At 42.7% G+C, this 743,986-nt stretch carries 623 protein-coding genes, 2 tRNA genes and 2 pseudogenes (1 of these 627 running past the window's edge); 287 read left to right on the top strand and 340 right to left on the bottom strand.

Annotated elements, in window-relative coordinates:
• Positions 1-173: 173 nt before the first annotated feature.
• Both recG and gldD read right to left on the bottom strand, forming a co-directional pair.
• On the bottom strand, positions 174-2,267 hold the full coding sequence (gene recG / locus OKW21_RS25450; RefSeq protein ID WP_277485114.1) for an ATP-dependent DNA helicase RecG: 2,094 nt from the start codon (positions 2,265-2,267) through the stop codon (positions 174-176).
• A 4-nt stretch (positions 2,268-2,271) separates the two neighbouring features.
• On the bottom strand, positions 2,272-2,868 hold the full coding sequence (gldD, locus tag OKW21_RS25455) for a gliding motility lipoprotein GldD (protein ID WP_277485115.1): 597 nt from the start codon (positions 2,866-2,868) through the stop codon (positions 2,272-2,274).
• 237 nt (positions 2,869-3,105) lie between these two features.
• Between gldD and rfbB the strand changes: the two genes are divergently transcribed.
• The 7 genes from rfbB (at position 3,106) to OKW21_RS25490 (ending at position 14,282) form a co-directional block, all read left to right on the top strand.
• On the top strand, positions 3,106-4,161 hold the full coding sequence (rfbB, locus tag OKW21_RS25460; protein ID WP_277485118.1) for a dTDP-glucose 4,6-dehydratase: 1,056 nt from the start codon (positions 3,106-3,108) through the stop codon (positions 4,159-4,161).
• Positions 4,162-4,450: 289 nt separating this feature from the next.
• Positions 4,451-4,576 carry a hypothetical protein gene (locus OKW21_RS25465; protein WP_277485120.1) on the top strand — a complete coding sequence of 42 codons (126 nt, stop codon included), beginning with the start codon at positions 4,451-4,453 and terminating at the stop codon, positions 4,574-4,576.
• Positions 4,577-4,959: 383 nt separating this feature from the next.
• Complete coding sequence (locus OKW21_RS25470; RefSeq protein ID WP_277485123.1) at positions 4,960-6,471, top strand: glycine--tRNA ligase; 1,512 nt, start codon at positions 4,960-4,962, stop codon at positions 6,469-6,471.
• 101 nt (positions 6,472-6,572) lie between these two features.
• Complete coding sequence (locus tag OKW21_RS25475; protein ID WP_277485126.1) at positions 6,573-7,295, top strand: zinc-dependent peptidase; 723 nt, start codon at positions 6,573-6,575, stop codon at positions 7,293-7,295.
• Between the two features lie 200 nt (positions 7,296-7,495).
• Positions 7,496-10,003, top strand: coding sequence for an efflux RND transporter permease subunit (locus OKW21_RS25480; protein ID WP_277485129.1), 2,508 nt, complete (start codon positions 7,496-7,498; stop codon positions 10,001-10,003).
• A gap of 255 nt (positions 10,004-10,258) precedes the next feature.
• Positions 10,259-13,600 carry an isoleucine--tRNA ligase gene (gene ileS / locus OKW21_RS25485; RefSeq protein WP_277485131.1) on the top strand — a complete coding sequence of 1,114 codons (3,342 nt, stop codon included), beginning with the start codon at positions 10,259-10,261 and terminating at the stop codon, positions 13,598-13,600.
• A gap of 43 nt (positions 13,601-13,643) precedes the next feature.
• Positions 13,644-14,282 carry a lipoprotein signal peptidase gene (locus OKW21_RS25490; protein ID WP_277485136.1) on the top strand — a complete coding sequence of 213 codons (639 nt, stop codon included), beginning with the start codon at positions 13,644-13,646 and terminating at the stop codon, positions 14,280-14,282.
• Positions 14,283-14,340: 58 nt separating this feature from the next.
• Here OKW21_RS25490 and OKW21_RS25495 read toward each other — a convergent pair whose 3' ends face one another.
• The 6 genes from OKW21_RS25495 to OKW21_RS25520 form a co-directional block, all read right to left on the bottom strand.
• Entirely contained in the window at positions 14,341-14,739 is a 399-nt protein-coding gene (locus OKW21_RS25495) for a hypothetical protein (protein WP_277485139.1), read from the bottom strand.
• Between the two features lie 105 nt (positions 14,740-14,844).
• Positions 14,845-14,979: a hypothetical protein gene (locus OKW21_RS25500; RefSeq protein WP_277485141.1), complete on the bottom strand. Its 135-nt coding sequence runs from the start codon at positions 14,977-14,979 to the stop codon at positions 14,845-14,847.
• 115 nt (positions 14,980-15,094) lie between these two features.
• The gene (locus OKW21_RS25505; protein ID WP_277485142.1) at positions 15,095-15,880 is read right to left on the bottom strand and encodes a DNA-formamidopyrimidine glycosylase family protein; all 786 of its coding nucleotides are present in this window, start codon (positions 15,878-15,880) and stop codon (positions 15,095-15,097) included.
• Positions 15,881-15,955: 75 nt separating this feature from the next.
• Entirely contained in the window at positions 15,956-17,836 is a 1,881-nt protein-coding gene (locus tag OKW21_RS25510) for a M1 family metallopeptidase (protein ID WP_420870124.1), read from the bottom strand.
• A 114-nt stretch (positions 17,837-17,950) separates the two neighbouring features.
• Positions 17,951-18,553, bottom strand: coding sequence for a hypothetical protein (locus tag OKW21_RS25515; protein WP_277485145.1), 603 nt, complete (start codon positions 18,551-18,553; stop codon positions 17,951-17,953).
• A 135-nt stretch (positions 18,554-18,688) separates the two neighbouring features.
• A complete protein-coding gene (locus OKW21_RS25520) occupies positions 18,689-19,663 on the bottom strand; it encodes a polyprenyl synthetase family protein (RefSeq protein ID WP_277485147.1) in 975 nt (324 codons plus the stop codon).
• 533 nt (positions 19,664-20,196) lie between these two features.
• Here OKW21_RS25520 and OKW21_RS25525 point away from each other — a divergent pair.
• Positions 20,197-21,678 (top strand): PAS domain-containing sensor histidine kinase, encoded by a 1,482-nt coding sequence (locus OKW21_RS25525; protein WP_277485150.1) that lies wholly within the window; start codon positions 20,197-20,199, stop codon positions 21,676-21,678.
• Between the two features lie 75 nt (positions 21,679-21,753).
• Positions 21,754-22,548, top strand: a complete 795-nt coding sequence (locus tag OKW21_RS25530; RefSeq protein WP_277485152.1) for a DUF6503 family protein — start codon at positions 21,754-21,756, stop codon at positions 22,546-22,548.
• A gap of 5 nt (positions 22,549-22,553) precedes the next feature.
• Here the strand turns inward: OKW21_RS25530 and porU2 are convergent, their stop codons facing one another.
• The 6 genes from porU2 to OKW21_RS25560 all read right to left on the bottom strand — a co-directional run bounded on the left by porU2 (position 22,554) and on the right by OKW21_RS25560 (position 33,166).
• Positions 22,554-27,692, bottom strand: coding sequence for a putative type IX secretion system sortase PorU2 (porU2, locus tag OKW21_RS25535; protein WP_277485154.1), 5,139 nt, complete (start codon positions 27,690-27,692; stop codon positions 22,554-22,556).
• Positions 27,685-28,773, bottom strand: coding sequence for a putative type IX sorting system protein PorV2 (locus OKW21_RS25540; RefSeq protein ID WP_277485155.1), 1,089 nt, complete (start codon positions 28,771-28,773; stop codon positions 27,685-27,687). The genes porU2 and OKW21_RS25540 overlap by 8 nt, the downstream gene beginning before the upstream one ends.
• Positions 28,774-28,946: 173 nt before the next feature.
• The gene (locus OKW21_RS25545) at positions 28,947-29,432 is read right to left on the bottom strand and encodes a toxin-antitoxin system YwqK family antitoxin (protein WP_277485157.1); all 486 of its coding nucleotides are present in this window, start codon (positions 29,430-29,432) and stop codon (positions 28,947-28,949) included.
• 7 nt (positions 29,433-29,439) lie between these two features.
• Entirely contained in the window at positions 29,440-30,363 is a 924-nt protein-coding gene (locus OKW21_RS25550; RefSeq protein WP_277485158.1) for an SMP-30/gluconolactonase/LRE family protein, read from the bottom strand.
• 67 nt (positions 30,364-30,430) lie between these two features.
• Entirely contained in the window at positions 30,431-31,807 is a 1,377-nt protein-coding gene (locus OKW21_RS25555; protein WP_277485159.1) for a DUF2254 domain-containing protein, read from the bottom strand.
• 60 nt (positions 31,808-31,867) lie between these two features.
• The gene (locus OKW21_RS25560; protein WP_277485161.1) at positions 31,868-33,166 is read right to left on the bottom strand and encodes a hypothetical protein; all 1,299 of its coding nucleotides are present in this window, start codon (positions 33,164-33,166) and stop codon (positions 31,868-31,870) included.
• A 277-nt stretch (positions 33,167-33,443) separates the two neighbouring features.
• On the opposite strand from OKW21_RS25560, the gene OKW21_RS25565 reads away from it, so the two are divergent.
• A complete protein-coding gene (locus OKW21_RS25565; RefSeq protein WP_277485163.1) occupies positions 33,444-33,707 on the top strand; it encodes a hypothetical protein in 264 nt (87 codons plus the stop codon).
• Positions 33,708-33,968: 261 nt separating this feature from the next.
• Positions 33,969-34,157 carry a PIN domain-containing protein gene (locus tag OKW21_RS25570; protein WP_277485165.1) on the top strand — a complete coding sequence of 63 codons (189 nt, stop codon included), beginning with the start codon at positions 33,969-33,971 and terminating at the stop codon, positions 34,155-34,157.
• A gap of 9 nt (positions 34,158-34,166) precedes the next feature.
• Here the strand turns inward: OKW21_RS25570 and OKW21_RS25575 are convergent, their stop codons facing one another.
• The 4 genes from OKW21_RS25575 to OKW21_RS25590 form a co-directional block, all read right to left on the bottom strand.
• Complete coding sequence (locus OKW21_RS25575; protein WP_338130086.1) at positions 34,167-36,587, bottom strand: penicillin acylase family protein; 2,421 nt, start codon at positions 36,585-36,587, stop codon at positions 34,167-34,169.
• Between the two features lie 88 nt (positions 36,588-36,675).
• Positions 36,676-37,527 carry a glycerophosphodiester phosphodiesterase family protein gene (locus OKW21_RS25580; protein WP_277485168.1) on the bottom strand — a complete coding sequence of 284 codons (852 nt, stop codon included), beginning with the start codon at positions 37,525-37,527 and terminating at the stop codon, positions 36,676-36,678.
• A 256-nt stretch (positions 37,528-37,783) separates the two neighbouring features.
• Complete coding sequence (locus tag OKW21_RS25585; RefSeq protein WP_277485170.1) at positions 37,784-40,507, bottom strand: DEAD/DEAH box helicase family protein; 2,724 nt, start codon at positions 40,505-40,507, stop codon at positions 37,784-37,786.
• Between the two features lie 394 nt (positions 40,508-40,901).
• Positions 40,902-41,390 (bottom strand): DUF4385 domain-containing protein, encoded by a 489-nt coding sequence (locus OKW21_RS25590; RefSeq protein WP_420870125.1) that lies wholly within the window; start codon positions 41,388-41,390, stop codon positions 40,902-40,904.
• Between the two features lie 157 nt (positions 41,391-41,547).
• Between OKW21_RS25590 and OKW21_RS25595 the strand changes: the two genes are divergently transcribed.
• The gene (locus OKW21_RS25595; protein WP_277485175.1) at positions 41,548-42,285 is read left to right on the top strand and encodes an oxygen-binding di-iron domain-containing protein; all 738 of its coding nucleotides are present in this window, start codon (positions 41,548-41,550) and stop codon (positions 42,283-42,285) included.
• A 59-nt stretch (positions 42,286-42,344) separates the two neighbouring features.
• On the top strand, positions 42,345-43,190 hold the full coding sequence (locus OKW21_RS25600) for a helix-turn-helix transcriptional regulator (RefSeq protein WP_277485177.1): 846 nt from the start codon (positions 42,345-42,347) through the stop codon (positions 43,188-43,190).
• 284 nt (positions 43,191-43,474) lie between these two features.
• Here the strand turns inward: OKW21_RS25600 and OKW21_RS25605 are convergent, their stop codons facing one another.
• Positions 43,475-45,955, bottom strand: coding sequence for a zinc-dependent metalloprotease (locus tag OKW21_RS25605; protein WP_277485180.1), 2,481 nt, complete (start codon positions 45,953-45,955; stop codon positions 43,475-43,477).
• A 158-nt stretch (positions 45,956-46,113) separates the two neighbouring features.
• On the opposite strand from OKW21_RS25605, the gene OKW21_RS25610 reads away from it, so the two are divergent.
• From OKW21_RS25610 to OKW21_RS25620, 3 genes are all read left to right on the top strand, one after another.
• Positions 46,114-47,235, top strand: a complete 1,122-nt coding sequence (locus OKW21_RS25610; protein WP_277485182.1) for a T9SS type A sorting domain-containing protein — start codon at positions 46,114-46,116, stop codon at positions 47,233-47,235.
• Between the two features lie 52 nt (positions 47,236-47,287).
• Positions 47,288-47,704, top strand: a complete 417-nt coding sequence (locus OKW21_RS25615; RefSeq protein ID WP_277485185.1) for a DUF427 domain-containing protein — start codon at positions 47,288-47,290, stop codon at positions 47,702-47,704.
• A 68-nt stretch (positions 47,705-47,772) separates the two neighbouring features.
• Positions 47,773-49,200, top strand: coding sequence for a M14 family zinc carboxypeptidase (locus OKW21_RS25620; RefSeq protein ID WP_277485188.1), 1,428 nt, complete (start codon positions 47,773-47,775; stop codon positions 49,198-49,200).
• Between the two features lie 142 nt (positions 49,201-49,342).
• Here OKW21_RS25620 and OKW21_RS25625 read toward each other — a convergent pair whose 3' ends face one another.
• Together OKW21_RS25625 and OKW21_RS25630 are read right to left on the bottom strand one after the other, a co-directional pair.
• Positions 49,343-49,726, bottom strand: a complete 384-nt coding sequence (locus tag OKW21_RS25625; protein WP_277485193.1) for a VOC family protein — start codon at positions 49,724-49,726, stop codon at positions 49,343-49,345.
• 76 nt (positions 49,727-49,802) lie between these two features.
• Positions 49,803-50,750: a helix-turn-helix transcriptional regulator gene (locus tag OKW21_RS25630; RefSeq protein WP_277485195.1), complete on the bottom strand. Its 948-nt coding sequence runs from the start codon at positions 50,748-50,750 to the stop codon at positions 49,803-49,805.
• 147 nt (positions 50,751-50,897) lie between these two features.
• Between OKW21_RS25630 and OKW21_RS25635 the strand changes: the two genes are divergently transcribed.
• From OKW21_RS25635 to OKW21_RS25645, 3 genes are all read left to right on the top strand, one after another.
• The gene (locus OKW21_RS25635) at positions 50,898-51,764 is read left to right on the top strand and encodes a TraB/GumN family protein (protein WP_277485197.1); all 867 of its coding nucleotides are present in this window, start codon (positions 50,898-50,900) and stop codon (positions 51,762-51,764) included.
• Positions 51,765-51,883: 119 nt separating this feature from the next.
• Complete coding sequence (locus tag OKW21_RS25640) at positions 51,884-52,399, top strand: RNA polymerase sigma factor (RefSeq protein ID WP_277485201.1); 516 nt, start codon at positions 51,884-51,886, stop codon at positions 52,397-52,399.
• Entirely contained in the window at positions 52,386-52,943 is a 558-nt protein-coding gene (locus OKW21_RS25645) for a hypothetical protein (RefSeq protein WP_277485202.1), read from the top strand. Before OKW21_RS25640 ends, OKW21_RS25645 begins: the two co-directional genes overlap by 14 nt.
• Positions 52,944-52,994: 51 nt before the next feature.
• On the opposite strand, the gene OKW21_RS25650 is transcribed toward OKW21_RS25645, so the two are convergent.
• The 3 genes from OKW21_RS25650 to OKW21_RS25660 all read right to left on the bottom strand — a co-directional run bounded on the left by OKW21_RS25650 (position 52,995) and on the right by OKW21_RS25660 (position 55,621).
• A complete protein-coding gene (locus tag OKW21_RS25650) occupies positions 52,995-53,465 on the bottom strand; it encodes a hypothetical protein (protein ID WP_277485203.1) in 471 nt (156 codons plus the stop codon).
• Positions 53,466-53,669: 204 nt separating this feature from the next.
• Positions 53,670-54,815 (bottom strand): OmpA family protein, encoded by a 1,146-nt coding sequence (locus OKW21_RS25655; protein ID WP_277485205.1) that lies wholly within the window; start codon positions 54,813-54,815, stop codon positions 53,670-53,672.
• 26 nt (positions 54,816-54,841) lie between these two features.
• A complete protein-coding gene (locus OKW21_RS25660) occupies positions 54,842-55,621 on the bottom strand; it encodes a M15 family metallopeptidase (protein WP_277485206.1) in 780 nt (259 codons plus the stop codon).
• 129 nt (positions 55,622-55,750) lie between these two features.
• Between OKW21_RS25660 and OKW21_RS25665 the strand changes: the two genes are divergently transcribed.
• The 5 genes from OKW21_RS25665 to OKW21_RS25685 all read left to right on the top strand — a co-directional run bounded on the left by OKW21_RS25665 (position 55,751) and on the right by OKW21_RS25685 (position 61,682).
• Positions 55,751-56,020: an N-acetyltransferase DgcN family protein gene (locus OKW21_RS25665; RefSeq protein WP_277485207.1), complete on the top strand. Its 270-nt coding sequence runs from the start codon at positions 55,751-55,753 to the stop codon at positions 56,018-56,020.
• Positions 55,986-56,819 (top strand): N-acetyltransferase DgcN family protein, encoded by an 834-nt coding sequence (locus tag OKW21_RS25670; protein WP_277485208.1) that lies wholly within the window; start codon positions 55,986-55,988, stop codon positions 56,817-56,819. Before OKW21_RS25665 ends, OKW21_RS25670 begins: the two co-directional genes overlap by 35 nt.
• Positions 56,809-57,876: a mandelate racemase/muconate lactonizing enzyme family protein gene (locus OKW21_RS25675; protein ID WP_277485210.1), complete on the top strand. Its 1,068-nt coding sequence runs from the start codon at positions 56,809-56,811 to the stop codon at positions 57,874-57,876. Before OKW21_RS25670 ends, OKW21_RS25675 begins: the two co-directional genes overlap by 11 nt.
• 76 nt (positions 57,877-57,952) lie before the next feature.
• The gene (locus tag OKW21_RS25680; RefSeq protein ID WP_277485212.1) at positions 57,953-58,261 is read left to right on the top strand and encodes a hypothetical protein; all 309 of its coding nucleotides are present in this window, start codon (positions 57,953-57,955) and stop codon (positions 58,259-58,261) included.
• A gap of 451 nt (positions 58,262-58,712) precedes the next feature.
• On the top strand, positions 58,713-61,682 hold the full coding sequence (locus OKW21_RS25685; RefSeq protein WP_277485213.1) for a serine hydrolase domain-containing protein: 2,970 nt from the start codon (positions 58,713-58,715) through the stop codon (positions 61,680-61,682).
• Positions 61,683-62,085: 403 nt separating this feature from the next.
• Here OKW21_RS25685 and OKW21_RS25690 read toward each other — a convergent pair whose 3' ends face one another.
• Both OKW21_RS25690 and OKW21_RS25695 read right to left on the bottom strand, forming a co-directional pair.
• Positions 62,086-64,167, bottom strand: coding sequence for a hypothetical protein (locus OKW21_RS25690; RefSeq protein WP_277485214.1), 2,082 nt, complete (start codon positions 64,165-64,167; stop codon positions 62,086-62,088).
• A 129-nt stretch (positions 64,168-64,296) separates the two neighbouring features.
• Positions 64,297-66,270: an aconitate hydratase gene (locus OKW21_RS25695; protein WP_277485216.1), complete on the bottom strand. Its 1,974-nt coding sequence runs from the start codon at positions 66,268-66,270 to the stop codon at positions 64,297-64,299.
• 214 nt (positions 66,271-66,484) lie between these two features.
• Between OKW21_RS25695 and OKW21_RS25700 the strand changes: the two genes are divergently transcribed.
• Together OKW21_RS25700 and OKW21_RS25705 are read left to right on the top strand one after the other, a co-directional pair.
• Positions 66,485-68,245: a 1-acyl-sn-glycerol-3-phosphate acyltransferase gene (locus OKW21_RS25700; RefSeq protein ID WP_277485218.1), complete on the top strand. Its 1,761-nt coding sequence runs from the start codon at positions 66,485-66,487 to the stop codon at positions 68,243-68,245.
• Positions 68,242-69,264, top strand: a complete 1,023-nt coding sequence (locus tag OKW21_RS25705; RefSeq protein WP_277485219.1) for an NAD(P)H-dependent glycerol-3-phosphate dehydrogenase — start codon at positions 68,242-68,244, stop codon at positions 69,262-69,264. Before OKW21_RS25700 ends, OKW21_RS25705 begins: the two co-directional genes overlap by 4 nt.
• Before the next feature lie 60 nt (positions 69,265-69,324).
• Here OKW21_RS25705 and OKW21_RS25710 read toward each other — a convergent pair whose 3' ends face one another.
• The 3 genes from OKW21_RS25710 to OKW21_RS25720 form a co-directional block, all read right to left on the bottom strand.
• The gene (locus OKW21_RS25710) at positions 69,325-71,727 is read right to left on the bottom strand and encodes an OmpA family protein (protein ID WP_277485222.1); all 2,403 of its coding nucleotides are present in this window, start codon (positions 71,725-71,727) and stop codon (positions 69,325-69,327) included.
• Positions 71,728-71,900: 173 nt separating this feature from the next.
• Entirely contained in the window at positions 71,901-73,151 is a 1,251-nt protein-coding gene (locus tag OKW21_RS25715) for a M48 family metallopeptidase (protein WP_277485223.1), read from the bottom strand.
• Positions 73,152-73,235: 84 nt separating this feature from the next.
• Positions 73,236-74,270 carry a PorP/SprF family type IX secretion system membrane protein gene (locus OKW21_RS25720; RefSeq protein WP_277485224.1) on the bottom strand — a complete coding sequence of 345 codons (1,035 nt, stop codon included), beginning with the start codon at positions 74,268-74,270 and terminating at the stop codon, positions 73,236-73,238.
• A gap of 430 nt (positions 74,271-74,700) precedes the next feature.
• Here OKW21_RS25720 and OKW21_RS25725 point away from each other — a divergent pair, with 430 nt between their 5' ends.
• The gene (locus OKW21_RS25725; RefSeq protein WP_277485226.1) at positions 74,701-80,013 is read left to right on the top strand and encodes a T9SS type B sorting domain-containing protein; all 5,313 of its coding nucleotides are present in this window, start codon (positions 74,701-74,703) and stop codon (positions 80,011-80,013) included.
• Between the two features lie 54 nt (positions 80,014-80,067).
• Here the strand turns inward: OKW21_RS25725 and OKW21_RS25730 are convergent, their stop codons facing one another.
• A complete protein-coding gene (locus OKW21_RS25730) occupies positions 80,068-80,595 on the bottom strand; it encodes a DUF2062 domain-containing protein (protein WP_277485227.1) in 528 nt (175 codons plus the stop codon).
• Between the two features lie 240 nt (positions 80,596-80,835).
• On the opposite strand from OKW21_RS25730, the gene yaaA reads away from it, so the two are divergent.
• Both yaaA and OKW21_RS25740 read left to right on the top strand, forming a co-directional pair.
• The gene (yaaA, locus tag OKW21_RS25735; RefSeq protein WP_277485228.1) at positions 80,836-81,609 is read left to right on the top strand and encodes a peroxide stress protein YaaA; all 774 of its coding nucleotides are present in this window, start codon (positions 80,836-80,838) and stop codon (positions 81,607-81,609) included.
• A 115-nt stretch (positions 81,610-81,724) separates the two neighbouring features.
• Positions 81,725-82,324 (top strand): hypothetical protein, encoded by a 600-nt coding sequence (locus OKW21_RS25740; protein WP_277485232.1) that lies wholly within the window; start codon positions 81,725-81,727, stop codon positions 82,322-82,324.
• On the opposite strand, the gene OKW21_RS25745 is transcribed toward OKW21_RS25740, so the two are convergent.
• Positions 82,318-83,646 (bottom strand): N-acetylmuramoyl-L-alanine amidase, encoded by a 1,329-nt coding sequence (locus OKW21_RS25745; protein ID WP_277485234.1) that lies wholly within the window; start codon positions 83,644-83,646, stop codon positions 82,318-82,320. The two genes, OKW21_RS25740 and OKW21_RS25745, sit on opposite strands and share 7 nt — an antisense overlap.
• A gap of 98 nt (positions 83,647-83,744) precedes the next feature.
• On the opposite strand from OKW21_RS25745, the gene OKW21_RS25750 reads away from it, so the two are divergent.
• The 3 genes from OKW21_RS25750 to OKW21_RS25760 are packed head-to-tail and all read left to right on the top strand — an operon-like array spanning position 83,745 to position 85,028.
• A complete protein-coding gene (locus OKW21_RS25750; RefSeq protein ID WP_277485236.1) occupies positions 83,745-84,134 on the top strand; it encodes a carboxypeptidase regulatory-like domain-containing protein in 390 nt (129 codons plus the stop codon).
• Positions 84,134-84,571, top strand: a complete 438-nt coding sequence (locus OKW21_RS25755; RefSeq protein WP_277485238.1) for an acyl-CoA thioesterase — start codon at positions 84,134-84,136, stop codon at positions 84,569-84,571. The genes OKW21_RS25750 and OKW21_RS25755 overlap by 1 nt, the downstream gene beginning before the upstream one ends.
• Complete coding sequence (locus tag OKW21_RS25760) at positions 84,546-85,028, top strand: LEA type 2 family protein (protein ID WP_277485239.1); 483 nt, start codon at positions 84,546-84,548, stop codon at positions 85,026-85,028. The genes OKW21_RS25755 and OKW21_RS25760 overlap by 26 nt, the downstream gene beginning before the upstream one ends.
• Here OKW21_RS25760 and OKW21_RS25765 read toward each other — a convergent pair.
• The 5 genes from OKW21_RS25765 to OKW21_RS25785 are packed head-to-tail and all read right to left on the bottom strand — an operon-like array spanning position 85,025 to position 89,355.
• Positions 85,025-85,918: a hypothetical protein gene (locus OKW21_RS25765; protein WP_277485241.1), complete on the bottom strand. Its 894-nt coding sequence runs from the start codon at positions 85,916-85,918 to the stop codon at positions 85,025-85,027. The genes OKW21_RS25760 and OKW21_RS25765 overlap by 4 nt on opposite strands.
• On the bottom strand, positions 85,915-86,448 hold the full coding sequence (locus OKW21_RS25770; protein ID WP_277485243.1) for a macro domain-containing protein: 534 nt from the start codon (positions 86,446-86,448) through the stop codon (positions 85,915-85,917). Before OKW21_RS25770 ends, OKW21_RS25765 begins: the two co-directional genes overlap by 4 nt.
• A gap of 13 nt (positions 86,449-86,461) precedes the next feature.
• Positions 86,462-87,061 (bottom strand): TIGR04282 family arsenosugar biosynthesis glycosyltransferase, encoded by a 600-nt coding sequence (locus tag OKW21_RS25775; RefSeq protein ID WP_277485246.1) that lies wholly within the window; start codon positions 87,059-87,061, stop codon positions 86,462-86,464.
• On the bottom strand, positions 87,054-87,485 hold the full coding sequence (locus OKW21_RS25780; protein ID WP_277485248.1) for a rhodanese-like domain-containing protein: 432 nt from the start codon (positions 87,483-87,485) through the stop codon (positions 87,054-87,056). Before OKW21_RS25780 ends, OKW21_RS25775 begins: the two co-directional genes overlap by 8 nt.
• A gap of 16 nt (positions 87,486-87,501) precedes the next feature.
• Positions 87,502-89,355: a DUF5060 domain-containing protein gene (locus tag OKW21_RS25785; RefSeq protein WP_277485250.1), complete on the bottom strand. Its 1,854-nt coding sequence runs from the start codon at positions 89,353-89,355 to the stop codon at positions 87,502-87,504.
• 272 nt (positions 89,356-89,627) lie between these two features.
• On the opposite strand from OKW21_RS25785, the gene fbaA reads away from it, so the two are divergent.
• Positions 89,628-90,698, top strand: a complete 1,071-nt coding sequence (gene fbaA, locus OKW21_RS25790; RefSeq protein ID WP_277485253.1) for a class II fructose-bisphosphate aldolase — start codon at positions 89,628-89,630, stop codon at positions 90,696-90,698.
• 106 nt (positions 90,699-90,804) lie between these two features.
• Here fbaA and OKW21_RS25795 read toward each other — a convergent pair whose 3' ends face one another.
• The gene (locus OKW21_RS25795) at positions 90,805-91,047 is read right to left on the bottom strand and encodes a T9SS type B sorting domain-containing protein (protein WP_277485255.1); all 243 of its coding nucleotides are present in this window, start codon (positions 91,045-91,047) and stop codon (positions 90,805-90,807) included.
• Positions 91,044-91,781, bottom strand: coding sequence for a hypothetical protein (locus tag OKW21_RS25800; RefSeq protein WP_277485259.1), 738 nt, complete (start codon positions 91,779-91,781; stop codon positions 91,044-91,046). Before OKW21_RS25800 ends, OKW21_RS25795 begins: the two co-directional genes overlap by 4 nt.
• 547 nt (positions 91,782-92,328) lie before the next feature.
• Between OKW21_RS25800 and OKW21_RS25805 the strand changes: the two genes are divergently transcribed.
• Together OKW21_RS25805 and OKW21_RS25810 are read left to right on the top strand one after the other, a co-directional pair.
• On the top strand, positions 92,329-93,093 hold the full coding sequence (locus OKW21_RS25805; RefSeq protein ID WP_277485262.1) for a hypothetical protein: 765 nt from the start codon (positions 92,329-92,331) through the stop codon (positions 93,091-93,093).
• Positions 93,081-93,290, top strand: a complete 210-nt coding sequence (locus OKW21_RS25810; RefSeq protein ID WP_277485266.1) for a hypothetical protein — start codon at positions 93,081-93,083, stop codon at positions 93,288-93,290. The genes OKW21_RS25805 and OKW21_RS25810 overlap by 13 nt, the downstream gene beginning before the upstream one ends.
• Here OKW21_RS25810 and OKW21_RS25815 read toward each other — a convergent pair.
• The 3 genes from OKW21_RS25815 to OKW21_RS25825 form a co-directional block, all read right to left on the bottom strand.
• Entirely contained in the window at positions 93,251-94,591 is a 1,341-nt protein-coding gene (locus tag OKW21_RS25815; RefSeq protein ID WP_277485268.1) for an MptA/MptB family glycosyltransferase, read from the bottom strand. The two genes, OKW21_RS25810 and OKW21_RS25815, sit on opposite strands and share 40 nt — an antisense overlap.
• Positions 94,584-96,056: a cellulose synthase family protein gene (locus OKW21_RS25820; RefSeq protein ID WP_277485269.1), complete on the bottom strand. Its 1,473-nt coding sequence runs from the start codon at positions 96,054-96,056 to the stop codon at positions 94,584-94,586. The genes OKW21_RS25815 and OKW21_RS25820 overlap by 8 nt, the downstream gene beginning before the upstream one ends.
• Positions 96,057-96,130: 74 nt before the next feature.
• Entirely contained in the window at positions 96,131-96,823 is a 693-nt protein-coding gene (locus OKW21_RS25825) for a glycosyltransferase family 2 protein (protein WP_277485272.1), read from the bottom strand.
• 577 nt (positions 96,824-97,400) lie between these two features.
• Here OKW21_RS25825 and OKW21_RS25830 point away from each other — a divergent pair.
• Positions 97,401-99,797 carry an endonuclease MutS2 gene (locus OKW21_RS25830; protein WP_277485274.1) on the top strand — a complete coding sequence of 799 codons (2,397 nt, stop codon included), beginning with the start codon at positions 97,401-97,403 and terminating at the stop codon, positions 99,795-99,797.
• A 125-nt stretch (positions 99,798-99,922) separates the two neighbouring features.
• Here the strand turns inward: OKW21_RS25830 and OKW21_RS25835 are convergent, their stop codons facing one another.
• From OKW21_RS25835 to OKW21_RS25860, 6 genes are all read right to left on the bottom strand, one after another.
• Positions 99,923-100,399, bottom strand: coding sequence for a hypothetical protein (locus OKW21_RS25835; protein ID WP_277485275.1), 477 nt, complete (start codon positions 100,397-100,399; stop codon positions 99,923-99,925).
• 113 nt (positions 100,400-100,512) lie between these two features.
• Positions 100,513-101,133 carry an ABC transporter ATP-binding protein gene (locus tag OKW21_RS25840; protein ID WP_277485276.1) on the bottom strand — a complete coding sequence of 207 codons (621 nt, stop codon included), beginning with the start codon at positions 101,131-101,133 and terminating at the stop codon, positions 100,513-100,515.
• A gap of 63 nt (positions 101,134-101,196) precedes the next feature.
• A complete protein-coding gene (gene lpxA, locus OKW21_RS25845; protein WP_277485278.1) occupies positions 101,197-101,976 on the bottom strand; it encodes an acyl-ACP--UDP-N-acetylglucosamine O-acyltransferase in 780 nt (259 codons plus the stop codon).
• Entirely contained in the window at positions 101,973-103,367 is a 1,395-nt protein-coding gene (locus OKW21_RS25850; protein WP_277485280.1) for a bifunctional UDP-3-O-[3-hydroxymyristoyl] N-acetylglucosamine deacetylase/3-hydroxyacyl-ACP dehydratase, read from the bottom strand. The genes lpxA and OKW21_RS25850 overlap by 4 nt, the downstream gene beginning before the upstream one ends.
• Before the next feature lie 6 nt (positions 103,368-103,373).
• On the bottom strand, positions 103,374-104,417 hold the full coding sequence (lpxD, locus tag OKW21_RS25855; RefSeq protein ID WP_277487800.1) for a UDP-3-O-(3-hydroxymyristoyl)glucosamine N-acyltransferase: 1,044 nt from the start codon (positions 104,415-104,417) through the stop codon (positions 103,374-103,376).
• Positions 104,418-104,434: 17 nt separating this feature from the next.
• Positions 104,435-105,688 (bottom strand): HD domain-containing protein, encoded by a 1,254-nt coding sequence (locus tag OKW21_RS25860; protein ID WP_277485282.1) that lies wholly within the window; start codon positions 105,686-105,688, stop codon positions 104,435-104,437.
• A gap of 146 nt (positions 105,689-105,834) precedes the next feature.
• Between OKW21_RS25860 and porX the strand changes: the two genes are divergently transcribed.
• The 4 genes from porX to OKW21_RS25880 are packed head-to-tail and all read left to right on the top strand — an operon-like array spanning position 105,835 to position 110,219.
• Positions 105,835-107,394 carry a T9SS response regulator signal transducer PorX gene (gene porX, locus OKW21_RS25865; protein ID WP_277485285.1) on the top strand — a complete coding sequence of 520 codons (1,560 nt, stop codon included), beginning with the start codon at positions 105,835-105,837 and terminating at the stop codon, positions 107,392-107,394.
• Positions 107,387-107,824, top strand: a complete 438-nt coding sequence (gene tsaE, locus OKW21_RS25870; RefSeq protein WP_277485289.1) for a tRNA (adenosine(37)-N6)-threonylcarbamoyltransferase complex ATPase subunit type 1 TsaE — start codon at positions 107,387-107,389, stop codon at positions 107,822-107,824. The genes porX and tsaE overlap by 8 nt, the downstream gene beginning before the upstream one ends.
• Positions 107,817-109,043: an alanine dehydrogenase gene (locus OKW21_RS25875; protein WP_277485291.1), complete on the top strand. Its 1,227-nt coding sequence runs from the start codon at positions 107,817-107,819 to the stop codon at positions 109,041-109,043. The genes tsaE and OKW21_RS25875 overlap by 8 nt, the downstream gene beginning before the upstream one ends.
• A gap of 15 nt (positions 109,044-109,058) precedes the next feature.
• Entirely contained in the window at positions 109,059-110,219 is a 1,161-nt protein-coding gene (locus tag OKW21_RS25880; RefSeq protein ID WP_277485296.1) for a serine hydrolase domain-containing protein, read from the top strand.
• Positions 110,220-110,276: 57 nt separating this feature from the next.
• Here OKW21_RS25880 and OKW21_RS25885 read toward each other — a convergent pair whose 3' ends face one another.
• The 5 genes from OKW21_RS25885 to OKW21_RS25905 all read right to left on the bottom strand — a co-directional run bounded on the left by OKW21_RS25885 (position 110,277) and on the right by OKW21_RS25905 (position 114,362).
• A complete protein-coding gene (locus OKW21_RS25885; protein WP_277485298.1) occupies positions 110,277-110,945 on the bottom strand; it encodes a phosphatidylserine decarboxylase family protein in 669 nt (222 codons plus the stop codon).
• 95 nt (positions 110,946-111,040) lie between these two features.
• On the bottom strand, positions 111,041-112,315 hold the full coding sequence (locus OKW21_RS25890) for a Glu/Leu/Phe/Val family dehydrogenase (RefSeq protein WP_277485300.1): 1,275 nt from the start codon (positions 112,313-112,315) through the stop codon (positions 111,041-111,043).
• A gap of 86 nt (positions 112,316-112,401) precedes the next feature.
• Complete coding sequence (locus OKW21_RS25895) at positions 112,402-113,232, bottom strand: phosphatidate cytidylyltransferase (protein ID WP_277485302.1); 831 nt, start codon at positions 113,230-113,232, stop codon at positions 112,402-112,404.
• Positions 113,213-113,422: a putative signal transducing protein gene (locus OKW21_RS25900; protein ID WP_277485304.1), complete on the bottom strand. Its 210-nt coding sequence runs from the start codon at positions 113,420-113,422 to the stop codon at positions 113,213-113,215. Before OKW21_RS25900 ends, OKW21_RS25895 begins: the two co-directional genes overlap by 20 nt.
• Positions 113,412-114,362: a CPBP family intramembrane glutamic endopeptidase gene (locus tag OKW21_RS25905; protein WP_277485306.1), complete on the bottom strand. Its 951-nt coding sequence runs from the start codon at positions 114,360-114,362 to the stop codon at positions 113,412-113,414. The genes OKW21_RS25900 and OKW21_RS25905 overlap by 11 nt, the downstream gene beginning before the upstream one ends.
• Before the next feature lie 241 nt (positions 114,363-114,603).
• Between OKW21_RS25905 and dusB the strand changes: the two genes are divergently transcribed.
• Positions 114,604-115,614, top strand: coding sequence for a tRNA dihydrouridine synthase DusB (gene dusB, locus OKW21_RS25910; RefSeq protein WP_277485309.1), 1,011 nt, complete (start codon positions 114,604-114,606; stop codon positions 115,612-115,614).
• Positions 115,611-116,516 carry a DMT family transporter gene (locus OKW21_RS25915; protein WP_277485311.1) on the top strand — a complete coding sequence of 302 codons (906 nt, stop codon included), beginning with the start codon at positions 115,611-115,613 and terminating at the stop codon, positions 116,514-116,516. Before dusB ends, OKW21_RS25915 begins: the two co-directional genes overlap by 4 nt.
• Before the next feature lie 36 nt (positions 116,517-116,552).
• Here OKW21_RS25915 and OKW21_RS25920 read toward each other — a convergent pair whose 3' ends face one another.
• Positions 116,553-116,993 carry a peptidylprolyl isomerase gene (locus OKW21_RS25920; protein WP_277485313.1) on the bottom strand — a complete coding sequence of 147 codons (441 nt, stop codon included), beginning with the start codon at positions 116,991-116,993 and terminating at the stop codon, positions 116,553-116,555.
• 147 nt (positions 116,994-117,140) lie between these two features.
• On the opposite strand from OKW21_RS25920, the gene OKW21_RS25925 reads away from it, so the two are divergent.
• Positions 117,141-117,323 carry a hypothetical protein gene (locus OKW21_RS25925; RefSeq protein ID WP_277485317.1) on the top strand — a complete coding sequence of 61 codons (183 nt, stop codon included), beginning with the start codon at positions 117,141-117,143 and terminating at the stop codon, positions 117,321-117,323.
• Between the two features lie 70 nt (positions 117,324-117,393).
• On the opposite strand, the gene OKW21_RS25930 is transcribed toward OKW21_RS25925, so the two are convergent.
• Entirely contained in the window at positions 117,394-119,763 is a 2,370-nt protein-coding gene (locus tag OKW21_RS25930; RefSeq protein ID WP_277485319.1) for a S9 family peptidase, read from the bottom strand.
• Between the two features lie 133 nt (positions 119,764-119,896).
• Positions 119,897-121,303 carry an NfeD family protein gene (locus OKW21_RS25935; protein WP_277485320.1) on the bottom strand — a complete coding sequence of 469 codons (1,407 nt, stop codon included), beginning with the start codon at positions 121,301-121,303 and terminating at the stop codon, positions 119,897-119,899.
• Positions 121,304-121,360: 57 nt separating this feature from the next.
• Between OKW21_RS25935 and OKW21_RS25940 the strand changes: the two genes are divergently transcribed.
• From OKW21_RS25940 to OKW21_RS25960, 5 genes are read left to right on the top strand one after another with little or no spacing between them, the layout of a single operon-like run.
• Entirely contained in the window at positions 121,361-122,167 is an 807-nt protein-coding gene (locus OKW21_RS25940; protein ID WP_277485322.1) for a DUF4905 domain-containing protein, read from the top strand.
• Complete coding sequence (locus tag OKW21_RS25945) at positions 122,157-123,311, top strand: LysM peptidoglycan-binding domain-containing protein (protein ID WP_277485324.1); 1,155 nt, start codon at positions 122,157-122,159, stop codon at positions 123,309-123,311. The genes OKW21_RS25940 and OKW21_RS25945 overlap by 11 nt, the downstream gene beginning before the upstream one ends.
• Positions 123,312-123,370: 59 nt before the next feature.
• The gene (locus OKW21_RS25950; RefSeq protein ID WP_277485327.1) at positions 123,371-123,979 is read left to right on the top strand and encodes a hypothetical protein; all 609 of its coding nucleotides are present in this window, start codon (positions 123,371-123,373) and stop codon (positions 123,977-123,979) included.
• A 9-nt stretch (positions 123,980-123,988) separates the two neighbouring features.
• Positions 123,989-124,762, top strand: a complete 774-nt coding sequence (locus tag OKW21_RS25955; RefSeq protein WP_277485330.1) for a TIGR02757 family protein — start codon at positions 123,989-123,991, stop codon at positions 124,760-124,762.
• Positions 124,763-124,801: 39 nt separating this feature from the next.
• Positions 124,802-125,416: an HAD family hydrolase gene (locus OKW21_RS25960; protein ID WP_277485332.1), complete on the top strand. Its 615-nt coding sequence runs from the start codon at positions 124,802-124,804 to the stop codon at positions 125,414-125,416.
• Between the two features lie 50 nt (positions 125,417-125,466).
• Here OKW21_RS25960 and OKW21_RS25965 read toward each other — a convergent pair whose 3' ends face one another.
• A complete protein-coding gene (locus OKW21_RS25965; protein WP_277485336.1) occupies positions 125,467-126,057 on the bottom strand; it encodes a carbonic anhydrase in 591 nt (196 codons plus the stop codon).
• Between the two features lie 315 nt (positions 126,058-126,372).
• Here OKW21_RS25965 and OKW21_RS25970 point away from each other — a divergent pair, with 315 nt between their 5' ends.
• From OKW21_RS25970 to OKW21_RS25980, 3 genes are all read left to right on the top strand, one after another.
• The gene (locus tag OKW21_RS25970; RefSeq protein ID WP_277485339.1) at positions 126,373-126,681 is read left to right on the top strand and encodes a PepSY-like domain-containing protein; all 309 of its coding nucleotides are present in this window, start codon (positions 126,373-126,375) and stop codon (positions 126,679-126,681) included.
• A gap of 804 nt (positions 126,682-127,485) precedes the next feature.
• Positions 127,486-127,938 carry a DUF2383 domain-containing protein gene (locus OKW21_RS25975; RefSeq protein ID WP_277485341.1) on the top strand — a complete coding sequence of 151 codons (453 nt, stop codon included), beginning with the start codon at positions 127,486-127,488 and terminating at the stop codon, positions 127,936-127,938.
• A 247-nt stretch (positions 127,939-128,185) separates the two neighbouring features.
• Positions 128,186-128,584, top strand: a complete 399-nt coding sequence (locus OKW21_RS25980; protein WP_277485342.1) for a YccF domain-containing protein — start codon at positions 128,186-128,188, stop codon at positions 128,582-128,584.
• Positions 128,585-128,589: 5 nt separating this feature from the next.
• Here the strand turns inward: OKW21_RS25980 and OKW21_RS25985 are convergent, their stop codons facing one another.
• The 3 genes from OKW21_RS25985 to OKW21_RS25995 all read right to left on the bottom strand — a co-directional run bounded on the left by OKW21_RS25985 (position 128,590) and on the right by OKW21_RS25995 (position 132,573).
• Positions 128,590-129,567 (bottom strand): ROK family protein, encoded by a 978-nt coding sequence (locus tag OKW21_RS25985; RefSeq protein WP_277485345.1) that lies wholly within the window; start codon positions 129,565-129,567, stop codon positions 128,590-128,592.
• Positions 129,568-129,656: 89 nt separating this feature from the next.
• Positions 129,657-130,988: a xylose isomerase gene (gene xylA, locus OKW21_RS25990; protein WP_277485346.1), complete on the bottom strand. Its 1,332-nt coding sequence runs from the start codon at positions 130,986-130,988 to the stop codon at positions 129,657-129,659.
• 64 nt (positions 130,989-131,052) lie between these two features.
• Entirely contained in the window at positions 131,053-132,573 is a 1,521-nt protein-coding gene (locus tag OKW21_RS25995; protein ID WP_277485348.1) for a xylulokinase, read from the bottom strand.
• 139 nt (positions 132,574-132,712) lie between these two features.
• Here OKW21_RS25995 and OKW21_RS26000 point away from each other — a divergent pair, with 139 nt between their 5' ends.
• A complete protein-coding gene (locus OKW21_RS26000) occupies positions 132,713-134,953 on the top strand; it encodes a metallophosphoesterase family protein (protein ID WP_277485352.1) in 2,241 nt (746 codons plus the stop codon).
• A 47-nt stretch (positions 134,954-135,000) separates the two neighbouring features.
• On the opposite strand, the gene OKW21_RS26005 is transcribed toward OKW21_RS26000, so the two are convergent.
• Positions 135,001-137,469: an ABC transporter permease gene (locus OKW21_RS26005; RefSeq protein ID WP_277485354.1), complete on the bottom strand. Its 2,469-nt coding sequence runs from the start codon at positions 137,467-137,469 to the stop codon at positions 135,001-135,003.
• A 155-nt stretch (positions 137,470-137,624) separates the two neighbouring features.
• Here OKW21_RS26005 and OKW21_RS26010 point away from each other — a divergent pair, with 155 nt between their 5' ends.
• The gene (locus OKW21_RS26010; protein ID WP_277485356.1) at positions 137,625-137,969 is read left to right on the top strand and encodes an ArsR family transcriptional regulator; all 345 of its coding nucleotides are present in this window, start codon (positions 137,625-137,627) and stop codon (positions 137,967-137,969) included.
• Between the two features lie 284 nt (positions 137,970-138,253).
• Here OKW21_RS26010 and OKW21_RS26015 read toward each other — a convergent pair whose 3' ends face one another.
• The gene (locus tag OKW21_RS26015; protein ID WP_277485359.1) at positions 138,254-139,936 is read right to left on the bottom strand and encodes a hypothetical protein; all 1,683 of its coding nucleotides are present in this window, start codon (positions 139,934-139,936) and stop codon (positions 138,254-138,256) included.
• Between the two features lie 214 nt (positions 139,937-140,150).
• Between OKW21_RS26015 and OKW21_RS26020 the strand changes: the two genes are divergently transcribed.
• Positions 140,151-140,744: a TetR/AcrR family transcriptional regulator gene (locus OKW21_RS26020; RefSeq protein ID WP_277485362.1), complete on the top strand. Its 594-nt coding sequence runs from the start codon at positions 140,151-140,153 to the stop codon at positions 140,742-140,744.
• A gap of 20 nt (positions 140,745-140,764) precedes the next feature.
• On the opposite strand, the gene OKW21_RS26025 is transcribed toward OKW21_RS26020, so the two are convergent.
• Both OKW21_RS26025 and OKW21_RS26030 read right to left on the bottom strand, forming a co-directional pair.
• Positions 140,765-141,214, bottom strand: a complete 450-nt coding sequence (locus tag OKW21_RS26025) for a universal stress protein (protein ID WP_277485364.1) — start codon at positions 141,212-141,214, stop codon at positions 140,765-140,767.
• A 39-nt stretch (positions 141,215-141,253) separates the two neighbouring features.
• On the bottom strand, positions 141,254-142,312 hold the full coding sequence (locus OKW21_RS26030) for an SMP-30/gluconolactonase/LRE family protein (RefSeq protein WP_277485366.1): 1,059 nt from the start codon (positions 142,310-142,312) through the stop codon (positions 141,254-141,256).
• A 238-nt stretch (positions 142,313-142,550) separates the two neighbouring features.
• On the opposite strand from OKW21_RS26030, the gene OKW21_RS26035 reads away from it, so the two are divergent.
• The 5 genes from OKW21_RS26035 (at position 142,551) to OKW21_RS26050 (ending at position 147,804) form a co-directional block, all read left to right on the top strand.
• On the top strand, positions 142,551-143,441 hold the full coding sequence (locus tag OKW21_RS26035) for an NmrA family NAD(P)-binding protein (RefSeq protein WP_277485368.1): 891 nt from the start codon (positions 142,551-142,553) through the stop codon (positions 143,439-143,441).
• A gap of 114 nt (positions 143,442-143,555) precedes the next feature.
• Positions 143,556-144,488 carry an NAD(P)H-binding protein gene (locus OKW21_RS32630; protein ID WP_338130087.1) on the top strand — a complete coding sequence of 311 codons (933 nt, stop codon included), beginning with the start codon at positions 143,556-143,558 and terminating at the stop codon, positions 144,486-144,488.
• A gap of 25 nt (positions 144,489-144,513) precedes the next feature.
• Positions 144,514-145,053 (top strand): DUF2867 domain-containing protein, encoded by a 540-nt coding sequence (locus tag OKW21_RS32635; protein WP_338130088.1) that lies wholly within the window; start codon positions 144,514-144,516, stop codon positions 145,051-145,053.
• Positions 145,054-145,334: 281 nt separating this feature from the next.
• Positions 145,335-146,450 (top strand): NAD(P)/FAD-dependent oxidoreductase, encoded by a 1,116-nt coding sequence (locus tag OKW21_RS26045; RefSeq protein ID WP_277485370.1) that lies wholly within the window; start codon positions 145,335-145,337, stop codon positions 146,448-146,450.
• Between the two features lie 115 nt (positions 146,451-146,565).
• Positions 146,566-147,804, top strand: coding sequence for a M16 family metallopeptidase (locus OKW21_RS26050; RefSeq protein ID WP_277485372.1), 1,239 nt, complete (start codon positions 146,566-146,568; stop codon positions 147,802-147,804).
• Positions 147,805-147,971: 167 nt separating this feature from the next.
• Here OKW21_RS26050 and OKW21_RS26055 read toward each other — a convergent pair whose 3' ends face one another.
• The 4 genes from OKW21_RS26055 to OKW21_RS26070 form a co-directional block, all read right to left on the bottom strand.
• Positions 147,972-148,427 carry a RidA family protein gene (locus OKW21_RS26055; protein ID WP_277485374.1) on the bottom strand — a complete coding sequence of 152 codons (456 nt, stop codon included), beginning with the start codon at positions 148,425-148,427 and terminating at the stop codon, positions 147,972-147,974.
• Positions 148,424-149,170: a methanethiol S-methyltransferase gene (mddA, locus tag OKW21_RS26060; RefSeq protein WP_277485376.1), complete on the bottom strand. Its 747-nt coding sequence runs from the start codon at positions 149,168-149,170 to the stop codon at positions 148,424-148,426. The genes OKW21_RS26055 and mddA overlap by 4 nt, the downstream gene beginning before the upstream one ends.
• Positions 149,171-149,180: 10 nt before the next feature.
• Positions 149,181-149,762, bottom strand: coding sequence for an OsmC family protein (locus OKW21_RS26065; RefSeq protein ID WP_277485378.1), 582 nt, complete (start codon positions 149,760-149,762; stop codon positions 149,181-149,183).
• Between the two features lie 103 nt (positions 149,763-149,865).
• On the bottom strand, positions 149,866-150,732 hold the full coding sequence (locus tag OKW21_RS26070) for a helix-turn-helix domain-containing protein (RefSeq protein WP_277485381.1): 867 nt from the start codon (positions 150,730-150,732) through the stop codon (positions 149,866-149,868).
• A gap of 540 nt (positions 150,733-151,272) precedes the next feature.
• Here OKW21_RS26070 and OKW21_RS26075 point away from each other — a divergent pair.
• On the top strand, positions 151,273-151,449 hold the full coding sequence (locus OKW21_RS26075) for a hypothetical protein (RefSeq protein WP_277485383.1): 177 nt from the start codon (positions 151,273-151,275) through the stop codon (positions 151,447-151,449).
• A 103-nt stretch (positions 151,450-151,552) separates the two neighbouring features.
• Here the strand turns inward: OKW21_RS26075 and OKW21_RS26080 are convergent, their stop codons facing one another.
• The 3 genes from OKW21_RS26080 to OKW21_RS26090 form a co-directional block, all read right to left on the bottom strand.
• The gene (locus OKW21_RS26080) at positions 151,553-152,266 is read right to left on the bottom strand and encodes a porin family protein (RefSeq protein WP_277485384.1); all 714 of its coding nucleotides are present in this window, start codon (positions 152,264-152,266) and stop codon (positions 151,553-151,555) included.
• Complete coding sequence (locus OKW21_RS26085; protein WP_277485386.1) at positions 152,247-153,332, bottom strand: anhydro-N-acetylmuramic acid kinase; 1,086 nt, start codon at positions 153,330-153,332, stop codon at positions 152,247-152,249. Before OKW21_RS26085 ends, OKW21_RS26080 begins: the two co-directional genes overlap by 20 nt.
• 162 nt (positions 153,333-153,494) lie before the next feature.
• Positions 153,495-154,538 (bottom strand): FAD:protein FMN transferase, encoded by a 1,044-nt coding sequence (locus tag OKW21_RS26090; RefSeq protein WP_277485388.1) that lies wholly within the window; start codon positions 154,536-154,538, stop codon positions 153,495-153,497.
• Between the two features lie 225 nt (positions 154,539-154,763).
• On the opposite strand from OKW21_RS26090, the gene ruvB reads away from it, so the two are divergent.
• Complete coding sequence (gene ruvB / locus OKW21_RS26095) at positions 154,764-155,795, top strand: Holliday junction branch migration DNA helicase RuvB (protein WP_277485390.1); 1,032 nt, start codon at positions 154,764-154,766, stop codon at positions 155,793-155,795.
• 61 nt (positions 155,796-155,856) lie between these two features.
• Here the strand turns inward: ruvB and OKW21_RS26100 are convergent, their stop codons facing one another.
• A complete protein-coding gene (locus OKW21_RS26100) occupies positions 155,857-156,426 on the bottom strand; it encodes a DUF4136 domain-containing protein (protein WP_277485393.1) in 570 nt (189 codons plus the stop codon).
• 169 nt (positions 156,427-156,595) lie between these two features.
• A complete protein-coding gene (locus OKW21_RS26105; RefSeq protein WP_277485395.1) occupies positions 156,596-157,021 on the bottom strand; it encodes a hypothetical protein in 426 nt (141 codons plus the stop codon).
• Between the two features lie 180 nt (positions 157,022-157,201).
• Here OKW21_RS26105 and queG point away from each other — a divergent pair, with 180 nt between their 5' ends.
• On the top strand, positions 157,202-158,149 hold the full coding sequence (queG, locus tag OKW21_RS26110) for a tRNA epoxyqueuosine(34) reductase QueG (RefSeq protein ID WP_277485399.1): 948 nt from the start codon (positions 157,202-157,204) through the stop codon (positions 158,147-158,149).
• A gap of 41 nt (positions 158,150-158,190) precedes the next feature.
• Here the strand turns inward: queG and OKW21_RS26115 are convergent, their stop codons facing one another.
• Positions 158,191-158,445 carry a hypothetical protein gene (locus tag OKW21_RS26115; protein WP_338130089.1) on the bottom strand — a complete coding sequence of 85 codons (255 nt, stop codon included), beginning with the start codon at positions 158,443-158,445 and terminating at the stop codon, positions 158,191-158,193.
• Between the two features lie 178 nt (positions 158,446-158,623).
• Here OKW21_RS26115 and OKW21_RS26120 point away from each other — a divergent pair, with 178 nt between their 5' ends.
• The 4 genes from OKW21_RS26120 to OKW21_RS26135 all read left to right on the top strand — a co-directional run bounded on the left by OKW21_RS26120 (position 158,624) and on the right by OKW21_RS26135 (position 162,440).
• Positions 158,624-160,069 (top strand): BatD family protein, encoded by a 1,446-nt coding sequence (locus tag OKW21_RS26120; RefSeq protein ID WP_277485400.1) that lies wholly within the window; start codon positions 158,624-158,626, stop codon positions 160,067-160,069.
• A 66-nt stretch (positions 160,070-160,135) separates the two neighbouring features.
• Positions 160,136-161,212 carry a chorismate synthase gene (gene aroC / locus OKW21_RS26125; RefSeq protein ID WP_277485402.1) on the top strand — a complete coding sequence of 359 codons (1,077 nt, stop codon included), beginning with the start codon at positions 160,136-160,138 and terminating at the stop codon, positions 161,210-161,212.
• An 859-nt stretch (positions 161,213-162,071) separates the two neighbouring features.
• Positions 162,072-162,227: a hypothetical protein gene (locus tag OKW21_RS26130; protein WP_277485405.1), complete on the top strand. Its 156-nt coding sequence runs from the start codon at positions 162,072-162,074 to the stop codon at positions 162,225-162,227.
• Positions 162,228-162,284: 57 nt separating this feature from the next.
• Positions 162,285-162,440 (top strand): hypothetical protein, encoded by a 156-nt coding sequence (locus tag OKW21_RS26135; RefSeq protein WP_277485409.1) that lies wholly within the window; start codon positions 162,285-162,287, stop codon positions 162,438-162,440.
• Between the two features lie 116 nt (positions 162,441-162,556).
• On the opposite strand, the gene OKW21_RS26140 is transcribed toward OKW21_RS26135, so the two are convergent.
• Together OKW21_RS26140 and pckA are read right to left on the bottom strand one after the other, a co-directional pair.
• A complete protein-coding gene (locus tag OKW21_RS26140; protein ID WP_277485411.1) occupies positions 162,557-163,876 on the bottom strand; it encodes an amidohydrolase in 1,320 nt (439 codons plus the stop codon).
• 122 nt (positions 163,877-163,998) lie between these two features.
• On the bottom strand, positions 163,999-165,609 hold the full coding sequence (pckA, locus tag OKW21_RS26145; RefSeq protein WP_277485413.1) for a phosphoenolpyruvate carboxykinase (ATP): 1,611 nt from the start codon (positions 165,607-165,609) through the stop codon (positions 163,999-164,001).
• Positions 165,610-165,826: 217 nt separating this feature from the next.
• Between pckA and OKW21_RS26150 the strand changes: the two genes are divergently transcribed.
• Both OKW21_RS26150 and OKW21_RS26155 read left to right on the top strand, forming a co-directional pair.
• The gene (locus OKW21_RS26150; protein WP_277485415.1) at positions 165,827-166,843 is read left to right on the top strand and encodes a sodium:calcium antiporter; all 1,017 of its coding nucleotides are present in this window, start codon (positions 165,827-165,829) and stop codon (positions 166,841-166,843) included.
• A gap of 91 nt (positions 166,844-166,934) precedes the next feature.
• Positions 166,935-168,419, top strand: a complete 1,485-nt coding sequence (locus tag OKW21_RS26155) for an SLC13 family permease (protein WP_277485418.1) — start codon at positions 166,935-166,937, stop codon at positions 168,417-168,419.
• Between the two features lie 417 nt (positions 168,420-168,836).
• Here OKW21_RS26155 and OKW21_RS26160 read toward each other — a convergent pair whose 3' ends face one another.
• From OKW21_RS26160 to OKW21_RS26170, 3 genes are all read right to left on the bottom strand, one after another.
• On the bottom strand, positions 168,837-169,169 hold the full coding sequence (locus OKW21_RS26160; protein ID WP_277485422.1) for a type II toxin-antitoxin system PemK/MazF family toxin: 333 nt from the start codon (positions 169,167-169,169) through the stop codon (positions 168,837-168,839).
• Complete coding sequence (locus tag OKW21_RS26165) at positions 169,154-169,495, bottom strand: hypothetical protein (protein ID WP_277485424.1); 342 nt, start codon at positions 169,493-169,495, stop codon at positions 169,154-169,156. The genes OKW21_RS26160 and OKW21_RS26165 overlap by 16 nt, the downstream gene beginning before the upstream one ends.
• Before the next feature lie 436 nt (positions 169,496-169,931).
• Complete coding sequence (locus OKW21_RS26170; RefSeq protein ID WP_277485426.1) at positions 169,932-170,381, bottom strand: hypothetical protein; 450 nt, start codon at positions 170,379-170,381, stop codon at positions 169,932-169,934.
• Between the two features lie 48 nt (positions 170,382-170,429).
• Between OKW21_RS26170 and OKW21_RS26175 the strand changes: the two genes are divergently transcribed.
• Positions 170,430-171,422, top strand: coding sequence for an IS4 family transposase (locus OKW21_RS26175; RefSeq protein WP_277476649.1), 993 nt, complete (start codon positions 170,430-170,432; stop codon positions 171,420-171,422).
• Between the two features lie 164 nt (positions 171,423-171,586).
• On the opposite strand, the gene OKW21_RS26180 is transcribed toward OKW21_RS26175, so the two are convergent.
• Together OKW21_RS26180 and OKW21_RS26185 are read right to left on the bottom strand one after the other, a co-directional pair.
• A complete protein-coding gene (locus OKW21_RS26180; RefSeq protein ID WP_277487804.1) occupies positions 171,587-172,360 on the bottom strand; it encodes an RHS repeat-associated core domain-containing protein in 774 nt (257 codons plus the stop codon).
• Between the two features lie 120 nt (positions 172,361-172,480).
• Positions 172,481-173,437, bottom strand: a complete 957-nt coding sequence (locus OKW21_RS26185; RefSeq protein ID WP_277485428.1) for a calcium/sodium antiporter — start codon at positions 173,435-173,437, stop codon at positions 172,481-172,483.
• A 469-nt stretch (positions 173,438-173,906) separates the two neighbouring features.
• On the opposite strand from OKW21_RS26185, the gene OKW21_RS26190 reads away from it, so the two are divergent.
• The 7 genes from OKW21_RS26190 to OKW21_RS26220 all read left to right on the top strand — a co-directional run bounded on the left by OKW21_RS26190 (position 173,907) and on the right by OKW21_RS26220 (position 183,444).
• A complete protein-coding gene (locus OKW21_RS26190; protein ID WP_277485430.1) occupies positions 173,907-176,672 on the top strand; it encodes a DUF1553 domain-containing protein in 2,766 nt (921 codons plus the stop codon).
• A 47-nt stretch (positions 176,673-176,719) separates the two neighbouring features.
• Positions 176,720-178,222, top strand: a complete 1,503-nt coding sequence (locus tag OKW21_RS26195; protein WP_277485433.1) for a DUF1501 domain-containing protein — start codon at positions 176,720-176,722, stop codon at positions 178,220-178,222.
• A gap of 78 nt (positions 178,223-178,300) precedes the next feature.
• Entirely contained in the window at positions 178,301-179,746 is a 1,446-nt protein-coding gene (locus OKW21_RS26200) for a c-type cytochrome domain-containing protein (protein WP_277485436.1), read from the top strand.
• Between the two features lie 65 nt (positions 179,747-179,811).
• Positions 179,812-180,813: a GRP family sugar transporter gene (locus tag OKW21_RS26205; RefSeq protein ID WP_277485439.1), complete on the top strand. Its 1,002-nt coding sequence runs from the start codon at positions 179,812-179,814 to the stop codon at positions 180,811-180,813.
• A gap of 77 nt (positions 180,814-180,890) precedes the next feature.
• Positions 180,891-181,475 (top strand): pseudouridine synthase, encoded by a 585-nt coding sequence (locus OKW21_RS26210; RefSeq protein ID WP_277485442.1) that lies wholly within the window; start codon positions 180,891-180,893, stop codon positions 181,473-181,475.
• Between the two features lie 166 nt (positions 181,476-181,641).
• Complete coding sequence (locus OKW21_RS26215; RefSeq protein ID WP_277485445.1) at positions 181,642-183,081, top strand: amidohydrolase; 1,440 nt, start codon at positions 181,642-181,644, stop codon at positions 183,079-183,081.
• Between the two features lie 24 nt (positions 183,082-183,105).
• Positions 183,106-183,444 (top strand): hypothetical protein, encoded by a 339-nt coding sequence (locus OKW21_RS26220; protein WP_277485448.1) that lies wholly within the window; start codon positions 183,106-183,108, stop codon positions 183,442-183,444.
• A 236-nt stretch (positions 183,445-183,680) separates the two neighbouring features.
• Here OKW21_RS26220 and OKW21_RS26225 read toward each other — a convergent pair whose 3' ends face one another.
• Positions 183,681-184,283 carry a hypothetical protein gene (locus tag OKW21_RS26225; RefSeq protein WP_277485451.1) on the bottom strand — a complete coding sequence of 201 codons (603 nt, stop codon included), beginning with the start codon at positions 184,281-184,283 and terminating at the stop codon, positions 183,681-183,683.
• A gap of 224 nt (positions 184,284-184,507) precedes the next feature.
• On the bottom strand, positions 184,508-186,925 hold the full coding sequence (locus OKW21_RS26230) for an ABC transporter permease (RefSeq protein ID WP_277485454.1): 2,418 nt from the start codon (positions 186,923-186,925) through the stop codon (positions 184,508-184,510).
• Between the two features lie 501 nt (positions 186,926-187,426).
• Between OKW21_RS26230 and OKW21_RS26235 the strand changes: the two genes are divergently transcribed.
• Positions 187,427-189,925, top strand: coding sequence for a hypothetical protein (locus OKW21_RS26235; protein ID WP_277485456.1), 2,499 nt, complete (start codon positions 187,427-187,429; stop codon positions 189,923-189,925).
• 30 nt (positions 189,926-189,955) lie between these two features.
• Complete coding sequence (locus tag OKW21_RS26240; protein ID WP_277485458.1) at positions 189,956-191,032, top strand: hypothetical protein; 1,077 nt, start codon at positions 189,956-189,958, stop codon at positions 191,030-191,032.
• Between the two features lie 381 nt (positions 191,033-191,413).
• On the opposite strand, the gene OKW21_RS26245 is transcribed toward OKW21_RS26240, so the two are convergent.
• From OKW21_RS26245 to OKW21_RS26270, 6 genes are all read right to left on the bottom strand, one after another.
• Entirely contained in the window at positions 191,414-193,861 is a 2,448-nt protein-coding gene (locus OKW21_RS26245) for an ABC transporter permease (RefSeq protein ID WP_277485461.1), read from the bottom strand.
• Positions 193,862-193,959: 98 nt separating this feature from the next.
• Positions 193,960-196,644, bottom strand: coding sequence for an FtsX-like permease family protein (locus OKW21_RS26250; RefSeq protein ID WP_277485463.1), 2,685 nt, complete (start codon positions 196,642-196,644; stop codon positions 193,960-193,962).
• The gene (locus OKW21_RS26255) at positions 196,637-199,231 is read right to left on the bottom strand and encodes an ABC transporter permease (RefSeq protein ID WP_277485465.1); all 2,595 of its coding nucleotides are present in this window, start codon (positions 199,229-199,231) and stop codon (positions 196,637-196,639) included. The genes OKW21_RS26250 and OKW21_RS26255 overlap by 8 nt, the downstream gene beginning before the upstream one ends.
• Before the next feature lie 10 nt (positions 199,232-199,241).
• Complete coding sequence (locus tag OKW21_RS26260; protein ID WP_277485467.1) at positions 199,242-199,574, bottom strand: PadR family transcriptional regulator; 333 nt, start codon at positions 199,572-199,574, stop codon at positions 199,242-199,244.
• 171 nt (positions 199,575-199,745) lie between these two features.
• On the bottom strand, positions 199,746-200,213 hold the full coding sequence (locus OKW21_RS26265; RefSeq protein ID WP_277485469.1) for a hypothetical protein: 468 nt from the start codon (positions 200,211-200,213) through the stop codon (positions 199,746-199,748).
• 119 nt (positions 200,214-200,332) lie between these two features.
• Entirely contained in the window at positions 200,333-200,767 is a 435-nt protein-coding gene (locus tag OKW21_RS26270; protein ID WP_277485471.1) for a MarR family winged helix-turn-helix transcriptional regulator, read from the bottom strand.
• Between the two features lie 264 nt (positions 200,768-201,031).
• On the opposite strand from OKW21_RS26270, the gene OKW21_RS26275 reads away from it, so the two are divergent.
• The 6 genes from OKW21_RS26275 to OKW21_RS26300 all read left to right on the top strand — a co-directional run bounded on the left by OKW21_RS26275 (position 201,032) and on the right by OKW21_RS26300 (position 212,998).
• Positions 201,032-203,836 (top strand): substrate-binding domain-containing protein, encoded by a 2,805-nt coding sequence (locus OKW21_RS26275; protein ID WP_277485473.1) that lies wholly within the window; start codon positions 201,032-201,034, stop codon positions 203,834-203,836.
• Between the two features lie 220 nt (positions 203,837-204,056).
• Positions 204,057-205,394 (top strand): sugar porter family MFS transporter, encoded by a 1,338-nt coding sequence (locus OKW21_RS26280; protein ID WP_277485475.1) that lies wholly within the window; start codon positions 204,057-204,059, stop codon positions 205,392-205,394.
• Positions 205,381-206,283: a carbohydrate kinase family protein gene (locus OKW21_RS26285; protein WP_277485477.1), complete on the top strand. Its 903-nt coding sequence runs from the start codon at positions 205,381-205,383 to the stop codon at positions 206,281-206,283. The genes OKW21_RS26280 and OKW21_RS26285 overlap by 14 nt, the downstream gene beginning before the upstream one ends.
• A gap of 112 nt (positions 206,284-206,395) precedes the next feature.
• Positions 206,396-209,590, top strand: a complete 3,195-nt coding sequence (locus OKW21_RS26290; protein WP_277485479.1) for a SusC/RagA family TonB-linked outer membrane protein — start codon at positions 206,396-206,398, stop codon at positions 209,588-209,590.
• A gap of 29 nt (positions 209,591-209,619) precedes the next feature.
• Positions 209,620-211,350, top strand: coding sequence for a RagB/SusD family nutrient uptake outer membrane protein (locus tag OKW21_RS26295; RefSeq protein ID WP_277485481.1), 1,731 nt, complete (start codon positions 209,620-209,622; stop codon positions 211,348-211,350).
• A 67-nt stretch (positions 211,351-211,417) separates the two neighbouring features.
• A complete protein-coding gene (locus tag OKW21_RS26300) occupies positions 211,418-212,998 on the top strand; it encodes a glycoside hydrolase family 32 protein (protein ID WP_277485485.1) in 1,581 nt (526 codons plus the stop codon).
• 170 nt (positions 212,999-213,168) lie between these two features.
• Here OKW21_RS26300 and OKW21_RS26305 read toward each other — a convergent pair whose 3' ends face one another.
• The 3 genes from OKW21_RS26305 to OKW21_RS26315 form a co-directional block, all read right to left on the bottom strand.
• Positions 213,169-214,428 (bottom strand): hypothetical protein, encoded by a 1,260-nt coding sequence (locus tag OKW21_RS26305; protein ID WP_277485487.1) that lies wholly within the window; start codon positions 214,426-214,428, stop codon positions 213,169-213,171.
• A 224-nt stretch (positions 214,429-214,652) separates the two neighbouring features.
• Positions 214,653-214,937 carry a GIY-YIG nuclease family protein gene (locus tag OKW21_RS26310; RefSeq protein ID WP_277485490.1) on the bottom strand — a complete coding sequence of 95 codons (285 nt, stop codon included), beginning with the start codon at positions 214,935-214,937 and terminating at the stop codon, positions 214,653-214,655.
• 5 nt (positions 214,938-214,942) lie between these two features.
• Entirely contained in the window at positions 214,943-217,267 is a 2,325-nt protein-coding gene (locus tag OKW21_RS26315) for a GH92 family glycosyl hydrolase (RefSeq protein ID WP_277485493.1), read from the bottom strand.
• A gap of 93 nt (positions 217,268-217,360) precedes the next feature.
• On the opposite strand from OKW21_RS26315, the gene OKW21_RS26320 reads away from it, so the two are divergent.
• On the top strand, positions 217,361-218,563 hold the full coding sequence (locus tag OKW21_RS26320; protein ID WP_277485497.1) for a CehA/McbA family metallohydrolase domain-containing protein: 1,203 nt from the start codon (positions 217,361-217,363) through the stop codon (positions 218,561-218,563).
• Here OKW21_RS26320 and OKW21_RS26325 read toward each other — a convergent pair.
• The 3 genes from OKW21_RS26325 to porV all read right to left on the bottom strand — a co-directional run bounded on the left by OKW21_RS26325 (position 218,560) and on the right by porV (position 223,050).
• Positions 218,560-219,900, bottom strand: a complete 1,341-nt coding sequence (locus OKW21_RS26325; RefSeq protein ID WP_277485499.1) for an amidohydrolase family protein — start codon at positions 219,898-219,900, stop codon at positions 218,560-218,562. The two genes, OKW21_RS26320 and OKW21_RS26325, sit on opposite strands and share 4 nt — an antisense overlap.
• A 160-nt stretch (positions 219,901-220,060) precedes the next feature.
• Complete coding sequence (locus tag OKW21_RS26330; RefSeq protein ID WP_277485501.1) at positions 220,061-221,782, bottom strand: hypothetical protein; 1,722 nt, start codon at positions 221,780-221,782, stop codon at positions 220,061-220,063.
• A gap of 122 nt (positions 221,783-221,904) precedes the next feature.
• Positions 221,905-223,050: a type IX secretion system outer membrane channel protein PorV gene (gene porV, locus OKW21_RS26335; RefSeq protein WP_277485503.1), complete on the bottom strand. Its 1,146-nt coding sequence runs from the start codon at positions 223,048-223,050 to the stop codon at positions 221,905-221,907.
• Positions 223,051-223,290: 240 nt separating this feature from the next.
• Between porV and OKW21_RS26340 the strand changes: the two genes are divergently transcribed.
• Positions 223,291-224,664 carry a Gfo/Idh/MocA family protein gene (locus tag OKW21_RS26340; RefSeq protein WP_277485506.1) on the top strand — a complete coding sequence of 458 codons (1,374 nt, stop codon included), beginning with the start codon at positions 223,291-223,293 and terminating at the stop codon, positions 224,662-224,664.
• Positions 224,665-224,755: 91 nt separating this feature from the next.
• On the opposite strand, the gene OKW21_RS26345 is transcribed toward OKW21_RS26340, so the two are convergent.
• Together OKW21_RS26345 and OKW21_RS26350 are read right to left on the bottom strand one after the other, a co-directional pair.
• On the bottom strand, positions 224,756-225,604 hold the full coding sequence (locus tag OKW21_RS26345) for a glycerophosphodiester phosphodiesterase family protein (RefSeq protein WP_277485509.1): 849 nt from the start codon (positions 225,602-225,604) through the stop codon (positions 224,756-224,758).
• 88 nt (positions 225,605-225,692) lie between these two features.
• A complete protein-coding gene (locus tag OKW21_RS26350) occupies positions 225,693-226,199 on the bottom strand; it encodes a hypothetical protein (protein WP_277485511.1) in 507 nt (168 codons plus the stop codon).
• A gap of 141 nt (positions 226,200-226,340) precedes the next feature.
• Between OKW21_RS26350 and OKW21_RS26355 the strand changes: the two genes are divergently transcribed.
• Both OKW21_RS26355 and OKW21_RS26360 read left to right on the top strand, forming a co-directional pair.
• On the top strand, positions 226,341-226,913 hold the full coding sequence (locus OKW21_RS26355; RefSeq protein WP_277485513.1) for a hypothetical protein: 573 nt from the start codon (positions 226,341-226,343) through the stop codon (positions 226,911-226,913).
• A 2-nt stretch (positions 226,914-226,915) separates the two neighbouring features.
• Positions 226,916-227,374, top strand: coding sequence for a nucleoside deaminase (locus OKW21_RS26360; RefSeq protein WP_277485515.1), 459 nt, complete (start codon positions 226,916-226,918; stop codon positions 227,372-227,374).
• A gap of 75 nt (positions 227,375-227,449) precedes the next feature.
• Here OKW21_RS26360 and OKW21_RS26365 read toward each other — a convergent pair whose 3' ends face one another.
• From OKW21_RS26365 to OKW21_RS26390, 6 genes are all read right to left on the bottom strand, one after another.
• Positions 227,450-227,866, bottom strand: a complete 417-nt coding sequence (locus OKW21_RS26365; protein ID WP_277485517.1) for a hypothetical protein — start codon at positions 227,864-227,866, stop codon at positions 227,450-227,452.
• Positions 227,867-227,896: 30 nt separating this feature from the next.
• Positions 227,897-229,921, bottom strand: coding sequence for an excinuclease ABC subunit UvrB (uvrB, locus tag OKW21_RS26370; RefSeq protein WP_277485519.1), 2,025 nt, complete (start codon positions 229,919-229,921; stop codon positions 227,897-227,899).
• A gap of 94 nt (positions 229,922-230,015) precedes the next feature.
• The gene (locus OKW21_RS26375) at positions 230,016-230,759 is read right to left on the bottom strand and encodes a shikimate dehydrogenase family protein (RefSeq protein WP_277485521.1); all 744 of its coding nucleotides are present in this window, start codon (positions 230,757-230,759) and stop codon (positions 230,016-230,018) included.
• Positions 230,760-230,863: 104 nt separating this feature from the next.
• Complete coding sequence (locus tag OKW21_RS26380; RefSeq protein ID WP_277485524.1) at positions 230,864-231,625, bottom strand: 1-(5-phosphoribosyl)-5-[(5-phosphoribosylamino)methylideneamino]imidazole-4-carboxamide isomerase; 762 nt, start codon at positions 231,623-231,625, stop codon at positions 230,864-230,866.
• Positions 231,626-231,906: 281 nt separating this feature from the next.
• The gene (locus tag OKW21_RS26385; protein ID WP_277485526.1) at positions 231,907-232,980 is read right to left on the bottom strand and encodes a WD40/YVTN/BNR-like repeat-containing protein; all 1,074 of its coding nucleotides are present in this window, start codon (positions 232,978-232,980) and stop codon (positions 231,907-231,909) included.
• 71 nt (positions 232,981-233,051) lie between these two features.
• Positions 233,052-233,930: a geranylgeranylglycerol-phosphate geranylgeranyltransferase gene (locus OKW21_RS26390; RefSeq protein WP_277485529.1), complete on the bottom strand. Its 879-nt coding sequence runs from the start codon at positions 233,928-233,930 to the stop codon at positions 233,052-233,054.
• 236 nt (positions 233,931-234,166) lie between these two features.
• On the opposite strand from OKW21_RS26390, the gene OKW21_RS26395 reads away from it, so the two are divergent.
• The 5 genes from OKW21_RS26395 to OKW21_RS26410 all read left to right on the top strand — a co-directional run bounded on the left by OKW21_RS26395 (position 234,167) and on the right by OKW21_RS26410 (position 239,401).
• A complete protein-coding gene (locus OKW21_RS26395; protein WP_277485532.1) occupies positions 234,167-235,192 on the top strand; it encodes a homocysteine S-methyltransferase family protein in 1,026 nt (341 codons plus the stop codon).
• A 42-nt stretch (positions 235,193-235,234) separates the two neighbouring features.
• A complete protein-coding gene (gene metH, locus OKW21_RS26400; protein WP_338130090.1) occupies positions 235,235-238,000 on the top strand; it encodes a methionine synthase in 2,766 nt (921 codons plus the stop codon).
• Positions 238,001-238,063: 63 nt separating this feature from the next.
• Positions 238,064-238,426: an ISAon1 family transposase N-terminal region protein gene (locus OKW21_RS26405; protein WP_277476278.1), complete on the top strand. Its 363-nt coding sequence runs from the start codon at positions 238,064-238,066 to the stop codon at positions 238,424-238,426.
• Positions 238,427-238,487: 61 nt separating this feature from the next.
• Entirely contained in the window at positions 238,488-238,796 is a 309-nt protein-coding gene (locus tag OKW21_RS32820; protein ID WP_420870092.1) for a transposase, read from the top strand.
• Positions 238,769-239,401: an ISAon1 family transposase gene (locus tag OKW21_RS26410; protein ID WP_420870093.1), complete on the top strand. Its 633-nt coding sequence runs from the start codon at positions 238,769-238,771 to the stop codon at positions 239,399-239,401. Before OKW21_RS32820 ends, OKW21_RS26410 begins: the two co-directional genes overlap by 28 nt.
• Before the next feature lie 474 nt (positions 239,402-239,875).
• Here the strand turns inward: OKW21_RS26410 and OKW21_RS26415 are convergent, their stop codons facing one another.
• From OKW21_RS26415 to OKW21_RS26445, 7 genes are all read right to left on the bottom strand, one after another.
• On the bottom strand, positions 239,876-245,236 hold the full coding sequence (locus OKW21_RS26415) for a CheR family methyltransferase (RefSeq protein WP_277485534.1): 5,361 nt from the start codon (positions 245,234-245,236) through the stop codon (positions 239,876-239,878).
• Positions 245,237-245,471: 235 nt separating this feature from the next.
• Positions 245,472-246,164 (bottom strand): potassium channel family protein, encoded by a 693-nt coding sequence (locus OKW21_RS26420; RefSeq protein WP_277485541.1) that lies wholly within the window; start codon positions 246,162-246,164, stop codon positions 245,472-245,474.
• Complete coding sequence (locus OKW21_RS26425; RefSeq protein ID WP_277485544.1) at positions 246,161-246,793, bottom strand: uridine kinase family protein; 633 nt, start codon at positions 246,791-246,793, stop codon at positions 246,161-246,163. Before OKW21_RS26425 ends, OKW21_RS26420 begins: the two co-directional genes overlap by 4 nt.
• A 5-nt stretch (positions 246,794-246,798) precedes the next feature.
• Positions 246,799-247,374 (bottom strand): non-canonical purine NTP diphosphatase, encoded by a 576-nt coding sequence (locus OKW21_RS26430; RefSeq protein ID WP_277485546.1) that lies wholly within the window; start codon positions 247,372-247,374, stop codon positions 246,799-246,801.
• Between the two features lie 6 nt (positions 247,375-247,380).
• Positions 247,381-248,364, bottom strand: a complete 984-nt coding sequence (locus OKW21_RS26435; protein WP_277485549.1) for an FKBP-type peptidyl-prolyl cis-trans isomerase — start codon at positions 248,362-248,364, stop codon at positions 247,381-247,383.
• A gap of 66 nt (positions 248,365-248,430) precedes the next feature.
• A complete protein-coding gene (locus OKW21_RS26440; protein WP_277485551.1) occupies positions 248,431-249,387 on the bottom strand; it encodes an FKBP-type peptidyl-prolyl cis-trans isomerase in 957 nt (318 codons plus the stop codon).
• The gene (locus tag OKW21_RS26445) at positions 249,384-250,424 is read right to left on the bottom strand and encodes a DHH family phosphoesterase (protein WP_277485553.1); all 1,041 of its coding nucleotides are present in this window, start codon (positions 250,422-250,424) and stop codon (positions 249,384-249,386) included. Before OKW21_RS26445 ends, OKW21_RS26440 begins: the two co-directional genes overlap by 4 nt.
• A 293-nt stretch (positions 250,425-250,717) precedes the next feature.
• Here OKW21_RS26445 and OKW21_RS26450 point away from each other — a divergent pair, with 293 nt between their 5' ends.
• On the top strand, positions 250,718-251,320 hold the full coding sequence (locus OKW21_RS26450; protein WP_277485556.1) for a NifU family protein: 603 nt from the start codon (positions 250,718-250,720) through the stop codon (positions 251,318-251,320).
• Between the two features lie 55 nt (positions 251,321-251,375).
• Here OKW21_RS26450 and OKW21_RS26455 read toward each other — a convergent pair whose 3' ends face one another.
• From OKW21_RS26455 to rimP, 4 genes are all read right to left on the bottom strand, one after another.
• The gene (locus OKW21_RS26455) at positions 251,376-251,555 is read right to left on the bottom strand and encodes a hypothetical protein (RefSeq protein WP_277485559.1); all 180 of its coding nucleotides are present in this window, start codon (positions 251,553-251,555) and stop codon (positions 251,376-251,378) included.
• 134 nt (positions 251,556-251,689) lie between these two features.
• On the bottom strand, positions 251,690-254,824 hold the full coding sequence (gene infB, locus OKW21_RS26460) for a translation initiation factor IF-2 (protein ID WP_277485562.1): 3,135 nt from the start codon (positions 254,822-254,824) through the stop codon (positions 251,690-251,692).
• 38 nt (positions 254,825-254,862) lie between these two features.
• Positions 254,863-256,107 carry a transcription termination factor NusA gene (gene nusA, locus OKW21_RS26465; RefSeq protein ID WP_277487806.1) on the bottom strand — a complete coding sequence of 415 codons (1,245 nt, stop codon included), beginning with the start codon at positions 256,105-256,107 and terminating at the stop codon, positions 254,863-254,865.
• Between the two features lie 4 nt (positions 256,108-256,111).
• On the bottom strand, positions 256,112-256,603 hold the full coding sequence (rimP, locus tag OKW21_RS26470) for a ribosome assembly cofactor RimP (RefSeq protein WP_277485565.1): 492 nt from the start codon (positions 256,601-256,603) through the stop codon (positions 256,112-256,114).
• A 300-nt stretch (positions 256,604-256,903) separates the two neighbouring features.
• On the opposite strand from rimP, the gene OKW21_RS26475 reads away from it, so the two are divergent.
• A complete protein-coding gene (locus OKW21_RS26475; protein WP_277485569.1) occupies positions 256,904-257,908 on the top strand; it encodes a M28 family peptidase in 1,005 nt (334 codons plus the stop codon).
• 49 nt (positions 257,909-257,957) lie between these two features.
• Here OKW21_RS26475 and rfbA read toward each other — a convergent pair whose 3' ends face one another.
• Positions 257,958-258,830, bottom strand: coding sequence for a glucose-1-phosphate thymidylyltransferase RfbA (gene rfbA, locus OKW21_RS26480; RefSeq protein ID WP_277485571.1), 873 nt, complete (start codon positions 258,828-258,830; stop codon positions 257,958-257,960).
• 168 nt (positions 258,831-258,998) lie between these two features.
• Between rfbA and OKW21_RS26485 the strand changes: the two genes are divergently transcribed.
• From OKW21_RS26485 to OKW21_RS26515, 7 genes are all read left to right on the top strand, one after another.
• Positions 258,999-259,667 (top strand): heme exporter protein CcmB, encoded by a 669-nt coding sequence (locus OKW21_RS26485; protein ID WP_277485572.1) that lies wholly within the window; start codon positions 258,999-259,001, stop codon positions 259,665-259,667.
• Positions 259,668-259,844: 177 nt separating this feature from the next.
• Positions 259,845-260,558 carry a cytochrome c biogenesis protein CcsA gene (gene ccsA, locus OKW21_RS26490; RefSeq protein WP_420870145.1) on the top strand — a complete coding sequence of 238 codons (714 nt, stop codon included), beginning with the start codon at positions 259,845-259,847 and terminating at the stop codon, positions 260,556-260,558.
• On the top strand, positions 260,536-260,763 hold the full coding sequence (locus tag OKW21_RS26495; protein WP_277485576.1) for a CcmD family protein: 228 nt from the start codon (positions 260,536-260,538) through the stop codon (positions 260,761-260,763). The genes ccsA and OKW21_RS26495 overlap by 23 nt, the downstream gene beginning before the upstream one ends.
• Positions 260,764-260,878: 115 nt before the next feature.
• Entirely contained in the window at positions 260,879-261,280 is a 402-nt protein-coding gene (locus OKW21_RS26500; protein ID WP_277485578.1) for a cytochrome c maturation protein CcmE domain-containing protein, read from the top strand.
• Positions 261,281-261,283: 3 nt separating this feature from the next.
• Positions 261,284-263,878 (top strand): heme lyase CcmF/NrfE family subunit, encoded by a 2,595-nt coding sequence (locus OKW21_RS26505; RefSeq protein WP_277485581.1) that lies wholly within the window; start codon positions 261,284-261,286, stop codon positions 263,876-263,878.
• A gap of 225 nt (positions 263,879-264,103) precedes the next feature.
• Positions 264,104-264,451, top strand: a complete 348-nt coding sequence (locus tag OKW21_RS26510; RefSeq protein ID WP_338130091.1) for a prolipoprotein diacylglyceryl transferase family protein — start codon at positions 264,104-264,106, stop codon at positions 264,449-264,451.
• Positions 264,452-264,561: 110 nt separating this feature from the next.
• Complete coding sequence (locus OKW21_RS26515) at positions 264,562-264,798, top strand: prolipoprotein diacylglyceryl transferase family protein (RefSeq protein ID WP_277485584.1); 237 nt, start codon at positions 264,562-264,564, stop codon at positions 264,796-264,798.
• A gap of 259 nt (positions 264,799-265,057) precedes the next feature.
• Here OKW21_RS26515 and OKW21_RS26520 read toward each other — a convergent pair whose 3' ends face one another.
• From OKW21_RS26520 to OKW21_RS26545, 6 genes are all read right to left on the bottom strand, one after another.
• Positions 265,058-266,422: a vanadium-dependent haloperoxidase gene (locus OKW21_RS26520; protein ID WP_277485585.1), complete on the bottom strand. Its 1,365-nt coding sequence runs from the start codon at positions 266,420-266,422 to the stop codon at positions 265,058-265,060.
• Positions 266,423-266,587: 165 nt separating this feature from the next.
• Positions 266,588-266,992: a hypothetical protein gene (locus OKW21_RS26525; RefSeq protein WP_277485587.1), complete on the bottom strand. Its 405-nt coding sequence runs from the start codon at positions 266,990-266,992 to the stop codon at positions 266,588-266,590.
• Positions 266,955-270,341: a VCBS repeat-containing protein gene (locus tag OKW21_RS26530; protein WP_277485589.1), complete on the bottom strand. Its 3,387-nt coding sequence runs from the start codon at positions 270,339-270,341 to the stop codon at positions 266,955-266,957. Before OKW21_RS26530 ends, OKW21_RS26525 begins: the two co-directional genes overlap by 38 nt.
• Positions 270,286-273,672, bottom strand: coding sequence for a VCBS repeat-containing protein (locus OKW21_RS26535; RefSeq protein WP_277485591.1), 3,387 nt, complete (start codon positions 273,670-273,672; stop codon positions 270,286-270,288). The genes OKW21_RS26530 and OKW21_RS26535 overlap by 56 nt, the downstream gene beginning before the upstream one ends.
• Positions 273,673-273,848: 176 nt before the next feature.
• A complete protein-coding gene (locus tag OKW21_RS26540) occupies positions 273,849-275,366 on the bottom strand; it encodes a RagB/SusD family nutrient uptake outer membrane protein (protein ID WP_277485593.1) in 1,518 nt (505 codons plus the stop codon).
• A 19-nt stretch (positions 275,367-275,385) separates the two neighbouring features.
• Positions 275,386-278,400: a SusC/RagA family TonB-linked outer membrane protein gene (locus OKW21_RS26545; protein WP_277485595.1), complete on the bottom strand. Its 3,015-nt coding sequence runs from the start codon at positions 278,398-278,400 to the stop codon at positions 275,386-275,388.
• A 575-nt stretch (positions 278,401-278,975) separates the two neighbouring features.
• Here OKW21_RS26545 and OKW21_RS26550 point away from each other — a divergent pair.
• From OKW21_RS26550 to atpC, 3 genes are all read left to right on the top strand, one after another.
• On the top strand, positions 278,976-281,090 hold the full coding sequence (locus OKW21_RS26550; protein ID WP_277485597.1) for a hypothetical protein: 2,115 nt from the start codon (positions 278,976-278,978) through the stop codon (positions 281,088-281,090).
• Positions 281,091-281,195: 105 nt separating this feature from the next.
• The gene (gene atpD / locus OKW21_RS26555; protein ID WP_277485600.1) at positions 281,196-282,701 is read left to right on the top strand and encodes a F0F1 ATP synthase subunit beta; all 1,506 of its coding nucleotides are present in this window, start codon (positions 281,196-281,198) and stop codon (positions 282,699-282,701) included.
• Positions 282,702-282,774: 73 nt separating this feature from the next.
• Positions 282,775-283,017: an ATP synthase F1 subunit epsilon gene (gene atpC / locus OKW21_RS26560; protein ID WP_277485602.1), complete on the top strand. Its 243-nt coding sequence runs from the start codon at positions 282,775-282,777 to the stop codon at positions 283,015-283,017.
• A gap of 54 nt (positions 283,018-283,071) precedes the next feature.
• Here atpC and OKW21_RS26565 read toward each other — a convergent pair whose 3' ends face one another.
• The 10 genes from OKW21_RS26565 to OKW21_RS26610 form a co-directional block, all read right to left on the bottom strand.
• The gene (locus OKW21_RS26565; protein WP_277485604.1) at positions 283,072-283,392 is read right to left on the bottom strand and encodes a DUF6787 family protein; all 321 of its coding nucleotides are present in this window, start codon (positions 283,390-283,392) and stop codon (positions 283,072-283,074) included.
• A gap of 85 nt (positions 283,393-283,477) precedes the next feature.
• On the bottom strand, positions 283,478-284,161 hold the full coding sequence (locus tag OKW21_RS26570; protein ID WP_277485606.1) for an RluA family pseudouridine synthase: 684 nt from the start codon (positions 284,159-284,161) through the stop codon (positions 283,478-283,480).
• 49 nt (positions 284,162-284,210) lie between these two features.
• Positions 284,211-284,720: a hypothetical protein gene (locus tag OKW21_RS26575; protein ID WP_277485607.1), complete on the bottom strand. Its 510-nt coding sequence runs from the start codon at positions 284,718-284,720 to the stop codon at positions 284,211-284,213.
• Entirely contained in the window at positions 284,720-285,256 is a 537-nt protein-coding gene (locus OKW21_RS26580) for a DUF1579 family protein (RefSeq protein ID WP_277485608.1), read from the bottom strand. The genes OKW21_RS26575 and OKW21_RS26580 overlap by 1 nt, the downstream gene beginning before the upstream one ends.
• A 163-nt stretch (positions 285,257-285,419) precedes the next feature.
• Complete coding sequence (locus OKW21_RS26585; RefSeq protein ID WP_277485609.1) at positions 285,420-286,562, bottom strand: helix-turn-helix domain-containing protein; 1,143 nt, start codon at positions 286,560-286,562, stop codon at positions 285,420-285,422.
• A 175-nt stretch (positions 286,563-286,737) separates the two neighbouring features.
• Complete coding sequence (locus tag OKW21_RS26590; RefSeq protein ID WP_277485610.1) at positions 286,738-287,238, bottom strand: DUF4168 domain-containing protein; 501 nt, start codon at positions 287,236-287,238, stop codon at positions 286,738-286,740.
• Between the two features lie 177 nt (positions 287,239-287,415).
• On the bottom strand, positions 287,416-289,014 hold the full coding sequence (locus OKW21_RS26595; protein ID WP_277485612.1) for a peptide chain release factor 3: 1,599 nt from the start codon (positions 289,012-289,014) through the stop codon (positions 287,416-287,418).
• Between the two features lie 455 nt (positions 289,015-289,469).
• Positions 289,470-290,315: a DUF2971 domain-containing protein gene (locus OKW21_RS26600; protein WP_277485614.1), complete on the bottom strand. Its 846-nt coding sequence runs from the start codon at positions 290,313-290,315 to the stop codon at positions 289,470-289,472.
• Positions 290,316-290,353: 38 nt separating this feature from the next.
• The gene (locus OKW21_RS26605) at positions 290,354-290,641 is read right to left on the bottom strand and encodes a YciI family protein (protein ID WP_277485616.1); all 288 of its coding nucleotides are present in this window, start codon (positions 290,639-290,641) and stop codon (positions 290,354-290,356) included.
• A 210-nt stretch (positions 290,642-290,851) separates the two neighbouring features.
• Entirely contained in the window at positions 290,852-291,991 is a 1,140-nt protein-coding gene (locus OKW21_RS26610) for a cystathionine gamma-synthase (RefSeq protein ID WP_277485618.1), read from the bottom strand.
• Positions 291,992-292,087: 96 nt separating this feature from the next.
• Here OKW21_RS26610 and OKW21_RS26615 point away from each other — a divergent pair, with 96 nt between their 5' ends.
• Positions 292,088-292,798: a TVP38/TMEM64 family protein gene (locus OKW21_RS26615; protein WP_277485620.1), complete on the top strand. Its 711-nt coding sequence runs from the start codon at positions 292,088-292,090 to the stop codon at positions 292,796-292,798.
• Positions 292,799-292,840: 42 nt separating this feature from the next.
• Here the strand turns inward: OKW21_RS26615 and OKW21_RS26620 are convergent, their stop codons facing one another.
• Complete coding sequence (locus tag OKW21_RS26620; RefSeq protein WP_277485622.1) at positions 292,841-294,157, bottom strand: M20/M25/M40 family metallo-hydrolase; 1,317 nt, start codon at positions 294,155-294,157, stop codon at positions 292,841-292,843.
• 357 nt (positions 294,158-294,514) lie between these two features.
• The gene (lpdA, locus tag OKW21_RS26625; protein ID WP_277485624.1) at positions 294,515-295,918 is read right to left on the bottom strand and encodes a dihydrolipoyl dehydrogenase; all 1,404 of its coding nucleotides are present in this window, start codon (positions 295,916-295,918) and stop codon (positions 294,515-294,517) included.
• A 283-nt stretch (positions 295,919-296,201) separates the two neighbouring features.
• Here lpdA (OKW21_RS26625) and OKW21_RS26630 point away from each other — a divergent pair, with 283 nt between their 5' ends.
• From OKW21_RS26630 to OKW21_RS26645, 4 genes are all read left to right on the top strand, one after another.
• Positions 296,202-296,897, top strand: coding sequence for a YjjG family noncanonical pyrimidine nucleotidase (locus OKW21_RS26630; protein WP_277485626.1), 696 nt, complete (start codon positions 296,202-296,204; stop codon positions 296,895-296,897).
• A 127-nt stretch (positions 296,898-297,024) separates the two neighbouring features.
• Positions 297,025-298,731: a GMC oxidoreductase gene (locus tag OKW21_RS26635; protein ID WP_277485627.1), complete on the top strand. Its 1,707-nt coding sequence runs from the start codon at positions 297,025-297,027 to the stop codon at positions 298,729-298,731.
• A 26-nt stretch (positions 298,732-298,757) separates the two neighbouring features.
• Positions 298,758-299,330, top strand: coding sequence for a gluconate 2-dehydrogenase subunit 3 family protein (locus tag OKW21_RS26640; protein WP_277485629.1), 573 nt, complete (start codon positions 298,758-298,760; stop codon positions 299,328-299,330).
• A gap of 514 nt (positions 299,331-299,844) precedes the next feature.
• On the top strand, positions 299,845-304,155 hold the full coding sequence (locus OKW21_RS26645; RefSeq protein WP_277485632.1) for a fibronectin type III domain-containing protein: 4,311 nt from the start codon (positions 299,845-299,847) through the stop codon (positions 304,153-304,155).
• A 52-nt stretch (positions 304,156-304,207) separates the two neighbouring features.
• Here OKW21_RS26645 and OKW21_RS26650 read toward each other — a convergent pair whose 3' ends face one another.
• The 3 genes from OKW21_RS26650 to OKW21_RS26660 are packed head-to-tail and all read right to left on the bottom strand — an operon-like array spanning position 304,208 to position 310,274.
• Positions 304,208-306,526, bottom strand: a complete 2,319-nt coding sequence (locus tag OKW21_RS26650) for a hypothetical protein (protein ID WP_277485635.1) — start codon at positions 306,524-306,526, stop codon at positions 304,208-304,210.
• Entirely contained in the window at positions 306,523-307,584 is a 1,062-nt protein-coding gene (locus OKW21_RS26655) for a DUF4249 domain-containing protein (protein ID WP_277485636.1), read from the bottom strand. The genes OKW21_RS26650 and OKW21_RS26655 overlap by 4 nt, the downstream gene beginning before the upstream one ends.
• Positions 307,584-310,274, bottom strand: coding sequence for a TonB-dependent receptor (locus OKW21_RS26660; protein ID WP_277485639.1), 2,691 nt, complete (start codon positions 310,272-310,274; stop codon positions 307,584-307,586). Before OKW21_RS26660 ends, OKW21_RS26655 begins: the two co-directional genes overlap by 1 nt.
• A gap of 279 nt (positions 310,275-310,553) precedes the next feature.
• Here OKW21_RS26660 and OKW21_RS26665 point away from each other — a divergent pair, with 279 nt between their 5' ends.
• The 4 genes from OKW21_RS26665 to pruA all read left to right on the top strand — a co-directional run bounded on the left by OKW21_RS26665 (position 310,554) and on the right by pruA (position 315,307).
• Complete coding sequence (locus tag OKW21_RS26665) at positions 310,554-311,537, top strand: succinylglutamate desuccinylase/aspartoacylase family protein (RefSeq protein WP_277485642.1); 984 nt, start codon at positions 310,554-310,556, stop codon at positions 311,535-311,537.
• Positions 311,538-311,617: 80 nt separating this feature from the next.
• Entirely contained in the window at positions 311,618-312,850 is a 1,233-nt protein-coding gene (locus OKW21_RS26670) for an AAA family ATPase (protein ID WP_277485645.1), read from the top strand.
• A 3-nt stretch (positions 312,851-312,853) separates the two neighbouring features.
• A complete protein-coding gene (locus OKW21_RS26675; RefSeq protein ID WP_277485648.1) occupies positions 312,854-313,507 on the top strand; it encodes an HNH endonuclease in 654 nt (217 codons plus the stop codon).
• Between the two features lie 162 nt (positions 313,508-313,669).
• Entirely contained in the window at positions 313,670-315,307 is a 1,638-nt protein-coding gene (pruA, locus tag OKW21_RS26680; RefSeq protein ID WP_277485651.1) for an L-glutamate gamma-semialdehyde dehydrogenase, read from the top strand.
• A gap of 127 nt (positions 315,308-315,434) precedes the next feature.
• Here pruA and OKW21_RS26685 read toward each other — a convergent pair whose 3' ends face one another.
• The 6 genes from OKW21_RS26685 to OKW21_RS26710 all read right to left on the bottom strand — a co-directional run bounded on the left by OKW21_RS26685 (position 315,435) and on the right by OKW21_RS26710 (position 320,480).
• A complete protein-coding gene (locus OKW21_RS26685; RefSeq protein ID WP_277485653.1) occupies positions 315,435-316,838 on the bottom strand; it encodes a trypsin-like serine protease in 1,404 nt (467 codons plus the stop codon).
• Between the two features lie 105 nt (positions 316,839-316,943).
• Positions 316,944-318,800 carry a transthyretin-like family protein gene (locus OKW21_RS26690; RefSeq protein WP_277485655.1) on the bottom strand — a complete coding sequence of 619 codons (1,857 nt, stop codon included), beginning with the start codon at positions 318,798-318,800 and terminating at the stop codon, positions 316,944-316,946.
• Between the two features lie 177 nt (positions 318,801-318,977).
• The gene (locus OKW21_RS26695; protein WP_277485657.1) at positions 318,978-319,298 is read right to left on the bottom strand and encodes a transposase; all 321 of its coding nucleotides are present in this window, start codon (positions 319,296-319,298) and stop codon (positions 318,978-318,980) included.
• The gene (locus OKW21_RS26700; RefSeq protein ID WP_277485659.1) at positions 319,295-319,549 is read right to left on the bottom strand and encodes a hypothetical protein; all 255 of its coding nucleotides are present in this window, start codon (positions 319,547-319,549) and stop codon (positions 319,295-319,297) included. The genes OKW21_RS26695 and OKW21_RS26700 overlap by 4 nt, the downstream gene beginning before the upstream one ends.
• A gap of 249 nt (positions 319,550-319,798) precedes the next feature.
• The gene (locus OKW21_RS26705; protein WP_277485660.1) at positions 319,799-320,194 is read right to left on the bottom strand and encodes a PIN domain-containing protein; all 396 of its coding nucleotides are present in this window, start codon (positions 320,192-320,194) and stop codon (positions 319,799-319,801) included.
• A gap of 43 nt (positions 320,195-320,237) precedes the next feature.
• Complete coding sequence (locus OKW21_RS26710) at positions 320,238-320,480, bottom strand: UPF0175 family protein (RefSeq protein ID WP_277485661.1); 243 nt, start codon at positions 320,478-320,480, stop codon at positions 320,238-320,240.
• 102 nt (positions 320,481-320,582) lie between these two features.
• Between OKW21_RS26710 and OKW21_RS26715 the strand changes: the two genes are divergently transcribed.
• The 3 genes from OKW21_RS26715 (at position 320,583) to OKW21_RS26725 (ending at position 325,179) form a co-directional block, all read left to right on the top strand.
• On the top strand, positions 320,583-320,798 hold the full coding sequence (locus tag OKW21_RS26715) for a nucleotidyltransferase family protein (protein ID WP_277485664.1): 216 nt from the start codon (positions 320,583-320,585) through the stop codon (positions 320,796-320,798).
• 234 nt (positions 320,799-321,032) lie between these two features.
• Complete coding sequence (locus OKW21_RS26720; protein WP_277485666.1) at positions 321,033-321,503, top strand: hypothetical protein; 471 nt, start codon at positions 321,033-321,035, stop codon at positions 321,501-321,503.
• A 142-nt stretch (positions 321,504-321,645) separates the two neighbouring features.
• A complete protein-coding gene (locus OKW21_RS26725) occupies positions 321,646-325,179 on the top strand; it encodes an NACHT domain-containing protein (protein ID WP_277485667.1) in 3,534 nt (1,177 codons plus the stop codon).
• 355 nt (positions 325,180-325,534) lie between these two features.
• Here the strand turns inward: OKW21_RS26725 and OKW21_RS26730 are convergent, their stop codons facing one another.
• The gene (locus OKW21_RS26730; RefSeq protein ID WP_277485669.1) at positions 325,535-326,251 is read right to left on the bottom strand and encodes an HU family DNA-binding protein; all 717 of its coding nucleotides are present in this window, start codon (positions 326,249-326,251) and stop codon (positions 325,535-325,537) included.
• Between the two features lie 197 nt (positions 326,252-326,448).
• Here OKW21_RS26730 and OKW21_RS26735 point away from each other — a divergent pair, with 197 nt between their 5' ends.
• Complete coding sequence (locus tag OKW21_RS26735; RefSeq protein ID WP_277485672.1) at positions 326,449-326,631, top strand: hypothetical protein; 183 nt, start codon at positions 326,449-326,451, stop codon at positions 326,629-326,631.
• A gap of 632 nt (positions 326,632-327,263) precedes the next feature.
• Here OKW21_RS26735 and OKW21_RS26740 read toward each other — a convergent pair.
• Positions 327,264-328,418: a Gfo/Idh/MocA family protein gene (locus OKW21_RS26740; protein WP_277485675.1), complete on the bottom strand. Its 1,155-nt coding sequence runs from the start codon at positions 328,416-328,418 to the stop codon at positions 327,264-327,266.
• A 127-nt stretch (positions 328,419-328,545) separates the two neighbouring features.
• On the bottom strand, positions 328,546-329,421 hold the full coding sequence (locus OKW21_RS26745; protein WP_277485677.1) for a winged helix-turn-helix domain-containing protein: 876 nt from the start codon (positions 329,419-329,421) through the stop codon (positions 328,546-328,548).
• Between the two features lie 179 nt (positions 329,422-329,600).
• Between OKW21_RS26745 and OKW21_RS26750 the strand changes: the two genes are divergently transcribed.
• The 3 genes from OKW21_RS26750 (at position 329,601) to OKW21_RS26760 (ending at position 332,169) form a co-directional block, all read left to right on the top strand.
• Positions 329,601-330,596: a hypothetical protein gene (locus tag OKW21_RS26750; RefSeq protein ID WP_277485680.1), complete on the top strand. Its 996-nt coding sequence runs from the start codon at positions 329,601-329,603 to the stop codon at positions 330,594-330,596.
• Positions 330,597-330,677: 81 nt separating this feature from the next.
• Complete coding sequence (locus OKW21_RS26755; RefSeq protein WP_277485683.1) at positions 330,678-331,184, top strand: hypothetical protein; 507 nt, start codon at positions 330,678-330,680, stop codon at positions 331,182-331,184.
• 181 nt (positions 331,185-331,365) lie between these two features.
• Positions 331,366-332,169: a hypothetical protein gene (locus OKW21_RS26760; protein WP_277485685.1), complete on the top strand. Its 804-nt coding sequence runs from the start codon at positions 331,366-331,368 to the stop codon at positions 332,167-332,169.
• Positions 332,170-332,414: 245 nt separating this feature from the next.
• Here OKW21_RS26760 and OKW21_RS26765 read toward each other — a convergent pair whose 3' ends face one another.
• The 3 genes from OKW21_RS26765 to OKW21_RS26775 form a co-directional block, all read right to left on the bottom strand.
• Positions 332,415-332,636 carry a type II toxin-antitoxin system HicB family antitoxin gene (locus OKW21_RS26765; protein WP_277485689.1) on the bottom strand — a complete coding sequence of 74 codons (222 nt, stop codon included), beginning with the start codon at positions 332,634-332,636 and terminating at the stop codon, positions 332,415-332,417.
• A 96-nt stretch (positions 332,637-332,732) separates the two neighbouring features.
• On the bottom strand, positions 332,733-333,227 hold the full coding sequence (locus OKW21_RS26770) for a hypothetical protein (protein ID WP_277485691.1): 495 nt from the start codon (positions 333,225-333,227) through the stop codon (positions 332,733-332,735).
• A 147-nt stretch (positions 333,228-333,374) separates the two neighbouring features.
• A complete protein-coding gene (locus OKW21_RS26775) occupies positions 333,375-334,445 on the bottom strand; it encodes a 6-bladed beta-propeller (protein WP_277485693.1) in 1,071 nt (356 codons plus the stop codon).
• Positions 334,446-334,838: 393 nt separating this feature from the next.
• On the opposite strand from OKW21_RS26775, the gene OKW21_RS26780 reads away from it, so the two are divergent.
• Entirely contained in the window at positions 334,839-335,201 is a 363-nt protein-coding gene (locus OKW21_RS26780) for a hypothetical protein (protein WP_277485696.1), read from the top strand.
• Positions 335,202-335,336: 135 nt separating this feature from the next.
• Here the strand turns inward: OKW21_RS26780 and OKW21_RS26785 are convergent, their stop codons facing one another.
• The 7 genes from OKW21_RS26785 to OKW21_RS26815 form a co-directional block, all read right to left on the bottom strand.
• Positions 335,337-336,785: a DUF1501 domain-containing protein gene (locus OKW21_RS26785; RefSeq protein WP_277485698.1), complete on the bottom strand. Its 1,449-nt coding sequence runs from the start codon at positions 336,783-336,785 to the stop codon at positions 335,337-335,339.
• A gap of 5 nt (positions 336,786-336,790) precedes the next feature.
• Entirely contained in the window at positions 336,791-338,479 is a 1,689-nt protein-coding gene (locus OKW21_RS26790; RefSeq protein ID WP_277485701.1) for a DUF1553 domain-containing protein, read from the bottom strand.
• Positions 338,476-340,005 carry a DUF1549 domain-containing protein gene (locus tag OKW21_RS26795; RefSeq protein ID WP_277485704.1) on the bottom strand — a complete coding sequence of 510 codons (1,530 nt, stop codon included), beginning with the start codon at positions 340,003-340,005 and terminating at the stop codon, positions 338,476-338,478. Before OKW21_RS26795 ends, OKW21_RS26790 begins: the two co-directional genes overlap by 4 nt.
• A 99-nt stretch (positions 340,006-340,104) precedes the next feature.
• A complete protein-coding gene (locus OKW21_RS26800) occupies positions 340,105-341,565 on the bottom strand; it encodes a DUF1501 domain-containing protein (RefSeq protein WP_277485706.1) in 1,461 nt (486 codons plus the stop codon).
• Between the two features lie 10 nt (positions 341,566-341,575).
• On the bottom strand, positions 341,576-344,773 hold the full coding sequence (locus OKW21_RS26805) for a DUF1553 domain-containing protein (protein ID WP_277485708.1): 3,198 nt from the start codon (positions 344,771-344,773) through the stop codon (positions 341,576-341,578).
• A 16-nt stretch (positions 344,774-344,789) separates the two neighbouring features.
• Entirely contained in the window at positions 344,790-346,247 is a 1,458-nt protein-coding gene (locus tag OKW21_RS26810; protein ID WP_277485710.1) for a DUF1501 domain-containing protein, read from the bottom strand.
• Between the two features lie 118 nt (positions 346,248-346,365).
• The gene (locus OKW21_RS26815; protein WP_277485712.1) at positions 346,366-349,557 is read right to left on the bottom strand and encodes a DUF1553 domain-containing protein; all 3,192 of its coding nucleotides are present in this window, start codon (positions 349,555-349,557) and stop codon (positions 346,366-346,368) included.
• 181 nt (positions 349,558-349,738) lie between these two features.
• Between OKW21_RS26815 and OKW21_RS26820 the strand changes: the two genes are divergently transcribed.
• From OKW21_RS26820 to OKW21_RS26835, 4 genes are read left to right on the top strand one after another with little or no spacing between them, the layout of a single operon-like run.
• Positions 349,739-350,419: a TaqI family restriction endonuclease gene (locus tag OKW21_RS26820; RefSeq protein ID WP_277485715.1), complete on the top strand. Its 681-nt coding sequence runs from the start codon at positions 349,739-349,741 to the stop codon at positions 350,417-350,419.
• 27 nt (positions 350,420-350,446) lie between these two features.
• Entirely contained in the window at positions 350,447-351,415 is a 969-nt protein-coding gene (locus OKW21_RS26825; RefSeq protein WP_277485718.1) for a DNA-methyltransferase, read from the top strand.
• Between the two features lie 60 nt (positions 351,416-351,475).
• Positions 351,476-351,913 carry a hypothetical protein gene (locus OKW21_RS26830; RefSeq protein WP_277485721.1) on the top strand — a complete coding sequence of 146 codons (438 nt, stop codon included), beginning with the start codon at positions 351,476-351,478 and terminating at the stop codon, positions 351,911-351,913.
• Entirely contained in the window at positions 351,906-352,337 is a 432-nt protein-coding gene (locus tag OKW21_RS26835) for a phage tail protein (protein ID WP_277485724.1), read from the top strand. The genes OKW21_RS26830 and OKW21_RS26835 overlap by 8 nt, the downstream gene beginning before the upstream one ends.
• A 41-nt stretch (positions 352,338-352,378) precedes the next feature.
• On the opposite strand, the gene OKW21_RS26840 is transcribed toward OKW21_RS26835, so the two are convergent.
• The 9 genes from OKW21_RS26840 to OKW21_RS26880 all read right to left on the bottom strand — a co-directional run bounded on the left by OKW21_RS26840 (position 352,379) and on the right by OKW21_RS26880 (position 364,570).
• Positions 352,379-354,373, bottom strand: a complete 1,995-nt coding sequence (locus OKW21_RS26840; RefSeq protein ID WP_277485727.1) for a PAS domain-containing hybrid sensor histidine kinase/response regulator — start codon at positions 354,371-354,373, stop codon at positions 352,379-352,381.
• A gap of 7 nt (positions 354,374-354,380) precedes the next feature.
• Positions 354,381-355,172, bottom strand: a complete 792-nt coding sequence (locus OKW21_RS26845) for an alpha/beta fold hydrolase (RefSeq protein WP_277485730.1) — start codon at positions 355,170-355,172, stop codon at positions 354,381-354,383.
• A 104-nt stretch (positions 355,173-355,276) separates the two neighbouring features.
• A complete protein-coding gene (locus OKW21_RS26850) occupies positions 355,277-356,962 on the bottom strand; it encodes a dipeptidyl-peptidase 3 family protein (RefSeq protein WP_277485732.1) in 1,686 nt (561 codons plus the stop codon).
• Positions 356,963-357,144: 182 nt separating this feature from the next.
• Positions 357,145-358,482 (bottom strand): MBL fold metallo-hydrolase, encoded by a 1,338-nt coding sequence (locus tag OKW21_RS26855; RefSeq protein WP_277485734.1) that lies wholly within the window; start codon positions 358,480-358,482, stop codon positions 357,145-357,147.
• A gap of 223 nt (positions 358,483-358,705) precedes the next feature.
• Positions 358,706-360,070, bottom strand: a complete 1,365-nt coding sequence (gene thrC, locus OKW21_RS26860; protein WP_277485736.1) for a threonine synthase — start codon at positions 360,068-360,070, stop codon at positions 358,706-358,708.
• Between the two features lie 58 nt (positions 360,071-360,128).
• Entirely contained in the window at positions 360,129-361,082 is a 954-nt protein-coding gene (locus OKW21_RS26865) for a homoserine kinase (RefSeq protein WP_277485739.1), read from the bottom strand.
• Between the two features lie 162 nt (positions 361,083-361,244).
• On the bottom strand, positions 361,245-361,493 hold the full coding sequence (locus tag OKW21_RS26870; protein WP_277485741.1) for a Uma2 family endonuclease: 249 nt from the start codon (positions 361,491-361,493) through the stop codon (positions 361,245-361,247).
• A gap of 225 nt (positions 361,494-361,718) precedes the next feature.
• On the bottom strand, positions 361,719-364,124 hold the full coding sequence (locus OKW21_RS26875; protein WP_277485743.1) for a 3-hydroxyacyl-CoA dehydrogenase/enoyl-CoA hydratase family protein: 2,406 nt from the start codon (positions 364,122-364,124) through the stop codon (positions 361,719-361,721).
• Positions 364,121-364,570 carry a MarR family winged helix-turn-helix transcriptional regulator gene (locus tag OKW21_RS26880; protein WP_277485746.1) on the bottom strand — a complete coding sequence of 150 codons (450 nt, stop codon included), beginning with the start codon at positions 364,568-364,570 and terminating at the stop codon, positions 364,121-364,123. Before OKW21_RS26880 ends, OKW21_RS26875 begins: the two co-directional genes overlap by 4 nt.
• 125 nt (positions 364,571-364,695) lie before the next feature.
• On the opposite strand from OKW21_RS26880, the gene OKW21_RS26885 reads away from it, so the two are divergent.
• The 4 genes from OKW21_RS26885 to OKW21_RS26900 all read left to right on the top strand — a co-directional run bounded on the left by OKW21_RS26885 (position 364,696) and on the right by OKW21_RS26900 (position 368,859).
• Complete coding sequence (locus tag OKW21_RS26885) at positions 364,696-365,334, top strand: O-methyltransferase (RefSeq protein WP_277485749.1); 639 nt, start codon at positions 364,696-364,698, stop codon at positions 365,332-365,334.
• A 3-nt stretch (positions 365,335-365,337) separates the two neighbouring features.
• Complete coding sequence (locus OKW21_RS26890; protein ID WP_277485753.1) at positions 365,338-367,332, top strand: LysM peptidoglycan-binding domain-containing protein; 1,995 nt, start codon at positions 365,338-365,340, stop codon at positions 367,330-367,332.
• A 133-nt stretch (positions 367,333-367,465) separates the two neighbouring features.
• On the top strand, positions 367,466-367,855 hold the full coding sequence (locus OKW21_RS26895) for a response regulator (RefSeq protein WP_277485758.1): 390 nt from the start codon (positions 367,466-367,468) through the stop codon (positions 367,853-367,855).
• 50 nt (positions 367,856-367,905) lie between these two features.
• Entirely contained in the window at positions 367,906-368,859 is a 954-nt protein-coding gene (locus OKW21_RS26900) for a DUF3078 domain-containing protein (RefSeq protein WP_277485760.1), read from the top strand.
• A gap of 1 nt (position 368,860) precedes the next feature.
• Here OKW21_RS26900 and OKW21_RS26905 read toward each other — a convergent pair whose 3' ends face one another.
• On the bottom strand, positions 368,861-369,469 hold the full coding sequence (locus tag OKW21_RS26905; RefSeq protein ID WP_277485763.1) for a hypothetical protein: 609 nt from the start codon (positions 369,467-369,469) through the stop codon (positions 368,861-368,863).
• A gap of 34 nt (positions 369,470-369,503) precedes the next feature.
• A complete protein-coding gene (gene dnaX, locus OKW21_RS26910; RefSeq protein WP_277485767.1) occupies positions 369,504-371,198 on the bottom strand; it encodes a DNA polymerase III subunit gamma/tau in 1,695 nt (564 codons plus the stop codon).
• A gap of 159 nt (positions 371,199-371,357) precedes the next feature.
• On the opposite strand from dnaX, the pseudogene nhaC reads away from it, so the two are divergent.
• Both nhaC and OKW21_RS26920 read left to right on the top strand, forming a co-directional pair.
• Positions 371,358-372,834: pseudogene (gene nhaC / locus OKW21_RS26915) on the top strand (Na+/H+ antiporter NhaC).
• A gap of 51 nt (positions 372,835-372,885) precedes the next feature.
• Complete coding sequence (locus OKW21_RS26920) at positions 372,886-373,482, top strand: 3'-5' exonuclease (RefSeq protein WP_277485770.1); 597 nt, start codon at positions 372,886-372,888, stop codon at positions 373,480-373,482.
• Here the strand turns inward: OKW21_RS26920 and accC are convergent.
• From accC to OKW21_RS26955, 7 genes are read right to left on the bottom strand one after another with little or no spacing between them, the layout of a single operon-like run.
• A complete protein-coding gene (gene accC, locus OKW21_RS26925; protein ID WP_277485775.1) occupies positions 373,473-374,834 on the bottom strand; it encodes an acetyl-CoA carboxylase biotin carboxylase subunit in 1,362 nt (453 codons plus the stop codon). The genes OKW21_RS26920 and accC overlap by 10 nt on opposite strands.
• 57 nt (positions 374,835-374,891) lie before the next feature.
• The gene (accB, locus tag OKW21_RS26930; RefSeq protein WP_277485776.1) at positions 374,892-375,410 is read right to left on the bottom strand and encodes an acetyl-CoA carboxylase biotin carboxyl carrier protein; all 519 of its coding nucleotides are present in this window, start codon (positions 375,408-375,410) and stop codon (positions 374,892-374,894) included.
• Positions 375,411-375,419: 9 nt separating this feature from the next.
• Positions 375,420-375,983: an elongation factor P gene (gene efp, locus OKW21_RS26935; protein ID WP_277485777.1), complete on the bottom strand. Its 564-nt coding sequence runs from the start codon at positions 375,981-375,983 to the stop codon at positions 375,420-375,422.
• A gap of 28 nt (positions 375,984-376,011) precedes the next feature.
• Positions 376,012-377,010: a beta-ketoacyl-ACP synthase III gene (locus OKW21_RS26940; protein ID WP_277485778.1), complete on the bottom strand. Its 999-nt coding sequence runs from the start codon at positions 377,008-377,010 to the stop codon at positions 376,012-376,014.
• 33 nt (positions 377,011-377,043) lie between these two features.
• Positions 377,044-377,985, bottom strand: coding sequence for a phosphate acyltransferase PlsX (plsX, locus tag OKW21_RS26945; RefSeq protein WP_277485781.1), 942 nt, complete (start codon positions 377,983-377,985; stop codon positions 377,044-377,046).
• Between the two features lie 3 nt (positions 377,986-377,988).
• Positions 377,989-378,180, bottom strand: coding sequence for a 50S ribosomal protein L32 (rpmF, locus tag OKW21_RS26950; RefSeq protein ID WP_277485782.1), 192 nt, complete (start codon positions 378,178-378,180; stop codon positions 377,989-377,991).
• Positions 378,181-378,186: 6 nt separating this feature from the next.
• Positions 378,187-378,732 carry a YceD family protein gene (locus OKW21_RS26955; RefSeq protein ID WP_277485783.1) on the bottom strand — a complete coding sequence of 182 codons (546 nt, stop codon included), beginning with the start codon at positions 378,730-378,732 and terminating at the stop codon, positions 378,187-378,189.
• A gap of 229 nt (positions 378,733-378,961) precedes the next feature.
• Between OKW21_RS26955 and OKW21_RS26960 the strand changes: the two genes are divergently transcribed.
• Complete coding sequence (locus OKW21_RS26960; RefSeq protein ID WP_277485785.1) at positions 378,962-380,173, top strand: tetratricopeptide repeat protein; 1,212 nt, start codon at positions 378,962-378,964, stop codon at positions 380,171-380,173.
• Positions 380,174-380,176: 3 nt separating this feature from the next.
• On the opposite strand, the gene OKW21_RS26965 is transcribed toward OKW21_RS26960, so the two are convergent.
• Genes OKW21_RS26965 through OKW21_RS26975 form a run of 3 tightly spaced genes read right to left on the bottom strand, consistent with a single transcriptional unit; the run spans position 380,177 to position 383,407 of the window.
• Complete coding sequence (locus OKW21_RS26965) at positions 380,177-380,935, bottom strand: rhamnogalacturonan acetylesterase (RefSeq protein ID WP_277485787.1); 759 nt, start codon at positions 380,933-380,935, stop codon at positions 380,177-380,179.
• 6 nt (positions 380,936-380,941) lie between these two features.
• Complete coding sequence (locus tag OKW21_RS26970; protein ID WP_277485789.1) at positions 380,942-382,018, bottom strand: SGNH/GDSL hydrolase family protein; 1,077 nt, start codon at positions 382,016-382,018, stop codon at positions 380,942-380,944.
• Positions 382,019-382,033: 15 nt separating this feature from the next.
• Complete coding sequence (locus OKW21_RS26975) at positions 382,034-383,407, bottom strand: MBOAT family O-acyltransferase (protein ID WP_277485791.1); 1,374 nt, start codon at positions 383,405-383,407, stop codon at positions 382,034-382,036.
• A gap of 337 nt (positions 383,408-383,744) precedes the next feature.
• Here OKW21_RS26975 and OKW21_RS26980 point away from each other — a divergent pair, with 337 nt between their 5' ends.
• Positions 383,745-384,116, top strand: coding sequence for a peptidylprolyl isomerase (locus OKW21_RS26980; RefSeq protein ID WP_277485797.1), 372 nt, complete (start codon positions 383,745-383,747; stop codon positions 384,114-384,116).
• A gap of 3 nt (positions 384,117-384,119) precedes the next feature.
• Here the strand turns inward: OKW21_RS26980 and OKW21_RS26985 are convergent, their stop codons facing one another.
• From OKW21_RS26985 to OKW21_RS27020, 8 genes are all read right to left on the bottom strand, one after another.
• The gene (locus OKW21_RS26985) at positions 384,120-385,721 is read right to left on the bottom strand and encodes an N-acyl-D-amino-acid deacylase family protein (protein WP_277485799.1); all 1,602 of its coding nucleotides are present in this window, start codon (positions 385,719-385,721) and stop codon (positions 384,120-384,122) included.
• Positions 385,722-385,725: 4 nt separating this feature from the next.
• Positions 385,726-386,118 carry a DoxX family protein gene (locus OKW21_RS26990; protein WP_277485800.1) on the bottom strand — a complete coding sequence of 131 codons (393 nt, stop codon included), beginning with the start codon at positions 386,116-386,118 and terminating at the stop codon, positions 385,726-385,728.
• A gap of 77 nt (positions 386,119-386,195) precedes the next feature.
• Positions 386,196-386,405 (bottom strand): PLD nuclease N-terminal domain-containing protein, encoded by a 210-nt coding sequence (locus OKW21_RS26995; protein WP_277485802.1) that lies wholly within the window; start codon positions 386,403-386,405, stop codon positions 386,196-386,198.
• Positions 386,406-386,434: 29 nt separating this feature from the next.
• Positions 386,435-387,811 (bottom strand): TolC family protein, encoded by a 1,377-nt coding sequence (locus OKW21_RS27000; protein WP_277485805.1) that lies wholly within the window; start codon positions 387,809-387,811, stop codon positions 386,435-386,437.
• Between the two features lie 63 nt (positions 387,812-387,874).
• Entirely contained in the window at positions 387,875-391,102 is a 3,228-nt protein-coding gene (locus tag OKW21_RS27005; protein WP_277485807.1) for an efflux RND transporter permease subunit, read from the bottom strand.
• Entirely contained in the window at positions 391,099-392,349 is a 1,251-nt protein-coding gene (locus OKW21_RS27010; RefSeq protein WP_277485809.1) for an efflux RND transporter periplasmic adaptor subunit, read from the bottom strand. The genes OKW21_RS27005 and OKW21_RS27010 overlap by 4 nt, the downstream gene beginning before the upstream one ends.
• Before the next feature lie 220 nt (positions 392,350-392,569).
• Positions 392,570-394,477 (bottom strand): DUF294 nucleotidyltransferase-like domain-containing protein, encoded by a 1,908-nt coding sequence (locus OKW21_RS27015; protein ID WP_277485811.1) that lies wholly within the window; start codon positions 394,475-394,477, stop codon positions 392,570-392,572.
• Positions 394,474-395,172: a 3'-5' exonuclease gene (locus OKW21_RS27020; RefSeq protein WP_277485813.1), complete on the bottom strand. Its 699-nt coding sequence runs from the start codon at positions 395,170-395,172 to the stop codon at positions 394,474-394,476. The genes OKW21_RS27015 and OKW21_RS27020 overlap by 4 nt, the downstream gene beginning before the upstream one ends.
• 182 nt (positions 395,173-395,354) lie before the next feature.
• Here OKW21_RS27020 and OKW21_RS27025 point away from each other — a divergent pair, with 182 nt between their 5' ends.
• The gene (locus tag OKW21_RS27025) at positions 395,355-396,605 is read left to right on the top strand and encodes an amidohydrolase/deacetylase family metallohydrolase (protein ID WP_277485816.1); all 1,251 of its coding nucleotides are present in this window, start codon (positions 395,355-395,357) and stop codon (positions 396,603-396,605) included.
• A 127-nt stretch (positions 396,606-396,732) separates the two neighbouring features.
• Positions 396,733-397,641, top strand: a complete 909-nt coding sequence (locus tag OKW21_RS27030) for a serine hydrolase (protein WP_277485818.1) — start codon at positions 396,733-396,735, stop codon at positions 397,639-397,641.
• A 6-nt stretch (positions 397,642-397,647) separates the two neighbouring features.
• On the opposite strand, the gene OKW21_RS27035 is transcribed toward OKW21_RS27030, so the two are convergent.
• From OKW21_RS27035 to OKW21_RS27045, 3 genes are all read right to left on the bottom strand, one after another.
• The gene (locus OKW21_RS27035) at positions 397,648-398,049 is read right to left on the bottom strand and encodes an ACT domain-containing protein (RefSeq protein ID WP_277485820.1); all 402 of its coding nucleotides are present in this window, start codon (positions 398,047-398,049) and stop codon (positions 397,648-397,650) included.
• Between the two features lie 27 nt (positions 398,050-398,076).
• Entirely contained in the window at positions 398,077-399,558 is a 1,482-nt protein-coding gene (locus tag OKW21_RS27040) for a M28 family peptidase (RefSeq protein ID WP_277485823.1), read from the bottom strand.
• Between the two features lie 136 nt (positions 399,559-399,694).
• Complete coding sequence (locus OKW21_RS27045; RefSeq protein ID WP_277485825.1) at positions 399,695-400,786, bottom strand: mechanosensitive ion channel family protein; 1,092 nt, start codon at positions 400,784-400,786, stop codon at positions 399,695-399,697.
• 149 nt (positions 400,787-400,935) lie between these two features.
• On the opposite strand from OKW21_RS27045, the gene OKW21_RS27050 reads away from it, so the two are divergent.
• Both OKW21_RS27050 and OKW21_RS27055 read left to right on the top strand, forming a co-directional pair.
• Positions 400,936-402,630 carry an N-acyl-D-amino-acid deacylase family protein gene (locus tag OKW21_RS27050; RefSeq protein WP_277485827.1) on the top strand — a complete coding sequence of 565 codons (1,695 nt, stop codon included), beginning with the start codon at positions 400,936-400,938 and terminating at the stop codon, positions 402,628-402,630.
• A 64-nt stretch (positions 402,631-402,694) separates the two neighbouring features.
• Entirely contained in the window at positions 402,695-403,264 is a 570-nt protein-coding gene (locus OKW21_RS27055; RefSeq protein ID WP_277485828.1) for a DUF3109 family protein, read from the top strand.
• A 14-nt stretch (positions 403,265-403,278) separates the two neighbouring features.
• Here the strand turns inward: OKW21_RS27055 and OKW21_RS27060 are convergent, their stop codons facing one another.
• The 4 genes from OKW21_RS27060 to OKW21_RS27075 all read right to left on the bottom strand — a co-directional run bounded on the left by OKW21_RS27060 (position 403,279) and on the right by OKW21_RS27075 (position 405,923).
• Positions 403,279-403,638, bottom strand: coding sequence for a type II toxin-antitoxin system VapC family toxin (locus OKW21_RS27060; RefSeq protein WP_277485830.1), 360 nt, complete (start codon positions 403,636-403,638; stop codon positions 403,279-403,281).
• A gap of 10 nt (positions 403,639-403,648) precedes the next feature.
• A complete protein-coding gene (locus tag OKW21_RS27065) occupies positions 403,649-403,897 on the bottom strand; it encodes a hypothetical protein (protein WP_277485832.1) in 249 nt (82 codons plus the stop codon).
• A gap of 150 nt (positions 403,898-404,047) precedes the next feature.
• Positions 404,048-405,517 (bottom strand): SLC13 family permease, encoded by a 1,470-nt coding sequence (locus OKW21_RS27070; protein ID WP_277485833.1) that lies wholly within the window; start codon positions 405,515-405,517, stop codon positions 404,048-404,050.
• Between the two features lie 160 nt (positions 405,518-405,677).
• The gene (locus OKW21_RS27075) at positions 405,678-405,923 is read right to left on the bottom strand and encodes a hypothetical protein (RefSeq protein ID WP_277485835.1); all 246 of its coding nucleotides are present in this window, start codon (positions 405,921-405,923) and stop codon (positions 405,678-405,680) included.
• Between the two features lie 755 nt (positions 405,924-406,678).
• On the opposite strand from OKW21_RS27075, the gene OKW21_RS27080 reads away from it, so the two are divergent.
• From OKW21_RS27080 to OKW21_RS27105, 6 genes are all read left to right on the top strand, one after another.
• Positions 406,679-409,957 (top strand): SusC/RagA family TonB-linked outer membrane protein, encoded by a 3,279-nt coding sequence (locus OKW21_RS27080; RefSeq protein WP_277485836.1) that lies wholly within the window; start codon positions 406,679-406,681, stop codon positions 409,955-409,957.
• A gap of 21 nt (positions 409,958-409,978) precedes the next feature.
• The gene (locus tag OKW21_RS27085) at positions 409,979-411,772 is read left to right on the top strand and encodes a RagB/SusD family nutrient uptake outer membrane protein (protein ID WP_277485839.1); all 1,794 of its coding nucleotides are present in this window, start codon (positions 409,979-409,981) and stop codon (positions 411,770-411,772) included.
• 251 nt (positions 411,773-412,023) lie between these two features.
• Positions 412,024-414,306 (top strand): polysaccharide lyase family 8 super-sandwich domain-containing protein, encoded by a 2,283-nt coding sequence (locus tag OKW21_RS27090; protein WP_277485840.1) that lies wholly within the window; start codon positions 412,024-412,026, stop codon positions 414,304-414,306.
• Between the two features lie 76 nt (positions 414,307-414,382).
• On the top strand, positions 414,383-416,275 hold the full coding sequence (locus OKW21_RS27095) for a heparinase II/III domain-containing protein (protein ID WP_277485842.1): 1,893 nt from the start codon (positions 414,383-414,385) through the stop codon (positions 416,273-416,275).
• A 105-nt stretch (positions 416,276-416,380) separates the two neighbouring features.
• Positions 416,381-417,256, top strand: a complete 876-nt coding sequence (sucD, locus tag OKW21_RS27100; RefSeq protein ID WP_277485844.1) for a succinate--CoA ligase subunit alpha — start codon at positions 416,381-416,383, stop codon at positions 417,254-417,256.
• 606 nt (positions 417,257-417,862) lie between these two features.
• Complete coding sequence (locus tag OKW21_RS27105) at positions 417,863-419,386, top strand: choice-of-anchor I family protein (RefSeq protein WP_277485847.1); 1,524 nt, start codon at positions 417,863-417,865, stop codon at positions 419,384-419,386.
• Positions 419,387-419,439: 53 nt separating this feature from the next.
• Here OKW21_RS27105 and OKW21_RS27110 read toward each other — a convergent pair whose 3' ends face one another.
• The 3 genes from OKW21_RS27110 to OKW21_RS27120 form a co-directional block, all read right to left on the bottom strand.
• The gene (locus OKW21_RS27110; protein ID WP_277485850.1) at positions 419,440-421,917 is read right to left on the bottom strand and encodes a TonB-dependent receptor; all 2,478 of its coding nucleotides are present in this window, start codon (positions 421,915-421,917) and stop codon (positions 419,440-419,442) included.
• 99 nt (positions 421,918-422,016) lie between these two features.
• On the bottom strand, positions 422,017-422,820 hold the full coding sequence (locus OKW21_RS27115) for a helix-turn-helix domain-containing protein (RefSeq protein ID WP_277485852.1): 804 nt from the start codon (positions 422,818-422,820) through the stop codon (positions 422,017-422,019).
• Positions 422,821-422,916: 96 nt separating this feature from the next.
• The gene (locus tag OKW21_RS27120; RefSeq protein WP_277485854.1) at positions 422,917-423,654 is read right to left on the bottom strand and encodes a DUF547 domain-containing protein; all 738 of its coding nucleotides are present in this window, start codon (positions 423,652-423,654) and stop codon (positions 422,917-422,919) included.
• A 222-nt stretch (positions 423,655-423,876) separates the two neighbouring features.
• Between OKW21_RS27120 and purU the strand changes: the two genes are divergently transcribed.
• From purU to OKW21_RS27135, 3 genes are all read left to right on the top strand, one after another.
• Entirely contained in the window at positions 423,877-424,740 is an 864-nt protein-coding gene (purU, locus tag OKW21_RS27125) for a formyltetrahydrofolate deformylase (RefSeq protein ID WP_277485856.1), read from the top strand.
• A gap of 533 nt (positions 424,741-425,273) precedes the next feature.
• Positions 425,274-427,553, top strand: a complete 2,280-nt coding sequence (locus OKW21_RS27130; protein ID WP_277487809.1) for a SusC/RagA family TonB-linked outer membrane protein — start codon at positions 425,274-425,276, stop codon at positions 427,551-427,553.
• A gap of 47 nt (positions 427,554-427,600) precedes the next feature.
• Positions 427,601-428,305 (top strand): RagB/SusD family nutrient uptake outer membrane protein, encoded by a 705-nt coding sequence (locus OKW21_RS27135; RefSeq protein ID WP_277485859.1) that lies wholly within the window; start codon positions 427,601-427,603, stop codon positions 428,303-428,305.
• Between the two features lie 88 nt (positions 428,306-428,393).
• Here the strand turns inward: OKW21_RS27135 and OKW21_RS27140 are convergent, their stop codons facing one another.
• The 3 genes from OKW21_RS27140 to OKW21_RS27150 all read right to left on the bottom strand — a co-directional run bounded on the left by OKW21_RS27140 (position 428,394) and on the right by OKW21_RS27150 (position 429,891).
• On the bottom strand, positions 428,394-428,564 hold the full coding sequence (locus OKW21_RS27140; protein WP_277485861.1) for a hypothetical protein: 171 nt from the start codon (positions 428,562-428,564) through the stop codon (positions 428,394-428,396).
• A gap of 133 nt (positions 428,565-428,697) precedes the next feature.
• On the bottom strand, positions 428,698-428,883 hold the full coding sequence (locus OKW21_RS27145) for a CsbD family protein (protein ID WP_277485863.1): 186 nt from the start codon (positions 428,881-428,883) through the stop codon (positions 428,698-428,700).
• Positions 428,884-429,006: 123 nt separating this feature from the next.
• Positions 429,007-429,891 (bottom strand): zinc-dependent peptidase, encoded by an 885-nt coding sequence (locus tag OKW21_RS27150; protein ID WP_277485865.1) that lies wholly within the window; start codon positions 429,889-429,891, stop codon positions 429,007-429,009.
• A gap of 633 nt (positions 429,892-430,524) precedes the next feature.
• Between OKW21_RS27150 and OKW21_RS27155 the strand changes: the two genes are divergently transcribed.
• Complete coding sequence (locus OKW21_RS27155) at positions 430,525-433,104, top strand: phosphoenolpyruvate carboxylase (RefSeq protein WP_277485868.1); 2,580 nt, start codon at positions 430,525-430,527, stop codon at positions 433,102-433,104.
• A 111-nt stretch (positions 433,105-433,215) separates the two neighbouring features.
• Here the strand turns inward: OKW21_RS27155 and OKW21_RS27160 are convergent, their stop codons facing one another.
• Positions 433,216-434,391 (bottom strand): PAS domain-containing sensor histidine kinase, encoded by a 1,176-nt coding sequence (locus OKW21_RS27160; RefSeq protein WP_277485871.1) that lies wholly within the window; start codon positions 434,389-434,391, stop codon positions 433,216-433,218.
• Positions 434,392-434,523: 132 nt separating this feature from the next.
• Between OKW21_RS27160 and OKW21_RS27165 the strand changes: the two genes are divergently transcribed.
• The gene (locus OKW21_RS27165; RefSeq protein WP_277485873.1) at positions 434,524-435,333 is read left to right on the top strand and encodes an XRE family transcriptional regulator; all 810 of its coding nucleotides are present in this window, start codon (positions 434,524-434,526) and stop codon (positions 435,331-435,333) included.
• Between the two features lie 68 nt (positions 435,334-435,401).
• Here OKW21_RS27165 and rny read toward each other — a convergent pair whose 3' ends face one another.
• From rny to OKW21_RS27190, 5 genes are all read right to left on the bottom strand, one after another.
• Positions 435,402-437,012 carry a ribonuclease Y gene (rny, locus tag OKW21_RS27170; protein ID WP_277485877.1) on the bottom strand — a complete coding sequence of 537 codons (1,611 nt, stop codon included), beginning with the start codon at positions 437,010-437,012 and terminating at the stop codon, positions 435,402-435,404.
• Positions 437,013-437,139: 127 nt separating this feature from the next.
• Positions 437,140-437,442 (bottom strand): cell division protein ZapA, encoded by a 303-nt coding sequence (locus OKW21_RS27175; protein WP_277485880.1) that lies wholly within the window; start codon positions 437,440-437,442, stop codon positions 437,140-437,142.
• 15 nt (positions 437,443-437,457) lie between these two features.
• Entirely contained in the window at positions 437,458-437,754 is a 297-nt protein-coding gene (locus tag OKW21_RS27180) for a hypothetical protein (protein ID WP_277485882.1), read from the bottom strand.
• A gap of 123 nt (positions 437,755-437,877) precedes the next feature.
• Positions 437,878-440,301 carry a phenylalanine--tRNA ligase subunit beta gene (gene pheT / locus OKW21_RS27185; protein ID WP_277485883.1) on the bottom strand — a complete coding sequence of 808 codons (2,424 nt, stop codon included), beginning with the start codon at positions 440,299-440,301 and terminating at the stop codon, positions 437,878-437,880.
• A 277-nt stretch (positions 440,302-440,578) separates the two neighbouring features.
• Entirely contained in the window at positions 440,579-441,181 is a 603-nt protein-coding gene (locus tag OKW21_RS27190; RefSeq protein WP_277485885.1) for a hypothetical protein, read from the bottom strand.
• 550 nt (positions 441,182-441,731) lie between these two features.
• On the opposite strand from OKW21_RS27190, the gene OKW21_RS27195 reads away from it, so the two are divergent.
• From OKW21_RS27195 to OKW21_RS27215, 5 genes are all read left to right on the top strand, one after another.
• Positions 441,732-441,998, top strand: a complete 267-nt coding sequence (locus OKW21_RS27195; RefSeq protein ID WP_277485887.1) for a DUF493 family protein — start codon at positions 441,732-441,734, stop codon at positions 441,996-441,998.
• A gap of 135 nt (positions 441,999-442,133) precedes the next feature.
• Positions 442,134-442,364: a 4a-hydroxytetrahydrobiopterin dehydratase gene (locus tag OKW21_RS27200; protein WP_277485889.1), complete on the top strand. Its 231-nt coding sequence runs from the start codon at positions 442,134-442,136 to the stop codon at positions 442,362-442,364.
• Positions 442,365-442,449: 85 nt separating this feature from the next.
• The gene (gene rsmI / locus OKW21_RS27205; RefSeq protein ID WP_277485891.1) at positions 442,450-443,130 is read left to right on the top strand and encodes a 16S rRNA (cytidine(1402)-2'-O)-methyltransferase; all 681 of its coding nucleotides are present in this window, start codon (positions 442,450-442,452) and stop codon (positions 443,128-443,130) included.
• Complete coding sequence (gene lnt, locus OKW21_RS27210) at positions 443,114-444,754, top strand: apolipoprotein N-acyltransferase (protein WP_277485893.1); 1,641 nt, start codon at positions 443,114-443,116, stop codon at positions 444,752-444,754. The genes rsmI and lnt overlap by 17 nt, the downstream gene beginning before the upstream one ends.
• A gap of 9 nt (positions 444,755-444,763) precedes the next feature.
• Positions 444,764-445,564: an inositol monophosphatase family protein gene (locus OKW21_RS27215; RefSeq protein WP_277485896.1), complete on the top strand. Its 801-nt coding sequence runs from the start codon at positions 444,764-444,766 to the stop codon at positions 445,562-445,564.
• 20 nt (positions 445,565-445,584) lie between these two features.
• On the opposite strand, the gene OKW21_RS27220 is transcribed toward OKW21_RS27215, so the two are convergent.
• Together OKW21_RS27220 and OKW21_RS27225 are read right to left on the bottom strand one after the other, a co-directional pair.
• Complete coding sequence (locus tag OKW21_RS27220; protein ID WP_277485899.1) at positions 445,585-446,997, bottom strand: GAF domain-containing protein; 1,413 nt, start codon at positions 446,995-446,997, stop codon at positions 445,585-445,587.
• A 2-nt stretch (positions 446,998-446,999) separates the two neighbouring features.
• Positions 447,000-447,632: a peroxiredoxin family protein gene (locus OKW21_RS27225; protein ID WP_277485901.1), complete on the bottom strand. Its 633-nt coding sequence runs from the start codon at positions 447,630-447,632 to the stop codon at positions 447,000-447,002.
• A 308-nt stretch (positions 447,633-447,940) separates the two neighbouring features.
• Here OKW21_RS27225 and OKW21_RS27230 point away from each other — a divergent pair, with 308 nt between their 5' ends.
• A complete protein-coding gene (locus OKW21_RS27230; protein ID WP_277485903.1) occupies positions 447,941-448,825 on the top strand; it encodes a DMT family transporter in 885 nt (294 codons plus the stop codon).
• Positions 448,826-449,401: 576 nt separating this feature from the next.
• On the opposite strand, the gene OKW21_RS27235 is transcribed toward OKW21_RS27230, so the two are convergent.
• Positions 449,402-449,695 carry a DUF4834 family protein gene (locus tag OKW21_RS27235; RefSeq protein ID WP_277485906.1) on the bottom strand — a complete coding sequence of 98 codons (294 nt, stop codon included), beginning with the start codon at positions 449,693-449,695 and terminating at the stop codon, positions 449,402-449,404.
• A 190-nt stretch (positions 449,696-449,885) separates the two neighbouring features.
• Positions 449,886-452,699, bottom strand: coding sequence for a carbamoyl-phosphate synthase large subunit (carB, locus tag OKW21_RS27240; protein ID WP_277485909.1), 2,814 nt, complete (start codon positions 452,697-452,699; stop codon positions 449,886-449,888).
• Between the two features lie 288 nt (positions 452,700-452,987).
• Here carB and OKW21_RS27245 point away from each other — a divergent pair, with 288 nt between their 5' ends.
• On the top strand, positions 452,988-455,228 hold the full coding sequence (locus tag OKW21_RS27245) for a DUF5916 domain-containing protein (RefSeq protein WP_277485911.1): 2,241 nt from the start codon (positions 452,988-452,990) through the stop codon (positions 455,226-455,228).
• Here OKW21_RS27245 and OKW21_RS27250 read toward each other — a convergent pair whose 3' ends face one another.
• From OKW21_RS27250 to OKW21_RS27260, 3 genes are all read right to left on the bottom strand, one after another.
• The gene (locus OKW21_RS27250; RefSeq protein ID WP_277485914.1) at positions 455,229-456,296 is read right to left on the bottom strand and encodes an aminotransferase class I/II-fold pyridoxal phosphate-dependent enzyme; all 1,068 of its coding nucleotides are present in this window, start codon (positions 456,294-456,296) and stop codon (positions 455,229-455,231) included.
• Positions 456,297-456,335: 39 nt separating this feature from the next.
• On the bottom strand, positions 456,336-457,415 hold the full coding sequence (locus tag OKW21_RS27255; RefSeq protein ID WP_277485916.1) for a dipeptide epimerase: 1,080 nt from the start codon (positions 457,413-457,415) through the stop codon (positions 456,336-456,338).
• A gap of 111 nt (positions 457,416-457,526) precedes the next feature.
• Positions 457,527-458,615 (bottom strand): S66 peptidase family protein, encoded by a 1,089-nt coding sequence (locus OKW21_RS27260; protein ID WP_277485918.1) that lies wholly within the window; start codon positions 458,613-458,615, stop codon positions 457,527-457,529.
• A 149-nt stretch (positions 458,616-458,764) separates the two neighbouring features.
• Here OKW21_RS27260 and OKW21_RS27265 point away from each other — a divergent pair, with 149 nt between their 5' ends.
• On the top strand, positions 458,765-459,184 hold the full coding sequence (locus tag OKW21_RS27265) for a nucleoside-diphosphate kinase (RefSeq protein ID WP_277485919.1): 420 nt from the start codon (positions 458,765-458,767) through the stop codon (positions 459,182-459,184).
• A gap of 65 nt (positions 459,185-459,249) precedes the next feature.
• Here the strand turns inward: OKW21_RS27265 and OKW21_RS27270 are convergent, their stop codons facing one another.
• Both OKW21_RS27270 and OKW21_RS27275 read right to left on the bottom strand, forming a co-directional pair.
• A complete protein-coding gene (locus OKW21_RS27270) occupies positions 459,250-460,320 on the bottom strand; it encodes a lysylphosphatidylglycerol synthase transmembrane domain-containing protein (protein WP_277485920.1) in 1,071 nt (356 codons plus the stop codon).
• Positions 460,320-461,075 (bottom strand): segregation and condensation protein A, encoded by a 756-nt coding sequence (locus OKW21_RS27275; RefSeq protein WP_277485921.1) that lies wholly within the window; start codon positions 461,073-461,075, stop codon positions 460,320-460,322. Before OKW21_RS27275 ends, OKW21_RS27270 begins: the two co-directional genes overlap by 1 nt.
• Positions 461,076-461,275: 200 nt before the next feature.
• Between OKW21_RS27275 and dxs the strand changes: the two genes are divergently transcribed.
• Positions 461,276-463,195, top strand: a complete 1,920-nt coding sequence (gene dxs / locus OKW21_RS27280) for a 1-deoxy-D-xylulose-5-phosphate synthase (RefSeq protein WP_277485922.1) — start codon at positions 461,276-461,278, stop codon at positions 463,193-463,195.
• Positions 463,196-463,283: 88 nt separating this feature from the next.
• On the opposite strand, the gene OKW21_RS27285 is transcribed toward dxs, so the two are convergent.
• The 5 genes from OKW21_RS27285 to cysQ form a co-directional block, all read right to left on the bottom strand.
• Complete coding sequence (locus tag OKW21_RS27285; protein ID WP_277485923.1) at positions 463,284-463,466, bottom strand: PspC domain-containing protein; 183 nt, start codon at positions 463,464-463,466, stop codon at positions 463,284-463,286.
• Between the two features lie 15 nt (positions 463,467-463,481).
• Positions 463,482-464,414, bottom strand: a complete 933-nt coding sequence (gene fcl / locus OKW21_RS27290) for a GDP-L-fucose synthase (protein ID WP_277485924.1) — start codon at positions 464,412-464,414, stop codon at positions 463,482-463,484.
• Between the two features lie 4 nt (positions 464,415-464,418).
• Positions 464,419-465,531, bottom strand: coding sequence for a GDP-mannose 4,6-dehydratase (gmd, locus tag OKW21_RS27295; RefSeq protein WP_277485925.1), 1,113 nt, complete (start codon positions 465,529-465,531; stop codon positions 464,419-464,421).
• Between the two features lie 26 nt (positions 465,532-465,557).
• Positions 465,558-466,643 (bottom strand): mannose-1-phosphate guanylyltransferase, encoded by a 1,086-nt coding sequence (locus tag OKW21_RS27300; protein ID WP_338130092.1) that lies wholly within the window; start codon positions 466,641-466,643, stop codon positions 465,558-465,560.
• Positions 466,644-466,717: 74 nt separating this feature from the next.
• Positions 466,718-467,521: a 3'(2'),5'-bisphosphate nucleotidase CysQ gene (gene cysQ, locus OKW21_RS27305; protein WP_277485926.1), complete on the bottom strand. Its 804-nt coding sequence runs from the start codon at positions 467,519-467,521 to the stop codon at positions 466,718-466,720.
• A gap of 155 nt (positions 467,522-467,676) precedes the next feature.
• On the opposite strand from cysQ, the gene OKW21_RS27310 reads away from it, so the two are divergent.
• On the top strand, positions 467,677-468,189 hold the full coding sequence (locus OKW21_RS27310) for a hypothetical protein (RefSeq protein WP_277485928.1): 513 nt from the start codon (positions 467,677-467,679) through the stop codon (positions 468,187-468,189).
• Here OKW21_RS27310 and OKW21_RS27315 read toward each other — a convergent pair.
• Complete coding sequence (locus OKW21_RS27315) at positions 468,186-468,698, bottom strand: D-glycero-alpha-D-manno-heptose-1,7-bisphosphate 7-phosphatase (protein ID WP_277485931.1); 513 nt, start codon at positions 468,696-468,698, stop codon at positions 468,186-468,188. The two genes, OKW21_RS27310 and OKW21_RS27315, sit on opposite strands and share 4 nt — an antisense overlap.
• A gap of 196 nt (positions 468,699-468,894) precedes the next feature.
• Between OKW21_RS27315 and OKW21_RS27320 the strand changes: the two genes are divergently transcribed.
• Entirely contained in the window at positions 468,895-469,626 is a 732-nt protein-coding gene (locus tag OKW21_RS27320) for a polyprenol monophosphomannose synthase (RefSeq protein WP_277485933.1), read from the top strand.
• On the opposite strand, the gene OKW21_RS27325 is transcribed toward OKW21_RS27320, so the two are convergent.
• Entirely contained in the window at positions 469,627-470,859 is a 1,233-nt protein-coding gene (locus OKW21_RS27325; protein WP_277485939.1) for an ABC transporter permease, read from the bottom strand.
• A 119-nt stretch (positions 470,860-470,978) separates the two neighbouring features.
• On the opposite strand from OKW21_RS27325, the gene OKW21_RS27330 reads away from it, so the two are divergent.
• From OKW21_RS27330 to OKW21_RS27340, 3 genes are read left to right on the top strand one after another with little or no spacing between them, the layout of a single operon-like run.
• Complete coding sequence (locus tag OKW21_RS27330; RefSeq protein ID WP_277485941.1) at positions 470,979-472,202, top strand: exo-beta-N-acetylmuramidase NamZ family protein; 1,224 nt, start codon at positions 470,979-470,981, stop codon at positions 472,200-472,202.
• Between the two features lie 42 nt (positions 472,203-472,244).
• Entirely contained in the window at positions 472,245-473,183 is a 939-nt protein-coding gene (gene fmt / locus OKW21_RS27335; RefSeq protein WP_277485943.1) for a methionyl-tRNA formyltransferase, read from the top strand.
• A complete protein-coding gene (locus tag OKW21_RS27340; RefSeq protein ID WP_277485946.1) occupies positions 473,180-473,671 on the top strand; it encodes a dihydrofolate reductase in 492 nt (163 codons plus the stop codon). Before fmt ends, OKW21_RS27340 begins: the two co-directional genes overlap by 4 nt.
• 1 nt (position 473,672) lies before the next feature.
• On the opposite strand, the gene OKW21_RS27345 is transcribed toward OKW21_RS27340, so the two are convergent.
• On the bottom strand, positions 473,673-473,915 hold the full coding sequence (locus OKW21_RS27345; protein WP_277485948.1) for a hypothetical protein: 243 nt from the start codon (positions 473,913-473,915) through the stop codon (positions 473,673-473,675).
• A 216-nt stretch (positions 473,916-474,131) separates the two neighbouring features.
• On the opposite strand from OKW21_RS27345, the gene OKW21_RS27350 reads away from it, so the two are divergent.
• The 6 genes from OKW21_RS27350 to OKW21_RS27375 all read left to right on the top strand — a co-directional run bounded on the left by OKW21_RS27350 (position 474,132) and on the right by OKW21_RS27375 (position 479,044).
• Positions 474,132-474,503, top strand: coding sequence for a hypothetical protein (locus tag OKW21_RS27350; protein ID WP_277485951.1), 372 nt, complete (start codon positions 474,132-474,134; stop codon positions 474,501-474,503).
• A 12-nt stretch (positions 474,504-474,515) separates the two neighbouring features.
• A complete protein-coding gene (locus tag OKW21_RS27355; RefSeq protein ID WP_277485953.1) occupies positions 474,516-474,890 on the top strand; it encodes a response regulator in 375 nt (124 codons plus the stop codon).
• On the top strand, positions 474,887-476,107 hold the full coding sequence (locus tag OKW21_RS27360) for a YaiO family outer membrane beta-barrel protein (RefSeq protein WP_277485954.1): 1,221 nt from the start codon (positions 474,887-474,889) through the stop codon (positions 476,105-476,107). Before OKW21_RS27355 ends, OKW21_RS27360 begins: the two co-directional genes overlap by 4 nt.
• Positions 476,108-476,372: 265 nt before the next feature.
• Positions 476,373-477,224 carry a HEAT repeat domain-containing protein gene (locus OKW21_RS27365; protein ID WP_277485956.1) on the top strand — a complete coding sequence of 284 codons (852 nt, stop codon included), beginning with the start codon at positions 476,373-476,375 and terminating at the stop codon, positions 477,222-477,224.
• Positions 477,221-478,672 (top strand): glycosyltransferase family 2 protein, encoded by a 1,452-nt coding sequence (locus OKW21_RS27370; protein ID WP_277485959.1) that lies wholly within the window; start codon positions 477,221-477,223, stop codon positions 478,670-478,672. Before OKW21_RS27365 ends, OKW21_RS27370 begins: the two co-directional genes overlap by 4 nt.
• A gap of 9 nt (positions 478,673-478,681) precedes the next feature.
• A complete protein-coding gene (locus OKW21_RS27375) occupies positions 478,682-479,044 on the top strand; it encodes a hypothetical protein (RefSeq protein WP_277485960.1) in 363 nt (120 codons plus the stop codon).
• 50 nt (positions 479,045-479,094) lie between these two features.
• Here OKW21_RS27375 and serS read toward each other — a convergent pair.
• Positions 479,095-480,370: pseudogene (gene serS, locus OKW21_RS27380) on the bottom strand (serine--tRNA ligase).
• A 302-nt stretch (positions 480,371-480,672) separates the two neighbouring features.
• Between serS and rho the strand changes: the two are divergent.
• A complete protein-coding gene (rho, locus tag OKW21_RS27385; protein ID WP_277485963.1) occupies positions 480,673-482,421 on the top strand; it encodes a transcription termination factor Rho in 1,749 nt (582 codons plus the stop codon).
• A 59-nt stretch (positions 482,422-482,480) separates the two neighbouring features.
• Here rho and OKW21_RS27390 read toward each other — a convergent pair whose 3' ends face one another.
• Positions 482,481-483,698, bottom strand: coding sequence for an NAD(P)-dependent oxidoreductase (locus OKW21_RS27390; RefSeq protein ID WP_277485964.1), 1,218 nt, complete (start codon positions 483,696-483,698; stop codon positions 482,481-482,483).
• A gap of 95 nt (positions 483,699-483,793) precedes the next feature.
• On the opposite strand from OKW21_RS27390, the gene creD reads away from it, so the two are divergent.
• From creD to OKW21_RS27405, 3 genes are all read left to right on the top strand, one after another.
• Positions 483,794-485,215, top strand: a complete 1,422-nt coding sequence (gene creD, locus OKW21_RS27395; RefSeq protein WP_277485966.1) for a cell envelope integrity protein CreD — start codon at positions 483,794-483,796, stop codon at positions 485,213-485,215.
• A gap of 76 nt (positions 485,216-485,291) precedes the next feature.
• Complete coding sequence (locus tag OKW21_RS27400) at positions 485,292-486,644, top strand: saccharopine dehydrogenase C-terminal domain-containing protein (protein ID WP_277485967.1); 1,353 nt, start codon at positions 485,292-485,294, stop codon at positions 486,642-486,644.
• Between the two features lie 37 nt (positions 486,645-486,681).
• Positions 486,682-487,491, top strand: coding sequence for a DUF1338 domain-containing protein (locus tag OKW21_RS27405; protein WP_277485969.1), 810 nt, complete (start codon positions 486,682-486,684; stop codon positions 487,489-487,491).
• A gap of 60 nt (positions 487,492-487,551) precedes the next feature.
• Here the strand turns inward: OKW21_RS27405 and OKW21_RS27410 are convergent, their stop codons facing one another.
• The 5 genes from OKW21_RS27410 to amaB form a co-directional block, all read right to left on the bottom strand.
• On the bottom strand, positions 487,552-490,773 hold the full coding sequence (locus tag OKW21_RS27410; RefSeq protein ID WP_277485971.1) for a S41 family peptidase: 3,222 nt from the start codon (positions 490,771-490,773) through the stop codon (positions 487,552-487,554).
• 190 nt (positions 490,774-490,963) lie between these two features.
• Positions 490,964-491,566, bottom strand: a complete 603-nt coding sequence (locus OKW21_RS27415; RefSeq protein ID WP_277485972.1) for a GNAT family N-acetyltransferase — start codon at positions 491,564-491,566, stop codon at positions 490,964-490,966.
• Positions 491,563-492,093 (bottom strand): SRPBCC family protein, encoded by a 531-nt coding sequence (locus OKW21_RS27420; protein ID WP_277485973.1) that lies wholly within the window; start codon positions 492,091-492,093, stop codon positions 491,563-491,565. Before OKW21_RS27420 ends, OKW21_RS27415 begins: the two co-directional genes overlap by 4 nt.
• A gap of 90 nt (positions 492,094-492,183) precedes the next feature.
• A complete protein-coding gene (locus OKW21_RS27425) occupies positions 492,184-492,534 on the bottom strand; it encodes a bleomycin resistance protein (protein ID WP_277485976.1) in 351 nt (116 codons plus the stop codon).
• A 136-nt stretch (positions 492,535-492,670) separates the two neighbouring features.
• The gene (gene amaB, locus OKW21_RS27430) at positions 492,671-494,236 is read right to left on the bottom strand and encodes an L-piperidine-6-carboxylate dehydrogenase (RefSeq protein WP_277485977.1); all 1,566 of its coding nucleotides are present in this window, start codon (positions 494,234-494,236) and stop codon (positions 492,671-492,673) included.
• An 87-nt stretch (positions 494,237-494,323) separates the two neighbouring features.
• Between amaB and OKW21_RS27435 the strand changes: the two genes are divergently transcribed.
• Positions 494,324-494,941, top strand: a complete 618-nt coding sequence (locus tag OKW21_RS27435; RefSeq protein ID WP_277485980.1) for a methyltransferase family protein — start codon at positions 494,324-494,326, stop codon at positions 494,939-494,941.
• On the opposite strand, the gene OKW21_RS27440 is transcribed toward OKW21_RS27435, so the two are convergent.
• The 9 genes from OKW21_RS27440 to OKW21_RS27480 form a co-directional block, all read right to left on the bottom strand.
• Positions 494,942-495,502 (bottom strand): DUF3267 domain-containing protein, encoded by a 561-nt coding sequence (locus OKW21_RS27440; protein WP_277485982.1) that lies wholly within the window; start codon positions 495,500-495,502, stop codon positions 494,942-494,944.
• 51 nt (positions 495,503-495,553) lie between these two features.
• Positions 495,554-496,159, bottom strand: a complete 606-nt coding sequence (locus tag OKW21_RS27445) for a hypothetical protein (protein WP_277485984.1) — start codon at positions 496,157-496,159, stop codon at positions 495,554-495,556.
• Entirely contained in the window at positions 496,143-496,640 is a 498-nt protein-coding gene (locus tag OKW21_RS27450; protein WP_277485986.1) for an RNA polymerase sigma factor, read from the bottom strand. The genes OKW21_RS27445 and OKW21_RS27450 overlap by 17 nt, the downstream gene beginning before the upstream one ends.
• Before the next feature lie 148 nt (positions 496,641-496,788).
• Complete coding sequence (locus OKW21_RS27455; RefSeq protein ID WP_277485987.1) at positions 496,789-497,562, bottom strand: TIGR00266 family protein; 774 nt, start codon at positions 497,560-497,562, stop codon at positions 496,789-496,791.
• A 221-nt stretch (positions 497,563-497,783) separates the two neighbouring features.
• Positions 497,784-498,422: a 2OG-Fe(II) oxygenase gene (locus OKW21_RS27460; protein WP_277485989.1), complete on the bottom strand. Its 639-nt coding sequence runs from the start codon at positions 498,420-498,422 to the stop codon at positions 497,784-497,786.
• 76 nt (positions 498,423-498,498) lie between these two features.
• Complete coding sequence (locus tag OKW21_RS27465) at positions 498,499-498,720, bottom strand: hypothetical protein (protein ID WP_277485991.1); 222 nt, start codon at positions 498,718-498,720, stop codon at positions 498,499-498,501.
• Positions 498,721-498,727: 7 nt separating this feature from the next.
• On the bottom strand, positions 498,728-500,269 hold the full coding sequence (gene gltX, locus OKW21_RS27470) for a glutamate--tRNA ligase (protein ID WP_277485992.1): 1,542 nt from the start codon (positions 500,267-500,269) through the stop codon (positions 498,728-498,730).
• 73 nt (positions 500,270-500,342) lie between these two features.
• Entirely contained in the window at positions 500,343-500,819 is a 477-nt protein-coding gene (locus tag OKW21_RS27475) for a hypothetical protein (RefSeq protein ID WP_277485994.1), read from the bottom strand.
• A 12-nt stretch (positions 500,820-500,831) separates the two neighbouring features.
• The gene (locus OKW21_RS27480) at positions 500,832-501,215 is read right to left on the bottom strand and encodes a RidA family protein (protein WP_277485995.1); all 384 of its coding nucleotides are present in this window, start codon (positions 501,213-501,215) and stop codon (positions 500,832-500,834) included.
• A 218-nt stretch (positions 501,216-501,433) separates the two neighbouring features.
• Here OKW21_RS27480 and OKW21_RS27485 point away from each other — a divergent pair, with 218 nt between their 5' ends.
• The 3 genes from OKW21_RS27485 to OKW21_RS27495 all read left to right on the top strand — a co-directional run bounded on the left by OKW21_RS27485 (position 501,434) and on the right by OKW21_RS27495 (position 504,141).
• Positions 501,434-502,975, top strand: a complete 1,542-nt coding sequence (locus OKW21_RS27485) for an NAD(P)H-hydrate dehydratase (RefSeq protein ID WP_277485996.1) — start codon at positions 501,434-501,436, stop codon at positions 502,973-502,975.
• 8 nt (positions 502,976-502,983) lie between these two features.
• Positions 502,984-503,592: an IMPACT family protein gene (locus OKW21_RS27490; protein WP_277485997.1), complete on the top strand. Its 609-nt coding sequence runs from the start codon at positions 502,984-502,986 to the stop codon at positions 503,590-503,592.
• Positions 503,593-503,688: 96 nt separating this feature from the next.
• Positions 503,689-504,141, top strand: coding sequence for a methylglyoxal synthase (locus tag OKW21_RS27495; protein ID WP_277485999.1), 453 nt, complete (start codon positions 503,689-503,691; stop codon positions 504,139-504,141).
• Between the two features lie 52 nt (positions 504,142-504,193).
• On the opposite strand, the gene OKW21_RS27500 is transcribed toward OKW21_RS27495, so the two are convergent.
• The 6 genes from OKW21_RS27500 to panC all read right to left on the bottom strand — a co-directional run bounded on the left by OKW21_RS27500 (position 504,194) and on the right by panC (position 509,733).
• Positions 504,194-505,117, bottom strand: coding sequence for a helix-turn-helix domain-containing protein (locus OKW21_RS27500; protein ID WP_277486001.1), 924 nt, complete (start codon positions 505,115-505,117; stop codon positions 504,194-504,196).
• A gap of 164 nt (positions 505,118-505,281) precedes the next feature.
• Positions 505,282-506,421, bottom strand: coding sequence for an acyl-CoA dehydrogenase (locus tag OKW21_RS27505; RefSeq protein WP_277486003.1), 1,140 nt, complete (start codon positions 506,419-506,421; stop codon positions 505,282-505,284).
• A gap of 137 nt (positions 506,422-506,558) precedes the next feature.
• The gene (locus OKW21_RS27510) at positions 506,559-507,251 is read right to left on the bottom strand and encodes a zinc metallopeptidase (RefSeq protein WP_277486005.1); all 693 of its coding nucleotides are present in this window, start codon (positions 507,249-507,251) and stop codon (positions 506,559-506,561) included.
• 117 nt (positions 507,252-507,368) lie between these two features.
• On the bottom strand, positions 507,369-508,403 hold the full coding sequence (locus OKW21_RS27515) for a lysylphosphatidylglycerol synthase transmembrane domain-containing protein (RefSeq protein WP_277486006.1): 1,035 nt from the start codon (positions 508,401-508,403) through the stop codon (positions 507,369-507,371).
• 4 nt (positions 508,404-508,407) lie between these two features.
• Entirely contained in the window at positions 508,408-508,755 is a 348-nt protein-coding gene (gene panD / locus OKW21_RS27520) for an aspartate 1-decarboxylase (RefSeq protein WP_277486008.1), read from the bottom strand.
• Positions 508,756-508,878: 123 nt separating this feature from the next.
• On the bottom strand, positions 508,879-509,733 hold the full coding sequence (gene panC / locus OKW21_RS27525) for a pantoate--beta-alanine ligase (protein WP_277486010.1): 855 nt from the start codon (positions 509,731-509,733) through the stop codon (positions 508,879-508,881).
• Between the two features lie 127 nt (positions 509,734-509,860).
• On the opposite strand from panC, the gene OKW21_RS27530 reads away from it, so the two are divergent.
• The 6 genes from OKW21_RS27530 to coaD all read left to right on the top strand — a co-directional run bounded on the left by OKW21_RS27530 (position 509,861) and on the right by coaD (position 514,848).
• On the top strand, positions 509,861-510,673 hold the full coding sequence (locus OKW21_RS27530) for a glycogen/starch synthase (protein WP_277486012.1): 813 nt from the start codon (positions 509,861-509,863) through the stop codon (positions 510,671-510,673).
• A complete protein-coding gene (locus OKW21_RS27535) occupies positions 510,657-511,979 on the top strand; it encodes a DUF4270 family protein (protein ID WP_277486013.1) in 1,323 nt (440 codons plus the stop codon). The genes OKW21_RS27530 and OKW21_RS27535 overlap by 17 nt, the downstream gene beginning before the upstream one ends.
• Before the next feature lie 342 nt (positions 511,980-512,321).
• Positions 512,322-512,822 carry an NUDIX domain-containing protein gene (locus OKW21_RS27540; protein ID WP_277486016.1) on the top strand — a complete coding sequence of 167 codons (501 nt, stop codon included), beginning with the start codon at positions 512,322-512,324 and terminating at the stop codon, positions 512,820-512,822.
• 63 nt (positions 512,823-512,885) lie between these two features.
• Entirely contained in the window at positions 512,886-513,467 is a 582-nt protein-coding gene (locus tag OKW21_RS27545) for a hypothetical protein (RefSeq protein WP_277486018.1), read from the top strand.
• A 43-nt stretch (positions 513,468-513,510) separates the two neighbouring features.
• Positions 513,511-514,398: a DUF3822 family protein gene (locus OKW21_RS27550; RefSeq protein ID WP_277486019.1), complete on the top strand. Its 888-nt coding sequence runs from the start codon at positions 513,511-513,513 to the stop codon at positions 514,396-514,398.
• A complete protein-coding gene (gene coaD / locus OKW21_RS27555) occupies positions 514,399-514,848 on the top strand; it encodes a pantetheine-phosphate adenylyltransferase (RefSeq protein WP_277486020.1) in 450 nt (149 codons plus the stop codon).
• Here coaD and OKW21_RS27560 read toward each other — a convergent pair.
• The gene (locus OKW21_RS27560; RefSeq protein ID WP_277486021.1) at positions 514,845-515,519 is read right to left on the bottom strand and encodes an NUDIX hydrolase; all 675 of its coding nucleotides are present in this window, start codon (positions 515,517-515,519) and stop codon (positions 514,845-514,847) included. The genes coaD and OKW21_RS27560 overlap by 4 nt on opposite strands.
• Positions 515,520-515,627: 108 nt before the next feature.
• On the opposite strand from OKW21_RS27560, the gene OKW21_RS27565 reads away from it, so the two are divergent.
• From OKW21_RS27565 to OKW21_RS27575, 3 genes are read left to right on the top strand one after another with little or no spacing between them, the layout of a single operon-like run.
• Positions 515,628-516,020, top strand: a complete 393-nt coding sequence (locus OKW21_RS27565; protein ID WP_277486022.1) for a YbjN domain-containing protein — start codon at positions 515,628-515,630, stop codon at positions 516,018-516,020.
• 27 nt (positions 516,021-516,047) lie between these two features.
• The gene (locus tag OKW21_RS27570; protein WP_277486025.1) at positions 516,048-516,758 is read left to right on the top strand and encodes a PspA/IM30 family protein; all 711 of its coding nucleotides are present in this window, start codon (positions 516,048-516,050) and stop codon (positions 516,756-516,758) included.
• Positions 516,759-516,806: 48 nt separating this feature from the next.
• Entirely contained in the window at positions 516,807-517,448 is a 642-nt protein-coding gene (locus OKW21_RS27575; RefSeq protein WP_277486027.1) for a DUF4178 domain-containing protein, read from the top strand.
• Here the strand turns inward: OKW21_RS27575 and OKW21_RS27580 are convergent.
• The 3 genes from OKW21_RS27580 to OKW21_RS27590 are packed head-to-tail and all read right to left on the bottom strand — an operon-like array spanning position 517,445 to position 520,150.
• On the bottom strand, positions 517,445-518,083 hold the full coding sequence (locus OKW21_RS27580) for a TVP38/TMEM64 family protein (RefSeq protein WP_277486029.1): 639 nt from the start codon (positions 518,081-518,083) through the stop codon (positions 517,445-517,447). The genes OKW21_RS27575 and OKW21_RS27580 overlap by 4 nt on opposite strands.
• Before the next feature lie 20 nt (positions 518,084-518,103).
• On the bottom strand, positions 518,104-518,976 hold the full coding sequence (locus OKW21_RS27585) for an SDR family oxidoreductase (protein ID WP_277487812.1): 873 nt from the start codon (positions 518,974-518,976) through the stop codon (positions 518,104-518,106).
• Positions 518,977-519,013: 37 nt separating this feature from the next.
• Positions 519,014-520,150: a type III polyketide synthase gene (locus OKW21_RS27590; RefSeq protein ID WP_277486031.1), complete on the bottom strand. Its 1,137-nt coding sequence runs from the start codon at positions 520,148-520,150 to the stop codon at positions 519,014-519,016.
• A gap of 190 nt (positions 520,151-520,340) precedes the next feature.
• Between OKW21_RS27590 and radA the strand changes: the two genes are divergently transcribed.
• Positions 520,341-521,732 carry a DNA repair protein RadA gene (radA, locus tag OKW21_RS27595; protein WP_277486034.1) on the top strand — a complete coding sequence of 464 codons (1,392 nt, stop codon included), beginning with the start codon at positions 520,341-520,343 and terminating at the stop codon, positions 521,730-521,732.
• A 101-nt stretch (positions 521,733-521,833) separates the two neighbouring features.
• Positions 521,834-522,436 (top strand): DUF2179 domain-containing protein, encoded by a 603-nt coding sequence (locus OKW21_RS27600; protein ID WP_277486035.1) that lies wholly within the window; start codon positions 521,834-521,836, stop codon positions 522,434-522,436.
• Positions 522,437-522,473: 37 nt separating this feature from the next.
• Here the strand turns inward: OKW21_RS27600 and OKW21_RS27605 are convergent, their stop codons facing one another.
• The gene (locus tag OKW21_RS27605; RefSeq protein ID WP_277486037.1) at positions 522,474-523,187 is read right to left on the bottom strand and encodes a TapB family protein; all 714 of its coding nucleotides are present in this window, start codon (positions 523,185-523,187) and stop codon (positions 522,474-522,476) included.
• A 42-nt stretch (positions 523,188-523,229) separates the two neighbouring features.
• Positions 523,230-524,162, bottom strand: a complete 933-nt coding sequence (locus OKW21_RS27610) for a 1-aminocyclopropane-1-carboxylate deaminase/D-cysteine desulfhydrase (protein ID WP_277486039.1) — start codon at positions 524,160-524,162, stop codon at positions 523,230-523,232.
• Between the two features lie 158 nt (positions 524,163-524,320).
• On the opposite strand from OKW21_RS27610, the gene OKW21_RS27615 reads away from it, so the two are divergent.
• The 5 genes from OKW21_RS27615 (at position 524,321) to OKW21_RS27635 (ending at position 531,149) form a co-directional block, all read left to right on the top strand.
• The gene (locus tag OKW21_RS27615; RefSeq protein WP_277486044.1) at positions 524,321-525,358 is read left to right on the top strand and encodes an RluA family pseudouridine synthase; all 1,038 of its coding nucleotides are present in this window, start codon (positions 524,321-524,323) and stop codon (positions 525,356-525,358) included.
• 84 nt (positions 525,359-525,442) lie between these two features.
• A complete protein-coding gene (locus tag OKW21_RS27620) occupies positions 525,443-526,315 on the top strand; it encodes an aldose 1-epimerase family protein (protein WP_277486046.1) in 873 nt (290 codons plus the stop codon).
• 101 nt (positions 526,316-526,416) lie between these two features.
• Positions 526,417-527,649 (top strand): serpin family protein, encoded by a 1,233-nt coding sequence (locus tag OKW21_RS27625; protein ID WP_277486049.1) that lies wholly within the window; start codon positions 526,417-526,419, stop codon positions 527,647-527,649.
• Between the two features lie 278 nt (positions 527,650-527,927).
• Positions 527,928-529,580, top strand: a complete 1,653-nt coding sequence (locus OKW21_RS27630) for a UxaA family hydrolase (protein WP_277486051.1) — start codon at positions 527,928-527,930, stop codon at positions 529,578-529,580.
• Positions 529,581-529,610: 30 nt separating this feature from the next.
• A complete protein-coding gene (locus tag OKW21_RS27635) occupies positions 529,611-531,149 on the top strand; it encodes a tagaturonate reductase (protein ID WP_277486058.1) in 1,539 nt (512 codons plus the stop codon).
• A 19-nt stretch (positions 531,150-531,168) separates the two neighbouring features.
• Here OKW21_RS27635 and OKW21_RS27640 read toward each other — a convergent pair whose 3' ends face one another.
• Both OKW21_RS27640 and OKW21_RS27645 read right to left on the bottom strand, forming a co-directional pair.
• A complete protein-coding gene (locus OKW21_RS27640) occupies positions 531,169-531,387 on the bottom strand; it encodes a hypothetical protein (RefSeq protein ID WP_277486061.1) in 219 nt (72 codons plus the stop codon).
• A gap of 10 nt (positions 531,388-531,397) precedes the next feature.
• The gene (locus OKW21_RS27645; RefSeq protein WP_277486063.1) at positions 531,398-532,213 is read right to left on the bottom strand and encodes a carbon-nitrogen hydrolase family protein; all 816 of its coding nucleotides are present in this window, start codon (positions 532,211-532,213) and stop codon (positions 531,398-531,400) included.
• 94 nt (positions 532,214-532,307) lie between these two features.
• Here OKW21_RS27645 and OKW21_RS27650 point away from each other — a divergent pair, with 94 nt between their 5' ends.
• Positions 532,308-533,276: a sugar phosphate isomerase/epimerase family protein gene (locus tag OKW21_RS27650; RefSeq protein WP_277486066.1), complete on the top strand. Its 969-nt coding sequence runs from the start codon at positions 532,308-532,310 to the stop codon at positions 533,274-533,276.
• Between the two features lie 67 nt (positions 533,277-533,343).
• Here OKW21_RS27650 and OKW21_RS27655 read toward each other — a convergent pair whose 3' ends face one another.
• Both OKW21_RS27655 and OKW21_RS27660 read right to left on the bottom strand, forming a co-directional pair.
• On the bottom strand, positions 533,344-533,673 hold the full coding sequence (locus OKW21_RS27655) for a hypothetical protein (RefSeq protein ID WP_277486070.1): 330 nt from the start codon (positions 533,671-533,673) through the stop codon (positions 533,344-533,346).
• 299 nt (positions 533,674-533,972) lie between these two features.
• Positions 533,973-535,118 (bottom strand): sialidase family protein, encoded by a 1,146-nt coding sequence (locus OKW21_RS27660; protein ID WP_277486073.1) that lies wholly within the window; start codon positions 535,116-535,118, stop codon positions 533,973-533,975.
• Positions 535,119-535,225: 107 nt separating this feature from the next.
• Between OKW21_RS27660 and OKW21_RS27665 the strand changes: the two genes are divergently transcribed.
• The 8 genes from OKW21_RS27665 (at position 535,226) to OKW21_RS27700 (ending at position 554,311) form a co-directional block, all read left to right on the top strand.
• The gene (locus OKW21_RS27665; protein ID WP_277486075.1) at positions 535,226-535,894 is read left to right on the top strand and encodes a haloacid dehalogenase type II; all 669 of its coding nucleotides are present in this window, start codon (positions 535,226-535,228) and stop codon (positions 535,892-535,894) included.
• 687 nt (positions 535,895-536,581) lie between these two features.
• The gene (locus OKW21_RS27670; protein ID WP_277486078.1) at positions 536,582-537,550 is read left to right on the top strand and encodes a hypothetical protein; all 969 of its coding nucleotides are present in this window, start codon (positions 536,582-536,584) and stop codon (positions 537,548-537,550) included.
• A 163-nt stretch (positions 537,551-537,713) separates the two neighbouring features.
• Positions 537,714-538,151: a hypothetical protein gene (locus OKW21_RS27675; protein WP_277486080.1), complete on the top strand. Its 438-nt coding sequence runs from the start codon at positions 537,714-537,716 to the stop codon at positions 538,149-538,151.
• 98 nt (positions 538,152-538,249) lie between these two features.
• Positions 538,250-538,996, top strand: a complete 747-nt coding sequence (locus tag OKW21_RS27680) for a hypothetical protein (protein WP_277486082.1) — start codon at positions 538,250-538,252, stop codon at positions 538,994-538,996.
• Positions 538,997-539,144: 148 nt separating this feature from the next.
• Positions 539,145-542,564: a hypothetical protein gene (locus tag OKW21_RS27685; protein ID WP_277486084.1), complete on the top strand. Its 3,420-nt coding sequence runs from the start codon at positions 539,145-539,147 to the stop codon at positions 542,562-542,564.
• Positions 542,558-544,639, top strand: a complete 2,082-nt coding sequence (locus OKW21_RS27690) for a hypothetical protein (protein ID WP_277486086.1) — start codon at positions 542,558-542,560, stop codon at positions 544,637-544,639. The genes OKW21_RS27685 and OKW21_RS27690 overlap by 7 nt, the downstream gene beginning before the upstream one ends.
• Before the next feature lie 38 nt (positions 544,640-544,677).
• The gene (locus OKW21_RS27695) at positions 544,678-550,761 is read left to right on the top strand and encodes a T9SS type A sorting domain-containing protein (protein ID WP_277486088.1); all 6,084 of its coding nucleotides are present in this window, start codon (positions 544,678-544,680) and stop codon (positions 550,759-550,761) included.
• Positions 550,762-550,780: 19 nt separating this feature from the next.
• Entirely contained in the window at positions 550,781-554,311 is a 3,531-nt protein-coding gene (locus OKW21_RS27700; RefSeq protein ID WP_277486090.1) for a fibronectin type III domain-containing protein, read from the top strand.
• Here the strand turns inward: OKW21_RS27700 and OKW21_RS27705 are convergent.
• Positions 554,296-555,645 (bottom strand): IS4 family transposase, encoded by a 1,350-nt coding sequence (locus OKW21_RS27705; RefSeq protein ID WP_277478160.1) that lies wholly within the window; start codon positions 555,643-555,645, stop codon positions 554,296-554,298. The two genes, OKW21_RS27700 and OKW21_RS27705, sit on opposite strands and share 16 nt — an antisense overlap.
• A gap of 370 nt (positions 555,646-556,015) precedes the next feature.
• On the opposite strand from OKW21_RS27705, the gene OKW21_RS27710 reads away from it, so the two are divergent.
• The 9 genes from OKW21_RS27710 to OKW21_RS27750 all read left to right on the top strand — a co-directional run bounded on the left by OKW21_RS27710 (position 556,016) and on the right by OKW21_RS27750 (position 563,952).
• Complete coding sequence (locus tag OKW21_RS27710; RefSeq protein WP_277486092.1) at positions 556,016-556,462, top strand: hypothetical protein; 447 nt, start codon at positions 556,016-556,018, stop codon at positions 556,460-556,462.
• A gap of 182 nt (positions 556,463-556,644) precedes the next feature.
• Positions 556,645-556,884 carry a hypothetical protein gene (locus OKW21_RS27715; protein ID WP_277486094.1) on the top strand — a complete coding sequence of 80 codons (240 nt, stop codon included), beginning with the start codon at positions 556,645-556,647 and terminating at the stop codon, positions 556,882-556,884.
• A gap of 112 nt (positions 556,885-556,996) precedes the next feature.
• The gene (locus OKW21_RS27720; protein ID WP_277486095.1) at positions 556,997-558,076 is read left to right on the top strand and encodes an AI-2E family transporter; all 1,080 of its coding nucleotides are present in this window, start codon (positions 556,997-556,999) and stop codon (positions 558,074-558,076) included.
• Positions 558,077-558,407: 331 nt separating this feature from the next.
• Positions 558,408-560,597, top strand: a complete 2,190-nt coding sequence (locus tag OKW21_RS27725; RefSeq protein WP_277486097.1) for a glutamine synthetase III family protein — start codon at positions 558,408-558,410, stop codon at positions 560,595-560,597.
• Positions 560,598-560,818: 221 nt separating this feature from the next.
• Positions 560,819-561,244, top strand: a complete 426-nt coding sequence (locus tag OKW21_RS27730) for a hypothetical protein (protein ID WP_277486099.1) — start codon at positions 560,819-560,821, stop codon at positions 561,242-561,244.
• A 100-nt stretch (positions 561,245-561,344) separates the two neighbouring features.
• On the top strand, positions 561,345-561,467 hold the full coding sequence (locus tag OKW21_RS27735) for a hypothetical protein (protein ID WP_277486101.1): 123 nt from the start codon (positions 561,345-561,347) through the stop codon (positions 561,465-561,467).
• Between the two features lie 85 nt (positions 561,468-561,552).
• Positions 561,553-561,834 carry an Rdx family protein gene (locus tag OKW21_RS27740; RefSeq protein WP_277486102.1) on the top strand — a complete coding sequence of 94 codons (282 nt, stop codon included), beginning with the start codon at positions 561,553-561,555 and terminating at the stop codon, positions 561,832-561,834.
• 21 nt (positions 561,835-561,855) lie between these two features.
• Entirely contained in the window at positions 561,856-562,815 is a 960-nt protein-coding gene (locus OKW21_RS27745; RefSeq protein WP_277486104.1) for a hypothetical protein, read from the top strand.
• Positions 562,816-563,034: 219 nt separating this feature from the next.
• Entirely contained in the window at positions 563,035-563,952 is a 918-nt protein-coding gene (locus OKW21_RS27750) for a spore photoproduct lyase family protein (RefSeq protein ID WP_277487814.1), read from the top strand.
• Between the two features lie 109 nt (positions 563,953-564,061).
• Here OKW21_RS27750 and OKW21_RS27755 read toward each other — a convergent pair whose 3' ends face one another.
• From OKW21_RS27755 to OKW21_RS27765, 3 genes are all read right to left on the bottom strand, one after another.
• Entirely contained in the window at positions 564,062-566,347 is a 2,286-nt protein-coding gene (locus tag OKW21_RS27755; protein ID WP_277486106.1) for a PAS domain-containing sensor histidine kinase, read from the bottom strand.
• Between the two features lie 279 nt (positions 566,348-566,626).
• Positions 566,627-566,794: a hypothetical protein gene (locus OKW21_RS27760; protein ID WP_277486108.1), complete on the bottom strand. Its 168-nt coding sequence runs from the start codon at positions 566,792-566,794 to the stop codon at positions 566,627-566,629.
• Between the two features lie 356 nt (positions 566,795-567,150).
• On the bottom strand, positions 567,151-568,026 hold the full coding sequence (locus tag OKW21_RS27765) for an alpha/beta hydrolase (protein WP_277486109.1): 876 nt from the start codon (positions 568,024-568,026) through the stop codon (positions 567,151-567,153).
• A gap of 294 nt (positions 568,027-568,320) precedes the next feature.
• Here OKW21_RS27765 and OKW21_RS27770 point away from each other — a divergent pair, with 294 nt between their 5' ends.
• The 3 genes from OKW21_RS27770 (at position 568,321) to OKW21_RS27775 (ending at position 569,658) form a co-directional block, all read left to right on the top strand.
• Complete coding sequence (locus OKW21_RS27770; RefSeq protein ID WP_277476278.1) at positions 568,321-568,683, top strand: ISAon1 family transposase N-terminal region protein; 363 nt, start codon at positions 568,321-568,323, stop codon at positions 568,681-568,683.
• Between the two features lie 61 nt (positions 568,684-568,744).
• Entirely contained in the window at positions 568,745-569,053 is a 309-nt protein-coding gene (locus tag OKW21_RS32825) for a transposase (protein WP_420870092.1), read from the top strand.
• Positions 569,026-569,658, top strand: coding sequence for an ISAon1 family transposase (locus tag OKW21_RS27775; protein ID WP_420870093.1), 633 nt, complete (start codon positions 569,026-569,028; stop codon positions 569,656-569,658). The genes OKW21_RS32825 and OKW21_RS27775 overlap by 28 nt, the downstream gene beginning before the upstream one ends.
• A 114-nt stretch (positions 569,659-569,772) precedes the next feature.
• Here the strand turns inward: OKW21_RS27775 and OKW21_RS27780 are convergent.
• A tRNA-Val gene (locus OKW21_RS27780) sits at positions 569,773-569,850 on the bottom strand.
• Positions 569,851-570,072: 222 nt separating this feature from the next.
• Between OKW21_RS27780 and OKW21_RS27785 the strand changes: the two genes are divergently transcribed.
• Both OKW21_RS27785 and OKW21_RS27790 read left to right on the top strand, forming a co-directional pair.
• On the top strand, positions 570,073-572,664 hold the full coding sequence (locus OKW21_RS27785; protein ID WP_277486110.1) for an AsmA-like C-terminal region-containing protein: 2,592 nt from the start codon (positions 570,073-570,075) through the stop codon (positions 572,662-572,664).
• A 28-nt stretch (positions 572,665-572,692) separates the two neighbouring features.
• Complete coding sequence (locus OKW21_RS27790; protein ID WP_277486113.1) at positions 572,693-573,829, top strand: BamA/TamA family outer membrane protein; 1,137 nt, start codon at positions 572,693-572,695, stop codon at positions 573,827-573,829.
• Between the two features lie 5 nt (positions 573,830-573,834).
• Here OKW21_RS27790 and OKW21_RS27795 read toward each other — a convergent pair whose 3' ends face one another.
• The gene (locus OKW21_RS27795) at positions 573,835-574,230 is read right to left on the bottom strand and encodes a BT0820 family HAD-type phosphatase (RefSeq protein WP_277486115.1); all 396 of its coding nucleotides are present in this window, start codon (positions 574,228-574,230) and stop codon (positions 573,835-573,837) included.
• A 290-nt stretch (positions 574,231-574,520) separates the two neighbouring features.
• The gene (locus OKW21_RS27800) at positions 574,521-575,579 is read right to left on the bottom strand and encodes a class I fructose-bisphosphate aldolase (protein ID WP_277486119.1); all 1,059 of its coding nucleotides are present in this window, start codon (positions 575,577-575,579) and stop codon (positions 574,521-574,523) included.
• Positions 575,580-575,700: 121 nt separating this feature from the next.
• Between OKW21_RS27800 and OKW21_RS27805 the strand changes: the two genes are divergently transcribed.
• Positions 575,701-576,243, top strand: a complete 543-nt coding sequence (locus OKW21_RS27805; protein ID WP_277486121.1) for a TetR/AcrR family transcriptional regulator — start codon at positions 575,701-575,703, stop codon at positions 576,241-576,243.
• Positions 576,233-577,093: an alpha/beta fold hydrolase gene (locus tag OKW21_RS27810; RefSeq protein ID WP_277486123.1), complete on the top strand. Its 861-nt coding sequence runs from the start codon at positions 576,233-576,235 to the stop codon at positions 577,091-577,093. The genes OKW21_RS27805 and OKW21_RS27810 overlap by 11 nt, the downstream gene beginning before the upstream one ends.
• A 38-nt stretch (positions 577,094-577,131) precedes the next feature.
• On the opposite strand, the gene OKW21_RS27815 is transcribed toward OKW21_RS27810, so the two are convergent.
• From OKW21_RS27815 to OKW21_RS27840, 6 genes are all read right to left on the bottom strand, one after another.
• Positions 577,132-578,375, bottom strand: a protein-coding gene (locus OKW21_RS27815; RefSeq protein WP_420870126.1) for an IS3 family transposase whose coding sequence is annotated in 2 segments (ribosomal slippage) — positions 577,132-578,012 and positions 578,012-578,375 — 1,245 coding nt in all. Because the reading frame shifts where the segments join, the coding sequence is not laid out codon by codon here.
• Between the two features lie 169 nt (positions 578,376-578,544).
• Positions 578,545-580,176: an alkaline phosphatase PafA gene (gene pafA / locus OKW21_RS27820; RefSeq protein ID WP_277486126.1), complete on the bottom strand. Its 1,632-nt coding sequence runs from the start codon at positions 580,174-580,176 to the stop codon at positions 578,545-578,547.
• A gap of 174 nt (positions 580,177-580,350) precedes the next feature.
• A complete protein-coding gene (locus OKW21_RS27825; RefSeq protein WP_277486129.1) occupies positions 580,351-582,027 on the bottom strand; it encodes an arylsulfatase in 1,677 nt (558 codons plus the stop codon).
• Between the two features lie 63 nt (positions 582,028-582,090).
• Positions 582,091-583,191: a CPBP family intramembrane glutamic endopeptidase gene (locus tag OKW21_RS27830; protein WP_277486130.1), complete on the bottom strand. Its 1,101-nt coding sequence runs from the start codon at positions 583,189-583,191 to the stop codon at positions 582,091-582,093.
• Positions 583,176-583,529, bottom strand: coding sequence for a PadR family transcriptional regulator (locus OKW21_RS27835; RefSeq protein WP_277486135.1), 354 nt, complete (start codon positions 583,527-583,529; stop codon positions 583,176-583,178). The genes OKW21_RS27830 and OKW21_RS27835 overlap by 16 nt, the downstream gene beginning before the upstream one ends.
• Before the next feature lie 383 nt (positions 583,530-583,912).
• Complete coding sequence (locus tag OKW21_RS27840; RefSeq protein ID WP_277486139.1) at positions 583,913-584,830, bottom strand: response regulator transcription factor; 918 nt, start codon at positions 584,828-584,830, stop codon at positions 583,913-583,915.
• 158 nt (positions 584,831-584,988) lie between these two features.
• Between OKW21_RS27840 and OKW21_RS27845 the strand changes: the two genes are divergently transcribed.
• A complete protein-coding gene (locus OKW21_RS27845; protein WP_277486141.1) occupies positions 584,989-585,705 on the top strand; it encodes a hypothetical protein in 717 nt (238 codons plus the stop codon).
• A 14-nt stretch (positions 585,706-585,719) separates the two neighbouring features.
• Here OKW21_RS27845 and OKW21_RS27850 read toward each other — a convergent pair whose 3' ends face one another.
• The 6 genes from OKW21_RS27850 to OKW21_RS27875 form a co-directional block, all read right to left on the bottom strand.
• A complete protein-coding gene (locus tag OKW21_RS27850; RefSeq protein WP_277486143.1) occupies positions 585,720-586,442 on the bottom strand; it encodes a DUF72 domain-containing protein in 723 nt (240 codons plus the stop codon).
• Between the two features lie 107 nt (positions 586,443-586,549).
• A complete protein-coding gene (locus tag OKW21_RS27855; RefSeq protein WP_277486145.1) occupies positions 586,550-587,191 on the bottom strand; it encodes a hypothetical protein in 642 nt (213 codons plus the stop codon).
• Positions 587,192-587,522: 331 nt separating this feature from the next.
• Positions 587,523-588,299, bottom strand: a complete 777-nt coding sequence (locus tag OKW21_RS27860) for a TMEM175 family protein (RefSeq protein WP_277486147.1) — start codon at positions 588,297-588,299, stop codon at positions 587,523-587,525.
• 31 nt (positions 588,300-588,330) lie between these two features.
• Positions 588,331-588,831, bottom strand: a complete 501-nt coding sequence (locus tag OKW21_RS27865; RefSeq protein ID WP_277486149.1) for a DUF2306 domain-containing protein — start codon at positions 588,829-588,831, stop codon at positions 588,331-588,333.
• A 3-nt stretch (positions 588,832-588,834) separates the two neighbouring features.
• Entirely contained in the window at positions 588,835-589,140 is a 306-nt protein-coding gene (locus tag OKW21_RS27870) for a winged helix-turn-helix domain-containing protein (RefSeq protein WP_277486152.1), read from the bottom strand.
• A gap of 6 nt (positions 589,141-589,146) precedes the next feature.
• A complete protein-coding gene (locus OKW21_RS27875; RefSeq protein WP_277486153.1) occupies positions 589,147-589,710 on the bottom strand; it encodes a hypothetical protein in 564 nt (187 codons plus the stop codon).
• Between the two features lie 207 nt (positions 589,711-589,917).
• Here OKW21_RS27875 and OKW21_RS27880 point away from each other — a divergent pair, with 207 nt between their 5' ends.
• A complete protein-coding gene (locus OKW21_RS27880) occupies positions 589,918-590,493 on the top strand; it encodes an RNA polymerase sigma factor (RefSeq protein ID WP_277486154.1) in 576 nt (191 codons plus the stop codon).
• 2 nt (positions 590,494-590,495) lie between these two features.
• On the top strand, positions 590,496-590,840 hold the full coding sequence (locus OKW21_RS27885; protein ID WP_277486155.1) for a hypothetical protein: 345 nt from the start codon (positions 590,496-590,498) through the stop codon (positions 590,838-590,840).
• 102 nt (positions 590,841-590,942) lie between these two features.
• Here the strand turns inward: OKW21_RS27885 and OKW21_RS27890 are convergent, their stop codons facing one another.
• Positions 590,943-591,593 carry a DUF2306 domain-containing protein gene (locus OKW21_RS27890; protein WP_277486156.1) on the bottom strand — a complete coding sequence of 217 codons (651 nt, stop codon included), beginning with the start codon at positions 591,591-591,593 and terminating at the stop codon, positions 590,943-590,945.
• Positions 591,594-591,611: 18 nt separating this feature from the next.
• The gene (locus OKW21_RS27895; RefSeq protein ID WP_277486158.1) at positions 591,612-592,028 is read right to left on the bottom strand and encodes a hypothetical protein; all 417 of its coding nucleotides are present in this window, start codon (positions 592,026-592,028) and stop codon (positions 591,612-591,614) included.
• Positions 592,029-592,194: 166 nt separating this feature from the next.
• Between OKW21_RS27895 and OKW21_RS27900 the strand changes: the two genes are divergently transcribed.
• Both OKW21_RS27900 and OKW21_RS27905 read left to right on the top strand, forming a co-directional pair.
• On the top strand, positions 592,195-593,064 hold the full coding sequence (locus OKW21_RS27900; protein WP_277486161.1) for an alpha/beta fold hydrolase: 870 nt from the start codon (positions 592,195-592,197) through the stop codon (positions 593,062-593,064).
• Positions 593,065-593,243: 179 nt separating this feature from the next.
• Entirely contained in the window at positions 593,244-593,780 is a 537-nt protein-coding gene (locus tag OKW21_RS27905; RefSeq protein WP_277486165.1) for a DUF421 domain-containing protein, read from the top strand.
• Here OKW21_RS27905 and rsgA read toward each other — a convergent pair whose 3' ends face one another.
• The 4 genes from rsgA to OKW21_RS27925 form a co-directional block, all read right to left on the bottom strand.
• Entirely contained in the window at positions 593,781-594,725 is a 945-nt protein-coding gene (gene rsgA, locus OKW21_RS27910; protein WP_277486167.1) for a ribosome small subunit-dependent GTPase A, read from the bottom strand. It abuts the gene before it with no gap.
• A complete protein-coding gene (locus OKW21_RS27915; protein ID WP_277486169.1) occupies positions 594,706-595,917 on the bottom strand; it encodes a 3-deoxy-D-manno-octulosonic acid transferase in 1,212 nt (403 codons plus the stop codon). Before OKW21_RS27915 ends, rsgA begins: the two co-directional genes overlap by 20 nt.
• 219 nt (positions 595,918-596,136) lie before the next feature.
• Positions 596,137-596,766 carry a peroxiredoxin gene (locus OKW21_RS27920; protein ID WP_277486171.1) on the bottom strand — a complete coding sequence of 210 codons (630 nt, stop codon included), beginning with the start codon at positions 596,764-596,766 and terminating at the stop codon, positions 596,137-596,139.
• Between the two features lie 48 nt (positions 596,767-596,814).
• Positions 596,815-597,267 (bottom strand): Fur family transcriptional regulator, encoded by a 453-nt coding sequence (locus tag OKW21_RS27925; protein ID WP_277486174.1) that lies wholly within the window; start codon positions 597,265-597,267, stop codon positions 596,815-596,817.
• 268 nt (positions 597,268-597,535) lie between these two features.
• Here OKW21_RS27925 and OKW21_RS27930 point away from each other — a divergent pair, with 268 nt between their 5' ends.
• A complete protein-coding gene (locus tag OKW21_RS27930) occupies positions 597,536-597,937 on the top strand; it encodes a BlaI/MecI/CopY family transcriptional regulator (RefSeq protein WP_277486176.1) in 402 nt (133 codons plus the stop codon).
• The gene (locus tag OKW21_RS27935; protein WP_277486179.1) at positions 597,934-599,148 is read left to right on the top strand and encodes a M56 family metallopeptidase; all 1,215 of its coding nucleotides are present in this window, start codon (positions 597,934-597,936) and stop codon (positions 599,146-599,148) included. The genes OKW21_RS27930 and OKW21_RS27935 overlap by 4 nt, the downstream gene beginning before the upstream one ends.
• A 388-nt stretch (positions 599,149-599,536) precedes the next feature.
• Here the strand turns inward: OKW21_RS27935 and OKW21_RS27940 are convergent, their stop codons facing one another.
• The 3 genes from OKW21_RS27940 to OKW21_RS27950 all read right to left on the bottom strand — a co-directional run bounded on the left by OKW21_RS27940 (position 599,537) and on the right by OKW21_RS27950 (position 603,467).
• Entirely contained in the window at positions 599,537-600,574 is a 1,038-nt protein-coding gene (locus OKW21_RS27940; RefSeq protein ID WP_277486182.1) for a UDP-glucose--hexose-1-phosphate uridylyltransferase, read from the bottom strand.
• A gap of 84 nt (positions 600,575-600,658) precedes the next feature.
• Positions 600,659-601,816, bottom strand: coding sequence for a galactokinase (locus tag OKW21_RS27945; RefSeq protein ID WP_277486185.1), 1,158 nt, complete (start codon positions 601,814-601,816; stop codon positions 600,659-600,661).
• A gap of 10 nt (positions 601,817-601,826) precedes the next feature.
• Positions 601,827-603,467 carry a sodium/sugar symporter gene (locus tag OKW21_RS27950; protein ID WP_277486187.1) on the bottom strand — a complete coding sequence of 547 codons (1,641 nt, stop codon included), beginning with the start codon at positions 603,465-603,467 and terminating at the stop codon, positions 601,827-601,829.
• A 314-nt stretch (positions 603,468-603,781) separates the two neighbouring features.
• On the opposite strand from OKW21_RS27950, the gene OKW21_RS27955 reads away from it, so the two are divergent.
• Positions 603,782-604,408, top strand: coding sequence for a toxin-antitoxin system YwqK family antitoxin (locus OKW21_RS27955; RefSeq protein ID WP_277486188.1), 627 nt, complete (start codon positions 603,782-603,784; stop codon positions 604,406-604,408).
• Positions 604,409-604,418: 10 nt separating this feature from the next.
• Here OKW21_RS27955 and OKW21_RS27960 read toward each other — a convergent pair whose 3' ends face one another.
• Positions 604,419-604,796: a hypothetical protein gene (locus OKW21_RS27960; protein ID WP_277486191.1), complete on the bottom strand. Its 378-nt coding sequence runs from the start codon at positions 604,794-604,796 to the stop codon at positions 604,419-604,421.
• Positions 604,797-605,190: 394 nt separating this feature from the next.
• Between OKW21_RS27960 and OKW21_RS27965 the strand changes: the two genes are divergently transcribed.
• Entirely contained in the window at positions 605,191-605,343 is a 153-nt protein-coding gene (locus OKW21_RS27965; RefSeq protein ID WP_277486193.1) for a hypothetical protein, read from the top strand.
• Positions 605,344-605,431: 88 nt separating this feature from the next.
• Here the strand turns inward: OKW21_RS27965 and OKW21_RS27970 are convergent, their stop codons facing one another.
• Entirely contained in the window at positions 605,432-606,301 is an 870-nt protein-coding gene (locus OKW21_RS27970; protein WP_277486195.1) for a UbiA family prenyltransferase, read from the bottom strand.
• A 76-nt stretch (positions 606,302-606,377) separates the two neighbouring features.
• Between OKW21_RS27970 and OKW21_RS27975 the strand changes: the two genes are divergently transcribed.
• Positions 606,378-606,530, top strand: a complete 153-nt coding sequence (locus tag OKW21_RS27975; RefSeq protein WP_277486198.1) for a lmo0937 family membrane protein — start codon at positions 606,378-606,380, stop codon at positions 606,528-606,530.
• A 32-nt stretch (positions 606,531-606,562) separates the two neighbouring features.
• Here OKW21_RS27975 and mazG read toward each other — a convergent pair whose 3' ends face one another.
• Positions 606,563-607,351 carry a nucleoside triphosphate pyrophosphohydrolase gene (gene mazG / locus OKW21_RS27980; RefSeq protein ID WP_277486200.1) on the bottom strand — a complete coding sequence of 263 codons (789 nt, stop codon included), beginning with the start codon at positions 607,349-607,351 and terminating at the stop codon, positions 606,563-606,565.
• Positions 607,352-607,484: 133 nt separating this feature from the next.
• On the opposite strand from mazG, the gene OKW21_RS27985 reads away from it, so the two are divergent.
• The 4 genes from OKW21_RS27985 to OKW21_RS28000 all read left to right on the top strand — a co-directional run bounded on the left by OKW21_RS27985 (position 607,485) and on the right by OKW21_RS28000 (position 610,895).
• Positions 607,485-607,715 carry a hypothetical protein gene (locus OKW21_RS27985; RefSeq protein WP_277486201.1) on the top strand — a complete coding sequence of 77 codons (231 nt, stop codon included), beginning with the start codon at positions 607,485-607,487 and terminating at the stop codon, positions 607,713-607,715.
• 54 nt (positions 607,716-607,769) lie between these two features.
• Entirely contained in the window at positions 607,770-609,164 is a 1,395-nt protein-coding gene (gene glmM / locus OKW21_RS27990) for a phosphoglucosamine mutase (protein WP_277486203.1), read from the top strand.
• Positions 609,165-609,227: 63 nt separating this feature from the next.
• The gene (locus OKW21_RS27995; RefSeq protein WP_277486206.1) at positions 609,228-610,370 is read left to right on the top strand and encodes a cysteine desulfurase family protein; all 1,143 of its coding nucleotides are present in this window, start codon (positions 609,228-609,230) and stop codon (positions 610,368-610,370) included.
• A 60-nt stretch (positions 610,371-610,430) separates the two neighbouring features.
• Complete coding sequence (locus tag OKW21_RS28000; RefSeq protein WP_277486209.1) at positions 610,431-610,895, top strand: hypothetical protein; 465 nt, start codon at positions 610,431-610,433, stop codon at positions 610,893-610,895.
• A gap of 78 nt (positions 610,896-610,973) precedes the next feature.
• Here OKW21_RS28000 and OKW21_RS28005 read toward each other — a convergent pair whose 3' ends face one another.
• The gene (locus OKW21_RS28005; protein ID WP_277486211.1) at positions 610,974-611,624 is read right to left on the bottom strand and encodes a porin family protein; all 651 of its coding nucleotides are present in this window, start codon (positions 611,622-611,624) and stop codon (positions 610,974-610,976) included.
• A 164-nt stretch (positions 611,625-611,788) separates the two neighbouring features.
• On the opposite strand from OKW21_RS28005, the gene deoC (OKW21_RS28010) reads away from it, so the two are divergent.
• Both deoC (OKW21_RS28010) and OKW21_RS28015 read left to right on the top strand, forming a co-directional pair.
• Entirely contained in the window at positions 611,789-612,451 is a 663-nt protein-coding gene (deoC, locus tag OKW21_RS28010; protein ID WP_277486213.1) for a deoxyribose-phosphate aldolase, read from the top strand.
• Positions 612,452-612,721, top strand: coding sequence for an acylphosphatase (locus OKW21_RS28015; RefSeq protein WP_338130093.1), 270 nt, complete (start codon positions 612,452-612,454; stop codon positions 612,719-612,721).
• Positions 612,722-612,758: 37 nt separating this feature from the next.
• Here OKW21_RS28015 and OKW21_RS28020 read toward each other — a convergent pair whose 3' ends face one another.
• The gene (locus tag OKW21_RS28020; RefSeq protein WP_277486215.1) at positions 612,759-617,792 is read right to left on the bottom strand and encodes a translocation/assembly module TamB domain-containing protein; all 5,034 of its coding nucleotides are present in this window, start codon (positions 617,790-617,792) and stop codon (positions 612,759-612,761) included.
• Positions 617,793-618,016: 224 nt separating this feature from the next.
• Here OKW21_RS28020 and OKW21_RS28025 point away from each other — a divergent pair, with 224 nt between their 5' ends.
• From OKW21_RS28025 to OKW21_RS28045, 5 genes are all read left to right on the top strand, one after another.
• Positions 618,017-618,913: a DUF58 domain-containing protein gene (locus OKW21_RS28025; protein ID WP_277486217.1), complete on the top strand. Its 897-nt coding sequence runs from the start codon at positions 618,017-618,019 to the stop codon at positions 618,911-618,913.
• A gap of 13 nt (positions 618,914-618,926) precedes the next feature.
• Positions 618,927-619,838, top strand: coding sequence for a hypothetical protein (locus OKW21_RS28030; protein WP_277486219.1), 912 nt, complete (start codon positions 618,927-618,929; stop codon positions 619,836-619,838).
• Entirely contained in the window at positions 619,828-620,901 is a 1,074-nt protein-coding gene (locus OKW21_RS28035; protein WP_277486221.1) for a VWA domain-containing protein, read from the top strand. Before OKW21_RS28030 ends, OKW21_RS28035 begins: the two co-directional genes overlap by 11 nt.
• Before the next feature lie 175 nt (positions 620,902-621,076).
• Positions 621,077-621,316 (top strand): DUF4160 domain-containing protein, encoded by a 240-nt coding sequence (locus OKW21_RS28040; RefSeq protein ID WP_277486222.1) that lies wholly within the window; start codon positions 621,077-621,079, stop codon positions 621,314-621,316.
• Positions 621,297-621,617 carry a DUF2442 domain-containing protein gene (locus tag OKW21_RS28045; RefSeq protein WP_277486227.1) on the top strand — a complete coding sequence of 107 codons (321 nt, stop codon included), beginning with the start codon at positions 621,297-621,299 and terminating at the stop codon, positions 621,615-621,617. Before OKW21_RS28040 ends, OKW21_RS28045 begins: the two co-directional genes overlap by 20 nt.
• 124 nt (positions 621,618-621,741) lie before the next feature.
• Here the strand turns inward: OKW21_RS28045 and OKW21_RS28050 are convergent, their stop codons facing one another.
• The 4 genes from OKW21_RS28050 to OKW21_RS28065 are packed head-to-tail and all read right to left on the bottom strand — an operon-like array spanning position 621,742 to position 625,162.
• Complete coding sequence (locus tag OKW21_RS28050) at positions 621,742-622,665, bottom strand: bile acid:sodium symporter family protein (protein WP_277486229.1); 924 nt, start codon at positions 622,663-622,665, stop codon at positions 621,742-621,744.
• Between the two features lie 14 nt (positions 622,666-622,679).
• Entirely contained in the window at positions 622,680-623,468 is a 789-nt protein-coding gene (locus tag OKW21_RS28055; protein ID WP_277486230.1) for a DUF429 domain-containing protein, read from the bottom strand.
• A 24-nt stretch (positions 623,469-623,492) separates the two neighbouring features.
• The gene (purE, locus tag OKW21_RS28060; RefSeq protein WP_277486233.1) at positions 623,493-624,023 is read right to left on the bottom strand and encodes a 5-(carboxyamino)imidazole ribonucleotide mutase; all 531 of its coding nucleotides are present in this window, start codon (positions 624,021-624,023) and stop codon (positions 623,493-623,495) included.
• Entirely contained in the window at positions 624,020-625,162 is a 1,143-nt protein-coding gene (locus tag OKW21_RS28065; protein ID WP_277486235.1) for a 5-(carboxyamino)imidazole ribonucleotide synthase, read from the bottom strand. The genes purE and OKW21_RS28065 overlap by 4 nt, the downstream gene beginning before the upstream one ends.
• Positions 625,163-625,251: 89 nt before the next feature.
• On the opposite strand from OKW21_RS28065, the gene OKW21_RS28070 reads away from it, so the two are divergent.
• Positions 625,252-626,694: a sulfatase gene (locus OKW21_RS28070; RefSeq protein ID WP_277486238.1), complete on the top strand. Its 1,443-nt coding sequence runs from the start codon at positions 625,252-625,254 to the stop codon at positions 626,692-626,694.
• Between the two features lie 65 nt (positions 626,695-626,759).
• On the opposite strand, the gene OKW21_RS28075 is transcribed toward OKW21_RS28070, so the two are convergent.
• Positions 626,760-628,574 carry a MutS-related protein gene (locus OKW21_RS28075; protein ID WP_277486239.1) on the bottom strand — a complete coding sequence of 605 codons (1,815 nt, stop codon included), beginning with the start codon at positions 628,572-628,574 and terminating at the stop codon, positions 626,760-626,762.
• 112 nt (positions 628,575-628,686) lie between these two features.
• On the opposite strand from OKW21_RS28075, the gene lysA reads away from it, so the two are divergent.
• The 10 genes from lysA to OKW21_RS28125 all read left to right on the top strand — a co-directional run bounded on the left by lysA (position 628,687) and on the right by OKW21_RS28125 (position 639,339).
• A complete protein-coding gene (gene lysA, locus OKW21_RS28080; RefSeq protein WP_277486242.1) occupies positions 628,687-629,946 on the top strand; it encodes a diaminopimelate decarboxylase in 1,260 nt (419 codons plus the stop codon).
• 1 nt (position 629,947) lies between these two features.
• The gene (locus OKW21_RS28085; protein ID WP_277486247.1) at positions 629,948-630,757 is read left to right on the top strand and encodes a hypothetical protein; all 810 of its coding nucleotides are present in this window, start codon (positions 629,948-629,950) and stop codon (positions 630,755-630,757) included.
• A 22-nt stretch (positions 630,758-630,779) separates the two neighbouring features.
• Positions 630,780-631,892, top strand: coding sequence for a S41 family peptidase (locus tag OKW21_RS28090; RefSeq protein WP_277486249.1), 1,113 nt, complete (start codon positions 630,780-630,782; stop codon positions 631,890-631,892).
• Positions 631,893-631,908: 16 nt separating this feature from the next.
• A tRNA-Val gene (locus OKW21_RS28095) sits at positions 631,909-631,983 on the top strand.
• Between the two features lie 523 nt (positions 631,984-632,506).
• Positions 632,507-633,184, top strand: a complete 678-nt coding sequence (locus tag OKW21_RS28100) for a vWA domain-containing protein (protein ID WP_277486252.1) — start codon at positions 632,507-632,509, stop codon at positions 633,182-633,184.
• A 100-nt stretch (positions 633,185-633,284) separates the two neighbouring features.
• Positions 633,285-634,412 (top strand): PP2C family serine/threonine-protein phosphatase, encoded by a 1,128-nt coding sequence (locus tag OKW21_RS28105; protein ID WP_277486255.1) that lies wholly within the window; start codon positions 633,285-633,287, stop codon positions 634,410-634,412.
• Between the two features lie 7 nt (positions 634,413-634,419).
• Positions 634,420-635,781, top strand: coding sequence for a protein kinase domain-containing protein (locus OKW21_RS28110; RefSeq protein WP_277486258.1), 1,362 nt, complete (start codon positions 634,420-634,422; stop codon positions 635,779-635,781).
• A 10-nt stretch (positions 635,782-635,791) separates the two neighbouring features.
• A complete protein-coding gene (locus OKW21_RS28115) occupies positions 635,792-637,552 on the top strand; it encodes a protein kinase domain-containing protein (protein WP_277486261.1) in 1,761 nt (586 codons plus the stop codon).
• A 6-nt stretch (positions 637,553-637,558) separates the two neighbouring features.
• The gene (locus OKW21_RS28120) at positions 637,559-638,959 is read left to right on the top strand and encodes a hypothetical protein (protein ID WP_277486264.1); all 1,401 of its coding nucleotides are present in this window, start codon (positions 637,559-637,561) and stop codon (positions 638,957-638,959) included.
• A gap of 5 nt (positions 638,960-638,964) precedes the next feature.
• Entirely contained in the window at positions 638,965-639,339 is a 375-nt protein-coding gene (locus OKW21_RS28125) for a hypothetical protein (protein WP_277486268.1), read from the top strand.
• Between the two features lie 510 nt (positions 639,340-639,849).
• On the opposite strand, the gene OKW21_RS28130 is transcribed toward OKW21_RS28125, so the two are convergent.
• The 5 genes from OKW21_RS28130 to OKW21_RS28150 all read right to left on the bottom strand — a co-directional run bounded on the left by OKW21_RS28130 (position 639,850) and on the right by OKW21_RS28150 (position 643,815).
• A complete protein-coding gene (locus OKW21_RS28130) occupies positions 639,850-640,692 on the bottom strand; it encodes a hypothetical protein (RefSeq protein ID WP_277486271.1) in 843 nt (280 codons plus the stop codon).
• Positions 640,689-641,033: a hypothetical protein gene (locus OKW21_RS28135; RefSeq protein ID WP_277486274.1), complete on the bottom strand. Its 345-nt coding sequence runs from the start codon at positions 641,031-641,033 to the stop codon at positions 640,689-640,691. The genes OKW21_RS28130 and OKW21_RS28135 overlap by 4 nt, the downstream gene beginning before the upstream one ends.
• Positions 641,034-641,358: 325 nt before the next feature.
• Entirely contained in the window at positions 641,359-641,577 is a 219-nt protein-coding gene (locus OKW21_RS28140) for a helix-turn-helix domain-containing protein (protein ID WP_277486275.1), read from the bottom strand.
• Between the two features lie 261 nt (positions 641,578-641,838).
• Complete coding sequence (locus OKW21_RS28145) at positions 641,839-642,972, bottom strand: SIR2 family protein (protein ID WP_277486276.1); 1,134 nt, start codon at positions 642,970-642,972, stop codon at positions 641,839-641,841.
• Between the two features lie 24 nt (positions 642,973-642,996).
• A complete protein-coding gene (locus tag OKW21_RS28150) occupies positions 642,997-643,815 on the bottom strand; it encodes a hypothetical protein (protein WP_277486278.1) in 819 nt (272 codons plus the stop codon).
• Positions 643,816-643,881: 66 nt separating this feature from the next.
• Between OKW21_RS28150 and OKW21_RS28155 the strand changes: the two genes are divergently transcribed.
• Both OKW21_RS28155 and OKW21_RS28160 read left to right on the top strand, forming a co-directional pair.
• Entirely contained in the window at positions 643,882-644,601 is a 720-nt protein-coding gene (locus OKW21_RS28155; RefSeq protein ID WP_277486281.1) for a hypothetical protein, read from the top strand.
• 39 nt (positions 644,602-644,640) lie between these two features.
• Complete coding sequence (locus tag OKW21_RS28160; protein ID WP_277486283.1) at positions 644,641-644,895, top strand: hypothetical protein; 255 nt, start codon at positions 644,641-644,643, stop codon at positions 644,893-644,895.
• A gap of 3 nt (positions 644,896-644,898) precedes the next feature.
• Here OKW21_RS28160 and OKW21_RS28165 read toward each other — a convergent pair whose 3' ends face one another.
• The gene (locus tag OKW21_RS28165) at positions 644,899-646,152 is read right to left on the bottom strand and encodes a tyrosine-type recombinase/integrase (protein WP_277486284.1); all 1,254 of its coding nucleotides are present in this window, start codon (positions 646,150-646,152) and stop codon (positions 644,899-644,901) included.
• A gap of 245 nt (positions 646,153-646,397) precedes the next feature.
• On the opposite strand from OKW21_RS28165, the gene OKW21_RS28170 reads away from it, so the two are divergent.
• On the top strand, positions 646,398-647,237 hold the full coding sequence (locus tag OKW21_RS28170) for a hypothetical protein (RefSeq protein WP_277486287.1): 840 nt from the start codon (positions 646,398-646,400) through the stop codon (positions 647,235-647,237).
• A gap of 62 nt (positions 647,238-647,299) precedes the next feature.
• Positions 647,300-648,316: a sodium:calcium antiporter gene (locus OKW21_RS28175; RefSeq protein ID WP_277486289.1), complete on the top strand. Its 1,017-nt coding sequence runs from the start codon at positions 647,300-647,302 to the stop codon at positions 648,314-648,316.
• A 153-nt stretch (positions 648,317-648,469) separates the two neighbouring features.
• Here the strand turns inward: OKW21_RS28175 and OKW21_RS28180 are convergent, their stop codons facing one another.
• From OKW21_RS28180 to OKW21_RS28215, 8 genes are all read right to left on the bottom strand, one after another.
• Positions 648,470-650,314, bottom strand: coding sequence for a tetratricopeptide repeat protein (locus OKW21_RS28180; RefSeq protein WP_277486291.1), 1,845 nt, complete (start codon positions 650,312-650,314; stop codon positions 648,470-648,472).
• A gap of 416 nt (positions 650,315-650,730) precedes the next feature.
• The gene (locus OKW21_RS28185; RefSeq protein WP_277486293.1) at positions 650,731-652,785 is read right to left on the bottom strand and encodes an Ig-like domain-containing domain; all 2,055 of its coding nucleotides are present in this window, start codon (positions 652,783-652,785) and stop codon (positions 650,731-650,733) included.
• 84 nt (positions 652,786-652,869) lie between these two features.
• Positions 652,870-654,732: a tRNA uridine-5-carboxymethylaminomethyl(34) synthesis enzyme MnmG gene (gene mnmG / locus OKW21_RS28190; protein WP_277486295.1), complete on the bottom strand. Its 1,863-nt coding sequence runs from the start codon at positions 654,730-654,732 to the stop codon at positions 652,870-652,872.
• Between the two features lie 36 nt (positions 654,733-654,768).
• On the bottom strand, positions 654,769-655,206 hold the full coding sequence (ybeY, locus tag OKW21_RS28195) for an rRNA maturation RNase YbeY (protein ID WP_277486297.1): 438 nt from the start codon (positions 655,204-655,206) through the stop codon (positions 654,769-654,771).
• Between the two features lie 16 nt (positions 655,207-655,222).
• Positions 655,223-655,624, bottom strand: coding sequence for an ATP-binding protein (locus OKW21_RS28200; protein WP_277486300.1), 402 nt, complete (start codon positions 655,622-655,624; stop codon positions 655,223-655,225).
• Between the two features lie 3 nt (positions 655,625-655,627).
• Positions 655,628-658,942 (bottom strand): DUF4175 family protein, encoded by a 3,315-nt coding sequence (locus tag OKW21_RS28205; RefSeq protein ID WP_277486303.1) that lies wholly within the window; start codon positions 658,940-658,942, stop codon positions 655,628-655,630.
• Positions 658,943-659,045: 103 nt separating this feature from the next.
• Positions 659,046-659,813 carry an exodeoxyribonuclease III gene (locus OKW21_RS28210; protein WP_277486306.1) on the bottom strand — a complete coding sequence of 256 codons (768 nt, stop codon included), beginning with the start codon at positions 659,811-659,813 and terminating at the stop codon, positions 659,046-659,048.
• A gap of 3 nt (positions 659,814-659,816) precedes the next feature.
• Entirely contained in the window at positions 659,817-660,176 is a 360-nt protein-coding gene (locus OKW21_RS28215; RefSeq protein ID WP_277486307.1) for a hypothetical protein, read from the bottom strand.
• Positions 660,177-660,290: 114 nt separating this feature from the next.
• Here OKW21_RS28215 and OKW21_RS28220 point away from each other — a divergent pair, with 114 nt between their 5' ends.
• Positions 660,291-660,968 (top strand): ComF family protein, encoded by a 678-nt coding sequence (locus OKW21_RS28220; protein WP_277486309.1) that lies wholly within the window; start codon positions 660,291-660,293, stop codon positions 660,966-660,968.
• A gap of 51 nt (positions 660,969-661,019) precedes the next feature.
• On the opposite strand, the gene gldJ is transcribed toward OKW21_RS28220, so the two are convergent.
• Positions 661,020-662,234 (bottom strand): gliding motility lipoprotein GldJ, encoded by a 1,215-nt coding sequence (gene gldJ / locus OKW21_RS28225; RefSeq protein ID WP_277486312.1) that lies wholly within the window; start codon positions 662,232-662,234, stop codon positions 661,020-661,022.
• Positions 662,235-662,490: 256 nt separating this feature from the next.
• Positions 662,491-665,841 carry a transcription-repair coupling factor gene (gene mfd / locus OKW21_RS28230; protein WP_277486314.1) on the bottom strand — a complete coding sequence of 1,117 codons (3,351 nt, stop codon included), beginning with the start codon at positions 665,839-665,841 and terminating at the stop codon, positions 662,491-662,493.
• A 135-nt stretch (positions 665,842-665,976) separates the two neighbouring features.
• Between mfd and OKW21_RS28235 the strand changes: the two genes are divergently transcribed.
• On the top strand, positions 665,977-666,609 hold the full coding sequence (locus OKW21_RS28235) for a cytochrome c oxidase subunit 3 (protein ID WP_277486315.1): 633 nt from the start codon (positions 665,977-665,979) through the stop codon (positions 666,607-666,609).
• Here the strand turns inward: OKW21_RS28235 and OKW21_RS28240 are convergent.
• A complete protein-coding gene (locus OKW21_RS28240; protein WP_277486317.1) occupies positions 666,599-667,606 on the bottom strand; it encodes a bifunctional diaminohydroxyphosphoribosylaminopyrimidine deaminase/5-amino-6-(5-phosphoribosylamino)uracil reductase in 1,008 nt (335 codons plus the stop codon). The two genes, OKW21_RS28235 and OKW21_RS28240, sit on opposite strands and share 11 nt — an antisense overlap.
• Positions 667,607-667,634: 28 nt before the next feature.
• Between OKW21_RS28240 and prmC the strand changes: the two genes are divergently transcribed.
• The 4 genes from prmC (at position 667,635) to cysN (ending at position 671,464) form a co-directional block, all read left to right on the top strand.
• Positions 667,635-668,516 (top strand): peptide chain release factor N(5)-glutamine methyltransferase, encoded by an 882-nt coding sequence (prmC, locus tag OKW21_RS28245; RefSeq protein ID WP_277486320.1) that lies wholly within the window; start codon positions 667,635-667,637, stop codon positions 668,514-668,516.
• A gap of 96 nt (positions 668,517-668,612) precedes the next feature.
• Positions 668,613-669,212, top strand: a complete 600-nt coding sequence (gene cysC, locus OKW21_RS28250; protein WP_277486321.1) for an adenylyl-sulfate kinase — start codon at positions 668,613-668,615, stop codon at positions 669,210-669,212.
• Positions 669,213-669,236: 24 nt separating this feature from the next.
• A complete protein-coding gene (gene cysD / locus OKW21_RS28255; protein WP_277486323.1) occupies positions 669,237-670,142 on the top strand; it encodes a sulfate adenylyltransferase subunit CysD in 906 nt (301 codons plus the stop codon).
• Positions 670,143-670,177: 35 nt separating this feature from the next.
• Complete coding sequence (cysN, locus tag OKW21_RS28260; RefSeq protein ID WP_277486324.1) at positions 670,178-671,464, top strand: sulfate adenylyltransferase subunit CysN; 1,287 nt, start codon at positions 670,178-670,180, stop codon at positions 671,462-671,464.
• Positions 671,465-671,538: 74 nt separating this feature from the next.
• Here the strand turns inward: cysN and OKW21_RS28265 are convergent, their stop codons facing one another.
• The 4 genes from OKW21_RS28265 to OKW21_RS28280 all read right to left on the bottom strand — a co-directional run bounded on the left by OKW21_RS28265 (position 671,539) and on the right by OKW21_RS28280 (position 678,464).
• Entirely contained in the window at positions 671,539-674,784 is a 3,246-nt protein-coding gene (locus tag OKW21_RS28265) for a PQQ-dependent sugar dehydrogenase (RefSeq protein WP_277486327.1), read from the bottom strand.
• 234 nt (positions 674,785-675,018) lie between these two features.
• The gene (locus tag OKW21_RS28270) at positions 675,019-675,744 is read right to left on the bottom strand and encodes a 3-keto-disaccharide hydrolase (RefSeq protein WP_277486331.1); all 726 of its coding nucleotides are present in this window, start codon (positions 675,742-675,744) and stop codon (positions 675,019-675,021) included.
• A 24-nt stretch (positions 675,745-675,768) separates the two neighbouring features.
• Positions 675,769-676,824 (bottom strand): sugar phosphate isomerase/epimerase family protein, encoded by a 1,056-nt coding sequence (locus OKW21_RS28275; protein ID WP_277486333.1) that lies wholly within the window; start codon positions 676,822-676,824, stop codon positions 675,769-675,771.
• Positions 676,825-677,420: 596 nt separating this feature from the next.
• Complete coding sequence (locus OKW21_RS28280; RefSeq protein ID WP_277486337.1) at positions 677,421-678,464, bottom strand: methyltransferase; 1,044 nt, start codon at positions 678,462-678,464, stop codon at positions 677,421-677,423.
• A 37-nt stretch (positions 678,465-678,501) separates the two neighbouring features.
• Here OKW21_RS28280 and OKW21_RS28285 point away from each other — a divergent pair, with 37 nt between their 5' ends.
• On the top strand, positions 678,502-679,155 hold the full coding sequence (locus tag OKW21_RS28285) for a phosphoribosylanthranilate isomerase (protein ID WP_277486339.1): 654 nt from the start codon (positions 678,502-678,504) through the stop codon (positions 679,153-679,155).
• A gap of 106 nt (positions 679,156-679,261) precedes the next feature.
• Here OKW21_RS28285 and OKW21_RS28290 read toward each other — a convergent pair whose 3' ends face one another.
• From OKW21_RS28290 to OKW21_RS28325, 8 genes are all read right to left on the bottom strand, one after another.
• A complete protein-coding gene (locus tag OKW21_RS28290; RefSeq protein WP_277486341.1) occupies positions 679,262-680,143 on the bottom strand; it encodes an arsenite methyltransferase in 882 nt (293 codons plus the stop codon).
• Positions 680,144-680,191: 48 nt separating this feature from the next.
• The gene (locus tag OKW21_RS28295; RefSeq protein ID WP_277486342.1) at positions 680,192-680,518 is read right to left on the bottom strand and encodes an ArsR/SmtB family transcription factor; all 327 of its coding nucleotides are present in this window, start codon (positions 680,516-680,518) and stop codon (positions 680,192-680,194) included.
• Between the two features lie 165 nt (positions 680,519-680,683).
• A complete protein-coding gene (locus tag OKW21_RS28300) occupies positions 680,684-681,805 on the bottom strand; it encodes an AraC family transcriptional regulator (protein ID WP_277486343.1) in 1,122 nt (373 codons plus the stop codon).
• 113 nt (positions 681,806-681,918) lie between these two features.
• Positions 681,919-683,031 carry an SO2930 family diheme c-type cytochrome gene (locus OKW21_RS28305; RefSeq protein WP_277486345.1) on the bottom strand — a complete coding sequence of 371 codons (1,113 nt, stop codon included), beginning with the start codon at positions 683,029-683,031 and terminating at the stop codon, positions 681,919-681,921.
• A 4-nt stretch (positions 683,032-683,035) separates the two neighbouring features.
• Positions 683,036-684,292, bottom strand: a complete 1,257-nt coding sequence (locus OKW21_RS28310) for a parallel beta-helix domain-containing protein (RefSeq protein WP_277486346.1) — start codon at positions 684,290-684,292, stop codon at positions 683,036-683,038.
• 213 nt (positions 684,293-684,505) lie between these two features.
• Positions 684,506-685,603, bottom strand: a complete 1,098-nt coding sequence (locus OKW21_RS28315; RefSeq protein WP_277486351.1) for an alginate lyase family protein — start codon at positions 685,601-685,603, stop codon at positions 684,506-684,508.
• 468 nt (positions 685,604-686,071) lie between these two features.
• A complete protein-coding gene (locus tag OKW21_RS28320; RefSeq protein ID WP_277486355.1) occupies positions 686,072-686,647 on the bottom strand; it encodes a Uma2 family endonuclease in 576 nt (191 codons plus the stop codon).
• 98 nt (positions 686,648-686,745) lie between these two features.
• Complete coding sequence (locus OKW21_RS28325) at positions 686,746-687,444, bottom strand: RDD family protein (RefSeq protein WP_277486357.1); 699 nt, start codon at positions 687,442-687,444, stop codon at positions 686,746-686,748.
• A gap of 89 nt (positions 687,445-687,533) precedes the next feature.
• Between OKW21_RS28325 and OKW21_RS28330 the strand changes: the two genes are divergently transcribed.
• Complete coding sequence (locus OKW21_RS28330; protein WP_338130094.1) at positions 687,534-688,532, top strand: stage II sporulation protein M; 999 nt, start codon at positions 687,534-687,536, stop codon at positions 688,530-688,532.
• Positions 688,519-689,412, top strand: coding sequence for a DUF7847 domain-containing protein (locus tag OKW21_RS28335; protein WP_277486364.1), 894 nt, complete (start codon positions 688,519-688,521; stop codon positions 689,410-689,412). The genes OKW21_RS28330 and OKW21_RS28335 overlap by 14 nt, the downstream gene beginning before the upstream one ends.
• A 66-nt stretch (positions 689,413-689,478) precedes the next feature.
• Here the strand turns inward: OKW21_RS28335 and OKW21_RS28340 are convergent, their stop codons facing one another.
• Genes OKW21_RS28340 through OKW21_RS28355 form a run of 4 tightly spaced genes read right to left on the bottom strand, consistent with a single transcriptional unit; the run spans position 689,479 to position 693,323 of the window.
• Entirely contained in the window at positions 689,479-690,624 is a 1,146-nt protein-coding gene (locus tag OKW21_RS28340) for a Gfo/Idh/MocA family protein (protein ID WP_277486366.1), read from the bottom strand.
• Positions 690,625-690,682: 58 nt separating this feature from the next.
• Positions 690,683-691,816 (bottom strand): carbohydrate kinase family protein, encoded by a 1,134-nt coding sequence (locus OKW21_RS28345; protein ID WP_277486368.1) that lies wholly within the window; start codon positions 691,814-691,816, stop codon positions 690,683-690,685.
• 6 nt (positions 691,817-691,822) lie between these two features.
• A complete protein-coding gene (deoC, locus tag OKW21_RS28350; RefSeq protein WP_277486369.1) occupies positions 691,823-692,584 on the bottom strand; it encodes a deoxyribose-phosphate aldolase in 762 nt (253 codons plus the stop codon).
• Between the two features lie 28 nt (positions 692,585-692,612).
• Positions 692,613-693,323, bottom strand: a complete 711-nt coding sequence (locus tag OKW21_RS28355; protein ID WP_277486371.1) for a GntR family transcriptional regulator — start codon at positions 693,321-693,323, stop codon at positions 692,613-692,615.
• Positions 693,324-693,495: 172 nt separating this feature from the next.
• Between OKW21_RS28355 and OKW21_RS28360 the strand changes: the two genes are divergently transcribed.
• The 4 genes from OKW21_RS28360 to OKW21_RS28375 are packed head-to-tail and all read left to right on the top strand — an operon-like array spanning position 693,496 to position 697,694.
• Entirely contained in the window at positions 693,496-694,236 is a 741-nt protein-coding gene (locus tag OKW21_RS28360; protein ID WP_277486373.1) for a DUF4129 domain-containing protein, read from the top strand.
• The gene (locus OKW21_RS28365) at positions 694,233-695,372 is read left to right on the top strand and encodes a hypothetical protein (RefSeq protein ID WP_277486375.1); all 1,140 of its coding nucleotides are present in this window, start codon (positions 694,233-694,235) and stop codon (positions 695,370-695,372) included. Before OKW21_RS28360 ends, OKW21_RS28365 begins: the two co-directional genes overlap by 4 nt.
• A gap of 4 nt (positions 695,373-695,376) precedes the next feature.
• Positions 695,377-696,363, top strand: a complete 987-nt coding sequence (locus tag OKW21_RS28370; protein ID WP_277486377.1) for an AAA family ATPase — start codon at positions 695,377-695,379, stop codon at positions 696,361-696,363.
• On the top strand, positions 696,363-697,694 hold the full coding sequence (locus tag OKW21_RS28375; protein WP_277486378.1) for a DUF58 domain-containing protein: 1,332 nt from the start codon (positions 696,363-696,365) through the stop codon (positions 697,692-697,694). The genes OKW21_RS28370 and OKW21_RS28375 overlap by 1 nt, the downstream gene beginning before the upstream one ends.
• 42 nt (positions 697,695-697,736) lie before the next feature.
• Here the strand turns inward: OKW21_RS28375 and OKW21_RS28380 are convergent, their stop codons facing one another.
• A complete protein-coding gene (locus tag OKW21_RS28380; RefSeq protein WP_277486380.1) occupies positions 697,737-698,159 on the bottom strand; it encodes a high-potential iron-sulfur protein in 423 nt (140 codons plus the stop codon).
• 175 nt (positions 698,160-698,334) lie between these two features.
• Here OKW21_RS28380 and corA point away from each other — a divergent pair, with 175 nt between their 5' ends.
• Both corA and OKW21_RS28390 read left to right on the top strand, forming a co-directional pair.
• Positions 698,335-699,501 carry a magnesium/cobalt transporter CorA gene (gene corA / locus OKW21_RS28385; protein WP_277486383.1) on the top strand — a complete coding sequence of 389 codons (1,167 nt, stop codon included), beginning with the start codon at positions 698,335-698,337 and terminating at the stop codon, positions 699,499-699,501.
• 114 nt (positions 699,502-699,615) lie between these two features.
• Positions 699,616-699,864 (top strand): hypothetical protein, encoded by a 249-nt coding sequence (locus OKW21_RS28390; protein ID WP_277486385.1) that lies wholly within the window; start codon positions 699,616-699,618, stop codon positions 699,862-699,864.
• Between the two features lie 62 nt (positions 699,865-699,926).
• Here OKW21_RS28390 and OKW21_RS28395 read toward each other — a convergent pair whose 3' ends face one another.
• Both OKW21_RS28395 and OKW21_RS28400 read right to left on the bottom strand, forming a co-directional pair.
• Positions 699,927-700,667: a head GIN domain-containing protein gene (locus OKW21_RS28395; RefSeq protein ID WP_277486387.1), complete on the bottom strand. Its 741-nt coding sequence runs from the start codon at positions 700,665-700,667 to the stop codon at positions 699,927-699,929.
• A 217-nt stretch (positions 700,668-700,884) separates the two neighbouring features.
• A complete protein-coding gene (locus tag OKW21_RS28400; protein WP_277487817.1) occupies positions 700,885-702,030 on the bottom strand; it encodes a Gfo/Idh/MocA family protein in 1,146 nt (381 codons plus the stop codon).
• A 357-nt stretch (positions 702,031-702,387) separates the two neighbouring features.
• On the opposite strand from OKW21_RS28400, the gene OKW21_RS28405 reads away from it, so the two are divergent.
• The 4 genes from OKW21_RS28405 (at position 702,388) to crtD (ending at position 706,080) form a co-directional block, all read left to right on the top strand.
• Positions 702,388-703,164 carry a 3-keto-disaccharide hydrolase gene (locus OKW21_RS28405; RefSeq protein ID WP_277486389.1) on the top strand — a complete coding sequence of 259 codons (777 nt, stop codon included), beginning with the start codon at positions 702,388-702,390 and terminating at the stop codon, positions 703,162-703,164.
• A gap of 53 nt (positions 703,165-703,217) precedes the next feature.
• Entirely contained in the window at positions 703,218-704,144 is a 927-nt protein-coding gene (locus OKW21_RS28410) for a sugar phosphate isomerase/epimerase family protein (RefSeq protein WP_277486392.1), read from the top strand.
• A 96-nt stretch (positions 704,145-704,240) separates the two neighbouring features.
• On the top strand, positions 704,241-704,612 hold the full coding sequence (locus OKW21_RS28415) for a transmembrane 220 family protein (RefSeq protein WP_277486394.1): 372 nt from the start codon (positions 704,241-704,243) through the stop codon (positions 704,610-704,612).
• On the top strand, positions 704,605-706,080 hold the full coding sequence (gene crtD, locus OKW21_RS28420) for a 1-hydroxycarotenoid 3,4-desaturase CrtD (protein ID WP_277486395.1): 1,476 nt from the start codon (positions 704,605-704,607) through the stop codon (positions 706,078-706,080). The genes OKW21_RS28415 and crtD overlap by 8 nt, the downstream gene beginning before the upstream one ends.
• Here crtD and OKW21_RS28425 read toward each other — a convergent pair.
• Positions 706,077-707,582 carry an MltF family protein gene (locus OKW21_RS28425; RefSeq protein WP_277486397.1) on the bottom strand — a complete coding sequence of 502 codons (1,506 nt, stop codon included), beginning with the start codon at positions 707,580-707,582 and terminating at the stop codon, positions 706,077-706,079. The two genes, crtD and OKW21_RS28425, sit on opposite strands and share 4 nt — an antisense overlap.
• Positions 707,583-707,889: 307 nt before the next feature.
• Between OKW21_RS28425 and OKW21_RS28430 the strand changes: the two genes are divergently transcribed.
• Positions 707,890-708,525: a hypothetical protein gene (locus tag OKW21_RS28430; RefSeq protein WP_277486399.1), complete on the top strand. Its 636-nt coding sequence runs from the start codon at positions 707,890-707,892 to the stop codon at positions 708,523-708,525.
• Here OKW21_RS28430 and trmD read toward each other — a convergent pair.
• On the bottom strand, positions 708,522-709,199 hold the full coding sequence (trmD, locus tag OKW21_RS28435) for a tRNA (guanosine(37)-N1)-methyltransferase TrmD (RefSeq protein WP_277486401.1): 678 nt from the start codon (positions 709,197-709,199) through the stop codon (positions 708,522-708,524). The two genes, OKW21_RS28430 and trmD, sit on opposite strands and share 4 nt — an antisense overlap.
• 133 nt (positions 709,200-709,332) lie before the next feature.
• Between trmD and tpiA the strand changes: the two genes are divergently transcribed.
• From tpiA to OKW21_RS28465, 6 genes are all read left to right on the top strand, one after another.
• On the top strand, positions 709,333-710,091 hold the full coding sequence (gene tpiA, locus OKW21_RS28440; protein WP_277486403.1) for a triose-phosphate isomerase: 759 nt from the start codon (positions 709,333-709,335) through the stop codon (positions 710,089-710,091).
• 3 nt (positions 710,092-710,094) lie between these two features.
• Complete coding sequence (gene prmA / locus OKW21_RS28445; RefSeq protein ID WP_277486405.1) at positions 710,095-710,931, top strand: 50S ribosomal protein L11 methyltransferase; 837 nt, start codon at positions 710,095-710,097, stop codon at positions 710,929-710,931.
• Positions 710,932-711,080: 149 nt separating this feature from the next.
• Complete coding sequence (locus OKW21_RS28450) at positions 711,081-715,970, top strand: hypothetical protein (protein WP_277486408.1); 4,890 nt, start codon at positions 711,081-711,083, stop codon at positions 715,968-715,970.
• 133 nt (positions 715,971-716,103) lie between these two features.
• Complete coding sequence (plsY, locus tag OKW21_RS28455; protein WP_277486411.1) at positions 716,104-716,745, top strand: glycerol-3-phosphate 1-O-acyltransferase PlsY; 642 nt, start codon at positions 716,104-716,106, stop codon at positions 716,743-716,745.
• Between the two features lie 73 nt (positions 716,746-716,818).
• Entirely contained in the window at positions 716,819-718,186 is a 1,368-nt protein-coding gene (locus OKW21_RS28460; RefSeq protein ID WP_277486415.1) for a dipeptidase, read from the top strand.
• A gap of 191 nt (positions 718,187-718,377) precedes the next feature.
• Entirely contained in the window at positions 718,378-718,920 is a 543-nt protein-coding gene (locus OKW21_RS28465) for an NUDIX hydrolase (RefSeq protein ID WP_277486416.1), read from the top strand.
• A 63-nt stretch (positions 718,921-718,983) separates the two neighbouring features.
• Here OKW21_RS28465 and OKW21_RS28470 read toward each other — a convergent pair whose 3' ends face one another.
• From OKW21_RS28470 to OKW21_RS28495, 6 genes are all read right to left on the bottom strand, one after another.
• Entirely contained in the window at positions 718,984-720,183 is a 1,200-nt protein-coding gene (locus tag OKW21_RS28470; RefSeq protein WP_277486418.1) for a C40 family peptidase, read from the bottom strand.
• Entirely contained in the window at positions 720,161-721,459 is a 1,299-nt protein-coding gene (locus tag OKW21_RS28475) for a serine hydrolase (RefSeq protein WP_277486420.1), read from the bottom strand. Before OKW21_RS28475 ends, OKW21_RS28470 begins: the two co-directional genes overlap by 23 nt.
• A gap of 86 nt (positions 721,460-721,545) precedes the next feature.
• Positions 721,546-722,949: a dihydrolipoyl dehydrogenase gene (lpdA, locus tag OKW21_RS28480; protein ID WP_277486423.1), complete on the bottom strand. Its 1,404-nt coding sequence runs from the start codon at positions 722,947-722,949 to the stop codon at positions 721,546-721,548.
• 172 nt (positions 722,950-723,121) lie between these two features.
• Positions 723,122-723,535 (bottom strand): hypothetical protein, encoded by a 414-nt coding sequence (locus OKW21_RS28485; protein WP_277486425.1) that lies wholly within the window; start codon positions 723,533-723,535, stop codon positions 723,122-723,124.
• Between the two features lie 94 nt (positions 723,536-723,629).
• Positions 723,630-725,249 (bottom strand): 2-oxoglutarate dehydrogenase complex dihydrolipoyllysine-residue succinyltransferase, encoded by a 1,620-nt coding sequence (gene odhB, locus OKW21_RS28490; RefSeq protein ID WP_277486427.1) that lies wholly within the window; start codon positions 725,247-725,249, stop codon positions 723,630-723,632.
• Positions 725,250-725,293: 44 nt separating this feature from the next.
• On the bottom strand, positions 725,294-728,041 hold the full coding sequence (locus OKW21_RS28495) for a 2-oxoglutarate dehydrogenase E1 component (protein ID WP_277486429.1): 2,748 nt from the start codon (positions 728,039-728,041) through the stop codon (positions 725,294-725,296).
• Positions 728,042-728,555: 514 nt separating this feature from the next.
• Between OKW21_RS28495 and OKW21_RS28500 the strand changes: the two genes are divergently transcribed.
• Positions 728,556-729,911 (top strand): peptidoglycan DD-metalloendopeptidase family protein, encoded by a 1,356-nt coding sequence (locus OKW21_RS28500; protein WP_277486431.1) that lies wholly within the window; start codon positions 728,556-728,558, stop codon positions 729,909-729,911.
• A 400-nt stretch (positions 729,912-730,311) separates the two neighbouring features.
• Here the strand turns inward: OKW21_RS28500 and OKW21_RS28505 are convergent, their stop codons facing one another.
• Both OKW21_RS28505 and thrA read right to left on the bottom strand, forming a co-directional pair.
• Positions 730,312-731,487: a thiolase family protein gene (locus OKW21_RS28505; RefSeq protein ID WP_277486432.1), complete on the bottom strand. Its 1,176-nt coding sequence runs from the start codon at positions 731,485-731,487 to the stop codon at positions 730,312-730,314.
• Positions 731,488-731,604: 117 nt separating this feature from the next.
• Positions 731,605-734,091 (bottom strand): bifunctional aspartate kinase/homoserine dehydrogenase I, encoded by a 2,487-nt coding sequence (gene thrA, locus OKW21_RS28510; protein ID WP_277486434.1) that lies wholly within the window; start codon positions 734,089-734,091, stop codon positions 731,605-731,607.
• 205 nt (positions 734,092-734,296) lie between these two features.
• Here thrA and rpmH point away from each other — a divergent pair, with 205 nt between their 5' ends.
• The 5 genes from rpmH to OKW21_RS28535 all read left to right on the top strand — a co-directional run bounded on the left by rpmH (position 734,297) and on the right by OKW21_RS28535 (position 739,465).
• Complete coding sequence (rpmH, locus tag OKW21_RS28515; RefSeq protein ID WP_277486436.1) at positions 734,297-734,455, top strand: 50S ribosomal protein L34; 159 nt, start codon at positions 734,297-734,299, stop codon at positions 734,453-734,455.
• Between the two features lie 127 nt (positions 734,456-734,582).
• Positions 734,583-734,945 carry a ribonuclease P protein component gene (gene rnpA / locus OKW21_RS28520; RefSeq protein ID WP_277486438.1) on the top strand — a complete coding sequence of 121 codons (363 nt, stop codon included), beginning with the start codon at positions 734,583-734,585 and terminating at the stop codon, positions 734,943-734,945.
• Positions 734,946-734,975: 30 nt separating this feature from the next.
• Positions 734,976-736,637 carry a S41 family peptidase gene (locus tag OKW21_RS28525; protein WP_277486440.1) on the top strand — a complete coding sequence of 554 codons (1,662 nt, stop codon included), beginning with the start codon at positions 734,976-734,978 and terminating at the stop codon, positions 736,635-736,637.
• A 168-nt stretch (positions 736,638-736,805) separates the two neighbouring features.
• Positions 736,806-739,073, top strand: coding sequence for a T9SS type A sorting domain-containing protein (locus OKW21_RS28530; protein WP_277486442.1), 2,268 nt, complete (start codon positions 736,806-736,808; stop codon positions 739,071-739,073).
• Positions 739,070-739,465 carry a hypothetical protein gene (locus tag OKW21_RS28535; protein WP_277486444.1) on the top strand — a complete coding sequence of 132 codons (396 nt, stop codon included), beginning with the start codon at positions 739,070-739,072 and terminating at the stop codon, positions 739,463-739,465. Before OKW21_RS28530 ends, OKW21_RS28535 begins: the two co-directional genes overlap by 4 nt.
• Here the strand turns inward: OKW21_RS28535 and OKW21_RS28540 are convergent.
• The 5 genes from OKW21_RS28540 to OKW21_RS28560 are packed head-to-tail and all read right to left on the bottom strand — an operon-like array spanning position 739,454 to position 743,190.
• Complete coding sequence (locus OKW21_RS28540; RefSeq protein ID WP_277486446.1) at positions 739,454-740,260, bottom strand: amidohydrolase; 807 nt, start codon at positions 740,258-740,260, stop codon at positions 739,454-739,456. The two genes, OKW21_RS28535 and OKW21_RS28540, sit on opposite strands and share 12 nt — an antisense overlap.
• Positions 740,257-741,420 carry a methionine aminotransferase gene (locus OKW21_RS28545; RefSeq protein WP_338130095.1) on the bottom strand — a complete coding sequence of 388 codons (1,164 nt, stop codon included), beginning with the start codon at positions 741,418-741,420 and terminating at the stop codon, positions 740,257-740,259. The genes OKW21_RS28540 and OKW21_RS28545 overlap by 4 nt, the downstream gene beginning before the upstream one ends.
• A gap of 4 nt (positions 741,421-741,424) precedes the next feature.
• Positions 741,425-742,000 carry a peptide deformylase gene (def, locus tag OKW21_RS28550; protein WP_277486448.1) on the bottom strand — a complete coding sequence of 192 codons (576 nt, stop codon included), beginning with the start codon at positions 741,998-742,000 and terminating at the stop codon, positions 741,425-741,427.
• A 3-nt stretch (positions 742,001-742,003) separates the two neighbouring features.
• The gene (gene ruvX, locus OKW21_RS28555; protein ID WP_277486449.1) at positions 742,004-742,420 is read right to left on the bottom strand and encodes a Holliday junction resolvase RuvX; all 417 of its coding nucleotides are present in this window, start codon (positions 742,418-742,420) and stop codon (positions 742,004-742,006) included.
• On the bottom strand, positions 742,420-743,190 hold the full coding sequence (locus OKW21_RS28560; RefSeq protein WP_277486450.1) for an iron-sulfur cluster repair di-iron protein: 771 nt from the start codon (positions 743,188-743,190) through the stop codon (positions 742,420-742,422). Before OKW21_RS28560 ends, ruvX begins: the two co-directional genes overlap by 1 nt.
• Before the next feature lie 216 nt (positions 743,191-743,406).
• Here OKW21_RS28560 and OKW21_RS28565 point away from each other — a divergent pair, with 216 nt between their 5' ends.
• Positions 743,407-743,986, top strand: partial view of a S41 family peptidase gene (locus OKW21_RS28565; RefSeq protein WP_277486452.1) — the beginning only. The gene runs 1,049 nt beyond the window's last position; only the first 580 of its 1,629 coding nucleotides appear in the window; the start codon lies at positions 743,407-743,409; the stop codon falls past the right edge of the window.

Here is a 743,986-nt window from a genome sequence, read left to right on the forward strand (position 1 = left end):
TACATCTATTTGAATATTTTTTTGAGAAGTTTTAAAAAAAATCTAGATTTTTACTTAAAAGATAAGCATACCACCTTTTTCTTAGTGAACTTTCACTAAAGCATCTCTTTTGTTAGATTATATTTAATAAATAAAGATTTAAAGGAAAATCCTACCAATCAACCCATCTGCCATTAGCTGATTTTGCTCCAGTTGGTTGAGTCCTGCCTGAGAGAATAAATATGATTTCTGATAGGCTGATGATCGGTGAGTATAAGTTCTGGATCTTTTTCCAGCACGAGCATGGCTGACAAGCGAGCCTCCTGTAAAATTTTACCATCTTTGGTAATATCAGCGACCAGCAGATCCAACACTCCACTTTGTTGTGTACCCTCAATATCTCCAGGCCCCCGTAGTTTCAGATCTACTTCGGAAACCTCAAAGCCATCATTGGTGCGCACCATCGTATTCAACCTGACCTTACTTTCCTTACTGAGTTTGTATTCAGTCATCAGTATACAATAAGACTGCTCAGCGCCACGCCCTACTCTTCCTCTCAACTGATGAAGTTGGGCCAGGCCAAAGCGCTCCGCGTTTTCAATAATCATCACTGAGGCATTAGGCACATTTACGCCTACTTCTATGACAGTAGTTGCTACCATAATTTTTGTTTTCCCTGCGGCAAAGCGCTGCATCTCAAAGTCTTTGTCCGCAGCTTTCATACGGCCATGCACCACACTTACGGGGAGGTCAGGAAAGGCGCGACGTATTGATTCATAGCCATCTTCCAGGTGTTTGAGGTCCAGCTTTTCAGACTCTTCAATCAGAGGGTAAACAATATAAATCTGCCTGCCCAGGTTTACCTGCTCACGAATGAAGCCAAAAACTGTCAGACGATTTTTCTCATAACGGTGTACTGTTTTGATTGGCTTTCTCCCGGCAGGAAGCTCATCTATTACAGATACGTCCAGGTCACCGTAAAGTGTCATGGCCAGGGTACGGGGGATGGGAGTAGCTGTCATGACCAAAACGTGTGGAACAAAACGATCATTTTTCTGCCACAGTCTGGCCCGCTGCGCTACGCCAAAACGGTGTTGTTCGTCTACGATAGACAGACCAAGGTTGTTAAACTGTACATGCTCCTCCAGCAATGCGTGCGTCCCTACCAAAATGTGCAGGTCGCCATCCCTGAGCATGCGGTCAATGATACGACGCTCTTTGGTTTTGGTAGAACCGGTAAGTAGGGCAATATGCAGCCCCAGTTGTTTGGCAAAGTCTTTCAGGCCACGAAAATGCTGCTCAGCAAGAATCTCCGTAGGAGCCATCATGGCTACTTGTGCTCCGCTACCTATGGCGATAAGCATGCAGATAAAAGCCACAATAGTTTTGCCGCTGCCTACATCTCCCTGAAGCAGGCGGTTCATTTGCTTACCGGAACGTAAATCTTCAAAAATCTCCCGGATTACTTTTTTTTGCGCTTCCGTAAGCTCGAAAGGCAAGTGTTTTTCATAAAAGGCATGTACCAACTGGGTATCTCCCAACAACTGGCCAGGAGACTTTTCCATTTTTGAGAGCTTTAGCTTAAGGATACGTAGCTGTACATAAAACAGCTCTTCAAACTTAAGTCGGAAGCGGGCTTTCTCCAGCCACTCTATGCTCTCAGGAAAATGAATGTGGCGCATTGCATCCTTCTTGGAAATAAGGCCGTACTGCTCAATGAGGTATGCAGGAAGGGTTTCGGGAATCCGCTCATAAGCTCTTTCTATCAGCCGCTTCTGTAATTTAGCAATGGCTTTACTATCAACGCGGCCGCGCTTTAATTTTTCAGTAGTTGCATATACCGGTTGCAGCGGTTTCGCTTCCTGCTGACCGGGAACATAAACCTCCATCTCAGGATGGGCAATGCTAAACTTGCTACCAAAGCGATTGGGTTTTCCAAACACTACATAATCTGTCTGCATCTTAAGATTAGAGGCTATCCACCTAGCCCCCTGAAACCATACCAGTTCCAACACACCGGTACCGTCACTAAAGTAGGCCACCAAACGTTTCTTGTTACCCACACCTACGGTTTCTACCCGCTGTACCTTTCCTACCAGTTGAATATAGGGCATATTTTCATGTACCTCACTGATCTGGTGGAATTGCGACCGGTCCTCATGCCGGAAGGGATAGTGCTGTAAAAGATCGCCGAAGGTAGAAATTTGCAACTCTTCTCTTAGCAGTTTGGCAATGCGTTCTCCTACGCCTTTAAGAAATTCTATTTTGGTATCAAAATAATTAGCCATGCGCCTATCCGCTAATCTGCTCTCCTTCCCATTGTAAAGTATTCAACATATGGATCATGTCTACTTTGATATACTCAATCACCGGAGCGAGAGAGTCATTTTGGGTAGCCGTGCGAAAATACAAGGCCCCACGTAAGAAGTGCTTGGTAGAATCGGTTATATAAAATTGAAACTGACTAGGCACTTCTCCTCTCAGTTCTGCTACCAAGGCGCGCTTGCCACTGGGCGTGCCCAGCACCCTCTCTTCTATAGCTGCTGCTTTGATTTGATGATTGGCAGTGAGACGGTAAGAGTCTTCCAACAGGGTTTCCAGTTTCTCTTCACTATTATTAATAGCTTTATAAGTAAGCTGTATGTTGGCCTGATGCTCAGGATAATACACATTAAGCCAGTAAGGTTCAGCATTGTAGCTTGTATCTTCATGCACTTCTGCATACCTGGAAAACTCAAACTGATAAGGTAAAGTATCAGCTAAACTAACATACTCATGGGATGGAAGGTCAATCCTGTTATAACCTTTAGGCTTAGGGACATAATCTGAACTGCATGCGGTAAATACCAATGTTATGAGAGTAAAAAATATAAGAGCCTTAATTTTCATTAAACTAATTGTTAGTTCTACCTCTTTAACTTATGTAAAGCGCAACGTATAATAAGAAGCAATATTACCAATTTGCACGATGATTGTACCAAGTACAAGAGATGAATCTGAAGCTTGCACTTCAGAAAATAGAAAAATCTTTTTACTAAACCTTACAATATAAGCAAGCATTGTATTTAAATATGAAATAATAGGAAAAAAGGATACATTTGCTCTTTCTTAATTATCGCAAAAATTATGAATACCACAAAAAAAATACTTATTACTGGTGGCGCGGGTTTCATCGGTTCCCATGTCGTCAGGTTGTTTGTCAACAAATATCCTGAATATAGAATTTATAATCTGGATAAACTTACTTACGCAGGTAACCTGGAAAACCTGATGGATATAGAAGATAAGCCTAATTATACTTTTGTACGTGGCGATATCAGCGATGCAGGTTTTATCAATAATTTTTTTGAAGAGACCAAATTTGATGCGGTAATCCACCTGGCAGCGGAATCGCATGTAGACCGCTCCATCAAAGACCCGATGGCTTTTATTACCACTAATGTAGTAGGAACTGTCAATCTGCTCAATGCTGCTAAAAACATCTGGAAAGATGATCTGGATAAGCACCTTTTCTATCATATCTCAACAGATGAGGTATATGGTTCATTGGATAATGGAGGTTTTTTCGTAGAAGACACTTCTTATGACCCCAAGTCGCCTTACTCAGCCTCCAAAGCCAGTTCTGATCACTTCGTAAGAGCTTACCATAATACTTATAACATGCCAGTTATTGTAAGTAACTGCTCTAACAACTACGGCCCTTACCATTTTCCTGAAAAGCTGATCCCGCTGTGTATCAATAATATTCAGAATAAGAAGCCCCTTCCTATTTATGGAAAAGGAGAAAACGTGCGTGACTGGCTGTATGTGGAAGACCATGCCCGCGCTATTGATGTTATCTTTCATCAAGGAAAAGTGGGCGACACCTATAATATAGGAGGTTTCAATGAGTGGAAAAACATTGACATCGTTCGCCTGCTCTGCAAAATCATGGACAAGAAACTAGGTAGAGAAGAAGGCGAATCTGAAAAGCTGATCACCTTTGTGAAAGACCGGGCCGGTCATGATTTGCGTTATGCCATTGATGCCAGTAAACTGATGAACGAACTGGGCTGGGAGCCTTCCCTTCAGTTTGAAGAAGGGCTGGAAAAAACAGTAGACTGGTATCTGGCCAATGAAAAATGGCTTCAGCATATCACATCCGGCGACTATAAACAATACTACGAAGAGCAGTATAAATAGCCGCCTGATTTACTTCCCTAAAACACGAGCTGTTCTGCCGGTTCGGCGTGCGATCACGTTTTTTATATTGATCAGAACAGTTCGTGTTTTGTCTTATGGAAACAGAAATACGGGATTACCTGGCTGCAGCACGTGAAAGTGAGGCTAAGCATAAGTGCATAGACGGAATCATTCTTTGTTACGAGCCAGCATATCCCTCCCCACCATTTGATCGCAATGATCTCAAATCTTGTCAGAACCTGTGCTTTCACTGCTCATTCCAATGACATCAAAGTTTGCCACAAAAAAAATGAAAGCTATTTCTATCCTGATGTGGTGGTTATTAAGAGAGACTAAGGCAACAAATAAGCATCAGGACGTAATGCCCCATCCTCACCTTACCGTAGAAGTTCTTTCAGACAGCACCGAAGGCTAGGACCGCCAGGCTACACTTCGGAGCGATAAATTGCAAGCCCGTCCCACCAATGAACACCTACAGTGCTATGTAATAGGCAATGTTTGATAAATAACTTTTAATGGAGAAGATCTGCCAAATTTTAGGAATTTGGTATATGACATAGCCTAGTTTCGCAAGACAAACCATGGGTAGAAGTCTTTGCAAAAAACCCCGAATCTCAACTGTGGAGGTTAAGTGAAACTCAGGGACTTGAAAGCAACCTCAAACTGTCTGCTTTACATGCAGAACCTGCCCTTCCAGATAATTTGCCAATTAAAATTTCCTCGAAAGAAGTAATCATTCATAAAAAGCTTTTCCTTTAGTCTTGTAATTCCGCTGCATACTGCCCTATCTTTGCGCTTATGGCAAAAGATAGCGCAGATAAAAGCAATGTAACACCGCAGGGCAGGGAAGCGGAAAGCTCCCTTAAGAAAGTAATTGCTCATGCGAAAGAATATGGATTTGTTTATCCTTCCAGTGAGATTTATGACGGTTTACAGGCTGTATACGATTATGGTCCATTTGGGGTAGAGTTAAAAAATAACCTCAAGCAAGCCTGGTGGCAGGCCATGACCCGCCTTAACGATAATATTGTAGGTCTGGATGCTGCCATCTTCATGCAGCCTCAGACCTGGAAGGCTTCAGGTCATGTAGACAGCTTTAACGATCCGATGATTGATAATAAAGATTCCAAGAAGCGTTATCGTGCTGATAATCTGATTGAAGATTATGCGGCTCGCCTGGAAGCCGAAGGAGAGATCAAGACAGCCTATCTCTTGCTCAAAAAAATGAACAGCCTGCTGGAGGCTGAGGATTTAGTGGGGCTTCGCGAACTGATCGTAGAATATGATATCCGCTGTCCTCTGTCCGATACGGCCAACTGGACTGATGTGCGCCAGTTCAACCTGATGTTTTCTACCAAAGTAGGCTCAGTAACTGAAGACTCCAATACCATTTACCTACGGCCGGAAACTGCCCAGGGGATCTTTGTTAATTTTCTGAATGTGCAGAAAACTGCCCGGCAAAAAGTACCTTTCGGTATCGCACAGATTGGTAAGGCCTTCCGTAATGAGATTGTAGCCCGTCAGTTCATTTTCCGTATGCGGGAGTTTGAACAGATGGAAATGCAATTTTTTGTACGTCCCGGCGAAGAAATGCAGTGGTTTGACCACTGGAAGTCTATCCGTATCAAATGGCATGAAGCACTGGGGCTTGAGCCTGAAAAGCTGCGCATACATGAGCATGAGAAACTTGCCCATTATGCTAATGCGGCTATAGATATTGAATACCTCTTTCCTTTCGGTTTTAAAGAAGTAGAAGGGATCCATTCCCGTACGGATTTTGACCTGAAAAGTCATCAGGAGGTTTCTGGTAAAAAGATGCAGTACTTTGATCCGGAAGTAGGCAAAAACTACATTCCTTACGTGATAGAAACCTCTATCGGTGCCGATCGCCTCTTCCTGATGATGATGTGTGAAGCTTATACCGAGGATACCGGTGTAGACGCCAAAGGCAATGAAAAAACCAGAATCTATCTTAAAATACACCCTGCCTTAGCGCCGGTAAAAGCAGCCATACTTCCACTGGTTAAGAAAGATGGCCTGCCGGAAATCGCAACTTCTATCTACGAAGACCTGAAAATGGACCTCAAGGTTACCTATGACGAAAGTGCGGCCATTGGCAAGCGTTATACCCGTCAGGACCTGATTGGTACGCCATTCTGTATCGCTGTAGACCATCAAAGCAAGGAAGACAATACGGTAACTATTCGTCACAGAGACAGTACCGAGCAGGAGCGTATTGCCATTCCTGAACTTAAAAGCAGGCTGCTGGAGGCGACCTCTATGAAACACATCTTTGAGAAACTAGCTTAGTTGTGAATGAACAGCAGCAAGAATTGATAGATCTTAATGCGTTTTTTATAGGTATGATCATAGCGCTCATTTTGGTGAGCGTTTACTTTTTGTACCAGTACATGAAATTTCGTAGAGCTGCATCATCCCAGGTGCCGGAAGATGAAATTCATAAGATACTCCTTCAAAACTTCGCCTATTACCAGGCCTTGGATGAGCAGAGTAAGCATAAATTTGTCCAAAGGGTACAGCTTTTTATTGCCCGCAAGACTTTCATTCCCCGGATGTTCAAAATTGTGACCTCAGAGATGAAAGTGTTGATCGCAGCATCAGCCGTACAGCTTACTTTTGGCTTACCGGATATCTGCCTGCAATTCTTCAAAAGAATTATCATTTATCCGGATTATTACTTTTCCACTGTCAACAACATGATGCATAAAGGAGAAGTTAACCCCAAAGCGCAGGCAATCGTGTTCTCCTGGAAAAGTTTTCTGAAGGGCTATCAGGATCCGGACGATTCTTATAACCTAGGCTTACACGAAATGGCACATGCACTGGAACTGGAGAACCTGATTGAGAATGAAGAGTATGATTTTCTGCATAAAGAAACCTGGGAAGCGTTTCAGGAGGAAGCCGCTAAGCTCAGTGAGCTCATCCGTGAAAATAAGCATGACTTTCTAAGAAGCTATGCGGCTACCAATGAAAAAGAATTTTTTGCCGTAGCCGTGGAAAATTTCTTTGAGCGCCCCCTAACATTCAAGCACAAAATTCCGCGATTATACAGTATATTGGTACTATTGTTGAACCAAGACCCTCTAAAAATAGTAGCTTATTCAGGTGAGTGAATGCTTTGTCTGCCAACTGGTACAAATATATTTACTCAAATCAATAGAACTATTTGAAAATCAATAACATTTGCTTTACATATTCTATTTATTTGTATAGAAACAGAGCTTATTGGATTTTCTCTATTAATTGCATTTTTTCTTAGTTGTTTTTTGCATTCTTCTATTAAATACAGATTTACCCGCTTAGTATTGCTTTCATGTGGATTAAACTAGCCCATACAATCATCAGATATCGCTTTTGGCTGATGATTATTCTGGCCATTATTACAGCATTTATGGCCTATAAAGCCCAGGAACTGGAAGTGAGTTATGATTATGTAGAAGCCGTACCTTCTTCTGATCCTGATATGGTTTACTACGATCAGTTCAAAGAACAATTCGGAGAAGACGCCAACGTATTGGCAATTGGCCTCAGAGATAGCGCCCTTTATCAGGTAGAAAATTTCCAGAAGTATAAATATTTCAGCGAAGAAGTTACCAAGCTGGAGGGAGTAAAATATGCACTCTCACTCCCCAGCATGCAAAAGCTGGTAAAAAATACCGAAAGCAAGCAGTTTGAATTAGCCCCGGTCTTTGTGGAAATTCCCAATGATCAGGCTGGCCTGGATACGCTCTTACAACAGGCGAACGACCAAAAGTTTTATAGTGGTCAGCTCATCAATGAAGAGAATGGCGCTACTTTCATGTTGATCGCTATAGAAAAAAAAACGCTCAACTCAGACAAGCGGCAACAACTTATACTGGACATCCAACAATTAGGGGAAAGCTTTTCAGAAATTACAGGCATTGAACTCCACTATGCAGGGATTCCTTTTGTACGCACCATTATGAATGCCAAGGTACAGTCTGAGTTACAGATTTTCTTAATTCTTTCGGTCCTCGTAACCGCATGTATACTCTTGCTTTTCTTTCGCTCATGGGATGCGGTAATTTTTCCGCTGATCATCATCGGCATTATGGTAGTCTGGTCTATGGGTACGCTAGCCCTTTTTAATTACGATATTACAGTACTTTCCGGCCTTCTGCCGCCTATCATTGTAGTCATCGGGATACCGAATAGTGTCTACCTGCTCAACAAGTACCATCAGGAATACAACCGGCATGGCGATAAGATCAAAGCCCTCACCAATATCATAGAAAAGATTGGCTTGGCAACCCTCATTACCAATGTGACTACTGCTATCGGTTTTCTGGTGTTGATCTTTACCGAAATTGCCATTCTTGAGGAATTCGGCCTGGTAGCGGGGCTTAATATTCTGGCTACTTTTATTGTCAGCATCATTCTCATTCCTGCTGTATTCTCATACTTGCCTCCACCGAGTTCCCGGCAGCTAAAGCACTTACGCTTCAGAATGATAGATAGAGTACTTACCCTTCTGGACTTACTGGTGCACCGACATAAATACCGTGTGATGATGGGCGCAATAGCTGTAGTCGCTGTTTTTGCATTTGGCATGTTTAAGATAGAAGCGGTTTCTTTTCTGGTAGATGATGTTCCCAATGACAGTGAACTCAAACGCGACCTGGCATTTTTTGAAGATAACTTCACCGGCATCATGCCCCTGGAAGTAGTCATAGACACCCAGCAGAAAAGAGCCATTACCCGGGTCCCTACCCTCCAAAAAGTAGATAATTTCCAGCAATACCTGGCAGAGCAGCCTGAGATCTCAGAGCCTATCTCAATAGTGGGCTTTATCAAAGCGGCCCGACAGGCATTCTATAACAACAGCCCGGCCTTTTATGCTTTGCCAGACAATCGGGATAAGGCCTTTGTTTTCCGTTATTTACAAAATTCGCAGGCCCAAGGGCTCATTTCCGATGAAGAAACAGACGAAAATAATGAAGCAGCTCAGATGGACCTGCTTAGTAACTTCAGCGACAGCACCGGGCAGCAAATTCGCATCTCACTTAAAATTGCCGATATAGGCTCCAATGAGATCAAAACGCTGATTAATGAGAAAATACGCCCCAAGGCAGAGGAGATCTTTGACAGTGAAGAAACAAAGATCAACATCACCGGAGCAAGTCTGCTGTTTACCAAAGGGAATGAGTTCTTGATTGACAACCTGCTGGTCAGTCTCTTGCTGGCATTCTGCCTGATTGCGCTGATCATGGCCATGCTCTTTGGCAGTTTCCGTATGATACTTATTTCATTAGTACCTAATCTTATCCCGCTCATTATCACAGCGGGCATTATGGGCTTTGTAGGCATACCACTCAAGCCCAGCACAGCCATTATTTTCAGTATAGTATTCGGGATATCAGTAGATGATTCTATTCACTTTCTGGCCAAATACCGGCAGGAGCTTAAGCTGCACAAAGCTTTTGTGCCTATTGCCATCAGCAAAAGTTTGCGCGAAACCGGCACCAGTATGATTTATACTTCTACGATTCTTTTCTTTGGTTTTATCATTTTTGCTGGTTCTAGTTTTGGCGGTACTATGTATCTGGGAATCCTTACGTCGCTCACCCTACTCATTGCTATGTTTACCAACCTTACCATACTTCCTGCCCTACTGATGGCTTTTGATAATGGCAAAGGTCTGGTGAAAAAGCATGATCAGGAGATTTTCCATTTGATTGAACACTATGATGAGTTTTACCAAGAAGATGAAGATGAGGAAATAGATCTGGAGAAAATAGAGCGTCCTAATGGTAGCGGGCAAAATGAAGAGGTGAGCAACGAAAACCGAAGAGAGAATTGACCAAAAACTAATAAGTTCACCCTGATAGCTATTCAGTAAAGTGTAATCAATACCTGTGCTCAGCACTATGTATCATCTTCACTCAATCTTTTGGCATCAGGCCAACGCATAACCGCTGTCTTCCGTAAATCTTTTCGATAAAATGCTTGTTATATCAATTCATATTGCATAAAAAAGGAATCAAATGATAACTTTGCGGAATGCCGCCCAGCGGAATTATTCGAAAAAGAAAGGAATACAGTGAATGCACAGCGTGTGAAATATCCAGAATATAAGAATCCTGATTACGCTCAGATAGCAGAAGAAGCACTTGCCTACTGGCAGGAACAGAAGGTTTTTCAGCAATCCATAGATAGCCGTGAGGGCAAACCTACCTTCACTTTTTATGAAGGACCACCCTCGGCCAATGGTACACCCGGCATACACCATGTGATGGCCCGTACCATTAAAGATATTTTCTGCCGCTTCAAGACTTTACAGGGATTTCAGGTAAAACGTAAGGGAGGATGGGATACCCACGGTCTGCCGGTAGAGTTGCAGGTAGAAAAGGAACTGGGCATCACCAAAGATGATATCGGTCGGAAGATTTCTGTAGAAGAATACAATCAGCGCTGCCGTGAGGCGGTAATGAAGTACAAAAGCCAGTGGGATGACCTTACCCAGAAAATGGGCTATTGGGTAGACCTGGATGAGCCATATATCACTTTTGAGAAGGATTATATGGAAACGCTCTGGCACCTGCTCAAAAAGTTTTATGACAAAGGGCTGCTGTACAAAGGTTATACCATACAACCTTACTCTCCCGCAGCGGGAACAGGACTGAGCTCACACGAGCTTAACCAGCCTGGTTGCTATCGGGATATAAAAGATACTTCTCTTACTGGTCAGTTTAAGATCAAAGGTACAGAGAATGATTATCTGCTGGCCTGGACGACCACGCCCTGGACACTTCCGGCTAACTCAGGCATTGCCGTAGGAGAAAAGATTGAGTATGTAAAAGTAAAAACATTCAATCCCTATACCTTTCTTCCGGTCAATGTGATACTGGCCAAAGACAGGATCAGTACTTATTTCAACCCTAAAGCCAAGGACCTCAAAGTCGAGGACTATAAGCCGGGAAATAAATTAATCCCTTATGAGATTATAGATACTTTTCCCGGGAAAAAACTGGTAGGCATTCAATATGAGCAGTTGATGCCTTATGTCCCGCTGCCCGACCCTGCTTTTACCGTGATTGCCGGAGATTTTGTCACTACCGAAGATGGTTCCGGGCTGGTGCACCTTGCCAAGACTTTTGGTGCGGACGACTTCCGGACGCTGGAGCAGCATGGCATACCCGGTGTGATGGTGAAAGATGACAATGGTAATGATGTGCCTATCGTCAACAAAAAAGGACGTTTTGTGGCCGAAATCACCGACTTTGCCGATATGCCGGTAAAGAATTATGATGACGAGGACGAGGATGATCCTGACTACAAATCTACTGATGTCAAAATCGCCATCAAGCTGAAGGAAGAGAATAAGGCTTTCAAGGTGGAGAAATACGTTCACTCCTACCCGCACTGCTGGCGTACGGATAAGCCGGTGCTTTACTATCCACTGGACTCATGGTTTATCAGAACCACTGAGTTGAAAGATCAGCTCATTGCCCTGAACAAAACAATCAATTGGAAGCCGGAATCTACCGGCACAGGACGTTTCGGTAACTGGCTGGAAAACCTGGTAGACTGGAACCTGAGTCGCTCACGTTACTGGGGGACACCTCTACCCATTTGGCGTAGCGAAGATGGAACAGAAGAAAAGTGCATAGGCTCAGTAGTTGAATTGAAGGAAGAAGTGGAAAAAGCCAATGCTGCTTTTGCTGATGATATAAAACTGGTAGAGAAAAATAATGAGGCACTGATCAAAGAAGATCTGCACCGTCCTTATGTGGACCATATAGTGTTGGTGAGCGAAAAAGGAGCAAAGTTGTACCGTGAAGCAGACCTGATAGATGTCTGGTTTGACTCCGGAGCCATGCCGTACGCGCAGTGGCACTACCCTTTTGAGAATCAGGAGGTGTATAAAGCTAACTATCCGGCTGATTTCATCTCTGAAGGTGTAGACCAAACCCGTGGCTGGTTTTTTACCCTACATGCCATTGCCGGGATGCTCTTTGACAGTGTGGCTTTCAAAAATGTAGTCTCTACCGGGCTGGTGCTAGACAAGAACGGCAACAAAATGTCTAAGCGACTGGGCAATGCCATAGACCCCTTCATGACGCTGAAAACTTATGGACCGGATGCCACACGCTGGTACATGATTGCCAATGCTAACCCCTGGGACAATCTGCGCTTTGACCTGGAAGGCGTAAAGGAAGTACAACGCCGTTTCTTCGGTACTTTGCAGAATACTTACTCTTTCTTTGCATTATACGCTAACCTGGATGGTTTTACTTATGCTGAAGAAGATGTTCCGCTTATAGAGAGAACTGAAAGTGACCGCTGGATACTTTCCAAGCTCAACAGCATGGTGAAACAGGTAGAAGCAGCTTATGATGAGTACGAACCGACTCGTGCCACCCGCATGATCCAGGACTTTACTATTGATGATCTGAGTAACTGGTATGTGAGGCTTAACCGTAAGCGTTTCTGGCAGGGAGAGTATGGCAGAGACAAGCAAGCGGCCTACCAGACACTTTACACCTGTCTGATAACGATCGCTAAACTTGCTTCGCCTGTAGCGCCTTTTTATACTGAAAGGTTATTTAAAGACTTAAATAATATCACTAAGAAAGAAGCGGTAGATTCTATTCATCTGACGGATTTTCCTCAAGTAGATGAAAAATACGTAGATACTGAACTGGAAGCCAGAATGCAGATGGCCCAGACCACTTCTTCATTGGTGCATTCATTACGCAAGCAGCATACGATCAAGGTACGTCAGCCGTTATCTAAAATACTGGTTCCGGTATTGAGCAAAGAGTTCCAGGACAGGCTAAGTTCTATGGAAAAATTGATCCTGTCTGAGGTAAATGTAAAAGACATAGAGTATATTGATGATGCCTCAGGTGTGTTGGTCAAGAAAATAAAACCAAATTTTCGTAAACTGGGTAAACAATACGGGCCTAAGATGAAGGAGATCAGTGCTGCGGTAGCTCAAATGGGACAGGAGGAAATTAATCAGCTAGAAAGAGAAAATTATTACGAGCTGGCTCTTTCTGACCAGGCTATTGCCCTGACCGTAGAAGATGTGGAGATCACTTCTGAGGATATTCCAGGCTGGTCGGTGGCCAGAGAAGGAAATATTACTGTAGCTTTAGACATTACGGTTACTGACGAGTTAAAGAAAGAAGGCCTGGCCCGTGATCTGGTTAATCGTATCCAGAATTTACGTAAAGATATGGGGCTGGAAGTCCAGGATAAGATCAAGATTAGTATTGAAAACGGTGACGGTAGCTTAATGAGTGAAGCTATCCAACTGCATAAAGATTATATCTGTACTGAAACTCAGGCCCTGAGCCTGAACATTGTTGATCAGGGGGATACTGCTCAGTTAGCTGATGCTAGTTTGCTAGACTTGGATGATCAGCAAGTACGTATAAAAATAGAAGCATAACACCGGAAAGGCCCTACTGCCTTTCCATAAAACCACGCAAACAGTGAAGTATTATAAGTATTATCTGTTGAGTTTAGGTATCATTTTGCTTGATCAGGCGGTCAAGCTGCTGGTACATTTCAATATGGACATGGGGGTTGTAGGGCAGATTCCGGTCTTTGGAGATTGGTTCAAACTTCATTATACCCTAAATCCCGGTATGGCCTTCGGTATGCAGATTGGCTCTGAATATGGCAAGCTGATCCTTACCCTCTTCCGCCTGCTCGCAATGATAGGTATCGGTTATTATCTGTTTATGCTAGCCAAGAAAGGTGTACATCAGGGACTATTGTGGTCAGTTGCTTTGATCCTGGGAGGAGCCATAGGTAATGTCGTCGATAGTGCCTTTTACGGTGTATTGTTAGATAATGCCCCTTATGATGCCTCTACACCCTGGTTTCATGGCCAGGTCATTGATATGTTTTATGTAGATATCTGGGAAGGCCGCGTGGCTGAGTGGGTCCCGGTATGGGGGGGTGAGTATATGGCGCTCTGGCCTATCTTCAACATTGCTGATGCCTCTATTTTTGTAGGCGTAGCCGTTATCTTGGTAATGCAAAATAAATTCTTTGGCGAGGAGCACGACTCTGAAGAGGTAGGAGAAGTGCAGACTTCTTCTCAACAGCATTACGAAAATCAGTAAAATATCATCTGAAAGTAAGAACGTGATTAATTACGTTCTTACAATAACATGCAACAGTCTATCTGCCTCCGGTAGAAGCTCGGTAGGCAGTCATGGGAAAAGTATCATAACTACCTGCAGCTACCTCCCCGGTAAAGGTATCTTCTTCAAAAGCACCTTCCAGCGATAAACTGTTTCCGTCCATCATAAAGGTGGAAGTGAGCTGTCCTTCATTAATCTGAACATTATTTAAAGTGAGATTACCCTGACTGGAACGAATTTCACCGGCATAGCCATCACCATCCTGTTCTATAATCATCTGCCCCTCTACATTTCCATAAGGGGTATTTTTTACCACATAATCCCAGGTACCTACCGGGCTGTTTGCTGCCTGCCGGGATGAGGCACAGGCCGATACAAGAGCGATTGCGAATACTAATAATACAGCTTGTTGCATTCTGTGAGTTGTTGTTTTCATAAAGAGAATAGTTTAGGTTTCTTACTAAATCTAGCATTTTTCCTGAAAGCAAAAAAGGACTTCCTGCGTAGAAGTCCTTACCCTTTAGCTGTTTCTTTCTATATTCTAGCTTTCTATTTTTCTGTCGTCTCCACGGGGGCAGTCGTCGGTTTTGGGTTCGTGGCAAGGCTCTACCGCATTGGCATCACAAATTGGGCAATGGGCTACGTCTTTATTGTTTAATTTCTCAATCGTCTTCATAGCTTTCTTATTTTTAGTTTAAAAAAATACAATTCATTTTAAGAACTGCCCGTAACGCATTTCGTTGAGAAAAAAGCTTATTTAACATAAGTCTAATTAAGTCCTAAATACCATTTCATTTGAGCACCTGTCCTGCCGGACAGATATAAGTTCCTCTTCCCCCTACTACCATTCTTTCGATGTGACCATCGTATAAATTGCTTTTGGCACCTTCATTCCGATGTGTAATTAAAAAATGCGCGGGGAAATCATCGTAGCGAGCTTCATTATCAATAGCAGTCTTGATGATGTACTGCATCTTGTCAAATAAGAGGCTGACTTGTGCTTCACCAAGCTGAGAAGCAACGGTTTCAGGATGGATGCCTGCCTGATATAGCATATCGTCAACGATCCAGTTTCCCAGGCCCGCTACGGTCCGCTGGTTCATTAATATGGGTTTGATCAAACCTTTTTTACCACTTATTTTCTTTACAAAATCCTCCCGGCTGATTTTCAGTGCGTCCTGGCCCAGCTTTTTTTTCTTACCAAAAGCTTGGGGTTCATCCGTTATGCCTACTCTGCCCAGAATGCGAGGACATACAAAAGCCAGATGAAAGCCATCATCCAGGAAAAAAAGCACCTTGGTGAAGCGAGGCGTATCTTCTTTATCCTTAAAGTATATGAGTCGACCGGTCATGCCAAAGTGCATACTAAGGTATTGGTTATTACTAAGCCTGATAAAGAGGTACTTTCCGATACGATCAGTACTTTCAAAAGTATTTCCTTTTAATGATGCTCGTAACTTATCAACAGCCAACAGAATTACTCTCTCATCCTCTACTTCCACATCTGTCACTTTTTTGTGCAGAGCGGTGTGATGAAAGTATTTCTGATACATAGCTACTTCTGGTAATTCAGGCATAATCAAATATTTATGGATTAAAAAAGGGCTGCATCACTACAACCCTCTGTTAATATTTTGTGTGACTAAAATGTTTTATTCAGCAACTTCATTAAAACGGGTATTTTTGGTATCAGGATAACTATTGTTAGATCGGTCTATATCGGCCATCTTATAGGATGGGTCTATCTGTATCTGACTGATTTCGCCAAGAGGGCGAGAGATCTCTAACAGATAGGTAGGAAAAACCCAGGGCCAGTCTTGCATCTCAGTGCGCTCATAGCTGGAGTCGTTTTCTTTTTCTCCGCGCATGATACGGAGAGGGATGTAGAATAACTCCTGTTCACCACCTTCATAGGTTACCAGTACATCCAGTGGCATAGGCATTTTATCTACTCTTTCTAAAGTGACATGGGTGGTTGCTCCTCGGTCTTCCACCGACTTTACGCCATAGTTAATGGTGTGCGTGGTATTAACAAAATATTCAAAGTACCAATCCAGCTCTATATCAGACTCTTTCTCCATAATTCTCTTTAGGTTAGTAGGGTTAGGATGTTTGAATTTCCACTCCTCAAAGTAACGCTTCATCCCCTTTGCAAAGGCATTATCACCAATAATATAGCTCAACTGTGCCAGAAATACCGCTCCTTTGGAGTATGCCGCTCTTCCGTAGGCAAAATTGGTGCTGTAATGATCAGAGTGAGTGGTCATGGGTTCCTCTCTACCAGATTCTGCCAGGTTAAAATAACCCGCGTATGAGTTGGCATGTACCTGAGGATCATCCGCATTTCCTCCAAAGATATGCGCCATGGTACGGCTGGAAGCATAAGAGGTAAAGCCTTCATCCATCCAGGAATATAAGCTTTCATTGGTACCCAATACGCCCTGATACCAGCTATGAATCAGTTCATGAACCGTTACCCCTACCAAACTGCGTAATGAGCGATGGCCGGTAATCAGGGTAGCCATAGGGTATTCCATACCGCCATCTCCGCCTTGTACTACAGAATACTTATCGTAAGGGTATTTACCAAAATGCTCATTCATATACTGAAAAGCCTTCACGGTATATTCAGGCAGGTCGTTCCAGTTTTGGGTAAGCGAGTCTTGCTGATAAAAGAAGTGCAAAGTAGGTCCATTAGGCACTTGCGCAATGGTATGCATATAGTCCGGGTCAGCTGCCCACATAAAATCATGTACATGGTCAGCAGTAAAGTGATAAGTGATTTTGTCACCGTTGGGCCGTTTTAAGCGCTTTCCTTCCTCAAGATAGCCGTGTCCTACCTCCTGGGGGTTTTGTAAATAACCAGTAGCCGCCATCACATAAGACGAGTCTATGGAGATTTTTACATCATAGCTTCCCCATACACCGTGAAACTCTCTTCCAATATAAGGATTGGCATGCCAGCCCTCGTAATCGTACTCCGCCATTTTGGGATACCACTGTGACATAGAATAATCAATGCCTTCCTCATTATCTCTTCCTGTACGACGAATCTGAAGCGGCACCTGTCCTTCGAAGGTCATATCAAAAGTGGCTTCACTGTTAGGCATGATGGGCTCATTGAGCGTAACTTCCAGAATTGTACCAACCATCTGATAATCTACTGCCTCACCATTCTGCTCAAGTGACTCTATACGCTGAAAACCTATCTCATCATCTCCCAGATAAAATATACGATCTCCTACCCGACGGTCGGGATCTTCAATGGTGCGAGAACGTACGTCCATCATACTTCCGGGTTGGAAAGCATTAAAGTACAGGTGATAAAAAACCTGATGAAGTGTGTCCGGAGAGTTATTATAGTACACCAGATTTTGTGTACCTGCAAACTGATGCGTATCTACATCCATATCTACTTCCATGGTGTATTCTACGCCTTGTTGCCAGTAGCCACTCTGGGCCTGTACAAACATATTATTTCCCGACAATAAAAAGCTTATGATTCCGAATAAGATTGTGTGTGTATGTCTCATAAAAACTTAACTCATAATTTCTTAAAAAGAGTTCACTCTCCTGAAAAACGTTAAAAATGCCAAATATAAGCACTTATTCCGAGGAAAAGCTTATCTCTAATTCAGAAAGAATGGTTAATAAGAGAATAGATCGCTGCTTTCGCTTTCCTGTCGGAGGAAAGAGAGCACATACTCACCAGAGGTAAGATCTCCGTCCAATGCGAAAGCTAAGGTCAGTTTATTACCCTTTTCAGATAATATCATGTTAAAGTCTACACTATCAGTCTGACGTACCGCCCGGAAGACTCTGCCTTCCACCAGGTTTTCTGTTTGCTGTAATTGCAACACCAAAGAAGCCGGTATTACTGCGGAAGAAGGCTTAGCGTAAATAATCACTTTATCACTGCTCAGTGGTCTGATGTTAATTTTGAGGTTACTCAGATGAGGTAATGCTTTACAGTTTTTAGTCATCCGCTCAGGTTCAGCATACCAGTTATCATGTAACTTTGACAAGAGAGCGGGACCCGACTCGTAAGGTGATTTAGGAAAGCTTGTCAACAGCCCTAAGGAAAATATAGCCACAAGAAAAACTACCAGACGCACACCATTACTTGTTCTCTTCTTTAGCTGCGCTAACTTTCTGCGACAACTGAAATGTGAGTGGTTTCCGGGATATGCTCCTGCTTTAATAAGCAGATGAATGATGTATTTCTTCAGAGACTGTATGGGACTGTTCATAAGCACAACCCAAACTTATCATGCTTTTGCTCCTTTCACAATGCTTATTTTCCTATATTTTTATAGGTATAAAAACCCTACTTAGTCATTGGGATATTCCGCTTTATACAATAAGGGAAAATAAATATTGATTTATTACTTTTTTCGCTCAATGGTGTATTCTACCAAGCGGGTTAATGACTGCTTATAATCGGAATCTGGAAAGGCACTAAGAATCTCCTGCGCCTCCCGGTGGTAGGCATGCATGGCCTCAGTAGCGTACTCTATTCCTCCTGATGCCTTCACAAAGTTTATCACCTCATGCACTTTACGAGCTTTTTCGCTCTGGTTTTTTATGATATAGACAATTCTTTTTTTCTCCAGCCAGGAAGCATGCTGAAGCGCATAGATCAGCGGCAATGTCATCTTTTTTTCTTTGATGTCTATGCCTACCGGTTTACCGATTTCCGCACTTCCGTAGTCAAAAAGGTCGTCTTTGATCTGAAACGCAATACCTACTTTTTCACCAAATTGCTGCATTTTACTGATAACTTCAGGGGCAGACCCTGTAGAGCTCGCCCCGACTCCGCAGCATGAGCTAATCAGTGAAGCAGTTTTCTGACGGATTATCTCGTAGTATACATCTTCAGTAATGTCAAGATTACGGGCTTTTTCTATTTGTAATAACTCCCCTTCACTCATCTCCTTCACTGCATTGGATACAATTTCCAGCAGGTGAAAATCCTTATGTTCTACAGAAAGTAACAACCCTCTTGACAGGAGATAATCTCCTACTAATACAGCTATCTTATTCTTCCACAATGCATTAATAGAGAAAAAGCCCCGACGATAGTTAGAGTCATCTACTACATCATCGTGTACCAGGGTAGCGGTATGCAGGAGCTCAATCAGAGCAGCTCCTCTATGGGTAGCTTCACTAATCTGCCCGGTAAGCCCGGCGGAGAGAAAGACAAACATAGGACGCAGTTGCTTTCCTTTACGCCTGACGATAAAGCTCATGATCTTATCAAGCAGTAAAACTTTGCTCTTCATAAAATCACGAAACTTATTTTCAAATATGCCCATCTCACTCTCAATGGGCGAGCGAATTTCCTGGATAATGCTACTCATAGGTAAGGGCACAATATTACCACCTAATCGTACCAATGCAAAGGACTGAAGAGGATTTGCTTGTTTTTTGTGAGATGATGACTGTAAACATACAGGCTGAAGGTGTTAAAGTTCGCTTACTGAGGTATTATTTTAATACTAAGTTTTAACTTATATGTTTGACTTTCGTCAGAATAAACTATTGTATTGAAGCTTACTTAATATTTCATTTAAGGTTTGTCTTCGGATAACTCTCATGGTACCAATTTCGTTGGTCTACTTCAGGCACATCAGCAAAATACAGACTGAAAATTTAGCCTGCGCTAGCCTACATTTTATCGCCAATGAATACCCGTAACAAAAATACGGCTCATTTTCAGCAATAAATGAAGGTGTTTGGTACTTAATATTCGAGATAAAGTTTTAATAAATTCCCTTTAATCAATTTTTAATGCAGATATTTATAAATTCCAATATTAGTACTCATGTTTTATTATTTATCTTCTGAAAATACACTAAAGCTAAAAAATAATATTTAGACTCTCTGATGAACTATGGCCGAACAGCAAAAAGAAGCTTTAGGTAGAATATTAGACCACTCTATTAACGAGTTTTACATTCTCGATATCAATACCTTTCAATTCCAATATGTCAATAAGGCTGCCATTACCCGCTTGGGGTATACTCGGGAGGAGTTATTGAGGTTTACCCCTATTGATATCACTCCAAAATTTTCTAAGAAATCTTTTCCTCTGCTTATTGCTCCGCTTATAGCGCAGGAGGTTCAGGAAATCAATCTGCGCGCCACTCACTTTAGAAAAGATTGTACTACCTATCCCGTAAAAATACAGCTACATCTCTCAGACTATATGAGCAAACAGGTAATTGTAGCTAATGTAACGGATATTACTGAAGAGCAAAACTCTGCTACAGAAATCATTGAGAGTAAGCGTTTTATAGAAAGTATAGCCGACACCTCTCCGGAACTTTTGTACGTTTTTGACTTTGCCAAAGGTGACTATATCTATTTTAGTAATCACATCAAAGACATGCTCGGCTATGAGGTAGATGATGTACTGAACGGAAAAGAGAAACTTTTTACAAAACTACATCCTGAGGATTTTCAAAAAGTCGCCTACAATTTTCAGGAAAAAATCAGACAAGTCGGTGATGATGAAGTTGTAGAAACTGAGTACAGGGTGCAGCACCGTGATGGCCACTGGGTATGGTTATCCAGCCGTGATAAGCCTTTCAAAAGAGACGAAAATGGCCATGTAACGCAGACCGTAGGAACTGCCCAGGATATTACCCACAGGATACAGTACGAGCAGCGGCTCAAAAGACAAAATGAAGAGCTAAAAAAAACCAATGCAGAGTTGGATCGCTTTGTATACAGTTCCTCTCATGATCTGAGAGCTCCGCTTGCCTCTGTACTGGGGCTTATCAACATTGCTTTGCTTGAGAACACGCCTGAAGAAAAAGATGTATACATCAAGCTGATGGAAACCAGCATTAACCGTCTTGACCGCTTTATTCAAGACATCATCAACTACTCGCGTAACTCCAGAATGGAGGTAGCCCGGGAGGCCATCGATTTTGAGAAGTTAGTAGATGATACCATCAGTAACCTTAACTATATGGAGGGGCTGGATGTCATAAATTTCACTACCTCATATGATGTTTCGGTCCCTTTCGTCTCAGATGAGCGACGCCTTTCTGTCATCCTCAGTAACCTGATAGGGAATGCTATTCGCTACAGAAGCTCCAGTGTAGACCAACCCTATATCCATATAAAAGTGAGTACTTCTCCTGAATTCGCTACCATAGTAGTTGAAGATAATGGTATTGGCATCGCTCCTGAGCACCAGACCAAGATTTTTGATATGTTCTTTAAGGCCAGTAATGAAAGGCATGGTTCCGGCATAGGCCTTTATATCGTAAAAGAAACAATCAGCGTGCTGAAAGGGAGCATTGCTGTAGAGTCCAAGACCAGGGTAGGGACTATCTTTACATTGCGTATTCCTAATCTTGCTTAAGTACATAGTAAATAAACTCCTTAGCCATATTTCCGTAAGCACTTAAGAACTCCCTATATTTTAATGGCTGATCCTATGAAAAAAAGTATGTATGTTGCCTTATTGTTATTCCTATTTGCTTTTGCCTGCCAAACACAGAGTGATAAGCAACAAAATGATGCCCAGCATAGCAATGCCCGGCATATCATAGATCAGGCCATAGCTGTACATGGTGGAGAGCAGCTCGAGAATACGCATATCAGCTTTGACTTTAGAAAAAGGCATTATGAAGTGGATATGAATGGGGGGCAGTACCTTTACGAAAGTTTTTTTGAAGATTCTATTGGCAGGGTCCACGATGCGCTGAACAACAAGCAATTTACCAGAGAAGTAAATGGAGAAAAAATCAGTCTTTCTGATAAAGACAGTCTTGCTTACAAAAACTCACTAAACTCTGTAGTGTATTTTGCGCTCCTGCCTTACTTTCTTAATGACCCGGCAGTAAACAAAAAACTGCTTGGTGAAACGACTATCAAAGGAGAGCCTTATGATGAAATCCAGGTTACTTTTGATCAGGAGGGAGGGGGAACTGATCATGAAGACGTTTATATCTACTGGATACATCAGCAAGACAAAACTATGGACTATCTGGCTTATTCATTTCATGTTGAGGGGGGCGGCACCCGCTTCCGTGAGGCATATAATGTCAGGGAGATTGAAGGGATTCGTTTTGCTGACTACATCAATTATGAAAGTACTGTAGCGAACTTTGCCTTAGAAAACTACGAAACACTTTTTGAAGAAGGAAAAGTAGAAGAGCTGTCCAGAATAGACCTGGAGAATATTAGGGTTACCGAAAGTACTGGAGATCCTGCTATCTCTATGGAGTAAGCTTTCTATCTAAGGATATACATTTTTCCAAAGCCATTTTTGAAGCCCTTATCACCAGCAGTTTCTCTCAGGTCTATGGACTTTCCGTTACTTCGCACAATTACACGATACAAGTAAACGCCATTAGCCAGTTCATCCCCAAACTCATCTCTGCCATCCCAGGCATAATCAGTAATATTATTACCAATTCGTATGATTCCTAACTCATCCTGTGTAATCTCCCGCACTACCTTACCACTCACCGTCATAATTTGTACTTTGACCTGATCGGGTATTTCCTGACCAGTTAGTGTAAATACAAAGCGGGTACTGGTTGAGAAAGGATTGGGATAGGGATAAAAATTAGTGATGGTGGATTCATTGATAATCTCAAAGTTTATTTCGTAGGGCTGCGTTCCTGAGGCGTTTCCACTGGCATCCTCAGCCTGTACCCTAAGCGTATATAGTCCATCTTCCAGTTGACTGGGTTGAAAATTCACCTTAAATGGCTCATCCCCCTCAGCGGGTGACCAGCTTACTCCTTCATTGCTTAGCGGAATACGCTTCATATGGGTATCTGTAGTACGTGCATTACTGGCAGAAGCTTCTACCGCCTCATTTTTGCCTAACAGGATATCAATCCCTGTAGTATCCTGTTTCTGTAAGTAAGGGTTCTCATCTCGTATCTCTATAGTAATCATAGGATTAGGCGATACAATATCACCATCCAAAATGTAAGTACCATCAAAAGCCACATCAATAATGGGATTAAGCTCATCGCCCTTCACTTCTATATAAGAGGGAAGGGTAAGCGAATTATTATCGTATGTCTGTTCCGCTTGAATACGAGGATTGACCTTCACTGAGAAGTCGCTGGTGCCTACAAGATCTATGGTATTTACTGGTACCTCAAAGCTCAAAGTATCACCAGCGTTAGCTGCCTCAATTTTTAATGTGTCACTAAGCAATTTTCTACTATCCTGATTGAATAAACTGTAGACCACTTCCAGGGAATCTGAGAAGTCCCGCTCTGATAAGTTATAAAACAGAAAAGGTACAGAAAAGGTCTCACCTTCCTGCTTGCTAATTTTTTCTGAAAGAGCATTTTCGGATAACAGCACTCCTTCGGGCACCTCTGAATAATGAATCAGCCATTGCCGAAGCTGGACCGGACTCAGGTTAGTTTCATCTTCCAAGAGCATGTTAAGCCGCAGAAAAGGATATTGAGTTGCATCAATGCCCGATAAATCTATAGCAGTGTTTACGGCTACACTCGAGAATAATACTTTTTGAATACCCTCCTTAGTTTCACCAATAATATCCACCTGAATGATATCAGAAGGCTCATATTCATTTGCCACTATCTTCAGGTCTTGCCAGCTGTTTGACGGTCCTATTCTTTTGGATACAATGCTACCACTCTTGTTATTACTGGTCAGTCTTTCTTCCAGCTCAACACTTTGTTCTCTTAACGATAAGCCATTGGTAGTATCGGCCCTCACCAGTTGAGCACTCCCCGGGCTGGCATTTTTTCTGCCTAAAATAATTAATGGTTCTCCGGCACTTAAATCCGCTATACTGGTTTCATCTACTCCAATCTCTTTCAATTTAGCAAGTGTGGAAGCAGGCCATTTGGTATAGTCCATAAATCCCAGAGAAAATAACAATACAGGATCACCTTCACCAATAGCATCTATATATTGTTCCAATATCAAACTTGCGTTAATTACCTGATTATTATCAAAGCTATTGATCGTTTGGGGTACGAAGCCACAGCTATTTCTGTCGGGCCAATCAAACCCATCTTTTTTCAAACCCAGATAAGGCAGCAGGCTGTTTTTCTCAAATGCTAAGGCATTAATTGAGTTTGACCTACAGGAAGACCTGTCAATGTTCCATACTAAGTATGACTTTCCGTTAACAACAAGCTGGGCCGAAGTAGCGGGCACATCTCCTCCATGCGTGGTAACCTTAACATCAACTCCTGTCTCTGTAAACTCCCACTGACCGTCATAAGACATATTGCTTACCTGGTTTTCCAGCAACTGGGAAGCATTAGACTGACGCCAACCTTCCTGACTGTCGTTGATGTAGGTAAAAGAACTTTGCGTCCACTGATCTATCTCACCTTCTCTAAGCTCAGCATACTTACTGCGCCAATAGTAAACCGTACTATCTGTTTTATGTGGCAGCTCAATTTCCTGTGCTGCTAAACCTTTAGCCGAAATGTTAAATGTTTGTTTTAAACCACTATTTAATGTATAGGAGGTATCTATCTCTACCAGGTATTGCCTTACATCACTTTTTTTAATAGCAGTTTGATAATCACCTGCCTGCATATGCAAGCGTACAGTATCATCGGAGACTATCGCATAATTGTGGGGTGAAAGGTGTACTGTACCTCCCAGAGGCACAAAATACTCAAAACTAGCCCGGTTATTCCCCTCATTCAATTCGGAAATGGAGTCCTGGCTGTCAATAACGATTTCAAAACGGTTGGTACCCAGTTCTTCGCTGGCAGTCACAGTTGAATCTTCAGCATTGATGACAAACTGAAGGGTATCCTGATAGTGTACCGGAGGGTAATTTACCGGCCCATAAGATAGTATACTGCCATTACTTAAGGTACGGTTCACAGATACTGAAATAGAATCCCGGCTGGTCCTCCCAAAATTTCTAACCACCATATTCACTGCGAAGGAGTCTGAAAATACCGTTACAGGGCCGTCCTGCAGGGGGGAAATAGATATAACGTTATCATTTACCTCCAGATCAGGCTGCCCTCTTCCAAACAGACTTACCGCCGGGTCTCCTTGCATCACTGCCTGCCTTACCTGTGCTGTATGGACTTCCCATTTGTTTTCTCCCAAAGCTTCTATAAAACGTCGGCTAGCCTCCTGCTTAATTTTACCCATTGAGCTTCCAATGTAGGTTGAGTCAGCGAAGCCGGTATTATAAATAGCATCAGAAAAGCGTTTGAGCACACTGGAAATACCTTCGGCACTGTGAGCAATCACATGTATAGCCCCTCTGTCAGGAGTTTTAATCCAGTCTTCACCAAAGGTTTCAGCATTGCTAAAAATGTTTCCCGCATTACACCCATTGATCAAAATAGCCGGATACTTCCCTTTATTTTTATATCCGTATTCGTCATTGGATACATAACCAATTTCAATGTCTGAATTGGTGGTACCTGAATGCCCAAAGAAAGTAATCAAGGAAAGCCCTTTATTCACTTCATCAGCAATGTTGACCAACTCGGTAGCGTTGTTCGACTTTTTGGACTGATTAGCTACCTCGCCTCCCAGGTAATCTCTTTCTGCGACCGCCTTAAAATCATCTACATAGCGAGAAAATAATATAAGCTCAGCCAGGCTCAAACCACCGCTTAAGTGGACCAAATGCTTCTTCCAGAGCGCTTCTCGGGTAGTGGTTTCCTGATAGTCAGCCGACAAGTCTCTACTTTCTGTTTCCTTCACTTTATCCAGATATGCCGCCACGTCCGCAGCACTTTGCGCATTGATACGTCCTGTAGGAATCGCAGCATGATAACCATCGCTACCCGCAAGGCCAGCGGTAAGCACCTCATCAGAGCCCGGCATTCCTCCGGTAGGCACAAGGTCTCTTAAGGTAGTGGTCGCAGGGTCCTTTCTGTGGTAATTATAATTGACTGTCAGGCCTTTTCCGATAAGTAGCAGATATTCAGGCTTGCCATTGCTCAACATAAAATCTGCCAGCCGACGTATCGCTAAAGGAGTAACTTCTCCGTAGCTGAACTGATCATATACCTGCCCAATGTCCATTAGCAGCGTATTAAAGTTTCCTCCCTCAGCGGAAGCACGGTACTCCTGATAGGCACGTACCGGATCACTATAATTGCCTGCAGGCTGATGGAGCAGTTCGTGAGAGATCATCAGGTAATTGGCAGTGGTACTGATATTTTGGAAACTTACTTTTCGTATAGAAGGAATAGCCTGTGCACTTCCGATTAACAGGTGGCGGGCAAGCTGGGTATTGGGGATTACTGCGCTAGTATTCCCTCCTATCTGGTTATAACCGATCCTCAACACATTATCCTCATCAGTTACATCCAGAAGGTATGGAGAAGCCGGGGGATTAGTAATCTCTATATAGCTTTTACCAGCAGGGTTGGCTACTAACTCTAATTGCTTTGTCGTTTGGCTTTCGGCAGTAGTTTGCTGTGGATACCTTAGCCGGATATAAGATACGGAAACATTATCAGCCTCTCCGTTTACACCATTCACTGCAACGCTAACCACCAGATTACCACCCGCAAGATCACTCCACTGCAGATCTTCTGTTAGCAGGCTATGATCATAGTAATCAAAATTAACTGTGCTGAGGGTCCTCAATGAAGCTGTTGTGCTACCTACCTGCACCGTTACATCATGCTGGCGGTTATTCCTACCGGCCAAAAGTATTTCCAGTTGGGGTACCGGTCCGGCAGTGTACTGTGCGGGAGCCTGTAAAGTAAAGCTTCTGCTCTCCCCCCTCGCAATTCGAGAACTCGTCCAACCTTCTCCATAATCAAAGGTGCTTAGGTGCGCAATTACTCCGGAAAGTGAGCCAAGGGGGTATTGTCTGCCCATGGAAAACTCACCTGTATAAAATGATATTTTTTCCTCCCAATGATACTCTTCAGCAGGTATGTTATTGATATTATTTTCAGCAAAGCTATTCATCCGCTTTCCGTTGACTGCAGCGAGTGACCAGGTCAAAAAGTAAGCCGTGGAGTCTGAGTACAGATTACGAAAAGGATTAGCCTGGGCTTCATTGGGCACGTACAGTTCCCTGTCCTGAGTACCATCATTACGCTGTCCATAAAACAGCATGAAGTCAGCGGGGTCAAAGCTGGCATCCTGCTGCCCCTGAATAAATATAGCCTGCTCCTGCCCACGAAAAAAAAGCTGCATACGTCGGGGATCTACATTATCTACCGGAAAACCGGCATCCAACAGGTCCTGATAGTTGACCTGATAAACCCCATCTTGTGCTACTGAAATTTTATAGTACGATTGTGTAGTATTAATCCACTCATTCCCAAAGCGCTGGGCGGCTGATAAAGCTGGCAAAGAAATTAGCATTATCAGGAAAAATATTCTCCTCACGATGGTGCCTTCGGCAAAAATATATATGCTACTCATTCTCCTTCTTGCGGTCAATACTGAATTTGAGAGAAAATACATGAGAGTACAGCGACTCTGAACGATCGCCAATGTCGGTCAGTGCGTAGTCTACACTAATGCTGCCCGCTGTAAAGCCAGCGCCAAAATCCGGCTGAAATGTACGATAAGTACTACCATCAAAATCTTTGATCTGCTGTACATTACCCCCTCCAAAGCGAACGAAAGCCAGGTTCTTATAATCAAGCTCCAAGCCTACTGAAGGGTCAATGGATGTAAAGCTTGACTTGAGCAATACGTTTCTCTGCCCATCAAAAGTAAAGTGCAGGTCTGTAGCTGCCAATAATCCAAACTTGCTATCCAGAAACCGCCAATTCCGAGCAATACCCAGTGAAGCTTTGGGTAGTGTCACTTCCAAAGTATTGGCCGGGATCACATTGCCGGTCTGGGTATATATATCGGTTAGCAGTTCTGAGTTATGGGTCCAGGCATTGAATGTACCACTGATATCATGCAGCATCAGACCAAAACGCCATGCTTTCATCCGGTAAGTGGCAGCGGCGTCCAGTCCAAAGCCCCAGGCATTGGCAAAGCTGCCTACAGTACGATGAATCACTTTAAAATTTGCTCCAACACTTAAACCTTTTACCTTAGGAATCTGGCGGGCATAGGAAAACAGGAAAGCATAATCAGCAGCAGAGAAGAAACGGATGTTGTCATAATTGATGCGACCATTGGCATCATACAAAAAGCGCGTATCGGGAATATCGTCTACGGCAAAGCGCACTACGGAGATCGCCAGGGTACTCAGCGAATCCAGAGGTGTGGCGAAGCTTCCGTAATCATAGTTGGCAATACCCGCAAAGTACTCAGCATGCATCAAGGAAACTTCGTAGGCATGAGATAAGTCTGTGAGGCTGGCAGGATTCCAGAAACCGGCGGTGACGTCATCAGCTACAGCAGTTTGAGTAGCCGCCATACCTAGAGCACGCGCTCCCGCTCCTATGGCGAGGAATTCATTACTGTATTTGGGTGTATTGAGCTGCGCATGTGCACTCTCCCAGAGAAACACAAAACCCAGCACTACAAAAAGCCAACGCATGACGCTTAAACTTGTGGTTTGAAATTCCTGCAACCTACTCATTCACAAGCTTTTAAACAAGTCATTATTGACCGCTTAAATACACATTATCTTACATGGTAAAAAAAGAAAACAGATGTGAAAGATCGGGGTCCGAAAAACCTTATCTCCGGTTCCCAGGTTCTGCTATCTGATCAGTCTATCAGCTTGCCGCGGCGATATCTTTCTGCCTTCACTACATTGCCTTCTTCATCATAATACACCCAGGTACCGTGCTTTTTACCTCTTTTCCACTCTCCTTCCATGCGCGGGTTACCATTTTCATAGCTCATTCTTCGTGCGTAAAGTATTTCTCCTTCATCAATCTCTTTCACATTCACTGCTTCCAGCTTCAGTTCAGAATCTATGTCCAAGCTCATTTGGTGGCGCGTAGGAAACTCTTCCAGCATAAGCTGATTATCTTCGACCTCAAAAGTACCCCGTGAAATTTCCTTACTGCTTACTGAGCGGGTACGACGGGCATACTCCATCGCGAAGAGGGTGTAATTATTAGGAGGACTGAGCGTTAACGTAATCTTGTCATCTTCATAAAGATAACTACCGAAGATTTTTTCACTTTCCTGAGAAAAGCCGGGAATGCACATCCCGGCTAGAATGATTGTGACTAAATATCTAAGCATATCATGATCAGGAGTTTCCTTTATTGATCTTGTAAGCCACTACCCGATTATCAAAGAAGGTCGGCACAAGGACCATTTCCTGTGCGGGAATGTAGCCTATATCTGCTGAGTTGATTTCCTGTGCTTTAGTATCCAGCAGTTTCTGGGTTTCATTATTATCCGGGTCTACATAATGTACTTCTCCTGACCAGGTAGACACAATGTAGTTCCCATCATTTGTCTTGATGATACCGTCAGCAGAAGGAATATTGTCCAGCCAATATTCTCCAATTTCCTTGTTGTCTTTGCTAATAGGTGCCAGATAGCCACCATTTAAAGATGCCAGTAAAATCTGATTTCCTTCTGCATATAAGCCATTGGGACGTTGAAGTGTAGAGTCGCTCATCCAGGTGCTTACCTGCCCATCAGCCAGCATATGTATTTTGTCGGTATTAGAATCAGAAATATACACAGCACCATTTTCATCTATCGTAATATCATTAAGAAACACTGCTCCTTCCACTGGATAAGTCTCGCTAATCTCACCACCTGCCAGGTCAATCACGGCTACTTCACTAAGGTCAGCGACGTAGAGCTTACCATCTCGTATACCCATACCTTTGGGATCGTTCAGCCCGGTAACCCATTGGAGTTCTACCACTTCCCCACCGGTGCTTAGCTTGGAAATAAAACCATCTCCATCTGTGCCTTCCGCGTTCACAGTACCAATATTCGCCACATAGATAACATCGTTGGTCTCGTCATAAATAACGGACTCAGGCGTCATCATGACGGTATCTGTTGCCCAGACTTGCTCCAAAGTTACACTGGTCATTGCTGCAGTAGTATCCGCGCTGGTGGTTTCCTGGCTGGCTTCTTGCTCTCCACCGCTACCGCAGGCAAAGAGGAACACAGAAAAAATAACTGTGAGATAAGAAAAAATAAGTTTCATAGTCGGTTTGTTTTAGTTGAGATTGAATTCTATAAAAGATAGAAGGCTGAGAGGAAAAATAAAAGCTTTACCAGGCAGTATTTAATGGTAATACTTCAGCTATTTTATTTTGTATTACCCCGGTTGTCGGGTGTTTGGGATACCGCCTGATCATCTGCTGTACCCGTATACTCAATGAACGTTGATCCGAAAGCGTGACGAACTTGCGCATATAATGGGTTACCATATCGTCCAGCATAGATAAAATAATGTCAGTGTGCTGCTCTTTGTCATCATTGCGTGCTATAGCATCCAGGCTTTGTACCAACTTATGGTTCACTGGCAGATCATTATCCGCATAGTTGATAATTGTACCAATACTGTAGTATAACAGATCCTGAAAATGTACCGGCTCATAAATTATACGAAGATTTCCCTGCTTGTCAGTTTTGATTTTAAACCCTGTTACTTTCAGCCTTTCTACAAAAAGAGCGGTCAGGCGATCCAACGCCTGTATGGCTGTACCGGGATCATTGATACCCGGACTTAATGCTTTGGTTGCTACTTCGCTAAGCTGTTTAAACCCATATATATAATTCTGACTTACATTTTCCTGATGTCTAAATACCAGGCTATGAAATATATCAGCACATTCTTTTTTACTGATTGAGCGGCTGCTAAGCAATATCGGATCCAGATGGTTAACAAACTGTCCTAGGGGAACACATATTTTCAGCCTAATATCCAGTTTGGAGGCTAAACTGAGAAGAGAGGCATGGTCAATACTATCCATATAGCCTGAAACCGGACTGTAGGTAAGCTGCCAGGCCTCTATGTCAGGCAGTTCATTCGGGGGAATGTATACTTCTTCATTGATTTCATGCCTTATGCCTTCAAGCGTATTCATATACAGGTCACTGATGATATTGCCTATTTGAATAATCTGAGAAATACTGTTGATAAAATAGATGAACAGCCCCAGGCAAATCAGGCCAAGCAGGGCATTGATGGTTACCGATAAAGTAGGAACCCCGAAAGTAAACATTTCAGATTGGATACTGGAAAGCACTACAAAGGTATAAGCAATTGTCCCCAGGTAAACCCCCAATACTACCTGATGATGTTTCTTTTCTATCATATTGGGCAGTAAGCGAGGGGAATAATTTGAGGCCGCCTGGTTCAGGATCACCATCACCATAGAAAAGCTGAATACCATCAGAGAAATCATCCCTCCGCCGATAGCTCCCAGTAATGACCTGACACTATTTGGCGCAAGGATATTTTTTATTGGTACTTCATTTCCGAATATTCTGCTTGGTGTTCTTTCATCTAGGTATAAGGTCAGTATGGATAGTAAAAAAAGCCCAAAAGCAATTAGGGTAGGATAAAAAGCCACACTTGAGATCACTCCTATATAGAGCTTGCTGAGTTTGTTAGTAGTGATTCTGGTAGCTTTCTTTGACATATGAAGGACAGATAAATACGAAACCTCATACTTCATCAATTGTTATTGGTAAACCTTGCTTTACTGCCCCACCTGAAGGTTAATTGGTATTTCCATATTCAACTCAAGCGGACCATAACCCAGATCTACCCGGGTATTCCCTTTCAAGGTAGGCTGAAGTAACTCTCCGTTAAGCAGCCATCCTAAGCCGGGATTTTTCTCGTCACTCCAGTTCAGCGACATTCGTATTTTCATCAGTTGACCTTCTCCCGCGGCAATACTACCCGTACTACCTACCGGACTGGCTCCGAATACTACCGGCTGAAAAGAGGCCAAATCCGTACTACCAACCAAAGTCGGAGCCTCAATACTAAACTGGTTAGGGTTTTCAATGATGAAAGGAATTTCTACGAAGAGGCCCGTAATTCTATGCCCCGGATACTCAAGTTTGTCAGGGATATTAGCATAAAAATCACTCCATTTACTATTAAAAGTATTCCACTGACTGGCAGCATTGGTATTGATATGTTTGAGGAAAGTAGTAACCATCTGATCCATAACCGATACTGAATCTTCAATGTACAACTTGTCTTTTAGTGCATTCCATTGATTTCTGGCTCTAATTTTCGCAGTATTATTCGCTGCAAAGAAAGTATTGATTACCTGGTCAATCACTTTAATATTGGTACCGGGTACTTTAGAATCAGCTAACAACTTGACAAATGGGTCCTGCTCTTTAAAATTGCTATTGAGCAGATTCACAAAAGGTTGGGCCGCATTTTTATAAGGTAGTAAATCCAATTCTTCCATTTGTCCCAGTAATCTTACTTTGGCTAGCTGATTGGCCGCTTTGACCGTCGGTAAAAGGGGCAGGCGAATGGTGTCCCCAAAAACCACCTCAAAAGTATATTTGCTAAAGCGATCGGGCAGGTCAATACCAAAGTCTGCCAGGTCTACTTTAAACTCAGAGACCAACTCAAAATAATTGTCTTTGCCTAACACGTCCAGGTCTTTGAGTACCCCTTCCGGGCTCAAATCAAAAGTGAAATGATAGGCTACCAGCTCTTCGCTCTTGCCATGAAGCGTAAAAGAAGGCTGCTGACTGATGTCTCCTGATACTTCCTGTTCGTTTAGCTTGAAGGTTAAATCATGGGCAGGAATTACAATATCCTGATTGAGGGGATTTTTGAACCGGAAGCGCATCGCCAGCTTTAGCTTTAGGTTTGCCTGTTCTAATTCCGGTTGTATCTGCTCTACCCTAAGATTTTGATAGCGTACTGTAGGAATATTGTCAGAAATACGAGGGCTACAGGCAGATGACAATAGCGATAGCAGAAGAAGGAAAAGCACATAGCTTTCCACCAATCGGGAAGTAAACATAAGGCATAGGTTTAAGGTGATGTATTAACACTCCCTCCACTTGCGTATGAATATTTGTTTTGACAACAAAACCGAAAGCTAGAAAAGAGATATCTATTTATAATGTGAGTTAAGCCTTAGTTTCTATGTAAACCTCAACCTCAGGAACCTTGAGTACTAAGCTGGTATATAAACTGTGTACGTATAAATTTTCGTCTTAAGCTCCTATTACTACTCTCCAAATGTTTATTGAGTAAGAGTTACGTTATCTATCTATATTTGGATAAAAGCTATAGATATGGACTTCAAGGAACTCTATCAAATTGCAAAGAAAGCAATAGTGTCAACCTTAGGTGAAGACGAACCTACTGATATTCGTTTAGAACAGGCTGAATTTTCAGAAGATTCAGGCTATTGGGAAGTAGTAGTCTCGTTTCTCGTTGAAAATAAAAATTTGTCTCCACTTAATATTGGAGCTTTAAGATACGAACGTATCTATAAATTAGTCAAAATCAATGATGAAAAAGAAGTCAAGGGTATTTATATGTTTAGTCATGTATGAAGATTCTCATTGATAGCAATGCTCTTGTACTGCTGATAATAGGTTTGATAGATCAAAACCTAATACCAAAACATAAGCGGACTTCTATCTATAGAAAAAAAGATTTCGAGCGCCTTCTAAATGTAATCAAGGATTTCAACCATCTGATCGTACTTCCAAATATCTGGACGGAAGTAGACAATCTCTTCACTCTCAGGAAATTATAAATGGCCTTACATTGAAACGATAAAAGCATTAGTAGGCCAAACTACAGAGAATTATTTGAAATCCGAGCTAGGTGTAAAAAGTGATTATTTCATTCAAGTTGGATTGACAGATGCTTTAATTCTGGAATTAGGTAAAAAATGTGATTTGTTAATTTCAGCGGATTCTACACTGTCTGACATCGCTATTGCAAATGGCATAAAAGTTTTTGACTTAGTCCAAAAGAGGAACGAAGATTTTAAGTGATACTTTAATCTAAGGTTGTAACCTCAGCACCTCCTGCGCTGCCTGTTCCACCTTCTCTTTACTGTAATAGACCGGGAAATAGCGGTCCTGCGCCCACTGCTCAAACAGGTTACGATAGTAAGGACTATCCGGGTCACCCGACTGACCGGGGGTATTGCTGCCCAAAGCCCTGTCCCAGTCACCGGTATCTACAATAAGACGAAAAGATGCCCCGGAAGATTGGTTGTCATTCCCACCGGTGCTGCCCACCGTATAGCTGTTACCTCCCCGAGGGTACGGCCCTACATCCAGTTGAGCTCTGGTTTGTGCATTGACAGCCGCGCTCAGCGGATGACGAAGCAAGATATGTTTGTAGTCTTCCTGCCCGTACTGCCAGTCGTTCATATCATTACCTAAGCGATTATTAAGATCATTTACCGCCTCTTCCAGGCTGCTAATCAACAAGCGATCACGTACTTCTACCGGGTCTCTCCAGACTGGGCTTTCTCCCATCTCCGGCAGCGGACTGACCAGCCAGTTGAGCACATTGGTCATGGGAAGGGAAGTGATGACCTTCTGAGCTTTTTCGGGAACCATCAGCGCATGCATATTATCTTTGAGCTGATCTTCCCAGCGATCATAGATGGCGGCGGCCACTGAATTTGCCTCTAATCTGTAATCCCAATCCAGCAGAAGAGCTCTGGCTTGTGCTGTTTGTCTGTCATTCACTTCCAAACCTTTGAGTAAAGGCACCAGATTACGGGCGGGAATGGACAGATAGTCGGTCTGCAACTGAGCCATGTCCATCAGGCTGTGTTTTTTGCCGGTATTCAGCACTTCCGCAAGACGGTCGGCACGATAGGAGTCGGACCAGCTATAGCCCACGGCATTACGGTAAGGGTAACCATCGGGCACCTGCTTCTCATTGGCAGTCGCTTTGATGCCACTTTCGGGATTGTACACATGAGGCTTGGCTTTGATCGGCAAATAACCATCCCACTCATAACGGCCATCACCGGAAACCGGTACCAAACCGCTCCAGTGCGGACGAATAGGCGCAATTCCCACTGCCTGCCAGCCGATATTGCCGTCCTTATCCGCCCACACCATATTTTCACCGGGTATATTACTATAGCTGCAGGCTTCTCTGAATTCTTCCCAGCTTTTGGCCTGATCCATGCGCAGGCTGGCCAGGTAAGGAGAGCCTCCTACTTCCAGCCATGCGCAGCGAATGGCATAAGCTTTATGGTTTACAGTATCTTCATAAACCACCGGCCCGTGCCGGGTATATTTAAGGGCTACACTTACATCTTCCTGTCCTTTCACTGCGATGCTTTCCTCTATCACCCGCATATCTTCCCAGCGCTCCTGGTAGCGGTACTGAGAAGGATCGTCAGGATTCGTGTCATACACATATAAGTCTTCTCCATCGGTACGGAAAACGGTTAACCCCCAGGCACCGTATTCATTATGCCCGATGGAAATGCCCGGAATCTCCGGTTCCCCTCCTCCGATCACGTTCCAGCCAGGTGCATTAAGGTGTACCCAGTAACGCAATGAAGGCACTGCCTGTGTACGATGTGGATCATTGGCCATTATGGGAAAGCCACTCTGCGTATGTTCCCCGCTCACTACCCAGTTGTTACTGCCAATACTTTCTCTTTCCTCTTCCAGATTTGCCAAAGCCATTTGCCGTTCTTCCATAAGCTGCTCCGACATATCAGCCTCGGCTCTCCATTTAGCATTTACAATATCCTCGGGGCGAAAAGTTACCGACTGCCGATAAGCGTTGTACAACTCAAGTATATCATCAAACAGCAATTCCACATTGATGGCAGTATCCAGTGCCAGATCAGGGGTGTCGGGATGAAAGTTCATCAGTTGGTTTACTTTATCCGGTCCCAGCAATGCTACTGCTCTCCCGATTTGCATTTCCTGTCCGATATTGCCCAACAAACCCTGATGGCGGGAGATGACATTTTCCGGCGTCCAGTAGCCGGGCCTGATGCCCAGCAGCTCAAACTCCATCGGCAGCAGATCTGCATTCTTCTCAGTCTCTCCGATATAGGCGTTCACCCCTTCCACAAAAGCTTTGATAATCGCTTCTCCATGCGGGTGATAATGATTCATCTCCTGCCGCATATTGCCTCTGAACTTAAAGAGCCTGGTACCTATGTCACGCTTAAGCTCACGTTCGCCCAGTATTTCGGCAACAGTACCTTCGGTTTGTCGGCGCCAGACCTCAAACTGGAAAAGACGATCACGGGCGGCGCAATAACCCTGGGCAAAGAAGAGGTCATGCTCGTTCTCCGCATAGATATGGTTGATGCCCCAGGGGTCACGATAGACTTCTACCGGGGCTTGCAGACCCTCCAGCTTTAAAGTATCGTTGGCAAAAGAAGAAAAAGTAAAAAAGACAAAAGATAAGGTCAGCAGCAGTTTGTGCATCATGCTTAGGTCAGGTAAAGTATGGGTTGTACATAGGAGCGGAATCGCTCATAGCTGCCTAATTTAAAAAATCTTTGCTTAATTCTACGATCTACTCTTCTGAAGATAGGTGCTGCATCCATTCTAGCGGATAATCGGTCTGAATGATGTTGGCCCCATATTCCAGCAACTTCTCTAAGGCTTCTTCTGCCTTTCCTGCCTGCATAGCCTCGTCAGGATCACCCAGGGCGTTGATCCAAACCCTTGCTTCATGCGACTTGATCAGGTCTACGGTTTTGTCATCATAAAAAGAGAAGTCAATATGCACCACTTCGGGAGAGAAAAGCTGTATGGCAGAATCCGCCATAGCCAAAGAATAAGCCCGGGGCATGATCATAAAGTCTGGATTGGCCGCCTGCACCTTTTCCAACACCTCAAAGTCACTGTCAAAAAAGAAGACGTTGTCTTGCGTCCCGGTCTGCTCCACGATTTCCATCACTTTTTCAATCTCGCTGGTTTTGAGGTCCAGGTCTACCAGGATTTTGCCCTTGCTGAGCAGCAGAATTTCTTCCAGGGTTGGGATTTTGTATGGCGTCACTTCTCCATCGTGCACCAGCGAAAGCTTTTGCAATTCCTTCCAACTCATTTTTTCGGGATCACCTTTGCCGCTAGTGGTTCTGTCTATGGTGCGATCGTGCATCAGGAAGGCCATACCGTCCTCGCTTACTTTTACGTCTATTTCTATGATGTCCACACCCTGCTCAATGGCCTGCTGCACGGCAGGAATGGAATTTTCGGGATATTTATGATGCATTGCCCGATGCGAGGCTACCAAAACACGGGATGAATAAGGATTTAAAAAGTCAGCTTTGAGCTGTTCAAAATCATTCTGCGTAGCGACTTCCTGTCCGAAGGATGTCAGTACAAGGATATACGTCAGCAGGGATAAGAAAGCTTTTTTCATGTAGGTGGATAGGTTTAGGATGAAGCAGAAATGTAAGGCTTTTATGACAGATCAGCCGCTTTTTGCTGTTGTTTTAATGTTAAGAAGCGAAGCAGGCAGGCTCTTCAACGTGCGCAAGGGTATGGTAGGGGCTGTTACCAATAACCAGAGAAGTCCCCAGCCAGAGGCTCCGCCAGGGTGGAAGATGTAAATAGGGATATTAGTCACAGCTACGGCAGCTCGGTCGCAAGGCTCAAGCGACTGGAATCGTTTATTGTTATCTCCATTTATTTATTCTTTCTGCTTTTTCTTCAAATTCTGAAGCAAGCGAATTGATTCTTGCTTTCAGGAGTAATTTTCTCCCTTCAATCGTTCTGGTGTATATCAAATCACATTTCCCAACAAATCCAGACCATTGAGTTTGGAAAAACTCCGCAAACTGTTTTTTCCCCCCAATGACTTCCGGTACTGCATGGTAGTCTTTTTGAGCTATGATTTTAAGAAAATAGTTTTTTCTGATGATGAGATACCTGGGATTGTCAACGATACTGATGGTTTCCTGCAAAGCCTTTATAAAAACAGACTTTTCATAAGTTGTTCCACCTTCCAGATGGCAATAAACTGTACCAAAATCATCTAGTGACGATATTATCCTCAATTTTGAATAATCTGTATGTATTGCTCCTACTTTAATTAAGGATACTAAAAGTGCTTCCCCAATCTGATGTACATCTTTAGCAATATCCCGATATTTGATATACAGTCTTAAGGTTTTAAAGGCAAGACCTCCAAAAGTTATCATGCCTACACTACCAAATACTGCTAAGCAGATGTATACTGCTTCTCGTGATCTCAGATGTCTTGCAATTCTGCTTAGCACTTGTAAAGCCTCTAATCCATACCCAATAAAACCCGAAACGAGGATGCCTATAAGAGACTTGATGGTTCTGGTATAGTAAAGTGATTTGATTTTTCTGTATTCCTCATCTTCAGGGAAAGGAATCAAGATCTCTTCAACCAGGCTGGTTCCAGAAGACAATGCCTGCTGCCACTTTTCTCTCAGTTGGTCTCGCTGTCCAGCACCCAAAAGCATGGCCGCATTTGCATGACGTACTTGTTGTTCTGTGGTAAACTGATGAGGTAAATTCAAACGTCCATATCCATTTTCAATATTTATTTCGTCTCTAAATGAAACGCCCACAAATGCCCTGAAACGTCTTTTCAGTATTTTTATATCATCTCCTCCATCTAAAGCTTCAGGGTTTGCACATACCAAGTGCCAAATGTTAGCAGTTTTGTCATAGTTATGCCTTTCGGTACGTATAGCTCGCCCTCTCATCTGGTTTGATAATACGTAGGAACCTACAAAACTTGCTAGAATCAATGCATTCACTGCTGGAGCATCCCAACCTTCGCCAAGTAAAGATTTAGTACCCACAAGTACTTCAATATTTCCTTGTTGAAAAATCTGTGTAATGATATGGACAACATCAAGCTTCAATTGCTCTGTTAGATTAACCATCAGATACATATCATCGTAAGGAAGCGGAGTAGTGACTAAGTTGTCTACTTTGTATTTATAAGCAACCTCTCTTAATGCTCTTTCTGCTATTTTAGGAATGATAATTAAAGAGCCAGTTAATACACCGAGCTTGATATTTTCTTTATGTGTTCTTCGCAGTTTTTCAAAAATAGGAAGTACTCCAATCTTATTTAATTCCAGGTTATTTTGCGCTTGATGCGTTAGAAATTCTTTTCTTATATAATCTGTGAGGATAACCATTCTCAAATTCTGACCCAGATGTTGGTGCTCAAACGTCACAATATTCTCAATGCTATCCAGTTTACTGATGCTAGAGCTTAATAGCCTATTAATTTTATGATTGTATCTAAAATTGATCGTTCGCCTCTCTATTGCACCATTCCGTATTAGTTTATGCATCATTTTATGTTGATGCTCTTTGTACTGGCTAAAATTGATAGGATCTTTATAAAAATAAAATGTTAACAGTATCTCCATCCACTCATAGTTCAGCGGAGGAATGCTAAACTCTTTATCACCAATAATCTCTGTATGTTCATCGTTAATTTCTTTGCCTAGCGCATGCAGATATATTAATGTGGCTGAATAGTACTCCAGATTATTATATATCCAATCAAGGTGGGCAGCAGGTTGACAATAAATAGGGTGTTGTTCAATTGCTGAAACGAGCACCTCATCAACTTTAATTTCTTCATACAGTGTCCGAATTTTCTGGAAAAACGCTCTGATCTTTTCGTTTTCTTCATTTGTGGGACGTGAGAAATACACATAATCCTGATGAGGGCATAAATCTCCCTCAACAACCAACTCAGGCACAGAAATTTCAGCATCTACAGGTCCATTAAGTGCTGTGTATCTTTGCCATTCTGCATAAGAAACGTCATAAGGCGGGGTAGCTGTTAACCCTACAATGGTAGGCTTAAGTACGTCTTTGACTTTGGTCAAAGATTTCCACCAGGCACTTTTCAAATGGTGCGCTTCATCTACTACAATGGTTCCTACTTGCTGAGCTTGAAAAAGCCGGATAATTTTATTCGTATTATTCCTTCCTTTTTTTACCTTGTCATCTTCATCAATAAATCTTTCCTGAATATCGCCTTCTTCTTCAATTTCTTTGTTGGAGCAAGCAGTATGAAGCGCCTGGTAGGTAACTACGGTTAAAAATTTTGGATTTCTGATATCCCGTGAAATCCAATCCGGTGTATAATCTACTTGTAAGAACAGTTCACAAAATCTATGAACCCATTGGTTACGTATGGCAACAGTAGGAGCAAAAATCAGTGTGGGTTTATTAAGCCTTAAGGCCACTTCTAAACCTAAAACGGTTTTACCGGAACCAGGGGGGGCTATGATATGTAAATGATCATCTTTTAGGTGTTCTTCTAGTTCATCCAGAACTCTTTTTTGATACTTTCGCCAATTGTATTTAAATCTTATCTCAGAAGGAAATGCTTTCAAGTTAATTTATCTTAAAGTCAAAATTAAGCTTTAAGGTGCATACAATCATTATGCTATTTAGTATCGGGCGTACTGTTATATGCTTGCTTTTCCTACTAGCTTCATTTATCAAATGCTGTATAAACCTTACCTCTTCTTCTGAGTATTTTTACAAAAGAAAGGTTGAGGTTATGAAATTGGCAACAGACACTCCATTTCATGGCTGATGATACTCTTAAATTTTATCCGAATGCCATTTGATCAATGAAATGCTTTGTCAAAAACTTTTTTAGGACCAACGAACGGAGCAAACCCTAACGCCAAAAAGGAAAGCTTACATCTCCCCCTAAACCTCAAGAAAAGCAGGCACATCATATCTTCCTGAATATGAAAGGTAGTGTAGCAAATGCTTCGCTTAGCCATACTTTTCCTTATGTACCTTCAGCATCCGCTGATACTCAGGATGCGCCTTGGCTTCCTCCCACTTCGCTTTGAAGATAGCGGCTGACTGGGCTTTTACTGGATCTTCTTCGCGGGGAAGGACTTCTTTGCGGGCTTCTTTCTCCGCTGCTTTGTCAGTCGCCTTCTGAGGATTGCTTTTGTACTTGCGACCACTTTTGTGATTGGCATAACGGCGGGAGCGGGTATAGCCCATCTGCAAAAACTTGCGTGCCATGTCGGCTCCTACAAAGTCCCCGGCTTCCAGGTAATCCAGAAATAGCTGGTAAATCTTCTCAGAAGAAGTGCGGGCAATGTCGGGTGTCTTAAAGCGCCAGTGAGGCAGTATTTCCGACTTATACGGCTCTACCAGCAATACGCCCTGCTCACCCTTGCCCACCAGGTATAGTTCAGGCTGCTTGCGGAAGTCTATCTTGTCAAAATCAAGCTCATAATTAAAAGCCATAGGCATAAAATCTTCCTGTGATAACCCCAGTTTTGCATACTTGTTATCCCCAGCCGCTGTGTTATTGATAGCGCATAAAGGAGAATGTCGTTTTTTTACAATCAGGGGCTTTTAACACCACTTACTTTTGGTGTATGTCTTATAAAAACCCTCAGTCATGAAAATTTCAGAAATCGCCCCCGATGTGTATCGTATCTCTGTATTTGTTCCGGAAATGAACTTACAGTTTAATCACTTTCTTATCAAAGACGATGAGCCTATGCTGTATCATGCGGGCATGAAGCAGATGTTTCCACTTTTGCTTGAAGCAGTAAGCCGACTGATTTCCCCTTCGGAACTAAGATGGATAGGCTTCAGCCATTTTGAGGTAGATGAGTGCGGCGCGCTCAACGAGTGGCTTAAGGTAGCTCCTAATGCCCTGCCTGTCTGCAGTGAGGTGGGAGCACTGGTCAATATGAGCGACTTCTCCAATAAGCCTGCCCATGCTATGGCGAGTAATGCTACCTTGTCTACCGGAAAGTATCGCTACCGTTTCATCAGGACACCGCACCTTCCTCACGGATGGGATGCAGGAGTACTGTTTGAAGAAACGAACAAAACACTTCTCTGCTCTGACCTCTTCCACCAGAACGGTGACGTAACTGAGCTTACCGAGCACGATATCTTATCCCTGCACAAACAATCTCTCCTGGAGTTTGAACAGGGGCCGTTAATGGGATACACACCTTATACCAAGCAGACCGCCGGAATCCTGCATTCCCTGGCAGCCTTAAATCCTTCTACCCTGGCTACGATGCATGGTTCTTCATTCAATGGTAACTGCCAGCAGGCTCTTTACGATCTGGATATTGTATTGAGAGAGCTTTGGGAAGATGTTTCTTATTCCCCGCAATAAATGGTTATATTGAATAATTAATAGCGAGTAAATTTCCCTCATTAGCTGACCCTCTGAGTATGAATTTTTCCCTTCAGGAATACCCACCCTCGGCACTTTTAAGTCCTTTTGTAGAATGCTACTGGAAAGGAGCCTTTAATCTAAATGCTGAGGGGGCGGTTTCCTTTCAGATGGTTCCTAATGCCTGCCTGGAGCTCATTATTCATCTTGATGACCTGCGTTGTAATTTCCCCGGCACAGAAGACTGGGTACAAACGCCCGATTATATGATCATCGGTTTGATTACCCAGCCTCATGAGATTCGCTTTCCCAGCACCGTTCCGGTATTTACGATTCGTTTTAAGCCCGAAGCCTTATATCATCTGTTTCGTTTCAATGGCTCAGAAATCATAGAGACCTACGAAGATATGACGCTATTGCTGGGTAATGATATACGAGATTTTTGCCACCAGATCAGAGAGGAAAGTCAGGTGGAAAGGATGATTCAGCGTGCTGAGAACTATCTTTTGAAAAAGCTGGAAAAACGAAAAGGGGAGCCCGGCTATGTAAATCAGGCGGCTGAACTTATACGTAACTCCCAGCATATCAATATCCGTGATATTTCTGATCATGTATGCGTCAGTCAGCGTCAGCTAGAACGCAAATTCCGCGAAGTGGTAGGAGTCAGTCCTAAACATTACCTGCGGCTTACCCGCATGAACCGGGTGATGCGCGTGCTGGAGCAAAACAGATCACTGAGCCTGAGCAGTGTGGCCTATTATTGTGGGTATTTTGACCAGGCCCATTTTATCAAGGATTTCAAACGCATTACTGGACTCAATCCTACGTTCTTTCACAAAGAAAGGCAAAAGTTCATAGTCTTGCCCGGACAGGTATATATAGATGAGCCACTTTACGGGACTTAAAAAAGCCCTGCCAGATTTTAGATATCTGGCAGGGCTGCTTCAATCAATAATATCCTTCTTTTAAATAAAGATTGTTTTGATTTTTTGCCGATTGTACGATTAAAAGAAATGTAAACAAAGTCATCCCGCAGTGCAACGAAGGGATCTTAGCCGCTATGAAAGTAATAGAATTGGAGAGTTGGTAAAGATTTCTCCGTCGCTCCACGATGGATGCACTCCGAAATGACAATTACTAACGTACTACAAGTTCTTTTTGCTTCCATAAAAGAAAATCAGAATAACCTCTAATGCGTAAAGCCGCACCAGTCTTCCATGCTACTGCCGATAGCATTCAGGGCATCCTGACCGATAGGAGAACCATCGGGAGCCGCCAGCGGATCGGTTACCTTCACATCTTCAGGATCATTCTCAAAGCGACGAACCTGTGCAAGGCCAAAGGTATAGTGTGCTTTCCATTTTTCGTCTACTTCTCCTGCCATATTACTTTCCATAATCTGCTTGATATCGTTTACCTTGAGCGTAGCCAGCGCCCGGGCCTGACCGGAAGCACTGGTGTTGGAGGCAAGCTTGATAAAGTGATCCAGCACCAACCTATCTACCAAACGTTGCAGTTCTCCCGCATAGCCCTGCTGTTTTCTGGCAGCCACAGTCGCCTGAATCAGATCATTGGACATTTCGGTAAAGCCGGGCACATCATCGTAACGGGAAGACAGGTCTATCATTCTCGTTACGCGCTGATGATTGAGCATCAGGTCCAGTGTAAAATTGGCGGCTGACTCCGCCGCGCCTATGGGATCAAAGGTAAGGCCGGTACGTGACTTGAATACTTCCCGATCGTTTTCATAATAACCCAGAGGATAAGGAGGAATAAGCGCCAGCACCTGCTCAGGAATGGCCAAGGCCTCCGGGCTGATGGTTTTCAGCATCGCTTCTATCGCATCACGCTGTTTGTCACCCTCTACCACTGCAAGAGGCGTTTGTCCATCTCCCCGCACTGCGTAGGTATAATTCAGTCCGCCGATAAGCTTGGAAGTAGCTTCTACCTGATAGCGGTGAAACATATACATGGGCACCAGCACTTCTTCCAGAGTTGCTATGGGCTGTCCGAAAGGCACTTTCTTTTCAGAAATATTGTTCAGCGCGATTTCTCTTACCTGCATTACTCTTTCCAGTTCTTCATCAGCATCCGTACCATTGTCCCAGAGGTGGGCGTAAGGATGCGCACCGCTTTCAGCCCTGGCATCACGATCAGAAATAAATAAAAGCTCATCGCTGATAGACTGCTGGATGATATCGTTCAAGCCTTCTTCCTCGTCCACACCTTCGGGAAAATCCTGATAGCCATAAGCGATAGCTACTTTATCCCAGGCACCGATCTCATTGGTATAGGCGTCGAAAAGATCCAGCTCATTTCTGTTTTTGATCTTCACCAAAGGGTGTGGATAGTCCATCACTGAATGCCGACCCTCATAAGTAGAAGCATAATTATGTGAAAGGCCCAGCGTATGCCCTACTTCATGGGCACCTAACTGGCGGATGCGCTGCAAAGCCATCTCCATCATCTCTTCAGAGACTTCTTCGCCTTCTTCATAAGCCGCTACCAGACCAGAAGCGATCAGGAAGTCCTGACGAACACGCAAAGAACCGAGCGTCACCTTGCCTTTGATGATTTCTCCGGTACGGGGGTCATAAATACTGCTTCCATAAGACCAGCCGCGGGTAGAACGATGTACCCACTGCACATAGTTGTAGCGGATATCCATAGGATCGGCATCTTCGGGCAGCAGTTTTACCTGAAAAGCATCCTTATAACCGGCTGCTTCAAAAGCCTGGTTCCACCAGCGGATACCATCCATGAGGGCCGAACGTATCGGCTCGGGTGCGCCAGGATCCAGATAGTAAATGATAGGCTCTACAGCTTCGCTGACCTCCGCACTGGGGTCCTTCTTCTTTAGACGATGGCGGCGGATAAAGCGCTGCATGATAGGTTGGTCCACATCAGTAGCATAATCCATATACTGGATAGAGCCATAGCCCGCCCGCGGATCAAACTTACGCGGCTCGTAATCATCATCGGGCAGTTCTACAAAAGAATGGTGCTGGCGTACTGTAAAAGCATCCGGGTTGGGGCTCACCGAACGCAGATAAGCGCCCGCATCAGAACCCGTGAAGGTCAATGTAACTTCAAATTCCGTATTTTGAGGGAAATTTTTGGTCAATGGCAGGTAAAAAGCCGAGCGGGATTTGTCCAGGCTAAAGCTTCCCTGCTTGGTGCGCTTGATCATGTCTTTCACGCCTACCGCATCATTGAGAAAGAAGTCGCTGGCATCTACCAGCACGCTGCCCTCTTCTTCCGCTTCTACTTTGAAGCCATACATCACCGCTTCGGCAAAGGATTCTTTCACCGCCCGCTTCTCGTCGGGATTATCGGTAATGGCCCGATAGTCCTGATTAGGCTCTACAAACAGGATTTTGGGTCCGCTACGTCGGAACTGCATCACCTGAGAGCGGTTGAGGCGTCCCCGGTCCAGACCGATGTCATTGGACCCCGCTCCGGCGGACAGTGAATTATAATAAAGAAAGTCGGTATCAAACTTATCGATCTCCAGCCAGATTTTGCCCTCTTCCTCATCCCAGTAGAAGGTAAAATAGCCTTCGTACTTTTCCATGTCTTTGGTTTTCTCGCTGATGGTTTCATCATCGGCAGCAAAGGAGGTGAGCACAAGGCCGCAAAGCGCCATGTACAATAGTAAGTATTGTTTCATAGGTTAGGTAAATTTAGGCTTAGCATTCGGTTAAAATATCTCAAATACCCTTTAAACCCTTTTTCGCTTTGTTGTGTCTAAATATATAGAGGAAGAAAGGGAAGATTGTAAATATAGAATTCTAAGGGAAGGAATGTCAAACGCAAAGAGGAAATTTCATGAAGCAAGTATACAAAATATTTTATTCTGCAATATTCATGTTCATCTTACTGAATATTCCGGAAGACATAAAGGCTACTCACCTTATCGGAGGAGAGATTAGCGCTACTGCTACTAACTGCCAGAGCTATGCTTATGAGATTGAGATTAATCTTTATGAACGTACTGGTTCTGATGTAGAATTTGGACCGGGTGAGTTGTATGTGGGTCATGGAGAACCTATCACGTTTGATTATCCAGGGATAGAAGCAAGTACATATCAAGTGGATGGTCAACTCTACAGAAAAAGTACGTTTTCTGTAAGTCATACATTTCCCGGCCCGGGAGAATACACTCTTTATTTAAAGGAATCCAACCGTAATGCTGATGTGGCGAACATGCGAAATTCGGTATTAACTCCTTTTTATATTGAAACTCTGATCAATATAGATGCGCTTCAGGGCTGCAACAGTTCACCACAGTTGGTTGGTCCGATCAGCCCTTTGGCATATGCCAAATCTATTTACAGCATGCCCTTAGCCCCTACGGATGCTGATGGCGACAGCCTGAGTTTTGAACTGATTACGCCTATGCAAAACATAGATGAAAATGTCAGCGGCTACCGCCTGCCTCATGAGTTTGACCTCCGCTTCGCTCCTCAGCCGGTTTCTGCTGATGGAAATACCCCCAGGATGTATTTTGATAAAGACGCTTTGGTATGGGATGCCCCTAACCTGGGAGGCGAATTTGCGGTGGCGTTGCGTGTCAACGAATGGCGTGAAGTAGATGGGGAATGGACAAAAATAGGCTATGTTACCCGAGACTTTACTTTGCATGTGATGGATACGCTGAATAATACGCAGGCACAGAACTATATCACCTCTACCCGGGAAGAAATAAGCAAATCTAAGGTCAATATCTTTCCTAATCCTACTCCCGGCGAGTTTACCCTGGAGGTTAACGATGACCAATGGCTGGGAGGCACAGTAGGTATCTATAACATTCTGGGACAAGAGATCATGCAGGAAGCTGTGGTATCAGGTGAAACCCAATATGATATTAGCGCTGCCAGTCAGGGGGTGTACTTCCTCACGCTGCAAAATGGCAACCTCAAAAAGACAATTCGTTTCATGAAGCGGTGAAAGTTTAAAACAATTTACCTCGCTTTGCCTGTTGCTCTAATAAAACAAAAAGATGAGCGATACAGAAAAAGTAACTTTGGTAAAGAACGCTATTCATGACCCTAATGATGCGCGTCATTTTATGCGTGTGAAGTCGGTTGATAAGACGGTTACAGCTACAATTGATGGTAAAGAAATTGCCAAATCCAACAAAGTGCTGAAGGTGCAGGAAGTGGGTTTTGACCTCTACGATCCGGTATACTACTTTCCCAAAGATGATGTGCAGATGGATGCCTTACACAGAACTGAAAAGTCTACCCACTGTCCGCTGAAAGGCGATACCGAATATTTTGATGTCAACTTTTCTGGCACCCAACTGGAAAATGTGGCCTGGCACTACAGCCAACCGCTGGACAGAAGTAAAATGCTAAAAGAACACATTGCTTTTGATCAGTCGCAGGTACAGATCATAGAACATACTGATGTCTAAACCAGCTGAAATCTGAAGTACTTGTCCTTTTCAGCATTTAAAGCTAGGTTTGGCAGAAATTTTCGCATATGAAGTACCTGATTTTGCTCGTTTTCTCCCTAATCTTTTGCCAGGTAGGGTGTGCCCAGAAGCCTGTTTACCAGCAGGTATATGATGCCTACAATAAATATAAAGAAGAAGCTATCCAGACAAGGCGCTTCACACACAGTGAGCTTGAACCTATCTTGCTCAAACTAAAAGAACAGCCAGGATTCAACGTGACAAAGCTGGGTGAATCTATTGAAGGGAGGGCGATTTATGATGTTTCTTTCGGGCAAGGAGAAACACAGGTACTGCTATGGTCACAGATGCATGGCGATGAGTCTACTGCCACCATGGCCGGGCTGGACCTGTTCAGCTTTTTCACTTCCGACGATAATAGGTTTGAGGAGGTACGGAATACAATTTTGCAAAATGTAAGCGTACATTTCATCCCCATGCTCAATCCCGATGGAGCGGAAGAGTTTGAGCGTCGTAATGCGCTGGGCGTTGATATGAATCGTGATGCCCTCCGCCTGCAATCCCCCGAGTCGCAAATCCTTAAAAATATTAGAGACAGCCTGGATGCAGATTTTGGCTTCAACCTGCACGATCAGAGCACTTACTATACTGCCGGAGTCAATGAGGAAGCGGCTACCATTTCTTTCCTGCCCCCGGCTTATAATTATGCCAAAGACATCAATCCGGTACGGGAGCGGGCTATGCAGATGATCGTACAACTGAATGAAGCCTTACAGCATTATGTAGAAGGGCATGTGGCCCGCTATAATGATGATTTTGAACCCCGTGCCTTCGGTGATAATATTCAGAAGTGGGGCACCAGCACCGTACTGATAGAGTCAGGGGGTTATCCGGATGATCCTGAAAAGCAACAGATCCGCAGACTCAACTTTATGCTGCTCGTCACAGCCTTGCATTCTATCGCTACTGAAAGCTACAAAAAGCTTGACAGAGAGAAATACTGGGAAATTCCTGAAAACGAACGTTATCTCTACGACCTTATCGTCCGAAATGTACAGAAAGAGGTGAATGATAAACTATATACCATAGATGTAGGTGTCAATCACATTGAGATTGAATTTGAAAACATCAACGACTTTTTTCCGATTGGAAGCATACAGGAGTTAGGCGACATGTCTACTTTTTATGGCTATGAAGAATTTGACGCGGAAGGCATGGTGGCTGTACCCGGTAAGGTATATGAAAAAGTGCAACCCGACTTGACTGCGGTACAAAAACTAAATGCGAAGAAATTGATGAGAGAAGGCTACACCACAGTAAGAGTATCGGATTTATCGGGGCAGGAAGATATCCGCAAGCAGCTTATTCTGGATGTCACCAGCCGCTACTCTGAGCCCGACCATAGCCTAAAAATGCGGAATCGCCCCAACTTCATTCTGGAAAAAGACGGTGAGCCTCAGTATGCTGTGGTGAATGGTTTTCTGCGGAAGCTTTAAAAAAAAAGCAAAACCCTTTACGCACTCTGCGTGATCATTTCTTTGCGCCCTTTGCGTGAAACCTAATGGAGCTTTTGTTCACGCTGAGAACGCAAAGGTTTGGGACGCGAAGGGCGCAAAAGGTTTTTTCTGAGCACCTTCTTTAGATTTCCTGCCCTACCTCCACTGGCAGGCGCATGTATACATCCACGCCCATGCCGTTAGGGTCTTCAATCACAAAATGGCGATCGCCCCATTTTTCGTTCTTAGGCTCGGTGATGAGCGGGGCTTTAGCTTCCAGCAGGCGATGGTATTCAGCATCCACATCTTCTACTTCCATTGCTAACCAGGTCCCCTGCGTATAAGAGGGATTAAATAAACGATGTTGTCCGGGAATTTCCGGCTGCATAAAGGCCAACTCATAAGGGCCTCTTTTTAGCAAGACAAACCACTCAGCTTCATAGATGGTCTCAAAGCCAAAATACTGTTCGTAAAAGGCTTTACTCTCCTGGATTTTGTGGGTAATGATTCCGGTGTACATTTGCATAAGTCTGTGAATTTTGGTGATAGCACAAACTTATGAGCGCAGGGTGACAACCCTATGTCAGTAGGGTTCGCAATATTTACAAAAAATGCTGCTGAAGCTCTTCTATCAGCTCTTGCATCTTGTGCTTCAGGCTCTCCGGTTCAATGATGCAGACATGATTTGTATAGGTCAGGAGCCAGCGGGCAAAATACTGTTCTGAACCTACCATAAACCACATTTCACTGCCGTTTTCATCTTTTTCTTCCTGTATAAAACCCTGGGCATAACGGGTTTGCATAGTATAACGAGCTACTTTCTGGTCAAAATACACTTTCATTAACCTGGCATCAGTGGTCTGGCTCTGCTCTTTGAGATATTGTTCCAATGAGATACGGTCGCGCAAATGATAGTGCTGACTCAGCACATTGACCTTGCTCATCCGGTCCAGCCGGAAATCGCGATAGTCCTGACGTAACTGACAGAAAGCGATAACATGCCAGGCGTCACCGTAGTAAACCAGCCCGATTGGTTCAATACTGCGCTTGGTAAATACGCCACTGGCGGGAGAGAAATACTCCATTTCTATTACCTGCCTTTGCATCAGTGCCTGCTGTAGCTTGCTCAGGTGGATATCATCGGGATGATCTGTGCGGGCCAGCGGAGCCATCACTTTTACCTTATCCTGAAGATCTTCCAGCATGTCCTGCTCCTGAGTAGACAGTACCGATTTAATTTTGAAGAGCGCACTTTCGTAGGCCTGTTGTACACCTATGTCGGTGAAAGAATTGATAAAATGATGGGCAGTGAGCAGTGCCCGGGCCTCTTCCGGACTAAACATGACCGGTGGTAGCCGATAACCATCTGCCAGAAAATATCCGATACCAGCCTCAGAACCTATTGGAACACCGGCTTCCTCCAGTGCACGCACATCCCGGTACACTGTACGAAGGCTGATGTCAAAACGATCGGCCATTTCCTGGGCTTTAGTGACTCGTTGACTTTGTAGCTGAATAAGCATGGCAGTGAGGCGGTCAATACGGTTCATAAGCAAGTTTGGATGACATTTGCATAAAATTAAAAATCCTGATCAAGGATATAGTAAGTTTTTCACCATATTTTCGCAGCTCGAATGCAATCATCCCATAGTTTTGTATACTAACCAGTCAGCACATTACATAACCTTCAAATGAATATGAAAAAGTTAGTCTGGATAATATCTATTTTAGCAGTAAGGCTTACCCTTCCCTTAGACGCTGCTGCCCAAACTGATAAATCTTTGCTCTGGAAAATCAGTGGCAAAGGGCTGAAAGCCCCTTCTTATCTCTATGGTACTATTCACTTAATGTGCCCCGGTGACATCAAAATTACACCTGCCATGCAGAAAGCCCTGGATGAAACTGAGCAACTGGTGCTGGAACTGGATATGGATGAGCCAGGAGTGATGCAGAAAATGGTCGCGGCTTCTATGATGCAGGATGGTACTACGCTTCAGAGCCTCCTGAGTGAAGATGATTACGAGATGGTAGCAAAATATCTGCAAGACTCGGTAGGTGTGCCTATGCAGGCAATGAGTAAGATGAAACCCATGCTACTTAGCTCAGTAATTATGATTCCTATACTAGACTGTCAGCCGGGATCTTACGAAATGAAGCTGGTAGAGGCTGCCAAGCAGCAGGCAATGGAAGTGCATGGCCTGGAAACTATAGCTGATCAGATCGCGGTATTTGATGCTATTCCACTGGATGAGCAATCTGACTATCTGGTAAAAACCATCCGGGAGTATGACCAGAGTGTGGATGAAATAGAATCTTTACTGGAAAAGTATCAGCAGCAGGATATTCAAAGTCTTTATCAACTGGTACATGAGAGTATGACGGACATGGAGGGTGCGGAGAAAGCTTTGCTGGATGATCGCAATCAAAAATGGCTGCCACTGATAGAAGAAATGGCAATAGAAAGAGCCAGTTTTTTTGCAGTTGGTGCAGGCCACCTGGGTGGATCTAAAGGCGTGATCAACTTACTGAAAGAAGCAGGATATGCAGTCAAAGCTGTTCAGTAAAGATTATTGATTCTCATAGTACAAAACCAGCTTCTTCAGGCTGGTTTTTCTTTTTTAGAACACCCACAAAAGTGCTTTGGCTAATTTTTTTTAACCTGCTGTAAGAAAAAAGGGCCTTTTTGCTACTTACTCAGCAAAAATCAGTATTGAAAGAAGATTTTACCCATATCATCAGTCAGCATCAGGGCATCGTTCATAAGGTTTGCCGCATCTACCGGGATACGCCTGAGGATAGGGAAGACCTGTTTCAGGATATTCTCTATCAGCTATGGAAATCCTGGCCTTCCTTCAGGGGTGAAGCTCAGGTGTCAAGCTGGATGTATAAGGTAGCACTGAGTACGGCCATCGCCCGTTATCGCAAACCTTCTGTGTTCCAAAACACCATCCCTCTTACCGCTCAGGAAGGGGAAGAACGGCAGCAAGCCGAGCACCCTGAGAAGGAAAAATTGTACCGTGCTATTGCCCTGCTCAATGATGCTGACAAGGCTATCATCACCCTTTATCTGGATGATTACGCTTATGAAGAGATAGCTGAGATTATAGGTATATCGGTCAATTATGTAGGCGTAAAAATCAACCGTATCAAAGCAAAATTAAGTCAATTACTAAATCCCAAATCACATGAACCTGGATGATTTGAAAAACCAATGGCAGTCAGAACAAGCTGAAAAAAGTGCCGAGCAGATTCAGCAGATGGTAAAGCATCGCGCTGCCTCTGTTTCAGCAAAGGCTCAGAAGAAAACACTTATTGAATCTGCCGCCTTTGTGGTAGTACTTATCGTTTTCTTTACCGGCCTGGACCCGGAAAAAAATTCTTTGTGGGTCAATTTGCTTTTTCTGGCAACAGTGAGCATAGGCATTGCTAATAACCTCTGGCTTTACCGAAGCCTAAGCCTTAACCGGAAAGCTCAGGATTTGCAAAAATCTTTACAGAAGATCGTGAGGCGACTTTGGGTACAGATACAGTTTTCGGTTGTTTTTTCCGTGCTGTTTTTCAGTAGTATGCTTGCTTTCCTAATGCTGAGAGTTTCTTTGACTTCAGAAAAGCTCATTTTTATCCTTTTACTGCTCGGACTAAGTATAATGGTCAGAAGCGGCGTGGAAATCAGAAAGTGGATGCTGAGTATCAGGAAAATTAATCTTTCGCTTGAGTCACTTGCTGCATCAGAGCAGCTATAAAAAAACCACGCCTTTGCGGGCGTGGATTCTTTCATTCTGAAATGTTATTTTTTATTTTGTTAATGTAAGCATGGTTTTAATAGTAAAATTTCCATACACTCCAGTGGGGTCTTCATAAGAAAGCACAGCTTTAGTATCCGATAAAGATTTCACTTTATATTCTACAGTATGATCACCTTCAGTAACTGTAAGTGTCTGCTTTTCTGCCGACCAGGATCCGTTTGTATCACTTCCACTCTCCTGAATCACCAATAATCCTTGCTCCTGAAAGTTGAGTCTGGCTGCAAGCTCGAACCCACTCAAGTTAATTTCTTCCAGGTACTCGCGTTCCTCTTCATTAGCTCCAGTTTCCTCGACATATTCCTGCAGAGTTTTTCCACCAAAGGTAGTTTCAGCAGACTCCAGTGTCCACTCACCAATAATCCCTACCTGTACATCAAAATCCTCTTCATCTTTGCTACAGGAGAAGAGAGACACTACCATCATTGACAACAGCATCAGAGATAAAACATTCTTTTTCATAGATCGAATAAATTTGGTTTATAATGCACCAAAGTTCACTCAAACAGGTCATTAGAAAAATTACATTTCCCCTAGCCTTTGCCATAGGTAATATTCAAAGGTTTTACTTATAAATTCACAAAAAAATAGTCAAAATAAAAGAAAAATAAATAAGTGTATATACTCATAAAAATACATATACAGAGTATTTACCATATATTTTCTTCAATTTTCCACCCATACCTCTACACGGCGATTTTGAGAGCGACCCGATTCTTCAGTATTGGAAGCAACGGGTTCATCTTCACCTTTACTCTGTCGATACAAACTTACTTTTCCCCTTAATCCCAAGCTTGCCAGATAATTTACGACTGCCTGTACTCTCTTTCTGGCCAGCTTTTCGTTGTAATTGCTTGTGCCTAGCGCATCGGTATGACCAATTACCCGGATGGCCCGGGGAGAGTACGTCAATACTTGTTTTGCAAATGTCTGCAATTGTCTTCGTGCCTCTTCTGTGAGCTCACTGCTGTCCCAGTCAAAAAGGATAATACTGTGGGGTATGGCAGAAGTACTATCTTTTAAATCTGCTTCTGCCTGAAGAGGTTGATCAAAGCTGCGGAATGACTTTTCTTTCAGCATGACGCTGGAGTCCAGCATGGCATCATCTACATCAGCTATGGCTAATTTGATGCGATAATAGCGGCCGGGCACTACCCTGGCCTGGGCAGTTAATAGTTTTGTCATACCATCATATTCCAGTATGTCATGCCAGGGCGCGGTTCTGCGATCTGTATTGTCAATAAACCACTCAGCATTGCGCCGGGCATTGATATTATCTATATGTACCGGCAATTGGGTGTTGGGAACAATGGCTAAATTTTGTTCCTTCTGTGTACTGATATCGGTAAGGATGAAGGCAAATACATCATTAAAGCCTTTCCCTACATATTCAGGGTATTCATCGGAAGCAAAGATATAGTCAAAGGCGATGGTATTGTGCTCTGGTAGAAATGTAAACTCCAGTACCGTAGCGTCATAGGTTGTTCTGCCGCTAAGCTTATCCAGGTGCTCATCCCCCTCTTTATAAAATGCAGTACTCCGATTTGGAGAGCTATTAGGACCAATAGTATTCTTTGCTTTTCCGGTAGAAAGGATAATCCCTTTTTCCAAAGGAAAGCCCGGATATTCGGTTTCGAGAAGCCCGATGGACTGATAAGAACCACGATAGCTGATCGTGCGCAGCACTGTTTTTCCTCCTACAAATACTTGACGCACCAGGCTTTCTGCTGTATAGGATGTATCAACGCTGATCTGAGCCAGACAGGATAAGGAAGAAAACAGCGACAGCCCTATGATACCGCATCTGAACATAACTTATTAACGAGCCATACATAAGTTTATTCCACAATGCCATAACGCTGATCTGCTTCTGCCCTGGACATAGCATTGAAATGCCACCATTCGCTGGTGATGGTGGAGAAACCGGCCCGGGTCATCACCTCGCGTAGCAGTCGGCGATTAGCTACCTGTGCTTTGCTAAGCTCACCTTTTTCTAACATTTCTTCTTCATGTATAGGGTAGGCTTTCACGCCAAAATAGTCGAAGTCAGTTCCCATATCAATGGGCTGGCCATCAGCATCGGCAATGGTCAGGTCTACTGCTGCTCCGTAATTGTGGATAGAGCCTTCCTGAGGGTTGGCGACATATTTATGTTTATCTTCTATCGGCCTGTCCAATGTATCCCATAAGATTTGCTGTACGGAACGTGGGCGTACCGCATCATAAATGTATAAATTATAGTCAGGGTTAGTTTCTTTAAGGTACTGATTTGCCTGTGCCAACATTTTTGCAGGTTCGGGCTGCATATAGGCTTCGTCAAAATCTCCATACACATCCACGCCCACAAAATTATTGGTAGTGCTATAACGCAGAAATACTACGATGCTGGAATCTACTTCCTTGACCTTAACCAGGCCCTGTGCTATTAAGCTCTCTTCTAAACTGTTTAAAGATGCTTTTTCCATACTCTCTGTAGTATCTGTTTTTATCATCGTTTCTGCCCGGGCCTCCAGACTATCCGGCTTCTGATTACCAGATTCCTCCTTTGTGGATGGCTGGCAGGCGGTGAGTATGCTCATACAAAACCCTATTCCCAAATGATAGTTAAGTATTCTCATTTTGCTACTGCATAAGATTAAAGTCTCAAAGCTACTAAAGTGCACCAAAGCACAAAATAAACATTTCCTCACATCTGAATTTTAAGCATATTTTATTATCTATGCTTCTCATACACTACTCAAGCATTTATGGAAGGAAACGCAATCATCATTACCCAGGGTTACCTGGATACTCCCCGTGCAAAAACAGCTCACGGACTGATCAGAGATACCTCTAAATATAAAATTCTGGCGGTGGTTGACCATCTGCATGCCGGTAAAGACGCCGGAGAAGTAGTAGATGGCAAAGGCCGCGGCATACCCGTTTTTGAAAACCTCCAGACCTTCCTGAATACTTCTGCCGAAGAAGCACAGTTCTGTCTGGGTGGGTGTAGCCGGAAAGGGGGGACTCATTCCTGAAGGAATGCTGGACACGGTCAAAGAAGCGATTCGTGCCGGGATGTCTATCATCAGCGGGCTGCATGAGTTTATGAGCGATATTCCGGAGATGATTACCATGGCAGAAAAGCATAAGGTCACGATCACTGATATTCGCAAACCCAAACCCCGCCATGAGCTGAAGTTCTGGACCGGACGTGTCAAAAATGTCAAATGCCCCAAAATCGCTATACTAGGCACAGACTGCAATCTGGGTAAGCGTACTACCACCCGTATGCTGATGCATGCTTTACAGCAGGCCGGGATTAAGTCAGAAATGATATATACCGGACAAACCGGCTGGATGCAGGGCAGCCAGTTTGGATTTATCTTCGATTCTACTTTTAATGACTTTATCTCTGGCGAGTTGGAAGATGCCATCGTCCGCTGCTGGGAGGCGGTAAAGCCTGATGTAATTTTGCTGGAAGGTCAAAGCTCGCTCTGCAATCCCAGTGGCCCGGGTGGCTCAGAATTTTTATTGTCAGGAGAAGCCAAGCAGGTGATATTACAGCATGCCCCCGGTAGAAAGTATTTTCACCATTTTGATGATGAACAACTGGAGATACCTGCGATAGAAAAAGAAATCCAACTGATAGAAATGTACGGTTCTAAGGTTTTTGCCATTACCATCAACGAACAAAACCTGACGCCGGAACAAGCCAGGCAATACAAACAGCAATACGAGGAACAGTTTGGCATACCTGTGATCATTCCTTTACAGGAAGGATTGGAAGCCACAGTTCCTCTCATCCAGAAAATAACTGAAAGCTATGAAGATTAAAGACATCAAAATAAGCAAAGAGAATCTCGAGCTGACTCGTCCCTACAGCATTTCTTATAAGTCAGTTGATTCGGTAGACAATTGTATTGTAGAGATTGTACTAGAAAATGGCATGAGTGGTCTGGGTGCGGCCAACCCCAGCAAATATGTGGTAGGAGAAGATGTGAATGACACCGTGAATCTGCTGGAAGAACATGACTTCGACTGGCTCGTCGGGCGCGATGTACGCGAAATGCAACAACTCTGCTATGAAGTCAATCAGCATTTTCCGAAATATCCCGGTGTGCAGGCCACCTTGGATATTGCCCTTCATGACTTATTTACCAAATATCTGGATATTCCACTGGTAAAATATTTGGGGCAGAAACATACTTCCCTACCTACCTCCATTACCATTGGCATCAAAGGCGTTGAAGAAACTTTGGCAGAAGCCAAGGAGTATGTAGGCAGAGGCTTTACACATATCAAGGTTAAAACCGGTGTCTCTCTGGAGGAAGACATTGCCCGCCTGCAAAAGCTGAAGGAGCATTTCAAAAAAGATATTGTGCTTCGGGTAGATGCCAACCAGGGTTATACCAAAATGCAGCTGGAAGACTTTTACTACAAAACGCTTTCTATGGACTTGGAATTGATAGAACAGCCGCTGCCCGCTGATGCCATAGAAGAATACAAGAAGCTCCCTTCTGCGGTAAAACAAATGGTTGCCTTGGATGAAACCGTCAAGAACTCACATGATGCGTTGCAACTGGCCTCCAAGCCTACTGCCGGAGGGATTTTCAACATCAAGCTGATGAAATGTGGAGGAATCAGTTGTGCCAAAGAGATCGCTGCCATCGCTGGTGGAGCTGATATAGACCTGATGTGGGGCTGCAATGACGAAAGCATCATCAGTATCTCGGCGGCCCTGCATGCTGCTTTTTCTTCTGCCAATACCAAGTACATTGACCTGGATGGCAGCTTTGACCTGGCCCGTGATGTAGTCAAAGGTGGTTTTGTGCTAAAGGATGGTGTGATGTCGGTTACCGACAAGCCCGGCCTTGGGGTAGAAAGGGTGTAGACATTTTTTTAACAAAGCACTGGTGTAGCAGGTTACTTTTTTCGCATCATTTTTACCAATAGGTAAATCTGATCACATGAAATCTTTCAAGTTCATCCCAAGTCTGGCACTATTTATCTTTTTAGCCTGTAGCTGTAGTAATATTTTTTATGCAGATTTTGAAGAGGATGTAGTCGTAAGCCTCAATAACGCTAGTCCTTTGGTCAGGAACAAGCAGGGGCAGCAATGGTCAAACATTCTTCATCCGGCAGATGGCTTTAATATTATTACTAAGGGGACGCTGATTGCCCAAAGGTATACACTGGACAATGCTGATAAGGCAAATGAGACCGCGTCAGCACAAGAAATCTCATGGCATTTCCTACTTATGAGGGTTACAAAATAGCCCTTTTCACCATGTTTAAGCACCAGCAACCCACGCCGGGAATTACCATTCCGGGAATTACCATTCCGGGAATCGCCATTCCGGGAATCGCCATTCTGGGGGCTATTTTATTCCGAACCTAAAACTCTGCACCTCGCCCTTTTACAGCAAAAAAACACCTTATTGTTTATGCTCAGCTACTTATCAGCTTTGCTTGGCAGGCATGACACGCTGGAATATATGTTGCAAGCCGGGATTGGTCTTCTCTAAAAACTCTTTGAGAGGTGAACTGGAGCACATGTACAAAAGCCAAACAGGAGTAAATAAGCGAGCTTAAGCATGAAGTATATTCTCTGAGTTTTTCCAGATGAACAGTATGGGCTTCTACTAAGCTTTTTTTAATAAAGCCATCTTTTATTCGTTATTTTAGCGGAAAATTTTATTAGCCACAAGAACCCTGATTTTATAGCGCATGAATTTGAAAAGATTTTTACTATTTGGATGTCTAGCTACTCTCGCTGCCATGGCTTCGGTACAGGCACAGAAAGCTCCGCAATCCACACCTCCATTCTTACAATATACCCACAGCCCCTGGGTAGACTCTGTATTTAACTCCCTTTCTCAGGAAGAACGTATCGCCCAGTTAATCGTAGCTGCTGCTTATTCTAATCGCGATGCTGCCCACATGCAGGAGTTACAAACGCTGGTGAGAGAACAGAAGATTGGCGGCTTTATCTTCTTCCAGGGCGGACCGGGAAGACAGGCTCGTATGATTAATAACTTACAGGCCGCTTCTGATGTACCTTTACTCATTGCTATGGATGCAGAGTGGGGCATCGGTATGCGTCTGGACAGCACCATTAACTACCCTTTCCAGATGACATTGGGAGCCATTCAGGATGATAACATGCTCTATCAAATGGGCAAGGACATCGCCCGTCAGTTTAAGCGCAGCGGTATGCATGTGAATTTCGCTCCGGTAGTGGATGTCAACAACAACCCTCAAAATCCGGTCATTAACTTCCGCTCATTCGGGGAAGATAAGTATAATGTGGCTGACAAAGGAATTGCCTATATGAAGGGAATGCAGGATGAACATATTCTGACCACTGCCAAGCACTTTCCCGGCCATGGCGATACCGATACCGACTCTCATTATGCTCTACCCCAGATTAACCACAACCGTGAAAGACTTGATTCGCTGGAACTTTATCCTTTTCGCAAAATCATTGAAAGCGGTGTAGGAGGTATTATGGTCGCTCACCTGAATATTCCTTCGCTTGATCCTACGCCGGGGTTGCCTTCCACACTTTCTAAACCTATCGTCACCAACTTACTCAAAGAGGAACTTGGCTTTGAAGGACTGATCGTGACTGATGCCATGAACATGAAAGGCGTAACTGCCGGAAATGAGCAGGGCGTAGTTGATAAAGACGCTATCCTGGCTGGAAATGATGTGCTAGAGTTCACCGAAAATGTGCCTAAAGCCATTGCTGAGATCAAAAAGGCCATTGATCAGGGACTGATTTCTCAGGAAGAAATTGACCTTCGCTGCCGTAAAATGCTGGCGGTCAAACAGTGGGTAGGTTTGGATAATTATGAGCCGGTAGTAGTTGAGAATATTGCTACCGAAATGAATACACCCACCAGCAAACTGCTCAACCGTAAGTTGATGGAAGCAGCACTCACCGTGCTAAGTAATGAAAATGAGCTCATGCCCATTCGTCGTCTGGATACTTTAAAAATTGCTTCTATATCTCTTGGTACTGGTCGTGTCACTCCTTTTCAGAAGATGCTGAATAACTACACCAAGGTGCGCAGCTTCATACTGGATGATAAAGCCAGCAGCCAGCAGGTAAATGAAGTAAAAGCCAGTTTGAAGAATTACGACCTCATTATTGCCGGAGTCCATGATGATTCTAAATACCCAAGGAACAGCATCAAATTTTCTGCTCCTGTCATGCAGCTGATCAGTGATGTGGCTAAGATGGATAATGCTATTGTCTCTGTATTTAAAAACCCTTATGTGCTATCTAAACTCAATAACATTGAGCAGGCGGATGGCCTCATCATGACTTATCAGGACAATACCAATGCGCAGGAACTGGCTGCCCAGTTGATTTTCGGCGGAGTAAGTGCCAGTGGTCGCCTGCCGGTCAGTGTGAGTGACAAATTTAAGTTAGGAGCAGGAATAGAGGTTAGTGGTAACATTCGTTTTAATTATACGCTGCCCGAAGATGCAGGCTTGAACTCGGAGGTTTTACGTGCCGGTATAGATTCCTTAATGTGGGAAGCGATTGATGCCAAAGCCATCCCCGGAGGACAGGTGCTGGTGGCAAAAGATAAGAAAGTGGTTTTCTACAAAGCTTATGGGTTACACTCCTACTTTGATACCATTAAAGTGGAGAAAACCGACCTGTATGACCTGGCATCCATTTCCAAAATATCTTCTGCCCTGCCCGCCATTATGAAACTGCATGATGAAGGCAAATTTGATATAGATGCTAGCATAGATGACTACTTACCTTACTTTAAAGGTTCTAACAAGGCCGATGTTCCATTCCGGGATATTCTGGCTCATCAGGCTCGCTTCAAGCCCTGGATCCCTTACTGGCAAAATACTCTGCGTAATAATGACAGCTATAAATGGTTCACTTTTAAGGAAGATTCTTCCCGTCGATTTCCAGTCAAGGTGACGGACAACCTATGGTTGCATCGTAACTATAAAAAGAAAATCTTCAAAGCCATTAAAAAATCTCCGCTGGAAGAAAAGAAAGAATACCTGTACTCAGGACTTTTATTTTACCTGCTTCCTACCATGGTAGAAGCGCTAAGCGGTGAAGATTACCTCACTTATATCAACGAAAATTTTTATGAGCCGCTGGGCGCTACTACCTTGACTTATAATCCTATGGAGGAATTTCCAAAGAAAAGCATAGTACCCACTGAGCACGATTTTCTTTTTCGTCATGAAGCCATACACGGCAGTGTGCACGATGAGGGAGCCATAATGATGGGGGGCGTATCTGCGAATGCGGGCCTTTTCTCTAATGCCAATGACCTGGCTAAGCTGATGCAGATGTATATGGATAAAGGGGAGTACGGTGGTAAGCGCTATATCAGCGAAGCAACTCTTGAAGAATTTACCCGCTATCAATTTCCCGAAAATGATAACCGAAGAGGCTTAGGCTTTGACAAGCCCAACCTGGAATACAAAGGAGAAAATAATAATGTAGCAGAAGATGCCAGCCCATCCAGCTTTGGCCACTCAGGCTTTACCGGCACTTTCACCTGGGCTGACCCTGAATCGAACCTGCTATATGTCTTTATGTCTAATCGCGTGCACCCCACCCGCGAAAATACCCGTCTTTATCAGCTGAATACCCGCACTAACATCCAACAAGTGCTGTATGATGCTATGGAAAAGCCTCCTCTGAAATAGTCGTGTAAGTTTTTTCATGTTATGTATACCTTTGGCCTCTTATGAGGCTTTTTATTTTGCGTAACTACCTATTATTTTTTTAAGTATTACTAATTAAATTATTTAGTGATCAATATTTAAATAGTTAAAAAAAATATACAAATATTTATTTAAATTAATTTTTCTATTATATTCGTGTAAGGTTTTTACATAAAACGAACACGAGCTATGATTTACCTATTCAGAAAGTCGAAGAGAAACAATTTTAATTTAGTGACAATTGATGCAATGCCAAAAGGAATTCATCACACCGTTTCTTATGCTACATCTTATAATGATACCTGGAATCACATCCGGACAGAACTAAGAAAAATGACACTTTCTTCCGAAAGATAATTTGCCATTAATAAAGGGAGCTAGGCTTCTATATGATTTCTAGCTTGAGTTTGCATAATGTTGAAGGAGGTAATCCAAAGGAGATATCGGTACTTCTGCTATTTCTTTTGATTACCTTTTCTTCTATGACTTCACTCTCATCATTAGATAAAACAAAGCGATAGTTGCCTTCTTTGAGAAGAAAGATACGGACCTTCATATGACGTTCTGAACTTCCGAAATGATAGAGACTGGCAGTAAGTGAAGATTCATGCCAACCTTCCACCAAAGCAGCCAATGATCTGGGATTTGTAAGCCAGCGGACTACATTCATAGGAAAATAAAGAGCGCCCCCCATGTCGCCGGTGAGCATACTGTACATAAAATCGGCGTCAAAGCGGGGAATGTGCCGGGCTGAAGTGTAATGAAGGTAATTGGTGGAAAAATTAAGTATCCTATCTGTCCAGCGTACTTCTGAAGTATAGGCAGGATAGTTCCAGCGAAATGCCTCGGTATTCTTTTTCAACTCATGAAGCAGCGGATTAGCTTCTCCAGTAACTCTGTATTTTACATAACCATTGCCCTCTTGTTTTAGCAGGGCCTCAAACTGTGGATCATGGGTGAGCTGGCTGTACTTTGCCAGCGTTTCGGGCAAGAACTTATTCATCTGGCTCGTGCACCAAGCCAGTGAACCTGCCGGGCTCTCTGATAATTCAGCATTACCATTCTCCATATACAAGGATGCCATAGCTTTGATAGGCGCAAGATACTTAGCCTCTCTGCTCATATAATAAGTCAGCAGCATGGTATTGCACATCATGCTCATACTGCTGGGCCATACATACAGAGGGTTATCTGTATAATTTTCCGGTTTCCACCAGTTTTTGCCAACACCTCCCACAAAGCCTTCCGGCCAATGAATAGCTGAAGGAATGATGCCTGAAGGTTTACCTCGCTCTTCACGCATACTGGCCTCTACCCAGGTATGCATCCAGGCTGAAAACAGCTTACCTAATTTTTTGTCGCCACTTCTTTGCCAATACAACAAGGCAGGTTGCACCGCCCGAGGATGATAGACTGTATCACAGGCTCGCCTGGCAGAAGAATCTACTTCATTCGCTGAAAAATAAGTACTCTTAAACTGGAGCTGTCCCCTTTCATTAATACCCGTCCACTTCTCCTGCATCAGTTCTGCTAATCTTACTGCTCTTGTTTTCCATACAGGATCATCCGGATTGATGTGCATCATGGCAGTGATGGTATCCGCTGAATCTTCAGCAGTGTGTTCCACATCATCCACACGGTTAGTATAGCCTCCTTCCATCCTGGATAGATCAAATAGTCCGTTGGATAGTTTCTGCTGCGCAGCAATGATCTTTTCATCTTCAAAACCTACCAGAACGGGAGTCCACCATCGCCACATTTCCACATCATCTCCCCATCCTCCTCCATACTGACCGTCGGGGAGCTGGCGATTGTCTATCCACCAATGTATAATATCAGTGAGTTTCTCCAGACATTCCCGTTGCAGACTGGCCCACTCAGGAGCTTTAGGATCAGGAGAAAAGCTAGCGTTCCAGGGCATAGGCTTTCCCAGGTACATCTCAATAATTTTGTTCTGAGGAAAAGCCTGGGATGCTATTTCCAGTAAGCGCTGCGCTTCCTCATAATTGGCTTCTCTTCGCTCCTCCACATGCAAAAGGCTTCCATGCTGTATGGTAACCCAAACCAATAGGCGACCTCTATACAGGCACCAGAACGGAAAAAGAGGCGCTTCTTGTGGGATAGGATCAGGAAACATGCCTTCTCGGATAGGCTTGTTGAAGAAATCAAACAAGTAAGAGCTTTCTTCTCCTGCTTCATGCAGGGCCTGCCCTCTGCCTTCTGCCCAACGTACTGCTATAGGCAGTATTTTTTTCAGGTCATTCCGCAACTCAGCAGTAGCCTGAGGATGATCCTCTAAAGATTGTAATAAGCGGTAACGCTCTTTTTCGTCATCTGTGTTTCCTGCAGCAAGGAGTATAGCATTGATTTCACGATTGAAACGCGGCCATGCCAGTACACTCATACCTGCGGTAGTGGTGACTTTTATGAAAGTTCGTCGGGAGATATGAGCAGAGGAACGCGACATTATCTGGAGATTTAAGGAAACAAACTAAACTACGAATGATATTGAAAAACAACAGGGTTTGTATATCTTAAAATAAAAAAGCTTCGCCATTACTTAAATAGCGAAGCTTGTAAATAAAAGATCAGTTGCCTAGGCTTCCTGCTCTACATTTTTCATACGGAAGTAGTTGATTACGCCTCCGGCCAAAATCACCTTCACCTGCCTGTCACTGAGCTGATAAGTTAGTTCTATTTCTTCCTCTTTAGTCTCATTGATTAACTTGACGTGCTCACCGGATTCCAGAGCATCTCTCAATCCTTTTAATTTCAGTACATCCCCCTGCTCGATTTTATCATAATCTTTCTCATTGACAAACTCTAAGGGTACAATACCAAAATTGACCAGATTTTGCCAGCCGATACGGGCATAGCTTTTAGCAATAGCAGCTACCTGTCCCAGATAACGAGGTGCTAAGGCAGCATGCTCGCGGCTGGAGCCCTGGGCATAGTTTTCTCCTGCCACCACTATATGTCCACCATGTTCTTTTTGTGCTTCCTTAGCCCTGTCATAGAAAGAGTCATCTATGATAGAGAATGACCATTTACTGATCTCAGGAATGTTACTACGGAAGGGTAACACCTCCGCACCTGCTCGTAGGATTTCATCCGTACTAATATTATCCTCCATTTTAAGCAGCACAGGGACTTTATACTCATTTTGCAATTCCTCAAAGTCTGGCAGGGATTTAACGTTAGGCCCTTTTTCCAGCTCTACCACATGGCCATTTTCAGTCGGCTCCACCAGCAAATCAGTGTTGATAATTTCTTTTTCGGCAGGCACATATTTCGGATATTTCATATCGTAGATTTTCTCCAGATCACGAGGGTCAGTGATTTTTCCGGTCAGGGCCGCAGCCGCAGCAGTTTCAGGGCTACAGAGATATACCTGATCATCTAAGGTGCCAGAACGTCCGGGAAAATTACGGGGCATTGTCCGTAAGCTGATTTTTCCGGTAGCCGGAGCCTGCCCCATGCCAATACAACCCATACACCCGGCCTGATGAAAGCGTGCTCCGGCATGTATAAGGTTTTTGAAAGCATCATTGGCAGAAAGATTTTCAATCATCTGACGAGAGGTAGGGTTTACGTCAAAAGAAACATCTGCATGTGTAGTCTTGCCCTTGACCATTTCGCTAACCACCCAGAAATCACGGAAGCCAGGATTGGCCGATGATCCTATCACCACCTGGTGCACCGGTTTCCCCTCTACCTCTCTCACTTCTACCACATTACCAGGACTGCTAGGACAGGCAATCAGCGGAACCAGATCATCCAGTACAATCTCTTCATGCTCATCATATTTCGCTCCCTCATCAGGCTTTAACTCGGTCCATACATCTTCTCGTCCCTGAGATTTCAGGAAGCTCTTCACTTCTTCATCCGAGGGAAAGACAGTGGTGGTGGCTCCTAGTTCCGTACCCATATTGGCAATCACATGCCGATCCATAGCTCTCAAAGAATCCAAGCCTGGACCATAGTATTCTACGATCATTCCTCTGCAACCTTTTACATCATAACGGCGGAGCATCTCTAATACCACGTCTTTAGCACTTACCCAGTCAGGTAGCTTTCCGGTTAATTTAACCCCTAAAACTGTGGGCATCTTAAAATAAAGAGGTTCTCCAGCGATGGAAAAGGCTACATCCAGGCCTCCAGCTCCAAGAGCTAACATACCCAAAGCCCCGCCGGCAGGCGTGTGGCTGTCTGAACCTACCATCGTTTTGCCAGGCACGCCAAAGCGCTCCATATGTACCGGATGGCTCACTCCATTGCCCGGCCTGCTATACCATATACCAAATTTGGAGGCGGCAGATTTTAGGAATACATGATCATCGGCATTCTTAAAATCAGTCTGCAGGAGATTGTGGTCTACATATTGAACGGATACATCAGTCTGGGCACGATCTACACCCATAGATTCCAGTTCCAGCATTACCAATGTACCGGTTGCATCCTGAGTTAAGGTCTGGTCTATTTTAATACCTATCTCTTTTCCCGGCTTCATTTCGCCTTCTACCAGATGAGAATCAATCAGTTTTTGTGCTACATTAAGAGGGGAAGACATAATCTTTAGGTTTAAAAAATTGAAAATCTGACTGTCTAAGTCAAAAAAGAAATACTATTTCTATTAAAACCCCGTCTTAGCCCAAGTGTTTTGATATCAATATGTATGAATAAGATGACACGAGCTAAGATTCATAGCTATACCGTGAGGATTAATGGCATTTTCTTATATTAAGTAAAGATTTCTAGCGCTTAATTTTTTTATCTTTCGCTACATGATGAGATTATTTTCCAGAAGTAAAAGAACGATCAGTGGATATGAGCCTATCCTGCCTACCCGCAAGCACTGGCCGGTAGTACAATTAAGTCGCCAGCAGGATAAGTTTGTTGAAGAGGTTATTCAAAGCAGTATGGAGCGTTTGGCAGAAGAAGCGCCCAAGCTGGAAGAGCTGGTAGATGAACTGGAAACTACACTATACCGAGAACGTTTACGCATACGACAAAACCCCTGGGCAGTTGACCCGCAGGATGAGGAGACTTTTTGGAAAAAAATTAAAAATAAGCTGGTCGGTATTTCGGTACAACACACCAATGGGAACAGCTTACATAAAAAACAGATTGAGCAGGCTAAAGAAATCCTTAGAGATATTGTCTCCCGTTATGCCCATGAGATCTCCAGTACCTTTAAGCCTTCATCTTACCGGCTAGCCCGTAATATTGTTACTTTCGGTTTTGCCCGTTTATTAAATGCCTCCCGCGTGAAGGGCTTTCGTTCATTTTACAGCACCCAATATTCCCTCAGAGATAAAATCAATATTGTAGGAGAAGTAGAGTTGCTCAGAGAACTTGCGCAGAAAGGAACGATCATCATGGTGCCTACTCACTTTAGTAACCTGGATTCTATTCTGATTGGCTGGGTTATTCATGAGTTAGGGCTCCCTCCCTTTATTTATGGCGCAGGTCTCAATTTATTCAATATCAAGATTTTCGCTTACTTTATGAACAGCCTGGGAGCTTATAAAGTAGATCGCAGAAAGAAGAATAAGATTTATGTTGAGACCCTCAAAGCTTACTCTCGTCAAGCCATACGGTGGGGCTGTCACAGCCTTTTTTTTCCGGGAGGCACACGCTCACGTTCTGGTAAGGTAGAAGATAAACTCAAGCTCGGTTTACTGGGTACAGCCATGGAAGCTCAGCGACTCAACTACGAGCAGAGTGAAAAGAAGGGAGAAGAGGCTGAAAAAATATTCATTGTACCGGTAGTCCTTAATTATCATTTCGTGCTGGAAGCTCCCAGTCTTATCCGTGATCATTTAAAGATAGAAGGACAAGAAAGATACTATGTGGAAACAGATGAGTATTCTACTTCTTCCAAAATCATTAAATTCCTTTTCCAATTTTTTACTGAAGGCTCAGATATTTCGGTTAGCTTTGGCAAGCCTATGGACCTAATGGGGAATCTGGTTGATGAAGAAGGTCGGAGCCTGGATAAACATGGCAGAAAAATCAGCATGCGTGAGTATTTTTGCAGTGGTGGAAAGATCACGCGTGACATACAGAGAGAAAATGAATATACACGAATGCTGGGCGAAGCCATTTTAAAATCTTATCATATCAACAATCGAGTATTTTCCAGCCACCTGGTTGCCTTTACGGCTTTTCAAATGATCAAACAAAAATATCCTTACCTGGACCTGTATAACTTATTACGAATTCCTGAAGAAGAGCAGGTAATTGAGTATAAAGAATATAAGCAGACATTTGGTAAGCTCAGAGAGGAAATATTTCGGCTCCATAAAGCAGGCAAAGTGGATATAGCTCCCCATCTAAAGCAGGAAGTTGATCTTGTCATAGCGCATGGCATTGACAATGTAGGTTTGTATCATTCGCGAAGGCCATTGCTCAAAAACAAAGAAGGGAACATCATTACCAATGACCTGAATACACTTTTTTATTATCACAACCGCATGGAAGGCTATGGGCTAGAGCAGTTCTTTACACAGCCACATTCCAGAAAGCAATTTATTGAAGAATGAGTAAGCAATATGTAGGCGTAGTGGGAGCAGGTAGCTTTGGAACAGTAATCGCCAATATTCTGGCAGAAAATGCTCCCGTACTGCTGTATGCCCGGAGAAATGAAGTAGTGGATGAAATGCGTACTATGAAAAGAAGCGGAAGCTATTTGCTTCATCAGAATATACACCCCACAAATGATCTTGAACAGTTAGCAAAAGAATGTCAGGTCATTTTTCCTATTGTGTCTTCCTCAGGATTCAGAGATTCTATCAGCGACTTATCGCCTTTTTTGAAACCTTATCATATACTCATTCATGGTACTAAGGGGCTGGATGTAGACCATAAGGCGCCCAAACCTTTGAGTAGGGAAAGTGTAAGGACAATGAGTGAGGTCATTCAGGAAGAAAGTGTGGTGGTGAGGGTAGGTTGTCTGGCTGGACCGAACTTGGCTAAAGAACTGGCTGAAGGTCAGCCGGGAGCTACTGTCGTGGCCAGTCACTTTGATGAAGTGATACAGATTGGTCAGCAGCTTCTGCGCAACCCCCGCTTTCAGGTATATGGTAACAACGACCTGATCGGTATTGAGCTATGTGGCATCCTGAAAAATGTCATTGCCATTGCCTCCGGAGCATTAAGCGGACTGGGCTTAGGTGAAAACTCAAGAGCATTACTGATCAGCCGGGGTATGGTTGAAATGATTTATCTGGGCAAGGCGTTAGGCGGAAATGTAGAAGCATTTATTGGTTTAGCAGGAGTCGGTGACCTGGTGGCAACCTGTTTTAGCAAACATAGTCGTAACTTCACAGTGGGTTATCGCTTAGCCCAAGGCGAAACCCTAAGTGAGATTATGCAGACCATGGAAGAACTGGCCGAAGGTGTCAATACCACTAAAATTGTGAAACAGCTAGCCGATTATTATGATGTAGGAGCACCAATTACGCGTATGCTATATAAGGTCCTTTTTGAAGACCTGCCCGTGGAAAAGGCCTTGGATAGCCTTATGAAAATCTCTTTTACTGAGGATGTAGGCTTCCTGTAAATAAAAAAATCCGGGTGATCTCACCCGGACTGATGAGTAAGTCAACACTCTATATTCTTCTTACTGCTGGTATTGCTGTATATCTACCAGGCGTACTTCTACCCTCCTGCTTTCTTCAGGACTGGATTTTTCATTAGCAGTAGCGCCATACCCTTTGGCGATAATTCTCCTCCTTACTACTCCTCTCTGATTAAAGAAATTCAACACATCTATGGCTCGTTCGTTAGAAAGCTTGTGATTGGTTTCTTCATCCCCTTCAGGAGAGGCATAGCCAGAAATTTCAACGCCTAATTCAGGATGCTTTTTCAATGCTTCCATCACTGCCACTAGTTGCTGCCTGTCTTTTTCAGCCACTTTACTTTCTCCTACACCGAAATAAATTTTATGCACCTCTGCCAAAAGACTTTTATCATAATTTGAGAAGACCTTCTCTGCATTCTTTTGTTTTACAGCCTCTTCCGTGACATAGAAAGTAGGCAGAGAATAGATTGTCTCATTACCTACCTTTTTGGCAATCAGGTTATCTTCTCCGGTTTCATCGTAATAGTATGCTACTCCGGCAGATTCTATGTTCTCATTTTTCACCACATCAAAGTTTACATCTTCAATAGGGTTTTGTTTATACATGAGATCCAGTAAATAGTTATAAGCAGCAGTATCACTCGCTGCCATGATAGACTCCATCATATCATACAGATCCAGGCTGTCGTTTTGCACCAGCATGGCCTCATTTGCCTGACGTACAGAGGTCTTGCTCTTTCCATTTACATCATAGAAAGCATTCTTTACTGTTACTTCCTGCCCTACTACTACATCAAACTGCTTGATAGGCTTTAGGTGAATTTCCTGATACAATTCATAAAAGTATGTCTGATTAGGAATGTTCACATTGACTGTGTAAGGGAGGTAACCTTCTGACTCAATGATTAAATCATAATTGCGGCCGGGAGGTAAAATAATCAGATAATTACCTGTCTGTTTATCCGGGTTATACACATAATCAATTTTTTGATTAGCCTCTACATCCACTACCTTAATCTGTGTTGGTACTGCTTTTAGCTCTTCCCCTGCCAAAATTCTTCCTTTGATCAGTGTCAGAGGAATATTGGCTTCGCTATCAGGCATCTCAAAGAAATAAATATCCTGCCCCCCTTTACCTCCTTTTCTCTCTGAAGAAAAGTAGCCCATTTTACCATTCGCGGTCAAAGTAAAGTAATTATCATTGGTAGGGGTATTAATTGGATAACCCAGGTTTTCTGGCTTTCTCCATTTACTCCCAATATTATAGCTCTTGAAAATATCCGTACCTCCCATGGTATTATGCCCATCAGAAGTAAAAAACAAAGTCTTGCTGTCCGGATGGATAAAAGGAGCGTCTTCATTATAAATGGTATTAATTTCAGGGCCAAGATTTTCCGCTTTACCCCAGCTTCCATCAGATTGACGTTCGGATTTGTAAATATCCATACCTCCCAAACCATCGGGCCTGTTGCTGGCAAAATACAACACTTTACCATCAGGTGTGATACTAGCAGTAGACTCCAGATACCTTGAGTTTACACGATTACCAATATCTACGGGAGAAGTCCACCCTTTGCCATCTTTAGATATCGTATAGATGCTCCCGGTATTATTTTCGCCTCCTACGAAGATCAGCATTTCCTGCCCATCCACCGAGATTCCGGCAGTACCTACATTATGTTTGGTATTGACATCCAATACTTCTGGTACAGACCATTTTCCTCCATGCTTATACGAAGTGTATATCTTCTCAACTATTTTACCTCTTTCTTCACGTACTCCGGTATATGCCAACATACTTTCATCAGCAGTAACCAGGGGGTTGTACTCCGTATGCATGGAATTAACATCCTCAAAGCTATGAATCACAATCCCTTTGTTTTCACTGATCAGAAATAAAGCATTTTTACATATTTCAAGTTGTCGGTCAACTTCATTAAGTTTACTCTTGTCACTTGCGGCAATTGACTTTTTGTATTTCTCGTAGTGAGAAATGGCTTTGTTGATCTGGATATCCTTATGATACATCTGTCCCAGATAAAAGTGAATCTCTTCCGGAATTTGAGTTCCACTTTTCCTGCTCAATGCATTTTCCAGATAAGGCAGGCCTTTGTACTGCTCATTTAGTTGAGGAGCATAGGCGTAGCAAACCCCTAAACGATAATATACCATAGGTTCATTTATGCCATTATCTACTGCTTGTTGATAGAGAGGAAGGGCTGCCTCATAATTTTTAGCCAGTTCAAAAAACTTATTGGCTCTATCCACCAGTGCACCATCCGAACCCTGGGCAATTACCAATTGTGGAAAGCACGTAATGCTCCAAACAAATAACAATAAAACACCAATGTTAGGGTGATTCCAGACTTTTTTTCTACTTCCAATTTGGTAATATGGCACACCAAACTTAGCCTCATCATTGCGGTAATACACTTCTTTCATGTGTAATGGTTAATGTTTATTATTGTAAATGTGCCCTATCAGGCACAGAAAACACTAACGAAAGCTAGAGATTTTACCTACCCACCTAAAACGGAAATAATACCAAACCTGTAATGTGTAAGTTTTATGGTTTAATCCTGTGCAAGCTGCACTGCATTTTAGCGCATGCTCAATTAAGATTTTACTACTGACAAGCGTGTAATGGCCTTCAAACGGGCTAGTAAAGGAGGATGTGAGTAATAAAAAAATACATACCAGGGATGGGGCAGCAGATTACTCATATTGTGTACGGATAGTTTCTTAAGGGCAGTAGCCAAAGCGCTCCCTTCAAAAGTATTGGTAGCATAAGCGTCTGCTTCATATTCATTTTTCCTGCTCCATATATTCATCAACAGCCCTGTAATAGTACTGATGGGCGAAAAGAGTATGCCAAAAGCAATTAAGTTCAGGTGAATTGCTAACTCGTTACCCCCCAAAGCATAAGAAAGCTGTTCATTAAAAATAAGTAAGGATAATACGAAGAGCGTAAAACCAATCTGCAACACAGAAAGTAGCATACCAGATAAAATGTGCTTTCTCTTATAATGCCCTACTTCATGTGCTATAACAGCCACTAACTCTTTTACGCTGTGATTTTCAATCAAAGTATCATAGAGAACGACCTTCTTCTGCTTACCCATTCCTGAAAAGAAGGCATTGGACTTGGAAGAACGCTTGGAGCCATCTATCACATATACGTTTTTAATGGGAAAGTCTACTTTGCGTCCATAGGCTTCAATCGCTTCTCTCAAATCTCCTTCTTCCAGTGGTTTTAGCTTATTGAACATGGGGACAAAAATGCTGGTATAAAACATATTGAGCAGCGCCATAATGCCAGCGGCTATCACCCAGAAATACCACCAAAAGTCTCTTCCGATATTCATTACCAAATAAAGAAACACTCCTGCCAGTAGACCTCCTAATATTATGGTAAGCAGATAGCCTTTCAGCTTATCCTGCCAGAAAGTTTTGAGATTCATCTTATTGAAGCCAAACTTTTCCTCAATGACAAAAGTCCCGTACAGCTGAAAAGGAAGGTTGATGATGTCAGATGCCAGAAATAAGATACCGAAATATGCCAGGGCTCTCCAGAGAGGATCTGCTATATAGGGCTGTAGCTGGATATCCACCCAGCCAAAAAAGCCAGTAGCTAAAAGAATAACTGAAAGGATAAAACTAAATGAAGTAGTAAGGGTATGAAAACGATCATTTGCCCGCTGATAGGCTAAAGATCGACGATATTTCTCTTCATCATAAATTCCCTTGAGCTCTTCGGGCAGCGTATGTTTTTTGTTTTTGCGATTCAGTGCATCCAGTACTTGCTCCAACACAAAGTTGAGCACAACTATCGCGATAATAAGGATGAGTAAGGTAGAAGCTTGCATATTCTGCTAACAAACATGCAAGCTTAAAAATTTTTATGAGAAAAGGAAAAAACGTTTTCTTAACCGGCTATAGATAATATTGTATCAGAAACGTGGACAAGGTAAGCTCATAATACTTCTGGGTGGCTTGCTGGGATCACGCAGAGAGAAGTGATAAACCAGAGAAATTTCATGAGCACCACCACTTTGTATGCCTAAGCCAGACACTGTGTAATCAAAGCTATAACCTATATTCAGATCACCAACCATCAGCCCCACCAAAGCAATGATAGATTCATTGTTAGGGAAATCCTCCAGTTGTCTGACAGGTAAACCACGGTACCACAATCCAAATACAACCGGTTCGTAAGTCAGGTACATGCCTAAGTCCAACTGGTCAAAGTTACCTTGTCTTTTATACTGAAAAGCTGGTGTCAGACTTCTTTCAAGCCCCTTATCATTGAACCCATATTTACGAAAACCGGCAGGCAGCAAGAACCGGTAACCTCCATGGAAAGTACTTTTCATCTGCAGACGGCTCTCTTCTTCTACCAATGACTGATTGGGAGTGTTTATATGGTGAGCTGCATACCCGAAATAAAAGTTTTCACTAAAAATAAGCCCTCCCAGTGTTAAGTCTACAAAAAACTTACTTGTACCAGTGTTGAACTGTTCGGCGCTCACATCAGAAATAAGTCCGTTTTCATCCAGTTGATCTCCAAAAACCAAGCGGTCAAAATTGACATCACGGTTATAAAATGCGACTTCTACTCCGGGACGAAAGGTAAGTTCACGAGTAATTCTGAGCTGATAGGCATACTGCAAACCCAGATCAATAGACTGCAAACCCGCCAAACCTTCACGGTCAGCGTTTAATATTACTCCAACTCCACTATTATAGTCTTCAAAGAAATGGTCAAAATATAAAGAGGCCGTAGTAAAATTAGCCTGAAGAGAAGGCCACTGACTTCTAAAATTAAGTCCTAGCCTGCTCAACTCAGTAGAGCCGGCAAAAGCAGGGTTTATATATAAAGGGGCCGCATAAAATTGGGAAAATTGCGGATCCTGGGCATATATATTGCTGACGCTTATTAAAATAAAACTAACAGCAATGAGCAGCTTCGTAACAGTCTTTTGCATCCAAACTTATTTGTTTACAGCATGTAGCTTTTTGTAAAAGCGTTGAAAATTAACAATTATTGTGAGAAAAGCCTCAATTAATCTCCTAAACCCTTACGGCCAAAGATAGTTTTTGCCTGTACACACTATTCGGGTGAACGCTTGAATAAATTACAGGTATTGGAATTCAATGTTTTTGACATAAAAAAGAACATACCGCTAGCTCAGCGAGCCGAAGTATTAGAGTGACTATAAAAGAATATATTTTTTAAATGTTATACCATGAGTAATATTTTAATGCATCTAAAATGCTTACATGGCACATGAAAGCCATAGTTTTTTCGTTATCATGCATACACGTATTTTCGCATATATATTAAGATAAGGCTAAATGTTGAACAGAACCTTCCTGATAAGAGTAAGTCTTTGCTGTTTTTTTTGCTGCATAAACTTGCTCTCACATAAAATTTATGCGCAGGGAAGAGCGGATAATAACTGGGTTTTCGGTAGTAACGGAGGTATCCGCTTCAATTTCTCTAATGACTCACTGGCAACTGACCCTCAAGCTTCGGAAGCTCTGGGACAAGGCAGCAGCGCTGTAGCAACGGACCCGCAGAGTGGGGAAATTCTTTTTTATACTGATGGTAGTGTAGCTTATGATGCTCAAGGAAACTCCTTTCCAATGGTGGGAGATGCCAATGGTGATCAGCATGTAGCGATCTCTCCTATTCCCGGCAGCTCCGGTGAATATTATATTTTTGTCAAAAATGCCGGTGGTGATGTAGTATACTACTCTGTTACGGTGAGTACCGCTGGTCCGGGTTATCCTCAGATTACAAACTTTGATGGCCCTACTCCTGCTACCGGCTTTACTGACGCAGAAGCAGTCACACTTATACCTAGTCCTGGCGGAGATAGTTACTGGCTGGTCTCAAAGATTAGCGGAACTTCTACTTACCAGTATGCTGAAGTAACAGCTACGGGAATTGGACCGGTTAATAACTATCAGGCAGGCACGAATGGAGCTCCAAATATTGGGACCAGCACAGGACTAGATTTTAATGCCGCAACCAATCAGCTTGCAGTGGCTGGGCAAAATGGTTTTCATATTCTAAGCTTTGACCCTGCGAGCGGATCATTTGGCTTTGTAAATAGTGGAAATATTCCCGCTTATGATGTAGCCTGGTCTGCTGATGGCAGCAATCTATATATTACTGATGGTGCGGGAGGCAATGTATATCAGTACACAGGCGGTACTCCTCCTATTCAAACCCTCACCAATGCTTTGGGCCTAGGTGGATCGCCGGTTTACGGAATACAGCGGGGGCCGGACGGTAGCGTATATTTTCTGTATGAAGAAGGTGGAGATTCCCTCCTGGGAGGCATCAACTTCGCTGATAGCGCTTTTAACCTATTGACTTACGAAACCGCTCTGCTGGATGGCACTGACTTCGGCGGCAGACGCTTTTCTCAAACTTCCCCTGCTGCCACACCTGATTATAATTTCGGTGTAACCCAGGCAGGTCAATGCGCTAATAATCCGGTACAACTGATACCCCAGTTTCCTGATGGTACTCCCCAACCAGATAGCATCATCTGGAATATAGATGGACAACCTTATAATGGATTTTCACCCACTTTTACACCCGAACAGGCAGCTTCTTATACCGCTACAGCTTATTGGCCAGATACTTCAGTAGCGGTTTCCGGAGGAGCTAATGTACAGCAGTTTGACTTGCAAATCCCCTTAGTGCAGGATACTACTATCTGTCCCGGTGAAACGGCTATTCTGAAAGCTGAACCAGAAAGTGGTGGACAAGGCGGCCAGGGTGGCGGTGGAGGTATTGGTGGCGGTACTGGCGGTGGCACCGGAGGTGGCAACTACCAATATTACTGGAGCACAGGAGAGACTACTTCCGAAATTGAAGTCAATGAAGCAGGCGTATACTGGGTGCTGGTTTCCGATGGTTCAGGCTGTACTGCCTATGCTGAGTCTAATGTCAAAGAATATCAGATTGAAAACCAGACTTATAATGTCTGGTACTTCGGTAATGGTGCGGGTATTGATTTTAATACACTATATGACGATCCTGATAATCCTGACGACAACGGTGATGGACAGGATAATGACGGCCAAATCACTCCCATAGCTGATGGCGCACAAAGCGCTCCCGAAGGGGTCTCTGCCGTATCCGATGGTAATGGCGATATTCTTTTCTATACTGATGGACAAACCGTTTTCTTTAAAGACCGTATTACCGGTGATCATGTAGCTTTAACTGACCTTAATGGGCAGCCCGCCCAAATCAGTCCTAGCAATGAATCTACCATGGTGGGTATGGTACAGGTGCCGGGAGCAGATGGTGTTTACTACGTTTTTACCGCTACTCCGGTGGAAAGTGGAGCCTATGAGCTACGTTACTCAATCGTAGACCTGAAACAAAGGGCAGTAGTTTCTGCCAACAATCTGCTCTTTGCCAAAAGTACAGAACGAGTAGTCATTTATGGCGGTAATGGCAGCAGTGCTATGCTGGTAGCTCACGAGTACGGTAATAATACTTTCCGCTCCTATCCAATCACCGATCAAGGGATTGGTAACCCGGTACTATCTTCAGTAGGTTCTGTACACGATTTGGACGATCCTGAAGAATCGCGTGGCTATATGAAAATAGGAGGTGATTCCAGCGGAACCGTGCTTGCGGTAGCTTTACCTGACCGCGTTGAGCTTTTTAACATTGACTTACAAACAGGTCAAATCACTGATCCGGTGGAAGTAGACTTTAGTGGTCAGAATGCTCAGCCCTACGGCATAGAGTTCTTTACGGACACTTTAGATAACACAGTATTACTAGTCTCTACTGACAATGGATTATTTACTGCTACGATTGACCGTCCGGTGACAGAGGGCTCTATTTCCATTACGCGTGATCCTGACTTCTCGGGTAATTATGGAGCCATTCAGCGAGGGCCTGACGGGCAGCTTTATCTGGCAGAAGAGGGTTCTTCCACCCTCATTGCTGTAAGCGTGGACCCTAATACCGGCGATGTAAGTGAAGGCAATACAGTACAGCTCCCCAATGGGGCAACCAGCGGCTTAGGTTTACCTGATAATATACAATCCGGAGGCAACTCCTTCCCTGAACCTAATATTACGGTAGACAATGCCTGCGTAGGAAATGATATCAACTTTAGCGCACAAGGCAGGGATGATGTGATAGAAACTTATTCCTGGCGGATTTTGCTCAGCGATGGTACTGCCTTTGGCCTGCCGGATTCGTTGAGAACCGCACAAAATTTCACTTTTGTGATAGATAGCCTTGGCACCTATACTGCTGAAGTCACGCTTTCCAACCCCTGTGACGCAGATACCGTGATGACCCAGAGTTTTGATGTGGGACAGGCTGCGGAAGTAACCTTGCCCGAAAGTATCAATCTGTGTAATGGAGATGTTGAAGTGAGTGCTATTGACCCCAACACGCCTGATATCGCTAACTATACTTTTAGCTGGGTGCAGGTAGGCGCTGCCGGTGGTGGTAATCTACCTAACCAGAATACAGTGAGCCTTTCGGAAGGAGGCGATTATACCGTCACGGTAACCAATGCCGATGGCTGCGAAAGTGAAGGGACGATCTTTGTGGTAGATAACCGACCGGAAATTAGCTTACCTGAGGACTTTACCCTCTGTCAGAATGAAACCCGCGAGCTGGACGTGGAAATCCCCAGCCCTGGTGATCCCGGTTATGAGTGGGTAATTCTGGATGCCAACGACCAAACTGTAGCTACCAGCAATGAGCCGGTGATAGAAGTCAGCGAGCTTACGCCTGACCCTGGTGTATTCCGCTATACAGTTACGGTTACCGACGATGCTCCCGAAGGCTGCTTTATCCAGGATACTGTAGTAGTGACCATTGAGCAGGCTCCCACCTTAGGAGAACCTACAACTGTTGAGCCTACTTGTGGAAATGCAGACGGATCAATTACTCTAGACTTGGGTGGAACTGACCCTTCTACTCTGTCTTTTAGTTGGGTTGATCCTAACGGAAGTTCATTTGTAGCACAAGAGTCTGCGACCGGTCTTACTTCAGGTAATTATCAAGTTACTGTTACCAATGCGACAGGCTGTAGCTTCACACAAACTATTGGCCTTGATGATAATAATGCACCATTCACAATTACACCGACAGGAGTTCCTGGTTGTGATGATACTGGGTTTATAGACCTAGCCATAGATGTTTCCAGCCTTACTGGTACAGGAAACTTTGAGGTTAATATAAGTGGTATTTCAGGTAACTTTAGTTTTTCATATAATGCCACTAATAGCACCGAAAACTATTTAGTGCCCGCTGTACCTTCACTTTCACCGGGAACATACGATATTCAGGTGACAGAGCTTGCAAGTGGTTGTAGAAGAACATCTGAGGTTGAAATTACCGAACCTGATTCTGTACAGTTTGAGTTTGTGGAAAGTCCGGTAAGTGTTTGCGGAACTCAGGCTCAGATTGAAGTAGATTATAACCCTGCTTCCGGCGAAACATGGCAATTCAGATGGTTCCGTCCGGATGGCACAGAAATTCCAGTATCTAATAATCAGTCTAATATACTGACTCTGAACAGCGGAGTGTTTGAATCCGGTGTATATACTGCCGAAGTGACTAATCTGAATCAACCCAATCTTTGCCCGGGGACTCAGGAAGTACAAGTCAACTTTGGTGAGCCATTTGATTTTGACATCGTAGAGATAGAACCGGACAACAGCTGCCAGACCGGAGAGAAGCAGTTGACCGTTAACTTTATACCTGAGGAAGCTGCCAACCGGGACCTGATTTATAACTGGACGCTCAACGGACAGAGCGTAGGTGCATTGCGCACCATTACGGTTACAGAAAGTGGTAGTTATAACCTTACAGTAAGAGAGCGCAATAACTCAGCATGTTTGTACAACGATGAACTTCCGGTACAGGTCAGCCAACCTATCGCTGTCAATATTCTCTATGGCAATGCCTGTGCGGATGGTTCTGCGATACCAGTTTTTGCCTCTGTACGTACAGATGGTACAGACAGCCTCACGTATCGCTGGTACCGTCCGGATGGTACGCGCATACAAGCCAGTAACCCCAGTCCTACCGGCGCAGGAGACTCATTACTTATTCTTTCGGATATGCCGGAAGGTGAATACAGAGTAGAAGTAGAAACTGCCGGAGGTTGTTTCGCTGAGGCTGCTGCCAGCATCACCCGTAACCCTCTGCCTGAAGCTGAGTTAGGATCTACCCGTACGATTTGTCCACAGGATCCAGATCCTGAAATCAGCAGCGTATTACTTGAAGTAGGCTTCGCCCCTGAGATCTACTGGACTACACCTAAAGGAGACTTCATCAATACTACTAACATCGTAGCTGATGTGGGAGGAACTTATATCGTGGAGATGATCAATGAGTTTGGCTGCTCCATCACTGATTCGGTAGAAGTAGTAGAAGACTGTCGCCCCAGAATTGTGGTTCCTAATGCATTCCGTCCAGATGGTGTGAACAATACTTTCTTCGTGTATCCCAAATATGTTTCTGCCGAAGATTTTGAAGTGAAGATTTACAACCGCTGGGGAGAGCTCGTGTTCCAGTCTGATAATCCTAACTTTGAGTGGGATGGTACTTACAATGGAAAAGAAGCGCCTCTGGGTACTTATCCATATATTATCCACTACAAATCCAGTACAGATGAAACGGGCGGACTTCTGGAAGAACGGGGAGGGGTAACGATTATAAGATAAAGCAATTTTAACCCAAATTGCACAGCCGCCGGCTGGGCCGCTTTAAGGAAAATCCTAAAGCGGCTTTTTCTTTTTAAAGCGCAGTATCAAAACCAGAGATAAGAAATACAGGCCACAGCCTAAGAAGGCTGAAACCAAAGCCCAGGCGCCTAAAGCTCCCAGAACTGAATGCCATATCTGAAGCATATAGCCTATGGTATCCACCTGCAGATCTTCAATAATTTTAGTGGGGGCCAGAGGGAGCTTTTCAATCCTGAATAGCAGCTCTCCCAGTCGGATAAATGGAACAAAGAGAATGATCTGTAAAGGCATAACCGCATAAAGTACCGCCAAGGCTAAAGGAATATTGAGCCGCCACCAGGCCGCGATGGCCGCACATACGGCTGTAATAAAACCAAATACAGGAATGACACCTAACACTACTCCCAGGCTAATGGTAAGCGAAAGCTTTTTTGCTGACATTCCTTGCCGCAGTAAACCCAAAACCATCTTGCCAATACGGCTTTGCCTAAATTTTGTAATCATATTAGTTCCCTGCTTGTCTATTCCCTGCAAATGTAAAGAAGCTTTTGATCTGCTCATAAAGGCTTATCTTTTCCTTAAAGGCAAATAAGTAGTTGTGCAATGGCATTCTTTAGCTGTAAAAGTCTATTTATTAGCATTTTAGGCCTGGAAAATAAAGAAGCTGGTGCTCAATGGGTTTGTGCATTAAAACTTTGCCGCTTAGATTTGTTATTCATGTAAAATGTGAACATTGTTCAGGATACACCTGAGCTTGCTAACACATGCTGTAACTTCATATTTGTTAACCATTATTTATTCATGATAAGTATACTTTCACCCTCCAAAACACAGGACTTTGCTGATGATAGTGTAGATGTTTCAAAAATTGGGCATACTGAACCCTCACTTCTCAAAGATTCCAGTGTATTGGTAAGGGAGCTTCGCAAAAAATCTGTGAAAGACCTTGAAAAACTAATGTCGGTTAGTGAGAATATCGCTACGCTTAACCAAGAACGTTTCCAGCATTTTTCTACCCCCTTTTCTCCGGAAAACGCTCGCCAAGCATTACTGGCCTTTAAAGGAGACGTTTACACCGGCATAGATATCCATGAATACAAAAAAGCTGACTTTAAATTTGCGCAGGAACATGTGTGCATAATTTCCGGACTGTACGGCCTGCTAAGACCTCTGGACCTGATTCAGCCTTATCGCCTGGAAATGAAAACCAAACTTAGCAACCCTAAGGGTAAAGACCTGTACCAGTTCTGGGGACATAAAATAACAGAACAACTCAATGAACGCTTTAAAGCTCAGAAAAAGAAGGTACTGGTTAACCTGGCTTCTAATGAATACTTTAAAGCAATTAAGCCTGCCGACCTAGATGCCGAAATCATTACGCCAGTATTCAAAGAGCACAAAGACGGTAAGTATAAAACCGTTGCCATCTATGCAAAAAAGGCACGAGGCATGATGACCAATTTTATCATACAGCAGCGTATAGATTCTCCTAAAAAACTTAAGACTTTTGCAGAAGACAACTATGAATACAGCGAAAACCTTTCTTCAGATAAGGAATGGATATTTGTTCGGTAAATTTTAATACAGCAAGTAGAATGGCTTTTATTCGCCGGACCATTCTGCTTGTTATTTTTTTTCAATACTTTTCCTTACTTTTTCGTTATTAATAATATCATCCAAATTTTAACCTATGTCCTACTTTGACAAACTGTTTAGCAAGTTGTTTCCGGCCAAAGACTCGGACAAGGTGACTGCCGTCCATGAGGTGCTAAAGCGCAACCAACCTACGCAGCAGGCTTACGGGGACTGGAAAGACAGTGATGACCGTAGTGAGCTTATCAAGGAGATTGCCCAGGCCTACTACTATAAAAAGACAAATATCACTTCAGAAATTGATGTACATCTATTCAATACTGCCTACGCCAATGGCTTTGCCATTAGCTATCACGAAAAAATTGGCAGCAAAGTCTTTCAACATCTGACTGATTATTTCAGAGATAAAGTATTGGAGATGGGCTATCGCCTGGTGAATGCTGACCGGCGTATTCTTGATCGGGAAAACTATGTAGAAACTATTGAGAAATACTACCTTAAGCCTCCCCTCAGTGCCGAGGATTTAACACAGGATACCATACAAGTCAACCAGATGTTTGGAAATATTGCTATTGAGCATGTACAGATAAACAGCCAGCCCAGCTACCTGAAAGTGCTGGCCAGCATTTACTCCGATCGACAGTTTCAGGAGGCTGACAGCTATGATGATTTTATCTCTGCTCTTTTTCATCAATAAATCAGCAGCTTACGCTTTTGCTCAAAGTTGCTCCCGTTGATTTGCAGCACATAAATTCCTGCTGCCAGTAGCCTGGTATCTACCACCCAGCTTTCTCCCTCCTGATCCAGATACGCACTTACCGAAAACTTTTTCCCGCCAGCGTCTATCATCCATATCTCTTCCGGTACTTGCTCCGAAGGCAAAGTAAAGTTGACTTTCTCTTCTGCCGGGACCGGATAAACATTAAAGGCCAGCGCCTCCGCTTCTTCTTCACACCCAGCTTTCAGATAAGCCTCTACCTCCAGGCGGATATCGTTCAGCATAGCGTATAGATTATCTCCCGGACATTCGGTAGCACAGCCATTCCGATGACCGGCAATCACGCTTAGATTATTGTTCGCCGGATGGCTACTGCCTGCCAGAGGGTCGAGCGATTCTTTATGCAGCTTCCAGCCCGTCAACCGAACGAGCGCGCTCACAGAAGTATCGGTAGGTAGGACGGTATTGTAGTTTCCTAACATACATATCCCCATGGTTCCGGAATTTTGCCCACAGAAATGCGCCCCGCGGATATCGTCATTTTCTACTTCATCATTGCTAAAGCTTCTTCCCTGAAAGATGGTACCGTCCTGTGCGATCAGATAGTTATAGCCGATATCTGACCACCCTCTTACTTGCGTATGGAATAAGTATATGTTACGTACAGTATTAACGTAATCGGTACTGGTATTTGAACCGGCAGAATGATGAACAATCACATGCCCTACATCGGTCTCTACCCTGTTATATGAAGGTTCAGGTAAGCCCTCCCGCCAGATAGAAGTACGGATCAAAGAAGGCAAATGGCAAGTTCCATCCTGATTGGTATCCAGCTGTTTTTTTTGCTTCTGTGTTCGTGTATTAGCTTTTTTCCTGCCTTCTTCCGCATTCAGCAGAGAAAAAGAAACATTACCTCTGATGTCTGCCGGGTAAAAGATAAAACTATGCTGAGCTTTATCAATTATTAGTAAAACCGACTGTCTGAGATTATCATCTTCAGGCTGGTGCTCATCCTCTTGCAGGAATAATGTATCTTGGCTTACAATTACATAAGCTCCTTTAAAATCAAATTTTTGCTCTATACTAATGGCCAAGGCAGTAAAACTGAAGTCGGGCTTAATCGTATATTGCCGGGCAGCATCTATATAAGCTTCATGACGGCTATAGTAAGGTGCATTCGCTGAGGTTTGTCTGGTGTGAAGACTCTTAGTATTTTGGGCAAAGACTGATAAAGAAATGCTACAAAAGCATAATATTTGTACCGTAGCGAACCGTAAGTAGCCTGAAGCAGTTGATGCCATGCAGTAAGGTGATTATGTTGAAAAAAGTTACAGCTAAATTAAACCAACGTTATATTTAAAATATTATTCCAATACTAATTAAATTAAACACTTTTACAATGATGATCTCCAAGACATATTTATTGGTAGTTTTCTTCTTAATGAGTTGCCAGACAGTTCCCTCCGCAGGAGTCCCCGCAGCCGATGACAAACCTATCCAGATTTTTAAGACTTCTTTACAAATCACGGTAAGAGATAACCTTGGCAATAGTGTAGAGGGGGCGGAAGTGCAGATTTTTACCAACAAAGAAGATTATCAGAAAGAAGAGAACCCGGTACAGGGCATCAAATATACCGATGATAAGGGGCGCGTAAAATTTTCTGAGCTGGATACCCAGGAATATTATATCAATGTAGAAAAGGGCGACATGAACAATTATGGGGCAGGGATTAAGACTGACCAGCTAACCGAAAAAAGAAATAACAAAGTAACTATCATCATTGAGTAATGATTTCGTTATCAGATTTAGACAAATATAGGTTCCAGTTTGAAATACAGGTACGATACTCTGATATGGACATGCTTGGACATGCCAACAATGCGGTGTATCTAACTTATCTGGAGCTCGCTCGCTTAGGATATTTTAAAGAAGTAATCCGACAAGAATGGAAAGAGGTAGCCTTGGTACTGGCTCATGCCAGCATGGACTACAAAATTCCTGTGACGCCCAAAGTGACGCCTGTAGCACATATTAGAACGACCAAGCTGGGTAACTCCAGCATGCATGTGGAAAATATGATTACCAATAAAGAGGGGAACATATTGTTTTTCTCTTCTACTATGATACTGGTAGCCATCGACACTAAAACCGGAAAGTCTACGCCTATTCCCGAATCGGAAAAACAAAAAGTAATTGCCTATGAACCAGCTTTGGAAGCAGTATAGTAATAAGGTTACCCTATGGATGATGGTATTAGTGATTGGTACTGCCGCCTGCTCCACACCAGAAGCTCCCGATTTTAATGGGGTGAAAAACTTTAAAATTGATGTACAAGGCCTTAGCAAGGCCCAGATCAATGGAGATGCTGTATTTTTTAATCCCAACAAACAAAAAATTAAAATCCGGCAGGTAGATGTCAGTGTATTTGTGGAAGGTGAGAAAGTGAAGGATATTAGTCAGGAATTTGATATTACTGCTATGCCCAATAGCGAGTTTGTAGTACCCATTGATGTTACGCTTTCCCTGGGGGACCTGAATATGAATTTACTCAATACCGCCCTAAGCATGCTCAACGGTGCTACAAAAAAGGTACGTTATGAGGGAAGGGCTCGAGTGACAGTCAATGGGCTTCCCTTCAGAGTCCCTTTTGAACATGAGGATGATGTCAAAATAGACCTCTAACTGTTCCAGTAGGCGTCCATGTAAGTTTCCTTCAAGGCTAACTTTCGGCCATCCCAGCTTTCCTGCTTGAGCAGAATGTTGGGATAGCTTCCGCTAAACCAGTAGGTATTTGTCTTTTCTTCATCCAATTGGACCTCTACTTTCCAAACATCAGCAACCTGGCTCATATCATAGGCAGTATTCAGTTGTAGCCCCTCCGCTTTACTTACGTCAAAAGTCGCTTCATAAATCTTAGGCTCAGTAGCTTTGCTATTGACTTGTGACTCTGCTACAGCCTGCTGAAAGCTAAGCCCGTCTTGGAAGTTCAGTGCCCGCAGTGAATGTGAGAGCTGATCTTCAAACATAATATTACCATCCACAGTCATTTGGCCAATGCCTTGTCCGTCCCAGTAGCTGTTATAGCCATACTCGTAATTTCTGCCCTGATCCAGAAAATATTTTGCAGTATTGCCACACCACTCCTGAGAAGTATTGGTGAGCTTATAAACGGTAGAAGGCTGTTCTCTCTTATAAAAAATACTGGTAAGGTAATGATAAGGGTAATTGTCCGTGGGGATACGACAAAACTTGTTGATTTTCATCACATCAAATAAATCGTTACGGTCATAATCATCAGTTTTGACCTTAAATTCTTCATTAAAAGTTTCTTTAACAAGGATATAGACATACTCAAAATTCCGTGGCTCGCCATATACCACTCTTTGTGCTTCATATTTAGCCACTTCAGCTACCCCCTTATCCCATTTGGCATCCATAGCCCACTCCTGATTGAAGTATTCGGCTGCATCTACTGTATTCTTGGCGTTGCTTCCGGTACAGGCGTACAGACCGGTCATGGCAGCCAAAAAAAGCAGCAGCATGCCTATGTTTTCATCTAATACTCTTTTCATGATAGCATTTGTTTTAGCGTTTGCTCTACTTGCTGGCGGTCACTGTCCCCATACAAGACAATACGGATATGCCGCACTGAGGATAGATGCTCGGTTCTTTTTTGAATGGTCTGCAACATCACCTGAGCAGCCTCTTTCAGCGGGTAGCCGAATATTCCGGTAGAAATAGCAGGAAAAGCAATAGACTTCAATTGATAATCGTCTGCTAGCTGAAGAGCCTTTTCATAGCAACTGCCCAACAATTGATCTTCGGGTTTGTCCCTCCCATATACCGGCCCGAGACAATGAACAACTTTCCTGTTAGGTAATTGAAAGGCATCAGTGATTACTGCTTCTCCGGGAGCAATAGGAGCTAGCGGTCTGCAGGCGTCTGCCAGTTCCGGCCCAGCGGCACGATGGATAGCTCCGGCTACTCCACCGCCGCTCATGAGTTGAGCATTGGCAGCATTCACTACTGCATCCATATCTGACTGTTTACTGATATCACCTTGTACAACTTCTAGCTTTATTTCTGAAAATTGCGCTTCCATGACCCTCAAAATTTTACAGTTCTGCTAAACGCATGTTTTCCAAATCCTTTTCCTCGTCCACATCGGTTAAGGTTGGCAGGATATAGCAACTCAATCCTCTTTTTTTAATTGTCTCTACGGTTTGTTCCAGCACCTGAGAGGTGCTCCAGTTTTTATCGTGAAAAAGACTGGAGTGTAGCTTTTTCATACCTAATAAATAATAGCCTCCATCAGTAGAGGGTCCTATGACTACATCGTGCTGATCCAACTCCGCAAAAGCCTGTTCAATAATTTCGGTAGTGAGCTCGTAGCAATCACTGCCGATGATGCAAGCTTTTTTGTAGCTGGCGTCAAATCTTTCTTCAAAAGCATTAAGCATACGCTTACCTAAATCTCCTTCAGACTGCAAGGCTTTAAAGTAGCGTTCTTCATCCCAAATATCATGATAGACAACCTCAGGGGTATAGTACACTATTTTATCATAGCCTAAAACCTGGGTGATCGCATAAGTACGCTCAAGTAGTTTGTGGTACACTTCCAGCGCTTTTTTAGCCCCGATACCCTTGGCCAGCCGTGTTTTAACTTTGCCTAATTCAGGTTTCTTAACAAAAATGATTAATGATTCTTCAGTCATAAAAAACAGGAAAGCCTTTCTCTTTCCAGCTACGCATACCACCCTCGAGGTTATGCACATTTGTAAAGCCTGCCTCTAAAAGCTGTATGCCTACCTGGTTGCTTCGCCCACCGGAAAGGCAGTAAACTATAATTTCTTTGTCTTTAGAAATATCTTCAACATCTTTTAGTTGAAAAGTCTCAAAGTTGACAAAACGCGCACCTTTAAGGTGTCCCGTATTATATTCATCTACTGATCGGGTATCCAGAAGAACAAATTCATCTTCCTTCTGCAAGCGTTGCTTTAAATTTTCAGCTTTGATTGTTGGTGCTTTGTTAACCTGCTGTTCAAGAATTTGTTTCTTAGGCGTTGCCAAAACAAAGAGCACTGCCACAATCAATCCCAGTCCTGTGCTAAGACTGAAAAGCAAATTTTTTTTACTCATGGTATGTTTGTTATTATTATTCAGATAGTTTTACAAGTATTACCCAATCTTCATCGGGGGCAGAGGGAGGAGTACCTAAAGAAACCTTTCCGGGGCCACTTACCTCAGGTACTGATCCATCCAATAATCCATCTCCGGTTTTCGGATTGTACCATTGTACACTGTAGTCAGCCTCATGATCCTTCAGATCAAGCTGAACTTCCGCACCATATCGGGTATATACCGCATACACATCTCCGGCTTTAGCAAAGCAGTATGCGCCTTCGGCATCTACCAGTGTATCAGCAGACTGCATTTCCCAGAAAGGCAAGTGCTCATGAAAAAAGTCCAGCGCGTAGCGTGTCTGGTCCCAGATATTACTTCTCGTACGAAAGGTTTCGGTATTCAGGTCATCGTTAGGAAACTTATAGCCAAAATACCACTCCGCACCGCCGCCGCCGGCCATTAGATTTCCCCACAAAGATTCGTAGCGAACCGTATCATGCTCAGGGTCAATGTCATCGGGCAGCACTCCATGGTAGTGAGGGCCGATTTCATCCAGGTTAACCACCCACTGCTTCCCGGCTTCGCCTGAGGCTTTTATCCAATGCCTGGTTTCTTCGTGCACATCACTGGTAGGGCTAATTTGCAAAGAAGGCCCATCCAGATACGCAAAACCAAGTAATGGGTTTAGCACATCATAGCGAGGGCTACGAGCGGCATGGGTGTGTAACACCACAAAGTTTTTGTATGGATCAGTTTGCTTGATATAGGAAATCATAGATTTCCGCTGCGCATCATTCTGAGCCTCAGGGGTAAAGTTCGCATAACCGTTCTCTTCACCCATATTCCAGGTGACTGCCAGATGATGGGCAAAGCGGGCAATGAGTTCACGGTAATAAAGTTTGCGTTGCGTACCGGTATCGCCACCGTCCAGCAACAATTCATTCTCTGTTTCCTGTGTCACAATATGTAGCATGATACCCAGACTGTCAGCGTGAGCAAACACTTTATCCCATTGTGCCAGCTTACTACAGTCAAAGCGATAGCGTTCTTCATAAGCGGTATAAGGCCAAACATCTTTACCATCCCCTCCAATATTAAGGGTAAGAAAGTAAGAAGAGTTCATCCCTTTTTCTGCCAGATAATTATATGCTCCTATAATTCCTTTGCCCTTCCCCCCCTGCCAGTTGGGGTCACCTTCATTCCAGTCCTGTATATGATCTTCATAACGATGCAGATCTTTATCAGCGGCAGCTTCTCCTTCCCGCTGTTCTTCCTCATCGCCGAAGTAGGTGCCATCAAAATCTTCGTAGCCCAGCAGGTTTTCCGGACTGTCGGTGCCGCCTTTGAGATAATATTCTCCGTTTTCGGCAAACTGAAGGTAGCGTTCTCCGATATATCGCAACCTGCCTTTAGCACGGAAGTCTCTTCCGCTTTTATCGGATGGAACGACCTCAAAGCTGCCGTTATTTCCATCAAAAGCCACTGCCTCTCCTGCCTGAGGATCATCACTTACTGCGATGCTATCACCTTTACGAAAAGATACTTCATACTCCCACGCACCTTCGGCATCAGGTGTAAAATGTACCAGCCAGACATTACCACTGTCGGCACTGCTCTCGGCAGCATTTCCATCGGCAGCGTAGTAGCCGGGAACTTCATAGGTTTTATCCTCATGACTGAAAGTTACCATCAGCCGATAGTTGAGAAATGGGTTATCCTCTGCCTGTTCGCTGGTTTGCGGACCTTCAAAACTGAGGGTTAGAGGGTGCCATTTTTGGTACGTAGGAATGCCCTTTGCTGTATCCGTCTGGCTTTGACATGAAAGCAGTATCGAGCTACAAATCAGAAAAAGAATATTCAGAGGTGTAAGTAGGTTGTGTTTCATCAATAATAAAAATCATTCAAGTATTGGCGAAAAAATAAGCATTTTTCTCTGTTTCTGACTGGTATTTCTGCAAAAATACCATTTACTCCCATGTATCGCAGTTGGGAATTCTCTATATTGCCAACTCATAAATCAATTAAAAGAACTATAAAATAAACGGAGGAAATTGCTTAACGCAAAGCACTTTTTTTCATAAGTTCCAATATGCGTGTTAAAGCTATTTAATCAAAGATAAGCATATGGCACGTCCACGTTAAACAAACACTAAACACATGAAAGAAACTTTTAAACCTGGTGTATTATACGGTGACGATCTGAAACGTTTTTACAGATATGCAAATGAGAAGGGCTTCGCACTTCCTGCTGTCAACGTAACTGGTACCAACACGATCAATGCCGTACTGGAAACCGCTCGTGAGGTCAATTCAGCAGTAATCATACAGTTTTCTAATTCCGGAGCTGCTTTTGTCTCTGGGAAAGGACTAAGTAACGAAGGGCAGCAGTCTTCTATCGCCGGAGCCATTTCCGGTGCCATGCACGTGCACAATATGGCCGAAAAATACGGTGTCACTGTGATCCTGCATACCGACCATGCTGCCAAGAAATTGTTACCCTGGATTGATGGCTTACTGGATGCCGGAGAGCAGTATTATAAAGAAAATGGCAAGCCACTTTTCAGCTCTCATATGCTGGATCTTTCGGAGGAGCCGTTGGATGATAATGTGGCCATTAGCAAACAGTATTACCACCGCATGAATGAGATCGGTATGTCTATTGAGATTGAGCTAGGCGTAACCGGTGGCGAGGAAGATGGGGTAGACAATACCGATGTGGACGCCTCCAAACTGTACACTCAGCCTGAAGAAGTGGCTTATTCCTACAAAGAGTTATCTACCGTGGGCGATAATTTTACCATTGCGGCTGCTTTTGGTAATGTACATGGCGTGTACAAGCCCGGAAATGTGAAGCTAACGCCAAAAATTCTTCATAACTCTCAGGAGTACATCCAGAAAGAATTCTCTACCGGAGCTAAGCCAGTAAACTTTGTATTCCACGGAGGCTCAGGTTCTACCCAGGCGGAGATTCGTGAGGCCATTACTTATGGGGTCATCAAGATGAACATTGACACTGATGTACAGTGGGCTTTCTGGGAAGGGATCAAAGATTACTATCAGAGCAAAGAAGCTTATCTGCAAGCACAGATCGGTAATCCTGAAGGAGAAGATTCTCCCAACAAAAAATTCTACGATCCCCGCGTGTGGTTACGCAAGGGAGAAGAATCCATTGTAAAAAGGCTAAAGCAGGCTTTTGACGACCTGAACGCGGTCAATTCTATGGAATAGGCTTTTTTTAGGCATTTTAGAGAAGCGCATGTGGATCACCAGCATGCGCTTTTTCTATGCTTATTTCTTTTCTTTCTCAATCAGTCTGGGGAGGATATATTATAAGTTAATAGTAATTGTGGTTACGAGGGCTCTCCATCGTTTCAGTCAAAATGCTCACCCTACCCTTATACTCATAAGGAAAGCGCAAGTGCCGTAACTCATAGAAATACACTCCCGGAGCCAGATCACCACCATCCCAATCATTTTCGTAAGTCCAAGAGAAATATACCTGCTTTCCCCAACGATTGTACACCTTCAGGCTCCAGCTATCCTTTCCAAGATTAGGAATGACAAAAGTATCGTTCACTCCATCATTGTTGGGAGTGAATACGTTTGGAATAAAAAAGTCGTCGGGCAGAGGTTCAACAAATACGTCAAACGAAAAGTACCTACAGTATCTCTTACTCGCTGTACAGTAGTGTTTTCATTTTCAAAAAAGTTTCCAATCAATAGGTGAGTTGCATCATAATCAAGGCGAAATGTATCACTGACTAGCACCCAGCCATTTCGTTCAGTGATGACCGTATTGTTATTGATAGAAGGAATAGCTTGAATAACTCTGGTGGTATCAAGATCAATGGCCGTTTGGCTAAAGAACATACCGAGATTGTTAGAAGCTAGCTGTACGCTATCAGCCAGGGAAACGTACATTCCGGCAATATAGCGTTGACCTTGTTCAATAGGTTGGTCTAGCTTTACCTGAAGGTACTCCCGGTAAGAAATGTCGTTATAAGTAAAGATTCCTGCCATTAAATCACCACTACGGGGCGACTGCGTGCCAAGAGCAAAACGGTCATCGGGAGTAGGATGCATGCGACAAGTAATCCTGTAATTGTTGTTCAAAATATCAGCAGTGCCATCAGTTGGCATCGTCCAGTTTTCCATGATGCTAATAAACTCTTTCTTACTGGATACAATCAGGCAGTTGGTATCACTTTTATACTCTTCAAAGCTTGGGTTAGGTACCAGATTCTGGGCTCCCAGTAGAGTGGGCATCATCCATATCAGCAGACCTATGTAAATTAATTTAATATTGTTCATAGGTAGAACTGTAGAAGATTTTGTTCATAAAGTATTAAATATATGTTTACAGCATCTTAAAGTAAGTGAATATCACAAAAAAATTACAAGAATACACTTAAAGAATTGTTTTTAATTGGCGCAAAGAAGAAAAACCAATTTCTTTAACATAAAAGAATAAAAATCATTTTCTTTAAATACACAGTGTAAATACTTAACCCGCTTTCTATATGAAAGCAGGGCATTGAAAAGCATGTGCCGGCATTTGATAAAAACTAAAGTCCATTAAATTAATAGACAACAAGGGGGTTGTAATCCTTTGCCCTTAAAGGAAAGTCAGCAGAGTCTCAAATATTTAAGCATAGTGCATCAGAGAGTATATTTTCATCCTCATCACATCTGCTCATTTTTCATAGTATATACCTCCTGAGCGTACTTTTATCAACTCCTAGCATCCTGCTTATCAGAAGGTTATAGCAATATTTATCGCTCCTACTATTTCCTTATACAAAAAATAATCCCTAAATTATTAGAAGGAAAAATCTTGTTATACCTAATTTTTTGCGCTATGAACCTTCAAGATGAATTGATCTACGCTGATCGCAAACGCCAGCAGCATTATTTGAATGACAACTCCATTGCTGAATTACAAGAGATACTTCGTCAGGAACACAAGCAGGAAAAGCAGGCACTGCAACACCTGGGGCTTTCCAACAATACGATTGAAACCGAGAAGCAGCACTGGCTACAGCAAGCGCTGCTCAAGCAGGAATACCAGGGTGAAGTATTTCATGTAGATGATGTACGCCAGGTCTGTATGGCATATAATATGCGTATGCTACCCAGTCATTTGTATCGTGGACCTGTAGACACGCAATTTGCCCCCAAGCTTAAGAACTTTCAGCGGACTTATCATCTCACTGATGAAGAGGTATCAAGGGACTTTTTTATCGTAGCTCCCGGCGAGACTTTTGAGTTGGAAGAGCGCCAGCGCCCCCTTGCTGACCTTGACCCTCTCCTGCTCTATCGTATAGATGACCATTTCTATAAGCTGGTACACCAGTGGGGTGGTGAGTTGAATGTGTTCCGCTACATTTCTTCCTGGAAGAAACGTGACCTCTGCCATATGACCTGTCACTGGTTTGTCATGAGCTTTATGGTTACCATGCTTTTACTAGGTTTTTTGGTAGATGGTCTTAGCAATGCAGTAACCCTTTCACTGCTCATCTCCGGCCTCATTGCCTGGATGTACTATTCTTCTTTCAGAGACAGCCCTGATGAGCTGAGACATCGCTTCTCGCGTTACAACTGGAACCAAAAATGGACATATTGAGAAAAGTACTGCTAATCGCTTTTTATGTATGTATTATTGCCGCAGGGGTTGTGGGTTTTCTTACTTTAAGATCCATGCGGCAAATTCCTGCTCCAGTGCAGGACTCACTTCAACAACAAAATATAGCCCCTTCCTCAGATTCCACCATTTCTACAATTTATCCAGTGGTGGAGGAAGATACGGCCTTAGTAGAATAGTGCTTCCACAGTTCATAGGCCAGCATTAGCAATACCAAGCTGTATTCTAAAACAGTGATCGGTAAGATCTCTTTAAAGCCTTCAACTGAATAACCCGCATAGGAAAAAAAGATCAGCCAGGACCAGACGATCATAAAACGGTAGTGCGTAAACAGGCTGAAAGCTATCAGGGGAGCAATGTACCAGGGGTGTACAGTGGTAGCCAGTGCCAGATAAATTACCCACACCCATAGCCAGGCCGCAGGTAATTTTTCTTTGCGTTCCAGTATAGAAAAAAGAACAATGCCCAGAAAAGTGCTGACTGCCAGCCATTTTCCTGCCATGCCAATGATGTTATAACCCTTTAGCACATAGCCAATCTCACGCACGATATAGTAGATACTGGCGTTAAACTCAAATTTCTGAAAGTATAGCCCTACACTTTCCCCTATTCCTCTGAGCAACTCCATATTGAGCAGAGGTATAAACAAAAGCAGTGTAAAAACTCCGGTCGCTATATAAAACCAAAGAGATTTTTTAATTCCTAGCCTACGTATATAAAGGGGTAATAAAACCAGCGGTAGCAGTTTGGTCGCTATGGCCAAAGCAAAGCTAAACGCACTGGGTAGCCAGTGTACTCTTCTCAGAAAGAAATAGCTCAGCAGCAGGAAAAAAATCATCAGGGCTTCAAAGTGCAAGTTGCCACTCAGTTCAAGAATGATGAGAGGGTTAAGGGCATACAGCAAAGTTCTTTTGATGGGAAAACCCTGCCTACGGGCAAACTGAAAGAGTAAGCTAATACTTCCTGCTTCGGCCAGCAGTATGCATATCCTGATCAAAACGATGCTTCCCAAAATAGAATCCGGGTAAACCCAGGCTGCCAGGGCAAAGACTGCCTGATTTACGGGGGGATAAATAGAAAAATAGTTTGGCGAATTGAGCCGTTGAAAGAGGCTTTCATCAATACCCTGTAATTGTTTATGCAAGCCCTGCTCTATAATTTCAGAAGGCAGATAAGCAAAAGGATGTATGCCCTGTACCAACAATCTGCCATCCCAGATGAAACGGTAAATATCATCCGACAGATTAGGAATAGCCGGAAGTAAAACAATACGTACCAGGCCGCTCAGTCCCAGCAATACCCAAAGCTGTTTATCATGCACTGTCAGTTTGTATATGCCCGCATAGGCAGCAAAAGCCAGGGTATATGTCAACAGCAATGGATAGGTTTGAAAGCGCTCTATACCGTAAGTGATGTAAAGAACGCAGGTAAGTAGCACCACTGCCAGCAATGCAAGAAAAAGACTGCGATTCTTAGGCATGTCTAGGTGCTGTAAATGAGTAGAGAGCTACTGCGGCAAAACCAATAGCCAGCATAGCATGAAACAGTAGCATGCCATAATCCGCTACAAAAAAAGCTGAGACAATCCCAAAAACAAAATACAATGCCAGTAGTACTTCCAGCCAGGTAAGCGGACTTACCTTGTAATGCAGGTAAATGTTTTTCTTCCACTGCTCTTTCACATTGGTTACATTGAATTTAGGTGTTCTCAGAAAAGGAGATTTAAAGCCCAGTAAACCTTCGGCTACTGCCAACGCATTATGCAGAGAAAGGCCCATGGTAATGGTCAGGAAAAGTGGATAGTGCTTTAGAAAGTACCATAGCTTACGTTCTTTGATAACTCGGCTGGTAGCGATCCAATAGAAAAGTCCGATAGAAAAAAAGCCCAACACAAACACTGCTCCCAGTTTAAAAAAAGTATTCATATAAGGGTGCTGCTGTTTAATAAACAGCATAGGCACACTTAATACGGCTCCTATTAACAAAAACAAAAATACTGATGAGTTAAAAAGGTGCATGATGGCATGAATACGGTTAACCCACCCTATTTTTCGCTTTGGATGCTCTTCAAAAATATGGATTAAATGCTTACGAGCACATTCTGCGGCCCCTTTATTCCAGCGAAACTGTTGCGATTTGATAGCAGGCATAAGGATAGGGAGCTCAGCCGGAGCCTCTACTTCTTCCAGATAAGTAAACTCCCAGCCTTTCATCTGTGCTCTATAGCTTAGGTCAAGGTCCTCTGTCAAGGTATCATCTGACCAGCCCCCGGCGTCTTCAATACAGGCCTTTCTCCACACACCTCCGGTACCATTGAAATTGATAAAGCTACCGGCGTGGCTTCTGCCCCCCTGCTCTATGGTAAAATGGCCATCCAGGCCAAAAGCCTGCAGGCGGGTGAGCAAAGAATAATCTTTGTTAACATGTCCCCAACGGGTCTGCACTACGCCTACCTTTTCATTGATGAAGTGAGGGATGGTTTTCTTGAGAAAATCCGGAGAAGGCAAGAAATCAGCGTCAAAGATGGCAATAAATGCTCCTTTTGCTTTTTCCAGACCGTAGGCCAGGGCTCCTGCTTTAAAGCCTTTACGCTCAGGCCGCCTGATATGCTTAACATCGATATTCTGCTCTTGATAGGCTCTCACTTTATTTGCGATGAGATCAACAGTTTCATCCGTTGAGTCATCCAAAACCTGTATTTCTAACTTATCTCTGGGGTAGCTGATTTTTACGACCGCATCAATCAATCGTTCTATTACATAAAGTTCGTTATAGACAGGCAGCTGAATAGTGACCATGGGCCACTCTTCCATTGCCATATCAGGAGCAGTCTTTTTCTCTTTCAGGCGGCGCAGATAATGCCATGTCAGATGCAACTGTCCTATGCTGAATAGAAAAATAAATAGTAAGCAGAGTAAATATCCTACCGCAATTAGGATTTCCATATAAAAAATAAATTATGCTATGCTGATCAGGCAACCTTTTCTATACAACCGCAAGAAGGCTGTCTTAGTTACATTTACCTATATTTGAAGATTGTCCAGATGATTTTATAACCAGCTCCCAGCGTACCTTTGAGTGTGCCGGATACCTTGGAGACACCTTCCCTTCTCTTCCTGTATTTTACCGGCACTTCCGTACTGCGCAAGCCCAGCTTAGCCGCTTTCAATTGCATTTCAACCGTCCAGCCATAGGTTTGGTCCTGCATATCGATACGCTGCAAGGCTTCCCATGTGACAGCCCGAAAAGGCCCCAAGTCGGTAAAATTAGCGCCATACAACAATCTTAGCAAGCGAGTGGCCAGCCAATTACCAAAGACCTGCTGGGGTGTCATCGCTCCTTTCTCCTTTTTGCCCAAAGCTCTTGAGCCAATCACCAGATCCATCCCCTCTTCCAGTATGGGCTTTACCACTTCCGGTAGTTGCTCAGGATAGTCAGCATAGTCAGCATCCATAAAAACTATGATATCGGGTTGAGAATCCTGAGCCTTTGTATATGCTATTCCCCTCAAACAGGCGTACCCATAGCCCTGACGTTCTTCCTTAAGCACCGTAACGCCTGTCTCACGCGCCACATCCTCTGTACTATCTTTTGAATTATTATTTACTACAATGATTTCACTTACCCAATCTTTGGGAATATCCCCGATCACTTTACCGATGGAGTTTTGCTCATTAAAAGCCGGGATAATCACTTTAATATCTTTATTCATATTGAAGTATGTACAATAAACTTATTAGGCTCCTGAATAATTGTCATCAGCCCGACGATTGCAAATTTGTCAAGGTAAAGATTACGATTGTCAACCTTTACTACCTCTGCCAGAAACGCTGAATTGTTATAAATGAAAAAATCCTCAGGGTAAAAGTAAAAGAGCCTGTCCGGACTTACTATCGGGCAGGCTTTTTTTATGCATAAAGGTAAAAAACGGTGCTTACCTTTTGAAAATTATCCCTTTCCATCTAAAATACTCAGTGCTATTTTGAAAACGCCTCTTAATATTCGTAAAAATGCTTAGCAAGGCTGGTTTAAAAGTACAGCAGGATGTCGGATATCATACTTCATTATTTTTTCTTGTCTCAGGTAATTTTCAGTCTTAAACCCCTGAAAGCATTTTTTAAGGACATTGCGCTCTCCCCTCTCTACCTCATCATTTCGCTGAAAAAAGCTTTATCTTTGTGGGGGTTGAAGATTTTAGCCAGCAGCCTTCCCTAAGACGAACTAAAACTTCTACCTTAGGTTTATTTAATAATTGATCCACACTAAGAAGAAATAAAGAAAAGAAGCATTTGTTATATCCCAAGAATCTTGAAGATAAAATAGGCTTTGACAGCGTACGTGAGTTGGTAAAAGGCCATTGTAGCAGCAGTCTGGGTACTGCTTATGTAGACAAAATGAATTTCTCTGATGACTTTGTCATGATCACCAAATTACTGGCACAGACTGAGGAGTTTAGAAAAATACTAGTACAGGAAGAACCTTTTCCTGCTTCCAATTATATAGATGTAAACGCTCATCTGGATAAAGCTAAAACGCCGGGTACCTTTTTAATTGAAGAAGAGTTTCATGACCTGCAACTCTCGCTGGATACCATATTCCGTTGCCTGAAGTTTTTTGAAGAAGACGAAGAAAACGAGTTTCCCGAGCTGAAGAAGCTGGGCGGCTTCATCTCACTGGACAGTAGTATGCTCAACAGTATTCGCCGTATCATAGATGAGAAGGGACAGATGCGGAACAATGCCAGCAAAGAGCTACAGGACATTCGCCGTATGTTACAGAGCGAGCAGGTGCGCCTGCGTAAGGTGCTTGACCAAATACTGAGGCAGGCTAGGCAGCAGGGCTTTACCCCTGACGATGCTACACTTACCGTTCGTGGAGGCAGGATGGTGATTCCTGTATTGGCTGAATATAAACGTCGCATCAAAGGGTTTGTGCATGACGAATCAGCGACCGGGCAAACTGTCTTTCTGGAACCGGCAGAAGTACTGGAAATCAATAATGAAATTCGTGACCTGGAATACAGGGAGCGACGCGAGATTGTAAGAATACTGATCAGCCTTACCGATGAGCTGCGCCCACATATTCGGGCGCTAAAAAGTGCCTACAATTTCCTGGGCATGATAGATTTTATCCGTGCCAAAGCTCGTTTCGGACTTCGTTTTGACTCTAGCTGCCCGGTAGTAGAAAAAAAGAACAAGCTGGATTGGTACAATGCCCGCCATCCCCTTCTGCAAATCACGCTGGAGCAGCAAGGGAGGAATATCGTTCCGTTAAATATTCGCTTAGATCAAGATCAGCGTATCCTGATTATCTCCGGACCCAATGCGGGAGGTAAGTCTGTTTGCCTTAAGACAGTAGCGCTGCTCCAATATATGCTACAATGTGGTATGCTGGTCCCTATGGATGATCATTCAAAAGTCGGTATTTTCAACAATATCTTCATTGACATCGGTGACGAGCAATCTCTGGAAAATGATTTGAGTACCTACAGCTCTCATCTGACCAATATGGAGCACTTCCTGAAATTTACTGACAAGCGCACGCTAATATTAATTGATGAGTTTGGTACAGGTACTGAGCCACAATTTGGCGGCGCTATCGCTGAAGCCATCCTTGAGCAGCTAAATGCTTTACAAACCTTCGGCATTATTACTACGCACTACACCAACCTGAAGCAGTTTGCCGATGAAGCCCAAGGTATAGTCAACGGCGCCATGCGTTTCGACTCAGAAAAGCTGGAACCACTCTTTAAATTAGAGATCGGTAAACCGGGGAGCTCTTTCGCATTAGAAATTGCTCAGAAAATAGGTTTGCCCCAGAGCGTACTCAAGCGGGCTAAAGAACATATAGGGGTGGAGAAAGTAGAGTTTGACAAGATGCTTAGTGAGCTGGAAAGTGAGAAGAACAAGTTTAACACCCTCAATCAGGAACTCAACGCTAAAGAAAAACGGCTTAATATTCTATCTAAGGAATACGAAGAGTTGAAATCTTATATTGATACGCAGAAAAAACAAATTATCAATGAAGCCAAACGGGAAGCGCAAACCCTCCTCCGTGACACCAACCAACGCATAGAGGCAACGATACGTTCTATCAAAGAGAATAAAGCGGAGAAAGAGGCTACCAAACAGGCACGTAAGGAGCTGGAAGAATTGAAAGAGCAGGTACAGCCCACTAAATCCTCCCCTAAAAGAGCAGAACCTCTGGAACGGGAAGAAGGAGAAATCAGGCAAGGTGATGCTATCCGCGTCAAAGATAATGGTGCGTTAGGTGAAGTACTTCAGATCAAGGGTAAGCAAGCTGAAATACTGATTGGCTCTCTTAAATCTAATATTAAGCTGAAGCGATTAGAAAAAGTATCAAAAAAATCTTTAAAGAAAGTACTTCCTGATCATAAGAGCTTCACTACATCCAGCCTGGATATCAATAAAAAACAAGTTGAATTCAGCACTAATCTGGATATCCGGGGAAAACGTGCTGAAGAGGCTTTACCCTCTTTGGAGAACTTTGTCGACGATGCCAGTATGTTTGGTATGCAGGAGTTGCGTATCATTCATGGTAAAGGCAATGGTATTCTCAGGGAAGTAGTGAGAGACTATCTGCACAGACATGAGCGTGTAACTCAGGTACATGATGAGCATGTAGAAAGAGGTGGCGCAGGCGTAACTATTGTGAAGCTGAGATGATAAAACGTTCATGATTTAAAAATCCTTAACAGTCATGAAAGTGAGGCTTTTGTCCAAAAGTCTGCGATAAAAAAAAGCCGCTCTTGCAGAGTGGCTTTCTTATACTGTACTGTAGTACAAATACACTATTGTTGTTTCTGGAGCACAAAGGTATAATCTCCATTGATACTTGCTACTCGTCCATTGACAGCATTGATGTTTATATCGATTGTAAAGTCCATTGTAAGAACATTACCTTCTTCAGTGAGTATAATGCGGGTATCAACATTATCCGGCCCACGAACTACGGTGGCACCATTTTCAAAATCATCACTTTCCTCTACTGCAAATGTACCCTGATCAGGAAAAACCAATGCATCACCATTACCATTGGTAGTATAGCTCACCTGTGACGAGGTGGCTGTGATATTTATAGAGAAATCAGAAAACTGATCAGCGGCTGGTCCACTTACATCGCCTGGCTCAGCTACTACCCAGGTTCCACTTATTTCTTCGCCGGGAACAGGGTCAGCAGTAGGATCAGGCGTATCTTCGCCACAGGCGCTGTTCAAGAGAAGACCGAGTATAGCAGCAAATACGAAAAGTTTATGTGTGTATTTCATAATTATTGTTTTTCCTGAAGTATGCACGTTTAAATACTTAACTTATTGCAATATGCACAAACTAGCTAATGATTATCATAAATAATGCATATGAAACTTACAAACTAAGCACATCACTTATACTGCTCAATATTAATTTGCTGATCAACAAATTCATACTCATAAGGCTGGTTAGAGCAGATCACTACGAGGCGTTCCTGTAGCACCTTTTTCACTTCTCGCTGATACCAATCAATCCCTCGTGCATCCAGGTTTGAGCAGGGCTCATCTAAAAACAACACTTTACTTTTTGAGTAAAAGGCTAATCCCAGTTTCAACCTTTGCTTCATTCCTGAAGAAAATTGTTTGATATATTTATCCCGTGCTTGTGTCAGGTACAAGGCTTCCATGATTTCCATATTGGACATATTATTCAGCGGAGGCTTGAAGGCAAAATGAAACTCCAGTAATTCGGTAAGTGTAAATTCCTCTACCACTTCTTCATAGGGAGCGACAATGCTTTGGTGATGATAAAATTCTTCTTCAGGAATATTCTTTTTATTCCCTTTCTCATACTTTACTGTTCCTTCAGAAGCAGACAAGAGGCCACTCAGGATTAACATAAGGGTAGACTTACCACTCCCGTTAGGACCAATCAACACATAAGACTGACCTTGCTTTAAGGTGAGATCAACATTTCTAAATATCCATTCTCGCTGAAACTTTTTTCCCACTTTGCTAAGCTTGATCTGCATCAGAAATGTTTTGGCATCGTCAAAATAGTGGCTTACAGCTTAAGCAGATGATTGTTATCTTTTTTACTCGGTAGGTCCTTTCATAATGCCCCGGGTGGACGTCTGGATGAACTGGATAATCTCATCCCGTTCTTTGGAGGGAGCCATTTGCATCTCTATTTCCGAAAGGGCAGAAGAGTTATTTAAGCCGCTCAAATAAATAATACGGTAAATATTTTGAATTTCACTGATTGCATCGGTAGTAAAACCTCTTCTACGTAATCCTATGGAGTTGATCCCCACATAACTAACCGGCTCGCGAGCGGCTTTGGTAAATGGAGGGATGTCTTTCCTTACCAGTGATCCTCCTCCAATATAGGTGTGTGCTCCAATTTTAGTGAACTGTTGCACGGCACATGCGCCTCCAAAAATAGCATAATCATCTATCTGTACATGCCCGGCAAGTTGGGTAGTGTTGCCTAAAATACAGTAGTCTCCAATGGTACAATCATGCCCCAAATGTACATAAGCCATGATCAGGCAGTTTTTACCTACCTCTGTCTTATATTTATCTACGGTACCTCTGTTGATAGTAGCACACTCACGTACGGTTGTATTATCACCAATAATGGCCACCGTCTTCTCCCCCGCAAACTTTAAGTCCTGAGGAACGGCTGCGATTACTGCTCCGGGAAAAATCTTGCAGTTCTTGCCAATTCTGGCACCTTCCATAATGGTAACATTGGAGCCAATCCAGGTCCCTTCCTCTATCTCAACGTCTTTATGGATAGTGCTAAATGGCTCTATCACGACATTATTAGCTATTTTAGCTTCAGGGTGAATATATGCTAAAGGCTGATTCATGAGTCTTTTCTTACTATACTTGCTGACATTGTTGCTTCACATACAAGGGTGCTACCCACATAGGCTTCCCCACGCATTTTAGCAATCCCTCTTTTAATAGGTGCCAGTAATTCACACTTAATTGTAAGTACATCACCGGGCAATACCATCTTCCTAAACCTACAGCTTTCAATAGCCAGGAAGTATGTCCAATAATTTTCGGGATCTGGAACAGTACTCAACACCAATATACCACCTGTCTGTACCATAGCCTCTACCTGAAGTACACCCGGCATTACGGGGTTACCGGGAAAATGTCCCTCAAAGAAGGGCTCATTCATAGTCACATTCTTGATACCACATACGACCGTATCATCGAGATAATAGATTTTATCTATCATCAGGAAGGGATACCGGTGAGGTAACATTTGGCTTACCTGGTTAATATTCAACACAGGAGGTAGCTTGGGATCGTACTGAGGAACCGCATTATTACTGCTTTCCTTCATAGCTTTTTTCAACTTCTTGGCAAAAGCTACATTAGCAGCATGTCCGGGACGAGCTGCCAGGATTTGCGCTTTGATAGGTCTTCCCACAAGCGCAAGATCACCTACCATATCCAATAGTTTGTGCCTGGCAGGCTCATTCTTATAGCGAAGCTCTACATTATTGAGTATTCCCTCACTCTTCACTTCCACTCTGGGCTTATTAAAGAGACCGGCCAAGTGATCCAGCTCTCCTTCCTCAACTTTACGGTCTACCACCACTATAGCGTTGTTGAGGTCTCCACCTTTGATCAGATTATTCTGATAGAGCATCTCCAGTTCATGCAGGAAGCAAAAAGTACGGCAAGCTGATATTTCTTTTGCAAACTGACTAATGTCATTTAACGAAGCATGCTGACTCCCTAATACTGGTGAATTATAATCTATCATTACCGTTAGGCGGTAGTCATCCAGAGGAAGGGCAGCAATTTCTACATTTCGGGCGGGCTCGCGATGAAAAATTCCCTCCTTAACTTCAAAGAAGTTTCGCAAAGCACTTTGCTCCTCGGTACCTGCTTCCATTAATGCATCTACAAACATTTTGGAGCTACCATCCATGATAGGAGGCTCTGGTCCATCAAGTTGGATAAGCACATTATCTATCTCCATCCCTACCAGTGCGGCCAGGGTATGTTCTACAGTATTGATACGGGCTCCACTCTGCTCTATCGTAGTACCTCGGGAAAGATCTACTACATTGTCGACATCCGCATCTACAATAGGATGCCCTTCAATGTCAATTCGTTGAAACTTGATACCATGGTTAGGCTTGGCAGGTAGAAAAGTCATATTGGCTCTTACGCCGGTATGTAAACCTACGCCAGATACTGTAATAGACTTCTTAATTGTGTGTTGTCTGATATTCATTATTAATTATTCCTCGCTTCCGGACAAAGTTAATACTTTTTTCTCTAGTTGTTGAATACGGGCGGCTAAATCCGGGAGGTTCTTGAAGGAAGCATATACCCTTAAGTATTTATTACGGTCAAAGCTGGGACTCCCTAGCTCTATACTACCGGGAGTCATAGACTTTCCTACTCCTGCCTGTGCCCCTACTTTACTGTTGTCACCAATTTTGAGATGTCCTACCACCCCAACCTGTCCTGCCAGCACGCAGTTTTTGCCAATTTTGGTAGAGCCGGAAACTCCTGTCTGGGCGGCGATCACCGTATTTTCTCCTATTTCAACATTATGAGCAATCTGGATTAAATTATCAAGCTTCACTCCATTGCCTATCTTTGTAGACTCCAAAGTAGCGCAATCTATTGTGGTGTTAGCGCCAATATCTACATGATGCCCTACAATAACATTACCTACCTGAGGAATTGTTTTATAAGTACCGTCAGCCTGAGGAGCGAAACCAAAGCCGTCACTTCCTATTACCGCTCCTGCATGCACCACACAATGAGAGCCTATTACGCAACCAGGATAGATCTTAACTCCGCTATGGATGATAGTATGATCGCCTATCTGCACATTATCACCAATATAAGCATGAGGATAAATTTTGACGTGATCACCAATCTTACAATTGGCTCCTATATACGAAAAAGCCCCTCGGTAAATATCCTGACCAACTTCTGCGGTACTATTAATATAGGCAGGTTGCTCTACCCCTTTTTTTTGAAAATTGACCAGTTTATGATACTCTTCAAGAAGAGCAGTAAAGGCCAGGTACGGATCTTCTACACGTATCAGGGTGGTATGCAGTTCTTTCTTGGGGTGAAAATCTTTTTTAACTATTACAGCGCTCGCATTCGTAGAGTAGATAGAGGCTTCGTATTTAGGGTTGGAGAGAAAGGAAATCGCTCCTTTACCAGCATCTTCTATTTTTCCCAGCTGACTGATCTTGATAGAACCATCTCCCTCCAATTCACCATCGAGTAGGTTAGCAATGTATTCAATACTAAATTCTATCATTTATGTAGGTTTTATTAGGAATATGCTATGCTGTTGTGGCGCAAATTTACATCTTTGGGCCAGCATAGGTAATATTTTTTGACAATTCTGCTCATAGCCTTAATATTAGGCAAGTCCGATGCCTGTGCTATGTCAAAAATCTTGCCCTCTTTGGTGATTATGTTGATTTTTTGACCGCTCGAGACATAAGCAGCATTACTGATACTACCATGTACCATAAAATACTTTAGTTCCTGTTCTGTGATCTTTAATTTGCTTAATATTTTTTTTTCTAACGCTTCTAATTTTTCCTCAGGGGTCACTTCATTGCTCAGCTTTATTCTAAATAGTCTTCGCTCCAGCAAGCGGCTGCTAAGATCAGACAAAACCCGGTCAGGATGGTATACCCACTGTTTGATAGCTGCCCAGATATCAATATCATCCAGCGACACAAAATGCTTAAGACAATTCTGATCCTGCTCAAGCTCATCTAGTGTTACTTTCTGATTAAGGAAAAATGCCAAACTGGGACTGGCTTGAACATCTACCCCCTGCGCTGCCAAATCAATGCTTCTGTTCATAGTAGAGATCATCATTTTCTCAGCACTTACACTGGTCTTATGCAGATATACCTGCCAGTACATAAGCCGACGTGCATTTAGAAAATTTTCTATGCTATAGATTCCCTTTTCTTCTACAACGATCTTATCATTTCGCACATCCAACATTTTGATAATACGGTCAGCACCAATCTCTCCTTCAGAAACCCCGGTATAGAAACAGTCTCGTTTGAGATAATCCAGCCGGTCGATGTCTAACTGGCTGGAGACAAGCTGATGAAAAAATTTACGCGCATATTGATCCGTAAATATCTGATAAGCCAGATGCATATTTCCTCCAAATGTATCGCATAATCGCCTGATGATCAGCTCCGACATTTGTTCATGTCCTACTCCGGGGATGAGCACATACTCCAAAGCGTGAGAGAAAGGCCCGTGTCCGATATCATGCAATAAAATGGCTATTAGCGTAGCTTCAAATTCGTCTTCAGAGATCTCCTGCCCTTTGTTACGCAGGCTGCTTAAAGTGCTTTGCATCAGGTGCATGGCTCCCAGTGCATGATGAAAGCGCGTATGCAACGCCCCCGGATAAACAAAATCAGCTAAACCCATTTGTCTGATCCTTCGTAATCTTTGAAGGTACGGATGTTCTATAACATCAAAAATCAAATCAGAGGGAATATTGATGAAGCCGTATACCGGGTCGTTAAATACTTTTCTCTTGTTCAATTTTTATATGTTTTTTTTAAATATTCTCAACATGATTTTTTGCTACTTTATCGTTCCTTCACTTAAGTAAGTAGCTAATATTATTTTATCTCAAAACTTCACTACCTTAGATTAAGTTTAAAAAGCTAAGTAAACAGGATATTTTTATGCAAAGATATAGCATTTTGTGGGCGGATGACGAAATTGACCTGCTTAAACCTCATACTCTTTTTCTGGAGAATAAAGGATACGAAGTCGTCACAGTAAATAGTGGTGCAGATGCCATTGACGCATTTGAGAAGCGTCATTTTGATATTGTTTTTCTGGATGAGAACATGCCCGGGATGACCGGATTGGAAGTACTGGATTACATCAAATCCTCTAAGCCCAGCATTCCGGTGGTGATGATCACCAAGAGCGAAGAAGAAATGATTATGGAGCAGGCCATAGGAGCTAAGATCAGTGATTATCTTATCAAGCCGCTTAACCCCAACCAGATTTTACTCTCTGTCAAGAAAATTCTGGATAATAAGCGTCTGGTTACTGAAAAAACCAACCTGAGCTATCAGCAGGAATTTCGTAACCTCAGCATGGCCTTTGGCGAGGATATGAATCATGAGGAATGGGTAGAGGTTTATAAAAAGCTGGTGTACTGGGAACTGGAAATTGACAATACAGAAGAAAAAAGTATGTCAGAAGTTTTAGACATGCAGAAGGAAGAAGCCAATAACAACTTCGCCCGCTTCGTAATTGACAATTATGAGTCATGGCTTAATGACGTGAATGCAGAAAAGCCAATGCTCTCCCATCAGTTAATGCAGAAAAAGGTTTTTCCCCATATTAACGATGAAAGGCCCGTATTTTTCATTGTTATTGACAACCTCCGTTATGATCAGTGGAAAGTCATAGAGTCAACGGTGCTTAATCATTTCACTATGGAAGAGGAGGATACTTTCTACTCTATACTTCCTACTACTACTGCTTACTCACGGAATGCTATTTTTTCGGGCATGTTACCGTCAGATATGGAAAAGTACCATGGCGATATCTGGGTGGGAGATGATAAGGAGGAAGGAAAAAACAACCATGAGCATGAATTTCTAAAGCGTCATCTGAAAAAACGGCATCTAAATGTCAAAAGCAGTTATCATAAGATTACCCAAACACAGCAGGGAAGACAACTGGTAGACACGGTACCCAACCTGCTGAACAATGATCTTAATGTGATCGTGTACAACTTTGTGGATATGCTCTCTCACGCTCGTACTGACCTGGAAATGATCCGCGAACTGGCCCCGGATGAGTCTGCTTATCGTTCTATTACCCGTTCATGGTTCATGCACTCTCCTTTGCTGGATCTTTTTAAGCGCATCGCCCGGGAGAAAGCAAAGATTGTAGTTGCGACCGACCACGGCACCATAAGGGTAAAACACCCCGCCAAGATCATTGGTGACCGTAATACCAATACCAATCTACGGTATAAGCAGGGCAAAAACCTTAACTTTGACAATAACAAAATTTACGCTGTTAAGAAACCTGAAAGCCTGTTTCTTCCTCGTTTAAATGTATCTACTACTTATGCATTCGCTACGCAGGACTATTTCTTTGCCTATCCTAACAATTATAATTATTATGTAAATTACTACCGTGATACTTTTCAGCACGGTGGAGTTTCACTGGAAGAAATGATTGTGCCGGTAATCACGCTCAATAGTAAAAATGCCTGAAGTATTAGGAGAAATAGTGCTTAAGCGACCAGAAGAGGCACTTGAAGCAGCAAGGAGGCTGAGAAAATTAGCTGAAAGCGTAGATGTTTGGTTGTTTTATGGGGAGATGGGGGTAGGCAAAACTACCCTGATCAAAGCGGTTTGCGAAGACTGGCAGGTAATGGATACCGTATCAAGCCCCACTTTTGGGCTGGTGAACGAATATCAGAACACCGACCATCAAACATTCTATCACTTTGACTTTTATAGAATAAAAGATGAAGCAGAAGCCTGGGATATCGGTACAGAAGACTATTTTTACTCGGGAAATTACTGCTTCGTAGAATGGCCTGAACGCATTGAAGGTTTGCTTCCTGAAGAATTTATTCGTATAGATATACAGGCGGAGGCTGATCAAAGCAGAAGAATCTATTTATCTAAACATGGGTGACCAATACAAATCGGGTTTCAAAGAGTTGGCCAAAGAACAGGCCTTGTATCCACAGGAGCAACTCCTCAAGGTAAAAGAAGGGAGTAAATCACTAAATATGGGAATTCCCTGCGAAATTTCCATGCAGGAAAATCGCCTGATGCTTACACCGGAAGCTATTGCAGTGCTCAGCAGTAACGGACATGAGATTGTAGTAGAAGCTAAAGCAGGCGCTTCCTCAAAATTTACCGATAATGAGTTTAGTGAAGCCGGGGCTAAAATTGTGTACTCTGCCAAAGAAGCGCTGGAAGCCAATATCATTCTTAAAGTAGAACCCCCTACCCTGGATGAGATTGAAATGATTAAGCCAGGATCCACACTTATTTCTGCTTTACAGCTCGGTAACCAAACACCCGAATATATCCAGGCGCTTAACAAGAAAAAGATCACCGCCATCGCTTTTGAGTTTCTAGAAGATAAAGTTGGAGGTATGCCGGTAGTACGTGCCATGAGTGAAATTGCCGGCAATACTGTTATGTCTATCGCCTCTCACTATCTGAGCAGCGTAGCCAATGGAAAAGGAATGATCATAGGTGGGATTACCGGCGTACCGCCTACCAAGGTGGTCATACTGGGTGCCGGAACAGTCGGAGAATATGCTGCTCGTGCCGCTATTGGGCTGGGCGCGCAGGTACAAGTGTTTGATAACCAACTCTATAAACTTCGCCGTATCAAACATGCACTGGGACACCAGGTGTACACTTCTACCATGGACATTTCTACGCTGGGGGAGTCACTTGAAAACGCTGACGTAGTGATTGGAGCCGTAAGGGCTGAAAAAGGCACTAATCGTATGATCGTCACAGAGGAGATGGTCGCCAATATGAAAGAAGAGTCAATAATTATAGATGTAAGCATTGACCAGGGGGGCTGTATAGAAACTTCAGAGCTTACTTCTTTAAAAAATCCGGTTTTCCGCAAGTACAATGTGATTCACTACTGTGTGCCTAACATTGCCTCCCGGGTAGCGCGCACCGCAACAACTGCATTTAGCAACATATTTACTCCCATATTACTACAAACAGCAGATGTGGGGGGGATTAATGAGATGATATTTCACCATCGTTGGTTTATGCGCGGGGTCTATACCTATCATGGTAGCCTGACTAATGCCGCAATCGGAAAGAAATTTAACCTCAAGTTCCGCGATCTTAATCTCTTGATGGCGGCCCGCTTCTAAACCCATTTACACTACATGATTAACACTATACCTAATCAAGCAGTACTAATGCTGCTTTCGCTATTTCTATGGGCTGGGGATCTACAGGCTCAGCATGTTTACTATCCTGAGAAAAATAAGTGGGAAGAAAGAGTTCCGGAAGAAGCAGGGCTAAATGCCAGTAAACTTAATGAAGCGATAACATTTGCCCGGGAACACGAATACGAAGGTGCCCGCGACCTGCGTATTGCTATCCTCAAAGGTTTTGAAAGAGAACCGTATCACAAACTGGCAGGCCCGGTAAAAGAAAGAGGAGGGCCGGCAGGTCTGATCATCAAAGATGGCTATATCGTAGCGAAGTGGGGTGATGTAGAACGAGTGGATATGACCTTTAGTGTCACCAAAAGTTATCTTTCTACCATAGCTGGCTTAGCGGTTGATGATGGCTTGATTGGAAATGTTGATGATCCTGTACAAGCTTATGTATGGGATGGCACATTTGAAAGTGAACATAATAGTAAAATTCAATGGAAGCACCTGCTGCATCAGTCTTCTGACTGGTCAGGCAGCTTATTTGGCATGTACGATTGGGCTGACCGTCCGCCAAATGGGGGAGGGATTGATGACTGGAAGAGCCGTACATTACTTGAGCCGGGAACAAATTTCGAATATAATGACGTACGGGTAAATGTACTGGCCTACTCTCTACTACAAGTCTGGAGAAAACCGCTACCTATGGTGCTTAAGGAAAAAATTATGGACCCGATCGGGGCTTCTTCTACCTGGCGGTGGTATGGATATGAGAACTCTTTTGTCAATGTAGATGGTATTAAAATGCAGTCAGTGAGTGGTGGTGGCCATTCGGGAGGAGGACTATTCATCAACACCCTTGACCATGCACGCTTTGGCCTGCTTTTCTTAAGAAATGGTAAATGGAGAGACCAGCAGCTTGTTTCTGAACGCTGGATAAAAGGTTTACAGCAATCCTCTCCTGGCAATGAGAGCTACGGCTATATGTGGTGGCTGAACAAAGGAAACCAACAGTGGGAAGGTGTTAGCAGCTCAGTATACTATGCAGCTGGCTTCGGCGGAAACTTCATTGTAGTAGATCAAGAAAATGACCTGATAGTAGTCACCCGTTGGCTCAATCCACCTCAGATCGGTGAAATGATGAGACTGGTGACAAGAGCACTATAAACAAAAAAGTGGAGCTTATGGCTCCACTTTTATTATCCTATTAATTTATCTCAGCGGTTAACCTTCCGGAAGCTCTGCAATTACGGTACGTCCAGCCTTGGTTTTGTCACCGATATTCACCTTTACCAATGAGCCTATTGGCAGAAACACATCTACCCTTGACCCAAATTTGATAAAGCCAAACTCTTCGCCCTGTTTAATCTTATCTCCTTCGTCCACATACCATTTTATTCTCCTGGCCATAGCTCCGGCAATTTGACGTACCATTACCTCTATGCCATTCTGTAATTCTACTACCACTGTCGTCCTCTCATTGTCAGTACTTGACTTAGGGTGCCAGGCTACCAGGTACTGCCCCGCATGATACTTAAAGTATTTGATCACCCCTGAGACCGGATTGCGGTTGATATGCACATTGATGGGAGACATAAAAATAGAAATCTGCAGGCGCCTAGCGCCCTGAAAGTATTCGTGCTCGTCTACCTCTTCAATTACTACCACTTTACCATCGGCGGGGGCAAGCACCTGCTCCTCACTACCCTGTACAATCACCCTGGGGTTTCTGAAAAACTGGAGAATGAGCAGATAAAATATAGTGCTGGCAATCATGGTAGCCCTGTGTAACTCCTGTCTGCCCGGCAGTAGGTTAATAAGCAACAGGTTAGCTACTACCAAAATGATTAGCAGTACTATCAATAGTGTACGTCCTTCTTTATGAATCTTCATAGAGACTTATAAAAAGTATCTTAAGTGAATTACAACAAATGATACTGCTAAATAAGAGGATTTGTTCATCAAACCAATGCCTAAATTATAAAATGCTAGAAGCCTCCGCGATATTTGTAGGTATTGGCAACTTTATCTATAGCTACAATATAGGCAGCAATCCGCATAGACACACCATATTTGACCGCAGCCTGATATACCCGCTCAAAAGCATCTTTCATGATACGGTCAGAACGCCGATTTACTCTATCACGCGTCCATTTGTACCCTAATCGGTTTTGTACCCATTCAAAATAAGATACCGTTACCCCCCCCGCATTGGCCATGATATCAGGTACTACAAGTACGCCCTTGCTATTGATAATATCATCTGCTCTGGCAGAAGTAGGGCCATTTGCGCCTTCTACAATCAATTTGGCCTGGATACGTTCTGCATTTCTGACAGTAATTACATCTTCCATCGCGGCTGGCACCAAAATATCTACTTCCAGTGTTAACAGTTCCCCTCCGTCTATTTTATCCCCTCCTCTAAAGCCTTCTAATGTACCATTATTGGCAGTGCGATAGTTGAGAGCTTCTTTGATATCAATACCATCTGCATTATAGTAAGCTCCTGTGACATCACTGATTGCTACTACTGTACAACCACGTTCTTCCATCAGCAAAGCAGCAAATGACCCCACATTACCAAAGCCCTGTACTGCTACTGTAGCCTTATATGGATTGATTTTCAGCCTTTCCATCGCTGCGAAAGCAGATACCATCACTCCACGACCAGTGGCTTCTGTACGACCCAGAGAGCCTCCTAATACCAAAGGCTTTCCTGTGACTACCGAATTGACCGTCATACCATGAGCCCGAGAGTATTCATCCATCAGCCAGGCCATTTCATTAGGTCCGGTTCCCATATCAGGAGCAGGGATGTCACGATCAGGCCCAAAGATATTAATCATCTCCTGGGTATATGCGCGCGTCAGTCTTTCGATTTCGCCGGAAGACATTTGTCGTGGATTGCAACGGATGCCCCCTTTAGCCCCTCCATAAGGAATATCTACTACGGCACACTTCCAGGTCATCCAGGCTGCCAGCGCCTTTACCTCATCCAGATTCACCCCCATATCGTAGCGCACACCTCCCTTAGAAGGACCTAAAATATTGGAATGGATCACCCTGTAACCTTCAAAAACCCTGATAGACCCATCATCCATCGTGATGGGTAAGGAAACGATTACCTGCTTTACCGGAGTTTTTAATACATTATACACTTCATCATTCAGTCCCAATGCTTGAGAAGCAATGTGAAATCTCGACATCATAGACTCAAAAGGATTCTCTTTATCCTTTATGGGAGCCGGTTCAACGTAAGTCATATAAATAGCTACTAATTAAATATTTTGTAAAATAACGAAACATTATTTGATGACAGTTTTCATAACCTTCAAAAAACATACTAACATTAAAAAATTTTTAAAAAAAGCATTATAAAGTGAGATGAAATTAACAAACCATCAAAACGGTCAAGAAAACCACCATGTCCTGGTAGCTTAGAGCCCGAATCCTTGATCGCAATACTTCTTTTGAAAAGCGATTCTACCAGGTCACCATAGGTACCTGCCACAACAATAATAGCACCAACTATTAGCCATTGCCAGGAACTCAGGTCCTGATAAAACAAGGAAAGCAAACTTGCTGTAATCAAGGCAGTTACTGCGCCCCCTATACTTCCTTCCCACGATTTTTTGGGTGAAACTCTGGCAAAAAGCTGCGTTTTTCCATACTTAACTCCTGCAAAATATGCACCTGAGTCACTAGCCCAAAAGAGGGAGAGAATGCCTAATACGATCTGAAAACTGTAACCTCCGCGGGAGAAAGCAATCACGTTGAGAAGCGCAAAGGGCACGGCAACATAAAATATCCCACATAGGGTATAAGCAATATTGGTAAAAGGTTTTTTGTCTGATTTTTTATACAATTTGATAAAAAAAACACTCGCCGTTACCGGAAAGATCACCAAATAATATTTGGGTTCTAAAAACCCACTTTCTACGAAAAAGCTAAGGCAGAAAATTAAGGCTCCGGCAAAAGTGCCGGTAGATTTGAGCGGAAGCATACCGTCCAAGCCGGTGAGTTTGTAGAATTCTAACTGCGTGAGCACACATATGCCAAAAAAAAGTACAAAGTAGCTCCACATGCTGAAGTACACCGAAAAAATAATGATCAGAATACCTACTACGGCCGTGACTATCCTCTGGGTAATGTTGTTGTATTTATTTAAAACTGATATCATCTTCAATGATTTTCATAGCATTTATCACTTCATCAGGAGCTACATACAGCTCTATGGTACCAAAATGATAAGAAGTATCCTGCTTATCAACCAGTACCGGGTTTAAATGGTGATCTTCCAGTACCGCTTTGACAATCTCAGCCCGGTACATCATATGCGTAGTATACACTTTCTGCCACTTACTGTTCATCCTGTGTTAGGCTTAACTGAGAAATTCTTTTTCTAAAGTAATAGAGCAAACCTATAGTAACTAAAAGGGCAAGGAGCGCAGTAACTATTGGGACTGATTCAGTGGCTTCAACATTCAGATCAGTAGCATCCTGCTGATATAAGTATAACATAATGAGGGTAAAACCATTATTGACAAAGTGCGCAAAAATAGGATACCATAGATTACCCGACCAGTAATAAATGTACCCAAACAAAGCTCCCAGCAGAAAGCGCGGAAAAAAGCCGTAAAACTGAAGGTGAATAAAGCTAAACAGAAAAGCGGCAATCCAGATACCTGCGTGAGGGTTTTTGGTCAAAGACTGAAACATGCGCTGACCCATGCCCCGAAAGACCACCTCTTCTCCTATGGCAGGTAATACTGCGATTACTATCAAGCCTACCAATAAACCCGCAATAGATTCAAAACGGGTAAGATATTCCGTTAGCTCCTTGAGTTGTTCTTCTTTAGCGCTAGCCCACTCCTCAAAAGCTCCTGAAAACTGGCTGAAGTCCAGGTTCATGTTCCACTCAATTACGATAGAATTTGCCAGCATAAAGCTGATTACGATAAGTCCTACCATCAAGACGAGTGTAATTTCCAAGTAATGATCATCAAAGAGGGATGATAAGCTTCTCTTCTCTACCAGTTTCCAAAACACCAGAGGGGATAATATAAAGCCAAATAGTGAACTACATGCCTGAACTATTAATAAGGCTTTTCTAGAATTAGGTGAAGAGGTAGGGTCTAAAAATGCCGAAGCCATGCTTTGATAATCAGCATCAAAAAGTGGCAGGGAAATCAACATCCCTAATATGTTTCCCAGTATAAGGCCCAGCATAATAAAGCCTATCAGGAGAAAAACAGAGGCGATAACGCTCCGCTTAGGCTCTGCATAGTATACTTCCGATTCTTTTCTCATTCAGTCAATCAGTCTTAGCACAGGTGATAATAGGTTAATCATCCGGTCTACCATAATAAAACCAGCTTGTATTGCCCTAAAGTTACGTGATTTCCTCTTAGGGGTTCTTATTTAAGCATTTAATGGCAAAAAGAAACATTAACAAGCTAAATTTTGTACTTACTAAGACAATTTTGAGAAAATATAGCGAATACTTCTTATTATCTTTGTCTTCAATTTGTAATTCCAAAAAAACAGAAACTTGGTACGGATCGGTGATTTAGAACTCGGAGAATTTCCCTTACTACTCGCTCCTATGGAAGACGTAAGCGACCCTCCTTTCAGGGCAGTCTGTAAAGAAAATGGAGCAGATATGATGTATACTGAGTTTATCTCTGCCGACGGATTAATCCGTGACGCTGAGAAAAGCGTAGAAAAGCTTGATATCTATGACTATGAGCGTCCTATCGGCATACAGATTTTTGGGGATAAGATAGACCCTATGCGCCAGGCAGCAGCGATTGCCGAAGAAGCAAACCCGGAAGTGGTAGACATTAACTATGGCTGTCCGGTGAAAAAAGTAGCCTGTAAAGGCGCCGGGGCAGGAATACTGCTTGACCTTCCTAAAATGCAGGCAATGACCGCTGAAATCGTAAAACAGGTTAACCTGCCCGTTACTGTCAAGACTCGACTGGGCTGGGATGATAACTCTATCAAAATCCTGGAAGCCGCTAAGCGTCTGCAGGATGTGGGCATACAAGCGCTTACCATTCATGGACGCACCCGCAAGCAGATGTACAAAGGGGTAGCCAATTGGGACTATATTGCGGAAGTAAAAAACCACCCTGATATCCATATACCGATCTTTGGAAATGGTGATATTGACTCTCCTGAGAAGGCGCTGGAATATAAAAATAAATATGGTGTGGATGGCATCATGATTGGCAGAGCGGCTATCGGTTATCCCTGGATTTTTCGGGAAATCAAGTACTTTTTACAGACAGGAGAGAAATTAGCTCCACCTACGATGAAAGAAAGAGTAGCCACCGCCAAAAAACATCTGGAGTTTTCTGTAGAATGGAAGGGCGAGCGCAAAGGAATTTTTGAAATGCGTCGCCACTATACCAATTATTTCAAGGGAATTCATGGCTTTAAACAATATCGCATGCAGTTGGTAGAGTCAGATTCTGCTGCGGAGATCAGTGATCTGCTGGAGCATGTGGCGGAAGCATACGACGGCTATTTCCGTCAGGAGGCGATCGCAGCCGGATGAAACAGGCCCTACGATATAAAAAATCACTAAAAGTATCTTCTCAGTGGCTACCCTGGATGATCCTGGGCGTATTGGCCCTGGTATGGGGGAGTTCGTTTATTCTTATTAAAAAGGGATTAAATGCCTTTTCTGCCGGTGAAGTTGGCGCCTTACGTATTGTGTCGGCTGCACTTTTTTTGCTTCCAATAGCCGCACCCAAAATACGGACGCTAGCCACAAGGCAAAAATGGATCTTACTTATTATTGGTTTTGTAGGCAGCTTTATACCGGCTTTTTTATTTGCCACAGCCCAGACATCTATCAGCAGTTCGCTTACTGGTATCCTTAATGCTTTAACGCCACTCTGTACTTTACTATTAGGAGCAGCTTTCTTTGGGCAGGTAATTACTTCAAAGAATGGTACGGGGCTGGGCATAGGTTTTATTGGCTCTCTTATCCTGATCCTGGGAGGCACGGGGAACAATCTCGGTGAAATCAATCTTTACGCATTATTGGTGATAGGAGCTACCATCTGCTATGGACTGAATCTGAATATCATCAAAAATTACACGCCCGAGATCCATCCGGTGGTGATCACTAGTGTTTCTTTGCTCTTTGTAGGCCCCCTGGCACTGGTTTATTTGCTAAGCTTTACTCAGTTTACCACGCATGTACAGGCATCTGCGGCACTCTGGCCCCTTTTAGCCATAGTCGCGCTTGGGGTAATAGGAACTGCTTTAGCACTAACCCTTTTTAACAAACTGGTACAAATGCAAACAGCTGTCTTTGCCAGTTCTGTTACTTACCTTATTCCCATCGTGGCAGTAATATGGGGCGTATGGGATGGAGAAGTTTTGTCAGCATATCACTTCCTGGGAATGGGTGCTATTCTGTGCGGAGTGTATGTAGCCAACCGGCTGTAGCGATCAAGTCTGACCCAAAAAAAGAAAAGCAGGTTTTTAAGCCTGCTCGTTGACTACAATTTTTTCAATCGTATCGTCTTTTCGGATTTTATCTATCACATCCAGACCTTCTACTACTTTGCCAAAAGCGGTATGTTGTCTGTCCAGGTGCTTAGTATTTTCGCGATTGTGACAGATGAAGAACTGCGAGCCCCCGGTATCACGTCCGGCATGGGCCATAGAGAGCACGCCTTTATCATGGTACTGATTATCTCCACTCAGTTCGCACTTAATGGTATAACCTGGCCCACCGGCACCTGTACCCTGAGGGCAACCTCCCTGGATAACAAAATTAGGGATTACCCGATGAAAAGTGAGGCCATCATAAAAGCCTTCTTTGCTCAGTTTGATAAAATTTTCTACGGTCTTGGGTGCGTCTTTGTCGTAGAACTCCACCTTCATGACTCCCTTATTGGTGTGAATTTCTGCTGTTTTCATAGTTGTATAACTTGCTTATTGGACAGCAAGTTTAAACATTCCTTACGGGCTATTGAAATCAATTTTCTTTTTTGTGTACAGTTTGAATTGATAATTCATCGAAACCTTTATAGCTTCAACTCGTTAGCTCAACAAAAACCGTTAATTATGGAAAGTACCCAAACCACAAAAGAAACGCTGGAACAGGAAATTGCCGCTCTGGAATCCCAGTTAACTGGTGACATGTTCAAGGACATGGAAATCCGCGATAAGATTCACAATCTGAAAATGAAGATCAATGGCACCAAGCCTATGGATTCTTCTATTGATTGTGTAGGCTGCGGAAGCTGATTTTTCTGCAAAAGCTTTAGAGATATTACATGAATTTAACACCAGTAGCGTATAGTTTTGCTGGTGTTTTTTATTTCCCCAGTTCTCCTATCGTCTCTTCAAACAGTTTAAAAATACGTTTATACTCATCCGTCCAGCTGCTGGCTTCTTTAAAGCCGTGAGGCTCCATAGGAAATACCGCCAGGTCCCAATTGTCTTTGCCCAACTCAATTAGTCGCTGAGACAGGCGTACCACATCCTGGTAATGCACATTATCATCTACCATGCCATGGAGCATCAGCAAATGGTCTTCCAGACCCTCGGCAAAATAAATGGGCGAAGAACGGGCATAAGCGATACTATCTTCCACCGGAGTGTTCAATATATTGGAAGTGTAAGTATGGTTATAATGCGCCCAGTCAGTCACTGAGCGTAAGGCTGCTCCACTGGCAAAAACGCCCGGATGCTTAAAGAGCGCAGCAATGGTAATAAAACCACCGTATGAACCTCCGTAAATCCCCAGCCGGTCTTCATCCACGCCCAGGCTTTCTACCATATAAGCTGCTCCATCAACCTGATCGGTCAGGTCTTTACCGCTCATATGACGGTAAATTGCAGTACGCCAGTCACGTCCATACCCACTGCTTCCCCGGTAATCAATGTCCATCACAGTATAGCCCAGATCGGTCAGAAAGTTATGAAACATATACTCACGGAAGTAGCTGCTCCACCACCGATGCACATTTTGCAGATAGCCCGCTCCGTGTACAAAAATTACCCCCGCTCCATTGGGATGCTCCGGCCTGTAAACCCGGGCAGGGACTTCTACCCCATCACGGGCTGTAAACCGGATAATTTCTGGTTCCCGCCAGTCATAGGCCTCAAACGCTTCGGAGGTTGAGTTGGTAATGCGGCTCATCTCAGCACCGGGCTTATTCTCCATCAGATACAGCTCCCAGGGCTGATTGCTATAGGAATAGCGGATAGCCCAATACTTCTCATCAGGTGAAAGGTGAACCTCATGATTCCCTGACTGACTAGTCAACTGTGTCATTTTACCGCCTCTGGCATGCATCCGGTACAGGTGACGTACAAAGGGGCTTTCCTCACTGGTGACGAGGTAAAAGTATTTTTTGTCTTTGGACAGTTTTACATCCGTTATTTCAAACTCACCGCTGGTCAGAGCTTTCTTTTCTCCGCTCTTAACATTGAGGCTATAGAGGTGAGAATAGCCACTCTCTTCGGACTGGAACCAGATATTTTCATTGTCAAGCCATCCCAGATTATGCTCACCAAAAATATACCAGGGAATACCCGGTCCGGCTATCCAGGCTTCGTCATGCTGTCGATCCAGCAGACTTAGAGAGGCATCAGCCGGATTGAGGCGCATGACCCAGCGGTCTTTATTGTCCAATGCACGCACAACCACTACAGCCTTACCATCTTCGGCATAGAAAGGTCCATGGATGATCACCTCTCTCGCTTCATCGTATTGATCATTGTAGACAGAATCTCCCTGATGATACTCTCTACGGAATGTCGGTTTGTCGTAGATGCCAGGAATTTGTTTGGTATCCACCACATAGCTGGTATCCTCTTTAATATCGTAAATACCCATTTCGTAAGTATCCTGCGGAGCGCCCACTTTATTGCGGGCTGAGATATTTTGCACAAAACCGGATTGAGTAACATAATCTGGAACATCAGTGCTTTCGTCATCCACAGCTTTGGTTAGGCGGTAGGTCACAAAACGCATATCCGGACTTAGCTGCAAATCAGACACATTTTTTTCTCCGGTAAAAATTTCCAATGGACGCTCCGGCTTAAGTTTATCCTCTCTTTCTTCTTCCAGTTTTTCTGTGGCTTTGCGCTCTGCCAGAATATCAAAATGCTCTAACTGATCTTTTTCCAACCACTTTTTATAGGCCCACGCTTCTTTATCTTCTTCCTTCTTGCCTTTCATGATGTTGGTAAGCTGCTGCACACTCCCATTTTCCACATCCCAGGCAAACAGATTGCTACTTCGGGTGAAGATAATTTGGTCCTCATCACCAGAAAACTGCGGATTGTATTCTCGCTCTATAGTATTGGTAATTTGCCGAACAGATTGCTCTTTCATGTCCAGCAAAAAAATATCGCCATTTTTTTCGTAAAGGCTGAGACTTCTGTTTTCATTATATGGTCCACCAAAAGCGGGCATGCTTTTTTGCTCTTCCAGGCTTACCAGCTGTGGATTTCTGTCGGACAGCATGACCTTATATTGACTGCGAAGCGTATTCTGTTCGGGATTCCAGGAGAAATAAACAGTACGGCTATCAGCTCCCCAATGGATCTCTTCAGGTAGGTAGCCCACAAAATCTTCGCCCTGCATGATCTGGGGAATGGAGAGAGAAGAACTATTTTCCTGGGCATAGGTATACAGAGATACTACACAGAAAAGTAGCGTAAACAACTTTTTCATAAGAGGTCAGGTTTACAATAAAATGGGAAAATTACGCCAATAGTAGCGTGAAAGCAAAGTGTCCCTCTTTGAGCAATAACTCGAAGCTTAAGCTAAGAGGTCAAAACCAGTTGTAATACAATTTGCCAATACATCAACTGAGTCCTTCTGCAGGGACGTCTTTTGCCAGCTTTACCCGTAAGGAAGTGCCTTCTTCACTTACCACTACAATTTTCTCACCACGATCAATATAGTCGCCACGGGTATAAGCATCGTAGAGTTCATCTTCTATCATGATTTTTCCACTGGGGCGTAACACCGTATACGCTTCTCCTTCTTTACCAATAAATGACCCTTCTCTTGTGCTGGAAGTGTAGCCTTCACTCCGTGACTGTGTGGTTTCCAGGGCAATCCGTCTAAAAGCTGCCGAGTCTGTCAGGCGCACTCCACCGAAAAACATCAGTATAATTCCTCCCAGCATTCCCGCCAATGTGGTAGCTACTGCACTAAGCACCTCACTGGAATCTACAAAAAAGAAGTCAAAATCATTATTATTGAGCATCACCAGGATGAGAGACCCGATGGTCAGCGTAAGCCCCGCAATACCTGCTACGCCAAAGCCAGGAATCACTAATACCTCCAGGACAATAAGCACCGCTCCTACAAAAAAGGCCGCTATTTCCCAGTTTTCAGCCAGACCATTGAGGTAATGAGGAATAAGATAAAGCACCAAAGCCACTACTGCGGCCAATATGGGAAAACCTACGCCCGGTGTCTGCAACTCAAAGTATACCCCTCCCAGCATGATTAAAATCAATATTCCACTAATAAACGGATTGAGAAAAAAAGCAATGACCTCTTCGGTAACTCCCTTTTCAAAAACGGTAAGGGTGTATTCACCTTCCTCCAATCCGCTTCGCTCCAATATTTCTTCTATGCTTGTTACCTGGGCCTCACAGTAATCATATTTGATCGCCTCAGAGGTAGAGAAGGTAATAACTTCTCCCGCATCTGAAATACTATCTACTTCAAGTTCCTGATCTACCATGGCCTCTGCAATTTGTGGATCACGCCCGGTAGCTTCAGCGGTTGCCCGCATGATAGAGCGCATATACGACTGATACTTGTCGGGAGCGGCTTCACCCGTACCGCCATTTACCACTGTTGCCGCTCCTATGCTGGCCCCGGGAGCCATGTAAATACTATCGCAGGCAATGGAAATAAGAGCACCGGCGGAGGCAGCATCTTTGTTGATAAATACATATACAGGCACTTCAGCCTCCAGAACGCGGGTACGGATATCATCGGCATCGTACAGTGCCCCTCCATAAGTATCCATGTCAATCACAATATAGTCTGCCTCAATTTCCTCTGCTTTTCCAAAGGCAAGTTCTACATAGCGATTGGTGCGGGCGTCTATTTCAGAGCGCAGCTCCAACACCAGTACCTGGGGCTTTTCTTGTGCGGTAGTATCTGGCTGTGCGTAAGCGTTTAAGCTTAGCAGGGTAAGTAAGCCCAATAAAAAAGCGACAGGCCACTTGCGATTGCTTTTGAGTATCATAAATTTGAATTGTCCTTGACCTTATAAGAATCTAATTATAACTAAAAAACCACCACCTTGCCAAAAAAGTTGATTTCTGTATTTTCTATTTCTTTTTCGGCCAAGATCTGGAACCTACTGACTGACCATGACGCGCATTATCTTTATCTGGAATTAAGGGATGAGGAAGCACATCAGGTTAGCTTTGCGGCTTATCAGCTTACAAAAAAAGAGATGGTCTGGCAAGATCTGAGATTTAAGGAAAGCTGGTGGATAGGAATGAGCGTTGCCGACCAGGATATACTTGTGCTGCACACTTTTGAAAATTCCGATAACCCTGACGAAAAATCCTTCCTCGCTTTTGATGTAAACACCCAGCAGATCATTTGGGAAAGTGAAAATTTGCAGGTCATTGATGTAAAAAACCGAAAAATTTATGGCTACGAGAAAGTAGAAGGAGATACTGTGTATAAGTGTATCTCTCTGGAGGATGAAGCAGAAAAGGAAATTTCAAAAGAAGAGGCTTTCGCAGCGCTACAAAATTTCTCAGTTGAAAATAAATATATTCGTCATCCGTTTCATTACACAGAGGAGGATGCTTACTTTGAGACGGTCCGTAAATTTGTACTGGAATACCTGAACCTACAGCCCATTAAAGGCTGCGAGTACCTTGAACACCAGCAATTTATTTATATAAGCTATTATATCCAGGAGAATAAGGCTTTGGCTAATTATTTGTTGGTAATAGATAAAGAGGGGACACTACAACTGCACGAAAAAATGGATGATCAGCTATCTCAATTAGGTCTGGGAACTTTTATGATCATCCGCAATCAATTGATGTTTATTAAGCGAAAAAGAGAGCTGGTTAGTTATGCAATTTAAGATCTGGGTAGTATTCACTTTGGTAAGTATGTTTGGTATCTCTTACGGAGGGTGGAGCAATTCCCTTTACTTACCCAATATTCCCACAAATGTTCTCGAGGATTCTGTGGGCATTGATCGTATTGAAGGTGAAGTATACATCATTCATAAAGTCAGCCCCGGAGAGACTTTGTTTGCCTTATCCCGTAAGTATAATACTGAAGCTGAGACCATCCGAAAAATTAATACAGGCATAAATATAGATAACTTGGATATCGGTGACAGCTTACGTGTACCTCTCTTTCCCCAGCTTAGCCGGGGGCAAAAAAATATTCATACTGTCAAAGAAGGAGAAACCCTTTTCCGCATCTCCCGAAATTACGATGTGTCGGTAGATGAAATTCAGCGCTGGAATGCACTCGGCAACCAGACCCTATCTATCGGCCAGGATATAGTAATCTATAAGATTAATGATAGTGAGCCAGCAGAGCTTCAGAACAGTATAGATGAGAAAAAATATGTCACTCACACTGTTCAGCCGGGAGAGACTTTGTTTGCAATCTCTCGTTCTTATGGTGTATCTGTGGATGAACTTAAGCAGCGCAACAAACTTTCAAACGAAGGCATTGATTTCGGGCAGAAGCTAATCATTCGGGATAGAGAGGTTTTGGATGCTCCTGAACTTACAGTTTCTGCTTCCAGGGTGAATACCGCCACTATTCCAGATCCTATTCCTGATAATAATATGAGCAATGTAGACGAGCGAGAGGAGGAAGACGATGAGGAGGAGGAAGAAGTATATGATCGTAGGCTCACCCGGACCGAAGCATTGGCACTGGAAAAAGAACGGATTCAGGCTATTAAGGCTTCTGAGAAGAAAGCGCTTTCTGAATACGAAAAGAAAAATGAGATGGGCTTTGCCGCCGCTATTGAAGGCGGCATTGAGACTAAAAAATTCCTCGCCCTGCATCGCTCCGCACCGGTAGGCACCATCATGCAGATACGCAATGAGATGAATAATCTATCGGTTTTTGTGCGTGTGGTGGGTAAATTGCCCAACACTGGCGTCAACAATAAGGTTGCCATACGCATTTCACAAGCCGCATATGAAAAGTTGGGAGGTATAAATGAACGCTTTCCGGTAGAAATCACTTATATCCAATAAGCACAATACGAACTAAACCGCTTAATTTGGGTTTATTTGTATTATCATAAATATTGAATATGCCAACAAACAAACCAACTTCCGAGAAAAAATCCATTCTGAGTATTATCTGGACCGGGCTTTTTACGCTTATGTATCCTTTCATTCTGCTGTTTTCATTCGCTTGCATAGGAGTGATACATTTGTTTTCGTTACTCTCCCGACTTATTTCCATGCTTCCAATCTGGAAAGATAATCCCCAACACAATGAGGACAAACAATCCACAGAAGAAGTCTCTAGCTGGAGTCCATTTGCACATATCGGCCCTCTGAAGATCGAAAGTAAGTTTGAAGATGAAATTATGTTCGGTCCGGCTTATTATAAGCTGAAAGCGAATAAAGCTATCAAGGAGCTTTCTGAGCATTACTTTGGAAGCTTTCAGGTGCCTTGCTTTGATGGCGTGCTTCTTCAAAAATGGAATACACTGACTCCCAAACAATTACCGGACTTTGACCTGGTATTTCTGAATGCCAAGACCGGCACTCTGCATCACCTCAAAACCATCAAATCTTTTACCTGGAAGGTCGAGCAGGAGGCCGATAAGATTGTCCTTTGGTTTGACGAGAAAAAAGAAGAAGGTAAATTAATTATTCAGGCAGCAGACCTTCAGTTTAAAGCCGCACTCTAAAATTTGATTTTGGATCAAAGTCTTTTGGAACTGCTTGAAACCAAAGCAGAGGAATTCAACTGTCCGGCTTTTATAGAAGACGACCCCATCAGTATTCCGCACACCTATCAAAAAAAGCAGGATATTGAAATCAGCGGGCTAGTAGCAGCGGTACTGGCCTGGGGTCAACGGAAAACGATCATCCGCAAATGCCAGGAGTTTTTTGCGTTGATGGATCATGTGCCACATGATTTTATTTTGCACCACCAGGAGCATGACCTCAAACGTTTTCTGGATTTTAAACACCGTACTTTTAACGCTACTGACGCTTTGTATTTCATTGCGTTTTTACAGCATTACTATCAGCAGCACGATTCTCTGGAAGATGCTTTTGCAACAGCAATTAAGCCTTCGGATTCTGATGTAGAAAATGGACTCATCCATTTTCATGAGCATTTCTTCAGTCTACCCGATTTTCCCCAAAGAACTCGTAAACATATCGCTACTCCGGCGAGAAACTCAGCCTGTAAGCGACTAAACATGTATCTTCGCTGGATGGTACGTCAGGACGACAAGGGGGTTGACTTCGGTTTATGGCATAAGATCAAACCCTCTCAACTTATCTGCCCCTGTGATCTGCATGTTGACCGGGTAGCCCGGAGGTTGGGCCTGATCAGAAGAACACAAACGGATTGGAAAACCGCACTGGAGCTAACACAAAACCTTCGTCAATTTGACCCTGAAGATCCGGTCAGATATGACTTTGCGCTTTTCGGACTGGGGATAGAAGAACGAATGAAATAATGCCTTCATCAAATATTAATTTTTATTAAGCACTCTATTATGGCTCATGTTGATACTGTGATTTTTGACCTGGGTGGAGTATTAATTGACTGGAACCCCAGATACCTTTATGGCAAAATTTTCGGAAATGAGAAGGAAATAGATTTTTTCCTGAGAGAGGTTTGCCATGCCGACTGGAATCGTAGACAGGATGGAGGACGTACCTTCGCAGAAGCCACTGAAGAAAGGGCTGCTGTCTATCCGGCATATGAAGAAGTGATTCGCTGTTACTTTGCTCGCTGGGAAGAGATGCTGGGAGGCACCCTTGATAATAATGTAAGGGTTTTGGAAAAACTACATCAGGATAAGCAAGTGGGTCTCTATGCTATTACCAATTGGTCACACGAGACTTTTCCTATCGCTTTAAGAAAGTATAATTTCCTGCATTACTTTAAGGATATTGTCGTGTCAGGAACGGAGAAACTACTTAAACCAGAAGCAGCAATTTATAAGGTATTACTGGAGCGTAATGCTTTGTGTCCGGAAAAGTGTGTATTTATTGATGATGTTGAAGAAAATGTCGAGGGTGCACGTCGGCTCGGCATAAGAGGGATTCACCTAAAACCTGACACAGACCTTTCAGCTGAGCTTAAGAAAGCAGGTATTACACTATAAAAAAAAGCCAAGTCTCCTTGGCTTTTGTCTTAGCATATGCGTGTGAGATATTATAGTAACTCTACTTCTCCTGTCTCGAGTTTGTAGTAAGCAGGTACTATTTTCAGTCCTTCATTTTCTACAGCTGGATAAAGCGTGGGTTGTGATTCGCTAAGTTTTGCGGCTACCAATTGAGCATTATACCGTACTGCAGTATTCAACACATCTTTTTCTCCGCTCTTTTCTGCCATATGCACAGCAGGTTTAATCTCATTGACCAGAGCTTGCAGGTTTTTAGAGAGCTCTGCTACCCCCATACTGGCCCCCACAGCCCCACAGTTCTGATGTCCCAAAACCATTACCAGGCGTACACCTAAGTGGGCAACTGCATATTCAATACTGCCGGTTACTTTTTCTTTAGCTACATTTCCTGCCACTCTGATTACAAAAAGATCACCCAATCCCTGGTCAAATAGAATTTCGGGCGTGACACGAGAATCAGCGCAAGCCAAAATTACCGCAAAAGGATCCTGCCCTTTGGATAAAGACACACGATATTCATTGTCCTCATGAGCATGGTTTCTTTTTTCCGCAACAAATCGCTGATTTCCTTCCTGAAGTCGTTTGAGTGCCTCTTCGGCAGGTACAATAGTAGGTTTCATAAGGTTAAATGTTTCTTATTATAAAATTAAAAAATTGTGAGGTGTTGAATATAAAGCAATTTTATTAAATCTGGAATTTTCATTTGGTTGAGTCCAGATTGTAGGACCAAATTATAGTGTTCACATCACTAACTAGTTGTGGAGTATTTACACAGTTTGAGTACTGAGTGTTCGAAAAATACTATCTCACGAATGGGGAAAAATATAATATATACTCATAATTAACTGTTAATCAATTTATTACGATTATTGGCACTGTTATTTAACATATGCAATTGTCTTTTTAATCTTATTTTAATCATTAATTTTTTTGATATGAAACGTACAATCATCGCTTTAGCTGCACTAGGAGCTTTTTCCTTTGCAAATATGGAAACCACCGCACAGCCATTGTCAAAGAGTAATGAGATCGTTCTTTTGCAAGATCAACGTACCGAAATCAAATATGAAGCACTACCTGAGGCAGTAAGAACTGCTTTTGAAAATTCACAGTATGGCCAGTGGGAAGTTTCAAAGGTATATGAAATAACCACAGAAGAAGGTGCACAATATGAGTTAACAATTAGTGACGGAACACAGAACGGAACACTTATATTTGATGCTGAAGGAAATATTATCCAGTAGTTTATTTGTTTAATACATATGCGCAAACTTCCGGATGCTGACGACCGGAAGTCTTGAACCTGTCTTCTTAGAAGGCAGGTTTTTCTTTTGTAGCAGAATCATGCGCATCAAATACAAAGAAAAAGTATTGAAAAATAATATGAGCATGGTGAATACCCGTATTATCAGATCCTCCAAGCCAATTGCATCCTCTACCCAAAACAACTAAAGATGAAGCGCCGAACCTCTAAAGAGGTATTTTCTATGTACTTTTTCCTAAAGAATAATTAACTTTTTCTTAATCTGGGCAATGTATCTACTTTCTATCCCAACCGTTGAGTTAATGTATTGAGATAATAGCCGTAATCCCGATTTGGTCAATAAACCCACAGCTGGGCAATACTTTCCACAAGAGAGGTTACAAATTATTACCTGGCACTTACTAATATATATCTCTAAAGTTAAGCAATTTTAGATATGTATGTTTTGATTTAAACAAAATTTTCAAAATATTGTATATATAAATAAGTTTATATTCAAAATAAAATACTGTAAGTTGAGAAGTTTTTAGTATATAGGATATATTACCATATTCTATTGCACAATACTTGATGCTTTCAGCATAAAATGTTGAAATAGAAAAGGGAAACGATTTTATTTTTGTTATATAATCACTTGCAATAATATTATTTTAACACCTTGTTAGAAAGAACAAAAAAATTTATTATTTTTTTAAAAATAGTTGCACTAAAGGTATTAACTTTGCGTATATAATAACGAATTAAATTTTTTAGACTATTAATAAACTTGAATATCTCCGTAGTGATGAGCAAAAAATTAGAAGTATTAAGCCAATTAAACAGCTTGCTTACCAAAAGCATTGATGCAAAAAAAGGATATCATAAAGCTGCAGAAGAAATTGATGACCCTTCAATAAAAGGGTTGTTTATGTGCCTGGCAGAGCAAAGAGAAAATTTCCGCAAATCTACCCGTGAAGAAATTCGTTTTCTGGGAGGAGAACCTAATACTGGACCTATGGATCCAGACTATATTCAGGAAGCTTTTGCCCAGCCCGATTTACTCATCTTACTTAATACTGTCGATCAGACCTTAGAAAACTGCTTAAGACATGAGCTAAATTCTTTGGCGCAATATGCAGAAGGTATGGCAGATGCTGATGAGTCAACCAGAAATTTGATCGTAGGTCAGCGCGAATCAGTAAAGCTAGCGTTACACGATCTTAAGAGCTTACGAACCTCAGCCAAGCTGACATTATAAATTATTCAAGAAAGCCAGCACAACCCAAATTGAGCTGGCTTTTTGTTTATCTATTTTCTCTGTATTACTTATCTTGAAAGTAATCCTGATACGTCTGGGAAATTTTCAACCTTCTCAAGTCAGTATATTTTTTCCTACTTTTCTTGCCAAGAAAACTGTTACCAACACTTTTCTCCAATAAGCTGTTTTAGAAATGCATTGCTATTTCAGCTTGTTCTTAACAATTCATTAACGATTTCTTCTTCACATGAATCTAATTGGCAATATATTATGGATTATCCTGGGTGGTTTTGCTATTGCTCTTGAATACCTGATTGCCGGTATACTGATGTGTATCACCATCATTGGTATTCCTTTTGGCATTCAATCCTTCAAACTGGCCGGCGCAAGCCTCTGGCCATTTGGGAATGAAATACAAAACACACCCAATACAGGATCGGGTGTGTCTACTATTTTAAATGTGTTATGGATTTTGCTGGGAGGGATATGGATCACACTTACCCATCTTGTACTAGGCATAGGCTTGTGTATTACGATTGTTGGTATTCCTTTCGGCTTACAACATTTTAAGCTGATGAAGCTAAGTTTCACTCCATTCGGTTATGAGTTCGGGGGAGTACGTCCTGCCGATGGACTGACCCAATAATAATATTAATCTACGTTTATCCCCATTTCCTTCCAGGCAAGGGCGCTAGCGCCTAATACGGCCGCGTTTCTATGTTCAAGAGCAGAAGGAAAAAGCTCTACCTTATTTTTGAATACCTGGAACATGTAGTGCTCCATATATTTTTTTGTAGGATCAAAGAGCAGTTCCTTGCCCGCTTTGGCCAATCCCCCTAACAGAAAGATCGCCTCAGGGCTAAAGATAGCGGTAGCATCAGCCAGTTTTTGACCCAGTAAGTCACAGGTTTGATCAAAAGCAGCAAGTGCAATTGGATCACCCTCTTTTGCCAGATCAGTAATCATGCTGGCGGTCAACTGATTGAAAGTCACGTCACGCAAAGGACTATCCTCAATCATCTCTCCCAAAAGTGTGAATACTGTTCTTTTGATACCCGTAGCAGACACATAACCTTCCAGACACCCTCTACGACCCAGACCGCACACCCTGCCTTTAGGATCTTGCAGTAGATGTCCCATTTCACCCGCAAAACCATCATTACCGTATATAAGCTCGCCATTAGCTACGAAACCACTTCCTAAGCCAGTGCCCAGGGTAATCATGATAAAGTTTTTCATCCCTTTGGCACCACCATAAATCATCTCACCGATCGCAGCAGCATTGGCATCATTGGTCATGACCATGGGGACATTATAGTATTTCTGAAAAAGCTTTACCAGTGGCACAATACCCCGAAAAGAAAGATTAGGCGCATACTCTATGGTACCTGTAAAATAATTACCATTGGGTGCACCTATGCCTACCCCTACAATATTCAACTGTTCTGGTATCTGTCCACGAAGCGCTTCTACTTCTTCATGGATATATTTAAGATAAGCATCTACATCACCGGGAGGTGTTTTGACTGTAGAAATGGATGTTTCACCATACATATTACCATCTCTATCCACGAAACCAAACTTGGTATTGGTTCCACCTATATCTATACCGAGGGCTACTTCTTTCATATCATTACGCGTTGAAACAAAATAAGCCTGAAGCCTGCTACTCCAGGAATATTCTGCCGTGTTAATTACATTATTGCTTGGCCTTTATATCATTTGATATAATTATTGATAATAGTTTCGTAAAGCTCAATTTTTCCACTGGTTTTCTTAGGTTCTCCCTGCTGTTCTGCCAGATTGCGTAAGTCTTCCAGTTTAAGCTTACCTGCTTCATATTCTGCCCCTTTGCCTGAGTCAAAAGAGGCATAGCGATCTTCTTTCATTTTCAGGAAGTTTGAATTTTCCATAATGTCATGGGCGATCAACAAACCACGGGCAAAAGTATCCATTCCGGCAATATGTGCAATGAATAGATCTTCTAAATCTGAGGAAGTACGTCGTACTTTGGCGTCAAAGTTAAGTCCTCCGGGAGCGATTCCCCCTTGTTGCAGAACAATCATCATGGCATGAATGCTGTCGTAAAGGTCGGTAGGAAAGTAATCGGTATCCCAGCCATTCTGTACGTCTCCCATGTTAGCATCAATACTACCCAGCATCCCAGCATCAGAAGCAGTTTGCAGATCATGAGCGAAAGAGTGTCCTGCTAAGATTGCGTGGTTCTGCTCTACGTTGATCTTAAAGTCATCTGCCAACCCCTGACTTCTTAAAAATCCTATTACGGTAGCAGAATCAAAATCATACTGATGCTTAGAAGGCTCAGCTGGTTTGGGCTCAATGAGATAATTTCCCTTAAAGCCAATTTTACGACCATAGTCGCGTGCCATACGCAGAAAATGCCCCATATGGTCCAGTTCACGCTTCATATTGGTGTTGATCAGCGCAGCATAGCCTTCACGCCCCCCCCAGAACACGTAGTTTTCGCCACCCAGTTCTACGGTAGCTTCCAGTGCCGCTTTTACCTGTGCTCCGGCATGGCACACCACTTCAAAGTCAGGGTTGGTAGAAGCACCATTCATGTAACGAGGGTTGGAGAACAGGTTAGCTGTACCCCAAAGGAGCTTCACCCCGGTAGATTTTTGGTAGCTCTTCGCCATCTCCACTATCTCCTGAAGATTCTTCTCAGATTTAGATACGGTATCTCCCTCCGGAGCAATGTCTACATCATGAAAGCAATAATAGGGAACCCCCAGCTTGGTAAAAAACTCAAAGGCAGCTTCCAGCTTATATTTGGCATTATCCATTGGATCTTTGCTCGTATTCCAGGGAAAATCACGAGTGCCTGAGCCAAAAGGGTCACTGTTCTCGTTGCAGAAGCTATGCCAGTACGCCACTGCAAAACGCAAATGCTCCTTCATGGTTTTGTTGCCTACCACTCGGTCTTCATCATAAAATTTATACGAAAAAATATGATCGGACTCTCTGCCTTCATAGTTAATTTTACCAATCTCTGGAAAAAATTCGGATGTCTGTACTCCCTTTGTCATGGTTGGTTATATAGTTTAAAGTTATTTGTTAAATGTTGAAAGTTAAAAGTTAGGGACAAAAGCTTTAGCTCTTACCCTCTAGTTCTAGCTTTTGTTGTAATACGCCGTGCCAACATTTATAGGCTTCCTGATAGGCTTCCTGTTTTTTTGGCTCAGGAATAGCCTCTCCTACCTGTTTTAAACCGGCAAATGCCTCTTTAAAATCAGTGTATACGCCAGCTCCCATGCCAGCACCTCTTGCCGCACCGGCGGCACCATCTGTATTGTACAGTTCTACCTTTGCTCCGGTAATATTGGCAAAAGCCTCACGGAAGATTGGGCTAAGAAACATATTAGCACGCCCGGCCTTCACTTTTTTGATCTGCATGCCCATCCCCTGCATAATGTCAAAACTATACTTCAGGGCAAAGACAATACCCTCCTGAGCAGCTCTTAGAATATGTCCCTGACTGTGAGTATTAAATTTTATACCGTGGATGTGCGCATCTATATCCGCATTGGCCAGTGTACGTTCCGCACCATTTCCGAAAGGCAAAACCATTACTCCGGATGAGCCAATGGGTACCTGGGCCGCCAATAAGTTCATAGACTCATAATCAGCGTCGCTTCCCATCATATTGTTCTTAAGCCAGCTATTCTGAATTCCGGTTCCGTTTACGCAGGCCAATATTCCGTAGCGAGGATGCTCCTTACTATAATTCACATGAGCAAAAGTATTTACTCTGGACTGCGGATCATAATCCAGTTGATCACTTACACCGTAGATTACGCCTGATGTTCCGGCGGTAGTCGCTACCTCTCCCGGCTCCAGCACATTAAGCGATAAAGCATTATTCGGCTGATCTCCCGCTCTGTAAGCCACCGGTATACCTACTGGCAAACCTAATAAGTCAGCTACTTCAGCAGTCACCTTGCCCTGCTCAGCAAAAGTAGGTACTACAGCAGGGATAAAATCAGCGTTGATGCCGTAATGCGCAAGTAACTTTGCTGCTATGGATTGCTCACGAAAATCCCACATGATACCTTCGGAAAGCCCTGACACTGTTGTACAAATTTCTCCGGTCAATTTCATGGCGGCATAGTCTCCGGGTAGCATCATCTTATAGATACGAGCGTAAATAGCTGGCTCATTCTCTTTTACCCACTTAATTTTAGAAGCAGTAAAATTACCGGGACTGTTAAGCAGGTGGCCCAGACTGTATGCTTCTCCCAAAGCCTCAAATGCCTGACGGCCAATTGACACTGCTCTGCTATCACACCAGATAATGGAAGGGCGAAGCACCTTATGCGCTTTGTCTACCAGCACCAGACCATGCATCTGGTAAGAAATACCAATGGCTTTTACCTGCGCTAGTGCGGCTCCGTGTTGGGCTTTTAAAGCTTGCGTAGCTTTGATAATGTGCTCCCACCACATTTCCGGATCTTGCTCAGCCCAGCCCTCCTGAGGAGCAGCCATAGCCATCTCCTGTTGAGGCGAAGTAGCACTCGCCAGTACTTCTCCATCCGCTACGCTCACCAAACTTGCCTTGATGGAAGAGCTTCCTAAATCATACCCTAGCAAAAAGCCTTCGGAACTGTCGGTCATAAACTCAAAAAGTAAGGTCAGTTGTCTAAATTACAATCTTTACAAGATTATTAAAAAAATCTGAGAATTATGTAGTTTAGGGGAATAAGCTTCCCTGTGTTTTACGAACATAGGTGAATTCAGCAACTTACCTCACGCAATGAAAAGAAGAAAGTTTATAAAGAACCTTGGAGCGCGCAGTTCTACTTTTTTGTTGGCTCACGAAAGCTTATATAAAGATAACGCCTCACCTTCTCCCTACCATTACCCATCAGTACGCACGCTGAAAGACGCGATGACAAAAGAAGGGGAGATCGCTGTACGACTTGCTTTTAGTGCAAAGAGCGAAGATAAGCTGGGCACTATTGAGGGCAGCATAAAAGTAATAGGAGCCGAAGTTGACAGAATCAAAGCTTACTTTTTTGAGCCGGAAGAAGATGACTTTTCCTCTGAAAATCAAAGCTTTATATCATCTGCCAGCATAATGCAAACCGACGTATTAGTATTGTGGCTCAAAGGCGCACAGGAAAAGACCACTATCCGGCTGGAAGAAATACAGGCTTTCAGCTTTACGCTGGCAGAGCTTGTCGAGCAAGAAGAAATTAGCACCAACATCGATGACAGTAAAATTACGGCTAACCTACTACTGGACAAAGAAATAGGAAGCATCAACCTGAAAGATGTAGGTGGTGAAGAAGCGGGCAGTAATTTCAGCTTTGTCATTATGGCGGACCCTCAGGGCGGAGATCCTGAGGAGGAAGGAAACTGGCCTACCCGAATGAAAATCCATAATGCCTGGGTGGAAGATTGTGTGCAGCGGGTCAATGAGCTGAGCAGCCAACCGCAGTTTACTCTGGTGCTGGGCGACATCGTAGACAGCCAGGGGCAGATGGCTAATTTTGTGCAGATGCAAACCTTCTTTAGCAAGCTAAAAACACCTGTTCTCTACGCTATTGGCAACCATGAAACTCGCTACCAAGCTGTATTTACACCAGGCTATAACATGCAAGCTTTCAACAACTATTTTGCCGCGCAAAAGGCGATGAACGGAATGGAGTTGATGCTCTACGCCTTTGACCTGGGGGCATGGCACTTTATCGTATGGCCTGATCCGCTCCGCCTAAACTTCTGGGAAACACATCCTCATTATTTTGACTGGCTGGAAAGAGACCTGGCAAGAAATAAGGACCGTCCTACTTTTTTCTTCCAGCACGTTCCCAGCCATCCTATTGGTATTGATCCGCTAATCAATTATGCCGAATCTGTAACTGTTAAACGCACTTTGCTGGATATATTAGCTAAGCATGGAAATGTACGCTACATCTTCAGTGGACATGTACATATACCTATCAAAACTTCTTTTAAAACAGCGGTGACCTATAAGGGGATGAAGATGATCAATTTGCCAGCGGCGGGCTATCGCCCCCGGGCTTTTGGAGAGGAAGATTTTGCCGGAGGACCTTGTCAGGGCGTAGCTATTGTAGACGTTAAAGGCAAAGAAGCTGCAGTGAAATTTAAGACGGTAACCGAAGAAGAATTTCCTTATCCGGAAGCTTTGCCTGAGTTTGACGAAGAAAAATATGCCCTCTGGCTCACAAACAAATGGCAGCTTCCTGCCCAATCCAGGCTCCTCAATGGAGGATTTGAACAGGGCCTCACAGGCTGGACACCCCGCTTTGTATATACCGAAGATCAAAATCCTTCCAATATCTGTGAAGTTCGCCCTGTTTATGACCACAATGGTTTCCATGCCCTCTATCTGCATAGCCATAAGCGGGGCTACGATATCCCTGGCCAGGATCGCCTGCCTCAGACGATCAACCGGCTTTGTCAGGCAGTACGATGGCAGGCTGATCAACCTCCTCTACTCAAACTAAAATATAGCGTGGATGGAAAAAACAGTGATTTACAGGGTTGGTGTGGTGCATTTGTCTGGGTAGAAGCTTTTGCCAGGTCCTTTAAACGAATGAGCTTACTTTACTGGACAGGGACTGCTTATACTGGTATAGAAACCAAAGAAGAAAAAGAGCTGACCGATCCCATCCATCTTAGCCTGGATAGCGCTCCTGACCAATGGCATCAGGCTACCCTCAACATAGGTCGGGATTTTGAGCAGCATAGCGGCCAGAAGTTTGCAAATCTACAAGCTGACCGGCTCGTGATTAACCTGGGAGTATGGACGATCAATGACGGGCATGATTATCCATTTAGCATCTATTTTGACGACCTCCAACTTGAAAAAAGTGCTTCACCTGGGCTGATTAGCAAAGCCGGAAGCAAAACCGTAAACCAAATGCCAAACGATAGCGTATGGTGGCTTGGCAAATATACCCCCTTCACGCACATTGCCGGAGAACACAGATATATCTTCACTACCAAACAAACAGGACCGCAGAACTGAACATCTTAAGTGCTGTACAACTGCCTCAGGCTTAAGTACGCGCTACATTACTCATCCTTCAGTGCATGCACAGGGTTAGCTACTGCTGCTTTGATGGTTTGGAAACTGATGGTGAAGGCTGCTAATATCAGTACCATCAGGACCGGGATTCCGAACAGCCACCAGCTCATTTCGGTACGGTAAGCAAAGTTTTCCAGCCATAGTGCCATGCCCCAGTAGGCTAAAGGTACGGCCAGGAGACTTGCCAGTAATATCAATGTGAAATACCCCCGGGTCAGCATTCCCAAAATATGGGCGATCTCCGCTCCCAATACTTTGCGGATGCTGATCTCTTTTTCTTTCTGCTTGGCCAGCAGTAAAGCCAGCCCGTAAGAACCCAGGCAGGATACAAATATGGCCAGGAGCGCAAAGGTGGCGATGATATCTCCTAAACGACCTTCTGCCTGATAGGCCTGCTCCAACTGCTCATCCAGAAAATCATACGCAAAAGCTTTGTGGGGAAAAAATTCCTGCCACTGCTCTTCTACATAGGCTACCGTTTCACTCAGATTTTCACTATTTACTTTGATGGTAAAGGTGTTGAAAAGCGGAACGTCCACCCCCAGGATCAATGAACCAATTGGGCTATGCAATGAGGTATAATGAAAGTCTTTGACCACACCTATTACATTGCCCTGCTTTCCTTCCAGTTCTATTTGCTTACCCAAAGCTTCTTCAGGGCTGCCCCATTCAAAGTTTCTGACTGTAGTTTCATTGATAATAAATGCATCAATATGGTCAGAACCGGCTTCTATATCAAAGTCCCGACCGGCCACTATTTCCAGCCCATAGGTTTCACTGAAATCATAATCTACTGCCAGGGTAGGCACAAACAAACGCCCCTCGGTATTTACACCTTCCGGTTCTACCCGGCGGGCAACCACACTGGTGCCCAGGGCTCCGGATGAAAGAGTTACTTCTTCAATATTTGCATCGCTCAGCAGCCTTTCTTCAAAGGAGTTCATTTTCTGCCGCATATCTACATCTCCTGCTCCAAAAACATTGTTCATATTGGTACTGTATAAAGGAACGGTAAGCATAGCCTCTTTCTGAAATCCCATGGACTGGTTTTGCAGGTAGCGTAATTGCTGAAAGATAATCACCGTTCCGGCAATCAAAGCAATAGACATCGTAAATTGGATAAACACCAGCACCTGTCTCAGAGAAAAACGCTGCAAACCAGCTCTCAGGGGAGTTTTGTTTTTCAGTACAGTTGCCAGCTTGATGTTGGTAGTGTAGAAAGCAGGGTAAGATCCTCCCAGCAAGCCGGTTAGCAGAAATACGCCGATAAAAGTAAGCAGCACCGGCGTATGGGTCAGATCAGCAAAAGTAAAGCTTTTCTGAGTTAAACTGTTAAACTCAGGCAGCGTATTGCCAATAAGCAAGATGGCTAGCAATAAGGCAAAAAAGCTGATTAGCAGAGACTCACCTAAAAACTGCAAAAACAATTGCGGCTTGCGGGCGCCCAGCACTTTGCGCATCCCTACCTCCTTGCTCCGTTTGAGCGATTGTGCTGTGGAGAGGTTGATAAAGTTAAAGCAGGCAATGAGCAAAGTGATCAATGCAATAGCTATAAAAGTGTAAATATTGCTGATATCACTGACCGGCCCGGGATTGAGATAAATATCCGGATTGAGGTAAATATCCGGTACAGCCTGCAAGCTGAAGCTCTGTCCTACCCGCAAGGGTTCAGGGGCATAGGTTTCCAGGAGTTGTGCCATCCCCTGGCTGACTTCTTCCGGCTCTGCTCCTTCCTCCAGGAGTACATAAGAATGAGAATGGGAGATCACCCAGTTTTTAGACAGGTTATCTCGCATGTATTCTCTCCGCTCATCATCCATTAGGGCGAACATATCATCATAAGGCAGCAGCATGCTGAATTCCAGGTGAGCGTTATCGGGAAAATCACTAACTACAGCAGCAATCTGATAGGGATGAATCCCTTCTACCATAATTGTGCGTCCGATAGGCGGGTTCTGCCGCCATTGCTCACCAAAATATTTATCTGCTAAAGTTTCTGTTAGTATAAGGCGCTGCGCCCGGGCAAGGTTCTCCTGCTCACTGCCTGCTATAAATTTTAAATCAAAAAGTCGGAAGAAGGTAGAGTCTACCATAAACACATTGGTTTCCTCAAAATCCTGAGGTTCACTCATTCCGCTAGGGTCAGGCACGCTCACACTCATGTCTCGACCGTAAGCTCGGGCAGTAGCCTCTACCCCCGAAAGATTCTCCTGCACCAGTGGCGCTAAGGGAGGAGGAACGCGGGCATAATCATAGTCATTGCTGGCACGGTAGATAATCCGGTAAAGCCGATCCTTTTTAGGATGAAAAGTATCATAACTCAGCTCGTGCTGTACAAACAGATAAATGAAAAGACAGCAACTCATACCGATGCCTAAGCCCAGTATATTGATCAGTGTAAATACCTTATGATTTACCAAATGGCGGTAAGCGATCTTCAGATAATTCCAGAACATATTAAGCTAGATTTTTACGCTCTAAAATTGCTCATTTTTTAACAATCTTCTGCTCACCCATTTTGGGGGAATATGTTTACTTTAAACTTTAAGAAAAGTTTGGTCATATCAATTATGATTCATATATTTGAATATACACATATTCATACTTATATATGAAATCACTTGAAAAAATAGATTATGCTGAAGCTTTCTTTAAGCTTTTTACAACGAAGGGTAGAATTAGGGTAGCCAATATCCTAGTCAAAGTCAATGAAATTTCAGTCAACGAAATTGCAGACATTGCTGAGATCGAACAGAGCATGTGTTCACGATACCTGGATAGTTTAAAGAAAAATAGGCTTGCTTCTTATAGAAGAGATGCTCAAACAAATTATTACTCCTATTATCCAGAAGCTAAAGAGTTACTTGCACATGTTTTGGCTGTTGTTCAAGACTTGGAAGAGATCCAAAAAGATAATCAGGAATTAAAGAGAAGGGGGTATTTATTAAATGGCTAAAGCATTAAGTAGAATAAATTATGAAAACAAAAATAAAGCTGTCTATCAAACTTCAAAAGGATGAAATAAATGCTTTGAAAAAACTATTGCTAGAAATACTAGTACTTTTATCGATTCTCAGCTATTTGATATAGTTGTCATGCCGTAGACGCTCCACGCTGGACGTCTTTACCGACAAGAAAATCAAAAAACCCTTACTTGCTTCATGGCAAAGATTCCTCCGCGTAGCTACGTACGGAATGACCTTGTTCAAACTTAGTATATGCTGCAACACATAAGTTAGCTTATTGCACTACCATCAAATACTTTTTCTCACCAGCCGGCAAGCTGACAGGCACTCCCTCCAGAAGACTTTCCCCTCCTATCATCTCAGAAGTTTCCGCCTGCCCATCTATCCACTGATACGTTTGCTCCGGGTCAACCGTAAACCATTCGGGAAACTGATTGATCCGCGGCCAGTCTACCGGCAAATTCATGGAATTATTATGCCTGGCCTGATCAAAATAAAGTTTACCTTCCCAGGGAGAAGACGAGCGCAAAACAATAAACAGTGTATCACCTCGCTGCTCCGCACCCAATCGTATGGCATCATTCCAGGGCTGCACATAAGTTCCCTGCGATTTCCAGAGGTTGTGCATGATGGTAGTACGGGCAAAATTACCATCTCCATGCCAGCCTTCAATGATGCCTGAACCTTTCCACTGCTCGCTCCCCTCCCGATGACTGGAATCCTGCATCGCCCACATCACTTTGATCTCACTATCTATCCAACGGGCAGCACGTTCATCAGGGATTCTGTTGTAGAGATTCAGGGCGCTTTCTATGGCATCGGCATAACCATCAGCACTGCCTCTTTCCCAGTCAAAATTCTGATACTTGCTCAGATTAGCAAAAACTTTATCTACCGCTTCTTTGTAGGCTTCTACACTGTCTACCATATAAACCGCATAATACCCGTTTAGCGTATAGCCCCAGGTGTCGGCAGCTTGCTCATCCACCACTTCATTAGTTTGAGGGTTAATCGCATTATAAAACAGGCCATCTTCATTTCTGCCATGCATTAAAATATAATCTAGAAGACCATGCAACCTCTCCTGATATTCGTTTTTCTTCCCCTGATCAGCAAAATGCAGCGTGACATACAACTCACACAAGCCGGAAATCAGTTCGCAGCCGTGGTCACGCAGCCGGAGATAATCAAAATCTGTCAGAGGATATTTTTCTTCTAACAAGTAATAGTCGCCAATCTGTATGGCCCAGTCCAGAAACTTCTGCTCCCCTGTCATCCAGTATATGCGAGACAAAATCTGTAGCAGCTCTCCATTTACCTCAGCTTCGGGTGCGCTTCCGAAATATTCATCACCGAAGCCTCCGGCAACGTCTATGTATTCATCCATATCCCTGAGCATATTGACCATACGCTCCGACCAGGGACTCTTACCCAGCCACTCGCTAAGGGGGAGCAAACCATCTTTGATATACTCTGAAGTACCGAAAAGCACTCTTTCCATCGCTACTTCTTCGTCTTCAAAGTCCTGTTTCACGAATGAGTAGGTATCTGGCATGGATTTTACCCTTGAAGTAAGTTGGGTTTCGTTTTCCAGCATTTCACGCATCACCCCCTGGTATAAATCCTGATCGGTAAAAAAGCTGGTGAGTACCATAAAAGGGTAATTGTCTGCCGCAGCATCTTTGCCATTCCAGATTGTACTGTCGTCATAGAGGTTACGGGGAATAAGTTTAGTACGGGAGTCAGCATACTCAAGCCAGGCCCGCATGTATGCATCACTGCGCACAAAACCTTCATGGGCTTGCTCTGCGTTCAAAGCAGCTTTTTCAAATAGCCGCGGATCATAAGTAGTTTCTTCTTCGTCCGGTTGGCAGGCATCAAAAATCAAGATAGCCAAGCCACCCATGAGGATTTTATGTACTGAAAAACAGCGTGCAAGTGGGGCTTTGGTGCTCATTTCTAAGAGAAGAGATTTAGGTTGTTGTTTTGCGATCATTCAATTTACAAAATGATACCGCTCTGCCAACCGAAGCTTCGCCTAATCTTAGCATTGGCATTGTCGCTGAATCTGGCAGGTGTATGTTAGCGGGTAGAATTGTAGTAAAAGTAAAAGCTTTATTATCTATTTTCCGCCTCTTATTACCTTCTAGATCATCACAATACTATTGCTTATGTCTGATTCCGTTTTTCAAACAGGTCCGGAAAAATCTTTGGCCGAGATTAGCAAAGAGAAAATTATGCTCACCGCCATGCAGTTATTTGCCAAAAACGGATTTCACACCACTACAGCGGCCACCATTGCCCGGGCATGCAATATTTCTCATGGCCTGTTATTTTATCACTTTGGAAGCAAAGAAGGCTTGTTGCAGGCCATTGTAGATTTTAGCACCCACAAGATCAAAGGAATACTAAGTACTGATGACCTTCAACTGCAAAACAGCCTGACGGCCTCCAAAAAACTGGAACAAATTGTCCGAAAATTTCGCCAGTCTTTAGTAGAGGAACGGGAATTTTGGGAGCTGTACCATTCTTTAATTTTTCAGCCTGGCCTCAAAGAGGAGACTGCCCGGCAACTGATCAGTGCTTTTGACGATCATCGCAAATTCCTGATTCACTTCTTTGAGCAGCTTGGATACCTCAGTGCTACGGATACGATGCAGCAGTTTGAAGCCATGCGTAGTGGCATTACGATGACTTACCTGATGCATGGACCTTCTTATCCTATTAACAGGCTTTTTCAAAACCTGATAGATCGTTTTAGTTAAAAAGCGCTTCCTTGTATTTATCATTCATCATCCCCCCCTAAAGGTACCGTTAAGAGTGGAATCTTAGACTTCTTAAAAAGCGCTAAAGAAACACTTCCCACAAAAGCATTATAAAGGAAGCTATGCGCATGCGAGCCGGTAATGATCAGGTCGGCTTGCAGCTTTTTGGCTTCATCTAATATCATTTGTACAGTAGGACCAGAGATGAGCAGCGCATCAGCCTCTATGCTTTGCTGGTGCAATTTATCAGTAAGTAACTTCAGGCTTTTATGTTCGCCTTTCAAAGTATCGGCCCTGCTATCCCTGATGTATTGGGGACCGACATCATAGCCTACAAAATCCGGCTCCGGTGCCGCAATGTGTACAATCCATATCTTGGCATCAAACTTTTTGGCCAGTTCTGCAGCATAGTCTACCAGGAAAAAAGTTCTCTCGTCAAAATCTACAGCTACCAGTATATTTTTCATCATGTTAAGTAGAATAGTAATTTCCTCAATTGCTTCTTTTGTTTAAGAAGCTTCTCCCTTCAGCACAATACGCATCAGGTACATGTCGGCAGTAATATAAAGCACGGATTCATCCGCATTGAAGATACAGTTGGCGGTAGCCTGTCCGGTCTTGAGCGTACCTAAATGCTCTCCTTCAGGAGAAAATATCCATACACCACCCGGCCCGGTAGCAAAGAGGTAGCCTCCGCTATGTACCACAAAACCATCGGGAAGACCTTTTTCGGTGGCAGTCTTTTCAGTCGCATCATAGAATACCCTCCCGTTTTCTATATCGCCGGTCTCTGTCAGGTCGTAGGCCATCCAGATGGCTCGCTCCGGATCGGAATTGGCGACATACAAAGTCTCTCCATTAGGTGAAAAACCTATGCCGTTGGGACGGCTAAGCTCATCCGTAAGTAAAATTAGTTCATCATTCTCTTCAGAATAGCGGTATACTCCCTGAAAATCAAGCTCCTTGGCTTCGCTGTCTGCCCCTCCGGGTAAGCCATAGGGTGGGTCGGTAAAATACAAATCTCCATTGCTCAGGTAAGCCAGATCGTTAGGACTGTTCAAGCGCTTGCCCTGATAGCTATCTACTATGGTCTCAAATTCTGGCGACGGATTGTCCAAAGGGGCAGTCATGCGGGCAATACGGCGGTCGCCATGCTGGCAAAGAACGAGCCTTCCCTGATCATCCAGGATAAGACCATTGGAACCCGGTTCTCTTCCGTCAAAATTTTCGCCGGTAAAACCCGATGGTTTTAGAAAAAGAGAAGCCCCCTCCCCTTCTTTCCACTTAAAAATACTGTTGGGAGGAATATCAGAATACAGCAGATAGTTCCCCTGAGGAATCCAGACCGGCCCCTCTGTCCATTCATAGCCTTCTGCCAATATTTCCAATTGGGCATCAGGAGGGACGATGTCATTCAATTTTTCTGAAATACGCTCAATAGAACCAGCAGTCTGATAGGTAGTTGCTTCTGCTTGAGCTTCATCTTGGGTGGCAGATTGCTCCTGCGTAGAAGAGTTACAGGCGGCAAAAAGCATAAGTCCGAATAGTAGGTTGGTGTATTTGTGCATAGCATTAAAGTTATTAGTTAGTAAAACTACATTTAATTCGGTTTTAGGCAAACAATAGTTCTTAGTGTTATGGCTCCTGGCCGCCACGGGGTGGTGGTACAGTTTTTTCCACTATTCTCACACTATAACACGCTGGCACTAAGAGCTAAAATAGCAAGTATTAGCACACTTTAAACAGATTGGCATTCAGCGGGTTACTCAATAGTATAGTATACTAAGAAAACCCAACCCTTATTAAATGAAGATATTACTGACAGGAGCTAATGGTTATATCGGTATGTGGCTGCTGCCCGTACTGGTGCGTGATGGACATGAAGTAGTCTGTCTGATGAGAGACAAAGGGCGTATGAAGGTAGATAAATCCCTGAAAGAAAATATTTCATTCTATGAGGCCGACCTGCTGAAAGAGGAAACCCTCCAGAACCTGCCAGAAGACCTGGATGCAGCTTATTACCTGGTCCATTCTATCGGTGCCTCTCCCGATTATGAAAAACTGGAAGCCAAGGCAGCCCACAATTTTGTAGACAATATCAAAAAAACCAACTGTAAGCAAATCATCTATCTATCCGGTATCGTCAACGACCAGGACCTGTCTAAGCACCTGCGTTCCCGTAAGAATGTAGAGGACATACTGATGAAAAGTGGGGTTCCTACTACTGTGCTAAGGGCAGGCATCATCATAGGATCAGGAGGGGCTTCTTTTGAGATGATCCGCGATCTAATAGAAAAATTACCAGTGATGGTGGCGCCTAAATGGGTGAGCACCAAAAGCCAGCCCATAGCGCTTCACAATGTATTGCAGTACCTCACCGGGGTACTGTTGAGAAACAAAGCCTACAACCGGGTATTTGATATTGGCGGACCTGAAGTGCTTACCTACAAACAGATGTTATTGCATTATGCAGAGGTCAGGAAACTGAAACGCTACATCATCTCGGTACCTGCCCTTTCTCCCCGAGTATCATCTTTGTGGCTCTATTTTGTCACCAGCACCTCATTCGATCTGGCCAGAGGTTTGGTTGACAGTATGAAAAACCAGGTGATCGTCCAGCACAAAGGAATCGAGGAAATTGTGCAAATAGAGCTCATCCCCTATAAAGAAGCTGTTCAAAAAGCTTGTGGCCATTGAGGATAAGGGAAGCTCTTCTCTGAAAACTTTCTCACCCTGTCTTCATTTGCTATGAACAGATTAGCATACAGTGGGTTAATTGTGTAAACATTCACGAACACAAACCCTTATAAAATGAAAATATTATTGACAGGAGCAAACGGCTACGTGGGCATGCGCCTGCTACCGGCATTGGTCCGCAATGGACATGACGTAGTGTGCCTCGTGCGGGATAAGCGCCGAATGAAAGCAGACAAATCCCTACAGGAAAATATTTCTTATTACGAGGCGGACCTATTGAAAGAAGAAACGCTTACAGATCTTCCTCAAGACCTTGATGCAGCTTACTATCTCGTACATTCAATTGGTGCCTCTGCCGACTATGAAAAACTGGAAGCAAAAGCTGCGCATAACTTTGTAGATAACATCAAAAAAACCAATTGTCGGCAAATCATATACCTTTCCGGTATTGTGAATGATGAAAATTTATCCAAGCATCTACGGTCACGAAAAAATGTGGAAGATATCCTGATGCAGAGCCAGATTCCTACCACTGTGCTTCGGGCAGGGATTATCATCGGCTCGGGAGGAGCATCATTTGAGATTATCCGTGACCTGGTAGAGAAACTCCCGGTCATGATCGCTCCTAAGTGGGTAAGCACCAAAAGCCAGCCTATCGCACTTCGCAACGTCTTACAATACCTCAATGGTGTACTGCTGAGAAATGAGGCTTATAACAGAGTTTTTGACATCGGAGGGCCTGAAGTACTTACCTACAAGCAAATGCTATTGCAGTTTGCTGAGGTCAGAAAGCTAAAGCGCTACATCATTTCTGTGCCTGTACTTTCTCCCCGCCTTTCGTCTTTATGGCTTTACTTCGTTACCAGCACCTCCTTTAAGCTGGCCCGCGGACTGGTAGACAGTATGAAGAACCAGGTGACTGTACAGCATAAAGGCATAGAAGATATTGTGCAGATAGAACTTCTCACCTACAGAGAAGCAGTGGAAAGAGCCTTTAACCGCATCGCCCAAAACGAAGTAATTTCCAGTTGGAAAGACTCTTATTAATAGTTCCAAGATAAAAATTAACCTCATGGACCATGTAAAAGTACCGGAATATGGGGTGTACCGTGATATACGCAAAATTCCTTTTGACAAACCCAGAGAACAGGTCATTAACAATATCTGGAGCATAGGAGGGGAAAGGGGTTGGTACTACCTGGGCTTTCTCTGGAAGATTAGAGGTTTTATGGACCAGATGGTCGGAGGTGTGGGGCTAAGAAGAGGGCGTCGTAGCCCTAGTCATCTTGTAGCCGGAGATGCGCTGGACTTTTGGCGGGTGCTGGTAGCCGATAGAGGGGAAGGCAGGTTATTACTGTATGCTGAGATGAAGCTGCCCGGTGACGCCTGGCTGGAGTTTAATGTTATCGAGGAAGAGGGACAATCCTATCTGCTCCAGACAGCTACCTATCGTCCTCACGGACTGGCAGGAAGAGGATACTGGTGGGCTGTTTATCCTTTTCATGGGTTTGTCTTTCCGGGTATGGCCAAGCGAATCATTAACTTTGAAGAGAAACAAAGGAAGATAGAGCAGAAAGAACAAGAAAAGAAAAAAGAAGAAGTTTCTGCATAACATACAATTTTGCAACTCTGGGAGGTATAGGTTATAGTTAGAAACAGAAACTCAACTATATTATAATAAGTAAGGTGACACTATTAGTTTAAATCATTGCTTTGTAGCAAGATACTCGCTTCAGTTTCTAACTGAAGTGGACAAATGAAGCAAAGTCTCAGACTTTGCCCTCATTCATGATTTCAGTCTTTAAGACTGAAACCAGTTTTTAGTTTAATGTAAATAAGTCTTCATACTTAATACAAAGAACCCAATACTAAGAATCATAACACTACTAAAACTTGAATGATGTAACGGTTATTGGAGGAGGTTTGGCAGGGTTGGTCAATGCCATTCTGCTGGCCCGCTCAGGGCTACAAGTACAACTTATTGAGAAGAAGCATTATCCTTTCCATAAAGTTTGTGGCGAATATATATCCAATGAAGTGCTGCCTTTTCTTAAGTTTCACGACCTTTATCCTACTGCTTTGCAGCCGGTAGCTATCCGCAACTTTATGCTTACCGCAGTTTCGGGAAAAAGCAGCAGCATGTCTTTAGATCTGGGAGGCTTTGGTATCAGCCGTTATGCACTGGATCATTTTCTTTATCAAAAAGCTGTGGACGCTGGTGTCGCTTGCCTGTCAGGTACAGCCGTGCAGGAAGTAGCTTATGAAGAGAGTCATTTCATTATTACACTCCCGCATGCACAACAATTACAAAGCCGGCTTGTCATTGGCGCTTATGGCAAACGTTCACGGCTGGATAAGCAGCTGAATCGTAAATTTACTACCCAAAGTTCCCCTTATATTGGGGTAAAATACCATCTACATGCAGATTTTCCTGAAGATATGATCGCGCTGCACAATTTCAGGGGAGGCTACTGTGGTATCAGCGGGGTGGAAGATGGCAAATACAATATGTGTTATCTGGGCAGCCGCCAGGATTTGAGAAAGTACGGCAGCATAGAGGCTATGGAAAAGGCCATATTGTATGAAAATCCGCATCTCAAAAAGCTTTTTACCGAATCAGACTTTCTGTTTGATAAACCTGAGGTGATTAATGCAGTCTCCTTTGCCCCTAAACTTCCGGTAGAAAACCATATCCTGATGTCGGGCGATACTGCCGGGCTGATTACTCCGCTCTGTGGCAATGGTATGGCAATGGCCATTCACTCCGCCAAACTACTTTCAGCCCTCATCATTCAGCATTACAAAAGCAGTCACTTCAAACAAGAAAGGTTAGAAAAAGCCTACAGCAGCGCCTGGACTAAACTTTTTGCCCAACGCTTATGGGTAGGAAGGAATGTGCAACGCCTCTTTGGCAGCGTACTGGTCTCAGAAGTTGGCGTTGGAATGATTTCAAATGTAAAGCCGCTCGCCCGTAAGATCATGCGTGCTACGCACGGAACACCCTTTTAATATTTATTCTGAAATAAGACTTCAGAAACTAAACTAACATTAGCCTCATTTCTGTTATTTTAGCGTCCTTCTTTGAATACAAAGTATCTTAGGCAGCTAGGATCTTAAATTATTTATGACAGAATACGAATTATATACCCTTCCTAACGGGATCAGAATAGCACATAAACAGATTACGCATAGTAAAGTGGTTCACTGTGGCTTTATCCTGGACATCGGTAGCCGGGATGAAAAGCCTGCACAGCATGGTATTGCCCACTTTTGGGAGCATATGGCCTTTAAAGGCACCAAAAAACGCAAGGCTTTCCACATTATCAACCGCCTGGATTCGGTGGGTGGAGAGCTCAATGCCTATACGACCAAAGAGAAAATCTGCTTCTATGCTTCCGTGCTGGACCGCCACTTTGATAATGCTTTTGAGCTACTCACCGACATTACCTTTGACTCCGTTTTTCCGGAAAAGCAGATTGAGCGCGAGCGCAATGTGATTCTGGAAGAGATGTCCATGTACTACGACTCCCCCGAAGATGCCATACAGGATGATTTTGATGAGGTAGTCTTTGGCAAGCACCCGCTGGGCATGAACATTCTGGGTACCAGTGAGAGCATCCGCCGCTTCCATCGGGAAGATTTTAAAAATTTTGTGCAGGAAAATCTGGATACGGGCAAGTTGGTCTTTTCCTGTGTAGGCAATTTGCCTATGAAAAAGGTAATCCGTCTGGCCGAGAAATACCTAAAAGACATACCGGCCCAGCATTCCAACAGAAAAAGAAAGTCTTTCAACAAATATGTCCCCAAGCAAGTCAAAGTAGAGCGCACGCTTACACAGGCGCAGTGCGCCATCGGACGCGATGCTTATCCCGTGCAGCACCATGATAGCCTTACTTTTTTTATGCTGACCAATTTGTTGGGCGGCCCCAGCATGAACACCCGCCTCAATATGGCTTTGCGTGAGAAGCATGGGCTGGTCTATGCCGTAGATGCCGAATACCAGTCATATACTGATACGGGAATGTTTTCCATCTACTTTGGCACCGAGCCCCGGCAATTGGAAAAAGCGACAGCTTATGTGATGAAAGAGCTCAAAAGGCTGCGCGAAGTTCCACTGGGCAGCATGCAGTTGCACCGCACCAAAGAACAGTTGATGGGACAGTTGGCTATGAACAGTGAGAATAACCAAAGCCTGATGCTGGCGATGGCCCGCAGCATTCTGGATGATTACGAGATGGAGCCCCTGGAAAGGCTCTATGAAAAGATAGGCGCTACCGATGCTAAAAAAATACAGGCAGTAGCCCGGGAAATGTTGCAGGAAAAAGATCTTTCTGTGCTGAGCTTTGTGCCTAAAGCTGGTTAACAGCAGTAACTGCTTTGTTTCTATATATTGGGTGACGTCTCGGCTACGAGTTGTTGCGAGTTTAAGCACTCAATTTAGTCAATAAATACTGAATGGTTGAACCGTTAGAATTTTTTGTAAGTAAGCTAGAATAAGCAATTGCTTATAGCCATTGTTAAGCACAGTTTTTAGTCGTTTATTTCGACTACCATATAAACAGAAGCGGCAATATTATGTGGAACACTAACTCCAACTGCTGTTCGAGTATGCTTGCCAATTTCTCCAAAAACTTGCACAATAAGATCTGAAGCACCATTCATGGCATCTGCTTGTTCTGTATTGTCAGAGGTAGAATTCACTAACCCGTGCATCGCAACAATGCTAGTTACTTTGTCAAGTGGGCAAATTGTTTTTATAGCAGCTAAACATCCAATGGCGCATAATTTTGTCGCATTTTTGCTTTCTTCTAATGTAATATCCTTTCCAAGTTTCCCTTTTTGAATAACTCCATTTTTTATGGGAATTTGACCTGCAATATAGATTAGGTTTCCCGTTCGTTTCGCTGGAATATAATTTGCAACGGGTTTTGGTGCTTCTGGTAATTCAATACCCAATTCAATTAATTTTGACTCTATTTTACTCATCTGCCCTTGAATTTGTTTTTTGTAAAAGGGACAATCATAGGCACCTCTTTTTGGTACGTTTCATATTTTTCTCCAATAAATTTACGAAGGTCTTTTTCTTCTAAATATTTTACTGCAATTAGAATATATATAGTGGTAACTGTGGTAAATAATAAATGTCCACCGGTCATAGTAGGTGTTGCCCAAAAGGCGATTATAAAACCAAGCATAATAGGATGTCTAATTACTTTATATAAATAGTTGGTTTGAAATTTTGGATTAGGAGTTTGTCTGTTTTTTAGATTATCAAAAATCTGTGCCAGACCAAAAAGCTCAAAATGATTAATCATGAACGTGGAGAGTAGAACAATAAGCCAACCTGTAAAGAAGATGCCTGTTAGAATATTTGCGGCAATATCACCTTCGATCTCCCATATAATAGTTGTGATGGGTCTCCATTGCCAATAGATCAGAAGAAGAGCTAAGCTTGATAGAAGTATGTATGTACTTCGCTCCATTGCGGGACTGACAATAGTCAGAAACCATTTCTTAAATGCTGGTCTGGCCATTATGCTATGTTGTAAAGCAAATACGCTTAATAAAACCGCATTGATAAATAGGGAAGAAAACCATGTCGTTTCTGCACCTGAATCTATTGATTTTGGAACAAAAATATTACCTACAAAACCTATCGCATATAAAAAGGCTATTAGAAAAATAAAATAGGCTAAAATACCGTAAAGTAAGATGATTGATTTTTTCATGATGTATGTTTTAGTTTTTAATTTTGATGTCTGCATTTAAAGTAATTGGAACACCTTTACATATAGTTTGATGCACTATACAACTATGTTTTGCTCCTTTTATTAATGTATTCAGGAGCTTTTCATTTGTGTTTTTAGCAGTAATTATTACCTCTATGTGCATAGATTGAAACCCTACTGGAACAGATTTATCAATCATTAATGTACCTCGTACATCTATTCGATCAGTTGTTCTTATTTTCGTTTGAAGGAGTTTTATTCCTAATTTGTTGGAGATTATTCTAATTGTGCTTTCAAAACAAGAAGCCAAGGAGGCACAGAGCATATCACCTGGATTTGGAAAATCGTGATCACCACCAACAGCTTCATGAACTCCAATTCTGAATGGAACTTTCATTTTATCATTAATAAGGACCGTAGTTCTAAATGGGTCTTGAAGGTCTGTACCAATAACTTCCGAAGCATCTGTGATCCATGCTGAGGAAGGAACACTGCAATATTTATCATTAAGAAGTGTATGCCTTTGGCGAACTACAGAAGCACCTCTAGTGGAGAGTGAACCTTTGCTTGTATTCTCTTTTCTAGGCATCATATTTAATATGGGATTAAGTAATGATGCAAAGATTAGCCGAAGAATCTTCTCCGTGCTTTCTTAAAAGTCCAAATGATGTTCTTTAAGGGTCAAGAAACGTATGCTATACCTCTATATGGAGAGCCTTGTAGCGGTTGGGGCTGAGGTTCAACTTCTTCTTGAATGATCGGCTAAAGTGAGAGCTGTTCTTGAATCCACTTTCATAGCCTATCTGACTGACCGTCATATCTGTTCCAAGAAGCAGGTTTGTCGCATGTTCTATTCTCTTATCCATCAACCACTTGCCCGGTGTGGTATTGAAATACTCCTTGAACTCTCGTTTGAATGAAGACAAGCTTTTACCACAAAGCTTAGCATAGTCTATGATGGCCAAGTCATGGAGAAAATTCTCTGTCATAGTATTTTCAATGGTCAACTTTGCGTCCAGAGTAATTGAATTGAAATAATTCAGCACAGCTTTGTTCTTAGTGTTAAGCACAATATTGAATAAAAGTTCTTTGAATTTTATCTCCACAAGGGACTTTGGAATGGGCACACTTTGCTTGAGATAATTGAAGATGCTTTCTATTAAGGTCCTAAACGAATCATCGGTGTCGATATTGAAGATTTGATCGTACTTGATATGATCGTTCTGTTGTTTGATCAAAGAAGGGGTCTCTTCCAGAAATTTCTTTATGAATCTGTCATTGATAAAGAATAGCATCACACAGTAGTCGTTTTCCAGATACTGCTTCGTAGTGTAGACGCCTTTTCTTACAAAAAGTGCATCCCCTGCTGTGAGTCTGTGTGTTTGCTTAGGGGTTATCCAATCCTTTTTACCACTAATGACAAAGGTGATCAAATGACTCTCTATCCATAATTGATACTCCTCAATATTAATTGGACATTTATATTCTACGAATAAAAAATCATTTCCAACAAGCTTGTTGAATGTAGGATGATTTTTGAAGTATTCGTATACGTTGATCACGTTGCTGTTTTTGGTTTTATAAAAATTCTGGCTAACGTCAGTTAAAGTACAATAAATTTATTAGTTAATTTCTATTTATTGCTTCACCTTTAGATCTCATAATTCGGTTTGGGATGTTAACTTAAGAAATTAATTGAGTTTCTTAATATGGGGAATTCTGACTAACGGTGATGTACAACTATACGGGCTGCTTTAAACACCGCTCTTTTTATAATTTTACTCAACTTCTAAATTTAAAGTTCTTACTCTAGCCCCCCACACCTACCAGCCTGTAAGCTGAACTTTGTTGGTTGCAGGCTAACTTTTACAGACCGCGAAGCGGATCTAAACGCTTGTAGCCAACTACTGTATAGCTGCAATACAAATTGCAACTACTCGCTCATAACAGTAATATAGGGAATGCTTATAAGTCTTTGAAGATACTTTTGATAAAATAAGCGTTTACTCTTATCTGACTGTTAAACGTTTATAAACGCATGTTGCCCTGCTACGCTGTATTTAGAAGATTATTGCTTTATAAGCCTGCTTAAATTTATGGGTATGCAATATGGCTTTTTTATCATATTCAGCGGGGAAATCCAAGAGATACAAAAAGCCGATGCAGGCATTAAGATGGAATATAGCCTTCTTAGTGGATCAAGCGCCTGCACTGCTTACCGACTCCCCTACCAATTGAATAATCATAATCTTGAAGGGGCAACTATCGGTAACATATAAGTTTACCCCATACTTTCTTCAACTTCATTGAAGCAATAAAGAGCCAACTTATAAAAGATACTTACTGAATGAAGGACATTGGAGAAGAGGTGTTTGTCATCTCCTAAAACTGCACATAGTACCCCAGCGTGATCATGACGGAGTTCATGAGGAGGGGGTTGGGAACCTGGGTAATGTTTTTGTTTAGGACGGAGGTAAAGCCCAGGCTGTAGCGTCCGCCCAGTTGAAACATGCCTACCGCGGTCACCACTTCAAAACCCGCTCCTCCGCCTATGCCAATGTTAAAGCGATTATCTCTCCCCTCCTGAAACTGATAAGTGATTTGCTCATCGGTGATGCTGGCCTCTCTCTCGGAGCTGTGAGAAAGCAGATAGCTGAGAAAAATTCCCGCTTCCAGATAAATACGCACATTTCTTTGGCCTATATAGCCATGTGCCATGATTGGAACATCAATGTAGTTGAGCGTTTGACGAAAAAACAGGCTATCGGTAAATTCGCTTTTTAGGGTGTCCAGAAAATATTGCTCCCAGCCTTTCTCTGTATAATTTATCCCAACCTGCAAACTAAAATTGGGCTGTGCGTAGTACTGCACTGACAAGCCTCCGGTATAGCCTAAGGTCGGATTCAGATTTGGATTGGATATGGTTAGCACATCATTAGGCTCAAAAATAAAAGAGAATCCGCCACCATGCCGGGTACCGATACTCAGCTTAGACCATGTTTCGGATTTCACCTCCAATGAATCCTGGGCCTGAGCCTGCAGGCTCAAACACAACAGCAGACTAAAAAAGACGAGTTTATACCTGTATGTTACCATAAATAGTTCCCGCACTGTGGTCATGAGAGGCACCCGTTACCGAGCTTAAACAATTGATTTCGTTACGCATGCGCAAGACTCCCAAGAAAGCAAAAATCAGCGCTTCTTTAAAAGAAATAATCAATTCATTAGGTAAAACGACCGTAAACCTTTCTTCACTATATTTTCTGATACATTCAATCAGGTAATCATTAAAAGCACCACCTCCGCTAGCCATCAGACTCACTTCATGAGCAGGCTTTTGCGGCTGAGCATCCTGCCGGGCATCCATTAATAAATGTACATTGGCTGCGATCTGTTGCGCTATATGGTGCGTAAGGGTAGCCAGCATATCTTCTGTAGCAATATTTTCATTCTCTATCGGCTGGATAACATTTTCCAGCACCCACTCATAGCCCAGAGATTTGGGATAGGGAGCCTTGTAGTATGCCAGCTCGTTTAGTTTTTTGAGGATAGCCTTATTCACTTTACCTGCGCGGGCCAGTTCCCCACCTTTGTCATAGGCATGTCCAAGCTTTTGGGCAAAATGATTAAGTATCATGTTGGCCGGACTGATGTCATAGGCCAGGCGCTTTCCATTGACTTCAGCTGATACATTAGCGATACCGCCAATATTGAGACAGAAGTCATGCTGGGGAAATAATAAGCGGTCGCCAATGGGAACCAGCGGAGCTCCCTGTCCTCCCAGGGCCAGATCCATATCCCTGAAATTACTGATCACCGGCTTGCCAATCTGCGCATGCATGGCATAGCTACTCCCGATCTGTAAGGTAAACCCTTTCTCCGGCTGATGGAAAACCGTGTGGCCGTGCGATGCAATTAATTCAGGATCTACTTCATGCTTCTTCATAAAGCGCCTCACGGCTTTTCCCATCCATTCGCCCAACTCCTGATGCGTTTGTGTAAGGGCTTCTCCACTTAATTGTGTGACCTCCTGTAGCCGCTTCTTCCAGGCTTCTTCATATTCAAAAGTATTGGCAGCGATCACCTCAAACTGCCACACTCCATCAACGCACCCAAAATGACAGAAAGCAATGTCCAGTCCATCCAGTGATGTCCCTGACATTAGCCCTATTACTTTATATTTTCTTGCTTTCAATACATTTAATTTTTTACACAAGCCGCATTTATCATTTCCAGCCTGTACTTTGATCTTTTGCTACTTTATTATGTTACTACAGTTAAATTTGCTTGGAGCTGGGGACAAAAGCTTGAAACTACAAACCACTTATAGTTCTAGCAAATTTTCTTCAACTCCCTGAGTCTGAAAAGTTTTTGTGGTACCCATATCATCGTAAATGATCAAGGCATCCAGAGAAGGGTGAGCTGCCAGCACCTTTTTACTTGCTTCCAGCCCCATCACCATAAAAGCCGTGGCATAGGCATCAGCAGTAACACAATTGTCCGCGACCACCGATACACTCAGTACCGAATGATCTACCTGATAGCCTGTTTTGGGGTTGATGGTATGGGAATATTTTTTTCCATCGCGCATATAAAAATTACGATAATCACCGGAGGTAGCAATCGCCTGGTTGTCAATAACAAGTGCGTGCGTCATGTTTCCGCTTTGGGCAGGATCATCGATACCAATACGCCATGTCTCACCCCGGCTATTTACCCCTTTGCATACGATTTCTCCTCCTATATCCACCATCATGTTTTCAATCCCTTTACTGCTCAGGAAGTCCGCTATTATGTCTACTCCATAGCCTTTGGCTACCGCACTGAAGTTGAGCTGCACTTCAGGCTCAGTTTTGGTTACATACTCCTGGGTAAACTGTATTTTATCAAAGCCTACCAGATTCAGCAGTGAGTCTACCTGCGCACTGTCAGGCAGGTCTCCCCGCTCCGGTCCAAAGCCCCAGGCGTTGACCAGCGGGGCTACGGTAGGATCAAACGCCCCATCCGTCGCCTCTACGATCTCCTGACTTTTTTGGAGCACCGGGTAAAAGTAAGGCAGTTCAAAATACAATGTATCCATAGAAATAGAGTCCGCACGATTGAAGCGGGAAATTTCAGACTCGGGTAAATAGTGGTTGAGCGAAGCATTGAATATTTCCAGCAAAGAATCTACTTCACTTTTAAAACTTCTTTGCTCTTCGTCAAGGTACTTGATATTGTACACTGTGCCCATGGTTTGTCCACTGAAGGATATCTGAGGGCTCGCCTCTGCGCTGCCATCACCTGACTGACGAAAAAGCCATACGATACCTACCAGCCCCAGAAGCACGATAGAATAGATAATATTTTTTTTCTGATAAGAATTCATGTGAAAGAATGAGTTATTCTGCTCATCAAAACGTTATTCAGTAGCTTAGCGTTTTTAAACGCCGCAAAATTAGATTTAATTTGTGGATTCCCCACAAATGACTGGAAAAAGCCTAAGACTTTGCTGATTTGGTTTTGGCGTAATGCATTAAATTGGTTTATTCCGATAAAAGCTGTTCGAATAGACCATGAATAATTATTGTAGAATAATATCACGCTACTGAAGATGAGAGAAGACTATTTAAAAGGTGATGCCGATCATCTGAGTCCCGGCGAACGCGATCTGGAAAAGGCACTACGTCCGCTGAGTTTTGAAGACTTTACGGGCCAGCATAAGATTATTGAGAACCTCAAAGTCTTTGTGATGGCTGCAAAAAGACGAGGAGACCAGTTAGATCATGTACTTTTGCATGGCCCTCCTGGCCTGGGAAAAACCACCTTGTCCCATATCATTGCTCAGGAGCTTGGCTCACAGATTAAAATCACCTCCGGCCCTGTACTGGACAAACCCAGCGACCTGGCAGGGCTGCTAACCAACCTGGAGGAGGGTAATGTGCTGTTTATTGATGAGATCCACCGCCTCAACCCTATCGTAGAGGAGTATCTTTATTCGGCCATGGAAGATTTTAAGATTGATATCATGCTGGACTCGGGGCCCAATGCCCGAACCGTGCAAATTAGCCTGAGTCCTTTCACCCTGGTGGGTGCTACTACACGCTCAGGGCTGCTTACTTCTCCTTTGAGAGCACGTTTTGGTATCAATGCCCGCCTGGAGTATTATGACGCAGAACTATTGCTCAGCATAGTAAAGCGCTCGGCTGGCATTTTAAATACCCCTGTGCATGATGAGGCTGCCTTTGAGATTGCACGAAGGAGTAGAGGGACGCCTCGTATCGCCAACACATTGCTGCGCCGTACGCGGGACTTTGCCGAGATTAAGGGCGAAGGCATCATCACCAAACCTATCGCGGAAATGGCGCTCTCTGCCCTGGATGTAGATCAAAACGGACTGGATGATATGGACAACCGCATTTTGTCTACCATTATTGAGAAATTCAAAGGTGGACCGGTGGGCATCAGTACTATTGCCACAGCCTGCGGTGAAGAAGCGGAAACCATTGAGGAAGTGTATGAGCCATTTTTGATTAAAGAAGGCTATATTAAACGCACTTCACGGGGAAGGGAAGCTACTGAACTCGCTTATAAACACCTCAAACTTATACCCCCCGGCAGAACAAAAACTTTGTTTGACCAATAAAAAAGCCAGCTTGTATAAGCTGGCCTTCTATTGCACTTAAATTTGTTCTAATCTTTTCAAATTAGTATGAAGCTGCGGTGTCATCAAAATTAGAGGCAGCGATAAATGATTCCAGAATGTTAGCTACAGAATTTCTAATATCTATTTGTTGTTTTCTGAGACTATCACCTGGCTCTACCGCATCGGGGACATAACCAACCCACAGCGCTTTACCGTTATTCGGATCAACTACACTTACTACCAGACTACCATCTTCCAGTTGTGCAAGAATGTTTTCCTGACCTACATTCTGATCAACAGTATATGGGTCTTTATAATAACCATATTTCTCATTATACTTTTGGTCAAAAATCATGTAATTGATCAATAACTCAGGGTTTTCAGTATCATAATCATATCCGTAAGTATCAAATTCATGCACGATCGCATTTTGTACCATACTGGTATGTAATGTACTGAATGTATACCACTGCTCGTCTTCCAGATTCATGAAATTGTTACCGAAATTATAAGCTTCTTTACCGTCTAATTCAGCGCCTTCGTTCTGCTTTGAAATTACCTCATCGTTTTGTTGGGCAAAAGCAACTGACGATACAAAAACACATGTTAACAATATTGATAAATACTTCATTGTGAGTTTTTTTTAGTTTAAAAAATTTGTTTAATACACAATATTTTAACATACAATATCACCAATTGTTTATCAAATAGTTGTTTTTTTTAATAAAAAAGGATGTATACTCTTTTTTAAAACCGTTTTAAAATATAGAAATTTACCTATTAATAAACTACGTAATTATTTATTGATCGATAGCCTCCTGTAAATCATCAAAGTAGCGTATATCCATCTCACTTAAGCGTAGCCCGGGATACTTTTCATTGATTTTGAGCTTACCTAGTTCTACACTTTTTTTGAATACTTCGTCATCAGGCAAAAGTTTTCTGTGTGTTTTCATTTCCAAAGCCAAGAGTTCTTCCTTCCAATCTTTATAGTACCATTCCATAGAGGGCTGGTGAAAAACTTTCATTCTCCTCTTATCAAAAATTACTTTTCTAACCTGGTGCTCTCTGATCAACTCTGTCGCTTTAGAAAATACCTGTTTAAATTCTTCAATAGGGATATAAGTATCCGTTGCTTTGATAATGAGGATAGGTTTGTTTTCTACCAGATATAGGTCGCAGTGCTTAAATTCTTCCTGTAGGTCAAGTCGGTCTTGTGTTTCCATACGGGCTTATGTCTAAAAAATACTGATGTGTTTGATTATATAAATTACTCTAAATTACAGCTAGACGTCAATTTTCAAAGAAATTATCTAAATCAGCCTATTTTATCTCCCTGAACCTTCATTTTTCTATCGTGGAACTATCTATTCGTGAATTACATTGCTCCGCTAAACAAGTATCACATGTCATCTCAGCTAGCTGAAAAAAGAGCGGAAATCGTAAAAAACAAAGCAAAAGCCTTGGGTTTTGACTTCTGTGGCATCGCCAGGGCTGAGTTTCTGGAAGAGGAAGCCCCTCGCCTGGAAGCCTGGTTGAAGCAGGGGATGCAAGGGCAGATGCGATACATGGAAAACCACTTTGACAAAAGACTAGACCCTACTAAACTGGTAGAAGGAGCCCGCTCTGTGGTTACTCTGCTGTATAATTACTATCCTCCACATGACTTAAGCCAAAGCGACAATTACAAAATTTCCAAATACGCTTATGGTAAAGACTACCACTTTGTTATCAAAGATAAGCTGAAGACGTTGGTACAGCAACTACAGGAAGAGATTGGAGAAATCAACGGGCGTGTATTTGTAGACTCAGCACCGGTAATGGAAAGAGCATGGGCTAAGCGAAGTGGTGTAGGCTGGGTGGGTAAAAACAGTTTGCTGCTCACCAAACAAAGAGGGAGTTTCTTCTTTCTGGCTGAGTTGATCACAGATTTGGATCTGGCTTCTGATGGACCTGTCAAAGATTACTGCGGCACCTGTACCCGTTGTATAGATGCCTGCCCCACCGATGCTATTGCTACGCCCTATGTGGTGGATGGCAGCAAATGTATTTCTTACTATACCATTGAATTGAAAGAAGAAATCCCTCAGGAAGCTCAGGGCAAATTTGATAACTGGATATTTGGCTGCGACATTTGTCAGGATGTGTGCCCCTGGAACAGGCATGCAAGACCTCACCATGAACCTGAATTCTTGCCCCATCCCGAGCTGGAAAATATGAATAAAAATGACTGGGAAGAGCTTACAGAAGAAGTGTTTCACAAAATCTTTAAGAAGTCGGCAGTGAAACGAACAAAATTCAAAGGCTTACAGAGAAATATCAATTTCGCAGCTCACAAAAAAAAGCCACGGTGAGCGCGGCTTTTACACAATATTTATGAGCAATAACAAATTTATCAACCGGCGTATCCCACTGTAAAACATTCGTTTAACACTGAAGCATACATACGCCCGAAACGCTGATAACACCATTCTTTGAGACTTCCTACCTCATGGGGTAGTAAAATTCCTATCGCTTTTTTGAGTTCTTTTTTGAACAAGGCCTGATCAAAGCTTACCTTAGCAAGTATGAGCTTTACATAATCCAGTTCGGCGTGAATGCGCTGGGCATGTGTTCTCTTGGAATTTACCTGCTTGTTTTTGATTTGCATATCCGATTCAGTTTGGGTTAAAAAAATAAAATAAGTTTAAAAAACCATTTCACTTATAAAATTTTTGGCAAGTTGTGTATACGTATTATTCTATAAAAAGTGTTATAAATATATATACCATATTCTTAATTTGCAAGTTGGTTATTAAACGGATCTGGAACTCAAATTATTTTAACTCATGGGATATAAATATGTGCTAATATTTGCTGTAGCTACATTTATTGCTGTCTTACAGACTGAGGCTCAGGAGGTTTCCGTAGAGTTAGGCCCCAATGAAATCGGGGTAAATGAGCAGTTTACTATTACCGTAAAAATACAAGATGACCGTCTGCGTCGCTACGACGATTTCCCTGATATTCCAGGCTTTGAAAAGGCAGGAATTTCTACCTCATCATCTACCAATATCGTTAACGGACAGGTGTCATCCTCTCAGAGTGTCACCCAAACCTACCTGCCTACGCGCGAAGGCACTTTTAAACTTTCACCCTTTCGGATGAATGTAAATGATACCCAGGTGAGTTCTTCAGGCACCAGCATTACGGTGGGTCCTGCCAAACAAAATAGCAGAAGCAACAACCCCTTTGATTTCAACGACCCTTTTGATAATTTTTTTGATAGAGATAATAATGCTCAGGAGTTTGTAGACATAAAGGATGATGCCTTCCTGGCACTTTCTAATGACAAAGATACTGTATATCTAGGCGAAGGCTTCACGACTACCCTAGCCTTCTATGTATCTGAAAAAAACCAGGCCCCTCTGCAGTTTTATGACCTGGGCAAGCAGCTTACTGATATTCTAAAGGAAATCAGACCTTCTAACGCCTGGGAGGAGAACTTTAACATTGAAAATATCAACGGCAAGCCGGTTTCTATAGGGGGCGAAAATTATACGCAGTACAAAATTTATCAGGCTACCTTCTATCCACTCAACAGAGATCCTATTACTTTTCCTGAGGTGGGCTTGCAGATGATCAAATACCGGGTGGCTAAAAACCCCTCTTTCTTTGGCAGGCGCCGGCAGGAAGACTTCAAAACTTTCTACAGTCAGCCTAAGAAGGTAATTGTAAAAGCGCTTCCTTCTCACCCTCTTATGGAAAGTGTAGCAGTTGGCGATTATCGGCTGGAAGAAGAAATCAGCGGACGAGAACTCACTACCGGCAATAGCTTCAACTATACTTTCAAAATTGTGGGAGAGGGCAACATATCGGCGATTGAGAAGCCTGCTATCTGGGAAAGTGATAATTTTGATGTGTACGCGCCCAGTATAGAGCAGAATATCAGCCGCAGAAACAACCGGGTAGCGGGATCCAAGGCTTTTTCTTATTATGCTGTGCCCAATGAGCCGGGAGATTATCAGCTGGGCAATTATTTCAACTGGGTGTTTTTCAACACTACTACCGAACGCTATGATACGCTTCGCTCCGAAATAGCTATACAGGTAAGCGGAAAGAGCCGTAAGAATGACTATATCAGCTCCCAGGATGTAGGCACCTTTTACGATTCTGCCTCACGTGCTGATAACCGCCTGAGAAGCCTTGACAATGACGGCTGGCTGCAACTTTTAGCCAATATGCTCATATTGGGCATGCTTGTACTGACCGTAGTAGTAGTCTTTAAAAAATAGCTTTGGGCTTTAGAAGCTTAGCTACTACATTTGCCATTATATTTCATATCTACTTAGCATTGCGGCATGGGAAATTCTTTCGGTAATTTATTTAAGATCACAACTTTTGGTGAGTCACACGGGAAATCCATCGGCGTGATTATAGACGGCTGCCCCGCTGGCATGCCACTAGACGAAGTTTTGATACAGAAGGACATGGACCGCCGTAAGCCAGGGCAATCTAAAATTACCACCCAACGTAAAGAGAGCGATACTTTTCATATTCAGTCCGGGGTGTTTGATGGTAAAACTACCGGCACTCCCATCATGATTCTTATTCCCAATGAAGATCAGCGAAGCAAGGACTATTCTCATATTGCCGATAAATATCGCCCCTCACATGCCGACTTTACTTACCAGAGCAAATATGGCATTCGTGATTACAGAGGAGGTGGACGAAGTTCAGCCCGCGAAACTGCTGCCCGGGTAGCAGCGGGTGCGGTAGCAAAGCAATTTTTGCGACATAAAGGGATTGAGATCAACGCCTATGTTTCACAGGTAGGCACCCTCCGGCTGGAAAAGAGCTACCACGAACTGGACCTCAGTCGTAGTGAAGAAAACATCGTACGTTGCCCTGATCCTGCCACAGCAGAGCAGATGATTGAGTTAATAGATACGACCCGCAAAAATCGTGATACCATAGGAGGTATTGTGAGTTGTGTGATTGCAGACGTGCCTGTGGGTTTAGGAGAGCCCGTCTTTGACAAATTACACGCGGAATTGGGTAAGGCTATGCTGGGCATTAATGCTGTTAAAGGTTTTGAGTACGGTAGTGGCTTTGAAGGCGTAGCGCTGAACGGCTCTCAACATAATGATGCGTACTACAAAGAGGACGATAAGGTTCGTACGCGCACTAACCACTCAGGTGGCATACAGGGGGGTATTTCCAATGGTGAAGATATATATTTCAGAGTAGCTTTTAAGCCAGTGGCTACCTTGATGCAGGACCAGGAAAGCCTGAATGAAGCGGGAGAAACAGTGACTGTTTCCGGTAAGGGGCGCCATGATCCCTGTGTAGTACCTCGAGCAGTACCTATTGTTGAAGCTATGGCCGCATTGGTCATCGCCGACTATTACCTTCTAAATCAAACTACCAGGTTTTAGGTTTTTTTCACAAATATTTGTTAAATATCTAAGCTGAACCTTGCCTGATCTATATTGGTGAGTAGGTTGCATGCACACAAGGTAGTTATGTGCAATTTTTTGAATATTTACTACTATTTCACAGTAGAATTCTTTTAACCAAGCCTGCGCAAAACTCGTCCTTCAACGGTTTTCTAAGTCCAGTTAATTAGTAAATACACGCTACTATTCTTCAGAAGTAAAAAATTCAGATCCTTCTCTAGGCTCAGCAGGGTGACTTTAAGAGCAATTTTTACAAATAACTTTCAAATCGCCCCTCAATATTACGGGTAAGAGCTTACTCAGAGGGGAAAATTTCATATTCAAATCTCTTAAATACTCACTTAGGTAAATAAAAAAAACAAAACTGGCAAAGGAATGTTAATTTTGGGTATTTGATTACAATGGTTTTACCTTTTCGGTTAAAATTTGGTAAACGTAACTCAGGCTCCCCAACCGATGTAATATTATTAATGATAAGAAAAATATAACTATTCAAATACCATACTTTTTAAAGTTCTTAAATTCCCATAACGTATATTATTATACATTTTTTTTGTAAACAGGCTACTGCTTTTCAGCTGCTGATATAAGCATAAACACTTCAGGTGTGATAAGATAAATACATGTGCAGAGTAGTCATAAAAAACTACTCCCCTTAGTATAATACTACTTCAAAGACAGTGATTTCTGGGGCAAATTAGCTCGGGATAAAGCCCGAACCTGACAACCCATTGTATTCCCAGGCCCCCTATTCTACCTTTGAAATGTTGTCTTCGGAAGCTCTTCAGAGGGCACAGCATTGAGAAAAATTAATTTAAAAAACCAATACCACGAAGTTATGAAAAAGCTTATCAACAAATTCAGCCTGTTCACCTTAGCACTTTTAACCTCTTTCGCTTTCTCTATGAGTAGCTGTAGCGAAGACCTCGTCAACCCTGATCATAGTGCTATGCCTCCTAAAAATCTGATCAAAACCCCTCCCAGAAAAAACTAGTCAATTTCCACTATCAGTAATCCAGCAAGTACAATCGAATACAAACCACATATCATTATGAAAAAGCTTATCAACAAATTCAGCCTGTTCACCTTAGCACTTTTGACCTCTTTCGCTTTCTCTATGAGTAGCTGCAGCGAAGATGTCATCAATCCTGATCATAGTGCTATGCCTCCCAAAAACCTGATCAAAACCCCTCCCAGAAAGAACTAAGCGCTACGACAATGACCAGTAAAACAGAAAAGGCTATTGTCTACACTGTAATCGCAGTGCAAACAATAGCCATACTAGCGCTCTTTCAAAAGTTTGTAGCCGTGATTTTATAAACCTTACTTACCCATGCTGGCTTTATGCTCCTGCATGTACGCAATGGTAAGGTTGCTTAGGGTTCTTACACCCAGTTTCAGTCCGCTGTCATCAATAAAGAAATCAGGGGTATGGTGAGGTGCAACTTCCTCTGCTTCCTTATCAGCAGACATACCTCCCAGAAAGAAGAAGAAGCCAGGTACTTCCTCCGCGAAGTAGGAAAAATCTTCAGCTCCCGTTACCGGGTAACGTAGAAAGACATTATCCTGCCCGGCAGTTTCATTTAGCGTCTCTACTGCCCAGGCCGTAAGCTCAGGATCGTTGTAGGTAACCGGATAGCCACGGGAGATATTCACTTCTACTTCCGCTCCGGCACTTTCCCCAATATTGATAGCAACCTCCCGAATACGCGCATGAATTTTATCCTGCATCTCAGGGTCCAGAGAACGGATGGTTCCGATCATAGTCACCTCTTCAGGGATGATGTTGCTGCGTACTCCTCCCTCAATTTTGCCTATCGTAACTACCGCAGGAGCTTTGATTAACTCAAGGTTACGGCTCACTATAGTCTGTAGCCCCATCACAATCTGTGAAGCCGTAACGATAGGGTCTACGCCAGACCAGGGATAAGCGCCGTGTGTCTGAGCCCCTTTTACCTTGATTTCCAGCCCATCTACGCCCGCCATAGTACCTTCGGGACGATAGCCTATCTGATTAACTTTGGTTTGGGAATTGATGTGCAAGCCAAATATCACATCCACATCCGGGTTTTTTAAAGCGCCTTCTTTGATCATCAGGTCGGCACCACCTTCTTCGCCATCCGGCGCTCCTTCTTCGGCGGGCTGAAAAATAAACTTAACGGTTCCCTGTAAATCATCCTGCATGCTGCTCAGCGTCTCAGCTACCCCCATCAAAATGGCAACGTGGGTATCATGGCCGCAGGCATGCATCACGCCTACCTCTTCGCCATTGTACTCGGCAGTCACTTTAGAGGCAAAAGGAATATCTACCCGCTCAGTAACCGGCAGGGCATCCATATCAGCTCTTAGCGCTACTACCGGGCCGGGCTTGCCTCCCCTGAGGACACCTACCACTCCGGTATGGGCCACTTTGGTCTGCACCTCTATTCCCAAAGATTTCAGGTGCTCCGCCACCATTTCTGCGGTACGAAACTCCCGGTTGGATAGCTCAGGATGCGCATGGATATCGCGGCGCCAGGCGATCACTTTCTCATCAATCTGATCAGCCATTTGATCTACCTGTGTTTTCAGGTCCTGGGCAAAAGCTATATCAACAGCAAAAAAAGCTGTCAATAGGATGAACAGCAGTATTTTTTTATACATCGTAAAAAAGGTTAGGTTTTAATAGAAACTATATGAAAATATAGGCGCTTTGTTGATAACTATCAAATAAAAAGAGCGTACCTTTGATCAACACGCTCTCTCTAACTTACCTTTCTTTATCCTCATGTCACTTGTAGCTGCGGGCCCCCTGCCTTAATATCTTCACTGGCATTTTCAGCAAACTTCTCAAAGTTATCGGCAAACTGTGCTGCCAGATGCTTGGCTTTCGTATCGTAGGCATCCTTATCACTCCATGTATTGCGGGGATTCAATATCCCAGCAGGCACCTCAGGGCAAGAAGTTGGCATATTTACACCAAATACAGGGTGTTCTTCATACTCGACATTACTCAGTTTACCTTCCAGAGCAGCAGTAATCATCGCCCTGGTATATTTAAGCTTGATGCGCTTGCCCACGCCATAAGGCCCACCAGACCAACCGGTATTGATCAGCCATACATTCACCTGCTGCTGCTCCATTTTTTTGCCTAATATTTCTGCATACTTGGTGGGGTGCAGGGGCATAAAGGGCGAGCCAAAACAAGCTGAGAAAGTAGCCTTAGGCTCATTGATTCCCGCTTCTGTGCCGGCAACTTTAGCAGTATAGCCGGAAATAAAGTGGTACATCGCCTGGCCTACGGTTAGCTTGGATACCGGTGGTAGTACGCCATAAGCATCGGCGGTAAGAAAGAAGATATTGTCCGGCCTTCCTCCGATAGAAGGAGATTTGGCATTTTCTATATGGTAAATAGGATAAGAAACCCTTGTATTTTCAGTTACCTCTTTGCTCGCATAATCCACCGTACGCGTGCCGGGAAGAAAACGGGTGTTCTCCAGGATAGCCCCAAACTTTATCGCATTCCAGATTTCAGGCTCTGTCTCCTTAGTCAGGTCAATCACTTTGGCATAGCAGCCTCCCTCAAAATTAAAGACACTGTCTTCTGTCCATCCGTGCTCATCATCACCAATCAGGTAGCGGTTGGGATCAGCGGAGAGAGTGGTTTTACCGGTACCAGACAACCCAAAAAAGATAGCGGTATCTCCTTCTTTACCCATATTAGCACTGCAGTGCATAGATAATACGTTTTCCTGGTCGGGCAAGAGGAAATTAAGCACACTGAATACGCCTTTCTTGGTTTCGCCGGTATAGCCGGTGCCCCCGACCAGGATCATCCTGCGTTTAAAATTGATGATGGCAAAGTTCTCGTTGCGAGTACCATCTACTTCAGGATCGGCCTTAAATTCAGGTATCGCCAGTATGGTAAAATCGGGATGAAACTCAGCCGCTTCACCTTCATCCAACCTCAAAAACATATTGTAGCAAAACAGATTATGCCAAGCCTGAGTGTCTATCACCCTTACCTTCATACGATACTTAGGGTCGGCTCCGGCGGCGGCATCGCGCACATAGATCTTCCTTCCATCCAGAAACTTCACCATCTTATCGTATAGCTGATCAAACTTTTCAGGGGCAAAAGGAACATTCACATCACCCCACCATACTTTATTTTCAGTCAGCTCATCTTTTACAATAAATCGGTCTTTAGGTGAGCGACCGGTAAATTTTCCGGTATCACACATCAGGGCGCCATTATCGGCCAGTACGCCTTCTCCCCGTTTTACAGCTTCTTCTACCAACTCGGCAGGATGAAGATTCCAGAATACGCCTTTGGTATGGTAAATCCTCATATCTTCCAGGCTTTTGAGCACAGATGAAAGATTAGTTCTTTTCATGGCTTTATAGGTTTGAGATAATTTATTTACAATCATTGTTAACGACACCCAAACTTCATCATATTAAGGAAGTTCTTTTATGACAAAAGTTAGTCATAAAGCTGATAATTATCATATCTTCCGCTTCATATCCCTCTTAATTCGTCTGCATGAGGGCCACACCCCAAACACATCGGGGAGATAGCTGTTAAGCCTGTAGTTTTTTAAATACCATATTTTGGATTCTTTACTTTTTTACATTGTAGCAGCAGTAGGAGGTACAGCGGTAGTTTGGTGGGGAGGCGACATGCTGGAATCTTCTTCTGAGAAATTAGCCCTCTATTATCGTCTGCCCAAAATTTTTCGCGGGGCTATACTGGCCGCCGTAGGTTCCAGCTTTCCTGAGCTTTCCAGTTCAGTCATTTCTACCCTCATCCACGGGGAGTTTGACCTGGGGGTATCCGCCATTGTAGGCTCGGCGATTTTTAATATTCTGGTCATTCCTGCTATCTCAGGTTTGGCAGCAGGTAAGCTAAAAGCCAATCATACATTAGTATATAAGGATGCTCAGTTTTACATTACCTCGGTAGCAGTGTTGTTACTTGCTTTTTCTTTTGCGGTGATTTATAATCCGGTAGAAGGCGAAACCCTCAGCGGAGAGGTGAATCGTGCTATTGCGCTGGTGCCTTTTCTACTCTATGGGCTGTATATCTTCTTGCAGTTTCAGGATGTAAAAGACGAACGGGCTGATCAAGATGAGCCCCGCCCCAAGGATATCTCTCCGCAAAAAAGCTGGCTCAGACTTGTGCTAAGCTTAGTGTTGATCGTAGGCGGAGTAGAAGGTTTGGTTAGAGCTGCCCTCGGTTTTGGTGAGTACTTTGATACGCCCAGTTTCCTCTGGGGCCTGACCATCATCGCCGCCGGTACTAGCATTCCCGACGCTTACGTAAGTGTTAAGGTAGCCCGAAGAGGGGAAGGTGTAGTGAGTCTTGCCAATGTGCTGGGCAGTAATATTTTTGACCTGCTGGTAGCGGTACCTGTAGGCATACTGATTGCCGGTACGGCACCCATAGATTTTAAGGCCGCCGCGCCTATGATGGGCTTTCTCACGCTGGCTACCATTGTGCTGTTTACCATGATGCGGACCAAGCTCTCCCTCAACAAAGCCGAATGCTGGAGTTTGTTAGTGCTTTATATTGTGTTTGTAGGGTGGATGGTGCTTGAAACCATAGGCATCACCTCTATCGTCCGCTAATGTATTGTGGATAAAAATGATAATATGCTTAGCGAGCGGTTGAAGTCTCATGCGCTAGTTTCTATCTTTATCAGCATAAATCTTTTATGCCTTGAAAATCCGATTCAGAGAAATCTTCCCCCGCTTTACTGAAGAATTAAAACGCCTGAGGCACCTTGAAAGATTGGCTGAGGTCAGGCCTCCTATACCTTCCCGGCGGGTGCAGCTTTTCATCCTGGCTATTCTGCTTGATGTCATACTCGTAAGCCTTCTGTTTGAGCATAGTGAACTTCAGCGTCAGGCTATTTTCATGACCGGAATTTTTGTGCTGGCAGCTCTGCTCTGGGTCACTGAGTCACTACCACTTTTTGCTACCGCTATTCTTATCATCGGCCTGGAAATTATTTTATTAGCCAACCCCGGAAACTGGGCAGGCCTGGGTTTTGAAGGAGGCTTTTCTCCTGATTACCGTGAGTTTCTGGCTCCTCTCTCCGATCCGGTAATTGTACTCTTTTTTGGAGGCTTTATACTGGCGCATGCTGTTCTCAAAGAAGGGGTAGACAAAGCGATGGCCAGCGGTATATTGAAAGCTTTTGGGAGTAAGCCGTTCTACGTCATGTTGGGCCTGATGCTTATCACTGCGCTTTTTTCCATGTGGATGAGCAATACCGCTACTACCGCCATGATGATTACGCTGGTATACCCCATGCTGGAGCAGATACCCAAAGGAGACCCGCTGCGCAAAGGGCTGCTGCTGGCCATTCCTTTTGCTGCCAATATCGGAGGTATGGGTACGCCTATCGCTTCCCCGCCCAATGCGGTAGCTGTATCTTTTTTGCAACAGGCGGGTTATGAAATAAACTTTCTGGAGTGGGTACTGATTGCCGCTCCTCTTATGGCTTTCCTTCTTGTATTTGCCTGGTTGCTGCTTTATAATTTCTTCAAGCCCATAGACCCATCGCTTGAACTCAAACCTACCCCTCGGAAGATTGACGGAAGAGGCTGGTACGTGATCATTGTCATGCTTATCACAGTTCTGCTTTGGCTCTCTGACCAGTGGCACGGATTATCTACTGCCGTAGTAGCCCTGTTTCCTGCCATTGCCTTTACAGCTACCGGCCTGCTCGGCAGAAGTGATGTCAATTCTTTAGAATGGCATATTCTGATCCTTATTATGGGAGGTATTGCTTTGGGCGTGGGAATGCAGCTTACTGGCCTGGATGAAGTCTTTGTATCTTATATTCCCGGAGAGGGAAGCGTAGTACTGGCAGCCATGGTGATCGCTACCATATTGTTCAGCACTTTCATTTCTAACACCGCAGCCGCTAATCTTCTGCTACCCATCGGAATATCTTTTGCCCTGCAAAATACCGAGATTGGTATGCCCGGGCCGGTACAACTGGCAGTGAGCATTGCGCTGTCTGCTTCTCTGGCAATGGCTTTGCCCATCAGTACGCCACCCAATACCATTGCCTACAGCAAAGGTGATCTGGTGACCGGCGACTTCACAAAATCCGGAATTATCATCGGAGGTTTAGCGGCCATGCTGATCATTGCCCTGGGCAACACCATCATCAGCTTCTGGACGACGTATTGATGCGCTACGGGCCAAGCAAGAAGCGGAAGTTTAACTTTGACTTCATTTATTTTAATAATAAGCATCATAAACGCTATAAATCTAATTACCTTGAGTATTAGCTTTGAGTTAAAAGTAAGCCCGAAGGGGTAATAGTTTCAGCACCTTTTGAAGATGATTTTGCAGCGATAAAGGGCTTTTTCAAAGAACGGGGCCGCCTAGGCATTTCCTGTTTGGAAGATTCTATTTTTTCAGTGGCCGCCACCCGGTTGAAAAAAGAAGATAGTATACATTGGCTAAGCTTATCACAAGCCTTTGTACTGTTTTTGAAGTTCACTGTACTCCTAATAGTTTTTGCATGGGATGCCCGGATGCTCTATAGACCTACGGCGTGTCCCGAACCGCTTGACTTGCTTTGTGTGGGATTGGTGGGTTGGATTATTGATCTAATATTTCTATGATCTTATTTCTAACCTCCTGGGATTTTGCTGATGCAATACTCCCTATCTTGTAAAGAATAATATTTTTATCAGCTGTAAATATTCTGTTTGGGCGGATGTTGCTGGCCTTTTTTAGACTGCCATTGATCATATCACTATCCGTTAAACTGATAGCATAAGCATCTTTTGTGTGCTGACTGGTGATTTGACATAAAATAATATCACTTCCCATTAGATCAGCCAATACGAGTGCTGGCCGTCTCTTGCTGGCTGATAGGTCTGAAAAAGGGAATGGTAATACGATTACATCACCTTTTATAAATCTTGCCATGCCTGATCTTCTTCGGGACTGTTCCAATCTTTTCCTAGTACTGTTTCACTGGCATAGGCTGTTTCCATAGAAGCCGTATCCACGGGGGAACTTGCTTGATTCTTTTTATACTGAAGATACTTCATATACTCATGCAATTCTCCCAACAGATCATCTGGAATATGCTGTAATTCTTGTTTAAGCTTTTCTCGTGTTGATGTTTTAGCCATATACTTGTATACTTTTCTTTCTCTAAAGATAACGATTTTAGGTAGATATAGATTTTTCTGCCTGAAGAAATATTCTGTCTTGTGAGATTGGCAACTGATAAGTTGAAGATTATCCATAATAATCCCCAATATTTTTATTTTTCACTATAAGCACTTTTCTGGGTCACGGGTCACCAGGGGTATAGAGACTGACTGTCAGTAAGTTAAGTGACCCATCTGGTGAACCAACACTTTGGGCCGCCACGGAGTGGCCACCATGGAATGGTCGCCAGGAATCAATTTTGGAATGGATTTACAGTGAGTAGAACTGGAGGAAAGTTAAAATAAAGGTTTTGGCGTTGATTTCCACTGAAAGAAAGAATTATCAACGCATATTTATGTTCAAAGTAGCAGATATGAATGAACAAAACAAGTTCTTTTGTAAAGATGGCTGCTAAACTGGTGGAGGCTTTGGGTGTATCTCTGGATTATCTGGTAGGGGACGAACACGTTACGCTAAAGCTAAATACGCCCGAGTAAGGGAATAATAATTTCCTTCTGATAAGTTTAACATTTAGAACTCTTTTATAACTAGCATTCCTGTCTCGTCATCCTTGTAGGTGAGGTATCCCTTATTGTAAAGTTGCTTTATAATAATCTTTTCATTTTCAATTTGCGTATGCTGAACACCGCCACTGAAATAATCATCAATGTTGATTTCGTTTAATGTCCTGTTCGGTTGAATAAAGAAAGGTTTCAGCTTATTATAAGTATCTTCTGAGACCTCTAATAATTTATCTTTTACTAAAATTGGATAAATCAAATTAATGTACGACTTGATAGGAATTGTGCCTGTTTTTTCGGAATTAATTATGTAATAAAGTACTCTACCCGATGATTTTGAGTAAGAAAAAGAAAAGCTGAATTTTGAGGTTACCATACACTCTAAACTCAGCTTTACCATGAAATATTTATTAGAATCAAAGATAAAAAAACTTTGAATGCCTTTCCTGTTGTCCGCCATTTGTCACGACAGAAATTTGTCTGGCAGTTTGTAAAAACAGTTATCAAAATGCGCACTGTGCAATTCTGTGAGTTAGCTACGGAACTGAATGATGAAGTACGAGAGACTTCAAATGAACGGCGCATCCAAGCTTTTTTCAAAGATGCTCTTCTTGATTATCAACAAGTAGCGGCCCTTCTATCTAGGTTTCTACCCCCCGGAGAAGTGAGTCTGAGTCTTGACCGTACGGAATGGGATTTTGGCCAGTGCCAGGTTAATATTTTATGTATCACCGCTTGTGTAGGTAAAGTGGGCTTGCCTTTATACTTTGAGATGTTGGATAATAAAAGTGGGAATAGCAACTATCAAGATCGGATCGATCTACTGAAGCAGTGTGTAAGGCTGCTAGGTAAAGCACGCATCGCTTCAGTCATTATGGATAGAGAATTTATCGGCCATCAGTGGCTGACTTGGCTTCAGAAGGCTGAAATTCCCTTCTGTGTCCGCGTTCCTAAACATCATACTATCACCTTGCGTAACGGTGAAACCTACCAAGCCGAAGAATTAATGGCTCACCAGTCTACACGGTACTTTCAAAATGCTATTGTGGATGGAGTAAGAGTTAATGTAGCTATTAGAAGACTGGCTAACCGAGAAATGTTGTATGTCATCGGTACTCACTTTGCTAAGCAGCTTCCGCACATATATCGCAAACGCTGGACCATAGAGGTTTTCTTTCAAAGTTTGAAAGGACGCGGTTTCAAATTGGAAGGTTCACATTTACGAAGTCTAGACAAGTGGAAAAAACTATTTGCTTTAGTGTGTATTGCTTTTGCTATTTGCCTGTCCTTAGGCAGAGAGTTCTTGGATAAAACACAAAAAGTAGCGATCAAAAAGCACGGCTATCCAGCCAAGAGTACTTTCCGCAGAGGGTTAGATTGGTTCCGGCAGTATTTAAAAGGCAAGCATCAAGCTGACTTTGATAGGCTGCTTAAACTATTTCTGCGAAGAGTAGAGCGAACTGGGGCCTGCGATTATCAACTGATAAATATCATCGGGTAGAGTAGTAATAAAGTTTATTGTTAGGAATAACAATATCTTGAACACTATTTTCATGCCTCACCCTTAAACATATATAATATGCATTCGAAGATACATCTGTTAATATATCTTTCATCGTATTCTTATCATTACACGAAGATAATACCCCGATAAAAAAGAATAATTTAATAATCCAATAGATACGATGGGATTTTTTTTCCTCCATATGTAGTCCTTTTTTTATCACCTGTTACTTTTCTAACCTTATTCTCGAGCCTAACTGCATTTATTTCACGCAAAGGCACTCCAGCTACTTCAATTTTTTCTGGTGTTATGTCAATATCAGTGTCATAAGAATGCTGTAATTCATGAGCTAATGACGCTCTCGGAGTTCTTTTATCTCCTCTAACTGACTTTTCATTATTTGGATCATAGCCAATATTAGTGCCCTGAGATTCCCCCTTATCAAGTTTTTCTGTATTGTACGTAACTCTATTACCTTTACCATCATCTTCTGGTATTTCTATTTTATGCGTATTTGGACTGTTTTCAAGCTCGGTTATCACCTTAGCAACTTCTGAATCATCTTTTTTCAGCTGATCTAAATCAGCTTCTACTTGCCTTTTATAGGCCATTGCATCAGTTTCATAACCGACAAAATCTAAAGCCTTGTCTATCCATGAAATATTTCCAACTACAACTGTATCACCTAAAAAGTCAGAATATAAAATTGGATTATTCCCAAATCCCACGTATGGACTTTCCCTTTCAGATGTTTTAGGGTCGATCTGTCCCCACCTCCCGATAGCAGGATCATAACTTCTGTATTCAGCAAGATAATTATCCCAACCTAAGTCAGTCTGTAATTCAATCCCATTATAGAGGTACTTATTATTGAGTTCCCTCCCTGGTTTTTGGTTGTGTGTTAATCCGAATGGGTAGTAGTGATCATCTCCAATTGTATGAGCACTGGCAAAGCGTTAAGCAGAAGAAGGCGTATGCCCATCAATTGGAATAAATGGTCAACCCTATTCCGGCAAACACATTCCTCTAGCTTGAAACTTTAAACCTTTAACCACTTACCCTCTCTGCAGCAAGAAGACGATGTAGGCGATGTAGCACAGCAGAAACAAAACGCCACTGAATCGTCCTACCGCTTTCTTCTTTTCCAGGCTCACCGATAGTATCAGCAAAGTACTGGCAAAGATGATCATCAGGATGTCAAAGTTGCTGAGCACATTGAAAGGCAAGGGGTGGATCAGGGCACTAATACCCAGTATCCAGAGAATATTGAAGATGTTGGAACCTACGGCATTACCCACCGCGATGTCGGTATTTCGCCTTTTGGCCGCTACCGCTGAAGTGACCAGTTCGGGCAGGGAGGTACCGATTGCCACGACTGTCAGTCCAATGAAGCTTTCGCTCATACCCAGTTGGGTAGCGATATGGATAGCTCCGTCTACAGTCCACTTTCCGCCCAGAAACAGAGCGACTATTCCGAGTAATATCAAGCCCCCAGCTTTAAGCATAGGTTTCTCTTCATAACTTTCCACAGTTTCTTCCCCTCCCTCACGGGAGACCTTAAATACATACAGCATGAACAGGACGAAGAAAAACAACAAAATAGCTCCATCGGCACGACTAATACTCAGTCCCAGCGGTTTGTCAAAGAGCGCGGCATTGGCCAGAAAACCCACCAGTAAGGCCGCCATTAATGAGAAGGGAATCTCTGACATCACCGTACCTCTCTGCAAAGGAAGAGGGTAAATCAGAGCAGCCACTCCGAGAATAAGGAGGATATTGGCAATATTACTTCCAAAGACATTCCCCACCGCCAGTTCCGCGCTTCCATTCAGACTGGCCAGTATGTTCACGATCAGTTCCGGCATTGAAGTACCAAAAGAGACAATGGTTAAACCAATCACAATATCAGAAACCCGGTATTTTTTCGCGATAGAAGAGGCCCCATCCACCAGCCAGTCGGCACCTTTGATCAACAACACAAAACCAACAACGAAGAGTATGTAAGTGAGCATAAATGTATTAAGATATCAATCCGCTGCTATATTACGAAAGAAGTAGAAAAAAGTAATATATAGGATATAAGTATGATCTGATCAACGATAAAAAAGCCGTGCAAGTAGCTGAGCATCAATAACAAGATATTTTTTTTGCTGTAAAAGCTTGATGTACAAAATTATAGGCTCGTAATATAATAGCACCCGGAATGGTGATTCCCGGAATGGCCATTCCCTGCGAGGGTGGCTGGTGCTTAAAATTATGGATAATAAACCTCCTTTTCATTCATAGAAGACAAAAAAATATTACGACTCTGATACACTTTTATCATTTTGTGCTATAAAATTATCTTAGGAGCAGCTATTCGTTTCTAAGGTTTTCTATGGAATTTATATTTTTATTAAATTGTTAGTCAATGTGTTGCGAGTTGCTAAAAAGTATCTCGCTTTTTTCTTTTTTTATTGTCAATAACTTAACACGACCTTTATGCCCGGCACGCCTGCTACACGCTGGAAAAATAAATTTTTTATCATTTCTGCCGTAGCCCTGCTTCTTCTGACTTCTTATCTGGCATGGGAAGAAGGCGTTTTTTCAGATCAGGCGGTTGACTTCAATGCCGAGATTCGTCCTATTATCAATAAAAAGTGTATTACCTGCCATGGTGGTGTAAAGCGTTCGGGAGAGTTTAGTCTCCTTTTCCGCACTGATGCGCTTAGCCCTAACGAATCCGGTAAGCGTGCTATTGTACCCGGTAATGTGGAAGAGAGCGAGATGATTCGTCGTATCAAACACCATGACCCTGAAGAGCGCATGCCCCCGGAAGGGGATCCTTTGCCTAAGGAAGAAATTGAGCTGCTTAGCCGCTGGATAGCGCAGGGCGCTCATTGGGAAGATCACTGGGCGTATGTAAAGCCTGAACCTATAGATCTGCCAGCAGTGCAAACGGATTGGGTAGAAAATAACATCGATAAATTCATATACCAACGCCTGCAAGATGAGGCGTTGCAACCCTCAGGTCGGGCAGAAAAAGCCAGCTTACTCAGGCGTGTAAGCCTTGACCTGACCGGCCTCCCCCCTACCCCTACCGAGCTACGTGCTTTTCTGGCTGACTCCACCGCTCATGCTTACGAAAAGGCAGTAGACCGCCTCTTAGCGTCACCCCGCTATGGCGAACGTTGGGCAGCGATGTGGATGGATCTTGCCCGCTACGCCGACTCCAAGGGTTATGAGAAAGACGATCATCGTAATATCTGGAAGTATCGTGATTGGCTGATCAAATCATTCAACGAAGATAAGCCTTTTGACCAGTTTACCCTTGAACAACTGGCCGGTGACCTGCTTCCCGGCCCCAGCGATGAGCAGATAATCGCCACGGCTTTTCACCGCAACACCATGAACAATGACGAAGGAGGGACTGATGATGAAGAGTTCCGCGTAGCGGCGGTAATTGACCGGGTCAACACTACCTGGGATGTGTGGCAGGCTACTACCATGGCGTGCGTGCAATGCCACAGCCACCCTTATGATCCTATCCGCCATGAGGAATATTATAAGTTTTACGCTTATCTCAATAATACCGCCGATGCCGACGTACCCAGTGAAGCGCCTAACCTGAAACAGTTTAAAAGGAAAGAAGACCGTAAAGATCTGGAAAAGATCAAAAACTGGGTGATTGAGCATACCGCTTCCGCCGATGACAAACTGGAAAGAGGCCAGGAGCTTGTTAAGCTGGTGAAGTTTACGGAGCCCAAAATACACCCTAAGAACTATAAGAATATCACCGACGGGGCGCTGGCAGACGGCAAATACCTGGAGGCAGATAACGGGGGGTATGCCATGATTCCCGACCTTGCCCTTGAAGGTAAAGATCAAATTATCCTCAGCTACTCAGCAAGTAAGTCATTAGGTACTATAGAATTCAGACTAGATAGTGTTCGCGGTGAACTACTGGCGAGCTGGCCGATTCAGAAAATAGAAAGTGAAAGCCGCTTTACCCAAACCATTATTCCTATCAAACCGGCCAGTGGTCGTCATGATGTTTATATGGTATTCAAAAGCCCTTCCGGAGCAGGACGGACCTGCCGGATAGAATGGGTATTGTTCAATCAGGCTTTACCGGGTAAAAATGAGCCGCATTACGCTCAGATCAAACGTACTTTTCTCAGCTTACTCAACACCAGCGAAGTAGAAAAAACACCGGTGATGATAGAGCGTCCTGAAGATTTTCGCAGAAAGACGCATGTATTTGTCAGAGGGAACTGGCTGGTGGATGGTGAGGAAGTACAGCCCGACGTTCCCCAAGCCTGGCCTGCCTTACCGGAAGGGGCTCCCAACAACCGGCTGGGCATGGCGCAGTGGATGGTAAGTACTGAAAACCCTCTTACGGCCAGAGTGGCTGTCAACCGCTTCTGGGCACAGCTTTTTGGAAGAGGTATCGTTGAAACGGTGGAAGACTTCGGCACACAAGGCGCCAAGCCTAGCCATCCTGAATTGCTGGACTGGCTGGCCCTGGAGTTTATGCACGAATATGACTGGAGCATCAAAAAGTTACTGAAGCAGATTGTGATGTCTGCCACATACCAGCAGTCTTCAAAAGTTAGTCCTGAACTACAGGAAATAGACCCGGCTAATCAGTTACTCGCCAGAGGCCCCAGGGTACGCCTTTCCGCCGAACAAATCCGTGATCAGGCGCTGGCGGTAAGTGGCCTGCTGAGTGACAAAATGTATGGCCCCAGTGTAATGCCTCCCCAGCCGGAGGGGATCTGGCAGGTCATCTACAGCGGAAGGCAGTGGGAAACCAGTAAAGAAGAAGACCGCCACCGCCGGGGGCTTTATACTTACTGGCGGCGTACCAGCCCTTATCCTTCCATGATTGCGTTTGACAGCCCCAGCCGGGAGTTCTGTGTCACCCGCCGCATTCGTACCAACACACCTTTACAGGCTTTGGTCACACTCAACGATCCTGTATATATGGAAGCTGCCCGTTCGCTGGCACTCAGGATGATCAATGAGGGGGGAGAAACGGCTGAAGAACGCATCGCCCGAGGTTATGAACTTGCCCTGGTTAAGCCAATTGACGATGAAAAAAAATCAGCTCTGCTAGATTTGTACCAGGAAGCGATTACCTACTACCAGGAGAACCCTGAGGAGACGCCTAAGATGACGGCCGGAAAAGAGGATCAGCAACTGGCAGCGCTGGCAGTAGTGGCCAATGCCATGATGAATTTAGATGAATTTATTACCAAAGGTTGATCGCAGAAATGCTGTAGCCTCGGTGTATGAAATAATGAAAAAGAGATATGAAACTTTTTGAGGAAGCACATCTGGAAGCCCAAAAACGAGCCGCAGAACTTGAAACCCGTCGCCACTTTTTGAAGAAATGTACTTCAGGCCTGGGCGGTATTGCTCTGGGTTCTCTGATAGGTTGCAATCCTTTTAATAGTTCTAACCCTCAGGCTAATGCCACTCCCCCTATTAACCGTAACCCCTTAGCACCGGCGGCCCCGCATTTTGCCCCCAAAGCCAAGCGGGTGATTTATCTGCACATGGCCGGTGCTCCCTCCCAGCTGGAGCTGTTTGACTATAAACCTGAACTGGCAAAGCTTCACGGTTTGGACTGTCCCCAATCTTTGTTGGAAGGCAAGCGTTTTGCATTTATTCAGGGGGTACCCAAGATGCTGGGACCGCAGGCAAAGTTCGCTCCCCGGGGAGAATCAGGAACCATGGTTTCCGACCTTCTACCCTATTTTCATGAGGTAGTAGATGAGGCGGCCATCATCAAGACCCTGCACACTGACGAATTTAATCACGCTCCGGCACAGCTATTGGTACAAACCGGCAGTTCACGCCTTGGACGCCCCAGCATGGGCTCCTGGGTCACTTATGGCTTAGGCTCAGAGAATGATAACCTGCCCGGCTTCATCGTACTGGTTTCCGGAGGAAATACCCCAAGTGCCGGCAAGAGTGTGTGGGGCAGTGGTTTTCTGCCTACTGTTTATCAGGGCGTACAATGTCGCTCCGAAGGCGACCCTGTACTCTATGTCTCTAATCCCGAAGGCATGAACCGGGACCTGAGAAGAAAATCGCTGGATGCGATCAACCGTATCAATGAGCAGGAATACCAGGAAATGGGCGACCCGGAAACTTTGACCCGTATCTCTCAGTACGAAATGGCCTTTCGCATGCAGATTTCGGTGCCTGAAATTATGGATATCTCTAAAGAACCGGACTATATTCACCAAATGTATGGAACTGAACCGGGCAAGGCATCATTTGCAAATAATTGTCTGCTGGCCCGCAGACTGAGTGAGCAGGGAGTACGCTTCATCCAGCTCTACGATTGGGGCTGGGATACCCACGGCAGCAGTAAAGACGGTGCTATTGAACATGGGTTCCGCGAGAAATGCAAACAGGTAGATCAGCCTGTCGCTGCACTGATTAAAGACTTGAAACAACGGGGTTTGCTGGAAGAAACGTTAGTCGTTTGGGGTGGAGAATTTGGCCGCACGCCCATGCAGGAAAATAGAAACGGGAGAGAGATGCCCTTCATGGGCCGTGACCACCATACCGAAGCTTTCAGCATGTGGATGGCAGGAGGAGGAATAAAAGGCGGCATCAGCTATGGAGAGACTGATGAAATCGGCTATTATGGAATCAAAGACCGTGTCCACATCCATGATTTACAAGCTACCATTTTACATCAGATGGGTATGAACCATGAGCAGCTCACTTACCACTTTCAGGGAAGGGATTTTAGACTTACCGATGTGGCGGGTAAAGTTGTGAAAGATATTTTAGCATAGATTCCTTATATTGGAAAGATAGAAAAAAAATAGAAAGCCGGTTTATTATACAGACAGATTATAAAGAGAACAATAATTATGGAGCAAACAACCTCAGACTTGGTATTATTTTTCGGGCGGTTTCACCCGCTCATTCTGCACTTACCTATTGGCTTTTTATTGATCGCCTTTGTGCTGGAAATCCTCTCTCGCTTCAAAAAATTTGAAGCATACAAACCCGCCGTAGGCTTTGTGCTTTTACTGGGTGCTTTCTCAGCAGTTGTCGCTGCTGCCCTGGGGCTCATGCTGGCACAGGGTGGAGGCTATGGAGAAGAACTGCTGAGCCTGCATCAATGGCTGGGAATTGCTGCTGCTGTTACTGCTATCGTGGCCTGGCTACTCAACTGGCAGGCAGCTAAACAAGCCTCTCCCGGCCTGGACAAAGCCTATGTCTCGGTACTCTCAGTCATGGTAGTCGTGCTGATGGCTGCCGGCCACTATGGAGGCTCTCTGACCCACGGTTCTGATTACCTGACCCAGCACATGCCTAACCCACTGCGTGCAGTAGCCGGACTGGAACCCAAAATAGAAAAGAAAGCCGTGGTCATCACCGACCTGCCGGAAGCTCAGGTCTATCATGATATCATTTATCCCATCCTTGATGCTCGCTGCGTATCCTGCCACAATCCCGATAAAAAGAAAGGCGAACTGATGATGCATACGGTTGAGGCTTTGCAGGAGGGGGGAGAGAACGGGGCTATCTTCGTGGCAGGAAACACCGAAGAAAGCGACATGATCAAGCGTGTTCTCCTTCCTGAAGATCATGACGACCACATGCCTCCCGAAGGAAAAAGCCAGCTTACCGATGAGCAGGTAGAACTGCTGAACTGGTGGGTAGCCGAAGGCGCTCCTTTTGATAAAAAAGTAGCCCAGGTCAATGTCAATGATGACATACAAAAAGTGTTGAATACCCTGGTAGACCCCAATGCCAACAAAACAGAGGTAGAGATACTGCTGGCTTCTGAGGTAAAAGCTGCCGAAGAACAGACTTTAAGTCAGCTGCAGCAGGAAGGCGTGCAGGTGATGCCACTGGCAGCTGAGGTCAACTGGTTGCAGGTACGCATCCCACTGAGCAAGTCAGGAGATTCTTTAGTACAGACCTTACAACCCGTGGCTGAGCAGTTGACCTGGCTGGACATGGGCGACACCAAAACTACCGATCAGGCATTGACAGCGATTCCCAAGTTTACCAAACTCACCCGCCTTCATCTGGAAAACACCCAGGTAACCGATGCCGGATTGCAACATCTGAAGGATATGCCTTATCTGGAATACCTTAACCTCTACGGCACCCAGGTAAGTGATGAAGGCATTCAGCAGCTCAAAGGGTTAAAAAATCTACGCAAGCTCTATCTCTGGCAAACTCAGGCTACCAAAGAAGGCGTAGCCCAGCTTCAGCAGGCTTTACCTCAACTGGAAGTGAATATGGGGATAGAAAACTGGGGAACAGTAGCAGCAGATAGCTCAGTAGCGATGAAAGAATAATGTCTTAGAAAGACTTGAACATATAAGAGGTCAGTAATTTTGGCTTTTTCCACAACCTAAAACTTATGCTCATTATTGATGCTTACCCCCTAGCCGTGGTGATGCTTTTCATCACCATGCTATGCTGGGGTTCCTGGGCCAATACGCAAAAATTAGCGACAAAAAAATGGCCCTTTCAGCTGTTCTATTGGGATTATACTATTGGCATTGTCTTACTTGCTTTGATTTTTGGGCTTACGCTGGGCAACAATGGAGGAGAAGGCCGGGGCTTTTTTGAGGATTTATCTCAGGCTAATACTGAAGCCCTGCAATCTGCTTTTATTGGAGGTGTAGTTTTCAACATTGCCAATCTACTGCTGGTAGCCGCGATTGATCTGGCGGGCATGGCAGTAGCTTTTCCTATCGGAATCGGGCTGGCTTTGGTATTGGGAGTCATTGTCAACTATGTAGCGGTCCCTGTTGGAGACCCTGTTTTACTTTTTATAGGTGTAGCCCTGGTCACGGTGGCTATCGTATTGGATGCCCTTGCCTATCGGCAAAAATCCGGAGGGGTAGGCGTTACGACCAAAGGAATAATGATTTCATTGATTGCCGGCATCCTGATGGGCTTCTTTTTCCGTTTTGTGGCAGCAGCAACTATTCAGAACTTTGCCAATCCTGAGCCGGGTCTGATGACGCCTTTCAGCTCCGTTTTTATCTTTTCCATTGGTATTTTTATTTCCAACTTCCTCTGGAATACCATCTTTATGTATCGCCCGATATCGGGGGAAAAGGTAAGCTATCAACAGTATTTTTCGCAAGGGAATACACGTTTACACCTGATTGGTATTTTAGGCGGAGTGATCTGGTGTGTGGGTATGTCTTTCAGTATGCTGGCTTCCGAGCAGGCAGGCTTTGCCATCAGCTACGGTTTGGGGCAGGGAGCTACCATGATCGCTGCCATCTGGGGCGTATTCATCTGGAAAGAATTTGCCGGCACCTCTTCCAAAACCAAACGCCTGCTCGCTACTATGTTTGTCTTCTTTACCATCGGTCTGGCCCTCATCATCCTCGCAAGATTGAATTAATGATTGATGACTAATGATGAATGAGTTAACTTCGTTCATTAACCAAATCGTTAATCATCATTCATTGACCATCAAATATGTCTCGTCTTATCTTATTCAATAAACCCTTCCAGGTACTTTGCCAGTTTTCTCCCGAAGGAGATAAGCAAACACTCAAGGACTATATATCCATCCCCAAAGTATATCCTGCCGGCAGACTGGATTATGATAGCGAAGGATTGTTACTACTAACCGATGCGGGTTATCTGCAACACCTGATCAGCGATCCTAAACATAAAATGAGCAAGACCTATTGGGCGCAGGTAGAACGAGTTCCTGACGATCAGGCGCTACAGCAGCTTTCTGAAGGAGTGATGATGAAGGATGGACTGACCAAACCCGCCCAGGCAAAATTGATTGATGAGCCCGAGTTATGGCCTCGTAATCCCCCAATCAGGGAACGTAAAAATATTCCAACCGCCTGGGTAGAACTTGAAATCAGCGAAGGTAAAAACCGGCAGGTACGCCGTATGACGGCCGCAGTGGGCTTTCCAACCCTTAGATTGATTCGTCAGTCAGTGGGTCCCTGGGCTTTACAAAACTTACAGCCGGGAGAGTGGGTAGAGGTCCCCTGCCCCAAAAACAAGCAGGAATTGGATAAGTTGATGAAAAGATCCACCTAACTTCATCATCGTATTTTTTTTGTCCTACAAAATTCATAACTAAAATACTGGTTTAAGCAATGCCACATTCCTCATTAACCTAATAAAATAGCGAATGGTGAGTACTCAGTATTTGAATATTTTGAAGCATTATATATCTTCAAAACTTATCCTAACCTAACCGACCATGAAAAAAGTAACCATCACTTGTCTGATGCTTCTTTGTGTGCTCACTACCTACGCACAGAAGAAGCCAAAAATTAACGCCAAAAAGAAAGCAGTTATCGCTTCGGTAGAAAGTAAGAAGGACCAGCTTACCGAGCTGAGCGATAAAATATGGGCTTATGAAGAAGTTGCTTTTCAGGAAACCCAATCGGCTAAAGCACTGGCCGACTTCGCCGAAGCTCAGGGCTTTAAAGTCACCCGTGGCGTCGCGGGAATTCCTACTGGTTTCACTGCTGAGTTTGGCTCTGGAGAACCAGTCATTGGCATACTGGGGGAGTTTGACGCGCTTCCTGGTTTATCCCAAAAAACAGTTCCCTACAAAGATCCTCGTAATGTAGGCGCTCCCGGTCATGGCTGCGGACATAATTTGTTTGGTGTAGCTTCTCTGGGAGCAGCTACCGCCATCAAAGAACTGATTGAGGCGGGAGAACTGGAAGGCACGGTGCGTTTTTATGGCACACCTGCCGAAGAGAAGTTTTTTGGTAAGCTTTGGATGGTACGCGAAGGCCTCTTTGATGATGTGGATGTGGTGATGGACTGGCACCCGGGTGCTGAGACCAAAGCCAATGTGCAGAAAGGACTGGCGCTGGTAGACTTTATCGTTGAGTTTGAAGGACAGGCAGCACACGCTTCCGGTGACCCCTGGAACGGGCGCAGTGCTTCTGATGCGCTGGAGTTGTATACCACTGGGATCAATTATTATCGCGAGCATATCAAACCTACCGTGCGTATCCACTACCACATACAGGATGGCGGACAGGTCGTCAATGTAGTACCGGATTACGCTAAAATCTGGACCAGAGTAAGAGACACCAATCGTGAGGGGATGGAAAAAGTATGGAAGCATGTGGAACGTATCGCTGAGGGTGCCTCCATCATGGCTGATGTAGATTATAAAATCAATTTGGTGTCCGGTGTGCATGAAGTGCTGGTGAACCGTACTGGCGCAGGCGCTTTACAGGCGAACCTGGAATATCTGGGCGCCATTGAGTATACTGATGAAGAGCAGGACTTTGCCAAAAAGATACAGGAAGCTACCGGCTCAGAAGTGGTTGGCATAGAATCAGTCATTGAGCCTATGGAAGAGACTTTGGAGAATCCTATGGGCGGCTCTACCGATGTGGGTGATGTAAGCTATGTGGTGCCAACGATTCGCCTGAGCGCGACGACTGCACCCAAAGGGACACCCTGGCATTCCTGGGCAGTAGTAGCCTGCGGAGGAATGTCTATCGGGCACAAAGGGATGGAATACGCTGCCAAAGCCCTTTCCATGACCATGGTAGATTTGTTTGAAGAAGAAAAATTAAGAGAAGACATCAAAGCTGAATTTAAGGAGCGCAAAGGAGATTACGAATACAAAGGCATCGTACCTGATGGACCACCCCCAATTGGTGCGAATTGAAATTTATAGTTTTACTAGGAGTTTATGAAAAAACAAAGCAAGGCCTCATGGAATCAACTCTATGTTCTTTTAACCTTTGTAGCTATTATCATAACTTTAGCTATCTATTTTAACAAAGATTTTAAGCAGAAACTATCTGAAAATAGTGCCTATACAACAGCAAAAGTAATTGATATAGAAGAAAGATTTCAAAAAGGGCTTTTTATTAAATACCAATATTATGTTAATGGACAACATTATACTTCATATATACACTTGCCTAAAAAAGTCCATAACATACAGGTAGGAGATGAACTTGAACTACATTATGCAGTAGAAAAACCGGAATATAATGAGGTTGTATTTGATAATATGAGTTACTAAAGTACTAAGCCTCCTATCGGAACTAACTAACGATGAATAGAAGAGGCGTTGAAAATTCTGCGCCTCTTACTAGCACATTTAGTTTCTGTATAGGGTTACTCTCTGATCTTTTTACGCTGGCTGGTCAGCGACCGCATGTTTGACAACATCATCATAAGCCAGCTCGAGTTCAAATACTTCTGAAATAAAAAAAGTGCAGCCCCTGACTGCACTTTCTTTGTTTTATACTACTTTGATTAGCGGATGCTAATACTTTTTGAGTATGCAAGCTTACTGTTTCTTATGCTTAATTTGTATTGCGTATTGTTTATGCGGGATACATCTAATCCTCTTGCAAATACCTCCTGGGAAGACACATCGGTTTGATAGATCACATGGCCATATCTATTGTAAAGCTTAAGTGTGAGAGCAGACTCCATAGGGTTTTTGAATACCACTCTGATCATACCGGGCTCAGTTCTGATCACCGGCTTAAAATACACACTCTTTTTTTCTTCTTGTATTGTGAATTTCTGAGAAGTGGTGCCTTCTTTGGTTTTCACCTCAACAGTATATTCCCCGCTGGCTACCTGAGAAAAATCATACGCTCTTGCAAAAAATGAGCTTTTATGAATCGTCTCTGCATGCAATAACCGCCCTTTTTTATCCTTGATTTTTAGGAAAGACTTCTTTCCCTCAACAAGATTATCAACTTTGATAAAAGCTTTTTTCTGATTGCCTGAAGAAGCATTGACAGTAACACTAAGTTGTGTGCCTGATTTGTACGGATTTTTGGGGGTTGCCATACTTGTGTGGATCATTGCGCTCAGCAATAAAGCCACTAATACTAATTTTTTCATGATTGTCTATTTGAGTTAATGTTGTATCCATACTTAGACACATCCTTTGCCAAAAGTAAAAACAGCCAAATTATTGAAAATAAGCATGTTACACCCAAATCTCCTGTACATAAACGGACAATTCGCTGTACACTTTTGGAAAGCCGTTACTGAAAAAATAGGCTTGAGAGGGCAAAAAAAAAGCCAACAGTATTTGCGTACCCTTGGCCCAAGTTATTAAATATTTATTCACTCCGTAGCGAACGCACCGGATTGGCGGACGCTGCTCTTGCTGACTGCCAGCTTACGGTTAGCCAGGCGATCAACAAAGCTGTCAAACCAGCTAAAATAAATATCCATGGCCCTATGCTAATGCGGAAAGCAAAGCCCTCCAGCCACCAGTCCATGATAAAATAAGCCAGGGGAATAGATAGCACGAAAGCCACAACCACCAGCCTGGTGAAATCTTTGGAAAGGAGGAGGATCACACTGGATACCGAGGCTCCCATCACTTTGCGGATACCAATCTCTTTGGTGCGCTGCTCAGCCATAAAGGAAGCCAGCCCCAGGAGGCCCAAACAGGCTACTAAGATCGCCAAAACCGTAAAGACGGAGAAGACTACGCCCAGACGCTGCTCAGCACGAAAAAGTGCGTCATAGTCTTCATCCAGGAAGGAGTACTGAAAAGGTTCGTCCGCAGCGTACTGATCCCAGCTTTTTTCTATCATATCCAGCGTAGCGCGTACATCTCCGGGAGCTATGCGCAGCGCGATATTTGAACCGTTGGTGGTAAGCATTAGGGCCAACGGACGAATTGCGTGGCGCAGACTTTCATAGTTAAAATCTTTAATGACACCCACAACCTTGTAGGGCTGCATCTCCGCGTTCTGTCCACCAAAATAAAGTACCTCCTCGTTCAGAGGATCTTCAAAACCAAACTCCCGAACGGCCGCTTCATTGAGTAGTATTGCCGCGGTATCTGTAGGAAAGTTACGGGAGAAGTTACGACCTTCTAACAACTCAATCTGCATGGTAGACAAATGCTCATAATCTATGCTGTAGGTAGAAATCATAATATCATCCTCTGTTCCCTTTCTCCTGAATATGGTGGTATTGTTAACTCCGGGAGGCACATTGTTGGAGATGGATACATCCACTACCTGAGCCTTATTTTTCAGTTCTTCTTTTAACACCTCTTGAGTTCCATCCGGCAGACGCCAGGCCCCCTTGATCACTACCACATTCTCTTTTTCAAACCCCAGGTTTTTACTACTGGTATATTCCAGTTGCTGATAAACCAGCAGGGTACAGATGATCAGGGTAATGGAAATAAAAAACTGAAAAACTACCAGCACATTACGGATACCGCTACTTTTCATGCCCGCTTTAAGCTTCCCTTTCAGCACTTCTACCGGACGAAAAGAAGAAAGGTAGAAAGCAGGATAACTTCCTGCCACTATTCCCACCAGAAGCATCAGCGCCAGTAAACTCAGCATAAACCAGGGTTCAGCAAAAAGCGCAGTAGAAATCTCTTTGCCCGACAGATTATTGAAGGGCTGTAATAAAAGGATAGCTGCCACTAACGCCAATACAGTAGCAATCAGACTGAGCAAGACAGACTCGGTCAGAAACTGCCTTACCAGATTGGAACGCATGGAGCCTAAAGTTTTGCGCACCCCTACTTCTTTGGCACGATTGGCCGAACGAGCAGTAGCCAGGTTCATAAAATTGATACAGGCCAGCAGAATGATGAAGAAAGCGATGGCCGCGAAAATATAAACGTAGGTAATATCTCCATTAGGCTCCACCTCATCACTCAGATTGGAATGTAAATGAATATCCAGCAGAGGCTGTAAAAAGTACCCATACTTGTTTCCCTGCTTTTTAAATTCATCCAGAGAAACACCCATAAACTGCTGAATCTCAGGACCTACATATTTCTCTACCAAACCTGCCAGTTTATCTTCCAAAGCCTGAGCAGATGCCCCTTCATGCACTAGCAGATAGGTCATAAAACTATTGTTGAACCAGCCTTCTGACCGGCTGTAGTCCAGCGTGCTCATGGAGCGCAGCATACTGAAATGGAAGTGCGACTGATCAGGAACCTCTTCCAGTATACCGGTAACAGTATTGGGTGTCTTGTCATTGCCCAACAGCAGCGTTTTACCTAAAGCAGGCTCTCTGCCAAAGTATTTTCGTGCTACATCTTCAGGGATGACCAGCGAATTAGGCTCAGTAAGAGCGGTTGCAGCCTCACCTTCCAGCAACTTAAAGCTAAACACATCAAAAAAGGTAGAATCAGCGAAGAAAATATCATCTTCAGAAATTACCTTTTCTCCGTAGCGGATTACCTGCTGATCCTGATAAACATAAACCCTAACCGCATTTTGTACTTCCGGCAACTCCTCTACTGCCGTAAAAGCCAGCGGAGGGGTTGTATTCGTAGTAAATATTTCCTGATCAGCAATCTTACCATTTAAGCCCACACGATAGATTCTGTCTGCTTTGGCATGAAAAGCATCATAACTCAACTCATGATAAACGTATAACAGAATGAGCAAACAACTGGCTACGCCGATACTTAAGCCCAGAATGTTAAGGGTAGTGTATAGTTTGTAGTTGGCCAGATTGCGAAAGGCAATTTTTAAATAGTTTCTGATCATCTCTCAGGCATTTAGGTGGGTAGAATCAATATTCTATTGAGTAGATGCGATTTTGCTGAAAAGGTTGCAGCAGATGCTATATTTTTTGGTAATAATGGGTAAGCTCATGACGGTCGCTGCCGATTAATTACGTTATAACGCTCAAGGATTATTTCTATCCAATTTACTCTGGTAGCTTTAAAGTCATAAACCTACGGTAAATCAGCGATGTACAGTGCTGCAAAATCATACCATGCTACGGCGTCAAATAACATAGCCAAAAGAACATGTTAATGACTATCATCCTTGTGTAACTCGACGTCCCACTAGAAGCCAGGCGCAGTGGTTAATTTATCCATAGATAAATCACTGACAATAAATAATTTAACACTCTTTATTGAGTAATAATTTTTCTTTACTAAATCCAGTTTATTTACTTCCTACGTAAATCAAATTGCCATTCTGGAAGAATGCGTATTTCAGAAATAATATTGATTCCTCAAACCACAAAACTCAAAAGTTATGAGCACCTATGCAGGACGACTCTTCCAACTTAACAAAAGCCAAGGAAGTTCTGGCGACACCATTACTGTTTCAATAATCAAAAGCTCCTCGGCTACCTTTAAGGTCACCTCTAACCATCGGGCTTTTTTTGAGCCTATTCCGCCCCAAGCAGGAACTACCTTCTTCGGATATGAGGCTCAGTTTAGCCGTATTGACGACAAGACTGCTCAGGTAGTGGTTCCACCCATCGGCCCGAATCAACCGTTCGAAATGCCGGCGGGAAAGTACCGATTCATTATTGTAACGGGTCGTGATTTTGCGGATAGCGAAGATATCTTTACGGCTATTAAGCCAGCCAATACCAGTGTAAGTGGCGGAGCATTATCTCCTTATAGTCCGGTTGGTCAACCGCCGATACTAAGCAGTATCGGAAATATCAAAAAAATGTTAACAAATCCTCCGAGCTTTTTCCCAACCAAAACCCTCATTGGCCAAACTATCCAACTGCCCACCTCTAAAACCAAGATTACCCCCATCAAAAATCCTGGCACCCAGCCTAGAGTTCCGAGCGGTTTGATAAAAGACTTTAAAGAAACGATTAATGTCTCCGATTTGAAATACAAAAAAAATCCTGCACTACCATCAGAAGAATCGGAACAGGAAACCATACAAGAAACGGTACGCTGGGTAGTGGTCGTAACCAGTCCGGTACGGGAGGGACCAGGGCCAGATTTGCGTCCGATGGATTATCAAAGCGAGCCCATTCCGGTAGAGCGGGAGAAAGGCAGCATGCCAGTGCAGCAATTTGACTTTATCGTGAGAGCCGATCTGACCCTTCAGGCCGAGATACCGATTGCCAACCGAAAGGTCAGCTGGAGTTTTGATGACCGGCTTGCCGTACCCAATGATGATTCTCGTATCATTGAGGTCAGCAACGATTTGGATGCGCTACGTACCAAACTCGAAGCCAACCAAGTGGACGCAGGTCCTGATTACGCTTACACCGGTGATGAAGGGGAAGTATACTGCTGGATGCGGATTCGCCTGTACGACGAGTCAGAACTTAGCAACGAAGATTTGTATGTGAAGCCCTTCAGGATCACCCTGGGAGAGGATACGGAACCGGTAGAAGAGTTTGAACCAATCAAAAAAGAAGTCCTGCTGGCGAGTACTCCCCGCTTACCAATCAAAAACGACTTCCTGCTTTCTCAACCCCTTGAAGTCGTAAATTTTGACTTAGAAGATTTCTTTGATTTTCCGGATGTGCTGGTAGATCCTTTTCAACCGGCCATTACTACGGCGGTCAGGAAAGTGGGGGGATTTCTGCTTGCGAGTTCCGCAGGCATCACGCGCACCAAACAACAGGCCATCGGATTTTTTCTGAAGCGCATAGCCGATGAAGTCATTCGAGAGTTTGATCTTGAAACCACCATTGCCGTACAGTTTACGAGCTTCCTGAACGATCAGAAAAATAATGACAAATTGCAGGCTTTTGACCAGGAAACGCTTCGGGCACTGGTAATCGGTATGATGCTCGGTATTCCGCGAGGGAACTGGGTGATGGCGAAGGATCAGGTAGAGGACTTAAAAGCGATTGCCATTGACCTCCCCCGGGCACTGATCAACTTCATCGAGCAAAATCCAATGAAAGCAATGATAATTGCCGGTGATATAGCACTCAATGGCGTTATTTATACAGCGAACGTTAGCCTGCTTAAGGCTATCAAAAAGGCTTTTCTCAGGATTTACGATAAGAAAGACGAGCTTGTGAAGCTGATCGCTAAACTCTATCTCGAGGTCAGCCTGCTGAGTAACCTGGAAATACTCATTGCGCTGGCGAAAGGCCAGCAGATAGCCGCGGGAGTAGTCAAAACTCTGGGTGAAGCGTTCTACACGGGTTTTGAAAAGTTTGTCGGCTATATTCCTACCGATTACCTGAATTATCCGAAAAATTCCAATCCTTATCATTACTTCATCGGCGCCTTCATTGCGGGCGACTTTCTGGGGTATATCGTCGGTACAGTAGGCGTAGAGGTATTACTGGCCGTGTTGACCGACGGCATTGCCACCTATCTGAAGGTCGTAGCCAAGCTAGGCCGACTGGGTAAGGTAGGCATTAAAGCGCTCAAAGCCATTGAGGATTTGGTAGATACCTTTAACCGCCTCAGCAAGGTGCTGAGCAAGCTCGTGGATGCCGCCCAGGGAAAACTCAAAGACCGCGTCGTAAAGACCATCCTCTATGCTGTACGCTTCATTGATGAATTGAAACCCCGCTTTATCAAGAGTTTTATTGAGGCACTTACCGAAGGAGCAGAAGAAGTACGCGACCGGGTGCTGAAATGGGTCTATCGCTACGGCAAAGATGGTGATGGGGTAGGAATGCGCGGAGTTGCCGAGGCCTTAGATGGAGAATTTCCCATTGATCAGCCTGAACAGGCTAAGGAGGTAATTGAACTTCTTGCTTATACCGCTGAACCTAAGAAAGACAGGCCTGGATTTATACCCTCCTGTAAATAAAAATATCATTAACTCGCTAACAAGAAGAAAATGAAAAACCTAAAAGATTGCCAGAAAGAAATTCAGTCATTAGCAAAAAAACAATCCGAATTATTATCAACCTTACTCGATGTATTTGACGATTCCTCTGAGGCTAAAGTATTCTATGACACATTGCGGAAAAAAGTTACTTCTTCTGAATTTGATGAAATTCTGAAGAGTTCTTTCTTCACAAACTGGCCTCGAGACCATCCGAACTCAAAAGAGGGAATGCGAGGTATTAAAACTATAGCAGATAATATTGATAAAATTAAAGTCGCAAGTGATAAACCTGATGCTCTAACATTTAAATTTCTTTTGACAGAGGTATTTGGTAGCGATCAATATTTTGAAAGTATTGATGATGCACTAATGAAGGGTGTAGAGTTCTTTTCTTTGGTTCAGGAGGGTTTCGATATCATGAGTAGCAGAAAGCCAAAGGAGTTTGAAGGATTTCTCAGTAATTTAAAAATTTTAAATAACGCAAATGGATTAAGAGGAGCGCACTTTGAGCTGTATCTTGCAAAGAAGTATAATTGGGATGTACAAATTCGTTATAAGCCAAATAAGGAAGAATATGATATTTTTCTTTTTTCCAAAAAAGAAAAAGATAAGAATGGCAGGCCGTTACAATTCCTTTCGGCTAAAAACTGCTCAAATATCCGTTTAAAAGAATTTGGTCAGTTTTTGAAACAACTTGTCGCATTGAAAGACGACGGTCAACGTCTCCGTTATCGAGTGGTGGTTCACTTAGAAAATAACTGTAATTTCTCGAGAGCAGCGGGAGGATTCTTAGATAAATTTATTCAGGAAACAAAACAAGGGGGGAATTACCCGAAACTTAAACCGTTCCTGGACAGCATTATTGAGGAAGTTAAAAAAAATGAAAAAAGCATTAACAATTTTAATCCTAATAGATTCGTAGGAAAACCTGGCAACAGTAGCAATGGCTTTTTTAAAAGAATTGCATCCTTGGCCACCCCCAAAGGAGAAGATAAAATTGCAGAAGACTTTCTTGAAGGGTTTAAAAAGCTTTTCTTTATACAAGAAAGTAATGTAATTCCCTCTTACCGTAAAAAAAGTAGTTAATGTCTTTCAAGTTGATCAATAAGGTTTTCAAATTTAACATTCACAGTCTATTTTCATTCGAATTTTGTAACATTGAATATTGAAAAGGCAAAGGCGAAGTCTAGTAAACAGTGTCAAGCTATAGAATACCCCAACCGAAGGGGGATCAGGATAGAGGCCAATACCATTTTGGTAAAATCACCTGATAAAAGGCAAACGCTGACAAAAACACCAGCTCTCAATACTTTTCGGGTATCAATTTCTTTAAATCTTTGTATAAAGTTGAGAAGAAGTATATTTCCTTAGAAGATGCACTTTTGACAAAAAGGCTGCAGCCCAGATTGTATTTCTTATCTACCATAAAGTAAGAACATGATGAATCATGTTCTTACAATCCTATACTTACTCACTTCTCAAGCTGTCTACTGGATTGGCATGAGCCGCCTGGATAGCCTTGGAGCTTACCGTTACAAATGCGACAATAAGGGCCACAAGGATGACCATTGCGAAGGGCAAAATTGACATGTCCATCGCATAAGCGAAATTCGCCAGCCACTGATCGGCCAGCCAGAAGGCAATGGGTGCGGCTACAAGCCCGGCAATAAGGACCAGCTTTAGGAAGTCTTTACCCATCAACACTACAATTTGCCGGACTGAGGCTCCCAGCACTTTGCGCAAACCAATTTCCTTGATCCGTTGCTCTGCCATATAAGAGGCCAGGGCAAACAAGCCCATGCTGGCAATCAGCAGGGTGAGCAGCGTGGCATATAGCAAAGTTTTACCGAGTCTTTCCTGTTCCGCATAGAGTTTGGAGAAGTCATCATCCAAAAAGGTATAGCGCATCGGATGGGCGGGTTCTACCTGCTTCCAGTATTGCTCAATATCAGCGATTGTGGCACGAATATTCTCGGAAGAAAGACGAATGGCTACATTATTTATCCAACCGTCTCTCACACTCTTAATCGCTCCAGAGATGACCAGCGGCTTGATGTCATTTTGTAAATGCTGATAATGAAAGTCTTCTACTATTCCAATGATGGTTCCCGGCTCCTCTTCCCAGGAAAACCTTATCGCATGCCCAATTGGGTCTTCCAAATCATATTCTTTGACAAATTCTTCATTAACTACAAAGGTCTTACTACTAGTATCTGAAGGAGATAAAAACCTTCCTGCTATTATCTTCAGGCCCAGCACATCAGCATAAGCGGCATCGGCGAAGTAGATATCCACAAATGCGTCAGACTCCCGCCCATCAATCTGGAAAGAAAAATCGGACTCAAACTGACCAGGCACAGTACTGTTTGCCGATACACTTTGTATATTGGGATTACGCAACAGTTCCTGCTTAGTTGCTTCTACTTTTTCGTAAGTCTGCTGGGTATTGGCCTTGACCACTACCACCTGTTCTGCCTGAAATCCCAGCTCCTGCGTCTGCATATACTGCACCTGCTGATAGATGAAAAACATGACAATAGCAGCCACCATGGCTCCGGTAAACTGAGCCACCACCATACCATTGCGCAGCACCCTGCTTTTATCTTTGCGCAGCCACTGACCTTTGAGCACATCGGCAGGACGATAAGCGGCGAGAAAGAAAGCAGGATAACTACCAGACAACAGCCCCAGCACCAAAACGATAGCTAATAAATAAGGGCTGATGCTTTGCCACACCGCCCAGTCCAGCGCCAGGTTCCGATCAACGATAGTCTCAAAAGCCGGGAGGATAAAGCCTGTAAGCAGCATGGCTGCGGGTAGCGCGATCAACGCCTGCAGGGTAGCTTCCGCCAGAAACTGAGTGATCAGCTGCTGATTACTGGCTCCCGTAACTTTACGCACACCTACTTCTCGCGCTCTGCGGGTAGCCTGAGCAGTAGCCAGGTTCATGTAGTTGATGCCGGCAATCATTAGAATCAGTAAAGCTACGATACCGATGATGTACAGTGTTTCCATATTCCCTTCACCACTAAAAGACCCCCACAGCTCTACCCCATCACTGTCCAGTTGACTGGCCGTAAGCTGCTGAAGCCGCCAGTCGGGAAACTGATCCCAGCTATCGCCTACCTCGGCTTTGAGACGAGGCGTTAAGTCCTCAGTGATTTTTTGCTCCAGATTGGCTACATCTACTCCATCGTGCAAGGCTACAAAAGTAGCCGGCCAGTTGCCTGTCCAGCTGCCCCCCTGCGTGGTATCCTGCAAGACGATGTCAATGTCAAAGTGCGTATTTCCCTGAAATTCCGCTATCACGCCTGTCACCTCAAAGTCTGTCTCATCATTAAAAACCACAATTTTTCCCAGCGGATCTTCATTTCCAAACAGCGCCTGTGCCAACTCCTCACTGAGGAGTACTGCCGAAGGACTATGCATGGCAGTAGCCGCATCACCATATCTGAGCGGAAAAGGAAAGACCTGTAAAAAGCTACTATCCGCCTGAACGGTATGCTCTACATACAAAGACTTTTGCTGATCATCAGTCGCCACCAGCACATTGTCCTGTTCTTTCATGCGGGTAGCATGAGTGATTTCAGGAAAGCTGTGTCTCAAAGCCTCTGCCAGTGGCTGTGGTGTAAAAGCCGTACCCTGTCCCGGATCCCACTGCCGGTACACCTGATATATATTTTTGGAATTAGGAATCCAGTGATCGTAACTTAGTTCATGACGGATGAAGAGAATTGCCAGAATAGCCACAGAAATAGCCAGTGTAAGCCCGCTAAGGTTGACGATTGAATAGACTTTCTGTCTTTGGAAACTTCTGAGGGCGATGCGCAGGTAGTTTTTCAGCATTTCGTAGGCATAGTTTAATCGCAATTTTTCTATCCATTGAAAAAAGTATGCCACCGCACTATTTGGCATTTCAGACCACTTGTAGCTGTTTTTTTATGTCCACTAAAGAACAGTTTTGTGCGATAGTGGACAGTAGTTTTAGAAAGTATTAGCGGTCATTTTTTACATCACTCACTCCGCAAGCTATCCACTGGGTTGGCCTTGGCGGCTTTCATGGATTGATAAGCGATGGTAAGGCTGGCAATCAGCACAATGATACCTCCCGCCAGCAGGAATATCGGCGCTCCCAAATCAATCTGATAGGCAAAATCCGCCAGCCACCGCTTCATCATCAGGTAAGAAACAGGTACTGCCACCAGAAAAGCAAGGGCAATCAGCAGCATAAATTCTTTGTAAGAAAGAGCCATCACCTGCCATACCGAAGCGCCTAATACCTTCCTGATACCAATTTCTTTGGTCTTTTTGTTCATGGAAAGTGTGACCAGTCCAAACAAGCCCAGGCAGGAGATAAAGATGCCCAATGCTGTAGTAACATTTAGTATGGTACTCAGACGCTGTTCTGCCCGGTATTGAGCATCTAACCTCTCATCTACAAAAGAAAATTCAAACTGCTGCTCGGGAGCTACTTCCTTCCAAACCTCTTTAAGCTCATCTACCATCTCTGCCAAAGCCTCCGACTGAACTTTTACAGATATCTTAGGTGTGGCGTTGGCTTCAAACATCACATTCTCACTGCCTTTGAAGATGCCATAGGGGTTCATCACCAGCAGTGCGGGTTCTATGGCAGCGTGCAAAGACTGGTAGTGAAAGTCGCTGAGGACACCAACTACCTGGTACTCCTGAAAAGGAGGAGGCAGTGTACTGCCTACTGCTTCTCCCAAATTAAATGCCCGGGCAAAAGTCTTATTGATCAATACCCCCGAGCGGGCATCGGCTCCGCTTTCCACATCAAAATCCCTACCCTGAAGCATTTCTAATCCATAGGTTTTTACAAAGTCCTGATCCACGGTATTCATGTTGAATTCGCGGTATGTCCCTTCTTCAGTGGTAAAACCTACTTCTATCCAACCCGACTGTCCAAAAGTGAAGAAAGAGGTGGTGACTTCTTTGACTTCCGGCAGGCGGTCAAGCGCATTTTTGATCAGCTGCTTTCTCTGGAAATTTTCTTTCATAAACTGATCCATTGTGCTGCCCGACATACGGGTTTGCATATTTTGAGGAATTACTATGATCTGTTCTTTGTCAAAACCAAGGTTTTTATTTTGCAGATAGGTCATTTGCTGCTTCATCACCAGTGTGCCTATGATCAGTATGGCCGCCAGTACAAACTGAAAAGAGACCATGATTTTGCGGAGGGTCTCACGACTATAGCCCATGCTCATGCTGCCACGGAGGATCATCAGAGGAGAGAAACCGGAGAGGATAAGCGCGGGATAAACGCCAGCCAGAAAGCCCACCACCACTGTCAGCAGAAATAAAAACAGAATATTCTGCATGCTGAAGGAGAATACAAGCGCTTTGTCAGCCAGTTGATTGAAATAAGGCAGTAAAAGAACGACTAACAGTATGCCTAATCCTGTGGCAATGAAGGTAGTCATGAAAGCTTCGCTCCAGAACTGTGACATCAGTTGGCGGCGCACTGCACCTATTACTTTTCTCACCCCTACTTCTTTAGCTCGGCTCAACGAACGGCCTACGGCCAGGGTCACGAAGTTAATGCAGGCTACCACCAGGATCAGCAGCGCAACTGCTGAAAGTATGTATACATATTTCCAGTCGCTGACAGCCACTCCTCCCTTGGGAAAGTCCGTATTGAGGCGAATGTCGGTCAGGGGTTGCAGGCCGACAGTATATTCTCCCGGCTTATAGTTCTCGCCCAGCACCTGCTTTACCATGGCATCCAGCTTGCCTTCCAGTGCCTGTGCATTGGTCTGTTCATCCAGCAATGCATAGGTTTCCACACTGACATTGTACCAGCTCGCACGGCTTCTTTCACCGGAAAAAGCCTTGTTGTTATCATAAGGAATCAGCATGTTGTACTGCAGACTTACGTTAGAAGGCAGGTCAGCTACTACAGCACTTATACTGAATTCCTGATACTGATCACCTAATTTGATGGATAAGGATTGACCGATAGGGTCAGCATCCCCAAAATATTTGACAGCGTGGGATTCAGTAAGCACCAGGTCCTGTAGTTGGCTTAGTGACACATCTCCACTCAGCACTTCATTGTTAAATAATTTGAAGAACTGCGGATCAGCATAAAAGACTTCTTCATTTTGCGAATCCTCCCCCTTCTTTACCAAAGACGAAATCTTGCCCACCCGTACCGTAGCTTTCACTTCCGAAAAATTAGAGTCCAGAGCCGGGCCCAGCGGCATAGGGGTATGGGTATTGAAAAATATTTCATCAGGCCCGTAATCTTCCAGCACCCAGGCCCGGTAAATCTGATCGGCATAGGTATAAGAACGGTCAAATGAAAGCTCATCCTGTACATAGAGCCAGATGAGGATGCAAAAGGTAAAGCTCACCATCAACCCGGATATGTTGATGATGGAATACAATTTCTGTTTAAGCAGGTTTCTGTAAGCGACTTTGAAATAATTTTTAAACATAGCGCTTGAATTAGCAGGTTGTGAAAATTGTCTTTTAGCAATGAAATAGGGTCTGAAAAAAGTAAGCACATTCATCCAGTAGCGAAAATTGGCCCTTCTGTCTCCATCTTCACTCACCCAGTCCAGATAGGATTCATGCAAATCTCCTTCAATCTCCGGCAGTAAATCGGGATCGCAAAACCAGCGGAGAAACTGCTGCGCACGCTGCGGAGGCTGATATTTTTGAATATTACTCATCCCTCAAGCTGTCTACCGGATTAGCCTGTGCGGCCTTGATGGACTGGAAGCTGATCGTCAGCCAGGCAATGAACAGGGCAACACTTCCTACCCCCGCCAGGAGTAGCACATTCACCTCAATACGGTAAGCAAAGTCCTGTAGCCATTCATGAAGCAGCCAGTAGGTAAAAGGCACGGCGATAAGCAGAGACAATAGAATCAACAAAGTAAAGTCTCTGCCTACCATCAGCAATATTTTGCCTACCGATGCGCCCAGCACTTTGCGAATGCCAATCTCCTTCCTTCGCTTTTGCAGGGTATATTGCGACAGGCCTAATAATCCCATACAGGCGATAGCAATCGCTACTCCCGAAAATGCGGTGACAATGCCCAGCAGGCGGTCTTCCGCTTCGTACATCCGGGCTACCTGCTCATCCATAAAAGAAAAATCAAAAGGACGACCAGTATTTAATGCCTCCCATTGTGCTTCCAGAAAGTTGAGCATTCCACGGTAATCCTTGGTTTGAATACGGGCAGTCACATAATTGTGCACCCCATTATCTGGCGCCCGGTAAAAATGTAGAATAGGCGCTACTTCATTCCGCAGGCTTTCAAAGTGATAGTCCTCGGCCAGCCCTACTAGCTGGTACTCACTTCTGCCCATATCAATGACTTTGTTTTCAATGTTTTCCCAACCGAAAGCCTGCATGGCTGCTTCGTTGAGAATCACGGCTTCGTTTCTATCGTTTTGAGAGTCTTCATGAAACATGCGGCCTTCCTGTATTTCAATGCCCAAAGTCTGAAAATAAGCCGCATCCGCAAAAGTGTAGCGCATGCGCATAGGATCGCCTTCCCAGCCCTTGGGCTGCACGAAAGTAAACCAGCCAGCCCAGTCGCTGGGGATATGCGAGGATGAACTTACTGAAACTATATCAGGATGCGCTAACAATTGAGTTTTAAAAACCTCAAGGCGAGCACTATCCTGCGCGCTACCCTCAAAACTACCTAAGCCAAGTGGCATCAGAATGATGTTTTCTTTGTCAAACGCCATATCCGCATTTTGCATAAAAGAAAGTTGTTGCCAGACGGTAAGCGCACTCCCTATCAAAAAAATAGAGACGGTAAACTGAAGCACTACCAGCGCATTGCGTAAACCTATGCCCCCCTGCTTACTTCTCAGCTTACCCCTGAGTGATTGAATGATTTTGAAACGAGACAGAAAAAAGGCCGGATAGCTGCCAGAAAAGAAGCCAAGAAGCAGTCCAAATGATATCAAGAGGATTAGCACTCTGATATCCGATAAAGGAAATACCAATGCGGTGCCAAATTGCTGGTTGAAGTAGGGTAGAATAATCATTGTCAGCATAATGCCAATCAATACACTGGCCAGGCACAGCAATACGGCTTCGCTGATGAACTGATAAATCAACTGGCTGCGCCGGGCACCAAAAGTCTTACGCATACCGATCTCCCGCATTCTCTCCAGCGAACGGGCAGTAGACAAGTTCATGAAGTTGACCGAAGCAATCAGGATAATGCCTATGGCAATGACCAGCAGGACATAAATGTTATGACTATCTCCTACGAAAGTATCATAAGCATCTGTAAGGGGGAGGAGTTTGAAGTTAGTCTTTTGCGGCTCATCTTCTCCCCAAACCTGTGCAATAAAATCAGGAAATTTAGCCTCCAGCCTTTCTGCCGAGGAGGCATCTGGCAATAGAACATAAGAGGAAAGAAAGGATGATCCCCAGTTCTCGCTGAGTTCCTGATAGTCAGGCGTACTTTTGATAGGCACAACCAGATCAAACTGAAGGGATGAGTTTTGAGGGATATCAGCCAGCACTCCGCTAACCGTATATTGTAATGCAAAGTCCAGGGTGATGGTCTTCCCAAGGGGATCTTCATCTCCAAAAAACTTCTGGGCAGTCTCTTCGGTGATCACCGCTTCATTTAGTGAGGAAAATACATGATCAACATTTCCCTCTACCTGAGGGAAGTTAAACATTTTCAGAATTTCAGGATCAGCAAACATGGCTTCGGCCTCAAACTGCTTATCATCTAAACTAACCCTAACATTATCTACAAAGCTGTGGGCGGTCATCTCTATCTCCGGATACTCACTTTCCAGTCGCGCTGTCAGGGGCAGCCAGGTATCATAGGTAGGCTGCACCCCATTGGGCGTAATTCGCTCCTTGTATACCATAAAGATACGATCGGCCAAGGGGTGGAAGCGGTCATAAGTCAGTTCATTGAAAGCATAAAGAGCAATGATCAGCGCGGCTGTTACCCCTATCGCTAAGCCACTGATATTGATTAGCGTAAATGACTTGTGCTTGCTCAGGTTGCGGTAAGCGATAAAAAAATAATTCTTTATCATGAGACTATGGTTAGGGTGTAGTGTGACTTTTCTTTTAGCGATAAAGTAAGGCCGGAAAAAGGAGAGCACGTGCAGCCAGTACAAAAAGTCAGCTTTTCTGCATCCTTTATGTAATACCCACCCTCTGTACATTTCGTACAAATCTCCTTCTATTTCAGAAACCAGATCAGGGTCACAAAACCCACGAAGGAATTGCTGAGCGTGGCGGGGTGGTTGCTTAGGTGGCTGCATGGACAAAGCATTAAATATTTCTCCAGGCAATACGGGGAATCAGATCCCACATGCGGTTACGCATCTGTCTGCTTTCTTCTAATACCTGCTTGCCATAAGCAGTCACTCTGAACAGCCGCTTGGGCCTGCCTCCTCTTTCTTCACTTGCTCCACCCATACGAGAGTTTAAGTAACCCTTATCCTCCAGGCGGTTCAGCGCTGCATGTATCGTGCTTAGCGTTACTCTTCTTCCCGACTGTTTTTCTATCTCATCCTTGATGCTGACCCCATAGGCATCATCATATAACATGCCTACCGTAAGCATGACCAGTTCCTGAAGCTCTCCAAGGTTTGTTCCTTTCATATGTAAAGATCATATTACTTTCGTATATGACGATCAAATACGATACCAACGCCCATAGCCACCTCAGATAGGCATTTTTGGAGTTTTATTCTGTCCGTATTCGGGCAAAACTGTAAAGAAATGAACACATAGCATCCACGCTACACTGGAGTGAGTAGCGAATTAGCAGGCCTATGTAGTCATTTTGGCTACGCCTGTTTTTTTTCCGCGGGAAAGTTTTAACCCATCTCTGATCATCAGGCTCATCAGATAAATATTCATTCCTCCCAGCAATAGCTCAGTAAGCTGAAGCGCCTGAAAAATATCATCTATGTTTGCATTACTTGCTCTTATATACAGAAGGATGGCCAGGCTTACTAACACTATTCCGTTGAGTACGATCAGCTTCACTCGTCTCATTTTTTGTTGGATGAGCAAGTGATGTGATTTTCCTGCCAGTAGCTTACCGCTTAACCCCAGGGCGGGCATGAAAATAATCATCAGAAGCAGCGCATAGAATATATAGGTTTTCACTTTTATGATGATGGCTTCATTGCCTGATAGTTCTGCAACCAATGAAGAGGCAAAAAAAGAAACGATAGTCAACATAGCCAATACTGCCATGATGCAGTGAATTTGTTTGAGCGTTTTTCTTTTCATCGCTGTAGCATTTTAATTACTTGATATATCAAGTAATTGTATATATAAAAAAGGCTTCAAAGCTGCCTATCTCTAAAATCGTTAATTTATTTGATATATCAAATAATTAGCTTATAAACTTATTTGAGGTTTTGAATAATCTGCCGGGAAAGCTCATTGAGCAAACCGATCTCACGGGCTGAGATATTCGCTGTCGCCCTTTTCAGTACCGCTTCCGCGCATTGGATAAGTGGTTTTTTGAGTTTTTTACCTGCATCAGTGAGGTAAATACGGCGGTTGCGCCTGTCATCAGGATCTACCTGTCGCCTTATAAGTCCTTTCTTATCCATCAGCTCCAGGGTGCGGGTAACACTCGCATTATCTTTCAGGGTGATGCCCGCGATTTCCAGCTGGTTGATCCCATCTTTTTCCCACAGCCGGTTCAAAATAGACCATTGTTCGGAAGTGATATCATAGCCGGCTGACTTAAAAGCCTGGTTAAGATGTTTTTTCAGAAAGTTAGCGGCAATATTAATGTTGTAGCCTATGGAGTCATCCAGCGTAAAATCGCTCATATCAGAATATAGCGTATTGCATCAAAAAGTAAAATATTAATACTGACTTACAAAAATTAATTTTCAATAATACTTTCATTCCATAGCCTCTTATCAGATCATACAAGGCCAACTTACCACCTGACTTATGAAAAGCTGTTTGTTAAAAGACAGATATTGACCTATTTTTTTACAGACCATCAAAAAATTATGCTGATTAAAGCTTCTACCTATCAAATAAATAATATATTATCTTTTCAGTAAATTTGTCTTAATCAGCAAATAATGTGTATTGAGTTCCATAGCCCACCTAAGATCAACTATCTGTTGAGGATAGCAGGGCTACTCATATTTACTCCACTGCTCCTTTTCTCTTGCCAGCCTTCTTCTGAGGATAAAATTGTTATTGGTTTCTCTCAATGCGTTGACGATGATGACTGGCGGCAGACCATGTATTTTGAAATGCAGAAGGAGCTGGCTTTTTATGATCACGTTGAACTTATTTATAAAAACGCAGACGCCAGCAACGAACAGCAGATTGAAGATATCAAAGCACTCCGGGATCAGGCTATTGATATCCTGATCGTCTCTCCTAACGAAGCCTGGCCCATTACCCCCATCGTGGAAGAGATTTATCATTCAGGCATCCCCGTGATTGTCGTTGACCGTAAGATTGCTTCAGACAATTATACGGCTTATGTAGGCGCTGACAATTATGAGATCGGCAATATTGCCGGAGCTTATGCCGCCAATTTGCTTCCCGAAGGTGGTAAAATTCTGGAGGTCACGGGCCTTCCGGGCTCTACACCTGCCCAGGGCCGGCATCAGGGCTTCTTAGATGCATTAAAAGACCATCCCGGCTTAGTGCTCATGGACTCTATCAATGGTCAGTGGGAGGAAGAAGTGGCCCGAAAAGAGATTAGAAATCAGCTGGACAAAGCACAGCAGGCTGACCTGATCTTCGCTTTTAATGACATGATGGCCAGGGCTACGCATCAGGTACTGGATTCGGCACAGACAGAAGACATGCCGGTACTGCTGGGCATTGATGGGCTTTTCGGCCCCCGGCTGGGCATTGAAATGGTAAACAATGGGATATTGGATGCGACTTTTCTCTACCCTACCGGAGGTGATAAGGCGATAGAGCTGGCGGTCAATATTGTGGAAGAACAACCCTATGAGAAAGAAAATATTCTTCAGACCACAGTCATTGATCAGTCTAATGTCAAAATTATTAAATCACAGGCGGAAAAAATCTACGAGCAGCAGCAGGATATTGTAGCTCAGCAGATGGCTATTAAAAATCAGCTGGCTGTTTATAAGAACCAGCGCACCTTGCTGTATGTCGTTATCGGGAGTCTGGTAGCTGCTATTGTGCTGGGGGCCTATGCCCTCTACTCGCTAAAAGAAAAGCTGGAAACCAATCGCAAGCTGAAAAGCAAGAATGAGGAGATTTTGAAGCAGCGCAACCAGATCATGCAACTGGCACAGGAAACCGAAGAAGCCAATCAGGCGAAATTCCGTTTCTTCACGGATATATCTCATGAGTTTCGTACACCTATCACACTTATCCTCACCTCTATTGAAGACATCCTGGAAAGTGAGTCACCAAGCAAAGAATCTTTCCATAAAGACATCCAACTGATAAAAAAGAATGCAGCCCGATTACTGAGATTGGTCAGTCAGCTATTGGACTTCCGCCGGATAGAGCATGGGAAAATGGAGCTCAAAGCTTCGCATGGTAATCTGGTAACTTTTATACAGGAAATATTTGCCGCCTTTGAAGGTACTGCCAACAAAAGAAAAATTGATTACCAGCTAATCACCATTGATCCTCAACTTGCGCTTTGGTTTGATGACTCTATGCTGGATAAAGTATTCTTCAACCTGCTTTCCAACGCTTTTAAGTATACTGATGATGGCGGTAAGATACTGGTGATGATAGAGCAGGATACGGATAAGAAGCAAGCCCGGATACTAATCAAAGACAATGGCAGGGGCATGTCAAAGGAACACATGGCGCATGCTTTTGAAAGGTTTTACCGGGGAGAACAAAACAACAGTATGGGTACAGGTTTGGGGCTTTCCCTTTCCCGTGAATTGATACAGATGCACCACGGCTCTATCAAAATTGACAGTGAAAAGGATAAGGGCACCAGCTTTGAAATCAAGCTTCCCTTAGGTAAAGATCATCTGAAAAAAGAAGAATGTATTGAGAGCGTGAGTAATACAATGCGCAGTCCTTTAAGAGGTATTTACGAAGAAGATATCTATGACAAAGATGAGGTGATTGTGAGTGAAGTGACCACCTCCCATGACAACAGCGTTCTGGTCATTGAAGATAATACTGACCTCAACAAGTTTCTGGTGAACAAGCTAACGTCTCATTATCAGGTGCTAAGTGCAGAGGATGGAGATCAGGGCCTGGCTTTGGCCTTTGATGAAGTACCTGACCTGATCATCAGCGACATTATGATGCCGGGGACCGATGGTATCAGCATCGCCCGAAAGCTCAAATCTGACGTCAGAACGTCGCACATTCCTATCATTCTACTTACTGCCCGCGATACCACAGAACAACAGGTAGAAGGCTTACAGACAGGCGCTGATGCCTACATTGTCAAGCCTTTTCACACCAAATACCTGATGGCACGTGTCAGTCAGCTCTTGCAAAGCCGGCAAATGCTGCGCCAGCATTATCTGGGCAAGGCTTCTGTAGCGGAGCCCCTGGAAATGCCCGAAGGCGTCAACAAGCTGGACAAGAACTTTCTTGATAATTTCAGAGCTATCGTAGATCAAAAGCTCAGTGATCCTGAACTGAGCGTCAATGAGATTGCCAAAGAAGCGGGCCTTTCCCGCGTACAACTGTATCGCAAGGTAAAGGCTTTACTCGGTTTAGGGGTAAACGATTACATCAAACAGTTACGCCTGACTAAAGCCAAAACGCTACTCATGCGGCAGGAGCTGAGTATCTCTGAAATCGCCTATGAAGTGGGGTTCTCTTCCCCCGCCTATTTTTCCACAGTCTTTAAGAATGAGTACCAGCTCTCCCCCTCTGAATACATTCGCAGCACCCCCTCTGCTACCTGATGTATCAAATTTAGAAATGCATGTAACGATTCTGAAAGGCAGTCAAAGGCAGGCTTTATCAAATTATCATTATTTTATAAATAACTGTTTTAAAAACACTGATTATATCATTTTGGTAAATAATAATGCTTCATGTATCAAAATTGAAACAGGTTGATACAGAATCGAATCCCCTTGGCTTGAGGTATGTCTACATTTGAGTACACACAACAACCTACTCATGATAAAAAATGGACATATCCTTTTCTGGTCAGTCACAGTTGCCTTAGGAGGGTTTCTTTTCGGTTTTGACACCGCCGTAATTTCCGGAGCCGAACAAACCATACAGACAGTCTGGCAGCTTAGTAGTGTACAACATGGCCTAACCGTATCCATTGCCCTCATCGGCACAGTGATCGGGGCCCTGTTCGGTGGTATCCCTTCAGATGCATTGGGAAGAAAGAAAACCTTATTCTGGATTGCTGTGCTTTATCTGGTATCCGCTTTAGGTTCGGCCCTGGCTACGGATTGGTTCCTATTCCTGTTTTTCAGATTTATCGGTGGTTTAGGCGTTGGAGCGTCTTCGGTAGCCGCGCCCATGTATATCTCTGAAATCTCTCCTCCCAAGTCAAGGGGTAGGCTGGTAGCACTTTTTCAGTTTAATGTAGTGTTTGGCATCCTGATCGCCTACTTCTCCAATTACTTGATAGGAACCATATGGGATCTATCCTGGCGGTGGATGCTGGGAGTGGAAGCCTTCCCTGCACTGATCTTCCTCATCCTGGTATTATTTGTTCCGGAGAGTCCCCGCTGGCTGATTACCAAAACAGGAAATCTGGCCGACGCGCTAAAAACGCTTAAGATTAGTAATCCCGAAGGTGCGGTCGCGGAAATGAAAGCGATACAAAACGCCGCAGAGATAGACAGCGCTGCTACCAGAGTACCTTTCTTCTCTAAGAAGTACAGCTTCCCCATTACGCTGGCAATACTCTTTGCCATGTTCAATCAGTTGTCGGGGATCAATGCTATCATCTACTACGCTCCTCGAATTTTTGTGATGACAGGTTTGGGTACGGAAGCTTCCTTACTTTCCACCGCAGGGATCGGCATCACCAACTTTGCCGCTACCTTATTAGCCATGAATTTCATTGACCGGGTGGGCAGACGTAAACTCATGCTCATTGGATCTTTCGGGCTCATCATCACCCTGGGTTTAGTTTCTTACTCTTTTTTCACTGAATCTTTTGGAGGCATGTGGGTGCCCATCTATCTCTTCCTGTATATCGCCTTCTTCGCCTTTTCCCAGGGTGCAGTGATTTGGGTATTTATTTCCGAGATCTTCCCCAACCGCGTAAGGGCCTATGGCCAGTGTCTGGGTAGCTTCACCCACTGGCTGATGGCTGCGATCATTGCTTTCATCTTTCCGATCATCGCCGAAGCGCTGGGAGGGGGCGTAACCTTTCTGCTGTTCAGTGGCATGATGGTATTACAGCTTCTTTTTGTCATTAAAATGATGCCCGAAACAAACGGAATGTCTTTAGAAGAAATGGAAACCAGCCTACATTATGAAAAAGTATAATCACAAAAAATCTGTACTCTGCTTTGGAGAAATGCTCTTTGACATCTTTCCAGATGGCAGACTGCCCGGCGGGGCTCCCATGAATGTAGCCCTTCACCTGCAGCAACACCAGATCCCTACCCACTTCGTCTCCCGGCTAGGAGAGGATGAAGAAGGGGAAGCTCTGCTCAGATATCTGGATGAAAGGGGGCTCTCTACCCAATGGATACAAAAAGACGAGAAATACCCCAGCGGGAAAGTGTATGCCGATGTCAGCAAATCGGAGGATGTGAGTTATGAGATCGTTTATCCTTCCGCCTGGGATTTTATAGAGACAACCGATGCGCTGAAGGATGCTGCTAAATCTTCAGAGGTATTCCTGTACGGTAGTCTGGCAGCACGCGGAGAAACCTCAAGAGCTACTTTGCTGGAACTCCTCTCTCTGGCCAGGACCAAAGTGTTTGATGTCAACCTTCGCAAACCTTTTTATGATGCCGAGCTTATCCAACTTCTTCTAGAGCAAGCCAATATCGTCAAACTCAACGATGAGGAACTGTCCCTGCTTGTTCAATGGTATTTGGGCAAAGAAGCATCAGAAATGCATGATGATGACATTTTTCATCTGGCAGAAAAGTTCAGCCTGGAAACAGTCTGTGTAACCCAGGGCAGCAAGGGCGCCAGTTTGCTTAGCGATGGTATACTCCATTTCCAGAAAGGCTACCAGGTAAGCGTAGCGGATACGGTAGGCAGCGGAGATGCTTTTCTTGGCGCTTTTCTAAGCCAGATGCTCAATAATAAAAGTGCACAGGAATGCCTGCAATATGGTTGTGCCGCAGGTGCATATGTGGCTTCTCAAAAAGGAGCGACACCCAAGGTCAACACCCAGATTGTCAGAGATTATTTCAAATAATATCGCTAAGCTATTATGAGAGCAAGCATCACAAGCGGATGAAATGACATTCAAAGAATGTTGCTCATCATTAACCTTAATTCTTATCAACAACTTATAAACTACACTTATTATGAAAAAGCAAGCTTTACACAAAATGCTGCAAAAGTACGGTGGCCTGCTGGTCATTTGTCTACTTTTTAGCTTCAACCAAAGCTGGGCACAAACCACTACAGTTTCCGGCACTGTGACCGATGAAAACAATGAAGGCCTCCCCGGAGTCAACGTACTGATTAAAGGGACCAGTCAGGGTACGGTTACTGATATCATGGGACAATACAGCCTGGGGGGAGTTTCCGCCAGTGACACGCTTCTTTTTACCTCGGTAGGTTATGCTTCTCAGACTATCCTGGTAGGTAACCAAACTACCATTGATGTCAACCTGCAGGAAGACGTGCAGTCGCTACAGGAAGTGGTGGTGGTAGGTTATACCGCCGAAAGAAAAGTAGACCTTACAGGTGCTGTGGCTGTGGTAGAATTAGAGCCGCTGAAAGGGCAAAGCATGAGCTCCGGCAATCCGGCCCAGGCCTTGCAGGGAAGAGTACCCGGCCTGTACATTGAACGCTCAGGCGATCCTACCGGTACCAATCAGCAGATTCTGATCCGGGGAGCCAATACCCTGGGTGATAATAATCCCTTGTATATCATTGATGGTGTGCCTACCACCCGTCCTGAAGTGTTTGCCAGCCTCAACCCCAGCGTCATTGAATCAGTGCAGGTATTGAAGGATGCTTCCGCTGCTTCCATTTATGGTTCACGAGCCTCTAATGGCGTGCTGATCGTTTCTACCCGAAACAGTGTAAAAGGTGGTGACAAAAAGTTCAGTGTACAGTTTAACTCTAATGTTTCCGCACTTTCAGAAAGACAGCAGCGCTTTGATATGCTGGATGCGGTAGGGAGAGGCAGAGCACTGTGGCAGGCTTCTGTGAATGACCGTACTGACCCCGCCGGGGGTTATGGTGAAATCTATGATTTTGACTGGAACGGAGATTATGATAACCCTGTGCTTAACAATGTATCGGTAAGGCCATATGTAGGAGGTGACGAAAATGTACCTGCCGGAGATACCGACTGGCAGGATGTGATGTACGGAACCGGCTATGTATACAATAACGACCTGACTGTATCGGGAGGAACAGAAAACGCTTTTCTACTGGCTAACATTGGCTACCTGAAAAATACCGGAACACTGGCCTATACCAATTACGATCGTTATACCGCCAAGCTCAATTCTAATTTCAATTTGTTTGATAATGTATTGAATTTTGGCGTAAATACGCAGTTTGCTTCTTCCAATGAGACGCTGGCCTCTCCCGATGTGGGTTCTGCTCCCACTCCCGGCCTGGCAGTAACGCTGGCCCCTACCATTCCTATCTATACGGCTGACGGAGATTTTGCCGGACCATTGGGTTCAGGCTATTCTGACCGTAACAACCCCTTGCTGATGCAATACATCAACCGCTGGGACAACACACATCGGAATTCTTTCCTGGGAAATGTATTTGCTCAGATTGGCATAGCCGAGGGCCTGAACTTCAGAACGAGCCTGGGCGTAGATTACAACCAGATTAGTGTCAAAAACATAGAGCCCCGCGTATCCAATGGCTTTATTTCCAGAACTATAAACAGCTTAAACCAGATAGAAGATGATTACCTCAGCCTGACTTTTTCTAATACACTTACCTATAATCTGGAGCTAGGCGACCACAACTTTGATTTTCTGGTGGGTACGGAAGCTGTGAAAACCGACCTGACGTTTCTCTCATCCAGCGCGCAGGAGTTTGCTATTGAAACCGAAGATTTCTTTGTGCTCAATGCCGCTACCGGGCTAAGAAACAATACAGGAGACGCTACCGGTAGCCGCCTCTTATCGCAATTTGGTAAGATCAACTATCGCTTTCAGGATAAATACCTGGCTTCCGTTACCCTCCGGAGAGATGGCTCTTCAAGATTTGGCGCCAACAAGCGGTACGGAATTTTTCCGGCAGCGACAGTGGGTTGGAGAATTGACCAGGAAGGCTTCATGAGCGATCAGGAAATCTTCACCCAACTTAAGTTGAGAGCCGGTTATGGCGAAGTAGGTAACCAGTCTATCGGTGACCTGTCCCGCTTCGGCCTATTTGCGCCCCGCTACGGACTGACCCAGGAGCAGGTACGCCGCACGGGCTTCTTCTTTGACCAGTTCTACAATGTAGGAACCGCTTACGATCTGGCAGGAAACAATACCGGGACACTGCCTTCCGGCTTCGTGTCCATACAGGGAGCTAATCCCGATCTACAGTGGGAAACCACCACTGAAGTTAACGTAGGTATTGATTTTGGCTTATTCACCCAAAAGTTGCAGGGTTCATTTGATTACTACACCCGGGAAACTACCAACATATTGATTACACCCCCGGTAGCCTCAGCGGCAGGTGAAGGGGTGCTGCGTACGCTCAACGGAGCGACTGTAGAAAATCAGGGATGGGAATTTGCCCTGGGCTATACTGATGAATTGGAGAGTGGCCTTACATACACCATTTCTACCAATTTCAGCAGCTTCCGCGATGAAATTACTGTATTGCCGGAAGAGGTAAGGACTGGCTTTGCCGGAAATGCCGAGCAGGATATATTGGGAGAATCTCAGTTTAGCATATTCGGTTTCAGAACGGATGGATTGTTCCAGAACGAGGAAGAAGTCAACGCGCATGCTACACAGGTAGGTGCCGCTCCCGGCAGAATCCGTTATGTGGACCTGAACGAAGATGGTGTGGTTAACGCGCTGGATCAGGAGTATTTTGGTACCACCCTGCCCAAACTGGAATATGCGCTGAGCATCAATATGGCTTACCGTGGCTTTGACCTATCCCTCTTTGGTTCAGGGGTTTCTGGCAGAAGAGGTTTTGACAACTATATTTTCCTCAATGAATTTATCCGGGGAAGAGACAATGTAGGGCCGGGTACGCTTGATGCCTGGACACCTCAAAATACAGGCTCTTCCATTCCCGCACTGACACTTTCTGATGGAAATAATGAGACCAGGACTTCCGATTATCTGTTTGTCAACAACTCTTACTTTAAGCTCAGGAATTTATCAATAGGTTACAGCTTATCGGATGGTGTTTTGGAAAACCTTGGACCGGTCAGTAACCTCAGACTGTATTTGCAGGCTGAAAACCTGTTCTGGTTTAAGAGCAGCGAATTTGGCGGCCCTGACCCTGAGCGTCGGGATATCAATGCCATTCCTGTGCCTTCTGTATATTCTATTGGACTCAATGTGAGCTTGTAAAATCCATTCAACCAAGAAAATTTTCAATTATGAAACTCAATATTATATATATTTTCATGTTAGCGTCTACGCTACTCTTGTCCTGTAATGACGATTTTCTGGAGTACGAACCCAAAGGCGTATTGTCTGATGAAAATGTGGCTGCGCCCGAAAATATAGAAGGCTTGGTCACCGCCGCCTACGCGGGTATCGCCAATGACGAGATGATTGGGCCTATCACCAGCAGTTGGGTCTATGGCAGTGTACGCTCCGACGATGCCTACAAAGCCGGAGGGGGAGTATCCGATGTAATCGACATCCATTTCCTGGAGCAGTACAATCTGGTGCAGCCCCAGACCGGGGATAACTGGATGGGGCCATTGACTTTTACTAATCATTATAAGGCCATTTCCAGGACAAACTTTGCCCTTCGGGCCATTAATGAAACGGAAGATTTTGAGCTAAAAGCTACTCGTAGCGGAGAGTTACGCTTCCTTAGAGGTCATTCATATTTCATGCTCAAACAGCTCTTCAAGTATATTCCCTATATAGACGAGACCAAGTCACCTGAAGAAATTCTTGAAATATCTAATCGGGAATTTACCAATGATGAACTGTGGAATAAAATCGCTGAAGACTTTCAGTTTGCCATAGACAACCTGCCGGAGACGCAGCCGGAAGTAGGCAGAGCCAACCAACTGGCTGCTAAGGCTTACCTGGCAAAAGTTCGTCTGTATCAGGCATATGAGCAGGATGAAAACCATCAGGTCACCAACATCAACACTTCCCGTCTGGAAGAAGTGGTGCAGTTGACGCAGGATGTAATTAATTCAGGCCAGTACAGTCTACAGTCTGACTTTGCTGAAAACTTCCTGAATGGCTTTGACAATGGTCCTGAGTCTATTTTCGCGGCGCAGTTTTCCATTGCTGACGGTACGACCACCGGGCGGGTATCTTTTGTAACCGGCCTGAACTCTCCGCATGGCGCTCCGGAATATGGCTGCTGTGGTTTCCACTATGCCAGTCAGAACATGGTGAATGCTTTCAAAACCAATGAAGAGGGTCTGCCTATGTTTGATACCTTCAATGAGGAGGACATGATTGAACCGGAAGACTTTCAGACCAATGGGGTAGATCCACGCTTGGACCATACCGTAGGCGTGCCGGGCCATCCCTTTAAGTATAACCCTGATTTTCTCTATCAGGAAAGCTGGGCCAGAGATCCGGGCGTATATGGTTTCTTTGGCAACATGAAAGAGCAGCAGTTGTCCGACTGTTCATGCTTCCTCAAACAGGGTCCCTTCATTGGTACTTCTAAAAACATAGACTTTATCCGTTATGCCGATGTACTGCTGATGCAGGCCGAAGCATTGATAGAATTAGGTCGTCAGAATGAAGCCTTGCCACTCATCAACCAGCTGCGTGCCAGAGCGGCAGCCAGCACAGAAAGGCTACAACATGCTGATGGCAGCAACCCTTCCAACTACCGTATTGAAGAATATGTGGATGGTGTCAACATCAACTGGACGCAGGAGAATGCCAGAGAAGCCCTGCGTTGGGAGCGTCGTCTTGAATTTGCGATGGAAAGCCCTCGTTTCTTTGACCTGGTGCGTTGGGGCATCGCGGAAGAAACTCTCAATGCCTATCTGTCTGAAGAAAGAAGCAAACGGGATTACCTGACCAACGCGGAATTTACCGCTGGCCGGGATGAATATCTACCCATTCCGCAGCGGGAGATAGATTTTACTAAAGGCTTGTATGTACAAAATCCTGGTTATTAAATTCATTAGATATGCCAAATTTTGAAAATTTGGCATATCTTCTTTACTCAAGATTTAAAAGACTAATATGAGACACCTATTATTTCTTACTCCTTTTCTTCTTTTCATGGCCTGCCAGCCCGAAACTACTGAACATACTGCGCAAGTTGCTTCGGATACACTGACGGGTGAACAACATCGCCCACGCTACCATTTTACCCCTCCCGAGCAATGGATGAACGATCCCAATGGTATGGTGTATTACGATGGAGAATACCATCTGTTTTACCAGCATTATCCCGACAGTAATGTATGGGGACCTATGCACTGGGGACATGCTGTCAGCGAGGATCTGGTCCATTGGGAGCACCTGCCCATCGCCTTGTATCCCGATAGCCTGGGCATGATTTTTTCAGGAAGCGCTGTCGCTGATCTGGAGAATACTTCCGGTTTTGGTACTGCTGAAGACTCTCCGCTGATTGCTATTTTTACATATCATGATGCGGAAGCGGCTGAAGCCGGAGCCAATGATCATCAGACACAGGGTATAGCCTTTAGCACCGACCGGGGGCGAAGCTGGGAAAAGTATGAAGGGAATCCGGTGGTAGAAAATCCGGGAATTAAAGACTTCCGCGATCCTAAAGTGTTCTGGTATGCGCCTGACCAAAAGTGGGTCATGATTTTTGCGGCAGCCGACCGGGTACGTATTTACAATTCACCAGACCTGAAAAACTGGGAGTTCCAGTCTGAGTTTGGCGAAAACAGTGGTGATCATGGCGGAGTGTGGGAATGTCCTGACCTATTTCCTTTGATGGTAAATGGAGAAGAAAAGTGGGTCATGCTGCTGAGTATCAATCCCGGAGGGCCTAACGGAGGCTCAGCTACACAGTACTTTGTTGGTGATTTTGATGGAGAAACTTTTGCCAATGACAATCCCGAAGAGACTACGCTGTGGGTAGATTATGGCAAAGACAATTACGCTGGCGTAAGCTGGTCTAACGTACCGGAAAACGATGGGCGGCGTATCTTCCTCGGCTGGATGAGCAACTGGCAATATGCCAATGTAGTACCTACCTATAGCTGGCGCTCTGCCATGACAGTAGCCCGTAAGCTGGAGCTGGCAGATACTCCTGAAGGTATTCGTCTTATCTCATTGCCGGTAGAAGAATTACATCAGTTGAGAGCTGATTCCTATAGCCTGGAGCCCAGAAGTATTCCCAATGAATTATCACTTACAGAGTTTACCGAATGGCAAACTCCCGCCAAAGAAGTAATGCTGGAGTTTGTGATTCCTGAAGGTGCAGAAGGTTTGGATTTTGGCATAGTCATTTCCAATAGTCTGGGAGAAGAAGTCCGCATAGGCTATGATCAGGCACAGCAGCAATACTATTTTGACCGAACCAAAGCCGGTAAAATGGATTTCTCTGAAGACTTTGCCGGAAGATTCCCCGCGCCCCGGATCGCTGGCTCAGATACCATCAAAATGCACCTTTATGTTGATGTTGCCTCTGCCGAGCTGTTTGCCGACGACGGCAAAACGGTGATGACCAACATCTTTTTTCCCAATGAAAACTTCCAGCAGCTAGGTTTGTATTCAGAAAATGGAGAGGTACAACTCGTGTCCGGTACCCTCTATAATCTCAGCCCTGCGACTATAGCTATGGAATAAAGACAAACGGATTTTGATCAGAAAAGCACAGGATTCTTGGGTCTTGTGCTTTTTTATTGTCTATACCCAGTCGCTTATTTCCAAGCAAGTGACTACTAGCTTTAGGGCTTCCAGCCCGAGCTTCCTTGCGTACAATCAGGCCAGAGACAAGCGACTGAGTACGGAAAATATTATAGACTGTTTTTCCTCTCTTTTTCAATTAAGCTGATTACCGACTTTTTTGATGCCAATTCAGATGGACTTAAAGTTCTCATTTGATAATACTCTTCTAATTGTCTTTCCGTATTTAATTCTTTATTCATTGAGAGCAACCACCTTAGAGTACATTTTGCTACAATGAGCAATATATTTATTTCTTCATCTTCTACTTTAGTAAAGCCCCTATGGACAATCTCATTTCTTTTTTTACTTATTGCAATTAATGCTTCATTCCAACCAGACCCACTTAAACTTAACCTTTCAGAATGCCAACCTAATCGCTTAACTACATCTTTTGTGCTACCATTCATATTGCCTGCACAGGTCATTCTTTCACACATTTGCCAGAGGTTAATAAGACAATCATAGCTATAAATACTATCCATAGCCTGAGAATAAAGTCTAAAAGCATCTGCTAAAAGAGAAGTGAAGCTTTTTGGCTTGAGTCCTTTTTTACTGAAAATATTTATAATATTAAATAACACACGATTTTGTTCTTCGCCGAATTTAATGTTGAAACATTGGTGGTGCGTGTCGGAAATAGGTTCGAAATAATGCCATTCATTATTACTGTTTGACCCTATGATGATTTCCGGGTCGCCAATTTTGGCTCTTTTTTTAAATGGTGGGATAAGTTGATAAGTGGGTGAGACTACAAACTCAAAGATTCCTCTGATTAAGTCATAGTATGGTTCAGCTGCTTTCCAAGCTTCGTAGATATCGCTACCTGAACATTTTATTGATAAGCAATATTTTGAGAGGGAATCCAGTACATGTGAAGATGTTAATTTTTTAATTCTTTCTTCTCCAAAATCCGACCGTACATTTAAAAAGTCTCTGCCACTTATATTCTTTTTTATAGTGCTTTTTGCATAAAATAGTATTTCAACATCTTCAAATAAAATTTTCTTCTTACGAGGCTTAATATTTATAGGGATAAAAATCTCCCATTTTTGAGTCAAAGAAGCTTTTAACTTTTTATATTCTTTTTCTTTCATATCATGTTGTTCAACAAATGCCTGAATGTTTGACTCATTAGATCTTTTCATTTCTTGTAAAATTGAAACGATAAACCCAGGTCTTATTTTGTTCTCAAAAGAGCATTGCAATTCATATAAACAAACTGCATTTTTTTCCGAAAGTGTAATTCCTACTTCATTAATCTCATCTATTAGTACCCTAATGGTATCCTCAGTACTCTTGGGATTCTTTCCTTTTTTATGCTTTATCATTAAACAGACAATTTGTATATTATTATATTCCTAATGAGAATATGATGTAAATAATAGGCTAGAGGCCTTGCTGGATACTGGTCACTTGCCTGTGCAGTTCAGCCAGAGGTAAGCGATAGTTTCTAAAGCTCATTTTAAATTGAAATTGCATACAAGCAAAGTATAGACCCTGAAATAAATTCAGGGTGACTTCAAAACGCAGAGAGAGGGCAAAACATAACATCTCAAATGTTATTCCTCAGATCTCTTAGTTTGGGATTAGTTTCCCGAATGAGGTTGAGTTTCCATTCACGTTTCCAGTTTTTCAATTGCTTCTCACTGGCTATAGCTTCTGTGATCTTGTCAAACCACTCGTAATACAATAGATATTTGCAGCGGTATTTTTTGGTAAGCGCAGAACCAATTCCCTCTTGATGCTCAGAGTTTCTCCTTCGGATATCATCAGTCACTCCGACATACAATGCTGTTCTGGTTACATTGCGCATTACATACGTATAGCCTCCTTTCATTTTTATTACATTTTCTCCCCCATAGAAGGAGGCAGCTGCTCGCTAGCCCATTCCTTATTAGGTTCATCACCCATTTCCAGTACCAGCTCGCCGCCTTGCATGATCTCCTCATGCAGTAGATAGCTGCGCTCCAGAGGCTCGCCATTCAGCGTAGCGGACTGGATATAGCGGTTTTCATCGGAATTGTTGTTGGCCGTGATGGTAAAAGCACTACCATTGCTCATATTGATAGCGGTTGTCTCAAAGACAGGGCTACCTATCACATAGTAGGGCATGCCCGGTGCTACCGGATAAAAGCCCATCATGCTACAGACCAGCCAGGCCGACATCTGTCCGGCATCTTCATTCCCGCTCAAGCCTCCCGGCTCAGCACTGTACTCTTCCCGGATGATGTCACGGACCCACTTTTGGGTTTTCCAGGGAGCTCCCGCATAGGCATAGAGGTAAACCGTCTGGTGACCGGGTTCATTGCCATGCCAATAGTAACGCTGCTCAAAGAGCGTATCCAGCTTCTGCACGAACTTTTCCTTTCCTCCCATCAACTCCATCAGACCAGCTACATCATGGGGGACGTACCAGGTATACTGATAAGGTGAGCCTTCGGTAATGAAGCTGGCACGGGAGGCGAAGGGATCAAAAGGTTCTACCCAGCTACCATCAGCATATCGCCCGCGTACATAGCCGGTGGTAGTATCAAATACGTACTGATAGTTTTTGGCTCTCTCTTTCAATATTTCATAATCTTCCTGCCTCCCTAACCTTTGGGCTACCTGCGAAAGCACAAAGTCATCAAAAGCATACTCCAGCGTACGCGACACCTGCTCTCTCTGATGAAAGGAATCGGGTACTGAGTCTTCCAGCGGAATATAACCGTACTCCAGATAAGACTCCATCGCCCTTCTGCCCTGCCCATTGAGGTAGCTTTCCCGGTCGGTGTTGGTCTGGAAAGCATTTTTACGCATCAGGGAGTAAGCCAGCTCCTGGTCAAAATCATCTATACCTTTCATCCAGGCATCTCCGATCATGGCGGTCACATGGTCGCCAATCATGGCGGAGGTGTAGCTGTTCCAGGCCGGAAAAATAGGCAGCCACGCTCCCCCCTGTACCCCTTTGTCAATTAGTGAGCGAATCATATCATTGGTTTTCTCGGGGTTAAGAATGGTGTGCAAAGGATGGAGTGCGCGGAAAGTATCCCACATGGAGAAATCCGCATAATAGTCAAAGCCTTCTGCCTGGAAAACATTTTTAGATTCACCGAAAGCCACATAAGCTCCATCTTCATCGCTGAACAGCCTGGGCAATAACATCGCATGGTAGAGGGCTGTGTAGAACATGCTTTTTTCTTCATCACTGCCTCCGCTTACCTGCACTTTGTTGAGCTGCTGTCGCCAGGCATCCTCTGAAGCTTGTCTCACCTGCTCAAAATCCCAGCCGATGATTTCCGCCTGCATGTTTTTGCGAGCCTGGTCCAGGCTGGTGTGTGACATGCCTACTCTCACCATCAAAGACGTTCCTTCTGCCGCAGGCATCTCCACATAGGCACCTACCGCCTGTCCTTCTCCTTCTGTTCGGTCAGTATCTTCCATAATTACACCTCCTCTCCAGACGCCATAGCTTTCCATAGGCTGCTCAAACTGAATGACAAAGTAGCCGCTGAAACCCGCGCTTTCGCCCCAGCCCTGATAGATACGGTGCACCGGGTTATAGCCAACAATCTCGTTACTTTCCGGTATCACCCGCACATAGCCTTCCCCTTCATCACTGTTGGGTTCTATGAGGAGGTAGGTAGATTCATCTGTTTGGGGTGTAAAGCGCAGCATGGCTGCCCGGGAGACCGCCGTTACTTCTGCCTGTATCTGGTAGTCGGCTAATCCCACCGAATAATAAGAGGGAGTAGCTATTTCGGTGTCATGCGAAAAAGAAGAAGCTCTTTCATGAGGTTTTACCTTGAGCTCGCCATTCAGCGCCATAATGGTCACGCTGCCGTAATCCTGCGTGCAGGATCCGCTCATCCAGCGGCTGCCGCGAAAACCCTGTATGCTGCCGTCTTTGTAGTAATAGGGAGAGAGACACTTCTCTTCAGTATCCTGGGTCTGTGGTGTCCACTGTGCCATGCCAAAGGGCACGCCTACTGCCGGGAAAGTTTGTCCTCTCAGTTCCGAACCCGCTTCGCTATGCAGTTGTGCACTCTCAGTGGTGCTGGCCGCTGTGCCAATCAGCGGATTGACATAGCTTAAAGGATCATCAGGCGAATACGTAGTAGTCCGACTATCGGAAGAGCAGGCGGCTGCAAAAACAACAGCCAGCAGGCAAAGTGCGATATTTTTCATAGATTGGATGCGTAACATAAATTTCATCTCGGTAATTTCTCTCATTCAATAGATTTATTCAAATTTAAGAGCATAAACCAGTCTACCTAAACCATGCGTACACTTATCCTTCTTGTTTTTTTAGTCTCTTTCAGCATTTCTTCCCAGGCCCAGCAGTGGTATAAAGGCAACCTGCATACGCACTCTTACTGGAGCGATGGTGATGATTTTCCGGAAATGATCATGGGTTGGTACAAATCTCAGGGCTACCACTTTATTGGCTTATCTGATCATAATACGCTGGCAGAAGGCGAAAAGTGGAAGCTTATTCCTGACTCTCATGCCCATCGGCAGGGCTTTCAGAAGTACCTGGACAAATACGGTGAAGAGTGGGTAGAATACAAAAAAGAAAGAAATGATCGTATACGGGTAAAGCTCAAAACTTTGGCAGAATATCGCCCGCTCTTTGAGGAAGAAGGAGAGTTTCTCATCATTCAGTCGGAAGAAGTGACCGATGCCTACGAAGATAAGCCCATCCACATGAATGTGACCAATGTGCAGGAGTTAATTGAGCCCGAGCATGGCAATAGCGTGACGGAAGTGATGCAGAATAATATCAATGCTGTCAACCGGCAACGGCAAAAAACGGGAGTACCGATGTTTCCGCACATCAACCACCCTAATTTTGGCTGGGCCATCACCGTAGACGATATGATTCCGCTGACCGGAGAGCGATTTTTTGAAGTGTACAACGGTCATCCGCTGGTGCATAATTATGGCGACTCTACCCACATGGGCATGGAAAAGCTGTGGGATATCCTGATTACCAGCTATATCCAGGCGGGCAAACCTATCATGTACGGTTTAGCCACCGATGATGCCCACAGTTATCATGTATATAATACCGAACAAAGTAATCCCGGTCGTGGCTGGGTGATGGTAAGGTCTGAAGCGCTCACCCCCGAGGCGCTCATTGCCGCTATGGAAGTGGGAGACTTTTACAGCACTACTGGCGTGGAACTTGAAGAAGTAACTTATGGCAATGACTCGCTGGCCGTAAAAGTAAAAGAAGAGGGCGGCATAGACTACCGCATACAGTTCTGGGGCACCAAAAAAGGGGGCGCGGAAAGTGCTGAAATCAGCCGTGATGCTATGGGCGTACTGCTCAAGGAAGTAAAAGGGACAGAAGCTCACTACAAGCTACAGGAAGATGAGCTCTATGTACGGGCCAAGATTATCTCCACCAAACCCAAAATTAACCCTTTTCAGGAAGGGGATGTAGAGGAGGCCTGGACACAGCCGGTGGTGTTTGATTAATCCCGTATCTCTTCCTCCAAAGGAGGCACCCAACTGCCATTCAGCATCACTTTTTCTATCTGGTACATGGCTTGGATGTCTTCATAGGGATTGCCTCTCACGAGAATCAGGTCGGCCTGCTTCCCAGCTTCTATGCTGCCCAGACGGTCTTCTATGCGAAGGAAACGGGCGTTTTCCATGGTAGCCGCCTGTATGACCTCGGCATTACTCAGACCGCTTTCTATCAACAGCTCCATTTCTCTTTGGTAAGCCCAGCCAAAATCAGAGTAGGGCACGATAGCATGTGAGCCTACCACTACCAGGGCTCCTGCCGCTTTGGCTTTGCCTACAAAAGCCATCATCTTTTCAAAACCTTTTGCCTTTACGCTATCGGTGTTTTCCCCTTCCAGTTGGTACTCAAATATGCCCAGCGTAGGGCTTACGACTGTCTGATTTTCCACAATGAGCTGAATTAATGAATCGGCCTGGGAACTGTTCAGGTCAATGCTGTTCCATACCTCATATCTACCATTTCTGCGGGCATTATTATCTGCCAGTACCGCCTGACGGTAACGTTCAGCATCACGATAAGGCAGCATATCAATGCCAAAAGAAGTAACATGCTCAATACCATCTATGCCCGCATGAATGGCATCGGTAGCAGAAGTAATTTCCAGATGGGCAACGGCAGGAATGCCATGCTGATGGGCTTCTTCACAAATGGCCTGCATAATTTCTGGTGGAATGCGAAAGTACACTTTGATAGCCGAAGCGCCCTGCGCTACAAACTTTTTTACCTGCCCTCTTGCTTCTATTTCATCCCGCACGATAGAAGAGTTTTTGGGATAGGCAGGGGGAAACATATCCAGGTGCGGCCCGGTGAGGAAAAGGCGGGGAGTTGGTTCTCCGGATGCTCTTACATTGGCATAACTTTCTATCCAGGCACCCGGATCTCTAACCGAGGTAACGCCATTACGCAAAAAATGGGTAGGCAAAGCCTGGTTACCCAGATGAAAATGCGCGTCTATCAATCCAGGCATCAGTGTTAAACCTTCGGCTTCCAATACTCCAGCATCCTGTGGTACTTCTATGCTATCGCTTTGCCCTGCTTTCCAGATTTCACCATTTCTGACGATCACCGTAGCATTCTCCACAGGCTCACCTCCATGTCCGTCAATAAGCGTAGCGCCTACGATAGCAATGGTCTGCTCACCGATAGGAATTACATCTTCATTGACGGCTTTGATCTCTATGGTAATACTTTGATCCGAAGCAGGGACTTCCTTTTCATTTTCAGCCTGTTGGCTACAGCCAGATAATAAAAGGACAAAGAAGCTTAGTTTGATAATATGATTCATGGTATTGATAAGTCAAAAAAGAAATATATGTATTGAGATCTGCCAGGTTTTGTAGTGCCGAACATAGAAATTTCCAGAAAGTTTGTGAGACACAAACCTCGGCGGAGAATGAATTCTCAACGCGCTAGACTAGAAAACCTGGCAGATCCGGCAAGAGAATCTAGGAAATCTCTATCTGATGCTCAAAAGGTGTGATGCCGGTGATGTAAACGCATTGGCCTTCCAGTTTAGGCAGCGCTCCTCTGAGCTGTGTCCAGCGATGCTCTGCTTTTCCGGGTCCAAACCGGATTTCACTATCACCTTCCTTGAGGGTAGCATAACCGTCTTCCAGCAGGTAAGCCTCTTCTGTATCTTCCACTTTGGTTACGCCGCTCAGCTTACTGCCTTTACGAAAGGCCATTTCCAACGCTACCGGCACCCGGTCGGTACCCGTTACGCTGATGTCCAGCATAAAGCCCGTATTGGTTTCACGAATCCGTATTTCGGAGAGAAATTTCTGCACTTCACTTTGGGTGCGCTCATCACGAGGCAGCTTTTCCCAGTCGCCATCCGTAGTAGGCAACTGGTCTTCCGCAAAGGGTTGATAGTAGGGACCTTCCAGCCACTGGCGCAGCACAAATTCATCGCCCTCCCGCTCCAGTGACTCTCCTTCAAACTGCCCTTTGCCAAAAAAAGCAGAAGCCAGCCTTATGCCTTCCAGGGCCGCATTATTTTTGAAGAAAGTAAAAAAGATGGGGTTCTTGGCCAGAATGGTTGCATCCCTTTCTCCCCGGCGAATACGTACCAGATCAGAACCATTGAATATTTTGAGGTAATTTGTAGGCAGCGCAGAAGCTTGCGGCAAAGTTTTTTTCAGCTCAGGAGCTTCCAGCAAGTAAGCCAGCGCATTGCTGATGGCATCAGTTTCGTATTCTTCCAGATAGCCAGCCATCGCAGCAAACTGACTATCTTGATCATGCAGCGCCATATAACGGTAAGGGTAATAATAACGCTCCACCGTACCTCGCTGGTATTTATCCTGCCTCCCTGAGCCTTCCGACACTACCTCACCATTGGCGTGCAGGTAGTAAAGTGTCATCTCCAGGTTTTTTCGGACGGGTTCCAGCAGTTCCGGCTTATCCATCAGGCGGGCCACCGTAATCAGACTTTTATTCACAACCGGGCTGTAGATCAGCGTGCTTTGCTCGGTATACTGCCCATCTTCATCTATGTCTATATTTTCTTTCAGCCATTCATCTGCTCTCTCAACATAGAGGGGATCGGGAAACAGATGATGGATGCGGGCCAATGCCATGCATACCACCCAGCGGTGATTGGGGGTGTGTATCCCCCCTACCGACAAAGCTTTTCCTGCTCTTTCCAGATAGATTTTGAGATTATCTCTTACCGGCTGGGTAGCGGTTGAAGCATCCTGCTCCAGCAGCGTATAGCCCAGACTTACAGGTTCTACGGTGAAGGCCGTATCGGGGGTAGAATGAAAATTTGTTGAATGCAGATCAATGGTGCCATCAGGATGCTGCGCTTTGAGCATGTATTCGCTGGCACGGATCAGCGGTTGAATCAGGGCTTCATCATGATAGTATTTAGAGTCTTCCGAGACATAACCGCAGCCCAATGTCTGGAAGAAGCCGGCGGTTTGCTGAGGATTATGGATACCGTAATTATTTTTTACTCCCCCAAACCAAAGGTGTGAGGGATCATTCTCCTGCATTTTCAGGATACGGGAGATATACTCATCATAGTTTTTGACAAATTTTTTAAGTAGTTCATCGGTGGTATTCGCAGAAGAGGCGGATGAAAAATTGCTGCTAAGCGGGTTTGTCCATAGGGGGAGTATACAGGCAGTGCTTCCCACTTGCCGTAAGAACAGTCTTCTTTCCATAAATTAGCTTGTTGTATCGTAGTGTATGGTTGCAAGCTATCAAAATAGAGAAAGTCGTCCTGACTCGCAAATGAATTAGAGCAACCAGCTATCAGTTCGCTCCAAACAAGCTCATTTTACCATTACTCCACCTCTCCAAATCTGACCTGTAAGCTCAATCTAAGCGTACTTTGAAGTGGGTGTGTGCGCCCGGGCTGTGTAGCAGAGGGGTGCAAATATGCCAGATCCAGGCTTAAGATTTGATAACGTACTCCTAAGCCGGTGGTAAAATATTGTCTATCCCCTTTGTCTTCTGCTTCGTAATAATAACCTCCTCTCAGCCATACAGTTTCTTTGAATCCATATTCCAGCCCTGTACCTATCATGATTTCGCGCAGTTCTTCAGCAATACCACCCGGGGCGTCAGCAAACGAACCGAAAGTACCGCTGAACCAGCCTTTCTCAGATCCAAAGAATGTATTATAAGGAGTAGGAACCATAAGCTTCCTTAGGTTTAATGACCAGCTCAAACTATGATCATCATTGATTTGTGAACTCAGAGATGAGCCCAAACTTACATTGGCGGGTAAAAACTGTTTATCATTAAAGTAGGTCATTTTAGGTCCCAGATTGGCCATACTTCCCCCTAAGGTCAGTACACTTTCTTTTTGGAAAAGATTGAAATCTGTCTGGTACAATGCTCCCAGATCTACCGCAAAGCCGGAAGCTCTTTGAGGAATACCGCTTGCTGAGAAACTACCACTGTGATTACTGCCGATGAATTTGGCATTTCCTCCCAGGCTCCACTGCTTGCTGAGTTGATGTGCATAGGAAAGTGAAACGGAGAGGTCATGCGGATTTTCCACCGTAGCAATACCTCCTGATGGGGTGGGGAACTGAACGTCTCCCAAATCAAAATAGGTGGCGGATAGTCCCCAGGCTCCTTTTTCATTTACGCGCTGGGCAGCAGCAAAATGATAGAGATCCATATCGCTCACCACTTTGCGCAGCCAGGGTGTGTAAGAAAAGGACATATTACTTTTTTCGGGAAGCAGAGCAAGTTTAGCAGGGTTCCAGTACGCGGCATTGGCATCGGCTGAGAGGGCTACTCCCGCCTCACCCAGGCCAGCGGTACGGGCATCGGGCGTGATCAGTAAGAAAGGGGCTGAGGTAATAGGTATTTTTTCTCCGTTTTGACCGAGAACAGGAAGTGATTGCGCTAAAGAGATATTCGCGAGAAAGCTAAACAACGCGAAGGCAATCAGGCAGTTTTTCAGTTTTGACATCATATGAAATTTGGTTTGAATTGATCAAACACAAACTACCTATTCATAAATCGTCTTACGAGATATTCACACCTTGTTTTCAGTGTAAACGCTCAAGGAAATGGATCATTGTAACGAGAACAAATAAAAACTTCAGGAAGGATTTTATGAGCAGAAATACAAATAAGTTGTTATTATTCAGCATCTGTTTTAATTTACTGAGCGTGCTTAACCAGCGTGTACAATTTGAATCTACAACAGCCTATGATGAAAAATAACAGCAGAAGAAAATTTATCAAAAAAGCAGGAGCAGCGATATCTACAGCTTTTGCTTTTCCCACCATTATCCCTGCCTCTGCCCTGGGGAGAAACGGCTATGTTCCTCCCTCCGACAGGATTAACCTGGCTTTTATTGGTGCCGGAAACCAGGCCGGGAACGATGTAAAGAGTTTTTTAGAGGATGAAAGGGTACAGATCACTACCATTTGCGACGTGAATAAACAAAGCGCCGGCTACTGGGATGGTAAAGTTGCCGGGCGGGAGTTTATCATGAAAATGGTAGACGATGCCTATGGTGAAAAGTATGGAAAAAAATACAAATCCTGTCGCGGCTACGAAGATTTTAGAGATGTGATTGGCCGTAAAGATATAGATGCTGTGGAGATCGTTACACCTGACCACTGGCATGCCATACCTGTACTGATGGCTGCCGAAGCCAAAAAAGATATTTACTGTCAGAAGCCTCTGGCCCTCACGGTGGCCGAAGGCAGAGCCATGAGCGATGCGGTCAAAAAACATGAGGTAGTTTTTCAGACGGGCAGCCAGCAACGTTCCAACACGCATTTTCGCAGGGTATGTGAGCTGGTGAGAAATGGTAAGATTGGTGAATTGCAAACGGCCACCTGCAGCTTACCTGCGGGTACGCCTGATTTTGGGAAGACGGGGCACCTGACTGAAACGGTGCCTGTACCCAAAGGCTTCAATTATGACATGTGGCTGGGACCTGCTCCTGAAGCGCCTTATTGTCCGGCACGTACCCACGTAAATTTTCGCTGGATACTGGACTATTCCGGCGGTATGGTCACTGACTGGGGGGGGCACCATCCTGACATTGCGCAATGGGGCATGGATACCGAATATACCGGACCTGTCAAGATACAGAATGCAAAAGCTACGTGGGCGGATCATCCTATCTGGAATACTGCTACCGAGTTCTATTTTGAGTGTATCTATGAAAACGGATTAAAACTGATTGTGACCAGCAGTGAAAGCAATGGGGTAAAGTTCAGCGGCACAGAAGGCAGCGTATGGGCCAGTCGGGGCGAACATGATGCCGACCCTAAAAGTATACTTGGGGCAGAAATTGGACCTGATGGAACGCACCTTTACAAAAGTGACAATCATTTCCGTAATTTTATTGACTGTGTATTGTCCAGAGAAGAAACCATCGCTCCTGCGGAAGTAGCCCATCGCTCAATCACCATTGCACATCTGGGTAATATAGCGATGATGTTAGAGCAGGATCTGGAGTGGGACCCGCAGCAGGAAAGGTTTACAAATAACGAAGAAGCCAACAAAATGCTTTCCCGAAAAATGCGTGAGCCCTGGGACAAAGTATATCAGAAATATATGGTGTAATTGTCTTGTTCTGCAAAAAAACACTTCTAAAAAGAATGTAACCCTCCTTTTCAAAAATGGAGGGTTAAAATTTCTGCAACAGTGATATTGCTTATAAGCCTTGCATTGCTTGCAGTACTTCCAGATACAGACCGGGTTTATCCAGATTGACCAGATCGGCCTCAGACTTAATTACAGTTTTAAATTCCTCCGCAGTATTACTACTGGCATAGGCCATGATCTGTATGCCTAAAGAGTCGCAGAGCTGTACCATCTCGGGGGTGATCTCCTGCACATTACACTCTATGATATCAGCATCATATTTCTCTTTGGCTTCCATGACTTCCTCTACGGAGTGTGCATTGATCTTAACTCTAAGCTCAGGCGCCAGCACACTAAATTCTTCAAGCATGCTATCACTCCAGAACCAAAAAAAGGTTTCATCCTCCATATTATACTTACGCACTAGCCTGACCACTTCTTCCAGGTCGGCAGTTTTTACATCCAGATAAGCCTTAGCTTTTCCTTTGATCCAGCGCAAGTACTCTTCCAGGCGCGGAACTTTTTCACCTGCATATGCTTCACCAAACCAGCTTCCGGCATCCAATTTGTCTATATATTCTGAAGTTCTCAGGCGTATTGGACCCCAGCCATCTGTAGTGCGGCCTAGTCCCAGGTCGTGCATGATGTAGTGCACGCCATCCAGGCTGCGATGCACATCTATTTCCACATAGTCAACACCCAGTTCAATAGCTTTGGCAGCAGCGGCAAAAGTATTTTCAGGAGCCAGATGATTAGCGCCTCTATGCACAACTATTTCAATGGGATGCTTTTTAAGCAGGCTGGCGACAGCTTTTTCCTGTAAAGAATAATCCGGTATATACTCTTCATACACCACCTCTGAGGGAGAGCAGGCCAGGCAAGCCAGCAATAGAAATAATGAGTATTTAAAACTCCTCATAGTTTTATTTAGCGCGTAAAAAAGGTCTGACAAATTTGCCAGACCTCAATATAATATCTTACAATATCAACACTTTTTATTCCAACATCTAGTTGATGCGCATATCCCTTGTATTGATCAGGGCGCCAGCTCCTTTGATGGCTGCCTGCGCACTGGGGACTACCTCACTGAAGTTTTCTTCATCAGCTGCATTCACCTGTGCTATCTCCCTATCCAGTTTTTCCAGATAGGTCTTATACTTTTCAATATTGCCTTCAATGACACTTTCATCACTTTGATCTCCCGGCTTTGCTTCCAGCGCTCTCACCTGGTTTTCCAGTTCTGTTTTGTGAAGGTTCAGGGTAGACAATAGCTTCTGCTTATCTAGCCTAAAAACGCCTGTATTGAGATCCACCGGCTGACCATCAGCCAGATTTGTGCTATCCATCACTTTTTCTTCAGGGTACATGGCTGAGTCTTCATCGTATTCTGCTTCACCTAAGCTGTTGTCTTCCGCATTATTATCCGGATTGGAGTCACAGGCGGCTCCCATCAGCATTACCGAAAACAGCAAAACAGAAATAGATAAAAATTTGAATATATTCTTATTTTTCATTGTTACCTCCATTAGTTAAAAAAATCGGTCTAACTTGATTATTAAACAAGCAAGCAAGCATACTGTTTAAGTGTGGCAATAATGATTTTTGGCTATACTTTTGCTACACCGATATGCGTTAAGCACAAAGATGACTATCCTATGAAACAGCATACCATTTTTATAGCCTGTATGGGCTTATCCATTATTTTACTCAGCAGTAGTTATCAGATTCCTAATATTGAATTGGTAAAAACCAAAATCACGGAGAATATATCACTTGGTGTACCTAAATCTTTTCAGTCGATGACGGAAGAACTGATGAATCAGCGCTACCTTACGGCGCGTAAACCTATCGCTGCTTACACCAATGATAAGCGGATGGTAGACCTGACAGTGAATACCTCTAACACCCGCTGGCAACCTTCTGACCTTCCTATGCTCAAAGATTTTTACAAAGCCAGCCTGCTGGAACTGTATGATGAGGTGAGTTTCTCCCGCGAAGAGATTGAAGAAATCAACGGAAAGAATTTTGTGGTTTTTGAATTTACATCCATCGTAAGACCGGAAGAAAACGCCCTTAACCCACAACAACCCGTGCGAAAGTATACCAGAATACAGTACACGGTGCACGGAGGTAAGACGCTGGTATTTAACTTCACTTGCCCTCAGGCACTACAGCAGCAGTGGGAAAGTACTGCCGGAAAAATTATGCAAAGTATCCAAATTAAGTAAGCGTGGGCATACTTAAACCTGACGATGAATATTATATGCAGCAGGCCCTTCGGCTGGCTGAGCAGGCTTATGAAGAGGGCGAGATCCCGGTGGGAGCTATCGTCGTTTCCAACGAACGTATCATTGCCAAAGCTTATAACCAGACTGAGAAGCTACAGGATGTAACGGCACATGCTGAGATGCTGGCCCTTACTTCTGCTTTCAACTATTTTGGCGCCAAGTATCTGCCCGAATGTACGCTCTATGTTACCTTAGAACCCTGCGTGATGTGTGCGGGAGCGCTCCACTGGGCACAGCTAGGAGGATTAGTATATGCCGCACCTGATGAGAAAAAAGGGTTTACCCAATACAATGACCGCATACTTCATCCGCGTACGCAGGTGAGACAAGGGGCCCTTGCTCAGGAAAGCACTGAGCTGATACAGACTTTTTTTCGCCGAATGCGGGGTAAAGAAGACTGAGCAGCGCTTACTCATGTTAATGACAGAAAGCTGCCAGACTTCGGGAACTTTGCAAATTGATAAATCCGCTTATTGTTAGTATAAGGTATAGCCTACCCCGAAGCGGATAGCGAGATTACTCCTTTCAAAGTAATAATCCAGCATACCCTCCAGACGCCAGTTGTCGGTAATCTTGCGGGCATAGCCTGTCCCAAACGCATAATCTACTTCTTTGCCTAAGAGAGGGCGGAAACGCAGGAAGACCGGATTGATAGGATAAAAACGTATGCCCGGCACAAAGCGTACACTTTCTGTCCAAACCTCCAGCCCGGCAGTAGCTGCCAGTTGTTCATAAAGAAAATAGTTGAACTCAAGACCAAACTGAGCCTTATCCACAAACTCAAAAGGATCGCGGTTGTCTGTCTTGTAAGCGTCTAGCTGGGCAGTGAATAAATATTGCGCATCAACTTCTAGCGCTACAAAAAATAATGCAAGTAATAAGAATTTCTTCATAGAGACCGATAGTTTCGGTAAAGGTAACAGCTATTCCTTTTGTTCGTAAAGTTTTTTTAGTTCATTTAACTCATCCCGCATACGGGCGGCCTCCATAAAATCAAGTTCTTTGGCAGCCTTTTCCATATTCTTCTGAGTTTTGCCGATTAGCTTTTCCAGATCTACTTTGTTCATATAGGCTACTACAGGGTCAGCGGCAATGCTGAACTCCTCCGGACCGGCATAGGCCTTTTTGACCGCTTTCTTAGAATCAGCGACACGGGTAGAGAACATAATAGCCTCTTTGGACTTAAGCACTGTTTTGGGGGTAATGCCATGCTCTTCGTTATATTCCATTTGCTTGCTACGGCGACGGTTAGTTTCGTCAATCGCTACCTGCATGGAGCCGGTAACCCTATCTGCGTACATGATCACCATACCGTTTTCGTTACGCGCTGCACGGCCGATGGTCTGAATAAGCGAGCGCTCATTCCTTAAGAAGCCTTCTTTGTCTGCATCCAGAATAGCTACCAGAGAGACTTCCGGCAAGTCCAGACCTTCACGCAGCAGGTTTACGCCTACCAGTACGTCAAACTCGCCCAGGCGCAGTTGCCGTAAGATCTCTACCCTGTCCAGAGACTTGACTTCGGAGTGAATATAGCGGCTGCGCACGCCTGCCCTTTCCAAAAACTTCTGAAGTTCTTCAGCCATACGTTTGGTCAGGGTAGTCACTAACACTCTCTCCTGTAATTTCACCCTTTCGTCAATCTCGCCCAGTAAATCATCTATCTGATTAAGGCTGGGGCGCACTTCTATTACGGGATCTAGCAGTCCGGTGGGACGGATTACCTGCTCTACTACGACACCTTCAGAGTTACGCAGCTCATATTCGCTGGGCGTAGCACTTACATAGATAACCTGGCTGGTCATATCCTCAAACTCGTTGAAGGTCAATGGCCGATTGTCCAAAGCAGATGGCAGGCGGAAGCCATAATCTACCAGGCTGGTTTTTCGGGCCCGGTCACCACCCCACATCCCTCTCACCTGCGGTATGGTTACGTGGCTTTCGTCTATCATCATCAGGTAATCTTCGGGAAAGTAATCCAGCAGGCAGAAAGGGCGCTGCCCGGGCTGACGGCGGTCAAAGTAGCGGGAGTAATTTTCTATGCCTGAACAATACCCTAACTCCCGGATCATCTCCAGGTCAAATTCCGTACGTTCTTCTATCCGCTTGGCTTCCAGAAAGCGCTTTTCATCTTTAAAATTCTGTACCTGCTCCACCAGATCATCCTGTATTTCGTAAACAGCTTTCTGGGTAGTATCCTTTGCAGTCACGAAGAGGTTGGCGGGATAAATGGTAATCAGGCGTTCATCCGCTATTTTTTTTCCGCTGTGGGGATCAATACGGTGGATGGCTTCAATCTCATCTCCCCAGAAGTAAATGCGGTAGGCAAAGTCTGCGTAGGCGGCAAAAATATCTACTGTATCCCCTTTCACCCTGAAGTTACCCCGCTTGAACTCAGCTTCCGTACGGCTGTATAAAATATCTACCAACGAATACAATAACCGCTGACGTGACAATACGTCTCCCTCCTGCAAGCGGATCACGTTTTTGCCAAACTCCTCAGGATTTCCCAGACCATAGATACAAGAAACTGATGCGACTACCAATACATCACGCCTGCCGGAGAGAAGTGCAGAGGTAGCACTTAAGCGAAGCTTTTCTATCTCCTCATTGATAGACATATCTTTTTCTATGTAGAGATTGGTCGTAGGGATATAAGCTTCCGGCTGATAGTAATCGTAATAAGAAATGAAGTACTCCACCGCGTTTTCGGGAAAAAACTGCTTAAACTCACCAAAAAGCTGCGCTGCCAGAGTTTTGTTATGACTGATCACCAAGGTGGGGCGGTTGAGGTTGGCAACTACATTAGCCATGGTAAAGGTTTTACCAGAGCCGGTTACTCCCAGCAGGGTCTGTGCGCGTTCTCCACTCTCTATGCCTTCAGTGAGCTGGCGTATAGCCTCCGGTTGGTCGCCGGTAGGCTCATATTCAGAAATTAGTTTAAAATCCATGTTATAATGATCAATGAGTAATGAACAATGAATAGTATGGCGATTGTTTTACAAAACATTTTTTGTAAAGCATTCATCACCAATCATCCGCTCATTAGCCGTTATTCCAGATTTCCCAGCTCTTTTCTGCTTGCAGGTGTAGCATCTCCAGGCCGTTTTTTACTGCGGCTCCTCTTTCCTCACTTTTCTTCATGAAAAGGGTTATCTCAGGATTGTATACAAGGTCGTAGCAGTAGTTTGCTGAACTCAACTGCTCATAAGCTATATCCGGACAGGTTTCTATATTGGGAGACATGCCCAGCGGGGTAGTATTGATGATAAGAGGGAATTCCTTCAGCTGATGTTTTTGTTTTAACTCCTCATAGCTTATCGCATGCTCAGAAGATTCTCTGGAGATCATCATAAAATCTATCTCTAGGGCATGAAGGGTACATTTCACCGCCCTTGAGGCTCCACCGGTCCCCAGAACAAGGGCTTTTTTAACTTGCTTAGCCCCTAGCCAGTTTTCCAAGGACTCTTTGAAGCCATAGTAGTCAGTATTGAATCCCATACGTTTGTTATTCTCAAACTTAATGGTATTCACCGCACCCACCAGCTTGGCACTTCCATCCAGGCCATCCAGGTAACGCATCACCTGCTGCTTATAAGGAATGGTCACATTCATCCCCTTGATATTGGGATGCTGCTCAATCAGTTGGGGAAACTCCTGAATATCTTTCAGTTCAAACAATTCATAACTTGAGTCTTCAATATGCTCCTGCTCAAACTTATTGCTGAAATATTGCTTGGAAAAAGAATGACTCAAACGGTAGCCAATAAGGCCGTATAGGTTTTTCATATCTTAAAAATGTAACAGGCGCTACTGATTTTGTATACGCTGACTAATCTCTAAAAAATAAAAGTCTTTGACAACTCGGCAGAAAGTTGGGGGCCAAAAGATAATCAGGCAGGCTGTTTGGCAATAAAATGCTCTATTTCTTTAAGTTTAATTTTACCTTCATAATAAGCACGCCCAAACACTACGCCATATAGACCAAGGTCCCTCAGATGCTCTATGTCCTCCAGCCGCTGAACACCTCCGCTGGCAATCAGCTTAATTCCGGGAAATTTGTCCATCAGGTCACGATATAGCTCAAATGAGGGGCTTTCTATATTTCCTTCTTTAGAAATATCGCTTGTCTTGAGGAATTTAAGGCTACGGCTATAGAAATACTCCACATGATCAAATAAATTGATTCCCGTATCCTGTTGCCAGCCCTGAATCGCTATTTTTCTACCTTCACGAACTCCAGTGAGGGCATCCCCTCCCAGTACGATTTTCTCTCTACCGTAGGAAATAATCCAGGAAGCAAACTCTTCAGGGTTTTTGACCGCTAGCGTGGCTGCTGTAATACGGCGTGCCCCGGACTCAAGAGCTGTATTCACATCTCCATCCGTATTAATACCTCCTGCAAAATCCACTTCCAAATTGGTATGGCCGGCGATAGCTTCCAGCACATGAAAATGTATGGGTTTACCCTTGCGGGTGCCATCCAGGTCTACCAGTTGTAATTTTGTGACGCCATGATCCTCAAATTTTTTAGCCAAATCAATCGGACTCTCTTCATATACCTGCTCACGAGAAAAATTACCCTGATGCAAGCGTGTGATCTTGTTATTCAGGATAGAAATTGAGGGGATGATTTGAATTTTCCTTAGTTGCATAACCTTTGTATAGTAACTATTCCGGTCAAGAAATGGAATTGAAATATACTATATAAATTCTTTTTTTATAAAGTGCTAACACAATATATTCCTAATTTCTTGTATAGGTTTCAAATATACTGCTAAAAAACTAATAAAATAGCAAAGTTATGCTTTAAGAAAAGGTGATTTTTCTGTATAAGAATTTTCCTCTTCTCCTATACAGAAAACCACCTTTATTTTCCTTTATACCTATCCTGACAGGTCATATATACTTAGGGCAAATCCCCAAAGTAATATGATTATGGCTTATAAATAAACACTCCATGATTGGTGGCTACATACATAGCCTCTTCAGTGGTTCCGGAGAATAAGCCCAGGTCCAGCGCGGCATATTGTTTTTCTTGCTGGCCACCATACTGAACAGTGTTCCAGCTCTGCCCAAAATCGGTAGTTGTATAGATAATAATATCCCCCAAATCAGTTCCGCCATCGGTACCCGCAGCATATACTTTGTCACCATCTTCCCTGCTATTTTGCATGTCATGAAAATAACTATAATTATCCGGGCTTAGCACAATCTCCCAGTTCTCTCCTGCATCCGCTGAGTAGATAATACGCCCTTCCATTCCTACAAGCAACTGATCTGAGTTTTCTGACTTGATCACCATAGAGTAGACAGCGTTGTCGCCATCAGCAGGGACCCTTATAGGCAGCCAGTTCTGTCCTCCATCGGTAGATTTTACCATATAAGGAGAGAAAATGCTCGTTTCACCCCCTGCCCAGATGACGTCAGGGTTTTCATCGCTTACCCGGATCAAGTCAGCCTGGTAACCCGCATTATCCCAGTCAGCAAATACGCTGGTCCAGCTCTGACCGCCATCAGTAGATTTAGCCACATTATATGCACCTCTTCCGAAGACGATATCAGCATTAACAGGGTTTACATCCAGAGCCTGACAAGTGATGGCTCCCTGCTGCCCACCGAAATCTGACTGTAATGCAGTCCAGCTGTTTCCAGCGTTATTAGTTTCGTACAAGGTGGCGGAAGGGTTTTCCGCACTTAGCGCTACACTAGCCAGCAAATGCTCATTGGTTAGTATGGCAAAGTCAGTGACCTCCATGCCAGACAATCCGGCATCTGACCATACCGTATCTTCGCTGCCCAACATTTTTTTGAACATCCCCTCCTGGGTAGCTGCATACACCCAGTCACCGGATACCTCTACTTCATTTACATAATAATCTCCCAGGCCGGTGTAGGTCCAGGTTTGAGAAGGAATTTGCTCATTTCCGTCTCCCATAGGATCGTTTTCATCACAAGCAGTAGCCAGGAATAGTATGCCTACTACCCAAAAAATAGCTTTGATATTCATAGCTTAAAAAGTTTTTGAGGTTAAAAAATAGAACTACTATACTAAAACTACAGGTATCAGCCGCTATTAGTTCAGAAAAATGACATACTGATAATTCCGCTGAGCATCAGCAGCTTACAGAAATTACTCAAAAAATTAAACTCCTTTTTGGTATCCGCATATACAAGTCGCACAATGAAGTAGGTAATAGGAATGATGAGGATCAAAAAATAAGCGATCAGAGTCTTATTACCCAGCATACCGGACATAAAGAAGAGCAAAAAGATAAATAAGGCGGAGAGAAAATATAAAAACAACTTGGTGTAGCGTACACCTAAAAGTATGGGTAGCGTTTTGCAGCCAAAGGACTCATCGCCCTGCATATCTTCTATGTCCTTGATAATTTCTCTCAACAAGGAGATAGCAAAGGCAAAAACAGCATAGGTATATACCAGAAGTTGATTTTGCGGAAAATAAATGGACACTACCCAAACCGCAAGCCCTGACAAACCTGCAATAACCAGGTTTCCTACCAGCGGAAGGCGCTTGAGCTGATTGGAATACAGCCAGAGTAAAAAAGCTGCAATAAAATTAACCAGTCCGACTTTAGGCGAAAGGTAAAAGCCAATGCCAATACCTAATATATTGAGTATGGTATGGGCGATCATTACATATCTGCGTTTGATCAGCCTGCCTACAATCACTCTGTTGGGCTTGTTAATATAGTCAATCTTTATATCGTAGTAGTCGTTAATCAGATAACCGCCTGCCGCGATAATGCTTGTAGAGAAAATCAGAAGAAATAGCTCATGATCTTTGGCATAACCTTTCCAGGTAGTATGTATATCAGCCAGAAAAATAGCGGTAAAGTACTGGGTCAAAGCGAGGATCACAAGGTTGTGCACACGGGTCACCTTGGCAAAACCAGTGAGGATAGACTTTCCACGATATGCGATTCTGGCAGATTTCATCTTTTTATTTAATAAAAACGCTACTCTGTTATAAAATTACCAATAATAAAAGACTAGTATTCAACCACTCAAAATAATTAGCTGTTTTCTTTAATGGCTCAAAAGAAACAATATAATAAGCATCATTGTATCGATACAGGGATTGCTTAGTTGGCTAGCTTCTCTTACTTACTGAGCTTGCTTTATTAAGTTACATGAATCTTCTTTAACTTCGCATTCGGAAAGAATATTGTATTATGAATATTACAAAAGAAAAACTGCATCAATTATTAAGCGAAAAAGTATTAATTCTGGATGGTGCCATGGGTACCATGATACAGGGCTATCAGCTTGAGGAGGAAGACTTTCGTAATGAGGCGCTGAAAGATCACGATAAACCCCTAAAGGGTAATAACGATCTGCTTTCTGTCACCCGACCGGATGTAATCAAAGAGATACATGCCATTTATTATGAGGCTGGGGCAGACATTGCGGAAACCAATACGTTCAGTTCTACATCTATTGCCCAGGCTGACTATGGGCTGGAGCATCTGGTATATGAACTGAACTACCAGTCGGCTAAAATCGCCAAAGAGGTGGCTGAAGAGTTTACTGCCCGTGAGCCGGATAAGCCCAGGTTTGTGGCAGGCTCCTTAGGCCCAACCAACCGTACAGCCTCTCTATCTCCAGATGTTAATGATCCTGGCTACCGGGCCATCACTTTTGATCAGTTGGTAGAAGCGTATCGTGAGCAGGCTGTGGGCCTGATTGATGGTGGTGTTGATCTGTTGCTCGTTGAGACTGTGTTTGATACACTCAATGCCAAAGCTGCCTTATTTGCCCTCAACTCACTTATGGAAGAAAAAGAGCTGGACATTCCTATTATGGTATCTGGCACTATTACCGATGCGAGCGGACGTACCCTCTCCGGGCAAACCACCGAAGCTTTCTGGAGCTCAGTGATGCATGGGAACCTATTCACTATAGGACTCAACTGTGCGCTGGGAGCAAAGGATTTACTGCCTTATATCAAAGAACTGGACAAACATGCTACCTGCCACGTTTCAGCACACCCTAATGCCGGGCTACCCAACGAGTTTGGTGAATATGACCAAACGCCTGAGCAAATGGCTGCGGAGCTGGAGCCTTTTGTTAAAAACGGCCACCTGAATATTCTGGGAGGCTGCTGTGGTACAACTCCTGAGCATATACGCAAAATTGCTGAAATGGCAGCCAAGTATTCGCCGCGGACAACAAAAAACTCAAGCTTGTCAGAAGCCTGAACTTTGAAGCTTGAATTGAATAATTAATGTACCTAATTTAAAATGAGTAATACTACAAACATAGAAGATTCACTAGTTGCCAAAGTAACTAAAGACCCGAATATTCCAGACATGCGCCTTAGCGGCCTGGAGCCACTGCTGGTCAATGAAACTACCGGCTTCGTGAATGTGGGAGAGAGAACCAATGTAACTGGTTCACGCAAGTTCGCTCGCCTGATTACGGAAGAGAAGTATGAAGAGGCCATTGAGGTAGCCCGCGACCAGGTAGAAGGAGGTGCGCAGGTGATTGATATCAACATGGATGAGGGCATGCTGGACAGTGAAGCCTGCATGGTCAAATATATTAATCTAATCTCTGCTGAGCCGGACATCGCTCGCGTTCCACTGATGATAGACTCTTCTAAATGGAATGTGATAGAAGCGGGGCTTAAGTGTGCTCAGGGAAAAAGTATTGTCAACTCAATTAGTTTAAAAGAAGGAGAAGAAAACTTCATTCAACAGGCCAAAAAAATCAAGTTATACGGCGCAGCGGTGATCGTCATGGCTTTTGACGAAACCGGCCAGGCCGATAATTACGAGCGGCGCATAGAAATCGCTCAGCGCTCCTACGATGTACTGGTCAAGAAAGTGAAATTCCCTCCCCAGGATATCATTTTTGACCTGAATATTTTTCCGGTAGCTACCGGTATGGAAGAGCATCGGCGCAACGCCATAGACTTTTTCCGCGCTACCAAATGGGTAAGAGAAAATCTACCCGGCGTACACGTGAGCGGAGGAGTGAGTAACGTATCCTTCTCCTTTCGGGGCAACAATCCTGTTCGGGAAGCCATGCACTCTGCCTTCCTTTATCATGGTCGCCGGGCGGGTATGGATATGGGCATTGTAAACCCCAGCATGCTGGAAGTGTATGATGACATTCCTAAAGACCTGCTGGACCTGGTGGAAGATGTACTGCTGGACAGGAAAGAGGATTCTACCGAGCGCCTTTTGGATTTTGCCGAACAGATCAAAGACAAAGGTAAAACCAAAAAGAAAGACGATAAAGAATGGCGTAAGCTGCCTTTAGCCAAGCGGATAGAGCATGCTCTGGTCAAAGGTATTGTAGAATTTATTGAGGAGGATGCGGAAGAAGCCCGTCAGCAGTACGATAAGCCTATAGAAGTAATTGAAGGCCCGCTGATGGACGGTATGAATGTGGTAGGCGACCTCTTTGGCTCCGGTAAGATGTTTCTTCCCCAGGTAGTAAAAAGCGCCCGTGTAATGAAAAAAGGCGTGGCCTACCTTATTCCTTATATAGAAAAAGAGAAAGAAAGATCTGGCACCGCTCACGAAGCCAAAGGCAAAGTGCTGATGGCCACCGTAAAAGGTGACGTACACGATATCGGTAAAAATATTGTGAGTGTGGTACTGGGCTGTAATAACTACGATGTGGTGGACATGGGCGTAATGGTCCCTGCAGAAGATATACTCGCTAAAGCGAAAGAAGAGCAGGCCGATGTTATCGGATTGAGCGGATTGATCACCCCTTCGCTGGATGAAATGGTAAATGTTGCCGAGATGATGGAGAAAGAAGGGTTTACCATTCCCCTGTTGATCGGTGGGGCTACTACGTCCAAAATTCATACGGCTGTAAAGATAGAGCCCAACTATAGTGGCCCGGTGATTCATGTATTGGATGCATCACGCTCAGTGCCGGTAGTGAGCAATCTGCTCAATAAGAAAAACCGGGAAGCTTTTGCGCAGGAGATCCGGGAAGATTACCAGCAAATGCGTGACAGGCATTCCAAAAAGAAAAAGACTAAGAATTTTGTACCCATAGCAGAAGCTCGGGAGAATAAATTTCAGACCGATTGGTCGTCTCGTGAGGTAGTTAAGCCTCGCTTTCTGGGTTTCCGCACTTTTGATGATTACTCTCTGGAGGAAATCAGCCACTATATAGACTGGACGCCCTTCTTCATGACCTGGGAGCTCGCTGGTAAATTTCCCAAAATACTGGATGATGAGGTGGTAGGAGAGCAGGCACGTATTCTATACCGCGATGCGCAGCAAATGCTCAAAAAGGTGATAGATGAGAAACTCCTCACCGCTAAAGCCGTGGTAGGTTTCTTTCCTGCCAATGCCATAGGAGATGATGATACTGAGCTTTACCAGTTTGATAGTCACGGCAATGAGGATCGCACTCAGGTACTGACCACTTTACATCACCTGAGGCAACAAACGAAAAAGGCTAAAGGGAAAGATTATATGAGCCTGGCAGACTTTGTGGCTCCCAAAGATAGCGGCATTGAGGATTATGTAGGTGGTTTTGCCGTAACGGCTGGGCTGGGTTCTGATGAAGTCGCAAAAAAATACGAAGAGGATCATGATGATTATAATTCTATTATGATCAAAGCGATTGCCGACAGGTTGGCGGAAGCTTTTGCAGAGCTGATGCATGAACGTGTGCGTAAAGAGTTCTGGGCTTATGTTCCTGATGAGCAGCTTAATAGTGAGTCCTTGATCCGCGAGCAGTATCAGGGGATAAGACCAGCACCAGGTTATCCTGCCTGCCCCGACCATACGGAGAAAGAGACGCTCTTTAAGCTATTAGATGTGACCAAAAGCACTGGGATCTCCCTTACAGAAAGCTACGCTATGTTTCCGGCATCTTCAGTTAGTGGCTGGTACTTTTCTCACCCGGACTCAAAATACTTCGGTATATCTAAGGTGGATAAGGATCAGGTGGAAGATTATGCCAAGCGTAAAGGAATGGACCTTTCTGCTATGGAAAAGTGGCTCAGTTCTAATCTGGGATATGATCCTAAATAAGGATCAAGCTTAAAAGTTGTGGGGTAAGTTGTTAGGGTATAATTTAGCCGTCAAAAAGAATCATTGGATAAAGCTATCATTTCTTTGTTTCTACCGGATGGGATGCTTGACTATTTTGAAGTTACTTCAGTAGAAAAGACAGAAGAGAGCTACACTATTAGTTTAGCAGAGAAGAACCAGCATCCGGAGGAATATGCAGGTGAGAACCTCATCTCCAAAGGCTATTTTGCAGAAATTACTGTAAAAGATTTTCCCATACGCGGTAAAGCCTGCTATCTGAAAGTAAAACGCAGAAGGTGGTGGAATGAAGATACAGGAAAGGTAGTTTTTAGAAACTGGGAATTGGTGGCTCAGGGCACGCGAATGACTATGGAATTCGCGTCTTTTTTAAAAGCATTGCATCGATACCACACCGGTAAGCTGTAAAAGCTTAGGCAACTACTTCCATATAAACGGCAAGTTATTAGAAGAGCAATATGCTGCTCATTTGAGTGACTACAGGCATTGGGATCAGTTAGAGCATGCCGAGGATTATGTTGTTTTTCCTGAGAATGTTGGTGAATATATCACTATTGATGAAACAGCAGTTTCACAGGGTGAACTTTACACAGTGATCACCAACAAAGCGGCCAGGGGGAATAAAGGCTGCCTTATTGCAATGATCAAGGGTACTAACAGTGAACGAGTAAAGTCTATCCTGCTTAGAAAGATCCCATTAGAAAAAAGGAGGCTGGTCAAAGAAGTCACCTTAGACATGGCGGCCATTCCATGGGGGCCAGTATGGAACAGATCGTGACTAAGACATTTACCAAAGCTGTTTTAGTCACCGATCGTTTTCATGTGCAAAAACTGGCTTATGAAGCAGTTCAGGAAATGAGGATAGCTTATCGCTGGGAAGCTATTGAGCAAGAGAACCAAGAAATGGAATTGAGCAAAGAAGTAGGCAGAACCTTCGTTGCCAACAGGTTAGAAAATGGTGATACTCCTAAACAACTACTGGTCAGGAGCAGGTACCTGCTCTTCAAGGACAAAAGCAAATGGACGTCTTCCCAAGTCCACAGGGCAGAAATCCTGTTCAAACTCTATCCACAGCTTGAGCAAGCTTATGAATTAGCTCAAAAGCTAGGACATATATACCAAAACACTAAAGAGAAAGGTGTCGCTTTCACCAGACTGGCCAGATGGTATGATCAGGTAGAAAAAGCTGGCTTTAAATCTTTCAATACAGTCTCTAGAACCATTCAGCAACACTATAAAACTATCTTAAACTTCTTTGATAGAAGAAGTACTAATGCTGCTGCTGAATCTTTCAATGCCAAAATCAAAGCTTTCAGGTCACAGTTCAGAGGGGTGAGAAACATTAGCTTCTTCCTCTACAGACTTTCCAAAATCTATGCTTAGTACTACTGTCCCCCAGATTTGTTGCTTGATCCCTAAATAACACCATTCAGGATTTCAAATCGCATATTGAAAATCAGAATTACGGTTTTTATAAGCCTTTGTCCGCAACTTATAAGTGGGCAAAGCTTTTTATATTTCAGCAAAATCATTCTGAAGAGTTTTCGGTAAAAGCTGAGGGTGCATACGTTTGAGTAGGTGAAAAAACTATAGGCACTTGACCGGTTCAGGTCGGATAATGTAAAAAAATCTTCTGTATGCACCCCACAGCTACCAACTAATTGTAGATGACCAACGCTTGAATAAATAGCGTATAATTAATTAGTTGAAAAGTAGTTATTGATATTAATCAATTATGTCCATATTCTAAGCTTCTCCTGTATAAATTAGTATGTTTTCACTATTAATTTCGACATTGATAACTAGTACGGAAAATAAAACCCTCTATTTATAGCCTACCTATTTTCAGGTATTTCCCTACAAATCTTCTCTACAGGCTCTCAATCTCGCCCGAATATCATCCATAATACGATCAATAGACTTACTTATATCCTCTGCTTCCTTCTGTATCGTTTGTTCGCCTATTCCTTTTTCCATTTTTTTCCTGGTACCGTACATCTTTTCATAGAAATGCTCCAGCCCTAGCATATCAATGAGCACTTTTGCTTTATGCATAGAGGCGCTGATCAGCTTATGATCATTGGTCTCGAGAGCTTTAAGGTAGTTCTCCCGATAGGTTTCAAGAGAGCGTAAGGCCATTTCGTAAAACTTTACAATTTTGTCAGGCATCTCACGGAAAGGCTCTTCTGCTTTTTCAAAGTCAGGGGACAATATATCCTCCTTAGCGTCTCGCTTATGCTCGGCTTTTGCCGATCTTTTCTGTAGACTATTGCTTTTCAGTGAAGCATATTTTGAAATTTTATTGTATAAATCCTGTGGGTTAAAAGGCTTGGTGATTATGTCATTCATGTATTTTGCCCGTTCATCCCTGTTAAATTCCGCAATAGTATCCGCGGTAAGGGCAATGATGGGCGTAGTGGCGTATTTTCCCAGCTTACGAATGGCTTCGGAGGCAGCGTATCCATCCATTTCCGGCATACGTATGTCCATAAGGATAATATCATAATGATTTTTTCTGGCCAACGCCACTGCCTCCCGCCCATTGGTAGCTTCATCAGCAACTGAATTATTCCACCATTCCTCAAAATATTGCTGTACTACCATTCTGTTTATTGCCACATCTTCTACCAGTAATATTCGGAGGTCTATGTCATTCTGCAACGTTTCTTTAGCCTTACCATTATCATTTGCTTTTAAGGTAGATTGAGGTTGTATTTCGGCTTTTTCTTGTTTGAGTGTAAAAGAAAATACTGAGCCTTCTCCAACTTTACTTGCTACTTTTATCTCACTCCCTTGCATTTCCAGCAGGGCTTTGGTAATGGTAAGCCCCAAACCTGTACCTCCATAATGACGGACGGTGGAACTGTCTGCCTGGGTAAATTTGTCAAATATTTTGTTCAGGTTTTCCTGAGAGATGCCTATGCCAGTATCCCTTACCGCAAAGTGCAGGTACACAGCATCCTTATCTTCTTTTTCCTGGTACACCTCTAATACTATCCTTCCTCCCTGAGTAAACTTGTTGGCATTGCTCATCAGGTTGTTTAATATCTGAGCCAGCTTCACCTGATCTCCTTTGACTACTTCAGGAACTTTATCCCCAATTTTAGTTACCAATTTGTTATTACGCTCTTTTGCATAAAGAGAATGAGCTTGACGTATGCTATAGAGCAGGTTTTTAATGTTATAGCCTGAAGTTTCTAACTTTACCTTACCAGCTTCCATTTTACTGTAATCCAGTATATCATTGATCAGGTTCATAAGGTTTTCAGATGAAAACTTTAAAGCCTTGAAGTTTTCCAGCTGATCCTGACGGGGGTTTTTCTTAATTAACAAACTGCTTAGCCCAATAATGGCATTGAGAGGAGTACGTATCTCATGACTCATGGTGGCTAAGAAATCCTCTTTTGCTCTGGCAGCTTTTTCGGCCTCGTTTTTTGCTTCATTTAAAGCCGCCTGGGTCTCTTTTATTTGAGTGATATCATCAATAAAGCCATACCATAAAACCTCCTCTTGTTCTCTTTGTATGCTGTTTGCATTTATTTTTATCCATTTAAGTTGCCTTGTCTTCCGAGTAAAAATCCTTCCTTCAAAGCGGAAGAAATCCTGCGCGGCCAGGGCTCTTTGTTGCTCATTGATAAGCTTCTGCACATCTTCTTTGTGTAAGAGTGAAGCAATCACGTCACCTTCGTTCTTTAATACTTCTTCTTCAGTGACTTCAAAAAACCTTTCACACATTTTGCTAATGTAGGTGAACTCAACTGAACCATTAACTCCCTGCTTAAACTCATATAATATGCCTGGTACGTTGCTGCTGATCTTAGTCAGTTGTTCACTTTTTTCTTTAACCTTTTGCTCTGCGCTGATACGCTCTAATTCGGCACCTGCCCTTATGCTTAATAATGTAAGGAGATAATCAGTGTAAGCGTTCTCTTTCCAGGGCTCTTCATCCATCATCACCAGTATTCCGATAGACTTCTCTGTGTGAGGAGAAGTGATAGGCACTCCTATATAGCTTTCTGCACCCCACTCTTGAAGCTTTTTATCATGAGGAAATTTCTCCTGTACCTTTTCCATGTGATAGCTTTTGTTGTTATTGGTTACCAGCGCACAGGGGGTATCTTCAAGATAGTATTCAAAATTTTCTGCCAGCACACCATTAACTCTGAAAGCCAGGGATTTTAAGACCTTTTTGTCCTTCTGAAAAACGCCAACGTACACATATCTCATCCGGAAAATAGTAGATAGCTGGTCAGTGAGGTCTTTAAAAAACTCATCCCCTGTCAGGTTAGCACTTCGCTTGGTAATGTCCTGAATCTGCCTTTCCAACTGTACTTTTTGCGTGATTTCACGATTTATATTTGCGCCACCTATTATCTCTCCCAATTGATTGGTGATGGGGAATAATATCCCTTCAAAATAATGTTCTTTAGTGCCATCATAGCTTGTGGTCCGGAAAGCATCTAACGCTACTTTTTCCCCTTTAAAAACTCTTTCATAGTACTCTCGAACTATTTTTTGCCGCTCAGGTAAGACTTCCAGCTTTTCTATTAAATTATCATTTAGCCGCAGATCAAGCTTCAGGCGATTGTAATAGTCCTCTCTGGTACTTTCATTGATGGCTATGATTTTATAGCCTTTATTCACTGCAATGATATTATCCGTTCCCTGATTGATGATACTACTTAAGATGCTCTGGTTCCGATCAATAATATCAGCTGCCGTTTTTCGGTCAGTTACATCTATTCCTATTCCGTGGATACCGCTTACTTTTCCATTTTTTACAGAAGGCTTGATCTTAAGGTCATACCACTTTTTTTCTATCTGGATTTCTATCTGGATTTCTTGTTCTGTGTGCAGGACTTCTTCTTTGATCTGGTGTAAGCGCAGTGCATCTTCTTGAGAAAATTCTTCAATTTCCAGATCAGTATGCCCTATGATATCTTCTAGAGGAATTTTTTTAAATGCATTATATATCCAATGGTAGCGCAGCTGGACGTCCTGATGAAAAAGCATCACATTGGAGTTATCCAGCGATAGATGAAATTTCTCCCGGCTCATCTCCAGGTCTTCTTTGATCCGGATAAGTTCGCTCTCTTTTTGCTCAAGCTTATTGTTACTATAAGCTAGCTCGGCATTGGCCGTCTGTAGTTCCTCATTGCTGGTTTCCAGTTCTTCATTAGAAGACTTAAGCTCTTGATTAGCCGACTGTAGTTCTCCGTTTAGCGACTGTAGTTCAGCATTAGAAGTTTCCAGCTCTTCTGTAAAGGTGTGCAGGTGCTCTTTTGTGGCCGAAAGCTCCTGCTCTAACTCCATTATTCTAAGCGTTTTCCAGTCTTCATCTACCCCTGCAGTCTCGGAAGGGAAAGCTAATGGCAGACGCTGGTCAAATTGCTCAAAGATCACCATAAAAAACCGGTTATTATTTTTGGCATATAATAGTGATCTGATGGATAGCTGCACATAAACCTTTCTGTCTTCACGCTCAAACTTTATGAATGCCCCTTTGAAAATTTCATCTTGTTTTTTGGCTTTCGCCAATAAGGTCCTTAGCTCCATATGAAAGGCAGGATGAATAATTTTGAGCGCGTTTGCATTTACCTCCCCCCCTGCCAGTTCTACAAAGGGCTGTAGCCTGCCCTTAATATGCATCACTTCCAAGTTTTCATCCAAAACTATATAAGGATGTTCAAATGTACTGACCAGGGTTTCGTCAGCTATCTCTTCTAATGACATTTCAGGTCTCAGCGGTGACTTATTATATTTTTCAGCAGCCTTAATCTTGCGGAATTTACTATACTTCAATGTATTGTGTATACCTTCTTTTCTGCAAAAGATTTTATGCTCCACTTCTACCCTGCTAAAAAGGTCAGTCATATCCGAGATGTTTTCTGACTTACCCAACATGAGGCCACCCCCACTTGATAAGGCATAATGAAATACCGGAATAATTTCCTTTTGTAACTCATGCTCAAAATAAATCAGCAGGTTACGGCAGCTTACTAAATCAAGACGGACAAAGGGAGGGTCGACGCAGACATCATGCTTAGAGAAAAGTACCTTCTGCCGCATGTGTTTCTTGATTTCATAACCATTAGAGACCTGAATGAAATACTTCCTGCGTATTTCATCCGATAAACTACCCATCTGCTCTTCACTATAGTAAGCCTTACGCCCCTTACTCAGCGCGTACTCATCAATATCGGTAGCAAATATCTGTATTGTGTACTCTTTCGCTCTATCCCCCAGAAGTTCATCCAGAAGGATAGCGATAGAGTAAGGCTCCTCTCCGGTAGCACAGCCTACGGACCATATTCGGATATGGTCACCAGGTTTCTTTTTTTCAATAAGCTCGGACAGGGATTTTTTGAGCGACTCAAAAGCCTCCTGATCACGAAAGAATTCGGTAACTCCGATTAATACGGTTTGGAATAATTCATCAATCTCCGCAGGGTATTCTTTGAGATAATCGTAATACTCGTCAGTTGAGCTAAGCTCAAGTTCTTCCAAACGTTTTTTTATCCGCCGGTCAATAGTGGCTGGCTTATAGCGGGAAAAGTCTGTACCGGTTTTTTTTTCCAGGATTTTAATAATCAGTTGCTTACTGCTTTCTTTTTTTTCCTCGGCTACCGGATAATTGCTTATGTAGTGTTGAATTTCCTGCCCCATATTCTCTGCCAGAAGTATTTTGTCATAGTACCCGGAGGTGATGACTGCCCGAGGCATACTATTCTGCCGCGCTTCCCGGGGGTCTTGCACCAGTACGTAGCCATTATTTTTTTTAATTTCCTCAGCTCCTTCTGTACCATCTTTTCCTGCACCTGAAAGCACGACCCCTATACCACATCCCATTGCGCTTTGGGCTATTGATCGGAAAAGCTTATCTACAGAAGGTACTGATTTTATCTCACGGACATGTCTGGTCAGATGGATGGCACTATTTTCTACTGTAATATCATGCCCTGGGGGAGCAATGAATACCTGTTTTGCCCTGATTTTTGTACCGGCTTTTGCCTGCTCTATTTCCCATTGAGATGATTTTCTTAAAAGTTCTACTAAATGGCTTTTATAAACAGGGCTAAGATGCTGAGCAATGATTACCGAAAACCCAGCGGATTTATGTGGCAAATTGGCGACAAACTTCGTCAAAGCATCTAAACCTCCGGCAGAAACACCTATACCTACTACAAATAATTGTTTACTCCCTTCAGAAGAACTCATTAGAATTTTTCAAATTATATGAGGAAAATGATGTTTTTTATTCTGCTTTTTTGCCTGATGGTAAGATGCAGATGGCCAAATTCATCTGGCTTAGCGTGAAAGCCGGTAATTGCCCATTCAATCTAATTTATTTAAGTTATTCGCCCATAATAAACCAGTACAGGTTAAAAAATTTAGCTTTTATTTCCAAGAGTTATGGTTTAAATGGAAAATAAATATAATACTTAAAACCGCTTTACTGACTACACTCAATAAAACGTTCAATGTCTTTTGTTTTGCCCAGAATGATCATCTTGTCTGTCTCACGTAGCATAGTATCAGGCCTGGGCACACCAATAATGTGAGCTACTTCGGTTTTTTCTCTTTCCTTTTCTTCGGTATATACTCTTTTTACGGTAATCAGGTTAAGGTCAAATTCCTGACGTAGCTTTATATTGGCGACAGTCTGTTCTATCACTCTCTTGGGGGTATCTATTTCTACAATTTCATACTCATCAGGCAGCGATAGAAAGGAGCGTATGCTTGGCTGAAGGAGTGTCTCCGCTACACTTTTCCCTACTGTATCTTCGGGTGATAATATCTCTTCAACACCCAGCTTTTCCAGTATGATCCGCTGCTGCTTATTGGCGGCACGGGCGATAATGCGCTTTACCTTTAGTTCCTGCAAAATAACGGTAGTCAATACGAGACTTTCAAAGTCTTCGCCTATGGCAATTACTGCCGCGTCTACTTCCTGAACATTTTGTGCTTTGAGTGCTTTTGCATCGGTAGAGTCCAGGGCTACTGCTACGGCCACTTCCTCTTTAACACGCTCTACCTTATCAAGCTCGTTATCAATAGCGATTACCTCCGCACCACGTCCGGCAAGCGTAAGTGCTATCGACATTCCGAACTGTCCTAACCCAATGACTGTAAAACGGTTATTCATTTAATCTTTGATTTTAAAAAAGTACCCAGTAACTGAACTGCTGTAGGGCATGCCTGCTTACTATAAGCTTGATTGTTGGGAATAATTACATCTGCCAGATGACGATAAGGCTCAATATATTGCTCATATGCAGGCACCACCTGCTTAGTGTACTTATAAAGTATATCATCCAGATGGTATCCTCTTTCTTTCATATCACGATTAATGCGCCTCTGAAATTTCAAGTGCTCCTTAACTTCTACAAATACTTTCAGGTCCAGTTGCTCCCATATTTCGGAATAATGAAAAATAAATATCCCCTCTACCACGATGATCGGAGCGGGAGAAAACGCCAAAAGCTCACCCTCTTTATCAAGCTCATTAAACACATAATCCCTACGATAAACTGTTCTGCCCTCTTTTAGCAGGCCCAGGTCGCGGGCAAACTGCTGGACATCTATCACCTCGGGATCATCAAAATTAAATGCCTTGGCTTCTTTCGGAGATGAGATAAGCTTTTCGTAATAATAATTATCCTGTGAGAACATACAAATGTTCTCTTCTTCTACCTCTCCCTGTAACCAGCTCAATACCTGGGTCTTGCCGGAACCACTTCCTCCCGATATACCTACTACGTATGGTCGCTCCATCACTGTTAAATCTGCTTTAGGAAAGCTACCAGTTTTTTCGTCGCCAGCCCCCTGTGGCTGATTTTATTTTTGGTGGCCATATCCATTTCAGCAAAGCTTTGGGTGTAGCCGTCCGGCACAAATATGGGATCGTAACCAAAACCTTCGCTTCCTGACTTACCCTCACTGATACGTCCGCTAACTATACCTTCAAACTGATGCTGCTCTCCCGAAAGTATCAGCGTAATGACCGTACGAAACTGCGCTGTACGGTCATCCTTATCTTTTAAGGCTTCCAAAAGCCGCTGCATATTGTCTTCACTACTTCTTTGGGGACCGGCATAGCGGGCCGAGTATACTCCTGGCTCCCCATTGAGTGCCTTTACTTCCAGCCCGGTATCATCGGCAAAACAGTCAATACCGTAATCATCATATACAAAGCGGGCTTTCTCGGCTGAGTTCCCTTCCAGTGTATCCTGATTTTCGGGTAGTTCCTGCTCACAGCCAATGTCCTTCAGGCTCTGGACCTCAAAATGACTACCCAACAGTTGACGAATCTCCTTGAGCTTATTAGCGTTATTGGTAGCAAAACAAATCTTCATACGATATTAATTAATACCTTCTACTTCCAGGTCAAATCTAAGGATAGAATAGGGCTTAATTTCAATGAAAGTAGGGTCATTGACATATCCCTGATTATATAAGTCTTCTATCAGTTCGTAGGGCATTGCAAACAATCCACTTCCATAGGCCTCATGAGAAGGAATAATTGCGGTCCCTTCTTCATTCAGGCTCATCTCACTGATCGCAGTTTTAAAGCCTGAAATCACCCTGTTCTCACTCATGTTTACCGCAAATGCCTGGGCAGCATCGGTATTACTATCAAACTCTGTCCCATCCAGAAAACTACCCGTATAGCGGAGTTGTACTGTACTGCTGGCATCTACTTCCGGAGATTCACCTGCCTGCGTTTCTGCATAATACACTCCTCCCTCCAAACTATCGGCTGAACTAAATCCGTTTTCAGCTAAATAAGTTTTAATTCTGGCATCTTCAGCCATTCTCTGCTCTTCTTCATTTAGCACTTCCGCCAGTTTCACTTTCATGATAACCGCACTGAAAGCAGGTAGTTTGTTTTCTATACTGAAACCTCCATAGGCAGTATTGAAAGGTAAATAAGTACGTACTTCTTCTCCCTCCCTCATATTGGAAATAACTTCATATAATACGCCGGGTAGAAAGACACGGCTGGGGTCAAAAAGAAGTTTTTCCGGTTCACTCTTCTGAGTTTCTTCTAATTTTTCTATTAATTGGCCATCAAGGGTTAGCAATTCGTAGTAGATGCCTACTACATCATTCGTGCCCGGGGCTTCTCCATCTTCGTTTTCAACGATTGATTCTAAATAGTAACCGTTTACGTTATTTTTAGCGATCCCATTATCCGCCAGATAATTTTCGATCTCAAGGATTTGAGCCTCAAGCCTTTCCTCCACTTCCGTATTGGGATCTTCTTCTTCACTACAGCCGAAAAATAGTAGTCCGGTAGCTACCAACAAAAGGGTGTTTAATGTATTTTTTAGTAATTTTCTCATATTCGTTTAACGTAAAAAATCCGGTAGTTCGTACCGGATTTTATTATTTAATCTATGTTCAAAAGCTTAGTTAGACACCTGCTTTACGTCTACCAGTTCTACATCAAATACCAGGATAGAGTTTTCCGGAATTACGCTTCCGTTACCTCGTGGCCCATAACCTAATGGAGAAGGAATGTAAAAAGTAGCTTTTGCTCCTTCGTTTAAGAGAGAGATGCCTTCATCCCATCCGGGGATAACAAATTGCTGTCCGATAGGAAATACCAGGGGTTCATAGTCTCTCTGCTCATTGTACAAGCCTTCTTCTTTGGCTAGTGATTCAATGCTGGTGTCAAAATAAGGCCCATCCAGCAGCTTACCGCTGTAATGTACATATACTGAGTCACCGGCAGAAGGCTGTACGCCTGTACCTTTTTCATTGATCACATAGCGTAAGCCGGATTCGGTAGCCTGGGCGTCTATATTATTCTCTTCCAGGTACTGCTCAATTTTTGCGCTGTCAATCTCCATCTGCTCTGACTGCTGCGCCAGCATATCTTCCTGTTGCTTGCGCATCATTTCCATGCGATAAGCCTGAAAATCTTCTTCGTTCATTACTCTATCCACGCCAACATTAAAAATAATATTAGACAGAGAGTCAATAAAGTCAGGGATAGGAGCATTGAATGTATTGACAAATACCTCCTCAGCACCGATTTTGAAAACGACACTATCTCCTTCCTTTAGCATGCTGAAGCCTTCGTATATCTGCCCTTGCGCTGAAGAGTCTATCTTGATAGGTACAGGCCCTCCCTGCTCTTCGGTACTAAAAAGCAATGAGTCATTTTCAGTAGAGTAGGTCATATTGATCAGCATGATCTCTCCCAACTGTGGATTAGCTCCCTCGCCTTCTTCCACATACATGTACTGTAGTCCTGAGTCAGTAGTCTCATAAGAACCGCCGCCTACCTGATCACAGCCTGACAAGAGTGTAGTCGCAGCCAGCCCTACCAGGCCTAAAATGTTTATAATCTTGAATTTCATGTTAAATATATTTCTTGTTTTTTCTGATTTGAATGTAATTGTTTTTCGTACTCAGGAAGTAACTTCAAAAACTTCTCAACAGTTTCCTTCATGCCAACTCTTGAGATGCCTCCTGCGGCGTTTTTATGCCCTCCTCCTTCAAAGTGCTTGGCAGCGAGCTCATTTACGGCAAAGTCTCCGATTGAGCGAAATGATAATTTTACCGCATCCTCCCGTTCAATGATGATGGCTGCCATCGTAATCCCCTGAATGGAAAGCGCGTAGTTTACCAGTCCTTCCGTATCACCGGTCCGTGAGTTGAACTTGGATAGATCTTCTGCGGAAATAGCAAAATAGGCGGTATTGTACTCTTCCAGAATCTCCAGCCGCTCACTCAATGCAAAACCTATGAAACGAAGTCGGTTTAAAGAGTTATTATCATACACCAGCTTACTTACTTTGGAGGCATCCGCACCGAGGCCAATAAGTTCTGCCACTACCTCGTGCACATGCTTAGTGGTATTGGGGTGGCGAAAAGAACCGGTATCAGTCATGATACCTGCATATAGGGCTTCAGCAGTGTGTTTATCTATCAGCTGCTGCTCTCCCATATCTACTACCAGCTGATATATGAGCTCACAGGTTGCCGCAGCCTTAGTATTCCAGCATTCAAAGTCGGCAAAATCTTCTTTGCCATGATGATGGTCAATAAGTACTTTGACCGCTTTTGCTTCTCGTATGGGCTGTTCCATCTTGTCTATTCTGTTAAGTGAACAGAAATCCAGACAGAAAATCACCTCAGCGTCACTGATTATATCGTTAGCAGCACTTTCATTACCATCATTATATACCATCACTTCGTCATTTCCTTTCATCCAGTTAAGGAAAGCTGGGTAATCGGTAGGCGAGATGACTTTGACTTCGTGCCCTTTTTTCTTTAAAAAGGAAGCCATCCCAAGTGATGAGCCCAAAGCATCCGCATCAGGATTGACATGGGGGACAATCACAATGCGCTTGGGTTTATCTAATAATTTCTTGAACGAATTAATATCTTGCATTACTTATCCAAATCTACCGGAGGCAGTATTTGCTCAGTGTTAAACCACAAAAGTGAAAATAAAAACGATAAAAACAAAAGAGTAGTTTGCATGCCTATGGCATGCCATTTCTAAAAATCAGCCTATTGATTTCTTCTATTCTCTGATAAATGTATAATACAAGGAGTCCATTATTAAAGTTCAGGCAGCTTTGTTAATTTTGCCGATACATTAAGCTCCTCCCGGGGGCTTGAAAGATTGAACTTATCATTTTAACTATCGTTCTTCATATAACGAACAATAATTTGCTTAACATGGAAACTACGGATAAAACTAAAGCCCCCAAGTATAACGTTCATATCTACCTTGAGTCAAACCCTAATCCGAATTCACTGAAATTTGTAACCAATCTGGTGTTGATTCCTGAAGGGGAAAGCTTTGATTTTCCTGACGCTGAGAGCGCTGCTCATGCCCCTCTCGCCCAGGAATTATTTGAGCTTGCGCATGTAGAAAGGGTTTTTTACATGAGTAACTTTATTACTGTAACGAAGAGTCAGGAAGTAGAGTGGGTAGAAATACAAGATAAGGTTAAAAATCACATCAAATCTTTTCTGGAAGAGGGCAAGGCTATATTGGTAAATGAGGCGGTAGCCAACGGTACTGCCATTAACGAGGAGGACAGCGAAACTGTAAAGAAGATTAAAGGAATATTGGATGAATACATTCGTCCGGCCGTTGAGCAGGACGGAGGAGCCATCAGCTTTCACTCTTACGATGAAGGCGTGGTTAAGGTACTGCTACAAGGCTCTTGCAGCGGGTGCCCTTCTTCTACTGTTACTTTAAAAGCTGGTATTGAAAACCTGCTTAAGACAATGCTGCCTGGTGAGGTGAATGAAGTAGAAGCAGAGAGTGTCTAGAAATAAAAACATTTTGATTAATGAAAGCTGCCTCAAATTTATGAGGCAGCTTTTTTTAGGTCAGAATACTTAAAAGTGCGTATATGACGCTCAGCGCTAAGGTAATACTGCCATAGACTTTCAACACTTTGATACGGGGGCAATAGTCACTCCACCACAATGCTAGCCAGGGTCGGTACAGCCCAAACAAGGTGAGCAGGAAAAATAAAGCTGTCAATATTGATAGTATTTTCAAGGGCTATTATTTTGAGTGGAATGCCTTAAAACACATATAATTTTATTGGTCAGCATCTCTTCCGGAGAGGATATCAATCATAAAAAAAGCCTCCCAGAATGGAAGGCTGATTCATACATCTATTATTTTTGACTTTACAGCGATCTTTTGACTTCTTTTTCCTCAAAGCCTTCAATGATATCGCCTTCTTTGATATCGTTATAGTTCTTGATACTGATACCACACTCATAACCGGACCTCACTTCATTGACATCATCTTTCTCGCGTTTTAGCTGATTAATTTCACCGGTATAGGCAACAATACCATCACGGATCAATCGGATCTGGTTATTTCTTTTCACTACACCATCGGTCACATAACATCCGGCTACCGTACCTACTTTAGAGATTTTAAAGATTCTACGGACTTCAATGTTACCGGTGATAATTTCCTCAACCGTAGGCGCCAGCATACCTTCCATCGCATCTTTGATCTCATTGATGGCATCGTAGATGATAGAGTAAAGGCGAATTTCAATTTCTTCTTTCTCAGCCAGGTTTCTGGCACTGGCAGATGGCCTCACCTGGAAACCAACGATAATAGCATCTGAGGCTGAAGCCAGCAATACATCTGATTCTGAAATCTGACCTACTGCTTTGTGAATGATATTAACCTGTACCTCTTCAGTAGATAGTTTCAACATAGAATCAGAAAGGGCCTCTACTGATCCGTCCACGTCACCTTTCACGATGATATTCAGCTCTTTGAAAGAACCGATAGCTAATCTACGACCAATCTCATCCAGTGTAATGTGCTTCTTGGTTCTGAGCGATTGTTCACGGTGAATTTGCTCACGCTTGTTAGCAATTTCTCTCGCCTCCCGGTCAGACTCCATCACATTGAATTTATCGCCTGCCTGAGGCGCTCCATCCAGCCCCAGCATCTGTACCGGTGTAGAAGGGCCTGCCTTCGTAAGCTTGTTTCCACGGTGGTCAAACATGGCTTTTACCTTACCATAATGCGCACCAGCCAGTATTACATCTCCTATTTTCAGATCACCTGCCTGAACCAGCAGGGTGGTTACGTAACCTCTACCTCTATCAAGAGTAGCTTCAATCACTGTACCTACCGCCCGCTTATCAGGGTTAGCTTTCAGTTCAAGTAACTCTGCTTCCAGCAATACTTTTTCAAGGAGGTCATCAATGCCCTGTCCTGTCTTGGCAGAAATCTCCTGGCACTGGTATTTACCTCCCCAGTCTTCTACCAATATATTGATATTTGCCAGTTCTTCACGAACCTTATCAGGATTGGCATTAGGCTTATCTATCTTGTTAATGGCAATTACGATGGGTACACCCGCTACCTGCGCGTGATTGATCGCTTCTTTGGTTTGGGGCATCACATTATCGTCAGCCGCTACGACTACGATGACTACGTCTGTGACTGAAGCTCCCCTGGCACGCATGGCTGTAAAAGCTTCGTGACCGGGTGTATCCAAGAAGGCTACCCGCTTGCCGCTTTCGGTAGTTACATCATATGCGCCTATGTGCTGTGTGATACCTCCTGCTTCGCCTTCGGTAACTTTTGCACTTCGGATATAATCCAGCAGTGAGGTTTTACCGTGGTCAACGTGACCCATGATGGTTACGATAGGGGCCCTGTCTTTCATATCCACATCTTCGTCCTCTTCCACTTCCACTGAGATTTCATCTTCAGTATCGGTGAAGTCTACATCATAACCAAACTCATCGGCGATTACGGTAATGGTTTCCGCATCCAATCGCTGGTTGATAGAGACAAACATACCTAAGGACATACAGGTAGAAATCACCTCATTGACACTAACATCCATCATAGATGCCAGGTCATTGGCAGAGATAAACTCAGTAACTTTGAGCTTCATATCCTGCTCCTGCTCGGCAGCCTGTTGCTCACGTTCACGACGATCAGCACGACGACGTTCCTGACGATTACGTGAAGCTTTACCTTTTTTGCCTCCCCCGCTTAGCTTAGCCAGGGTTTCTTTAATTTGCTCTTGGATTTCTTTTTCGGAAGGTTCCTCCTTCTTCGGTCTCTTTTTGCCACCACGACCTCTCTTGTCGCCACCTTTACCGCCAGGAGCAGAACCTTTTCCTGAAGCAGGTGCTCTACCTCCTCTCTCTCTGTTATCCGCCCCACTTTTTTCATCCTGACTTTTGATTCTGCGGCGACGCTTCCTTTTCTTCTTATTACCTCCTTCATCAGAAGAGGCTACAGGCTTGGCTTTTTTCTTACGTTCTTCAGGCAAATCAATTTTACCTACCACAGTCAGTCCTTTTAACTGATCGGCTCTGGTATTGACACGGTCGGTTTTTGAATCTTCGCCCTTATCTGCCTTACCTTTTTCTTCGGGTTTCTTTGCTTCGGTCTTTTGAATCTCTTTTTGGGTTTCTTTTTCTGATGAGTCAGCAGCGCTGCTTTCTTCCTGAGGCTCTTTTTCTTTGGCCTCAGCAGCAGGCTTCGCGGTCTCTTCTTTTTCTTTAGGTTCTTCTTTTTGAGTATCTTTAACCTCAGGCTTTTCTTCTGCTTCTGCCTGTTCTGCTTCCGCCTGAATCTCTTTTTTCACTTCTTTAGGCTCTTCTTTTTTAAGCTCTTCTTTTTTAGCTTGAGGGGTAGAGGTCTCTTTTTCTTCTTGAGCTTGAGGAGTATGGGTAGTATCTTCTGCCTTAGGCTGAGGGGCAGGTTTTTTTTCAGCCTCTTTCTTTTCTGCTTCAGGCTGAGTAGGCTTTCTGTCTTCTGCTTTTTTGTCTTCTGCTTTCTTCTCTTCTTCCTTCTTTGCAGCAGGCTTTTTGCGGTTAAGGCTATCCAGGTCAATCTTACCTACAACTTTAATCCCTTGTAAGCGATTGGACACCTTTTCCGGCTCGTCTTCTTTTTTAGCCGTTTCTTGCTTCTTATTGTCAACCTTAGGCTCATCTTCCTTGGCATCACCTTCTTCCTGTGACTCGGAAAGCCCTTTGATAAATAATTCTTCTTCGTCCTGATCCTTTTGCTTCTCCTTCTTAGAAGAATCAATGATCATATTTTCTGAATGTTTATTACCAATGGTGAGGCCAGAGGCTTCTTCCTTATCCAACGCAGAAGACGCAAATTCCTTGGCAAGCATGTTGAACTGCTCAATGGGAATCTTCGCATTTGGTTTATTGTCGACCTCAAAGCCTTTGTTAGCAAGATGCTCAGTAATTGTAGACAAACCTACATTGAGCTTTCTTGCCACCTGGCTGAGCCTCATCATTTTTTCCTCTACCATACTCAAATATCTATTATTTTCTATTCTAAATAAAAATATTATTCAAATTCTTGTTTAAGAACCCTAATTATGTCCTCAATAGTTTCCTCTTCAAGGTCAGTTCTTCTTACAAGTTCATCTTTTGTAAGCGACAAAACACTTTTAGCAGTATCTAAACCAATTCTCTTTAGCTCATCTATTACCCAACTTTCTATTTCATCAGAAAACTCTTCCAGATCGACATCCTCATCATCTTCAATGCCGGCTGTTTCTCTGAAAACATCTATTTCATAACCCACCAGACGGCTGGCAAGCTTAATGTTTTGCCCACCTTTGCCAATCGCTAATGATACCTGATCGGGCTTCAGGAATACTGATACGCGTCCATTTTCAGGATCTATTTTGATCGTACTGATCTTGGCAGGACTTAGGGCACGTGTAATGAACAGCTCGAGGTTATCGGTATAGTTGATAACGTCAATGTTTTCGTTTTGTAACTCACGGACAATACTGTGAATTCGTGAGCCCTTCATTCCTACACAGGCTCCTACCGGATCTATGCGATCGTCATACGACTCTACAGCTACCTTGGCACGCTCGCCTGGCTCGCGTACAGTTTTACGGATCATGATCAGGCCATCGTAAACTTCAGGCACTTCGCTCTCAAATAACCTCTCCAAAAATTTCGGAGCAGTGCGGGATAAGATAATTCTAGGGTTACCGTTGACCATTTCCACCCGGTGGACAATAGAGCGGACGGTGTCTCCCTTTCTAAATTTATCCTTATGAATCTGCTCTGATTTAGGAAGAATCAGCTCATTACCTTCTGCGTCAATCAGGAGAATTTCTCGTCCAAGAATTTGATATACTTCACCAACGATAATTTCGCCTACCAGATCTTTATATTTATGAAAAAGAATATCTTTTTCCAGGTCTTTCACTTTCTGTATAAGCGTTTGGCGAGCAGTCATTACGGCACGACGCCCAAAATCTTCCAGCTTAATTTCTTCTGCTACTTCTTCTCCAATCTCAAAATCGGGCTCTATTTCCTGCGCTTCAGAAAGACTTATTTTGTCATGATCCCAAATGTCTTCGGAATTATCATCTACAATTTCTCTGAATCGCCAGATTTCCAGGTCTCCCTTGTCGGCATTGATGATGACGTCAAAGTTATCATCCACACCATATCTTTTGCGAATCATCGTACGGAAAACGTCCTCCAATATACGGATCATCGTTGGGCGGTCAATATTTTTGCCTTTGGCAAATTCCGCAAATGACTCAATTAATGTTGTAGTATCCATCATTTTATTTAAATGAAGCTAAGACGTTTGTTTTTTTAATGTCCTGAAAAGGGATTACTACTTCCTTAGTTTCTCCCCGCTTTTTTGATTTATCCTTACTTTTAACTTTAAGCTCTTCCTTGAGCACTATCTGTTGCTCGTCCACCTGCATCAGTACTCCTTTTTTAGTGGTATTATCCTGCAGAAGTACCTTTACATTCCTACCCACATTCTTCTTGTACTGCCTGTGCATCTTCAGGGGTAAGTCAAGTCCGGGAGAAGATACTTCCAGCGTAAAACTTTCGCTAATTAAATTTTCTTCTTCCATCCTGGCGCCTAACTTACGGCTGATTTCTGCGCAGGTATCAATGGATATACCTTCGTCTCCATCCAGATGAACCACTACTTTCTGGCTGTTTTTAGCATTTGATATACTAACCTCCACTAAAAACAGCGATGGGTCTTGCCCTTCCAGCATTTCCTGAACCCATCCTTCTATCTGCACCTCTAAACTCATATCATCTTTTCAATAATAAAAAAGAGGGGACTTTTGCCCCCTCTGTATTAGTTTTGAAACCACGATACAAAGGTAGTGAAAATTCTGCCTAAATCAAACAGAAAGCAAGATTTGACTTGCTCATCCATAGACATTTATTCATCTACAATGGTAAACAAGTCTCTGGCTAAATAGATTCACATCTTCTTGGTTTTATGCTTAGCGTAAATTTTCTTGCTCAGCCATGAACTTATCTGCCGCCAAATACAATTAATAAGCCACTAAATCTGTTGAGTTTTGGATCATTTAGCTAGTCTAATCATGCGTAATCAACTGTTAATTGTCCTTAGTGCCCTAACACTATTGCTTAGCGCCTGTCAGCAGGATGCTGAGCAGTCCCTTGCTGAGAAAACTACGGATACTGCCCCGCAGGAAGAAATAGTAGTGCCTGCATTCAATGCTGACTCTGCCTATCATTTTGTGCAGCGGCAGGTTGACTTTGGCCCTCGCGTACCCAACACTTCCGCTCACCTTGCCACGGCTAATTTTCTAAGAGAAACGCTGGAAAACTATGGTGCTGAAGTACAAATACAATCATTTGATGCACCCGCTTTTGATGGTACTTCCCTGGCCCTGCAAAATATCATCGCTTCTTTTAATCCTGATGTGAGCAAACGAATACTTCTGGCTGCCCATTGGGATTCCCGCCCTTTTGCTGATAAGGATGATGAGCGCAAGCATGAACCCATAGACGGGGCTAATGATGGTGCCAGCGGTGTAGGGGTACTTTTAGAGCTGGGCCGTATGTTTCAAGTGCAGCCCCCAGAAGTTGGTGTGGATATCATTCTTTTTGATGGAGAGGATTATGGAGAGCCAGAAGACTATCAGGAAAGCAGTGAAAGCAGCAATCAGGTATGGTGGTGCTTAGGCTCACAGTATTGGGCAGAAAATAAGCACAAAAATAACTATATGGCTTATTATGGCATATTGCTGGATATGGTAGGCGCTGAAGGAGCGCAGTTTTACCGTGAGGGCGTCTCAATGCGAGCTGCACCGAGCATTGTGAAAAAGGTCTGGGGCAAAGCACAGGAGTTAGACCATGGGCGGCATTTTGTATATAAAAACAGCCCGGAAATAGTAGATGATCACATTTATGTAAACTACAATGCCAAGATTCCGATGATTGATATTATAGACTATGCAGCGGGGAGCGAAGCCTATTTCCCTGCTTACCATCATACCCATGATGATAATATGGACATCATTAGTAAGGAAACGCTAAAGGCAGTAGGAGAAACTGTAGCCGGTGTAGTTTACCATGAATAAGCAAAAGCCCTGCGGTTACAGGGCTTTGCTATGTTTTTTAAAAAGATCTTTACTTGATGTTTTGCGTAAGCAGACCCATGAGATATTCTCCGTAGCCACTTTTAAGCTGCTTTTGCGCTAGTTTTTCAATTTGCGCTTTACCAATAAACTTCATCCGGTAAGCAATTTCCTCTATACAACCAATCTTCAGTCCCTGCCTTTTCTCAATCACCTGCACAAAAGTGCCTGCCTGCATCAGAGAGTCAAATGTACCCGTATCCAGCCAGGCAGTGCCTCTGCTCAGAATACTTACATTCAGCTTACCCTGCCTCAGATATTCCTTATTTACATCCGTAATTTCGTATTCCCCTCGCGCACTGGGCTTAAGGCGGCGGGCAATTTCAATCACTTCGTTGTCATAGAAGTAGATACCGGGAATGGCGAAGTTCGACTTAGGCTCTTTTGGTTTTTCTTCAATAGAAATCACTTTTTCATTTTCATCAAACTCTACCACACCATAGCGCTCAGGATCATGAACATGATACGCATATACGATGCCGCCATCCGGGTCTGCATTGCTTTGAAGCAGACGGGCGAGATCACTACCATAAAAAATATTATCTCCCAAGATCAGTGCTACCTTATCATTTCCGATAAAGTCCGCTCCGATCGTAAATGCCTGGGCTAAGCCTTCGGGCTTCTCTTGCACAGCATAAGAGAAACTACAACCCAGCTCACTTCCATCTCCCAACAGCCTCTTAAAGTTTGGCATATCGTGCGGTGTGGAAATGATGAGTATCTCCTTGATGCCCGCCATCATCAGGTTAGACAATGGATAATAAATCATAGGTTTGTCATATACCGGCATAAGCTGCTTGCTCACCGACAAAGTAAGTGGGTGTAAGCGTGTCCCTGAGCCGCCTGCAAGAATGATCCCTTTCATAAAATTATATTTTGGTTAAAATCTGTAAAAAAATAGAAAATCAGAATCCAGTCATGCTATTTTCTACGATTTCCTAAGTTCTTAATTTATATACAAATAAGTATAGCAAAAGTATACGGAAGCACGATTTATCAATATCTTTGCCTCCCCCAAAGCAACACAAAAACTATGCTCTGGAAGGAAATAAAGTTATTAGTTCGTAAAGAAATTGTACTGGAGTGGCGACAGCGCTATGCCTTTAATGGTATTCTGCTCTATGTAGTGAGTGCTGTTTTTGTCTGTTATCTCAGCTTTAACCTGCAAAGAGGGGGGCTTCAGGTAGTAACCTGGAATGCCTTGTTCTGGATCATTATGCTGTTTGCTGCCATCAATGCCATTTCCAAAAGTTTTATGCAGGAAAATTACGGGAGGCAGATTTACTACTACACGCTCAGTAGTCCGCAGGGAATTATTCTCTCCAAAATGCTGTACAATGTAGTCTTAATGCTCATTCTCGCATTTACCTGCCTACTGGTGTATGCTTTGGTACTGGGGAATCCTATTCAGCACTGGGGATTATTTATCGCAAATTTATTTCTGGGGGCAGCAGGGTTCTCTACCACACTGACGATGGTGTCAGGGATAGCATCCAAGACGGGCAACAGCAGTACTTTGATGGCTATTCTGGGTTTTCCGGTGATGATCCCGATGTTGCTCATGGTGATCAGGGTTTCCAAAAATGCGATTGATGGACTGGATGTGAGTGTGAGCTACGATGATCTGATCATATTGGTAGCTATTAATGGGATTGTAGGCACAGTTTCTTATATCCTGTTTCCCTATTTGTGGCGAAGCTGAGATATCGGAGGAATAATAGTGAGAAAATTCAACTATTTTTCTTCCGTGTATTATACTCAAAATCAATACTTTACATTTTCATAAAATTTTGCAAAGCAATGATTTTGAGTATAATTTGCAAAAGATTTTGTTGCTGTAACGAAATGGATTTTAACGCTTAATACTATGAGCTCTCTGTTGAAAAAAAGCTGGTGGAAAATACTGGCTGTAGTCTTAATGGTCTATACCATCGTTGCCGGCTTGCTCTTTGAAGTACCCCGTCTGGCTATTCTTAATGAAACCATAAGAGTACTTTATTTTCACGTTCCTATGTGGTTTGGGATGCTGATACTGCTGACTGTATCAGTAGTCTATTCCATCAAATATCTTAACACCCCTTCTCAAAAAATTGATAATTACGCTATTGAATTTGCCAATGCAGGGATTCTCTTTGGCGTACTTGGCATACTGTCGGGTGCATTGTGGGCCAACTTTACCTGGGGCTCTCCCTGGAGTAGTGATCCTAAGCAAAATGCAGCCGCCATTGCCTTACTCATTTACTTTGCCTATCTGGTATTGCGCAACGCATTACAAGATGAGCAGCAGCGTGCCAAGATCGGTGCGATCTACAATATATTTGCTTTCTCAGCGCTGATTCCACTATTATTTATTCTTCCTCGCCTAACCGATTCTTTACACCCTGGCAATGGTGGTAACCCGGGCTTCAATGCCTATGACCTGGACAGCAAATTGCGGCTGGTATTTTACCCCGCAGTACTGGGGTGGACATTATTGGGTGTGTGGCTTACCAGCCTTCGTATTCGTATCAGAGAAATAAATCAAAAAATAGATGAAAAAACTGAAGAACAATATATCCCGACTTCGGAGAGTGCTGCTGAACACTCTGTTTAGCTTTGGCATATTCCTGCTTACCAGCTTTTCGGCAATTGCCCAAAGTGCTCAGGTGGAGGAAATAGCTATGGCGGATACCTTCCGTGCTGAGGGCAAAATTTATGTGGTAGTGGCTGTTATTCTTCTTCTCTTTGCAGGCTTGGTATTCTATGCCGTTAGAATAGAGCGTAAAGTCAATCGTCTGGAGAAAGAACTGGAAAAGTAAAGTAAAGACATGCTAAAGATTTAGTGGGCTCAAAGGGAAATTAAAAACTAGTTACTACTGTTAGCTTACTAAGGTTTTGGTATTTAAATTCGTAACCTAACGTATTTCGTTCATCATGAAAAAGACTCACATATTTGGCATTATTATCATCGCCGTTTGTGTTATGATCATCATGTCTACTGCCGGCGATGCCAGCACTTACGTTTCTTTTAAAGAAGCTAAGGTATTGGCAACGGGTGGTGAAGATAAAAAAATCCATGTGGTTGGACAGCTTGCTAAAGACGAGCAGGGAAATATTGTAGGCATTCAACCTTCTGAGGATAAACTCTCTTTCTCTTTTGTGATGGTTGATGACAACCAGCAGGAACAAAGGGTTTTTTATAACGAGCCAATGCCCGCTGACTTTACCCGCTCTGAGCAGGTAGTAGTCATCGGCTCCTATCATAATGATGTTTTTGTAGCAGATCAGATCCTCATGAAGTGTCCGTCTAAGTATCAGGAAAAAGAAATCAGCTAACTTATGTTCAACGCCTTTCTCGGAGATGCAGGTCATCTTTTTGTCATTATCTCTTTCGTTTCCTCACTTGTTGCTGCCTTGGCTTACATCAAAGCAAGTAATGCACATGAGCTGGAACAAAAACAATGGAGAACCTACGCGCGTGGCGCGTTTTATCTGCACGGCATCAGCGTATTGGGAGTTGTAGCCACGCTCTTTTATATCATTTTCAATAATCATTACGAATATCACTATGCCTGGAGTCATGCTTCTCGCAGCCTTCCTGCATATTATGTGATTTCCAGCTTCTGGGAAGGGCAGGAAGGAAGCTTCCTGCTCTGGATATTCTGGCATGTACTTTTGGGAGTGGTGGTTATCAATACCAATAAGCGTTGGGAAGCGCCCGTCATGGCGGTTTTCGCTTTTGTACAGGCTTTTCTGGCTTCTATGATCTTAGGTGTAGTCATTGGTGATGTAAAAATCGGTAGTTCTCCTTTTATCCTGCTGAGGGATGTTATGGAAGCCCCGGTATTTGCCACCAATCCGGAATTTGTGCCTGAGGATGGTACCGGCCTTAACCCATTGCTCCAAAACTACTGGATGGTGATCCACCCTCCTACTTTATTCCTGGGCTTTGCGATTACCATCATCCCTTTTGCCTACTGTATCGCCGGACTCTGGAAGAAAGACTACGAAAACTGGGTGAAGCCTGCTTTGCCATGGATGATCTTCGGCGGCGCAGTCCTTGGCTTAGGAATTATGATGGGTGCCTATTGGGCGTATGAAACACTTAATTTCGGCGGATACTGGAACTGGGATCCCGTAGAAAACGCGGTCTATATTCCCTGGCTCATCATGATCGCCAGTATACATACCCTGATCATCTTCAAAAATAATGGCACTGCGCTCAAGACTTCTATCGTGCTGATTATCGCCAGCTTCGTACTGATTCTGTATAGCACATTCCTTACAAGAAGCGGTATTTTGGGTGAGGCCTCCGTGCATAGTTTTACCGACCTGGGCCTTTCAGGCCAGCTTCTGGTTTACCTGCTTTTCTTTACCCTAGGCGCCATCATACTGGCAGCGATCCGCTGGAAACATATTCCTACTTCGGAGAAAGAAGCTTCAGCCTACAGCCGTGAGTTCTGGATTTTTATCGGAGTGACCACCCTTTGCCTGATGAGTTTCCAGGTGCTGATCCCTACCTCTATTCCGGTATGGAACGCTATTGTGGAATTATTCGGAGGCATATCTAATGTGGCCCCTCCTGCTGATCAGGTGGCCTTTTACACTAAATTCCAGCTTTGGTTTGGAATTGCCATCGCCCTCCTATCCGGTACCGGGCAGTTTTTCTTCTGGAAGAAGATGGATAAAGAAAAGCTTAAAAGTGAACTCACCATTCCCGTAGTTACAGCCCTGCTCATCAGCTCATTAGCTATATTGGTAGGTAAGGTAAGTGATCCGGTATACATTCTACTCCTTACTGCCTCTATTTATTCGGTGGTAGCTAATGCTAAAATACTGATCAAATTTGTCCGCAGTAAAAACTACCGTCTGTCCGGTGGTTCTGTATCTCATATCGGTATCGCGATGATTCTTATCGGAATCCTTTTCTCTTCCGGTTATTCTAATGTGGTGTCTATCAATAACTCAGGCTTACTTCTTTTCAAAGATGCTCCTGATGATGCCAATGTGGAGAACATGTTGCTTTGGATTAATGAGCCCCGTGAGATGGGACAATATGAGCTTACCTATAAGGGATCCCGTGTTGAGATTAAGGATATGCCCGGCTATATAGAGAAAAGCGCATTGATCCGTACCAATGATGATTACACTGCCATCGCCAGGAAAGACCTGGCAAGCGATGGAGAAGTTTACTTTGAGAAAGGAGATACAGTAAGTGTATACGCTGAAAACACCTTTCATGAGGTAGTTTACAAACATAAAGAGACCGGAAAGGAGTTCTCATTGTTTCCACGCTCTCAGGTAAACCCCAATATGGGGCTGATCGCCTCTCCCGACATTCGTCGTACCTTTGGAAAAGACCTTTATACGCACGTTTCTGCCATCCCTAATGATGAAGAAGAGAAAGAATGGAGCGAGCGTGAAGAAACAGAAGTACAAATCGGCAAGCAGTTTTTTATCAATGACTATGTGGCTGTACTGGAGAATATTGAGCGTGTAGATCAAGTTGAAGGATCGTCTATAGAGGATGGAGACCTGGCCGTGAAAGCAAACATCAGGGTGTATGGTGAGAACGAGGAATATATGCTTACTCCCTATTACCTTATCCGTGATCGCATGGTGGGCCGCGTACCTTTTACTTCTAATGAACTTGGGGTAAGGCTAACATTACTCAACATCAATCCTGAGCAAAACTCATTTGAAATCGGTGTGGAGACCACCCAGAAGGATTACATCGTGCTGAAAGCCATTGAAAAACCTCTTATCAACGTACTTTGGGCGGGTACTATCCTGCTGATGGTCGGTTTTGGTATAGCGATCAATCGCCGTTATAAGGAATTTGTAAAGCAACGTGAACAGGAAAGTGCTTCTACTCCTAAAAAGAAAAGGAGTAAAACTGAGCCTAAAAAAACCAAGGGTACGGTTTCTGTATAAATTAGTCTCAATATTTCTTTTTACATCAAAAAATTAAAAGGCCCGCTACCCGGGTCTTTTTTTGTGTGCTTCAGTGTAATACATAGAGGACCTAGCCTTTTCACCCATGTTAAATTATATTGTTTGGAATCCTGACGGAATCATCTTTGACCTGGGCTTTATTTTATTGCGCTTCGCTGGTACTCCTTGCTTTTTGCACTAGGTTTTATTCTCAGTTGTCAGATTTTGAGCTCTTACTTTAAAAAAGAGGGAGTAGCCCAGGAAAAATTAGATAAGCTTACGATTTACGTAGTGCTGGCATCAGTGATAGGAGCCCGGCTGGGACATTGCTTATTCTATGATTTTGATTATGACTTCCAGCATATCGCAGAAATTTTCCTGCCAGTAAAATTCAACCCAGCGTTTGAATTTACCGGTTATCAGGGCCTGGCCAGTCATGGAGGAATTTTAGGAGTGTTTATAGCTACTATTTTATTCTGCAGGAAGTATAAGGTGAAACTACTCTGGTTATTAGACAGGCTTAGTGTGATGGGTGCGCTGGTCGGTTGTTGTATACAACTGGCAACCTCATGAACTCCGAGATTATCGGAAAACCGGCTCCTGTTAGCTGGGCTTTCATTTTTTTTAAGGGTTGATAATACCCCCCGGCCCCCAGGCAGTTATATGAAGCGATTGCCTACTTTATGATTTTCCTGATCCTTAACACTTTATACAGAAAGCTTCATCAGCCATCGGGCTTCCTTTTTGGGCTTTTTCTCGTTCTGCTGTTTACTATCAGGTTCTTTATGGAGTTTTTCAAAGCTGATCAGGTAGCCTTTGAAGCTGAAATGGCATTGAACATGGGGCAATGGCTCAGCATCCCTTTTATTCTTTTTGGTTCGGCTTTGTTGTTACTGAAAAGAAAGCCTTTGCCTCTTTAGGATGAAGAAAACACATCAGGTATAAAAAAGCCAAACCTCTGTATCATGAAGACAGAGGCTTTAATGTTCCATAGAACCATATCTAAGACGAAACCTGGTTCCGAAACAGGCAGGGATGCTACGCTTTGTTTCTGTTTCTTACCTTGATCTTCTACCGGCATTTTTTTTTTACTGAATGATAAGGGAAGGTTACTTCCATACGAAAGCCTCTAGCGTTACTATGACGCTAGAGGCTTTTTTCAAAATAAAGACTTCCTTTTTATTCTCTAATATTTACGTCTTCTTCTGTAACCATAGCAACTGGACGTCCTTTTTTAGTAGTCAGGTTACTAACGACAAAATTACCTACTTTTCTCCCTTGCTGCACGCCTACTTCGCAGGCGGGCATATAATGGATTCCTCCGTATAAACGGCTGATCGCGGCTTCCTCAGAGGCTTTGATAAATGAATCAAACTCGCGGGGGGGTAAGCCATAAGCTACTTCCGTAGTATCTTTGAAATGAAAAGGTTCTCCAAATAAGTGAGTTAATGCTACTGCCGCAGAAGAAGAGATTACACTATGTCCACTGGTGTACTCAGGGAAAGGAGGCGTCTGTAGCAGGGGTGTCCAATCAGGGTCCACATGCTGATTAATCACTGTTTCCGGGCGGATTAAATTGCTACGATATTTTTCGTCCCAGCAGCTGATAAAGCCGTCCATCAGTGCAATGGAAGTTACCGTATAAGCTTCTACAGCCTGCATAAGATCTGCTTCTGCCTGACGAGAGGCTATGGCAGTGATGCCTATCCAATGACCACCAGGCGTAATTTTCTTGGTCGCAAACATCACATGCCCCTGATGGTGCGAAACATAGGGATTACAATCCCAAAACTTAGCGATTTCTTCCTGCTCGTCTGTTAGGTTTTTGCCGGTGTTATATACCTCCATCATTTCCTTATAAAACTGGCTATCCTCATCCATGCTAAAGGTGGTAGGAGGCACAGGCTTGAACTGCTGTGCTGAATCAATAACCAAAGCACGAATAGAAGCCCAGTGAGGTTCAATGCCATCCATATAATCGGGAGGAGTAGGCTGCCACCGTCCGGGATCATCTTTTACTGTAAACTTCGGAAAAGTACGGGTCTGCTTGTAATTGTCTTTGTCTGCCCAGGCCATTATATGATCGGCTACCTGCTGTCCATAAGCAATTGAGTTCTCATATACATCTGATGAAAGCGCAGATTCATATTTACTGTACACCTGCTCCTGATATTCATCCATCTTCTCCTCTGAGAAGATGAGGGTTTTACCTACAGTAGTAAACGCGTGAATGCTGGCTAAGGAGAAGTTATATGCTTTCCCTTCTTCTGGCTGAGGCGTTTTTTCCAGGCCGCTGATTTGTCCGGCAAGGCTTTGGTACTCCGAATGCTCATGGATAAGTGTCTCATAAGCTGCCATGCTGGCATAAGAGTAGATACGACTGGCTACCGGAGGTGAGAAAATATCATATACAATGATATCGGTAAGCTTCTGCATGGCACTATGGATCAGCTCACCATCATCAAAATTCATCTCGGTTTTAGGTTGACACGCCCCTATCCAAATCAGGGTAAGTACAATTAGTAAGGATTTAAAAGACTTCATAATACGAGATCGGTTCACTCTAAGTAATAGTAAATCAATGGTTGTTTGCAAAATTACGCTTTTGGGGCAAACTTTCTACTTATGTATTATTGTTGGTAACAACATGCCCTTTGCTGATAGTTTCCATTAGGCAACTTTTCTCTATTGTGTAAAAGCACACTCAATTTATGAGCTAATAATGCTGATTTGCTTCTCTGCTAATACCTGCTCCTTTTCATCTTCAAAACGGATAATAAAATTACCCAAGGCTGCCATTCCAAACTCATGAAAAGGAAGGTCCTGGATAACATAATAATCTTCCGCTTTCAACTCAAATTTTTTATCTCCTAATACGATGGTATCGTTCTCAGCAATCCTGCAGATTTTACCACTGATCTCTTTTCCATCAAAAGCTTCTCCAAACTCAAACCTGACATAAATTTCCTGCCCTACGGCAAACTGGCTTTTATCTCCTTCACACTGGTCCTGCTGATCCAGAGAATCACAAAATTTAATAGAAAATTCAGGTGGAGTAGAGCACCCTATCATCAGGCTAATGACTCCCCAGTACAGTAGCAATCTTCTGCTCATTGGTAAGTGGTTGTTTATTTAAGCTTTTGTATACAAATTCTATAGGCGCATTATTCCTGACAATGCTGAAAATATCTTCTCCCTGAAAATTAATTTTTTGGATATCACGCACCTGTCCATCAATGTAGAGTCCGGTCTGCTTGTTGGGAATCCATTGGAATGTGCCATTCTCCTTATTTTTGAGTACTGTTCCGTAGCTGGCGTCGTACCTTCCTCTTTCAATGGTTACTTCGTAGAAGTTTCCTGCCATCAGTAAGTCATCCAGTCCATCTTCATCCATATCCTGTATGTAAATCGCCTGTATGGGAGAAAGCTGAGCCTGTAGGGGGAAAGGCTGAAAGCGAAACTCCATATTTCCTTCGTTGATGAAAACGCCGGAGCGAAACTCATAAGCCTGTAATTTTTCTGCTCCTTCCAGCATATCGCCCGGAAAGATTTCATCCACATCTGCTTCCGCAAAATCAATGTATTTTACAAAGCGGTTTTTAATGTCTATCAATTGTGAGCCTATCTCATCTTTGGTAGCAAATAAATATTCCTTACCATCCACATAGTAGGTCATGATCTGCTCCAAACTTCCGTTGTCATCTATGTCCTTCACATAGAGCGTCAAGGGCTCCTCAGGAGAACTTTTCAGCTTGGAGTTGAGCCCCAGATTACCGCAAATTAAATCCTGATCGCCATCACCATCAATATCAGTGATTTTTATGGTGTTCCACCAGCCATGCGTCTGCTCAAGTGAGGCCGATTCTACTTTTGCTAAACGACCAGCTTCATTTTTAAAAATGCTAATGGGCATCCACTCACCTACCACCAGCAAATCAGTCTGTCCATCGCCATCCACATCTGCCCAGGCTGCATCTTTGACCATACCTACTTCTGAAAGCGCATGCGCTTTGTTTTCGGTGACATTGGCAAAATTCCCCTGTCCGTCATTTTCCAACAGATAGCTCTGGGGCATCTTTCCATAATTACGGGATACTACCCGGCCACCGATAAACAGGTCAGTATCCCCATCCTGGTCATAGTCAGCGCTTTTCACTACGGAGCCATTGACATAAATCTGCGGTAGCGCAGCGCTATCTCTGGTAAAATTCCCCTGTCCATCATTTTTATACAGGCGAGGCAGTAAAGCTTCTTCCTCCCCCTGAAATTCATTTCCTCCACTCACTACGATCAGGTCAAGGTCCTGATCACCATCCACATCCACCAGGGCCGCACCCACATCTTCTGCCACACTATCTGCTTTTAACGCTGCCTGTTCCACTTTCTGAAAACCTTGCTCTACCTGCACATAAATCTCTCCGGGCTGCCATTTGCCTCCTCCCACAAAGAAGTCCTCCTTCTGATCGCCATTGATATCTCCCACCGCCATTTTAGGTCCTTCGGTAGAAGACATGTGAGGGATGAGCAATTCGCGATTGAACTCTATAAAAGTATTTTCCTCATGTTTATAACCTACTTTCAGCTCGTCAGAAACATTTTTAAAGAGAGTTTGCTGAGATTTTGAAAAATCATACCTGCCAGTAGCATTACTTTGCTGAAGGGCTAAAGTTGTATCGGTCTGTACATGATAAAGCACTTCATATTGAAGGTTAGGCCATATCACCACCAAAGAATCAAGCTGCTCTCTGTTGCCCAGGCCGACGATCAGGTCCGTAGGGACAGATGACTGGTAACCCCGCGTAGCGTATACTTCCTGTATGATGGTTTGGGAGTCTAGTGGAATGATAACTCTGGCTCCAATTCCTTTTGTGTTAGGCGCTTTACCATCAAACTTGAGCTTGAGATAATGATGAGCATTTATTTTTTTAGCACTATCAACACTCCGGTTCTTATAAATAAAAGCTTCCTGATCAATATTATTAGTCACCAGGTCAAGGTCACCATCATTATCCAGATCTACGTAAGCCGCACCGTTAGAGAAAGACTCCTGCCCCAGGCCCCATCCTTTTGACATATTTTCAAAAGCCAAGCCTCCTTTATTCTGATACACTACATTGGGAATTTTGACGATAGGCATTTTTTCTACCAGCGCCATATCTTCGCTCGTCAGGTCTCCCTCCAGCCGATGCTGAAGCGCATCATTAGAGATGTACCTGATGTAATCCAGATCGTTTGAGCGCCTCTTGATGCCATTGGCAATGTAGATATCTTTATGCCCGTCCAGGTCCAGGTCAGCCATGAGGCCAGACCAGCTCCAGTCGGTAGCGCTCATGCCTGTCATCAGGCCAATTTCGCTAAAATGCCCTTCTCCCATGTTGAGCTGAAGTGTGTTGCGGGCAAACTGATGGTTATAGCCGTATTTCAGTTTATAATTGTACACATCATAAGCATCCTCTCCGGCGGAGGTTTTCAGCTTCACCGGATCAGAGGGGAGCATATCCAAGGAAACAATATCGGGCAGGCCATCATTGTTGATATCGCCAATATCATTGCCCATAGAGAAACGGCTGGTATGCCTGATATACTCCTGCAGCTTTTCGCTGAACGTGCCATCGGTATTGTTGATGTAGAGATAGTCATTTTCATGAAAGTCATTGCCAATATAAATATCCGGATAGCCATCCCAGTTGACGTCCCCTATTGTTATTCCAAGGCCATAGCCTAAAGCACTGCTGTAAATACCACTACTGTCGGTAACATCTGTAAACTTTCCATTGTCATTTCTGAGCAGCTTGTCGCCGGCAAGCGGATGGGTTTTATCTCTGAGGCTGGCTTTGCCAAAAGTACCGTTGGAGTGTACTGAGTGGTTGAGCATGTACATATCCAGGTCGCCATCCAGATCATAGTCAAAAAATGCTGCCTGGGTGCTGAAACCTTTCAGATCAAGTCCATATTCTGCTGCTTTTTCCTCAAAAACGGGCGTCCCCTCACCATCATTACCCATGTTGATATACAGTTGATTTTTACCCCGGATGTTTTGGTAATCGCCTAGCTGACTTACATAAATATCCAGCCTGCCATCCCCATTCACATCGGCCATGGTCACGCCGGTGGTCCAGCTTCCTTTGCCCTGTACTTTGGCACTTGCTGTGATATCCTGAAATTTGAAATTGCCTTTGTTTAAGTAAAGCTTATTGTTCTCCAGATTGGAGGTAAAATAAAGATCGGGCAGATCATCTCCGTTGAGATCACCGGCAGCCACGCCTCCGCCATTGTAAAAATAGAGGTAGTTGAAAATATTCATCCGGGGCGTTTCTGTCAGTGTGTTCTGAAAGTCCACCCCGGTATATGAGGAAGGTAACAGCTCAAATAACTTCTCTGAGTCTGACTTTACTCCACAAGCTGCACTAACGATCAGAAATAGTAAGGGCAGTATTTGCTTTTGGGTTGCCTTGGTATTCATATATCTCAGGTAAGTCATCATTTTTTGCCACGATAAGCAGCTTTTTATTTCCAATTGTTCTTGCCACTTCCATTTTGCGTACTTCTCCATCAATGCGTAATCCGGTTTTATTCCCTTTTACCACAAATAGCTGATCACCCGCTGCTTTTAGCATCAAGCCTGTATTGGCATCATAGCGTCCTTCTTCCGGCTTTACGCCTGAAAAGTTTCCGGCCATCACATAATCTGTTTTCATGTCCTGATCAAAATCATCGGCAGCAATGGCGTAAATGGGCGAAAACTGTACTTCTTCCGGCAGTTTATGAAGGCTGTATGAACCATCCCCATTGTTGATCACTACAGATGATTGTAAATGGTGTACTCTATTGACTATTGCGTTTTCCAGCTGTTCTTTGCTGAACACCTGGGAGAGTGTTTTTCCGGCATAGTCTTCGTAATAAGTGAAATCTTTCTTCAGAAAATTTAACTGCATGACAATTTCATGTCGTAATGCCATTGGGTATAAGCTGTCTCCTTTGTAGCAGGCGTACACATGATCAATGGTCTGGTTGTTATCAAAATCGCTTATGTAAAGCTCCAGAGGCTTTTCTTCACTTGCCTTAAACATACTATTACTTCCCCAATTGCCTACAATAAAGTCCATCTCTCCATCTTTATTGACATCGCTTACTTCAATGCTTCTCCACCATCCGTTGGATTTGGTGAGGCCGGGCACATTATTAAGCCGTTCCAGATTAGCTCCATTGTTCTTGAACAAAGTGATAGGCATCCAGTCCCCGACTACTACCAGGTCTAAATCATCGTCATTGTCAAAATCTGTCCACTGTGCATCGGTCACCATACCGAAGGAAGCCAGCCGGGGAGAGACAGTAGCGGTAACCTCCGTAAACCTTCCTGAACCATCATTTTCTAAGATGTGGCTGGTAGCTGCCAGGCCATACTGGAGTGAAACACCACGGCTTCCTACAAAGAGATCCTGATCTCCATCATTATCATAATCAGCATTGCGTACACAGGCCCCCATTTCATTCAAAAGAGGCAAAGCATTCTCGCTCCGCTCATAAACTGGTCTATGATTGTTTATTGAGGTCAACAGGTAAAGCCTGTCCTGATAATTGCGGTCATTTTCTCTAAACCGATTTCCTCCACTCACTACATAGAGGTCTAGATCTCCATCATTGTCCGCATCAAAGAATCTGGCGTCTACGTCTTCATAGATACTGTCCCGGGCTATCTCCCACTGCTCACTGACTTCAAAACTTCCATTCCTGTTTTGCAGGTAGATTTTACCGGATTTTCCGTGTGCCCCACCAATGTAAAAATCATCCAGCCCGTCTTGATTGATATCGCTTACCGTCAGGGCAGGGCCTTCCCTGGATAGCATGTGATAGACCAGGCGTTCATAATCAAAATCAACAAAAGGATCTTCCTGATGGGTAAAGGGAGGACTGAGCATATTATTCTGTTGCTGAAAAATAGCTGGCTGACGCCCATCATCCGGCAGTATTTTTTTATCAGCATCCTGGATATCTAAGGTCAGCTGCTGATTTGCTTTTATATCATATAATTTCTGCACCTTATCATCGTAGCCCCAGTGTATGATCAAGCTATCAATAGTTTGTAGGCTATCTGTTCCGATGATCATAGCGTAATCCATAGAAGACTGAAAGCCTTTGGTAGGCACATTTTCCTGCATAATGTGCTGGTCTTTTACATAAGCATGCACTCTGGCTCCCACTCCAAAACGATTTTTATCCGGCCCTATGAATGAAAGTTTCAGATAATTATTTTTTAAGCGCTTCTCGCTATTATTCCTGTAAACAAAAACTTCCTGATTCACATTATTGACAACCAGATCCAGGTCTCCATCATTGTCCAGATCGCCATAGGCAGCCCCATTGGAGAAAGAAGGTTCATCCAGCCCCCAGCTTGAAGATACATTTTCATAGGTAAGGCTGCTGTCCTTTTTGAAGAGGTAGTTGCTGAGCTTATTGGAAGGCATCCGGTCTACCAACTCCTGAAAATCCACGGTTTCTTTGCGCATGGCTTCCAGCATGGCCTCGTCACTTCCTATGAAGCGGATAAAGTCCTGATTGGTAACATCTTTATATATACCGTTGCTGACAAAAATCTCTTTGTTAAAATCGTTATCAAAATCAGCGATCAGGGCGCCCCAGCTCCAGTCGGTAGCATGAACACCGGCCAGTTGTCCAATCTCTTTGAATGTTCCGTCCTGGCTATTGAGCTGTAAGGTATTACGCATGTACTGCTCGTAATAGTCATTTTTCAGCTTGGTCTGGTGTACATCGTAGGACTCAAAATTGGTCATGGTTTTGAGCCGTTCATCGGTCTCGGGAAGCATATCGGTGACAAAGACTTCAGGATAGCCGTCATTGTTAAGGTCGGCGGCATCAGCACCCATAGAGAAATGGCTTATATGGCCCATACGCTGCGGTAGTTCGTCTTTGAAGGTGGGATGTCCATCCGGGCCGTTTTTCTGGTTGATATAGAGGTAGTCTCTTTCAAAAAAATCATTGGACACATAAATATCCAGCCAGTTATCCTGATTGACATCGGTAATGGTAACCCCCAGCCCGAAGCCGATCACACTGCCGTAAATGCCTGCTTCCCGGCTTACATCCACAAAGGTGTTGTCATCATTGCGGTACAGCTTATCACCTCCGGTACTATCTCTTACGTGCCTGATATTTTCCAGTCCCAGCGTAGACACCGGACGAAAAGAGTTGTTGAGTACATAAGCATCCAGGTCACCATCTTTGTCATAGTCAAAAAATACGGCGTGGGTACTGAAGCCCTTGTCATCCAGCCCGTAAGCTTCGGCCTGCTCGCTAAATGTAGGTAGTCCATCGGAGTCATTGCCTTCGTTGATGAAAAGCTCATTCTCCCGCTTACCTCCCTCTATATCCCCTGAGTTACATACATAGATATCCAGCCGTCCGTCTCCATTCACATCAGCCATGCTTACTCCGGTAGACCATATTTTGTTGCCCTCTACACCGGCTGCTTCCGTAATATCTTCAAATTCAAAAGTCTCCCCTTTAGCATTACCTTTATTTAAATAAAGGCGGTTGCTCCGCATATTGGCAGTGAGGTAGACATCCGAAAAACCATCGTTATTGATATCACCTATGGCTACTCCTCCACCATTATAGTAATTGCGATACCTGAATACGTCAAAGTCTTTGCTGAGGATAAGTTCGTTGGTAAAATCAATGCCTACTTCACTATCTGACAGGCGGGTAAAAAGGTGGTCATCGGCATCCGAACAGCCCCAAACTAGCAGTGCTATCAACCAAAAGCTATGTTTCATGATACCTTTATCAATTGTTGTTTTCTTTCTATCCTTCCAATCGCTGGCCAGGACTTGTAGTTCCCTGAAAGGAGGAAACTTGTGAATTTATCTGCAGTGGACAATTAAGGCAAAAAGAAAATAGAGCAAGCAGCATTCAGCTACCTGCTCTATCAGCAATAAAAATTTATTAAGAATTAATATCCGGGATTCTGAACAAGATTAGGGTTTGAATCCAGCGCCTGCTGAGGTATAGGATACAGTACTCTGTAAGCATCTGTCACTTCCTTGTCGTGCCAGGTATCATCAAAAGTTCCGAACCTGATCTGGTCAGTTCTTCTGATCCCTTCCCAGTACAATTCCCTTCCTCTTTCGTCAAGAAGGGCCGCATCATCCAGACTGCTTAGCGGGCTTGCTCCTCTCAGCGCTCTTAGTTCGTTCACCATGGCCAATGCTTCGCCAGTTTGTCCGCTTCTAAACATTGCTTCCGCTTTCATTAAGAAAACATCGCCATAACGCAACTGGATATATCTTCCTTTATCAGCGGGGTGGTACTTGATAGCACGATAGCCATCGTCAGTATCTGCACCTATCAGCGGCACATCAGGCTCAAAGGCTAAAGGCTGATTGTTTCTGCTATTAATAATTACTGTACCGCTATCGCTGTACTGTTGCCCATCTAAAAATCCACGACCGATACCGGAGAAAGGAGTTCCGTCAGGAGTCGCATCAATTCCTTTTCTAACGTCACTATCTTCAAACTTCGCGTAGAAGTCGGCAAGGGTAGTAAAGCCATTCCATCCGCTAGGATTGTTGTCATAGTGCAGTGTCATGTAGTACCTGTTTTCAGGATTACCAGCACCTGCACGGTTTACGAAAATGAGTTCGTTTTGGGCATTCACCGTAAAATTCTGATAAAATTCTTCTTCTAGCGCATAACCTTCGGCTTCTACCATATCGGCGTACTCAATCACCTTAGCCATATCGGCCTGTTCAAAAGTAGGGTTAAGCGCACCCTGCTCATTTACTGCTGCCATATATACACCTTTATTAAGATAAAGCCTGGCGAGTAAAGTAGCCGCTGCTGCTTTTGATGCCTGATCGTTGGTAGGTGACGGAGCCAATGAAGGAAGATTAGGTAAGGCTGCCTCAAGGTCTTCCAAAATAAAATTGAAAGCTTCCTGCCGACTAAATACCCTGGGGTCAACTTCTACTCCCTCGTTTACTTCTCTGAAAGGCACCTGACCGTACATATCCATTACGTGCCACATATAGAATGCTCTCAAAAACCTGGCTTCCGCCTCCTGCTGCGCAGTAGGGGCCGGATTATCCGAAGCCAGTACCTGATTGGTCAGGAATACACGGCTGTTTAGTAAGTTCCATGATCCGAGTACATATTGGTGAGTAGGATCCCAGTTGTGGGCGTGTAGTAAGCGCCAGACCCCATTATCTCCCCAGTCCGTACCTCGGGTGGGGGGTATCATTTCATCTGAGGAGTGTACCTGAAGGGCATAAATATTCGCCTGATCAGCAAAAGTTCCTAACTGATTATAGGCAGATTCCAACAGCGCACCAGCATCTCCCGTAAACTCACCACTCTCGGTTTCTGTCACCACAGATTCCAGTTCCTCCACTTCCAGATCTGTACAGCCTACATAGAATAAGCTGAAACAGAGAAGCACTGATAAACTTTTTATAGATTTATGATAATACATATCTAAGATTATTTAATCATTAAAATGAGACATTGAGCCCGAACAAGAAAGTTCTTGCTCTGGGGTAAGCGGTATAGTCAATTCCAAAAGAAGGCACATCATCTATCGCTTTATTCACATTCACTTCCGGGTCTTGTCCGCTATAGTCTGTGATTACAAATAGGTTCTGTCCGGTAAAATAAAGTCTTAAACTAGATAAGAATTCAACACTCTCCATGTTGAAATTATACCCTAGTGTTAAATTTTGTAACCTTACAAAAGATGCATCTTCCAGGAAACGGGTAGAAACTTCAGGAGCGTTAACCCTAGACTCACCATTCCCGACCACATTTTGAGTCACATTATTTCCTCCTGCCAGTGCTCCGGCAGTGAAATATGCGTTTTCGGTATTGTTATACACATACTGACCAAACTGCCCATTAAAGAATATGCTTAAATCCAATCTTTGGTAGTTGAAATTATTTGTGAAGCCCACATTGTATTTGGGCAATGGACTTCGGCCTACAAACTGCTGTACATCACCTTCAGGATAAATAGTTTGTCCATCTTCAGCAAAGCCTCCGAAAGGGCGTAAATAGTAAGCAAATAGTGGTTGGTTATTTGCGATACGCTGAGCAAAAGCACCTGATAGCCCCTGACCACTGATAGCACCGGTATTTACCAGACCATCATAGTTTTCTATGCGGTTATCATTGTATGATGCATTGGCTGAAATTGACCAGCCAAAAACTTCAGTATCTACCGGATCAGCATCGACTACCACCTCAAACCCTTCGTTGATCACATCCATATTCAGATTTTCCCACACGAAGTCAGTAGGTGCGGGCTGCGCACTCTGGGTTACGAAGAGAAGATCCTGAGTAGTCTTGTTATAATAATCAAGTGAGCCTCTCAAACGGTTGTTGAAAAAACCCCAGTCCACGCCAATGTTGATCTGCGTAGTAGATTCCCATCTCAAATCCGGGTTTTCAAATGCAACCGGAAGCCTGCTACTTGGAACGATTGTTACTCCGGTGGGAGACACATCAAAATCTTCTCCGCTATAGCGCTGGCGGCTGGTGTAACGATTACTGGGGAACTCCTGGTTACCGGTAACACCATAACCTGCTCTTAATTTCAGGTCAGTAAATGCCTCAGGTATGAAATCTTCGTCGCCCAATCTCCATGCAGCAGCAAAAGAAGGAAAGACTCCGTATCTGTTTTCACTACCAAAGCGGGTAGATCCGTCTGCTCTTACTGTTGCTGTTAAGAGGTATTTATCAGCAATGTCAAAATTCACACGACCAAAGAATGACTGAAGTTCGTCTACTCTAAAAGTAGAGTTACCGACAATGCCACCCAAGCCTGATGTATAGTTCACTGATGCCAGGTTGTTGAGAATAAGGTCAAGATCTGTAACTCTGAAGCCTGCAGCCTGTGTAAACTTAGTTTCTCTCTGGAATCGTTGATAAGAGTAACCTAGCACTGCATCTAGCCGCAGGTTATCAGATAAGTCATTATTATAGGTGAAGTAGTTTTCCATCAGTGTATTGATGGCGGAGACATCTTCAAATGCAGCACGCCCCTGACCTACAATACCTTGTACAACCAGATCTGGCGAATAGCCGGCCTTACGGGTTGAAGATGCACGATCACCTCCTAGAACAGTCTTAAAGTTAAGTCCGTCAGCGATTTTAAAATCAAAGGTAACATTACCCAAGGCTCTTACAGTATTGGTATAATCATTACTTAGCTCTAAGAATGCAACAGGATTTAGCTCAGTTACACTTCTTTGAAACAGCTCACCATCCTGATATACAGGATAAGTAGGATTGAGCTTCAAGGCCGCACCTAAAAGGTCCCCGGTAGCACCGGCATTGTCAGAAATAGGCACATTATTATCACGAATATCCGATACCGTTACCTGGGTACTTATGGTCAGACGATCATCAATAAAAGTACTTGATCCATTGAAACGGGCAGACAGCCTTCTTAGTCCACTTCTTTCTACAATACCTTCCTGGTCGGTATAACCCAGAGACAGCCTATAGCTTCCGTTGTCATTCCCTCCACTATAAGATAAATCGTGATTGTGTGAGATTGCTGTTCTTAAAATTTCATCCTGCCAGTCTGTATCAGCTCCAAGATCCAGCGTTTCTAATGCCTCATCTCCCGGAGAAAGGCCGTTGATTTCAGCATAAGCCGACACGAACTCGTCAGCATTTAACAGATCGTACTTTTTGGTAATGTTGCTGATCCCTACATTGTAGGAATAATTTAAAGTACTTTTTCCAGATTCTCCGGTTTTGGTGGTGATAAGTACAACTCCATTGGCACCACGAGAACCATAAATAGCCGTAGCAGAAGCATCCTTCAGAATATCTATACTGGCAATGTCATTAGGGTTCAAAAAGTTGAGTGGATTTCTGGCAGAAGAACTACCGGCACCTACATCTGTTCCTCCTCCACTTACATCATCACCTGCCAGAGGCACGCCATCTACTACAAACAGAGGGTTGTTACCACCACGCACCGAAGAAGTACCCCGAATTCTGATATTCACCCCTGCACCGGGTTCTCCACTGGCCTGGGTTATCTGCACCCCTGCAGCGCGCCCCTGAATTAATTGTTCAGGAGAAGCAATTACCCCTGCATTGAAATTTTCAGAACTTACAGAGGATACAGCACCTGTTACATCTCTTTTTTCCTGGGTACCATATCCGATTACTACTACTTCGCTAAGGGATTGAACATCGGCCTCAAGCACTACGTCAATGGTAGAGCGACCGTTGATGGTGATTTCCTGGGTGACATAGCCTATGGAAGAAAACACCAATACATCACTTCCTTCAGGTACCGAAACGCTATAGTTTCCATCCATGTCAGTAACTGTACCCGTTGAAGTTCCCTGTACCAAGACGTTTACCCCGGGCAGCGATCCTTCTTCAGGCGCAGTAACCTGTCCTGATACTGTGGTTTGCGCATACGCCACGCTGGCTATACAAAATGCGGCGAGCAGCGTTAGGACACACCTAAGCTGTGTAAAAATTCTCATAAGCAGTTAGTTAAACGTGTAAATAAATCTATCAGATAACGATTTATCCGAATAGCTGTTTAAAAAAATCTAATATAAATTTATCAAAATCTGGACAAAATTAAACATAAAAAATAAGACGTCAACAAAATAAGGTCTGAATATTATGAACAACGAAAAATGCTGAACTTATAACAAAACCCTTCTTTTACTGCGTCTTACGAGATTATTTTTTGATTTACTAAAAAAATAAAAATATGCAATCGGTTTTCGTTGCGCTTTTCTCAATTCCGCTGCTTTAAATTTCTCCATTGGATGATCACAGGGGGGTTGCCCGGCTCGGGACAAAAGCAAATTTCTACAGCTTTTGCGTAATATTTCATCAAAAAATTACCATATTAGAGGTTAAAAAAAGTATTTTTGTTCAGGAAAAGATATGATCCTTCAGCCTTGCATCATTTGGATAGTTGTTGCAATGCATTTTTTGAAGTGGCAATACCTAAAGAGCAAGATTACTTACATGCATAAGAACATAGGGCTGTTTTTTGGCTAAAAAATCGACAAGCGCTGTGTTCCGAACTAATTAAACTAGAACTATGAGAAGCATACGATTTTTTCTGTTGGCAGCCTGGCTTTGTTTAAGTCTCGGTGCTTTCGCGCAAACAACTTATTATGTAGCACCAGAAGGCACTGATGAACCTACCTCCGGAACAGATGCTACTCCTTTTAAAACTATTGGTTATGCAATAAGTCAACAAAAGGTTGTAAATGGAGATATCCTTCAAATAGCTGCTGGAAATTATACAGAAGGAAATATTCTGGTTAATAAGTCTCTTACAATTACTGGTTTAGGGCAAAACGTGACCATTACAGGAATAAGCCCTGTGTTGCGAGTTCGTGCCAATGGTGTAAATATTCAAGGGTTAAACATTTCTCCTGAAACTCCGGAAAATAGTGTTGGAATTTTATTTGAAAGCACAGGTTCGGAAGGTATAGATAATGCGATTATCCAACAAAATACTATTTCTGGCTTTACATCAGGAATTGTATTTCAAAATGCCGCACTGGTCAATAATCTGAACGTTGTAAACAATATTATCACGGATAATACCAATGGCATATTAGCCAATCAGGGAGTACAGTTTTTGGGCACCTCCGCCATCACCGAGAACAATCTGGCAGGCAACGGAACAGCGATCGTCAATAATTCTACTGTGCCTAACAATAATAACCTTATCAATGCCACTGCCAACTGGTGGGGGGCTGCCGGCGCACCGAGTGTCACTTTAGAAATCAACGATGTCAACAGGGTAATCTACTCTCCCTGGCTTCGTGATGGTGCAGATGACAGTGATGAGAATGAAGGGTTTCAATCCTCTTTTGCAGACCTGGGGGTTCGGAGAACAGCCACTAATCTGGATGCGCTCACCGAGGCCAATGATCTTATTGCAGCCGAGGGTAGTATTACATTATATCCCTCGCAGGTAAACGCTGACCAGACGTATGAAGGTATCACCATCGATAAAAATATTACGTTTGAAACTACCACTAATGATCCTTTGCCTATAGAAAGCATTTCTACAGGCAGTGGTTCTATAGAGATAGAAGGCCCCCTGAAAGTGAATGCGCTGGTGTTGGGAGATGGAAACATCGTGGTCAGCGGAAGTAACGTACTTACATTGAATGAGGGTGCAAGCATTACAGAAAATGGCTCAGGGCAATTCCTAGGAGAGATAAAAACTGAAGATTTTACCCTCGAAGCAGGAAATGATTTGAACCTGTTGGGAGTAAGCATCTCATCAGGAGCGGAGGACCTGAGTAACATCACCATTTCAAGAAAAACTGGAGATAATGCTGTTGCAGAAGTAGATAACGCTCGCTCAATACAGGTAATGTGGGATATTAATGTCCCTAACCAGGAGAACATCAGCCCCAGGACACTGACTTTTTCGTGGGAGAATACTTATGATGGGACTATGGATTTTTCCAACAATAAGGCGGTTGTCTGGAAAAGAACTGCTTCGGGTGAGCCTTGGCAGTTAGTCGAGGAGACTTCAGTTTCCACAACAGATAACATAAGAACGGTGGAAGTGAACAACATAAGCTCTTTTTCAGAGTGGGTCATCACTGATGAAGATAACCCCCTCCCCGTAGAGCTTACTTATTTCTCTGCTTCTTTGCTGGAGCCTCATGTGGAGCTAAACTGGGAGACGGCTTCTGAAATCAATTCTGACTTCTTCGCTATTGAGCGTAGCGAAAACGGTAAGGACTTTAAAGAAATTGGCCAGCTCAAAGCTGCCGGTGACTCAGACATTCCTCTTCAGTATAGCTATATAGATGAGCAAGCCAGTAAGCGGTTTAGTGGCTCCGTATTTTATCGTCTGCGTACCGTAGACTTTGATGGTTCCTTTGAATATTCTGACATCACTACAGTCACGCTCTCCGATGATGATATTCCTATGATTACCGCCTTTGCCCGCGAAGGGCAGCAAAGCCTCAAACTCTTTACCCGTGCTATTGAGCCCGGCGATTATCGCGTATGGGTCACTGACCTCAGCGGACGCAAAATTTTTGAGCAGGATTTACAGCTTTTGCCTAAAGAATCATACGAAGTGAGCGTAGGAAATCTGTCGCAATCTATCTACCTCATTCGCTGCGAAGGCAGGCAACTAGCATTGTCCAACAAATTCAGGGTAGAAGAAATAGATTAAACACATTTCCCGCTGATTTTGAGGTGATAAAGATTGGAATCCAAATGCTAATCTTCTATTTTTGCGACCTTGAATCAGAAAGTTCATCTAACCTTATATTGAATAATGGCAAATAAAGGAAAAGTCGTACAGGTGATCGGGCCTGTAGTAGACATTAGCTTTGAAGGAGAAAACTCTAAGCTGCCTAATATCCTGGATGCGCTCATCATCAACCGTCCGGATGGCTCTAAGCTGGTACTGGAAACGCAGCAGCATCTGGGCGAAGACAGAGTACGTACAATCTCCATGGAAGGTACCGAAGGATTGGTAAGAGGTATGGAAGTAATAGATACCGGAGAGCCTATCAAAATGCCTACCAGCGATGAAATACCCGGAAGACTTTTTAATGTAGTAGGTGAAGCCATTGACGGCCTTCCCCAACCTGCATTCGGCACAGGCCGCTCTATCCACAACACGCCTCCCCGCTTTGAAGATCTTACTACTTCGGAAGAAATTCTTTTTACCGGAATCAAAGTGATTGACCTTTTGGAGCCTTATTCTAAAGGAGGTAAAGTAGGTCTCTTTGGAGGTGCGGGAGTAGGTAAAACCGTACTGATCCAGGAACTGATCAACAATATCGCTAAAGCGTATTCAGGCTTCTCAGTATTCGCGGGCGTGGGAGAAAGAACCCGTGAAGGAAATGACCTGCTGCGTGAATTTATTGAAGCTGACATTATTAAGTATGGCCACGACTTCAAAGAATCTATGGAAGCCGGCGGTTGGGACCTGAGCAAAGTAAACCTTGAAGAACTTAAAAGCTCTCAGGCAACACTGATCTTCGGTCAGATGAATGAGCCTCCCGGCGCACGTGCCCGCGTGGCGCTTTCCGGATTATCCGTTGCTGAATACTTCCGTGATGGTGCCGGTTCCGATCAGGGAAATGATATTCTTTTCTTTATTGACAATATTTTCCGCTTTACCCAGGCCGGTTCTGAGGTATCAGCCCTTTTGGGACGTATGCCTTCCGCGGTAGGTTACCAGCCTACCCTGGCCACTGAAATGGGAGCGATGCAGGAAAGGATTGCTTCCACCAAGCGTGGTTCCATTACATCTGTACAGGCCGTATATGTACCTGCGGATGACCTTACCGACCCTGCCCCGGCTACTACTTTTGCCCACCTTGATGCGCAAACAGTACTTTCAAGAAAAATATCGGAGCTAGGTATCTATCCTGCAGTGGACCCTCTGGACTCTACCTCTCGTATCCTGACGGCTAATATCGTTGGTGAAGAACATTATAATACTGCGCAACGTGTGAAAGAGCTTCTGCAACGTTATCAGGAGCTACAGGATATCATCGCTATCCTGGGTATGGATGAACTTTCTGAAGAAGATAAAGAGGTTGTACACCGTGCGCGTCGTGTACAGCGTTTCCTTTCTCAGCCATTCTTCGTAGCGACACAGTTTACCGGCATCCCCGGAGAGTTGGTCGATATCAAAGATACCATCAAAGGATTTAACATGATCATGGATGGTGAGCTTGACCACCTGCCTGAGCCTGCTTTTAACCTGAAAGGGACCATTGAGCAGGTGATTGAAGCCGGTGAGAGAATGGTAGCAGAGGCAAAATAAATTAGGTATCAGAGATTAGGTTTTAGGGATTGACTACTAAAACCCAATCTCTAAGCCCCAAAACCCAGAATTTATGCATTTGACGATCATTACTCCTGATAAGCAAATTTTTAACGGTGAGGTAGAGATGGCTACATTTCCCGGAAGCGATGGCTCTTTTCAGGTATTGAAAGACCACGCCCCCTTAGTAAGCTCATTGGGAAAAGGGGATGTTAGTTATCGTACAAAGGAGACCACTTCTAATATTTATGTAGAAGGTGGCGTTGTAGAAGTGCTCAACAATAACATTACTGTATTGGCTGAGAAAGCATCCTGATACAAAGATTACTGATTTAGATTGGAAGCGGGCTCTGGAGAGGGTTCGCTTTTTTTATGATACCTGCTTGTTTTTCACAAAGAGTCTGCCGATATGATTCAGCATCCTTTTTTCAAATGCCCAGAAAAAACGAAACTGACCAAATATAAAACCATAGGCCAACAAGACTAACTGATAAACAGGTAGAATAGTGAGCAGATAATAAGGTACTTTAACCCAGGGTGATGTATTCTCTGTTATGCCCGCCAAATCATACAAAGGCTGCTTCAGGAACATGACGGTAAAACCGGTACAGGCAAACACTATCAGGATGATAATCACCTGCCAGATGCTTTTTACTTCCCAGCGATCCTGTAATTTTTTGAGCCAGCTCATATCATTTAGTTTTTGAGTAGTAATTTTTGTACAAACAAGAATTATCACAATATCATTCTGTGCTGAAAAGATACCCAATAATTATTTAAACCAGATGTTGAAAGGGTTGCCAGTAGGCTGTATCCGGGAGCGGTGCGTCAAAATGTACTTTTTCTTTTTTGACCGGATGTACGAAGCTTAGGCTACGGGCATGCAGGGCAATATTCTGATCAGAATTAGGTTCCGGATAGCCGTATTTGAGATCTCCTTTGATAGCACAACCCATTGCTGCCAGCTGTACCCTGATCTGGTGGGACCTGCCGGTTAATGGCTTCACTTCCAGCAAATAATCATCTTTTTGCTGCGCCTTCAGCGCATAGTCAAGTTCTGCTTTTTTACTTTCGGCCACTTCTTTATTAAAGGGCTTAGTTACATTACGACTACTGTCTTTCCTTAGCCAATGAACCAATTTACCTTCAGGAGATTCAGGCCTACGAGAAACCACTGCCCAGTATATTTTTTGAACTTCTTTCTTCTGGAAAAGCTGGTTCATGCGGGTAAGTGCTTTGGAAGTACGAGCCATTACCACCACACCGCTTACTGGCCTATCCAGGCGATGAACTACGCCCAGAAAGACCGCACCGGGCTTATTATACTTTTTTTTGAGATAGTTTTTACCCGCTTCTACCAATGGCTTATCTCCGGTAATATCACCCTGCACCAGACTGCCAGCCCGCTTATTAACGACCAGCAGATGGTTATCTTCGTACAAAATATCCAGTTTCAGCATCAGGTGTGAAACTACAAAAAAAATAAGCCTACAGGGAATACTAATTACGCTATTTCAGCTTTTTGCACTCCACCTTTGCCGCATTCTTCCAGCAGCATTTTTCTGTGTCGTATATTAACAAATGGCAAAGCTCCGGACGGGCTATCATGCTATTGAAATACAAGCGCTGGGAAATTTTTTCGCCACAACTATTGGTAATTGAGGTTTCAAAAGATTCTCCATCAGGAGTGAATGAGCCAATAAAGTCAAAATATCCGCCCTGTTTATCTGTCCACATGTGATGCCAGGTATCAGTGCGAGTCTGATACTTGCTTAGCCCTCTCCCTTTAACTCCCAGTTCTTTGATATTTAGCTCTTCCTGCAATAAGTTTTTCCCTTCCATTATTTTCACCTCACTTTTCATAGTCACCGCCTCATACCGGCTGTGATATTTGATGAGCCACTTACCTGTTTTAAGGCTGAACAGCCTATCAGCCAAGTTTTCGTAAGACCGGTGCTCAGCAAGAGAAAACAGATGAGGACCTGCGATAGCGGAGAAAATCAGGCTGGTCAAGGTCATCACTCACTAACTATTCGCCTCTCATAATGAATCTGCCACCTTTGTTTCCAGCTATCTCCTCCATCGTCTGAAGCCTCCCAGGTCCAGAGCAGGCTATCCTCTTCAATGTTAGAGAAAACCATCCTGAGAATCATTTTTCCCCCTTCCGGAGTAGAGGTTTCCATTGAGAAAATGCGCGTATCGCCTTCCACTTCACCTATGAAATTAAAATAACTCCCCTGATTGTCCGTCCAGGCCTGATGCCATTGCTGAGAACGGGGGTTGTACACCGAAAGGCTCATCCCCTTGAGCGGGACTTCTTCTTTTTCACTGTATGACTCAAAGTTTTCCTGTATCACTTTTCCGTCCAGAATTTTGACAATACGATTGTAGCCTGTGCTTACACTGCCATCTTCATGATACCATTTGAGGTTCCACTCACCCAGCCAGAAATCAAAATAATTCTCAGGAGCGAGTGCTTGGTCAATGGCAAACGAGCTATGGCTAATAAGAGAAAAGAAGAAGATTAGTTGAAACAGTAGGGGTGACTTTTTCATAGCAACAAAAATTCATTTACTCCAAAATGCCATGAAAAGAGTAATTTTAAGTACTTCCCGATAGGATTAGACTCTTTTTTCATTCCAAGTTTGTGGCGCCGACGCTCGCTGTGGCAATACCACAGCCCTCTTTCAGGAGTTGTACCCTAGTACAAGCCCCACGCTAGTTAAGCTGGCGTTGAAGTTTCAGTTGCTGTTTACGGTAACGCTTAGGTGAAGTGCCTGTCATTTTCCTGAACGCATTGTAGAAAGATGCTTTGGTATTGAAGCCTGCTTCAAAGGCCACTGCTAAAATCTTGAGTTCACGGTAATCAGCATCTGCCAGTATTCGCTGCGCTTCCTCTACCCGATAGCGATTCACAAAGTCTGAAAAAGTAAGTCCCAATTGCCCATTGATTATTTGAGAAAGGTGGTGGCGGGAAACCTCTAACTTACCAGCCAGATCGCCCAGCTTGAGCTCAGGGGACAAATAGGGTCTCTCAAGCTTCATGTATTGCAGTAACTGTTCAGTATAAACTTCCGCTTCTTCCGTACTTAGCCCGGATTTAACATACTTCTGAGCAGCTTCTTCCGCATAACCGGTAATGACCTCAGGCTGGCGATAACCCATATAGCCTACCATGTAAATAAATATCGTCATGGAAGCCGAAATGGCGTAGTCATATACGATACTAAAATCAATGGTATAGACGAGCAGGTAATAGCTCAGGAAGCTAAGGGTAAAGCCCAGATAGCAAAATGCTGATTTACGCATCCACCCTATTCTTCTATCGGTAAATTTATCTCCGCTAAGCCTCACTTGTTGCTGCTTACTGAGGTAGATAAAGAGGTAAATGCAGTACGCTAACACATGCGCATTTAGCAATATTACCCTAAAAAACATTGTCTGTCTGCTGTATAATATATCGGTTACGGCCTGGTTTAGTACCGAGGTATCTGCATTAAAGTAGATAGGGGCATACCATATCAGTACCAAGGTAAAGGGCAGGTAGTGGAGCCAGTCTTTTCGTTCAAACTTTCTTCCGTTGAGTCTGTGGAAGTATCCTAAAAACAATGGACCAATTAACATAGGGAAAAGTAAAACGATACCAAATGCCCTGTGTATAAGGTTTATGTACTGTGTCCAGTAGGCTACGTAATACACCAAAGAAATGGCAAATAGTAGCATGATTGCTGCCAGTAAGCGATTGGCCGACTGACGGCCTTTCTTATGGAAATAAATTACCCACGAAAGAAACAGCCCGTGTGCTGCCGCAAACAGAAAGATGATTGTCCAGTGGTCTAATGAGGGGGATGAGGGGTTCATTTCACATAAGCTTAAAACTTAATGTAATCAATCTCCCACAGAAAATAAAGATTTCTCCTTCTCCGGTATGCTTGGTAAAAAGAGGGCCGCCAGAAGTTTACAGCATTTCTATTTTGACAAAAAAAACTGCTTCCCTGAGAGAAGCAGTTTGGTGTTTCTTAATAAAAACTGATAATTAGTTTTGACTTTGCTCTTCCTCTATCAGTTTGGTAATCTGCTCCTGCACTTTAGGGCTGTTCTGATAAGCCATCATAATTTGACGGTACTCATTAAATTCCATGCCCTCTTCCTCTACAGCGGCGGCGATTTCCGATTGTGTTTCTCTTTGTACAGCCATCACCTTTTGTGCTGCTTCATTGAAAGTGGCCATCTCCTCAGCAGAAGCTTCCGCATCAGCTTGTGGGTCTTGCTGAGCAGTAGCAATCTCATTGAAGCGGTTCACATCCATATCCGTTTCCTCTATGGCCTGCATCATTTTCTGTTCAGCGGCCTGCTGCACCTGCACCACGCTTTTGTTAGCCTGTATAAAAGTTTTTAATTCTTCATCGGTAAAATCTTCTTTCACCGGCTGTTGTTGGGCAGCACCAGGCAAGCCCTGTGCATGCACAAGATCTGCCGAACTAATCATCAAGACAGAAAGGGTCGCGCATAAGCATGCAAAAAATTTACTCTTCATAGTTTTCATACGATAGTATTATTTATTCCAAAAATTTGTACCTGAAAGTACTAAAGATTAACCTGACACTTGCCAATTGTTTTCAAAAAAATTGTATTTCTCTCATATTATTTGAAATTTTCAAATAATATGCTTGAATTCTACAATTAACTTTCAGCGCAAAGACTAACTATAAATTTAATATTCAGAGGTGAAGTGGAAGTCAATATCAGGGAAATTATCCTGTACCATTTGCAGCCAGGCCTTGGTTTCAGCCATAAACACATACTTACCTTCTTTATCTTTGGCAATGTAGCGTTCTTTGGAACGGATAAACTCTCTCAGCTTTTTTGGGTCTTTACTACTGATCCAGCAGGCTTTGTAAAGGTTGATAGGCTGAAACGTACATTTTGCACCATACTCATGCAAAAGACGATACTGGATCACATCAAACTGCAGCACTCCTACGGTGCCCACTACTCTTCTGGAGCCCATCTCGTAAGTAAATAGCTGTGCCACACCTTCGTCCATCAGCTGGTTCAGTCCTTTATCCAACTGCTTGGTTTTCATGGCATCCTGATTAATCACTTCTTTGAAAATCTCGGGAGAAAAACTTGGAATCCCTTTAAAAGTACCTTTTTCCCCTTCAGTAAGGGTATCTCCTATTTTCAGGTTACCGGTATCATAAAGGCCCACGATATCACCGGGAAAGGCTTCCTCTATGATTTCCTTGTCCTGTGCCATAAAGGCAGTTACGTTAGAAAACTTAAAATTCTTATTCAGACGTGTATGGTAGTAATTCTTGTTCCGCTCAAACTTACCGGAACACACCCTTACAAAAGCGATACGGTTGCGGTGACGCGGATCCATATTGGCATGAATCTTAAAGACAAAGCCGGTGAACTTTTCTTCCTCAGGGTCTACATCTCTTTCTTCAGTGGCACGGCTCTTCGGAAAAGGAGCGATATTGATGAAGGTATCCAGCAGCTCTTTTACCCCAAAATTATTGACCGCACTGCCAAAAAAGACAGGTGCCACCTCACCACGACGGTAAGACTCTATGTCAAACTCAGGATATACGCCATTGATCAGCTCTTCATCTTCACGAAGCTGGGCGGCAAAGTCTTCACCAATCTGTTTTTCAAGGGCGGGATCATTGATATCTTTAATGCTTACTCCCTCATTTTGCAGTTTTTGCTTACTGGGCTGAAAGAGGAAAAGGCTTTTGTTGTACAGGCTGTATACACCTTTGAAGCGTTTTCCCATACCAATAGGCCAGCTCAAAGGACGAACATTGATATTCAGCTTGCTCTCAATCTCATCCAGCAGATCGTAAGGGTCCTGCCCTTCGCGGTCCAGTTTGTTAATGAAGGCAATCACCGGCGTATTTCGCATGCGACATACTTCCATCAGTTTCTCTGTTTGCGTCTCCACTCCTTTCACACAATCAATCACCATAATTACACTATCTACTGCGGTGAGGGTGCGGTAAGTATCTTCGGCAAAGTCCTGGTGACCCGGCGTATCCAGCAGGTTAATTTTGATGGGCTCGGCATGACCGTTTTGATATTCAAACCCCATCACTGAAGTAGCCACAGAAATACCTCTTTGCTTCTCTATCTCCATAAAGTCGGAGGTAGCATGCTGCTTGATTTTATTGGACTTTACCGCACCGGCAGTCTGTATCGCCCCTCCAAAGAGGAGTAATTTCTCTGTAAGGGTAGTTTTTCCTGCATCAGGGTGACTGATGATTCCGAAAGTTCTTCTTTTCGCTATTTCTTGTGTCAGATTGGCCATGTAAACGCGCTCGCTTTCTTTATATGTGTATTGTTCTTAATGCTGTTTGAATCCGCTGAAATTTCACTTTATTTCAAAAAACAAATCTTCTTTAACGGTTTCAATAAGCAAGAACAAATTTTGAGTCCGCAAAATTACGGAAAAGAAAAGATTTTTTGAAGTAGGGCTGAATTTAGGATAAAATTGCCCTTCGGTACTTAGGAGCTTGTGGTAGAATGGTAAGTTTTATTAAACTTTCTCTCTATCTGATAGCTTCAATTAAATTTATTTTTATGTATTACTATTAGCTCTTTTACTTTTTGTCATTGCCACAAAAAGTAACCGCAGCGGCGGACCGTCAAAAAAGTCTAGAATCTCCGAACGCTTCTACACACATGCCAACACTCGCCCGCCGGATATTCAGGCCTACGCTCTTTATTAAAACAAGCTCTTCAATAATCAAAAAATCATTTATGTTAAAACTGTATTTTGTTAAACTCTAACTCGTAACTATTAGTCTTTTGTTGTACTTTAAGTAATTCAATTTGGTACCCACTAGCTTCTCCTATTTTACTAACAGTCTCAGCCATTTCTAATAAGTGTATTTCTGGCATTCTCATTCCAGCTATTATCATCTTTAAAGTACTTACTCTGATTTTACGTACTCTTTCTTCTTCTTTAATATGATAGTGGGCTAAACGTATCTCTTCTTCATGATGCCTCTCCCTCGATTTTGTATGTAATTGTCTGAAAATATCAAAACTTCTATCTGTACTTGGCTTTAGAAGCGGAAAATCTTTTTGATAAATTACATTTCCTAAACTTGCATTTGTGTCATAATAGAGACCAATCGTATCAAAGCCAATACAAAAGCCTTTGTGAGAATCAGCGTAATAAGACCACATTAAATTGCTTTTAGGGTTACTCGAGGCGCAAAAAACACCTGCATTCTTTCTTAATCTCATCAATTGCATTTCTCCACTCTTTCTAAGGTACTCTTTATCATTCATGTAGGGAGTAGCTGCTAGCTCCCTAGCTTTTTTTCTCCTATATTTTCTATTCCCCTCATTTGCGCCCTTTAAAGTTCTTTCAGCAAGACCAATCTTTTCTATGCTGTTCATTGATTCATACCTGTAAGCCAGATTACAGTCATAGGGATCATTTAAATTTTCTGGGGATGAAAAAAAAATTTCAAAGTTAGTTAATATTCTCTTGTGGAAATCATTATCCCACGCTCTATATTTATAAATAGTATCAGGAAAAGCATTCGCTATTTCTTCCTTATCATCGTACCTTATGTATTTGGAAGAGAAAAGTGCCATATACAGTTAATTCCAAGACAAGAACATATTTTGCAATATTAAAACTTCACCAGCCTGATGGGCTTGACTTCAACCTTCACCCATACATTGCCCAGCCAGTAGGGATCATTGGCAATCCATTGGTTTAGATGCGCGCGGGAATCAAAGCGGCAGTAGAGCGTAGAACCAATCATTTGTCCATCATCATTAAGAATCGCTCCTCCTTCAATCAAGTGACCTTTTTCTTTCATCAGGGCTGCCTGTTTAAGATGCGCTTCTCGTACTTTTAGCCTACGTGCCAGCGCGTTTTCATCATCGGCATCATAAGCAATGATCATAAATTCCATAGAGTCATTTTGAGAAAAGACAATCCTGTCCGGGACAATCTTACAAAGATCAGTTATTTAGATTATGTCACCAAAGCCAAGGTTATAAAATACCGATAAGGAGTAAGTAATTATCCTTAATTTCTTATGAAGTATATTACTAAATTCTCTTTGTCATCAAAAAAGCCTGCTGATCAGCAGGCTTCGTTTATCAAATAAGCGATCATATTATTAGCCGATAGCCTGTTCCAGGTCGGCAATCAGGTCTTCCGCATCTTCAATGCCTACGCTTAATCTGATTAATGAATCACTCAGGCCGGTTTTCAAGCGTTCATCTCTGGGGATGCTGGCGTGCGTCATGCTGGCGGGATGTCCAGCCAGAGATTCTACGCCCCCTAAAGACTCTGCCAGAGAAAACATGCTTAGCTTCTCCAGCGCACGAAAAGCATCATCCATACTATCGCCCTTGAGCACGAAAGAGATCATCCCCCCAAAATCACGCATCTGCTTCTTTGCGATTTCATGCCCGGCCAGAGATGGCAGGCCCGGCCAGTAGACGCGGTCCACATTTTCGTGAGCATTCAGATATTCAGCTATCATACGTCCGTTCTCGCAATGGCGCTGCATGCGAACGTGCAGCGTCTTGATTCCTCTCAGTACCAGGAAGCAATCCTGCGGACCAGGTACTGCTCCACAGCTATTTTGCAAAAACCCCAGTTGCTCATCCAATTCAGCGTCTTTCACAATGGTACAGCCCATCACGGTATCAGAATGGCCTCCCAGGTATTTGGTGATAGAATGCACCACAATATCAGCCCCCAGGTCCAGCGGGTTTTGCAGATAAGGTGTAGCAAAAGTATTGTCTACTACCACTTTGGCCTGATGATCTTGGGCTAAGTCGACCACCGCTTTGATGTCAATGATGTTCATCATAGGGTTGGTAGGCGTCTCTACCCAAAGCATTTTAGTATTGCTGTTCATCTTCGCTTTGATCTGCTCCAGATCATTCATAGGCACAAAATGAAATTTGATGCCATAGTTGGCGAAGACTTTGGTAAAGATACGATAGGTACCTCCGTACAGATCATTGGTACTGATCACTTCATCTCCGGGCTTTAAAAGCTTGATCACCGCATCGGTGGCGGCCATGCCTGAAGCAAAGCAGCGGGCATGGGAACCATTCTCCAATGCAGCCAGACTATTTTCCAGCGCTAGTCGGGTAGGGTTCTGGCTACGTGCATATTCAAAGCCTTTGTGCTTGCCGGGAGAGCTCTGCACATAGGTGGAAGTCTGATAAATAGGCGTCATTATCGCACCGGTTGTAGGATCGGGTTCTACACCAGCATGAATTGTTTTTGTTCCGAACTTCATATTAAAAAATTGTTATTGTTTAAAATTTGGCTGCTTGAGCGCTATGAACAATATTAGCCAATATCTGATTCTTATTCTTTAATGTGAGAAATAATTTTGACACTATTCACTCAAATTCTGCGTACTAACCGTCGCTCAGCAATGCTTACGCTGTGGATGGCTGTAGTTCCGCTTACCATTAGTTCTCTTATTACCTTTTATGCCCTAAGTCACGAAAATCTGATTCAGCAGTTTGGTCAATTTATGTGGGCGCTATTTTTTATAGCATCCTGCCTGACGATGGCATTAGCAATCACCCCCACTACTTTCATTGCTTTACTTAGCGGGTATTTTTTGGGGATAACTGCTGCTCCTTTTGTCATTATTGCCTACATATTAGCTTCCTATCTGGGCTACCAGCTTACCCACGTGGTGGATAATGGTCATTTTATACAAACCATCAAAGCGTTGCCCGGAGGAAGAGGAGAAAAGGCCCTGCGCTTTCTGGATGGCATACAGCATAATCAGTTTGGTCTCATCGTTATGGCCCGCATCTCTCCTGTCCTGCCTTTTGCTATCATGAATGTGCTGCTGCCCATCGCTGGAGTACGGCTTAAGGCATTTTTGCTGGCCGGCACAGTGGGCATGCTCCCGCGTACTTTACTCTTCATCTGGCTGGGGAGCCAGGCGCAGGAACTGAGATCATTGATAGAAGAAGGTCGCTCCGACTTTACAGCGCAGCTGATGTTTGTGGTGTTGCTGGCTATTTCAGTCTTTGGACTGTTATATTATGGCAAGCGAATTTTGAATAAGTATGTGGAGCATTGACAGCTCTGTCAGATTTCAGAAACCTGACAGAGCTTTTCATGTCTACTTAGCCAAACCTGACTCAGCAAGCAGCAATAGCAGGGTACGCTGCGCTGCCAGATAATCGTCTTTAGGAATATACCACTCTTCCAGAGAGTGGGCTTTTCCACCTTCACCCCCTGCTCCAATCGTGACGGCAGGGACTCCTTTACTGATTGGCGTATTGGAATTGGTAGACCCAATTCTGAGCATAGGCTCCTGATCAAAAAATTGCGTAGCTGCGATAGTGCGCTGAACCAATGGCAGGTCTGCAGGTAGTTTACCGGAAGGGCGATCACCGATCATCTCAATATCTACCTCCAGATCAGGCCCTCTCCTTTTGACAGCATTTTCCTCTTCCAGCGCCTTCTGAATTGCTCTCTGAAAGATTTCGTCTATACCTTCCAGTTTTTCAGGACTCTCAGAGCGCATATCCACCTGCATCCAGGATTCAAAAGGAATAGCATTCACGGATGTTCCACCACCGATCATACCTACATTGTAACTAGTTCTGGGGCCTTCCTGCGTATACCGGTCTGCCTCCTCTGTAAAATAAGCGATAGCTTTGCCCAAAGCATGGTGCGGGTTGACCAGGCCAAAAGCACCCCAGGAATGCCCGCCCGGCCCTTTAAAGGTTACTTTGTAACGATGGGAGCCCAGCCCCTCATGCGTAATTCTGCCCAGCCCGCTACCATCTACTGCAATGTAAGCGTCTATTTTAGGAGCTCCTTCTCTGAATAAATATTTGACGCCTCTTAGATCTCCTAAGCCCTCTTCTCCTACCGTACCGATGAATAGTACATCAGCTTCGGTTTCTATCTTGTGTTTTTCCATCGCCTGAAGCACGGTGAGAAGCATCGCCAAACCACGGGTGTCGTCCATAATGCCCGGGGCAAAGAGGGTATCTCCTCTTTGCTTAACCCTAACATCGGTTTCTTCAGGAAAGACGGTATCTATATGGGCCTCCAACACTACGGTTTTATCTTGCTTAGTCCCTTTTCGCAGACCAATAGCATTCCCCTCTCCATCAATCCATACCGAGTCCGCGCCATATTCTTTCAGCATCTCCGCGTATTTGGCTGCTCGCTTTTCTTCTTTGAAAGGCGGAGCCGGTAACTCGGTGAGCAGTATCAGGTTTTCCAAGGCTTGTGCGCTAAACTCCTCTATCGACTGAAAAGCATCCTGTACACTGTTATTTTTGGACAGGGCTGAGATCTCCCGTGTATATTTTTTATCTATCCGGGCTGTTCCCTGGGCATATACTTTTGAACTTAGTATTTCCGCCAGACAAATACCTCCTGCCAGAAATGCTATTACTACATACTTATAATTTGTTCTCATGGAAAAACTGATAAGGGATATCTTATAAATTCTGATGCGCAAAACTTTTCAGGATGAGAAATAGTCCTATGAGAAAAAAACAGTTTCCTTTTACTGACCATTTGTTTGTCTAAAAATATTTTTGGATGCTACTCAACTGAAGCTTTTGGTGTAAAAATACTTCCGAATATTCACGAAGTGAAATTTAATGCTAAAATATATAAATTTGCAGAATATTATTTTGCAAATAACACCTGACTATTTGCTTGCGCTAAAAAAAGTATAGGGGAGAAAGCTTTGCAATAAAAAAAGCAGCCTGTTTCCAGACTGCTTTCATTACTGAAATCTTCCTTTTTTTTACAATATAGATGTCTATTTCTACAAATGGATTACCTCATCATAAGCAGCGGCGGCGGCTTCCATCACGGCTTCTGACATGGTGGGATGAGGATGTACCGACTTGATAATCTCATGTCCGGTAGTTTCCAGCTTACGGGCAGCTACCACCTCAGCGATCATCTCCGTTACGTTTGCGCCCAGCATATGAGCGCCCAGCCACTCGCCGTATTTTTTATCAAAGATCAGCTTAACAAAGCCTTCGTTAGCTCCGGCAGCACTGGCTTTACCTGAGGCTGAGAAAGGGAATTTACCTACACGGATATCATAACCGGCATCACGAGCCCCTTGCTCGGTATAGCCTACTGAAGCTACTTCAGGCCAGCAGTAAGTACAGCCAGGCAGGTTATTGTAGTCAAGAGGCTCTACATCCATACCAGCGATTTTCTCTACGCAGATGATCCCTTCGGCAGAAGCTACGTGTGCCAAAGCAGGGCCTTTTACAATATCACCAATGGCATAGATACCATCTACATTGGTACGGTAGTATTCATCTACCTGCACCTGGTTTTTCTTATCATTTAATTTGATGCCTGCCTGTTCAATGCCCAGGTTTTCCAGGTTGGTAGCGATACCTACTGCCGAAAGTACCACATCGCAGTCGATAGACTCTTCGCCTTTCTGAGTCTTTACTTTCACTTTGCAACCCTTGCCCTTGGTGTCTACGCTGGTTACTTCGGAGCTGGTCATGATCTTGATGCCAGACTTCTTATATATTTTCTCCAGTTGCTTGGATACTTCTTCATCCTCTACCGGCAGGATACGGGGCATAAACTCTACTACGGTTACTTCAGTACCAATGGTATGATAGAAATAAGCGAATTCCATACCGATGGCGCCTGAACCTACTACTACCATTCTCTTGGGCTGCTTCTCCATCACCATTGCCTTGCGGTAACCGACAATTTTCTCATTGTCAATCGGTAAGCTAGGTAGCTCGCGGGAACGCCCTCCGGTAGCCAGGATAATATGCTTCGCCTTATAAATTTCTGACTTCTTATCTTCTCCGCTTACTTCTACAGAACCCTTGCTGATGACCTTACCATGGCCTACCAGTGTATCTATTTTGTTTTTCCGAAAAAGGAACTGAATCCCTTTGCTCATCTTAGCGGCAGTGTTACGGCTGCGCTTCACCATGGTAGGAAAATCTACCGAATGGTCTTTGATATCTATACCATAGTCTTTAGCGTGTTTGATATAGTCGTATACCTGGGCACTCTTGAGCAGGGCTTTGGTAGGGATGCAGCCCCAGTTCAGGCATATGCCCCCCAGTTCCGCCTTCTCTACTACGGCCACTTTCATGCCCAGTTGTGAGGCTCTTATTGCTGCTACATAGCCGCCCGGGCCACTCCCGATGACGATGAGATCATAACTTTTATCAGCCATAATTTTTCTGTATTGGATAGGTTTGATGCAAAAATAATTGATTTAAACTCTTAACAAAATATGCCCTTTGATCAATTAAGAGCACAAAAAAAGGCAAGGCACTGTAAATAACGGGATTATGTGCAATTGGTTGAGTATTCTAAAAGCGCATAGCTATACCAAAGCGGAATGTCCTAAAAGGTAAAATGCGAGATTAATTGATTAATGTACCAACATTTTTCTTTATAAATGCTTACTTTTTATAGACCTATACCATACGTTTAGGTGGAAGCGTTAAGCCTATATGCCAAAATATAAACACATTTTGTTTGACCTGGACCATACGCTCTGGGATTTTGAGAAAAATGCTACGGAAACCCTGCACGAGTTGTATATTTCTTTTCAACTGACCAGTCTGGGTAATTTCAGTGTACAGGAGTTTTGCCAGACTTTCCATAAGGTGAACTATCACCTGTGGAAATTACACCAGCAGGGCACTTATGAGCAGGCTAAGCTAAGGGCAGACCGTTTCGTAAAAATCTTCTCAGAACTTGGAGTAGCTGAATCGCTGGTGCCTCATAGCATTCAGGATGAATACCTCAGAATCTGCCCTTCCAAACCTCATGTATTCCCTTTTACCCACGATACTCTTGCCTATCTGAAAGATCGCTACCAACTACATATTGTAACCAATGGCTTTTCGGATGTACAACATATCAAACTGAAAAGCGCGGCACTCACCGATTACTTTACCCACATTGTTACTTCTGATGGTGCTGACTTTCGTAAACCCAGACCTAGAATTTTCAAACATTTGTTAGAGCTTATCGGTGCAGATGCTTCGGAATGTATCATGATTGGTGACAACCTGCTCACTGACATTGCCGGAGCACATAATGCCAATATAGATTGCATCTACTTTAACCCCAATAAAGTACCTCATAGAACCCGTACAACTTATGAGATCTATTGTCTTAGTGAGCTGAAAGGTATTTTATAGTCCTGATTTGTATTATTATAGTGTAAACTTTCCGGTTCAGTTATTACATTTCTTTCAAAATCAGACTCTAACTACTATATTGAAATTCTATTTTTGTAATCTTACTTTACCAAATTAACTTTCATTAATGTATATTAACGCAAAAGCAAAACAGGCTAATACCTATGATGCCATTGTTATTGGCTCTGGTATCAGCGGAGGCTGGGCAGCTAAAGAGCTCACCGAAAAAGGTCTCAAAACCCTGGTACTGGAGAGAGGTAGAAATGTGGAGCACGTCAAAGACTACCCTACCGCTACTAAAGCTCCCTGGGAACTACCTCACCGCGACCGGGTGTCTCCTGAAGAGATTGCTGAACACTACCCCAAGCAAAGCCGTACCGGCTATACCGTCCGAGAGTCCTCCAAGCACTGGTTTGTCAAAGATAGTGAACACCCTTATCAGGAAGACAAGCGCTTTGACTGGATGCGTGGTTATCATGTAGGAGGAAGGTCCATTATGTGGGGGCGCCATAGCTATCGTTTTAGTGATCTTGACTTTGAAGCTAACGCCCGAGACGGTTATGGCGTGGATTGGCCTATCCGTTACAAAGACATCGCACCCTGGTATGATTATGCCGAGAGCTTCGCCGGTATTCAGGGACAAAAAGAAGGCCTGTCGCAACTGCCTGACGGAAACTTTCTTCCTCCCATTCCTATGAACTGCCTGGAAGATCATTTCCGCAAAAGTGTAAAAGATAAGCTGGGGCATGTGGTGACAATCGGCCGTACTGCTAATCTTACACAAAACCATAATGGTCGTACCAAATGCCAGTTTCGTAACAAATGTATCCGTGGATGTCCTTACGGCGCCTACTTCAGTAGTAATGCCGCTACCCTGCCCGCCGCTGCCGCCACCGGTAACTTAACCGTAAGACCTTTTTCTATCGCCACTTCTCTCATCTATGATCCTGAAAAAAAGAGGGCTACCGGAGTTCGCGTGGTAGACCAGGAGACGATGGAAGATATGGAATTCCATGCAAAAGTAATCTTCCTGTGTGCTTCTGCGATTCCATCCACTTCCATTTTGATGAACTCTAAATCTGATGCCTTCCCTGAGGGGATGGGCAACAGCAGTGGTGAACTGGGACACAACCTGATGGACCACCATTTCCGTGTAGGTGCCAGAGGTACTTATGATGGTTTTGGTGACAAATATTATTATGGACGCCGCCCTACCGGATTTTATATCCCTCGCTTCCGCAATGTGGATAAAAAGAGCGAGCAAAAAGATTATCTCCGTGGCTACGGATATCAGGGAGGAGGAAGCCGTGAAAACTGGACTGCCGCAGTCAGTGAATTAAACTTTGGTGCGGGAATGAAAGACGCCATTGTACAGCCCGGCCCATGGTCTTTGGGGATGACTGCTTTTGGCGAGACCTTGCCCTATCATGAAAACAAGATGATGCTGGACTACGATAACCTTGACAAGTGGGGACAGCCTACCGTACGTTTTGATGCTGAATTTAAAGAAAATGAGAAGGCCATGCGTAAGGATATGGAAGTTGCTGCTGCTGAGATGCTGGAAGCTGCCGGGATGAAAGACATCAACACCTATGATGCCGGAAGCTGGCCAGGATTGGGAATCCACGAAATGGGAACCGCCCGTATGGGTAAAGACCCTAAAACTTCGGTACTCAACAAGCACAATCAGCTGCACGAAGTACCCAATGTATATGTGACTGACGGGGCCTGTATGACTTCCGCTGCCTGTGTTAACCCTTCATTGACCTATATGGCTTTGACTGCCAGGGCAGCCGACCATGCCGTGAATGAGTTGAAAAAAATGAATGTTTAATTCTGACCTAATAACGATCTATAGATATGATGGATAGAAGAACCGCATTAAAAAGAACTGCCCTGATGATGGGAGGGGCCCTCTCCTCCTCTGCCATTGCCGGTGTGCTGAACGGCTGTACTGCTGAAAAGCAGGTAGACTGGAAGCCGGTATTCCTCACTGACGACCAGGCGGTAGCTACTGCCGAGCTGGCGGAGCGCATCATTCCGGCAACTGACACACCCGGTGCCAAAGATGTAGGCATACCCGAATTTATGGACATGATGCTCAATGATGTGTATACTGAAGAAGAGCAGCAACACTTTGTAGATGGCATTGCCAAGCTTAATCAGGATAGCCAGAGCGAATACGGTGAAGACTTCGCTAATCTGGAGCCTGAGCAGATGGACGCAGTGATCCAGATGCAGGCTGATGCTGTACAAGGTTATGAAGGTCAGGGGAAACCCTTCTTCCTGATGGCCAAAGAGCTGGTGATGCTCGGTTTCTTTACTTCTGAAATTGGCGCTACCCAGGTATTACAATACTCTCAAGTACCCGGCCGCTACGAAGGCTGTATCTCGGTAGAAGAAGCAGGCGGCAAGACCTGGGCGACTGGCTAATAGTAAATTTTGTACGTACAATCAATTCTAAAGAACCGGAGGTTAAAAGCTTTCGGTTTTTTTTGTTTTAGGCTTGTGATAAGCTCACAATGCTACACGAGTACTCTTCCATGTAATTTTTCAGGAGAAGTTCTATTATTTAATTACAAGTATTCACTCATTTGTTCTCATGTTGGTAAATTTTATTTCAAGTAGCTCATATTAGTTAAGGTTTGAGTTATACTAATCAAACGCATCCTTTTGACCCCCTTAGCTTGGTTTTATTCCTTTCTTAAATCATCCTTTTAACCCTAAAAAAGAATTATTCATTAAGCATTTTTTCTCTTTTTTAGCTCTACTACTCTTGTCATGCCCTTTCTATACTCACATTTCTTATGAATAATAATTTCTGAAGTTACAGGGGTTATCATGTATGATAACAGCAGGGTAAACTCATTTATACCTAACTATTTATTGTACTTTTGTGATTATTTCATAAAAATAATAATATATATTATATGTATAACATCATAAAATGAGTATGCACAAAATTTTATTAAGTACAATAATATTCACGCTTTCCACACTATCAGCTTTTTCGCAATGTTACCCTTCACAGGGTGGCTCACCTGCTTTTGAATTTGATGTTCCAAGTGGTGTAACAATAACCTCTGTGGTAGTCAAAGTGGAGAACTTTGAAAGTAGGGGTTTAATAAGATCAAGAATAAGGTCATTTCAGGATTTGGGCTATACATATTTTGAAGCAGATGGAGAATATGAAGTTCTGGAAACTCCTATAACTGGCCCCAGCACGCAAGACTTACAGATTCAGAGTGGTATAGATTTTTATTGTGGATATCTGGAAGACTCTGTGGGTTTTGACTGGCAAGTGATCATTACCGCTACCGGGGCTGAAGGGACAAACCTTAATTATTCAGGTTCGCTTACTGATAACCTGGCAATTCCTACCTACATAGGGGAAGTGTATAGTGGAACTAATAAGGTATCAGGTTCCATCGACATGAAACAGGAGGGTCCGGGTATTGCCGTATATCCCGACAACGACCGTGATGGTTTTGGGAATGCTTCATCACAGCCTGTCTATGTTTGTTCAGAATATTGTGACCCTTGGTATGTAACCAACAATCTGGACTGTAATGATTGGGATAAAGATATTAATCCAGATCAGGCAGAAATTCCTGACAATGGAACAGATGATGATTGCGATGGGGTTGTTGACTGTCTTAACAATAGCTTTAGTTATAGCTCAGTTTCTTATTGTCATACTGGTCCCAACCCTCTGCCTACAATAATAAATCCCGGAGGAGTTTTCTCTGCTTCTTCAGGACTGCAAATTGACCCAAATACCGGAGAGATTGACCTTGCTGCGAGTACGCCCGGTGCTTATACCATTACCTACGCGCTCAATGAAGCCTGTACCCATGAGAGCAGCTACGAAGTAAGCATTCATACAGCAGATGACCCTTCATTCTCTTATGCGCAGTCTAGCTATTGTAAGAGTGAAGCCAATCCAGTAGCAGATATCTTAGGAAGCCCCGGAGGTACATTTTCTTCTACCTCTGGGTTGGTATTCGTAGATACAATTACTGGAGAAATTGACCTTGCCAGCAGTGTGCCCGGTACCTATGCAGTGACTTACACTACTTCAGGGAGTTGCCCGACAAGTTCTACTTTTGATATTACGATTCATGAAGCTCCTGCCATTTCCTCAACTGATGCATATTTCGTCAAGTGTGATGGATTTACAGTACACTGGAATGATAATAATTATAATATAGATGGATATAGCGTGCAGATAGCAGAAGAAGCAGCCTTTACTAACTTCATTCTGGACTCTCTTACAACAGTAAAAGAAGACATAGTCATTACCGGACTTAATGCGGGAGACACTTACTATTTTAGAGTGGGGACAACCTCTGATTGCGGCATCAATTATTCGGAAACAAATGAAGTTACTTTAATGGGTTTACCCCTAAGCTTTCCCCATACTTATGTTACTCAGGTCAGCGAAAGTAGCATTAGTCTGAATTGGGATTCTGTACAATATGCAGAGAACTACTACATAGAACTAGATGATAACGATCAGTTTTCCAGTGTTGATGAGTCGCTGAGTACCTGGAGTGAAGAAATAACATTCACCTCACTTCGTGCGGATACTGACTACTTTATACGCTTGCAAGCGCTAAACCAATGCGGCGCTGGCCCTGATACCCTTTTACATATCACTACCTCCGCTGACCCTCTCGTCTCGGACTCTTTAGCTCTGGTAGCGCTTTATCATGCTACCGATGGTGACCACTGGAAAAGAAAAGACAACTGGCTTAACGGGCCGCTAGATAGCTGGTATGGAGTAGGAATTTCAGATAAAAGGGTACATAGTTTAGACCTATCTAAAAATAACCTTATTGGTCAGCTACCTCAAGAGGTAAATCAATTGACTAAACTTTGGTCTTTTAATTTCAGTAATAATGGTATTTATGATATTCCTGATTCATTATTCTATTACGCTGACTCAGGAGGAGGTCTTATGCATTTTAATCATCTTACTTTTGAAGATATAGTGGGCCAACCTAAAATTGTTGCCAAATTGTATGCTCAAAAATATGTTGGAAAGGAGACTACTGTCTACTTAAAGGAAGGAGACTCTTATACCATAGACTTAAGCATTGATGAATCTGTACATGATAATGAATATGTGTGGATGAAAGATAGTGTAGTCGTGGCTACTACTCATGCTAACTATCTTACATTATCTGATCTTGAAGCTACTGATGCAGGCACTTATACCTGCCGGATCACCAATCCAAGAAATATCATGGACTTGGTACTTCATAGCCACCCTGTTACAATTCATGTAAGTCCCGAAGATCAGGAGCCACATCTATCTATTTCAGGATTTCCGGTTCGCAATTCCCAAGCATGTATGGATGAGGCCATCACATTTACAGCCACTGGCAGAAACATTTACGATACTTATCGCTGGGAAATTATCCGTATGACAGGAAACGCCAGTATGGGTTTGCCTGATTCTATCCGTTCTGCACAGGCTTTTGATTTTAGTTTGCAGCAGAGTGGAAGCTATGAGATACGTCTTACCCTAAGTAATCCTTATACAGCAGATACTGTATTAGTAGATTATGTAGGTATCAACCTACCCCCTGAACTAAACTTAGCAACCTCCACCAACCTGAATACGGACTCTCTCATGCTCACTGCCATAGAGGAGTATGCTGCTGATACTTTGACTTTTGAATGGTATAAAATTGAAGGCCAGAAGCCTATCAGCATGAGCAGTGAAAATACAGTCTGGGTGAAGGAAGAAGGGACGTATGGTGTAAGGGTTACCAATCCTACCGGATGTCAGACTGAAGCTGAAATTTTTGTGATAGACACTCGTCCGCAGGCACAAACTATCACTTTTGATACTATCCCTAATAAGGTATATGGCGAAAGCTTTGAACTAAGTGCTACGGCTTCTTCAGGATTGGCAGTTACTTATGAAGTGATTACAGGGCAGGAACTAGTCAGCTTAAATGATCAGATAGTCAATATATTGGGTGTGGGAATAGTAACCATTGAAGCCAGCCAAAATGGTAATGGAGAATATCTCGCGGCTGAGCCGGTAAGCCAGAGCTTTAGCATCAGTAAAGCATCGCAGCAAATCAACTTTACTGCTATCCCGGATATGCTGCTGGAAGAAGGAAGCTTTAGCCTGGAGGCCAGCAGTAACGCGGGGCTGCCTCTGACTTTCTCTTTTGAAGGACCAATTGCGCTAAGTGGAAAAACCGTAACTTTATTAGATAGCGGGCTTGTTTCCATCACAGCCTCGCAAGAGGGCAATAAAAATTATCTGCCTGCCGACCCGGTCACCCATAGTTTTAGTATCACTGAAGAAATAGTGATTGAAAAGGATAGTATTCATCAGTTGAGCATCCGTATAGATGCTGAAGCCAGCAATGTTTTCCCGCTCACGCTAAGTTTACTTAAAGAGCAAAACGGTGCTTATAAAATCATTAAGCAAGAGCATATGCTCTCTAATCAGCTTTCATTTGACACTTTACCTGAAGGTAAATATACGCTGAAGATAAAACCCGAAAAGGGAGCATACCTGCCTACCTATTTAGGTCAACACCTGCTATTATCTGAAGCGGAGAGCATAAGCCTCACCCAAGACACGGAAGTTAGTCTCAACCCTATTTCAATCCCTGAGGTACTGGAAGAAACAGGTATTACACTACGAGGCGTATTTATCCAGAATGCTCAGGCCAGCAATGGCCGGCTGATGGTCACTGAGGAGACTCTGGATGGCATCCCGGTAGTGGGACTTAGCATTTACCTTATCAATAGCCGGGATCAGAGCTTGGTGGCTGGCACAATCACTGACGGTGATGGCAAGTTTGAATTTACCAATCTCCCTCCCGGAAATTATAGCATTAAGGCTGATTATAAGGCATTGCAAATGGATGCTTCTACCAGCTTTGAAGTGAATCAGGAGTCGCTGGAGCTTACTGTAGTAGCGGGAGAAGAGATCAGCATTGTGGCTAAAGAAGTAGTAGAAAAAGAAGTAACCGCTATTGAGGATGAGATCAGGCAGCAGCTTAAATTCTACCCTAATCCGGTAGAAGAGGAACTGTACTTACAGCTACCGGCAAAGCTGTTGGGTGGACAGTTGGAGATCTTTGACACGCAGGGAAAACTGGTATTTACTTCAAAGATCAGCGATACTAAGGTGAGCTGTTCGTTATCGCACCTCAGCGAAGGACATTACCAATTACAGATCGCTCATCAGGGAACAACATATGCATTAAAGATCCTGAAGCGATAAATTAGAAAAGTAGAAGTTTGAATAACCGGAGGCTTTAGGTCTCCGGTTTTTTTTATGGTAAACTCTTAAGAGAAACAGTATAGGTTTTTCTTCCATAAACAGGCTTTCCACCTTCTGTCATCCCTTCTACAATAATCTCAAATTCACCCAATTCATCGGCATTGCTGAAAGTCAAAATATATGGTTCTTCACCAAGTTTCAGAGCAGGCTCCCAATGCAGTAATGTCCTGAAGTCAGGCTCATGCGCCTGTAATGAATCTGTTCGGGAAAAAGCCAGAGAGGGTGTGTACAAAGTAACTTTTTCTTGTTTGGCCGAAGACGAAAGCGCAGCTAGATAGGCCCCTCCTTCCTTAGTATAAATGGCAATGGTACCATCAAAACGATATTCACCATAGTAGGTACGCCGGTTTACCGTTTCTATCAATTCCATCTTAGCAGGAGGAAGATTTACCAGATAATTTAAATCATGAATTAACACGCCATCAAGAAATACTGAAGGCTCACCGGGGAGAAAAGTACGGGAAGGAATATCAAACACATCCAGCGTATATACCCCTCTGCTTTCTCTGAGGCGAATACCAGGCATCAGCTCACGGTTGACTTCCACAAAATTGGGCAACTCTATATAATTTTCCAGCCTGATCTCAAAGTTAGGGGCCCCATAGAAGCGAAAGTCTTGTTTATCCTGAGCTCCCTGCAAGTCCTGCGTATGAAAAAGTCCATACTGAGAATGGATTTGAGCACGGCCTGTATAGGACTGACGTACTTCGTTCAGTATATCTTCCTCCACAAACGGAAATGTCTCACGCTCATAAGTATTTTCATGCATAAATTTCTCATCCAGTGTCCATGCTACCTGCAAACTCGTATCTGCCATTTGCAGAACAATATCTTTTTTACCCACTACATTTTCTTGGATAGGAATCTGGAAACTACCATCGCTATCGATAAAAGCGTACTCAAAATAGGGTGAGTTACCAGGTACTGATAATACTGCCACACGCCCTCCTACATTTTTCTCATTCAGGCTTTTTACCTTACCGCTCACTGTCAGGCTTTCCTCCTCTCTGCCATAAGTTATGGCGGATGCATTAGTCATAGGCAGGAAAGGACTTTCTCTGCTTATTAACTTCTGATTGATCCAGGCAGACCTTTCCGCACTGTTTAAGTCTTCCGGAATTACATTCGGGTTTATCATTCCAGATATCTGCTGGTACTCCTGAAGAAAGTTGGTCAGCGGGTTTACCTTTCTCACTGTGATGGCAACTATCGCCGGCATTTCAACACCCTGCACACTTAGCTTTGCACTAAGCTCTTCCCGAGGCCGATAGGCATTTTTGTTTAGATCTACTTCTACGCTTTCCTCACTTGCTGCATGATACACCATACGCTGTGCTACTACTTGCTGTGCTTTGTCCAGAACAGACAGCTCCAGCACTCCGGAAGGGAAGGGCTGGGTATTTAACTGGCTGGTAAACGTATCGCCATCGTACTGCTGTGTGTAGAGTATAGCGTTACGGTCTCTGAGCCTAAGCGTATACTCTGCTCTTTTACTATGATGTATCTCTACCTTAAAACCATCAGCTTCAGACTGAGCTTGTAAGGTAGTGCCCTGAACTTGTGGCTTTGGTAGCATTTCCCGAACTGTATCGCGAGCATTCAGACCTCCACCGGAAAGGTATACTTCCAGCATATACGCTTTATCAGGTTCAGGGCTGATCATAAATTCTCCCTGTCCGGACTCAAGCGCTACTTCAGCAATAGTGAGGCTGTCCTGTAGACTGATAATTCGCGCGGAAGCAATAGAATCCATCATTACCTCTTCCGGCAACTGCAGCACCATACGGTTAGGTAACCCTTCAACATAATGCCCTCCTTCTGGGAAAAAAGCTATGTCACGAAAGAGAGAAGTGGATTTGGGCTGCTGTACAGAGAGCTGATCTTCATAAGGGTTAATAATCATGATCTGTTGAGATGCGTAGTCTCCAAAATTCCTCATCCACTGGGTATATGCCCTGAGCTGATACCAACCTCCGGTCAGGGTATCGGGAACCTGGATTTGTCCCTTAGCAATTCCATTTTTAATGCTATATATACTTTGCAAGACCGTACGGCTGCTATTCAGCAATTCTACATATACCACCTTGCTCTCTGGTCCTGCCTCGGTCTGCCTGCCACTACTATCTGTTGATAATAATGCCTGAAACCAGAGATCCTCTCCTGCGGCAATCACTGTTTCCGAAAGCTGTAGCTGTAAGCTTTCACGAGGCTGGCTTTCCTGCTGAGCTTTAGGGCTTAGGCTTTTGAGTTGTGCGTCAGCGGGAAGCATAGTAGCCGACACTAGTGTAAATAGAATCAAAATTGTATTCACCAGAATGAGGGGGTTTCAGTAGTAGTTCCAATCAGCAAGCTGCAATCATAACAATAGTCAGCGGCTTCTTCATCGCCCGCAATACATTCGCTAAACCCTCCGGGAGAGCCTCCCGGTCCTGCTGGCACCTCTGAACGCTTCACAAATTTCCGCTGCTCAGTGACCGAAGAAACCTGGAAATACCCCAGGACTACTTCTCTGTCATCATTCACATTGTACATATTGCCGGGAATAGGAGAAGGAGGGGGAGCAAACACAGAGCCTGAGTTTTCCTGTTGGACCTGTACATTTTTCCAGAAGGTATATGCTCTTTCTGTCAATGCGTACTGCTTTACCAGCAGGCTGTAACGGCGCTGTAGTTTTCTACCGCTCTTAGCTACAAAACTGATTTTCTGCCGCTCTATCCTGTCCCGGCTTAGCCCCTGTGTGGAGGCGATATTCAGATAGCGGGTCTGCGTACCTGATTGGTAGCAGACAGGAATATTGAGCTGCATAGGAGTGGTAAGCGGGGCAATAAACTCATAAGTCTCCATCCAGCTCCAGCGATAATAGCCTGTCTGATTATCGCCACTGCCGGTGTTCAGATAAAATTGCAGTCCCCATTCATCCAGGATGGTACCTATTGAACTTTCATAAGGGCGACTTTCCAGTTCAAAATATATGCTGTCAATGGCCGGCACCTCCGGCATGCTTTCCGGTAATGAAGCATAGGTCCTGCCGTCAGGGGTAATGATATACAGCGTATAGGTTTTTCCTACCTCACCACAAAAAAAGTCAGGGTCTGTAGCGTACTCTCCGGCATCTACTTCACTCATATCCGCTCTGTTGTTTTCCTCATCAGTAATAAATACTTCCGCACCCCTTAGTTCTTCCCCTTCATAAGTTTGTAAGCTGGATGAGGTATAAGAAAGCTTAACCGTATAAGGCTCATCAGCATTCGTGATTACAGCATCCACCACCAACAAAGGCTCTCCTGAAAGAGATTCGTCAAGCTCTATGCGGTCTATGCATGTGGTCAGCAGCATCATGCACCCTATCCATATCGTAAGTCGCTTCATCAAAACTTGAAATTATAGGTAACCGAAGGAAAAGGACGTCCCAGAATTGAAAGCTGATAGGCATTCAATGAGCCGCCTGCATCATTCCTGAAAAACACGGAATATGGATTATTCCGTCCGTATACATTATAGAGGGCGAAGGTCCAGCTGGAATCCCACTTCTTCTTTTTCTTAAGATTACCATCTACCGAAAACGAGATGTCCAGGCGATGGTAATCTGCCACCCGGTACTGATTACGGGCTGAGAAATGAGCGATATCCTGATTACCTACCCGGTAAGTCCCTTCGGGCAAGGAGATCGGGCGGCCGGTGCTGTAGGTAAAGTTAAAGCCCAGGCGGATACGGCGGGTAAACTGATAATTGCCGACCACCGTAAAATCATGTGGCTTGTCAAAATTGGATGGATACCAATCGCCCAGATTGATGCGCTCATCAGTATGCTCCCCTTCTACTTTGCGCAAGCTGCGCGAGTAGGTATAGGACAGCCAGCCGGTAAGCCGCCCCAGATTTTTAGCTACGTACAATTCTACCCCATAGGCTTTGCCAATGCCGGTAAGCAGATCCGTTTCCAGCTGTTCGTTCATTAATATCTCTGCTCCATCCTTATATTCCACCAGGTTGCTGATGTCTTTATAATAAACCTCTACCGACGATTCTATCACATTACTGATGGCATTGCGAAAGTAACCCAGCGCATACTGATCGCCGATCTGGGGGCGGACATAAGTATCGCTCAGCTTCCAGATATCGGTAGGCATAATGGAAGTGGTGTTAGAAATGAGGTGCGTATTCTGTCGCATACGGTTATAGCTCAGCTTCACACTGCTTCTACTGTCCAGGCCAATACGCAGCGCTACCCTGGGTTCAAAGCCCTGGTACTGGGCAATGGTTTCCCCTGAGCCATACTGCATAGAGTCTACTACCGAGCCCGGGCTGATGGGGATGCCTTCCTCATAGACCGCTACATCCTTAGGACCTACTGCCCGGTAGTGGTTATAGCGCAAGCCCAGGTTCAGGGTCAGGTCGGGAGTAATGCTAAACTCATCGTTAAGATAAACCGACATATCCCAGGCCTGTTCCTGTGCTAAAGTTTCAGGAACTATCAGTGAGAAATCACCCTCAGGACGAAGCGTTCCCGCTGCAAACGCATAGCGTGCCAGGTTAACCCCTGCGTCTACCTGATGTCTTTCTCCCCAGAAGCGGCTCAGGTTCCAGCGCCCTTCTGAGATGGCAAAGCCCGCATCCAGCATAGAAGCCCGGGTACTGTCCTGCAAGTCGCCTACCTGATAGTTATAGCGAGAGTGTGTCAGTGTAAAGGTTGAAAGCCACTCCTGAGAGATCAGAAAGTCCCAGTTGAGAGCTGCTCCCATGTTCTGATAGCCATAAGAAGTATTACCGGCATAGAGAAAGTCATCATTACTGATGTAGCCGGTCAGTCCCACCTTATGTGCTTCGTTGAGGCGGTAGGTCCACTTGGCGTTGGCATCGTAGAAAGAGGCTTCGCTCTGACGAATGTCCAGATCATCCACCCTGTTCAGTATCCAGTCGGAATAAGAAGCCCTGCCCCCAATCATCAGTGCGCTTTTCTCTTCTACCAGCGGGATTTCCAGCGCCAGGCGGCTGGCTACCAGCCCGATTCCTCCACTGCCGCTAACCTTCTTCAGATTTCCTTCTTTGAGCGATACATCCAGCACAGAAGCGATACGACCACCGTAGCGGGAAGGAATGCCCCCCTTATAAAGCGTAGCGTCTTTGAGCAGATCCGCATTAAAAGCCGAGAAGAAGCCAAAGAGGTGAGAGGGGTTAAAGATTGAGATGCCGTCCAGCAAGATCAGATTTTGCCCTACGTCCCCTCCCCTTACATTGAAACCTGCTGCACCTTCCCCGGCTACGCTCACTCCCGGTAGCATTTCTATGGAGTTGATCAGGTCTACTTCTCCCAGAAAAGCGGGCATCTTTTTCACCTTCTGTATGTCCATGCGGGTAGCACTCATCTGCGGGCTGCTCACATTATAGTCTTCTGCCCTGTCAGTGATGGTAATTTCTTCCAGGCGGGCGGTTCCTTCGTACAGATCTACCGACAGTGTGCCGTCGGAGATCACTCTTATATTCCTGTTTTCTTCTTCAAAGCCCAGCGAGTTGATGGTCAGTTGGTGTATGTCTATCGGCAGACTTAAAGTAAAGTAGCCATTCAGATTGGTGGAAGTTCCCTGTTGAATATCCTGGGCGAATACCGTTGCGCCGGCTACGCCCTGTCCGGTGGCACCATCCCGCACGTATCCGCTGACTTCAGCCATCTTCTGTCCATTATTGTTGAGCGAGTCACCGATAATGATCAAGCCTTCTTCCCCGCCCCGGCGGCTTGCTCCACTCAGGACATTAGGGTTCTTGAGTAAAAGCATGATATACTGCTCCTGATAGGGCTGGTAGCTGAGCTCGGTATTGGCAAGCAACTGACTGACCACCTGCTTCAGTGGAGTCTGGTTGAAATTTCCACTAAAAGTCAGCCCCTCAACCCACTCCTGCCGAAAAAAGAAACGTACTGTCTCCTGTCTTTGGATTTCCTCAAAAATAGCGGTCAGGCTTTGGTCGGTGTAGCTGCCCGTCCAGCGAATACCTTCCAGGCTTTGAGCTAGTAATGGCGTATAAATACTCCACAAAAGACATGAGACCAGCAGTAGTTTTCTCATAGGTTGTTTAGAGGCAATAGAAAGAAATTTAGTGGGAATTATTTCCTTTTACAAGCAGACATCTCCTATCCTCGACAGATTCCTCTATTTATAAGACCAATTTACATATTTAACCTTCTATCATTACTGCGTTGTGAACCTTCAATGCGTAGGGGCTGGTAATACATATCATGTTTTTGTAAAATGGAATGAGGATTCTGCTGATAAAAAGCTCTTTTCCTATTGTTTTCCTTTAGGATAGCATGCGTATTTATGATCAAAATTTCCCAAATTTACCCTATGCCTGATAGAATCAACCGTCCACATGAAGATACAGCCTCTAGCCTTACCATTGCCGGCCAAACGATAGAACCCGGACAGGAGCTGCTCATTGACCTCAACTTTGCCCGCCTGCCTTCCCGTACCGAGATTGTTATTCCCATTTCGGTAAGCCGGGCGCTTAAGCCTGGTCCTATCCTACTGCTCATGGCAGGCCTGCATGGCGATGAGATCAATGGCATTGAGATCGTCCGGCGCATCCGCGATCAGGGCTTCCATCGTCCTGCTAAAGGAACGGTCATCTGTATCCCCCTGCTGAATATCTTCGGCTTTGTACATTTTTCCCGCACCGTACCCGATGGAAAGGATGTAAATCGCTCATTTCCAGGCTCTAAGAATGGATCACTAGCCAGCAGGGTAGCCTATGTCCTGATGAAGGAGATTATCCCCCTGATTGACTATGGCATTGATTTCCATACCGGAGGTGCCAGCCGGGCCAATATCCCGCAGGTGCGCTGTAATTTTGAGAACCCGCTGAGCAAAGAGCTTGCCCTTGCTTTTGATGCTCCCTATACCCTCCATTCCAAACTGATCAAAGGCTCCCTGCGCCATGCGGCCGACAAGAAAGGCAAGAGCATCATTATTTATGAAGGAGGGGAGTCACTGCGCCTGAACGAAAGGGCGATACAGGCGGGCATCAATGGCACACGCAGGCTGATGAAACATGTGGGGATGCTCAGGACACATCCTAAAAGTGTCAACAAAAGCATTGTCATCCACAAGCGGAAATGGATCAGGGCCCGGCATGCCGGACTTTTCCACTCCCTGATCAAGCTGGGAGCTATTGTGAAGAAAGGAGAAAACATCGGCTTTATCACCGACCCTATTGGCGATTTCCAGATGTATGTAAAGTCTCCCGAACATGCGCATGTCATTGGGTTGAACAATAATCCGGTAATCAACCAGGGCGATGCCCTGCTCCATCTGGGGATTATTACGAAGTAGCTTTTAACCTCCCCTTTCTGAACCTATATCGCTTAGGTTAATAAAATAAATGCCACGTAAATTATTTTTATATTGCAAACATGAGAATACAATCTCTTGACATAAAAAACATTGGCCCCTTCAGAGAAGGGCACATAGAGTTTATCACTGAGAACGATAAACAGGAAAAACCTCCTGTGACCATTGTTACCGGAGAAAATGGTACAGGCAAAACTATCATTCTGGATGCTATCAGAGGTTTATTTCTCGGATATTACTCCCGTATAGAACGTGATATTGTAAGTAATGAAAATGATTTTGTTGTTGATGCCCAATTAATAATTGATCATAAAACTAAAGCACTTAAATCAGATAGTTTAAATAAAGATCGTAATAATGGATTTATTACTGATGATCTCAATTTTAATTTTTTACTTACTCATGGTGTAAATGATAAATCTAAATATCCAGGGTGGGTTATTGACTATTGGACTTCTAAACTAGCAACAGATGGGTTCGATCTTAAAAGCCTGACCGCTCCGAAACCTGAAAATTATCTTCTCAATGCTCTATCTGGGATTCACCAAAATGTAGAAGTCACTCAGCTCATTACATATTTTGATTATCTCAAGTCAAGCGACAATGATAATGAGAAGAAGATGGGTGAAGCCCTTTTTGAAGTATTAAAAAAAGTTATCAAGCTTAGCCTGAATAATGGAGAGTTTAAATACGTAGCACGTAAAACACTTACTCCTATCATAGAACAAAACGGTAAGGAAATCTCTTTAGACAAACTGAGCAGCGGAAATCTCTATCTGATACAGCACATGGTCTCTATGCTGGGAAAAATGTATTCGGCTAATGTATTAAGTGGTAAACCATTGAAAGAGCTTTGCCATACTCCGGGTCTTTTACTCATAGATGAAGCGGAAAACCATCTCCATCCCAAATGGCAGAAAACTTTCGTGAACAATATTCTGGAGGTATTTCCCAATCTTCAGATTATCCTTACTACCCACTCACCCTTTATTGTCGCTTCCGTTGAGAATTCCCGCATATATGTTTGTGAATCCAGGGAAGATCATGCAGAAATCGTAGATGAAACCGATGTTTATTCTAACAAACCAATTGATGAAATACTGCTTACCCCTCTCTTCAATACCCAACCATTCAACGAGAAAATCAGTGAACTGATTGATATGCGGAAGAAAGCTATTGAAGAGGGAGACAACAAAAAGAGGGATGAAATTGAGAAAAAGCTTAAAAGTATCAACCCACAATACTTCTCTTATTTTGATGTAGAGGATCTATTAAGTAACCTATCGGGCAAGTAACTCATGCGTTTTATTCAAAGACTTCCTAAACCTGAAATTCTGGAAAGAAAAGAAGATAGCTGGCGGGAACGCTTTGTAAATAGTGATAACCCAAGGCCTAGCAACAAGCAATATGCACATCAGCAAATCAGAGACACACTAAATACCATGAGCTTCCACAAGTGCTTCTATTGTGAAAGAAAGCTAAAAGATATCCCACAGGAAGTAGATCACTTTATTGAAGTAGCCGAAATAAGAGACCTAGCTTTTGACTGGGATAATCTTTATTTGTCCTGCGACAACTGTAACAATAAAATTGAAAATCTTCGTATTCCTGTTACTCAAGCCCTAGACCCTTGCCGAGATACTGATGAAATAATTCAAGAGCACATATCTTTTGAAGATGAAATTATAAGAACCAAAAATGGATCTCAATTAGGGTTAAGAACTATTCAAAAGTTCAAATTAAATAGCGATCAATTGGATAAAGTAAGACTAACCCAGATAAAGTATTTTGAACAACTTCTGAGTAAGATTTTAATAGCAATGCATCAGGAAGATAGAGGAATACATGAGCACGAAAAAGAAGCTCTACTAAGTTTTAAAAATCCAGATCGTCCTTTCTCTCTAATGTTTAAAGTTATGTTAGATAAATATTCTAACCTCTTAGCTTCGTAGCTGCAAATAGATCTCCCTCCCCTTTCTGAACCTATATCGCTTAGGGCTTCGTTAGTAGAAGTACACGTGTCGGAAAAAAATAGTGCTATTGTTATCATCTGTTTTTTATCCGCTATACCTTTACAAGCAAATTTTTTTATCGCATCAAAACAACATTCAGATATGTCAACAGGATTTTATAAAGTTCCTACCCCTACTAATGAGCCGGTATATGACTATGCCCCCGGCACTCCTGAAAGAGAAGCGCTACAGGCTACCCTCAAGGCCATAAAAGAGCAGCCGGTAGAGGTCCCACTATACATCGGCAGCGAACAGATCACTACCGGCAACAAAAAGAGACTTAGCTCTCCTCACAACCACCAGTTTACCCTTGGCCATTACCATGAAGGTGATGCCTCTCACGTGCAACAGGCCATTGACTCTGCCCTGAATGTGAAAGAAAGCTGGGAAAACATGCCCTGGGAGCATCGTGCCAGCATCTTTCTTAAAGCAGCGGAACTGATCTCCGGCCCTTACCGCTACCAGATGAATGCCGCCACCATGCTGGGACAGTCCAAAACCGCGCATCAGTCAGAGATTGATGCCGTATGTGAGTTGATAGACTTCCTCCGTTTTAATGTGCATTATATGACGGAAGTGTATGAGCAGCAGCCTCCTATCTCTTCCAAAGGACTATGGAACCGCCTGGAACATCGTCCGCTGGAAGGTTTTATCCTGGCGATTACGCCTTTTAACTTTACAGCCATCTCAGGTAATCTGCCTACCGCTCCTGCTATGATGGGGAATGTAGTGCTCTGGAAGCCTGCCGAAACGCAGGTCTATGCCGCTAACCTTCTCATGAAAATCTTCAGAGAAGCCGGCCTGCCTGATGGTGTCATCAACCTGATCAATATAGATGGTCCGGTAGTCGGAGATGTGGTATTTAAGCATAAAGACTTTGCCGGACTGCATTTTACCGGCAGCACCAAAGTATTCAAGCAGCTCTGGAAGACCATTGGTAACAATATTGACCTCTACCGCTCATACCCGCGCATTGTAGGAGAAACGGGGGGAAAAGATTTCATCATAGCTCATAAGACTGCCGATGCCAAAGCACTGGCTACCGCCATCACCCGCGGTGCTTTTGAGTTTCAGGGACAGAAGTGCTCTGCCGCATCTCGTGTCTATATCCCTAATAACCTGTGGGAGGAAGTAAAAGGCTATATACTGGAAGACCACAAAAACCTGAAGATGGGTGATGTGGAAGACTTCAGCAACTTTATGGGAGCAGTGATCAGCGAGACTGCCTTTGACAAAATCGCAGGTTACATTGATCACGCCCGCAAGGATGAGATGGCGGAGATCATCGCCGGAGGTGAATATGATAAGTCCAAAGGCTATTTCGTACAGCCTACCATCATACAGGCGCATGATCCTAAGTTCAAAACCATGGAAGAGGAGATCTTCGGCCCGGTAGTCACTATTTACGTATATCAGGCGGAACGCTTTGAAGAGACACTGGAACTGCTGGACCAGACTTCTCCTTACGCGCTGACAGGAGCGGTTTTCTCTCAGGACAGAATGGCGGTAGAGCTGGCAATACGCAAACTACGCCAGGCTGCGGGTAACTTCTATATCAACGATAAGCCTACCGGAGCGGTGGTCGGACAGCAACCTTTCGGAGGAGCCAGAGGTTCGGGTACCAACGATAAAGCAGGCGCTATGATCAACCTGCTGCGCTGGGTATCCCCTCGTACGATCAAAGAGAACTTCGTACCGCCTAAAGACTTCCGCTACCCTTATATGGGTAAAGACAAGTAATTACAGCGTGCTTTTACAGAGGTCTGGCAGGTTTGGAATCCTGCCAGACCTTTTTTTAGCTCAAAAAAATCCTGAGCACCTACATGATGCTCAGGATTAACACTACTAACTACCGATTATGAATTTGTTAAGAATAGTTATCCCTGGAATAGGTGATGAGCACAGATAAAGCCTCGCCCCCGCCTGCTTCATTGTCTCCACTGGTACTAAAGCCGGGACTGCTGGACTCTGCACTTACTACACCTACCACTCTTGGCCAGGGTTCATCTCCCCACCAGCCCCAGACCGGGCCACCGGAGTTGCCGGGAGTGATGTCAATGAAGGTTCCCATCACCAAACCTTCTTTGCCACTGGTAGAGAAGGAAGCGGTATTCCAGATGGAGCCGCCACCGGAGAAAGTAGGGCGCTGCGTACCGGTCAGGCTGGCTGGGTAACCGATCACCTGCCAGTAGTTACCGTTGTTCCAGGAAGATGAATATTTGCGATAACCGGTATAGCCGGTCAGGTCGCCCATATTACGGTCCAGAACTACTACTACATAGTCAAAAGCAGTTTCAAAGTCGGACAAGCCGCCAAGGGCTTTGTTCCAGTACACCACTCTGGTCCCCCAGGCAATGCCAAAAGGTGCAGAACCATTGTAGTAAGAAGGGGTAAATTTGATCCAGCCTACCGAATCGTCCTGCCAGTCTATGCAGTGTGAAGCGGTGAGCATCAGGTTTCTGCCGATCATCGTACCCGAGCACACGCCTGCCGGGGTTTCTACCCTGCCGGTAGTACACCAGGGAAAAGAGGTGTCATTAAACTCATAGCGCGTATCCGGAGGAAAAACATTGACGGGACGGTCTTCGCCATCTTTAGTATCAAAGCCAATCCGTCGGATTTCCTGCGGGGCAAATTTAATCCCCAGGTGTCCGGGGATAAAACCCTGGATTTCATCCTGTACATTGTCACCGAGCTTGTCTTTATTTAAGCCATCAAAAGCGATGGAAGGGGGCTGCACACTTTGCAGGTCAAAGTTTTTGGTAATGACAATATTGCCATTCTCCAACCGCTCAATATCTGCCTGGTTTTGCCCATTTTGCCAGATGCGATCAAGCTCAATTTTGACACCACCGGGCAAGCCTGTTTTAGCCTCTATGGCTTTGCGTTGGGTCACATCTTCATTCAAAGCAGGAAAGCCTTCCGGACTTACCGGAGCCAGCGCCCCTAACTTTTCTCGGGGAATCACGAATTCAATTTGTGTATATCCATCATCCCCCTTTTTAGCTTTTAAGGCTTCCAGTGTGTATTTGCCAATGAGACTTCTGGGTCCCGACAAAAGGTTAAGATAAACTTCCGGTGCATCTCCCTCAAATATCTCTTTGAAATCCTTGTCCTCATATTGCATAGCAAATTTGCCCTCTTTGTCTGTAATGCTACTGCCCAAAAGATCGTCATAAATCAGATCTTTGTCATAAGCCCGCACATAGATGCCCACTACTGGTAAGCCGGATTCTTTCTCGCTTACCTTTCCTGAAATTAAATACTGCATAATGATACACTGTTTAGGTTAAAAATGAATAATATGTAGAGGCAGGTAAGCGCTAAGTAGCTGAATTATACACTCCTGGAGCGCGTTTATAATGCACTCTTTAATTTAACGGCAGAACAGCACCCTGTCCCAGATGTTGTCATGCTGGGTTTCACCATTGGTAAGGTTCAGCTCCGCACTCAGGCGTATTTCGTAGGCACAGTTTTCCAGGTCACCAAAGCTGCCTAGGTAATGAGAAGTGCCGTGGGCCTCCTCTCCTGGCGTAGTAAATACGATAGGATCAAAGTTATTGGTAGCCCCTGGTCCACTGAAAGCCAGGCTCACATTGCCCAGATTAGGATTGGTTGCTGTATACTTCACCGTAATGGAGTCAGTGATATTACTACAACCGCCTCCGCTCACCAGCTCATCCAAATCCAAAGAGGCTATTCCCAATTCGCTCTGGGTGAGGCCGGGGGCCCATGAGCCGCCGTGAGGCACGTTCTGGTAAATGGTATTGAAGGTAGCAAGGGGTCGGGAAGTACCGGCCACCGCTTCGCTGGCGGCATTGCCTGCCTGCCGCTTGATCATGCGGATACTGAAGTAGCGGTTCTTTTGCAGGGGCGCTACCGTGGTGCTACTGTCTCCCGGCGTCAGCGTACTCATATTCACATTGCCCGAAGCCAGCTTACCGGAAATCAGGTTGATCAGGCGGCCAGTAAGGAACTGGGCGGTCTGGGGTACTACAATCCAGTTGCCATTAAAAGCCACATCTATCTGCCCTGCCTGTGCGTTAATGGCATAGATATCGGGATCATAATGAGGCGGTGGTGGTGAGGTCACAAACTTGGGCGTAAAGCCGATGATGGTGCCATTGGCAATATCGGTTTTAAGTACATCTTTCCAGGCAGCAGGGTTGGCAGGTATAGGATCAGTGGGGCTGGCCAGTTCGGTATACTGAAACTTATACTCCATCGGCTGACCGTTGAGCGTTTTCTCCAGTGTACCCAGCAGTCCCAGGGTGCTGAAGAAAGCCTGCTCATTCCAACTGGCAGCAGCTTTGTTGGCGGTACGTCCATCTGCCGGATTGATATTCAGTACGATATGGTATCTCCTCGCGTCGCCAATATGGAAGAATGATGAGACAGGCTCCCGCTGCCCTCCTTCTATACACAGGCGTACACACAGGCAGTTATCCACGTTCTCCCGGCCAGGCTTGCGGGCTACGGAAGGATCTTCTTCGTGGAAGATGGAGCCGCCCAGGGCAAACTTAAAGTAAATGTCCGGCCCGTTGCCCAGCGGAAAGATGGGCGTCTCTATATTAATAAAAGGAGATAAGAAAGTCTTTTTGAAATCTTTGGAGCGGTAGAAGATGCAGAACTTGCCCGAGGCATCGGTGATGGCGCTGCCTAAAGTATCATCGCTGATCACATCATCGTCCATGGCGATCACCTCCACTCCTGCCTGTGGCTGCCCGGATTCACAATCCAGCAGTGTACCGCAGATCACCCAGATATCCAGGCGGCGCAATAGGGCACACCACCATTTGCGGGAGAGGGTATAGTTCCACTGGCCCAGCAGGCCTTCATTGGTTTCTTTCCAGCGGGCTTGTATCACATCCAGAGTAGCCTGAAAGGCTTTGTAGTTGCGGGGCTTGTCGGTATCCTCCTGTCCGTAGTCGGGGATTTCGGGATAGTAGACATCCACTTCTACCGCTTCGCCTTTGTACTTTTTTTTGTCACCGTCAATCTCAAAGCTATAGTTGCCCTGCGCATCGGTAGTAGTCTCGGCCAGCAGTCGTTTCTGCTTGGCTTTGATGTCTTTCTCTTCCAGAAACTGAAAAACCTCTTTGGCCTGGGCGGCAACCAGGCGGGTAGCGTCTTTGGCCTCAAAACGATACAGTCTTACAACGCTGCGGCTGAGGGGCAGCTTTCGGTCGTCGCATATTGTGGCATAGATGCGACCTCTCAATACATACTTCATGGTCGTTAGGGTTAATCTCCGAAGCCATCCCGGCCTTTTGCCAGGACAGCCTTCCGGAGTTTGGGTTAATGATGTTGTGCGTATTAGTATGAGAGGAAGGAAGAATGTAACCTCAAGAGAGAACTAATCGCTCGCATTCGTTTGTAGGGGGGAGAAATTATAAACGGAAGGTGAGGATTACAGCCCTGAGCTAGGATGAAACATACCCTCCTCCCATTGTAGAGGATTATGCTGAATATACTGCCTGATTCTCTCCAATGACCGATCATCACGAATGATATGGTCATGAAACCGGGATTGCCAGGAAAATTCATATCCCTGTCTTCTGCATTGGTAGGAAACCTTCCCTTTGTACCACCGCATCATTTTCCCAATGGTATCCACTGGCATTTCCATAGGGTTATTGAGGATGCCGGATTTTGTAGGAACGTGATTAATCGCGCGGCGAACCGTCACGTTCCTACGGATTTCCGTTTCACCATTAATCACCAAAATCATATGAATATGATTTGGCCCGGCATGGAATGCATGACCACCCACGAACCCAAAACCGTATTCTGAAATTGTTCAGGAATCATCAACAGATTGTCTTTGGCAATCGTACCTGCCTCTGACAAATGCATGTTACCTTCATATATATGACCAAAATAATGTATCCGATCTTTGGTGCAGATGGTAATAAAATATTTCCCCACCTGCGAATAATCGTAGCCCGGAAGGCGGTATTGTTTGTGTTGTTTGTAGGTCATGCGCAGGAATTTAACGGTTCGCCTGGTCAGCCACGCCGTGCGATAAATTAAATTCTTACAGAAATCATGCGATAGGCATTAGCCTGGGCTTAGCTGTATCTTCTTTGAGGGTTTATCTTTTTCTTGCTTAGCGGAATTAAAGTCTATGACAGTTGCAGACTTTCATTTACCTGTGAGTTTCAGTGGCAATGCGCCAGGTAATTACCCCCGATACGGAACTGAAACCAGAGAGAAGAGTGTATCAGAAGGCTAATGATTCTGTTCTCCTGCTTTGACCAGAAATTTTTGTATAAGAGTATCTGAGAGCCTGAAATTAGTTTGCTTTATTTTTTCTATTATAGGCAATACTGTAGGAATCAAACCTTTGTTTTTTGCGGCTAATATTACTCCCAAAGAACCTGTAATTTCAATACCAAGAGCTTTAGCTACTCTTCTTCCTTTTAGTTCATCAATAATAAGTAGACTATTAGGATACTCTTTTGTTAAAGCTATAGCACTCGCTTCTCCTGGATCAAGTGCATTTTTAAGACTAGCAGGTAAGCTTGTCTTAAGTGAATATATATCAATCCACTCAGGAATAGGACGATTAAACTCCTTAGCTACAACTTCGGTTATTCCTATCTTGCCATATACTTTTTCTAACAAATCTAGTTCTCCTAGTTTGTAAAATAGAATCAAGCAACTAGCATCAGAGACTATGATCTTCTGCATTCTTTACATCTTCATCCAGATCTTCAGGATCGTAATTAAATAAAGACACACCATAATCCCCTAAAAGCTCCATAAAGTGCTCTTTGCTATGATTGGTCATATCGGCAGCCTGACCCAAAGTAAGTTTACCCATTTCATACAGTTTAGCAGCCAAGGCTATTTTGACCTCTTTCTCTTCCATATCCATCGTATCCGGCAAATCTATGATAAGCTGTTTCATGTGTTTAATTTATATCTTTTTTAACGTAATTGAAACGCGGTAGATGTGTATAATATAAATAAGCAAATCAATATCCCTCAATCCATATTAAACAATAATACCATGAACAAAGAGGATATCTTACAAAAGTTGAGGGATAGCAAGCCTTTCTTAACCCAACAGTTTGGTATTGAAAGCCTGGGCTTATTTGGTAGTTATGCTACTGAGCAGGCTACTACCGAAAGTGATATAGACCTTTTTTATATACCCCAGGAAGGTATTAGCGTAGGTTACACCCAAAGGGTTTTACTAGAAGAATACCTGACTCAATTACTGTAAAACCCTAAAATTGATTTGATCAATTTTAGGTATATGAATCCTATTTTAAAGAGAAGTAGGGAGAAGAGTGTGATTTATGTTTAATGCTTTTCGCTTATTAATATAAATTCTTAACGAGGCAAAAAGCTTCTGCTGCATTCTGACAGTTGCAAACTTAAGCTAGAGGGATATGACAAGAACAAGCACATTACCCTTATAATTTTTATTAAATTTGTGTTATAAAATATTAATAATATGCTTGAAGACATTGATTTAGGAAGCTTAATTGCTAAAGTTTTAATTAATCATGGTCTAAAAAATGTTTTTACGTTATCAGAGAATGAAAAGGAAGATCAGCTATTTGAAAAAGTATTGCTAAATACATCTAAGCAATTAGACAGATATTATAATTCTTCCGTTTTTGGTGGAAATGCTTATGATTTTTTAAAAATTCCCGATGTCAAAAATGAATTAAAGCAGATACTATTACCTCTTTCTGATCTAGATACTATAATATTAGAAGATCATATTGACTTTACTTCTTTACCTGATGACTTTATTGAAAAACTTAGAGAACTTTTAATTCATGAATTATTAAAAGAACCTTTATTCCGTAATAAACTTATACAAGTATTTCAGGCTTACCAACTTGATAACCTACAGCAAGACACTGAAAAGATTGGAATTACTTCATCAGAAGGTTTAAAAAATTTTAAAAAAGATTGAAGAACAAATAACTCCTAAAACCAATCATCCTTCTAAAAAAAGTTACCCGAAAGTAGAAAACTACATTCACAGAAGTGTAGCTAGTATAGATGAAATAGAAAAGCCTCCATACGCAAGACAAATACATTCACTTTATGAAGCATTGATCCAAAGTAAAAAGATTACACTTCTAGGGTTTGCTGGAAGTGGTAAGAGTATTGAGCTTGAACATTTAGCACATACAACTTCATCTAAAGACTCTTATTTTTACCCCTTAAAGATCTCGCTAAATACTTATAAAGGTGAAAAAATTGAGGAATTACTTGATAAGGAATATGATGGTTGGAGTAATATACCACCTAATCAAACCCTATTGATTTTTGATGGACTTGATGAAGTCAATAGTAAATATTTTGACGATGCTGTTCTAAGCTTGAATAGTTTTGTCAAATACTTTCCCGATACCTATATTCTGATATCATGTCGCAATAATTTCTACACGACAGAAAAAGAAAATTTTAGTGCTAAGTTAAGTGATTTCAAAACTTTCTACATTCTAAACTTGTCTGCATCAGACATTGACTTACACCTTACAACTTATTACGCTCAAATAAAAAAATCCTTTTTAAAGGAAATTACAAGACAGAAACTAGGTGAGATTATACTCAACCCTTTTTTCTTTAAGTTATTGATAGAGATATACTTATATCAAACAATTCTTCCTGCAAACAAAACCGAAATTTTTGAACTAGCTATTGAAGCGTGCTTTAAGTTAGATAAAGCTAAGTATGAAAATACAGGTGTCTCAATAAAAGAAAATGAAGTTGTATTAACAAAGACAATTCAGAAGATAGCACTGATTATGGACTATTTAGGAAGGAGCTATCTTGAAGAAAAAGAGTTGCAACAACTAATTACTGATAAAAGCCTCCGTGATTTATTAAAATATAGTTTTCTATTCAATAAAAAAGATAGCGAAATTGTTAAGTGGGAATTTGAGCATAATAACTTCAGAGAGTATTTAGCTGCCAAAGAGTTAATAAAATTAACTTTTCAAAATATTAAAGCACTGACATCTTATGATTCAAATTACGAAAAAATAAAACCTTTTTGGCTAAATACACTTTCCTTTACTTTTCAACTGTTGGATGCTTCTTCAGAGAAATTCAAAATGCTTCTTGAATGGATGTGTAATAGTGAACCATCTGTATTGGTTAGGTTTGAAAAAGATAAGATAGACTTAAGTAGAAGGGAGCAAATTATCAAATTAATATATCAAGAAAGCGAAGTAAAGGGAGTTATCCTTCCATATATCAACTTTGAATATTCGGATTTAATAACCTTCGTGGATGAAAGCCATGAAATCTTAAAGTATTTACTTAGTAAGCTCAGGATGTCCTCTACTAATGTAGATTTAAACAGAGCAGTACGTCTTCTCTCAGAATTTAAAGTATCAAAAATCCAAGATTATGTAGATGAGATAGAAAACCTATTAGTAGAAAAATTGCTTAGTGGTCATTTCAGTCATGCAACTTATTTAACAGTATTCTATTCATTGTCAAAAATTAATACGAGAGATGAAAAGATTACTTACAAACTCATTAAAGAGTTTGATTTTAAATCTAGCAAATACACAAGAGCTGGTATGTATAAGTATTTAACCTCTACTAATTACCATGAGCTATACATTAATGTATATTTAGAAGGCATTGAAATTTTAAATATGGAAAGCAATAATAATTCACTTAGTACAATTGAGGATGAAAATGTTACATTAGCCGATGAATCTTTTCAACTATTAAGGGGGCTTGAACAATCCACTTCATTTGATGCTGTCAATAGACTAATTGATTATATCTCCAAATTTAAGGAAGTATATCTTTCTGAAGTCAGATTAAATGATCTCCTTAGAATTGCACTTAAAAATGCAACTACTTTACACCAAAAAGGTCAAGAACTTTATTCAAAAGTAATTCAGCTTTTGGAGACTATAGAAGAAAGAGCTAGTAAGGAGAACATAGAACCATTTAATTGCTTTTTTAAGAACACTAATACAACTATTGATGCATTTCTTCACTTTTACAGACAGTATATAATAGACTCAGATAATGATTTTGAGCATGTCCAGATGATGTCTTTATTAGCCAATGATGAATGTTGTGACTATGTAGTTGAACAATATATAAAAGGGGTCTTGAAGGATACTCTTATTACTGACTTTAGACATCTGCTTAGTTATATGAATAAACCTATGCATGATTATTTCTATAAGGAAATTAATGCAGCTTCAGGAAATAAATTTGTTTACGTGCAGAAACCTTCATTTGAAGAGATAAAGAGAGAAAAAAGTTATCATGACTTAGATTTAATTCTTGATCATTCATCTTTTCAAGCAGAAGTTAATCAGGTCTTTTTAAAGTTGAAGAAAGATGAATTAAACCAAAGAGATCTCACCAATTATCAACATAATAGATTGGGATTAGGAGAGATTCACCATGAAATCATAATTCGCTTTTTAATGAATGAAGCTGGAAAAGCTACTATTACAAAAGAAAGAACAGATAAAATCCTCAATGATCATGAAAGATGGACATGGTTACAAATTCATACTCTGATTAGATATGATATTGACAATGGATATGTTTCTTTAAGAGATAAAGATATTTCTATTATTCAGCAGTGGTGTGAAATAAATTTAACTTTAGCCAACTTTGATGATGCGATTGTTGAAAACCCGGAGGGTGGCGTAAGCTACAGATATAGAGAGGTATTTTTAGCTTATTGTGCTCAAAGGTTTGACTTCCCCTTTTTAGAGGATTCTTTGTTAGATATGCTAAAAATATATTGCAATCTGATTCCATCTAGAAATAAAACTGATGAACGTGAAAACCTTTCGTTAGTTAAATACTTAGTTGATAAATTTGGAGTTGAAAAAGTTAAAGAGAGAGTTTTAGCTAATCTGAAAGCTGGTATTGGCGTGAAAGCTGTTCTTCAAAGACATTTTAAGATTTGTGACAACTACAATTTTTCCGAGGCTTTACCTTATATGAAAAAAGAGATATTTTCTAAATTTTTAAAAGATTACCAAAAGAAAGAATTACTTAGATACTATTTCTCTTTAGGAGGTGATCCCTATGAATTTGAAGGGGCTATTGGTTTAATTGATAGTGAAATTAAACAGAACCTAATAGATCACCTTATCAAATTAAAGGTTCCTTTTGTTGAGGACTATTTAATTCAAAATATCACATCTGCTTCAGAAGAAGCATCACTATATTACTCTAAAAAGCTTCTTGAAATCGGAAACTTTACTGGGTTAGATTACCTTAACAGATGGGTTTTCACTCACAGAAAATATCCATCACTTCATATCTCCAATGAAATGCTATTGAAAATTAAAGACAACAGATTGCTTCCTACTCTGATTACTATGTATGAAGCACCTTATAAACTTAGTTTTGAAGTGGATGATTTATATAGGGTAGATTCTGCACTATTGGAAGTAATAAAGGAGTTAGGCTCTCAAAATGAAGCTAACTATGGCAAAGTTAAGTCTACGATGTTAAGGTTTATTCAGGACTATGATCTAAGATTTTTCTACTACCAAATGGACGAACTTGAACAGAGGTTTTATTCAAAACTTGGTAGCAATAAAGATTTCAGCGATGCTTTACTTTATTATGAAATGTTAGATTAATAGGAAATAATATTTTCTCAGTCTCTCGGCTAGGGCGCCCCCGGCCCCCGCCGAGTGATCAGTTCATCTGGCCGGAGGCAGATTAAGTTTAACCATACAGAAATAGATTTGATAGATATTCCACACTGCTCCGGCAGCCCGGTCGCAAGATGCGAGCGTGTGGTACGGCGTAATTTGGGAGTTTTGCAGTGTATGATGCTTTTGCCTAACTGGTTTGTACACCCCGCATAAGCCACATGCAGGTCCATGCATTGGTAATCGTATAGGGTTGCACTAAGCGTATTTTAACTATTGCGCAGGCTGCGAAATGAAAAAGCGGAAGCTACGAAATCAGATTGCGGACTGTGCGAAATGCTTATTCGGAAGCTGCGGATGGGGAGCAACTAAGAGGGTGAATGTAAGTGTCTGAGCGAAGCTCGGTGCTGTTGCCTACCCGGCAGCGCACTTCCACCAGGTAAGTACCGGCGGGCATATCCTCAGGCATCATGAAGAGTAGCTCGCCGGGGAAGTTGGTCACCAGCTGGCTTACCTTCCATACTGTATTGTTTGCTGCTTTCAGAAAGATGCCTTCATCCTCCTGCTCAGGATTGATTTTCAGATGGCTGCCTGTAAGGCGAACCGGTATGCCGGGCAGAAAGCTATGTGCTGGAAGCTGGGAGTCAAAGTGCTTAAAGTCCTCTATGTAAGGTTGGGGGCAGGAACGCTCCTGCCGATAGGCTTTTTCTCCCTGGAGCAGCTTGCGGAGGCGCTTACCGGGGCTGGCATTCAGGCAGACCTTATGGCGCTTAGGGTCAAAACGATCGTCCGCACCCCTGAACTTCCCTTTGATGCTGGCCTCCAGCTTTACCAAAGAAGTGTGTATGCTATAGCCATCTCTGAGCAGGTATTCCAGCGCTACCGTATATTCTTCCAGTACCGCCATCACCTCCGAGCGGGTGAGCCCGTTATTGCGCAACATCATCATGTCCAGCACCTCCTTATCACCGGCACAGCTATGATGCACCACCCGGGCTACCAGTTCTTCTTGGTGCTTCCTGAAAGGATTGCGATAGAGCGCAAAACGAATGGGCATGGCTTTTCTTTTTCTACTAAAATAGCCAGCAGCAGCTCACTAAACCCGCTCTAATTCAGGTATTTATTACTTGAGGAAGAGTTTATTAGAAAAGTATCCTGTTCAGATTACTACCTTAACTTTAAAAGATAGCTCAGGACGATAAAAGAATCTATATGTTTTAAAATTCGTTATCTTGAAGCATAAATGAATGGCTTATGAGTACTAAAGAAAAAATCAAGCAGGCGCTGGACACTTTAAGTGAAAAAGACCTGGAAAAGGTAGAGCAACTGGTAGAAGCGCTAAAGAGCAAAAAAGGCCGCCGGACAAAGTATTTAAAGTTAAGAGATTTCGGAGGAAAATTTGATCATGTCAACATCAGAGACATTGCCTATGAGTAAAGCTATCCTATTTGATACCAATGTGCTGGTTTATGCGAAAGATCAACCTTCCTCTTTTCATGATACAGCAGTGCAATTTTTAGATAATAACGAGGGAGAGATATATACTATTTCAAAAAATTTATCACTTTTGGCCCAACCCTAAACCTCAAGCAGGTCTAAACAAGATTCCTTTCGCGGCCGGCTAGGCTGAAGGACAATGGAGAGAACTGTCATCCAACACTGCGTGTCGCGAATGGAACTTTTAAGTGAAGTGCACTAAGTTTAGGTATTAAAACGACACTTCGTTAGAAGCAAACCCCTCAACCTATCTCTTCTCGAACTTATCTCAAGCTTAATGCAGGGCCAAGCAAGATTCCTTCGCGACGTGCAACGTGCGGCCAGCTAGGCTGAAGGACAAAAACTGAAAAAGGGGAAAGAACAGAAAAACGAACACTGTCATCCAACGCCCTTGCCAACAATATCAAACAGATTGCTACTTTCAATGAAAAAGATTTTAGTGGAATAGCAGGAGTACAAGTGATCAACCCTGCTCATTACACATTTTGACTCAACTCCTCACGCTTAAGTTGATTTAACTTAAGCGTACAGATAAAAACAAGTTTGTAACTTGCTACTCTCCACTCCTTCGGTTAAACCTGCAAGCGAAAAGCGTTATCCTGGGCTTTGATGGCCAGTTCGGTAGCCAGGAAGCAGTGGTGCTGCGTCATGGCGGTTTCAGTACGATTCACCACATCACTTACCAGTTGCTCCCCATAAGGCATATGGATGCCGGTACAGTCGTAATACTTGGTCTCTTTCTGGTCTACCAGGAATAAGTGGTTCCCTCCTTCTCTACCGGCAATGTCAATATATTTACGACACTCAATATAACCTTCGGTACCCAGTATGAACAACCTGCCATCACCCCAGGTGTCCAGCCCCTCGGGGGTAAACCAGTCAATGCGGATATAGCCGGTGGCTTTGGGGCTGCGTACATTCATATCTCCAAAATCAGCAAGCTTAGGATATTCCGGATTACCAAAGTTACCTATCTGTGAAGTCGTTACTTCGGCCTCGCTGGAGTCGGTATAGTAAAGAAACTGATCACACTGGTGGGAGCCGATATCACAGAGGATGCCGCCTGCTTTGGCCGGATCAAAAAACCATTCGGGTCGGCTTTCAGGGCGCATCCGGTGTGGCCCCATACCGATGGTCTGTACTACCTTGCCAATGGCACCTGACTGCACCAGCTCAGTCGCCTGTACCGAGGCAGGATTACGCAAACGCTCACTGTACATGATGGAGTAGATGCGCCGGGTTTCTTTCTGCACTTTTTTTACTTCCTCAAACTGCTCCGAGGTGACAATACCCGGCTTGTCTGCCATAAAATCTTTGCCATGCTGCATCACCCTGATGCCCAGCGGAGCCCGCTCTACCGGAATGGAGGCGCTGGCCACCAGTTGTATGGAATCGTCTTCCAGGATTTCCTGCTCCGACCGGGCAACTTTAGCTTCAGGATAACGCTTCGTAAAGTTTTGAAGTAAATCAGGCTCTTTGGCATATACTGCTACCAGCTCACCACCCCCTTCTTTCAGTGCTTCTACCTGCCCGTAGATATGCCCGTGGTTGAGCCCTATGACGGAGAAACGAATAGATTCCTTGGGTTGTGCAGGTTTCCCGGCTTTTGCTTTTACTTCAACAATACGGGAGCCGCCGGAAAAAGTATTAGCCAAAGCCCCGGCAGGGAGAGCAAAGGCAGCAGAAGCCAATGAGTTCTTGAGGAAATTACGTCTATCAGATTGCATGAAGTTCAGATTTAGCTTGTTACACAATAATACGTTCTCCACCCCACTGATTCAACTCATTATATAAAAAAGGACTATGGAAAGGATATGGAAAGCGAAGGAAATAGCATCTGCACAAATTGATGTATCAGGTATCTACCTCCAGCCTATAGCCTTTGCCGTGTACATTAGCCAGGCGAACTGAAGGGTCATCCTGAAGTTTTTTTCTTAGCCTGGAGATAAATACATCCAGGCTGCGCCCCGTAAAGACTCCTTCATCTTCCCATACCTCCTTCAGCAAACGATCCCGCTCAATCAGCTCATTCTGCTGAAGCGCAAAAATTGTCATTAGCCTGCTTTCTTTATCTGAAAGCGAAATACTCTGGTGCCTATTCATAAGCTTCCCCTGTCGCTGATCAAAAGTATAGCTACCGAGGGGGATGAAAGCCCTAGCTTCCCGCTCAGTTAACTGCTGTCTGTTTTTTATCCATACTTTACCTATAAACCCAATTACCACCAGACTGCTAAGGGCGAGTGTGAACAAAAAGTAATGCTTATTTTTGGTGCCGGATACTGCAAAGTCGTCAAATGTAATTTGGACAGCATAACAACCCTCAGGCTGTACCCTTCCTTCGCAGGGAACGATATCTCTGTACTCTTCTCCCATAGCAAAACCATATACCACTTCATGAGCATAACACTCCAGCACATTGACCACATATTCCATTGGCAAATTATTTTCCGCCAGGTTTACACGGACGACCTCCACCAGACTGTCCGGCACAAAGGAGAAAGTGCGCTGAAACTCAAGCTGAAAAGTGGTCTCATCTATTTGCTTTACAGGTAACACCCTGGAAGATGAATCCCCGGCATGCAGCAGCAGCTTATGCCCTATCTTTCTGATCACCAGCGGAGCTCTTTTCTTCAGAAAGACAGTATGCTCATCTGTACCATACAGTGCCACGGCAGAGAGCAGGAGAGTAAGCAGGGAGAAAAGACCGGCAAAGCGAAGTGTGGATTTCATAACAGTAAGAAAAAACGGAAACATCAGACACACAAGTATTTACATTCAATTTACACTTTTTTTACAGTCATTTTACAAATACCTTCTTCCCTAAGTAATAAGTTTGTATCCGACCATTGGTAATTCTTTTCATTGACATGATGCAACCACAAAATCTCACTCTCATATTATTTTTGGCTATGCTATGTTCCTGCAAGGGGCAAACCAAAAGTACAGCCAAAAAAGAGAAAGGGGATGATACCTCCGCTAGTACGCTTGAGTACCCTGTTGCAACGAATCAGGGAATCATTTTTTTTTCAAGTGATAATGGTTTGAGCTGGAAAAATATGAGTGACGGCTTACCGGATACGGCTGAATTAGGACTGGGAGCGATAGCTGTTTCCCATGAGGACCTTGGAGTCGTTACCAGAGAACATGGGGTATATATTTTTGATGTACAGCAAGATCTTTGGGTGAGTATTCCCTCCGATCAGCGAATTATTGAAAGCAATCCGGGGGCTTTGACTTTTTACAATGGCCAAATCTATGTGGGCACACAATTAGATGGCGTTTTTTATTTAGCGAAGCAGGGAAAAAGCTGGACAAACATTAAGACCGGTCTCGACAATCTCACGATTCGTAAACTTGTTCAGCTTGACGGCAAACTGTATGCGGGAACAAATGCGGGTATTTATTCTTTCAATGAATTTCAAAATACATGGGAACTGGAATACAGTAACCCTACCCTACAGGTAAATGGTATTACAGCCTTTGCCGGAAGTATTTATATAGGTACCAATCAGGGAGTTTTTACATCTCCGAAAGGGCAGCGGAATTGGATAAATCTTTTAAACAATCGTTCTGTCCATAATATCAGTTCAGACGATGAGACCATTTATGCCATGGTTTACAATGAGCTGCTTTCATCTACTGACGAAGGTCAAAGCTGGCAAAACATACAAAAGGGTTTGCCCGCCCAGCTTTATACATTCAATGTGATTAAACAAGGCAATTCAGTTTTTGCCGGACAATGGGACGGTGTTTACAGAAAAGATAATGCCCATGGAGCCTGGAAGTCTTACAGTGAAGGTTTACCGGAAAAATTTGCCCTTACCAATATGACGTCATACATGGAAATGATTATCGTAAGTGGTAATGAAAGAAGACTAAGCCCGGGAATAAGTACGAATAAGTAAGACGTGCCTTACTATCAGGCTTCAGCAAGCTGCCCCTGGCGGCTTATTGAAATATTTAAACCATAAAAATCAATGCTTAGCATGAAATATTGTATTACAAAAGCTTCCTTTATGATTTGTCTGACCTTTTGGTTTGTCACGAACCTGGCGTATGCGCAGGAGTTTGCAGATTGGTACTATACTGAGCAATCAAATGAGGAAGATTGCGCTCAGAAGGTCATGCAGGAAAATGAACACCAAAGAAGCGAGCCTGGCAGAGATGCTATTATACACTGCAATCCTCTTCTGTTAAACGGAAACCTCCTGGATTATGGGGCTTTTAATACGCATAGCCGGGGGGTGTTGACAGTAATGAAGGGCGAACCGGATTCAGCAGAGGCTCAACGTATTCCATTCAAACTATACTTAAGAAGAGAAGGAAAACTATTGGAGAGGGCACAGATAGGCTTTGCGCAGGATAGCAAATATGAAATTGAGATTTCACAGGTATTAGCCCATAGCCTGCCGGGAGATCAACTAATTATTGATCCTGTCAAAAAAGAACACTGGAAAGCCAAGAGGATATTAAAAATCCTGGATGCTTGTTGAGTCACTGCTCTCAAAACAAGTGCTCAGGATCAGTACTACTCGTTCCAGGTTGTAGATAGCCTGCAGAAGAAATCTAAGGTAGCGTATCATAAAATTCCGGAGAGCATGATGACCTTCTTTCCGGCTCTTCTATACATTGGTGTAGATCAATATGTTTCTCCAAACACTAATGCGCTTTCCTATGAAAACTTTACTCACCATCAATAAGCCTATAACAAACCTATTCACCTTTGTAATTTCCCTGCTCCTTATTACTGCCTGTAGCAAGGAAGATGGTGCAGCAGTAGGCCCTGACATTAACAATGCCAGCTCGCAGCTCTGCCAGAATGTAAGAGGGGCAGAGGCTATTTACTGGGATCTGTCCAACGGCATTCCTCGTACCGACCTGCCCGGATTTGTCCCCCCTACTGTCAGGACGCCGGGAGGCTCTTTTTTTCATCCGGATTTCCCTCCACTTAGCTTTGAGTACCCTGCCGGCTACAGTACCGAAACCATACGGGCATCTCATTCGGCCGGGGTAAACCTGATCCGTCAGGACAATCAGGTGGTCTGGCGCTGGCTCAGCACTACAGCCAGCGGTTTCCCCAGTGCGAGAGAAATCAGACAAGGTGAAATTCAACAGATGCTGCAGTTTCTGGGTGTGAATGCTAATAATATTGAACTGCTTTGCCTGAACGAGGGACAGATCAACCCTGCTTCAGGTATCACCACCCGTAGTTCTACTGCCCTGATTCGTTCCGGTGGCTTTACCGCTTTGGTGGCTGCGCAGGTTACTGCCCTGGAAAGCCTTCCTACTTCTTCCATATCTATCCGGATGGCGGTAGGGCCTACCGCGGAATTCAGCCAGCTGGTTTTTGATACTTTCCTGGCCATAGAGTGGCAGATGCTCTACCGGAGTAGTGGGGGTGTTACCCTGGATGACCGTGACGGAGATGGCACACCTGATGTGCAAGACAGGTTTCCGGATGACCCTAGCCGGCAGTAAAAATACTTTAACAGGCTTATGGCTCCGTACAGCTAATGCTAGAATTGCTGTACGGAGCTGTATTAAAAGATCCAGGAATCAGCGACTTACTTCTACTCAAATCAACAAATTACCAATTACTTTTTTGCTTCATTACTTGCCGAAAGTTAAGCTCCAAGTGTAAGATAAGATTTTTCTCCCTTTAAAGATCAGGACATTGCCTGAGTTTATAAATAGAAATACGCTTCCCCAGTCTGTTACTTTGACTATGTAGCTATCTGGTAGATCATGGGTTTATATTTAGGTTCAGGTACAGGCTTGCCCTGTGCCTTAGCAGCTTCCAGCCAGCTGGCTTTGGCTTGTATTACTTCAAGGAGCGCTTGTTCTGCTGTTTCCCCAAAAGCTGAGCAATGTTTCAAATCCGGTATATCTGCGATGTACCCTTCATCTTCTTCACTATAGAAAATATTGATATGATAGTCTTTCATATTAGCTTGTTAGTTGGTTGCTGCTATCGGCGACAGTAGACGCAGCGAAGGTGCAGCTGTAGCTTAGCGCTTACTGAATGTTGCGTGCCGCCTATATCAAAATTCTTCCGTTATCCTATCTCTTAATTCTTCAAATAATCTATTGTAGGAATCTATTTCAAATCTAAAAGTTAAGTTTTTCAGCACATCAATATCTTCTAATTCATCTGAAGTTTGATAAGCGAATTTACTCCAAACTATTATATCCTCACTTTTGGAAATCTCTGCTGAAATTAAACCACAACCAATATCTTTACATTCTGCACATACAATTAATTTTGCTCTTCCAAAAGTGATAATTAAAGAATCTATGTCCTTTCTTATTTCTTCACAAGCTCGTCGCTTAGAAATTTGGTCATTTAAAATACTATATGTTAAAAGGCTTCTATTAAATCCTGTAATAAAGTAGCCGTTGATAGGAGATTCTCCTTTTCTCCGCATATATTCATTATCAATAATCTCCTCCAAATTATTGCCATCAATAAGTAAGATGTATCTGTATTTTGATCCAGATTTATTAATCTTCTTTATCGATATTTTAGGAATATGCACTCTTAAAATTCTTCTTTTTAGGTGACACACAACATGTAAAAAGGCACGTGATAAATCGCACGGCGTGGCGGGGCCACCCTGGTCGACCAGCCAAACCGTCACGTGCCAACAATGAATCAACGTCTACTTTACGTATGATTCCGTAGATTACACCCTCTCCAGCTTAATGGGATACGTCTGGTTGGCATTCCACTGGCAGACGTAGATGTTCTTGTCTTCGTCTATGCATACATCGTGGCAGTGTTTAAAGACCGGGTTTTCCTGTACCATCAGTTGCAGTTCACCATCGCGATATTCCGGCTCAGTGCCTCCGGGGTTGGAAACCACGTTATTGTCTTTGTCCAGAATGGTTACAAAACCGGAATTGGGCGTCTGGTTCAGGTACTTCAAACGTGACCAGCAGACTCCGGCATACAGATTATCTTCATCAATGACCGGGCGGCATACATAGGCTCCGGGCAGGAAGAGGGTAGACTGGTATTCACCATCCAATGAATAATATTTAAAAGCATTGTGCGCGCGCGAGGTGCATATCAGTCTGGGCTCCGCGCCATTACGCTGATCTATGCCTACACCATGTACGGTCTGAAATTGTCCTTCTCCATCACCGGCACCTCCGAAGTGGCGGATGTACTTGCCTTCAGCATCATACTGTATCACATACTGTGAGCCATATCCATCGGCTACATAAATGTCTCCGTTGGGGCCTACTGTGGTTTCGGTAGGCTTAAAGCTCATATCTTCTTCGTAAATACCTAGTTCGTGTGGGGTTTGCAATGTCATCAATACCTTACCCTGCACATTGGTTTTGACTACCTTACCAATATTAGGATCACAGATCAGCAGCATATCTTCTCCTCCTTCGTCAAAGATGGACAAGCCATGCCCCCCGGGATAATCAGAGCCCCAGGTCTCCAGCAGCTTACCGGATTTATCGTAAATAATAATGTTATTCTTGGTTTCGTCAGTCACCATGATCAGGCGACCTTTAGAGTCCATCACCATCTCATGGCAATTTTTGACCGGCGTTTGTGAAGGGTTTAGGTTACCCCATTCCTGATGTACACGGAAGCGGAAACCATTATGCCCCAGCACTTCATTGCTGAGTTTAGGTTTACTTTTCTGGATATAAAAATTCAGCTCAGGGCTGAGAAAAGCGCCGCCTGCCAAAGCTACGCTACCTTTTAGGAAGTTCCTTCTGTTACTCGATTGTGACATGATGCTTTTAGGTTGTGTTAAATGACAAATTAAGGATTATAAACGCGTGATTCAATGCTATGCGCGTATTTTAATAAGAGGTAATAAACGCTTCAGCTGATAATTCTACAAGTAAATTGCTCTTTACTTAAGTGCGTTTCAGGTTATCGCTTTACAGTAAATTGCCTGATTGATGAAAATTTTCTAAATTAATAAGTAGTTCATCCTGCTCCACTATTTATTGTGTCCAGTATGCTAATGTCAGGCATTACTTCATTTTTTGTTTGATGCCGGAGAAATCTCCTAAGCTGGATCAGTATGTTTTTTAGTTATTCCGGATTTTGGCTTGTCTAAATAATAGTGTGGGTTATTACCAGGAATAAATATCTACCATAACCTATAACGATTATCATTATGCCAAAATTACCTGCTCTTGCATTTATTCAGCACCTCGCCGATAACGGTTTTGAGGCCGAACTACAAATGTCTCCCGGGGCTCAGACTGACGACATTATGTATGTCAATGTCATCCGAAAAATGCCTCCTGCCAATCAGGGTAACTGGGTACGAGCACAACCAAAAGTTGGGGGTGTACGGGGGTACCAGCCTTTCAGGGCACCGGGAATGTCCTATTGCAAGGCCTTTAAAGACATCCGGCTGATACCGGAAGCTACCCAGAGTATTCAAAACAACTCATATGAAGTCAAAAGTATAGATGCCGTAACAGTATGTAATCAGTTAGGTATTGTTCCACCTCGCCGAAACTTATACAATTAGCCAATTGCGTTTCTTGCTAAGTGATGGAAAGTCTTGGATAAAAGGCAGGGTTTCACCAGTTCTTCCAAAACTTCCGTACGCTTATGTACTTCGCTAACCATTGCCTCTTGAGCTCAGAAGGTGGCACAGAAATGTTTAGGCAATAATATCCCTGACTACTTTGCCATGTACGTCAGTGAGGCGGTAGCGTCTACCCTGGTGTTTGTAGGTAAGCTTTTCATGATCAACGCCCAGGAGATGCAGCATGGTGGCCTGGAAGTCATGTACATGTACCGGCTTTTCTATGATATTATAGCTGAAGTCATCAGTAGCCCCGTAGACCATACCCTTCTTTATTCCGGCGCCGGCCATCCAGATGGTAAAACAGCGGGGGTGATGATCGCGGCCATAATTGGTTTTGGTAAGCCTACCCTGAGAGTAGTTGGTTCGTCCAAATTCACCGCCCCAGACTACCAGCGTATCCTCCAGCAGCCCGCGTTGTTTCAGGTCCATGATCAGGCCCGCTGAAGGCTGGTCTACACTCTTCGCAAGTTTTTGAATCTGTGAAGGCAGGCTACCATGATGATCCCAGCCCTGGTGGTATAGCTGTATAAACTTCACGTCCCGCTCTACCAGCCTCCTGGCCAGCAGACAATTGGCAGCATAGGTGCCGGGAATGCGTGCTTCAGGCCCATACATATCATAGATGTAGTCGGGCTCGTCATCGATGTTCATGGTTTCCGGTACAGAGGTCTGCATGCGGAAAGCCATCTCGTACTGTGCAATTTTGGTGCTGATCTCCGGGTCTTCCAGGCGGGCATACTGCATCTCATGCATACGTTTCAGAAATGACAATTGCCGCTCGCGATCATCATTATCTATGCTGGGGGGGTTGTTCAGATAAAGTACCGGGTCTTTGCCGGAGCGGAACTGTACCCCCTGATGGACAGAAGGGAGAAAGCCATTACCCCACAGGCGGGAATACAGGGGCTGTCCTCCCGATTTCCCTTCAGAGAGCAAGACACAAAAGGTAGGCAGGTTATCATTGTCACTGCCGAGGCCGTAGCTGATCCAGGAGCCTATGCAGGGGCGGCCGGGCTGCTGTGAGCCGGTCTGGAAGAAGGTGATGGCCGGATCGTGGTTGATCGCCTCGGTATACATAGATTTGATAAAACAAAGTTCGTCAGTGATCCTGGCGGTATGGGGCATCAGTTCACTCACCCAGGCACCACTCTTACCGTATTGTGCGAACTTAAACTGCGAGCCTGCCAGCGGAAAAGACTTCTGACCGGCGGTCATCCCCGTAAGGCGCTGCCCCTTGCGGATTGACTCAGGAAGTTCTTCACCGTTCATCTTTTCCAGCATGGGCTTGTAGTCAAACAGTTCCATCTGCGATGGCCCTCCGCTCTGGAACAGATAAATTACTCTCCTGGCTTTGGGAGCGAAGTGTGGTCCACCAATGCCCTCAGAAGGATCAGCAGACCGGCCAAAAAGCGATGTGGGTTGTAAGAGCGAACCCAGGGCAGCAGCACCCATGCCCATTGTGGTTTTGGTCAGAAAATCCCTTCGGCTGTAATGTGGCGTATATTGCTTACAATCGCTCATCAGGCTTATCTTTTGGTGTAAATTTCGTCGTAATTCATCATGATATTGGTCACCGCCGTCAACGCAGCTACCTCAGCTGTGGGTAGGCTTGTATCTCGCCGGTAATCACCTACCTGTAACAGCTCTTCCGCTCCGGCTTTATCTTCCTGGTACTTCAGCAATTCCTGCCTGTACAGCTCACGCATGAGCGAAAGTTCTTCTTGCTTAAGATCACGGCTGCTTAGCAGGCGGAAGGCCAGGTTCAGTTGTGCATCACTACTTTCTCCACCTTCCCTGATTACCCGTTCAGCGACAAGGCGGGCAGCTTCTATCATTTGCGGCTCATTCAGGAGCAGCAGCGCCTGCAGGGGTGTACTGGTCCGCTGTCGGCGTACGATACACATGTTGCGGTCTGAGGCATCCATCACCATCATGCTGGGAGGCGGTGCCGTCCTTCGTATGAAGGTATACATGCTCCGGCGATACAGCTTGTCTTCTTGGTCCGGCTCATAATCTACCAGCAGGCGGGAAAAATGGGTTTTGCTCCACAGTCCTTCTGGCTGATATGTTTTGACGCTGGGGCCACCAATTTTGTCTACCAGCAGGCCGCTGGCTGCCAGGGCATTATCCCGGATCATCTCCGCGGGAAGACGGTGGCTCGGGCCGCGAGCCAGCAGTAAGTTGTCTGGATCTCGCTCTCTTAGCTCCTTAGAAGCTACTGAGGTCTGCCGATACGTAGCCGAAGTAGCAATCAGGCGCAATAGGGCTTTGACATCCCAATCGGCATTTACAAACTCCAGAGCCAGCCAGTCCAGCAGCTGGGGATGGGTAGGCAGGTCTCCCTGGTTACCAAAATCTTCCAGGCTGGCAACAATGCCTCTCCCGAAAAACATATGCCAGTAGCGGTTCACCGCCACCCGGGCAGTGAGCGGATTATCGGGATGCAACATCCATTGGGCCAGTCCCAGACGGTTAGGCGGAAAGCCCTCAAAAGGTAATGCCCGGGCGATTGCCCCCGCCTGTACTTCTTCTCTAGGCGCATCATACATGCCCCTATCCAGCACGTAAGTCTTACGGGGAGGATGTTTTTCCCGCATGACCATTACCTCGGGTACAGTATCCAAAGTAGCGTGTTCTTCACGGCGCAAGCGGTTCAGTTCGTTAAGTATATGCCGATAGCGGGGATCATGGTTTTGCAGTATATATTCGGATTGCAGTGCCTGTGCTTCCTGATCAGAGCCTTCCCAAAGATTAATTCCAGCAATGCTCGCTACTTCCAGGCCGCTCAGCTTTCGCTGATAAATTCTGATTTCATCTACTGCCCCTTCATAAAGTCCAACATCAAGTGCGCCCCGATAACTACGCCCTACGCGGACTGCCTGGGCTTCTACCTTGAGGGTGTCGTCTATGGTGCGGATACTTTTGTAAAGACGACTGTAATGTGTTTGTAGGCCTGAGGCCTTTCCGTCAACATAAACTTTTATGCCTTCTGCCTTACTGGAGCCATCGTAGGTAAACATCAGGTGGCTCCATTGATTTATCGGAATGCTATCATGGGTAGTGACATGCAGGCAATGGTCAGGCAGACCATGGGTAAGGCGTACGCTCACACGATTATTTTCATCCAGAAAAAGTTCGTAGCCTCGCCAATGTGAATTTTTCCCTCCGGCATTTCCCAGAATTACGCTATATGCTTCTTTTTTGTCAGGTTTCACCCAGACGCGCCTACTGAGAAAGCATCGGTTCGCTCAAAGTTTCCTACTTCCGGCAATGACATGTACTCGTACTCGCTATCGAAATGTATTGCCTTAGCTGCTTTGCCGGCGACTATCTCAACATCACCACGGAGCTGTGCCTTTTTTCCACTTTGTACCTGATTAGGTGACTTTTCATCAGAGAAGTGGTCCAATGGATAGTGACCAGCCAGCCCTTTTTTCAAAAAGCCTGGCTCAGGCTGCACTTTTTTACCACTTGGTTTTTTGACAGCCTCCTGTCGATATGTCTTTTCCTTTTGTTCCTGCCCGGCAATCAGTTTACGGAGGTAAGCCACTTTTTCAGCGGTTTCTTCCTGCATGAACGGAATAGTGGGTGCGGTATTACCGTCATTGGCGATCATGCCCAGCTCATCCACATTGTTGAAGAAAGCCGAGAACTGAAAATATTCTTTCTGAGAGATAGGGTCATATTTATGGTCATGGCAGCGGGCACATTCCAGCGTAAGTCCCAGCATGGCTTTAGCGGTAGTATTGGTGCGGTCAAAAACATTTTCTAGCCGATACTCCTCAGGGACAATACCTGACTCCGAACTGGCAGGGTGGTTGCGATGAAAACCAGTGGCCAGCACCTGCTCCTGGGTAGCATCGGGTAAAAGGTCTCCTGCCATCTGCCAGGTAATGAAATCATCATAGGGCAGGTTCTCATTAAAAGCTTTGATCACCCAGTCACGCCAGGGCCACATCATACGGTAGCCATCAGCATGGTATCCATGGGAATCAGCATAGCGGGCGATATCCAGCCAGTCCATCGCCATACGTTCACCAAAGTGAGGAGAAGCCAGCAGGCGGTCTACTACTTTTTCGTATGCCTCAGCCGAGGTATCCGCCACAAAAGCTTCAATCTCTTCAGGTGTAGGAGGCAGGCCCGTCAGGTCAAAGGTGACTCTTCGCAGAAGCTGTACTTTATCAGCTTCCGGCGAAGGCTGTAAGTTAGCGCTTTCCAGACGTTTTAAAACGAAGCGGTCAACAGGATTTTTCAGCCATTCATTCTGCTCTACTGCAGGAAGCTCAGGGGTTTCCGGGGGAATAAATGACCAGTGGGGCTTGTATTCGGCGCCTTCCTCTATCCAGCGGCTGAGCAGGGCGACTTCCTGTTCCGAAAGTGTCAGGTTAGATTCAGGCGGAGGCATTACCATTTCTTTATCATCAGCGTTAATGCGGTGAAACAGCTCGCTCTCAGTCGGATCACCGGGCACAATAGCATAGCGATCTTTTTCTTCTCCCAAAGCGGCAAAGGCGCTCTCCGGCTCGTCCAGCCGCAGATCTGCCTCGCGCTTATTTTCATCAGGGCCATGACAGGCAAAGCAGCGGTCGGACAGGATAGGCTTAATATGAAGGTTGAAATCTATCTGCTCAGGCAATTGCGCTTCTACTTCAGGAGCAAACTGCAGCCGTGGAGAATCGCAGGCTTTCAGGAAGAAGCCCATGCAGTAGCATATGATGAGGTATACTGAATATTTTTTCATCTGCCAGGATTCTCTTTTGTATAGATGTACGCCCTTTCCAGAGCAGCACAGAAGATACAGCTTATCACTCACTTCTTCAAGTGAGCCGCCCTGCTGCTATTATGCCAGGATGCCTTTCACCAGCTTCCCGTGTACATCGGTAAGGCGGTAGCGCCTGCCCTGGTGTTTGAAAGTAAGCTTCTCATGGTCTACGCCCAGCAGGTGCAGCAAAGTAGCCTGGAAGTCATGGACATGCACCGGATCTTTGACGATATTATAAGAAAACTCATCAGTCTCACCATAAGTAATCCCTTTCTTCACGCCCCCACCAGCCATCCAGATGGTGAAGCAGCGGGGATGATGATCACGCCCATAATTGGTGGCGGTCAGCTGTCCCTGTGAATAATTGGTACGGCCAAACTCGCCTCCCCAGACAATCAGGGTATCTTCCAGCAGCCCTCTTTGCTTAAGATCTTTGACCAGCGCGGCAGAGGCCTGGTCAGTGTCGCGGCATTGTGAAGACAGTTCTCTCGGCAAATCGGTATGTTGATCCCAGCCCAGGTGATAGAGCTGCACAAATTTTACGTCCCGCTCGGCCAGACGACGGGCCAGCAGGCAATTGGCTGCATAAGTACCAGGCTTGCGGGCATCTTCTCCGTACATTTCAAATACCGAGTCAGGCTCATCTGACAAATCCAGGGCATCAGGTACGGAGGTTTGCATGCGGTACGACATCTCATACTGGGAAATACGCGACTCTATCTCCGGATCGCCAAAATCCTGTAAGCGCATGTCGTTCAGCTGGGCCAGATAATCCAGCACTTGCCGGCGCGTACCCGCGTTAATTCCGTCGGGATTATTCAGAAAAAGTACCGGATCTTTGCCAGAACGAAACTGTACGCCTTGGTGGAGTGAGGCCAGAAAGCCATTGCCCCAAAGGCGGGAATATATAGGCTGTGGGCGTTGCGCTCCACGAGAAAGCAGCACGATGAAGGTAGGCAAATTCTGGTTATCACTCCCCAAACCATAGCTGAGCCAGGAGCCGATGCTGGGGCGGCCCGGTTGCTGTGAGCCGGTCTGGAAAAAAGTAATGGCTGGATCATGATTGATCGCTTCGGTGTGCATGGTTTTGATAAAGCAAAGCTCATCGGCAATTTCCGCGGTATGCGGCATAAGATCACTTACCCAGGCGCCGCTTTGTCCCCTTTGCTTAAACTCAAAGAGTGAAGAGGCCAAAGGAAAAGAGCTTTGTCCGGCAGTCATACCGGTAAGGCGCTGTCCCATCCGCACTGAGGCCGGCAACTCCTCGCCATGCATCTTGCTAAGCATAGGCTTGTAATCAAACAAATCCATCTGGGAAGGGCCTCCACTCTGAAAGAGGTAAATTACCCGCTTGGCTTTGGGCGCGAAGTGCAGCTGATCCAGTATACCACTCATCGGATCTATGGCGGGGCCGGAACTGGCATTGCTGTTACAACCCATCAGGCTTCCCAGTGCCATTCCTCCTAAGCCCAGGCTCATGCGAGAGAGGAAGTGACGGCGATTCATCTGGTTGAAATGTTCAGTGAGTATATCTTTCATAACAGTTTTTTTAGCTTCTGAATTTTGCTTCGTCAAGGTTAAAAAGTGTATTGGCGACTACGGCCATAGCCGCGATCTCTACCGCCTTACTGCGCTTGTTGTAGGTAGATGCTCCTACCCTGAGCAGGCCTTCCGCCTCTTCGGGTGTTTGCTGATAGTATTCCACTTTGTCCTGGTATAACTGTGTTAGCAGGGCGAGTTCTTCTGTTTTGGGTTCGCGAGAAGTGACAGCCCGGAAGCCAAAAGCGATTTGCTCTTCGGCAGATGCTCCTCCCTCTGCCAGCATACGCTCTGCCAGCTTGCGGGCCGCTTCTACAAATTGAGGGTCATTAAGTAAAGCCAGTGACTGTAAAGGTGTACTGGTGCTTTGCCGTTTGGCAACACAGAGCGTGCGCTCAGGAGCGTCAAACATCACCATGGTAGGCGGCGGAATGGTACGCTTCCAATAGGTATAAAGGCTACGGCGGTATAGTCCCGGCCCTTTGCTTGCCCGGTATTTATTCTCGCCGATCTGGTTTGCCATCGCTTTCCAGATACCATCCGGCTGATAAGGCTTCACCCATTTACCTCCCAGGCTGTCGTAGAGAAGTCCACTTACCGCTAAAGCATTATCGCGAAACATCTCGGCGGTCAGGCGTACGTTAGGGCCACGAGCCAGCAACAAATTATCAGGATCTCTTTGCTGCTTCTCTTTGGTGATGCGTGCTGACTGCCGGTAGGTCGCTGACATCACGATCAGCTTCTGCAAAGCTTTGACATCCCAGCCAGATTCCCTGAACTCCACTGACAGCCAGTCCAGCAGGGCCGGATGCGTAGGCAACTCACCCTGGTTGCCGAAATCCTCAGGCGTACGCACGATGCCTTTGCCAAAATACATCTGCCAGAAACGGTTGACGGCTACACGGGTAGTAAGCGGGTTATCTTCATCTATGAGCCACTGGGCAAGGCCAAGCCGGTTAGACGGGTATTTTTCATCAAAAGTCAATACGGCTTCGGGCGTAGCCCTGTCCACTTCTTCGGTGGGAGCATCATAAGCGCCTCGTGCCAGCAGATAAGCAGGCTTACGCTCTTCTCTTTCTGCCATGATCATCACATTGGGAATGCTCACATCCAGTTGACGCAGGCTGTCCAATCTGCGCGTGGTACGTTGAAAATCCTGATGTTGCCTTTGCAGGTAATGAGCATAAAGCGCTTCTTTCTGTTGAGAAGGCTTCACTTCGGCTACTTGCTGCACTTCCAGCGGGCTAAGCGTACGATGATATACCCGCACTTCATCAATACTTCCTCCGGTGAAGCCATAGGTATCGGTAGCTACATTACGGCTATACCAGTTACCTACCAGAAAATCGTTTCCGTTCAGGATGGACTGTCGGCCCAGCTGATCAAAATTTACCTTTAGCGGCTGCAACTTGCCATTGATGTAAAGCCTAATGCCTTCTGCTTTTCCTGAGCCATCATAGGTAGCGAATACATGGGTCCACTGCCCGGCAGGAATTGCTGTTCTGGTTTCCACATCCAGGTAATCCTGCCCTTCATGGTGGATCAGCCGCAGGCTCAGCCTGTTGTCTTTGGTAAGGGTGAGGTCATAGCCCTGTCGGGAGATCTCACCATTGCGACGGCTAAGGATACCTGCCCGGCGATCATGCTTATTGCTATGCTTAACCCAGCTACCCAGCGAGAAGTGGTCGTGGTGATCAAAATCAGCGATATCTCCTAAAGTAAGGAAGTTGGCACCATTGAACTGTAAGGCTTTGCCATACTTTCCTTCTACATGCTCCGGCAGTTCAATTTTCTTGGGTAAAGCGACATTCATCAGTCCCGGTAAGTCTGAATAATCTCCTCTGAACTGCTGTGCTTCCATCACATCCAGCTTAAAATAGGCTAGCTGCTCACTTTCGGTATCTGTTTGGGGAGAATCACTGGTCAACCAGCTTTGGAATTCTGGTACGGCCTGTTTTTGCAGTTGTTCCAGCTTATTTTCCAGCGCAAGTATTGTAGAGTCCACATAGGCTTTCTTGGCTTCCAGCTCAGCATCTTCAACCCGCATGGCTGGGTCAGGCGCCTGATCGAGATAGCTGATCTTCCCTGTTTCAGGTACGTTGTTAAAGAAGGCAAAAAGCTGGTAATATTCTTTCTGAGAGATAGGGTCATACTTATGATCGTGGCAGCGGGCACACTCTACGGTAAGGCCAAGGAAAGCTGTAGAAAAAGTATTGGTACGGTCGGCGGCATATTCAGTCAGGTATTCTTCTTCAATTACCCCTCCTTCCTGTGTGATGGCATGGTTACGGTTAAATGCGGTAGCCAGCTTCTGCTTATAACCGGCTTCTGGCAATAAATCTCCGGCAAGCTGCCAGGTGATAAATTTGTCGTAAGGAAGGTTTTGATTAAAAGCCTCAATCACCCAGTCGCGCCAGGGCCACATGGTACGGGGGCGGTCATCCTGATAGCCGTGAGAGTCGGCATAGCGGGATAAGTCTAACCAGACGGGAGCCATGCGCTCTCCGAAATGCGCTGAAGCCAGCAGGCGATCTACCACTTTTTCATAGGCATCGGGAGAGTCATCTTTCTGAAAGGCCTCTATCTCTTCTACGCTAGGTGGCAGTCCGGTGAGGTCAAAGGTGACGCGACGAAGCAGCTTTTCTTTGCTGGCGGGAGGAGCAGGCGTCATGCCTTCACTTTCAAGTTTTGCCAGCACAAACTGGTCAATAGGATTTTGTACCCAATCCTGCTGCTCGACTTCAGGAAGGTCTGGCCGTTCAGGTTTGATAAAAGCCCAGTGATCTTTCCATTCCGTCCCCTGCTTGATCCACTTTTCTATGACTTTGATTTCGTACTCGCTCAGCTTCAGGTTAGATTCTGGAGGAGGCATAAGCATATCGGGATCAGTAGAGGTGATGCGCTGATAGGCTACACTTTGCTTAGGCTTGCCCGCCACGAAGGCGTGGCCTTCACTTTCCTTCAAGGCTCCCAGTGCACCTTCTTCTGTATCCAGTCGTAGGTCAGCCTCTCGTTTATTGTTATCCGGACCATGGCAGGCAAAACAGCGGTCAGAAAGAATGGGCTTGACATGCAGGTTAAAGTCTACTTCGGCCGGCACTTTTTTATTAGCCAAAGCTGTACTTGCCGGTTTTTGCTCACAAGCGGTCAACAGATAGCTTAGGAGACATGCTACAATTACAATGTAGAAAGGTTGTTGTTGATTCATTTTTATTAGTACATGCTTAGGTCAAAATATCATTTACTACATGACCATGAACATCCGTCAATCGGAAGCGTCTTCCCTGATGTTTAAAAGTAAGCCGTTCATGGTCTACGCCCAGTAAGTGTAACAATGTAGCCTGAAAATCGTGTACGTGCACCGGGTTACTGACTACATTATAGCCAAATTCATCTGTTTCTCCATAGGAAAAACCTTTTTTCACTCCCGCACCGGCCATCCAAACGGTAAAGCAACGAGGGTGGTGGTCTCTCCCATAATTCGTTTTTGTCAGCTTACCCTGAGAGTAGTTGGTTCGTCCAAATTCACCTCCCCAGACCACCAGTGTATCTTCTAAAAGGCCTCTTTGTTTGAGGTCCATGATCAGCGCTGCCGAGGCCTGGTCTGTGGCTTTGCACTGACCTTGAATGTCGTTGGGTAGATTGCCATGCTGATCCCAGCCCATGTGGTAAAGTTGGATAAATTTTACATCCCGCTCTACCAGACGCCTGGCCAGCAGGCAGTTGGCGGCGAAGGTACCCGGCTTACGTACATCCGGTCCGTACATATCATAAATATATTCTGGCTCTCCTGACACATCCATCACCTCCGGTACGGAAGTCTGCATGCGGTAAGCCATCTCGTACTGCGCGATTTTGGAGTTGATCTCGGGGTCCTGTATGCGGCTATATTGCTCCTGGTAGATTTTCTGCAGGTAATCCAGTACCCTCCTGCGGTCAGTACCGCTGATACCGGGAGGGTTATTCAGATAAAGTACCGGGTCTTTGCCGGAGCGGAACTGTACGCCCTGATGCAGCGAAGGCAAAAATCCGCTGCCCCACAGTCGTGAATAGAGAGGCTGCCCACCGTCACGATTACGGGAGAGCATAACGATGAAGCCAGGCAGGTTCTCATTGTCGCTGCCCAGCCCATAACTTAGCCAGGCACCCATGCTGGGGCGGCCGGGCTGCTGCGAGCCGGTCTGGAAGAAAGTTACTGCCGGATCATGATTGATCGCTTCGGTATGCATTGATTTGATGAAACACAGTTCATCCACCACTTTGGCGGTATGGGGAACCAGTTCGCTGACCCACATACCACTCTTGCCATAACGCTCAAATGCAAACTGCGCCCCTGCCAGCGGTAAAGATTGCTGATTGGCAGTCATTCCGGTCAGTCGCTGTCCCTGCCGTACCGATTCCGGCAGGTCTTTACCGTTCATCTCCTGCAGTTTGGGCTTGTAGTCAAACATATCCAGTTGTGAGGGACCACCACTCATGAAGAGATAAATAATTCGCTTCGCTTTGGGCGCAAAATGTGGTTTTCCCATGATGCCTTTATCCGGAGCATTCGCCCAGGCTGTGGAAGGACCTAGCAAAGAAGACAAAGCCGCCGCACCCAGCCCAAGGCTCGTCTTGGACAGGAAATGCCGCCGGTTCATCTGGTAGGCCAGGGATTTTTCTATATTGTTTTTCTCTGACATTGCTTTTTATGCTATAATTCCTCTTTTGACTAACTCATCATCTTATGCGCTTCGCACAATAGTTCTTGGTGTTATAGTTGGGGTAGTTGAAAACACCATAACATTGAGAACTATAAAACTATCTCAGCGTGTAAAACTCATCATGGTTCATCATCGCATTGGCTACGACTGCCAGGGCCGCGGTTTTAGATAAATCCAGTTGCTGATCACGAGGGTACTCTCCTATGCTGAGCAAGTCTCTGGCACTTTGACGTTCGTTCGTATATTTTTCCAACTCATCATCATACATGGCTTCAAATATCTCCAGTTCCGGTTCCAGTATTGCTCTGCCGGTCAGCAAACGGAAGCCATAGTTAAGTTGATCTGCTAAGCTATCGCCTGCGTCCTTCTGCATGCGCTCTGCTAATATGCGCGAAGCTTCTACATACTGCGGGTCGTTAAGCAGGATAAGCGCCTGCAGGGGCGTACTCGTCACCTGACGCTCTACAGTACATACATTGCGGGCATCAGCATCAAATGTGAGCATAGAAGGTGGCGGAATAGTTCTCCTCCAATAGGTATAAAGGCTGCGGCGATACAGCTCATCTCCTTTTCCTGCTTTATACTCTCTTTCTCCCACCACAGAAGCTTTTTCTCTCCACAGGCCCGGTGGTTGATAGGGTTTGACACTAGGGCCTCCGATTTTGTTGACCAAAAGCCCGCTGGCGGCCAGGGCATTGTCACGGATCATCTCGGCTGGCATGCGGCGCTTAGGGCCTCTAGCCAGTAGCAGGTTCTGCGGATCTTTACGCAAAAGCTCTTCAGAAGTCATAGACGATTGCCGATAGGTAGCCGAGATGGCTATTTTTTTCTGCATAGCTTTGATATCCCAGCCGGATTCTATGAAGGTAACTGCCAGCCAATCCAGCAGCGCGGGATGGGTGGGCAGGTCGCCCTGGCTGCCAAAATCGTCCAGCGTACCGACGATACCTTTCCCAAAAAACTGCTGCCACAGGCGGTTGACTGCCACCCGGGCAGTGAGCGGATTATCGGCGTGGGTAATCCACTGGGCTAAGCCCAGACGATCGGGCGGAAGATTTTCAGGAAAGCTAAATACCTGCTCTGGTGTACCAGGGCTGACTTCTTCTCCCTGCGCATCGTAAGCGCCTCTCTCTAGCAGGAAAGTCTGCCGTAACTCAGCTCGTTCACCCATCACCATGATCTCGGGCTCAGCCGTTAGCGTATCATTTTCAGCAAGCCGCAATTGCTGCAAATTTTTCAGCTCTTTTTGATAAGAGGGATCAATTACAGAAAAATAATACTCCTCCAAGCCATTTTTTTCTTTAGCACTCAACTGGTCAGGGGCCTTGCTGAGCATCTGCTCAAGAACTTCTCGCCGGTCACTGAGATTGAGTACTTCGGGAGGACTAAGTGCCCGGTGAAAAACCATCAACTCATCCAGCGCGCCATTCGTAAAGCCTTTTTCATTATCACGGGTACCCAGGCGGAGGTAGTGACTGCTGCCAAACTGGGAGTTGATAGGAATAGATGTCTGATAAAGATTGTCGCGCCTGATCTCCAGAGGGACATTTTCCCCATCCAGGTAGAGTTGAATACCTCTTGCCCTGCTGGAGCCATCGTAGGTGATGCTCACATGCTGCCACTGCTCAGGCGTAAATGATTTTTTGCTAACCACCTGTAAGGCATTGTAGGGGAATTCATGGGAGAGACGAAATTCCAGTTTATTCCCTTCCAGCAGTAATACCTCATAGCCCCGGTAACCACCGTAGTAACCACTGGAAAAAGCGAATACTCCTGCATAATCTTTTATGGAAGGTGATTTCATCCAGAAACTAAGGCTAAAAGGATCGGATCTTTCAAAGGTCTTCAGTTCTATCCTTGCTCCACTCTCTCCGTCAAATAGCGTGGCTTTGCCAAATTTTCCTTCTACCTCATCCAATTCCTTGAGCTTTTCAGACGAAGCCTTACCCAGGGGGAAATGCGCTTCTAAGCCTAAAGGTATTTTTTGCTTTAAGAGTAGTTCGGCTTTACCTGCTGCCAACCATTTTTCAAAAGCCGCCTGTTCATTCTTTTGTATTTCAGCCAGTTTTTTCTCCTGTTCATCTATTTTTTCTCTGAGAAAGGCTAATTGCTTTTCGCTTTCTTCATCAGTGAGCAGCAAGGCCGGGCCAGGCGCTTCGCCACCATCACGGGGAATTCTGCCCACTTCATCCACATTATTGAAGAAGGCGTACATCTGGTAATATTCTTTCTGCGTGACCGGGTCGTACTTATGGTCGTGGCAGCGAGCACACTCCATAGTGAGGCCCAGAAAAGCTTTACCCAGCGTATTGGTACGGTCGGCTACATTCTCTACTCTATACTCTTCTTCAATGATGCCCCCTTCCACATTCTGTACATGGTTCCGGTTGAAGCCGGTGGCCAGCACCTGTTCCTGGGTAGCATCCGGCAACAGGTCGCCAGCGATCTGCCAGGTGACGAAATCATCATAAGGTAAGTTTTCATTAAATGCTTTGATCACCCAGTCACGCCAGGGCCACATGTAGCGGAACTGATCATCCTGATAGCCATGCGTATCGGCATAGCGGGAAATTTCCATCCATTTGGCTGCCATACGCTCTCCATAGCGAGCTGAGGATAATAGCCGATCCACAACTTTTTCGTAGGCATCGGGAGCTTCGTCTTTGACAAAAGCATCAATCTCTTCAGGGGTGGGTGGCAGGCCAGTCAGGTCAAAAGTAATACGACGGATTAGCGTTTCTTTGGAAGCCTCGGGGCTGAGGCTGAGCTTTTCACGTTCCAGGCGCTGCAGGACAAAGTGGTCTATTTCATTTCTAAGCAAATTGGGCTCAAGGGGCTCAGGTACTTCCGGCTTCTCTGGTGCTATGAACGACCAATGGGGCGTATACGCTGCCCCCTGCTCTATCCAGCGGGTCAGGAGGGCAATTTCATGCTCGCTCAGCTCCAGATTGGAGTCCGGTGGGGGCATGATCGTTTCGGGATCAGTAGATGTAATGCGGTGATAAACTTCACTCTCCTCTACATCCCCTTTTACAAGCGCATAATGATCTTTGTCCTCGCCCAGGGCGACAAAAGCATTTTCTTCCAGGTCCAGGCGCAGCTCAGCTTCACGGGCATTTTCATCCGGTCCATGACAGGCAAAGCAGCGGTCGGAGAGGATGGGTTTGATATGAAAATTAAAGTCTATCTGTTCTGGTAAGCGAGCTTCTACTTCTGGCGAAAACTGTACCCTTGCTGGTTCACAGGCTGCCAGCAGCAAAAAAATACACAGAAGGCATAAGTTCTTCATAAGACAGTTTCTTACCTATTCTAATAAGATAAGTTAAGAAATTGTATACATTTTTGCACTCAACAGATCAATAATAAGCAATAGCTATCATCATTTGGTTAAAATAGTATTACTTAAACACACTTAAGGATCAGAAAAACTTCAAAGATTTTACTTCCGCTTTAATCTACCTCTCTGGTATATGTTAAGAGCTTATCTTGAATTTCTTTGTTCTCTACAACTGAATCATCAGTTGGCTAAGGTCAAAAGTTTTGAAGCTGATCTGAAAGGAACACTTAATCCCAGCAAGCTGCTGAACAGGCTTTTTTTTGTACAAAACCACTGGCTGGATTTTGACGCTTTTTTTCAACTGTACGTAAGCAGGTACCAGGATTTGGTCACAGTCCAATTCCCGAAATTAGATAAGCAGCAGCTTATGAGTGGCCTGAAAGCCCGGTTGTATAGAACACAATGTGGTATACTCACCGAGTATCAGGCTTTTCTGGGGGCTCAAGCCATTTTTGGAAATGAGCATGTACACAGAAGCCTTGAACTGGATCAGGCTGGGGTAGATTTTACCATATGCCATCAGGCAAATCATTACCATATCCATATTTTTGTAGATACCCACAGAGCATGGTATTATCGTAAATACAAGTCTGCCTACAAACAGGGGGAAAGTGTAGATGGTATCCACGTGGACCTACCTTACGCTCTGAAAGCCGGTAGAATTAATTCCTTGTACTACCTACCTAACGGATTCGGTGTATATACTCCCGACTATCTGCGCTATCTCCAAGGAGAAATATATTCGGGGAATCTGTTACAGCATACCGTAAGCGGAGTGAATGAGCAGGGTTTTATATACAAGAGGATTTATTAACTTGGCGCCTGAAATCGCTAAATCCGCATGAGCCAGCCTTATACCATTTATCATAAAAGTTGCTACGGACTTCTTCCATTGGCTGATGAAAGCACTGATGCCTTAGTCACCGACCCTCCCTATGGTATAGGTTATCAAACACATTCATGGGATCAGACGCTTCCAGATCCGCAGATTTGGTCGGACTGTCTTCGTGTCCTTAAGCCCGGCGCCTTCGGGCTGGTATTTTCCTCTGTCAGGTTGATGCACCGGCTGATGGTAGCCATAGAGGATAGTGGCTTTCTGATTAAGGATGTATTGTTCTGGGCTTATCTCAACGGCATGCCAAAAAGCCGTAATGTGGGACTGTCCATTGATCGTTCGCTGGGTGTAGAAAGTGAAGTCAACGGCCATTATCAGTACATTCAGGGTTACAAAAAGGGTGGTGCGGAGACTTATACGGTTAACGGCAAGAAAGCCCGCTGCCAGCCTGCCTCCGCGGAAGGCAAAAAATATCATGGAGCAGGGCTGGGAATCAAACCCGCCTATGAGCCTATCATCCTGATTCAGAAGCCCCTGGCTGCCGGAAATGTAGCGAATAATATTTTGCGTTATGGTACCGGAGCACTCAATCTGGAAGATACCCGCATCCCTTTTGAAGAAGGAGAAGAAGGTAAGGTGGGGCACAACCCCCACCCCAAAGGTAGGGTAGCGGCTAATATCATCCGTACCGAGGCCTGGGAAGATGGCTATGACAAATTCTTCCTGATTCCGAAAGTACGGCAACAGGCCGAAGAGTTTAACAAGCATCCCACCCTAAAACCCGTTCATCTGATGCAGCATCTGGTTAAGCTGCTCAGCTTTGAAGGGCAGCAGGTGCTTGACCCCTTCATGGGCAGTGGCAGTACGGGCGTAGCCTGCCAGCAGCTTAAGCGCAGCTTTGTAGGCTATGAAACGCAACAAGAATACTTTGAAGTGGCGGAGCGGAGGCTAAAAAACGGAGCAGAAACAGCTTAGTCTGCTAAAATTTTACTAATTTCATCAAGAAGCAATTTACCACAGCCTGGTAATCTCCTGATGAGCAAAGCACAAAAATCTGCCAATAAGCCCTTGGATGAAACCCCTCCTGCCAGTGATGTTGCGCCCTCCCTCTGTATAGATTTTATTTTGAAGGAAAATCTGATGTTTTTAATCATCAGAAATTTATCTGTGGTTGCAGCTACCGATGTACGCATCTCATTCAGCCAGGAACTTTCTATTTTAGGAGGGAGCAAGCTTTTGTCAAAACTATCTGTTTTTCATAAGCTCCGCTATCTGGCCCCGTATAAAGAGATGGAGGTATTCCTGGACCCGGCCGAAAGCTTTCTCTCTCAGTTTGAAGATAAAAATACGGTAATCACGATTACTGTTGCTTATGCTGCTGAGCAGGGCAAACGGATTAAGCAAAGCATTACCCATGACCTTGCGATTTATCTGGACTTACCCACAACCTTAAAACATCATCACAATGACTGAATTCCCCTTACCCAAATTCCATTTCCAGGTAAACTGGGGTGGTACCCGTATGCAGTTCCAGGAAATCAGCGGGCTGTCAGTGGAAGTTGATGTCATTGAATACCGCGAAGGGGCAAGCCCTGAGTTTTCTCCGATCAAAATGCCCGGCCTGAGGAAATACGGGAATATCACTTTGAAAAGGGGTATTGTAAAAGGTGACAATGAATTTTTTCAGTGGTGGAATACCATCCAGCTACACAAGGTAGAAAGAAGGGATATTACAATCTCCCTCCTGGATGAAAACCATGAGCCGGTAGTAGTCTGGAAGATAAAGAATGCTTTTCCCGTAAAAATTGTATGGTCCGACCTTAAAGCCAGTGCCAGCGAGCTAGCGCTGGAAAGTCTGGAGATTGCCTGTGAGGGCATAATTGTAGAAAACGAATAAAGCATTTTGTAAGCGGGGCCTTCGTAACTGGGTAATTCCGGCTAGGTAAGCCTTTGCACTTCTTCCTCCAACCTACGGATGACCTGCTGCACCTCACGCTCTACTTCCGCTCCTGTCTGCGCAATCAACTGGGCGTCAGCATCTTGCTCCAGGCTCTTTCTGGACTGTTCAATGGCATTTGTCAGCGGCCTTGCTTCTAGATAGTCAAGGGTCGCCTTGATCTTGTGGGTCACTGATCCTATCTGTTTCTGGTTGCGGTCTTTCAATCCTTCCATAAAATGGGTTTTGAAACTCTCGAGCTCTCCCACCGTGATGCGGATCAGAAACGCTAGCTTTTGCGCATCATGGGCCGTAGCTTCACGATAGTTGTTCAGGTTGAGAACCGCTGTTTCAGCAGGAGTATCCGCATCGCTGTCTTCAAGAGGTTTCTCCTCAGCGGATGGGGCACTCTCTTTCTGCAGGCCGCTATAGTAAGCGATTTTCGCATGCAGTTCTTCTGCCACAAAAGGTTTGCTGACAAAATCGTTCATGCCGGCAGTTTCTATCTTGGACAGGTGATGAGGCTGGGCCGAAGCGGAGAGCGCAATAATGGGAAGGGTACGGTATTTTTCTTCTTCCATTGCCCGTATAGCGCGGGCAGTTTCATAGCCATCCATCTGCGGCATCCGCAGGTCCATCAGGACAATATCGTAATCTTTATGAGATAGCCTCTCCAGCGCCTGTTTTCCATTTTCGGCAGTATCAAACTGTATTCCCCAGGACCTCAGATACTGAGAAGCTACATAAATATTTGTCAGGTTGTCCTCCACCAGCAGCAGCCGGATTCCCTCTACCGAAGCTTGCGCGTTGGCTATGCTGGCCATGCTTTGTGCTTTTTCATCTACCTCTCCTACCTTGAGGGTCAGGCTGAAAAAGAATGTCGTGCCTTTGCCTAGCTCGCTCTCTACAGACAACTTACTGCCATATAGGGCCAGTAGCTTTTGGCAAATACTGAGGCCAAGGCCGGTACCTCCGTATTTCATATTGGTATCATAGCTTTCCTGGGTAAAGGTGTCAAATACCTGCTCCAGCCGGTCCGGGGCAATGCCTATGCCGCTGTCTTGTACTGAAAAGTCAATAGTACAGGCCTCCTGGGACTGATTTCTGCCAGACAGGCTAAGCTTTACGTATCCTTCGTTAGTGAACTTGATGGCATTGCCCAGCAGATTGGTAAGCACCTGGCGTATTTTTACCGGATCACCCAGAAAGTACTCCGGCAAACCATCCTCCCAGAGCAGGTCGAGGGTTATTCCTTTCTCCTCTGCCCTTTCCCGAAAGCTGAAGATAACGCTCTGTACCAGCGTACCGAGGTTAAAATTCCTTTCTTCCACCTTCACCTTACCGGACTCGATCTTGCTAAAGTCCAGAATATCGTTGATCAGGTTAAGCAGGTGGTCTGAGGAAGACTTGAGTATCTGCAGGTTTTCCACCTGCTGAGGTTTAGGGCTGGACTTGAGCAGCAGGTCGGCAATGCCAATGATAGCATTCATAGGAGTACGGATCTCGTGGCTTACTGTGGAGATGAACTCCGCTTTCACCCGACTGGCCTCCTCTGCCTTTTTTTTCGCAAGCAGCAGCTCTTTCTCATATTTTTTCCTGTCGGTGATATCAAAGAGGGTAGCCCGATACAGCATTACTTTTCCCTCGCTGTTTTTGACCTGCACCGTGTTGACCAACACCGGAAGAAAGCTTCCATCACTTTTCTGTAGGTCAAAACTGACCTCCTTGAGGAAGCCCTGCATCTGAAGAAGAGGGGCGTAATGTGTCTCATAAAAAATTCGACCTCCTACGCTTAACAGTCCGGAAAACTTTTTCCGGAATAAGACATCATCCCTCTCCTGCCCTATCCAAAGCAGCAGGGTGGTGTTAATTTTCAGTATGGTACCATCAGGCTCAAAAGAAAGGTAGCCACAGGGGGCATTTTCATAGAGGTCTTCCGCATTTTCCTCCATATATTTTTTTACTCTTTCGCTATATTTCTGATAGTCCTCTTCCAAAATTACGTTAGGAAATAAATTGCTTGATGGCCTGTATGGTTTCCCGGGGAGCACTCATGTGAGGGCAGTGGCCGGTAGCATTCAGTATAGCCAACTCACTATTTCTGATTTGTTGATGGACATAATGCCCTACTTCCATAGGAGCGATTACATCTTCCGTACATTGCAAGAGGAGGGTATCAATGGCAAGCTTTTGAAGGTCTTCACGATTGTCTGAAAGAAAAGTAACCTTGGCAAACTGACTGGCCACTTCGGGATTGGTTCTGCAAAAGCTGTTGGTAAGCTCTTCAGACAGTTCAGGCTGATCAGGATTGCCCATAATCGCCGGGGCCATGGTGCTGGACCAGCCGAGGTAATTGCTTTCCAGAGATTCCAGCAGTCCGTGAATATCAGCCTCAGAAAAGCCTCCTATATATCCATCTTTGTTAATATAACAGGGAGAAGGACCTATCATAACCAGTTTGCTGAAGCGGGAAGGCTCCTTGAGGGCAGCCAGCATGCCTATCATGGAACTCACGGAGTGCCCTACAAAGATCACATCCCACAGCTCGAGCTGATGGCAGATTTCCAGTATATCCTCGGCATAAGCCTGCAAGGAACTATACTTATGGGTACTGTAAGCGCCCAGGTCTGACTTTCCGGCCCCTATATAATCAAAAAGCACCAGTGTATAGTCTTCCTGAAATGCAGGGGTGATGAAGCGCCACATGTTTTGGTCGCAGCCATAGCCATGGGCAAATAGCATGACGCGTTCTCCTCTTCCTATGGTATTGATATTGTATTTCTCCCGAATGTTCATAATATGCAAATTAACAGAATAATACCTTAATAAAGTTGATAACCGTAAATTTATTGCTACTTAGATAAGGTGCTCCGGACAAAAAATGAAGAGCCCGTTTGGTATCAGGGCTGGCGGGAAGCTGAAAAACCCAGCACTTCTGTTCCCTGCTCAAAGACCACGTCTACTGCAATATTTTTTTCTGCCAGACGATCCAGGTCAGCCTGTAGCTGATCGGTGATAGCGCCATTCGCATCAACCAAAGCTGCCACACCTTCATAATCACCTTCACCCTGTAATACCAAAATCTCCTGAGAAAGATCATTCATCGCCTGCCGCATCTGCTCGTAATTGACACGATAGGTTTCACTTTCTTCATCCCTTACAAAAGCATCTTTCTCCTGAAAGTAGTTGAAGCGAATCATATTGGCAACCCCATGTGCACTGGATGCACCAAAACGTACGCTACGAAAAATACTGGCGAGAAAAGTAGTATAATAGTCTTTCAAATCCCCTTCCAGTTCACCTTTCTCATGTAGTTGAGTAATCATATACAAGCCTAATACATCTGCCTTTCCTTCTTCCAATGCAGAGGCATGTTCTTTCAGTGCTTCACGCACCGTACCTTTTTCGGTGATTGTATTTTTAATTCCCAGGCCATGCGCTACTTCATGAAACATGGTATTGGCAAAGAAAGCATTAAAGGTAATATATTGTCGCTGATCTGCTGCGATGAGAAGTTCGGAAATAGGCACGAGAATTTCATCGTATTTGGCACGCATCGCATTTTTGAGTTGCAGTCGCCGGGTGCCTTTTTGCAATTGCACTTCCTCATCATTGGGTAGGTTAATGGCAATGGTTTTGCTGCCTGCATTACAATCTCCTGCATAATAGACTACATCATAAGCCCCAAGATCAGCATCGCTGCCCGGCTGTTCCTGCTTGTACTTTGCTTCTACCGGAAGATTGGTTTGTAGCTCAGGCAGAAATGCTACATACTTTTCCAGACGCTCACTCCATTCCTGATCTTTCAAAAGGACATAGGCTTCATGGGCAGCTTTATAGCCAAAAAGTTGGTCTTCGTAGGTTTCTATGGGGCCAATGACCACATCAATGTCATTGTCCTTCATATCCATCCAGGCCAGGTCGCTAGGCTGATAATTATCGGTGAGCAGAGCCTCTGCCCTGAGATTCAGATAATTTTTGAAACCCTCATTTTCAGCCAAAGCAGCCGCTTCTTTGAGCAGTTCTGCCGCCCGTACTACCTGTTCTTCAAAAGCTACATGATAAGGAATAGTGGTCAGTTCTCCCGCTTCATTTCTGCGGATGAAAGTGTAGAGGCTGGTTTTATCGGGAAGGTTTGACTGCTCAAATTCTTCCTTACTCATGTCTGCCGGATAGAAATTAGCCCCTGCCTGCTTTGGGGCCACGCCTTCTACAAAAGGCTCATTATTGGCCAGTCGATCCCAGGGACCGTAATTGATGTTGATAAATTTTTCTGTCTCCACATCATTGACTACCTGCAGCAAGCTATCTTTTTTGCCGTAGGCCTCATACCAAAACATATCGTCCATCAGATGTGCTGCCTCTATAATTAGTGCAACAAGTTCCTGCTGATTGGCAGACAAATGCGCCATCTCGGGCTCAAGCCGTACTGTAGTGTATTTATTCAGCCTTTTTTCTATTGCAATGCTGTCCGTAGCCGGGACCTCTGCAGACGCGTCTTCCTCTTCTGATGGCTGAGGGCTGCAGGAGAAAAAAAGAAAAAGAGCTACAAAAAATGATGCTAAGTAAGAAAAGGCATTCTGCATATCTTGGAGATTTAGTAGTGGCAAAAAAAGTTGTTTCTGCGTTTAGCTGATATTAGATGAATAAGATACGCAGAAAGTTGGGTGCTTTTCAAGTAAGTAAACATTGCTGCTTAATCTTTTCAAAATAAAAAACCTCCACACAGGGTGGAGGCTTTTCCATGATCTACTACTTAACAATCTATCTAAGCTTCCTGAGGCATAAACTCATCTACTGCTTCGCTCAGGTCATATACCTTTGCATCCAGAGCGCTTTCCAGTATGCTGCTGCCTGCTGCTGAGCGATACCCTCCGGCACAGTGTACTACGATAGGCTTATCCGTTTTTACTTCCTGGGCATTTTCTCGCAACTCATTCAGGGGAATACGCTGGGCGCCTTCAAATAAGTTTTCGCCTTCGCTGGGGCTTCGCAAATCCACTACATTGTACTGATCGGGATGATCTTTGAAGTAAGCAAGGTCAAATTCAGGACTTTGTGCATCCATTGATTGAGGAGGCAGCAATGCTCCCCTGATCTGGGTTTCATAACCGATCTTGGCCGCTTTACGAATCACTTCATCCAGTTCCTGTTCATTAGCAGCAATCAGATAATAGGATTCTTCCGGTTTAACAAGTGAGCCCAGCCAGGTCTCAAACTTCTCTCCATTCATAATATTAAAAGCACCTTCCACATGGCTTTGCTTAAATTCCTTTTGCGGACGCGTATCTATAAGCAGCACATTTTTGTCTAATGTATCTGATGTTTTCAGGCGGGGCACAGCTTGTATACTTTCTTCCAGAGGTTTTGCTCCTTTACGATTTACTTCTACATCGTAAGGGAAATAATGAGGGACAAAAGGCTGATCATCCAGCAGAGCTTTCACAAAATCAGCTTCTTCTTCCATCTTAAATGCCCAGTTTTCTTCTTTTTCTTTACCAATTGTGCTATAACGCTCTGAGCTCATATTTTTTCCGCAAAGTGAACCTGCCCCGTGAGCCGGATATACCAGAATATCATTATCCAGTGGCTTATACACCTCATGGATGGTATGAAACATTTTGCTGGCCAAATCTTTTCTTTGGGCTTTGGTCTTGCCGGCACCTTCACGCAGATCGGGTCGGCCTACATCGCCTACAAAGAGGGAATCTCCGGTGTAGACTGAGTGCGCTTTACCTGTCTCATCCAGGACCAGATAAGCGCTGTGGTCGGGCGAATGCCCCGGCGAATAGAGCGCTTTTACTGTGGCTCCTCCGATTTTTACCTCTTCTCCATCTTCCAATACCTGATGAGGGTAGTCTGCTCCCATATCGGCATTGATAAAAATAGTAGCCCCCAGCGTGTCATGAAGCTCCCGATGGCTACTCACAAAGTCTGCATGCGGGTGGGTTTCAAAAACCGCGACTATTTTCGCATTATTTTCTTCAGCGTATTTTAGATAAGGTTTGGTATTACGTGCAGGATCTACCAATGCTGCCTCTCCATTACTGATGATCGCATAAGACGCATGAGCTAATCCTTCGTCAAAAAATTGCTTTACCTTCATGGTTCTTCAACTTTAATGTTTAAAAAAATCACTTATTCTTACTTACGAAACACATGAATATATGTTCATGTGTTAATGTTATTTTTCATAATTAAAAAAATCCATACTTTACTAAGCCTAAACGAAACAGAATAGTTTTGTGGATAAGGCTATGGGCATGAAAAAAGCCTGACACTGAACCACCAGGCTTGAAATGAAGTTTTGTGACGCAAAAAACGCAATGTTAGCCTTGCTGAAGCAGCTGATCTTTCAATGCCTGAAAATCGGCAGGTATCAGCGTAGCATTCTTTTCTGACTGCATGATCGCCGATAAACTTTCCGGCATCTTCACCTTTTCGCCTATTGTTGCTTCCACTGTATCAATAAACTTGGCAGGATGCGCCGTAGCCAGTATTACACCATACATATCTTGATCTTCACTTACCTCAGCAAAATAGTCCTGCAGTCCCAGATAGCCCACTGCAGTATGTGGGCACATGGTGTAGCCATAATATTTGTCATACACTTCTTTGATGGCTTTACGGGTTTGCTCATCGGTATAGCGCTTACCAATGATATCATCCTGAATGGCTAATAAAAGCTCAGCGTCTTCCATCTCTGGTAAATGCTGGTAAAAAGCTTTGAGACGGGCAAAGTTGCTGGGATTCCCAACATCCATTGCATTGGATAAAGTTTGTAAGGACGGCTTAGGCTCAAACTTACCGCTGTCCAGGTACTTGGGTACAATATCATTTACGTTAGTAGAAGCAATAATCTGGTGAATAGGTAAACCCAAACGTTTGGCAATCAATCCTCCGCAAAGGTTACCAAAATTACCGCTGGGCACTGAGAAGACTACTTTCTGCTCCGGATTAAATGATAGCTGTCGCTTAAGCTGAGCATAAGCGTTGAAGTAGTAAAAAGACTGAGGAATCAGCCTGCTGATATTGATGGAGTTGGCAGAAGACAATTGCAAATGTATCCTGAGTTCCTGATCTAAAAAGGCTTCTTTCACCATGCGCTGGCAATCGTCAAAAGTCCCTTCCACTTCTAACGCTTCCACATTATTTCCTACCGTGGTAAGTTGCTTTTCCTGTAACTCACTTACCTTTCCCTGGGGATAAAGTAGCGTCACTTTGATGCCCGGCACATTCAGAAAGCCCTGTGCCACTGCTCCGCCGGTATCGCCGGAAGTAGCTACCAGTATATGAATTTCCTTATCGGAAGGACTCTCCTGTAGAAACCAGGACATGGTACGTGCCATGAAACGAGCGCCAAAATCTTTGAACGCCAGCGTAGGACCATGAAAAAGCTCTAACACATATCTTTGATCATCCAGTTTCGCCAGAGGAGCAGCAAAGTTGATGGCCTCATCTATAATTTCTCTAAGCTTCACTGCCGGAATTTCTTCATTAAGCAAAGCATCAGCTACTTCAAAGGCAATCTCCTGAAATGTGAGGCTTTCTATATTTTCAAAAAATTTATCTTTTAGCTGAGGAAAATATTTTGGCATATACAGCCCCTTATCAGCTGGCAAACTCCGAAATAAGGCTTCCTGAAAACTTACTGTCTTGACTTTATTGGGATCGTTGGTGCTATATAGTTGCATAGGAAATTACAAATTGAAAATTATGAATTACAGATGCTGCCTGCAGTACTTGAGCAGCTTACTCAATTACACGAGGACCATCTCGGTTGATAGGAGATACATAGACCTCGCTATCAATATTTAACATACCAAAAGCATTCTGCATTTTTCGTCCTACTTCTGTGGCTGTGAGCTCATCCCTGCTCAGCGCAAAAACGGAGGGGCCTGAGCCAGAAATACCACAGCCCAAAGCTCCGGCCTTCATGGCGCTTTGCTTTACACTATCAAAACCGGGAATCAGGATGGAGCGGATAGGTTCTACAATCACATCCTGCATGGAGCGGCCAATCAGTTCATAATCACATTGCCATAAACCGGCTACCAGCCCGGCAGTATTGCCCCATTGTACAATGGCGTCTTTGAGAGAGATTTGCTTACGCAGTATGCTGCGGGCATCCCGGGTCTGTATCTCCACCTGCGGATGGATGACCGTAACCCAAAGTGAAAGGGGCGTAGGTATGGTGATCACATCTAGAGGCTCGTAACTCCTGATCAGTACAAACCCTCCCATCAGAGCAGGCGCCACATTATCGGCATGGGCCGAGCCGGAGGCCAGCCTTTCACCTTCCATGGCATAAGGGATCAAATGCTTTCGTTCCTTGATAGCCTTGCCGGGCTCATGTCGGAGCAGTAGCTCGTTTACAGCGTATAGCCCCGCCACCGCACTGGCAGCACTGGAACCTAAGCCACTGCCCAAAGGCATATTTTTGTAGAGCGTTATGCTTACTCCATGCTTTGAGTTGACATCATGGAGCAGTTGCTGCACTACCAGGCCCACTGTATTTTTATCCGCATCTAAAGGCAGTTTGCCTTCATCGCCAATAATTTTTTCTATTTCTACCACTCCTCGTTTATCGGTCAGACGCATTACTACCTCATCACCGGGCTGCTCTATGGCAAAACCCATGATATCAAAACCACAAGCTACATTAGCTACCGTAGCCGGGGCAAATACGCGTATACTTTTTTCCAATGAATGCGTAAATATTTAGCGGGTGAGCGCACAGCAGATCAACACATTACCTGCTTTCCTTCACCCTTTCGCGAAGCAAGTTGCAAAAATAGTGAATTATCCCAAAATATTAAGGCTGAGAGAAAAGGGAAATGCTTTGACTTGAGATGCAATAACAAATGACTACTTATTCGGCAAGATATCCTGCACTGCAATAGCAAACTGAAAAGATGCAGGGACTGACTGATCACTCAGGCAGGTCTGCTGACTGAGATATTGTTTATCTCCGGACTGGGTAAAATCTTCAACTGCAAGCTCTTGAAGATTGATAATCCAAACTTCAGCAATTCCAGCTTCAGCATATTTGGGTAATTTAATTTTACGATCTGCCGGGTAACTGCTATCGGCTACTTCTATCAGTAGCTTCACCATGTTAGCAGTAGGATACCTGCTTTATAAAGTTTCTCAATATCTCCAGCCGTATATTTTAGTTTGTGAACTTCTTTAAGTGTTTCTGGGGCTTGCATTTCCATAATGAGACTTTTCTTAAACACACGAAATTTACTCGAAGCAGGATAATTTAGGCTTGGTAAAAAGAAAACCGGCCTCCGTAATACAGAAGCCGGTTTGACTCACAATCGCTCTATTCAACTTTAATCAGTTTCTTAAAGGCTTACCTCCCTGTAGCAAGGATTGAATACGCTCCAATGTTTTCTTTTCTCCGGTCAAGGATAAGAAAGCTTCACGTTCCATATCTAACAGGTATTGTTCTGAGACTAACTGAGGGTATGATAATTCACCACCACACATCACATAGGCAATCTTCTCAGCAATCTTTTTGTCATGATCAGAGATGTAGTGCCCCTGATGCATGCCGTAGATTCCTGCCAGAAAAAGTGCGATACCGGGCTTGCCCTGCACTTTGATATCTTTGCGCTGCATAGGTTGAGAATAACCTTGCTCCGCCAAAGCCAGCACTGCCTCTTTGGCGTCGGCGATCAGACGGGTTTTGTTCATCGTCACAATATCACGGTCGCGTAAAATATGCATCTCATAAGCTTCTCTGGCGGAAGTAGCCACCTTGGCCGTGGCGATGTTCATAAAAGCATTTTGCAAGGCGTTAAACTCTATATCCCCTGCCTCCAGGCTATCAGAAACTCGCAGCGTCAATTCTTTGGTACCACCTCCGGCTGGAATCAAACCTACCCCTACTTCTACTAATCCGATATAAGTCTCCGCAGCAGCTACTACCTGATCAGCATGCATTGTAAGTTCACAGCCGCCGCCTAGAGAAAGTCCGTGTGGGGCTACCACTACCGGAACGGAAGAATAGCGTGCCCGCATCATGGTGTTCTGAAACTGACGAATCATCATTTCTATCTCATCAAACTCCTGCTCAATGGCATACATGAAAAGCATCGCCAGATTGGCTCCGGCAGAGAAGTTTTGCCCCTCATTCCCAATGACTACTCCGGTATAATTTTTTTCCGCCATATCAATCGCACGATTGATAGCCTCAACAGGATCATTGCCCAGTGTATTCATTTTGGTATGAAATTCCACATTCAAAACGCCATCGCCCAGATCCAGAATAGAAGCGCCATCACTGCTCCACAGCACTTTGTTTTCGCGCAGGGTATCCAGCAAGATGAAATCATCAGTACCGGGCACTACCTTATAGTTTTTGCTGTCAATATCATAATACATGCGCTTGCCATTCTCCGACTTGTAGAAGCTATTGGCACCGCTTTCCAGCATATCGTATACCCACTGAGCTGGCTTATGGCCTGCTTCTTCCATCTTACTTACTGTCTTCTTCACGCCCAGCATATCCCAGGTTTCAAAAGGCCCTGCTTCCCAGCCAAATCCGGCGCTTACCGCCTGATCGATACGGAATAGCTCATCGGCAATTTCGGGTATGCGGAAAGTACAGTAGCGAAAAAGATCGTAGAAATGTGCACGATAAAACTCTCCGGCTTTGTCTTGTGCGCTTACTAATATTTTTAAGCGTTCTTTCAGCTCATCTTTGGGCTTAGCCATCTCCAGCGAAGGAAACTTGGCTTTGGTTCTTTCGCCATACTCATAAGTCTTGAAGTCCAGTTCCAGGATTACCGACTTTCCTTTTTCATCTTTGATCTTCTTGAAGTATCCCTGACCGGTTTTATCTCCCAGCCACTTGCGGTCATACAGCTCTTTGACGATAGCGGGAAGCTTGAAGGTATCTCTTGACTCATCGTGTTTCAACACCTGATAGAGATTATTCGCTACATTAACGGTGGTATCGAGCCCGACCACATCCATAGTACGGAAAGTGGCGGATTTAGCTCTACCAATCAGCGGACCGGTCAGGCGATCTACTTCGCCTACAGTAAGCTCCATTTTCTCCACAGTATGCATGGCAGAAAGGATGCCATATACACCAATACGATTGGCGATGAATGCGGGAGTGTCTTTGCACAATACTGTTTCTTTGCCGAGATATAGATCTCCGTAGTGCATCAGAAACTCTACAACCTCAGGATCTGTCTTTTGAGAAGGAATAATTTCCAGCAGACGTAGATAGCGGGGAGGATTAAAGAAGTGCGTACCACAGAAATGTTTCTGGAAATCCTCTGTACGACCATCCAGCATCAGGTTGATAGGAATACCCGAAGTATTGGAAGTAATCAGTGTTCCGGGCTTGCGATACTGCTCTACCTGTTCAAATACAATTTTCTTAATATCCAGCTTTTCTATCACTACCTCTATGATCCAGTCATAGTCAGCAATGTCTTTCATATTATCCTCAAAGTTGCCCAGTTTTACTCGCTGTGCATAAGAGGGGTGATAAAGCGGTGCAGGATTGGATTTCACTGCCTTCTCAAAAGAGCTGTTGACTATCCTGTTTCTGACTGCCGGATGCTCCAGAGTAAGGCTTTTTTTTTGTTCAACTTCGGTCAGTTCTTTAGGGGCAATATCCAGCAAGAGTACTTCTACCCCAATGTTTGCAAAGTGGCAGGCAATCCGTGAACCCATAATACCGGAGCCCAGCACAGCTACCTTTTTGATATTAAATTTCTTCATTCTTCGGTTACGGTTTGATATATGTCTTCTTCTACAATACGGTTAATTACAGAAATCACTTCAAAAAATACTTCCAGCTTATCTTCCGATACTTGCTCTCTTACAGAATGATTAAATCCCAGTACCGTTTTTCTGGAAATTTCTTTTTTCTCCTTCCCCAGTTCTGTAAGAAAAATTCGCACTGACCGGCGGTCATTGGGATCAGGCCTTTTGATGATAAAACCTTTCTCCTCCATATTTTTCAGCATACGCGTAAGACTGCGTGATTCTAGTCCAATCAGAGGCGCAATCTTCGTTGCAGGTGTTCCTTCTTTAGAGTCAATGTTTAACAATACAAAGCCAATGGAGGTTGTAAAATTACTTTTTAATGCTTCCTGATTGTACATACGATAGATCGCATGCCAGGCAGTTTTGATGTTATAATCTACTGTTTCTTCCTTTTTCATTGTCTTCAAATATACATAAATTATTATGCATGCATAACAATTTCGCTGAAAATAATTGGCAATTATGCATTGCTTATTGAATGATTAACTTATATCTAGGATATTGGCAAAGAAAAATTTAAGCTATGAGTCTTTTACCCGACGACATTGAACAATATGTAGCACAACATAGTCATCCTGCGCCCGAATACCTGCAAGAACTTGAGCGCGAAACCCGCATGAAAGTCCTCATGCCTCAAATGATTTCCGGCTCACTACAGGGTAATGTGCTGGCAATGTTTGTACATATGATTCGGCCCAAAAATATTCTTGAGGTCGGAACATTTACCGGCTACTCGGCCATCTGGATGGCACAGGCTTTGCCAGAGGATGGCATGGTCACTACCGTAGATATTAATGAGGAACTGGAGGACATGGTTCGTAACTATATTGCTAAATCTCAACTGGCCCATAAGATTCGTTATATCATTGGTAACGCGCTGGAAGTGATCCCAACACTGGAAGAAACGTATGATATGGTGTTTATAGATGCTGACAAAATAAACTACAAAGCTTATTATGATATGGCATTACCCAAAGTGCGGCAAGGAGGATTTATTGTAGCGGATAATGTGTTGTGGGGGGGAAAGGTAAGCCTGGAAGAAAAGCTAAAGCCCAATGGAGAGGCAATCCGTAATTTTAATGACTACGTACATAATGACCCTCGCGTTGAGCACGTTCTTCTTCCGATAAGAGATGGATTGATGGTAGCTAGAAAATTATAGTGCATGCATAAGACAGTTTTGCTTATTGGATTACTTCTTTACAGCCTTAGCGCGGAGGCACAGCTCAAAGTAGAAGTGCCTAAGGTAATATACTTTGCTGATATTCAGTTGGAACTCACTCCTGAAGCCCAGAAGAAGATACAGACCGATGTAGATGCCTTGACTCGTTACGAAAAGTACTTCAATGCAAAAGTTGACAAAGTCGACGCTCACCTTCCCCTTATTGAGCAAATGCTTCGGGAAGAAAATGTACCCGATGACATCAAATACCTGGTGATCCAGGAAAGTGCACTGGTGGGCGATGCAGTGTCTTCTTCCAATGCAGTAGGTTACTGGCAGTTCAAAGCACCTACCGGTCGGGAGGTTGGGCTCACTATCAATAACGAGGTAGATGAGCGGATGAATATTATTACTGCCACCCGTGGAGCAGCCCGTTATTTTAAGAATAACAACACTTTTTTTGACAACTGGCTGTATGCGCTATTGGCTTATTATGCCGGTCCTGGCGGAGCGCTTAAGATCGCTGACAAAAAATATTATGGTGCCAAACGCATGAAGCTGGATGGGCGCACGCATTGGTATGTCATTAAGTACCTGGCCCATAAACTTGCTTTTGAACAGGCCGTAGGTAAAAACCCTAATCCTGAGATGATACTGTTTGCTTATGATGGAGGGAATGGAAAAACACTGGCTCAAGTAGCTAAAGAGTTCAAGTTGGAAGAGTCTGAGCTGGAGCCTTATAACAAATGGATAAGAAAAAACCGTATTCCAATTGATAAGGAATATTTTGTAATCATACCGGACTACAGTGCAACACGTGCCGAACCTCTGCTCGCTCAAACTACGCCCTCTCAAGAAAAAGAAGACCAAAGTGCTAATGATCGGCAGCAAGCCAATGAAGATACTCGTTATGTTAACATAGATAATACTGCCCATTTTCCTCTGGTAAAGCAAGGAACACGCTGGGGGAAGAAGGTTACTTTGATCAATGGTATTCCTGGCGTAATCGCAGATAATGAGGATAATATCCGTTCTTTGAGCCGAGAAACGGGCGTCGCCCCTTCAAAGCTGGTAAAATTTAATGACCTGACGAGTAAGAATTCCGGGGTAATTACTGGCAACCCTTATTATACCAAGCGAAAACGAAATAAAGCTCCAGTACATTATCATGTGGTAGAACCGGAAGAAAACCTGTGGAGCATCTCCCAGCGGTTTGGTATTAAGCTCAAGAAACTGATGCGTAATAACCGTATGCGTGAAGAAGAGGCACTAAAACCCGGTCGTGTACTTTGGCTGCGCTTCATTCGCCCTCCACATATTCCTGTAGAGTACCGTAATGTGCCCAATGCCAAACCTCAATGGGAGAAATCTAAAGAAAATATAATTACTCAAAAACAAGCTGCTCCTTCCGGTTCTCCGCTGAGTAAAGAGCCGGAGCTCAATTCTTCTGTAAATCAACAACAAGGCTGGGAAATACAGGAGGATAACAATCAGCCGGAGGATAAGCGCCAGAAACCTGCGTCAAAAGCTGAAGAAAATATTCCATCTTCCGACGATAGACTTTCTACAGACGATAAGCGTGTCAACCCTGGTGCTCAAGAAGAGAAGCCGGGTTTAGTTCCTTCGGTATCTACTGAAAGCCAGGGCAACTCAACTGAAAGTGAATATCATATTGTGAAGGCAGGAGAGACTTTGTATAGCATTGCCAGACAATATGATTTGACCATACCACAGCTTACCAGTTATAATAATATAGCCTGGGATATCCCGCTCAAGGTAGGACAAAAGCTACTGTTAAATGCCCAGGATGCAGCACAGCAAGAACTGGCGTCCTCAACAGATGGTAGTAATTTTTTGGTACATGAGGTTAAAGTTGGGGAAACCATGTATAAGGTAGCCCGACAGTACGATGTTACCATCAAAGAATTGATGGAATGGAATGAAAAAGAAGATTTCAACGTGAGTGTTGGTGAAAAACTCAGAGTGAGAAAGAAGTAGTTTTTAGGCAAATATTACTTGCTTAACGATTCGATCAACTACTGTTTTTATTTTCTGCTTTTAGTTTAAATCTTTGTCTTTTGATTTGGGTAAACCACAGGAACATTTACAGAAATTTATACTGAGGAGCGTGATGATAGATTTAGTAATGCTAATTGATGATAATGAGACTGACAACTTTATCAGTAAACGCATCATAGAGCTTACACAATTTGCTCGCAATGTCGTTGCTAAAAGTAGTGGTCAAAGTGCTTTAGAATACCTTCATCAGCATCAGGACCAGCCAGAATCTTTGCCCAATCTCATCTTCTTAGATATTAATATGCCTATTGTTGACGGCTTTATGTTTCTATACGAGTTTGAAAATTTTTCTGCTACTGTACGTGATAAGTGTAAAGTAGTCATTCTTTCCAGCTCTGACAATCAGCGTGATATTAACCGGCTAATCAACAATAACCATGTAGTGAAATACATCACTAAGCCGCTTACCCAAAATGCTTTGGAAGAAATCAAGCTGCTTTAACATTTCGTTCTTACCCATTTCATTCTATCTAAAAAAAGTCAACCTCCTTCATGAAATCATTTTGCCTTTCGGTGATTGCCTTATGTATATTTCCACTCTCTCAGGTTTTAGCACAGCAAGATGATCAGGAAGAAGAAGATAGCTTCTGGAATAAAGGAGGAGGGTTTAGTGCCACCTTTCAGCAGGTTGCATTAAACAACTGGGCGGGGGGAGGCAAAAGCTCACTTGCACTGGGTGGCATCATGAGTGCTTTCCTTACTTTTGACGATACAACCAAACGCCGCTGGGAAAACCGTCTGGAAATTAGTTATGGTCTGAGTAGAATCGGTGAGGATGCCGAAAGGTTTATCAAGTCCAAAGACAATCTGATTTTTAACTCCCGTTATGGCCGCAAGCTGAACGAACGTTATTATCTCTCCACACTACTGGACTTCAGAAGTCAGATAGCCCAGGGTTTTAAAAGCGAACAGGTCAACGATAGCATTTCAGACGATGTGAAGGTTTCTGAATTTATGGCTCCCGGCTTTTTAGTAGCCTCCCTGGGTATGACCTACTCTCCCAAACAGAGAAAGCTTATTGAGGAAAATGACAAGGTGCAGAAACGTGAAGGGAATTACTTTGCCATTACGCTCTCACCCTTTTCAGGTAAGTTTACTTTCGTGCTGGATGATACACTAGCTGCAAGGAATCAGTACAATACCGAGGAAAAAAAGGTAAAAGCAGAAGCAGGCTCCAGCCTTACCATGGGCATCCGGCAGGAGCTTTTCAAGAATGTGGTCTTTAATACTAATCTGAATCTGTTTGCTGCCTACGAGAAGTTTCAGAATGTGGATGTGAACCTGGAGTCCCTATTGGTACTCAGAGTTAACAAGTACATTATGTCTAACATCTCACTGCAACTGATTTACGATGATGACACGGATGTAGAACGCGATGATGGCACGATAGGCCCGGCTTTACAACTTCAGAATGCTATCAACGTCGGCTTTACTTATGGGTTTTGATTTATGGCACTGCAGTAGTGTCATTTCTGGATAATACCACTATCTTTTTTTCTAACTCTTTAATTCTATTTTTGAGGGTAACAATTTCTGATTTGTTTTCACTATTCAATTTTTGAGCATCAATTAACAATGGCACTAGCTCATTTTCTTTAGAGCAGTTTTGAAGCGATATCACCAACAGAGCAACCGCAGTAATAGTAGATCCCCATGCTGCCCATGTAGAGCTTTTAGATGCTTTTGCAGAGGCTAAACTTGCTTTTGAAGAGTCTTTTGTAGCGTTAGCTAGCTCACTTTCTAAAACTCTCTTATTGTGCCTGCCAGTATAGCCATCTTCATCATAAAGAAATGGTTTAGCGGCTTTATTTTCCCAAAAAACCCTGACTTGCTTTTCTGAATTATGTGGAGGTCGAATTGGCTTTTCTTCTAAAAATTCATCTCGTACTATAAGAAAATGCTTTCTAAAACGTTCTTTATCAACATCCTTAAAATGCTCTCTTACCTCATCATATGATGTAGGCAAGTAGGACTTATCCTTTTTTTCATCCTTAATTTTTTGATGAGTTTCAATGATGTACTCTAGAATTGCATCTTTAAGTTCAAAATTAGTCATCTTTGAAGCCAAATAATTAATGTGATGAAATCTGTTAATAATCCGGATCCAGCCCCAGTTTTTCTTTCAGTACACGTACCTGAGGGTTTTTTTCCATTAAGTAATTAAGCTTCTCCGAGGCAGTATAAAGCTTTCGTTGCTTTTCATCTTTGACCAGCTCAGCAGTAACGTTGATCTGAGAGTTATGCAATTGTTTGCGCAGATACTGAATAAGCTCTACTCTTACCTCATTAAGCACATCCATCTGGAGGGTGTTGGTCATTTTGAGGGGTATCGTCACGCCATCGTTCTGTAAATTCACTTCCTGGTTCAGTACCATATAAGCGGAGTCTCTTCCTGCCAGCTTTTTCTGCTCGGCAAATTTTGCCCATTCCTGTCTGAGCTGACCAAGCTCTACATGGCGAGTTCCCAGCACCTGTTCTTTCTGCTCAGGCTTTTCCTCTACCGTGGCAATCTCTTCCTGTACCGTTTCTTTCTTAACAGCCTGTTGCCGTATTTCCTCAGCTTTCGGAATCTTGACGGTTGTCTGAAGCTGTTGGAGTTGAGAAACATCCACCCCTTTCTTAGCCTGTTCCGGTTTTACTGAGCTCCCGTTTGATGCGTGCTCACTACTTTTTTTTTTCACTTCTTTCCCCTCTTGTCCTTCTTCAGCCTGGGCTACCTGCGCCATCTGAACGGCTGAACTAATGTAAGCCATTTTCATAAGGGAGAGCTCTACGTGTAGCCTTTGGTTCTTGCTGTTTTTATAACTCAAATCACAATTACCGGCCAGGTTAAGTGCAGTAAGCAGGAATGAGGCAGGCACTTTGGCCGCCTGTTCAAGGTAGCGTTGCTGCACACTTTCAGAAACCTCAAGCAATTGAACAGTAGCCTTGTCTTTACACACCATCAGGTTGCGGAGATGCTCACTCAATCCCACAATAAAGTTATGACCATCAAATCCTTTTTTCAGGATTTCATCAAAAATTAACATCACCTGTGCTACATTCTGCTCCATCAGATAGTCTGTTACCCGGAAGTAATAATCATAATCAAGGATGTGCAGATTTTTGATAGTAGTCTGGTACGTAACTTTACGATCGGAGGAGAATGTTACGATCAGGTCAAAGATTGAAAGCGCATCGCGCAGTGCTCCATCAGCTTTCTGCGCGATCAGGTTCAATGCTTCTTCCTCTACTTCTATATGTTCCTTGGTAGCGATTTCTTTCAGATGATCTACGATATGACTCACCTGTATACGGTTGAAGTCATAAATCTGGCAGCGGGAAAGAATGGTAGGGATTACCTTATGCTTCTCGGTAGTCGCGAGGATAAATATTGCATAAGAGGGAGGCTCTTCCAGGGTTTTTAAAAAAGCATTAAAAGCCTGGTTGGAGAGCATGTGTACCTCATCTATGATGTAGACTTTATAGCTGCCCTGCTGAGGAGGGTAACGCACCTGATCTATCAGATTACGGATATCATCCACCGAATTATTAGAGGCAGCATCAAGCTCATAAATATTCATAGCGTTGGCCTGCTCCTGGCTCTCATAGCCATTTATTTTTCTGGCCAATATACGTGCACAAGTTGTCTTCCCTACTCCACGAGGCCCACAAAACAATAGGGCCTGTGCCAGTTGATTATTATCAATCGCATTTTGCAGGGTAGTAGTAATATGTTCCTGCCCTACTACTTCCGCAAAACCCGTAGGGCGATACTTCCGAGCTGATACTACGAAATTCTCCATTGACGCAATTTACAGAATCCTGAACTTTATTCGTAACCAATATTGACAAAAGAAAAATGGCTTGCAAAGTTCACTGCCAAACGCAAAAAGGCATACCAAAAATTTTATTATCTTCGTCTTTTATACCTATTTGTTAGAGCTACACACCTGATTGTACATATGAGTAAGCAAAGAAGAGAGCCCACATTTTGGGAGGCCATAATTCCTGTGCTTTTCCTGATAATTATGCTGTCGGTAAATGTGATTTATGTATTTGGTGATGATGCTATTTCCGGCTCTAATCAGATTGTATTGATTTTGTCTGCTACGGTAGCTGCACTCATTGCCTTACGTACCGGCATTAAGTGGGAAGAACTGCAGGATGGCATCGTGAAAAGCATCAGCGCTTCCATGTCGGCTATTCTCATACTGCTACTTATTGGTTCTTTGGCCGGAACATGGCTACTCAGTGGTATTGTCCCTGCTATGATCTATTATGGTTTGCAAATTCTCAACCCCACTATCTTTCTTTTTGCTGCGGTAATCATCTGTGCTGTTGTAAATAGCCACGGGTAGCAGCTGGTCAACTGTGGCGACTGTAGGTATCGCTTTATTGGGAATAGGCAAGGCGCTGGGGCTAAGTGAGGGTTTGATTGGAGGGGCAATAATCTCAGGAGCTTATTTTGGAGATAAAATGTCGCCACTCTCTGATACCACCAACCTGGCACCTGCTATGGCTGGCACGGATTTGTTCACCCACATCCGCTACATGACTTACACCACCGTCCCCTCTATTACTATTACCCTTATTATTTTTCTGGTCATAGGTTTTACTTCTGATACCGCTACCGTTACGGAGGGTATAGACGAAGTCCTAGGTGCTATTGATGGTGCGTTTAATATCAATGGCTGGCTCTTTATCGTACCGGTACTGGTCATCTTTATGATCGTCAGAAAGGTCCCTGCCTTACCGGCATTGCTGGCAGGAACACTTTTAGGAGGTCTCTTTGCCATTATTTTTCAACCTCAGGCCTTACAAGAGGTTGCGGGAGGAGAGACAGGCGTGCTCGCCGCCTATATCGCAGTGATGAAAGCCTTATACACAGACATCAGCATCACTACAAATAATGAGATGGTGAATGACCTTCTCTCTACCGGCGGCATGTACGGTATGCTCAATACAGTCTGGCTGATTATCTGCGCCATGATCTTTGGGGGAGTAATGGAATCTGCCGGCATGCTGCAGCGTATAACCAAATCTATCGTTAAATTGGCACATTCTACAGGCTCACTTATCGCCTCTACAGGTTTCACTTCTATCTTTTTCAACTTTACTGCTTCTGATCAGTATCTCGCTATAGTGGTACCGGGACGAATGTACGCGGATACATATAAGAAAAGAGGCCTTAAACCCGAAGTACTTAGTCGTACTTTGGAAGATACCGGTACAGTTACTTCAGTGTTGATTCCATGGAATACCTGTGGTGCCACCCAGGCTTCTGTATTGGGTGTAGCCACACTGACCTATGCTCCTTTTACTTTCTTTTGTATCCTTAGCCCCATCATGACAATGGCGTTTGGGTTTTTGAACGTAAAAATTCGTCGCTATGAGGATGATGAAATTGAAGAAGAAGCACTCATTGAGAAAAACGCATAACCCATTACTAAACAGCTTAAAACCAATACTGACCAAAGCCTATATTCATCTATGTTTGTAAAAACCATCACTAAGGAAGAGATCAATGAACTGACACTTAGAAAGTATGAAGGAAAAGTGTCGGTAGTAACTACGCACGAACACCTGGCTGATGCCCTACAACATATCAAGGAATACGATACTTTTGGGTTTGATACTGAAACCAAACCTGCCTTTCGTAAAGGGGTAAAACACATGGTTGCATTACTACAGATTGCCATTCCTGAAAAGGTTTATCTGATACGGCTTAATCATACCGGCTTTACACAGGAATTAAGCAATATTTTTAGTGATGAGCATACAGAAAAAATAGGCATCAGCATCAGGGATGATCTGAAACACCTGAAGCAACTCAGCGAAAAACAACATATTCCTTTCAATGCAAAAAACATTACCGAGCTTAATGATGTAGCTCATACGCTAGGCATTGAGCATGCGGGTGTAAAGAAACTTACTGCTATTTTTCTCCAATTCAGGGTTTCCAAGTCACAGCAAACTTCTAACTGGGAAAATGCTGAACTTACTGAAAAGCAAATACGCTATGCTGCTACTGATGCCTGGGTTTGTTTAGAAATACACAATCATCTGCGTAGCAAAGGCTACATCTGAGCGTATTCTTCTATATCAGACAAGTCAAAATCGTTCATAAAAGCAGTAGTAAAATCACCTTTTTTGAACTTAGGATCGTCCATAAGCTTAATATGGAAAGGGATAGTCGTTTTGATACCTTCAATGACAAACTCCTGCAGCGCACGCTTCATTCTGGTAATCGCTTCTTCTCTTGTCTGACCACTCACAATTAGCTTAGCAATCATAGAGTCGTAATTGGGAGGGATAACATAGCCTGCATATACATGGCTGTCTACCCGCACCCCATGGCCCCCGGGCAGATGAAGGTTAGTAATTTTTCCCGGGCAAGGGCGGAACCCTTTAGCAGGATCTTCCGCATTGATACGGCACTCAATGGCATGCATAGTAGGAAAATAATTTTTCCCGGAAATTTTTACTCCCGCGGCTACTTTGATTTGCTCTTTGATCAGATCAAATTTAGTAACCTCCTCAGTGATAGGGTGCTCTACCTGGATACGGGTGTTCATCTCCATGAAATAGAAATTTCTATGTTTATCTACCAGAAATTCTATCGTACCGGCTCCTTCATACCCAATAGCCTCAGCACCGGCAATGGCTGCTGCGCCCATTTTATCTCTTAGTTCTTTGGTCATAAATGGAGAGGGTGTTTCTTCGGTCAGCTTCTGATGTCTTCTTTGTACTGAACAGTCTCTCTCCGAGAGGTGGCAGGCTTTGCCGGTACTATCTCCTACTATCTGAATCTCTATATGGCGGGGCTCTTCAACAAACTTCTCAAGATACAAACCATCATTTCCAAAGGAAGCACTGGCCTCACGTCTGGCATCATCCCAGGCTTTCTTAAACTCTTTCTCATTCCAGACAATTCTCATCCCTTTACCACCACCACCGGCGGTAGCTTTGAGAATAATCGGATACCCTATTTCTATAGCAATTTTCAGTCCTTCATCCATGCTTTTCAGTAAGCCTTTAGAACCGGGGACAGTAGGCACGCCAGCAGCATCCATAGTCGCCTTGGCTGATGCTTTATCTCCCATTTTATTGATCATTTCAGGGGAAGGGCCTATAAATTTTATGTTGTATTCTTCGCAGATACGAGAAAACTCAGAATTTTCGGAAAGGAAACCGTAGCCGGGATGAATGGCATCAGCATTTGTAATTTCTGCTGCTGCGATGATGTTAGGAATACTCAGATAAGATTTGTTACTGGGAGCAGGACCTATGCAAACGGCTTCATCTGCAAAGCGCACATGCAGGCTTTCGCGATCGGCTGTTGAATATACAGCTACGGTTTTGATCCCCATCTCACGACAGGTACGAATGACTCTGAGAGCGATTTCTCCTCGGTTGGCTATTAGTATTTTATTGAACAAGGCTTTTTCAATTAACAATCAAACATACAAAAACTTACGATAGGGATTGTCAATTGGTCAGGACGGATCTATCAGGAATAATGGTTGATCATATTCTACGGGAGAAGCGTCTTCTGCCAATACCTTTACTATCGTTCCTGAAACTTCTGATTCAATTTCGTTAAAAAGTTTCATCGCCTCGACAATACATACCGCCTGCCCTACACTTACTCTGTCACCTACCTGAACAAATGGATCTGAGTCAGGGTTGGCGGCACGATAAAAAGTACCGATCATAGGGGATTTCACAGTAAGATATTTGCTATCATCACTGCTTCCATCTGCACCTGCACTTTTTGCAGCAGGCTTTGCTTCGGTTTCACCTTGCTCTGCCTGGTAGTAAGCCGGACTGGGAGATACCAAACCTGTAGAATCATGTGGCATTGAAGAGCCGGGTGCAGCAATGATGTTTTGCCTTATTTTAGCCGCGGCGTTCTTTTTAACCTTAAGCTTTATCTCTCCGGTTTCAATATTTACTTCATCTAGGCCAGACTTTGAAATAAAATCCAATAAGTCCTGAATTTCGCTTGCTTTCATGATATTTGTTTATTTTACGCGTTCAGAGTACGACTTAGTTCTGGTATCCACTTTGATTTTTTCATCCTGATCAATAAAAAGAGGCACCTGGATCTCCGCGCCCGTCTCTAATGTAGCAGGTTTGGTAGTATTAGTTGCAGTATCTCCTTTTAGTCCCGGCTCGGTATATGTTACGGTTAATTCTACGAAAGGGGGAAGTTCCGCTCCTAGTATATCGCCTGTCTCATCATGAACAATAACATCTATTGCCTGCCCATCTGATAAAAACTCAGGAGCATTGATCTTACTCTCTTCGATAGCGACTTGTTCAAAGGTATTACTATCCATCATGTGATACCCAAGATCATCCTTGTAAAGATACTGATGAGGACGTCTTTCTATACGTGCTGTCGTAACCTTAACACCTGCATTAAAAGTATTTTCTATTACCTTCCCGGTATTAAGACTTTTGAGTTTTGTTCTTACAAAAGCCCCTCCTTTGCCGGGCTTTACATGTTGGAATTCAACAATGGTATACAGATCGTTGTTGTGAACTATACAAAGTCCGTTTCTAAAATCTGCTGTGGTTGCCATATACTATTAATATTATTTATACACTCTATCAGCTACTGTAACCCCATTTGAGGTACGTTGCACCCCACGTAAAACCACCACCAAATGCTGCTAATATAAGGTTATCTCCTCTCTTTAGCTGGGATTCATAATCCCAGAGGCAAAGGGGAATAGTAGCACTGGTGGTATTGCCATATTTGTGGATGTTAAACATCACTTTATCTTCACCGATTCCCATTCTATTGGCAGTAGCATCAATAATACGCTTGTTTGCCTGATGGGGTACCAGCCATTGGATATCATCAGCAGTAAGATTATTATTTTGCATGATCTGGGCAGACACATTCGACATGTGCTTTACCGCATATTTAAAAACAGTAGCCCCTTCCTGATACACGAAATGTTCACGTGCGGTAACAGACTCAATGGTAGCCGGTCTTCTACTTCCTCCGGCTTTGAGATGCAAAAACGGAGAGCCACTGCCATCAGACTGCAGGATTGAATCAATCACACCCAAAGGCTCTTCAGTAGGTTCTAACATAACAGCTGCTGCACCATCTCCAAAAATGATACAGGTGGTGCGATCCTGATAATCGATAATAGAAGACATTTTATCTGCTCCTACTACTATTACCTTCTTATATGCTCCTGAAGTAATGAATTGGGATGCTGTAGTAAGCGCATAAAGGAAACCCGAACATGCCGCCTGCAAATCATAGCCGAATGCATTTTTCGCTCCAATATGTTCTCCGATCAGGTTCGCCGTTGCCGGAAATATCATATCAGGAGTGGTAGTGGCACAGATAATCAGGTCAACCTCTTCAGCAGAAACACCTGTTTTTTCCAGAAGTTGATCCACAGCATAGTTTGCCATTACTGAAGTCCCCTGGTCTTTTCCCTTAAGAATTCTTCTTTCTTTTATGCCGGTACGGCTTGTTATCCACTCATCATTTGTATCTACTATGGTTTCTAATTCCTTATTTGTTAATACATAATCAGGAACATAACCACCTACTCCAGTGATAACAGCTCTTAACTTATTACTCATGCAGTTGAGGATTTTAGACAGGCAAAATAAATTTTATTTGCCAAACGCATCACGTATTTTCAGATGCAAATTGGTTTCGGCCATTTTTAGTGATTGCAGCAACATGTTTTTGATTGCCAGACCGCTAGACACTCCATGTCCGATCACTACATTACCATTGACGCCTAATATAGGACTACCGCCAATAGCTTCATAATTCATTTGGTCAAAAAATGGATCTGTAAAGCCTCTTTTTTCCAGCAGATGATATACAGATTCAGCCATCTTTAAGATTACATTACCTGTAAATCCATTACAGACCATCACATCTGACTTCTCACTAAAAATATCTCTGCCTTCGATGTTTCCAACAAAATCAATTCGGGGGTCCTGTTTGAAGAGTTGGTAAGCTGCCTGTGTCACTACTGTACCTTTCTTTTCTTCTTCTCCCAGGTTGATCAGGGCTACTTTTGGTTCATCTATGCCGTAAACATATTTAGCATAGAGAGCCCCTAATTCTCCAAACTGAAGAAGCATATCAGGTTTACAGTCTGCATTAGCCCCTACATCTAGTAAAAGGCCTAATTTTCCACTTTCGCGGGGGGCAGCGCTAGCTAGAGCAGGGCGAATAATTCCTTCGCAAGGCTTTACTGAGAACATAGCTCCCACATGCATTGCCCCAGTATTACCTGCACTGCAAAAAGCCTGTACTTCGCCCTTTGCCAGCAACTGAAATCCAACTCCAATGCTAGAGTGCTGCTTCTGAGTGAATGCCTTAGTAGGATGTTCATCCATGCCAATTACTTCTTCAGCATGGACAATCTCAACCGCAGATGAATTTATACTCTGCTTGCTCAGTTGTTCCTCGATGACCTTCTTTTTACCAATCAGCACCAATTGGTGGTTGGCAGGAAGTTCTTCTAGAATGAGTTTAACCCCTTCTATATTAGCATCGGGAGCAAAATCACCTCCCATTGCATCCAGTGCAATCTTCATATGTTAGGCCAGCTCTTCTTTGTCCATAACTACTTGCCCTTTGTAATAGAGCTTACCTTCATACCAATGTGCACGATGGTACAAATGTGGTTCACCAGTAGTAGGGCAAATAGCGATGGTTCTTGGCGTAGCCTTGTGATGCGATCTTCTCTTGTCTCTTCTTGCTTTAGATGTTTTTCGCTTGGGATGTGCCATTTTTATTTAATTTAAATTTCTCAGATTTTTTAATGCATTCCAACGAGGATCAACTGAATTGTTACTTTCTTCGTCCGATTTTTTTTCATCTTGTGTGGACGAAGAAAAAATAATTTCACCGTCTACCAAAGGGTTGTCTTCCTCAGCGTATTTCGGATGAATCTTACGCATAGGAACAGACAAACCAATAAACTCGTAGATGTACTGCGAAACATTGATCTTCTGTGTATTATTTGTGATGATAACGATCTCATCCGTCAGTTCCTGTTCTTCTTCGCCATATTGATATAAAATCTTCTCCTGAATTTCTACCGGATAATCAAACTTCTCCAGGCTTCGATCACATTCAAGCTCGATTGTTCCTCTTATATTAAAAAAAGTTGTAATCAGGTTCTCCTGTTTATCTAAAGTTACTTCTACATTTAGCTCGCCTTTTTTTACCAGGCTGTTTTCAAAATGATCAAAGAAACTTTTATCGATCTGATATTGATATTTATATTCTTTATTCGCTAACTTATATATATCAATATCGAAATGTGCTAAATTCTTCACGTCACCCCGCATTTTCTTTAAGTCTGCAAAGTTAAGGATATAATTTTAATATTTAAAAGATATATCTCTAATAAGGTAATTCACTTTTTGTTAGTTCTATTAATATTGTAAAACAAAGTATTCCATCGAGAAATTACACTTAGTTTAGTGTACTTATCTCAAAAGTATAGCATGTTTTGAAATATTTTTTCCAAAACTTTGTTACTAGGGTGTCGAACAGCATATTATCATGAAGTATTATATATATACAGTATTCAGCATTCTTTTATCATGTGCTTTTTCTACCCCTGGTACAGCTCAGGTAGCACAAGCTAATATGGCAGAAAACCAGATAGGGAAGAAAAAACCTCTGCTACTGGATATGAATGTACAGATTGAAGCCACTCAGGCGGTGAATGATATGTACAACTTCAAATTTGCACGGGCTGAACAACAATTTCGCTGGATAAAACAAAAATATAATACACATCCTTTACCTTACTTTCTCTTAGGCCTCAGTGAATGGTGGAAAATTGTTCCGAACGTAGATGTCACTAAGTATGACAAGAAGTTTCTTGCTTACATGGATACCGCTATTTATTACGCTGAGCACATGTTTGAGCAGGATGAAGATGACCCTGAGGCAGCCTTTTTTCTTGCCGCAGCTTATGCTTTTCAAGGCAGGCTCTATTCAGAACGCAAAGATTGGGGAAAAGCCACAGTAGCAGGTAAAAACTCTCTGAACTTTTTAGAGATTTGTAAGGGGAAAGAAGATTTTAGCCCTGAATTGCTGTTCGGAGATGCTCTATATAATTATTACGCTGAATGGGTTCCTGAAAACTACCCTATTTTAAAGCCGGTATTGATGTTTTTTCCGGAGGGAAATAAAGACCTTGGTATTAAGCAATTGAAAAGTGTCGCCAATAATGCTTTTTATACACGTACGGAGGCACAGTTTTTCCTCATGCGTATTCTTACCGCAGAAGGATCTGATCCTGCTGAGGCCCATCGTATCTCCGATTACCTTCACCATACTTTTCCTGATAACCCTTACTTCCACCGCTATTATGCACGACAACTCTATAGCCGTGGTAAACAGACTGAAGCAGAAAAAGAGTCTCTGGAAATTCTGGCACGTATTGACAGTAGCATGACCGGATATGAAGCTACCAGTGGGCGTTACGCAGGTTTTTTCTTAGGGCAAATTTATGAAATGAGAGGGCAGCTTGATCTGGCGCAGCATTATTATGAGCGTACTGTTGAATTTGCTACCGCATCTGAAGCCACTGATTCTGGTTATTTCTTATATGCCTTGCTAAACCTTGGTGAGATCGCCCAGGCAAAGGAGGAAGAAGACCTGGCCAAAGATTATTATAAAGAAGTGAAGAAAATGGCTAAAAGAAACACCCGTGTCCACGAAAAGGCCCGGGAAAACCTAAAATCCTTGCGAAGGAGCAGTTGACACTTATTTTTTAACTTCTTCTTTTAAATGTATGGTAAGGGGCATCTCCAGACGTAACATTTCCTCTGCTACTAACTCAGACAGTGCGATAGCGCCACTTTTGCTAAAGTGTGAATTATCTTCAATTCCCTCTGGGTAATTTTCATACTCATCCTCTTGAAGCCACAAAAAAATATCTTTTGTCTTTTCCGGGCCCAGTGCTGAAAATAGTTGGAAGCTTTTTTTATGTAGATCAATGAGCGGGACCTCTTTTTTCTCAGCCAGGATACGCATGGCCAGAGGGTATTCGCCATGAGAGTTTTTTAATAAACCGTTATCATCAAATCTTCTTCGGTATACTGGAGTAACAAGCACGGGCACAGCTTTTTTAGCTCTGGCTTTTTTTATAAAGGTCATCAGATTATCGGTATATGCACCAAAAGGAGCTGCATACAGATGTTCGTTCTCTGATTTCATATCGTTATGCCCGAACTGAATCAGCAAATAATCTCCTTCTCCAAGCTCATTTAATACTTTTTCCCATAAGCCTTCATCAATAAAGCTTTTGGTGCTACGACCAGAGACAGCCTTATTATGTACTTTTACCTTTCCCTCCTGAAAAAAGGATTCCAAAGCTTGCCCCCAACCCATACGGGGGTAATAACTCTCAGGGTATTCAGATACTGTTGAGTCGCCAATCAGAAATACCTCAATTGAAGTATTGGTATGGGTGTTTAATAAAAATACAAATGCCCATATTAAATGCGTGAAACCTATCAACATAATTAGTTACTCTTTATAGCCCAAGTTGGAACTTTCAGCTTTGATCTCCTTTACCAAAATCTTGGTAAGGTATTCTCCTATGGCCTGATGCGCTCTGTAGTTCCAATGCCCTTTTGTGTTAGTAACTGGCCAGTATCTTGGGTCTACAGATTTGTCATTTTTTAAGGGAGATAAAGTGTCAGACAGGTTGACCAACTTAATATTTTCAAGCGTAATTTCTCGCTGCAAGTGTTCAGGGAACTGAATGCTATCACGGTTTGCGATTAATACATTTTCCTTTTCACCCAGTTTTTCCAAAATCAAATTCGGTATTTTGGGTAAGGCTTCAGCCACCATTTCTTTTCTTTGCTCATCATTATCCTGGGGTTGTTTTGCTTTCTCTTGAAACAAATAAAGCATCTTCCCAAACAAAACTTCCCCTGCTTTTCCATCTCTAATGATATTGACACAGTTACGTAACATTTGCAAAGTGGCACTATGCTGCAAGCCTATTTTTACAGTATTATATAGTTTAAGCTCTTTACTTTCTCGATGACTTGTATCCTGGATAAGCTCATTTTCTTGCAGTCTCCATTTGGGTAGCAACTCATCGCCTGAACTTCTGTAGAAATCAATAGCACTCAGTAAATATATCTTTAAATCGGGATTAAAATCAGACACAAAATTAACATCATAGGCATAAGCGTCTGCCAGGCCAAATCCACTCCTGCCAAAATTTAATATCTCCACACTATCCAGCGCTAAATCTTCCTCTAACTTCTCTTCCAGGACAGTACGAAAATGATGTCTTTCTAACACTTGAAATCCTTCAACATAAGAGTCTCCTAATAAAGCAATTCTGAACACTCCGGGAGACTTCTCGGGTGGATAGGATGGGCCCAGATAACCGTATTTATTGACCTGCGAATAAGTAAAATTTTCATTGTAGTGCACTACTTTCGCATTCGGCCTAATAATTCTGCCTATATCTTCATGATAATCTGTTTCTGATAAACCAGATATCTCGGTCCCCCGGATATACAATTCCAAAGCCAGGGTGCAGAACAGTGCTGTAGCAAAGAAATAAACTATAGAACGAATCATGCTGATGCTATGAGATTAAAACTGAAAATAAACAAAAGGCAGTGGCTCTGCCTGAAACATATATATAAGCACTATTATTAACATTGGAGCCATCAGTCCGTAGCGTACTGGCTTCATTGGAATCTTTAAGAGATAGGCGTGTGATTTCGTATAATATTCAATGAGGTCGAGCCCCATGGTCAACAACATATAGGTGAATCCTATTTTGATAAACCTCAAGCTTAGCTCACTGGCTTCCCAATTTATGATTTTGTTAAAAAACACCATAACCATCTGAAAATCAGACGCCCTGAAAAATAACCAGGTGACTAAAACAAGCAAGTAAGTACCAAAAGCATAGCATAAATATTTTATCAACTTACCTGAGTTGTTTATGTTAGCCGGTTGTATTTCAACTTTTTTACCTTTCAACATCCATTTGTGTATTGCCAGGTAGATTCCGTGCAAACCACCCCAAATCACAAAATTCCAACTAGCGCCATGCCATAGCCCGCCAATAAGCATCGTAAGCATCAGGTTTATGTATGTCCTGCCTTCTCCATTCCGGTTTCCTCCTAAAGAGATGTACAAATAGTCCCGAAGCCAACTGGACAATGAAATATGCCATCTCCGCCAGAACTCGGTAATGTTTGCCGAAAGGTAAGGTTGTTCAAAGTTCTTCATAAGCTCTATGCCTAACAGCTTCGCCAAGCCCCGGGCAATACTGCTGTAACCTGAGAAGTCTGCATAGATCTGAATCGAGAAAAGCACTAGCGCAACTATTAGTTCTAGAGAACTGAATTGCTCCATATGTCCAAAAATACGATCTACCAGCCTTCCGCTGGCATCACCTATCATCACTTTCTTGAACAATCCAATAATGATCAGTGCTATACCTTCCCGAATCTGTAGCCGACTCGGAGTATTAAGATGAGTAATCTGAGGGAGTAAATGTTTGGCTCTCTCAATAGGCCCGGCTACCAGCTGAGGGAAAAACGCTACGAAGACACCGAAATCTAATAACGAATGGGTAGGCTCCAGTTTTTTTCTATAGATATCAATAGTGTAAGACATTGTTTGAAAAGTGTAGAAAGATATTCCTACAGGCAGTATGATATTCAAATGCAGGTAATCTAACTGCCAGCCAAAACCTGAAATCATACTCTCAAAACTACCTACGAAAAAATTGAAGTATTTGAAAAAGGCTAAAATTCCTAAATTGACACCCAGGCTTGTCCAAAGTAAAAACTTTCTGGTCTTAGGATTAGTGGCTGAATGAAGGTTTCTACCTATTACGAAGTCAACTATAGTAGATAATGCTAACAAAGAGCAAAAACGCCAATCCCAGTAGCCATAAAACACATAGCTCACTACCAATAAATGTACTGACCTCCACTTCCGGGGAAGCATGTAATATATTGGCAAAATGATTCCCAAAAAAAACAAGAAAATGAATGAATTAAATAACATTTAGGTGTTTTTGCTTATAAAAGTGCAATAAATTATTCGCTAAAACAATTACATTTGTGAATAATAAAAAAATAGCAGTGGAATTACGATGTAATAAAAAAGTAATTCTAAAACACAATCATCAAAAATTGTGCACTTCTTGAAAGAAGGAGGAGGAGACTTACAAATATCTTATTTTATCTTAAAACAATTGATTTTATGCTCTAACTTTCTCATTTTCATAATGATACAAATTATTACTATCTCTTTGTTTTAACTTTTTGATAAACATAAGCCTATGAAAACCTTAATAGTAAGTTTGAGTATATTATTAGTGGCATCCATAGGTGCTAACGCTCAAGATGGATTTTACTCTGAAAGAGAGCAGGCTGCCTTAGAGAAAGCAGAGCATGTTCAAAAAAAATTGTTAGAAGGGGCTGACTTTGCTGAATTGGCTAAGCAGTATTCAGATGATCCGGGCTCCGCAGTCCAGGGGGGAGAATTGGGCTTTATGGGCAGAGGACAATTAGTGCCTCAATATGAGAAGGCGGCATTAGCCCTGGCAAAAGGAGAAATCTCAAAGCCTGTTAAAACAGAATTTGGGTATCACATCATTCAACTTCTGGAAATAGAAGAAGGGCGTTTCAATACTAGGCACATACTCATTTAAGCCTTAATTTTTCCTAAGCATTTTACCATGACGCTTATCAGAAAAAGTGCTTTCCACCAGGCTCAACTGACCGTTGACAATCACATAATTGAAGCCTTCTGCCAATTGAAAAGGGTTTTCATAAGTTGCCGTAGCTTTTATGCCTGCGGGTGCAAATACTAAAATATCTGCTTTCTTACCTTTTGCAATAATGCCTCTATCCTCAACTCCCATAGTTTTAGCAGGCAATGAAGTCATTTTTCTGACGGCTTCTTCTAAGCTGAACAGACTATCCTTCACCACATATTGCTCAATGATCTTGGCAAAGGTTCCATGACCACGGGGATGCCTGGAAGTAGGGCTGCCGTCCGAGCAGATCATCACCAGTGAGTCTTGGATAAGGCGGGCTTGTAACTCGTCATTCATTACAAAATAAGCTCCGGAAGCTCCTCGCGGCCCAATATCGTCAATCAGTACGTCTTCAAATGGTTTAACCAATTCTTTTGCAACCTGAGCCAACGTTTTACCCGCCCAGGGAGCTGTACCCAGTAAAGTAGCTTCAGGCCCGTTTCTCTGATTCACTTTATTTCTGAGAAACTCCTCCAGTTCACCTCTTCTGGATCTCACTATTTCTTCATAACGATTAGGCGGCAGTGCCCACTCCGGAAACACAATGCCTATTGTAGTATAGCTGGCAGTATATGGATACACATCAGCCGTGACTTCTATACCTTCCGCTCTGGCTTCATTCAATACGCGTAAGATTTCTTCCGCCCGCCGCTCTCCTTTTCCGTATACTACTTTCATATGCGAAACTTGTACCGGGCAATAACGTCCCTGTAGCAATAGCTCACGCAAGGAACTTTCAATAGCTTCATCATCCTCATTACGCACATGACTGGTGATGAATTTGCCTTTTTCACCTACTATTTTGGCAAGGTATTCCAGTTCGTAGTCAGGAGCGTAAGTACCGGGGATATATTCCAGGCCGGTCGTCATTCCGAAGCATCCCGCATCCAGGTTCATGGCTAACATCTCACCCATATCCACAATCTGCTCCTGGGTTGGTCTCGGGTTATACTTGATCCCTGATAACATTCTCAAGGTGCCATGTCCAACAAACATAGCGATATTAACCCCGGGTATGGTATCTTCTACCTCTTGCATCCAGGCTGTCATACCCTCTTTTCCGGAACCTACCTGTCCGGGACCATCCAGTCTGGGACTATCCAGTCCGGGACTTGAGCCATCCTTGCCCAGAGAAATAGTGGTGACTCCCATCGCCAGAAAATTTCGAAAAGCAGGCGTCTCCAGAGGATTACCATGAGCATGGGTATCTATAAAGCCAGGAGTAACAACCTTACCCGTTGCATCTATAAATCTGGTGACACTGATGATCGCAGTGTCTACCTGTCCGACAAAAGCAATACTATCAGCTTTTACCAGCACATCTGCTGCATATGCGTCTCTACCACTGCCATCTATAACTTGCCCATTTTTGATGAGCAAATCATATTGGCCCACCTGGTGCTTTTGTACAAATTTTTCAAATGCAGAGGGCTTTTTTGTACAGGCACTGATCATCAATATACTTAAGAACAGATATATAGTGTACACATTTCTCATTGCGCTAGCTCTTTTTACTGAGTCTGTATTTACCGGATCCGATGAAGATAAGGCTAAAGAAAAGGATCGCAGCCTCAATAGCATGGGATGAGCCCGCAAGGCCATCTCCCTGCGCCAGGTGACGGGTAGAAGCCACAATCATGGTGATAAACAACAGTATGCAGGCTGGCACATAGAAGATGCCCAATATAAGACAAAGCCCGCCTACAGCCTCAGCAAAACCAGCCATAAATCCCCAAAAAGCAGGGGCAAAGGTAATTCCCAGATATTTCATATTATTACCAATCGCTTCCCATCTCTCGGGACCACCCATTAGCTTAGGTGCCCCATGAACAATAAACATCGCTCCTATTCCAACTCTTAAAATCAATAAACCTAAATGATATTGGTTTTTCATTGGTTTTCTCTTTTTTAAAATAGTATTGTATAGCTTAAAAAAGCACAAGTCCTTTACGCCTCTTTCACATACAAAATTTAGTGCGTCTGCTTTCTTAGAAAAAAATAGAGTACTGAGCCAATCAATGGAAGCAAGATCACGATAGCTATCCATACCCATCTGTAGGTATTGCTTTTAAAAGAGCCTTGTACAATGTCTTTCAATGTGGCCAGCCAGGTTCCGATGATAAGCGCACTCAAGCTCAATAATAGTAAAGGCTCCCAGCCATTCAAAGCACCGAGAGCCATTAATAATATTTCTGTGTTAGAATAATACACTACTCTAGGTTCTCGTATTCATTTAAGATACCGCCTGTAAGTCTGAGTAATTCAGTTTCTGACTCTAACATATTGTATTTGGCCTGTGCATTTGCAAGGGCAGTATTCAAATAGTTGACCTGAATCTGGCGGTAGTCAAAGGAGTTGATCGTTCCGTTTTTATAACGCTCTTCAGCCAGCTCAAGATTGAGTTCGGAGCTGCGGATGTTTTCCTGAGAAATCGCCAGTAGCTTTTGCCGTACATTGTACAGATCATAGGTAGCGACCAGATCATTACGCAGACTTAACTTAAGCTGATCTATTTGTAACTGGCTGATTCGCTCAGTCGTGTAAGCATTTTCTATATTACGACGGACCCTTCCACCATCAAATAGTAAATAGTTTACGGTAAAGCCGACTGAATAATTGGTAGTGGTTTGGGTAGTTACCAGATCACGAGTACTACTCCCACCGTCTCCAAAATCAGGAAACCGGGCCTGAGAAAAGTCTTGCCTGCTCAGATCGTAAGAAGCATTGGCATTTAGTGACAAACGAGGGTATAGTTCTGTTTTGGCAAGGCGGGTATCTGTCCGAGCGAGTTCAAGGTTTAAAAACTGGTTTTCTAAATTCGTATTGCTTGTCACCATTTTATCGTACATCACCTCCAGATCATATTGGGTAGGGTCTATTTCCAGGCTATCAGTGAGCTCATAAGCGTTATTAATAGGCTGTCCCATCAGCAAGTTCAGAGTACGCCTTGCGTTCAGGTAATTGACTTCCTGAGTCACATAATTAGATGAGTCTGTCAGGAAGGCATTCTGTTCCTGGAGAATATCAAACGTAACCGCACTCCCCAGCTCTCCTTTTAACTTGATATATTGATAACGATCTTTAGAAAGGGTAAACACTTTTTCCAACACATCTAGCCTTTCCTGTTCCAGCTTCACAAAATAATACTGGGTAATAATGGCCTGCACGGTATTTTCTACGATCAGTTGAGCATTCCCCATACTCAGTTCCTGTAGTTTTTGCAGGCGCTCCCTGGTAATCTGAACCCGGAAGCCGTCAAATAGTACCCAGCTTACACTGATGCCCGGCCCCAGACTGTTGGATATGGAAAGTCCGGTAGGCTGGAAGGGGTTAGCAGCGTTTTGAACATCTCTAAAGTTGTTATTTTGAGACATACTGAAGTTGATGGTAGGCCAACGGCCGGCAGCACCCCAATTATTATTATTCTTGGCAATCTCTACATTCAGGGCTTCTATCTGTATGTCAAAGTTATTGGCCAGGCCCAGTTGAATGGCATCTGAGAGAGAAAGTTGTTCCTGGGCGTAGCTTTTACAAGCTAGTACCAATACTATTCCTAAAGAAAGAATAAGCTTTTTTTGAATATTCACGATAAGTGTAGTTTTTGAGGATAGAGAAAGCCACCCAGTATTAATCTCGGTGGCTCTCACAAATTATAGGCTTTGCAATCTTCTTTTCTCTTTAATCGCTGGCTCTACATCTTCGGCAGTGGGAATATGCAGTGGCTCTTCAGGGTTCATCCATTTATTCAGCCTGGCCAAGCCGCGGTTGACACCCAGCTTAATATCATTGAAAACTAACATAAATACCGGGAAGAAGAGCAGGATAAGTAAAGTACCGAACATCACTCCATAAGCAACTGATATAGCCATAGGAATCAGAAATTGAGCCTGAAAGCTTTTCTCCAGTATCAGCGGAAATAAACCAGCTACGGTGGTGATAGAAGTAAGTAATATTGCCCGGAAACGAGATATTCCCGCATCATGGGCAGCTTCTTCCACCGTCATGCCTTCTGTCAGGTTACGGTTATACTTATCCAGCATGACTACCGCATCATTTATAATCACTCCTGATAATGCTATCATACCGTAAACGCTCAGGATAGACACCGGCTGCGCATGGATAAAGTGTCCGATTGCAGCACACACTAAGCCTAAAGGAATCAGTAACAGGATCAAGCCTGCCTGATAGAGTGAGCGGAAAGAAAGTGTAATGGTCAGAATCATCATGATAAATGCCACTGGAAAAATCTTAGCGAATGAGTCTGCTGTACGTGCCGATCTACGCTGCTGCCCCTCAAAAGAGTAAGTAACTCCCGGGTATTTCGCCAGAATAGGCGTAAGAATATCTCTTTCCACCTTCTCAATAATAGGCGGCACTGCCTCATAGGGATCTACCAGATCGGCAATAATACGTACTTCACGTTTACCATTGAAATGGTTGATATTAATTACCCCACGTTCAATTGCGTAATCTGCCAGCTCATTCAATGGGTATTCATTTCCATTGGTATCTTTGATTTTCATAGATTCCATCTGTGAGATCGTCAGACGGTCTTCTTCCGGGTAACGCACCCATATTCTCACCTCATCCGTACCGATGATCAGCCGCTGAGCCTCTTCTCCAAAAAAAGCCTGACGGATCTGGTTGGTAATATCCTGCTGTGAGAATCCCAGAAAATACGCTTTAGGTTTCAGCGACAACTGCAATTCCCTTTGTCCTGAGGCGGTATTGTCCTGTATGTCTTTGAGCGAAGAAATGTTAGCAATTTCTGCTTTTACTTCCTCTTTAGCAGCCATCAAGTTTTCCAGATTACTGCCTAACAAGGCCAGGTCAAAAGGATTACCGAAACGGTTTTGCCCTCCCACAGAAAACTTCTGTGCTTCAGGCACTGGCCCAATCTTCTGACGAATGCGGTTAGCGATCTCGAAACTGGAGATATCTTCAATATCTTCCATATCTATGAGGTTCACCTGAACGTGTCCGGTATGTCCCCCTCTCTCAGCATCTCCCCTTCCTCCGTCGCTTCCTACATTACGGTCCAGTGTTTTGATAAGGGACAGATCGCTCCCTCGGTCTTCTTTGATCTCCTCATTCACTTCCCATATCACGTTTTCAAACCTTCTGAGGTAGTCTTCTGTAATATTTTCTCTTGTACCCGGCTTTAGTACGAGTGATACATTGAAGTTATCGAAAGGAATAGACGGGAAGAAGGTAAATCTAATAATACCGCCCTGAAACATACCTAGCACCATCATAAATATCGCGATAGGAATGGTAAAAGAGACCCACTTGTAACGAATCAGAAAGCCCAGTGCTCTGCCATACACTTTATCACGCAGGTACTTGATGCCTTTATCCAACCCTCCTCTTATTTTGTCTTTGTTTGGTTTGCCTTCTTTCTTTTGCAGCGCTTTACCGGTAGCCAGGTGTGAGGGAAGTACAAAGAATGCTTCTACCAGCGAGAATGCCAGACAGCCGATTACTACAATAGCCATTTCGGTGGTAAAGCCTTCATTGTCCAGCAGCATCAACGGGATAAAAGCAATGATTGTGGTGGTAACTGAGGTAAATACTGAGGGGAGCATTTCTACGGTTCCGTCCACAGCGGCACGGATTGGGTTTTTACCCCGTTCAGCATGCGTATAAATATTTTCCGCGATCACAATTCCATCATCTACCAATATACCTACCACGAGAATCATCCCGAAGAGGGAAAGCATGTTGATGGTAATGCCTACCATATTACCAATAATAAACATCCCCAGGAAAGAGATAGGAATACCGATGGCTACCCAGAAGGACAAGCGAAGGCTCAGAAAAAGGCCTAGCGCTACCAAAACCAGCAAAAGGCCTACTCCTCCATTACTTAGCAGCAAACTCACCCGCTGTTGTAGCAGTTCGTTGAAGTCAAAGCTGGCAAAGAGTTCAAAATTATCCTTCTCAGCATTATACTCTTCAATGTATTCAGAGACAAATTCAGAGATCTCCTGAAGGTCTTCTTCCTGAAGTTTTTCTATACTGATGGAGACTGCCCGCTGACCGTTAGAATAAGAACGGTTGGGGGTATCAGCGAACTGCAAGGTGATATTGGCTATATCACGAAGGAGTAAATTACTACCATCAGGGTTGGCCCTCAAAACAATTCTCCCTATCTCTTCGGGAGCATTTTCTTTAGCATTAGCGCGTATTCTGATTTCTTCTTCCAGGGTTTTGATCGCTCCACCTGAAATATCACGGTTATTAAAGCGAATCGCATTAGCCACCTGACTAAAGGTGAGTCCATAGCGGGAAAGGTCATCTTCAGAAACCTCTACTGAAATTTCCAGGTCGGGATAGCCAAAGACAGAAATCTGTGAGACTACACCCGAGTTCAGAAAATCGTCTTCTATGAGCTCAGCTTCTTCTTTAAGCCTCTTCAGGCTTACATTACTATTGTCGCTGCCCCTGAGTGTCAGGAAAGCCACCCGGGTACTGCCGAAAGAACGGTCTTTAACGACAATGGGCTTCTCCGCACCCACAGGGTAAGAGTTGATGCCATCTACCGCGTTTTTTACCTCTGTCAGCACCTCGTCAATGTCATATTCATCCATCGTTCTTATTCTGATGGATGCGGAGTTCTCGGAGGACGTAGAGGTCACTTCTTCAATACCGGTCACACCTTTTAGTGCTTCCTCTACTTTGATGGTAATTCCTTCTTCCATCTCTTCAGGAGAAGCACCCGGATAGGTAACCCTTACAGAAATGTCGCGGGGCTTGGTCTCTGGGAAGAAAGACATATTGATGCTTAAAAAGCCCAGCGTACCGAAAATAACGATAATCGCCAGAATCGCATTGGCCCAGATGGGGTAGCGAACAAAAAACTCAACTACTTTCCTCATGATGCATTAGGGGTTTGGTCGGGCTGGGCAGTATCGCTCTGAGAAGTCCGGGGGGTATTAGCACCCTGACCCTGTGGTTGAGTTTCAAATGTCGTAACCTTCATGTTTTCAATAGCATTTGCCGGTGCTTCTATCACCAGGCTATCTCCCTGGTTCACTCCATTTGCTTCCAGAGGACTGATCAGTACCTGATCACGGGTGATTTTTTCAATATTTACCTTTCTGGTCTTAAGTACGCCACCATCTACTACGAAAACTTCATTTTCATTCATCAATACACGACGGGGAACTTCCATCGCACTTTCCAGTCGGCTGCCGGGTATCACCGCCCTCATGTACATACCATCGTACAAACCACTTTGAGGCCCAGTACTCACATTTACATATACATTAATAGATTGGGTATTGGGGTTAACATAATCTCCCACACGTACCACTTCACCTTTCCAACTGACACTACCATCTTCGGTAGTTACTTCCGCCGGGCTACCTTCTTCAATCCACTTCACCTCATGGATTTCTACAGGAATTTCTAACTCCAGCTGGTCAGTCCGAATGATGCTGGCGATGGTCGTTCCCGGGCTTACAATGGTTCCTACCTCAAGATTTATCGTAGTGATACTGCCATCATAAGGAGCGTAAATCGTGTACTTGCGCAGATTTTCCTCCAGGCTTTTGATGTTATAGTAATCGCTCAAAATATTTTTGGTAGCCAGGAAAGTTTTCACCTGATTACTCCTGATCTCGGGCAGTTCAGGTAAAGGTTTGTCAATCTCTATACTTTCAAAATATTTTAGAAAGTCAGGATAATGGTCAGAGAAGTCAATCTTGACATCAGGCAGACTGGAGGCCAGCAGGTTGAGAAACTCACTTTTACGGGCTTGTAATGTCAGCCTTGCCTCTTCTCCGTAAATGCGGCACAGGATCTGACCTCTTCTGAAATTGGTGCCGGGTTTAAGTGGGATTGAGCCGGGCAGCAGCCTGCCCCCCACCTCAGCAATTACGTTAAGGCTCTGGGAGGAGGCAATACGTCCGTAGGCAACTACTTCGGTATCTACTTCTCGGTAGTCTACCTGATTTACCTTTACATAGTTTGTAGAGACTGCCTTGGGTCTTTCAGGAGGAAGCTCCTTCATGCCAGCAAATTGTTTCATGGCAAAAAAGCCCCCACCCAATATGAGTATGGCTATTGCAAATACTGTTACTTTCCTGCGATTCATCTTGATGGTAGTGGAATTAAATTGCAAACTAATTATGCTTACGCAAAGCTTGATAAGCGTTTCTTAATCTTATACGAAATGGCGCTTTTTATAGACTAACTCTGGACAAATGTAGACAATAGAAAAAACTTTATTTAGAGAATATTCAGAACATTCTCATATTCGTTTTGGTTTCGGCAAATAGTTCGTCTTTTTGTTTAATTTTTATTAAACCCCTTCCTTAACTCCTGGAAAGCACCTCAGACCGCTAGCCGAACAATGAGCTGGTAAAAGAAATTCTGATCTTCAACTGAAAGTTTTCTATCGTTTTTAATATTTCTCTTAAAGTAACGCGCTCTATTTTTGTAAGACTGTTTATATCCACCAGGTTATCCGGTTCTGCTTTATCGTGAATCAGTTGTACAGCCTGCTTTTTCAGCCGCATGCCCATCAGGTAATAGTAGGATTGCATCAGCTCATGATACTCGCTTTCAGTAAACACCTTCTGATCTCGTAACATTTCTATCCTCTCTCCGGTATTGGTTTTAAAGATTCTGTGTTTTAGAGCAAATACCCTTACCAAATCCACTATAGGTGTCATGGTCTTTTTGATGTTAAACACATCTCTTTGTCCTTCCTGAAAAGTTTTAATGTTTTTGAAGAAAGTAAGCGGGGGTTCGTACTGCAGGGCATTCTTGCCGATATGATAAAAAAATCTCTCCAGGGGCCTTTGTAACTCTTTATCCAGAAAATTTTTCAGCTCCAACATGATTGCTTCTTCGCCATACAGAAAGCGGCAGTCAAAAAAGGTAGAGATATTGATCACTGTTTCCGGAATAGCTTCAGATATCCATTCCGCATAGTTTCTTTTCCAGTGTGAAAGGGAATGGGTCCACTTAGGGTTCTTAGCCATGAAGCCGCCGGTACAGAAGCTAAAACCTATATGATCCAGGCGGGCACTGACCAGCTCAGCAAATCGCAAAAAATAAGCTCTTACTTCTTCTCTATGCTCGTTGGCTTTATCTTCATAAATAATCGCATTATCCTGATCCGTTTTGAGCGTCTGCTCTTTACGCCCTTCACTTCCCAATGCCATAAAAACAAACTTAGCCGGAGGCTCACCAATTTCTGCAATGACGCTTTCTATCACTTTCACCAGTATGGCATCCGAAACAGTGGTGATCACCTGGTTGACAATCTCTGCTCTTACTCCCCTGCTCAGCAACTGAAACACCATTTCAGGTACTTTATCCCATTTTTCTTTAAGCTCATCCACCGACAAAGCCAGCTTCACCGATTGAATAAATACAAAGGGAGATTGAGCCTGCTCACTTAACAGCCGGTTACGACTCAGAAAGCCGGTATACTCGCCAGCACGACTGATCAGCAGATAGCGAATTTTAGCGCTGAACATCAGCAATATAGCTTCATACACATACTGCTGGTCATCAATGGAAACAATGGGGTTATCCATAACCTCTGAGACAGGTAAATCTGCGCTTTTTTGCCGAGCAATCACATTATCCCTCAGCGAGATATCTGTCACATAGCCAACAATTTCTCCCTGACCATCTGTAACAAAGAGGCAGCTCGTTTTCTTCTCTCCCATTACGCTGGCCACTTCATGTACCGGTGTAGTATGGGGGCAGGAAATAAGTTCACGGGGGCTAACTGACTCAATTTTACGGGAATAGAGCTGATCGGAGGCGATATAGTTTTCTTCAAAAGTCTGGGACTGTTTGACAAAATGAACATATTCGTCTTCCATCATACGCTTGCCAAACTCAACGGTAAAATGATGGAAGAATTGATCATAAGCACGGCACAAGGCCTTAAACTCATTTCTGGGCAGAAAGTATACGAGTGTCCCTTTTTTGGCAATCACAGTACGTATGGACTTTTTCTTATTCAGCAGCACTGAGACGCCCCCATAGCAGATACCCCTACCAAATTGCTCAACCATACGCTTATTGTAAGTGCTATCGTAGAAAAAAGCTTCGTACTCGCCCTCTACAATAATATCTACTCCTTTCATCTTGGTTTTTTCCTGCAGGTAGATAACGGTCTCTTTCTTATACCTTACTTCCTGTAGTATATCTGCTATGCTTTCCAGCACTTCTTCCGGGAGTAGATCAAAAGGCTTAACGCTGCTTAAAAATCGGGCTTTGTCATTCATAGCAGAAAAAAGATAAGTAGCATGAAAAACAATAGGGCTAGGATGATATAAACGTAGATTTCATTTTTTGTTTTAGATGGCTCATCTGCCTGCACAGCTTCCTGCCTGCTTATCTTCTCTTCATTGAGATCTTCCCTTTCCCGCATGATAAAAAAACAAGTGGCAGTAGCCTGGGCATCAGTCAAAGCATTATGCGGCTTAGCCAGGGGCTTTTGCGTAAGTCTTTTGTACAGTTCACCCAGACTCAGATACTTTCTGAAGGGATAGCGAATGTAATCATTCGTGGCCTTCATGGTACAAAAAGCAGGTAATGCTGGTATAGGGTTATCTAGCTGTGTGCGGAAAAACTCTACCCCCAGCATATGGTAATCCAGTTTTACATAATGCCCTATGAGCAGGGGCTGAAACGCTTCTAAGTCCTGTTTCAATTGCTGCATCACCTCATATCTGCTATGGCCATTTTCCAGCAAATAGGATCTGCTGATGCCATGTATCTCTTGCGAGGCTCTGCTGATCTCAAAGTCATCATCACGGATGTAGTAATTTTCTTCTTTTACAAATTGTCCATCCTGAGTATAGACTACCCACGCCAGCTGCACAATGTAAGGCCATTGGGAATTGTCGGCATAGGAAGCATCCCAATCTTTAGGTATGCCGGAGGTCTCGGTGTCTACAAAAAGTAAATAATCTCTCACCGCCTCAAATTACCAAAAAATTATTCATCCGGCAGCAGACCCTCTTTAAAGCTTAGCATATCACCAGAAACGTTTGCTAAGCATTCGGGGGATCTTTCATTTTGATACAAATTTTCTACCATTTATTATGATTTATTGAGTAAACTGGCTTATCCTTACCATATAATTCTCAAACACTAACAATGCACAAACTATCTTTATTCTTTTCTGCTTTGGCATGCTTGCTCACGATCACTGCCAAAGCCCAGACATACGATATTGTAATTAAAGGAGGACACCTTATTGACCCCAAAAACAATATTAACGAAACGATGGATATTGCCATCAACGATGGTACCATTGCCCGAGTAGCCAAAAATATTGATACTTCTCAGGCTACTCAGGTGGTTACTGCTGATGATATGTACATCACTCCCGGCCTGATTGATATGCATACCCATAATTTTTGGGGTACCGAGCTTGACCAGGCTTACATGAATGGTCCTAATGCCGTAGCACCGGACGGTTTTACTTTTCGTAATGGCGTGACTACCGTAGTAGACGCAGGAAGCTCCGGTTGGCGTACTTTTCCTGACTTCAAAGCACAAACTATTGACATTTCCAAAACCAGAGTACTGGCTTTCCTGAACATCGTAGGTGAAGGCATGAGAGGCGGCCCTTTTGAGCAAAGCATCAAAGATATGGATGCCGAGGTGGCTGGTAATTTTGCCAAAGAACATGCGGAAGATATTGTAGGCATAAAACTGGCTCATTACAACAGGCATGAGTGGACGCCTACCGATAGAGCTGTGGAGGCAGGAAAAATCGCTGATATCCCGGTCATGGTTGACTTTGGAGGCAGCAATCCTCCTCTTTCTATCGAAGAACTTTTTATGGAGCACCTTCGTCCCGGCGACATCTTTACACACTGCTATGGCGAATTGGATAGCCGGGAAGCCATCGTAAACCGTGAAACTAAAAAGGTAAAGCCTTTTGTATGGGATGCCCGAGAGCAGGGAATTATCTTTGACGTAGGCTATGGAGGCATCAGCTTTGCCTACTCCCAGGCAATTCCCGCGGTAGAGCAGGACTTTACTCCCAGCACTATCAGTACGGATTTGCATATTGGTAGTATGAACAACGCCATGAAAGATATGCTGAGTGTGATGTCCAAATTTCTGAACATGGGGATGGACGTGCAGTCTGTTATTACGGCCAGTACCTGGAAGCCTGCTCAGGTTATTCAGAGAGAGGAACTGGGACACCTTACGGAAGGTGCTCCTGCCGATGTAGCTATCCTGACCATAAGAGAAGGAGACTTTGGTTTCTTTGATTATACCGGCTACAGAGTGGAAGGGGATCAGAAGTTTGAATGCCAGATGACCATCCGCGAGGGAAAGATTGTGTATGACCTGAACGGCATTGCTGATCCGGTTACCCTGAGAGGCAGATAAGCTTATGATGAAATTGGATTGATGGTAAGCCGTTCCGTTTAAGGATGGCTTATTTTTTTTGCATCGTACGGAAGGTGTTTTTTTCATCAGAATACAACATATTGCCAGTGGTATAACTTCTACTGAAATGCTCAAATTTTTCTGCCCCGCCGCTGCTTTACTATTATTCATATTGGCTGCCTGTAAACCAACTTCTCAGGAAGAAAAGACACTAAATCAGTTAAGCGCTGATATTGAAGCTGAACTCACTGAAACCGAAGGTACTTTTGCGGTGGCCTTCAAAAACCTGCAGGGGCAGGAAGAAGAACTGCTTATCAATGCTAAAGAAAATTTCCATGCTGCCAGCACCATGAAAACTCCCGTACTGCTGGAAGTTTACAAACAGGCAGAAGCCGGAAAATTTAGCCTGGACGATTCACTCACTGTCAAAAATGAATTTAAGAGCATTGTAGACAGCAGTCTTTACTCGCTCAACCCTGATGATGATTCTTATAACTTGCTGTATGAGCAGATCGGTGAGCAGCAAAGCATTGGCGACCTGACTTACAATATGATCATCGCCAGCAGTAATCTGGCTACCAATATTGTGATTGAACTGGTAGGCGCGGATAATACTACCCAAAGTATGCGGGAGCTAGGAGCTGATGATATACAGGTGCTTCGTGGGGTAGAAGATACCAAAGCCTACCGGCAGGGGCTTAGCAATACCACCACCGCTTATGACCTGATGGTGATGTTTGAAGCTATTGCCAAAGGAGAGGCTGTCAGTCAGGAGGCCAGCGAGGAGATGATAGATATTTTGCTGGACCAGAAATTTAATAAAATGATTCCGGCCAAGCTGCCGGAAGATGTGAAGGTAGCCCACAAAACCGGCTGGATCACCGGTGTTCATCATGACTCGGGAATTGTCTTCTTGCCCGATGGCCGTAAGTATGTGCTGGTGCTGCTTTCTAAAGAACTAAGTGATGAAGAAGCAGGTGTAGAAACGCTCGCTACAGTCTCCAAAATGATCTATGACTATGTACAGGAAAAATAAAGCAGTTTATTTAGAGGAATTGCACAACTCCATTAAGATCTGTACGGCTTTCTTTCCATCTTTTTTGTCAACAAAAATATGGTCATGATAATAACCGGCGATCACATTGCAGCTGATATGGTGCTTAGCCAGCGCCGCTGAAAAGTGGGCAGTGAGTCCCACAGCTTCCAGAGAAGAACGAACCATCAAGGTAATCCACGAAGCGACATATTCATAAGAGAGCCTGTATTCGTCTGCCTTTTTCTTTTCCATCACTAGCGTCGTGCCTTCCGCTTCCTTAAATTCACCCACCGTATCCGCACGATCAATTTTATTGATATCTTTAACTGTAACAAAGACGTATGCTCCCTCATTGAGTCTGGGCGTCATATTTTTTACCAAGTCTGCCAGCTTAGTCTCTCCGCTCATAAGTATCAGGATTAATAATTTCGCTAGCTATTGCCCGTACAGCGCTTTACCGGCCGACTCATATTTATCGCCTTCTTTCCAGAAAGGATTTTGCTCTGCATTAGCGATTTTATCCGCAGCTATCACAAAGGCCTCGCACACTTTTTCTACATAGTCAAAGTTCATGCTGTCTGCTTCATCCGCCAGTTGATGGTAGTATTTCATGATCTCCGCGTCAAAAGCTGTAATGCCGGGAGCTAAAGTAACCGCCGGCACACCCAGCTTCGCAAAATTAACATTGTCTGAGCGGTCAAAAAGGTTTTGTTCAGGCACCGGATCGGGAATGGCTTCCAGGCCTACGGCTTCTGCCGCAGCCTGTATTTGTGCATCCGTAGAGGTTCTCCCCAAACCTATAGCAGTTACGACAGTAGTATCATTATAACCTGCGCCATCCGTATTGAGGTTAAATACAACCTGATGCATAGGAATAAGCGGATGCTCTACATACCACTGGCTTCCCAATAGCCCTTTTTCTTCGGCGGTGACAGCCAGAAATAGCACCGAACGTTTAGGTGGCTGCTGACCAAAGTACTTAGCAGCGCTAATTATTGAAGCTACCCCTATGCCATTGTCTCTGGCACCATTGTAAATAGAATCTTCCAGGTTTTTACCCTCAGCAACCCCTACATGGTCATAATGCGCTGACAACAATACATATTTGTCTTTAAGCTGGGGATCGCTGCCCTCTACCATGCCTACTACATTTTGAGAGATGATTTCCTCATCCACTTTACCTGAAATCTGCATATCAACTTCGGTACTACCTGACGCAAAAGCATTTACATGTATATTTTCCGGATCATTGACAAGGAGGTAGGGCATCGCTCTATCTTCTGCGCTGCCTTCGCTCAAAGTCAACCTTTCGGCATTCATGTAGCGCACCAGCAGGTTCCAGGGGATTTGGTTGGACTTATATAATTCTATCATGCCTTTGCCACCGTTCTCCTGCACACGTTTCAGCTTTTCCTGTCCGTCACCAATAAAGCCTGTACTGCTGCTTACGCCCGGCAGCCCTGCTTTTACCACTACTATTTTCCCTGTTATGTCTTTACCTTCAAAATCTTCTTCCGTGCCAAAGTTCAGGTAAATGGTTTCGCCACTTAGTTCCCCATTTTTTCCCTGCAAAACCAGCAGATCTTCCATTAAACTTAATGACTGATTACCATAGCTAAGGCCGGCTTCTTTGGCAGGTTCTTGTCGGAGTAGGTGTACCGACTGAAAATAACCATCCGCCCCTTCTACCTGCTTTACACCATAGCTTTCCATCTGGGCAGCAATAAAACGTGCGGCAATGTCAAGCTCAGGAGAGCCGGTATCTCTTCCTTTCAACTCATCGGAGGCCAGGAAACGGATGTTGGCTTCTACTTCGCTTTTGTGTATGCTGGAAGTAATCTGATCTTCTTGTGCCTTCGCTAGCAGGAAAGAAAAAAGCAGACCAGCAATCAATAGCACTTTATAAATGATATGCATGTGGTGTATGTAAGTTAGGTTAATGTCCCCTTGCCAAACCCAGTGAAAGATACGATTAATCCTAAATAAACTAATCCCTCCTTCTTGAGTCCAAAATATGTTTTCTTTAGTTAAAAGCAGCAACTAGCCTTTATTGTTAAACTGCCTTTCCATATGCACTTTCGTTGTCAGCATCAGCATCCTGCCCGCTGACGAATAGTGTGCGCGTAGGGTAGGCAAATTCTACGCCCATGTTCTGAAACTCTTCAAAAATACGCAGATTGATCTCCTGCTGTACATCCATATATTGATTGTAATCTGCACTGAGGATATAGTATACCACCTCAAAGTCCAGACTAGACTCACCATAGGCCTGAAAGTGTGCTCTGTCAAACTGGGTAAGCTCCTGAGATTCTACTGCTGCTTTTAATACTGAAGGGATTTTTTTGACCTGCTCCAGCGTAGTCTGATAGATCACGTTGACCTTAAAAACGATCCGGCGTCTTTCCATACGTTTGTAATTGTGTATCCGCGAGCTGGTCAGGTCACTGTTTGAAAACACCAGTTGTTCACCCGATAAGCTCTTTACTCTCGTTGTTTTAATACCAATATACTCCACTACCCCCATCTTATTGTCAATGATAATGAAATCACCAATCTCAAAAGGGCGGTCAAAAAAGATGACGAAGTAGTTGAAAAGGTCTCCCAGGATATTTTGCGCTGCCAGTGCGATGGCGATACCACCTATTCCCAAACCGGCGATCATAGCCGTTACATCTATGCCCATATTATCGAGCAGCACCAGTATACCTCCTATCCAGATGAAGATATTGATGATCAGCATAACCCCGCCCAGCTGCTTTACTTTTTCTTCTCCATTTTCCTGTTTGCGAACATAGGTTCTCAACAGCATCAGTAGCGTAGTAGAAATAAAGCGGACGGCAAAAAACACAACAAAAACCAGCGTGGCTACTCTAAGAATATCCGCTACCTGATCAGAGAGGTGCAACGTTTTGATACTTAAATAAATGACGATAAAATGTAAGACAGGTACCCCAAAACGGTCAATGCTTTCAATGAGATAGTCATCAATTACATTATCAGTCTGTTGGGTTAATTTTTTAAGCCTGTTGTCAATAACGTGATTGATGATTCTCACCAGGATGATACCGAGAATGATCAGCCCGGCCACAATCAGATAATCTTTAACAGTGTTATCGTAGTAAGTTCTTTCCAAAAATTCTTGCATAGCTTGGTATGATAGTTTGATCGCACAATATAACAGCCCCATCAAAGGCAATCAACCTCCCAGGCGCAAAAGCACGCTATACGAATTTGTTTAACTTCTTTATTCCTAATTATTTTTATCATACCCTCCTACAGTTTATTTTGCGAATAATGAAAACGATACACTACTATTTTTTCGGACTGATATTTTTACTCACACTCTCCTGTGCTGCCCCACCGCCGGAGCACAGCTATGACATTGTACTTACTAATGCTATGATCTACGACGGCAGCGGAGAAAAACCTTATGAAGGATCAGTAGCCATCACCGGAAAGAAGATTGCAGCGGTAGGTGACATAGGGACTTATGAAGCCGATACGGTAATTGATGTACAGGGTAAAGCTATAAGCCCCGGCTTTATCAATATGCTGAGCTGGGCGGCTTACCCGCTGCTGGAAGATGGTCGCTCCATGAGTGGTATCAAGCAGGGGGTGACACTGGAAGTTTTTGGAGAAGGGTCATCTCTCGGCCCGGCCAGTGAGTATGCCCGGGAAAATAACGAGCAGATCAGGTGGAGAACGTTTGGTGAGGCGCTGGAATATATGGTAGAGCAGGGCGTAGCACCCAACGTAGCATCTTTTGTAGGCGCTACTACCATTCGCGTACATGAGCTGGGCTATGAAGACCGTGCTCCCAATGCGGAGGAACTGAAACGCATGCAGGGCCTGGTGCGGCAGGCGATGGAAGAAGGCGCTTTGGGCCTGGGCACTTCTCTGATTTATGCTCCTGCCTTCTACGCCGATACGGATGAACTTATTGCATTAGCTAAAGTAGCCGCCGAGTACGATGGCAAGTATATTTCTCACCTACGCAGTGAAGGCGACTCTTTTATTGAAGCGGTGCAGGAACTGCTGACGATCTCCGAAGAAGCCAATATTGATGCAGAAATTTATCACCTCAAAGCTGCCGGACGTAACAACTGGCAGAAGTTGGATCAGGTACTGGCAATGATAGATTCGGTTAATGCCGATGGGCAGAAGGTGACCGCTAATATGTACAATTATGTAGCTGCCTCAACCGGACTGGACGCTACCATGCCGCCCTGGGTGCAGGAAGGTGGTACCAAAGAATGGATCAAAAGATTAAGAAATCCCAAAATCAAAGCGCAGGTAATTGAAGAGATGCAGTATGCTTCCAAAGCGTGGGAAAATTTCCTGGTAGCTGCCGGAGACCCTGATAACATTCTGCTGGTAGAATTTGAGGAAGATTCGCTGAAGTACCTGACTGGAAAAACGGCAGGAGAAATCAGCGAGATGCGGGGCACTGAAGCGGCCGAAACCATCATAGATCTGGTAGTACAGAATGGTGGCGATATCGGTACGGTATATTTCCTGATGAACGAAGACAATGTCAAAAAACAGATACAACTTCCTTTTATGACTTTCGGCTCCGATGCACGCTCTATCGCGGCGGAAGGAAAAAACCTGGAAAGCAGTACCCACCCCCGTACTTATGGTAACTTTGCCCGTCTGCTTGGCAAATATGTGCGGGAAGAAAAAGTGATTCCACTGGAAGAAGCCATCCACAAGCTGACATTATTATCAGCACAAAAACTAAAAATTGAGGAGAGAGGAAAACTGGATTCTGGCTATTATGCCGATGTGGTAGTGTTTGACCCTGAAATTATAGCTGATAAAGCTACTTTTGAGAACCCTCATCAGTATGCTGTAGGTGTTGAGCATGTCTTTGTCAACGGTACACAGGTGTTGAATGAAGGAGAGCATACCGGAGCTACACCGGGCATGTTTGTGCGAGGCCCTGGCTATCAGGAAGATAAAGAAGAAGCTGCGGTGAGTAGTCGCTGAACTTTATCTTTACAAGCGAAGTTATGCGTAAAATTTTAAGCTTTAATTTTAAGAACATTTTTATATGATAACGGTCGGAAACGCAGTCCTGAGTGATGATATAGTGGAGAATCAATTTGTGTGTGATCTGGAAAAGTGCAAAGGAGCCTGCTGTGAAGAGGGAGAATACGGCGCTCCGCTGGAAGATGAGGAGCTGGAAATTCTGGAGATGATCTATGTGGACATTGAGGATTTTCTATCAGAAGAAGGGAAAAAAGAAATTGAGAAGTACGGCAAGTATGGCAAAGATCCTGAGGGGGAATATGCTACGCCGGTCATCAAAGGTCGTGAATGTGCTTATGCCGTTCGTGCCAAAGATGGCAAGCTGCAATGCGGTATAGAAAACGCTTACAAAGCCGGGCGCACTACTTTCCGCAAGCCCGTCTCCTGCCACCTCTACCCTATCCGTATTACCAAATATGATCATTATGATGCACTCAATTATCACCGCTGGCACATCTGTAATCCTGCCTGCACACTGGGACAATCGCTGAGTGTACCGATCTATAAATTTGTCAAAGACGCGCTCATCCGTAAGTACGGCCGTGAGTGGTATCAGGAACTACAGGAAAAAGCAGAAAAGAAAAAGAAGTAATTTAGTTTACAGCTTCAGTGGATGGGATTGTGTATTTGAAGATCAGAAATCCAGCTAAAATCGGATGTATTGGCTGTAACGAGCAAACGTTGATAATGTAGTGCTGTAGCTGCTATGATAGCGTCTCCTAATGACATTTTCTTCTGCTGCTTCAGGTCAATGCTTTTTTGAATAATGACATCATCAATAGTAAATTGATGACAGGTGGAGAGAATCTGTCCAAGCCTTATCTTTTCATTTTCCTTCAGGAGGTGATACCCTAAAACTTCAATCAATGTAACTTTAGAAATAGCAATATTCTGTTTTCCCAAGTAGTCTCTCAGATATTGATATCCTGCCTGGCTTCCGTAAATCACAATATTGCTATCAATCAATACCGTAATTTCAATCTCTGAAAGGAAGCTTCCTGTCTTGACGTATTTCTCTTTGCCATGCTACAGGATCTTTGATCTCACTAAGGCCAGTACTCTCAGCTAACTCCTGCATTAAAGAGGCCACCTCTTTTCCATTTGATAATAATTCGGGAGTTTTCTCATCCTGTGCTTCTTGGCTTTCAATCCCTAATTTGTCCAAAAAATCTTTTATCAACTTTTTGTCCTTTTCATTATCTATCTCTATAATAATCTTTGTCATATTGTCTTTCTTTTGTTATACAATATACAACGAAATATCTATCCGCAGCATTTCCTTCCAAAAGAACAAAATCACAATATTCCGATTTACAGCCTAAGTCATGGAAGTAAGCTGGGCAAAGCAGGCTGAGAACTTTTAGCTTTTAATCAATTACCCATACACCCACCTTACCAGGGTCAACCCTACCAGTAGTAGTACCAGGATAGAGATCAGGTTGAGAAAAAAACCAGCTCTCACCATTTCAAACATGCGGATGTGGCCACTGGAAAATACTACCGCATTGGGTGGTGTAGAGATGGGCATCATAAAGGCACAGCTAGCCGCCAGTGTTACTGGGATTGCCAGATACAAAGGGTTTACTTCTAGGCTATCGGCTATGCCTAATACTACCGGAATAAAAATCACCGTCAAAGCTACATTGCTCATGATCTCCGTCATAAACAACATAAAAGCAGTAAGCAGCAGCAGAAGTACCCACAGATTAATCTCTCCACTTCCGGCAATCTTATCCCCTACCAGTTGTACAATTCCCGTGCTTTCCATCCCTTTCGCTAAACATAAGCCTCCGCCAAAAAGCAAAAGTATACCCCAGGGTAACCTCTGAGTGCTCTGCCAGTCCAGTACAAATTCCTGCTCTCTGAAGCTCACCGGAGTAATAAACATCAGGACACCTCCTCCCATGGCGACAATAGTATTATCCAGATAGTTTCCGCCTAATGCATTATTGATACTGGACTGAAATATCCAGCAGACTGCGGTCAGAAAAAATATTACTGCTACCAGCTGTTCTGCTCTGGACATTGGTCCTAATTCTTTCAGCTTATCATGGATAAGATCACTTGAGCCGGTCAGTTTTTTTAAACGATGAGGAAACAGCACTCTCGTCATCATCAGGTAAGTAATGGTAAGAAGCGTCAGGCAAACAGGAATCCCGATATACAGCCAACGTCCAAATTCTATGTCACGCTGATAGAATTCCTGCATATAGCCGACGAAGACCACATTGGGAGGGGTACCAATAATTGTAGTAGTACCGCCAATGTTGGCGGCATAGGCAATGCCTAACATAAGGCATAGCGCAAAGCGGCGATACCCTTTACTGGGGGCCTCCCCTGCTTTGGCATCACGTAGTAAGTCTACTACCGAGAGGGCAATGGGCAGCATCATTACGGTGGTTGCCGTATTAGAGATCCACATGCTCAGAAAGGCGGTAGCGATCATAAAGCCAAGAATAATTCCATTGGCATCTGTGCCTGTAACCCGTATGATGTTGAGCGCGATACGCCTGTGCAGATTACGCTTCTCCATGGCCAGCGCAATCAGAAACCCACCCATAAATAGAAAAACTATAGGGCTGGCGTAGGGAGAGGCCGCATCTCCGGTAGAAAAGACATCCAATACCGGAAAGAGCACCAGAGGTAGCAAGGCAGTTACTGGTAAGGGAACAGCTTCCGCCATCCACCATATTACCATCCAGATACCTACTGCAATCACCTGAGTAGCATCTGCACTCAGTCCTTCTACAGTTACAGTATTCAATACAATCAGAAAAAAGATGGGGCCTGCCAGAAGAGCGGCAATTTTGATGAAGTTAAATGACTCCTGTGTAGTGCCTGTCAAACGAGATTAATTTAGGTTAAATCATATATCTGCGCAAAAAAAAACTTTGCCACAGATTTCCCTAAATTAGATGTTTTACTTAAATATTAAAAAATCAGAGTACCCGCGATATCAAACGAATGAGATTTTACCTGTAAGGCAGTTTTAGTCAACTTATCTGCTAATGATTTATCCATTGTGTACCTTCCTCAGATAACTTCAGGCGTAGGGACAATTGCTTTTGAAGCTCTCTGTGAAGCAACTTTTTCATTTCCTCAAATATGTATATCCCACCAATTCGCCCTTGCGCAATTTTTTCCGTCAAAATCAAAGTAAAGCCTACTTCCGATATCCACATCGTATAGTAGGGAGGCACTCCTGTGTCCGGGCCACTATCGTAACTCCAAGAATTTGGTATCAGGCACATTCTCAGGCTTGGCCTCCAAAGTGAAATCAGGCATGTAATACTTCCCCCAGGCTGAGAATTTTTAATCCCTTTTAATGAACATAGAAAGTATTAAATAAACAAAGTATTGCTCCCCCTGATAGTATACAAAATAGCATAAACCCTTTTTATAATATATGGCCTATTCAATATAAATCCTTATTTATATTTTGCCAATCAGGATATTAGAAATTAATAATTTCCAGTAAAATTATTAAGGTCAGATATAGAGGGTTAAAAGTCTGAGCGAGTGAAGTAAATAAGGAGCTACATCTGCCTCACAGAAATTCTCTTCATAAAGGTGATTTATTACATTTGCATTTGGAATTCAAGCTGTAAAGCCTTAAAATTAAGCATAAACTGCCTGGAATCTTGTTTTACCAGTTTTTGAGTAATAAGGTTCCCTTTGGCTGGCTACTTAATTTGCATAGAGGGGCCAATTCACACGCATAAAATTGAGAGCCCCAATGTGTTGATCTTATCATGTTTTTTATAGAAGTAAACAAAAATAATTGTATGAGCAGATGCCACCTTCGGCTTTCAAAGAGGTGCCTGCACGTTCTTGTTTTTTGTCTTTGATATGGCATATTCTAATATGCTGACCGAGTTCTAAGACTCATGAGATATATATGTTCAACCTAAACTACTTTCCTATGGAAAATTTATACAACAGCAGCTAGCACCATTGGCTACCCCCCCGTTTATTTAAATTTTACAATAACCTAAAACGTAAATTCATGTTTACACATTTACAACAACTTGGTAGGTGCTGGCATTACTTTGCCTCAAGCCTGCTGCTCGTGCTATTGATATGCACATTACCTGTTTTGGCTTTGGCCAATAGCGCAACCGATTTCGCAATCAAAAAAGCTTCTATTGACAAGACTGATCCTTTATTTATCACTGTCAGTGGAACTGTAACTGAACAATCTACTGGAGAACCTCTTCCCGGGGTCAATGTATTGGTCAAAGGGACAACTACCGGTACAGTAACTGATGTGGAGGGACAATACAGCATTAATGTCCCCAATGATGATGACATTTTGATATTTACCTCTATTGGTTATACGGCTCAGGAGGTCCCTGTACAAGGCAGATCCGTAATTGATCTGGCCCTGGTAGAGGATATTCAAAGCTTGGAAGAAGTAGTGGTAGTAGGCTATGGTACGCAAGAGAAAGTAAACCTCACCGGTGCTGTTGGCGTGACTGACGGAGAGGTGTTGGAAAACCGCCCTATTGCTAATGTCGGTGAAGGCTTACAGGGCGTAGTACCCAACCTTAATGTAAATCTGAGAAACGGAGACCCCTCACAGCCCGCTGATTTTAATATACGTGGCTTTGAGTCTATCAATGGCGGCTCACCCCTGGTTTTGGTAGACAATGTTCCAATGGACATTAACCGAATTAACCCCAATGATATTGCAAGTGTAACTGTACTAAAAGATGCTTCTTCAGCAGCAGTTTATGGTGCCCGTGCTGCTTTTGGGGTAATTCTGGTAACTACAAAAAAAGGAAAGGGTGAAAAAATCAGTGTAAATCTGAGTGCAGAGACTGCCTTATCTAAGCCGATCTTTTTCATTGACCCGGTTACTGATCCATATAAATTTGTGCAGGCTCGTAACTTAGCCACCCAGCGCACCAATGGGGCCCCTCAGTTTAATGCGGACTTTGTGGAAGCTACCCGTCGCTATAGTGAAAACCCAACTTTTGAAAACGCCTGGGGTGTGGTGAATGGCCAATTGCAATTCTATGGTTATAATAACTACGCAGAACAGCTGATTACGGACTATGCCCCTCAGCAAAAATATGATGTCAGCCTGTCTGGCTCATCTGACAAAGCCTCTTACTATGTTTCTTTCGGTTTTCTGAACAAAGACGGTTACCTGAAAAACAAAGACAAAAACGAAAACTTCAAGCGATACAATGCCCTGATAAAAGGTGACTTTCAGGTGATGGATTGGTTGACCCTGGATAGCCGTGCCTTGATTACCACGGAGAAAAGTGACAAACCACACTTCTATCACTGGGATGTTAATATTAACACCTCAGCACGTCAGGACCCCTTGGATGCCATCCGCTTTCCTGATCTGCCTTACTACCTGGAGCCTGGTGACCGTGCGGAATTTGAGCCTTACATCGGCAGGTACTTTGGCGGAACCAATTTCTTACCCTATCTGGAAGACGGTGGGCGTAATACCTGGACTCGGAACGACATCATCTTGACCCAGGGGGCAAATCTTACTCCAATTAAAGGATTAAACATTAGAGGAGAGTTTTCCGCTAACTTTACTTACCGGGATCAGCAGGACGTACAGAGCAAAATAGAAGTGATCAACAATAAAGACCTGGCTGGCGGATTAATTCTTGACAATGGATTTAGCGGTAATGACTGGATTTATAATCAGTCAAATAATGACCAGTACTATGTCATCAATACCTACGCTGACTATACTATTGACCAAGGTCGACACTTTTTGAAAGGAATGATCGGGTTTAACCAGGAGTGGGGTCGGTTTGAGAATATTGCTACCCGGGCCTATAGCCTGATCAATCCAAGCATTACTGATATCACCGCGACAACCGGTAACCAGGAAACCTACGGAGGAAAAGAACATACTGCATTACGAGGAGCATTTTATCGCCTAAACTATATTTTTGATGATCGCTACCTGATAGAAGCGAATGGCCGTTATGATGGTACTTCTCGTTTTCCTAAAGAGGATCGTTTTGATTTCTACCCTTCTCTCTCAGTAGGTTGGAGAATTTCAGAGGAAGGATTTATGAGTGGAACTTCGTCATGGTTGGATAATCTGAAAGTTAGAGCTTCTTACGGGCAACTGGGGAACCAGTTAATTTTCAATGGAGGCAGTCCGGTATACTATCCTTATATCGCTACCCTGGGGTCATTCAACTCACCTTATATGATGACTGCCGGTGCTCGTACCCCGGTAATATCTGCTCCGGGTCTGGTAAGCCCTACCTTAACCTGGGAAACAGTAGTCACGCAAAACATAGGATTAGATGTTACCATGTTGGGCAACAGGCTGGACCTTTCATTCGATGTATACGCTCGTGATACCAAAGATATGCTGACCCGGGAAGAGCTTCCTGCTATTTTAGGAGCAGCTGAGCCGCGCCAAAATGCTGCTGACCTGCGCACCCAGGGTTGGGAGCTTTCTGCCACCTGGCAGAACCGTATCAACAACAACTGGAGATACGACATCAGGCTGGCCTTGTCCGACAATATCTCTCGTATTACCAAGTACAATAACCCTACCGGCTCTTTGAATGAGTACTATGAAGGACAGATAGTCTATGAAAACGGAACCGGTGAGCGCTGGGGATTTGAAACCGTTGGCATCTTCCAGACCGAAGACGAAGTAGCCAATGCTGCCGATCAATCGAATTTAGGCTCTAACTGGCGCCCTGGTGATATTCGCTATGCCGACCTGAACGGTGATGGCGTCATCAGCTATGGTGACAATACACTGGAAAACCCTGGTGACCAAAAGATCATTGCCTACGAAAACCCTCGTTATAACTTCGGCATCACTGGTAACGTAAGCTGGAAGAACTTTACGCTAAATGCATTCTTCCAGGGTATTATGAAGTACCAGTACTGGCCACCCAACGGTAACTGGGTAGCGTTTTACCCCTTCAATGCCGGCCATGTAGAAGGTTACTACTTAACCGATACCTGGAGTGAGGACAACCGTGATGCTTACTTTGCTGCTCCGCATATTTCTACAAATACCAAGCAGAATATTCTCCCTCAGTCCCGTTATGTGCAAAATGCGGCTTACATTCGCCTGAAAAACCTGACGCTAGGATATAATCTGCCGGATAATATCGCCAGCAAAATAGGGATGAGCAATGCCCGGATATACTTCGCTGGTCAGAACATGTGGGAGTATAGCAAGATGCGCAAGCCGCTGGACCCTGAAGTAAGGCCGACACTAACGCAGGAATATTACAAGCAACGTACGTATTCTTTAGGCATCAATGTGTCCTTTTAATGACCTCATAACATCAATCAAATGAATAGATATATTTTAAAATTCACCATAGCATTGGCCGTATTTATGTTCGGTTGCAATGACGATTTCCTTGACCGACAGCCACTCGACCAGATTAGTAACGAAGTATTCTGGAATACAGAGAATGACCTTAAGGTATATAATAATAGTTTGTACAATCTGGCTAGATCCGACAGTAATGTTCCTATTTTAATGGGACATGATGCCGGTTTTAGTAGCCACCGCTGGGGTATCTGGCACCTCTCCGGCTTTACCGACGACACTGCCCCTCGCCATTCACGCCATGATTTCTATCAGCGGGTAAGAGCAGGAAGACATATTGTACCGAATGGCCCGGCATGGTATGGTTATCAAGGATGGAACTTTGTTCGTGCTATTAACTTCGGAATGGAAAACTACGGGAAAGCCGATGTTTCTGAAGAAGTGCGCAACAAATACATCGGTGAGGCTCGCCTTTTCCGAGGCTGGTTCTATGCCGAGAAAGCCCATAAATTTGGCGATGTACAGTGGGTAGAACAAACCGTAAATGTAGATGATTCTGAGATTCTGGAAGGTGAGCGGGATGACCGCAACTTTGTCATGGATAAAGTACTGGAAGATTTACAATTTGCTGCTCAAAACCTACCGGATGATTGGGGTGATGGAAATGCTCCCGGCCGCGTAAACCGTTGGGGCGCATTGTTGGTATTGTCCCGGGTGGCTCTCTATGAAGGGACCTGGAGAAAATACCACGGTCTTGGTGATGCCGATCCATGGTTTCAGGTAGCTGCCGATGCTGCATTAGACCTCATACAGAATGGTCCCTACTCCCTGTATACTACCGGAGACCCTAGCATGGATTACAATGCTATCCACCGGATGACCGATCTTTCGGGTAATCCTGAAGTGCTGTACTGGAGACGCTACGAGCTGGGTATCTTTACCAACCATGTGCAAAGCTATCACCGGGGATATAATGGGGGGGCTACCAAAAGTGTCGTAGAAGACTACCTCTGCACCGATGGTTTGCCGATCACGCTTTCCAATGAGTATCAGGGAGACGAGGTTTTTGAGAATATCTTTGAGAACCGCGATCCTCGTTTACGACAAACGGTACTTCATCCGGACGATCAGGCCTTTTATATGTACGGGAATACTGATCCGGCAGTAGCGGATTATCCTAAAATTCAGGGGCAGACCAAGCCTGGCCAGTCCTCTACCACCGGATACCATATTATCAAAGTGTACGATGTCAATGCCGCTCACGCTACGTATAATACGTCTTCTACTCCGGCGATTATCTTACGATTCGGGGAGGCTTTGCTCAACTACGCCGAAGCCAAAGCAGAGTTGGGAACCATCAATCAGGCTGATTTAGATATGAGTATCAACCTGCTCCGGGATAGGGTAGCCATGCCGCCATTGAGCATGAACCCGCCTATGGATCCTCGCTACGCTGACCTGGGAATTTCTTCTTTACTGGTTGAAATCCGCCGCGAACGCCGTATTGAGTTATTCATGGAAGGTTTCCGCTATGATGATATCCGCCGCTGGAAGATGGGGCAACTCTTAGAAGACAAAGACCTGGGTATGCGCTGGGATGCTACCAATCAAAATCGATTTGACCCTACCAACGAAGCTACTATCGGTGTTACAGAAGTAGATGGGGTCCCTTATCTTGATGTGTATGCAGGCACCGACTATGCTGAACCTATCTTTGATGAGAGCAGGCATTATCTATGGCCAATTCCAATCAGTGCTATATCACAAAATCCTAATCTGGGACAGAACCCTGGTTGGGGTGCTAGTGAATAAAAGCTGAACTTTCACTCAAAACCCGTAATTCAGTGGAGTTACGGGTTTTTTTTCCCGCTTTTTTTAATGTAAAAATTATCTTTTTTGGCTGTGTCGCTCAAATACCCCCCCTCAATTTTATACAATAATCAATATTTAAGTTACACGTTTACCTGATAGGTTTTATTATGTATATGCCCCTCCTAACAATCCTGCTATCTTTTTTCTCATGCGCATGCTTACATGTTACTGCATATGCGCATCAGGACAGGATGCCTAGCAGCACGCAGACCGATTTTGTAAAAGAAAGAATACAGCTGGAGCGTCAACCTTATCATAAAAATCATCTCCCGTCATTAGGTTATGGTGGACAGGCATGTTTCCTGACTCACCCTACACATTATTCAGGATCCATAAGCGCAAAAGTATATGGAGAAAATGTCATCAGTGATTTAGAAGTCATCAGAGAGCGGGTAATTGCTGAGCTTATGGAACCACCCGTAAATCAAAATGAGATACAGCAGCTGATAAATACCATTCAGGAAGATGGCAGCTGGCCTGATATCAATTACGAAGACGTCTCGCGCACCGGCTTTGAGCATGCCCGGCATCTGAGCAATATGATAGACCTAAGCAGAGCCTACAAGAAACGGGTATCAAAATTCTACCATGCTCCTCAGCTTAAGCAGGCTATTGACGCTTCGCTAAATTTCTGGCTGGCACATAATTTTATCTGCGACAACTGGTGGTGGAACCAGATAGGAACCCCTAACCTCCTGCTCAGCACCCTACTCATCATGGATGAAGCATTATCTGATGCACAAAAGACGAAAGCGGCACCTATTGTAGGCAGAGCCAATCTTAATGCCTGGGGTGCCAGACCCGGAGGAGACCTGATTAAAATCGCCGGTATACTGGGAAAGTACGCGCTTTTTGTGAGAGACAGTGATACATTAGAAGAGGTGGTCAAGACGATGGCCAGTGAAATTGCCTATGCCAAAGAGCGAAATACCCCCGAGGATATGAGAGGTTTACAGACCGACCTGAGCTTTCACCATAGGCGCGACCGGGTAACGTCAACATTATCTTATGGAAGGGGCTATGCCGATGCTTTTGCAGAATGGGCCGCCAGAGTAGCAGGTACCAAATACAGTTTTCCTGAAGAGGCTATTCAGCTCCTGGTAGAGTTCTATCTGGACGGCATCAGCAAAACGATGGTGTATGGAAAATACCCCGACCCCGGAGCAAAAAACAGGAGTATTAGCCGGGCAGGAACGCTCCAAGCCTATGATGCTGAAACGCCCCTTATGCTATTACAAGCTACGGACTATAGAAAAGAAGCGTTAGAGCAAATCGCTAAAATCAGGGAAGGAGGAATTGCTCCTGACCTGACTTTCAACAAATTTTTTTGGCATACCGAATACCTCAGCCACCAGCGGCCAGAATATTTTACCTCAGTTCGCATGTTTTCTTCCCGCAACCACAGCATGGAGCAGCCTTACAATGGCGAGGGCCTAAAAAATCATCATTTGGGTGATGGCGCAAATTTCATCTCCCGAAGCGGTGAAGAATACCTTGATATCTTCCCAGTCTGGGACTGGCAGAAAATACCTGGCACAACAGTGGTACAAAAACCGGCCTTGCCTTCAAAAGATGAAATACAGAAGAAAGGGCTTAGCAGCTTTGTGGGAGCGGTCACTGATGGTAACTACGGTGCGGCAGGCTTTGACTTTAAAAGCCCACTTGATCCTTTAGAAGCAAAAAAAGCATGGTTCATGTTCGATAAAGAATATGTTTGTCTGGGAGCAGGTATTCGTTCCGACGCAAGTTATCCGGTAGCTACTACATTGAATCAGTCATACCTGAAGGAGGATGTAGTTGTGAAGAAAACGAAGGGTAAATCTACCTTGGAAAGGGGTGAGCATAAGTTAAAAAATGTACACTGGCTCTATCATGATAGCATTGCCTACATTTTTCCTGAAGCTACGGAAATACACCTTAGAAACCGCGTGACCAGCGGGAGTTGGTACAGTATTAATCATCAGGCAGATAGCCCCAAAGAAGAGATAAGTAAAGAAGTATTCACGGTATGGATGAACCATGGTAATAAGCCTGAAAATGAAAGCTATGCGTACATCATAGTTCCGGCCATTGACGAAAACACTATTGAGAACTACCTGGAGAAGCTTCCTGTCGAGATACTGGCAAATACAGAGGAAGTACAAGCTGTATATCATAAGGATTTAGGACTCAGCCAACTGGTGTTTTACCAACCCAACGAAATTCAGCTTACTGAAGAAATTGCGCTAAGCGCTCTTGATCCCGCGATCATCATGACCAAGACAAATGGAAAGTCCGTTGAGAAAATCTGTGTTTCTGATCCCAGCCGTAAGCTGGATACTATTCATTTAAAAGTGAGTAGTCGTTTCCTTTCCAATGCTGACAGTTGCGAAATCAGTTGGCATGAAGATGAGGGCTATAGCGAGGTCATCATCAGTTTACCAAAAGGTGAATATGCGGGTAAAAGCGTAAGCATAGAAAATAGTCTGTTTTAAAGAGCAACATAATTTAACACAACGCATAATAAAACAACCATAACATTCATTAAAAAAAAGCAAAATGAACCTACTAATGCACAACAAACTATTACGATGGTTTCTGATTTTTATCTTTCCATTCGTTGCCTCAGCTGATCCTGGAGGAATAAGTACCGAGCCAGAGAAGACGTTGGCAAATGATGAGCCCATTAAGTTGGATAACCCAATGAGCGTACAATACCTCAAAAAAAAGCTGAGAAAAAGCTCTCCCCGTCTCGTTCTCACCCCCTCTCTGGAAAAAAAGCTTAAGAAAGACCTGAAATCAGACCCGGTCGTGCAGAACATGTATAAAGCTATTCAGTTGAACGCACAGGAAATTCAGACCAAGCCCCTCCTGGAAAGAGAAGTTATTGGGCGCAGACTGCTGAGAACATCCAGGGAGATGCTCTACCGCATGAATATTCTTGGCATGGTTTACCGTATCGACAGGGAAGAAGATGTACTCAACAGAATCAATGATGAACTTGTGGCTGTCTGTAATTTTAAGGACTGGAACCCTTCCCATTATCTGGATGTCGCTGAGATGGCTATGGCGGTAGCGCTGGCGGTAGATTGGGCAGGAGAAGACCTACCAGCATCTACTGTTGACTTGGCAAAAAATGCCCTTATAGAAAAAGGGATTATGCCCAGCTACAATGAAAACGGAAACGTAGGCTGGATCAGCGGTAATAATAACTGGAACCAGGTCTGTAATGGAGGGATGATCGCTGCATCCATTGTCATCGCCGAAGAAGATCCCGAACTTGCCTCCCAAACTATTTCGCGGGCATTAGATGGTATACCTCATGCTCTTGAAGAATACGGCCCTGATGGCGTCTATCCTGAAGGCTCTACTTACTGGAGCTATGGCACCAGTTTCTCAGTATTGACTGCTTCTATGTTAGAAAGTGCTTTTGATACGGATTTCGGGCTGGCGGAGTATCCCGCTTTTATGGAGAGCGCTGATTTCAGGGTATTAAGTGTGGCTCCCTCTGGCTGGTACTACAATTTCGCTGACTGCGGAGATCGTAGAAATGACAACGGGGACCTTACCCTTGCCTGGTTTGCAAAAAAAACCGGCAATGAGATCTATTATGAAAAAGAGCGTTTTCTTCAGGACCCACAGAATATGGGTGAGCTTGCCAGATATGCCGGGGCTGGCCTGGTATGGTTATCCCAGTTTGAAGAAGAGGCAGAAAAGCAACTTCCTGAAACCTGGATGGGTGAAGGCGCTAACCCAATTGTGCTTTTCAGAGATACAAACTCAAACTACTACTTCGGAGGTAAAGGCGGCCGAGGGACTGTCAACCATGGGAATATGGACGCTGGCTCATTTATCTTTGAGTTGAATGGTGTTCGCTGGGTAGTTGATCCAGGCAACCAAAGCTATCATGAGCTGGAAAAAACCGGTTTCAACCTGTGGGGACGCTGTCAGGAATGTGAGCGATGGACTTTACTCACCAAAAATAATTATGGTCATAGCACGCTGACGGTAAACGATAAACTACACGTAGTGGACGGCTTCGCCAGCATAGCAGACTTTAAAGAGGGAGAAACGCCTGAAGCCATTATTGATATGACTGAAGTGTTTGGTGAGGACCTGGCTTCTGCCAGCCGAAGGTTCATAAAGGAAAACGATAACTCATTGCTCATTGAAGACCAGTTCCAGACGAATGAGAACACAGAAAACATTACATGGCAACTCATGACTACTGCAAATGTCGAGATTGTAGATGGAGGTGCGATCCTGCACCAGGATGGCAAACAACTAAAGCTGGAAAACATTTCTCACCCGGAACTGGGTCTTTCCATTATTTCTCTGGACCCGCCACCGCTTGAGCTTGACAGAAACATAGAGAACCTGAAGCGTCTTGAAATTCGTATGCCCGCTTACCTTTTTCCGGAAAACGAAGGAAAACTGCAGGTACGTTTATCTGCCGCAGACTAAGAGAAACTGAAAGGGCGGAGCTGACGGAAATCGGATTATGTACCGTTCTTCCTTGTCAATGCCGCTAATTGTCCTATTTTTGTGAAAAAATTTAACCGACACAGCATGAGCGTTTTAGTTAATAAAGATTCCAAAGTCCTGGTACAAGGTTTTACCGGTTCAGAAGGCACTTTTCATGCCGGACAGATGATTGAATACGGTACCAATGTAGTAGGAGGTGTTACACCCGGTAAAGGTGGGCAAACTCACCTTGATCGTCCTGTTTTTAATTCTGTGCAGGAAGGTGTGGACCAGACAGGAGCCAATGTATCCATTATATTTGTACCCCCTGCCTTTGCTGCCGATGCTATTATGGAAGCTGCCAGTGCAGGCATCAAAGTTATCGTAGCCATCACCGAAGGCATTCCGGTTAAGGATATGATGATTGCTAAAGACTACATTAAAGATAAGGATGTTACGCTCATAGGCCCTAACTGCCCCGGAGTAATTACACCGGAAGAAGCCAAAGTAGGTATTATGCCAGGCTTTGTTTTCAAGAAGGGTAAGGTAGGCATCGTATCCAAATCAGGTACTCTTACGTATGAGGCTGCCGATCAGGTGGTCAAAGCAGGTCTTGGCATTTCTACTGCTATTGGTATTGGTGGTGACCCTATCATCGGTACCTCTACCAAACAGGCAGTGCAGCTATTGATGGATGATCCTGAGACCGAAGCTATTGTAATGATAGGTGAGATCGGTGGTAACTACGAAGCTGAAGCAGCACGCTGGATTCAGGAGAATGGCAATAAGAAGCCGGTAGTAGGGTTTATTGCCGGCCAGACAGCACCTCCCGGCCGACGCATGGGCCATGCAGGAGCGATCATCGGTGGTAAAGATGATACTGCCGCTGCTAAAATGAAAATTATGAAAGAATGTGGGCTTGTTGTAGTAGATACTCCAGCCAAGATAGGAACTACTATCGCAGACGCTATAAAAAAATAAAGCATTAACGCTTTAGATTTTACTACTCAGATCCTGGTGATCTAATAATAAAATAAGGAATGCGGTCTCATTAGAGACCGTTTTTTTTATGCATTCTGTAAAATGTTCTTTATAAGAAAGTACTGAGCGTTTTTTGCAGTATAATGGCAGTGCTTTTGAAGCAAAAGTCATCATATAAAATATTTCAAAAGAGTCTCCACTGTTGATTAAGTCTAACGCTGGTAACTGACTAAGTTTTTACATTGTAAAGAGGTTAGTAGAAAAATTAAAGGGCCAGGTTAGTTTGCAGAGCACCTATAAGCAGGGACCCAGAGTTAAATTACTCCTTCCCGAGCCGGAGGCATATCGTATGCCAAAGATTATGATAAGCAAGCCCGTACAAACTTCTTTTTGGGGATAATTTAAGCTGGCTCATGGTATCTATGATTCCTTATTATCCTGTTTTTATGTAGCTGAAGGCTGTACTGTTAAGCTTGTTTTAAGCCTGCATTATCATATTGTTACGATTCCATTTGGGCGATTTCCTTCCCCTTCTGCCTCATTATATTGCTGATTCTTCAGGCATTATATGACTGAAGTTACTATCCAAACTAACCTTAAATCGCTATGAAAAAACTATCCGTACTTTTTCTGGCTGTCTTATTGATGACAGCCTCCTGTAGAGAGATCCTTGAGGAAATCAAAAAATTGCCTAAAGACGACGAACCTAAAAAAGAAGCCCCTTCAAAATTTAAGGAAATCGGAAGCATTACCCTCGGAGGAGAAGGAGCAGCAGAAATTTCTGCTTATGATGCGGAAACCACCCAGCTCTTTGTGGTAAACAACGATGGGGAATCCCGCATTGATGTGGTAGACCTGGAAGACCCAACCCAACCTGTACTCCTAAAAAGTATTGACATTACTCCGTTTGGTGCAGGGGTCAATAGTGTAGCAGTAAGTGATGGGCTGTTGGCAGCCGCCATTGAAGCCGACCCTGCGCAGGCCGAAGGCAAAATAGTATTCTTTGATACGCAAACCTGTGCTGAAGTAACGCAAGCCAATGTAGGAGCCCTACCTGACATGGTAATTTTCAGCCCCGATGGACAATACGCGCTTTCTGCTAATGAAGGAGAGCCTTCCGGCTATGAAGCGGGAGATGAAGATCCGCTGGGAAGCCTGTCTATTATTGAAGTTCAAAACGGCTTTGTAACTACTACGCTGGATTTCAAGGCTTTTAATGGTATGGAAAAAACACTGGCTCAGGAGGGTTTCAGAGTATTTGGCCCCGGTGCCACACTGGCTCAGGATGTTGAGCCTGAGTACATTGCTGTATCCGAAAACTCCCGTACCGCCTGGATCAGCTTGCAGGAAAACAATGGGCTAGCCCGTATTGACCTGGAAAGCAAAACCATTACAGAAATCATTCCCCTCGGACTTAAAGATTATGCTCTTGCTGAAAACGCCATGGATGCCAGTGATGAAGACGGAATCATCTCACTCAATACCTGGCCGGTATGGGGAGTGTACCAGCCGGATGCCATCGCCGCATATAGTGTTAATGGTCTTTCTTATATCATTTCTGCCAATGAAGGCGACGCTCGTGAATACAATGGTTTTGAAGAAGAAATCCGGGTAGAAGATGTAGTGCTTGACCCACTTGTATTTCCTTATTACGAAGAGCTACAGAAGGAAGAGAACCTGGGTCGCTTGCAAATCACCAGTACTTTGGGCGATACTGACAATGATGGTGAATATGAAGAATTGTATGCTTTTGGAGGTCGCTCATTCAGCATCTGGGACGGGCTTAGCGGGCAGCAGGTATTTGACAGTGGCAATGAAGTTGAAAAACTAATCATAGAAGCCGGACTGTATGACGATGGGCGCAGCGACGCCAAGGGAGTGGAACCTGAAGGGGTAACCATTGGCAAAATTGGACAACGTACTATTGCCTTTATTGGCCTGGAGCGGGTAGATGCTATAATGGTGTATGATGTGACAAATCCATTCCAGCCTCAGTTTTTGCAGATTCTAGAAAGCGGGGATGCGCCCGAAGGACTGGTTTTCGTCCCTGCTGAAGACAGCCCTGCCGGAAAAAGCCTGCTCATCGTCAGCTCTGAAGATGATGGCCAGGTGAAAATTTTTCAGCCTTAAATAATACAATATTTGTAAGTGCAAGCGGGTCATAGGACCCGCTTGTTTTATTTTTAGAACTCCTGCTCACCAAATTCACTTTTGATAAACCTGGACTTGCCTGCTGGCTGGTTGATACGGAAGCTAAGGTTAAGCATAATCATATCTACTTCATACACGTAATTAGTGGTGGTGTAAAATACTCCGGTGGTTTCCGGATCATCGCCCCAAGTCGTAATCCTCTGCTCGTTGGTAGGTAGCAGGCCCATATCCATATTCAGCCATTGCAGGGTAGCGATAAGGCGTTTGTCCAAAAAGGATTTCTGCACCGTCAGGTTTGGAGAAAGAAAACGTGAATCTTCTCCCTGGGCAGTATTTTGATCAGAGATATAATTGAGTGTCCATTGTACGCTAAAGTCAGGGCTGATTTTAAAAGTAGTATTGGCATTGATAGAATAAATCCAGCTACTGGTACGCACCGGTTCTCCGGCAAATTCTCCGGTAATATTATTATTGTATACGTTTCCTCCGGCATAAAGCTGCCACCAGTCTGTAGGGTTAAGCTCTGCTCCTGCCTCCAGCCCATAGGACCGCCCCCGACCTACATTGGAATATATACGATTCAGTATGGTATCATTGTACACTGTATTGACACGGTTGATCAGGTTTTGTACATCCTGAAAATAGGCAGTTACAAACACTGAATTATCACCAAAGTCCTTGATTGCGCCCAGTTCTGCCAGGTCAATGAATTCGGGCAGCAGCTCTGCATCTCCTTGCTCCAGCGTTTCAGAATGTTCTCTTTCAGGAAAAGAATTCATTTTGAAAGTAGTGGTTCTTTCTACCCTTTTGCTATAAGCAGCTTTCAGGCGAAAGCTCTCACTCCAGTCGTAAAGCAGGTTGGCTGAGGGGTATAACTTTACAAAATCATAATTGTAAGTTGTATCTACAAACTGATTAGCTAAAACCAGTTGGCGGTCCATAATTTCCATCCGCATGCCTGCCGCATAGGAAAGTTTATCCCACTTTCCAGAATACTGACCATATAATGAATGTATGCGTCGGTTCAGGTCTACCGTACTTGAGAACTCAGGAATGGGGGCATACTCATCCATACCAATAATTCTTTCTTCATAGAAGAAATCTCCCTGATGGTCCAGATTTCTGAACTGATAGCCAACATCCAGTTTTCCTTGCCCCAAGGACTTACTATAATCCAGTTGAAAACGAATGCCATGTAAAGGGTTGTCATTGGTATTATACTGATCCTGCAAAGTATCCAGCAGCGTAGGCCAGGAAAGGTTGAGGTTGGTGGTAGGCCCTCCCAGCATCGTATATTCATAAAGGAGAGAAGCCGATAAACTGGACTCATTTTCAAAGGTATGGGCATAGTCCAGGCTACTGATCAGGAAATCTCCCCGGCGGATGCGTAGGTTCTCGTTATAGTAAGTGATCTGACTTATCGTATCATTTTCCGGACGATAGACTTTGCTATTGTTATAAAGGATATCCGCTGTGCGGTCTTTGCTGCGCTTGCCGGCATATAAGCCCAGACTAAAATTGTTATTTTCGTCAGGCGTATACCCTATCGTAGCCCGAGCAGTATAGGCTTCTTCGTCAAAGCTACGTTCACCATCAGAAGGAAATCGTGTCAAGGTATCGTTAATAATGGTGTATACGTCTCCTTCCCTTCTTCCGGCAATGTCATTCCTGAGATAACTGGCTCCTAAGGCAATATCCCATTTATCCTTCCGGTAGTTAAGGGTAAAATCTCCTCCAAAGCGGCGGGCAGGCTCGGCATTATCATAAGGCTCTATGCTGGGCAGGCCCACTTTTGCATTGACCTGGAGAAACAAGCCATCGGTAGCCCCTTTGCGGGTAATGATGTTGATAATTCCAGCTTTGCCTTCCGGATCATATTTGGCAGAAGGGGCAGTGACAATCTCCACGTCTTCTATAGCATTGGCTGGCAGTTGGTTAAGGATAACTGTAGGATCACCTTGTATGGGTTTACCATTAAGTAATATGGTAAAGCCCGAGGAGCCGCGTACGGTAATCCCCCCTTCGGCATTTACCGCTACTGAAGGCACATTTCTTAATACATCGGTGGCAGTGCCTCCCATAGCCGACTGGAACTGCCCGGCATTATATACCTGCCGGTCTATTTTGTGATAAGTAGTGGCTTTTTGTCCGCTTACCTGTATCTCGTTCAACAGTTGTTCATTGGCTTGAAGGCTAATGGCGCCGGCATCATAAGTCTGGGCTTTAGATAGCTGAATATCATCCAGTTTTTTGCTTTCATAACCCACAAATTGTACTTGCAGGTAATATAGCCCTTCACTTAAATTTTCCAACTTAAAAGCGCCATCTGCCTGGGTCACTACTCCGCTTACGATGGAGGAGTCAGCTGGAGAGAAAAGCACAACATTGGCATATTCCAAAGGAGCATCACTGCTTTGATCTACTACACTTCCATGAATGATCGCCTGCTGAGCACTAAGTTGATGAAGTAGAAAAGTTAAAAAAAAGCTTAGGCAAATGGACTTTGTCATAAATAAATTAGGTAAGGCTTAACGAAAAGACGAAGTTATTATCAATGGGCCACACCATCATGGTCATTTTGCCCCTGATTATGGTGATTTTGAAGGTTACTACATCATATCACGGTATTTCTGAGGTGTCAACCGGGTTTGGGTTTTGAAAAATCTGGTGAAATTCGAAGTATCGCTGAATTGCAGATCCGTAGCAATCTCAGTAACTGTTTTATCGGTATGAAACAGCAAGTTTTTGGCTTCCAGCACGATGCGTTCTTTAATGATGCTACTGGCATTTTTGCCTATTGCCAGCTGGCATACTTCATTCAGCCTGGCGGTAGAGCTATTCAACGCTTCTGCGTACTCACTGACCAGCTTCAGCTCATGAAACTTTTGATCTACCAGTTTCTTATAGCTGTAAAGTAGATTAAGCTTATTTTGACTACCATGCTGCTGATGCGTTAACTTCTGCGAAAGTTTTAAGATGATCAGATTGAGGTAAGCATACAGCATTTCCTCCGTCCCCCTCTTCTGTTGATACTCTTCTATGCACTGCTGAAAAATACTCATTAGGTCATGAGCATCTTTCAATTTGATTTCAGGCTGAAACTCATAGAGCTTGTTGCGTGCAGCCGGATAATTTCGCAAAACCTCTTCCTTAAACATCAGCACATAACCTTTAGGAATTTGTGAAAAGTCCCAGCAGTGTACCTGACCGGGCTTAAGAATATGTACTAAAGGCGGGATGACTTCATGACCGCTGTCATCTATGGTATGGAATCCACCACCTTCGCTGAGCAGGATAATTTCAAAATAACCATCATGTTTATGCGGACGGGTAGGCTTGATCACTTCCTTCATTTTACTCACCTTAAACAACTGATGAGTTTCAATCTTGGCTTTAAGAGGAAAACTTTGCATGAACGCTTGTGGTAACACTTAATGTCGCAGAAAGTTAACACTTTCTGAGTACAACTTCACCCCTCTTTCAATCTTACCTCTAGAAGATGTTGTTCATTATCTGCCAACTACTTCTTTTGCATTCAACGCCCAGTAGTATTCAGAATAATCCAGTGCATAATTCTCAGGAAGTTTAGCACTTCTGTACTGATTGATAAACACTTTGAGGCTTTTACCATGATAGGTGAAATCGTTCTTATACCAGGCAAAAATTCGGGAGATCAGTATTATTCTTGATTCGTGATCTATTTTAATAAAATTTTCATTATTCAAACTTAAACGAATCCTCTGATCCAGTTGTTCGTCCAGCTTTTGGGGTAGATAGGCGAAGTTTGCCAGTCGGGGACATGAAACGGCAGCGCTGGAAAGCGCAAAGTGAATACGCGGATCACGGTAAGGAATCATGATTTTCATAATTTCCAGATGGTTAAGAGTCATGCTTTCTCCAGCCACCAGGTGTTTTTCTCGGTCAAAGAAACCTTCATGATCCAGGGGAGAACTCAGGGGATAGTATTTTGAAATCTGATGTATCACAATGAGGTTGTAAGCATTTAGATAAAATGCTTTTGTTTCCTCTGCTGTTAGTTTACTCACTTCCACCTGCCCAATGGCCAGGTATAATGTTTCTATTAACTCAAAATGATTCTGTATCCTCTGATAGTCTACTTTCCCATCGTTTGCCCAAAGCCTCATAAAGCTATCCGTCTCCTGAAGAAAAGACTGATAATCTATTCCGGCTTGCATATTGGTAACAGTACATCCGAAAATGATGAGTAAGCAGAGCGACTTTTTCATATGGCTAAATTTTATACAAATCTAATAATTTTTTGTACTATTAAATATTAGCCTATAGATTCTATCATGCGCGAGCTGATTTTGAGAGGAATAATGTATTTGCAGGAGACACATCAGTACCTAAGCATATAAAAAGCACAAATGATATCGCACATTTTTCGCTAATTCCTTTACTTTACGAAGGTTACCGACAGTGTGAGTCTTTGAAAAACTTAGTTACCTATGGACAACAAAAAGATTACTGCTATACTACTGCTCTCCTGCCCGGACAGGGTGGGCTTAGTTTCCAGAATCTCACATTTTATTTTTGAACGAGGAGGGAATATTCTTGACCTGGACGAGCATGTAGACACGCACCAAAATATATTCTCGGCCAGAGTAGCCTGGGATATGAAAAACTTTTCTATTCCTGCGTCTAAGGTGAAAGAAGCTTTCGCCCCCCTGGCCAATGAATTTGATGCCAGTTGGAGATTACAGTTTTCAGGTGTGGCGAACAGGCTTGCTATATTTGTATCTAAGTATGATCATTGCCTGCAGGAGATACTTTGGCGCAAAAGTATGGGAGAGTTTGATTTTGACATCCCGCTGATCATTTCCAACCACCCTGATCTGCAGCCTTTGGCCAGGCATTACGATATTCCCTATCATGTATTTTCCATTACTAAAGAAAATCGTATGGAACAGGAAGAGAAAGAGATTGCCCTCCTGGAAAAGCATCAGATAGATACGATTGTGCTGGCTCGCTATATGCAAATCATATCTCCGCAATTTGTAGCAAAGTATCCTAATAAGATTATCAACATTCATCATTCTTTTCTACCTGCTTTTATCGGGGGAAATCCTTACAAACAAGCTTATGAGAGAGGTGTAAAGCTCATTGGCGCTACCAGCCATTATGTAACCGCAGAAATCGACGAAGGCCCTATCATTGAGCAGGATATTATCAGAATTTCGCATAAGGATTCAGTGAAAGATCTGGTAAGAAAAGGACGGGACCTGGAGCGTTTGGTACTTGCTCGTGCATTACACCACCACAGTGAACACCGTATTCTTGTAAATGAGAATAAGACCATCATTTTTGATTAAATGCTATGAATAATAGCTGCATATTCCTACCTTTCTTCCTTAGTATTTTTCCTATTAAGTACTGTTAGTATTTTTCGCCTCTATAATCAGGTATTTTAACATTTTACCAGCAATAAAATACGAGCAACTCCCTAAGTATTATTTTTTTGTAAAAACTAAAAACCCCACATCTGTATAAACCCCCTTACTCATTTTGGACGCAATACACCCATAATGAGGATTTAAGGCTTGAATTCACAAACTTTTTTACATCATATGAGCATATGTATTGACGAAATAGCTTTGGTATTTATTTCTTGTTAACAATTGTGAGCATTTACTACTTATATGTGAACTATTCGTCTGTATATAAAGAATTTACAAGCTAACGTAAGTGCTATTTTTTGTGCCAAACCCGTATATTTTCTATGAATTAGCCATCCATATTCAACATTTTTAACCTTTTATATTTTTTTATGAAAAAGTATTTTTTACTGTTTGCGATAGTCGCCAGTAACCTGGCAGAGGCACAGCAACGCAAAGTTTAAGGAACCATACTATCGACAGAGGATCAGGAGCCTCTTCCCGGAGTGAATGTGCTTATTAAGCATACCACGCTCGGAACATTATCCTCTATAGGAGGACAGTACTCACTAGCCCTACCAGACTCTATCAGTGATCCGGTGCTCATATTCTCTTTTGTAGGCTATGAAGAACAAGAGGTACAGGTGGGAAATAATACTATTCTTGACATTGAGTTAAGTAGCGCTACGCAGCAACTGGAAGAAGTAGTGGTGGTTGGTTATGGTGTGATAGACCGGGACAAGCTAGCCGGCTCTGTCTCTTCTATAGGTGGTGAAGATATCGAATCCGATCCTGTTGTGGGGCTCAATCAGGCTGTGCAAGGCAAAGTGGCCGGTGTACAGGTAACCCAAAACTCGGGCACTCCTGGGGGTGCGCTGAACTTTAGAGTAAGGGGAATTACCACATTAAACTCAAGTACCACTGAACCTCTGTATGTAGTAGACGGTGTTCCGGTAAATTCCGACAATTATGGAGGGATTAATGCTGGTGCCCGCCAGACGATCAATCCTTTGGCTTCTATCAATCAGGCAGATGTAGCTTCTATTGAGGTGCTGAAGGATGCTTCGGCTACTGCTATCTACGGAGCGAGGGCCGCCAATGGGGTGGTGCTGATCACTACTAAAAAAGGGAAAAGTGGTGACAGTCAGGTAAATCTTAATGCTTACTACGGTCTGCAGGAATTACCCAATACGATAAACATGGCCAATACTCAGGAATACAAGCAGTATGTTGCTGATCTTGCCGCACTAAACGATTGGGAGGACCCTGGCTTTGCCGCAGGAGATGTTTATACGAACTGGCAAGAGGAGCTTTACCAGAATAAACTGATTGAGGATGGAGAAATAGCTCCTATTCAAAGCTATACCCTATCTACTAGTGGAGGCAGTGAGCACACCACATATTATGTCTCCGGCTCATATTTCAATCAGGAAGGAATTGTCAGAAACTCAGGGTATGAAAGGCTAGGTCTGAGAACTAATCTGGAACACGAAATAAATGACTGGGTGAAGTTTGGCACTAACCTTAGCTTGTCTCGTGGCACCACTGACAGAATTATTGAGGACTTCGGAGGGGCTGGCCCGGTAACCCTTGCGCTTATTAGTCGCCCCAACATTCCTGTATATGATGAAAACGGAGATTTTTATCTTGATACCCTTATAAATCGCGACAACCCTATTGCCGCAGCAGAAGTTCCCACCTATTATGACCAGGTAGACAGGGTGCTGGGTAATTTATACCTGGAAGTTGAACCTCTTGAAGGATTATTATTCAGGTCTACTTTTGGTATTGACAGAACTGATAATGAAGGAGAGTTTTATCGCCCAAGAGAAGGGATAATAGCCGGAATGCAAAGACAAGGGGTAAGGAACACGAATCGCTATCTCACCTTTACCTGGCTCAACGAAAATACGCTTACCTATCACAAAACTATTGGAGATCACGAGTTTACGGCTCTGGTGGGAAATACCCTGCAAAGAGCAAGTATCAATCAATTATCTACTGCCGCCAATGGTTTTGCTACCGATGAAGTAGTCATTGTAAACAACGCTACCTCCTATAATGTGAGTGAAAGAGAAGAAAGTTGGAGCCTGGCTTCATTTATTTCCAGGATCAATTATATTTTCAAAGATCGTTATATTCTGACAGCCAACTATCGCATTGATGGTTCATCCAGATTTGGTCAGGAAAATCTTTATGGAGCATTTCCTTCTGTAGCAGCAGCCTGGAGAATATCTGAAGAAAATTTCATCCAAAACATACCGACTATCGATAACCTGAAACTGCGTGCCAGTTGGGGTAAGTCGGGAAACCAACCACGAGATTTCTATAATGCGGTTCCGCTTTACAGCATCAGTGTTTATTATGGAGATTATGTCGGATTTATTCCTCAGACCATCGGAAACGACCAGTTGGGTTGGGAGTCTACTACTCAATATAATATTGGCCTGGACTTAGGCCTGTTTGAAAACAGAATTAGTCTTCTGGCCGATTATTTCATCAAAAAAACTGAAGACTTACTGACCAGTTATCGTATGCCCCAGGCTACCGGCACTTTGTTTACTACCGTCAATCTGGGAAATATGGAGAATAAGGGTTTTGAGTTTGAGCTTTCTAGTCGAAACACAGAAGGAGCATTTTCATGGAACACTAGCCTCAATATGTCATTTATCAAAAACAAGGTTACCTATCTGGCGGGAGAAGAGGTATTAGACGGGCTAGATGATGCCTATAGCTTACAGTCAGCCTAACCGGGCCAATTTACTCTTAATCAAAGCCCTGTTGGCCAAGGGTTCATTTGTACAACGGTAATTATGAACAAGCTGAAGCATTATCTTCAGAAGTAATTGATCAGAAACCTCTTTCTTTAACTCCTGATTATAGCTCTATTTTTATCAATAGTGATGAAGAAGAAACTTTACTGGAGATTCCTTTTGATCAGCGTAGCGGATATAACGCATTATCTGCACTTACGTTGCCCTCAGGAGAGCCTTATAACGGTACAGCAGGCACGCCCTTAGTAGTGTACAGGCAAGATGGTATTTCCCCACTCTTAGAACTGTATACAGAGGAGGATATTCGCTTTCAGGAAACACTTTATCAGCAAAATGGAGAACATTATATAGTAAAATATACCTCAATCAATAACTTTGATGCGATTTCGCTCATGAGAGTGCCTGAGATTCTGCTCATTTATGCTGAAGCTGCTGCCAGAAATGCAGGATCAGTTACTCAGAAAGCTTTTGATGCTTATAATCGAGTGAGAACTCGTGCAGGAGTTCCTTCAGATATCTCCGAATTTAGCTCAGTAGATGCATTTATCAATGAGATAGTAGAAGAGAAAAGAAGAGAAATGGTGCTGGAAGGGGAAGCCTGGTTTGACTATGTAAGGGCTGGAAAAGCAGATGAACTGGGTGTTACAAATCCTGACTTCCATATTTACCCCATTCCTCAGATAGAATTAGATGTGAATCGTAAACTTGAGCAGAATCCCGGCTATTAGGATAAGTAAGTAATACCTATCAGTATTAAAAATGTTGCGCACCCTGCATACTCACCATTTTTTATGCTGGTAGGTTCTGAATTTTCTTCTATCTTAAAAATTTCTTCACCAGCAGGCCAATTATTATTACCACTATGATAATCAGGATAATGGCAGTCCAGAATCCTGCTTCAAAAATATCGCCTATAAAATCGCAGGCACTCATACCAAACATGAGCGTTAATGCCAGAAGTAGTGTTTTGATATGGGTATAGCTCATAATAATATACAATAAGGATGTTTTTTACCCTGGAAAAAATAGAACACATCCGGTTGTTATAAAAAATTGGGATATGACGCTATGTTGCATACATATCCCAATCAGGAAGAATATTTTCAAAAATTATTATCTGCTAATAACTGTTTATTTTTTTTCTTAATTCATCTTTGCTCTTGCCGGTTTTCTTTTGTAACCGCCCTAAAAGTTCATCTTCTTGACCTTCAGCATAGGTTAAATCTTCATCGGTAAGCTCACCATAATCCTGCTTAAGCTTACCTTTTACTTCATTCCATCTACCTTTGATTCTTAAATCATCCATAGCTAAAAAAATTAAGTTATACATTGGTTTAAATAAAAATACAACCTACCAAATCCATAATTGTTATCTTTTTGAATTGGTAATTTATCAAAATTACCTGCTGGTGCACTTTCTGGATTTACATTAGTTTTTCATACAGCAGTACTTGAATTTTTCACCTGACCCACAGGGGCAAGGGTCATTACGCCCAATGCGGCGAGGCTTACGAAAGGGATTACGCAGCCTTCTTTTCATATCCTGATGATACACTTTGCGCAGGGTTTTGTATAAATCAGGGTGTTTCTGCTGAAACAGCTTAGGTCTTTCAAAAAAATATTCACTGGCTACTGCCAAAAATTCTTCCTCACTTGTGGCCGCATACGCATCAATATCACTCTTGCCCTTGCGAATACGCTGCATTTCCCTGCGCATGAGTCTGAGCCATGGCTTCGCATATTCTTTATTATTTAATTCCCCGGGAATGCCATCAATTTCACCATCCTGCTTGTCCAGAATATGGATAAACTCGTGAATGCCTACATTATGTTTATCACTGGTATTGCCAAAGCTATTGTGCAAACTTTTCTTGCTCAGGACCATCACTCCGTCCATGTTTCGCCCGCTTCCCACCATCCCGGTAATTACCTCTTCGGGATTATCCATTGAAAAATTACGGTCAAATGATGCAGGGTAAAGTAAGACTTCATGCAGGTAATTGTACTTCCAACTGGGAAACCCAAAGAGAGGGATTGCGGCACTACAAGCTACCAGCAAACGATCCAGATCTGTTACCTCTACCTTGATGCCCGTAATCCGTACCTGTTTTAAGAAGTTACGAATATTCTTCTCAAAGCGCCGTTTCTCTTTTTCATTCAGGTTCTGGTAAAAGTGAACATGCTTTTGAAGTAGCTCCTTCCACTCCACCGGAAACCTGGAAGGGACTGAGTAAGCAGGACGGTTTCTGTACCATATCCAGAAGCCCAGGTAACCAAAAAGCAAAAATCCTATTACAGTAAAAAATACATTCATTCAGCTAATAAATAAGTCTAAAAAATTGGTAAAGCTTCCTCAAGAAAAGCCAGATGTTTTATCAAAAGACCTTTGGCTTAACTGCGCTTTGGTAAAAAGGTTTTTATTTTGTCTAAGTATGCTAAGTTGGGCGTAAACTTCTCTGCCTTCTGCGTCTCAGCCATAAGCTATTGCTAATATCAGCTTCAATAATCGCCCCTTCGTCAGCACTTCTTGACTTAGCCTGGACAAAAGCTTCCCTTAAGGAAGGAATCTCTTTTATCAGGTTCAGACCAGCTTAAGAAGAAGAAAAGAGAATGGGCCTCTGAGGGGCTGACACAGACGAGCATGAAGCCCAGGCAGTATGATGATATCAACATGATAGCCTGACCTCATTGATTATCTATTTCTCAAGAACGCTGTTCATTATGGATGCATAAGGGGCAAGAAGGTTATTTATCTTTCAGCTTAAAGCAGGAATCAGAAATTGAAACCTCTTAACTCAATAAGAGTCTTATATTATTAAGACACTGCCATATTACAGATATAAGCCTTATTATTGTTATTAGAATTTATACATGCCGGAATTTCTACCTTTAAGGGGTGAGATACCTAATAAACTGGCTGTAAGTATCAGAGAAAAAACGAATGTTTATGAACCTAACTAACGCTAAAATCCAAAACTATAATAAGCAAGTAGGCTTAAAGTTTCAGTTGTATAATAGCCTCTTTACTGCCCTCCCCTTTCATCGGGTAGAAAAAACAGGAGTGCTACTATCCACTTTTTTATTACACTGTGAGGAAGGCTATAACAAACAGCAAAGCCCGGTAGAGATCATAGATACCTTTTTCCAGCAGTATACTTCTTACCAAAATGAACAGGAGCAAATCGACTTGCTATTCAGGTTTGTACAATACGCTGAACGGCAGGTAGTACTTTTTGATGCTGTAGAAGACGCTGCCTTCGGTGACATTTATGACCTGAATGGAATTGGTACCCTTAAGCATTTACAATCAGAGGTATTACATTCTAATAAGAGAGCTCAACTGGCTGAAAAGCTCAAAGATTTTTCGGTAAGGTTAGTGCTTACAGCCCACCCTACGCAGTTTTACCCTAGTGAAGTATTGGGAATCATCAATGATCTCTCCAATGCCATTATCAGGGACAATACGGCTGAGGTTAATAGTTTTTTGCAGCAACTGGGCAAAACTCCTTTTTTCAAGAAAGAAAAACCTACTCCCTATGATGAGGCGGTTAACTTGATCTGGTTTTTACAAAACAGGTTTTATCCTGCGGCAGGCCGAATCATGTCTAATTTCAAAAATCAGTTTCAAGAAGAAGTCAATGAGGAAAACCCGCTGATACGCCTGGGCTTCTGGCCCGGTGGTGACCGGGATGGAAACCCTTACGTTAAAGTAAACACTACGCTCAAAGTGGCGGCTGAATTGCGTACAGGCATTCTTAATGCTTACTATATAGATGTACATCAGTTAAAAAGCCGCCTCACTTTTAAAGGCGTATCTAATGTGGTGGCTTCTTTAGAGGAAAAAATCCACCAAAACCTTTCTGATCCCAACCATCACGCTGACTTAACCAAAGAAGAAATTATTAGTACGCTCAAGCAAATACGTACTACGCTGATGGAGCAACATAACGGGCTTTTTCAGGAGATGGTGGAAAATCTTCTTAGAAAGGTGGAACTGTTCGGTCTCTATTTTGCAACCTTGGATATACGGCAGGACAGTTCAGTGCACTCAGAACTAATGGCTGAGATCGCTCAACACTCTTCAGCCCTTCCGGATAACTATACTGAGCTTTCAGAAGCAGAAAAAATTGATGCGCTTTTGAATATTCAGGAAACCCTTGACCCTTCCATTTTTGAAAATGAGTTGTTCAGAGATACTCTGGAGACTATTTCGGCGATAAAGACTATCCAAAAACGCAATGGTGAAAATGGCTGTCATCGTTACATCATCAGTCATAGCACCAGTGCCCTGGACGTTATGCATGTCTATGGCTTATTTAAATTAGGAGGATGGAAGACTGATGAGCTCAAAGTAGATATTGTTCCTCTATTTGAGTCTATTGAGGACCTGAGAAATGCTGCTAAAGTGATGAAGACACTATATGAAAATGAGGCATACCGTAAGCATTTGTCAAAGCGTAATAATATACAAACCATAATGGTGGGATTCTCTGACGGAACAAAAGACGGAGGCTACCTGATGGCTAATTTTAGTATCTATAAAGCCAAAGAGGCACTTACACAAATTTCCAAAGAATACGGCATACAGGTAGTATTTTTTGACGGAAGAGGGGGCCCTCCTGCACGTGGAGGGGGAAGGACCCACCAGTTTTACGCCTCTCTGGGAAGCAATATCGCTAACAAAGAAATTCAGCTTACTATTCAGGGACAAACTATCAGTTCTAATTTCGGTACAGTAGATAGTGCTCAGTTCAACATGGAGCAACTGATGCATGCCGGTATCAGTAATGCGCTTTTCTACTCCGATAAGCTCACACAAACCAAAGAAGAGGATGATTTACTCTTAAGCTTATCAGAAAAAAGCTATGAAGCTTACAATGCACTAAAAAATCACCCTGGCTTTTTAGAGTACCTGAATGAAGTAAGTCCACTTCGCTATTATGGTCAGGCAAATATTGGTAGCCGCCCCTCCAAACGTAAGCCCGGTAAGCTGAACCTGGATGACCTCAGGGCTGTGCCTTATGTAGGGTCATGGAGCCAACTCAAGCAAAACCTTCCCGGTTACTATGGGGTAGGCATCGCCTTAGAAAAATTGGAAGCTGAAGGCAAATGGGAGGAAGTACGGCAATTGTATCAAAGCTCCCTCTTTTTTAAGACATTGATGGATAATTGCGAGATGGCCATGTGCAAATCTTTTTTCCCGCTTACGGCATTTCTTGCTGAGCACCCTAAATATGGTGCCTTATGGACCTTAATCCATGAAGAGTTTCAGCGTACTAAAACTCAAATGCTTAAGCTAGCTGGTACAACTCACCTGATGGAAGATAAACCCATCAATCGTCTTTCCATACAAATGCGTCAACGCATTGAGTTGCCCTTACTTACTATTCAGCAGTATGCCCTTAACAAGATTCGGGAAGTAAGAGAAGGTGGTTCTGATTCTGAAAGTGCCAATATGAATGTGTATGAAAAAATGGTGGTACGCTGCTCTTTTGGTATTATCAATGCGGGTAGAAATTCCGCTTAAACAAACCATACAATCAATATAATACTTTCGCTGGCTATCCCAGGCATCAGTTAGCGAAAGTATTTTCATTGAAGTTATCTCATTTGAGCCTGAGCCGTTTTCCTCCAATTGTCAATATTCTTCGTTCTTATTAACAATGCTAATCGGAAATTGTAAATAAAGAGAAGTTCCTTCTTCTGCTGTACTGCTAAAAGAAATATCCCCCTGCAAAAGCGCAACTGATTTTTTGACCAAATATGTACCTAAGCCTGTCCCCTTAGCTTTACCGGAGGTAATATATTTTTGGAAAAAGTTCTGCTGAACTTCCGGAGGAATTTCACCTTGATTATGAATCGTGATATGTAAGCATCTATCTACTTGCTTGAGCTCAACGCTAATTTGCTCAGATTTGGGCGAGGCTTCTACGGCGTTCTTTAACAGGTTATAGAATATAATATTAAAAAGGAAAGCATCGCTGCTAAGCATTAGTTCTTGTTGGCAGGCGGCATCTTTTTTTGTTCGTAACGCCAGCTTTTTTGTCTCTACTAAAATTGAAAGGTCAGCCCAGACGTCACCTAACATTTTATGCAAATCAAAAACAGCGGGGTTTGGGCTATACTGATCACTTTCAATCTGTACGATGCCGTATAAACGGTTAGTAAGGTCAAATGCTCTTTGTGCAGATTGTTGTAAGCGTTTCGTTATCTCTGTCTGCTGTTCACTCGTAAAACGCTCATCCAACATTAATTCAGACAAAGAAAGGATATTGCCGACCGGCCCCCTTAAGTCATGCAATAGTAGCTCCATAGCATGCTCCTGAGAAGTAACCAGAGCATTCAGCTTACTTATGGTTTCTTTGAGTTCTCTCTCTGTTTTCTTGGTGTCTGAGATATCAACTACAAAAGTTACCTTTTTGGGCGCACCATCCATCACTACATAAGCAGCATTCGCATATACTGTAATCAGGCTTCCATCTCTTCGCTGTACTTCCCATTCATCCGCCATTTCATGCTTTTGAGTCATAAAATTCTCATGCAGCTGTACAAGTTTTGTTTTACTGGCTTCAGGAACCACTATTGTAAAGTGCTGCCCCAGCAGCTCATCACTTGAATACTGATAGAGAGCACAATATGCATCATTGACCTGCTCTAAAATGCCTTCCTCACTACTGACACATACGGCAAGAGGAATTTGGTGTATTTTTGGTAAAAGTGTTTGACCACTATCATTGAATTTGTCTTTTAAATAGGTTAAGTATTGTTTGCTGCTTTCTTTATATGGTTCTTCGAGATACGCTGTTTGGTCCATTGATATTATTTCAAGAAATGTTTGCGAATAGATGCAAAAGTGGGTTATTTAGGCTAATTTTAAGTAAACTTATATTCCTTATGGAAATATAAGAATATTTATTTTTACATCAAAAGTTAACTGCATACTGATATGGAAGAGCGTATTTTAAGCTTACGTAGGCTACTAAACCTTTCTCAAAAAGATTTTGCCAATAAGATCTCTATTACGCAGGCTGCGCTTTCTCAAATAGAAAGTGGTAAAACTATGCTTTCTGTTTCCACAATGTATAGCCTCATTAGAGCGTTTGAGCTACGGACTGACTGGTTACTTTTTGGCCAGGGGGAAATTTTCTCACACCAGAAAATTGATACGGCCCGGGGTACTCCTCCTAATTCGCAAAATACTTCTAACCAGCTGATTCCTTTTGTAGATAAGGATGCTGAGGCTGGTTATCCGGATAATTGTGCGGATTCAGAGTACATTAAAACCCTGGGAGCCTATCGCATTCCCGGCTTTGAGGAGGGAAAGTTTCGCATGTTTAATATCAGTGGTGACAGCATGCACCCTCACCTCTGCGAAAATGAGGTGGTGATCACTGAGGCCGTGGACAAAATTGAGAGCATACAGGAAAATCAGCTTTGTGTGATTATTTCCAGCGATGGTATTGTTGCCAAAAGAGTATTTCATGACAACAATAATACGTTATTGCTCAAGAGTGATAACCCTAAATACAAAGCATATAAGCTGGCTTATAGTGACGTGATAGAGATCTGGGAAATTAAAGGAAAGATCACGACTGAATTTCTAAATAAAACTAAGGGAAGTACAGATGAAAGGCTTTTTACCCACAGGCTAGAAGAGTTAGAAAAAACCGTAGACATACTAAAATCAGCTCTTAAGCTAGATGGAAGAGTTCGTGAAAATGGGGAGCTAAAACCTGTAAAAAAAGATGAAGACTGATAGTCTTATACGAAATAACCGATAAGGCCAAGGCCTTATCGGTTATGCATTATAGGTTTTCCTTCTACTTATTTAGCATAGCTAATTGAGCGCATCTCGCGGATTACTGTCACCTTAACTTGTCCGGGATACTGCATGTCTTTCTCTATCTTACGGGAGATTTCGTACGATAATGTGCCTGCCTGATCATCAGTGACATGTTCTGCATCTACGATAACCCTCAGCTCTCTTCCTGCCTGAATGGCGTAACATTTGCTCACGCCATCAAAGTCCATACCCAGCGATTCTAGGTCCTTCAGGCGCTGAATATAAGAATCTACTACTTCACGACGAGCACCAGGACGCGATCCCGATATTGCGTCACAGGCCTGAATAATAGGAGAGACAATAGATGTCATTTCAATTTCATCATGGTGGGCCCCTATGGCATTACATACTTCAGGGTGCTCATTGTATTTTTCGGCCAGTTTCATTCCTAGTATTGCATGCGGCAATTCCGGCTCTTCCGGCCACACTTTACCAATATCATGTAGTAAACCTGCACGTTTGGCGAGCTTGGGGGCCAGGCCAAGTTCGGAAGCCATAGTAGCAGCCAGGTTAGCTACTTCGCGAGAGTGCTGTAACAAATTTTGTCCGTAAGAGGAACGAAAGCGCATACGTCCCACCATCCGAATCAATTCGGGATGTAGTCCATGAATACCCAGGTCAATGGCTGTACGCTCACCAATCTCAATAATCTCTTCCTCCATATTCTTGGTAGTCTTGGCTACCACTTCCTCTATACGTGCAGGATGGATGCGGCCATCCGTCACGAGGCGATGAAGAGAAAGGCGGGCAATCTCTCTGCGAACAGGGTCAAAACCGGAAATAATAATAGCTTCCGGAGTATCATCTACGATAATCTCTACTCCCGTTGCAGCTTCTAGGGCACGAATATTCCGACCCTCACGACCGATAATTTTACCCTTAATGTCGTCACTTTCAATATTAAAAACTGAAACACAGTTCTCTATAGCGTGCTCAGTAGCTGTGCGCTGAATAGTCTCCAGCACCACCTTCTTAGCCTCTTTGGTAGCCGAAAGCTTAGCTTCTTCAATAATATTTTTGATATGAGCTGATGCCTGCGTACGAGCTTCCGCTTCCAGGCTTTCCATTAGCTGGTGCTTCGCTTCTTCAGCAGTAAGGCTTGCCGCCTTCTCGAGTATAGTCACCTGCTGCTGCTTGATTTTATCAAGTTCGGACTGTTTCTTTTTTACGAGTTCTTGCTGAGACTCCAGCATTTCTTCTTTGGTCCTGAGTTCAGCTTCCTGAGTTTTTACTTTTTCCATTTGCTCCCTCAGATGCTGTTCACGCTGCTTTAGCTTATTCTCATTAGTAACCAGTATGTTTTTCTTGCGATTAGACTCTTCCTCAAAGTCAGATTTTAGTTTTAAGTATTTCTCTTTCGCCTCATAAATCTTCTCTTTCTTGATATTCTCCGCATTGATCTTGGCTTCACGGACGATAAAATCCGCTTCTTCCTTGAGTTTTTGCTCCTTTTCTTTGACTGCCTCTTCCCTGCTTTGAAGTTTTCTTTCCTGGTCTAAGTTGGATTTATTAGAAAGGCCTTTGCCGATGAATATACCTGCGCCCAGCGAACCAATGGCTACGGCTAACAGTAGAAATATCATTTCACTCATTTTTCCGAGTTTTGTTAAAAAGTACCACTATGTACAATAGCAGTTTAACTACTGATGAGCGAAAATATTAACAAGTTCAGTTATACAGATAAGTGATAAGTAGATTTGACAATGTAATAGCTTTTGGTCAGACACTACGCTCAGGCGTAAGGGCGCGGCTAATTAGCTTATTAAGATTACCCAATTTGTCTGAAACCCTCTCTTCCATATCAGAAAGTGTTCTCTCATAGTCTATTTTTTCCATGAAAGCATCAAAGGCAACCATTGCCAGCAAATCCTGTTTATCATTAGTACCAAAGCGATCTTTATACCTACGCAACTGTTCGTTGACCATTCGCCCGGCCTTTCTGATTTGCTCCTCCTCCTCTGCCTCAATCTTCATGGGGTATTCTCGGTCACCTATTCTTATCTTTATTGAAAGTTCACCCATTAGATATTCCGCAATTTATTGACTTAGTTGAGCAATACATTTATCAATTTTTCTGATGTACTCGTTAATCGTACGCTTTATTTCAGTAGTATCGTCTTGATCTGCTACTGCGTTGTTTACAATTTTACTTAATTTTAATGTCTTTTGAAAATGGTCAATTTGCCCGTTTTTTTCGTCTACAACTGACCTGAGTGTCTGGTTTTCTTCTTTTAGCTGTTTAAGCTCATCCTTCAGGGCATTGTGCTGACTTACCAGCAACTCGACCTTCCGTTCTAAGACAGAAATCTCAGCGATCAGTTTTTTCTGATTCATAAATAGCTATTGCTACTTTTGGTTATAGTTAGTTTTTATCTAAAAGCTAAGGGCCTAAAAACTGTAATTCATACAGTAAAATTCAGGCCTTTAACTTATATATCTTGCTATCAGCAACAAATGTTATTTTCTTATTACAGCACCCAACTCTTTTTCAAAGACCTTTATCAGCTTATTCATTGTCTTATCTATCACTTTGTCCGTAAGGGTCTTTTCCGCATCCTGCAGCACAAAACTAAGCGCATAAGCTTTTTTACCAGGCCCAATATTTTCTCCTTCGTAAATATCAAATACATTTATGTCCTTGACCAGGGCATTGCTGTATTTTTTCGCTACTGACTCAACTTGGCTAAAGCCCTGCTGTTTATCCAATACTAAAGATAAGTCTCTTCTTACTTCAGGGAATTTAGATATTTCCTGATAGATTAACCTTTCTTTAGCGCTTACTTTTCTCACATTATCTAACAAGGTGGGCCAGTCTATACTCGCAAAGAAGACAGATTGCTTTACACCAGCAAGTGCTGCCAGTTTGGGATGAAGTAAACCAGCCTGACCTATTGACTTTCCATCCAGCTGATAATCCAAGCCATAGCTAAACTTAGGGTCATCAAGTACCTTTTGCGCAGGATCGACTATATCAAACCTATTAAATATTTTTCTAATTATCGAAGACAAACTGTGAAAAGATACTTCTTGATTGGGCGCTTGCCAACTCTCAGCTTGCTGCTGACCACACATAAATATGGCCAACTGTCTTTTTTCCAGATATCTGCCTTCTGATTTTTGATACGTTTTACCAAACTCAAAAAACTTAAGATTTCTCTTTCGGTGGCTAATATTGTATGCCATCACCTCTAATCCGCTGAAAATAAGGCTCTGACGCATTACGCCTAATTCTTCGCTCAGTTTATTAAGTACCTCTACTGAATGCTCTCCTTTATCCAGAGCCTCAGCGTAAGCAGGTTTGGTAAGAGAATTAGTAATAATTTCATAGAACCCATTACCAACCATCATCTCACTGATACGGGCCTGTAACTTATCCGAATCCATTTCAGGGAAGCTGGAGAGAAAATCTGCACTCAGATGCGCAGAGGTCTCAACCTCATCATAGCCATAAATTCGTAAAATCTCTTCAATTACATCTGCTTCTCGTTGTACATCTACCCGATAGGGCGGCACGACAGCAGTGAAGCCCTGCTCATGTTCTTCTTTCACCTCAATATCCAGATTTTGCAAAATAGATTTAATCTCGTCACGCTCAAGCTTTTTTCCGATCAAGCGATCAATATTCTTATAAGCCATTTTTACGCTGAAGTCTTCTACAGGCTTAGGATAAATATCTACGATATCTGATGAAATACAGCCTCCTCCCAGCTCCTTGATCAGTAGAGCCGCTCTTTTTAGGGCATAAATAGTGATCCTGGGATCTGTTCCTCGCTCGTAACGAAAAGAGGCATCGGTTTTAAGACTGTGGTGTTGGGCTGTTCTACGAATATACTCAGGAGAGAAATAGGCACTTTCTAAGAAGATATTTTTAGTACTTTCTTTTACGCCTGATTTTACTCCACCAAATACCCCTGCTATACACATCCCTTCTTCAGCATTGCATATCATCAGGTCCTCTGCCTGTAACTGGCGCTCTTTTTCATCCAGTGTAGTGAAAGTGCTTCCTGCAGGCATTGTCTTGACCACTACTTTATCTCCGCTGATAGCATCTGCGTCAAAGGCATGCAAGGGTTGTCCTACTTCATGTAACACAAAATTGGTAATATCAACAACATTATTGATGGGCACCAGCCCAATTGCCTTAAGGCGCTGCTGTAACCACTGCGGAGATTCCTTTACTGTTACTCCACTAATGGTAACTCCTGAATAACGGGGACAAGCGTCCGTATTCTCAACCTCTACCTGTATTGGCAATTCCTGATTGTCTACTATGAAATTATCCACTGAAGGCCACTGAAGCTCTTTGCGCAGTAAGGCGCGAAGATCACGTGCTACTCCAATATGTGAGGCAGCGTCTGCCCGATTAGGTGTCAGGCCAATCTCCAGTACCTGATCTTCGTAAATATTGAAATATCGGGAAGCAGGTGTCCCGTTGGGCAAATCCGTATCCAGGACCATAATCCCTTCATGGGAAGCCCCCATACCGATTTCATCTTCGGCACAAATCATTCCTTCGGAAACTTCACCTCTGATTTTTGCCTTTTTAATTTCAAAAGCATCTCCCCCTGCAGGAAATAGCTTAGCACCCACAGTAGCCACTACTACTTTTTGTCCTGCTTCCACATTAGGAGCACCACATACGATGGGTTTCACTTCTCCATGCCCAATATCTACAGTTGTTTTTTTAAGGCGATCAGCATTAGGGTGAGCTTCAGCCGTGAGCACTTCGCCTATTACCAAGCCTTTGAGCCCTCCTTCTACCTGCTCATATGCTTCTATTCCTTCTACTTCTAATCCTGACATCGTCAGCCTATGGCTGATTTCTTCCGTATTTTGGTCAAAGTTGATGTAGTCTTGCAGCCAATTAACAGATATCTTCATTTTACAATAATATTGATCATACAGTTCTAAAAATAAAAAAGCTGAGCTTTAGTTATGCACAGCTATTTTTCAGGGAATTCCGTTCAAAGAACTCCAATAGGAAACGTAAAATTAATCATTTAGGCGGGTAAGACACGAAACTCGGTTACATTTTTAATATATTCAGCTACAGTCCTGTCAGATATCACCTTTTTGGGAAAAATTAATGGTAGTAACAAAAAAAAGGTGCAAGCTTACACCTGCACCTCATAGTTTTTCAATAAATTATTAGAAGGAATTACTTCAGGTCAATGCTTTTAGAGTAAGTGTAGTTGGCACCTACGATAGCTAATGAATACCGTCCAGGAAGTAATTTGGCTACGTTTAATCCTTTAGAATAAGTTTCCTGAGAAGCTACGCTTTCTTCATAAAGTACTTTACCGTCTTGGTTATACAGTTTTAAAGAAACAGGAGATTCTACTCTATTTAAAAACGCAACCTTTACCATTTCAGGCTCAACCTGAATAGCTGGCTTGAAGTAAACAGCGTTAGTTTGTCCTGCTGAAATCTGGAATATTTCTTTAGAAACACCATTTTTAGTTCTAACTTCTACTTCGTACTCACCACTTGGCATGCTTGAAAAGTCATATTTCTTCATGTATGACTGGTCAGCGATCACCTCACGGTGCAAAGTATTTCCATCCATGTCTTTAATTCTAAGTACTGCTGAAGCTTCATTAGAAAGGTTGGTAACGCGGATAAAAGCTTTCTTTTGAGAAGACTCAACCTGACGTACACTGATAAGTGCATCTACTTCATCAGCTGCGAGTGTTGCAGTATTTACTGTAAACAAAGCAGCCATTGCTAAAATTGCGATTTTCATTGTTTTAACTGTTTTCATGATTCTACTCTTTTCGTGGTTAAAAACTTTAACTCGTTTTCTTTTTGTTTTGGCTTACACTACAAATTTACGAAGGTTTTTAAATTTTCGTTACACTTTGGTTTAAAAAAACATTGATTCATTGAAAAATTATTAATGAAATAGAGGTTTTTTTGAATGAAATCACAAAGCGACTTATTGTAGTGTAAAACTGAACTGTTTTAAACCATTTGGATCAATAAAATAGCAATTTTTGGGCAGGTAAATTACAAATATTGTAATTATGCTGATTGTACTCTTTTTTACAGAAAAAAAGTGTTTTTTTTTATGCCATACCTCCTTTTTCTGTAGGTTTTTAATTACCAAAGAAAAATAAATCAGAACTTTATAGGGAAACGACAGGGAGATATTTGTAATCAGTTATAAGTAGTCAGCGCTTTTAATTAATATTTTACTTACCTCTTTCAATTTTTCAGCTTCTGTTTTTAACAGGATATGCAGGCCAGAACAGCGGAATTAATAAGGGAGAGAATGTGTTTCATCTGTGCTGTTAAATATTTACATTAAGATTATGGCAAGAACAGTTGATTTTGAGGCATTCAAGCAAAAACTAGATGGAACACACAAATGGCCATCTCTTTATATGTTTAAGTTCATCGTTCCCCGGGGAAAAGAGGATGAAGTATTTGCTCTTTTCCCAAAAAATAAACTAACGACTAAGGAGTCCAGTAATGGAAACTACGTAAGCGTTACCGCCAAAGTCATGATGGGTTCCAGTGATGCAGTAATGGAGAAATATGTTGAGGCCGATAAAATTGATGGTGTATTGGCATTATAGTTTGGTTCACTTACTTGAAATATTACCTTTTTTTGAGAAGTAAAAAAGATAATGCTCATTATACTCTCAGCAAATACTCAAACATAGCATGCCTGGCAATGTTAATTTACTAATCACACTATAACTTTTTGACCTATGTGGAAAGAAGAAGAAAACAAGCTAAAAAAGACTTTTGAGTTTAAAGACTTTGTATCAGCATTTGGTTTTATGTCAAAAGTGGCTATCGTAGCCGAGAAAATGAACCATCATCCTAACTGGAGCAATACTTATAATACTGTGAGCTTTGCGTTAAGTACACATGATGCTGGTGATAAAGTAACTGATAAGGATCATAAGCTGGCAGAAGCTATAGATAAGCTTGCCTAGCAGATAGTTTGTTACTTATTTATTGAGTTGTTTGAAGGATTCCGTTTACTTTACATAAACGTTCGTATCTACAAACAATTTTTTTGTGCAGGAAACAGCAAACCTTTTTTTAGTACCTACTCCCATTGGCAATCTCGAAGATATAAGCCTCCGTGCTCTTCGTATTCTCAAGGAAGTAGATACCATCCTGGCCGAAGACACCCGAAAGTCAGGAATCTTGCTGAAGCATTATAGTATCGCTACCAAACAACAAAGTTATCACGCTTTTAACGAGCATCGTGCCCTTGATAAATTGGTAGAAAGGCTAAAGGCAGGCGAAAGAATGGCCTTAATTACTGATGCCGGCACACCAGCAATCTCAGATCCCGGTTTTCTACTAGTCAGAGAGTGCTTAGCTCATGGGGTAGAGGTAGAATGCCTACCCGGTACTACTGCCTTTGTCCCTGCTTTGGTAAAATCTGGCTTACCCGCTGACCGTTTCACTTTTGAAGGTTTTCTTCCCCATAAAAAAGGTAGACAAACCAAATTACAGCAACTAAGTGAAGAAACTCGCACCATGATTTTCTATGAGTCGCCCCATCGTTTGCTGAAAAGCCTTCAACAATTTGCGGAGTTTTTTGGAGAAGAGAGAAGGGCTTCTGTTTCCAGAGAGTTGACTAAGTTGCACGAAGAAACTATTAATGGAACATTAGCTGAATTAGTACGAAACTATTCTGAAACTAAAATTAAAGGAGAAATTGTCATCGTTGTTGAAGGAAAACAATAAGCCGGCTTTCAGAAAAAAATACGAACTGCTGATCTTATCTCTTATCAGTGGTTTTTTGTTCTGGCTGGGCTGGCCCGTCAAGCCTTTTCCATTTTTACTATTCTTTGCGATTGCTCCTGTCTTCGCTATTGAAGATTATATCACATCAGGAAATTATAAGCATCCCGCACGTACTTTCTACGGATACCTTTATCTGACAACCTTTCTCTGGAATATCACTACTACCTGGTGGGTCTATCATTCTACTGTGGTAGGAGCTATTTTTATGCTCTTTGCCAATGCGGCGCTGATGACCATTCCTTTCGTACTGTTTCGCATTACCAAAAAATATGCGGGAGCTAACTGGGGTTATTTTGGCTTTGTGCTCTACTGGATCACTTTTGAGTACATCCATCTCAACTGGGATATTTCCTGGCCCTGGCTTACCCTGGGGAATGGCTTCGCCTCTTTTCCTGAATGGGTGCAGTGGTATGAATTTACCGGGGTATTTGGTGGGACCCTCTGGATACTACTCGCCAACATCGCCTTTTACTTCGTCTTTCTGAAAGATCGAGCCCTTCAGAACCGGCAGTTTCGCTGGAGAAGTTTTGTGCTCACCCTTCTATGGCTGCTCATTCCTATCATGTATTCTTACATTCGCTATGCTAATTACGAAAGCAAGGGAGAAGAAAAAGAAGTAGTAATATTACAGCCGAATATTGATCCCTTTACCGAAAAGTTTATCGGCTCAGAAAATTTCATTCCTTTTGAGGATCAATTAGAGATATTCATCGAGCTCTCAGAACAAAAAATCACTCCACAGACCCGTTTTCTTATCTGGCCTGAAACTGCCTTTGATGGGATTTACAATGAAGAAACCATCAATAGTAATGGCCTGATTCAACGCATCAAAAAATTCAAAGCCAACTATCCTCAGCTCGCCCTACTCACCGGCATGACAACTTTTGTGCTGTACGAAGACGAGCAAGAAGCTACACCAACCGCCCGTTATCGGGAAGATGTGGGGTATTTTGATGTCTTCAATACTGCCTTTTATCTGAATGAAGATAATGAGATCACTTTCTATCACAAGTCTAAGCTGGTCCCGGGCGTAGAAATCATGCCTTACCCTCAAGTACTTGGCTTTGTTTCTGACCTGCTTTTCAGTCTGGGAGGGACTTCCGGAGGTTTTGGTCGGCAGGATGAACGTACTGTTTTTGAAAGTGAGGAAGGAGTAAGTATGGCCCCAGCGATCTGTTATGAGTCTATCTATGGCGATTTTATGGCAGAATACATCCGTAATGGTGCTAATACTATTTTTATCATTACTAATGATGGTTGGTGGGGCAATACCCCCGGCCACAGGCAGCACCTGGCTTATGCTACGCTGAGAGCTATTGAGCTCAGAAGAAGTATTGCCCGTTCCGCTAATACCGGAATTTCTGCGTTTATCAACCAGCGGGGAGATATACTGCAGGCTACCCAATATTGGGAGCAGGATGTATTTCGCGGTACTATTATGGTGTCAGAACAACTCACCTTTTACGCCCGTTATGGTGATTATATTGCCAGGACTACAGCATGGCTCTCAATTTTTGTATTTTTGGCAGCAGTAGTCAAACGTCAGCTTTTAAAAAACGCCTAATTTTTTATCATGGATTTATACGTTACGCTCAAAGAGACACTAAAAGTAGTTAAAGAAACAGGAAATTTTATTCACACCGAAGCCCAAAAGTTTAACCTTTCTTCTATTGAGTATAAAGGCAAAAATGACCTGGTCTCATATGTAGATAAAGAAGCTGAAAAACTTTTGGTGGCAGGTTTGGAAAGCATTGTTCCTGCTGCAGGCTTTATTACTGAAGAAGGGACGGCTGAAAAAGGTAGAGCAGAGCAGTACAACTGGGTAATAGACCCGGTAGATGGCACTACAAACTATGTGCATGGTATTCCTCTATACTCTATCAGCGTGGCACTAATGGAAGGTGATGAAGTAGTCCTGGGAGCAATCTATGAACCTAATCGCGATGAAATGTTCTATTCTATTAAGGGAGATAAAGCTTATTTGAACTCAAAAGAAATCAGCGTCTCTCCGGTTCAAAAGTTAGAAGAAAGCCTAATTGCCACAGGGTTTCCCTATTCCAAACTTCAGAATGTTCCCGCTTACATTAAGATCGTAGAGGAACTCATGCAAAAAACGCATGGCTTACGCCGGATGGGTAGTGCTGCCATAGACCTGGCTTATGTAGCTTGTGGAAGATTTGAAGGATTCTTTGAGTACAATCTAAAACCCTGGGACGTAGCCGCTGGTGGCTTTCTGGTACAGCAGGCCGGGGGAAAAGTGAGTACTTTCAGATCTGGTTCGGATTTTATTTTTGGCAAAGAACTGGTAGCCGGATGCGCAATCCATTCATCTTTTGCAGAAGTAGTAAACAGGCATTGGTACCCGGCTGATTGAAACCTCGCTAAAGCTACGCACTAAACTTCTTTTAGCGCACCAAGCTGCTCTTTTAAAGCCGCTATTTCGGCCAGATATTCATTTTCTTTTCTGGCCAGTTCTTCCTGAGTAGCCTGTAGCTCTTCCATATTTTGTCTCATCTCTTCTTCCTGCGCACGCATCTGCTCAGTGTTTTCCTGGCTTTGCCCAAGCAAAGATTTCATCTCTTCTGCTTTCTGAGCAGCTAAAATTTCTGACCCAATATGCTCCGCTGAAAGTTCTAAAAGTTGAATGATATCATCCGTAATCGTTTTAAAGAAAGCTAATTCAAAGACCCCTACTACGGTTTCATTAACCTTAAGAGGTACGAGAATCAGGAAGCGCGGTGTGGCTTTTCCCAAGCCAGAAGTGATATGGACATAAGACTCTGGAACTTCTTTCAATAAAATGGTTTCTTTTTCTAAAAAGGTTTGTCCTATCAAACCCTGACCATACGCTAGCTCCTTTTCCACATGCTTTTTCTTGTCATATGCATAGCAGCTTAATAGTTCTAGTGTTTTGGTCTGTGGTTTATGTACAAATAATGATCCCTGGTTTGCACCTACATACCTGACAAGATATTGTAATACGGCATCTGAAGCTTCACTCAGTGAGAGTTCTTTCTTTCTAAGAATATCATGTATTCCCGTAATACCCTGATTGATAAATTTTTCAAGCTTTTCTCTTTGATCTGCTTCACGCAATTTTTCTAACATGTGAAGCAATGCCTGCCCTAGTTTATCTGAGGTCTGTTTTTCGTCAATCTCCAGGGCTAAGTTCCCTTCTGCAATTTCTGTGGCAATGCTGATGTTACTATCTGCAAGTTTTAATTGTTTTTCAATCTGCACTCTACCCTCCATCATCGCTTTAGTTTTTTTTCCAAAATCATAAGCCCAGAAAGCGCACAAGCCAATAATCACCGCTGCCAAGCTTACATGAATGATAAAAGTACTGAGATCCATGAAAGCCAATTGCGTAAAATAGATTTCCTCCATACCTGCATACTGCAAGTAGGCAAAAGCTCCATGATGGACAACAATAAATAAAGTAGCGGGAATAAATATTTTCCAGTCCTGGTAAGTAATCAGCAAGATGACTCCGATGAAGGCAAAAAAATGCATCTCAAATAATCCATGCATCTGATAAATAAACTGAGCCATGAATACTGAAAAAGAAATGCCTGCCATGTAATGATGAAGCTTCCTTTCGGGAAGTAACCACAGAGGGACATAATATAATAACAAACTTAAAGGACCTATGCTCAGGGCTATAAACCAGGTATCATAAACCGGAGCTAAACCTAAACCCCATAGAAAATACAGGCCTAAAGCAATTTGTATAATATTATTTGACTGCTGATTTACTTCTTTGAAAGAATAATCTGCTGTTGAATGTAAACTTTTTTGTTCCCTCATTTTTAGAAAAAGAAAGATGTTAATTTCTTGTCAGAAGGCAGTGAGCATCCATAACTTATACTTGCCAATTCTACAAACTGAGGCAGGGATTGCTTATTCACTAATGCTTCAAGCGCCAACTCTGCAAAGCGAGTATCTCTGCTTGTACAATACCTTGCTTTATTATAATTGCCTCTGTAATAAATCGTCCCACTACCATTTAAGATTAATGCCTGGGGAGTAGCATAGACACCATAAGCATCGGCAATCTTCCCAGAATCGTCACGAATTACCGGAACCTCAAACTCAGATTCCACCTCCCTTTGAGATTTATCTGACTGGTGTAAGATTACATAGAAGTCAACTGAGTCTTGATGCTGGCTTACCATCTCTTTAAACTGTGTCAGATTAAAGCGAGAACAAGGGCAGTCAGGATTATAGAAATGCAGAAAGACTGGTTTTCTATTTTCATTGAAGTTAAGCTGACTTAGATTAATTGTAGGCTTGGAACCTAAAGCAACTTCCTGATAATTGGCAGGTTTGGGTGTAGGTAATAAGTAAACTGCCTGTTCCTTCCAAAAGACATATACGATGATGGAAACGATACCTGTTAAAAATAGTAAAGTGAAATTTGTTCTTACTTTTGAATCTTTCATGATAGTAAAATTTACGTAAATATATTATTATAGTTTTATTTTTTAATAAAAAAGTACAATTATTACATAGTACGTAAATCACCTATTAATTGGATTTTGTTTTCAAAAAAATTACGCATTTAGAAGATTTTTCTTTTTTATCATGTTTTAAAGCTTTTAACTAAAGGTATAGAAATAGGCAAGTACCACTTGTCTAACTTCAGCAATGGCGATAAACTTATCCATAAAGTGAGCGTTACATTATAAAAGTACTTTTTGCAAGCAGCTTATCACATCGTCTAGATTTTACTTTCATTTAAACTATTTACATGATTTTTTCCAGAGGAGTCTGGTACATGATCGTCTCCGTATTCTTCTTTTCCTGTATGGGGCTTATGGTCAAGCTTGTACCCCATATTCCTTCCACACAGGTAGTCTTCTTCCGCTCTATCATTTCTCTGGTGCTCAGCTTTCTGATGCTCAAGCGACAAAATGTTTCCGTTTGGGGAAATAACAGGAAATATTTACTGCTTAGGGGAATGAGCGGAGCGGTAGCGCTTATCCTGTTTTATGAAACCTTACAGCATATTCCGCTGGCTAGTGCGGTTACTATTGGTTTCCTGGCTCCTATCTTCACCACTTTGCTGGGAGTATTTATTATCCGGGAAGGAGTGTATCCTTTGCAGTGGCTGTTCTTTCTTGCAGCTTTTGGAGGAGTGGTTATGGTACAGGGTTTTGACAATAGAATCACTCCGTTTTACTTTATTATTGGGATTATTGCTACTTTTTTCTCCGGGCTTGCCCAAAACTTCATAAGGAAACTAAACACCAATGAGCATCCGCTGGTAATTATTTTCTACTTTCCTTTAATTACCACACCTATCACTGGCATCTACTCCCTTTTCCACTGGGAGTCCCCTCAGGCCTGGGATTGGGCTATCCTCATCGCTATTGGACTGTTCACACAGTTTGCGCAGTTTTTTATGACAAAATCTATCCAATTAGAAGAGCTTTCAAAGGTGAGTATCATCCGTTACCTGGGAATAATCTATGCCCTCGCCTTTGGATATATCTTTTTTGATGAAACTTATAACATATATGCATATGGAGGAATGGCTGTAGCTGTGCTGGGAGTAATTCTGAATCTATGGTATAAGCAAAATAAGCTAAAAAAGTCAGTCATAGCTGAAAGGCTGGCTAAAGCAAAACAGTAGAATTAGTCTTAGCGGATGTTTGCTTTACGGAGAAGGTCAGTCAGAGAGAAGGGGGTATTTTAACAAGCTTAATATTTTGATTCCAGCCTGTATTCATCCAAGCTTCTGGAGATAAGCCACAGACACTTTTCAGGAATTGGTAAAAACCATACGATTTGTTGAACACCAAATTCAGCAGCTTCTGTGTTTTTTTATGGTAGGAACTAAGCGGATTTTCAAACGCTCAAATCTGCATTTACATTGATTTCTGTGACTTACGATTTCTTAAAACAGCCTTGCCATAAATAGCAGTACCTGCTGAGGAATTATTCTTTTTTCCCAGATGCAGCCCAGCCTGGCTGGCACCCACTTGGTAAGAAAAATTTCTTAAGCTTTAATAAAGATATTTAAATATTGCAGAGGCTATGGGTGCTGGTAGTTCGCTACTGCCTGTAATATGTTCTACAGATTTACTCTTCGTCCAATGCTTCCTTATAGCCTTTATATTAGGTAGGCACATCATCCTTTTCCTCATAAATAAACTGAGTAGGGATTTATGTTTCAGCTTTTTAGGTGCGGTAAGCGTTTTTTCTATTGCTATTTGATTTCCTCGTAATCCACATATTCACCACCTTTGAAGTTGCGGGGACCTTTACCATTTTTCTTATCCTCTTCAGGAATGTAGTCAATGTTTACATTGCCATCAGAGGGTTGCTTATACTTGCGTGATTTAGGTCCATAACTTGCATTATAACCATTCTGATGCTGACGATTAAAATTTTTTGCCTGCTGCTTCGCACCAGACACAGTACGCATCACTTTAAAGAAAAAATTTACAACCCTAAAGATTAAGTATAGAAAGAAAAAGAATACTAAGATTTTCAATAACATAACTACGAGCGTTTTACCTCACAATATACTACATTTTAAACTTACTTACTGTAGTATTAGTTTCGCAGGATCGTCTGATAAAAGACTTTCTAATATTGTAGACTGATAAAGACGCGAAATATGCTAAACCATTTTTCCAGTATAGCTTTCCGCGTCTTCAATTGATGTATAAATTTTGCTATCTACTGCCTTATCTGCTCAAGTATAGATTTCTCTCACTGTAAATCTTCAGGAAGTAGTCATCCATCAAGTCATCAATAAAGTAGATGGCTTCTCCGGTAGACTTCATTTCAGGTCCCAGTTCCTTGTTTACATTTGGAAATTTATTGAAAGAGAAAACCGGCTCTTTAATAGCATAGCCCTTTTTCACAGGATTGAAAGTGAAGTCTTTTACCTTATTCTCTCCCAGCATAAGCTTGGTAGCATAATTAACATAAGGCTCCTGGTATGCTTTACAAATAAAAGGAACCGTACGTGAGGCACGCGGGTTAGCTTCTATTACATACACTTGATCATCTTTGATTACAAACTGAATATTGATCAGCCCTACAGTTCCCAAAGCCAAGGCCAGCTTCTTGGTATATACTTCTATCTGCCGCACAATCAAGTCACCCAAATTATACGGTGGTAATACAGCATATGAATCTCCAGAGTGGATACCGGCCGGCTCAATGTGCTGCATGATACCAATGATGTATGCTTCTTCTCCGTCACAGATGGCATCGGCTTCAGCCTCAATAGCGCCTTCCAGAAAGTGATCCAAAAGAATCTGATTACCGGGCATGTCTTTGAGAATTTCTACCACATGCTCTTCCAGTTCTTTTTCATTGATTACAATCTTCATGCTCTGTCCACCCAATACGTAAGAAGGACGAACCAGAAGAGGGAAGCCAATATCTTTGGATAGCTCAAGAGCAGATTCAGCATCAGTGATGGTACCAAAGCGGGGATAAGGAATATCATTTTCTTTGAGCAGTTTTGAAAAACGTCCTCTATCTTCGGCCAGGTCCAGCGCTTCAAAGCTAGTTCCTAAGATTTTGATACCATAGCGCTCCAGTTTTTCTGCTAATTTGAGTGCAGTTTGCCCTCCAAGCTGTACGATCACCCCCTCAGGCTTTTCATGTTGAATAATGTCATAGATGTGCTCCCAGAAAACCGGCTCAAAATACAGCTTATCCGCGACATCAAAGTCAGTTGAGACAGTTTCAGGATTACAATTGATCATGATCGTTTCGTAGCCACATTCTTTGGCAGCTAACACACCATGCACACAACTATAGTCAAATTCTATTCCTTGTCCTATGCGATTTGGTCCGGAACCAAGTACCACAATTTTCTTGCGATCAGAAGATATGGACTCGTTTTCTTCCTGGAAAGTTGAGTAGTAGTAAGGCGTGTTAGCTTCAAACTCTGCCGCGCAGGTATCTACCAATTTATAAACGCGCTTGATGCCCATCTCTTTACGCTTCTCATGCACTTCACTCTCCAGGCAGCGCAGCAGGTGAGCGATTTGGCGATCAGCATACCCTTTCTGCTTGGCAGTCATCATGAGGGCTTTGGGCAAAGTATCCAGCTTATACTGCTCTATTTCTTTCTCCAGTTCTATCAACTCCTCTATCTGTACCAAGAACCATTTGTCAATTTTGGTAAGCTTCTGAATTGTAGAAAAAGAAATACCTAGCTTAAACGCATCGTAAATTCTAAACAGGCGGTCTCCGGTAGGATGCTCCAGTTTTTCCAGGATAACTTTCTGATTAGTTTCTTCTTTTCCATCCGCTCCCAGACCATTGCGTTTGATTTCCAGTGACTGACAGGCCTTCTGAAGGGCTTCCTGAAAGGTTCGCCCAATGCCCATCACTTCACCTACGGCTTTCATCTGCAAACCAAGGCGATGATCTGCCCCAACGAATTTCTCGAAGTTCCAGCGTGGGATTTTTACAATGGTGTAGTCAATGGCCGGTTCAAAGAAGGCTGAGGTGTTTCCGGTAATCTGATTTTTCAGTTCATCCAGGTTATAACCGATTGCCAGCTTGGCCGCTATCTTTGCTATAGGATAACCGGTAGCTTTCGAGGCCAATGCAGAGGAGCGAGAAACACGAGGGTTAATTTCAATCCCTACGATGGAGTCATCTTCAGGGTTAACGGCAAACTGTACGTTACAGCCCCCGGCAAACTGGCCTATACCATTAATCATTTTTTTAGCCAGATCGCGCATTTCCTGATACACGGTGTCGGGAAGTGTCATGGCTGGAGCCACGGTGATAGAATCTCCGGTATGTACGCCCATCGGGTCAAAGTTCTCAATAGAACATACAATAATGATGTTACCAATGTTATCACGTATCAGCTCCACCTCATATTCTTTCCAACCTAATATGCTTTGCTCTATCAGTACTTCGTGAATAGGAGAAGCATGTAGCCCCTGCGTTAGGGCCTTTTCAAAATCCTCTGCTTTTTCTACGAAGCCTCCTCCGTAACCTCCCAATGTATAAGAAGGGCGAATAACCAGAGGAAAACCAATGCGCTGCGCGATCTCTTTGCCCTGTAAAAATGAAGTCGCTGTGTTACCTTCACATACATTGACATCCAGCTCCTGCATTTTGAGGCGAAATTTTTCTCTGTCCTCAGTAGTCTCTATCGCATTGATATCCACACCGATCAGGCGAGTGTTATACTTTTTCCAGATCCCTGCTTTTTCGCAGTCAATAGCCAGATTGAGAGCAGTTTGTCCCCCCATAGTTGGGAGTACCGCATCTATCTTATGCTTCTCGAGGATCTCAATGATGTATTTTTTCTCCAGTGGCCTCAGGTATATATTATCAGCTGTCACAGGATCCGTCATGATGGTTGCAGGATTAGAGTTAATTAGCGTAACTTCAATTCCTTCTTCTCTCAATGAACGAGCTGCTTGTGAGCCAGAATAATCAAACTCGCAGGCCTGACCGATAATGATAGGTCCACTTCCGATGATAAGTACTGATTTGATACTATGATCTCTTGGCATGGATAGGTATTTTGTAAGTTGTGTTTATAAATTCAAATTAACAGTAATCACAATTTTCACTCAAATATGCATAAGGTGAAAGATTGTACCTCAGAGCTTAAGCCAAAGTTGGCTGCGAATTTAGTAGATAAAAGTCGGTAAATAAATGAAAGGGCTTATAAAACGTGCTTTAAACCTTAATTAATGAAATATCAAAGTGGCTTTATCCATTTTTCCTTTGTATGTTCGCCATAATTTTCGCCTTCTCACCAAATTTAATTTTACGTTTTACACCAACACTTCGCTTGGATGAATAAATTTTACCCTGCTGCCATATTTTTTATTTTTTCTTGCTGTTTTTCTGCTTTTGGGCAGAAAAATATTGAACTTCCTCAGCTAAAAATCAAAAAAACAAATGAAGCTATCCAGTTGGATGGTGTAATGAATGAGGATGTATGGCAGAAAGCAGATGTTGCTAAAGACTTCTGGCAAAATTTTCCAATGGATACTTCGCTGGCAATCGCACAGTCAGAGGTTCGCATGACCTACGATGATCAGTTTATTTACATCTTTGCTAAGTGCTATAGTACTTCTGAAGCGGGTGATCATTACTATGTGACACCTTCCTTGCGACGTGACTTCAGGGGGGCAGGTAATGATATGATCACCTTTAACTTTGATACTTTTCAGGGTCAGACCAATGCTTTTTCGTTCGGGCTCAACCCTTATGGGGTCCAAAGAGAAGGACTGATTGCTAATGGAGGCTCTTTACAGGAAGACTTTGACCTATCCTGGGATAATAAGTGGTACTCAGCTGCCCAGATTTTTGATGAATATTGGACTGCGGAGGTAGCCATACCGTTCAAAACCCTGCGCTTCAAAGAAAGAAGTACCGAGTGGCTCATGAATTTTTACCGCCTGGATAGCCATACTAACGAACGCGCGGTCTGGAGTCATATTCCGCGTAATTTTCGACTTTACTCTCTTGCCCATTCGGGAAAGCTGTTGTGGGATGAACCCTTAAAGAAACCGGGCGCTAACATTTCACTTATCCCCTATATAGCCGGGGGTATCCATCGTAAGCACCAGGAGGGTACGCCGACAGAAAAAAATCTGAATGTGGGGGGTGATGCCAAGATTGCTGTGACTTCTTCCCTTAACCTTGACCTGACCATTAACCCTGATTTTTCTCAGGTAGAAGTGGATGAGCAGGTAACCAATCTGGATCGTTTTGAGATCTTCTTCCCGGAAAAGCGGCAGTTCTTTCTGGAAAATGCTGATCTCTTCGCCAACTTCGGCATGGAAAACGCCCGCCCCTTCTTTTCTCGTCGTATCGGCGTCGCCATTGATTCCACCACCGGGCAGAATGTACAAAACCCGATTCGTTTTGGCGCTCGCCTGAGTGGAAGTATCAATCGCAACTGGAGAGTAGGCCTGATGAATATGCAAACCGGGGAAGATGAGACTATCAATCTGCCCAGTCTCAATTATACTGTTGGCGCAGTACAGAGAAGAATGTTCAAGCGTTCTAACTTATCATTCATCGCAATCAATAAACAGTCTCTTACAGATACGTTAACTGATGACTTTACCTTACAGTCTGGTATGTACAACCGTCTCTTTGGGATAGATTATAACATGGCTTCTGCTGATAATAGCTGGAATGGAAAGTTTTATTACCATCGCTCTGTTGATCCGGAAAACCCTGCAAACACCTATGCGCACGGAGCAAATCTGATTTATAGTACTCTGCGCTGGGACATCAGTTGGTTGCACCAGATGATTGGTGAAAATTTTAATGCTGAGGTTGGATTTGTACCTCGTACCGGCTTTAATCGTGTTATGCCTTCAGTAGCATATCGTTTCTTTCCCAAATCCAAAAGGCTGGTGAGTCATGGGCCGGGAATGGAATATCAGTACTGGTGGAATCAGGCATTAGGTATGACTGATTCTAACTTACGTTTTTTCTATGAGTTTATTTTCTCAAATACCAGCGAACTCACTGCATCTTACCTGAATGACTATGTCTACCTTTTTGCTCCTTTTGCCCCCAGCCGAAAAGGCATTCCTTTTCTTACAGGTGAGGACTTTAGAATGAACAGTATAGACATAACCTATTTATCAGACCGGCGCAAAAACTTTTTCTATGACCTGAATACCATCCAAGGGCAGTATTATGATGGCATACTCAATTATTTTAAAGGCACATTTAGCTATCGTGCCCAGCCTTATGGACTTTTTTCGCTGGATATGACTTATAGCCGCATCAAACTGGATGACCCTTATACCAGTGGTAACCTGTTTCTAATCGGTCCCCGCCTGGATCTTACTTTTACCAAAAGTGTTTTCTTCACCACCTTTATTCAGTACAATAGCCAGTTTGATAATATTAATGTCAACAGTCGCTTCCAGTGGCGTTTCAAGCCGGTATCAGATCTCTTTATCGTTTATACTGATAACTACGTGTATGATATCTATGACCGTGTTAACAATTTTGATGTAAAAAACCGGGCACTGGTTGTAAAGCTTACTTACTGGCTAAATATCTGATCATAAGCGAGGTTCCCGCATTGCCATAAATGAAAACAGCTTGCCGGACAGTACTTTGATATCTTCTTCCTTATGCAATGCATTTAGCACTACCCTGGTCACCGGCTCACTGTTTGGCTTAGGGTAAGGAAAACTGGAAAGCACACAGCTCTCTTCTACTGCTTTGCTGAGTTCGTTATGAGGCGTATAGAATACCGGGTAGGTACCAAAGTATTTAAACAGCCCGCTGCCTTTGACCTCCTGCTGAAACTGCTTTACCCTTTCTTTCAAGCTTGTTCTCGCTTCCTGATAAAGGGGTTGGGCCCTAAGAAAAGCATGCAGATAGGCAGGAGGAATAGGTGAGGCTGCCGTGAAAAATGGACTCTTTCTGAGTTGATTGACCAAATCTTTTGAACCGGCCACTGTGCCGCCGGGAATCCCCAAGGCTTTGCCGATAGAACCAACAATGGTAAGTTGGACATGCTTTGGAAGATAAGGCTTTACTTCTTTGATAATCCCTTCTCCTTTTGCGCCTACAACACCCAGCCCGTGTGAATCATCAATAATCACATGAATTTTCTTATCTGCAGGAAGGTCGGCCAGCCAGTTGAATTTATATTTTTCAGCAAAGAGCGGGTCTAATGAATTACAAACGATAATTACCTCTTTACTCGAAATAGCAGCAAACTGGGCGGGTAAAGATAAAACCCAGGAGGGAAAATTTCCCGGCCATACCTCCTGATCTGCCTGCCATACTGCCGGATGCGTTTTTGGCGCAAAAATATAGTAGGCATCTCTGGGCAAAGCATTCATCAACGCCTGCCCTGCCTGATAGCCGGAAGAAAAAGTGAGCACCGCCTCCAGACCTAAAAAACCTGAAAGGAAATGTTCCGCTTCCTCATAAATCGCTAATTGTAGATTAGAGGAGCGTGAACTGGAATAATTCCCTCCATAAGTCCTGATTCCTTCTATTAAAAGTTGTTGATACGCAGGCTGATGATTGATGCCCAGATAAGAGGTTCCACTAAAGTATAGCTTCTCCTGTCCATCTATTTTAACCGTCCGTCCGGGAAGTGCATGGGTGTTCATAATTGTTGATAATGCTAAAACCTGTCAGATGAAACCTTACTACAGTTCATGTAATTGATTGGAAGCAATAAGCTTTGCCCCTGTACCATTTTCCTGCGCGAAATCTGCGCCATCAGCTTTCACCTTTACCCCTGTAGCTATATCTTCGGACAGTAAGAGCGCTCCATCCATATCCACGTAATCCAGAAGTGGAGATAAATGCGCTATGGCTGAGATGCCTACGGTAGATTCTGTCATGCAGCCTACCATCACTTTCATGTTCAGTTGACGGGCTTCTGCAATCATCCTGAGGGCAGGGGTCAAACCTCCGCACTTGGTAAGTTTGATATTGATGCCATGAAAATGATTATGGCACTTTGCTACATCCGTTTCCTTGATACAGCTTTCGTCAGCAATAAGTGGCAGAGCCGAGTTTTTGAACACTTCTTTCATGCCGTCCATATCCTCAGCATGCATAGGTTGTTCTATAAATTCCACGCCGAGTTTTTTCAGCTCTACCGAATTATTGATGGTTTCTTCCACACCCCAGGCACAATTAGCATCTACACGAAATATGGCGTTGGTATGCTTGCGCAGCTCTCGTACAATCGCCAGGTCTTCCTCTGTGCCCAACTTAATTTTATAAAGCGGCCAGGGCATAGCTTTCATCTTCTGCACCATTTTTTCAATACTATCTATCCCGATGGTATAGTTGGAAGCTGGTGCCTTCTTGGGGTCAAGCCCCCAAATCTGGTATAGGGGCTTACCTAATTTTTTGCCATACAGGTCATGGGCAGCCATGTCCAAAGCACAGAGGGTAAAAGAACTTTTTTGTAGATGTGGAAAAAGATGCTCCCAAAAAGATTCTGGTTTGCCCGCATGCGCGCTCTCCTGATGGATATCGCTAATCTTAAAATTTTCAATCATCTCTTTCAGCCCCTCTATCTCTTCCTGCATTTTTTCTACCGTAAAGCCATAATAAGGGTTAGCAGTCGTTTCACCCAAACCACTTACTACTTCCCCCTCAGCATTTTTATCTTCCAGTTCAACAATTAAGGTCTCCTGAGAATCTCTCGTCTCCCTTGATATTTTAAATGTATCTTTAATCTTAAGTTCAAAAGCGTGCAGTATAACTTTCATCTCCTCTGAATTTAATCTTTACTACTTGATTTGTGTATCCCAAAAATATATTCTCCTAGCCTCAACTAAGATTCCGTACTAACGCAAATTTATATAAAAATAATTCTATTTTTAGGCTACTGGCTTTTCCAGTAACGTTAATTTCTTTTCACTGGCATCCAGCCGTGCATTGATACCAAAAGGAAGTGTCATGTTTTGTTTGATATGTCCGAAAGAAAGTCCGTAGATCACCGGAATATTCAATCCAGCAAGTCGATCTTGCAGTACCTGCGCCAAAGAAAGAGAGTCATCTTCATCTTCTGCTTCGCAAGCATTGAAAACACCCAGTACAATGCCGGCAGCAGCTGGTAATTTATTCTTATCCAGCAACAGCTGGGTTAACATGCGGTCTATCCGGTAGGGAGCTTCCCCTACTTCTTCTATAAATACTAGCTTTTCCTGCATATCCAGGTCATACTGCGTGCCGGCCAGCATACTCATTAAGGATAGGTTTCCTCCTATTAGTTCGCCCTCTGCCTGACCGGGTGTAAGAGTAATCATCTGTGTGGGGGATGCCATTTCTACCTCTAACTCACCTTCTTCCACGTCCAAACCTAGCACAGGTTTTATTTCCTGATTGTCGTACACCAGCTGGTTTTGGGGCTCCATAAGCACTTTTTTAAAGTAGCTGGTGGTTATTTCATTATAATCAGAGGTACCCATAGGACCATGATAACACACCAGGCCCGCTTGACCATAGAAGCCATACAAGAGCGCAGTGATATCACTGAAGCCAATGAAAGGCTTGGGATTGTTCCTGATCATATCAAAATCCAGATAAGGAAGTATGCGCCCACTGCCGTAGCCCCCTCTCCCGCACATGATTCCATCAATCTCTTCATCGGCAAACATCTGGTTGATGTCTTCAGCCCTTTGTTTATCCGTACCTCCCAGATAACCTTTTCTTACCAGCATATTAGGCGAATAGCGTACCTTAAACCCTAAATTTTCCAACGCAGTAACTGCATTACGTAATTGCTCTTCGGTCAGGTAGGTAGCAGGGGTCAACAAGCCGATAGTATCACCTGGCTGAAGGCGCTCTGGAATGATTTTTTCTGCCATAGCATGCAAATGTCCATCAGACTTTGTGGGTTTCAGACCTAAAAAAGGCAGAGCGGAAGCTGAAGCAGAGAGGTTAGAAATAAACTTTCTTCTGTGCATGGGATTATACTTTTTGAAGACCGCAAGTTAAGGTTTTTAAGATAAAGCTACTGGCAGCCCAGCTCTTTTACGCAAAATGATGGTCAGTACAAAATAAACTCTTAGCTTTGCGGAAAATTTCATTGACCAATACTAAACGTAAACACGATATGGCAGGAAAAAAAACATTCACCATGATTAAGCCCGATGCGATGGAAGCGGGCCATGCCGGAGCAATCATTAAAATGATACAGGAAGCGGGCTTTCGGATTTCGGCCATGAAAATGACGAAGCTGACTGAAGAAACCGCCGGACAATTCTACGCAGTACACAAAGAACGCCCTTTTTACAAAGACCTTACTACTTATATGTCTTCCGGGCCCATCATCGCCATGATTTTGGAAAAAGACAATGCGGTGGAAGACTTTCGTAAACTGATCGGTGCTACTAATCCCGCTGACGCAGCGGAAGGAACCATCCGTAAATTATTTGCAAAGTCTATTGAAGCCAATGCCGTGCATGGTTCTGATGCGGATGAGACCGCCGCTAATGAAGGTAACTTCTTCTTTGCAGGGACAGAACGCTTCTAGTTTTACTCCGAAGAAATACTGAAAAGAAATTTAAATAAGGAAGGCATATAAATGTCTTCCTTTTTTTATTGCTGTGCTACTTTGGAGGACTTCTTTTTAAAAAATACTCTTCTGATCCATTTAGGAAGAAAAATTGCTCCCAGAATCAGGTAGGGATAGTAAGAAAGCATTCTCCAAAGAATGTTGGTTACAAAAGTATAATCCCCCAAAAACTCGGTAAAAAACTGCGTAAAAAAGAACTCAGCTGTACCACTACTACCCGGTGTAGGTGAGATGAGCATGGTGATCCACATCATCAGATGTCTGCAGAAGATCAGCAGGTGTTCCATGGGAGTAACATTGGTAAAAGCTGCGATCAGGCAGTTGAGCATGAGATAGCGTGCCGACCAAATTAAAAAAGTAGCGATTACGATTTTGGCCCAATAGCTAAACCTCTTACCTCGGAGTAGCTCTGAAGCTATAATGATTTCATCCCCATGCTTACTCGCCGCATGCCTCCAACGACGCAAAAAGCTTATGGAGCTCACTCTGAGCAACAGCCATTTAAAGCCTCTCGGCCTTATAAATATGGCATAGAACATAAAAAATGTATAGACTGTGATGAGCACATAGCTGATCAGAAAAAGAACCTGCAGGCTATTCCCCAGCTTCACTTCCATCTCGCTGGCATCAGGAAAAAGCTCCTGGGCAGTAAAGAGCAAGGCCAGAGGGGCCACCAGCACAAAGAAGAGGTTATCCAGAATAGCTGTCAGCATGACATAGGCTAGGGACTTTCCCAGGCTTATGCCTTCTTTTACCAAAATAAACACGACTACTGAAGTTCCTCCTACAATAGAAGGCGTCACTGCTGAGGCAAATTCCCAAAAAATAATGACATAAATACTGCTGCCCCAGGAAAGTTCGTCATTCGTAAGGGTCTTGATACGGTATACATAACCGGCATCCCGGGCAAAAATAACCAGAAGAGCTAGTACTATAGGAAGCATAGAAGCTTCAAAAATAAGGTTTAGCTTGTCTGCTGTAAGGTCGGGATCGCTGTAAAACATATAAAATACGATACCCAGACCTATAGCCACAGGTATCCATATCTTATTAGGATTAAGCGTTTTAAATATTTTTTTGGAATTAATATCCATTAGTCAACACGTACATCTTCGTCTTCCTTCTTTAATACCCAGAAGTTGTTAAAGCCTTCGCCAATTTGTAGGGTTACTTCATTCAGTTGAAGCAATTCCAGGATCGCAAGAAAATTAAAAATGACGGCTATCTTATTCGGATCGTCACTGATGATATCCTGAAATGATACCCTTTTACGATTCTGAAGATTGCTAAGTATATAACCTTTTTGTCCGGAAATGGTGTATGGATATTGTACTACCTGATGAGGTTTTTCGCGTTGTTTAAGCTCAAACCGCTGAGTAACACGTTCAAACACCTTTAATAGCTTATATAAGGTTACATCCTGAAGCTCAGCCTCTACATTATTAGTTTCTGCAAGTTTCTTAATTTCCTGAACAAGATTTCCGCGTTCATGTTTTAAAGCGCGTTCTTCTTCCATCTCAGCCAGTTCCTTGATAACTGATTTATACCTCTTATATTCAAGCAGATGTTTTACTAATTCCTCACGCGGATCAACTTCTTCTCCTTCTTCATTAAGCACAGGACGGGGTAGTAGCATCTTGGCTTTAATACGCATAAGTGTAGCCGCCACCAGGATAAACTCACTGGCGACCTCAATATTCATAGCCTCTAAATGCCTTATGTAGCTGAGAAAATCATCCGTGATTTTAGATATTGGAATATCATGTATATCCAGCTCATCTCTCTCAATAAAGAAGAGAAGCAAGTCAAAGGGGCCTTCAAAGCGAGGAAGTTTAATCTCAAAACTCACGGGGTCTTTCTTTTATCTTATGAATCAGTAAATTTACTAGCATAAAATCTAAGCAAATTTATGACATTATTATGCAATAAATGTTCTCTTATGAAAAAAGATCGTTCCTTTGCACCTTATTTATGGTAAAAGGGTTTTAAAAAAGTAAAACATTCGTTGATTGTCATAGTTTCAAAAATACATTTAAGAAAAATTTCATCATGCTCATTAAGCCCGGTCCGATTCTAGCCCAGATTAATAGCCCTGCTGACGTTAAAGCCCTCAATCAAAACCAACTAGTCCAACTCTCTCAGGAACTAAGGCAATTCATCATTGACACCGTATCTGTATATGGCGGCCATTTTGGGGCTAGCCTTGGTGTGGTGGAGCTTACTATAGCACTACATCATGTATTTAATACTCCCTACGATCAACTGGTCTGGGATGTAGGGCATCAGGCCTATGGGCATAAAATTCTTACCGGCCGCCGTGACACCTTTCATACCAACCGTATTTATAATGGAATCTCCGGTTTCCCTAAACGTAGCGAAAGTGAATATGACGCTTTTGGTGTAGGGCATTCCTCAACTTCTATCTCAGCCGCATTGGGCATGGCGGTTGCATCCAATTATCAGGGACTAGAAGACAAGCAGCATATTGCAGTAATTGGTGATGGAGCCATGACCGGTGGAATTGCTTTTGAAGCCATGAATCATGCAGGTGTGGCCGATACAAATTTACTTATTGTCCTCAATGACAATTGTATGTCTATAGACCCTAATGTGGGCGCATTGAAGGACTATTTGACAGATATAACGACTTCCCAGACTTACAATAAGGTAAGAGATGATGTGTGGAAGATGCTGGGCAAGATCAGTAAGTTTGGCAAGAGTGCCCAGGAAGTTGCTTCCAAGGTAGAAACCAGTATTAAAGCTTTTCTGCTTAGGCAAAGTAACCTTTTTGAGTCGCTTAACCTTCGTTACTTTGGTCCGGTAGATGGCCATGATGTGGACCATCTGGTACATGTGATGAAAGATCTTAAGAAGATTCCCGGTCCCAAGATATTACACTGTGTAACCGTAAAAGGAAAAGGGTACTCATTAGCAGAAAAAGATCAGACCAAATGGCACGCCCCTGGTAAATTTGATAAGGTAACGGGTGAGATTCGCAAAAAAGTGTATGATGTTCCTCAGCCGCCTAAATATCAGCAGGTGTTCGGAGAAACAATTGTAGAGTTAGCCCAGCAAAACAAAAAAATTATGGGCATTACACCTGCGATGCCTTCCGGCTCATCTCTCAACATTATGATGAAGGTCATGCCTGACCGTGCTTTTGATGTGGGTATAGCTGAACAGCATGCGGTCACTTTTTCTGCCGGATTGGCTACTCAGGGTTTGACTCCCTTTTGTAATATCTACAGCACCTTTATGCAACGGGCGTATGATCAGGTCATTCACGACGTTTGCATACAGAAGTTACCAGTAATCTTTTGTCTTGATAGAGCTGGGGTAGCCGGAGCTGACGGTCCTACGCATCATGGGGCTTATGATCTTGCTTACATGCGCTGCCTACCCTATATGGTGGTATCTGCCCCCATGAATGAGGCGGAACTAAGAAACCTGATGTACACTGCTACTTTGTACAAAGATGGTCCCTTTACCATCCGCTATCCCCGTGGACAAGGAGTGATGCCTCAGTGGCAAACGCCAATGGAACAAATAGAAGTAGGCAAAGGAAGAAAAATACAGGATGGAGAAGAAGTAGCGATCCTTACTATCGGCCATATTGGAAATTATGCTATTGAAGCCTGCAAGCAACTTACTATAGATGAAATGCATCCCGCGCACTATGATATGCGTTTTGTCAAGCCATTAGACGAAGAAATGTTACACGAAGTATTTGGTCGCTATAAGAAAGTGATTACTGTAGAAGATGGCTGCCTGATGGGAGGTTTTGGCAGTGCAGTGCTGGAATTTATGGCTGAACACGGCTATTCAGCTCAGGTAAAAAGACTTGGTATACCCGATCATATCATTGAGCATGGAGAACAAATTGAGCTTCACCGTGAATGTGGTTATGATGCCGATAGCATCGCTAATGAGGTAAGGGCGTTACTAAATGTGGACACTTTAGTAAGTTAATTACTTGCAAATTAGATTGGTTATTGCACAAAAAAACCTCTCAGGATATTAACTTGAGAGGTTTTAATATTTTATACATCAGAGAAAGCTAACTGAATTTCATAATTAACCACAGTACCAGATAAAAAATTACCGGTGAGCCGAAGCCAATGACAGCAGCTATAGCGAACAATATTCTTATAATAGTGGCATCCCAACCAAAATGCTCTGCTATGCCTCCACACACACCGCCAATGATTTTGTTGGTATTAGATAAGCCTAGCTTTGCCATAATTATTACTGTATTTTAAGCAACTACTTCTTTCTTAAACTCTTCATATACAGAAGTAATGCCTTCACGTAAACTAATATTGTGTTTCCAGCCGTAGCTATGAAGTTTACTTACATCCATCAGTTTGCGGGGAGTACCATCAGGCTTAGAAGTATCAAAACGCAATTCTCCTTCAAAACCCACAATTTCCTTAATCAACAACGCCAGATCTTTGATCGCAATATCTTCGCCTGTACCGATATTAACGAGCTCAGGCTCATTATAATTATCCATCAGATAGACACAGGCTTCTGCAAGGTCATCTACATGTAAAAACTCTCTTTTGGGACTCCCAGTACCCCAGATTTCTACAAACTCAGCATTACTCTCTTTAGCCTCATGAAATTTACGAATTAATGCCGGTAATACATGAGAATTATTAAGATCATAATTATCATTCGGCCCATACAGATTGGTAGGCATGGTAGCAATAAAGTCGCAACCATATTGGAGGCGATAATTTTCACACATTTTGATACCTGCAATTTTAGCAATCGCATAAGGCTCATTGGTGTATTCTAAAGTTCCAGTGAGAAGGTAATCCTCTTTTAAGGGTTGAGGAGCCATTTTAGGATAAATACAAGAGGACCCTAAAAACTGCAGCTTTTTAACCCCATGCTCATAACTCTGATGAATGACGTTATTTTGTATCATCAGGTTTTCGTAAAGGAACTCGGCTCGGTAGGTATTATTAGCATGAATACCTCCTACTTTTGCCGCTGCCAGAAATACATAATCAGGTTTTTCTTCCGCAAAAAATTTAGCAACCGCCTGCTGATTTTTTAGATCTAACTCGCTGGATGTTTTCAGCACAAAATTGCTAAAGCCTTTCTTCTGTAAGTTGCGTAGAATAGCAGAACCGACCATACCTCTATGGCCGGCTATATAAATTTTAGCGTCTTTTTCCATAATTTTATTCGTGATAGTTGTACACCTTATGGCCCCCTTTCAACAAGAATTTATCTCTTTTGAATAAGGCTACATCAGACTGTACCATATCTTTCACCAGGCTTTCTAACGTAAATTCCAGCTTCCAGCCAAGTTGCTCACGCGCTTTGGTAGGATCGCCAATCAGCAAGTCAACCTCGGTAGGACGATAGTACTCAGGATCAACTTTGATCACTTCTTTGCCGATTTCCAACTGAAAATCAGGGTTAGAGCAACTAACGACTTTTCCCACTTCGTTTACTCCTTCGCCTTCAAAATCCAGCTCTATGCCTAGTTCTTTAAAAGACATACGCACAAAGTCACGAACTGTTGTGGTGATACCGGTAGCAATCACATAATCTTCGGCCTTTTCCTGCTGTAAAATGAGCCACATGGCCTTTACATAGTCTTTAGCATGTCCCCAGTCACGTTTGGCATCCATGTTGCCAAGGTAGCAAGCATCTTGAAGTCCTAATGCGATGCGGGCTGCCGCGCGGGTAATTTTACGTGTCACAAAAGTTTCACCCCGGATTGGAGATTCGTGATTGAACAGAATTCCGTTGACTGCAAACATGTTGTAAGCTTCACGATAATTAACTGTAATCCAGAAACCATACATTTTTGCCACGGCATACGGTGAGCGAGGATAAAAAGGTGTTTTCTCGCTTTGAGGAACTTCCTGCACCAGGCCATACAGTTCTGAGGTAGAGGCCTGATAAATTTTGGTTTTTTCCTGAAGACCCAGAATACGTACAGCCTCTAATATTCTTAAAGTGCCTAAACCGTCCACATTAGCAGTATATTCCGGCTCATCAAAGCTTACTTTGACATGAGACATGGCTCCCAGGTTGTAGATCTCATCCGGCTGTACTTCCTGCACAATACGAATGATATTGGTAGAATCTGTCAGGTCCCCATAATGAAGTTTAAATTTCAGATCTCTTTCGTGCGGATCCTGATAGAGATGGTCTATGCGATCGGTATTAAAAAGGGAGGTTCTACGCTTAATTCCGTGAACTTCATAACCTTTTTTTAGTAGAAACTCGGCTAAGTAGGCTCCGTCTTGTCCGGTAACTCCTGTGATTAACGCCTTTTTCATGATTAGCTGATTAGAAAATTAATGTTTTAAACGAATTCGTTATATCCTTTTTCTTTGATGTCACCTAAGAATTTTTTGACCATTTGCTCCTGGTCTTTCTGGCATATCATTAGCGCTTTACCATCATAGATAACGATATAGTTTTCCAAGCCCTGTACTACAGCCAAGTGGTCCTTCGGGACTTTGATAAATGATTCATGTGTATCATAAGCAAGCACTGTGCCTTGCAGGCTATTTCCACATACATCTTTTTCCTGCTGCGAATCTATTGACTTCCAAGTCCCCAGGTCAGTCCAGCCAAAATCCGCAGGAATCACATAAACATTATCTGCTTTTTCCAATATTCCATAGTCAATAGAGATGTTAATGCAGTTTTCGTAAGTTTCTTTAATAAAGCTTTCTTCTTTCTCAGAATAATAAATATTCGCTCCTTTTTCAAACAGTTTATTAACCTCAGGAAGATATTTTTCAAAACTTTTCATTATAGCACCAATACTCCAGACAAATATTCCAGAATTCCAGGCAAAATTTCCTGCCTTAAGAAACGCTTCAGCTGTAGCCAGGTCAGGTTTCTCTTTAAATGCAGCTACTTTGAAGACACCATCCTCTTCTCTTTCCTGATCATATTCTATATAGCCATAACCAGTATCCGGACGGGTTGGCGTAATACCGAAAGTAATCAAATCATCTCTTTGTCCGGCTACCTCTAAAGCTTTCAAAGCTACTTTTTTAAACTGATCCTGCTTCAGGATGAGGTGGTCGGCCGGCGATACTATCAGATTTGCTTCAGGATTTTTTTGGGCGATTTTATGCACCGCATATGCCACACAAGGTGCTGTATTACGCAGTTGAGGCTCTAACAGGATCTGATCATCTGTCATGCCCGGAAGCTGCTCTTTGATTAGACTGTAATAATCCTGATTGGAAATAATAAAAATATTTTCCTCTGGACAGACATCCAACAGACGATTATAAGAGAGTTGTAAAAGACTTTCTCCTACACCTAGTACATCATGAAATTGTTTGGGGAAGTGTTTACGACTTACTGGCCAAAGCCTCGTACCTACTCCGCCTGCCATGATGAGCGCAAAGTTATTTTTATTTTTTTGCACTTATTTAATATTTAATTTAATAATTCTATGCAAATATAGATAAATCTCCAAATAATCAAAATCTTACGCACATATTACATCGGGCTAATCGCAGAAAGTACCAAGAAGCTGCCGTTTCTTAGAGACTCTTTATTGTAAGTGAATGGTTCGGAGCCAGTTCCTTTTAGAACCTTTCCTCCTGCACACTCCACCACTACTTGTCCTGCGGCAGTATCCCATTCCATGGTGGGGCCATGCCTGTAATAAATATCCGCTTTGCCTTCAGCTACCATACAAAACTTTAATGAGCTTCCTTTAGAAATACTCTCAGTAACACCATATTTTTTGAGTAGCTCTTCTTCTTCACCTGATGCATGACTACTACTGCGCACTGCTACTAAATCTTCTGTTTTTTGATTCACTTTAACTGGAATAGGACTAGCTGGAAGTGTCTGTTTATAAGCTCCTTCATCAAGATCTACTGCGTATCCATCTTTTGCAGCCAGGTAGAGCTCTTCCGTAACGGGCGTGTAAATAACTCCTGCTACTGGTACCCCTTTATGAATCAAGGCTATATTTACTGTAAACTGTCCATTACGCTTGATAAATTCTTTGGTGCCATCTAATGGATCAACTAACCAAAAGTATTCCCAATCTTTACGGGTATCGTAGGTTATATCTTTACCTTCTTCAGAAATTATTGGAATTTCAGGATATTTGCTCTTCAGGCGCTCCATAATTACGATATGTGACGCTTTATCGGCAGTCGTTAGAGGAGAATCATCCGCCTTGAAATCTACAATCTGAGAAAAATCAGCATTATGGTAGATATTCAAAATTTCTTTGCCTGCTTCAATGGCAATTTCGCCTAGTATGCTAACATTAATCTTGTGCGACATAATGATTTAGAATCAGTGATATGTTGGTAAGTACATTTAAAGAAAAGCCAAAATCAGATGAGGGGATTACTGAAAGTAGTTTATTAAGTATGGTAAAAAATATATATTGCTGATATTCGGCACATGCAAATAAAGACAATTACAATCTAAAATCAATGGAAAGCAAAGCGAGAATCAGAATTGCGGTTAATGGTGGAGAGTTTGAGATTGAGGGCACTGAAGATTTTGTGAATTCTTATGCGGATACTATCAAAAGTTTTACCAAAATACTTAAAGAAGCTCCTTCCAGTGCTCAGTCTGAGCAGGAAGCTGCCGCAGGGAGACAGTTCAGTATATTTGAGTCTGCTGAACCAAAGCCCTCATCCGGTACACCTAATGGAAAACTGACAGCGGCTTCTTTTGGAGAGCTTTATTATAAAGCGCCGAAGAGCATCAGTAAGACTGATATTGTGCTACTAGCCAGCTACTATATTCAATCCAAAAATGACGAAGGGACTTTTACTACTCAAGAGGTAAACAAACTACTCCGTGAACATGGTATTGACCTTACCAATACCTCCCATTTTAACAAGCTGAATCAGGATTACAAAAAAGTTTTTAAAATGCGTCAGGGACGCTACAAGGTAAGTGAGGAAGGTGTAGACCACCTCAAAACAATTCTACGCTAAAGCTTTCCCAGGATTATTTCTGTTGCTTCTGCCAAATCTTCTACAATATACTGAGCTAGTGTCTCCTCTTTGCTGGGGCCGATTAGAATTGATGGAATGTCAAACTGCCTTGCCGGAATAATGTCTCTCTCTTTGTCACCTATCATCCATGACTTTCCAGGGTCAATACCGAAACGTGCTATCGCTTTTTCAAACATTAGCGTATCCGGTTTACGGGTAAGTGATTCCGTAACACTAGGATGATGAGGAGCATAATATACCGCATCAATCACATGATCAGTTTGCTCATGCATATACTGATGGCAGGCTCTCATATCTTCTCTGGTATAAATGTCTTTGGCTATACCGGACTGGTTGGTTACTACTACCAGCAGATAACCGGCTTTTTTCAGTTTCACCAAAGCTTGTGGCACTCCTGCTAAGATCTCAAAATGAGACAGGTCATAGGCATAATCTACCCGATCACGATTTATCACACCATCCCTGTCCAAAAATATGCATTTAGTCATGTGCTTATAAATATAAAGTCTGTTGCATATGAAAAAATCCGATTCTTCCGTTTCCAAAGAAATAACCAGACCCGAAATAACAAATATCCTTCAGTACTGACAAGCATCAATTTAATTTAAGCCTGTAAATGATTTTTACCATAGCCTAAACTTCTCTATTTTTGGAGCTTTTTAACCACCATCAGGATTCTAGACTGTGAGCACTTGCCTAGTTGTTATTCCCACTTATAACGAGAAAGAAAATATCAACCCTCTACTGGAAGATATTCTCAATCAATCAGTTCTCTTCGATGTGCTAATCGTCGATGATAATTCTCCAGACGGTACAGCTCAATTGGTAAAAGAGAAACAGCAGAAATATCCGGGAAGAATACATCTGATGGAACGTGAGAAAAAAAGTGGCCTGGGTCCTGCATACATAGCAGGGTTTAAATATGCACTACATGCCAATTATCTTTACATCTTTGAGATGGATGCTGACTTTTCGCACAACCCAAACGATTTGGTGAGGCTTTACGAAACATGTGCCCATGACGGGTACGATCTGGCAATAGGTTCACGCTATGTAAGTGGTGTAAATGTAGTTAACTGGCCTATGAGTAGGGTGCTCATCTCTTTTTTTGCCAGTATTTATATACAAATGGTGACGAGCATGCCTATTCGTGATGCCACTGCTGGTTTCAAATGTTATCATCGTAGTGTGCTGCAAACCATAGACCTAGATAGAATACGCTTCATAGGCTATGCCTTCCAGATAGAAATGAAGTTTACTGCCTGGATGTATGATTTTAAGATCAAAGAAGTTCCTATCATTTTTACCAATCGCACCAAGGGAGAATCTAAGATGTCAACTCGTATTTTTTGGGAGGCATTTACCGGAGTTATATATATTAAAATCCGCAGCTTCTTCCGCAAGTACAATCGATAGTCAATCGAAACGGATTGCTTTGATTGGGTTGATGCGCAAAATGATGATAGTAGGAATATTGAGCACCAGCACTACAATAGTAAAAGTAAGCAGATTGAGCCCCACAATCGCTAAGAGATCCCAGTGAATGGGTACATAGTCCATATAGTAATTCTCTGGATCTAAGGGAATAATCTTGAAAAAATATTGTAATAACCCAAAGCCAATTCCGATTAGGTTACCAATCATCATACCTCTCACAATGAGTAATATTCCATTGTAGCGAAATATTTTTCTGATCTGTCGGTTTCTCGCCCCCAGGGCTTTGAGAATGCCTATCATCTGGGTCCTTTCCATGATCAGTATAAGCAGGATACTAACAATATTAAAGCAGGCAACAAAGAGAATAAGGGAAAGAAAAATAATGACGTTATTGTTGATCAGGTCAAGCCATTCAAACATTTGCACATATTTGTCACCTACTTTTTCTATAAATAGATCATAGTCCAGGTCATTTTGTAGCCTGTTCTCCGCCTCTGCCATGGCATCATAATCCTTAAGATAAACTTCTATACCCCCTACCAGTGAATCCGACCATTGGTTGATCCGTCTCACTAATCCAATATCCCCAATGATCATCTGTTCGTCAAATTCTTCTATCCCAGTATTATAAATTCCCCGAACATGGAGTTTGCGCACCCGGTAGGGATCAATGAATAGCATCCTTACATCATCGCCTACATTTAGCTGAAGGGTATTTGCAATCTTGTTACTAATGAGCACCTCTGTAGAATAGCTATTCGGACTGTTATCGTTACTATCAGAAAAATGAATAAAAGAACCTTCCAGCAGGTTGTCTTTAAAACGCAAACTGTCAAAATTCGGGCCTATTCCTTTAATAAAAGCACCATATACTTCGTTGTCAGTTTGTAATAAGCCGGCAGTATGGCCAAATACCTGTACATGATCAATAAAGTCAAATTGTTCAGGGTTTTGGATGAGCGGATTATTAACAGATATGGGCTCTTCCTGTAATGAATTATCTAACGAATATTTGGTTACCTGTATATGTCCGTTGAAAGTAAAAATCTTGTTGGTAATTACTCTTTTGAACCCGCCGAGTATCAGAAAAGATACAAGCATAGTAGCCAGGCCCAGTGCAATGCTAGCTACTGCTATTTTATTAATAGTCGCTGAAAAAGATTTATTCTCAGCTTTATTAATTTTTTTTGATATAAAATAAGGGAGGTTCAAGGAATGCTACCTGATTTATCTTCTTTACATCGCACATGAATAAGGCTGCTGTGTGATATCAAAAAAGTATTTATACATTTACAGCCAATAATTCTGTCCGATGCAAATTAAATAACTTTATGCGTCTCTTCACACTAATATCCCTCTTTATTCTTCCATTTGCGTTGGCTTGCCAACCCGAACTTATAGAAGATAATAATGCCATAAAGCCTGGGGCATGGCATACCAATACCTATCTACCATTGCTGAAAGGTAAAAATGTCGCTGCTGTAGTCAACCACACTTCGCATATCGGGGACACTCATCTGGTAGACTCATTACTGGCTATGGGTGTAAATCTCAAAACTATATTTGCCCCTGAGCATGGTTTTAGAGGAGAAGCCGGAGCAGGAGAGCACATTCAGAATTCTACTGATACCAGGACCGGTCTTCCAATCATCTCTTTGTATGGTAGCAATAAAAAGCCAACGCCCGAACAACTGGAAGGTATTGATATCGTCGTCTTTGATATTCAGGACGTAGGGGCAAGGTTTTATACCTATATCAGCACCATGCATTATGTAATGGAGGCCTGTGCTGAGCAGGGTAAAAAAATGCTGATTCTGGACAGACCCAATCCTAATGGCTATTATGTAGATGGACCTGTCCTGGAGATGGAACATCAGTCGTTCGTAGGGATGCACCCTATTCCTGTAGTTCATGGACTTACCGTAGGCGAACTCGCCCAAATGATCAATGGTGAAGGCTGGCTCCCCGAAGGTGATACTTGTGATGTGGAAGTAATCAAAGTAGAAAATTATACCCATCAGGATCACTATACATTACCTATTCACCCTTCTCCCAACTTACCCAATGACCAGGCCGTTAACCTTTATCCTTCTCTGTGCTTTTTTGAAGGGACTACCATGAGCATTGGCCGAGGCACACCTTTTCCGTTCCAGGTGATTGGATACCCTGATCCTGTCTTTTCTGTAGCAGCAGAAGAAGAAATGCAGGCACCTGATACTTTAAGCTTTATACCCGAAGATATTGAGGGTGTGGCTATGAACCCAAAGCACGAAGGTGAACGCTGCTACGGAGCAGACCTAAGGAAAAGAGAGCCGTTAACAAATCTCAATTTAAACTATCTAATAGGTTTTTATCAGAATGCTTCTGACCTGGGTATCAGTAACGAGGATTTTTTCCGTGAAAAGTTTTTTGACTTACTGGCGGGCACCGAGAAGCTTAGAGAACAACTTACTTCGGGAGTCACTGCGCAGGAAATCAGAAGAAGTTGGATAGATGACCTTAACCAATATAAAAGTATGCGTAAGAAATACCTGCTCTATGAAGACTTCGAATAATCCCTGTAAAACATTTAATACGAGATAAGCATTAGTTATTATATGAAGAAAGACCTCAGGATCATATTTATGGGAACTCCCGAGTTTGCTGTTCCTTCACTACAAATTCTGGTTGAAAACCAGTTTCAGGTTGTAGCGGTAGTTACTGCAGCAGACAAACCCCGAGGACGAGGACAGAAAGTAATCCCTTCTCCAGTAAAAGCCTATGCGCTGGAACAGAATATTCCGGTGCTTCAGCCTACTAACCTTAAAAATCCTGAATTTCACAAAGAGTTGAAAAGCTACAATGCTAATTTACAGATAGTAGTTGCTTTCCGTATGTTGCCTGAAACAGTATGGAGCATGCCTGAAATAGGGACTTTTAATTTACATGCCTCTTATTTGCCACAATATCGCGGGGCAGCGCCTATCAACTGGGCAATCATAAACGGGGAAACTGAAACGGGAGTTACTACTTTTATGCTCACGCATGAAATAGACACTGGTAATATACTTTTTCAGGAAAAAGAACCTATACTTTCTGAGGATACTGCTGGCTCCTTATATGAAAGGCTTATGCAGAAGGGAAGTGGGCTAGTACTCAAAACGGTAAAAGCAATCGCTAACAATAAGTATAAATTAGAACCACAAATAACGGAAGGCACTACACTTAAATCCGCCCCAAAAATACACCGAGAAACCTGTAAGATTGACTGGAACCAACCTGCTGAGCAGATACGAAATTTTGTGCGGGGACTTTCACCCTACCCTGCTGCCTGGACCACCTTGGATACCCGAACCGGTGAAAAATTATGTAAAATCTACTCTATCACCAATACACAGGAGAAGAACCCGAACCTAGCTGCTGGACAATATATTACGGACAATAAAAATTTTATCCATATACAGACAAAAGACTACCTTTTATCTTTTAATGAACTTCAGATTGAAGGGAAAAAAAGAATGTCTGTTGAAGAGTTTCTAAGAGGTAATACTTTATGATCAAATCAATCATTGCTGCCAAATCCAACAATAATGTTATTGGTAAAGAAAACGATCTGGTATGGCATATGCCTGCTGACCTTAAATTTTTTAAAAATACTACCAAAGGGCACTACGTAATCATGGGGAGAAAGACTTTTGAGTCTATGAATGGACCACTACCTAATCGCACCCATATTATTATTACCCGTAATCCTGATTATCAGGTTGAAGGCTGTTTTGTAGTAGGTGATATTGAAAAGGCATTTCAGATCGCTCAGAAAAACCAACAAGATGAAGTTTTTATTTTGGGCGGTGCAGAAATTTATCGTCAGACAATCGATAAAGCTGATAAAATGTATATCACCGAAATTAAATCCACCTTTGATGGTGATGCTTTTTTCCCGGAAATAAATACGAACACTTGGAAAGAAAGCAAGCGCGAAGAGTATAAAGCTGATGAAAAGAATCCTTATCCCTACGCTTTTGTAGAATATTTAAAGAGATAAATCAATACAGGGACTCTATAGCGTCAAAAAGCGAAGCTTCCATTTCCTCAAATCTGCTAAGCGCTTTTTCCATAAATTTTCCTTCAAGCATTTTTTTTATATCTTCATCACCTGTCACATCCATTTCAGAAACTTTAAAGGTTTGTTCAATCACTCCCCTTTCCAGTTTTATTAGATACTTATTATTCCATGCGAAGATTGTGATCTTACAGGCTTCATGGGGGATCTCTCCAACTACTCTCATAGGTTAACTTTATTCTAAATCCGCTGTTTTATTACATTTTAATGTAGCATACTTTTCCTCAGCCCACAAAATATTTTTTTGTCTTATTCACAGTATTTCTTGCTTAAGTATAATTTTGTTAAGCATTAATTTGTATTATTAATATATTTTGTATTATTTTTGAAATATATTTACATGCATATGAAATACTGTATATTTTTATTTTTATACATACTGATGTCTTCAAGCTATAGACTTTTTGCACAAGATATGCCTCTATTGGCTATTGCGGATTCTGTAGTAACGGAGTACACACCTACAAGTATCAAGAAAAAGGAAGTAACCAAAGCCAAGGTTGAAGATTCGAGAACACTTCATTTTCAGCTTGATACTGACAAAGAAGGTGCACCAAAAATATTGCTTCACCTGAGTGACTCCGTCCAACTTCTGACAATAAGTACTTACAATCTTATGGGAGAGTCAAAAGAGGCTGTCCGGGAGCATAAGTTGAATCCAGGTTTTTACGAGTTTACCTTACCTTTTGCGGAAAGTCTGAATTACTGGCAAGTAAGTATGGAAGGAAAAAAGGTAATCAGTTTCATCAGATAAAGAATTAATACTATGAAAATATTGATAGTTGATGACGATGATATCATGTTACAACTGGTGGCACATCAGTTAAGAAATCTGGGGCAATATGATGTTTTTACTGCGACTAACGGAAAAAAGGCTATCCAACTCGCAAAAAAACAACAGCCAGACATGATCATTACGGATTTATTGATGCCTGTAGCCTCAGGCACTGAATTGGTAGAATACATCAGAGAAACCCTTAAGCTCAATGCTTATATTATTGTGGTTTCCTCAATCGGCCTGGAGCATATCAGAAAAGAAGCATTAGAGATGGGAGCTAACCGATTTATGACTAAGCCTTTTGATCTCGGACAACTTATGGAATGTATTCAGGAGGTTAACACTATGACCCAGGCTTCATGAAAAGGTATTTTTGTACCATATTTATATTACACTTTACTTATCTAGCTTTTAGCCAGACTGATTCTCTTTATCATGCCGCAAAACAACATGCTTACAGTGTTAATTATGCACAGGCACAGCGTGATCTAAACTTCATTCTGCTTGAGCACCCTGAGCACTACGATGCCCTTTTTTTGCAGGCTATGGTAATGGCCTGGAGTGGTGAATTTATGCCTGCTTTGCGCCAGCTCAACTTTCTTATCAACCGGTTTCCTCCGACTGAGGAAGCATTGGAAGCAATTGCAAGAATTAATTACTGGGCAGGAGAGCACGTAAAAGCTATCCTAAGTGCGGATAAAGGTCTTGCGCTTTATCCTGATAATGAAAACCTGATGTACATCCGTGCCCAGGCACTTACCGCTCACCAGCAATATGATGAAGCCATCCACACTTTAGATACACTCCTCCAAGAAGACGATTCAACCAAGCTCCATAAGGAGGCAAACAGCTTGAAAGAAAAAGTAGAAGTACTAAGAAGAAAAAATGCAGTTGGAGTAGAATACAAACAGAGTCGCTTTAGTAATACTTTTACTCCCTGGCACCAGTTTACTACCTTTTATCAAAGAAAGCTGCCCCGTACTTTAATGATTGGCAGACTGAAATATGCTCAGATGTTTGATCAGCAGGGTGTTCAGGCAGAAGTTGACGCATACCCTCAAATTGATGCCAGTACGTACGCCTACGTAAACCTTGGCTTTTCAAATGCTACTTTTTTTCCTAAAATCAGATGGGGTGCTGAAATTTTCCGCCTCCTTCCTGATGCGTGGGAAGCTTCCGCTGGAGTGAGAGGATTGTACTTTCAAGATTTGCCCATTCATATCTATACTGCTCAACTAGGGCGCTACTTTCCTACTTACTGGCTTTCTGTCAGAGCTTATATGTCTTCATTAGAAAGTACAACCCCTTTTACAGCATTACTTACCGCAAGAAGGTATCTCAAAAATGAAGACCATTATACCACACTCTATTTGGGAAATGGAGCTACACCTCTAAAAATTAATAGTTTGACCGAGGTGCAGCGACTGAATGCTACATGGTTAGGCATAGATTATCAGCATCCTCTGAAGAAAAGACTGTGGCTCATTCGTTCGTCCTTGGAGTTTCAGCAGGAAGATTACGCTGAGATCAGGCTCACAGACCGGCTTAGTTTTACGATTCACCTGAAAAGGAGGTTTTAGTATGAAAGTTATGCTGTTACATACCAACTCTGTTATAATCAATTGGTTCATTTTAAATAAGTACCCTACTGAGATTATTAACTTCATACAAATTGCCATACTACTCATTTCATTAAGTATCATGACTTTAATGATATTGTATTCTCGCCGCTGGTACTTGGTGGCAAGAGACAGAAGGCGCGCTACGTTAAAGTTTCGTTATCAATATTTTATCTATGATGCGCTGGTAGAAAGTAATAAAGAAGAAGTATTATCATCTACCACATTGATTATCAACAAGTTCCAAAAAAATGAATTAAAGAATAAAGAGCAGAAGCAATTGATGACAGACCTTCTTATAGAACTTAAAAAGAGCTTTAGCGGCAATGCTAAAAGGCAATTTCAGCAGTTGTACGTTTGTTTAGGGTTACAACAGGAGTCTATTGCGAAGCTCAAAAGCAGACGTATTCTTCAAAAAATCAAGGGGGTACGTGAATTATCAGAAATTGGATGTCATTGCCCTGAATTGGAAACGGCATTTGTGGATTGGCAGAATGCACCTCAAACCTTATTAGCCGACGAGGTGAAAATAGCCGCTATCCGAATGAATTCACCACATATGCTTAGCTTTTTTTCTCAACAAAAGAGTCCAATCAGTGAGTGGTTGCAAATTCAGCTCCGATTTCAGTTGCAGACATTACCTTCTGAGTCAATTCCCGGTTTTTCTCGCTGGCTAGGTGCAAATGAGCCATCGGCAATCGTTTTTCTACTGCAAATGATAACTTTATTCCAGCAAGAAGATGCCCTTGAGTCGGTTCTACCCCTGTTATATCATACCGATGATGAAGTTAAAGCTGAGGCGATCAACACATTAGAAGCTTTGGATGCTAAGCAATACCTGAGCAACATCATCAATCTGCTAGACGCAAATGATGAGAACCTCAAAATCAAGGCTATTCATGCTATCGGCAAGCTTGGTCATATTTTTCACGCCAACTTACTCCGCCCCCTTTTGCGTCAGGAATCTCCCGGACTTAAAGAAGCTGCTGAATTAGCAATAGCTGAAATTCTTGAGAGAACGCCCAAAAAATCTAAAGAACCTTACAAACATATACCTCATAAAAGCGAGCACATATGAAAGAGCTGAGCATAAAAATCGCAGTATTTATTTCTGAGCATCTGATTTTTTTCTATGCTATTGCTATCTCGCTGGTAAACTTACTCTTAGCTATCGTCTCTATTAGAGAAACCAGAAAATATATCCGTAATAATCGGCATGTAGATGATCAGGCGGTTTTATCCTCACCTTCAGCACCATCTATATCTCTGCTTGTCCCTATGTACAATGAAGAAAAAAGCATTATAGACAGTGTCAGGTCCTTGCTTTCTTTACAGTACAATAACTATGATGTAATTGTCATCAATGATGGTAGCACCGATAATTCTTTGGGAAACCTGATCGACTATTTTCAGTTAATTCCTCTTGCCCAACAAACATCAGGTTTACTTCCTACCCGTAAAATCTTAGGCGTTTATAAGTCAAAAAACAGGGCTTTTGGAAAGCTTATTCTTATTGATAAGCTAAATGGAGGCAAGGCAGATGCCCTAAATGCTGGTCTCAATATTTCAGAAAATAAGCTCGTGGCCACTATGGATGCTGACTCTATTATTGCTCCCGATGCACTATTGAAAATGGTGCGACCCTTTCTTCGCAATAAGACAAGAGTGATTGCTACCGGTGCAATCGTAAGAGTAGCTAACTCATGCAAAGTAGAAGATGGTAGCCTGGTCAATGTACAGCTTCCCTCAAACTTGCTCGCTCGTTTTCAGACCCTGGAGTATCTCCGGATTTTCTTACTTAGTCGCATCGCATGGAGTAAGCTTAACGGCTTGCTTATCGTTTCAGGCGCATTTGGTTTGTTTGATAAACAAATTGCTATCAAGGCAGGGGGATATTCTATCAACACAGTAGGAGAAGATATGGAGTTGGTAGTACGTATGCGACGCTACATGCATAAGCTAAAGCAAAAGTATAAAGTGTTTTATATTCCAGATCCGCTTTGCTGGACTGAAGCCCCTTCAGAAATACGTGTACTGGAGCGTCAAAGAAATCGCTGGGCTCGTGGAGCCGCTGAAACATTGTATCGTCACCGTCAAATATGTCTTAACCCTCGCTATGGTCTAATGGGCATGTTAAGTTATCCTTATTGGTTTTTGTTTGAATACCTAGCCCCTTACATTGAAATCATTGGAGTTTTATATTTTATAGGGTTGCTGATCTGGGGAGCGGTTAACTGGACTTATTTTTTTGCTTTACTTGGTCTTGTATATGCTTTCGCAGTATTTATTTCTGTTCTCGCTTTATTAGCAGAAGAGTTTTCATTTCACAAATATAGTAAACGTTCAGATACGGCCAAGCTAGCCCTTACAGCGCTCCTAGAACCTATATTATATCATCCTATTGTCCTTTTTAGCGTACTTAAAGGCCATCTCGACCTTCTCTTTGGTAAGAAAAGCTGGGGGAATATGAAAAGAACAGGTTTCAAAAATGTTAGCTCCGAAAAACCACCACGCGTAACAGCTTAATCACTTTCTATGAAAATCGATAATGCACTATATGACATAAGAGAGAAACTGCTGGAGTTATCCCATGGAGATTTTGTACAGGAAAAAAAACTAGCCGATCAGTACTTTAAGTCTTTCCAGGACCTGAAAGATATTTATGCGGTTAGTTTGATCAATCAGGATAGTAGGCTCCTTTCTTTTATCCATCAGAAATACAAACCTACTTTCAGAAAGCTCAATCTGACTGAGCTTTCGGACGAAATACAGTCTACTATCCATAAGATCAACAATTTGAATACAGATAGCGCTTTGGATGAATCTGCCACCAAAGTAAGAAGTTATTGTGAAACCCTTATTCGTCAACTTCAGCTACATTACTCCTGGCTCAATTGAAAAAAAACCCTCCCTGGCGGAAGGGTATGATGAATACCTTTTCTCCGAAATCAACTGATAAGCTCAAACCCTGTATAAGGCACCAAAATTTTCGGGATTTTAATTCCTTTTTCGGTTTGGTTATTTTCCAAAATTGCTGCTACTATTCTTGGTAAAGCCAAAGCACTCCCATTAAGCGTATGCAGCAGCTGGGTCTGCTTATTACTGTCTTTAAAACGAAGCTTCAGGCGATTGGCCTGATAGGTTTCAAAATTGCTTACTGAACTTACTTCCAGCCATTTTTTCTGCGCTGCCGAATATACTTCCATATCATAAGTCTGAGCAGAAGTAAACCCGAGATCGCCAGCGCAAAGATTGAGCACCCGATAAGGTAGGTCTAACTTCTCTAACAAAGAACGAATATACAGGGCCATCTCTTCCAGAGCCTGGTACGAATCTTCCGGCCGGTGAATATGTACAATCTCTACCTTATCAAACTGGTGCAGGCGATTAAGTCCTCTTACATGCGCTCCCCAGGAACCAGCTTCTCTACGAAAGCATGGAGTAAACCCAACATGCTTGACAGGGAGGTCTTCTTCTTTCAGGATTACATCCCGATACAGGTTAGTGATAGGAACCTCAGCAGTAGGAATCAGATACAGTTTTTCATTTACCAACTGGTACATCTGCCCTTCCTTATCAGGTAGTTGTCCGGTTCCATATCCGGAGTCTTCATTGATTACTACAGGTGGCTGTATCTCCTGATAAGCAGCTTTTTCCGCTTCATCCAAAAAGAAATTAACCAAAGCACGCTGCAGCTTCGCTCCCTTGCCTTTGTATACCGGAAAACCTGCCCCGGTAATTTTATTACCCAGCTCAAAATCAATAATATCATATTGCTCAATCAACTCCCAGTGAGGTTTTGCTGAACCTGCTAGCTCTGGCACTTCTCCCCATTGCTCTATTAACCTCATTATCTTCTGCGGACCTGCCCTCAGGCACTTTATCGTTGGGTATATTGGGAAGATTATAAAGAAGCTGAGCCAACTCATCTTCATATTGTTTTAGCTGCTCTCCTAATGTTTTGCTGCGTTCTTTCAGCAAAGAAGTTTCTTGTTTGGCTGCTTCTGCTTCGTCCTTTTTCCCCTCTTTCATCAACTGACCTATTTTTTTGGAAACTGTTTTGGAAGATGCAAGAATCTGATCTAGTTCTGTCTGTGTATTTCTGCGTTGCTGATCTTTTTCTACCACAGTCTTCACTGCCTCTTCAGCTTCCGGAAAATGTCTTTTCTGTAAGCCTTTTACTACTTTTTCCTGATTTTCTCTTAAAAAGGAGATTTGTAACATTTTGAAAAAATAATTTGTTAACGAAGTAAAATTTCTTTTATATATGTAATTGTGAACTCAAGTTGACATGCTTGTGTTGACTTCACAAAATTATCTTATTTTTCTTGACAATTAGCAGTAGGTAAAATATTATTGCATCATCAATTCGGACGAAAAGGTATCTTTACCCTCAGTCAGACACTTCACAACACTGCATTGTCCTTTTGAAAGCCTTTTATTTATTTAAAAAATTCATTCCAAATTAAATTAAGCTAGACTTTTTCCTAGATGGATTTAATTTTTAGCACCACTTAATTTTTCCTATGTACAACATTGATGAACTACAGGTCAGGCTTCTTTCTGAGTTGAGAGAGATTGCTGAAGAGCTAAATTTAAAAAATTACAAAAAACTTAATAAGCAGGATCTAATTTATAAAATACTTGATCAGCAGGCTGTTTTGCCTGATGATGAACTTCCGAGTAAGAAGCCTACCGAAAGTAAAAAAAGCGAAACTGAAGACAAACCAAAGTCTAAACCAAAAGCCAGGAGAAAACCCGGTCAGAAATCTAACAAAGACAAGGAAGAAAGCAAGCCGGACAGCAAACAGCCCGCACAAGATCAAAAACGCGAAGAAAGTCCTCGACCTCGTCGTATGAATCGTGTGAATGTTACTGACACTCCTAAAGATAAGGACGAGGCATCTACATCTGACGATACCAGTGATTTGCTGGATTCTTTTGATATAGAGGTTGATGATAAAGATAAAAAAGCTTCCTCCCCTTCAGACTCTAAACCTGAGTCTAAAGAAGATAGAAAAGAAGATAAGGGCAAAGAACCACGCCACTCCAAGCACAAAAAAGAAAATTACGATAACCGTGATTCTCGTCCAGACAACAAAAAACCTCACAGAGAAAATAGAGACAGAGGAAATCAGTCGTCTGTTCCTATCAAAGAATTTGATGGGTTAATTGAAAATGACGGCGTGCTGGAGATTATGCAGGATGGGTACGGATTCCTCCGCTCTTCTGACTACAACTACGTAGCCAGCCCCGATGATATTTACGTTTCTCCTTCTCAGATTAAGTTATTCGGACTTAAGACTGGTGATACTGTAAAAGGCCAGATACGTCCTCCTAAAGAAGGTGAGAAGTATTTCGCGCTACTGAGAGTAGAATCAGTCAATGGAAAAACTACGGATGAGATTCGTGATCGTGTCCCTTTTGAATACCTTACTCCTCTCTTCCCAAATGAAAGGCTAAATCTTCAGACCAAATCTGGGCGTTATTCTACCCGTATTCTGGACCTTTTCTCTCCTATTGGTAAAGGGCAGCGTGGTATGATCGTTTCTCAGCCTAAATCCGGTAAAACTGTATTGCTTAAAGAACTGGCTAACGCCATTGCTGAGAACCACCCTGAAGTATATCTGATGATCCTCCTTATAGACGAACGTCCTGAAGAGGTGACTGATATGGCTCGCAGTGTAAATGGTGAGGTAATCGCTTCTACCTTTGATGAGCAGGCTGAAAAGCATGTGAAAGTTTCCAGCATCGTATTGGAAAAAGCCAAGCGCCTGGTAGAATCCGGACATGATGTTGTGATCCTGCTTGACTCTATTACACGTCTGGCTCGTGCTTATAACACTACTGTCCCTTCTTCCGGAAAAATCCTTTCGGGGGGTGTGGATGCTAATGCATTGCACAAACCTAAGCGTTTCTTCGGAGCTGCCCGTAATGTAGAAAACGGTGGTTCATTGACGATCATCGCTACAGCACTGATAGAAACCGGCTCTAAAATGGATGAGGTGATCTTTGAAGAATTTAAGGGTACTGGTAATATGGAATTGCAGCTTGACCGTAAGCTGGCCAACAAGCGCATTTACCCTGCTATTGATGTTCCTGCATCGGGTACACGTCGCGAAGATCTGCTTATGGAGAAAGACGAGCTTTCTCGCGTATGGATACTCAGAAAGCTGATGTCCGACATGACCTCCCAGGAAGCCATAGAATTCTTATTGCAGCGTATGAAAGGGACGCAGGACAATGATGAATTCCTGGTATCCATGAATGGGTAAGAAATTACATAACATATTTTAATCATAGGCTGCTGACTCCTCGTCGGTAGCCTTTTTTGTTATGCTTCACCTTCTACATAATCTGTGAGATAAAGATACGGCTCAGTAAGTTTGCCCTCTTTGGCGATGGTAGCCCTGGCGATCATGCCATCATCTTTGCCAAATAAATTTGGAAATACATATCTGATCAAATTTTCTCCAAAGGAGCGAGAAGCATCGCGAGGAAGTTCTGAAGGCAAATTGTCTATCGCCATCACGCTCACATACCTGCTGTCCGTAAAAGGCTCCTCAACTACTTTATCTTCCTGAGGATCATAATCATATACCGGATTTTCAATGGTGGTGGGACGCTTGGTTGATGGAATTGAACCTTCAATATCGCAGGTGATATCGGCAATCACCTTAATCTGGAAATTATCTTCCAGCATATCTTCTCTAAAAAATAATACAGGGGCCCTATGGTCCCAGAAGGCTCCGGCGATAAACAGGTCTGTCATCTGAGTATATGGCTGAAATCCCGGTTCAAACTGTTCAGGATATTTAAAGAACTCCTGCCGGCTAAAATCTCCGCCCCCTCTTTTGAGGTTGTAGTCTGTCACAAACAATTGTGCGTAAACTGACTCATCAAAATTCTGCTCCAAATATTCTTTGGGAGACACTTTTCGTATACCTACACCATTCATTACTTCCATAGCGCCTCTAGCTACCCTACCCGCTCCGGTAAGTGCAATCTTGATAGGTGGAAGTTTTACTTTAGCATATTCGATTTTCAGATCTTCTAAATCATAGCAATCCTTAGCTCTGCGAATGTCATACAAACCCGACTTTTTCCCATACGTATAAAGCCCGTTATACGCTCCTACAATACCGGCAAAACGTCCGAATGCTACAATGCGGTTTCCTTTTTCATTGGTAAGGCGCTCATAATCGATCAGGCAAATATTTTTTCTCAGTATCTCTTGCAAGAGCGTTTTGTTATAAGCCTGCTTCTTAATAGTATGAGAGAAAAAGAGGTAAGTCTTATCCGCTATAAGCTCTGGAATCGGCACTTCTTTCACACCTAGCATAATATCGCAATGACTGACATCATCTACCAGCGGAATGCCTAGTTCCTCATACTGAGAATCAGTAAAACACCTGTGCTCACTTCGCTGGCAATATACTTTTACATGTGGAAATTTTTTCTGCAGCTCAACTGCTTGTTGAGGGGTTAGTGTCACTCGTCTGTCTACAGGAACTTTTCCTTCTCTGATCAGGGCTACTTTTATTTCAGGCATAAAAATGATGTTTACTTATTTTACTTACTTTCCAAAGGAATGTTAATATTTAATCCGTTCATTCGTTATTATAGATAAGAACTTATCTAAGATCCATGTCGGGCAAAACCAAATCCTTTTACGAGCGCTTCAGTAGCTGGACCCGTAATTCCATCACGCTTCGCATTGCCTCCATAGCTATTCTGATACTTCTGCTACTCATTCCCACTTCCATGATTGAAAACCTCATTCGCGAGCGGCAAAACTATCGGCAACAGGCCATACAAGAAGTAAGTTCTTCTTGGGCAAATGCACAGACACTCGCCGGCCCAATCTTAACGATCCCCTTTCTCACATCTTATAGAAATAACAATAATCAATTAGTAGAAACTACTGAATACGCTCACTTTCTACCTGATGTATTGAATATTGATACAAAGATTGCTCCTGAAATTCGCCAGCGGGGTATTTATGAAGCGGTAGTATACAGCGCTCAGCTGGCAATTAGCGGTCGGTTTTCTACCCCTGATTTGGAAATGACAAATCTTGATGCAGCCCAGCTTATTTGGGAAGATGCATTTATTGCCTTTGGCATTCCTGATATGCGGGGGATAGAACAAAATATTGTATTGCAATGGCAAGAAGCAGATCTTACTTTTGATCCCGGCGCCGGGCCAGGCAATGTGCTGTCTTCAGGGGTGAAAGTAGATGTGCCAGCGGATACCAGTACACAAGCTTATGATTTTAATTTTCAAATTGAATTGCATGGAAGCGGCTCTCTGGGTTTCTTGCCATTAGGTAAAACCACCAATGTAGTTTTAAATTCAGCCTGGACTAATCCCAGCTTTGTAGGTGCATTCCTGCCTGATGAACACAACATAACAGAAGAAGGCTTTACAGCTAAATGGGAAGTGCTACACCTTAACCGTAATTTTCCCCAGGCCTGGAAAGGTGATCAGTATGTTTTTCCGCTGCAAAATATCGCTCCTCCAGAGGACGATTATCTATACCCACCCTATCGTGAAGAAGCTGCAGTACAGGCTAATACCCAAAGTTATGGATTTGGCGTTAACCTACTGTTGCCGGTAGATCAATACCAGAAAAGTATGCGCTCAGTGAAATATGCGATCATGTTTATCGCGCTTACTTTTCTTACTTTTTTCTTTGTAGAAATTCTGAACCGTAAGCGGATTCATCCGATCCAATACCTTTTAGTAGGACTGGCGCTCTGTATATTCTTTACCTTATTGGTAGCCATCTCTGAGCACACTAGTTTTAACCTGGCCTATATCATTGCTACCATCATGGTCACCAGCCTGATCGCAATTTATGTACAGGCCATTTTCAAACATAAAAAGCTTACTGCCATGTTAACGCTGCTCCTCTTGCTGATGTACGGTTTTATTTTTACGCTTTTACAATTGCAGGATTATGCTCTACTCATCGGCAGTATCGCCCTGTTTATTATTCTGGCAGTGGTCATGTACATTTCCAGAAAAATTGATTGGTATGCGATATCCGAGCGAGAGGATGAGTAGAAAACACAAAATTTATTGAAATGACTCTTCGTTGATATGAAGTAGAGTCCGAGGCCAATAATAATATGTATACAATATGAAGAAGATTTTAATACTCGGAGCAGGACGTTCTGCTGCAGCCCTGATTGACTACCTGAGCAAAGAGGGGCAGAAAAATGACTGGCAGATTCAGGTGGTGGATGCCGCTCCTGATGTTATTCACCAATACGAAAGTAAGTATGAGAATGTAAAAGCTTCCGCTCTGGATGTATTAGATACTTCTGCTCGTGAAAACTTAATGCAACGAGCCAACCTGGTCATTTCCATGCTACCGGCACGTTTCCATATTCATGCGGCAGAGTCTTGTCTTAAGCTAAAAAAACATTTGCTCACCGCTTCTTATGTAGACGATGAAGTGCAACAACTAGCAGGCCAGATCAAACAGGCGGGGCTGATTTTTTTGTACGAATGTGGCCTTGACCCCGGTATTGACCACATGTCGGCCATGCAAATGATCGATCACATAAGATCTCAAGGAGGACATGTCACTTCATTTCAGTCTTTCTGTGGCGGGCTGATGGCTCCCGGCTCTGACGATAATCCCTGGCGGTACAAGTTTACCTGGAACCCTCGTAATGTAGTGCTGGCCGGGAAAGGTGGTACGGCACAATATATTTACAAAGGTATTTACAAAAACATACCGCATCATCAGTTGTTCAAAAGACTGACCATGGTAGAGATTCCTGAATTTGGAGAGTTTGAGTCTTATCCCAATCGGGATTCACTCAATTACAGAGAGCTTTATGGATTATATAAGGCTGAAACCGTATTGAGAGGCACATTACGTCGCCCCGGATTCTGCTCAGCCTGGCATGCCTTTGTGCAGCTTGGCCTTACTGATGACAGCTATCTGGTACGCAATGTAGAGAATATGACCTATGCTGAATTTACACGCTCTTATCTGCCGTATAGTAAGGACGACCTGCTGACCAATTTCAGCCGTTATATTGGCGTTGATATCAGCTCGGAGGTAATGCAGCGTATCAAATGGCTGGGGATACTGGATGAAAAACCTATCGGATTAAAAAAAGCAACTCCCGCCCAGGTGATGCAGCAATTACTGGAAAATAAATGGAAAGCGGATCAGGATGACGAAGATATGATTGTAATGCAACATCAGCTTGAATATCAGATAGAGGATGAACTAAGAAAAAGTACTTCATCCCTGGTTACTATTGGTCAGATCGCCACTTATTCTGCCATGTCCAAAACCGTGGGTTATCCGTTAGGTATTGTGGCCAAGCTTATTTTGCAAAATAAAATCAGTGAGCGTGGGCTGATGATACCGGTACACAAAGAAGTTTATCAGCCGGTGCTGAAAGAATTAGAACTATTAAATATTAAATTTATAGAGGAAGAAGAGCAGCTAACTTCGGCTTCTATAAGTTGATCCCTTAAAGCATTTTTTTACCAAAAATTCATTTCATATGAGTATCACGACATTACCTGATTTGCTTGATAAAATGTGGAAAGACTATACCCGCATGAACCCTCAGGCACTGAAGATCTATAACCTTTTTTTAGAACGAGGTGATAAAGTAATCAATGATCATATCGCCCTGCGCACCTTCAATCATCCTAAGGTAGGCATTGATGCGCTGGCCCGGCCTTTCCTGAAAGGTGGCTATGAGTACCAGCAGGATTATCATTTCAAGGAGAAAAAATTATACGCCAAACACTTTCAGCATCCTGATGAGCAGATGCCCAAAATTTTTATCAGCGAACTTAAGTTGGAGGAATTTGATGATGAATTACAGAGATTGATCGATGAGCTAATTGGACAGATTCCCGAAAATGCGCCCCGCAATTTTGATTTCTGCTCTACCGGTCGCCCCTGGGAAGTGAGCTATGAGACTTATGAGAAGCTAAGGGCTAAGAGTGAGTATGCGGCCTGGATGGCCGCGCATGGCTACCGCCCTAATCATTTTACCGTTTTTGTCAATGCGCTTAACAGCTTTGATGATATCCGCGAGGTCAATGCTTTTATAAAACAGAATGGATTTAAGCTCAATGACAGTGGTGGTGAAGTAAAAGGCTCTAAAGAAGTTTTTCTGGAGCAGTCTTCTACCCTGGCAGACAGTGTGGAAGTTGACTTCTCTGACGGAAAGCAAGAGGTTCCTTCCTGCTATTATGAGTTTGCCCAGCGCCACGCCTTGCCTGATGGTAAACTGTATCAGGGCTTTGTCGCCACGTCTGCTGACAAAATCTTTGAAAGTACCGATAAGCGGAGTTCTTAAAGAACTTTTAATTCGCAAAAAATTAAGGCCGGTCATTTTAGTAACCGGCCTTAGTATTTTCTACTCTCTAGAAGAGGCAGATGATTTTTGCTCATCTACCTGTTCTAAAAGCTCTTCCACCGCTCTTTTCAGTTGCGGATCTTCTCCATTGGCTTTGCTGTCGGGTGCGTTTTCTACTACGATATCCGGTACTGCCGGGCCATTCTCCATATTCTCTCCCGTAGCCTTTACATACCAGGCACGAAATGGCAAACGAACGTATGAACCATCAATCAACCCTCTTCCTCCGGTAGAAATCACTGCCCCAAAAGTAGGCGTACCTACCAGCGTTCCCAGATCCAGAGTTTTATAGGCATGAGAGAAAATTTCCGCATTAGAATAACTATTCTGGTTGCAGAGCGCAATGGAAGGCTTAGTCCAGGACGCTAGTGGTAGTCTTTCTCCAAAGGGATAGTGTTCCTTGAACTGTCTATGCTCTTTATCCAGGTCTTCGGCCGCACCTCTGGGAATGGTGTAAGCATGCTGATCAACATTAAGCACTGCCATCAGGTAATCGGTTGTCCAGCCTCCGCCATTAAAGCGCACATCTATCACGATGCCTTCTTTGCCCAGACCACTGGCGGTAAGCTCTCTTTCAAAACGCTCAAAGCTGGTCCAGTTCATTCCCTGAATATGTAGGTAGCCTAATCGCCCACCAGAATATTCTTCGGTCAGTTTTTGCCGGTCTTCTACCCACTCATTATAAAGCGCACTATTCAAACTGCTTGTAGGGCGGATAATTACTTCTCTTTCTTGATTATTTTCTCCCCTTACAGTCAGGTAGATTTCTTCATCTGCTTTATTAATAAGTGGCTGGTAAAAATTTTCTGATATGCTCACTGGCTCTCCGTTGATGGCAAGAATTACATCCTGAGGATAGAGGCGGCTGTTATTTCTCTCAGCCGGACTTTCAGGTACTATCCGTATTACTTCTACTCCTTCCGCAAGGGGGCTAATCTCCACTCCCAAAAGCCCGGTTTTCTCATCTTGGGTCTCGGCCCTGTCAGAATTATACAAACCCATATGGCTGGCGTTGATCTGCCCTAACATGATATTGAACATATCTCTGAAGTCAGTATTGGTAGACGCCTGTACTGCCCAGCTTTTATATTTTTCGTGCAGCGCTTCCCAATCCTGCCCATGAAAGTTGGGATCATAAAAACCCTGCTTGAGCGTACGCCAGGCTTCCTCAAAAATCTGCTCCTGCTCTTGCTGATGATCAATTTTCATCTGGGCAGCATAGGGTAGGCTTTCCATATTGCTATTTTTCAATGCTATCCTGGCCAAATTGCCTTCGGATTTGAGCAGGTAGAGATAATTATATTCAGGACTCATCATCACCTGATTGGGCTGTTGTCCACCGGTGGTCAGCGCTTTTTTTTCACTGCCATCCCACTGTATGCTATATAAATCCTGATCTGCCTCAAAGCTCTGCCTGCCTTCCCGATTGGTGACGAAGTAAAAGGTCTCTCCATCTTTTGAAAGAGCAATATCCGATTCGTTACCCGGCATAGAAGTTACTTGGGTCAATCGGTCATGGATATCTTCCAGATCTATGTGTACATTGACGGTTTTTGTAGAATCTTCCTTGTCCTTCTCATCGCTTTCACCTTCCCAGTCACGCTGGGTTTTTTCCCAATCTTCTTCCTTGAGCCAGGCAAACCACACATCTGCATCGCCATTATTCCTGACCGACAGGAAAGCCAGCTTACTTCCGTCGGGGCTCCATGCGGGACTATAGTCGGAGCGAGGATGCATGCTCACATTGACCGGCTCCAGGCTATCATCGGCAGGATGGATATAAGTCTCGCTGTTAAAGTCTAAGCCGCTTAGCGAATAGGCAAGCCACTTACTGTCAGGACTCCAGCTCACGCCTTCTGCCGTATCCCAACCATCCAGTAACACTTTTTCATTATTCAGGCGCCCATCCTCTTCAATGTCGGCTACTACCATTTGTCCTCTGCCTCTCAGGTAAGCCACTTTTTTTCCATCGGGTGATACTTTAGGGAAGATTTCGTCCTGATCTGTGTCGGTAAGTCTTTCTACTTCATACTTAAGAGTGGTATACAATTGGGTTCTTTGAGGGTCAGCCGAGCGTAGCAGGTAAAGGTCATATTGATTACCCTCCCGGTCTGAGCTAAAAATCAGGCTGGAGTCATTCAACCACTGTACATCCATATCTCTATAAGGATGCTGAGACACATTGACTGCTCTCTTTTTATCTTTATCATTTTCTTTAATAAAAATCTCTCCCCGGATGACCAGGGCGGTATATTTTCCGTTGGGAGAAACTGCATAATCGGCAGCATCACTGTTCATGGTTTTGTATTCTTCCGGATCAAAGCGATAATCAGTCGCCAGTTGCACATCCAATTTTCTGGCCTCACCTCCTACTGGCATTACATAGATGGAGGTTTCTCTTTCCATCGCCAAAATATTGCCATCCCCACTCACACTGAAATAACGTACCCCTTCATCCTCATAGCTAGTAATTTGCTCTGCTTCGCCTTCCACCTGTCCGTCTTCTGTCAGTTGCTGACGATAAATATTGTACTTCCCGCTTCTGGGACTGATGAAGAAAAGCGAACGATCTCCCCCCCATTGCGGATAGATGTCATTTCCGTCAAAATCAGTAAGTTGAATATATTCTGCTTCCTGAGTATCATACAGCCACACATCTTTATTGGCAGGGCCCCGATAAGCTTCACGGGCAATTCGGCAGGAACCTCTGGTGAATGCGATAAACCGGCCATCAGGAGAGCTTACCGCAGTATACCCTACAGCATCCAGGACTCGTTCAGAAGTACCACCATCAGCAGTGATACTGTGAATTTCCTGCTCCCGCTCTACATGCACGAAGGTCCGCTCTGTACCCAATAGCACTTTCCCATCAGTGGTCCAGCCGGATACTTCATCATCGGTTGAGTGGTAGGTAAGTCTTAGTGGAGTACCTCCCTGTGCATTAACCATATATACATCATCATTCCCATAGCGGTCGCCGGAAAAAGCGATTTTTGAGCCATCAGGACTCCATTTAGGCATGGCTTCATAGGCTTCATGAATAGTGAGGCGATAGCCTCTTCCTCCCGCTACGGGTACTGTCCAGATATCTCCCTGAAATGAGAAGGCAAGTGTGCTTCCATCGGGACTTATGGCTGGGTATCTTACAAATGGTTCACTATCCTGTGCCCAGAGTTGTATAGGCAATACAATAACTACCAGAAAAATGTAAAGGCTTCTCATAAGGTATAGAATTAGGGTTCAGAAGTTTACTACGAGCGGAGCATTTAAGTAATGCTAATTTAGTATCTAACTAAAATTATAACTACAAGTTTTTGGCAGCAAATCACCCTTTGATGCATATAAAACTATTTAAACTATAAAAAAGCTCAAGTGAACGGTTCAGCTTAGCACAAGGACTAGTGAATTCAGTTTATACTAAATCTCCAAATACTCTTTTTCTCACTTCGGGCCATTCATGAACTAGGACGCTATAGTAAACAGTATCGCGCACTCTACCTCCGGGCATCACTTGATGGCTACGCAATATTCCATCTTCCTTAGCTCCCATCTTCATAATGGCTTTGCGGGAGCGCATATTGAGCACATCGGTTTTCAGTTCCAGGCGACGTACGTCCAATTCTTCAAAGGCGTGGCGAAAGAGCAGAAATTTACAGTGCTTATTCAATCCTGTGCCATGAAAATCTCTTCCCAGCCAGGTAGAGCCGATTTCCAGCCGATTGTTTTCGGGCGAAATAGACATATAGGTTGTACAACCGGCTACCTTTCCGCTGGCTTTTTCAATGATGGTAAAAGGATACTTGCTTTTACTTTTCTGAGCTTTGAGGAGGCTGTCAGTGTAGCTACGTAAGTCTTCTTCTGTACGTATGTGGGGACTGGTTACTTTCCAGATATCAAAATCAAAAGCGATTTTGGCAAAGCCCTCTGCGTGCTCAGGCTGAAAGGGTGTGAGCAGCACATGATCATCAGATAGCTCAATATGCTGCTCAAAAAGTGTTGCAAGTTTTAAGTTCAAGAGGCTTCGGTTACTTCCTTTAAGTTAGACAATCCTTTTTCAAAATCAGGCCCCAGCATACCATCCAGAAATAAACCAAACACCCGGTCTACCGGATAGCTGAGTTCTCCTTCATTAATCCAGGTCACCCGGGTACCCTGCGGGACTTCCTCAAAAGTCCAGATATCGTCAGATTCAAACATTTGTGGCTCTACAAAAGCTAATTTAGAAGTAATTTTTTTATTAGGCTCTATCTGATACAAAGTAAGAGATCCTATACCCACTTCCTCTCCATCCCAGGCCCAGACAGAACCTACATCTTTACCTGTTCCTGAGATTGAATTTTTTACACTAGGGTCGCTGGCTGTCCAGGGGTTCCATTCCGCCCAATGATGCAGATTGGACACTTTGGGATACACTTCGCTCACCGGCTTATCAATGACGATGGAACGTTCTACATGATAAGAAGCGGGCAGGAATAAAGCGAAAAGCAGGAATAGGCCCACTACGAAGGCTATTCCTAGAAGGAGTTTTTTAAGTAGTGACATAGGCTTAGGGATTTTTAAGCAAGATAAAAAAATACTTAAAATAAGTACATACTCTTAGAAAAATCCCCCATAATGGGGGAGTATTTGAGTCTAAAGGCTTTGTCCAAACCTGATCAGATTACCGTCTGCATCCAGGATCGCAAATTCTCTCCTACCCCAGGGTTTATCTTCTAGTTTTCCATTGGGGTGAATCACTCCGACCTGCTCCATTTCCTGATACAACTGATCTACCTCCTGTACATCTACATAGCAACTGGTATTTTCCGGAAAGATTTTATCATCACACTTCCAGAAATGAATGGCGATATCATCACGTACTACAATACCATAACCAGCATCGTGATAAGTCGCTTTGAAGCCAAGTTTAGTCGTATAAAAGTTTACGGTTTTGTCAATATCCAGCGAGGCAAGTACCGGGACAGCTTTCAATAAATGTTTCATGAGTGAAGAAAATGGTTATGAATGATTTTTAATCTACTGCAAAAAAGATCATCCATATATCACCTGGATTGAGGGTTTCTAATAAAAAAAGCCTTCTCTCTGGTGAAAGATGGCTGAATAAAAGCGACTAAGCGTATCAGATATCAAACTTAATCCCCTGAGCCAGCGGTAGCTCCGTGCTGTAATTAATGGTATTGGTCTGGCGACGCATATAGAATTTCCAGGCATCCGAACCGGACTCCCGTCCACCTCCTGTATCTTTTTCGCCTCCAAAGGCCCCACCTATCTCTGCGCCTGAAGTACCAATATTCACATTAGCGATACCACAGTCCGAGCCTTGATGAGAGAGGAAAGTCTCAGCTTCCAGCAGGTTCTGGGTAAAGATAGCCGAAGAAAGTCCCTGCTTTACGCTGTTCTGAATCTTTATGGCTTCTTTTACATCTCCCTTGTACCTGATAAGATAAAGGATAGGCGCGAAGGTTTCTTCCTGTACCATTTCGTAATGCCCTTCGGCTTCTACCAGTGCTGGCTTCACATAATTACCACTGGTATAGGCATTGCCCTCCAGCATTTCTCCTCCCAGCAAAAGTTTTCCTCCTTCTGCCTGCACTTTCTGTATAGCGGATTTAAAATTCTCCACCGCTTCTTTGTCAATCATAGGACCGACTAAAGTCTTACTGTCCAGCGGGTTTCCAATGGCAAGGGAAGGGTAAATTCTGAGCAAACGTTTTTTCACTTCCTCGTACATCTTTTCATGGATAATCAGGCGGCGGGTGCTGGTACAGCGTTGTCCGCAGGTACCTACTGCACCAAATACGGTAGCTCTTATTGCCATTTCCAGATCAGCATGCTCGGTAATAATGATAGCATTGTTTCCCCCTAACTCCAGTAGTGATTTACCCAAACGTGCGCCTACGGCTTCACCTACTTTTTTGCCCATGCGGGTAGAGCCGGTGGCTGAAACCAAAGGAATACGGCGGTCGTGTGACATGAGCGAACCAATTTCCGCATCGCCCAATACCAGGTTAAAAATTCCTTCAGGCAAATTATTTTCTTTAAGCACTTCGGCTACAATTTTCTGGCAGGCAATTCCGGTCAGCGGTGTTTTTTCGGAAGGCTTCCATACTACAACATTACCGCAGACCGCGGAGATCATAGCATTCCAGGCCCATACGGCTACCGGAAAGTTGAAAGCAGAAATTACTCCCACAATGCCCAGCGGATGGTATTGATCGTACATGCGGTGGTTGGGACGCTCGGAGTGCATTGTAAACCCATAGAGTTGACGGGAATGCCCTACGGCCAGGTCACAGATGTCTATCATTTCCTGCACTTCGCCCAGGCCTTCCTGATAGATTTTACCCATTTCATATGTTACCAGCCTGCCCAAAGGCTCTTTATATTCCCGCAGCTTTAGCCCAATCTGCCGAACGATTTCTCCACGCTGGGGAGCGGGCATTTTACTCCATACGGTAAAGCCTTTTTGGGCCTGTTCAATTACTTTTTCGTAGACAGCTTCATCCGCCATAGTAACGGTAGCGATTAACTCGCCATCTACCGGAGAATGAATCTCACGTGTGGCTCCCCCTTCAGTAGCACTGCCAAAATGCTGTCCGGTGCTAAAGGCCGGGTTAAGGCTATCTACCTTCAGGATTTGCAACATTTGTTGTATTTCTTCGGTCAATGTTTGTGTTGTTTCCATCCTATAAAAAATTTATGCTCACAATCTATCTGTATACAAGCTTAAAAGAATTTATCAGTTTTTCATACCTTCAAAGCAAATTAGCTTATGGAAGACTACACTCCTTATCTTATACTTATTCTGCTCTGGATAGTTTACTTTGCCCTGCACAGCTTGCTGGCGGCTCATCAAGTCAAAGGGTTTCTAAAAAACAAAATGGGCCAATCCGCCCGATACTACCGCCTGCTCTATAATATATTCGCAATAGTCAGTATTCTGCCTGTATTGTTTTACAACGCACTGATCTCTACTAAAGTGCTTATTCCGCTGGATTGGAAAGACATTGTCAGCTTTCTGGGGCTGGCACTTTCCATCTATGGGGTTATCGTTATGCGGCTGGCCTTTCGGCAATATTCTTTCAAAGAGTTTTTGGGCCTCAAGCAACTGAAATCTGACGAAGCCGAACCCCTCAATACGGAAGGCATTTTAGGTGTGGTACGTCATCCGCTGTATTTTGGAGGCCTCCTGATCATCATCGGGTTTTGGCTGTTTGCTCCTACAATGGCTAATCTGATTACTGTTATTATGCTTGTTCTATATATTCTGGTAGGTATTCGTTTTGAGGAGCGGAAATTGGTAACGCAATATGGAGAAGCTTACAAAAAGTATCAGGAAGATGTGCCTATGATTTTTCCCAAACGCAATGCTTTAAGAAAACTGAGATAGTTAGTCTTGAGCTTGATAGACAATGCAACCGGCATTCTCGGGGTGATCAGCTACCCAGCTGCCTTTGGGTACTTTCCGCAGTACTGCTAAAATCCAAAAATCACCGGCAGCAGCTACAATGAATAGCATGCCGTAGGCAAACAGCCAGCCATTTCCTGTAAAGAGAGAAATCCCATATGGTAGAAACCCTAGCAGCAATGCAGGCATCAAAGCACCCCAGCGATAAGGAGTAATTTGCATGGGTTTCTTGGCATGGGCGTATGGTGTAAGCGTTCTCCACTGCAGACCTAATTTCATTTCCTTCCAGCCTAAACCTGCCAGTTGCTTCCAGGTAATTGCGTGTATCAATTCGTGAAGCAGTACACCCAGCAAAATAGCAGGTAAGACCCACCAGTTAGCAAACATCCCCTGCCAGGCATAGGCAAATTCCCGCCATCCCCAGAGGGTGAGAAAAGGTATGGCGAAAAGGAAGGAACCTGCTACATAGGGTAGTACCAGAAGCTGAATCCTGGCAGTAGGTACTGACATGTCCACTGCTTTTTTGCCTAAAAAATACTCCATAAGAAATTATTTTTAGCTTTAATGCATAACACTTCTTTACAATGCATAGTGTCAGGCGACATTCAATTGGTTAAGATCTTCCCTAATATGCGCCAGATATTTTCCGTAAGCCTTTTGCTCCATCCACCTGGCCAGATAATAGCAGGCAGGAACCAGTATGACATTTAGCCCTATCAACATAGCCAGGATCCGTTGATCCGATAAAATTTCTTCGGCACTTCGGTTAAGTGTAAATCCGTATACAAAACCCGCACTAACCGAGATTGGGTAAATAAATAAGGCTACCCGCTGCTCATATTTGTTGATCAGAGAAATTCTTTGATAATAAATTTCCAGCGTTTCTCTCAGGCTCAGGCTTTTATCTACAAAACTCAATACCCGATATTGTCCGAAAATCAATACCAAGCCAATGAGGTAAGCCAGTAGCAAGGGTGACATCAGGATTTTATTGTAGAATTTATCAGTCGTGATGATAATTACTAAAAACACCAGCGTGAAAGCTATAATCCAGAGTAGTTTTAACCTTATGTTTTTCTTAAGCTTCACCAAAGGGTCTACTGATTTCTTTTGTAAAGCCTTATCGAGGAAGGCTTCATCTAGCAGCGGCTGCTCTTCATTTTGCTGCCAGGCTTCCCATGATTTATTGAAGTCCTTCATAATTTTGTCTTTTTTTAGCTAACTTTTTTCTGATCCTGTGCAGGCGCAGGGCTACATTGGCTTTTTGCATGCCCGTGATTTCAGCGATTTCTTCATTTTGATATCCATCCAGATGCAGGCTTATCATCATCCGGTCAATGTCGGGGAGTTGCCTGACAGTAAGTATCAGCCACTCTTTTTCTGTGTTATCTTCACCCTGTTGGCTCAGGTGCAAAGCCGCTTCCAGGGGCTCAGTATCCGGCTGGCGATAATTTTTGCGTTGTGCGGTAAGCACTGTATTGAGGCTAACACGATAGAGCCAGGTAGAAAATTTGGAGCGCTCTTCGAAAGAAGGATAGGATTTCCAGGCCTGCAACAGTATCTCCTGTAGCATGTCCTGCCGCTCTTCAGCCTCATCCATATAGAGGAAAATGACTTTGTGCATAATTCCCCTATGCTGCTGTATCAATTGCAAAAACTTTTTCTTATCAGGCTGACTCATGGATGCCGCTTGTACGCTACGATCTTGTTTACTCTATGAGTAGCAGAAAGCAGAAGATTATTTCATAAGAGGTACTCTTTCCGGAAAAAAATTAAAAAAGCCGGAAATATTTCCGGCCAATGAATTGCTCTACAATCATAGTTTAGCATTAATCCTCCAAAAAACTTCCTAAAATTGAGCTTTCTCCCTTATCATTATTTTTACCATATGGAGCGAGTGCTGCTATGAGTTTACGCAATGGCATTGATTGTAACCATACCCTTCCTGTGCCGGAGAGGGTAGCTAAGAACAGCCCCTCCCCTCCAAAGATCATAGACTTAAGACCTCCTGCCGACTGCACATCAAAGTTGATAGAAGGCTCAAAAGCCACCACACAGCCTGTATCTACCCTCAGGGTCTCGTTATTCAACTGCTTTTCAATGATTGTACCACCGGCATGAATAAAGGCACGGCCATCTCCCTGTAGTTTTTGAAGGATAAAACCCTCGCCTCCTACTAAGCCAGAGCCAAGTTTTCGGTTAAAAGTAATGTTTACCTTGGTACCAAGGGCAGCACATAAGAAAGCGTCCTTCTGCACTGTGAGGCTGTAATCATACATTTCGGAAAGATCAATTGGAATTACTGTTCCCGGATAAGGCGCTGAAAACGCAACTTTAGCTTTTCCGTGCCCCCGGTGGGTAAAGTGGGTCATAAAAACAGACTCTCCGGTAAGCATGCGTGAACCGGCAGAAAGCAATTTCCCAAAAAAGCCCTGGTTTGGATTTGAACCGTCTCCCATTTTGGTTTCAAACTGTATCCCATTGTCCATGTAGACCATGGCCCCGGCTTCAGCAATCACCGTTTCATTAGGATCAAGCTCTACTTCTACGACCTGTATGCCGTGTCCATGAATCTCATAATCAATTTCATGCGATTTGTTCATTGGGTAATAAGGGTTAAAGTTGATTAATTAAGTTTAAGGTTTGCTAATTAATTTAATTAAAAGTCAGCTAAGGCTCCAAAAAAACTACCCTGTATCAACAAATATTGCGGTGACAGATCGGTATGCTTTTGATTTCTCAGAATATTACAATTGACTGGCTAGTCAGCTTCTTTTAATTCATTAACAAATATGAATAGCGCTTGATATGATGTCTTCAATGTTTACAGGAAGGTGAGACTTGAGTGCTGATCCAGCATCCAACCGGTAATACTGTAGCGGGGACGTGAAGTGAGCTGTACTTCATGCTCAATCTCACTTCTAAAACAGACCATCCTGCCGGAAAGAGGGGCAATATCAAATTCTTCATCAGGTAAAAACATCCTGAGCTGGCCTCCATCTTTTTCTTTCCAGTTTTCATTGAGATAACAAACGGTAGAAATCACCCGGTGTGGCTTCTGATGGAAGCGATCTACATGGCGCTTATAAAACGTTCCCGCCGGATACATCGCAAAATGGGCCTCAAAATCTTTTAACCCCAGGAAACAGGTGTAGTTTAGGTATTCCATCAGTTGGCGCATTTTTCCAACATAATTGGCTGTAACCTCCATCATATCATTGGGGTTGATCCATCGTATATAATCTCCCCTTACGGATTTATCCACCGCAAAATTCTGCATCTTCCCAATTCCAGCTTTTTTGAACTTTCCTTCTTCTGACAGATCCTGAAATCTGTTGATCACTGCATTTACTTCATCAGGCGAAAAAAAATGATCTATCAGCCCGTATCCATTTTCAGCCAATTGATCTACTAGCTGTTCCAGTTGCGCTTCCTGAAGCAAAGCTTCACTTTTTTCTTCCATAATAACTTATCAAAAAAAGCAACCTCTTGAGGTTGCTTTGTAAATAGCATCTAAAAGCTTTTAAGCGCGGATATACCTACTCTTCCATACGCTTAGCCGCTGCTTCTTCCGACCCTTTATCGATATCATCCCGATCACGCAATTTTTTATCATCTACGTGACGATTTAAAAATTTATTGATCTTGTCAATATCCAGTGTCGAGCGGATTTCTCCGAAAGAATCAATTTTGATATCAAAACCATTCAGTTCATCATTAACTTTAGGTTTGCTTCTTTTACTCAATCTTTTTCTACTCATAATGTATCTACGTTTTTACGTGCATCTCTAATTTTTGAAGGGCATTCTCGATCCGGTTTGCGGTTTCATCCCTACCTAAGACCTCAATGGTTGGCATTAGGTCGGGTCCGGAGCCTTCTCCTGTAACCGCCAGCCGTAATGCCTGCATCACTCTGCCCATTTTTACTTCAAGCTCATTCAGAACTTGTTCTAAGACGATTTTGGCCTGATCTGCATTTAATGCCCCATCGTGCTGCTTAAGGGCGTTAGCATAAGCTTGTAATACAGTAGTAGCCTCTTCCGTCCACTTTTTATTAACGATTTTTTCGTCATATCGTTGGGGCGCTACGTAAAAGAACTTTGCATTTTCCCATATTTCCGCAGGGAAAGTCACTCTCTCTTTCATCAAACCACTTACTTTTACTGCCTTGTCTCGACTACTTTCTACTCCTGCTTTCTCTAAGGTTGAGAGCAGCATACCGGCAAGTTCATCGTCCGATTTCTGGCGGAGGTACTGCTGGTTATACCACTGTGCTTTATGAATGTCAAACCTGGCCCCTGCCTTGTTAATATTTTCTATCTTGAATGCTTCTATTAGTTCTTCTTTGGTAAACAACTCCTGCTCAGTACCGGGGTTCCAGCCCAGAAAAGCGAGAAAGTTGATAAAAGCTTCAGGCAGATACCCTTCTTCTTTAAATCCGGGAAGCTGGTTTTTTTCATCATCGGTCCACTCCATTGGGAATACCGGGAAGCCATGTTTCAGTGAGTCTCTTTTACTTAACTTACCGTTACCATCGGGCTTGAGCAATAGTGGAAGGTGTGCAAACTGAGGCATACTCTCCTCCCAGCCTAAGAACTGATACATGAGTACATGCAGTGGTGCAGAAGGAAGCCACTCCTCTCCCCTGATCACGTGGGTGATTTCCATCAAGTGATCATCCACTACATTGGCCAGATGGTAGGTCGGCATACCATCAGATTTCATAATCACTTTGTCATCCAGTGTTGAGGAGTGAACCATGATCCAACCACGGACCATATCATTGAGACGAACCTCATCTTTGCGTGGAACTTTCAGACGAATAACATATGGCTCGCCAGCATCCATTTTCGCTTTGACTTCCGATTCAGAAAGGGTCAGCGAGTTTTTCATGGTCATTCGGGTGATGGCATTATACTGAGGCTGTGCTACACGTGCATCTTTCAGGCGTTCCCGCATTTCATTCAGCTCTACTTCGGTATCAAAAGCATAGTAAGCATGCCCGGCATCAATCAGCTGCTGCGCGTATTTTCCGTATATTTCTTTACGTTCTGACTGACGGTAAGGTGCATAGGGGCCACCTTCGTCTACGCCTTCATCTGGCTGTATACCACACCATTTTAAAGCTTTTTTCAGATAGTCTTCTGAGCAGGGGACATAGCGGGTCTGGTCTGTATCTTCAATACGCAGAATGAATGTTCCTTTTTTTTGCCGGGCAAAAAGATAATTATATAATGCCGTACGTATCCCTCCAATATGCTGTGGGCCGGTAGGACTGGGGGCAAACCTTACTCTTATATTTTGTTCCATTTACTAATGCTTGATCTATGTATAGTTATAAACTATGGCTATGATTGATGGTTGTATAAAATTATTTTAAGTTCTATTCTAATACCTCGTGTAGTATACGGCTGCTAAGCTTTACCTGTTTATGAAAGTTGAGTATTGCAATGACATAGTTGGCTACTCCCAGAAGAAGAGAAAATATCGCATTGATATAAATACGTTCGTAGATAAAAAAATATAATGCAAAAACACCAGTCAGTACAGACCAGAATATCAAAAATGATAATGTCCACATAAACAGCCTGTAGCGAATAAAAACAATACTTCCCATTGAGCTACTTTCTATTTTGCCACTAATCATAGGCAAAAAGTTATTTGCACGGCTCACTTTACGAGATAGCTTAAAGTGTTCTTTCTTTACCCAGCCATTGAAATACAACGCTTCATCTCGTACATCGGGCATCCACTCTCCGCTACGGGTAGGTTCGGTAACATTCCACAGCCTCTCCGATAGCTGTTGTGCTTCATATGAAGATACAATGGTTTCTCTGCTTAAGGGAAGTAAAGCTAACACTGTGACGCATACTTAGTCCAAGGTGGCGATGCAGGAAATTTCTACATTTACATTTTTGGGCAGGCCACTCACTTCTACGGTTTCTCTGGCTGGGGGCTGTAACTTAAAATACTGACCATAGGCTTCGTTTACGGTAGCAAAATCACTCATATTTTTAACAAAAATAGAACACTTCACTACCTTACTAAAATCAGCTCCTGCAGCACTTAAGATGGCTTCCAGATTCTTCATTACCTGATGAGTCTCTTCTGTAATATTGTCGTTAATTAATTCCCCGCTGGCTGCATCAAGTGCTATCTGCCCGGAAACATAAAGAGTAGCACCACTTTGAATCGCCTGGCTGTAAGGGCCAATAGGTGCGGGAGCTTCTGAGGTATTAATCACTTCTCTTGCCATATTTTCTGCTTTTTGTACGCTGTTTATAAAACAAGTTGCAAATCTACTTGATTAGAGTAATCAAAAACACCTTAATTCCTAATTTTTTAGAAATTAACTGCATATGAGATGGTAATGGTATAATTTATTTCATGCTTCCTTTATAGAATGCTATAAAATTACTTTTTCACATTATTGTCTCCACGAACTTAGATTATTTCTATTTTGAAATTACCACTATGAAGATTCTTACTGCTCAACAAACCCGCGATGCAGATGCCGCTACCATCAAAAATGAGCCTATCAGTTCTACTGACTTGATGGAAAGGGCTGCTACCGTTTTTAAGCATCAGTTTATAGAGACTTTTGGTGCTACCGTCAACCCTGTATATATATTTAGCGGGCCGGGAAACAATGGCGGTGATGGTCTGGCTTTTGCCAGATTATTGCATCAGCATCACTGTAATATCCATGCTTTCACGGTTCATGCCGCAGATAAAGGCTCTGAGGATTTTAAGATTAATCGCGAAAGGCTGGCAGAGCATATCACCATCAATAACATTGAACAAGAAAGTGACATACCCGATATTCCCAGGGAGGCAATTGTTATTGATGGACTTTTCGGTTCAGGGCTTTCTCGCAAAGTAGAAGGCATTTTTGCCCAGGTGATTGAGAAAATTAATCTTTCTGAAGCCGCGGTTGTCGCCATAGATATTCCCTCCGGCTTGTTTGCTGACCAACCTTTGGAAGTTGAAGATGATGATGCTGTCATTATAAGGGCTGATTATACCTTTAGCTTCCAAATGCCTAAACTGGCTTTTCTTCTTCCAGAGAGTGCGCATTTTGTAGGCAAGTGGGAGATACTTGACATTGGGCTTGATCGTAATTTCATTGAACAGACGCCTGTAGATTACTATTTCACTGATCATATGCTGGCTAAGTCTCTCCTGAAGAAACGTGATACTCACTCCCATAAGGGAACTTTTGGAAAAACGATGCTTATTAGCGGAAGCTATGGAAAAATGGGCGCTGCAGTGCTTTGTGCCAGAGCTTGTCTTCATTCTGGAGTGGGGCTTCTTACCGTTCATGTTCCTGAATGTGGCTACCAGATTATGCAAATAGCAAACCCTGAAGCGATGACCACTGTAGACCGTCATCAATATATTTTTACGGACCTGCCCCAGCAGGGGCCTACCGACCTTGACAAATATGATGCACTAGGCGTCGGTCCTGGCTTGGGTGCCGCTGAGGAGACTGTGATGGCTTTAAAAAGCATTTTAGAAAAAGCTCAATCTTTGCAAAAACCCATGGTATTAGATGCTGATGCGCTTAATATCTGTGGCCAGCACCGGGATCTTTTAGACTTACTGCCTGAAAACGCAGTGCTTACTCCTCACCCCAAAGAGTTTGAGAGACTAACCCAGCCCGCTGAAAATGATTTTCACCGTTTACAGCTATTAACAAAGTTTTGTCGGCAATATGAAGTTTTTGTCGTGCTGAAAGGGGCTAATACTGCGGTAGGTACGCCTAGCGGAAAAATCTGCTTCAATAGTACTGGAAATCCCGGCATGGCTAGCGGGGGCACCGGCGATGCGCTTACTGGAATCATTACCGCTTTGCTTTCTCAAAAATATGATCCTCTTGATGCTGCTTTATTAGGTGTATATTTACACGGCAAAGCAGGTGACCTGGCTACGGACGCGCTTGGTCAGGAGGCTATGCTGGCTTCCAATTTAATTGAACACCTGGGAGAAGCATTTAAATCATTAGCTCAATATTAGTTTCACCTTTGAAAGAGCAGGACACATATTATTCCTTAAAAACACAGTCTGAAGGATTATACAAAGAAAAAGGGAGCAAGTTTTTGGCTTTTGCCTACCCCGTCAATTCTGATGAAGAAATAAAGGAGAAAGTAGAGACGCTAAAGAAACAATATTATGATGCCCGCCATCATTGCTTTGCTTTTATCTTGAAGCCGGAAGAGGGCAGAGAAGAAACTTACAGGGCCAATGATGATGGAGAGCCCGCACACTCTGCCGGTGACCCTATTCTGGGACAAATCCGCTCGCAAAATTTATTTGATGTGCTCATCGTAGTAGTGCGCTACTTTGGTGGCACTAAACTAGGTGTGCCCGGCCTCATCCATGCCTACAAAACCGCAGCTGCTGACGCTATTGCCCATAATCAGGTAGTAAAAAAAATCATCCATAAGGATTTGTCTATCCGATTTGAATACACAGTAACCAATGAGGTAATGCGGCTTATTGAACAATTTCAGGCCCAGATCAAAGATCAGGATTTTGCTGAAGATTGCTTTTATCGGCTAAGTCTACCCAGGAGTATGTGGAAAAATGCCAAGGAGCAATTTGCTCAGGTGCAGGGGGTGGCCTTTGTATGAAGCTTGATTTTACTGAGCAGTTGGTAAATGAGGAAAAAAGCATGTAATGATTACACCTTCATTTTTATATCTTAGTATAAGAACCAATTTGTGCTTATGAAAAAGAAACAAGCAGTTGCCCTCGTGGCCCATGATAATAAAAAGCCTGAGCTTCTACAGTGGGTAAGAAACCATATCGACCTTCTTGCTGCCTACGAACTTTATGCAACCGGGACCACGGGTAAAATGCTTGAAGAGGGCATTAAAGACCTCAAAAGCATAACAATTAATAAGTTGCTCAGTGGACCTTTGGGAGGAGATCAACAGATTGGCGCCAAAATAGCAGAGGGTAAAATTGATTTTTTGATCTTCTTTTGGGACCCTCTGGAGCCTCAGCCTCATGATCCTGATGTAAAAGCCCTATTGCGTATTGCAGTAACCTGGGATATTCCTTTTGCCTGTAATAAAGCTTCTGCGAATTTCCTTTTTGCATCTGCAAAAATTACCGGTGATTATGAAAGGGAACAACCTGACTTTACCTCTTACCTGAACCGGAACATAAAGAAATAAAAAAGCCCGGATGCATATCCGGGCCACGTTAGGTAGTATAGGAGTATATTCTTTATACGTTCATCAGTGATTCTCTGCGACGCATTTTGCCAGCAGGAATACCAAACATCATTTTAAAACGACGGCAAAAGTAAGCTGTATCTTTGTAGCCAACATCTTTCCCTATTTCACGAATACTTTTCTTGGTAGTCCTCAAAAGGTTCACCGCTTTTTCCATTCGCTGATATTCAATGTAATCCTGAGGATTAATGCCGGTCAACATCTTAAAATATTGCCCTACATAATCTTCAGACACATTAGCCACATTGGCTAACACCTTATTGGATAAGTCTCCCCCTATATTGTCTTTGATATATGCGAAAATATCAATCAATCGAGGATCCTTGAAGTAAGTACTATTGGTAGCCAATTGCTCCACAAACATTCTGTTATCCAGAATGTAACGAATGATTTCAATCACCATACGCTCTGTGCTTAGCTTAATAATTCTATCTTTTCCGGGAGTGTCAGAATTATTCTCCCGCAAAATTTCCTGTATGATCTCAGGGATCCTACTATTATCCTCAAGCACAAAAGGAGGGATATCCAGTGAAGCAAAGAAATTCACGGAATCAAATACCTTTGCTTCAAAGTTAATAAAACTAAAGTTTTCAGCCTCCAGAGTCTTTACATCTGTAGTCTCCAGTGACTGAAAATATAATTCTTTATTGTTGATGAAGTCATCATTTGACAGGCTTACCGGATCACCGGTACCATAGGTTACAGATACCTGTTTTCCTCCGGGAATAAACACAACATTGCCACCACTTACCTCTGTGTTATCACTTCCGTACCTGATTTTCCCACGATTCAAAATTAAGATGGTATTTTCTACATCATAATAATTTTGAATTCTTACAGGTTGTAAGATTCTTATATTTTTCGACTTAATGAACCTTACGCTGAGTGATTCAATAATTTTATTATAATCTTCCATTCAGTTTAGGAGTATAATATATATGGTGAAAAGAAAAATTCTTATCTGAAAACAATACTTCAAATTTAATAAACCTATGTAACTTTCCAAATAAGAAATTATAAACTTGTACGCAAAATACAAATTTATTTAATTTTTTCCATAAATATTACATTAAAACATATCTATTTTAATATTTCCCTTGCAATTACTAGCTTTTGAATCTCTGAAGTACCCTCATAAATTTGGGTAACCTTGGCATCACGCATCATACGCTCTACGTGGTATTCCTTCACATAGCCATATCCGCCGTGAATTTGAACTGCCTCGATAGTCACTTCCATAGCTACCTGAGAAGCATATAACTTAGCCATAGCACTTTCTTTGATATAGGATTGGCCTTTATCCTTCAAGTCAGCAGCCTGGAAACAAAGAAGGCGGGCTGCGTCAATTTTGGTGGCCATTTCTGCTAACTTAAATTGAATCGCCTGATGCTTACTGATTTCCTGTCCGAAAGTTTTTCTTTCTTTGGCGTATTGTACTGAGCGTTCATAAGCGCCTGATGCTATGCCCAGAGCCTGTGCGGCAATACCTATACGACCTCCATTGAGCACCGACATGGCAAACCTAAAACCAAACCCGTCTTCTCCTATACGGTTTGGCTTCGGTACTTTCAGGTCGTTGAACATCAGGGAGTGCGTATCTGAGGCCCTTATACCCATTTTATTTTCTTTTTTCCCCACCACAAAGCCTTCCCATTCTTTTTCTACAATCAATGCATTGATTCCTTTATGTTTTTTCTCAGCCTCACTCTGGCCCATTATAAGGTATATAGAAGCACTATTACCATTGGTGATCCAGTTCTTGCTTCCGTTTACCAGATAATAATCTCCATGATCCAGCGCAGATGTTCGTTGCATAGTGGCATCAGAGCCCGCTTCTGGTTCTGAAAGACAAAAAGCACCAAGTAGCCTTCCACTGGCCAGTTCGGGTAAATATTTTTGCTTTTGCTCTTCAGTTCCATATTCTTCAATCCCCCAACAGACTAATGAATTGTTTACCGACATACACACTGACGCAGAAGCATCCACTTTAGAAATTTCTTCTATGGCCAACACATAAGATTTGGTGTCCATGCCCCCTCCTCCGTATTCCGGGCTTACCATCATGCCCATAAAACCCAGCTCTCCCATTTTTTTTACCTGTTGGGCTGGAAACTCCTGTTTTTCATCTCTTTCTATTACTCCGGGAAGCAGTTCTGTTTGAGCAAAGTCTCTCGCAGCTTCTTGTACAGCCAGGTGCTCCTCTGTTAATTGAAAATCCATACATTAAATGTTTACAAGTGAAAACTTATTTATTATGCATGCAGAGTATTATTATGCAATATAAGTTTTGGGATGGGTATTACAAAAAAAGCACCTCTGGAGGTGCTTTTTATTTATTCAAAATATGGTATGATTAATTAGTCCCTGCTGCCCAGAAAGATAGATACATAATATAACAAAGCCATTACTGAACCTAATGCAGCTACTACATAGGTCATAGCCGCCCATTTTAATGCGTCTTTGGCCATATCATATTCTCCGGGGGTCACTACATTTCGCCCTTTAATCCAGGCCAGCGCTCTTTTACTAGCGTCAAACTCTACTGGTAAAGTTACCAGTGAGAAAAGTGTAATCACTGCATAACATGCTATAATGACCAGCAAGACTGGCTGAATCGGAAAACTTTGGAAAAGGAAAAAGCCTCCAAAGAGCGCAATCATTACTACTACATTCAGCACTTTGGCGCTCACATTCTGTACTGGAACCATGGCAGAGCGAAACTCCAGGAAGCTGTAAGCAGTGGCATGCTGAACAGCATGGCCGCACTCATGGGCTGCTACTGCCGCAGCTGCAGCCGAACGCCCGTGATATACATCATCACTCAGGTTAACTGTTTTGTCCGCCGGATTGTAATGGTCAGACAAACGACCTGGCACTGAAACTACGCTTACATCATGGATGCCATTGTCGCGTAGCATGTGCTCAGCAATTTCCCGGCCTGTCAGATTAGCCTGTAAGCCAATCTGCGAATACTTTCTAAACTTATTCTTGAGTCTCTGGCTTACTGCAAAGCTCAAGATCATGATCCCTATTATTAATATAAAATACATAGTCTTTTTATTCTTATGGGTTTACATCTACAACGTATATTTATCGTATTATGCTCATTGATGCATAGCCTTTTACGTTAATAACTAAACAGAAGTTATACCTCAAAAGTCGTTTTTTCAGACATCAAATTTTTGAGGCTGAGGATATTTTTCTCTTTTCTTGGTAGAAAGCACCGAGGCGATAAAGAAACTTATGCCTCCAAAAATAATAAATGAAATGGTTTGCATACTGTGGATAAGGGTAGCGAATAACACTCCCTCCTGCTCTGCTACTCCGTATAGGAGCAATACGCCACTCACCAATGCGTGGAAAGTACCAAAACCACCCTGCACTGGAGCCGCCATGCCCAGGCTACCCATTACAAGTACTGCCAATCCGGCTCTCCATCCTAAGATAGAGGTCTCCGGCAGGGCGAAAAATACTACATAAGACATCATATAGTAGCATAGCCAAATAGTAAATGTGGAAACCCAGAAGCCTGATTTGTTTTCTATTCTGCTTATGCTGGTGAGTCCCTTAAGGACTTCACGCCCCAGGTTTCGTAGCTTAATAAACAATTTGTTTTGAGTCAGGCTTTTCTGAATTGCTTTTCTCAGGACAAAAAAGAGCAGTAAAGCCACCGCTGCTACCCCGATCAGTATATAAATAGTTCCTACATTTTGCTGTAGCACATCCAGCTTTTCTCCCAAAAAGGAAAGGATAAATTCATTTAGCCGGCTAAACTCCAACACAAAAAGCATGACCATAGCGGTAAAGAGACAGAACAGATCCACCAGACGTTCTGCTACCACTGTTCCTAGTGAAGTGGTAATAGGAATATCATCGGTTTTTTTCAGTATTCCGCAGCGACTCACTTCACCCATGCGAGGGATGATGAGATTGGCAAAATAACCTACCATTACTGCCAGGAGTGTCCGAAAAGTTGTGAGATGCTTATATCCGAGCGGATAGAGCAGGATATTCCAGCGGTAAGCTCTGAGGAGATGACTCATTAAAAAAATACCGATGGCCAGGGCTACCCATCGGTAATCTACTTCCTTGAGTTTATTAACCATTGTGTTCAGGTCAAAATCTTTGAACACGTACCAAAGAAGTGCTGCTGCTAACAGCAGAGAGATTATGTACTTTAAGTAATTTTTTATGTTGCTCAAGGTCTTATGTCAAACGATTTTTCTGATCAGGAAAAATTACAGTGGGCTTGAAAGATTTTGCTTCTTCAAAGTCCATACCTGCATAAGAAATGATAATGATCACATCTCCCACCTGCACTTTTCGTGCTGCAGGCCCATTCATACAGATCATACCGCTATCTCTTTCACCTTTGATCACATAAGTTTCCAGACGCTCGCCATTGTTCACATTTACAATCTGCACTTTTTCGTGCTCAATAAGGTTGGCAGCCTCCATTAATGTTTCATCTATCGTGATGCTCCCCACATAATGCAATTCTGCCTGCGTAATTTTTACGCGATGTATTTTAGATTTTAAAACTTGAATATTCATCTCTGTTTCATGCATTTATTTTAAAGCATGTAAGGTAGGTGCTTTCTTGATTACTCCGCCGCCTCACTTACTACCTCATAGCAATAAAATACAACACTTATGTTTTAATAAAATTCCTTTGACCTAAGAAAAAACCAATACATTATCTATTAACCTGACTTCTTCCACAAATGCAGCTACACATACGGCTATCTCCGATTTTGGGGTAATATCCGCAGCTGTTGTAAAGTCTCTTTTGTCTATTACCTCAAAGTATTCCTGCCTAATCTTTGGCTGTTCTTTTAAAGTACTGATCCCTGCCTGCCGGGCAACTTCTATTTTCTCCCCCTCTTCAATTAAATTTTTCACTTTAGTAATGGCATGGTACAAATTAGCAGCCAGGTCTTTCCCTTTTTCTGAGAGTCTTGTGTTTCTGGATGACATCGCCAATCCATTGTTTTCTCTAACGGTGGGCACTATTACGAGTTGTGTGCTAAAGAATAGTTCCTCAATGAGTTTTCTTACTACACTACACTGTTGCAAATCTTTTTGACCAAAATAGGCTTTATCCGAGTTCACGATATGGAAAAGCTTAGATAAGATAATGCCCACTCCGCTGAAATGTCCCGGACGAAACTTCCCCTCCAGCACCTGCTCCAGCTTACCAAAGCCTAATTTTATTCCGTTGAGATTACCCTCTGGATACATCTCTTTATCTGAAGGGCTGAACAACACATCACAGGCTTGCTTTTCTAATAAAAATTGATCATGATCCAGATCCCGGGGATATTTTTTGAGGTCATCTGTGTTATTAAACTGAGCAGGGTTCACATATATGCTACAAACTGTAATATCGTTCTCTTTCTGAGACTGGTTTAATAGTTTAAGGTGTCCTTCATGCAAGGCTCCCATTGTGGGAACCAGGCCAACAGAGCGCTTTTTTTGGCGTTCTTCAGCCAAAAAATACTGTAGCGATTTAATGTTTTTAAATATTTGCATTATTACCAGTTCTAATACGAATAAAATCGCAAAACGCTATGTGCAATTGAAAAAAAGTGGAAATATGGTAAAATTTTCGTAATTTTGCGCATGCTTTTCCAATAACACAATTCAAATCCCCAAAGATATGTCAAAACTCCGAATTCTTTATGTAGCAAGTGAGATCAATCCATTTTTACAAACTTCTGAAGTGGCTGACTTTGTAAGGCAGCTCCCGCAGGGTATGCAGGAAAGAGGCATGGAGATCCGTATTCTCGTTCCTCGTTTTGGTTTGATCAATGAGCGCAAAAACAGGCTGCATGAAGTAGTTAGGTTATCAGGAATCAATATTGCAGTGGGTGAAGAAGAGAAGCCCCTGACAATCAAAGTTGCCTCTATCCCTAATGCTAAACTTCAGGTTTACTTTATCGATAATGAGGATTATTTCCATAGGAAGTCAGTGTTTTTTGACAAAGAAAACAACTTTTATGAAGATAATGACGAACGCGCTATTTTCTTCTGCAAAGGGGTTATTGAGACGGTCAAAAAACTAGGATGGACGCCTGACATTGTACATTGCAATGACTGGATGACCAGCTTAATTCCTATGTACTTGAAGACCACTTACAAAAATGACCCCCTCTTCAAAAATACAAAGACTGTCTTTACCGTTTATAATAATCCGTTCAAGCATAAATTTGATGGTGACCTCTTAGACAAGGTCAAAATGATGGATATTGATGACAGCATGCTGGTTAACCTGCAGTCGGCTGATTACGATGGCTTCATCAAAATCGGTATCGAGTATGCTGATGCTATCATCAAAGCTGAAGACGGTGTAAATGACAATTTAAATACTTTATTAGAAGAGTTTGACAGTGAGAAAAAGATTGACACCATTGAGAAAGACGATAACCTCCTCGATTCATACTTTAACTTATATAATGAATTGGTTAACTAAGGGAAAATTTGGGCTGATAGCTTTATCAGCCCTCTTCCTTTCTTGTGAGAACGACGATCTGCTGAGCCTGGATTTTGACCCCCAAGACGAAAACATCAACCTCTCTTTTACTGAATTAACATTACCTTTTCAACTTGTACAGCGTGATTCTATAATCACTACCAATGCTGATCGTCTTTTGGTAGGTAACTACCAGAATGATGTATTCGGTGATGTTCAGTCCATAGGGTATGTCAATATGGGCATTAGCTCGAGTGCGGTCAACAATACTGATGATGATGATGAACTGGATTCACTCGTATTGTATGTTGCCAAGAATTATTTTTATGGCGGTGCCAATGGCAGCCTACAGCAGGCTATCGCAATTCATCAGCTTGCTGAGCCCTTTAATGACACGATTGCCTATTATCAGGATTCTACGCTTCCTTATGAAGCTAGTCCTATAGGCTCGTTTAATTTTACTGTTGACCCTGAAGAGCCTGCTGATACTTTGAATACACGCTTAAGTGATGCTGTGGGTAATGATCTGCTGGAAAAACTAAAGGCAGATGCTGCAGTGCTAGATAGTAACGCTCTTTTTCAGGACTATTTCAGAGGCTTGGCTTTTGTCCCTACCTCAGAAAACACTTTTATCAGTGGTTTTGACAGAGGTGTTCAAATGGTATTATACTACAGCGCCCCTTCTGATACAACCTCTAAATCTTTTAGCATTGTAACTGCCAGGAACTTCAATGGAGTGGAAGTAGACCGCAGTGGCACCGCGCTGGCCAACATTGATCAGCCACGCGAAGTAGGTTCTGCTACCGATAATCGTTTTTATCTGCAATCTACTACCGGCTTGGTTCCAAGGCTCAACTTTCAGCCCTTGGTAAATTTCGTTGAGGAAAATCAAGGCCGTATTCTACTGAACAGAGTGGTATTGCATATCGGACTTAGCGAACTAGAAGAAACCACACCTGCACCTAATGCCCTTTTTGGTTATCAGCTTCAGGATGATGGTATTTCTCGTATCGTATCTTATACTCAGCAAGGGCCCTTTTACGTAGGTCTTTACAATGATGATGACTACGTCTACAATACGATTAACAAGCAGCCGGTTCAGGTGAACTCTTCACAAATTCCGTTTGATACTACCAACATTGCTTATAATGTGAAGGTGACAAGCTTTACTCAGAACCTGGTAGATGGTTTTATAGATAATCCTGAAGTATTAATTCAGGCCGGAGACTTTAGTTCCAGTTTTAGTCAGTTAACTACGGAAGCTGATAGTATCAAGCTAAGAATTTTCTACACTACCCTCAGGTAGCAAGCAGGTATTAAATAATCCTCCGGCTAAATAAATAGCTTGTTAGTATTCCTTAAGTTCCCGTGTACTCAATAGTACACGGGTTTTTTCTACCGGTATAGCTTAAAAGGGCTTACTTCCCCATACAAATTGCGCATAGCATAAAAAATTGGCCTGGTACCAACAGAGCTTCTTACTGCAAAAGTAAATTCTTTCCTGCCAAAGGGTTTGAAGTTATAGTTTTCTTATTAGAATGTTTACCCAGAAGCATGGCACTTATACCTACCGTCAAAGAGGTCCTCTTAATCGTAACAAGGGCTCTCTTCGTAGTGAGGAAAATTTCATTTAAGTATATTCGTACTTATGCATAGAAAGGCTATTCAAAGAGTATATGGTCAAAAACTAAGAGTAAGGGTCGTAGGCTTGTGTTTTTCGGGCGATAACCTTTTGCTGGTGAAACATAAGGCTTTGACCAAAAAAGGTTACTTTTTTTCACCCCCGGGGGGAGGAATGCAGTTTGGGGAGTCTGCCGAAGACTGCCTTAAGAGGGAATTTTTAGAAGAAACCGGACTTGAAATCATTGTCAACCGTTTTCTGTTTACGCATGAGTTTCTTGCCCCCCCACTACATGCCGTTGAACTTTTCTTTTCAGTAGAAATGAAGGGAGGCACGCTTAAAACTGGTTATGATCCAGAAATGAATGAACAAGAGCAAATTATAGAGATGGTAGATTTTTTTTCACCCCCTGAAATAGATGAGGAAAAAGGAACCCAGATGCATCAAATAATTAACCTCTCAGAGCACCCCAGAGACTTACTAAATATGCAAGGTTATTTTAAATTTGATGATAAAACATTAAAATAGCAGATTATTTGGTTATGTTTTACCTGTTAAAATGTCTATAATTGTAAAAAAACTTACTACACAATGAACCTTACTAAAGTATTGACCTTTGTCTTTTTAATAGTAGCTGTCGGTATTGGTTACTTCCTGATTAATAGCATCATTAGTAGTGTAGAAGAGGAGAAGCGAATTGCCACCATTGAGAGAAGGGTTATTGAGAAGCTACAGTTTATCAGAGATGCGGAAATGGCTTACCAGGATGCCCATGGCCAGTATACCAGTGATTGGAACAAGCTGATCAATTTTATAGATACCGGCAAAATTTTTATCACGCAGCGGAGAGAAGAAACTGTACTTCTTGATTATGGTGCTGAAGAAACTACAATCACCATTGATACCTTAGGTAGTATTTCTGTCCGTGATTCTATTTACAATAATCCCGCATATCAAAAGTTTGATTTAAGCGATTTGATGTATGTACCTGTCACACGTGCTAAATTTGAGCTTTTCGCTGATAAGATTCAGCGTAGTGGCGTAGACGTTGATGTGTTTGAAGTAAAAGATCCGTCTCCTATTAACCCTGCCCGTCGTGGTGAAAATAGTGTGAAAGGGCCATTAAGAGTAGGCTCACGTACTGAAGTAACTACTGCCGGAAACTGGGAATAAAAGAGTTGAGATCTATTGCTGGGGAGTATAAATAATTCTCATTTTGGAGCAAGAAGTTGGAAATTTTCATTTAGTCAATCGTATTAAAGATACTAATTTCAGTATTGATGATCTCACACACTACAACCTGTCACTGCTTGTAGGCAGAAATGATTTTCAGTTTTGTGTGATAGACACCAGAGAGAATAAGTGCCTTCTGCTTGAAGATTATGAGCTGGAAGGCATTCATTCTACTAATGTGCTGATTAATACATTGTATAAGCTCTTTGAAGGGCACCATTTGCTCATGGCAGGGTATTGGAAATCTGTAAAGCTGGCTATGAAAAACCAGAAATTTACGATGATTCCCTCACACCTCTTTTCCCATGAGCATCTTCGCGATTATCTGAAGCTAAGTACTGAGGTGGATAGTGAGCTGGATGATTTTTATTATTATCAGCATACTCACTCAGAGGCAGTATGTGTATTTGCTGCAGAGAGAAAGATCATTGAGAAAGTTCGTTCTATTTACCCAACACTCACAGTACAGGTAGTGCATCATGCCAGTGCTTTCATTGAAGGTATACAGAGTCATCGTGATTTTACCTATTACAAGGATCTTTACATAAATATAGGCCGTAACAATTTTAGTCTGGTAGTCACAGAGGATAACAAGCTCTTGTTATACAACCGCTTCCCCTATCAGAAATCTGAGGACATAGTCAAGTATACAATGTTGACAATGCAGGAGATGAATATGAGCCAGCAAGATACTAAAACAATAGTCTGGGGTAATATCAGCGCTGACTCTTTACATTTTAAGGAGCTATACCGCTACATCAAAAATATATCCTTCGGTGCTCGCCCTTCCTACCTTAACTTTGCGTATATGTTTGACGAAGTAGCTGATCATCAGTACTTTGATCTTTATAGCATTTATGTTTGCGAATAAATGAAAGTAGCACTTTTTCCTGGCTCATTTGATCCATTTACCAATGGGCACGCTGACATCGTACATCGGGGCCTACAGTTGTTTGACAAAATCATTATTAGCATTGGCCATAACAGTCGTAAACAGCGCTATTTCCCTGTAGAAAAAATTATTGGGCATGTAAAAGAAGCTTTCGCTGAAAATAGTCAGGTAGAGGTGATTACTTATGATGAACTGACCGCCGAACTTGCCCGTAAGTATCAGGCAAACTACCTATTAAGGGGCCTAAGGAACACCACCGACTTTGAGTACGAAAACAGTATAGCCCAGATCAATCGCCATCTGAACAACTATTTAGAGACTGTATTCCTGATTACCTCACCCCAATATGCCCATATCAATTCATCCATTATTCGGGAAGTACATCGCTATGGGGGTGATGTCAATGAGTTTTTGCCTTACCAGATTTAGATACTAAATTGTTTATAGTACTCTCTAAAAACATATCTTATTGAGAAGTAAGATTCATACAACACCTCTTTCACTTCCGCTTCACTCATCCATTTTACAGCCTCAATTTTTTCTTCTATCTGTGCCTTCATTTGGCTATCATCTACACAGTCCATAGCGTACCAGTACGTTTTTTTCAGATATTTTTTCTTATTACGCGTATAGGTATGCCAGGTATGGCACACTTCTCTGATAGGTTCAGCCTTAACACTACATTCTTCTTCTACCTCTCGTAGTGCCCCCACCAATGGAGTTTCTCTCTTCTCTATTTTTCCTTTGGGCAGGTCCCACTTTTTCAGACGGTAAATCATAAGAACCTTATGGTCTTTTCTTACTACTCCTCCCGCCGCCTCTATCACCAGATACTGACTTTTCACAAAGTCTTTAGCCTGGTTGATGTCAGGGACGACAAAAGTGATGCTATCAAGCTTTTTTACCTTCTGTTTATTAAAATAGTCCAGACAATCTTTGATATAGGCTTTACTGGCGTTGTTTACGAGTACATCATCTTTCAGCTTGATGCTACTGAAATTATGCATTCTGGCATCAAAGGTATATTCATAGTGCCCCTCATCTAGCGGCTTGTCTTTACCTAAAATCTCTACCGGAGTATCATTAACGAACAGCTTCATAATTGCTATTTAATAAAAAAGTAATTAGATAGTAAAAATTTACAGCTTAACTTAAGCGACTACAAAAGTGTATATATTTTCATACATTTAAATTAACTGAACTATACTATGGTCTCGCATTTTGACAAAGTAAAAAAATTTTTATTTGAACTGGGCTTCGATATTCAGACAGAAGATCCTGACGAAGGGATTGTAATCATCTCTGACGAAGAACAGGGCATAAGCCATCTTATTATTGACTGTGAAGATGAGATACTGGTATTCGAGCAATTTATATTCAAGCTGAAGTCACCGGATGACAGCAGTATATTAAGGAAGTTACTTCAGATTAACCGTAGCCTGGTGCATGGAGCGCTCACTTTAGATGATGATAATAGGGTCATCTTTCGTGATACACTTCAGCTTGAGAACCTGGACCAGAACGAAATGGAAGGAACTATTAATTCCATTGGTTTGATGATGGCAGAGTATGCCAGCGACTTTCTCAAATTTGCTAAATAAATGATAAATTAATTCAAAAGATAGATTATGAGCATTTTCAGAAGACTTTTTAAAGTGGGAGAAGCCCAAACCCACTCTTTAATAGATAATATGGAGGACCCTGTAAAAATGAGTGAGCAGGCTATCCGTGATCTGAAACAGGACCTGGGCAAAGCGATGGAAAGCCTGGCTGAAGTGAAAGCGATTGCCATCCGTACCCGCCGCGATATGAAAAACTATGAGCAGCAGTCAGGAGACTATGAGAAAAAAGCCATGTTGCTTCTCCAGAGAGCCGAGCAGGGGCAAATTGACCCAACTGAGGCTGACCGTCTGGCTACTGAAGCATTAAATAAGAAGGAACATGCTGATCAGGAAGTTGCCCGTACGCAGGCTGAAGTCCAGAAGTATGATAACATGACGGCCAACCTGGAAGCCAAGGTAAATGAGCTGAGAAGCAATATTTCAAAGTGGGAGAATGAACTGCGTACCCTGAAAGCCCGCTCTAAGGTGAGTACAGCTACCAAAAAGCTTAACAAGCAGATGGCAGGCATTGATTCTTCCAGCACTGTATCTATGCTGGAGCGTATGAAAACGAAAGTGGAAGAAGAAGAATCACTCGCCCAGTCTTATGGCGAAATCGCATCAGCACCTAAATCAGTAGATGATGAGATTGACAAGGCGCTGGGTTCCAGTTCTCCGGGATCTAGTGACAAGCTTGCTGCCCTGAAAGCCAAGATGGGCATTAATAAAGATCAATAAACGTAAAGGCTCCACGCATTGTGGAGCCTTAAATATTCAACCTTTTCTATGTGGTCAATCATTTTTTTTATCATTGTAATTATCGGAATAGGCGTGTTTTTCTGGCAAAAAAATAAACAAAAAAAAGAAGCTGAGGCGAAGCGTAATGAGCCCAAAGAACTTACGCTGGAAAATGTAAGGCCAGGAGGGGTTATTCATCTGATGAATGTAGGGCCTAATATGGAAGAATACGATGTTACTATTCTATCCAAAAGCATCTACCGGGAAGGGGAAAGTACAGAATGGTATGAACTGGAAGGAGATAATGGCCAGCAGAAAGTCTGGATCAGCATAGAAGAAGATGACGGACTGGATGTAACCCTTGCCTTGCGAACACTAAAACTAAGAGAGTTACCTATCAATCGCTCCGATCTTGACCTTATGGATGAAAGCGCTGAAGGAGAGTTTGAGTTCGAAGGACAGAACTTTTATTTTGAGTATTCCAATGAGGCTTCTTTCTTCAGCAATGGTGACACTTCCCGTGAAAATGAATCTTTCTTCTACTATTGGGAGTTTGAGAATGAAAATGAAGACCAGTTTATTACGATTGAAGAATGGGAGAATGGTAAGTTTGAGATTACGCTTGCAGTCCCATTAAAGTCTTCCCAGATTAAAATATATAGCCTGGGAGATGGTAGTGCTGCCTATTAAGAAGCATATTTATTGATCAGAGGACGCAAAAGCAGCCAGAGCAGTATAGGCGCTATTGCTGCTATGGCCAGTGTAAGTAGCGGTGAATTGATACCTGACGAAATATTCCCCACCATAGCGTAAGCAAAACCAAGAGGAACAGAGCCGCAGGCCAATGCCAGATAAAACTTCACCCTTTCCATCCGTATCATGCCTGCCATGCAGGCTATAACTTCAGGAAGTAGTGGTGTCCAGCGGGAGAGCGCTACTATGAACCCGCCTATTTTGTGATTGATCTTCTGTCCCCTTTGCCAGTCATTTTCTCCCAGCAGGCGCCGGGTGGTACGCTCTCCAAACTGACGGCAGAGCTCGTAGCCTAAGGTTCCGGCTAAGACCGAGCCTATCGCATTGATAACGCCTCCCAGCAGCGGACCATAGAGCATTCCTATAGCAGCCATGATTACTGTAGCCGGTAAAGGAAGTAATAAATCAAGCGTCAGTAAAACTATGCCTATTACCCATGCCCAGTAGCCATAACTTTCTAACAAGCTCAGGGTAGTTGTCTGGGTGAAAAAAGTAGTTGTCTGCTCCCCCCAAATCGCAAAAGGAATAAGGACCAGGAGCGCAAACCCCAAAAATATCAGTAACAAACGCATGAAAAAGAATGGTCAGCGATTCAGGATTTCTTACTTCTCGTTTTCTCCACCTGGTCCCACATCTCCTGAGGTACAGCATCCAGATGGTTGAACTCTCCGGCACCCATCAGCCATTCTCCACCATCAATCGTGATCACTTCCCCATTTACATAAGCGGCATAATCAGAAACCAGGTAAGCGGCAAGGTTTGCCAGTTCCTGATGATCACCTACCCTTTTCAAAGGATTATGATTGGCGGGGTCAAATTTTTCAGCCATTTCTCCGGGGAGCAAACGGCTCCATGCTCCTTGGGTAGGAAAAGGGCCGGGAGCGATAGCATTCATACGGATATTATATTTTCCCCACTCTACCGCCAGCGAACGCGTCAGTGCAAGTACGCCTGCCTTGCCGCAGGCTGAAGGGGTTACGTAGCCGGAGCCTGTCCACGCATATGTAGTCACAATATTAAGCATGGCTCCTGCCTGTTTCTTCTCAATCCAGTTTTTACCTACCGCCAGCGTAAAATTGTAAGTTCCCTTCAGTACGATATCTACCACAATGTCAAAAGCACGGTGGGAAAGCCTTTCGGTAGGGCTGATGAAGTTTCCTGCAGCATTATTGAGCAGTACATCTACCTGGCCAAATTTTGCTTCTGCTTGCTTAAGTACTTCTACAATTTCATCGTACTTGCGTACATCACAGGCCACCGGCAGTACTGTTCCTCCTGTCGCTTTGCCTAGCGCCTCAGCTGTAGCTTCCAGCACCTCCATTTTGCGACTGGTAATCACCAGGTTAGCCCCTAATTCCAAAAAATACTTTCCCATAGACCTACCCAGCCCGGTCCCCCCACCAGTTACGATAATCGTTTTTCCTTTTAAGGCATCTTCTTTCAGCATTCCTTCAGTCTTCATAATTTGGATGGTTAGTCAAGGAAAGAAAGTTAAGAAAAAATCACAGAGAATGAATGCGTAACAGCATACTCTCTAAGGTCAGCCCTGGTCCGAAAGCAAAGCTTAAGATTTGTTTGTCATGGTCGCTAGCTGTCAGGTCATTCAACAAAGTTTTGAGTACAAAAAGTATAGTGGGTGATGACATATTCCCAAACTCCTGTAGAACACGATAAGCATAACGATTATCTTCTGAGGATAAATCAAGCCGCTCTTCTATCACCTGAAGTATGCGCTTACCTCCCGGATGAATAGCAAAGTAATCAGCAATTTTATCTTTTTCTTCATCCTCAAAGGCTGTATTTTCTAATGAAAGCTGACTGACTAAACGTTCAGTCAACTCCTTAATCCCTTTACGGATGATTTCAGGAACATAGGCAGACAGCTTCATCTCAAAACCAAAGTCACCAATCTGCCAGGCCATGTCCTCTTTTCCTTCAGGAGCTAAATCACAATAAAACTGTTCTAATGCCAGTTGAGCTTTACCTTTCTCTAGCTGACTGCTGAGCAACACTGCAGCGGAGCCATCGGCAAAAAGTGCATTGGCAAGTAGCGTATCTTCATCTTTTTTCTTTTGAAAATGAATCGTGCAGAGTTCTGTACACACTACCAATACTTTTGCCTGAGAAAATGAACTGATTATATGGTCAGCCACTTTAAGTCCATTGAATGCAGCGTAGCAGCCCATAAAATTGATGCATGTTCTCTGTACATTACTTCTTAATCCAAGTTGATTAACAATTTCAATGTCTATACCTGGTGCGTACATACCTGTACAACTGACCATGATAAGATGCGTGATCTCTTCTGTTTGAATGATTTTCTGAGATTGCAGACAATCATCTACCGCTTGTAAACTAAGTTTTAGAGCTTCATCTCTGTACAATTCCATCCGCTGCCCAATGCTCGGGAAGGGCTCCATATCCTCATTATCCGGAAAAAAACGAAAGTCTTGGGTAAGTCCAAAATCAGGTAATACCGAATGGCGGTACTTGATACCTGAGGCACGATACAGTGCTTTAAGCCGCTGCTTTTCTTCAGAATTCATCCGATGGGCCTTTGCCATAAAGTTAAGAATGCTAGACTGCTCTATTTTGTGCCTGGGAACTGCGGTTCCAATGGCATTGATATATGAAGGCATGTTGTATAAACTAAAAATAAGGCAGTTGTTCTTATGATTTTAAAGGAAGGTTTTATTTCAATATTTGTTAACTATGGGCTAGTGTTATGGTTTGAGCTAAAAGTCTTTTTTACATTTATCAGAAATACTATCGTACTATAAAACTCAGAACTATAACACCATTACACCCAGAACCATAACACCCATAAAAGTGGCGAAAACAAAAACCGTATATGTTTGCCAAAACTGTGGCAATTCTTCTCCCAAATGGCAGGGCAAGTGTGATGCCTGTGGAGAATGGAATACTTATGTAGAAGAAATTGTAAGCAAAAATACCCGCTCTGGCAGTTGGCAGTCAGGCTCAAGTACCAAAGGAAGCAGCAACCGTCCACGTCTGCTGAATGAAATAGATTTTAAACAGGAAAGCCGTACTAATACGCAGGATGCTGAACTGAACCGGGTGCTGGGAGGAGGCATCATGCCTGGCTCACTGGTATTGATTGGCGGAGAGCCAGGAATCGGAAAATCTACCCTGATGCTACAGATTGCCCTTCAACTCCAGCAGCATAAAGTACTTTACATTTCCGGGGAGGAAAGCGATCAGCAGATCAAGATGCGGGCTGAGCGCATGCTCAATCATCCCCAACTTAATGGCAATATGGAACACTGCTATGTGCTGGGAGAAACTTCCACCGCCCAGATTTTTCAGCAGGCTGAACAGCTTCAGCCCAATCTGATGATTGTGGACTCTATCCAAACACTTCAGTCGGAACATGTGGAATCTGCTGCCGGAAGTGTATCACAGGTGCGGGAGTGTACCGCTGAGCTGATGAAATTTGCCAAGGAGACCAATATTCCGGTCTTCCTGATCGGCCATATCAACAAAGAAGGAAATATCGCCGGTCCCAAGGTACTGGAGCATATGGTAGATACTGTTTTGCAGTTTGAGGGGGACCGCCACATGGCCTATCGTATCCTTAGGACGATCAAAAACAGATTTGGCTCTACTTCCGAACTGGGAATCTATGAAATGACCGATACCGGCTTGCGCCAGGTCTCTAACCCTTCGGAAATTTTGATTACCCAAAGAGAAGGTGAGCTTAGTGGCATTACTGTTGGAGCTACATTGGAGGGTAATCGCCCTCTCCTCATAGAAATACAATCCCTGGTAAGTTCAGCTACCTATGGTACCCCGCAGCGAAGTTCTACTGGTTTTGATGCAAAACGCCTCAATATGTTGCTGGCCGTGCTGGAAAAACGTGCAGGCTACCGCCTGGGAGTGCAGGATGTCTTCCTTAACATTGCCGGAGGCCTGAAAGTAGAGGACCCGGCCATTGACCTTGCCGTATGTGCATCTATTGTTTCTTCCTTTTTGGATGTCCCCATTTCCAGCAGAATATGCTTTGCTGCTGAAGTAGGTTTAGGAGGTGAAATACGTGCGATCAATAGGGTAGAAAATCGCATCAGTGAAGCAGAAAAGCTGGGATTTGAAGAAATTTATATTTCCAAGTTTAGCCTCAAAGGTCTGGATGTGAAGAAATTCAACATTAAAATTCATGCTTTTAGCAAGCTGGAGGACATGATCAAACAACTACTACAGTAAGGACTTTTTACTCAATTTTAGCACAAAATAAAATTTGGTTAGCCTGCATCTTTAGCCCCAAAATTGCGTTGCGATTTTTATTGTAAACTTTAATGTAAAAATTGGAAACATTTATCGTCAACGCATTGGGAATCAGTCCCCAATTATTTAATTATTTGATACTGCCCTTGCTTATTTTTATGGCCAGGGTAACTGATGTATCCATGTCTACGCTACGGGTAATGTACATTATGAACGGGGCTAAGCGTTGGGCTCCTGTACTGGGCTTTTTTGAGTCATTGATCTGGTTATTGGCTATAGGACAAATTATTCAGAATATCAGTAACGTATGGTCGTACCTGGCTTATGCCAGTGGCTACGCTACCGGTACATTCATTGGGATGCGCATAGAGGAGAAAATAGCAATGGGCCGTATGGTGGTAAGAGTGATCAGCAAATCTGATGTAAGTGACCTGATTGGCTGGCTGGTGGAAAAAGGCTATCGCTATAATAGTGTTGAAGCCATGGATCATGAGGGCAACGCCAACATCATATTTACGGTAGTACCCCGTAGTAAATTAGACTCTTACTTAAAAGTAGTTCGCTATTATCAGCCGGATGCTTACTATACGGTAGAAGGTGTAAAACGGGTAAGTGATGATGATATCGTGGTGGAAAGGCCAAAGACCAATCTAAGCAGGTATCTGCCGCTGGTGAGGAAATAATAAGTAGGTTGGCCGGGATAAAAAATCCCGGCCTTTTTTATTCTTTATACGCTGTAAGCAAAGTATAAGAATTCAGGTTTCCTTTCTTATCATAATTTTCAGTACGCACTGTGCCCACATTTTCCGCTATCCATTCAACATTACCATAAGAACTTTTGTTGCCAAAACCCATGACCTTCATATTCATATCCGTATTATAAGAGATCTTGTAGCATTGGAAAGTACCGGCAGGCGTGCTAATGTCCTCCTGAGCCTCTACCTTACGGTTATTAATATCTATATCAATCTTGCTCATAGTAGCGCTACTCTCGCCCATTTTTACGGTCATAGTAGTGTGTGCATCCGAGAGGTTTTGGCCTACTTCCAGATCAGAAGGTAATTCCATGAAGTCACCTTCAGCTTCTACTTCCATGCTTTCGTAAGCCTGCATCTGCTCCATAGAATTGAGTAATCGCTGCATGTCAATTTTCACTTTGTTTCCTTCACAAAGGATGACAAACTCCCCCTCTGTGACCAGCTTATCTTTTTTGTCATAAATTTTACTTGTGAAAGTAGCCTCATACACACCATTGTTTTCAGTAACATTACTGATCACATTGACTGTACGGCCCTGCGGACGGTCTTTTTTGTCATAGCTAGTCATTTCAAATTCGGTTCCTTCTTTGAGGCGGTAGAAGGCATTACCACATTGGGCTTTTACTTCAGCAAAAGCAAGCAAGGCTAGTAGTAAGACAGGAAGTAGTTTTTTCATACTTTTTTCAGATTAATCGGCATTTGGAGATTGAGGTAAACACTAACTGCCTAAAATACGAAGATTTTTTTTCTCGTATCTCTCATTAAACCCGATAATACCCTGTAGGCCACCACTATGCACAGCCAGAATCTTACTTTCTGCTTTGAAATATCCTTTCTCAATCATATCCATTATGCCATACATCATTTTTCCGGTATAGATGGGGTCTAAAAGAATGTCCTGCTCTTTTTTGAACTGATTGATGAAACTAACAAGCGCGGCATCGGCTTTGGCATAGCCTCCAAAATGATAATCTTCTGAAATTAGATAATTCGCATATTGGGTCCCACTGTGATCTTGTGTGAGCTTATTTATTTCATCATATAAAAACCCTCCTCCTTTCAGCGCTGAAAAGCCCAGTACCTGCGCTTTATTTTGTGCCTTTTCTATGATGCCGGAGATCGTCCCTCCAGTACCTATGCTGCAACACAGATAGTCATATGCCTTAGGATCTTGAATAATCTCTGTGCAACCTTTTACAGCCAAAGCATTAGAACCTCCTTCGGGCAAAATATAACATGGTCCAAACTCATTCTGAAGCTGTTCTTGAAATTTTTTACTTCCCTTTTGTTGGTACTCCGCACGACCAATAAATTTAAGGTGCATGCCCTGTTCTTCTGCGAAGGCTAAAGTATAATTGAACGGCAACACTTTTTCTCCACGTACAATGCCTATCGTCTTAAACCCATACTCGTTTCCGGCAGCAGCGGTCGCGTACAAATGGTTGGAAAACGCTCCTCCAAATGTTAGTAAAGTATCATAGCCTCTTTTTCTGGCCTCCAGCAAATTGTATTTGAGCTTAAACCATTTGTTGCCGGAAATATGAGAATGAACCTGATCTAAGCGGAGCATGTCTAGCTGTACCTGATGCTCATCCAAAAGCTTATGACTTATCTTTTGTGTATTAATTTCAGGAATATGATCCAATTGCATAGCCCGTAAATTTATCATATTTCCAAAACATAAGGCTAACTTCAAAATTTAAGAAGTAAGTACGCAGACGTAATTTGATTACCAACGCGCTTACTGAGGACACTAAAAACCATAACTAACTTAAGATTACGTAACTTGCAGCCTTAACTTATTGGAATATGAAATTCAACGATATAGAAGGAGAAGACGAGCAGGAACAGGAAGAATTATTTGAACACCATTTTATCAAAGTAGATGCTAATCAATCTTTGGTAAGGATTGATAAGTACCTGATGGACCGCCTGCCTAATGTAAGCCGTAGCAAAGTGCAGGATGCTATTAAAAATGAGTATGTGTTGGTCAATAAACAGACCATCAAGCCAAACTATAAAGTACATCCGCTTGACGAAATTTCTATTTCTCTGCCTGAGCCTCCCCGCGATACTGAAGTAAAGCCGGAAAATATTCCGCTGGATATTGTCTACGAAGATGAGCATTTGCTGATTGTTAACAAACCAGCGGGTATGGTGGTACACCCTGCTTATAACAACTGGTCGGGTACACTGGTCAACGCGCTTACTTACCATTTCCAACAGCTGCCCACTATGGAAGGCAATGAAGGCCGTCCCGGACTGGTGCATCGTATTGATAAAGATACCTCAGGCCTGCTGGTGATCGCCAAAAGTGAGCAGGCGATGAATGGACTGGCCAAACAGTTTTTTGACCATAGTATTGACCGCGTGTATTATGCCATTGTGTGGGGCGAACCGGAAGAAAAAAAGGGAACCATTGATGTAAACCTGGGACGCAGTCCCAAAGACAGGCGGATTACAATGGCTTTTCCTGATGGTGATATTGGTCGTACCGCTATTACCCATTACGAAGTTTTACAAACACTACGCTATATCTCCCTCATCAAGTGTGAATTGGAAACCGGACGTACGCATCAGATCAGGGCACATATGAAACATCTGAGACATCCGATTTTCAACGATGCTACTTATGGAGGGGATCAGATTCTGAAGGGCACCAAATTTTCCAAGTACAAAGCTTTTGTTGAAAATTGTTTTAAAATAATGCCCCGTCAGGCATTGCATGCCAAATCGCTCGGGTTTATCCATCCGATTACTAAAGAAAAAATGCATTTTGAGTCAGAACTGCCCGACGATTTTAAAGAAGTACTCGAGAAATGGGAACGCTATGTACAGTATACCTGAAAACAAATTCCAAATTGGCAAATTATAATTTATAGATTGCTTTAGGGTAGATAAGCCCTTTTTTTAACTTTTTAAACTATAGTCATGAATTATATTCTGGAAAATGAAGACTGGGAGGCACAAATCAAAAGTGAGGGTGCCGAGCTTTGTAGTTTCAAAAACAAGAAGAGTGGAAAAGAATATATCTGGCAGGCTGATCCTGATGTATGGGCTCGCCATGCTCCGGTACTTTTTCCCATAGTGGGCCGTTTGAAAGATGATCAGTATCGCCTGGAAGGCAAAACCTATTCTATGTCGCAGCATGGTTTTGCCCGTGACCGTGATTTTAGCCTGGTAGAGCAGGAAAAGGCTAGTCTTCGCTTAGGACTAACTGCTGACCATGAAACTATGGAAAAATACCCTTTCAACTTTGTCCTAGATATTACATATCAACTTTTAGAAAACGAGCTTATTGTAAGCTACTCGGTAAGTAATAAAGATCAGCAGCCTATGCCATTTTCCATAGGCGCTCATCCGGCCTTTACTACTCCCAAGATCATAAATAAGCAGATGCAGGAGTATCATCTGGTATTTGATCAGGCTGAAACACTGGATCGATATTTAATAAAGGATGGTTTACAAACCGGAAGAACCAGACCCCTGCTGGAAAACGAGCAAAAACTACCCCTGCACCCCAAATTTTTTGAAGATGATGCTATTGTTTTAAAAGGAGTCCAGTCCAAATGGGTCAGTTTGGTAGTACATGCCAGTGGAGAGAAACTGGTAGACATATCAGTGGAAGATTTTCCCTACCTGGGCATCTGGCAGAAAGAAAACTCGGATTTCATCTGTATAGAACCCTGGTTGGGGATTGCAGACAAAAATGACTTTGCAGGAGACCTCAGTGAGAAAGAAGGTATTCAGATGATAGCCCCTGAAAAGGTATTTGAATGTAGTTATAAGATTAAATTTCACTGAAATAATATGACTACTATCTTTGAAAAATACTATGAATATCGTTTATCATTTTATATATTTATTATGACAGAGTGTGTAAGAAAAGAAATGTTAAGATTTTGATGAAGAAACAGTTACTGCTTTTTACCAGCCTGCTCATGACATTATGGAGTTGCCAGCAGGATCAGGTCGCTCCCAAGGAAGAGGTGCAGCTACGTGAGCTCAGCATTGAAGAGAAAGAGTTGCTATACGCCAGCAACAAATTTGCTATGGATCTCACCCGTGAACTCGTGCAAGATGAACCTCAGAACCTCTTCTTCTCTCCCTATTATATTCATATGGACCTTAGTATGGCGATCAATGGTGCGGAGAGCAATACACTCACTCAAATGCAAAAAGTACATCAATGTGATGTTCTTGAGCGCCTGGAAATCAATAAACTTTATAATAGCCTCAATACGCTGCTGGAAAGCATCGACACTCATGTTCAGTTTGTTTCCGCGCATTCACTTTGGCATAGAGAGGAAATTAATATTCGGCCGCTCTTCAGCGATATTATAATGGCATACTATGGTGCCGGAGTTGAAGCGCTGGATTTTGATAACCACAAAGCCTCCCTGACGATCAACAAATGGGTAGAAGAGCACACCTCTGGAAAAGTTAAGGCTAAGATTCCGGCATTAGTACCTTATGAGTCACTTTACATGATCAGTGCAACTCACCTTAAAGGATACTGGACTTTCCCTTTTGCTAAAGAAAATACGGCTCCCGGCACTTTTTATCTTAATGATAAAGAGGAGGTTACCGTACCCATGATGTTTACTGATCAGGCTACTTACCGTTATCATCAGGATGCAAATAAAACCTTATTGGACATTCCTTACGGAAATAAGCAGTATAGCATGACCATCGTAATGCCTCATCATGGAGATAGCATTGCCATGCAGCTTGAAAATTTACGTGTAGAAGCGCTGGAACAAGCCCTGGAGCGGGCCGACACTTTAGAACATCATTTATACTTACCCAAATTTAACATTTCATCTCAGCTCAATTTAAAGAGGCCTCTTGCTAATCTGGGCATTAAAGATGCATTTTCAGCACAGGCAGATTTTAGTGGCATCTTGGATGAGTCATCTGACCGTATTAAAGTAGCAGATATGATTCATCAAGCGAGCATAGAGGTCAATGAAAGCGGTATACAATCGGTTATTCCCCGTGTAGCTGCAACGAGCATTGCTGCAGCTACTCCGGTAATTCGTATTGATCGTCCATTTATTTTCTTTGTTCGTGAGCAACATACCGGATTAATTCTGTATGCAGGAGTCATTCAAAACCCTGCTGTAGCACAAGAATAATATCAAAACTTCAAATCATCCTTTACAGCTCATCCTCATTTTTCACTTGCCAACTTTATTGCTTATTGGTAAAAACATAGATTGGTGGGTAGCTTAGCTGAAAAATGGATTACTACTGCATCATTTTATATTCAAATTTCTGAGGTCCATAAGCGTTTTGGTAAAGCCAGAAAAGAAATTACCTTAAACATCCTCAAAGCGCTAAATATCATTCAGTAAGGCTATTGTTTGAAAATTGATTAATTTTGAAGAGCAAGCGCTTCAAATCAATAAACACTATGCGAAAAAAGATTCTTAAAATTCACCCAAACGACAATCTGATCGTTGCTTTAGATGATCTAAGTAATGGAGAAAAAGTTGAGTTAGAAGGTGAAACATATCAAATTCAGGGAGGGATCCCCCCTAAACACAAATTTGTAACCCAGGATCTTGAGGTTGGAGATAAGATTTATATGTATGGTGTTTTAGTCGGCAAAGCTATGCAACCGATTAAAAAAGGAGAGGCCATCACGGTAAGTAATGTAAAGCATGACGCTGATACTTTTTCTTTAGGAAAAAGAAAAACGGAATGGAATGCTCCTGATGCTTCTTCCTGGAAGGACACACAGTTTATGGGTTATCATCGGGAGAATGAACAGGTGGGCGTAGCCAACTACTGGCTGTTTATTCCTCTGGTATTTTGTGAGAATCGAAATATCAATGTCATCCGGGAAGCTTTGGTAAAAGACCTGGGCTATGACCGTAACCGCACTGTAGATTTTGACATTCAATCGCTTATTTCCAAACACCAGCACGGAGCATCTTCTGATGAGTTACTCACTACCGAAATTGTAATTACTGCCGAGGAGATGCAAAGCAAACGTACATTCCCTAACGTTGATGGTGTAAAATTTCTGACCCATGAAGGAGGCTGTGGAGGGACACGCGAGGATTCAAACACGCTTTGTGCCCTCTTTGCCGGATATATTACGCATCCTAATGTGGCTGGAGCTACTGTACTCAGCCTGGGATGCCAGAATGCCGAAGTAAAAATCCTGCAGGAAGAGATCAAAAAACGTGACCCTAACTTTAACAAGCCGCTCTATATTATGGAGCAGCAGAAAAGTAAATCTGAAAGAGAGTTTATCAGTGCGGCCATCAAGAAAACATTTGTAGGCTTGACTGAGGCAAATAAAATAGAGCGCAAGCCTGCTCCACTAAGTAAATTGGTAGTCGGCCTGGAATGTGGTGGTTCAGATGGCTTCTCCGGTATTTCTGCCAATCCCTCCGTAGGACATGCCGCTGACCTTTTGGTAGCCCTGGGAGGCTCCGTAATTTTATCCGAGTTTCCTGAACTTAATGGTGTAGAGCAGGAGCTTACTGACCGCTGTATAGATGATGCCACTGCCGAAAAGTTTATCAGCATTATGCGGGCTTATAGTGCCAGTGCAGAAGCAGTAGGCAGTGGTTTTGATGCCAACCCGTCTCCCGGCAATATCAAAGATGGTCTCATTACCGATGCCATTAAATCTGCCGGAGCGGCAAAAAAAGGAGGGACTTCTCCCGTAGTGGACGTACTGGACTATACCGAGCCTGTCACCAAAAACGGTTTAAATTTACTTTGCACGCCCGGTAATGATGTAGAGTCTACTACCGGACTGGCAGGCTCCGGTGCTTCTATCATTCTCTTTACTACCGGATTAGGTACGCCTACAGGCAACCCTGTGGCTCCCACCCTCAAGATATCCAGTAATTCAGTACTGGCGAAGCGTATGGAGGATATCATAGATATCAACGCGGGGACTGTAATTAGTGGAGAAGATTCCATAAATAGTAAAGGCGAAGAGATTCTGGATTTTATCATTCGTACTGCAAGTGGCACTTATACCCCTAAAGCTGTAGCTATCGGGCAGGATGATTTTATCCCCTGGAAGAGAGGCGTATCTTTATAATTCATTTTTTCATATCAAAACTACCTGACTATGTCTGAGCGATTGAATCAGCAACTTGTACTTAAATCAAAACTTGACACCAACGAAAAACCATATCTCCCCACAAAAGCACAAATTGAAGCTCCTGACAAGATTGTGCAGTTTGGCTCAGGAGCCCTATTAAGAGGCTTAATAGACTTTTTCATTGACAAAGCACAAAGAGAAGGAAAGTTTGACGGGCGCACGGTGATCGTTAATAATACCAAATCTGGCAGAAGCACGCGTTTCAATGAACAGGATGGCCTTTTTACGCTTTGTGTAGAAGGTTTTTCCAAAGGGGAAACAGTAAAAGAATACATTGTCAATGCAGCCATCAGCAAAGCACTACCTGCTGCTGATCATTGGCAGGACATACTAGCCTATGCTCGTAATCCGGAGGTAAACACAGTCATTTCAAATACTACAGAAATTGGCATTACTTTGCATAAAGACGATGACCTGAAGGCAAACCCGCCTAAGTCCTTCCCTGGCAAACTTACTGCTTTTTTGTACGAAAGATTTATGACTTTGGGAGGCTCAGCAGATAGCGGTATGCTGATCTTACCTACAGAGCTGATTTTGGATAATGGCAGCAAATTGAAAGACATCGTCCTTGAGCTCTCGGTGATTAATCGCCTGGGCAGCGACTTTACGGATTGGATCAAAGAGCATACTATTTTTTGCAATACATTGGTAGACCGCATCGTACCGGGTGAGCCGGAAGAAGTTAAGCAGCAAAAAATAGAGGAAGAATTAGGATTTGAAGATCAATTACTGACAATAAGTGAGGTGTACCGCCTCTTTGCGGTAGAAGGAGATAAGGAAAAAATTCTCGCCAAAGCTCCCTGGCTGGCAGTAGACGAAGGCATCATCATCAGTGAAGACATTACACCTTACAGAGAGAGAAAGCTGCGTATCCTCAATGGAGGCCATACCATCAGCGTTGCCGCAGGCTACCTTTGTGCTTTGGAAACTGTGTATGACTGTATGGAAGATGAAGTGATGTCACAGTTTATCAGCAAAGTAATTAAAAAAGAGATCGTACCTACCCTGGAGATTGACCAGAAAATGGCATCGGATTTTGCCAATGATGTACTGGATCGCTTCCGTAATCCTTTTCTCAATCATAAGCTGATCAGCATTACCCTGCAATACACTTCCAAGATGAATATGCGCAATGGGCTAACTTTCAAGCGTTATTGTGATAAATATGGAGAAGCCCCTGAGCTCATGAGCGCAGGTTTTGCTGCTTACCTGATGTTCTTGCGTCCGGTCAAAAAGGAAGATGGAACATATTATGGTGAGTTTAATGGCCAAAATTATCCTATCAATGACGATCAGGCAGACTATTTTTATCAAATCTGGATGGATGCTGATTTAAATGACCCGGTTTTGGTGAATGACCTGGTAGATAAAGTATTGCTCAACCAACAGATTTGGGAGCAGGACTTAAAAAACCTTGGAGACTTCGCCGCCAAGGTGAAGCACTATCTGGGCGAGTTTGAACAAAAAGGCGTAAGAGCTACGCTGGCTGAAATAGTGAATAAGTAGTAAGCCACCTCACTCTCTTTCATATGTTTCGCTCCTTTCGCTGGGCTACTTCTGCACTGCGCTTAAACTGCTCAAAAGTGGGAATATCAAATTCTTGTAGTACATCCGCGATTTTTATGTCCGGATGTCTACTTTCTATGATTGATATTTCTTCTTCATGCAATGTATAAGTATATACCTGCTTACCGTATTTTTTGTGAATTTCAGGAAATTTGAGAGAATATGGCCAGCTATGCATTACTGCTTGCTCAAGGTTGACAGGAGCGCACACTCCCCACTGGCTGTAATTTCCACTCCAGGCCACCTCTTCTCCTGTAGGCTTGCATATTTTGGTAGTATTCCTTTTGTGTGCTGGAAACCACATAATATTTGTGCCACATTGCCATGGTATTCACTTTTCTGCCTCCGGCAAAGGCAGAGGGCCAAAAGACTATCTCAGCCCCTTTTTGCTTAAGTCTTTGCCAGCCCTCTATCCATTCTATATCAAAGCAGATTTGTATACCGATTTTACCAAAGTCTGTTTCAAAGACTGGTGGGTCTAAATCCCCGGGGGTAACGCCATTGGCTATTTCGCTTTCAGTAGGTCTGGCTTTACGGTATTCGCCCACCATTTGACCAAAGCGATCAATCAGGACAGCGGCATTGTAGCAGCTTCCTTTCTCCTGAGTAAATATAGGAGCAATTACATAACACTGCTGCCGCCGGGCAAAGTCGGCCAATGGCTGAGATATTTTCCCAATAGGTTCTTCTGAGGCTTCTTCTACTGATAAATGATTGTCTCTGAGTCCCTGTACATGAAAGTATTCAGGCAGGCAAATGATATCCGGCTCATAGCTGCTTACCGTTTCCATTTTGCGAACAGCACTTTGTACCACTTCTTCCAGGCTATCGCCTGCTATGCCCTGCTGGGTAAGCGCGGCCACCCAAATTTCCCGGGGAAGACGGTTGATCTTAGGTACAACTCCAAGCTTTTGGTATTTAGGTTTGGCATAGGCAAATTGACTTACCAAACTTACACTCCCCAGGGCTGCTGCCGACGCATTAATAAAATTCCTTCGGTTCATCAGACTTCTATTTGTTGTAGTATCATAATTTATATAATTTTCATGCAGCACACTACTATTTGCGCTTTATAAATAACTTACAAAACTCTTAATCATGAAAGTCTCTCGTCGTAAGGCACTGGCTTCCCTGGGGACAGTAGCCGGATCATCCCTACTGGGAAGCTGTAATTCTTCTGCTTCTGAGCAAAATGCTGCAGCTGCTCCACCTGCTGATGAACAGAAAAGCCTCTTTACCTATTGCCTCAATACCAGCACCATCCGTGAGAAACAACTCGGACTGGTAAAAGAAATAGAAGTGGCTGCCGAAGCAGGTTACGATGGTATAGAAGTATGGATTCCTACCATGCAGGCTTATCTTGATGCTGGCGGCAAGCTTAGTGATGTAAAAAAGCGCATTGATGACCTGGGCATCAAAGTAGAAGATGCCATCGGTTTCGCGCAGTGGATTGTAGACGACCCTAAAATAAGAGCAGATGCCTTTGAGCAGGCCAAGAAAGAAATGGACATGCTGGCCCAGATCGGCTGCTCCCGCATAGCTGCTCCACCGGCTGGGGCTACCAAAGAACCTGGCCTGGACCTGCTAGCCGCCGCGGACCGTTATGGTCAATTGCTGGAACTGGGAGAACAAATGGGCGTGATGCCGCAACTGGAAGTATGGGGATTCTCGGCCAACCTGCATCGCCTGGGACAAACCACCTATGTGGCGATGGAATGCGGCCACCCCAAAGCACGCATCCTGCCCGATGTATACCATCTTTATAAAGGGGGAACTGACTTCACTGCCTTACAGATGTTGAGCGGCCAGTCTATTGAAGTATTTCACATGAATGACTATCCGGCGAATCCTCCCCGAGAAAGCATCGTTGATAAGGACCGGGTATATCCGGGAGATGGCGTGGCTCCTATCGCTCAGATTCTGCAAATTCTGGCAGCCAGCGGCACGCCAAAAGTATTATCTCTGGAGTTATTTAACCAGGAGTACTGGAAACAGGACCCTCTGGAAGTAGCTAAGACCGGACTGCAAAAGATGAAAACCGCAGTAGAACAGTCAATGAAAAGCTGAAGTTCTGTCATAAAAAAAGGTATAGAACGGGTCTATACCTTTTTACCATATCAAGGGCTACATTGTCTTACAGAAGGATTAGAAGCAGGATAATTACTATCAGTGCTCCTCCCCCAATGTATATTCCTCCGGAGGCTTGCTGCTTGAGCTCACGGGCTTCTTTTTTTACATCTTTAATCTCTTTGTGTAAAGCTTTACGTTCGGCCTGGGTATCGGCCTCTCTTTTGGCATCTCTTAAGTTGTCTACCTTTGTTTTTAGTGCATCCAACGCAAGTTGATATTCTTTTTCTGTCATCTGCTTCTCTTCAGGCACAGGGTCATTAGAGGCAAACGCACCAAAGGATGAAAAAACAAAAAAGCTAAACAGCAGAGAGAAAAAAATGGATTTCGTTTTCATTGGAAAAAAAATTTAGTTAAAAAAAGCTTATAGAAACTATAGATAAAAATTTGCTAACGACTGAACTAGCAAATAACTGTGAATATTCTAAAAATGTTTACACCTCATCCTAATATATATCAATTGATAATAGCATTTCAGAAAAATTGTCATTGGCTGATTCTCTATATTCGTGATTATTGGAGGCTATTCGCATAAAATATTTATTGCACAGCTAACATTTGACTACCATAATCGCTTTTTTATTCTTTATTTAATTTTACTCTCTCGCTTACTTAAGCCTTTTCACCATATTCTCCCTAGTCTGAGCCTGATGGCAGCACTTCCTTCATATCAATCGTGTCCCAAAAAATTCCTTCGTAGGCACGCTCCTCTCCCCTCTCATATAATATGCCTACATGATGCGCTCCTACCCTTGCAAGATCAGAGTAGGCAGAAGGCCCCGCAAACAGTTGCCTTAGCTCCATCCATGTTTTTCCTTCATCTTTGCTCATTTTGAGCGTCATATTCACTCGCTGTTCTTTGCTGGCAGGATTGGAAAACAAAATATAGGTTTCACCTGCTGTGTCATAGCGAAGCATGGCTCCCTGGCAAATAGGTTCTATCAGCTCAGGCGCATGCCGCATATTTTCCCACTGCATTCCCCCATCCTCGCTATAAGCCAGCTGACGGGCATGCTGATCACGGTCATAGTTGCGCATATTGAGCATCAGCCTTCCGTCATTGAGTTGTACTACTTCACACTCGTTGACCTGATCCCGGGGGGTGTTGCCTCCCAACTGCCAGCTCTTTCCCCCATCGTCTGAATAGATGACATGCGAATAATATTTTTTGGTCTTCGCTTCTATATGATCACAGGCGACCATCAGTCGCCCGACATATGCACCTTCTGTAAGCTGTATGCCGGAGCCCGGTCCGGTAGCATACCAGGTCCAGTTTTCTTTTTTTACATCGGTAGTAATTTCTTTAGGCTTGCTCCAGCTTTGCCCTTCATCGGTAGAGCGCAGCACAAATACCCGCCGGGTGTCGGTACTCGTTTGCGCAATGATCTCCGACTCTTTATCCTCTCCCCTGTTCCAGGTAGTCAACAGAACGATATCCCCACTCTCTTCATCCAGCACGGGCGCGGGATTGCCACAGGTATGCTGCCCGTCATCCCAGACCACTTCCAGGCCACTCCAGCTTTTGCCTCCGTCCTCCGAGCGTTTCAGCAGCAGGTCAATGTCTCCGGTATCGCTGCAGCCTCCTTTTCTCCCCTCGGCAAAGGCCAGTAAACTACCGCTTTTGGTGGTAAGTACGGCCGGTATTCTGAAGCAGGCATAGCCTCCCTCTCCGCTAACATAAATAGGTTTGGCTCCTGCCGACTGGCCATAAGCAGGATTTTCTACGGCGAGGTTTAAGCATAGTAAAAAGAGGAGTAAGCCGGATAGAGAAGAAAAATTCATCTTGTTTTTTGGGTTTGGTAATATTGATTGCTGCTAAAAAATAAAAACAATTTACGCTTTACCGACGATTAGTTTTAAATTTCTTCATTTACCTAAAATATTGACGCATGCAAGCCAGACCCGCCGTACTGTTTTTTGATGTGAACGAAACGCTGCTGGATATGCAGCCGGTCAAAACATCCATTGCCCAAGCGCTGGGGCAAAAGCCTGAAAGGGTTGCCTTGTGGTTTACAAATCTGCTCCACTACAGTCTGGTGAGCACGGTGAGCCATCAGTTTAAAGATTTTACTTCTATTGGCGTGGCTACTTTACAAATGTTGGCTGAGCAAAACAACATTGAGATGAGCGAGGCGAAGGCAAGAGAAGTACTCAAACCCATGCTTAGCTTAAGTCCCCATGCGGATGTGGTGCAGGGACTTGAGACCTTAAAAAGTGCTGGCTATACGATGGTGGCCCTGACCAACTCTTCCCGCCATGCCATGGAAACTCAATTGAGCCATGCTCAAATAGACACTTACTTTGACCGTAGCCTGAGCGTGGAAGATATCGGGATATATAAACCACATCAGCGGGTGTACCGCTGGGCGGCTTACCAGATGGATAGTCAGGTAGAAGACTGTATGATGATCGCCGCCCACGGCTGGGATGTGGCCGGGGCCAGCTATGCCGGTATGCAATCCGCTTTCATCGCCCGGCCCGGACAAACGCTCTTTCCGCTGGCTCTTCAGCCGCAGTTTGTGGTTTCTGATCTCAAGGAACTGGCAGAAGTTCTATAAAAAAGTTTAGATTATTCCCTGCCATTTTCAATTACTATTGGCGTATTCGTATGCCGGTCTTCATTTGAGCAAACTATAGAAGTGTAGTAGATAAAAAGCATAGTTGTTTAAAGTTCCTCTAGAGTTCATAATGTTATGCCTTAATTTTGAGTATTAACACTTAATTTTCCTTGACTTAACCGATCGTATGGCTTTACCCTTACTAAGTATAAGCTGAAATTTATACTTATATATTTATAAATTCTGTGAAATAAAATATTTATTAAGTGAAATTTTCATATGATTTGATAAATAACTATCTGGTTTACTTACGTACAATATTAGGTATTTCACTTTTGAATTTAGTTTATGCGAAATGATAGCAAAAAGCAGAAAACTTTAAATTCACTCCAGTAAATAAGTATCTGAAAGCGCCAATTTTACAATTTGATAAGGCTACACATTCTGAACAAAACTTACATTAAATGATTACCAGGCATTCCTTTCCCCTTACTTAAATTCATTACTGTATTTTTACATCTTACATTATGCACATATATTATGCGATGGGATAAGTGTAGAAAATTCCTTTGTAGTTTACCGCTAAAATATGGCTTACTCTTATTAATAGTGTGTAAGGTCCAAGCACAGAATTTAGAAAATCTTGGTCAGAAGCCTCCAATAAAAGTATCAGGAGGGTTAAACTTAATGAGTACAAGCTATGCGGTGGAGGGCATTAGTGCTCGCCGTGACCCTTTCACTTGGATAGCCAGCGGAAACATCAATCTGGATTTATATGGCTGGAATGTTCCATTTTCTTTCAGTTATACTAACCACCAAGGGAGGTTTCAACAGCCTTTTAATCGTTATGGAATTAGTCCTCATTATAAGTGGATAAAAACATATATGGGGTACCATAGTCTTACGTACTCATCCTATACCCTCAACGGACATGCTTTTTTAGGAGGAGGAATAGAATTGACTCCAGGCAATTTTCGAGTTCATGCTATGTATGGGCGACTGAGGAAAGCAGTAGAAATGGATACCCTATCGGTGCAATCCCAATATCCGGTATTTGACCGCAGGGGAATGGCTACTAAAGTAGGGTACGAAACTCCGCAAGGAAGTATCAATGCAATCATATTTTATGCCAGAGATGACCCCAACTCTCTTGTAACCTATTCGGATAGTAGTTTGGTATTTCCTGCCCAAAACATTGCTCTTAGCTTGATAGCGAAGAAGCAAATAGGTAAACATGTAAGCTGGGAGGGTGAATGGGCAAGTAGCTTACTGACTCGGGATGTACAATCTTTGCCCATGTCAGGAGATTCAAATAAACAGGCATGGGGTGCCTGGCTGATACCCATCCGCCAATCTACAACCCAGCACCAAGCCTGGAAAACAAGCTTAAACCTTGCGTTGAGTAAAGGTTTTATACAGTGGCGATACGAGCGGGTTGATCCTGATTATCAAACACTAGGAGCCTATTTTTTTAATAATGACCTGGAAAATGTGACACTCGGCATCAACTGGCAGTTCTGGCAAAACCGACTTAGCGTAAACTTTCAGGGAGGACTGCAACATAACAATTTAGATGAATCAGAAATAACGCAAACCGAGCCGATGGGTCAGCAACTATTCTATAAATATTCGCCCTACAGATCGTTGGCAGCTTAGTACTACCTACTCCAACTTTACCAGCTTTACAAATATTCGGCCTCAATCGGACCCTTTCTTTACCACCGAGTTTGATTCACTCAACTTTTACCAGATCAATCAAAATGCTTCATTTAGCTCCTCTTACACTTATGGTAACAAAGAGCGAAAACATGCGCTTAGCATGAGTTCTACTTATCAGCAAGCTAATGACGTTAACCCTCAACAACACCGAAACGAACAGGCATCTTATTATTTCAGCAATAACATGGCTTATCGAATAAGCATTGTTCCTACAAGCTTGGGGGTAAGTCTGGGAGGCAATTTTTACTATAGTGTTTTGCAGGAAATTAATACAACTACCATAGGACCTTTGCTATCAGTAAGTAAGGGGTTCTTAGAAAGAAAGTTAAGAAGTTCTCTTTCCACGGGATTTAATCAGGTATTACATAATATGATAGCAAGCAGCCAGGTCCTGACGGCACGTCTATCCGGCAGTTACTCCTACCAAAAAAGTCATCGCTTTTCACTTAATCTCAACCTGCTAAATAATTTTCCTACAGACGAAAAAGAGGCCTTTACAGAATTCACCGCAACTGTCCGTTACGGATATACCTTTTGATGATAATGATGAGCTGGATCACAGGAAAATCTAAAAAAAGAACGATATGCAGCAAACTGGCTGTTCTTCTCTGTTTGATAAATTTGAGTGCTTTTGGCATGGCTTCTCCGACTAAAAGCTTTTCAGAACGTATTCATCAATTGCATGATAAGTTGCTTGAAACGGGTAAGACCACCCAACAGCTAAGTGAGTCAGATTTGGCCAGTTTGCCAGTGGGTATCACCAAAAATGTAGGCGGATATGAATATCTGGTGATCATTGACTCGGCACGCTTTACTCCAAAGGGGGCCTTCTTTGACGCCTACATTTCACTACAGTTCAAAACAAATGGACAAAGAATTGCCTTCGCTGCCCGTAATGTGGCTTTCCATCCAGGAGGATTATCGGCTTCAAATGACGTTAGGTTGGCATTGGTAAATGAAGCTACACTTCCTTTAGGTCCAAAAACTAAGCTTAGTCTGCCTGCTCAGGAAAATAAGAATTATGTAGCCATTGATTGCAATGGTTTTAAAGCGGTCAGCCTAGAGGGAAAAATTTCATTCAGCCGTGAGTTGCTCATTCCAGAAGACGAACATGGAAATGCCTTGCCCGGGCAGTTAGAAACTAATTTTAAAGTGAATAGTAGCGACTGGAATGCAATGATGTTATCTGTTTCTCTTCCAACTTTTCGCATACCCAACCTTCAGGGAATTAACTTCAAAGTAGAGGAAATCACCCTGGATATGAGCGACATTGCAAACCCTGCTAACATAAAATTTCCCCGGCAGTATCAGCTTCAATATGGAACACATGTGCAGCTTTGGGAAGGTTTTTTTATTCGACGGGCGCGGATAGGCCTGTTTTAAAGAGCTTTCTGAAGATGGGAAAAGAAGATATATCAATGCCGAAAATCTTATCCTAGATAAAGAAGGGATAACGGGAGACATTGGTGTAAACAAGCTGTTCGGTAGAGAAGAAGAATCTTTAAATGGCTGGCCTTTCTCAGTAGATTCTTTGAGTATTGTATTGTTCAGGAATAAGCTTAGCGGTGGTAGTTTTAAAGGAGAAATAAGCATCCCTCTATTAAGTAGGGATGCTCCCTTGAAATACACTGCCTTTATTACTGAAGAAGCCGGAGAGACTGAGTATACTTTTGCGGTTCAACCCGGAAAAAACCTGAATGCTTCAGTGTTAGCGGCTAAGGTTGACTTAGCTCCCAGTTCTACCATCATCATCAGCAAAAAAGAAGGCAGATTAATCCCTGAAGCTATCCTACATGGAGCTATGAGTATCCATACCGACATGGGTGTAGAACTAAAACAGCTAGGTTTTACAGACTTACACATTGCCTCTGAAAAACCCTACATACGAAACGGATACTGGTCTTTCGCCAATGGAAATACTCAAAAAGCGGCTAATTATCCCATATCTATTGAGTCCATTACTTTTCAGCATAATGACCAGGACCTACGGTTAAATGTAGGGGTATTGTTAGGAATGATGAACGAAAATGATAAAGGGTTCTCCGCTCAATCAGTCGTGAGTGTTTCCGGAGAAATTGTAGATGAAGCTTCTGAAATGAAGGAAGGTAATACTTCAGGGCCCAGCCGACAAGCATGGAAGCATAAGGAGATACGCATGAGTGATATTGAAATAGATGTGGACATGGACGCTTTCAGATTTGAGGGAAGATTAAGTGTATACAAAAAGCATGAAGTATACGGCCAGGGCTTCCGGGGCGAAATAGATGTTTCCTTCAAGGCAGGACCTACTGTGAAAGCTATCGCACAGTTTGGAAGAGTGAATGACTACCGTTACTGGTATGCCGACGCCTTGATGCACTTTGGAAACTCAGCACCTTCTCCTGGTTTTTCTGTCTATGGTTTTGGCGGAGGCGCTTACTATCAAATGTCATTAGACAGGACCTCTTTAGCAGCAGGAGATTTCTATACGATTCAAGGTGAGCATGACAAAACGACTATTGGAGCTACCCGAAGCGGGGCATCCTATATTCCGGACTCATCTGTCAAGTTAGGGTTTAAAGCTACAGTAGTAATAGGAACGGCTCCCTCACCCCGACCTTTCAATGCGGATGCTACCTTTGAAATGGCTTTCAACCAACGTATGGGTCTCAAGTATATCCGTTTTCGCGGTGAAGGATACTTTCTCACCAGCCTGGATGAAAGAAACGGAAATCCACCCATGTACGCTGATGTAAACATTAACTATGATTTTGACAATGATGAGCTCAATGCTTTGTTAGACTTATATGTAGATGCCTACGATGTGATGAAAGGTGTGAATGCCAATAATTTTGCTGGGCGGGCTATTATGCACTTTGGGCAGGAAAAGTGGTACGTTTGGTTGGGTTCTCCCAGTCAACGAATGGGCGTTAATATTTTGGGCTTGGCAGAGGCTTCAACCTACCTGATGGTAGGTGACGAAATTGAAAGTATGCCGACTCCCTTAGAAGGGGTACAAGTCACAACTAAGAATTTCCAGAAAGTTTTAAGTGAGCTCCAGGGCAATATGGACCGCATAAATGCCCACACAGCCAGCGGTAAAGGTTTTGTTTTTGGCGCTAGTTTTCATACTGCTATAGGAAAGGACGATCCAGGCGCAGTATTTTATGGCTTCTTCAAGGCAGGGGCAGGTTTTGACATTATGTTACAGGATATGGGCAATGTAAGTTGTTCGGGAAAATCCGGTCCTATTGGAATAAATGGCTGGTATGCAAGTGGACAGGCCTGGGCATACTTACAAGGAGCAGTAGGTATCAATGTTAACCTTAAGTTTATCAAAGGAAAGTTTGAAGCTTTTCGCTTCTTAGCAGCCATAGTTATGCAGGCTCAATTACCTAATCCTACCTGGCTTCAGGGTACTGCTATTGGCGAATTTAATATTCTTAATGGCTTGGTGAAAGGGGACTGTAGCTTCCAGGTTACCATCGGTGAGCAGTGTGAGTTTGAAAATGAGGCGCCTATAGCAATGGAGGTGATTGCCGATATGCAACCCTCCCGCAGCAGTAGAGAAGTAGATGTATTTACTACGCCGCAGGTAGCTTTCAACCTTCCTATAGAACAGGCTTTTGAAATGCTAACTGATGAAGAACAATACAAAAGTTATCGGGTAAAGCTCAACTATCTAAAAGTAACCAAACAGGGTACAGAAGTAAAAGGAACATTAAAGTGGAATGAAGACAGAACGGTGGTAGCGTTTAAAAGCAAGAAAATTCTTCCTCCCAAAACTGAGCTCAAAGCAGAAGTAAGTATCAGCTGGCAAACACAGCTTGATAACCACTGGACAGATTTAGATGCTACCGAAACCAGAGAGGTAAGCTTTACTACTGGCAAGGCTCCCAATTACATTCCTGAGCATATTGTAGAATATAGTTATCCGGTCAGAAATCAATATACATTTCTTCAGGATGAGTACGGTATGGGATACATGAAGCTAAGCTATGATATGGACTACTTATTCAGACCCACTGATGGACAGGGGCGATCCTGGGAGTATATAGCACGTTTCAAAGTTTCAAATTCTTCCGCTTATGTCGATAAAAAACTAACGTATAATGAGAGTACTATTACTTTTGCCGTTCCCGATAAACTAGACAATGAAGCGGTTTATGAACTAAGCTTTCTTAAGAAACCAGTGATTACAAATAGAATAGATGAAAACGTAGTTAGGGTAGAAAAAGAACTAACACTGGCACAGGCCACTAATGTAACTACCGCTGAGCGTAACATTAAAGGAACCCTTACCATAGCTGAGACGGAGACCTTATTCACCTATGGATTCCGCACTAGCCGCTACAATACATTTTCAGCCAAAGTGGACGCGATGTATGGGCAAAAAACTACTTCAGGTACCGTACATGGCATCCTTATCTTTAAAGTAGGAACGCTACTCACTATGCCTGAGGTGTTTGATGAAGCAGAGTTAAATGGTACTCATGGTCAGGCTGCTTTGGTAAAAATGTATGCGGATACCCAAAACCCTTGGCTTGCACAATACATGCACCCTTTACTTTATGAACATTATCCGGTCAATGAGCAGCTTAAGATTGGCTGGCGTAACACTGAGGCCGCAGGCGTTCCACCCATCTATTCTGTAATACCTGAACTTAGGGCAACAGCTCCTATGCTGACTCAGGCACAAATGATCTCTGGTAACGCTTTGAGCGCTAGCGGAGACATAAAACTCCATTATCAAATGCCTACCTATACCTACAAGGATCATCGGCACCTTCGTTTAAAAGTCATTAATAAATATACAGGAGTACATAGCAGTAGAATCCCTGTCGGGGCTAAGCGACTCATGCATGATGCCTACCAAAACTTCATGGATGGGACATATAAGGTCAAAATAGAATATCGGCTACCTGGTACGCAACGCTTAAGCAGCACCAAAACGATCAACATTCAATGGTAAGAATATATTTCACATGGCTCCTAGGGTTTTTCCTGGTAGCTTTATCAGCCCATGCTCAGGAAAAGCGAGGGAAAGTAAGTGCGATTGCCCGCTCCGGAAAACAAGAGATTTTATTACGCTGGGCTCCAAATGACCCTGCGACCTGGAGATTGGGTAACCGTCATGGCTATACCATTGAACGCTTCACCATAGGCAAAAATGGCAGTATTGATTCCACCGGACAGTGGATGCGAGTGCAACTTAACTCCTCACCTATCAAACCCTGGTCTTTGGAAGATTGGGAAAAGATAGCACTAGATGATCATTATGCTGCCATTGCTGCCCAGGCCATCTATGGCGAAAGCTTTGAAGTAAGTGGCCCTTCAGGAAATATGATTACTATGGTAAGTCAGGTAAAAGAAGAGCGTAATCGGTTTGGCTTTGCTCTACTGGCAGCTGATCACTCTCCAAATGCTGCCCAAGCTTCAGGACTTTGGCTGAAAGATACTTCGGTGAATCCGGGAGAAGAATACCTCTATAGAATTTGCTTAGCTCACAATCCTTCTTCTATTCCGATAGATACGGCTTTAGTAACTGCCCAAGCCATAGTACCACCTCCACTACCACCACCACCGGATGTAGAAGCTCAATTTGGAGATCAGGTAGCAAGTATCCGCTGGAATGGTTTTTACTTCAATCATATGTATGTCTCTTATCAGGTAGAGAAATCGATAGATGGAATTCATTTTATGCCTGTGAATGATTTGCCTATTGTGAATGGCGACAGAGCTGGTAGAGAAGCTCAGCAGTTAGTTTTAATAGATTCATTAGCACAAAATAATAAGACATTCTACTACAGGGTACGGGGCATTACTGCATTTGCCGAAGTAGGACCTCCATCCGAGTTTGTCTCCGGCCAGGGAGTAATATCTTTGAGTGATGTATATCCTCTTATTGATACAATTTCAGTAATTGATAACCATATAGCTCAACTTCAGTGGACTTTTCCTGATAGCCTACAGAACCATGTAGTGGGTTATAAGGTCATTCGGAGTGCTTCTCTCAATGGAAGTTACGAGCTTCTTCATAAGAATCTCCTTAAGTCAACAAAATTTTCTTTTTCCGACCCTCAGCCCCTGAGTACAAGTTATTATCGGGTGCAAGCGATGGGTCCGGATAGTACATTCACTACTTCTGTGCCCTACATGATAGCTTTAGAGGATAGCTTGCCCCCGGCACTACCCAGTCATTTTGAAGGAGAAGTAAGGGAAGATGGAGCTGTTTATCTTCATTGGGAGCCGAGTACTTCAACAGATGTATTGGGTTACCGTTTATTTCGTGCGAATGATCCGGATGAAGAGTTTGTCATGATTTCTTCTCAAACAATTCAGGATACGATCTTCACCGACAGCGTTGAAATAGCTACCCTCACTGAGCAGGTATATTATCGCCTCGTTGCGGTAGATCGCCGGTTTAATGTATCGGATTACTCAGAAATTTTATCCTTAAAAAGGCCTGATGTGGTTCCTCCCGTACCTGCACAGCTTACTTCAGTAAAAGCACAAAAAGAGGGTATTGAATTAAGATGGCAGGCAAGCCCCAGTGAGGATTTAGTTGAATATGTACTCCTTCGCTGGCATGCTAACTCTTCAGGGTTCCAGATTCTACAGCGATTTAATGCAAGTGATAGTGCATACCACTACTTGGATACTTCCGTGAAAGCAGGTACTGAATATCGATACATTTTACGGAGCATTGATGATGAAGGACTCAGTGCAGCCCATCCTTCTGTAACAATAACGGCCTTAGACATTCAAGCTCAAGAAGGAATAAGCCAGTTGAATGGAAAAGCTGACCGTGAGCAAAGGCTTATCTTTCTTCAATGGAAAGCTCCACTTAGCCAGGAAGTGAGTGGATACCGCATTTTCCGGGCCGTGGATGATGCACCGTTTCGGTATTATCAGTTCAGTGAAGCCGAATCGCAGTTTCTGGATAGACGATTAACGGTCAATCACCAATTCCGCTATGCCATACAGGCAATATTTGAAGATGGTAGTGAGAGTGAGCTTTCACAGGAGATAGTGGTGGAATATTAGTCATCATAATGAATTTGAAACTTTAGGTACAGTCAAGTATGAATAGATTAATATATCGGGCAGGACAACTTTTGCCGACCTTGTTATTGATAGCTCATATGAGTTGGGGACAAGCAGGGTCAACAGAAGTAAGTGTAAAAGTAGTGGCTTATTACCAGGGTAAAGATGGTGACGGCTTTGGCCAGGGATGGAATGAATATCGCTGGAATTTCTGGTACAATGACATACCTACTCCTGTATGTGTTGAAAAATATTCTAAAGATCCCGGATGGTGGTACGATGAACATGAAATTGTAAATGGAATAAAGCATGATAAAGTACCTGGCTACGACAATAATAACCCGGCACTCTATATTACTATGGAAAGTTGGGAAGAGGATGACGGAGATAATTGTAGCTACAACAGCGGAGATGATACCCATTATGGTCCTAATAGTACAGTAGCCGTTTATGATCTTTATCGAGAACAGCCTCCAGGTACGTCAATTGGCTCAGTGATGAGAAAAGCCTTTAATTATAATACTAATAACAGGGTGACGTATGAGTTTTACTATACACCTCCGGAGCCTAGTGCTCCTGGAGTCAATAAAACAAACTTATGTGTAAATGATGATATCGTATTGAGTACCGATACATATGTACACTCTTCATTTCTTGATCAGGTGCATCTCTACTGGGAATACTGGATTGTGGGAGATTATTATTCAATTTTTGGTATGAACATACCTCGCTGGCAATCACTTGGAAGCGCTACTATCGCCAGCGATAATGGTGGAAATAAAACCATATCACTAAAAGATCTTCCAGGGCTGAAAAATCTAACTGATCGTCAAGAAGTCCATTTGCGGGTACGTTCCTGGGCGAACGATGCTTATGGGATCTATAGTGATGTAAGCAGTATAAAGGTAGACCCAGTTGGACCCAATTTTACGGCTTCAACCCTTCAACCTTCCTGCTCAGCTGAGAAAACCGGAAAAATCAGATTGCAGGTCACCGGAAACGGCACAGGAAAATACCGTCTTGATTACACTAAAGCTGGAGAGGATACTTTTACTGTCCCCGGAGGAATTACTTCCAACAATTATACAATAAATGATTTGGAGCCTGGAACCTATACCCTCAGGCTCAGTAACTATAGAAATAATGCAGCTTTTCCAAGTGCATGTGATATGACTCAAACCGTTACAGTGGGCACAGTAAATACTATTAGTTGGAAAAGCAGCAGTCAAAGCTTTAACCCTAGCTGTCCCGATGGCACTGGTCGTATCTATGTAGAAGTAAATGAGGGAAGTAGTGCCCATCCGGTAAACTTTACCATCAGCGGCGGGCATAGCTTTACGCGTAGCGGAACTAGTTATAACAAGGGCTACTTTAATAATTTACCAGCCGGTTCTTACACAGTGACAGCTACTGACCCGTGTAACAATACAAGCTTAAGCAAATCATTTACCCTAACTGCTCCCCCCAAGATTGTAGCCTCAGTTTCTACTACAAACCCGAAATGTGATAATCCTGATAATGGTAAAATCAGGGTAGACATATCCAGCGGCCCGGGTAAATACGACTATGAACTCTGGAAAGGCTCAAGCAGATTTAAGACTAAAAGTAATACTACCAATTCGTCTCATACTTTTAGTGGTCTTTCAGCAGACAATAACTATGAAGTTAGAGTATATGATCATGACCGAAGAGGTTGTTCACCCTTTCAGGTAGAAGAGGTCAGTCTTAGTTTTATACCTTTATCCATTTCATCATTTTCTAAAAGCGACATTCGTTGTGCCGGAGAAACAGGCACAGTTAAAGTCAAGGCAAGCGGGGGTAGTGGTTCCTATCAGTATACATTAGCCCATGAGTCAGGAAGTTATACCCAGAACAACACCCATGGAGCATTCACTGTAAATCGTGGAGGAAACTATACACTTACTGTAAAAAATAACGGATCTGGCTGTTCTGATGCCGTAAGCAAATCTCTAACCATCACAGCACCTTCCCCTCTCACTCTTAACATGAGTCAGCAAAATATCATTTGTTCAGGAGATTATGAAGGAAAATTGACAGCTGCGGTTAATGGAGGCACCGCTCCTTATACTTATCAGTGGCAGGAAAGAGAATCCGCATCTGAATCATGGTACAACTATGCGGGAAGTGGAGCAAGATCGCATCAAATAAGCCAACTTTATGATGCCCGTTATCGCCTTATTGTTACCGATAAAAATGGCTGTCAACTTACTTCAGAGGAATATATCCTGACAGATCCTGAATCATTAAGTATTGATGATATCAATGTACAACATGTAAGCTGTAAAGGAGCCTATGATGGACATATTTTACCTACAATCAGTGGCGGTTGGGGGGATTACATATTCAAATATCGGGAAGACACACAAACTGAATTTATTCCTTTTACGGAACAGTCTTTATTCGCACCCGGCAACTATCATATCCAGGTAATTGATCAGGAAGGTTGTACACTAACTTATCCTGAAATAATTACCATCACTGAACCTTCAGAGGCTTTATCTCTTCAGCATACAGTTTCCGAATATAATGGCTATCAGGTATCCTGCTTCGGTGGTAATGATGGACGGATAGAAGCAAGCGCCAGTGGAGGCAATGGGGATACTTTTGGCAATCAATACTGGTTTGCTTTGGACGAAGGTGATTTTTCCTCCCAATCTACATTTACCGGGCTTACCGCGGGTACCTATCAGCTTAAAGTCAAAGATGAAAGAGGCTGCATGCTTACCCAAGCTGTCACGCTTGATTCTCCTGAAGAGTTAAACCTAACCACAAAAGAGAAAAACTATATTCGTTGCTTTGGTGATAGTACAGGTTACATTACAGTTCAAACCGAGGGAGGTATCGACCCTTACCTGTATAGGATTGATACTGGGGAGTGGCAGGGTAGTCCTACGTTTACGCAACTGCCTGCCGGTACTTATACCCTGACAGTTAAGGATACGCAGGAATGTTTGACTGCATTCACAGAAAGTATAACGACTAATGACCCCTTAGCCATTACTTTCAATAAAACAGATGTGCGGTGCTATGGAGAGAACAATGGAGAAGTTACCGCTACTATCAGTGGAGGAAAAGCGCCTTATCATCTGCTCTGGCAGGAAACAGCCAGTTCGGATGCTCAATTAGTTCAGCTTGCTCCAGCCTGGTATACCTTGTCAGTAGTTGATGCAGAGGGCTGTATGTTTACAGACAGCGTCTGGATTCAGGAACCAGCATCTGCTTTGTATACCACTCCCCTGGTAACACCCGTACGTTGTTTTGATGAAGGAAATGGACAAATTACCATGCTTTCAGAGGGAGGTACTCCTCCTTATCGTTATTCCATAGATGGTGGAGCTACCTTTCAGAGTGATAGTTTGTTTAAGCAGCTCATTCCGGGAACCTATACTACAATAACAGAAGACAGTCGAGGCTGCACGTTTACGGTTGAAACTACAGTCATGCAGCCTGATACATTGGTACTATCGCTGGAAAGCAAAACAGATATTTTATGTCATGCTGAGGCCACAGGAAGGATTGAAGTAGCTGCAAGTGGCGGTACGCAGGCCTATCGTTATTCTTTAGACGGAGAAAACTGGCAAGACAGTCCGCTATTTACAGATCTGATAGCAGGCGACTATCAAATATATGTACAGGATATAAGAGGATGTGAAGCCAGCCTGACCGAGAGGCTTAGCGAGCCAGAGGCTCCCTTACAGCTTAGCTATGAAGTAACCCCTGTACAATGCAAAGGAACGGCAAGCGGAAGTATTACCACGACAGTAATCGGAGGAACACCTCCCTATACTTATCAGTGGCATAACTTGTCAGCCAATACGGCTATTGTCAACAGTCTTGCTCAAGGAGATTATATACTCAAGATCACAGATGCTCATGCTTGTCAGCTAATAGATACGATTGCGGTAACAGAACCTGAGTTCGCACTCCAGGCAAGCGTAAGTCAGCAAAATGATGTGAGCTGTTATGGTTTATCTGATGGGTTTGTGGAGATAGAAGCATTAGGAGGTTATCCACCCTATCAATACTCCTGGCAGGGAGAGGCTTTTTCCGATGTGATATCCTACGATAAATTGTCAGCCGGAAATTACCAAATGACTGTTCGTGATACTATGGGTTGTGAGGTAAATGTTGACATATTTGTATCCCAACCTAACATGCTTTTAGCTACTCCTAAAGTAGTGCAACATGTAAGCTGCTTCGGAGGTAGTGATGCTCAATTCAGAGCCAATGTAACCGGAGGTACACCTCCTTATCGTTATTCATTGGATGAGGGTATTAGCTGGCAGCAAGAAGCTCTTTTTACCGGCTATCCGATAGGTCAGTATACTATTCTGGTAGAAGATTCTCTGGCTTGCCAAAGCCTCACTCAGGTAACTATTACCGAGCCATCCCTACTGACTGCTACCATAGAAAATGTGGTGGAAGCGGCATGTACACAGGCCAATGGAGAGGCCCGGCTTATTGTAAATGGTGGAACGCCTCCTTATCGATACCAATGGATAAATCAAAAGGGTGAGCTTATCTCGGAAGAAGTTTATCCTACTAACCTGGTCGCAAATGTCTATGATGTATATGTGAAAGATGTTAATAATTGTTTGGTTCACCTTACACAAATCATCAATGACCTGGATGGCCCTGCTAGTGAGATGGTGGGATGGCAGGATGCCAGCTGTTTCACCTCTTCAGACGGAAGTGCTACGGCAAAAGCTACCGGAGGCAGTGGGACATATCAATATTTATGGGATGACCCTCTGGCACAAACTACCCCTACTGCTACCCAACTGGCCCGTGGTGAATATTTTGTTACTGTAACTGACGAACGAGGCTGTGTAAGTATCTCTTCCGTCACCATCGGTTCTCCTGAAGAATTCCAAATTGATACCCTTCACTGGAAATCCCCTACTTGCTATGAGGCCTGTGATGGCCAACTGGAACTTGAGATTTCGGGAGGAGTAGCGCCTTATACCTACCAATGGGAAGGCCGTTCTGAAACTACCCCTACTCTGACTAATCTCTGTCGGGGAGAATATACCCTGACCGTTACTGATGCTGTAGGCTGCTCACTCACGCAGTTATTCAGCATGTTGCCACCAGATTCTTTGCAACTGAAACTTATCAGCAGTAAGCCTCCTTCCTGCTTTCAGGGATGTGATGGTCAGGTGGCTATTGCGGTGCAGGGTGGTACAGCGCCTTATCAATACCAGTGGAGTGATGCAACCGGACAAACAAGCACTCAGGCTGAGAATTTATGCTCAGGAACTTATACGGTTACCGTTACGGATGCACAAGGGTGCCAGGCACAGCACATAGTAGTGATTGAAGAAACTCCACAAATCGCAGTACATCTACCTGATACCGTAAACCTGTGTCTTAATCAATCGGTCACGCTGGATGCCAGCATACCACAGGGACAATACGCGTGGACGCACAATGGTTTTTCCTTAAGCACAGATGCTTTTGTTACGGTTGATCAGGCAGGAACATATCAGGTAACCGTTACTAATGAACAAGGCTGTCATGAGGTAGCACAAACTGAAGTACTGACTTACGATACCTTATTTGAAGTAAACTTTCTACAAACCTCTGAGCTTATCGTTGGTGATACCCTTACCCTAACCGAAGTATGCTTTCCTCTACCGGATAGTGTGAATTGGTACTTTCCAGCGGAAACCGATATCCTGAATGCTTCCTCCTGGGAACCACAGATTACGTTTGAAGAAGCCGATAATTATCAGATCACCCTGGTAGGTTACTATAGCGTATGTACTGATTCTATCACTAAGACCGTGGCTTTCTTTCCACCACAAAAAGATTTGAATTCTACCGCTCGCTTGGCTCAGGGGCCGCAGGGGATCAAATTTGTAACGATTTTTCCAAACCCAACGAATGGCCGTTTCCAGGTGGAAGTAACCCTCTACTCAGAGACCTCTCTTTTTGCTTTCATTAATGATACGAATGGGCAGGAAATAGGCAGGATACAGCAAAAAGATAGTGATGCCTATTCTTTTGAGTTTGACATCAGTCAGTATGCTTCCGGTCAATACTATCTACAATTGAGGACTCAGTACGACCAAAAAGCAGCCAGAATACTATTACGATAAGCAGAGGAGGATAAGAAAGATGAAAGAATATACACAGAATTTGCCCAGGAAATCCCTCACCCTCATAAGATGGATGCTGCTAGGAGTATTGCTGATCGTAGGAGGAAATTTATACGCACAGAATCGGCCGGTAAACGCTACCTTACAGATTACACCTCCCTACTCGGTATATCTGGCAGACTATGCCCGGCCCGGTAGTGAGCAAATGCAGGTCTATCTACTGCTCCGCGACCTGAGTGAACCGGCATATGATGTGCAGCTCCGCCTAACCATAGAAGGCTCAGGCATACGTCTGCAAACCAACCCTTCCTATCTGCCGCCACCCATCACATTGGAGGGAGGTATGCCTCTGATAATATCCGGAGAAACTTTAGCGCCTTATCTGGATAGCCGCAACTTAGAATTTAGCGGTATCAGCCGAGCGGAATATGAACAAAGAAGGGCTTTACCGGAAGGCTTTTATCAGTTTACTATTGAAGTAATTGACTATCGCAGAGCCGATCGTTCTTTGAGTCGTCCGGCTACTTTTACTGCTTGGTTTACCCTAAATGAACCGCCTCGCATCACTGCTCCTATTTGTGGAAGCACACTGCCTCTCATGGATCCCACACACATTCTGTTCCAATGGATGGATGGAGGAAATATCAACCCTTCTTCACCCTTTTCTACTGAATATGAACTCACGCTGGTAGAAGTATTTCCAGCGGATCGGAATGTGGATGATGCCATCCGCTCTTCTATCCCTTTGCTACAAACTACCACCACGGAGACCAGCTATCTCTATGGCCTCACAGATGCCGCGTTAATTCCTGGTCAGAAGTATGCTTTCCGGGTACGGGCTTTGGACACTGAGGGACGGGCAGTATTCAAAAATGAAGGATATAGTGAAGTATGCAGCTACACTTATGGTGAAGGGCTATTACTCAATCCCCCTGATGGCATTCAGGTGTATGCGGAAAACGCCCGCAAAGCTTTGGTCAACTGGCACCTCTCTATTGATCCGGATAGCTATCGGGTAGAATACCGGCGTAAGACTGAGCAGGAAGAGGAAGCTTTGAGCTGGTTTAGCATAGAAACCAGTGACAAGCAGGTAGTATTAAGAGATTTAGAACCTGAAACTACCTATGAGGTCAGGGTAGCCAGTTTGTTCAACAATTATGTGTCTCGCTACAGCCAGTTACAGACCTTTACCACCCCTGAAGTCATTGTCGCTGTCTGCGGAACCGCTTTCTCTCCTAAAATTACTGCCTCCACCATACCCCTGGCTACGGCTATGGCCGGACAATACTGGCAGGTTGGGGATTTTGAGATGCAGCTAAAGGAAGTAAGAGGCGGTGATGGTATTTTCAGCGGCTGGGGTGTTATGAATGTGCCCTATCTGAGCATGCAAATCCCTGTGAATTTTGATGAAGTTTGGGTAGATGAGGATTACAATCTTGTACAAGGTGAAGTAGTAGCCTTGAGCGAGAATTTAGAAGCCTTTCAAAAACGTTGGGAAGAGGAGCATCCACTGCAACAGGAAGAAGTTGAAGAAGCCCTTGCTCAGCAAGCCACAGAATCTACTTCTCCACCAGATCAACAAATTCCAGCACAAGAAGAAGTTGTCAGCATCATCGTAGAGGGAGAAGTCGCTGAAGTATATGTCAACGAACAGGGACAAGCCGTAGCTGTTGACGCTCAGGGTCAGGAAACTGTAGTAGCCGAAGAAGCCCCTCAGGAAGGGGAAGTATTAGCCGTAGAGGATAGTCAGGGGAATCAGTATAGGGTGGTGGATAGTAGTGGAGTAGAAAGAAGCAATAGCGCATCAAATAGTAATGCAGATACACAAGCTAATGCCGATAATGCGTTACTCCTTGCTATTTTGAATGAACTTGAAGAGGCGATCAATGCTTGGTTAGAAGTACATGGCAAAGGACCCTTAAGTGAGAAGGAGATGCGGGTGCTTGCCAGCTTGCCCGAAGGATTTCCTGCCGATGCTGAACTCTTATCCTATATTAGTGAACATACATTTCAGCACGTACGTGAAAATTCTGAATCTTTTCAGCAAGACATTGCACAGCATCAAAGCCAGGTAGCCTCTTTGCTAAAGCAGGATGAAGCTAGTTTGAGTGAGGAAGAGCTTGCTCAGGTGAAAAAAGCGGTAGCATTGCAAATTACCTTCTACGGACTAATTGACGAGCTGAAAGAATTCCTCAATGAGATAGGTCTCAACGGAGGCTGCCTGGATCAAGGTATACAAAAGGCAAAAGAAGTATTCTGGCAGCGCATGAAGGAGGACTACTCCCTGGAAAAAGTTGTAGTACTGGCGGTCAATGCAGGTGAGGTAGAAGCCCTTTATTGCCTGAGCAGTCCTGAGAATTGCCCCAGCCAGGGAGATTGGGGACAATTTGCTTGCGGAGCCATACATGCGCTGGTTGAAGAGATTGATGTTAATGGAATGCTGGATGCCGGTACTGAAGCTGTTAGGGCTTACATAAAGAATCGGACAGACTGCCTGATGCAGGGTACTGAGTTGATGGCGACGTTCAGCTCTGAAGACCCATCAACCATTATCCGCACATTAAACCTATGTTTTCTGGGTATTGACATTGGTCCGGAAGAAGCAGAACAAATATATAGTACTGCTATAGCATATGTAGCTACCCACTATGATAACCCTTATGATCAGGGCAGGGCTACAGTATTTGTATTGAGTATTATTTCCCCTTTTGGCAAAGTTAAGCAACTCTCCAAAGCTTTTAAGCTTAAGCTACTGGATAAACTCAAGAAGCTCGGAAGCCCCGCCGACGAACTGGCAAAGCTTAGAAAAGCCATTGAGGCTGAGGATATCAGAGAAATACAGAAAGCCATTAGGGCAGGTGCCCGAGGCTCTATTGACAACTTATCTGCTAAAAGCAGAAATATTCTGGAGAGCTGGCCTGATGACGTGTACAACAAATTCTATGATGAAGTAGCTGGTACAGAACTTTGGGATAATACTTTTAAAAATGCTGCCAATCAAGATGGATTAATTAGTGCTTGGAAGGCACTTCAAGATGCGGGAATGAATGATCTCGCCAATAAAATAGATGATATTAAATTTGTTGATGATTATCTAAATAGAAACCCTGGTAAAACCGCTGAACAGGTATCAAATGAGATCAAATCAAAAGGTTGGCAAAAATGGGGGGATGAGATACCTGAAGGAAAAATAAGTGTTGGGAAATATGACCTAAGTTCGTTTTCATCAGTTAGAGGGTTTATTGATGATATTGATGCTCTTGTGAAGAAAGAAAGGATTACTATAGATGATTTCCATTTCATGATGCAAAAATCTACTAATGTACTGACTGTATCAGAAAATGCTATTATGTCTAGAATTAGATTAGCTATGTTGGAACCAACTTCAACTACAATTATGCAAAAGGTTATCCCATTATCTGATATTGAAAAATATTTATCAGGTATTTATACTAATGTTGGAGGATATGCCTCTCGTGCAGCCGACGTTAAGCACTTAAAGTCATTTGATGATATTTATTATGGTCTAAGACCTTATCCTGTCTCATAATTTATCTGCGAAGCGAGAAGGTATCCATGGCAGAGTTGAGAGAAGATGGCCCACCCTCTCCACATGGTTTTTTCTCCAGGGAAGGGCTGCTTTTTAGTAGGCGTAAACCCGGCCAGGGCAGCGATGATGATCAATGCCTGCTGTACACTGAGTTCTTTTCTGCCACTATGCTTTTCTAAGACTTCTATTTGTAGCGGTTCAAATATTTTCTCTGCAGCTAATTGGGCACTTTCTGCTGCCAGATGCTTAAGCCAGATCAATTGCCAGGCTACAATACAGAGCATAGCAATGGCATGAGATAGTCGTGTGAAAGTATCAAACTGTAGCTTTTCTATCTGCATACCACTCTTCAGCACCATATGCCAGCGTTCAATCACCCATCGTTTCCGGTAATAATCTATCATCAGCAAAGCAGCAGCTTGATCTTCTATATTGATGGTAGTGAGTAAATACCATAGCAGAGGCGGTTCGCTGCGCGGTTCTTCTCCTGCCGGAGTATGTGTTTCTTGAGCTACTACCACCCATAAGTCAATATCTTCTCCTTTTTTATAAGTAGGGACAGGGCATGTGATCTTACCCCAGCTTACCTGCAGCTTAGCATTACGCTCTTTTCTCTTGCTGGTCCTGGGCAGGTAAACTTCTACTTTAGTAGTATTGGGAAAAACCACTTCTTTAAGAAGCATCTTTTCTTGCTCATAATGCACCTTTCGGTTGAGATGATGTGCCCTGAAGAGTAATTCTACATGTTTGGAGCGGCGAGCAGTCATGTACTCATAAAAATCAGATTCTCTGTCGGAGATTACGATCACCTTCTTGGCTTTAGCTAAATGCTGATCCACCCACTGTAGGGCTTCTACCCACCGATAACTCTCTTTTTCTTCTAAAGGATAAAACTGCACCTGCTTTGTACGTCCTGTGGATTGGGGAGGCCACAGCTTTTGTCCTACCAGGCCCAAAGCCGTTCCCTGCTCACTCAGAGCCATGGCCGTATGCAGGCAAAGCCCTGGATTTACATGACTGCCGCCTAAGTCGCCCAGACCTTCAGTAGCGACATGACTGGCATAATTCAAGTCTGTTGTATCCTGACTCACCAAAACCACATCCTGGTCGGCACAGCGCTTGCTCGTTTGCCTATAGTGGCCGTAGCTGACGTCTACTTCCTGTTTGGAAAATATCCGCCAGGCTGATTTACGGAAATTCTCTCCTACTGCACTACTAAAGGAAAGCTCAGGGTTAGCTAAAAGACGATCAGCCATCAGTGACAAACTCTTTGCCTCGCGTTTATCTTCTACTGCACTTCCCATAAACTCTTGCATGCCCCAACTCTCTTCCATCTGTTTACCTCCCTTTTTTTTTCAACCTAATTTACAACTTTTATAAGACATGAATAGGTCTAAGACTTGATTATACGGGCACTAATTTTTTTATTGAAAATGGTAGTTGTGGAGTAATAAGGTTTACTTCTCCTAGTTCAGGATCTGTTGTTATCCCTGCTGGCGGAAGTTATGCTAAATATGACTATCCTTTTACAGCTCATGGATTCACATCCGGTAGAAATGGTCGTTTAGGAGCACCTGAATGGCATTTTGAGAAAAGAGTAGAAATGGATGAAGGAGCTGAAATATGGGAAGTTATGAGTAATGGAGATGAGGTTTTACGTGCTAAACTAATTGACGTAGGCGGAGAGCTAAAATTCGTAAAACAATGATTAAATTAAGATCAGGAGCATTTGTAAACTATAAAGGGTTACAATGTAAACTCATATCTAGTAATCCCTTTAAGATATCAAGTCTAGATAAACGATGTTTAGAACTCGGATTTGAACAGTATCCAAATAAACAGGTTTATTTCAAATATATTGAAAGGAATGAAGTATTGTCTGCTTTTCACCTTATCACGAAAGCTAAATATCAAGGCGATGTTTATCAATTAACAGAAAATAGGGTAGTATCCAACGAAGATAAAGTTACTCTGTTTTTAGATAATCTAGACTTTGCAGCCTATGATAAATTTGGCTTTAATTATCGGGATGATAATGCTAATATTTCAGTAAAAGTAAGCCTGTTAGAAGAGATTTGGGAAGAAAGAGAACCATTATTAAATTTTTCTTTTGAGGTAGATCAAATACAATACTTGAAAAAAAGCAATTAAGAATATATCTCTATACTCTTCATTAAGCTTTTATAAAAAGCCGGTCTGTAAACGATTTTATAGGAGTGGTCTGGTGTTTTACTAATTACATTTGTCTCCTTTTCTCAAACGCGGTAGGTAGATTATTATTAAAACTGAAGGTATGCAGTCAGATATTGACCACACTTTTACAGACTTGTAAAATGAAAGTATTAAATGAGCTAGTAAGAAACAATTGGGATTTTATTCTCTATAAAACTGATGAAGGATTTATTATAAATGTAGTATTTTATTCTAGTGCTGTAAATTTCTCTAGAAGTTTTCGAGTTAGCGAAGAAGAAACTAACCAAGATTTTGAAGGTCTCAAGCAATTATCAGAACAAATAAGAAGCAATTATGAAGTATTTAAAGACCGAGAAATTGTTCCAGCAATAAAGATGTAAAAATATAAGTTTGCTCTCTTCCTGATACATTATGTCTCCTTCTCAAAACCATCCCTTCCATATCAGGTTGGTTAGGTAAACCAATAGCAAACTATTTTTTAAACTTCTACGCATGTCATCTTCTTCCGAAAGCTATAGCTTTCCCCGCAAAGTATTAGTCGCTACGGCGATCATCAGTGCGGTAGTATTGCTCATTTTATTCCTGGGCGCTATCTTTCGTGTCATACTCATCATCATCGCCGCCATTTTAGTCGCCGCCTTTTTCAGGGGCATAGGCCGCTGGATCGCGAATCGTACGCCCCTTTCCCGAGGATGGGCGGTACTTATCTCGGTCATTGGCTTCTTTGTACTGCTGGGCGGCATAGGCTGGACGCTTAGCCCTTACATTTCTCAGCAGTTTCAGGAACTGAGCCAGCAGCTTCCTAATTCGGTGCAGGATGCTAAGCAACAGTTTGAGCAAAGGCCGGTGGGCAAGCAGGTCATTCAATACATTGAGCGCAACGACATTCAGGAAAAGCTGAAGGGCAATTCGGGCAAATTCTTCTCAGCAGTCTTTGGGGTATTCGGTGTACTGGGAGATATCTACATCATTCTGTTTATGGGCTTTCTGATCACCGCCGGTCCCAAGCCTTATCAGCATGGTATCATCCACCTGGTTCCTAAATCCAGCCGAAAAAGAGCCAAGGAAGTGCTGGATACGCTGGGCGTAACTTTGCGTAGCTGGCTGGCGGGTAAGCTACTGTCCATGCTGATCGTAGCGGTATTTACCTGGCTGGGCTTATGGCTGGTGGGTGTTCCGCTGGCGCTTATCCTGGGCATCATTGCCGGTATTCTGGCTTTTGTACCTAACTTCGGACCGCTGATCGCTCTACTGCTGGGCGTAATGGTGGCCGCTCCGCTGGGCATGCATAAAATGCTGCTTACGGCAGTGGTATATATCGTCGCCCAGATTGTAGAGAGTAATTTCCTCACGCCTATGATACAGCGTCACCAGGTTTCACTGCCGATGGCGATGGTACTGGTTGCTCAACTGGTGCTGGGCGTATTTGCTGGTATACTGGGGCTGGTACTGGCCACACCCCTCTTTGCTTTGGTAATGGTAACAGTAAAAATGCTATATGTAGAGGATGTTTTGGGAGATACGGAAACACTGCTGGAACCGGAAAAACGAATGCAGAACAAAGGAGAATAGTTGTTTCTTTGAAATGTATTTTCCCGAAAGAAAATTGGTTAATGAAGAAGAAAATGCTCCAAACAGGCACATTGTGCTACTGATAGTATGTTCAAAATTTATTCTATCTCTTTTTTTTCTAAACTACCATGATGTTATTGCCTATTGATATTTTATATGCTTAAAATGGACTTTTCACTTCAGTAGGTTAACTTTAGGATAAATAGTAGTAGCCTAAATTACAAAGCATGCCAGCTCTTTGCTTTTTCATAAAGGTGAAAAAGATTTAGATTAACGGATTTCCAGATCATTGGAAAAATTTTAGCTTTGAATATTTATACTAATATACAATATGCAATCAACCAATTTTCGTTTCAAAGCATTGGAAAAGACCCTGGACAGAAAGCCTGTTCCAGTGAAATTACCGTCTGACAAAATCTCTGAGTATTTCGGCCAGAATGTGTTCGACAGAGAAACCATGCGCCGGGTGCTATCTGCCGACATCTATGAATCGCTGATCATGGCGATTGAAAAGGGGGCCAGAATTGAAACTCACGTAGCCGATGCGGTAGCCTCAGCCATGAAATCCTGGGCTATCTCCCGGGGGGTAACGCATTATACCCACTGGTTTCAGCCTTTGACCGGCGCCACTGCCGAAAAGCACGATTCTTTCTTTGAGCCTGACATCCAGGGCCGGCATATGGAAAAGTTTAAAGGCTCTGCTCTTGTGCAGCAGGAGCCCGATGCTTCTTCCTTCCCCAGTGGTGGCTTACGCAATACCTTTGAGGCACGCGGCTATACCGCCTGGGATCCTACTTCTCCGGCTTTTATCATGGAGAACGGCAGTGCCAAAACGCTCTGTATCCCCACCATCTTCGTTTCCTATACCGGAGAAGCCCTTGACTATAAGACGCCTTTGCTCAAGGCAATGGCTTTTGTTGACGAAGCTGCAACCACCATATGTCAGGATTACTTCGATAAAAATGTTACACACGTAAAGGCTTCTTTAGGTATTGAGCAGGAGTATTTTCTGGTTGACAGAGCACTTTTCCGGGTACGCCCTGACCTGGTACTCTCCGGCAGAACCGTTTTTGGCCATTCATCTGCTAAAGGACAGCAGTTAGAAGACCATTACTTTGGCTCCATCCCTACCCGGGCACATAACTTTATGGTAGACCTGGAGGTAGAAGCGCATAAGCTGGGAATACCTATTCGTACCCGCCACAATGAAGTCGCTCCCCGCCAGTTTGAGTGCGCCCCCATGTTTGAAGAAATCAACCTGGCGGTAGACCATAACCAGTTGTTAATGGACCTTATGGAGAAGGTCGCTGAAAGGCATGAGCTTAAGGTACTGCTGCACGAAAAGCCCTTCGCTGGTATTAATGGAAGCGGAAAACACAATAACTGGTCACTGATCACCAGCACTGGCAAAAATCTGCTGGCACCCAGTTCCAAGACAGAGGATAATCTGCAGTTTCTGGCTTTCTTCATCAATACGATTAAAGCAGTACATGAGCATAATGGCCTATTGAGAGCCTCTATTTCCTCCGCCGGTAATGACCACCGTCTGGGTGCTAACGAAGCCCCTCCGGCCATCGTATCTGTATTCCTGGGCTCTCAGCTTAGCGCTGTGCTGGATGAGCTGGAAAATAACGCTACCGTAGAAGCTGGCAAAGGAGGAAATGTGTTTATGCAGCTGGGTATTGACAAAATTCCACCCATACTGCTGGATAATACTGACCGTAACCGTACTTCACCATTTGCCTTTACTGGTAATAAGTTTGAGTTCAGAGCAGTAGGTTCATCTGCCAATAGTGCTTCTGCCATGACGGTGCTAAACACCATCGTAGCAGACCAGCTTCTGAAATTCAAGAAAGATGTAGATGCTTTGATAGATAAGGGAGAGAAAAAGGAGATTGCCCTGGTCAATGTATTACGTCGCTATATCAAAGAATCCAAAGATATTCGCTTTGAAGGGAATGGTTACAGTGAAGAGTGGAAGCAGGAAGCTGAAAAAAGAGGCTTATCCAATATTACCAATAGTGCTGAAGCCTTGGACGAATACCTTACCGAGAAGTCCAAGAAGCTTTTTGTAGATAACAATATCTATACTGAAGCAGAGTTGGAAGCACGCCTGGAAATTATGTGGGAGCACTATATTATGAAGGTGCAGATAGAATCCCGCGTCATGGGTGACCTTGCACTTAACCACATTATCCCAGCTACACTACGTTATCAGAATGAGTTAATCTCTGCCCTCAGCGACATGAAGAGCCTGGGGCTGGACCATGAAAATACGGTAGGTTTTCAGACTGTCAATGAGATTACCTCTCATCTGAATATTGTAAAGAGCAAAGTGCATGAGATGATTGAGGCACGTAAGAAAGCCAATAAGGTAGAAGATAACAGGGAGCGTGCTGTCATGTACAAAAATATCAAGGAAGGTTTCTTTGACGAGATCCGCTACCACGTAGATAAACTGGAGTTTTTAGTGGATGATGCCGTATGGCCCTTGGCAAAATATAGAGAGCTGTTGTTCTAGTGTAGACAATAGTAAGTATGAAGACTCATTTACATTAAACTAAAAACTGGTTTCAGTCTTCAAGACTGAAGCGAGTATCTTGCTACAAAGCAATGATTTAAACTAATAGTGTCACCTTACTTAAATTATTTAAAAGCCTTCATTCTAAATGGAGGCTTTTTTAAATTCAACACTTATTCTTTTTTCCAAAAATATTTTTCAACGCTTAGCAATCAATCTTTGTGGATTTACGTTTGCTAGAGAAATATATGGCACCTATGTACGGCATATCATCGGTTGGTTTTCTCAAACAGGCTTTCTCTTCCAAGAGAAATGGTTATGGCTTGACTTACCGTTTGCTTGCGCTTTTACTGGTGAGCATCGTGCTGATATTTTCTGTATTTTTTATCCCACACAAAGGTTTAGGGTTTAAAACACAGCAGGAGCAGGAAGAAATTTTGCAGATCACTCCTACACTCTCTGCCAGCGAAGCCATCTTGTTTGAGAGTTTTACCACCATGACATTTGCTGTCTACTTTTTTCTATACAGCATTTATTGGTTTTATCATCAGCATACTACCCTTACTTATGCCCTTAAGGAAAGTCTTTCCGTACTGACTTATCTGCGTAATCCTTTTTATGTTTTTATCTCTATAAACGCGCCATAGCGCTTTCTCTTTCTCATTTCACATACAATTACAATTGCATAATCAGCCGCATGAGTGTGCTGTATGCTTTTATTATTATTCACTAATATTCTTTATTAAGATGAAAGAGAAAAAAATCCTTAAAACAGAAGAGGAAGAGTACGAAGATCAGGTAAACTGGATGGTAGTACTGCCCATTTTATTTATTCTTCTGGCGGCTATCATTTATGCCTTCACCTTCTGATAGCACAAAGCCTTCTTCGGAAGGCTTTACTTTTTTATAAGTCTGTAGTAGGTTTCTGATTCATTGGCTTATTACCCTAAAATACATGATGATGCAACCCAGAATAACAATAAAATACTGCACACAATGCCGCTGGCTGTTAAGAGCCGCCTGGATGGCGCAGGAACTTCTCACTACCTTTGAGACCGATCTGGGAGAGGTGGCTCTACTACCCGCTACCGGAGGCATATTTGAGGTAAGCCTGGATGGCGAACTGATTTATTCCCGCAAAGCAGAGGGGCGTTTTCCTGAATCCAAAGAACTGAAGCAGCTCATCAGAGACCGCATTGATCCTGGTAGAGACTTAGGGCATAGCGACCGCAAATAATGCAATAGCCATAGAAAGCGCTTGGCACTTCATGGGATAAATACTGGAGTTCCGGGCATTTACAGCTATTTTCGCAGGATGAATGAGTTTGCCAAGAAGTACTTTAATCCCATACTGTTTTTGTCTACTGTGCTGGGCTTTATCCTGCCTCAACCGGGTGAGCTTTCAGGTCCGATGATACTGGCTGTGCTTTGTTTTATCATTTTTGCCTCTTCTTTCAAAGTAGATTTCTCACCGGATTTTTTCCGGGCACAGACGAAAACTGTGGTTGGCTTTTATATCATCCGCTTTATACTCCTGCCGCTGCTGCTGTTTTGGATTGTACAGCCGCTCTCGCCTTTTTATGCCACTGCTTTATTTTTGTTGTGCATATTGCCCTGTGGCGTTACCTCCCCTGCCTTTAGCAATGTGTTTAAAGGCAACATTACCCTGGCGCTGGCTTTACTTATTTTGAGCAGTTCGCTCACTCCCTTGGTGCTTCCCTCTCTGAGCAGCCTGCTTATGGCAGAGACGCTGAAAGTAGATCAGTTCAGGCTGTTTGCTACCCTTTTTATTACGGTTATCTTTCCTTATTTGGCACATTTGCCTGTACGACGACATCAGAGGATCAGCCGATGGATGCGCAACCATGATTCTTTTATTTCTATTTTCGGTATAGCAGTTATTTTTGCCTTAGCCATAGCCGAATACCGGCCGGTATTACTGACTGATACAGCCCAAATCGTTCCTTATTTCATCATTAACCTGCTGGCTTTTCTTTTTCTCTATGTGTTTGGCTATGGCATCTTTTTTAGAGCAAACAATGCAAACAAAGTAGCCTTACTCTTTAGCTCCGGAGCTAATAATGTAGCTTTGGGAGTGGTCGTTAGTTTTTTATACTTCCCTCCCGAAATGGGCGTGTTCTTTGTTGTGAGCGAAATCGTATGGGTGCTGGTATTGATCCCTGTGCGTAAGCTCATGCTCAAGCTGGCAGGAGGATAAAAACAAATTCGTAATTCACTGATTTTCAATAAAATACAATTAATCGTTCCTGAACATTTTGGACTAAGTGTATGTTCTTATTGAGTATTTTTTTACTTATGCATACACTCCAGCCAAAAATTATTTACTACACGCCAGATGCGCTAAACGAACGGGGCAAGCTGATATTACAGCGATAATTCTCAGGCAGCCACTCAGGCCGTCAAGCAGCACAATCGCCTGCCTGATTCGGCTACGGCCCATTACAAAGCCAAGTCCGATATCTTGGTGGTGGGTACACTAAAAACCCTCAAATGTAAGTGGAGCGGACGAAGTGCTGACTACATCGCACCCAGCTTAGCCAATGGTTGCTTTGGCGCGTGTGCTTATTGTTATGTTGATCGCCACAAAGCGATAAACCCGATTTCTCTATTCACCAATGTAGAAGAAATATTTGAGCATGTAGATGAACATGCAATGTCTCTTCCGTGGCCCAAAACCTCCAGTCAAACGGATGATGTGTACTATACCTATGACATTGGCTGTAACTCAGACGTGTCGGTGGATGCTACCCTCTCCGATAGTATCCAGTACGCTATCCGTTTTTTCCGTGATCATCCTCGCGCTAAAGGTACTTTCGCTACTAAGTTTGTCAACAAAGATTTACTTCAGTATGACCCACAGGGTAAGACTCGCATCAGGTTCAGTCTGATGCCTGCATATGCAAGCAAGCGGGTAGATGTACGAACTGACCCTATTGAAAAACGTATTCAGGCGATTGAAGATTTCTGGCGTGCTGGTTACGAGGTGCATTTAAACTTTTCACCCATCATCGTATATGGAGGAAAGCAGTGGCGCAATGATTATCAGAAGCTGTTTGAGCAACTTGATCGCAAATTATCCCCTAAGGTGAAGGATCAGATGCAGTGTGAAGTGATTTTTCTGACACATAACCGTATACAGCACGAAACGAATTTAGGTATTAACCCAAAAGCTGAAGCTTTGATATGGACACCTGAGCTGCAAGAAGACAAGCGCAGCCAGATGGGTGGGTATAACATTCGCTACAAACATCAGATGAAGTCCAGGATGATAGATATTTTTGAACAGATCCATGCTGAGACAATCCCCTGGTGTAACATCAGATATATTTTTTAAACATCTGGCTTAACTGCAAAGGCATTATCATAAGCAAAAAATAAAGTGTCAGATTAGCTTTTTAGTAGATGGGAAATCAACTGCACTGGTTAACCCCATACAATCATCATTACGCCTTAAAGCAAACTGTAAAGGTGGTCCCTCTTTCTGGCTCACTTTCCACAGATATATTTCCGCCATTGTTTTCCACAATTCGCTTGATCATATATAAGCCTACTCCTGTACCTTCTACATGGGTATGGATGCGGGTAAACATCTGGAAGAGTTTGTTCTGCTGCCTTTTGTCCAGGCCTAAACCATTATCTTCCACAGTGAGACAGATTTTATTTTCTTTGGTATGGGTACCGATTTTGATAAGCGGCTTCCTTTTAGGAGCAGCATATTTTACTGCATTGGAGAAAAGGTTATAAAGCACGCTGCGCAGGTGCTTAGGAGGATAATAAATATGGCTTCGCTGAAAATCTGTATGTACTTCCGCGCCGGTTTTTTCAATCATATGTTTCAGGTCGTGGTATACTTCTTCGTACATTTCCTGAAAAGACACTTCTTCAATGTTTTCTTTTTCTTTCTGAAGCTTAGCAATTTCCGAAAGCTCGTTGATGGTTTTTTCCAGCCTGTCGATAGACTGCTTCATCATATTTAAGATGGCTGTGGGCGTATCCTCTTCTTCCTTCGCCTCCAGTTCTTCCTGCAATAAACTCAGCAGGCTGGCCAGGTTGAGGATAGGGGTGCGCAAATCATGTGAAGCGGTATATACAAAATTATCCAGGTCTACGTTAATCCGGGTCAGTTCTTTATTTCTTTCATGTAGCTGCTTTTGTATCCACACCAGCTCTTCCAGGTAGTTTTTTTCATCATGAATGTCAGTTGCCGTTCCGTACCACATTAAGATATTATCTTGATGGTCTTTGAGCGGTAGGGCACGTGACTGCATCCATCGATATATACCATCTTTTCCTGCTATTCTGTGCTCTATATGATAGTTTTCACCTGTTTCTACACTTTTGTTCCAGGCTTCCAGCGTGCGCTCACGATCCTCAGGGTGAGGGCTCATTTTCCATAGGCCCTTTGCTCCTTCCTCCTGAGAAATACCTGTAAACTTAAACCATTGCTTATTGTAAAACACTACCTCCCCATCGGGCAACGCTTTCCAGACAATGTGGGGGATGAAATCTATTAAAAACTCAAACTCTTCTACTTTTTCTTTGACAGCCTGTTCAAGAAGTTTTCTTTTGTGGATATTGGTAGCCGTTCCCATCCACTTAATGATTTCCCCTTTGTTATCTCGCATCGGAATACTACGCCCCAGATGCCATAGGTACTCACCATCTTTATTTCGGAGGCGATACTCTACTTCATAGGTTTTGCCGGTTTGTAGGCTTTCAACCCACTTTTGTAAGGCCTTTGGCAAATCGTCGGGGTGAACCATTTTCTCCCAGCCAGCCCCCATCATTTGCTCAAAAGTCAGCCCTGTATACGTCAGGAAACGATTGTTTACGTAATCATTCTTTCCATCGGGTTTTGAGCTCCATACTTTTTGGGGGATAACCTCGGCCAGTAGTACAATTTCATTCATGTCTTTTATCTCCTGCTCTGCCATTATCCTCTCTGTCTGGTTACGGATTACCTGTACAGCTCCGCTGACTTTTCCCTCTTGATCATAGATAGGATTGAAGGTATACTCATAATATACCGGGTATCCTTCAAGATGATGATACATTCTCGTGACGGTAAAGGAGTCACCGCTAAGGGCATTCCCCCATAAGGACAAGGCATCCTCCAGGTATTCGGGGTGATTTTTGACAACCTGGTGCATTTTCATGCCCTGGGCTACCTCAACTCCAAAAAGCTTATGAATTTCTTTCCGATAAGCATCATTGAACAGCGTAAAATTATAGTTACTGTCAATTGCTCCTATCAGATCGGAGGTACTGTTAATGATGCTTTTCAGCATATTGTGTGATGCCTGAAGCTTTTGGTACTCTAGCTCTTTGACTTCCTGCTCATACTTCTGGGCAGTAATATCACGACCTTCAGGTAATATCCATATTACATTTCCATGAGTATCAAAAATGGGCTCAAGAGAAAAATCAACTGTTATTCTTTTATCCTTTTCTCCCCTCACTTCTACTTCATACCTAATAAGCTTACCTGAGGCTGCATTTGCTATGGCATGCTTTAACTGCTCCTGTACCTCTTCGGAATAATTCCACCAGTAAGTTTCCCAAACAGGTTTACCAATCACATCATCGGCTTCTAGTCCGGCAAAGAAGAGGGCTGTCTGGTTTACCTCCACCACAATACCTTCAGGAGAAAGTAATCCTATAAATTGATAAACAGCGTTAATCTGAATCTCAGATATTTTCTCACTGTTTTCCAACTGTCTTGATTCCATATAGTGCAAATTTTACCAAATGCAGCTTTCAATTTACTGATTATAATAATGGTTTTAAAAGGAGAGTTATCTTGTTGAGATAGTAAACACCAGCTCAAATATGTAGGTCTTCATCAGAAATGATAATTTTCTCCTTACGAAAATCTCATTTGGCTTTACAAAAGTACGATCAAATTTTATTTAACCACTGAGCAATATGACCTAATATGAGTAACCACTAACTTTTAGCGTACTGCTAATTTTTCTATTCTTTTGGCATACAACAAATTTAGAGCCGTTTCACTGGCTAATGGCTTCTCCGTCGTAAATGGACGCACCACTTTTGCCACTTGTAAAACCATATAGCCAGACAAGCACAGGAGGTTTTTCTTCCGAGGACTTTGCATCTGTCCAGACATTCTCCATTATGGTAGCCTCTGTTATACTAAAAAGGAATTTCAAATTCATCGTTTACTTATGCAGTGTTTGCAATCGGACGAACTGATTCGTAAGCCGCAGCGCTGTGAACACCTCCTCAGATTTCCGCTTTTGGCAGACATAAAGCGCTCTGCCTGCTCATAAAAAATTCATTTAAAATATAGGTACCATTGAGAGATTATCCTCTTACTTTCTTTATTACAATTGGTATCGAGATGGAGTAGTCTATTCCGGTTTTGCTCTGGATATCAGTTTTATCATTGCGCTGTCTCAGCACCAGGTCAAACAGGGACTAAGAGAACAATCTGTAACAATAATAAGTTTTTTTGTTTCATAGGTATTAATTGTTGTAACAGGAAATATTTAAATTTTTTATGAAATAGCTGCTATGGTATAGCTACACCATTTTCCTTAAATATTTCATGCGCAAATAGAATGTGATAAGGCAAAGCATTTTGCCAGTACTCCCAGCTGTGACTGCCGGGACGCTCAGTATATTCGTGAGGCACCTGCTCAGTTAGTAACTTTTGATGCAGGTCACGGTTGGTATCAATCAGAAAATCATCTACACCGCAATCAAATTTCAACTTTACATCATTATCTTTCATCTGATCGATCATACCTACCACAGTATAATTGGAATAAGGTAGATCAGAGGCTTCTGCAGGCCCCAACAGTTTGGCAAAATTTTTAGCCCGTAGTTGGGCAAATTCCTCCGGTACCTTCCAGGTAGCAGTATTGATATTCATTACTCCACTCATGCTTCCAGCAGCACAATACAGCCTGGGGTGACGAGCAGCAATAAAGAAAGCACCATGCCCTCCCATTGACAAACCAGCAATCGCTCTGCCTTTCCGGTCTTTTACAGTACGGTAGGTGCTGTCTATTTTTTCTACTACTTCTTGTGAGATAAAGGTTTCATACTGACTGACTTGATCCAGAGGGCTGTCAAAATAATAGCTGGTAGCTCCTCCATCTGGTGTGACGATAATGATATTATACTGATCGGCCATGCGATGCAATAGTTTTTTATCTGGCGTCTTATGATGCCAATCGCGATAACTGCCAGTACCTCCGTGCAGTAGATATAAGACCGGATATGCTCTGTTCACTTGATCATAACTGTCTGGTACCACCACCGCTGTTTTGATTTTTCTCTGCATCCTCTTGCTGTCTACCTCTAAGGTATCCACACTTGCCCCCAGACAGATAGTGCCTAGCATCAGCATGAGGACAATAATAAAAAATTGAAAAATCTTCATCTTGGGTGATTTTTACTTAATGATATAAATTAGTGCTTAACATGTCAAAAGTACATATCGGTAAATTTATCTCAGGGCATGCTAAAAAAGGAAACAGGCACAAAAGATAACAATATTGAAGCTCAACTGAGCTAACTCTCAGTCGACCTTGGGCTGTATCATTTTAGGCTTTCATTCCGGACAGGCAGCTCAAAGTTTTATTGCTCCGCTAGCAAGGTACGCAGAAATGGCGGATCAAGCTTAAAAGTTGTGGGGTAAGTTGTTAGGGTATAATTTAGCCGTCAAAAAGAATCATTGGATAAAGCTATCATTTCTTTGTTTCTACCGGATGGGATGCTTGACTATTTTGAAGTTACTTCAGTAGAAAAGACAGAAGAGAGCTACACTATTAGTTTAGCAGAGAAGAACCAGCATCCGGAGGAATATGCAGGTGAGAACCTCATCTCCAAAGGCTATTTTGCAGAAATTACTGTAAAAGATTTTCCCATACGCGGTAAAGCCTGCTATCTGAAAGTAAAACGCAGAAGGTGGTGGAATGAAGATACAGGAAAGGTAGTTTTTAGAAACTGGGAATTGGTGGCTCAGGGCACGCGAATGACTATGGAATTCGCGTCTTTTTTAAAAGCATTGCATCGATACCACACCGGTAAGCTGTAAAAGCTTAGGCAACTACTTCCATATAAACGGCAAGTTATTAGAAGAGCAATATGCTGCTCATTTGAGTGACTACAGGCATTGGGATCAGTTAGAGCATGCCGAGGATTATGTTGTTTTTCCTGAGAATGTTGGTGAATATATCACTATTGATGAAACAGCAGTTTCACAGGGTGAACTTTACACAGTGATCACCAACAAAGCGGCCAGGGGGAATAAAGGCTGCCTTATTGCAATGATCAAGGGTACTAACAGTGAACGAGTAAAGTCTATCCTGCTTAGAAAGATCCCATTAGAAAAAAGGAGGCTGGTCAAAGAAGTCACCTTAGACATGGCGGCCATTCCATGGGGGCCAGTATGGAACAGATCGTGACTAAGACATTTACCAAAGCTGTTTTAGTCACCGATCGTTTTCATGTGCAAAAACTGGCTTATGAAGCAGTTCAGGAAATGAGGATAGCTTATCGCTGGGAAGCTATTGAGCAAGAGAACCAAGAAATGGAATTGAGCAAAGAAGTAGGCAGAACCTTCGTTGCCAACAGGTTAGAAAATGGTGATACTCCTAAACAACTACTGGTCAGGAGCAGGTACCTGCTCTTCAAGGACAAAAGCAAATGGACGTCTTCCCAAGTCCACAGGGCAGAAATCCTGTTCAAACTCTATCCACAGCTTGAGCAAGCTTATGAATTAGCTCAAAAGCTAGGACATATATACCAAAACACTAAAGAGAAAGGTGTCGCTTTCACCAGACTGGCCAGATGGTATGATCAGGTAGAAAAAGCTGGCTTTAAATCTTTCAATACAGTCTCTAGAACCATTCAGCAACACTATAAAACTATCTTAAACTTCTTTGATAGAAGAAGTACTAATGCTGCTGCTGAATCTTTCAATGCCAAAATCAAAGCTTTCAGGTCACAGTTCAGAGGGGTGAGAAACATTAGCTTCTTCCTCTACAGACTTTCCAAAATCTATGCTTAGTACTACTGTCCCCCAGATTTGTTGCTTGATCCGAAATGGGGATTTGATCTTGGAATGAGTATAAGGCTATGCTGAAAGGAAATAAAAAAGCCAATCTTCAGTGAAGATTGGCTTTGGTGGGTCCTGTAGGATTCGAACCTACGACCCCCTGCTTGTAAGGCAGGTGCTCTAAACCAACTGAGCTAAGAACCCATTATTTATCCTTCTGAAAACGTACTTTTCCAAAAGGTCCTGCAAAGGTAATAGTCATTTTTGGAAATACAAGTACTCGCTGATTACTTTTTTATTTTTTTACACTAAACTTTTTCTGTACTTCTGGTGTAAGGTTTTAAACATAATAAGCTGCACCATAATTAATATTGCGTATCATATTTGAACATAGCTTTCCGTTATGTTTATAAACCACTTACTGCTTTGATCCGAAAGTTATTTCTTGTACTTTTTTTCAGCTTTACGCTTCTCTTGGCAGGCGCTAGCCTGCTGACACATCTTTTTCAGGATCAGCTAGTTAAGCATTTTGTTACGCAGGCCAATCAGCTATTGGCGACCCCTGTAAAAGTAGAAAATATACGGCTCTCGCTCTGGGAAAAATTTCCTCAAATAGCGATCTCACTCGAGGATGTAAAAATTATGGGGAGTGCGCCCCAAAAGACTAGCTCCGAAACGGATAGCCTCTTGGCTCAGGCAGAGCAGTTAGACTTTACTTTTAACCTTTGGCACTTCATTCAGGGAGAGTATGTCATAGACAAAGTGTATTTGACAAATAGCGAAGTGATGTTGGCCATCCATGAAGACGGAGAGAACAATTACAGCATATTCAAAAAGAGAGAAACTACCACTACCGAACAAAGTAATACCGCCCCCCTTCAGTTTCAGTTACAAAAAGTTTATCTGAAAAATGTCATGGTGAGCTATGAAGATTTACTGTTGCGGCAACACCATAAATTGTTGGCGCAGGGGGCAGAGGCCGAACTTAAAGTGGTAGGTGAGCAGTATGATATTGCCCTTGAAGGAGACTTGATGAGTCATTTTATCCGTATCGGTTCTGACGCATATTTTCAGGATAAGTCGCTACAAATCGCCACCCAGCTATACTATGATTTTGCTAACCGACATCTGACAATTGACACTACGCGTATCGCTGTGGGCTCTGGTAATTTTCTGCTGCATGGACTGGTTGATCAGGCAAACGATAATTTTGTGGATCTTAAAATTCATGGGGAGCATACGGATTTACAGACACTTTTATCCCTGCTTCCTGAGTCAAGGATAAAACAATGGCGTGCATACCGGAGTGAGGGTGACGCTTACTTTGAAGGGCTTGTCAAGGGGAAGGTAAGCCGCACAGAGGACCCGTTGGTAGAGTTACAATTTGGTGCACATCACGCTTCCTTTTACCATCCCGACTATCAGAAGAGAATGGAAAATATCAGTCTTGAAGGCAGTTTTACCAATGGGAATGGTCATAGTTTTCGCACCTCTCAGCTGGACTTACAAAACATTCAAGGACAACTGGATGGCCGGCCCATTAGCGGAAGTCTGACAGTAAGCAATTTTGAGGATTACTTTCTTCGTTGCCAGGTCAAGACCCATATGGATATCAATTCGTTCTTCGCATTTTATCCTGTTAAGGAAATAAAAGCCGCCCGGGGTGAAGTGGATGCCGATTTTGAGATCAGTGGCTGGCTTAAAGACCTGAAAGGAGAAAGTCGTAATTACTGGCAGCGCATCAAAAGCAACGGAGATATCAGCTTACACCACATTGATTTACGCTGGCAAGCTGATAGGCTACCGATACAAAAGCTGAACGGCAACCTCATGTTTAAGGGAAATGACTTATCTATTAGTGATATGGAAGGCTATGTGGGTAATAGCCATATGGTGCTTAATGGTATGCTACGCAATGCTTTTGCCTATCTGCTGTCCGACACACAGCCTGTTCACATTGAAGCAGACCTGTATTCACGGCAAATTGACATGGATGAAATGCTTTCCGGTCAGACTTTATCCAATTCCAATTCTGCCAATTGGCAGGAAGTTACGGACAAACAGCCTTACCGCTTCGAAATAGATCCTAAACTCCAGCTTGCTTTTGACTGCCATGTGAAAAAAATTAAGTTCAGAAGATTCAGGGGCAGAAACCTGAAAGGCAAACTGGAAGTAGATAATCAGATTGCTAAGCTTAAACAGTCTTCCATACAAACGGCTGGGGGTATAGTCACTGCTCAAGCGAATGTCAACGCCCGCCGACCCGATCTCATCACCATACATGCTAACACAGCTTTTGAGCATTTAAGGCCGGATAGCATCTTTTATACTTTTGAAGATTTTGGGCAAAGTTTTCTCACCACCCGACATCTGGAAGGGAAAATATATGCTGATGTAGACTGGAAAATGACTTTTGACCACCATTTGCAACTAGACTATCCTTCTTTGAAAGTTGATATTCTGGCGACCATAAGGGAAGGAAAGCTAAATAATTTTGAGCCCATGCAGAAACTTGCTCGCTTTGTGGAAGAAGAAAGCCTTTCTCGCCTTCGCTTTGCAGAACTGAACAACCACATTCGTATCCATGATCAGAAAATTTTTATTCCGCGTATGCAGGTGAACTCCAACATTTCTGAAATCTGGATAGAGGGGGTACATACTTTTGACAACCATATAGACTACCGTTTTGAAGTACCCATGAAAACATTCAGCATCCGCAGAGCTGCGGCAAGAGAAAAAGCTAAAGCCCGTGAGCAAAAGTTTGGAGAGATTCTGGAAGATGATGCCGCACCACTTCAGCTTTTCCTGAAAGCAGAGGGCACTGTAGATGACTATAAGATCAGTTATGACATGCAGGCTGCCAAAACCAAATTCAAAGATAACCTGCAAAACGAAAAGGAAGAGTTAAAACAAACCATTCACAACAAAGGGACCCAACCCAAGTACCAGCTGGAACTGGATGAAGATGAGTATTTTGACTTTGAGGATAAGCAGTCATCTTCCAACAGAAAGCCCTGATTAGTTAGTATTTTATATCTTGCGCCCCATGCGTAAAATTTGTCTATTTGCCCTTCTTTTTTTTTATACTACTGCTGTACAGGCACAATCATTAAGCGGACTTGCTGATAATATCATAGATTTTTTCTCTGGTACCACGGAGCCTGATTCGGGAGCTTATCCGGTCAGTTGGGTAATTGCTCCACTCCTGGCCTATTCCCCTGAGACCAGCGTTCAGTTTGGTTTAGGCAGCGTGATTTTATTTAAAATGAAAAACGCCCTGCCTGAAGACCGTACGTCCTCCCTCTTTTTTTCGGCCCGTTATACGCTTAACCAGCAGGTTACGGCTTCACCTACCTACGCTGTTTTCAGCCGAGGTGAAAAGTACGTCCATAAAGGGAAGCTGGATTTTCGGAAATTTCCCCTCTTTTATTATGGTATTGGTAATGACACACCTGAGTCAAATGAAGAGCTCTACAAGATTAATACGCTTAGTATGGAGCATTTAACTTATCGTAATGTAACAGGCAAGCTTTACGCCGGAGCAGGCATTCGTTTCCAGCGGACTTATGCTCTGGGTTTGGAGGAAGGGGGGCTTTTGGCTACCGAACAGCCTATAGGAAGTAAAGCTTATACTGCTGCCGGACTCAATTTTGGATTGCTGTTCGACAACCGCAATAACCTGATGAGTACCACTACCGGAGTTCTGGCAGAGTTTAAGCACCAGGTCCATCGCTCCTGGCTGGGCAGTGATTTTGAGTACTCTCTGAGTAAACTTGATCTTCGTACCTATTGGTCACCGTTTCAAAAAAGAAACGATATACTGGCATGGCAGCTTTATGCTTATATCAGCGGAGGAGACGTTCCCTTTAATGAACTGGCTCCATTGGGCGGGGATATGATCATGCGGGGATATTACCAGGGCCGCTACCTGGATGAGAAGTTTATAGCCACGCAGGCCGAATATCGCATGGCAGTATGGAAAAAGCTCAGTGCCGTTGCCTTTGTGGGAGTTGGAGATGTTTCTCCTCAGCTCAATAGCTTTAGGTTTAAAGAACTTAAATATTCACTGGGAGGGGGCGTACGTTATTCCGTTTTACTGGATGAAAACCTGAACGTACGCTTTGACTATGCCTTCGGAAAGGATACGCAAAACTTTTATATCAACATCTCAGAAGCATTCTGACAAACCTATCCGAAGATTTTACCTAACAGACCTTTAGATTTTGGTTCTGGCATTCGCATGTCTTCATCCGGCTTTAGTACTCTCCACACTTCACTCCAGCCAGGAAAACCACCCAGGTTACGGTCGTCAATGTAAATATCAGCTACTATTTTAGGGCTATCCTCAGGATCCAGGACTTCTCCGGGATAATTACTATTAACAGCATAAAACTCTATACCATTTTCCCGGCAAAACTCCACAGCTTCTTCCAGGCTTTTTCCCCTCCTACAAGTCCACAATATGAGCTTATGCCGGTCTTTATGTAGGGCTTTGAGCGTCTCGAAAGCAAACAACTGGGGTTTGCCTATTTTTGGGTATGCATCTTCTACGACGGTTCCGTCAAAATCTACCGCTATTATCATATAAATATTTTACTTTATACCAGAGCAAAAATAGAGCTAAAGAAGGTATTCAACATTTTGTTCGGCATCGTTTAACCGAAATTGGCTTTTAACAAAAAAGGCTTAAAGCCTATTTTTTTTGCGTATAAATTTAATCTTTTTAATACAAATCTATGAATAAATCAAGTTTAAAAAAACTTACCCTTCTCCATTACTTCAGCTTAACGTGATTTAATCTTTCTTAGTTTGCCTGTAAACAAAAAGCGAGCCTTGTGATACAATTTTACACCGGATAAAATAAGCTCATATACTTAAGCCAATGTAATATCTTTGTCCAGATATACATCCTGAATCGTTTGCAATATTTCAACCCCTTCTTTGAAAGGTCGCTGAAAGGCTTTGCGCCCCATGATTAACCCTAAGCCTCCTGCCCTTTTATTGACTACCGCAGTAGTTACTGCGTCTTTAGTATCGGATGATCCGGACGAAGCACCACCGGAATTGATAAGGCCAATCTTTCCCATATAGCAGTTTGCCACCATATAGCGGGTAAGGTCTATGGGATGATCAGTACTCAGCTTTTCGTACATATCAGGATGAGTTTTACCAAAATTAAGCGCTTTGAAGCCTTCATTATTTTCCGGTAACTTTTGTTTGATGAGGTCAGCCTGAATCGTGACCCCAATATGACAGGCCTGGCTGCTTACATCCGTAGCATTATGGTAATCTGTTCCATCTTCTTTGAAGGCATTGTTACGTGTATAGCACCAAAGAATGGTACCCATACCTAATTCATGAGCATATTCAAAAGCTTCTGAGACCTCCTGAATCTGCCGGTTTGACTCTTCTGATCCAAAATAAATGGTAGCACCTACCGCTACGGCTCCCAGGTTCCAGGCATCTCTTACCGAGCCAAACTTGATCTGGTCATACTTGTTAGGATAGGTCAGCAGCTCATTATGGTTGATTTTTACGATGAAAGGAATTTTGTGGGCGTACTTACGGGCGTTTTGAGCTAGTACGCCAAAAGTTGTAGCTACCGCATTGCAGCCTCCTTCCATCGCGAGTTTGAGGATATTTTCACCATCAAAATACAAGGGATTGGGTGAGAACGAAGCACCTGCGGTATGCTCTATCCCCTGGTCAACCGGCAGGATGGAAATATAGCCTGAACCTCCTAATCTGCCATGGTCAAACATTTGTTGTAAACTCCGCAGCACCTGTGGCGAACGATTGGAAAGCCCGAAGCTCTCATCTACGTAGTTAGGTGTAGGCTGACGAATGTTTTCTTTCGGGAAGGTTTGGGAAGTATGATTGAGTAAAGCATCAGCATCTTTCCCCAGATATTGCATAATTTTTTCGCTTGGCATAGTCTCTGAATTTTAGTTTAAAAAGATCAGTCTTAGCACTGTATAGTATCGACTAATTTGCGAAGAACTTGTTCATTAAAAACAAATCACTATTTTTGAACAAACGTTCAATCATCTTAATATGGCTACCAGAGATCATATAATAGCTACCGCATTAGACCTTTTTAGCAAAAATGGATATGAAAATACTTCAATCCGGCAAATCGCCCGAGTGGCGGATATTTCCCTGGGCCTAATGTATAATTACTTTAAAAGTAAAGATGCACTGCTTGAAGTAATCCTGCTGGAAGGCCTTCAGGATGTTAAAATTTCTTTTACTTTTCCCAGAGATGCTGAAGAGCCTTTGAAAACTTTGGTTAAAAATGTTTTCCAGGTACTTCATCAAAAAAAGCAGCATTGGCGGCTTATTCATAGCCTTCGCATGCAGCAAACTACCATGCAGAAGTTTGAAGCCGAACAGGAAGAAATTAAAAGTTATATTCTGACCGAACTCAGCATGATACTAGAAAAGTTAGGCTACGCGCAACCTATGCCGGAAGCTATTCTCTTATACGCCACCATAGATGGTTTAGCCGCTCATTATTTGCTTAACGAAAAGTACCCCCTTCACAAAATGGCTGCGCTCCTACTGGAAAAGTATAAATCACCTCAGCATGAACGATAGTTGGGTAGACCGAGAGGGTTACCCTTTTCATTCTCAGTATTTTAATACCGGAAACGGCTGTCTGCATTATGTGGATGAGGGTAAAGGAGATGTGATTCTCTTTGTGCATGGTACGCCGGTCTGGTCTTATGTTTATCGCAAACTGCTTAAAGACTTGTCAACACGCCACCGCTGCATTGCTGTAGACCACCTTGGTTTTGGCCTCTCCGACAGGCCGCCGAATGCTGACTATACACCAGCAGCACATGCCCAAAGACTGGATAGTCTGATTGAATATCTAAAACTCAAATCCTTTACACTGGTAGTCCATGATTTTGGCGGACCTATTGGATTGAGCTATTTACTCAAACACTCAGCGCATGTAAAAAAGGTAATCTTATTCAATACCTGGATGTGGTCGTTAAATGATTATCCTGAATTTGTAAGAGCAGGAAAGATTGCCGCTAGCATTTTGGGGAAATGGCTTTACAAGTACTTTAATTTCTCTCCACGAGTATTGATCAGGCAAGCTTTTTATGACAAATCCAGGCTGAGCAAATCAACCCACCAGCAATACATACGGGCTTTTCCGGACTCAAAATCCCGCTCCGGGCCTCTAGCTTTTGCCAAAGGTCTATTGGGCAGCAGCGAATGGTTTACCCAGCTTTGGGAGAAAAAGCAAATCCTCAAAGAAAAACCTATAATGATAGTTTGGGGTAATAAAGATCCGTTGTTGAGCACTGTATTGCTAAAGCGCTGGAGAGAATATTTTACTGATGCTAAAATCGTTGAAATAGAAAGCGGACATTTCGTGCAGGAGGAGAAACCGCTGGAGGTCTTACAGTATATCCATCAATTTTTAAAAGAATGACTAGTCCTAAAATAGGTTGTCACTTTTTAGTGTTAAAATTAAGACCACTGGAGATATTCTTCAGTGGCATTTTGATGTACAAATTCAGGTGTTTGATACCCTAAACTTAAGTGTGGTCTTTCATGATTATACGTTTTTATGGATTCGTCTATGACTTGGGAGAGTTCATTGAAGGTGTTACACTTATGAAGTAAGAACTCATCTTTTAAAATTCCATTCACTCTTTCAGCCAGTGCGTTCTGATAACAATCATATCCTTCTGTCATTGAGGATATCATTTTGTTTTTTCGTAGTTCCTTCTGGTATACTTCTGAGCAATACTGTAGCCCCCTGTCTGAATGGTGGATAGTATTCTGATCACTCATTTTGTTACTGACAGCCTTTTGAAGAGCTTTTACTACATTTTCACTACTCATGTCCTTGCTGAGATGATACCCCATAATTTTTCTTGAATAGACGTCGGTGACCAGCGATAAGTAATGTATCCCTTCCGATGACTTCACATAGGTTATATCACTGACAAAACAACGCTCCGGCTTGATAAACACCTTGTCCTGATACAAGTTAGGGTATTTTTTGAGCCAATGTTTGGAGTCAGTGGTTTTGGTATACTTCTTCCTGGGTTTTATCAACAAACGCTCTTGGCGCAAGTAAGAAAACAGCCCATCTCTACCAATCTTGACGCCCATAGTATCAAACGCACCGGAAAGCAAGTAGTACAGTTTCCTGGTACCTATGCGAGGCATACGTCTACGCGTATCAACTACTAATTCTTTTACCTTCAGCAGTACTGATGTACGTCGGGTATATCGTCTCTCTCCCTGATAGATAGCCTGACGGCTTACCCCGAACAAACTACAAGAGGATGCCAGGCTTACTTGGCGCTCTTGCTGGAGTTCTCTTGTTGCCCGGGGGAAAACTTTTTTCGGATCGCCGTCCCATATTCTTTATCAGAGATGTCGATCATCCTATTCAGAATCAGGTTTCTGGCCTTCTCATCGGCCAGCTCCTTCTCTAAACGCTTAATCTTCTGGGCAGGAGTTTCTTTGGATTTAGGCATAGGATGCATGTTGTGTGAAGGTTTACTCCAATCTAGCTTCCCATGCTTTCTTAACCAAACTAAAACTGTACTCCTTCCCTGAATACCATATCTCTGCTGGGCTTGTTTATAGCTCAGTTCGCCTTTTTCTACCTGATCTAATACCGATAATTTAAAGCCCAGTGTATAGTCCCGTTGCGTGCGCTTTTTTTGAGATTCTTCTGCATTTTGATGTCTTTTCATAAATAAGTCAAGCTTCTGTCAACTTATTTTAGGACGAGACAGAAGAGTAAAAAAAGCCCTTCCAAACTTTGAGCATTCGGAAGGACTGAGATTATTTACAGATCTGTCAGATTTCGAAAATCTGGCAGATCTACTATCATCTATATGCTCTTGGCTTAATTGTTGGCGTTTATTCAAATAATTCCTGCACCGGCTGCCCATCGGCCCCATCGGGCAAGGCTATGTTGAGTAGCATTGAAAGCGTAGGAGCAATATCGGTAATCCGATGGTACTGCACACTTTCTCCCTCCTTAATCCCCCAGCCGTAAAACAGCATAGGCACATGCGTATCATAATTATAGCCCGTACCATGAGAAGTGCCCTGCATTCGGCTGCTATTCAAAAAGCCTGGTTCTATGGTAAACAGCACATCTCCGGAACGTTGAAAATTATAGCCCATCTGAAGTAATTTTCGCTGTCCGCGGGTATATTCAAATTTACGCATGCTAGTAGCGGTATAGGTTTCTTTAATCCCCTTAAAATCCATGAGACAATCGGCTACAAAATCCTGTATTTCTTCCAAATCCACTCCTTTTTCTTCAATCAGCTGATGGTCAAGAAGAAGCTGGCTGCTGGCGTGCTCAATCCACTTACCTTCCCCATACTTTTGTATAAGTTTCTGCTGAATGATATTACCAATTTTTGAAATCTCCAGGTATCCACCAGGCATATTTGCATCTACCAGCAGCTTGGGAACATCCACTACGGCATGGTCAGCGGTAAGGAATACCAGGTAATTGCCTTCTCCCACCTGCTCATCCAGGCTATTCAGCAGGTCAGCCAGATCACGATCCAGCCTGAGGTAAGTATCTTCCAACTCAATGGACTGAGCTCCAAAAGCATGTCCTATGTAGTCGGTAGAAGAAAAGCTGACCGCCAGAAAATCAGTTTCTCCTCCTTGTCCTAAAGATTCTGCTTCCAACGCTGCTTTAGCAAAATCTATCACCAAAGTGTTGCCAAAGGGTGTAGAGCTCAACAAACCATAGCCCTTAGCATTTTTATTAAGTGCTTTCAGATCATAAGGAAAAACTGCTGCTCTATCATCTGAGAATCTCACCTCATATTCACTCTCATCTTCACTACTGGCTGTATATTCCTCTATCGGCAAAAGTGTATTCCAGGTCTGGCTCAAATATTTTGAAGGGAGTTTCTGCTTGTTAAACTGCTTGACCCAGTGCGGGAGCTCTTCCATATAGAATGTGGATGTCATCATTTCTCCAGTGCTTCCATCGTACCAGTAGGCGGCATCAGCCCTGTGACCGGCAGGTAAGGCGGATCCGCGATCTTTAATAGAAATGCCAATCACCTTGCTCCTGCCCTGCGTAGTCATTTTAAGCTGATCGGTAATGGTACTGCTCAGCATATTCCGTGGAGAGATCTGACCGGCACTCTCTGAGCCTCCCACGGCCAAGACGGTAGTATCTTCAGCACAATATACAGATCGCTTCAGTTCGCGGCTGTACCAGTCATTGGCAATAATACCATGGGTAGCCGGGGTAGTACCTGTATACACAGAAGCATGGCCGGGACCGGTATAGGTAGGAATATAATTATAATGGGCATTACGTGCCATAAAACCCTGGTTCATCAAACGCTTGAACCCATCTTCACCAAACTTATCATAAAATCGCAGTAGATATTCCTGGCGCATCTGGTCTACCACTATGCCGACCACCAGTTTTGGTCGCTCGGAAGGGTCAGTATTGGGGGAGGCGGAGGCTGTGAATAAGCTGAAGCAGGCCAGTGCCCACAGCAGCATCATTTTTTTTAACATTTTATTCAGTATTTCAATTCAACAAAAAAGATAGCTTAGAAATTTACATGCCTATAACAAGAATGATGAAGACATGATTTTCAAACGGTCAAATATCTCATTCTTTTCTGCAGATTCCATTGAAAAGCTGAAAAAGCCGTGTATTAACACAGAAATTTTGTGCTAGACCGGCCAGGGAACTACCTGCGTTCGCTCTGCCCATTGCTGCCACACGCCTGAAAGCTCTTCCACTAACTCAGGGTGCTCAACGGCCAGATTATGCGTTTCACTTCGGTCTGCCTGCATGTCATAGAGTTCCCAGTCACCTTCTCTGCCCCTGGCAACCAGTTTCCATTTACCCTTGCGCACTGCACGATTGCCTTCGTGTTCAAAATAAATGGCTTCCCTTTGCAGGGTATCTCCTGCAAAAGCGGGAAGAAGACTTACTCCTTCCATAGGATGGATATTTTCATCGGCGTAAGTTTCAGGATAATCAGCCCGTGCTGCGTCTACACAACTTGCCATGATATCTATCAGATGACCCGCTTCGGACCTCCACGCTCCTCTGTCGCCAATACCTGAGGGCCAATGCACAATGAGTGGCGTTGAGATACCTCCCTCATGTACATAATGTTTATAGAGGCGGAAGGGGGTATTGGAGGCATTGGCCCAGGGTACGCCATAGCTCTGGTAGGTCTCTTCCGGCCCGGGCATCACATCCCGGTGCTCGTTGCCAAATACTACTTCCTCACCATTTCTGCTTTTGTCAGGCCGAAAAAGCGGTTTTCCCCACCCTTCGGATAATTCCTCAGCGCAACCCCCATTGTCTGCCAGAAAAAATATCAAGGTGTTCTTCAGTTTCCCTTGTTCTTCCAATGCTTCTACGATTCTTCCGATTCCCTGATCCATACGATCTACCTGCGCGGCATAGGCTTCCATCCGACGGCTTTGCCATGCTTTATCTTCAGCCTCTTCCCAGGCAGGCACGCGCTCATCTCTCTGAGTAAGTGTCCAATCTGATTTTATCAGTCCCATTTCCCGCATGCGGGCTAAGCGCTCCTGCCTAAGGCTATCCCAACCGATGTCGTAGCGCCCTTCATAGCGGGCAATGTCTTCGGGTAGGGCATGCAAAGGCCAGTGAGGAGCAGTATAGGCTATGTAGCCAAAGAAAGGTTGGTCCTCTTTTTCATGTTCTTTGATAAACTGTATGGCTTTGCTGCTGATTGCATCGGTATAATAATAATCTTCTGTATTTGGGTTGGTGGGCTCGTTACCTTCAGTAAGTGTAATAGGATCATAAAAACTTCCTGCTCCGGTAATGGTTCCGTAGAATTTCTCAAAGCCCCTTTGCATGGGCCAGTTGTGTTTTGATGTCAGCGAACTATCTCCACTCCATTGGCCTACCTGCCTGGTAACATGCCATTTGCCACTCATAAAAGTAGCATAGCCCGATGCCCTCAGTACTTCCGCAATAGTTACACTTTGGCGATTAAGGTCTCCTCTGTAACCATTGGTTCCCCTGTCATCCATCATATGACCTATACCTGCCTGGTGCGGATATAAGCCGGTCATGAGGCTGGCCCGGGTAGGGCAGCAGCGGGATGTATTATAAAACTGTGAAAAACGTAATCCATTAGCAGCCAGCTGATTTAAATTGGGAGTATTGACCTCTCCTCCGTAACAGCCGATATCTGAATATCCCATATCGTCGGCCATAATGAGGAGAATATTAGGCCGCTGGTCTGCTGCTGTAGTGTTTTCTTCCTGAGTGGATGGAGATGAATCGCAGGAGCTAAGCAGGTAATGGCTGATCATGAATATCCCTGCTAAGAGGCTTTGCCGGAAAAATCTGATATGCATAGGTTGTGTATTTTGCTTTATCGCTTATTCACAACCTTATATTAGGCATTTCCAGTTAAATTATCATCTCTCTGATGAAGAAGTTACCACGCTCAATCTTTTGTGCAGATAGTAAAATAAACCCAAAGTCAGCAGAAATGAGCCTATGACCAAAGGAAGGTAGATCGCCAGGTTATGCCCAACATATTGCCACCAGCTAAAATTACTTTCTGCAGGATTGCCTATTAATAGTGAAGCTCCATAACTGAAAATCGTTCCTGTAATAAACAGTAGTATAGTGGGATACAATGAGCGGGTTTTCCAATAAACCCAGCCCTGTATCAGACTGATCAAAAAGAAAAATAGGGGTAACTGAAAGCCTACACATGCACAAAAAAAACTGCTCCAGAGGATGGCTTTGAGCGGAGTGGTGGTCATCAGTAAACCTTTCAGAATAATCCCTCTGAACAGTAATTCAAAGAGGATTATATTGACACAGGCAGCTAAAATCATCAGCACAGGACTGGCATTTTTGATCTTTTCCATATGATCTGCCATAGCTTCCTCCGGAAGAATAGAGATCATAGCGACAGGGTCTAGCCAAAACTGACTTAAAACAGCAATCAATACCCCTATTCCATACACATAAGCCGGTACAGCGCGGAAAGAAAAGACTGGAGCGCTGATTTGTGTTTGCCTGATTTCTCTGATAGCGTATGCAATTACAGCTCCGAATACAAGCAAATTACTTAGGGTGATTATCAATGGATAGTATTGCTCCATAAACAGGTTACGATGTGCTTCACCTCCTCCTTCAATAATACCAACAGCGGTCAACACACCCAATACGATCATGACACCTACACTCCACAATATTACTAATCCTACTATCATGATCATCAAACCTAAGCTTTGTCTGAAATCAGGATAAAAGATTTTTTTGTCTTCCAGAAGTTCTTGTGTTTTCATCTCGGTAGTTTTTAGTTCATCTTCCTGCAGACTATCAAATACATGTGCAAAAGCGGAATCAAAGCTCCCTCCTCCTTTCATCTCTTCTTCAATAGCCACACAAAAATGATCCAGTAGATCTTCTAGTAGCTCAGGAGTTTCCACCCCTTTCTGACTGATCTTTTCTTTGATGCTTCTTACCTGTGCTTTATTGAGCAACGCTAGATCGTCAGGCATTTTTGTAATCCGGGTTTGAGATCCAGCAGTGATTTCATAGTTGTCAGATAATCCGCAAATTCTTTGAGCTTTTCCCGGGCTGTCTCATTTCCCTGCTCAGTCAGCGAATAGTAGATACGTACCCGCTTTCCAACGTTTTCTTTTTCAGTGGTCAGTTCACCACTGGCTTTGAGCTTGTGCAATACCGGATAGATGGCTGCTAAAGTCAGCATCACTTTCCCTTCGGTAGCTTCTTTGATGGATTGCGTAATCTGGTATCCGTACATGCGCTTGTTGTCGGATAATAATTTTAAAATGAGGGGCGTAACAGTACCTTTGATCAGTTCTTGTGAATACATAAGACAATTATATATAAAACTATAATATATTGCAATCTTATATATAATATTTTTTTCATATCCTCATCATTTCGCTTATTCTCCTGCTTTAATATCATTGTTCATAGTGCCTACTACAATCTAAATCATATGACCTATCGTATCACTTTACTTCTTTGCCTGATTGTATCCATATCTATTCAGGCGCAGACTATTTCAGAAAATCACATCGCTGAATTAGCATTTTCATCAGAGCGACCCAGCCAGTTAGATTTCTTTCAGCAATCCTGAGTAGAGGAAGGTAAAATTCATTATGTCGTTTCTATGATTGTGTAGCGGGGAGAAATGTCCATTATCAGGCGTATGGCTGGAGAAAGTAATAATTGTCTTATCAAAAAGGCTGTTTATGTATTTTCAAAGCCCCGCAGCAATGTAGCCAGTTGATTTCTGTTTCTTACCTCCGTTTTCTGATAAATGCGGTGGGTGTGGTCTTTAATGGTTTGCACGGTGACAAACAGGCAATCAGCGATTTCACGATTGGTTTTGCCTTTGTAGATCTCAAGAATAACCTCTTCCTCGCGGGCGGTGATCCCGTATTTTTCCACAAAATCCTCAAAAGAAATCGCTTTTTGACGCTCTCTTTTTGGTCCGGGAAAATCTCCTACATAAACAAAGTATACTCCCAGACCTGTGTTTACCAGAAAGAAAAGAAAAATATAGCCCAGCTCCCATACAGCCTGATTTAATAAATTGAAAATTAATGGCAGTTGGACAATGGCCGATAAAAGAAGAATAAGGATCAGCAGAATTTTAAGTCTGGTTTTAAAATAATGGATCGGGAAAAATACTAACTGAAGCATTGAAAATAACACTACTGCTATTATCAAGAGGGCAAACAATTGCTCCGTATGCTGCAACACATCAAAGTGCTGGTCTAAGAGAAAAGGCAAAACGATCAGCAGCACTGCCAGCATACTACCCATTATGATCAGGGGTATGGATTTCTTTTTCAGCAGCCGCAGTCCCCATACGATCAGCATAATCAAACCAATCAGCAGAAAAGGGGTGCTGATGAGCGTTAAAAAATTAGAGATTTTAGAGATAAAGGCCTTGTCTTCCATGGGAAACAGCAGGCGGATAAATACATCACTCCACATGACATAGTAAGCAAAAGCATACATCATGATCAGGTAATACTGCAGGAAGCGAACTGTCGGAAGGTTTTCTTTTTCCTTCTGCCGAAAGAATACCAGCACTCCTCCTACGGTAAGGCCAAGGCAGAAGAAAAAACAGATCCAGATCAGCAGTCGCTGAAGTTCCATGCGATTGAATGTATTGGTTAGCCTAAAAATAGCTTTTCTCAGCCTTTTAGCCCTACTACTAAAGTATTGATTTACCAATTCACTACTAAAGTAGCTATGCTGCTATGCAGGTTTTTCTTTCATTTGGGTATGTTCTTTTCAACAATAACCCATACAAGATGAACGATATAGATCAAACAATTCCGAATCCCAGCTGGAAGGGAAGCCTCTCTTACGGCTGGGCAACTATGAAAAAATATTTTCTTCCTTTCTTCCTGATCGTTATAGTGCTGGCCATAGTGGATGCGCCAATGGAAATGGTAAGGAATAATATCTCTGATCATCCCGATGAGTGGAATCCTGATATGTTTTGGCCGATAGGCTTTGAAATTCTGGGCCTGGCTTACTGGCTTTTATTTGTTCCGGTCATTGGCTTTGGGGCAGACCTACTGTTCGTTCAGGCAGTACGTAATCAACGTATAGATGTCAGAAACATCATCATTGGCTTTAATAATTTTGTAACCATTGTACTCGTAAACCTGCTGGCCACAGCCCTGGTGGGCATGGCACTGATAGCCTTTATCATACCGGGTATTATCGTAGCATGTCGCCTGGTATTTGTTTCTTACCTGGTGATGGATAAAGATCTGGATCCTATTGCAGCAGTAGAAACCAGTTGGAAGATGACCCGAACATACGGATGGAAAATATTCGCGTTAGGCTTCACCTCCATCTTTATCTTTTTTGGCGGACTTCTGCTTTTCTTTGTAGGGGTAATACCCGCAATCATGTGGATCAAAGCTTCTTTCGCTTCTATGTATGAGGCGGTATTGCAGGAGACCGACGATAGCCTTTTCCTTATCCAGGAGACGAATCAGCCCGAACAAAATGGCTAAAGTGAGCTCAAAGTTTATAACAGTGCTTTGAGCTTCCAGGCATTCCTTACTGCATTGCCTCCGCCATCATTATTAAAGTAGACAAATACTTCTTTGCCCTGGTACTGCCACTCCCTGATGCGGTCAGCCCACCAGCTCAAATCCTGATCTGAGTAGGAGCCTCCGTACAGATGATGATGGTCCGGGCCATGCAAACGTACATACACAAAGGGTGCGGTAGTCTTGAGGATGCAGGGCAGATAAGCCCCACTCATGATGCAGTAAGCTACCTGATGCTGTTCCAGCAATTGAAACACTTCTTCTCTGTGCCAGCTGGGATGGCGTAATTCCACGGCAGTACGCATCCACCAGGGTAGCTTGTCCAGAAAAAAGGCCAGTCGGTCGTAATCATATGCCATCAGCGGAGAAAGTTGAACTAAAAAAATTCCTCGCTTTTCCAAAAGTCCATGCCAGCCTGCCTGTATGGTTTGCAGCCATTTTTCCGGTCCGTATAACTTTTTAGCGTGAGTAAGCCCCCGGGGAGCTTTTACAGTCATCAGAAAGCCTTCCGGTAACCTTTTCCTCCAGCTTTTGAAGGTGTTTACTTTAGGCCAGCGATAGTAGCTACTGTTGAGTTCCACCGACTGGAAGTGCTGTAAATAGTAGGATAAACGCTCATAAGGAGGTGTATCGGGGGGATATAACACATTTTCCCAATGATTGTAACTCCAGCCCGAAGTGCCTATATGAATACTCATAGTTTATGCTTGTTACCCTGATTATTTCTCTATCTTGGGTAAGCAAAAACATACGATGCATGTTTGAATAAACCGAAAAAATGAGTTTGCTGACTTTAAGGAAGTTATTATTCTGACGACAATGAAATCAGGTTATTCTCCCCTTTCTGTGCCAGCTTATCTCCTACTTTCTCCTGATAAAATTCTTCTATCAGCACCCGGTCCTGCTGATCATAGCAATCCAAATCACCTGCCCTGATATAAGCTATAAGCTTGTTCGCCTCTGATCTCGGCATCACATCCAGACTACCTGCCTGATGAGACTTTTCCCGCGCTATCCAGTACCTGTAGTCCGTAAACTCTCCCTGCTGGTCGATGTACTGTCGGCTTCTGTGGTCATACTGGTAGTTTCTTGATTCCGGAACCCTCAGTACAACGAAGTCTCTGACCGGTATCACTTCAAAAAGCGCTTTGCCTTGTAGATTAGGTCTGTCCAGTTTTACAAACTCTCGATGGATCAGCATGCCATTATCAAAAAAACGCAGCCCTACAATACGACTGATGTGGTAGGTTTTGACCTGGTGTGTGTCATTTCCTTTAAAGAAGACTACATCCAGACTGGGGTAGTAGCTGGTTAACCCTTCTACTGCTTCTTTATTCTCAAGGACAATACTGCCTTTGCTCCAGTACAATTGATGTAGCTTCGGGACCTGCCCTATTACAATAAAGGCCCAGCCCGTCATAATGACCGTTAGTAGAATTCTTTTCATCTCTTTTTGTGGATTTACTGAAATACAATTCTTATAACGAAATGATGTTTTGATTAGTTATGTAGTAATAAAATATTGTTTTGTTTAAATAATTATTAACAATATAAACAATTCCTTATATAAGCATTTACTTCAATAAATTTTCAAAAAGCCAGGAATTATAGCTAAAAGTTGACAATTAATGGAGTGAATAAGAAGTACCACCAATTCAAATATTCTTTAATTGTTACAACAATTCCTTTCTTTGGCCATATTTTATATGCACTAAACCACTGGAAAAGCTTTTATTTCATGTAAGCATTTACACAGAAAAGGGTGTTTTCAAGCGAGCCTAGTCAAGCCGAGCTCGTTGCTTTCTTTTCCTGAACACTCGTTCAAACACGAAAACCAGAGGGCCAAGCAGAAAATAGACCATACCTGCCAGTATCGCCAGCCAGGGGATTGATGAAAACGTAGCGCCAAAAGCGATAACAATTGATATCAATGCTACGCTACATTGTATAAAACACAGCATCATAAGTAAGCAGGTCTTTTCTTCCTCTTCCGGACTTAAAGCCAATGCTTCCCTGTTCTTATATGCATGGCGGTAAAAAAATGCAAAGCTCAGCATCAGCGCCAGGTAACCGCCACTATAAATCATCATAATGAAGGGAAGCTTTTCCCAGCTACTCACTTCTGTCACCAGATATATGAACGCCTGTTGATCATAGTCAAAACCAAAAGTCATCAGAAACAGATACTTCAGGTACCCTAACATAAAGCTGATGATAAACTTGAGGGGATAGACAAAGAATAAAACCACCACCAAAAGCCAGGTATTGATGATTGTAGTCGTTTTGTCCCGCAAACCATAGCGGAGAAAGTAAAGGTAATGACTATACCAGATGACAATAAGTATGATGGTACTCAGGGCGAAAGAAAGAAAATCTTTGGCGAATAAGACTAGTTCGTCCCCAGTTTTGGGCGTCTCCAGAGAAACCAACAATAAAGTAATGGCTAGCGCGAAAACACCATCGCTCAACTGCTCCAGGCGGGAAGATTCGGTCCCTCTTTGAGAAAATATATAATCAGCTGTTTTGCTTTGTTTGTTTCTCAGCCAGGCTCTCATGGTAATTTTATTTTTTGCGGCGCTCTACAATTTAGTGATGTCCCAGCTTTTTTTCAGGCATATACCGCTTATTCCATCTTTTTAGTAAGCGGACAAAACAAATAGCTGCTACCAGCATTACGCCAAAAGTAGACAAGCTTAACATACCATAAAAAGGTGTCTCAGGAATACGGGTAAGGGTTTCAGAAACAAATGCAGCGAACAAACCGATCACTGACCAGTACATAAAAGAATAATGCAGCCCCAGCCACTTGCCTTTAGGCTTTTTGGTGATTACTGGTATCATGCCCGCCAATAAAGTTAAAAAGCCTGCAACTGCTGCTATATGAAAAATACCAAATCCTCCGAACAGCCGATAAATGAAAAATGAGGTAAGGAAAACGATTAGCATATGGATAGTATAAAAGTACCCAATCTGCTTATGCAGCTTAGTGCCTTTCTTTATCCACATGAGCTGGGTGCCGCTGGCCAGAGCCAAAATGGAAGCCATCAAATGTACGAAGCCTATCCAATCGTGAAATAAAGTATGCATAGCCTAGCTATTTTTGTTTGATTGATCTATGTAGGTCTGGAGGGCATTCACATACTCTTCAAATGCCCTTACGCCTTCTTTTGTGATGCTGCAACGGGTAAGTGGGTAGTTATCTTTGAATGATTTTTTTACCGCTATGTATCCTGCTTCTTTTAGCTTGTTGATCTGTACGCTGAGATTACCTGCAGTAGCACCTGTTTTTTCTTTGATATAGGTAAACTCTGCATCTTCCACACCCACCAGCAGCGAGATTACTGCCAACCTGAGTTGTGAGTGCAGCAGAGGGTTTAACTTTTTAAAATCAGTCATGCTCCTCTACTTTTTGATAAGATAACCGGGAATCAGGTAGGCTACTAAAGTGGTCAAAGCCAACAGCAATAACTGAACAGGAAAGCTGACAAAAAAAGCAGCGAGTGCTATGCACCAGCTAATTATTCCGCCGATCTTCAGTGGTTTGAACTTGAAAATTACTCCTGACAAATAAGTCCCGATGCCGTACAGTAAGATTATATAAGGGTATGCAGCCTGCCATCCAGTTACGAATCCTGCGCTGAGTAAACTGATCACAATCCCTGCCGAGATGGCAATCCACAAATTAATGATAAAAGTATCAACGTAAGTACGTACTCTATACTTTTTATGAGCTTTTCTGGATCTATATACTGTGCCCGCTGCCCCCACAATCATGAGTAACCATACGCTATAAGGATGCTCATATGAGGTATATAACAATGCAAAATGTGCCAGACTGGCAATCAGAACCAGCCATCCCCATAGTAAAAAATAAAAACTATCGTTGCGGATTTCCTGCTTTGCATTGGCAATCATTTCCTGAATTATATTCCATGATTCTGCTTCGGTGAACGTTTGTTTTGCCATGAGTATACTTTTTTAGTACTGTTATAAACTAGTTTACGATATAAACTAAATTATGTTGTGAAATTAATCTTATCGTAATGGTCGATAGTGTTACACTTCTAAGCGCTATAGTTGAAAAAAAACCATGACATCAAGAATTATCGCACTTCAACACTATTCTTTTTCTGCCGTACAATAAAACTGTGCCTTATAACGACATTAAATCAAATGGACGCGATATCAATTACATCATTAGCCGATAGACGGAATCTTGAAATAGAACGTACTGTGCACAAAGAGCGAGGACGTTTGCTCAACTTTATCCGTCAGCGGGTACCTGACCGTGACGACGCAGAAGATATCCTACAGGATGTTTTCTTTCAGTTCACCCAGGCATACCGCACGATAGAATCCATAGAAAGGGTAACCGGCTGGTTATTTCGGGTGACCCGTAATAAGATTGCCGATCTCTATCGTAAAAAGAAACCTGAAACTTTCAGTCAGCTTCGTCCCCGTGATGCGGAAGACGATGAAGCCCTGGGACTGGAAGAATTGCTTCCGGATATGAACATAGACCCGGAAGATACGATGATGCGTAATATCATCTGGGAAGCGCTGGAGGTTGCACTGGCAGAAATGCCCGAAACACAGAGAGAAGTATTTGTGATGCATGAATTTGAAGACATCAGCTTTCGTGAAATGTCAAAAATGACCGGTGACTCCATCAATACACTTCTATCACGCAAGCGTTATGCGGTGCAGTTTTTAAGAAAAAAGTTGAAAGACATTTATAACGATCTCTAGCCATGAAGTTCAAATGGATCTTAAAGTTTGTATTCTTTGCGATAGCCATAGCCTTGGTCTTCAGCTTAGCAGTAATGCTGCTTTGGAACTGGCTGGTGCCCGAAATTTTTGATGGCCCGCAAATTAATTTTATACAGGCCGTAGGCTTATTGGCTTTGGCTAAAATTTTGGTAGGCTTTGGCCGGGGGGGCTGGGGTGGCGGTCATCGTTATCGCCGTCAGGCCTGGAAAAAGAAATTTAACCGTAAATGGGAGCAGATGACACCTGAAGAAAAAGAGAAATTTAAAAACAGCTTCTGGGGCCGTTGTCATCAGCATAAAGACAAAGAAAAAATGGAACCGGCATAAGTGGATGGAACAAGGCGCCTTGAGCGCCTTATCTGTTTGTGCTTCTCATTTTTCCTGTATTCCTCAATCAGCATTTTATCGCTTTACTTGCTGCAAAGCTTATTATACTGTACGGGGCTTTAGTTTGTATTTACGCTGAAAATAAGCAATCACAAAACTTCCCACGACGGTGGGCAGTAGCCACGCGATATAAACGGGATCAGTTTCAATATTAGTTACCAGAAAAGCCGTGAATGTAGCAATATAGGCTCCGGATATACGTCCGATATGATACAGCAGCCATTTGTTAGCATTCATACTTATGCTGCCTGAGTAGATTTGAATATCTCTGAAGATAAATACAAATAAAGTAAGTGAAAAGACCAATACTACCGGCATAAACCCTTGCAAACCTCCACCCGGCATAGTAAATAATTTTAGCAACATATAGGCTGCCATCACTGCAGAAAAAACGATCAGTATCCAATCCAGTTTCTTAGACTGATTCCGCTGCTTCTTAGCCAGACCACGATAACCACTTACGGTCATATAAAGCGTAAATACCCCTACCATGAAAAGGAAAGGGTTGAAACGTATCAAGGCCAGTACGAAGGATGAGAAAGCCACTACCAACATGGCCATCACATATATTTTTCCTGAAACCCGATGTACTTTTCCTCCTTTAGGAGAACTGAAGGCGAAAACACCTACTACTAATGCCGTAAAACCAGCGGCGATATGGAGCAGCAGGCAGATAGTGCGAAATATTTCCATGATATTATTGTTAAAATGTTACCCGTTGTTTCTTATCAGCCCGATTCCCAGGCTCAGTAACGAGATTAAGAGAACAATGGCACCCACATACAGAAGCCAGATCAATGGGGTAGGTTTGGTGACTTGTTTTCCTGCCGCAGCTCCAAAAAAGCCTCCTGAAATCAAAATGGCAGAAAGAGGAAAGCCTATGCGTACCCACCATTCCAAGGCTTTGGGGAGTGCTGCATAATCCACCAGAATTTGTGCTATCAGTGACAAGATCACGATTACTCCGGCATGAGCATGCCCGGCGCGAAACATAGATTTTTGGAATGTATTCAGGCCCATTTCCGTATGTTTCCCCGCCAAAAGCTGTAAAAGAAAGTAACCTCCGTATTGAATGGTCGGGACGGTTAACAAAATGATACCGCACATTAATTTGGTGATGTATGTCATATCACTGTCTTTTAAGATTTCACTTCTTACTTTTTTTATGACAGCAATGTATTTGGTACAGCATAAACTTACTATTCTTATTGGATGAGCAGGAAAAGAAAGGGGACCAACGGGAAAATTGACAGATAAACAGTTTACTAATATTTAAAATTATACATTTATCCATATGCAACCACCAGCCTGGCTTGATCGCATGGAGTACCCTTTTTCGCCTCACTGGATTGACCTTCCGGCAGGGCGTATGCATTATGTAGATGAAGGCAGCGGTGAGACCATAGTAATGCTACACGGCAATCCTAACTGGTCTTTTGCTTACCGAAAACAGATTAAAGCTTTAGACAATAATTATCGTTGCATAGCCCCCGATCTTATCGGTTTTGGGCTTTCTGACAAACCTCAGGATTGGTCTTATCTGCCTGCAGACCATGCCCGGCAGTTTGAATTGTTTATTTGTAAACTTCGTCTTCGCAACATCACCCTCGTGTTGAATGACTGGGGAGGTCCTATCGGACTATATTATGCCCTACGGTACCCGGAAAATGTAAAGCGCCTGGTGCTTATGAACACCTGGATGTGGCCAGTGGATGACGACTGGTACTACTGTGCTTTCAGCGGGTTTATGGGAAGCGCAATGGGTAAATGGCTGATTAGGCGTTTTGACTTTTTCAATCGTGTCATTGTGCCTGCTGTTGTAGGTAATAAAGAAGCTTTCACCAAAGACATATGGAAACATTATCGTGCCCCTCTTAAAAAAAGGACAGATAGAAAAGGCAACTGGGTTTTTCCCGGGCAAATTACTGGATCAACCAATTGGTTACGACAACTTTGGGAACAGCGAAATAAAATTAAAGATAAGCCTACTTTACTTTTTTGGGGCATGAAAGACATTGGCTTTCGCGAAAAAGAACTAAAGCGCTGGGAAAAACTGCTGACTGATAAGCATGTCATCCGAGTCGCCAATAGCGGCCACTTTCCCCAGGAAGAAGCCAGTGAGCAATTGGTCAAAGCCTTGAGCGCTTTTGTAGGTAAATCCTAACCCACTAACCAAGACCAAGAGAAAACAAAGATACTGATTTATAAGCAGTGCATATCTTGCTTAGCAAATTTCTCCCCTATTTCATGGAAAAGATGAACATATATGGCTTTTCCAAATTATGTAATTGAGTATAAAGTATATGCTCCTTGATTTTGCTTTACTTTTTAACCTGATTCTCTATGAAAGAATGGATTTTTTCTTCTTTTGATGTGCTGCTGCCTACCGTAGTTTCTACAGTCTTGGTATATGCTCTGGTGATCATTTATACTCGCATATTTGGCTTGCGCAGCTTCTCCAAAATGTCAGCTTTTGACTTTGCCATGACTGTAGCAGTGGGTACTTTATTATCTTCTACCATCATCAACAAAAGTCCCAGCGTAGTGCAGAGCGCAGTGGCCTTGCTAAGTCTGTATTTTTTGCAACTCATTGTAGCAGTACTCAGGCAGAGGCTAAGCTGGTTTAACAATGCTGTAGACAACCAGCCGCTCTTGCTCATGGATGGCCCAAATATTTTACATGAAAACCTACGAAAGGCACAGCTCAGCGAAGACGACCTGCGCTCCAAACTCCGGGAAGCCAATGTGCTTAACTATCAACAGGTAAAAGCAGTGGTTTTTGAAACTACCGGTGATGTATCAGTCCTCCATACCGGAGAAGACGCCCAACTTGATACAGATATTCTGAAAGGAGTGCAGGGGGTTTCTAAGTTAGCATAACTACCGGTGTGTATCTTCATTTTCCAGCATACTGAGGTAGCTATAGTAGCGGCTGCCCGCAATTTTTCCTTCTTCTACGGCATCCATCACCGCACAGCCCGGCTCATGGGTATGGGTACAGTCATGAAACTTGCATTCGCCCAGCAGTTCTCGCATTTCCGGGAAGTAATGGCTAAGCTCACCCTCATTGATGTCCATCAGCCCCAGCTCTTTGATGCCGGGCGTATCTATCACAAAAGTATCTTTCTCTATGGCAAACATCTCAGCATAGGTAGTGGTATGCACGCCCTTGTTGGCAAAGGTAGAAACCTTAGCTGTTTTCTGTTCCAGAGAAGGATCTATCTGATTGAGTAAAGTAGATTTTCCCACTCCCGAATGCCCCGTAATAAGACTGGTTTTGTGCAGCAATGCCTCTTTTACATTTGCTACATCCTGCTGGTCAAAAGCAGAGATTTCCATGCATGGGTATCCGATAGATTCGTACATTTCCATCAGCTCCTTTTGTTGCTGTTGTTGTTCTCTTTCCAGCATGTCTTTTTTATTGAAAACAATCAAGGCAGGGATACGAAAAGAGTCGGCAGATACTAAAAAACGATCAATAAAACCCAGCGATGTGCGAGGCAGTATCAGGGTGGCAAGCAACACTGCCTGGTCAATGTTAGTAGCGATCAGATGACCGTGATGCTTTTTGTGGGTGGATTTTCGGATGATGTAATTTTCTCTTGGGTGGATATCTGTGATCACCGCTGTACCTTCTTCTCCTTCTTCTAATTCCAGTTCCACCTTATCGCCTACCGCAACCGGGTTCGTCACTTTTAGCCCTTTAATTTTGAACTTGCCTCTCAGACGACAGGGATAGACCTGCCCATCTTCAGCTAATACATTGTACCATGATCCGGTTGATTTGATTACTTTACCTTCCAACTCACTTCTTTTTGTTTGCAATATACTCCATAATCAATTTAGTCGCTCCTGTATTTTCCTGTATATAGGCACGGCAGTCAGCAGCCACAGCCTGTCTTTTCTCTTCATGATTAAAGAAGTGCTTAAACTTCATTCTTAGTTCCTTAAAGTCACCTACTGTAAAAGCTACTCCTCGTTTAAGTAAAGCATTGGCTTCATTGACATGTCGGTAGCTTTTATCTCCAAAGAAGATGGGCATACCAAAAGTAGCAGGCTCAAGAATGTTATGCAGACTTTTTCCAAAAGCTCCTCCTACGTAGGCATATTCGCCATAGCGGTACAGTGAGGTAAGCATCCCTACATTATCAATGATCAGTACCCTGTAGTTGGTTATGGTTTCTTTTTTGATTTTTGAATAGCGCACCGTTTTATAAGGTAGCTCTTTTTCTATCCTTAGCAGTACTTCTTCCTCTATATTATGAGGAGCAATGATAAACTTGATATCATCTACCACTTCTTTCATGAAGGGAAGAAGGACCTCCATATCGGCTGACCAACTGCTGCCAATGACCATAGTAGAGCTTTCTCCCTTAAAAGCTGCAGCAAGCTCGTTTTTCGGCACGTGACTGCAGATATCCGCTACCCGGTCAAAGCGGGTATCGCCTGCCAGGCTCACCTTGTTGATGCCAATCTTTTTCAGCAAGTCTACTGTATTTTGGTCTTGCGGAAAGAAGTAGCTCACTTTGCGCAGCATATTTCTATAGAAACTGCCATACCAGCGGAAAGGGGCTGAATTTTCTCTTAGCAAAGTTGATACTGATACGGAAGGGATGTTTCGCTGCTTTAAAACGGATAAATAGCCGTACCAGAATTCGTATTTGATAAAGAATGCTGCCTTTGGTTTTATATAATCCAGAAAGCGTTCGGCATTACGTTTCCCATCCAGCGGCAGGTAACATACCAGGTCCGCTACTTCGTAATTCCTGCGTACTTCATAGCCTGAGGGTGAGAAGAAAGTGAGTACAATCTGTAGCTTAGGGTTTTGTTCTTTCATAGCCTCCATCAGAGGTCGCCCCTGCTCAAATTCACCCAATGAGGCACAATGAAACCAGTACACAGGCTGACGTGGATTTCGGCTTTGGCTAAAGGCTTTGAGCTCGTTAAAAACACCTTTTCTTCCCTTTAAAAACTTCCTGTTACTCGCTGAAAAAGGGTAGCTTATCCATAGTGCCAACCTAATCAGGCTTACTATGATTCTATATGCAAACAATATTTTTGTTTTTTAGTCCGGTTTAGTACTGACGCACATCCATTCCCTTAAGTAGTGAATGATATATACAATTACTTCTTTAAAAATGAAGTAAACGAATTTAGAATTTTACTGTTATGCTTTTTCCACAAAAAAAGCCCTCCCTGAGCGGAAGAGCTTTTCCAGTTCAAGAATTTGTTCTACTTACTTCTTAGAGAGATATTCAGAAACACCTTCTTTTGTAGCCTTCATGGCTTCTTTGCCTTCTTCCCAGTTTGCAGGGCAAACTTCACCATGCTTTTCTACATATTGCAGGGCATCTACCAGGCGAAGTGTTTCGTCAATATTTCTTCCCAGCGGAAGGTCGTTGATGGTTTCGTGTCTTACAGTTCCTTCTTTGTCTATCAGGAACGTTCCACGATAAGCTACCGGCAGACCTTCAAAAATTAGCTCACCTTCATCGTCGTAATCGTATTCACCGGCCAGCACGCCAAATTTTCTGGCGACTATTTTGGCAGCGTCAGCGACAACAGGGTAAGTTACACCCTCAATACCACCCTCCTCCTGAGGAGTCATCATCCAGGCCAGGTGTGTTTCTTCGGTATCGCAAGAGCAGCCTACTACCGCTACATCGCGCTTCTCAAATTCTGCCAGTTTTTCCTGAAAAGCCAGGATTTCTGTAGGACATACAAAGGTGAAATCTTTAGGGTAGAAGAAAAACGCAACGTATTTATTGCCGATATACTGATCAAGTGAAAAGTTCTCAACGATTTCCTCACCATTGACAACCGCCGGTGCATTGATCAAAGGAGCTTTTTTTCCTACTAATGACATAGATAAAATTTAATTAAAAATGAATATTTGGTTTTACTTTATTTAGAATCAATTGCTGATCTCTATTTCCTGTGCAGGATCTTCTTTTAAGCCGTTGATCTGCACATGAATGTTTTTGATCTTAAGATTTCTGATATTTTTCTTTTCAAAGTACTGCTGAATCAGCTGGTCCAGTTCCTCATCATGATAATCAATGATCTCCTGGGTATTGCTGCAATAAATGTGGCTATGCTGCTCCATATTTACATCGTAGCGCATAAAACCTGCATCAGAAGCCACCTTTCCCGCCAACCCACTGCTCACAAAAGTATCCAGCGTTTTGTAGACTGTACCTAAAGAGATACTGGGATTTTGGGGCCGAACCACTTCAAAAATTCTTTCTGCAGTAGGATGCTGGTTCATAGTTTTGAGCAATGCCTGATATACCACCATACGTTGCTGTGTCGCCTTCAGCCCCGCCCCACTCAGTATTTCACGTATGTCTTCCAACTGCTCTTTCATAAAGCTGCAAAGGTATATATTCTATTCAATGGAGAAAATTTCTCAGGTAGAAATTTTTCTGCTTTAGTATTGAATGTTTTCATGCTCTACAAGCAAATCATTAGACCAAATGTTCCTGAAAAGGCTTATTTTTTGAAAATTTCGTATTCTGAATAAATGCTTTGAAGTTTTACGCCTTTTAATGCTATTTTTAGCTACCCCTCTCCTTCTCTTCCCCAGCCGAAAAATTATACATTTTATCTTATTACGAAATAATTCGTAATAAGCTATGGGGAAGAAAAAAAATATCAAACCTTCAGAAAACGAGCTGGCTATTTTGCAAATCCTCTGGGAGAAAGGGCCAAGCACAGTGCGGGAGGTCAACGAACTGCTGAGCGTAGAAAAACCAACCGGCTATACCACTACCCTTAAATTTATGCAGATCATGCACGATAAGGGATTGCTGAGCCGCACGACCGAAGGTGCCAAAGGCCGCTCCCATATTTATAAGGCAGAAGTACAGGAGTCGCAGGTCAATAACCACCTGCTGGACCAGTTTGTCAATCGTGTCTTCAAAGGTTCTACCAGCCAGTTGGTGATGCGGGCGCTGGGTAGAAAAACCCCCTCAGCCGAGGAGATAGAAGAGATCAAAAAGTTTTTGGATAAACTTGATAAAAGTGATGAATCATGAATTTTTTAAGCTACTCTCCACAACTTCAGCGTGCTTCTGAAGCTCTCGGCATCACGCTCCTGCATTCACTCTGGCAGGGAATGCTGCTAATGGTAATACTCTGGTGCCTACTTCGCCTTATCCGTTACGAAAAAGCAAGCTTGCGCTTCATCCTTGCTTTTAGCAGTCTCATGCTCATACTACTTGCCTTCAGCTCTACGCTTTATCATGAATGGGACAGCCTCAAACCTTTACCTGCTGTAAACCAAAGTTTTAGCACCCAGGCCATTGGTCAAGCTATAGAACTGATGGACTTGGAAGTCAGTACTCATTCCAGCCTCTGGGCTCAAATCAAAAGTGAAGTTTATACTTTATTTTATCAACTGGCTGAAAATGCTAGCTTGCTAGCTAGTGCATGGCTTATAGGCAGTCTATTGTTCAGCTTTCGCCTGAGCCTGGGACTATGGCAAATTCATCAACTCAAACAGAAGAAACAGGCTTTACCCGAATTCTGGAAAGCAAAATCATTGGAGTTACAGCAGGTTCTAGGCATTCGTCAAAAAGTTGAAATCAGCACCAATGATACACTGGACAGCCCGCTTACTTTAGGCTGGCTCAAGCCAATGATTCTACTGCCTGCCAGCATGCTTACGGCCATGCCTGCTGAGCAGATAGAAAGCATATTGGTACACGAGCTGGCGCACATCCGTCGGCATGATTATCTGTGGAACCTGCTACAATCTGTAGCCGAAGTTATCCTTTTCTACCATCCGGCATACTGGTACATCGCTTCAGTGCTGGAGCAGGAAAGTGAGCATGCCTGCGATGCGATTACCCTCAAAATCACCGGGCGACCACAGATCTATGCCCAGGCGCTTTTACAGGTGGCTTCTTTACGTACTACTATATCAACGGTTGGGCTTTCTACCCGGGACCGTGGCAAAGGGCGCTCCGGCTTTGCCGAAAGAATTCGCAGAATCGTAGCGCCTCAGCAGAAAAAGAAAGGTGTGCAGCCCCTACCCTTCCTCCTCAGCTTCTGCCTGATCGGTTTTATGCTTTTTGCTTTTACCCTCAAAAATCCTTTTGAGGAGCAAGACCTGCCAGAGCAAGAAACTGAAACAGCAAGGGACACACTTTTGTATGCTCCTTATCTTCAGATCTTTGATGGTTATGGACAGCAGATATTTAATGGTAATGGTGAGTCGGTGGTGAAAAGGGTGATTTTGAAGTAGGTATTTGAATGAATTTTTACGAATTATGTGTTTATTCAAAACGACTTCTTGCTATATGAAAACAATTGTCATTCAGCATTGCATGCCACAAAAGAACCTTATTGGAATTTGCTAAAGGAGTAGCGCGAAGGAAATAAGAGTATATGTTATATGTCATTTTATTATCAAAAATCAGTTCAGTATTATTGATTTAAAAAGTTCCTACTGAATGACATCCGAAGCGTATTTGGTATAAACTATATAGCTGCCTAAAAACGTATTGAAGAGCTTATTTGACCTAAAGCTTCAGGACTTACTTTTACTATGGTTGCAGTTTTATAGATGGTAAAGATGCCTACGGCATGACATACACACACTGGATAAGGGTGAACGAACAATATGAAGCACTCTATTTATAATGCCCCTTCGGCAAATTCCTCAATCTTTCTGCGCTGGACTCAGCGGTGATATCGCGCTGGGGGTCGCCCAGCATTTCGTAGCCCACCATAAATTTTTTGACCGTAGCGGAGCGTAACAGTGGCGGATAAAAGTGATGGTGAAAATGCCATTCCGTGTGCTCCAAGCCATCGGTAGGAGCCTGGTGAATACCCGCGGAATAGGGAAAAGAGGTCTCAAAAAGATTGTCGTACAAAATGGTGAGCTTTTTCAGTATCTCAGCATATGCCAGCTTTTCTTCTCCCGTAAACTGTAATATATTTTGCAGATGACGCTTGCTGATGATCATGGTCTCAAAGGGCCAGACCGCCCAGAAAGGAACTACGGCTACAAAATGCTCATTTTCCAGCACAATGCGTTCCTTTTCTTCCAGTTCCAGCTTCACATAATCTTCCAGCAGACTGCTGCCATTTTTTTGCAGATAATCTCCCTGATGCTTGCCTTCCAGCACCGGCTCCATAGGCACGGTACTTTGTGCCCAGATTTGCCCGTGGGGATGTGGATTGCTACAGCCCATCATCTGTCCTTTGTTCTCAAAAATCTGCACGTAATTGATCTCAGGATGGCTTCCCAACTCCTCAAATTCCTTTTGCCACAGTTCCACTACTTTTACGATTTCAGCAACTTCCATCTGGGGCAGTGTGAGGTCGTGGCGTGGAGAGAAGCAGATTACCCTACATATGCCTTTTTCACTTTGCGCTCTGAGCAGATTGCCTTTCTCTTCACTACCGCCAGGCACATCTTCTTTGAGCGCGGCAAAGTCGTTAGTAAATACAAAAGTACTTTCGTACTGCGGATTTTGCTCACCTCCTGCTCTGCTGTTGCCCGGACAGAGATAACATTTAGGATCATATTCCGGCCGCTTTTCCTCATCCAGCTTCTCTACCTGTCCCTGCCAGGGGCGCTTCATGCGGTGGGGCGAGACCAGTACATGCTCACCAGTGAGCGGATTATACCTTCTATGTGGATGCTCTTTTAAGTCAAAATCCATAGGGCTAATGATTATTGGAGAATGAATAATGATGAATTGCAGTAAACAAAATGGTAGTTGTTTCTAAACCTTTATCATTCTTCATTAGTCATTCTTCATTACTTCTGTTCCGTTGACAATATCGCCGATATACACTTTCAGTTCACGACGAAACTTTTGCTGGTACTCCTGCTCTATGTCCATGGTCATTTCAGCCAGGGCTTCCTCTTTTACCAGATTAATAGTACAACCGCCAAAGCCGCCTCCCATCATGCGGGCTCCCAGCACGTTCTCATCATCGCGGGTCTGTTCTACCAGAAAATCCAGCTCTTCGCAGCTTACTTCATATGCTTTGCTCAGCCCCTCATGCGACTCATACATTTTTTGCCCAAAGCCTGACAAGTCATCATTTTGAAGCAAGCGGCAGGCTTCTTCTACTCTGGCATTTTCTTCAACCACATAACGACAGCGGCGATATACTACTTCATCCATCATAGTACGAAAACGGGTGAGCATATCCATATCCACATCGCGCAGGCTTTTGATATCCAACTCCTGCTCCTTCAGGCGCTGCACACCTTCTTCACACTGCTGCCGGCGGGTATTGTATTCTGAAGAAGCCAGGGAATGACTGATATTGGTATCCAGCAATACTATTTTGTGTCCGCTGATCTTGAAGGGAATCATCTCATACTCCAGGGAGCGGCAATCCAGCTTGATTACCTGATGACGCTGACCAAATAAATTGGCAAACTGGTCCATGATACCGCATTGTACGCCCACATACTCATTCTCTGACTTTTGGGATAGCTTGGCAATACTTAGTCTATCAAGGCCCAATGCAAACACGTGGTTAAGCGCGGTAGCCAGGCCACATTCCAGCGCTGCAGAAGAGGACATCCCTGCTCCTCGAGGAATATCTCCTCCAAATACACAGTCAAAACCTCCTACAGACAGGCCCTGCTTTTGCAGCTGGTCAATAATTCCCAGAATGTAATTGACCCAGGCATGTTCAGAGCGCTGAAAGGCTTCCGGATCAAAGTCTACACTTTCCCGCATATCATATGAATATACCCGGCAACGGGAGTGGTCGTTGGGTGCCAGGGCAAAGATCATGTCCTTGTTGATGGCTGCCGGAAGCACAAAACCCTCATTATAATCAGTATGTTCTCCTATAAGGTTGACCCTGCCCGGGGAACGCACCAGGCTTGGCTCTTTCTCATAGAGTTCTAAAAATTTGTTTCTAATAATGGAAGCATCCATAAAAAATAGGTTACCAATAAATAATATATAAAGCTGCCAAAATACCGATAATTAACAAAGCACCTACATTAAACTTACGGCTGGTTTTGAACAGATCGTAAGAAAGCTCAATAGAATTAGGCTGATCCTTGCCGGATTGTACCAGGCTAATGACGATCATTAAAGTAGCTAGTATCAGGAAAACCACGCCCATCCTGTCAATGAAAGGAAGCTCAGGGAAAAAGAACGCTAATGCAGCCGATAGCGGAATGGTGAGAATAGCGGCAGTAAGTGCGGCATCCGGGGTAGTTTTTTTCCAGAATACGCCAAACACAAAGATCACAAACACGCCGGGCGATACATAGCCGGTGTATTCCTGTATGTACTGAAATACCTGACCCAGTCCTTGTAGGGCTGGAGCTACCAGACAAGCGATAATAAATGAGACTACCACCACGATACGGCCCATGCGTACCAGCGAGTGCTCCGAAGCATTCTTATTAATATAATTACGGTAGATGTCCATAGTAAATATTGTAGAAGTACTGTTTGCCATAGATGCCAGCGACGATACAATGGCAGCGGTAAGCGCGGCAAAAGCTACTCCTTTCATACCATTAGGTAGAAGGCTAAGTAATGATGGGTATGCTCTGTCGGGAACGATAAAGCCAGTATCAGGATCAGTCATAATATTGGTAAAATCACCGCCCATTGCGTCATTCTGAACAATGACAAAGGCAGCAATACCGGGAATAACGACAATCAGAGGAATTAATAATTTCAGTATTCCTGCGAATACTACGCCCCGCTGAGCATGATCCAGGTTCTTAGCTGCCAATGCCCGCTGGGTAATATACTGATTGAACCCCCAGTAACTTAAGTTTACAATCCACATTCCACCAATGAGTACACTTATGCCGGGCAGCATCTGATAGGCATCGGTGGTACCTCCCTGCCCATCGGTGATCATAAAGCCTTCTTCCAGAATCATGTGAAAGTGGTCGGGGGCTTCATTTCGAAGTCGTGCCAAGCCTCCAAATATATCTCCGTCTCCTACAATATCCAGTGCCAGATAAGTCGTAGCCAAACCTCCTAATACCAGGAATATCACCTGTACTACATCCGTCCAGGCTACTGCCATCAATCCACCATAGATAGAGTACAATAAAGCAAATAGCGCCAGGCCTATGATGGCGTAAATCAGATCAACTCCCAGTACGGTCTCTATACTTAAAGCACCCAGGTAGATGACTGAGGTAAGGTTTACAAATACATAGACGAGCAGCCAGAAGATAGCCATAAACGTGCGCACAGTATCATTATATCTGTCTGCCAGAAACTGAGGCATGGTGTAGATTCCCTTCTTGATGTAGATTGGCAGGAAAAATTTACCTACGACCAGCAGGGTGGCGGCCGCCATCCACTCATAAGTTGAGATTGCCAAACCTAGTGCATACCCTGAACCCGACATACCAATAAACTGCTCTGCTGAAATATTGGAAGCGATCAGCGATGCCCCTACTGCCCACCAGGGTAAAGACCGGCTGGCCAGAAAGTAGTCTTGTGAGTCTTTTTCGTGCCCTTTTTTATCTCTTGAAACCCAAAGGCCTAAGCCGATGATAAAGAGGCAGTAGCCAATGAACACTCCAAAGTCTAATGCGGAAAATCCCATGTGCAAATTTGTTAAGTAGTTTGGTTTTTGTTAGTCCGTTCTACAAGTATAATAATTTTAATGTTGTATTACTCGTTTGATGGTTTGCATCATCAGGATTAAACTTTTACTAAAGACAGGAGTGGTATTTACTTGGAGGATGAGGGGACAAAATCAAAGTTTTCTCTCCTGCGTTGTAAAATAATAAGACCGACAAATAATAAGATTCTTTAGCATTTTTGTGAAGTCCTTTGGCAAAGCAAAATCGCCAAGAAGATAGGCTTGTCTAATTATATATCTACAATTTCTGTCAGAGCACCAAAATATTGACAATAATGACAATGCTTTTCCGCCTCATTTGGCTTGTTAACATAGTAGTTCTGCTAAATACGCCTCTCCAGGCTCAGTTGCAGAAAGAATATTACGATAACGGCCAACTAAAATCTTCCGGACAACTTGCTGAAGGCCAGAAAACTGGTGAGTGGTCTTATTACTACCCTGATGGAACTCTTAATGCTATTGAGCATTATCGGGAAGGGCAAATACACGGAGAAATAAAGTACTATGACTTTAATGGGCACCTGGAAGCAATAGAAAACTGGCGGCTGGGCCAGCAGGAAGATAGTTCGTACTATTATTACCCTGACGGGCAAGTGGAGAAGAAGGGTATGTTCAGAGGTGGGCTTTATGAGGGAAAATGGTTTTTTTTCTATGAAGATGGTACTCCCAAGCGTATCGGCTATTATCAGGATGGCTTACCATCAGGAGAGTGGATCTTTTATCAGGAAAATGGTGAACTCCTGCAGGAAGGAACTTTTGAGCAGGGTCAGGAACAAGGAAAGTGGAAATTTTATAACAAAAAAGGGCGCCTGGAGTACATCGGCCAATATACTGAAGGTGAACGCACAGGAGACTGGTACTATGTAGACAAGAAAGGACGAAAAGAGAAGGTTGATTATTGATGAATAAAACTCATCTGTCTCTACTCCAGATTACTTTCAGCTCCCTGATTTTCTTTTCTTCCTCCGGCTCGCAAACGAATACAGCCTCACCTTCACAGTTGTACACAGCCTTACCTGCGCAGGTACAGCACAAAGCTCCGCTCACCTGAATGATAAAAACGCTCTCCCCCTGATAGAGGCCTTGTACTATCTGATATACCTGGCAATAATCACTCCCAGGATTGTTTTTATACTCATCTACAATCTCTTTGAGCCAGGGAAGTTCTTCCAGAGGCTTATCTACCCCACAAGCATTAGAAACAATCACTTCCTCACCATTATCAAAATCAATCTCCTGACAAGCCAAAGTCAACAGTAGAATGGGTAACAGTAGAAAGAGTCTACTCATAGTTTTGTCGTTTTTACCAAGACCCTACTCTACTCACTTTGGTTGGAAGCCTCTTTGTACAAACTTTAAGAAAAGCTAAACTACCTGATCAACAAATAGCATTGGAAATGCGCAAATCTGTCTGATATAGTATTTCTGCACGGTCACCCAGTTTCGTCCAAGTTTTGATAACCTTCAGTTGAAATACATCACCAATACGCTTTAAATATAATGTAACCTCATCCGCTTGATTAGATGAATCAGCTTATTTCAACTATTTGGCAAATCCCCCAATTTAAGAGCATGATATTCCGTATCTGTAACTGTTTCCTGTGATTATTAGTTAAAATTACCTATATTAAAAAAGTTATTCGCTTGAAGCTCTTTGATTCATTTACCTTAATTCTTTTCAGCTATGCCTAAGCCTAATAAAATTATTCCTATCACGCTTAATTCTGACAGCGATCCATTGCAGCAGAAAGCTAAAAGTGATCCAATTCAACAAAAGGGGTTCAAAAGTGACCCTATACAACAAAAAGCTAAAAGTGATCCTATCCAGCAGAGATAAAATTACTGAGAGATTTTTAGGATTAGTATCCATTTCTATTTACCAGGCTTTTTGGCCTGGTTTTTTGCTATATATACTCTCTGAATGCTTACAATGCCCACAGCAGCATCAACAGAAAAAAAACATTTAAGCTAAGCCCTGAGATCATATTTAGCCGCATGGTAGATTTGTAATTCACTTCTGATTTTTCATGGCGAACCTGCCAGTACCAATAAAAGAAATAGGATATAATCGGAAGTAGAAAGATCAGATAAATGAAAGCTTGTGTAAGGCTAAAAAAGTATCTGTAGTACAGAAAGAACCCTATAGCCGAAAAGGCGAAAACAATAGCAGTAAAATGAAAAGTACCGATAACTCCCAGTTTGTAACTTAACGTAATATCTCCCCGCCTGACATCTTCTTCATGCTGGTAGATCTGGGTCATAGGGTAAGAGCCCCAAAGCATCAGGCTGCTTAGTAAGGCCGGCAGTACATATTGTAAAACCCATACCTCATTAATTTCTACATCATGAATACTCATATAAGCCATGAGCCAGGTGAAGCACCCCTGAAAGAAACCGGCAATAAACCAACTAGCTGTCGCATGTTTCTTTAACCTTACTGAAGGGTGACTATAAGCCTTGCTCACCAGGCCGTAGATTAATAGCATCAGCGCAAACTGCCAGTTGATAAGCAAGCCTAATAAGATGGCAAGTAAGTCCAGCAAAAGCGCTACCCAGTATAAGTCTTTGCTTACCAAAGGTGGTTTTTCCAGCCCTCCTATGCTTCCTTCGTCTTTATCAAAATAGCTGTTGTACCCATTACTGGCCGGATACAATAAGAAATGAATTATAAAAAAGACCAGAAAAGTACGAGGCCAATCTTCCGGTACATCTACACTGAGCGCAAAAAGAAAAATTGGAAGAAGAAATACAGAAAAAGGGAGGCGCAGATGCAGTAGTGTAGACTTGGTGATCATATAGTAAATTTACCAATTGAGCAAACAATAAAAACCCGCTACAGTTATCAAGCATTATTAACTAATTTTTTTAGCTATGAGTGGTTTATTATATCTGGTAGCCATCATTCTTTTAATCGGATGGCTGCTTGGTTTTTTTGTATTTAGCGTTGGTAATTTTATCCACATACTATTGGTGATAGCGATCATCGCTATCCTGTTTAGGTTAATCAGGGGAAGAGGGATATAATGATGTTAGAGCCGGAAGCGAATGACTTCCGGCTATATATTCTTAGCTTCATTCCAGTAAGCATCCATCTCATTGAGCGTCATGTTTCCCAGGTCTTTTCCTTCTGACTTGGCTTTTTCCTCCAGATAGTTGAATCTTTTAATAAACTTCTTATTGCTTCTTTCCAGCGCTTCTTCAGGGTTAATACCTGTAAAACGAGCGTAGTTGACCAGCGAAAACAACAAGTCTCCGTATTCGTCCTGCATTTTTTCAAGATTGTTTACCTTCTCCTCTGCACGAAACTCCTCCATTTCTTCTTCTACCTTTTCCCATACCTGTCCTTTATGTTCCCAATCAAAGCCTACCCCCCTGGCCTTGTCCTGTATGCGCATCGCTTTGATGAGGGCAGGCAATGACTGGGGAACTCCCCCCAATACCGTCTTTTTAACGTTCCCTTTCTCTTTCAGCTTAATCTGTTCCCAGTTTCGCTCTACCGTAGCAGCATCTTCGGCTTTTACATCTCCATAAATATGGGGATGGCGTACTATTAATTTCTCGCAAATACCATCCAGCACATCCTTGATATCAAAAGCTTCCTGTTCAGATGCTATTTTTGAATAAAATACGATATGCAGTATCAGGTCTCCCAGTTCTTTTTTTATTTCTGGCATATCTCCTTCTATGATGGCGTCTGAGAGCTCATAGGTCTCTTCTATGGTAAGGTGTCTTAGACTTTCCAGGGTTTGCTTACGATCCCAGGGGCACTGCGCCCTTAATTCATCCATTATATTCAGTAAACGCTCAAATGCTTGTCTAGCCTCTGCTTTTTTTTCTTTTGCCATGAGTAAATCCTTTATCTACAGTACTTTATTTAGTTTTCTTCTATTAATCTCAATCAAAAATAAGTAATAGAAACTTTGGTTCTAAGGAGTTCGTTTTAACTTTGTAATCAAAATAGCAGAAAACGATAAGCATATGACGACGATACTTTTAGGTATAGGATTTTTGGGTTTATTTTTCGTACTGATGTGCGTAAGACTTATTTTCCTGAAAAATGGAGAGTTTAAGGGTACCTGTGCATCACAAAGCCCTTTTCTGAATAAAGAAGGTGCTACCTGTGGGTACTGCGGCAAAGAAGTAGGCAAAGATAGCCAATGTGGTAACCCCGACTCTGAAGTTAATAAAGTATTAGCTAAGTTTGATTAGTGCTTTTTTCTAAATTTGCTGCCTTTCTATATTTAGCCATAAAATTACCATTCATTGACTTTAATTAAATCAATTTCCGGTATACGAGGTACTATCGGAGGAGAAGTAGGAGAAGCGCTTACACCGGTAGATATTGTAAAATATGCTGCCGCTTATGGCACATATATTAAAGCCAAAAAAGATGATGCCAAAGTTATCATCGGGCGGGATGCCCGTGTTTCAGGCCCTATGGTGTCTTCACTGGTATCTTCCACTTTGCAGGGATTAGGTATTGATATCGTTGATATTCAGCTTGCCCCTACTCCCACAGTAGAACTTGCGGTGAAGGATGAGAACGCCGACGGAGGCATCATCATTACCGCCAGCCACAACCCTGGGCAATGGAATGCCCTGAAACTCCTTAACGCTGATGGCGAGTTTTTGTCTGCTGAAGCGGGAGAGGAAGTACTGCGCATTGCTGAAGAAGGTGCATTTGAGTTTGCTACTTCAAAAAAACTAGGTAGTTATAGTGTAATAGAAAACTACATAAGCAAGCACATAGAGAAGATACTAGCCCTTGCTGAAGTGGACAAAGACGCTATAGCGTCCCGTAACTTGAGGGTGGCTATTGACTGTGTCAATTCTGTAGGAGGTATCGCGGTACCTCAGCTTTTGGAAGCCCTGGGTGTAGAACAGGTAGAAAAGTTTTTCTGTGAGCCTGATGGTGCCTTTAAACGTAATCCTGAGCCCGTTCCTGAAAACCTAAATCATATTTGTTCTAAGATTGAGCAGGGGGCTTTTGACCTGGGCATTGTAGTAGATCCTGACGTGGACCGCCTGGTATTGATACAGGACAATGGCGCTCCTTTTGGCGAAGAATATACCCTGGTCGCAGTAGCTGATTATATTCTGGGGCTTAACAATGGAGGTAATACCGTTTCTAACCTATCTTCCTCGCAAGCACTACAGGATATTACTGAGAAACATGAAGGAAACTATACTGCCGCTGCCGTAGGTGAGGTGAATGTGGTAAAAGCGATGAAGGCTACCCATGCGGTGATCGGCGGAGAAGGAAATGGCGGTGTCATTTTTCCTAAGATGCACTACGGACGAGATGCGCTTACCGGAATAGCTCTTTTTCTTTCTCATCTTGCTAAATTTGGCAAGACCATGACCCAGCTAAAATCTACTTATCCTCAATACCACATTTCAAAGAACAAAATTGAGCTGACGCCTGAAATTGATATTGATAATATCATGAAAGGCATAAAGCTGAAATACAGCAATATGCCTGTCAACCCTATTGATGGTATCAAGATCAGCTTTGGCAAAGAGTGGGTGCATTTGCGCAGATCTAATACAGAACCTATCATTAGAATCATTGCTGAGTCTCATTCTCAGGTAACTGCCGATCATTTGGCCAATAAGCTTATCAGCGATATACGCGAAGTAATATCAGAAAGAGCATAGGTAGATTCCTATGCCTCTTTTCTGTGCTAATTTTAACTTCTTCTTTACTAAACACTACACGCCATGCAGGTCTATTTGGATAATGCCGCCACTACTCAGCTTTCGCCTGAAGTGTTTAAAGCCATGAAGCCTTATATGCTGGAGTTTTATGGTAATCCTTCCTCTACGCATGCCCATGGTAGAGCTACCCGCTCGGCCCTGGAAAAAGCACGAAAAAAAGTAGCGGACCTGCTTCATGGCTCTCCTTCTGAGATTTTCTTTACCTCCGGTGGTACAGAGGCAGACAACACTGCTATAAAATGCAGCATAGAAGCGTTGGGCATAACACATGCGATTACTTCTCACCTGGAACACCATGCCGTACTCCATACCCTTCAGGAACTGGCAAAAAAAAAGATAATCAGTCTGAGTTATGTAGATACTGATGAGCGGGGAAATATTGACTTAACGCATTTGAGAACGCTTCTGGAGCAAAATGAACGTTCGTTCGTATCTATCATGCATGGTAATAATGAAATTGGTAACCTCAATGATATTGAGCTGATTGGTGAAATCTGCGAAGCTTATGATGCGATTTTTCACTCTGATACTGTACAGACGCTTGCGCATTACCCTCATGATCTTAGTAAGCTCAAAGTACACAGTATTATCGGGTCTGCCCATAAATTTCATGGACCTAAAGGGGTAGGCCTCCTCTATCTCAGGAAGGGCCATCAGATTACACCTTTCGTACATGGAGGCTCCCAGGAAAGAAATATGCGGGGTGGAACGGAAAATCTCTACGGCATCATCGGCCTTGCCAAAGCTTTGGAAATAGCCTATGAGGGTGCCGAGCAACATCGCAATTATATTTTAGGTCTCAAAAAACGTATGATTGAGGGCTTAAAAGAAAAAGTGCCAGGTATTGCCTTTAATGGAGAATCTGCAAATCTGGATAAAAGTCTGTATACGGTGCTTAATGTAAGCCTACCTCCCTCAGAAGATACTGATATGCTTCTGTTTAACCTGGATTTACATAAAATTTCAGCTTCGGGAGGTTCTGCCTGCTCTAGCGGTTCCAATATAGGTTCACACGTACTCAGAGCCCTATCTTCCGATCCTGAGAGAGGTATCATACGTTTCTCTTTCAGCAAATACAATACGCAGGAAGAAGTAGACTATGTAGTAGATAAGTTGGCAAATATGTATGCCTCTGTCAATACCTGAATTTATCCGAAAGATATTTGTTTGCTATATTAAGCAATCATTGCACTGAAAAAACCACCTATGAAACGATACACGCTTTTTTTTACCGCCTCTTTTATTTTACTATTTGTCAGCTTTTCTTCCAGTATAGCGCAACAAGCGATAGATAATAAAATATGGAAGGCCTTGTCGGGGGTAACTTACACCATTACTGAAGATGAGTATGGTGAACTTTATGTGCCGAAGTTTAGCGAAGAAGCCACGGCAATGGAGGGTAAAGAAGTTACTGTACCCGGTTATATCATTCCTTTTGAAGGCCTTTTCAAACCAGATCATGTCATTGTATCTTCTCTGCCTCTGGCATCCTGCTTTTTTTGTGGCTCCGGTGGACCTGAAACCGTGATGGAGGTCTATCTGAAAGAACCCATTGATTATACTGAATCTATTGTGGCCTTTAAAGGAAGGCTGAAGCTAAACGATGAAGATTACGAACAACTGATGTATATTTTGGAAGATGCAGTGATGGTAGGTGAAGTGGGAAAGTGATTATTGCGCTTCTGAACATAGAAAAGGCTCCTTCAGTAACAAAGGAGCCTTTTCTTTTACATGCTTACTTCCCTAATTTTATAAGCCTATCGCTATATATGCTTGAATTACAGAATTTTTGGAATTATCAAATACGGCTTCTGCTGCGGTAGTTTTAGCAATTTCGGTCAGTCCCAGGTTGTAGCGTGCGCCGATGCTTACCGCTTCCAGGTCTACTCCTATGCCAGCGGCCAATCCATAATCCCAAGATTTAAAATTATCTCTGTCCAGTTCTTCTGAACCATCCGCCAAATCACCATCAGTAGAGACGTTGGCTCCCAAAAGATAGCTGGCATACGGCCCTACATGAAGATTTAATGTTTCACCTAAAGTCACTTTGGCCAATATAGGAATATCAAGATAGGTCAGATTTGTTTTTACTTCTCCTTCAGCATCTACAAAGTCCAGTACACCGTCGTCATTGCCATAAGTGGCACGATTACCTTTAGTGGATAACAACAGTTCTGGTTGGAGACTAAAACCTTCAGAAACTGCTATTTCAGTAAATACCCCTACGTTAAAGCCCAGACGTACATTTTGGTCGCCTACTTCATTGCTGTAGAAATTTGAAGCATTTACACCTCCTTTTATCCCGATACGGGAGTCATCCATCTGAGCCTGGACTTCTTTTGGAAGATACAGCAGCGCAAAAAATAGAGAAAAAATTACTAGCCTGTTTAAATTTTTCATAGTTAAAAAAGTTAAAATTATCATTATTATTTTGTATCAAATCCTTAACACATACAATATTATATTGTTAATCATACTACCATAATTATTTTTTTATATGCTTGTCTCTCCATTCCTATCACTACTTTTTTAGGAATACTTTAATTTTTTCTACCTTGAAAGAGATGAAAAATATTCACCGCTTTTTAGAACATACCGCTCTCTCGCCTACCCTGACTTATCAGGAAGTAGAAAAAATGATAGAGCAAGCCCACGATCATCAATTCGCAGGTTTATGCCTTCCTCCTTTCTGGGTGAAAAAAGCCAAGCGGGACTTAGGCAATGCAGATGTACAAATGGTAACCGTGGTTGGTTTTCCCTTTGGCTATCAGATGAGCCAAACCAAAGAAGCTGAAATCCGTCAGGCACTTAAGGATGGTGCTGATGAGCTAGACGTGGTCATGAATATTTCGGCTTTTAAGTCGGGCTTACCCTGGGCTAAGATTGAGCTGGCAAAGTATGCAACCCTTATACACGAGGAGGAGGCTTTTCTGAAGGTAATCATTGAAACCGCTTACCTGTCGGAAGAGGAGCTCCGTACTGCCTGTAAAATTTGTGCAGACGCAGGGGCCGATTTTGTAAAAACTTCCACAGGAATAGCTCCTGAAGGAGCAAAAGTAGAGCATATCCGACTAATGAGAGAAATATTGCCTTCTAATGTAGGCATCAAAGCTTCGGGAGGCATTAAGACACTGAAACAAACTATAAGCATGCTGGAAGCCGGCGCCGACAGGATAGGTACTTCTTCCGCTATATATATTATTAATCAATCTAATAAGCAAATATGAATGTACACTACACAATCCGTGTCTATGGCAAAGTGCAGGGTGTTTTTTTTTAGAGCCAGCACTCAGGACAAGGCAGAGTCTTTAGGGATACTGGGATGGGTAAAGAATGAACCCGATGGTACTGTAAAAATAGAAGCTGAAGGCCCTGAACAGCAAATGCAGGAGTTTATTGACTGGTGCAAGCAGGGACCGACCTATGCCAAAGTAGAAAAGGTAGATTTGAAAGAAGACAATCCTCAGGGATTTGTCCGTTTTGAGATTAAGCAGTGAAATACCCCGGAGCAATGCTCCAGAGTATTTTTAAAGATTAGTTCTTCTTTTTGCGCCTTTGTGCATTATCCAGGGCTGTACTGTCTTTTTTCTCTTTATTCTCTTCTCCTTCATCACTCTCTTCTTTATCCTCCGGTTGGGGCGCTGATTGAAGCACCTGATCATTGTTTGCGAAGAACTCGTCAAAGGCCTTCTGGTGCGTAAGCGAGATTCCCTGCTGCAGGTCTACATCATTGGTAAATATGTCCCGCTCACTTTCCTGGAATATTCTAACATTTAAATTACCTCTGGCATCCAGGCGGTACAGCACTTCAAACTCACCATAAAATTCGTTACTGCCGCCACCCGCTGAGCTATTGGTGTTCAGGCTGGTCATACCCCCGGCACTAATGGTCAGCCGGTCATTAAAGAATTGTTTGGAAAGTGCTACATCCAGATCACGGTCGGCCAGGGCGGTATTCTGGGCCTGCAAATCATTAGACTCTATATTCATGTTGATCTGAACGCCTCCCAGATAATCTTCGCTCAGGCCGGTAAGCGTACTGGAAAGCAGGCGACTTACACTATTATCTATATTCTGATTGACTGTGGTTAAGGTAGAGCCTCCCCCTGATCCAAAACCTCCTTCTACCGGTAAAAACCTATTGAGTACAATCAGGGAAAATACTTGTTTATATAGCTGTGTCTCATCCTGCTGCATTCGATCTACAATATTTTGTATCATGATTACGCTAGAGCCACTTGCGGTAAGTTCTGGAATCTCTATATCAAAATTTAATTCGGGTTCGGCCAACTCTCCGCTGATATTCATCACCACATTGACCGGCTGTCTGGTCGTTACATATGACCCTCCACCTGAATCCATTATTTCAGTTCTGATACCTGAAGATAGCAGACCTTCCAATGTAGTTTCAGCAGTATAGACAGCGGTAATGTCAAACCTTGCATTCGCTGGATCACCATTCCAGCTAAGGGTGCTGCCCTCTCTGATATTAAACTCTTTCTTGATGAACTGGGCAAAGGTAAGTACGTATTGACCGTTCTGGATGATATAGGTTCCCTGCATGTTCATATCCCCTGTAGGACTCATATTTACATTTAAATCCGCCTCCCCCGAAACAGTAAGCATGTCTCCATTTACAGGATCTATCACAATGGTCAGTTGTGCCTCAGGACTAATATTAATATCTGTTGCTACACTCAAACCCGTAATCGCCACTGCCTGATTTCTGAGAGAATCTGATCTGCTGTTTACTTTCGTACTATCTCTGTTTTCACTGGCTACCGGATCAGCCTCTTCAAATGCATTACGAGTCGCATCAATGAAATGGATATATTCGGCCATTGAGGCTTCTTCCGCTTCATCTACCATCGCAATGGTCATGTCAGTGCCTTCATTGACTTCAGCATCTCCGGTGACTCTAAGGTCGTTGGACTCTCCCTGTATTTCCATACTGGCAGAGGCGACTGCTCTACCGTAGAAGCTTTCGTTTTGGTAGCTTTCACTGCTTACAAATAAAAAGTCATCTGTATTAAAAGTTAGATCCATGATCGGATTGGCAACATTCGCAAAATTGATACTACCATCCAGAGTAGCCTCGGTACGGGCAGAATCAAGAATGGTAAACTCACTGAATAATAGTTCCTGCCCGTTAAACTCGAGCGTCTGATTATTAATATAGTACTGTGCTCCGGTGATGGTAGGAATAAGACTCACTTCATCAGCAAAAGTGAAATTGCCGGTAAGGGATGGGTCGCTGGGAGTTCCTTTAAGTTCCAGATCCGCTTTCAGTACGCCCTGTAAGTCTTCTACATACTCCTGCATGAAAGTCTGCCAGGGTTCTAGCTGAAACCGCTGCATATCGATATCAAAATCAAAGTAACCGGAATCAAGACGATAGTTGCCCTCCATGACAAGTTCGTTTGTGCTTCCGCTAAGTCCCACTTCTATTTGAAGGGGCTCCTCTGTTTGTGGTGCAGCCAATCCTTTTCCGTTAGCATGTAGCTCCAAAGTGCCTACGGGCGTATCTCTTACTTTTAGATCATTGATGGTGAGCTGCGACTCCAGATCACCCTGCTTGAAAAGATTTTGAAATGAGGCCTGGGTGTTGAGTGTACCGTCGATCATAAAGTCGTCAAGGTCAATGCTGGCTAGTAACGGACCCAGTGCTAGCTGATCTATAATGAGTTGTAAATTGGTGTTTCCTTCCTGATTATTGGTGCTTACCTCAATCACCTGATTTTCCTGTTTAAGATAGAAACTATCTATTTCAAGGTAATTTGCAGCATACAAAATCCGCGTGGAGGGAGATAGCTGCCAGGGCTTTTGCTCCAGCACCAGTTCCGATTCGTCCAGACTGATCGAAATAGTATCCTGTTTGCTGCTGAGTACTGTATTCAGATCGAGGCGATAGGGAGCGTCTTCGGCTCCTATTTTGAGGTTCATATCAACTTCGGTGGCAAAAAGGCGTTGTTTATCTTCTTGCAAAGAATCCTGAGCCACGCCTGAAAAATCACCTCGCAGCGCCACTTCGGGTATCGTAAGCCCGCCAAGTCTGATAAAATCTGATTTAGTATTAAATTTTATTGCCTTTTCAGAAGTCTGTGCGGTAAGTAAAAGACTGTCTACACTATAATTTTCGTAGATGACATTGGGTGCATAGAAACGGAAAGTAAGTTTCTTGCGGTCACTGTTAAAATAAGCATTTGCCTTGATGGGCTGAGCCACATTTAAGGACGGAGCAAAAGCTCTGGCCAGCACTGGTGTATCTTTAATCTCAAAATTGATAAACAGTTCCTGATTGGTCTCATCGGTATTGATCGTATCCACATCATTAAGCGGTGCCTGGTAGGCTGACATATAATATTGCCTGAAATCCTGTATCGCTTTGGGTAATCTTTCAAGGCTAAATTGACCGCTGATACCTGCATTTACATAATCCGAATAAAAGTTAATGGTACGGCTGCTACCTGTATTTTCTGCCACTAATACCAGCGAATCCAGGTTAAAGGTTTCCTCATCTTTGATGATGCTGGACTCTGTTACTTTAAATGAACCTACAATATTGTCTACGGTATTTCCTTTGGCTTCAGCTCGCAGGCGGGTATTGTTGATAATAATGCTGTCCTGCAGCAGGTTGAGACGAAAAAGATTGAGGTTTTCAATATTCATATCCAACGCATACTGACTCTCCTCACCCTTTAAACTGGCTTGTGCATCGGCGTGCATTTGCAAGAGGCTGTCAGCATAGTCAATGGTAGCCTGTATATCGTCATAGTTTTTTTGAGCATTTACTTTTAACCCTTCGTACTGATAACCTTTATAGCCTAGGTTTTTTACCAAAAGACTTGCATTCAAACTGCTAAAGCTGGTATCCTGACCATAAGATTGTACTGCATCGATATCAGCTGTCATAGTAAGATTACCATAGTCCTGGGCCACACTGTCCGGGTTGCCTAGAGCCAGCATCACTGCTTTGAGGTCCAGTTGGTTGGCATCAAGATTGGCGCTAATATTCGCATTACTCTCACTCACTTGATAACTTCCATCGGCCAGTAACCTTCCGATGCCCGTTTGCAGATTAAGGTTTCCTTTAATGTCTTCCAGTGTCCCTCTGGCCTGGGCGTTAAGCGAAAGCCTCTTTTGTTGTAGTGTATTGAAGTATTGTGCCGTAGAATCATCCAACAGACTACTCAGGAAGGCATAATCTGTGGCGAACTCATTCAGATTAAAATCAAAATAGGGTGAGCCACTTACGGTAGAATCTAAAGCACTTAAATCTCTAAAGGAGGCTTCTGCCAGTAAATTTGCTTTATCAGCCAGGCTGAGCTCCATCCTATCCATAACACCCTGGCCATCTTGCATGTCTATTTGCCAGCTCAGCTCCGCATTCATTTCGCTTAAAGCAGGATATGCGCTGAGCGCATCCGAAAAATAGCTTACATCCTCTAAGCCCAAAATGGTACTGTTCAAATCAGATTTCAGGCTGATACTGTTCATTAATTCGGCAGTGGTTTCTGCCAGCCGCATGCTATAGTCTATGCTACCATTCAGCTCAGAATGTCCGGTACGCAATTCATTTAAAGTAAGCGCTATAGAGGGCATGTTCATGTTTACCTGTGCTGCCAGCTCCTGTAGCTGGAAGCCACTGTTACTCTCTACAAAAGCTAATAGTGGCAGATCCAATGAAACTGTCTTGGCCCCTACCTCTACATTTTCTACTTCCAGTTGAATGTCAGTCAGCGCCAGGTTTTCAAAATTCATCTGCTGGCTGGTATCCTGATTTACCTGCCCCACCTGATAGCCAATCTCACTGTTGGCGATTAGGATTTCATCCAGCGCGAAAGTAAAACCGCTGGGATTGATCACATTACTATCTGTGGTATCTGTTTCTTGCTGCTGTGCGGGCGCTGCTGTAGTAGTATCCGGCGAGGCAGGCACTTGCATACTAAATGCCAAACCATCAATATCCAGTTCACTGGCACTGATCAGCTGTTCATCCAGCGAAATCTTATCAAAGAGCAGGTTAAGCTTGTTTAGCGCCAGGTTCATGACTGTGCTATCTGCCTCGTAGTCAAAGCGAATACCGCTCAGCAGAAGCTCATTGGCCTGAAAGCTCCAGGAGGAGGAAGTCGTATCCTGCTGCGTCTGGGTAGTGGTATCGGAGGCAAAAGCTTCAGGGATAAACTCAAAATTCAGTGAGTCTGTACCTTTCTTTTGGTATAGGTTGATATAGGTATTAGCGATGATCACATGATCAATGCTGATGGTTTTGCTTACCGCTGCCCAGGGATCAAAGGCTACATCCAGCTTACCACTATACAATAATGTATCGCCCTGCTGATCTTCTACATACACTTCTTCCAGTACGATCTGGTCCAGAAAGTCTATGTCTATGCCTCCCAGGCTGACTTTGGTATTCAGCATATTAGAAACCTTATCTTCTACCAGGCCGGTAAGATAAGACTGTACTGCCGGGGTGCGAAAGGCTATATACACAATCAGCCATAGTATGAGAAGTGTACCGAATATATATAATATCCGCTGCGCCCACTTGGGCAGTTGTGACATATGTTCTTTAGGAGAGTTAATAGCTAGTAATTATTTTGTCAAAAAATGAGTTATGCTAAAAAATTGCTATCAAATACACATATAACAATTAATGTAGCCATTATTGTTATGCTTTATTAAGCTTGATGCAAACAAATATGCCTTAACTGCATAATTTTTTTAATTTGCGGTATCATAAGCTTAGTTTTCTAACGTGCATATAGTGAAAGATTATACATTAGACCATGAACAATAAGGAAGAATTACGAAAGTTGCTCAAAAAACTTCGCAAGTACGAGATATCTATTCGCAAAGCGATCACAACACAGATGCAGGGCGACTTTCACTCCGTATTTAAAGGCTCAGGCATTACTTTTGACGATGTACGTGAATATCAATACGGTGATGATATCCGTAGCATAGACTGGAATGCCACAGCAAAAGGTCATAGTGTATATGTAAAGACATATAAAGAAGAACGTGAGCAAATTGTTTATATGATGCTGGATGTAAGTGCTTCTCAGGAGATTGGCGATCCGGGACATCAAAAAGTAGACATCGGCAAAGAAATATGCGGGGTTTTGGCCCTTTCAGCCATCAAGGAATCCAGTCAGGTAGGTTTACTCTGCTTCTCTGACCAGAAAGAGGCTTTTGTAAAACCTAATAAAGGTGATAAACATGCTTACCAGATCATCACTAAGCTTTACAGCACCCAGCCGGTTTCTACCAAAACCAACTTAAATGCCGGTATTCATTATCTGCTGAATATTGTGAAGAGGCGCAGCATTATTATTCTCGTTTCGGACTTTATTGACGAAGACTATATCGGTAATTTAAAAGCACTGGCCCGTAAGCATGACCTTATTGTAGTACATTTATCGGACAAGCGAGAGACACAGCTCCCCAGTTTAGGCATTATTCCGGTGTATGACAAAGAAAGTAAAAAGACCATCTGGGTAAACTCTTCATCCTCTTACTTCCAGAGCAAAGTGAACAGCACCTATTCGGGCACAAGGCAAAGCCTGGAAGATTTTTGTCGCAAACATCAGGCAGATTACCTGTCAATCGCTACCGAAGAGGATTACATACCCAAGCTTATCAATCTGTTCAGGGTGAGAAATAAGGTCAGGAAAAGTGCGTAACATGGAGCAAAGCATGAAGAAGGTCTTATTTACCTTAGTAGGGTTATGTTTTTTGAGCAGCACTATGCTATGGGCTCAGGAACTGAAGCCCCAGGGCTATTTTGACCGTGATACGCTTAAGGTGGGCGAGCCGTTGATATATACACTTACTTTTCGCTATCCCAAAAATCTGGAAGTTGTATTTCCGGGAGAGGCTGATCAATATGCCCCTTTTGAGTACCTGGACCGGACTTTCGCGCCTACTTATTCGGATAGCGTATACAGCTATGACAGTGTGGCTTATCAGTTGACTACTTTTGAGATTGATAGCATACAGAGCCTGGCACTACCTGTCTATGTGATCAATACCAATCAGGAGGGAGAGGCAGATAGCACTACCATTTATGCTTCTATTGATTCTATTTACCTGGACCGGCTGATCAAACAGATGCCCGATAGCCTGGCTTTAAAACAAAATACATCTTTTCGTGATGTAGCACTACAGTTTAACTATCCTTATCTGCTGGTAGCTCTTGCTACACTCCTCCTGATTGCTGTATTGGTGTATGTGATCTTTGGTAAGCAAATACGCCGACAGTGGAAGTTGTATCAGCTCAAAAAGAATCAGAAAAAATTTCAGGAACAATTTGCCAAGGCGTTGGAAGCTCTACGAAAGTCACCTAACAAAAGACGCTCGGAGTCTACGCTACTGGTATGGAAGCAGTATATGGAAAGACTGGACCAGATGCCTTATACCAAGTTGACGACCAAAGAGATTGTAAACTCTCCGGCCGGAGAACCTTTACAGCAGGACCTGAAAGCCATTGACCGTAGTATCTATGGCAGGCATGCTAATGGCGAACTTATTCGTTATTTTGAGCATTTAGAACAGCATACAAATCATCGTTTTAAACAAAAGATAGAGGAGATAAAAAATGCCGATTGAAAGCGAAAGTTGGTTTTCTCTGGACTGGTTCCAGGCTGCTGTATTCTCAAACTTTGAGTATCAGCATCCGTTTTTTCTGTACCTGCTCCCCCTTATTCCACTGTTCTTTATTGTTCGCTGGCTGGTGGGGCTACGCTCCAAGCAAAAGCTTCCCATCGCGTTTCCTAAAAGTGCCATTAAGCAAAGCCCTATCACCTATCTGCGTCTGATTCCTAATTTGCTGATTGCCATTGTAAGTGCTTTATTGCTGTTGGCCCTGTCTCGTCCGCAAAAATCCGATGAGCAGGTAGAGCAATGGAGCGAAGGCATTGACATTATGCTGGTAATTGATATTTCAGAGTCTATGCGCATTGAAGATTTCAGACCTAATCGTTTGCAGGCGGCTAAAGACGTGGCCCGTGACTTTATTGCCGGCAGAATGCAGGACCGCATCGGGCTGGTCGTTTTTTCCGGTGACGCCTACTCGCTTTCTCCCCTTACTACCGACTATGATCTGCTGTATAAATTTATAGAAGACATAGACTTCAGCCTGATTGAAAGCCGGGGAACCGCTATTGGCAGTGCCTTAGCTGTAGCTACCAACCGTATGCGTGACGCGGAAGAAGGCGAGGAAGGGCCCGAGCGCCAGGGTGAGGCTTCCCGAGTAATGGTACTTTTGAGTGATGGTGACAACACTGCCGGTAACCTGGACCCGATTACTGCTGCTGAGCTGGCGCACGCTTACGATATCAAAATTTACTCTATTGCCATCGGCAAAGAAGGTAAAGTACCTTTTGGCAAAGACTTTTTTGGCAACACCCGCTATGTAGAAAACTCGCTGGATGAGACCACCCTCAGAGAAATTGCCAAGATCGGTGAAGGCCAGTTTTACAGAGTATCCAATAAAGAAGCGTTGGAAGAAGTATTCAGGATGATTGATGAATACGAAAAGGCGGAGATCAAAGAAACCCGCTATAAAGACACCACCGACTTTTACTGGATTTATCTATCCTGGGCCATCGGTTTCTTCCTGCTCTGGCTCATCCTCAAATCCACTTTTGTGAGTAACGTGCTGACGGATTAAGCTTGGTTTCAACTCACTTTTTGGCGCGCATCTTCCTGCCGAGGCTGAGTGGTAGGTAGCATGATGCGTGCTGAAAGCGCAGCTGGAAAGTACTGCTTTACCCATATTATAGCTTCAAGCTACAAATACAGCTATTCACTCCTTTGCAACAAAAGGAAATTATTATCTTTGTTCTATGCCAACCGTATTATCTATAGATGGCTTTAGGTTTTATTTTTATTCAGATGAAGGTAATGAACCAGCCCATATCCATATCAAGAAAGCAAATGGTCGGGGCAAATGGTGGTTGGAGCCAAATTTAGAAGAAGAATATGCCTATGAATTTACATTACAAGAACGTAGGCAGATCAAACGTCTGATTAATCAGCATTATGAATATCTAAAAACACAATGGTATGAATACTTCCAAAGATAAAATAGAAAACAAGCGAGCCAGTGATCCGATAGACCAGCTTATTTTTGAAGGAGGTTTGCGCATGAAAAAAATATGGTTCGATCAGGACCTGGACTTGATTATCGTTTTATTGAATAACAAAAAGATACTCAAACGCCCTTTATCAGATTTTAAACAATTAGCCGATGCAACAGAGCAGCAGCTAAACCAGTTTGATAATGATGGTATAGGTATCTACTGGCCTGATTTAGACGAAGACCTAAGTTTGCGAGGCTTTTTAAAGTACGAGCTTGCAAAAATGGATACACCCCTAGTGGCTTAAATATTCCTGCTTACACCAACTGTTACGTATCTTCTAACCAAGGCTCTATTTTACATGATTCATGGCGATAGCATAACATATCAACTATCCAAGCTTTATGAGTATGGTTAGCCACTTTAGTTAACTATGAAACCACCTGCTCTGTAGAAATTCCTTTCTTCACCTTTGACAGTCCCCAGGCGAGCGCAAGACCGGAAATGATGTCCCAGATGCCCCACCATCCGGCAATGATGGCCATGCCTCCCACTCCATCAAAGAAATTAAAGATAAGCACCAAAGCAATGCCCGAATTCTGGATGCCGGTTTCAAGGGTAATCGCTTTTTTATCGGGCAGCGACAAACCAAAAAGCTGGCCCAGACTATAACCACCGCCATAAGCCAACGCATTGTGCAGCAGTACGATCATCACGATGAAATGGATGTACTCCAGAAAGATATTAAAGTTGGCAGCAAATGCTCCTATGATAAAAGCGCCAAAAATAACGATTGATATTATGCGAATAGGTCGGCGGATTTTAGCTGTTAGCTTAGGAAAATAATGATTGAAAAGCATGCCCAGGAGCAGTGGGACCCCCACGATGAGCAGTATGGTTTCCAGCATGTCCGAAAAGCTGATGCTGATTTGGGGTAGAGATACTCCACTACTCAGATACAGATTTCCCCAAAGCGCAAAATTAGCAGGAGTGGCAACTACTGCCGCTAAAGTAGCAATGGCGGTGAGGCTTACCGACAAAGCTCCATTCCCCCCTGCCATCACGGACAGCATATTGGAAAGATTGCCTCCTGAACAGCAGGCTACGAGTATCATACCTAAAGCGACGCTGGGTATGGGATTGCTTAATAAGACCAGAACATAAGTTAGCAGGGGTAAAATCAGAAACTGGGCTACTAAGCCAATAATTAAACTTTTGGGCTTCTGCCATAAGTTTTTGAAATCAGCCACTGTTAATTCTATCGCTACCCCAAACATCACCAAACCCATGCAGATATTGAGCAGCAGTAAGCTATCCTGATTAAAATTTAGCTGTATCTCATCAAGTATTTCCATGCTAGACAGTCCTGTTAGATTGAATTGGGTATCCAGATGGCACTGGTTTCATCTCCCAGAGCCATCGCTTTTCCCTGCAAAAAATCATAGCCGGTCAATGCGCAAACTATGGCATCCAGTTGATCTTCGTAAGCTTTCAGGAAGGAAGTTTTATACTTCTGCTCCTGATCAAGCACAGGAAGATAATCATCTAATGAGTGGTTGAGCTTCAGTTGCAAGGCTGCACGAAGCTTTAGCAGTTGCTTAATGCTCAAGTGATAACGCTCTTCCTGAGGATACTCTTTCCAATATTTACCTTTTTTCTGCACTTTGTACGGTAAGCGATATTCCAGTTGCATATATTCAATGATGCTGACGTGCGGATAAACCTCCATAAAATATGGAGCATTTTCTGGTATAGCGTCTACCCCCGCCCACTTTAGGCCTGCATTGCTCAATTGAGCAAACATATGATCGGCTACTTTTCCCGGCCGATCATGGGTTGGGCTATGTACCGCTGCTCCTTTTTTACCATACCGGCTGGTAATTTGGCGATCTGCCGCTCTGTAAGTAGTCATAGGTCGGGGAGAAAGAGGAATGTCCAAGGCTACCACATGGGGTATCTTTCCAATTTCATTAATCACCTGATGTAAATCAGGAAGAGCTTTTTGATTCGTGTATGTTTTTTCACCTACAAATTCCTTATATGAAGCAGCAAGCTTTATCAAACTAGGACTTTCTGTATTCTCTTTCTTCAGAAGCGCTAATCCACTACTTCCTCCTACCGTCCAGGCGGCATCTATGCCCAGTATAAATTCAGGCAAAACTATTAGCGGTTAAACGAACGTTCAATTACTTCCAAAACCTATTTTACTGCCCTTATAGCCTTGTTCTTCCATTTTTGTTGCTGCTTCTTCTACCTTTTCTCTAAGCTCATCTTTGTATTTCTGCAGGCGCTCAGCAACTTTTTTCTCGCTTGAGCCTATAATCTGAGCCGCCAGAATGCCGGCGTTTTTCGCGCCATTAAGGGCGACTGTGGCTACCGGTACACCACCCGGCATTTGAAGGATAGACAATACTGAGTCCCAGCCATCAATAGAGTTACTGGATTTAACTGGTACACCGATGACAGGCAGCGTAGTGACTGAAGCTACCATACCTGGTAGATGGGCAGCGCCTCCGGCTCCGGCGATAATCACTTTTAGCCCTTTATCTCTTGCCTTCTCTGCATAGTTCATCATACGTTGAGGTGTACGATGGGCAGAAACAATGGTGACTTCAAAAGGAACTTCCAACTCATCTAATATATTAGCAGCCTCTATCATGACCGGCAGGTCAGACTTGCTCCCCATGATGATACCTATTTTGGGTTTGCTCATGCTTTGATTTTTAAACTATGTTTTACTTGTTCTACTTTCTTTTTTAATGCGTTGATATCCTGATCAATGATGGTGATATGCCCCATTTTACGAAAAGGCTTGGTCAGTTTTTTTCCGTATAAATGTACTTTCACACCTTCTATGGATAGCGTCTCTTCTAATCCTTCCAGTTTAGCCAGTCCTGTAAAGCCATCCTCACCCAGCAGATTGACCATAGCGGCAGGCACTTTGGTAGCGGTAGAGCCTAAAGGCATATTGAGGATTGCTCGCAGATGCTGCTCAAACTGTGAGGTAACATTTGCTTCAATACTGTGGTGGCCACTATTATGAGTGCGGGGAGCAATTTCATTGACCAACAACTTTCCCTCTTTGGTCAGAAACATTTCTACTGCCAACAAACCGGTCATCCCTAACTTTTCAATGACTTCCTTGGCCAAAGCATCAGCATCACTGGCAATCTGCTCACCGATATTGGCAGGTGCAAAAAGATATTCTACCAGATTGTGCTCAGGATGAAATACCAGTTCTACTACCGGGAAAGTCTTCATCTCTCCCTTTTCATTTCTGGCTACTATTACTGCCAGCTCCTTTTCAAAATCAATTAGTTTTTCCAGCAATCCAGGAGTTTCAAATGCCTTGTCCAGCTCTTGCGAAGTAGTAATTTTTTGTACCCCTCTCCCATCATAACCTTCTTTCCCCAGCTTATGTACGGCCGGCAACATTGCGATATATTTGCGTACATCTTCTTTATTTTCAGTAAGCACAAAATCTGCCGTGGGTATATTATGTTCTTTGTAAAAAGTTTTTTGCGCGCGCTTGTCCTGAATCAGCTCAATGACCTGGGGCTCTGGGTATACTTTAACACCTTCTTCCTGCAGTTTTTTTAGCGCCTGAGTATTTACATTCTCTATCTCTATGGTAACCAAATCGCACTGCCTGCCGAAATTATAGACAGTATCAAAGTCAGTAAGTGAGCCTTGGAAAAATTGGGTAGCGATATTTTTACAGGGAGCGTTTTCATCAGGATCAAGTATCCACACATCCAGGTTAAAATCTATGGCTGATTGTATCAGCATGCGGCCCAGTTGGCCTCCCCCTAACACGCCTAATTTAAAATTTTGGTAAAATGCTACTGACATTTCTTAATTTTTATAGATTAATGCGCAAAGTTAAAGTTTATCGTTTAGAGATGCTTCTTTTGTCGTATAAGTTTCAAAATCTACAATACATGCCTAGACTGCTGATTAAATTTCTCTGTTGCCTTTTTGTTTCATTTTCTTTCTGGTCCTGTCGTTCCCAGGCCTACCGTTCTGAGCACATGGTAGAAATGCCCAAGCCTAATATCCTGTTTATTGCCGTTGATGACTTAAGACCGGAACTTAATTGCTATGGAAAAACTCAGGTTATTTCTCCCAACATAGATCGGCTGGCTTCCGAAAGCCTTGTTTTCAACAGGGCTTACTGTCAGGTCCCGGTTTGTGGTGCTTCCCGGGCTAGCCTGCTTACCGGCCTGCGTCCTACCCGAGACCGCTTTATTGGCTATGCAACCCGTGTAGACGAGGATGCACCGGAAGCACTTACACTTCCTCAACATTTGAAAGATCACGGCTACTATACCATTTCTAACGGTAAAATTTTTCACCATTTGAATGACATGATAGAAAGCTGGAGTGAAGCGCCCTGGCACCCTAATGAAAGTGGGACTAACTGGCGTGATTATGTGCTGGAAGAAAATATAGCGCTTTCCGCTCAAAAGGATGGGAGCAACGGGCCTTCATACGAAATCGCGGAGGTAGAGGATGAAGCTTATTATGATGGAAAGACGGCTCAGAAAACCATTGATGACCTGAAAAGGCTGGCTGAAAAAGAGCAGCCCTTCTTTCTGGCAGCAGGTTTCCTCAAACCTCATCTTCCCTTTAATGCTCCTAAAAAATACTGGGATTTGTATGATGAACAAACGATCAGTCCGGCAGAAAATGACTTCAGGCCTAAGGATGCTCCTGATGCAGCTATACACAACTGGGGCGAGCTCCGTAACTATACCGATATACCTGCTAAAGGGCCTCTGACGAATGAAAAAGCTGATACACTTGTACATGGCTATTACGCTTGTGTCAGCTATACTGATGCTCAAATCGGTAAAGTTTTACAAGCGCTAGAAGAGCTGGAGTTGGCTGAAAATACAATCGTTATTCTCTGGGGAGATCATGGATGGAACCTAGGGGAACATGGCCTTTGGTGTAAACATGCTAATTTTGAAAGCTCTCTCCGCGCTCCGCTTATGATCAAAGTACCGGAGGTAGAGGGTGGTAAAATGACTAATGCCCTTACCGAGTTTGTTGATATTTACCCTTCTCTTTGCGAACTGTCAGGAATACCAGTCCCTCATCATTTGCAGGGGACCAGCTTCGTTCCCTTGCTTACTCAGCCCGATCAGCAGTGGAAGAAACACACCGTCAGTAAATATCATAATGGTTATACCGTAAAAAGCGATGATTATCGTTATACAGAATGGAGCGATGAGCAGGGAAAAATTTATGCGCGCATGCTCTATGATCATCGTACAGACTCATTGGAAAATGTTAATATTTCTGAAGAAGTTGATAGCAAAAGCATCATCCAGCAAATGCAGCACACTTTGTACACCACCTATTCGGAAGAGTTTGAGTAGCGGAAATGTGTTAGAGGATTATGGTACGATGGTTTGAACTGAATGTATCCAGCATAACCCTCTTCTTACTCCTCAATCGCGATACCCATCTTTGCCATGAGTTTGCTGGCATTGAAGCTTTTACACACCCCTTCATGGATTTTATAGTCAAAGTAAATTTCATCCTGCTCTATGGTACTGGTAAAACTGTAGTTAATAACACTGCTTAGCTCTTTTTCCATTTTACCCAGTTCCAGATCATGGGTAGAGACAAAACCAAAAGCTGGAAGCTTACTCAACTGCTTGATCAGTGAAGCTGCTCCATTATGTCTATCCTGAGAGTTGGTGCCTTTCAAAATTTCATCCAGCATGTACATGACCGGTATTTGAAGACTTTGCTGGGGATCTTCCAACATCTGAAGCAGTTGTTTCAATCGTTTGAGTTCGGCATAAAAAGAAGACACGCTTTCTTCCAGGGAGTCCTGGGTACGCATGCTGGTAAATACCTGAATGACAGAGGTTTTCAGTTTTTTAGCACAAACCGGTGCGCCCATCAATGCTAATACTATATTGATACCTACTGTTCTCAGGAAGGTACTTTTACCTGACATATTAGAACCAGTAATTATGCAAACCTTCCCTTTATCCTGCATGCTAAAATCATTATTCACTCTTTTTTTGGCATCAATCAGACAATGGCCCAATCCATCTGCCTCAAACACATAGCCTTCATCCACAATATCTGGTATTACATATTCAGGATGTGAGAAAGAGAAGCCTGCTATACTGTTGAGCGTTTCTAATTCACTAATGCTGTCAAACCAATGGCTGATATCACCTCTTAAACTGCTTTTCCACTTGTCAGCTCTTAGTAACCAGTATACATCCAGCAAGAAAACGATATTGAAAATATGATAGAAGATATTCCCGCGGGAATTAAAATTATCAAGTATATATTCCAGCTTGCTGATTTCTTTAGAAGCCTGCACTCCTTCATGTAGAAAGTTTGCTTTGAGATTTTGCAGTCGTTTATGTTGAAAATCCATCTCCTCCACACTTTGGATCATGGCCCGATAGGCTTGCAGGGCACTGATGCTGCTAAATGTCTTTTTGTGGGTAAGACTGGCTTTCTCTGCGGTTGACCATAGTATAAAACCATTCATAAAAATAGCAGCGATTGGCCAGTATCCGCTGATATCAGATGTGAAGTACATAATAATCCCTGCCAGCGTGATTAGGGGCATGATCATCATGGCCAGCTTATATAAACTTCTTTTTTCTAAGGCAATAGGCTCTTCTACCCAGCAAAGCAGGGCATCAGTATCTTCCTCATTTTCTTTGGCTACCCTCCCATGGGCTTGAAAATCCTGCCGCCAATCCAGCTTTTCTTTCATCTCCTGCACTGCCTGCTGCCGGCTCAGTACTTCTTCTCTGGATGCGGGATGCATTAACCAGGAGGCGAGTAAGGCCTTGCCTTTATAGGTACTCGTCCTATTGATTAGCTGATACAATGAATGTTCTCCAAAAACATCTAAATCCCCTGTATAGGGGTGCTGAAGGTGAAGAAACTTCTCTCCTGTCTCCATGCCTTTCAGTTTTCCATTCAGTCTTGCTATTTCTTCTTCGTTGATCTCTACCAGACTATCAATATGAAACCTTTTTGTCTTCAGTTGATTATGATGTCTTACCAATAAGGGAAATGCTATGATAAAAATGAGCGAAACTAGCAATACAGCTGAGCCACTTTGTGCATTGGCGAAGTAAACTACAGTTATCAGAAAGAGGATAAATAGTAGGATGCGCATCCAGGACAGTTTACTATGCTTTTCTGCATATTCCTTCGCTTTTACTTTAAATTCCTGTATTCTTTCTTCGTATGTGGAGTAGGTTTGTTTATTCATAGCTTGACTTCGCTTCTTTATCGCAAGTATTTGAACGTAAATATGAAAGATTGTTTCTTAATCGTATCACCTTTTCGCCTTTCTTCGGCTATATTTGTTATTTATATAAGCGATGGAAACAATTACTGATACTTTTCATAACAAAACACAGCTAACATTGAATACCATTCAAGGCGTAGATTTGCTTGATGTATGTAAAGAGTTTGGTACTCCCCTTTATGTATATGATGCTGACAAAATAGTGCAGCAAATTAACATGCTGCGCGACCTCTTTTCAAGGACACCTTTACAAATCAAATATGCAGCCAAATCGCTGACCAATCTGTCCATTCTTAAGCTGGTCAAAGCGCAAGGCATTGGTCTGGATGTAGTGTCTATAGAGGAAGCGCAACTGGGAATTAGAGCTGGCTTTGCTCCTCAGCAAATTTCCTATACACCCAACTGTGTGAGTTTTGAAGAAATACAGGAAGCCGTTGAACTGGGTGTAGCGATAAATATAGATAATCTGCCCGTACTAGAACAGTTTGGCAGAACCTATGGAAACAAGGTCCCCTGCTGCGTGCGGATTAACCCTAACATTATGGCAGGGGGTAACACTAAAATCTCCGTAGGCCATAGTTATTCTAAATTTGGAATTTCAGCACTACAGGTACGTAAGCTGGTCCAGATCGTTGATGAATACCGTATTGATATTAGTGGCGTACATGTACATACCGGTTCAGATATTTTAGATGTAGATGTGTTTTTATCTAGTGCTGAAGTAGTTTTTGAAGTCGCCAAACACTTTTCTAACCTCCGCTTTATTGATTTTGGTAGTGGCTTTAAAATAAATTATCATCAAGAGGATAAATCAACCAATCTGAAAGAACTGGCTAGTCGCCTGCAGGATAAATTCCTTGAGTTTTGTGAAGAATACGGGAAGCCTTTGGAGATGTGGCTGGAGCCTGGTAAAATTCTGGTCAGTGAGTCTGGTCAGTTTTTGGTAAAGGTAAATGTGGTAAAAGAAAATCCAGCGGTTACTTTTGTAGGTGTTGATTCAGGTTTTAATCACCTGATTCGCCCTATGTTTTATGATGCCTATCAACACATTGAGAATATTTCCAATCCTGACGGAATCAAAAAGAAGTATCATGTAGTAGGTTATATTTGTGAGACTGATACTTTTGGAAGTGATCGTGAGCTGAATGAGGTGCGGACCGGAGATATTTTGTCTATCAAAAATGCTGGCGCCTATGGTTTTAGCATGGCTTCTAATTATAATTCGCGTCGGCGCCCGGCTGAAGTGATGATCTATCAGAGCAAAGCCCATCTAATTCGTCAGCGAGAAACGATGGATGATTTAATAAAAAATCAAATTATCATAGACATATAATATGATAAAAATCCGCACTTCACTTTTCCTGTTCCTGCTGTTTACCTGCTATGCTCAGGTACACGCTCAGGAGGAGCGTAAATTTGTGCATTATCTTAACATTGGAGCAGGTTTTACAGCACCTACTTCCTATGATGAAAGTTTTTCCACTATCATCTATCGGGGCTATGCCGGTTCCGTAGCTGCCCAATACCACAGGCGTAGTGAAGATGTAATGGATCATCTGGATTTTAGATTTGACGGGGGTGAACTTACCAACAGTACCAGCCTTGCTTACTTAACATACTACCGTTTTGAAGGAAATTATAGCTATGAGAAAAAGCTAAAAAACATATGGCAAGATCGCCTGGCGTGGTATGTAGGAGGCTCTTTCAATGCACTATGGACTTTGTTTAAGTATCGCGATTTTAAAAATAATTCTTTCAACAATAGTGTATATGCATCTCTAAGCCCTCGTACTTCTCTTGCCTATGATTTTAATCTCTGGAACAGGGATTTTAGACTTACAGGATCTGCTTATCTTCCTATTCTCTCTATAGCTATGCGCCCTTCTTATGGCTCCAGCAATTTCTTTGGCTTTCTGGATGATGACCGTGATGATACTTTCAAACAACTTGTGGAAAGTAGTAAGCTTGTTTCCCTCAACAAATTTTTCCGCTATAGCAATACTTTTGCATTAGAGTACTTCTTTGAAAGGAATCCCAACCGGATTCGCCTGAGTTACGAGTGGAATTATTTGCGGTACAGTGAGCCCCGTATTACACAATCTGCTTCGCACAATATTACTTTCTCTACCATGTTTAATTTCTGAGGTATTGAAAATTTAAGAACCAATGAAAGCTTTTTCTCTCAGTATACTATCTACCATCTTACTCAGTTTTTTTTGCATGTCATGCGAAGAAGTTTTGATTAATGAAGAATATGAGGCAAATGCGGTAGATGTATTTAATTCTTTCTGGACTACTGTAGATGAAAACTATACATTCTTTGATTTTAAAGGTATTGACTGGGATGCAGTATATGCCGCCAACCGTTCCCGTGTAGAGGACGGCATGCGCCGTGATTCCTTATTCAATGTGCTGGCTGATATGCTTTTCGAGCTACGTGATGGCCACGTCAATCTGCAGGCTGGTTTTGATCTTGCGCGTAACTGGCAATGGTACCTTGATCATCCTCAAAATTTTGATTACTCACTCATTGAAAGAAACTATCTGGGTGATGATTATGAAATTTCAGGTGCCTTCCGGAATCGGGTAATTGATTCTATCGGTTATGTTTACTACTCCAGTTTTGAAAACAACGTGAGTGAGTCGCTGGTAGATTATATTGTTGGTAAATTCTCCAGTCGGATAGAAAATAAAAAAGATACAATTATTGTAAAAGGCCTGGTAATTGACGTCCGTAACAATGGAGGGGGCTCATTGAAAAATGTAGAAAAAATTGTTAGCCGCTTCGCTGACGAAAAAAGACTGGTACATTACTGGCAATATAAAAATGGTCCTGGGCACAATGATTTTACCGAACCGATTCCTAAATATGTAGAGCCGAAAGGAAAATATCAGTACAAAGGTCCGGTAGTTATTCTTACCAACCGCTCTTGTTATAGCGCTACTAATTTTTTTGTGCAGATTATGAAAAATTTTCCCAATGTACTGGTAGTGGGTGACAGCACCGGCGGAGGTGGTGGACTCCCTATCAACCGGGAATTACCCAATGGCTGGAGGTACCGTTTTTCATCTACTGTAACCACTACAGTAAGTGGTGAAAATATAGAAGACGGTGTAGCACCAGATCTGAAAATAAACATGAGGCAAGAAGATATGGATGAAGGTAAAGATACCCTCATAGAAAGGGCATTTGAAATTATTAAAAACGTCTACTCCCGACAAAAAAATTCAAGTTTTCCATCTTCTGATCAACTTCTTCTTCTAAATCAAAGAAGTTAGTATATTTGCCTTTCCCGGGACGTTAGCTCAGTTGGTTTAGAGCGCTGCCTTGACAGGGCAGAGGTCACTGGTTCGAATCCAGTACGTCCCACTTTTCCACACCATAACTTATTGAATATTAATGAGTTATGTCTTTGTATTTTTAGAAAGTCATGTAATGGTAATGTGTTTCAAAGTAATTATATAATATCAACTCAATAGTTTCTGCCTCACTATTTGACTTATAATCAAAAGCATCATTTTTCATTCTATATAATTGTATTTCTTTATTATTTGATTACTGCATAAAATGCAATACTTTTTTTTTAATATTTATGAAAATTTTTGCGCTTTGGTATGTAGTCAAACAAATAATTTTTTTTTATCTCTTTGATAAAAAAAATTATTTTTCCTATTATTAATAAGGAATTATACTTTAAGCTTTCAATTCTAGCAATCCTCTGCTTTCATAATACGTGTAAAGATTTTCTATTATAACACGTATTCTGATTGTCTAATAGGCAATCAGAAGTTATTTGTTTCATTAAATGAATCAATTCATCATAGAATAAAGGTGTACTATACCTGTTGGATTTGATAATGCTTATGCAATTTCATCGCTTATAACTAATACTATGGCTTATAATGACTTTTCTGCTGAATCGCCAGAAAATTATGAACAAAAATGTTTATGTGTACTGGTGCTAGATGTTTCATTTTCCATGCAAGGAAACCCAATTGATGAACTTCAAAAAGGTTTAGAAGATTTTTATTCTGATATTCTTGAAGATTCTACTACTGCAAATAGGTTAGAGGTTTCTATTATTACGTTTGGTAGTAACATTTCTATATTAATAGAGCCGTCATTAGCAGAAAATTTTAGCGTCCCAAATCTAACACTAGATGGTTCTACTAAGCTTGTGGATGGAGTTAGAGAAGGGATAGCCAAAGTAGAAGATCGGAAACAATGGTATAAAGATACCGGACAACCATATTATCGACCTTGGGTAATTTTAATCACAGATGGCGAGCCAGATTCGGATCAAGATGTAGATGGCTTATCTAAAGAAATTCGAGTAAGTGTAGAAAACAAAAAATTTTTCTTTTTCGCTATTGGTGTAGAAGGAGCTAATATGGATACTCTTAAAAAAATTTCATCTACACAAATGCCTCCTTCAAAACTTCAAGGGTTGAAATTTAGTGAATTCTTCAAGTGGCTCAGCGCAAGTATGACAATTGTTACCTCTTCTAAAGATGGTGACCAAGTTAATCTGCCTAGTCCAGAAGATTGGATGACTGGTTTTAAAGTATGATATCATCACATCTTATCATTAATTAAAGAATACAATCTGATTTATTTCCTTTAAACAGGTTAACTATTTTTAAAGGTTTGTTTCCTAAATATTTATACAAATGGATTTCATAACAAACTTGCTTAGTAAGGCATTGTTTTTTGAACTCATTTTCTTGATCATTCTTCTTATCGGAGTAAATATTTATCAGTTTTTTTATTACAGAAAAAAAATTAACCAGTTGACCCTAAGCTCTAATAAGCAAAAATCAAAATTCAGTTCTTCTACTAAAAAAAATCTCAAAATAACAGATCCTCCATTATCATTAACAGGTGAACTAAGTGCTGAAGCCTTTAATACTTCTAATGCTCTATCTAACCTATCAAATAATGTAAATAATATTTTAATGGATTGGATTGTAGTTGGAGCCTCAGTTATTGGAAAATCTCATATCCAAATGAATCTTCCTTGTCAAGATAATTATCATTACAAACCCTTAAAGAATGGATGGGGTTTAGCAATCATATCTGATGGAGCAGGTTCGGCTAAACATTCTGATATTGGATCTCATTATGCTGCTAAAAATGCTGTTGAAGAAACCTTCATAAAGGACTTTTTAGAAAAAGACTGGTATAATAACAAAGCTTTTCCTACTGATAAAGAATGGAAAAATTTCTCTGTTATAAATTTTTATAAAATAAGGAAGAAATTAGAAGATTACGCTAAAGATCATCAATATCAACCCATAGATTTAGCTTGTACCTTGATCGTTATATTTTACCATGCTCAAGGAATCCTTGTTTCACATATTGGTGATGGCAGAGCTGGGTATAAAAATATTAAGGGTGAATGGAAACCATTAATCACTCCCTGGAAAGGTGAAGAAGCAAATTCTACGATTTTTATTACTTCCAACATTTGGGAGACAGAAGAAGTTGCAAAAAACTATATAGGAGCAAACGTTGTAAGGGACGAAATAACTGCGTTTACATTGATGTCAGATGGTTGTGAAGATGCCGCTTTTGAACACAGCAAAATGGACTCCCTTACTCAAAAATGGGTGGATCCAAATCAACCCCATGAAAATTTTTTTAATCCTCTAATAAGTTCACTGAAGGCTATGAAACAAGAGAAGTTATCAAACTACGATATACAACAAAAATGGAAAAAGTTTTTACAAGAAGGAAACCATGTCTTGAAAAATGAACCTGACGATAAAACTATGATTTTGGGAGTTCTTGACATCTAATTAAAATATGGAAAACCAATATTTTACTTCACAAGGTATTTGTATAAATATTCAATGTCTACCTTTTCAATCTGGAGGAGAGGGTGAGGTTTTTAGTATTGTTAGTCCTGATGATTATAAAAATAAATGTGCAAAAATTTTTTATCCAAGCAAAAGGAATGACATAAGGAAAAAAAAGCTTGAGTTTATGGTGGCAAACTCACCTCCTAAACTGGAGGAAGAGCAATATAGAATCTGCTGGCCTCTAACTCTACTTTACCAACATAATAGTTTTGTAGGTTTTATTATGCCATTAGCGTATTCTAATAGTATTCAATTATATGAGCTTTGCACCCCTAAAATTAAGCCTAAATTACTTCCAGAGTGGAGCAAGTTTGATCGTACAACAGGTGAAGGTGTTGTCATCAGATTAAAGTTATGCGTTAATATTGCAATTGCTATCCATATTATTCACTGCATGAAAAAGTATGTTTTAGTGGATATGAAACCTCAAAATATTTTAGTTAATCAAATAGGGAATATTTCTATTATTGATTTGGATTCTATTCAAATTTCTAATGGAAAAAAAGTAGCTTTTTATGGCCCGGTTGCTACTCCTGAATACGTGCCTCCTGAAGGAATTCAACTTAAACCAAATGAAAATCATATCCCTTCCAGTTGGGACTTATTTTCATTGGCAGTGATTTTTTATGAAATTATTTTTGGGTTGCATCCATTTGCGGCAACAGCAAATGGCAAATATGAAACCTGTACCACAATTAGTGATAAGATATCGAGTGGGCTTTTTCCTTATGGATCAAACTCAAAGTTCATTACTATGATGCCCCCTCTTCATCATAATTTTACCTTATTGCCTAATGTGCTACAATCTTATTTCATCAGAGCTTTTGACAATAAAATTTTTAAGCCAGAACATCGGCCATCTTCAGAAATGTGGGGCAAATTTTTTTTCAAAGAGATAAACCAACCTTCTAAAAGAAATAAATCTAGAGTTAAATTAGGTTCTTCAAATATATATAAACCAAAATCTAATATTAATCCTGAAATTAAAATTAATTCTTCTAAGACAGTCCTTTTATCAGCAAAAATATCTAACAATACTTACGCAGAAACAAGTTGGATTATAGCTGCTTTATGTCACTTAATGTTGTTTGGAACGGGTTTATTTTATGTTGATAAATCAATTAAAAGAAAGTGGGTTTACCCCTTAAGTGTTACATATTGTATTATTGCGACTTATTTATCAGAGAAGGTTTTAATCTTCGGTACAGAATTAGGATTCATTTCTATTATTGTAGGTGTATTTGTTGGATATTTTATTGGGCTAATTGACACATTGGCAACTTTGTACAATAGGAAAAACCTTTAATTTTCTTAAAATGTCATATGAGTACAGATTAAAGAACCAAGATGTAGTTAGGGTAGAAAAAACTCCTTTTAACTCTGGGGGTGAAGGAAAAGTTTATAAAGTTGTAAAAACACCCCAATTTACTCACCATTGTGTGAAAATTTATGATCATAAATATAGAACGTCTGAACGTGAGCATAAACTTCAATATATGGTGCATAATCCTCCTTCTTCATTAGAAGGAGAACACTATATGGTTTGCTGGCCTGTTGATGTCTTATATGATAAAGAAGAATTTATTGGTTTTGTTATGCCTATGGCATTTGAGAACAGTATTCAGCTCTATGAAATATGTACTCTGAGCTTAAGAAAGAAGTTAACTCAAGAATGGCATAAATTTGATCGTGGAAATAATAGCAACAACATAATTCGTCTAAAATTATGTGTGAATATTGCTCTTGCTATTCATAATGTTCATTCTATACAACATTATGTTTTAGTAGATATGAAACCTCAAAATATTTTAGCCTCTCCAGATGGGAAAGTATCTATAATTGATCTTGATTCTATTCAAATTTATAAAGGTAATCAAGTGATATATAGAAGTTCTGTAGCCACCCCTGAATATGTGCCGCCAGAATCACACAGTCTTAGCCCTTCTAATGACTTTATCCCTGTTTCTTGGGACAGATTTTCAATCGCTGTTATTTTCTATGAAATATTATTTGGAATTCATCCTTATGCTTCAACTGCCTCTGGTAATTATAATGAGTTCAATACTGTAAGCGAAAAAATTCAAAGCGGTCTTTTCCCATTTGGCTCAAAGTCAGGTTGTATCACTACTCTGCCTAAACCTCATGAAAACTTTACTTTCAATATTTCATCTACTTTACAAGATTTATTCATTCTAGCTTTTGAAAATGGTCATTACGAACCTGAGATAAGACCTACACTAGAAACCTGGGGAAAAGTTATCTACAGTGAAATTATAAGTCCAACGTATCCTTTTAGAATTAAAGCAAATCAGCTTGTACTAGCGAGAAATAATAATAACGGTAACTCTGTTAGCAAAACTAAATATGAAAAGATTAAAGGTGAATATTACAAAATAAAAGACGACTATAATAAACTAAAAAATACTTTTACTGAATCAAGCCGGAATCATAAAGTATGGTTAATTACATTAATAATCCTATCTACAATTTTGACAACCATTATTTTTTATTTTCATAATAATTTACAATCTCAAAAAAGTAGTACAGCTCAATTTAGGAGACAATATAATGACCTGTTGAATAAGTCTGATTCTTATCAAAATCAAATTGCCAGCCTTACAAATGAAAAAAACCGATTAAGTGATGAAATAGTATCATTAAAAGGGCTTAATAATAAATTGGAAAATAAAGTAAAAAGTGTTTCACCGTTTAGTATTATTAATATTGACTTTTCAAATAATGGTTCATCCTCATTCAAAAACTCATTTTACTCATTTGAAACAACTTACTTATACCCAAGATTATCCTATGAAAGTAACATAAAAGATGGTGTTGAGGCAACCTTATATTTTAAATACTTTTTTCCTAATGGGAAACTTTTACAAACCAGTGATTCACCATATGGATATACATTTAATGAATCATTCTCGATACCGGATAATTATGCTCAAAATGTTCTAGAGGTTGATCATGGTATCGGTTACTCTGAACTTTATAAATGGCCGAAAGGTAGGTACAAAGTTGAAGTTTGGTATAAATCTAACCCTATATATAACACTTTTTTTGAAATAAAATAAACGGCCATGAATAGAATTACCCGATATATTTGCTCATCTGTTTATGATAACTATTCATTAAGAGAGAAGATAATTGATATTATTGAAGATGATTATAGAATTATTGCTGATTCCTATGGAATTGAGATAGGTGAAGTAATTAAGCATTGCTATAATGCAAAAAGAAGAGACAATAGATATTATTATCTAATTTTTATCATTCTTCTCTTAATGCTTATAGGGATCTTATTCTCACTCGAGGTTTTGATACCCTTAGGGTTGCTGTTGATTCTCTTTTTCTCTATAGTTCACTCCTACCAATTTGAAAAAAATATTTTAAGAAAGTATTTTTTGAATAACTCGCATTCTTCTCATATTTCTACACCATCTTCTTCAAAAATTGCCACTCTTATTAATAAAAAAAATAACCAAATAAGCCAAAATCTTGTTTATTATTCCTTTTTTTCTCCTTTTGTAGGAGCTGGAATTGAGTTAGAAGGATGGTCTTTTGCAATTGATATTGATAAAGGAAAAGAAGGATCTATGATGCCTCCAGAAACTTTTCATGAGCACGAATTATACACCGCTGTTGCGAATGAAATTAAATCCCTTAAGTTTCAGAATCTTCAAATATTAGATAAGTTGTACATTAATGGGAGCTCTATTCGAAACAATCGTAAATTACTACCCAATATAATGGGTCATCCTCTAAACAAAATCACTTCTTCGGAAATAAATGTTTTCAAAGGGATATACAACAAAAATGCAAGATATTACCAGTTATTCCAAATAAGTGATTGGGAAGACGAATTAGTCTTAAACATTTTTTTAAGGTTCTTTAAAAATGAAAAAAATTTATTTATTGAGTTAAATTATTATTTACTAACACCTACCGAGAAATCTTACACCAAAGTAGATAGAATCAGTGAAAAGTTATTTTCCAGAGATTATTTTAAAATTTTATTTAAAAGTTTATTTAAAGTTTTTGTAGATTCTATCCGTTCTATACTGCTAATTTTTAATAAAATCGATGAATTACAATATAGAGTTTTTCATAGCGGAAGAGATAAAAAAGCTTATGAATTAAGAAAACAAGTCAAGACAAACCCTGAATTTAATTATGGTGCTGAAATGAGTATTAGAGAGCTTATTTCTAGTAAACTTTATTATCAGCTTTTCCAAAAGTTAGATAAAGAAATGTATCACAAAATTATAGAAAAGCGCATATTAAACACTATAAATGATTTTCTCGAAAAGAAAAATATTGAGTTAAAAGAATTCAAAGAAAGGCAAACAAATATTCTCAATCATGGAGTAATTGTTACAGGTGGTAATCTTAATACTCAAAATTTAGCAATTGGAAAAAAAGCTAAAAACATTACCTCAACGTTTCAATTTAAGAAACTTAAAACACAGACTAACAACTAAAAATTATGAAAACAAATAAAAACAAAGGAATAGTGATTACCGGTGGTAACCTACATGCCCAACAAATAGCGATTGGTGAAAATGCTAAAAATGTTTTAAGCACTATTGCTAAGGTTGATGAACGAAATAGTGAGTTAGTTAAAATAAAAGAACAATTAACTTTACTTGTTGAAGCCATTGAAAAAAATAAGGAATCATTAAAAAATTCGGGAGAATTACTAGATAGCACAGATACTGTTGCAAAAGAAGTTTTAAAGGAAAAGCCCAATAAAATTACTATTGATGCAGTATTAAATGGAATAAAAAATGGAGCTAAAACTGTGAAAGAAATATTACCAATTGTTAATGTACTTAAAACTCTAATTATTGGTTTTTTATAAGAAGCCTCAATTTCTTGGAGTATTTGGAGGTGGATTTTTTGCAACTTGGTGCTTTTTATACCTATATATATAAGAGGTACTTGTTTATGGCTCCTTGCTTAAACTCTTTCTACTCCTGATTTTCGACACAAAAATTAAAGACCTTGTATGAGAATTATTGAATTGACATTTTCGTCTCTAAGCAATTTTAGTCTCAAATCGACTAATTGTACCTTTTAACATAGATCGTTGATTCTAGAGCAAGGGTAGAAATGAATTTAAGTACTTTCTATGATCTTTTCATTACTTAGTAAAAAAGAAAAAGCTAACTTTTTTGGTTAGCTTCATTTTTAAATTTTAATAGCTTTAAATATATACTTGATAGTTAGAATTATTTATATCAATTGATTCTACTGTTTTTAAATAGATAGTAAATTAAGATCACAATTTATTACCCTATTAATGTTTAATGCTTTATATTATTTATTATATTTTATATTAAAATAATTAAAATCGGAACGTTAATATATATCATGCTGCCTTTTGGTTGTTGTTTAAGAATACTGGTTCACAACTCCAGGTTTTTTGATCTAGAATCGCTTCTTCATAAATGTTTAGTTGCATCATAATTGATTCTAATTCTACTGGAGATTTTTTGCACATTTTTTTAACAATTGTATTTATATAGTAATCAATAGCCCTTAGATAAAATTCTTCATCAAATAAAGCAGTTGCGTAAGTGTGGTATTTTAGTGTGTCTCCAATACATTGACTTGGCTTTCTTAAAAAGCGTGCCTCTATACGCATCAGTTTTCCTTTTTTATAAACTACCACTGATCGGTTGGATCTTTTAGGTGTTTTGGCGTAATAGACGTTTCCATTCTTTTTTCCTTTAGAACCCTTTTCTACCTCACTATCTTCATATAGATATTCTTTCTGCAACTTCATGTAGGGGGGATGAGAAAATAGGTTTGTATACTCTCGTATATGTTTCTTTCCTATTTGGAAATTAGCTGTGATATCTATTCTGCTTATTTTTAATTCTTCTATGGGGAGATTTAATAATCCACAGATGGCTAACACAGCAATTCGTGTTTCATGGAAATCAGCCAGTTGATAATTATTTCCATTGATTAAAGAAGCAGGCTCAAAACTAATGCATGTCTTTAACTTGCTGAACCATAATCTTACCAATACATTTTCTCTGTACTCAAATACACCTGCACTTATAAACCTTCCACAAGGGCTTCTCTTCTTTACTTTAAGAGATATCTTTTGAAAGCCTAGAACCTCTTCTATATGTTTATAGCAACTACGATCTAGATAAAGCCTAATTGTATCATATCCTGGCTTAATTGTATAAGCTTCTTTCATACAGTTGGCTCTTTAGGTAGATTTGGAAATAAAGTACTAGCTTCTTTTTCTACCAAATAGTTGTATTTAGCTAAAGCAACTTCAATAGAACCAACAGTCCAAGCTTGAGAACCCCAAAGGGAAGTTTGCGGATAAGCTTCATATAAGGGAATATATTTATCTTTAAATCTTTTCCCCCCTTTAATCTGAATTTTAATTACTTCATACCTTCTTGGCTCACATTCATGATTATATAATTGAGCATAGATAGCATAATGAGAACTGCGAATGACTTGCTTATAAATGAAGCCATTAACTTTAACGGAGTGACCAAGTTTTCTTGGGATTTGATTAGTTTTCATAAGTTTCTCTTAAGAGTAAAATATAAATTTTTGACGAACTCTTGTTTTAGAGAAATTATTATGTGCTAATCATTCATTAAGATTATTTACTATAAAATTGATATAATAGAGAATTATAGCATTTTTCATTTTTTACCCTTAATACTAAATTTTTAGAATCATTGTTCCCTTTTACAAAAAATAATTGTATTTTTTTAATATAGAGATAATGTTTATATAAGTAGCGAAAGGTTACTTTGGGGATACTTATAAAAAAAACCCTTTCTCACAACTTAATGCAAAAAAGGGTTTTAGATCAATTACACATAACAGTGTAAAGTTTCGCTTACGCACTTTGCCTCTCCTCACTAAGCAAACCTTTTACTTCTGCAATTAAGAAATAAACCTTATCTCCAATGTACCACTTCTTCAATTTGCCATTGTTGACTAAACTGTAAATGAAGTAACGTGAACATCCAAGTTCTTTCTTTAATTGGTTGAAGCTAATAACACCTAGTACTGGATTAGCTTGTTCCTGGTTTTCATCATTAAAATTTACGTTCATATTTAAATTATTAAACGTACCACATAGACAACCATGAAAGTTATCTACGTAGGGACTCCTACGCCGAAGCACGTAAGCCGATGAAAACTGATAAGTATATTGCAAAAGGTGAGCCGTAAACAAATAACTTGGGTAAAACCTTTAGACGAATCTTACAAGATTTTTCTTTAAAAATTCGTGTACCTGAGATAAAAAGAGAAATTACTAGGTCTTACTATTCTATAAATTACAGTTAGTAAAATTCCCAAATCATTATTAATACTAAATTGAAAGATTGTCATTTAGTGGATTAATGTTGGTAATATTTTCATGAGAAAAAGGAAAGGCTTGAAAAGGATTTACATTAATAATTTGACTTATTGTTTTAATTGATCCTTCAATTACACTATTAATATGCTCGTCATTGTAAGAGTAGCCTATAATAACTAACTTATCTGATTTTGGGAGGGTATCACTAAATTTTTTGTATAGTTCTGAATACATTTTATCAGTAGTGATAAGCTCCACCTTATTGTTTCCTGTAATAAAACTTGGATCTATGTTAGGGTTAAATTGTTGAATGGCATTTCCTTGATCATCTGTATCTCTTGCCCAATGCTTGGCTTGGTAATCATTTGTTATAAAATAATCATATCCTTTATATGAATTACTTGATTCAATGTACTCGTATTTAAACTGGTTTATTGCACCGTGAAGTTTATATATTTTTATTCTCTCATCAAAAGTATTATCAAATATTGCCAAAGAGCTTTTATCATCATCTATCAAAGTACTCTTACTAGTTGAAAAACCATTTGAATAATTTAATGAACTGTTTTCCATTAATATTTCAAGTAAAAGATCATGATTTAAGGTGAAAATATTAATCTCATTACTATTATCACTTATAACTTTAATAAAGTATGAATAATCGCTTCTTAACGAATGTATTTCTCTCCTTATCTCTAGAAGGTCTCTAATTAAATGTAGTATACATGAAAATACATGTTTTGGAGTAATAGTATCAAACCTCTTTAATTTTGATTTATACTCTTTATAATAGTTCTCAGAAGCGCTCTCAACTACTGTAATCCAATTGATATTATTTACTAGATAATTTCTAGACCAAAAATAAAAATCCTCATAATTTAATACTCCGTTATCATCGATATTTTCTTCAAGGAAAGTTGAAACCAATTCTTGTAAAATAAACCCTAATACATCTTTGTCATGGGATATACTTCCATTTTTCACATCAGCGGGAATTGCAAACTCACTCCATGCACTTTCTTCTGAAGGGAAATGTAATATATTTTCATGAATCCTTTCTTGTGTAAATCTTTCACTTATTCCTGAAACAATGGGTATTCCTGCATTAAAAGAAAAACCTGCACCTAATACGAATGAAATATTCATAACCACAAATTCTTACTTTAAGATTTAACCCAAGTTTTTTTTAGATATCTTATCTAAACTATTGATCAAATCAACCAGTGTATTAAGATCTTTTTTTTCAACAAAAAATGCGTTTAACAATGAATGCTGTGTGCTTAAAATCATTAGCAGGGACTCAAAAATCAACGTTAAAGCTTGTTCACTATTTTCATCATCCATTATCATTAGGTGTTCTGTAACCTCTGAAAAATGTTCATATTGTGACAATTGGAAATATAGATCATATGCAGCTTTCAATCTTGGGTAATATCCTTTTTCTTCTATTTCCTTTAATAAAGTTTTCGGATTTGAAGCTACACTCTTCTTTTTTAATTTGTTATTAGTATAGTGATCAGGGTAATTGTTTTGAAATCCCTCAATGATTTTTTGACGCTCTGTGGGGGTAATCCTGTTATCTTTAATACTATCCTCTAAAACACCCTCTGCTCTTTTAACAAAATCGTATGTTAAGTTTCCTAACCTTTGAAAGAATTCTTCTTCTATTGGTAACATTTCTTTCTGTGAGTTAAACCTTAACTTATCTAACAAATAGTGTATGATAATTACATCAGAAATTAGTGGTCTAATTAAACTAAAGAATGGTAATTTAAAATGTATATTATTTAAAAGCTCACTAGATATTTTTTCAATTGCATGAACATTTGTGTGTAACCTTAAAAGGAAATTAAATAGTACCCTTTGATAATCATATTGAATATTCTTACCATGAAACTCTTCCATTAAGGTAGAATTAAAATTTTTATACTCTTTTAAAAAGCTTAGCAGATGAAACCTTTTTAATTGATGATTTTTTATTTCATTCATGCCCTTGAAAAAAATATGTTATACCTCCCACTACTTTGATTTATTATTGATGATTAACAAATGTATATGTCACCTTCCTCAGATAACCTCTCCCCTTTTTTAAAAGATTTGAAAGATTTTTTAGTTAATGGGTTAGTTAAAGATTTATTTCACGCAGAATACAATTTACATATCTATGAAAAAATTGCAAGTAGAAAACTTGCAATAGAAAACCTTAGTTCTGAGGAAATCAATCTCTTAGCATATATCCAAAATTCAGCAAACATTAAATTGATGCTTGCACTTTCTAGATTGTATGATAAACCTAATAACAGATTTCCTACAAGATGTATCCTGTCATTTTTAAAAATGATTAATAAACATAAGGATGAGTTTTCAAAAGTTGAGCAGTATATTATTACTAAAGAGACTTTAGAAAGGTATGATTGCTTACCTGAATTAATAAATGCAGTAACTTCTGATGATCCTTCTCTTTTTCCCTTTATGTATTACAGCTATTATTATAGTAAATATCAAACTACTTCTATTCAACAAAACTTAGATACTTTGAAAGTCTTAAGAGATAAGTTTATAGCTCACAATGAAAGTTATGATATTGATACCATCGCTGTTTTGAAAGAGCAAGGCTTCTTTTATCTTATTAATTTTGCTAAAGAAATTATTAGTGTTGCAGGTATTGCTTTTTTTTCTATTGGTTTTAGCGGCTCCTCCAAATACCTTTTATCCGAGGACGCTTACTTAAAAACTTGTTTTGTAGATAACCTTTTAGAAAAGCTTCTTGACTAAATTTAGTTAGATAATAAAATCAATCTTATTGCATTCAAAATGGCTTATTTTAAAATACAACATGAAGTATTAACAGGTAACGAAGGAGAGTGGAGATTATGTTTCCAATGGGGAACTTATACATATGAAGATAGTAGCAGTGAAAAGGGATATAGATTTATCTGGCGTCGTCCTGATGGATCTTTACAGCCAGCTAGGGGACAAGCTCGAATTCCAAGTGCAAACGATATATTTCACCTTTTTCACTTAGCCACAAAAGAAGGTTGGTTTGTAAATGTAGAAAATAAAGAATAGTTCTTATCCAAAAGCTTTAGCCATTTCCGCCTTGAGTTGATCTTCATTACTTCCATAGTAATGCTTAATAATAACAGCTACTGTCTTGCCGGTTATTTCTGCTACAGTTTTGGGGCTAATACCAGCTTGTAGAGCTAAAGTAATAAATGTTTTTACGGCATTGTGACTGGAAATAGCTTCGTACTTAGGAACAGTAATAGTTTGATCTTTACCCTGAAATTTTCTTCTAATCTCTACTAAGGAATCAATACCGGCAATCTTCAAAGCGTCTTTAATGTAAAGATTGTAACGATGTTTTAGTTTCTTAGGTAAACGATTATCATACTTGCTAAGAATCTCTTTGGCTTTGGGAGTTAAGGGCACAAAAATTCTCTTACTAGTTTTCTCTGAAATCATTTCAATGACATCTCCTTTAATATGATGAGGTCTTAGTAAAAGCATATCACCAATACGAAGTCCTGTATTACATTGAAAAACAAAATAGTCTTGTACCCACTTGAAATGTTCCTCCTGAAAATCAACGTTAGCAAAGGTTTCTAATTCATCTTTTGTTAAGTAGATTGGTACAGGCTGTGTTTCTCGGAATGCTTTGAATGCTCTCCGTTTGGTATCTAAGTGTACTTTACCTCCCCTATCCTCATACCAATGAAGAAAGTTTTTTAAACTGATAATTCTATTTCCAATAGTATGATCTGAGTTTCCTTCTTTTTCTGATAGGAATTTTTTGAATTTATCATAAAACGATAAATCTATCTCTAATACTGATAGAGTTTTTATTTTATGATATGCCATAAACTTTTGTAGCTTATGTTTAGTAATGGCTAAAGTCCTTACAGTTGATTTTTCTTTACAAGTCAGTGAGTATTCTAAAAACTTATTATATTGGAGAATTACATTTTCTTCAGTCTTTTTTCTAATCTCCTGTTCTTCTTTCTGCTTGGCTTGTTCCTGTTGATGAGCGTTAATAGCCTTAAGATTTTTAGTAGTTGGTTCTACTCCTTTTTGGATTAAGTCCCCAACCAACTTTTCTAAATAACTTTTGAATTGGTTGATCCTTCTATTTTTACTTTCCTTACCTACTCCCTTCACAGGATACCGTTGATCGTCCTGCCAATCTTCATAGGAAACTCTAACACCTGTAGAAAATAAAGATGATTTTTCAAAGTGTGTATATTTAATATAGATAGTTACTGTACCATCATCTAATATTACTGGCTCCCTTTTAGCTTTTTTAATAATAATTTTAAACGTTGCCATATCACAATACTTTGATTAAAGTCACGTAAAAGTAATGTGTTTTGATGAAATTTGTTGTATTTTATTAATAGTGCTTTGCTGAAAAACATACATTAAAGCGTAATGTAAGGCATTTAGTGATGCATGATGTTATACTATTTCAAGGTGGTAGTAATCCAGTACGCCCCACTTTTTTCATTCTGCCTTACAGCTTTTCATTCCTGTGAGGCTTTTTTTTATCTTCATAGCGAATTTGATAAATGGCTATGATCAAAGACTACGTCAAGAAAGTATTCCCTGTCATTCTGGATTTCAGCATTAGCCTGGACAAAACCTCATCTATTCTAGACAAACCCTGGGTTTCTGTCGGGCAGGTAAGGGAAAAATTTATTTTTAAGAAAAACCATGAACTCATTATTTCTAAGGAGGGAAAGGTTGAGATAGGAAAGTGGGAGTTTCTGGAAGAAGCTCATTCTTTCTTGATCAACAGAGAAAGCGGTAAATTTTTATATAACAAAGGTTTTTTGGATAAAGCTGTTTTGATCCTGAAAGTAGATAGCAAGGATAATGAGTATCTTACACTGGCCAACGAAAATGTATTACCTGACCTGAATGTTCAGGGGTATTTGGAAAAACTGCGTTATCGCAAGCATAATATCCTTAAACTAGAGCTTGCCGATGGTACTTTTCTGGAAGCTGAACGTGATTACGATACCAGCTTTCCTGTTGTAGGCAATAGAGTAACCATTTCGGGTGGACTGCCAGCTCCTCCCGGCAAGTATTATCTGAAAAACGATAATCAGATACTGGAGGTAGCCAAAGGAAAAATTCAGGCCATATTACAAATGACTCAGTATAATTATGGTAACCGTGTAATTGAGATTGAGCAGCAAGATCCTGAGGATATTTCTGAAGGAGATAGCGTAATAGTCAACGGAATGTCTTCGGTAGAAGGTATATTTCTTTTGAGTAAGCGTCGCTATATCACAGTGCAAAATGGAAAAGTAGCTTCAATTGGTTTTCGCAAGCATGTACGCAACTGGATAATAGCATTAGCTCTTTTCTCTCTTATTTTACTATTGCTATTATATTGGCTGTTATCGTAATTTTTTCAAACAATTAATACTGCTTATTAGTCTCCTTTACATTTGTGATTAATTTTTCAACTATGAGTTTATGGCTGGCTATTGTAATTTTTATCGGTTTAGCTGCAGTAGTAGGTTTTGCCGGCACACATCTAACTAAAGCTGCTGATCAATTTGCTGACATTACTGGCTTTGGTGAAGCATTGGTTGGTGGTATTTTATTGGGAGCTATTACTTCTATTTCAGGAATAGTTACCTCTGTTACCGCAGCTTATGAAGGTCAGGCTGAGTTAGCTTTTAGTAATGCTGTTGGTGGTATAGCCGCCCAGACAGTTTTCTTAGCAGTGGCTGATATTGCCTATCCTCGGGCTAACTTAGAACATGCATCAGCCTCTTTTACAAACTTGTTACAGGGCGTATTACTAATTGGCATGCTTGGTTTTGTAATATTGGTGATGTCTACAAATTCCGTTACGGTAATAGGTACCCACCCTGCATCTGTCGGGTTAATCACAATATATATTTTTGGAACACGCTTGATCTCTAGGGCAAAAAAACATCCCATGTGGGAACCTTCCGATACCTCTGAAACTGTAGAAGATGTACCTGATGCGGATAAACAGGAAGATGTTAATCTGGTATGGCTGATTGTTCGCTTTGTAGTGTTAGCTGGAGTAGTAGGTTTTGCAGGCTATTATATCGCTCAAGTAGGGATACTGATTACAGAAAAATCAGGAGTATCTGCCTCTTTTATGGGAGCTCTTTTTACTTCAGTAGCCACTTCCCTACCCGAACTGGTTGTTTCAGTCTCAGCGGTACGACAAGGGGCGCTTACCCTAGCCGTAAGCAATATCATTGGAGGTAATAGTTTCGACATTTTATTTCTTGCTTTCGCTGATGTTGCTTATCAGGAAGATTCCATTTACCATGCTGCAACAAATTCGCAATTATTTATCATTTCACTTACCATACTGCTAACTTCTGTATTGCTGATGGGTTTACTTCATCGTCAGAAGTACGGTATTGGTCGTGTAGGCTGGGAAAGTTTGCTCTCTATCTTTATTTTCATTGTAGGTTATATATTACTATATATGATGTAAGTAGGTTCACAAATTGAGTTTGCAGGATTGAAATTTCATATTGTCGAGAATCAAGTATTTACCCCTTTTTAAGTCCTTTATTGATAACGCTCAACAAAAAACCCGCTTATGCCAAGCGGGTTTTATTTACTTTAGAACTTTATATAAAATCAATTAATTGACACTAAAATCTCCTCTAAGGTTTCGGAGTCTTTTACGTACGTCAGCTATATACACACTTCCGGGATGTTCTCTTAAAAAGGTAGTATAAACTTCCATAGCTTTGTCTTCTTCCTGAAGTTGCTCCTCATAAATCTTTCCTGTCATGTATAAAGCATTATCCCCGAGTATATCATAGCCAAATGACTGTGTGATAATGCCTAAGTGATTCAGAGATTCATCAAAGTTACCAAGCTTCATATCTATACTGGCCATAAGCCAGTGTATCTCATCTGCCAGTTCATGGTTCTCGTAAAGATTGAGCATACTATCCAGTTTCTCCAATGCTTCATCCTGTTTATTTTGAAATAACAGGAGTTCTACCTTAGCATAATCTTGCATCGCTGTCTCAGTGGTATCCAGCGCTGTATTATTTTGTATTAACAGGCTGAGAGACATGGCATCATTAGCAATTTCTCTTGTAGTAGCAAGTTTAAGTACATCTAGGTGGCTCTGAGCTAGTTCAAACTCCCCTTTATAATAAGATAGTTTCGCATTCCTCAACTTGGCTTCATAGCCTACTGGTTCTTCTTTATAGTCTTTTTCCACCTGGGAATATAATAATGTAGATTCCCAAGGTTGATCAATGAGCAAGTAGATATCTCCCATATCCAGCTTGCATCTCGCCCTTAATTCTCTGCTGGCTTTAGGATGCTGAGCCACGGTATTTAAAGCTTCAATAGCCCTGTCTTTTTCATCCAGATAAAACGCATACAGTAATGCCTGACTACGCATGGCTTCTAAAGTCGCATGGCTTGGACCAATAGCCGACTTGCTACTTTCATCTATGAAGTTCTGATAGTCTTCAATCAGCTTAATGATATCTTCCTGATCAACCGGATAACGATTCTTAACCATTTCTTCTCTGGCCTTGATCTTATATCTTCTTGCCGATACATAGCTAGAGGTTCTGGGATATTTTTCAATGATGTAATCGTACATCTTCAGGGCATTTTCGTAGTCCTGGTTTTCCAACGCTATGCCGGCCACATCCATGACTCTTTCTCCATCGGATCTGTTTCTTCTGTCTATAGCTCTGGCTTGCATAAAGGCTCCGTAAAAGTTTTTCTGCTGCAGGTTAATCCAGATGAGTAATTCATTGTACAACTGCTTATCTGGCTCTTCCTGAATTTTGTTAAGCAGCATATCAGACAGGCTTTGCAGATCTTCTTCCTCAGTCAGAATGTTTTGCAGTACATTCTTTACATAACTTATCCGGGCTTCATCTTCGTCGGCATACTTAAGATATTCCAGTACCATTTTATCTTTCTCATTGATCCGACGGTATACATTGGCAAGTTCCAGAGCAAAAAGGTTGGGGTCATTGCTAGCTTGTCTCCCCTCTTCGTAGTAGTCAATAGCTTTTTCCAACATATCACTTTTGATAAAGTGGCCTGCCACAAGACGAATCTTATATGGATCAGACTGAACCTCATTGAGTACTTCATCAAAATATTTGTCAGCCTTTTCATTATCTCCCATTCGTATCTGCAGGATGCCGGCATCCAGTCGGTAGATAATATTTTGGGGATATGACTTAAGGGCTTTGTTAACATATTTTTCTGCTTCATCCAGATAACCGTTGTTCACCAGCAGCCTGAAGTATCGGCCATGGATCACGGGTATCAATTTTTTCTTGTCTGCCAAATCGTCATATATCGACTTAGCTTTTTCTACTTCTCCTTTATCATCGTATTGCTGGGCAAGTTCTATTTGCTCCTCATCTTGCGCTTGTACTGAGAAAGCTAAAATAGTCGATAACAAAAGAATAACAAATGTTAGAGGTTGATTTATTTTCATGAGTCTTAAGTTATGGATTCTAACCTATTCACTAACATACTATATTATCGAAAGATTATTTAAATCGAACTATTATTATTTATTACTGTGTGAATAAGTGGAAAACTCTGAATAGGCCCGGTTGTTATCCACGGGCTTTCATAACCTATTCGATTATTTCGAGGTTATTAACACACTTATCCACAACTAATAATCTGATTTACAGTAAGTTATAAAGTTTTTTGTAAAATGTTAACTAATATGTGAATAACTTTTTCGGTGATTAACAGTGTGTATAACATTGTTAATAATTATTCTTTAACTGTTAATAGGGTTGGATTGAGTTACAGAAAAAGTTATCGAGTGAATAACTCTGTTATTTTCCACATCGAATACCCTGGGTATCCACATGTTATTCACTCGATATTGTGGATAACTTAAAAGGATAAGTTGATTTCACGGGTCCAGTTAGCCCTTAAATCAATTACTTCTTCTTCTGTATAAAAGTAGATGGGCTCTGAGTTTCGATTCTCAAGTATGTTAGCTTTGTCCCATTGACCATTCAGATTTTCGTCTACCAGTATACGAAGATGGTATTCGCCGGGTGTAATAAGTGTAAAGGAATATGAACTATTGGCAGGCTGTGTCTCCTCTACAACTTCGTAGTTACTATTCAATAGCTGTATAGTGTAGCGTTCGTATTCAGTAGAAACAGTACCAGTAATTGTACCATTTTCAGATGGTTTTTTGAAATTGAATCTTTGAATTACCCGTTGGCTACTGTCATTTTCAATAGACATAAAACTACCGGCTGATATATACAGTACTAAAGGTTTGAGTGTGTTTAGCAATTCTTCACGCTCATAGGTTTGGGAGACAAATTTTTCTTTACTTATATCGAGTGTATCTGCCAGCTGAGACAAGATGCTATTCATGATGTTGACATCTTCTATTTGCTTCAAACTGTCATTTATTGGTTGTAAGGAAGACATACTTTGTGCTAAAATATTAAAGTAGTTTAGTCTTTGCTCTGCCTCATCTGTTGCTTGCAGGCTGTCCAGATACAAACGATTTTGATTTTGTAATTCAATAAATAAGGTACTATCTCTTTCCTGAAGATAGGAAATTAATGAATCTACCAATTGATTCTTATTGAGCTCCTTCTGTATACTTACTTTGTCAAGACGATCATTCCAATTTAATAGTTCATCGTAATTAAGATCAAGGTAAAAGAGTGTATCGTAGCTTAATAGTATACTGTCTGTGATTACTTTTGCGATAGGTTTACTAAATTCAATATTTGTATTTATATTATTTTTTATATCACTTTTTGATGAAATATTCTGTCTCAGCTGCTCTTTCTCTCTGCGAGTCTCAGTAAACCTAATGTAGAGAGTATCTAAGGTAGTTTGTCCTACAGAATCCTGAACGCTAAGAAAACTTCTCAAGCTATCTTGTTCAATGGTTTTATATAAGCGAATAGTTTTATGGTTATCCTGGAAATTACTGTATACATGTCTTATAGTATCCTTTGGTAATTCCGGATTGAGGGAATCTAAATATTGAAGAGAACTTTCTTCCAAATCATCTTGATCCACAGTAAGCTCGTAGTCCATCAATCCTTTATTAGTTTTGATCTCAAAATATTTTCCATTGGCACGGGCACTTTGAACTTCTATTGGTCTTACGTCTTGGTTAAATAATTGTAAATCTACCGTCTTCCCGTACAAAGTTTTCTGAGGTAGTAAGGTGCTATCTTTTACACCTGTAGATAATGAGTCGGGTGGAATAATAGGGTTAGCATCTTCGGGAAGAAGGGCTATAGGTTCTGCTTTAAATCCGAAAGCTTCAGTATTTGAATCAATTTTCAGGTTATTATTCTTATCGTTATAAGCAAATATCTTATAAGTGCCTACTTTGATATAGCGGATAGCATAATTCCCTTCCTCATCTGTTTTAGTGAGGTACATTGGAGGATCCTCAAATGGAGTTAAAGTATCACCTTCTGGATATAGTGCGACTAATACATCTTCACTAGCTTTGTTAGTGAGCAACTCTGTTACTTTCCCTTGTACCTGAAAAGAATCAATTTGACTCCCGGTGCTAAATGCCATGACGATATTATTAGCAGGGTTCTGCTCAGAAATATCTTTGACCGCATCTCTGAAGTTGAAAGTATAAGTAGTATTTTCCTGTAGATCTTCATTTAATTCTACAACTACCGATTGTCGATTTACATAGAAGTCAAAATCCTCTACAGGTGGATTAATAATAATATCTTGCTTGAGCGATCTTGCTTCTACGTACTCATCAAATTCAAGGTAAACTTCATCGTCATCAAAATTAACTGCTTCCAAAGGAGGATACATATTGACCAATGTAGGAGGAATAGTATCTCTTGGGCCTCCAGTAGGTACTCCTCTTCGTGCACATGAGCCGATAGCAATTAAAGTAATCCAAAAAATACAAAGCCAAATATTTTTTACTTTCATGATTTTCTATTTCCAACTAAAATAAAAAAGTGCCTGTTTTTAACGCTTAAAACAGGCACTTTGTATGTCAAAACACGAATTATCTTATTTACCCAAATATATCATTATTATGGATATGTCGGCTGGAGATACACCACTAATTCTGGAAGCTTGTCCTATAGTAGCCGGCCTGATACGGTTAAGTTTTTCGGTAGCTTCAGCAGATAAAGCTTTTACTTTAGCATAGTCAAAACCCTCAGGTATCCTATAGTTTTCCAGGCTCTCCACTTTCTCAGCATGCGCTCTTTCTTTCTCCAGGTAAGTTTCGTATTTGGTTAATATTTCTACCTGGTCTAATACTTCCTGATTATAAGCAGAAAAATATGCATCCAGCTCACTATCCAGTTTTCTTAATTTTGCTATACCTATTTCTGGCCGCTTAAGTAGTTTCTGGATAGAAATTTTTTCTTTGAGCATGGCGGTATTGAGTTCGCACAGGCCTTCGTTATGCTCTTTGGGTGAAGCTCTGAGATCTTTGATCTCTTCCATTACCCTCTCGATATCTCTGCGTTTGTCGTAGACTTTGGAAAGACGCTCGTCCTCAATCAGACCTAATTTATGGGCTTTCTCACTTAGTCTGAGGTCAGCATTATCTTGTCTTAATAGTAGGCGAAACTCTGCGCGGGAAGTAAACATTCTGTACGGTTCCTCGGTACCTTTATTTACCAGATCATCAATCAAAACTCCGATATAGGCTTCGGAACGTTTTAAAATAAATGCTTCTTTTTCATTTACCTTATTGTGTGCATTGATGCCCGCCATCATACCTTGACAGGCTGCCTCCTCATATCCTGTGGTACCATTGATTTGCCCGGCAAAGAATAGGTTTTGAATCAGCTTGGTTTCTAATGATAAGGTGAGTTGAGTAGGAGGAAAATAGTCGTATTCAATAGCGTAACCAGGTCGAAAGAGTTTAGCTTTTTCAAAACCTGGTATCTGTTGAATTGCTTTGTATTGCACATCTTCCGGCAATGAGGTTGAAAAACCATTGACATAGACTTCTACCGTTTTCCAGCCTTCCGGTTCTACAAAAATTTGATGTCTATCCCTTTCTTTGAATCTGTTAATTTTATCTTCTATGGAAGGACAGTATCTTGGGCCCTGCCCTCTTATCCTACCGTTAAACATTGGAGAACGATCAAAACCTGTTTCCAGAATTTCGTGCACATTAAGATTGGTATAAGTAATATGGCAGCTTCTCTGCACCTCAGGTGGTGTGGTATCTGTAAATGAAAATTTTCCAGGGTCTTCGTCCCCCTTTTGTTCTTCCATTTTTGAGTAGTCGAGCGACCTCCCATCTACTCTGGGAGGGGTTCCGGTTTTCATTCTTCCGGATTCAAAACCTAATTTTTGCAGTTGTTCTGTTATACCTTTAGATGCTCTCTCTCCGGAGCGCCCCCCTCCCATTTGCTTTTCGCCAATATGGATCAAGCCATTAAGAAATGTTCCATTGGTTAACACTACAGACTTAGCTTTAATCTCCAGGCCTATGCTTGTCTTGACGCCTACTACTTTATCTTTTTCTACCAAGATGCCTGTGACCATTTCTTGCCAGAAGTCTAAGTTTGGTATGCCTTCCAAAGCTGTTCTCCACTCTTCACTAAACCTCATTCTGTCGTTTTGTGTGCGTGGGCTCCACATCGCTGGTCCTTTTGAACGGTTAAGCATTCTGAACTGTATCATAGACTTATCCGATACTATTCCTGAATAGCCCCCAAGCGCATCTATTTCTCTTACAATTTGCCCTTTCGCAACTCCTCCCATTGCCGGGTTACAAGACATTTGACCTATCTTGGCCATGTCCATAGTAATGAGTAAAGTTTTTGAGCCCATTTTTGCAGATGCAGCTGCCGCTTCGTTTCCGGCGTGCCCTGCTCCTACTACGATCACATCGTATTCTTGAAACATAGGAAAATAAAATTTAAAAACGTTTCACGTGGAACGTTACTTATCTATGTGGAAATCCTGAAAGTACAAATCTAGGTATTTGTCTTCCATCTTCCTCATGGTACTTTTAGAAAAAGTGTCTTTATCATCATATCCCATTAAGTGTAAAGCACCATGAATAATAACTCTCAACAACTCATGAAAGAAAGTAGTTTGTTCAGACTGTGAATTATCATCAACTCTTTCAATGCTAATAAAAATATCGCCATCTAAAGACAAGGAAAATTCACTATTATCAAAAGTGATAATATCGGTGAAATAGTCATGTTGAAGATAGAGAATATTAATCTGAAGCAAATAAGCATCAGAACAAAAAATGTAATTGAGGTTTTCCAGCGTGTACCCTTCATTCAAAATAGCCTTTTCAATCCAGGGAATAGCAGGAGAAAGAATGGAGTGATTGAAATCTACCTCTTCAGTAAAAAAATGAATCAATACCAGTAATTTACTTTTAGTTGATATAAAATACTAATTCGACAATTTGACCATTGTTAAGGAATTTTACCTCATCACATAAGTGCTTCATTAAGAAGATGCCTCTGCCTCCGGGAGTTTCAATGTTTTCAGGAGACGTGGGGTCAGGAAGGTTTTCAAAATCAAAACCCTCACCTTCATCTTTTACAGTGAAGTGAATAGCATCTTCCTGTAGTGCAAGAGAGAGGCTGACGTTTTTTTTGGCATCACCCTGATTGCCATGCCGAATAGCGTTATGAACTGATTCAGTAACCGCTATCATGATATTTCCATAAATATCATCATTCAAATTAAAGCGTTCTTTGGCATTGTCTATGAAGCTCTCAATCATACGGATGTTTTCAGAAAGAGAGGGGATTTCAATGTTTATGGAGTTCATTCTTTATTTTGAATTATTGTTTAATCGTTGGAAATACTTATTAGCCTCATTTTTATAATACGGATTTAATCGTACAGGGACTGTTTTTAGGAGTTCTATTTCTTGTTTTTTTGCTTTAATATATTCCTCAAAGCTTTCAGATGCTTTGCGTTCATAATCGCTCTTAGCGGTTTCTCCTTTTCGTTCATCATCAAGTTCCTGTTCACGCATGGATTTTTCTACTTCTAACAAACGTGTCATAATTTCTTTCTGACGCTCTATCAGTTCAGAAGTTAACTTTTTGTTGACCAAGTCTGTTTCGGTCTCTTCCATTTTCTTAGAAAGTTCGTCTCCAGCACCTCCACCACCCTCTTCATCTGAATCTTTCATCTCCTGCATCATCTTCCGGATTTTCTCTTGTTCTGCTGCCAATTTAGCAAGTTCTTCAGAAAGTGCCCTTCCGGATTTTCCACTTTTGCGGAGCTGATCAATCTGTTCATTTAGTTGACGCTGTAATTCGCTCATGTTCATATTTTGCTGAGACTGACCTGGTTTTTTCTGAGGATTGCCCATAGCATCAGCCATTTGCTGCTGCATTTGACTGAGTACATCATTAAGTAATAGTGCTAAATTATTCATTGAGGTCATAGTAAACTGCTGCTTACTGATGGCTTTATATTGCTGCCTTTCTTTTAATGCCTCCATGCTTTCTTCCATATATTGATTCATGTCTTTCACTTCACGAGTGATAAAGGACTGAATTTGAAATACCCTTTCGGCAAGGGATAAAAGACTATCTTCAATAATCTGTGCATCATCTCTAATTTTGAGTTGCTCCTGAGATAAATCAATAAAGCGTGGGTCATTTTGTTTTACATCCCGAAAGGACTTCATGATGTCTTCCTGATCGAAAGAAAGCGTAATCAAATTATCTAAGATATTACGTAGGTTATCCATGTTTTCCTGCAACATTTCCATCTCCATGCTCTGCTGCATCTGCTGCATCTTTTGCGCCATTTTTTTCATCTGCTGGGCGCTGTTTTTTTGTGACTGCTGGGCCTTCTTACGTTTCCCTTGATCAAGAGATTCTTTAGCTTTTTGTTGTTCTTCCTGAATTTGCTGCTTCTCCTCAGACATGTCCTGCATTGGGGCAGGGTTTTTCAGGTCCTGGTTAAGTTGCTCGAGTTCATCCATTTCCTTTTGAAATTCATCAAACTCCTCATTGAGCTGTTCTTGCTGCTCGCTCAGTTCCTCTGTACTGTTTTCCTTATTTTCAGACGCTTCACCAAGCTTTTCCTGCTCTTCGGCTTTTTCAGAAAGCTCGTCCTCAAGTTCCTCTAACTTCATGTCGAACTTCATTCTTTTGAACAACTCAAGGCTACGCTCAAGCTCTTCTTCCAGATTTTGTTCCTTATCGCCCAGTTCTCTGAGCTTATTCTGAATTTTATCAAGCTCTGCTTGTTCTTCAAGCATTTTTTGAAGCTCCTCGTATAGTTTCTTCGTTTCTTCATCTAATAGTTCCTCCATCAGATTTTGCAGCTGATTAATTTTTTCCTGCATCTCTTCTGATTGCTGGTTGAACTGCTCACGCTTCATATTGGTGGCTTCGTTCTGCTCTTTTAGCTCCTGCAACTCTTTTTCCAACGCTTGTCTTCTTTTGATAATGTCTTCAAGCTTTTGTTTTTCCTGCCAGGAGAGTTCTTTTTTACCTCTCAGTTTTTTCTCCACATCTTCAATTTCTTTTTTAAGCTGCTCTGCCTGCTGAACAGTCTTGCTGATTTGCGTTTGTGTTTGTTCAGAAGATTTGTTGAGGCTTTCTTTTATAGCCTTGCGATCAGGAATGCTGAATACATATGAAGAAGTTTTAGAGGCCTTATAACCATTGACAGCATCATTATCCCATACCTGCAGGAAATAGCGAATTTTATCACCCGGTTGTAGGTTGAAGCTATCAATTTGCCATTGGTGGTAATAACTTTGGTTGTTTTGCCTGGTGTCTAAACCCAGGTTCAACCTTTGATAATTTCCTTCAGCTTTGTTTCCATCATCTGCTTTTTCAAATTTGTAATAAAGTGCCAATTGGGTGAGACCGTAATCGTCTGATACATTTCCACCTAATACCAAAAACTGATACATGGTAGTATCCTGAAATTGCTCAAGACTTATTTTAGGATGCTGATCAGGGATGACATCCAGGAAATAGCGAATATTCTGTTTGTTAGAGCTGTACTCATTCTTAAGGTCAATTTGATAATGATCCGCTTGAAAAATTTGCTTCTCAAATGAGAATACTTGATCTGCCTCTTCCTCTAGTTTATATGACTCCTCTTGTTCAACAAAAGTGAGGTGCATGCTATCTGAAGCGAGTGCATTAAACTTCCAGGTTACTTCGGTGCCCTCCGGTACTTGCAGGTTTCCAACATTATTCAAGCGCTTATCTTCTTTACCCAAATAATCAGGATAGTTAAGGAAAACACTAAAATCTTTCAGATTAGGCCGTTCCACTACATTGACATTATATTCTTGTGTGCTAAAACCAGCAGCCTCAATAGAAAAGCTGACATCACGTTGAATATTCTGGAAGTTATATTGAAAGATGCCTGCTTCATTAGAAGACATACGAAACTTGCGACCTGCAGTAATAAGATAGACTTTATCAGGCATGGCATCCCCTTCAATGGCTAAATCAACGGAGAAGTCTTCATTTTTAAATGCCAGTAAAGTTTCGGTTTGGAGATGGAAAGTAAAGGGCGCTTCAGGTACAAACTCCTTATTAAAGTTGACCAGACGTTCATTGCTCTCAGAAAATAATTGGGGTATAGAAACGAACAGGAAAAGAACCAATATTGCGGGTATTGCCAGGTATTTGATGTACTTGAGATTATCCTTTAGATTGATGGCTACGGGGAAAGAAACAACAGAAATTTGCTGAGTCTTTTGGGCTATACTTGCACTTAATAAGGTATTATCAACATCAGTATTTCTCTGAAGCTGAAGAACATTCAGAAGTTTATCTTTTACTTCAGGAAAAAAAATACCGATTTGCCTTGCCGCCTCCTCATCGCTTATCTGCCTTCTGTTATTATATACTCGAAGCAAAGGGTCAATCACCCATTTATAGAGTATAAAAATAAATACTGCAATAAAGAGAAAAAAAAGAATTGTTCTTCCTACAGAGTTAAGACGAATAGTATATTCCAGAGAGCTAACAACCAAATAAACAGTAAGTAGTACTGCTCCAAAATATATACTTCCGCGAGCGAGCTTATTGAGATAAAATTTTCTCTTGTAAAGCTTGAGTTGCGTAATGACATTATTGGTGTTCGCTTCTGAGGCCATACTCTTAGAAATGAAAGGTTTAAATGTATAGAACTTATAAAACCGGAGATATAGTTCAAGCTATCTGGATAAAAAAATTACATTAAGAAATATACTCCTTTATTTACAAGTCTTTCAGTTCCAGCACAATCGGACAATGATCTGAGTGCTTTACTTCACTCAAAATAGAAGCTCCCGATAAGCGGTTCTCCATATTTTGAGTAGCCATATGATAGTCAATTCGCCAACCTTTATTTTTCTCACGAGCCCGGGCACGATAACTCCACCAGGAATATTGGTGGGGTGATTCATCAAAGTAACGAAATGTATCGATAAAGCCAGTTTCTAAAAAATTAGTCATCCAATCTCTTTCTTCAGGTAAAAAGCCCGAAGAGTTTTTGTTTCTTACTGGATCGTGAATATCAATAGGGCGATGACAAATATTGTAATCACCACTTATGATGAGATTAGGGTATTGGTTTTTTAGGCTTTGAATATACTGTTCGAAATCGCTTAGCCACTTCATTTTAAAATCCTGGCGAATGTCTCCGCTCGAACCAGATGGCATATAGACACTCATTACTGAAAAATCAGCATAATCTGCTCTAAGTACTCTACCTTCGGCATCATAAGTATCCATACTACAACCATATTCTACCTGCAGAGGTTTGGTTTTACTTAAAATCCCTACTCCACTATAACCTTTTTTGATAGCAGGCATCCAATAGGTATGGTAGCCTAAATTTTCAAAATCCTTAATATTAATTTGTCCCGATTGTGCTTTAATTTCCTGAAGACAAATGATATCAGCATTATCCTCTTCAATCCATTCAACGAAACCTTTTGCGACAGCTGCACGAATTCCATTGACGTTATAAGAAACAATTCTCATGTATTATATTTCTATACCAAGTTCTTGATTAAAGTAATCAATAATATGCATTTTCAGAAGTTTTTCTTGCTCAAGTAAATCAAAATGAGGAAGCTTTTTGATTAATTTCCAGTGGGGCCAGCCCTGTTGATCAACCCCCTCTAACTGATAGAAGCCGGAAAGAGAAAGCACTTTACAAATGGCAATGTGCATCAGATCCTGTTTTTCTTCTTTTGAAAAATGCTGGAAGCCTTTGCCCAGCTCTTGGACTCCGATAAGGAAAAGAACACCATTGAGGTCTTTAGGTTTTTTTCCAAGCATCTCCTCTACCCTATTAAGAAGCCTATGCCATTTCCGCTCCAGTTCTAAATCCTTTTTGTACATAAAATTTTGTTCACCATTATTAAGAAATGTTACTCTTGTAATACCCAATTATAAAGTAAGGAAGGATACAGAAAAGTAAATGATATCTTCAGTAAAATTTTATACGTACTTAAGATGTTCAATGATTTTATTTCATTGTTATTTCCCCATTGTTGTGTAGTAAGCAAGCTGCCTTTAGCCAAAGGTGAGCAGTATATTTCCACTTCATTTGCCAATGCTCTCCCCAAATACGATCTACATCATACAAATGTGAACTTGGAAAGGAAATTTTCAGGCCTCGTTGATATAAAGTATGTATTAGTGTATTATAAATTCAGCAAAAAAAGCGGAGTCCAAAAAATACTCCATCACCTTAAATATAGAAACCTTCCTGAGATAGGAATACTTACAGGGAAATGGTTTGGGCATTCTTTAAGAGCAGCAGGATACCAAGACAAATTTGATCTGATAATTCCCGTTCCATTACATAAATCAAAACAAAGAAAAAGAGGCTACAATCAAGCTGACTATATTGCCAAGGGAATAGCAGAAGTTCTAGAAATAGACTGGTCAGAAAATATTCTTCAGAGGAAAGTAAATACCCAGACTCAAACGAAGAAAAGCCGGGCTGAGCGCTTCAGTAATACGGAGAATATTTATGCAATTCAGAATCAAGCTTTTATAAAAGAGAAGAGGATTTTGATTATAGATGATGTGATTACCACCGGTGCTACTGTAGGACAATGTGCTGACTTAGTATTGAAAGAAGGCGGTAAAGAGGTAAGTGTAGCTGCACTTGCAGCAGCAGAATAAAAAAGACTTGACAAAACTGCCAAGCCTTCAAAATCAATTTACCTAATTTTCTTAGTAATTTGTTCCAGCCCTGATCATTGCACAGCGAAAACCAATCGTAGCAGTAGCGGAATCTTGCTCAATATAGCGGCGAGTACCAGGTGATAGCCAGTAAGCTACATCAGCCCAGGAACCTCCTTTATATACTCTTAGCTCATTAGTGATTAGTGAATTATAATCTCCAGCGTAATTAGGATATTCTTCATTATCATATTTTTCTTCAGGGTCAAGTGTACCATCACGACGAATAGGGTTCAGGTCACTAAAGTCTTGGAAAGAAAGAGGACGATACACATCAATTACCCATTCATTCACATTGCCAGCCATATTGTACAATCCAAAATCATTGGGAGGATATTCGTAAATATAGTCAGTGATCATCGCGCCATCATTAAGCTTACCTGCAATACCAGCATAGTCACCGCGGCCTCGCTTAAAGTTAGCCAGGAAATAACCCATTTCTTTGCCATAAGGATTACGGGTAGCATGCCCATCCCAAGGATAAATACGTTGGTTGGTATGGTTTTCATCAAGATATTGAGTACCGATCAGGGCTTTGGCCGCATATTCCCATTCAGCCTCAGTAGGTAAACGGAAATCAGGAAGTACAACGCCTGTTTCAAGGGGGACTCGGCTTCCTTCAGGCACGTTAAGATCTACGCCAGCTTCCTCAACCAGCTTTTCATTAACTACTGCAGTTCTCCATTTGCAGTAATCGTTAGCTTGTCTCCAACTCACTCCTACAACAGGAAAATAGCGGAAACCGGGGTATCTGAGATAATGTTCTACATAAGGGTCATTGTAAGCAAGGTCTCTACGCCATACCGTAGTATCTGGCAGAGAAGAATTGTAAAATTCAGTAGTAGAATCTTGCTTGATATCAAACAAGTATTCAAGCCAGTGAATATTGGCAATTTCTGTCTGATCCATGTAGAATGAGGCTACAGTAACTGTCCTTTCAAGATTATCACGAGTTCCCATCAGGTCTTCTTCAAAAGAACCCATTACAAATCTTCCACCCTCAATATACACCATATTAGGAGCTTCAGGCTGACCTCTATACTCATCCAGTGTAAAATTACCCTCAACATTATATTCAATGCCTGTTGCCGAGCTTGATTGCCCGGGATTTACACTGGTGGGGTGGGTTTTGCTGCAGGCTGATAAAATAGCAGCCCCACAGCATACAAGAGATGCGTTTTTGACCAGTTTCCAAGTTTTCTTCATAACACCTGTTTATTAATATTCTAAGTTTTATAGCTCTTCAGCCTATTATTCACATAACTAAATAAAGAAATTGCAATTAATAATTCAGCCACTAAATTGTGAACAAAAAAAATATTTTAACAGCAATTAGACACACAAATTTAATGTATGTAAGTAAAAATATAAAATAAGCAAGAAACACACCACTTTTACAGACTACAAACTTAACGTGTATATTGCCTTGCAAAGTATATAATAAAGCGAAAATTTTATAATCCTAAAGCATAGCATCAAGTACATCTATAGCTTTATAAGTGTTTTCAACCTTCTGAATAACCAAAATAAGCCTTTTTTTAGTTTCTTTAAGTCGACAAGACTTAGAACGTTGCTGAACAAATTGTAATATTTTACCGAAAGTTTCAGAATTAAAGTATTCTTGGTTCTCAGATGTGGCAAAGTAACACTTTAAGGAGTCACTCTTTAGGGTGAGCTTTTCAAACCCCAGCTTTTCAGCTTTCCATCTTAAACGAACGGTGGAAATCAGCTCTTGTACTTGTTCCGGAATTGGGCCAAAACGATCTTCAAGCATTAGTTGAAAGGCTTTTAGTTCATCTTCATGTTTGAGATTATCTAACTTAGCATATAAACTCAGCCTTTCTGTGGTGCTGCTTACGTACTCTTCCGGGATAAGAATTTCTAAATCTGTTTCAATTGTGCAGTCTTGTACCAAAGGTTTAACATATTCACTTAACTCTTTGGTAAATAAATCTTTAAAGTCAGTTTCCTTGAGCTCTTGAACAGTTTCATCTAGAATTTTATGATACATATCAAAACCAAGATCGGAAATGAAGCCACTTTGTTCCGCACCTAATAAGTTTCCTGCTCCGCGAATGTCCAGATCTCTCATAGCTACTTTAAAACCATCTCCCAATTCTGAGAATTCCTCCAATGTACTAAGGCGCTTGCGTGCATCGGCAGTAAGACCAATCGTAGGGGGAGCTAGTAGATAACAGAAAGCTTTTCGGTTTGAGCGCCCTACCCTACCGCGCATTTGGTGTAAGTCAGAAAGCCCAAACATATGAGCATTATTGATAAGAATGGTATTGGCATTAGAAATATCTAAACCAGACTCAATGATATTTGTGCATACTAAAACATCATATTCACCTTCAATAAATTTGAGCATTGTTTTCTCAAGTCTGGAACCATCCATTTGGCCATGAGCAACTGCTACTCTGGCGTCAGGGACAAGACGGAGAATAATATTAGCAACTTCTTCTATGTTTTGTACACGATTATGTACAAAGAAAACCTGCCCCCCTCTTTTGAGTTCATAACTCACGGCATCACGGATCAACACTTCGTTAAAGGTGTGTATTTCAGTAGTGACAGGTCGACGGTTAGGCGGTGGCGTTGAAATGATACTTAGGTCACGTGCGCCCATCAGTGAAAAATGCAATGTACGGGGAATAGGCGTAGCTGTTAAAGTAAGTGCATCTACATTTACCCTAAGTTCTTTCAGGCGTTCCTTTACTTTTACCCCAAACTTTTGTTCCTCATCAATGATCATCAAACCTAAGTCCTTAAACACCACGTCTTTGTTGACAATTCGGTGGGTGCCAATTAGTATATCCACTTTACCCTCATGCACCTTTTTAAGAATTTCCTTAATGTTTCTAGTGGATTTAAAACGATTGATATATTCAACAGTGATGGGAAAGTTGGCAAGCCTATCTTTGAATGTTTGGTAATGTTGCATTGCCAGAATAGTTGTGGGCACTAATACCGCTACCTGCTTACCTTCATTAACCGCTTTGAAAGCTGCTCTGATGGCTACCTCCGTTTTACCAAAACCTACATCACCACATACCAGCCTATCCATAGGAAAGGGTTGGAGCATATCAGATTTCACATCTTCTGTCGCCTTGGCCTGGTCAGGTGTGTCTTCATACATAAAAGAAGATTCCAATTCAGCCTGAAGGAAATCATCTCTTTTGAATGCATAGCCGGGGGATGCTTTTCGTTTTGCATACAGGCTAATGAGGTCCTTGGCTATGTCTTTGACCTTTTTTTTGGCTTTTTTCTTTTTATTATCCCAGTCGGGTGAACCCAGCTTACTTATGGTAGGGGGGGCACTTTCCTGACCGCTGTATTTGGATATTTTATGCAGAGAGTGAATACTGACATACAGAAGATCGTTATCCCGGTAAACCAAACGTACTGCTTCCTGTTCTCTACCTCCAACATCCACTTTCTCCAAGCCGGCGAAGCGGCCAATGCCATGATCGATATGAACGACATAGTCACCAGTATTGAGAGCACGTAACTCTTTTAATGTCAGTGCTTTGGATTTAGCATGAGCGGTGCGGGTTTTATACCGATGAAAACGGTCAAACAGTTGATGATCAGTATAACAGCTCAGCTGAAGTGTTTTGTCGATAAACCCTTGTCGAAGCGATACAAATAAAGGATCAAAATGTACTGTAGAATCCAGCTCTTCAAAAATAGTGGTCAGGCGCTCGATCTGATGTTCTGAATCAGAAGAAATAAAAATCTGCAAACTTTTTTCGTGTAGCGACCTCAGGTTTTCTACAAGCAGTTCGAAATTCTTATTAAATGAAGGTTGTGGTTCACTCTCAAACTGAAAAATCTGATCAGTACGGCTATAAAACCGGTTTCCAAATTCTATTTTACAATACTTGTTGATGCTACTTATAAAGCTATCGGAGGTTTCGAAGAGAACTTCTGGTTTTGAAATGACTTGCGTATTGCCAGAGGCGCTGACTATTTTGTCAAAATTTTCTTCGGCATTGTCAAAAAACCTGGCAATGGTATCAGTAGTTTGCTCAAAATCTTTGAACCAAATTTTTGTGTTCTCGCTAGGCAGAAAATCAATAAAAGCTTGCCTTTCTTCCTGTAATAATTTTGTCTGCACATTAGGAATAATACTAAGGCGCTCTACCTTATCCTGAGAAAGCTGGTTTTCAACATCGAAAACACGTATACTCTCTACTTCATTCCCGAAAAGCTCCAGACGATAGGGCATTTCATGGGCGTAAGAAAAAATATCTACGATTCCTCCCCGTATTGCAAACTGACCGGCTTCATATACAAACTCAGCTTTCTCAAAATCGTAAGAAATTAAGAGCTCACTTAAGAACTGAGTGTCTAACTTATCCCCTGCTTTGACAGCGAAAGTATTTTGCTGAAAAGATTTCTTATTAATCACTTTTTCGGCCAGAGCATCAGGGTAAGTAACAATTAACTCACCCTTGTTGAGCGGGTTGTTAATACGGTTAAGAATTTCTGCCCGCATAAGTACGTTAGCGTTTTCAGTTTCTTCCAGCTGATAAGGCTTTTTGTAAGAAGAGGGAAAAAGCAGGACTTCTTGTGTTTGGTTCAGATTTTGTAAATCATTGTGAAAGTAAGCAGCTTCTTCTTTATCGCTTACAACAAATACATGGTTCTGAGCGTGTATCTGGTATAATGCGGAAGCTAAAACAGCATCTAGACTACCTACTAATCCTTTGATTTGAATAAAGCCCCCGGCGTTGTTTTTTATCTGGGTAGCAAGGGTATGAATAAGACTGTCGGAAGAGTAAAGTTCAATAAAACGCTGAATCTGCACACCAAAATTTATTAGATGAAATAATACTCAAAATTAGGTAAATTACGGAATTGCCCTTTATTAATTTTAAATATATCAAAACTACCTCACAGCAATTATGTTTCACAGTTAACAACGTCTTAGATATAATTTGATATGCAAAAGCAGAATAAAAATAATACTGAGGAGAAAAGAGGGGATAGTACGATGGCCCGACTGGAGAAAATCCATCCTCACAAAATGCTGCTTTATTTAGCCATTTTTGGAAGTAGTTTGGTATTTCTCTTCATGATAACTGCATATACCTTCAGCCAACCGGAAGAAGATTCTATTAACTTCATTATGCCCAAATCATTCGTAGTGAGTTTGGTATTGCTCTTACTTTCAAGTTTCGCTATCTCAAAGGCTTTGCCTGCATTTAAAAAAGACAAGATCAAAGAAGTAAAAAGGTCGGTAGAAATCGCGCTCTTCTTAGGTCTTGCATTTACCATCAGCCAGTACGTAGGCTGGTACGAATTAAACAAATCAGGTATAAGTCTGACAGGCAAAGATTCAGGAGCATATCTTTATATTATCTCAGGTCTTCATATTCTACATTTAGCCGGAGGCTTAGTTTTTTTGACTCTGGCATATACTAAAATAAGCAGTATTTATCGTGATCCGGTAAAAACACTGATTTTGGTAACTAACCCTTACCAGCGTGTCCGTTTGGAAATGCTGGTTACATACTGGCATTTTATAGACGCGCTTTGGGTAGCCTTGTTTTTCTATTTCTTATTCAGCTTTTGATATTTCGATATATTTTGAGCGAGTCATTACCGATAAAGTGCGTTTCATCAGGTGACTGTGATTCAATGACAGGGGCTGGTATTCCCTTACAAAAGCTTTGGGGAGAGGTAAAAACTCTAGCTTCGTCCCACAAATTATGTTGTATTAGAAAGTGAAGTAGTCGAGAACCTCCTTCTACTATTAGGGATTGAATATTTCTCTGCCAAAGGTCTTTGAGCAGGCGTGAAAAAAAATCAAGCTGATTTTTAGGCTCGGCAATTTGTATCCACCGGAGTTCATTTTGAGCTTGGTCAATGTGTAGGTTATAGCATAAAGTAGGTTGAGCATCATCAAATAAACGGAGCTTTTTATCTAACTTTAACTCCTTATCTATCACAATGCGGACAGGATTTCTACCTGACCACATCCGCACATTTAATTTAGGATTATCATAATGAGCAGTATTGGTCGCTACCATTATAGCATCTTCTTCGCTCCGCCATTTGTGAACTAGTCTGCGGGAAAGCACATTACTTATCCATTTAGAGTCATAATTCTCTCGTGCTATAAACCCGTCTTTTGTTTCTGCCCACTTCAGGATAATATAAGGACGCCTGTTTGAGTAAAAATTGAGGTATCTTCGGTTGAGAAAAACCTCTTTTTTGGGAAGAAAATTGTCATGCCAGATAATAGAGGGAAGTTGTTGTTGAATGGAGTGATGAATGGGGCCGGCACTATAAATATGACTGATACCTAGTTTGGGCAAGGTTTTGATGAGGCCAGGCCCGACAGCGTAAAGCGAATTTATATATAGACTGTGTTGATTTATTGTACTATGGGCAATACCAAGAGATGAAAGCGTGGATAAAAGTGGCTTGTGGGGTAACCAGCCTTCCGCTATTATTTTGGATTGCGCAGAGGTAAGTACCCATCCCAATAGTGGCTTGGGTGATACCCTGCCAAGGCCATATAAGGCAAGTTGCAGAGTACGATTTAAAAGGTCAATTTTGTGAGGCATTTCACTGCCAATATATCAATTAATACCTATGAAAGAAAAGCTGTATAGCGCCCGTGATTTGTATCAATCCATTATCCGCCAAATACATCAACATAAAAATGAAACCTATACAATAGAAGAAAGTAGATATATGGCGCTAATGTTAATAGAGCATTACCTCCATTATCAGAGAAATGATATTTTGGTAGATCGCCAGATACAACTAAATAGTCATCAGAAAGACCAATTAGAAAAAGCAGTTGCACGTATTTGTAATGATGAGCCTATTCAATATGTTATCGGAGAGACTTTTTTTTACGGCAGATCATTTTATGTTACTCCCGCCGCATTGATCCCCCGCAGAGAAACTGAAGAATTAACGGATATTGTGGTTAAGGAGAATCTTCAGGAGGGATTGAAAGTGTTGGATATTGGAACGGGCAGCGGGTGTATTGCTATTACTTTAAGTAAAGAGCTTAACAGCGCCAAAGTCCATGCATTAGATGCTAGTCAGGAAGCATTGGCTGTGGCAAAGGCGAATGCACAGCGTCATCAGGCAGAAATTTTATGGTATTTGGAAGATATTTTAGATCCAACAAATAACTTTAATTCATATGACCTCGTCGTAAGTAACCCTCCTTATGTGAGAAGAAGTGAAATCCAGGCCATGAAAAAAAATGTCTTGGATTTTGAGCCACACAAGGCTTTGTTTGTTAGTGATGAAGATCCCCTTCTCTTTTATAGGCAAATTGCAAGCTTATGCTCACGACAGAAATTACTTAGAAATAAGGGAAGACTCTACTTTGAAATTAATGAAGCATATGGAATGAAAGTTGCAGAACTACTTGAAGAATACGGGTTTACAGATGTTTTGCTTAGAAAAGATATGCAGCAGAAAGATAGGTTTATTTCTGCAAAGCTTACTTTTTAAAAAATAGTCCTTTAGCTTTGTGCTTGCAAATGAGCCAATAGCTTTTTCATACGAAATTTTTACATTATTTTTACTTAATATTTAATTTAGAAGATATTGAACCATATTTATCCGATTTTTGATACAATTCTGCAAAAAAGAGATAAGGAAGAATTACTTCAGCAGAAAGGAAAAGTAATATGGATGGTGGGGCTGTCCGGATCAGGTAAAAGTACATTAGCTAAAGCTGCAGAAAACACATTGCATCAGCAAAAGAAGCTCACTATGCTTTTGGATGGTGATAATCTTCGTACCGGAGTAAACAATAATTTGGGCTTTAGTGAAGAAGAAAGACGCGAAAATATAAGAAGAGCGGCAGAAGTTTCTAAGCTCTTTGCCCAATGTGGAGTGATTACGATCTGCTCATTAATTAGCCCTACGCATAGCATTAGGGAAATGGCGAAGGAAATTATCGGAGAGGAAAGTTATTTCGAGGTATATATAGATTGCCCTTTGGAAGTTTGTGAACAAAGGGATGTAAAAGGCTTATACGCAAAAGCAAGAGAAGGTATTATTAAAGACTTCACAGGGATCAGCTCTCCTTTTGAACCACCCCAACAACCTGATTTACGTTTAAAAACAGGAGAAAAAAGTATAGAAGAATGTCATCAGGTGTTAGTTGACAAAATATTAGAAGTCACATCATTATCAGTTTAAAATCAGGAATTTAACATATCAGCTATGAAATCTTATCGCTTAACGCACTTAAAGCAGCTGGAAGCAGAAGCTATCTTCATCATGCGAGAAGTAGCCTCTCAGTTTGAAAAACCAGTATTGCTTTTTTCCGGAGGTAAAGACTCAATATGCATGGTCAGATTGGCTCAGAAAGCTTTTTGGCCAGCTAAACTTCCTTTTCCATTAATGCACATTGATACCGGGCACAATTTTCCGGAAACTATAGAGTTTCGTGATAATCTGGTGGAAAAACTAGGCGCGAAATTAATTGTAAAGACAGTACAGGAGTCTATAGATAAAGGTAGAGTAGCAGAAGAAAAGGGACCCAATGCCAGCAGAAATGCTTTACAAACGGTTACGCTGCTGGATGGAATCGAAGAGTTTCAGTTTGATGCTGCCTTTGGCGGAGCGCGTAGAGACGAAGAAAAAGCACGTGCCAAAGAAAGGTTTTTCTCTCACCGGGACGAATTTGGACAATGGAACCCCAGGAATCAGCGCCCTGAATTGTGGAACTTATTCAATGGTAAGAAAAATGTCGGCGAACACTTCCGCGTATTTCCTTTGAGTAACTGGACAGAGATGGATGTGTGGCAATACATTGCTGCTGAAAAAATGGATATACCTGAAATCTACTTCTCGCATGACCGTGAAGTGGTAGATCGTAATGGAGTTTTACTCGCTAAATCAGAATTCCTTACATTACAGAAAGAAGAAAAATACGAAACCAGACGTATCCGCTTTAGAACAGTAGGTGACATGACGTGTACGGGAGCAGTAGAGTCAGATGCTGACAATTTGCAATCCATTATTCAGGAAGTAGCTTCCGCTAAAGTAACAGAAAGAGGCGGCAGGACAGATGACAAACGCTCAGAAGCTGCAATGGAAGACCGCAAAAAGTTAGGTTACTTCTAGATTGAAAATTTCTCCCAAAGCCAAAAAATTTAGCAATGAATCAAGAATTAACACAAGAAGTAAACGAACAATACCTCAACATGGACCTGCTGCGTTTTACCACTGCAGGTAGCGTGGACGATGGAAAAAGTACTCTGATCGGAAGACTTTTATTTGATAGTAAAGCCATTTTTGAAGATCAGATGGATGCGGTTCAGCGCGCCAGTCTGGGTGGTGGAGATGAAAACATTAATCTTGCTCTTCTGACAGATGGTTTACGTGATGAAAGAGAACAAGGAATTACCATAGATGTAGCTTATCGTTATTTCGCTACGCCAAAGCGTAAATTTATCATCGCTGATACGCCCGGCCATATTCAGTATACCAGAAATATGGTCACCGGTGCATCTACCGCTAACCTTGCTATTGTACTGGTAGATGCGCGTCATGGGGTAGTAGAACAAACCTGCCGTCATGCTTTCATCGCTTCATTATTGCGTATCCAGCACTTGGTACTTTGTATCAATAAGATGGACCTGGTTGACTATAGTGAAGAAGCATTTGAAAAGATCAAAGATGATTTTGAGGACTTTAGCTCCAAGTTAGACATCCCTGACATTCGCTATATTCCGATTAGTGCTCTAAAAGGCGATAATGTGGTGCATAAGTCAGAAAACATGTCTTGGTATGAAGGATCAAGTCTGTTATATGCCTTAGAAAATGTACAGATTGCCAGTGATTATAATTTTATTGACTCTCGCTTTCCGGTACAAAGAGTTATTCGCCCTCAGTCAGACCAATTTCATGATTACAGAGGTTATGCTGGTAGGGTAGCGGGTGGTGTATTTAAACCTGGTGATGAAATCATTGTACAGCCTTCAGGACTTACTTCTAAAATAAAATCTATTGAAACCTTAGATGGGCCTCTGGATGAAGTTTATCCTCCTATGGCAGTGTCTCTTACGCTGGAAGATGATATTGACATTACCAGAGGAGACACTATTTGTAAACCAGACAATCAACCCACGGTTGGTCAGGATATTGAAGTGATGATGTGCTGGCTCAATGAGAAAAAAATTCAGCCGGGAGGAAAGTATATGATCAAGCATACCACCAAAGATGCACGTTGTGTCATCAAGGAGGTTAAGTATAAGGTAAATATCAACACCCTCCATCGTATAGAGGATGATAAGGAAATAGGACTGAATGATATCGGAAGGGTTCAAATCCGCACTACCTCTCCTTTGATCTACGATAGTTACAAGAAAAACAGAACTACCGGCAGTATGATTCTTATTGACGAATTTACCAATGAAACTGTAGGTGCCGGAATGATTATTTGACCATTATTTTACTATAGGCAATAAAAAAGCCAACGCTAACTATTCAGCGTTGGCTTTCTTTTTTTGACGATGATTTATTTTATAGCTAGCTTCTTATCGCTACCACTATTGTTAAAATAAATCCAGTCAATGCTTCCTTCCGTCTCCTCATCATTCTCTCCTCCAGTAATTACAAAATACAAATCATGCTTACCCGAAGCAAAAGACTGTAAAGGGATTGTAACTTCCCGAAATGCAGCAGGAGATGAAACAGTCGGCATAGCCTGCGTAGCAATTGTTTTGCCATCAACTTCGTCCTGTCTGATGTGTAAAGTCAGGCCAGGAGCATTAGCACCCATTCTGATTTTTAAAGACTCTACGTTTTTCAGGTCTATATCTTGGAAGGCAAAATAACTTCCCTCTTTAAGATTACCTACGTAGGTTGTATTGTCAGTAGTACGAGTGCGGGTACTGTTGCTGAAATTTAAGCTTTCAGCCTCTACTTTAGGGTCACGAAGTTCAAGCGTAGATTGTGCGGCCAAGGGACCTACTATTTCCCCACCCTGATCAGTATAACTAACTTTGAAAATATATTTACCTCCAGGGTTCGCAATATGCTCATCAGGAGTCAAGGTTCCGCTCAAAGGCAATGAAGCACCCTGTGCATCCAAAGATAGTAGATAGTCAACAATAATTCCTGCTTCTTCTTCCGTTACCACCTGCGCTGGCATGGCTCTGTCGCCCCAGTTGCCACTTCCACCTTTCAGAATCTTATTGACCAGCATGGCTTTATTGGCATCAGTAGTTTCGTAGCGCTTGGCTACTTCCTGATAAGCAGGGCCAACAGACTGCTTCTCAAAAGAATGGCAGGCTTTACATCCACTATCTTCTATAAGTGATAAGCCATTTACAGAGGACTTATGGCCAAGCTCATCTTCAACCATAGCTCCATCCATACTATAAGCAAAAGCAAAACTTACCTGCGATGGAGAAATTTTTCCATCAGTAAGGCTGCCATCTTCTTTATCTGTTACTTTGATATCGTATTTCACAGGAGTATTATCCCAGTAAAAGGAAGCATTTGAGGTAAGGGCTATTTCTATGGATGGCCTTGCATTACCTACCTGAATGGTGATATCTTGCACATCACTGTCCCCTTCAGCATCTGTAACAGTGAGCGCAACATCATAAATTCCTGCTTCCTCAAAAGTAAACTGGGGGTTAGCATCAGTAGATTGTTCTTCTGCTCCAGTGAATGACCAGGCGTAGCGAAGTTCGTCGCCCTCGTCATAGTCAAAGCTTTCTTCCCCGCTAAACTGTACAGTAAATGGAGCTGCACCAATGGTTTGGTCGGCAGCTACACGAGCGATAGGTGTGCGATTGCCTTCAGCATAGCTGATACGAGAAAGCGAAGCATCAGGATTGGCAGCAAACCAGTCTGCACCATACTCAAGTAGGTAAATACTTCCGTCATGGCCCATTTCCATATCAATAATTTTGCTGAAGTCAAATGAATCCACAAAAGGTTCTAGCCTCTGTAAATCACCGTTTTCATCTACTGTAACAGCAATTATCCAGTTGCGTATCCAGTCGTAAATGAAAAGCTTGTCATCATAATATTCCGGAAAGCGATTCCTGGAATGTTCGTACTTCTCATAGTGATAAACTGGCCCGGCCATCGCGTTACGACCACCTGTACCCACAATAGGAAAGTCAGGTGACTCATCATAAGGATACCATACAAAAGATTTATTGAAAGGAGGTAATTTTTTGCGGCCAGTATTATTGGGGGAGTCATTGATAGGACCATCAAAGTCAAAGTAATCACCTATCTCACCAGTAGCGAAATTATGGTCCCGGTAGGGGCGATTACCACGAAAGTAAGGCCAGCCGTAAAAACCTGCTTTTTTCGCCTGTTTCACTGCATCATATCCTTTAGTACCCGGCTCACCATCGGCACGGGCATCCGGCCCCACATCCCCCCAGTATAACCAGCCGGTTTCCTGGTCTACACTAATTCTATAACTGTTACGGGTACCCATCACGTAAATTTCAGGACGACTCAATGGATCTCCCTCAGGGAAGAGGTTTCCTTCCGGAATAGAGTAAGTAGCATCTTCATTGACCTTGATCCTCAAAATTTTTCCTCTCAGGTCATTGGTATTTCCCGATGAACCCTGAGCATCAAATGGAGCGCGGCCCGGTCTTTCATCTATAGGCGCATAGCCATTGGATTGGAAAGGGTTAGTATCATCACCGGTAGATAGGTAGAGTAAACCATCAGGTCCAAAGGCAATAGACCCCCCGGTATGACAGCATTCCTGACGCTGAACATCTACCTGCAAAATCACTTTTTCAGAAGACATGATCAGACTGTCGTCAAGCAATAAAAAGCGAGACAAATTTTGAATGGGCTCATCACCGGCAGGCGAATAATACATGTAAACCCAATTGTTGTAATAGAAATTCGGATCTTTTGCGATACCCATCAAACCATCTTCAAACTGTGTATGCACATTCATTTGCGCGATTTTTCGCATACGACCATCCTCAGGATAGTACATTTTGACAGCGCCTTTGCGCTCCGTAAAAATCACCTTACCATCGGGTAATACCGCCAGCTCGGTAGGCTCATCCAAGGGACCAGGAACAAGGATTTCCTTTACAAAGCGGTTTTCTTCAGGAGTTCTTAACGACTGTGCCAAACCATAATTTAAATGATTGTCACCGATAGCATATTCAATACCTTTTGTAAAAGAGTCTTTTACTACTTCATTGCTCAGAGCGGTAGAAACATTATCTCCGCTGATATAAACTACCTGCCCTCCATCGTACTCTCCTGACCAAATATTTATTCCTTCAGGAGCACTATCACCCTCTTGCGTTGCCATTAGCTTAACAGGCATCTCCTGGTACTCGGGGTTTTGCACTTCCGAACTTTGTGTAGTAGCGATCAACTCTTCGTACCATGGCCAGTTGTACTTTATATTAATGGGTGAATTGATCCCGACATAACCTCCTCCTGCCTGTACAAATCGCTCTACATCAGTTTGCTGCCAAACATTCAACGACTCGCCGGGCGTGCCTAAGAATACAATGGCACTGTAATTCTGAAGATTTTCTTCTTTCAGAGATACACTCTGACTGGTGGTATCTATTGCAAAACTATGTTGTTGTCCTATTTGCTCGATTACGGACAAACCAGCGGGGGCCTGTTTGCCTTCGGGCTGAAAATACACCAAAACTTTACGTTCTCGAGAGTTGTCACATGAAGTTAGAAGATAGATAAAGCCGAGGAAAAGCGAAAAACTTGCAAGCAGTCGGACTGTCTGTTGTGTCATCTTAAGAGTATTTGTTGGAAAGCGATTGCAAAATCAACAGTTAGCAAAATGTAAACCCACGAAAATAAAGGGAATGCAGGTACTTAACTACAATTATGCTAAAATTAGTTTCCAATATATGGCTGAAATTAACAATATCCGAATACAAAAAGGCATATTAGCAAGACAGGTAGTAAAAAGAAAAAGTACCGGCTAAAGCGGTACTTTTAAATATCTAACAAAAATTATATGCTGCTAAAGTTCGCGTATGCGAACATTACGAAAAGAGACCTGATCACCATGATCCTGCAAAGCGATATGCCCTTCTTTAGCCTTTCCATATGCAGGAAACTTGGCAAACTTACTATTGGCTACGGCTTCTTCCCATTCAGGTGTCCACAGTTCATATTCTACCACTTTTTCGCCATTGAGGTAGTGTTCTACCTTACCTTCATTCACTACCAAACGAGTCTTATTCCATTCACCTGCAGGCTTCACGGTTTCTACCGTTGATTTTTGCAGATCATAGTTATCTCCGGAGCGATGCTTTTCAATTTTTGCATCGGGATGCCTTTCATTATCAAGCAGCTGATATTCAGGCCCTGAATGGTAAGTAGCACCCAATGAGTCAGCTTCTACCACATGAAACATAAGCCCGCTATTGCCACCTTCGGAGATTTTCCACTCCATCTCTAGTTCGAAATTTTCATACTGGTTTTTTGTGATGATGTCACCGCCGCCTTTTCCTGCTAATTCTAGTACTCCATTTTGGTATTCCCATTTAGAGGAAATTGTATCTGCCTTGAAGTTTCTCCAGTTTTCTGGCGCAGTGATTTCTTCCCACTCTGAAGAAGATTCGGCGGTAGTTTCTTCAGCAGGAGTGCTATCGGTGGTTTCTGCTTCGTTTTGTGAAGTAGGTCCACAAGAGACGATGGCAAGTGCCATCATTATTAAGCCCAGAGGCCATCCGTTCATTTTCATAAGTTATTCGTCTTTGGTTTTACTTTAAGATAATCCTAAAATCTTTTTGTTGGTTTCATCATCAGACTTACCACCGGCAAAATCATCAAAAGCTTTTTCAGTTACGCGGATGATATGATCCTGAATAAAAGGAGCGCCTTCCAGTGCACCTTGCTCAGGGTGCTTCATGCAGCATTCCCATTCCAGTACTGCCCATCCATCAAAATCATACTGCGTCAGCTTACTGAAAATCGTACTGAAATCTACCTGTCCATCGCCCAGGGAGCGGAAGCGGCCGGGGCGATCCACCCAATCCTGATAGCCACCGTATACTCCGGATTTACCGGTAGGATTGAATTCAGCGTCTTTTACATGGAACATTTTAATGAGCTCATGATAATCATCAATATTAGCAATATAGTCCAGTTGCTGTAATACATAATGGCTGGGATCGTACAGCATATTTACACGTTTGTGATTACCGGTGGCTTCACGGAAACGCTCAAAGGTAACACCATCATGCAGGTCTTCACCAGGGTGAATTTCGTAACAAACATCTACGCCATTTTCATCAAACTCGTTCAATATAGGCGTCCAGCGATCAGCCAGTTCTTTGAAAGCCATATCTACAATGCCAGGCGTACGCTGTGGCCAGGGGTACATATAAGGCCATACTAAGGCTCCGGAGAAAGTAGCGTGAACCTTGAAACCAAAATTACGGCTGGCTTTAGCCGCCATTTTTAACTGGTTTACCGCCCACTCCTGACGAGCTTTGGGGTTATTATGGACTTTTTCAGGTGCAAAAGAGTCAAACATCTTATCATAGGCTGGATGTACGGCCACTAGCTGCCCCTGTAGGTGGGTAGAGAGTTCAGTGATTTCTACACCTGCTTCTTTCGCTTTGCCCTGGAGCTCGTCACAATAACCTTTACTCTCGGCGGCCTTTTCCAGATCAATGCAGCGAGGGTCAAAAGTAGGTACTTGTACGCCTTTGTAACCAGCATCGGCCATCCACTTACAAGCATTTTCAAAAGTATCAAAAGGAGCTTCATCGCTCATAAATTGAGCTAAAAATACGGCAGGGCCTTTAATAGTTTTCATACGGTATAGGTTGCGGTTTGAATTCTACAAAAAATTTATGGCCTAAATTAAGGTTTATTTTAGCTTATTCAAATCACCCTAAGCTGATATCAGCATAGCGTCAGTATGAGTGGTCTCATTTGGCGTTATTAACAAGTCCTTTAAATCATAGGGTGCGGGATATGGGTTTTCTTCAATGTTGAGTTTGTTAAATTTATTGAAAAATACTGATCGCAAAACTCAAATAATGCCGATCAGTCCTCTTCATTCTGATCGTGCGGGCCATTACGCTAATGTACACCCTGATGATCTTCGGAACCCAGCCATTCAAACACTTCTTTGGCTGCTAAAAATTAAGACATGCACACCATGGATTGGCTCAATAAGCTTCTCTTACGCGGGGGTTGACTAATCCGCTTGGAACAATTGCGGCTTATTGCATATGAGCATCAAAAGACAATTTCTCTTCCTGCCCAATAAAATCAAACAGAGAGGGTGTCTACCAATACAAGAAGGGGCGAGAGCTACTGTTTTTTTTTCTGTCAACATAATCTAATGTCTCCAAATGGCTAATGATGAGCTGATAAGGCTACCGCATAAGATCACTTAAGCAAGTATCAGATCTTTTTTCCTACTACCTGAGCATGACGGGGAATGGAACGTAGCCATATGGTTTTGTAAGGTTTGAAACCTGCTTTTTTCTGCCATTCCGACATTTCCTTCTTCGACCAGGTACCTGACTGACTGGTAGCGGCAAAGTATAAATCAAGAATCGCCAGGTGGTCTCCTCTACGAGCTTTGTCATCTCGCACATATTCCTGAATGATGTAACGACCTCCGGGCTTAAGTGCTTCATAAACCTTTTGAGCAAGCACTATATTGGTTTCGGCATCAAAATGATGAACCAGGCTGGAGATAAAAACAACATCATAGACTTCTTTGCCCAGATGGGTAGTGAGCACGTTTCCCGCCTGATGCTTAATTTTGTGATCCATATTTTCTTCGGAAAGAAGCGGCTTGGCATACTTGATCGCTTCCGGAAGGTCAAGTATCGTAGCCTTTAAATCAGGGTATTTTTGACAAAGGGCAACAGAATAGTATCCATGCGCTCCTCCTACGTCGAGCATATGCGTTGCTCTCTTCGGTATAGGGGTGCGCTTGGCTACTTCCCAGGCGGATACTTTAGCCATAGATCGCATCCCTCTCTGATAAACTTCCCACTCCTTATCACATAATACCCGGTGCATATCGGCAGGCTCCCCGGAGCGCACATAATTTTCATAATGCTCTACCAGTTTCCACTCTACAAACTGAAGCATCATCTTATCATAGACAGACTTTTCACTATCCTGCAACATCCATTTACGAGATAAATGGGTAAGTCGATACTCTTGCTGCTGGTTTATGGTCAGATAGCCCAAGTGAACCAAAGCGTTCAGTATCTTAAGGGTAGCATTAGGGTGTGTCTGACAGTATTCGGAGATTACTTTAGCAGTAGCGGATTGTTGTGCTAAGGCTTCAAAAATGCCTAACTTGGCTCCTACCATAATGGTGCGGGCCATCATAAAGGCCACATGAGTATCACTGATGGGTGTGGGAGCAATGCCCAACCAGAGCGCAAAACGTTCCAGCAGGTTTTCGGGTACCGAGGTAAGCTTCATGTTTAAAAAAACTGAAATTCAAGCGTATAGTTATAAGATGAAAACCAGAATTAAAATTTGCTGTATCAGCAGCCGGGAGGAAGCCGAGCTAGCGATCCGTTCTGGGGCAGATGCGTTAGGGCTGGTAGGCCATATGCCCAGTGGACCGGGTGTTATATCTGACGAATCAATAAAGAAGGTGACGGAAAGTACTCCTCCTCCAATCGCTACTTTTTTACTCACCAGTGAAACTCAGGTAGAAGCCATCATCCGGCATTGGCATAAAGTGAGAACCAATACCATCCAGATTGTAGATGCGCTTTCGTATGGTTCTTATCAGGAAATCAGAAAGGCTCTGCCGGGAGTAAAACTTGTGCAGGTCATTCATGTGATGGATGAATCATCGGTAGAAGAAGCAAAAAGTGTAGCCCGGGATGTGGATGCTATTTTGTTAGACTCCGGTAATCCTTCGCTGGCAGTCAAAGAGCTGGGGGGTACCGGAAAAGTGCATAATTGGGAAATCAGCAGAAAAATCAGGAAAACGATTGATATTCCTTTGTTCTTAGCAGGAGGGCTCAAGCCTGACAATGTGCAGGAGGCTATCCGAAAAGTAGCTCCCTTTGGTGTGGATATCTGCAGCGGTGTGCGCACCCATGGCAAGCTGGACGCTGACAAACTGCAACGTTTTGTAAGCACTGTGCATGCTGGGTAAAAACTTATTTCTTCACTAATCGGTATCGGTTTGCTGTGAAATTTACTTAAGGCTTAAAACAAATTAAACAAGGGAGGTAGTTACTGCCTCCCTTATTTAGTTCATATTAACAGCAACCTGATCCGGGCTCGCAGCAAGCCTCCTCTTTTACTTCGTCATTTGTAGCTTTTAAAGGTTTCTTACCAGCTTTCTCAGCATATACTGTGATGCTGAAAATTCCGGTTTTACCATTTTTAAAATCTGCTATTTCTGAAGCAGACAAGTAAGATTTCAAAATATCATCCGGTAAATTGATTACTTTCTCCTTTTGCAAAGTGATATTCTGGAAACCAGTTTGTTGAATATAACCCAGATACTCTTCTTTCTGAATTGCACCAGCAACGCATCCGGCATACATTTCTGCATCCTGTTGCAAGGCTTTCGGTAATTCGCCCACGAGTACAATATCTGAAATGCTAAAGTGACCCCCGGGCTTAAGCACACGGTATATTTCACTGATTACTTTCTCTTTATTGGGGACAAGATTAAGTACGCAGTTGCTCACAATAACGTCAGCGATGTTATCCGAAACGGGCATATCATCAATATCTCCTTCGCGAAATTCCACATTGTTAAAGCCTAACTTTTCAGCGTTTGTACGCGCTTTTTTGATCATGCTAACAGTAAAATCTATACCAATAACTTTGCCTGTAGCTCCGGTTTCGTGCCGGGCAATGAAGCAATCATTACCAGCGCCTGATCCTAAATCAATGACTGTATCACCTTTTTGAATTTTGGCGAACTGGGTGGGTAAGCCACAGCCTAAGCCCAGGTCGGCATCGGCATTATAACCCTCTAGGGTGCCGTAGTCATCAGTCATGATATTATACACTTCGGTAGATGAAGTGCCTGAACCGCAACAAGAAGAAGCATTGAGTGCTTTGTCCTGTTCAGCAATTTTGCTGTACTTTTCTCTGACGATCTTTTTTAGTTCTTCTGATGTACTCATGATATATTTGGTTTATAGCAATATTACGATGAATGAATGTAAATTTTTTTAACAGCATTTTTGTTCGCTGTATTGATCAAAGAGGAAATTAAACAGATCTTTTATTTCTTTCCATTTAATGGGATTGATACAATAATTAACTGAAGTACCTTCTATTTTTCCCTGAATGATACCGACGGCTTTCAACTCTCTTAAATGTTGAGAAATAGTGGCTTGTGCCAGACCAATTTCCAACACCAGATCACCGGTAATACAGTAATTTATTTTAAGCAAATGCTGCACAATTGCAATTCGGGCAGGATGTGCCATAGCTTTGGCAATTTGTGCCAGTTGGTTTTGCTCCGCTGTAAAAAGATCAGTTTTAGTAAGTCCCATAATTGTATATACTATATTGCAATATAACGATGAAAAGAAGATAAAGTTTATAAAACCACAAAAATTTTTAAGGTTTGCTAAAAACGCTATCCATGCTTATGACGCAAGCATTATTCTAAGCGCTAAAAACCGAAGAGAAATTGGTCAGGTCTTATACAGTATAATTCATACATAGCTATGTTTTTTCTTGTACTCCATCGGAGTATGACGCGTAAATTTTTTGAAGATATGATTGAAGGTGGATTTGGAGTTAAAACCTGACTCCAGAGCGATGCCCAATAAAGTATACTTAGCATATTGGGAGTCAATCAGTTTCTTTTTTATTTCTTCTACCCTATGGTAATTAATAAAGTCGTAGAAGCTAGTGTGTAGTCCCTGGTTCAGCAGGTGAGATAATGCTTTGGGATGCATGCTTAGCAATGAAGCCAATTTGTCCAGTTTTAATTCAGGATCTAAGTAGGGCTTTTGTTGTGATACAAACGTTTTTAGTCTGTCAATTTCATCCTGCAGATTTTCCAGGTGCTCAGTAGAAACAAGTTCGCTTTTGTGAGAGTGATTAATTGTGGATTTAGGTAGATGTATCCTAAGAAGTTGCTTCAGCCCTATCCAGTAGATCAATACTGAAACATAGAGTAAAAGGGGATAGTATGCGGAAGGTGGTAAATGAAACTGATAACCAACCAGATCAATTAATGTAAAGCCAAAAAGTAATAACCAGCTAATAAGGAGCGCAACAAGCAGCTTTTGTAGCCACGCCAATGTGATGTATTCATGGTTGGAGTATTCTTGCGTAATCCAACGCTGGTATTCTTTGACCAATTGTAGTCCTAAATAACCGTAGACAAAAAAAGAAAGTAGCCCGGCTATTTGTTCTGTCAACTGTAATAAGAATGCTAAATGAGCAAGGTTTGCATCAGGAAATACAGCTTCTGACAAGAAAACGCCCAGTTGTAAAACGAGAAATATGAAAGGCGGAAGGAAATGTAGCCAATCCCTGAGTGACATGCGTAATTGGGGAAATACAGTGCTTTTAATATATAGGTAAAGCAAAGGCCCCATCAGCAAAAAAAAGGACAGTGGCAATCTTAATGGAGCTAGCCAGGCGTTTTGCGTCTTTAAATCTATCACCAAATGCTTGCCGGAGGTTAGAGCAAAGCTGATGATGAGTAAAGCCAGAAAAATAGTAGCTCGGCCACCTTCTCTTTTTATGAGTAAAATAAGCAGCCCCAAGATAAGCCCCTGCCCTACCCCAAAAAAGATCAGTAAATTATAAAGGTTGAAATACAAGTTATTCCCTTCAATTAGTAAACAGAGGGGAAATTAGGAGATTCAGCCGAATAATGTAAAGCGAGATTGTTATTTCGTCCTATTACAACACAGCATAATGGGCTTCAGTTATTTTAAGGACTTATGACAGTCTCTGAAGAATTTAATTGTTCAATCCATTTACGGATTAAAGCTACTCCTTCTTCATGAATAAGGGTGCGCCCCAGTTCGGGCATCATTACTTCCGGATTGGTGCTGTTCATGCGGTGCAGCAAAATGGATGCTTCAGGCTTACCCGGCACAATATCGTGCAGCAAATTACCGGAAGCTTTTCCGGCAGCCACGGGGGGCTTCATAAATCCCAATTTGAAAGGGTCGGTTTCAAAAACAGTGAGGTTTAGACCTGAAGTTTTGGCAGGTCCCAGAGGGTTATGGCAAGGGCCGCAGTTAATGTCCAAATAAGCTATGGCCCGCTCATCAAGCGTGCCTGAGTTGGGGTTATCCCAAAGCGGGAAGGCAGGGCGTTCTTTTGCTTCAGGTAAACCTGATAGAAGGCCATTTGCTGCCAGGAATTCCAACTGGTTTACTTCTTCGGAAACATACATATTTTTGCGGTTTAGCTGTCGAGCTGTTGGGCCAATAGGCATGAGCGTTTTATCTTTCACATGGCAGCTTTTGCACTGGTTTAGATTAGGGACAATGTAGTTGGTTTGTTTTATCGCGCCATCATCATGTGTCCATTGTACAGGGATAGTAGCTCCAATAATTTCAAAATAAGCATCTGTCTGCTCCTCATTCCAGATGTACGACAAGGGTTGCCAGCCTTTTTCTTCATGCACCAGCAAGCGTGTCTCCAGTATTTTTTTTCCTGCTGATGCATCCCGAAAGTCATTGGGGTAATAAAAGTTTTTGATAAGTACCGTACCTACCGGAAAATCTAGTACTTCTCTTTCCTGATAATTAGCAGGGGCCCCTTCTGGAAAATAAATAAAGCGTTTTTTGTGGGCATAATCTGAAAAAAGAGGTGTATTCAGTTCGTAAGCTACTACATTGTCCGCAGGCTGCAAATCAGCCAGTTTGCCTTCAAAAAAACCGTATTCCGATAGCCAGGCTTTGCCCATGCCATAAGTTTCAATTTCTTCTGGAGCTGCTGTCTTTTCCGCTGCTACGGGCTGCTGCTTTTCTTTTTCGGTGTTACATGCTAACAAAAAAGCACAGATTACCACGAACGCTCCTACTCTTCTCATAAGCTTATCGACAATTAAATCTGCTAACATCCATACTCAGATTTTCAAAATCATTGGCAGCGTCTAAATCTACAAAGCTGATGGGTTGCTGTTCGTCAATACAAACTTTATAAGAAGGATTCACGTCTCCATTGGCCAGAAAATAATCATCAGGTTTGATACCATCCAGGGCTATATCCGGAATAGTGGGCCCCAGCTTAAATAAAAAGAGTTTGCCGAAGTCTGAGCCGAGGTAAGGAAACCAGTTGTCGTTTTCAAACTTATTATTGTAGATACTGATTTGGCCGGGAAAAGGATCGTAATTCTTATCACTGCGGAAATCAGCTTGAATGCCCCTTACCCCACTTTCAGGGTCAGGTTGTTCTTCTTCATTGCCTCCTTCCATCGCGCTCATCAGCTCATAACTGATTACCGAAACGCCTACTGTTTTGTGGTCTTTGATTTCATTGTCAAGTACGTCTACATTTTTAGTAGCCAGAACGATGATGCCACTGCCGGGCGGGATGGTACCTACGATGGCGCCAGGCACCGCGAAATTCTCCCGGTTATTATCATGCACCATATTGCCATGTACTTTGATGTGTTGGCCATAGCGGGTAAGTCCGGGCAGGTTGAACACCAAAATTCCTCCGGTATTGTCCCAACATTCGTTTCCATAAATTTCTACCCGCTCACTGTTTTCACTTTCAATACCGGCTACATTTTGATACACTTTGTTATTGCGGATAATTACATCTTCCGACTGCCCCACATACAGACCCGCATCGGAAGCGCCCATAGATTCACACCCTTCAATCAGTACATTTTTACAGATGACGGGGTAAAAGCCATAGGCTCCGTTTTCCTCATTGATGGGGCCGGTCCAGGCTACTTTAACACGGCGGAAAGTGATACCATCGGTATCCATCACTTTGATGTTATCGCCGGAAGCATCCTCGACGGTCAAATCTTCAAGAGTAATGTTATTGCTGTTAGTAATGCGGATACCTTCGGCTCCTTCCTGTTGCCCTTTAAAGCTGAGTACGGTTTTATCAATGCCCTTGCCCCGGATGGTAATGTGGTTTTTCCCATCCATGATCAGGCTACGCGAAAACAGGAAATGCCCTTCCGACAGCTCAATCACACTGCTGTCTTCGGCGATGATAAATTGGGTGAGGATTTCTTTTTCCTTGTCCTGATAATTTCGTTCGGGATCATACCGATCAGGGCCGCAAGACCAAAGCAGGATAAACACCAAGAAAAGGATATAGTACTGTTTCATTGTCGGAATTGTTTTTTACAAAATAAACCAAGAGGCACAAAAGAAACGTCCGAACTCAGGAGTTCGGACAAGCTCATCCGGATTTACAGATATTCACTTCCTTCTTGCTGGCGAAGCGGGCATTTCATTTCTTATGGTTTCTCCTGTTTGAGTTGAAGTTTTGGGCTATTCATTATTTGGAGATATTGGATAGTATTTATTTATGGAGCTGACTTACCGGCGGGACACATCAACTAAAACTAAAAGCCAGCTATTGTATTCCTCAAAACCATCGTCTGATAGATGCTGAATAACATCTTTATAGTCCTGGTCAAAGTAGTAGGCCAGCTCATAAGTATCTCGTGATTCTTTGGGATTAAATAGTTTCCCGGGCTGATACTTTTTTAGTCCGGCTTCTGCTCTGCGTTTATCTAGTTCAACTTTGGTATTTACCCACTCCTTATATTCTTTTTCTCCTAAAGCATATGGAATTACAAAATCCACAGACTTTTTGATACTTCCGCTATCGGGGTTTTCATAGCGGAATAAATCCTCAGAGGCATGTACTCCAAGTTGGTCTAAAGTGATGGCATACATGAGCAGAGGATCAAGACCGGAAGTATGGTAACTCAGCGCATCACGTTGCTCCAGGTCCCGGCTGCTGCCATCTCCGTATAGAGATTTGTCCACATAGGCTTTAAAATTTTCAGTAGCGTATTGCACATAAGCCTGATTTTCTACTACCAGGCCGATTGTACCCACCAGTTTGATCTGTTTGGCTTTCCAGTTGTTTTCAGGAATATTAGGGTTAGCCATTTCCCCTTCAGCAATTCTTACCAGCCACTGGTTTACCAGTTCTTTCTCAGCAGGGCTAAAGTAGCTTTTCATTACCTGATAGCTGTGGATCAGGGGTTCAAATTTATTTTCATTGATAGGGTTGCCGGTTGCCTGATAAATATTTACCCAGGCCAGAATGTATTTTTTTGCCATTGCGACATAGGCTTTATTTTGTGTACCATAGAAAGCATTCAACAAAACGGCTATCTTATCCATGTCGCGAAGGCTTTTTTCGGTAGCTACTCTTTTAGGATCAGTATCCAGCAGGCCTTCATAATGAATTACTTTTAATGGCTGAGGATGCTCAAAGAGGATTGCTTGGGCTGCGTCTTTGACAGGATACCAGAGATTTCTCACTTCTTTATTTTCCTGAATGAGCTTCATCAAGTACTGCTGCTCCTCGGGAGTAAGCAGGAGCGTTTGCCGTATGCTGACTTCTGCCACTGCTGAAAAAGACATGCTAATCAGGAAGAAGGCGATGAATAAAAATCTCATAGTAAATATTGTAGAGGGCATAAAACCATGAAAGGAAGGATTATAGTAGAAATTTGGAATAACATACAATTTATTTGGACCAATCTATTTTATAATCTAGATAATCTAGGATTAAATTTCCTTCTTTCCATTCCAGTAAAGTATACTTGGCTTCAATACTCACCAGACCGTTTGATTCAGTTAAGTTATCAAGGGGCCTCATAGCATTTTTTCGCTGTAATGTAAAAGATGAGTAGCTGACCATAAAATCAAATGTTCATTTTCATGAGAAAGAAACATCACTACTAGTAATACTAATCGTTTGCCTTCAAATCTGAGTTGTAAATAACAGTTGATAAGGAGATCATGCTACTCATTTGCTTTGGTGAAATTCCATTCAAGTGAAGTAAGACCATAATGAATTGCCACACTATCATATTTCTGGAGTATTTCTTCAACCTTGACGTGCATAGAAAAAGGACAGCTAACTTAAACCAGCATGTCGTTAAGCTTCACTGTTAAGGAAAGTTGAGTAGCTGATATCTCACGCTTATTACTTATTGTCTTCTTTTCCTGATACTCTCCGTCTACAGGTTGACGATAGGCATATAATCTTTTTTTATTCACATCAATAATCCATACTTCGGGAATTTGAGCAGTGGCATAAAGGGGTAACTTTTTATCACGCTCATAATGTAATGTACTGTCAGATACTTCAATGAGTAAAAGTACATCAGCGGATGTTACACCGGTAGAAGCATAGTAATCCTCACGGAAAGGTAAAATACTAATATCTGGCTCAGGTTCAGAATGTTCACCTATGCGAACAGGGTTTTGCACATCAACAAGATATTCAGGTGCCAATTGAGGGATGAGCAAAGTAGAAACACGTCTTACTATTGCCGCATGATAATTTCCTGTTGGGGGTGCGGCCCTCCGCCTCATTTTGATAATTTCACCATGAATTAATTCAATCCGGTCATCCTCATGAAGAATACCAGCCTCAGCCATCCTATGGTATTCTTGTATAGTAAATAATCTTTTGGCTACATCAGCTTCCATCATTTATCAATGTAATAAGAAAAAGAATCAATAAAACAATATATTAAAAAGTTAGCTGTCACCTATTGTTGATAACAACAAAGTTTTATCCTAACAAGTTACTACCTAGAAGTCAAATGCTTATAATCTCTTACAACAGTATAGAGAAACTGCAGCGGGCGTAAATCACTCTGGATTTTCAGCAAATCCTGAATCTTATGGGCCGTAGCCATAAGAGGAGCAGTTTGGCCGCTTTCCCGATAGGTATGGATTACGCGCATGATGATGTCAATGTCCTGATCATGTAAGTTTACTACTTCAGGGAAAACAGACTGATAATCCTCTTCAACGGAGAAAACGGATAAAGGCTGACCGGCTTTTTGCTTAACCACCGTAGTACCGGCGGCTAAGTCCCCGAGGCGCTGGTCGTTGCGGGAAATAGCAATGCTTAAAACAGCAATAGCTCCGCTCATCATGCCGATATCCACCAGGCGGAGGAGCCAGCGAATGAGGTATGCGCCTATGCCCGGAGCCGATCCATCCAGCTTAACCACTTTGATATTCATTTGCCTTTTACCCAGGCTTTGCCCGTCCATAAATATCTCGCAAAGTAAATGATACAAAAAAGGGGGTAAACTTAACACCACAATCAGGGCGGTAGGAGGCGTGATGCCTAGCTGTGAAAAGACTAAAAGAAGTACGATCCCATAGGCAGCGATCACTAGCAGATCCAGAAAGAAAGCCTGTATGCGGCTGCCAATACCTGCTAATACATAATCTACCTGTACATTTTGTGTCGTTTCTATACTAATGCGCGGCATAGCTGCAGTGATTGATAGTTTAATTTGTAAATTTCTCTCGCTAAATTGGTCATCATTCAGATAGTAAAAATACGATAAGTTTTCGGTTTGTGGCTATCCAAACTGAGGCAGAAAATACGAAATTGATGAGAGAAGCGGCCTTTGTCAAGCAAAATGAAAAGAAGTGGGAAGCACTGAGGGAGGCAATGTCTTCGGGTAAAGGTACTTTGAAACCGGATGAATTGGCAGATTATTTTATTCAGCTTACAGATGATCTGGGCTATGCCAAGACCCATTACCCTCAAAGTAATACTACTGCTTATCTGAATAACCTGACCGCCAAAGTGCATCAGGCGATATACCGCAATAAGAAAGAAGAGCAGAGCCGCTTTGTGCGTTTCTGGAAAACAGAACTTCCCCAGATACTGTATCAGTCTCGCAAGCAGATGCTCTATTCATTCGTCATTTTTACCATTGCATGCCTGATAGGCGCTCTCTCGGCGGCCCATGATGATAGCTTTGTGCGCCTGATTCTGGGAGATAGTTATGTAAATATGACGCTGGAAAACATTGAGAATAATGACCCTATGGCGGTATATAAAAGTATGGGAAGAAGTGATATGTTTTTTGCTATTACAGTCAACAATATCAAAGTTTCCTTTATGGCTTTTGTGGCGGGCATATTTCTTTCTATAGGTACTGGCTTTGTGCTTTTGCAGAATGGGATCATGCTGGGAGCTTTTCAGTATTTCTTTTATCAAAAGGGAGTATTACTCTCCTCTTTCCTCACCATATGGATTCATGGTACTATTGAGATATCTTCCATCATCATTGCCGGTGCCGCGGGTTTAGTGATTGGCAATAGCATTTTATTTCCGGGTACTTACCCCCGTATGGAATCTTTCAAAAAAGGAGCCCGTAAGGGGATGAAAATTGTGGTAGGGCTGGTACCTTTATTCATTATTGCAGGCTTTCTGGAATCGTTTGTGACCCGCCTCACGGATTGGCCCTGGCCTCTACGTCTGGGGATCATTTTAAGCTCTGCTTTCTTTGTCCTTTATTATTTTGTCATATACCCCGCAAAACTACAGCAGCATGCAAGGCAGTAAGATCAAATTATATGAGCAGCGTGATTTTGGTGATAAGATCAACGCTACCTTTACTTTTTTACGACAGAATTTTATTCCTCTGGGAAAAAGTCTGCTGTATATCGCCGGTCCGGTATTGATAGTGGTGGGGATTATTTCGGCCATTACTTCAATGAACATAGTTTTTAGCGATGGTGAGTTTTCAGAAGAAGAAGCCATATCTTTTCTGGGAGGGACCGGACTGGCCAATGTTATTGCTATTCTTTCGTCGGCTGTAGTAATCTCAGTAGTGTACAGCTATTTCTCATTATATACCGAGCGTGACGATTATGAAAACATTAGCGTAAGCGAAGTATGGACAAGGGTTAAAGGAAATCTTTTGCCAATATTATTAAGCCTGATTGTGACAGCCATACTCATAATCATAGGCTTTGGCTTATTAATTATTCCTGGCTTCATATTGATGGCTGCGCTGTCATTCATCTTTATTTTACAGGTAAAAGAAAGGCTTAGCTTTGGCGAAGCCTTTTCCCGTAGCTTTAGCCTGGTCTCAAATCACTATTTAAGTACCATCGGCTTGATACTGGTGATGATAATACTTCAGGCCATCTTAGGCTCTATTCTTGGTATTCCGGTGATGCTCATGACGGGGCTTGGTACTTACTTTTCTACTTCGGCAGATTATGAAATTCAAAACAGCTCGGCAGTGATACAGGCATTATTCATCGTAGCACAGGTAGTAAGCACTATGGGGGCACAGTTTCTATATAGTATTATTTTGGTGGCTATAGGTTACCAATACGGTAATCTGGTAGAGAAAAAAGAAGCGGCCGGCCTGATGGAAGATATTGACAGTCTGGGACAGCAAAAATCCCACAACTCAGAAGAGGAAAGTTATTAACAATAGAAAATGAAAATGGCCAGGAAGTCAAACCCGGCCATTCTTATTTATGAACCTTTCAGTAATTTAAAGCTTTACCCATGCCTGCTTTTTATCGCTTTCTACAATGGCATCGCATAGGCTCAACTCGCGTAAACCGTGAGCGAAGGTAGCGTACTTGTCCTCCACATGTTTTCCTTCACGAATAGCTGCATAAACCTCCTTAAACATCTGTTTAGAAGTATCCGGGAAGCCCTCATTATGTCCGCCGGGAAAAGAAATAGTCTGAGCAGCACTTTCATGTACCAAAGCGGGATCTCTTAAGAGTGACTGATTGGCGGTGTCGCGTTTACCAATCCATAGTTCATTAGGAGACTCAGAGCACCAGTGCATAGCCTGCTTAGAGCCAGAGAACTCCAGATTGATACGGTTTTTCCTTCCGGCAGCCACCTGGCTTACAGTTACTACTCCTCTGTTACCATTGTTAAAGCGTAGCATTACAGTAGCATAATCTTCTGTATTGATAGGAATATCCTGATAATCTTCAGGTTTCAGCATTTTTCCGGAGTAGGTTTCTACCGGCTTCAAAGGCTTCTTACGCGTCTTATGTACTGTGCTGAAGTCGGCCATTACTTCCAGTATTTCTAAGCCAGAAATGTACTCCACCAGGTCAAGCAAATGAGAGCCAATGTCGGCAATGGCTCTTGAGTCACCGGACATTTCCGGCTCCAGGCGCCAGTTATAGTCAGTAGCGTAATAAAGCCAGTCTTGCAGGTATGTTCCTATGACAGAAAAAACTTCTCCCAGTTCTCCACTCTCACGTATAGCTTTCATCTCTTTGACTAAAGGATAAAAACGTAGGTTGAAATGTACAGCATTTACCAGCCCTTTTGACTTGGCTAGCGCTACTAACTCTTCGGCTTGTGGCACTGTAGTAGCGAGAGGTTTCTCACAAACCACATGCTTGCCTGCTTCCAGCGTCTTTTTGGCCATTTCATAGTGAAGATGATTAGGCGTACAGATGTGTACTGCCTGTATGCCTTCATGATTAAGCAATTCGTCAAAATTGCCATATGCATGTGCTATCCCCAGCGATGTGGCTTTGGCCTGGGCTATTTCGAGGGTGAAGTCACTGACTGCGACTACTTCCAGATTAGGGATTCTCCGTAGTGCCTCAATATGGGCAGGGCCAATAAAACCTAATCCTGCTACGCCAATCTTAATTTTTTGCATGTTTTAATAGGTTGGTTATTCTAAACTTATAGCGCCGATATTAATATTTTTTATTGATTTACGCTAATGCAGCCTTCCATTCTTCCAGGTAGGCTAACAGGCGAGAGCGGCTTGGGCTTTGTCCATCCCGTACATAAGCACCAGAGGTAGCCATGCCCAGTAGTGTAGCTGCCTGTAGACTACTGCCTGCCAGCAGGGCGAGGCAAAACCCGGCATTTAGATTGTCTCCACCCCCGGTAGAAATAAGTAGTTTTTGGGCCAACTTGCCGGGAACTTCATAAAGGCCTTCTTTTGTGACAATCACAGAACGGTCAAGGGGATGCACCAAAAGACAGTCTATCCGCAACTTCTCAAAAATGAAAGAGCAGATTTCATTTAGTTGAAGCGCTGTAGGCATTGTTTCACTCCCCTCCTGCTGAAAAAGTACCTGTGCCAGGCGATAAGCTTCATTTTCGTTGAGTCCTAAGGTAACATTACCATATTGGCGGTAAGCCTGCATCGTACTGATTATCCTGCCAATCTCCGATTCAGACTTTTTAGTAGGGTCAGCCAGGTCAAAGAAAAATTGCCTGTTTTGCCCATGGCTAAGTTTAGGAAGAATTTCATGAAGTATGCCCTGCCATATGTCGGTAGCCCGAGGCAGATTACACCAGTCTACCAAGGCAATGATGCTACAGTCTTTCATAAAGCGTAGCAACTGCTCCGCACTGTATATTTCCTTTACATACGACCAGTCAAGTTGGCTAAAGGCACTTACCTCGGATAGAATAAGTTTACCATCGTCAAATTCCAGCGCGTTGGTTTCAGCAGGCTTACCCAGTGAAAGTAGCGTGCAGTGATCAGACATGGATTGAAAAACCGGGTGAATAGTATCCTCTCCAAAGCTTCCCAGGCAATAATTAGGGATGCCCAATGTACCCAGGGCATGTGCCATGATAGGCGCATTGCCTCCTGGCTTAACGGTCTGGTTTACCAATTCCAATTGAGCACTTTTACCTGCAGCCAGGCTAATACGGGATGCAAGCTCAGGAATAGTAGAAAAATAGCTGTTTTGTTCTTCTTCCTGGGTCTGTACTACCTTCTGAATTCTGTCTATATAGCCATCCAGCCCCACAAATACTTGTTTATCCTTAGGAGGAGTAAAGCTTGCCAGCAAATGGAGAAGCTCGTCAATGAGGGGCAGCGGGTCCATAGAAGGTCAATAACCGGGAGTAGTACCAAATTTACGAGGAGCTTCTTTCTCACCATCATCACCAAAGCGTTTACGTGCTTCATCTAGTATGGCTGCGGTGGCGGTAGCACCAATTCGGCTCACGCCCCATTCTCTTACTCTGAGCAGGTCATCCAGTGTACGAACCCCTCCGGCTGCTTTTACCTGAATTTCATCGGCAGTGTGCTTACGCATCAGCTTCAGGTCATGTTCAGTGGCACCCTGATAGCTGTACTTTCCATCCTCTCCTTTAACAAAACCATAGCCAGTAGAGGTTTTTACAAAATCTACTTTCAGCGCGCTACAAATTTCGCAAAGCTTGATCTTGAATTTATCTTCGGGGAGAAAATCATTTTCAAAAATAACTTTAAGAGTCGCCCCATGCTTATGGGTAGCATCATTAACAGCTTTGATTTCACTTGTCACGTAGTCCCAGTCTTCGCCCAGCACTTTGCCGATATTGACCACCATATCTATCTCTACCGCGCCCGCCTTGCATGCCTGCTCGGTCTCGAAGACTTTGACCTCTACAGTAGAATTGCCCTGGGGAAATCCAATAACCGTACCTACCAGTACATCTGAGCCTTTGAGCTCTTCTACTGCCAGAGGGATAGCATAGGGCTTAATACATACAGAAGCCGCATTGTATTCCCTGGCCAGCCGACACCCCTCTCTGAGGATCGCATCATCCATAGTAGGATGAAGCAGAGAGTGGTCAATCATTTTCGCAAGTTCAGTGATTTTGTCCATAATTATGGGGTAAAAAATATTAATGTTATCATTCTATAAAACTACTGATGGCATAGTGCTCAGTATTGCAGTAAAGAGAACTGTAAACATAGAAACCTGGCCTGTCAGTAGCGTATTTGCGATTGATCTTCAGCAAAGGATTTTCAGCCTGCGTTTTCAGGTGTGCCGCCATTTCCACACTTGCTTTGATGGCGCTGATGTACTGCTCTACACTGACTATACTGAGTTGATAATGCGTCATTAAGGTTTTAAAGAGGGAGTCTTCAACCCAGCCTTTATCCAAAAAATCAGGCAAAACATCGGGCAGGTAAGTATACTCAAGCATTACCGGCTGCCCGTCTACTTTACGCAGTCTTTCCAAAACCACACATCCCCGCTTTTTTTCAGAGTGGCTCAGCTCAAAAAAAAAGCTTTTGCCCCAGCGGCTTTTATAGGGTGAGCGCAGGAAATGTGAAGATGCCTGATGATCACTGGCACCTACAACTTCAGAAAATCCCCTAAACGACAAGAGGGCCAATCTGTTTTCCTTCTTCTCCACAATACTTCCTTTGCCCTGTTGCTTACGTATCAGTCCATCTTTTTCCAGCTCTTTTAATGCCTGACGAACCATGGACCGGGTGATTTGATGTTGCAGGCTCAGCTGGTTTTCAGAAGGAAGCAGGCTGCCTTCTGAAAACTTTCCGGTGATAATCTGCTCCTTTAGCAGCGCATGGAGTTGCAAGTATCGGGGTATGCTCATAGCGTGTCATACAAATTTAAAAATCCAACTTGTATATACAAGTTGTGAGGCTTACTATTTATGCGAGCTGCTGTAAGCTTTTCCTGTGAAAAAAATTGTGATAAGCTCTCAATTTGTACAAATTGGCAGGAAGTAGACTGGGAGTCGTAAACAGTTTTTAATACCAAAAAGCGTGCTGTCAAAAAAAGTATATTTAAGTGTGCTGATGCTCTTCCTCAGCACTTATGCAGTTGCACAGGAAAGGGTACCGGATAAGGTGTACGATTTCAATGAGGCATTGATGCAGGAAGCAAATGGTAGAGACATACCTTCCAGGCTGATAGAACAATACCGCGCGGATGGAGACTTTAATTACCGCTATGGCTATCAACAAAGCATAAGTATTTGGCAGCAACTCTGGCAATGGATACTCCAGCAATTGGGAAAACTGTTTGGAGAAGTAAATTTTAGTTTTCCAGTAGGCTGGGCACTATATATTTTTTGCGCGTTCATGATCATTTTCGCAGTACTAAAGTTATCCGGAGTAAGTGTTTCTGGACTTTTCACCAGAGAGAAGCAGCTGAGCAATATGCAGGTACAGGATATGCTGGAAGAGGATATCCATGAACTGAATTTTGAAGAAGAGATCAGCAAAGCCCGGCAGGCAGCAGACTTTCGGAGAGCCATACGACTCCTGTATATCTACACCCTCAAAAAACTTGCAGACAGTGAGCTGATTGTGTGGCATCCCGGAAAGACAAATGCGGATTATCAAAGTGAATTAATGCAGGAGAACATAAAGCCGGGTTTTCGCAGACTGAGCATTTATTATGAATATGCCTGGTATGGAGAGTTTCCGGTAGATGCGGCGCTTTACGAAAAAGTGAACAGCCTGCACCAAGCTATTGATCATCAACGGGCAGTGAGCACATGAGGAAAGAATGGAAATATTATCTCATCCTGGGAAGCGCTCTCTTGCTCTTGATTTTGCTAGAGTTGCTGGCCCCTACGCCTGCCGACTGGACCTTTAGTCTGCATCATAAGCACAAAAGTCCTTACGGAACATACATTTTATTTGAAAACCTTTCTTACCTGTTTCCCGAACAGGCTGTTAGTACAGTTTATCGTAGTTTATATGAACTACAGGATCAGGCTTATGAGCAGGAAAATATACTGATCTTTGCTGCAGACTTCTCTCCTGATGCGCAGGATGCAAAAGTTTTATGGAATATAGTGGATAAGGGAGGGTCCGTGTTTGCTGCTGCCCGTACATTTGGGGGTAAGCTGGCAGATACTTTGAAATTAGAAACAGATACCCGGCTACAAGAGGGTATTGTACAGGAAGAAGACACGTTGGAGATACGGGAGAGCCTCTATTATTTTTCTGCATATGACTCTTTACGCATGGAAGTATTGGCACAAAACGAAAGTGGTGATCCGGTATTACTTCGCTTCAATAAAGGAGAAGGGGCATTATTGCTCAGCAGTGTGCCACAAGCGTATACCAACTACTTTATGCTGGAAGGCGAACTTTATCAGGAAGCAGTCCGCTCCCTAAGTTTTCTGCCGCTCAGGGATGTGCTATGGAATGAATATTATCATCTGGGAAGAATGGAGCCTGCTACACCGCTGCGTTTTTTGCTCAGTGTGCCAGCTTTACGCTGGGCAGTATACCTGAGCTTGGCAGGCTTGCTACTGTTCATGATTTTTGAGTCAAAACGGAGACAACGAGCTGTGCCGGTGCTTTTGCCCCCCAGTAATACAACATTAGATTTTGTGCAGACAGTAAGCAACCTCTTTATGCAGGGTAGCAATCATCAGGAGATGGCGAGGAAGAAAATCATTTATTTACGCGAATATTTACTGAGCAGATTCCGGCTGGAGGGTGAGTGGCAGGATCAAAATTTTAGAGAGCGGGTAGCTCATAAAACAGCCAAAGACAAAGGAGAAGTAGACAAAACGTTTGACTTCATCCTCACTTTGCAAAATAAGCAACAGATTTCTTCAAAAGAACTTTTAGTATTGAACCAAAATATTGACAGCTTCTACTCGCAGGAAGCAATAATCTGAATTTATGGAACCTAAGGAAGAAAATACTTTTCAAAGCAGAGTGGATCTGAGCCAGCTGGCAGAAAGTGTGGAGCAGATCCGCAAAAATATCGGAGAGTGGATTGTGGGACAGGAACGCATGGTAGACCTCATCATCACTGCTATGCTGGCTGATGGACACGTGCTGCTGGAAGGTGTGCCCGGTGTAGCCAAGACCCTTACTGCCAAGCTGGTAGCCAAAACTGTTTCTGTAGGGTTTTCCCGTATTCAGTTTACCCCTGACCTTATGCCTTCTGATGTGCTGGGCACCTCAGTCTTCAATGCAAAAACAACAGACTTTGAATACCGTAAAGGCCCCGTCTTTTCAAACATCGTGCTGGTAGATGAGATTAACCGGGCTCCGGCCAAGACGCAGGCATCACTCTTTGAGGTGATGGAAGAGCGGCAAATCACTACAGATCTTCATACTTTCCAAATGGAAGAGCCTTTTATGGTACTGGCCACCCAGAACCCTATAGAGCAGGAAGGGACTTATCGTCTACCGGAAGCCCAACTAGACCGTTTTCTTCTCAAAATAGAAGTAGATTATCCTTCTTTGGATGAGGAAACCATGATGCTGGAGCGTTTTCACCGTCGCCATAATCGGCAGGATATTTCTACTGTTAAAGCAGTAATTAGTGCTGAACAACTTACTAACTATCGGGATAAGATTGGCGAAATTCATGTAGAAGATCACCTGATCCGCTACATTGCCGCCATTGTCAACGAAAGCAGGCAGGCCAAAGCTTTGTACCTGGGAGCCTCTCCCCGCGCCTCTCTGGCGATCATGTCCACTGCCAAAGCCTATGCGGCCATTCACGGGCGAGATTTTGTAACGCCGGAAGATATCAAAACGATGGCCATTCCGGTGATGGTACATCGGGTGATCTTAACTCCCGAAGCGGAGATGGAAGGGCAGCGCGTACATGCGGTACTCAAACAAATGATTGATAAAGTAGAAGTACCGAGGTAGTGAAAGTGATACGTTCTTTATTCCTCACCAATCGTTTCTTTCTGGGCCTGGCTATCATAGTTTTACTCTTTGTGCTAAGCTTTAGTTTTGCCTGGCTTTTTCGGGTGGCACAGGTCAGCTTTTTGATATGGCTGCTGCTCATCGTGGCGGATATACTTTTACTCTATAATACTAAAAAGGGAATTAGCGGCTACCGACTTACTCCCGATCGTCTATCTAATGGAGATGAGAACGTATTAAAGGTTAATATTACGAATCACTATAATTTTAAAGCTCAGCTCCGCATCATAGATGAGATTCCTATTCAGTTTCAAAAAAGGGATTTTGATATCCGTTTGAATCTAACTTCGGCCAGGACACATACGCTGAACTATAGGCTGAGGCCGGTAAAGCGGGGTGAATATGTATTTGGGACTTTAAACATTTACGCAGCCTCTCCCCTCAATTTTCTACTGCGTCGCTTTCGTTTCTCACAGGGTAAATCAGTTCCAGTGTACCCATCCTTTATACAGATGCGCAAGTACGAACTGATGGCCATTTCCAGTCATCTGACAGAGCTGGGTATCAAGCGTATCCGCAGATTTGGGCATAATCGTGAGTTCGAACAAATCAAGGAATATGTAGCCGGAGATGATTTTCGTACCATCAACTGGAAAGCGACCGCTCGCCGGGGAGATTTGATGGTTAATAAATATCAGGATGAACGCTCGCAGCAGGTATATGCATTGATAGATAAAGGCAGGACGATGAAAATGCCCTTTGAAGAAATGAGCCTGCTGGATTATGCCATCAATGCCAGTCTGGTGATCAGTAATATCGCTATTAAGAAAGAAGATAAAGCCGGGTTGATCACCTTTCAGCATAAAGTGCAGCAAATACTGCCTGCCAGTAAACGCAGCAACCAGATGCACCTGATCATGGAAGCTTTGTATGCGCAAAAGACAGCCTATAAAGAAGCTAACTATGAAGCGCTTTATGTGCAGGTGAGGCGGCAGATACGACAGCGCAGTTTGCTCCTGCTCTTTACTAATTTTGAATCTCTTTCTTCTTTGGAGCGACAACTTCCCTATCTCCGGCGGCTGGCTGCCACTCACGTGTTGGTGGTAATTTTCTTTAAGAACACAGAACTGTACAAATTACTTCAGAAGGAAGTACACAGTATACAGGATGTTTATCAGAAGATTGTGGCCGAGAAGTTTGCGCTGGAAAAGAAGATAATGGCTGACACTTTGCAAAAGCATGGTATCTATAGTGTATTGACTACACCCCACCAGCTTTCAGTAGATACCATTAATAAATACCTTGAGTTGAAAGCAAGAGGTGTAATATGAATAAGGCAGCCTACATATGCAGTTTGCCTTATTCACGCTATATTATGCTTCTTTGGCTACCCAGGATCTGCACCAGCCCTGAGGATTGACAGCTCCCTTTGCAAAAAGCTGGCATCCGCCGCATGCCCCTTCAAAATCATCCGGTTGCCAGAAACGGCAGTTGGTGCAGAACTGATCTTCTTTCGGAGATTCAGCAACATATTCCAGGCTTTTGCGCATTTCTAAATCTGCCTCAGTTAACTCTTGATTGTACTCACTGCAATCTGCTTGGGTCTGTGCCTGAGCAGGAGCTTCAGTAACTGGATCTGATGCAGATGGCGAAGGAGCGCTTTCATCCGGTATTACATTATTTTTAGTTTCAGAGGTGGAGCCTCCACAAGCACTGAGCCATGCCGGACCGGATAATATAGTGAGGCCAAATACGCCTGCCTTTTTTACAAACGAATTACGAGTCATCATTTTCATAAGACTTACATTTTAAGAAAACATATTAATTTCGGTTTACACGGAAACCATGATGTAAAATGATGAGCTGGTATAGTTGTTTTAACGGCTAAGTAGTTTATAATCTATCTAAATTTTAAAGTTTTTTTATCATTCAAAAAATGATACAATTGTGGGAGAAGAATAAACTTTTGCTATGCAGAACCCGATAGAAAAATCCGTAAGGCAAACCACCAGAAATGTCAGAAAAGTAACCCGGGCAGTCAGGGATATGTCGCTCAGCGCTTTATCACTGACCAGAAAAAAGCACGATTCGTTTAAGCTTAGCCAGAGCGCAGGTACATCTCCCGGTACCCTTATTTACACTGGAGTGAATACCGAAGAACCTGTTGAAATTTCTCTGTATCAGTATGATGAACAAGGCATCAGCAAACATCAAAGCGATAAGCTTCAGGAAGTACTGAGCATAATGAGCAGAGAAAAGTTTAATTGGGTAAACATCAGTGCACTGCACAATACACAGTTGATTCAAGAGGTGGGAGATCACTTCGGCTTGCATTTGCTGGCCATGGAAGACATCATGAATACTGTCCTCTCTCCACAATTTGAGGATTATGAAGATCATCTCTTTCTGACGCTCAAGATGTTAAAGGTCAATCCTGAAACCAAGCTGATAGAACAGGAGCATGTCAGTTTTATCTTAGGAGAAAATTATCTGGTTTCCTTTCAGGAGACCAAGCACGATGTGTTTGAGCCGGTACGTCATCGTCTGGAAAATCAAAAAGGAAGAATCCGAAAAAGAAAAATTGATTACTTGCTCTATGCTTTGATAGATGTGATTGTAGATAACTATTATACCATCACCGAAGAGATTAACGACCATATGAACGCACTTGAAGATGAACTTATCAAGGAGCCAAAGCATGATGTGGTAGAAAGGATAACCCACCAGAAGCGCCAGCTGATAGAGCTACGAAAGATCGTATATCCCTTACGAGACGCCTTACGCAAGCTCAATACGGAGGATGAACTGATCCAGGAAAATACAATGCGTTTTTTTGACGATGTTTATAGCCACGTAGACCATGTTATCGGTACTATGGAGTCGCAACGTGAAGTATTAATTGGCTTCATGGATCTGTACATGTCGACCATCAGCAATCGCATGAACAATGTGATGAAGACATTGACTATCATTGCCACAATATTCATTCCCCTTACTTTTGTAGCTGGAATCTACGGGATGAACTTTGACCATATGCCGGAATTGCATTACGAATGGGGTTACCCGGTTGCAGTAGGCACTATGCTGGTATTAGGTATAGGTATGTATATCTATATGCGGAGCAGGAAGTGGTTTTAGAGTAGATTCATCTAGAAGATGGAATTAATTTTTATTCATAAAATTGATAACGATTTTGTATTTGATGGGTTAGATTGGTATAAATGATTTTTTTAACTGAAAATTTTTTTCATTATGGCACAGAGAGATAGTAGGCATACCGGAAAAGATAACAAAGGAAAGCCAGGAGGCACTATTCAGGATAAATCTGAAACCAAAACTGTTAAGAACAAAGAAGAACTGGAAAGAGAAGAAGAATTAAGGAAGGAATATACGGATGAGCAGAATAATCCTGATCCTGAAGGAGCGCCAGTGAAAAACCCAAATCGGAATACGGACAAAACAGACATAGACAAAGGGCGCTATGGAGGCAGCTCGAACTAATCTAAAAATTACCCCCTGGATTTCGCTAAATGAAACCCAGGGGGGTAACATCCTTTCTATTTCTATCGCTTGATCAGATTACCAGAGCCTCGGATAGAGCTGTTTACCTGAGGATCACCATAGTAAATGATATCACCACTACCACGAATCTCAGCCCGCAGAAAATCACTCACATTTACAGTGCCATTGCCACTTCCTGAGATATTGATGTCAGTTTCCTCAGAGAGCAGATCGGCAGCGCGATAATCTCCGGAGCCATTAATGCGTACTTCCTGCTTCAGGGCTTCACCGTACAGACTAAAATTTCCCGAGCCATTGATTTCAGAGAAAAGTCTATCGTAATATACTTCCATATCCATGTTACCAGAGCCTGAGATTTCTAGGTTAAGCCTATCCCCGGTAAATATATTTTCTCCATACACATCCCCTGAGCCACGTAGCTTGAGCTCTTCTAAGTCCCTGATGCTAATATAGATTTTCACATTGTTACGGCTGCGATAAGATCTGGTATTTTTAATTTTGAGCTCGCCACCCCGCACAGTGGTAGTGATAACAGGCACAATATTATCATCGGCTTCAATTTCAAGAAGCTGTTCATCATCTTGTCGGATAACAAGGTCCATTGAACCTTCTAATATGATGCGGTCAAATTCAGATAGGGCTCGCTCCTCAATAACTACATTTCCTGAACCTTTGATAGCAGGGCCAAAATCGTCATTATCAAAATCGATATAGCAACTGTTCGCAGACACCAGAAGGAAAAGAGCGGGTATGATATTATACAATAGGTTTTTCGTTTTCATAGCTGTTAATCATTATCTCATTTGATACTAATACAGCTAAGGCACAGGATACCCTACCTCGGGTTGGAAAAAAATAATATATTTTTCTGTTTCTTGTTTGCGTATCCGTAGCAGGCCTGAATAAAGGAAGGTAAGGCAAAAAAAAAGCCATGAAAAACATGGCTTAGAAATGATTGCTGGCAAACGGCTTAATAAGATTGTCATCAGGCTTTTCAGCTCAGATGGTAAACTTATACCACTTTTCGGTACTCTTACCTGAAGCTACCGCATTCTCGATAAACGCCATGCCTCTTATGCCGTCGTCAATGGTAGGAAAATCAAGATGCTGAGGATCAGGTTCTCTACCTTCCATACGGGCCCGCAATGTCATGGCGAAGTTGCGGTAAATATTAGCAAAAGCTTCCAGATAACCTTCAGGGTGGCCAGCAGGAATACGTGTATGGGCCATGGCGCTCTCTCTCAGATAAGTACGGTCGACACCAGGACGATAAATCTGAATAGGCTGGTCCAGCCAGCGAATAATAAGAGAGTTTGGCTCCATCTGACGCCATTCTAATCCGCCTTTTTCGCCATACACAAATATTTTCAGGTTGTTTTCTTCACCAGCAGCAATCTGACTGGCATGTAGTACACCACGGGCACCGTTGTCAAAGCGGAGTAGAATATTACCATCCGTATCCAGTTCTCGTCCTTCACCAAAAGCGGTTAGATCTGCACAAAGCTCGGTAATCTGTAGACCGGTCATGAATTCAGCCAGGTTCTCAGCATGCGTTCCGATATCACCCATAGCGCTACTAACGCCAGCCTGTTTTGGGTCTACCCTCCATGCTGCCTGTTTATTTTCTCCATGCTCAACAATTCTGGAAAGCCAGCCCTGCGGATATTCTACCACTACTTTTCTGATCTTACCTAACATACCGTCTTTGATCATATCTCTACCCTGTTTCACCATAGGGTAACCGGTATAATTATGGGTAAGGGCAAAGGTCAAACCTGTTTTTTCTACTACTTCTTTCAGTTCTTTGGCTTCTACCAGGTTAAAAGCCAGAGGTTTGTCACAGATGACAGCGAAACCGTTTTCAAGCGCCATCTTTGCGGGAGGCACATGCATATGATTAGGAGTAACAATAGAAATAAAATCCATGCGTTCGCCTTCAGGCAGCGCTTTCTCCTTCTGTATCATTTCTTCAAAGCTGCCATAAACTCTCTCAGGTGGTAAGAAAAGTTCCTTGCCCGAAGCTTTGGATTTTTCGGGCTTGCTGCTGAACGCTCCACATACCAATTCTATCTGTCCGTCCATTGCAGCAGCAATGCGGTGTACACCACCAATAAAGGCGCCTATGCCCCCTCCAACCATACCCATTCTGAGTTTTCTGTTTACTGTAGCCATAGTAAGGTTATAAAATTTGTAATAAAACAGTCACTTAATTCGGTGAGAAAATTAACTTATTAAAAAATAGGGCGTTATCCACAAAGTTATAAATTTGTGACACAATAGCTACAGCGAAACCACTTTTTAAGGCTTCTGAGCTTGCTGCAAGAGCGTTTTTGGAGAAGAGAATATAGGCCAGTAATTTCTAAAGAAATACTAATGTGAATGACGCAATGGATAAATATAATCACCCGCATATTTATAGCAAAAGAGAAAGGTTATTCATAAAATAATCAATCAAAATTTTCGTAGTTTTTCTAACAATTTTTATAAACACAACCGATTAATATGTTTAAGGCAACAACTTTAAAAAACGGTTTGACGGTTTTTTTGCTTAGTATCTTTTGCGCTCACTTCAGCATAGCGCAGGAAATCATTAAAGAAGACTGGAAACCTGAAGACACCGAATTCTGGGATCCCGAACGTCCGAAAGTAACTCCCGGTCAGGGCACAGAACCCCCATCAGACGCGATTGTACTTTTTGATGGATCAGATTTATCAGCCTGGAAAAGTCAGAAAGATGGTAGTGCTGCCCCCTGGAAAGTAGAGGATGGATATTTCACAGTAGAACCCGGCACCGGTGGTATTCAAACCAAAGAAAATTTTGGCGACTTTCAGCTGCACATAGAGTGGCGTTCTCCACAGGAGGTAAGTGGTGAAGGTCAAGGACGCGGGAACAGTGGAATCTTTCTTCAGGGCTTATATGAAGTTCAGGTGTTGGATTCTTATGATAACCGCACTTACTACAATGGTCAGGCAGGCAGTATATACAAGCAGTCACCTCCCCTGGTCAATGCAATGCGCCCGGTAGATGAATGGGAAGTATACGATATCATTTACACTGCACCCCGCTTTGATGAAAAAAATGGGGCTTTGCTGGAGAAGGCGCAGGTAACGGTATTGCACAATGGTATAGTTGTACAGAATGCTACCAAAATTCAAGGAACCACTGCATATATTGGCCCTCCTAAGATTATCTATCATGGCGATGGGCCTATCGCTTTGCAGGATCATGGTAATACAGTGAGCTTCCGTAATATCTGGCTAAGAAAGCTGGATCAATAAATTTAACCTTGGCATACCTATTCACAGGTATGCCTTTTTTATTTATACAACCTATGAAAGAACTGAATAAATGTATTAACAGACGTTCATTTTTATCAGCCAGTGCTAAGGCTACTGCCGGATTAAGTATGCTGCCCTTTTTAAGCAAGGCAAGCCTGCTTTCAGAAAATATGTTTTTTGATATTTCTCTGGCCCAGTGGTCAATGCATAAAGGCTTCCGAAGCGGAGAGCTGGATCCACTGAACTTTGCCAAAATTGCTAAACAGGACTATGATATTGATGCCATAGAGTACGTCAGCCAGCTTTTCTCCGACAAAGCAGACGATGCGTATATACGTGAACTTAAAAAGAGAGCGGATGATCATGGCGTAACTAGCGTACTGATCATGGTAGATCGGGAAGGTAATCTGGGTACTCCTGATGATAAAGAAAGAGCACAGGCGGTAGAAAACCATCATAAGTGGGTAGAAGCAGCCAGGGAATTGGGCTGCCACTCCATCAGGGTGAATGCTGCCGGACAAGGTACTGCGGACGAGGTAAAAGATGCTGCTATTGATGGCTTGGGAAGATTAACGGAGTTTGCCGACAAGCATGATATCAATGTAATTGTGGAAAATCATGGTGGATACTCATCCATAGGCAGCTGGCTGGTAGAGGTGATGAAGGGCGTAAGCCATCCTCGCTGTGGTACTTTGCCCGATTTTGGCAATTTTAGGATAAACCAGTCGGAAACCTATGATAAATATAAAGGCGTAGAAGAACTTATGCCTTATGCTAAAGGGGTAAGTGCCAAGTCCTATAACTTTGACAAGGAGGGAAATTGTAAGGAAATAGATTTTAGCCGCATGATGCAGATTGTGAAAGATGCTGGTTACACCGGATATGTAGGTATTGAGTACGGAGGAAGTGAACTCAGTGACAAAGAAGGCATCATGGCTACCAAGAAACTTCTTGAAAAAGTAGGAGGAAAACTATCTTAATAAATATTTATTTAGGGCCTGTTAAATGACATACATCATTTTGCAGTCCCTTTTTTCTTCATTTATTGATTCGCTGAACTATACGTTCCTGTTTACATGAAAATTATTAATATCGTATTAACCATACTTTTTGCATTGTTCGCATTTTTTCAGCTTAACGACCCTGACAGTCTAAGCTGGATTGTGTTGTATATTTATCTGGGAGTTATCTCAGGCATGGCAATATTCGGGAAATACAATATGGCATTGATACTTCCCGGTTTAGCAATTTTTGTAGTCTATTTTATCTACTTACTGCCCAGTGTGTTTGAGTTTTTAACTAGCGGAGAAAACCTGATGAACCGTATGGATGCAGAAAAAATGTACATAGAGCAAACCCGTGAAGCAGGTGGGCTACTTATAGGAATTCTCGCTTTAGCTTTTCATCTGCTTACCAGGAAAAAGAAGACAGGAGTAAGGAATGGCTAAACGTCCCACAGCAGGTATTATTGGAGCAGGCATTGCTGGTATTGCTGCTTCCATTCGCCTGGCTAATAAGGGGTATGATGTTCATGTATTTGAGGCTAATGCTTACCCCGGCGGTAAGCTTACAGAAATTCGTCAGGGTGGCTACCGCTTTGATGCAGGACCTTCACTGTTTACACTTCCGGAATTTGTAGATGAGCTTTTTACGCTATCGGGCAGGAATGCAGCAGATCATTTTCAATACATTCAACTGCCGGTGTCTTGCCATTATTTTTATGAAGATGGTACTAAGCTGAAGGCTTATGCAGACCGAAAAAAATTTGCCGAAGAGATTTACCAGAAAACAGGTGAGGCAAAAGGAAAAATTGATAAGGCACTAAAAAACAGCCAGAGACTTTACGATCTTCTTTCTGATCTATTCATGAAAAAGTCTTTGCATCGCTGGCAAACATTTACCAATCCTCAGGCACTTAAGGCCTATACCCAGCTTCACCGCCTGGATTTTTTCCGTAGTATGAACGAGGCTAATGAAAGTTTTTTTAGTGATTTCCGTTTAGTGCAATTATTTAATCGCTATGCTACCTATAATGGCTCCGACCCCTACCAGACCCCCGCTACGCTTAATATCATTCCCCATCTGGAATTTAACATTGGAGCCTATTTTCCAGTAGAAGGCATGCACTCCATCACGATAAGTTTGTTTGAACTGGCTAAATCTTTGGGAGTAAACTTTCACTTCAACGCCAAAGCAGAAAAGATTCATCTGGATGGGAATAAAGCAAATGGGCTGACCGTAAATAGCGAAAAGATGCCTTTTGATTTGCTGGTCAGCAATATGGATATTGTAAATACTTACAGGAAGTTATTACATGATCAGCCCCAACCTAAGCGTTTGCTTAATCAGCCAAAGTCTAGTTCAGCGCTTATTTTTTATTGGGGAATAGCCCGGCATTTTGAAGAGCTGGATCTGCACAACATTTTTTTCAGCCAGAATTATCAGCAGGAGTTTGAGTATATTTTCAAAAAGGGAGGCGTATCTGAAGACCCTACTGTATATATCAATATTACTTCCAAATACAGGAAAGACGATGCGCCGGAAGGCTGTGAAAACTGGTTTACTATGATCAATGTACCTAATAACTCTGGACAGGACTGGGATCAAATCATTCAGCAGTCGCGTGAAAATATCGTAAAAAAGTTGAGCAGAATGCTGAATAGGGATGTCGCGGCGCTCATCCAATGTGAAAGTATTCTGGACCCCCGGCTGATAGAAGCAAGGACATCATCTTCTATGGGAGCATTGTATGGCAACAGCTCTAATAATAAATATGCCGCATTTTTGCGGCACGCCAATTTTAGCCGGAAGTATAAAAATCTGTTTTTCTGCGGAGGCAGTGTACATCCCGGAGGAGGAATACCCCTCAGCTTACTGTCAGCCAAGATAGCAACGGAACAAATTCCTGATATCTAGATAGAAGCTTCGGCGGAGGCCATGATCACTTCAGGATTAACCAGCTGCTTGTAGCGCTCATAACGGCTCATGATATCCTCTACATAGTTTACCGGCTCGCTGCCGCGGCAGTAGCCGGATTCTACCACCGGATCATTATAAAACTCAGGCTCAGACTTTCTTTCTAAGAAATAAGCAACATCGTCCCAGTTGGAGGGATTTTTGCCAAACTTCTGCGCCAACCTCCTTGCATCAAGCACATGCCCTTGACCGGCATTATAAGAAGCCAGCACGAATTTAATTCTCTCATCGCTGTCAGGAATATATTTGGTCCAAATATCATCCAGCCAGCTCAGATAGGCGGTACCAGCCTGAAGGCTCTGTAAAGGGTCATGCATATCTGATATGCCATAAAGCTCACCGGTTTCAGGAAGTAACTGCATCAGCCCGATAGCACCAGCCCAGGATTCAGCAGTGATATCAAACTTAGATTCCTGAAAGGCCTGCGCAGCCAGCAAACGCCAGTCCCACCCCAGACTATCGGCAGCTTGTTTGAAAATATCATCAAAGGGTGAAATCTTATCGCTGCTCAGTGAAGAATATGAACTTTTTACCCTACGTAGAGATGCTTTGGGACTTTTATAATACTTATTGTAAATCACATAGTAGTCTGTTTGCTTCTTCATCTGCATGATCCAGTTGTTTACTGTATTAAGCAGTTGGGTAGCGTTACTGCGGGTAGCCCAGGCGATTTTTTGAGGAAAGCTAATGGGTGTGCTTACATCTATATTGGAATAATAAGTAGCATTTACCATAGCAACATCTTCATCGGCTACAGTATAGTCAATCTCTCCTTCTGCTACTTTCTGGATCAGACCCTCGGTGTCCTGACCTACTTCTGCCTGAACAATCTCTATCTTACCACCGATCTCTTCAGAAAGGTTTTCCAGGCGGGTAACAAATGCGGAGTTTCTCTGAACGTGTATGGTTTTTCCATCAATATCCAGAGGGTTTCTGATCAGAATATCGTCAATCTCATGGCGCTTCATCGCGAGCCAGTTTTCTGGCTTACGCTGTACCAGTACCTGCTTCACTTCATTATGATGCTCAGTAAAAGCAACCTGCTCCTGGCGACCGCTTGTTACAGCCATGTTAAATGCAATGATATCTCCCTCGCCTTCATTAAGCATCTGCACAGCCTCATCAATATCGCTGGTAAGCTTAATTTGAAGCCGAAGCCCAAGCTCAGAGGCTAATCGGGTAAGTAATTCGTACTCATAACCCATGGGCTGCCCACGATAAATAAAATAGCCAGTAGAGCTATTATTCAAAATAGCAACCAGACTACCTCGCTCACGGATCTGATCCAGGTCAAATTCAACTGGCTCAAGTGCCTTGGCCTGATGCTCGTAATGGTCCTGGCCGCTCTTCTCCTCACTGCATGAAAAAACGAACAGGAAAAGAAAAGTTAGGAGCAATCGGGTGTGAGATACGTATGATATATAATTTTTTGCTTTTATCACTATACTCTATTTTAAGATTTAGTATACCTCTACAAGTGTTCCCTTACGAGGTAATAATCTTCAGAATATTTAAAGCATCAGCTCCAAAAAACTATCTCTTCAGTATTTGAAGAGATGATCTATGCAACTAAGCTTAGCAAAATTTTACAAAATACTAATTGTAAAGTCCTGTTGATAAACGACAAGCCTTCGTTTTTTGTTACAAACAGCAATAAACATACCGTGTGTAACATTTTAATTTATTTAGCTAAAATTATACTTTTTTAATAAATAATAAAAGAAATATGTCTTTAAATATCACTTAAAAATGAAGAGCCAAACAGAAAAGCTCATTATTAAAGAATTAGAGCCCTTTTTTAGGAATAGAGAATATCAATGGTTAGCACATTATCATCAGTTTCGCAAACAGAGAAAAATTGGTTTTGATAATGTATTAATCAATGTGAATGGCTCCAAGCCAGGCCTGCTTGACATCAAACTGGGTATAAGGTTAGATCTGGTTGAACAATTAGCATATCAGTTTACTATGGGTTTATCTGATTACCAGGAGCATAGTAACACTTTGGTGGTAAAGATGGGTGAGTTGATCGCTCAACCACATCTGCGTTTTGAAATAAAACATGAAGATGATATCAAGGAGGCTGCTTTACGGATTATTGGATTCATGCAAACAAAAGGCTTCGCTTTTTTAGAGAAGTATAATGATGTAAATCACCTGGATCAGCTATTCAATGAGTATCCCGATCAAAAGCTGAAGTATGCATATAATGCGTTCAATCGCTGCCTAAAAGGAATAGTATTGGCCCGATTGGCAGAAAGAAGGAATTTTCAGCAACTGATTCTTACCTACAGACACTACCTTCTTAAAAGAGATACTGCCTCTCAGCTTATAGAAAAATATGATAAGCTAAGCCGGTTTTTGAAGAACTTCTCTCTCAATTAATCATCCAGTAGTCCTGGCCGTCGCTCTTTTGTTCTTTTTACCGACTGCTCGTGCCGCCAGTCATGAATCAATTGATCATTACCGGAGAGTAGTACATCAGGTACTTTCATCCCTTTGTAGTCAGCAGGACGAGTAAAAACAGGAGGGGCAATCAATTTATCCTGGAAAGAGTCAGAAAGCGCCGAAGTCTCATCTGAAAGCACCCCGGGAAGCAGCCGTATAATAGAGTCAGCCAGCACTGCAGCAGCAAGTTCACCGCCAGAGAGCACATAATCTCCGATGCTGATTTCGCGGGTTACATAATGCTCTCGCACTCTCTCATCCACCCCTTTATAATGGCCACAAAGTAAAATCAGGTTTTTTTTGAGAGAAAGCTGATTGGCGAGCGGCTGCTCCAAACGTTCTCCGTCAGGGCTCATATAAATGATCTCATCATAATTTCGCTTAGCCTGTAATTGTTCAATGCAGCTAACAATGGGTTCTATCATCAGCACCATACCTGCCCCACCTCCATATGCATAGTCGTCTACCTGCTTATGTTTATTAACGGCATAATCACGCAGATCATGCACGATAACTTCTACCAGTCCTTTGTCCTGGGCACGTTTCAGGATAGAATGAGAGAAGGGACTTTCTAGCAGGGAAGGCAAACAGGTAATAATATCTATTCTCATAAATTTACAGTTAAGGACACAAATTTAAGAAGCTTATTAAAAATGAATGTAGTATTCTAAACATCTGTGATACTATTCTTTTAACTTTACAGCACAAAAAATAATATTGATTTTTTGATCTAAACCAATTGTCATGAGAAAACAAATAGTAGCCGGTAACTGGAAAATGAACAAAACCCTGGAAGAAGGTCAGGCCCTTGCCTCAGAAGTGAAGCATATGGCTGAAGATGAACTTCCCGGAGATGTACAGCTCATTATGTGTCCTCCTTTTATACACCTGAATGCATTGCATGCCATGCTCAAAGGCTCAAACATAGGATTAGGAGCGCAAAACTGTAGTGAGCATGAGTCCGGTGCATATACTGGCGAAACCTCAGTAAGCATGCTGAAGTCAGTAGGAGTACAGTATGTGATACTGGGCCACAGTGAAAGAAGAGAGTATTTTGAAGAGAGCAATGAGCTATTGGCAAAAAAACTAGATATGGCTCTTAAAGCAGATTTGACCCCTATATTCTGCTGTGGAGAACCTTTGGAAATACGGGAGAGAGAAGCTCAAAACGCTTATGTACAAAAGCAAATCAACGAAAGCCTCTTTCACCTTTCAAAAGAGGAAATAAGTAAAATAGTCATCGCTTATGAGCCCATCTGGGCGATTGGCACCGGAAAAACAGCTAGTGCGGAGCAGGCTCAGGAGATGCATGCTGTCATACGTAAGCAACTGGCAGAAAAGTACGGAGATAATGTTGCCGCTGAAATATCTATTCTTTACGGGGGAAGTGTAAAACCTGCAAACGCGCAGGAAATATTTGCCGGAGAAGATGTAGATGGAGGGCTAATCGGTGGAGCTTCCCTTAAATCAAGAGATTTTATAGATATTGCTAAGTCATTTTAGTGAATGGAAAAGAAAGCTTATCTGTCTTTGCAGTTTCAGTGTAATGAGACGCTCACAGAGATATTAATCGCAGAGTTGTCCGACCAAGGCTATGACTCATTCTGGGAGCAGGATGAAGGCTTTGAAGCCTATATCCTGGAAAAAGAGTATGACGAACATAAACTGCAAGGAATTTTAGACAGGTATCAGGCATTAGGAACTACCACTTTTAATGTCAGTACAGTAGAAGAAAAAAACTGGAATGTAGAGTGGGAAAGTAATTTTGAGCAGATAGTAGTGGAAGACAAGTGTCTGGTGAGGGCGGACTTTCATAAGCCCGAGCAAAATTTTCCCTATGAAATAGTGATTAACCCTAAAATGTCATTCGGTACCGGGCATCATGCGACGACTTACCTGATGCTGAGCTGGCAGTTGGAAATAGATCACAAGCAGAAAAAAGTGATGGATGCCGGTTGTGGAACCGGTATCCTTGCTATTATGGCACATCTGAAAGGTGCAGATGAAATTGTGGCTTTTGATAACAATGAGTGGGCAGTAGATAATACGCGTGAAAACTTTGAGATCAACCACTGTCCCGAAATCAAGATGTTCTTAGGAACGGTAGAAGAGATTGATAAAAAAGAAAAGTTTGATATTATTCTGGCCAATATCAACCGTAATGTGTTGCTGGATGAGATGGACCTATATGCAACCCGCCTAAAAGATAATGGCATATTACTGCTAAGTGGTTTTTACCACTATGATGCTTCTCAGATTGAAGAAAAAGCAAGCGCAAGTGGTTTAAAAGTAAAAGGTCTAAAAGAAAGAAATGACTGGGTAGCCCTGAAACTTAGTTTTTAAGCAATACTCGTCCCTTCAGAAACTTGCCCCTACCCTTCTAAATGCCCCTAAACCTTACAATTCTTTGGGTAAAGCATAATTTTACTGGATATATTTTTGCTCTTAGCTAATTTTTTTGAGCTAAAAACGTTAAGCACTTATAATAGGTGATGAATAAAGGCAAGCGTATGAAGGTATTTTCTATCGTCAGCACACTACTGCTTATTGCACAGATCGTCTGTGCCCAACGCTATCAGCTTACTGATAGCGTAGAGGTGTATGGAGACGATGTAAAAAAACTACTTACTAAAACCAACGATAGTACAGCGATCAAGATAGGGGATCAGTTTGCCGGGCTATGGCAGGAGCTTTCTGCTAGTCAGCGTGATACGATCATGGCTACTTCAGCTCAGATGCTGGCGAAAAACTTTCAACTCACACCCTTTTATGTCAATTACTATGCAGCCATTAATGTAGCAGTAGATTCTGCTCAACTTTCCCAGCAAAATCTGAATGAACTACTCTCCATGCTTTTGCAAACTACCAAGCACTACAATCGTCAAGAGTTTGGGTACACTGTTGCTACACTGAGGGATTTTTTTCAGCGAGAGGCTATATACTATGCCAACTACAATCAGCTATATGCCCGAAACGGTAAGTATTCATTTAGCTTTGTTGCCCCTCCCCGGGATACTTATGTGCCTGAAGCAGATTTCACTTCTGAAGTAGAAAACGAGGGCGCATCCGGTGGGAGTGAAGATGATGGATGGGGCGAGGGCATCTGGGGTGATCCCGAGAGTAGTGATGAGTGGGAAAGTGCGGAAGAAGATTCTGAATGGAACGATGGCTGGGGCTGGGATGAAGAAACTAATGATGAGGAAGCTTCCACTGCTGCCACTGAGCAAGAATCGCTTCAGATTACAGATTATATCGTTGAAGAAACAATTCAGCCTGAACTGCAAGGGCCAATTATGCATCTGGATAATATGGACCTTACATTTACTACTACTTTTGACTCTGCTAACCTCTCTCAGACGAATGGAGAGCTGATGCTTCATAAACATATTTTGGTAGGTGAAGGTGGAAGGTTTGACTGGGTGACAGCAGGCTTAAGCTCAGATTCAGTTTATTATACTTTTGAGAAGTATAACTTTAATACACGAGTGCCCCGCCTCAATGCAGAAAATGGCCATATGACCCACAAGGGTAAAGTGAAAGAACCCGTAAAAGGAGCTTTTCAATTTGCCAGCCAGAAACATTCCAGTTATGAAACTGCCAGATACCCACGCTTTATGTCATACAAGAGCGACATAGAGATTGATATCTATAACGAAAAGTCCGTCAATAATAATGTAGTATCCTATAGAGGGGGCTTCTCTATGCTGGGAAGTAAGGTTACCAGTGCTTCTTTGATGGAAGGGGAAGCTATAGTTGAGATACATGAAGGAGGGAAGAAAAAAATTCGGGCGATCTCAAGACGGTTTAATGTCAGTGATTCGCTACTCACCAGCCCTAAGTCAACAATTACCATTTATCAGCGATCGGATTCTATTTATCATCCGGCAGTGGAGTTTAAGTATGCGATGGACTCATCCCTGCTTACAATTCTTTCTAATAGTGGCCGCTATAAGCATACCCCTTTTATGGCTACCTTTTTAAAGATGGATATACAGGCAGATATCATGCGTTGGGATTTGCGTACGGATAGCCTGAATATTTCTACACTAACGGCCCGAGACAAAGTACCGGTGGTATTTGAGTCGTATGAGTATTTCAATGAGGAAGCTTTTGATGCGTTAGGACAGATGTATGGTTTTCACCCTTTAATCATGGCAGTTGGTTATGGTAGAAAAAATAATACGCTGAGCTTTTACGTTTACGACTTGGCCAGAGATACGCGACAGAACGAAAAGACGATTAGGGCAGCCATGCTTGACCTGATGACCAGAGGCTATATTGACTATGAGCCGGCCTCAGGATTGGTAACTCTCAAAAAGAAAGGTATTCATTATACATTGGCCAAAGCCAGGAGAGTTGATTATGACAATCTGATGATGCCTTCTTTTGAAGAGGATGGCCCCAATGCTACTATCATACTTGATGGTAAGGAGCTGGTCATGAGGGGAATTAAAAAATTCAACATTAGTGAAGATCTGGATGTAGCAATTGAACCCAGAAATAATGAAGTAACAATGCTGGGAGAGCGTGACTTCCGCTTTAACGGAAAGCTACAATCCGGAAACGTTGAGTTTGTAGGAGAAGGCTTCACTTTTAGCTATGATAGTTTTAAGGTGAATCTTCCTAAAATTGATTCTATTAGCTTTTTTATACCCAACGAAAAGGGCGAACGTACCAAAATAAATAACTCCCTGCAGAATGCGGCTAAATCCGATCAGGAGCAAAGTTTTGCGGATCAAATGGGAGAAGGCTTCAAACAGACCTCAGGCACACTTTATATCAATGATCCTAAAAATAAATCGGCAAGAAAGTCACTGCCGGATTATCCTAAATTTAATGCTGAAAACGGAGCCATTGTATATTTTGATAAAGAAACCATTTTGAATGGAGCCTATGACCGCTCTATATATTTTGTTATCCCTCCTTTTGCCATTGATAGTTTGAGTAATGCTGACCCTTCTTCCATTGGTTTTGAAGGAACACTGTATAGCGATATTTTACCACCTATAGAGGAAACATTAGTGGTGATGCCGGATAATTCTATGGGCTTTGAACATAAGGTGGCTACTCAGGGCTATAACCTGTACAATGGATCGGCTACTTACAAGAATGAGTTACGGTTAGATGGGCAGGGGTTAAGAGGAAGGGGCACGATTGACTTTCTTACTACTACCCTGGAGTCAGAAGAGTTTATTTTTTATATAGATTCTGTTACTACGGTAGGTACTGCAGCTGATATAAAAGAAGGGGCTTTGGGTACAACTACTTTTCCGCAGGCATATGTAGAAGACTACAACATGCTCTGGCTGCCCGGGGTAGATAGTATGTATATCTCAAACAATGCTGAACCTTTTGATATTTATCACCAAACAGCTTCGCTGGATGGGTCAGTAATACTGTCAGAAAAAATAGGATTACTGGGTAAAGGGAGGCTTTTTACAAGGGGGTCAGAGGCTTCATCAGAGGAGATGACTTTTGAGCAAACGCGCTTTGACGCAAGAAATGCCACATTTGAAATTAAGTCAGATAATCCGGAAAAGCCTGCTTTGGCGGGGAATGATGTATTTCTGGATTTTGACCTTGAGCAAAACATTGCCAACATCAGCCCTGAGGAAGAGGGTGAGGCTGCCATAGCGTTTCCTTATGCACAATTTAAAACCTCAATTACCAACGCAGTCTGGAACCTGGAAGAAGAGACGGTAAAAATGAGTAAGCCAGAAGATATAGATATAGAGAACTCTTATTTTTATGCTACGCGTAAAGACCTTGACTCGCTCTGGTTTAATGCGGAAGAAGCTATCTACCGCATTCCATTGCTACAGTTAGATATTTTTGGCGTGCCTTACATCACAACCGCGGATGCTAAAGTGATTCCTGAAAATAACCAGCTACAGGTGCTTGAAAATGCCAAGTTTGAGACTTTTCAAAATGCTACTTTGGTCATTGATACACTAAATGAGTATCATCGCCTAACGAATGGTACGATCGATATTCTTTCCAGAAATGAGTTTAAAGGAAAGGCCTATTATGAGCTAATTGCTGCTACTGATACCTTTTCCATAGAAATGAATAATTTTGAAAAAGATATTGTAGAGGATCGTAAGCAGGTTTTTTACCATACTGTGGCCAATGGTAGAGCGGAGGCTGATCAGAACATCATCATATCTCCGGGAATGTTTTATCGAGGTAATGTTCGTATGCATGCCGCCAAAGAAGCTCTTGAACTGGATGGAGAAGTGAAGCTGGATTTCAAACGTAGACCGGATTATGACACCTGGATAGCTTATGCCAGTGAAGCAGGACAGAAAAAGCTGGAATTTAATTTTAATGAATCCCTGACAAGTGAGGGGGAACCGCTTACAGCAGGTTTGCATATGAGCAGTAAGGATAATAGCCTCTACAGCACCTTCGTATGGGACAGACACTCACCCGACGATTTTGATTTTTTCAATCCAAGAGGTCTGCTCTCTTATGACGAAGAGAAGGATGAATACATTATCAGGTCACAGAAGAAAGAAAATAGAGGGGCGTTATCAGGCGAAGTTTTTACATATAACGAAAATCAACAGACCGTTAGCTTTGAAGGGCCGGTGGATTTTATGCCCTACAAAAGTGAGTCTTTTAGCCTTGAAGCAACAGTAATAGGCGAAGGAAAGCTGGAAACAAATGAGTTTAAGCTGGATGCCTTCATGGCATTCAATATTGATTTGCCTTCACAGGCAGTAGATATTATGGGCGCTGACTTAAATGAATCACTAAATAAGTCAGGAGCTCAATCTGCTACCAGCGATCGGACTACCCTGCTTTTCAAGCTTGCTGAAATGATCGGTGACCAGGCTGCCCGCGACTGGGATAAGAGCTCTGTCAGTAACTATACTTCCCTGGTGAGCATGTCAGGGAAATTAGAAAAAACATTGGTGTTTGCAGATGTTGATATGGCATGGTCAGATGCGCATAAGGCTTGGTACAGTACTTCTCCCTTGGGGCTTTCTAATGTAAGAGAACAGGACATCAATGGTAGCATGACGGGTTTTCTGGAAATTAAGCCACTGGAGATGGGAGGTATGATGGTAAACCTGTTTATGCAGGCCACACCTGACTCCTGGTATTATTTCAGCTATCAAAACAATCGCTTGGCTGTATGGGCATACGATGAGGAGTTTTGTGATGTAATCGGTAGTAAATCTGAAATTGGTAAAGTAGATGGCGGAGAGTATGCTTTCTTCCTAAGCGATATTGCCGAAACTATAAAGTATGTCAACCGCTTCCGTAAGGATTATCTGGGTATTGATGAGCAATACAATTTCAATACTGCTACGCCGGTTATTGCAGAAGAAAACGTAGAAGAAGAGAAAAAAGAAGCCGATCGTGATGGTTTTTAATTTCATTATACTTTAGTATAATAGCACTAAGGCCAGCATTTGCTGGCTTTATTTTTTGCAGTTTATACAGCCAACTTGTATATATTACCTAACTCTCTAACTTTACCCTGTTTATTGAGGTTATAAAATAACTATGAATATTATCTGGATCATTCTCTCTCTTATTGTTGCATATCTTTTAGGTTCTATCCCCACGGCAGTCTGGTACGGGCTCCGTTTTCATGGCGTAGATGTCAGGAAGCATGGTAGCGGCAATGCCGGGGCTACTAACACTTTTCGGGTGTTGGGCAAAAGGGCGGGGTCTATCGTGATGCTAGTAGACATTCTGAAAGGACTGACTGCTACCATGCTAGCGTTCTTTCTGATTAAAACACATGCCATTGATTCAGGACAACTAGTAGAGTACAAGCTTTTGTTGGGTGTAATTGCTGTCATTGGACATGTCTTTCCTTTGTATACCAATTTTAAAGGAGGTAAAGGAGTCGCAACACTTCTGGGGATGGTAGTGTCTTTACAGCCATGGGTAGCACTTAGTTGCATCGTGGTATTTCTCCTAACCCTAACTTTTTCCAAATACGTATCACTAAGCTCATTACTGGCAACTTTAGCTTTTCCATTATTACTGATGGTACCCCCTTTCAAGACGGATGAGCCTATCCTGATCTTTTTCGGCTTTCTGATGTTTGTAGTACTGGCCATTACGCATAAGAAAAATATTGTACGCCTTTTGAACGGAGATGAAAATCGCACATATCTCTGGGCGAAGAAAGACTAACCCCGGCAGCCAGTTTGCGCTGAGAATTTTTACCTTTACAATATCATTTTTCACACGTTTAAGCCTGTATATTATGGTAAAAGAATACATAGAAAACCACAAAGACCGCTTTATTGAAGAGCTGTTTGAGCTATTGAGAATTCCTTCTGTCAGCACCGATAAAAAATTTAAAGAGGATGTACTGAAGGCCGCTGACTATCTTAAGCAGAAGCTGGAAGCCCTGAATGTAGATAAAGTAGAAATCTGTGAAACCCCTGGTTATCCGATTGTGTACGCGGAAAAAATAGTAGACGAAAAGCTACCTACTGTGCTGGTATATGGTCACTACGATGTACAGCCTGCCGATCCTCTTGAGCTTTGGGAAACCCCTCCTTTTGAGCCACAGGTGCGCAATGGTAAAATCTATGCCCGAGGCGCCTGCGACGATAAAGGCCAGATGTATATGCATATCAAAGCACTGGAAGTAATGCAGGAAGCCGGTCAGCTTCCCTGCAATGTAAAATTTATGCTGGAAGGAGAAGAAGAAGTGGGTTCTGATCACCTGCCTGATTTTGTTAAAAGCAACAAAGAAAAGCTGAAGGCTGATGTGATCCTGATTTCCGATACTGACATTATAGACAATGATAATCCTTCTATTACAGTAGGCTTGAGAGGCATGAGCTATATGCAGGTGGAAGTAACCGGCCCTAACCGTGATCTGCACTCCGGCATGTATGGAGGCACAGTAGCTAATCCTATCAATGTATTGTGTGAAATGATTGCCTCTTTGAAGGACGAAAAAGGCCGCATTACTATTCCCGGCTTTTATGACAAAATCGTGGAGCTAAGCCAGGAAGAACGTGAAGAAATCAATAAAGCTCCTCATAATGATGAAAAGTATAAAAAGGAACTTGGGGTAGACGAACTGGAAGGAGAAGACGGCTACACCACTTTGGAGAGAATTGGCATTCGTCCTACGCTGGATGTCAACGGAATCTGGGGGGGATATATTTCCGAGGGAGCCAAAACAGTGTTGCCTTCTAAAGCCTATGCGAAAATCTCTATGCGCCTGGTGCCTGACCAGAATCACAAAGAAATTGATAAGCTGTTTGCAGATCATCTACAAGCTATCGCGCCTAAGTCAGTAAAAGTAAAAGTAAGCTCGCATCATGGCGGGCAGCCCGCTGTAATCCCTACGGATTCTACAGAAATAGAAGCGGCGAAAAAAGCCTTTACAGAAGCCTGGGGCAAAGAGCCGGTACTTACGCGTGAGGGAGGCAGTATCCCTATTGTAGAGCTGTTTCAGAAAGAACTCAAACTGGACTCGGTGCTGATGGGCTTTGGCCTCGGAGAAGATGCCATCCACTCACCCAACGAAAGTTATGGTATCTATAATTACCTGAAAGGCATAGAGACCATCACGCTTTTCTATAAGCATTATGCTGCTATAAAGAAGGTATGACTTAAATAAATTAGTTCTTGGAACAACCTTCGTGAAAACTTTGTCAAAGCTAATTTGCGCATTGTAAACTGCACGTCCCTATGATAGCTTTGACAAAGTTCAAATCAGATATTTTGCTCAAAACATCTACAGTTTCAGAATAGTAACTTTTCAACCAAAAAACTTTTAACCAGTAACTTTAAACTAAAAATATGCAAGTCTGGGAAACCCTGGAACAAAAATACCTGATTCAAGATGAGTGGCTGCGTGTGCGGGCCGATAAGTGCCGTATGGAAGATGGCACCATCGTAGAGCCTTATTATGTACTGGAATATCCTAATTGGGCCAATGTGGTGGCGGTAACTGAAGATAAAAAAATAGTGCTCATTAAGCAGTATCGCCATGCGCTGGGGGTTATTGATCTGGAACTGCCAGGGGGTGCCGTAGACCCCGGTGAAGATCCTATTGAGGCGGCAAGACGGGAACTGCTGGAAGAGACAGGCTTTGAGGCCGCCCATATTGAGCAGCTATGCAAACTCTCCCCCAATCCTGCTAACCATAATAACTTTTCAGTGTCTTTCCTGGCTACCGGAGTTAAGCGTACCACACAGCAGGTTCTGGACGAGACAGAAGAAATTGATGTAGAATTATATTCAATTGATGAAGTAAAGCAACTCCTGGCTGAGCAAAAACTGATTCAGACCATGCATGTAGCAGCTTTTTATTATGCTTTGCCTAAACTGGAAAAGCTATAAAAAGATACACCAGCCGCAATGAAACGGACTGGTGCAAGCTTCTTTTTCTCAAAAAACAAAATGTTAGAATAACTCCACATCTCGCAGTGCGATAATATCCTGCTGGCTGTTAATCATGCGCTTGGTACGAATGTAGCGGTTGAGATTATACTCATCATAATACTCAGACTCGGGGTCTACGCTGCTGATTTTAACTCTTGCTTCCAGGCCAGGGGAGTGAATAAACTGATTGTCGCCAATCCACATGCCCACATGCGTAATACGCTCTCGGGTGCTATCAGTAGCAGCATAGCCAAAAAAGAGTAAATCACCGGGACGGAGCTGGTCAAAGTTTTTTTCTTCATCTATCAGTTCTCCTGCATACACCTGCTGAGAAGCATCACGTGGCAGGATTTTACCATTCATGAAATAGATGGTTTTTGTAAAGCCGCTGCAATCCACTCCTTTAGAAGAGGTCCCTCCCCAAAGATAGGGTACTCCCATAAGCTTAAAGGCAGTCTCTACTACTGTGTTTTCGGTAGCTTCAGCTTTAGCTACCCAATCCTCAAAAAGATCGGATTCATTTTTTCTTACATAGGCATTGCGGCCGTCAGGCAGACGTATCTCATAGCTAAAAGGGGTCTCGTCTACCAGCTCCATTACATTACCGGCCACAAGGTCAGATATTGTAGATGCATTCCGAATAGGGTGCTCATAGGCAAAGCCATACATTTCAGTAAATATGACTTTTTCTTTTGCCTGCCAGTCTGCATACTCGGTCTGGTTCATAGGCACAAAGCTTCCCTGCACCCAACTGATATATTTATCAGGCGTTTGTACCAGATGCCATTCTCCTTCTTTCTTCAGGATTTTTAAAGGCATGCCCATAGTGGCTTGTGTGGCTAACTCACCGGAGTGGCGTGGCTGAGAACGAATGTTGGCCACAGAAACATACACTACCCCCAGGGTATCCTCACCCAATGAGGCCTCCGGCAAAGTATTGATGCTATCAATTAAATGTATATCCTGCTCTGCTAGCTGGCTAAGAAGGGCTTGTTTGGCAGCAGGCTGGTCAGTTTCTCCTTTTAAGGTAAGAGTGTCACCATTTAGCTTAGCCTGAATATCAAACAATGCCACTCTTTTATCAGGAGCGTAGTTTGATTTTATATCTTCTATGGTAGCGTTTAGCGCAGCAAGCTGTTGGTCCCTTTGTTCCTCTTGGGGCGCGCAGGCATTAAGTAAGGCTAATGCGTACAGAGCACTAGCTATTATCTTCTTTATCATAAGTTATTTTAAATTTACTCAGGTTAGGTTGATGTTCTTTTTCTCGGACAAGCTCATATTCAAAAATAGCTTTACCTAGTTGGGACAAAAAGGGTAGTCCGACTTCATCATACTCATAAACGTTGTCATTGAATATCTGGTTCTCATTGACATAAATAACAGCCGTCAGCATGAACTCAATGTTACGCTCAAAATCAACGATGTAAGCATTGTCTGTTAGGAAACCATAAGCCATCCCAATCTTATTAAAGATCCGGATATTAGAAGGAATGGTCTCTTGCGTATCTCCAAATATAAAAAACTTAGAGTAGCTGTCGTAGTAGTTCTCAGTAGTATCTGCTATATAATCCGGGTAGGTAGTTTCCCGCGGGAGCTGCGACATATACTGGTACAAAAACTGATAATCTTCTTCAGTCAGGTCAAAGCGCTCTTCTTCCGGTACTGCATCTGGGAAGATAACTGTCTTTAACACGTCTTGGAGATTGGCTACGGAAATGTAATTGTTTTGTCCAAAGTCCTTAGAACGCTTGATCAGCGAATCATTTTCCATATAACCTTCTCCCAAAGGTATAGGCTCATCTCCTACCCAGCTTTTACGGCTACTGACCATATCCTGCTGATAGAGGATTTTGGCGTTATCATAAAAGGTAAGGGGGTTGGTGGTCCTGTTCTCGTCAGCAGTATTGAAAACTGAAAGCCGGTGAACAATGCGCAAATCTTCCAGTCCTTTTTCATGAAGCTCATTATTGATATAATCCTGGCCCAGGAATTCATACAGGCGATTGTAGGCGTCATTATCACTGACTACAAATATTTTTTTGATATAGTGGGCTATAGAAGGCATGCCACTTTCTGAGGTAGAGTCATAACGTACGGCTGTCTGTCCTTCTGAAGCACTGTCGGTTAGCATAGTGCTGTACTTATCTAGACCTTCAACTCCCAGTTCATTAAGTTTTTGTAAGGCCAATACAGCAATGGGGAATTTTACGGCACTAGCAGGATAGAAGTAAGTATTTGGGTTGACACCATAAGCATATTCGGTAAAAGTGGGATTGTTATTCTCATCACGATCAATCTGTGTATAAAGAATTTGTAATTGGTAGTGTTCGTAATTACTGAGTACGCTATCCAAGATGGCTGACTCTCTACTTCTAAGTATATCTTCTATCAGATTTTTTTCACTCTCTTCATCAGCTTGTTCACCCGTTTGATTACATGCACTCGATATTAAAGTGATCAGAAAAAAGAATATTGCAGGTGGTAGCAAAGGTTTCATAGCTTAAAAAAATTGGTTCTTGAAAAAAAGAAACGCTCTTTTATTTAAAGAGCGTTTGGAGAGATATGTTATTAGAAATATGAATTTTACATATGTAAGGCTCGATTTTCGGTAGCTGCCAGACATGCTTCCTTCACCGCTTCTGTAAAGGTAGGGTGAGCATGTGACATACGGGCAATATCTTCAGCAGAAGCACGGTACTCCATAGCCACTACTGCTTCGGCTATCATATCGGCTGCTCTTGGGCCAATGATATGCACTCCTAAAACTTCGTCAGTAGCTTCATCAGCTAACACTTTCACAGTACCCTCTATGTCCATGCTCGCGCGGGCACGGCCGAGCGCTTTAAAAGGGAAGCTGCCTGACTTATACTTTTTGCCATCAGCTTTGAGTTCTTCTTCAGTATAGCCTACGCTGGCAACTTCTGGCCAGGTGTAAATTACACTGGGAATCAGTTTGTAATTAATATGAGGCTTCTGGCCCGCCAAAGATTCTGCTACGTATACGCCTTCTTCCTCTGCCTTGTGAGCCAGCATAGGCCCTTTATCAATGACATCACCAATGGCGTAGATATTATCTGCTTTAGTTTTAAGGTTATCATCTACCGCTATCTTACCCTGCTTATTGACCTCTAGGCCTACATTTTCTAGTCCCAGACCCTCAGTGTAAGGACGACGACCTACACATACAAGGCAGATATCACCTTTTACCTCTACCTCTTCACCCTTACTGTCTTCCGCTTTTACAATTACCTCTTTACCCTTACTTTCTACGGAAGTAACTTTGTGACTTAGCTTAAAATCAAAGTCCAATTTTTTGAGGCTTTTCATTAACTCCTTGGACATGGTAATATCAATTAAAGGAGCAATGCGTTTTTCGTATTCTACTACTGTTACCTTGGCACCAATACGCGCATACACAGAGCCTAGCTCAAGACCTATGTAGCCTCCTCCTATGATGATCATGTGCTTGGGCACCTGCTTTAACTCTAAAGCTTCGGTACTGGTGATAACTTTTTTCTTATCAATTTTGATGAAAGGTAAAGTTGAGGGCTTGGAGCCGGTAGCGATGATCACATTTTTGGTCGTAAACTCAGTTTCCTTTTTGTCTTTCCCTTTTACTACAATAGTATTTTTATCTTTGAAAGAACCGACACCGGTATGGACTGTAATTTTGTTCTTTTTCATCAGAAAAGATACGCCACCTACAGTCTGCTCCACAACACTACTTTTACGCTTGATCATCTGAGGCAGGTCTACCTTAAGGTTAGTCAGCTTAATGCCATGTTCCTTGAAGTTAGACTGAGCGTTGTGAAAGTGCTCTGACGAATCTAAGAGTGCTTTTGAGGGAATACAACCTACATTGAGGCAAGTGCCTCCTAATGCGTCATATTTTTCAACAATGGCTGTTTTCATTCCTAACTGGGCACAGCGGATCGCTGCCACATATCCTCCAGGGCCTGAGCCAATGACGGTTACATCAAAATCCATAAGTGAATATTGGTTATAAAAATGATTGGTTTAGATGATTCAGTTAAACTGCGTAAAGTTACAGTGATTACAAAGATTTACAAGGTAGAGATGGGGAAATTAGGGTATTGAGCTAAAAGCACAATAGTTTTCTCAAAACAAGCCCCTTCTTACCAAAAAATATTTAAGCTATTTACGCAAAATGTTTATCTGACTTCTTGGGCTTCACCAAAAATCGCATAACCGGATAGCTAGTTAGTACGAATAGGGCAAATACCATTTCAAAGTAGTAGAACCAATTAGCATAATGGCCTTCCAACATGATATAGCGGATGAGCGCGTCAAAAATAAAGGTAAGCATCATCACGCCCAGTGAAAAAGTCAAGCCTATAGCAGGACGGACATAAAGTAAGATCACTGCTAAAGGGACTATAAAAAAACCTAAGGCATCATACCATATGTTAATTGTAGAAGGAATTTCTCGTGAAGAAAAACCTAATTGTAAAACCTCGTCAATATGATAAAACATCATCACCAGATACCCGGCGGTATAGATAAAGATGATACTTTTGGCATATAAAGGATAGTTGCTAAATTTCTTTACCATAACTTCTGATTATTGATTCTCAATTGGCTAACAAATAAAAAAGCCAGTGGTTTTCACCACCGGCTCAAAGATGTATTTGTACTACTTTAGTTCCTTATATGCCTAATAGCAGACGAGAAGGGTCTTCTATCAACTCTTTGATTCTGTACAAGAAGCTTACAGACTCCCGACCGTCGATCACTCTATGGTCATAAGATAAGGCCACATACATAATCGGGCGGATTTCCACTTGCCCATTGATAGCTACCGGGCGCTCTACGATATTGTGCATCCCTAATATAGCTGACTGAGGCTGATTGATAATAGGGGTAGAAAGCATAGAACCGAAGATACCACCATTGGTAACTGTAAATGTCCCTCCCGTCATTTCGTCAATACTCAGTTTTCCGTCACGCGCCTTTTTTGCCAGTCTCACTACCTCTTTCTCTATCTGGTCAAAGCTCATTGCTTCCGCATTACGAATTACCGGAACTACCAGTCCTTTGGGGCTTGATACCGCAATAGAAACATCACAGTAGTCATTATACACAAGCTCTTCTCCATCAATGAAAGCATTGACTGCTGGCCACTCTTTCAAAGCCAGGCAGGCAGCTTTGGTAAAGAATGACATAAAGCCAAGATTGACTTCATACTTCTCTTTAAAAGCTTCTTTGTACTTCTTACGCAGGTCCATCACCGGCTTCATATCTACCTCATTAAAGGTAGTAAGCATTGCGGTTTCGTTCTTGGCGGCTACCAGACGACGGCTGATCGTTTTGCGAAGACTGCTCATCTTCTCACGGCGCTGTTGACGACCTTCATCCTCACCGGTGGTTTTGGGAGCTTCCGTTTCTTTTTTGCCAGCTTTTTCGGAAGGTTGAGTTGGCTTACTTTGAGCCGGAGAAGTCTTTTCTGCTTTTTCAGCATCCTCCTTGGTAATACGACCATCTACACCACTTCCCTTCACTTGCTTAGGATCAATTCCTTTTTCAGCCAGTATTTTGGAAGCCGCAGGAGAAGCATGTCCGGTAGCATAGGTTTCACGGCCATTATCTTTTCCCTCAGCACCAGATGAAGTAGTAGAAGCCTTTTCTTTGTCAGCAGTATCAGAACTTTGAGAAGGCGCAGATGAGCCTTGTCCATTGGTTTCAATGACACAGGCAAGGGCTCCAATCTCCAAAGTCTCACCAGCCTGTGCTTTGATCCTTAGTGTACCAGCTGCTTCGGCAGTAAGTTCAAAAGTAGCCTTGTCAGATTCAATCTCAGCAATGACTTCATCCATCTCTACCTGCTCACCATCCTCTTTGAGCCATTCGGAAATAGTAACTTCGGTAATAGACTCACCGACTGTAGGGATTTTCATCTCCAGGCTCTGGGCTTCCTGCGGACTATCCTCTTTAGTATCAGCGGGCTTTTCAGTTTTTTCTTTTTTGCTGTCAGATGCGGAAGCCTCCTCTTGCTCAGCGGATTTCTTCTCTTCTTTCTCGCCGTTTTCGCTGGCCGATGTATCAATTTCGCAAATAACAGCCCCTATCTCAACGGTTTCTCCTGCTTCAGTTTTGATGTGAAGTACGCCAGCCTGCTCGGCGTTTAGTTCAAAAGTAGCTTTGTCAGACTCAAGTTCAGCAATGACTTCGTCCATCTCAACGTAGTCACCATCCTTTTTTGTCCATTCGGCAATGGTAACCTCAGTAATAGATTCGCCGACGGTGGGAACTTTAATTTCTAAGCTCATATAAAGTTGGTTATGAATTTTATGGTTGGATAACCTTTTTTTCTTTACGCAAACGCTTTGTTTAAGATTTCTTCCTGCTCCTTGGCATGCATCTTACCATAGCCAGTGGCGGGAGAAGCTGCCGGCTTACGTGAGATAATTTCCATATTGACTTGACGGTATGTTCTTAGCATGTATGCCCAGTAACCCATATTTTCCGGCTCTTCCTGTACCCAATAAACCTTAGCAGATTTGTACTTCATAAGCTCTTTAGTTACTTGCTTATCCGGGAAGGGGTGCAGCTGCTCAATTCTGATGATGGCTACATCTTTACGTTTTTCTTTTTCCCTTTTCTCTTCCAGGTCATAATAGATTTTACCAGAACATAGCAGAACCTTCTTCACAGATTTTTGAGGTGAAGCTATCGTATCAGGAATAATTTCTCTGAATCTGCCCTGGGTAAACTCTTCCACGGGAGAGGTTACCTTAGGGTGACGTAGCAAAGACTTTGGAGACATTACCACCAAAGGTTTTCTGAAAGGCCATGCCAGTTGTCTGCGCAGCGCATGGAAAAAGTTAGAAGGTTCAGTAATGTTGGCTACAATAATATTGTAGTCAGCGCTCAATTGCAGAAACCTTTCAGGGCGTGCATTGGAGTGTTCAGGTCCCTGCCCCTCATAACCATGAGGAAGCAACATCACTACCCCACTCATCCTGCGCCATTTGGTTTCTGAAGTAGTGATAAACTGATCAATCATTACCTGTGCGCCGTTGGCAAAATCACCAAACTGTGCTTCCCAGATGACCAATGCGCTGGGGTTGGCCATGGCATAGCCAAACTCAAAGCCAAGTGCACCATATTCAGATAGCAATGAATTGTATATTCTAAACTGCTCCTGATTATCGTCAATATGATTAAGATTGGTATAAGGCTCATTACTTTCTGCATCATGAATTACAGCATGGCGGTGAGAGAAGGTACCTCTTTCAGTATCCTGGCCCGCTATGCGCACGATCTTATTTTCCAGAAGGATAGAGCCATAGGCCATAAGCTCAGCGGCAGCCCAGTTGTATTGTTTTTGTTTAAAAAACATTTCCTTGCGAAGCTTGAACTGCTTTTCAATCTGCTTGATTGGCTTAAATCCCTTAGGCAGCGTAGTAAGCGCATTGGCTATTTTTTTGATTGCCTCTTCTGAGATACCCGTTTCAGGTGATAAATCAAAGTCTTCCGCCTTAGATTTACGCATATCCCTCCACTCCAGTTCAAGTGGTTGGTATTCATAAGGCAGAGGATGTTGTTTTACCATGTTCAGACGATCCTGAAGAAGGCCTCTAAACTCCTTATCCATAGTCTGCGCCAGTTCAGCATCTACATCCCCCCGCTCGATAAGTCTCTTATTATAGACTTCTCTAGGGTTAGGGTGCTTGGAGATGATATTGTATAAAGAAGGCTGAGTAAACTTGGGTTCATCGCTTTCATTATGGCCATGACGACGGTAGCACACCATATCTATAAAAATATCCTTATGGAATTTCTGGCGAAATTCCACAGCAAGCTTAACACAGTAGAGCACAGCCTCAGGGTCATCACCATTTACATGAAGCACAGGTGAGTCAATAACCTTAGCTACGTCAGAAGAATAAATACTAGAACGGGCATCGTCAAAGTCGGTAGTAAAACCTACCTGATTATTAATGATAAAGTGGATGGTTCCTCCAGTATGGTAGCCTTCCAATTGGGACATTTGCGCCACCTCATATACAATGCCCTGACCCGCTAGTGCAGCATCTCCATGAAGCAAAATAGGAAGAACTTTATCATAATCGTCGCCATACTGGTGGTCAGCTTTGGCACGAATAAAACCTTCTACCACTGGGTCTACAGCCTCAAGGTGGGAAGGGTTCGGTGCCAATTTAACGTTTACCTTTTTCCCACTGGCGGTGGTAATCTCACTGGAATAACCAAGATGGTATTTCACGTCACCGTCACCATGTGCCAGCTCAGGTTCGGCGGTACCTTCAAATTCATTAAAGATCTGCTCATAGGTTTTACCCATGATGTTGGCCAGTACATTGAGGCGGCCACGGTGGGCCATACCGATCATAACCTCTTCAGTCCCACTCTCTACAGCATGGTTGATGATACCATCCAGGGCCGGAATCGTAGTTTCCCCGCCTTCCAGCGAAAAACGCTTCTGGCCAAGATATTTTGTATGTAAAAAGTTTTCAAATACAACTGCTTCATTGAGTTTTCTGAGCACCCGTTTTTTTTCATCCTGACTGGGAGAATAAGTAACGAAAGTGTTTTCAGCTTTTTGCTTTATCCACTCCATGATCTCCCTATCGCGAATGTAAGTATATTCAAAACCTACATTAGCCAGATATACACTGCGAAGTGTATCAATAATTTTTCGGAGAGATGCCTTTCCGATGCCAAGGTCTTTTCCGGCATCAAACTCAACATCCAGATCTTCTTCAGTAAGCCCAAAATTTTCAATACCCAGCTGGGCTTTGCGATCTCGGCGCTTTCGTACGGGGTTTGTGGTTGATTCCAGATGGCCTCTCCTACGATAGTTGCGGATGAGCCTCAAGATTTTTGCTTCTCTTACGTCTATCTCTCCATCTCCAAGAGCAGCCTGAATTGTAGATTCTGTGCTTCCCCCTTTTCCGTTGAAGCGTTCCTGAGAAAAATTATAACCTTCAAAAAACTTTTGCCAGCTTTCATCTACCGAGGCGGGGTCTTGCTGGTAAGACTTATAAAGTTCATCTATGTATCCCACGTCGGCATTTGAGATATACGAGTATTTATCCATTCTCCCTAGAAGTTACTTTCATTTCTAACAAATATAGAAAGACAATATATAATTGTAAAATTGCGTATTCGCTTATACAAATATTGTTGAATTTCAGAAGTTTAAATTATAGGATTGAAAACATTTTGACTACGGGAAAGTTAAAAAAAACCTGATATAGGTCAGTAGAACAAGTAAAAAAAGAAATCGATAGCGGAGCGATATTCATATAATAAGTAAATCCTTTATTGGAATTTTTATGCAAGTGCAAACAGGAATCAGAAATGTTTTTATGATGGTTGTAAGTTAAACCACAAAAAGCTAAATTGTAATTTTCACAGATGTGTCTAATAATAAATAAAAAGGAATCAACTTCTTACAATAGCTTAAAACGAGATGTATGAAAACATGTAAAATGAAACCGGAAGAAATGAACTAGATTTAATAAAAAATCCGTATTTAGAATATAAATTTGTTAGCAAAGACAAAATTTTTTTGGTATTTATTAGATAAACAATAGAAAAATTCAAATATTTTGAAAAGTAACCTCAGTCTAACCAAACTAAGTGCTCTGATAATACCCATTGTAGTTGTGATCGCTATCTATCAACTGTTCAGTTCACACCCCGAGTACTCCAGCCCTCAAGTAGCTTCACAAGTAATAGACTCTCTTCAAAATGACACATTAGAAGCAATACCACCACCGGAACCTAAAATGTTATTTGGATTAAATGTGGACAGCCTGCAGGTGGTAGAGGCCACAGTTGAGCCAAACCAGTTTTTATCACAAATCCTGACACAGTACAATGTTTCTTTAGGTTTGATAGATAAATTAGCCAAAGCCTCACGTGAAGTATTTGATGTTAGAAAAATCAGAGCAAATAGAAACTATACAGTGCTCTGTAGTAACGATTCATTAAACACGGCCCGCTATTTCATATATGAACCCTCGCGGGTAGATTTTGTGGTATATGAGTTATCAGATTCAATCCGCATTTCCACAGGTCAGCATCCAGTAGATACAGTAACCCAAACATTTGCGGGTGTAATTGACTATTCAATATATCAAACACTGAGCGATGCCGATGCTCCTACCGAACTAGTCAACGAACTCTCTGAAGTATATGCATGGCAGATCGACCTGTTTAAAGTGCAGAAAGGCGATAAGTTTAAAATGATATATGAAGAAGTACAAATCAAAGGAGAGCGAGTAGGCGTTGGTAGAATCAAAGCCGCACAATTTGAAAGAGGCGAAGAAGAGTTTTATGCTTTTTACTATGATCAGGGAGGTAAGGAAGATTATTTTGATGAAAAAGGGAACAGTTTGAGAAAAGCATTTCTTAAAGCTCCCCTTAAATATTCACGTATCAGTTCTCGTTTTTCTCATAGCAGATTACATCCGGTATTAAAAATCAGAAGACCTCACCATGGCATTGACTATGCTGCTCCCCGGGGTACCCCCGTCAGGGCTGTAGGCGATGGCATGATTACCAAAGCAAATTATAGTGGTGGAGCAGGTAATTATGTAAAAATTCGTCACAACAATACTTATACGACCGGCTATATGCACCTATCAAAATATGGAAAAGACATCAGAGTTGGTAAATATGTAAAGCAAGGAGACATTATCGGATATGTAGGCAGTACAGGAATATCAACTGGTCCTCACCTGGATTATCGTGTTTGGAAAGATGGAAAAGCGGTAGATGCCCTAAAAATTGAAATGCCTCCTTCTGAACCTATTTCTGAGGAACATCGGGAAACTTATGAGGCACATATGAAAGGTCTGATGGAGCAACTCTTTGAGGTCCCTTATCCAGAAAGACAATTTATCTTGGCTAATGCCAAAACCAGTCTGAAAGTGGTAAATGTAGACGAAAGACTATTGTAAAACAGTTGATATGAAATAAGAAAAAATATAAGGAGCCTTAGTGCTCCTTTTTATTTGCTGAGTTTCAGAGTATATCCTCTACCATTTTACCTGAGCAACGCTTAAATTTTACCCATGCTTAAAGCTTGCCTGCCAACAAATGAGATAAGGGACGAATAGTTAAAATAGTTAAGCTCCTTAAAAAGCTGATAACTTCTAGTACAAGCATTCGTGGAATGAAAAAAGCAATACCTAAAAACAGGATTATGCTTCCCTATATTGGCTGAATATATTGTTTAAGTTCATACCAACATAAGGGTTAGGCTTTGTTCTTGGGTATGAAAACCACGAGGAAAAGTAAAATAGTACTAACAAGCCGCTACACAATTACTGCAGCCTGTTAATACTATTGAAACCTAACTTAATTCAAAAATTCAAAGATTCCTGCTACTCCCTGGCCTCCGCCGACACAAGCGGTCACCATACCATATTTTTGCTTACGACGGCGCATCTCATTAATAAGTTGTATACTTAATTTAGCACCGGTGCAACCTAAAGGATGGCCTAAGGCGATCGCACCACCATTTACATTGAGTTTAGAAGGGTCAATATCAAGCTCGCGTACTACTGCAAGAGATTGAGCGGCAAAAGCCTCATTAAGTTCTATCAGGTCAATATCAGCAAGATTTAAACCTGCTCTTTCTAGCGCTTTGGGTATTGCATGTATAGGGCCAATACCCATAATACGTGGATCCACTCCGGCGACTGTATAACTCATCATACGAGCGTGAGGAGTAAGGTTGAGCTGTTTGACCATTTTTTCAGACATGACCAGTACAAAGGCAGCCCCATCAGAAGTTTGGGAAGAGTTGCCAGCGGTTACATTTCCATCACTACGAAAAGCTGGCTTAAGCTTAGCAAGTGCTTCTCTGCTAGTATCTACTCTTGGACCCTCATCCGTATCAATGACAAAATCTTTGCTCTTGGTCTTTCCATCTTCACCCACATACGTTTCAGAAACATTAATAGGCACAATCTCATCTTTGAAATGTCCTTCCTTGATCGCATTGATGGCTTTCATATGAGATTGATATGCAAACTCATCCATGTCGTCCCGGGAAATTTTGTAATCTTTAGCTACTTCCTCAGCAGTAAGTCCCATGCTTGTGTAATATTCGGGATGTTTGGAAGCAATCTTGAAATTAAGGGCGGTCTTATGGCCCATCATAGGTACGAGAGACATAGACTCAGTACCTCCAGCAATAATACAATCAGCCATGCTGGCGTGAATACGAGCGGAAGCAATGTTAATAGCTTCTACTCCTGATCCACAATAGCGATTGATGATCATCCCCGGAACATCACGCCCGAGGGCCATCAGTGATATCAAGCGGCCCATTTGCATCCCCTGTTCTGCTTCAGGAACTGCATTGCCAACAATAATATCATCTACCATTTCCGGCTCCAGCCCTTCTATGCTGGAAGTAAGGTGCTGGATCACTTCTACAGCCAGATCATCAGGTCTGGTAAAACGAAAGCCTCCTTTTTTGGCTTTGCCTACTGCCGTACGGTATCCTCCTACTATGTATGCATCCATATATATCTAGTTTTCAGTAATCAATGTGATAGACGCAATATACAGAAAAAATGTTCGTCATGCATACTATTTTCGTTTGAAAAAAGCAGACGTGCACGACATCTGCTTTATGAAAAATTATTGGTAAAGAAAGTGACTGATACTGAATAATTCGGCAAAAACTCCGGCAGCAGTTACTTCAGCTCCCGCTCCCGGGCCTTTAACTACTAGCGGTCTCTCTTTATAACGAGCAGTATGATAAGAGATGATGTTATCGCTGCCGGATAGTGAGTAGAAAGGATGATTCTCCCCTACTTCTTCCAGCTTAACCGATGCTTTACTATTTTCAAGGATAGCCACAAACCGGAGTTTACAACCAGCATCTGCAGCGTTTTTCCTTCTTCTTTCCATACTATCATCGACATCTTCCAGCGACTTGAAAAAGGATTCTACATCCGGAGCTTCCAGACACTGTTGAGGTAGTATGTTTTCCACGTCCACATCTTCTGGCTCGAGCGAAAGACCTACCTCACGAGAGAGGATCAGGATTTTGCGGGCTACGTCCATACCATTCAGGTCTTCGCGCGGATCAGGCTCGGTATACCCTTTTTCCTGAGCTTCTTTTACTACTTCACTAAACTTTCTTCCTTCCTGAAAAGAGTTAAAGATATAAGAAAGGGTGCCCGAGAGTACACCCTCAACTTTAAAAATCTTATCGCCACTATCTTTGAGGTCCTGTAGTACCCGTATTACGGGTAGGCCAGCTCCTACATTAGTTTCGTACAAGAACTTAACACCTGCCCGCATTGCGGTTTGTTTAAGCTGCAGGTAAGATTTGAAAGTGCCGGAATTTGCCAGCTTATTAGGGGTAATAATAGAAACAGCCGACTGAAGAATTTCCTGGTAATATTTAATGACATCTTCAGAAGAGGTGCAATCAATAAAAACACTATTAGGTAAGTTGAGCTCTTTGATTTTTCTGACAAAGACTCCCATATCGCTGACCACACCTTCTGTATCTAGTTGACCTTCCCAATGAGTTTGGTCAATGCCATTATCATTGACCAGCATTTTCCGACTATTGATTACTCCTATAAAATTGATGCGCAGTAAGCGGTTCTCATACAGATAGTCTGATTGCTGAGAAATTTGCTTAAGCAATGTACTACCAATAAGACCCAGGCCAGCCATAAATACATTAAGTGACTTGGTCTCAGATAAAAAGAAAGCCTCGTGGACAGTGTTAAGCGCCTTAGAAAGGTTACGTTGCGAAATGACAACAGTCAAATTAATCTCAGAAGAACCCTGTGCGATTGCACGGACATTGATACCGTTTCTTCCCAGAGCACTAAATAATTTACCTGAAATACCAGGGGTTTGACGCATATTCTCACCGATGATAGCTACAATTGAAAGGTGTGTTTCTACAATAGCTTTATCAATCTTCCCGGAATCAATCTCAATAGCAAACTCCTCATCCATAGCTTCCTGCGCTCGTTTAGCGTCTATCGGGCTCACTGCAAAAGTGATAGAGTGCTCGGAAGAAGCTTGCGTAATGATAATAATATTAATTTTACGTCTTGCTAATGCACCAAAAAGACGAGAAGATATACCGGGAATACCGATCATACCACTTCCCTGTAGGCTGAGCAGAGCCACATCTTTTATAGAAGAGATACCCTTTACAGCCAGTATTTTTTCGTTATTGGCAGCAGCATTTGAGATAGCATAAGGGTTGCGGCTAATCAGGGTACCAGGAAACTCGCGATGAAAAGTATTACGAATTCTAAGAGGGATATTCCTGGAAAGTAGCGGCTGAATAGTAGGAGGATAAATGACTTTCGCACCGAAGTGAGACATTTCCATAGCTTCCAGATAAGAAATAGCATCTAGTGAAAAGGCGTTTTTCACTTGACGAGGGTCTGCTGTCATTACACCATCCACATCGGTCCATATTTCTACCTCTTCGGCGTTTAATGCTGCTCCAAAAATAGACGCCGTATAATCTGAGCCGCCCCTACCCATAGTGGTGGTCTCGTTTTCTTCAGTAGAAGCTACAAAACCTGTGATGATTTGCAGGGCCTTATTGGTAGCAAAATATTCAGAGATATTATGGTTGGTGGCCTCAAAATCTACTTTAGCAGCATTGAAGTTGGCATCAGTACGAATAAGCTTACGAGCATCCAGAAACTGTGCATCAATACCCAGCTCTTTCATATACTGGCTAATAAGGTAGGCAGAAAGGCGCTCGCCAAAGCTAAGTACAAGGTCAAGCGTACGAGGAGAGCGCTCCCTCAACAGAAACGCGCCATGCAGCAAGTCATCCAGTTCATTAATAAGCGTCTTCAGGTAAGCAAAAACTCTGCTTTGCGCATGCACATTAATCAGGGTGCGGGCGGTGTCAAAATGATGTTTTTCTAGTTCTTTGAGCAGATCCAGGTAGCTCTCATCACCATTAGCTGCTTTCTCACTTAGCAAAATTAGCTTATCAGTAACGCCACTCATAGCAGAGACAACAACAGCGCATTTTGCCTGATTACGATGATAGGTAGCTACAATATCTGCTACAGTTTTAATACTTTCGGCTGAACCAACCGAGGATCCTCCAAACTTTAGTAGTTTCATATGCTCTTAAAATAATCTTCAGAGGGCGCAAGTTATAAAATCCCAGTGGATACAGAATATTATTTTGGGCATAATATCATGGATTGGGAACTAAAAAGATATGATTTTGAAATAATAACAAGAGTAAATGAACTTTTTAGGCCTGATAAAGTTTGAAATTCAAAAACAAAGAAAGTATATTTGCACCCCTAAAAATTGAAGAATTATGAAAAGAACTTTTCAACCTTCGCGTAGAAAAAGAACCAACAAGCACGGCTTTCGCTCAAGGTCAGCAAGTGCAAATGGAAGGTCTGTATTAGCTAGAAGAAGAGCAAAAGGTAGAAAAAAGCTTTCTGTATCTAGCGAGAAAAAGCATAAAGGTTAAATTATAGCCAGCCAAGGGTTGGCACCTTTATTTTTTCTTGTCAACCTTACTATTACTTTTTTTAGCTTAAATTACAATTTTCAGAGCTAACTGTTTTGCTCTGCTCTTCTGACTAAATTTCGCTCGCTTGCGCCACACCTTACCCAGGCATGAAAGGCTTAGCAGTAAAAAGCTGATCGCAGATTTATTTAAACGAGGTAAAGCGCATACCCATTACCCTATACGCCTGATTTACCTTCCTGTAGAGGAATTGGAACATCATCAGGTACTCTTTACCGTACCCCGCCGGCACTTCAAGAAAGCAGTAGATCGTAACCGACTAAAGCGACAAATGCGCGAAGCTTATCGCCAACATAAACACTTAATTACTTACAAGTCTCCCGGAGATGTTCACTTTTTGCTTGGCTATATTTATATTGCTAGAGATAAAAACTCATATCAGCGCATTGAAACTAAAATACTTGAATCGCTGTATCGTTTAAAGAAGTAAGAGACAAACCATCAAGAAAATCCATTGCTCATGAGTGCTAAAAAAATGGGAAGATATTCCCTGGTTGTGATGACTGTCGCTATAGTGGGAACGCTAGCCTTCAGAGGTCCGGGTGACAATTATTTTGCGATTGCTAAAAACTTAGACATATTCGCTACTCTCTTCAAAGAGGTAAATACTTATTATGTAGATGAAGTCAATCCTAATACGCTTATCAAGACTGGGATTGATGCAATGTTACAGTCGCTTGATCCTTACACTAACTATATTCCTGAAGATGACATAGAGGATTATCGCACTATGACCACCGGCCAGTATGGCGGAATAGGTGCGATTATAGGAAAGCGTAACGGAAAGAATATGGTGCTGATGCCATACAAAGGCTTTCCTGCAGAAAAGGGAGGACTTAAGATTGGAGATGAAATTCTTTCTGTAGATGGTATAGATGTAGAAGATAAAACAGTAGAAGATATTAGTAAGCTGCTCAAAGGACAGGCCAATACTAATCTTACTGTAACCGTTAAGCGGCATGGAGAAGATGATGATATCAATGTTACAATAAAGCGAGAAAGAATTACGGTAGATAATGTACCCTACTACGGTATGATTACCGACAAAGTGGGTTATATTAAACTTAGTAATTTTACTACTGGTGCAGGGAGAGAAGTAGAGAACGCCATCAAGAAACTTAAATCTGAAGGCGCCGAAAAGCTGGTATTTGACCTGAGAGATAATCCCGGAGGACTCCTGAGCGAATCAGTCAATGTATCTAACGCATTTATCCCCAAAGGCTCAGAAGTTGTAAGTACTAAGGGAAAAGTAACTGACTGGAATAAAGCGTACAATGCGATCAATAATCCGGTTGATACAGAAATTCCTGTAGCAGTGCTTACCAGCACCCGTAGTGCTTCTGCTGCTGAAATTGTTTCGGGTGTAGTACAAGACTATGACAGAGGTGTACTGGTGGGCGAGAGAACATTTGGAAAAGGTTTGGTACAGGCAACCCGCCCACTTACTTATAATTCACAACTTAAGGTTACTACTGCTAAATACTACACCCCTAGTGGGCGTTGTATCCAGGCCATTGACTATAGCCACCGTAATGATGACGGAAGTGTAGGCAAAATTGCAGATTCATTGAAAACGGCTTTTGAGACAAAAAACGGACGGGTAGTATATGATGGAGGAGGAATTAACCCTGACATTGAAGTAAAGCCCGGTAGATTAACTCCCATCTCTATTAGTCTATATACTAAGAGCTTGCTTTTTGATTACGCAACAGAATATTACTACTCCCATCCTGAAATCACTGACGCTAAGAAATTTGAACTTAGTGATGCTGAATACGAGGACTTTGTGACTTGGCTCAAAGGTAAAGAGTATGACTATACTACCGAAGTTGAGCAAACTATAGATGATCTTATTGAAAGTGCCAAAGACGAGAAGTATTATCAAGATATTGAAGGTCAGATAACTTCTTTGCGCAAAAAAGTGCAGCACAACAAAGATCAGGATTTACAAAACTTCAAAGATGAGATCAAAGAGCTTCTGGAAGAAGAGATCGTATCGCGATACTACCTGAGCGATGGTAAAATAGAAGCCTCATTTGATGATGATAAAGTGTTGCAGGCTGCTCTGGAAGTATTGAATGATGAAGAAAAATACAATGCTATTCTGAAAGGAGATAGCTAAGCTATAAAGTAAAAATTTTACGTGAAGCCATTGGCCGGGCAGGAGTTATTTCTGTCCGGCTTTTTTTCATGGTATAGGCTACATAAACTTTATCCTAAGTATTAGAGTAGTAATGTAAAATATCATTAATGTATACCTGTTATATATTTGTAATGTAAGCTGGCATGTATGCAATATACATTACTCAAAAATTCACAAATCGGTAATAGCGCTAAAGTGTATCAGTACTGCTTGTGTATTCTGTTTTTTCTAACCTTTGCATTATCAGCTCAGGCACAATGGACTGTGGAGATTGAGCAAAATATTCAGGCGAATCATGAGAGTGAAAACCTGAAATTTGCCTGGGCAGGAGGGTTAAATTCCGGGCAGTATTATAATATTGATCTAAACCGGGATGGTCAGCAAGACTTAATCATATTTGATAGAACTTCGGATCAGTTTATACCTTTCCTTTCCCAAAACCAGCAGTTTGTTTACGCTCCTGTGTATAGCCTGAGCTTTCCAAAAAATATTAGCAGCTGGGTAGTCTTTGTGGATTATGATGGAGATGGCAAGCAGGATTTATTCACTGCTTCCGGAAAAAGAAGTATCACAGTATATCGTAATGTGAGTAATAGTGAGCAACTGGAATGGGAATTAGTAGCTGATCCACTAGCAACCATCGGTTTCTCAGGCTTTGAAATTGCCATTCAGCTCAACCCATCTGACATACCCGCCATTAGTGATATTGATGGCGATGGAGACCTGGATATTGTCGTTTATAATGTGAACGGTAGAGGTAACATGGAATACTACCAGAACCAAAGCGTAGAAAATGGCAATAGTAGTACGCTAGAATTTGAAGCAATAGATGATGCCTGGGGCCAGATGAGAGAATGCGGTTGTGGACAGTTTGCCTTTGAAGGTCAGAGCTGTGAGGCAATTAGTAACCGGTATAACAAAGATGCCAAACAGCTTCATATAGGAGGAAAAACCTTATTAGCCATAGATACAGACGGTGATGGGGATAAGGATATCCTGAGTAGTGATGAAGGTTGTGGTGAGCTATACTTTTTAGAAAATGTAGGTACAAGAGAAAACGCACTCTTTACATCTTTTTCCACTAACTATCCTGAAGAAATACCGGAAGAGCTATCCATTTCTTTTCCCGCGGCATATCATGTGGATGTAACACACGATGGTGTCAGAGATTTAGTGATTGCTCCCAATGTTAATGGAGAAATCACAGGGGCTGCCGATATGCGAAACTCCAGTTGGCTTTATGAGAATACAGGTACAGCGCAAATGCCTGAATTTAATTTAATACAGCGTAACTTTTTACAGTCGGCAATGATAGATGTAGGCGAAAATGCTGCTCCTACACTAGTAGATTATGATGCTGATGGTGACATGGATTTATTCATTGCCCATCGCGGAAGCATGCATGAAAACGGCTATTATGCAGGTGTTTATCTTTATGAAAACACAGGAACGACAAATGTTCCAACTTATAAATACACTACTTCAGATTACCTTGGACTAAGCCAATGGAAATTACAGCAGCTTCACCTTTATTTTGAAGATCTTAATAAAGATGGTTTGCCAGATTTGCTTTTGAGTGGGGCTGAAAGCTCTTTTTCCTCCCCCGCCACATTCTACTGGATAGCAAATCAGGCCAGCAGTCAGGGGGCATGGGTATTTAAGCCTGAGCAGAGACAAACACTTTCTCTTGATTTTCACCCGGCTGACCAGCTTGAGTTTACGGATGCTGATAATGATGGTGATGTGGACGTATTTATAGCCAAACGTGAAGGAAATCTGGAATATTACCAAAACCAGAATAGCGAGGGTTTACCTGAATGGGAACTTGTCATAGGAAATGCCGGGGGAATAAGCAGCAGTATATTTAATCGTAACCTTTCTGTTCTCCTGTATGATTTTGATGGAGACGGAAAAGAGGATTTATTGAGGAGTGATGCCAGTGAGTGGATGCTTTTGTATCCTGATTTTCTTGCCCAACTTGAAGAAGAGGCTATTGCAGATACTGTAGTAGTGAGTTTAGACGACCAAAAAAAGAACTTGGAAATAGATAAGCATGTAAGTCTGGCTGCTGCCAAAATAGATGATTCCGACAAAACTTATATTTTTGTGGGCAGCCCTCAGGGAGGAGTTCGCCTGATGAGCTACTCAGCCTGGCAAAGTAGAGAAGATGTGGCACTATTGGTTTTTCCAAATCCGACATTTTTAACGGAGCCACAGGTGAAAGTTCGGTCATCAGAGCCAATCAAGTGGCTACAAATGATTAGCATGAATGGAGCGATATTGGCTGAACTCAAGCCAAAAGATAATACAGAAGAAATGACCATAGATGTTGCAGGCCTGGCAAGAGGAATATATCTAATCAGAGTTTGGAATAGTAATGGGAAAGTAAGTGCCGAAAAACTGATGGTAAAGTGAAAGCATTTTTAAATATTCAATTGGTGGAGAGTCATGAACAGGTGGCTTTTCAGACCGGCTCAGAATCTCACATAAAAAAACTTTATCCTGAAGTAAATACCTTTAGCCTGGACAATTTTTCAGATGTAAGCATGGTAACTTATGCTCAGGAACTGATTAATCAGGCAGAAAAAATACTTATCCTGATGGAAAGTTATGACAGTAAAGCAAATCCCAATAAGTTACTCAAACTGATAAATACGCTGGTAAGAGAAAAATCTAGGCGAGTGAAGCTTATATTGTCAGGTCAAAATCTGATAATAGAAAAAATGGCTAAGACATTAGGAGATAACTTTTATAATCAGCCTACAGAAAAACATTTAATGAATGTAGCAGAAGAGTTATTTTCCTAATTGAAAAGAATCTGCATCAAGATGTGCGGGAAACTTCTGACGAAAAGCAGATAGCTCTGATTTTGAAATCTCTATTTGCGCAATATCCTCTGCTTCACCCAGATCATTCATTACTTCTCCTCTATAATTGTAAACCATTGAGTGACCATTATAAGAAACATTCATCCCATCCTCCCCTACTCTATTCACTCCAATGCAATAAGAAAGGTTCTCAATAGCTCTGGCTTGCAAAAGAGTACGCCATACCTGAACTCTGGGTGCAGGCCAGTTGGCTACGTACAGAAGAAGGTCATAAGACTGGCTTCCATCAGCGTACGTTTCATTACGACTCCAGATTGGAAATCGTAAATCATAACAGATCAAGGGCCTGATTTTCCAACCTCTCCATTCTACCACTACTCTATCAGAACCGGCAGTATAAATTTCATGCTCCTCTGACATTCTAAAAAGATGCTTCTTATCGTAGCTTACAAATTCACCATCAGGTTGCATCCACAATAGACGATTATATAGCTTTTTTCCATCTCTGGCAATAAAGCTTCCACAGATAGCAGCCTGTGTTTGCATCGCCTGCTGCTTCATCCAACGAAAAGTTTTGCTGTTCATGGGCTCTGCCAGTTCAGGTGCCGCATTGGTAAAGCCCGTACTGAACATTTCCGGCAGTACAATCAGGTCTGTTTTTCCTCCAATCTGCCAGATTTTTTCTTCAAACATAGCAAGATTAGCATCTATGTTATGCCAGTAAAGTTCAGATTGAATAAGGCTAACATTTAAAGTGTCAGAAATTTGGCTCATAAACTACAAAGGATTTTTGCGGCCTTTTCTAATGTTTCGTTGCTCTTTGCAAAACAAAAACGCAAATAATGATGATCAGTTTGGTCGTGATAAAAAACACTAATCGGAATACTGGCTAATTTGTTTTCTTGGGTCAGCTTTTCCGCCAGTGCTCGGTCAGACAGTTTTGAGTAGTCCTTATAAGAAAACAATTGAAAATAAGTACCACCTGAGGATAATGCTTTGAGAGGAGAGGCTTGGGTAAGCTTCAGGAAGAGGTCACGCTTTTTCTGGTAAAAGTCGGCCAGATGCTGATAACTATCTAAAGTATCCATGTATTCGGCCAGAGCATACTGTGTAGGTGTGTGTACACTAAACTGAAGATACTGATGTACTTTTCTGATCTCTGTACTTATTGGGGGGGGCGCTATGCAGTAGCCTACCTTCCAGCCCGTGGCATGAAAAGTTTTGCCAAAAGAAAAGACGGCGATACTACGGGTAGCTAATTCCTCATGGCATAATACACTTTGGTGTTGTTTTCCATCAAAGATAATATGCTCGTACACCTCATCGCTAAGTACTAGCATCTGGTTATCTCTGGTAATTTCTGCCAGTTGTTCTAAATCATAAGTAGAAAAAATGCTCCCACTAGGATTATGGGGAGTGTTGACTATAATCGTTCGGGTTTTACTACTAATAGCCTCTCTAACTTTATTCCAGTCTACAGTAAAATCTTTTGGGTTTAGAGCTACAGTTACGGGAATACCACCATTCAATTGTATGGAAGGGATATAGCTGTCATATGCAGGCTCCAGCACGATAACTTCATCACCAGGATGAACGATGGCTGAGATACTGGCATGCAAGGCTTCCGTAGCCCCGGCAGTAATGGTTACTTCTGTTTCGGGATTAATTATTCGCTGATATAGCTTCTCGACCTTCCCAGAAATTTGCTCGCGTAACGCTAATAGCCCAGGCATGGGGGCATATTGATTGTGCCCATCATGCATATGCTTGTACACTAATTTCTGAAGTGCTTCAGGAACAGAAAAGTCAGGAAATCCCTGAGAAAGATTAATGGCACCATAATCAGATGCCATTTTAGACATAATGGTGAAAATGGTAGTTCCCGTATCAGGAAGCTTGGATGATATTTCAGCTTGCTTAGCTTGATAATGCAAAATACTATCTTTTGGCCAGTTTGGGTGAAAGTTTCACTTTATAGTTTGCATCCACCTTGCCTTGGGTAATATTGTTGAGTTTACCCTTAATAAGGCGCTTCTTAAGCCCTTTTACATGATCAGTAAAAAGAATGCCTTCTATGTGATCATACTCATGTAGTACAATGCGGGCAGGCATATCTTCCAGAGTCTCCGTATGTTCATTCCAGTTTTCGTCCAGATACTTAATGGTTACTACTTCCGGACGATTTACATCTGCCCTAACTCCAGGGATACTCAGACAGCCCTCTTCAAAAGACCAGTCATCCCCTTCATAAGAAATAATTTCCGGATTGATGAATACCCGCTTGAAGCCTTCCCCATTACTTTCTTCATCCTCTTCTTCCATCGGGCCACTATCCACGACAAACATTCTAAGGCTTTTGCCAATTTGAGGAGCTGCCAACCCCACCCCACTGGCCTGATACATAGTTTCAAACATATCTTCACTCAGCTGCTTGGCATCTATGGAGCCTGGCTCAATATCTTCAGCCGGTGTTTTCAGTACGGGATCACCATATAATACGATGGGATAAATCATATCTTAAAAACGCTTCTTTTCTAAATAAGATTGTAAAATAATGGTGGCACTCACCTTGTCTATATTGCCCTTTTCTCTTCTGTATTTTTTAGATGTACCTCCTTCAATCATGGCCTCAAGGGCTTGTTTGGAAGTAAATCTTTCATCCTGCAAATATACGGTATGCGCCGGAAAAGTTTTTTTCAGCTTTTTAACAAATCCTTCTACATGTTTGGTTGCATGTGTATCAGAATTATCCAGATTTCTGGGCATACCCACTACAAAAGCCTCAGTATCCTCTTTACTACAATACTCCTGTAAGTACTGAAAGATCAAATGAGTTCGAACGGTTTCCAGTGGAGAAGCAATAATTTGAAGAGGATCAGTAGCAGCTAGTCCTGTGCGTTTGGTACCGTAATCTATTCCGATAACTCTCGCCATTAATTCATGCGGGATTTATCTCTAAAAAATTTGCGTACTTGCTTTTCCAGCATCAGCGCTTTGGGGAATAAAATTTCGTTTTCTATACTAGCGTGTATTTGTAACTCCCGCTCAAAATGTTGAAGTTCAGCATACACTACTCTCAGGTGAAGACTATTAATGCCCTGGGTATTATAACCATTTGTAATATTACGGATACCTTTCATCTCATCATCGTCAATGTCGTGGCTAATGGCAAAATCCTGAATAGAGTATTTTTCCATATCAAAATATAGCCTGTTAGTTGCCTGAGGATTTCTTAAAGCTTCCTGTAAAGAGAGAATATAAGTGAAAAACTCATCTTCCTCTTGGTAAATGTGGTAAATAAGATCTTCCACAAAGAGAGGGAAAATGAATTGTAAGTCCTCAATAATAGACTTATATTCTGTTATCTGAAGGTTCTTAATAAGCTTGCTGAGGTAGGGAAGGCGATCTTTAATAAATATAAAGTGAGTGTGTTTGAGATATTCTACTATGACATCAATAGGGTAAGTAGATAGTGCAGGGCGCTCGTCCTCTGAGACAGTATTTACCGACTCCAAACTATTAATTACATGTTTGACATCTAATCCTTTTTCAGCACACACCTGCTCAAGCGTCTTTTCATTGTAATCATAAAATTTGATACCAAAGTAGTATAAAACAGATGCGTACGCATAGTTTTCATCAACAATCTCAGTAATCCTCTTGTTGGTATCGATATTCATCAGTTCTTTCGTATTCGTAAACAATTTTTCACTAGTCTAAATCAACAACTAGGAAAAATCAAAATAGTATATTATATAAAATTAATGCTTTGTAATTTTATATACAACTTAACAGAACGAATGAATGATATTTATGTTTATTTAGTATATTATTACTAAATTGATGGTTTCGGCAATAATTCTTTATGGGTTGAAGACCTATAAATGAATTAGTTATGAATACTTTTAAATCTCAATATTGTGAGTAAAAATAAAAATTCAGATTTTCAGATACGCCTCCCTATTTTTATTACCCTGGCAGTAGCTGCAGGCATATTGATAGGTGCTACCATGGCAGGTGGTGATAATTCCTCAAATAATCTTATTAGCAGCTATCTGAAATTTAAAGATATCCTTACATACATTCAGCGTGATTATGTAGATCAGGTAGATACAGACGAATTGGTTGAGACGGCTATTACTAAAATGCTGGAAGAGCTAGATCCCCATTCAGTTTACATTCCTGCTGAAGAATTAGAGATCGCTAAGTCTCAACTCGAGGGTGAGTTTGAAGGGATCGGCATAGAATTTAATATCATCAAAGATACTATTTATGTGGTAGCGCCGCTTAGCGGAGGGCCGTCTGAAGAAGTTGGTTTAGTAAGTGGAGATAAGATTGTGAAAGTTGACGGGGAGACTGTAGCGGGAGTTGGCATAGATAATCAAGACGTTTTTGAACTTTTACGTGGTCCAAAAGGAAGTAAGGTAGAAGTAAGCATTAAGCGTAGAGGTACTAAAGAATTAAAAGACTTTACAATTATTAGAGATAAAATCCCTCAGG

The organism is Catalinimonas alkaloidigena (genome assembly GCF_029504655.1).
GTDB classification, from domain to species: domain Bacteria; phylum Bacteroidota; class Bacteroidia; order Cytophagales; family Cyclobacteriaceae; genus Catalinimonas; species Catalinimonas alkaloidigena.

Excerpts from the sequence above, each read along its gene's own strand:
- OKW21_RS27360 (WP_277485954.1), top strand. The coding sequence starts at position 474,887 with ATGAAAAGGTATTTTTGTACCATATTTATATTACACTTTACTTATCTA.
- OKW21_RS27045 (WP_277485825.1), bottom strand. The coding sequence starts at position 400,786 with ATGCAAGAATTTTTGGAAAGAACTTACTACGATAACACTGTTAAAGAT.
- rfbB (WP_277485118.1), top strand. The coding sequence starts at position 3,106 with ATGAATACCACAAAAAAAATACTTATTACTGGTGGCGCGGGTTTCATC.
- pruA (WP_277485651.1), top strand. The coding sequence starts at position 313,670 with ATGTCAACAGGATTTTATAAAGTTCCTACCCCTACTAATGAGCCGGTA.
- OKW21_RS26670 (WP_277485645.1), top strand. The coding sequence starts at position 311,618 with ATGAGAATACAATCTCTTGACATAAAAAACATTGGCCCCTTCAGAGAA.
- OKW21_RS27340 (WP_277485946.1), top strand. The coding sequence starts at position 473,180 with ATGATCAAATCAATCATTGCTGCCAAATCCAACAATAATGTTATTGGT.
- dnaX (WP_277485767.1), bottom strand. The coding sequence starts at position 371,198 with ATGGAGAATTTCGTAGTATCAGCTCGGAAGTATCGCCCTACGGGTTTT.
- OKW21_RS26390 (WP_277485529.1), bottom strand. The coding sequence starts at position 233,930 with ATGAAATCTGCCAGAATCGCATATCGTGGAAAGTCTATCCTCACTGGT.
- OKW21_RS26435 (WP_277485549.1), bottom strand. The coding sequence starts at position 248,364 with ATGAGAAAATTACTAAAAAATACATTAAACACCCTTTTGTTGGTAGCT.
- OKW21_RS26025 (WP_277485364.1), bottom strand. The coding sequence starts at position 141,214 with ATGATGAAAAATATACTGGTAGCTGTAGATTTTGACGAGAGAACTTTT.
- OKW21_RS28415 (WP_277486394.1), top strand. The coding sequence starts at position 704,241 with ATGAAAATTATTAATATCGTATTAACCATACTTTTTGCATTGTTCGCA.
- OKW21_RS27145 (WP_277485863.1), bottom strand. The coding sequence starts at position 428,883 with ATGGATGATTTAAGAATCAAAGGTAGATGGAATGAAGTAAAAGGTAAG.
- OKW21_RS28540 (WP_277486446.1), bottom strand. The coding sequence starts at position 740,260 with ATGAGCCAAATTTCTGACACTTTAAATGTTAGCCTTATTCAATCTGAA.
- OKW21_RS28380 (WP_277486380.1), bottom strand. The coding sequence starts at position 698,159 with ATGAAAATGATGACTCGTAATTCGTTTGTAAAAAAGGCAGGCGTATTT.
- OKW21_RS26815 (WP_277485712.1), bottom strand. The coding sequence starts at position 349,557 with ATGAAGAACTTATGCCTTCTGTGTATTTTTTTGCTGCTGGCAGCCTGT.
- OKW21_RS26410 (WP_420870093.1), top strand. The coding sequence starts at position 238,769 with ATGGGGGCCAGTATGGAACAGATCGTGACTAAGACATTTACCAAAGCT.
- OKW21_RS27985 (WP_277486201.1), top strand. The coding sequence starts at position 607,485 with ATGACGACGATACTTTTAGGTATAGGATTTTTGGGTTTATTTTTCGTA.
- OKW21_RS27700 (WP_277486090.1), top strand. The coding sequence starts at position 550,781 with ATGAAAGAATATACACAGAATTTGCCCAGGAAATCCCTCACCCTCATA.
- OKW21_RS27350 (WP_277485951.1), top strand. The coding sequence starts at position 474,132 with ATGTCTTCAAGCTATAGACTTTTTGCACAAGATATGCCTCTATTGGCT.
- OKW21_RS25980 (WP_277485342.1), top strand. The coding sequence starts at position 128,186 with ATGAATCTAATTGGCAATATATTATGGATTATCCTGGGTGGTTTTGCT.
- OKW21_RS26585 (WP_277485609.1), bottom strand. The coding sequence starts at position 286,562 with ATGAACCCCTCATCCCCCTCATTAGACCACTGGACAATCATCTTTCTG.
- lpxA (WP_277485278.1), bottom strand. The coding sequence starts at position 101,976 with ATGAATCAGCCTTTAGCATATATTCACCCTGAAGCTAAAATAGCTAAT.
- OKW21_RS26280 (WP_277485475.1), top strand. The coding sequence starts at position 204,057 with ATGATAAAAAATGGACATATCCTTTTCTGGTCAGTCACAGTTGCCTTA.
- OKW21_RS26715 (WP_277485664.1), top strand. The coding sequence starts at position 320,583 with ATGAACAAAGAGGATATCTTACAAAAGTTGAGGGATAGCAAGCCTTTC.
- OKW21_RS28100 (WP_277486252.1), top strand. The coding sequence starts at position 632,507 with ATGGCTTATAATGACTTTTCTGCTGAATCGCCAGAAAATTATGAACAA.
- OKW21_RS27615 (WP_277486044.1), top strand. The coding sequence starts at position 524,321 with ATGAAATTCAACGATATAGAAGGAGAAGACGAGCAGGAACAGGAAGAA.
- OKW21_RS28395 (WP_277486387.1), bottom strand. The coding sequence starts at position 700,667 with ATGAAAACGAAAAACCTATTGTATAATATCATACCCGCTCTTTTCCTT.
- OKW21_RS28465 (WP_277486416.1), top strand. The coding sequence starts at position 718,378 with ATGCAAGTCTGGGAAACCCTGGAACAAAAATACCTGATTCAAGATGAG.
- OKW21_RS26505 (WP_277485581.1), top strand. The coding sequence starts at position 261,284 with ATGTTCAACGCCTTTCTCGGAGATGCAGGTCATCTTTTTGTCATTATC.
- OKW21_RS25840 (WP_277485276.1), bottom strand. The coding sequence starts at position 101,133 with ATGCAGATCAAGCTTAGCAAAGTGGGAAAAAAGTTTCAGCGAGAATGG.
- OKW21_RS27215 (WP_277485896.1), top strand. The coding sequence starts at position 444,764 with ATGGATTTATACGTTACGCTCAAAGAGACACTAAAAGTAGTTAAAGAA.
- OKW21_RS26085 (WP_277485386.1), bottom strand. The coding sequence starts at position 153,332 with ATGTCAGGGACATCACTGGATGGACTGGACATTGCTTTCTGTCATTTT.
- OKW21_RS25660 (WP_277485206.1), bottom strand. The coding sequence starts at position 55,621 with ATGAGAATACTTAACTATCATTTGGGAATAGGGTTTTGTATGAGCATA.
- OKW21_RS26530 (WP_277485589.1), bottom strand. The coding sequence starts at position 270,341 with ATGAATACCAAGGCAACCCAAAAGCAAATACTGCCCTTACTATTTCTG.
- OKW21_RS26190 (WP_277485430.1), top strand. The coding sequence starts at position 173,907 with ATGCCCGGCACGCCTGCTACACGCTGGAAAAATAAATTTTTTATCATT.
- yaaA (WP_277485228.1), top strand. The coding sequence starts at position 80,836 with ATGATAAGTATACTTTCACCCTCCAAAACACAGGACTTTGCTGATGAT.
- OKW21_RS26600 (WP_277485614.1), bottom strand. The coding sequence starts at position 290,315 with ATGGCACTTTTCTCTTCCAAATACATAAGGTACGATGATAAGGAAGAA.
- OKW21_RS25635 (WP_277485197.1), top strand. The coding sequence starts at position 50,898 with ATGAAAAAGTTAGTCTGGATAATATCTATTTTAGCAGTAAGGCTTACC.
- OKW21_RS27085 (WP_277485839.1), top strand. The coding sequence starts at position 409,979 with ATGAATAGATATATTTTAAAATTCACCATAGCATTGGCCGTATTTATG.
- OKW21_RS26440 (WP_277485551.1), bottom strand. The coding sequence starts at position 249,387 with ATGAAATTCAAGATTATAAACATTTTAGGCCTGGTAGGGCTGGCTGCG.
- OKW21_RS28530 (WP_277486442.1), top strand. The coding sequence starts at position 736,806 with ATGCAATATACATTACTCAAAAATTCACAAATCGGTAATAGCGCTAAA.
- prmC (WP_277486320.1), top strand. The coding sequence starts at position 667,635 with ATGAAAGAAAAGCTGTATAGCGCCCGTGATTTGTATCAATCCATTATC.
- OKW21_RS27015 (WP_277485811.1), bottom strand. The coding sequence starts at position 394,477 with ATGAATGACAAAGCCCGATTTTTAAGCAGCGTTAAGCCTTTTGATCTA.
- OKW21_RS27885 (WP_277486155.1), top strand. The coding sequence starts at position 590,496 with ATGAAGTTCAAATGGATCTTAAAGTTTGTATTCTTTGCGATAGCCATA.
- OKW21_RS27825 (WP_277486129.1), bottom strand. The coding sequence starts at position 582,027 with ATGCATATCAGATTTTTCCGGCAAAGCCTCTTAGCAGGGATATTCATG.
- OKW21_RS25560 (WP_277485161.1), bottom strand. The coding sequence starts at position 33,166 with ATGTTTACTTCCCGATTGGTGGAAAGCTATGTGCTTTTCCTTCTTCTG.
- xylA (WP_277485346.1), bottom strand. The coding sequence starts at position 130,988 with ATGACAAAGGGAGTACAGACATCCGAATTTTTTCCAGAGATTGGTAAA.
- OKW21_RS27965 (WP_277486193.1), top strand. The coding sequence starts at position 605,191 with ATGCCTAAGCCTAATAAAATTATTCCTATCACGCTTAATTCTGACAGC.
- OKW21_RS25600 (WP_277485177.1), top strand. The coding sequence starts at position 42,345 with ATGAATTTTTCCCTTCAGGAATACCCACCCTCGGCACTTTTAAGTCCT.
- OKW21_RS27890 (WP_277486156.1), bottom strand. The coding sequence starts at position 591,593 with ATGGAAATATTTCGCACTATCTGCCTGCTGCTCCATATCGCCGCTGGT.
- OKW21_RS27255 (WP_277485916.1), bottom strand. The coding sequence starts at position 457,415 with ATGAAAGTTATACTGCACGCTTTTGAACTTAAGATTAAAGATACATTT.
- OKW21_RS28470 (WP_277486418.1), bottom strand. The coding sequence starts at position 720,183 with ATGATAAAGAAGATAATAGCTAGTGCTCTGTACGCATTAGCCTTACTT.
- OKW21_RS26430 (WP_277485546.1), bottom strand. The coding sequence starts at position 247,374 with ATGAAGATTTGTTTTGCTACCAATAACGCTAATAAGCTCAAGGAGATT.
- OKW21_RS27755 (WP_277486106.1), bottom strand. The coding sequence starts at position 566,347 with ATGGAATCAAGACAGTTGGAAAACAGTGAGAAAATATCTGAGATTCAG.
- OKW21_RS28315 (WP_277486351.1), bottom strand. The coding sequence starts at position 685,603 with ATGAGATTTTTATTCATCGCCTTCTTCCTGATTAGCATGTCTTTTTCA.
- OKW21_RS26000 (WP_277485352.1), top strand. The coding sequence starts at position 132,713 with ATGAAAAGAAGAAAGTTTATAAAGAACCTTGGAGCGCGCAGTTCTACT.
- OKW21_RS28005 (WP_277486211.1), bottom strand. The coding sequence starts at position 611,624 with ATGAAAAATTTAAACAGGCTAGTAATTTTTTCTCTATTTTTTGCGCTG.
- OKW21_RS26825 (WP_277485718.1), top strand. The coding sequence starts at position 350,447 with ATGAGCCAGCCTTATACCATTTATCATAAAAGTTGCTACGGACTTCTT.
- OKW21_RS27920 (WP_277486171.1), bottom strand. The coding sequence starts at position 596,766 with ATGTCATTAGTAGGAAAAAAAGCTCCTTTGATCAATGCACCGGCGGTT.
- prmA (WP_277486405.1), top strand. The coding sequence starts at position 710,095 with ATGGAAAAGAAAGCTTATCTGTCTTTGCAGTTTCAGTGTAATGAGACG.
- OKW21_RS27625 (WP_277486049.1), top strand. The coding sequence starts at position 526,417 with ATGAAGAAACAGTTACTGCTTTTTACCAGCCTGCTCATGACATTATGG.
- OKW21_RS27105 (WP_277485847.1), top strand. The coding sequence starts at position 417,863 with ATGAAAAAACTATCCGTACTTTTTCTGGCTGTCTTATTGATGACAGCC.
- OKW21_RS25565 (WP_277485163.1), top strand. The coding sequence starts at position 33,444 with ATGGACTTCAAGGAACTCTATCAAATTGCAAAGAAAGCAATAGTGTCA.
- OKW21_RS27565 (WP_277486022.1), top strand. The coding sequence starts at position 515,628 with ATGGTCTCGCATTTTGACAAAGTAAAAAAATTTTTATTTGAACTGGGC.
- OKW21_RS25625 (WP_277485193.1), bottom strand. The coding sequence starts at position 49,726 with ATGCAAATGTACACCGGAATCATTACCCACAAAATCCAGGAGAGTAAA.
- corA (WP_277486383.1), top strand. The coding sequence starts at position 698,335 with ATGCAGAACCCGATAGAAAAATCCGTAAGGCAAACCACCAGAAATGTC.
- OKW21_RS26675 (WP_277485648.1), top strand. The coding sequence starts at position 312,854 with ATGCGTTTTATTCAAAGACTTCCTAAACCTGAAATTCTGGAAAGAAAA.
- OKW21_RS26365 (WP_277485517.1), bottom strand. The coding sequence starts at position 227,866 with ATGAAGAAATTCTTATTACTTGCATTATTTTTTGTAGCGCTAGAAGTT.
- OKW21_RS26450 (WP_277485556.1), top strand. The coding sequence starts at position 250,718 with ATGGAAACTACGGATAAAACTAAAGCCCCCAAGTATAACGTTCATATC.
- OKW21_RS28355 (WP_277486371.1), bottom strand. The coding sequence starts at position 693,323 with ATGAGCATACCCCGATACTTGCAACTCCATGCGCTGCTAAAGGAGCAG.
- OKW21_RS26485 (WP_277485572.1), top strand. The coding sequence starts at position 258,999 with ATGCTCTGGAAGGAAATAAAGTTATTAGTTCGTAAAGAAATTGTACTG.
- OKW21_RS25775 (WP_277485246.1), bottom strand. The coding sequence starts at position 87,061 with ATGACTGAAGAATCATTAATCATTTTTGTTAAGAAACCTGAATTAGGC.
- gmd (WP_277485925.1), bottom strand. The coding sequence starts at position 465,531 with ATGAAAAAGGCGTTAATCACAGGAGTTACCGGACAAGACGGAGCCTAC.
- rpmF (WP_277485782.1), bottom strand. The coding sequence starts at position 378,180 with ATGGCACATCCCAAGCGAAAAACATCTAAAGCAAGAAGAGACAAGAGA.
- OKW21_RS26730 (WP_277485669.1), bottom strand. The coding sequence starts at position 326,251 with ATGCCCATTCGTTTTGCGCTCTATCGCAATCCTTTCAGGAAGCACCAA.
- OKW21_RS27175 (WP_277485880.1), bottom strand. The coding sequence starts at position 437,442 with ATGGGTGAACTTTCAATAAAGATAAGAATAGGTGACCGAGAATACCCC.
- OKW21_RS26300 (WP_277485485.1), top strand. The coding sequence starts at position 211,418 with ATGAGACACCTATTATTTCTTACTCCTTTTCTTCTTTTCATGGCCTGC.
- OKW21_RS27420 (WP_277485973.1), bottom strand. The coding sequence starts at position 492,093 with ATGTCACTACTTAAAAAACTCCTTCTAGGAATAGCCTTCGTAGTGGGC.
- OKW21_RS25710 (WP_277485222.1), bottom strand. The coding sequence starts at position 71,727 with ATGAAAGAAGTGTATTACCGCAATGATGAGGCTAAGTTTGGTGTGCCA.
- OKW21_RS27270 (WP_277485920.1), bottom strand. The coding sequence starts at position 460,320 with ATGGATATTAATTCCAAAAAAATATTTAAAACGCTTAATCCTAATAAG.
- mddA (WP_277485376.1), bottom strand. The coding sequence starts at position 149,170 with ATGAAAAAATCAATCATCTTACTTTACGGTATTTTAGCCTATTTTATT.
- efp (WP_277485777.1), bottom strand. The coding sequence starts at position 375,983 with ATGGCAACCACAGCAGATTTTAGAAACGGACTTTGTATAGTTCACAAC.
- OKW21_RS26315 (WP_277485493.1), bottom strand. The coding sequence starts at position 217,267 with ATGAAAAATATCGCACTTTGCCTGCTGGCTGTTGTTTTTGCAGCCGCC.
- OKW21_RS26685 (WP_277485653.1), bottom strand. The coding sequence starts at position 316,838 with ATGCAGTATTTAATTTCAGGAAAGGTAAGCGAGAAAGAATCCGGCTTA.
- purE (WP_277486233.1), bottom strand. The coding sequence starts at position 624,023 with ATGAGCAAACCCAAAATAGGTATCATCATGGGGAGCAAGTCTGACCTG.
- OKW21_RS28460 (WP_277486415.1), top strand. The coding sequence starts at position 716,819 with ATGGTAAAAGAATACATAGAAAACCACAAAGACCGCTTTATTGAAGAG.
- OKW21_RS26845 (WP_277485730.1), bottom strand. The coding sequence starts at position 355,172 with ATGAACATTCGGGAGAAATACAATATCAATACCATAGGAAGAGGAGAA.
- OKW21_RS28485 (WP_277486425.1), bottom strand. The coding sequence starts at position 723,535 with ATGGTAAAGAAATTTAGCAACTATCCTTTATATGCCAAAAGTATCATC.
- OKW21_RS27225 (WP_277485901.1), bottom strand. The coding sequence starts at position 447,632 with ATGAAAGATTCAAAAGTAAGAACAAATTTCACTTTACTATTTTTAACA.
- rny (WP_277485877.1), bottom strand. The coding sequence starts at position 437,012 with ATGAGTGAAATGATATTTCTACTGTTAGCCGTAGCCATTGGTTCGCTG.
- OKW21_RS26700 (WP_277485659.1), bottom strand. The coding sequence starts at position 319,549 with ATGACCTACAAACAACACAAACAATACCGCCTTCCGGGCTACGATTAT.
- OKW21_RS27765 (WP_277486109.1), bottom strand. The coding sequence starts at position 568,026 with ATGAAGATTTTTCAATTTTTTATTATTGTCCTCATGCTGATGCTAGGC.
- OKW21_RS28090 (WP_277486249.1), top strand. The coding sequence starts at position 630,780 with ATGAAAGCTTTTTCTCTCAGTATACTATCTACCATCTTACTCAGTTTT.
- OKW21_RS26570 (WP_277485606.1), bottom strand. The coding sequence starts at position 284,161 with ATGCTGAAACTGGATATTTTGTACGAAGATAACCATCTGCTGGTCGTT.
- OKW21_RS25655 (WP_277485205.1), bottom strand. The coding sequence starts at position 54,815 with ATGTTCAGATGCGGTATCATAGGGCTGTCGCTGTTTTCTTCCTTATCC.
- OKW21_RS25905 (WP_277485306.1), bottom strand. The coding sequence starts at position 114,362 with ATGAGAAAAGAATCGGAAGTATACTATGCAGAGCCTAAGCGGAGCGTT.
- mnmG (WP_277486295.1), bottom strand. The coding sequence starts at position 654,732 with ATGTTTCAAGAATACGATGTGATCGTAGTAGGAGCAGGGCACGCCGGA.
- OKW21_RS27925 (WP_277486174.1), bottom strand. The coding sequence starts at position 597,267 with ATGAAAGAGCAGTTGGAAGACATACGTGAAATACTGAGTGGGGCGGGG.
- rho (WP_277485963.1), top strand. The coding sequence starts at position 480,673 with ATGTACAACATTGATGAACTACAGGTCAGGCTTCTTTCTGAGTTGAGA.
- purU (WP_277485856.1), top strand. The coding sequence starts at position 423,877 with ATGGACAACAAAAAGATTACTGCTATACTACTGCTCTCCTGCCCGGAC.
- OKW21_RS26255 (WP_277485465.1), bottom strand. The coding sequence starts at position 199,231 with ATGCAGCCACCTAAGCAACCACCCCGCCACGCTCAGCAATTCCTTCGT.
- cysQ (WP_277485926.1), bottom strand. The coding sequence starts at position 467,521 with ATGTCGCACAAGATTAATGTTAGCATACTAGGCGAAATTGCCATTGAA.
- mazG (WP_277486200.1), bottom strand. The coding sequence starts at position 607,351 with ATGGCAAAAGAAAAAAAAGCAGAGGCTAGACAAGCATTTGAGCGTTTA.
- OKW21_RS26635 (WP_277485627.1), top strand. The coding sequence starts at position 297,025 with ATGTATATTAACGCAAAAGCAAAACAGGCTAATACCTATGATGCCATT.
- OKW21_RS26695 (WP_277485657.1), bottom strand. The coding sequence starts at position 319,298 with ATGATTTTGGTGATTAATGGTGAAACGGAAATCCGTAGGAACGTGACG.
- OKW21_RS26295 (WP_277485481.1), top strand. The coding sequence starts at position 209,620 with ATGAAACTCAATATTATATATATTTTCATGTTAGCGTCTACGCTACTC.
- OKW21_RS25580 (WP_277485168.1), bottom strand. The coding sequence starts at position 37,527 with ATGAAAAAAGCTTTCTTATCCCTGCTGACGTATATCCTTGTACTGACA.
- queG (WP_277485399.1), top strand. The coding sequence starts at position 157,202 with ATGTCATCTCAGCTAGCTGAAAAAAGAGCGGAAATCGTAAAAAACAAA.
- OKW21_RS28105 (WP_277486255.1), top strand. The coding sequence starts at position 633,285 with ATGGATTTCATAACAAACTTGCTTAGTAAGGCATTGTTTTTTGAACTC.
- OKW21_RS25755 (WP_277485238.1), top strand. The coding sequence starts at position 84,134 with ATGATTTCGTTATCAGATTTAGACAAATATAGGTTCCAGTTTGAAATA.
- sucD (WP_277485844.1), top strand. The coding sequence starts at position 416,381 with ATGAGCGTTTTAGTTAATAAAGATTCCAAAGTCCTGGTACAAGGTTTT.
- OKW21_RS27310 (WP_277485928.1), top strand. The coding sequence starts at position 467,677 with ATGGAAAGCAAAGCGAGAATCAGAATTGCGGTTAATGGTGGAGAGTTT.
- OKW21_RS26200 (WP_277485436.1), top strand. The coding sequence starts at position 178,301 with ATGGAGCAAACAACCTCAGACTTGGTATTATTTTTCGGGCGGTTTCAC.
- gldJ (WP_277486312.1), bottom strand. The coding sequence starts at position 662,234 with ATGAAGAAAACTTGGAAACTGGTCAAAAACGCATCTCTTGTATGCTGT.
- OKW21_RS26100 (WP_277485393.1), bottom strand. The coding sequence starts at position 156,426 with ATGAAGTATTTATCAATATTGTTAACATGTGTTTTTGTATCGTCAGTT.
- OKW21_RS27405 (WP_277485969.1), top strand. The coding sequence starts at position 486,682 with ATGAGTATCACGACATTACCTGATTTGCTTGATAAAATGTGGAAAGAC.
- OKW21_RS26830 (WP_277485721.1), top strand. The coding sequence starts at position 351,476 with ATGAGCAAAGCACAAAAATCTGCCAATAAGCCCTTGGATGAAACCCCT.
- OKW21_RS27450 (WP_277485986.1), bottom strand. The coding sequence starts at position 496,640 with ATGAGTCAGCCTGATAAGAAAAAGTTTTTGCAATTGATACAGCAGCAT.
- OKW21_RS28295 (WP_277486342.1), bottom strand. The coding sequence starts at position 680,518 with ATGGGACTTACTAAAACTGATCTTTTTACAGCGGAGCAAAACCAACTG.
- OKW21_RS26755 (WP_277485683.1), top strand. The coding sequence starts at position 330,678 with ATGAAATATTGTATTACAAAAGCTTCCTTTATGATTTGTCTGACCTTT.
- porX (WP_277485285.1), top strand. The coding sequence starts at position 105,835 with ATGCAAAGATATAGCATTTTGTGGGCGGATGACGAAATTGACCTGCTT.
- OKW21_RS27110 (WP_277485850.1), bottom strand. The coding sequence starts at position 421,917 with ATGACAAAGTCCATTTGCCTAAGCTTTTTTTTAACTTTTCTACTTCAT.
- creD (WP_277485966.1), top strand. The coding sequence starts at position 483,794 with ATGTCGGGCAAAACCAAATCCTTTTACGAGCGCTTCAGTAGCTGGACC.
- OKW21_RS26665 (WP_277485642.1), top strand. The coding sequence starts at position 310,554 with ATGCCTGATAGAATCAACCGTCCACATGAAGATACAGCCTCTAGCCTT.
- OKW21_RS26230 (WP_277485454.1), bottom strand. The coding sequence starts at position 186,925 with ATGATCAGAAACTATTTAAAAATTGCCTTTCGCAATCTGGCCAACTAC.
- OKW21_RS25945 (WP_277485324.1), top strand. The coding sequence starts at position 122,157 with ATGCAATTTAAGATCTGGGTAGTATTCACTTTGGTAAGTATGTTTGGT.
- OKW21_RS25505 (WP_277485142.1), bottom strand. The coding sequence starts at position 15,880 with ATGCCTGAATTACCAGAAGTAGCTATGTATCAGAAATACTTTCATCAC.
- OKW21_RS26445 (WP_277485553.1), bottom strand. The coding sequence starts at position 250,424 with ATGCAAGATATTAATTCGTTCAAGAAATTATTAGATAAACCCAAGCGC.
- OKW21_RS27665 (WP_277486075.1), top strand. The coding sequence starts at position 535,226 with ATGCAAGCCAGACCCGCCGTACTGTTTTTTGATGTGAACGAAACGCTG.
- amaB (WP_277485977.1), bottom strand. The coding sequence starts at position 494,236 with ATGGAAACAACACAAACATTGACCGAAGAAATACAACAAATGTTGCAA.
- fmt (WP_277485943.1), top strand. The coding sequence starts at position 472,245 with ATGAAGAAAGACCTCAGGATCATATTTATGGGAACTCCCGAGTTTGCT.
- OKW21_RS25510 (WP_420870124.1), bottom strand. The coding sequence starts at position 17,836 with ATGAGACATACACACACAATCTTATTCGGAATCATAAGCTTTTTATTG.
- OKW21_RS26515 (WP_277485584.1), top strand. The coding sequence starts at position 264,562 with ATGATTTTCCTGATCCTTAACACTTTATACAGAAAGCTTCATCAGCCA.
- OKW21_RS25650 (WP_277485203.1), bottom strand. The coding sequence starts at position 53,465 with ATGAAAAAGAATGTTTTATCTCTGATGCTGTTGTCAATGATGGTAGTG.
- OKW21_RS25515 (WP_277485145.1), bottom strand. The coding sequence starts at position 18,553 with ATGAACAGTCCCATACAGTCTCTGAAGAAATACATCATTCATCTGCTT.
- OKW21_RS27695 (WP_277486088.1), top strand. The coding sequence starts at position 544,678 with ATGAATAGATTAATATATCGGGCAGGACAACTTTTGCCGACCTTGTTA.
- OKW21_RS25965 (WP_277485336.1), bottom strand. The coding sequence starts at position 126,057 with ATGAAACCTACTATTGTACCTGCCGAAGAGGCACTCAAACGACTTCAG.
- OKW21_RS27715 (WP_277486094.1), top strand. The coding sequence starts at position 556,645 with ATGAAAGTATTAAATGAGCTAGTAAGAAACAATTGGGATTTTATTCTC.
- OKW21_RS26745 (WP_277485677.1), bottom strand. The coding sequence starts at position 329,421 with ATGAAATCCACACTTCGCTTTGCCGGTCTTTTCTCCCTGCTTACTCTC.
- OKW21_RS28030 (WP_277486219.1), top strand. The coding sequence starts at position 618,927 with ATGAAGAAGGTCTTATTTACCTTAGTAGGGTTATGTTTTTTGAGCAGC.
- OKW21_RS27055 (WP_277485828.1), top strand. The coding sequence starts at position 402,695 with ATGATAACGGTCGGAAACGCAGTCCTGAGTGATGATATAGTGGAGAAT.
- OKW21_RS27535 (WP_277486013.1), top strand. The coding sequence starts at position 510,657 with ATGAATTGGTTAACTAAGGGAAAATTTGGGCTGATAGCTTTATCAGCC.
- OKW21_RS26355 (WP_277485513.1), top strand. The coding sequence starts at position 226,341 with ATGAAACAGCATACCATTTTTATAGCCTGTATGGGCTTATCCATTATT.
- OKW21_RS28165 (WP_277486284.1), bottom strand. The coding sequence starts at position 646,152 with ATGGCAACGTTTAAAATTATTATTAAAAAAGCTAAAAGGGAGCCAGTA.
- OKW21_RS26275 (WP_277485473.1), top strand. The coding sequence starts at position 201,032 with ATGTGTATTGAGTTCCATAGCCCACCTAAGATCAACTATCTGTTGAGG.
- crtD (WP_277486395.1), top strand. The coding sequence starts at position 704,605 with ATGGCTAAACGTCCCACAGCAGGTATTATTGGAGCAGGCATTGCTGGT.
- OKW21_RS26350 (WP_277485511.1), bottom strand. The coding sequence starts at position 226,199 with ATGAAAAATAAGAATATATTCAAATTTTTATCTATTTCTGTTTTGCTG.
- OKW21_RS26225 (WP_277485451.1), bottom strand. The coding sequence starts at position 184,283 with ATGAAAAAATTAGTATTAGTGGCTTTATTGCTGAGCGCAATGATCCAC.
- OKW21_RS25960 (WP_277485332.1), top strand. The coding sequence starts at position 124,802 with ATGGCTCATGTTGATACTGTGATTTTTGACCTGGGTGGAGTATTAATT.
- OKW21_RS27425 (WP_277485976.1), bottom strand. The coding sequence starts at position 492,534 with ATGAAACATTTATTGAAAGCTGTCCCGGTACTTGCCTCGCTGGATATT.
- OKW21_RS27250 (WP_277485914.1), bottom strand. The coding sequence starts at position 456,296 with ATGAACACCCATGCACTTCCCGGACGGACGGTTAAAATAGATGGACAG.
- tpiA (WP_277486403.1), top strand. The coding sequence starts at position 709,333 with ATGAGAAAACAAATAGTAGCCGGTAACTGGAAAATGAACAAAACCCTG.
- OKW21_RS25970 (WP_277485339.1), top strand. The coding sequence starts at position 126,373 with ATGAAACGTACAATCATCGCTTTAGCTGCACTAGGAGCTTTTTCCTTT.
- metH (WP_338130090.1), top strand. The coding sequence starts at position 235,235 with ATGAGTAATACTACAAACATAGAAGATTCACTAGTTGCCAAAGTAACT.
- OKW21_RS27905 (WP_277486165.1), top strand. The coding sequence starts at position 593,244 with ATGAAAGAATGGATTTTTTCTTCTTTTGATGTGCTGCTGCCTACCGTA.
- OKW21_RS25615 (WP_277485185.1), top strand. The coding sequence starts at position 47,288 with ATGAGCGATACAGAAAAAGTAACTTTGGTAAAGAACGCTATTCATGAC.
- carB (WP_277485909.1), bottom strand. The coding sequence starts at position 452,699 with ATGCCAAGAGATCATAGTATCAAATCAGTACTTATCATCGGAAGTGGA.
- OKW21_RS25950 (WP_277485327.1), top strand. The coding sequence starts at position 123,371 with ATGCCAACAAACAAACCAACTTCCGAGAAAAAATCCATTCTGAGTATT.
- OKW21_RS25695 (WP_277485216.1), bottom strand. The coding sequence starts at position 66,270 with ATGTCTTCCCCTCTTAATGTAGCACAAAAACTGATTGATTCTCATCTG.
- OKW21_RS28175 (WP_277486289.1), top strand. The coding sequence starts at position 647,300 with ATGAGTTTATGGCTGGCTATTGTAATTTTTATCGGTTTAGCTGCAGTA.
- OKW21_RS25720 (WP_277485224.1), bottom strand. The coding sequence starts at position 74,270 with ATGCAAAAGACTGTTACGAAGCTGCTCATTGCTGTTAGTTTTATTTTA.
- OKW21_RS27995 (WP_277486206.1), top strand. The coding sequence starts at position 609,228 with ATGCAGGTCTATTTGGATAATGCCGCCACTACTCAGCTTTCGCCTGAA.
- thrA (WP_277486434.1), bottom strand. The coding sequence starts at position 734,091 with ATGAAACTACTAAAGTTTGGAGGATCCTCGGTTGGTTCAGCCGAAAGT.
- OKW21_RS28220 (WP_277486309.1), top strand. The coding sequence starts at position 660,291 with ATGTTCAATGATTTTATTTCATTGTTATTTCCCCATTGTTGTGTAGTA.
- OKW21_RS26810 (WP_277485710.1), bottom strand. The coding sequence starts at position 346,247 with ATGTCAGAGAAAAACAATATAGAAAAATCCCTGGCCTACCAGATGAAC.
- OKW21_RS28170 (WP_277486287.1), top strand. The coding sequence starts at position 646,398 with ATGATCAAAGACTACGTCAAGAAAGTATTCCCTGTCATTCTGGATTTC.
- OKW21_RS27740 (WP_277486102.1), top strand. The coding sequence starts at position 561,553 with ATGATGATGCAACCCAGAATAACAATAAAATACTGCACACAATGCCGC.
- OKW21_RS28320 (WP_277486355.1), bottom strand. The coding sequence starts at position 686,647 with ATGATGGAAGCTGATGTAGCCAAAAGATTATTTACTATACAAGAATAC.
- OKW21_RS26185 (WP_277485428.1), bottom strand. The coding sequence starts at position 173,437 with ATGCTCACTTACATACTCTTCGTTGTTGGTTTTGTGTTGTTGATCAAA.
- rimP (WP_277485565.1), bottom strand. The coding sequence starts at position 256,603 with ATGAGTTTAGAGGTGCAGATAGAAGGATGGGTTCAGGAAATGCTGGAA.
- OKW21_RS26310 (WP_277485490.1), bottom strand. The coding sequence starts at position 214,937 with ATGAAAGGAGGCTATACGTATGTAATGCGCAATGTAACCAGAACAGCA.
- OKW21_RS28115 (WP_277486261.1), top strand. The coding sequence starts at position 635,792 with ATGTCATATGAGTACAGATTAAAGAACCAAGATGTAGTTAGGGTAGAA.
- OKW21_RS27090 (WP_277485840.1), top strand. The coding sequence starts at position 412,024 with ATGCCTAGCAGCACGCAGACCGATTTTGTAAAAGAAAGAATACAGCTG.
- aroC (WP_277485402.1), top strand. The coding sequence starts at position 160,136 with ATGGGAAATTCTTTCGGTAATTTATTTAAGATCACAACTTTTGGTGAG.
- OKW21_RS28285 (WP_277486339.1), top strand. The coding sequence starts at position 678,502 with ATGAAAACCAGAATTAAAATTTGCTGTATCAGCAGCCGGGAGGAAGCC.
- OKW21_RS28270 (WP_277486331.1), bottom strand. The coding sequence starts at position 675,744 with ATGAAAATGAACGGATGGCCTCTGGGCTTAATAATGATGGCACTTGCC.
- OKW21_RS27810 (WP_277486123.1), top strand. The coding sequence starts at position 576,233 with ATGAACGATAGTTGGGTAGACCGAGAGGGTTACCCTTTTCATTCTCAG.
- OKW21_RS26160 (WP_277485422.1), bottom strand. The coding sequence starts at position 169,169 with ATGGCAAGATTTATAAAAGGTGATGTAATCGTATTACCATTCCCTTTT.
- OKW21_RS28015 (WP_338130093.1), top strand. The coding sequence starts at position 612,452 with ATGTACACTACACAATCCGTGTCTATGGCAAAGTGCAGGGTGTTTTTT.
- OKW21_RS26050 (WP_277485372.1), top strand. The coding sequence starts at position 146,566 with ATGACAGAATACGAATTATATACCCTTCCTAACGGGATCAGAATAGCA.
- OKW21_RS26965 (WP_277485787.1), bottom strand. The coding sequence starts at position 380,935 with ATGTTGATAGGTTTCACGCATTTAATATGGGCATTTGTATTTTTATTA.
- OKW21_RS26905 (WP_277485763.1), bottom strand. The coding sequence starts at position 369,469 with ATGACTAATTTTGAACTTAAAGATGCAATTCTAGAGTACATCATTGAA.
- OKW21_RS27245 (WP_277485911.1), top strand. The coding sequence starts at position 452,988 with ATGAATAAATTTTACCCTGCTGCCATATTTTTTATTTTTTCTTGCTGT.
- OKW21_RS27445 (WP_277485984.1), bottom strand. The coding sequence starts at position 496,159 with ATGAAGGACTTCAATAAATCATGGGAAGCCTGGCAGCAAAATGAAGAG.
- OKW21_RS26475 (WP_277485569.1), top strand. The coding sequence starts at position 256,904 with ATGCGTAATCAACTGTTAATTGTCCTTAGTGCCCTAACACTATTGCTT.
- OKW21_RS26785 (WP_277485698.1), bottom strand. The coding sequence starts at position 336,785 with ATGAGCGATTGTAAGCAATATACGCCACATTACAGCCGAAGGGATTTT.
- odhB (WP_277486427.1), bottom strand. The coding sequence starts at position 725,249 with ATGAGCTTAGAAATTAAAGTTCCCACCGTCGGCGAATCTATTACTGAG.
- rpmH (WP_277486436.1), top strand. The coding sequence starts at position 734,297 with ATGAAAAGAACTTTTCAACCTTCGCGTAGAAAAAGAACCAACAAGCAC.
- OKW21_RS25665 (WP_277485207.1), top strand. The coding sequence starts at position 55,751 with ATGGAAGGAAACGCAATCATCATTACCCAGGGTTACCTGGATACTCCC.
- uvrB (WP_277485519.1), bottom strand. The coding sequence starts at position 229,921 with ATGGATTTTAAACTAATTTCTGAATATGAGCCTACCGGCGACCAACCG.
- OKW21_RS25800 (WP_277485259.1), bottom strand. The coding sequence starts at position 91,781 with ATGAACAATATTAAATTAATTTACATAGGTCTGCTGATATGGATGATG.
- def (WP_277486448.1), bottom strand. The coding sequence starts at position 742,000 with ATGATTTATCCCATCGTATTATATGGTGATCCCGTACTGAAAACACCG.
- OKW21_RS28405 (WP_277486389.1), top strand. The coding sequence starts at position 702,388 with ATGTTTAAGGCAACAACTTTAAAAAACGGTTTGACGGTTTTTTTGCTT.
- OKW21_RS25475 (WP_277485126.1), top strand. The coding sequence starts at position 6,573 with ATGAAATTTCGTAGAGCTGCATCATCCCAGGTGCCGGAAGATGAAATT.
- rfbA (WP_277485571.1), bottom strand. The coding sequence starts at position 258,830 with ATGAAAGGGATCATTCTTGCAGGCGGCTCAGGGACACGCTTACACCCA.
- OKW21_RS25700 (WP_277485218.1), top strand. The coding sequence starts at position 66,485 with ATGATGAGATTATTTTCCAGAAGTAAAAGAACGATCAGTGGATATGAG.
- panD (WP_277486008.1), bottom strand. The coding sequence starts at position 508,755 with ATGAATATTCAAGTTTTAAAATCTAAAATACATCGCGTAAAAATTACG.
- OKW21_RS28390 (WP_277486385.1), top strand. The coding sequence starts at position 699,616 with ATGGCACAGAGAGATAGTAGGCATACCGGAAAAGATAACAAAGGAAAG.
- OKW21_RS26985 (WP_277485799.1), bottom strand. The coding sequence starts at position 385,721 with ATGAGAAATGTGTACACTATATATCTGTTCTTAAGTATATTGATGATC.
- OKW21_RS27725 (WP_277486097.1), top strand. The coding sequence starts at position 558,408 with ATGCAATCAACCAATTTTCGTTTCAAAGCATTGGAAAAGACCCTGGAC.
- OKW21_RS27025 (WP_277485816.1), top strand. The coding sequence starts at position 395,355 with ATGCACAAACTATCTTTATTCTTTTCTGCTTTGGCATGCTTGCTCACG.
- OKW21_RS25995 (WP_277485348.1), bottom strand. The coding sequence starts at position 132,573 with ATGACCGACAGTTCCGAAGGCTTTTTGCTAGGGTATGATTTAGGAAGC.
- OKW21_RS27370 (WP_277485959.1), top strand. The coding sequence starts at position 477,221 with ATGAAAGAGCTGAGCATAAAAATCGCAGTATTTATTTCTGAGCATCTG.
- OKW21_RS28265 (WP_277486327.1), bottom strand. The coding sequence starts at position 674,784 with ATGACACAACAGACAGTCCGACTGCTTGCAAGTTTTTCGCTTTTCCTC.
- OKW21_RS25785 (WP_277485250.1), bottom strand. The coding sequence starts at position 89,355 with ATGAAACACAACCTACTTACACCTCTGAATATTCTTTTTCTGATTTGT.
- OKW21_RS27495 (WP_277485999.1), top strand. The coding sequence starts at position 503,689 with ATGAAAAAGAAACAAGCAGTTGCCCTCGTGGCCCATGATAATAAAAAG.
- OKW21_RS25520 (WP_277485147.1), bottom strand. The coding sequence starts at position 19,663 with ATGAGTAGCATTATCCAGGAAATTCGCTCGCCCATTGAGAGTGAGATG.
- OKW21_RS27855 (WP_277486145.1), bottom strand. The coding sequence starts at position 587,191 with ATGAAAAGAATTCTACTAACGGTCATTATGACGGGCTGGGCCTTTATT.
- OKW21_RS27900 (WP_277486161.1), top strand. The coding sequence starts at position 592,195 with ATGCAACCACCAGCCTGGCTTGATCGCATGGAGTACCCTTTTTCGCCT.
- OKW21_RS25880 (WP_277485296.1), top strand. The coding sequence starts at position 109,059 with ATGATTAACACTATACCTAATCAAGCAGTACTAATGCTGCTTTCGCTA.
- OKW21_RS27705 (WP_277478160.1), bottom strand. The coding sequence starts at position 555,645 with ATGGAAGAGAGTTGGGGCATGCAAGAGTTTATGGGAAGTGCAGTAGAA.
- OKW21_RS25835 (WP_277485275.1), bottom strand. The coding sequence starts at position 100,399 with ATGAAATACACACATAAACTTTTCGTATTTGCTGCTATACTCGGTCTT.
- OKW21_RS27955 (WP_277486188.1), top strand. The coding sequence starts at position 603,782 with ATGACAATGCTTTTCCGCCTCATTTGGCTTGTTAACATAGTAGTTCTG.
- trmD (WP_277486401.1), bottom strand. The coding sequence starts at position 709,199 with ATGAGAATAGATATTATTACCTGTTTGCCTTCCCTGCTAGAAAGTCCC.
- OKW21_RS27465 (WP_277485991.1), bottom strand. The coding sequence starts at position 498,720 with ATGAGTAGAAAAAGATTGAGTAAAAGAAGCAAACCTAAAGTTAATGAT.
- OKW21_RS28135 (WP_277486274.1), bottom strand. The coding sequence starts at position 641,033 with ATGAAAACTAATCAAATCCCAAGAAAACTTGGTCACTCCGTTAAAGTT.
- OKW21_RS26010 (WP_277485356.1), top strand. The coding sequence starts at position 137,625 with ATGAAATCACTTGAAAAAATAGATTATGCTGAAGCTTTCTTTAAGCTT.
- OKW21_RS25680 (WP_277485212.1), top strand. The coding sequence starts at position 57,953 with ATGAAATCTTTCAAGTTCATCCCAAGTCTGGCACTATTTATCTTTTTA.
- OKW21_RS26320 (WP_277485497.1), top strand. The coding sequence starts at position 217,361 with ATGCGTACACTTATCCTTCTTGTTTTTTTAGTCTCTTTCAGCATTTCT.
- OKW21_RS26140 (WP_277485411.1), bottom strand. The coding sequence starts at position 163,876 with ATGTATAAAAAAATACTGCTGTTCATCCTATTGACAGCTTTTTTTGCT.
- OKW21_RS27895 (WP_277486158.1), bottom strand. The coding sequence starts at position 592,028 with ATGACATACATCACCAAATTAATGTGCGGTATCATTTTGTTAACCGTC.
- OKW21_RS28450 (WP_277486408.1), top strand. The coding sequence starts at position 711,081 with ATGAATAAAGGCAAGCGTATGAAGGTATTTTCTATCGTCAGCACACTA.
- OKW21_RS26970 (WP_277485789.1), bottom strand. The coding sequence starts at position 382,018 with ATGATTCGTTCTATAGTTTATTTCTTTGCTACAGCACTGTTCTGCACC.
- OKW21_RS28035 (WP_277486221.1), top strand. The coding sequence starts at position 619,828 with ATGCCGATTGAAAGCGAAAGTTGGTTTTCTCTGGACTGGTTCCAGGCT.
- OKW21_RS28070 (WP_277486238.1), top strand. The coding sequence starts at position 625,252 with ATGCCTAGACTGCTGATTAAATTTCTCTGTTGCCTTTTTGTTTCATTT.
- OKW21_RS28340 (WP_277486366.1), bottom strand. The coding sequence starts at position 690,624 with ATGCAAAAAATTAAGATTGGCGTAGCAGGATTAGGTTTTATTGGCCCT.
- pheT (WP_277485883.1), bottom strand. The coding sequence starts at position 440,301 with ATGAAGATATCTGTTAATTGGCTGCAAGACTACATCAACTTTGACCAA.
- OKW21_RS25935 (WP_277485320.1), bottom strand. The coding sequence starts at position 121,303 with ATGATACTCAAAAGCAATCGCAAGTGGCCTGTCGCTTTTTTATTGGGC.
- OKW21_RS27790 (WP_277486113.1), top strand. The coding sequence starts at position 572,693 with ATGCGTAAAATTTGTCTATTTGCCCTTCTTTTTTTTTATACTACTGCT.
- ruvB (WP_277485390.1), top strand. The coding sequence starts at position 154,764 with ATGAGAGAAGACTATTTAAAAGGTGATGCCGATCATCTGAGTCCCGGC.
- OKW21_RS25740 (WP_277485232.1), top strand. The coding sequence starts at position 81,725 with ATGTCCTACTTTGACAAACTGTTTAGCAAGTTGTTTCCGGCCAAAGAC.
- OKW21_RS26760 (WP_277485685.1), top strand. The coding sequence starts at position 331,366 with ATGAAAACTTTACTCACCATCAATAAGCCTATAACAAACCTATTCACC.
- OKW21_RS27400 (WP_277485967.1), top strand. The coding sequence starts at position 485,292 with ATGAAGAAGATTTTAATACTCGGAGCAGGACGTTCTGCTGCAGCCCTG.
- OKW21_RS27260 (WP_277485918.1), bottom strand. The coding sequence starts at position 458,615 with ATGCACAGAAGAAAGTTTATTTCTAACCTCTCTGCTTCAGCTTCCGCT.
- OKW21_RS27505 (WP_277486003.1), bottom strand. The coding sequence starts at position 506,421 with ATGGATTTTCAATTAACAGAGGAGCACCTGGCTGTACAAGAAGCTGCG.
- dxs (WP_277485922.1), top strand. The coding sequence starts at position 461,276 with ATGCTCATTAAGCCCGGTCCGATTCTAGCCCAGATTAATAGCCCTGCT.
- OKW21_RS26995 (WP_277485802.1), bottom strand. The coding sequence starts at position 386,405 with ATGGCTCTCGGTGCTTTGAATGGCTGGGAGCCTTTACTATTATTGAGC.
- OKW21_RS28210 (WP_277486306.1), bottom strand. The coding sequence starts at position 659,813 with ATGAGAATTGTTTCTTATAACGTCAATGGAATTCGTGCAGCTGTCGCA.
- OKW21_RS27830 (WP_277486130.1), bottom strand. The coding sequence starts at position 583,191 with ATGCCTGACGATCTAGCGTTGCTCAATAAAGCACAGGTAAGAAGCATC.
- OKW21_RS25770 (WP_277485243.1), bottom strand. The coding sequence starts at position 86,448 with ATGGAAGCGCAATTTTCAGAAATAAAGCTAGAAGTTGTACAAGGTGAT.
- OKW21_RS26525 (WP_277485587.1), bottom strand. The coding sequence starts at position 266,992 with ATGAGCAGAAGATTGCTACTGTACTGGGGAGTCATTAGCCTGATGATA.
- OKW21_RS27680 (WP_277486082.1), top strand. The coding sequence starts at position 538,250 with ATGGCTTCTCCGACTAAAAGCTTTTCAGAACGTATTCATCAATTGCAT.
- OKW21_RS25630 (WP_277485195.1), bottom strand. The coding sequence starts at position 50,750 with ATGAACCGTATTGACCGCCTCACTGCCATGCTTATTCAGCTACAAAGT.
- OKW21_RS27950 (WP_277486187.1), bottom strand. The coding sequence starts at position 603,467 with ATGGGATTTTCCGCATTAGACTTTGGAGTGTTCATTGGCTACTGCCTC.
- OKW21_RS25675 (WP_277485210.1), top strand. The coding sequence starts at position 56,809 with ATGAAGATTAAAGACATCAAAATAAGCAAAGAGAATCTCGAGCTGACT.
- OKW21_RS26425 (WP_277485544.1), bottom strand. The coding sequence starts at position 246,793 with ATGGAGCGACCATACGTAGTAGGTATATCGGGAGGAAGTGGTTCCGGC.
- OKW21_RS27075 (WP_277485835.1), bottom strand. The coding sequence starts at position 405,923 with ATGTGCCTGATACCAAATTCTTGGAGTTACGATAGTGGCCCGGACACA.
- OKW21_RS27485 (WP_277485996.1), top strand. The coding sequence starts at position 501,434 with ATGAAGATTCTTACTGCTCAACAAACCCGCGATGCAGATGCCGCTACC.
- pckA (WP_277485413.1), bottom strand. The coding sequence starts at position 165,609 with ATGAAAAGAACTAATCTTTCATCTGTGCTCAAAAGCCTGGAAGATATG.
- OKW21_RS27030 (WP_277485818.1), top strand. The coding sequence starts at position 396,733 with ATGCTCAAATTTTTCTGCCCCGCCGCTGCTTTACTATTATTCATATTG.
- OKW21_RS28430 (WP_277486399.1), top strand. The coding sequence starts at position 707,890 with ATGAAGAGCCAAACAGAAAAGCTCATTATTAAAGAATTAGAGCCCTTT.
- OKW21_RS25705 (WP_277485219.1), top strand. The coding sequence starts at position 68,242 with ATGAGTAAGCAATATGTAGGCGTAGTGGGAGCAGGTAGCTTTGGAACA.
- OKW21_RS25550 (WP_277485158.1), bottom strand. The coding sequence starts at position 30,363 with ATGAAACTTATTTTTTCTTATCTCACAGTTATTTTTTCTGTGTTCCTC.
- OKW21_RS27035 (WP_277485820.1), bottom strand. The coding sequence starts at position 398,049 with ATGAGCGGAGAGACTAAGCTGGCAGACTTGGTAAAAAATATGACGCCC.
- OKW21_RS27835 (WP_277486135.1), bottom strand. The coding sequence starts at position 583,529 with ATGTATTCACAAGAACTGATCAAAGGTACTGTTACGCCCCTCATTTTA.
- OKW21_RS26595 (WP_277485612.1), bottom strand. The coding sequence starts at position 289,014 with ATGGCCAATCTGACACAAGAAATAGCGAAAAGAAGAACTTTCGGAATC.
- OKW21_RS26900 (WP_277485760.1), top strand. The coding sequence starts at position 367,906 with ATGAAATCATTTTGCCTTTCGGTGATTGCCTTATGTATATTTCCACTC.
- OKW21_RS26265 (WP_277485469.1), bottom strand. The coding sequence starts at position 200,213 with ATGAAAAGAAAAACGCTCAAACAAATTCACTGCATCATGGCAGTATTG.
- OKW21_RS26885 (WP_277485749.1), top strand. The coding sequence starts at position 364,696 with ATGAGTCTTTTACCCGACGACATTGAACAATATGTAGCACAACATAGT.
- OKW21_RS25645 (WP_277485202.1), top strand. The coding sequence starts at position 52,386 with ATGAACCTGGATGATTTGAAAAACCAATGGCAGTCAGAACAAGCTGAA.
- OKW21_RS27195 (WP_277485887.1), top strand. The coding sequence starts at position 441,732 with ATGGCAAGAACAGTTGATTTTGAGGCATTCAAGCAAAAACTAGATGGA.
- OKW21_RS27560 (WP_277486021.1), bottom strand. The coding sequence starts at position 515,519 with ATGAAGCTGTTCGTTAATGATACTCCGGTAGAGATTTTAGGTAAAGAC.
- OKW21_RS28505 (WP_277486432.1), bottom strand. The coding sequence starts at position 731,487 with ATGGATGCATACATAGTAGGAGGATACCGTACGGCAGTAGGCAAAGCC.
- OKW21_RS26210 (WP_277485442.1), top strand. The coding sequence starts at position 180,891 with ATGTCTCGTCTTATCTTATTCAATAAACCCTTCCAGGTACTTTGCCAG.
- OKW21_RS25805 (WP_277485262.1), top strand. The coding sequence starts at position 92,329 with ATGAACCTTCAAGATGAATTGATCTACGCTGATCGCAAACGCCAGCAG.
- OKW21_RS28000 (WP_277486209.1), top strand. The coding sequence starts at position 610,431 with ATGAAACGATACACGCTTTTTTTTACCGCCTCTTTTATTTTACTATTT.
- OKW21_RS26500 (WP_277485578.1), top strand. The coding sequence starts at position 260,879 with ATGAAAAAGACTCACATATTTGGCATTATTATCATCGCCGTTTGTGTT.
- OKW21_RS25715 (WP_277485223.1), bottom strand. The coding sequence starts at position 73,151 with ATGCAAGCTTCTACCTTACTCATCCTTATTATCGCGATAGTTGTGCTC.
- OKW21_RS26575 (WP_277485607.1), bottom strand. The coding sequence starts at position 284,720 with ATGACCTTGACCAGCCTGATTTTCTCCGCTATCGCAGGTCCTCATCTG.
- OKW21_RS27795 (WP_277486115.1), bottom strand. The coding sequence starts at position 574,230 with ATGATAATAGCGGTAGATTTTGACGGAACCGTCGTAGAAGATGCATAC.
- OKW21_RS25925 (WP_277485317.1), top strand. The coding sequence starts at position 117,141 with ATGGAAAGTACCCAAACCACAAAAGAAACGCTGGAACAGGAAATTGCC.
- OKW21_RS26765 (WP_277485689.1), bottom strand. The coding sequence starts at position 332,636 with ATGAAAGACTATCATATCAATATTTTCTATAGTGAAGAAGATGAAGGG.
- OKW21_RS25900 (WP_277485304.1), bottom strand. The coding sequence starts at position 113,422 with ATGAACAGTAAGTGGCAGAAAGTGTATACTACGCATATGATGTACCGG.
- OKW21_RS26890 (WP_277485753.1), top strand. The coding sequence starts at position 365,338 with ATGCATAAGACAGTTTTGCTTATTGGATTACTTCTTTACAGCCTTAGC.
- OKW21_RS25605 (WP_277485180.1), bottom strand. The coding sequence starts at position 45,955 with ATGAAACAATACTTACTATTGTACATGGCGCTTTGCGGCCTTGTGCTC.
- OKW21_RS26250 (WP_277485463.1), bottom strand. The coding sequence starts at position 196,644 with ATGAGTAATATTCAAAAATATCAGCCTCCGCAGCGTGCGCAGCAGTTT.
- OKW21_RS26030 (WP_277485366.1), bottom strand. The coding sequence starts at position 142,312 with ATGCACAAATACACCAACCTACTATTCGGACTTATGCTTTTTGCCGCC.
- OKW21_RS26075 (WP_277485383.1), top strand. The coding sequence starts at position 151,273 with ATGCAATATGGCTTTTTTATCATATTCAGCGGGGAAATCCAAGAGATA.
- OKW21_RS25850 (WP_277485280.1), bottom strand. The coding sequence starts at position 103,367 with ATGAATATCAGACAACACACAATTAAGAAGTCTATTACAGTATCTGGC.
- OKW21_RS26630 (WP_277485626.1), top strand. The coding sequence starts at position 296,202 with ATGCCAAAATATAAACACATTTTGTTTGACCTGGACCATACGCTCTGG.
- OKW21_RS25890 (WP_277485300.1), bottom strand. The coding sequence starts at position 112,315 with ATGACTTACGTTGAACCGGCTCCCATAAAGGATAAAGAGAATCCTTTT.
- OKW21_RS25815 (WP_277485268.1), bottom strand. The coding sequence starts at position 94,591 with ATGCCTAAGAATCGCAGTCTTTTTCTTGCATTGCTGGCAGTGGTGCTA.
- OKW21_RS28120 (WP_277486264.1), top strand. The coding sequence starts at position 637,559 with ATGAATAGAATTACCCGATATATTTGCTCATCTGTTTATGATAACTAT.
- OKW21_RS28160 (WP_277486283.1), top strand. The coding sequence starts at position 644,641 with ATGGCTTATTTTAAAATACAACATGAAGTATTAACAGGTAACGAAGGA.
- OKW21_RS27345 (WP_277485948.1), bottom strand. The coding sequence starts at position 473,915 with ATGAGAGTAGTTGGAGAGATCCCCCATGAAGCCTGTAAGATCACAATC.
- OKW21_RS27860 (WP_277486147.1), bottom strand. The coding sequence starts at position 588,299 with ATGAGAGCCTGGCTGAGAAACAAACAAAGCAAAACAGCTGATTATATA.
- cysD (WP_277486323.1), top strand. The coding sequence starts at position 669,237 with ATGAAATCTTATCGCTTAACGCACTTAAAGCAGCTGGAAGCAGAAGCT.
- OKW21_RS25985 (WP_277485345.1), bottom strand. The coding sequence starts at position 129,567 with ATGAAAGAAGTAGCCCTCGGTATAGATATAGGTGGAACCAATACCAAG.
- OKW21_RS25495 (WP_277485139.1), bottom strand. The coding sequence starts at position 14,739 with ATGAAAACAACAACTCACAGAATGCAACAAGCTGTATTATTAGTATTC.
- OKW21_RS26005 (WP_277485354.1), bottom strand. The coding sequence starts at position 137,469 with ATGTTCTGGAATTATCTGAAGATCGCTTACCGCCATTTGGTAAATCAT.
- OKW21_RS27710 (WP_277486092.1), top strand. The coding sequence starts at position 556,016 with ATGATTAAATTAAGATCAGGAGCATTTGTAAACTATAAAGGGTTACAA.
- OKW21_RS27115 (WP_277485852.1), bottom strand. The coding sequence starts at position 422,820 with ATGCAAAGTTTTCCTCTTAAAGCCAAGATTGAAACTCATCAGTTGTTT.
- OKW21_RS27945 (WP_277486185.1), bottom strand. The coding sequence starts at position 601,816 with ATGGATGCTTCCATTATTAGAAACAAATTTTTAGAACTCTATGAGAAA.
- OKW21_RS27330 (WP_277485941.1), top strand. The coding sequence starts at position 470,979 with ATGCGTCTCTTCACACTAATATCCCTCTTTATTCTTCCATTTGCGTTG.
- OKW21_RS27005 (WP_277485807.1), bottom strand. The coding sequence starts at position 391,102 with ATGAGGAAAGTAGTTGAGTTTTTTGTTCGCTACCCCATCTGGGCCAAT.
- OKW21_RS26175 (WP_277476649.1), top strand. The coding sequence starts at position 170,430 with ATGCGCACTGTGCAATTCTGTGAGTTAGCTACGGAACTGAATGATGAA.
- OKW21_RS27180 (WP_277485882.1), bottom strand. The coding sequence starts at position 437,754 with ATGAATCAGAAAAAACTGATCGCTGAGATTTCTGTCTTAGAACGGAAG.
- OKW21_RS26545 (WP_277485595.1), bottom strand. The coding sequence starts at position 278,400 with ATGAGAATTTTTACACAGCTTAGGTGTGTCCTAACGCTGCTCGCCGCA.
- lysA (WP_277486242.1), top strand. The coding sequence starts at position 628,687 with ATGGAAACAATTACTGATACTTTTCATAACAAAACACAGCTAACATTG.
- plsY (WP_277486411.1), top strand. The coding sequence starts at position 716,104 with ATGAATATTATCTGGATCATTCTCTCTCTTATTGTTGCATATCTTTTA.
- OKW21_RS26565 (WP_277485604.1), bottom strand. The coding sequence starts at position 283,392 with ATGAGCTGGCTCAAAAAATTACAGGATCGCTGGGAAGTAAAAAGCATC.
- OKW21_RS28145 (WP_277486276.1), bottom strand. The coding sequence starts at position 642,972 with ATGAATATTTCATTCGTATTAGGTGCAGGTTTTTCTTTTAATGCAGGA.
- OKW21_RS27720 (WP_277486095.1), top strand. The coding sequence starts at position 556,997 with ATGTCATCTTCTTCCGAAAGCTATAGCTTTCCCCGCAAAGTATTAGTC.
- OKW21_RS28140 (WP_277486275.1), bottom strand. The coding sequence starts at position 641,577 with ATGAACGTAAATTTTAATGATGAAAACCAGGAACAAGCTAATCCAGTA.
- OKW21_RS26655 (WP_277485636.1), bottom strand. The coding sequence starts at position 307,584 with ATGAAGCGACTTACGATATGGATAGGGTGCATGATGCTGCTGACCACA.
- OKW21_RS26855 (WP_277485734.1), bottom strand. The coding sequence starts at position 358,482 with ATGAAGGTAAAGCAATTTTTTGACGAAGGATTAGCTCATGCGTCTTAT.
- gldD (WP_277485115.1), bottom strand. The coding sequence starts at position 2,868 with ATGAAAATTAAGGCTCTTATATTTTTTACTCTCATAACATTGGTATTT.
- OKW21_RS25750 (WP_277485236.1), top strand. The coding sequence starts at position 83,745 with ATGATGATCTCCAAGACATATTTATTGGTAGTTTTCTTCTTAATGAGT.
- OKW21_RS26690 (WP_277485655.1), bottom strand. The coding sequence starts at position 318,800 with ATGAAGTATGTATTGAGAGGTCGCATCTATGCCACAATATGCGACGAC.
- OKW21_RS26645 (WP_277485632.1), top strand. The coding sequence starts at position 299,845 with ATGAGTATGCACAAAATTTTATTAAGTACAATAATATTCACGCTTTCC.
- OKW21_RS25780 (WP_277485248.1), bottom strand. The coding sequence starts at position 87,485 with ATGAGTAAAAAAAATTTGCTTTTCAGTCTTAGCACAGGACTGGGATTG.
- OKW21_RS27440 (WP_277485982.1), bottom strand. The coding sequence starts at position 495,502 with ATGGAGTATTTTTTAGGCAAAAAAGCAGTGGACATGTCAGTACCTACT.
- OKW21_RS28125 (WP_277486268.1), top strand. The coding sequence starts at position 638,965 with ATGAAAACAAATAAAAACAAAGGAATAGTGATTACCGGTGGTAACCTA.
- OKW21_RS26750 (WP_277485680.1), top strand. The coding sequence starts at position 329,601 with ATGCTATGTTCCTGCAAGGGGCAAACCAAAAGTACAGCCAAAAAAGAG.
- OKW21_RS28280 (WP_277486337.1), bottom strand. The coding sequence starts at position 678,464 with ATGAAGCTTACCTCGGTACCCGAAAACCTGCTGGAACGTTTTGCGCTC.
- OKW21_RS25885 (WP_277485298.1), bottom strand. The coding sequence starts at position 110,945 with ATGAAGATTCATAAAGAAGGACGTACACTATTGATAGTACTGCTAATC.
- OKW21_RS27530 (WP_277486012.1), top strand. The coding sequence starts at position 509,861 with ATGTCAAAACTCCGAATTCTTTATGTAGCAAGTGAGATCAATCCATTT.
- OKW21_RS25575 (WP_338130086.1), bottom strand. The coding sequence starts at position 36,587 with ATGATGCACAAACTGCTGCTGACCTTATCTTTTGTCTTTTTTACTTTT.
- OKW21_RS28050 (WP_277486229.1), bottom strand. The coding sequence starts at position 622,665 with ATGGAAATACTTGATGAGATACAGCTAAATTTTAATCAGGATAGCTTA.
- OKW21_RS27840 (WP_277486139.1), bottom strand. The coding sequence starts at position 584,830 with ATGGAACTTCAGCGACTGCTGATCTGGATCTGTTTTTTCTTCTGCCTT.
- OKW21_RS27540 (WP_277486016.1), top strand. The coding sequence starts at position 512,322 with ATGCATAGAAAGGCTATTCAAAGAGTATATGGTCAAAAACTAAGAGTA.
- OKW21_RS25810 (WP_277485266.1), top strand. The coding sequence starts at position 93,081 with ATGGACATATTGAGAAAAGTACTGCTAATCGCTTTTTATGTATGTATT.
- infB (WP_277485562.1), bottom strand. The coding sequence starts at position 254,824 with ATGGTAGAGGAAAAAATGATGAGGCTCAGCCAGGTGGCAAGAAAGCTC.
- OKW21_RS27435 (WP_277485980.1), top strand. The coding sequence starts at position 494,324 with ATGGAAGACTACACTCCTTATCTTATACTTATTCTGCTCTGGATAGTT.
- OKW21_RS27050 (WP_277485827.1), top strand. The coding sequence starts at position 400,936 with ATGAAAACGATACACTACTATTTTTTCGGACTGATATTTTTACTCACA.
- plsX (WP_277485781.1), bottom strand. The coding sequence starts at position 377,985 with ATGAAGATTGCACTGGATGCAATGGGAGGTGATTTTGCTCCCGATGCT.
- OKW21_RS28335 (WP_277486364.1), top strand. The coding sequence starts at position 688,519 with ATGCAAGGCAGTAAGATCAAATTATATGAGCAGCGTGATTTTGGTGAT.
- OKW21_RS27850 (WP_277486143.1), bottom strand. The coding sequence starts at position 586,442 with ATGAGTATTCATATAGGCACTTCGGGCTGGAGTTACAATCATTGGGAA.
- OKW21_RS28150 (WP_277486278.1), bottom strand. The coding sequence starts at position 643,815 with ATGAATGAAATAAAAAATCATCAATTAAAAAGGTTTCATCTGCTAAGC.
- OKW21_RS26330 (WP_277485501.1), bottom strand. The coding sequence starts at position 221,782 with ATGGAAAGAAGACTGTTCTTACGGCAAGTGGGAAGCACTGCCTGTATA.
- OKW21_RS28410 (WP_277486392.1), top strand. The coding sequence starts at position 703,218 with ATGAAAGAACTGAATAAATGTATTAACAGACGTTCATTTTTATCAGCC.
- OKW21_RS27165 (WP_277485873.1), top strand. The coding sequence starts at position 434,524 with ATGGAAGAGCGTATTTTAAGCTTACGTAGGCTACTAAACCTTTCTCAA.
- OKW21_RS26735 (WP_277485672.1), top strand. The coding sequence starts at position 326,449 with ATGAGTACTAAAGAAAAAATCAAGCAGGCGCTGGACACTTTAAGTGAA.
- OKW21_RS27040 (WP_277485823.1), bottom strand. The coding sequence starts at position 399,558 with ATGCATATCATTTATAAAGTGCTATTGATTGCTGGTCTGCTTTTTTCT.
- OKW21_RS27455 (WP_277485987.1), bottom strand. The coding sequence starts at position 497,562 with ATGAACAAATCGCATGAAATTGATTATGAGATTCATGGACACGGCATA.
- OKW21_RS26270 (WP_277485471.1), bottom strand. The coding sequence starts at position 200,767 with ATGAGCGATTTTACGCTGGATGACTCCATAGGCTACAACATTAATATT.
- OKW21_RS27580 (WP_277486029.1), bottom strand. The coding sequence starts at position 518,083 with ATGCGTTTGTTACTGATATTTTTGGGGTTTGCGCTCCTGGTCCTTATT.
- OKW21_RS28200 (WP_277486300.1), bottom strand. The coding sequence starts at position 655,624 with ATGAACTCCATAAACATTGAAATCCCCTCTCTTTCTGAAAACATCCGT.
- OKW21_RS27590 (WP_277486031.1), bottom strand. The coding sequence starts at position 520,150 with ATGCCTTCATATATCAATGCCATTGGAACCGCAGTTCCCAGGCACAAA.
- OKW21_RS26710 (WP_277485661.1), bottom strand. The coding sequence starts at position 320,480 with ATGAAACAGCTTATCATAGATTTGCCGGATACGATGGATATGGAAGAG.
- OKW21_RS25765 (WP_277485241.1), bottom strand. The coding sequence starts at position 85,918 with ATGAAAAGAGTATTAGATGAAAACATAGGCATGCTGCTGCTTTTTTTG.
- OKW21_RS25685 (WP_277485213.1), top strand. The coding sequence starts at position 58,713 with ATGAATTTGAAAAGATTTTTACTATTTGGATGTCTAGCTACTCTCGCT.
- deoC (WP_277486369.1), bottom strand. The coding sequence starts at position 692,584 with ATGGACAAAATCACTGAACTTGCGAAAATGATTGACCACTCTCTGCTT.
- OKW21_RS25690 (WP_277485214.1), bottom strand. The coding sequence starts at position 64,167 with ATGTCGCGTTCCTCTGCTCATATCTCCCGACGAACTTTCATAAAAGTC.
- coaD (WP_277486020.1), top strand. The coding sequence starts at position 514,399 with ATGAAAGTAGCACTTTTTCCTGGCTCATTTGATCCATTTACCAATGGG.
- OKW21_RS26880 (WP_277485746.1), bottom strand. The coding sequence starts at position 364,570 with ATGAAAAAGGAAGAAACAGTAGATTATAACATCAAAACTGCCTGGCAT.
- OKW21_RS27190 (WP_277485885.1), bottom strand. The coding sequence starts at position 441,181 with ATGAAAACAGTTAAAACAATGAAAATCGCAATTTTAGCAATGGCTGCT.
- OKW21_RS25545 (WP_277485157.1), bottom strand. The coding sequence starts at position 29,432 with ATGCTTAGATATTTAGTCACAATCATTCTAGCCGGGATGTGCATTCCC.
- OKW21_RS27630 (WP_277486051.1), top strand. The coding sequence starts at position 527,928 with ATGCGAAAAAAGATTCTTAAAATTCACCCAAACGACAATCTGATCGTT.
- OKW21_RS28290 (WP_277486341.1), bottom strand. The coding sequence starts at position 680,143 with ATGAGTACATCAGAAGAACTAAAAAAGATCGTCAGAGAAAAGTACAGC.
- deoC (WP_277486213.1), top strand. The coding sequence starts at position 611,789 with ATGAAAAATATTCACCGCTTTTTAGAACATACCGCTCTCTCGCCTACC.
- OKW21_RS28045 (WP_277486227.1), top strand. The coding sequence starts at position 621,297 with ATGAATACTTCCAAAGATAAAATAGAAAACAAGCGAGCCAGTGATCCG.
- OKW21_RS26080 (WP_277485384.1), bottom strand. The coding sequence starts at position 152,266 with ATGGTAACATACAGGTATAAACTCGTCTTTTTTAGTCTGCTGTTGTGT.
- OKW21_RS25590 (WP_420870125.1), bottom strand. The coding sequence starts at position 41,390 with ATGGCTTTTAATTATGAGCTTGATTTTGACAAGATAGACTTCCGCAAG.
- OKW21_RS27510 (WP_277486005.1), bottom strand. The coding sequence starts at position 507,251 with ATGTATTTTATATTAATAATAGGGATCATGATCTTGAGCTTTGCAGTA.
- OKW21_RS26120 (WP_277485400.1), top strand. The coding sequence starts at position 158,624 with ATGGGATATAAATATGTGCTAATATTTGCTGTAGCTACATTTATTGCT.
- OKW21_RS25620 (WP_277485188.1), top strand. The coding sequence starts at position 47,773 with ATGAAGTACCTGATTTTGCTCGTTTTCTCCCTAATCTTTTGCCAGGTA.
- OKW21_RS26740 (WP_277485675.1), bottom strand. The coding sequence starts at position 328,418 with ATGCAATCTGATAGACGTAATTTCCTCAAGAACTCATTGGCTTCTGCT.
- OKW21_RS25530 (WP_277485152.1), top strand. The coding sequence starts at position 21,754 with ATGAAAAAAAGTATGTATGTTGCCTTATTGTTATTCCTATTTGCTTTT.
- OKW21_RS27960 (WP_277486191.1), bottom strand. The coding sequence starts at position 604,796 with ATGAGTAGACTCTTTCTACTGTTACCCATTCTACTGTTGACTTTGGCT.
- OKW21_RS27675 (WP_277486080.1), top strand. The coding sequence starts at position 537,714 with ATGAGTTCTACTTATCAGCAAGCTAATGACGTTAACCCTCAACAACAC.
- OKW21_RS26870 (WP_277485741.1), bottom strand. The coding sequence starts at position 361,493 with ATGGTGAAGCTACTGATAGAAGTAGCCGATAGCAGTTACCCGGCAGAT.
- OKW21_RS28345 (WP_277486368.1), bottom strand. The coding sequence starts at position 691,816 with ATGGACCCGCTGCCCCTCATTGACGAGCTTCTCCATTTGCTGGCAAGC.
- OKW21_RS28240 (WP_277486317.1), bottom strand. The coding sequence starts at position 667,606 with ATGCCTCACAAAATTGACCTTTTAAATCGTACTCTGCAACTTGCCTTA.
- OKW21_RS27375 (WP_277485960.1), top strand. The coding sequence starts at position 478,682 with ATGAAAATCGATAATGCACTATATGACATAAGAGAGAAACTGCTGGAG.
- OKW21_RS27775 (WP_420870093.1), top strand. The coding sequence starts at position 569,026 with ATGGGGGCCAGTATGGAACAGATCGTGACTAAGACATTTACCAAAGCT.
- OKW21_RS27410 (WP_277485971.1), bottom strand. The coding sequence starts at position 490,773 with ATGAGAAGCCTTTACATTTTTCTGGTAGTTATTGTATTGCCTATACAA.
- OKW21_RS27880 (WP_277486154.1), top strand. The coding sequence starts at position 589,918 with ATGGACGCGATATCAATTACATCATTAGCCGATAGACGGAATCTTGAA.
- OKW21_RS25825 (WP_277485272.1), bottom strand. The coding sequence starts at position 96,823 with ATGAATAAAGATATTAAAGTGATTATCCCGGCTTTTAATGAGCAAAAC.
- OKW21_RS32630 (WP_338130087.1), top strand. The coding sequence starts at position 143,556 with ATGAAAATATTATTGACAGGAGCAAACGGCTACGTGGGCATGCGCCTG.
- OKW21_RS27155 (WP_277485868.1), top strand. The coding sequence starts at position 430,525 with ATGAACCTAACTAACGCTAAAATCCAAAACTATAATAAGCAAGTAGGC.
- cysN (WP_277486324.1), top strand. The coding sequence starts at position 670,178 with ATGAATCAAGAATTAACACAAGAAGTAAACGAACAATACCTCAACATG.
- OKW21_RS26020 (WP_277485362.1), top strand. The coding sequence starts at position 140,151 with ATGTCTGATTCCGTTTTTCAAACAGGTCCGGAAAAATCTTTGGCCGAG.
- OKW21_RS26540 (WP_277485593.1), bottom strand. The coding sequence starts at position 275,366 with ATGTATTATCATAAATCTATAAAAAGTTTATCAGTGCTTCTCTGTTTC.
- OKW21_RS25500 (WP_277485141.1), bottom strand. The coding sequence starts at position 14,979 with ATGAAGACGATTGAGAAATTAAACAATAAAGACGTAGCCCATTGCCCA.
- panC (WP_277486010.1), bottom strand. The coding sequence starts at position 509,733 with ATGCAAATATTTAAAAACATTAAATCGCTACAGTATTTTTTGGCTGAA.
- OKW21_RS26420 (WP_277485541.1), bottom strand. The coding sequence starts at position 246,164 with ATGAATAACCGTTTTACAGTCATTGGGTTAGGACAGTTCGGAATGTCG.
- OKW21_RS26290 (WP_277485479.1), top strand. The coding sequence starts at position 206,396 with ATGAAAAAGCAAGCTTTACACAAAATGCTGCAAAAGTACGGTGGCCTG.
- porV (WP_277485503.1), bottom strand. The coding sequence starts at position 223,050 with ATGATGTCAAAACTGAAAAACTGCCTGATTGCCTTCGCGTTGTTTAGC.
- OKW21_RS25920 (WP_277485313.1), bottom strand. The coding sequence starts at position 116,993 with ATGAAAACAGCAGAAATTCACACCAATAAGGGAGTCATGAAGGTGGAG.
- OKW21_RS27160 (WP_277485871.1), bottom strand. The coding sequence starts at position 434,391 with ATGGACCAAACAGCGTATCTCGAAGAACCATATAAAGAAAGCAGCAAA.
- OKW21_RS26805 (WP_277485708.1), bottom strand. The coding sequence starts at position 344,773 with ATGAATCAACAACAACCTTTCTACATTGTAATTGTAGCATGTCTCCTA.
- OKW21_RS27140 (WP_277485861.1), bottom strand. The coding sequence starts at position 428,564 with ATGAGCTATACCCATATCAAAACACTACTTCTGGCATTAACGCTCATG.
- OKW21_RS26975 (WP_277485791.1), bottom strand. The coding sequence starts at position 383,407 with ATGCTTCCCCGGAAGTGGAGGTCAGTACATTTATTGGTAGTGAGCTAT.
- OKW21_RS27975 (WP_277486198.1), top strand. The coding sequence starts at position 606,378 with ATGAGTGGTTTATTATATCTGGTAGCCATCATTCTTTTAATCGGATGG.
- OKW21_RS27670 (WP_277486078.1), top strand. The coding sequence starts at position 536,582 with ATGAGTACAAGCTATGCGGTGGAGGGCATTAGTGCTCGCCGTGACCCT.
- tsaE (WP_277485289.1), top strand. The coding sequence starts at position 107,387 with ATGCCTGAAGTATTAGGAGAAATAGTGCTTAAGCGACCAGAAGAGGCA.
- porU2 (WP_277485154.1), bottom strand. The coding sequence starts at position 27,692 with ATGAGTAGCATATATATTTTTGCCGAAGGCACCATCGTGAGGAGAATA.
- OKW21_RS26240 (WP_277485458.1), top strand. The coding sequence starts at position 189,956 with ATGAAAAACCTAAAAGATTGCCAGAAAGAAATTCAGTCATTAGCAAAA.
- OKW21_RS26620 (WP_277485622.1), bottom strand. The coding sequence starts at position 294,157 with ATGAGAACAAATTATAAGTATGTAGTAATAGCATTTCTGGCAGGAGGT.
- OKW21_RS27605 (WP_277486037.1), bottom strand. The coding sequence starts at position 523,187 with ATGAAAAAACTACTTCCTGTCTTACTACTAGCCTTGCTTGCTTTTGCT.
- OKW21_RS26980 (WP_277485797.1), top strand. The coding sequence starts at position 383,745 with ATGAAAACCTTAATAGTAAGTTTGAGTATATTATTAGTGGCATCCATA.
- OKW21_RS28400 (WP_277487817.1), bottom strand. The coding sequence starts at position 702,030 with ATGGGTATGGTTGGAGGGGGCATAGGCGCCTTTATTGGTGGTGTACAC.
- OKW21_RS26090 (WP_277485388.1), bottom strand. The coding sequence starts at position 154,538 with ATGAATTCTTATCAGAAAAAAAATATTATCTATTCTATCGTGCTTCTG.
- OKW21_RS27935 (WP_277486179.1), top strand. The coding sequence starts at position 597,934 with ATGAATTTTTTAAGCTACTCTCCACAACTTCAGCGTGCTTCTGAAGCT.
- OKW21_RS25595 (WP_277485175.1), top strand. The coding sequence starts at position 41,548 with ATGAAAATTTCAGAAATCGCCCCCGATGTGTATCGTATCTCTGTATTT.
- OKW21_RS28275 (WP_277486333.1), bottom strand. The coding sequence starts at position 676,824 with ATGAAAACTATTAAAGGCCCTGCCGTATTTTTAGCTCAATTTATGAGC.
- OKW21_RS27865 (WP_277486149.1), bottom strand. The coding sequence starts at position 588,831 with ATGCATACTTTATTTCACGATTGGATAGGCTTCGTACATTTGATGGCT.
- OKW21_RS26165 (WP_277485424.1), bottom strand. The coding sequence starts at position 169,495 with ATGGATAATCTTCAACTTATCAGTTGCCAATCTCACAAGACAGAATAT.
- OKW21_RS25875 (WP_277485291.1), top strand. The coding sequence starts at position 107,817 with ATGGGTGACCAATACAAATCGGGTTTCAAAGAGTTGGCCAAAGAACAG.
- ruvX (WP_277486449.1), bottom strand. The coding sequence starts at position 742,420 with ATGGCGAGAGTTATCGGAATAGATTACGGTACCAAACGCACAGGACTA.
- OKW21_RS26795 (WP_277485704.1), bottom strand. The coding sequence starts at position 340,005 with ATGAAAAAATATTCAGTATACCTCATCATATGCTACTGCATGGGCTTC.
- OKW21_RS28325 (WP_277486357.1), bottom strand. The coding sequence starts at position 687,444 with ATGCCGCGCATTAGTATAGAAACGACACAAAATGTACAGGTAGATTAT.
- OKW21_RS25525 (WP_277485150.1), top strand. The coding sequence starts at position 20,197 with ATGGCCGAACAGCAAAAAGAAGCTTTAGGTAGAATATTAGACCACTCT.
- OKW21_RS27940 (WP_277486182.1), bottom strand. The coding sequence starts at position 600,574 with ATGGATTTTGACTTAAAAGAGCATCCACATAGAAGGTATAATCCGCTC.
- OKW21_RS27120 (WP_277485854.1), bottom strand. The coding sequence starts at position 423,654 with ATGAAAAAGTCGCTCTGCTTACTCATCATTTTCGGATGTACTGTTACC.
- OKW21_RS28475 (WP_277486420.1), bottom strand. The coding sequence starts at position 721,459 with ATGAAACCTTTGCTACCACCTGCAATATTCTTTTTTCTGATCACTTTA.
- OKW21_RS26205 (WP_277485439.1), top strand. The coding sequence starts at position 179,812 with ATGCTCATTATTGATGCTTACCCCCTAGCCGTGGTGATGCTTTTCATC.
- OKW21_RS26720 (WP_277485666.1), top strand. The coding sequence starts at position 321,033 with ATGCTTGAAGACATTGATTTAGGAAGCTTAATTGCTAAAGTTTTAATT.
- OKW21_RS27285 (WP_277485923.1), bottom strand. The coding sequence starts at position 463,466 with ATGGCAAAGCTAGGCTTATCTAATACCAACAAAATCATTGGCGGTGTG.
- OKW21_RS26820 (WP_277485715.1), top strand. The coding sequence starts at position 349,739 with ATGTTAAGAGCTTATCTTGAATTTCTTTGTTCTCTACAACTGAATCAT.
- OKW21_RS27620 (WP_277486046.1), top strand. The coding sequence starts at position 525,443 with ATGAATTATATTCTGGAAAATGAAGACTGGGAGGCACAAATCAAAAGT.
- OKW21_RS27460 (WP_277485989.1), bottom strand. The coding sequence starts at position 498,422 with ATGGAAGAAAAAAGTGAAGCTTTGCTTCAGGAAGCGCAACTGGAACAG.
- OKW21_RS26215 (WP_277485445.1), top strand. The coding sequence starts at position 181,642 with ATGAAAAAAGTAACCATCACTTGTCTGATGCTTCTTTGTGTGCTCACT.
- OKW21_RS25730 (WP_277485227.1), bottom strand. The coding sequence starts at position 80,595 with ATGAGCAGATCAAAAGCTTCTTTACATTTGCAGGGAATAGACAAGCAG.
- OKW21_RS27690 (WP_277486086.1), top strand. The coding sequence starts at position 542,558 with ATGGTAAGAATATATTTCACATGGCTCCTAGGGTTTTTCCTGGTAGCT.
- OKW21_RS27095 (WP_277485842.1), top strand. The coding sequence starts at position 414,383 with ATGCACAACAAACTATTACGATGGTTTCTGATTTTTATCTTTCCATTC.
- OKW21_RS26550 (WP_277485597.1), top strand. The coding sequence starts at position 278,976 with ATGAGAAGCATACGATTTTTTCTGTTGGCAGCCTGGCTTTGTTTAAGT.
- OKW21_RS26800 (WP_277485706.1), bottom strand. The coding sequence starts at position 341,565 with ATGAAAGATATACTCACTGAACATTTCAACCAGATGAATCGCCGTCAC.
- OKW21_RS25610 (WP_277485182.1), top strand. The coding sequence starts at position 46,114 with ATGAAGCAAGTATACAAAATATTTTATTCTGCAATATTCATGTTCATC.
- OKW21_RS26170 (WP_277485426.1), bottom strand. The coding sequence starts at position 170,381 with ATGGCGGACAACAGGAAAGGCATTCAAAGTTTTTTTATCTTTGATTCT.
- OKW21_RS26325 (WP_277485499.1), bottom strand. The coding sequence starts at position 219,900 with ATGAATCATATTATCAAACTAAGCTTCTTTGTCCTTTTATTATCTGGC.
- OKW21_RS27970 (WP_277486195.1), bottom strand. The coding sequence starts at position 606,301 with ATGATCACCAAGTCTACACTACTGCATCTGCGCCTCCCTTTTTCTGTA.
- OKW21_RS28185 (WP_277486293.1), bottom strand. The coding sequence starts at position 652,785 with ATGAAAGTAAAAAATATTTGGCTTTGTATTTTTTGGATTACTTTAATT.
- OKW21_RS28065 (WP_277486235.1), bottom strand. The coding sequence starts at position 625,162 with ATGTCAGTAGCATTTTACCAAAATTTTAAATTAGGCGTGTTAGGGGGA.
- OKW21_RS27575 (WP_277486027.1), top strand. The coding sequence starts at position 516,807 with ATGTGGTCAATCATTTTTTTTATCATTGTAATTATCGGAATAGGCGTG.
- OKW21_RS26395 (WP_277485532.1), top strand. The coding sequence starts at position 234,167 with ATGAATATTACAAAAGAAAAACTGCATCAATTATTAAGCGAAAAAGTA.
- OKW21_RS26385 (WP_277485526.1), bottom strand. The coding sequence starts at position 232,980 with ATGAATATCAAAGCTATTTTTTGGGTAGTAGGCATACTATTCCTGGCT.
- OKW21_RS27355 (WP_277485953.1), top strand. The coding sequence starts at position 474,516 with ATGAAAATATTGATAGTTGATGACGATGATATCATGTTACAACTGGTG.
- OKW21_RS28310 (WP_277486346.1), bottom strand. The coding sequence starts at position 684,292 with ATGAAACAGTACTATATCCTTTTCTTGGTGTTTATCCTGCTTTGGTCT.
- OKW21_RS26960 (WP_277485785.1), top strand. The coding sequence starts at position 378,962 with ATGAAGTATTATATATATACAGTATTCAGCATTCTTTTATCATGTGCT.
- OKW21_RS26875 (WP_277485743.1), bottom strand. The coding sequence starts at position 364,124 with ATGAAGAAATTTAATATCAAAAAGGTAGCTGTGCTGGGCTCCGGTATT.
- OKW21_RS27235 (WP_277485906.1), bottom strand. The coding sequence starts at position 449,695 with ATGTTATTGAAAATCTTAGTATTCTTTTTCTTTCTATACTTAATCTTT.
- OKW21_RS26345 (WP_277485509.1), bottom strand. The coding sequence starts at position 225,604 with ATGAGGAGTTTTAAATACTCATTATTTCTATTGCTGGCTTGCCTGGCC.
- OKW21_RS26235 (WP_277485456.1), top strand. The coding sequence starts at position 187,427 with ATGAGCACCTATGCAGGACGACTCTTCCAACTTAACAAAAGCCAAGGA.
- OKW21_RS26195 (WP_277485433.1), top strand. The coding sequence starts at position 176,720 with ATGAAACTTTTTGAGGAAGCACATCTGGAAGCCCAAAAACGAGCCGCA.
- OKW21_RS26305 (WP_277485487.1), bottom strand. The coding sequence starts at position 214,428 with ATGATAAAGCATAAAAAAGGAAAGAATCCCAAGAGTACTGAGGATACC.
- OKW21_RS28130 (WP_277486271.1), bottom strand. The coding sequence starts at position 640,692 with ATGAAAGAAGCTTATACAATTAAGCCAGGATATGATACAATTAGGCTT.
- OKW21_RS26135 (WP_277485409.1), top strand. The coding sequence starts at position 162,285 with ATGAAAAAGCTTATCAACAAATTCAGCCTGTTCACCTTAGCACTTTTG.
- OKW21_RS27660 (WP_277486073.1), bottom strand. The coding sequence starts at position 535,118 with ATGAATTTTTCTTCTCTATCCGGCTTACTCCTCTTTTTACTATGCTTA.
- OKW21_RS26590 (WP_277485610.1), bottom strand. The coding sequence starts at position 287,238 with ATGAAGAGTAAATTTTTTGCATGCTTATGCGCGACCCTTTCTGTCTTG.
- OKW21_RS27610 (WP_277486039.1), bottom strand. The coding sequence starts at position 524,162 with ATGCAATTGGATCATATTCCTGAAATTAATACACAAAAGATAAGTCAT.
- OKW21_RS26285 (WP_277485477.1), top strand. The coding sequence starts at position 205,381 with ATGAAAAAGTATAATCACAAAAAATCTGTACTCTGCTTTGGAGAAATG.
- OKW21_RS26610 (WP_277485618.1), bottom strand. The coding sequence starts at position 291,991 with ATGAAGTTCGGAACAAAAACAATTCATGCTGGTGTAGAACCCGATCCT.
- OKW21_RS26535 (WP_277485591.1), bottom strand. The coding sequence starts at position 273,672 with ATGAAACATAGCTTTTGGTTGATAGCACTGCTAGTTTGGGGCTGTTCG.
- OKW21_RS27760 (WP_277486108.1), bottom strand. The coding sequence starts at position 566,794 with ATGAATTTGAAATTCCTTTTTAGTATAACAGAGGCTACCATAATGGAG.
- OKW21_RS27635 (WP_277486058.1), top strand. The coding sequence starts at position 529,611 with ATGTCTGAGCGATTGAATCAGCAACTTGTACTTAAATCAAAACTTGAC.
- OKW21_RS27570 (WP_277486025.1), top strand. The coding sequence starts at position 516,048 with ATGAGCATTTTCAGAAGACTTTTTAAAGTGGGAGAAGCCCAAACCCAC.
- OKW21_RS26660 (WP_277485639.1), bottom strand. The coding sequence starts at position 310,274 with ATGAGAAAACTACTGCTGGTCTCATGTCTTTTGTGGAGTATTTATACG.
- OKW21_RS28205 (WP_277486303.1), bottom strand. The coding sequence starts at position 658,942 with ATGGCCTCAGAAGCGAACACCAATAATGTCATTACGCAACTCAAGCTT.
- OKW21_RS27265 (WP_277485919.1), top strand. The coding sequence starts at position 458,765 with ATGGCAGGAAAAAAAACATTCACCATGATTAAGCCCGATGCGATGGAA.
- OKW21_RS26520 (WP_277485585.1), bottom strand. The coding sequence starts at position 266,422 with ATGAAGTCTTTTAAATCCTTACTAATTGTACTTACCCTGATTTGGATA.
- OKW21_RS28075 (WP_277486239.1), bottom strand. The coding sequence starts at position 628,574 with ATGAATAAACAAACCTACTCCACATACGAAGAAAGAATACAGGAATTT.
- OKW21_RS28370 (WP_277486377.1), top strand. The coding sequence starts at position 695,377 with ATGGAACCTAAGGAAGAAAATACTTTTCAAAGCAGAGTGGATCTGAGC.
- OKW21_RS27845 (WP_277486141.1), top strand. The coding sequence starts at position 584,989 with ATGAACGATATAGATCAAACAATTCCGAATCCCAGCTGGAAGGGAAGC.
- OKW21_RS27930 (WP_277486176.1), top strand. The coding sequence starts at position 597,536 with ATGGGGAAGAAAAAAAATATCAAACCTTCAGAAAACGAGCTGGCTATT.
- OKW21_RS27150 (WP_277485865.1), bottom strand. The coding sequence starts at position 429,891 with ATGAATGTATTTTTTACTGTAATAGGATTTTTGCTTTTTGGTTACCTG.
- OKW21_RS26260 (WP_277485467.1), bottom strand. The coding sequence starts at position 199,574 with ATGAAAGGAACAAACCTTGGAGAGCTTCAGGAACTGGTCATGCTTACG.
- OKW21_RS28495 (WP_277486429.1), bottom strand. The coding sequence starts at position 728,041 with ATGGATAAATACTCGTATATCTCAAATGCCGACGTGGGATACATAGAT.
- OKW21_RS28525 (WP_277486440.1), top strand. The coding sequence starts at position 734,976 with ATGAGTGCTAAAAAAATGGGAAGATATTCCCTGGTTGTGATGACTGTC.
- OKW21_RS28040 (WP_277486222.1), top strand. The coding sequence starts at position 621,077 with ATGCCAACCGTATTATCTATAGATGGCTTTAGGTTTTATTTTTATTCA.
- OKW21_RS26940 (WP_277485778.1), bottom strand. The coding sequence starts at position 377,010 with ATGAGTAATAAGTTAAGAGCTGTTATCACTGGAGTAGGTGGTTATGTT.
- lpdA (WP_277486423.1), bottom strand. The coding sequence starts at position 722,949 with ATGGATTTTGATGTAACCGTCATTGGCTCAGGCCCTGGAGGATATGTG.
- atpC (WP_277485602.1), top strand. The coding sequence starts at position 282,775 with ATGCATTTGACGATCATTACTCCTGATAAGCAAATTTTTAACGGTGAG.
- OKW21_RS26895 (WP_277485758.1), top strand. The coding sequence starts at position 367,466 with ATGATAGATTTAGTAATGCTAATTGATGATAATGAGACTGACAACTTT.
- OKW21_RS27650 (WP_277486066.1), top strand. The coding sequence starts at position 532,308 with ATGAAAGTCTCTCGTCGTAAGGCACTGGCTTCCCTGGGGACAGTAGCC.
- OKW21_RS25820 (WP_277485269.1), bottom strand. The coding sequence starts at position 96,056 with ATGGAAATCCTAATTGCGGTAGGATATTTACTCTGCTTACTATTTATT.
- OKW21_RS26115 (WP_338130089.1), bottom strand. The coding sequence starts at position 158,445 with ATGCAAATCAAAAACAAGCAGGTAAATTCCAAGAGAACACATGCCCAG.
- OKW21_RS28110 (WP_277486258.1), top strand. The coding sequence starts at position 634,420 with ATGGAAAACCAATATTTTACTTCACAAGGTATTTGTATAAATATTCAA.
- OKW21_RS28215 (WP_277486307.1), bottom strand. The coding sequence starts at position 660,176 with ATGTACAAAAAGGATTTAGAACTGGAGCGGAAATGGCATAGGCTTCTT.
- OKW21_RS27645 (WP_277486063.1), bottom strand. The coding sequence starts at position 532,213 with ATGAACCGAAGGAATTTTATTAATGCGTCGGCAGCAGCCCTGGGGAGT.
- nusA (WP_277487806.1), bottom strand. The coding sequence starts at position 256,107 with ATGGATACTACAACATTAATTGAGTCATTTGCGGAATTTGCCAAAGGC.
- OKW21_RS25465 (WP_277485120.1), top strand. The coding sequence starts at position 4,451 with ATGAAAGCTATTTCTATCCTGATGTGGTGGTTATTAAGAGAGACTAAG.
- recG (WP_277485114.1), bottom strand. The coding sequence starts at position 2,267 with ATGGCTAATTATTTTGATACCAAAATAGAATTTCTTAAAGGCGTAGGA.
- OKW21_RS32635 (WP_338130088.1), top strand. The coding sequence starts at position 144,514 with ATGGACCATGTAAAAGTACCGGAATATGGGGTGTACCGTGATATACGC.
- fcl (WP_277485924.1), bottom strand. The coding sequence starts at position 464,414 with ATGGAAAAAGACGCTAAAATTTATATAGCCGGCCATAGAGGTATGGTC.
- OKW21_RS27545 (WP_277486018.1), top strand. The coding sequence starts at position 512,886 with ATGAACCTTACTAAAGTATTGACCTTTGTCTTTTTAATAGTAGCTGTC.
- OKW21_RS26035 (WP_277485368.1), top strand. The coding sequence starts at position 142,551 with ATGAAGATATTACTGACAGGAGCTAATGGTTATATCGGTATGTGGCTG.
- OKW21_RS25480 (WP_277485129.1), top strand. The coding sequence starts at position 7,496 with ATGTGGATTAAACTAGCCCATACAATCATCAGATATCGCTTTTGGCTG.
- OKW21_RS28085 (WP_277486247.1), top strand. The coding sequence starts at position 629,948 with ATGATAAAAATCCGCACTTCACTTTTCCTGTTCCTGCTGTTTACCTGC.
- fbaA (WP_277485253.1), top strand. The coding sequence starts at position 89,628 with ATGAAAGAAACTTTTAAACCTGGTGTATTATACGGTGACGATCTGAAA.
- OKW21_RS28155 (WP_277486281.1), top strand. The coding sequence starts at position 643,882 with ATGTCACCTTCCTCAGATAACCTCTCCCCTTTTTTAAAAGATTTGAAA.
- OKW21_RS27800 (WP_277486119.1), bottom strand. The coding sequence starts at position 575,579 with ATGCCAAGCGAAAAAATTATGCAATATCTGGGGAAAGATGCTGATGCT.
- OKW21_RS26245 (WP_277485461.1), bottom strand. The coding sequence starts at position 193,861 with ATGCCAAATAGTGCGGTGGCATACTTTTTTCAATGGATAGAAAAATTG.
- OKW21_RS27200 (WP_277485889.1), top strand. The coding sequence starts at position 442,134 with ATGTGGAAAGAAGAAGAAAACAAGCTAAAAAAGACTTTTGAGTTTAAA.
- OKW21_RS27875 (WP_277486153.1), bottom strand. The coding sequence starts at position 589,710 with ATGGCAAAACAAACGTTCACCGAAGCAGAATCATGGAATATAATTCAG.
- OKW21_RS26065 (WP_277485378.1), bottom strand. The coding sequence starts at position 149,762 with ATGATGCCTAGAAAAGAGAATACAAGCAAAGGTTCACTCTCCACTAGA.
- OKW21_RS27500 (WP_277486001.1), bottom strand. The coding sequence starts at position 505,117 with ATGGAAGATTATAATAAAATTATTGAATCACTCAGCGTAAGGTTCATT.
- OKW21_RS26640 (WP_277485629.1), top strand. The coding sequence starts at position 298,758 with ATGATGGATAGAAGAACCGCATTAAAAAGAACTGCCCTGATGATGGGA.
- OKW21_RS26055 (WP_277485374.1), bottom strand. The coding sequence starts at position 148,427 with ATGAGTAAAATAGAGTCAAAATTAATTGAATTGGGTATTGAATTACCA.
- OKW21_RS26780 (WP_277485696.1), top strand. The coding sequence starts at position 334,839 with ATGCCAAAATTACCTGCTCTTGCATTTATTCAGCACCTCGCCGATAAC.
- OKW21_RS27315 (WP_277485931.1), bottom strand. The coding sequence starts at position 468,698 with ATGACTAAATGCATATTTTTGGACAGGGATGGTGTGATAAATCGTGAT.
- OKW21_RS25930 (WP_277485319.1), bottom strand. The coding sequence starts at position 119,763 with ATGAAAAAGTTGTTTACGCTACTTTTCTGTGTAGTATCTCTGTATACC.
- atpD (WP_277485600.1), top strand. The coding sequence starts at position 281,196 with ATGGCAAATAAAGGAAAAGTCGTACAGGTGATCGGGCCTGTAGTAGAC.
- OKW21_RS25895 (WP_277485302.1), bottom strand. The coding sequence starts at position 113,232 with ATGATATCAGTTTTAAATAAATACAACAACATTACCCAGAGGATAGTC.
- pafA (WP_277486126.1), bottom strand. The coding sequence starts at position 580,176 with ATGATGCTGCTGTGGGCACTGGCCTGCTTCAGCTTATTCACAGCCTCC.
- OKW21_RS26105 (WP_277485395.1), bottom strand. The coding sequence starts at position 157,021 with ATGGAAACACAAGACCGACTTGACCTACAGGAAGAATTTAAGCACTGC.
- OKW21_RS28025 (WP_277486217.1), top strand. The coding sequence starts at position 618,017 with ATGAACAATAAGGAAGAATTACGAAAGTTGCTCAAAAAACTTCGCAAG.
- OKW21_RS28020 (WP_277486215.1), bottom strand. The coding sequence starts at position 617,792 with ATGTCACAACTGCCCAAGTGGGCGCAGCGGATATTATATATATTCGGT.
- OKW21_RS25470 (WP_277485123.1), top strand. The coding sequence starts at position 4,960 with ATGGCAAAAGATAGCGCAGATAAAAGCAATGTAACACCGCAGGGCAGG.
- OKW21_RS27655 (WP_277486070.1), bottom strand. The coding sequence starts at position 533,673 with ATGAAAACGAAATCCATTTTTTTCTCTCTGCTGTTTAGCTTTTTTGTT.
- OKW21_RS25760 (WP_277485239.1), top strand. The coding sequence starts at position 84,546 with ATGAACCAGCTTTGGAAGCAGTATAGTAATAAGGTTACCCTATGGATG.
- OKW21_RS26990 (WP_277485800.1), bottom strand. The coding sequence starts at position 386,118 with ATGAAAAACCAATATCATTTAGGTTTATTGATTTTAAGAGTTGGAATA.
- OKW21_RS28235 (WP_277486315.1), top strand. The coding sequence starts at position 665,977 with ATGCAAAAGCAGAATAAAAATAATACTGAGGAGAAAAGAGGGGATAGT.
- OKW21_RS25540 (WP_277485155.1), bottom strand. The coding sequence starts at position 28,773 with ATGCGTTGGCTTTTTGTAGTGCTGGGTTTTGTGTTTCTCTGGGAGAGT.
- OKW21_RS27065 (WP_277485832.1), bottom strand. The coding sequence starts at position 403,897 with ATGACAAAGATTATTATAGAGATAGATAATGAAAAGGACAAAAAGTTG.
- OKW21_RS27390 (WP_277485964.1), bottom strand. The coding sequence starts at position 483,698 with ATGCCTGAAATAAAAGTAGCCCTGATCAGAGAAGGAAAAGTTCCTGTA.
- OKW21_RS25745 (WP_277485234.1), bottom strand. The coding sequence starts at position 83,646 with ATGGCATCAACTGCTTCAGGCTACTTACGGTTCGCTACGGTACAAATA.
- OKW21_RS26580 (WP_277485608.1), bottom strand. The coding sequence starts at position 285,256 with ATGAAAAAGTCACCCCTACTGTTTCAACTAATCTTCTTCTTTTCTCTT.
- OKW21_RS28180 (WP_277486291.1), bottom strand. The coding sequence starts at position 650,314 with ATGAAAATAAATCAACCTCTAACATTTGTTATTCTTTTGTTATCGACT.
- OKW21_RS26850 (WP_277485732.1), bottom strand. The coding sequence starts at position 356,962 with ATGCAGAATGCCTTTTCTTACTTAGCATCATTTTTTGTAGCTCTTTTT.
- OKW21_RS28305 (WP_277486345.1), bottom strand. The coding sequence starts at position 683,031 with ATGAGAAGAGTAGGAGCGTTCGTGGTAATCTGTGCTTTTTTGTTAGCA.
- OKW21_RS26835 (WP_277485724.1), top strand. The coding sequence starts at position 351,906 with ATGACTGAATTCCCCTTACCCAAATTCCATTTCCAGGTAAACTGGGGT.
- OKW21_RS28365 (WP_277486375.1), top strand. The coding sequence starts at position 694,233 with ATGAGGAAAGAATGGAAATATTATCTCATCCTGGGAAGCGCTCTCTTG.
- OKW21_RS26415 (WP_277485534.1), bottom strand. The coding sequence starts at position 245,236 with ATGAGTTCTTCTGAAGGGAGTAAACAATTATTTGTAGTAGGTATAGGT.
- thrC (WP_277485736.1), bottom strand. The coding sequence starts at position 360,070 with ATGCAACTATATAGCACCAACGATCCCAATAAAGTCAAGACAGTAAGT.
- OKW21_RS26340 (WP_277485506.1), top strand. The coding sequence starts at position 223,291 with ATGATGAAAAATAACAGCAGAAGAAAATTTATCAAAAAAGCAGGAGCA.
- OKW21_RS26130 (WP_277485405.1), top strand. The coding sequence starts at position 162,072 with ATGAAAAAGCTTATCAACAAATTCAGCCTGTTCACCTTAGCACTTTTA.
- OKW21_RS26920 (WP_277485770.1), top strand. The coding sequence starts at position 372,886 with ATGTTTGTAAAAACCATCACTAAGGAAGAGATCAATGAACTGACACTT.
- OKW21_RS25915 (WP_277485311.1), top strand. The coding sequence starts at position 115,611 with ATGAAACAGGCCCTACGATATAAAAAATCACTAAAAGTATCTTCTCAG.
- OKW21_RS27080 (WP_277485836.1), top strand. The coding sequence starts at position 406,679 with ATGTTTACACATTTACAACAACTTGGTAGGTGCTGGCATTACTTTGCC.
- OKW21_RS25975 (WP_277485341.1), top strand. The coding sequence starts at position 127,486 with ATGAGCAAAAAATTAGAAGTATTAAGCCAATTAAACAGCTTGCTTACC.
- accB (WP_277485776.1), bottom strand. The coding sequence starts at position 375,410 with ATGAAAGCAAGCGAAATTCAGGACTTATTGGATTTTATTTCAAAGTCT.
- OKW21_RS27230 (WP_277485903.1), top strand. The coding sequence starts at position 447,941 with ATGATTTTTTCCAGAGGAGTCTGGTACATGATCGTCTCCGTATTCTTC.
- gltX (WP_277485992.1), bottom strand. The coding sequence starts at position 500,269 with ATGGAACAAAATATAAGAGTAAGGTTTGCCCCCAGTCCTACCGGCCCA.
- OKW21_RS26605 (WP_277485616.1), bottom strand. The coding sequence starts at position 290,641 with ATGGAATTTATGATCATTGCTTATGATGCCGATGATGAAAACGCGCTG.
- OKW21_RS26220 (WP_277485448.1), top strand. The coding sequence starts at position 183,106 with ATGAAAAAACAAAGCAAGGCCTCATGGAATCAACTCTATGTTCTTTTA.
- OKW21_RS27640 (WP_277486061.1), bottom strand. The coding sequence starts at position 531,387 with ATGCATAGCTGGCCATATTCTCTCAAATTTCCTGAAATTCACAAAAAA.
- OKW21_RS27805 (WP_277486121.1), top strand. The coding sequence starts at position 575,701 with ATGGCTACCAGAGATCATATAATAGCTACCGCATTAGACCTTTTTAGC.
- OKW21_RS26015 (WP_277485359.1), bottom strand. The coding sequence starts at position 139,936 with ATGAGCACCAAAGCCCCACTTGCACGCTGTTTTTCAGTACATAAAATC.
- OKW21_RS27480 (WP_277485995.1), bottom strand. The coding sequence starts at position 501,215 with ATGGCAAGAGAAGTGATTAATACCTCAGAAGCTCCCGCACCTATTGGC.
- OKW21_RS27870 (WP_277486152.1), bottom strand. The coding sequence starts at position 589,140 with ATGACTGATTTTAAAAAGTTAAACCCTCTGCTGCACTCACAACTCAGG.
- lpdA (WP_277485624.1), bottom strand. The coding sequence starts at position 295,918 with ATGGCTGATAAAAGTTATGATCTCATCGTCATCGGGAGTGGCCCGGGC.
- OKW21_RS26380 (WP_277485524.1), bottom strand. The coding sequence starts at position 231,625 with ATGCAACTAAGGAAAATTCAAATCATCCCCTCAATTTCTATCCTGAAT.
- OKW21_RS25555 (WP_277485159.1), bottom strand. The coding sequence starts at position 31,807 with ATGTCAAAGAAAGCTACCAGAATCACTACTAACAAACTCAGCAAGCTC.
- OKW21_RS27735 (WP_277486101.1), top strand. The coding sequence starts at position 561,345 with ATGAAAGAGAAAAAAATCCTTAAAACAGAAGAGGAAGAGTACGAAGAT.
- OKW21_RS26375 (WP_277485521.1), bottom strand. The coding sequence starts at position 230,759 with ATGAAAAACCTATACGGCCTTATTGGCTACCGTTTGAGTCATTCTTTT.
- OKW21_RS26775 (WP_277485693.1), bottom strand. The coding sequence starts at position 334,445 with ATGTCACAATCGAGTAACAGAAGGAACTTCCTAAAAGGTAGCGTAGCT.
- OKW21_RS27220 (WP_277485899.1), bottom strand. The coding sequence starts at position 446,997 with ATGAGGGAACAAAAAAGTTTACATTCAACAGCAGATTATTCTTTCAAA.